We start from the raw sequence: 922,746 nt of genomic DNA on the forward strand, positions 1-922,746 counted from the left end.
CTCCAGCGTCGTATCTTCAATGAAATCGCCCAAATGTGAATCTTCATCATCACCAATCGGGGTTTCCATTGAAATCGGCTCTTTCGCGATCTTCAGCACTTTACGGATCTTGTCTTCCGGCATCAGCATACGTTCAGCCAACTCTTCCGGCGTCGGTTCACGACCCATTTCCTGCAACATTTGACGAGAGATACGGTTCAGTTTATTGATCGTCTCAATCATGTGTACCGGAATACGGATGGTACGTGCCTGATCGGCGATAGAACGGGTGATCGCCTGACGGATCCACCAGGTCGCATAGGTCGAGAATTTGTAACCACGGCGATATTCGAATTTATCTACCGCTTTCATCAGACCGATGTTGCCTTCCTGAATCAGGTCGAGGAACTGCAAACCACGGTTGGTGTATTTCTTCGCGATAGAAATAACCAGACGCAGGTTGGCTTCCACCATTTCTTTCTTGGCGCGACGCGCCTTCGCTTCACCAATCGACATGCGGCGATTGATGTCTTTCACCTGCTCGATTGTCAGACCGGTTTCTTCTTCGATCTGTTGCAGTTTTTGCAGGCTGCGAGTGACGTCTTCTTCTACATCATTCAGCTTTTCAGACCACGGCTTGCCCATGGCGACGGCTGCGGCAAACCAGGTGTTATTGGTTTCATTGCCGGTGAACATGGTGACGAAGTTTTTCTTCGGCATTTTGCACTGTTCAACGCACAGTTTGATGATCAAACGTTCCTGAGTACGGACGCGATCCATCATGGAACGCATGCTGTTAACCAGGAAATCGAACTGTTTCGGCACCAGGCGGAACTGTTTGAAGACTTCAGACAGGTTCAGAATTTCCTGTGCTGCCAGCGCATGGCTACGACCATGGGCTTTGATAGCCTGACGGGTGGTTTCATATTGTTCACGCAGTTCGGTGAACTTCTCACGCGCCAGTTCCGGATCGATACTGTTATCGTCTTCGGAGTCTTCGTCGTCTTCAGACTCTTCGTCGTCATCGTCCATTTCTTCGCTCGACAGCTCGGAGCCCACGTGCGTTGCGGTAGGGGCGATGTCCTCTTCCGCATTAGGATCGACGAAGCCGGTGATCAGGTCGGACAGGCGGCTTTCGCCCGCTTCAACGCGATCGTATTGTTCCAGCAGGTAAGTAATGGCTTCAGGATACTCGGCGACAGAGCACTGAACCTGGTTGATACCGTCTTCGATACGTTTGGCGATATCAATCTCGCCTTCACGCGTCAATAGCTCAACGGTACCCATTTCACGCATGTACATGCGAACCGGATCGGTAGTGCGACCAATTTCCGATTCAACGCTGGATAGAACCTGCGCAGCAGCCTCTGCCGCATCTTCATCGGCATCATTGGTGTTTTCGGCCAGCAACAGATCGTCTGCATCCGGTGCTTCTTCCATCACCTGGATGCCCATGTCGTTAATCATCTGGATGATATCTTCGATCTGATCCGAGTCGATGATATCTTCCGGCAGATGGTCATTGACCTCAGCATAGGTCAGGTAGCCTTGCTCCTTACCACGGGTGACAAGCAGCTTCAGCTGTGACTGCGGGTTTTGCTCCATAAGACGGTATCCACACTTCAGAGTATTTGGGTTGGTGTCGGTCAGCGTAGTTCGCTAACAATAGCATTAGGGGTATTTTTCTTATCGCCGCGGCCCCTGTAGCGGCTCTTTGCAGGGCTCAACCCTGCTATTTATAGGCAATTAAGCCTCTGTATCAGTGTTTTCTGGTCAACGCCAGTTGCAACGACCAAAGCTCTTTTTTTTCTTTGGCGTTGAGCCCGTGCGTTCTGTCACGGGCAATCAATGTTTCTTGTCGCTGTTTCAACAGCTGATCGTAGAGCTCTGCCAGACTGATTCTGAACTTCTCGTCGAGCTCTTCCTCTACGATCATATGGTTCCATGAAGCCATGGTTTCAAGCTGCTTGCGGTACTTGCTGTCGCGATATTTTTCCAACAGCAAACCCATGTTCATTCCCGGGCTGGCGTTGCAGGTTTTCACCAAATCCTGAAACAGCGATAAACCAGCCACTTTGTCTTCTTCAATCCCTTCCAGCGCAAGGTCAGGAACCTCTGCCGCCAGCCTGGGGTTTTGTACTAAAAGTCCTATAAGTATACGCATAGTTGTGACTTTTAGTTGCGGCGGCTGGTAAGGCTGTGCCTGCTCTGCCACTTTAGGCAGTAGCCTGTCCAACTGGCTGTCGTCCAAAATACCCAGCTTGTTGCCGAGCTGCTGGCGCAAATAGAGCCGCAGCGTTTCTCCCGGTACCTGGCCTATCAGCGGCAGCGCCAGCGTGCTGAGCTTGGTACGGCCATCGGGAGAACTCATATCCACCTGCTGTTGCAGCGTTTCAAACAGAAACTGCGACAGCGGCAGAGCGTGTTCCATACGCTGTTCAAAGGCGGCTTTGCCCTCTTTACGTACCAGCGTGTCGGGATCTTCACCGTCCGGCAGAAACATAAAGCGTAGCTGACGACCATCGTTCAAATAGGGTAGCGCAGTTTCCAGCGCGCGCCATGCCGCTTCGCGTCCGGCACGGTCTCCGTCATAACAACACACCACTAGATCGGTGGCGCGAAAGAGTAACTGAATGTGATCGGCGGTCGTCGAAGTACCCAGCGACGCCACCGCATAATCAATACCAAACTGCGCCAGCGCCACGACATCCATATAGCCTTCAACAACCAAAAGTCGCTTTAGCTCCGCGTGGCTTTGCTGCGCTTCATACAGGCCGTACAACTGGCGACCTTTATGAAAAATCTCTGTTTCTGGCGAGTTAAGGTACTTTGGCGTACCGTCGCCTAATACTCGTCCGCCGAAAGCAATCACTCGCCCCCGTTTGTCGCGAATGGGGAACATCACTCGCTCGCGGAAGCGATCGTACGTTCGGCCTTGATCGTTAGTCACCAGCATGCCGGCATCGTTCAATGTGCTGCGGTCATCATTATTGCGGCCAAAGCGCTTTAAAACGTTATCCCAGCCGGGCGGGGCGAAGCCGATCGCAAAATGGCTGATAACCTCTGCGCTTAAACCGCGCTGTTGCAGATACTGCAACGCTGGCGTACCGACTGACTGGCTTAGTGCTTGCTGATAGAACCCGCTGAGCTGCCCCATCAATTCGTATAGACTTTGTCGCTGGTGACGCTCTAACTGGGTTGGGCCAGTGCCGCTTTCATAAGGCACTTCGAGGCCGTATTGGGTGGCCAGTTCTTCAATGGTTTCAACGAATTCGAGACGATCGTAATTCATCAAAAAATCAATGGCGTTGCCGTGTGCGCCACAGCCAAAACAGTGGTAGAACTGTTTATCACCGTTTACGGTGAATGAGGGGGTTTTTCGTGATGGAACGGACAGCACGCATGGTAGTTTTTGCCCTGCTTTTTCAGTTTGACACGCGCGTCAATGAGATCGACGATGTCGGTGCGCGCCAGCAGGTCATTAATAAATACGCGTGGGATTCGTCCAGCCATAAGCCCCTGATGTATATCTTTCTGTAAGGTGGTTACATTGGATATAGCTTATAAACGACAACAAGCCGCGCTTCCTTTCGGAAAGCACGGCCTTCGTATGCAACTGCTAAGTCTGCGGATTAATCACGCGTTAGAGGGAAACCCTCCTGAAAATTAATACAGACGAGTGCGGCGTGCGTTTTCTCGAGCCAGTTTCTTCGCGTGACGTTTCACTGCAGAAGCTTTAGCGCGCTTACGTTCGGTCGTTGGTTTTTCATAAAACTCACGACGACGAACTTCAGCCAGAACACCTGCTTTTTCACAGGAACGCTTGAAGCGACGCAGAGCTACGTCGAACGGCTCGTTTTCACGTACTTTAATTACCGGCATGTGCCTCTCACCTCAATAAATTCGGTTTGCCGCTGGCCTTGTGCCAGCCTTTTCAAAATGGTGCGGAATTCTACTGCAAACGTGACGCCTTTGTAAAGCATTGTGGTGATCATAAAACACCCAACCACGGCCAGCGCAGAAATCAGGGAGCTTATGGTAGACTATCCACAGTTTGAAGCAAGCAGCATTCAACGAGCGCTTGTATCGTCATCAAAGTAGGAACAGCAATGCGTGTATTGGGTATCGAAACATCCTGTGATGAAACCGGCGTGGCCATTTATGACACAGAAACCGGTTTGCTCGCCAATCAGTTATACAGCCAGGTCAAATTACATGCTGATTACGGTGGTGTCGTGCCTGAGCTTGCCTCACGCGATCACGTGCGTAAAACGGTTCCATTAATTCAGGCTGCGCTGCGTGAAGCCGGGTTGCAGGCAAGCGACATCAATGGTGTGGCTTATACCGCTGGTCCTGGTTTGGTTGGCGCGTTACTGGTGGGGGCGACGGTTGGACGTTCTCTGGCGTTTGCCTGGGATGTGCCAGCAATTCCTGTGCACCATATGGAAGGGCATTTGCTGGCGCCGATGCTGGAAGATAATCCACCGGCGTTTCCCTTCGTGGCGCTGCTGGTTTCTGGTGGACATACGCAGCTCATCAGCGTAACGGGCATTGGTGAATACCGTTTACTGGGCGAGTCGATTGATGACGCCGCGGGCGAAGCGTTTGATAAAACGGCGAAACTGCTGGGGCTGGATTATCCCGGTGGCCCGATGCTGTCGAAGATGGCGCAGACGGGGGATTCGCAGCGCTTTACGTTTCCGCGCCCAATGACCGATCGACCTGGGCTGGATTTCAGCTTCTCTGGGCTAAAAACGTTTGCTGCCAATACGATTCGGAGCAACGGCGATGACGATCAAACGCGTGCCGACATTGCTCGCGCATTTGAAGATGCCGTTGTGGATACGCTGGCTATCAAGTGTCGTCGTGCGCTGGATGAAACGGGCTTTAAGCGACTTGTCATGGCGGGGGGCGTGAGTGCAAACCGGACGCTACGCCAGCGCTTAGGTGAAGTGATGGCAAAACGTGGCGGTGAAGTGTTTTATGCGCGTCCTGAATTCTGTACGGATAATGGTGCGATGATTGCCTATGCGGGTAGTGTACGTCTGATGCATGGCGCCAGCCAGACGCTGGGGTATCCGTTAGACCACGTTGGCCGTTGGCTGAACTGCCCGCGGTGTGAGCGTTTTGGCAATAATTGCTACGTGTAGCGATCCTACACGTAGCAAAGAAAACGTAGCGAAAATACTCAGTAAAAAACGAGTAATAAAAACGGTAGCGGGCGGGTAATGCCGGTCACTTAAGGTGACCGGCATTGTTTTTTAACGGATATTTCGCTCGTCTTCCCCTGATTTCTCGGGGGTAACTTCGCTCCCTGCGCAACGGCAATACCAGATAGACTGCCTGCTCATAAAAATGCTTCAGATGTCCTGGTATTGCACCCGGTGATGAACCCGGCAGACTGATAAGTAATCGCCAGATTTCCGTCAGGGCGCCGCTGAAGCTCAACTGATACGGCAGGTAATCTCCTTTCAGCCTAAACGCCATTTTCACCATCTGATAACGCACCAGATTGTACGTCAGCAGCACGCCCCACAACTCCTGCCTCACCATTTCCGGCAGTTTGCTCCGTAAATGCCACCTGTTACCCAGTAAAACTTGTTTCGCCTCGCGATATCCTAACTCGATTTCCCATCGGTGAGCGTAAAGTGCGTTCACCTCCGCTGCCGGATAACGCATCGGGTCCGTCAGTGACGTCAGCACCTCGCGCGTTTTTCCCTCTATCGTCTTCGTTAACAACCGTGCGGTGATGCTCTCCGGCAGTTCTGCCCATTGTTTACGCGCCTGCGGCGATGTCTTAATCCGCACCAGTCTGTCTTGCCTGCCCAGCTTGCTTATCACTTCATATTGCGTATTTTTCTTCAGGGGCAACAACCAGTGCCGGTTTTCTCCCATACTCTGCCAGTGATGTAATAAGCCTGCGGAGTAAAACCCTTTATCGAACAAGGTAATGCTGTTGTCTGGTGTTTTTTCGGTCAGCTCTGCTGCCAGCCGCATCTCATTGACATCGTAACGGCCGAACGCACTGGCGGTTATCAGATGGCTGCTCAACTCCATCAGGCAAGCCATTCTCACCTGAGGATAGCCTCTGTCACCGTACTGATTCGAAGCCTTGCCGAAGGCCGCCTCATTTTCCGGTGTATCCTGTGTTTGCCAGACCACGCCGTCGACGGCAAACAGGTTGAGCCCATGCCATTGCGGATGCTGAGCCTGTTCGTTCCAGTGTCGTTGTGTGATATCAAACAGTTCCCTGATAGCGGCCTCGCCGAGCGTCTTCCGCCGCTGTATGACTGAACTGGGGGCGATGAACGGGGAGCCGGAGCGGTCGGCGATATCCATGAGATTAACGATGTGGGAAAGAGGTCGCTGATTGAATACAGCCATGCCAATAACCAGCCACACCATGGACTCAAGGGGGAGTTTTCGCTTGCGCAGCGTGACGGTATCAGTGAGCGTAAATGCCTGTTCGATCATGCTAACGGGCAGGAAATCAGCCAGAGTATGAATCTGTTCCGGCGCAGTAAGATTGATAATGCCAAGAGCCTGAGAAAGTTGCATAAAAAAAGGTCCATGAATGTCATGAACCTTTTGTACACCAACGGCTGGATCGTTCAACTGATCCTTAAACGATCGGCATTAAGCGGGCGGGTGAGTTACAGCTCTTGTTCGAAGAGCACCAGAATAGCTTCGTAAAGCTGTTTGACGCTGAAGCCTCTTGCCGGGGTGGTGAAGATGGTGTCATCCCCCGCAATGGTGCCGAGAATCCCTTCGGACTTCCCGAGTGAGTCCAGCAGGCGGGCAATGAGCTGCGCGGCACCAGGACTGGTATGGATGACGATGACCGCATCGTTGTAGTCCACGTCCAACACAAGATTCTTTAGTGGACTAGACGTTGTAGGAACGCCGAGTTCTGCCGGGAGACAATACACCATCTCCATTTTTGCATTGCGTGTGCGCACGGCGCCAAATTTCGTTAGCATGCGTGACACCTTGGATTGGTTGATGTTTTCAAATCCTTCGTCTTGCAATGCCTGAACAATTTCACTTTGAGAACTGAACTTCTCTTCCTTTAACAGCGCTTTGAACGCTTTAACGAGGTCTTCTTGTTTTGTCGAATTTCGCATTCTGCACCGGATTAATTGTTATGGTTAATTCTCCTATTATGCAGTTGTGTGAATTTTTATGCAATTAAATCGCCTATAATTCCAGTCTATTTCCTCAGATATGTGCTAGTCGCTGTTTTCACAAAAATTCGGTCCGTGAGTAGTCCGAAAAATGCGTCCTGCGTCACATAAAAGTAAATCAAATGTTATCAGAATGATGTTGTTTGGACGCCATAGATCGGTGTAATGTAGCGCACAGGTTAATTGCACGTGAATGAACACCGCGTTATAGCTCAATAGCTTATTAACTTTACTTACCTTTCAAACGAATGGTTGTTTTTGATTTATTATTAGAGACATAGCGTATTTTTGTCTCTCATGTCATTTGCAGAAAGGTGAGTAGACTGATCTTATCCCCATTTTTTATATTCTGTTTATAACCAAATGAATTCACGGCACTTTTTTATTTTACGATAATAAGGAGTTTAGGATGAAAGTTGCAGTTCTCGGAGCAGCAGGTGGTATCGGTCAGGCACTCGCACTCCTCCTCAAAACCCAGCTTCCTTCAGGTTCAGAACTATCCCTTTACGATATTGCTCCGGTCACGCCGGGTGTTGCTGTCGATCTGAGCCACATTCCTACAGCAGTGAAGATCAAAGGCTATAGCGGTGAAGATGCTAAACCTGCGCTGGCTGGCGCGGATGTCGTGCTGATCTCTGCTGGTGTGGCACGTAAACCTGGTATGGATCGTTCCGATCTGTTCAACGTCAATGCGGGAATTGTGCGTAATCTGGTTGAGCAAATTGCGGTTACCTGCCCAAAAGCCTTCATCGGTATTATCACTAACCCAGTGAACACGACCGTTGCCATTGCAGCTGAAGTGCTGAAAAAAGCTGGCGTGTATGACAAAAACAAACTGTTCGGCGTTACCACGCTGGATATCATCCGTTCCAATACCTTCGTTGCTGAGCTGAAAGGCAAACAGCCACAGGATATTAATGTTCCAGTTATCGGCGGACACTCTGGTGTGACGATTCTTCCACTGCTGTCTCAGGTTCCTGGTATCAGCTTCAGTGAGCAGGAAGTGGCCGATCTGACCAAGCGTATTCAGAATGCGGGCACCGAGGTTGTTGAGGCCAAAGCAGGTGGCGGATCGGCCACTTTGTCTATGGGCCAGGCTGCTGCACGCTTTGGTCTGTCTCTGGTTCGTGCGCTGCAAGGCGAAAGCGGTGTGGTGGAATGTGCATACGTTGAAAGCGATGGCAAATATGCTCGTTTCTTCGCTCAACCGGTGCTGTTGGGCAAAGACGGCGTCGTAGAGCGTAAAGATATCGGCACATTAAGCGCTTTTGAGCAAAATGCGCTTAGCAGCATGCTGGAGACGTTGAAGCAGGATATTGAGTTAGGCGAGACGTTCATCAAATAATTGCGATTGTTAACAATACGCAGAATAAAAAGCCGGAGATAGTGATCTCCGGCTTTTCTTTTTAATCGGGGCGGATGAGTTTTTTTCTGTCGATAAGCTCATTGGTTTCCGGATCGTAATACCGGCTGGGCCAAATCTCTGAGGGGTGAATATTCAACGCATCGGCAATAAGCCATTCCCCCTTGGGCCAGGGGCGTGAGAGCGCGTTAGCTAACGTAGATGAGCTTAATCCGGCCGCTCGCGATACTGCCGCCAGCGTCGTGTTTTTCTTGCGCAGTGCAGCAATGATATCAGCGGGATGCCAGTCTTGTTTCCTTAAAATCATATTCCTTCCCTTATTTGCTATAAGACGACTGTAGATTAGTGGTATAAATAACGGATGTTAGTTATATGCCGAGCTAACATGACATTATTATTTGGAAATAATATAGCATTAATTTTCCTTAAAATTCTCAATTAATTTCCAAATAAGCGCGTTTTTGTTAGGGATGGCACTATCAGGATGAAAGGCAATGAAAAAAGAGTGGTTTGCTACCAGCGAATTGGTTGGAGTCGGCGGCCTTCCGAAATCAAGACAAGGATTGAATAAGCGCGCCCGTGAGGATGGATGGGAGAAGCGTCGCCGTAAAGGCGTCCAGGGAAGAGGAGTGGAGTACTCAATTCACAGCTTACCGGATACGGTAAAAAAATCCCTATTACTCGAAATCGAGCCTTCCGTCTACTCGGCCAAGCAACCTGCGGCTCTGGCGGTATGGATGCAGATTTATCAGCAACTATCTGAAAAAGAAAGAGATGAGCTAGTCGCTTATATTCTTCGCGTCGGCGTATCGACGACGCTGAGCCAGTTGGGTATTACACCGTCGGATGAAGAACCTATCTCATCAATGGAGATTGACTGAGCTATAGGGAGTGGGTTCCCTGATTGCCCATCTGTGGTGAAGAAGGAACCTGCATTTTCTTTCGGTTTACCGTATTACTCTGGGCGCGATGTTTTAGCATCGCACTGGATTTAATCATTTCTTTATTACTTAGGTGTGCCGGTAACGTGTAAAAGTTAGCGGTTTAGGTAATTATAGTCTATTATATGGAAACTTTTGGGCGAGTTGACGTAATGCCTGTTCAAAACAAACAAGGGAGTGACGAGTATGGACAAAGAATGGTTTGCAACAAGTGAGCTGGTTGGCGTAGGTGGATTGCCGAAGTCACCGCAGGGGCTGAACAAACGGGCGCGAGACGACGGTTGGGAAAAGCGCAGAAGGAAAGGGGTTCAAGGGCGTGGTGTCGAATATTCTATTCGTAGTTTGCCGAACGAGGTCAGGAATTCTCTGCTCGTAAGAGAGAACCCGCCAACAGAATATTACCGCATCGATAATGAGCCGACCCTGTTGTCATCGTGGGTGCATATTTTCCATCAACTTTCTGTTGATGAACGAACCCGGCTGATCAATTTCATCTTGCGTGAAGGGACGATAGCGATGTTGTCTCGGCTGGATGAGGTCCCCATCGACCAGACTGCCTAGTCTGCGAACGAGTAGCGCTGCAAGGCAGCGCTACGTAGATTGAACCAGACACGATTGAAGCAGATACATAGTACCTTACACCACGATTAGAAATCGCGCTGTACGGCTAAGTGGGCAAGGCCTTCTAGCGCCATACGGTATGGTGTTTCCGGTAGTTGCTGTAGTGCGCTAATCGCTTTATCTGCCTCTTCTTCGGCCCGCTGACGCGTATAATCAAGCGAACCACACTGCTGCATGGCGGCAAGCACTGGTTCCAGTAGGTGGCGTCCGTTTCCTTCTTCAATTGCCTGACGAATCAGCGCACTCTGTTCTGTATTGCCATTACGCATGGCGTGCAGTAGTGGCAGCGTTGGCTTGCCCTCATTAAGATCATCGCCCGTGTTTTTGCCCAGCGTTTTTCCGTCTGCACTGTAATCAAGCAGATCGTCAATTAACTGGAACGCGGTGCCCAGGTAGCGGCCGTAGTCCTGGAGCGCTTTCTCTTGCTCTGGCGTCGCGCCCGCAAGGATGGATGAAGATTGTGCGGCGGCTTCAAATAAACGTGCCGTTTTGCTGTAAATGACGCGCATATAACTTTCTTCGGTAATATCTGGGTCGTTGCAGTTCATTAACTGCAAGACTTCGCCTTCGGCAATCACGTTTACCGCTTCCGACATGAGCGCCAGAACACGTAACGATTCAAGGCTGGTCATCATCTGGAAGGCACGGGTATAAATGAAATCCCCAACCAAAACACTCGCGGCATTGCCAAAGGCGGCATTGGCCGTCGCTTTACCCCGACGCATGTCAGATTCGTCTACCACGTCATCATGTAGCAGTGTTGCGGTATGGATAAATTCGATCAGTGCAGCAACAGTGACGTGTTTATCACCGCTATAGTCGAGGGCTCTGGCGGCCAGAACAGCAATCATAGGGCGTATACGTTTTCCACCGCCGCTGATGATGTAATGTCCAAGTTGGTTGATCAAAACGACGTCGGAATTCAGTTGTTCAAGAATGACGTTATTAACAGCTGCCATATCTTGCGCGGTTAATGTTGTAATTTGTTCTAGATTCATGGTTTGTGCCAACGTATGTCTTCAACACTGCCGTAAGATTGCTGTTGCATATCGGCAAGATGGAACTTATTGCGCCGATTGTACTTGAAAAATGAGAGAGATAAACGGCAGTTCATACGTTGTATTCTTTTTCTTCACATCCGTTGATTATGCACTTGTCATCCTCAGTATTTTTGCGTAGAATTCGCGCCCTATTATGAATATTTATAGCGCGCTCTGAAACCTATGGTGAGTGCGCGGAAAGCGGAGTTTTATATGTACGCAGTTTTCCAAAGTGGTGGTAAACAACACCGAGTAAGCGAAGGTCAAACCGTTCGCTTGGAAAAGCTGGACATCGCAACTGGTGAAGCCGTTGAGTTTGACCAAGTTCTGATGGTTGCCAACGGTGAAGAAATCAAAATCGGCGTTCCTTTCGTCGATGGCGGTAAAATCAAAGCTGAAGTTGTTGCTCATGGTCGTGGCGAAAAAGTGAAGATCGTTAAGTTCCGTCGCCGTAAACACTACCGTAAGCAAGCAGGCCACCGTCAGTGGTTCACTGACGTGAAAATTACCGGCATCAGCGCTTAAGATTAGGAGAGCGGATTAAATGGCACACAAAAAAGCTGGCGGTTCAACCCGTAACGGTCGTGACTCCAATGCACAACGTCTGGGCGTAAAACGTTTTGGCGGCGAAAGTGTACTGGCTGGTAACATCATCGTTCGTCAACGTGGCACCAAATTCCACGCAGGAACTAACGTTGGCTGCGGGAAAGACCACACTCTGTTTGCTTTGACTGATGGTAAAGTTCAGTTTGAAGTTAAAGGCCCAAAAAACCGTAAATATATCAGCATCGTTGCTGAATAATTTTTCGCGTTAGGTCTTACGGATTCAAGCCCCGCAATTCTTTGCGGGGCTTTTTACATTCTGATTCTGAGTAAACCATCTGGGTAAGTATGAATACTAAACAGCAGACGGGTATCGGCCTTTGTCTGGCGTTGACTACGGCAGTTTGCTGGGGGGCGCTACCGATAGCCATGAAACAGGTTCTGGTGGTAATGGAACCTTATACGATTGTTTGGTATCGTTTTTTTATCGCCTCGATTGGACTCGGCATTATTCTGTCATACCGTAAGAATTTACCGCCAATGCGGGTTTTCCGGCATCGACGTTGGTGGATTTTGCTACTGATCGCGACGGCTGGACTACTGGGTAACTTTGTTTTCTTTAGCTCGTCTCTGCAATATCTAAGTCCGACAGCGTCTCAGGTTATCGGGCAGCTTTCTCCTGTTGGTATGATGTTCGCCAGCGTACTTATCCTAAAGGAAAAGATGCGTGGCACGCAGGTCATTGGCGCGATCATGCTGATCTGCGGCCTGATCCTGTTCTTTAATACCAGCCTGATTGAGATTTTTACCCGGCTGACGGACTACACGCTGGGTGTGCTGTTAGGCGTCTGTGCTTCGGCGGTATGGGTATCCTATGGCGTAGCGCAGAAGGTGCTGTTGCGGCGTCTGACATCACAGCAAATTCTGTTTCTGCTATATGTGCTTTGCGTCGTGTTTATTACGCCTTTTACCAAGCTTGAGGCTATTTTCCAACTGAGCAACTGGCAGCTTATCTGCCTGCTATTCTGCGGTGCGAATACATTAATTGGGTATGGTGCGCTTGCGGAGGCCATGGCACGCTGGCAGGCGTCACAGGTGAGTGCCGTCATTACGCTGACGCCGCTGTTTACGCTGTTGTTTTCCGATCTACTGGCGTTGGGGTGGCCGGCTTTCTTTGCTGCGCCAGTGCTGAACTGGGTTGGCTACCTGGGCGCTTTTGTCGTGGTTGCCGGTGCGATGTTTTCTGCTATCGGACATCGTTTCTTACCCGGTAAGAAAGAACCTGTGCCGCCATTGAGGGTGCAGAAGTAGCCTGAGAGATACGTATTGCAGAGGGGCACAGACGCCTTTTGACATTCTGCATGTGTTGCTTATTTTTAATACAGATGAAATTATTGGAGCAGGCAGGTACAATCCGCTCCTTTGCTGGAATGCGTTCTGGTGCGTCAGTTTTTTTAATGGTGAGTAGAAATACGCTACATGCCGTAAAATCAAAAAGTTACGCCAAGAAGAACCAATAACAAGCCTAAAACACGTAGATATTCTCTATTGGTTTTTTGCGGAGAGAATCAATGAAGTTTGTAGATGAAGCCACAATTCTTGTTGTGGCAGGCGATGGCGGTAACGGTTGTGTTAGCTTTCGTCGTGAAAAATATATTCCTAACGGTGGCCCAGATGGCGGTGACGGCGGTGACGGCGGTGACGTTTATCTGCTGGCTGACGAAAACCTGAACACACTGATCGATTACCGTTTTGAAAAATCTTTCCGCGCTGAGCGTGGACAAAACGGGCAAAGCCGTGATTGTACGGGTAAGCGCGGCAAAGATATTACGATTAAAGTCCCGGTTGGTACGCGTGTTCTCGATCAGGGAACTGGCGAAGTGCTAGGTGATATGACGCGTCATCAGCAGAGCCTGATGGTAGCGAAAGGCGGCTGGCATGGTTTAGGTAACACGCGTTTTAAATCATCCGTCAACCGTGCTCCTCGCCAGAAGACCAGCGGCACGAAAGGTGAAGAACGTGAGCTGACACTGGAACTGCTGTTGCTGGCTGACGTGGGAATGCTGGGGCTGCCCAACGCAGGTAAATCGACTTTCATCCGTGCGGTATCAGCGGCAAAACCAAAAGTCGCCGACTATCCGTTTACCACACTGGTGCCGAGCCTTGGCGTGGTTCGTATGGATAGCGAACAGAGCTTTGTTGTGGCGGATATTCCTGGTTTGATTGAAGGAGCATCCGAAGGTGCTGGGTTAGGGATTCGTTTCCTGAAGCACCTGGAGCGCTGCCGTGTTCTGTTGCACTTGGTTGATCTGGCTCCGATTGATGAGTCTGATCCGGTTGAAAATGCCAAAATCATTATCAACGAGCTAGAGCAGTACGGCGCAGGTTTGGCAGAAAAACCGCGTTGGCTGGTTTTCAACAAAGTTGATTTGATCGACAAAGCTGAAGCGGAAAAACGAGCCAAAGAGATTGCGACTGCGCTTGGCTGGGAAGGGAAATATTACCTGATTTCTGCGGCGAACCGTGAAGGCGTCACGCCACTTTGCTGGGATGTGATGAGCTTCCTGAAAGCCAATCCGAAAGTGACGGCGATTGCCGAAAGCGCACCGGAAAAAGTTGAATTCATGTGGGACGATTATCACCGTCAACAGCTGGCTGAAATAGAAAAAGAAGCTGAAGAAGAGTGGGATGATGATTGGGACGATGAAGATGACGAAGGCGTTGAGATTATCTATCAAAAGTGATGCGTTCTTCTGCTAGTTAATGCTCGCTTATTGCGGCCTTATCCCATCAGGGTAAGGCCGCATTCTTATTTTAATTGTTCTGATAAATGTCTTTGTAGAGGCGACTTTCAAATCGCACCAGAGGGACACGGCGTGCGCGTTGGTCTTCTGGCGGCACGGCATAACCGGACAGGAACTGAACGAATGCCATGCGCTGGCCACTCGCGGTGGTGATGAAGCCTGCCAGATTATATACGCCCTGTAGTGCCCCGGTTTTCGCCGAAACCTTGCCATCAACGCCAGCTTCATGCAGGCCGCCACGATAGCGCAGCGTGCCGTCATAGCCGGAAAGTGGAAGCATGGTGATGTAATTCAATTCATTATCGTGCTGTGCGATGTACTGCAATACCTGCATCATCGTTTCTGGCGAAATCAGGTTGTGTCGTGACAGGCCTGAACCATCAACAACAATGCTGTTTCCTAAATCCACACCTGCTTTCTGACGCAGGATCTGGCGCACGGCATCCGCGCCAGCGCGCCATGTACCCGGCACGCTAAAGCGCTCATGCCCAATGGTACGGAAAACCGTATCGGCAATCATATTGTCCGATTTTTTCAGCATGATAGTGAGCAGATCGTGCAGTGGCGCGGATTGTGTCTGAGCCAGCACGCTCCCCGCGGCTCCTGGCTGCGTCTGACGACGAAGGCTGCCCTTGATGCGAATATCTGCTTGCTGAAGCTCATCTTTAACAATCGCGCCGGCATAACTGGCCCCATCCTGAATCGCGAACGCCAGCGGAAGCGGCTCTGTGCGCTGAGTCAAACAGCCTGTAAGCGTAAAACGATTCAGTTCCCCCAGAACCACATCCAGTTCGCAATATTGCGCATCAGACGAGCCTTTAGCCAGCGTGCGGACCTCGCTGAACATTTGCACCGGATAATAGGATGCAACGCGGATAAACGCATTGTCGCCCGCTTTAGGCGCGCTGTAGAGTGAGACGGAGAAGCAGTTACGATCGACAATCGCGGCGCCCGGTGGGGCGCTGAAGCACTGGGTCATGTCGTTCCAGGGCCAGCCCGGCGCTTTATCGTGACTGGCGAATACCGAGGTATCGATTAGCACATCCCCTGCGATTTCCTGTATCCCGCGCTTTCTTAATTCTTGCACCATGTTCCGTATTTGCTGGCGCTTAAGTGTTGGATCGCCGCTAAACCGCACGATGAGGTTACCGTTTAGCATACCGCTGGTGACAGGGCCATGGCTTTCCATCGTAGTGATGAATCGATAGTCTGGACCCAATTGTAGTAATGCAGCTAATGCGGTTATCACCTTTTGTGTACTGGCGGGAAGCGCCATTTGCTGGCTATTGAAGGCCATGCTGGGTGTTGTTGAGCCAACTTTTTGTACCAATAGCGCCAGATTGGCGCCGTCTGGTAAATATTGGCGATGATCCTCAACAGAAGCTGCATTGGCATGCAGAACAAAAGCGCAGGCAAATCCGGTAACAATCGATGAAAAACGCATAATCTCAGCTAATAACGGGGTAACGTGTGGTCATACTACGGCGCAACAAGGGCTAAAGTAAACGATGACCCTCATTGAACTCTGGGGTAAAATACGTATCAAAATGCAAAACCGCTGCCAGCCTGGAAATTTTATTCCGGGGGTGGTTGCTTTTGCTTTATGTCCAGTGAGGACTGGCACGTTGCAGAGACTCCGTCGCCTTTGATTTTTAGCGCGTCAGGATGACGATTATTTGAGTCTTACGGACTTTTTTAGAGGTATAGACAATATGAAACAATTTCCGATGACCTTGCGTGGTGCTGAAAAATTGCGCGAAGAGCTTGACCACCTGAAATCTGTGCGTCGACCTGAGATTATTGCGGCCATTGCTGAAGCGCGTGAGCACGGCGATCTGAAAGAAAATGCAGAATACCACGCCGCACGCGAGCAGCAGGGCTTTTGTGAAGGGCGCATTCAAGACATTGAAGCGAAGCTGTCTAACGCACAGGTTATCGATGTCACGAAGATGACGGCGAACGGGCGTGTTATTTTTGGCGCCACGGTAACCGTGATGAACCTGGATAATGAAGAAGAACAAACCTACCGGATTGTTGGCGATGATGAGGCGGATTTTAAGCAGAATCTGATCTCTGTGAATTCCCCGATTGCGCGTGGGCTGATCGGCAAAGAGGAAGATGACGTTGTGGTCATCCGTACGCCGGGCGGCGATGTGGAATATGAGATCCTGAAGGTCGAATATCTGTAAATTTTGCTGGGTTGTTGATTAAAACAGCAAAAATTGTAAAGAAAAGAAAAAGGCCGCTTGCGGCCTTTTCTCTAACCGAGAGGCATGGCACCTTTCCGTTAAAACTGAGTATCCTGAAATAAAAAGTGTTATCGTGGTAACACAATTTTACGTTCTTTCGCAGGACGGTACAGCACCAGCGTGTGGCCGATGACCTGAACGTTAGCGGCACCCGTTTCACGAACAATGGCCTCGACAATCAAGGCTTTGGTTTCGCGGTCTTCTGTCGCTACTTTTATCTTGATCAGTTCGTGATGCGCCAATGCTTGTTCGATCTCAGCCAAAACACCTTCGGTGAGACCGTTATTGCCCAGCATGACAACCGGTTTTAGCGGATGTGCCAAGCCTTTCAGGTGCTGTTTTTGTTTATTACTTAGGTTCATTGTCTTTTTTACTTAGGTTGGGATTGAAAACGGGTCATTCTACCGCCATCTCATGATTATAACCAATTTGACTGTTCTGATTGGTAATATGTGAGAAGTTTCTCCCCACCACGAGCGTGTTACTGAGAATAGTTGGAAAATCGATGGCGAATAAAAAGCGTTCTGCAAGTTCCAGTCGCTGGTTGCAGGAACACTTTAGCGATAAATATGTGCAGCAGGCCCAGAAAAAAGGGCTGCGCTCGCGTGCTTGGTTTAAACTTGACGAAATACAACAGAGCGACAAACTGTTTAAACCCGGTATGACGGTTGTGGATTTAGGCGCTGCACCTGGCGGTTGGTCACAGTATGTGGTCACGCAAATTGGTGGAAATGGTCGAATTATCGCGTGCGATATTTTACCGATGGATCCGATTGTTGGCGTCGATTTCCTGCAAGGGGACTTTCGTGATGAACTGGTCCTCAAAGCCTTGCTCGAAAGGGTTGGCGATAGCAAAGTTCAGGTGGTGATGTCTGACATGGCCCCTAACATGAGTGGTACACCAGCCGTTGATATTCCGAAATCGATGTATCTGGTTGAATTAGCACTTGGTATGTGTCGGGATGTATTAGCGCCAGGCGGAAGTTTCCTGGTGAAAGTGTTTCAGGGAGAAGGTTTTGATGAATACCTACGGGAAATTCGCTCCCTGTTTACGAAAGTGAAAATTCGTAAACCAGACGCCTCACGTGCCCGGTCTCGTGAAGTGTATATTGTAGCGACAGGGCGGAAACTGTAGTACCCTAACGCTGTTTTTTAACACAGTTGTAATATGAGGTTAATCCCTTGAGTGACATGGCGAAAAACCTAATTCTCTGGTTAGTCATCGCAGTGGTGCTGATGTCTGTTTTCCAGAGCTTTGGGCCCAGCGAGTCGAATGGCCGTAGGGTGGATTATTCAACCTTCTTGACTGAAGTGAATCAGGATCAGGTCCGTGAAGCACGTATTAACGGGCGTGAGATCAGTGTTATCAAAAAAGACAGCAACAGATACACGACTTACATTCCTGTCAATGACCCCAAGCTACTGGATAACCTGCTAACGAAGAATGTGAAAGTCGTTGGTGAGCCACCGGAAGAGCCAAGCCTGTTGGCTTCTATCTTTATTTCCTGGTTCCCGATGCTGCTACTCATTGGCGTCTGGATCTTCTTCATGCGTCAAATGCAAGGCGGCGGTGGTAAAGGTGCCATGTCCTTCGGCAAGAGCAAAGCGCGTATGTTGACTGAAGATCAGATCAAGACGACGTTTGCTGATGTTGCCGGTTGCGACGAAGCGAAGGAAGAGGTTAGCGAACTGGTTGAGTACCTGCGTGAACCTAGCCGTTTCCAGAAGCTGGGCGGTAAGATTCCGAAAGGTATTCTGATGGTCGGCCCGCCGGGAACCGGTAAAACGCTGCTGGCGAAGGCGATTGCTGGTGAAGCGAAAGTCCCTTTCTTTACGATTTCCGGTTCTGACTTCGTTGAAATGTTTGTTGGTGTTGGTGCTTCTCGCGTTCGTGATATGTTCGAACAGGCGAAGAAAGCGGCACCTTGTATCATCTTTATCGATGAAATCGACGCCGTTGGCCGTCAGCGTGGCGCAGGTTTAGGCGGTGGTCACGATGAACGTGAACAAACGCTGAACCAAATGCTGGTTGAGATGGACGGCTTTGAAGGCAACGAAGGCATTATTGTTATCGCGGCGACGAACCGTCCCGATGTGCTTGATCCAGCTTTGTTGCGTCCCGGTCGTTTTGACCGTCAAGTTGTGGTTGGCCTGCCGGATGTTCGCGGTCGTGAACAGATTCTGAAAGTGCATATGCGTCGCGTACCGCTGTCTCCCGATATCGATGCGTCAGTGATTGCGCGTGGTACACCAGGTTTCTCTGGTGCGGACTTGGCTAACCTGGTTAACGAAGCCGCATTGTTCTCTGCTCGTGGTAATAAACGTGTCGTTTCGATGGTCGAATTCGAGAAAGCGAAAGACAAAATCATGATGGGTGCCGAGCGCCGTTCCATGGTTATGACTGAAAAGCAGAAAGAATCGACAGCATACCATGAAGCCGGTCACGCTATCATTGGTCGTCTGGTGCCAGAGCACGATCCGGTTCATAAAGTGACTATCATCCCACGTGGTCGTGCCCTGGGCGTGACGTTCTTCCTGCCTGAAGGTGATGCGATCAGCGCCAGCCGTCAGAAATTGGAAAGCCAGATCTCTACGCTGTACGGCGGTCGACTGGCTGAAGAAATCATTTACGGCGTGGAGCATGTTTCGACTGGCGCGTCTAATGACATCAAAGTCGCAACGTCGATTGCTCGTAACATGGTGACGCAGTGGGGTTTCTCTGAGAAATTGGGTCCATTGCTTTATGCAGAAGAAGAGGGCGAAGTATTCCTCGGCCGTTCTGTCGCAAAAGCCAAACACATGTCAGATGAAACGGCGCGTATCATCGATCAGGAAGTGAAATCACTGATTGAACGCAACTACGTGCGTGCTCGTGAGCTGTTGATGGCAAATATGGACATCCTTCACTCAATGAAAGATGCGTTGATGAAGTATGAAACCATTGATGCGCCGCAGATTGACGATTTGATGGGGCGTAAGAAAGAGGTTCGTCCGCCTGCGGGCTGGGAAGCGTCTCGTTCTGACAACGATTCCAGCAACGGCGGTGGGACACCTAAAGCCCCTACGCCAGTGGATGAGCCACAAACACCTAATTCTGATTCCGGTAACACGACTCCTGGTAACCCCCTGTCTGAGCAAGCGGACGACAAATAATTCGCCTGCGATTGATATCGGTAACTCACAAAACCCCAGCTCAGGCTGGGGTTTTTTACTGAGAATGTTCTTCGAATCACCTTTCATGCTAACTACACCAGAATGCGGAGGTAAATCATGCAACTGGTTGCCAGAGACTCAACGCTGGATCTTTCCTGCCCACGTATCATGGGTATTCTTAACGTCACGCCGGACTCTTTTTCCGATGGCGGAAAACACAACAAGCTTGATGCAGCATTACTGCATGTTCAGGAGATGGTTAACGCTGGTGCGGCCCTGATCGATATTGGCGGTGAATCAACGCGTCCTGGAGCGGATGAGGTGAGCACGGAAGAAGAGTTGGAACGTGTGGTGCCTGTCGTTGAGGCCATCGCTAAGCGGTTTGATGTCTGGATCTCGGTCGATACTTCAAAGCCGGAAGTCATGACGGCGTCAGCGCTGGCAGGTGCACATCTGATTAATGATATTCGCGCTTTGCAAGAGCCAGGTGCGCTGAAAGCGGCGGCGGCAACGGGGCTACCTGTGTGTCTGATGCACATGCAGGGGATGCCGAGAACCATGCAGCATAAGCCGCATTATGATGACCTGATGCAGGACATCGGCAATTTCTTGCAACAGCAGATTGATCGCTGCGTGAACGCCAATATTCCGAAAAGTAAGCTATTGCTGGATCCTGGGTTCGGATTCGGTAAGAATCTTGCCCATAATTATGCGCTTCTGGCTCGCCTGAGCGAATTACATCGTTTTGAACTGCCGCTTCTGGTGGGGATGTCGAGGAAATCCATGATTGGACAACTCCTTAATGTGCCGCCTGCGCAGCGTGTTCATGGTAGTGTTGCCTGTGCTGTGATCGCGGCGATGCAGGGAGCACAGATTATTCGCGTGCACGATGTTAAAGAAACGGCTGATGCCATGCGCATTGTTGAGGCGACCCTTTCTGCGAAGGAATAAAAACGAGATGAGTAACCGCAAATATTTTGGTACCGATGGCGTGCGTGGCAAGGTTGGTAATACACCGATTACCCCTGATTTTGTGCTTAAACTGGGTTGGGCTGCGGGGAAAGTGCTCGCACGGCATGGTTCTCGTAAGATTATTATCGGCAAAGATACCCGCATTTCAGGCTACATGCTGGAGTCTGCGTTGGAAGCCGGGCTGGCAGCGGCGGGGTTGTCGGCTTCTTTTACTGGCCCGATGCCGACGCCGGCGGTTGCTTATCTCACCCGCACGTTCCGTGCAGAAGCGGGTATCGTTATTTCTGCTTCTCATAACCCGTATTACGACAACGGTATTAAATTCTTCTCAATTGACGGTACCAAGTTGCCGGATGACGTAGAAGAAGCAATAGAAGCGGAACTGGAAAAACCGCTGACGTGTGTTGAGTCTGCTGAATTAGGCAAAGCCAGCCGCATTGTTGACGCCGCTGGTCGCTACATCGAGTTTTGTAAGGGTACGTTCCCGAGCGAACTGAGTCTCAATGGTTTAAAGATTGTCGTCGATTGCGCCAATGGTGCGACCTATCATATCGCCCCCAGCGTATTACGCGAGCTTGGTGCTAAAGTCATCGCAATTGGCTGTGAACCGGATGGCATGAATATCAATGAAGAGTGCGGGGCGACCGACGTCAGGCTACTGCAGGCTCGCGTGCTGGCTGAGAAAGCGGATGTTGGCCTCGCGTTTGACGGCGATGGCGATCGGCTCATCATGGTCGACCATTTGGGCAACAAAGTCGATGGCGACCAGATTCTGTATATCATCGCCCGTGAAGGTTTACGCCAAGGGCAACTGCGTGGCGGTGCCGTGGGCACGCTGATGAGTAACATGGGGCTTGAGGTGGCATTAAAGCAGCTGGGCATCCCGTTTGCTCGCGCCAAGGTGGGCGATCGCTATGTATTAGAAATGATGCAGGCAAAAGGGTGGCGCATTGGTGCAGAAAACTCCGGCCATGTCATCTTGCTCGACAAAACGACGACGGGCGACGGTGTGATTGCTGGTTTGCAGGTTCTTACCGCGATAGTGAGAAATCATATGAGTCTGCATGATTTATGCAGCGGTATGAAGCTGTTTCCACAGATCCTGGTCAACGTACGGTTTACGGGAGAAAACGACCCGCTGGAAGATAAAAACGTTCAGCAGATTACGCAGGATGTGGAAAAAGAATTGGCCGGACGCGGGCGGGTGTTGCTGCGTAAATCCGGTACTGAGCCGCTTATCCGTGTCATGGTTGAGGGTGAACAGGAAGAGACCGTTATCGCGCTGGCAAACCGCATTGCCGATGCGGTGAAAGCTGTTGGTTGAGGTTTTTTTGATTAACCAATCAGGCAGATATAATACTGTTCACTTAAGCGTAGATTTAGAGGGAAACACGGTGATGAGGTTCCCGCCGGGATACCTCGCACCGTGGTAGCCCCCGGTATCTCGATTCTTAAACGATCGGCATTAAATCAGGCAGATAGGGCTTTTGGCATGCATCTTGTGCCGAAAGCCGCTGTTTTTTTCTGCAATCAACCCGCGGTGACCAAATTACCCTTGCGTACGTTACATCCTTTGGTTAGTATTCAGACCCGCTTGATAAGGGATGTTTGAGACATCTGACTTGCGGAATGACGCGCGGTTTGCCGCCAGAATATAGCATTCTCCATGAGACATGGAGAAAACGGTTAACAGGTACGACTATGTACGAAGCTCTATTAGTGATTTTCCTGTTAGTATCGATCGGGCTGGTTGCCTTGATCATGCTTCAGCAGGGTAAAGGTGCTGATATGGGAGCCTCGTTCGGAGCAGGTGCTTCTGCCACTTTGTTCGGTTCGAGCGGCTCTAGTAATTTCATGACCCGCATGACTGCGATACTGGCGACCCTGTTCTTCATTATCAGCCTCATTCTGGGCAACCTGAGTTCGCTGCAGAAAAAAGGCGGTGCTTGGGATAACCTGAGCCAGCCTGAAAAAGTCGAGCAGACGACAACGCCTGCTGCGCCTTCAACGCCGGCGAGTGACATTCCGAAATAAGCGTTTTAAAGTAGTAATTGTGATGCCGTGGTGGTGGAATTGGTAGACACGCTACCTTGAGGTGGTAGTGCCCGATTGGGCTTACGGGTTCAAGTCCCGTCCTCGGTACCAACATAAAAAATAGACGTCAATGGACGTCTATTTTTTTGTCTCTAATTTCTGGTCTCAGCGCTTTACAGGCGCACCAACTGCTTGCCGAAGTGTTTACTGTCTAATAAGTCGATAAAGGCTTGAGGCGCATTCTCTATTCCCTCAATAATGTTCTCTCGATATTTTAATCGCCCTTTCTCAACGGCATCGAGTAGCCAAATGTCCGCTTCTGCGTAGTCTTTGAACCACTCAGTGACGAGAAAAAATCGGCTCAGAGGGGCTTCGGGCAAAGAAGAGAAAAATGCCACCGGGCTTGAAGCATCAACATCATGCCCTTGATTATAGAGTGCCGCGCTGCCACAAACAGGAACTCTGGCACCTTCGTTAAGCAACCTGGCAACGAAGAGAGAAACTCTGCCACCAACATTTTCAAAATAGATGTCAATTCCGTTGGGACAAGCAGCTCGCAAGGCCTGATCTAAACCAGCTTCTTTATAATTAATACAAGTATCAAACCCAAGAGTCTCAACGACATAACGGCATTTTTCTTCGCTGCCCGCCAAGCCGACCACGCGACACCCTGCTTGTTTGCCTAGCTGTCCGACGGCTGAACCGACACCTCCTGATGCAGCGGATACCACCAACGTTTCTCCTGCTTTGGGTTTGGCTATTTTATTCAGGCCAAAATAAGCGGAACGTCCTGGTGTTCCTGCGGCCCCCAAAAAAATAGAAGGTGATAGAGCCGTCGGCAGTACGCGGTGTGTAATAAAATCCTGAGGCGTACCGACATAGTATTTCTGCCAGCCTGAAAAGGTAAATACGCAGTCTCCAACCTGAAATTTTGGATTTTTTGTTGCTACGATATTGCCTATTGTTTCCCCTTGAATAACCTCTCCGAGCTTGATAGTGCTAACAAAGGCCGTATTTCTACTGAGTCGAGCGCGCGTGTATTGGTCAATAGATAGCCACTTATTTTCAACTATGTATTCGCCGGGTTGTAACGCATTGATATGGCGTTCATCAAGCCTAAAGTGTTCTAACTGGGCTGGGCCATCAGGATGGTGAGCGAGTACGATTAGTTTATTTGTTAACGGGTTCATAATATTCCCTATATTCATCATTCATTACGCATGACTTGATGGCTGGTTCAGACAGCGTCATCTTGCGCATGTGAGGACCAGCGATATTTTGGCCATTTGAAGCTGAAAATGACGAGCAACAATGTTAGAGGCCAACCGCTGATCAGGACGAGGGTATCCATTGGTAATCCAGGCCGGAGTGAAAGGGTATAAATGACGATGGCTTTTATCAGATAGGCCACAATCCAGACCAATGAGACTTCGTTCCATATTTTGGTGTACCGTGGGGTGCCATAGTGAGGAAGTGTTTTTAGTCTTGGCGTAGCTTGTTCCGCTAGTGTCTGTATGACTGGACGCCCGAGCATGCTGTAAATGCTGAAGATAATCACGGTGGACATTGCGCCGCTGACGGATAAAAAGACGCTCTCCTGCCTGATATCAAACAGCATATACCCTTCCAAATAAAGATAATGGCTTAGGCCTGAAACCAAAATAAGGGCGATGATCGGCAAGTAGCCTTTCCACCGACTGATATATTGCAGGACACCAGAATAGATAGCTGTAATTAATAATGCAGCTCCTGCCCCCCATTGCCAGAAAGCGATATTGTAAATAATAATTGGTAAGATAATGGTTAGGATGGCATCGCGTGATACCAGATATTGCCAAACGGTTAACGACGGTGTATCGCTCATTTGCTTCTCCTCGCTTATGTGATCAAACCGCCGTTAAACATTTGAAACCGCAGACGGCGGATGTGTTATCGCAATACGCGCTTTAGCTTCTCTGCTATGCGTGAAATATGCGGTGCGTTCATCATTGAGATATGATCGCCAGAAGCTGCCAGCACGGTCAGACATCCTTCAGTCAGGCGATGCCACCCTAACCCGGATTCGGGCAGGCGGATTCGCCCAGGTAAAATATCCTCCGCTTCGACGACCAGTAGGTTTCCAGGGTAAGGTTCGCTACGGTAGGTCTCTGCTGCGTAAATATGTGATTGTAAGATATTGAGAAAATCCTGAAATTCTTGTGGCCCAATCTCGTCAGGAACTAGCCCCACTCGCTTAAACTCTGCCAGAAAGCGTGTTGTGCGCTGCTCATTACTCATGCCTAGAAGCGACTTCTCTGAAAGATCGAAAGATGCACCGGTAAACAAAGCCACTTTATGCGCAAAGTACGCCAGACGTTCAGCCTCGCTCATGCCTGCTGAGCCGTCGATGTTGATCTCTGGTGCAGGTTGGTCCAACACTAATACCGTAGGCGTTATGCCTTTTTTCGCGAGCTGCTGCGCCATTTCAAAAGCGATAGTTGCGCCGAGAGACCATCCTCCGAGTACCAGACGAGAGCGATGAACGATGTCGCCAGCTTCTGAGAGGTAGAACGCGGCAAGCGTTTTGATATCGGCGTTATAAGGCTGGTTAACGCTGAAATCAGGCACCTGAATACCGTATATGGGGTAGCGCTCGCCCAATTCACGCGCCAGCGCGGAATAGCACAGCACGTTACCGCCAGCGGGGTGGATCAAAAGCAACGTGGGTTTATCTTCTGGCTGACCACGGTTGATTGTCACCCTTGCGGTTTGAGTCTGGGTGCCTTTTTCTTCAATCACACGCGCCAACTGGGCAATGCTGCTGTTCTCGAACAACTGCCCCAGAGACAGGGATGTCCCAAAATGCTGATTAACGCTCAGGATGAGCTTTAATGCGCTGAGAGAATTCCCGCCAAGGATAAAGAAGCTCTCCTGCGTATCAATCGTCTCGCTTTGTAAAATGTCGCGATAAATTTCATGTAGGTCATGTTCACGCTGATTTTCTGGGGCATGGAATGCTACGCGCTTTTCTACTGAGGGCAGGGGTAACGCAGCATAATTTATCTTACCGCTGGCGGTTAATGGCATCGCTTCTAGCCATACCCAGTGTTCTGGCTGCATATAGTCTGGCAGTTTTTTTTGCAGCGCCGTTTTAACTTTGGCCTGACTAGGTTCATCAATGCCGCACAGGTACGCGGTTAAGACCGTTTCCCCGTGGGGAAGCGTGTTTTGTTTAATCGCTACGTGAGTCGCATTAGCCACCTGTTGTAATGCCTGTTCGATCTCTGCCAGCTCAACGCGGTAGCCGCGTACTTTAACCTGGCGATCCAACCGTCCCATAAATTCAAGATTGCCGTCAGGCAGGAAACGGCCTTTGTCACCGCTGCGATAAAGCCGTTCGCCCTCAAGGTAAGGGTGAGGAATAAAGCGTGCGTTATTTTGATCTGGCAGGCCAATGTACCCTTCTGCGACATGCGAGCTGCCCAGATAAATTTCACCCGGTAAGCCAGTCGGAACGAGCTGTTGATAAGGATCGAGCAGCAGGACATGGCTATCGGTCAGCGGTTTCCCGATGGGTAAGTAATTACCGGCGATCGCGTTAAGCTCTTCTGGCACCGGATAGGTAGTGACGCCGACGGTGCATTCGGTTGGGCCATAATGATTGAGGATGCGGCAAGACGTTCGAAACTCTCGTACACGCTTGATGAGTGACAGAGGAACGCGTTCTCCGCCGATAACCAGTAACTGACGAGGTAATAACGCTTCAGCCTGTGGTGACGTCAGTAACGTCGCTAAATGCGACGGCGTGATCTTGATGCAATCTACCGGATAGCGCGCCAGATAAGCGAACAGCTCCTGTGGGGAGCGGAGTAATTCCGTGCTGATCACGTCCAACTGACCCTGGTGAATCAGTGCAGGAAACAGCACCGTGTGTGCTAAGTCCGTTGTGAAGGATGAAAACATGCCGTAGCGGGCATCGGGCGGCAGGTTGAGCACGGGCTGAATAGCCTGACAGTAGTGGCTTAGCTGTGAGTGTTTGACCCGAACGCCCTTGGGTTTGCCGGTACTGCCCGAGGTATAAATGATGTAAGCCGGGCCATCCGTCACGGTTTGTGACTGAGCGGGGTTGCTTACTGGCATGGCGCTGCGGTTTTGTCTTACGTAGAGGCAGGGGAGCTTATCACCGGGCGCCTGTTCGTCGATGATGACGCAGCGGGCAGCGGAATTTTGCAGGATGAACTCAACATGCAGCGCAGGGAGATCGATATCGATTGGAACGTAGCATCCACCTGCTTTTAACACGGCCAGAATCGCGACGACGTAATACTCGCTTTTAGGCATGAACAGCGCGACACACTCCCCATGAGCAATGCCGTCTTTCTGGAGCTGATGAGCCAGCTGGTTCGCTCGCTCATTGAGCTGAGCATAGCTGAATGTACGGCCTTCACAGCGAACCGCGATGGCATCGGGATGTTGTTGTACCTGTTGTTCAAACTGCCGATGAACCGCGGGCGGGAATGTGCTAGCGGCCGGCTGGCATTGTGCGATTGTCGCCCGACGCTCTTCGTCGCCTAACAGCGAAAGATCCCGCACGGTGAGCTGCGGTTGGTTAATTAAGGTCTCAAGCGTCGCTCGCAAGTCATTCAGCATGCGTCGGACAGTATTGCTGGAAAATAACGCGCTGCTGTAGTTCATGGTGAACAGTAGGCCGTTGCTATCTTTATCTTCTTCTACCCATAAGTTGAGATCCAGTTTTGCAGTGCCGTAATCCACTTTTAACGGTTTATATTTGAACCCGCCATGGCTGCTGTGAAAATGGGGGAAGACCTGATACGTCAAGATTGCCTGGAAGATTGGATTGATCTGGGGATTACGCACATAGGTAATCTCATCCAGAATATAGTTGAACGGCACATCCTGATATCTCAGAGTTTCTTCACATTCGACGCGCACGTCCTCAATCAGCGAAGCGATACTGGCATCAGGATCGATATCAAAGCGTAATGGTAGGGTGTTCATGAATAACCCCATCATATTTTGCGTGGCCGGTAAATTGCGGTTGGCAAACGGTGCGCCGATGATGATTTCCTGCTGTCCGCTATATTTATGCAGCAGGAGTTGGTATGCCGTGAGGATAACGTGGAATTGCGTTGCCTGATGCTGTGCCGCACAGGTTTGCAAACGCTGACAGAAAGAGGAGTCAAAGAATTGGCTGGTGATGCTGCCTGCGGTGCTCATTTTGGCTGGACGAGGGTAGTCTGTTGCCAGCTCTAACTGCCCCGTGATGCCATCCAACCTCTTAGCCCAATAGGACAGTCCTGTCTGGTATTCGCCCTCGCTATACCACCGATCTTCTGCCAGTGCGTAATCGGCGAACTGGAGCATTTTCTCGATAGGTAATGTCCCCCCTTGTAACAAACGGAAATAATTTTCCATCAGCATTTTGAAGAACACATTGACCGTCCACCCGTCGGAAATAATGTGATGAAAGGTCAGGAACAGGACATAATCATGCTGATGAATTTTGGCCATATGGAGATAAACCAAGGGGCCATTCTCCAGATCAAAAACAATATTTCCTTTCACTTTGGCAGTTTCTGAAACGTATTTTTCAAGCTCTTCTTCGCTGAACGCGGAGATATCCTCGAAGCTAAACGGAAAGACATATCGTTGGCGATGTGTTGACACACATCGTTATCGACCAGCCGGAATGTTGTACGCAGAATGTCATGTTGTTGCATCAGATAGTCGAGCGTTTGCTGTACTCGCTGTGGCTCCATGTCGTGCTCGATCCTGCAGGCAAGCACATACGGATTATTATAAACCAGGCTATCGTCAAGGTATTGGGAGAGCATCCAGATACGCTTCTGCGCGCTGGTCATGGGGAAATGGACTCTGCCTGGAGTGGCGTGCGGAGTAATGGTTTTACCTGAGGATGTATTGCTCGCTTTCTTCTTTTCTCTGGCCAGTTTTTTGAGTTCATCCAGGCTAAGCGAGGTCAGTTTTGCGGTGGGAAGCTGCGTCATTATCGAGTCTCATTTTGTGATAGTCGGTTTTTTACAGTAGCGGCCGCCTTCGAGATACATTCCGAAGGCGGCCGTGCGCTTATTCCTGCAATAAGGTTTCCAGTTCAGTAAGGATCAGCGTTGCTAACCCTTGCACGGTCTGGTTCTGGTAAAAGAGATCAACACGGATATCGATTTCAAAGATGCCCGAAACGGTAGATACAACCTGTACTGCCAGCAGCGAATTTCCGCCCAGTTCAGTAAAGCTATCGTTAACGCCGATACCCGAAATCCCCAGAATGGACTGCCAGACTTTGACGATCTCTTTCTCAATGTCATTTTCTGGTGCAACGTAATCCACAGAAAGAGCGGGTCTGGCATATCCTTCCGTAGCATCGCTATCCTGCAAGATGAACTCAGGCGTTTCCTGCTCAGGGATCGACTCATAAATGAGCTGGTCCAGATCGCTGGTAACAACGACTAACTGTTCAAATTCCAGATGTGCGAGCTGGCGTTTTATTGCATCCAGCCCTTCTGGCAACAGAATGTCTTTATCTGCCAAATTCACTTTTACTGCGGCTTTCGCTGCTGTTGATGTGTTTTCGGATGTAGCGAGTTGGTTGCCCATCGTCATCTTCATCAGCGTGTAATTTTCCAGTACCAGCAGCGGAACGCCCTCTGGTGAAAGGAACGTGATATCCATGACGATGGCGTTATCCTGCGGCTGATAAGCCTGCTTGAGCCTGACGTGGACGTAACACTCTTGCCCCAGTGGCGATAAGAAGGTCATCTTGCCATAGCTGATAGGCAGGAAATTTTCCTGTGTAATCAGCGCCAGACAGGATATTGCCGTGGCATCAATCAGCGCAGGGTGGTATGGGTAGCGGGTCAGATCGTGCGTATAGTCGTTACTCAGCACCTTGTGGATCAGCCATTCGTTATGACCTTGAACGATCTCACGGTGGTTGTTCCAGCGCTGGCTGAACGACAGGAAATTTTCACCCGTGTTGGCATTGTCCAGCTCAGTGATAAACGGCGCGTAGGGAACCTTCGTGGTGCAGCGCTGTTTAATGGCATCAGTCGATAGTGGTGTAAGGTCAACCGTTGGCGCGCCGTGGGCGATTCCACCGAAGGCGTGCTCTTGCCATGCTAGTTCAAGTACACCTCGAGTCTTGAGGCTGAACTTATAGCCTTTCCCCTCTGACGTGATGAATAGCCTCATCTGTCGTGGCCAGGCGTCGGTATAGATAACGGGCTTAGTCAGCATCAGGTTTTTGACCTGAAGGCTTTCCTGAGGCTTAAAGCACGTCATGAACTCATGCAGCAGCGATAAGATCGTTGCTCCCACCAATGAGGGCTGTTTCGCAAGGCGGTGCTCATCAATAACCCAGTCGTTTACGGTGAGGTTGACCTGATAGATTTCCTGCATATTTTCACGTGCAATGAGCGTGAGTAAGTCCCTCGTGATTGCCTCAGCTACAGGCATTTTGCTGTTTTTCTTCTCTTCTAACTGTTTGTTCCAACGGGCAGCCATGCCGACATCGCCCCATTGTCCCCAATTTATTGATACCGTGCGGCCACGACGATGCTGGTTGCGATAATGTGCAAAGGCATCCATAAACGCGTTGCCAGAGCAGTAATCGATGCGGGCTTCATCGCCCACAATTGCGGTAATGGAGGAGAACAGAATAAAGAAGTCAGGCTGCTTGTCTTGCAGCAGCTCATCCAGAATGAGCGAACCTGCGACTTTAGGATCGAGCACGTTGGCGCAATCGGCGTCGCTCTTCAAAGGAATGATGCCGCCACCTGGTACACCCGCAGTATGGAACACCCCATCGATATGCGGGAATGTGGATAGCATGCTGCGCATTCCCTGATAGTCACAGACATCCACCGGTGCTAAATGCACTGCGTTGCCATGCGCTTCCAGACGTAAAATGCTTGCCAGTTTTTCACTGGTAGGATCATCGACAGGGTGCTGTTGGATCCAATTGTGCCATGCTTCACGCGGCGGTAGAGCGGAACGATATGTCAGAATTATCGTTGCGTTACTTGTTTCACTCAGATGATTGGCGACCAGTATTCCTAGGCCGCCAAGGCCACCAGTAATCAGGTAAACACCGTCATTTTTTATCTCAACAGGGTCGCCTATCGTGTCCTCTTCCAAATGCACGGCCTGATAACTTTCTTCCCAGCGCTGGTTTCCGCGGTAAGCCACCAGGTTGCCGTGTGTTGCGATATGGCTTTCTGCAATCAGACAGTGGGCAAATTCATCAAGCTGTTCGGAGTTTTGTTTGAGATCGATATCCACCAGGTGGCATTGCACTTCAGGATATTCGTGATAGAACACGCGCGAAGGCCCGACCAGTAACGCATTCTCTGGGGAAGCGATGCGTTCCCCCATCACGCTGAACGTGTTGCTGGTGGCGAAGGTCACATGCAGATCGTCCAGTAAATTCTCGTTCACCAGCGCCTGCTGGAGATAGAGGGCTGGGTAGAACGCGTTCAGCGGCGAGGAGAGATAAGTGTGCTCAAGCGGCTGGACCTGTTCCGCTGCCGTCAGGTTCCATAGGTACAGGATACGTGATGGGCGTAACCCTTGTTCTGTCAGGCTTTTCAGTAGCTGGACGTAGTCAGTGCGCGAGGATGCGTTGAGGGTGTATCGGCCTTCGGAAAGCGCTTCCTGATACTGTGTTCCCGGGCTGACGAAAAAGACCTTATGCCCGTCTTTTTCCAGCAGTTGCTTTGCACGTTCGGCGATACCCAACGTATCCGTCAGGAGCAGCCAGCAGGTGTTCTCTGCTTCAACGCGTTTGCCCGCCATATATTTCGCTGGAATGGTTTTCTTCCAGGTCGGCATATAAAACCAATCGCCGATGTCCGCCTGTTTCCGCTTTTTAGCCTTAACGGATTGCTCACTTTGCGCATCAGAGCTGGCTGACGACAGCGCCGGCAGGGCGAAGCGTTTACGCTCGAAAGGATAGCCGGGCAGCGGGATGCGGCGACGGTGCTGTTCTGGATGATGCTGATGCCAGGGAACGTTTACGCCGCTTGCCCAAAGCGCGCCGAGCGTTGAGAGCAGATGCTCGCCGGATAACGCAACATCTTTTGCCGTGGGTAATGAAGCATAAATCAAGGCACCATCTTCTGCGCTGAAATGCTGCTTGGCGGACGACTCCAGTGAACGCCCCGGTCCAACTTCAAGGAACACGAAGTCATGATGTTCGTCAGCCATCAGCGTTTTGAAGCCATGAGAGAACAGAACGGTGTTGCGAACGTGCTCAACCCAATAATCGCTGCTTTTAGCGATGTCTTCACTCAGCCATTCGCCGTTGACGGTCGAGACAATAGGGATTTTCGGCGCATGGAGCTTGATGCTGTCGATGACCTTTTTGAAGGCAGGCAGCATGGGTTCCATCATGTGTGAGTGGAACGCGTGTGAAGTATCCAGATGTTTGCAGAAGACATTGCTGTCTTCCAACTGCTGTTGGAAACGTGCGACATCGTTTGAAGCACCGGCGATGACGCAGAGTCCAGGGTAGTTAACCGCCGCAATTTCCAGCTTGCTGCCGTGAAGTTTGGCCTTCAGGCTCTCTTCATCGAGCAGAACAGCAAGCATATCCCCTGCGGGCAATGCTTGTACCATCTTGCCCCGTAGCGCCACGGCTTTCAGCGCATCTTCCAGGGAGAACACGCCGGAAAGACAGGCTGCCACGTATTCCCCCACGCTGTGCCCAATCATGACATCCGGCTGAATGCCCCACGACATCCACAGTTTTGCCAGACTGTACTCCACCACGAACAGGGATGGTTGGGTAAACTGGGTTTCATTGATGCGGGACTCGGCGGTATCGCCGCTGTCCTGAAAGATAATGGACGTCAGATTGACGTCCAGAATCGGTTCCAGATAGTCACAGCATTGATCCATGCTCGCCCGGAAGATGTCGTAGGTGTCGTACAGTTCACGTGCCATATTGACATACTGGTTGCCCTGCCCTGGGAACATAAACACGACGGATTTTGGGTTTTTCCCCTGCTGCGTCACCACCAGTGAAGGCTGATCCAGCTTGGCTAGCAGGGCATCGCGATCCTTCCCGATAATGGCTGTGCTGTGAGAGAACCTTTGTCTCCCTACCTGTAGGGTGTAGGCGATATCTGCCAGATTGGCATCGTCATGCGCACTGAGGTACTCACGCAGGCGATGTTTCATGTCTTCCAGCGCCGTGCGGCTTTTCGCGGAGAAAGGGAAAACCAGCAGATTGTCGTCATGAGTATCGCTAGCTTTTAGCGGTGGTGCTGCTTCCAGAATGATGCAGGCATTGGTGCCGCCGACGCCAAAAGAGTTCACCAGTGCGCGGTGCGGTGTTTCCGACGGTTCCAGTTCACTGAGTTCGGTATTCATGATGAACGGGCTGGTTTCGAACTCAATGTTAGGATTTGGCGATTCGAAATGGAGAGAGGCGGGTAACTTGCCGGTTTCCAGCGCCAGTGAGGCTTTGATGAGGCTGGCCATGCCAGATGCCGCGTCCGTATGGCCGATGTTGGTTTTCACCGAACCCAGACGGCAATACTGGGTTTTGTCGGTATATTCCTGAAACGTCTGTGTGAGCGAGGTGAATTCAATAGGATCGCCTAGCGCCGTCGCGGTGCCGTGAGCTTCAACAAAGTTGATGGTAGCGGGATCAAGCTCCGCATTAGCGATCGCCTGTTTGGCAACGGCGATTTGTCCGCTGATGCTCGGTGCGGTAAAACCGGCTTTCAGGTTACCATCGTTATTCACTGCGCCGCCTTTCAGCACGGCGTAAATATGGTCGCCGTCGCGTACGGCGTCATTCAGACGTTTCAATAACACCACGCCAGCACCACGACTGAATACCGTACCGTTGGCTCGCGAGTCGAAGGCATAGCAACGGCCATCGGCGGATTCCATACCGCCTTGCATATAGGAGTAACCCCGGCGCTCTGGCGTATCCACGGAAACGCCGCCTGCGACGATCAGATCGCTTTCCCCATTCAGCAGGCTGTTCATACCCATCACGACGGCGACCATCGCAGTTGAACAAGCGGTTTGTACGTTAACACTTGGCCCTTTGAGGTTGAGCTTGTAAGACACTCGGGTCGTTACGTAATCTTTATCATTGTTGGTGACGACCGATGCGCCGCTGGCGTACTTCTGTACTTCAGGATGGGCATTTGCTTTACTCAAATGCCAGGCGGTTCCCGTTCCGCCGAATATACCCACTTTTCCAGGGTAGGTGGCAGGGACGTAGCCTGCATCTTCAAACGCGTGCCAGCAACATTCCAAAAAGACACGATGCTGTGGATCCATAATTTCGGCATCGCGGGGCGTAATATCAAAAAAATTAGCGTCAAAGTGCTGTGCGTTGCCCAAAATTCCCCGGCGGCGAATATAGTTGGGCGAGGCGATCATCTCTTCTTCAATGCCTGACTCCCTCAGTTCTTCTTCACTGAATGTGCTGATCGTCTCCACGCCGTCCAACAGGTTTTGCCAAAATATCGCGGTATCTTCTGCTCCGGGAAAGCGCGCCGACATGCCTACAATGGCAATATCCTTATCACGGAACTGTTCTTGCTGTTTCATTTAATTACCTCAACGTGAATATATTCGCCTCCTTTCACGGCGCAGGCCGTTAACCTTCTCTCTCTAAATATTTTCCAGAGAAAAAAAGGTCGACGTCCTACGCCGTGAATATAGAAGGGACAACTAAATTAAACGTGAATTACTTTTTGCTACCCGCGATTTCAGCAGTAATCTGGCTGATGATACTTTGCAGGCCAGATGCTGATGGATGTTGCAATGATGCTTTGATTGAAACAGGAATAGCAGGAACAGACTTCGTCCCCCAATATTTTCTGACATAAGGGAGGACTTTCTGGCCAATCGCATAATAGTTAGCGGGCTTGGATGAATTTTGGTGACTCAGTACAACTTTAATTGCCGAAGCCACCTTCGCTTTTACTACTGCGGAATTCAATTTATTTGCAGACATGGTATTACCACCTATTATCAGTGAAATAAGGATGATGAAATGCATTACCCATTACAGGGCGGTTATTCCCCTGGAGTATATACTCGTCATACTTCAAGTTGCATTTACGTTGGCTACGTTCAGTCACCCGAATCACTTACTTGAGTAAGCTCATCGGGATGAAATGAGAGACATCCTGTCTCTCACCGAAGGCCAGCCGTTGGCTGGTCAAATTCGTTCCTGACGAATTTGTCCTTCGCTTGCCGCCTTCCTGAAACTCGAATTATTTAGAGTATAAATACGATTTTGGACGTAATTACTTCTTGCTGCTTGATTTCCCAGCGTGTATTTCGCTAATACGTTTGCTTAGCATCTGTACCGTTGGGTATTGGAATAAATCAACAATAGAGATCGGTGACTCCATTTTGTTTTTTATTTCCCGATAAACTTTGGACATAAGCAGAGAGTTTCCTCCTGCATCGAAGAAATTCTCTTGAATAGAGACCTGCGGATTATTGAGTACGGTTCGCCAGATAGAAATAATATTTTTTTCTATCTCGGAAGGTAATATTGCTTTGTCGTTTGACATTTTTTCACCATTAGTTATTTACATAGGAACACAGTTTGGATTTATCAATTTTTCCATTGGGATGCGTGGGCATTTTTTCCAACGCGACGAAATGGGAAGGCACCATGAAGAAAGGCAGGATCTTGGCAAGGTGTGCTTTTATCTCCTGAATATCGATGCTCTTTTGATGCCGTAATACATAAAACGCGGAGAGCGATGGCGCTATGCTTTCCGGGCGCTTTTCGAGAATAACGGCGGCGTGGTTAATTTGTGGCAGCGCCTGCAAGTGCGTTTCTATTTCCGCCAGCTCAATACGGTGTCCGCGTAATTTAACCTGGCTGTCTATTCGTCCAATGAACTCCAGCACGCCATCGGCTCGTTGCTTAACCCAGTCACCGGTTCTATACATTTTCTGCCCAGACTGATGGCTAAACGGATCATCGACAAATCGTTCCTGCGTCAGCTTTTCTGCATGCAGGTAGCCTTTGGCCAGAATATCTCCTGCCAGATAGAGCTCGCCGCTTTCCCCGGCACCGACAGGCTGCTGCGCGTCGTCCAGTACATAAGCGATGGCGTGCGGGATTGGTCTGCCAATCGGGGCAATTTTCTCCTCTGCTCCCGGCTGGCAGTGCCAGTGGCAGGCAAATATTGTGGCCTCGGTTGGGCCGTAGAGGTTGTGGATTTTCCTCGGATATTGCAGGGAAAGATCGTTAACCAGTGTTTGATCGAGCGCCTCGCCGCCAGAAAAGATATGGCATAGGGATGTGCAGCGGGATAGCACGTGTGCATCGACAATAACGCGCAGCGCCGTCGGTACGAATTGAGCAACCGTGACCTGATGGCGGCACATAAAGTCTGCCAGCAATAGCGGATCGTACTTGGCGTCTTCGGTGATCACCGCACAGCTGGCTCCGGCGATCAGCGGCCAGAAAATTTCCCACACCGAGACGTCAAAACTGAACGTGGATTGATTAAGTACAACGTCTTCGTGATGCAGTCCGAAGGCGCTTTGCATCCATGCCAGATAATTGATCACCGTGCGATGACTGACCATAACACCCTTTGGCGTTCCGGTAGAACCGGAGGTATACATCACGTAGCACAGGTCTTCCTCGCTGACGGTGGGAAGCGCTGGGGTAGCCTGTGTGCTCAGATCGAGCTGGTTGATGTCAACGATCTCACGGTGGCCCGGCGCTAGCTTAAGCGCGTGTTCATCGTCAGTGATCACCAGACGTGCATCGGCATGATTGACCATATAATCCAGACGCTCGTGTGGATAGTAAGGATCAAGCGGTAAATAGCACGCACCGGTTTTCAATACGCCGAGCAGGCTGACGATCAGATTCGGGCTTTTATTCAAATAAATACCGACAACATCCTTCGGCTTTACGCCCCGCAGCAATAGCTCGCTCGCCATGGTGTTTGCACGCAGCTCCAATTGCCGATAGGTCAATATTTCGGTATCGCTTCTCAGGGCGATGGCGTCCGGCGTCTGATGCCACTGCTGTTCAAATAAGGTATGGAGCACTCTTGCCGATGCCATGATCTGATCCTCTGGTGATGCCAGGGGTCACGCCGGGCATCCTTTTACGCGTTATGCAGGTACGGCACACAGGTGCTATGCCGCTGAGTAATGTGCTGTGATTATGATGATGCTTCTTGCTGCTCCGCAGATGCGGGTGGGGCTGTATTTTCTGCTGTCTGTAACACGTTTTCCCCTGCGGGAGTGCTGGGTCTGGTTGCGGCATCGGTCAGAAAATCGATAACACGCATGAGCGCTTCAGGCGCGGGTTGGCGTTTTACCTGCGTGTGAATGCTGTATTTAGCGCGTGTATCTGTAGCCCGGGTTTGCGCCGACTTGTGTGAGACACGACCGGCCATTTTGACCTTGAAAGGTCCCCACCCCAGTGCAGCGGCCAGATTGCCGTCTTCTCCGGTGTCATCAGATGACGATTCGCTCTGTGTCACTTCAAGTTCGAAGTCGATTGTCCCTTCTTCAATAGAAATAATCGGATGGGTAATGGCGGCAATGAGCGGTATGCGCATCGTTTTTGTCACCGCGCCTTTTGCTACTCCGCTTTCATCAATAAGCGTTTCGTCGTAATCGAATTGGATAGCAACGGCTTTATTATTCTGAATGCATACGGATAATAAAAAATCCGTATAGGCTTTGCTGGCTTGAACCTGTGCGTTAATCATTGCCTGTAAAGGCCCGCTAATCATATTTTCCAGTGGTAATGCATTAATAACCGAACCGATAAATTGCGAATCCATCGGAACCTCCAATTATCTGCGAATAGAGTGTGATGCACTGTCAATAAAAAATAGCAAAGGGAAGGGAAAAGAATACCCGTCAGGGTACAGGGGGACTTTCGCATTCTGGCATAGTCCCTTTGGAATATAGGCAATAATGTCTTTTATTTGTTAAACCCATACTCAGGCATGCGCGTTATTTTATGTGTCTTTCCTGGTATTAGCATGGCGACCCCATCGTTACGTATTCTCATTTTACAACATTAATTTTTCACCGTGTGAGATACCGGACGTTGCGTTAGAAACATTCCCGTAAAAAGCATCCTTTTACAATATGGAAGGAAAATGATGAAGAATAGAAAAACGGTCTTTGAAATTATCTCTGAATGGTCACTGAAAAGCCCCGATAAGACGGCGGTGGAATTTAACGGCGACAGCCTGAACTATCAACAAATAGAATCACGGTCACGCCTTCTGGCCGATTACCTTTTATCACACTACCCGAATAATAAACGTGGCAGAATTGCCGTCTATCTGGAGCCTGGGGTCATGATGCCGGTGGTCTTGCTGGCTATTTTAAAAGCCGGATATACCTATGTTCCGCTCTCACATTTTCACCCGTCAGAAAGAATCATTCAGATTCTTGATGACTCGTCGGCATTTTTACTTATTTCCACGCGCTCGATGGTAAATAAAACGGCTATCGATAATGTTTTCTCCTCTACGCTCGTGTTAGAGGATATTCATTATCCCACTGAGCCGGCAGCCGTGCTGCCATCCGTTTGTGAAAACGATCTCGCCTATATTCTCTATACCTCCGGCTCTACCGGGAAGCCAAAAGGGGTGGCCATTGAGCATCGAAATCTGAGTTATTATCTGAACTGGTTTAATGAGGATGTGTGGCCAGAGACGCGTGCGACGCTCCCTCTGACATCGTCACTCAGTTTTGCTGCCGCTGTGACACAGCTTTACGCCCCTTTATTACGTGGCGACACGCTGTTTATTTTGCCCGCCGATAGCTTGAATGAACCGGACGTTTTATTACGCTGGCACCAGCAGCATCCGGACGGCGCCATTTACTGTGTGCCGACCGTTTGGGATGAACTGCTGCGCTATCAGGCGACTTCTTCTCACGTGTGGGCGTTACCCAAAACCGTTTTTCTCTCTGGTGAACCTGTCTCTTTTGATTTAAAAGAGCGCACATTCCAGCAGATCCCGGATGTCAGGCTCTTTAATCTGTATGGCCCGACGGAAACGACGGCCAACTGCTCGTTTGCCGAATTGGTGCCGGGAAAAGAGGTGACGCTCGGTAAGGCTCTGCGTGGTAGCGAAATTCTGATCGTGGATGAGAATCTGTGTCCTGTGGCTGAAGGGGAAGAAGGGGAGATTTGCGCCTTCGGTGAAGGCGTCGCCCGTGGCTACATTAATCGCGACGAATTAACGCAACAGCGTTTCTTTACTCATGAGCGAGCCGGTAAAAGCGACTGGGGACACCGCACGGGCGATCTGGGAAAAAGGACGCCGGACGGGGAGATCGTCTATCTGGGGCGTATCGATCACCAGATTAAGATTAATGGCATTCGTATTGAGCCCGAAGAGATCGAAATCGTGTTACGCCAGCATGGCGATATCGACAACGCGCTGGTGCGGCCGATTCAGGAAAACGGGCGTCAGCGTCTGGTGGCCTATCTGGTAAGCCGTAATCCATCGCTTGCCACGAACGATTTACGTCGCTTCTTGCAGGATAAATTGCCACGAGCGATGCATCCGTCCCATTTTATTATGCTGGAAACGCTGCCCAAGTTGCCTAACGGGAAATTGGATGTCAGCCGGCTGCCTGCGCCTTGTCCGCAGCGCCCTGAGTTGGGATATCCGGTTAAAACCGCAGGCAATGAGCTGGAACAGGAACTGATTGACATCTGGCAGGATGTGCTTGGTTTTCGTGAGCTCGGCGCCAACGATAACTTTTTTGATTTAGGGGGGGATTCGCTTCAGGCGATGAACGCCAGGCGACTGATTCGAAAACGACTGTTTAGCGACATCGATTATCCGTTGTTTTTCAACAACGCGACCCCTCATCTGCTGGCTTTCATCGTCCCTTACTATGTTAACGATGACGAGCCCACGCTTGATGAGGGTAAAACGGATATCGATGCGCTCACACCATCATCGCAGCAGCGTTATTTCCTGACGCTGGATCAGCTCAGTCCGGATCCGTCGGTCTACCAATTGGCTTTTCGCCTGACGATAGACGGTACACTGGATGAATCTGCCGTGGAATGGAGTCTTGGGCGTATTCTGGAAGGTAACCCGGTATTGAGGACGCGCTTCGATCTGGATCGTCTGCAATGCCTTGAGGGGGATTATCCCGTCGGGGCGATCCCGATTGAACGACTGACGGCTTTCTCTACTGGCGGGCTGGCGAATACGCTGAGCGACCGGCAACTGCTGGATCTGGTCAATACACCGGAGATGGATTTAGAACATTCTCCGCTTATCTGTTTTCATCTGGTCTCGCTGGCGGCGCAACGGCATATTCTGCTGGGACGCGTGCACCATACCGTATTCGATCATGACGCGATTGGCTTATTCTTCAATCAATTTATTGATTACATCCGCGCTTATAGCGCGGGCGATCGCAGCTATCGAATAGGCAGTGAAGAGCGCTATCTGCGCTATCGTCAACAGCAGCGGCGTACTAAAGATCAGTGCTACCCAAGAGAGCGGCAGTTTTGGCTGGATAAAATGGAGGCTTACCTGGCTGCGGGTGCTGATGCGACGGCATTTCCTCTTAGTGAAAGCCAGGAGGGAGAAAATTATTGGTGTATTTTGTCTGATACGTTAACGCAGGCGATAAAGCACTATGCCCAGCAGCATCGCACAACGCCATTTGTCTGCATGCTGACCGCTTTCAACCTGCTGCTCAAAACGACAAACTACTGTCATGTGCCCATCGGTATTCCGGTGTCGAACCGTATGCTGGCGGAAAACGCCACTACGATAGGCTGTTTCGTGAATATGGTGACCTACTATGATGATTCGCCCACTCAGGAGTCTTTCAGCACGCTTTTGGCCCGTGGCCAGAATAAGATCCATGCCATTTTGGACAATCAGACATTGCCCTATGATGTGTTAATGGCCGATGTTCGCGCCAGAGGAGGGGCTGATAAGCTGCGTTTCCCTGTCAGTTTTAACTATTTGACCGCTATGCCGCCGGCCGTACAGATCAATGAGACTGCATATCAGATTGCGGATATTGCTAATCATCAGGCTCGACTGGATTTGACGCTCTCTGTTTATGACGATGACGCACTGACGCTGTGTTTTAATTATCAGCTGGCGGCGTTTAAAGCGGAAGATATTGCCACTCTGTCTCATCAGTACCATCAAATTCTCATGGATATCGTACAGCCAAACGGGACGCCCTTGTACGGCAACCGGTAGGTAATGCTTACGAAGGCGCCCGAACTGTGGCGCCTTCGCTAAGAGGGCTTGCATGTAGATGCTGGTTTCATGAGCCACGCACTGATGAGATGGTTGAACGTGTCAGGAAGGAGAATGTGGTAGCAGGAAGGCGGTGCCTTCCTGCTATATGAGCGACGTACGGCTGAGAACAGGTATTCTTGAGTACGTTTATTGGTGAGACTAATTGTTGATGATAATAGCTATTGATGAGACTAATTATTTATGAGAACCATGCACTAATGGTCTGACGAGCTTTTGTCATCGGGTGTTTTTTCCCGAGCTTCATTGATCGAATGAACACCTTTTGTCGCCTGCTTGATTTCCGACGCGACATCCAGGATGTCGTTATTCTCTCGATAGCTGAAGAAGTTTGCCAGCAGCGTAACTAAACCCACACTAATAGCACCAACCAGATAACCTAGCCCTATTGCATTCTCTATTTTATTGATATTCACGTGCAGCAATTCGGCAATAATACCGACCAATGAGAATGCTGCTGAAATGCTGATGATGATAATAATTAATATCGAGACAACTTTGTCATAATTATTCAGTTTCTGCGGTCGCCAAAAGAAGGAAATACTGAGGCCGCCGAATAATCCTGAAATTGATGCAATAATATCGCTGACTAGAATGCCATAGACTAGAGGATAGGTTGAAAGATCCATAATATGTCCGTGATGATATTTTCTATGAAAGGGGCGTTTTCGCGTTTTTTTGAATATTAGCTCGGTGTGACGGGCTGTAGGAAAAGCGCCTTTTCTGCTTCTCTACGGCGTAGAAGACCTTCCACGACTTGTTCACCATCTTTGTCCCAGCGTGGAAATTGATCGGCTGCGGCATCATAGTTACCTTGATTCAGCAGGCGTAATAATGTCGACGTTTCCAGACTTTCTACGCCCAGATTGTAGGTAAATGATGTTAGTGCACCAAATTGGTTTCCGTTGAGATCAACGTTCACATAATGCTGTACACCGGTTTCCGCCGTCTTTAAGTCCTGACGTAACAGTAAGTCGGCTTCCTGAAGGGTAATACCGTTATCAAAATTTTCGTGTGGCAGTATCAGATGTCCATATCCAATAGTCCATCTGCCAGCGGTATCGAGATACTTTGTTAATCTCAATCCTTCAAAGCTCTTAATAAGATCGAGACCAGCTTCATTGATCGTTTCAGGAATGTTAGCCATTGTTTTTTTCCTCTTGTGTTATTTGGGGGAGAACGAGATTGGTATAGTCATCAATTAATCGCATGAGGCTTTCAGGGGGGGCGAGCGCAGTGAACTGCATTTCTATATCGATGTGCTGACTATTTCTGCCTTTTTTGTTTTTGCCTGAAGGCGACATACTGACGTGAAAATTGCTGACGTTATAATCGTCTAAAGGCGAGGCTATTTCGTCCTTGCTTACCGCATCGGTCCTCACTGTCATTTGCACTTTCATTTTTTCCAGCATCAACCCCCTTGGAGTAGAAAGGGCAACCAGTGGCAGCTCGATGTGGTGTCGAGAATCGAGTTGAATAGAAACCGTCTTTGGCGTTAACGCACCATCAGCGTCACGTTCAAAAAAAGGATCGAGCGTTTGTTGGTATTGGTGAGCGATAAATTGATTGGCTGCGGTAGCGGCATGCTGCATGCCGCGAGCAATATCTGCTAATGTTAGCGCCTTTGATGATGACGTCACGCGATCGTTTAGCGTGGAATGCGGGTTTTCCCCTTGGGGGGGCTCGACATTCTCTGGTTTTTTATTTTTTCCCGTTATCCAATTTTTGAATGACATACTCTCTCCTTATCTTATTTTCCAATCGCTAAAAATAAAAACCCTGGAGGAAAATAAATGACAATTTGAGAAGACGTTAACAATTAATTAAAGAATAATATATCAGTCATTGTGGTAGCGATAGCATGCAATACGACATAGGCCATTTATTCAAATTTTAAAGATTTATTGCGCTAAAGGTTTTATACATTTATGAAATCATTACGCTATTAGGGCTTATTTTGAGATAATGTTTCATTGCTAATGGTATTCCTCTTTGGGGATTTTATCTGAAGTTATCATGTCAGTATGCGTTAATAAATATGACCAAGTCTATAAGGTAAACGGCATATGCCAAATGGCGTGACATCATATCTTTCAAGATGGACTAAAACTTCTTAGAGGGCATTTTCAAATATGGCATTTTAAAATAAAGGTAAATGGAGATTGCACAGTGAATGTTGTTATTATTGACAAATCCCCTGTTTTCATTCAGGGCTTATCTGTTGGGCTGAATGATTTTATGCACAATGTCAATATTGTTGGCGTAAATGAAATTGACGATGTATGGCCTTGCCTTGAGGGGATGAAAAACGCTTTTATTTTGCTAAATTGTAATAAAGAAAATGGAGAATACAGTTTTTTCCTGGAAACGCTGCATGAGAAATATATTGGTGTTAGTGTGATTATTATGGTTGATTCTATTGAAAGACATATTTTGAATAACTATCTGAAACACCATGTTATGGGGGTCGTTCTTAAAACATCGCCCGTTGATTCTATTGCTCAGGCATTAAAAACCGTGTCTATGGGTATGGTCTGTTTACCTGATGATGGCGTGATCTATGAAGGATGGAGTGTCGATAACAGCGTAAAAGGCAAACTGAGTGAAAGGCAGCATGAGGTTCTGCAACTGATTGCATCAGGCGCTTCTAATAAACAGATTAGCCGGACATTAAACATCAGTGCAGGAACGGTGAAGTCGCATTTGGAGTCAATTTTCAGGCGACTTAATGTGCGTAACAGAACACAGGCTGCGATCGTACTATTAGAAGAAGAACGAAGATAAGTTCTATCCTATTATATTATTCAGTTATTGTTTGATTTTTAAGCATCAGGGAATCCCCCACAGCGTCACCTCTTTCAGCTATTTCTGGCGCCCGTGCCTTTTTGCAACGGTCTGCCCACTTTGCGGCTCGCGTGACGACACAAGATCTGCTTCCTGCAGTGGAATGCCCATCATCGCGATGGCCGCTTCTACGCCCTTTATGATTCTTGACAAAAGAACGTATTACACGTATAAGAATCGCCTTCGAACCAATCCTATGGATGACTTGCATTTCTGGAGTTGTCAGCGTAGTATTTGCCACGTTTTCGGACGCGGGGTGGAGCAGCTTGGTAGCTCGTCGGGCTCATAACCCGAAGGTCGTCGGTTCAAATCCGGCCCCCGCAACCACTTAACTTCCAGTAAAGTGTTTTTTCAAATACGTTCTTCACTCAATTTCTATCTCTTTTTGCAGTGATTTTTGAAAAAATCCTTCACCGAAAGTTATGCCGCGTTGGTTTGCGGCATTAGGGTCCAGTTGCATAAAGCCCCGATTTTTCGGGGTTTTTTGTTATTTGGCAACAAACAACTGGGCTATTAGGCCCTTTTTTTATGTCTTGGGGGTGGGCTTGTCCACATTAGAGCAAAAATTAACAGAGATGATTTCAGCACCCGTTGCCGCATTAGGCTACGAATTAGTTGGGATTGAGTTCATCCGCAGTCGCCAATCGACACTGCGTATCTATATTGATAGTGAAGATGGCATCACTGTTGATGATTGTGCTGATGTCAGCCACCAGGTCAGTGCGGTATTGGACGTCGAAGATCCAATCACTGTCGCCTATAACCTGGAGGTTTCGTCTCCAGGGCTTGAGCGTCCCTTGTTCACGGCAGAACATTATCTGCGTTTCATCGGTGAAGAGGTGACAGTGGTACTGCGTATGGCAGTCCAGAATCGCCGTAAATGGTTGGGTGTAATCAAAGCTGTTGACGGCGAAATGATCACCATAACAGTGGAAGGCAAAGATGAAGTATTCGCGCTGAGCAACATCCAGAAAGCGAATCTTGTACCCCACTTTTAAAGTTTGGATGAGGCAACTAGGATGAACAAAGAGATTCTGGCTGTTGTTGAAGCAGTTTCCAATGAGAAAGCCGTCCCGCGCGAGAAGATTTTTGAAGCGCTGGAAACCGCACTGGCGACAGCGACCAAGAAAAAATACGAGCAGGAAATTGATGTCCGCGTGAGTATCGATCGCAAAACGGGCGATTTTGATACCTTCCGTCGCTGGTTAGTCGTGAATGAAGTCACTCAACCAACGCGCGAGATTACGCTTGAAGCTGCGCAGTTTGAAGATCCTTCTCTTGATATTGGCGGTTATGTTGAAGATCAAATCGAATCTGTAACCTTTGACCGTATTACGACGCAAACGGCAAAACAGGTTATCGTACAGAAAGTTCGTGAAGCCGAACGTGCGATGGTTGTTGATCAGTTCCGTGAGCAAGAAGGCGAGATTATCACCGGTGTCGTGAAGAAGGTGAACCGTGATAATATTTCGCTTGAAGTCAGACCAATCGATGGCTCTAACACCAGCGCAGAAGCGGTAATCGGCCGCGAAGATATGCTGCCTCGTGAAAATTTCCGCCCTGGCGACCGTATTCGTGGCGTACTGTATTCTGTTCGTCCTGAAGCTCGCGGTGCTCAACTGTTTGTCAGCCGTTCCCGTCCGGAAATGCTGGTTGAACTCTTCCGCATTGAAGTTCCAGAAATCGGTGAAGAAGTCATCGAGATTAAGGCCGCGGCCCGCGATCCGGGTTCACGTGCGAAAATTGCAGTGAAGACGAATGACAAGCGTATCGATCCTGTCGGCGCGTGTGTGGGTATGCGTGGTGCGCGCGTGCAGGCGGTTTCCAGTGAACTGGGCGGCGAGCGTATTGACATCATTCTGTGGGATGACAACCCTGCACAGTTTGTGATCAATGCCATGGCGCCTGCCGATGTTGTCTCGATCGTGGTTGATGAAGATACCTGCACGATGGATATCGCCGTTGAGTCGAGCAACCTGGCTCAGGCGATTGGTCGTAACGGGCAAAACGTACGTTTGGCTTCCCAACTGCTGAAACAGCATCGTTCAGACGACCGTTGGGAACTGAACGTGATGACAGTGGAAGATCTTCAAGCCAAGCATCAGGCTGAAGCACATGCCGCAATCGACGTTTTTACCAAGCATCTTGATATTGATGACGAGTTTGCCACCGTGCTGGTTGAAGAAGGTTTCTCCTCACTTGAAGAACTGGCCTACGTGCCAATCAAGGAGTTGCTGGCTATCGAAGGCCTTGATGAAGAAACCGTTGAAGCATTGCGTGAGCGTGCGAAAGCCGCATTAACCACGCTGGCACTGGCGCATGAAGAAAGCCTGGGTGACGGTCAACCTGCTGAAGACTTGCTTAGCTTGTCTGGGCTGTCGCGTGATTTGGCGTTCAAGCTTGCTGCGATCGGTGTTTGTACGCTGGAAGATCTTGCTGAACAGGGCGTTGACGACCTGACAGATATTGAAGAACTCAATGATGAGCAAGCGGGCGAATTGATTATGGCCGCGCGTAATATCTGTTGGTTTGGCGACGACAACGAATAACGAACTGTAGCAGGAAAGGAACAGCATGACAGATGTAACCGTAAAATCGCTGGCCGCAGAGATTCAAACTCCGGTTGACCGCCTGATACAGCAGTTTGCTGATGCGGGAATGACCAAGTCTGCATCGGACGCTGTGACCCAGCATGAAAAAGAAACATTATTGGCGCACCTGAACCGCGATCGCGGTAATGCGCAGGGTAAACTGACGCTGCAACGTAAAACGCGCAGCACGTTAAATGTCCCTAGCACTGGCGGTAAAAGTAAGTCGGTGCAGATCGAAGTCCGCAAGACACGCACTTATGTAAAACGCGATCCGATTGATGCCCAACAGGCGGAAGAGGAAGAGCAGGCACGGCGTGAAGCGGAAGAACAGGCACAACGTGCCGCTGAAGAGCAGGCTAAACGCGAGGCTGAACTGCGCGAAGCTGCTGATAAAGCGAAACGTGCTGCCGACGAGCAAGCCAAACGTGAAGCCGCTGAAAAAGCTAAGCGTGATGTAGCGGAAAAAGAAAAAGTGACGAACCAACAAAACGAAAATATGACCAAGCCGGCTCAGGCCGAGAAAGCGAAGCGCGAAGCTGAAGCTGCTGAACTTAAGCGTAAAGCGGAAGAAGCGGCACGTCTGAAAGTTGAAGAAGAAGCCCGTCGCATTGCTGAAGAAGCCCGTCGTATGGCCGAAGAGAATGCCGGACGTTGGGAAGCGGAAAGCGCTAAACCTGAAGAGTCTGCCGATTATCATGTGACGACGTCTCATCATGCCCGCGAAGCGGAAGATGAGAATGACCGTCAGGTTGAAGGCGAACGCCGCAGCCGCAGCCGCGCTGGCAAGGTGACCAAACAGAAGAAAGGCAATCGCCAGTCTGAGTCCAAAGCTGACCGCGAAGAAGCGCGTGCTGTTACCCGTGGCGGTAAAGGCAAGCGTAAGCCAAGCTCACTGCAACAGAGCTTCAATAAGCCTGTGCAGGCGGTTAACCGTGATGTTGTGATTGGTGAAACGGTTACTGTTGCTGAACTGGCTAACAAAATGGCCGTTAAAGGCTCTCAGGTCATCAAAGTGATGATGAAACTGGGCGCAATGGCAACGATCAACCAGGTTATCGACCAGGAAACCGCGCAACTTGTTGCGGAAGAGATGGGTCATAAAGTCATCCTGCGTCGTGAGAACGAGCTGGAAGAAGCGGTAATGAGCGACCGTGATACGGGGGTTGCAGCAGAAGCGCGTGCCCCTGTCGTCACCATCATGGGTCACGTTGACCACGGTAAAACCTCTCTGCTTGACTATATTCGTTCAACCAAGGTCGCAGCGGGTGAAGCGGGTGGGATTACCCAGCACATCGGTGCTTACCACGTTGAAACTGACAATGGCATGATTACGTTCCTGGATACACCGGGACACGCCGCGTTTACCGCAATGCGTGCTCGTGGTGCTCAGGCAACGGATATCGTGGTACTGGTTGTGGCGGCGGATGACGGCGTAATGCCTCAGACCATCGAAGCTATCCAGCACGCGAAAGCCGCTCAGGTTCCGGTTGTGGTTGCAGTCAACAAAATCGATAAACCTGAAGCCGATCCCGATCGTGTGAAAACCGAACTGTCTCAGTACGGCGTCATGCCGGAAGAGTGGGGCGGCGAATCTCAGTTTGTCCACGTATCTGCTAAAGCCGGTACGGGCATCGACGAACTGCTGGATGCGATTCTGTTGCAGGCCGAAGTTCTGGAACTGAAAGCCGTTCGTAGCGGCATGGCAAACGGTGTAGTGATCGAATCCTTCCTGGATAAAGGTCGTGGCCCGGTTGCAACCGTACTGGTTCGCGAAGGTACGCTGAATAAAGGCGACATCGTTCTGTGCGGTTTCGAATATGGCCGTGTTCGTGCGATGCGTGATGAATTAGGTCGCGAAATTACATCTGCGGGTCCTTCTATTCCTGTTGAAATTCTCGGTCTGTCCGGTGTGCCTGCCGCAGGTGATGAAGCGACGGTTGTTCGTGACGAGAAGAAAGCGCGTGAAGTGGCCTTGTATCGTCAGGGTAAATTCCGTGAAGTTAAACTGGCTCGTCAGCAGAAATCTAAACTGGAAAACATGTTTGCCAACATGACGGAAGGTGAAGTTTCTGAACTGAACATCGTGCTTAAATCTGACGTTCAGGGTTCTTGTGAAGCGATTTCCGATTCACTGCAGAAACTGTCTACTGATGAAGTGAAAGTGAAGATCGTGGGTTCCGGTGTGGGCGGTATCACAGAAACGGACGCCACGCTGGCAGCCGCTTCGAATGCGATTATCCTTGGCTTTAACGTTCGTGCAGATGCATCAGCACGCCGCATTGTTGAATCAGAAAGCCTGGATCTGCGTTATTATTCCGTCATTTACGACTTGCTTGATGAAGTTAAACAGGCGATGAGCGGTATGTTGGCGCCGGAGTACAAGCAAGAGATTATCGGTCTGGCCGAAGTCCGTGATGTCTTTAAATCACCGAAATTTGGCGCTATCGCAGGTTGTATGGTGACGGAAGGTATCGTTAAGCGTCACAACAAGATCCGCGTACTGCGTGACAACGTGGTGATCTACGAAGGCGAGCTGGAATCTCTGCGCCGCTTCAAAGATGACGTTAACGAAGTTCGTAACGGTATGGAATGTGGTATCGGCGTGAAGAACTACAACGACGTTCGCCCTGGCGATATGATCGAAGTCTTTGAAACGATTGAGATCAAACGTACGATCGCGTAATCCGTTTTCAGCGACGACGTAAGTGATTCGTAAGGGGGGCCTAGTGCCCCCCGATTTTTACTGGAGAATTTATCATGGCAAAAGAATTCAGCCGCACCCAGCGCGTTGCGCAGGAAATGCAAAAAGAAATCGCCATTATCATTCAGCGTGAAGTGAAAGATCCGCGTATCGGTATGGCGACCGTATCCGGTGTGGAAGTTTCTCGCGATCTGGCGTATGCCAAAGTTTTTGTGACCTTCCTGAATGATAACGAGCCAGAACAAGTTAAAACGGCAATAAAAGCACTTCAGGATGCGTCTGGCTTTATTCGTACCCTGGTTGGCAAGGCAATGCGTCTGCGTGTTGTTCCGGCCCTGACCTTCTCCTACGACAATTCGTTGGTTGAAGGGATGAGAATGTCCAATCTGGTGACCAATGTGGTCAGAAACGATACGGAACGTCGTTCTGTGACGGGCGAAGATCAGGAGGATTAATGAGTCGTCCTCGTCGTCGCGGCCGTGATATACACGGCGTATTGCTCGTAGATAAGCCGCAAGGCGTGTCGTCTAATGATGTTTTACAGAAGGTAAAACGGATTTTTAACGCCAACAGAGCGGGTCATACGGGGGCGTTGGATCCACTAGCCACCGGTATGTTGCCGATTTGCCTTGGGGAAGCGACGAAATTTTCCCAATACCTGCTGGATTCAGATAAGCGCTACCGCGTTATTGCTCGCCTTGGGCAACGAACCGACACCTCCGATGCCGACGGTAACGTGATTGAAGAACGTGCGATTGGTTTTTCTGCAACGGAACTGGAGCAGGCGCTGGAAGGCTTTCGCGGTACCACGCAGCAAGTGCCATCCATGTACTCTGCGCTGAAGTATCAGGGGCGTAAGCTGTATGAGTATGCTCGCCAGGGGCTGACGGTTCCGCGCGAAGCGCGTGACATCACCGTGTACGAACTGCAGTTCATCCGCTGGGAAGGCGATGAATTGGAACTGGAGATCCACTGTTCGAAAGGGACGTACATCCGCACCATTATTGACGATTTGGGTGAAAAGCTGGGCTGTGGCGCACATGTGATTTACCTGCGGCGCTTACAGGTTGCCACCTATCCTATCGAAAGAATGGTGACGTTGGAGCAGTTAGCCGCATTGGTCGAGCAGGCTCAGGCGCAAGAACTCTCGCCTTCACTGAGTCTCGATCCTCTGCTTATGCCGATGGAAAGCCCGGTCATGGATTTTCCTGAAGTGAATTTGACACCCGTTGTCGCTGGTTATTTGAAGCTGGGACAGCCTGTTCAGGCCGCGAATGTGCCGCTGAACGGCATGGTGAGAATCACCGAAGGTGACGCGCACAAGTTTATCGGTATGGGTGAAATTGACGGTGATGGCCGCGTTGCGCCACGGCGTCTGGTTGTTGAGTTTCCGGTGTAAACCCGCCTGTTGCTGCCTTGCTATCGCAGAACGCTGAGGGTAGAATAGCGCGGCTTGACTATTGGGTGGCTGAATTAGAGATCGGCGCCTGTTTTTTTATCTATAATGTTTGGAGTATTACAATGTCTCTAAGTGTTGAAGCTAAAGCTAAAATCGTAGCAGACTTCGGTCGTGGCACTAACGATAGTGGTTCTACTGAAGTTCAGGTTGCTTTGCTGACTGCGCAGATCAACCATCTGCAAGGCCACTTTTCTGAGCACAAAAAAGATCACCACAGCCGTCGTGGTCTGCTGCGTATGGTTTCTCAGCGTCGTAAGCTGCTGGACTACCTGAAGCGTAAAGATGTAGCACGTTACACCAGCCTGATCGAACGTCTGGGTCTGCGTCGCTAAGTCTTCTGAGTTTCAGTAGGAAGGGGCCTCTTTTGGCCCCTTTCTTCTAGGAAGCGTTAGCAAAACAGAGTAGTGTATTGTTGTTAATATGATCTTTCATTACAGAGGTTCGCGCGGCTAATGAGAGGCTTTATCTGCATGAGCAAGATAAGGGTTGTCATTAGTCGTGAGGATGTAGTGTAAAGATCGGGAGTTCACTGGCGCGTTTATCTTGAATACGTGTAGCGCGCCCCAGCTAAGGATATTATTTTGCTGAATCCGATCGTTCGTAAGTTTCAATATGGTCAGCATACCGTTACGTTAGAGACCGGTATGATGGCACGCCAGGCTACCGCCGCTGTGATGGTAAGCATGGATGACACCGCGGTATTCGTTACCGTTGTTGGCGCTAAAAATGCCAAACCCGGCCAAAGTTTCTTCCCATTAACGGTTAACTATCAGGAGCGTACCTACGCTGCTGGACGTTTCCCTGGTGGTTTTTTCCGCCGTGAAGGCCGTCCAAGCGAAGGCGAAACGCTGATTTCTCGCCTGATCGACCGTCCAATCCGCCCTCTGTTCCCAGAAGGTTTCCTGAATGAAGTTCAGGTGATTGCAACCGTAGTTTCCGTTAACCCACAGGTTAACCCTGACATCGTTGCCATGATTGGTGCCTCTGCGGCGCTGAGCCTGTCCGGTATCCCGTTCAGCGGCCCTATCGGTGCGGCGCGCGTTGGCTACCTGAACGACCAGTATGTCCTGAACCCAACGACGGATGAGCTGAAAGAGAGCCGTCTGGATCTGGTGGTTGCAGGTACAGAAGGCGCAGTTCTGATGGTGGAATCCGAAGCCGATCTGCTGAGTGAAGATCAGATGCTGGGCGCAGTGGTATTTGGTCACGATCAACAACAAGTTGTGATTGAAAACATCAACGCTCTGGTTGCCGAAGCGGGCAAACCGAAGTGGGAATGGCATGCGCCAGAAGTGAATGTTTCTTTAGAGCAGCGCGTACAGGCTCTGTCTGAAGCACGTTTGGGTGACGCTTACCGCATCACTGAAAAACAAGAGCGTTATGCGCAAGTTGACGTCATCAAAGCTGACGTTGAAGCTGCTCTGCTGGCAGAAGATGACACGCTGAACGCGGGTGAAATCCAGGAAATCCTGGGCAACGTCGAGAAAAACGTTGTGCGTAGCCGCGTACTGGCTGGCGAACCGCGTATCGATGGCCGTGAAAAAGACATGATTCGTGGCCTGGATGTGCGTACTGGCGTACTGCCTCGTACCCACGGTTCTGCGCTGTTCACCCGTGGTGAAACGCAGGCGTTGGTAACGGCTACGCTGGGTACTGAGCGTGATGCGCAGACCATCGACGAGCTGACGGGTGAGCGTACCGATCGCTTCCTGCTGCACTACAACTTCCCTCCGTACTCTGTTGGTGAAACCGGTATGGTGGGTTCACCGAAGCGTCGTGAAATCGGTCACGGTCGTCTGGCTAAGCGTGGCGTATTGGCCGTTATGCCGAAGGCGAGCGAGTTCCCGTACACCGTACGTGTGGTGTCTGAAATCACGGAATCCAACGGTTCTTCCTCCATGGCGTCTGTCTGCGGTGCTTCTCTGGCACTGATGGATGCTGGTGTGCCGATTAAATCAGCCGTTGCGGGTATCGCGATGGGGCTGGTGAAAGAAGGCGACAACTTTGTTGTTCTGTCCGACATTCTGGGTGACGAAGACCACCTGGGTGATATGGACTTCAAAGTTGCTGGTAGCCGTGAAGGTATCACCGCGCTGCAGATGGATATCAAGATCGAAGGGATTACCCGTGAGATCATGCAGGTTGCGTTGAATCAGGCCAAAGGTGCGCGTTTGCACATTCTGGGCGTGATGGAACAGGCGATCAGCACGCCACGTGGCGATATCTCTGAATTTGCACCACGTATTCACACGATCAAGATCAGCACCGATAAGATCAAAGATGTCATCGGTAAAGGTGGTTCTGTGATTCGTGCGCTGACGGAAGAAACCGGCACCACCATTGAAATCGAAGACGATGGTACTGTGAAGATTGCTTCAACCGACGGTGAAAAAGCGAAACACGCGATTCGTCGTATTGAAGAGATCACCGCTGAAATCGAAGTTGGCCGCGTGTATCAGGGTAAAGTTACCCGCATCGTTGACTTTGGTGCTTTCGTCGCTATCGGTGGCGGCAAAGAAGGCCTGGTGCATATTTCTCAGATCGCCGACAAGCGCGTAGAGAAAGTGACTGACTACCTGCAAATGGGTCAGGAAGTGCCGGTCAAGGTTCTGGAAGTTGATCGTCAGGGCCGCGTGCGCTTAAGCATCAAAGAAGCAACGGCGCAAACTCAGGAAGCGGCAGCCCCGTCTTCTGAGGAATAACGACTGTTAGAAAACGGTCTTATGGCACCTTGTCTGATTATCATGGCAAGGTGCCACGTGTATCGTAAGGGTATGGATGTCCTTGCGTTGAGCGGTCCGGGACAGGATGTTCATCCAATGTTTGTCTTCGGGAGTGGGAAATGAAGCCTTTCTTGCGCTGGTGTTATGTTGCAACAGCACTCATGCTGGCAGGATGCAGCAACACGGATTGGCGTAAAGACGCAGTATTGGCGATTCCGTTACAGCCTACTTTACAGCAAGAAGTGATTCTGGCACGCATGGAACAAATCCTTGCAAGCCGGGCATTAACCGATGATGAGCGAGCACAGCTATTATATGAGCGCGGAGTGCTGTATGATAGTCTCGGGTTACGGGCATTGGCGCGGAATGATTTTTCACAAGCGCTGACGATCCGCCCTGATATTCCAGAAGTTTTTAACTATTTGGGTATCTATTTAACGCAGGCAGGCAATTTTGATGCTGCCTATGAAGCGTTTGATTCTGTACTAGAGCTTGATCCAACTTACAATTACGCGCGTTTAAACCGGGGCATCGCTTTGTATTACGGCGGTCGCTACCTGTTAGCGCAGGATGATCTGCTGGCGTTTTATCGAGACGATCCGAATGATCCTTTCCGTTCGTTGTGGCTGTATCTTGTGGAGCGAGAAATCAATCCAGAGACGGCCAAAGTTGCGTTGAAGAAACGCTATGACGACGCCAAGAAAGGGCCTTGGGGATGGAATATTGTCGAATTCTACCTGGGTGGTATCAGTGAAAAAACACTGATGCAGCGTTTACAGGAAGAAGCTACGGATAACACTTCGCTCGCTGAGCATCTCAGTGAAACTGACTTCTATTTAGGTAAGCACTACCTAAGTCTGGGGGACAAGAACACCGCCTTGGCGCTGTTCAAGCTGACGGTTGCCAACAACGTCCATAACTTTGTTGAGCACCGCTATGCATTGTTGGAATTGGCGCTATTAGGCCAAGAGCAAGACGACCTATCAGGATCGGACCAGCAATAGCTGACGAACACGTAATCAGCCTGAAAAACTTCGGTTATCACCTTCACGGGTGAGGGCTTTTTTGTTCGCTTTTTAATCCAATTTGAGCCGGTTCACACTTTTCAATGAAAATGACTGAAAATTTTCACGACGAGTTATGTAGACTGGCCGCCATGTGTAATGAGGCACGTGTACATGACTGATTTAGTAACTTCTTTTGCCGATTTGGGGCTGAACACCTCTATCCTTAACGCCCTGACTGACTTGGGCTATGAAAAACCGTCTCCGATTCAGGCGGAATGTATTCCTCACCTGCTGAATGGTCGCGATGTGCTGGGTATGGCACAGACCGGTAGCGGTAAAACTGCAGCGTTCTCTCTGCCATTACTGAACAACCTGAAACCTGAACTTAAAGCACCACAAATTTTGGTGCTGGCACCGACCCGTGAGCTGGCGGTGCAGGTAGCAGAGGCCTGCAATGATTTCTCCAAACATATGCACGGCGTGAATGTCGTCGCACTGTACGGCGGTCAACGCTATGACGTGCAACTGCGCGCGCTGCGTCAGGGTGCACAGATTGTCGTGGGTACGCCAGGTCGTCTGCTGGATCACCTGAAACGCGGTACGTTGGATCTGTCCAACCTGAGTGGTCTGGTACTGGACGAAGCCGATGAAATGCTGCGTATGGGCTTCATCGAAGATGTTGAAAACATCATGGCGCAGATCCCTGCTGAGCATCAGACTGCGCTGTTCTCTGCGACCATGCCTGAAGCGATCCGCCGCATTACGCGCCGTTTCATGAAAGATCCGCAGGAAGTTCGTATTCAATCCAGCATTACTACGCGCCCAGACATCAGCCAGAGCTACTGGACGGTGCACGGTATGCGTAAAAATGAAGCGCTGGTGCGTTTCCTGGAAGCGGAAGATTTTGATGCGGCGATTATTTTCGTTCGTACCAAGAATGCGACGCTGGAAGTGGCTGAAGCCCTGGAGCGTAGCGGTTACAACAGCGCTGCGCTGAATGGTGACATGAACCAGGCGCTGCGTGAGCAAACGCTGGAGCGCCTGAAAGATGGTCGTCTTGATATCCTGATCGCGACCGACGTTGCGGCGCGTGGTCTGGACGTTGAGCGTATCAGCCTGGTTGTTAACTACGATATCCCGATGGATGCCGAGTCTTACGTTCACCGTATTGGTCGTACCGGTCGTGCGGGTCGTGCTGGCCGTGCTCTGCTGTTTGTTGAAAACCGTGAACGTCGCCTGTTGCGCAACGTTGAGCGCACAATGAAGCTGACCATTCCTGAAGTGGAATTGCCAAATGCAGAATTGCTGGGTCAACGCCGTCTGGCCAAGTTTGCCGCTAAAGTACAGCAACAGCTGGAAAGCAGCGATCTGGATATGTACCGTGCGCTGCTGACGAAACTGCAACCGCAGGAAGAGTTGGATGTTGAAACGCTGGCTGCCGCGTTGCTGAAAATGGCGCAGGGCGAACGTCCTCTGATTCTGCCACCCGATCCGGTATTCCGTCCTCGTCGCGAATTCCGTGACCGTGATGATTCACGTGGCGAGCGTCGTCGTGATCCACGCGACTCTCGTGACAGCCGTGACGGTGACCGTCCGCAACGTCGTGAGCGTCGTGATGCGGGTGAGATGGAACTGTATCGTATCGAAGTGGGTCGTGATGACGGCGTTGAAGTTCGTCACATTGTTGGCGCAATTGCCAACGAAGGTGATATCAGCAGCCGCTACATCGGTAACATCAAGCTGTTCGCGTCTCACTCGACGATCGAACTGCCGAAAGGTATGCCGGGCGACCTGTTATCGCACTTTACTCGCACGCGTATTCTGAACAAACCGATGAACATGCAGTTGCTGGGTGATGCTCAGCCGCACGAACGTCGTGGCGGTGGCCGTCCTGGTGGCGAACGCCGTGATGGCGCAGCGCCACGTCGCTCTTTCGGCGGTGGTGAACGTCGTGAAGGTAACGGTGGTGAGCGTCGCGAGCGTTCTTTCAACCGTGATAACCGTGACGGTGCTTCACGCGCTCCACGCCGTCGTCCTGCTGACGCGTAAGCTTCACTTCAGCTTGTTTCAATACAGGCTGTTGTAATAACAGCAGCTTCAATGCAAAACGACCCGTTTCAGGGTCGTTTTTTTTTGACTAAAGCCAATCCATCAATGTGTGTTACAGCGTTTGCCGGACATCCATTGCGATCTCAAATGATTGCAGGCGTGCCTGATGGTCAAATATTTGACCATTGATCATCACTTCATCCGCCCGCGTTTCTCGCAAAAGACTCTGCAATCCATGACGTACCTTGGCGCGATCGCCAACGATCGACAGCCGTAATGCCTGATCTGCACCAAACTGTTCGGCAGGTGACCCAACGGTATCGATATTTTCTACCGGAGCGGGCAGCGGGCCCGGTGTGCCGCGGCGCAGGTTGATGAACTGCTGCTGCATCGAGGTAAAGAGGAAACGCGCATCCCGATCGCTCTCTGCCGCAACTACATTGACGCATACCATCGCGTAAGGTTTGGGGTGGGTGGCTGAAGGAATAAAGTGCTCGCGATAGAGCCGAAACGCTTCCAGCAACATATCGGGCGCGAAATGGGCTGCGAAGGCAAAAGGTAATCCCAGTCTTGCGGCCAACTGCGCGCTGTACAGGCTGGAACCCAATAGCCAGATCGGCACGTGTAAACCTTGTCCCGGAACGGCTTGTACTGGCTGGCCCGGCTGTGCATCGGCGAAGTAGCGTTGCAATTCCTGCACGTCGCGTGGGAAATCTTCAATATCGGCATTCAGGTGACGGCGCAGCGCCATCATGGTGCGCTGGTCGGTGCCGGGCGCTCGGCCTAATCCCAAATCGATACGGCCGGGATACAACGACTCCAGCGTACCAAATTGCTCGGCGATGACGAGTGGTGAGTGGTTTGGCAGCATTACGCCGCCAGAACCGAGACGAATGCGCGCCGTTCCCGAGGCAAGGTAGCCGAGCAGCACGGATGTTGCTGCGCTGGCGATACCCGTCATGCTGTGGTGTTCCGCCAGCCAATAGCGGTGATAGCCCCATTTTTCTGTATGTTGTGCCAGATCCAGCGAGCGATGGAAGGCATCACGTGCTGTCGCACCTTGCGGAATAGGCGCAAGATCGAGGACGGAAAACACAGTGGATTGCGAAGATGTGGACATAATATGGCTCACTTTGTTGTTCACTGACTCCACCCATTCGGTGGATGCTAATGCCGTCAGTCAATGATGAAAGTCAGAGCAGTATGCGGCAATCTGGCACTTATACGTAGTTCAAAGGTGCGTTTGAGAAAAGGGCGGCTGGCCGCCCTGATAGGAAGTGAGTTATTGAACGAGTTCAAGGCCGGCGACGCGGCGCCAGTAACCGTTGCAATCAGCCTGATTTTCCAGGGCTAGCGGTGCCGTCCCTTGTTCATTGGCGCGGAATTTATCCAGCATCGCCAGCGTGCTGATATCGTTCGGCGACAGCCGGACAATATCGACCAGATCCTGCATTGATGTCAGTTCGTTGCCGAGGTTGTAGCAATAGCCGCTTTGCGTCTGGATGCCATTCAGGACAAAGACCTGTTGGTTCTCCTGCGACAGCATTTTTCGGCCCTGCGGGTAGTTAAGGCAGCAGGTTTCACATTCGTCTTTTGGTCTATCTTCTGAACGCGCGGTGAAGCAGCGGGCGGAATAGGCCAGCGGCAAATGGCCGTAGCTGAGCACTTCCACTTCAAACTGATGACGAAAGCCAAGTTCGTCACACTGGTTCAACAGGTTTTGTAGCCAGTCACGAGAGAGTTCGACCGGCATGCACCAGCGCACCATGCCTTGTTTATGCAGGACTCGCAGGGTGTAAGCGTTGTAGCAATTGAGCGCGTGTCCGGCGACAAACGGCAGACGGCGTTCAGCGGCGATGTTGACCGCACCCAGATCGTTCGCTTCCAGCAAAAATTCGCCGTTTTCCACATAGCGCTTCAGTTCCGTGAGTTCAGACGGAGCCTGTAACAGCGCGAGCGTCGAGATCACCACCTGTTTGCCGCTGTTTGCGACCTCACGGGCCACGCTGAACCAGTCCGCGACCTTCATCAGGCGGCGCTTGCTGCACACCGTCTCGCCGAGATAAATGATATCGGCGCTGCTGTTCACTGCGGCCTGATAAAACGTCTCGACGTCCTCTTTCGGCCAATAGTAGAGGATATTCCCTAATGCGTATTTCATGTGTTCTCCCGCTACTGCCATTTACGGTGATAAGCGCCGAGTGTGGTCTGCGTACCTTCAGCCACCGCACCTAACGCATCCATCCATGCTTGAGTTGGTACAAATGCTTCAGGATTGGCACGGCAGCGATCGATAGCCTGTCGCCACACCTGCGTAATCTGGCTGACGTAGGCCGGGCTACGCTGGCGACCCTCTATCTTCACGGAGGCAATATTGGCGGCCATCAACTCAGGCAGCAGTTCCAGCGTGTTCAGGCTGGTGGGTTCTTCTAGCGCGTGATAGCGCTGCCCATCGACTAAATAGCGGCCTTTGCACAGTGTGGGATAACCGGCGTTCTCATCGTCCTGATAGCGGTCGATCAGAATATTGTTCAGGCGCGACTCCATGCCGTTTTCCGTCTGCTGCCAGCGTACAAATCGCGCGGGTGAGCAGGCACCTACGGTATTCGGTGATTCACCGGTCAGATAAGAAGAGAGATAGCAGCGGCCTTCCGCCATGATGCACAGGCTACCGAAGGCGAACACTTCGAGCGGCACCGGACTGGTGCGGGCGATTTGTTTCACCTGATGGATGGACAGCACGCGCGGCAGCACAATGCGTGAGACATCAAAATGACGATGATAGAAACGGATCGCTTCGGTGTTTGTCGCCGACGCCTGTACCGACACGTGGCGTTCGATGTGGGGATAGCGTTCGGCGGCATATTCCAGCATCGCGAGATCGGCAAGGATCAGCACGTCGGCGCCGATTTGTGCCGCCATGTCCACGGCGCGCTGCCAGCGCTGATAGCCGTCCGGGTGAGCAAATGTATTGATGGCGATATGCAGCTTACGCCGGTGGCGATGCGCGTATTCACGCGCTTCCTGTAGTTTCTTATCGGTAAAATTCAGCCCGGCAAAATGACGTGCGTTGGTGTCGTCCTTCAGGCCGATATAGACCGCATCTGCGCCATTATCGATGGCAGCTTTCAGTGCCGGCAGGTTACCGGCGGGGCAAAGCAGTTCCATACACAATCCTTCATTAATCCCTTCAGGGCCGCAGGGGCTCAGTACGATCAATGATGTTCAGACTGACTCGCAGTGGATGTCGGGCACTCTGCCTGCCATGCTGCGCGCCGCCGCAGGCGATATTGAGAACCGCCTCGACGATTTTTATCAGTCGATGAATGTTGTTAACGATTGGGAATCTTAATTAACCCATCCGGTAAGGACTTTGATTTAAGGCAGTTTATGGTGCTAATCGTCGCGCCAGGACAAAATCTGTTGGGCATAATCGGATAACCGACTAAATTATTGACATAGACCTCTTCCGCTTGCGGTGGATGTGGCAAAATGCTTGCAGATTATCTGAACAGTCAGACTGCTTTAAGAGGAGTACGCCAGTGTTGGAAAAACTACGAGCGCAGATTGTGCGTCAGGGACCGAGCTTATTAGGTAAGCCACTCAAGTTCACTCCCTTTGCGCTACAGCGTCAGGTTTTGGAACAGATGTTGGGCTGGCAGTTCCGTCAGGCGCTGGAAGAGGGCGATCTGGCATTTCTCGAAAGCCGTTGGCTGAAGATTGAGGTGCGTGATGTTGGCCTGCAATGGTTTATGACGTTGCGCGATGGTCGTCTGGCGGTGAGCCACGACGAGACGCCCGATGTCAGCTTCAGTGCAGACGCGAACGATCTGATTTTGATCGCCGCGCGTAAAGAAGATCCCGACACGCTGTTTTTCCAGCGTCGTCTGCGCATTGAGGGTGATACTGAGTTAGGTTTGTATGTGAAGAACCTGATGGATGCCATTGAGCTGGAAGCCATGCCCGCGCCGCTGCGTATTGGCCTGCTGCAACTGGCTAATTTTGTGGAAGCCGGTTTACAGGAGGGCGTAGTGCAAACGACGAATCACGCGCCAGTATCATGTTAGTTCGGGTCGAAATCCCCGTCGATGCCGCAGGGATCGACAGCTTATTGCGCCGTGCTTTTCCAACGGGAGCGGAAGCGGATCTGGTTCACCAACTGCGTGAAGATGGTTTATTGACGCTCGGCGTCGTGGCAACCGACGATGAAGGCGGCGTAGTGGGCTACGCGGCATTCAGCCCGGTGCTGATCGACGGTGAGGATCGACAGTGGGTGGCGCTTGCGCCGCTGGCGGTAGAAGAGAGCCTGCGCCGACAGGGCGTGGGAGAGAAGCTGGTTTACGAAGGGTTGGATGCGCTGAATGAATTTAGCTACACCGCCGTCGTCGTGCTGGGCGAGCCAGCGTACTACTCTCGTTTTGGCTTCGTTCCGGCGACAGAGCACCAGTTGCATTGTCGCTGGCCAGACAGTGAGTCCGCTTTTCAGGTCTACCCACTGGCGGACAACCATGTTGTCGGCGAAGGGCACTCTGAGAGCGAAAGCGGCTTTGAAAGCGCGAGCGGGCTGGTTGAATACGCCGAACCGTTTAACCGCTTTCTCTAGTTGATAGCGTATCAATACAAATTGTTTGAAATACAAAGCGTCTGAGGCTGGTCTTGTACCAGCCTTTCTTTTTGGCTTTTACTGAGTTGCTTAATGCGATGCTCCAGTTTGAGTGCGTTGGAGCGATCACCCACCAGACAGTGAAACGCCAGCGTTAATTCCCCTTTTCCCCGCAGCGCTTTTGCCCCTTTCCCCGTTTGATGCTCGTTCAGACGACGGCTGACATCCGTGGTGATCCCCGTATACAGCGCTCCGCTGACCGTGCGCAGTATGTACAGATACCAGCGGGAATGTTCGGTGTGTTCAGTCATGGTGTGTTCTATATGAACGCATCCCGTTTGCAAGGCTTCCGTTGTGTTGACGTTGACGGATAGGTCGCAGCTCTATATCCGGCCTTATTGCAGCCTGTGCCGCGGGCCTCGATGAGATTCGCCGACTTGCTCCTTATTCTCCTGGCGGGCTTTATGCCCGACACACCATTCAGGTTTAGCAAGTCCCGGTCTTACCTGTCGTCGTCATCACGCTGGCTGCCCTCGCAACCTTTCCGCATTCATCCTTTTGTTAAGGGTTAATGGTTTTCAGCATCCGCTGTTAATACGGCCTGATGCTGACGTAATCTTTCCGGTACTCCCGTTCGTGCGCCGCCACCGCCCACACCGTGCGCGCCAGTTTGTTGGCCATCGCGACTATCGCCACACTGGTCGGCCGCCGTTTCTTTAACTCCGTTATCCACGGTCCCGGCTCTTTCGCCAACAGGCTCGCTGCCCTCGCTCCATGGATAAACAGCGTACGCAGGTAGGTGTCACCGCGTTTGCTTATCCCCAGCAGGCGAACCTTGCCGCCAGTGCCGGTCTGTTTTGGGACGAGTCCGACATAGGCCGCGAACTCCCGTCCCGACCGGAACGCATGAGCCTCGCCCATCGTAGCCACCGCCGCCGTGGCTATCAGTGGCCCTACGCCGGGTATAGCCATCAGCCGTCGGCAGGTCTCGTTCTGTTTCGCCAGCGCCGTCAGTTGTTGCTCAATGCCGTTAATCTGAGCATCCAGCTCACTCAAGCGACGGTGCTGCTCTTCAATCTGGGCGATGAGGAACAGCGGCAGGCGGTTTTTCAGCCTCTCCAGCGCCACGGGCAGAGCCTTGTCCAGCGCGGTACGTCCTTTGCGTACTGTTTCACCAAATTCGAGCAGTAAGCCATGCAGGGCATTGGTCTGCGCGGTGCGGAACTTCACCCACTGGCGGCGCATGCGATGCAGTGCCAGAACGGCCTGCTGCTCTTCGCTCTTTACGGCAATCCCCCGTCCCGGTTGCTGGACCGCCATCCATATGGCGCGGGAGTCCATGACATCGTTCTTGTTGCCCATCAGGAAGGCTTTGACGAATTTCGCCTGAAGCAGGCGAACCTGATGACCAAGTTTCTTCAACTCCCGGGCCCAGTGCTGAGAGCCGCCACAGGCTTCCATACCAATCAGGCAGGGTTCACGGTTGCTGAAGAAGGTCAGAACATCCTGACGTCGCAGCTGTTTATCCACCACTTCGCCGCTATGTTTGTCGATGAAGTGAACCTGAATCAGGTGTTTTGCGATATCAACGCCAACAGGGGTATAGTTATTCATGTGTGGAGTCTCCAGTCAGGGGAACGATGAGTATCCCGTTATAGGCACGATGATGCCGGAAATCTGCGAGGCTCCACACCCCGTCTTTCAGCCTCTGTGCTACTCGTCAAATAGTTGGGATGCGTTCATCTCATTCTGTAGATTATTGTTTGAAAAAGTGGTTTGACACAGCTAAACATAAATAGCACCTCACACCAATCGTATTTCAAATAACGAGTATTTCAAACAACGAGTATTTCAAACCACGTGCATTTCAAAGCACTTGCCTTTCAAAGAATGGACACGGCATCACATTACTGGCTGTTATTCAAAGACATCTATTTCTTTTACGGATAGGGAAAAACGTATGGCACTGAAGCGATATATACCGCTCGCGCTGGCTGTCACTGGCGTTAAGTTGCTGAGTGCCCGCATTGGTTCAACAGGTAGTCGGTGCCCATGTGCTGTAGACAACGCTGTCAGCATGATTCCCCAGACTGACCTTATTCAGGGAAGTGTGTGTGATTAAAATCACATATAATCACTATCTATTGCATTTCTCTTACATCAAGTGTGAATGAATGCACAAAATAGTCTGTCATGGCGTGTTCAAATGTCTGACGGGTTCAAGTTTTTAAGCCGTTTCTTTCGGTGTTGAAATCATCACAGGATGAAGGGCAGAGGAAGGCTGATTGCGGTGAGAAGGATCTTAGTGCCGCTACAGGTTGTTTCTCCTGAGCGCTATCTTCAAGGAACCAAGTCCGCTCGCCAAACGTGCTGGTTTACACCAGTTAATGTTCAGGGCCGGTTAGACCGGCTGACGAGTTGGAGTGTTGTATGACCAAGCTGACCACGGCCGCGCAACGTGCGCTGGCGCTGATGGATTTAACCACGCTGAATGAAGATGATACGGATGAAAAAGTGACGGTGCTCTGCCGTCAGGCGAATAGCCCGGCAGGGAAAACGGCTGCTATCTGTATCTATCCACGTTTTATCCCCTTGGCGAAAAAGATCCTGCGTGAGCAAGGTACGCCGGATATTCGTATTGCGACGGTAACCAACTTCCCGCACGGCAATGATGATGTTGAGATTGCGGTTGCAGAAACGAAGGCGGCAATCGCTTACGGCGCTGATGAAGTTGATGTCGTGTTCCCTTACCGTGCACTGATGGCAGGCAATGCTCACATCGGTTTTGAACTGGTGAAGGCGTGCAAAACGGTGTGTCAGGATGCCCATGTGCTGTTGAAAGTGATCATCGAAACGGGCGAATTGAAACAGGATGCGCTGATTCGTCAGGCGAGTGAAATTGCCATTGATGCGGGTGCGGATTTCATTAAAACCTCAACCGGTAAAGTGCCCGTGAACGCGACGCCGGAGAGTGCGGCGATCATGTTGAAAACGATCCGCGATAAAGGTGTAGGCGATCACGTTGGTTTTAAAGCGGCGGGTGGTGTGCGTAACGCGGAAGATGCCGCCATCTATCTGCAACTGGCGGACGATATCATGGGGGCTGAATGGGCGACGGCGCAGCATTTTCGCTTTGGTGCCTCCAGCCTGTTGGCAAGCCTGCTGACCACGCTCGGCCACGGAACCGCGACTCCGCAAGGTAGTTACTAATCACGCACAGACGGTGCGCGATTTTATTCGTGACAACATTTTGTTTATGAAAGCATTTTTGCAAAACAGCAAATGCACTCGCAGCGACAGGCTGCGGAGCCATATCCGAATTCATCAGGAGTACAGACTTTGTTGCTGATTCAGGAAATTATTCGTAAGAAGCGTGACGGAAAAGCACTGAGTGAAGAAGAAATCCGCTTCTTTATCAACGGTATTCGTGACAATACCGTCTCCGAAGGCCAGATTGCGGCTCTGGCGATGACCATTTATTTTCATGACATGTCGATGGATGAACGCGTGGCGCTGACGCTGGCGATGCGTGATTCCGGCACAGTGCTGGACTGGAAAAGCCTGAACCTGAACGGCCCTCTGGTGGACAAACACTCTACCGGCGGCGTGGGCGATGTGACGTCGCTGATGCTGGGGCCGATGGTCGCTGCCTGCGGGGGATACGTCCCGATGATCTCCGGGCGTGGTTTAGGCCATACCGGCGGCACGTTGGATAAGCTCGAAGCGATTCCAGGGCTGGGTATCTTCCCGAACGATGACGATTTTCGCCGCATCATCCAGCAGGTTGGCGTCGCAATCATTGGGCAAACCTCCTCGCTGGCACCGGCGGATAAACGCTTTTATGCCACGCGTGACATTACCGCCACGGTCGATTCCATCCCGTTAATCACCGCGTCGATTCTGGCGAAGAAGCTGGCTGAAGGGCTGGATGCGCTGGTGATGGACGTTAAAGTGGGTTCCGGGGCGTTCATGCCGACCTATGAACTGTCCGAGCAACTGGCACAGGCGATTGTCGGCGTAGCGAACAACGCAGGATGCCGTACCAGCGCATTGCTGACTGACATGAATCAGGTGCTGGCCTCTAGCGCAGGCAACGCGCTGGAAGTGCGGGAAGCCGTGCGTTTCCTGACGGGGGAGAGCCGCAATCCGCGCCTGTATGATGTTACTATGGCGCTCTGTGGCGAGATGCTGTTGGCGGGCGGGCTGGCAAGCTCGGCGGACGACGCGCAATCACGCTTACAGGCCGTGTTGGATAACGGCAAAGCTGCCGACGTCTTTGGCCGCATGGTTGCCGCACAGCGTGGCCCTGGCGATTTTGTCGAACACTACGATCGCTACCTGCCAGTGGCGACATTAAGTAAGCCGGTGTTCGCGATGCGTGAAGGCATCGTGACCGCGATGGACACGCGCGCGCTGGGCATGGCCGTCGTCTCGCTGGGTGGCGGACGCCGTCAGGCTACCGATACGATCGATTACAGCGTCGGTCTGGATAGCATGATCAGCCTGGGTGAGCGCGTTGATGCGCAGCGCCCGCTGGCGGTGATCCATGCCAATACGGAAGCGCAATGGCAGCAGGCGGCAAATGAGGTTCGCGCCGCAATCCAACTGGGCGACACTGCGCCAGAAAAGACCCCAATGGTCTATCGTCGGGTGAGCGCAGAAGCGTGATCGTCAGAGTGGGGTAGTGATTGTTTTGAATTGATGTTCCCCTGTCGGTAGATAGGGCGTTAGCGCAGAGCTGCGCAGGAGAGAAAGAATGAAACGTGCATATATTATGGTTCTTGACTCGTTTGGTATCGGCAGCAGTGCGGATGCAGAACGTTTTGGCGATGTAGGGTCGGATACGCTGGGCCATATCGCTCAGGCGTGTGCGGCAGGAACGGCGGATAAAGGGCGCAGCGGCCCGCTGCATTTGCCGAACCTGAGCCGTCTGGGACTGGGTAAAGCCGCTGAGGCCTCAACGGGAACGTTCCCGCCAGGGCTGGATGAGAATGCAGACATCATCGGTGCTTACGCGCACGCCAGTGAAATCTCTTCGGGTAAAGATACGCCGTCGGGCCACTGGGAAATTGCCGGTGTGCCTGTCCTGTTCGACTGGGGCTATTTTAAAGATGAAGAGAACAGTTTTCCGCAGGCGTTGCTGGATAAATTGGTAGAGCGTGCCAATCTGCCAGGCTATCTGGGCAACTGCCACTCTTCCGGTACGGTGATTCTGGATCAGCTTGCTGAAGAGCACATGAAAACCGGCAAGCCGATTTTCTACACCTCTGCGGATTCCGTGTTCCAGATTGCCTGCCATGAAGAAACATTCGGTCTGGATAAGCTGTACGAACTGTGTGAAATTGCCCGCGAAGAGCTGACCGAAGGGGGCTACAACATCGGGCGTGTGATCGCACGTCCGTTTATCGGCGATAAACCCGGCAACTTCGAACGAACCGGCAATCGTCACGATCTGGCCGTTGAACCGCCAGCGCCGACCATTCTGAAAAAGATGGTGGAGGAAAAAGGTGGCGAAGTGGTTTCGGTCGGTAAAATTGCGGATATCTACGCGCAGGTCGGCATCACGAAGAAAGTGAAAGCAACCGGCATCGATGCGCTGTTTGACGCCACGCTAAAAGAGATGGATAGCGCGGGCGACAACACCATCGTATTTACCAATTTTGTTGATTTCGATTCTGCCTACGGCCATCGTCGCGATATTCCGGGCTATGCTGCCGCATTGGAGCTGTTTGACCGCCGCCTGCCAGAAATGCTGTCCCGCGTGAAAGGCGACGACATTCTGATTCTGACGGCCGACCACGGCTGTGACCCAAGCTGGCACGGCACCGATCACACCCGTGAGAACGTCCCGGTGTTGATCTATGGCCCGAACGTGAAGCCGGGCTCATACGGCCACCGTGAAACCTTCGCCGATATCGGGCAGACGGTTGCGACCTACTTTGGCCTGTCGCCTATGGACTACGGTAAATCGATACTGTAAAACACACCGTTTTTACGTGAACTTGATTAATTAAGGAATAAACGCATGGCTACGCCACATATTAATGCAGAAATGGGTGATTTCGCGGACGTTGTACTGATGCCGGGCGACCCGCTGCGTGCTAAGTACATCGCAGAAACCTTTCTGGAAAATGCCCGCGAAGTGAACAACGTGCGTGGCATGTTAGGGTTCACCGGAACCTACAAGGGCCGTAAAATTTCGGTCATGGGCCACGGTATGGGTATCCCATCCTGCTCCATTTATGCGAAAGAGCTGATCACCGAGTTCGGCGTGAAGAAGATCATTCGCGTGGGTTCCTGCGGCGCGGTGCGTGAAGATGTGCAACTGCGTGACGTGGTGATCGGTATGGGCGCCTGCACGGATTCCAAAGTGAACCGCATGCGCTTCAAAGATCACGACTATGCGGCGATTGCCGATTTCGACATGGTGCGCCATGCTGTTGATGCTGCCAAAGCGCGTGAGGTTTCTGTCCGCGTAGGTAACCTCTTCTCCGCCGATCTGTTCTACACGCCAGACCCGCAGATGTTCGACGTGATGGAAAAATACGGCATCCTGGGTGTGGAAATGGAAGCGGCCGGTATCTACGGCGTTGCGGCAGAGTTCGGTGCGAAAGCACTAGCCATCTGCACCGTTTCTGACCACATTCGTACCGGTGCGCAGACCACGTCAGAAGAGCGTCAAAACACGTTCAACGAGATGATCGAAATCGCGCTGGAATCCGTTCTGCTGGGCGATAACGAGTAATATCATACTCCCTAGCCCGGACATTCGCTCCGGGCTGTATTTTTCCTGCTATTCCCTCACACCGTTTCCTTCAAACGGTTCGCTTCAACCCTTTCCGTAAGACACCTGTGATAGATCCGCCTCTGGCACCGTAACAGAAGGATCGTCTGCACGGTTCTCTGTGTGCGTTTCCTTCTCTGCTTCGAGCGGCATTAGCCGTATCTGATGGCGGAAACAGGCCTGTACGGCAGGCTGGTGGCTGACTGCCAAGACAATGGTTTGTGGCAGCGTAATCTTGATGTGTGCTAGCAGCTGAAGCGCCGCCGCGTCGTCGAGCTGGCTGGTGGCTTCATCCAGACAAAGCAGCGTTGGGCGCAGTAGCAGTGCACGGGCGAGTGACAGGCGCTGTTGTTCGCCGCCCGATAGCTCCCGGCTCCAGTTAGCCTTGTCGTTCAGACGAGGAATCAGCGCGGCCAGCCCGGTTTGTTCCAGCACGGCGATCGCCTGGGCAGTATCCGCTAACTGTGCCTGCGGGTAACACAGCACCTGACGTAGCGTGTCCTGCGGTAAATAAGCTTTTTGCGGTAAAAATAGCACTCGGCCAGTAGGGAAATGCCAGTCACCTTGTGAAACCGGCCACAACCCCGCTAGCGCACGCAGAAGCGTGGTTTTCCCCGTGCCGCTGGCTGCGTTAAGCGTCGCCCATTCGCCAGCCTGAAGCCTGAGCGTCAGCGGGGCGAAATACGGCGAACCATTAGGGCGCGGTACGGATAGCGCGTTGATGTGGAGAGCATGGCCTTCATGATGTGGCGCCTCTGGTACAGGCAATTGCTGTAAGCGGTGCTGGAATTCCCACAGTCGCTCAATCGTGGAAGACCACTGAACCAGTTGGCGATAGGCATCAATAAACCAGCCAAAAGCATCCAACACGTAGCTGAAGGCCGATCGCGCCTGCATGATCGCCCCGAGGCTAACCTGACGAGCGAGAAACAGCGGTAGGGTAGCGAAAACCGGGATAATCAGGCTGAAGCGGAAATAGCTGGTCGTAAAGCTTTCCAGCCGGAATTCCCGCGCCATTAGGCGCTGCCAGTTTTGCACAATAGGCAGAAAATGTTGCCGCATTCGCTGTTGCTCTGCGTCGCTTCCCTGGTAAAACGCGATTTGCTCGCTGTTATCCCGTACCCGCAGCAGCGTGGCACGGTAGTCGGCTTCCGTCCGCTGACGCTCAATATTTAGCTTGTGCAGACGGTGGCCTAGCAGGTGTGTTATCACGCTCGCCAGTGCGGCGTAAATCAATGCGATCCACACCAGATAGCCGTGTATCGTGATGTTGTAGCCGCCTAATGTGAAGGTATGGACGCCGGACAGTTGCCAGAGAATAGCGATGAAGGAGAAAAAGCGGGCGGTATTTTTCAGCAACGAGAGGAGGAGTTCGAGGCTTTGCTCTATCAGCAGGCGAATATCCTCCGCGATGCGCTGATCGGGGTTATCCAGCCCTGCACTGAGCCGATAGTGGGCGTGATTGCGCAGCCAGTTCTGTTCATACTGGTGGGTCATGGTATCGCGCCAGCGGATAATTAGCTGTTTCTTGAGCCAGTTGCCGCAGATGATCACCAGCACGAACAGCAGCGTGTAGGCCAGATAGCGCACGGCCATATCGTAGATTGAGGCATGCTGAAAATAGTCGGCCAATGCGTCGTAAAAATCCCGACTCCAGTTGTTGTACTGCACGCTGATCCACACGACGGAGAGCGTCAGGCTCATAATCAGCAGCAGTAACAGCCAGAGCAAGGTTGCACGCGTGGTCAACCAGAAAGGCGCGACCAGCGTATAAAAGCGTTTAAGCGTTTGCATAATGGATTGGGCGATGGCCTGCCAGCCGAGGCTGGCAGGCGCAGGCGCTTAGAAATTCCACTTCGCGGTCAGCATGAAATTACGTGGGTCGCCGTAATAGTTGTTGCCGCTACGATGGCGGTTGTTCAGGTTCAGGAAGTAGGTTTTATCCGTCAGGTTATTGCCTACCAGATTGAAACTCAGGTTTTTGCTGTACTGATAGCGGACATTGGCGTTAAACAGCGTATAGCCGCCCTGAGACAGGCCAAACACTCGGTTTGGATAGGTTTGCGTACCCGTTTGGGCAGTCATGCCTGCACCCATCGTCCATTGATTCAGCTCACCCGGCAGAGTGTATGAGGTGTACAGCTTGAACATATGCTTCGGCGTGCGCGGGCTGAACTGTGCCGCTTTCTCACTCTCTGATGCTTCCAAATATTTACTGTTAGTCAGGGTATAGCCCGTCTGAATCTGCCAGCCTTCAACCAGTTTCCCCGTGACATCCAGTTCCACCCCTTGGCTACGTACTTTGCCTTCAGCACGGGAACAACCGCTATCAGGATCTCGGCAAACGGAACTGTCTGCTTCGGCGAGTGCACGGTTGGACTGAATAATGCGAAACAGTGCCAGTGAAGCATTCAGATCGCCGTCAAAAAACGCCCCCTTAACGCCGGTTTCATAGTTGGTGCCGGTAACGGCGGGCAATAGCTTATCGTCCTTATCGCGTGCACTCTGCGGTTTATAGATTTCAGCATAGCTGGCATACAAGGTGTAATTGTCGGCAAAATTCCATAGCAGGCCGCTGTAAGGGACAAATTTATCGCGAACGTGCAGGCTGCTGTATTCCTTGTCGTTGGTGTTGCGATGGTTATCGTAATAGTAGTCGTAGCTATAAGCACTGTAGCGGCCGCCGAGGATCAGTTTCCAGTCATCGGCCAGTTCCCAGCGAGTGGTGGTAAATAGCCCACGCTGATAAATATTATATTGCTCTCTGTAGCGGGAACTGTAGAGGCTAAGGTTAGACCAATCGGGCTCTGCGACTGAGTTGGGATTCCAATTATAGATATTGGCACTGCTCATGTTAGCAATACGGCCAATCGCGTTGTCGAAGTTCTCTTTCTGATAGTCACCGCCGAACACCAACTCATGGCTACGCCCCAATAGCTCAAAAGGACCACTCGCACTGAGGTTATAACCCCATTGGTCGCTCTTGTTGTCATAGCGCAATGCGTTGTTTAACCTACTGACTCCTGTTTGAGGATCAACGCCTGCTGTTCCATTCATGATACCGATATAACGTTCTTTGGACGTACCATGCGTATAGTTAAGTGCGCTCTTGATAGCCCAGTTGTTGTCAAAGTTATGCTCGAATTCAGCGAATGGGTTGATCTTTTCGAAGTTAATTCGGTTCCAACTGGCACCCAGAAAGGTTGAGCGAGGTAGATTTAAATTACGTTTATCCGTGCCAAAAGGGACACCATACAGATCGGGTACGACATCGGTTTTTTGCCAATTAATCCCTGTAGTGAAAGTCGTATTGGGAGTGATATCCCATGCTAGTGTGCCGAATAGCACTTTGCGCTCACTGCCTACGTAATCGGTGAAGCTTTGTTTATCCTGATAAACGCTAACCAGACGACCGCGTACGCTGGCATCCTCATTGAGTGGGCCTGAAACGTCTATTTCATTACGGTAATTATCCCAACTTCCGACGCTGGCACTGACAGATGCCTGAAAATCATAGGTGGGTTTTTTACGTACCAGATTGACGGTACCTCCGGGTTCCCCGCTGCCCTGTGTTAGGCCTGAAGCGCCGCGCAGAACTTCGATGCGATCGTAAATCGCCAGATCGGGTGATTCACTGGTCGATTGAGAGGCGTTCATTACGCTATTTTGCGACGATTGGTTGACGCCATTTTCTTTGATATTGTCCATCGTGAAGGCACGCGATTCGTATTTCACCTGAAAACTATTCTGGTTGACTACGTTAATGCCGGTGGTTTGCTTCATGGCCTCATCCAGTGAGGTCATATTCTGATCGTCCATACGCTGGCGCGTCACAACGCTCACCGACTGCGGCGTTTCTCGCGGTGACAGATTCAGCTGTGTCGCGGTGTTCATGCTGCGCGTGGTGTAGGACTGAGTGCCTTCTGTCACACCGTTGCGATTGACGCCCGCCACGACCAGCATTTCATCGCCCTGCGGTATTCTCTGTAAGCGCCAGACGCCGTTAGGCTGTGGAATCACCTGAAGCCCGCTTCCTGCTAGCAGTGCCGAAAATCCGCCATCGACGCTGTAATTCCCTTGCAGGGACGGCCCGGTTTTTCCTGTCGCCAATTGTGCATCGCCGACCAGATAAACGCCTGACTGCGCGGCAAACTGGTTTAGCTGCTGGTTAAGTGGTCCGGCAGGAATCGCGTAGGTTTTCGTTGCCGCGGCGGGTGCCGTTTCCGCTGCGATTGCGGTGGAATGTGCGAGCAGCGATGTGCCGCACAGCAGCAGATGAACGGCGATTGCCAGTTTGGAAGGTGTGCGCTGTGTAGAGAAAAATGGAATCAATGCCATGAAAATTCGCCTTCTGACCCAGAGTAAAAATTGGTGGTTTTACTGTGAATCGAACGACAGCGGAGAAAGGGGAACTCAAAAGAGAAAATTTTTTGGCTGTATCCGAAAAAGACGGGGGTATCAGCGTGGTTCGACTGTCACCCACCATGGAAAACGCTGATGGATACGAACCGGGAAAGCCTGCGCCAGCATGTTCAGCGCCATGTCGGTATCGGTTAAGGGGAAGGTGCCCATCACGCGCAAATCAGCGATGGCAGGCTGGCACGCCAGATAGCCGTGGCGATAACGAGACAACTGCGCCACGACCTCTCCTAGCGGCATGTTGTCCGCCTGTAGTACGCCGTGCGACCAGTCGGCATCGTTCTGCTGATTGGGCACGATGTCACCCTGACCGTCGGCGTTAAAGCGCAGGTGATAGCCCGCGTTGACCCGACGTGCGGCGGAGGCATATCTGGCGCTGGCGTCGACTGCGTGTTGGTACACGGTTAGTGTGGTGGTGTCTGATGCCTGTGCGACGCTGAAGCGCGTGCCCAGCGCCTGCAAGCGCCCTTGTGCGGTCGTGACAAAGAAAGGGCGTGCATCGGCAGCAGTATCAATCAGAATGTCCCCCGCCAGCAGGGCGATTTCCCGACGCTGATCGCTGTAGCGGATATCAATCGCGCTGGCGGTATTCAGCCACAGCCGGGTGTTGTCCGGTAAGGTCAGTGATTTGATTTCGCCTACCGCGCTGTGATGATCGGCTGTCATCGCCAGCAGTGAGCTTTTTAGCGGCGTGTGACGGTAAGTCAGCCAGGACAGCAGTGAACCCGTGCTGAGTAGGGCGGCGAGTTTGAGCGCACGGCGGCGCGTCATCGGCGCAGGCTGGTGCAACAGCGCATTCAGCGCAGGCTGTTGACCGTCACCACGTAGCGGCTGGAAGCGTTGGCTGACCGTGAGCACGTATTCCCAGGCATGGCGGTGTTCCTCGCTTTCGTCCATCCAGCGCTGCCAGTGATGGTAGTGTTCATCGTCAGGTTCCCGATCGCACAGTTGAGCGTACCACTGCGAGGCCTGCTGCAAGGCAATAAAGCTGGGTTTGTTCCGGCTGGGGTTATTCATGAATGCGCAGCCTGACCGTCCGCGTCTATTTCTGCCTCCAGCAGCACACAGTGCAACATGGCCTGCGCCATGTATTTTTTCACCATGCGTTCGGAAACGCCCAGCGCCTCGGCAATCTCCCGATAGGGTAATCCCTGTACCTGCGCCATGATGAACGCGGCGCGCACCTTCTCGGGCAGTGCGCGCAGCATGGCATCGACCTGATACAGCGTTTCGAGAATGATATTGCTGTCTTCCGCTGACAGCGCAACCGGCTCCGGCTGTTCGGCGAGTGAGGCGAGCCAGACGCGCTCAATTTCCCGTTTGCGCCAGAGATCGACACACATACCTTGTGCCATCACGCTCAGATAAGCTCGTGCCCCTGCGTGGCTGTCGAACTGGCGTGGCTTCAATAAGAGTCGTACAAAGACATCCTGCGCCAGATCGGCCGCATCGCACAGATTTCCCAACCGTTTACGCAATAGCCCCTGCAACCAGCCATGATGCTGACAATAAAGCTGATGCATATCTGCTGAGGTATCAATATTGGCTGATGACATGTCTGGTGCCTGAAATGAAGCGATAGGAGGTCAAATTTCAGGCGCATCTTAGTTGAGAATGATTTTTATTTCAATGCTAAGGAAAATGTGGGTACTGATGGAGAGAGGCAAGGACGTGTAAGAAACGTGTGGGTAGCAAAGCGGAAATGCGTCACATTCGGTAGCGATGTCGGTCGTGATGCGACTCAACGATATCGTAAAAGGCTGGCCTCAACGTCAGGCCAGCCGACAACGTTACTTAATCGCCTGAGCAGGAACTTGCGCGGCGCTGTTAAAGCTGATCTCGTTGACAGCACTCCACTTGTTCACATCGGTGCCAAACGTATCCAATTTGAAGAATTTGGCTTTAACGGCTGGAAAGGTGAATTTTTCACCGTCTTTGGCATTGCTGGAGGTGACCAGATTGTCAGCCAGCTTTTTCCAGGTTTTACCGTCGGTAGAGTAGGAGACGGAGAACTTCAGTTTACGCTCGTCCGCTTTGAAAGGAACCAGAACAAAGTTTTCAACCGATTGTTCTTTATCCAGTTCTAACTGAACCCAACTCTCACCGTTTGCCGCCCAGCGTGTTTTTACGTCGCCATCGGCAATATTGGCAGGCTTGTGGCCTTTGTCTGAATCATAAGAGGAGGCGGTTACCGCCGTTACTTGTACCGCATAAGCGGAAAGAGAGAATAAGCCGCACAGGAGCGTCGTAGCCAGAGTGTATTTTTTCATATTATTCCTCGTAGATAACGGATAAACCATGCCATGCCTGCAAACCAGAAACATGAAATGGAACATGATTGTAATAAAAAAGAAACAAAGGTTTACTTACGAGGATCACGTTGTAGGGATCTTTCTGTCGAAAAAAATGCAGGGCGAGATGGGGCGCACATTACGGCACTCGCCAAGCGGCGAATGTCGTAGGCGAAAATTGTTAGCCGAGCGGCAGCGCCATGAGAATCGCGTCTTCCCGGCCGTGTGCCGTAGGGTAATAATCGCGGCGCACGGAGACTTCATTAAATCCCAGACTTTCATAAAGCGCGATGGCGCGTGCGTTCGATTCGCGTACTTCCAGCCACAGCGTCAGAATGCCACGTCGTTCCATTTCGTCGATCAGGTGTTCCAACAGTTGGCGACCCAAGCCCTGACGCTGATAATCGGGATGCACGGCGATGTTGAACAGCGTCGCTTCATCCAGCACGACCTGCGTGATGGCGTAAGCGGCAAGCTGACCGTCATGGTTCAGTTTGATGTTGAAATAACGCTCCCCCTGATTGCTGACAAACGTTTTTTCCGTCCACGGGAAGGCATGGCTGGCCTGTTCTATTTTAAAGGCTTGCGCCAGGTCAGCTGGCGTCAGAGAAGATATCGTGTTCATGTTCACAGATCTGTTGCCACAGCGCCCGTTTGGCGTCGGCATTTTGATAAAGTTCGGAAAGCAGAGGGCTGGAAAGCTGAACGCCCTGTAGCGCAATCGGCTCCGCAATACCCAAGCGCCAGCTATGGCAGCGTGCGTCGGCGGGCAGCATCTCGATCTGCTGCGGCGTCAGACGATAGGCTTGCGCGGGCGTCAGCGCCAGACTGTGCAGGACATCGTCCAGCAGCGGTTCATCATCGGCCAACGGCTCGGCGGAGACAATCACCAGACGCACCTGTGCGGGCAGACTGACGGCGATTTCGCCTTGCAGCACGGTTGGGCGACGCAACGTCCACTGCGTAATTCCCAGTTGCTGTAGCAGCCTGTCACGTCTTGATTCCATGCGTTATCCTGTCTTGCGGGCGAGAAAATGCGTCGTACCTATGCTAACAAACCCCGTCAGACTGCGCCAACGTCGGCGTGGTTATTTCCTCTCCGCGCTGCAACTTCGGAGGCGAAGCGTATATAATCCCCCGCTCAATGATTAAGGAGCCGTAGCCCGATGTCCGCATTAACCCCCGCCAGTGAAGTCATACTGCGCCACAGTGACGAATTTCTTTCACGCCGTGTTCTGTTTGCCGGTGATTTGCAGGATACCCTGCCCGCACAATTTGAAGCGGCGTCGGTGCGTGTCCATTGCAACCAATATCACCACTGGCAGCAGATGGCAAAGCCACTTGGGGAGAACGCTCAATATGGTCTGGTGGCGGATGCGGCGCTGGTGGCGGATAGCGACACGCTGATCTATTACTGGCCAAAAAGTAAACAGGAAGCGGAATTCCAACTGCGTAACCTGCTGTCCCTGATGCCGGTCGGCGCGGAAATCTTCGTTGTCGGAGAAAACCGCAGCGGCGTGCGCAGCGCGGAACCCGTGCTGTCTGACTTCGTTGAACTGGTAAAAATCGACAGTGCGCGTCGCAGCGGGCTTTATCACGGGCGGGTGGATAAGCAGGCCAGCTTCACGTTGGATGACTGGTGGGACGACTATGTGACAGACGGCGTGACCGTCAAAACGCTTCCGGGGGTTTTCAGCCGTGATGACCTGGATCCGGGTAGCCGGCTGCTGCTGTCTACGTTTGAGCCGCACATGAAAGGTAAAGTGCTGGATATCGCCTGCGGTGCCGGTGTGCTGGCATCGGTGCTGGCGAAGCAGTCGCCGAAAATCCGCCTGACGCTGAGCGATGTCAGCGCGGCGGCGGTGGAATCCAGCAAGGCAACGCTGGCGGCAAATGCGCTGGAAGGCAGTGTGATTGCCAGTAACGTCTATTCGGATATCAACGGTCGCTTCGATATGATCGTTTCCAATCCGCCATTCCACGATGGCTTGCAGACCAGTCTGCAAGCCGCGGAAATGCTGATTCGCGGTGCGGTATCCCATCTACCGGTTGGCGGGCAGCTACGTATCGTCGCTAACGCCTTCCTGCCTTATCCCGCGCTGCTTGATGCGGCGTTTGGTAGCCATGAAGTGCTGGCGCAAACCGGACGCTTCAAGGTGTATCAGGCTACCGTGGGGCGCCCGCCGCGTACAGGCAGTAAAGGCCGTCGGTAATCTTACTGATTAAGGGCTGCCATACTCTCCTTGCCGTAGCGTTCTCCTGCTGCGGCATCGGGCGGGAAAATGGCATTAATAGCAGCCAACTCGGCTTGCGTCAGTGTGACATCCAGCGCGGCGACGTTCTCTTCCAGATAACGACGGCGTTTGGTGCCAGGAATCGGCACGATATGTTCACCCTGCGCTAATACCCATGCCAGCGCCATCTGTGATGGTGTCACCTGTTTTTCCTGCGCTAATTGGTTAATTTTCTCTACCAGTTGCAGATTTTTCCCGAAGTTTTCCTCCGTAAAGCGCGGATTGGTGCGACGAAAATCGTCGGCGGCCAGATCGTCTGGGCTGCGAATCGCACCGGTCAGGAAACCGCGCCCCAGCGGGCTGTAAGGCACAAAGCCGATACCAAGACGTTCACAGGTGGGCAGAATTTCAGCCTCCATGTCGCGTGTCCACAGTGAGTATTCACTCTGTAACGCAGTAATCGGGTGCACGCGATGCGCGCGTTCCAGCGTGGTGACGGAGGCTTCGCTCAGACCGATGTAACGAATCTTGCCTTCCTGTACCAGCTCCGCCAGTGTGCCGACCGTTTCTTCAATGGGCACTGTCGGATCGATGCGATGCTGATAGTACAAATCGATAACGTCTGTACCGAGGCGCGTCAGGCTGCCTTCCACCGAACGGCGGATGTAGTCCGGTTTACCGCAGATGCCGCGCGCGTTGGGGTTTGCCGGGTCACGGATGATGCCGAATTTGGTCGCCAGAAAGACCTGCTCACGTTTACCTTTTATCGCTTTACCGAGCAACTGTTCATTGGTATGGGGGCCATACATGTCGGCGGTATCCAGCAGAGTCACGCCCAATTCCAATGCGCGATGTAGCGTGGCGATGGATTCTTTTTCATCCTGTGCGGTGGAGTAGAAATCGCTCATCCCCATGCAGCCGAGTCCAATAGCCGAAACCTGTGGGCCGTTCGCGCCTAGTTTGCGTTGTTGCATTGTCGTCTTCCTCATCTCGTTGGCAGTGAGAGCAGTCTGGTTGTTTATCCAGAAAAGATAAATACCGCTTTTTATGCAACACTATTCAAAAATAACCAACAATGGTGGCAGCGATGGATCATATTCAGGCGATGCGGGTTTTTGTGCGAATTGTCGAATTGGGTAGCTTCAGCCGGGCGGCGGAGCGACTGACGCTACCGCGTGCGACGGTGAGCAACACCATCAAACAGCTTGAAGGGCGGCTGGGTGTTCGTTTACTGCAACGCACGACCCGTCAGGTGCAGATCACCGATGAAGGGCGTGTTTATTACGAACGCTGTTTGCAATTGCTGGCGGAAATTGAAGAGATCGACACGCTGTTCACGCAGCAAAAGCAACAACCCGTGGGTAAAGTGCGGGTGGATATGCCGCACTCGCTGGCGCGGGAGGTCGTTGTGCCAGCGCTGGGAGAATTCTACGCGCGCTATCCGCAGGTGACGCTGATGCTGAGTGCCAACGATGCGGCGATTAATGTGCTGCGTGAAGGCGTTGACTGTGTGCTGCGTGCCTGGCAGACGGACGACGAGACGCTGGCGACCCGTCATTTACCGTCAATGCCGCAGATTACCTGTGCGTCGGCCGACTATTTGGCGCGCTATGGCGTGCCGCGTTCGCTCGATGAGCTAACGGGACATCGTATGGTCGGGTATTTCTCCCTGCGCACTGAATATCTTTATCCGCTGGAGTTCATGTCGGGTGATGAGTGCATTACGCGTATGTTGCCCAGTGCGTTGCAGGTTAACGGCACCGATGCCTACATCGCCAGCGCCCGTGCCGGACTGGGGATTATTCAGGCGCCGCGTCGCGGTTTACGTCCATTTCTGGAAAGCGGGGAACTGGTTGAGATCCTGCCGGAAATGTCGCCGCCCGCGATGCCGCTTTACGTGATGTATGCGCCTGGTCGCTTTCTCGCTCCGCGGATTCGGGTGTTTATAGAATGGCTTGATGAACTCTTTACGCGCAATTCCGCAGCGAGATGATGATTTTTGCAGCAACCCCCGCATTCCAGAGGAAATAATCATTGACGTGAACGCGAAAACCTCTAGAATTCGCCCCCGTAGTGATATTGCGTAAAGCAGTGTTGCGAAGGTGGCGGAATTGGTAGACGCGCTAGCTTCAGGTGTTAGTGTTCTTACGGACGTGAGGGTTCAAGTCCCTCTCTTCGCACCAACATCACTACGACGGTTCTGGTTTGTCGAACCACAGCAGTCAATCAGTATTGCATAAGCGGCATGACAACATTGCGAAGGTGGCGGAATTGGTAGACGCGCTAGCTTCAGGTGTTAGTGTTCTTACGGACGTGAGGGTTCAAGTCCCTCTCTTCGCACCATGTCATAGTAGCTTTAGCGTATAAGCTGATTTTCTGCATAAAGCGGTTTTACTGCATAAAGCGGTTTTACTGTATAAGACAGTTTTACTGTATAAGACAAGCAACGTTTCAGTGCGAAGGTGGCGGAATTGGTAGACGCGCTAGCTTCAGGTGTTAGTGTTCTTACGGACGTGAGGGTTCAAGTCCCTCTCTTCGCACCACAGATTTTTTCTGTATCTTCCTGATTTTCTTTCCTGCCTATTCTGTTTTTTCCTTTTCTCTCTATCTATCGCCCTTTTCCGCGTTTATTGATCTTTCTGAGTCAGTTCACCGTTCCGTATTGGTTTACATTGTCGTCATATTAAACGTGACGGAGAGTGCTGCCAGTCCGCCAGCCAGCGCAATGCAGGATGGCAGCAATAAATAGTGGCGTAAGCGTTGATGAAACAGCATGACAAGCGTCGCCAGTAGCGCGATGGCGATAATCACTTTCAGGTGCGTCAGGTTAAGATCGAGGAGTGCTAATAGCGGCATGATGGCACAAGGCAACAGCACGCCCCAGGCACTCGACAAATGCTTCCCCATACACCAACTCACGCTCCATAGCCCGCAGGCTGTGATCATTGCTGTCAGCATTTTTCCACCCATCAAAAGTGATAATGATAACTAATATCATATAAGAATTTATATCAATTACTAGTTTTTTGACGAGCAGATTGGCGGAATTTTCTTCATCAAGGCATTAATTGGGATAGAGGCTGCTCAGATGCTGGCGTATCAAATGGATCATATTCACGATAGTGGGCGATCGTTCATGTTTACGCCAGATAGCCGCAACTTGTGTATGGATTTCGGGCATGCCGATGTCATGATAGGTCACGTTATCGGCCTTAATGCAGGCAAGCGACTCTGGTACGAGCGTGATGCCGAAGCCTGCGGCGACCATCCCGATCGTTGCTGTGAGTTGCGGGGCAAAGGGGCTGGGTCTGGGACCATAGCCTGACAGATAGCAGGTACGGATAATCATATCGTGCAGCCCCGGACACACCTCGCGTGGGAAAATAATCAGCGGTTCCTGACGCAGCTCGCTGAGCGAAACCTGCGTTTTATGGCTAAGCGCATGTCCCGCGGGTAACACCAATTTCATCGGCTCTTCGGCCAAAATCTCCCCGTTAATCTCATCACTGAGATCGCAAGGTAAGCGCAGAAAGGCGATGTCGGTGTTGCGTTCTTGCAGTGAAGCGATAAGCGTTGCTGGACTCTCTTCTTTCGGTAGCGGTTGCACATTCGGATACTGCTTACAGTAACGGTGCAGTAGGGCAAGCACCGTTGGATGGAACATGGCCGATGGGGAGAAGCCCACGTTCAGGCTTCCTTTTTCACCCCGCGCAATACTTCTGGTCCGTGCAATCGCCGAATCGGTGAGTTGCAGAATCCGGCGTGCGTCCTCATAGAGCGCCTGTCCCGCCTCCGTCATTTCTACACCGCGCGTTAGTCGCTTGAACAGCGGTGTCCCGATCTCCTGCTCGAATTTCTTGATTTGCTGGCTGAGAGGCGGCTGTGACATCCCCAAATTTTCTGCCGCACGCGTGAAATGCCGCGCTTGTGCAACGGCGACAAAATAGCGCAGGTAACGTAGTTCCATTCACGTAACTCCATATGTTTCCGATCTTGAAATGGTCTTCATTGCATATTGGAATTTTGTGCTCTTCCGCGTCAATCTTTATCTAAATATTAATAATGTTTAAGTAATTGGTGTGGTGAGAAGGAAGGTATGAAAACGAGCGTCAGTGAACAATCCTGTGAGGAAGCCTTTGCCAGCTATGCTTATGATTTTCGGCAGCAGCATGCAGACAGCGTTATTTATCAGACCTCATTAATGAGTGGGCTAATAAATGGCGTCTATGAAGGTAGCCGAACGATAGCTGAATTACTGGAATATGGTGATTTCGGATTAGGAACATTTAATAGTTTGGATGGGGAACTGGTTGCGTTAAATAGCCAGATTTTCCAGTTGTTATCTGATGGCAGCGCGCGGGCGGCGAAGCCGGAGCAGAGAACGCCGTTCGCCGTCATGACATTCTTTCGTCCGACGGAAACGATCCATTTTGATCATTGGACGTCGCGCGAAGAGGTTCATCGCCAGATCGACGAAATTGTGGGAACGGATAACTTGTTCTGCGCGTTGCGGGTTGATGGGAATTTTCGCTGTGTTGAAACCCGTACCGTCCCTCGTCAGTGCCGGCCTTATAAACCGATGCAGGAAGCCGTTGAAGGACAACCGACATTTCATTTTGAACACCGTAACGGCAGCGTTATCGGTTTTCGTAGTCCAGCTTATACCCAGGGAATTAATGTCGCGGGTTACCACGAACATTTCATTACTGACGATCGCCAGGGCGGCGGTCATATTCTTAATTATGACGTCGAACACGGCACGCTAACGTTTGGCGTGGTTGCCAAACTGATCATCGATCTGCCTCAGGATCGGGAATTTCTCAATGCCGATCTGTCTTCAGAAAACCTCAATAGCGTTATCAAGTCAGTAGAGAGCTAGTCATTTCATCGGAGTCATGTCATGGAAAAGTCCACCGAACAGCAAAGCTGGAGTAGCGGAGCCGAGCTGATTGTAAAACACCTGGAAGCGCAGGGCGTAAAGCATGTTTTTGGTATCCCCGGCGCTAAAATCGATCGCGTGTTTGATGAGCTGGAAGACTCGACAATTCAAACGATCCCGGTACGTCATGAGGCGAACGGCGCGTTTATGGCGGCGGCGATAGGCCGCCTCACGGGGAAAGCGGGAGTGACGTTGGTGACATCCGGCCCCGGCTGTTCCAATCTGGTCACCGGGCTGGCAACGGCGACCGCAGAAGGTGATGCTGTTGTGGCGCTGGGCGGGGCGGTTAAGCGGGCGGATAAACTGAAGTTGACACACCAGAGTCTGGACACCGTTAGCCTGTTTCAGCCGGTCAGTAAATTCAGTGCGGAAATCACGGCCTCCAGTGCGATCTCTGAAGTGCTGGCGAATGCGTTCCGCGCAGCGGAAAGCGGCCGTCCGGGCGCGGCGTTTGTCAGCCTGCCGCAGGATATCGTCAATGAACCAGTCATTAGCCCAGTGCTGGCGTGTCCGAACTTGCCGTTGCTAAACGGCGCGCCGCATAGCGACATTGCCGAAGCGGCCAAACGGCTGCGGCAGGCTAAAAATCCGGTGTTGTTGCTCGGATTAATGGCCAGCCAGCAGGAAAACGCGCAGGCGCTGCGTCGTTTTTTACACCGCAGCCAACTACCGGTTACCAGCACGTATCAGGCCGCTGGCGTGATCGATCAGCAGCAGTTCGATCACTTTGCAGGACGTGTCGGGTTATTCAACAATCAGGCTGGGGATAAACTGCTACAACAGGCGGACGTGATCGTTACCGTAGGTTACAGCCCGATTGAATACGACCCGGTGTTATGGAATAGCGGTAAAGCAACGCTGATCCACATCGATGTATTGCGGGCAGAGATCGACAGTGCCTATCACCCTGATATCGAGCTGCTTGGAAATATCGCGATGACGGTGGATGCGTTGAACGCGTGCATCAGCGAGCCGTTTATTTTATCGGCGGGTACGCAGTCCGTGTTACAGGATCGCCAGCGTCAGCGTCACGATCTCAGTACGCGCGCCATCAACATGGCTGGGTTTGCGATTCACCCTCTGCGTCTGGTGCGGGCGATGCAGGATATCGTCAATGAAGATGTCACGCTGTGTGTCGATATGGGGAGTTTTCACATCTGGCTGGCGCGTTACCTGTATAGCTTTCGGGCGAGACAGATCCTGATGACCAATGGCCAGCAGACCATGGGCGTGGCGCTGCCGTGGGCGATAGCGGCATCACTGGTGCAGCCCGGCAAGAAAGTGGTATCCGTTTCCGGCGACGGTGGGTTTATGCAGTCCAGTATGGAGCTGGAAACCGCGGTGCGCCTGAAAAGTAATCTTCTGCATATCATCTGGGTGGATAACGGCTATAACATGGTGGAAATCCAGCAAATCCATAAATATCATCGTCCGGCAAGCGTGGCATTTGGGCCGATTGATTTCAAAGCGTATGCGGAAGCGTTTGGCGCGAAAGGGTTTGCGGTGGAGTCTGCGGATGAGTTGGTCAGCAAACTCCGTCAGGCGATGGACGTTGATGGCCCGGCAGTCATTGCGATTCCGGTTGATTATTCCGATAACCACTGGCTGATGGAGAACCTGAATATTAGTGTGCTGATCTGATATGTCGGGATCGCGCCTGCATGCAAGTATCTATTAATATTACTTACACTGTCTGCCCAGAGGAATCCGGACAGACAGTACAAGTGTAACATCCAGGAAAGTATTCATGTTAGGACTAATATTTTTCTGTATTTTATGAAAACGAGCTCATTCAATCGTTATTAAATAGCGTGTTATCTTTCTCCGTAAGTGTACTCAATTTTGTTAATTGTTGATTTGAATCCATATCGTGGAAAAATTCTCTGTGGCGATGCTAAATAACTATCAGCTAACGCTTCAGCCGCAGTTCGGTAAAACTTTTCTTGGTTTTTATTATACCAAGGGTCATCATGCGGGTTGGGGCTGAATTTGTAGGTTTGATCACGTGTACCCGCCATTATACGAATTCCACGGTTAGTACCATATTTTTGCTCTGCATAAGTAAAATCAACCCCACTATTTTGGTAGTTTTTCAGCGTTCCTTTGACATCCGCTGCGAATGCGTTGTTGGCAGTAAACGTCAAAAATAGAAATGCCGATGCAGCAATAGAACGTTGCAATAATGTATTAATGTTTTTTTGCATAGCTTTTATCCTATATGATTTTTAACAGGGAGAATCACAGTTAAAATCTAGATGAGCATCTGAGTTTATGCAATTAGCGGTCAGGTACTATTAACGGCATTTTCTCTTTTTTCTTAGTTTAATAATAAATAGAAGTCTAATTTTATAATCCAATCTATTATCACGATCGTCATTTTAATTAATATTAATTTGTCATGTAATTATTCATGTAATACGGCGTGACGATCCTTCTTTACACTTTAATCCTCGTCATACTTCAAGTTGCATGTGCGTTGGTGGATCAACGTCGTTACGGATGAATTTGATCTTTTGGCGCGCGCTGGCACTGAGATGAAGATGCCTGAGAAGCAGCTCACAGAATCGTGATGATGGCGACATAAGGAAGAGAGTCTGACTGGGATCCGTTGCCGGATTTTGATTGAAAAAATCTAATTTAGCGTTGTTTTTGTCATTAGATTATCTAATCCTAAAGGTGTTTTTATTCGGGTGCCATTTCCTGAGTTATTCCGTTTAAATATCATTAATCTTCGATATTATCTCGATTAAACAAAAAACATGCTTGTTTTTGTTTTTTATTCAGCATATTTGTCTGGCTTGTTTTCTGTGAGTGACTTGGCTTTCTTTGTGTTCTATATAATTTATCTTATGACTGAGGGTGTGGTTTAACCTGCGCTTCGGTGGTAAGTTCAGTGAGAAGATATCGTTTGCGCAGTGTGTTTTATCGCCTGAACGCCATGCGCTGAAGAGGGATGAGAATGGCAAAGCAGACTCCGTTGTACCAACAGCATCTGGCCGATGGCGCCAAAATGGTGGATTTTCACGGCTGGATGATGCCGCTGCATTACGGCTCTCAACTGGATGAGCATCATATTGTGCGTCGGGAAGCTGGCATGTTTGACGTCTCCCACATGACTATCGTCGATTTGCATGGTGCGAGAACGCGTGAATTCTTGCGTTACCTGCTGGCGAATGATGTCGCTAAACTCACGCAGCCGGGCAAGGCGCTTTATACCGGCATGCTGAATGCTTCCGGTGGCGTCATCGACGATCTGATCGTTTATTTTCTTACGGAAGATGATTTCCGGCTGGTCGTGAACTCCGCGACGCGCGAAAAAGATCTCGCCTGGATCGGGCAGCATGCTGCGCCGTTCGGGGTTGAAATCCGTGAGCGCGACGATCTGGCGCTGGTCGCGGTACAAGGTCCGCAGGCGCAGGAAAAAGTGCAGGAATGCCTGAAGGCGAAAGGCTTGAATGATGCAGACGTGGCAGCGTTAGCCAGCATGAAGCCATTTTTTGGCAAGCAGGTAGGGGATTTCTTCGTCGCTACGACGGGTTACACGGGCGAAGCTGGTTATGAAATTGCTCTGCCGAGTGAACAGGTGGTCGACTTCTGGCAGCAACTGCTGGCTGTTGGCGTGAAGCCATGCGGTCTGGGCGCGCGCGATACGCTGCGGCTGGAAGCCGGAATGAACCTGTATGGTCAGGATATGGATGAAGGCATTTCGCCGCTGGCGGCCAATATGGGCTGGACTATCGCCTGGCAGCCGGAGGATCGCCAGTTTATCGGGCGTGAAGCACTAACGCATCAGCGTGAAAAAGGGACCGATCAACTGGTTGGTTTGGTGCTGACGGAAAAAGGCGTATTGCGCAATGATTTACCTGTGCGCTTTACTGATAGTGATGGCGTGATGCGCGAAGGGGTTATCACCAGCGGATCGTTCTCGCCAACGCTTGGCGTGAGCATAGCGCTGGCGCGTGTTCCGGTGGGGATTGGTGAACAGGCGATAGTGCAGATTCGCAACCGCGAACTGCCCGTCCGCGTGACCAAACCCGGCTTTGTTCGTGCCGGAAAAGCCATCGTTCAGTATTGATAGCGGCTTGCCTGTAAAGATAAGCGGATAGGATTAACGACTTTAGGAAAGGGGATGCAATGAGCAATGTACCAGCAGAATTAAAATACACCACGTCGCATGAATGGGTAATGCACGAGGGCGGCGGTATCTACAGCGTGGGCATTACCGAGCATGCGCAGGAACTTCTGGGTGACATGGTCTTTATCGATTTACCTGAAGTGGGCACGGTCGTCGCCGCAGGCGATGACTGCGCGGTGGCGGAGTCGGTAAAAGCGGCGTCAGATATTTATGCGCCCATTAGCGGTGAGATCGTGGAAGTGAACGAAGAGCTGGAAAGCTCCCCTGAACTGGTCAACAGCGCGCCTTATGCCGATGGCTGGCTGTTCCGCATCAGAATTTCTGATGAGTCTGATTTAGACGAACTGCTTGATGCCGAAGGCTATCAGGCTTCTTTGGAAGACGACGACGAGTAGTTATCGCGCCCCGGTCTCTATGCCGGGGCGTGTTGTTTTATGCGCCCGCGGCATCTTCAGCGCGGTAGCCAGCACGATTAATGCAGGCACGATTGATCAAGGAAAGTACTGTAATGACCCAAACACTCAGTCAACTCGAACATGACGGCGCGTTTATCGAGCGCCATATCGGCCCTTCCTTCAGCCAACAGCAGCACATGCTGTCGGTGGTGGGCGCAACGTCGCTGGACGCGCTGATCCGCCAGATTGTCCCGGTGGATATTCAATTGCCCAGCCCGCCCGCGGTAGGAGAGGCGGTGACGGAACATGAAGCGTTAGCTGAACTGAAGGCCATTGCAGGACGCAATCAACGTTATAAAAGCTATATCGGTATGGGCTACAGCGCGGTGCTGATGCCACCGGTAATTTTGCGCAACGTGCTCGAAAATCCGGGCTGGTACACCGCTTATACGCCGTATCAGCCGGAAGTCTCTCAGGGGCGTCTTGAAGCGCTGCTGAATTTTCAGCAGGTCACACAGGATTTAACGGGTCTGGACTTGGCCTCCGCCTCGTTGCTAGATGAAGCGACTGCGGCGGCGGAAGCGATGGCGATGGCAAAACGCATCAGTAAACTCAAGCAGGCTGAGCGTTTCTTCGTTGCAGACGACGTGCATCCCCAAACGCTGGATGTGGTGCGTACCCGCGCGGAAACCTTTGGTTTTGAGATTGTTGTCGGTAAAGCGGAAGAGGCACTGAAAGACGATGCGGTGTTTGGCGTACTGCTGCAACAGGTGGGGACGACGGGCGAGCTGCACGATTACAGCGATCTGATGGCGGCACTGAAAGCGCGTAAGGTCGTCAGTTGCGTGGCGTCGGACATCATGGCGCTGGTGTTGCTGGCCGCGCCGGGCAAGCAAGGAGCAGACATTGTCTTCGGCTCCGCACAGCGCTTTGGTGTGCCGATGGGTTACGGCGGGCCACACGCGGCCTTCTTCGCCTGCCGCGACGAGCATAAACGTGCAATGCCGGGACGTATCATCGGCGTGTCGCGCGATGCGGCAGGCAACACCGCGCTGCGCATGGCGATGCAGACGCGTGAACAGCACATTCGCCGCGAGAAGGCGAACTCCAATATTTGTACCTCGCAGGTGTTGCTGGCCAACATTGCGGGGATGTATGCGGTATTCCACGGGCCGGAAGGGCTCAAACGTATTGCCGGGCGCATCCACCGTCTGACCGATATTCTGGCGGCGGGATTAACGCAGGGCGGGCTGCTGCTGCGCCATCGCAGCTGGTTCGACACGCTGACGATTGAGGTTGCGGACAAGGACGCGGTGCTGAGCCGGGCATTAAGTTTTGGCATCAACTTGCGCAGCGATTTGGCGAGTGCGGTAGGCATCACGCTGGATGAAGCGACCACGCGTGAAGATGTGCTGGCGCTGTTTGCCGTGCTGTTAGGTGACGATCACGGGTTGGATATCGACGCACTTGATGCTGCCATCTGCCAGAAAGCAGCAACGATCCCCGCCGGGCTGGTGCGCCACGATGCGATCCTGTCGCATCCGGTGTTCAACCGTTATCACAGCGAAACCGAGATGATGCGCTACCTGCACCGTCTGGCGCGTAAGGATCTGGCACTGAATCAGGCGATGATCCCGCTGGGTTCCTGCACCATGAAGCTCAACGCGGCGGCGGAAATGCTGCCGATTACCTGGCCGGAATTTGCCGAGCTGCATCCATTCTGTCCGCCGGAACAGGCGCTGGGCTATCGTCAGATGATCGAACAGCTATCGGGCTGGCTGGTTCAACTGACGGGCTATGACGCGATTTGCATGCAGCCCAACTCAGGCGCACAGGGCGAATATGCAGGACTGTTGGCGATCCGTCGCTATCATGAAAGTCGCAATGAAGCGGGTCGTCATCTTTGTCTGATCCCGAGTTCAGCCCACGGTACGAACCCGGCATCGGCGCAGATGGCGGGGATGGATGTGGTGGTGGTCGCCTGTGACAAACAGGGCAATATCGATCTGCACGATCTGCGTGAGAAAGCACAGACGGCGGGCGAACAGCTTTCCTGCATCATGGTGACCTATCCATCCACTCACGGCGTTTATGAAGAGACGATCCGGGAAGTGTGCCAGATCGTGCATCAATACGGCGGTCAGGTGTATCTGGACGGTGCGAACATGAACGCGCAGGTTGGCATCACTACGCCGGGCTATATCGGCGCAGACGTCTCGCATCTGAATCTACATAAAACCTTCTGTATTCCGCACGGCGGCGGTGGGCCGGGCATGGGGCCGATTGGCGTGAAAGCGCATCTGGCGCCGTTTGTACCGGGTCATCAGGTGGTAAAAATGGCTGGTGTATTGACGGATCAGGGCGCGGTATCGGCGGCGCCGTTCGGTAGTGCTTCGATTCTGCCGATTAGCTGGATGTACATCCGCATGATGGGGGCGGAAGGGCTCAAACAGGCCAGCCAGATGGCGATCCTGAACGCCAACTACATTGCGACGCGCTTACAGCAGGCCTATCCGGTGCTTTACACTGGCCGTGACGGTCGCGTGGCGCACGAATGTATTCTGGATATTCGCCCACTCAAAGAGAGCACGGGTATCAGTGAGATGGATATCGCCAAGCGCCTGATCGACTATGGTTTCCATGCGCCAACCATGTCGTTCCCGGTCGCGGGCACGCTGATGGTAGAGCCAACGGAATCGGAGAGTCAGGTCGAGATCGATCGCTTTATCGACGCGATGCTGGCGATCCGCGCTGAAATCAACCGCGTCGCGCAGGGTGAATGGCCGCTGGACGATAACCCGCTGGTGAACGCACCGCATACACAGGCGGAGCTGGTGGCTGATTGGGCGCATCCGTACAGCCGTGAGCTGGCAGTATTCCCGGCAGGTAGCGAACACAAATACTGGCCGAGCGTGAAGCGTCTGGACGACGTTTACGGTGACCGTAACCTGTTCTGCTCGTGTGTGCCGATGAGCGAGTATTAATACGTTAGGCATGATATATTGGCCTCGAATACTGTCTATATGCGAGGCCAGCAAATGGATAAAGTTAAGGTAATGCGTCCAATTAGTAGAACATGTGTTTTTCAATGAATGCCCCGATGACTTTTTCATGCAATTCTATCGAACGCGAGAAGCAGATTGTTTTACGGGCCAGACGTTTAATACGTGTCCTCAGTGTCAGGTTGTTACGCTCAATACGCTGAGTGAAGATTTTTCCTGTCAGATGCTTATCTTTCGGGAGTTCTCTGGCATAACTGCCCCAGTCATCGCTGGTTATCATACCGATGTTAAACGGCGTCAGCAGAGCCACAAGTTCACGGCAGGTGTTATCCGTGCGCGGTCCAAACGTGTAAGCCAGAACGCCACCTGTTTTGGTGTTGTATGCATACCAGAGCCAATGCTGCCGGGCTTTATTGCCGACAAAGCTCCATTGCTCATCAAGCTCACAGATAAGTGCTACATCGGCATGAGCGACCGGAGAGGAAGTTATTCGCTTCGGCGCGAGTTTTTTAACGTGCGAATGACGGTGTTAATACCGATTTTCAGTGTTCTGGCTGTATCACGAACGCCGGCGCCGTTGAATGCCATTTCGGTAATTTGTTGTTTGACACCGGGCTTACGCGCTTCATAAGTATAGGTGAGCAGAAACACGCGGTGACAGTCACGACAGCGAAACCGGTCACGACCTTTAGGGTTCTGTCCATGACGGTAAACCTGAACAGACTGACAGCGAGGACAATGAACATTAACGCTGGCCATGAGCAAACCTCAAAGCGGTCATTATATATCAATTCAACTAATTAGAGGCACCACCAAAGTTAAAAGGGATGCGATGATTTTAGGAATAGAAAATAGAACCGAGAATTGGACAACGGTAAGAAATATTTTTGACCAGAAAAATAAAAGATTAATTGAATATCTAATGATAAATAACAACGACGATAGCGCCCCCTTTGATGATGGAAAAGAGGCCAAGCTTGAATTGTTTTGGTATGGCTATAGGGATTACATCTATGGGAAGGATATTAATCGATATTCAGCCGAGTATAATATAATCTATGCGCGGTTTTTGCGATTGTTTCCTGATTTACAGGAAAGAGTATTAAATTTTAAGGGGGACTCTAATAGGTATTTACGTGTTGAAAAAACGGTTAATTATTCTCTTGAAAGAGAAGATGCCCCGCTACGCCTGTTTCAAAACATTCGCCATACGGAAATTGATATTGTTATTGAAACACGAAATAAACTTTATATCGGTGAAGTAAAGGATTCACAAACTTTTGGTGCGCACGGAGGTTTGTTTTTACCCCATCAACTGCTTCGGCAATATATTATGGCACGAATACTTATAGATGAACTGGGTAAAGACTTAGACGTTGTACCTTTTATTATTTCAAATAATAGTTCTGAGACGAAGAAAAACGGACAGGTGAAACTTATGGAAAGCCTCTCATATCTAAACATAGATAATAACGTTTTTACTTGGTGTGACATAGATAAATACCCTGACTCATCTATAGGATAAGAAAAATTGATTTCGTGTAGATTTTCATGCTGACAGAACACATAGCCATGTGGATCTTTAAAGTTACAGATTAGCCCGCGAATGATTTACTTCCGAAAACAAACTGTCATTAAACTGACGCCCCACTGACACGCTAGCGTTCTAGGGTAAGGCCTCTGTGTTTCACACTGAACGGCCTTTGAGTTATGCGTGCAAAATGCTTTCCCTACCTTGTGCTGTTGCCGACGCTGGTTTTTTTGCTTGCCTTCACCTATTTCCCCCTGCTGCGCTCGGTCATCGATAGTTTGTATGACACCCGACTGAATGCCGATACGCCGCTGTTCGTCGGGATGGATAATTTTGTGCGTCTGGTGCAGGACGCGGTGTTCTGGCAGGCCTTGCTGAACAACGTGCTGTATATCCTGATGACGGTGGTGCCTGGCGTGCTGCTGGCGCTGTTGCTCGCGGTGCTGTTTTGGGAAAACACACGCGTTAACCGCTGGCTGCGTACTGCTTTCTTCTTTCCAATGATTATTCCGCTGGTGAGCGCCGCAACGCTGTGGCTATTCATCTTTATGCCGGGGCTGGGGTTGCTGGATTACTACCTGGCGAAGGTGTTCGGCCCGATGAACAACAACTATCTCGGCATGAGCGACAGCGCGCTGGTGGCGGTGAGCGTCATCGGTATCTGGAAATTCGCCGGTTACTACATGCTGTTTTTTCTCGCTGGTCTGCAAGCCGTTTCTGCTTCCGCTCGTGAGGCAGCGCTGATGGAAGGGGCTTCACGGCGTCAGGTATTTTTCTACGTCACGCTGCCGCTGCTACGGCCAACCATCGCTTTTGTGGTCACTATCGCCTTTATCTACGCCATCACTCAGATCGACCATGTCGCCGTGATGACGCGCGGCGGGCCGAATAACGCGACGACTGTGCTGCTCTATTACATTCAGGATCTGGCGAATGATACGCACGATCTGGGCAAAGCCTCTGCGGCCACCTTCCTGACGTTGGCGATGCTATTCGTCTTTTCCATGATGAATCTGAAAGTGCTGGAGAAGGGGGCGCATTATGAGCGCTGAAAATCAGATCGTTGACGTTCAGAACGTGAAAAGTCCACGCGTTGAAAGCCGAAATGTGATCAACCCGCTTCGTATCACGACGCGTTTCACGCTGCCGCTGGTGCTGATTTGCGCCGCGTTACTGTGGGTCAGCCCGTTTATCTGGATGCTGTCTGCGTCCGTTAGCACCAGCAGTTTCGGCGTGGACATGGCCTCGCTGCTGCCGCGTCTCCCGCTCACGCTTGATAACTTCCGCGAGGCGTGGGACAGCGCTAACTGGCTACAGCTTTATACCAATACGCTGATTTTTGCGGTCGGCACGTTTCTGGTGCAGTTGGTGACGATCACCACAGCGGGCTACATCTTTGCCTACCACGAGTTTCGCGGCAAAACGCTGCTGTTCTACCTGTTGCTGATTCAACTGATGATCATGCCCGTCGTCATGATGGTGCCAAACATGATGACGCTCAAACAGCTCGGCCTGCTCAATACCCTGACTGGCGTGATGATGCCGTATTTCGCCTCGGCGTTTGGCGTGTTTTTGATGCGTCAGGCATTTCTCAATATTGCCAAAGAGATCGAAGAAGCCGCGTTGATGGAGGGCTGCCGCTGGTGGCAGGTGGTGTTCCACGTCCTGATCCCGATGACCTGGCCGTCGATTCTGGCTTTCGCCACGGTCAGCATTACCTACCACTGGAACGAATATCTCTGGCCGCTGATGGTGCTCAACGATCCCGACAAACAGGTGCTGACCATCGGGCTGGTGTCGTTCGCTATGGGCGCGGAGTCCGGTGGGCAGTGGGGATTGATCTGCGCAGGTACGCTGCTGGTGTGCTTGCCGCTGATGGTGGCCTTTGTGGTGTTCCAGAAGCAGTTCCTGAGCAGTTTCGGCTTCTCGGGCATTAAGTGAATCGCTGTAAGGGTATGTGGGTGAATGCAGGGCGATTTAAGTATGGGTTTAGGGGGAAACACGGTGATGAGGTTCCCGGAGGGATACCTCACACCGTGGTCGCCCCCGGTATCTCGATCTTTAAACGACCGATATTAATCATGCGGGTGACGTAGTTCTATTTATCTGGAGCGACAGGCTCCGTGTATCTCGATTCTTAAACGATCGGCGTTCACCAATAGGTGAAATAACGATAGAGGTGGTGATTATGTTGCTGGCACAGATTTCCGATCTGCATTTTCGCAGTGAAGGGCGCAAGCTCTATGAATTTATTGATATTAACGGGGAAAATGCCAAAGTCATTAATCAGCTCAACGCACTGAGCGAGCGGCCGGACGCGGTGGTAATTAGCGGTGATATCGTCAACTGCGGCAGTCCGCAGGAGTATCAGGTGGCACAACGTGTGTTACAGATGCTGGATTACCCGATGTACGTGATTCCGGGTAATCACGATGACAAACAGCATTTCCTCAACGCGATGCGCCCGCTTTGCCCGCAATTGGGCGATGATCCTGAGAACATCCGCTATGCCGTAGATGATTTCCCGATGCGCCTGCTGTTCATCGACACCAGTCTGGCTGGGCAGGCGAAAGGCTGGCTGACGCCGTCCACGCTGGGCTGGTTAGAGCAACAATTGCAGGATCATGCCACGCGTGAAACGGCAATCTTTATGCACCATCCACCGCTTCCTTTGGGATCGGCACACATGGATCGGATCGCCTGCGAAAACGGGAGCGAGCTGCTGATGCTGATCGAACGTTTCCCACAGCTGACGCGGATCTTCTGCGGTCATACGCACCGTTTGATTATGACGCAGCATCGGCAGGCGATTATTGCCACCGTACCGGGTACTGTCCATCAGGTGCCGTATTTCTACTATGACGATACGTCGTATTACAACCTGGAGCCTGCCAGCGTGGTGATGCACCGCTATGTGCCGGTCACCGGACTGGTGAGTTACAGTCAGTCGATCGCATCGTACCCTGGACCTTACCTCTACGATCCGCGTATCAGCTGTCCGGTGGATGCGTAATGGCCGTGATTCAACTACGGAATATCAGCAAACGCTTCGAGCACACGCAGGCGTTGGCATCGCTGTCGCTGGATATCGCTGACGGCGAGTTTCTGGTGCTGGTTGGGCCGTCTGGCTGTGGAAAAAGTACGCTGCTGCGTATGCTGGCCGGACTGGAAGACGTCAGCGATGGGCAAATTCTACTGGGTGATGATGACATCACGACGTGGAGCCCAAAGCAGCGTAATTTCTCAATGATCTTCCAGAACTACGCGTTGTTTCCGCACCTGACGGTCGAGCAGAACATCACTTTTGGGATGCGGATGCGCGGTGAGCCGAAAGCGGAGTATCCACAGCGCGTGCAGCGCGTTGCCAGCCTGCTTCAGCTTGAGCCGCTACTGAAACGCAAACCGGGAAAACTGTCCGGTGGTCAGCGACAACGTGTGGCGATGGCGCGGGCGATCGTGCGCGATCCGCATTTATTTCTGATGGATGAGCCGTTGTCGAATCTGGATGCCCGCCTGCGCAGCGATGTGCGGGACGGCATTATGGATCTGCACCGACAGTTGAAAACGACCACCGTTTACGTCACGCACGATCAGATTGAGGCGATGACGATGGCCGACAGGATCGCCGTGCTCGATCGCGGCGTGCTGCAACAGGTCGGGACGCCGGAACAGCTGTATTCACACCCGGCTAATGTCTTTGTCGCCGGATTTATTGGTACGCCAGCGATGAATCTCGTGACGCTGCCCTGCACAGATGGCCGCGCCATGTTGCAGGCATTGCCCGTGGCGCTGCATGACAGTGAAGAAACGCGAGCATTGACCAGCGTGCTGCTGGGGATTCGCCCTGAGCATATTACCGAACACGCCGCGTCAGACGGCGACTTGTCATTGCCGGGAACGGTGAAGCAACGGGAGCTGTTTGGCGCGGAGTATCTGATACACGTGGATACGCCGTTGGGCAATATTCGCTACCGTCGGCCCAATCGCGATGGCGTGCCGGATCTCGGTGCATCCATTGTGCTTCATTTTTCACCGCAGGATTGTCATTGGTTTTCCGGGCAAACCGCCCGCAATTTATCCCAGGAGAAAAGAAATGCGTAAGCCCCGTATGATGGCGCTGGCGATAGCCTTGCTGATGTCTGGCCCCGCGCTGGCGAAAGAGAGTATCGATTTCATGTTTCCTGCGCCGGTTGATGGCAAGCTGACGATGGAAATGACGCGCATCATCAAGGAGTACAACCAATCGCAGGATCAGGTTGAAGTGCGTGGGATCTTCACCGGCAATTACGATACAACCAAAGTGAAAGCGGAAGCGGCCGCGAAAGCGGGCGATCCGCCAGCGCTGGTGATTATGTCGGCGAATTTCACTGCCGATCTGGTCATCAAAGATGAAATCCTGCCGATGGACGAGTTATTCAAATACGGCAATGAAAAAGCCACGCCTTTCCTGACCAAAAACTTCTGGCCTGCGCTGCATCAGAATGCGCAGGTAATGGGCGTCACTTATGCGATCCCGTTCCATAATTCGACGCCGATCCTCTATTACAACGAAGACATGCTGAAAAAGGCCGGCTTTAACGAACCGCCGAAAAACTGGGATGAAGTGGTTGCCGTCGCGAAGAAACTGACTGACCCGGCGAAAGGACAGTGGGGCATCATGATTCCGTCCACCAACGATGACTACGGCGGCTGGATACTGTCTGCGCTGACGCGTGCCAACGGCGGAGCGTATTACAATGCCGATTATCCGGGCGAAGTGTATTACAACACGGCATCAACCAAAGGCGCGCTCCAGTTCTGGCGTGATTTAGTGTACCGCGACAAAGTGATGCCCGCTGGCGTACTGAATTCCAAACAGATCAGTGCCGCGTTTTTCTCCGGCAAGCTGGGTATGACGATGCTGAGCACCGGTGCGCTGGGCTTTATGCGGGAAAACACCAAAGATTTCCAGCTTGGCGTAGCGATGATGCCGGAAAAAGAGCGCCGCGGCGTCACCATCGGCGGGGCGAGTCTGGTGAGCTTTAAAGGAATTTCCGAAGCACAGAAGAAAGCGGCCTGGCAATTCATGAGCTACCTAGTCAGCCCAGAAGTCAGCGGCAACTGGAGCCGTTTTACTGGCTACTTTGCACCGCGCATAGCGGCCTACGATCTGCCGGAAATGAAGGATTATCTGGCGAAGGATCCGCGTGCGGCCATTGCGCTTTCACAACTGCAATATGCCCATCCGTGGTACGCCACCTATGAAACGGTCGCGGTGCGTAAAGCGATGGAAAATCAGCTGGCGGCGTTGCTAAACGATCCGGCGAAAAAGGTTGATGACGCTGCTGCCGCTGCGCAAAAAGAGGCGGATGGCATCATGAAGCCTTACGTGGATAAAACAGCGTTGCGAGACGTGAAATAAGGATGTCCGCCCCGTTGATACTGGCGCAACGGGGCGGGAAAAGGCTAGTTGCCAGCGGTGTCTACCACTGGGGAAAGTGCAATCAGAATGGCGGTTTCCGGCGTCAGAATGGGAAGGGCAAGTCCAGCCTGCATCAGCCAGTCGCCAGAAACCACGATCGGCTGACGTAACCAGGGGGGAAGCTCACGCATAGCGCCGCCGCCTTCGCGCACTGTTTTGATTTCCGGGCCATCCAACAGCGTGACTGCATAACGCGCGTCGGGCTGTAGACCGGGGAAGCGCAGCGTACCCGCCAGCGAATACTCCGGCATACGCAACTGGGCTACCTGAAAAACCGCGTGCTGCCGATCGTGGCTGACCACGCCGGTGACCTGCGTGGTCTCGTCCGGCATGTCGACTCGCCAGGTGGTGCCGCGGTGCAGCAGTGGGCGCAGCGTTTTATGCAACTGGATGTAGTGGCGATAGCCTTCCAGTTCGTCGTTATCGGCCTTCACGGGATCCAGCTCGATGCCCATATGGCCGAACAACGCGGTCAGCCCGCGAAAGGCGAGGGTATGACGCCGATACGTGGCGTGGCAGCGAGCGTGCCCGATGTGTTGCCCCATCACCTCCGGCGGGAAGAAGTAGCTCATACCGCGCTGGATAGTCTGGCGCTCCAGCGCGTCGTTGTTATCTGACACCCAGAAACGCTGGGTGCGCTCCAGCACGCCGTAGTCGATGCGACCGCCGCCGGAGGCGCAGGATTCAAATTCGACATGGGGAAAACGCTGGCGCAAGGTATCGAGCAGACGGTAGAACTGATGGGTTTGCGCATCGGCGGCCAGACGGCCTTCGTGGGCGGGTTGCACCAGCTCGCGGTTCATATCCCATTTCACATAATCGATTGGGTGCTCACCCAACAACCAGCTCAGTCGCTCCAGCAGGTAAGCGAAGGCGTCGGGCTGGTTTAAATTCAGCACGTACTGGTAGCGACCCGTTGGCTGCGCGTAGCCGGGCAATTGCAGCACCCAGTCGGGGTGGGCGCGAAATAGATCGGAATCGGGGTTAATCATCTCCGGTTCGACCCAGATGCCGAATTCCATTCCCAGCGCTTTGACATGCTCAATGACGGGCATCAGCCCGTTCGGGTATTTTTCCTCGTCCAGATACCAGTCGCCGAGCGCGGCTCGGTCATGATGACGACCACGGAACCAGCCGTCGTCGATAATGAAGCGCTCTACGCCGACGTCGGCGGCTTTGCTCGCCATTCGCATGATGTATTCTGGATCGTGATCGAAATAGATCCCTTCCCAGGTATTGAGGTGCACCGGACGTGGCTTATCACCGCAGAATTGGATCAGGGACTGACGCAGGAAGGCGTGATAACGCTGGCTCATGCCGTTCAAACCCGCATCGGAGAAGGCGGCGTAGACCCACGGCGTGGTGAGGGATTCTGACTGCGCCAGCGTGATTTCGCCCGGCAGATACAGGGCTTCCGCCTGCACGACGCGGCGTCCGTCCGTTTTGATATCGGCACGCAGGCGGTGGTTGCCGCTCCAGCCTAAATGCACGCCCCAGACGGTGCCATGCTGCTCGTTGAATGCGGATTCGCCAAGGATAAAAGCGGGAAAATACTCGTGTGAGCTTCTTCCGCGACGGCTTTCCTGAATAAAACCGCCGTGCTGCAATGTGAGGCGGTGAGTCTGAAACTCACGCAGCCAGCGGCCGTGAAACGCCATGACATCGCTTGCCCGTTCCGGAATGGGCAGCGTGACGGCGAGGCGCTGTACTTGCCAGACGTTATCGTGCAGGTTCTGCAACGTGTGGCGCAGTTGAAGGACATCGGTCTGCGGATCCAGACGCAGCTCGCTGGTCAGGCGCAGCCCAGCCTGCGCATCCTCCGCCGTGATGATGAGCGTATTGTCCTGAACGTCTGCCTGCGTTGTCGTGAAGATCGGCGCGGCGTCATAGCCCGAGCGATGCCCCTCAATACCCGGTGAACCGAACTGACCACGTCCGTATTCCATCGCCAGCGTCAGAGGAAGATCCACATCCAGACGACCGTTAGCGATGGGGCGTTGCAGAGAAACGATATCCTCTGGAGAGAAGCCGCGCAGCCGTGGCCCCCAGTAGAGAATTTCCGCCGCCGGAGCATAGCGAACGATGACATCGCACTGCGCGCTGGTTAATTGAACAATATCACGCACCATAATGAAGGCTCCCAATTACGACCTGATTAGTGCCTGTAAGTGAAATCTTAAACGTTTAAGTCATCAACTTAAACGTTTAAGAAATGTGATTTTGTTAAAATAATCGTTACGAAAGAGAGAACTGCTGCGATGAAGATGTGAAAGATGTCTTGCTGGCGGCGGGTGCCAACCAACCCACCGATAGCACGGTGAAAGGCGACAGAGGGTGGAATAGATTAAGCGGGAAAGCTTGTCTTACCCAGACGTAACGTCGGCTGCCATAACACCTGCAAATTTTCTACGGCTTCGCCTGCGATAAGCGCCTGCGTCATGCTGGCAATCTGTTCACCAACCTGCTCGCGCGTGGCCTGCTGTATGGCGGTCACGTTGAGGTCGGTCAGGCTGTCCTGCGGCAGGCCATCGTACATCACGAGAGCGATGGGGTGAGAACCGGAAAGACGACCTGCCTGCTGCAATGCGGCGACAGCACCGTCACCGTGGACGTTGCCATCGATCACCAGCGCGGTGGGCGGTTCAGGCAACGCCAGAAGGTCGATCATGGCCTGATATCCCGCGCGGCGCGTGGGGCTGACACAACGCAGATAGGTTTCGTGAAACGGCAGGCCGTGGTGTTGCAGCGCATCGCGATAGCCCTGACGACGCTGCATGATGAATGCCTGCGGATGATCTTCACTTAACATAGCGATACGGCGATGGCCGAGCGCGATCAGGTGTTCGGTCGCCAGCGCCATGCCCGCACGGTTGTCAAAGTCGAACCAGGCGTAGGGGTGGGGGAGCTGGCTGCGCCCCAGCGCCAGAAAAGGCGCGTTGTGGCGTTGCAGTAACGCCAGTCGCGCGTCCTGTTCACACGTATGCGCTACAATCAGCGCATCAATACGGTGGCTGGCGATCAGCCGGGCGGCGCCCTGGCAGGCGTCTTGCTCATCTGCCAGCAGGAGAAAATCGACCTCGTGCCGTGCCAGTTTGTGGCTGATCGCGCCAATCATCTCAAAAAAGATGTCGTTACTCAGGGAAGCCGCGTAGGGATAGACCAGTCCGACGGCGTTGCTTTTACCCATTTTCAGGCGACGCGCGTGGGTATTGGGTCGATAGCCGATGCGCTCTGCTTCTTCCTGAATACGCTGGCGCGTGGCGTCGGAGATATCCCGATGACCGTTCAGCGCACGGCTCACCGCTGCCACGGACAAGCCCAGATTATTCGCGATTGTTTTTAACGACATCACCTTCTCCTGACGTGCATGCTCAGCGACGGGGCGGCTAGCGGGAACACCAAATTATAGCAACCACCCTTTGGCTTTGGCGTCTTCCAGATGCTGCTTCAGGTAGTGCCACAGCTCTGGGTTGATCGCGGCGATGAATTCGGCGCGCTCAAGAACCTGTTCCAGGCGGATGCCGTTTTCTACCCAGCTTTGCCCGCCGTTGTACAGATTCATCAGCATCGGCATAATGCGATCGAGCATCATGGCGAACTGGGCGCTAGGGGTTTCATTGGCTTCATACTCTTCCCACAAATCATGGAATCGTTGACGCTGCGGCTCCGGCAGTAAGCCAAAGATGCGGGCGGCGGCGGCGACTTCCTGATCGTGAATCGCCAGGCGTGCGGAAAGATCGTAAACGATCACATCACCCGCATCGATTTCGACGATGTCGTGAATCAACGCCATTTGGATCACGCGTTGGATGTCTACGTCTTCACCTGCATAAGGCGCCAGCGCCATCGTGGCGACGGCAAAATGCCAGCTGTGCTCGGCAGAATCTTCGTGACGTTCGCTGCCGATAATCTTGGTGCGGCGCTGCACGTTTTTTAATTTATCGATTTCTATCAGAAAGCCGAACACGTCGGTCATGGAGCCGAAATTCAGCGTGGATAGGGAAGATGACATGAAACGCTTACCTCTTGCAGTGAAAACGATATGTAGTGAAAACCAAAACGATATGTAGTGAAAACCAAAACGATATGTGGTGAAAACGACAAGAAGGTGCTGTGAGTGTCAGAACCGGATGACCGTGAATGCGAATAACCGGTAAAAACGGTAGAGCCCTTCAAAAAACAGGGAGATATCGAGGCCGATCATTGTAGGGGATGTTGCCCGAGATTGACATGCATGATTACACGTTAAGTCAGAGAGAAAGTGGGGCGATAATTATTTTAGCTTACACGTGTACACTGAAACTATTCTCAGTTACTCTGCTCAAAGGTTAAACACCTACGCCTGCGTCCCCGGCATGAAATCGTGGGGGGTAAAGCGGATAACGTCAGCGCATGGCGTTGTGAAGTGTGTGATGTTGTGAAATATGTACTGTTGCCGAATACAGCGGAATCTATTGATGTCAAAAAATGCACAGATGCCGGATTACTCTCTGGCAGAGGAAATTGCGAATAGCATAAGCCACGGAATCGGTGTGATTTTCGGGATTGTCGGTCTGATTTTATTGCTGGTTCAGGCGGTCAACAATGATGCCAGCAGCGTGGCAATTACCAGCTACAGCCTCTATGGTGGCAGCATTATCCTGCTGTTTTTGGCGTCGACGCTGTATCACGCAATTCCGTCTCAGCGTATTAAGCCGTGGCTGAAAAAGTTTGACCACTGTGCCATCTACCTGTTGATTGCCGGAACCTATACGCCATTTTTGTTGGTGGGGCTGGATTCACCGCTGGCACATGGTCTGATGGTCGTTATCTGGGGAATGGCGCTGCTGGGCGTGATTTTCAAACTGGCGTTTGCCCACCGTTTCGAAGTGCTGTCGTTGATTACCTATCTGGTGATGGGTTGGCTGTCGCTGGTGGTGATTTATCAGATGGTGATGAAGCTGGCCGCAGGGAGTGTGACGCTGCTGGCGGTGGGCGGCGTGGTGTACACGCTAGGGGTGATTTTCTACGCCTGCAAGCGTATTCCCTATAATCACGCGATTTGGCACGGGTTCGTGTTAGGCGGCAGCGTCTGCCACTTTCTGGCGATTTATCTTTATATTTAAGTCTACATAAAGCGCATGAACCAACCTGGCTCATGCGCAGTACCGCCCGTCGGATTAATCCGTTATTTCATACGGCAGCGGCTGAATCGTGAGCTGGCTGTCGGCATCTTCGCGTACGCGCAGAACATTCTCCGCGGTGAGATCGTTATTCAACACGGCCTGTACCCACACCTCACCGTTCTGCAATTGGCTGGCTGCCAACACCGTACCGGTACGGCGCCAGTTCTCGCCAAGCTGCAATTCGAGATCGTCCCCTGATTGCGGCACCTGTTTGGCTTTACCCGCCAGCCAGTAAAGCGCACGCTTGTTCGCCCCACGGTATTTTGCACGGGCGACCATTTCCTGACCGGTATAGCACCCTTTGCTGAAGCTAATCCCATTTAATGCCTGTAAATTAGTCGCTTGCGGGATGAACTGCGCACTGTTTGCGCTGTCAATGATGGGCTGACCTGCTTCGATATCCAGCGTCAGCCACTGGCGGCTGTCATTCAGACTGACGTTATCGCCGAGCAGCTCAAGCAGCGACGCGCTTTGCTCAGGAGACAGCACCAGCAGGAAACGTTCTGCGGGATGGGCAAAATGCAGTAAGGTTGCCCCGTCGTGCTGCACGACAGGGTGCTCGGCGTCTGGCAATGAGTTAAAGGCAGGGGCCAGCAGCTCGCGGATGCCTGTACCTGCTGCGCCCAGCAGTACGATATTGTCGTCTGGTGCAATCGTTGTTTTCGAGAAAACGGCGTATTTTTTCAGCTCGCTAAGCTGGGCGTCGCGTAGGTTACGACGCTCAATGAAAGCAAAGCCTTCGCCGTGATGGAACAGGCGCAGATTGCTCCACATTTTCCCTTTCGCATCGCAGTGCGCGCAAAGGACATGCCGATCGTCAGCAAGCGCGCTGACATCAGCGGTGACCTGCCCCTGAAGGTATTTGACGGTATCCGGCCCAACCAGCGTGGCCAGTGCCCAGTCATCCAGCGAGATGAGTGTGGCGGCCAGTTGGGTGGAAGCCAATGGAGGTTGTGAGGCAAAAGGAAGTTGATGAGCCGTATGTTGGTTAACCATATAGTACAATCCTGCGCTAAGGGCGATACACGAATGGCTTAATGGTAAAAGAGCGCTCAGGGTTTGCAAGGGGTTATTCACGCAGCGTTCTTGCATAGCACATCCTGATACCGATCGGCGTTCTCGGCGCGGCGCACATCGGTAAACTATGTCAAAATGTTACTATTAGTTGATACCCGCTACCGGAATCGGAGTACACTAGCGGCACGTTGCGATAACAAGGTGGACATGAAACATGGAAATCGATAATAAATCACGCATTCATTGGGCATGCCGCCGTGGTATGCGCGAACTGGATATCGCGATCATGCCGTTTTTTGAGCATGACTATGACACACTCAGTGACAGCGATAAGCGCACGTTTGTACGCCTGTTACAAAGCGACGATCCCGATTTATTCAACTGGCTGATGAACCACGGCGAGCCGAAAGACGGAGAGCTGAAACGCATGATTTCTCTTATTCAGACGCGAAATAAAGATCGTGGCCCAGTGGCAATGTGATCTTCGCGTTTCCTGGCGCATGCAACTGTTGTCATTGGTTGTACATGGCCTCTTGGTATTGCTCATTCTTCTGGCGCCGTGGCCGGACGGCTATGCATGGCTGTGGCTGTGCCTGGTCACGATGGTGATGTTCGGTTTTATCCGTAGCCAAAGGAATATTAAATCCCGACAGGGGGAAATCGTTCTGCTTAGCGAAACGACCCTGAACTGGCGGCAGCAGGAGTGGCAGATCGTTAAACGACCGTGGTTGCTGAAAAATGGCGTGTTGCTGTCATTGCAGGCCGTTAACGGTAAAGACAGACAACAGCTTTGGCTGGCATCGGACAGCATGGGCGATGACGAGTGGCGTCACCTGCGTCAGCTTCTTTTGCAGCAGAAAAACTGGGCGAGATAGCGGTGCGTTGGAAAGGTTCTTATTCGGTCACTGTGTGACCGTGCTTTAAAATTGATTGGATATACTGATGACTAAGCCCGCAGTGCAAAAAAATGGTCTGCATCCTCGTAATCGCCATCGCGATCGTTATGATTTTCCCGCGCTCAAACAGAGCTATCCTGCGCTGACGCCGTTTGTCACGGTAAATGCCTATGGCGATGAGTCCGTCGACTTCGCCAATCCCGAGGCGGTGAAAGCGCTGAATCAGGCGTTGTTGCAACACTTTTATCAGATTGAACACTGGACGATTCCAGACGGTTTTCTGTGTCCGCCGATTCCCGGCCGTGCCGATTACATTCACCATCTGGCTGACTTGCTGGCGGAAGATAACCGCTCGGTGGTGCCACGCGAGGCTTCCGTGCTGGATGTCGGCTGCGGCGCTAACTGCATTTATCCGCTGATTGGGCATCGCGAATATGGCTGGCGCTTTACTGGCAGCGAAATTAATCCGCTCGCAATGAAAGCGGCCAATCAGACGATTGAGGCGAATCCCGGCTTGAATCGGTCGATTCGCCTGCGTCGTCAGAAAAGCAGCAAAGCGATACTTGCTGGTATCATTCACAAGAACGACACGTTTGATGCGGTCATGTGTAATCCACCGTTCCATGCGTCTGCTGAGGATGCGCGTCAGGGATCGCAGCGCAAACTGCATAATCTGGGGCTGGATAAGCGCTCACCGCTGAATTTCGGCGGTCAGCAGGATGAACTGTGGTGTGAAGGCGGCGAGTCGGCGTTTATTGGTCAGATGATCAAAGAGAGCGCCGGTTTTGCCCGTCAGTGCCTGTGGTTTACGTCGCTGGTGTCGCGCAAAGAGAACCTGCCAGAGATTTATCGCGCGCTGGAAGCGGTTGATGCGGAAAAGGTCAGAACCATCGATATGGCGCAAGGCCAGAAGCAAAGCCGCTTTGTGGCGTGGAGTTTCCTTGATACGGCCGCGCGTACCCGTTGGTTACAAAAGCGCTAAGCGACTTCCACCTCTACGGATATCAATATTCGCGGATGCCGGTCACAACGGTATCCGCGAACGTTTTACTCAACGGTAACCGTATCCGGTTCCTGTTTGACCACCTTCAACGACGTACCCTGAATCGCCATAAACACCGCAGCCCGTCGCGTGCGCAATTCGCTGTGCGGTTTCATCAAACCTTGAGAAATCGATAGCGTAATATTGCGGTACATCGCATTTTCCGCCCAGATTTCTGGCGTATTCCTGCGTGCCTGTTTGAGCACAACCGGCAAGCCACAACCCTGCGACCGCAATGAGTAACATTTTCATCGTGCTTACCTTTGTTGAGTCGTACCGTTTACAGTAAGGACGCCATTTCTTGCAGGATCTGTTCGCACCACTGTTCCAGCCGTTCATCGCTGAGATCGTATTGGTTCACTTCGTCCAGCGCCAGCCCGACAAAGTGTTTGCCGTCAGCAGCCAGCGGTTTTGGACTGATGAAATCATAGCCTTCTGTCGGCCAGTACCCAATAAATGTGACACCCAGCGGCAGCAGTTGGTCATGCAGCATGCCCAGCGCATCCAAGGGAACCATTCGCTATAGCCAAGCTGGTCGCCCATACCGTAGAGCGCCACGACTTTTCCTTTGAGGTTTAGCGCCGCTAATTGACCCCAGATATTCTCCCAGTCTTCCTGAATCTCTCCGAAATCCCAGGTGGGGATGCCGAGAATCAGCGTACTGTAATCTTCCATACGTTGAGGGTCGACATCTTTAATGTTGTGCAGATCCACCAGTTCTTCGCCCAAAATGTCGCGAATTTTTTCCGCCGCCATTTCGGTGTAGCAGGTGCTTGAGCCGTAAAACAGACCGATTTTCATAGTGAGTGCTTATAAATAATTTTTATCAGTAAGGGCAAGTTCGCCTCAGACCGCAGAGATAACGTGGCGGGCGAATGATGCCGCAGGATGTCGGTATTCTAAAAGGAGAACAGCAGTAAAGAAAGGTGCGGTGAGGGCCGTGGCCCTCACTGAAGGGACATTTATCCCAGAGACTGGTGACGTGTTTCTCTTGTCGCCAGCAGCGCAATCAGCGTCAGTGACGCCATGGCTGCCAGATAAACGCCCACGTAGAACAGGCCGTAGTTAGCCGTCAGCCACGCTGCGATATACGGTGCGACCGATGCACCCAGAATTGACGAAACGTTATAGGAGAATGACGCGCCGGTGTAGCGTACTTCCGTCGGGAACAGCTCCGGCAGCAAGGCGCCCATTGGGCCGAACGTCAGCCCCATGATGCTCAGACCCAGCACCAGGAAGCCCATCACCAGTGCCTGATTGCCTGAACCAAGCATATAAGGGAACAGCATCGCGAAGACGATCATGAGGCAGGTAATCGTAATCATGGTCTTGCGGCGGCCAAAAGCATCCGCCAGATAGCCTGCGACCGGCACCATCAGACCAAAGCCAATCACCGCGATCATCAGCATCAACAGGAAGCTGTTACGCGAGAAGCCAAGCCCCTTAGGTTCTGGCGTTGTTCCGTACGTCATGGAATAAACGGTCATGATGTAGAACAGCGTGTAGGTCGCCAGCATGATGAAGGTGCCGAGGATAGTGACTTTCATATGCTTGCTAAGCAGCGTTCCCAGCGGCATACGCACTTGTTTGCCGGCTTTGACCGCTTTGGTAAAGACCGGAGCTTCATGCAGAGAGATACGGACATACAGGCCAACCAGCACCAGCGCGGCGGACGCGACGAACGGCACGCGCCAGCCCGAGGTCATGAACTGCTCTTCCGTCAGCAGCCAGGACAACAGCAGGAAGGTGCCGTTCGCGAAGAAGAAGCCAATCGGTGCGCCAAGCTGAGGGAACGACCCATACAGCGCACGTTTATGGGACGGGGCATTTTCGGTCGCCAGCAGCGCCGCGCCGCCCCACTCACCGCCCAGACCCAGCCCCTGACCGAAGCGCGCCAGTGCCAGCAGAATCGGTGCAAAAATCCCAATGGTTTCGTAGGTCGGTAACAGCCCGATCAGAACGGTTGAAATCCCCATGGTCAGCAGCGAAGCGACTAGCGTAACTTTACGTCCGACGCGGTCGCCGAAGTGACCGAATACTGCCGAACCGATAGGGCGGGCGACAAAGGCAATCGCAAAGGTCGCTAGCGACTGTAGCGTCGCGGCCGTCGGGTCGCCCTGTGGGAAGAAAATGTGCGGGAAAACCAACACTGCAGCAGTGGCATAGATATAAAAATCGAAAAATTCGATAGCGGTGCCAATGAGTGACGCAACAATCACTTTGTTGCGTGAGTTTACGGGTGGTGCTTCCGCTTCGGCATCGAGAGTGGGAGTGACGGTGGCTTGCATAATGTTTCTTTATTTTAACAACACGAACAGCCATTCTACGCACAGAAAAATCGGCTTTTCAACGTTGATTGAGTAAGGTCAATGCCAGTCGGCACGCTGCTTCAAGGAGCCTGTTCCGATATATTATCGATACATAAAATATAATGTGCCACAGCCTTATTTTTGCCGGAGAATGTTATGGCGATGTTGAGGTTCACGGAATATGTGAGATCGCACACAATTCTGTTTGCGTGAGAATACGGTCTTGATGAGGATGTAAAGTCGTCGCTTCATCGGCATACTATTGCCAATCAATAAAGGGGTGCCAATCAGTAAAGAGGGACACGGCGATGCAAGAACACGATCAGGCACTTATCGAGCAGTTTCTCGATGCGCTGTGGCTGGAAAGAAATCTGGCCGAGAATACGCTAGCGTCTTATCGGTTGGATTTGCGAACGCTCGCGGAATGGCTTGCACACCATGATAACGCTTTATTGCAGGCGCAGGCGCTCGATCTTCAGGCGTTTCTCGCCGATAGGGTTGATGGCGGTTACAAAGCGACCAGCTCGGCCCGTTTGTTGAGCGCAATGCGTCGCTTCTTCCAGTACCTTTATCGGGAAAAGCGGCGCAGCGATGACCCTAGCGCGGTGTTATCGTCCCCGAAACTGCCGCAGCGTTTACCCAAGGATTTGAGCGAGGCGCAGGTGGATGCGTTGCTCAACGCGCCAAGCATTGAACAACCGCTGGAATTACGCGATAAGGCCATGCTTGAGGTATTGTATGCGACGGGGCTGCGTGTTTCCGAACTGGTCGGTTTGACGATAAGCGATGTCAGCCTGCGGCAGGGCGTGGTGCGCGTGCTGGGGAAAGGGAATAAAGAACGGCTGGTGCCGCTCGGTGAAGAAGCGGTGTACTGGATCGAGTATTATCTGGAACATGGTCGCCCGTGGCTGCTGAATGGGCAAACGCTGGATGTGCTGTTTCCCAGCAGTCGCGCACGGCAAATGACGCGCCAGACGTTCTGGCATCGCATCAAGCATTATGCGGTACTGGCGTCCATCGACAGCGAAAAGCTCTCGCCGCACGTCTTGCGCCACGCGTTTGCGACCCATTTATTGAACCACGGCGCGGATTTACGGGTCGTACAGATGCTCTTGGGGCACAGCGATCTTTCCACGACGCAGATTTACACCCATGTGGCGACGGAGCGGCTGAAGCAGCTTCACCAGCAGCACCATCCGCGCGCCTAAGGGATAGCGTAACCAATCGAATCATTATACAGAGTAACAGGATGTTATCTGGCTGGCGGGATTTCCCGCTTACTATCACGGCGCATCGTTGTTACAAGCGATTTGCTGCGGACAATGTTGCGAAAACACAGGATTGATGAAATGAAAAAAGGGTTATTACTGCTTTCTTTACTGGTCGCGACGGCAACCAATTTTGCCCACGCCGATGATGCTGCGATCAAACAGACGTTGACGCGTCTGGATATGCAGGGGGCGGAAATCCTGCCTTCGCCGATGGCGGGTATGAAAACCGTGATTACCGACAGCGGCGTGCTGTATATCAGCGAAGACGGCAAACATTTGCTGCAAGGCCCGCTTTATGACGTGAGCGGCACCATGCCGGTCAACACCACCAATAAGATCCTGATCGGCAAGATGGATGCGCTACAGGAACAGATGATTGTGTATAAAGCCGCACAGGAAAAACACGTTATTACCGTTTTCACTGACATCACCTGCGGTTATTGCCACAAATTGCATGAGCAGATGAAAGATTACAACGCGCTGGGCATTACCGTGCGCTATCTGGCTTTCCCGCGTCAGGGTATGAAATCGCCAGCCGCGAAAGATATGCAGTCCATCTGGTGCGTGGCCGATCGCAACAAAGCGTTTGATAGCGCGATGAAGGGCGACGCGATCTCGCCAGCAACGTGTAAAACCGATATCGCCGCGCATTATCAACTGGGCATACAGTTTGGCGTGCAGGGGACTCCTGCCATCGTGCTGCAAGACGGTTTGGTTGTGCCGGGATACCAAGGGCCGAAAGAAATGCTGGCGATGCTGGAAGCACATAAAGCCTCCAAGAAAACCGGCGGTTAATGCTACGTGGATATGATTACCCAACTCCGTCGGCGTCCGCTGGCGGAGGACATTGATTTACCCGATACCGTTCCACCTTTGCTGCGCCGCCTCTATGCACAGCGCGGTGTGAAAGGTGCGCAGGAGCTGGAACGTAGCCTGAGCGGTTTGCTCAATTACCGGTTGTTAAGCGGGATTGATAAAGCGGTCGATTTGCTGCAACAGACGCTGGCCGAGAAGCGTTGCATGGTCATCGTTGGCGATTTTGATGCCGATGGTGCCACCAGTACCGCGCTCACCGTGCTGGCACTGCGCAGCATGGGTGCCGTGAATGTGAAATATCTGGTGCCGAACCGTTTTGAAGACGGCTACGGGCTAAGCCCGGAAGTGGTGGCGCAGGCCGCCACGCTGGGTGCAGAAGTGATTGTGACCGTGGATAACGGGATTTCTTCTCACGCGGGTGTCGAAGATGCCCATCGGCGTGGTATTGCCGTGCTGGTGACCGATCACCATCTGCCGGGTGACATTCTGCCTGCCGCTGACGCCATGATTAACCCTAATCTGCCTGACTGTCAGTTTCCCTCCAAGGCGCTGGCGGGCGTGGGCGTCGCGTTTTACCTAATGATGGCGCTGTTTGTGCGCCTGCGTGATAGCAACTGGTTTACGCAGCCCTGGTTTACGCAACAGGGGCTGGCGAAGCCGAACCTCACCGAATTACTGGATCTGGTCGCGCTGGGTACGGTCGCTGACGTGGTGCCGCTGGATGCGAATAACCGAATTCTGGTTGCGCAGGGGCTGAACCGCATTCGTGCGGGCGAATGCCGTCCGGGGATTCGGGCGCTGCTGGAAGTGGCGAATCGCGATGCCAGCCAACTGGTCGCCAGCGATTTAGGCTTTGCGCTTGGGCCACGGCTGAACGCCGCGGGTCGGTTGGATGATATGACGGTTGGTGTTGAGCTGTTATTGAGTGACGATATTACTCAGGCGCGCATGCTGGCCAATGATTTAGATGCGCTGAATCAGGACAGGCGGGAGATCGAGCAGGGGATGCAGGCAGAAGCGTTGCGTCTGTGTGAATCGCTGGAGCGCACCCGCACTGAGCTGCCTTACGGATTGGCGATGTACCACCCGGAATGGCATCAGGGCGTCGTCGGTATTCTGGCTTCGCGCATTAAAGAACGTTTTCATCGCCCAGTGATTGCCTTTGCTCCCGCGGGCGACGGCATGCTGAAAGGGTCAGGGCGTTCCATTGCTGGCTTGCATCTGCGCGATGCACTGGAACGGCTGGATACGCTGTATCCCGGAATGATACAGAAATTCGGCGGGCATGCGATGGCGGCAGGATTATCGTTGCATGAAGATCGGTTTGAGGATTTCCGTCAGCGCTTCGGCGAACTGGTTGGCGAATGGCTCGATCCGTCTCAGCTTGAAGGTGTCGTCTGGTCTGATGGTGAGCTGGTGCTGCCGGAACTGGATTTGCTCTCAACGGCAGAAATGTTGCGTTACGCGGGGCCGTGGGGTCAGTCATTCCCCGAACCGACGTTCGATGGCTGCTTCCGTATTCTGCAACCCCGCCTACTCAAAGAGCGGCATTTGAAAGCGATGTTTGAACCGATCGGTGCAACAGGTCAGGTGCCGCTGTTAGATGGCATCGCGTTTAATGTCGATACTACCCTCTGGCCGGATCCGAGTATCAAAGAAGTGGAAATGGTGTATCGATTGGATATTAACGAATTTCGCGGTAAACGTTCGGTGCAACTGTTGATTCAACATCTGTGGCCGCGTGCGTGAACGGAATACGGCGGGCAGAAAGTCTATAAACTGAGCCTTTTATCCGCTAGAATGGCGGGTTACACCATTCCGTTGTCAACGACTTAACGTAAGAATATAAAAAATCATGTTTGAAATTAATCCGGTAAAAAACCGCATTCAGGACCTGTCTGAACGTAGTGCCGTTCTTAGGGGGTATCTTTGACTATGATGCCAAGAAAGAACGCCTCGAAGAAGTAAACGCCGAACTGGAACAGCCTGATGTCTGGAATGAGCCTGAACGCGCTCAGGCATTAGGAAAAGAACGCTCCTCGCTGGAAGCCATCGTAGACACCATCGATCAACTGACTCAGGGTCTGGAAGATGTGGCTGGTCTGCTTGAGCTCGCGGTGGAAGAAGAAGACGAAGATACGTTTAATGAAACGTCGGTAGAACTGGACGCGCTGGAAAATAAATTAGGCCAGCTTGAATTCCGTCGCATGTTCTCCGGCCAGTACGACAGTGCGGATTGTTACCTGGATATTCAGGCAGGTTCTGGCGGTACAGAAGCGCAGGACTGGGCCAGCATGCTGGTGCGTATGTACCTGCGTTGGGCGGAAGCCAAAGGGTTTAAAACCGAAATTATTGAAGAGTCAGACGGTGACGTGGCCGGTACGAAATCCGCCACCATCAAGATCATCGGTGACTATGCGTTTGGCTGGCTGCGTACCGAAACCGGTGTACACCGTCTGGTACGTAAGAGCCCGTTCGATTCCGGCGGCCGCCGCCACACCTCATTCAGTTCCGCGTTCGTCTACCCGGAAGTTGAGGACGATATCGATATCGAAATCAATCCGGCCGACCTGCGTATTGACGTTTACCGTGCCTCCGGTGCGGGTGGTCAGCACGTTAACCGGACAGAATCTGCGGTGCGTATTACCCACATGCCTACCGGTATTGTCACGCAATGTCAGAACGATCGTTCCCAGCATAAAAACAAAGATCAGGCGATGAAACAGCTGAAAGCCAAGCTGTATGAGTTTGAGATGCAAAAGAAAAATGCTGAAAAACAGGCGATGGAAGACAACAAATCTGATATCGGCTGGGGTAGCCAGATTCGTTCTTATGTTCTGGATGATTCGCGCATCAAAGATTTACGTACCGGAGTGGAAACACGTAACACTCAGGCCGTACTGGATGGCGATCTGGACAAATTTATTGAAGCAAGTTTAAAAGCGGGGTTATAAGAATTCACATGGCTGAATCACAATCACAGGGTGCCGATCAGGCGCAGGATCTGAATAACGAATTAAAAACGCGTCGTGAAAAGCTGGTAGCGCTGCGTGAAACCGGGATCGCATTCCCGAATGATTTCCGCCGTGACAACACGTCCGATCGTCTGCACGCTGAGTTCGATGGTAAAGAGAACGAAGAGCTGGAAGAACTGGGCGTTGAAGTGACCGTGGCGGGCCGTATGATGACCCGTCGCATCATGGGTAAAGCCTCTTTCGTGACCTTGCAGGACGTCGGTGGCCGTATTCAGCTGTATGTTTCCCGCGACGATCTGGCGGAAGGCATCTATAACGAGCAGTTCAAAAAATGGGATTTGGGCGATATTCTGGGCGCGCGCGGTAAGCTGTTCAAAACCAAAACGGGCGAACTGTCCATCCACTGTACCGAACTGCGTCTGCTGACCAAAGCGCTGCGCCCGCTGCCGGATAAATTCCACGGTCTGGCCGATCAGGAAACCCGTTACCGTCAGCGCTATCTGGATCTGATCGCTAACGATGAATCTCGCAATACCTTCCGTATTCGTTCCAAAGTGATGGCGGCGATCCGTAGCTTCATGGTCGATCACGGCTTCATGGAAGTCGAAACGCCAATGATGCAGGTGATCCCTGGCGGTGCGTCTGCGCGTCCGTTCATCACGCACCACAACGCGCTGGACATCGACATGTACCTGCGTATCGCGCCGGAACTGTACCTGAAGCGTCTGGTCGTTGGTGGCTTCGAGCGCGTGTTCGAAATCAACCGTAACTTCCGTAACGAAGGTGTTTCCCCACGTCACAATCCTGAATTCACCATGATGGAACTTTATATGGCGTATGCCGATTATAAAGACCTGATTGTGTTGACGGAGAACCTGTTCCGTACGCTGACGCAGGACGTACTGGGCTCGACAACGGTGGAATACGGCGACCAGACATTCGACTTCGGCAAGCCGTTCGAGAAGCTGACGATGCGCGAAGCGATCTGCAAATACCGTCCTGAAACCAACGTTGCCGATCTGGACGATCTGGAGAAAGCGACCGCGATCGCCCAGTCTCTGGGGATCAAGATCGAAAAAAGCTGGGGGCTGGGCCGTATCGTGACCGAGATCTTCGAAGAGACCGCAGAAAGCAGCCTGATTCAACCGACCTTCATCACTGAATACCCGGCTGAAGTGTCACCGCTGGCGCGTCGTAACGATCAGAACCCGGAAATCACCGATCGCTTTGAGTTCTTCATCGGCGGCCGTGAAATCGGTAACGGCTTCTCCGAGCTGAACGATGCTGAGGATCAGGCAGAGCGTTTTGCTCAGCAGGTGAATGCTAAAGACGCGGGCGATGACGAAGCGATGTTCTACGACGAAGACTACGTGACTGCACTGGAGCACGGCCTGCCGCCAACTGCGGGTCTGGGTATCGGTATCGACCGTATGGTGATGTTGTTCACGAACAGCCACACCATCCGCGACGTGATCCTGTTCCCGGCGATGCGTCCGCAGAAGTAAGACGCTGGGCGTAAAAATAAGCCTGAGATTGTCGTCAAACCTCATTAAACCGGTGCAACTGCACCGGTTTTTTACTATCGACAATGTAAAATTTTAGGGGAAACGTGGGGATGAGGTTCCCGTAGGGATACCTCGCCCCGTGGTAGCCCCGTGTATCTCGATCTCACCTCGTTTTTCTCCACATTCTTGCCGTCATTCTGCCATTGTCGCCCGATGGGGGAAGATGTTATTTTCAGGCATTCATTCACTGCCGGAACACTATCATGATGACGTACCGCGATGCCTGGTTCGAACTGGCGCTGTTAACCAACGGGCGCAGTTTTCCACGGCATACGCACGACGAGTTCGTCATCAGCGCCAATCTCAGCGGGTTGGAGACGGTCTGGCTGGATGGAGAAACCTTTGTTGTCACTAACGATATGGTGACGACCTACAATCCCGATCAGCTACAAGGCAGTGATAATGCGTTTGACCGTTGGCAGTGTGCATCGCTGTACGTTCATCCGCAGGCGTTCGAGCATTATTTCCACCAAGCTTTTCGGTTTTCACGGGGCTGGAATCCGTCGCCGCAGTTGGCGTCCGAGTTAAAACAGCTGGTCATCTCTGATTTGGACGACAGCACGCGTCAGGAGCGCATTATCCTGCTGCTGGCTGCGTTGATGGAAAACCAGCATCCTATGCCGTCTCAAGGTCAGGTCAAAGAAGCAGAGCGGATCACGCGGATCAAAGACGGGTTGTTGAACGATCTCAGCGATGTCCCCACGCTCGATCAGCTCGCGCAGCAGGAAAATCTGTCAGTCGCCCATCTGGTACGCTCGTTTAATCAGGCGGTTGGGCTGCCACCGCTGGCGTGGCTGATGCAGCGACGCATGTGTAAAGCGCGGGAGCTGCTGCGGCAGGGAGCCGCGATCAGCCAGGTCGCGGGGGATGTCGGGTTTGCCGATCAGGCGCATTTCACGAAAGCCTTCAACCGCTATAACGCCATGACGCCGGGACAGTTCCGCCGTATCAATTTTTGACAATACAGCGTGTCCTTTGGGCTCTAGACTCGCCTCATTACTTAATGCTCGAAGGGAATACCATGCTGTTAGTTGCGTTCACGGGGATGTTGTTATCTCTGTCATTGTGTCTCGATCTGGGGATGGTCAATACCGCGATTATTAACCGCGGGCTGCGGCACGGGGCGCGCTCGGCGTTTTATATCGGGCTGGGTTCCTGTTTCGGCGATCTGTTTTATGCCACGCTGTCGGTGCTGGGTCTGGCGGTCGTCTTTAATCTGACACCTGTGCGTTGGGCGCTATGGATTGGAGGCGGGCTGATTCTGATCTGGATGACGTTCAGTATGGCGCGCGCGGCATGGCGTGACTATCAGGTTAAACGCTTTGCCGATATCTCTGAGTCAGCGAGCGCTGCGAGTTTTTCCACTCCGCCAGCGCGTTATACCGAGTTTTTCAGCGGCGTAGGTATGGCACTGGCCTCACCAACGGCGTTACTGTGGTTTGCAGCGATTGGTGGCACCATTATCGCGCAGTCTACCGATGGCTCAGCCTTCATGATTAGCCTGTTTCTGCTGGGCTTTTTCGTGGGTGGCGTGCTGTGGACATGCTTCCTTGCCGCGCTGGTGAAGTACGGTCAGCGGCTGCTGAAAGAGCGTATCTCATTCTATTGCAGCCTGATCTCCGCCATACTATTTGCCTACTTTGCCTGGCACGTTATTTCCAGCGGCTATGAGACGCTGTTTCTGCCGCTCTCCACGGCCGCATGATCGCTCAAAACCGCAGCACTTTGCCGGGTTTTTTACTTGCTCGGCAACGGCATAGCGCTATAATGCCAATCGCTCTCTGTGCGAGTGTAGTTCAATGGTAGAACGGCAGCTTCCCAAGCTGCATACGAGGGTTCGATTCCCTTCACTCGCTCCAAAAACACTTCTCTGCATGTCTCCTGAACTCAATAAAATCAAATAATTCATACCTTTCTTGGTCTCCCAGTGTCAACCCGCATCTACCCAAATCATGTGTTGAATGTGTATAGTAATGTGAGTAGAGAGGGTTATACATACCCATTTCTATACACATTGGGTAGCTATACATACCGGAAACTATACACATGCCGCTGACAGACCTTGAGATCCGCCGTGCCAAGCCAGAAGATAAGTCCTACACCAAAAACGATGGTCATGGCCTTTCACTACTGATTGAACCTAACGGATCGAAAGGATGGCGTTATCGTTACCGTTTCGATGGCAAAGCAAAATTGTTGTCACTTGGGACTTACCCCACCATTTCTTTAGCTGAAGCCAGACAGAAACGCGACGAAGCCAAAAAACTGGTTGCCGCAGGGATAAACCCCAGTGATTTACGTAAAGAGCAGAAGCTGGCGAAACAAGGACGAAATGAAAGCACGTTTGAATCGATAGCACGTGAATGGTACGAGAAACGCTTGGATCGCTGGTCAGCATCATACAGCGAAGAAATGATGAGTACCTTTGAGAAAGATGTTTTCCCGTTTATCGGGCATCGCCCCATTGCGGAAATTAAGCCTATGGAACTCCTGGCTGTCTTGTCCAAATTAAACGATCGCGGTGCTACCGAGAAAATGCGTAAAGTACGCCAGCGATGTGGAGAAGTGTGGAAATACGCCGTCATAACGGGTAGAGCAGAATATAACCCTGCGCCGGATCTGGTGAGTGCATTCGTTGCTCATAAAAAAGAACACTATGCTTTTTTAACGGCACCAGAGCTACCTGAGTTCTTTCAAACACTGAATACCTACAGCGGCAGTTTAATTGTAAAACTGGCTACAAAGCTGTTGATTCTGACCGCCGTTAGGCCGGGGGAACTCCGCCAGGCCGAGTGGAAAGAATTTGATTTTGATAAACGTCTTTGGGAAATACCGGCAGAAAGAATGAAAAAGCGGCGTCCCCATTGTGTGCCGTTATCAACGCAGGTTATTTCCATTCTTGAAGAATTAAAGCCGATTACCGGCCATTATCCGCTTGTTTTCCCTGGCAGGGTTCAACATACCAAGCCAATGAGTGAAATGGCCATGAATGTGCTGATGCGACGTATTGGCTATGGAGGGCGTGTTACGGGGCATGGTTTCCGCCACACGATGAGCACAATTTTGTATGAACAAGGATACGATACAGCTTGGATTGAAATACAGCTTGCCCACGTTGATAAAAATAGTATTCGTGGAACCTATAATCATGCGCAATATCTTGATGGTCGTCGAGAAATGATGCAGTGGTATGCGGATTATCTAACTTCATTATCTTCGGAGGGACAATGAGTAAGTTATTATCATTATCTGAACTTCTTGAAGATGGTGAGATTAAGGCTAATGATATTTTGAGCCTTGCTATAGATGAAAAAATATCTATTTTGATAAACATGGATGATATAATAACACCTGCGGTTAAATTGATATTTTCTAGCTCTGTTCATGAGCTAAGTAATTGGATTGAAAATCCATATATAAAGAATCAAAATTACAAAGGGATAACGAAATTTTCTCTATTCGAAGAATCAAATTTTGATGATTTATGGGGGGGGTTGCAAAGTCGATTCCAATGTTAATATACAGAAAAATAATGGTAAAGAATCCTATTTCAATGCTTATTTACATGGGGTGTGGCGACTTAATAAGCACTATGTTAAAAACACACTTATCCTTGGGAGATTAAGCACTTTCGATGTGGGGTGTTTATTGCCGTTTGGTGACTTAAATAACTCGGATTTCTTACGTATATCACCGGAGGGTGATTATGAAAAACATGCTGTTCATGATGTTTATATAACCTATTCCGACTATAATAAAGCTTATGATTATCTCCTTGATAAAGGCTATGTAAGTAATAAGAGGTTGTATTCTTATGAGTCTCAAAGAAGTGCTCAGTTCGAACGCCATGCATTAAATCGAGAAAAGGTTTTAATGGCGGCAATCTCTATCAATAAACGTTATCCCAATGAATGTAGTAAGAACCCAACTCGATGGGGTGAGCTTCTATGGGAGAAGAGAACAGAATACTGGCCAGATGAAAAACCACCATTAACAAAAGATGAAATTATAAAGCTTCTTAGAAAAGCTGTTAAATCCCCAATTTAACAAAAAATAAACAAATAGGTGGAGTAATAGAGATCTGTCACGAATTCTATTACTCCACCTTTTTGTCTGTAACTTCCGATGTTTTAATTCACTCCAGTTGATTCCGGTAGACAAAGCGATGGAGTGATATGTCAAGTAAAGTTCATTACAACCTGAACCAGTTCAGACCTAACCCCGACTCAATGGTTGATATGAAATTTATCACCACTGATTGTTTGTTGAGTGATAAATGGATCTACAAATTGATTGCTCAGGGGAAATTCCCTAAGCCAATAAAAATAGGCCGTATGTCGCGTTGGAAAGCTTCAGATTATTACTCATGGCGGGATAGCCATATCGCGGCATCCAATTAATAGCCTGAAAAAACACATCGGTTTTTACTTTAAGGATTAATAAGTGAAAAAAATAGAACGCTGTAAATATGATAAAGCCCTGAACATCATTTCGGCTTATCAGCCGGTTCCGTTTGAACCAAAATACGGGGATGGTGGTTATGCGATCCGCGTCATTGAGATTTATCGTCTGTTTAAAATGGAACGTTTGTTAAACGAACTGGAAACGCTAACCGGCTATAACATGCCTAGCTACATGTGTGACCCGGACGAAATCAACTTCCTGATTGAGCGTGGCACGGCGATTTGTGCGGCGGCACTGGAGGCCGTCAATGACGCGCACCAGGGCGTTATCCGCTACGGTGGTGAGGCAGAGAATCAGAATATGCTTGATACCCATCATGGCCTTGTCTCGATGAAAGAGGCATTGAGACAATTGCAAGTGCAGCGACAACGGGCGGAGGACAATCACGAAAAAGCCAAATTAATCTATCAGGCGCGGCAGGGGTTATTAGGTTTATTACGCCCTGTTGTAGAAGCGATGCTGAAAAAGAATATCAAAGGCTTTATGAACAAGGTGATGGAGAAATTGCCGGTCGCCTCGTTGCCTGCGTATGCCTACAGGATGGATTCCTATTCTAATGGCCTAAGCTGTCAGTCTCATATTTATGCCTGGTCAAAGATGGACGAATTACAGAGCGCGATAGAAGAGATATTAAAACACTGTCGTCATCCCATAGATAAATTTGAATTAAACCGTAATGGGATCGCGAAGGCTGAGTTATGCCGTTTATATTACGGTCATGAAGGCGAGTTATTTCGCCAACTCATGCCAGTGAATGATTATGTGGAGTTAATGATCGAGACGGTAGAGATCGAGCAATATAAAAATCGCATGATGCGAGACGCACTGTAATTCACTGTATTACCTCATTTCTATAAAAGGATATTTTATGCATCACGTTAATGCCCCGGCATTGGCGGGGGAATTTCATCGCAATTTTACCCGCGGCGCGAATTATTTAAGTAATAACAAAAAGAGTTGGTAATGCGTCCAATTAGTAGAACATGTGTTTTTCAATGAATGCCCCGATGACTTTTTCATGCAATTCTATCGAACGCGAGAAGCAGATTGTTTTACGGGCCAGACGTTTAATACGTGTCCTCAGTGTCAGGTTGTTACGCTCAATACGCTGAGTGAAGATTTTTCCTGTCAGATGCTTATCTTTCGGGAGTTCTCTGGCATAACTGCCCCAGTCATCGCTGGTTATCATACCGATGTTAAACGGCGTCAGCAGAGCCAGAAGTTCACGGCAGGTGTTATCCGTGCGCGGTCCAAACGTGTAAGCCAGAACGCCACCTGTTTTGGTGTTGTATGCATACCAGAGCCAATGCTGCCGGGCTTTATTGCCGACAAAGCTCCATTGGTCATCAAGCTCACAGATAAGTGCTACATCGGCATGAGCGACCGGAGAGGAAGTTATTCGCTTCGGCGCGAGTTTTTTAACGTGCGAATGACGGTGTTAATACCGATTTTCAGTGTTCTGGCTGTATCACGAACGCCGGCGCCGTTGAATGCCATTTCGGTAATTTGTTCTTTGACACCGGGCTTACGCGCTTCATAGGTATAGGTGAGCAGAAACACGCGGTGGCAGTCACGACAGCGAAACCGGTCACGACCTTTAGGGTTCTGTCCATGACGGTAAACCTGAACAGACTGACAGCGAGGACAATGAACATTAACGCTGGCCATGAGCAAACCTCAAAGCGGTCATTATATATCAATTCAACTAATTAGAGGCACTACCAAAGAGTTTTTCTGTATCCGATGAGGCAGAAAATAAATTACGCATTGCCTTACTGGAATCTGGTTGGATGATGCAGGGCATCACCCTGATGGACATGGCGGAGGAAACTGGCCAGGCGATCACGCTTGGGGATAGTAGCCTGCATACCGTGCGTGCGATGGAAGGGCGTTTTAACAAGCCGCTGGCTGTCAATGGTACGCCGTATGTGCTGGTTGAAACGGACTCCTGCGCGTCGCTGTCGTATGCGCAAATGTCACTGATTGCCAACGTGGGCGGCATTGATCACTTTACACGGACGGTGGCGGCGTTCTTTGAACGCGCAATGGCGTTAGATATTTTGCGTATCGGGCTAAATGGCGCGTTTCTTAGCCCCGAAACCAATCCCGCCAGATACCCCAAAGGGGAAGATATCAATCTGGGCTGGCATGCCATTGCCAAGAAGTTTAATGGTGGCTCTCAGGTACTGACTAACGAAATCACGTTAGGGAACGGCGGTGACTTCCCACATCTGGACGCACTGGCTAATCACCTGATCACCCAAAAAATACCTGAGGGATTGCGCGAAGATCCGCACCTGGTGGTATTGGTGGGTGCTGAGTTAGCGGCGGCAGAGCGATTACGACTGTTCAATATGGCAGACAGGCCAGCGGATCTCGCCGCTGCGCAGATGATCACCAGTTCCATTGCGGGGCGCTTTGCGTTTGTGCCGCCGTTTATGCCGGGTAAACGGCTGGCGATCACCACGTTGGAAAACTTGCACGTCTACACGCAAAAACACAGCCGCTATTTCCGGGCGGAATTTGTGGATGACCGTTCCGTGTATGAGCACAACTACTGGCGTAATGAGGGCTATGCGCTGGGAGATGGTTATCTGTATGCCGCTGCTGATGAGCAGGCGATTACGCTGTTACCGTGAGGGCGCACATGAACGATTCACAGTTAACGACCGGCTGGTTTTGTGTGGCCACCGAAGGCATCACCATTGACGGACGCTATATCGATCCTGCCTGGCTAAAAGACATGGGCGTGACCTACAACCCGTCGCGCTATACCGCGCTGATTTGGGGAGAACACAAGCGCACCGGCGATAACCTGGGGGAAGTGCTGGCCGCGAAACACGACATTATCGACGGCGAATCCCGATTATTCGTGCGTATCCGTCCTACTGCGCAACTGGTCAGCTACAACGAGAAAGGGCAAAAGCTGTTTTGTTCGATTGAGATTGAAGAGGATTTCCCCGAAGCAGGGCGTTTTTACCTTAGCGGGCTGGCAGTCACGGACAGTCCGGCCAGCGTGGGAACGGATCGCCTGCGCTTTAGCGTAAATCGCGGCTATTTCTCACGCCGGGGGAAACGTGGCCGACTCAGCCAGCCGATCCCCTGTCAGTTCTCGCTGTCGCCGTCCGGCTGGTATTCCGCGATATCAGGCGGCTGAACGCAGGCAAAAAAATACCCGGTGCGGCAGGCACCGGGTAACACTCCCTTGTCATCTAACGTCATGGCTCGTCACTGAGCAGGAAACACTATGTACGCGATAACACACCCGGTCAATCACGGGGATTCGGATAAAAATTGCTTGCTGTCGCCAGAATACGCGGGGTATAGTTTTCGCGTTGCCGCAAAATCGGCAACCGGGCGTAGGAACCCGATATGTTTACAGGCGACATCAGACGCGCCATGCGTCTTTTTTATTGTCGAAGCTTTTGCACACCTAGTAAAAGTGGCTTTTAGCCATTCAGAATCAATGGTGGGCTGGGCGGGGCAGCTTTCGGGCTGGCCGGTTTCCTGTAACGCCGGTATTCCTACCCCCGTCCAGCTCACCACCCTGAGTGTAGGAACTCCGGTGGTGGGACATTCACCCAGTTACAGGAGTCTGCCGCTATGGCTGCTACCCCTATTCAAACTCGCCCCGAATTTGTCTTTTTATTTCTTGCCGTGCGCCGTGCTGATGTTCACGCCGTTCCGCACCGTGAAACCGTTATTGCCCCCAATGAACGCAGCGCCCGCCGTCTGCTGGCGCGTGACTATGTGCTCGCTTTTGCTGGCCGTCTTCCAGTTGAGGGGGCGCGTCATGTTTGATAACACGCCATTGGATCTCGAAGAAATCATCGACCAATGCCGGGCGCTGGCGTATGCGCTGGTTGAACTGGATCAGCCCTAGGCGAAAGAGGTGCTGATCTTTGTTTTGTCGGAGCGGCTGGACTGCTTGCACCGCACCTTTCACCAGCCGGTAGCGGAGAGTGATCATGACTAATGCTCAGTTTCCTTGCGGCTACACGCAGAATGGCGAAGAGCGTATAAATCGCGCTTTACAGGCCACCGAGTGCATGGCCGAGTTGTTACGCCACCATGCCGTTCACCCTGGTAAGCCGCTTAATTCAGACGGCCTGGCCGCTATTTTTGAATGTGTTCGTGACCAGCTTAACGGCGCGGTAGAAACCAGTGAATTCTTTGCCGGAGGGGTGAACCATGAGCGCAATTAACCTGCCGACCTCACCGGCTTTCAAAATGGCGCTTTTGCGCCATTACATCGCCAACGCTTTTCTGGAAGCAATGACAACCCAGCACGGCCAGGCGGTGTATGTACTGAACGGTAGCCGTATTCCGCTGACCGCCGACAAGGTGGCGATTAACATCATTTCCCACATTGAAGCGCCCTATATCGACCAGTTCGGCTGTGCAATGGGGCAAGCGATGGCGGCGCAGGCGCTGTATGAAATGCTCGAACCGGGCTTTATGCGTGAGGCGGTACGCCTGTCAGCGTATGGCTACCGCTGCCTGTTGGCCATGTATGCAGAGATAGCCAGTGGTGCGACGGATGGCGAACTGCCGCCCGGTGCCGTGGTAGAAACGCTGACGACGGGAGGCACGGCGCAATGACTAAACCCAAACTCTCCGAGACCGTGAAGGCGGCAAACAACCGCTGGGTGCAGATATTACCGGCGCTGGGGATTACGGTTCCGGCCAATGGCAGGCACGGTGCCTGCCCGAAATGCGGCGGTACAGACCGTTTCCGCTTTGATGATAAGGACGGGCGCGGGACGTGGTTTTGTTCGCAGTGTGGCAACGGTGACGGGCTGGATCTGGTGCAACTGGTTAGCGGCGACGACAACAAAACCGCTGCCGATGCGGTGGCGTCCGTTCTGGGCTTACCACAAGTGCAACACCCAACAACACCGCCCGCCAGGAAAGAAGCCGACGACGCCGAAAAGCGCCGCCAGTTCAGTACCAGCTATCGCACACTACGGGCGACTTGTGAAACCGGCGAAAGCGCCTATCTGACCAATAAAGGCTTAACGGGGCAGGGCTTGCCCCTGACTCGTCAGGAGAAACAGAGCGGTGGCGTGGTGTTTCCTGCCAGTTCGCTGTTGCTGCCGCTGACTGACGTTGACGGCCAGATAACGGGGGCGCAGCTAATCAGCCCATTGGGGGATAAACGGCTGCTGGCATATTCCACCCTGGCGGGCAGTTTTATTGCTCTGCAACCGCTGCCGAGTGAGGCACCGGAGCAGGTGACTATCACCGAGGGTTACGCTACCGCGCTGACGGTGGCGGCAGTGACCGAGGGCGTCACGGTGGCGGCTGTTGCTGCCAGTAACTTGCCGAATGTGGCGCAGGCGTTCCGGCAGCGCTGGCCGGATGTGCGACTGGTGATTGCTGGCGATAACGACTTTGACGACGGCAAGGAGAACACGGGGAAACAGTGGGCGGAGAAAGCCGCCAAAGCGGTAGACGGCTGGGTAACGTTGCCGCCGACGCGGCATAAAGCGGATTGGGATGACTTCAGGCAGGAGCATGGCCAGGAGCGCACCAAAGAAGCGTTGCGCGAAGAAATGATTTTGTTTGGCAAGGGCAAAACCCGCTTGCCGCAAGGTTTCCGGCTGACCAAAGAATACCTGTGGTTTGACAAACTGGTGAACAAGTCTGACGGCGATACGGAAATCCGCAATATCAAGCTGTGCAGCCCGGTGCGGGTGACGGCTATTACCTGCGACATGGACAGCAGCAACTATGGCCGTTTGCTGGAATGGGAAGACACCAACGGCATCAGTCGCAAATGGGCGATGCCGATGGAGTTGTTAGGCGGCAGCGGGGAAGAGTTGCGCCGCGTTCTGCTGGTTAATGGCCTGTCGTACATCAATACCAACGGTCAGGCGCGGGCGCACCTGATGGAATACCTTTCCCTGTGCAAGCCTGACCGTAAGGTGACGTGCGTCAGTAAAACCGGCTGGCACGGTTCGGTATACGTGCTTCAGGATGAGGTGATAGGCGAGGGGGCGGAATCGGTCATTCTGCAAACGTCCAGCGTACAGGGGCGGGATTTTCGCACAGCGGGCACGTTGGCCGACTGGCGCGATCAGGTGTCACGCTATTGCGTCGGTAATGCCCGCGTGGCGTTTTCCGTCAGTCTGGCCTTTGCCGCGCCGTTGCTCAAGCTGGTTGGCGTCGGGGGCTGCGGCTATCACCTGAAAGGGGAATCGACGGACGGCAAGACTACCACCATGAAGGTGGCGGCGTCGGTGTGCGGCGGTTCGGATTTTTGGCACACCTGGCGGTCAACTGGCAATGCGCTGGAAGGGACGGCCAGCCGTCGCAATGATGCCACACTGATGCTCGATGAGATCCGTGAGGTAGACGGACGGGAGGCGGGAAATATCGCCTACATGCTGGCTAACGGCCAGGGTAAGGCTAGAGCCAGGACTGACGGCAGCGTGAGGGAAACCAATCGTTGGTGCCTGCTGTTTCTCTCTACGGGCGAATTGTCACTGGTTGAACATGCCGCCAATGCCGGAGAACGCACTTATGCCGGTGTGGAAGTGCGCATGGTGCAAATCCCCAGCGATTCGGGTAAGTACGGCGTGTTTGAAGAGTTGCACGGCTTTTCCGGTGGCAAGACGCTGGCCGAGCATTTAGAACAGGCGTTGACGGAATACCACGGCGCGGCGTTCCGCGAGTGGTTGCGCCACCTCACGGCGGATTTATCCGGCATGACGGCCAAAGCCAAAGCGCTGCTGAAAACCTACACCCGCGAGTTAACCCCAGCGGAGGCGGGCAACCAGGTGGGGCGGGCGGTCACGCGCTTTGCACTGGTAGCGATGGCGGGCGAGCTGGCCACCGAAGCGGGGATAACCGGCTGGCCTGCGGGGGAAGCGCTACGGGCGGCAAAAGTCTGTCTGGATGCGTGGATGGTAGACCGTGGCCATGTCGCCAATCAGGAGGAAGCCGCCGCGCTGGAGCAGGTGAAAGACTTCATCACCCGTAACCAGTTCAGCCGCTTTGCCGACTGGCACAACGAGTACAGCCGTCCGGCCAATCTGGTAGGGTTCCGGCAGGTGGTCAAAGGCAGCAACACCGAGGATGCCGCCACCACGTTTTACGTGCTGTCATCTGGCTGGAAAGAAATCTGTAAGGGGTTCGACGCCAAGAAGGTGGCACAGCTTTGCGTCAGAGCGGGTTATCTGGATGTGGCAGAAGGCAGCAGCCGCACACAGAAAAACATCCGCCTGCCAGAAATAGGCGTCAAATGGGTGTACCAGTTTAATAGCAGCGTATTGGGTTAAGACTCTCGCACGTATCTTATTTTTCTGAGGATACAGAGGTTACAGCGGTGACAAGCAGGCAGGACAAGGGCTGGTGTTGTCACCATGAATAAATAGCCTGTGGTGACAGTGGTTACAAAATACGACCTGTAACCGCTGTCACCAGTAGTGAAAACGGCGTGGTTACAGTAAAAATCCTTTTATATCAATCGTGTAACCACTGTAACCGCTGTATCCACGCGCAGAGAAGAGAAACACCATAAGAATGGCCGTCCGTTAGGGCTTTATTTCTGGCGGGCGGGGTTAACAGAATGGAAGGAGTGAGCGACATGAGGATAATGCGTGTTTACTGCCCGGAATGCGGCACAGTGGCCACGGTGAAGAAAACTCACCGTAAGCACCCGCATATCTCAGATATTTACTGCGCCTGTGCGGATGTGGAATGCGGGCATACGTTCGTGATGAATATGACGTTCTCACATACCCTCAGCCCCAGCGCCAAAACCCACGGGCATATTATTAAAGGCGTGATAGACGGGATCGCCCCGGAGAAGCGCAAAGACATGATCGACATGCTGAACCAGGCGCAGGAGGACGACAAAAAGGCCGAAGCTGTGGACGAACCGGAAAATTCTCTGGTTGTGGTGCGGCGTAAAGTCGGGGAAAAATAAAACGCGTAACGCCGTATTGGCCGTTCTCATTTTTTCAGTTATGCCAACATCACTACTCGTCTGTAAGCCACGTCCGGCAAGGGATTGCCGGAACGGTGGCACGTTCATTTTCCTACCTGATTTTTTTCACCACGCCACATAAAATAATACCGAGTCTTTAAATTCAAAGAGATAGCGTAATTTTTTGCGGGTTTCAAAACCGACAAAAACGGCAAAACTGAAAAAAGCTGAAATTTCTTTCAATGATTTCAGTTGGCACCGGAACGCACAAGCCCAGCAACGGCGCGGGCTGGCGGGTTGGTTTGTAGAAAAAGAAAACTGAAAAATTTTTATGATCCGAAAACCGCAGGCGGGTGCGGTGTAGCGCCGATTTTGTCGTGTGAGTGTTTATTTGGGGTGGGTGAATGGAAAGCTGTTTTTTTTGCTAAAAAAACCATAAATGCCGACTAAGTATCTATCTTTGTGGCGATAAGAACGTGATCGCTTCGATCATGCCATGTGGGATGAAAGCCCAAACTTATGGGGTCGGATAATTCTACATTATCAGGATTGCCCCAAATGGTATCGGCTACAGCCTGCATTGCCTGGATATCACCTTGGTACACGTATCTTGCACCAGTTGCGTTGGTTTTAAATTCCAGTTTGCCATCGACTACGGTTAGGAGGGTGATCTCAAGGCTACTTTCCTTAGGGATACCGAATAACCAAAGTAGCATTCCTGCTTCTGTTTGGTGTGTATCACTAATCACAGCGCCATAGTGCTCGATAATCGTTTTATATACAGCTGTTGATACACCGCCTAACTGATAGTCAGCATCAACGTAGGCCGACTCAACTTGAGGAATGCGGGTACCCAAATCAAGCGGTGGCGTTAACTCGAAAGATAATACATAACTGGCTATATGTTCGTCGGATAGTTCATCCTTAACATAAAGTATTGCCATTTCATTGTGGTAATCTTCAAGCAAAGCACGGTAATGTCTGCCACTCTTGCTGGTAAATTGCAACCAAACAAAATGACCGGAATCCATATCGATAGAATCCGGCCAGTATAAGGTTTTATCGTGTTCAGCTATCAAATTTGGCGACATTGATGCATGTGGCTCGACTGAGTAAAAAAGGACTCCAACGCGCGTTGAGAGAAATTTACATTCAAATTTTTCAAGTCATGCCAAAGAGAAGCTTGATTAACAGGGATCGTCTGCCCATTTTTTTCAATGGTCACCTCAACAACTGGCTTCACTTTTGAATAAGTTGGCGTATTTTCCCAGTCTGAACGTAGCACCATAAGTACTTGCCGTTCTTTACGGTTTTTCATGCTTCTCACTTCAAAATCACCCAAAACGCCGGGTACAGAAAAACGCCCGATACGCTCGGTTCTGTTGGCGATAGTGTGCGGCGAATGTGTAATCATATTCTGCCCTCATGGAGTGAAGAGACTTGGTTATAGTTTAAACACAAAGATGGATGACGTCTACTGGTGTCTACTCGCGTACTCTGGTGTCAAGAGTACGCGAGTAGACTGTCTGTTTTTGTCTTGTAAGCAAACAGATTGCTCGGTTGCAGCAAGACATTAAACTACAGCCGAATTTCAGTAGCAGTGCGGTGAGAAAGAAGAAATAGATGTGTATAGAAATATGAGTAAAGTACTTTTTTAATACATTAAATTGTAATAATTACATGGTCTTATGTGTTTTATTCTATTCCCTTCACTCGCTCCAATTATTCCCCTCTCTGTATCTACTTAAGTACATTAAATTCATTAATATCAATATCTTGCTTTATTTTTCGATCGGTTAGGAAAAAACTCGTCTATCAAAATGTATACATCAGAGTGTATAGAATGTGCGTATAAAGTAATCCTCGAAAAAAGCAGAGCATTCATAAGCAGAATTTTCTCGTAATCTGAATACAAGAGATTATTATGAATAACATCTCTATTATCATAGGGTTGTGTGTTATTCCTTATTGGGTTTTTACGCCATTTCACAGAGGCCATGCTTATGAAACCACATCCGATATGCGAAATTATTGAGGCCTGTGATAAAGCAATTTCTGAGCGAAATTTTGATGCTCTGATGAATTATTACGCCGAGGATGCCGCACTTGTTATCAAGCCAGGCATGGTTGCGAGAGGTAAAGAGGAGATAAGAAAAGCGTTTGTCGCTATTGCCGATTATTTTAAAAATCAACTTATTGTTGAACAAGGCAATATGCAGGTCATTGAAGGTGGTGGAGACGCTTTAGTTATCATGGAAACCGTTCTTCATTACCCAGATGACAAAGGGAATATTGTCACAACGACCCGGCGAGCGACTTATGTTTTCAGGAAAGACGCTGATGGGAACTGGCTTTGCACCATTGATAATTCCTATGGAACAACGCTGCTGGACTGATTCTGTTTAGTTAAGGCAGGCGCGTTTTTAGTCTTCCTCGACAGCTTTTCCCATGAGTGAATTTGAGGTCAGCGAGTGACCTCAATTTCCGTCATTTACCCGGTTTCACCACGGTTGTTGTCCAGCTAGGTAAATCCCAGGTGCCACCCAGTTGGATCATGCGGCATGAACCAGTGGTTGATACACTGCTTTGCTGGAATGTTTTGCCATCCCATGTCCAGGCGTCATAGCTCATGCAGTCCGCAAGTCCACGTCCCTTATGCACAGAGGTAATTTCACCGTTTTCGTAATCTGTGCCATCTGTCGTCACGAGCTGCGGTTGCGTCTGCATGGCGTTATCGATGACCCAGTAGGCGTAGCCTTCGTTATACGCTGCGCGCCAGCAAAGGGTGCTGAGCAGGGACAGGTTGTCATTCAGGGGGGTAAGCTCAATGGGTTCCGCTTGTTGACCATCTTGCGGTTGCAATCTATCGCAATCATCATTGAGCGTTTTAAGCAATTTGGGCTGGATAGCCAGCTGTTCTGCGTCTGTCAGACTCCGTGATGGTTCCTGCTTCGTGACTGCGGCGTAGATGACGGGGGCTGTGATGGCAGATAACGCACTACTTTTATTTCCTTTTTTGGTGATGGCGTCCGTTGTGCCGATACGACCTTGTTTCTCATCCATCTTTAACAGCACCGCATAGGCACCAACACCAGACAGTTCAGAAACGACGCCATTGTGACGAAAAGCCACTTTTCCGCTTCCTTTCAGGGCCTGTAATACGACGGCAATTTGCTTCTCATTGAGCTGCCAGAGATTGTCTCCGGTTGAGGTGAGCACACCTTTATCCGCGCCGTTAAGCGTCAACGTAAGTGTGGTGCCTTTAGGGATCGCGTTGTATACCTCAGCCAGTGTGACTTCGGCCGTTATTGGCGTATTTTGCCCGGCATGACGTGTAAGAAGCAGTGAGACGCCAGGAACATCCTTCTCTTCTCCTGCGTACTGTTCTTCTGACGAGTAACCGGCGGCCCGGCACGTCAGCGTGTTATCACAGACCACTTCCCAGTCTTTATGAGAGAAAGTGCTATCTGCAAGCGTTGTAGCCAACGCCAAAGCAGGGATTCCCGCGATAAGCGCTGCGAGCGCAGTGAGGCGGTGAGAGAGAGAAAAAGTCATTTTGCATCAAGCCCTTGATTATATTGTTACTTGTCATCGGCCTGTTCTTCGCGTCAGGACGTTAAGCGCTTTTTTGACATATACCAAGATGTTAGCGTTAGACTACGTGATATTGCGAATATTTCTTGTCTGACCACTCCTTTATTAAGAGTGAATCGGGTATGATGCCGATGCCGTCAACTGCTCATCGATTGCTCAACATCCCCTCTGTGTTATCAGCATGTTTATCCTGCTTTTTAACCTCATGCGTGATAACGGTCAGAAGCAGTTTTTCACACAGCTAAAACGATTCCTATAAATAAGTGTCATGATAGATGTAGCGCGATAAGAACGACTCTTTATGCGGTACGCTGTTAATCACTTAAAGACGAGTATCATGAAAATTAAGCAAACATTTACCAGGGCATTACTCCACCCGCGCTATTGGACGACTTGGTTCGGCCTTGGCGTGCTGTTTTTATTAGTTCAACTTCCTTACCCGCTGCTGATGAAAATCGGGAGCAATGCGGGTCGCCTGTCCCGCGTTTTTCTCAAACGTCGGGTGTCGATTGCCAGACGCAACCTTGAATTGTGCTTCCCTACGATCTCTGGCGACGAAAGAGAAGCGATGATCGATAGCAACTTTGCTTCGCTCGGTATGGCATTGGTCGAAACCGGCATGGCCTGGTTCTGGTCCGATCGCCGTGTACGTCACTGGTTTGATGTTTCGGGACTGGAACATTTACACCACGCCACGGCAAAAGGTCAGGGCGTAATGGTGATTGGTATTCACTTTATGTCGTTGGAACTGGGCGGCAGGGCGATGGGGCTATGTCGACCAATGATGGCGATGTACCGTCCGCACAATAATAAAGCGATGGAAATGGTACAAACCTGGGGGCGTTCTCGTTCGAACAAGGCAATGATCGACCGTAAAGATCTGCGTGGCATGGTGCAAGCGCTGAAACGTGGTGAAGCGGTATGGTTCGCACCCGATCAGGACTATGGCCCTAAAGGCAGCGTGTTTGCCCCGTTCTTTGCGGTGAAAAATGCGGCGACGACCAGCGGCACGTATACGATAAGCCGTCTGGCAAAACCGGCGATGATGACGACAGTGCTGATTCGCAAGCCCGATGCTTCTGGCTATCAACTGGTGATTCAGCCCGAATTGCAGGATTATCCTTATCACGATGAACAGGCTGCGGCGTGTTATATGAATAAGGTGGTTGAGAAGGAAATCATGCGGGCGCCTGAGCAGTATCTCTGGCTGCATCGTCGTTTTAAAACGCGACCGGCCGGGGAAGTCTCGCTCTACGCCTGATGGCATAAACACGTGTGATATCGGATGGCGCTTCTGCGCTATCACGGTATGGTGAGCAGAGCCAGTTACGCATCGTGTAAAACCAAAAAATGGCTACCAGATGGCAGCCATTTTAGGGTGGTTAACGTACTTAAGTACGATTAACGGAAGATAGCGTGGGGGTTAACACCGCGATAGGTTTTGCCCAACGCTTTTAATATTTGATTGATTTTGCGGACAACGCGCATCTTTTTTATCCCCACGATTCTTAAATAATTATTGGTTGAAAGTACCAAAGTTGATGTTGATGTTTTCAAACATAGCGATGATTTTGTTCAGCAGTTTCATGGTCATTTCCTCATTGTTAGTTGATTGTTTTTCTGTGATGCTGTTCACGTTTTTAAGAATACTCGCACTGATACGAGTGGTCAACTTTTTTGTGATGAGAATCACAAAAAAATGAACGATCAGTTTGTGAGGAATAAACCGCTGTTTTGATTTTCGTCTAAAAACCTTTTCTGCTTTTTCTTCATACTGACGCGTTTTCAGCGAATTGCCTGCTTGAACGCGGCCCGTACTGGCCGAGCGCTGCCTTATCGGACAGATTAAGTGAGATAGGTAAATTGTCTCGATTAGCAGTTGAAATAAGCGCGGGTGAAGCGGGATAATCACGCGTTTCACATTGCCAGACAGCCTTTATCCAGCTTGTTTTAATACAGTCTGTTTTGATACAGCAGTGTCTTGATATAGCAACGTTTCTATACATCAATGTCTTGATAAGACAACGTTTTCTGGTTTTGCATTCAGCGAGTTAATCGTTTGCGTGCGGAGCTATACCCTTGTATCTTGAAGTTTAGATATTATTGACAATGTAAGTTTGGCACGGTTCATGTAGCCTGTTTTACTCTGGGGTTTCTAAGCCCGTTATTTAGCGCATTGCGCATGAACCGCGCCACTCATCTGAAACCCGAACAGTTGTTTGACCTCATTTCGTATTTGCAAGGAGGGGTAAAAATGAGTCTGCCAGATTTACTTCACATCGGTATTGATGTTTCCAAAGCCTCCCTCGATATCGCTATGGGTTCTGCATTGCCGCCCTTTTCCGCCAGTAATGACCTCGATGGCTTTGACGCTATTCAGGCTGAACTGGCAAAACATTCAGTTTCTCTTATCCTCATGGAGGCCACCGGCGGACTCGAAGCTCCACTGGCTTGTTCGTTACAAGCTGCTGGTTTTGAGGTCGTCGTTATCAATCCCCGCCAGGCAAGAGACTTCGCTCGCGCCATGGGATATCTGGCTAAAACCGACCGCATTGACGCCAAAGTATTAGCGCAAATGGCTGAGGTCATTGACCGACATCCTGAGCGTGAACGTTTCATTCAACCCCTGCCAGATATTCAACGTCAGGCTCTGGCCGCTCTCGTCACGCGGCGACGTCAACTCGTTACCATGCTTGTGGCAGAGAATAACCGACTTGCTTCGGCTCACCCTCAGTCCCGCAAGAGCATAAAGACGATCATTAATGCCCTGAAACACGAACTCGCTCGAATTGACCACGACATGAACAAACATGTTCAAAGCCATTTCAAAGCGCTTTCTGATTTACTTGGCAGCGTCAAAGGCGTTGGGACGACCACCATCTCTACCCTTCTGGCTGAGTTGCCCGAACTGGGGACACTTTCCCGTCGGCAGATAAGTGCGCTGGTAGGCGTTGCCCCTTTAAACCGGGACTCTGGGAAAATGCGCGGCAAACGGACAATATTTGGCGGAAGAGCCAGCATACGTAGCGTGTTGTATATGGCCGCGCTTGTTGCCACACGTTTTAATCCGGTGATTAAAGATTTTTATACCCGCCTTGTGAACGCGGGTAAGCCGAAAAAAGTCGCGCTTGTCGCGTGTATGCGTAAACTTCTGACTATTCTGAACGCGATGCTCAAAACGGGTCAGGCTTGGGACAACGATTTTCATCGAGCTACCCCATGAAAAAATGTTGTTCAAGACAGTTGCTAAATAATTCGAGTTGCAGGAAGGCGGCAAGAGAGGGAGTCCCGATGAGCTTACTTGAGTAAGTGATTCGGGTGACTGAACGCAGCCAACGCACGTGCAGCTTGAAGAATGACGGGTATATACGGTTCATGATGCGCCAGCGATGTTGGTGTATTCGCGGAGCAAGGCCGCAGGAACCGGTCAAATTGATCGTAAATAATAATGGCATTTCAGGGGATACCACCATGTCAAACACCACTCGTCAGGCTGGCTCGCAGGGCACGCTTGATGCTTTTTTCAAAATTACACAGCGCGGCAGTAATGTGCGTCAGGAAGTATTAGCGGGTCTGACGACGTTTCTGGCGATGGTTTACTCGGTGATTGTGGTGCCGAGTATGCTGGGCAAGGCCGGCTTCCCGCCTGCGGCCGTGTTTGTGGCAACCTGTCTGGTCGCCGGGCTGGGATCGCTGCTGATGGGGTTGTGGGCTAATCTGCCGATGGCGATTGGCTGTGCGATTTCACTGACGGCATTTACCGCGTTCAGTCTGGTGCTGGGGCAACAAATCAGTATTCCCGTGGCGCTGGGAGCGATCTTCCTGATGGGCGTGCTGTTTACCATCATTTCCGTCACAGGCATCCGTTCCTGGATCTTACGTAATCTGCCGATGGGCGTGGCGCACGGAACGGGGATTGGTATTGGCCTGTTCCTGCTGATTATTGCCGCTAACGGTGTGGGTCTGGTGGTAAAAAACCCGATTGATGGCCTGCCAGTCGCGCTGGGTGATTTCACCTCTTTTCCCGTCATTATGTCTCTGCTGGGGCTGGCGGCGACCATTGGTTTAGAGAAGCGTCGCGTACCGGGTGGTATTCTGCTGGTTATCATCGCGATCTCTATTCTGGGGCTGATTTTTGACCCGAAGGTAAAATATGCTGGCTTCTTTGCGTTGCCAAGCCTGACGGCGGCTGACGGTTCGTCGCTGATCTTCAGTCTGGATATCATGGGTGCATTGCAGCCGATGGTTCTGCCGAGCGTGCTGGCGCTGGTGATGACTGCCGTGTTCGATGCCACTGGTACGATCCGTGCCGTAGCCGGACAGGCGAACCTGCTGGATAAAGACGGGCAAATTATCAACGGTGGTAAAGCGCTGACCGCAGACTCCGTGAGCAGCATTTTCTCCAGCCTGGTCGGGACGTCGCCTGCGGCGGTCTACATCGAATCGGCGGCGGGTACGGCGGCTGGTGGTAAAACGGGCTTAACGGCAACCGTCGTGGGTGTGCTGTTCCTGCTGCTGCTGTTTGTCTCTCCATTAGCGTATCTGGTGCCTGGCTATGCCACCGCACCTGCGCTGATGTACGTTGGTCTGCTGATGTTGGGCAACGTCTCCAAACTGAACTTTGATGACTTCGTGGATGCGATGTCCGGTCTGGTTTGTGCCGTATTCATCGTACTGACCTGTAACATCGTGACCGGTATCATGCTGGGCTTTGGCGCGCTGGTATTAGGTCGCATTTGTGCTGGCGAATGGCGTAAGTTGAACATCGGCACCGTCATTATCGCTGTCGCACTGGTGGTGTTCTACGCAGGCGGCTGGGCGCTGTAATCCCTTCCAACAGACCTTCTGGCGCCGTCCAGAAGGTCTGTGATTCCTCGTTTTTCCTTCCTTTTTCTCTTCCTTATCATTTCTCACGCCAAACACGATTTTATGTGCCCTTTTATTGGCTTTGGGTTGATGTTACTTGTGTGATAATCAATGTTGTTATTAATTCCGATTTCGGCCAGAAATCCATTTTCATACCGGACTAAATGCGTTAAATATGGAAGGGCAGTTTGCTCGCTAACAGGCAGAATTTTTTGACTTAGGAGTACATCTAAGGAAAGCATGGAAATATTTTTTACGATTCTTATTTTGACCCTGGTGGTATCTCTGTCCGGGGTGATTACCCGCATTTTACCTTTTCAAATTCCCCTACCTTTAATGCAAATTGCGCTTGGTGCCATTCTTGCCTGGCCCCAGTTCGGTTTGCACGTTGATTTCAATCCTGAGCTGTTTATGGTGCTCTTCATTCCGCCGCTGCTGTTTGCCGACGGCTGGAAAACGCCGACGCGTGAGTTTCTGCGGCACGGTCGGGAAATTATTGGTCTGGCGCTGGTTCTGGTGCTGATTACTGTGGTGGGCATCGGCTATTTCATCTACTGGATGGTGCCGGGCATGCCGCTGATTGCGGCTTTCGCGCTGGCCGCCGTGCTGTCACCAACGGATGCTGTCGCGCTGTCTGGCATTGTGGGTGAAGATCGTATTCCGAAAAAACTGATGGGCATTTTGCAGGGCGAAGCGTTGATGAACGATGCGTCCGGCCTGGTGTCGCTAAAATTTGCTGTCGCGATTGCGATGGGTACGATGGTGTTTACGGTTTCCGGTGCGACGCTGGAGTTCATGCAGGTTGCGCTGGGTGGGCTGTTGGCGGGCGTTGGCGTGACCTGGATATTTGGTAAATCGCTGCGTGTTATCAGCCGCTGGAGCGGTGATGATGCCGCGACGCAAATCGTGCTGCTGCTGCTGTTGCCTTTCGCATCGTATCTGATTGCGGAACACATTGGCGTGTCGGGCATTCTGGCGGCGGTGGCGGCAGGGATGACCATCGGCCAGTCGGGCGTCATCCGTAGTGCCCCCCTTGCGATGCGGTTGCGAGCAAACGGCGTGTGGTCGATGCTGGAATTCGTGTTTAACGGCATGGTGTTTATCATGCTGGGCCTGCAATTGCCGGATATTCTGGAAACCTCTGTGACCCAGGCGGAGCTGGACCCGACGGTTGAAACCTGGATGCTGTTTACCGATATCGCGATCATCTATGGTGCTCTGTTGCTGCTGCGTTTCTGCTGGCTGTGGGTGATGAAAAGATACAGCATGCACATCCAGAAAAAGCGCCCGATGATCTTCGCCGAGTTTTCTACGCGCGAGTTGTGGATCGCGTCCTTTGCTGGTGTACGCGGAGCGATTACGCTGGCGGGTGTGCTATCTATTCCGCTGCTGCTGACGGACGGCACGGCGTTTCCCTCGCGCTATCAGCTGGTGTTTATCGCCACGGGCGTCATTTTGTTTTCTCTGTTGTGTGGGGTGCTGGCCTTGCCGTTTTTGCTACGCGGTGTGGTGGTGGCGGACAAGGCGGCGCACGCTAAAGAAATTCGCATGGCGCGTATGGCGGTGGCAGAAGTCGCGATTAAAAGTATGCACAAAATGGAGGAGCGTCTGGCGGCCGATCGTGAGGAAAACATTGATGAGCAGGTGCTGAAAGAAGTCAGCGCACGCGTTATCGGTAATCTGCGCCGGCGGCTAATCGATAAAGACGATCCTGAAAATGGCCTGCTGATTGAGAATCTGGAGCGGCGTTTTCGTCTGACCGCGCTGAATTCTGAACGTGCAGAACTGTACCACTTGCGTGCCACGCAGCAGATCAGCAATGAAACGTTGCAAAAAATGCTACGCGATCTCGATCTTATGGAAGCGCTCTTGATCGAAAATGAGTAAGACGCGGTGAGGCGATCCTTGTTACCACGTTGATTTCTTTCTCTTCTTTTTCCTTCCTCAACATCCCCATGGCGTAAGCGATGGGGATGTTTTTTATGCGCCTGTTTCAAGAACAACGTCAGGTGATTGTAAACTGCTTGTCACTAAATGATAATGATTGTTATTATCTGTAGGACTTTTCTTAGAGGCAGAAAAGCCATAAATAGCAAGTTTATACTCTAAATAATTCAAGTTTCAGGAAGGCGGCAAGAGAAGGAATCCCGATGAGCTTACATAAGTAAGTGATTCGGGTGAGTGAACGCAGCCAACGTACATGCAACTTGAAGTATGACGAGTATAGAAGTAGAAAACGGCCTGCACGGTATCAACACCGTGTGGGGTGAATGGCTGTTTGAAGGATCTGATAAAAAATAAACGGACATTAACCCTGAATTAATTAGGTAATAAGCCACGTTTATAGGGGAAATTTATGCGTGTATTAGTGGTTGATGATGATTCTGTGCTGTGCCATTGGCTGGGGTCTAAATTACATTCCCACGGCCATTCTTGCCGAATGGTGCATGATGGCGCACACGCATTAAAAGCAATCAAGGATGAAGTTTATGATGTCGTTCTCTTGGACAGAATGTTACCCATCATGGATGGATTTACGGTATTACGTGAATTACAAGGCTCACGTCATCCGCCTATTATGTTGCTCTCGGCGCTGGATCGTGATGTCGATCGGGTGATGGGTTTAGAGCTCGGTGCAGAAGATTATCTCGGCAAGCCTTTTAATTTTAATGAGCTTAGGTTACGTCTGGATATTATGGCGCGGCGCGGTAAACGCCATGCGGATAACCCTTCCATGCTGACTTTTGAAGACCTGCAACTTGACCGTATGCAACGCGTTGCATGGCGCGGCGGCAAGCGTATCGATTTGACCGATAAAGAAATCAAGTTACTGATTATATTGATGGAGAATCCAGGTCAGGCGATTACGCGCACCATGCTGTTAGAGCGTGTATGGGGCTACAATTTTGATCCACAGACCAATTTGATCGACGTTCATATGTCAAAGCTGCGGGCGAAAATTGATAAAGGCTTTCCGCGTCCATTAATTAAAACGTTAAGAGCGATGGGCTACGCATTAGGCACGGTAGATAAGGACAAAACCGATGTTGGCAGCCACGCTGAATAAAATAAAAATAAAGAAGCTGGGGCAGCGATGGCAGGTAAAAATAAAACACTGGCAATTACTGGGGGCAAGCCAATATCCCGGCTTTTTATGCACCTCTAATTTTCGTCAGGCAATAACCATTGTTTTTCTGTTCTTATTGATGATGCTGATGTGTATTGTCGGCTTCAGTTCACTCAGTGAAACGTTGATTAGAACGCATGTCCGTGAAGTTATTCTGGGTAATATTTACGATTACTCGATGCAGTCGCGTTTAACCAACGCCGATAGCCTGATCGCACAATTACGCCAGGATAATCGGGCGAAAGGGGATGAATTACCGCTGTTTCTGGTGATGAATAAAGACGGTGATATTCTGTATCATAATCATCCTCTACGAACGCATCCTCTAAAAACGTCTTCTCTACAGGCACTTCCTCTCACCATGCATCCTCTGGAAATTCGACAGCACACTGACTGCCGGATGGATGTCAGCTGCCTTAAGGCCGAAATTTCCAGTCCTGACGATCCCAATCTGATCGGTTTGTCCGTCATGCTGGATGATGGGGGCGTGCTGTTTACCGCCTATAACATTCGGCCCATGTTAGAACGGGTGAGGACGATCCCGCTGGTGGCGGGGGCAGGACTGTTTATCGTGCTGCTTTTCTGCCTGTTCGTCAGCCGCCATTTCAGCTTACGCAGTTTACGCAGCGTGGAGAAAATCCGTGCGGCGCTGCATCGCTACAGCAGCGGCGAGCAGCAGGTGCGTATGCCACTGTCGCCTTATGACGATGATTTTGACAGCCTGAGCGCTGACATTAATCAGAATCTGGAACGGATTGAGCGCCTGATGGAGCAGGTGCGTAATACCTCAAGTCACGTCGCGCATGAACTGCGTACGCCGTTGACGCATCTGCAAAACCGGTTGTTCAATCTGACGGAGCGGGCAGTGCTGGATAACGACGTTCGTGATGAGTTGAATCTGGCGGTGGATGAGGTGCACAAAATTCTCGGGCTGTTCCGTACCGTGATGCGCATCGGCGAAATCGAAAGCGGACGCTGCGTGCACCAGTTTGAGAATATTGAGGCACGCCAACTGTTGGAAGAAATTGCCGAGTATTATCAGCCGCTGGCGGAAGAACGCGGCTGTCGCTTGAAGATTGAAATCAAAGCCGGTATCCAGCTTTTTGGCGACCGGGCGCTACTGTTTCAGGCGCTGGCCAATCTGGTGGAGAACGCGCTGAAATACGCGGCGCAGGGGAAATACATCACCTTGAGCGTGACGCTGTATCGCGGCTGGATCGCGCTGAGCGTTGCTGACCGTGGTCCGGGTATTCCGCCTGCGCTTCATGCTAAGGCGCTACAGCGTTTTCAGCGGTTGGATCCCTGGTTTCAGTCCGGCTATGGGTTGGGGTTGTCTCTGGTTCAGGCGATTACCGATCTGCACGGCGGCAAACTGTATCTGGACTCCTCTGAACCGGGTTTGAACGTCTATCTGTGCCTTAATCGCTGTTAATGCGTTTTTTCGTACGATGAACAGGCGCATGACGGGTGATTTTTCCCCGTTTACCATCACTCGCCTTTCTCAATTTTTATGAATATCCCTGCAAAAAACATGAATATTTATTAATTTTTCCTGTAACGAAAATCATGTTAATAATTGATTTTTATTGATAATTTTTTGTATGAAAAGATTAACGAATATTAATGTTCTGCTGCTTGCGGCGCTTGATAATAAGTCTCATTATTAATTTTATTATCATCATGGCTCCCCCGAATTCCCGAGTAGGCCATGATTTCTTTGGCTGCGATTAGAGGGTCTTCCCATGAAAAATATGAAAGCAAAACTGCGTTCTTTCCTGCGTGACGAGAGCGGTGTAACGGCGATCGAATACGGCATTCTTGCGGCGGCAATGGCGGCAGCAATTGGCGCTATTTTCGGCGGCGACGGTATCTTCGTGAAAGCGCTGAATGAGAAATTCACCCAAATCGCCGATCAGATTACCGGCACGGGCACCAGCGGCGGTACCTCCGGCGCAGCGAAATAATCACGTAATGGCGGATTACACGCACTGGCCGCAGACGGCGCTGCTGATGGGCTGCCTGCTGTGGTGTATCAGTACCGACCTGTTAGTACGCAAAATTACCAATCGGGTGGTGCTGATTTTATTGCTGGGCTGGCTGTTCTTCAGCGCTTCACACGTCCTGCAATCCGGTGCGGTAGATATGTTGGCACTACGGAAAACGCTTTGGGCGTTGCCTGGCGCGGCGGCAGTACTGGTTGTGGGGTTTTTGCTTTTCCTCACCGGCAGACTAGGTGCAGGGGATGTGAAGCTGATGAGCGTGCTGTGCCTGTGGGTTGGGCAGGGGCACCAGATCGTTTTCGTCATGGTAACGGCGCTGGCTGGCGGTGTTTTGGCGCTTAGCCTGCCGCTGCTGAATACTGTACCCACAGCGGTGGCGATGGGCATTCAAACCACCAACCGGATATTCAAGAGTCGGTTGCCTATGCCACCTGCATTGCCCGCCGATCTTTCTCAAGGCATACCTTACGGCGTCGCCATTGCGTTCGGTGCGATGTATGTCCTGATTTTTCCCTTGTTTTAATTCTGTCGCAGCTTTAAGACACACACGCTAGGGTAGGCAAGTTGAAATGAAAGTGAACTCTACATACGTACTGTCAGGCGCGCTCGTTCTGGCAGGCATTGTTGCGCTGGTGGTACGTAGCCATCTCTCTTCGGAACCCCCTCCGCCACCTCCTGTAGTGGTGAAAGCGCCGGAAAAAACGGCTGTTCTGGTGGCTGCGAGAGATCTTCATCCTGGTGATTTCATTGATCCTGCCTCACTGCGCTGGCAGGAGACAGATCAATCGGTTTCCCGATCATTTAACTTTGTTCGTGGCAAAGACAGCCAGTCTCTGCTGCTGGGCGCAACGCTGCGTGAAACCGTGGCGGAAGGTGCGCCGCTGACCAGTAATGTATTGGTTAAGCCAAATGAGCCGGGCTTTGTCGCCGCTGTGTTGCGTAAAGGGATGCGGGCTATCTCCGTTCCTACAAGCGCTATCGCGAGCAATGCCGGACTAGTGTCGGCTGGCGATCGTGTTGATGTGATCCTCAGCATGAGGCGAGACGATCAGTCTGAGCTACCCGCAAGCCGTAACCAGCCTGTCGTGATGCCACTGTTGGCGTCACAAACCATCGTTCGCGATTTACGCGTATTGGCGCTGAATGACAGAACCGGTACGCCGGTATACCCACGTTTGGATGCGATGGAAGATGGCGCGGCGCTTGATGCCACGGCTAAAAGCCGTGAGCCCGCCGTGCGCTCCCGTCCTGCCACCTACCAAACCGTTACGCTGGAAGTGACGCCTCAGCAGGCTGAAGAACTCGCCGTTGCCAAAGAACTGGGCATTCTGCATTTGGCGCTACGCAGTGCCGATTTGGATGATGAGGTCGATCCCGCGACAGGGCGACCCCATGTGACCACGGTTCCGCGCGCGACCGATATCTACGGGGTGCTATCAGCAGGATCTGGTGAACGCAAAGTGAAAATCTATCGCGCTGAGCAAAAAGACGTGGTGACGTTCCCCTCCCGATAAGACGAGTACGCCATCTGACAGCCTGCGGGGAGCCGCGAGTTGCTCATGGAAAAATGAAGCCCATTACGGAAATTAAGTAAATGACGATGTTTTCGCTGTTTTTGAAATCGGACTTTCGGGACGTGCAAACGGTTGCTGACCGCTAGCCTCTTTAATGCGGTATTGCCTGTCACGCTGACGACGATGATGTTGCCTGTGGCTACGCTGGCTGCTGGCGTCTCTGTTGCCCCTGTCACGGATGAAGTGCGTTTGACCGTGAATCAGGGACGATTGTTACATCTCAATGCGCTGCCGGACAGCGTGCTGGTGGCCGATCCTAATATCGCCAGTTTTGAACTGCCTTCACCGGGTAATCTGTTTGTCTACGCCAAAAGCGTCGGCACTACCACGCTCTATGCGATGGATGAAAATGGCAATGTCATCAACGCGATTCGCCTGGTGTCCGAGCATGATTTGAAAGCGCTGGGTGAACGCATGAAGCGTGAATTCCCCGGTGCGGATATCCAACTGGAAGCCTCGATTCCGAGCGGTGTGATTGTACGCGGTAGCGTTGATACCCCGCAGGATGCCAAGCGCGTCATCGACAGCATACAAGCTTACATCAGTGCATCTTCCGGTGGTGGTCAAGGCGGCGGTGGAGGCGGTGGCGAGAAATTGCCGGGTTCCAGCGAAACGTCCGGCAAGGTGATCAATCAGCTCAAAATCAAAACGCCTTCGCAAATCAATATTCAGGTGCGTGTTGTGGAAGTCTCTCGCAAGCTGACCAGTGAACTGGGCTTCAACTGGGCGGCATCGTTGAGCACCGGTAGCGGCAACATGAGCGCGGGCAGCGGATCGCGTCTGAACTTGTTTAATGCCACGACCGGACGGTTTTCTAACCCAACGGATGCGGGTTTCCTGAACTTCGGACGCTCCAGATTGAGTGGATTATTAACCGCCATGAATCAACAGGGCATGGCAACGGTATTGGCTGAACCTAATCTGACGGCGATGTCCGGGGAAACGGCGGCGTTTGCCGCGGGTGGCGAAGTGCCGATCGTCCTGGTCACCAATAACAGCGTCAGCATCGATTACAAATCCTACGGCGTGATTCTGCGTATGACGCCGACGCTGCTGTCTGCCAATCGCATCAGCCTGCACATTGCGCCGGAAGTCAGCGAACTCACGGATGTGGGTTCCGTACAGCTGGAAGGCGGATCGCGCATTCCTGCCTTAACGGTACGTCGTGCGGATACCACGGTAGAGCTGGCTAGCGGACAGAGCTTTGCGCTGGCTGGGATGCTGCGTAGTGCGGGTAGCCAGACGATCAACGGCGTGCCGGGGCTCAGTAGCGTCCCGATGTTTGGTCGCCTGTTTGAAAGCGAAGCCACCAGCCAGGAAGAAACGGAACTGGTGATTATCGCGACCGCCTATGTGGTTGAGCCAGTTAATGCGGGCGATCTCCAGACGCCGGGGCAAGGCGTGAAAATGCTGGATGCCTCCATGCCGCGCTCTGCATCTGTCGGCTATCTCTACTAAGTCCACGAGGGGCAATGAATATGACCACGATTAACAACAATCAGCCTCCGTTCCGCCCGCTGCACCTGCGCGTAGCGATGCTTACCGCCGTTTTTCTGCTTGCAGGATGCGGATGGAATAAGCCGATTAACGATGTACGTATGGCTCGTTTTGATCAACCGGGGCTTCAACCCATCGCCGTCCAGCCTTCATCGGTGTCCGTGCCGTTATTGGCCGCGCCAAACGGACGAGGGTTCCTGCCTGAGTCTCTGAAGCAGCTCAATATCATGTTGAAGGATCAGGGGCGGTTATCGGCACAGACGCTGACGCTGATTCCGCACAGTGCGAGCGGTGAGCAGATGGCCGGGCGATTGGCGACCGTGCTGAAAAATGCCGGCGCGAATCCACAGAACGTGAAACAGATGCGCCGCTCTACCGCGAGTGGTCAGAACGGCGATCTGGAAGTGATCTCCGAAGCGCTGGTGGTCAAAACCACCCGCTGCACGATCAATGACCCTAATCAACTGATGGTGAAGCCTTATGAAGCCATTGGTTCTCTCGGCTGCGCCACGCAAAACAATCTGGCGATGATGGTAGCTGAACCACGCGATCTGATTCAGGCGAAAGCGCTGGACGATGCGGATGGCGTCGCGGCGGTCAATAGCATCGAACGCTATCACTCAGGTGAAGTGAAAGAGCTCATCGACATTAACTTTGAAGAAGATTAAGGGCGTGACATTCCATGAGTGAAATTACCCCTAACGATGGTGAAGAACTGGCGCTACCGCTGGTGGCGTTTGCCAATGACGCGCGCGATGTGGCCGATATCAGCGATCTCTTCACCCGCCTGAAACAGCCCGATGTTCCGGTGATGTCCGGTGGTATTACTGCCGCTCGTCAATGGTGCGAACTGAACGTCCCGCCACGTATTTTACTGGTGGATCTGGAGGCAGAGCACTGGCCGCTTCCCGCGCTGGAAGAGCTGCTGAGCGTCTGCGGCCCCACCAGCCAGGTGATTGCTATCGGCAAAGAGCAGGATGTCGGCTTATACCGCGCGCTGCTTCAGGCTGGCGTGGTGGACTATCTGGTGAAGCCGTTCACGCTGGATCTGCTGGCGGCAACGTTGGCGAAGTGTGAAGGCCAACAGGCTGGGCCGGAATATGCCCGCATGGGCAGGACGATTGCGGTTGTCGGCGCCAGCGGCGGCAGTGGAGCAAGTACCGTGGCGATGGGGCTAAGCCGCCTGCTGTCCGGCGAGCGTCATTTGCCCGTCGCGCTGGTGGATTTCGACCGCCGTAACGGCGACCAACTGCTGCTGCAAGGGCAAACCGATGACGCGGGGCTGGCTGCCGTGCTGGAGACGCAAGAACTGGATACCCGACTATTACAGCGCGCCATGCTGCGCGTGGATACCCGCCTGCACCTGCTGGCGCAGAAGCCAGAGTTGGGTGAGTTGAGTCCGGTTGAGGTGGATAACGTGCTGAACCTCGGTGGCGCGCTGTGTCGCATGTTCAATCAGGTGATCTGGGATCTGCCCAGCAGCTACCCGACTGGGGCGCTGGACGTGCTGACTTACGCGGATCTGCGCATTATTGTGACGGAGTTGACGCTTCAGGATGCCCGCAATGTACGGCGTGTGCTGAATGAGATCGGTGATGAAAGCGAAGGGCAACGCCTGTTGCTGGTGCATAACCAGAGCCGCTTTGCCACCGCCGCGCCGCTCAGTCGCGATCAGTTTGAACAGTTTACCGGCCGGAAGATTGATGTCGTGCTGCCGAATGCGGGTCACGCGCTGTCGCAGAGCCTGACGCTCGGCGCGCTGAATCTGGCTGCGGCGCCTGCTTTCCAGCAGGGCTTGCGCCAGTTGGTCGATTTGGCCTGCGGCGTGCGCGCCAGACCGGCGGAAAAACGCTGGTTCTCGCGTTGGTTAAAACGCGCGTGATGATGTTCAGCGTTCGTCGTTTTTCAAAGATGAACGGACTATTTTAGGGTTACGGACTGTTTTTTGAGGTTCAGGATTATGTTGATTCGCAAGAATAACCTGCAAAAAAGCGAAGCAGGAAAAAGCACGCCTCAGCCTGCGCCTGCTGCCAACGTGGCAGAACTGAAAACGCGTCCGGCTGCGGAGAACCGCACACAGCCTGCGGCGAATGGGGCTTCGGGCGCCGCTCCGGCTGCCCGCCAGACGGATAATCGAACCAGCCAGCGCCGGATTATCCGCGCACAGCTCTACGATCAGATCGACGCAGGTAAAGCGGCGATGATGGGGCGTGACAAGCTGCTGGTGCAGATCGAAACGGTGATCCGCCGCATCTGTGATGAGCAGCGCTTGCAGCTTTCCCGGCAGGAAGAGGAAGCCATCGCCGCCGAAATGCTGGATGAAATGACCGGGATCGGGCCGATCCAGCCGCTGCTGTCGGATGACACGGTCAACGATATTTTGGTCAACGGTGCCGGTCAGGTGTTTGTCGAGCGTTTCGGCAAACTGGAGCTGTCGCCGATTACCTTCATTGATGAAGAACATGTCTTTAACACCGCGCAGCGCATTGCTGCCGCAGTCGGGCGCCGTATCGACGAAGCCAGCCCGATGGTGGATGCCCGTCTGCCGGACGGTAGCCGCGTCAACGTCATCACGTATCCCTTGGCGATCGACGGCACCACGATCTCGATCCGTAAATTTATGCGCCGCAACCTGTCGCTGGAAATGCTGGCAGAGCGCCGCTGCATGTCCTACGCGATGGCGGACGTCCTGAACAAAGCGATGCAGGCGCGCGTCAACGTCATTGTTTCCGGCGGAACGGGCGCGGGGAAAACCACCTTGCTGAATGCGCTGTCGCAGAAGATCGGCAGTACCGACCGCATCATCACCATCGAAGATGCCGCCGAGCTGCAATTGCAACAGGAACATGTGGTCAGGCTGGAAACCCGTCCTGTCAGCGCCGAAGGCACCGGCCGCGTCGATCAGCGCGATCTGATGCGTAACGCTCTGCGTATGCGCCCTGACCGTATCATTCTGGGGGAGGTGCGCGGAGGCGAGAGCTTTGACATGTTGCAGGCGATGAACACGGGCCACGACGGATCGCTGTGTACGGTGCACGCCAATACCTCGCGTGATGCGATACAGCGTCTGGAAAACATGGTGATGATGGCGAACATGCAGCTGCCGCTGATGGCGATCCGCCGTCAGATCGCCAGCGCGGTTCACCTGATCGTGCAGATCGAACGTATGCGCGACGGTATGCGTCGCGTGATCTCCATCACCGAAGTGTGTGGCATGGAGAACGAAGTCATCCAGCTTCAGGATCTGTTCAGCTTCAACATTCAGGGGATGGACGGACAGGGTTTGTTGACGGGGGAATATGTGCAGCACATCCAGCGTCCGCAGTTCTACAGCGATAAATCGCATCTGTTTGATGCGCCGTGACGGACGAAGGAGGCGCCGATGAGTGACGCACGTCTGAACCTGATTACGCTGCTGGTGTTTTGCAGCGTGCTGATGCTGCTTCTGGCGGTTAACGCCTTGCGAAAATCGCGGCAGCAGCGCACGCAGCGTGAACAGCGCTGGCAGCAGATTTTGAACGAGGTTAGCCCGTCGGCGACGGTGGTGGCGTCTGAGTCCATTCTGCGTGACGAGATCAAAACGCCGCTGATGGGCATTCCTGTCATTGGGCGCTGGCTGGCGATCCTCTGGGCGCAGATGACGTTCATCGGCTGGAAAAAGAACCTGCTTCAGCGTTCTCTGGCGCTGGCGGCAGTCTGCCTGATCCTCGGCATGATTCTGGGACAGCGTACGCTGCTGCCGCTCACGATGGGGCTGGTATTTACGCTTCTGCTGTTTATCAGTATCGGCTTGCTGCTGTTCCGTTCGACGTTGCAGAAGCACCTGAAAGCACTGCGCGAGAGCCTGCCGGAAGCGATTGATGCCATTACCCGCAGCTGTCGTGCCGGTGTGCCCGTTGCGAATACGTTTGCGATTGTCGCTGAACACCTGGCCGGGCCGCTGGCAAATGAATTCAAGACGATCGATCACTGGCTGCGGCTCGGTATTCCGTTGCGTCAGGTGATTCAGGCCTCGGCCACGCGGGTGCCGATGTCTGAGTATCGCTTTTTCGTGGTGATTCTGATCATCAATCAGGAAGCCGGTGGACGACTGGGCGAAACGCTGGAGCGTCTGTCTGCCACGCTGCGTGAACGTCGCGAGCTGCAACTCAAAGTGCAATCCAAGACGTCCGAGGCGCGGGCATCCGCCAAGATTGTCGCCGCGCTGTTTCCCGGCTGTTTGGCCTATCTGTATATGAAATCACCGGAGGATTTCAGCTTCTTGTTCTCCGATCCGGTAGGCACGATGGTACTGGTTTACGCCTTGTGTAGCGTCTCGGTTGGTATGTTAATCACGCACGTTATGGTCAAACGGATAGGGTAAGGGAGAGCCATTCATGACGATATTTGACGACCCTTTACTGTTACTGGCGCTCGTGTTGATGGTGGCGGGGATTTATCTGGCACGTATGCAGCATAAAACGCAGCAATACAAGCAACTGGAAATTCGCATGCGCGGGCATTTGCCCACGGCCTCTATAGAGGCGGCCTCTCAGGAAAACATCCTGAGAGGCCAGGGAACGACATTATCTCCCCTGCTGGAAAAGCTGTTGCAGCCGCTGGCCACACAGGGCGAGCGGCTGGCGGGATCGGAACGCGATCGCCGCAATCTGCGCCGCCTGCTGGATCTGGCTGGGATCCGCCGCAACGAAGCGGTGGGCTGGCTAGTGATGGGAAAATTTGCCGCCGGAGCGCTGCTTGCTATCGCGCTGGTGTGGGGCTGGTTACCGCCCGCTGATCGTGCGGGGCTGACAGGCGTTGCGGCGGGATTGATTGGTTTCTTTGTCGGTACCATGGTGCCGGAGTGGTGGCTGAAATGGCGTGCGGCAAGCCGGGGCGAAAAGCTGGCGCGCGCGGTACCAGATGCGCTGGATTTGATGGTGGTCTGTGCCGAAGCCGGTCTGCCGATTGGGCGCGTGTTGCAGGTGGTATCGAAAGAACTGGGACTGTCTTCACCGGAAATGGCGGACGAACTGCACTACACCGCCGCAGAATTGCAGATCCTGTCAGATCGCACGCTGGCGATGAAACATCTGGCGGAGCGTACCCGCGTCAGTGAGATTGAAAGCATGGTGGCGACGCTGATTCAGGCAGAACGCTACGGTACGCCGCTGTCTCAGGCACTGCGCACGATCGCGGATGAAAGCCGCAAGACGCTGATTCTGAGTCTGGAAGAGAAAGCGGGCAAGCTCCCTGCGCAGTTGAGCGTACCGCTGATGGCGCTGATCCTGCCGCCGATTATCGCCATTATGGCGTCGCCTGCGCTGGTGCGCGTGGTTCGCCTGTTGGCGCAGTAGTCTTGTTTCAGACATGTAGTTTTGTTTCCGACATGTTGATTTTAAAACGTGATTCCCGGTCTGAACCGGAATTCACTAGGGTGACAACCGATGGAGTTAGCGAAAATGATCGATCTGGTAGCAAAACTTAAGCGCGGCGCGCCCATGCTGGCATTGCTCATCGTCAGTACCGTGCTGGTGGGATGCGGCAGCTCGATGGCGATTAAAGGCAGTAAGGATGAAGGGCTGCGTCTGGCACGCCTGCTGCGCGATCAGGGGCGTGTTGAGGCGGCAACGGAAGTGTATGCGCGTCTGGATAGCCGTGATGCGTTGAAAGGCGCTGAGATGCTGGAGTATGCCAGCGTGGCCGCACTGGTGCGCTCGTCACAGCAAACGTTGGAGTTATACGGACGAGCACGTCAGGCGTTGGGCGGCGATACCAACAAAATGACGCCGGAAGAAGCACTGGCGGTGTGTCTGGGAATGGGCCGTGCGCAGTTGGCATTAGGGCGTAATACCATGGCGCAGACCGACTTTGCCTGTGCGCTGAAAGCACAGCCAAACGATGCTGGCGCCCTCAATGGCATGGGCGTGGTGATGGATGCTTCCGGTAAGCATGCTGAAGCACGCCAACTGTTTGAAAAAGCATTGCAGGTGAATCCTGCCGATGTGGCGGCACTCAATAATCTGGCGCTCTCCTGGCTGGCAAGCGGCAACGCGGACAAAGCCATTTCTCTGCTGCGCTCGGTGGATGAAAGCAACGCAACCGGTCGGTTGAATCTGGCGCTGGCCTACCTCTCCGAGAGCAGAGACACTGACGCGCGTGCGGCGCTGGCGACCATTGCCCAGCCACAGCGTATTGATGGTCTGATCGACGAGTTGAACCAGCGTTTACAGCAGATGCAGCAGGATAAATCCCGTGGTGAAGCGCTGCTGTTATCCAGTCGTCAACGCCTGCAATTGAGCGCTCCTGAGTAATGGCGTGGCTTCGTAATCTCGGCTCGTGGCGTGATAGAGGCAGTGTGCAAAGTATCGTGCCGCGCCATGAACGCCACTGGCGCAGCACGCACGGCGTGATCGCCACGGAAGTCGCGTTTCTGGTGCCAGTGGTGCTGGTCGGGGTGATGATGCTGTTTGAACTGGCGCGCATCGGGCTGGTGATTGCCGCCGGTAGCGCCGCACTGGATAAAGCCGTGCAGGCCTTCCGCCTCGACAACCTGGCGTCGGACAGCGCGGAGCAGATGGGAACGCGCCTAAAAGCACGGATGGTTGAAGCGGGATACGGCTACCTCAAGGAAGACGATTTAACCGTCAGCGTGTTGCACTTCGACAATCTGAGCCAGCTTGGTGGGCTGACGAATGGCAATAGCAGTCAGGACAATCCCAATGGTGAGGAAACGACGACGCTGCCAGTGTGGTCCGTGACGGTGCAGATTAAAAAGGCGTTTATCACGCCGCTACCGGGGGTGTTAACGCTGGGGGACACCTTCCGCTACCAGTACAAACATGTGTTTGGGACGGAACTGCGCAATGACTGATTTTTTACTGAAAACCAGTCGTTCATGGAAAGCCAGCCATTTACTGAATGGGCTCCGCCGCTTCTGGTTTTCTCGCGGCGCGTCTACTGCGGTAGAAACGGCGTTAGCGTTTCCTATTGTGTTGGCGATGGGGTCGCTGTGTGCGGATATCTATACCGTCGGGCTGGAACGCACGCGTATGGAACAACGTGCGGGTGCCATCGCGTCGATACTGGCGATGCAGCAGAAGCTCGATGAAAAAGGCTTGGAAGGGCTACTCAACACGGTGTTACCAACGGAAGGATTAGGCAATTATCAACTGTTAATCAGCAATGTACGCCAGACTGGCGAGCTGTACTGGCAGTTGAGCAGGGGCACGGCAGAAGCACTGTGCGCGGAAAGTGAAACGCTGCCAGGTGAAGAATATCTTCCTGAACTGCCGGAAAGAGACCGCGAAGAGGGCAGCAAAAATACCTCCATGATCGTGGTTGAGATGTGCCGTCAGGGGAAAGATGTGAGCCTGTTGGGCGGCCTGTCGCTGGGCGGGCTGTTACATGCCTCGTCAGTCAATCGGGTCGCTATCAACGTGGTGGATCTGGATGAGGTACTCCGAAAAGAGGCCGGTCTGGAAGAAGAAGAGCAGTAGCTTTGGCTCTTACAGTAAATACGGGCTTTATAAACCTAAAGATAAGCGGCAATAGACCGCAAACGGCGACGAAAATCTCGTTGCCGGAATAACGAAACGATTAAGACAAATAACGTGTGAGCCATGTCGTTTTTATTTTCCCGTTCTATGGGCGGGTTAAGTACGCGCTGAATCCAGGAATACAGGATAGGAAAGGATGAAAAAAACCTTACAGAACAGACGAGTAAAAAAAGACGATAGCAGAACCACTCTGTTCTGGCGTGAACGCCTGTCTGCCTTTATTCAGCAGGAAAAAGGGGCGGGTACAGGGTTTTATGTGCTGGGTGCGATGGCGTTGTTGGTGACGGCGGCTTTTATCGTGGATACCTCCACGGCGACCGGCGATGCGACGCAAATCAAACGCGCGACAGATGCCGCCGCGCTGGCTGTCGGGCATCAGGCGACCATTAATGGTGAAGAGTACAGCCAGGAAGACACCAATAAGCTGGCGTATGAATACGTCAAAAATAATCTGGGGATGAATAAAGCCCTGAGTGAAAAGCTGGTGGCGGGGGACGTCTCCGTCATGGAAGGACAGAATAGTGCTACGCGTAAAACCTACACCGTTACTGTCGCCTTTGAAACCAAGCCTAGCCTGCTGAACCTCGGTGCAAGGAAGCAGGAAGTGTACTCGACGTCAGAGATCGTCAACCGCCCGACCGAAATTGCCTTTGTCATGCCAGTGACGGGGGATATGAGCGAAGGGGATATCCGTTCGCTGAAAAGTGTTAGCCGCAGCTTCGTTGAGCGCATGCTGAGCAGCGCGGACGGTAAACGCGACAACCTGTGGCTGTCTCTGGTGCCCTATAGCCAATCGGTCAATGTCTATGATGCGGAAGATGCCAACCGTATTCGTCGCTGGTCTACGCCGAGTGCGTTGATTCCCCCCGAACTGCGTTCGCTCTTTGCCAGCGGCGTGGTGAGTAGTCTGGCCGATCGTCGATTCCCCGATCGTCGTGCCAATTTGTTGTGTATGTACCGTGGGTTGGGTCGGGAAGAAAACTTCTTCTGGGATGAACCGCCTGTCGGTCAATTCCGCGTGTATTACCGTCACGATCTGCCGCAAAACGGCAGCCCCGGTGCGCCACCGATCTCCTGGCGTGGTCCCAATCCCGATCTCTACCCGTGGGACAACAACTCCGATGTCGTAGATACCCGCTTTATCGTCGCAGATAGAGGGTGCCCGAACGCGGCGCTGATGCCGTTGACCAATGAAGAAAGCAAGCTGAATCAGCGTATCGAACAGTTTTCTGCCCGTTTCAACACCAACTATGCCATCGCGATGGGGTGGGCAGGCGCGGCGCTGTCACCCAATATGCGCGGTTCAGACGGCTGGGGCGATGCGACCTTGCCGCTGGATTTCAATCTGGACGGCAACGGTGACGGGCAAAAAGTGATCGTCATGATGGCCAACACCATTGGTAACTGGTTCGATACCGATAGCTATAACTTCAATCGCAATGAATTCCGTGGTTCAGCAGGAGGCGAACTGCCTCGCTCCTTTGCCGCCCAGCGTTTCCGCGATCTCTGTTCCAGCTTCCGCGCGCGCAACATCAAGTTCTATTTTGTCGGCATTCGTCCCGGTGACCCTGAAGATTTTGGTCGCAACCTGTTTGATCAGGAAGCGACACCAGGTCTGTTGGTCTGCACTGAGGGTGAAAGACGTATGAGTTTTATCGATGGTGCAGGCTTCGGCGCAGAGGGCGTTGAAGAGCAGTTGATCCAACGCCTGAACCGCATTGCTGGTCAGATTGAAACCGAGGGCGGCTACGTGCGGCTGGTGGAATAACCGCTATCCCGCAGCCATGACGCGAGTTGCCTCTTTATTACAGGACATAACACGATGACGTTTTCCCGCTCAAAATCTGGTTCAGGCTTTACGCGCGCGCCGCGTCAGGCGTGGGTATTGGAACCGCGCATGATGTTTGATGCTGCGGCTGTTTCCACGGCGGTTGATGTGGCTGCGCATGTCGCGGCAACAGACACGGCACCCGGCGTGGATGCCACACCTGTCAAAGCGACAGTCACCATTACGGATACCAGCGATAGCTTTGAAGCGGTCGATCTTTTCAGCAACGTGAGCGTGTCGGCGGATAAAAACGCGCAGGAACTGAAAGATTTGGTGATTACCGTCAACCGCACGGGCGCGAATCAGTCATTGGTCATCGACGGTACTGAGATTACGCTGGCAGCCACTAATGGCGCGAAAACGACAGAAGGCGAGGGAAAATACAGCTATACCGTTGCGGTTAGCGGTGCGACGACAACCATCACCGTGAGTATTGCGTCATCTGATGCAATTCAGCCCAATGACGTCGCTAAGCTGATCGACGGCATTGCCTATAAGCCGCTGGATAAAACCGTGGCCGGTGGAGATGTCACAGTGACGCTGAAAAGCCTGAGCGATGAGAGCGACACTGCCGATCTGAATATCCACTCTACCGTCACCATCGACAGCAAAATCAACGTGGCACCGGTGGTGTCTGCATCGGATGCGCCCGAACTGGCTGAATTACTCGTCGTGCCGGGTATGGAATCACCACAGGCGGTACGCTACTCCAGTAATGGCGCGTATGCCTACGCCATAGGAAGCGATGGCTCGTTGGGGGTCTTTACCGTCGGCGAGCATGGCAAACTGACGTTGAGCCAAACGCTGAGCGATATCAGTGCGCTTAAGGATGTGAAAGAGATTGCGCTGAGTGCCGACAACCGTTCGCTATACGCCACTACCGGTAGTAGCAATATTGTCGCACTTAGCCTCGACGAAAACGGGCAGGTTATTCAGGTCGAGGGCAGCTATACCCAAACCACCTCTTCGCAACACGGTAATATTATCGGGCTTGCGGTCTCCAGCGATAGTACCCAAGTTTATGCCACCACAGAGTGGGACGGTATGGTGGTCTTTACGCGTGACGTGACAACGGGAAGCCTGACGTTCCTTCAGCGCCTGAACCCTGACGGGATCGAGATTAATGGTATTGTCGCGAGCAGCGGTAACTATGTTGTGACTATGGGGATGGGCACTAAACATACGCTCTCGGTTTTCCAACGGGGCGATAACGGAACATTAACGTCTGTCGCCACGCTGGAAACGTCTGGGGCAGGCTATGGCGCGGTAGAGTATCAACTGGCGATCTCGAAGGATCAGCAGTTCATCTACGTCGCCGATCCTGACAACGGCGAAATTAGCGTTTACCAACTGCGCGATGGCGCTGAAGGAAAAACGCTGACCCACACGGACACGAAAACGCTCAAAGGCGTCAACGCACTGTATCTTAACGCCGACGGTAACCAGCTCTATGCCTTGAGTAGCGAAGGGACGTTGCAGATTTATAGCGTCAACGCTACGACAGGGGCACTAACTGAAGGTGGCCTGATTCAGAATATTGGCGACACGCATGGCATGGTGTTATCACCCGATGGGCAATCGCTCCTGATCGCCGGTGAGACCATTCAGCGCTTTAGCGCATTACGCACTTATCTCTACGGCAGTGACTTACCGTTTGCCGATCATGTCGCGCTTTCGGATAGCAATCTGGATGTGTTAAACGGCGGCGCAGGTAACTATAACGGCGCGACGCTTACCATCGGTCGTGAAACCCCTTCTTCAGACGATCAATTCGGCCTAAGCGCAGGCAACAACCTGACGTTGCAAGATAGCAAGATTTTGCAATCGGGGGTGGAAATTGGAACGTTCACACAGAATCAGGGTGTGCTCAGCGTCGCGTTTACTGCCGATGTGACGAAAGAAACCGCCAACGCCGTCCTTAAACAGATTACCTATCGTAACGTCGGCAGTCAGAATGCGACCGAAACGGTCACATTAACCGTGGCGGCGAACGATGGCGAGCTGAGCAGTACAGTCTCTACCGTCGCACTGCTGCTGACTGCCAACAGCGCACCGACGCTGGTTAGTCAGGGAGGAAGTAACCTGACGCTCGATATACGTGGCGCAGCCGTCTCACTGTTTAAAGACACCGCCGTGAATACCGGGGAAGCCGGACAGGCGCTGACCAAACTGTCGATCAACATTGCCGGACTTAACAGCCCGAATCAGGAATACCTGACGGTCGATGGCACTCTTATCGATCTCAGCAAAGACAGCACGGGTACGACGACTAGCGGTTACCAGTATAGCTACACCTATAACGCTTTTAGCGGTCAGTCTTCATTAGTGCTGAGTAGCGTTCAGGGCATCAGCAGCATGGCGATGATGAAGCTGGTCGATGGTCTGAGCTACTCAACGGGCAAAGAGAGCAGCAGCGCCAGTGGTGTTCGTACCATCACGTTAACCGAATTGCAGGATAACGGCGGTACCGCGAATGGCGGGAGCGACACGGCGGTGCTGACAGTTTCCAGTAGTATCAATCTGGCCTTCAACGAGCTGCCGACGATAGAGGCGACGTATTCCCCTGACGCCACACTGTTTTACAACGCGGGGACGCTGAGTGGCTACAACGAGCGCGTGTCGGCGATTAGCGTTTCTCAGGATGGCAAAACCCTGCTGGTCACCGGTAGCGAAGGCAACAATAACAGCGGCAAGACTTATCTGCGCGTTTACGCGCGTGATGCGGAAACCGGCGCATTGACGTTATTACAAAGCTTCACGCAGGGTGAACAGGACGATCCATCCACCCCTGCGATTGAAGTTAACGGCCTGAACACCATCACCACGCTGGTGCAGTCGAACGATGGCTCCAGCGTGTATGTGGCGGGAGGCAGCGGAAGCGTCTACTCGCTGGTGCAATTTAGCCGTGACACCACAACGGGACAGTTGAGCTATGTTGGGGTTGTTGCCACACAGGGTGTGAATGGTGTCAGCGGGCTGGATGCGACGGTGTCCGAGATGGTGCTGTCCGAGGATGGCACCTCGCTATACACCATTAACGGTGTGACGCCAGTTGATCGCGCTACTGATAAAAACGCGGTGACCTTCTTCTCGCGTGATACCACTTCCGGTGCGCTGACGTTTGTCGGTTCGCTGGTGGGCAGCGACACGATTCCGTTGAGAAGCCCAAGCGGCATCGTGCTGTCCAGTGACGGCACATCGGCTTATATCTCCAATCTGGGAAATCACAGTATTACCGTATTGTCGCGCGATGCCGCGACGGGCAGCCTGAGCTATGTCACCACGATTAATAAAACCACGATAGCGGCCGATGCGAACAGCGCGGACATTCCGAAGGACGATCGTTATCTCAACGGGTTGCAGGATATCGTGATCTCCCCTGATAACCGCTTTGTTTATGTGTCGTCAAATTCACAGGGCACCGTTTCGATTTTCAGCCGTGATACGGAGACGGGGGCGTTGACCTATGTTGGTACATTGGATTTGTATAATGCAGGACATATTCCTGCGAATGCGCTGTCTCTGCGTGAACTGGTGATGTCCGAAGATGGTTCGGCATTGTATGTTGCTGCGCTCGGTGGTCAGTCAGTGCTGGTGTTTGGTCGCGATAGCGATTCTGGTGCGTTAACCTATCGTAATAGCGTAGAACTCTCGATTAACACGGTTAACCATCTTGCCGTCAGTGCGGATGGTAAGAATATCTATGCTGGAGTGAGTACGTTCTTTGCCGGGCTGAACGTGCTCAATGCGGCAGCCAATGCACCTTATAGCCAGACGACGGATGTCCCATTTGCAACAGGTGTCTCGCTGTCAGATCGGGAACTGGATGGGGTTGATAATTATAATGGCGCGACGATCGTCATTAGCCGTAACGGTGACGCATCGGCTGATGATCAGTTCGCTTTCCAGAGTGGAAATGGCCTGACTTTATCCGGTAGCGATATTCAGTATCAGGGCGCGACAATCGCCACGTTCAGCGTGAACGAAGGCACGGTGAGGATAGTCTTTACCGATAGCGTCACGAAAACAGTCGTCAATCAGGTGCTGCATCAGGTGACTTACCGCTATGATGGCGAGGCAAAGGATGCCTCGATCCCGTTGACTATCACCTTTAGCGACGGCGTTAAGGAAACCAGCCTGCTACTGACGCTGGTGCCGAATAAGGCCCCAGTGGTGGATAATAGCGACTACGTTCCGCCATCGGCTACTGCCGGACAATCGTATACCGCAACGCTGCCAGACGATCTGTTCCGCGATCCTGAAAATGGCGCATTGACGCTACAGGTCAATGGCCTTCCGGCGGGGTTAACCTTCGATGCCGATACTCGCACGATTTCCGGCACGCCAGCGCTCAATGGCGCGGGAAGCTTCTCTATTAGCGTCGTCGCGACGGATGCGTCGGGCCAACAGGCAGAGCAGACGCTTACCCTAAAGATTGCCTCTGATCCTGCACAAATTCCGACGCTCGGTGGTGAATCCTCCGCGTTGAGCAACGATAGGTCGCTGTCAGCGTTCTATAATGAAACGCTCCAGAGAGATGTTATGCAAGGGGTAAAAGACACCGCATTGTCTGCTGACGGAAAAACGCTCTATGTTGTGAGCGCGCCGGATAGCGGGTCAGCGGTGCTGAGTGTGTTTACCCGTGATACAGAAGGGAAGTTCACCCTGTCAAAAATCCTCCCTCATTACCGAGAAGTATTTAATGACGAGACGCGACAGTTCGACAGGTTCGATGACAATCCCTCATTAGCAGGGGCGTCCGAGGTGACCCTGTCTGCTGATGGACAATACCTGTATGTGGTCGGCAGTGAAGGCAACGCGGTGACAGTTTTCCGCATTGGCAACGACGGTGAACTGACGCAAGCCGCTGTACTTGATCAAGCAGCGCTGGGCGGTCATACGCTGGATGTCCGTTCCCATATCGTTTCTCAGGGCGATTACCTCTATCTCACTGCTGCCCAGTCTGGCAGTGATAATGATAGCCGCAGCGTGTTGGTGTTTAAGCGCGGGGCAGACGGTGCTCTGGCTGCGGTTTCTCAGGCCGATAATCTGATTGGGGCGAGCCGTCTGGTGCTTGATCCAGCCGGGCGTTACCTGTTCGTATCGGGTTCCGGTAGTACCGTTGGCGTCACGGCTTTCACCATTGATGCACAAGGGGCGCTGGCTCAAGTCGGTCAGATTAGCGGAACGAGCGAGTATTACATCAACGGGCTGGCGCTGTCTCCCGATGGTAAAACGCTGTATGCAATTCATGCTGATGTGGGCAATTACACGCTCAATACGATAACGGTGGGAGCCAATGGGGCACTCAGGCTGGCATCGACAGAGCCATTTGTTTTTACCGATGACAGAAGTGACTCTGGCGAAGCGCTGGCGACCGATCTGGTCGTTTCCGCTGATGGCACGGCGCTGTTCGTGATCGGCAAGAACATTTCGGTCTTCTCCCGTGCGGAAGATGGCAGCCTGACGCTGAAACAGACCATTAAAAGTGGTGAGATGGGCATCGGTTTCTCTGGACTGCAAAATGTGGAACTGGGCGCAGATGGTAAGCAACTCTATCTGGTCGGTAGCGATCAGGTCCGCATACTGAATGTAGGTACGACTGGGGCGGTTTACACCGAAGGCAATGATCCCGTTGTGCTGCTGCCTTCAGGCCGTCTGTCCGACCCGCAGTTTGATGCCTTGAATGAAACGAAGGGCGACTATAACGGTGCCACCATCACGGTGGGGCGACAGGAAGGTGGACGACCTGAAGACACCTTTGGCTTGAAGGCAGATAACGGTTTAACGCTCGATGGCAACAACATCCTAAAAGATGGCGTTGCCATCGCGACCTTTACCCAGGTAGATGGGGCGCTGACGATTAAATTTATTACCGTAGTAACCCAAGCCGATGCGCAAAATGTGCTGCGCCAAATCACCTATAACAACACCAGTCAGGATCCTGAACTGGCGGGTTCGTCACCCACTTTCACTTTCAGCATTCGTGACAATGACAATAACGTCGCTGACCTGGATATCACCGTCAATCTCGTCGGTGTGAACGATCCGTCAACGTTAACGATGACCGTACTTAACCCACAAATTCCGGGCAACGGCGAGTTCGTTAAGCTGTTTAAAGATACTCAGATAGACACCATTGAGAGCGGGCAGCGCATCTGGCAGGTCGTGATGACGTTTGATGCGTCAGGGCCGAATGAGGTGATCAATGTGCGAGGAGCCACAATCGTTCTTGAATCATCTAACGGTGTACGGCAAGCCGCCAATGGGCTGCAATATTCTGTTGCGATACGAGACGGGAAGGCAACCGTTGTCATCTACTCGATGAACACCGGCAGTGAAACCGCCAAAATTATTGACAGTATCGGCTACAACTATCTGGGCAATAACCCGAGCGGGGAACGCCATGTCACCTTGATGATCAAGGAAGACAGCTATAACGGCACTACACCGGAAACCACGCTGGAGCAGGCGATTACGTTGACGCTAGCGCCGGCGGCAGAAACCAATACTGCGCCGGTCATTACGATTTCGGGCACCACGCCAACCTATACTGAACGTGCCGATCCTATCGTGCTGGTACCGGATGCAACGGTGTCCGATGCACAGATGGACAAACTCAACGGCGGCAAGGGCAACTACGACGGCGCGACGCTGAAAATCACGCTGGGCGATGGCAAAACGGCGCTGGATAAGCTGGGCTTCAGTGCAGGCAATGGCCTGACGCTGTCGGGCGATACGCTTCAGAAAGACGGCGTCACCATTGGTCAGGTCAGTAACAAAGACGGTGTGCTGACGATTCGCTTTAATGCTAATGCAGGCACGATTCCGACAACGGAAGATGTGCAGAATACGCTGCGCCAGATTACCTACGCCAGCGACAGCCATACGCCAGCCGCACAGGTTGCGGTGACGGTGACGCTGTCCGATCGCTATCTGGACTCTCAGGTTAGCGCGTTATCGGTGGCGATTACCCCGATTAACGATACGCCTGTCGTGGCGAACGATCCCTTGCTTTCCGCCGATGAACTGCGTCTGGTTAATGCCTACACGGCGATTGCCGGGTTGAGTACCGTGACGGCGGCAGCCCTTACGGCAGATGGGCTAGCGGTGTACGTCAGCGATAATAAAGGGGCGATTGCGTTATTCCAGCGCGATGCCAGCAGCGGTGAATTAACCTATGTGCGTACCTTTGCCGCCGCAGAGGGGGTGACCGGAATAAGCCAGCTACAGGTTTCTGCCGATGGCAACAGCGTGTACGCGCTGCGTGCCGACGGCAACGCGATTGTCTGGTTTAGCCGGGATGTGAATGGTGCGCTGACTCATAACGCGACGATAGAAAGTAATTATAATATTGATCATGGCAATCTCGATGACATCAATGGGATTGCTCTTTCTGAGGATGGAAAGAACCTTTATCTCATCAATAGATACAGCGGCCAGTTAGCCTATTTCAGCCGTGACACCGCCACAGGTAGATTAACCTATGTTGAGGCGCTGGGCGGTAATATGTCGAGTGAGCCTTATCTGTGGGCTGCGACCCGCATCCTCAGCCGTGGTGATTTGTTGTTTGTTACTACAGCAATTAACGATACCTCGACGGTGATCGTTTATCAGCGCGACGACAGCGGTAAACTGACGTTGTTGGGACACGTCCGCAGTTTTACCGATGCCGCAGGCAATACCGTGCAACTCTCAGGACTAGAGCAGCTTACCGTCAGCGCCGATGGTCGCAGCGTCTTTGTCGCCAGCGCTGGGCAGATTGATGCCTTCGCGCTGGATACCGCAACGGGAACCTTTACGCATCTTGCCCGCGTCGCGGCAGAAGGCACGGTGAGCGATCTCGCCCTCTCTGCGGATGCGCGGGTGCTGTATGCCACTAAAGGGGATGGGTCGCTTACTCGCTATGTTCTGAACGATAAGACGCTGATCCCACTCGATACGCTAACCAGTAACGGTTCAAGCTTCGCTCATCTGCTGCCAGTTGACGGTGGGCTGATTACGCTCGGCAACGGCGTGTCGGTGCTGGATGAAACTTCTCGCCTGCCGGTTTATCGCGTTGACGGCCCGGCGGTCATCGTGACACCGGCGATTGTCCTCAGTGATGCGGAACTGGATGCACTGAACGGCGGGGCGGGGAATTATCAGGGGGCGTCGATTACGCTACAGCGTGGCGAAACGGCAACCGCAGGCGATCGTTTTGATTTTACCGCGGGCAATGGCTTCACGTTGGCAAATGGCGTGATTAGCAAAGATGGGCAAGCGGTAGCGACCTTCACGCAGGTGGACGGCAAGCTTACCGTGACCTTCACTGCCGCCATTTCTCGTGCGGATGCCACGGCGCTGGCACGTCAGATTAGCTGGGCAACGAGCGCTTCACTGGTGGGAAATGCGACCTCGCTGACGTTAGTGCTCAACGATGGAGAGATTGATTCTGCGGCGCAGGCGCTTGGCGTTACGCTGTCGAGAGAGGTAAACCTGCCGCCCGTTGGCCATGCCGAATTGTTCACCCCGCCTACGGCACAGGTGGGCTCTGGCTGGTCTTATACCTTGCCCACCGGTTTGTTCAGCGACCCTGAGAATGACAGGCTAACGATAACCATTGACGCCGCACAGCTGCCTAACGGTGTGAGCTTTGATAGCGAGACGCGCACTTTCAGCGGTAATCCTTCTGCGGCGGGAACGTTTAACGTGACGATTACCGCCACGGACAGCGCGGGCAACGCGACGACGCTGACTGTGGCGCTGACGGTCAACGCCGCTTCGACGCCAGTCGACCCCGGTACTCCAGTCGACCCCGGTACGCCGACAGAGCCGGCCAATCCTGATAACACCTCAACAGCGGCGCCGGTGATTCTGGTGCAGCAGGGCGCAAGCCTGCCTGCGGATGCGGATCAAAGAGAGCGCGAGCAGCCGCTGGGCGCGATTGTCGCCGATCTGTCTCGTTCGGACGCGCAACCACAATCGTTACCCACCAGTATCACCGTTGAACCTGCACGCCAGCGCGCTGCTGATACGACGCGTCCGTCGGATGCGCCCTGGGTGCTCGATCCTGTGATGTCACAGCTGATGCCGACGCTGGAGCAGGTCAATTTATCTTCGCGTGCTGGTACCGCCGTGCGCGACAGCGCCGCTGTTTCTCCGTCGGATTCCAACTTGTTCCTGCACGTACGTGGTCAGACAACGGCGTTGGAATCGGCGTTCAGCAGTGTGCAGGGCGCGTTGCAGCCGGATGCCTCCGGCGCGCTGGCCTTTAGCCTGCCGCAGCGCATGTTCAGCGTGCGTGAAGGCAACGCCACACTGACGCTGCAACTGGCGAACGGGCGTCCGTTGCCTGCGTGGGTGCAGTTTGATGCCCGCAGCGGCGTGGTGCGTATTACCGATGCCAGTGCGGTGCAGGTTAACCAGATCCAACTGGCGCTAAAAGCGCAGGCCGCAGACGGCACCAGCCGGATCGTACCGATTACGCTGCAAACCGGACAGGGCGCTGGTGTAGAAATGGCGACTGACCGTGGAGCGATGCAATGGCCTGCAAACCCTGCGGCACCGTCGGCTGAAAACCGAGAGGCGGAACGCTTAGCACCAACGGGGAAAACCGCTTTTACCGAACAGCTACGTCAGCATCAGCCTGAACAGGATGCGCTGCTGGCGGCGCTCAGTGAACTGAGCAGCCAGCGTGCGTAAGCACGCCGCAGATCGAGACGAGATTTTATTCCTTAACCACACACCTTCGGCTTGCAGGCCACCGCCTGCAAGCCGAAGGGAACAGACAAATAGAAGATGGGGAGAACCCGGGTGAATCAGCACATAGCGCATTTCTGGGATAGCCAGCAACACGACAGTCAGCAGCACGTTCAACACGAGGCTACACCACGCACCGCGGGTTCCCGGGCGTTACGGATCGCCGTGACCCTTGCCTGTCTGGGGTTGGCGGGCTGTGCCGTCAAGCCTGAGCCGATTACGGTTGAGCAGCAGGTTGCCCAGGCGCTGAGCGACAGAACGCAGATGTTCGCCAATCAGGAACCGGTACGCGGCACGATCACGCTGGATGAAGCGATTGCCCGTGCGCTGAAATATAACCTGCAACAACGAGTCGCGCTGATGGAACAGGCGATGGAAGACGACCTGTTGGGCGTACAGAATCTGGATATGCTGTTACCGAAACTGACCGTGCGTGCCGGGCTGCAAACCCGCGATAACGTCGCTGGCTCAAGTAGCCAGTCGGTGACCACGGGACGACAATCGCTGGAAGCATCCACCAGTCAGGATCAGACCCAGCGCACCGCCGATCTGACAATGAGCTGGAACGTGCTGGATTTTGGTATCAGCTATTTCAACGCCAAAGTACAGGCGAACAAATCGCTGGCGGCAGAAGAACGCCGTCGTCGCGTCGTCGCGGATATTACCCGTCAGGTGCGGACGGCCTATTGGGAAGCCGCAACTGCGCAGCGTTTGCAGCCGGAAGTGACCACGGCGCTGACGCAGGCGCGTCAGGCGCTGGAATATGCGCGCCAGACCGAGCAACAGCGACTGTTGGCACCGGTTGAGGCGCTGCGTTTCCAGAAAAATATGCTGGAGATGGTGCGCCAGTTGGAAATCGTCGACAGCGATCTGGTGGTGGCGAAGTCCCGTCTGGCGGCGCTGATGAACCTGCCGCCGTCCAGCAAGTACGATGTCGTTGTGCCGAGCGAAAGCAGTTTGGTTGCGCCGAAGATGGCTTACTCGCTCGACGATCTGGAAAACTTCTCGATGGTTAAACGCCCGGAAGTGCGCGAAGAGAGCTATCTGGCACGCAATAGCGTACTGGAAACCCGTAAATCGCTGCTGCGTCTGCTGCCGGGTGTGTCGCTATTTGCTGGAATCAACGGTGACAGCAACAGCTATCTGGTCAATCACCAGTGGGCGAACGCGGGCGTTCAGGTCAGCGGCAACCTGCTGAATGTGTTGTCATGGTCATCGGTGAAACGAGCCGGACAGGCGAACGAAGATCTGGCGGAAGTTCGCCGTCAGGCGCTGCGTATGGCGGTGCTGACGCAGGTGAACGTCGCCTGGCAGGAATATCAGCAGAGTACGCGGATGTTCGGCCGCTATCAGGAACTGGCGCGGATTCAGCGCGGTATCCTCAATCAAACCACGCTCAGCGTACAGCACCGTGCTGAAACGCAAATGGAGCAGGTACGCGTCAGCACGGAAACCATTCTGACGACACGCGCGCGTGACCGCAGCTTTGCCGACGTGCAGAACGCGCTGGGCGCGGTGTATCAGGCGGCCGGGCTGGATGTGCTGCCGGATAACGTGAGCGATGTCAGTCTGGCGGCGCTGAGCAATTCGATTGCCCGCACCACGGGTAATCTTGAGAAAGGCGGCGTTGCGGTGCCGCGTCTGTCCCTGTCAACACCGGCTACGCCGGCCACCACGACGGCTCCTGCCGTTACCGCTTCCGCAACAGGTTCAACGGTCGCGAAGCCCATCACGCCTGTGGCAGCCACGCCATCCGCCAACGCGGGGAAACCCTACCGCGTCGTGAATACCGATATGTGGGATAACCTGCAATCCCTACAGGCGGGAGGTTCGCGTTAATGGCTTTCGGCATGATGCGTCCGCTGTTGCTGGTGAGTGCGTTAAGTCTGCCCCTCTGGGGGCAGGCTGCGACGTCGGGAGACATTCGCGTGCAGCTTAGCGCGCAGCGCTATACCGTGTTATCCAGCGAAATTGCCGGAAAAGTGACGGACATTGCGGTGAAAGAGGGCGAACACTTCAAGCAGGGCGATACGCTGGTCACGTTTGACTGCACCGTGCTGCGCGAAAAGCTGAACTACTCAAACGCCGCAGAGAATGCCGCGCGTAAGAAGCTGGCGATTGCCGATCGGTTAGACAAGCTCAATTCGATCAGCCTGTCGGATGTCGATCAAGCGCGATCGTCGGTGTCGATGGCGCAGGCGGAAAGCGGCGTCAATCGCGCCATGCTGCAACGCTGTGCTATTAAAGCCCCGTTCTCCGGCCGCGTCACGGAAACCAAGGTGAAACGCTGGGAATCCGTGCCGGAAGGTAAAGAGCTGTTGGCGATTTATGATGACAGCGCGTTCGAGCTGGAAATGATCGTGCCGTCGCGCTGGCTGGTGTGGTTAAAGCAGGGCAGCGCTTTTCAGGTTACGCTGGATGAAACGGGTCTGAGCTATCCGGCGGAAATCAGCCGGCTTTCTTCGGCGATCGATCCGGTTAGCCAATCGGTAAAAGTTTTTGGTCGCATTACTCAGTCCACAGCCGGATTATTGCCGGGCATGAGCGGCGTGGCGCAAATCGTGCCGCCTGATGCAGGCAGCGTGTCGCCATGACCGACCGGAACACGACAGCAGCACAAACTGAACAAGATACCCGGCTGGCGCTGCTGGCCGAGCTGTTGCAACTGCAAAGCCGTGCCAGAGCGCGTGAAACGCTGGATGAACTGGCGTTTTTTATCGTCAATGAGACGCACAGCGTAGTGAAGTATCGACAGGCGCTGCTGTGGGACTGTGATAAACAGCGCTTGCAGGCGGCTTCCGGACTGGCCTCGCTCGATCACAACGCGCCGTTTTGTACCGAATTTAGCCGTCTGTGCCGCCAGTGGCAGGAAGAAGGGCGACAAGCGCAGGCGCTGCAATGCCGCGAATTACCCATTGATGATCAAGTCCTGTGGCAGGAACATCTGCCGGAATTTTTACTCTGGCTGCCGCTACGCTTAGCGCAGGGCGATATGCCGCTGGTGCTGGTGTTAGCGCGGGACAGCGCATGGCTGCCTGCTGAGATCGTTCTGCTAGAAAAGCTGGCGGAAGCGTATGCTCACGCGTGGGCGAGTTTGCAGAAACAACGTCGGCGGCAGACGAATACCAGCCCAAAGAAACGTCGTTTGATTCTGGTAGGGATTGTGGCGCTGGTGCTGATCTTATTATTTCCGGTACGCCAGTCGGTGCTGGCACCGGCGGAGATTGTCGCACACCGCCCGGTGATGGTGCGCGCCCCGGTGGCGGGCGTGGTGGATGACATTTTGGTACGCCCTAATCAGGCCGTCAGCGCCAATCAGCCGCTGGTACGGCTGGACGTACGCGAACTGGAAAACCGGCTAGAGTCTGCGCGGCAGGCGTTTGCCACCGCCGATGCCCAGTATCGTCAGGCACAGCAGCAGGCGTTGTTCGATGCTAATAGCAAGGCCAGTCTGGCCGTGCTGCAAAGCCGCCGCGAACAGGCGCAGAGCGACATGGATTTTCTGCAACGTCAGCAGGAACGTATGCAGCTCGTTTCCCCGCGTGATGGCGTGGCGATTTTTGACGACAGCAGCGATTGGATTGGGCGCTCGGTGGCGGTGGGCGAACGTATCATGATGATCGCCGATCCACACGATGTTGAACTGGAAATCCAATTACCTGCGGCGGATGCGATTGCGCTGGAAAACGGTGCAGATGTGCGCCTGTTCCTCAATGTGGCACCGAATTCGGCGCAGGACGCGCGGCTTGAACAGATTGGCTATCGTGCTGCGGCAACGCCGGATAATGTGATGGCCTATCGGCTTCGGGCGCGCTTTACGCAAGATGACCCGCAGCTGCGTGTGGGCCTGAAGGGAACCGCTAAGCTGTACGGGAAACGCACGGTGCTGTTCGTTTACCTGCTGCGTAAACCGCTGGCTTCCCTGCGCGTCTGGCTGGGGGTGTAATGCCGTCGCCTGCCGCACTCAGCCCGCTACGGGATGAACTGATCCTGCACGCCGGGCCGGCTAACCGCGACGGTTCGCCCAGTTGGACGCTGGAAGATCCGCTACGTGGTCTCTATTTTCGTATCGGCTGGGCGGAAATGGCGATGCTCTCGCGCTGGTCGATGGGCAATGCAGCGCAAATTGTTGCCGAGGTTAACCAAACTTCTGCTCTCACGCTGGATGACAGTGATGTGCAGTATTTCAACCGCTTCTTGCAGGCTAACAGCCTGACGCGCGTTTCCGGTGATGACGCGCTGGCGCAGTTTTCTCGTCAGGTGGAACAGTCGCGCGTTTCGATCTGGCGCAAGCTGTTGAAGAACTATCTGTTTTTTCGCATCCCCTTATGGCATCCGGATCGCTTTCTGGGGCGACGCTGCCGTGGGTCGAACCGTTTTTCAGCCGGGCTTTCCTCAAACTGACGCTGCTGGTGGCTGTGCTGGGGCTATTCCTGGCCGGACGCCAGTGGGAAACGTTCAAGCATACCTTTCTGCATTTCTTTACGCTGGAAGGCGCAGCGCTGGCGGGGCTGACGCTGTGCGTTACCAAGATTCTGCATGAATTCGGCCACGCCTACACCTGCAAGCGCTTTGGTGCGCGAGTCGCCACGATGGGCGTCGCGTTTCTGGTGATGATGCCAGTTCTGTATACCGATACGTCCGGTTCGTGGAAGCTCACGCGCCGTCGGCAGCGAATGGCGATTGGCGCAGCGGGCATGATGACCGAGCTGGTGCTGGCAGCGTGGGCTACGCTGGCATGGAGCTTCTTGCCGGATGGCATGCTGCGCAGCGCCGCATTTATGCTGGCGACCACCACATGGATTATGACGCTGGCGATTAACCTCAGTCCGCTGATGCGCTTTGACGGCTATTTCCTGCTGTCCGATGGGCTACAGGTACCAAACCTGCAAAACCGCGGCTTTGCTATCGGCCGCTGGCAGATGCGGGAATGGCTGTTCGGCTTAGGGGATGCCCCGCCGGAGCACTTCCCGCGCTGGCTGCAACGCACGCTGGTGGGCTATGCCTTTGCAGTGTGGATATACCGTTTCTTCCTGTTTACCGGTATCGCGATTCTGGTTTACCACATGGCGTTCAAGCTGTTGGGGATGCTGCTTTTCGCCATTGAAATCGGCTATTTCGTGGTGATGCCGGTGGTGAATGAAGTGCGCGAATGGAGTAAACGCCGTAAGGATTACCGTATGAACCGTAATATGACGACAACGCTTGCCGTGAGCGCCGTGATTCTGCTCGCGTTGCTGATTCCCTGGCAGCGCAGCGTGTATGCACCCGCGCTTTTGCGTGCGGAACAGCAAAGTAGCTTGTATATGCCCGTACCCGCGATGATTCAGCGCATTGAGGTGCAGGTCGGCCAGCCGGTGCGCACCGGGCAAACGCTCTTTATGCTGTCGTCTGATGCGCTGGCGCATGAACGGCAGCAGTTGGAGCGACAAATCGCGACGCTGAACTGGCAAAGTACCTTTCAGGTATTCAACAAGGAAGCGGTTGGCGATCACCAGCGGGTGAAGCAGGAGCATGACGCGGCGTTGCAAAAGTTACAGGTCTTGCAGCGCCAGTCTGAACAGCTGACGGTACGTGCTCCGATAGACGGCGTGGTGGCTGACATGACAACGCCGCTGGAAACCGGCGAGTGGCTGGGGCAGGGCGAATGGCTGGCCGTTGTCACCAAGCCAACCGGTGGGCTGGTAGAGGCGTTCGTGTCGGAAAAAGACTGGCAGCGGCTGCACATGGGCGGAAAGGGCACATTTTATTTACAGGATGTCAGCCGCTCATCCCTGCCGCTCACCATTGTGGAGATTGCCAGCACGGCCACCCGCGATCTGAATGCTACGCCGGAACTCGCCTCGGTTTATGGCGGCGACATTGCCACGTTGAGCGATTCGCAGCGCAAGCTGCATCCCGAGCATGCGGTTTATCGTGTATTGCTCAGTCTACCTGCCGACTATCGTGCTCAGCCGCAGGTGTTGCGCGGTACGGTAGTGATGGACGGTGAGGCGCAAAGCCTGTTCATTCGCGGCTGGAAAGTGGTATCCGCCGTACTGATTCGCGAGCTGTCATTCTGATCAGTTTTGATTTCTGCGATGTCGATCCTGACTTTCTTCCTGTCACTGCCAGCTTCCTGTTTCTGCTGGCAGTGACGTGAAGGAGGGCGCTTCCCCCCTCGATTATGTTGTTCCTGATATTCCTATCCTATCTATTTAAAATGGCAGAAATTTTTAATTTCAGCGACAAGGTTTGGTGCCATACCGAGATACACGGGGCTACCACGGTGCGAGGTGTCCCTGCGGGAACCTCATCACCGTGTTTCCCCTAATATCTGGCAATTGCCGTAGCCCGAATCATCGCGATAAACGTTTCTGTCTAAACAGTGGAATACAAGAGGGCTGACTGTGAAGCGATCTGTCTTGTTGTTGGTGGGGGCGATGTTGGCACCCTATAGCTACAGCGCGCAGGATAATGCGGTGTCGCTATCTGTTTCTGGTTTGAATACCGTGCTGGATAACGGTTTGCTGAAAGTCGCATTCGGGAAGATGGCAGCGCGGTGAGCATGGTGGCGGGAGGCAAGAATATCGTCACTAACCTGTCCGGCGCGGTGCGCGATCCGAGCAAAAACCGTAGCGCTTATCTCGATTACTATGTTAACGATGCTTATGTCAAAGGCGTCAAAGATTTTGTCCCCGAGCGGGTGGAGGTGCTGCGCAACGATCGTGATATGGCGCATGTGGCCTATATCGATGACCGAAACGGGCTGTTACGGCTTGAATATCACCTGATTATGCGTCGTGGCGTTAGCGGGCTTTACAGCTATGTCGTTGCTGAAAATAGCGGAAATCAGGAGGTTAAAGTCAGTGAACTGCGTAACGTCTATCGTTTCGATCCTGCTCGGTTAGATCATCTCTACAACGGCGATCGTCAGGGCAAACCGCTGCTCTACAGCCAGCTTGAGGCCTTGCCGAAGGTGCAGGATGAAACCTGGCGATTGCCGGATGGCAGCATTTATTCCAAATATGACTTTGCCGGCTATATGCGTGCCGCGCCTTTCTGGGGCGTTTTCGGTAATGGCGTGGGAGCGTGGCTGATTCACGGCAACCGAGAGTATTTTTCTGGCGATGCGCTCAAGCAGGATCTGCTGGTACATCAGGATGCGATCATTCTGAACTACATGACGGGCTCGCACTTCGGTACGCCGGATATGGTGGTACCGCCGGGCTGGAAAAAATTCTACGGCCCGTGGCTGCTGTACATCAATCAGGGCGATACCGAACAGATGCTGGCAGATGCCCGACGTCAGGCACTGACGGAAACGGTCAGTTGGCCGTATACCTGGGTGGACGATTCTCGCTATGCGCGCGAGCGTACGCAGGTTAGCGGGCGCATTGCCAGTCCGCAATCCGTCACCGTCGTGCTTTCGTCGTCATTGGATGAACCGTTTGATGTGCAAACCCGCGGCTATGCGTATCAGGCAACGACTGATGCACAGGGAAATTTTACATTTTCCCATGTCCGTCCGGGCAATTACCATCTGGCGGTTTATGCCAACAGCGGTACGCAGCCGGGGATATTGGCAGAGCAGACGCTGTCCATTTCCGGTGACAAGCAAGCGCTGCCTGTGATTGCTTTGCCCAAAGCCGAACCGGTTATCTGGGCCATTGGACAAGCCAATCGTCAGGCAAGTGAATTCCGCTTTGGCGACGAAGCACGCAATACACGCTGGCAGCAGGAGGTTCCGGCCAATCTGACGTTCGATATTGGCCGCAGCGACTATCAACGCGACTGGTATTACGCGCAGACCAAACCGGGAAAATGGGATATCCGCTTTGCTCTGCGACCAGAGAAGAAAACCTATTTCCTGAACATCGCACTGGCGGCGGCCAGCAACAGCGGCATGAGTGAACCGACCCTGCCGCAGCTGGCGGTAGTGGTAAACGGCAGGACGCTGGAAACACTGACTTACGGAAACGACAAAACCATTTATCGTGGCGCGCTACAAAGCGGCCGCTACCATATCGCCCGCATCCCTGTGTCATCTCGTTTCCTGCGAAACGGCAACAACACGATCACGCTGCAATTAAAAGGTGGCAGCGTGATGTACGACGTGGTGACCTTAAGCGAGGAGTAAAACCCGGTTGTGAAGTGTTGGCTAAATGGCACTGATAGATCTATAAGACAATGATGCATTATTTTTAAATTATTTTAAATAACAATGCGTTGGTGTTTTTATTCCTTCGCGTAAAAAATCGCGCTGAGTTGGGTGGGGCTGCCGGGTGAACGGCAGGACGCCGTGAAAGTCAGTGCCGCGCCGGGAGCGCGTCATTGACGGCCCGAACAGCAGTCACGCACGCCGAAGGCATCGCGTAGCGACGCGATTAACGCGAAAAGCCAGGGGACATGGGGCGGCGGCGACTGAGCCGCTCCATGTCGGGCGCGTGCTGCAATGGCTGCAGAAAGTAGCATTGGTTAGTGCGCACGAAACCTTGCGTGCTACTAACAGAGATCTTTCCCCTGATTTATGGAGGATATTGAGCTTCATAAAAGAACTGACCCGCGAATGCGGGCCAGTGAGAGGGAGGATTAGTGGGAACTGCCTTTTGAAGCGCCGACGCCGGTTTGTGAACGGACAAACTGCGCATGGAAGCGAGCGCGTTCCTGCTGCCCGGATTCGGAGCGATCGGTGATGGAGAAGAACCAGATACCGATAAACGCGACCAGCATGGAGAAAAGCGCTGGATAATCGTAAGGGTAAATGGGGGTGGCGTGACCGAGGATTTTCACCCAGATAGTCGGCCCCAATATCATCAAAATGACGGCCGTCAACAGACCTGCCCAACCGCCAATCATCGCCCCGCGAGTGGTCAGTTTTGACCAGTACATCGAGATGATAATGATCGGGAAGTTACAGCTGGCAGCGATGGAGAAGGCCAGACCAACCATGAAGGCGATATTCTGGTTCTCAAACAGGATACCCAGCGAAATCGCTACGACACCCAGCACCAGTACGGTGATTTTCGAGACTTTCAGCTCATCACGCTCCGTCGCTTTCCCTTTCTTGATCACGTTGGAGTAGAGATCGTGGGACACGGCAGACGCGCCTGCCAACGTCAGACCCGCAACGACGGCCAGAATGGTGGCAAAGGCTACAGCAGAGATAAAACCGAGGAAGAAGTTGCCACCGACCGCATCGGCCAGATGCACCGCCGCCATGTTATTCCCACCGATGAGCGCGCCTGTTGCGTCCTTGAACGCAGGGTTAGCGCTGACCAGCAGGATGGCGCCGAAGCCGATGATGAAGGTCAGGAAGTAGAAATAGCCCATGAAACCTGTGGCATAGAACACGCTCTTGCGAGCTTCTTTCGCATCACTGACGGTGAAGAAGCGCATCAGAATGTGCGGCAGGCCGGCGGTACCGAACATCAGGCCTAAGCCGAGGGACAGCGCGGATATTGGATCAGAAACCAGCCCTCCGGGGCTCATGATTGATGCACCTTTCGGGTGAACCACCATCGCCTGTTTGAACAGTTCGTTAAAGCTGAATCCTACGGATTTCATCACCATGACGGCCATGAAGGTGGCGCCGAATAGCAGCAGGACGGCTTTGATAATCTGTACCCATGTGGTGGCGAGCATGCCGCCAAACATCACATACATCACCATCAGAATACCGACCAGTATCACGGCCACATGGTAGTTGAGGCCGAACAGCAGTTCGATAAGTTTCCCCGCGCCAACCATCTGTGCGATGAGATACAGGGCCACAACCACCAGCGAACCGCAGGCGGAAAGGCTACGGATCGGGCGCTGCTGCAAACGGTAGGAGGCGACGTCAGCAAAAGTATAACGCCCGAGGTTGCGTAGCCGCTCTGCGATCAGAAACAGAATAATGGGCCAGCCGACCAAAAAGCCGAGTGAGTAGATCAGGCCGTCGTAGCCGGAGGTATAAACCAGCGCAGAAATACCGAGGAAGGAGGCGGCGGACATGTAGTCGCCCGCAATCGCCAGCCCGTTCTGAAAGCCGGTGATGTTGCCGCCAGCCGTATAATAATCGCTACGTGAACGGGTTTTCTTCGACGCCCAGTAGGTGATATACAGCGTACCGCCGACGAACAACAGAAACATCACGATGGCTTGAATATTCAACGGCTGGCGCTGGACATCCCCCGTGAGGGCATCCGCCGCCCACGCAAGCACCGGCAGCGTCAAAAGTCCGAACAGCATCATAAAGCGTATTTTCATTGCTTTACCTCATCCAGTAACTGTTTGGTCAGACGATCAAATTCACCGTTAGCGCGGTACACATAAATGCCTGTCAAGATGAAGGAGATCGCAATCAATCCCACGCCAATCGGAATACCACGGGTAATGCTGGAACCCGAGCTGATGGGCGTTCCCAGCCAGCCAGGTGCAAAGGCGATGAGCAGGATAAAACCCACATAAAGCACCAGCATGATGATCGAGAGGAAAACAGCGAAACGCTGCCGTTTGTTGACCAGTTCTCTGAATAAGGGGTTACTTTCAATCCGTTGATAAATGGCATCATTCATCGTAAGTCTCCAGTAATCTGTAGGGTTGAGTATTGCCGCGACGCCGCCGCCTGATTTATCGCCAGCCACATCCCCGCAAGCCACGTCATGGCTTACGGGAATGAAGAGAGCGGTGGGTCAGAGGGTTATTGAGAGGCGGTACTCATGGCCTGCTTTTCTTCGAGCAGTTTTTCGACGACGCCTGGATCGGCCAGCGTTGAGGTATCCCCCAGATTGCTGGTGTCACCGGCGGCGATCTTCCGCAAAATACGACGCATGATTTTGCCGGATCGCGTTTTTGGTAAAGAGTCAGTCCAGTGCAGGATATCTGGAGTTGCAATCGGGCCGATTTCCTTACGTACCCAGTTGCGAACCTCCGTATACAGCTCGCTGGACGGCTCCTCGCCGTGGTTCAGCGTGATGTAGGCGTAAATAGCCTGCCCTTTCATATGGTGTGGAATGCCGACGACGGCCGCTTCAGCAATTTTGGGATGGGCAACGAGCGCTGATTCGATTTCCGCCGTCCCCAGACGATGCCCGGAAACGTTCAACACGTCGTCAACGCGACCCGTAATCCAGTAATAGCCATCTTCGTCACGGCGCGCGCCGTCACCGCTGAAGTACATGCCTTTGAAGGTAGAAAAATAGGTTTGTTCGAAGCGATCGTGATCGCCAAACAGGGTTCGTGCCTGACCCGGCCAGGAATCCACGATGACCAGATTGCCTTCCGCGGTGCCTTCCTGCGGGTTGCCGAGGTTATCGACGAGTGCAGGTTGTACGCCGAAGAATGGGCGCGTCGCGGAGCCGGCTTTCGCTTCAATCGCGCCAGGCAGAGGGGTGATCATGAAGCCGCCCGTCTCCGTTTGCCACCAGGTGTCGACGATAGGGCACTTACCGTTGCCGATTTTGTTGAAATACCACTCCCAGGCTTCCGGGTTGATTGGCTCACCGACGGAACCCATGATCCGAAGGGATTCACGCGATGTGCCCTCAATCGCTTTATCACCTTCAGCCATCAGCGCGCGGATCGCGGTGGGAGCGGTATAGAGGATGTTGACCTGATGCTTATCGACCACTTGCGCCATGCGGCTGGCGTCCGGCCACGTTGGTACACCTTCGAACATCAGCGTAATCGCACCGCATGCCAGTGGGCCATAAAGCAGGTAACTGTGCCCCGTGACCCAGCCAACGTCCGCCGTACACCAGTAAATGTCGCCGGGATGATAGTCGAAGACATATTTGAAGGTCAGTGCAGCATAGACCAGATAGCCGCCAGTGGTGTGCAACACGCCTTTGGGTTTACCGGTTGAACCCGACGTATAAAGGATAAAGAGCGGATCTTCCGCGTTCATCTCTTCTGGCGGGCAATGGTCGTCTGCTTTTTCAACCAGTTCGTGCCACCACAGATCGCGTCCGTCCTGCCATTCACCGGTTTTACCCGTACGACGGAAAACGATAACGCTGGTAATGGTGGTGACGTTCGGGTTCTTTAACGCCTCATCAATATTCTTCTTCAGCGGAACCACACGCCCGGCGCGCACGCCTTCATCGGCGGTAATAACCAGCTTGGCGCTGGAATCGATGATACGCCCAGAAATCGCTTCGGGAGAGAAGCCCCCGAAGATCACCGAGTGGATCGCTCCGATTCTGGCACAGGCCAGCATTGCCACGGCCGCTTCCGGCACCATTGGCATATAAATAGCAACAACATCGCCTTTTTTGACGCCCTGGGACTTCAGCACATTGGCGAAGCGGCACACGGACTGATGCAGTTCACGGTAGGTGACTTTTTTACTTTGTGTCGCGTCATCACCTTCCCAGATGATGGCGGTTTGATCGCCACGCTCGGCCAAATGGCGATCCAGGCAGTTTGCTGCCACATTGAGTGTACCGTCTTCAAACCAGCGGATACTGATGTGGCCGGGGTCGAATGAGGTGTTCTTGACAGTTTTATAGGGTTTGATCCAATCGACGATCTTTCCCTGCTCACCCCAAAAGGCAGCGGGATCGTCAACGGACAGCCGATACATATTTTCGTATTGCTGAGCATTTATCAGTGCATTTTCCGCAATTGCGGCGGGAATGGTGTGTTTATTATGTTGTGTCATAGCGCTTCTCCTTAAACATGTTAATGCTATGTCAAATAATGGTTAATTGTAGTTAACCCGTTATCTTTGTTTCTTTTTTGCGCGATTGATCACGCAATGCAGGAAAAGCAGTGAGGCGTTACTTAAAAGATAGTCTTTTGGTTCAGAAAACAGGCAGTTTTTCGTGGTAGCCAAAACACAATAAGTGATGTATGTCACAATATGATCGTCAGCAGAATTATCTGTGCTGTTATAATGTCATTAACGATCAATTCATTGTTTTCAATAGATTATATCTATTGTTATCAAGTTTTTGATCGCCCTTTACGATCAAAAGGCATAAAGATCCCGCTTATTCAGCCGATAGTAAAAACCCCGTTCAGAGTATATTTCTACGTAAGCCAGCTATTTAGCGCGTTCACCTGTGTTCCATCTGTTGAGATTTTGTTTCAGTTGTTAATTATATGTAATCTATTAATGAAATAGATTTATCTGATTATCAACGGGCAGATAAGTGTGAATAATGTACACTCTAAGTGGGTTCCATCGCACAGATGTGGGCCTTCTTAAAAAGGGTACAGATGCCGTGTGCTAGCCGCTGACAAAAAGAAAAATGAAGTGTTATTTTTTGTGTCTTATTCAGAAATATCCGGTTTCCAAAAATAAATAACATAGATATACCCATATCACTGACGCTGACTAAGGCGGCAGATGTTTGAGCACCGGTAGCTTGAGAACGTGTAAATGGTTCCGGTTAGCGAAATTCACTATTTTCATTAGGTGACTTTCTCGGGTGGGGAAGAACACTATTAGTCCGGAAACCTTTTAAATTCCGGTAGGTTGATTGCTTATCAATAGTGCGTTATGGGGTCATGGCGCGCTGTGAGATATCTTTTTACATAGCATGATGCAGAGGAAACAATGAGTCTGATATTTGGCCGGAATGAAATTTTAGGCATGCTTTCTCAACCAGTTCAAAACGATCGGCGCGCTGTGGCGGTGATTGACGAAAAGTGTAAGGTCGTTTGCGCGAATTCTGCCTTCAACGCCCATTTTGGATTGCGTGCTGAAATGAATACGCCCGTCTCAATTGATGATGTGCTACCTATCAACGTGAAGTTCGCCTATCACGACTTTATAACGAATTCTAACGTGCTAAGTACGCGTGTGGTCTCGGATTTGTTGTCTGATGGCTTTACTAAAAAGCAGTTAAGCACGCTGTCTTTTTCTAAGCTGAACGTTGAAAACCGAGTGCTTTCTTTGCTGATCCTGAACCAGGATACGGTTGAGCCTTCGGCAAATCTGGCATCATAAGCTTGTATAATTGTAGGTTATCTGTCCGGAAGATTAGAGGTGTGCGTTTTCTAATGGAAAATAACGACCAAAGAAAAATTGTTGCTATTAATAACGTTGCTATTTCTAATTTAGCACTGCGTTTCAACAGCAACCGATTGCGTAGGTTATTCTCTGATAACCCCCTGCGGCCAGCAGGACGATAAAGTCGCGCCGATTTTTCGTAAATGAAGAATGAAAAACGTTCTTTATTAACAGCGACCATGTTAAAAGTTAATAAAAAATAGAGGGTTAACTATTTTATTGCATGTAATATGCCATTTTTAAATAAATAGCGAAACGTTTCGATGCCCGCTTGCTTCCCTTCTCACTATTCCCTTTTCTTTTTGCCTTTTCGAAAATTATTCCCCCTAAAGTGTAGAGTTTATTAAACCTTGATAAGAGGCTCTTAAAATTTTCTTTATTTTTAGCGTGTGGAATCTTAAAGGATGACAAATGAATAAGTAGACTCTCGTCTAATTACTGATGAGGTTGGGACAATGTAACCTCTGTCGGCATATAGCAATTTTTGATAAAAAGGACGTCAGCTTTTTATTGCCAATGACATTGGTTTACCAATATCGACAACGCGTTTTCCGCAATAATCCTGATTCAGTGCGCATTATTTCAATTATTTTTCGATTTTCAGTTCCCCTTTTTACTCCCCCGATTGGCATAGCTTCTGAAAACAGCGTTTCTTATGCGATAGGGGATAAATAATGGTTACATTCCGTACCCACCTGTTAGCGCGTGCTTTACGTGCTGGCGTACTTGGGGCATCGTTTGCCTCAGTGCTGCCAATGGCGGCGGTTTATGCTGCATCTGCGGCGCCAGTTCAACAATACGCGGTGTCGTCCGGCTCGCTCAATCAAGTGCTTAATCAATTTGCCCAACAGGCTGGCGTATTACTTTCTTACGATCCGGCATTGGTTGCGGGTAAACGCGGTACGGGGCTACAGGGGAACTACAGCGTAGAGCAGGGCTTTGAACAGATTCTCAGTAGCAGTGGCCTCCGTGCACAGTACAGTGCTGATGGCAGCGTGACGCTAGTGCAGCGCACGGCGAATGAGCCTGTGCCGGTTACTACGCCTGCTAAAAACGATCGGATCGTTGTCACCGCTCCACCGAATACCGCGATGAAGCTGGATGTGCCGATTTCAGAAACGCCACGTGCGGTTGCGGTTGTCACGGAGAAACAGATCGAGGAACGCGGAGCGCAAAAGATCGATCAGGCGCTACGCTATAGCAGCGGGATTCTGGCAACGCCATACGGGCCGGATAATAAAGCCGAATGGGTGACTATCCGTGGATTTAGCGATCAATCCCGGTTCCAGAATGGTCTGGCGACGCTGAATGAAGATGGGTTCTATGGTCAGCAGATTGAGTCATTCGGCGTTGAACGTATCGAAGTCCTGAAAGGTCCTGCTTCTGTCCTGTACGGGCAAAATCCGCCGGGCGGTCTGGTGAACGTCATCACCAAACGGCCTACGCGTTTACCGCAGGGAAAAGTGGAGCTGGAATACGGCTCTAACGACTATCGCCATCTGGCCGTCGACAGTGCGGGTCCGTTAAACGATGACGGCTCGGTGCTGTATCGGGTTGTTGCGTTAGCGCGTGATACCTCGGGTGAGATGGATTTCTCGAAGAGCAAGCGCCTTTATCTGGCACCGAGCGTCACGTTCCTCGGAGAAGACACTGAACTGACCGTGTTAGCCAGCTACATGGATACGAAATCCGACACAACCAACGGCTTTAAGCTGCCGTACGGGACATTACATGGCACACCGTTTGGCAAAGTCGGCTATAAAACGTCGCTGGGCGAACCGGGGTTGAACCGTCACGATACTCGGCAATTCAACCTAGGCTATGAGTTCACGCATCACCTGAACAATACCTGGACCTTCCACCAGAATGTGAATTACACCTATCTGAATTTGGATCTGCGTAGTGCTTATGCGATAAGGATGGAGGATGAGCGCCACGCCAACCGTGGGCTGACCTACCGTGACGGCTTTGCGCAAAATTGGGCCACGGACAACCGTTTAGTGGGGGAATGGCAGTGGGAAGACATAGAAAATACCTTGCTGCTCGGGGTTGACTATCGTCGTGCCAATACTCGAAGCCATGATGCTGATTTATCCCCTTATAATTCAACAAAATACCAGTTCATCAATAACCCGATTGATATTTTCAACCCAGTCTACGGCAACTATACGCTGAATGACGATCAACTCTCTTACCATCGTTCCGGTCGCCATCAGAATGGTTACTATATCCAGAACCAGATCAAATATGATGATCGTTTGATCTTCTTGCTGGGTGGACGTTACGACCAGTCAAAATCACGTACACAAAATGAAATCATGGGGATTGATTCCCGCACGGATGATTCCAAGTTTACGAAGTCCGCGGGTGTGATATATCTGTTTGATAACGGAATTTCACCTTATATCAGCTATGCAGAGTCTTTCCTGCCTATCGCTGATTACGATGCATCAGGACGGCAATATAAACCGACTATGGGCAAGCAAACCGAAGTGGGCGTTAAGTACACACCGAGTGGAGTTAATGGCTATGCCTCAGTTGCCGTTTTCAATCTGAATCAGGTCAATATCCTGACTACAGATATCGATAACCCTATTCGTCGAGTGCAAGCGGGTGAATCACGTTCTCGTGGCGTTGAGTTAGAATTGAGCGGCGAGGTATATTCCGGCCTCTCAGTGACAGCCAACTACACGTACAACAAAGTGGAGACAACGAAGTCTGGAACCGTGGGAGAAGTTGGAAAACGTCTGGCGGGCTTGCCGTTGCATAGCGCGTCTGCATGGGCAACTTATGCTTTCTCTGGCCCACTTGAGGGGCTGACCGTGGGTAGTGGTGTACGTTACGTTGGGAGTTCATTCGGCGATAAAATTGAAAGCCGAAATTTGAAAGTACCTGCTTATACGCTGTGGGATGCGATGATTGCCTATGATTTCAGCAAGGACTGGCGCGTGCAGGTTAATGCCACCAACCTGACAAACCGTGAGTATGTTAGCGCGTGTGATTTCTGGTGCTACTACGGTGAAGGTCGTAACGTTAGCGCGAACGTCAGCTATCGTTGGTAATCACCCGTCTCAAACATCACTGAAAGAAGCCCATCGGGTCAACTTAAGCCCGTTGTTAGGGGAAACACAGGGGGGAGGTTCCCGTAGGGAGGCCTCACCCCTGTGGGGGCCCCGTGTATCTCGATGCTTCAACGATAACCCTTACCCTTCCTTCGGGCTTCTTTCTTTTTGCTCCACACGCTTCGCTATTTCCTTATTTTTACCGTTCTCGGCACGATAGACGTGAATAGTCGTTGACTTTGCTTTTAATGATAATGAAAATCATTTCATTGCTGTCACATTGAGCGAATATCGTGAAGAGTCCCGCCGCTGCCTGCCCCAATCAGCCTGAAACCTTAAACGTTCAGCAGGTTTATCATGACCATTATGCCTGGTTACAGGCGTGGTTGCGTCGGCGTTTGGGGTGTTCACAGCAGGCTGCGGATCTGGCGCAGGATACGTTTCTACGTTTGATCTGCCAGCCTCAGGGCGATCGCATCCGTGAACCTCGCGCCTGGCTGACGACCGTGGCTCATGGGCTGATGGTGAATCACTGGCGGCGGAAAGACATCGAAAATGCCTATCTTCAGGTGCTGGCAGAGCAGGAATTTCATTTTTCTCCCTCGCTGGAGCAGCAGGCGATGGTGGTTGATGCGCTGTTGGCCATCGATCAGATGCTGGCGACGCTGCCCGGCAAAGTGCGTCAGGCATTCTTGCTGGTGCATCTTGACGGTTTGACCTATCGGCAGGTTGCTGAACAATTAGCCGTTTCCGAGCGGATGGTAAAAAAATTATATGGCACAGGCGATGCTGAATTGTCTATTGTGTCAGGACTTATGATTTCTTCTATCACGTCTTCTATTCCCAAAGATGTTCTTTATGCTGCCGCGGAGTGGTATGCCACGCTGTATGACGAAGACTGCGCTGAGCACGATCGTCAGGCATGGCAGCGTTGGTTACATCAGAATGAAGCTCATCGGCTTGCCTGGCAGCAGGTTGAACAGATTCATGCCCGTTTCCATGCGGTAGATAGCCAGTTAGCCTCTTCGGTGCTGAGTAAGCGCGGTGAAGAACGTCGGCGTATGCTCAAACTATTGGCGATTGCCAGCCTGACCGGGGGCGTTGGCTTTAGTCTGCCGTGGGAAAGCTATGCTGCCGATTACCGTACAGGCATGGGGGAAACCCGTGAGCTCAGCATCGAAACGGGGATGACCCTTTGGCTCAATACCGATTCGGCAGTGAATCAGCAGGGCAATCCTGCGCTGTCTCAGCCGCTGACGTTTCAATTGATCAAAGGTGAATTGATGCTGGATAACCAAACGGCGCATGCAGCTCGGTTGACCACGCCCATGGCGATCTCGCCGCTTCTGCGCATTCCTGCCAATTAGCTCTGCGCTATACGTCCGCTCACAGTGTGCTCTCCGTTTTTGGCGGTGAAGTTTTGCTACAAACGGCAGTCCCTGCCGCAAAGCGGATAACGGCAGGGCAACAGGTTCTCTTTACCCGTGATAAGAGTAGTGAACCGACACCCGTTGAGAATTTCCGTCAGAGCTGGCGTAAAGGACAGTTGGTTGCGGATAACATGCCGCTAGGGCAGTTCATGAATGAGGTGTCCCGCTATCACAATGGTTACTTTCATGTGGATTCTGCGGTGACGACGCTACGGATTTCGGGCGTTTTTCCGTTGCATGAAACCGATCGCCTGCTCGATGCCGTTGCGCGAACGCTGCCGGTGAAGATAACCCGGCGTTTTTCCTGGTGGGTGGATATCCAGCCGAGTTAAAACACTGCTGGTATTTCGTCGGTAAAACACCAAAAATATTCTTCGTTTGTTATCTGGTTGGTTATCACTCGCAGACGAAACACAAATCTGGCGCATATATATCAATATGTTGATACCGAAAAAGGCGTAGCATACTCCACAACGAGTATTCTCGGCGTTGCCTCTTCATACGGGAAGTCATCATGCAGTTACTGAACCTGAAACAAGCTCGCCTGTTGAGCTTTTTCTTTATTATGGGTGGCCTGCTTATATTGCTGCCTCTACGCCTGCTGGCCTGTTTTATTGCCGGTTTTTGGTGTATGAAATCGTGAATTTACTGACGCCCTATTTTCAACGGGTAATCAGCGGTAAGCGCGCTCGCTGGATTGTGGTCGCTGTGATCAGCACATTGGTGGTCAGCCTGTTGAGTTTACTGTTTGGTAGTCTGGTCGGGCTGTTGATGCAGGAAATGAAGGATACGGCGGCATTCAATGTGCGTATTGGTTACATCCTCAATGACATCCAACAGCAGGTCGCCCACTATCTACCGGGGTATCTGCCGGTCAGTGTTGAAGAGCTTCAGCGCGAGCTGCTGCAATGGGTTCAAGCACATATTGTGATGTTGCAGAACATGGGGAAAAGTTTCCTGCATGGATTTGTGACGATGCTAATCGGTATGGTGCTGGGGGCGATTGTGTCGCTTTATAACGTCGATCAGGACACCGAGAAGCCATTACTCAAAGCGGAGTTGTTGCGTCGGGTGACATTATTATCGGCGTCGTTTCGCAACATTGTTTTCGCTCAGGTGAAAATCTCTGCGGTTAACACAGTGCTGTCTGCCGTTTTTATTCTGGGCGCTCTGCCGCTGTGTGGTATCCATCTGCCGTTTGCCAAAACGCTGGTGGTACTCACCTTTATTTTCGGTCTGCTGCCGGTGATCGGTAATCTGATCTCCAACTCGATCGTTTTTCTGTCGGGCTTATCGCTTTCGCTGCCGATCGCACTGGTTGCGCTGGTGTATTTGATGTTGATTCATAAGCTTGAATACTTTTTGAATGCGCAAATCGTTGGGACGAGGATCAAAGCGCATGCGTGGGAAATTCTGCTGGCGATGTTGGTGTTTGAAGCGGCCTTTGGGTTGGCTGGTGTGATTGCTGCCCCGATATACTACGCCTATCTGAAAAGCGAATTGAAAGAAGCCTCGTTGATTTAATACTGCTCTTTGGCAGGTGATTTATGCAATCATCTGCCATTTTCTGCCCGCTCTGTTAATCACAACTCGACGCGCTAAATGAATCAGCCCAATACGAGATTGGGTTAATTGAGGCTGCTGACAAAGGCCGCCGAGCGGTAGTAACGGATAGATCGTAAAGACGCTGTGAACACTTCCCTGTGCGCTCGGATTGCGCAGATATGAATCTCATCCCTGAGATTCACCCTTTCAGGGCCGTCGCTAGCGACGTTCAAAAACGTTCCTGACGTTTTTGTCCATGGCGCAAACGCTTTACTCTTCTATTCCGTTACTCCCGTTTTCGTTCAGCAAAAAGGTTCGTCAACATTCTGAATAAGCCCAATACAAGATTGGGCTGATTGTTTTTAATGGAGACTTGTCTTCAATAACCGTCTGAATAAACGATTATTTTCGATTAATGCTGTGCAGTAGCAACCTGCGGTTTCGCCTCTTCAGACTGAACGCCTAACGGGTTGTTACCCCAGCATTTCTCATATTCCCAGCCTGTCAGTTCTTCCGCAACCGCACGTGCGTGAGGTGGGACATCGGCAATCGCGCCACCCGCTTTGATACGTGCAATTTCTTCCAGCAGAATGGCATGGTTCTTACGATCCAGCTTCATCTGCGTGGTGTAGTAAATAGCAACCAGCGCAAGACCGATAACACCCAGTGAGAACACGCCAACAATCGCCTGTACGGCTGATTCTGGTTGTACTGACTGCCCGGAGACAAAGCCGAATTGGCTTAGCGTCCAGCCCATTGCGAAGACGATCACCGAGCGCACCATTTTGCCGGCAAACGTCATGGCGCCTGCGTAGATCCCTTCACGGCGACGACCGGTCAGGACTTCATCCACGTCGGCCAGGAAGGTATAAACCGTCCAGGGAATATAGTAGATACCGCCCGTGCTCAGGCCAAATACGGCGGTAATGGCAAACAGAACAAAGATGGTCATGTCTTCTGACCAGTTAGCGAAATAGAGCGCGGCATAGGCCATGACGCTGACAATCACTACCATCAACGCCAGACGGAACGGTCGCGCAAAGCCCATTTTGACGCAGATACCGATGAAGGCCGCGGTAGAAATAAGCTGCATGACTGAGCTGAAGCTATTGAGGTGTGATACCAGTGCCGTGTTCTGCTTCAGACCAAAGACGATGAAGTAGGTAAATGCGGAAGCGAACAGCCACTCAGCACCAAAGCCAAACAGGTACATTCCCAGATGCTTGCGGAAAATACGCAGACGGAAGGTAGAAGCCATATCCACGCTCAGCTTTTTCATCGCCTGCCACAGGCTAGAGGTGCTTTCACGGACGATTTCGTTGACCGGGCGCTCCCAGGACGTCATATACAGCGCGATCATCGCTGCGCACATAATGGCGCCATAGACCAGGCCGGTGTAGAAGAATGGCGTTGCGGAATCTTTACCGTAGACGGCAATAAACTGCCCGGGAATGAATGCCGCCAGGAAGTTGGCGATTTTGCCGAAAATGGCTTTAGAACCCGTCAGCTTGGAACGCAGTTTGAAATCAGACGTCATTTCGGTAGCCAGCGTTTCATACGGCACCATGATCGAGGTGTAAATCAGCTCGAACAATACGTATGTCGCCAGGTAATACCAGAAACCAAAACCATCGACCCACAGCATGGGGTAGACAAGAACCAGTGGGACACCCAGTAAAATAAAGAAGCGACGGCGGCCAAATCGGCGACCAACACGGGTGTTGTAAAAGTTATCACTGATGTACCCCATGATGGGGTTACTGATAGCATCAATGATGCTGGCAACGGAGAAAATGGCCGCGGCCTGAACCAATGTTAACCCACAAAATGTGGTGTAAAAGTACATCAGCCATGCGCCGCTGATAGCAAGCGCACCGCTGCCGAGCAGGTTCGCGCTGCCGTAACAGAACGTATGTTTAAAAGAGATTGGTTTATTCATGATCAGCCTAATTACAAATATGAAACAATATTTCAGTTCGTTTGAACTATCATTTCTTTATGATTTGCTCTATTGAAAAGAAAGTAAACTGACGATCACGCTTTCACGCGCTTTTAATGACGATCTGTCAGGTAGATCATGAAATAAGATATTTTAATTTGCTTTTTATGATTTTTTGATCCTGACTTTATGTGCTTAAGTTACGAAATATGTAGATTTATTACATTTTGTTGGTATGCATGCAGATTGGCGACGAGCTGACATTGAGCGCTGCCCCACAAATCGATAGCGTGATATGAAATAACGCATTGACCTCAGAGAGGAAATATCGTCATCATCCCGCCCAGTTCAATCTACTGTCTTTTCTTATCAGGAGCCGTAACGTGAGTCATTTAATGATCTACGCCGTCATTTATGTGGTTTTTATTGCTGTGGTTGGATTGTTTGCTTTTCAGGCTTGGTTACCGGCTTCCGCGCCGCGCGGGCTGAGAGATCGCGCGGGGATTCTGGTTGGGGTATTACGCTGCGTCACCCTGTTTCTCGTCGTCTCCGCAATGCAAATTTTGTTTCCCAATTCGCTGCTGGATAAGCTCGTCTGGCTGATTGCCGCTGGGCTGTTGGTGATCGCTGTGATTGGCGGGGGGATGAGCTGGTCATCGCTGCCGTGGCTGGATGCAACAAAAGGGAAAAGCCGCACTTTGGCTCTGGGTGTCCAAAGTGCGTTGTACCTGGGTTTGCTTGGATTTATCGTTATGTAAAGTCCTGTACCAGTGCGGCCACGGTGTTCTTTGCGCCGTGATCGCGCAGCTTCAGGTAAGCCTGTGCGATAGCGTTAAAGACATCGTGATTGGCTGGTAGATCCTCGCCGAAAATAGAACGAATGTTAAGAAATGCACTGACCCGCTCGGCGCTGTCCGATGTTTCCTCCACGATGTTCCTGAGTTTGTCAGCCAACGGATCGCGGATTTCAATCGGGTTACCTGCGTCATCTTTTCCACTGACATAACGCATCCAGCCAGCGATGCCCAATGCCAGACAGCGATAGTCTCCTCCATTGCTCACGTGCCACCGTAGCGATTCCAGCATGCGCTGAGGCAGCTTCTGTGAACCGTCCATGGCAATCTGCCACGTCCGATGTTTGAGCGCTGGGTTGGAAAAACGGGTCAGTAGTTGGATGGCATAATCTTTCAGATCGATATCCACGACGCTAAGCGTCGGCGCCTGTTCCAGCAGCATGAGATGAGACACGGCCCGGCGATAGTTCTCGTCGTTCATACAGTCGCTGACGTGATCGTAGCCGGCGAGATAGCCCAGATAGGCCAAAAATGAATGGCTGCCGTTCAGCATGCGTAGTTTCATTTCTTCAAACGGCAGTACGTCATGCACCAGCTGTACGCCTGCCTTTTCCCATTCAGGGCGTCCGGCGGTGAAATGATCTTCAATCACCCATTGAATGAAAGGCTCACAGGCTATCGCACAGGGATCGGCGACGCCAAGGTGTTCGGCAATTTCCTGCAACGTTTCCGGCGTTGCCGCAGGGACAATGCGATCCACCATCGTATTCGGGAAAGAAACCTGCGCGTCGATCCAATCGATCAGGCTTCGATCGTTGATTCCCGCGGATTCCAGCACGGCGGCTTTGGCCGTTTTACCATTTTCCGGCACGTTATCGCAGGAGAGTACGGTGAACGGCGCGATTCCACGTTCGTGACGCAGGCGCAGCGCTTCTGCCAGCAGCCCGGGGACTGAAGCGGGATGGCGGGGATCGACGAGATCCTGTTGAATCAGCTTATTGGTACGATCCAGCTTGCCGCTCGTACCGTCCATGCAATAGCCTTTTTCGGTAATCGTCAGGGAAACGATGGCAGTTTCTGGCGCGGCGAGTTTCTCAATAATGGCGGTAATGCCTTCTATTCTGGCATGTAACGATTCACACACGGCACCAACGACAATCGGCTGATTGCTCGTCGCGGCTTTTTCCAGCACGGTAAACAAATGATCCTGCTGGCGCAGCGCATTGATCATCGTATCGTCACTGAATAGCACGACTTCACAAATTCCCCAGTCTCCTCCCTCCCTATTCAGTACACGATCGGTGAGCAGTGCCTGATGAGCACGATGAAAAGCGCCAAATCCGATATGAACGATGCGCGGTTTCAGCGCCTTACGATCGTAGTGAGGAAATTGGACGCTGTCAGGCAATTCGCAGGTAGCGATATTTTTTATTTTATCAGTCATTTATTGCGCTTTCGGGTGGGGGATCCATGACGTTAAAAGTAGCCGTGATTTGCAGGCGGTGCAATACAAGACGCACAGATAGGTTACGGTGCGCACGTTTTTTTCTCTGTGCGAATTTTATCGCTTTTTCAGATTCGCTTCTTCGGCAGTGTGCGGTTTTGTGAGGGGGCTTCAGCGTAATGATGTAACGCTGAAATTTAGTCTTGTTTTTACTAACTTATCTCCATTTCTTCTACATCAGGAAGTGCTTTTCCTGAGTGCAGTCTGTTATTTTGTGTCGATATTTTCCTCACCCCAACGCATAGCAAAAAGGCCCGTAAGATGAAACTTGAATCCCTCGCGCTACATCATGGTTATGAATCTGAAGCGACAACGAAGTCCGCAGCCGTACCGATTTACCAGACGACCTCTTACACATTTGACGACACGCAACACGGTGCCGATCTGTTTGATCTGAAAGTCGCGGGCAATATCTATAGCCGTATCATGAACCCGACGAACGCCGTGCTGGAGCAGCGACTGGCGGCGATTGAAGGCGGCATTGGCGCGCTGGTGCTTTCATCCGGTATGGCGGCGATTACCTATTCGCTCCAGGCACTCACGCAGGTTGGGGACAATATCGTCAGTACCAGCCAGCTGTACGGCGGAACCTATAACCTGTTTGCCCATACATTGCCGCGTCAGGGCGTTGAAGTGCGTATGGCTTCTTTCGATGATTTTACGACGCTGGAGTCGCTGATTGACGAACGTACCCGCGCCGTTTTTTGTGAATCTATCGGGAATCCGGCGGGAAATATCGTGGACATTGCCAAAATCGCGGACATTGCGCATCGCCACGGCGTCCCGGTGATTGTTGATAATACCGTGGCGACGCCCGTGCTGTGCCGACCTTTTGAGCACGGTGCAGATATCGTCGTCCACTCGCTGACCAAATATATCGGCGGCCACGGCACCACGATTGGCGGTGTGATTATCGATTCCGGCACGTTTGACTGGGTGGCGAATAAATCGCGTTTCCCGTTACTGAACGAGCCCGATCCCTCTTATCACGGCGTGGTGTATACCGACGCTTTCGGTCCGGCGGCCTATATCGGACGCTGCCGGGTGGTGCCGCTGCGTAATACGGGCGCGGCGCTTTCTCCACATAGTGCGTTCTTGCTATTGCAGGGGCTGGAAACCCTCAGCCTGCGTATTGAACGCCATTGCAGCAATGCGGAAGCGTTGGCTGGCTACCTGAATCAGCATCCGCTGGTTACCTGGGTGAACTATGGTGCGTTGCCGGATAGCCCCTATAAAGCAAACTGCGACAAAATTACCTCGGGCAAAGCGTCTGGGATTATCAGTTTTGGCATCAAGGGTGGGAAAACGGCAGGCGGCCACTTTATTGATGCGTTGAAGATGATCTTACGGCTGGTGAACATTGGCGATGCCAAATCGCTAGCGTGTCATCCGGCAAGTACCACGCACCGTCAGTTGAATGCGGAAGAGCTGGCGAAAGCAGGCGTGAGTGAGGATTTGGTCCGAATTTCGGTTGGCATTGAGCACATTGACGACATCATCGCTGATGTGGCGCAGGCGCTGGAAGCTTCGCAGAAGTAGTAAGAAGTAGTAAACGGTAGGGAATGAAAGAAACGCGTTGGAAACCTGTATGGGGTTCCAACGCGTTATCGCGATTACGAACGGCTGGCGTCGGTCGCTGTAGTTGTTGGCTGTGATTCGGCCGGTGCGGCATTTTGCTCCGCATTAAGGTTGTCTTGCGGCTGTGCTTCTGGTGCGACAGGTGCCGCAGCAGATTCAACCGGAATCGCCGGGGTAGCTTGTTCGATCAGACCATTGATTTTGGTCGGCATACCAGAACGTCTCTGGATTGCCTGATCGACTTCACTGGTGTTCACGCTGGCATCAGCCAGAACTTTGCTCACTTTTGGCGTCATGCTGATCGGTGCAGGAGAATTAGAATGGAATTCTTCTACCGTGCGGGACAGCGGATTGTGAACCTCAACATAGCGTGAGCCATCTGGCTCAACGGTGGCTTTCACTGGCTCATTGATGAACTGAACGCGAGTACCGACCGGAACGTGGTCGAATAGATACTTGATATCATCGGCACGCAGACGAACGCAGCCGTGGCTTACGCGCAGGCCAATACCGAAGTTGGCGTTGGTGCCGTGGATCGCGTACAAGTTGCCGATGTAGAGCGCGTACAGACCCATCGGGTTATCCGGGCCTGCTGGGAAAACTTTTTGCAGTGTCTCACCGCGTGCTGCGTATTCGGCATGCATCTTCGCGGTTGGCGTCCAGGTTGGGCCCGCTTTCTTACGTTGAACGGAGGTCGTCCAGTTGATCGGCGTATCTTTGCCTAACTCACCAATCCCGATTGGCAGCACGACCACGGTTTTGGAGCCTTTCGGGTAGTAGTACAAACGCATTTCTGCGCTGTTGATGACAATGCCTTCACGCGGGGCATCCGGCAGAATCAACTGATGAGGAATGACCATTTTGCTGCCGGGAACGGGCAGGTAAACGTCCGCATCTGGGTTGGCTTCCAGCATGTTGCTCAGACCCATTTGGAACTGTGCTGCAAAATGCTCCAACGGCTGCGTGCTATCTTCCGGTACGGTGATTTCGATATTCTCGCCTATCAGTCGGCTATTCGCCGCAGGCAGAGGATAAACAACGGCAAAGGCGGCCTGGCTGAATGCGGCGGCGGCAAGAACTACAGTAAAGATCGCGCGAATACTCATTTTCGTTTCTTTATTTGAGTGGTAAATGCACCCCCCGAATCAGGAGGCTGGTCTGCTAAGGTCGCGTTAGCGACCGGATGCGCATTATATGTGCAGAATGGCCTCCGAGGGAAACAACATGTGTAACTAATCACACTTTTTGGCATCCGAATGAGAAAGAAAACCTCCGAGAGTGAACCGTCACTCAATTTTCCCCGTCTAGTGTGGGTTTGTTAAAGCGTCGATTTGCGAGTACCGGGAGAGCCTGACGGGCGTACGCCAGTCGTTCCGGTTCAATGTCTGCATACAGGAGAGCCGGAGTTTCCGGTGCCTGAACCACAACGACGCCTAAAGGATCGACCACCATGCTGTTACCGATATTCCTGACGCCACATTCACCAACGGCGACGAGATAAGTGGTGTTTTCCAGTGCCCTGGCCCGCACCAACAGTTCCCAGTGCGCCTCTTTCAGCGGCCCCTTAATCCAGGCGGAAGGAAGAACGAGGACATCTGCGCCGTCCAGCACCAGACGGCGGGCAAGTTCAGGGAAGCGAATGTCATAGCAGGTCATCAGCCCAACGTTTAACCCGGCGATGGTCAACAGCGGTGGAACCTCTTCACCTGCCAGCACGTTTTCCGATTCCTGTACGGAAAAGGCATCATACAGATGTAGTTTACGGTATTGCGCGACGATCTCGCCGTTGCGCAATACCAGTAGCGTATTCCAGACTTTCCCTTCGCCGTTTGGGATATGCACACAGAGCATGGTCGTCAGGTTGTTGCCTCTGCTGGCTTCCAGCAGATGCGTAACAAACGGGCCATCAAGCGGCTGAGCGGCGGTGAGCACCATGTTGGGATTGGTGATATCGCGAGCCAGCACGCCTTCAGGCAGCACCAGCAGATCGGCGCCGTTTTGCTGTGCTGCCGACATGAATCCAGCGATGGTCGTGGCATTTTGTTGCCACTCGCGGTCAACGGCGAATTGCCCCAGTGCGACTTTCATTCTTGCTTGCTCCTTCGTTGCCCGATTAATCGCGCTTGGCTGGCATCATGCGCAGCAGCGTGTTGTCTTTCATGACATAGTGGTGGAACAGGGCAGCCGCGGTATGGGCGGCAATGAGCCAGTAGCCTAACGGTGCCAGCGTTTCATGCCAGCCAATCAGCGTTTCAGCAAGGTCGAAATTCGGCGTCGCGGCGGTTGGCATGCCGATACCAAACAACATCCAGTCCCGACCGCTGTAATAGCGTGAGGCAACGCCCAGTATCGGTAGCGTGATAAACAGCAGGTAAATAACGGCGTGGGTGAGTGAAGCCAGGATACTCTGCCAACGAGGGGGCTGTGGCGTAATAGCGGGGGAGGTATGACGATGGCGCAAGAACAGGCGAGCCAGCATAAGAACCAGTATGGTTACGCCACAGCTAAAGTGCGTCACCATCATCACGGTGCGCAGCAGCGAACCTCGTTCAGCAAATCCGCGTAGCTCAATGGTGGCATAGGTCACAACGAGCAACAGAAAAACCAGCCAGTGCAATGCAATCTGCGATGGTGCGAACTTTCCTTTCATGTTTCTTCCTCTGCGACTGTGAGAGCGGTTTGACGCGGTAACGGGCAAATAATCTCATAAAGTATAAGGTAACTTGCGTCTTGTCAGCCCTTCTTTACCATGCCTGACAAACCGGGCGGTTTGCGCTGGCTTCTTCGGTATTCAGCCTCGTTTGGATAGGATGAAAACTGCCAATAAAAAATTTCCGGGAGAAGTTTTTAACGTGGCATCAGCAACGGCCCGTAAAGGGGGCGGACAGAGATGGCACACCATAAAAAACCGGCCGAAGCCGGTTTGGAAGACGAAACATTATTCCTGCGGGTTTTTCTCCGCTTTGCCGGCCATCATGGTCAGGAAATCAAAGCGGCGACGCAGATCCAGCTCTGCTTCTTCATAGAGCTGCGCGGTTTCTTCCGGCATCATGCTATTCAGGCGGCGGAAGCGTTGCTCTTTCAACAGCGTTTCACTCAGGCTGCTTGATGGCGGACGAGAATCGGTGACCAGCGCGGCTTTCCCTTCTTCGGCACGACGTGGATCGAAGCGGTAGAGCGGCCAAAAGCCTGTCGCTGTCAATTGGCGCATCTGATCGTGGCTGAATGCCAGATCGTAGCCGTGCTCTTCACACGGGCTGTACGCGATAATCAGCGACGGGCCCGGCCAGGCTTCGGCTTCCTGAATCGCTTTCACCGTCTGGTTCAACTGCGCCCCCAGTGAGATCTGCGCAACATACACGTGACCGTACATCATGACGTTGATGCCGAGATCTTTACGCGCTTTGCGTTTGCCTTTCTCGCCAAACTTGGTCACTGCGCCCAGCGGTGTTGCTTTGGACTGCTGTCCGCCGGTATTGGAGTAACACTGGGTATCCAGTACCAGCACGTTGACGTTTTCACTCAGGCTCATGACGTGATCCAATCCGCCATAGCCGATGTCGTAAGCCCAGCCGTCACCGCCGATGAGCCAGATGGATTTATCGACAAAGTGGTCGGCTTCGCTTGCCAGCACGCTGGCGTCGGTATCATTGATGGCTGCCAGCAATCCACGTAGCTGTTCGATCTGCTGACGGCGCAGATCGGGCGCGATGGACTCTTCCTGCAATGCGCTCACCAGATCCGGCGGCAACTGCGGTGCCAGCTTGTTGAGCAGGCGCACGGCACGCTGACGGTGCTGATCGACGCTCAGGCGGAAGCCCAGACCGAATTCGGCGTTATCCTCGAACAGCGAGTTAGCCCAGGCTGGACCGCGACCGTTGGCGTCGGTAGTCCACGGGGTGGTGGGCAGGTTACCGCCATAAATAGACGAGCAGCCCGTCGCATTCGCCACCAGCAGGCGATCGCCATAGAGCTGGGTCAGCAACTTGATGTACGGTGTTTCGCCACAGCCGGAGCAGGCGCCGGAGTACTCGAATAGCGGTGAAATCAGCTGAGAAGTCCGGATATCAATACGTTCCAGCGCAGATTTGTCGATTTCCGGTAATTGCAGGAAGAAATCGAAGTTCTCTTTCTCCGCCGCCAGATTGTCCAGACGGGATTCCATATTGATGGCTTTGATTTCTGGGTTCTGACGGTCTTTGGCCGGACAGACTTCCACGCACAGATTACAACCGGTACAGTCTTCCGGAGCGACCTGCAACACGTATTTCTGACCGCGCATGTCGCGCGCTTTCACATCCAGCGATTGCAGTGAAGCGGGTGCATTTTCCATCGCATCAGGCTGGATGACTTTGGCGCGAATAGCCGAGTGCGGGCAGGCGGCGACGCAGTGGTTACACTGCGTACAAAGCTGCGGTTGCCACAGCGGAATCTCTTCCGCGATATTGCGTTTTTCCCACTTGGTGGTGCCGGTCGGCCAAGTGCCATCGGGCGGCAGGGCGGATACGGGCAGTGTATCGCCCAGACCCGCCAGCATCGCGGCCGTGACGGTTTTGACGAAATCGGGCGCGGCGTCGGACACGACTGGCGGGCGCTGCGGGCTGTCTGGGTTGACGGCGTCCAGCGGCACATCGGCCAGCGCGTCCAATGTGGCGCTCAGCGCTTGCCAGTTGCGTTCAACCAGTTCCTGACCTTTACTGCCGTAGCTCTTGGCGATGGCGGTACGCAGTTTTTCCACCGCCACATCGGCTGGCAGAATCTGTGACAGATGGAAGAACGCCATCTGCATGACGGTATTGATGCGCGCGCCCAAATGGCATTCGCGGGCAATCTTGGCGGCGTTGATGCAGTACACGCGGGTATTACGCTGGTTCAGCCCTGCCTGCACTTCCTGTGGCAGGCGGTGCCACAGATCGTCGCTGTTATACGGTGAGTTGATCAGGAAAACGCCGCCGGGTTTCAGGCGTTCGACCATGCTGTACTTGTCGATAAACTGCCACTGATGGCAGGCGACGAAATCCGCCTGATCGATCAGGTAGGCTGAGTTGATCGGGTGCGGGCCCACGCGCATATGGGAAACGGTCAGGCTACCGGCTTTCTTCGAGTCATAGACAAAGTAGCCTTGCACAAACATTGGCGTCGTTTCGCCGACGATTTTGATCGCGTTCTTGGTCGCGGAAACGGTCCCGTCACTGCCCAGGCCGTAGAACAGCGCTTCGAGCGATGCGTTACCTGGGAAATGCTGTTCCGGCAGTGGCAGGGAAAGATGGGTGACATCGTCATAAATACCTACCGTGAAGCGCGGTCGTGGGTTGGCAAGTGCTAACTCATTAAAGATCGCCTGTACGCACTGCGGAGTAAATTCTTTGGAGGACAGCCCATAACGACCACCAATGACACGTGGCATAAGTGAACGCTCACCTGCGGAGAACGCCTCGGCCAGCGCGGTCATCACATCGAGGTATAGCGGTTCTGCCAGCGCACCCGGCTCTTTGGTGCGATCCAGCACTGCGATGCTTTTCGCCGTTTGCGGAATCACTGCCAGCAGATGTTTGGCCGAAAACGGGCGGTACAGGCGGATTTTCACCACGCCGACTTTCTCACCGCGCATCAACAGCGTATCGACTACCTCTTCACACGTGCCGACGCCGGAACCCATCAGGACGACGATTTTAGTCGCCTCTGGGTGGCCGTAGTATTCAAACGGCTGGTACTGGCGCCCTGTCGCAGCGGCAAAATCGTTCATCGCCTGTTCAACGTGCTCATAAGCTGCGTCGTACCAGCGGTTGGTGGCTTCGCGCGCCTGGAAGAAGGTATCCGGGTTTGAGGCGGTTCCACGAATCACCGGGCGTTCCGGTGTGAGCGCTCGCTCACGGTGTGCTTCAATGGCCTGCTGTGGCAGAAGCTGGCGAATCACCTCATCGCTCAACGGCTCAATCTTATTTATTTCGTGCGAGGTACGGAAACCGTCAAAGAAATGGATAAACGGCAGACGGCTGTTCAGGCTAGCGATTTGTGAAATCAGCGCAAAGTCCTGCGCTTCCTGCACATTGCTAGCGCACAGCATGGCGCAGCCCGTCTGGCGTACGGCCATGACGTCAGAATGATCGCAGAAAATGGAAAGCGCATGCGTCGCAACTGTACGGGCTGCGACGTGCAGGACAAACGGGGTTAACTCGCCGGCCAGCTTATACAGCGTAGGGATCATCAGCAGCAGACCCTGCGATGAGGTAAATGTGGTCGCGAGTGTACCTGTCTGCAATGCACCGTGGACGGTAGCGATCGCGCCGCCTTCCGATTGCATTTCCACAACGCGAGGCGTGTCTCCCCATATATTCAGCCCGCCGTCGCTCGACCAGGCCGCAGCCTGTTCAGCCATGCTGGAACTGGGGGTAATAGGGTAGATGGCGATGACTTCATTGGTTCGCCAGGCCACGGAGGCGACGGCGTTATTAGCGTCGGTGGTGATCATGACTTATAGCCTTTTTGCTCAATAAACCCCTCATTTTACATGGTCTTTTCGGACGATGAAAATGACTGGGCATAAACGAAAATACGATTTTTATCGGGGGATTATCGCATTTCAGGAAAAAAGAGGGTGGAACGATGTATGCGGAGTTGTATCAAACTGTGTTTTATCCCCGTTACTTTGGTCTACGTCCATCAATCTTAGTGCGTTTGTGTTTCCTAAAAAGGAAATCTATTCTGGATTTTAGAACTGTTTGTTGATTTTTTGTTCGATATTCACACGAAATCGCATGATTTTATTTGCTCATTACTGTCATGACGAGTAGCGTGCTTATACTAAAATTACATCTGTAATGAATGTATTAAGGAACCGAACGATGGCAAACGATGAAATAAAAAATAAACTGGTTTCCGTACTGGCCGCACAACAGGCGCAGGGAAAAACGCCAGAACAAGCTGTCGATCATATCCTTCAGGCATTGGGCGGGCGAGCAGGTGATGTGTCCCGTATTTCGGTTTTGACGTCGACATTAATTGCCGATGTGCTTTACACCGTGTATCAGGAGACGATCACACATCAGCAGATTGCGGTGATTTTACGTAAGTTGGGCTACGCTGCACGTGACATCGCTGTTGCATCACACACTATCTATCCACAACTGGGCGTTCAGGACATCGGTCAGCTTTTGCAGATCTCGGAAATTTATCCGACGATCGATCGTGCTGCGCTACTCGATGCACTTACTTACGCAAATTTTTCCAAAGTGGAAAGCGAGCAGGCTGCTGACGCTCTCGGCGTGTAGTACTGGACAATGTAATACCAGAATAATGTAATACCCAAACAAGGTAATACCCAAACAAGGTAATACCAGTATCGTACCGATGATCTTACCCGCCAATAGTGGACACGCGACTAAGTGAGTAAACTCTCTACCGGAGGTAGCTCACATGACAAAAGCCGTATCAACCAGTAAAAAACCACGTAAGCAACATACGCCTGAATTTCGCAACGAAGCCCTGAAGCTTGCAGAACGCATCGGTGTTGCTGCCGCTGCCCGTGAACTCAGTCTGTACGAATCCCAGCTTTATAACTGGCGTAGCAAGCAGCAGAGCCAGACAACGTCCTCTGAGCGAGAAAGTGCACAGGCAGCAGAGATTGCCCGCCTCAAGCGCCAACTGGCGGAGCGGGACGAGGAGCTGGCCATTCTCCAAAAGGCCGCGACATACTTTGCAAAGCGCCTGAAATGAAGTATGTCTTTATAGAAAAACATCAGGCTGAGTTCAGTATCAAAGCCATGTGTCGGGAGCTCAGAGTCGCGCGCAGCGGTTGGTATGTCTGGCGGTCTCGCCGTCATCAGGTCAACTCGCGTCAGCGGTTCCGACTTGTCTGCGATGCTGCCGTCAGCAAGGCATTCAATCATGCCAGACAGTGGTACGGAGCCCCACGACTGGCTGATGAGCTACCGGACTATAACGTGAAAACCATTGCTGCCAGTCTGCGCCGTCAGGGGCTGCGGGCAAAAGCCGCGCGAAAGTTCAGTCCGGTCAGCTACAACCCATCCCCGTCCTGTAGCGTGTATTCCTTTTCGGCAGGTTTGGCAGCTTTAATCTCGGTATTGCTCAGTGGGGTAGTTATACGAGCCATCGTAGTTATACGCTTTTGTAGTTATATGGGGCGGTATAACTAAGCGTATAACTAAAATTTCCGGCTGTAAACGGGGTATACCGATAGATAACAGGCAATAAAAAACCCGCAAACTCAGTGAGAATGCGGGTTTTCATGGTGTATCCGGTAGTAAACGATACTTACCGAATACGAATGTGGTGGAGCTGGGGGGATTTGAACCCCCGTCCGGAACCACTCTACCGTCGGTACTACATGCTTAGTCTATTTTTGCATTCGCTTGCCAGCTGCGAATAGACACGCCACTAACAAACTAGCCTGATTAGATTTAGTGCTTCAACCCCAGGCAAGGCATCCACACGATCTCTTTTGGGTTTGACCTCTCTTGATCCCCGTCCTAAGAGCGGAGGCTAGGGAGAGAGGGCTCAGAGCAGGTTATTAAGCTGCTAAAGCGTAGTTTTCGTCGTTTGCGACTATTTTTTTGCGGCTTTTTACGAGGCCAACCGCCCCTCGGCATGCACCTTGGGCTTTGCAAATCCCGTCGAATCCAGAATCAGCCCCAAGAAACTGTCACCAGTATATCAGAACTTACCGTTGCTAAGCCAGTGGCTTAGCGATTGGCGTTCTTCATGATACGGGCTTTGTCTAACTTCCATTCACGTTCTTTAATGTCATCACGCTTGTCGTGATCTTTTTTACCTTTCGCCACACCAATTTTGACTTTGCTCCAGGCATTTTTCCAATACATGGACAGTGCGACGACCGTGTAACCTTCTCGACTGACACGGCCAAACAGCGACTCCAACTCACGTTTGTTGAGAAGAAGTTTGCGTGTGCGTATTGGATCGCACACAACGTGTGATGAAGCCACATTTAGCGGCGTGATAGTGGCGCCAAACAGGTAAGCTTCACCGTTCATGAAGGTGACGTAGCTGTCGCTGAGGTTTGCTTTGCCTGCGCGCAGTGATTTGACTTCCCATCCTTGCAGCGCAAGGCCAGCCTCAAATTCTTCCTCGATGAAGTATTCGTGACGGGCGCGCTTGTTTTGCGCAATGGTGGCGGAACCGGGTTTGTATGCTTTTTTCTTTGTCATAGTGCCGTCATTATACTGGATGTCATTGGGAATGAAATCCCCGCCGTGCGTCCGTGTCGTGGTTAATGATATCGTGCGATAAGCTTCGCAGAATTTTTGCCTGTCGGGCTATCAGTGCTATTATTTTGCGCGTTTTATGAATCACGGAAAAGAGTATGCCAAAGATAAGTCGTTCCGCACTGGTGCCGTTCAGTGCTGAGCAGATGTACAAGCTGGTGAATGATGTTGCTTCCTACCCCGCGTTTTTACCGGGCTGTACGGGGAGCCGCGTGCTCTCCTCTTCAGAAGGAGAGATGACCGCCGCAGTAGACGTTTCCAAAGCTGGTATCAGCAAGACATTTACCACACGTAATACGCTGACACACAACCAGAATATCAATATGCAACTGGTCGATGGCCCCTTCCGTCAGTTGGGTGGCGACTGGCATTTTACGCCGCTGAGCGCCGATGCCTGTAAAGTCGAGCTGCATCTGGAATTTGAATTCACCAATGCGTTGATTGAACTCGCTTTTGGCAAAGTATTCAAGGAGCTGGCAGGAAATATGGTGCAGGCTTTCACGCAGCGAGCAAAAGAGGTCTACAGTGTCCGCAATGCAGGTTGATGTGGTCTATGCGTTGCCTGAACGCCAGTATCTACGCACGGTGAAGCTGGAAGAGGGCAGCACGGTTGAGCAGGCGATTGTGGCATCGGGTCTGCTGGAGCTGCGTCATGACATCGATTTGCAGGTGAATAAAGTCGGTATTTACAGCCGTGCAGTGAAGCTGGCCGACATAGTGCAGGATGGTGACCGCGTAGAGATTTATCGTCCGCTGATTGCCGATCCGAAAGAGCTGCGCCGCCAGCGCGCAGAGCGTTCTAAGAGTAAGTGATGTACGGTATCGGCAAAGCGGTTAAAGACGCTATCGTCGGCTATTTATTATGAGACGATAGCGTGAGATACGCTGACACAGAGGGGAATTAAGTGATTAATCGCCGCTATTGTAGATAATCAAATCGATAGATACGGCCATTTTCATTGATGGTCGCTACATATGCTAATGCATCTTTATGACTGTAGTGATAATGATTCACGAGCGCCCAAAAAAGATGGTAAAACTCGTTTTTCATATCCGTCACAAAAATGCCTTGATCGTCTGAGCCTAATGCAATCTGCATTACGCTATCCCCTTCTATTTTACGTTCAGGAATTTGCATCCAACGGAAAACATGATGTTCATGTACTGACTCATAATGACTGATTCTGACATTACTGGTAGGTAATGTCTCAATCACGATGTGCTTTTCTTTCACCAGATTTTGTACATATTGTTGAGCATGTAATATCAGTGATTCAGGAGTGAAATGAGTATTACACTCCTGAAGTTGCTCATAACGTGAAATAACATTTTGATCAAACCACCGCATGGTTAATAATCGCAGTGCGTCATCACCTGTACGCTGACTAAATTGACGAACCTCATTAAACTCTTCACCAATCCAGCCTATCGGTTGGTCTGATTTATCTTGCAAATAATCTCGAACTTGCTCAGGAGATAACCCGCGACCATCAAAAAATTGTTGCAACAGAGTTAAAGGAATATGCTGATTGAAAATTTTGTAAGCCTGTGTTGTGATAGCATCTTCCAATATTGGGATAGAAAATTTTGCGTCACCGCCTTCAATTAATACTTTTCTGATAAAAAGTAAATTCTCTAACCATTCCCCACGACGAAGATAGATTTTATCAGGCATTTTCTCTATCCAAAGTGAAGGGAGAATGCCAATTGCGGTAGCATGACCTATTCTGTCACCATTGCAAAGATCAAGGAATGTTATTGCTTCATAGACATTCCTAATTCCGCTAATAAGGTGTTCAAAATCCTCCCCTGCATGATAAGTAAAGTTCTTTATGCCTTTACGTCTGGCCTTACGATAAAGTACAGAGAAAACTTCTGGTGGGCTTTCCAGCTCATTTGCTGCGGCATCGAATGCGGTAAGAATCGAGAGTAAGGCAGGGTTATTATCGAAAAGAGCAAAAAGGCTATCTGCTCGCTGCATAATATCTTCTCGTAAAACACGGAAATGTGTTTCTCCAGTATTATGATTCCAGGGTTTTTTTACAAAATGTGTCACAAGTCGTAATGTAGGGCGAGAAAATTTCAGACACTCTTGTGCGAGTTGATTGATATCTGTGGGCATAGCCAAGATACCATTTTTCTTCCCTCGTTGCTGGTAGTGCCAAAAACCGGATAGAATTTTTGTGAGCAAATTTACATTTTTAGCTTCCGTATCTTTCGGTGCAAAACGACCTTCAAACGTCGTTAATATAGAATTTTGCGTAGGTTTTTTTCCATGTAATTGATAGAAACGTGCTTCATATTCTTTTTCAATAGGTTCGCGTGGTCCAAGTTCTGTGAATTTTTGAAATTGATCAAAACCATATTGATCGGTTCGCTGCACCAATAATTGTTGAAATAAATTCATACTGAGCAGGTAAAGCAAATAGCAGGCATCTTCCATCGCTGAGGTTGAGGAATTATCTTTTAATTTATTCAATACGCGGATATGAAAATGCAATTCACAAATGCCATGTTCATATTGTTTGACAGAGAATTGCTCCTGTTCATAGGGAAAATAAGTGCTATCAATATCTTCGATATCTTGGGTGCGAAGTATGTTAGCAAAGTCTAGCCTCGTGAAGCCGTTGTGTTGTGCATCAGATGGACGCTTATCAACCCACTGTAATAGCCATTCTCGGCAGTATCTGGCGATATATAGCATTCGTTTGACTTTTATCGCTGAATCTAATCTTGTGCTAACAGCATAAAAACGGCGAATGCGAGTTGAATCTTTTTTCCTGCTCTCCTCCATTTCATCAAGCAATGCACTGGGGCTTAACAGGCTGTGGTGCCACATCAGCTCGAAAAAAGTGGTGCCATTGAGGTGCATATGTGCTTCATGTAATCCTTCTTTTTCTATGTAGTCTTCAACTAATGGGTGCCATGGCGAAATAATTGGCCGATGGCCTAATGTTTGTTCAAGAGTATCAAATAGGTCGAAATTTGAAGGACATTCGTTACGGCAAAACATTTGCTCAGCCTGATAGGCAATGACGGGAAAGCCTGACTGATTAGAAATCCAGTTTTGCCACTCCATAAAGCGTTGGGGTTGCACTGTTAAACGCCTTAAATCGGGATCCAAGTGATGCCTTGCCACTTGGCCTAATAGCGCACGGCACCAGCCTTTTGCCTCACGTTGCCGCTCAATAAGATGACGCCAGTGTCGATCAAACATCGGATCGATATGTTGAAAATTTCGCTGATGCCAACTGTTGTACGTGGCAGCTTCTATTGCATATTCCTCCAGATGCTGACGTTCGCCAGAGAGTAACTGGGGAAGTTGTGTGAGCAACAGTTCATATAAGCGAGGCTCTGACAATAGGTATTGATTGATAAACATGTGTTACCCTTATTTTCTCTCACTCGCATTACTGGTACTGTTAGCATTATTGGTACTATTTCTAAAACAGCCAGAGATAATCAGCTTGGAAATAAATAAATAGTCTTCTTTTCTATCAATAGATTCTTTGATTAAATTATTTGCCTCCGTATTCTCCGGTGATATTTCCCCTGTTGATTCATGTTGAGATAATTCATTTATCTCGTTAAATAGCGTGGTTATTTTATGCTTGTCGGTACTTCTTTTTTGTTGATGTAAAGGGCCGAGCAGTGAAATAAATGGAAGGAATAGAGGGCATGTCAAGAATGTATGAGTGATGGGTAATGTTGATGCGAATGACTTCTCTTTGTTTTCTGGCCTGCTAAGTGATGTTTTTATTTTATTCATGTTTGAATAAAGTTCATCATGACTCGTAGAAACATTCCTTGCGGAAATGAAAGCGTCGATGAGATCTTGTGGGACGTTTTTACTGTATCTTACCTCTTCAATTAATATCGAGTTAATTACTCCCCAAATAAAGCGAGAAAATGCGACATCAAGTAATATGTCACCTTTTTCACTCCCGTAATTTACTTCCTCTGTGGCTTTTTCTGATATAGATATCAGGGAGTATTGTATTCTTTCCCATATTTTACCTATCAGTAAAGGAGAGCAGGAGATTGATTTTTCATTTGTATTTTCTATCCAGTTATTTATATTTTCGTTAAGTGATTTTATGTTTTCATTTTCCGATGTGACATCTTCATCGATTTCATTTGATTCATTATTATACAGGCTTTCGTCATAACTTATAGATTTTTTTAAAAAATCCGGTGAGCTATAAGTATTTAGTCGGATGAAGCGTCGAATGTCAACGTCTCCATCTTCTTCTAACAATTGAGCAATGACAGAGAAAAGCGAAAGTGCTGAAATATAATCTCTTTTTTCAGCGCCTACTTGAATGCTGTGTGATGAAATTAATATGGTTGTTGCGGCAACGTAATCAATGTATTTATATTCATAGTTGCCATCTGTCTTCTTGTTTATTTTACTTGAAAGTTGCTCTAATGATCCAATGACATCCGTATGTTTCCATTTTGTTATTTCTTGGAAGTTTTTTTTGTCGAAATATTTTTCGTTTAGTTTTCTTCTGTTTATTCTTATAACTCCGCTTTGTATTTTTTTATTTCCTTTGTTCTCATCGTAAATAACAGCATTAAGATGTGCCGCTATAGTAATTATGTTCTCATTTCTTGTTATGCCAATATAATTTTTATACCTTTCATTAATATTTTCTTTATCACTCTCGTTGCTATTCTCCACGTAATGAATATAGGTATTGGCACTAGCGGCACAGGCAAGCATAAATTTTAATGCATTTGACAACGTGTTGTTTTCAAATTTCTTGCTAAGAAGAGCAGCCATATAGAATTTTGCAGCATTGTAAGCATCATCGCTATTGTCTGGTCGTAAATAAAATCCAGTCTCCAATTCGCCATAACGATAGCATAAATCAAACACTGTATTGGCTATTTGGTTAATTTCATGTTCGTTATCTTCTAATAATGTATTGTCTACATTCTGATAAATTAATTCATTTATGAAAATATATTTTAATGCTGAAGTAAGATGCTCGGGGAGGTAGCTAATGCCATCGTTTGGTTTATCATCAGTGATTTGCTTTAGTAATTGAACTATGCTTCTTATCGGCTGGGAAAGTAAAAAATTAATGTATTCATTGATGTGCTGAGGTTTTATTTTTAATGTTTTTGTTAATATATCTTCAAGTAAGGTAGTTATGCGTTTTTTTTGTTCTTTACTGCTTTCTATATTTACTTCTATTTGATTTTTTATTTTTTTTAGGTTTTCTAGCTCTATTCTTTGGTAAGTTGGGAATATTTTAGTTAAATATTGTTGAGTTAGGTGGCCGACTAATCGTTCCGTTTCGGTGTCTTTTTCTTTGCTTTTATTAACGTCAGCGAGTTCAATGGTTTTTTTATTCTTTATGATGTAGTTATATAATGTTACATCACCAGAAATAATCACAACGATTCTTGGGTGCGATAAGTATCGGCGAATGTTTTCCAATATTTCGTAAGCTTTTTCGGTATTAGTATCAACATCATCAATCGCAATAATAAACAATTTTTTGTTTAATGTTGTCGCTATTTTATCAATGAACTGGTGAAACCGCTCTTCAAGGCACTGTCCGCTTTTCGAGTTTTTTAATGCCTGGCTAAGAAACCAGGCATCATCATGCTTGCTATGGTTGTTTTTTTGTTCACCCAGTAACCGCAAACCTTCAGCCATTTTTTCAAGATATTTGTTGAGTTCATGATATTGTTCTTGATCTGAACAGTATTTCAATGATTCATCATAGAGTTGCTTGAATTTCACGACTATATCTACAATGATATTTTGATGCGTTTCAATTAATGTCGGATCAATAAAAGCTAATGGGCATATGCCATTTTCATCTTTTGAATAACAATCTAACACAGCGTTGAGGAATGTCGTTTTACCTGTGCCACGTTGCCCGCTAACAAATATAGTGTTGTTATGGCGCTGTAGTTTATTAATCTGCTTGTTTCTTTCTTTGCAATAATATTTAGCTCCACTGTCTATGTTTTTCTCTACATTTTCAATGAAACCGTTCAGCAAGGTATCTAACTTTTCTTGGCTGCCTGTTGTAACATGGTGTTTTCTGAATATTCACTGATATCATTAATATTATCTAGATTAATAATTACTTCGCTCATAATATTCCTTTGTGGTTATTAATGGTGACTGAATTATGGTAAGCAGCATCGATAAATTGAATGTGCGCTGCGAGGGAAACTTATTATGAATAATATATTAGGGAAGAAATGAGGAAGAGGAAAGGAGAACACAGATTTATTTTATAAGCGAAGCAGGAGTACGGAAATAATTTCCATACTCCTGTGCAGGCAACCTGAAAAATTGGTGGATATTAATCCAACGCAGGTTTGTTGTTGATGTTGGTTAACACACCACTGCCGCTGAAGGTCAGCGTCAGCGTCTGCTGTTTTACCGATTCATGACCAGGCTGCTGGCGGAAAACGTAAAACCACGTATCGCTGCCAAACGGATCCTGCATCATAGGCGTACCCAGCGTATAAGCGACCTGTTGTTTGGTCATGCCGGTGTGAATTTTTGCAACGTCAGCCGGTGCCAGATAGTTTCCCTGATTGATGTCCGGCCGATAGACCACCTTTTCCAGTGTGGAACAACCGGCAGTCAGCATAACAACCACCGCGGCGACGACAGTCAGCGTTTTACAGCGCATAGTGATTACATTCCTTAAGGGCATAGGTTGCCGATGATAATAGACCTTGCAGGACTTGGAAACCTGCAAGGCGATTGTATGACCTCAGGAAGGTAAAAAAGTTGAGCTTTTTTACCTGCGATGCACCTTTCTTGACCTTATCGGCAGTAGATTTTAGGCCGCAAGCAGTTCCTTGGCATTCGCCAACGTGTTTTTGGTGACGGCGCTGCCGCCCAGAAGGCGTGCCAGTTCTTGTAGCCGAGCGCGCTTATCTAACTGTTGCATCAGCGTTTCCGTTTCTGCGCCGTCCGTTTGTTTACTCACGAAGAAGTGCTGATGACCGCAGCCCGCGACCTGCGGCAGGTGCGTCACGCACATCACCTGAGTGGATTCGCCGAGCTGACGCAGCATTCTACCGACGATGGCGGCGGTAGGCCCGCTAATACCCACATCGACTTCATCGAAGATCATCGCCGGAGTGTCCATTTTCTGCGCGGTGATCACCTGAATAATCAGCGCGATACGAGACAGTTCGCCGCCCGATGCCACTTTCGCCAGTGTTTGGTGTGGCTGGCCTGGGTTAGTGGTCACCCGAAATTCGATACTGTCGGCGCCAGTGGCCGTCAGGGTGTCCGGTGTAAATTTCACATCAATGGTGAAGTGTCCGTGTGGCATCGCCAGTTCACGCATATTGGTGGTGATGAGCTGAGCCAGTTCGCTGGCGTGGTGCTGACGGCGCACGTGCAGCTGTTCTGCAAGGTGCAACGCCTGTTGATGATATTCGCCGACGGAGGCGCTGAGCGCATCGTGGTCGCTTTCCTGTTGTTCCAGCTGCTGTTGCTCTTCCAGTAGCTGCTGATGGAACGCTGGCAGCGCCTCTGGCGCAACATGGTGTTTACGTGCCAGTGCGAGCTGACGTGACAGACGTTGTTCCAGTTCATACAGGCGAATTGGGTCGAGATCCATTTGTTCGCTGTAGTGGCGCAGTTCATCGCTGGCTTCGCTAAGCTGAATGCCCGCTTCTTCGAGCATGGACAGCACGCCAGACAGCTTGTCATCCATGCTGATGAGTTCGCCAAGCTGGTGTTTTACGCTATGTAGCATACTGATGATGTTCTGCTCGTCGTCTTCGCTCAGCAATTGCATGGCCTGTTGGCTCATCGTCAATAGCTGACCACTATTTGCCAGTCGTTTGTATTCAACGTCAATCTGTTCGTATTCGCCGGGCTGCGGAGCGAACTCATTCAGCTCTTTTAATTGATATTGCAGCAGTTCCCGGCGAGCCTCACGCTCAATCGCCGCCTGTTGTAGCTGCGCCAGCGCGCGGCAGCTTTGGTGCCACTGATGCCAAACCTGCTGCATGGCCACCAATAGCTTCGGTTCATCGGCATACGCATCCAGCAGATGTTTTTGGTGGTCGGGGCGCAGCAGTAGTTGATGGGCATGCTGACCGTGTACCTGAATCAGGTGCTGGCCGAGTTCACGCAGTTGAGACAGCGGCACGGCGGTACCGTTAATAAAGCCACGCGAGCGACCATCGGCGCTAATGACGCGGCGTAGCAGGCACTCGTTGCTGTCATCCAACTGGTTTTCTTCCAGCCATTGGCGTGCCGTTGGGGTATCCGCCAGCGCAAAGCGGGCGCAAATGTCGGCGCGAGCTGCGCCCGGCCTGACCATGCTGGCGTCAGAACGATTTCCCAGACATAAACCGAGGGCATCAATCGCAATAGATTTCCCCGCACCGGTTTCCCCGGTGATAACGCTCATTCCTGACTGAAAATCGATTTCTAATTCGCGCACGATGGCGAAGTTACTGATAGTGAGTTGCGCCAGCATGATAAACCCCTGTATGTAATCACATGTGATTGCATACAGTATAAACTGGTTTTATATACAGTAAAGTAGCTGGGTAGAATTTTAGAATAATTTTTTTGACCAGCCGAGTTTTGAGCTTAGTGTATTGAAATAGCTGTAATTTTTTGGATGGATCAGATTTAGGTGGTGCTCACTGCGGCGAATCAGTACTTCTTCACCTTCCTGTACAGGCAGTGCAATCTGGCTGTCGCAACTGATTTCCAGGTCATTGGTAATGCAGGAAAATTTGAGCCGAATCGTACTGCTGCTGTTGATGACCAGCGGGCGTGCAGACAGCGTATGCGGGAACATGGGAACCAGCGCAATCGCATCCAGCGACGGCGTCAGAATCGGGCCGCCAGCGGAAAGGGAATAGGCGGTTGAGCCTGTAGGCGTGGCGATAATCAGGCCGTCTGAACGTTGGGAGAAGGCGAATTTGTCGTCAATATAGACTTCAAATTCAATCATATGTGCGACTTTTCCCGGGTGAAGCACTACTTCATTAATAGCGGTACTGATGCTGTCGGGCTGGTTTGCGCGGCAAACGTGCGCTTCCAGCATGAAGCGTTGTTCGCTCAGATAATGGCCGTCGAGAACGTCAGAAAGCTGTTGCTGCGCATGGTCAGGATCGAGATCGGTTAGAAATCCGAGGTTACCCCGGTTCACACCGATTACCTTAATGTCATAGCGCGACAGCACGCGCGCCGCGCCGAGCATATTGCCGTCACCGCCGACGACAACCGCCAGATCCGCCTGCTGGCCGATGTCGGCAAGGCTACCCGTCGGCACGTCTTTCAGGTTCAGTTCACGGGCGATCTGCTGCTCGATCAGAACGGAGTAACCTTTGTCGGTGAGCCAGTGATAAAGCATCTCATGCGTTGCCAACGCCGTTGGGTGGCGCGGATGGCCGACAATGCCAATACAATTAAACGGCCTGTTCATTGTAAGCGGTGTGTTCATTGCTGTTTTGTCCTCAGCGTGGTGTATCGGCAGCGGCAGGAACCAATATATGACAGGTTCCCTTGAATCCCCGATTTTGATCCCCATAATAAGCAACTAGCGAGATTAATGCTAAACCGCGGAGAATTTCATGAGTAGTAAAGAACAGAAAACGCCTGACGAGCAAGTGCTGGATCAAAAGGAAGCAGCAAAAGGGCAGCAAACGGATGCCGCGCCAGAGACGGCAGACGTAGCTGACCCGCGTGATGCGCGCATCGCCGAGCTGGAAGCCCAGTTGAGCGAACTGCAACAGCGTGAACGTGACAATATGCTTCGCGTCCGTGCTGAAGCCGATAATGTTCGCCGCCGTGCGGAAATGGATGTTGAGAAAGCGCATAAATTTGCGGTAGAAAAATTTGCCAGCGAAATGCTGCCAGTTATCGATAACCTGGAACGCGCGCTGGATACGGCGGACAAAGCCAATGAATCACTGGCTGCGATGATTGAAGGGGTTGAACTGACGCTGAAATCATTGCTGGATGCCGTCCGCAAATTTGGTATTGAGGTTGTCGGTGAAGTAAACGTACCGTTTAACCCAGAAGTGCATCAGGCAATGACGATGTTACCTTCGGCCGATCACCAGCCGAACCATGTCATGATGGTCATGCAAAAAGGCTATACGTTGAATGGCCGTTTGCTACGCCCGGCGATGGTTGCGGTATCAAAAGGACAAGACTGATACCGTCTGCTTTTGCGCAGTATCTGCTTTTTACGCACTGTATTTATAACGTACCGTCGTACCAAACCCCGTGCCACGCATGTAATGCTGTTCACTTAAGCATGGATTTAGGGGGAAACACGGTGATGAGGTTCCCGTAGGGATACCTCGCACCGTGGTAGCCCCCTGTATCTCTATTCTTAAACGATCGGCATTAGTGCCACGCATGGGGTTTTTTGTTTATATTTTGTTAAGATTTGTTTGATAAAAAAGATGTTTTTTAGGTTTTGAATGACTCATCATCTTTAACTATCAAAAGAATTGGTATCACCTCTCTAAATGCACTTGATAATCATTATCGTTTCTGTGAGAGTAGTAAAACACCAGTGTTAGAAGGGTCATACTATGCCGGGTAGCCGTGTTATTGAGTCAACAAGCCGTACATCAAGGAAGATCAAACTCTCTTTGATGGGCCCGGCGTTTATCGCGGCGATTGGTTATATCGATCCCGGTAACTTCGCCACGAATATCCAGTCTGGCGCAGCCTATGGCTATACGCTGCTGTGGGTGGTGGTGTGGGCGAACCTGATGGCGATGCTGATCCAACTGCTGTCCGCCAAATTGGGGATCGCAACGGGTAAGAATCTGGCGGAGCATATCCGCGATCGCTTTCCGCGTCCGGCCGTTTGGGCGTATTGGGTGCAGGCCGAAATTATTGCGATGGCGACCGATCTGGCCGAATTTATCGGTGCGGCGATTGGTTTCAAACTGCTCTTGGGCGTGTCGTTGCTGGAAGGCGCGATTCTCACGGCTATTGCAACTTTCCTGATTTTAATGCTGCAACAGCGTGGTCAGAAGCCGTTGGAGATGGTCATCGGCGGCCTGCTGCTGTTTGTGGCGGCGGCGTATATTGTCGAATTGGTCTTCTCTCAGCCTGAGCTGTCCGCATTAGCCAAAGGCATGGCGATCCCTAGTCTGCCGACCTCCGATGCCGTGCTGCTGGCGGCGGGCGTTCTGGGGGCGACCATTATGCCGCATGTGATTTATCTTCACTCTTCCTTAACGCAGCACGAAGGCAGCCATACTCGTGCCGAGCGCTATTCTGCAACGAAAGTCGATGTCGCGATTGCGATGACGATCGCCGGGTTCGTCAATTTGGCGATGATGGCAACGGCGGCGGCAGCGTTCCATTTCAGTGGCAATCAGGATATTGCCGATCTGGATAAAGCCTACCTCACGCTGGAGCCGCTATTGGGTAAAGCTGCCGCGATAATTTTTGGTCTGAGTTTGGTGGCGGCGGGTCTGTCCTCTACCGTCGTTGGTACGCTGGCGGGGCAGGTGGTGATGCAAGGATTCGTGCGCTTTCATATCCCACTCTGGGTACGCCGCACGGTGACAATGCTGCCATCGTTTATCGTGATTCTGTCCGGTATGGATCCAACGCGTGTGCTGGTGTTGAGTCAGGTTGTGCTGAGCTTCGGGATTGCTCTGGCGTTGGTTCCCTTGCTGTCCTTCACTGGTAACCGTGAATTAATGGGAACGATGGTGAACGGAAAATGGGTACAGCGCATCGGCCAACTCATTGTGGTGCTGGTGGTTTCTCTGAATATGTATCTGTTGGTTGATACGATGTTAGGGATATAGATCGGGTGCCACCACTTATCAGGCCAAACGCGGGTGGTGGCACCGCTCAACGCACTATCACTACACTACTCTCACATTCGCCTTCTTACTGGCTGCCCTTTCTTAACTCCGTCACCGGAACACCGCCGATTCCCCAGTTGTCCGTGTCGACTTCATCAATCACCACTACGGTGGTTTTTGGGTTTTTGTTTAGCACATCGACCAGCAGTTGGGTGACGCCCTCAATTAGCTGACGCTTTTGTTCCGCGGTGGCACCTTCATTGGTGATTTTGATGTTGACGTATGGCATGGATTCTCCTGGGTTATGGCCGTGGTCGACGGTAGGGGAAACAGAGCCTCGCCGCGATGAAAAGTGCTGCTGCGCTGCACAGTATCGCTGGCGCGATAGCGTTGGTATTCGTCAGGGCGCTGGTGAGCAGTGGGCCAAGAATTTGGCCAATGCCGTAAGTGAGCGTCACCAGACCAAGCAGATTGATGCTGTGCGGTGCGCGTAGTCGTTTGGCTAAAGGCATCACCAGCGAGGTCGTTCCCATAAAGGTAGCACCAAAGCCGATGCAGCTGAATATCAGCGCTACGGGGGAGTGGCTGAACAGCGTCAGCAGAACGCATACGCCCTGAATGAGCAAGTTTGCTGTCAGGCAGGGCAAGGTTCCCCAGCGGCTGGCAGCCCATAGCCAGAAAAAACAGCCGGGAATGATGGCCAGCCCAACCAGCGACCAGAGATGAAGAGATAAACGCGGCATACCCAGTGCAGTCACCATCAACGGCAGATAGGTGGCGATGATGATGTACCCGAATCCTGCAAGACCATACAGCAGTGCAAGCCGCCTCCAGCCAAGCAGAGGCGGCTCATTGATATTCGTCAGCGGCTGCGGCGCGACACTGGATTTAGGCGGTGAAAGGATGAATAAGGCAAGCAGAAGTAGCGCGGAGAGCAAAGCGGCACTCGGCGGTGAGGGCGTAATGCCGTCCGATGATAATGTATTCATTGCCCAATACGATCCCCACGCCGACTCCGGCATAGAGCGAGGCGATAACGCGAGCCTGCCTACTGTGATGCTGGGTGTGGTGCAAAATAGTCAAAGAACCGAAGATCATCATCGCTGCGCTGGCGATCCCGGCGAGGAAACGAATGAGCATGACCAGCATCGTGTGGGTAGTCAGGGGCATTGCGAAGAGCAAAACACCGGTCGCGACGGCTGCGCTAAACAGCAGGAACATGGGGTGAGAGGCTGAGGCGCGACGGCTGAAAGAGAAAAACAGGCTACCAAACAGATAGCCAGCGTAGTTCGCGCTGGCAATGTAGGAAAGCTGGTTGAAGGTGAAACGGCCCTCTTCCAGCATCACGGGCAGCATCGGCGTATACAAAAAGCGTCCAAGCCCCATACCTAACGCGAGCACGATCGTCCCGAAAAGGGCAAGCGTCAGCGTATCCGAGAGGGGAACCAGGCGAGGACGATCCATCATGCGATAACCCAAAGTACAGAGAACATGTCGTTATCCTGCCCGTTTTCTCAGCAAATAAAAGTGAATAGTCGTGAGCAGGTTGATGACGCAGAGAGAATAGATTGTGGTAAGGCACTGGTGCGCAGGAGACAGAATCTGCAACCCGTTTATGCCGTGGTTAAAAGGGGATATGATGAATTCGCGTTGTATATAAACGAGCCTTCCCTCCACATCGATCGCCGAGGTGTTTGCATGTCGTCTCCCATTGATATCGTCGAAAAGAAGCTGCTGTCCGACCACTGGTTTATCCTTCATAAATATGTTTTTGATTTAAAAAGAAAGAATGGCGGCGTAGTGCGCCAGATTCGTGAGGTTTACGACCGTGGTGATGGCGCGACGATTCTGTTGTACAACCGGGCGAAAGGCACGGTGATCCTGACGCGGCAGTTCCGTATTCCTACCTACGTCAACGGTAATGAAAGCGGCATGCTGCTGGAAGCATGCGCGGGTTTACTGGACGATCATTCGCCCGAAGAGTGCATCCGCAATGAGGCGATAGAAGAAACCGGTTATGCGGTCGGTAACGTCGAGAAGCTGTTCGATGCCTATATGTCGCCCGGTGGTGTCACCGAGCGGCTGCACTTCTTTGCGGCCGAATACGATGAATCGCTACGGGATAACTCGGGCGGCGGTGTAGAAGATGAGGATATCGAAGTGCTGGAATTGCCGTTCAGCGAAGCCGTCGCGATGATGAATGATGGCCGGATTAAAGACGGCAAAACCATCATGCTGCTACAGCACGCGATCATTCGTGGCTGGTTTGCCAGAGCGTAGAGAGGTTTTGCGGCACACGCGTCTCGTCGTGTGCCTCTTTATATGGTGTGGTAACGCTTTCATTTTTGTGCCATTTCATGGTGCCAGTGTGATTGTGGTTAATATTAGCCGAATAACCGTTTTCTCTGTTTTTATATTTTCATTTTTTGTTTTATTTTCAATGCTATGATCTGATTTTTGTCTTTATTTTGATCGATTTTATCGGCTGATATACGCGTTATGGAGGGAAAATTTTCCTAAAATTTTTGTATTTAGATCGAATATTTAGTCATTTCTCTTCCTGTTGTGTGACCCGTATCACCGGATGAAAGAATGTAAGCGGTGTAACTCGTTGCTTCATTATGCAGTAACTCATATTCTCTCTTTACAAAAAGTAAAGAAGGACTGCTCTGATGAAGATCAAGAACAAAGTATCTACCCTATTTGCAGTTTCATTCTTCACGCTGGGTTTATCGAGTCATAGCCTGGCTGCGGAAGTCACCGTGTGGGCCTGGGATCCTAACTTCAATGTCGCGGCAATGCATGAGGCATCGTCGGTATATAAAAAAGCCGATCCCAGTTTTAGTCTGAAAGTGATCGACTCAGGTAAAGAGGATATTGAGCAGAAATTAAATACCATGTTGGCTTCAGGGGTTAAAAACTCGCTTCCCGATATTGTGCTTATTGAAGATTATAATGCTCAGAAATACCTTCAGGCTTATCCTGATTCGTTTATCCCATTGCAGGACGCTATCGATTATAGCCAGTTTGCACCGTATAAAACGAAAGTGATGACGGTCGGGAATAAGGTATACGGCGTGCCTTTTGATTCCGGCGTGGCAGGAATGTTCTATCGACTCGATTATCTGGAGGCTGCCGGATATAAAGAGAGCGATATGGTGAATATTACCTGGGATAAATATATTGAGATCGGCAAGCAGGTAAAAGCGAAAACCGGCGTTGATATGCTGACCTACGATATGAATGATGTGGTGCTTCCTCATATTATGATGCAGTCCGGTGGAGAATGGTTCTTTGATAATCAAGGGCAACTCAATCTCACCAAAAACAATGCTCTGAAAGAAACATTAAAAACGATTAAAGCGATTAATGACGCAAAAATTGCACGCCCTATCTCGGGCTGGTCGAGTTTTGTGGGGAGTTTTAATGCCGGAAAATCGGCAAGTGTGGTTTCTGGTGTATGGGTGATTGGTTCAATTAAAAGCGCCGCAGATCAGAAAGGAAAATGGCGCGTTGCACCGATCCCACGGCTGAATCTCGACAACGCGGTTCATGCCTCCAATCAGGGGGGATCGAGCTGGTATGTCTTAAAGGGGGGCAAAAACACGAAACAGGCGATTGAGTTTTTGCAGAAAACCTTCGCGGCGGATAGCAATATGTATCAAACCCTTTTGGTCGATCGTGGGGCGCTCGCCACCTTCCTGCCAGCCACTTCCGGCCCTGCTTACGCGGTACAGGATCCGTTCTTTGGTGGGCAAGCTGTGTTCGCTGATTTTTCTAAATGGGTGACTGAAATTCCACAGGTTTCCTACGGTATGTATACCCAGGAAGTTGATAACGCCATTGCTGCTGAAATACCTGCATTACTGAAAGGCGATTCTGTCGATGACGTGTTAAAACGCGCCGAAACGACATTAAAAAATCAGATTATGCAGTAGCGAGTGTGAGCTTGAGGGCGGAAAGCCCTCAAGCATTTCTCTCCGGAAATCGATGGTGTGATAATGATGTATAAACCTAAAATGAATAGGCTTTATAACATCAACGGCTGGGCTTTCGTCGCTACCGCTGTTGGGTTAATTGCCTTAATGACGATATACCCTATTTTCAAATCACTTTGGCTCTCTTTTCAATCTGGCCGTGGTGTGGTGACACAATTTGTTGGCCTGGGAAATATCATTCGGTTATTCAATGATCCTATGTTCAAAACGGCACTTTGGAATACGTTGACCTTTCTGGTAATCCAAGTCCCGATTATGATTTTATTATCATTGGCTATTTCTTCTTGTTTGAATTCGTCTCAGCTTAAATATCGTCAGTGGTTTAGGATCGCGATCTTTTTACCCTGCGTGACCTCACTGGTTGCCTACTCAATTCTTTTCAAGAGTATGTTTGAACTGGATGGCGTGATTAATTCATTCTTACTGTTTATTCATGTTATTGACGATCCGATTCCGTGGCTATCCGATCCTTTCTGGGCGAAGGTGACTATCATTATTGCCATTACGTGGCGCTGGACGGGATATAACATGATATTCTATCTTTCCGCGATGCAGAATATTGATAAGTCCATTTATGAAGCTGCCCGGGTTGATGGTGTCAGCCCAATTAAGCAATTTTTCTTCATTACGATCCCGTTATTGAAACCGGTCATTCTTTTTACCAGCGTGACATCAACGATCGGCACATTACAGTTGTTTGATGAAGCGATGAATATCACGAATGGTGGCCCGGCAAATGCGACGCTGACGTTATCGCTTTATATTTATAACCTGTCATTCAAGTTTGTGCCTAACTTTGGCTATGCGGCAACGGTTTCCTACGTCATTGTTGTTTTTTCAGCAATATTGGCACTGATTCAGTTTAAAGCAGCGCGGAAGGGATGATATGAGGAAAAGTAAAGTTAACAGCCTACTCATGCATATTTTTCTCGTGTTGATGAGTATTTTTTCGCTTTTCCCTTTCTATTGGATGGTGGTGTCGAGCACAAATAGCACCAGCCAAATCAACATGGGGAAATTCACGTTTGGCGATCAATTACTGGTCAATTTTACCAATCTGACGAGCCAGGTTGATCTGGCGCTGGTGTTCTGGAACACGTCAAAAATTGCGTTGATCAGTACGGTGTCCACGCTTGTCGTGTGCTCTATCGCAGGCTATGCGTTTGAAATTTATGCCAGTAAGAATCGTGAGCGTGTCTATGTGGCGTTACTCACGACGATGATGATTCCGTTTGCGGCATTAATGATCCCGCTTTTCACCATGTTTGGTAAGGCGGGGTTACTGGATACCCATTTTGCGGTGATCATGCCGACCGTGGCCGGGGCATTTATTATTTTCTACTTTAGGCAATGTACTAAAACGTTTCCGCGAGAGTTGATTGATGCGGCGCGTGTGGAAAGCGTCGCTGAGTGGAAAATTTTCCTGTATGTCTACGTGCCGATTATGCGCGCCAGTTATTCCGCTGCTTTTATTATTGTTTTCATGACGTCATGGAATGCGTTTCTCTGGCCGCTTATTGTCCTTCAATCTAACGAATTAAAAACGATCAATCTGGTGTTATCGAGTTTTGCTTCCGCTTACTCGCCAGATTTCGGATTGATTATGGTTGGAACGGTGATTTCTACACTACCCAGTTTACTTATCTTCTTTGCCATGCAGAAGCAATTTATCGCCAGCATGACGGGCGCGGTAAAGTAATACGCTCTCAATGGAAAATTAACGTTTGAGGTTCACATGGCTGATATTTTACTAAAAAATATAGTGAAACGTTACGATAAGACGGAGACGATCCATCGTATCAATCTTGAAATTAATTCTGGCGAATTTGTGGTATTCGTTGGCCCATCGGGATGTGGTAAATCGACGTTGCTAAGAATGATCGCTGGATTGGAAGAAATAACAGACGGCGAAATTCATATTGATAACCGCTTAGTTAACCATTTTGATCCCGCAGAACGAGGGATTGCGATGGTTTTCCAATCCTATGCGCTGTACCCGCATATGACCGTGGCTGAAAACATGGGATTCGGGTTAAGAATGAATGGGCACCCCAAAGCTGAAGTCGAAAGAATGGTGCGAAAGGCGGCGATGACGCTTCAGCTCGAAGGACTGTTGGATCGTACACCGAAGCAACTGTCTGGTGGCCAGCGCCAGCGCGTTGCGATTGGGCGGGCCATTGTACGCGACCCTAAAGTGTTTTTATTCGATGAGCCCCTCTCGAACCTCGACGCCGAATTACGCGTGGAAATGCGTTTACAGATTGCCCGACTGCACCAGGAAATGCGTAACACTATGATATATGTGACGCACGATCAGGTGGAAGCGATGACGTTGGCGGATAAAATCGTGGTGTTAAACAAAGGATATATTGAGCAGGTTGGCACACCGATGGCGCTATACCATAAGCCGGAGAATCTTTTTGTTGCCGGTTTTATCGGTTCGCCGAATATGAATTTTCTACCCGGTGAGGTGACACAGGTTGAAGGAAATAACGTGAGTATTTTGATCAATAAGCTCAATACACTTTCCGTGAATCTTGCGAATCACGGATTACATGCCGATCAGAAAATTACCGTAGGTATTCGCCCTGAACACCTGAGTATTGATCCGAATGGCGGGGATGTCAGCTTGTCGATCAATAGTGAAGTCACTGAAAGGCTGGGTAATGCCACGTATATTTTTGGTGCTTACTCTGGTGTGAATCATTTCAAGGTACATTTGTCGGGTGATAACAGTATTGCACCTTACTCAACGATTCCGCTGACATGCCGTAGTGAAAATCTGCATTTTTTTGATGAAAACGGAAAACGAATTAATTAAAAACCACATGTCTGTCATGTTGAGAATGACGCCATTGAAAATACTATATGGCGTAAATGGAAAGTAATAAATCTAACCAGGTGACTATTAATATGAGTCGCTTGGTTTTTTATGTGAAGTTTATTTTTTTATCAATATCCCCCTCTGTTTTTTGAATCTGTACCTGGGTGTTTATTAAGGTAATAAACACCTTTTAAGCGTGTTACCTCAAGGAGAAATGAATGAAAAAGAATAATTATTCAGGAATGATCTCTGTATTGTTAATGCTGTTTATCGGGTTCATGGCAACTAGTCTGGCTAAAGCGGCGCAGCCGTTTGCTTATGGCGCAGATATTGGTTGGGTAAAGCAATTGGAAGATCGGGGTGTCACCTGGCGTGACGATACCGGAACCCAGCGTGATGTATTGCAGATCTTGCGCGATCACGGCATAAACGCTGTGCGGCTGCGTATTTTTGTTAACCCCGATCCCAGCGCGCTATGGCATAAAGATAATACGACCTGGACGCTGCTCGGCTATACCGATAAAACCCGCGTGGTGAGTGCCGCACAGCGTGCCAAAGCGATGGGCATGCGTGTTATGGTGGATTTTCACTACAGCGATGTTTTTGCGGATCCTGGTCATCAAATCAAACCCGCAGCGTGGGCGAACTACAACCTTAGCCAATTAACAACGGCCGTTTATAATCACACGCATGAGGTGATGAGCGCATTGGTATCCGCAGGCGTGACGCCTGAATGGGTGCAGGTCGGCAACGAAATGAACCCAGGGATATTACTACCGGAAGGCAGTACCAGTCGGTTTGCCAATTTAACGCAGCTACTGAATGCGGGCTATGATGCAGTTAAAGCGGTCAGCCCTTCCTCTAAAGTGATTAGCCATTTGGCGCATGGAGATAATAATTCAAACGCTCGCTGGTTTTTTGACAATTTCCTCACCACATACGGTGGTAAAACCGATGTGATTGGTTTTTCATTCTACCCCTATTGGGAGGGGAAAAATTATTGGGAGCTCACTGGTGCACTGGCTAGCAACCTCAACGATATGGCGAGCCGCTATGGTAAGGAAGTCATGGTTGTTGAAGTCGGCGGTTTGGAAACTAACCCGACAGACAGTTACTGGACGATTAGGGATACGATTAATCTTGTTAAAGCGGTGCCGGGAAATAAAGGGATCGGGGTTTTTTATTGGGAACCTGCGGGCAATGCAAAGGTGTTACCGGATGGCTACGCTTTAGGCGCGACGACGCAAGTTTCAACCAATGTATTGCAATTTACCCGAGCACTGGACGCGTTTGCCGAATCACAAATCAATTTTATCAATGGAACACGTTATAAGATCGCTAATCGGCATAGCGGTAAATCGCTCAATGTTGTGGGTGGTTCACATGAAGATAACGCATGGCTTGAACAATACAGCGATAGTAACTGGGAAAGCCAGCGTTTTTATTTCAACGCGGTGGGTAATGGTTATTTTAATCTGGTGAACGTTAATAGTGGCAAGTACATCGATATCGCCTCTAGTGCCAATGATGAAGGGGCGCAGATTATCCAAATGTATAACACTGGCCATTTTAGCCAGCAATGGCTGATTTTAGATGCGGGTGATGGCTATTATAAAATCCTGAATAGAAATAGCGGAAAGCTTTTGGATATCAGTAGTCGTTCGACAGAGAATGGGGCATCCGGCATTCAATGGAATGATAACGGCGGATGGAATCAACTATGGAAAATAACCGCTAATTGATGCTGTCTGGCTGCGTAGTGCTATTACGTGGCCACCTTATCAGTAACGACAGAAAGGGGCATATGATAACAGGACAACGTTACGTCGTGCCGAGTGTGAAGCTTTCGCGCCAGACCATCTCATAACCAACCTGTACGTGTTTTTTATAATAGCGTCCCGCAACCAGTTCTAAAAACAGATCGACGGCGGCTTCACCCATTTCAGCAGGGTAGAGTCGCATGGTGGTCAGGCTGGGATTCAGATGCTGTGCCGTGGGGATATCATTCATCCCGATCACTTTTATTTGCTTAGGGATGGCAATGCCTTTCTCTTGAATCGCACGGTACACGCCAATAGCGATAATGTCTGTTGCGGCGAACACGACATCTGGCCACGCTTTTTGTTGCAGCAACTCATTCATCGCCTGATAGCCGGACTCAATACAGAATAACTGGCTGACCTTGCATCGCGATTCGTGGTAGATGCCGTATTTTTGGGTTATCTCTTGGAATACATGCAGCCGGCTTTCATTGTTGCCGATAAATGCGGGACGCTGAGCGCCGCTCTTCACAATGTAATGTAATACTTCGCGTGCTGCCGCTTCCCGATCAAAAAGCACGGCGTCACATTTTTTATCGAGGGGGGCGGAGTCGATGAAAATCAGGTTTTTATTTAATGAATAGATTAAGGCGATATCGCTTTCGCTAAAGTGACCTACGCAAATAATCGCCTGCGCCTGGGCTAAAGTATGGCTGTTGGAAGATAAATTTGTGGTGAATAGATTGCGTAACGAAATATTAAAATGGTGGCAGCGGTTTTCAATGCCAATACGCATGGCGGTGAAATAAGGGTCGTTGAGTTCTTCTGAGGGCGTAAGAAAGTGGACGACGGCGAGATTTAATACATTGTCGTTATCCCTTTTGAAATGAGAGCGTACAACAAGCGAATTCTCTAACCGTTTTTTCTGCTGCTTACGTTGTGTCGGCGATAAATAGGCCAGCTCATGAGCAATGTTCTTAATGAGTTGGCGCTTTTCTTTGGTTATGGACAGGCTGGGATCGTTATTAAGTACGCGAGAAACCGTTGAGGCGGCCACTCCGGCTTTTCGAGCAATGTCTGTAATCGTTGCCACAAAAAATTTTCCATCATTTGCCTATGGGCTGATAGTAGCGAATGCTTAATTAATTTAAAACGCTAATTATTCAAAAGTACGCTTAAATCTTCAGAAGTGCGACGAGTTCACTGACCCGTAGCCGTAATATCCTAAATCATTCGAGTGGTGTGAAAAAACGAGTTCGTTTTGAACGCCGCTTGCGGCAGCCTTTTAGGGGGAAGCTCAGCCATGAGCCGAGTATTGCCAACGCACAAGCAGCTTGAAGTATGACGGGCATAAATAGCAGAACGTGCCCTAATTACAGCACGGTTGAGAAAAAGGCCTGCGTTCGGCGGTTCTGCGGAGCGTCCAGTACCTGTCTGGCGGGGCCGGTTTCGACAATTCGACCGTTTTCCATAAACACGATGTTATCGGCGATCTCACGGGCGAAGCCGATCTCGTGCGTGACGATGACCATCGTGATACCGGAATGTGCCAGCTTCTTAATGACCTGAAGCACTTCACCAACCAGTTCCGGGTCTAATGCCGAAGTGGGTTCGTCAAAGAGCATCACCTGCGGATTCATGGCGAGGGCGCGGGCAATCGCGACCCGCTGCTGTTGGCCGCCGGAAAGCTGGTGCGGCCAATCGTCGGCTTTCTCCGCGAGTCCAACCTGTCGCAGCAGCGAATACGCCTGATCGAGCACCTCCTGCCGTTCACGTTTTTTAACGCGCAGCGGGGCATCGCTCACGTTTTGCAGCACGGTACGGTGAGGGAACAGGTTAAAGTGCTGAAACACCATGCCCATCTTGCTGCGCTGGGCGGCGACCTGTTTGTCACTCAATTCATAGAGCCGATGGCCTTTTTGCCGATAGCCAACCAGTGTGTCGCCAACACAAATGGTGCCGCCATCGAGTTTTTCCAGATGGTTAATACAGCGCAGCAGCGTGGATTTACCTGCACCGGATGGACCCAGAATCGCAGTGACCGATCCGGCCTCCATCTGCAAATCGATGTCATCTAAAATCAGGTTTCCCGACAGGAATTTACGCACGTTTCGCAGTGTGATGGGCTCGCCCATAGTTGCCTTTCCTTCATCATTCATTGAGAGCACGACTTTGGTCGCCCGCCGATTCAGGTGCCGGGGGACTCGCTGGGCTGCTGCCGGTTTGCTGGCTGGGCGCGTTGGGTAAGCCTTGCAGCACGCGGTTTACGGCTTCTGCCTGGCTTGTTGCGCTTGAGCGTGGAACGGCCGAAATAGCGTTCAACATAGTATTGGCCGACAGACAGCACGGAGGTCAGCAGCAGATACCAGATAGTGGCAACCAGCAGTAGCGGGATGACTTCATAGGTTCGCTGATAAATGATCTGTGCCGAATACAGCACATCCTGAAGCGAAATAACGGAAACTACCGCCGTGGTTTTCAGTTGGCCGATGACCTCGTTGCCTGCGGGAGGCAGAATGGCGCGCATCGCCTGCGGCAGAACGGTGTAGAAGAATATTTGCGGTTTACGGTATCCCAGCGCGCGGGCTGCTTCTAACTGACCGGGGTTGACGCTTTGAATGCCCGCACGAACGATTTCCGCCGCATAGGCAGACTGGTGCATGACCAGCGCCAGCACGGCGGCATTAAACGGGCTGATGAGCGTATTGCCGGGAACGCTGAAAAGTTCGCCGACAAACGGCAGCGAGAGCGAAATCGTCGGGTAGAGCGCTGCAATGTTATACCAGAGAAACAGCTGCACCAGCGTCGGGACGCCACGGAAGAACCAGGTATAGCCCCAACTGACCGCCACCAGCACCGGGTTGCTGGACAGGCGCATCAGCGCCAGTATCGTGCCTCCGCCAAAGCCTAATACCACCGAAATGGCGGTCAGTTTCAGCGTCATGATGACGCCCTGAAGAATGGAGTCCTCGGTAAAACTGTCCACAACGACCCGCCATTCAAAACGGGGATTGTTCAGCACAGAATGGGCGATAGCGCCTAACAGCAGCAGAACCAGCAGGGCGCTGATCCAACGCCCGTAGTGTCGGTTGGCAACGATGTGCAATTCCTGCTGCGGTGAGGGAGTACTCATCCGAAGATCTCTGCGTTACGTTTCGCTTCGGGGACTGCGCCGTAGCCGATGTCCCACTTATCCAAAATCTTCTGGTAGGTACCATCTTTAATCAGCGAATTCAGCGCCGCCTGAACCGCGTCTTCCAGAGCCGAGTCTTTAGGGAACGCAATGGAAACGGGCGCATCGTTAACGGCGATATCACCGCTGATGGTCAGCCGTTTTACCTGACTCACCTGATAGCGTAGTCCTTCATAAGGGCCGAAGAACAGCGGTACGCGCCCGCTGATCACCGCCTGTACGCCAGACGGACGATCCGGGAAGATCGCGATTTTGATCGCGTCTTTCTGTTCTGCGACACACTGCTTGTTGGCTTCCTGCAAGCGCAGTAGCTGAGTGGTACCCGCTCCCGCCCCCACTTCTTTACCGCACAGCACGCTGAGGGAGGTAAAAGGCGCGACGTTAGCGTCTTTCAGGGAAATGATGGCCAGTTTTGACGCGTTGAAATAACCGATGAAATCGATTTGCTCAAGGCGCTTTGGCGTCGCATTGATATTCGACAGCGCCACATCGTAACGGCCTGATTTCAGACCGGGGATGATGTTGTCGAACCCGCCGGTATCGTTCCAGTTCACCGGCACGCCGAGCCGGTCACCAATCGCGTTCATGATATCGATCTCGCGGCCTGCCAGCGTTTTATTATCTTCCTGATAAAAGGTGGTTGGCGGCGTATTGGGGTTGGTGCCCGCAACGATAAAGCCTTTTTGCAGGACGGCCTCTGGCACTTTGGCTTTTAAGGCCGCATCGGACTGAACCTGAAAGGTGCGAGTGGTGGGGACATTTTGCTCGGCAGAAAAGGCCGGCGGCATTACGCCAAGCATAAGTAATGGAAAGGCAAGCAGAGGTTTTTTCATTGTTTTTACCTGGGTTAACTAACATGCTTTTCTTCATAAGACATGAAAAAATAAATGGGTTTTTCTTATCAAAAGAAAAGGGCTTATGCGGTATGTGATTTGCCAAACGGCATTTTTTGACACCTTTTCTCTTTTAATCGTCAGGGTAAAACAGGACAAATAAAAAAAGGTTATAAGTTATAAGCGAGCGATTTTGTTACTTTTGTTATTGGATTACGGGAGTGTGAAATGGATTTTTTACTATGATAAACAGAATGATAACGTTTATTTCGTTATTCGCTTGACTGCGTTGAAGGCTAAATAACAAATATCGCAAAGCAAAGGCAATCAGAACATATACCCGAAAGGGTACCGGTGATAATGGCAGAACTCTTGCCCAATAGCGGCGTTTCGCCTGGCTATTGGGAAGGGGTTATTTTTCCGGGGTGATGCGGACGATATGAATAATCAGGTACAACATTTCATCGTTAGAGATGTCGATGTTGAGCAGGTTGTGAATATAGTCTTTGATCAGTCGGCTACATTTGTACGCATCAGGATACTCTTTGGTGACCTGTTCAAAATAAAGTCATCATTGGAATGAATTAGGCTATTTTCTAGCAGACGCTGAATGAAGAATTGCATATGCGTCAGGAAACGGGAGTAGTTAATGGACTCTTTATCAATCACGATATGGAAGTTGTACTGAATGATATTAAAGATATCTTTCAGCATTTTGACCGACTGGAGCGTGTTCTCCATATTCTGGACGTCAGTTTGGGCGTTGACCAAATGGAAGGCGATATTGCCTGCTTCTTCTTCGGGTAATTCCAGATTCAGTTGTCGGTTAATGTCGCTGAGCGCCCGTGAGGCAATCGCAAACTCCTGCGGATAAAACCGTTTTACTTCATAAAGCAGACGATTTTGTATGCTGATGCCTTTGCGATAACGCTCAATGGCAAAACTGATATGGTCAATCAGCGTAAAAAAGACCTGTTCGCTCAGGCGACCCTGAAGTTGTCGATTCGCATCATCAATAATCTTATTCACGATGTGAACATATTCTTCCCCGACGTGCTCAATCAAACGAGCAAATTCGCGAGGCGATGTGCCATCCTTGAGAATAAAGGTCTTCTCAATTTTGGTCGGGTCGAGAATATCTCCGGTTTTGCTGTTAAAACCGATCCCTTTCCCCATGACAATGATTTCGTTGTTATCTGCATCAGAAGATAACACCAGGCTATTGTTCAGTATTTTTATTGCTTTTATCGGTTCAGCCATCATGCGTTTCTTGAGTGATATCAGTGGGAGCGTCAGTAAAATAATAACCCATTTCTTCTCTTTCATGTTGCGGGTGAGTTTTCCCGCAACATGAGGGATTCAGAGTGAGCTTATCCCTGTTTTAACAGAGTGTATTGGGGCGTCAGTATTGGGACGCCTCAGGAAATAGCCGTGTGCCATTTGATGCTATGACACCTTGATACCAGTAAAAACTTTTCTTTTTGATGCGGCGCAGATCTTTCAGATCGAATTCGTCGCGGTTCACGTAAATAAACCCGTAGCGTTTACCGTAGCCCTGATGGGTGCTGACCACATCGATTGCCGACCACGGACAATAGCCAATAAGATCAACGCCATCGCTGATGGCGAGCTGCATTTGTTCAATATGACGAGCAATAAAATCGATGCGATATTGATCGTCGATCGTACCGTCGGCCTCAAGTTTATCTGGCGCACCCATGCCATTCTCCGTAATCAGGATCGGCAGATGATAGCGTTCGTAGGTTTTCCGCAACGTTAAGCGCAAGCCAACGGGGTCGATCACCCAGCCATAAGGCGTTTTATCAACGTGCGGGTTTTCCGCTGCGCGATAGACGCCGGGCTCGCCCAGCATGATTTGCTGATCGCCCGCGCGGGCGCTGACATCCGACGCATCGCCTTTGCTGGCGGCAATGGTGGCGGTGGAGTAGTAGTTGATCGCCACGTAGTCGGGCTTTCCCGATTGCAGGATATCGTCATCGCCAGGTAATGTTTCCGGTGCCAGACCGCGATCTTCCAGATAACGCCAGGCCAGCGCGTTGTAGCGGCCGTGTACGGCAACATCCAGAAAACTCCAGCAGCGCAGAGTTTCCCAGTTGTGCGCGGCGATGGCATCTTCCGGTTTGCTGGTGGCTTGATACATCGAGGTAGTATTGATTGCCGGACCAATCAGGCCATTGGGCGCGAGTTCGTGACACAACGCCATGACCTGCGCCTGCGCTAACATCATGTGATGGTTCTGCTGGTACAGCGCTTTTTTAGACGGTAAAACGCCACCTTCCGGCAGGCCAATCGCGCCGGGATGCAGAATCATGGTGTTCTGCTCATTGATTGTCAGCCAATATTTTACCTTGTCGCCGAAATGCGTAAACAGCGTGCGGGCGTAGTGAACAAAGGCATCAATCGTGGCGCGATTCTGCCAGCCGCCTTGTGCCTCAAGGCAATAAGGCAAATCGAAATGGTAGAGCGTGACGACCGGTTCGATACCGTGCGCATTCAGCTCATCAATCAGGCTGTTGTAGAACGCGATGCCCAGCGGATTGATGGCACCTGTGCCGTCGGGAAGAATACGCGTCCAGGCGATAGAGAAACGATAGGCCTTTAAGCCCAGCTCCGCAAACAGCTGCACATCTTCTTTAAACCGATGGTAGTGATCGCTGGCGACGGTGAAGTCGGCAGTGTTTTCCGGGTGCTGGCATTGATCAATGATCGACGGGCTTTTTCCCTCGGCTTGCCACCCCCCTTCAACCTGATAAGCCGAGGTTGAGGCTCCCCACAGAAAATCCGCTGGGAAGTGCTTTTGCTGTTGATAGTGCATATTTTTCTCACATACAGGAAGACTGAAAAGCATTGGGCAGGACACCCAATGCTTTTAGGGAACGTCAGGCCTTCACGTTAATGATGGTATCCATCGGGGCGATCGGCTGTGGCGCGGCGCAGACGACGCTGGCGTACTCATCGCTGTTGATGATCACGACGGGCGTAACCGGGTCATAGCCCAACCGCGTGATTTCATTGAGATCGAAACTGATCAACCTGTCTCCCGCGCTAACCCGGTCGCCCGGTTGCACATAGCCGGTAAAGTGTTTGCCGTTGAGATTCACCGTATCGAGGCCGACATGAATCAGTAATTCCAGACCGCTGTCAGCGCGGATGCCGACGGCGTGTTTAGATTCAAGGAAAGTGATGATTTCGCCACTGACGGGCGCGACCACTTCACCGCTGTCAGGAATAATCGCCACGCCTTGTCCCAGTAATCCCTGTGAAAATACGTCATCGTTGATGTCATTCAGCGCGACCAGCTTGCCGGACAGTGGGCTGAGAATAGTTTGTGGTTCTGCGTGTTTTTCTGCGGCCTGCGTTTTTTCAGCGCTATCGGCTGCTGGTGCAGTGTGACGTTGGTCTGCCTGAGCTGAGTCGGTTTGAACAGCGTCAGTTTCATCCACCGGATCGTCGAATCCCATGATCCAGGTGAGAGCAAACGTGACGACAATCGCGATGGCGCAGGTGATCAAGGCATGGACGATATTCATCGGGTTTTCGCCAATAAAAGCAGGCAGAGCAGCCAGCCCCGGTGAGACGAAGGCATAGCGAACCAGCCCGGCCAGCCCGGCATAGATCCCCGCACAGCCCCCGCCAATCATGGCGGCAATTAGCGGTTTTTTCAGCTTCAGCGTTACCCCGTACAGGGAAGGTTCGGTGATACCCAGCAGTGCAGTAAAGCCCGCCGAAGAAGCCAGCTGTTTCAGATTCTTGTTCTTGGTTTTAAACGCCACGCACAGCGTAGCGGCACCCTGTGCAATGTTGGAAGCCAGCATGCCTGGCCCGTTGATCATCTCGAAGCCATTGCGGGTAAGCTGCGAGGTGGCAATCGGCGTCATCGCCCAGGCGGTGCCAGTGATGACCAAAAACGGTTGCAGACCCCCCATCAGCATCGGGATTAACCAGCTTGCCTTGCCGTCGATGATCGCCGCGCCGCTGGCGACCAGATCGTTGAGGAAAATCCCGAAAGGCCCAATCACCACCAGCGCGAGCGGTGCGGTGAACAGCAGCACGATCATCGGCTTGGTGAAAAATTTGATCATGGACGGTGAGATCTTTTCGGCGAACTGCTCAATGTAAGACATGATCCATACGGTAAGAATGATCGGCAATACCGATCCGGCGTAGTCTGCCAGCCGTACCGGAATGCCGATAAAGCTGATCGGGCCACCGGAGGCCAGTAGCTGAGCCAGATTGGGGTGCAGCAATGCGCCAGCGATGGTCATGGCCAGAATCGGGTTACAGGCGAACTTGATGGAAGCACCGTAGGCCAGCAGAACCGGCAGGAAGAAGAAGGCCGCATCAGAGATGGTGTCCAGCAGGCGATAGGTCGTGCTGTCGGCAGAAATTAACCCCGCCAGCTTGAGGATCGCCAGCAGTGCTTTAATCATCCCTGCGCCAGTAATCGCCGGGATAACGGGTGTGAAGGTGGTGGAGATCACGCTGATGATTTGCGAGAAAATGCCGCCTTTTTTCTGTGGTTCCTTACTGCTGGCATGACGCTGGCTGTTCATCTCGCCAATCTCGTTCAAAATCGCGCGATAGGTGATTTGGACGTCGTTGCCGATCACCACCTGAAACTGGCCACCGCGATCGACCACGCTGATGACGCCGGGAAGTTTAGCAATCGCCTCTGCCTGTACGGCATGGCTGTCGTTGAACTCGAAACGTAAGCGAGTGGCGCAGTGGGTCAGCTTGCTGACGTTCTGCTTGCCGCCGCTTAACGCGAGGATATCGACTCCAAGTTTTTGATAATCCATTTTTTGATGATCCATAGTTTTACCCTGTGTTGACGCCAATTAGGCCAAAAAAAAAGACCAAAATAAAAATGCACCTCTTAAAAAGAGGAAATGCATTTTTACTTTGGTCTTGCCTGCCGAAGCAGTAGCACGCCGCGATAAAAATAGGCTGGTGCAACTTGTGGTGTTGCGCCGCAATATCAGCATGCGGCGCTGGAGTCATGCAATGTGCTCAGGTGAATTAATTGATCTGGATCACAAACAATAGCGAGGTTTGCGATCCTTTTGCGCACAGTATTGCAGTTTTTATCCCAGATAATAGGCATTCAACCGCGCCTGCACTGAGCGATTTTCCGCTATAGTGCATCCGGCAAACTGAACAAAAAATCGTCAAATAAAATAACTATATTAACCAGCATTCCCCCGCAGTTTTTGCCATCCTCGGTAGTCTCTTCATTCGCAAACACTATACTGGGTACTCTCGACCCTACAGACACAACACAACAAAACCGAAAAGGTACATAAAATGGATGAACAGCTAAAGCAAAGCGCCCTTGATTTCCACCAGTATCCGATTCCCGGAAAAATTCAGGTTTCCCCGACTAAACCGCTGGCGACGCAGCGCGATCTGGCGCTGGCGTATTCTCCTGGTGTTGCGGCACCCTGTCTGGAAATCGCGGAAGATCCGCTGGCCGCCTACAAATACACCGCGCGCGGCAATTTGGTCGCCGTGATCTCTAACGGAACGGCTGTTCTCGGCCTCGGCAATATCGGCGCACTGGCTGGTAAGCCCGTGATGGAAGGTAAAGGCGTTCTGTTCAAAAAATTCTCCGGCATTGATGTTTTCGATATCGAAGTCGACGAGCTGGACCCAGACAAGCTGATCGATGTGATCGCCGCACTGGAGCCGACGTTCGGCGGTATCAATCTGGAAGACATCAAGGCACCGGAGTGCTTCTACATCGAGAAGAAACTGCGTGAGCGCATGAAGATTCCGGTCTTCCACGACGATCAGCACGGCACGGCGATCATCTGTACTGCCGCTGTTCTGAATGGCCTGCGCGTAGTAGAAAAAAATATTTCTGATGTGCGTCTGGTGGTATCCGGTGCAGGCGCGGCCTCTATCGCCTGTCTGAACCTGCTGGTGGCGCTGGGTCTCCAGAAACACAACATTGTCGTATGTGATTCGCGCGGCGTGATTTATCACGGTCGTGATGAAAACATGGAAGAAACCAAAGCGGCGTATGCGGTGGAAGATAACGGCGCGCGCAAACTGGCCGATGTTATCCCTAATGCGGATATCTTCCTCGGCTGCTCCGGCCCTGGCGTACTGACGCAGGATATGGTGAAAACCATGGCGCCGCGTCCGCTGATCATGGCATTGGCAAACCCTGAACCGGAAATTCTGCCGCCGCTGGCGAAAGAAGTTCGTCCAGATGCGATTATCTGTACCGGTCGTTCCGACTATCCGAATCAGGTGAACAACGTACTGTGCTTCCCGTTCATCTTCCGCGGCGCGCTGGATGTGGGCGCGACCACGATTAACGAAGAGATGAAGCTGGCCTGCGTGCACGCGATTGCCGATCTGGCGCTTGCGGAGCAGAGCGAAGTGGTGGCATCTGCCTACGGCGATCAGGATCTGTCATTCGGGCCGGATTATCTGATTCCAAAACCGTTCGATCCGCGTTTGATCATCAAAATCGCCCCCGCGGTAGCGAAGGCGGCGATGGATTCCGGCGTGGCGACGCGCCCGATCGAAGATTTCGATGCCTACGTCGAAAAACTGACCCAGTTCGTCTACAAAACCAACCTGTTCATGAAGCCGATCTTCGCACAGGCGCGTCAGCAGCCGAAGCGTGTGGTATTCGCGGAAGGTGAAGATGCGCGCGTGCTGCACGCTACGCAGGAGCTGGTCACGCTGGGGCTGGCGTTCCCGATTCTGATTGGCCGCCCGAGCGTCATCGAGATGCGTCTGCAAAAACTGGGGCTGCAACTGACCATCGGTAAAGATTTCGAAGTGGTCAACAACGAATCGGATCCACGCTTCAAAGCATACTGGAGCGAGTATTTCGAACTGATGAAGCGTCGCGGTGTGTCGCAGGAAAAAGCGCAGCGTGCAGTGATCGGCAATCCAACGCTGATCGGAGCCATCATGGTTCACCGTGGCGAAGCGGATGCGCTGATTTGCGGCACGATTGGTACCTATGAAGAGCATTTCGACGTGGTTGAAAAAGTGTTCGGCTACCGTGAGGGCGTGCAGGCGGCGGGCGCGATGAACGCGCTGATGCTGCCGAGCGGCAATACCTTTATCGCCGACACCTACGTTAATGCCGATCCGACGCCGGAACAGCTGGCGGAAATCACCCTGATGGCGGCGGAAAGCGTACGCCGTTTCGGTATCGAACCGAAAGTCGCGTTGCTGTCGCACTCCAGCTTCGGCACCTCGGATTCCCCGACGGCGCAGAAGATGCGTGCCACGCTGGCGCTGGTCAACAAGCTGGCACCGGAACTGGAGATCGACGGCGAAATGCACGGTGACGCCGCGCTGGTGGAAGCAATCCGCCGTGAGCAAATGCCAGACAGCCCGCTAAAAGGCTCGGCTAACATCCTGATCATGCCGAATATGGAGTCTGCGCGTATCAGCTATAACCTGTTGCGCGTGTCGTCTTCAGAAGGCGTGACGGTGGGGCCAGTACTGATGGGGATTTCGAAACCGGTACACATCCTGACACCAATTGCTTCGGTACGTCGGATCGTGAACATGGTGGCGCTGGCAGTGGTAGAAGCCCAAACTCAGCCGCTGTAAGTTATTTCCAGTCATACAGACAAACCCAGCCAGAAGTCGGCTAATGCCGATCGTTTAAGACTCGAGATACCGGGGGCTACCACGGTGCGAGGTATCCCTACGGTAACCTCATCACCGTGTTTCCCCCTAAATCCATGCTTAAGTGAACAGCATTAGCCAGAAGTCGGCTGGTTTTTTTTATTCTCTCAGCTTATCGACCAAATAGTCGCTTAAAAACATAGAACCAATAAAGCAAAGCGCAAAGGCGGGGAACGCCATATTTTCTGGGAGTAAATAGATAACCATGAGAAGAGAGATAATCCAGAGAATAAACGTCAGTATCATCGAAAGAATATCGAATAGAACAGATTTCACAGCCTTCAGCATAACGTCATCATCCTTAAATGACTTTTCCTTTTAATCGCTTACAACCTATTATTCGCTGACAACATAGCACGTCATTTTTAGCAGAACATGGTTTTTCCATAGCATGACATAAGGTAAATCAATGGAATAATTTTCGTTTTATGCCATGATCCCGCCTCGTCTGTAGGGGGCTTCCCCTGACTCGATAAAAAATCCAACGAGCGACTATCGGTTATGGCAACACGCGCAGTGAACGAAAATACAGTAGCAAAAAGCGGTACAGAAAAGCGCCTTCCTTCGCTGTTTGGCGGGTCGATGATTATTGCAGGAACGATTATCGGTGCCGGGATGTTTTCCCTGCCGGTGGTGATGTCGGGGCCTGGTTTTTCTGGTCATTTGCCGTGTTGGTGTTTACCTGGTTTTGCATGTACCACTCGGGGTTGATGATACTGGAAGCCAACCTGAATTACCCGACCGGTTCCAGCTTCGATACGCTGACTAAAGATCTGCTGGGCAAACGCTGGAATATTGTGAACGGCATATCGATTGCTTTTGTCCTCTATATTCTGACTTACGCCTACATTTCAGCGAGTGGTTCAATCATCCATCACACGCTGGCGGAGATGTCGATCGACTTCTCCGCACGAACCGGCGGCTGCCTGTTTGCGCTGTTTGTGGCGTTGACCGTGTGGTGGAGTACCGCGGCAGTCAGCCGCATGACCGCATTTTTTCTGGCCGCCAAAGTCCTGACTTTTTTCATGACGTTCGGCAGTCTGCTGTGGAACGTTAAGCCCGTTGTTTTATTCAATGTGGCGGAAGCGTCACCCAGCTACCTGCCGTATGTGTTGATGACGCTGCCATTCTGTCTCGCGTCTTTCGGCTTTCATGGCAACGTTCCCAGTCTGGTAAAGCATTACGGTCGTGAACCGCAGATTATCAAACGCTGTTTGTTTATTGGCAGCGTGCTGGCGTTGGTGATGTATGTCATCTGGCTGATTGGCACGATGGGAAATATTGCCCGTCCTGACTTTATTGGGATTGCCGAGCGGGGCGGTAATATTGATGTACTGGTGCAGGCGTTGGGTGGGGTGTTGAACAGCCCTTATCTGGACGTGTTGCTCACCGTCTTTTCCAACTTTGCCGTTGCCTGTTCGTTCCTCGGCGTAACGCTGGGGCTGTTTGACTATCTGGCGGATTTGCTGAAATTTGACGATAGCCGAATGGGAAGAGCGAAAACGGCATTGGTGACGTTTCTGCCGCCTATCATTGGTGGGTTGCTGTATCCGAACGGCTTTATTTATGCGATTGGTTTTGCCGGGCTGGCGGCGACGGTGTGGGCGGTGATTACGCCAGCACTGTTGGCTCGCGCGTCACGCGTCCGCTTCGGTAGCCCGCTTTTCCGCGTGCGGGGCGGTAATGCGATGATCGCGCTGGTGCTGCTATTTGGTATCGGCACTGCGCTGATACACATTCTTTCCAGTCTCGATTTACTGCCAGTTTATCGCTAAGTATCGCCATTCTGCCTTGTCTGCTAAAGCAGAAGCGGCGGGATGGCGAGTGCTTCAGACCGTTACGGTTTTTTCGCCTGCTGTAACCACTTATCCAGTTCATTAGCGAACTGCTGACGATCCCGCTGGCTTAATGCGCTGGGGCCACCGGTTTGTATTCCGCTGGCGCGCATGGTGTCCATAAAATCCCGCATGTTCAGCCGTTCCCGAATGGTATCCGGCGTATAGCGTTCGCCGCGCGGGTTCAACGCGGCGCCGCCTTTTTCTATCACTTCTGCTGCCAGCGGAATATCGGCGGTGATCACCAAATCGCCCGCTTCAGTGCGGCGTACAATTTCATTATCGGCGACATCAAAACCTGATGAGACGCGCAGTGTGCGGATAAAACGCGACGGCGGTACTTTTATGGTCTGGTTGGCAACCAGCGTGACCTGTGTTTGCGTGCGATCCGCTGCGCGAAATAGCACGTCTTTGATGACGTTCGGGCAGGCGTCGGCATCGACCCAAATCTGCATGACTTATGCTTCCTTGTTGTGCGTATGACTTTCTGCCAGCCAGTCTCTGGCCGGTAAAAAATCTTGATACAGCAGGGCCTCCGGGCTACCCGGTTCTGGCTGATGCTGATATTCCCAGCGTGCTAGCGGTGGCATGGACATCAAAATTGACTCGGTACGTCCGCCGCTTTGCAGGCCAAACAGCGTACCGCGATCCCAAATCAGGTTGAATTCCACATAGCGGCCGCGGCGATAGAGCTGGAATTCGCGCTCGCGTTCTCCCCACGGCAGTGCTTTACGCCGTTCAACGATGGGCAGATAGCCATCGAGGAAGCCGTTACCGACAGCGCGGATGAAGGCAAAACTAGTCGCAAAATCTGGCGCGTTGAGATCGTCGAAAAAGAGCCCGCCGATACCGCGTGCTTCGTTACGGTGCTTCAGGAAGAAGTAATCGTCGCACCACTTTTTATAGCGCGGATATACCTCGTCGCCGAAGGGCTGGCACAGGTCGTGAGCGGTCTGGTGCCAGTGCACCGCGTCCTCTTTAAAACCATAATAGGGCGTGAGATCGAACCCGCCGCCAAACCACCACACCGGTTCTTCTCCCGGTTTCTCTGCGATGAACAGGCGCACATTGGCGTGGCTGGTGGGAATGTACGGGCTTAGCGGATGAATCACCAGCGACACCCCCATTGCCTGAAAACTCCGGCCAGCCAGATCGGGGCGATGGGTACTGGCGGAAGGCGGTAATGATTTACCGGTGATATGGGAAAAGTTTACGCCGGCCCGTTCAAAGATACGCCCGCCGGATAGCACGCGGCTGCATCCGCCGCCGCCTTCGGCACGCTGCCATTCATCCTTGGCGAAGTCAGCTTCACCATCGATCGCTGCAAGCTGCTGACAGATATCCTTCTGTAAGCTAAGCAAAAAATGTTTTACTGCGTTGACGTCAGACATAGTAGGCATCTCGTTTCCATAGCGAGGGTGGCACAGTGAGCAGGCGGGCAGTATACCATCAATCAAATCGATCCCCGGTCACCCGTTGTGTGATTCCTGATGGCGGCGCGTAATTTGAGATTGCGTCTGATAAAAATCACGCGATAATCACGATTTACCTTATTGCAAAATGGCGACTGTGATGGAAATCCGCATATTCAGGCAGGATGACTTTGAAGCCGTGATCACCCTTTGGGAACGCTGTGATTTGCTGCGCCCGTGGAACGATCCTGAAATGGACATTGAGCGTAAGCTCAATCACGACCCCGATCTGTTTCTGGTCGCAGAGGTGAACGGCGAAATCGTGGGGTCGGTAATGGGCGGTTACGACGGCCACCGTGGAGCGGCGTACTACCTTGGCGTACACCCTGATTTTCGTGGTCGCGGCATTGCGAATGCATTGATTAGCCGACTGGAGAAAAAACTCATCGCCCGCGGCTGTCCGAAGATCCACCTGATGGTGCGTGAGGACAACGATGCTGTCATCGGCATGTATGAAAAACTCGACTACGAGATGGTTGATAGCGTCACGCTGGGAAAACGCCTGATTGAAGACAGGGAGTATTGATCGTTATTTCACGGATGCTAAATCGCTCTTTCTGTACCGCTTTTCCCTTCTGGTCCCTCTCTCTGTAAAAATGTGCGCCTCCGTTAGCGCACTTTTTCTTTTTTAACTCAACGTATTATTTCGATTTGTAATGGTCTTGCAGGCAATTTGTTAGGCTTTATGGGTAACAGTTTTCATTTGTAAAACGATTCTCATTTGTATTATTATTTATTAATGTTCTCCGTTTGATCTTGACATGTTTTTTCATGTTCTGATTTTGCTTACATTTTATCGCCTGGAAGATTGTGATTGCACTACTGACACCAGGGAGTTAAAGGGATGGAGTTGGATAGTGAGTCGTGAAAATCTTCAAGGGGCTTTACTCGGTGCGAATCGCACTGGCTGCAGCGCATTACTCGCTCCCCGTGCCCTTGCTCATTATTCTTCACCAGCAGCATTGACCTCCGATGTGCCTAACTGGCGTTCTCTGGCCTTTTTTGTGTTGTCCGGTGTGGCGCATGCGTTACTGGCGGTTTTCTTTCTATTGCACTATTCCCCAAAAGAAAACATTGAAGATATGGCAGGAAACGCGGGCGGCAGCATGCAGGTGACCATGATGGCGGCTGCGATGTCACAGGCTGCCGACACGTCACCACCCGTAGCCGATCCTCCCGTTGCGCAACCGACGCCCGTGGTGATGCCAATCCTAACGCCATTACCAGAACACCCCAATCCCGTTATTAAACAATCCGTTATTGAACAACCCGTCATTGAACGTAAGCCTGTCACGCCGACAGCGGAAAAAAAGCCGCCCGTGCGTGAGAAAAAACAGCCTGAAAAGAAACGGGAAGAGAAGCCGAAAGAACAGCAGCAGGCTAGATCGCAGCAGACACAACAGACCGAGAAGAAAAGTGAGTCCCCCGTAGCGACAGCGCAAACCGGTGATGCACCTTCACCGATGCAAGCTTCTGCTGGTATGCCGGGCAGTGCGGCAACGGCCAAAGCGGGAGAAAGCGATAGCGGTCAGGCGGTTCGTGGCGCAGGGAAAAGCAATAGTCAAAATTTCAAAGCGCTGCATCGTCGCGTGAATTATCCCGCTCGGGCAAAAGCGCTGGGTGTGGAAGGAAAAGTGCGCGTCAAATTCGATATTACCGGTAGCGGTACGGTCACTAACGTACAGATTCTGTCCGAAACGCCAGACGGCGTATTTGGCGATGATGTAGTGAAAGATATGGCGCGTTGGCGTTATCGGACGGAGGCACCAGTTGAGAATCAGGTGGTTTCCATCGTTTTTAAACTGAATGGTCATATTCAGGTTGATGACTAGCAATACATGTTACATGCAGTAATTACAAAAATAATTTTATTTTCCAAATGATAAGGTTCACTGGGGATTTTGAATAAATGAATAAAAACGTCTATTTAATGATGATTTTGTCATTATTATCAGCGCCTGCGCTTGCACAGCAAAATGATACCTCTGCCGATGAAAATCAGCAGAAAAATAATGCAGAAACCGAAGAGGAACAGCAAGGCGATTCCGCTTCAGGAAATGGCGAAGATACGATTTTAGTCCGCTCAACCCCGACCAGCCAGTCGATGGGGACGCAGATCATTAATGCTGAACAGATTAAAAAGAAACCGACCAGAAATGGTAGCGTGACTGAACTGTTGAAAGATAACCCCAATGTCAATTTTGCGAATGAAACCGATAGCAGTCTAACGGCGGGGGAAATTGCACCTGAGAATGTTTCATTTCATGGGGAAAAGTTCTATAACAATAACTTCATGATTGATGGATTGTCCAACAATAACACCATTAACCCTGGTGCCAATGGTGGCACATTAGGGACGAATCCAGATGGTTATAATGCGACTGATTTACCTAGTGGCGGGACACAGTCTTTTTGGATAAATTCTGAGCTTATAGAGAAACTGGAAGTATTTGATAGCAACATTTCTGCTAAATATGGCGATTTTACCGGTGGTGTTGTTGATGCCAAGTTGAAAGATCCTGATTTAACTCGAGTTTCAGGTAAAGTATCTTACCGCACAACGAGTGATAAATGGACTAGTTTTCATGTTGATGAAAGTAATGTTGCTAACTTTGAATCAGCTACTCAGCTTTATTATCAACCTAAGTTTAAGAAGCAGTTTTATTCATTTTCCTTTAACCAACCGCTAAGTGATAAAGCTGGGTTTATTTTTTCTTATAATCGCCAGCAGTCAACGATACCTAATTATCATGTTTATCTTAATGAATGGCACGATCAAAAACGTGTTGCTGAAACGTATCTCTTAAAGGGAACTTACTTAGCAGATAATGGAGATATGATTCGGCTGACAGGAATGTATTCTCCACATGAGTCTACTTATTATAGTAAGGATGTAAAGAATGGTGCGTTTAAGAATACGGGTGGTGGGTATAGAAATAATATAGAATGGGAACATAATGCCAGTTGGGGTAAAATGACTAGTCTGGCTGGTTATCAATATGAGCAAAATAAAATTGACCATAGTTCTGATTATTATATGTCGTGGCGTCGTTTCTTGAATAGCCAGAATTTTGTCTCCAACGCGATTGACTGGAGTAGTACTGGAGGGGCAAGTGGGCAGAATGCATATATCGGTGGATATGGTTCTTTTGCTACAGAAAAGAAGACGATAACGCTTAAGCAGGACTATGAGTTAAATCCGCGTTCCTTATATGGCATTAACCATCAGGTTGATTTCGGCTGGCAGGTTGATTCCTACCATGCACAATACCGCAGATTCCGTAATGTATCTTCAAGCAGAGGGACACCAACACTTGATGCGAGTGTGGTGTGTACTACCGGCGATGCATTTTGTATTGATGGAGAACAATACTATAAAAGTTATAATTTATATCCTGCTCGTAAGGTTGAAGGAAGTTATATTAATTATTCAGCATATCTTCAGGATAGTTTGAGTTATGGTAATTTGGAGTTAACTCCTGGGGTTCGTCTGCAATATGATGATTTCCTAGAGAATGTGACGATTGCGCCACGCTTCTCTGCTTCGTATGATCTATTTGGCGATCGTTCTACGCGTTTTTTTGGTGGTGCGAACCGTTATTATGGTCAGAATCTTCTGGCGTACAAGTTACGCTCAGGTATCAGTTCATATGAAATTGTTTCACGTACCAATGCAAATAGTGCCTGGACAAGTTCGGGACTTCGGACAGCCTCTATTGACTATAATGTTTCTGACTTAAAAACCCCTTATAGTGACGAGTTATCATTGGGATTGTCACAACGTGTGATGAACACAATATGGACATTTAAATGGGTGAATCGACAAGGGAAAGATCAATTCGGTCGAGAATCTTATCGTGATGACAATGGTGATCGTTTTTATCGTTTAAGCAATACTGCAAAAACGGAAGGTAATGATTTTTCTCTAACAGTAGAGCCTATCAGCCCATACCGTTTTTCTTTTGCTGAAGTGAGCTGGTCTTTGAATGCGAAATATGGGAATAATAAATCTAGCTCTCAAACATATTATGATGAGTCTAATACCGATGAGAGTAAGGTTATTTTTAATGGAAAATTGATGGATAAAGCCGACATGGATGCGTTGGATTTCAACAATCCATGGAGAGCTAAAGTTAGTGTAAATACCTATTTCCCTGATGTGCGTGTAAACTGGAGTCAAGCTATTGGCTATACATCGGGATACACCGGATATATTACCAGCTCGATAAGTTGTCCAGCGGATAATGCTGCTTGCGGAACCTATGATGGTGATGCAAGCCTATATGAAAAAGTTAAATTTAAAGACGTTTTTAGCTACGATTGGCGGTTTAATTACACGCAACCTGTATTTAAAGATCAATCCCTTGATATTTCCCTGGATGTGTTGAATGTGCTTGACCAAAAGGTCGCAATAGCACGTGGAACCCAATCTACCGGTACCATTACTTATCAGACCGGCCGTCAGTTCTGGCTTGGCGTCGCTTACACTGTAAATCCTATGCCCCGCCATTCGTCAGCCTGCGACGAATGGCGGGGCATTTTGCATTGATGCATTCAGAAATTGCCTTACAGGCAAAAAATAAAAACGAAAAGGTTGTTATGAACTGGAAGAAATGTTGCTGGTTATCGCTAACAGCTGTCGGCCTGTTAGCAGGAAGCGTGGTGAGCCAGGCCGAAGAAGTGAAAAGTCCGTTGCCGGTTTTTAAAGAAGGAACGCTGGCGAATGGATTGCGTTATACCCTTGTGCCGCTGGAAGGGCAGAAAGCGCGGGTAGATGTTCGCCTGATTGTGGATGTCGGTTCGATTGACGAGAAGGACAACGAGTCCGGTGTGGCGCACATGGTGGAGCACATGGTGTTTCGCGCCAGCGAGGCGTTTCCTCAAGGTGTGAGTACGGAACTGCACAAACAGGGATGGGGACGCGGACAGAGCTATAACGCGGTGACCAACTACGAACGCACCATGTACATGATGAGCCCGCCGAAAGGGAATCGCGATCTGGGAACGACCTTGCAGGCGCTGAGCCAGATGACAGGTCATGCCAAGCTGCTGCAAAGCGATCTCGATGATGAGCGCAAAATTATCCTGGAAGAGTGGCGCGGCAAACTGGGCGTAGCGGAACGCATGAACCAGCAGCGCGTACAGGCGATTCGCCATGATTCTCGCTATCCTTCCCGCCCGACGATTGGTACGGAAAAATCGATTAACGACACGCCGGCTAGCGTACTACAGGATTTCTATCAGCGCTGGTATCACCCGTCGAATATGCGGTTGATGATTATCGGTGATATCACGCCTGCGGAGGCGGAGCGCGACATTCAACGCTATTTTGCACCGTTGCCGAATGTTGCTGTGCCAGCTCGTGATTACTATGAGCCGTTACTGAAACCGCAGCTCAACGTGGCGCGTTTGCAGGATAGCCAAAGTGGTAGCAGTCAGGTGTCGTTTGTCTACCGTTTCAATGACAAAGACACCTTCGGCCAATCCGATTTTCGTCATCGTTTGCTCACCCAAATCACGATGTCTGCGGTTACGCGCCAGGTTCGTCGCCAGCAGGCGGAGTTGCCGCAAGACGCCAGTAGTCTGGTGGTGCGTAAATCAGATATCGGTAAAACGACGGCCGCGCTGGGCTTTTTCGCCAATGTGATGCCGGGTGGCCATGACGCCGCGATTTCTGCCGTACTGAAAGAAATTGAGCGGTTCAAACGCTATCCGTTAAACGAGCAGGACATCACGGAGATCAAATCCGACATTCGTGAAGTCGCACAGCGTATGAGTGATACCCCTGAGTCGCGTGAATTTGCAGACTGGATTCAGCAATTGACCATCGTCTGGCAGCAGGATCGCCCGTATGTCGGCAGCCAGCTGCGCGGTAAAGAGGCGCTGGACGCGCTGGACACCATCACTGCGGAAGACGTTAATCGTCATTGGCAACGTTGGTTAGCGTCACCTGATACGTTGGTGCAGTTTAGCGTGCCGGGCGCGACGCCTTTCACGTTGCCGAAGCCGGAGGCGATGCGTAAGTTACAGGCGCAGTGGGCGGCAGCGACGCTGGCACCGTTACAGGTGGAAAAAGAAAAAGTCATCCCTGAGCTTCCTGCCGTGACGCAAAGCGGAAAGCGTACGGCGGTGAAGACTTTTGCCGCACAGAAGGTCGAGCAGTGGCAGTTGAGTAATGGCGATCGCGTCGTGTGGCTGCGCGCGCCGGAAGCGGGCAAGAAAGTGTATCTCACCGCGACGAGTCCGGCTGGATTCATGGCGACGTCGCTGAATCCGTGGCAGGCACAGTTGGCGAGTCAACTGGTCAATCAGAGCGGCCCTGCGACATGGAGTGGTGAAGCGCTGACGAACTGGAAAAAAGATAAATCCCTGTCGCTGAGCATCGATCAGGAAGCGGATCAACTGACGGTGAACGGGAGCGCCCCCACTGAGCAACTAGCCAGTCTGCTGGGGTTATACCGCGAGCTGAATGTGGCGCCGGGGATCGATCCTGAGGTGATGAAAGAGAGCATGATGAGTCTGGCGCGTCAGAAGGCCAATGACGATCAGTCTGTTTCAGGGAAACGTGCCAGCGAAATCACTACGCTGCGTTTTGGTGGGCCAAGCTGGCAGCAGCCTGAAATTGCCGAGCTGAAGCAAGTCACGGCACCAGCGTTACTGTCACAGTGGCATAAAGCCGCTTTTGCGCCGGTCACCTACTATCTGATCGCCGATATGCCTGCTGCACAGATTTTGCCGCAGGTTGAACGCTATCTCGCGACGATCCCACGCCAGCCAGCCAGTGACGTGAAATCACATCTGGCGCTGCCGGGTAAACGTGAGGCGACATCGGCTATCAATATCGAGCCGCGTGCCGACATCCTGACCTGGAGCTTCACGCCATATACGTGGACGCCGCAGGCCGCGGTTCAAGTGAGTATTGCCCGCAATATCGCGAATAAATATCTCAAAACCCGCCTGCGTGATGACGCGCTGGGTATTTATCGTATGCGTGTCGATAGCGAGCTGGAAGATAAGAAACAGCGTATCGAGACAGAGGTGAGTTTCACCAGTGCGCCTGAACGTGCGCAGGAACTGTGGAAACTGGCCGAGCACGTGTTTGCTGAATTGCCGACGAAAATTACTCAGGAAGATGTGGACGATCAGAAAGCGCAGTTTATTCGTGCGGAAAAAGGGCGTCAGAGCGATCTCATGACCCTAGAGCGCCGCCTGCTTCTGAGCTATCGCCACTATGACGATCCGCGCTACCTGAGCAGCGTCTCCAAATTGGCTGATAGCATTACGCTGGAAGGCGTCCGAGCAATGTCGGCGAAGCTATACAACCCGGATAACCGCGTGCTTTACATCACCTTGCCGCAAGAGGTGAAAGAGTGAAGAAGGTAATGGCTCAATTTGTCGATCTCTGCCGCCCTTTCTGGGGCGGCAAACGAAGCTGGCAGGCTTGGTTGCTCTTGTTCATCGCCATCGCGATGGGCGGGATGATCGTTTATCTCAATGTGTTATTAAACGAGTGGAGTAAGACGTTTTACGATGCGCTAGGTGCATTCGACAGCAGTTTGTTGCTTTCTCTGATGAAAGAATACGGTATTTACATCCTGCTCTATATTGGGTCGATCGTGTATCAGGAGTGGTTTACCAAACTGCTGATTATCCGCTGGCGTACCGCGTTAACCGCCGAGCTGGTAGATAGCTGGCTGGCGAAGCGGGCATTTTATCGCATGTCAGTTGCGGGCAAGATTGATAACCCAGACCAGCGTATTGCCGAAGATATCAACCTGTTTGTCGACAAAGCCGTTAGTCTAGTCATCGAATTTTTGATCGTGACCGCGCGTTTGTTCTCTTTCGTCGTCATTCTGTGGGGATTATCGGGCGTTCAGCGCTTTACGCTGTTTGGCAAAGAGTGGGTAATCGAAGGTTATCTGGTCTGGATAGCTATTCTGTATACGCTGCTCGGCAGCCTGATTACGCATGTGGTCGGGAAACGTCTGCATAATATTAATTATGAGAAGCAAAAGGCAGAGGCCGATTTCCGTGCAGCGCTGCTGCGTAAGCATGATAACGCCGAGCAAATCGCGCTGTACGGCGGCGAAGCGCAAGAGAAAAGCCATCTTCAGCGACATTTCTCTGCCATTGTGTCGAACTGGGGGCGTTTTATGAATGCCGAGCGTAATCTGGGCTTCTTCACCACGGGCTATATGCGTGTAAGCCAGATTGTGCCGGTCTTTGCCGCTCTGCCTGCCTTCCTGAGTAAAACGGTAACGCTGGGTGGGTTGATGCAGATCCGCGGAGCGTTTGCGCAGGTACACGGTGCACTGAGCTGGTTTATCCATAAGTACAAAGAGTTTGTGATTCTTTCTGCCAGTATGGCGCGTCTCAGCCAGTTCAAGGACGAAATCAAACGTCACCAGTCTGAACAGGTTGATGCGCCGGTAGGACAGGATTTACGTATTGATCGGCTTTCTTTCACCACGCCGCAGGGGGCTCCGCTATTGCAAAACGTAGACCTGAGCTGCGAAGCAGGTAGCTGGAGTAAGTTTTCTGGCCGCAGCGGGCTGGGGAAATCAACCTTGCTGCGTACGCTAAGCGGCCTGTGGCCGTATTACGATGGCCGCTGGCAATCGCTTGAAGGACGTAGCCTACTGTTACCGCAGCAAAGCTATCTGGGACAGGGGACGCTGGCAGAGATCCTCTGCTACCCGCACCCGCCGCTGGCTGACAGCGAGATGCTGCGTCAGACGCTGGACAGCGTCGGGCTCGGCGCGTGGCGCGATCGTCTGGATGAGCAACTGAACTGGGATCGGGTGTTCTCCGGTGGGGAGCGGCAGCGCGTCGCTTTTGCCCGTGCGCTGATCGCCAAACCCGATACGCTCTATCTGGATGAAGCGACCAGCAATCTGGATCATGACGCCGCCAGGCAGCTTCTGGCGCTGGTCAAGATGGCGTTGCCTGCGTGTACCGTGGTGGCGATTACGCACCAGACGGAGCTGGACGATCTGTTCCCACACCGTTATGACTTAACGGATTTTGCCTCACAGCGCAGTTGATGTTGCCCGCAGGCCTTCCGAGTATTGGGAGGCCTCAGACTGTTGATAAACCTATTCGACGAATGAAAACGGGAGTAACGGAATAGAAGAGTAAAGCGTTTGCGCCATGGACAAAAGCGTCAGGAACGCTTTTGAACGTCGCTTGCGACGGCCCTGCAAGGGTGAATCTCAGGGATGAGATTCATATCTGCGCAAGCCGAGCGCACATGGATGTGTTTACAGCGACTTTACGATCTATCCGTTACCCCCGCACTCTGCGGCCTTTGTCTGTCGTTCTGGTAGGTTTCTTTTCGTATGCCCTCTATAATCCCTCACAAGATTATCCCGTCTTTTACGGCACTTTTCGTCGCTTGCAGACTCCAATCCCCATCTTATTAGGGTGGCTGATGACGGAAGCCGTTCAATCTTGAGGAGTACATGCTATGAATTTTCGCCCGCTGGGTTTATCGCTGGTGCTGGGGTTACCGCTGTTGCTGAGTGGATGCAGCACGCTTTCGCATTTCTCCTGGTCCAGCCTGTCGCCGTTTAACTGGTTTGGCAGTTCGCTGGAGGTGACTGATGCGGGTGTTGGTGGCATCAATGCCGGTACGCCACTGTCCGAAGGGGCGCTACAGAGCGCACTGGATGGTGGTTATCAACTGCGTAGTGGAATGGGGACCTCCAACGGTCAACTGGTCGCGTTTTATCAGGCGCTGGATGGGAAAGAGGTGAAGATGATCATCAGCGGTCAGCCGAAGGGCAGCGTGCGCAAAGTTGAGGTCATGGATCCGGCGGTAGGCAGCGCAGGCGGTGTGAAAATCGGTGACGCTTTTAGCAATACCTACAGCAAAGCATTTGAATCCTGTCAGTTAGGACAAGGTGATGATGCGCAAAGTGTGGAATGCGCCGCGCCGCAGAGTACGCATATCAGCTACCTCTATTCCGGCGAATGGAGCGGCCCGGAAGGCTTGATGCCGCCTGACGATATCCTGAAAAACTGGAAAGTGAGTAAGATTGTGTGGCACGCGCAGGCGCGAAACTAACTTGCGTTTACGCAAGGTAAACGTCAGGCGGCTTCCGGTATGATAGCGGCGTCGCCTGATAGTTTTTCGGTGGTCGCATGCGCCATCGCTATAGTCGTAAGCCATAATCGTAGTAAACCATAACAACAAAAGAGAAAACTGACGCTTGAGGAAGCAGAAATGACACCAATTCAAAGCGGTATTTTGTTGGAACACCGCCGTTTTGCCATCTTTATGGAAGCGATGATTCAGGGAGAGTTTGATGTTATCCGGCAGGGATGCAAAAAATTCTGTCAGACATTGCAAGAGCTACAGCAGCAGTATCCCGATGCGGGATTAGGCGCGGTGCTGGCATTTGGCAACGATGTCTGGCGCGATCTGGATTGTACTCGCGGTGCGGCAGAGCTGAAACCCTTTACGCCACTGGGTAACGGGCTTGCACCTGCTACGCAGCGCGATTTGTTGATCCACATTCAATCACTGCGCCATGATGTGAACTTCACGCTGGCACAGGCGGCGCTGGCCGCGTTTGGTGGCTCGATTCGTATCGAAGAAGAGACGCACGGTTTCCGCTGGGTGGAAGATCGCGATCTCAGTGGTTTCGTTGACGGTACGGAAAACCCGCAGGGCGATGCCCGCCATGCCGTGGCGATTATCCCAGAAGGCCAGCCAGATGCGGGCGGCAGCTACGTCTTTACCCAACGCTGGGAACACAATCTGAAGCAGCTACAGCGTTTTAGCGTGGAACAGCAAGAACAGATGATCGGGCGCACCAAGCGGGACAACGAAGAGCTGTCTTCTGATGAACGCCCTGTGACGTCGCATCTCAGCCGTGTGGATTTAAAGGAAGACGGCAAAGGGCTGAAAATCCTGCGTCAAAGCCTGCCTTATGGCACCGCGAGTGGGAAAAATGGGCTCTATTTTGTCGCCTACTGCGCACGTCTGCATAACATCGAGCAGCAATTGCTGAGCATGTTCGGCGATCGTGACGGTAAACGTGATGAGATGCTGCGCTTTACGCGTGCCGTCAGCGGCAGCTACTTCTTCGCGCCTTCTCTGGATCAACTTTTATCGCTATAAGATCCAACGCGTTTCCTGATGCCTGCACTTGTGCAGGCATTCGCTTTCAGTTTTCAACATTTGAGCTTCCCCGCATCAGGCTATCGGGCCATACCTTCCTTCTCCATTCCGCTTTTTCTTCCTATCTCTTTTGTCTTGGGTTATGTCCTTTAGCGCTTAAAAATCCCGAAATGTTATATATAAAGGTTATATGTTAACCATCACTTCCCCCTACACTGAGTTGCGCTGACAAGTGCATTTTTTCCAAAAAAATGGCTATGCAAACGATAGATCCCCCATAACAAAGCCTACCAAATAGGCGCTAACTCTGGCAGGACATAAGATGAATCACGTACAGGTGAAAGGCTGGCTGGTGAAAGGTTCTCTGGCGCTGTCATTGCTGCTGGGTGGTCAGAGCGCTGTCTCTGCTACCGAGTTGCTGAACAGCTCTTATGATGTGTCACGTGAGCTATTTGTGGCGCTCAATCCCGGTTTTGAAAAACAGTGGTTGTCGCAGCACCCTAACGATCCGCTGACGATCAAACAATCACATGCCGGTTCGTCTAAACAGGCGCTGGCTATTTTGCAGGGCCTAAAGGCCGATGTCGTAACCTACAATCAGGTGACGGACGTCCAGATCCTGCACGATCGCGGGCAGTTGATTCCCGCCGACTGGCAGGCGCGTTTACCGAATAATAGTTCTCCATTCTACTCGACCATGGCGTTTCTGGTTCGCAAAGGCAATCCTAAAGGGATTCACGACTGGAACGATTTGGTGCGTGATGACGTGAAGCTGATTTTCCCGAATCCGAAAACCTCCGGCAATGCCCGTTATACCTATCTTGCAGCCTGGGGCGCGACTAGCAAAGCCAACGGTGGCGACGAGGCCAAAACGCGCGCGTGGATAACACGTTTTCTGGCAAACGTTGCGGTATTTGATACCGGCGGCCGTGGCGCAACCACCACGTTTGTGGAGCGTCAGTTAGGTGATGTGCTGATCAGCTTTGAATCCGAGGTGAATAACATTCGTAATCAGTACGGTGCCGAGAACTACGAGGTGATCGTTCCGAAAGTCAACGTGCTGGCGGAATTCCCCGTCGCGTGGATCGATAAGAATGTGGAGAAGAACGGCACCGAGCAGGCAGCAAAAGCCTATCTGAATTATCTGTATAGCCCGGAAGCGCAGAAGATCATCACGGATTTTTACTATCGTGTGAATAACCCCGAACTGACGCAAACGCTGAAATCCCGCTTTCCGGACACCACCTTATTCCGGGTGGAAGATCAGTTTGGCACATGGCCACAGGTGATGAAAATCCATTTCGACACCGGTGGCGAGCTGGATAAATTGCTGGCGGCTGGTCGTCAGTAATGGCTTTGGGGTCGGGTAACCTTTTTTCTGGTTCAGGTAAACGGGTGCTGCCGGGATTCGCATTGAGTCTGGGCAGCAGCCTGCTGTTCGTCTGTCTGATTCTGTTACTGCCTTTAAGCGCACTGGTGATGCAGCTTTCGGAAATGAGTCTGGCGCAATACTGGGCGGTGATTTCCAATCCGCAGGTGGTGGCTGCTTACAAGGTGACGCTTCTGGCCGCGGGGCTGGCGACAGTATTCAATGCGGGATTCGGCCTGTTGATGGCGTGGATTCTGACGCGCTATCGCTTTCCCGGCCGTGCTTTACTGGATGGGCTGATGGATTTGCCCTTTGCGCTCCCCACTGCCGTCGCGGGGTTGACGCTGGCCGCGCTGTTTTCAACCACCGGCTGGTATGGGGCATGGCTGGCTGAATTCGGCATCAAGGTCTCGTACACCTGGCTGGGGATTACGGTGGCGATGGCGTTCACCAGTATTCCCTTTGTGGTGCGTACCGTTCAACCGGTACTGGAAGAGCTGGGGCCGGAATATGAAGAGGCGGCGCAGACGCTGGGGGCGAATCGCTGGCAGTGTTTTCGCTATGTCATTTTACCGGAATTAACTCCGGCGCTCTTAACGGGCACCGCGATGTCGTTTGCCCGCAGTCTGGGCGAATTTGGCGCGGTCATCTTTATTGCAGGGAATATCGCCTGGCAGACGGAAGTCGTTTCGCTGATGATTTTTATCCGCTTGCAGGAGTTTGATTTCCCTGCCGCGAGTGCGATTGCTTCCGTTGTGTTGGCGGTATCCTTATTGATCCTGTTTGCCGTCAACGTACTGCAAAGCCGTTTTGGTCAACGGACCCGGAGCGTGTAATGGCTGAGATTCCTACCGTGACGACGCGGCGTCAGGCTCATCCTGTTCGGCAGGAAGGCAACTGGGGAAGGGCAGCGCTGATTGCACTGGGCGTGATATTATCGCTCATCATGCTGGTCATCCCTTTGGTGTCAATTTTTGCCGCGGCGCTGGCGCACGGGCTAGGGGGCGTCTGGCGTAACCTGAGCGATCCTGACATGCTGCATGCGATTGGTCTCACGCTGCTGGTGGTGGCGATTGTCGTACCGGTAAATCTGGTTTTTGGCACGTTGCTGGCGTGGCTGGTCACGCGCTTTCAGTTTCCGGGGCGGCAACTGCTGCTCACGCTGATCGACATCCCTTTTGCCGTCTCGCCGGTGGTTGCGGGTCTGTTGTATCTGCTTTTTTACAGCACCAACGGGCCGGTTGGCGGCTGGCTGGATGAACAGGGACTACAGCTGATGTTTGCCTGGCCGGGCATTGCGCTGGTGACCATATTCGTGACCTGCCCGTTTATGGTCAGGGAACTGGTTCCGGTGATGATGAGTCAGGGCAGTCAGGAAGAAGAGGCGGCTGTGCTGCTTGGTGCGTCGGGCTGGCAGGTGTTCTATCGGGTGACGTTACCGAATATTCGCTGGGCGTTGTTGTATGGCGTGGTACTGACGAATGCCCGTGCGATTGGCGAGTTTGGTGCGGTATCCGTGGTGTCGGGGGCGATTCGTGGTGAAACCTATACGCTACCGCTTCAGGTTGAATTGCTGCATCAGGACTATAACAGCGTGGGCGCGTTTACCGCCGCGGCGCTGTTAACCGTGATGGCGATACTGACGCTGTTCATCAAAAGCGCCTTGCAGTGGCGGGTGAAACGGCAAATGGCGCAAGGGCGGGAACAGAATCCGCCTGAAAAGCAGTAAATTGAGATTGTTGGCAAAGTCAGATTTTAGGGGAAACACAGGGATGAGGTTCCCGTAGGGATACCTCGCCCTGTGGTAGCCCCATGTATCTCGAATTAACCATCATGGGTTTGTCAGCAACGTTAATTTTATCGTTCACTCCGTAAGTGGGTGAGACTTTTTAGGACTCAACTTGTGACAACGCTTGAGCAGTGTATTGGCAATACCCCGCTGGTGAAATTGCAGCGCCTGACGCAGGGGCTGAACAGTGAAATTTGGCTGAAGCTGGAAGGGAATAACCCCGCCGGCTCGGTAAAAGATCGGGCTGCACTCTCTATGATCCAGCAGGCAGAGAATCGCGGCGAGATTACTCCCGGCGATCGGCTAATCGAGGCGACCAGCGGGAATACCGGCATTGCGCTGGCGATGATTGCGGCGGTAAAGGGTTATCGGTTACGTCTGCTGATGCCGGACAACATGAGCTATGAACGTCAGACTGCGATGCGTGCGTATGGCGCAGAACTGGTTCTGGTTAATCGCAAGTTAGGGATGGAAGGGGCGCGGGATCGCGCAAAACAGATGGTGCTGGCGGGAGAGGGGAAAACGCTCGATCAGTTCAATAACCCGGACAATTCGTTGGCGCATTTTCTCACGACTGGCCCGGAGATCTGGCAGCAAACGGCGGGTAAGCTGACCCACTTTATCTCCAGCATGGGAACGACCGGCACGATATCCGGCGTCAGCCGCTATCTGAAGCAGCAGAACCCAGTAATCTGTACAGTCGGGCTACAGCCTGCGGAAGGCAGCCATATTCCCGGTATTCGCCGTTGGTCACCGGACTATATGCCGGGCATTTTCCGCGCCGATCTGGTCGATCGTATTTTGGATATGACACAGGTCGACGCCGAGAATACGCTGCGGCAACTGGCGCGTCAGGAAGGGATCTTCTGCGGTGTCAGTACCGGCGGCGCGGTTGCTGGCGCACTGCGGATTGCTGCGGAAAACCCCGGTAGTGTGATCGTGGCAATCGCCTGCGATCGCGGCGATCGGTATCTGTCCACCGGGGTATTTGACTGATGACTATTCTCGCTCCAGTGCGTGAATCGGTTCCATCTGCGCCGCACGACGGGCAGGGAAGAAGCCGAAGATAATGCCAATCAGGCTGGAGCACAGGAATGCGGCAATAATCGATGAACTGGAATAGATCATCGCGAAATTGCTGCTGAACTGTGCAAACAGTACGCCGATAGCCAGCGACAGCCCCACACCGATTATGCCGCCGAACAGGCAGACCAGCACCGCTTCGATCAGAAACTGCTGCATGATGTCGCTGGTGCGTGCGCCGACCGCCATACGAACGCCGATCTCTCGGGTTCGCTCCGTGACAGAGACCAGCATGATGTTCATGACACCGATACCGCCGACCAGCAGCGAAATCAGCGCGATCATCGACACCAGCAGCGTGAGCGTGGTGGTGGTTTTCTCGATCATCTGACGGATGCTGTCCGTGTTCATGACAAAGAAATCTTTCGTACCGTGTCGCTGTGTCAGCAGGGCGGTGATGCTTTTCTCGGCGACGTTCATATCAATATTGTCTTTCACCCGCACCGTGATGCTTTTCAGGTAGGACTGTCCGACCATGCGTTTCATCACGGTGGTGTACGGCACCCAGACATTCAGGTTTTCGTCACTGCCGAAGCCACCCTGATTCTTGCTGACGACGCCGATAATCCGAACGGGCAGCGAGCCCAGCAGAATCACTTGTCCAATGGGATCCTCGCCGTGGGGAAAGAGCTTGTTAAGCGTGTTTTTGTCAATCACCGCGTCCTGTGCCAGTTCATCGACGCTGCTGCGAGGGAAAAGCACGCCGCGTTGCAGCGTGTAACCACGCACGGTGAAGAACTGTTCACCCACCCCGGAAACGCTGGCAGACACGGCAATGTTGCCATAGCGCATCGTGACGCTGGTGGAGATAGACGGGGTGACGCTATGCACGTAGGGATGCTGCGTCAGTGGCTGAATATCGCTGGCGCGCAGCGTTTGAATGGCGCTGGCATCCATGTCGCCGAAATCTTTGCCGGGGAAAATTTCCAGCGTGCTGGTGCCCATCGAGTTGATGTCGGCCAGCACTTGCTCCTGTGAGCCTTTCCCCAGTGCCACCACCGAAACAACCGATGCGATGCCGATAATGATGCCGAGCATGGTCAGAAAAGTGCGCATCCGCTGGGCGTTCATCGCCAGCAGCGCCATTTTGAATGCGTCAATAAAGCGGTCTTTGAACTGGTTCAGGGCCGAGGTTGCCGGAGAACTGGCGGCCTCAGGCGATGGCGCGGTGGCCTCTTCGGGACGCGTTTGTCGATCGGCAATCACTTCGCCATCGCGCAGTTCTATGATGCGCTGCGCATGCTCGGCAATCGTCATGTCGTGCGTGACGATGACAACGGTGTTGCCCTGTCTATGCAGATCGCGGAGGATGCTCAGCACCTCGTTGCCGCTGTGGGTGTCCAGCGCGCCAGTGGGTTCATCCGCCAGAATAATGCCGCCGCCGTTCATCAGCGCACGGGCGATACTGACGCGCTGCTGCTGGCCGCCAGAAAGCTGGCTGGGTCGATAGTGAAGGCGATTCTCCAGTCCCAGCCGGCTTAACAGCTCCGCCGCCCGTTGACGGCGCGCCTGTCGGCTTTTACCGGCATAAATGGCCGGCACTTCGACATTCCCTAGCGCGCTGAGGTCGCCCAGCAGGTGATAGCGCTGGAAAATAAAACCAAAATGCTCGCGACGCAGTTCCGCTAACTGGTCGTTGTCCAGTTCGCCCACGGCGCGCCCTGCCACCTGATAATCCCCGGAGGAGGGTTTATCCAGACAGCCGAGAATATTCATCAGCGTGGATTTTCCCGAACCGGATGCGCCAACAATGGCCACCATTTCTCCCTGATTGATCGTCAGGTTGATGTCCTTGAGGACGGTGACGTCCTGTTCGCCGTTGGAAAAGCGGCGGGTAATGCTGGTCAGCTTAAGTAAGGATGTGGACATGCGTTACATCCCCATCGGCGGGCCGGGATGCGTGGACGCGACATCACCGGATGACGGGCTGACAACCACTTGTTCCCCAACGCTGAGCCCCGAACGGATCTGGGTGCGCACGTTATCATTGAGGCCGAGTGTGACCAGGCGTGATTCGATCTTCTTGTTCGCATTCATCACCTGCACGTACCACATGCCATTGCGCGAGGTTAATGCTGTTGCCGGGACGACAATGGCATTTTTCACTGAAGACAGCAGAATATATACCTGTGCTGTCATGGAAATGCGTAATACGCCGTCAGGATTCTTCACGTCGAACAGGCCGTTGTAATAGATCGCGGTGCTGGATGAAGAACTGGTGCTACTCGAACTGGATGATGTCGTGGTTGAGTCTGTATTGATGGAGTCCGGTGCGGGTTCAATCGAGCTCAGCGTGGCTTCGTAACGTTTACTGGGTTCGCCCAGAATACTAAACCACACGGGCATGCCGGTTTTCACCTTGACGACGTCGGCTTCTGAAATCTTCACCTTGATGGTCATGGTGTCCAGATTGGCGACTTTGGCAATGGTCGGCGTTGTCTGGATGGCGTTGACCGTTTGGCCTGCTTCAACAGGAATGGCCACCACAGTGCCATCCATCGGTGAACGAATCTGGGTATACCCCAGGTTAACCTTAGCGGTGTTGACGGTAATTTGTGCCTGAACGATCTGTGCGTCCAGCGCATCGATATTGGCTTTGGTGGCATCCAGCGTGGCTTTCGCGCTATCGTAATCGGCCTGTGCGCCAACGCCGCGTTTCATTAACATTTGCTGACGCTGCCAGCTTAATTCGTTGTTACGCAACTCCGCCAGTTTGGCAGTGCGCTGCGCCTGAATATTTTTTAGCGCCGCTTCGCCATTTCTTAACGTGTCCTGCTGGGGGAGGTCATCAATCTCGGCGATCAATTGCCCTTTTGTGACCTTATCGCCGAGTTCGACATGCAGCGCTTTGATTTGCCCTGAGGCTTGAGCACCGACGCTGACCTGCTTCTGCGCCTCAATTTTGCCGTCAGCGAGTACCGTCTGTTCGAGATCCGCAATTTCTGCGGCGGCGGTCATCGCGCTTGGCGCGGGGGCTGGCTTGTTGAAAAACAGATGAATAAGCACGGCAGCGGCGATAAGACCCAGCGCGATCGTCGTACGGCGTCGTGTAAAAAATCGTGATTGCATCAGGGGGAGTCGTCCTTAATGAATACATTTGAACGGAAGTAAATAACGCAGGTGAGTAATTTACCCCGAGTCCGTAAAGGTAGCGGTAATCTTTGCTCAAAGAAATGGTAAGGATTAGGTAAATCTGGCTGCGAATATTAACGCTAAGCCTGAGAATACAGCATCTATACCCGTCATGCTTCAAGCGATATGTGCATTTTTTTCCGCAACATCGAATGATGTAGGGTATACCCGATTAATGAGGACAGGATATGAATATTTTACTGGTCGATGACGACGTAGAGCTGGGCGATATGCTCTGTGAGTACCTGAATGCGGAAGGGTTTTCGACCTCCCGGGTGCTGACAGGTAAAGAAGGCGTCGAGGGGGCGATGTCGGGGGATTACACCGCGATGATTCTGGATGTCATGTTGCCGGATATGAGCGGCATTGACGTGCTGCGCCAGATCAGAAAAACCGAACAGTTGCCCGTCATTATGCTAACGGCGCGCGGTGACAACATCGACAGAGTTATCGGTCTGGAAATGGGCGCGGATGACTATATGCCTAAACCCTGTTACCCGCGTGAGCTGGTGGCAAGGTTGCGGGCGGTGCTACGTCGCTATGATGACCAGCCGAGTGCAAAGCGAGACGAGAGCCTGGCAGCCAGCGGCGATCTGGTATTGAACCCAGCGACGCGTATCAGCGAGTGGCGCGGAAAGCCGTTTGATCTGACGGCGTCTGAATTTAATTTGCTGGAGCTGTTGTTACGTTCCCCTGAGCGGGTGGTGTCAAAGGATGAGCTGTCCGAAAAATGTCTGGGACGTCGCCGTGAAGCGTATGACCGCAGCGTGGATGTGCACATCAGCAATATTCGTCAGAAGCTCTGTGCATTGCCGGGCAACAGCATGACGATTGAAACTGTGCGCAGTGTGGGATACCGGATTCGCTGATGATGATTCGTGGAAGGCTTTTCTGGAAGATATTGCTCGGGTTCTGGCTGACGTTCCTCGTGATGTCTCAGTTGCTGTGGCTGGCTTTTTCTTTTTACGGCGAACGCCATAAGCCGCTGGAAGAGATCGTGGTTTCCCGTATTGCGACGATGCAAACGGAGATGGTGGCGGCGGCGCTGCAACATGGCGGTCTGGGTGAATTGAACGATGTGATGTCGCTGTTGCCGCAGCAAGAGCAACAATACATTTCCGTCACGGAATCGCCGTTGCCGCTGTCGGAGCAGGAATTGAATTCCGCCTCGGAGAATGCGATGCCCGTCGATGATTTTGCGCCGGATAAGCGTAACGCGCCGCGTGCTACGCACATGATCAAGCAGGTCAGTGGGCCTGCCGGAAAGTGGTATCAGATACGTTATGACACCGAGCTGCTGCGCAGCGAATTCCGTCCTCCTCGTCCGATCGAGTTTCTTAACGTACCCGTGCCGTTTGTCATTATCGCGGGGTTCGGTGGGCTGCTGTTTAGTTCGGTACTGGCATGGAGTCTGGCGCGTCCGCTGAACCAGATCCGCGCAGGGTTTGATCAGGTAGCTCAAGGGGATCTGAATGTACGCCTGCTGCCGGTAATGCATAAGCGACATGATGAAATCAGTGACGTGGCGCGTGATTTTGATTCCATGGTCGAACGGTTGGATAGCCTGGCCAGCGCGCGTGAACAGCTGCTTCATGATGTTTCACACGAGCTGCGCTCCCCGCTGGCGCGTTTGCAGCTCGCTATCGGGTTGATAAGGCAAAACCCAGACAATGTCGATAACTCCTTACAGCGTATTGAGCGTGAAGCGCTGCTGATGGATAAGATGATTGGCGAGCTGCTGACGCTATCGCGCACGGAGCATTCTGGCATTGAGGAAGCCTATTTCGATTTACTGGGACTGGTGACGGCCGTCGTCAACGATGCGCGCTATGAAGCGCAGGTCACTGGCGTCGAAATCCTGCTGGCGGCGGATGAAGACGAGGACTACACGATTAAAGGCAACTCGGAGCTGATGCGCAGGGCGGTCGATAATGTGATGCGCAACGCGCTACGTTTTTCAGCCCGCGAGCAGCAGGTTTCCGTATCGCTTATTGGCAACGAGCATGAGTGGACGATTCAGGTCGCCGATCAGGGACCCGGCGTGGAGAAAAGTAAGCTCTCCAGCATCTTCGATCCTTTTATTCGTGTGGATTCGCCGCTGTCTGGCAAGGGCTATGGGCTGGGGCTGGCGATTACTCGCAAAGTGGTGCTGGCGCACGGTGGGCATATTGAAGCGGACAACGGTGAACAGCGTGGATTAGTGATTCGCCTGTGCGTACCGCGCTGGAAAGCCTGAAACGAAAACGGCACCATCCGGGTGCCGTTTCGTGCAAACGTAGTAGACCATCCGTAGAAGGGCGGTTTACTTTTTGATACGGATAACCGGCGTTTCGCCGACAACGACCGTACCACTCAGTTTGGTCAATTCCTTGATTTCATCCATGTTGGAAATAACCACTGGGGTCAGAGTAGACTTCGCTTTTTCTTCCAGCAGCGCCAGGTCAAACTCGATAACGAGATCGCCTTTCTTCACGCGCTGGCCTTCTTCGGCGATGCGTTTGAAGCCTTCGCCTTTCAATTCAACGGTATCAATACCAAAGTGCACAAACAGCTCAATGCCGCTGTCAGACTCGATGGAAAACGCATGGTTGGTTTCAAAAATCTTACCGATGGTGCCGTCTACCGGTGCGACAATCTTGTTGCCAGTTGGTTTGATGGCAATACCGTCACCGACGATTTTCTCTGCGAATACGACATCAGGAACATCTTCAATATTGACGATTTCACCCGACAGTGGGGCAATGATTTCGATGCTGCCAGTGTCTTTTTTGTCGTCAGAAACCAGAGATTTCAATTTATCGAACAAACCCATGATTCTCTCCTAAGCATTAATATTGGGCCAGCATATACCCTAATCTTTCAAGTCGTTGTGGCATTGGCTTTTTTCGCTACCCCGACCGCGACGGTATCGCCTGTCGGGGGGGCTGATTGCCACCTTGAAACCTATTAGGTGAAGCAGAATCAGCAGAGCGTTTTTTCTTTAATAAAGCGGCTCACCAGATTGCTTAACTCTTGTGCTGTCGGTTGAGCTAATGCCTGCTCCGCCAGCGCCTTCGCATCTTCGTAATTCGCATTACGGATGATTTTCTTGATGCTCGGGATAGAGATCGCACTCATGCTGAATTCGTCCAGACCCATTCCCAATAACAGTAGTGTAGCACGTTCGTCACCGGCGAGCTCACCACACATCCCTGTCCACTTGCCTTCGGCATGAGACGCATCGATAACCTGCTTAATCAGGGTAAGGACGGCGGGGGACATCGGATTATAGAGATGAGAAATCAGCTCATTACCGCGATCAACAGCCAGAGTATACTGGGTTAAGTCATTTGTCCCAATACTAAAGAAGTCGACTTCTTTGGCTAAATGTGGCGCGATTGCGGCAGCGGCAGGGGTTTCAACCATCACGCCGACTTCAATGCTTTCGTCGAAGGCTTTACCTTCTTCTCTCAGCTGCGCTTTCAGCATCGCCAGTTCGGCTTTCAGCTCACGCACTTCTTCCACGGAGATAATCATCGGGAACATGATACGCAGCTTGCCAAAGCTGGATGCGCGCAGAATGGCACGCAGTTGGGCGTGCAGGATTTCTTTACGATCCAGACAGATACGGATAGCACGCCAGCCAAGGAACGGGTTCTCTTCCTTCGGCAGGTTCATGTAAGGCAGGTCTTTGTCACCGCCGATATCCATGGTACGGACGATAACTGCCTGAGCGCCAACGGCTTCGGCCACCGCCTTATACGCCTGGAACTGCTCTTCTTCTGTCGGCAGAGAATCACGATCCATGAACAGGAATTCGGTACGATACAGGCCGACACCTTCTGCGCCGTTACGCTCAGCCCCGGCGACATCACGCACGGTACCGATGTTGGCACAGACTTCAACCTGATGACCATCCAGCGTGATGGCTGGCAGATCTTTCAGCTTGGCCAGCTCATATTTTTCAGCGCTGTACTGCTGCTGAATGGCTTTTAATTCTTCAATTTTTTCTGTGGTCGGATTCTGATAGATCTGGTTGTTTACGGCATCCAGAATCAGATAGTCGCCGTTTTTGACCTGTTGCGTCACGTTGGTCGTGCCGACGATAGCAGGCAGCTCCAGCGAACGGGCCATAATGGAGGTGTGGGACGTGCGGCCACCGAGATCGGTAATGAAGCCCAGCACTTTGTCCAGATTCAACTGCGCGGTTTCTGACGGCGTCAGATCCGTAGCAACCAGAATGACTTCATCCTGAATATCGCCCAGATCGACGATGGTCATATTGAGAATGTTGCGTAGCAAACGCTTCCCGATATCACGCATGTCTGCGGCGCGTTCTTTCAGATATTCATCATCAAGTTCTTCCAGTGCTTTGGCCTGGTTTTCGATAACGGAAAACGCAGCGGCGTCGGCGGAAGCCTGTTCATCTTTAATCAGGGCTATGATTTCCTGCTCGAACTCTTCATCTTCCAGCAACATGATGTGGCCTTCGAAGATGGCTTCTTTCTCTGCGCCCAGCGTCTCGCCGGCTTTCTTCTTGATAGCTTCCAACTGTGCGGATGCTTTGGAACGGCCAGTCAGAAAACGTTCAATTTCCTGCTCCACCTGATCCGCAGAGATTTTTTTCCGGTTGATGATAATTTCATCTTCTTTCAGTAACAGTGCCTTACCAAAAGCAATCCCCGGTGATACTAATATGCCTGAAATCATAACCCTACCTTACTCGATTCTGATGTTCACTAAAAAGACCCGTTGCTTACTCGAGCTCGGCCATCAGCTTAACCAGATGTTCAACCGCTTTTTGTTCGTCTTCGCCTTCCGCAGCGATAGTAACCACAGTTCCTTGGGTTAAGCCGAGTGTTTGTAATTTGAACAGGCTTTTGGCGCTAGCGCTCTTGCCGTTGGATGTCACGGTGATTTCAGAAGCGAAGCCTTTGGCTTCTTTAACGAACTGAGCAGCGGGACGAGTGTGCAGGCCATTTGGTGCGGTGATAGTCACTTCTTGCTGGAACATGCTTTTTTCCCAACTTATGGATTAGATTAATGTTGTGGAACTAAAGTTTAGCTGATTCACTGAACTTTAGCCTGTTTGGTTAGCGCCTGATTTATGTTACAGGGGCGAGCCACGATGCGACAAGAAAACCGTCAAACGTATTTCCTGGATAAAATACCATCAAACACCACAGCTTCCGCTACCCATTATCTTAACCCCGGTCGCAAAACGGCGATGTGGCTATCGTGCGCAAGACAAAACCGTTTTACGCAAGACAAAAACCGATTTACGTAAGACAAAAATAATGTGGTATGGCGTGGCGTTTGTCTGACATTAATTTCACGCATCAAAATAATTGTTCGGTTAAATACTAAACCTGATGTAGAAAAGCAATCTGTATGTAGTGGAAAGTTTGAAGTGTGCCACAAAAAAGCACCTAAATAGGTGCTTTTTTAACACATTGGTCACTTGTTGTTCGAGTGCGACCGGAAGATTACTGTTGCAATTCCTGCTCAGTGAACAGGTCGGCAAAGAGTGCCGTACTCAGATAACGTTCGCCGGAAGACGGCAGAATGACAACGATAGTTTTGCCGTCAAACTCTTTCTCTTTGAGCAGATTCAGCGCGGCGGCAACGGCGGCGCCGGAAGAAATCCCGGCGAGAATGCCTTCTTCTTCCATCAAACGGCGTGCAGTGCTGATCGCTTCTTCATTGGTGATTTTTTCTACGCGGTCAATCAGTTTCAGATCCAGGTTACCCGGAATGAAGCCCGCGCCAATGCCTTGAATCTTGTGTGGGCCTGGTTTCAGGTCTTCGCCTGCCAGTGCCTGAGTGATAACTGGTGAATCGGTGGGTTCAACCGCCACGCTAATGATGGCTTTGCCTTTGGTGTTCTTGATGTAGCGGCTGACACCAGTCAGCGTACCGCCTGTACCGACGCCGGAGATAAAGACATCAACCTGACCGTCCGTGTCTTCCCAGATTTCAGGACCAGTCGTTTTTTCGTGAATTTCCGGGTTAGCGGGGTTGCTGAACTGCTGTAGCAGCAGATAACGGCTTGGATCGCTGGCGACAATCTCTTCTGCTTTGGCAATCGCGCCTTTCATACCTTTCGCGCCTTCGGTCAGCACCAGATTGGCACCCAGCGCTTTCAGCAGTTTACGACGCTCGATGCTCATGGTTTCCGGCATGGTGAGCGTGAGTTTGTAACCACGAGCCGCTGCGACGTAGGCCAGAGCAATCCCTGTGTTTCCGCTGGTCGGTTCAACCAGTTCAATGCCTGGTTTGAGAACGCCGCGTTTTTCTGCGTCCCAAATCAGGTTGGCGCCGATACGGCATTTTACGCTGAAGCTGGGGTTGCGGGATTCCACTTTAGCCAGAATGCGTCCGTTGCCGATACGGTTCAGGCGAACCAGCGGCGTATGGCCGATTGTGAAAGAATTGTCTTCGTAGATCTTGCTCATAGCCTGTCCTTATAACTGTATGAAATTTTTGCGAACGTAGAGAGAATACCCGTTCACACCTTTCAGTGAAGTAAAGAATTGCTATATCGTTATGTTCTTAAGAAATATCTTTTCATTACAATAGAAAGCACTGGCTCCGATCAGCCAGTGCACTCGCGCTTTTAGGGCGCTTTTTTCGGCAGCGTCGCTGACAGATCCCGATAGCGATCCACCCACAGCTGCGTTGCGCCACATACCGCGACGGGCATGATGACCAGATTCAAAAAAGGCACCAGCGTAAACAGGCTGACCAGGGCGCCAAACTGCATATTGGCGACCTTGTGACGGCGTAATGCCTGCCGCATGGTGGAAAAGCCCACTTTGTGGTTATCAAACGGATAATCGCAGTACTGAATCGCCAGCATCCACGCGCTGAACAGGAACCACAGCACCGGTGCGACAGTTTGCCCAATACCGGGGATGAAATAGAGAAGCAATAGCACAATCGCGCGTGGTAGGTAATACGCCAGCTTTTGGATTTCACGCTTCATAATCCGGGGGACATCTTTGGCGATGCCGAGCATGCTGCTGTCCGGCAGCGTCTGGCCTGTTAATTTAGCTTCCAACTGCTCCGCCAATAAGCCGTTAAACGGTGCGGCGATAAAATTGGCGATAGTACTGAATAGGTAGCTGAATACCAGCAGGATGGAGAGGACGGCGAGTGGCCAAATGAGGTAGCTGAGCCATTGCAGCCAGCTCGGAATGTGGCTCATGAGCTGAGGAATCCAATCATTCAACTGGGTGAAAAGCCACCAAAAAGCACCGCCCATCAGCACGATGTTCATGAGCAGGGGAAGAATGACGAAACGCCGGATGCCCGGCAGTGAAATCAAACGCCATCCGGCAAGAAAATAGTGTATGCCGCTGCGAACCTGGCCTGCGGTGTTGCCGTAAGACGGTTTTTCGAAAGACATAGTGACAATATACTCAGTCATTTGTTTGTTGAGGCATCATATCGGGATGATCTTATGCTGACTAGCCCGCATTTGGATGAAAAAACAGCAAAAAAGTGCGTTGTATCTATCTTTATTGTCATAAAGTACCGTGCAGGCTTGCACTTGTGTACTCAGGCAAATAGAGTTAGTAGTATAAGTATTTGCCGTGGTGGCAATGTATTGTTAGAACAATTGGGATAGCAATGATGCAGGACTTGCGTCTGATATTAATCGTTGTTGGCGCGATCGCTATAATAGCGCTTTTACTTCACGGCTTGTGGACTAGCCGTAAAGAGCGCTCGTCCCTTTTTCGTGACCGCCCGGTTAAACGCGCAAAGAAAGCGCGTGATGAAACGCCGCTTGACGAGCTGGATGAAGGCGTTGGCGAGGTTCGCGTGAAGGGTGCGCGTCCGCAACAGAATGAACCCTCATTTGGTAGCGCGTCATTTGATAATTCTTCGTTTGATAACCGGCCATTTGATAGTCAATCATTTGATAACAGCAGTGCACGTGAAGACGTTCGCCCAGAGGCGAAATCGCCGTTCGAGCACCTGTCTCCCGTTTCTTCTTACGATCCTTTACTGGATGAAGCCACGCCAGTGGATTCTCCGCGTTCGCAGGTGCGTGGCGATAGCAACCCGCAGGTTGTCAGTCCCAGAGAAACGCCAAGCCCAGCCCAGTCGAACATTGATTCGCCGCGTGAGTCATTTGCCTATGATGCGCCGCAGTCCGCTCCGCAGCAGCCTGCTGCACATTCGTTGCATGAGAAGGTTCAGCCTGCGCAGCCTCAGCAACCCGCTGAACCTGTCGAACCCGCAGCGGCAAAAGAAGCGGTTCTGGTGCTGCACGTCGTGGCGCACCAGGGCGGTGTTATTGGTGGCGAACTGCTGTTGCAAAGCCTGCTTCAGGCCGGTTTCCAGTTTGGTGAAATGAACATTTTCCATCGTCATGTAAACCCAGCGGGTGCTGGCCCGGTGTTGTTCAGCCTGGCGAATATGGTGAAACCCGGTTCGTTTGATGTGGACGCGATGTCCGAGTTCTCGACGCCCGGCGTGTCCATTTTCATGATGGTGCCGTCTTATGGCGACGCCAGCCAAAACTTTAAACTGATGTTACAGTCTGCACAGCGTATTGCCGATGATGTTGGCGGCGTGGTGCAGGATGATGAGCGTCGCATGATGACGCCGCAGAAGGTTGAATCCTATAAAGCCCGCATCCGCGATGTGCTGAAAGCCAACGCCTGATAGCACTATCTATGTGAAAGCATAAGTTTGCGAATGCAGTGGGTGAGAGAAGCCTCCGTTAAGGGAGGCTTTTTTTATTCTTAGATCAAATCGTGGCGTAAAAAGGCAAGAAAAGGTGAAGCGTTGTGAGTGAAGCAAAAGGATTAAAACAAGAGCTTGGTCTAATCCAGGGGGTGGGGCTGCTGTCGACTTCGTTGCTGGGGACGGGGGTGTTTGCGGTTCCTGCACTGGTCGCACAGCTGGCGCAGCGGGATAGTCTGTGGGCGTGGCCGATCTTGATCCTGCTTGTTTTTCCTATCGCCATCGGTTTTGCCGCTCTGGGGCAACATTTTCCTAATGCGGGCGGAGCCGCGCATTTTGTGAATCTGGCTTTTGGTCCACGCATGGCGCGTGTGACTGGCTGGCTATTCCTCTCTGTTATTCCGCTAGGGCTACCTGCTGCTTTGCAGATTGCCGCCGGGTTCTGGCAGGCAGCATTTGGCTGGAGTGATCTGGGGCTGCTCTGCGTACAACTGCTGACGCTGGGGGGGATCTGGCTGCTTGGCCTGCGCAGCGCCGGATCCAGCGCCAACATTCAGATTATTATCGCGATGTTAGTGGTGGGGTTGGTTGTTGCTATCTGGTGGCAGGGCGATATTACGCCCACACACATTCCCTGGCCGTCGGTGAATGAGCTGTCATGGTCTAACACCTTTGGTGCGTTGGCCGTGATGTTCTGGTGCTTTGTGGGTCTTGAAGCTTTTGCCCATATGGCGACGGAGTTCCGTGTGCCGGAGCGGGATTTCCCACGGGCTTTACTCATCGGCATGCTGCTCGCAGGTGCGGTTTACTGGGGATGCACAGTGGCGGTATTGCATTTTAAGGCTTACGGTGAGGGGATGGCCGCCACGGCGTCACTGCCGGGCATCGTTGTGCAGCTGTTTGGTCAGCATGCGCTGTGGATCGCCTGCTTTGTCGGTTATCTGGCCTGCTTTGCCAGCGTGAATATTTACACGCAGGGCTTCGCCCGCCTTGTCTGGTCGCAGGCACCGAGAAGCAGTGCATTGGCAAAGCTGTCTGCGGGGCGGGCGCCGGTAAATGCGCTGTCGGTTGTCGTGAGCTGCTGCCTGGTGTGCAGCCTGTTGATTTACTGGCTCAGGCTACCGCTGGATCTGCTGATTGTGTACGCGAACGGCATCTTTGTGCTGATCTATCTGCTGTGTATGCTGGCTGGGTGGCGTTTACTGAAAGGACGTGCGCGCGTGATGGCGGCAATTGGCTGTTTGCTTTGCTGTGCGCTGTTGCTGATGATCGGCTGGAAATCGCTGTATGCGTTAATCATGCTGGTCGTGCTATGGCTGTTCCTGCCGCGCAAGCAGGTTGAAGTGGTTTCTCACTGAGTCGTTTTATGCTGAGTTCTGTGGCGTGAAACCTGCGCGTCGGAGACGGTCGCGGTGGCGGCATCGGGAATCGAGCAACGCCCTGATTAGGGCGCTGCATCGCGATGTTACGAGCGGTTGTGATGAGACGAATTACTATGAGGATTAGTCGTTTTCCGGCGCTGCGGCGGGTTTTTCTTCCGCAGACAGTTTCGCTTCCAGCTCCGTCAGGCGCTGTTCCAGGCGGGCAATCTTCTCGCGCGTGCGGAGCAGAACCTGCGTCTGAATATCGAACTCTTCACGGTTCACCAAATCCAATCGGGTCAGCTGTGCTTGCAAGACCTGACGAATCTTTTTCTCCACATCATCACCCAATTCCCGGATACCTTTTGGCATGGATTCATGCACTTGACGGGCGATTTGCTCAATCTTCTTTGGGTCAATCATGTCGCTTTCCTGATTAGGTTATGTAAAGTCACTACTACAGCAAGTGTAATGCGAGAGTGAGTGTAATGCGAGTCGTGGGATGGATAAACTAAATCCGCTCCCTGCTTTGCACATATTCAGCATGATTTTGCTGTAATTCAGAATGGTTTTGCTGTAGTTCAGAATAGTTTTACTGCAATTCAGCATACGTTTTGCCCTATTTCCTGCGGCGGATCAATTGCCCTGTCGAGGTATTAGCGTTATAGTAAATGCGCTTATTCTCAGGGCGGGGTGTAATTCCCCACCGGCGGTAAACCAGTATCTATACTGGAAGCCCGCGAGCGCTCATGCTGTGTTTTTCGATGTTGATTATCGATTTCGCAACGTGGGGTCAGCAGATCCGGTGTAATTCCGGAGCCGACGGTTATAGTCCGGATGGGAGAGAGTAACGGTATCTGTCGGGCTACATGCTCGCTCGCGTTATTTTTGCTAACTATTACTATGCAACCAGTCGTAATGGTTACTCCTCAAGCTCGCCCTGATTCTGGTAATTCATAATAACATTGAGGTTTTTTACCATGAATCAGACATTACTTTCTGAATTTGGCAATCCGACTGAACGCGTAGAACGCGCACTTGATGCATTGCGTCATGGCCGCGGCGTGCTGGTGTTGGATGATGAAGATCGTGAAAACGAAGGTGACATGATCTTCTCCGCTGAAAATATGACCGTTGAACAAATGGCGCTGACGATTCGTCACGGTAGTGGCATCGTGTGCCTGTGCCTGACGGAAGAGCGTCGCCAGCAGTTAGAATTGCCAATGATGGTGGAGAAGAACTCCAGCCATTATCAAACGGCGTTCACGGTGACGATTGAAGCTGCCGAAGGCGTGACGACAGGCGTTTCCGCTGCCGACCGCCTGACCACCATTCGTGCCGCGATTGCGGATAACGCCAAGCCGAGCGATCTGAATCGTCCTGGTCACGTATTCCCGCTGCGCGCCCAACCGGGTGGCGTATTAACGCGCGGTGGTCACACTGAAGCAACGGTAGACCTGATGACGCTGGCAGGTTTGAAACCGTCTGGCGTTCTGTGTGAACTGACGAACGATGATGGTTCAATGGCGCACGCGCCGGAAGTGATCGCGTTTGCCAAGCAGCACAACATGCCGGTACTGACGATTGAAGATCTGGTGGCTTACCGCATTGCTGCAGAGCGCAAAGCCAGCTGATTCACGCGGATACCACGCAAACAAAAGGGCCGATTCATCGGCCCTTTTGTATTTAACGGGGTAGGTTTCTAATGGCCGGCCTGTGTTTATGGCTTTCTTGCCAGTAGTGTGGCAAAGCGCAGTTTGATGCGGTTGCCGTGTGCATCCGTCTTATGCAGTTCACCCATATCCTCGTTGTATTTGAGGATCTCCCAGTCGGCGTAATAGTTCTTCAGCTCAGCTTCTTTAAAGGTAAACGAGAAGGGCATCGGGCACGGGCAATCCTCCGTCGACATCGCGGCAATAATCAGGTTATAGCCACCGTTAACGGTGTTGTTCTGCATATTGCTGATGATGTGTGGAATACGGTCACGTTCCAGAAACATCAGCACGACGGTCGACAGGATAAAGTTGTACTGTTCTTTGATTTCCGCCAGATTGATGTTGTAAACGCGCGCCCGGATGTGTTCCAGCGCTTCGCTCTTGATGATGTTATTCAGCGAATCAATGCTCTGCTCGTGCTTGTCACAGGCCGTCACATCAAACCCACGCAGGTTCAGATACAGCGCATTACGCCCACCGCCGCAGCCTAAATCCAGCGTTTTGCCCGGATTGACGTACTGTACCGCGTTGATCACTTCGGAATGGGTGCGGGTCAGACCGTATTTTTTATGGTAGAAATCTTCCGCTGAACAGAAAAAGCTGAGCTGACATTCCAGATCGTCAGAGAAAGAAACGATGCGGTGCCACGCCTGTGGGGCGACAAACGGCGGCTGGTTCTGCTCGGAGAACCGGAACGTCTCCAGCGTCTCGCCGTCTTCAGTCAGCATGGAAAAGGTCATTTCCCCTTTCAACACGGTCAGTTTTGCCCAGGTACCTTCCTGCGTGTTGTGCTTTTCCTGAAACGCAGCAGGCAGCGTCTGGCTGTTCCACTGCGGCATCTTCTTATAACAAATGAGATCTTGCATCTTTACCTCTGTAAATTCCAAAAGCGATGGCTTTATTCTATTAACCCGCACGCTGACTGACCAGAAAATATGTATTTTAAATGCATTATTTATTTTGCTGTGTCAGGCCGTGGTTGAACTCACGGTGGAAAGCTGTCGCAGCAGTGGAAATGCCTCTTTCATCCGTTCACCGCCGACCACAAAGGCACGTAACATCTGCTGACTATCCAGCGCTTTCGCTACCATCCCCTGATCGTTCCATTCCTGCTGCCAGTGCAAGTCGCCACGCGTGGTATCACCCGCCATCTGTAAAGGAAACAGCGGCGTCTTGATTTTCACCAGCATCGGCGGCAGTGTCAGGGACTCGCTGGCACCCAGCAGGTTCTTCGCCAGCGTCATGGCACTGAGCTGAATGGGTTGCAGGAAGGGCAGGAGCTTACCGCCAATTTCCGCGCAGTCGCCCAGCGCATAAATCTGCGGATCGGTGGTCTGTAACTGCGCATTAGTCTGAATGCCTTTCTGCACCGTTAACCCCGCTGCTTTCGCCAGCAATGTGTTGGCCTGCAAACCGATAGCGGAGATGATTTCGTCCACCTCGACAGTTCGGCCATCGGTAAAGGTGGCCAGCACGCCGGTTTCGGTTTTCTCCAACTGTTGCAGGGTCGTGTTCAGCAGCAGTGAAACCCCTTGTTGCGTCAGCGTAAAGTGCAGGCGCGCGCTGACTTCAGGCGGTATCAATGTCGGCAGAATGTGGCTGGCGCGGTCAACCAGTGTGACTTGTTTTCCCGCGCGACCCAAATCCATCGCCAATTCGGTGCCGATGAGTCCGGCTCCGAGCACCAGTACGTGCTTGGCTTGCCAGAGGCGACGTTCATGGGTGCGGTATTCTTGCTGGCTATTGAGCGTCATCATATGTTCACGTCCCAGAATTGGCGGCACGATGGCGCTCGCTCCCGTTGCGAACACCAGCTTATGGTAATCGTAACGCTCCGTACCACAGACGACCTGTTGCGTATGGCGATCAATGGCGGTGACACGCGTATTGGCCAGCAGCGTAATGCGGTTTTCTTCGGCAAACGCGGTGGCCTGCAGCTTGGTCAGATCGTCGGCGTGCTGTTGCAGGCTCATCACATGGCTTAAATCCGGTTTGTTGTACTCATCGCCGCTGTCGGCGGTGATCAGGCGGATGGGGCAGTGCGCATCCAGCTTGCGTAGCTGCCGGATGAGCTGGCGGGCGGCGAAGCCCGCGCCAATAATCACGATATCTTTCATCGTCCTCTCCTTAGCGAATCGGATTGAAAACGTCTTTACCCAGCCCGCATTCCGGGCACAGGAAGCTGTCTGATACGTCCGACCACTGGGTGCCAGGTGTAACATCCTGCATCGGCTCGCCCAGTGTCGGATCGTAAATCCACTGGCAGACGCTGCACTGCATACAGCCGCTTTCTGACTGCACCGCTGCGACTTCACTGCAACCACAGGCGCTCTCCGTTGGCGTGTTCACCGGTTGTGGCGCGGCGACCTGTTTTACGGGGGAAATGACGCGACGGGCAGGCGTATCATCCAATGGATGCAGCGCCCACTGACGAGCGATTTCGCGGCCGTGTTCGCGGCAAATTTCCAGTGCGGAACCGTCAGGACGCCACTTGGTTTTCAGCGCCAGCGTGGTTTCAAAACCGGCATCCATCAGACGGGTTTGAATGCGATCTACCGCACCGCCGTTCCAGCCGTAGCTGCCGAACGCCGAGGCTTTCTTGTTTTGGAAACGCAGGCCGGTGATCTCTTCCAGCATGGCGGCAACCTTCGGCATCATCACGTTATTCATGGTGGACGAACCGACTAATACACCTTTCGAGCGGAAGACCTGCGTCAGGATTTCGTTCTTATCGTGGCGGGCGACGTTATAGATTTTCACCGCGACGCCGGGGTCAACATCGTTGATGCCTTGTGCAATGGCGTCGGCCATCATGCGGGTGTTATTGGACATGGTGTCGTAAAACAGCGTGATGCGATCTTCCTGATAGCTGTCCGCCCATTTCAGATACAGGTGGATGATCTGGGCAGGATCGTCACGCCAGACCACGCCGTATGAGGTCGCCACCATCGACAGCGGGAGGTTGAAACCCAGCACTTCGTGGATCTTAGCGGTGACTAAGCGGCTGAACGGCGTCAGAATATTGGCGAAATAGCGTTGGCACTGCTCGAACAATTCAGTCTGATCGACTTCGTCATTAAACAGGTGTTCATCGCAATAGTGCTGACCGAACGCATCGTTACTGAACAGTACGGCGTCCTCGGTCATATAGGTCATCATACTGTCCGGCCAGTGCAGCATCGGCGTTTCGATAAAGATCAACTGCTTGCCGTTACCGATATCCAGCGTGTCGCCAGTTTTGACCGTATGGAAATGCCACTCAGGGTGATGATGATGACCGGTGATGGAATCGATCGCGTTGTGGGTACAGTAGATCGGTGTGTTGGGAATACGTGCCATCAGTTCGCTCAGCGCGCCGGCGTGGTCCTCTTCGGCGTGGTTGATCACGATGTAGTCAATCGTGTTCAGATCCACTTCCGCCATCAGGTTTTGCACAAAATCGCGGCTGAATTTGTGATCGACGGTATCGATCAGCACGGTTTTTTCTTCGCGGATCAGGTAACTGTTGTAGCTGCTGCCTTGCAGCGTTTTGTACTCTGTGCCGTGAAAATCACGCACTTCCCAGTCGCGTTGTCCAACCCAGTGGATATTGTTCTTAACGTGAATTGCCATGTTCTGAAACCTCAATAGTCGTATACGGAAATATGCTGTAGAGATTGCAGAAAATGTGCCAATTTTTAATATATTGATTTATAACAATTTAATAAATAGATATTGTCAAAATGACATGATTTATCTATTGTCTTAATGACACAGGTTCTGTCATTAGGACACACCATGACACTCTCCATTAATGCTCTTGCCCGTATCGCTATCGAGTTGCAAATGGGGCTATCGAATCAGGATCGTTTTCAGCGCTTGATTAACAGCCTGCGCCAGCTGTTGCGCTGTGATGCCTCGGCGCTGCTGCGTTATGAAAATCAGCTGTTTCGCCCGTTGGCGATCGACGGTCTGGCGCCGGACGTGCTGGGGCGACGCTTTCGCCTGTCCGATCATCCCCGTCTTGAGGCCATTGCCCGTGCGGGCGATGTGGTGCGCTTTCCGGCAGATAGCCAGCTTCCCGATCCCTATGACGGCCTGATCCCCAGTCAGGAAGATCTTAAGGTGCATGCTTGCGTCGGCTTGCCGCTGTTTGCTAATCAGAATCTGATCGGTGCGCTGACTGTGGACGGCATGGATCCCTGTCAGTTCGACCATTTTAGCGATGAAGAACTGCGGCTGGTGGGGGCGATGGCGGCGGCGGCGCTGAGCAATGCGCTGTTGATGGAACGTCTTGAGCGACAGTTGCCCGCGCCGGTGCGTGCCGAAAGTCCGGCAGCGGAAAGCGTGGAGGAAATGGTAGGGCTGTCGGAACCGATGCAGCGGCTGAAGAAAGAGGTCGATATCGTCGCAGGCTCAGATCTGAACGTGCTGATTATGGGGGAAACCGGCGTCGGTAAAGAGCTGGTGGCGCGGGCGATTCATCGCGGTTCCTGCCGGGCAGCGCATCCTCTGGTATACCTGAACTGCGCCGCGCTACCGGAATCGGTGGCGGAGAGTGAGCTGTTTGGTCATGTTAAGGGCGCGTTTACCGGAGCGATCCATCATCGCACTGGCAAGTTTGAAATGGCGGATAACGGCACGCTGTTTCTGGATGAGATTGGCGAGCTGTCGCTGACGCTACAGGCGAAGCTGCTGCGCGTATTGCAGTATGGCGATCTCCAGCGCGTGGGCGATGACAGCAGCCTGAAAGTGAACGTGCGCGTGCTGGCGGCGACTAACCGTGACTTGCGGCAGGCGGTGCTGGATGGCGCTTTTCGTGCTGACTTGTTCCACCGTCTGAGCGTGTTCCCGCTATCCGTACCGCCGCTGCGCGAGCGTCGTCAGGATGTGGCGCTGCTGGCGGGATTCTTCTGCGAGCGCAGCCGTGCGCAGCTGGGGCTGGCGCGGCTGGCGTTGACGGCAGACGCGGGCGCGCTGTTGGAACAGTACGACTGGCCTGGGAATGTGCGCGAGCTGGAACACGCCATTTACCGTGCTACCGTGCTGGCAAGAGCGGGACAGGAATCGGGTGAGGTGCTGTTAGGCCCTGAGCATTTCAATCTTGAACTTTCCGTCCAGCCCGTTCATACCCCTGCAGGGGCACCGAGTGCTACCGACAGCGTACCGGATTATTTCATCAGCGGCGGTTTGCGAGAGGCAACGGACGACTATCAGCGTCGGATCATCCAACAAACGCTGGCACGTCATGAGGGCAACTGGTCATCCTGCGCAAGGGAACTTGAACTAGACAGCGGCAACCTGCATCGGCTGGCAAAGCGATTGGGCATCAAATAAATAAACGCCCCGAAAATCGGGGCGCTGAGGTTGCTGACAAAGCCCGCAGAGCGGGGTAACGGATAGATCGTAAAGACGCTGCAAGTACGTCCATGTAAGCTCGGATTGCGCCATCCCTGGCGCAAACGCTTTACTCTTCTATTCCGTTACTCCCGTTTTCATTCGGCGAATAGGTTTGTCAACGGTCTGAACGCGCCCCGAAAATCGAGGCGTTGGCACACGAAATATCTCCTAACCTCTAATCACAGTAAGAGTGAGTTAACCGCATTTCACACACTTGGCGCTCTGGATCACCTGGAAGAAATCGTTGCCTTTATCATCGACCAGAATAAAGGCTGGGAAATCTTCAACTTCGATTTTCCAGATGGCTTCCATTCCCAGCTCTGGGTATTCCACGCAGGTCAGGCTCTTGATGCTGTTCTGCGCCAGAATCGCTGCCGGGCCGCCAATGCTGCCGAGGTAGAAGCCGCCATGTTTATGGCACGCGTCGGTTACTTGCTGGCTGCGGTTGCCTTTCGCCAGCATGATCATGCTGCCGCCGTTGGCTTGCAGTAAATCGACGTAGGAATCCATGCGGCCAGCGGTGGTTGGGCCTAACGAACCGGACGGATAACCTTCTGGCGTTTTCGCCGGCCCCGCGTAGTAAATCGGGTGATCTTTGATGTACTGCGGCAGGCCTTCGCCGTTATCCAGACGTTCTTTCAGCTTGGCGTGAGCAATATCACGACCGACGATGATGGTGCCAGTCAGGGAAAGACGGGTGGATACCGGGTACTGCGACAGCGTCTTCAGGATCTCGGCCATCGGGCGATTCAGGTCGATTTTAACCGCATCGCCTTCGCCCGTTTCACGCAGGTGCTCAGGGATATATTTACCTGGATTCTGCTCTAACTGCTCCAGCCAGACGCCCTTGCGGTTAATCTTGCCTTTGATGTTACGGTCAGCCGAGCAGGACACGCCCATACCAACAGGGCAAGAGGCGCCGTGGCGCGGCAGACGGATAATCCGCACGTCGTGCGCAAAATATTTACCGCCGAACTGCGCGCCCAGACCCAGATCGCGCGCGGCTTCCAGAATTTCCTGTTCCAGCGCGACATCACGAAACGCCTGACCATGTTCATTGCCTTCGGTCGGCAGTTCGTCGTAGTACTTGGTTGACGCCAGCTTAACGGTTTTCAGCGTGGTTTCTGCCGAGGTGCCGCCAATGACAAACGCGATGTGGTACGGCGGACAGGCCGCGGTGCCCAGTGAACGCATTTTCTCGATCAGGAAACTTTTCAGTTTACCCGGCGTCAGCAGCGCTTTGGTTTCCTGATACAGATAGGTTTTGTTAGCGGAACCGCCGCCTTTGGTGACGAACAGGAATTTATAGTCCTCGCCCTCGGTGCTGTAGAGGTCAATCTGCGCAGGCAGGTTAGTGCCGGTGTTGACCTCTTTGTACATATCCAGCGCGGCGTTCTGCGAGTAACGCAGGTTGTCTTCAACGAACGTGTTGTACACGCCTTTGGACAGCGCCTCGGCGTCGTTACCGCCGGTCCAGACGTTCTGGCCTTTTTTGCCGACGATGATCGCCGTACCGGTATCCTGACAGGTCGGCAGGATGCCCTTGGCGGAAATTTCTGAGTTGCGCAGGAATTGCAGGGCAACGTATTTGTCGTTTTCGCTGGCTTCCGGATCGCTAAGAATATCGGCAACTTGCTGCTGGTGAGCGGGGCGGAGCATGAAAGAGGCATCGTGGAAGGCTTGCTGAGCCAGAAGCGTCAGTGCCGCTGGATCGATCTTCAGGATGTCCTGACCTTCAAACTGGGCGACAGAGACAAAATCGCTGCTCAGCAGGCGATATTCGGTGTCATCTTTACTGAGTGGAAAAGGATCTTGGTAATAGAAGGGTTTATTCGACATTTTTTTCTCACTTGCAATTGCATTAATTAGTAAATTTTTCACCTTATAGGATTCAGCATCTTATTATTAAGGCGTATTACCGCAGCACTACAGGGATGTCTCGAATACAAAAGTAGTAATCGCTATAATAGTATGGTTTTTTGTCGGGAAGTACCACTTTGGTACATCACAATAATAATGATGTCGTGCATTATTTTTTCTGTGACAGACGTGCGAAACCGCCACGCGGCTCGGGTTTCCGTGTGCAGAAAACACAGGAAAATGCGCATGGTTTAGCGTGAAAATATTTCTCTTTTAATTGGCTTAATTAAGTAAAGTAAATGGTGAAATTAAAAACAATAACCATTTAATCTTTAATGTTATTCATTGGCGATATAAAGAAACCGTTATTGGTTTTTTATCGCTTCATGAAAAAACATGCCGATCACAAAAGCCACGGAGCGGTGGCCGATGTGATGACGGATGTGGTTTTTCCAATGCAGTGACGGAGTTATGGCGGCGTACTCTCTTGTTGGGCAAGGAGATTGTCGATCATCCACAGCCCTGCCGGACCGGGGGGATGGGGTTTGGACCAGACAACGTCCACGTCAATCCACTGCGGCCAGCCCGCCACAGGCAACTCCACCAGCTTTTTCCGATCGTATTGCGCCACCAGCCAGCGTGGCAGGATGCTCCAGCCGTGCCCCTGTTGCGCCATTTCTAACAGCATCAGGTAGGACGGCGCAGACCAGACGATCCCTTCCGGTTGCAGCCGATCGCTGCGTTTATAGGTATTGAGATAGAGCTGGCGGACGGTCGCCAACTGGCTGCGTGTTACGCTTTTTTCCGTTGCTAGCGGGTGGGCTGCCGACACAAAATGGCCATTTCGGTCTTTACCTGTAAACGCGCGGCCGCCACATCGGGCGGGTAGTCCGTTTGAGCACGCAGTAGCCCGACATGCGCCCGATTCATTTGCAGCAGATCAATCACGTCATCACCTTCCGCAATCAGGCATTCAAATTCAATATCGGGAAAATGATGAGCGAAACGCTGGAGGACAGGCTCGTAGTGGGTAGCTTGCCAGATGTCCGACAGCACAAATGTCAGACGAGGTTCGATATGATCGGCCAAACGGATCGCCAGTTCATCCAGTTCCTCACTGGCGGATAAGATTGCCTGTACGTGAGAAAGGACTTTTCTGCCCGCCAGCGTGAGCACAGGTTGGTGGCCGGATCGATCAAACAGCGTCAGCCCCAGATCGGCTTCCAGATTGGCGATGGCCGCGCTGATAGTGGACTGACTTTTATGCAATCGCCGGGCGGCGGCGGAAAACGAACCCGCATCGACGGTGGTTACAAAAGCCAGCAGGGATTCCGGTGAATATCGCATTGTTATCTATACCCTAACTAATTCGAGTTTCAGGACAATATAATTATATCGATTTTATCGATGGAATCTAACTGTACTCTACCACCTTATGCGATGAAAATAAGGCCGTAATACGATGCCATCCATGGTCATGGCGAAAATTGACCCGTTACTCGCAATAAATAAAAGTGAATGTGCTATGCAGAACAAAACCAGTAAAACCTTACGTGAGCGTGTGTACCATGCCGTGGGCTTTGAGCTGATCGCGTTGACGATCTGTGCGCCAGCGGGTGCCTGGCTGCTGAATAAGCCGCTCTTCGATATGGGCGCGCTGGCCATCATGCTGTCCAGCGTCGCGATGATCTGGAATATGATCTACAACACGATATTCGATCGCCTATGGCCAGTGGATCGCGTTAAGCGTCGGTTGCCGATCCGTATCGCTCACGCGCTGGGGTTTGAAGGCGGTTTTATCCTGATTGGTTTGCCGCTGGCGGCGTGGATGCTGAACGTCACGCTATGGCAGGCGCTGATGGTGGAGATCGGCTTCTTCCTGTTCTTCCTGCCGTACACCGTGGTGTATAACTGGGCCTACGATACGTTGCGGGAACGCATTGTGAACCGCCGTCGCCATGTTCGTCCTGTGTCGGCCAACTCCCGTCTGCGCTAATTCATTTGCGTTAATTCGTGCGTTACCGGTGTGTCAGTTTAAAGCTCTGATACGCCGGTAATTCAAGCGAACGCCATAAATACCACGACGCCACCGTGCGATAAGGCCGACATGGCAGGCTGAGTGCCTGCAACTCGCGCGGTTTCGGCATCTCCGGCAAATCGTAAGCGTAGCGTAACCCCTTACGAATACCGAGATCGTCGAGCGGCATGATGTCGGTGCGTTCAAGCGAATAAATCAAAAACATTTCTACCGTCCAGCGCCCGATACCCTTGAGCGACGTCAACTGCTGAATGAGCGTGTCATCATCCATTTCTGTGGCCTGTTCGAGACTAGGCACCAGACCGCTTAGCGCACCCTGGGCAATGCCGTGCAGCGTCTCTGCTTTGCGGGCGGAAAAGCCACATTGCCGCAGCGTGTCGGTGGAGCAGGCCAGCATCTGTTCCGGGCTGGGGAAGACATCACCATGTACCCGCAGGAGCTTCGCGACCATCGCGTCTCCGGCACGTGTCGTCAACTGCTGGTAGGCAACGGCACGCATCAGCGCCTCATAAGGTTCCCGGTGCGGCGCGGTCTGATGGCGACAGTCGCCAATCTGTTCGATCAGGCTGGCCCAGCGTGTATTGATGGCGCTGAGATGGGTTTTGGCCTGCTGTGTGAAATCCGACGGCGGATGGGATGGCATAAACGGTTTCCGTGATGAGAATGCAAAAGGCGGAAGACGAGCATAGGAGATTGCCGCATGGCGCGCCATGCGGAAAGGATTATTCGTATGAAACAGAACATCCGAATGAAAAAGCAAGCGTTGCACGTGTGCGTAAAGTGGCTTCGGTTTAGCGTTAGCGCATGAGCTGCCTTTCAGTAATAGTAAGAGGGGGGAGCGCACTACGAGTGGGTGGAATGAGGTGCATATGATGCAAAACGACACGATGCTTAACGATACACCGTTTCAGGATGCTGACTCGCGCTGGCAGGCGGTGGTGACACGCAATCACGCGGCTGACGGCTGCTTTATCTATGCGGTGAAGACGACGGGGATTTACTGTACGCCTTCCTGTGCATCACGCCAGCCTCGGCGTGAAAATGTGGTGTTTTTCGCGACGGCCGATGAGGCGCAGGCGGCGGGGTTTCGCCCGTGTAAACGGTGCCGTCAGGGGACGCTTTCGCGGCAGGAACAGCAGGCGCAGCAGATTGCCCACGCGTGCCGGATAATTGAGCAGTCAGCGAATCAGCCGACGCTGGCGGTGCTGGCTCAAGCCGTGGGGATCAGCGTGTTCCATTTTCATCGCGTGTTCAAAACCATCACCGGCCTGACGCCAAAACAGTATGCCAGCGCCCATCGTCATCGGCAGCTACGTGAACAACTGGCAGAAAAGGGAGCGGTCACCGCAGCGATTACCGCGGCGGGCTATGACGCCAGCGGGCGCTTTTATGCCGCAGCGGGGGCGCATTTAGGAATGACGCCGACGGCGTTTCAGAATAAAGGAAAAGGGATGACGATCCACTTTGCCGTTGGTTGCTGCTCACTCGGCGAGGTGCTGGTGGCGGAAAGCGAGAAAGGCATCTGCGCGATCCTGCTGGGAGACGATCCTGAATCGCTGCTCAACGCGCTTCAGGAGATGTTTGCTAACGCACAGCTGATTGGCGGCGATGCGGCGTTTGAGCAACGGATGGCGCAGGTTGTCGGATTTGTCGACGATCCGGCTATCGGGCTGACGCTGCCGCTGGATATTCGCGGTACGGCATTCCAACAGCGCGTCTGGCAGGCGCTGCGGGCGATCCCCGCAGGAGAAACGCTGAGCTATCGTGAGGTTGCTGAACGTATTGGCGCCCCTGCCGCCGTGCGTGCGGTCGCGGGTGCCTGTGCGGCAAATCGGCTGGCGGTTGCCATTCCCTGTCATCGCGTGGTCCGACACGACGGCGCGCTGTCAGGCTATCGCTGGGGCGTTGTGCGTAAACGTGCGTTGTTGAAGAAAGAACAGTTGAAGAAAGAACAGTTGAAGAAAGAACAGGGCACGCATCCGCAAGGGGATTCATTATCGTGAATTTTGATTTATTTGCCGATGAGGCGCCGCGTCGCTGGACGGAAACGCTGGCACCGGGTGCCGTCATCCTGCGTGGTCGCGCCTGTGACGACGCCCCGGCGTTGCTTGCGGGGCTGAAAGCCGTCACCGCGCGTGCGCCGCTGCGGAAGATGGTGACGCCGGGTGGTTTTGTGATGTCGGTGGCGATGAGCAACTGCGGGCCGCTCGGTTGGGTGACGGATGAACGTGGCTATCGCTACACCTCACACGATCCGCGGAGCGGAGAAGCGTGGCCTGCTATGCCGGAGGTTTTTTCCCGACTGGCGCAGCAGGCAGCGAGCGAAGCCGGTTTTGCTGATTTTGAACCGGATGCCTGCCTTATCAACCGCTATGACGTCGGCACACGTATGTCTCTGCATCAGGATAAAAACGAACGGGATTTCCACCAACCGATTGTATCCGTCTCGCTGGGGCTCAGCGCGACGTTCCTGTTTGGCGGCAGGGCGCGGAGTGATAAAGCGCAGCGTGTGGCGCTGACGCACGGCGATGTGGTGGTCTGGGGTGGCGAATCGCGGCTCTATTTCCACGGCATCCTGCCGTTGAAAGGCGGTAACGTGCCGGAAGGGATGTCCGACGAATGCCGTTTTAACCTGACGTTTCGCAAAGCTGGATGAGTGGAAAAAGGATTTATCTCCCCTCTACGTACTCCAGTTCCTCTCCTCTCTAGTCAGTGATTTTAGATAAATGTTGCAGATGTGAATAAATGTGAGGCGATTCAAATTATCGTTATTAGTATACTTGTATGGTAGTTGGCATAAACGAATGGCTACATGCACAGAAGGATAAGTAACGTGAAGATTGTCAGCGCTGAAGTATTTGTCACCTGTCCGGGACGGAACTTTGTCACCCTGAAAATTACGACAGATAGCGGATTAACTGGCCTCGGCGATGCGACGCTCAACGGGCGTGAACTGCCGGTCGCCTCTTACCTCAAAGATCATGTGTGTCCGCAGCTTATCGGCCGCGATGCGCACCAGATCGAAGACATTTGGCAATATTTCTACAAAGGTGCGTACTGGCGCCGTGGCCCGGTAACGATGTCCGCCATTTCCGCGGTCGATATGGCGCTGTGGGACATCAAAGCGAAAGCTGCCAACATGCCGCTCTATCAACTGCTGGGTGGCGCATCGCGCACGGGCGTGATGGTGTATTGCCACACCACGGGCCACTCGATTGATGAAGTGCTGGATGATTACGCCAAGCATCGCGATCAGGGCTTCAAGGCGATTCGCGTGCAGTGCGGCGTGCCGGGTATGAAAACCACCTACGGCATGGCGAAGGGCAAAGGGCTGGCGTATGAGCCGGCGACGAAAGGCAACTGGCCGGAAGAGCAGCTGTGGTCGACGGAGAAATACCTCGATTTCACGCCGAAGCTGTTTGAAGCGGTGCGCGACAAGTTTGGCTTTGATGAACATCTGCTGCACGACATGCACCACCGCCTGACGCCGATTGAAGCGGCGCGCTTTGGCAAAAGCATTGAAGACTATCGCCTCTTCTGGATGGAAGACCCGACGCCTGCGGAAAACCAGGAGTGCTTCCGTTTAATCCGCCAACACACCGTCACGCCGATTGCGGTGGGGGAAGTCTTTAACAGCATCTGGGACTGCAAGCAACTGATCGAAGAACAGCTCATCGATTACATTCGCACGACCATTACCCATGCGGGTGGGATTACCGGCATGCGTCGCATCGCCGATTTTGCCTCGCTCTATCAGGTACGCACCGGTTCTCATGGGCCGTCGGATCTGTCGCCTATCTGCATGGCGGCGGCGCTGCACTTCGATCTCTGGGTGCCAAATTTCGGCGTACAGGAATACATGGGGTATTCGGAGCAAATGCTGGAAGTGTTCCCACATAGCTGGACGTTCGATAACGGCTACATGCACCCAGGCGAAAAACCGGGGTTAGGCATCGAGTTCGATGAAAAGCTGGCGGCCAAATATCCCTATGACCCCGCTTATTTGCCGGTTGCCCGTCTGGAAGACGGCACGCTGTGGAATTGGTAAGAGTGGAATTGGTAAGGGTGGAATGGGGAATAAGAGGCTAAAACATGAAAAGCATTGTGATACAGCAGCCAAATGCGTTGGTGATTGAAGAACGCGGTATTCCGCAACCCGCGGCAGGCGAAGTTCGGGTGAAGGTGAAGCTGGCGGGTATTTGTGGTTCGGACAGCCACATCTATCGCGGGCATAACCCTTTTGCCAAGTACCCGCGTGTGATTGGGCACGAATTCTTCGGCGTGATTGAAGCAGTCGGTGACGGTGTGGAGGCATCCCGTCTGGGCGAACGCGTTTCGGTCGATCCGGTCGTGAGCTGCGGCCACTGCTACCCGTGTTCCATCGGCAAGCCGAACGTCTGTACCTCACTGGTGGTGCTGGGTGTACATCGTGACGGCGGGTTCAGCGAATATGCTGCCGTACCGGCGAAGAATGCACACGTCATTCCCGATGAAATTCCTGACGAGTTCGCCGTCATGGTGGAGCCCTTCACGATTTCCGCCAATGTGACCGCGCAGGTGAAACCGACGGAGCAGGATGTCGCTCTGATTTATGGCGCGGGGCCGATGGGGCTGACCTCGGTTCAGGTACTGAAAGGCGTGTTCAACGTGAAGGAAGTCATCGTCGTCGATCGCATTCCTGAACGTCTGGATATGGCATTGCGTAGCGGGGCAGACAGGGTCATTAACAACGCGTCGCGGTCATTAAAAGACGAGCTGGAAGCGTTGAATATCAAGCCTACGCTGATTGTTGACGCCGCCTGCCATCCATCTATTTTGCAGGAAGCGATTACGATTGCCTCTCCGGCGGCGCGTATCGCCATCATGGGCTTTTCCAGCGAGCCTTGTCAGGTTAGCCAGCAGGGAATCACCAGCAAAGAGCTTTCCATCTTCTCATCACGGTTGAATGCCAACAAATTCCCTATCGTGATTGCGTGGCTGAAAGAGAAACGTATCGATCCGGCAAAACTGATTACGCATCGGTTTGATTATCAGCAGGTGGTACAGGCGATTGAGGTCTTTGAAAAAGATCAAAAGCGCTGCTGTAAAGTCCTGCTGACGTTTAATGAAGCATGACAGATATAAATAATGGCACCGAATAATATAAAAGGAAAAACGTTATCGACTACAGAATAATATCATGATTCCTTTGAAGTAATTATTTCTCTCTTAATCACTCCAGACCACTAATAACGGACTGGAGTGGATTGCGACACCATGATGAACGGTAATTTTATTTACTGTGCTCTACCATAATTACAAATCGTCGAGAGTATATATATGAATACGCATAAAATAGCATCTGGACAAAATAAGCCTGCAAGAAGTACCTCTGACTTAGTCAAAGCGGCGGTGTCCGGCTGGCTGGGCACCGCACTGGAATTTATGGATTTCCAGCTGTATTCGCTCGGGGCGGCGCTGGTGTTCCATGAAATCTTCTTCCCTGAACAATCGGCGGCGATGGCGCTGATTCTGGCAATGGGGACTTATGGTGCTGGCTACGTGGCACGTATCGTCGGCGCTTTTATTTTCGGCCGTATGGGTGACTCTATCGGTAGAAAGAAAGTGCTCTTTATTACCATTACCATGATGGGTATCTGTACCACGTTAATCGGCGTGCTGCCGACCTACGCGCAGATCGGTATTTTCGCGCCGATATTGCTGGTGACCTTGCGCATCGTGCAGGGGTTAGGCGCGGGCGCGGAGATCTCCGGTGCGGGAACGATGCTGGCGGAATATGCGCCGAAGGGGAAACGCGGGATTATTTCCTCACTGGTGGCGATGGGAACCAACTGCGGTACGCTTAGCGCCACCGCTATCTGGGCCTTCATGTTCTTTGCCCTCTCCAAAGAAGAATTACTGGCGTGGGGCTGGCGTGTACCGTTCCTGGCCAGCGTCGTCGTGATGATATTCGCGATCTGGCTGCGTATGAACCTGAAAGAAAGCCCGGTCTTTGAGAAAGTCAGCAATGACGTATCCGGTACCGAAGAGCCATCCCCCGCGTTGGTGGTTGAGCAAAGCGAGCAGAAATCGATCCTGTCGATGTTCAAAAGCAAAGCGTTTTGGCTGGCTACCGGGCTGCGTTTCGGTCAGGCGGGAAACTCAGGGCTAATTCAGACCTTCCTGGCCGGATATTTGGTTCAAACGCTGCTGTTTGAGAAATATATTCCTACTGACGCGTTAATGATTAGTTCTATTATCGGATTTATTACGATTCCATTATTAGGCTGGCTGTCAGATAAAGTCGGTCGCCGCGTACCTTATATTATCCTGAATATTTCGGCGATATTGTTAGCCTACCCGATGCTCTCTCTTATTATTGATAAAGAAAATAGCGTCAATGTGATTATCGTCAGCATCATCATTATTCATAACTTCGCGGTGCTGGGCTTATTTGCGCTGGAAAATATCACCATGGCGGAAATGTTCGGTGGACGCAGCCGCTTTACGCAAATGGCGATTGCCAAAGAAACGGGTGGTTTGGTTGCCGTTGGTTTCGGCCCCGTCTTAGCCGGTATTTTCTGCAACATGACCGGTTCCTGGTGGCCGATTGTCGTGATGCTGATTGCTTATTCGGTGATTGGTTTATTCGCGGCTATCTGTATGCCTGAAGTGAAAGATCGCGATTTAGATGCATTAGACGACGCAGCATAACGTTCAGATTGTCATTGTTCGAGTTGCAGATGAGGTGACCTTGCTGCAACTCGAATCATTTAGGGCGTAGACGTATTTTTTGAATCACCTATCAGGGATAACGATGAGTATCAGCGAATTTTCTACTCTTAAACCGCAGGTTGTGGTGCCGCGTTACGGCCGACGCCTGCTAAAAACACGTATTGCGCATATTGGCTTTGGCGCATTCCACCGGGCGCATCAGGCGGTCTGTGCCGATAAGCTGGCGGCGGAGCACGGCAGCGACTGGGGTTATTGTGAAATCAACCTGATTGGCGGCTAGCCGCAAATTGAGGCTATTCGCCAGCAGGATTTACTGTGGTCGGTGTCCGAAATGGCGGACAGCGGCTGGAATAGCCGGGTCATCGGCGTCGCGACCCGCGCGCTGCATGCGGAAGTCGAAGGTATCGACGCGGTGCTGGAAGCGCTGAGCGCACCGGATATCGCCATCGTGTCGATTACCGTCACGGAGAAAGGCTATTGCCACCATCCGGCGACGGGGCAGTTGAATACTGAACATCCGCTGATTTGCCACGATCTGGGGTTACCCGCAGAGCCACGCTCCCTGCCCGGTGTGATTCTGGCTGCCATCAAACGCAGACGGGAACGCCAGCTACCGGCATTCAGCGTGATGTCCTGCGACAATATGCCGGAAAATGGGCACGTCACGCGTAATGCGATCGTGCAACTGGCCGAGTTGCAGGATGTCGAACTGGCGCGCTGGATTGAACAGCACGTCACCTTTCCGTCCACGATGGTGGACCGGATTGTTCCGGCTATCACTGAGGAAACGCTGGAGACGATTCAGGGACAGCTGGGTGTCGCCGATCCGGCGGGTATTGCCTGCGAGCCGTTTTTCCAGTGGGTGATTGAAGACAACTTTGTCAACGGTCGTCCCGCGTGGGAAAAAGCCGGTGCGGAATTGGTACAGGATGTCCTTCCGTTTGAGGAAATGAAGCTACGGATGCTGAACGGCAGCCACTCGTTTCTGGCGTATCTGGGCTACCTTGCGGGCTATCAGCATATCAGCGAGTGCATGCAGGACGGCGACCTGGTTGCGGCGGCGCACCATCTGATGCTGAATGAACAAGCGCCAACGCTGCGTACACAGGGAGTCGATCTCGCCGCCTATGCAGATGCGCTACTGGATCGCTATCGCAATCGGGCGTTAAAGCACCGTACCTGGCAGATTGCGATGGACGGCTCGCAGAAACTGCCGCAGCGGATGCTGGATTCGATCCGTTGGCATCTGGCGCGCGGCAGCCGTTTTGATGCACTGGTACTCGGCGTGGCAGGGTGGATGCGCTATGTCGGCGGCGTGGATGAACAAGGAAAACCGATTGAGATCAGCGATCCGTTGAAAGACTTGATCGCTGAAACGGTGCAACGTAGCCCGGAAGGGGAAAGTCGGGTTGCGGCATTGCTGGCGCTGACGGCGATTTTCGGTGAGGACTTACCGAAGAATCCTGTCTTTGTCGATGCGGTGACGCAGCACTACCTGTCGCTGTTAGCGAAGGGCGTGAAGGGAACATTGCAGGATACCGACTGGTAGGATGAAAGCGTGACGGCGACGGCCGTCGCGTGACCGCATTAGATAGCCGTAATCATAAAGCAACACAGGATGAGGCGAGTGCCGACAATGCCTTATCCTGTGTCTCCCGATCTCACCACCCACGACAGACGTTGTAACACTGACACTCGCTGCGCTAAGCGTGTATCATAAGCGGTAAATTTCTCGGGTAAGCACAGCGGCATGGATACCTCTTTTCAGATCAACAACAACGAACCAGTCAATCAGCAAATTTATCGCGTACTGCGCAAAGACATTGTGGAATGCAATATTCCGCCGGGTAAGCTGCTGTCTGAAAAAGAAATTTCTGTGCGTTTTGATGTGTCCCGCCAGCCGGTCAGAGAGGCTTTTATCAAGCTGGCAGAGGCCGGATTGGTGCAAATTATGCCGCAGCGCGGCACGTTTGTGATGAAGATCTCCGAGCAGCGCGTGGCGGATGCCCGCTTTATCCGTCAGGCGCTGGAGTGCGCGATTGTGCGTCGGGCGGCAGAAATGGTGACGGAAGAACACCTGCTGACGCTGGGGCACAACTTACGCCGTCAGGAACTGGCCGCACAGAATGAGCAGGTGCGCGAGTTCCTCAGCCTTGATGACAGTTTCCATCAGCTTCTGACGCAGATTGCCAACTGTCCGCTGGCGTGGGAAACCATTGAGTCGATTAAAGCGACGATGGATCGCGTGCGTTTTCTCAGCCTGAGTCAGGTTTCTCCTCCCTCAAGCCTTATCCAACAACACTACCTGATTTTTAACGCCCTGAAAGCGCGTGACCCTGATGCCGCGGAAAAAGCGATTCGTGAGCATTTGCAGGAAATGATCTATTCGATCACGCCGATTGCGCAACAGAATAGCGACTGGTTCGAGCACGCCTGAGCCTTGTTTACTGGCTGCTATCACCGCATGAATTTGATGTATTCATGCGGTGAGGGTCTACCTGCTTTAACGGGATAACGCCGCAATCTCAGTGCTGCTCAAGGCACCTGCGTAAATTTTGAAATAATCATAGCGCCCCTTCATGTAGGGATCGGTCGGATACTGTGAACGGCCAAGGTAGGCGGCACTCAATTCACCAAGCTGGTAAGGTGCCAGTGTTAGGGTTTCACTCCGCACGACCTCTTTCCCGTCAATATACATAATCCCGATATTGCCAGACTGAGTCAGTGCGACGGTGACCCAACGACCAACGGGGAATGTCTCGGTGGTAGGTTCAAACGCTTCCATCATGTAGCCATGTAAACTGGATATTCTGAACGAAGGTTTACCCAGATTGCTGTAAGGCAATAGGGCGATCCAGCGTCGGGTGCCAGAACCCATATCGAAAATACGCGCCCAGGTGCGCTTGTCGTCAGCACAGAAGCGGGTAATGACGGTGAAATCACCTAAATTTTCCATCACTTTTCCGGGCAAGCTGACATAGCCATCGATCCCATCTAACACCAGCGCAACGCCAGCACCATCAGGCCCTGTTCCCCAGTTGGCTCCGCCATGTAAGGTGCTGGCTTCCCATTTTCCTGTGCCGTCAGCCAGCGTCGTGCCTGAACCTTCATTAAACGCCAGATGAAAAATTTCTTCTGTTTTTATCGCAACGCTCACGACATCAGAAGCCTGTGTTTCTCCACCATTCACCAGCGCTTTAACACGATAGGCGTAGCGGGATGCACTGGAGATAATATCCTGATCGGTATAGGTTAATAAGTCGGTAATGCCGTAAGCGATTGGGCTGAATGCCCCATTCGCCGAGGTTGAACGCTCAAGCGTATAGCTGGTGGCTCCGACGACGCCCCACCATGAAAGTTCGATACTGTCGCCGCGACGATAAGCGGTTAAGCCTGTTGGCTTCAGCTCTGCATTCGCGACGGCTAACTCGCGAGTATATAGCAGTGTGCCGTAGCCTGTACCATCTCCTCCGCCACCATTCTCCGGTGTGATCTTCTGGACATATTTATAAACGTAGGGCGTCGCAATTCCTTTGCGTTTAGCGTAGTGGTTATAGATGGTTTCCCAGCACGGGCGGTTATTTCCCTGGCTGACGGTGCCAAGCCCTTCCATCAGGCCGTGGCGATTACGGTAATTTTTCCACTGCACGGAAAGAAAGCCGCCATTGCTATCAGACAAATTGGATTTCGCGACATATTCGGCACCAGCGAGGAAGCGGTTATTGGCATAACCGTAGATATCATCCCCCTGATTCCACGCCATTTCGCAGAATGCGACACCCAGACTCATACCTAACGTGGTGTGCCCCTGATCGCGGCCACTTTCTTGCCATTGCCCCAGATAGCCGGGGTGTAAATGCACCACGGCCTGCATTCCCGCCCCATTTCCCTGACCATACTTGTAGTAATCAATCGCTTCCTGATAGATATCAGGTCGGTCACATAGCACGCCGATCGCCAAAATATTGGCAATCGCACACTGATCCCAGTTCGTCCAATAGTTCGTGATGTCTGCGCCATTATGAACGTCCAAAAAATTACGCGACATCGGGTAGAAGATCGTCAGCATCATGTTTTGGAAACGCTCAAAATCGGTGCGCGCCCAGCCGGAGTAGGTACGCATAATCTCTGCGACGTTAGCGAATTGGTAGCCATAGATACCTGCTGCTAACCAGCGGTCTGCGTTACCCGTGATTCTTTGTAGGGTGGAAGACCACGCGTTGAGATACCGTAACGCTTCATCGGCATAGACCTTATCTTGGGTAATTTTCCAGCGTACCGCCAGACGGTAGGAACGTTGCACATCGATATATAAAATCGCGAAGTTTTGCCCCTCGCCGCCGCGTACGAGGTTATCTGTTGCGCGCGGATTCGCTCCCAGCTGTGAATACCCATCCTGTATGAACGGCGTCCAGGCATTTGTCCAGGGTTGTTCTTTTCTGGCAATTTTATCTCGAATACGAGAAAAATCCTCTTCGGTATGTAATAGGCCGGGGTGTGTGAAGGTACGATCTTCGGCATAAATGGAGGGAGCCATCGCGCCTGTTGCGACTGCGGCGATGGCTCGGGTGAGGAAACTTCCTTTGAATTGGCCTAGCAATCCGCTGAAAGCCGCACCCGCTCCAGCCTGTAAAAAGCGGCGGCGAGGTAACGACGCCGGTCTTGCCGTTTCCGTGTGCGAACCCGTGGATGTGTTTGTGTGATCGTTGTCCGTCTGCTGTGCTACTTTTTTCATGGTGATTTAACTTCCCTGTCTGTGTGTATTCATCATTTCACCGATGATCAACACTGCACCGGTTTTTCCATAACCTGTCGATGATCAGGCCACGAGAAAAAGGGCTGTGAGATGCCATCGTTGCACTGTGCTTGTGTTTTTTGGCGGTATTGCCATGCCGAATGTTGAAAATAAGGCTTTCTTTATGGACGTGTCGAGGGAAATTGTGCTGGATAAGTTTTGCACTGTTTGGTGAGTGGGTCTGGGAGTAGCTCATTGATTTTTCTTATTAAAAATCAATGAGCATAAAACGTTATTCCTGCCATTTTTTTGGGATTGACTAGTCTTTTGCACTGCTTTTGGGGGCAGGCGCTAAACACTGTCTTGGTAAAAGTAAGATCTTATTGAAAAGGTGACTCCAGCGGTTGTGCCAGATGAATCACCCAGAGCTCATTGTCGGCCTCTGGCTTCTGTAGCGGTTTGATTGCCAATGTCGTATCAACCGCCTTGCCATTCCGCGTCAGTTTGCCATCGGCAGTCACCTGATAATCGTCCGCGTTGTCTTTCGCTTTTATCGGAGATTGCAACACGGATTGCAGGCCAAAGTCGTTGTCGTTGATAATGGCCAGCGTTTGTTTATCGACCAGCGCCAGACCTTCCACTTTCTCCTGCTGCCAGCCGAGCTGACGCAGATCCACCAACTCCTGTTTGTGCGCCAGCGTAATGCCGCGTTTTTCCAACTGAGCGAGATCGTCAAATTCCGGCGATTTGCCGTTGGCATCGAACGGCGTCAGGTCGCTCGCTTTGCTGAGATCGACCAGATAGATGCGGTTCTGCATCTGTTTGTCTTTATCCACACCTTGCTCGACCAGCAGAATACGCTGATTATCCAGCGCTACGATGTCGCCGATCTTGGCATTTTTCGCTTTCTTGTAGCGGTCGATATTGATGGGGTAGCCCAGCATGCGGCTGGTTTGGGTTTCCGGGTTAAACATCACCAGGCGCGTAAACTGCGCTTTGTTTTTGGTTTTGCCGTCGATATCCAGCGTGCTTTGCACTGCCATGACGATCGTGCCATCCGGCAGGCGGGTCAGACCTTCAAAACCGCGATTCGGCTGACGCCACTTGATGACATTGGGTAAGCCGCTGGCAACCGAGTGTTCGTTATCCGCTGGCGTTGGCCCGAATTTTTGCAGAATCTTCCCGCTGGCATCAACGTGGATCAGAAACGGGCCGTATTCGTCACACAGCCAGAAACCGCCGTTGCCGTCCGGCGTAATCCCTTCGGTGTCCAGCCCGCGCTGGCTGGTGCTGAGCGGTTGCAGTGCGTCATTCAATGCCATTTCGTTAGTGGTGCCGATAAAGTCTGCTGGCAGCGGCAGGCCAGTGATATTGCCCTTGGCATCGTGCAGCGGGCGAGGATTGCCCGCCTCGGCGGCTTTCGCGCTGACGCGAATATCCATCATCAACGGCGCGTAGTCAGGGCTGGCGAAGATCTTGGCCTCTTTCTCGCCGACCAGCGGCGCATCGGCATTCGGGCCGCGATCGGTGACGGTGACGAACATCAGGTCATCACCCTGTTTACCCGTGAAATAGAGACCGGAACCAATGCCAACAGGCAGACCGTTGGGGAAGTTCTGGGCGAACTTGCCCTGATACGCCACACGTTCGCTGGCTGGGAAGGTGACGATATAGCGCGTCACTTTTTCTCCCGCGGCCTGAACGCTGAACGGCAAAAATCCGGCAACCAGCAGTGCTAACAACGTGTGTTTCATGGGATTAGCTCTTTGATGTGGGGTGATTGGACAGACGTATTGTCGGAGCATAGATAATCGTCATGTCAGTTTTGTGACCATAGGCTTCATTTTGCAATGAAGCCTATGGTTTTCACGGCATATCCGTCGCTGGCCGGATCGTTATCCCTTTCCGTGAGGTTTCCTGAAAGCGAAAAAGAGCTGTAGCGTGTTGCACAGCACCAGAACGGCGGTGACGATGAACACCCAGCGGAAGCCCATCAGGGCGGACACACCGGAACCGACCAGCGGCCCCATTACGTTGCCCAGATACATAAATGACTGGTTATAGCCGAAGATCCGGCCTGTCACCTGCTGGCTGCTGTATTTAACCAACAGCGCCTGCACGGTTGGCATCAGTGCGCCATCGGCAAAGCCCAGCAAAAAGCGCAGGATGCCGAGCTGTGTAGGACTTTGTACCATCGCCATGACCAGAAACAGCAGTACGCTGATCGCCAGTGCGGCGATCAGGACGCGATGTGCGCCGATTCGATCGCCTAAACGACCCAGGCGGGGGGCGGATAGCAGGGCGGATACGCCGGGAATGGCCGCAATCACGCCGCTGATAAAGGCGATGTTGTCCGTGCCGGGCGTTAGATCGCGGATGAACAGGGTGAGAATGGGGCTAATGGAGCCGTTCGCCATCTGGATCATCATCGTCGTAATGAACAGGCAGATAATGAGTGCTGGATATGGTAGGGAAGCAAAGACGGCTTTCCCGCTGAGCCGATTCTCTTTGGTGACTTTAACCACGCTCTCTTTTATCGCGAAAAGCGTAATCAGGAAACTGGTAAACAACATGCCGCCAGTGATGAAAAAGACGATGCGTAGCCCGATATAATCGGCCATAAAGCCGCCAAATAAGGGGCCGAGAATGACACCGGCGATCTGCCCGGTCGATAGCATACCCAGCGCCCAGCCGCTTTTTTCACGTGGAACCTGCGAGGCGATCAGCGCCATCGCGTTGGGTATGTACCCGGAAGTCAGCCCCATCAGCGTGCGCAGGATGAACAGGTGCCACACGTTGGTCGCCAGCCCTTGCAACGACATCACGACGGCCATGCCAAGCGCGGCGCGCAGTAGCATAAGCTTGCGGCCTTTACGGTCGGCGAGGCTTCCCCACAGTGGCGCGACGGCGGCGGAGACGAGAAAAGACGAACTAAAAATCAAGCCGGACCACAGGCTCAGCGATTCGTGCGAGTGAACGCCAAGCTGCTCAATATACAGCGGCAGGAAGGGTAATATCTGGCTCATGGCCAGCCCGGTGAAAAAGCATCCCAGCCAGGCAGAGAAGAGGTTAAGTTTCCAGGTTTCCATGGGGGTCGGAATAGGCCTTCATCAGCGAATAACCAATGGCGAAACCGTGGTGACTGCGCGCAAAAAAAGTGTGCTAACCGACAGTGAATGGCGCTCAATTAATAACGGACAGTGACTAAAATTTCGTCTTTCATCATGAGCATAGCATAGCCAGCGGCGTAGTGGTCACTGAGGGTAATGATTCGCAACAAAAGAAAATCAGCGTGGGAAGCAGGCGGGAATAGGGGAAAGTGTCGGTGAATTTTATTATGTGATGTATATCACAAAAAATTGGCTTTTGAACCATAGGGGTTGTACAATTCACCACCATAAGGCAGCCCACTGCCACGTAAGGCAAGAGTAATTCCATCGCGTAATCAGAATAACGAGCTAAGTCAATAAGGTGAAAAAAGTGCGTAACTTCTTTAAAAAAATGCTGGCGGCTTACCTGAATACTTATAAAGACGTACCGCCCGGCGCACTATTCTAAGAATCTGTGCTATGCAAGCAGGCCGCCATCATGGCGGCCTGTGTATTTATGGGGAGCCGAGAACCAACACAACGTGGTTCTGAGTCGGTTCCCCTTTTTGTGGTGATCTTACTTCGTGCTGTAGACCGGAACGGCCGTCACTTCTGGCACGGCTTCGGTCAGGTAAGCACCGGCTGCGCTGCTTTTGACTTCATTTTCATCAATAAAGCCATAGAACACGCCTTGCGACGCAGAAGTACCGCGAATTTCCGCATCTCCACGCATCTGCGCATTGCCTGACAGCACAATGCCGCGTTCAAACGCGCCCGGCCCCATGAAGACCGTATGCAGCCGCGCGTTATCGCGTACGACGGTATTGCCTTGCAGCACCGTCAGGCCGCTAACGACAGCACGCCCTTCTACTGTTCCGTTCAGAATCGTTGCACGATCTTCAATTCTGGCGTTATCCCTTACCGTACCGCCGATGACGCGAGCATAAGGCCCGACGTATGCGGTAGGGGCAACATTGGCTGCGTTGGAGACCCAGCCGCCGCCGTTTGGATGGCGAGAGCCGTTAGCGGTTGGATTTGGCGCACCAGGCTGGCTGCCTTCCGGCCAGACACCAGTGAAATCAGCCATCCACGGGTAGCGGTAAAGGGAGTAGTAAGCCTGATCCCATTTGATCTTCTGCATTTGCGATGGTGTGCCCATGACCACCATGTAAATGCCGCGATCGTCCTGACGGATCGTGAAGTTTTTCACCGTGGCAGAGGCGCCGCGTTGTAGCTCGCTGTAGCGAGAAACGCCATCCGCTCCGATAGCGACAATCCCCCAGCGCCAGTCGGAATTAGGCTGTGGCATCGTTGCCGGATCGTTCTTCAACCCAGGGAAGCGGGTAATGGCAGATTTGCTCTGCACCATGCCACGGAATTTGACGGTGATTTGCGTCGCGCCATTTTCTGGGATCAGCCGGACGATGTTGTAGCCCAACTGCTGTGGAGCTTGATCGAACGGGACGGAGAAACGGCGGAGGTTGGCGCTGGCACCGACAACCGGCTCAAGCGTCGTGGTTCTCAGCAGACGGTCAGCGTTATCCTGACTGGGTTGTAGCGCACCATAGCCACCGTAGGTTGTGCGATAAAAACGACCACGGTCAAAACCGTCTGGATCGATGTAATCCCAGTTGACGTTGTGCATCGCCCAGTCGCCGAAGACATCGTTGAATTCAGACTGGCTCCAGCCCATGTTGGTACGCAGAACGGACAGCGGATCGGCAGTAGACTGGCCGCTTTCGCCTCCTTTCGGTGCTTTTGACCACATATCGTTGATAGCGCTATAGCCAAAGCGGTTCTTTAGGTACTCCATAAACGACCAGTTGCAGTAACGGTTACGCGTCGAACCCAGATAAATATGCGGGTAGTTGACCTGCATTTCCGAACAGTGTGCTGACGTACCGCGGAATTCATCCATCTGGTGCGTCATCCAGTTCGCGTGGGATTCCCAAATCCAGCCAACGTAGTCTTCTCCTCCTGCGGTTCGGAAGCTGCCGATTTGCGCCTGTAGTGCATGAGTAAATTCATGCGCCAACCCCCAGTTATCCTTGAGTGACGCTGGACCGATCCATACCCCCATGCTGCCACCGCCCGCAATACCCCCACTCAGCCCAAAAGTGGGATCGATGTGAATATTGGCTTTATATTTCACGGTCTGCTTGCAATAAGGCTCGGGGAACTGAATTTGTTTAATAAACTTATCCCAAATTTGTTCCAGTTTCTGCCCTGCGGCAACCGCATCATTACGGTTAACGTCGTTATTATTCCAGCGGAAGGCAAAATGCTCGGTCTGGTATTTCACGGAAGGCATATCGGTGATGGAATTATCCACCTGCCAGTTACCTGTGACACAAGCCTCAGCAGCGTTTGCCGTATTGACCATTAAGGCACCGCTTAAAACGAGTAGACAGTTTAACGGCGTGAGAAGTGTTTTTAATTTTTTGACATAAATCCTTTTCCTAGCAGGAATATTGCTAATCAGCCTTATTATTTCAAGTGGAAATTCTCCGTTGATAAATAAGACCCATCCCAAGGCCATCATGGCCTGTTTCTCTTAAGTAAAAATATATCGACCTCTGTAGGAAGAGGTCGGTTGGATTATAGATTAATTTTTTCCTGTTACCTATTTCATTTTAAATTTTGGTTATGTTTGAGTTTCCTAAAATACACATAATTGTTGGTGTAATGCTTTATTATCCAATAAAGGATACTGGCTGCCAGTAACGAATTAAACGCCGGCACGCCCCATTCAAAGGCTAATCCAACGATGGCGCCGACAATGCTGGCAATAATAGCGGCCCAGCCAATTAGCGGTGTTTGTGCGCTATCCGGTAATTGGCCTTCGGCACGGCTGGCGTCGAGCAGCGCTCTGTGAGTGCGTAAAATATAATAATCAATCAGCATCACACCGATAATTGGAATAGCACGCCTAATAGCGTCAGGAAATCAATGAAACGATCCAGAATACCGGCGACGGAAAGCGCTGTGCCGATGACACCAATCACCAGGGTGATCGAGACATAGCGTAATTTTCTCCCCGTAACGCCCTCTATGGCATTGGCGATTCCCAAAGAGGAGGAATAAAGGTTGATATCGTTTACTCTCAGTGTCGAAAATATAACGGCAACCAGCCCGATGCCGCCAGCTGCCTGAGACATGATCGTCACAACATCTGCGGTATTGAGTGCGCGGGCAATAATGATGGCGAGGCCATTTACAATAAATTCCCCGACGATAATCGACAGCATCGTCATCCAGAAAACATGTTTTCCTGTTTGAGAATAGCGCGTCATATCTGGAGTAATTAAGCTGGCGACGATGCAACCGCCGACAACCATTGTTGCGCCGGCGCTAATAGAAATTGCCGCGCCATTAGGGGCGGACGCGATCAGTTCGGCAATATTGTGGCCGGAGAGCGTCATGATCGAGATATAGCCGACGACGATGACAAACATTGGTACGGCAATTTTGGCGGTGAAGCGTAATGCTCTAAAACCGAAGGCAACGAGTAGCGTCAGTGCAATACCGGACAGGGCGGCAGACCAGCCAAAACCGAGCTTATCCGCCATCGCGAAGTTGAGCGCTTTGGCGAATACGGCATTCTGAACGCCGAACCAGCCGATGAGACTCACGGCGATGACCAGCCCAATCAGGACGGAACCAATACGGCCAAAGCCGCACCAGCGTGCGAGCAGGCTGCCCGACATCCCTTCTTTCATCCCGGCGTAGCCCAGCCCCACGGTTACTACGCCAAAAATGACGCTGCCAATAAAGATGGCGAGAAATGCCTGACTCAGCGTCATGGAATGGCCAAGCACCGCACCTAACATAAACTGATCTAATGCGGTTAACATGCCGATATGGACTAATGCCACATTTAAAAAAGGCAGCCGGACACTCAGCGGAACGCGACTGACGGGGTAATCATCTATTTTTTCCATAGGGATATGTTCTCTTATATAAATTGAATGCCTTTCTCGATGAGCGAACGCGGAATATAACCGTCGATGCCAAGATCCCGACAAAATGCTTCAAATTGCTGTAGAGAGTGCGTGTCGGTTTTTTGGTACATGTTGTAGACTCTGTTCTCTATTGTTTTTGGTGAGACATTCATTTTTCTGGCAATTTCTTTATTTGAAAAGCGCTGCAATAGCAGAAATATAATGTCGAGCTCTGCCTGAGTAAAAATATCGGTGGCGAATTCGGTTTGTAATAAGCTCGGTTTTTGTTGATTAATATAGACTAGCGGAGACAGTGAGTCTAACTGCCTGGCGCTCCACATCGTTCCAATGCAGGCTTTGTTTCTATCAAAAATAGGCGTCTTTTCGCTAATGCAAGGCGTGAGTGTTTTTTTGCCATACCAGTAATGTGTTTCGATCACCGTAACACGTTTCTCACTATTTTCAGTCAGCCTATCGTGTTCTTTTAAACCATCGGAGAGTTCCGCCCAACTGGCTGGAAATTCATCATCAAAACGACCTTCAATATCAAATTTTTCCGATGTTCCCGTATAAAGATAGGCAGCTTTGTTCATGTAAAGATGCCGCGATGATAAATCTTTAATACCCCATGGTTCGCTTAAGTACTCCATCATAGTAATCAGGCTATTAATATAGTCAGTCATGTGTTCCGCTGATAGTGGCATTCTGCCCTCCTTGAGAGGTGGCATTAATTCAATAAATATTAAGTTTTGGTTAATACTATTCTGATCATTGTTATCTCGCTAATTTATTGATTAACGAATGATTTGATTTCATGATTTTTTTATCAAGCAAGGGTGTTTTTTACCTTTTATGGATTTATTCTTTTATGCTATGATTAACCGCCACGACGTTATGTGTCAATTATATGTCTATGGCGTCACAAAATTAAGCGAAATATTCGCCGCACCAGGGAAATAATGCCGAATCCTGTGAGGGATGGGCATTTGGTCTTACATCAAACAATAACAATACATTATTTTCACGTTACTTACTGAAGCTCTTCAGTATTTTATGTCGTTAATTGCTTTGTGTCCTCTCAGGATGCAGGGTATCGCCCGGTTTATGTCAGCGAAATGCCATCGTGGTTTCGCTGGCATTCCTCTCTTGTTTATCTCCTCTGCCAACGTATGTTGCAAAAGGGCACAACCTGTTGCCGTGCTTTCTAACAATCGGTCTGCCGGTTGCATGGTACATGATCAGTGCCAAGGTCTTTGAAGCACCGATTGACCTATTGGAAGACAAGCAGGGCAAGTCTGTTGTAAATGCCTCGAATGTTCTTTTTGCAACATACCTTGTTAACGGTATGGTGATTTGCTCTTTTCTATCTAATTGTATTCTAAGTGAATTCATCCTTTCTTTGAAATAACAATAATAATGCGTATAGTTATCATTTACTTTTCTGTGCAAATGTTGACAAAAAACGCCTCAGCATCTCGCCAATACCACCATCAGTTAACCGAGGATATGCCATGTCTTTTGGAGTTACTCGCGCCGAAAAAACGCGCGTTTGTGATTCTTCGCTGGTCGGAGCAAAACCATTCGGAGTCTCTCTTCTCGCCCTGTTGATTTCAGCTTCTTTCCTGCCTGCTCAGGCTATTGCCGAAGAAACCCCAGCCTCAGGTGATACGCTTGTCGTCAGCGCTAACGCCAATGCTAACGCAGAGGCCAGCGACCCGCAGGATTACAGCGTGAAAGTGACTAATGCCGGAACGAAGATGACGCTGACGCCGCGTGATATCCCGCAGTCGGTGAGTGTTATCAGCCAGCAGCGTATCGAGGATCAAGGGTTGCAGACGATTGGCGAGGTCATGGCGAACACGACCGGTGTGTCCTCTAAAATTATCGACTCCGAACGCATGACGTATTTCGCTCGCGGTTTCCTTATCAATAACTACCTGTTTGATGGTATTCCAACGGTGGTTGACGATATCTGGAACTTTGGTGATTCAGCTTCGGACACGGCGATCTACGATCGTATCGAAGTGGTGCGTGGGGCGACCGGGTTAATGACCGGAACGGGTAACCCTTCTGCTGCGGTAAACATGGTGCGCAAGCATGCGAACAGCCGTGAATTCAAAGGCTCGGTATCCGGCAGCTACGGCTCGTGGGATAAACAGCGGATGGTGGCCGATTTGTCTGCGCCGCTGACAGAATCCGGCAACGTGCGTGGCCGTGTAATTACGGGCTATCAGGATAATGATACCTGGCTCGATCGTTACCATAGCCGCAAGAAATTCGTCTACGGCGTGATTGATGCCGATGTGACAGATTCCACCACGTTATCCTTTGGTTATGATTATCAGGACAATCACAATACTAGCTCAACGTGGGGAGGCTTGCCGACGTGGTACAGTGATGGCAGCCGTGTTCGTTTTGATCGCAGCCTTAACTCCGCGCCAAACTGGAGTTATACCGACTCAACGTCGAAAAAAGTGTTTGCCGGTTTGACCCAGCGTTTTGATAACGGCTGGCAGGTGCGTATGAACGGTACGCATGACGAGACGAACTTTGATTCGAAACAGATGTATGCCAACGGTTTCCCAGACAAAAACACAGGGCTGCTTGTTGACCCTTACTATCCTGCTTATAACGCTGGTGCTTATGGTGGATGGAATAGAGGGAAGCGTAAAATCGATTCTGTCGATACCTACGTGACTGGTCCCTTTGAGCTGCTCGGTCGTCAGCATGAGCTGGTTTTGGGGGCGAGTTATAGTAAACAGAGCAATAGCTATGATAACTCTTATCCTACAAGCGCAATCACTCCAGAGGATATCGGTAATTATTTCAACTGGAATGGCAATCTTGCCGATCCTACATGGAGTTCCTGGCAGCCTTACGAAAATGCTACGACACGCCAGAAATCAGCTTATACTTCGGCACGCTTCTCGCTGGCTGATCCATTGCATTTGATCGTCGGTGCACGTTACACCGACTGGAGTGTGGCAGGATCCTCGGATAGCGATAGCAGAAACCGCATTACGCCGTATGCGGGGCTGGTGTATGACATCAACGATACCTGGTCGACGTATGCCAGCTATACCGATATCTTTCAGCCGAATAACAAACGCGACATCAACAAAACCTATCTACAGCCGACGACAGGCAGAAACTACGAAACGGGTCTGAAAGGGGATTGGTATAACAGTCGTCTGACCGCATCAGTTTCGGTTTTCCGTATCGAACAGGATCACGTAGCGCAGACGAATAGTGCTCGCTTTGCTGGGTCGAACGAGACAATTTATTACGCTGTTGACGGTGTCGTCAGTAAAGGTATCGAGTTTGAAGTGAACGGTGCGGTAACAGACAACCTGCAAATGACGTTTGGCGGTTCGCGCTATGTTGTTGACGATCAGGACGGTAAGTCGGTCAATCCAGAACAGCCGCGCACATCGTTCAAACTGTTTACCCGCTACCAATTGCCAACGCTGCCGGAGTTAACCGTGGGCGGCGGTGTGAACTGGCAAAATGGCATCTGGCAGGAAGGTTCTGGCCCGCAAAACACCACGCTGCGTGCCGAGCAGGGCAGCTACGCGCTGGTTAATCTGTTTGGTCGCTATCAGGTGACCAAGCAACTGGCGGTGCAGGCGAATATCAACAACCTGTTTGATAAAGAGTACTACGACTACCTTGCACCTTATGCCGTGTATGGTACGCCGCGTAGCGTCTCGATGACCGTTAACTATGCGTTCTAGCTTGCGTTGATGCGAGTGACTTTCCCTGCGATGCGATGAGCTGTCGTTGGGAACCTGCATGGCGCCCGTATCTCAGCGATATGGGCGCTTTTTCTTTTACCGCTATGCTAGGATATTTTCACTCATTACCCGTCAGGAAGACTGAGAATGATCTCAACGCAGTACATCAGCCGAATCGCGCTGGCACATGAAAAGGTGGACTCATTCGAGGTTTATCCGTTTTCTATTCCGTCGATTCGCTCGCTGGGTAAGCTGGAGTTACACCCGAAAGCCACCTTTTTTATCGGCGAGAATGGCTCAGGAAAATCCACGCTGTTAGAAGCCATTGCCGTTTCGATGGGCAGTGAGTGAATAATGCGTGTGCCGCCAGTGTTGGGTAAATAACATGACGGCGTTGGCTTTACCCTCAATTCACTATAAATAGCTTAAGGTGAAGTTCGCCGTTGCCATGAAATCACCGGACTGAATCAGATCGTCGCGTATTTTTTCGATGCGGGCCGAAAAGGGAATGGTGTTGTCCCCGCTTTGCAGCACAATGTTGTCCGTACTGCTGTTGATGCCGACCAGTTTGTCCGCATGATAAATACCAACCGCGATGCCTTTGGCACCGGATGAGGAATCCAGCGCCAGTCGATTAGGCAAGAGTGGCTCCTCTTTTCCTGAAAAGCGGATGGTGACGTTTTGGTAGGTATCCAGATTGCAGTCTGTGAGGTTAATCGCGAAGTCGTGCCATTCTCCGTAGCGATTAGCCTTTAAATAGCGTGAAGAAACTTCGCTCATATCCACCACAATCGCTTTGCTATCCGCGCTGACATTACAGGCGGCGTTGACGACGAGAACGTGAAACGTTACTTCATGGTCGTCCATTGATGATACCTGCTGAGCGATGGACTCTCCCGAAGGAAGCGTCAGGATGCCGAGTGTAAACGCGAGCAGCGCGCGGTATGGCCGGGTTTTTATTGCTGTATTGTTATTGTTTATCATCGTTGCGATCCCATGGGTTAATGATAATTAAACCGCAGAATAATGTTTTTCTCGGTATCGCCTATCACCGCGGGGCCGGAGGCGTAGAGCCGGGCCGTATAGCGCCGTTCGATCACGCCGCTCGATGCTGTCAGGCCGTCAACCAGACCGATGAACTGGTTAAACACTATGTTATTGCCACTGCGGGTATCTTCGATTTTCAGCGTGGCGCCATTTCCCATATTCATGCCGTCTATCCCGACGAGTGAATTTCCCCGCGACGAGGCATCAAAGTTGATGTCCAGATCGAACCCCTTGCCGCAGTCTTCTCCGCCGTCGGTTGATACGTTGATGTGGAAGTCTGTTTGCGCCAGTGCATTCGCTTCTGTACCAGCCCATGCTCTGACCGTACCAAAATCAACATAGCTGTCGGGCGAGACGTTAATCTTTGCGGCGCACTGCATAATGTCGATGCCGTGTAGTCCTGACAGGCTTAAGCCATAGTTGCTGTCGGGCTTGTTATTGATGCCACCTTCGCCGTCGATCTGGAAGACGCGCAGCGCATCCACGCCTGCGGTGGTATCGGTGATATTCCCCGGTTTTTTTCGAGATAAAGCTGCACTGTGACATTCAGCATGGTTGGGTTGGCAGGCGGTCTCGAACCGCTGGGGCCCGGTGCGATCCACTGTCCGGTGGATACACGGGAGGCGGTGGTGCCGCCATTGGTAATGACACCGAGATCCTGACCGTTATAGATGATGCCAATGCCAACCCCCTGACTGATGACCTTACCTTCGGGATTGGGATAGAAGTAGGACATCTCACCCTGTGGGCGTACGGATTTATATGCCCAGCAGGCCAGGCTGCGGGTATAGGGTTTTGATGTCCAGAGGCGGCTGCCAATAGGCAATGTCGCGGGTATTTTGAGCGTACCGATATCCTCATAATCGTTTACCGGGCCAGTCACGGTGCCGAGCCGACATTCCAGTGCACTGGCGTTAAACGCCGTTAAGCCGAAAAAGAGCGACGCACAGAGAGCGACATGGCGATGTTGATGAATAGCTAACCAAGACATGGCGGTTCCCTATTGTTTATTTATGGGGCGTGGGCTGGCACTGGTTTTGTACGCAGATGAAAGGCAGTTCCAGATGGCCGCCGTAGTCGTTGACGTAGTACAGATAGAAGCGATCGATTGCCCCGTCATTCACCTCAACTGGCAGGGTTGAGCGTGGCGCGATCATAAAGGCGTTCCCTTTCAGTAGGTTGGCAGGATTGGTGCGCGCCGCTTTAGGTTGTTTTAGGATGGCGCTTACCGTGATGTAGTACGGCGTTGGGTTTTCTACCTGAAAGGTGTTTCCCATTTTTCGGATCGTCAGTTTTTCCTGCCAGATTTCATCCTTAGCGGGTTTTACGCCGCGGGGACGGAAGAACACCTTAATTTCAGACTGAATGGCGATCTGTAATACGTTGGGTTTTTCCGCTTTGGGGGGAATTTCCCGGACGTTGAGGTAAAACAGCGATTCGCGGTCGGCTGGCAATTGGCTGATTTGCTCGGTCTTGACCAGACGGATCAGGCTATATCCTTTCGCTTCGATGCGCTGTAACGGTGGCAGCACCATCAGCGGTGTATTCACTTTATTGTGCTTATCGTCTGTCAGCCAGGACTGTGCCAGAAACGGATTCTCCGCGTTTTGGTTCATCAACATGACCGTCGCGGATTGTTCATCATCGTTAAAAATAACGCGCGTGCGATCGAGGCTCAGCGCGCTATACGCCGAAGGCAGCAAAAACAGGCCGCCGATGAGGAATCCTGCAACTTGCTGATAAAATGGGTGTTTCATAACGTACTCTCCAGACTTGTCTATTTCTTCGCGCCGCTTATTTACAGGGAAGCAGCAGCGCATCAAGGTGATGTAAGGTCGCGGGCAGGGTGATGGAACACTGCGTTCTTCCCTCCCAGATGACGGACAGCGTTTCACCAGGCGAGACGCCCGTGATATAGGCTTGTCCGCCGTTAGTGACCATGGCGATATCACGGCCTTTCTTGTTTTTGATCTGCGCGGCAAACGGGGGATATGCGCCGTTGACCAGCGCAATGTGCGCCATGATTTTTTCCCCGCTAACGACGTCGAATTTGCGGTAACCAATTGCCCCTTCGGTCAGCGTGCCTTGCACCACCGTCGTCATGGCCTCGATGTTCTGCGGTAATTTCTGTACATCAATCCGGGTTGATACGTCGTAGTAGCTGCTGGTACCGGCAATAACGGCCAGACCGTAGCGGTTAGTTTCAACCTGGCTGCCAGTGAACGGCACGCCCGGCTGCTCGGTATCGACCATGATGCGGGTGCCACCCTGATTGCCTTTCGGGTGTGCCGCCACGCCGTGGCGAGTGGCGGTAATACCGCCACGCAGTGAACCGTTCAGGTAGGTATAACGAGCCTGCTGCCAGGAGACGCCCACGGTGGCATCCGTCATCGGTGCCAGATGGGTATAGTTACCGCTCAGGTAGGTATGCTCTTTGCTGTCGTACCGCGTGCTCAGGTTCCAGGTTCGGCGCGGGTCAGTGTTATTGGAATAGGTGAGTGCCTGATTGCTGCTGTTGTTATAGCGCCCCATGCTGTAGCTCAAGCGCTCCTTATCCCCGAGTGGAATGGAAAAGCTCAGGAACAGGCTGTCATCGGTACGGCGGTTGAATTCGGTGCGATAGGCCGAGACATTGGCGGCAATCCCTTTAAATGCGCCGATATCAAAGTACTTGTTCAGCGAAATCCCGTAGCGATCCTGCTCGGCTTCATTCCAGTAGGTCTGGCGTGTATAGGTGATGTAGGTTGAGAGTCCACTCAGTAGTGAAGATGATTCCTGCGTCGCGAAGTTTTTTGAGAGCGTAATGGTGTAGCGCTCTTTTTCATTGCGATAGCGGTTATCCAGATTCAGCGCATGAAGATACTGTGCCATGCTCATGTAGGTCTTTTCTGAAAAGCGGTAGCCCGCGAAGCTGAGCTGGCTATCGATCGAATTGAAATACTTAGACCAGTTGAGTGAGAAAGCATGCCCGATTTGCGACGAGGACGTGTCTGGAAGCGTCGCGCGTGACTGCGTGACGTCAGCGGACAGCGCGCCCAGCAGGTAGAGGTTTTTCCCGATGCCTGCTGACCAGGACTGGTAGCCATCAGACAAAATACTGCCGCCGTACACCGACCAGGCGTTAGATAGCCCCCATGAGGCTTCGGCGGCAGAAAATGCAGGGCCTTGCAGGCGATGGTTGGTTGTCGAGGGTTTACCAGCGGCGAGTTTGTACTGAACATGTCCTGGCCGTGTCAGGTAAGGCAGATTAGCCGACTCGGTCTGGAATGTTGTCACCGTGCCGTCTTCCTCCGTCACGCGAACATCCAGCGTGCCGCTGACGCCGTTCTTCATATCCTGAATCGCAAAGGGGCCGGCAGGCACGGTGGTTTCATAGATCAGCCTGCCATTTTGCGTGACTGTCACCGTCGCGTTCGATTTGGCGACGCCGCGAATTTCTGGCGCATAACCGCGTAGTGAAGGAGGCAGCATGTTCTCGTTGTTGGCTAATGACGCGCCGGTAAAACGGTAGCTATCGAACAGGTTGCTGCTGAAATACATTTCACCCAGCTTGAGATCGGCCGAAAGCGTTGGCAGCGGACGATAGGCGTAAAACTGATCCCACGAAAAGCTATCGCGGTTCGCGTTGCGCGATTTTTGCAGAAAATAACGATAATCGGCACGGTAACGCCAGGCTCCCAGATTGACCCCCGTGGTGCCGTAGCTGCTGAGATAGTGTGTTGTGCCTCTTCCATGGGTATCTCGACGGACGTTTCCGACCAGATTGTAATCCAATAGCGCGCCGCCGATGCCGTGATCCCATTGCTCGGGCGGAATCCAGTTTTGATCGCTATAGGCTAACCACGCCTGTGGGATCGTAATATTCAGCGTTCCCATACCGATCTGGTTAGAGACCTTCACACCGGCAATCGGGGTCAGATCGACACAGCTTTCGTTATGCCAGAATTCGATTTTGTCGCGGGCTTCTTTCTTCAGCGCCAGCTTATCGACGAGTTCGGGGGGGAGGCAGGCCGTTGGGCGGGATTGAGTATTGCCTTCCGGCAGATAGTGAATGATTTGCTGTTGTATTTCACGCGAGTTCACTTTGATTGATAAAAGATAAGCTCCGGGGGTGACGTATTCGGGATCGGAAAAATGGCTAAGATCAATGTCACTACGCTCATCGACATCCAGTACATCAACGTTAAATTCCGTTGCGCTGATCGATGTTGTACTCAAAGAAAAAATAAAAACGCTATAGCGAAATAGCGCCGATTTTACGTTTTCTTTGAGCGTTATATTCTTCATTGCCATAGGAATATGTGTTTGAGTAGATGCCGCGTTGTGGTTATTCATTCATGTCAGCCGACATGAATGAATAAGGTGCAAGGGGAGGATGTCTCCCCATTTTTTCCCATACACTGTGGCTAGCCGATCAATATTTATTGATAGGACACGACAAAGTTAGCGGTGCTGGCGAAAGAACCTGTAGTCACGGCAGGTGCTTCTCCTTCCTGTGGAGTAGGAAGCTTGGTTACATAAGACGTGAAGGAGAAAATGTTGTCTCCATTTGCCAGTGGTGTGGCGGGAACGGCTGGCGTGGTTCCATCGAATTTAATCTTTTCACCGATGCGTTCGACTGCAATACCTACCCCCCCAGCATTGCCGTTTAATGCAAGCAGTTCATTATTGGTGCCGGATGCCACGCCGCCGGAGAAAACAATTTTTGCGCTGGTCGCGGTATCCAGACTGCAATCTCTTAATGTGATATCGAACGGCTTAATTTCTGACGTGCCGCCGTTTTCCAGCACGGTTTTGCTGATTTCACCAAACTCGATCGTTTGGTGCAGATCTTCCTGAGAGACGGAGCAGGGGGTATCAATAATTTTTCCTTTGAATGTCACAGAACCATTATGTGAATCTGCGGCATAGGCACTGAAAGAAAATACCACGGGGATGAGGGACGTCAGGGCGATCTTTGATAATTTCATATTGTGCTCTCTCTGTTGGTTACTCTATTTAAAAGATGAACGCTATGCACGAGTGCTTTTCCGTATTCATGCATAACGGATCGTTGCTGCTCTTTTTGAATGACTCTATTGGTTGGCTGATGGTTGGTTACCTTTCGTATGGCAATATATTCATCAGCCGCCAACCCAGATTGATCTGGAACGAGGTGAATAGTAGGGGGGCGGGATATATCAGTCAAATATATTGATTTAAATATTTTTATTTAGTTTAAGTGTTTTGAATTTACATTTATTTAGATTTTTGTTCTGTTTAGTGTTTTTCTTCTTTCAGGAGATATTAAGGGGTAAAAATATAAATTCAGACATAAATCATGTTAATTCAACGCGTTATTTAGTATTCCCTTGCTTTGTATGGCTATGGTGTAAGCTCTCTGCCTTTTTATAAAAATAATGAAATGTCTTTTTATTTATATTGTTCTTAAACGAATGTTAAATAACCTTTGACAATAAATTGGTAAGTTTTATATGCTTGATTGATATAGCGACATTTTGCGCTATATAATTGATTTTACTTTTATAGATAACGTATCGGTTGTTTGGGTAGAGTGCTATTTTCAGACTATTCTGTAGGTATTTTCATTAAAAAATAACGTATCTACCAAGCTACTTATAAAAAACGATAACGTCTCTTAATCGTGATGGAAAAAGGTCGTATGGTTTATTTGATTAATGATTTAATCATTTTTAATGAAGGAGATGGAACGCTAGCATGGATAGAACGTGAAAACGAAGCAACCTCTTTGAGTTTCCCTGTTTCTCGCTTGTTCTGCTTGCTCATTGAGAATCAGGGAGTCACGTTAAGCCGAGATTTCTTGTTAAAGGAAGCATTAGAAAAGCACGCACTTTGTCCTTCTCTTAATAATCTCAACAACTATCTTTCTCTTCTAAGGAAAGTATTGCGAGAATTTGACCTTTCAGATGCGATTGTGACTATTCCTAAATTGGGGATTATTTTTAACGTTAAAAGCGTGACTCATTATCCAGTCGTGGGTGAGGAGGAAAAAGGGAAAGAAAGGTTAAATCAGGAGGTTGAAGATAAAATTGAAGAAGATGTCGATGAAGGGGAAAAGTCATTTTCTATAGAGCATCACGCCATTCCTGAACCCGTAAAAAAGCAGCAATACATCATGTTCCTTCTCATTTGGGTCACGATAGTCGGGGTTTTTCTACTCGCGTTGGAGAACATCAATCGTTTTCCCTATCGGCCTCTTGTCGACGTGAAGATGAGCGGGAAATGTGATTTGTTTTATTTATATGACAGCGTTGGTTATCCTCTCCCCATCGACTATGAGAATCTCTGTTCAGATAACACATTGTTCTTCCTGTCTAAAAAAATCGTTATATCTGAAATGCTGGATAAGAAAAGTGAAATCGTTATTTCCTGCAGGAAAGATGGGAAGGGATGTGTAACTTATGTTAATAATTAAAGTCAGAAAGAAAATTTTTTGCACCACGGTGGTGCTTTTTATTTCATTTTCCCTGGGGATTATTTTTTATTTAAAAAGCAACTTATACAGAAAGCCGCTGATATGCCAGGGTGAGATCACTTTTTATTCAGAAGAGCAACGTATCAGAACGGAATATGACGTCTATTTTTATCTAAATAATAAAAATAGAGCACTGGTTTTAGTCAACGGTTTTTACCTCGGAAAGGATGGCGTGCCGCTGACGATTCGGCGTACATTCAGTTTTGACTCCGTTTGGGAAGGGAACCGATTAATGGTGCACAATATCCTGATAAACAAGAACATCAATGACAAAGCCCCCAATGATGCGATTCCCATATTGGCGGAAAATGATGTTATCCAGTTTGAAATGCTGACGAAGCATGCCTATCTGATTAGCACCGTACAATCGAAGATGGCGTGTAATATCCGCGATTAATGCCTGTAGAAATGGCTTGAGCCGCACAGTAAAAGGCTATCGAAAACCAAGCCAGATAGGGTTCTCGACAGTTTTCATTCTGCATGGCTCGGCTTCATCAGCATCGGGTGGCATCGTTGCCTTCGACTGCTTTCTGCTATGCCTCTTTCAATGGCAGTGTCGTCATGCAGGTCTGGCTGTCGTCATAGGTCGCAAACGGTGAACTGGCTACGCGCCCCTGATAGGTGACATTGATGGTTCCTTCAATATTGCGTGGTAACCATACGCCGACAAAACCATTCTGATGGCTGCTCAGGGTTTTCTGCACGATAACGTTACCTGCTTTATCCGTGATTTTTACCTCAAACGCCGTATTGGCGAGTTCACCCTGACACCCGGATAAACTGTGGTTAAAGCAGGGATGGGTCTGCTGAATATAAGGGGCGATTGATCGATCGTATCGACAATCTGCTCGACAGTTTTCCCCGCCAGTCCCTGTTTGGCCAGGAACGCGTTGGCGTCAGTCGCCGCGGCGACACCCTGACCGCTCAATGTCAGAGCGAGTAGCGCTGCCATCATCTTTATCTTCATCATCATCTCCTCTCAATAGCGTCATCATCTGGAATCACAGGTTATGACGCTACACCTTCCCCCTACGGGAAGGTCAAAGGGGGGGGTATAGAAAGGTAAAGTAATGTATTTAATGGTTTTTTATTGATTCTGGTCAATTTTATATCATGTTAAATGGCAGGAATATCTTGCCTTTATTGATGCGGGTCATGAGTCAAATTTTCTTAAGCCTTACTTACTGACCCGACCAGTAAAACTCGATGCGGATCCCGCTTGGCTCATAGCACATCATATGCATTGCCGGGCTACCGCTCACTAAAGCGGGCGCAAATTCAATGTTGATGTTATGCGCTGATAATTTCTCAGCGATCTCAAGCAGCGCCGCTTTGCTATCAACCTTATGGCAAGATGATGCAAGCCGACATGACGTTTTCGATCGAACTGAGCCGGCTCGGTGGTTTGCGTCTGCTAAAGTGTGAGCATTACCGTACCATCGCTGCCAAAAATAGCGGGATAATCCTCTTTTCGTTTTACCTCTTTCCATCCCAGAAGCGTGGTAAAAAAGCGTGCGCTTTCTTCCAATGCTGATACCGTCAGACCTATATGGTGAACGCCGTGTGTGAGTGGTGAGTTCATGGTTACTTCCTCAATGAGGGATAAAGTTAATGACGACTACTTTGTTCGTCGGTTTGCTTCATCGGTGTGTAACAGGCACCGGGTTATGGCTAAGAAGGACGAGGGAAGGCTAACCGTCTGGCGTGCTGGCGATAAACATCCTCGCCGCTGGTCAGGCCAACAAATTCGGCTCTCACGATCATCCCTTCAATAAAAGTCATGATCGCTTCGATTTTGTCTTCTTTTTCTGGCTCTTCGGCAGTGAATAGCGATAGTAAGAATGACTTGATCCAGGTTTTATGGCGGAGAGCCAGATCCGCAATCGCGTCGTCTTGCCCTTTAAACTCAGCCAGCGCATGCATGAACATACATCCCTTAAAGTTCATGGTTCGGAACCAGGAGAAATGCCAGTCCATCACAGCATCCAGACGACTTTCTGCGTCGTTAACGCCCGATACCACGCTGGTTAACCCATCCTCAAAGCGTGTATGTCGGCGAGCCAGCACGGCTTCAATCAACTTATTCTTTGAGCCGAAATGGCGATACATGGATGTTTTGGAGACCCCCGCCTTATCTCTAATTAAATCAACACCAACGGCGGTATAGCCAAATTCATTAAACAGCGCTTCGGCGATATCTAAAATGTGCTCTCTTTTGCCCATGCTCTCTTTCATCGTTTTTCTTCACCAATGATAGGTTGTTTTTGTATGTACAGATCTGTACTCTTTGTTGTGTGTGTACAGATCTGTACACTTAATGTAGCACAGCAATTTCATAACACGCATGTTTTTTATCGGAGATGGGCGATGAAGAGACTCAGAGGAGGTGGCGCGTTGCCACCAAAGCCAACATTTATCCAGTTAATGAAAGGGTTAGTTGGTGGGAGCATCGGGATTCTAATCCTAAGTTATTTGGGGCAGTCCAGCGGTGTACCTTGGTTGATGGCGCCTTTCGGGGCAACTTGCGTCATTTTATTTGCTGCGTCAGCGTCTCCATTCGCACAGCCGAGGAACGTTATTGGGGGGCATTTCATTACGTCAGCCGTAGGACTGATTGCTTTATATGGATTCGGCGACACAATCGTTGTGTTGTCATTGGCTGTGGGCGTGGCGACAATGCTGATGCAATATTTTCGTGCGGTTCACCCACCGGCAGGTGCCAACCCGTTGGTGATCATTCTGGCTGGGAAAAGTGCCGTGGGGGTTGAGTTCTTAGTCACACCCGTTCTATTGGGGAGCATTATGCTGGTGGCGATCGCCGCCGTGATCAATAACTATGCTGAGGAAAGCCACTGGCCTGCGTATTGGCACGGTATTGGACAGCGCAAACGCCAGCCCTGAGACAGTCTGACTCAAGGATGAGTCGGCGTTTTGATGTAGGGCTCACTCACCAGAATGAGAAGGTTGCAGCTATTTTTCATGTGACTGTTTTACATGGAAATAGTATGAGTTTTGCTCGCACTACACCTTTGCACCATCGTGACAATCACCTGAAACAGTTCATCTTTAGCCTGCTGTTCCGTAATAATCCCTTTCACCGCGGCATAGGATAATCCTTCGGCGGAGCCGAGCATCGCGCGTAATGCCGGGTCACGAAGTGGCTTACCCGCACAGAATGGCGCAAAGAGATCGCGGCATTTTTGCGTGAAAGTGGCATCGTACTCCTGCCTGATTTGCTCAAGCGCGGGGGGCCGATTTACTGGTGGTCCATACCGGGATTATTGAAAGGGTGGATCGACCGCGTTTTTTCAAACGGTTGGGCTTATGAAGAAACGGCCGATGGGCAGGTGGTAAAGAAATTGGGGCATTTGCCGGTGCATCTTGTGGCGCTGGGGGCGGTCAACCAGAGGACGTTTGAAAAACGTGGCTACGCCGATGCCTTTCATGCACAGATCGCAGACGGGATTTTTGACTACTGCGGTGCTTCAGTTCTGACGTCTGAAATGCTGTTGATGCCAGAACGGGTAACGCCCGAGGCGTGTATCGATGCTGCACACCATATTGGCAGGCGCATTTTCCGGTAATTTCGGAGATTGATCTACCGTTAACACCTCATACGATTAAAACAAAGGCGTATTTAAATAATGCGGCTTTACTCCCTTATTTATTCTGGCCGGACGGTAAATGGCGGATTACCGCTCGGCCAAACGGATGATATGTTTTTAGCCTCATTTCAGCATACTTTGCGTATCAGTATAAATGCCGTACTAGATCATAAACTCATCCTCGTAATGAAATTAGATAATAAAGGGAAAGCTATGAATTCCGCTGAGCATATTAAAAATATTTCAGAAATCATGATGATGCCTCTGGCAGCAAAAGCACTATGCGTAGCAGCAGAAATAGGGATCGCAGATAAAATAGGGGATGGAGGTTCACGTATTGCTGAATTAGCCAAAGCGTGTCATGTCGGTGAAAAAAGCGTACTGGATATTATAAAAGTGCTTGAGGTCTTTGGTTTCTTTGAGGTGAAAGATGAAAGTATTATTAAAAATAACGCCCGCTCTGCGCTACTGATGTCGGATCACGTAAACTCAATGAAAAATTTCTGTATGCTGTTTGGCAATGAATATTATCAGGGGTTTGATGGCTTACTGCATACGTGTCGTACGGGCGCATCAGGGTTTAAGCAAGTATTTGGCCTGACATTATATGAGCACCTGGCGAACTCCGCATCGCGCGCAGAAATTTACGATCTCGCTATGCGGGATTTATCACGCCCCGTTGGTTATGTATTGGCGAAAGAATATGCCTCTCTTTTTAATAAGACGGGCAGTGTAGTCGACATTGGCGGCGGTAGCGGCGTTATTCTGATTGAGATTATAAAACAGTATCATAACCTGACCGGTTGTCTTTTCGATATGACGGGGGTTTGTAGCCGAAGTGAAAAGAGTGTCACACAGCACTATCCTGAATTGAAAGAAAGAATGGTTTTCACTCCCGGCAGTTTCTTTGAGGCGATTCCCTCTGGTTATGATGTTTATCTGCTTAAAAATATATTGCACAACTGGAACGATGAATTTTGCCTGAAGATATTAAAAGCCATCGCGCAATCCATTGGGCATTCGACGCTATTAATTATTGAACCTCTGCTGGAACATGAAGAAACCTCCCCAAGATTATTGATGAATGCGCTTTTTCAATCAGTGATTTGTCAGGATGGTACGCGATACAGAACCTTGAAAGATATGGAAGATATTCTGACGTTAAGTGGGTTAACCATTGTTGATACAAAGAAAATAACCACGGGTCATACGGTCATTGAAATTCAATTGAATACTAAATAGCGCGAGTGAAATGCTTCATTTCTCATGTCGCCATTTATATAACGTAATAGCATTGTTTTTTTATTTAAATAAAAATGTCTATTTCTACGCATTGCGAGCAAGGCATGTTTTCCTTTCTCGCTTTATCAGAGGGCGGGGGCAACTTCGAAACAACGGAGAACCGTCATGTTAACGTTGTCATTTTCACTGAACATTATCTAAGAGAGGCTCCAATGAAAATATTCCAATCCTACTGGCTACCTTTGGTATCAGCATTGGGATTAAGCATGCTTTCCAATTATTCGCACGCGGCAGTATTTGTTTGCAGCAACGACGCTTGCAGCAATTGGACTGCCATCACCCAGGCGCAGCTTAATACTAAGTCTACCGATGGAGAAGGGACTACCATTCTCCAGACCCTCAGCGAGTCATCTGAAGCCAGTGTCGTCAATGGCTACAACAGCACAGGCAACACGAATCTCTATCTGAAAAACAGTTTATGGCACATTGGGGGTGTCGAGCCTATAAAGGGAAAACAGCATGTGACGGCGTATGTCTATAAATCCACTGATCTCAATACTCGTCTCAAAACCTGCCACGCTTTCTCGTACAAGAAAGATCTCAAAGGGCCTTACTTCGCGACCTGCCAGTAAGCAGATATCTAAACCCGTCAAAAAGCACGACCCAGACGTCGTGCTTTTCTGATGTTTCTGAATCAAGACGTTATTTAAGGAAGGCTAGCCGGAAGATAGAGGTCAACATACCGCTTTATTGTGCGCGAACCCGCACGCCTGCAAAAACAATCACCATTGCCGATACCAGCAATAATCCGCTACCCGCAAAGACACCGCTGGCTCCGTTGAGGTCAAATATCACCCCGCCACCCGCGGCACCTGCCCCGATGGCAAACTGGATCGATGCCACCAGTAAACCCCCTGCGCTTTCGGCTTCGTCCGGTACGGTGGCCGCAAGCCAGGTTGACCACCCGACAGGCACCAGACCAAACGCAAATCCCCACATCGCGACCAACAGGCCGTCCAGCATTGCCAGATGCCCAAAGGCCACCATCGTCAACGCCAGAACGCCCATAACAAAGGGGACCAGCGCCAGCGTCAGGCGTAAGTTCCGGGCCAGTAAATAACCGGCAATCGAAGTACCAACAAAATTCGCGAGGCCAAAGCCGAGTAAAATCAGAGAAATGCTTTCGACGCTTGCCTGCCCGACGGTTTCCAGAAACGGTCGCAGGTAGGTGAAAAAGGCGAAATGTCCGCTGAAGATCAGCACCGTTGCCAGCAACCCGCCGATCATGCCCGGACGGCGCAGCACACGAAGTAGTGTTCCCAGACTACCGCTGCTTTCCGGCTTCATCGATGGCAACACCGAGAGCTGCCACAACAGCGCCAGAGCGCTCGGCAAAATGCAGAGAATAAAGACGTTGCGCCAGCCAATCAAACTCCCCAGATAGCTACCAAGCGGTGCCGCAACGACGGTGGCAATCGACACGCTGGAGAAGATCACCGCCAGCGCTTTCGGCACTTTATCCTCAGGCACAAGACGCATCGCCGTGGCGGTGGACATGGCCCAAAATCCCCCAATGGCAACGCCTAGCAGTAAACGCCCGAATAGCAACACATGCAGATTGGGAGCAAACGCGACCAACAGGCTGGAGATGATTTGCAGCACCGAGAAAAACATTAGTACCCAACGGCGGTCGATACTTTTGGTCGCCGGTGTGATGAGCAAACCGGTTACCAGCGCGACCAGCGCCGTTGCGGTGACCGCCTGACCCGCCATTCCTTCTGTAACGCCTAAACTTGCTGCCATCGGCGTTAATAAACTGGCTGGTAGAAACTCAGCCGTAATCAGGCCAAATACCCCCAGTCCCAGTGAATAAACGGCTCGCCAGGCGGGTTTTGCTGGCGCGATGGCCTCACTTGCCGCTATACATGAATTCATCTGTTACTCTCTCGTTAGAAAAATGTGACAACCGTCACGAAGCATAGAGTGTTCCTCGTGGACGATCTATGACATATACTCTTCACTTATTGATTATTCGTCCGGAGTTGTTGCCATGACCGTTCAGTCACCCGATTTGATCAGCGAGCTTCTGCGTGGGATGCGTCTTTCCGGGGTGACATATCGCCGAATTGAAACCCATGCTCCCTTTGGCCTGGCGTTCCGCTACGAACCTGGTAAAGCGCAGTTTCATTTTGTCAGCCAGGGAACAGCGCTGCTGCGCATGGAGAGTGGCGCGACATTTGTGCTAAAAAGCGGGGATGCGCTGTTTATTCCTAACGGGAATTCGCATGCGCTGCTCTCTGACGAAAAGGCTGACGTCACGCCAGTCTCTGCATTTCCCAGTGAAGCGATTTGTAATTCTGTCTGTGCGATCGACTGCAAGCCCTGCCCAGACACCGAGAACACGGTGATCTTCAGCGGATGCATGGATTTTGAACTGGGCGGAATGCAGCCGCTGATCAAAGCGATGCCGGAAGTCATGATGGTGAGCCGCCTGATGTCGACCTGGCCGGAAATCCATCCGATTCTTGCGGCGATGGAACGTGAATCGATGATGCGTCAGGTGGGCTTCGCCGGCATTCTGGCAAGGCTGGCCGATGTGGTCGCGGCGCTCATCGTGCGCAGATGGGTTGAAGCTGGCTGCGGTAAAGCGACGGGCTGGGTACAGGTACTGCGCGATCCGCGACTGAGCAGGGCGATTTACGCGATGCATCAGAATCCGGGCATCAACTGGAACGTCGCGGAACTGGCAAAAGAGGCGGGCACCTCCCGCTCTGTTTTTGCCGAACGGTTTCTCTCTGCAACCGGCACCACGCCTGTGAAATACCTCAGCGAACTGCGCATGCGTCTGGCCGTCCAGTACATCCGTCATGAGCATCAGCCGATTGAAACGGTGGCGCTACGTCTGGGTTACGGATCGCTGGCGGCGTTCAGCCGGGCATTTAAACGCATCGTAGGTCATGCACCGGGAACGCTGCGGGAAACCAGCTTGGCTCCTGAAGAGGTTTGATGGGGAGCGTACAAATCGTGAACTCGAATCATGGGGAAGGTGAGGTAGGATAGCGCTTTCGTAGAGAATCGAACGCTGTTCGATGGAGAGTCCGAATCTCTCAAAAGCAAAAACCCGCCTTTTGGCCGGGTTCTTTGGATTAGTGGTGCCGGACTCGGGATCATTCAGCTTTCTATTAAGTTGAAATGTAGCATAAATTTTAATCGAGGTTGTTGTCAAGACCCGTAGGTTGACCCGTATTTTTATAGATAGATCAGAATGATGTGTCACATGCGATAAAGAAATGTCCGGTTCGTTCCTTTGGTGCGATTCCCTGTGATGTAAATCAGTCTTAATGAGATTATCCGATTTAGACCGATTTCATAATGGTGTTAGCTGACGTGTGGCAAAGCGATCTTTGCATATGCCAACCTTCTCTTAGAGTAATCAGTATGCCGTAAGATCCCTAAATTGAATGATCCGGTTTACCCGGATACTTACAGCATTCTCTTGCTTTATTATGATTGATTTTAAACTCAGTTTAATTGATGAAAAATTGGTAAGCTAGATTTTCGCATTCTTAAATTTAGCTTAAAAAACCGACTTTCACCTGTTAATCATAAAAATATTATTCCTTCATGCTTTTCAATTTTTCTAACATTGCTTTTAAGGATTTTGGCGAAACGTAGATTGTTTTCTTTCCATTCTCAATTTTATCAAAAAGCCCAATTTCCACTAGATTTTTAAGGTCAGTACGTGCAGTATTATCAGAAATATTAAGATTTTCGCTAACTTCTTTTGCCGTAAAATGCCGACCAGCATTTTCGATGGCAACTAACAATACTGTTCTCTGCCTGTCATTTAACTTATTAATTAGCCCACCATTCCATAGCAAACTATCAATTTCTGCACGCTGGGTGGCTACTTTTTTTATGTGATCCGTGAAATTCATTGTAGCACGGCATACAATCTGACATTGATAATCTACGAAATAAGTTAAGTCAAAATCATCAGTTTCAGTGAATAGATAGGATTTACCATATGCTGTTGAGGCTTCTTTTAATAGACGACTAATTGATATGTATTTGAATGCTGTATATCCGCATTTGAATAAATACCAATAAAATAAAGCCCTTGCTGTTCTTCCGTTGCCATCATTAAAAGGATGCTCATAACCTATCATGAAGTGTAAAATACAAGCTTTAATTAAAGGGTGTAAATATCTTGACGTAAGTAAATCCTCATGTCTTGTGTTGGCCCATTCGCAAATAGTTTGTAATCTGTCATCTAAATCATCATGAGATGGGGGATAATGAACAATATTACCGTCATAATCACAAATAACGATGTCGTCAGCCTGCCTAAACTCTCCTGGCTTGTATTTTTCGTTGTTAATATCTCTTGTGCCAATAGAATGAAGCTCTTTTATAAGAGCCAACGATAAATCTTCTCCTCGTTTATCCCAGACGCTACCCATCAAACGATAGTTGCCGAGAATCATTCTTTCATCTTCTGTTCTAGGTTTTCTTTGAGCCGTAAGTATAGCTTTTGCCACTATGGTTCTGGTCGCAGCTCCTTCTAATTGGCTTGAGGATATTGACTCTTCTTCCCTTAGCTCACGAATTAAATATTTAACTCCTTCCATATTTGAAATCATTGCCTCAAACGCAGCTTTTGAGGTTTGCTGATCGATAAGCGAGCAGGCTTTATGCATGGATGGTAGAACATTTATCTTTGCGCGTTCACCATTTTTATCTTTATAGGTCATATGGTGTATATGAGACATACGTGCCATTTTTTGTACAGACCAAGCATGGATAGCATCGACACCTTTTTCGACTCGATATTGAAAATCATCCCAATGCTGATAGCGTCCCTTGTCATCTGTTACCCTATGATAACCCATTAACTTCGATAGCCGATCCGCTCTATCTTCGGTAGCATCTTTAGCTATTTCCATGAAAGGGACTAATTTTGGCGGATGTTTGATGGTCATAAATTTATCTCAAAAATATCTCATTTTGAGATAAATTGGATCATCACACGCTGATTGTCAATTTTTGTTGCTTGCTAGAGCAATAAATATCAAAAAGAACGCTAATGTTGGTTCCATCCATTTTGAAGTCTGTCAAAAGTGGGCTTACTGAGCGGAAGCACAGCGATCCAACTCCAACCGTTTAAGCTCCTCAACCGTATAAACCCGAAAAACATTGCGGTGCTTCGCTTCCAGCGGGATATGCTGATGATTCACGATGGCGTGTTTGATACTATTTAATAGCAGTTCGATAGCCCGCTTTTTCTGCGGATCGGGCACGATGTAGAAGACGTACATCCAACGTTTTTGAGTACGAGTTATCAAATGTTGGGTGATAATTGCCTGATAACGGGCCTTGGTTTTCAGATGGCGTTCAGTCTCAACTGCGATGACGGTTCCGTCTGGTAACGTTATCACCCCTGCCGGGCGATGATATACCTCATAGCGGCTGAGGAATGTTGAATCAGCGCCGCTGATCCACCCATAAGTGCCTTTCTTCTCAAGAAGGAGCCGCGCTAGCTGACGATCAAGGCGCTGTATCAATGTCCAGCCCGTGACTTTCGAGGGCTCAAACCGTGCAGGAAAGCCATCCTCATGGGGTGTGATGACAACGGATAATCCGTCGTTGGTGATCCCCCACAGAGAGGTTTTCACCATTCTGGTGTTTATTTCATGCTTTTGGATCAATCCCATGTCGATGGCTTTTGCCAGCAACAGATAAAGCGGCTTGTGATTTTTATAATCAAAAAGCAGCATCAACGTTTTAAAGTCGCTGTAGGTTTCTTCTTTCAGAAAGGTGAGCAGAAGTCGCATTTTTTCGTGACTACGCGCCCGCCGTTCACGGTAATCGTAAATCAGCATGGTTACTCCTTCGCATTTTACTGGGGTGTTCGCTCTTTCGGCTTTATCACCTCATTGCATGGGCGCATACCTTCGCCCACTTGCATGAGTCGACGTCATGAGGCGATCTTGTGGGGATAAAGAGGTGTCTACTTCGCAGCCATGCGCCGGAAAATACATTTCCCGGCACAAAACGGCGTGCGCCAGTTCATGCGGGCTGGACGCCCTTATTGCCTGTGCCTGTCGCATGGGGGTAATGTCGCGGCTGGACGCCACGCCAAAACCCCCAAGGTCAACGGCGGCACACCGTCGCGCGCTACGCGCGACTACCCCCTTTGAGACGCCGTTTTTAGCCCACTTTTTCTTTTGCCCGTTCCGGTCAGCGAAAAAATGGGAAAACGCCTTCAAAGCGGGTAGTCGCGCCTCGCTACCGGCTTGTGGCCGGAGACTTAGCTGCGACGGTGTGCGGGGCTGAAGCCCCCCAAATAAACCGACGCGTGGGCGCGTCTTTTTGCTCGCTGGGGCGGCAAAATTTATTCGGCTCCCCCCGGCCTGCTCGGTTTCCCTTGGGGGAAACGTTCGCCGGTGGGTTCGTGCGACGCAAATTAGCAATTTCTGCGAAATTGAATTTACTCGCCTCACACCACGGTTGAATGCCCGCGAGGTGCAGGCCTTCACCCGCCTAACCCCGTCGCGTCCTGCGTCGTGGCTGAATGGTCTGTTGAGCGCGGTCAGCGTTGCGAAAATAAAACGTGTTGGCATGTCTTCTCCCACTGGAATTAGCCAGTAGAGGAGACTATCGGGAAAGGAGGAGGCTGCCTGCAAACAACTCAATATCGGATGGGAAGAGTTATTGTTATTGAGCCATGAAAGCAAAAAAGCTCTGACCTAACGGCAGAGCTTTAATCAGGCAGGTTATATTCAGATGGCTATCTGGCGGTGAGTGAGTGTGCGCGTTTGTGCATCGTGGAAAGGGCAGGGATGAGCAAACTGATTGCGGTTAACCCGTGTCCCAACTGGCACAGGCTTTCTGGCGTCGATTCGCACACGTCATTATCGGCAAAGGTAATCAGCGCATCGCCAATGAAATTCAGGCAATGGCAAAGCCCGGCCTGTGTTTCGGCGCAATACTCAGTGACCTGCGAGAGTTCGTCATTGTCCATGTGTGAAAAGTCCAGACGAGCCAGCGCGGCACTCATGGCGGAGTAACGGTTCTCATAATCCGGCAGTGATTGATAAGACGCGCCCGTGTTACTATCGGTGTCAGCCATAGCATTAGTCCTCATAATGTTGTGGTCAGAAGCCCGGTTAGTGTTCCTAGCACTGCCGGGCTTCGCTCTTTACTGTTGCAAAACACCATGTAATTGCGGTGTAATTACAACTATACCATGCTATGGAATTTGTAATTACAATGTCAAGTGAAAAATCCAAAACAGACCAGTATCAAATTCGACTGTCCCACGAGTTTCGTGCGCAATTAGAAGAGCAAGCCCATAAAGATGGCGATAAGACATTGGCTACATGGATTAAGCGTGTTCTGCGTAAGGAACTCCAGACGCGCGGTATTGAACCAAAAGGCTGAACGGTGGTTTGAGTCAGCCGATGTAGCAAATACTAACGTGTAAGAAACGTTTGGCAGAATGCCCGAATGGTTTTATGACAACGCTCCTGACGGGGTTTCTATCACATAGAAACCCCGTCAGGAGCCAACAAGCGCAGCGCGTTAGCCAGCCGAATGACTCCGCGCATAGATATACGGCGCGACATATCCTTCGCGGTTGACGTCCAGATAATCCGACCACCACTGCATCATTTCGATTCTGGCTTCCAGATGCTCGGCTTTATGCACGTAAGCTGCTCGCACGCCGTTGCGCTCTTTGTGACTCATCTGCCGCTCAATGGCATCCTTTGACCAGCGTCCTGACTCGTTCAGAGCGCTACAGGCCATGGTTCTGAAACCATGCCCACAGATTTCGGTTTTGGTGTCGTAGCCAATCACGCGTAGCGCCTTGTTGATGGTGTTTTCACTCATCGGCTTGTTCAGGGTATGCGCGCCCGGAAAAACGAAGACCGATTCGCCTGAAATTGCCTGAACCTGTTTCAGCAGGGCGACCGCCTGCCGTGACAGCGGCACCAGATGTTCATCCTTCATTTTCGCGCCACGCTCTGAGAACCGCACGCCGTTTACCGCTTCGCGCTGGGCGGGTACGCTCCAGATATGGGCTTTCAGATTGAATTCATCCCAGCGGGCAAAACGCAGTTCACTGGAGCGCAGGAAAACATGCAGATTCAGCTCCAGCGCCAGACGGGTGAGCATCCGGCCTTTGTAGCTCTCTATCTTCTCCAGCAGTTCGGGCAGGCGTTTCAGCGGCAGGGCGGGGTGATGTTGGGTCACGACCGGGGTCACGACGCCATCCAAATCGTAAGCAGGATTATATTTGATGACGCCCTGCTGGACGGCGTGACGCATGATTTTGGTCAGATGCTGGCGTACCCGTCCGGCGACGTCATGTACGCCTTTGTCGTCAATCGCCTTAACCAACTGCGCCAGATGGCGGGTTTCAACCTGCGCGATATCCATCGCGCCAATGGCGGGGAAAACGTAGCGTTTCAGGCAGGTAAGAATTTTATCGGCGTGCGCGTCTGACCAGAGTTTAAGACTGCTGGTGTGCCACGCCTGAGCGACAGACTGAAAGGTGCGGGATTCATCAACGGCAGGGTTGTTCGTTTTGCGAAGCTGAGAAGGGCTGATGCCAGATGCCAGCAGCTTACGCGCTGCATCGCGTTTTTCACGGGCTTCCGCCAGCGTGGTTTGAGGGTAGGGGCCAAAAGCCAGACGGTTTTCTTTACCGCCGAAACGGTAGCGGAAATACCATAGCTTAGCGCCGCTGGGTGATACCGTCAGGTACAGGCCTTGCGAGTCGGTGAGCTTATAAGATTTTGCGAGAGGTTTCGCGGATCGGACTTTGCTGTCAGTTAACATGTGAGGGTCACTCCCGTTCATCGAACTGAATGACCCGCAATCTGACCCACAAATTCCTCGATACGAAGGGATAAATCAAAACGCATCGAAAAAGATTTTTACGCCAACTTATTGAATCACAACAACATAGGGATTGATAAGGAGGCATAAAAAAGGAAAGGTGGTGCCCGGACTCGGAATCGAACCAAGGACACGAGGATTTTCAATCCTCTGCTCTACCGACTGAGCTATCCGGGCAACGGGGCGCATTAAACCGTATTGGCCGCGTGGCGTCAACGGGTTTCTGTCACAAAGCGGAGCGCCTGCGCTATTTTCAGGCAATTGTATTATTTGCTAGCCGATTTCTGGCGATCCTTTCAGCATGCTTAGCGCACTCATTCGTCTTCCCGTATACGCTCGGCATGTTTCGTTGCACTTTTTACCGCGTTGAGTACGGGCTGGATTGTTGAATTTGATGAAGAATAATGCCACTATTGCGCGGTTTTTTAACGTCTCGTTCACCTGAACGCCCCTTTAAGCGTAGTTAGCGTATAGCTAAAGAGGATCGCCGATATGTCAGATTCATTGCTCATGGTGCAAAACGCTCGCGCCAGCTCGCTGATGACGTCACTGCGTGTTTCTTCTTTCCACCGCTGCGCGGTTTACTTTTCTTCCTGTCGATTATCCTCCTTCACCATGCGGTGAGGCGTTCGTTCGCTCACTGTTAGGCATGAGTAAAAATAGAGTACGCCTCTGCTTTTACTGATGTCTATCGGATGGTGCTGGCTCCAGTTTTTCCATTCTTGGCCTACAGTTGACCTGTAGGGATCATACGCTTGTCGTTATTGATTGGCATTGTGATTGGTCGGGATTGTTATCCCTGAACGGTGTCTTCCAGGCACGTACACTTACCCTTAACCGTTTGGGTTTGGTTACATGAAACAGTTAAAAATTGCGGCGAATGCAGCGGTTGCCACCCGTTTAATCACAGCGCGCGAGATTGTCGCGTTGAGTCAGACCGACTTCACCGATGTGGCGGCGGTCGTGGTTTCGATTGAAGAAGCCCGTAGCGGTATTCTGTCGATATTGCAGCACACTGGCTTTAGTATCCCGGCGTTTGTCGAAGAGCCTGACGAAGATAAAGAGCTGGATGTTCTGCCTGCGGGCAGCGAATGGCTGGTTCTTGATGACGACGGTGAGCATGCCAGCGTGCTGGAGCGAGCGGCGAAAGCCTATCAGGATACCCTGTTGCCACCGTTTTTCGATACGCTGACCAAATACGTCAACATGAAAAACACGACGTTTGCCTGTCCGGGGCATCAGGGCGGTCAGTTCTTCCGCAAGCACCCGGCGGGGCGTCAGTTTTTTGAGTTTTACGGTGAGAACGTGTTTCGTTCGGACATCTGTAACGCTGACGTCAAACTGGGCGATTTGTTGATTCACGAAGGGGCGGCGAAGAAGGCGCAGAAGCATGCTGCTCGTGTGTTTAACGCGGATAAAACCTATTTCGTGTTGAACGGCACGTCCTCTGCGAACAAAGTGGTGACGAATGCTCTGCTGGCGCGTGGCGATCTGGTGCTGTTTGACCGCAATAACCATAAATCCAACCATCACGGCGCGCTGATTCAGGCGGGTGCGACGCCAGTCTATCTGGAAACCGTGCGCAATCCGTTTGGCTTTATCGGCGGCGTGGATGCGCATTGTTTTGATGAAGCCTATCTGCGCAAGCTGATCGCGGAAGTCGCACCGGAACGTGCCAACGAGCCGCGTCCGTTCCGTCTGGCCGTCATCCAGCTCGGCACCTATGACGGCACCATTTATAATGCGCGTCAGGTTGTCGATAGCATCGGGCACCTGTGCGACTACATTCTGTTTGACTCCGCCTGGGTCGGCTATGAGCAGTTTATCCCGATGATGGAGCAGTGCTCGCCGCTGTTGCTGGATCTGAATGAGAACGATCCGGGGATTTTCGTGACGCAGTCGGTGCATAAGCAGCAGGCGGGCTTCTCCCAGACCTCGCAGATCCACAAAAAAGATACGCACATCAAAGGCCAGCGCCGTTTCTGCAACCATAAACAGCTGAATAACGCTTTTATGCTGCATGCCTCAACCAGCCCGTTTTATCCGCTGTTCGCCGCGTTGGATGTCAATGCCAAAATGCACGAAGGGGCAAGCGGGCGTCGGATGTGGATGGACTGCGTGAAGCTGGGCATTGAGGCGCGTAAGCAACTGCTGACACGCTGTTCGCTCATCAAACCGTTCGTGCCTGTGACGGTGGGCTGCGCGCTCTGGCAGGATCACGATACGGAGACGATCGCGCAGGACGTGCGTTTCTTCAACTTTGAGCCGGGCGAGAAATGGCATGCGTTCGAAGGGTACGCCGAGGATCAGTACTTTATCGATCCTTGCAAATTACTGCTGACCACGCCGGGTATTGATGCGATTAGCGGCGATTATACCGAATTTGGTATTCCGGCGACGATCCTGGCTAACTACCTGCGCGAGCACGGCATTATCCCGGAAAAATGCGACATGAACTCGATCCTGTTCCTGCTAACGCCAGCGGAAGACGCTGCAAAAATGCAGGAGCTGGTGAATGCGCTGGTGCATTTCGAGACGCTGATTGCCCGCGATGCGCCGCTGAGTGAAGTGCTGCCCAGCCTGTATCAGAAATACAAAGAGCGTTATCGCGGTTACCGGCTGCGTCGGCTGTGTCAGGAAATGCATGATTTTTATGCTCAGCACAACGTGAAAGATCTGCAAAAAGCGATGTTCCGCAAAACCGAGTTTCCGTCCGTGGTGATGCTGCCGCAGGATGCCAACAGAGAGTTTGTGCGCGGTAATATCGAACTGGTTCCTATTGCTGAAGCAGAAGGGCGTATCGCGGCAGAAGGCGCATTGCCATATCCGCCGGGCGTGCTGTGCGTCGTGCCGGGGGAAACCTGGGGCGGGGCGGTACAACGCTATTTTCTGGCGCTGGAAGCAGGCATTAACCTGCTACCGGGCTTCTCCCCAGAATTGCAGGGCGTCTATAGCGTCGCGGAAGAAGATGGCAGCAAGCGCCTGTACGGTTACGTAGTAGAACAGTAATTACATTTATCTTCAGACCGTTGACAAGCCTATTTACCGAATGAAAACGGGAGTAACGGAATAGAAGAGTAAAGCGTTTGCGCCAGGGATGGCGCAAGCCGAGCGTACATGGACGTATTCACAGCGTCTTTACGATCTATCCGTTACTACCGCTCTACGGACTTTGTCAGTAACCTCAAACTCAGGCTCGGAAACGAGCCTGAGTTTTTTCTGTCTTAACGCAGGCTGGAGTCCTGTTGGTTGGCGAGTTTCACCGCTTCGCGCTGTTTTTTCAGCCCGCGCCAGCCGATGATCAGCATGATCGTCAGTACCGGAATCGTCGCAATCGTCCAGGTGCCGTTCGGGTAATCAAACGCCATCAGCCCCAACACACTCACCAGAAAAGCCAATGTCAGCCACGATGTCACGGGCGCACCGGGCATTTTGAACGCCACCGGTTTGGCTTTCCCCTGACGAATCGCTTTGCGCAGCTGCATTTGGCACAGAATGATGAACGCCCAGGAACAGATAATACCGAGCGAAGCGATATTCAGAACGATCTCGAACACCTGCGATGGCACCACGTAGTTCAGCACCACGCCGATAATGTGGATGCCGACCGTGACCAAAATGCCGGTATAGGGCACAGACTGCGTGCTCATTTTCGACAGGAACGCGGGCGCCGAGCCACCCAGCGACAGCGAGCGCAGGATGCGCCCCGTCGAGTACAAGCCGGAGTTTAGGCTGGAAAGCGCAGCGGACAGCACCACGATATTCATGATCGTGCCGATATAGGGCACGCCTAGTTTGCTGAAGAAGGTGACGAACGGGCTTTGTCCCGCCTGATAGGCGTTCCACGGCAGCAGGCAGACCAACAGCGCGACAGAACCGACGTAGAACAGGCCGATACGCCAGATGACGCTGTTGACCGCTTTCGGCAGCACTTTCTCCGGGTCTTTACATTCGCCTGCGGTTGTCCCGATGATCTCGATGCCGGCAAAGGCAAATATCACCCCCTGAACCAGCACCAGCGCGGGCAGAATACCGTGTGGGAACAGGCCGCCGTTATCGGTAATCAGATGCAGGCCGGGTGTGTTGCCGTCCAGCGGGCTGCCCGTGCCAAGATAGACCGTACCGACCACCAGAAAAATGGCGATGGCCGCAACCTTAATCAGCGCGAACCAGAACTCCATTTCGGCAAACCACTTCACGCCAATCAGGTTCATCAGCGTGACGATGGATAACGCACCCAGCGCAAACAGCCACTGCGGGACATCGGCAAAGGTGCCCCAGTAGTGCATGTAGAGCGCGACGGCGGTGATATCGACAATCCCGGTCATCGCCCAGTTGAGGAAGTACATCCAGCCTGCCACGTAGGAGGCCTTTTCACCCAGAAACTCGCGTGAATACGAGACGAAGCTACCGCTGGTAGGGCGATGAACGATCAGCTCACCCAGAGCACGTAGGATGAAAAAAGAGAAGATACCGCAAACCAGATAGACCAGCGCCAGCGCGGGCCCAGCCATTTGCAGACGCGCACCCGCGCCAAGAAATAACCCGGTGCCGATAGAGCCGCCGATCGCGATCATCTGTACGTGGCGGTTGCCGATACTTTGGTGATAACCCTTTTCGTGGAGGCGTTGCCCGGCGGCCTGATGCTCGCTATGAGGGGAGGAATGTTGTGTCATTTACTCGGTGTTTTCCTGTCTGTCACGCATCTCTTGGCGATGCGCTCGCTATTATTGTTTATAATTCAAATGGTTATGTTTTCTCCTGTGACATTTTTTTATGCCGGACATCCCTGTCCGGCACCCTTCGGGCCGTTGCGCTGAGCGCGGTAAGCCGTATGGCAGAAAACAACGGCAGCGATGCTACCTTTTCCTGTGTGCTGTGGCAAAAAATGGATAGCGGGAAAGTGTGTCAGAGCGTGTGGTGTCGGGGGCGGGGCATCAGACGGGAAATCCCCCCAGTTAGGCGAGCTAGAACTGGGGCGGGACGCAGCATGAATGTGTTCATCAGGTTTTCGGTGAATCGGCCTGCGCGGCATCCTCTTCCGCCTGCCGTAAAATGGCTTTGGCAACCCACTGCGTAACATCCTGAATGCTGTCTTCTTCCAGATGCCAGATATCTTTCAGCACCAGAAAAACCTCGGAACCGTAAATGAGCGATAAGGCATAAATCACCCGCTGTTGTGCTTCCGGCGTGATTTTCCCTTCCAGCGGTTCGGTGGCAATTTTGAGCAGACGTTTACGATTGCCGCGCGTTAAGGGATCCGTATGGAGGCGATTAGAACGGCGGTCTGCCCATTGTTGCAGTGACAGATGCAGAGCGGCACGCAACGCACCTTCATGCTCCAGCATTCTTGGGTAGGCAAAGTGCAGCAGTTCAGACACGCGTTCACTGGCGTCCGGCTGTGTCGGGTGCCACGCCAGAATCGGGCCAAGGCTTTCGCCGACCACGGCTGAGACTAATGCACTTTGCGTCGGAAAATAGCGGTAGGCCGTCGCGCGTGAAAGCTGAGCCGCAGCAGCAACATCGGTAATGGAAGGGAATATGCCTTGATCGAACATATTCATGGCGGTATCAATTAATAAACGACGGGTTTTTGCCCGTGTTGATGTCAGTTTTTCATCCCGTTCAATCACATAGACCTCATTGAATTTTCGGGCCGGAAGCTATCGGGCAGCACGGCGTTGTCGCCTGAACTATAGCAAATTGAGTGATTCTTGTGCCACGTCAAGCTTTCTTACTGTTAATGTAATGCCATACATAACATTTTGAGACTTTTGTCTCATTTGGGTATTTAATGGTTTGTCTTTCTGATACTCAAGTCTCAATATGGCGACAAATTAATCTTGTCTGTTTTTGTATTATTGTAATTGTCATTTATATCAATCTGTTAATTGTTTCGCTAACGGTGGGAGGGAGACCAAGTGGGAAGTAAAGTTGGCAGCGTTTATATTGCAAGTACAGCGGATACTAAAGGGAAAGAACAGATTTACGTCCGCGATCTGATTGCCGCTACAGGCTTGAAAACCGTCACGGTCGATCTGTCAACGACATCGCCGTCAACGGACGCACGGGTATCAGAGGTGACAGATATCAGCGCAGAAACGGTGGCATCGTACCACCCGCAGGGGGCGTCAGCGGTATTTTGCCATGACAGAGGGCAGGCGATTGGTGCCATGGCTATCGCGTTTGAGCACTTCATGCTGTCGCGCGATGACATTGCCGGGGTGCTTGGGCTTGGCGGTTCCGGCGGTACGGCGTTGATCACGCCTGCGATGCAGGCGTTACCGATCGGGATGCCGAAGCTGATGGTGTCGACGATGGCCTCCGGCGATATCTCCGGTTACATCGGTGCCAGCGACATCAGCATGATGTATTCCGTTACTGATGTGGCGGGTCTGAACCGTATTTCTCGTCAGGTTCTTGGTAATGCCGCGCACCAGATCGCGGGGGCTGTGAAGTTTAAGATTCAGGAACATCATGATGATAAGCCCGCGATTGGCCTGACCATGTTTGGCGTAACGACGCCGTGCATTCAGGAAGCCAGTAAATTGCTGGACGCGGAATTTGACTGTCTGGTCTTTCACGCGACGGGTAGCGGCGGGAAAGCGATGGAAAAGCTGGTGGACAGCCATTTGCTCACTGGCGTGCTCGATCTCACGACGACTGAGGTGTGCGATTTACTGTTTGATGGCGTGCTGGCTTGTGGGCCGGAACGGTTTGACGCAATAGCCAAGACGCAGGTGCCTTACGTGGCCTCCTGCGGGGCGCTGGACATGGTGAATTTTGGCTCGCCCGCCAGCATACCGGAGAAATACGCGCATCGTCTGTTCTACAACCACAACGCACAGGTCACTCTGATGCGTACGACGATAGACGAAAATATCGCGATGGCGCGCTGGATTGGGGAGAAGCTGAACCGCTGTGAAGGTGAGGTGCGCTTCCTGATCCCAGAAGGCGGCTTCTCCGCGCTGGATGCGCCGGATCAGGCATTCTGGCACCCGGAAGCGCGTGACGCGTTTATCAGCACGCTGGAGAGCGTAGTGCAGCAAACGGCAAGACGACAGATTATTCGTCTGCCTTTCCATATTAACGATCCTTTATTTGCCCACGCGGCTGTCGATGCGTTTCGGGCTTTAGTGAAATAAGAAGGGAAAAAGTATGAAGTCAGGCATGAATCGTCAGGCATTGCTGGCAAAATTCCGCGAAATGATCGCCCGCCGTGAGCCGATTATCGGTGGTGGCGCAGGAACGGGGCTTTCCGCGAAATGTGAAGAAGCGGGCGGCATCGATCTGATTGTGATCTACAACTCCGGTCGCTATCGCATGGCGGGGAGAGGTTCTCTGGCTGGCCTGCTGGCTTACGGCAACGCGAATGAGATCGTCGTGGATATGGCGAAAGAAGTTCTACCGGTTGTGAAACATACGCCGGTGCTGGCGGGCGTGAACGGAACCGATCCTTTCTGTCAGTTTGACAAGTTCCTTGGATGACCTGAAAGCGCTGGGTTTTTCTGGCGTACAGAACTTCCCAACCGTGGGTCTGATCGACGGTAATTTCCGCGCTAATCTGGAAGAAACCGGCATGGGGTATGCGCTGGAAGTGGATATGATCCGTCTGGCGCATGAAAAAGACATGCTGACCACACCTTATGTGTTCAGTGCGGCTGATGCTGTTGCGATGACGAAAGCGGGCGCGGACATTATTGTCCCGCACATGGGGTTAACCACCGGCGGCAATATTGGGGCGGAAACGGCGCTGAATCTCGCAGACTGTGTGCCGTTGATTAATCACTGGGCAGATGAGGCGAAGGCGATACGTAAGGATGTTATTGTTCTGTGCCACGGCGGGCCGATTTCAACACCGCAGGATGCGCAGTTCATTATGGATCATTGTCCGCAGTGCGATGGTTTTTACGGCGCCAGCTCGATGGAGCGACTGCCGACAGAAACCGCGCTAACGGCTACAACACAGCAATTCAAAAAAATTAAGCGTTAACACACTTTTTTGGCTCTCTACCTGCTGATGTCCCAATGCTGGAACAAAGGCGGGTAAATTTTGCGTCAATATCAGGGAATACGGCCAGCACACGCTGGCCGCAGTTTTTTTGTGTCCTACCGATTTATGTCCCACCAATTTGTGTACCACAGAGAGGTACTCAATAGCGTTTTAGGTCGCGCAGGGATGAAAGTCATTGTTATAAATGCTATTTTTCATGGTGCAGAAACTTCGGAGAAATAGGTATGACATGGCGTATCACGATAGGATTAGTCACGAACTTACTCCTCAGCTTTGCCGTTATGGCGGATGCTGGCATTGGATTTCAACAGATAGCATTAGCGGATGAGGCCAATAATAGGCCATTAGACGTTGCCGTATTTTATCCGGTTTCGTCATCCTCACAGACCACGATCATGGGTGACAATCCCGTCTTTCCTGGCATAGCGGTGAGTAAAAACGCCGTGCCTAAATCTGGTGAACATCCCTTGATCGTGGTTTCACACGGTTACGGCGGGAGTTGGTTTAACCAACTCTGGCTGGCACAGGCGTTGGTTAAACAAGGCTATATCGTTGCCGCGCCCAACCACCCCGGCACCACCTTTAAAGATATGCGTGTTGAGAACGCTCAGGCGCTTTGGCAGCGGCCTCGTGATCTCAGTCGCGTGATTACGGCATTGCTCGCCACGCCAGAAAAAACGGGACAGGTTGATGCGAAGCGGATTGCCGCAGTGGGACACTCGCTGGGGGGCTGGACGGTATTGGCGTTAGCGGGTGGGCGTTTTAGCTCGGCGCAATTTGAGAAGGATTGTCTGACGCACGCTGGGCTGGCGTCCTGCAAGGTGTATGAAAAGATGCAGGTCGCAAAAAATGCCGCATCGCGTGCACAGCTTGATCAGCCACTCGCGGATCCGCGTATCAGCGCTGTGATTTCGCTGGATATGGGGCTGGCGAGAGGGTTTACCGCCGAGAGTCTGGCGGCAATAAATATTCCTGTATTGATCATGGCGGCGGGGTATCCCAATGAGGAACTGCCTGCGGCGCTGGAATCTCACGATCTGGCGCAGAAGCTGTCGCCAGCGCATTCAGCGTATAAGGAAATGGCTGACGCGACGCATTTTAGTTTCATGCAAATTTGTAAACCGGGTGCTGCTGAGATCATCAACGCTGAGAACCCAGGGGACGGCATGATTTGTCTCGATGGGGGAGATCGTTCGCGTGAGCAGATCCATCAGGAAGTGGTGAAGGACGTCAGCGAGTTTCTTCAGGCGGCGTGGCGGAAACCGTAGCCTGTTCCCGAAGTGGGTACTGACTACGCCAGACGCTGGGGCTCATCCCCGTGAGTCGCAAAAACTCGCGGTTGAAGTTGGATTTAGTCTGAAACCCGCTTTCCAACATGATATCCGTGATTCGGGCATCGGTTTGGCTGAGGAGGCGTTTCGCCTCCTCTATACGGTATTCGTTCATCACCTGCGAAAAATTACGACCATGAACGCGGTTGATGGTCTCGGACAAGCGCCGGAGCGGTATGCCCATGCGTCTACTCAGGCGTTGAAGCGTCATATTCGGGTCGGTATACAGCGCGTGCGTGCGGATGACATCGTCTACCGTTTTTGCGAGCTGGTGCTCGTCTTCGGTGGCGGGTGGGGCTTCGGGGTTCTGGTCAACAGAAGGTACAAGCCCTGCTTGCGGGCTTGTACGGTGTGTGACGATCAGCAGAGTCAATATCGCCAGCATGAAAAAGTGGAATGCGGTGATGATGGTCGTCGCGCGACTGCCGCTGTAGAGAGCAATATCCAGAGCAATCATCATATCGATAGCGCCGGAGATAATCACATACAGCCCGGCGTTAAACGGTGCGCTTTTCCACCACACAAGCGGGGAATGCAGACGGCGAACGGTGTAAATCAGCGCTGACCCATAACCGAAGTAAATACTCACCAGCATCAGATCGATGAGCGGAACGGCCGTTCTGCTCTGGATGACGCTTGCGCCAAGAATGAGCAAGGGGGCTAACAGGTGCCGGAGAACGCTGCGACGTCTGCGGACGAGTTCCTCAGATTTCTTTTCGCCGTGAGGGAAAAGACACAGCCATAGCAGTGGCGGAATTGAGGCGGCTATAGCGGGTTGGATAAACAGGGGTAAGGCTACATGACTGCTCCAGCGTAACGCGACCAGCGTCAGGGCAAGGCAGCTCACACCGATGAATAGCGCTTCTGTCTTGGCATTGCGTTTTTTGGCGTTCTTGTTAGGAACGTTCTTGTTAGAAAAATGGTGCTGAATATCCAGAAATCGGACGCGGAAAAACAAAATAACCAACAGAAGTGCGGTAATAAACGGTAAGGGAATTGCGGTCATCGTGTTCTTCAGAAACGTTATTGTCGATATCTGGTGTGATGAAACCGCGCTACCGGCTTTATTCCGGTAGCGCGGCGTTCTGTGGCACGCGTGAATTAACGGCGGTAGTTTTTCTGCGCCGTGTTTACTTTGTACAGATAGCGGCGAGATTCGCCTGACGGGTGCTTTGTCGTCAGCGTTTGGTAGACATCGCTCGGCGACATACTGTTGATAATGCCTACGGCGCGATCCCGATCGCTGGAGAAGACGCGCAACACGCTGCCTGCGCCACCGTTATACGCGGTGATGACGGCGTAGCGTTTCGACGTCGGGTTTTCAATACCGGCCAGATAGCTGTTCTTCAGAATCGACAGATAGGCGGTACCCGCGTCGATGTTTTGTTCTGGATCGAACAGGTAACTGCGGCTCGGCTGTCCCCATTTCCCTTTCATCTTGAAGACATCGCGCCCCGCGCTGTGCTGTACCACCTGCATCAGACCCAGCGCGTCGGAACGGCTGACGGCGTAAGGGTTGAAGCTGGATTCTGTCTGCATAATCGCCAGAATCAGCGACTCTTCAATGCCGTAACGCTCGGAGGCTTTCCGCACCAGCGGCAAGTATTTGTGTGCACGCTTATCCAGGTGGTTCGGCACAAGCTGGATCGTGACCGACCAGATAACATGCAGGCCGGAAGTGCGTTTTTGCAGACGGTTCTGGAGCAGATAATCCGCGAAGCTGGCGGCACGCCCTTCCCAGCGGATCGGTTGTCCGGTGTTATCCAGCACCTGACCATACAGCAGCGGCTCGCGGCTAATCTGAATATCGTTAGCGTCGGAATACAGATCGGTGTTACTGGCGTCGTCGCCCATCAGCAGGGTGGTGATAATCGCCTGGCGTAGGCTGGCAACGGAATTGGTCGCCGAAATGGTTTCAATCGTGATGGAACCGGCATCAAAGTTGATGTGGCTACGCGTCTGATATTGATCGGTATATTTGACGTAGTCTTTCGGACCGGCGATCAGAACTTCATTCATCCCCCAGATATTTTCGATGTTGTGGGCAAACTGGCCCATCAAAATATCGAAGGCGTTGGTATCCTTGATAAACTCTTCGTTGTCGGCATTCCCTTTGTTTCCCGAACAGGAAACCAGCAGTGGTGCAATCACCAGCAAAGCTAACATTTTCTTCATATAACAAGCCGTGTCGGAATAGGGACGTTAACGGGCCCGAAAGCCCGCCATTTTTAGTGACTCGGAGGCGTATAGCCTTCGATGTGTACGTCCTTCCCTTCAAACAGGAATTTGATCATTTCCTGTTCCAGCAGCTTACGGTCGTCAACGTTCATCATGCTGAGTTTTTTCTCGTTGATCAGCATGGTTTGCTTGGTTTGCCACTGCGCCCAGGCGTCTTTAGAAATTTCGTTATAGATGCGCTTGCCCAGATCGCCAGGATAGAGCTGGAAATCTTGCCCTTCGGCGTCGCGTTGTAAAAAAGTACAAAAAATCGTTCTGCTCATGCTTCTTCCTCATCAATTGCGCAGGCATTCAAACGTGTAGACTGCGGGTGAGCCAGCTCCCTCAGCAGGCGTTCTACCGGGGCGGCCAGTCCGACAGACGGCGGCTGCGCTAAGTTATACCAGAGACCCGCATCGTCATCCATGCAGGACCTGTTTTGTGAGCGATCGGTCTGCGATACGTCCAGCCAGAGCGGTACGATATCCAGATGAAAATGGCTAAATGTATGGCGGAACGCGACAAGCTGTTGCAATCCATCAGGATTCAGACCGCGTTGTTGCAGCCAGAGTTCCAATTCCCGACGTTCGCTGAACTGCGGAAAGCAAAATAGCCCGCCCCACAGACCCACGGCGGGGCGCTGTTGCAGCCAGACCTGAGATCCCTGCTGCATCAATAGGAACCAGCCGGTTTTCTCCGGCAGCGTCTGCTTTGGTTTCTTGCCGGGGTATTGCGCCCAACTGTGGTTGGCGTACGCCATGCAACCGGTGTTCAGCGGGCACAGCTCGCACTTGGGGCGGCTGCGGGTACAGACCATCGCCCCGAGATCCATCATCGCCTGATTAAACTGGCTGACGCCCTCGGCTGGTGTGACGTCTTCACTCCGCGCCCACAGTTTCTTCTCGACCTCTTTCTTGCCCGGCCAGCCCTCAACGGCGTAGCAGCGTGCCAGCACGCGCTTCACGTTGCCGTCGAGAATCGGGTAATGCTGGCCAAGAGAGAGCGACAGCACGGCACCGGCGGTAGAACGTCCGACGCCCGGCAGCGCCGCGACTTCGTCAAAGGTGGTGGGGAAGTCGCCGCCGTGGCGTGACACGATGGTCTGTGCCGCTTTGTGCAGGTTGCGCGCACGGGCGTAGTAGCCCAGCCCGGTCCATAAGTGGAGCACTTCGTCCAGCGGCGCTGCCGCCAGCGCGCTCACATTGGGAAAACGTTCCATAAAGCGTTGGAAATAGGGAATAACCGTGGTGACCTGCGTTTGTTGCAACATCACTTCGGATAGCCATACTTTATAGGGAGTTTTCTCAAGCTGCCACGGCAGGGTTTTGCGGCCATAGCGTTGATACCAGTCCAGCACCTGATGGGCGAACTGTTGCGCTTGCATCATAAAATGGGGTCACTATCCGACAGGTAAAAAGTTTGACAGCGATTCCAGCACAGAGTGAATGTGCTGTAAACCGGAACTTTCCGAGGCGGTGGGCTTGCTAAACCACGGTATCCTTGCATAATGCGCGTTTCCTTAACGAAATCGGACAGCAAGTAAGCACTCTTTATGATTAACAACGTCATTTCACCGGAATTTGATGAAAATGGGCGCCCGATGCGTCGTATCCGCAGTTTTGTCCGCCGTCAGGGGCGTTTGACCAACGGGCAACAGCTGGCGCTGGATAACTACTGGCCGGTGATGGGCGTGGAATATCAAACCGAACAGGTAGATTTTAACGCGCTATTTGGTCGTGACGCGCCAGTGGTGCTGGAAATTGGTTTTGGGATGGGCGCCTCGCTGGTAACGATGGCAGCACAGCATCCTGAGCAGAATTTTCTCGGTATTGAAGTTCACCTTCCGGGCGTGGGGGCGTGTCTCGCTTCCGCACAGGAGGCGGGCATCAGCAATCTGCGCGTGATGTGCCACGATGCGATCGAAGTGCTGATGAAGATGATCCCCGATGGATCGCTGTCGATGGTTCAACTCTTCTTCCCTGACCCGTGGCATAAAGCCCGCCATAATAAACGCCGCATCGTCCAGGTGCCTTTCGTTGAACTGGTACAAAGCAAGTTGAAGGTTGGCGGCGTGTTCCATATGGCAACAGATTGGGAACCTTATGCGCAACATATGCTCGAAGTGATGACGTCTGTCGCCGGGTACCGCAACCTTTCCGATAAGAATGACTACGTTGAGCGGCCGGATTCCCGTCCGCTGACGAAATTTGAAGCGCGCGGCCAGCGTTTGGGGCATGGCGTATGGGATCTGATGTTTGAGAGGATAAAATAAAATGGCACAAGCTCGTAGCCGTCGTTTACGTAAAAAACTGCACATTGATGAGTTTCAGGAATTAGGCTTTTCGGTCAGCTTCCGCTTTCCTGAAGGCACTAACGTGGAAGACATCGATCAACTGATGGATAAGTTCGTTGATGAGGTGATTGAACCACAGGGTCTGGCATTTGAAGGCAGCGGTTATCTGTACTGGGAAGGTCTCATCTGCTTGCAAAAACTGGGTCACTGTACCGAAGAGCACCGCCAACTGGTTAGTCGCTGGTTGGAAGAACAGAAACTGACAGATGTGAAAGTCAGCGATCTGTTCGATATCTGGTGGGATCTGCCAGAAAACCTGCTGTAATTTTTGCTTCAGTAAAAGCAGAAGAGCTTTGGTTTACGCCAACGCGTTAAGCTAAGTAAAAAAACGCCTGAGCGGATGATGGCTCAGGCGTTATCCGCCTCATCAAAAGGCACATTGCCGCTTTCTCGCCACTGCCGTTGTTTTCTTCAGGAGAAAATATGTCGCGTAAAATGACCTTGGGTTTATTGATGTTGCTGTCCTGGCAAGCGCAGGCAGCTTACCAGTGCAACGTGAACCCGCAGGACGACATCATTATTAGTCCGCAGCACGTGCAGGTCGTGGGTGCCAGCGGCAATTTACAGCTTTCCCCGCAGGGCGACATAGTCCGTAACGGTACGCCGCTGACCCTGAACGCCGAACAGCGCCAGAAGGCTAAAGCCTATCAGGCGGATTTGCGCCAGCAACTGCCGTGGATCGATCTGGGCGCGCAACAGCATCTTGAAAAAGCGCGAGTCGCGCTGGATAAAGTGATCGTGCAGGAACTCGGCAGCGACAGCAATGTGCGTAACCGTCTGACTACGCTGGATAAACAGCTCAAACAGCAGATGAACCGTATTATCGAACACCGCAGTGATGGTCTGACGTTCCACCATCAGGCGATTAAGCAGGTTGAGCAAGATGGTAAGCAGATCGTGCAGCAAAGCATGGGCGGCGTCTTGCAGGATAGCCTGAACGAGATGGGCGTAAAACAGATGTCCAGCGGCGGTAACCCGCTACAGGCAATGATGGGCAACCTCGGCGGTTTGCAGAAAGCGATTCAGGCCGAGTGGAATAATCAGGAACTGGAATTCCAGCGCTTTGGTAATGACGTATGCAGTCGCGTGACGTCGTTAGAAAACCAGCGCAAGAGCCTGCTGCAAACGCTGAAGTAATCGTTCAGCGTTTTTGTTCACGCCTTGTTTTGTGGATGCATTGTTTTTGTGAATGCATTGTTTTTGTGAATGCATTGTTTTTGTGAACCCATTAAAGAAAACCGGGCAGTGCCCGGTTTTGTCGTTTACGGTGCTGGGAACGTGAATCGACGGTGGATCGCTTCCAGTTCATCAAGGATCTCGCCGTCCAGCGTCAGGTTTTGGCTGTCGAGGTTGATTTGTAACTGCTCCAGCGTGGTCGCACCTAACAACGTGCTGGCGACGAACGGCTGCTGACGCACAAATGCCAATGCCATTTGCGCCGGATTCAAACCGTGCTTTTGCGCCAGCGCCACGTACTCGGCAACGGCCGCCTGAGCCTGCGGGCCGGTATAGCGGGTGAAGCGGCTAAATAGCGTGTTGCGCGCGTTAGCGGGTTTTGCGCCATTCAGGTATTTACCCGTCAGCGTACCGAATGCCAGTGACGAATAGGCGAGAAGTTCTACGCCTTCATGCTGGCTGATTTCCGCTAAGCCGACTTCAAAACTGCGGTTCAGCAGGCTGTAGGGGTTCTGGATCGACACAATGCGCGGCAGATCGTGTTTTTCCGCCAAATGCAGATAGCGCATCACGCCCCACGGGGTTTCGTTAGAGACGCCGACGTAGCGAATCTTACCGGCACGAACCTGTTCACTCAGCGCTTCCAGCGTTTCCAGCAGCGTAACGACCGGTTTGTCGTCAGTATATTGATAGGCCAGCTTGCCAAAACAATTGGTCTGGCGCTGTGGCCAATGCAACTGATAAAGGTCGATATAGTCAGTGTTCAAGCGTTGCAGACTGGCGTCCAGCGCAGCACGGATATTTTTTCTGTCCAGCGCCTGCTGCGGGCGGATGCTGTGATCGTTTCCGCGCACAGGACCGGAGACTTTGCTCGCCACAATCAGTTTTTCACGGCCGCCACGGGATTTCAGCCAGGAACCGATATAGCTCTCGGTTAACCCCTGTGTTTCCGGGCGTGGAGGAACGGCGTACATTTCTGCTGTGTCAATCAGGTTAACACCTGCGGCAATGGCGTGATCTAACTGGGCATGAGCGTCTGCTTCGCTGTTCTGTTCGCCAAAGGTCATCGTACCAAGACCCAGCACGCTCACTTCTAAAGAACTATGGGGAATACGGTGATATTGCATTGCCAGCTTCCTTATGTCTGAAAATAGCAGGTGTCTTTCTCCTCATTTCCGCATGATTTTTTGCGATTCCAATGAGTTTGGGAGAACACACCTGAATTTGACTATAACGAAGCCGTGGCGAGTGGGGAAGTCTCTTCTGCTGCCCTTTAGCAGGATTCTGCCAGAGTGCGTCGCCCGATGGGGGGAATATCGGGCTAACGCTGCCGTTAGCGCTGCACGATCTGGGAAACTTGGTCGCTGTTGATCTGTTTCTGATTACCTTGCTCATCGATATAGCTGAGCAGCCCGGTATCTTTATCCAGCACGGGTTTTCCCTGCGTCAGAAGCATTTGCCCCTCTTTTGTCGCCATCACGTAGTCACTGGAACAGCCCGCAAGGGTAAATAATAACGCCAGTGTGACTGCCATTTTCATCCGTACTTTCATTGTATTAACCCGTTAATAAATGCAAAAACTTAAGTGAGTCTAGCAAAGGGTTGAGAGGGATAACGTAGGAATAATGGAAAAAATGCGTGTTGGGGGCGTTAATTTTGTGTAATCAGGCGGCTGGTGGCCGCCTGATTAGGTCGTTTGGCGTTTTGAGCGCTCACTCTGCGGCGATCAGTGTGCCGTTTTCTCTTTTTTACTGCGCAGCAGGTTCAGCGCCTCGACGGACATTGAGAAGAACATGGCGAAGTAGATATAGCCTTTCGGTACGTGAACGTCGAAGCTTTCCAGAATCAGGGTGAACCCGACCAGAATCAGGAACGACAAGGCCAGCATTTTGACGGACGGGTGGCGTTCGACAAACTCGCCGATAGGACGCGCGGAGAACATCATGACCCCAACGGCGATAACGACGGCTGCCATCATAATGAACAGATGGTCAGACAGGCCAACGGCGGTTATCACCGAGTCCAGACTGAAGATAATATCCAGCAGCATGATTTGCACAATCGCGCCAAAGAAAGAGTACACCTTGGAAGTATGGTCTTCTGAACCGCCTTCGACGGTTTCGTGAATTTCCTTGCTCGACTTCCAGATCAGGAAGAGCCCCCCGAAGAACAGAATCAGGTCACGCGTGGAAATTTCGTTGTCGAATGCGGTAAACAGCGGGTCAGTCAGACGCATGACCCAGGCAATGGAAGCGAGCAGCCCCAAACGCATCAACATCGCCCCCATCAGCCCGATGCGGCGTGCTTTGTTTTGTTGGGCTTTAGGCAGTTTGGCGACAACCAGAGACAGGAAAATAATGTTATCGATCCCAAGAACGATTTCCAGAATAGTCAGCGTTCCCAATGCCAACCATGCGTTCGGATCAACAATCCAATCAAACATTATATCAATACACCTTAAACGAAACGTAAACGATATTATACTCTGCCAGCTCGGTGCGTAGGCAAGCGAAAGTGTGATGTCGTAAAGATATACTCGTCATACTTCGCATGTGCTCCATGTGCTGGCGTCCCTTTTACTCTGGGTCGGCGTCAGGCTTTTCCCAGGTCATATTCCCTTGTCGCAATAAAACCAGTGTACGACGAAGTATCGTACTGATGAAGCATAGCCTAATGACGCTCAGTTGCTGAGCTGCATAAAGTGGCGGGCCAGCAGCGGCGCGGTAAAGGTTTTTTTCAGGTAGAACCCGCGCGGCAAGGTCAGAATTGGCTGGCCAAATTCGCCAATGGCTTCCGTTAGTGCTCGGCTATTTGCCGCTTTGGGACGTAATTGCAGGACTTCTCCATGCCGGGCGGTGATGCTTTCTACCTGACCAAGCACGATCAGGTCCATTAACTCTTCCCAATCGCAGCGCAACTGCTCCTCTTCTTCTTCGCTGGGGCTCCAGATCAGCGGCGTGCCAATACGGCGTTCTCCCAATGGAATGTGTCGCGAGCCTTCCACTGGAATCCATAGCACCCGTGCGAGCTTGTGTCGTACGTGACTGCTTTCCCACGTAACGCCGCTGTTGCCTGTTAACGGCGCAACGCAAACGAAAGTGGTTTCCAGCGGTTTACCTTGTTCATCAATCGGAATGGTTTTTAGCTCAACGCCGATGTCAGGGAAATCCTGCTCGGGCTTGCTGCCTGCGCTGGCTCCCAGAAAACGTTCCAGCAAGACGCCAATCCAGCCTTTATCGCGTTTCAGGTTGGCGGGAAGCTGCAAGCGTGCTATGTCCGCTAATTCCGCGAGATTATAACCCGCGAGGGATTGTGCGCGTTCCAGCAAAGCGTGCTCATGTGGCGGCGCAGTCGTGTGAACCGTGGGTGAATTCATAGCGTATAGCCCGATATTTTTCCGCTCAAAAAAAATACAACAGATGGGGAATACCCATGCACAGCCTGCAAGACGGTGGAGAAAAACAATAATAGCATGATTCGTAGCGTTTTTTTTCAGTGTGATGGTGATCACTTTGCTGGGTTTTGCAAACTGTTCACGTATAGCCACCGACAATAAACAGGATCTTACACTAGGTTATCCACAGATTTCTTGGATAACCCACATAGACATGAATTACTGGTTCGATTTACAGCCTTGACTCGCGGCCTTTTTGCTGTTTTTGCCTATTTATTGCCTGAGTTTGAGGCATTACCTGTGGATAAAATCGACGTAGCGCGATCTTTCGCCAATCTTGCATTGTATGCCATTTGAACAAGCATCAAGGGTTCACCATTGCCAGTAAAACGGTTTGTAATTTTATGAATAGAAAGCACTATTTTTTAATTTATGGTGGTTTTTTTTCTTCATCAAAAATGAGTTTTACTCACTTCTTCATGGGTTCTGCACAAAGATGTCCACAGAAAAAGTGAATAAATTGCGGATTCCAGTCTTCACGTGTTTATAACTTTGATCTTATCTGTGGGTTATCTTAATTTTATTAGTATCACATGCTTTCTAAGCAGTGGTTTACCGCCTGACGGGAGTGTGAAACAATCAGGTCATCTTTGCATTGATGTTTATCGAGGTAGTCCGGTGATCGATGATGATGGCTACCGCCCAAACGTTGGTATTGTAATTTGTAATCGGCAGGGGCAGGTGATGTGGGCCCGGCGCTATGGTCAGCACTCCTGGCAGTTTCCGCAGGGGGGGATTAACCCCGGTGAAAGTGCTGAGCAGGCGATGTACCGCGAACTGTTTGAAGAAGTCGGGTTAAGAAAAAAGGATGTGCGCGTGTTGGCATCTACCCGTAACTGGTTACGCTATAAATTACCAAAGCGTTTGGTGCGTTGGGATACAAAACCGGTCTGTATCGGCCAGAAGCAGAAATGGTTTTTGCTACAGTTGATGTGTAATGAGTCGGATATCAATATGCAGAGCAGCGGCACGCCGGAATTTGATGGTTGGCGCTGGGTGAGTTACTGGTATCCGGTACGTCAGGTCGTCTCTTTTAAGCGAGATGTGTATCGTCGTGTGATGAAGGAATTTATCAACCCGGTGATATTGCTTCAGGAGAGTGCTGCGGCTCGGATGACAACGCCGTCCGGTCCTCGGCGAAAAAGAGGGTAATTCAGGCACATTATGCTCACGCGCTTGCGAGAAATTGTCGAAAACGTTGCGGCAACGGCCCGCCTTAGTGATGCGCTGGACATTCTGGTCAATGAGACCTGTCAGGCTATGGACACGGAAGTCTGTTCCATTTATCTGGCCGATCACGATCGTCAATGCTATTACCTGATGGCAACGCGCGGGTTGAAAAAGCCGCGCGGGCGCACGGTTACGCTGGCGTTTGGGCAAGGTATTGTCGGGCTGGTTGGTCAACGCGCTGAGCCTATCAACCTGGCCGATGCCCGTGCTCATCCCAGTTTCAAATATATCCCCGCGGTGAAAGAGCAACATTTTCGCTCTTTTCTTGGCGTTCCCATTATCCACCGTCGCCACCTGCTGGGTGTACTGGTGGTGCAACAGCGTGAACATCGTCAGTTTGATAAAAACGAAGAATCGTTCATGGTGACGCTGGCCACGCAGATGGCCGCTATTCTCTCCCTTTCGCAGATCAAAACGCTCTTCGGTCAATACCGTCAGACGCGCGTGAAAGCGCTGGTTGCCGCCCCCGGTGTGGCGATCGCCCCTGGCTGGCAGGATTGTACTCAGCCTTCTCTGGATCAAGTATTTCCCGCGTCGAGTCTGGACAGCGAGCGTGAGCGCTCCCGTTTAACGCAGGCGTTGGAAGAGGCAACGGCGGAATTCCGTCGTTTCAGCAAGCGGTTTAGCGCCAGCGCGCAGAAAGAGAGCGCGGCGATTTTCGATTTGTACTCGCACTTGCTGAATGATGCGCGGCTAAAACGAGAACTTTTTCAGGAAGTGGATGCGGGCAACGCCGCCGAGTGGGCTGTAAAACTGGTGATCGAACGTTTTGCCGCGCAGTTCACCAATTTGCAGGATACGTATTTACGAGAACGGGCGGGCGATCTGCGCGCGTTGGGGCAACGGTTGCTGTTTCACCTCGATGATAACGCGCAAATCATGGGGCAGTGGCCTGAGCGCTTTATCCTCGTAGCGGACGAATTAACGGCGACGCTGCTGGCGGAGCTGCCGCCAGAGCGGCTGGCGGGCGTTGTTGTGTACGATGGTGCGGCTAATTCTCACGCGGCGATTCTTGTGCGTGCGATGGGGATTCCGACGCTGGTGGGGGCGGACATTCAGCCCGATCTGCTGCATCAGCGCTTGCTGATTATCGACGGCTATCGCGGTGAGCTGTTGGTCGATCCTGAACCCGTGCTGGTACAGGAATATCAGCGTCTGCTGACGGAAGAAAACGAGCTGACCCGTCTGGCCGAAGGCGAAATGGAACAGCCTGCCGTGCTGAAAAGCGGTGAACGTATTCAGGTCATGTTGAATGCCGGGTTAAGCGCCGAACACGAAAAGCGTTTCATCAATCAGGTTGATGGCGTGGGTCTGTACCGTACGGAAATCCCTTTTATGCTGCAAAGCGGTTTTCCGTCCGAAGATGAACAGATGACGCAATACCAAAGCATGTTGCAGCTTTATCCTACGCGCACGGTGATGCTGCGCACGCTGGATATCGGCGCAGATAAGCCGCTGCCTTATTTGCCCATTAGCGAAGAGAACCCGTGCCTTGGCTGGCGCGGTATTCGGATTACGCTCGATCAACCTGAAATCTTTCTGATTCAGGTGCGCGCCATGCTGCGGGCTAACGCGCATAGTGGCAATCTCAGCATTTTGTTGCCGATGATCAGCAGTCTGGATGAAATCAGTGAAGCGCGTCGCCTGATCGATCAGGCGGCGGGCGAAGTCGAGGAATTATTGGGCTTCCCGCAGCCTAAACCGCGGATTGGCATCATGATCGAAGTACCGTCGATGCTGTTCCTGCTTCCTCATCTGGCTTCCCGCATCGATTTTGTTTCAGTTGGCACCAACGATCTGACGCAGTACCTGCTGGCGGTAGATCGTAACAACGCGCATGTGGCATCGCTTTATGACAGTCTGCATCCTTCCATGTTGCAGGCGTTGAATATGATTGCTGTTGAATGCGAGCGACATAACATCCCGCTTTCCGTATGCGGTGAAATGGCGGGAGAAGCGCTTGGCGCACTGTTGCTGACCGGGCTGGGCTATCGCTCGCTCAGTATGAACGGGCGCAGCGTGGCGCGAATTAAATATCTGCTGCGCCAGATTACGCTGGCTGAGTCGCAGGCGTTAGTACAACAATTGCTGGGCGCGCAAAGCGCTGCGGAAGTCCGTCAGTGGGCGGCGATTTTCATGGAAGAGCGCGGGCTGGGTGGCTTGATTCGCGGCGGGCGCTAAGTTGCCGTGAGGCGATATTGACGAATACATCGACAGTTAATTGCGAGTAAATGTTTAATAGCGACTCAATGTTTTACAGAACTTTTCCCCGATGCAAGCAACGAGCGCGGGTGCGTATGCTATGATTCGCCACCGCGGTTCGCAGGACGGATTCATTCTCCTGCCTTTTGCCTATCAATGACGATCCCGAAAGCAGGGATAACACAATAAAATATGTGGTGAATGATGACGACAAGCTATCTGGCGTTTCCTCAGTTTGACCCAGTGATTTTCTCTATTGGCCCATTGGCGCTGCACTGGTATGGGCTGATGTATCTGGTGGGTTTTGTATTTGCCATGTGGTTAGCGGTGCGTCGGGCGAATAAACCGGGTAGTGGTTGGACCAAAGATGAAGTCGAGAACCTGCTGTATATGGGGTTCCTTGGGGTCTTCGTCGGCGGGCGTTTGGGCTATGTTCTGTTTTATGCCTTCCCGTCATTTCTTGAAAATCCGCTCTATCTTTTCAAAGTCTGGGATGGCGGTATGTCGTTCCACGGTGGCTTAATGGGCGTTATTTGCGTCATGCTGTGGTTCGCGCATCGCACCAAACGCCATTTCTTCCAGGTCGCTGATTTTATTGCTCCCTTGATTCCTTTTGGGCTGGGAGCTGGTCGTTTGGGCAACTTCATCAATGGCGAACTGTGGGGGCGCGTGACGACGGATACCCCGTGGGCCATGCTGTTCCCAGGTTCGCGCAGCGAAGATATGATGCTGGCCGTCAGCAACCCGCAGTGGCAGGCGATTTTCAATCAGTATGGCATGCTGCCGCGTCATCCTTCCCAACTGTATCAAATGATGCTGGAAGGTGTGGCGCTGTTTATCATCCTGAATCTCTTTATTCGTAAATCTCGGCCGATGGGCAGCGTCTCAGGGCTTTTCCTGATCGGTTACGGTACGTTCCGAATTATCACCGAATTCTTCCGCCAGCCAGATGCTCAGTTGGGGCTGTTCGGCGATCTGTTCAGCATGGGGCAAATTCTGTCGCTGCCAATGGTGATCGCGGGTATTTTGATGATGGTCTGGGCCTATCGTCGTCAGCCTGCGCAGCAATAATCCGCCGTCCTTTTTTAATTTTGTGGTGAGGTAGTATGAAACAGTATCTGGATCTGATGAAAAAAGTGCTTGAAGAGGGCACGCCGAAGGCCGACCGTACCGGCACGGGAACGCGTTCTATTTTCGGCCATCAGATGCGTTTCAACTTGCAGGACGGGTTCCCGCTGGTTACCACTAAAAAATGCCACCTGCGTTCAATTATTCATGAACTGCTCTGGTTCCTGAACGGCGATACCAATGTTGCTTATCTGCATGAAAATAAAGTCAGTATTTGGGACGAATGGGCAGATGAAAACGGCGATTTGGGGCCGGTTTATGGTAAGCAGTGGCGCTCATGGGGAGCCGCAGACGGCCGCCAGATCGACCAGTTGAAGAATGTCCTGACCCAGTTGAGACAGGATCCCGATTCCCGCCGCATTATCGTGTCTGCCTGGAACGTGGGCGAGTTGGACAAAATGGCGCTGGCGCCGTGCCACGCGTTTTTCCAGTTCTACGTGGCGGATGGCAAACTCTCTTGCCAGCTTTATCAGCGCTCGTGCGATATCTTCCTTGGCCTGCCGTTCAACATCGCCAGCTATGCGCTGCTGGTGCACATGGTGGCGCAGCAGTGCGATCTGGATGTGGGTGACTTCGTCTGGACTGGCGGTGATACGCATCTGTACAACAACCATCTGGAACAGACGCACTTACAGCTGAGCCGTGAACCGCGTGCGCTGCCTAAACTGGTGATCAGGCGTCGCCCGGATACGCTGTTCGACTATCGCTTCGAGGACTTTGAAATCGAGGGATACGATCCGCATCCCGCCATCAAAGCACCGGTTGCGATCTAAAACTTCCCCACACTTTTCAGGGCCGCGTCATGCGGCCCTTTTTGTTTCCCCCGCCTCCCCGCACGCTTTTTCTGTTGTTACATTGTTGCAGTAAAACATTGCGAGCCGCTACGTATAACGCCGTTAACACGCTGTTTTTGCTGATAAGACTCACTATCCTGACGCCATGAAAACAGGGAATCGACAACCGCGAGGGTTTACCTTGCTTGAATTATTAGTGGTGTTGACGATCGTGGTGCTGATGGCTGGCGGCGGCCTGCATGGCTGGATTCAGTATCAGCAGGCCATTCGTCTGGAGCAGAGTGCGCAGCAACTGCTGGATTTTTTGAACCGGGTTCAGGCCAATGCCTATTGGCATAACGAAATCCGGACGGCGAAGCTCATCTCGCAGGGGGAGCTATGGTGCATGGTCGCGAGCCAGAATGAAAAACAGTCTGGAGAGACATGCCGTGAGAACCATTCGGGACAGTTCGTACGTCGTACGCAGGATGTCGTGCTGGCAAAGTCCACCAGTAACGTGTTTACGTTTTTTGGCTTGCGTAATGCGGCACAGGCCGGGCACATCTCGCTGTCGAACGCTGCGGGTCAGTTGCGTCTCATCATCTCTGTGAGGGGACGCATGCGTCTGTGCAGCGAATCGCAAGTGGTTCTGGCGATTCCCTTATGCTGAAGCAAATTGTGTTGAGGGACACGGCGCTGGGGAGAGTCAATCGATGGCGTAAACAGCGCGGTTTCACCTTGCCGGAAATCCTGTTAGCGCTGAGTTTAGGCAGCCTGATTATGCTGTCGGCGGCGCAGCTATACCCTCTGTTGCGTGGTCAAAGTCAGGACAGTGCACAGTTTTTCCGGCTGGAACAGCTGTTTAGTCAGGTAGCGATGGGGATTGAGAAAGATATCCGTCGGGCCGGTTTTTGTGCGGGAACCTGTCAGGGGAAGGCGATTAGCATCGGGAACTATCCGGGAGAAATGGAAAACAGCTGCCTGAATGTCTCTTACGATCTGAACCGAAATGGTATTTGGGATGGTGGAGAGCAGCAGGATGCCGAGTCTTTTGGCTATCGTCTGCGCGGTCGCTCGTTGGAAATTCAAAGCGGGGCGCACAATTGCCAGGGCGACCGATGGGAGAAACTGTTTGATCCGCAGGAGGTCGTGCTCACCCTATTCCGGTTACAGCGTCTGGCTACACAAAATGATGTGGCGCTGTATGAATTGCAACTGGCGGGATTCTGGGCCAAACGCCCTGCCGTTAAGCAACATATTACCCGCCTGATACTGGGGCGTAACCCATGAAGAAAGGATGGCAAACGGGAAGTGGAACACTGCCTATGGTGCTGCTGATCGCCGTTATTGGCCTGTTGTTGATGTCTGGTTTGCAACGTCAGCTTGATACTGCCATTCAGGTGGGAAACGATGAGCGGCATTATCTGCGCGCCTTCAATCAGGCATTGTCCTCATTGAACTGGGGAAAAGGGCAGCGTTGGAATGTGCTAACGGAAAGCTGGCAGTGTCAGCAACTGTCGGCGGAACAGCTAGTGGTGTGCCTGCGTGCGGCCTCGGATGGGAGGCAGGGGTTACTGCGTGGTGAAGGGACGCTACCCGGTTCGGTGCGACCGTTGACGCTGTACCAGCGTGTGTCATTTTTGGCGCTGTCATCGGGTCAGAATGCTATTCGACCAGTGGGTAACGGCTGGCTGGATTTTTGCCCTGATAAGGATGTGACGCGCTGTGATGCAACGGAATAGCGCAGTGAACAAGGAATGTGTGAATCATCAATCTGGTTTTAGCTTGCCGGAGACGCTGGTGGCTGCGCTGCTGTTTGCCGTGTCGCTGATGGGATTACTGCAATATCACCAGATATTACAGCAATCATTTCAGCATCAGTGGCAGCAGCGTCAGGCCTGGCGGTTTGCGATACAGCAGTTGGAAGCCTATGAAGCAGGCGTGCCGTATCATCCGTTTGCTCTTGATAATGCGGCATCCCTGTCGAGTAAACACTGGCAGTTTAGTGTGTCGGAGCAGTTACAGAGTCCAGAATGCCGTCAGGTAACGGCAAGAGTCATGACGCCACGCCGCTATCAGGCTACACTAAACCGTTGGTTTTGTCGGTCATCGCCTGTTCAATAGGCCTGTTTGAGTAAACTGTGAGTTATCAATCGTAAGCAGCGGTAGCAGGAGCCAGAATGTTTAGAATCTATCACTCCAATCAGTTGGATATCCTGAAAAGACTGATGGTTGAGTTGATAAAACGTCAGCCGCTTGCCGATCCCTTCCAGCAGGAAGTGATTTTGGTGCAAAGTCCGGGAATGGCACAGTGGTTGCAAATTGAACTGGCTGGGCACTTCGGTATTGCCGCGAATATTCAATTCCCGCTGCCCGGTGTTTTCTTGTGGAATATGTGTCGCCACGTGCTGCCGGATATTCCAAAAGAAAGCGCCTTCAGCAAGGATGCAATGACGTGGAAACTCATGCACTTGTTGCCCGATTTATTGGCACAGCCTGATTTTTCGGCACTGAAGCACTATCTACAGGATGATGATAACCAACGAAAGCTGCATCAGCTTGCCGGGCGCGTGGCGGATCTTTTCGATCAATACCTGATTTATCGTCCTGAGTGGATCAAAGCCTGGCAAGAGGGGAAACAGGTTGACGATCTTGGTGGTAACCAGCTGTGGCAGTCGGCGCTGTGGCGCGCGCTGGTGGATTACACGCGTGAACTGGCGCAGCCAGAATGGCATCATGCGATTCTGTATCAACGCTTTATTACTGCGTTAGCGCAGGCAAAAGTGTGCCCGAACGGTCTGCCGCCGCGCGTTTTTATCTGCGGCATTTCGGCGTTACCCCCGATCTATTTACAGGCGTTGAACGCGCTGGCGCGACATATTGACGTGCACCTGCTCTTTACCAACCCTTGTCGCCATTACTGGAGTGACATCCAGGACTATAAGTTTCTGGCGAAGCTAAAAGCCCGCCACCGCCGTTTACATCGTTTTGACGATGAGCAGACTGATGAAACCCGCCCGCTCTTTCGCGATCCTTCACAGGCAGAAACGTTGTTTAACGATGACGGTCAGCAGTCGATTAATAATCCGCTGCTGGCATCGTGGGGAAAACTGGGGCGCGATAACCTTTATCTGCTGGCTGAGCTGGATAACGTGCAGGAGGTCGATGCCTTTGTTGAGTCTGATGGCGAAAATCTGCTGCAAACCTTGCAACGCGATATTCTTGAACTGGAAGACCACGCGGTGGTGGCTGTCAGCCACGAAACGCAGAACACCAGCACGCAAAAACGTTTGCTGGCACTCGACGATCGTTCGGTCGATTTTCACGTCTGTCATAGCCCGCAGCGTGAGGTTGAAGTGCTTCACGACCGATTGCTGGCCATGATGGCAGACGATCCTGAGCTGATGCCGCGTGATGTTATTGTGATGATGGCGGATATCGACAGCTATACGCCATTTATTCAGGCGGTATTTGGCAATGCGCCGGATAATCGCTATCTGCCTTTTGCCATCTCCGATCAGCGTGCGCGGCATGCGCACCCTGCCTTACAGGCCGTAATCAGCCTGCTGGATTTACCGACAAGCCGTTTTACGGCGGAACAGGTTCTGGCATTGCTTGAAGTCCCCGCGCTGGCTGCCCGTTTCGGTATTCAGGAGGAAGGATTACGGCGTCTGCGCCTGTGGGTGGTGGAGTCCGGCGTGCGCTGGGGATTGGATGACGACAATGTGCGCGATCTCATGCTGCCGCCGACGGGCCAGCATACGTGGCGTTTTGGTCTGACGAGAATGCTGCTGGGCTATGCGATGGACAGTCAGGTCGGCGACTGGCAGGGGGTGCTGCCTTATGATGAATCCAGCGGATTGATTGCGGAATTGGCTGGTCAACTGGCCGAACTGCTGATGCAAATTCACCAATGGCGTCAGCGCCTGTCTCAGCCGCGCGTGCTTGTCGACTGGCTACCGCTGTGTCGAGAGCTGCTCGAAACCTTTTTTGATGCGGATAGCGAAACCGAAGCGGCGCTGGCATTGGTTGAAAAACAGTGGCAGTACGTGATTGGTATGGGCACGGTGGCGCGCTATCCGCAGCAGGTGCCGATTTCCCGGTTACGTGATGAGCTATCGCGGCGCCTCGATCAGGAACGGCTCAGCCAGCGTTTTTTGGCCGGTGCGATCAATTTTTGCACGTTGATGCCAATGCGTTCTATTCCCTTTAAGGTCGTGTGTTTGCTGGGGATGAACGATGGTGTTTATCCCCGAACGCTGCCGCCGCTCGGGTTCGATCTAATGGGGCGGAAGATCAAGCGCGGCGATCGTAGCCGACGTGACGATGACCGTTATCTGTTTCTGGAGGCGCTTCTGTCGGCGCAGCACAAACTTTATATCAGTCATATCGGGCGCTCGATTCAGGATAATACGCGTCGCTATCCTTCCGTATTGGTGAGCGAACTGACGGAGTATATCGCCCAAAGTTATGTCTTGCCGGGCGATGAGGCGCTGGATATTGATAGCAGTGCTGAGCGGGTGGTGAAGCACCTCTGCCGTGAACATAGCCGTATGCCTTTCGACGCGGATAACTTCCTGTCGGCACCGCAGCCATTGAGCTTTGCGGCAGAGTGGTTGGCGGCGGCGAACCGAAAAGGGGAAGCCCAGCCTGATTTCGATCGTGAAGCGCTGTCCGAAAGAACAACGGATAGGGATGTCAGTCTGGACGATCTGAAACGGTTTTATCGTCACCCGGTGCGAGCCTTTTTTCAACTGCGGCTTGGTGTGAGTTTCATGCTGCACAGCGATGAACTGTTGGATGAAGAGCCCTTTGTCGTTGATAACCTTAACCGCTATCAGTTGAATAGCGAGTTGCTTAATACCTTGATTAATGAAGGCGATACAGAAAAACTGTATCGCCGTGCCAGAGCGGCGGGCGAGCTTCCCTATGGCGCGTTTGGTGAGATTTACTGGCAGGAACAACAGCAGGATATGGCGCAACTGGCAGCGCGTGTGCGTGATGAGTTAACGTCCTCGCTGTCGGTGAGCCGGGAAGTGGATATCCTCCTTAACGGTGTGCGCATCAGCGGCTGGCTGAATCAGGTGCAGCCGGATGGTTTGCTACGCTGGCGTCCCGGCACGCTTTCCATGAAGGATGGCATGACGCTGTGGTTGGAACACTTGGCTTATTGTGCGACGGGGGGGCAGGGCGAAAGCCGATTATATGGGCGGGAGGATACCGCGTGGCGCTTTTCTGCCTTGTCGGAAACGCAGGCCAGAGAACATTTGGCTCTCATGCTGGATGGATATCGTCAGGGAATGAGCAAGCCGCTGTTACTGCTCAATAAAGCGGGGAGCGCCTGGCTGGCTGAATGTTATGATCGTGAAAGCGATAGCCTGCGGTCAGATGAAGAGGCGCAGAACAAAGCGCGCGCCCGTTTATTGCAAGCCTGGCAGGGCAATATGGGAATGCGGGGGGAAGGCGAGGATTATTACCTGCAACGTATTATTCGTGAGTTGGATGAAAAACGAATGAATGAGGTGATTGAGGCGGCGAAAATCTGGCTACTGCCACCGTTCCGCTCTAATCTGGCGTGATGAGTTTGTTTTGGGTAATGACCGAGTCGATTTCGAGGTGCGAGAAGAGAACGCACTGCAAGGTGAAAAGTGATGGATATGAGGTTGGAGAATTGCATGCGTAAACAGTGGGTCTGGATTACCGGGTGGTTTCTTTTATTCACATTCTGGCTTCCGGCGAGTTGGGCAGAGACGGGCTGGCAGCCGCTGGCTCAGACCATTCGAAAAAGCGAAAAAGATCCGCGGCAATATCAGGCGATTAAACTGGATAACGGCATGATCGTTCTGCTAGTTTCCGATCCGCAGGCACCCAAATCTTTGGCATCACTGGCGCTGCCTATTGGTTCGCTGGACGATCCTGATAGCCAACTGGGGTTAGCGCACTACCTTGAACACATGGTACTGATGGGATCAAAACGTTACCCTGAGCCCGAAGCGCTGTCCGAGTTTTTGAAAAAGCATGGTGGCAGCCACAACGCCAGCACGGCGTCTTACCGCACGGCGTTTTATCTGGAAGTCGAAAATGATGCGTTGCGGCCCGCTGTAGATCGGATGGCTGACGCGATTGCGGAGCCGCTACTCGATCCGGTGAATGCCGATCGTGAGCGTAACGCGGTCAATGCGGAATTAACGATGGCGCGTTCGCGTGACGGTCATCGCATGGCGCAGGTCGGTGCAGAGACGCTGAACCCTGCGCACCCGAGTGCGCGTTTTTCGGGGGGGAATCTTGAAACCCTGAGCGATAAGCCTGGCAGCAAACTGCATGATGAACTGGTGAAGTTCTACCAGAAATACTACTCGGCCAACCTGATGAAAGGGGTGATTTACAGTAATCAACCTCTCCCTGAACTGGCAAAACTGGCGGCCGATACCTTCGGGCGCATTGCCAATCACAACGCCAGCGTTCCTGCGGTTACCGTCCCTGTCACGACGGAGAAGCAGCGTGGCGTGATGATTCACTATGTCCCTGCGCAACCGAGAAAACAGCTGCGTATTGAATTTCGCGTCAGCGATATTAGCCAGGAATTTCGCAGCAAGACGGATACCTACATTAGCTATCTGATCGGCAACCGCAGCCAGAATACGCTTTCTGATTGGTTGCAAAAGGAAGGACTGGTTGAGTCTATCGGTGCGGGTTCTTCACCGATTATCGACCGTAACGGCGGCATGTTCGCTATTTCAGCCTCGCTGACCGATAAAGGTTTGGCGCAGCGTGACGAGGTGATTGCGGCCATCTTCCGTTACCTGCAAGAAATCCGTACCGAGGGAATTCAGCAACGTTATTTTGATGAGATCGCACGCGTTCTGGATCTGGATTTCCGCTATCCGTCCATCAGCCGGGACATGGACTACATCGAGTGGCTGGTGGATACCATGCTGCGCGTGCCAGTCGAACATACGCTGGATGCGCAGTATGTTGCGGATCGCTACGATCCGAAGGCTATCGCTGCACGTTTGGATGAGATGACGCCGCAGAACGCGCGCGTTTGGGTTATCAGCCCGAATGAACCGCATAATAAAGTGGCCTACTTTGTCGATGCGCCGTACGAGATGGATAAAATTCCGTCAGCGACATTCGCAAAATGGAAAACGCTGGGGCAAAAAATGTCGCTGTCGTTGCCAACGATCAACCCTTATATCCCAGATGATTTTTCTCTGATCAAAGCGGATAAATCGATAACCAAGCCGACGCTTCTGCTGAATCAGCCGGGACTGCGCGTGCTGTATATGCCAAGCCACTATTTCGCCGATGAGCCGAAAGCAGAAATCACCCTGTTCCTGCGTAATCAGGAAGCGCGCAGTACCGCACGGAATCAGGTGTTGTTCGCGTTAAATGACTATCTTGCGGGGCTGGCGTTGGATGAACTCAGCTATCAGGCCTCAGTGGGTGGCATTAGCTTCTCCACTCGCAGTAATGATGGTCTGGTAATTAGCGCCGATGGCTATACCCAGCATTTGCCACGATTGCTACTGACGCTGGCAGACGGCTATGCCTCCTTTACGCCGACGGAAGCGCAATTGGAGCAGGCAAAGTCCTGGTACTTGCAGCAGTTGGATGCGGTCGAAAAATCAAAAGCCTTTGAACAAGCCATACAGCCGATTCAGGCGGTATCGCAACTGCCTTACTTCGAGCGCGGTGAACGACGTAAATTGCTGAAAGATATCCACTTACAGGATGTGATTAATTATCGCAACGATCTGCTGCAAAACGCCACGCCGGAAATGCTGGTTGTCGGTAATCTGACACCGGAGAGCGTGACCGAGTTAGCGACGACGCTGAAAGCGCATCTGAAGGCGAAGGGTGAAAATCTGTCGCGCAGCGATGATGTCAAAGTCAGCAAACCACAGTTCGCTAATCTACAACGCCCAGGCAGCAGCACGGATTCTGCGCTAGCGGCAGTGTATGTGCCAACGGGTTACTCGGAAACGCAAAGCATGGCGTATAGCTCGGTGCTGGGGCAGATCGTTCAGCCTTGGTTCTATAGTCAACTGAGAACGGAAGAGCAGTTGGGCTATGCGGTGTTTGCTTTCCCGATGTCGGTTGGCCGACAGATGGGCATTGGCTTCCTGCTACAAAGCAACAGCAAACAGCCTGCTTATCTGTATCAGCGCTATGAAGATTTTTACCTGAAAGCGCAAAAACGACTGCGTGAAATGAGTGAAGAAGAGTTCGCACAGTATAAACAAGGTGTGATGAATGAACTGAATCAACGTCCGCAGACATTGGGTGAAGAAGCCAGCCGACTGCGTAAGGATGTGGATCGGGAAAACTTTGCTTTTGACTCGCGGGAGAAACTGCTCGAACAAATCAAACCGCTGACGGTGGCGCAACTGGCCGATTTCTTCCAGCAGGCGCTGAAGCCTGAGGGGCTGGCCGTATTGTCGCAGGTTTCCGGCAGCCATCATGGTAAAGCTGACTATGCCGCACCGAAAGGATGGCATACCTACGCGGACGCCTCTTCATTGCAGAAAACGTTACCGCGTGAGAAAGCGCCTGCGATGATCCCTGCGCCAGCCGCACAGCCCGCAGCGGATACTGCGGCATCGGACGCTGTCGGTAAGGTTGCAGCACAATGACAAGTGCCGCGCCGCAATCATTAGACGTCATGACGTTACCGCTCCTGGGGGAGCGGCTGATTGAGGCGTCGGCCGGAACAGGGAAAACCTATACGCTGGCTGCGCTGTATCTGCGCCTGTTACTGGGGCTGGGTAAGCAAGCCGCATATCCACGTCCGCTACTGGTCGAGGAAATTCTGGTTGTGACCTTTACGGAGGCTGCGACCGAAGAACTGCGAGAGCGTATTCGTGCCAGAATCCATGCCTTGCGTATCGCCTGCCTGCGTAAAAGCGCGCAGGGGGAGCAGGCGGAGAAACCTAAAGATGCTTCGCTCGCGCAACTGCTGGCGGAGATTTCGGACCATCGCGATGCGGCGGATGTCTTGCTGGCGGCCGAACGGCAAATGGATGAGGCGGCGATCTACACGATCCACGGTTTCTGCCAGCGTATGCTCAGTACTAATGCGTTTGAATCCGGCGTACTGTTTGAACAAGTGCTGATAGAAGATGAGCAGCCGTTGCGTCGTCAGGCCTGCGCCGATTTTTGGCGCCGTTACTGCTATCCGCTGCCGGTAGAAGTCGCCCGTATTGTCGGTCTGGAATGGAAAGGGCCGGAAAACCTGCTGGCCGATCTGGCTCCTTATCTGCACGGTGAAGCGCCTGCGTTTCGTTTACCGCCAGAAGAAGACGAAACGCTGCTTAGCCGACATGAGAAAATTGTAGCGACGATCGATGCGTACAAGCAGCGTTGGCTAGCGTCAGCAGCGGAGCTGGAAGCGTTGATTAGCGCTTCTGGCGTCGATAAGCGCAGCTACAGCAGCAAGCATCTTCCCAACTGGCTACAGAAAGTCACGCTGTGGGCAGAACAGCAGCCGACGCTGGATTACCAACTGCCGAAGGATCTAGTGCGGTTTTCCCAGCAAGCGCTCATTGAAAAGACGAAGAAAGGGGAACCGCCTGTTCATGCTCTGTTCGAGGAGACTGAACGGCTGCTTGAAACGTCGCTATCGCTGCGTGATTTGGTGATTGTGCGTGCGCTGTCGGCGATCCGGGAGTCGGTGCGTGAGGAGAAACGACAGCGTGCGGAACTGGGATTTGACGATCTGCTGAGCCGTCTGGATGTTGCGTTGCAGCAGCCGGGGGGAGAGCAGCTTGCCAGCGCCATTCGTGAGCGCTATCCGGTAGCGATGATTGATGAGTTTCAGGATACCGACCCCCAGCAATATCGTATTTTCCAAACGCTGTACGTTGGGCAACCGCAGTGTGGGTTGCTGTTGATCGGTGACCCTAAGCAGGCTATTTATGCGTTTCGCGGTGCGGATATTTTTACCTATATGCACGCGCGCGGAGAAGTGGCTGCGCATTATACGCTGGGCACGAACTGGCGCTCGTCGCATCAGATGGTGCGTGGCGTTAATCGTTTGTTTGAGCGCCTCGCCCATCCTTTTATTTTCCACAATATCCCTTTCCTGCCGGTCAAGCCTGCCGACTCTAAACGCGGCCTGGTGTTTGACATCGCCGGGCAGCCCCAGCCTGCACTGCAATTCTGGCTAACGGGTTCAGAACCGATCGGCATAGGGGATTATCAGCAACAGATGGCGCGCCAGTGTGCGGCGCAGATTCGTGACTGGCTCGTGGCCAGCCAGCGTCATGAAGCCTGGCTGGTTAGCGATGATTCCCGGCGTTTGGTCAAAGCTTCCGATATGAGCGTGCTGGTGCGTAGCCGGCGTGAAGCCTCGCTGATTCGTGATGCGCTGAGCCGTTTGTCGATTCCTTCAGTATATCTGTCCAATCGCGACAGCGTATTCAGCACGCCTGAAGCCAGCGATATGTTGTGGCTGTTGCAGGCGGTACTGGCGCCGGAGCAGGAACGCACGTTACGTAGCGCAATGGCGACGGCGCTGATGGGGTTGGATGCCGAACAGGTTGATGCGTTAGGGCAAAGCGAAGCCGCATGGGATGCGCTGGTGGATGAGTTTGCCGGTTATCGCATGCTGTGGCGCAAGAAAGGTGTACTGCCGATGCTGCGTGCGCTGATGAGCCAACATCAACTGGCAGAGAATCTGCTGGCGAGTGCGGACGGGGAGCGCCGCATTACCGATATTCTGCATATCGGTGAGCTATTGCAGGATGCCTCGGCAACGCTCGATAGCGAACATGCACTGGTGCGTTGGCTATCACAACAGATTGTCCAGCCGAATCCGCAGGCCGAGAATCAGCAGTTACGCCTGGAAAGCGACCGTCATTTGGTGCAGATCGTCACGATCCATAAATCAAAAGGGTTGGAATATCCGCTCGTGTGGCTGCCTTTCATCAGTAATTTCCGCGTGCAGGATCAGGGCATTTATCACGATCGCGAGAGCTATCAGGCCGTGTTGGATCTGCAAAATCATGAGGAAAGTCAGACGTTGGCGGAAGAAGAGCGGCTGGCGGAAGATTTACGTTTGCTGTATGTCGCGCTGACCCGCTCTATTTACCACTGTAGCGTGGGCGTTGCGCCGATTCAGCGGTCGCGTAAGAAAGACGGCAGCAGCGATATGCACCAGAGCGCGCTGGGCTATTTACTCCAGCGCGGTAAAGAAGCTGAGGCCGCCACGTTGGTTAGCGAGCTGGAAGGCATGGTCGGGGACGGCGTCGCATTGACACCGCTACAGGAGACGGAAACGCAGCGCTGGCAGCCGGATAGACCAGAAGTGGCAGAGCTACAGGCTCGCCATATTGAGCGCCAGCTACGCGACGGCTGGCGAGTCACCAGTTATTCGGGGCTTCAGCAGCATGGCACCACCAGTGCGCAGGATCTGGTGCCGCGTCTGGATATCGAAGCGATAGGCGAGCGTCAGGAAACGGATGAAGCCCAACTGACGCCGCATACGTTCCCGCGCGGCGCGAGTCCGGGGACGTTTTTGCATAGCCTGTTTGAAACGCTGGATTTCACTCAGCCCGTTGATGATGGCTGGCTAGCCGAGCAGTTGCAGCTACAGGGATTTGAAGCGCACTGGCATCCGGTGTTGAAGGCGTGGATGGATACGCTTTTACATACGCCGCTTAACGGTCAAGGGATAACACTGTCGGCGCTGGATAACGCAGATAAGCAGGCTGAATTACAGTTCTATATACCCATTGAGGCTCCGATACAGGCGGCGCAGCTCGATAGGCTGGCAAAGCATCACGATCCGCTATCTGCGCGCTGTCCGGCGCTCTCTTTTCAGCAGGTGAAAGGCATGCTGAAAGGGTTTATCGATCTGGTGTTCCGCTGGGAAGGGCGTTATTACCTGCTGGACTACAAATCCAATTGGCTTGGCTCTGATGCCAGTGCGTACACCCAAACGGCCATGATGCAGTCGATGGCCGAACACCGCTATGACCTGCAATATCAGCTCTATACGCTGGCTTTGCATCGCTATCTCCGTCACCGCATTGCGGATTACGACTATGAGCGTCATTTTGGCGGCGTGTTTTATCTGTTTTTACGCGGCGTTGAGGAATCTCACTCCGGCAATGGCATTTTTGCTTGTCGTCCTTCCGCTGAATTTGTTTTCGGGCTTGATACGCTCTTCAAGGGAAAGGTGCCTGACGATGCTGATACAGGAATTCCCGCATGATTGCCTTGCTTGAAACGGCATTGACGCGGCGACTGCTGCGCCCGCTGGATATTCAGTTCGCCAGAATGTTGGCGGATGAGACGCAGCCTGACCTGCTGCTGGCTGCTGCCTGCCTGAGCGCGCACTCGGGGGCGGGGCATGTGTGTTTACCGCTGGAGAATTTGCAGGCACAGACGCTGTTTGACGGTCGCGATCCTGAGCTGGCGCAACAGCTGCTTGCGGAGGCAGGGCTAAACACGGTGGCCGCATGGCAGCAGCATTTGCTGGCATCTGATGCTGTCAGCGACGGCAGTGCGTCGACGCCACTGGTGTTGCAAGGAGAAAAGCTTTATTTACAGCGCAGTTGGCAGAGTGAGGGCCGCGTGGCGCGGTTTATCGCCAGCGAACGCGATACGCTACCCGTTGATGAACCTGCGATCCGAGCCGTGTTGGATAGGTTATTTCCTGACACGGGTGAAGAGGTTGACTGGCAGAAGGTGGCCGCTGCTGTCGCGTTGACGCGTCGCATTGCGATTATTTCCGGCGGGCCAGGGACAGGGAAAACCACGACGGTGGCCAGACTGCTGGCCGCGCTGATTGAGCTGAATACGGGAGAAGCGTTACGTATTCAATTAGCCGCACCGACTGGGAAAGCAGCAGCGCGGCTCACGGAGTCGCTGGGTCAGGCTCTGCATCGCCTGGCGGTGGAGCCTCGGCAGCGTGATGCGTTTCCGCAGGAAGCGACAACGCTGCATCGGCTGTTGGGCGCGGTGACGGATAGCCAACGTCTGCGTCACCATCAGGATAATCCGCTGCATCTGGATGTGCTGATTGTGGATGAGGCATCAATGGTCGATCTGCCGATGATGGCGAATGTAATTGCCGCGCTTCCATCACACGCGAGAATTATCTTTCTAGGCGATCGCGATCAACTGGCGTCCGTCGAGGCGGGGGCGGTATTGGGCGATATCTGTCGTTTTGCCGAGGCTGGCTATAGCCGCGCGCGGGCGCAGCAATTGCAGCGTTTGACGGGCTGTCATCTGGATGACAGCGGCCCGGAAGGGCAGTCGACGGTCAGTGACAGTATCTGTCTGTTACGCCGGAGCTACCGTTTCGATCCGCATTCCGGTATTGGACAACTGGCGCTGGCGGTTAACGGTGGTGATGATACTCGCGTGCGTGCCGTGCTGAACGGTGAGTTTGCTGACATCACGTGTAGCCCGTTAACCGAGGCTGAAGAGTATCATGCCATGCTGGCACAGTGTGTCGAAGGGTATCGTGATTATCTACAGCTTGTTGCGGCGGGCGCAACGCCGGATGCCGTGTTGCTTGCTTTCCAGCGTTATCGCCAACTGTGCGCATTGCGTGAAGGGCCGTTTGGCGTAGCAGGGCTGAATCAGCGCATCGAGCAGGCTTTGCATCAGGCAGGACTGATTCAGCGCAGCCGTAATCCGCTTAACCGCTGGTATCCCGGCCGACCGGTCATGATTGAACGTAACGATGCCGCACTGGGTCTGTTCAATGGTGATATCGGTATCGCCATGATAGGGGAAAGCGGGGAACTGCGCGTATTTTTCCCCTTGCCGAATGGCGAAACCAAAGACGTGACGCCAAGCCGTCTGCCGCCGCACGACACAGCCTATGCGATGACGGTGCATAAATCGCAGGGATCGGAGTTCGATCATACGGCGCTGGTGCTGCCGAACCACTATTTACCGGTGCTGACGCGGGAGCTGGTGTATACCGCTATCACGCGTGCGCGCCAGCGTTTGTCACTCTATACCGATGTCCGCATTCTCTGCCGGGCGGTGAAAACGCCAACGCAGCGCTATAGTGGCTTGGAAGAGAGAATTAGCGCATTAATGATGCGTCCTTGATGGGGGATAACGTCAGGCGGACTCACGCTCAATCAGTGAAAAACCGATATCCATGATGGGGGAAGGCACGCTTTTCCCCTCAATCTTTTCTGCCAGCATGGTCGCTGCGTCGGTGCCGATCTTCCTGCGATCGATCCTGATCGTCGTAATCGTTGGTGTGCTGTGGGCGGCGAAATCGAGATCGCCAAATCCCATCACGGCCAGTTGCTTCGGCACCGCTAATCCTCTGGCGGCAGCTTCAATCATCACACCTTGCGCCAGCGTATCGGAACTGCAAATGATGGCATCAAAAACGTCGCCATCGGCGAGAAGTTCGATCAGCCCTTGCCGCCCTAACGCCAGCGTCGCAGGCCACGGGGCGAGGGTTTCACGCACGTAATGTCCCGGCTGTTTTTGTATGACGTCGTAAATGCCCTTCTTACGCAGCCCGGCACGCGCGTCTTCGGTCCAGACCAGGCCAAAGCGCAAATGTCCTTTACCCAGCAAATAGTATCCGATGGCGTTCCCGATGCTTTCATGGGAAAAACCGACCAGCATATCGAGCGGCGTTGGGGTGAGATCCCAGATTTCGACAACGGGGATCGTAGCGTTGAGCAGGAGACGTTTGAGTTCGGGCGTATGGTGAATACCGGTGAGGACGATACCGTCTGGGCGACGAGAAAGCAGGGTGGCGACAATCTCTGCCTCGGATTCATTGGTATAGCCAGCGACGCACAGCAGCATGTGGTAACCGCGTGCGGCTAGCTCATCGCTGATCGCCTGAACGGTATCAACGAACATATTGTTATTGATTTGCGGTACAACGACGGCAATCAGCTTGCTGCGTCGGGAGGCGAGCCCGCCTGCCAACATATTGGGGATATAACCCGTGGCGCGAACGGCTTCCATCACCTTATTCACAGTTTCCGCACGAACAATCTTCGGATTGTTCAGCGCGCGGCTGACGGTCATGGGTGAAATGCCTGCGGCACGCGCGACATCTTCAAGCGTGGGAGCGCGCGGCGGCATGCTGCTGGCATTTTTATCGCGTTTCAATCACGGGTTCCCTTCTGAGGCTGCGCGCACATTTACATGTCGCTGGATTATCGTTGATGGCACATCGGTTTACCAGTCGCCTGTGTTTCTACAACTTGCCGAATTGTCTCGTTTTTCCGGTTGGTCCCAGAGCTGGTTAGGCTGAATTTCCGCTGTATCCTCTTACTTTTTGTGGTGATTGCGCAATCATTAATTCTGTCTCTCGATGAACGATTTTATCGTGTTAATGATTATTGTGTGATCTGTGTTGCATGTTTTTTCTTCATATATCACTATCTTCCTTCTGTTTATAAATGTTAGCGCAATCATTTTACGAGGTGAGACATGACTATCAGTGCAAATTCAGCGGCGGTTAGCTATGCAAAAGTCACTAACGTCAGAACGGCTGCCGAGTCGGGCGATCGAATTGAATGGGTAAAACTCTCTCTGGCGTTTTTGCCGCTTGCAACGCCGGTTAGCGATGCGAAAGTACTAACCGGAAGGCAAAAACCGCTGACCGAAGTCGCCATTATTTTTGCCGAAATCCGCAGTCGTGATGGGTTTGAAGGGGTGGGGTTCAGCTATTCCAAGCGGGCGGGTGGACAGGGCATTTATGCCCATGCGAAAGAGATTGCCGATAACCTGCTGGGCGAAGATCCGAACGATATCGATAAGATCTATACCAAGCTGCTGTGGGCTGGGGCATCGGTTGGCCGCAGTGGAATGGCGGTGCAGGCGATTTCTCCGCTCGATATTGCACTGTGGGATATGAAAGCCAAGCGTGCAGGTCTGCCCCTGTCGAAGTTGCTGGGATCACACCGTGATTCCGTGCAGTGTTACAACACCTCCGGCGGCTTCCTGCATACGCCATTGGATCAGGTATTAAAAAATGTCGTGATCTCACGCGAAAGCGGTATCGGCGGGATCAAACTGAAAGTCGGGCAGCCGAATACGGCAGAGGATATCCGTCGTCTAACGGCAGTACGCGAAGCGCTGGGAGATGATTTCCCGCTGATGGTGGATGCCAATCAGCAGTGGGATCGCGAAACGGCGATTCGGATGGGCAGAAAGATGGAAGCCTTTAACCTGATCTGGATTGAAGAGCCGCTGGATGCCTACGATGTGGAAGGTCACGCGGCGCTGACGGCTGCGCTGGATACGCCGATTGCCACTGGCGAGATGCTGACCAGTTTCCGCGAGCATGAACAGCTGATCCTCGGGAACGCCAGTGATTTCGTCCAGCCGGATGCGCCGCGCGTGGGCGGGATTTCGCCTTTCCTGAAAATTATGGACTTGGCCGCGAAGCACGGTCGTAAACTGGCACCGCATTTTGCGATGGAAGTGCATTTGCATTTGGCTGCGGCCTATCCGATTGAACCTTGGCTGGAGCATTTTGAGTGGCTGAACCCGCTGTTCAACGAGCAGCTAGAGCTGCGCGATGGGCGCATGTGGGTATCTGACCGTCTGGGGCTGGGATTTACGCTGAGTGAACAAGCGAGGAAGTGGACAGCATTAACATGCGAGTTCGGTAAGCATCCATAAACAGGCAAACACACATGGCCGATTTTATGGTCGGCCATGCGCAGCGTTATTGAGTGGAATCGCTCAGAGATCCAATACCAGAATCTTCGAGCGACGCTGGTAGTTGTACAGTGCCTGTTTTTTCTTCGGCAGCATTTCCACTTCGGCAGGTAAAAAGCCGCGTTCCTGGAACCAGTGAATGCTGTGCGTCGTCAGCACAAACAGCTTTTGCAGACCCTGCTGACGCGCCTGAGCGGCAATACGTAGCAATAGCATGTCGCCGCGCGATGAACTGCGGTAATCCGGGTGAACCGCGACGCAGGCCATTTCGCCAATGCTTTCTTCCGGGAACGGATAAAGCGCCGCGCAGGCAATGGTCAGGTTATCGCGTACCACGACGGTGAATTTGTCGATCTCCATTTCTAACTGCTCGCGCGAGCGTCTCACCAGAATACCTTGTTCTTCCAGCGGGCGAATCAGTTCCAGAATACCGCCGATATCATTGATGGTCGCACGGCGAACCTGCTCGGCGCTTTCCATCACGATCTGCGTACCGATACCGTCGCGTGAGAAGAGCTCTTGCAACAGCGCTCCGTCGTCCTGATAGCTAATCAGATGGCTGCGGCGTACGCCGCTACGGCAGGCTTTGACTGCGCCACGCAGGAACCGGACTGTCCCCGAATGGTAATCACCAGCCTGTTCCAGCGCATCAATACGGCGCTGTGCGTCATCCGGGAACAGCTCGGAAATGATGCTGCCTTCTTCATTGGTCACGCCCTGTGACGAGCAGAAGCCGATCATCTTCTCTGCTTTCAGTTTAATCGCGAGCTGGGTTGCCACCTCTTCCGAGGTTAAATTGAAACTTTCACCGGTGACTGACACCGCAACTGGACCGAGCAGGACAATCGCGCCGCTATTCAACTGGCGGTGAACCGCCTCCTCATCAATGCGGCGAATGCGGCCGCTGTGGCAGTAGTCCACGCCGTCATCCACGCCCAGCGGCTGCGCGATAATAAAATTACCGCTGACGACATTAATGTGGGCGCCTTGCAGCGGCGTGTTGTTCAGGCTCATCGACAGTCGAGCCGTGATGTCCAGTTGCAACATCCCCGCCGCCTGCTTAACCAGCTCCAGCGTGGCGCTGTCGGTGATGCGGGTGTTTTTATGGTAGTGAGGCTCGTAGTGATGCGTTGTCAGGTTGGCATCGATCTGGGGGCGAGCGCCATAAACGACGACCAGCTTAATCCCCAGACTGTGCAGCAGCCCGATATCATTTACGATGCTAGAGAAGTTGGCATGCTCAATGGCTTCGCCACCTAACATGATGACAAACGTTTTGCCACGGTGGGCATTGATATAGGGAACTGAATGGCGGAAGCCCTGAACCAGTTCTGTACTACGTTCCTTCACTGCGAGCCCTCTTTGCATTTTTATTCGTAATTTATGTATTTTTATTCTTTATGGTGTAAAAGGCAAGAGGAAGTATTCACCATAAAAGCGAGGTTAATGCTTCAAATTTATGATATCCGCCTGTTATAAGGCCTGCAGATGATTTTTGCATGACAGGGCAGAGCAGATTCGTTAAAGTTTTTGACAATTTTTACCTTTATTCATTTTTTGATCGCTTATCCCATGCAGTAGCAAACAAAAATTCAGGATAACGCACAGCAATCAGATCGGAGCGGCATGTCTCATTCGAATCATCATCTGACTCGACGACGTCTATTACAAAGCGCAGCAGCAACCTGGCTGTTAAGCGTAAGTGGTGTGGGGATAGCGGCGACAACACAGGTCGTTGCCGTGCGTGTCTGGCCGTCTTCCGCCTATACCCGCGTCACGCTGGAATCTAATAACCCGCTGAAATATAAACAGTTTAGTCTCAGTAATCCCGAACGCATCGTGGTGGATATCGAAAATGTTCACCTGAACAGCGTATTGAAGGAAATAGCCAGCCAGTTTCAGCAGGATAACGATCTGCTGATTAAAGAGGCGCGCATCGGTCAATTTGATAAAAGCACGGTGCGTCTGGTGCTGGAGCTTAAACAGCAGGCGACGACTAAAGTTTTTACGCTGGGGCCGGTGGCCGAATTCAAGCACCGACTGGTGCTGGATTTGTATCCTGCGGCAGGGCGCTACGACAACGAAGACGATCCGCTGCTGGCGCTTTTGGAGGATTACAACAAAGGCGATCTGGAGCGCACCCTGCCGGCAGAAGCGCCCAAAGCTGGGAAGGCAGGGCAGGATCGTCCGCTGATTATTATGCTCGACCCTGGTCATGGCGGTGAAGATCCCGGCGCGATTGGCAAGAATAAAACGCGCGAGAAAGACATCGTGCTGCAAATCGCCCGCCGCCTGCGTAAGCTGATCGATAATGAATCCAACATGAAGGCGTATATGACGCGCAATGAAGATGTGTTCATTCCGCTGCGCGTGCGGGTGGCGAAAGCGCGCAAGCAGCGTGCCGATCTGTTCATTTCGATTCATGCGGATGCGTTTACTAATCGATCGGCAAGAGGATCGTCGGTTTTTGCCCTCTCGAAGAAAGGGGCAACCAGTACCGCCGCCAAATTTCTGGCAGAAACTCAGAACGAATCAGATTTGATCGGCGGTGTGAGCATGAGCGGCGATCGCTATCTGGATCACACCATGTTCGATCTGGTGCAAACCGTCACCATCAGCGACAGCCTGAAGTTTGGTCAAGAGATTCTGAGTCGATTGGGCAAAGTGAATCGCCTGCATAAAAACAGCGTCGATCAGGCTGGATTTGCGGTACTGAAAGCGCCGGATATTCCGTCTGTTCTGGTTGAGACGGCATTTATCAGTAATCTGGAGGAAGAGCGCAAGCTGCGCACCAGCCAGTTTCAACAGCAAATTGCGGAATCCATTTTTGCAGGCGTTAAAGCCTATTTTGCCAGTCAGGTTCAGCAGTAGTTGATGTTGTTGATGTCGCACGATGGCCGCGCCTAACCGGCGCGGTTCAGCAGTAATATGTCTGGGGCGTGGTATGTAGAGATAGGTAGTATGTAGAAATAGGTCGCGCAGAAAACAAAAAAGCACCCGTTAAGGTGCTTTGTCGCTTGGTTCTTAATTAGACATAGTCTTAGTTGGTTGCGGGGGCCGGATTTGAACCGACGACCTTCGGGTTATGAGCCCGACGAGCTACCAGGCTGCTCCACCCCGCGTCCGTAATAACTAATCTTCACTGCTTTGATGGACGACTCACATCAATTGGTTGCGGGGGCCGGATTCGAACCGACGACCTTCGGGTTATGAGCCCGACGAGCTACCAGGCTGCTCCACCCCGCGTCCGTACTAACTTCTTTACTACTGACTATCTTTACTGCTTTCACGTTTCTTGATGGACGACTCACATCAATTGGTTGCGGGGGCCGGATTTGAACCGACGACCTTCGGGTTATGAGCCCGACGAGCTACCAGGCTGCTCCACCCCGCGTCCGTGGATGCGCACTATACTCTCCATGAGTATTGATGCAACCTATTTCTCTAAAAAGCGCGGTATTTGGCTGTCAGGTGATTGATTTACCGCCTTGTAGGTTGTTTTATGACCGCAATGTGGCGATGAAAAGAAACCCCACCTTTTACTGTGCTGCATGCCGAACGACATTCGCGTGATCCGTGGATTTATATGCTGTCCCATTCCTTTCTCGATAGCCGTTTGTTATCGTTCGACGGTAAATTTTTTGATGTAAAAAGCGAGCGCAAAGATGAAGGGACGGTGGGGAAAATACGTGCTGACCGCAGTGGTCATTGCCATTCTGGCGGGGTGCCAATCCCGGCCAACCGATCGCGGGCAGCAATATAAAGATGGTCACCTCAACCAGCCTCTGGAATTGGTGAATGAGCCGAATGCCAAGGGCAAACCCGTCAACGCGCGGGATTTCATGACTCAGGTTTCTGAAATCCGCTCGGCGTCACCGAATCTCTATACGCGCAATAATACGACCTTTCAGGCGATTGAAAACTGGATGATGTCTGGGGCTGACACCCGTGAACTGAGCAAGTTTGGCCTGAACGCCTGGCAGATGGAAGGCGTCGATAACTTTGGCAACGTGCAGTTCACCGGTTACTACACGCCAGTGCTACAGGCGCGCCATACCCGTCAGGGTGAATTCCGCCATCCTTTATATGCCATGCCGTCAAAGGGCAGAAAGAACAGTCGGCTACCGGATCGTGCTGGCATTTATGCTGGTGCACTGGATGACAGGCTGGTTCTCGCCTGGACCAACTCGCTGGTCGATAACTTCATGATGGAAGTGCAGGGCAGCGCCTATATTGATTTTGGCGATGGACGTCCGCTGACGTTCTTCGGCTACGCCGGTAAAAACGGCCATGCCTACCGCAGTATTGGTAAAGTGCTGATCGATCGGGGTGAAGTTCCACGTGAAGAGATGTCTATGCAGGCCATCCGCAAGTGGGCGGAGCAGCACACCGAATATGAAGTACGTGAATTGTTTGAGCAGAATCCCTCTTTTGTGTTCTTTAAACCCATGATGTCCGCGCCTGTGAAAGGGGCCAGCGCCGTGCCGCTGGTGGCGAAAGCTTCTGTGGCATCTGACCGTTCGCTGATTCCGGCTGGTACGGCGCTGTTAATGGAAGTGCCGCTGTTGGATAACGTGGGCAAATTCACCGGCAAATATGAAATGCGCCTGATGATTGCGCTGGATGTCGGTGGGGCGATTAAAGGCCAGCACTTTGATATGTATCAGGGCATTGGGCCAGATGCAGGGCATTCGGCTGGCTTCTATAACCACTATGGACGGGTCTGGGTATTGAAGAGTGCGCAAAGCAGTCCGGCGAACGGTTCAGGATCGCTGTTAGTCAACAATCCACAGTAGTCATCTCTTTCGTTTGAAATCTCAGAAGTGGTGTAAAGATGAGCCACTTCTGAGATGAAACGCTTGCTCTCCACGTACCAGAACAGAATCAGCTGTTAAAGCCGTATTTGCTGCTCAGCCCTAATTCGTTCACGATACGAATACCTGAATCCAACGCTTCGCCCTGCAAACCCCGCAGTGGACGGCGCAGGCTGCCTGCCGGTAAACCTACCGCCTTCATCAATGATTTCACCGCTACCGGGTTGATTGCCGAATAGGTGTAATGCAACAGCGGCAGCAAATGTTGATAGGCCTGACGGAAGCGCTCTGCATCCTCACCGTTTTTCCACGGACGAGAAATTTCAGCCAGTTCTGCTGGGGCAATATTGCCGGTCATGTTGGCCGTCCCATGCCCTCCCAACGACATCGTTGGCACCACCAGACCCAGATTGGGCGAGTCGCAGCACATCACCGAAACATCAGGGTTCCCTGCCAGAACCTGTGCGACCTGACCTACGCGGGTGGTGGATTCTTTATGAATAACGTAGTTCGGGTGTTGGAAAATACGCAGCAGCGATGTCCAGTGCAGATCCGTTTTCACGCGTGGCGGATTGTTATAAATCCCTAACGGCAAATCGGTCGCGTCGGCAATTTCCAGAAAATAGCTTTCGATATCGCTCTCGCTGGCACAGATATAGGCGGGGGCGGCGATAATGGCACCGTCTGCGCCGTTGTCATGTGCATAGCGAACATAGTCAATGGTGGTATCGGTATTGTTACCGGTACAGCCGTAGAACAGCTTCATTTTGCTGGTGCTGTATTGCGCGGTTCGGCGGATGATCGCCTTTCTCTCATCTGGGGACAGCATGGACACTTCCCCCGTTGAGCCCATAATCAAAACGGCTGCGGTGCCGTTGTCTTCCTGGAATTTTAATAACGCCTCAAATGCGCCGAAATCCACGCTGCCATCGTCATTAAAAGGCGTAATAAGGGCAACGAATGACCCTTCAATTTTTTCTCTGCTCATGTCTGTTTCCTGTCAATGTAAACGTGTTGCGAATAACTAAAAATCAGGACTGAAGTGATGTCTCAGTCAGTGGCTTGGCGGTAAAACCCGCCTCGACAAAACGTAAGAGATGCGACAGCACGCGGTCGTCATCTCGGTTGTCACACAGCCCTTTGGAAAGCAACGCCAGACGGCCAGAGCGCGGATCGGCGTCGGTTAACACGTGCATGGCGGCACCACGGGCAAATTCATAACGCCAGATCACCTCTGCGCGCGATAACTCCGGCAGCGCACGGGAAAAGGCATCGATAAAACGGTGAGCGACGTGATCGAACTGCGCCGAAAGCAGGGCAGTGACCTCCAGACCCGGCGTAGCCCGCAGGTGCTGTAACAGGCGCACGACAATACGACCCCCATCAGGTGTGCGAGCGGTTTTAACCAGCGGGCGCAGTAGCGCATCCAGCAGTGCGGCAACGGGAAGGTCATCACCCTGATTGGCTTTTTCCACCTCATCCAGCAGGCGCGTTCTTTCGTCATTTAACGGCCCGAGAACGTTGTCCAGCACGGCACGCAGCAAACCTTCTTTTGAACCAAAGTAATAATTCACCGATGCTACGTTTACGTTGGTGGCTTCGGTGATTTCACGAATCGTCGTTAGCTCACTGCCTTTGCAGGCGAAGATCGTGATGGCTTCACGCAGGATGCGCTGTTTAATGTCTGCCTCTTTTTCTTTGCTTTGCTCTTTGGTTTTCAATAACGCCACCATGATTCATCCTTTTTGCTCACGCTCACAGTCGGGGGCACCGACGTCATGCGTTGTGATAGTGAGGCTGTGTAAAATGCGCTGTCGCTAGGCCAGTTCTTGAAAACCCAACTCTTGATAAACCAATGTTGCCCAATAGCGGATGCCTAGTGGGATCAGCGCGTCATTAAAGTCGTAGTGCGGGGTATGCAGGTGATGCACGTTGGGCGCATTTTTGTCGTTGTTACCCAGCATCATGAATGCGCCCGGGCGCTGCTCCAGCATGTAGGCAAAATCTTCTGCACCCAGCAGCGGCGTCATCGCGGTGTCAACCTGTTCGCGTCCGACCACCTGCGCGGCGGCATTAACGGCTAACTGCGTGACATGCGTATCGTTAACCAGCGCGGGATATTGCCGTTCATAGTGCACGTCGGCCGTTGCACCAAAGCCTTGTGCGGTGCTGTGTGCCAGTTCTCGCAGGCGCGTTTCCAGTAGATCGCGAACGCTCGGTGAGTAGCTCCGTCCGGTTCCTTTAAGGATGACGCTATCGGGGATCACGTTTGGAGCATGGATATCGCCGCCCTGAATATGGCCGATGCTGAGCACCGCCGCATCCATCGCGGGGACGTTACGGCTAACGATGGTTTGCAGGCCAAGCATAAATTGTGCGGCGGGTAGCGTCGGGTCGATAGAAAGGTGGACGCCTGAACCGCCGTGTCCACCCGTGCCGTGAAACGTGACCTGCCAGGTATCGCTGGCTGCCAGCATTGGCCCGCTGCGAATCGCGAATTTTCCCACTTCGATACCGGGTTTGTTATGCAGACCAAAGAGTCGGTTGCAGGGGAACGCGGTCAGCAGGCCGTCATTGAGCATGGCAAGTCCGCCACCTAATCCTTCTTCCGCTGGCTGGAAAATAAAATGTACCGTTCCAGCAAAGTTGGGGTGCTGAGACAAATAGCGTGCGGCGCCCAGCAGCATGGTGGTGTGTCCATCATGTCCGCAGGCATGCATTTTCCCGGCATGCACCGATGCATAGGGCAGATCCGTTTTCTCATTGATATACAACGCGTCCATATCTGCCCGCAGGCCGATGCTGTCTCCACCGGGATAACGACCATGTAGTGTGGCGACCACGCCCGTTCCACCGATGCCCGTTGTGACGGCAAGCCCCCACTCCGTCAGCTTTTCTGCCACTAATTGCGCGGTGGCAAACTCTTCAAAGCCAATTTCTGGGTGTTGATGAATATGGTGACGAATCGCAATCAGCTCAGGTAAAAAATCCTGAATGACCAATTCCATCGCTGTTTGGTCAATAGCGGTTGGTGTCGGTGTATTCATCATGTGTTCTCTGTTCTTATCCATGCGCCTGTCTACTCATCGGCTGTGGAGGCACAAGCGCATCACGCTGCCTGCCGCCTGGGACGGCATCGATCAGCTTGCGGGTGTACGGGTGTTGTGGCTGATGCCAGATGCTGTGGTGATCGCCACTTTCCACACAGCGTCCGTTTTGCATCACCATGACCCGATCGGCGATATAACGCACCACGGCGAGATCGTGGGAAATAAACAGTAGCGACACGCCCATTTCGTTTTTTAACTCAACCAACAGATTGAGGATCTGTGCCTGAATAGACACATCGAGTGCGGACACCGGTTCGTCGCAAATCACCAGCGAAGGACGTACCACCAGTGCACGGGCAATGCCGATACGCTGGCGCTGTCCGCCGGAAAATTCATGGGGATAGCGGCTTAGGCTGCTTTGCGGCAGACCGACACGATCGATGATATTTTTGATTGCCTGCTGTCGCTGCGAACGATCGCCAAGGCCATGTACGATCAGCGGCGTTTCAAGAATATGTTGAATGCTGTGGCGTGGATTCAGCGAAGCGTACGGATCCTGAAAGATCATCTGCACCCGCTGACGTAACGCTTTCAGCCGTGATTCTTTTAGTGTGGTGATGTCTTGTCCATCGAACACGATCTGCCCGTGTGAAGGCGGTAGCAGGCGCAGAATGGTTTTGGACAGGGTGGATTTACCACAGCCGGATTCGCCCACCAGACCGAGGGTTTCTCCGGGTAAAATAGTCAGTGACACATCGTCAACGGCCAGCACCTTGCCCTGTGTTGTTGAATAGCCGGTATGAATATTTTTCAACGAGAGTAGCGGCGGCTGGTTTGTATCGGTGGCACGGTGAATCAAGGTGGGCGGCGTCAGTAGTGTAAAGCCTTCGTCCGTTGGCGCGTGATGGATTTCCGCCAGTCGATGGGTACGGTAGTGCCTGTCTTGATCCATATGTAGCGATGTCGCTAACAGCCCGCGCGTATAGCTGTGCTTGGGGGAGAAACGGTGTGTGGATGACTGAAACAGGTCGGCTGCCTGTGCTTCTTCCACCTTTTGCCCGGCATACATCACCGCCACGCGGTCGGCCCATTGCGCCACCAGCCCAAGATCGTGGGTAATCAGCAGCAGGCTCATCGAGAATTCACGCCGCAGGTTATCCAGCAGCGCCAGAATCTGTGCCTGAATGGTAACGTCCAGCGCCGTGGTTGGTTCATCGGCAATCAGCAGACGCGGTCGGCACGCCACCGCCATGGCGATCATGACGCGCTGACGCTGTCCGCCAGAAAGGTTATGTGGATAGTCATCCACCCGGCGGGCGGGTTCTGGGATCTTGACCAGATCCAGCAATTCGATGGCGCGCGTCCGTGCCTGTGCAGGCGTCAGCGCTTCATGCAATCGCAGCGTTTCGCTAATTTGCTGCCCGATGGAAAGTACTGGATTGAGCGAGGTCATCGGTTCCTGAAAAATCATCGACAGCACATTGCCACGCAGCTGGCGCATCTGCCGGTCTGGCAGGGTCAGCAGATCCTGTCCATCAAACAGGATGCGGCCGCTGATTGTTCCCGGTTCGGCGACCAGCCGCATCAGGGACAGCGCCGTCGCGGATTTCCCGCAGCCGGATTCGCCGACCAGCGCCAGCGTTTCTCCTGCATTAATCGTCAGGTTTAGCCCTCGAACGGCTTGATGACCAGGAAAATTGACGTGTAAATCTTGAATATCGACCAGCGGCTTCATGCGCTTCTCCCCCGTAACCGTGGATTCAGTGCATCGTTCAATGCGTCGCCCACCAGATTCAATGACAGCACGGTTAAGACCAGTGCGGTGCCGGGCAAGGCGGTAAGAAACCAGGCAGTACGCAGCGACTCACGGCCTGCACCGATCATGCTGCCCCAGCTCACACGGTTCGGATCGCCAAAGCCTAAGAAGGAGAGGGCGGATTCAATCAAAATGGCCGAGGCGACCATGACGGACGTTGTAACGATGATCGACGGCAGCGCGTTCGGTAGCATTTCCTGAAAGATGATACGCAGACTGGAAAATCCCTGACTGCGTGCGGCTAACACAAAATCGCTTTCGCGCAGGGAGCGAAATTCGGCCCGTACCAGACGGGCAATCGTTGGCCACGAGGCAATCCCGATAGCCAGTGAAATCAGCGTAACCGACGGTGAACCGATGGCGACCAGCACCACGACCAGCAAAAAAGTCGGGAAGGTCTGGAACAGTTCGGTGATATGAACCAGCAGGTCATCAACCCGACCGCCAAAATAGCCCGCCAGCGCACCGACGACGGTGCCAATTAACAGGCTGACGATGACCGCCGAGAAGCCAATTTGCAAAGAAACCTGTGAACCGTGGACGATTCCAGCGGCGACATCCCGGCCCATCGAATCGGTTCCTAACGGGAAATCAGGGTTTTCGCCCGGCCACAAGAAAGGCTGAGCGACCATATCCAGCGGATCGCCGGGATACAGTAACGGCGCGAAGGCGGCCATCAGAAATACCGTAATCAGCAACAGCAGGCCAGCCATCCCCGCGGGATTGCGGATAAATGCACGCACCTCCGGCGACAGGCGGAAAGGCGTTTTTAACGGGCGAGTTACCGCTGAGCTAACGCCGTCTGCTGCGGCTTTCTTCGATGTGAGATTTTCAGGAGAAAGATGATTCATATCAGCGCGCCTTAATTCGGGGATCGAGCCAGGATTGCAGTAAGTCCACCAGCACGTTAGCCAAAATGACTAAGAAGGCGGAAAGCAGCAGGACGCCTAACAAGACGTTGAAGTCACGTGCCATCACCGCTTCCAGCGCCAGACGGCCCAGTCCCGGCCAGCTAAAGACCGTCTCGACCACGGCTGCTCCACCCAGCAGATTGCCGAAGTGCATCCCCGCCACGGTAGTGATAGGCAGCAGCGCGCAGCGCAGAATGTGTCTGACGGTGACCCACAGCGGCGACAGCCCTTTGGCATGTGCGGTGCGCACGAAATCCTGCTGAGCGATTTCCAACATGGCCGCGCGGGTCAGACGGGCATAAATGGCAATAAAAAAGCTGCTCAGCGCCACGACCGGAAGGATGGCATGCTGCAACATATCCTTGAAATACGCCCAACCGGTTAGGCTCGCGTCGATGGTGATATTGCCGCCGCTTGGCAGCCAATCAAGATGTACGGAAAACAGAATCAGCGTCATCAGGCCGATCCAGAATCCCGGCGTGGAGTAGAGCAGCAGCGCGATGAGGGAGAGCAAGCGGTCGGGCCATTTGCCTGCCCACACTGCCATGATCGTTCCCAGCGTTATACCGATGACGATGGCAAAAACCTGCGACAGCAGCATCAGGAATAGCGTGCCCGGCAACCGTGACAGGATCAGATCCATTACCGGCGCATTGTAGCGAGGCGAAAAGCCGAGGCTGAACTGCGCCAAATTGCCTAAATAAGCCGAGAGCTGTTGCAGTATGGGTTGATCGAGACCGAATTGAGCGCGCAGGTGTGCCATCGTCGCTTCGGTTGCATTGCCTGATTCGCCGGCCAGCACATCAACGGCGTCTCCCGGCACCAACTGCAACAGGAAAAACACCAGAATGACAATGCCAATGGCCGTTGGCAGTGCATGAAGCAGGGTACGCCACAGTACGCGTCCGATTCGTTCTACTTTATTCATCACATACCTTCATGGGATTCCCCTGCCAGCGCAGGGGAATGCTGTATTACGATTACTGATCCAGCCACACGTCGGCCAGGCTGCCGTTGACGCCCTGAATATCCGTGACGACGTTGTGCACGCGCTTGTTGTAAATCGTCTGGCGCTTAATCTGGAGCAGGTTCAAATCGGGAATATCCGTGGCGATGATGCGTTGGAACTGCTTGTACAACTCCACGCGTTTTTCAGGATTGGTTTCCACCGAGGCTTGCTCAAGCAGGCGGTCGACTTCCGGGTTGCTGTAATGTGAGCCGTTGCCGAAAGGTACGCCCGGTTGATAGGTTTTTGACCAGTACAGGCGCTGTACGCCTACGGCGGGATCGAACAGGTTCGAGATGGAACCGTTGTTGAAGTCAAAGTCGCGGTCGGTATAAACGCGCTTAACGAAGGTGGCGAAATCCTGTGAGCGAATGGTGACGTCGATGCCGACTTTGGCGAGTGACGATTTGAGGTATTCCGCTACGCGTTTGAAGCTATCACCATAGGGCATGAAGTCATGTACCAGCTTGAAGCGGATACCGTCTGCCTGACGCGGGAAGCCCGCTTCATCCAGCAGTTTGTTCGCTTTGGCAATATCGAAGCCATAAGGGGAGGGGGTCGCATCATGGAACTGCGCCAGCTCTGGCGTAATGGGTGTCGGTGAATTTACCGCGTATCCATACCACACCACGTTTTTCAACACATCAATATTGATGCTGTGCGCAATGGCCTGGCGAACCTTCAAATTCTTCAGGTAAGGGTTATCCAGATTGAACTCGATACGCGTTTGCGTTGGGCTATAACCGTAGCCGTTGGTTTCAATGCCTAGCTTGGGGTTTTTCTTGATGCGTTCAATTTCACTCAGCGGAACGGGAGAGTCGCTTCCCAGATCCAGCGCGCCGGTTTCAAGCGCAATGGTGCGAGTGGCTGCATCGGGAATGATTTTCACCACCAGTTTATCAACGTAAGGCTTGGGGCTATCCCAGTAGTTCGGGTTACGTTCATACAGGATATGGCTGCCACGAACCCATTCTTTGAAGACGAACGGACCGGTACCAATCGGTGCGGTATTGTGAGGATTCGACAGAATGTTTGTGCCTTCATATAAGTGTTTTGGCACGATAGGCGCTTCGTTGGCGGAGAACGCGCTCAGCAGATAAGGCGCGGGTTTTGACAGTTCAAGAATCGCGGTATACGGATCGGGGGTTTTCACTTCGGTGACGTTGGCAAACGTGCCCTGACCGCGTGAATTGTATTTTTTGACGGTCAGAATAGAAAACGCGACGTCCGCAGAAGTGAAGTCTTGCCCATCATGCCATTTCACGCCTTTACGCAAATGGAACGTATATTGTTTGCCGTCCGGGCTAACTGACCAACTAGTTGCCAACTGCGGGGTCGGTTTCATATCGAAATCGTAATTCAACAAGCCTTCAATGACCTTGGCGTTGACCTTCATCACCGCGCCGCTGGTGCTAACCAGGCTGGTTAACACGGGCGGTTCAGGCTCGGCCAAAAAATTCAGCGTGCCGCCGCGCTTGGGCGTCAGGGTTTCCGCCTGTGCGGCAAGGCCGAATAACGAAGACGTCAGAATCAACGCTGATAAGAATAGATTTTTTTTCATATTTCCCATCCGTATGCAGAGGGCAACGGTGTGCTCCCCACTTTTATTTTTAATGGCGTGTTGTGAATGATGTGTTTGGGGTGACAACGCACCTTTCTCTGAGAGAGATAAAGGGGGTCAACATCGGGACAGTAATGAAATAACGTCATTACCGTTGCTGTGTGGCGTAATGGGTTTCATGCTGCGTTCCTGGTTTTAATAACGAAAAAATAATAAAACGGCCTGAACCACCTCTTTATTTTCTGGTTAAACCCTAGCCTAACGCGTGTTTTAAACGAACGTTTAAATATGGATAACTAATGCCGAATTACGCATAAGCTATTCACTCTTCTTGCTGTTGGGGGCGTCGGTAATTCAGGGTATTATCCACCCTGCTAATTACTTATCCTGAGGTTGTCATGGCGATTAAACGTTATCCACATCTTGCGCATTGGGGCGCGTTTACCGCTGTAGTTGAAGACGGCTGGTTGATTCGATGCGAGCCGTTTGCTGACGATCCGGCACCTTCCGCCATGCTCGATTCCATCGTGCCGCTGGTGTATTCCGACCGACGTATCCGTCGGCCTTCGGTGCGGCGTTCCTGGCTCCAGAAACGTGAAAATAGCGACAGAACGCTGCGTGGCCGGGAAGACTTTGTTGAAGTGGATTGGGATGTGGCGCTCGATCTGGTTGCGCAGGAGAATCGCCGTATTCGCGATCGCTACGGTGCGGATGGCCTGTTTGCCGGTTCCTACGGCTGGTCATCTGCCGGGCGCTATCACCATGCACGTTCTCAGGTACGACGTTTCTATTTCTCCGGCGGCGGCGCGGTCGATCAGCAGGGCAATTACAGCTGGGGCGCGGCGCAGTTCTTCCTGCCGTACGTGATTGGTACTTTTCACCCGCTGACGGGCAAGGTGACGGAATGGCGCAGCGTCGCTGAACACTGTGATATTTTCCTCGCATTTGGCGGTCTGGCGCTGAAAAACGCGCAGGTGGCCTCCGGCGGTGCCGGGCACCACACCTTGAAGCCCGCGCTGGAAACGCTGGTGGCGAAAGGGATTCCGGTCATTAACATCAGCCCGATGCGCGATGACTGCCCTGAATTTGTGAATGCCGAGTGGATTCCAATCCGCCCGAATACCGATGTCGCTCTGATGCTGGCGCTGGGCTATGAAATTCAGCGTTTGGGCGCTGACGATAAGGATTTCCTGCAACGCTACTGTGTTGGTTACGAGCAGTTGAGCGACTACTTGCACGGTCGCGGCGACGGCGTGGTGAAAACGCCCGAATGGGCCAGCGACATCACTGGCATTCCCGCTGAACGTATTCGGCGTCTGGCGCAGCAGTTGATCGGTGTGCGCAGCTTTATTACCTGTTCTTATTCAGTGCAACGCGCGCACCGCGGCGAACAGCCGTATTGGATGATGATTGCGCTGTCTTCAATGTTGGGACAGGTGGGGTTGCCCGGCGGCGGATTCTCCTTCGGGCATGGTTCGATGAATAGCGTCGGCAACGAGCGTATTTCAACGCCAGCGCCCGCTTCGCCTTCCAGCCCGAATGCGGGGCGAGCGATCCCCGTGGCGCGTATTGCCGATATGCTACTGCATCCGGGAACGCCTTATACCTTCCAGGGCGAAACCCATACTTATCCCGATATTCATCTGATTCACTGGGCGGGCGGTAATCCGTTCCATCATCACCAGCAGTTGAACCGTCTGGTAGACGGCTGGCGCAAACCGGATACGGTGATTGTGCAGGATATCGTCTGGACGCCAGCAGCGCAGATGGCGGATATCGTACTGCCCGTCACGACAACGCTGGAGCGTAATGATATCGGCGGGTCGTCTCGCGATCGCTTTATCTTTGCCATGCATCAGGCGATTGCGCCGCAGCATCAGGCGCGTAATGACGTGGATATTTTCAGCGAACTGGCCGAGCGTCTGGGTTATGGCGATGTGTTCACGCAAAATCGCAGTGAGCAGCAGTGGCTGGAACACCTGTATGAAGAATGCCGAGCAAGGCAGCGGGATGCCGCTGACAGCTGGCCGTCATTCGAGGATTTCTGGCAGCAGGGATATGTCGAAATCCCGATGGATGAAAAGCCGTTTGTGTTCTTTGAGGATTTCCGCCGCGATCCTCAGCAGCATGCGCTGAGTACGCCAAGCGGTAAAATTGAACTGTTCAGCTCGGCCATCGCCAGCTATGGTTATGCCGATTTTGCGCCGCACCCGGAATGGCAGCCTCCCGTTGAATGGCTGGGAGCCAAAAGCACGGAGGAATGGCCGCTGCACTTTATTTCCATTCAGCCGTCCGACCGTTTGCACAGCCAACTGGCAGCGACGCCGCAGGTTGCCGCGAATAAAACCGCAGGAAAAGAGACGCTGTACATGCACCCGCAGGATGCCGCCAAACGGGATATCGTCGACCGTTCGCAGGTGGAAGTCAGAAACGCGCGTGGTCGCATTCTGGCGGGCGTACAGATTACCGATGGCGTCACGCCGGGCGTGGTGATTATGTCCACCGGTGCCTGGTTTGAACCCGGCTTCGGTCAGAAAACGTGGTATCCGGTTGAGCAGTCTGGCAATGCGAATGTACTGACGCTGGATATCGGCACATCGCCGCTGACGCAGGGGCCGAATGCCATGAGCTGTTTGGTGGATGTGGTGCGGGTTTAGCGCTATCCTGAGCCGCTTTTTCGCTGTGTTATTTTCCTGTGATTTTGTTTTCGTAAGGTTGGTTGAATGAATACGCAATTATCCGAAGCCTATTTGCAACGCTTCGGCGGGACCGCGCGGTTATATGGTCAACAGGCGCTGGCGCTGTTTTCTCAGGCTCACGTTTGTGTGATTGGCATTGGTGGTGTCGGTTCCTGGGCGGCTGAGGCGCTGGCGCGTACCGGCATCGGCGCGATTACGCTGATTGATATGGATGATGTGTGCGTCAGTAACACCAATCGACAGATCCACGCGCTGCGTCAGCACACTGGGCAGTCGAAGACGGAAGTGATGGCGGAACGTATTCTGGCGATCAACCCGGAATGTCGCGTCACCTGCGTGGATGATTTCATTAGCGCGGAAAACGTGGCCGAGCTGCTCGATAAAAACTTCAGCTATGTGATTGATGCCATCGACAGCGTACGCCCGAAGGCGGCGCTGCTCTCCTACTGTCGCCGCTATAAAATCCCGGTGGTGACAACCGGCGGTGCAGGTGGGCAGATCGATCCGACTCGGATTGAAGTGGTCGATCTGGCGAAAACGATTCAGGATCCGCTGGCTGCCAAGTTGCGCGAGCGGTTAAAGCACGATTTTAACGTGGTGAAGAACAGCAAGGGAAAGTTGGGTATCGACTGTGTGTTTTCCAGCGAGCCACTGGTTTATCCGCAGCCTGACGGTTCCGTTTGTGCATCGCGCAGCACGGCAGACGGCGTCATGCGTATGGATTGCGCATCAGGCTTTGGGGCCGCGACGATGGTCACCGCAACCTTCGGGTTTGTTGCGGTATCCCATGCGCTGAAGAAGATGATGGCGAAAAGGGAAAGGGCGTCTGCGACGTAACAGGTGTTTGTGACAAAATAAAGCCTGTGGTGCAGAAGTCGCGTGAATCTCGCTATTTTCCCGCTGCTTCGTGTTCTGCTATGTCCCTGATTCTGGCGGCCAGCGCCGCCAGCCCGCTTGAACGCGAAGCGCTGAGCTGCGCGCGCAGCCCCAACATATCGAACAGCGCCAGCGGATCGTGCTGTAATAGCGTTTCTGGCGTTTTTCCCTCAACGGCGGTGAGCAATACCGCCAGTAATCCCCGCACGATGCGCCCGTCGCTGTCACCGTAAAAATTCAACCTGCCATCTTCCTGACGTTGATAACCCAGCCAGACGCGATTTTCACAGCCGGATAATGAAATCTCGTCGGTTTTCAGCCCCTCGGGCAGTGCGGGTAACGCCTTTGCCAATAAAATGAGCTGCCGATAGCGATCTTCCCACGCGCGGCAGGCATCGAATCGCGCCAGCAGGTCGGCGACGGTGGTGTGGTGGCCAAAAGGATGCGTGGTGTCAGTTGTCTGGGTCATGGTTTAGTCGATCAATAATTCAAGGGCGCTGCCCACTGCGGCGATCAGCGCAGCAACATCCTGTTGGTTGTTATAGGGGGCAAACGAGGCGCGGAGCGTGCCGCTGACGCCGAGCGCGTCCATCAGCGGCTGCGCACAGTGATGCCCAGCACGCAGTGCGATGCCGCTTTCAGCTAACAGCGTAACCAGATCGCTGTGGTGCACATCGGCAATATCAAAGGACAGCACGCTGGACTGCGGGCTACGGAAGCTGCGAAAGCCGGGGAACTGCGCTAAATACGTTTCGGCAAGCTGCGCTAACTGCTGGCTGTGCTGCTCTGCGGCGTGCCAGTCCAGCGTGGTCAGCCAGTCTAGTGCCGCAGACAGGCCAAGCACGCCGGCAATGTGTGGCGTTCCCGCCTCAAACCGCTGTGGAATCGCCTGGGGCTTGAAGCCGTCAAAGGACACCTGCGTCATCATTTTTCCGCCGCCTTGCCACGGCATCATGCTTTCCAGCAAGGCGGTTTTGCCGTACAGCACGCCAATCCCGGTTGGGGCATACAATTTGTGCCCGGAAAACGCATAGAAATCAATATCCAACGCCTGTACATCCGGCGGACAGTGAACAATGCCCTGCGCGCCATCAACCATCACTACCGCGCCATAGCGGTGGGCCAGCGCAATCGCGCGCGCCAGATCGGGCTGTCCGCCCGTCACGTTTGACATTTGCCCCAGCGCCAGCAACCGGGTTTTGGGGGTAAGCAGCGTGGCTAGCTGCTCAACATCCGGTAAGAAGTCCGCGCCTATCGGTAACTTCACCACCTTTGCGCCGGTTTGCTGCGCCACCATTAGCCACGGAATGAGGTTAGCGTGATGCTCCGCCTCACTCACCACGATCTCATCGCCCAGTTGAAGGCGAGGACGTGCATAGCTCTGCGCAACCAGATTGATCGCTTCCGTCGTGCCTCTGGTCCAGACAATCGAACGCGGATCGTCCGCGTGGAGTAAGGTAGCGACTTGCTCTCGAGCGCCTTCAAAGCGCTGGGTCAACGCCTGCGCACCGCGATGCTGGCTGCGGTGCACCGTACCACTCTCACTGCAATAGAACGCTTGAACCGCATCAATGACAGCCTGTGGTTTCAGCGCGGTCGCGGCGCTATCAAGATACACCGTCGAATGCTGAAGAGCGGGGAACTGTTGGCGAAAGGTGGCGGGGTTAAACGGTGTCATGAGCATCCTCTTTTGGAGGGGCGATCCTGTCCCATTTTGTTGAGAGAGACAAGTTTAGGACTATGCCTAATGCGATTTTATGGAAAAAAAAGCAACTATTGCTACGCTTTAAAGTGTTAATTTTCAGGATTTCCTGATGAATAAGGTTAACTAGAAAACATTTAAATTCATTGAGGCTTAACTATGAAGAATAAAATTTCTATTTTTGCCGCTATCGTGATGGCGTTTTCTCTGGCAGCCTGTTCCAGTAATTACGTCATGCATACCAATGACGGGCGCACCATCGTTGCAGAGGGGAAACCGAAGGTTGATGATGAGACGGGTATGATCAGCTATACCGATGCCTACGGTCAGCAGCAGCAAATTAATCGCGATAATGTGAAAGAAATGGCGAAAGGGAAATAGTGCGGTTTGCCTATCATCCCGCGTTACCTGTTAAGCTGCGCAGACTCGCATCGGTTGTCATCGTTTCAGGTGTGAAACGCAGGCCAAAAAAAAGCACCGCAATTTGCGGTGCTACACAAAAAATCACTTTGGACAGACAGGGTAAATGTACAGGAAGTGAATAGGGTAGACTCGCTACCACATCTGCAAAAGGCAGACAAACAAATAGCAAACACAACATCACAACCACAAGCCAAAAGCACCTCAGGTCACCCCTCCGCACTTTTCGTTCCGGCCCAGGAAGTTGCGCTAATATAGGTATTTGCTGGTACATCCTCAACGGACAAATTATAATGTCTCGGATTACAAAAACTAATAGTTGTACCCGTCATCTTTTCGTTGCAGAGAATCTGGCTGTTGCCACTGGTATTAATCGCTTAGCCAGCTAATTGGCAGGCGATCTTTCCCGTTGTTGCCTTTCTGCATCTTAAGATTTAATGGGTACGAATGTACCTGATCAATCGCTGATTTAGCGTAAACCAAAAGATTTCATTCATGTCAAAACGTCTCCCTCCGCTCAACGCATTACGCGTTTTTGATGCGGCGGCTCGCCATTTAAGTTTTACCAAAGCGGCAGAAGAACTGTTTGTTACGCAGGCTGCCGTCAGTCACCAGATTAAGTCACTGGAAGATTTTCTGGGGCTTAAATTATTCCGCCGTCGTAATCGTTCCCTGCTGCTGACGGAAGAGGGGCAAAGTTACTATCTTGATATCAAAGAGATCTTCTCCTCTTTGAATGACGCAACCCGTAAGCTGCAATCCCGCAGCGCCAAAGGTGCGTTGACGGTTAGCCTGCTGCCCAGCTTTGCCATTCATTGGCTGGTACCGCGTCTGTCGAGCTTTAACTCCGACTATCCGGGGATTGATGTCCGTATTCAGGCGGTGGATCGCGATGAAGATCGTCTGGCGGATGACGTGGATGTCGCGATTTTCTACGGTCGCGGAAATTGGCCGGGGTTGCGGGTAGAAAAACTGTACGCGGAGTATCTTTTGCCCGTTTGCTCGCCAGCATTGCTGACGGGGAGCCACCCGTTAAAAACGCCGGACGATTTGGTCGCACACACGCTGTTGCACGATGCGTCACGTCGTGACTGGCTGTCCTATACGCGTCAGCTTGGCGTGCAAATTAACGTGCAGCAGGGGCCGATTTTCAGCCACAGCGCCATGGTGTTGCAGGCGGCCATTCATGGGCAGGGCGTGGCGTTGGCGAATAATGTCATGGCACAAACGGAAATCGAAGCCGGGCGACTGGTGTGCCCATTTAACGATGTGCTGGTCAGCCGGAACGCTTTTTATCTGGTATGTCATGACAGTCAGGCAGAACTGGGTAAAATAGCCGCCTTTCGCCATTGGATTCTGGCGCGGGCCGCCAGTGAGCAGGAAAAGTTTCGTTTTCGCTATGACAACGGCACGCGCTGAGGCCGTGTGGCTGTCGAAGGTTGAGTGACCGAATAACTCACGTAGATAACTTATGCAGATAGCTACGATGATAGATAACAACGATTATAGGTAACTACGATGAATAGTCGTTTCATGCTGGTGTTTGCTGCTATCAGCGGCTTCACTTTTGTCGCGCTGGGCGCGTTTGGTTCCCATGTTCTCAGTAAAACGCTGGGTGCAACGGAACTGGGTTGGTTGAAAACCGGCCTTGAATATCAGGCATTTCACACACTGGCGATTTTGGCGCTGGCCATTGCGATGCAACACCGAACCAACCTGTGGTTTTACTGGAGCAGCGTTTTTCTGGCGTTGGGAACGGTACTCTTCAGCGGAAGTTTATACTGTCTGGCGCTTTCTCACCTGAAGCTATGGGTTTATGTGACTCCGATTGGTGGCACCTGTTTTCTGGTGGGATGGATATTAATATTGATTGGCGCACTGCGTCTGAAGAGAAAGGCTGAACGCCATGAATAAGGTCATTTTGTATTGTCGTCCCGGGTTTGAGAAAGAGTGTGCGGCGGAAATAACGGAAAAAGCCACGCAGCATAACGCCTTCGGCTTCGCGCGGGTAAAAGAAAACAGCGGTTACGTGGTGTTTGAATGCTATCAGCATGAAGATGCTGAGCGTTTGGTGAAAACACTGCCGTTTCATGAGCTGATTTTTGCCCGTCAGATGTTCGTAAGTGGTGAACTGCTGCGCGATTTGCCGCCGGAAGATCGCATCACGCCAATTGTCGGTATGTTGTCAGGGGCTATTGAACGGGCGGGAGAGCTGCGCGTTGAAGTTCCTGACACCAACGAAAGCAAAGAACTGATGAAGTTCTGCCGCAAATTCACCGTGCCGCTGCGTGCGGCACTGCGCGAACATAAAATTCTGTTGGGCTATGAAAAAGCGGATCGGCCGGTACTACATGTGCTGTTCATTGCGCCAGGCTGCTGCTATGTCGGCTATTCCTATAGCAATAACAATTCACCGTTTTATATGGGGATCCCACGGCTGAAATTCCCTTCTGATGCACCAAGCCGCTCGACGCTGAAACTGGAAGAAGCATTCCACGTTTTTATTCCTGCGGATGAGTGGGATGAGCGCTTGGGCAGCGGTATGTACGCGGTGGATTTAGGCGCGTGTCCCGGCGGCTGGACTTACCAACTGGTTAAACGCAGCATGATGGTTTATGCGGTAGACAATGGACCCATGGCACCGAGCCTGATGGAGACTGGGCAGGTGATGCACCATCAGGCGGACGGCTTCCGCTTTGAGCCACCGCGTAATAACGTGTACTGGCTGGTGTGCGACATGGTGGAAAAGCCGGCTAAAGTCACCAGTCTGATGAGTGACTGGCTGATCAAGGGTTGGTGTCGCGAGGCCATTTTCAACCTGAAACTGCCGATGAAGAAACGCTATGAAGAGGTGTCGCAGAATCTTGCCGTGCTGCGTGAACGCCTGAGCGAAAATGGGATTAATGCTGAAGTGCATGCCAAGCATTTGTACCATGACCGCGAGGAAATCACGGTACACGTTCGTCGTTTCTGGAGCGCAGTGCCTGGCCGTCGCGACGAGCGGTAAAATAAGAGATATTGTGGATTTTGCTGTTATCCGGCGTAAAAAATTATGCTGAGGAGATAGTCGGCTTAGGATGAGCCGCAGGGATGCGGCGAAAGCTTGCGCCATGCTGGGAGCATGTCGCAAGCGGTCCGTTAAGCCAGATACCGACGAAGGCACCGCGTAGCGGCATAATTTAGCCAGAAGCCTGGGGTCATGGGGCGAGCGGCGTGTGAGCCGCCCCATGTCGGGCGCGTGCTACTGGGGTAGCATGAAAAATGATGGTATTATTGCGCACGAAACCCTCTCCTGGTCTGCATAAAAAATGTGACTAAGAGACAGGTATTAATAGGGGCACATCGCCCGTCTCTTAATACGGTAGCCTCAGCTGTTGCAGATTGCCATTAAGCGTTAAATCGGTACGCAGCATGGCCACCTGACGGCTGATTAGCGCCATGTCTTTATGCTGTTCCAGCTTCTTACGCCACTTTTCTGGCACGGCATCGAGTTGCTGGTACAGCGCCTCCAGGCTCCCTGCCTGTTGCAAAAGCTGTGCGGCGCTTTTGGGGCCAATACCTGCGACGCCCGGAATTTTACTGCTGCTAATGCCTGCCAGTCCCCAGTAGTCCGTAAGCTGTTGTGGTGACACACCAAACTCTTGTTCGATAAATGGCAGGTCCAGCCAGCGTTTCTGAAAGTAATCCCTGATCTGAATGTGTGGCGCTAATAGCTGACAGTACCCTTTATCGGTCGACACAATGGTTGTTTGATGACCCGCTGATGACAACTTGGTGGCTAGCGTGGCTGCCAGATCGTCGGCTTCATTGCCGGGACTATGCCAGCTTGCTACACCAACTTCGGCAAACGCCGCTTTAATCTGCGGGAGTTCTTGTTTCAGATTATCTGGCATTGGCGTGCGTCCTGCCTTGTAGTCAGGCAGGAGCTGATGGCGCCAACTGGTCACACGACCTTCATCATCAAACTCTTCATGATCAAAAACGGCAACGGCGTGCGTAGGCTGGCTGTGTTGTATGAGTTGCTGCAATGCATGTTGGCATGCTGTGATACAGGGAGAACCTTGTACCGCATGAATGCGACGTATCAGATTGAGCGCGTCAATAATCAGCAAATGGACGGGCATCGCGTAATTCCTGATGTAATAAGCGGGGGAAGCTGGGCTCCCCCCACATAGGTACGACCGAGCGGTGAACCGTTAGGAGCAGATTTCGTAGCAGGGGATATAGGCGCTGCCGGGCAGCTTCATGCGCTGTTGTGCGACAAAGCCCTGTAACAGCGTATCCATGCTTTTCATCATCTGCGGGTCGCCATGAATTTTGTACGGCCCACGTTGTTCAATCGCCTGAATGCCGACTTCCTTCACATTACCGGCCACAATCCCAGAGAACGCCCGGCGTAGCGCGGCAGCCAGTTCTTCAGCCGGCTGGTTCGGATGCAGGTTGAGATCGGCCATATTTTCATGTGTCGGCTCGAAGGGCAGTTGCAGATCGGGAGCGATGCGCAATGACCAGTTAAAGCTGTAGGCATCGCCCGTGTGGCGGCGGCTTTCTTTCACCTGCGGCATCGCTTTCTTCATCTGGCGGGCGACTTCCGCAGCGTCATTAATGATGATCGAGTAGTAACGGCGCGCCTGACGACCCAGCGTGCCCACAATGAATTCGTCCAGCACGCGGAAATAGTCTGCGCTTTCTTCGGGCCCGGTGAGGATAATCGGCAACACTTGCTCGCTGTTTTCCGGGTTCATCATGATGCCCAGCAGATAGAGGAACTCTTCCGCCGTTCCGACACCACCAGGAAAAATAATGATGCCGTGTCCGATACGGACAAAAGCTTCCAGACGCTTTTCGATGTCCGGCATAATGATCAGTTCATTGACCAGCGGATTCGGCGGTTCGGCCGCAATGATGGACGGCTCGGTCATACCAATGAAACGTCCTTCTTTATAGCGTTGCTGTGCGTGACCAACGGCGGCACCTTTCATTGGCGCTTCCATCGCACCCGGACCGCAGCCCGTACAGATATTCAGTTCACGCAGGCCGAGCTGGCTGCCCACCTTACGCGCATACTGGTATTCGATTTCATTAATTGAGTGGCCACCCCAGCAAACCACCATGTTCGGCTCTTCCCCGACGTGGAGCGCCTTGGCATTACGCAGGATAGAGAACACCAGATTGGTGATATGGGAGGAATTTTCCAGATTCAGGTTCTGGTAGCGACCTGCGCTGGCGATTTGGCCGTTGACGAAAAGAATGTCGCGCAATACGGCGAACAGGTTAGCTTGCAAAGCGCGAATGATGTTGCCGTCAACGAAAGCATCTTCCGGCGGGTTCACCAATTCCAGTTTGACACCGCGCTCACGGCGCAGCACGTTGATATCAAAATCTTCATAACGAGACAGCAGTTCTTTACTGTTATCTGTCTGGCTACCGGAATTCAGTACGGCGAGGGAACAGTTGCGAAACAAACGGTAGAGATCGCTGCTGGCTGTGCTTTTCAGCATGTCGACTTCCAACTGCGATAACAAATCCATCGATCCCAATGGGCTGATATGTGTAATCAATTTTGCTCCTTGAAACGCAATATAATTCGCGATGCCATGCTGGCTGCTGAGAGCACGTTCCGTCGCTACACGCTCGACGTTTCAGCAACACGGCACGAATGTCATTCATTTTAGACGCGACGCGAAACGTCATACGTTAAATACCGCGAGCCTAAATGAAACCTACTTGAGTACCGTTCAGACGTTATGGATCTTTTGTTGTCTGGCACACCACCTTAACGCGCTGCCATCATTTTTTCCAATGTTGGCAGCAGTCTGTCGCCTAACTTGCGTGACGCTACGCATCTTACTGTACGAGCCTGTGATTTATCGGTTGGTTACTGGCGTGGCAGGCGTCCATTTGGCGCGTTAAACGGGGTGTTACTGCGCCACGGGTTGATATCCAGCCCGCCGCGTCGGGTATAGCGGGCATAAACGCTGAGTTTTTCCGGTTGGTAATAGCGCATGATGTCGTTAAAAATTCGTTCCACACACTGCTCATGAAATTCGTTATGATGACGAAACGAAACAATGTAGCGCAGCAGTGCTTCGCGGTTAATGCGTTTGCCGCGATAGTGGATCTGTACAGAGCCCCAGTCGGGCTGATGGGTGATCAAACAGTTGGATTTCAGCAGGTGGCTGACCAGTGTTTCTTCAACGACAGGTGCGTCCTGTTCGTTTGTCGCCAGATAATCGGCGTTGAAATCGTAGCTGTCGATCTGAATGTCTTGATCGTCGATGCACTCGCCTGTGAATCCTGCTAGCGGCTGCCTTTCAAGCTCGCTGAGTTTGAAAAGCGTGATGCTGACATCCCCCTGAGCGCAGTGCGCCAGATCCTTGGCTAACGTTGCGCGTACGCTTTCCCAACTGTCGAATGTCGTCTGATTAAAGCTGTTCAGGTACAGCTTAAAACTTTTTGATTCAATCAGATTCAGGCTTTCCGCATTGAGATGCATTTCACCGACGGCCACCTGAGGCACGCCGCGGTTGTTCAGCCAGGAAAGCTCGTAGAGCGTCCAGATATCTGCGCCATGAAAAGGCAGGCTATCAGGATGAATACCCAGTGGATCGCGGTTCAGGCTACGTGGCACGGGTTGGAGAAGGGCGGCATCATAGCGATCGTGATAGGGAGTGGGTTTGCCCAGTGTCAGCCCGCTCAGGGCCTGATGCTTGTCATAAACGGACATGCTGTTACCTTGATGTGATAAGCGTGATGGCGAATAGTGTAACCTGACTAAAAGAGTGATGAGAAAAATTATGGAGCATGAGGTCGTTTCGGCACTGGCGGCGTTTACCCAGCGCTATGTTGACTGCTGGCAGCAGGAGAAGGGGCATTTGCCCGCCAGTGAAGCCCTTTACGGCATACCTTCCCCGTGTATTGTCGAAAATCATGAAGATACGGTTTACTGGTCGCCGCAGCCTTTTGCTCCTTCAGCCGCATTGGATGGCGTGGAACGTGCACTGGAAATCAGCCTGCATCCTGATGTTCATGCTTTTTACACCGCGCAGTATGCTGGGGATATGGCGGCGCAGTTTGATTCGCTCTCCTGTCAACTGTTGCAGGTGTGGAGCGAGGAAGATTTCACCCGCATGCAGGAGAATCTGATTGGTCACTTGTTAACTCAGAAACGCCTTAAGCTGACGCCAACGCTGTTTTTAGCAACGACTGATTCTGAGATGACAATGGTGTCGTTGTGTAATATTTCTGGTGAAATCATCCTGGAAGAGTTCGGTACGAAAAAGCGTCAGATTTTAGCGCCGACGCTGACAGCGTTTCTTTCTAACCTGAACCCGTTAGCGGTCTAATGGTTAATCGAATTTCACTTTCGGCTTTGTGAGAGATCTCTTACATTTGCTGTAAGAAATGTCTTATCTTTAATGTTGAAAATATGTTTCATTTTTATTTTTCCATTATTAATTAGAAAATTACAATAAAAAATTACCGTATCGCTTAAGGGGTGTTGAGAAACATTGTCAATTACCCCTTGCTGAAAGCTGACAATTAATACATCTTATTACTTAAGTTAGTAACCGGTTACAGTGTGTGTAATGGTGACTATCGGTAACAAAATAGTGTTACTGCACTCGGGTTGTTTTCAGGACGAAACGTTGTTTCAGGAAGAGACACAGTTTCAGGATGAAACACTGTTTTAGGGATAAAGATTGTTTTAGGAAGAAACACTCGTTTCAGGAAGAAGCGCAGTTTCAGGAAGAAACACGGTTTCAGGATGAAATCAGGGACACCTCCAGGAAGGAGACCGAGAGCCGATTAGGAATATCGGTGGGGCAGGAGCCTAAAGGGATTTAGTCACGGAAGATACAGGATGGAAACGTCAGGAAGAAAGTAGGACGCCAGCAAGGATTGTGGGTCAGGGAGACCAAAAAGGAAAAGTTTTCATGGATGAGCAGGGATGCAAATGTGTAGCGGGATAGCTATAAAACGAACCGGGGGTACTGAGCAATCAGTACCCCCACTTTTTTGCCTGTAGTATGGGGAACTGAGGCTGTCGCCGATAGCCTGTGGTCAACATGCGGCGATTGGGTCAGGCTGATATCAATGCTATGCTTTGCCGCCATTACTGTTGGCTTCAAGGGCGAGAAACCGCATGAGTAGAGAGAACCAGGTTCGTCAGTCATTATTCGATATTGAGCGCGCATTGAGAGAAAGTCCTTTCTGGCAGGTTGTTCCGCCAGAAGATGAGGCGTTTAACAGCACTGAGCCTTTCAGCCTGGATACCATGAAACCCGAAGAGTGGTTGCAGTGGGTCTTTTTGCCGCGCATGCATGCTTTGTTGGATAGCGAATTAGCGCTGCCCGCTGAGCTGGCTTTGCTTCCTTATTTTGAAGAAGCGTTGGAAGGTACGCCAGAAGAGACGTCGGCGATCCTGTTGCGTATCGGGCTACTCGATGAGCTATTCCGCCCGGATGCACAGGATGGCGCAGTACACGATGCTTGAGATTATTTATCAGGATGAGCATCTGGTCGCCGTCAATAAACCCAGCGGCTGGCTAGTCCACCGTAGCTGGCTGGATCGCAAAGAAAAAGTCGTGGTGATGCAGACCGTGCGCGATCAGATCGGCCAGCACGTCTATACCGTGCATCGTCTCGACAGGCCGACATCCGGCGTGTTGTTGCTCGCGCTGTCCAGCGAGGTGGCGCGTGCGTTATCCCAGCAGTTTGAATCACACCAGATGCAGAAAATGTATCATGCCGTGGTGCGGGGCTATGTGCTGGATAATGGCGTGATTGACTATGCGCTCACCGAAGAACTGGACAAGATCGCCGACAAGTTTACGAATCCTGATAAGGCACCGCAGCCTGCTGTCACGCATTATCGTTCTTTGGCGCAGGTCGAAATGCCGGTTGCCATCGGGCGTTACCCAACGGCACGCTACAGTTTGATGGAACTGAAACCGCAGACAGGGCGGAAACATCAGCTCCGTCGCCACATGTCACATATCCACCACCCGATTATCGGCGATACCGCGCACGGCGACTTGCGACACAATCGCGGTATGGAATCGCACTTCTCCTGCGGCAGGCTCATGCTACATGCCAGCGAGTTGCAGTTGAATCATCCAGTGAGCGGGCAGCCATTGACGTTGCAGGCTCGCTGGGATGCGCCGTGGCAGGGCGTGATGACGCAGTTTGGCTGGCAGGGGATTCTCCCTGAATTTGAAGGGGTTGAGTTTCCTGCCGACTCAGGTCAGGATAGCGAGCATTTCGTTGGGTAATATCTGCCGTATAACGTTTATATCAAACCTATTTATATCAAATACATCGAATTAAAAAGGGAGTCAGAAGCATGGCGCAGATTGGTATTTTTGTCGGTACGGTCTACGGGAATGCATTGCTGGTGGCTGAAGAAGCCGAAAATATCCTCAGGGATCGTGGCCATGAGGTTAAGGTCTTTGAAGATGCCACGCTGGAATCTTGGCTGGATTACCGCGAGCATACGGTTTTAGTGGTCACGTCGACGACGGGACAAGGCCAACTGCCTGACTCTATTGTTCCGCTCTACGCTGCACTGCGTGAGAAAGGCGGCTACCAGCCCGCGCTGCGCTATGGGGTGATTGCGTTAGGCGATAGCAGCTACCCGAATTTCTGCGCAGGCGGTCATCTTTTCGATGCGCTGTTGCAGGAAATCGGTGCTAAGCGCCTGGGCGACGTGTTGGAAATTGATGCCGTCGAGCATCCAGAACCGGAAGTGATGTCATGTCCGTGGGTTGAAGGATGGGCTGATTTGGTTGATGCGCAGTGATGCTGTGCTGAAATGAGAAACGGGAGCCTGTTGTGCTCCCGTTTTCGTTGCGACCTATTAGCGATGACCGTGTTTAGCGACTCTTGGTCAGCTTCTCTAAATCCGCTTCGATTTCGGTAATCTTGTTGGACACAACACTTTCCAGATGACGTAGATCGTCGAGAATTTTGCGTTTCAGATCGACTTCAACCTGTTCCTGCTGGCAGATCTTGTCTAATTCATCAATCACATAGCGCAGATTGGGGCTGATCTCGTTGATCTCTTTATAGCCCTGTCCTGAGTTGTCGGCCACGATGGTCTTACGCTGGCGTGGGTATTTGAACTTCACGCTTTTAGCGAAAAACTCGCCCTTATCTTTACGGAAATAGATCTTCAGGATGTCGTTGTTCGCTTCCTGACGTAGGCTATAGCGATCAATATCATCGGGATTGGTAATGCCCAGGCTTTTTAGATTGTCATACATAGCGTCACCTTCTCGGTTTCTATAGAGTCCTGATTATCATGCCAGCGAGAACCTACGCTGTTTATACCCGTCATACTTCAAGCTGCTTGTGCGTTGGCTGCCTTTACTCACCCCAGTCACTTACCTGAGTAAGCTCCTGGAGATTCGCGCAGTTGCCGCCTTCACGCAACTCGAATTATTTAGGGTATATACCCGTCATACCGAAGTATTGAGGGAACATATAAATAACTTATCGTTCGAACATAAAAAAACGGCGGGTGATTAACCCGCCGTTTCTCGTTTAGTCGATAGAGCGTAATAACTCATTGATACCCACTTTACCGCGGGTTTTCGCATCCACTTTCTTCACGATGATGGCGCAGTACAGGCTGTGGCTACCGTCTTTGGACGGCAGGTTGCCGGAAACCACAACGGAGCCTGCGGGTACGCGACCGTAGTGAATTTCACCGGTTTCACGATCGTAAATACGCGTGCTTTGGCTGATGAACACGCCCATAGAGATGACGGAACCTTCCTCAACCACAACGCCTTCCACGACTTCAGAACGCGCACCGATGAAGCAGTTATCTTCGATGATGGTTGGGTTCGCCTGTAACGGCTCCAGAACACCACCGATGCCGACGCCGCCGGACAGGTGAACATTTTTACCGATCTGAGCACAAGAACCGACGGTTACCCAGGTATCCACCATGGTGCCTTCATCAACGTAAGCGCCGATGTTGACGTAAGATGGCATCAGTACGGTATTACGTGCGATATAGGCACCGCGACGCACGCTGGCTGGTGGAGCAACGCGCACGCCTTCACGCTGGAAACGCGCTTCATCATAGTCAGCGAATTTCATTGGCACTTTGTCGAAAAAGCGTGTTTCTCCACCTTCGATAAGTTGGTTATCGTTAATGCGGAAAGAGAGCAGCACGGCTTTCTTCAGCCACTGATGGGTAACCCATTGGCCGTCGATTTTCTCTGCAACGCGCAGGGCGCCGCTATCCAGCAGGCTGATAGCCTGATTGACGGCTTCACGCGTAACGGTATCTGCATTTGCCGGAGTGATTTCAGCGCGGCGCTCGAAAGCCGTCTCAATGATGTTCTGTAGTTGTTGGTGCATCCTGATTTCTCTTTCCTGATTGTAAAAATTAACTCAATGGTACTTTATCGTTTGGGTTAAGGGCTTCTGTCAACCGTTCTTGCAATTTAAGACGTAATTCCGGCTTTAATGCCCGCCTGTCGCTGTCAGCCAGAATGAAAAGATCCTCTACCCGTTCGCCGATGGTGGAAATGCGTGCGCCGTGCAGCGACAGGTTGAGATCGGCAAAAATCTCACCGATACGTGCCAACAGCCCTGGTTGATCGAGCGCGCTCAGCTCCATATAGCTGCGTCTGTCCGTATGTGTCGGCAGGAAGTTGACTTCCGTTGGCACGCTGAAGTGGCGCAGTTTAGGTGACGGTCGCCGTACGCGCGGGTGTTGATAATGCCGTTGTGTCAGTGCTTGTTCCAGCGCGTGACGTATCATTTCATGCCGATCCTGCGCCAGCGGGCTGCCGTCAGGTTCCAGCACGATGAAGGTATCCATCGCCATACCGTCGCGGCTGGTAAAGATTTGCGCGTCGTGCACGCTGAGGTTGCGTCGATCTAACTCACCGGCGACCGCCGCGAAAAGATAAGGCCTGTCCGGGCTCCAGATAAAAATCTCTGTGCCGCCACGGCTGGCTTGATGGCTGATGAGCACCAGCGGTTTGTTGACATCATGCTCCAACAGGTGACGCGCGTGCCAGGCCAGCTGGTTTGGCGAGTGGCGCAGGAAATAATCGGCTCGACAGCGGCTCCAGATGTGGTGCAACGCTTCTTCGTCAATATTATCCATCCGCAGCAGCGCCAGCGCCTGCAAGCGATGATGACGGACGCGTTCGCGTAAATCCGGCGTATTTTGCATACCACGGCGCAGCTGTTTTTCTGTCGCAAAATAGAGTTCGCGCAACAGGCTTTGCTTCCAGCTATTCCACAGCGTTTCATTGGTGGCGCAGATATCCGCTACTGTCAGGCTGACCAGATAGCGCAAGCGGGTTTCGCTCTGCACTTCGGTAGCAAATTGCTGAATGACGGTGGGATCCTGAATGTCGCGACGCTGTGCGGTGACGGACATCAGCAAATGGCAGCGCACCAGCCAGGAAACCAGTTGAGCTTCGCGTGAATTCAGCCCGTGCAGCGCGGCAAATTCCAGCACGTCCTGTGCGCCCAGTTCGGAATGATCGCCCCCACGGCCTTTTGCGATGTCGTGGAACAGGGCGGCCAGCAGCAATAATTCAGGCTGGGGTAGGCGAGGGTAGAGTTCTACGCACAGCGGATGCTGCGGTCGCGTCTCCTCATCGGCGAAGCTTTCCAGTTTGAGCAGGACGCGAATGGTGTGCTCATCCACCGTATAGGCATGGAACAGATCGAATTGCATCTGACCGACAATATTCCCCCACAGCGGCATGTACGCCCACAGCACGCTGTGGCGATGCATTGGCAGCAGCGCACGGCTCACCGCATGTGGGTGGCGCAGAATATTCATGAATAGCTGGCGCGCTTCTGGAATGGTGCAGAGTGGGCTGGCGAGGTGACGACGTGCATGGCGCAGTTGGCGCAAGGTAGTGGAGTAAATGCCGTTGATGTCGCGGTTGCGCACCATCAGGTAGAACATGCGCATGATGGCTTCCGGCTTTTTGATGAACAGGTTTTCATCGCGCAGGTCCACCAGATTACCGCGTAGCTGGAATTCATCGTCAATCGGACGAGGTTTCTCACTCGCATCCAGTGCCAGAATGGCTTCGTCAAAGAGCTGCAACAGCATCTGATTCAACTCGCTGACGCGGCGCGTCATACGGTAGAAATCCTTCATCATGCGCTCTACTGGCGTGTTGCCTTCACCCCGATATTGCAACAGCTGTGCGACGTTAAGCTGCCTGTCGAACAGCAGTCGGTTGTCGTAACGTGGCAGGATCAGATGCAGGGCGAAGCGGATGCGCCACAAAAAGCTTTGGCATTCATTCAGCTCTTTACGTTCGGCTTCGGTCAGGAAGCCGAACCCCACCATCTCATTCAGCGACGTGGCACCAAAATGGCGTCTCGCGACCCACAGCAACGTGTGAATATCGCGCAGCCCGCCCGGACTGCTCTTGATATCGGGCTCCAGATTGTAGCTGGTGCTGTGATAGCGTTGATGGCGTTCCTGCTGTTCGGCGATTTTTGCCGGAAAAAACGTGGATGATGGCCAGAATTCATCACTGAATACGTGTTTTTGCAGCGTGAGAAACAGGGCGACGTCGCCGCATATCATGCGCGATTCGATCAGATTGGTTGCGACGGAGATATCGGCACGTCCTTCCTGTAGGCACTCTTCCAGCGTTCTGACGCTATGGCCGACTTCCAGTTTCAGATCCCACAGCAGGGTGATGAATTGACCGACACGCTGGGAATGTTCCTCACTTAGCGCCGTCTGGCTTAAGACCAGCACGTCGATGTCGGAGAGGGGGTGCAGTTCACCGCGGCCATATCCGCCTACAGCGACCAGCGAGGTCTGGGCGATATTTTCAAAGCCGTAGAAGTACCACAGCCGCTGCAACAGGCGATCGATAAACAGGGTTCTGGCATCTATCAGCTTTTCTGCGCTGACGCCGGCGCGGAATTCTGCACCGAGCCAAAGCTGAAACAGTTCTAATTGCTGTTTCAACGTCTGACAATCCAACATGTCATCCGCATAGGTCAGCGGTGACGCAGGAAGCTGTACTGATGCAGTGGTGTCTATAGGGCTGTCTGGTGAGGACGCGTCAGGTGGTGTATTGTCTGGCGAAAAGCGGTTATCTGTCATAGCGCAGCCCATAAAAAAACGCAGAGCGCGTTTTTCAACGTCGCTTGCGGCGGCCCGTAGGGGGGCGTGCTTTCTGCACGCCATAAAAAAAGCCGGCATCTGCCGGCTCAGTGTTTACTCTTCATGCGTGATGATGTTGGGGATGGTCTCATCCTTTCGCAACGTCATTATTTCGCAGCCGTTATCGGTTACCACAATAGTATGCTCGTACTGTGCCGACAAGCTGCGATCTTTGGTTTTTACCGTCCAGCCGTCTTTCATCGTGCGAATACGGAAATCACCGGCATTAAGCATGGGCTCGATCGTAAATGCCATACCCGCCTGCAACACCACACCGCCGTCATCGGCATCATAGTGCAGAACCTGCGGCTCTTCATGGAAGCCTTTACCGATACCATGACCGCAATATTCACGCACTACGGAGAAGTTATTCCCTTCAGCAAACTGCTGGATAGCTTTACCCAACGTACGCAGGCGAATGCCGGGTTTAACCATTTTCAGCGCCAGATAGAGGCTTTCCTGCGTGATGCGACAGAGGCGCTCGCCCAGAATGGTTGGCTTGCCTGCGATGAACATTTTTGAGGTATCGCCGTGGAAGCCGTCTTTGATGACGGTGACGTCGATATTGACGATATCGCCATCCTTAAGGATTTTGTCGTCGCTCGGAATACCGTGACACACCACTTCATTGACGGAAATACACACGGATTTCGGGAATCCATGGTAGCCCAGGCTGGCGGAAATGGCCTGCTGCTTGTTGGTGATGTGATCGTGACAGATTCTGTCCAGCTCGGCGGTGCTCACGCCCGGCACCACGTGGGGTTCGATGATTTCCAGAACTTCGGCAGCCAGACGGCCAGCGACGCGCATTTTTTCGATGTCTTCAGGAGTTTTAATTGAAATTGCCATGGGTGGTCGTCCGCAGGTGTCATTTAAGACACGAGAATTAAGATGAATAACTAATAACTTATGTTACCAGTCCTGCCGCTGGCTTGCCAAACTATCATTCTGATTCGTAGACGATGGAATAACAAATGTTGGTGTCGCTGGGGGATTTATGGTATAAAGCGCGCCGATGATCCGGCTGGATATCGGTTATACGGTACTCAACCACATCGACTAAACTCACTTTGTGTAAATAACACACACATGTCGGCACGTTCGCCGGGGTGCTCCTGAGGTGTTTCACCGGATGGGGTCGGCGCAATGGGACATGTGGAGGCATAACCCCATACTTAATTAATAGAGGTAATCATGGCAACTGTTTCCATGCGCGATATGCTCAAGGCTGGCGTACACTTTGGTCACCAGACCCGTTACTGGAACCCGAAAATGAAACCATTCATCTTCGGTGCGCGTAACAAAGTTCACATCATCAACCTTGAAAAAACTGTACCAATGTTCAACGACGCTCTGGCTGAGCTGAGCAAAATTGCTTCTCGCAAAGGCAAAATTCTGTTCGTTGGTACTAAACGCGCAGCAAGCGAAGCGGTAAAAGATGCAGCCAACAACTGCGATCAGTTCTTCGTGAACCATCGTTGGTTGGGCGGTATGCTGACTAACTGGAAAACCGTTCGTCAGTCCATCAAACGTTTGAAAGATCTGGAAACCCAATCTCAAGACGGCACGTTCGACAAGCTGACCAAAAAAGAGGCGCTGATGCGCACTCGTGAACTGGACAAGCTGGAAAACAGCCTGGGCGGTATCAAAGATATGGGCGGTCTGCCAGACGCGCTGTTCGTTATCGACGCCGATCACGAGCACATCGCCATCAAAGAAGCTAACAACCTGGGCATTCCAGTATTCGCCGTGGTTGATACCAACTCCGATCCAGATGGCGTTGACTACATCATCCCTGGTAACGATGACGCAATCCGTGCAGTTAGCCTGTACCTGAGCGCTGTTGCTACTGCTGTCCGCGAAGGCCGTTCTCAAGATCTGGCTGTGCAGGCAGAAGAAGGCTTAGTAGAAGCTGAATAATAAGTCTGGCTCGTTGAGCCCTTATTAACCAGGTAGTACTAGTTTGGTTAGGGGCCTTTTTATGGCCCCTTTTTCACTTTTAAAGCTGTTTGGTCGTGACGACCAGGCAGAGCAAATCTCCCGAGGATTTTAGAATGGCTGAAATTACCGCATCACTGGTAAAAGAGCTGCGTGAGCGTACCGCTGCGGGCATGATGGAATGTAAGAAAGCGCTGGTTGAAGCTAACGGCGACATCGAGCTGGCTATCGAAAACATGCGTAAATCCGGCGCAATCAAAGCGGCGAAGAAAGCAGGTAACGTTGCTGCTGATGGCGTAATCAAGACTAAGATCGACGGTAACTACGCTGTGATCCTGGAAGTTAACTGCCAGACCGATTTCGTTGCTAAAGATGGTGGTTTCCAGGCCTTTGCTGACAAAGTGCTGGACGCGGCTGTTGCAGGCAAAATCACTGATGTTGAAGTGCTGAAAGCACAGTTCGAAGAAGAGCGTGTTGCGCTGGTTGCGAAAATTGGTGAGAACATCAACATTCGCCGCGTTTCTGCTCTGGAAGGCGAAGTTCTGGGTAACTACCAACACGGTGCGCGCATCGGTGTTCTGGTTGCTGCTAAAGGTGCTGACGAAGAGCTGGTTAAACACCTGGCTATGCACGTTGCTGCAAGCAAGCCTGAATTCGTTAAGCCGGAAGACGTGTCTGCTGAAGTGGTAGAGAAAGAGTACCAGGTTCAGTTGGAAATCGCGATGCAGTCTGGTAAGCCGAAAGAAATCGCAGAGAAAATGGTTGAAGGCCGCATGAAGAAATTCACCGGTGAAGTTTCTCTGACTGGTCAACCTTTCGTTATGGATCCAGCCAAGTCTGTTGGTCAGCTGCTGAAAGAGCACAATGCTGACGTAACTAACTTCATCCGTTTCGAAGTGGGTGAAGGTATTGAGAAAGTTGAGACTGACTTTGCTGCTGAAGTCGCAGCGATGAGTAAGCAGTCTTAATCAGTAAAAAAAGAGCCGCCAGTTGGCGGTTCCTTTTTATCCAGCCCAAAGAGTTTCAATACGCTTGGCTTCCTGCATTCAGATAGGGGGCCGGGTGGAATAGTTTTGATTTTACAACCCCCCAATACGACGACAGCCTGTAGGATAAGAACACCATGGCAACCAATGCAAAACCCGTCTATCAACGAATCCTGCTGAAGCTCAGTGGCGAAGCTTTACAGGGAACTGAAGGTTTTGGTATCGATGCGAGCATTCTGGATCGCATGGCTCAGGAAGTGAAAGAACTGGTTGAGTTAGGCATTCAGGTCGGTGTGGTTATCGGCGGTGGTAACCTGTTTCGTGGCGCGGGTCTGGCTAAAGCGGGTATGAACCGCGTTGTGGGCGACCACATGGGAATGCTGGCGACCGTCATGAATGGTCTGGCAATGCGTGATGCGTTGCACCGTGCCTATGTGAACGCTCGCCTGATGTCCGCCATTCCCCTGAATGGCGTCTGTGACAATTACAGCTGGGCGGAAGCCATTAGCCTGCTGCGTAATAACCGCGTGGTGATTTTCTCCGCCGGGACAGGTAACCCTTTCTTTACCACGGATTCTGCGGCTTGCCTGCGCGGCATTGAGATTGAAGCGGATGTCGTATTGAAAGCGACAAAGGTCGATGGCGTCTATTCTGCCGATCCGGTAAAAGATCCTTCAGCAACGTTATACGATTCGCTGACCTATCAGGAAGTGCTGGAACGTGAGCTGAAAGTGATGGATCTTGCTGCGTTTACGCTGGCACGCGACCATAATTTACCGATTCGTGTTTTCAACATGAACAAACCGGGCGCACTGCGCCGCGTTGTCATGGGTGAAAAAGAAGGGACGTTAATCAGCCAGTAACGTCAATTATGGGGTAATATATTGTCAGTATTGCTCCATACGCCAGCCAAGCGCTGGCATTAATTATTCACCGGATCGTGTACTGACATGGTCCGCCAGGCAACCAGTTTTCAAGGGTTCACAACGTGACTAATGAAATCAGAAAAGATGCTGAAACGCGCATGGACAAATGTGTTGAAGCGTTTAAAAACCAGATCAGCAAAATCCGTACTGGCCGTGCATCGCCTAGCATTCTCGATGGCATTCAGGTTGAATACTATGGCAGCGCAACGCCACTGCGTCAGGTTGCTAACGTTGTCGTAGAAGACTCCCGCACGCTGGCGATTACGGTATTCGACCGTACGCTTGGCCCGGCGGTTGAGAAAGCCATCATGGCCTCCGATCTCGGCCTGAACCCGTCTTCTGCTGGCACCGTCATCCGTGTTCCGCTGCCACCATTGACGGAAGAACGTCGTAAAGATCTGATCAAAGTCGTGCGCGGCGAAGCGGAACAAGGGCGTGTTTCTGTACGCAACGTGCGCCGTGATGCTAACGACAAACTGAAAGCGCTGCTGAAAGATAAAGCGATCAGTGAAGATGAAGAACGTCGTGCTCAGGATGATGTGCAGAAACTGACTGACAACTTCATCAAGAAAGTGGATACCGCACTGGCAGAAAAAGAAGCGGAGCTGATGGAGTTCTAATCAGCCTGTTGAATATTGCGTCGCAGGAAATGTGTGGGCTTGCCCCTTTTTTCCGGCGGCGCTTTATTTTTTTATGCAAGGAATGGGTGAAGGCCAGCCCCTCTGAGCAGTAAACAATTTTTTGCTATATATATGACTGCGACTGTGATCGATAGCAGAGATATATACCCCAAATAATTCAAGTTGCAGGAAGGCGGCAAGAGAGGGAGTCCCGATGAGCTTACTCAGGTAAGTGATTCGGGTGAGTGAACGCAGCCAACGCACCTGCGGCTTGAAGTATTACGGGTATATCATGGGAATCGTCTCAGACTCGTGTACCTTCCTGTCATCAAATCCGGTTATTCAGAGCATTTTTAATGAAGCAACTGACAATTCTTGGTTCCACTGGCTCTATTGGCGTCAGTTCTCTGGCCGTCATTAAAGCCAATCCTGATAAGTTTGCCGTACGCGCATTATCCGCTGGGTACAACGTCAAGCTGATGCTGGAGCAGTGTCTCACTTTCCAACCCGCCTATGCCTCAATGGCGGATGAAGCTTCTGCAATGGCTCTGCGCCAACAGTTGGCGGAATACGGCTGCAAAACGGAGGTTTTGGCTGGGGAGCAGGCGGCGTGTGAGCTTGCCGCGTTGGATGGCGTCGATCAGGTCATGGCCGCGATTGTGGGGGCCGCAGGATTATTGCCGACGCTGGCGGCAATTCATGCTGGAAAACAGGTCTTGTTGGCGAATAAAGAATCATTGGTTACCTGTGGGCGTCTCTTTATGGACGCGGTCGCGCAAAGTGGCGCGCAGCTCTTACCGATTGATAGCGAGCATAATGCGATTTTTCAGAGTTTACCTGAGCAAATTCAGCGTCAGTTAGGCTACGCTTCATTGTCGCAGCATGGTGTTGAACGTATTGTTTTGACGGGATCTGGCGGACCGTTTCGTGAGACAGCGGTGTCGGCGCTGGCGGACATGACGCCGGATCAGGCGTGTGCGCATCCAAACTGGTCAATGGGGCGCAAAATTTCGGTTGATTCCGCCACGATGATGAACAAAGGGCTGGAGTATATCGAAGCGCGCTGGCTGTTTAACGCTTCTGCTGAGCAGATGGAAGTCATTATTCATCCGCAGTCAGTGATTCACTCGATGGTACGTTACCGTGATGGCAGCGTTCTGGCTCAGTTAGGATCACCTGATATGCGTACGCCGATTGCCCATGCGATGGCTTATCCCGAGCGTGTGACATCGGGCGCAAAAACGTTAGATTTTTGCCAGATCGGCGCGCTGACATTTTTGGCGCCGGACTATGCGCGCTATCCTTGTTTGCAGTTGGCAATTGATGCCTGTAATCATGGTCAGTCAGCCACGACGGCATTGAACGCCGCGAATGAAATTGCGGTAGCGGCATTTTTGCAGTCGCAGATTCGCTTTACGGATATTGCGGCGGTAAATCGGCATGTTATTGAACAACTTACATTACCAGAACCCGCCAGTGTTGATGATGTTCTTGACATCGATCGCTGGGCTAGACAGGCCGCAGCACAGATCCTGACACACTACGCGCGATAGCCGGATAGACCCGTGGCACAATTTGTTCATGTGCGGTGGAGGTGGTATAGTCTGCGCCACTCAGTGGTTGATTATGCGAAAGTTGTTTAATCGACCGTGAAGCTAAGCCGTGATCGTTCACGGCTTTTTTTGCGCTAACGGGGTCTGATGTTACGGAAGGACTGTTGTATTTCTTGCTTGAGGAAATAAGTACGCGTTATGCCGTCCGATAATCAAAAAAATACTCACGATCTGCCACCCGCCGGACCGCGGCATGTTGCCATTATCATGGATGGCAATGGTCGCTGGGCGAAAAACCGGGGGAAAATGCGGATTTTTGGCCATCAGGCTGGCGTAAAGGCTGTGCGACGTTCAGTCAGTTTTGCAGTAAGCCAAGGGCTGGACGCACTAACGCTTTATGCATTTAGTAGTGAAAACTGGAACCGTCCGGCGCAGGAAGTTTCCGCACTCATGGAACTGTTTGTTCGGGCGCTGGACAGCGAAGTAAAAAGCCTGCACAAGCACAATGTTCGCTTAAGGGTCGTCGGCGATATCGGCCGCTTCAGTCCTCGCTTGCAAGAGCGTATCCGCCGTTCGGAGACGCTGACGGAAAAGAATCAGGGGCTCACACTGAATATTGCCGCGAATTATGGCGGTCGTTGGGATATTATTCAGGGAGTACGGCAACTTGCAGAGCAGGTGCAGGAAGGCATTCTGCGTCCTGATAGTATTGATGAAGCATCATTATGTCAGTACATCTGTCTGCATGATCTGGCTCCGGTTGATTTGGTGATCAGAACCGGTGGAGAACACCGCATCAGTAATTTTCTTCTGTGGCAAATTGCTTATGCTGAACTTTACTTTACTGATGTCCTCTGGCCTGATTTCGATGAACAAGTCTTTGAAGGTGCGCTGAATGCTTTTGCACAACGCGAGCGCCGCTTCGGGGGAACAACACCTATCGATGCTGATGCATCCTAGGGGGAACTTTTGCTGAAGTATCGCCTGATTACTGCTTTTATTTTGATCCCGATTGTTATTGCGGCGCTTTTCTTGCTGCCTCCTCTGGGGTTCACGCTTGTTACGCTGGCTGTTTGTATGCTGGCGGCATGGGAGTGGGGTCAACTGGCGGGGTTTGCCTCTTATGGTCAACGCCTGTGGCTCGCTATTCTATGTGGTTTCTTGCTGGCGCTGATGCTGTTGTCGCTCCCGGCCTACCATTATTCCGTGCATATTCCACAGATCAGTATCGCACTCTGGTCATCGCTGGCGTGGTGGAGTGTAGCGCTGCTGTTGGTTCTGTTCTATCCGGCTTCTGCCTCATTCTGGCGCCATTCGCGCGCATTGCGGCTTGTGTTCGGCATTATGACGATTGTGCCGTTTTTCTGGGGCATGGTCGCGCTTCGTCATTATCATTACGCGATTAATCCGTTTACGGGGGCCTGGTGGCTGCTGTACGTCATGCTGCTGGTGTGGGGAGCGGACAGCGGTGCCTACATGTTCGGTAAACTTTTTGGCAAGCGTAAACTCGCGCCAAAAGTGTCGCCGGGCAAAACCTGGGAAGGCTTTCTCGGCGGTCTGGCGACGTCGGCGCTCATCTCCGTGCTGTTTAGCCTCTACGCACCATTAACGGTCGCCCCATCGACGTTGCTGATGTGTTCTATCGCTGCGGCGTTGGCTTCGGTACTGGGTGATTTGACGGAAAGCATGTTCAAACGTGAGGCGGGCATCAAAGACAGTAGTCATTTGATTCCGGGACACGGTGGTGTGCTCGATCGTATCGACAGCCTGACGGCTGCGGTTCCTGTATTCTCTTGCCTGATGCTGCTGCTGTTTAAAGTGGCTTAGAATAAAGCGGTAGAGCTATTTATGCTGAGTTTTCTCTGGAATCTTGCCGCGTTTATCATCGCACTGGGTGTGTTGGTCACCGTCCATGAGTTTGGGCATTTCTGGGTGGCTCGCCGCTGTGGTGTGAAGGTCGAACGCTTCTCCGTTGGCTTCGGGCGCGCAATATGGCGTCGTCGCGATCGTACCGGTACAGAATTTGTGATTGCGCTGATCCCGCTTGGCGGCTACGTCAAGATGCTGGATGAGCGCGTCGACGTAGTTGCGCCAGAATTCCGCCACCAATCCTTTAACAGTAAAACAGTCTGGCAGCGTGCGGCTATCGTTAGCGCTGGCCCGATTGCCAATTTCCTGTTTGCCATTGTGGCGTACTGGCTGGTGTTTATTCTCGGCGTGCCGGGCGTGCGTCCGGTTGTGGGTGAAATACTGCCCAACTCCATCGCGGCGCAAGCGGAAATGTCGGCGGGAATGGAACTAAAGTCAGTAGATGGTATCGAAACGCCTGATTGGGATACTGCGCGTCTGGCGTTGATCGGTAAAATCGGTGATAGCGAGGTTGTGATCGGAACCGCTCCATTAGGCTCTGATCGCGTCGTTCAGAAAACGCTGGATTTACGTGATTGGCAGTTTGAGCCTGATAAGCAAGATCCTGCCGCTTCGCTCGGGATTATTCCGCGCGGTCCGCAAATCGAGCCAGTACTGCATCAAGTGCAGGCGGGGTCGGCGGCGGAAAAAGCAGGTTTGCAAGTCGGAGACAGGATCGTTAAAGTCGACGGGCAGGTGCTCGCGCAATGGCGTGATTTCGTCATCGCCGTGCGTGATAATCCCGGACAATCTATTGCTCTGGAGGTGGAACGGAACGGTGCAACAGTACCGTTGACGTTAACGCCAGACAGCAAATCTGTGGGGAGTGGCAGAGTTGAAGGGCTGGCGGGCGTTATGCCAAGTGTGACGCCACTGCCTGAAGAATACAGGACTGTGCGCCAGTATGGGCCGTTTAGCGCAATCTACCAGGCAACAGATAAAACCTGGCAACTGATGAAATTGACCGTCAGTATGTTAGGGAAACTGGTTATGGGTGATGTTAAGCTGAACAACCTGAGTGGTCCCATTTCGATTGCTCAGGGCGCAGGAATGTCAGCAGATTATGGATTGATTTATTACCTGATGTTTTTGGCCTTAATCAGCGTCAATTTGGGGATCATCAATCTGTTCCCTCTGCCGGTATTGGATGGTGGACACCTGCTCTTTCTTGCGGTTGAAAAGCTGAAGGGTAGGCCGGTTTCTGAGCGTGTGCAGGACGTTAGCTATCGCATTGGTACAGTATTGCTGATGTTGTTAATGGGACTCGCACTTTTCAATGATTTCTCTCGTCTCTAGGCGCGGGATTAGGTTAGGAAAAACGCATAACAACGATGGCGATCAAAAAGTTGCTCATAGCGTCGCTGCTGTTCAGCAGCGCAACCGTATACGGTGCAGACGGGTTCGTGGTGAAGGACATTCATTTCGAGGGCCTGCAAAGGGTTGCCGTCGGGGCGGCATTACTTAGTATGCCAGTCCGCGTTGGTGATACCATCGGTGACGATGATATCGGTAACACCATCCGTGCCTTGTTTGCGACCGGAAATTTTGAAGATGTTCGCGTCCTGCGCGATGGCGGAACGCTGATTGTGCAGGTGAAAGAACGTCCGACAATCGCCAGCGTCACGTTTTCCGGCAATAAGTCTGTTAAAGACGATATGCTGAAAGAGAACCTTGAGGCCTCCGGCGTGCGCGTCGGTGAAGCGTTGGACCGCACTGCGCTCACCAGCATCGAAAAAGGACTGGAAGATTTCTACTACAGCGTGGGTAAGTACAGCGCATCGGTTAAAGCCGTTGTCACGCCACTTCCACGTAACCGTGTAGACCTGAAACTGGTCTTCACGGAAGGCGTTTCCGCCAAGATCCAACAGATTAATATTGTCGGTAACAAAGCGTTCAGCTCCGACGAATTGATCTCCCGTTTCCAACTGCGTGATGAAGTGCCGTGGTGGAACGTGGTTGGCGATCGTAAATACCAGAAACAAAAACTGTCTGGCGACCTGGAAACCCTTCGGAGTTTCTATCTGGATCGCGGCTATGCGCGTTTCAACATCGATTCTACTCAGGTGAGCCTGACGCCAGATAAAAAAGGTATCTACATCACCATCAATATGACGGAAGGCGAGCAGTACAAGCTGTCCGGCGTGACGGTGAAAGGCAATCTGGCTGGCCACTCTGCGGAAATCGAAGGATTGACGAAGATTGAACCGGGTGAACTCTACAACGGGACGAAAGTGACCCGCATGGAAGAGGACATCAAGAAACTGCTGGGTCGTTATGGCTATGCCTATCCGCGCGTGGTAACGCAGCCGGAAATTAATGATGCAGACAAGACGGTGAGATTAAACATCAACGTTGATGCTGGTAACCGTTTCTATGTTCGTCATATCCGCTTTGACGGCAACGACACGTCGAAAGACGCCGTTCTGCGTCGTGAAATGCGCCAGATGGAAGGTGCCTGGTTAGGCAACGATCTGGTTGAACAGGGCAAAGAGCGTCTAAACCGACTGGGCTTCTTTGAAAGCGTTGATGTGGAAACGCAGCGCGTTCCCGGTGTCGCCGATCAGGTTGATGTCACGTATAAAGTCAAAGAGCGTAATACGGGGACATTCAACTTTGGTGTCGGTTTCGGTACAGAAAGTGGCGTGAGCTTCCAGGCTGGGGTTCAGCAGGACAACTGGCTGGGAACGGGTAACTCCGTGGGTATCAGCGGGACGAAAAACGACTACCAGACGTATGTTGAACTGTCACTGACCGATCCGTACTTTACCGTCGATGGCGTCAGCCTCGGTGGCCGCATCTTCTATAACAAATTTGAGGCCTCTGACGCCGATTTGTCCGACTATACCAACGTGAGTTACGGCGTTGGCAGCACCCTGGGCTTCCCGATTAACGAGAATAACTCACTGCGTGTCGGTCTGGATTATGTCCATAACGATCTGTCGGATATGAGACCGCAGGTGGCGATGTGGCGTTATCTGGATTCCGTGGGGGTTAATCCATCTGTGGTTGAGGAAGGTAATAAATCTAGCGCTGACTTCAAAGCGAACGATTTCTTCCTGAATACCGGGTGGTCGTATAACAATCTGGATCGTGGCTACTTCCCGACGAAAGGAACACGTGCGTCCGCGAATGCCAAGATCGCCGTGCCGGGCTCGGATAACGAATACTACAAGCTGACGTTTGATTCGGCGAGCTACTATCCATTGACCGAGAGTGGTAAATGGGTCGTGATGGGTCGTACGCGTGCGGGCTTTGCAGATGGCATTGGTAGTAAAGAAGTGCCGTTCTACGACAACTTCTATGCGGGTGGTTCCAGCACGGTGCGTGGCTTCCAGTCGAACACCATTGGTCCTAAAGCCGCCTATTATAAGTGCCCTGCGAGTCTTGTAGGTTCTGGCTCTGGTTCTTATTCTTCTTGCCCGATTGATTCAAGTAATCTGGATGACGCTGTGGGCGGTAATGCGATGGCGGTGCTGAGTGCGGAACTGATCGTGCCGACGCCGTTCATCAGTGATAAATACGCGAGCTCTGTCCGTACGTCCTTCTTTGTGGATGGCGGTACGGTATGGGATACCAACTGGGAAAATACACCTGCAACGATTGCAGCAGGCGTACCGGATTATAGCAAAGCGAGCAACTTCCGTATTTCCAGCGGTATCGCATTGCAATGGATGTCTCCGCTTGGGCCATTGGTCTTCTCCTATGCCCAGCCGGTTAAAAAGTACGATGGAGACAAGTCGGAACAATTCCAGTTTAACATTGGCAAAACCTGGTAGTGTGACGTCAATAGGTCGTATGCAGGGAATGTCGCATCGTTGTTCATGGACATGAATGGTTGGACATAAACCGTTCATGTCATGGCGCGATGCCCATAATTAAAGTGTTAAGACACAAATAGGTTAGGTTGAGGAGTTTATAGTGAAAAAGTGGTTATGTGCCGCAGGCCTCGGTTTAGCATTGGCTGCTTCAGCCAGCGTTCAGGCTGCTGACAAAATTGCCGTTGTTAACGTCTCCAGCATTTTCCAACAGCTGCCGCAGCGTGAAACCGTTGGCAAACAGCTGGAAAACGAGTTCAAAGGCCGTGCTTCTGAACTGCAATCTATGGAAAACGATTTACAGGCCAAGATGCAGAAGTTGCAGCGTGATGGTTCTACCATGAAAGCGAGCGATCGCAGCAAAATGGAGAAGGACGTCATGGCACAGCGTGAGCAGTTCTCTACCAAAGCGCAGGCTTTTGACCAGGACAACCGCCGTCGTCAGATGGAAGAACGTAACAAAATCCTGAGCCGTATTCAGGATGCCGTGAAAGCGGTTGCAACCAAAGAAGGCTATGATGTTGTGATTGACGCTAACGCTGTTGCGTATGTCGCCAATGCGAAAGACATTACTGCCGATGTGCTGAAACAGGTTAAATAAACCATGTATTCAATTCGACTGGACGCGTTAGCTCAACAGTTGGATGCACAATTACACGGTGATGGCGATATCGTCATCACCGGTGTTGCTTCTATGCATTCGGCAAAAACTGGGCAAATTACGTTTCTTTCCGACAGTCGTTACCGTGAGCAACTGGCTGGGACGCAAGCGTCAGCGGTGGTGCTGACGGAAGCGGATTTACCTTACTGTCAGGTTGCTGCGCTGGTAGTGAAGAATCCCTACCTTACCTATGCGCGGATGGCGCAACTGCTGGATACCACGCCGCAACCGGCCACTAACATTGCGCCGAGCGCGGTTATTGCGCCAGACGCGACGCTGGGTCAGCAGGTGTCCGTTGGTGCAAATGCCGTCATTGAATCTGGTGCACAGCTGGGCGATGGTGTTGTTATTGGCCCCGGCTGCTTTATCGGTAAAGATGCCCGCATTGGCGCGGGTACCCGTTTGTGGGCAAATGTAACGATTTATCACCGCGTTGAGCTGGGTGAACATTGCCTGATTCAGTCGGGAACGGTTATCGGTTCAGACGGTTTTGGCTATGCCAACGATCGCGGTAACTGGGTGAAGATCCCGCAGTTAGGAACGGTCAGAATTGGCGATCGGGTTGAGATCGGCGCAAGCACGACCATCGATCGTGGCGCGTTGGATGATACGGTCATTGGCAATGGTGTTATCATTGATAACCAATGTCAGATTGCGCACAACGTCGTGATTGGCGACAATACCGCGGTAGCGGGTGGCGTCATTATGGCGGGGAGCTTGAAAATTGGTCGTTATTGCATGATCGGTGGTGCCAGCGTCATTAACGGGCACATGGAGATCTGCGATAAAGTGACGGTAACGGGAATGGGGATGGTCATGCGACCTATCACAGAACCTGGGGTATACTCTTCGGGCATTCCTTTGCAACCCAACAAAGTATGGCGTAAAACCGCAGCGCTGGTGATGAATATTGATGAGATAAGCAAACGGTTGAAAGCCGTTGAACGAAAAGTCGATAACGTTTAATCACTCGCGTTTTTATTTGCGGCCTGCCTGAAGACACCTAATTTAGGGTCTGTGCAGGCCGTGTTGTTGATGGCATCAGTTTTTATGGACAGGAAGAGTATTTTGACTACTGACACTCATACTCTGCATATTGAAGAGATTTTAGAACTATTACCGCACCGTTTCCCATTTTTACTGGTTGATCGGGTACTGGATTTTGAAGAAGGGAAGTTTCTGCGGGCGGTTAAAAACGTCTCTTTCAACGAACCCTTCTTCCAGGGCCATTTCCCGGGCAAGCCAATTTTCCCCGGCGTGCTGATTCTGGAAGCCATGGCTCAGGCTACGGGTATTCTGGCGTTTAAAAGCGTGGGCAAACTGGAGCCGGGTGAGCTGTACTATTTCGCCGCTGTTGACGAAGCGCGCTTTAAGCGCCCTGTACAGCCAGGCGATCAAATGATCCTTGAAGTTGAATTCATCAAAGAGCGTCGCGGCGTTGCACGCTTTAAAGGTGTTGCCAAAGTTGATGGCGAAGTGGCCTGCGAAGCGTCAATGATGTGTGCTCGCCGTCGGGAGTCCTGATAACGTGATTGATCAAACCGCCTTTATTCACCCAAGTTCGATTGTTGAAGACGGTGCCATCATTGGCGCTGGCGTTCATATTGGCCCGTTCTGCTATATCGGTTCTCAGGTTGAGATCGGTGCGGGTACGGTGCTGAAATCACATGTCGTCGTCAATGGCGTCACTAAAATTGGTCGCGATAACGAAATCTATCAGTTCACGTCAATTGGTGAAGTGAATCAGGATCTCAAATATGCTGGGGAACCAACCCGCGTTGAGATTGGCGATCGTAACCGCATCCGTGAAAGCGTCACGATTCATCGCGGCACAACGCAGGGCTGTGGGTTGACTAAAGTCGGTAGCGATAATCTGTTGATGATCAACACGCATATCGCACATGACTGCGTAGTGGGCAATCGCTGTATTTTGGCGAATAATGCAACGTTGGGCGGCCACGTTTCTGTCGATGATTTTGCGATTATCGGCGGGATGACGGCGGTACATCAGTTCTGCATTATTGGTGCTCACGTCATGGTGGGTGGATGCTCCGGCGTGGCGCAAGACGTGCCGCCGTATGTTATCGCTCAGGGTAACCACGCGACGCCGTTTGGCCTGAATATTGAAGGCCTGAAGCGTCGTGGTTTCGAAAAAGAAACCCTGCACGCGATCCGTAACGCGTACAAGCTGATTTACCGCAGCGGTAAAACGCTGGACGAAGTGAAACCGGAAATTGAAGCACTGGCAGCGGAACATCCGGCGGTGCAGGCGTTTACCGATTTCTTTGCCCGTTCTACTCGCGGCATTATTCGTTAATCCATGTCATCACGTCCTTTGACTATTGGGCTGGTCGCCGGGGAAACTTCCGGCGACATCCTTGGCGCGGGCCTGATCCGGGCGCTAAAAGAAAAGGTGCCCGATGCGCGGTTTGTCGGTGTTGCCGGGCCGCGTATGCAGGCTGAAGGTTGTGAAGCCTGGTACGAAATGGAAGAGCTGGCCGTTATGGGGATTGTTGAAGTGCTTGGGCGACTTCCTCGTCTGCTGAAAATTCGGCGGGATTTAACCCAGCGCTTCAGTGAACTCCAGCCTGATGTTTTCGTGGGGATTGATGCACCTGATTTCAATATCACGCTGGAGGGTAACCTCAAGCAGCGGGGCATCAATACCATTCACTACGTCAGCCCGTCCGTGTGGGCATGGCGTCAAAAACGCGTTTTCAAAATAGGTAAAGCGACCAATCTGGTGCTGGCTTTTTTGCCTTTTGAAAAAGCGTTTTACGATCGTTTCAATGTACCTTGTCGCTTTATCGGCCACACGATGGCTGATGCAATGCCATTGCACCCCGATAAGCTGGCGGCGTGTGCAACATTGGGTATTGCGCCAGAAGCGCACTGTCTGGCGCTTCTGCCGGGTAGTCGCGGCGCAGAGGTGGAAATGCTTAGCGCGGATTTCCTCAATACTGCGGTGTTGCTACGCCAACATTTTCCCGATCTGGAAATTGTGGTTCCGCTGGTGAACAGCAAACGGCGTGAACAGTTTGAGCAGATCAAAAGCACTGTGGCTCCCGATTTACGCGTACATCTGCTGGATGGTCAGGCGCGTGAAGCGATGATCGCCAGTGATGCGGCGCTATTAGCATCCGGTACGGCGGCGCTGGAGTGTATGCTGGCTAAATGCCCGATGGTTGTGGGTTACCGCATGAAGCCTTTTACCTTCTGGCTAGCACAGCGTCTGGTCAAAACGACGTGGGTGTCGCTGCCGAATTTGCTGGCTGGGCGCGAACTGGTGACGGAATTGCTACAGACCGACTGTACGCCTGACAAGCTGGCTGCCGCGCTGCTGCCGCTGTTTGCAGATTCAGATAAAACGGCTGCACTGCGTACGACATTTGTGGATTTGCATCAGCAGATTCGCTGTAACGCCGATGAGCAGGCGGCTCAGGCGGTACTGGAATTAGTCAAGCCGCGTTCATAAACTCCTATTCGTAAGACCATGTTAATAAAGCCATGAGTGAAATGTTTATCTATCCGCAGGCGACCTGTATCGCTGGCGTTGATGAAGTGGGGCGCGGCCCTCTGGTTGGCGCAGTAGTGACGGCTGCGGTGATTCTGGACCCGACTCGGCCAATTGTCGGGCTGGCGGACTCCAAACAGCTGAGTGAAAAACGTCGGCTGGCGCTCTATGATGAAATCAAAGAGAAGGCGCTGGCGTGGAGCCTTGGCCGGGCAGAACCGGAAGAGATTGATCAACTGAATATCCTGCATGCTACCATGTTGGCCATGCAGCGTGCGGTGGCTGGGTTGGCTGTCGTGCCTGATTTTGTTCTGATTGACGGCAACCGTTGCCCGGAGCTGTCGATGCCCGCTCAGGCGGTGGTTAAAGGGGATAGTCGCGTGGCTGAAATCAGCGCAGCCTCGATTATGGCGAAAGTCACTCGCGATCGTGAGATGGTCGAGTTGGATCAACGCTTCCCCGCTTATGGTTTTGCCCAACATAAAGGTTATCCAACGGCTTTTCATCTGGAGAAACTGGCCGCACTGGGTGCCACTGAGTTTCACCGTCGGAGCTTCGCGCCAGTCAAACGCGCATTAGGGTTGGCGTAAAACATAAGTTGGCGTAAAACGTCGGCTGACGTAAAACATCATCATTAACTCTCGATGTGGCATGTGCATGTCGTTGTGCCTGCCATGCTAACTAATCGATAAATTCTGGGATCTGGATATGGCCGAACCACGTTTTGTTCACCTGCGTGTTCACAGTGACTATTCCATGATCGATGGGCTGGCCAAAGTCGGTCCGCTGGTAAAAAAAGCAGCGGCACTCGGTATGCCAGCGCTGGCGATTACCGATTTTACCAACCTATGCGGGCTGGTTAAGTTCTATGGCGGCGCGCATGGCGCGGGCATCAAGCCGATTATCGGCGCAGACTTTTCTGTCGAAAGCGACGAATTAGGGGATGAACTCGCACATCTCACTGTTCTGGCGATGAATAATGAAGGCTACCAGAATCTCACTCTGCTGATTTCTCATGCTTATCAGCGTGGTTATGGCGCTGCCGGGCCGACAATTGACCGTGATTGGCTGATTGAGCATCGGGAAGGGCTGATTTTACTGTCTGGCGGTCGCCGGGGTGATGTCGGCCAGTTTTTGCTACGCGGCAACCAGACACAGGCCGAGCAGTGTCTGGCGTTTTATCAGGAACATTTCCCCCAGCGCTACTATCTGGAACTGACCCGCACGTCACGCCCTGACGAAGAAAGCTATTTGCATGCTGCCGTCGAGCTGGCGACAAAGCACGGGTTGCCCGTGGTGGCGACCAATGAAGTGTGTTTTATCAGCACTGATGATTTTGACGCTCACGAAATCCGCGTGGCTATCCACGATGGCTACACGCTTGATGATCCCAAACGTCCGCGTAATTACAGCCCACAGCAGTACATGCGTACCGAAGAGGAAATGTGCGAGCTATTTGCGGATATCCCCGAGGCGCTGGCGAACAGCGTTGAAATTGCCAAACGCTGTAACGTAACGATCCGTTTGGGGAATATTTCCTGCCTAAATTCCCGACGGGCGACATGACCACGGAAGATTTTCTGGTTGAGTGTTCGAAAAAGGGGCTGGAGGAACGTCTCGAATTCCTGTTCCCTGACCCGGAAGTGCGTGCCGCGCGGCGGCCGGAGTACGACGAGCGTCTGGATGTTGAACTGGGCGTAATTAACCAGATGGGGTTCCCCGGTTACTTCCTGATCGTCATGGAATTTATTCAGTGGTCGAAGGACAACGACGTGCCTGTTGGGCCGGGGCGTGGCTCCGGTGCGGGGTCATTGGTGGCCTACGCACTGAAAATCACCGATCTGGACCCGCTGGAATTCGACCTGCTGTTCGAACGTTTCCTTAACCCTGAACGTGTTTCCATGCCCGACTTCGACGTCGATTTCTGTATGGAAAAACGCGATAAGGTCATCGATCACGTTGCGGAAATGTACGGACGTGATGCGGTATCACAGATTATCACCTTCGGTACGATGGCGGCGAAAGCGGTTATTCGTGACGTCGGGCGCGTGCTTGGGCACCCTTATGGGTTTGTCGATCGTATTTCAAAACTGGTGCCGCCCGATCCGGGCATGACGCTGGAAAAAGCCTTTGCCGCTGAACCGCAATTGCCGGAAATTTATGAAGCCGATGAGGAAGTTAAGGCTCTCATTGATATGGCGCGCAAGCTTGAAGGGGTAACGCGTAACGCCGGTAAACATGCAGGTGGGGTGGTGATATCCCCCACCAAGATTACCGATTTCGCACCGCTGTATTGTGATGCGGAAGGGAACCACCCGGTTACCCAGTTCGATAAGAACGACGTGGAATATGCCGGGCTGGTGAAGTTTGACTTCCTTGGTCTGCGTACGCTGACCATCATCGACTGGGCGCTGGGGATGATTAACGCCCGTCGCGCGAAGCAGGGGCAGGAACCGATTGACATCGCGGCGATCCCGCTCGATGACAAGAAAAGTTTCGACATGCTGCAACGCTCGGAAACCACAGCGGTATTCCAGCTTGAATCACGCGGTATGAAGGATCTCATCAAGCGTCTGAAACCCGACTGCTTCGAAGATATGATCGCACTGGTGGCGCTATTCCGCCCCGGCCCGCTGCAATCCGGCATGGTGGATAACTTCATCGACCGTAAGCACGGCCGTGAAGCGATCTCTTATCCTGATATCGAATGGCAGCACGAGTCACTCAAGCCGGTGCTGGAGCCGACCTACGGCATTATCCTGTATCAGGAACAGGTCATGCAGATTGCTCAGGTACTGGCTGGCTATACGCTGGGCGGGGCGGACATGCTGCGTCGTGCTATGGGGAAAAAGAACCCGGTCGAAATGGCGAAGCAGCGTGGTGGCTTCGAAGATGGTGCCAAATCTCGCGGTGTGAACGGCGAACTGGCGGTTAAAATTTTCGACCTGGTGGAAAATTCGCTGGTTACGGCTTTAATAAATCTCACTCAGCGGCTTATGCGCTGGTGTCTTACCAGACGCTGTGGCTGAAAGCGCACTATCCGGCTGAATTCATGGCGGCGGTAATGACGGCCGATATGGACAACACGGATAAGGTGGTTGGGCTGGTTGATGAATGCTGGCGGATGGGGTTAAAAATTCTGCCTCCTGACATCAATAGTGGGCTGTATCACTTCCATGTTAACGACGATGGCGAGATTGTTTACGGCATCGGCGCGATTAAAGGCGTGGGTGAGGGCCCGATTGAAGCGATTATTGAAGCGCGTAATCAGGGCGGTTATTTCAGAGAGCTATTTGATCTTTGCGCGCGTACTGACATTAAGAAGCTGAACCGCCGTGTGCTGGAGAAGCTGATTATGTCCGGGGCATTTGACCGCCTGGGGCCGCATCGCGCCGCGCTAATGAATTCATTGGCTGATGCGCTTAAAGCTGCCGATCAGCATGCGAAAGCGGAAGCCATTGGTCAGGTGGATATGTTCGGTGTGCTGGCAGAGGCGCCTGAGCAGGTTGAGCAATCTTACAGCACCGTGCCGCCGTGGCCGGAGCAGGTGGTGTTGGATGGGGAGCGGGAAACGCTGGGGCTGTACCTGACCGGCCACCCGATCACGCAATATATTAAGGAAATTGAACGCTACGCCGGTGGCGTGCGTTTGAAAGATATGCACCCGACGGATCGGGGTAAAATGACCACTGCCGTTGGGCTGGTGTTGGCGGCTCGCGTCATGGTAACCAAGCGGGGTAACCGCATTGGTGTCTGTACGCTGGACGATCGTTCCGGTCGTCTCGAGATCATGCTGTTTACCGATGCATTGGAAAAATATCAGCATTTACTTGAGAAAGACCGTATCCTTATCGCCAGTGGACAGGTCAGCTTTGATGACTTCAGCGGCGGGCTTAAAATGACCGTCCGAGAGTTAATGGATATCAGTGAAGCGCGGGAAAAATACGCGCGCGGGCTTGCTATCTCGCTGACTGACAGGCAAATTGATGACCAGCTATTAAACCGTCTCCGCCAATCGTTGGAACCCCATCGATCGGGGACGATCCCAGTGCATCTCTATTACCAGCGTGAAGATGCGCGCGCCCGACTACGTTTCGGCGCAGCATGGCGTGTAACGCCTGCCGATGCGCTACTGAACGAGCTGCGCACATTAGTGGGTAATGAGCAGGTGGAACTGGAATTTGACTAATATAGGAATACTATGAGTCTGAATTTTCTTGATTTTGAGCAGCCGATTGCAGAGTTGGAAGCGAAAATTGACTCGCTGACCGCAGTCAGCCGTCAAGACGAAAAATTGGATATTAATCTGGACGAAGAAGTCCAGCGCCTGCGTGAGAAGAGCGTTGAATTGACGCGCAAAATCTTCGCTGATTTGGGTGCCTGGCAGGTTGCGCAATTAGCGCGCCATCCGCAACGTCCTTATACGCTTGATTATATTAAGCACATCTTTACTGACTTTGATGAATTGGCAGGCGATCGCGCCTATGCCGATGACAAAGCCATTGTCGGTGGGATTGCCCGTTTGGATGGGCGTCCGGTGATGATCATTGGTCATCAGAAAGGACGTGAAACCAAAGAAAAGATTCGCCGTAACTTCGGCATGCCCGCACCGGAAGGTTATCGCAAAGCGCTGCGCCTGATGGAAATGGCCGAACGTTTCAAGATGCCGATCATTACCTTTATCGATACGCCGGGAGCCTATCCAGGCGTTGGCGCGGAAGAGCGCGGTCAGTCTGAAGCGATTGCGCGCAACCTGCGTGAAATGTCGACGCTGCGAGTGCCAATCATCTGTACCGTTATCGGTGAAGGGGGTTCCGGTGGTGCGTTGGCTATCGGCGTGGGCGACAAGGTCAACATGTTGCAGTACAGCACCTACTCGGTTATTTCACCGGAAGGCTGTGCGTCTATCCTGTGGAAGAGTGCGGATAAGGCACCGCTGGCGGCGGAAGCCATGGGCATCATCGCGCCGCGTCTGAAAGAGCTGAAGTTGATCGACACCGTGATTCCTGAACCGCTGGGTTCGGCGCACCGTAACGTCCCGGCAATGGCCGAGTCGCTGAAAGCGCAACTGCTGGCCGATTTGCTCGACCTCGACGGTCTGACGGAAGAAGAACTGCTAAACCGCCGTTATCAGCGTTTGATGAACTATGGTTACTGCTGATAGCGTGATTGTCTGATTGATTGCAGTATTATCAATCAGGCAATTCTGGCGTTACTCTGAAAATCCGTTGTCAGAAATGACAGCGGATTTTTTGCTATGAGGGGTTGAAGCATGCTGAAGCTGCTTGATGTTCATCACATTGCGGTTATTGCCTCCGACTATGCGCGCAGTAAGGCGTTTTATTGTGATGTGTTGGGGTTTACGTTGAACCAGAGGTTTACCGTGAAGCGCGGCAGTCGTGGAAAGGGGATCTCTCGCTGAATGGGCGTTATACCATTGAGTTATTTTCTTTCCCTCATTCACCTGCGCGTGTGAGTCGCCCGGAAGCCTGCGGCCTGCGCCATCTGGCTTTCGCCGTGGCTGATGTTGAACAGGCTGTTGCCGCGCTGGAGCAGTCAGGTGTTATTTGCGAACCCGTACGGATCGATCCTGAAACGCAGCAGCGCTTCACGTTTTTCTCCGATCCTGACGGCTTGCCCTTAGAACTTTATGAGATCTGACGTTGTGAATGGCACTGAATCTAACGATGGATTACCTGACGATGGATTGCTCCAGGCGATCGCGGCGCAAACGGCCAGATGCAAGTCGATCCTGCTGGCTTACAGTGGCGGTCTGGACTCCAGCGTGTTGTTACATCTGCTGGTGGCGGTGCGTCAGCGTTCCGGGCTGGCTATTCGCGCGGCCTATATTCATCACGGTTTAAATCCGCTGGCAGAGAGTTGGGCTGAACATTGTCGTCAGCAGTGTGAATACTGGCAGGTGCCGTTTGCCTCGCTGTCGGTGACGGTTGAGGCGCAGAACGGCGGTATTGAAGCGGCAGCCAGAACGGCGCGTTATCAGGCACTGCAAGCGCATCTGCAAGAGGGGGAAACCCTGCTGACGGCGCAGCATCTTGATGACCAGAGTGAAACTTTTTTACTGGCGCTTAAACGCGGCAGCGGGCCTGCCGGATTGTCTGCCATGGCAGCGCACAGTACGCTAGGTCATCATCGACTGGTGCGTCCGTTGTTAGGATTTTCGCGTATCCAGTTGGAAGCGTATGCGCAGCGGCATCAGCTTCACTGGATCGAGGACGACAGCAATCAGGATGAGCGTTTCGATCGCAATTTTCTACGCCGGCAAATTTTACCGCGCTTGACGCAGCGCTGGCCGCATTTCTCCTCCGCCGTGGCGCGTAGCGCCGAACTGTGTGCTGAACAGGAACAGTTGCTGGATGAACTGTTGGAAGAATCATTGCAGGCGCTATGTCAGCCGGATGGGGCGCTGAGCATTGACGGCCTGGCGCCGCTAAGCCCGGTGCGTCGTTTTGCGCTACTGCGGCGCTGGCTGGCACAGCAAGGTGCGACCATGCCCGCGCGTGAACAGCTACAGCGACTCTGGGATGAGGTGGCGATGAGCCGTCAGGATGCGGAACCTATATTGCAATTAAATCAGTGGCAGATCCGTCGTTTCCGTCAGCATCTCTATTTGCTGCCGCTGATGAGCTCGCTACAAGACCGCATTTTGCCGTGGCAGCCGACGTCACGTCCGCTGCCGCTCCCTGACAATCTTGGTACGCTGCTGCTGGCCGATAGTGGGCTGGCAGTGCGCGCGCCGGAAAACGGTGAAGCGGTAAGTATTCGTTTTTCGACCCGTGGAACCGTGCATATTGTCGGCAGAACCCACGGGCGGCAAATCAAGAAACTTTGGCAGGAACTGGGTGTTCCGCCCTGGTGGCGCGACCGGACGCCGCTGGTGTTCTACAACGAACAGCTCATTGCGGCCGTGGGACGATTCGTCACGCGGGAAGGGCAGGTGAGAGAAAACCAGCCCGTGTGGCACATTATTTGGGAAAAATAGAGTTTGGGAAGAATAAGGTTTGGGAAAAATAAGTTTGGGATAAAAGCTGAAGTCATCTGATCTGGATAAAAGCGAAAGCAGGTAAATACTCGAATAAAAACGGACAACCTGCGTTGTCCGTTTCGGAAGCGTTTGTTCAGCGTTTGCCGCTGAATGAAAGGATAAGCCTGTCAGGATTCGCTGACGACGACCTTCCCGATTTCAGGATGACTGAAACTGACGATGTGGTCGAGGCGCAGTTCGCGCATTGCCCCGGAGGCTTCGATCACCAGATATTCGACCTGCTTACGGGAGATCATATCACTGGCTTTACCGGTCACAACTTCACCATTGCGTAGTTCCAGCGTCAGCGTCAGATTCTGCTGACAAGTGGCTTCCAGGCTGTCGTAATCATCACAGTTGATGGGTTGATATTCATTACTCATTGACATAATCACTCACCAATAAGTTAGCGGCGGCAAAAGCGGCCTGTTCCCTGACGGAGGATGGCAGCGCATCATTCGCGGCAATGCCATCCAGGGTTTTCAAAACACAACCCAGCGAATCGGGTATATAGCCCAGATCGCCACTGGCGATCTCTGCGTATAAGCGACGTACTAATTCACAGTATTCTTGCACTATATCCTCCCTTGAAAGCTTAGCTCGGTAGATATTCATGCATCATCACCTGTTGCGGTGCGCGATGTTGTAAGCCTACGAAGATAAACTCTATTTATCAAACCGACTATAGCATAGGCACTAACAGGATATCAGTAGTCCTTAGAGGCCTAATCTATCAGTTACGTGGCAGATATCACCTTTACTGTGAGGATGGCGCTAACTCAAGTAAACTAAAGGGAATAACGACGAGGTTACTGATGGCACTAAAAGCAACGGTTTACAAAGCAGCAGTTAATATTGCCGATATGGATCGGAATTTTTTTCACGACGCGAACCTGACGATCGCGCAGCATCCGTCTGAAACGGAACAGCGCATGATGCTGCGGCTTTTAGCGTGGATTTGCCATGCTGATGAAAACCTGCGCTTTACCAAAGGGCTCAGTGCCGATGACGAACCGGAAATCTGGCGGCGCAACGATACGATGGAACTGGAGTTGTGGATTGAGCTGGGCCTGCCGGATGAAAAGCGGCTTAAGAAAGCCTGCAACCAGTCCCGTGCCGTGGTGCTATACGCGTACAGCGAGCGTGCGGCGCAGGTTTGGTGGAGTGCGATAGCAAGTAAGGTTTCCGGATACAAGAATCTGGCTATTCGCTTTTTGGATGATAATCAACTGACTCAACTTGCCGGGCTGGCCGCACGCACGATGGCGTTGCAGGCAACGATACAGGAAGGGACGATCTGGTTGTCTGACGATAAGAATAGTCTGGAAATAGCATTTTCTGAGTGGAAAATTCCTCAGACTCAGGGATGATAACAGGCTGGATACATTCCAGAGCATTGAGTCAGAACGATAAAAACAGGGCAGAGACGGCAGGACAATAATGATGAAAAAACTGGCTATCGGTGTGCTGTTGATTGCAGGGGTTTCTGGGTTGATTGGGTGTCATACCCGTTCACAAGTTCAGGAAGAGCCTCTTAAACCAATGGCGCAAAGTTATCGTGGCGTTTTACCCTGTGCGGACTGCGGAGGGATTGATACGTCGCTGTTTTTGGAAAAAGACGGGACTTTTGTGCTGCGAGAGCAGTATCAGACAACGCGAGCGGGCAACAACACATTTGCTTCCTATGGGCAATGGCGACGTACCGCGGATAAGCTGGTATTGACGGATAGTGCAGGAGAAAAACGTTACTTCCGCCCGATTGATAAGGGGCTGGAAATGCTGGATCAGCAAGGGCTTCCCATCAACTCCTCTCTTCCTCGCCAACTGACGGCAACCGAGCAGGCATTGCCGGATACGCCGATGTCGATGAAGGGCATGTACCGCTATCTGGCCGATGCTGCGACGTTCTCTGATTGCGCCACGGGTAAAACGTTTGTGGTGGCAAGCAATGCTGTGCTGCAAAGGATGTACCTCCGCACGACGGTGTCGGCGGGCGAACCGGTACTGGTTTCCTTTACCGCGCATTTTGCCGTGATTCCATCGATGGAAGAAGGGCAGATGGTGAAAGCGGTGGTCCCCAACAGCAGTGATAACGCGCGTATGCGAGCACGGGCAAACTGCGATACACAGATAGATTAACGCAGCATTAAAAAGAAAAGGCACTGATTTCAGTGCCTTTTTGGTATCGATTTGCCTCACTCTAATTCGGGTTAGAGCATTTTCTTTAGCTGATAAAGCCAGTCCAGCGCCTGACGTGGGGTGAGCGCATCAGGATCGATGGTTTCCAGCGCTTCCATTGCCGGAGACGGCTCATGATTGCTCAGCAGCGCTAACTGCGCACCATCGATATGGCTTGATGACGCATTATTCGATAACGTTTCCAGCTCCTTCAGTTTCTGGCGTGCGCGTTTAATCACTTCTTTCGGTACGCCAGCCAGTGCGGCGACGGCAAGGCCATAACTTTTGCTGGCTGCGCCATCTTGTACGCTGTGCATAAAGGCAATGGTATCGCCGTGTTCGCGCGCATCTAAATGCACATTCACAACGCCTTCCATTTTTTCCGGCAGGGTAGTTAGTTCAAAGTAGTGCGTTGCAAACAGCGTCATCGCTTTGATGCGGTTCGCCAGATTCTCGGCGCAGGCCCATGCCAGCGACAGGCCGTCATAGGTTGAGGTTCCGCGACCGATTTCGTCCATCAATACCAGGCTGTTTTCCGTGGCGTTGTGCAGAATATTTGCCGTTTCTGTCATTTCCACCATGAAGGTGGAACGACCAGAAGCCAGATCGTCTGCGGCACCCACGCGGGTGAAAATACGGTCGACGGGGCCAATGACCGCCTGATCCGCAGGCACAAAGCAGCCGATGTGCGCCATCAGCACAATCAGTGCGGCCTGACGCATATAAGTACTTTTACCGCCCATATTGGGGCCGGTGATAATCAGCATACGACGCTGTGGTGCCAGCGACAACGGGTTCGAAATAAACGGTTCACGAAGCACCTGCTCGACGACAGGGTGACGACCGCCCGTAATTTTGATGCCGGGTTTATCACTCAGCGTCGGGCAGACGTAATTGAGCGTATCGGCGCGTTCGGCCAGATTCGTCAGGACATCCAGTTCGGCCAACGCGGCTGCACTTTGCTGAAGTTCGGCCAGATGAGGCAACAGCAGATCGAAAAGCTCATCGTAAAGTGCTTTTTCCAGCGCCAGCGCTTTGCCCTTCGAGGTCAGAACCTTGTCCTCGTACTCTTTTAGCTCGGGAATGATATAGCGTTCGGCATTTTTCAGCGTCTGGCGGCGCACATAGTGAATCGGCACCAGATGGCTTTGACCACGGCTGACCTGAATGTAATAGCCATGTACGCCGTTGAAACCGACTTTCAGCGTATCAAGCCCCAGCTTTTCGCGTTCACGAATTTCCAGACGGTCCAGATAGTCGCTGGCACCGTCAGCCAGCGCACGCCACTCGTCCAGTTCCGCGTTGTAGCCTGGCGCGATGACGCCACCGTCACGAACCAGCACGGGCGGAGCTTCGACAACTGCGCGTTCCAGCAAGTCTCGTAATTCATCAAATTGCCCAATCAGGCTGACTAAACGGCGAACGGAGTCAATATCAAGCGGTGCAAGCTGCTCACGAATATCGGGAAATTGCTGGAAGGCGTGGCGCATACGTGCCAGATCGCGCGGGCGTGCCGTGCGCAATGCGAGTCGCGCCAGAATACGTTCCAGATCGCCGACCTGTCGCAGAGAGGGTTGCAGATCGGGCGTGATGTCCTGCAACGCGCTGATAGCCTGCTGGCGCTGCTTAAGCGCATCAATATCGCGACTGGGCATATGAATCCAGCGCTTCAGCATCCGGCTGCCCATCGCTGTTACGGTGCAGTCCAAGACGGCAGCCAGCGTATTTTCCACGCCACCGGACAGGTTTTGCGTCAGTTCAAGGTTACGGCGGGTGGCCGCATCCATGATGATACCGTCCTGCTGGCGCTCCATGGTAATCCCACGGATATGCGGCAGTGAGGTGCGCTGAGTGTCTTTCGCGTATTGCAGCAGACATCCGGCGGCGCGCAGCGCGAGCTTCGCCTGTTCTACACCAAAACCCGTCAAATCGCGGGTGCCAAATTGCAGGTTCAACTGCTGACGTGCGGTATCCGGTTCAAACTCCCACAGCGGACGACGGCGTAGTCCATGACGGTTTTCGATCAAATCCATGGATTCGAAGGATTCAGGGTAGAGTAATTCCGCCGGGTTGGTGCGCTGTAATTCGGCCGCCATGGTTTCTCGATCGGCAGGCTCGCTCACGCGAAAGCGTCCAGAGCTGATATCCAGAGTGGCATAACCGAATCCCCGACTATCCTGCCAGATAGCGGCCAGCAGGTTGTCCTGCTTTTCCTGCAATAGTGCTTCGTCGCTGATGGTTCCCGGCGTGACGATACGTACTACTTTGCGTTCTACCGGGCCTTTGCTGGTGGCCGGGTCGCCAATTTGTTCGCAGATCGCAACGGATTCGCCCATTTGCACCAGTCTGGCAAGGTAGTTTTCAACGGCATGGTGGGGAACGCCAGCCATCGGTATCGGTTCCCCTGCGGAAGCGCCGCGCTTCGTCAGAGAAATATCCAGCAGTTGAGAAGCCCGCTTGGCATCGTCATAGAACAGCTCGTAAAAATCGCCCATGCGGTAAAACAGCAGGATTTCCGGATGTTCAGCCTTTAACCTAAAGTACTGCTGCATCATGGGGGTGTGGGCAGTGAAATCCTTGTCGGTAGAATCTTTCATATTGATTTTACTCAGTCTTAACGCTTTTGTTCGTTCAGGTGATGGTGCAGGGTTTGATGGTCAACCGTGCTGATGGCGTGTCACCTGAGCCTTGAAATGGAATGCCAGAAGTATACTGGCTGACAGATGAAAAACATCACCCGTGAATGCGCTATCTTACCACTGGTGGCCGTTATTTGGCGTCAGACGACGTTACCAGACTGAATCAGGGATGCGTATCCGATTTGCTCGAACGCGCGAGGCGGCTCGCAAGTTTGCCATGAAGAGGTATCAGGTCAATAATAATTAATTCATGAAAATCAATGCTGCTGAGCTTAGCATTAGAGCGTTTCTGCTAAATCAATGAGCCTATTTGACGGTATTAAATCCCGCCAAATAGATTATCTTTTTAACGTTATGGTACAGCCAACACCGCACAATTACATAAGTCATCACTTTCAAAGTTGGTGATATCACCCGCCTGCATACCAGGAACAGGGAAGACTCGAACAGTAAGCGGTTTATTTAAGCGAAAAGCCATCGTCCCTGTGTCTCTCATTAGGGCTGACAGTTTATCAATAGAGACATCACCGGGAACAGGAACGGTATCCAGCCCAATTCCACAAACAGCGCTGTAAGTCAGCAACGAGCGAATATCAAAATTTGATTTTACAGATCCATCAGCTAAACCTTGATCTTCAGTTAATGCAAGCATTAACCCAGAAAACCCCACCAACTCAGTCTCTTTTACTGATTTAAATACCTTAGTTAATAATCCTGATACTTCGACAGTGCCTGATGCTCCAAAGTATTCGACCCCCATTTGTTCATAGACTTCGGCCATACTGGCACAATTTTTAGAGGGTGCAGCCGAACTATCGAAGCCTGAAAACGTAAAGGGAAAATCCATTTTTGCATGGTTAATAATATGTTGAATTGCTGATATATGATACTGAAGGGCTGTGCTCAGGACGGTGTAATAATTACTGAACAGTTGATTATGGTTTTTTGTACCTTTCTGTTTATTGAAGTTTTTTAATGTATTAACCAGCAGATCGGGGGTTTCAAGACCAATAACAAAGCAATCCCCTAATTCTTTTTGATGATATCCGGCCGGAAAATAAGGTATTAGTGGTTTACAATTGAAGTTGACTGTAAAGTTAAAATTTCCCTCGCCTCGTGGGGTTATTACACTAATTTTTTTCACACATGATGCGGCAGTCTTAATAAGCTCATTGTCGACAATACCACAATCATCTAAAGGGATATTTACACAGGCATTGCACAAATCGCCAAACTCATTAATGAGATCAGGCAGCATCTCAATTTCTCTTGTGGTTTTTGCTTCACCAATAGCAAATCTTACCCTTATTCCTGACTGATTATTGTGAGCCAGTAATTTGCTAATATAGTGTAAATCAGCTCGGGCATTCTCTATACTGTTTAGGTCGAGATATTCCCCAAATGGATTGGTAACAATGCGAATGGACTGTACCGTGTAGTGGTGACGTTGAAACTCTGCCGTTAAATCTGATAAAAATTTTGAGGCTTTATTAATTTCTGTCTGCCAACTCTCTTTATCGTGACTTAATGATAGAAATGCTGTCACAGTCCGTATTTTACAAAGTGCTTTCTCTTTATAACCCACTGGATTCTCCCTGGAAACTATTGCCATACATTGGGGGGTTCTGTCATATCATCCTACCCGGCAGAGCAAAACAAATACAATGGCATTTGGTGTGCATGGCGACACGTCTTGCTTTTCATACGCATTAATATGTATGTGGGATCTTATCCATGATCTTGAAAATAGCGTGTTGTTGATTTTGATAGGGATGCCGAGGCCTTAGACAAAACATGAGGTCATCCCCACGTTGGATACTCACCACTACGTTATCAAACATAAGGTCAGTTCTTTGCAATGTAGCAGATGACTGGGATAAGGACGCGTATTCGATTTTTCCACTAGTGCTTAAGTGCGCGAGGCGGCTCGCAAGCTTGCCTGTTAAATAAGTGATGCCTCGCGCTGATTCCTTATTCTGTGCGCGACTCAATGTCCTGAACGTTCTGCCAGCTAGGCAGATTTTTCAGACGTTGTGAGTAGCGCTGAATATTCGGGAATCGTTCTCCGGGAACGAGTCGTTCTACGACGGTATTAATCACGAAGCCCAGCATAATATCCGCACCACTCAGCTTATCACCCACGATAAATTCTCTTGCAGACAGCATGTTGTCTAAAAATGAAAAGACTTTCTCGAATTCGTTGTCGGCGTAGCTCTCAAGGAAATTTAGCGTGGTGCCGGTATTCTTTTCAAATTCGCCAAAGATCTTTAATAACACTGGCAGCATGGCGGAGCTTTCCGCGAAGTGTATCCACTGAAGATAGTCAATGTATTCGGCCTCACTTACATCTGGAGCCAGGTGTTTAGCATGGCGATTGATCAGGTATTCAACGATAGCGCCAGATTCCGCGATGATCTTGCCCTCTTCTTCAATCAACGGCGATTTACCCAAAGGATGTATCGCTTTTAATGAGGCCGGTGCTAAGTGCGTTTTTTCATCCCGCTGATATCTGACGAGTTCATAAGGTATTCCTGCTTCCTCAAGCAGCCAGAGGATACGAACAGACCGTGAATCATTAAGATGGTGCAATGTTAATCCCATATTATTTTTCCTTAAATTCTGATGAAGAGTGCGAGTCGCCATGATGTGGTTTCCTCCGCCTGTGTGGGTTCCATGTCATACCAGCAGAGTAGCGGTTCCGGTGGTTTGCGGCTAACAAGGCTATTTTTGAGGGGATATAAATATTTTTATGAGGTAATGATGACCATGAGTGATGGCCAAAAACATGGCCAGCGATCGCCGCACCACGTGCATCGACTGGCTCGAGACGGTGTCGGTATGGATCTTTGCCTGAGAGGATGCGCAGAATGCGACAGTCACCAATGTCTTAAAATCAGAATTATTTGAGATATCGATACATGCTGGGGGAAGGTTGTGTGCTATGTTGAGTTTCTCGTGATAATGACGCGTCGCTCCTATGAAAAAAAGCCTGCTAGCCTATTTTCAAACGCTCTATTTTAAGAAAAATTTTTTCTTATTGTCCGCCAGCCTGCTTTTTATTCTGGCATCGCTTTTTGCATTGGTGCTTACGGTTTATTCAACGTTCACGCTCAGACAGTTTGAAAGTGAAGTCGATAATTTTTCTAACGTCACGGTTGAACATGCCGAAAAAATAATGTTGCAGGCGACGTCCGCACTCGATGTTTTAGAAACATATATTCCACCTTATTGTGATAATCTGCATCTGGGTTTACTGCGTAAGATCGCTTACGACAATGATTATATTCAGGACGTGGTTTATATTGATGGGAATCGGCCTCGCTGTTCTTCGATGCTGAACGAAATTCGTACCATGTTTCTTCCCGTGCCCGATTTCCGCTATGAAAATCGCTATGATATCTGGTACAAAATTGAAAGTCCGCTGAACAAAATAAGACGATGATTTATGTTGGCGCAACGCGTCATCTTGTGGTGTTGAATCCACGTTCATTTCTGGATGTCCCTTCCTACAGTTACAATATCCAATATGCATTGCTGGAGAAAAACAAGCGGGATGGGCGGGTTATCCTGTCAGATTTGATGAGTAGCGATGTGTATTCTCGCTTGATTGCGGGGGGAAATAACCCCGATAGATTTTATATTGGCGATAAATACTACGTTCAGAAACCGCTGTCCAATAGCGATCTCGCTCTGGTCGTGAGTGCGGATCGCGCTACAAGTTTCTCATTCTACCTAAAGATTTTTCTCTTCGTGTTGCCCGTTTTTCTACTGCTTTCCCTGATTCTATCTACACTCATCTCTAAAAAATCACTGGCCATTCAGAGTCCGCGCTATGTTTTCAATCAGGCGCTGAAGCAAAAAGAATTTGAATTGTATTATCAGCCGATTATTAAACTGGATACCGCTCAGATCGTGGGATGTGAAGCGCTGATACGCTGGCGTCATGCGGACGGGCGCCTGATTACGCCTGACTCCTTTATTCCCATGATTCGTCAGGTTGGGCTAATGAAGGAGCTAACGTTTTTCGTCATTAATGAGGCGCTACAAACGGCCAGCATACTGAAGAAACGTTACCCTGCGATGTTTGTCTCCATCAATCTTGAAGCGGCGGAGTTTGAAGACATATCCGTTTTCAATTATCTCGTCGAACATATTGCGGCGCACGATCTCGAGGGTGCCAATGTTAATGTCGAATTAACCGAATCCTCCATGATCGAACCGCAGAAAGCGGCACCGATGGTGGAGCTGTATCAACAACAAGGCATTGATGTCGCCATTGATGATTTTGGGACCGGGTATTCCGGGCTGTCGTATCTTGAGCGGGTAAAAGCCAATAAGCTTAAAATCGACAAGTCCTTTGTTGGGAATATTAATGATCACTCGCCGACCGATATTGTGCTGTCCCATATTGTCAGCATGGCGCACTGTCTTAATCTGCATATTGTTGCCGAGGGGATTGAGACCCCGGTTCAGGAAGCCTATCTGAAAAGCCTGGGCGTCGCTTATGCGCAGGGCTGGCTGTATTCCAAAGCGCTAACGCAAGAAGCCTTGATGGCGTTTCTGGCGGCAAGGGGCGAAACGGTGTCAGATGGGCAGTAAAGTCACGATAAACGCTGCTTCACTATCAAAAATATGCATAAAAGGGTAAAATATCGAAAATATTGCAGTTACCTAATGATATTTATTACTTTTTTATTGTGAATTTTTCAGGAGTTTATCATGCAACAGTTACCTCATTGTCCGAAATGCAGTTCTGAATATACCTGGCAAGAAGGTGAAATGTTCAACTGCCCGGAATGCGGAAATGAGTGGTCCGCAACAGATGACGCGGCGGCGCAGGATGAGGGGGTAGTGGTCAGAGATGCTAACGGCAATCTGCTGGCGGATGGCGATACGGTAACGGTCATTAAAGACCTGAAAGTAAAAGGCAGCTCCACCCCGCTGAAAATCGGCACCCGCGTGAAGGGTATTCGTCTGGTTGAAGGCGATCACAATATTGATTGTAAAATCGATGGTTTCGGCCCGATGAAGCTGAAATCCGAGTTTGTGAAGAAAAACTGATTCGTGTGTGATGGCGTGCGCCGGTCTGTCATCTGGTCGGCGCGCGGCACTTTTTCACCTCCGGCTGGTTTTTTCACATCAGACAATCCTTTACCATAGCGGGTATTGATTTCTTACCTGGCTATACGGATATCTGATGCGTCATTTGGTTCGTTTTCTCCCTCTGCTTGTTTTGCTCTCGGCCTGTAGCAGTCAGCCGGCTCCTCCCCCCGCAGAAGCGCCTTCAGGTAACCCTTTTAAAGGCGGTTTCCTGCTTGAACCGGCACACAATGTCCATCCGTTAGGCGGTGATTTTGCGACTAACCCCGCTACAGCGCGGTTTGTCGATAAAATGGTGCTGGAACACGGCTTTAATCGCCAGCAGTTGCATGATGTGCTGGTGCAGGCGAAGAGCCTGGACTGGGTCATTCGCCTGATGGATAAACAAGCCCCGACATCGCGTCCGCCTTCAGGGCCGAACGGTGCCTGGAACCGCTACCGCAACCAGTTTATTACGCCAGACAACGTGCAGAATGGTGTGGCGTTTTGGAATCAATATCAGGATGCATTACAGCGCGCCCAGAATATTTATGGCGTCCCGCCTGAGATCATCGTCGGCATTATTGGCGTTGAAACCCGCTGGGGCAGAGTGATGGGGAAAACACGTATCATCGATGCATTGGCAACGCTGGCGTTTGATTACCCGCGACGTGCCGATTACTTTGCGGGCGAGCTGGAAACCTTCCTGCTGATGGCGCGTAAAGAAGGCAACGACCCGCTCAGTCTGCGCGGCTCTTACGCGGGGGCGATGGGCTATGGGCAGTTTATGCCTTCCTCCTTCAAGAACTACGCGGTGGATTTCGACGGCAACGGGCATACTAACCTGTGGGATCCGGTGGACGCGATTGGCAGCGTAGCCAACTATTTCAAAGCGCACGGGTGGGTGAAGGGTGCCCCTGTGGCGGTGCAGGCAAACGGTCAGGCACCGCTGCTGGCGAATGGTTTTAATACCCGTTACTCGCTCACCGAACTACAGGCCGCGGGATTAACGCCACAGCATTCGCTGGCGGGATACAGTGAAGCCAGCCTGCTACGGTTGGATATCGGTACGGGCTATCAATATTGGTACGGATTACCGAATTTCTACACCATCACGCGCTACAACCACAGCACGCACTACGCGATGGCCGTGTGGCAACTGGGTGAAGCCGTAGGCCGCGCTCGCCAGAATCAGAGCTACTAAGCTCAGACCGTTGACAAACCTATTTGCCGAATGAAAACGGGAGTAACGGAATAGAAGAGTAAAGCGTTTGCGCCAAGGATGGCGCAATCCGAGCGTACAGGGATGTATTCACAGCGTCTTTACGATCTATCCGTTATTCCCGCTCTCGGACTTTGTCAGCAATCTCTGCTACTAAGATTTTCCCTTTACAGGCTGTCTCTTCGTCATATTTCCAATGCAGACGCAGAGACAGTTTCGTGCGCCATAACGCTGCTATTCATATGCTATACCGTATACGCGCCCGACGCAGGGCGCTCAGTCGCCGCCGCCCTGCGAACCCAGGCTTCTGGCATAAATTATGCCGCTGCGCGGTGCCATCGGCGTTCGTGACCGCTAACCGAGCCGCCAGTGACGCGTTCCCTACGCGGCACTGGCTTTCGCGACGTCCTGTCGCTCACTCGGCGGTCACGCCCACCGCCGCATAATTTTTTACGCCAGATAACGACAACCCCATGAGCAATCGCCGCATCGCATGCGATGCGAAATCTCACTCTTCCTAATGCTCCCTTTGCCTCAAATTTTCCCTGAATCACCCTCAATACAATCCGCATCGACAGCTTTGCTGCATCATTGGACTATTCCTGCATAGGGGGTTCCTATGGCGTTGCAAACCGAGGCGATGAATGACGACGATGATGGTGGTGTTCCTGCTGGCTGGGATGGTGAAAGGCGTGATTGGTCTGGGGTTACCGACAATCGCGATGGGGCTGTTAACGCTGGTGATGCCCGCCGCCAGCGCGGCAGGGTTACTGATAGTCCCTTCGCTGGTGACCAACATCTGGCAGCTCGCCTGTGGCCCCGCTTTTCTCAGCCTGATTAAACGGTTTTGGACGCTGTTTGCCGGGATTATCATTGGGACACTCTGGAATGGCCTGCCGACGCTAACCTCTTCATCGTCATGTACGAGTGCGGCGCTCGGCGGCATTTTGGTGGTTTACGGCCTATGGGGAATGATAGCGACGACGTTGCCGCAGCCCGGTCGTCATGAAATCTGGCTGTCGCCTCTGGTGGGCTACATCACTGGGGCTATCACGGCGGCAACGGGCGTCTTCGTGATTCCCGCTGTGCCTTACCTGCAATGCCTGCGGCTCAATAAAAACGATCTGGTACAGGCGCTGGGGCTGGCGTTTACCGTCTCCACGCTGGGGCTGGCGTTACAACTGATGCAGGGGATCGGGCTACAGGGTATCGATCTCTGGCAGTCGATGCTGGCGCTGATTCCCGCGCTACTGGGCATGATGATGGGGCAACGCCTGCGCCACGCGATCAGCGAGCAGGTTTTCCGGCGCTGTTTCTTCATCGGGCTGATGGCGCTGGGTGGATACATGGCCATGCGTGGGCTGCTTTAAGCGGCGTTCTCTGTCGTAATAAACGTGACGAAGTCCTGAACATAGCCGGGCAGCGCGGAAAACTGGCGGGCGCAGACAACCAGATTACGTGTCGCCCAGTCGTCTGACAGTGGGACTGTGCGGATAGCTAGCCGCTCCATCATACGCTGTGTGGCATGGCGTGGAAGAATGCCAATGCCGATACCGCTGTGAATCACCTGCGTAACGGCATCAAAGCTGGCAAGACGCACGCGGTAATTCAGGCGTTTCCCCAGCCTTCTGGCGTGCTCGTCGATGTGCTCCTGTAACGCCGCGCCTTCGCTAAGCCCGATAAATTCGGCGTCGGCAATATCGGAAAAGGTAAGCTGCGAGGCGTCAGACCAGATACTGGCGCGGGGTACCACAGCCACCAGTTCATCCTGACGGAACCGGCGGGTTTCCAGTCCATCGAGCGGCACGGAGTCGGCCACAATGCCGAGATCGGCGGTTTGATTGCGGATAGCGTTGACGATATCGCGGCTGAGTTTTTCATTCACCGATACGGATATCTGTGGGCAGACCACCAGATAGTGACCCAGCAGAGCGGGTAAATATTCATTCAGTGCCGCAGAGTTGCACAACAGCGGAATATGGCCGCGCAACCCCTTGCTGTATTGATGTAATTCGCTGCGCATGTGATCGACCTGACGCAGGATGATGTGGGCATGGTGCGCAAGAGAAAATCCTGCGTCGGTGAGTGAGACGCCCGCCTTTGAGCGCCATAACAGCGGTACGCCAAGTTCGTCTTCCATGCCGCGGATGCGTTCGCTGGCGGCCTGTACGGTCAGGCTGGACGCCGCCGCGCCGCCGGTAATACTGCCTGCTTTCTGAATATTGAGAAACAGCCGGAGATCGGTTAAATCGAATCGCATAGCGGGAGTCTGTCTCGGAGGAGCCGATACCCACTATTATGGTCGTGAGTCAGGGCGAGGGCAATCGCCCAGCCCGCGACTTACTGAAATTCCACTCTATTTCTTCCCTTTTCCTTGGCCTGATAGAGTGCGGCATCCGCTGCGCCATAGAGTGCATCGAAACTGGTTTTCTGTGGTGCCCAACTGACACCGAAGCTGGCGGTAACGCGCTGTTGCGGCAGTACGCTGAGCGGTATTCTGTTGAGATCCTGATGAAGGCGGCTGGCGAGCGAGACGGCCTGCATGAGCGTATGTCCTTCCAGCAGAATGGTGAACTCCTCACCGCCGACGCGACCAATGCTGCTTGTGGTATTCAGCACGTGTTGCACGCGTGATACCAGATCGCAGATCACGGCAGGGAAGTCAATGCGCAGTTCTTCACCAAATTCTTCCGCAATGTCGTCGTCTTTGTCGTAATACCAATACAGGGCAATCGATAGCGACTGTTCAGCAGCCTGGTTAAGCAGGTTGAATAAACTGAACAGCATCTTGGTGCTGGAGCTGTTGAAATAAATCAGGGAGACGTGAATTTCGATGTTCGGCAGCGCCTTGTCCGGCGGCATCGTTTCCGCGTAGGTCGTCAGCGTGTGCAGATACGCCTGAATCTCCGTAAGCAGCGGGCGGTAAAACGCCGCAGCATTCTCAGGATAAGACTCGCCGGAAAGATAAAGACGGTGTGTGTCAAAGTGAAAATCAACAGTTGGGGTACAGGATGTCCCCGAAATATGGAGGTTGCTTATGGTCGTTATATTTTTCATGTCAAATGATTGCCTTCAGATAAAACGTAGATAGCCCCGTTGATGCGTCGGCCCGAAACGTAAACTGGAGTGGCTCACTGGCATCACGCGCGACGGTCAACAGCCCCATATCCGCGCCTTTGCTTGATGACGGGGTTTCATCGCGCAGAGAGGCCTTATAGGCGAGGCGGATTTCATCAAGTGTCATACCGCGCAGCGGTTCAAGACGTCCCCGCAGCGTCTCGACATCGTCGGGGTGTACCGGGTTGGCGCACAGCAGGAAGTATTTCCCATTTTCGTAACCCAGACAGACGGAACCATGACGGACCTCGACGGGCTGATCGAGCGCCGTTAGCGGGGCGGCGGAATAGCGAGTAATGTTCTGCACCATTTCGACGAAGGTAGAGAACAGTCTGCGACGGATACCGGCAGGAAGCTGTTTTTTCTCCAGCTGTAGCCGCATGGTTTCAGCCAGTGAACTGATGATGTTTTGTGAAAAATAGCCCACGTAATACAGCGTGATGTCATGCTGGTGCGAGGGCGTGAAAAATTCAGTGTATTTGATGTTTGGCATCATTCTGCCTGCCTGATTAAACAAAAGTCGAACAATGTCGGAAGCCCCAAAATGTTAAATCGTCTCGTCGGGTCTGATCGCCCTGGTAGATCTTGTGTGCCGACAGGAGCTGGTTAGCCAGCTCACGCATCGGCTGGTGTTGATAGTGCTGGAGATGCTCCTGTAGCCGGCGTTTTCCAAACATAATCCTGCTTTCTCCGCCAATTTGATCCGTCAATCCGTCCGTGGTGGTAAAAAACATATCGTTATCATGAAGCGGCAATTCGTAGCTCGACCATTGGTAGTCATAAGGCGTTTCGGTATAGCCGATCCCCATACGATCGCACTGGAGTGGTGTCAGTTGCCCGGTATGGCGTTGCAGCATGAAGGCTGGCATCCTCGCGCCGGCAAATGTCAGCGTGTTGCGCGTCATGTCGCAAAACATCAGCATGGCATCGCAACCGTCGTTAGAGGCCGAAAGCTGGCGCGTCTCGTCACGCTGCCCCAGCGTATCTTTAATATGGCGGTTGATCGTTTGTAATAGCTGCGCAGGCAGCATCGGACCGTGCTGGGTCAGCGCCTGTTCCAATGCGGAAGAGAAAATCAGCGTCATAAATGCGCCGGGTACGCCGTGTCCAGTGCAGTCTGCGACAGCAGCAAGCCAGCCATTCTGATAGGTTTTAAAGGCATAGCAGTCACCGCCGACACAGTCTCGCGGTTCCCAGGCCAAACACCAGTCCGCAAGCGTGCGGGACATCGCCTGCGTTGACGTCGTCAGCATCGCGGCCTGAATCACGCTGGCATATTCGATACTCTGCATAATCTGCTGATGCTGGCGCAGGTGCATATCGGAGACGGCCTTAATCAGATCGATGCCCAGCCCGATACCGATATAACGCCCGTTCTCGGTGATCATAAAGCCATCCGTCAGCGATTTATCACCCGTGATCACCGTTTGATCGGCGACGTCGTTTAACGACGCCAGCGCATCAACAATCAGCGGGTTTTTATCCATAAACGCGATGCAGCTCTTTTTATCGTACAGTTCGCGATAAAAAGGCCGTGACATTTGCGAGAGAAAAATGTGGCGGTTGATTAAGCCGAAAGGGCGTCCATCCTCAACGACAGGCAGGCTAACCCACTCTTTATTTTTACTAAATAACTGCAATACGGTGGCGTTGTCGGTGTTAGGGGAAACGTCCGGCAACGGAATGCAAAGATCTCGCGCCACCGGTGTACCCCGGAGGAGCGGTCGGGCGCAATGAACGGGCATAGCGATCATGGTTAATCTTTGGGCAGATTTGTCTTTAAGGAAAAATACCTGCCCTTGATGACCAAATGATGACAGCCCCCGTCATACTTCAAGCCGCAGATGCGTTGGCAATACTCGGCTCATATCTGAGCCTCGCCCTGACGGGCCGCTGCAAGCAGCGTTCAACCGGCTAAGCCGGTTTGTCCTTACTCACCCCAGTCACTTACCGGTGTAAGCTCCTGGGGATTAATGAACCTCATAAATGAGGCTCACCCTTCGGGCCAGCGCTAGCGCTGTTCAAATCGGTTTATAACCGATTTGTCGCGCGGTTGCCGCGTTACGAGGCACATAAATGAGCCTCGCCCTGAAGGGTCAACACTTCGTGTTGTTCAAAACGATAACGTTTTGTCCTGCAACTCGAATTATTTAGGGGGCTCGTGCTATTGCGTGTGCAGGACGTTGGCCATGATCTGATTTTGCCAGTCGAAATAGGGGTTAAAGGTCAGGCGTACATGGGTTTTGCCATTTTCCACGTATCCCCAGTCGGAATACCACAGCGTGCTGCGATCCTGACAGGTTTTCAGGTCGTTCAGGGGTTGGCCGTTGGCGCAGATGACAATCTCACCGGTTTTACCGTATTCCTTATTCTCTGGCGAAAACAGGAGCGACATGTGCGAGAACTGGCTGATGCGCCATTCAGGTAGCGAACCTGTCCGCACCAACACGCGTGAGGAATGGACACCGGCAGGGCGATCGCCATACCAGATCAGGCGGCTGCGCGCGTTGGTAAACTGCTTATCGAACGCGTCGACAACATAAGCCGTATCAACGACGGAATCATGCTCTGCCAGCACGATTAGCACCGGTTTGTCATAAGGTTTTTTGGCGAGCTCTGAACGCACACCGCTGCTGGAATAATAATATTGAGCGAAGCCGTTGGTTGGCACGCGCATATAGCGGGTTGCCAACTGCTGCGGATAGCCGGGGCGCGGCGGCATCAGCCAGTCGGTAAATACGGACAGTACCGGAGCCATGAAGTCGTATTTTTCGTTGGATTTAATCGCGGGGGAGAATAATACCAGCCCTTTGATTTCCGGGTGTTGTAACGCGTATTCCAGCACCAGATTGCCGCCAGTGGAGAAGCCACCCAGATAAACCTCATCGACCTCTTTGCTGAGGATGGCGGCCTGCTCGGCGACCACTTTGCGCCAGTCATCGACGGTGACGTGCAACAGATCTGACGGTCGGGTGCCATGTCCCGGTAGCAATACGGTTCTGACCAGAAAGCCTTGTTCGACCAGTTGCGGCGTAATGTCGATAAATGAACCGGGTGAGTCACCTAGCCCGTGCACCAGCAAAATGGCCTTATGCGGCTGGCCGGCGGGGCGAGTTTCACTGGGCGTGTTCCAGCGTAATTCCAGCTGTTTATCCGTGGTCTGGAAAGCGCGATGCTGCGCGACCCAGCTCGCCGTATCTTGCTGGTAACGCTCGAATGACGTTTGTCCTAATGGTGTGATGTCGCGAGGCGTGTTGTTACATCCCACCATAAAAAGTACGCCACCTATGGCAAACAAACCTGTCATGACCTGCTTGCAGGTTGTCCACGACACGAACCGGAATACGTTTATTGTCATTTATGCTCCTTGCCTCTTTGGCAGCATCAAGCCGATCGCGAACGGGTAATGGCGTTTCGACAACACTATATCTGAAATTATTTGGCAAGCATGGCGCTCAACGTGCGGCTTAGTGGGGCTTCATGTTATACTTCAGACAAATTGGGCGTTTTTCTGTCTTTTGGTCAGGCCAATATTGCGATGGCCGATGTTGAATAAAGGGATGGCGGTATGCGTTTATATCAGCAGATTGGTGACAATCTCCGCGCGGAAATTCTGAAGGGCAACTATCAGATTGGCGACCGTTTGCCTCCCGAGCGCGATATTGCTGAAACCTACAACGTCAGCCGTAGCGTGGTGCGTGAAGCGCTGATCATGCTGGAATTAGAAAAGCTGATTGAGGTGCGTAAAGGCTCTGGTGTTTATGTCATGCAACTGCCGGCCGCGCAGGGGAAAGAGGGCGCAGTGGACAGCGGATATGGTCCCTTCGAGCTGATGCAGGCGCGCCAACTGCTGGAAGGTGAAGTGGCCGCCTTTGCCGCGATGCAGGCGACCAAAAGCGACATTGTGAAAATGCGACAGGCCATTGAACAAGAAAGGACATCGCTTGAAAACGGCAGCGTGGATGAAAGTGCCGATGAACAATTCCATTGCCTGCTGGCGCAATCTACCCAAAACAGCGTCTTAGCCAATATGGTGTATGAGGTGTGGCAGGCGCGTAAACGCAGCCCAATGTGGCAAGGCATTCATTCTCATACCGAGGATTTTAGCTATCAGCGCCAGTGGCTGGACGATCATGAACAGATCCTGCGTGCCGTGTCTCGTCGTGATGTGAATATGGCGCGTCAGGCAATGTGGCAGCATTTGGAGAACGTAAAAATTAAACTGCTGGAAATCTCGAATGTGGACGATCCGGCATTCGACGGCTACCTGTTCGAGTCTGTTCCTTCCCGCCTGGAATCCTGATTGCGCTTTGCATTTTCTTTCCCGTCTGGATTTTCTCTCCGGCATCGCATCGGTGTGCGGAGAGAAAAGATATCAGACCAAATAACCTTTTTTTGATTTTCTCTTCATTTTTTTAGTCTTATTGGCATGATGTTAGGCCAAAAAACGAATTTTTTGTGTAATTGGTCAATCAATTTGTGCATTTCGTTTGACAGCCTGCCCCGGTGAGGTAGTCTTTTCCTCATTTATTGATGAAAAAAAAGTGAAAAAGACAATTCTCTCACTTGACGAAAAAAAGGTAACTCAGTATGGAACAAACCCTGGCGTTGGTACGGCCCGAACGATCCTGTCTCACTGGATGACGTGCGGCAAGCTGGTGCGACTGGCGTGGTGACGGCACTACACCACATTCCCAATGGTGAAATCTGGTCGGTTGAAGAGATTGAAAAGCGCAAAGCCGAATTGAAAGCGAAAGGGCTGGTTTGGTCGGTGGTGGAAAGCGTACCGGTTCATGAAGAGATCAAAACCCAGACGGGGAAGTATCAGCAGCATATCGCCAACTATCAGCAATCGCTGCGCAATCTGGCGCAGTGCGGGATCGATACGGTGTGCTATAACTTCATGCCCGTATTGGACTGGACGCGAACCGATCTGGAGTATGTTCTGCCGGATGGCGCAAAAGCGCTGCGTTTCGATCATATTGCCTTTGCGGCCTTTGAACTGCATATCCTACAGCGTCGCGGTGCCGAAAAAGATTACACGGCGGATGAACAGGCACAGGCTGCCGACTACTTCCGTGCGATGAGTGAAGAAGAGATTGCGCGCCTGACGGGGAACATTATCGCAGGCCTGCCGGGCTCTGAAGAGGGCTATACGCTGGAACAATTCCGCGGACGTTTGGAGGAATATGACGGTATTGACCATGCGAAACTGCGTGAGCACCTTGGGCATTTCCTCCGTGAGATTGTGCCTGTTGCGGAAGCTGTCGGTATTCGTCTGGCCATTCACCCCGATGATCCGCCACGCCCGATTCTTGGGTTGCCGCGCGTGATGTCTACGATTGACGACATGCGCTGGTTGAAACAGACGGTTGATAGCCTTCACAACGGCTTTACCTTCTGTACAGGTTCTTATGGCGTAAGGGCCGATAACGACTTGGTTACGATGCTGGAAACATTTGGCGATCGCGTGCATTTCACTCATCTGCGTGCCACCTGTCGGGAAGACAATCCCAAGACGTTCCATGAAGGGGCGCATTTACAGGGGGATGTGGACATGGTGGCGATTATCAAGGCCATTCTGGCGGAAGAGCTGCGGCGCCAAAAGGCGGGCGATCGTCGTCCGATCCCGATGCGCCCAGATCACGGGCATCAGATGCTGGACGATCTGAAAAAGAAAACCAACCCTGGCTACTCGGCAATCGGTCGCCTGAAAGGGCTAGCGGAACTGCGTGGTGTTGAGCTGGCGCTGAAGCGCACGCTGTTTACCGAATTGCAGCAAGGATAATGAAATGAAACAGACCGTGCTTGAATAAGCACGGTCTGTTGACGATGGATGCGTCAGAACCCCAAATGGAACATTAATTTAGGAGCGAACTCTGCTGGCAGAATTACAGGGCTTTAACGTTTGAACGGCTAACTTTGCAGTTCTTGGTATCCCAGAATTCACCGTGTTTAGGAGAGTCACCTTTGCCTTTTTCTACACCGGTAAACTCTTCACATACAGGCGGTTTGCCTTCTTTGTAGTTTTTAATACGCAGATCGCGGATGTCAGCCACATCGCCAAAGTTACGGTTTACGCCTGCAATGCTATCAATGGTGCCGTTAACGGTTGCGCTGATGATGGTGAGGTTACGCGGACCGCCATTGTTGGTGCAGTCACCGCAAGAACGCCACAGTTTGCCGTGTTGACCCGTCAGAGTGAAGTTGCCCTGTACGATCGTGTGGCTGTTTTTGGCATTCTGTTGCAGCACTTTGTCCGGTTTGCCGCCAGGGCCATTGGTGGTGTTATGTGCGACACCGCCAACGATGGTCAGAGTTTTGCCGTTATTGGTCGCGGCATCTTCACAGATGTCTTCCCAGATCACGTTTTCAATACGGCAGTCGCCTGATTTACAGTGGATACCGTCAGAACCGCCTTTCTCGGAGATGCGCAGGTTCTTAATGGTGGCATTTTCCAGCGTGATAACCGGAGGCTGTTTATCACTGTCTCCGTTACAGCTCAGACCCAGAGTAATACCGCCGCAATCGACGGTTTTATCTTTAATTACCGCTCCTGCTTTACATTCGGAGCTGGTTGCTTTTAGTGCCGTCGCGCGCAGTGGTGCCGGCTCCTTGCTTGGGGCGGTTGGTGCTGCATTAGACTTCAGTACATTATTATTACCGCTCACGGTATCTACCCAATACCAATAATCCGACTTTGGATTGGCGGTTAAATCGGTAAAAGTCCTGTCGGTAGAATTGAGCTCTGCAATTTTTTCGCTGCCAGCCTGATTGTTACTGGTGTTGCGATACACATCCTGGCGAACAACGTTGCCTGCATCGGTAGACCAGCTTAAATAGGTGGCATTATCTTTTTTCAGCAGCATTAGCATTGTGTCATTAGCTTGAGCCTGAAAAGAAAAAGCAGCAGTACATAAAAATATCGGTGTTAAATACTTAAACATATGTTTTTCCTTGTAAAATAAACGGATATTTTTTCTCTTTATTTATTCTAAATAAAGAGTGGGTCCTTGCGCATCGGGAGGATTATATAGCAGGAAATATGAAATGAATAATAATTCGAAAAAATATTGAGGTTAATCAGGTTATTTAATTTAGCCTGTGATTATTTTATGTTTAACTTTATTAATTGTTTATTATATTTTCTTTAATTATTTCTTATGAATTAATAAATATTCGGGAGGTTCTTATTAAGAAAATAAGAAAAAGGGATGCTCTGAAGAGATGAAAATCTTACCACCCGCTCACGGGCAGGCATGACTGGATTCGGTTGATTTCTACGTTTCGTTGATGTGCCATTTACTTTTATGGTGATAATTTAATCATGCATAAAATTGAATGCTTCTACTAATAAGCATTGATGTTTTTTTATGTGAATGGACTTTTATTAACTGACATATCATGTGCGACAATTTTTAGTTTCTATAAAACGTTTTATTTTTCTTATTAATAAAAAAGAAAATGAAATTTATTTTTTAGTCACAACAAAATTGCGGATATCTACACCCTAAATAATTCGAGTTGCAGGAAGGCGGCAACAGCGCGACAAATCCGTTTTAAACCGATTTGAACGCTGCTTGCAGCGGCCCTTTAGGGCGAGGCTCGCGACGGGCCGAGTATTTGAGAGAAGCCAACGCACCTGCGGCTTGAAGTATGACGGGGATACAAGGGAAGGTTTGACATGGAATACCAATCAGGCAAGCGAGTTTTATCTCTATCATTAGGGCTTATCGGCCTGTTTAGCGCTTCGGCATGGGCTTCTGACTCACGAACGGTGAGTGAGCCGAAAGTACCGTCCTCCTGTACCGTGCTTAAAGCGGACAGCAGTACGGCCACCAGCGCCATTCAAAAAGCCCTGAATAATTGTGAGAAAGGGAAAGCAGTAAGGTTGAGTGCAGGAAGCACTTCCGTCTTTCTGAGCGGCCCGCTTTCTCTGCCTTCGGGCGTCAGCTTGTTAATCGACAAAGGGGTGACGCTGCGGGCAGTGAATAACGCCAAATCTTTTGAGAATGCGGCGTCGTCCTGTGGTGTAGTGGATAACAACGGTAAAGGTTGTAATGCATTTATTACCGCCGCGAGTACCACGAATAGCGGAATCTATGGGCCGGGCATCATTGATGGGCAAGGGGGTGTGAAGCTTCAGGATAAGAAGGTAAGCTGGTGGGATCTGGCCGCCGATGCCAAAGTGAAAAAGCTGAAACAGAATACCCCTCGTCTGATTCAAATTAACAAGAGCAAGAATTTCACGCTGTATAACGTTTCCCTCATCAACTCCCCGAATTTCCACGTCGTGTTCAGCGATGGTGATGGTTTAACTGCGTGGAAAACCACGATCAAAACGCCGTCCACCGCCAGAAACACCGACGGTATCGATCCGATGTCGTCAAAAAACATCACCATCGCTTACAGCAGTATTTCCACGGGTGACGATAATGTGGCGATCAAAGCCTATAAAGGCCGTGCCGAGACGCGCAATGTTTCCATTTTACATAACGAATTCGGAACAGGTCACGGGATGTCGATCGGCAGCGAAACGATGGGGGTTTACAACGTAACCGTCGATGACCTGAATATGAATGGCACCACGAACGGTTTGCGCATTAAGAGTGACAAGTCGGCCGCTGGGGTGGTCAATGGTGTTCGGTATAGCAATGTCGTCATGAAGAATGTGGCGAAACCGATTGTGATTGATACGGTATATGAGAAAAAAGAGGGAAGTAATGTTCCTGAGTGGAGCGACATTACATTTAAAGATATTACGTCCCAAACCAAAGGTGTCGTGGTACTGAACGGCGAGAACGCGAAAAAGCCGATAGAAGTCACCATGAAGAACGTCACACTGACGAGCGACAGTACCTGGCAAATCAAGAACGTCACCGTTAAGAAGTAGTTCGATTAAGTAATAACTTGGTTAAACAATAGCTCGGTTAAATAGTCGCGCTACATGAACAGCGCCGCCGGTTCCCCGTGCGGCGCTGTTTTATTTGTGCACACGCGGGATTAACGTTCACGCAGCGCTTCATTGACCTTGTTCAGTGGTTTAATCAGATAGTCCAGTACGCTTTTTTGGCCGGTTTTTATCTCCACGCTGGCGACCATGCCGGGCACGATGGGGAATGTTTCCCCGGCTTTGTTGGTTAGCTCTGCCTGCGTGGTACGCACATAGACTCGATAATAAAACTGATCGCGCCTGACTTCGTCCTGAAGCGTGTCGGGCGACACGCTTTCGACTTCCCCCGTTAAGTTGCCGTAGATGGAGGAATCATAGGCGGTGATTTTTACCGTGGCGGGCAAACCCGGCCTGATATAGGCAATATCGCGCGGGTTGATGCGCGTTTCGATCAGCAACTGATCTTCCAGCGGCACGATTTCCATCAGCTTGCCGCCCGGTTGCAGCACGCCGCCCACGGTTGTTACCTGAATATCTTTCACAATCCCGCGTACGGGTGACGTGATGGTGGCGCGCTTGAGCTGATCGGCTTTCCCGCTGACCACTTCCATCTGAGCTTCCAGATCGGCGTTGTTTTTGACCTGTTCTTCCCGCGCCCGTACGGCGTATTGGTTGTTGGCTTCGTCGATTTTGCCACGGATTTCGCTAATCTGACGGCGTAACCGGATCACCTCGACGGTGCTGGCGGCACCGCGCTGCACCAGCGGCTCTGTCATCCGCAGCTCTTGCTCCACCAGCCGCATAGACTGTTGCAGGTTAGCGACGGTTTCATCGCGATTGCGCAACCGTGATTCATAAAGCTGACGTTCGCGTGCGGCCAGCGCAGGTTCCTTAATGGTTTCCGCACTGAATGTTAGCGGTGCGCCGCTGAGCTCGGCTTGCAGACGTTCGGCGGACGCCCGCAGCGTCTGCACGCGGGAGAAGGCTTCGCCGTAGACTGACTGGAAGCGGTTGACGTCCAACTGCGCCAGCACCTGTCCCTTCTCAACGACGTTACCTTGTTGCACATAGATCTGGCCGATAATCCCGCCGTCCAGGCTTTCAATCACCTGTGCGCGGGTCGAGGGGGTGACCTTACCGCTCCCGACCGACACCTCATCCAGCACGGCGAAGGTGGCCCAGATAAAAAAGACGACCAGCCCCAGCAGGCTGAGCCAGATAATGACGGAGACGCGTCGACCCTGGCGTTTCAGGTCATCATGGATAGTGATGCTACTCATTGTGTTCCCCTTACGCCACGCTCTGCGCGGTATCAGCCGGTTTACTGACCGCCTTCAAAATCTGGTCACGCGGGCCATCTGCCACGATGCGTCCGCTATCCATGACGACCACCCGGTCAACCAGCTTGAGCAGCGCCGGGCGGTGCGTCACCAATACCAGCGTGCGTCCCGTAAGCCAACTGCTTAACTGGTGAATCACGTGGCTTTCCAACTGTTCGTCCATCGACGCCGTGGGCTCATCCAGCAGGACGATCTGGGGATTACGCAACAGCATCCGGCTGAGCAGAATCATCTGCCGCTGCCCGCCGGATAAACCGCGTCCGCCTTCATGAATGATGCGATCCAGGCTGGAGGCATCTTGCTGGATCAAGCTGAGTGCGCCGCTAATACGCAGCGCCTGCAACAGCTCCTGCTCGGTGGCATGCGGATTGCCGAGCATCAGGTTTTGCCGCAGGCTGCCGAAGAACAGGCGTGATTCCTGTGACAGGAAGCCTAACTGGCGGCGGACATCCGCCGGATCGATCTGGCTGATATCGACGCCATCAATAATGACCTTGCCGCGCGTCGCGGTCGCCTGATTAGCAAGCAGCTTGAGCAGGGTGGATTTACCCGCGCCGACCTTACCCAGCAGTGCCACTTTTTCGCCCGGTTTGATCTCCAGCTTGCCGACCTGCAAGGCGGTATCACCTTTTTCGGGGTCGTAGCTGTATTGCACGTTGTGGATCTGGAAGTGCCCCTGAAGGATCGGGCAGTGTGCCATTTTGCCGTCCTCCGGTCGATCCAGCGGTTTTTGCAAGATGTCATCCAGCCCGGTCATGGCGGTTTTCGCGTGTTGCCAGCGGGAAAACACCATGGTTAACTGCATGAGCGGGGCGATGGTGCGTGAGGAAAGCAGGCTACAGGCCACGAGCGTACCGGTGGTGATATCGCCCGCCAGCACCAGATAGCTGCCGAAGACCAGCATGCCCGCATAGGTGAGCTGTTGGACGGTCGATGCCCAGCCGCTGAGCCGTGCCCCCCACACGCGCTGCTTCATCCCGATGGCGGCGCTGACTTCGTGAGTTTGCTCCCATTGGCGCTGGAAGTAGGGTTCGGCCTGCAACGCCTTGATATCTTCGATCCCTTCGATGGATTCCACCAGCACCGCATTGCGCAATGCGCTTTCACGCATCCCTTCTTTGGCGAGTTTCGCCATCGGCCATTGCAGCATCAGGCCGGGAATCACAATCAGCGGGATCGCCAGCATGGGGATCATCACCAGCGGCCCGCCGATCATCGCCATGATGCCGAGAAATAGCAAGACGAACGGCATGTCAGCGGCTGCCCCGACGGTCGTTGAGGTTAGCAGTTCACGCACCTGATCGATTTCTCGCAACTGAGAAATAAACGAGCCGGTAGATTTCGGCCGGGCCTCGTTTTTTATCGCCAGCGCGCGGGCGAACAGCATACCCGACACGTTCAGATCGATGCTCTTGCCCATCAGATCGGAGACGACGGTGCGCGATAAACGGATGGCGTACTCTAATGCGGCAGCCAGCAACACGCCGAAGAACAGCACCCACAAGGTGGGAATCGACTGCGCGGGAATCACGCGGTCATACACCTGCATGGAGAACAGAATCCCCGCCAGTGCCAGAACATTACCCACGATAGAGGCGAGAGAAATTTCCCCTATCTGCCGTTTTGCACCACGAAAATGTTGCCAGAACCAGTGCTTGCGGTACGGTTTGACGAAATCATCGATGCGGGTGTCGCGGCCACGTTCTGCGATGCCGACCAGCACGATAATCCCCTGACTGTGTTTGATGAGCTCAGTCAGTTCGGCTTCGCGCTGAAGGTCGCCGCCGTCATTCAGCCAGTAGGTGGCGATGCCTTCTTCATTTAACGATTCAATGACGATGACGCCACCGTCGTCGGTTTCCGCCAGTACCGGTAAGATCTTGTTGCGCCAGCGGAGCTTCTCCGTGCGTCGCAGGCTGATACTTAATCCCATCAGGTGGCTGATTTGTTCTAACTGGCGGGCAATCGGCTGCTGTTCGTACCAGCGCATCTGCTGGTGTACCGACTGGGTATCCACCACCTGTCCATAGTGGGTGGCGGCGCGAGCCATCGCGGCAATCCAGACTTCAGTTTGGGTGACTTGTGTCATTGAGATTCCTGCATGTTCTTATCCGGCATGTTCTTATCCGGCATGTTCTTATCCGGCATAGTCTTATCCGGCAGGTGAGCCGGCTTACAGCGACGGTAACGTCTCGCCAGTGGCTTGATGACGCTCAATGCCCAACATATCCAGCAGATTATCGACGGCTGCGGCATAGTTAACCGCTGCTTCCCAGCCGTCATATAACGCGCCGATGCGTGAGGTTTCAGCCTGCAATACATCTTGTTCAACGCTGAGCAGGTCGTTCAGGCTGCGTTTGCTGAGTTTGTATTCATCCTGATAAACGTTGCGGGTGTAGGTCGCGCTGGTGATTTGCTGCTGGCTGGCTTTTTCACGCTGCTGTGCGCCGATGAGATCGGCATACGCCGTTGAGGCTTTCTGGTTCATATCCAGTTTCGCCGCTTCGACTTCGGCCTGTGCGGCTTCGCGCGTACCTGCCGCAGCATCAACGCGTGCGCTGACGGCGCCGCCCTGATAAAGCGGGGCTTCTACAACCAGCTGTAGCTGATCGTCCCAGTAATTACGTCTGTCGGTTTCATAGCGGGTACGACCCATCTGTACGGCAATAGTCGGCCAGTGCTGGGCTTCCGCCTGGCGAATCCGGTGACGTGAGGCCTCCTGCTTGGATTGGGCGCTTAGCACGGCATTACTTTGCTGGTAGGGCAGTGCCTTGAGCGTAATTTTTTGTTGCAGCAGCGCACGGGGCAGATCGGGCAGGGAAGTGGGGAGAACGCCGGTCAGTACGCTGAGCTGGGCCAGCGAGGAGCGTTCCAGCGCACGGTATTGCTCCAGCGTTGCCCTCATGCCCGCAATGCGGGTTTCCGCCTGTAGGACATCGGATTGCGTACTGAGACCGGCCTCGGAGCGAAGCGTCGCGGTGTCTTTGACCTGACTGAGCGACGTGATATTACGCTCGGCCGCCTGACTCAGTTCCTGATAGCGTTTGACCTTCAGATAGGTCAACAAGGTTTGCTGACCGACCGTGGTCATGACGCCGTAGAGTTGATAGCGATAGGCATCTGACAGACTGTGCTGCTCATCAATGCTGCCACCTGTCTTACCAAAATCGTACAGGAGCTGTTTTAGCGTGAGTCCCGCCGTGGAATTGTTGCTCATCGTACCGCCACTATCGCTTTGATCTGACTGGCCGACATTGCCGCTCAGGCCGATTTGCGGGAACCAGGCGCTTTGTGCAACGCGCAGATCGGCTTCGCCGACGCGAATTTGTGCCGAGGCCTGCGCAATTTGTGGGTTACGTGCAAACGCGCGGAGAATCGCCTGCTTGAGATCCAGACTATCGACCTGCTGTTCTGTCGGTGCCGCTGACCAATCAAACGCGACGTCCTGCGTGAACGCGGGCTGACTATAAAAGAAGGAAGCACTACCGCAGACCACTCCAAGCGCGAGGACATAGCGCGGTGTGTGATGGCGTAATGTGTGAGTCAAAAAAGCGCGATTGCGCTGAAAAAACATGCCCCTGATAAAAAATCTGATAAGAAATGATTTGTGCATCAATTACCCCTGTTTTCATCACGCTTTGTTTTAGTTCCTTTACACATATTTGTGCCGCTACCGAGGCAGTTTCATTCTGTCTCTGGGACACGTATCTATGCTGCTTTTGAGACTGTTTCGTGCGCGATAATAGCGCTATTTTTATGCTACCTCGTAGCACGCGCCCGACTCGGGACGGCTCAAACGCCGCTCGCCCCGAGACCCCAGGCTTTTGGCGGAAATTATGCCGCTACGCGGTGCCATCGTCGGTATCAGGTTTAACGGACCGCTTGCGACACGTTCCATACGTGGCGCAAGCTTTCGCCGCGTCCATGCGGCTTATCCTAAACCTGCTATCTCCTCTGCATAATTTCTTACGCCGGATAACGACAAAATCCGCGTTGATCTCCGCATTTGTGTATAAGCAGCAGCCCTTGACCGAGCCAGCGCTTAACACACCGTTACACCATATTGACGAGCAGGCCTTGCTGCACCAGTACATCTCCCAGGTTGTTGGCGTTATCCAGCGATGAATGGTGGTAGACGTCGAAACGTTGGCCATCAATATCGCGTTGCCCTACCGTGCTCCAGACGCCTTCGCCCGGAATCAGGTTCACCTGATTCCCTTCGCCTCCGACAATCAGCAGATCGTCTTCGGGTCGGTCGGTGACATTCAGGGCGCGGTCAAGATCCAGTGTGATGCTGTTGGTGCCGTTTTTGCCTAAATCGAAGATCTCTACGTTATCGATTTTCAGCCCCAACGCGGTGAGATCCAGATTGAGCTCGGTGCCATCCAGAACCAGCGTGTCAATGCCGTCACCACCGTCGATCTGAGTAAAGTCGAGCGTTGAAAGCGTAATGATGTCGTCGCCTTCGCTGCCTTCGACATCCTCGCCCGTTTGCACCGTACCGTCGGCCAGACTGATGACGACGCCACCGATGGCATACACGCTGTCTTCCACTTCGGTGCTGGTGCTCTTGTCGATGGTTTGTGTCTCGCTGAGCGTGGCTGCCGCCATTTTCGAGCTGACATTAAGGGGTTGCACGTCGGTGCTTTCCCCGGTGTCGAGCGGTTCGCTAGACAGCGAGGCCACCTGAGCGAGACTGCTATCGTCAACGTCCAGCGCCATCATGCTCGCCAGCGGTAACCCAAGGGAGATTCCGGATGTTAATCCGGCGGATACGCCGGTGAAGTTACCCGCCTGATCGGTGACGGAGGCTTCAACGGCTGTTCCCAACAGCGCGGTCAAAATGGCACCCACGTTGAAAACGTTGATGCCCAGTAGCGAACTACTGAAATGTGCACTCCACTTGCCATCGGCACCGACCGTGCCCTGTAGCGTTTGGCCGAGCAGCGTGACGGTCACCTTGGCACCTTGCTGCACGTAGCGCGAGGTGCCGCTGACGGTGACGCCGTTCGCCAACAGCCCAACGGTGTTGCCAATCAGCGACCCCACCGCGTCAATCCCCAACTGCGGTAGCTGGTGGGTTTTGACGACAACGTTGGTGCCGGTACTGTTGGTGTTGCCATAGCGATCGGTGACGCTGACGCCAATGGTTAAATTGCCATCGGCAATGTTGAGCAGGTTGGCGCTCGGCACGCTGATGCTCCAGGTGCCGTTGCTGGCGACAGTGGCGCTGAGTACAAGCCCGCCGACGGTCAGGGTGATGCTACCGCCAGCCGCATTGGTCGTGGTTCCACTGATTATCTGGTTTATGCCTGCTTCGGCCAGATTCAGATAGCCATCGCCGCCAAACAGTGAGCCGAGGCTGACCGTTGGCAGGGCATGAATGCCCACGCCGATCGAGGCACCTGCGCTGGTGGTTTTTCCTGCGGCGTTGGTCAGAGAAGCACTGAGGGACAGCGTGCCGTCAGTCAGATTGTTGAGATCGAGCGCAGGCAGGCTGACCGACCAGCTACCGTTGTTTTGCACGACGGCAGAGTAGGTCTTGGTCCCCAGTGAAATCTGGATAGTGGAACCTACCGCATTGGTGCTGGTACCGCTGATGACCTGACCCGCGGCAGCCTCGACGGCATTCAACAGGCCGTCACCGCCAAACAACGGGTTAATCGCAATGGTTGGCAAGGCGTTAATAATGACATTCAAGGCACTGGTGGTTTCCCCTACGTTACCCGCGGCATCAACCAGACGAACGCCGACGTTAGTCACACCATCTACGAGCGCCTTCAGGTCGAGACTTGGGACTGGCAAGCTCCAGCTACCGTTGGCACCGACCGTTGTGGTGTAGGTTTTGCTGCCCAGCGTGACGCTGAGCGTGGTACCTGCTGCCACATTGGTTGTCGTTCCGCTGATGGTTTGTGCGCTCAACAGGCTGGAAAGATCCAGCACGCCGTTGTTGAACAAGGGGTTGAGGGTGATAGTCGGTGGCAGGATGGAAACGTTGAGACCTGCGCTGATGCTATTACTGTTACCCGCCGGGTCGGTCACCGTCGCACTGACTGTGAGGTTGCCATTGGCCAGGCCGGACAGTTGCAGTGGCGTGACGCTGGCGCTCCAGGTGCCGTCATTGCCAACGGTAGCGTTGAGCGTCAGGGTGCCAATGCGTATGACAATCGACGAGCCCGCCGCAGCGTTGGTGGTGGTACCGCTAATCGTCTGTGTCAGCGCGGCTTCTGCGGCATTGAGGAAACCATCGCCGCCAAACAGTGAGCCAAGGCTAATTGTCGGCAGATTTTTGGCAATGATGTTGATCGCGCTACTGACGGTGCTCGTGTTGCCGGACGCATTGGTGATAGAAACGCCGAGTGTGGTGCTGCCATCGGCTAACGCGCTGAGGTCCGATGGTTGCAGCGTCAGGCTAAACGCGCCGCCTGCCCCGACCGTAGACAGGAAGGTTTTTCCGCCAAGGGTTACCGCAACCTGCGAACCTGCGCTGGCATTGGTGACCACACCACTGATCGTTTGTGCCACCAGTGCTTCTGCCGCGTTGATAAAGCCATCGCCGCCAAATATCGGGTTCAGCGTAATTACCGGCTGTGCGAAATCGAACGTGATGCCGGCACTGCCCGTGGTGCTATTACCGACACTGTCTGTCGCGGTGGCGCTCACGGTGAAATCACCGCTGCCCAGCCCTTGCAGAATACCCAGTACGCTTGGGGTGACGGTTGTACTCCACTTGCCATCCGATCCGACAGTGGCTGTAGCGATTTGTGAACCTGCAATGCTCAGCGTAATGGTTCTGCCAGCCAGACCGGTGGCTGTGCCGCTGAGGATTTGGCCGGTCAGCAGGTCGCCCAGATTTAGCAGGCTGTCGCCAAAGACGGGGTTGAGCGTAATGCTCGGCAGATTTTTGATCACGGCCGGAACGTTCACGATCTGACTGGCGGTGTTGCCCGCCTGATCGGTGACCGTGACGCCAAGCGCCAGCGTTCCATCTTGCAAAGCCTGAAGATCCAACGCAGGAACGGTCAAGCTCCAGGCACCGCCTGCGCCGACGCTGATCCCGGTGTAAACCTTGGTGCCTAGCGTCACACTCACCGTCGCCCCTAATGCGACGCTGCCGCCGCTCACTACACCGCTGATGATCTGGCTGGTTGCGACATCTACTGCATTCAACGCGCCGTCCGTGAAGGCAATAACGGAGTTGATGACTGGGAGAGATTTCAGCACATCAATATTGACCAACTGATTCTTCACGTTGCCGTGTGAGTCGACAATGTCGACGTTAACCGCGAGCAGGCCATCGCTCAGACCGGCGAACAGATTCGGGGCAAGGGCGACACTCCAGGCGCCGTTGGCACCCACGGTGCCTTCTACCGTATTGCCCAGGATGGTGACCTGTACTTTCGCACCCAGATAGTTCCCTGTCGCATTACCGCTGATGACCTGCGTGACCAGTGATTCGGCCAGGTTGAGGATGCCATCGTTACCGAAGATATCCGTAATACCTGCCCCGAGCGTCTTGTTCAGCGCAACATCCAGCGTGACATCAAGGTGTGTGCTATTGCCCGAGGTATCGGTCAGCGTCACGCCGATGACCTGCGGCCCGTCGATCAGGTTTTGCAGATTGACGGACAGCACCGGAATCGTCCATTTGCCGTCAGAGCCGACGGTTGTCGTGCCCGTCAACGGCCCGGCGGTTAACGTGACGGTAGCCCCGACTTCGCCTGTACCGGTGATTGCTGCGCCCGCCACGGCTTCAGCTAATGTCAGGATATTGTCATCGAACAGCGTCACGCTGAGCAGTGGAATACCCGTATCGACGGTAACGACCTGCGTATCCGTGGTGGTATTTCCTGCTATGTCCGTGAGCGTCGCGGTAATGGTGTGGCTGCCATCGTTCAACTGTGCCAGATCGGAAGCAGGGACACTCACACTCCAGGTGCCGGTGGCGGAAACCTGAGCCGTGTAAGTTTTGCCATTCAGCACCACACTGACGAGTTGTCCGGCCTCCGTGGTGGAAGCTGTCCCCGTAATCGTCTGGGCGGTGCTGGCTTCCGTACTGTTCAGTATGTTATCACCGGCAAAAGTAACGATATCCAGCGTGGGCGCTACCGTATCGACCAGCACCGTTCGCGTGAGGGTCGCATCGAGCGACGTCGCGGTGATATTGATGTTGCCTTGCGTGGTGAAATAGACGCTGGCGGGAATGGTGGTGCTCCAGAAGCCATTGATGTCAGTGATGACGATAAGTGGCGAACTTCCAATGTTAAGCGATACCGCAGTCATCGACGATGACGGGCCGATAGATCGCCCAGAAATGGTGATATTACCGTTTATCTCGCTGGCGTTAATGATGTTGTCGTCCGCTATCGGGTCGATCACCATAGCGATGGACGGTGGTGTCAGATTGACATTGAATCCTACGCTGGCTTGTGTCGCCGGATTACCCGCTTTATCTGTCGCATTGGCGGTGATGGTGTAGGTCGTATTCGCCAGAGCTTGCAGCGCGGCTGGAGGGGTGGTCACGCTCCATGTGCCTCCAGCGAGAATTTGCGTCGTATAACTGACGTTATTCAGCCTGACGGTCACGGTTTGCCCCACTTCCAAATCAGTGGCAGTACCGCTGATGGTCTGCGTGGTGCGGCTTTCCGCGTAGCTGAGGCCATCCAGCCCAGCAAAGGCGGTAATCGCCAGCGTCGGTGAGACCTGTACGGCAAGGATTGCCTGAGAATTCAGCGTCGCGCTGTTGCCCTGGCTATCTGTTGCCGTGATGACGATATTCTGCGTTCCGTCAGCAAGCAGACTGAGTTGCGTTGGGGTCAGTGTGGCTGTCCATACGCCTCCGCTAATCTGTGTGACGAGCGGTTGTCCGCCAAACGTGACGGTCACACTCACCGCATCACCCGCGCTGCCGCTAAGCGTTCTGCCCGCCAGCGTTGCGGCTTCTGCGATACTCAGATAGCCATCATCAAACGGCGTATTCAGCGTGATGGCTGGTGGCGTGAGATCGCTGGTAAAGATGAGTGGGGTAGATCCGGTGTTGCCTGCCTCATCGACGGCGGTCACCGTGATGGTATGTTGACCATCGACCAGCGAATTCAATGCGTTAGGCGGGAGTGTAACGGACCAGTTGCCGCTGCTATCCACCGTTGCCGTGTAGCGAATACCGTTGAGGTCGATCTCCAGTTTAACGTTTTGCCCGTTACCGCTAATTTGCGTGCGGCCAGAGAACGTCAGTGCAGATGCGGCTTCGGCGATATTCAGGATATTATCAATACCAAACGGCGTCACGTCGATAATTGGGGCAGGCAGCGTCTGTGCCGAACTCACATCGATCGGGGTACTGGTAATCGCATTACCAACCCAATCGGTGACCTTGACGCTAATGCTGTAATTGCCTTCGGTGAAGATCGACAGATCGGCAGGACTCAGCGCTCTGGACCAGCCGCCGACGCCGTCTGCGGTGGCGGTAAAGGTGGTGGTTGCCAGCGTGGTTTTATTGGTCACCGTAATGGTGACTTCCTGGCCTGCGCTGGTAATACCGGTTTTGCCGGTTAAGGTCTGGATGGACTGAATCTCAGTGGCGTTAAGGATGCCGTCGCCAAAAGGCAAATCTAACGTTGGTACCGGCAGGGTGGTGGTCAGCACATTCGCCGTGGCTGCTGCGGTACTGGTGTTGCCCGCAGAATCGGTGACGATGACGGTGAAATTCACCGTACCATCCGGCAGGTCGATCAGCGTCTGACGATCCAGCGAGAGCGACCAACTGCCGTCAGGGTTCACGGTGGCAGGGACGCTGGTGCCGTTAATGCTGACCGACACGGTTTGCCCCACGTTGCTGGAGAGCCCCGTTTGTCCAGATAGTGTAGCGCCCGGCTGTGCATCGGCCAGACTCAGTTTGCCATCGCCGAACGGAGTATCCAGCGAGGCGACAGGCACGCCCACAATGACGCTGGTGAACGTTCCGCTTCCTGTTCCGATATTGCCCGCATGATCCGTGACGGTCACGTTAATGGTGTGTGTGCCATCGCCTAATGCCGACAAATCGGCGGCAGGCAGCGTCACACTCCACTGGCCGTTTGCCGCCACCGTGGCGTTGTAGGTGGTGGTTATCGCGCCATTGGTAACGGCAACAGACACGCTCTGTCCGGGATCGATGATCCCCGTTGTGCCCGTCAGCAACTGATCCACCGTGCTTTCCGCCTGATTTAGCACGCCGTCAACAAACGGTGTGGCGATACTGATGGCAAAATTGGTGTGGATGACGACATCCAGCGTGGCGCTCGCACTGCCGGTATTGCCCGCGCTGTCTGTTACCGTCACGCTGACCTGCACGTTGCCATCCGCCAGAATGCTGAGTGCATTGGCCGGAATGGTGGCGCTCCACAGGCCGCCTGCGAGCGTCACGCCCGTTACGGTGTAAGCCCCGATCGTGACCTGAATCGTTGTCCCGACGGGCAGGTTGGTGTAGGTGCCGCCGATGGTCGTTTCCGTTGCCAGTTCCGCGCTTGTCAGGACATTATTGTCATAGAGCGCATTCAGCGTCAGCGTCGGCAGCGACTGCGTTTTTAGCGTGATATCAATGCTGCTTGTGCTGGTATTTCCTGCACCGTCGGTCACGCTGGCTTCAAGCGTCTTCACACCGTCGCCCAACGCCAGCAGATCGTTTGCCGTAATGGCGATTTGCCAGATGCCGTTACTATCGGCGACAGTGCTATAAACTGCTGTGCCGACTTTGATGGTGACCAAAAGACCCGCCTCGCCTTTGCCGCTTAACGGGAGTCCGGCCAACGCGTCTGCCAACCCGATATCGCTGGTGTCGACCAGCGCATCGATAGACAGTAAAGGGGGAATGGTATCGACCGTAAACGGATGCGTCGCGGTGGCTGGGTTCTGTGCGATGTCGTTGACTGCCGCGGTCACATTCTGATTGCCCTGCGGCAGATTTTGTACATCGCTGGCGGGAACGGTCGTGCTCCAGCTGCCGTCTGCGCCAACGGTCGCCAGATAGGTTTTATTATTCAGCGTTACCGTGACGCGCTGTCCCGTCTGAACATTTGTCGTTGAACCGGAAATGAGCAGAGCAGATTGCGCATCCTGCGCGCTGACGACATCGTCGCCAGACAGGGTCGCGATGGTGATAGCGGGCAGGTTGGCGGCATCGGTGATGACAGTGATGTTATGCGTCGCCGAACCAGGGTTACCACTTACGTCCGTCACGCTGGCACTCACCGTTTGTTTACCATCAGGTATGTTGCCGACATCCGTTGCAGGAACTTGTACGCTCCAACTGCCATCTGCGCCTACTGTAGCAACGTAGGTTTGATTGTTGAGGGTGACGGTGACCTGCTGACCCTGTTCCACATTTTGGCTGCTGCCGTTGATCGTCAACGGCTGACTAGATTCGGCCAGATTGAGGTAATCATCGGTCGACAGCGTCGCTATCGTTAGGGTCGGCGCTTTGGCTGGGTCGGTATCCAGCGTAATCGAATGGCTTACCGTACCGATATTGCCGGCAGCGTCGGTCAAGCTAGCCGTGATCGCGGTGATACCGTTCGGCATGTTTTGCAGGTCGCCAGCGGGCACGGTGACGCTCCAGGTGCCGTCGGCTTGCGCCAGCCCCTGATAGATCTGCCCGTTGATGGTGACGCTAACAATGATCGGACGACCGCTGTCGTTGATGGGCGACGTCCCGCTGATCACCACCGGTTGCAGGCTTTCCGCGATGTTGATGATATCGTCAGTGCTAATCGGATTGATGGTCAGCACCGGTGGTGTCAAATCAACGAATGCACTGCCCTGAACGGTGGAGGTGTTGCCCGCAGCATCGCTGACGGTAACAGAAATGTTAAGGAGACCGTCTGCCAACACCGTCAGAACGGACGACGGCAATTGCAGGCTCCAGTTGCCATTGCCATCAACCGTGCCGGAGTAAACCGTAGTGCCAATAGTGACGCTGATGGTTTGCCCGGCTCCGCGCAGGCCCGTGGTACCGTAGAGGGTCTGCCCGCCCTGTGCATCGCTGAGATTCAGATAACCGTTGCTGAATGGCATATGCAGCGAGGCCACCGGTGGGTTATGGATGCTGACGCCCAACTGCTGCGTACCCGACAGGGCATTACCCGCCTGATCAACCGCCGTGACATTTACCGTAATGATGCCATCTCCCAGCGCTTGCAGATCGGCAGGCTGAATGGGGGCGCTCCAGGTTCCGTCTGGCTGTACCTGAACGGTATAGGTTTTCCCGTTAAGTATGACGTTGACGTCCGTGCCAGGCGCGACGTTGACGGCACCGCCGTTAATGGTTATGCCGCTTGCCGCTTCCTGCACATTTAGCTGGTTATCCCCGGTAATTGGCGCAATAGACAGGCCGCTTGCATTGGTATTCACCGTCACGCTGCTACTGGATGTCGCGGTATTACCGGAGACATCGCTTACGCTGACGGTAATCGTCTGGCTACCGTTAGTCAGCAGAGCCATGTCAGCATCTGAGATCGTCGTGCTCCAGTTCCCATTCGACAGCACTTGAGCGGTATACGTTTTGCCATTGAAGCTAATCGTCACCGTCTGGCCTTGCTCAACGTTTTTACTGGTGCCGCTGAGTACCTGGCTGACGTTTACTTCTGCTCCGTCAACAATGTTATTGCCCGCGAACGTTCCAATCGTGATGATCGGTGCGTTGAGCGGGCTGGCATCGACGGCAACAGTCTGTGTGACCGTGGTGGTATTGCCTGCGGTATCGGTCAGGCGTGTCACGACGCTGTAACTGCCATCGGACAGACTAGCCAGGTCGGCTGACGGAATCGTGATGCTCCAGGTGCCGTCACTGCCGACGATACCGCTATAGACTTTGCCATTCAGCGTTGTGGTAACGGTTTGTCCTGCGCTGGACGGCGAGGCGGTGCCGGTTAACAACTGATCGCTCTGTACCTCGGTGCTGTTCAGGATGTTGTCGGTCGTAATGTTGCCCGTCGTCAACGTCGGCGGGGTGCGAGCCACGGTAATGTTGCTGGTTAGGGAACTGCTGTTGCCAGCAGCGTCGCTAACGCTAACCTGCAATGTTGTGGTTCCGTTCGGCAGATTTTGCAGACCGTTTACAGGGAGTAAAATGGTCCAGTTGCCTGCGGTGTCAACAACCCCTGTGTACGTCACGCCGCCCAGCGTGGCGGTGACGGTTTGCCCCGGTGAAGTGATACCCGTTGTACCGCTGAGCGTCTGGGTAACACTCGCCTCTGCGGCATTGAGGATACCATCGCTGAACGGTGTGTTTAGCGTCAATGATGGGCTGCTGTTGGTAAACACATCAATGGTACGGCTACCGCTCAACGCGTTTCCTGCGCTGTCTACCGTTGTTACGGTGAGGGTTGTGTTGCCGTCGGCCAGTGCGCTGACGTCCGCTGCTGATACGGTGATGCTCCACGAACCGTTCGGCTGTACGACGCCGTCGTAGCTTTTCCCGTTCAGCATGATGGTGACGGTTGTGCCCGCTGTCACGTTCTGGCTGCTACCGTTGACGGTCAGATCTTGCGCCGCCTCGATTTGGTTCAGTTTGTCGTCACCCGCGATGGTATCGATGGCGATACCGCTCAGAGAGGTGTTCACCGTAATCGTCTGGCTGATCGTTGCCGGGTTACCGCTGACGTCGTTGACGCCGATCGTGACGGTATGCGTGCCTTGTGCCAGATGAAGGAGATCGGCAGACGGCACGCTGACGCGCCATTGGCCGTTGCTGTCGACCGTTGTGGTGTAGGTGTTGTCGCCGAGCGTTACGGTCACACGTTGCCCAGCCTCGACATTCAGGCTGTTACCGCTGATGACTTGCGCGACGTTGATTTCACCGCCGTCGATGATGTTATTGAGCGCGATGGGGTTGACGGTGAGCAGAGGCAGGTTGGCCGGGCTGGCATCCAGTGTTAATGATCCGGTACTGGTGGTCGTGTTGCCTGATGCTCCGGTCAATGTTGCCGTCACGGTGTAGTTACCGTCAGCCAGCGCCTGAAGATCGGCGGAGGGGATCGTGGTACTCCAGCTACCGTCAGGCTGAATCTGCGCCTGATAATTTTTATTGTTGATCGTAACGGTGACGGTGCGACCCGCATCCGACTGTAGTGCATTACCGGATATCACCTGATCGTTCAGGCTCTCGGCGGCGTTGATGATACCGTCATTGGTCAACGGTCTCAGCGTCAGAATGGGGAGCGTCAGATCGACAGTAACATCGCGAGTGATTTCAATGTTGTTACCCGCGCTGTCCGTTGCCTCTACGTGGATAGCCTGTACGCTGCTCGGCAGAAGTTGTAGATCGGCGGCGGGAAGCGCAGCACTCCAGTTTCCCTGATTATCCACGGTAGCGGCATAGGTTTTGCCGTTCAGCGTAATGATGACGCTTTGGCCCCCACCAGTAATCCCGGTTTTCCCTGTCAGGTTCTGCCCATTAGCGGCTTCGATGATGTTCAGTATGCCATCGCCGAAAGGCTGGTTAATCGTTGGCTGTGGTAGGTTATTAATATGAATATCAATATCACGGCTGGCAGTAACGGGAACATCACCGGGGTTGGCAACGCTGGCGGTAATGGTGACCTTACCATCCGGTAAGGCGAGCATGTCGCTACTTTCAACAGTGACGCTCCAGTTACCGTTCGCGGCAATGGTGCCAATGTAAGTTTTGCCATTAAGCGTCACGGTAACGCTTTCGCCCGGTGTGACATTGACCGTTGAACCTGAAATCGTCAGCGGCTGTGACGCTTCGAGGCGATTGATCTGGTTATCTAGTGCAACAATGCTGATAGAGATGCTGTCATTACTCGTATCGATAGAGGACCAGGTTTCGTAGTTCCCGGTGTTACCTGCCAGATCGGTGACCTGAGCGGAGATCGATACCGTTCCCTCACTGAGTTCAACCATATGCTCAGCCGGAATTTCTACACTCCAGTCGCCACCACTCTGAATGGTAGCGAAGTAGAACTTCTTGTTGAGGAGAATGGTGGCAACCTGACCGGCTTCCACATTCGAACTGGTGCCCGTTAGCCACTGGCTGACTTTCAGAGCGGCCGCTGTGATGACGTTATTTTCATCAACAAAAGCATTTACGAAGATTGTCGGCTGGAGCGCAGGATCGGCGCTGAGCGTGACGGACTTCTCGACGCTGGAGGTATTACCGACAGCATCGGTGAGCGAGGCCGTTAGCGTATAGCTGCCATCGGCCATGCCGCGCAGAGCCGCGGTGGGCAAATTGATGCTCCAGTTGCCATCATTACCGACGACGCCGGTATAGAACTGCCCATCGAACGTGATAACGACAGTACGACCCGCTTCGCTAATTGAGGCGGTACCGTTGACGCTCTGGTTGCTTTGCGATTCGACCAGATTGATGGTGTCGTCGCCCGCAATCGTACCGATGGTCAGGATCGGAGCCGTAAAGTCGGTAGGGCTGATAAATGTCTTGCTGGCTTGGTTTCCTGCGGCGTCTTGTGCCGTGACCAACAGCGTGTTATTACCTTCCGGTAACTGCTGGAGATCGGCCGCAGGGACGGTAACTTTCCAGTTACCTGCGGTATCCACCGTTCCAGTATAAGATTTCCCGCCGAAGGACAAGATGACTGTCTGCCCAGCGCCGCTGACGCCGGTGTGGCCGGTAATGGTCTGGCTGACCAGCGCTTCTGCACTGTTCAGAGAACCGTTGCCGAATGGCGTGTCAATCGTTGGCTGTGGCAGCGTATGAATGTGTACGCCCAGTGTCTGTGCGTCGCTGACGGTAGCGCTTCCCGCCACCGTCACGCTGGCGGTTAAGGTCGCATTGCCATCTGACAGAAGCTGGAGATCGGCGCTGGGGATTTGCAGCGTCCAACTGCCGTCTGCGGCAACGGTGGTGGTGTAGTTTTTCCCGTTCAGCGTAACGGTCACCGTCTGCCCTGCGGGAACATTGGCGGTATTACCGTTGATCGCCAGCGGTTGCAGGGATTCAGCCTGACTCAATAGGTTGTCGCTGGCGATAATATTGATGGCGATGCTGTCGCCAGATTTGTCTACGGTGATATCGCGACTTCCGCTTACTGCGTTACCTGCTTTGTTGCTCACATTAACGCTAATACTGTGTGCACCGTCTGCCAGCAGTGCGATATCCACGGCTGAAACTGTGATGCTCCAGGTTCCACCTGACTGCACGGTCGCAAGATAGGTTTTCCCATTCAGGCTGATGGTAACCACTTGTCCCGCTTCAACGTTGGTGGTTGTCCCGCTCAACTGCTGACCGACTTTGGCTTCTGCACCGTCGATGACGTTATCGTCTGCGAAGTTATTTATGGTGATGGTTGGCGCCGTGGTTGCGCCACTGTCAATAGTCAGAGGACGGGTTACCGTTGTGGTGTTACCTGCGGCATCGGTCAGCGTAACGGTCAGGTTATGGCTCCCGTCCGCAATAGCGACCAAATCGGCCGTTGGCAGCGTGATACTCCAGTTTCCGTCGTTGCCGACAGTCGTGGTGTAGGTTTGCCCGTTGAGTGTAACGGTGATCGGGAGACCCGCTTCGCTGAGTGAAGCTGTTCCGTTGACCACCTGGTTGACGGCCAGCTCTGCACCATTGAGGACATCGTCCTGAGCGATAGCGGAGACGTTGAGCGTCGGCGGCGTCGTATCAACGCTGATGTTCTGTGTGACGGTTGTTTCGTTGCCTGCGATATCGCGGACGACAATCTCCAGCACGCTGATATTGTCCGATGGCAGGTTTTGCAGGATGTCTTTGGGGATCGTCACCGTCCAGTTCCCGTTGGCATCCACCGTGCCGGTAACATAATTCCCACCGATCGTTAGGCCGACAGTTTGGCCTCTGCCGCTAATCCCGGTTTCCCCACTGATGACCTGATCCTGCGCGGCTTCGGCGGCGTTTAATACGCCGTCGGCGAACGGTGGGGCGGTCAGTGTGATAGTCGGAAGCGTATTGATGTGCACATCCAGCGTATGGTTGACGGTAACGGTTTCTCCGCTGATCCCTTGTACGCTGGCCGTAATAGTGTTGCTGCCGTCAGTCAGGGCAAGCAGGTCGGCACTGGGGATATCCACAGACCATTTGCCATCAGTGCCTGTGGTGGTGGTGTAGGTCTTTCCGTTCAATGTCACGGTGACGGTTTGGCCTGCGGCAACGTTGGCTGTCGTCCCACTGACCGTCAGCGGCTGCCCTGCTTCCACGGCATTCAGGCGGTCATCTGTTGAAACGATGCTGATGTTGACTGCTTCGACATTGGTGTCCACCGTGATGGTTTGCGGAGGCAGGGTGGTGGTGTTGCCTGCTTTATCCGTTAATGATGCCACCAGATTGTAGGTGCCGTTCGTCAGCGCCTGCATGTCGCCGGAAGGAATCGTAACACTCCATGAGCCATCGCTTCCTACCGTTGTGGTGTAGGTCGTGCCATTAAATGTCACCGTCACGGTCTGACCGACATCTGACAGGGAAGCGGTACCGGAGACAGACTGCGAAGACTGGAGTTCGTCGGCGGTGATCAGATTGTTGCCGGTAAATGGCGACAGAGACAGTTCCGGCGGTGTGGTGTCGACAATGATGGTGCGGTTAACCACGGTGGTATTACCGGCGTTATCGGTCACGCTGAACGTCATTGCGTGGTCGCCTTCGCCCAGCGTACTCAGATCGGCGGCAGGGATGGTGAGGGTCCAGTTACCGGCGGCATTAATGGTCGTGGTATACGTTTTTCCATTTAGCGTGATAGTGACGTTCTGGCCCGCTTCCCCCGTTCCGTTTAGAACCTGACCGTTTGCCAGCTCCCCTACGGTGAGGTAATTGTCGCCTGTAAATTTATCAACGGTCAAATTCGGAGGCAGGGTATCAATGGTGAGATCGAGGGTTTTCTCATGGATGACGCCATTTGCATCCGTCACGCTCACTTTTAAGGCGTAAATGCCGTCTTCCAGCCCGGTAAACGCATCTGCTGGCAGTGTAAAACTCCAGGTGCCGTCGGCTGCAATGGTCGTGGTGTAGACCACACCGTTCAATGTGATGGTGACGATTTGCCCTGCGTTGATGCCTGTTGTTTTTCCGCTAAGAGTATGGGCTTCCCCTATCTCTGTGCGGTTTAGGATATTGTCTCCAGCGAAGGGATTAATGGTTAAAGATTCAGGTGGGGTTGGCGTGGTGGATTTATTGTCGCTGCTTGATGAACCGACAGCGATGGCAGCTCCACCGATAGCAACGGCACCAAGAATACCGCCTAGCGTGGCCGCAGAAATCGTGCTGGTGGTGGTGCTTCCAATCAACAATGATGTCATATCGCCCAGCGTGGAATATTCTGGCGTAAGAGCAGCGGCTTCTGCTGCGAGTGTCGCTCCTTCAGCCGCCGCCGCACCTGAGAACTGCGCATGGATGAGACGGGTGCCATCGTCAAAAACCAGTTCGCTGTGATAACCGGCGGCATCCAGCGTGAAGAAGCTTTCATAGCGGACGGTGGTACCGTCTTTCATATGTAAGATAAGATCGTCGCCGAGGCGTTCATAGCGGGACACGATGTCCGGTGTGCCATAAATTCTTACGGTGCTGCTCTCCAGCAGCTCGACATTTGTGGTTCCTTCCGGGACAGCTCTGATAAATTTACCACCCTGACGAGACAGGATATTTGCATTTCCCGCAATAACATTCATATCTGACATGAAATAGCCTCTTGCTTATCTGCAACCATTGTCTTAATACCTCTCTCATCGGATCAGTGTCGCGGTGGGAGACGTATGGGATATGCACCACCAACAAAAAGCGGGGTGCTAAAGCTGACCTGGTTCAGAAACAAAAAGCAGAAAGAAATAGTCAAATATGGCTAAATAGATTGCTGTGTATCCCTCTTCCATGTGGATTAGTCCATTGGGATGAAACTCACCCAATTCTTGATATTTATAGGTGTGGCTTAACTAAAAATCCAACTTTTTTGAAATGTTTTGAAATAAAAATATGACAATATTCCTACGTATTAAATAGCTTAGTCGTATTACCCTCCGTTATTAATCATTACAATACTAACTGTAATGTTCGATTATCATTACATAATGTTCCTAAATGCATAATAATAGGTTTTTTGTGCGCTTTTGGGGCGGTATGGCTTAGGTTATTAACCTTTTTTATAATGTGGTTATTTATATTGTTTGTATCAATTTGTGTTTATTATTGTTGGAAATGAGAAATGCGCGTTGACGAAGCGTGTCATCGGTAAAACGATAACTAATCGTGATAATTCATCATTATTTCTAATGCGTTGTGCTGATGAGGCTGGATGTGGGATATGTATATACCCGTCATACTTCAAGTTGCATGTGCGTTGGCTACGTTCAAATACTCGGCCCGTCGTGGGCCTTGCCCTGAAGGGTCAACGCTTTGCGTTGTTCAAAACGTTAACGTTTTGTCCTGAAACTCGAATTATTTGGGCTATAGTGTGCCTGGTATAACGCTAGATATGAGAATTATTCTTGATATCACGGTCACCGCCATTAAACTGCGGGCGATTGTTTTCATCATAGAGACCAGGTTGTTATGGAGTTACTCCGCATTGTTTACCACCAATACCGTTGGCCATTTCTTGCCGTAATCCTATTAAGTTTGTTGAGTGCCGCGCTGGGCATTGGACTGATTGCCTTTATCAACCTGCAATTGATTGAAACGGTCAATCAGTCGTTGAGCGTACTGCCGCAATTTCTGGGCCTGCTGCTACTGCTAATGGGCGTGACGCTGGTGTCGCAGCTGGCGTTGACTACGTTGGGGCATCATTTTGTTTATCGCCTGCGTGGGCAATTTATCAAGCGTATTTTGGACACCAACATTGCGCGTATCGAGCAGATCGGTAGTGCGCAACTGCTTGCCAGCCTATCCAGCGATATTCGCAACATCACACTCGCGTTTGTTCGCCTACCTGAATTGATTCAGGGCATCATTCTTACAATCGGCTCTGCGGCTTATCTGGCGTGGCTTTCTCCTAACATGCTGATCGTAACGTCGCTCTGGATCGCGATAACGATTTGGGGCGGTTTTATGCTGGTTTCCCGCGTGTATAGCCATCTCACTAAGGTGCGGGAAGCGGAAGATCGGCTGCAAAAAGATTTTGAAACGGTGATTAATGGGCGTAAGGAACTGGCGCTCAACCGTGAGCGGGCGCAGAAACTGTATGAAGAGGTTTATCAGGCCAATGCGCAGGATTACCGACAGAACGTGATTCGTGCTGACACCTTCCACCTCAGCGCGGTGAACTGGTCGAATATTATGATGCTGGGCGTGATTGGCGCGGTCTTTTTCATGGCAAATAATCTCGGCTGGGCGGATACCAATGTCGCGGCAACCTACTCACTGACGCTGCTTTTTTTACGTACGCCGATGCTACAGGCCGTTGGTGCTCTGCCGACGCTGCTGAGTGCGCAAGTTGCGTTTAATAAGCTGAAACGCTTCGATTTGGCGGATTATCGGGAGCCGTTTTCCGAGGCGATAGCCCCTGCGGACTGGCACACGCTGGAACTGCGTGATGTGGTGTTTCGCTATGAGGGTTCCGGATTTGAAGTCGGGCCGATCAATCTGGTGATAAAACGTGGCGAACTGGTGTTTCTGATTGGCGGTAATGGAAGCGGGAAATCTACGCTGGCGATGCTGTTGACCGGGCTTTATACCCCGGTTTCCGGCTCGCTGCTGCTGGATAACCACGCCGTTACGGCGGAAACGCGACAGGATTACCAAAAGCTATTTTCTGCCATTTTTACCGATTTCCATTTGTTCGGGCAGATGATGGGCCCGCAGGGAACGGAGCCGGATATGGCGCTGGTCGACAGCTGGCTGGATCGTCTGAACATGCGGCATAAGTTGACGCTGGAGAATCATCAAGTGATGAACTTACAGCTTTCTCAGGGGCAGCGTAAGCGTGTGGCACTGCTGCTGGCTGTTGCCGAACAGCGGGACATCTTACTGCTGGATGAATGGGCGGCCGATCAGGATCCGCAATTCCGCCGCGTGTTTTATCTTGAGCTGTTACCGCAATTGCGTGCATTGGGGAAAACGATTGTGGCGATCAGCCATGACGATCACTACTTTGAACATGCTGACCGACTGCTTGAAATGCATCAGGGGATGTTGTCTGAACTGACGGGCGACGCGCGTGAACAGGCCTCTCAGGATGCGGTGGCACAGATTAGTCGGTAGCGTAAATCAGCGTGGCGTAATGCTGCGCTGTGAGGGATCACACACCGTTAACATGAAGTTTTACAGGCATATATTAATCTGTTGAATTCTGGGGCATTATAAGCGCCAATGTTGGCAGGCTGCCAACAGGGTTGAGGTTTTTTACTTACAGATCAGGCACCTGACGTATCTGGTCTGCCACTTAACTCAATAAGTTGGTATAGGTTATGAAAAGGATGTTTAACGCATTATTCGTTGTTGTTTTTGTTTGTTTTTCGTCTTTGGCAAATGCGGCAGAAAATCTCCCTAACATTGTCATTCTGGCAACGGGCGGTACGATTGCAGGTTCCGCTGCGGCCAACACGCAAACCACGGGGTATAAAGCGGGTGCGTTGGGCGTAGAGACGCTGATTCACGCTGTACCAGAGCTGAAAACACTTGCCAATATTACCGGCGAGCAGATTTCCAACATCGGCAGCGAAAATATGACCAGCGATGTCTTGCTGAAGCTGAGCAAGCGCGTGAACGAGCTGCTGGCACGCAGCGATGTTGATGGCGTGGTGATTACGCACGGCACGGATACGCTCGATGAATCGCCTTACTTCCTGAATCTGACGGTGAAGAGTGACAAACCGGTGGTCTTTGCTGCGGCGATGCGTCCGGCAACGGCAATCAGCGCCGACGGTCCAATGAACCTGTACGGTGCGGTAAAAGTCGCAGCGGATAAAAACTCCCGTGGCCGTGGAGTGATGGTGGTACTGAATGACCGTATCGGTTCCGCTCGTTTCATCAGCAAAACCAACGCCTCTACGCTGGATACCTTTAAAGCGCCAGAAGAAGGCTATCTGGGCGTGATTATTGGTGACAAAGTTTACTACCAGACTCGTCTGGACAAGATTCACACCACGCGTTCCGTATTTGATGTGACCAACATAGATAAGCTGCCGGCTGTCGACATTATTTATGGCTATCAGGACGATCCAGAATACATGTATGACGCTGCCATCAAACATGGCGTAAAAGGCATTGTGTATGCGGGTATGGGCGCAGGTAGCGTATCTAAACGCAGTGACGCAGGCATCCGTAAAGCGGAAAGCAAAGGCATTGTTGTTGTACGTTCCACCCGTACCGGCAGCGGTATCGTCCCACCGGATGCTGGCCAGCCTGGTCTGGTTTCCGATTCTCTGAGCCCGGCTAAATCACGCATCCTGTTGATGCTGGCGCTGACGAAAACGACGAATCCAGCGGTGATTCAGGATTATTTCCACACGTATTAATCGCCTGAGCGGTTTGCCCCGCCTTTAAACGCGGGGCTTTTTATTTCCTGTCATCCCATTTTTACTTTTAGTTATTCAACTTTTCGTTTCCACTGAGAAGTCACTTCCCTCCCTGTTGATTTTATCGGTATGATTCAGTCCACGACAAAGCAGTTAATCACCCCCATTTATCTTTGATACCCGAAAGCGTTCGAGTTGCGGGACAGGTGACGCGCGCGCAGCTTGAAGTATGACGGAGTGGGCGAGTAAAGAAGAAGGATACGTCATTACATGACACACCCCATTTTTATGGTTGGTGCCAGAGGCTGTGGGAAGACCACCGTTGGGCATCAACTGGCGCAGGCGTTGGGATATGACTTTGTCGACACCGACCTGTTTATGCAGCAGACCACTAATATGACGGTGGCTGATGTGGTCGCGCAGGAAGGATGGCATGGGTTCCGCCAGCGCGAAAGTCTGGCGCTTCAGCAAGTGACGTCTAACCGCTGCATCGTTGCGACGGGGGGCGGTATGGTGCTTGCGGAGGCCAACCGACGCTTTATGCATGATAAAGGCACTGTGATTTACCTGCATGCGGATGCGGAGTTGCTGGCCCAGCGGCTGGAGGAAAACCCACAGGATAACCAGCGGCCCACCCTGACTGGTCGTCCTATCGCGGAGGAGATGGCCGATGTGTTGGCTGCGCGCGAGGCGCTGTATCGCGGTGTCGCGCACCATGTCATCGATGCGTCTCAGGCGCCGGAAGCGATTGTGGCAAACGTATTGAAGGCGCTGCGTTTGTCGGCCGCGTAGAATGGCGACCGGACACTGGCAAAATAATCACCAGTCAGTGCTACCGAACACTAACTTTCAATGAATAGATCGTGACAGTAGCGCGACTCTCCTTTTAAGATGAATTTTCTGAATTTTTCGACGATAGGTGCCGCGCTATGCTGAATGTAAATGAGTATTTTGCAGGGAAGGTCAAATCAATCGGTTTTGAAGGCGACGGCATTGGCCGCGCGAGTGTCGGCGTCATGGATGCGGGTGAATACACATTTGGAACCGGGCAGCCGGAAGAAATGACGGTCATCACCGGAGCATTGAAGGTGCTGTTGCCAGGCGCGCCGGATTGGCAGGTTTTCACTCCGGGAGAAACGTTTTTCGTTCCGGGAAAAAGTGAGTTCAATTTGCAGGTAGTCGAACCGACCTCTTATCTGTGTAAGTACCTGTAATAACTATTTTATTTTTATAGTCTATCTCCTCATCGCCGCGTTGTGTGCGACATAACGCGGCGTTTTTTTATGCCGATTCTGCGTCATTCCCACTTTTCATCCCGTTCTGCGCGTGCGTGTGCCTTTCTGTCATTCTTTTCTCAATGAGAATAAATAATGCTGCAAAAATGTTAAGTGGTTCAAATAATGAACGCAAAGGTATTTAAAAGGTATTATTAATTGGTATTTTAAAGGTGTACCTTACTCTGTCATGAAGGATGTAAATATGAAAACTACAGCAAAGCTGTCGTTCATGATGTTTGTTGAATGGTTTATCTGGGGAGCCTGGTTTGTTCCACTCTGGCTGTATCTGAGCAAAAGCGGGTTCACGGCGGGCGAAATCGGCTGGTCGTATGCCTGTACCGCGATTGCCGCTATCTTATCGCCGATTCTGGTGGGGTCACTCACCGACCGTTTCTTTGCCGCGCAAAAGGTGCTGGCTGTACTGATGTTCGCCGGAGCGATACTGATGTATCTGGCGGCACAGCAAACGGAATTCATGTATTTCTTCCCGCTGTTACTGGCGTATTCGTTAACTTATATGCCGACTATTGCACTGACTAACAGCATCGCCTTCTCACATGTTGCCGATGTAGAGCGGGATTTCCCGCGCATTCGTGTTTTGGGTACGATTGGCTGGATCGCCTCGGGTATCGTCTGCGGTTTTCTGCCGACATGGCTTGGATTTAGCGACATTTCCCCCACTAATATTCCGTTATTGATTACTGCTGGCAGCTCTGCATTGCTTGGTCTCTTTGCTTTTTTCCTGCCCAATACGCCACCGAAAAGCACGGGCAAGCTGGATGTTAAAGTCATGCTGGGGCTGGACGCGATTGTATTGCTGAAAGACAAAAACTTTCTGGTGTTTTTTGTCTGCTCCTTCTTGTTCGCAATGCCACTGGCGTTTTATTACATTTTTGCCACGGGCTTCCTCACTGAAGTCGGCATGAAAAATGCGACAGGCTGGATGACGCTGGGTCAGTTCTCGGAAATTTTCTTTATGCTGGCGCTGCCGTTTTTCACCAAGCGCTTTGGTATTAAAAAGGTATTGCTGTTGGGGCTGATTACGGCGGCTATCCGCTATGTCTTCTTTGTCTACGGCGACGCATATCACTACTTCACGTACGCATTGCTGTTCCTCGGCATTCTGCTGCATGGCGTGAGTTACGATTTCTACTATGTTACCGCCTATATCTACGTTGATAAAAAAGCGCCAGTGCACATGCGCACGGCAGCACAGGGGCTGATTACGCTCTGCTGTCAGGGTTTCGGCAGCCTGTTGGGATACCGTTTGGGCGGCGTGATGATGGAGAAACTTTTCGCTCACGGCGAGCCGGTGAATGGCCTGACCTTTAACTGGACCGGCATGTGGCTTTTTGGCGCGGTGATGATCGCAATTATTGCGCTGATCTTTATCCTGTTTTTCCGTGAATCGGATAAGGCGATCTCGACCATTGATGTAGATGGTTCAAAAAATAAGCATTTTAGTACAGAGGAAAACAAATGAAACAGGAACGTATTCTCGGTGCCTTATATGGCCAGGCTTTAGGGGATGCGATGGGTATGCCATCGGAACTGTGGCCCCGGACGCGCGTAAAAGCGCATTTCGGCTGGATTGATCGCTTTTTGCCCGGCCCGGCGGAAAATAATGCGGCGTGCTATTTCGGCCGCGGCGAGTTTACCGACGATACCTCGATGGCGCTGAGTCTGGCCGACGCTATTATTGAATGTGATGGGGAAATTAACGCCGATGCGATCGGGCGCCACATCCTGAAATGGGCGGAATCGTTTGATGCATTTAATAAAAATGTGCTCGGCCCAACGTCTAAAATTGCGTTGAAGGCTATCCGCCAGGGTACGCCAGTGAGTGAACTGGAAAATAATGGCGTCACGAATGGCGCGGCCATGCGCGCTTCTCCGCTAGGTTGTTTGTTGCCTGCGCACGATCTCGATGAATTTATCGATCAGGTGGCGCTGGCATCCAGCCCGACGCATAAATCCGACGTGGCGATTGCAGGGGCGGTTGTGATTGCCTGGGCTATTTCCCGTGCGGTTGACGGTGTCAGCTGGCAGACGATCGTCGATGCACTGCCGTCCGTGGCGCGCCACGCGCAGGAAAAACGTATCACTACGTTTAGCGCTTCTCTCGCCGCACGTCTGGAGTTAGCACTGAACATTGTGCGTAGTGCAAAGGGGACAGAAAGCGCCAGTGAGCAGCTTTATCAACTGATTGGTGCGGGAACGAGCACGATTGAATCTGTCGCGACTGCCATCGCGATGGTGGAACTGGCGCAAACCGATCCAAACCGCTGTGCGATTCTGTGTGCCAACCTGGGGGGAGACACCGATACGATCGGGGCGATGGCGACCGCGATATGCGGTGCGCTGCACGGGGTCACGGCGATTGATGCCGGATTGAAGCGGACGCTGGATGACATTAACCAGCTTGATTTTAGCCGCTATGCCAGCCAGCTCCTGCAATACCGCTCAGCACGGGAGGCGTGATGAAAGCCAGCGAACTTGCTGCAAAACTGGATGAGCTAACAACGCGTCAGCCGCTGACCATCATCGGAGCCGCAGTAATCGATGTGATTGCCGATGCTTACGCATTGCCGTATCGCGGATGTGATATTGAACTGAAGCAGCAAAGCGTGAATATTGGCGGCTGTGCTTTGAATATTGCCATTGCGCTTAAACGCCTTGGAATGGAGGCACAAAACGCCTTGCCCGTCGGGCAGGGCGTGTGGGCGGATATCATTCGTCACAGTCTGGAAAAACAGAACCTCACCACGGTGGTACAAACTGATTCGGGAGACAACGGCTGGTGTCTGGCGCTGGTTGAACCGGATGGTGAACGGACGTTTATGTCCTTCAGCGGCGTTGAGAACCAGTGGAGCGACAGTTGGCTGGCATCGTTATCCGTTGCACCGGGGAGTTTGGTCTACCTTTCAGGCTATCAACTGGCGGCACCATGCGGTGAGCGTCTGGTGAGCTGGCTGGAAACCTTGCCTGTCGTGACGCCGTTTATCGATTTTGGCCCACGTATCGCCGATATTTCTCCCGAACTGATGGCACGTATTATGGCGCTTCACCCTGTCGTTTCCCTTAATCGTCAGGAAGCGGAAGTCGCAGCGGAAATGCTCGGCGTGTCGGTTGATGTGCAAACGCTGGGGCGAGCCTGGCGGGAGATCTACCGTGCACCGGTGATTATTCGTCAGGACAAAGCGGGGGCGTGGTATTTTGATATCGATTCTGAGGGGGTTATCCCTCCGTTCCCGGCAACGGTGGTCGATACCATCGGCGCGGGAGACAGCCACGCAGGAGGGACGCTAGCGGGATTAGCCGCCGGTTGGCCGCTGGCGGCGGCGGTCACGTTGGGTAATGCGGTTGCTGCGTATGTCGTGAGCCACCGTGGCGGAGATTGCGCACCCACGCAGGCTGAACTTCGTGCCCGGTTATTCCTCGCAGACGAACACGTATAGATCGCTACGGCAATAACTGATGCTGTACTCTATGGGCCGGTTCTGCTGGTCGAGCGCCACCTGCTTGATGACCAGAACCGGTACTTTATTATCAAGCTGAATGTGGGACTGGAACTCGGCATCGGGCATGCGTGCGCTGACGCGGCTGCGTGTACGCTGTGGATTGATGTTCTGACTGCGGAAATAGTCATAAAGCGAGACGCCGATATCGTCAGCGTCCGCGATCAGGTCAACAGGAACATACGATTCTTCAATGGAAACGGCGTCCTCATCCACATAGCGAATACGTTTCAACAAAAAAACGGGCGTTTCTGGCACAATCGCCAATTGTTCGGCGACTTCCTTGCTACTTTTGACGACCTGTTTGTTTACCCATAGCGTATTGGGTTTTTTGCCCCGTAGTACGACCTGCTGTGAAAACCCTCGCGCTTCTTTCAACGAATACTCGAAAATGTTATTGATTTGCGTGCCGTAGCCGCGCACGCGGGTCACCACACCTTCTTCTTCCAGCGTCTGCATGGCTTTACGCACGGTAATGCGCGATACGCCAGTCAACTGGCTCAGGTCGCGTTCACCTGGCAAAATATTGCCATGCTCCAGCATGCCGCTACGCACGGCGTTTTTTACCGTTTCGGCAAATTTCAGGTAGAGCGGTGTATTGTCTGCTGTCGCAAAGCGTTGAGTAAGCTGTTCTATTAATTGAGTATGCGCGTGTTCCATTCTTCTCTAATCCTTGCCAGCCAACATAAGGTATATAATACCACTGGTATTATTCAGTCTATACTGAAAATGTTCAGTCATCTCACCGCATAAAAATAAACCACGTAAAATGGTTTCCAGCATAATGCTCTACCGAATAATATCTCGCTCTTTTTTATAACGCCGCGCATTACTTCTATATATGAGCTATTTTATTTAATGGTTTCTATTAATTATCCGTATAAAACAATAGTGAGATTATTAGGAATAATCCCTTAATTATTAAAATGTAATAAATTATGACGCTAATTGATAATTTTTTATTATAAAAAATGATAAGTTATTTATTCTTTTGTTTTTGTTTTTATTGGATTTTAATATTGATTTGTTGCCATTGATTCCATTTGGTGTCTTTTTTTACATCATGGCGTGGTTGAACATATTAAGTATTTTCTCGGGTTTTAAGATAAATGGCTGCGGTGGAATGTTATCGCATTCAAGTTTTATTTTTCTTTGCCGTTATGGATAGTATAACTATTCTATGCAAAGAGTATTTTATGCTGAAAACGACGCGTTCCCGCATCCTTGCGGCCTGTTCGACCATTGTTGTACTTTCGCTTGCTATCAATACCTTTCTTAATTACACCATAGCCAATAACGCGAATAAGGAATCGATCCAGAACACGCTGGACGCGGTAGCGACTAGCCATAGTATCGCTATCAGTGACTGGGTTGCGTCTAAAACGCAGATGATTTCCGCGCTGCATGACCGCGCGATAAAAGATGAAGACCCGATCCCGCTGTTTAAACAGATTGTGGCATCCGGTGGGTTTCTGAACGTGTATATGGGTTACGCCAATGGCACCGCCAAGTTTGCCGATCCTGGCGGCATCCCTGCTGATTACAACCCGACCGTCAGACCCTGGTATCAGCAGGCCGTGAAAGAAGGCAAACCGTTAGCAACCGCGCCGTATGTTGATATGGTAACGAATACGCTGGTGGTTTCTTTCGTTGCGCCTGTACTGGAAGGAAGTACGGTCAGAGGCGTAGTCGGCAGCGACGTCACAATGAAAAGCGTGATTGAAAACGTCAAAGCGATTAACCCAAGCCCAGGAAGTTTTGGCGTGTTGATTGACCGCAGCGGTACGATTATTGCGCACCCAGATGAAACACTGACGCTGAAAAATATCACCGAGATTGCGCCTGCGATTAACCTAAGCGACATTCTTTCAGCAAATAGCGCTCGCGATGTGGATTTCTCCGGGTCGACCAAACTGGTGTTGGCAAAACCGATTACTGGCACGAACTGGTACATGCTGGTGGCGCTGGACAAAGCTGAAGCGACGGCGGGTATGCGTTCTCTGTTGTCTACATCTGTCATCACACTGGTTGCCATCGCGCTGCTGGGAACGTTGATTATTGGCTTTATTATCACGTCAACGCTCAAGCGTCTGCTGCAAATCCGCGACGCAATGGATGACATCAGCAACGGTAATAACGATCTGACGCAGCGCCTGCCGGATGAAGGGCAGGATGAAGTCGCGCAAATCGCCCGCTCGTTTAACATCTTTGTCGATAAGATCAGTCAGGTCATGATCCAGATTCGGGATATCAGCGCCTCGCTTCAGGTAGCGGCGGATGAAATCTCAGCAGGAAATAACGATCTTTCTGCGCGCACCGAATCTGCGGCGTCGAGCATTCAGCAGACTGCAGCCTCGCTGGAAGAAATTTCCGCGGCGGTGACGCAGTCGGCAGGATCGGCGCAGCAGGTTAACGCTAAGGCGTTGCTGCTGTCGAAAGATGCAGGCACGGGCGGCAAAGTGGTCTCTGATGTGATTGTCACGATGGAAGAGATCGTGGTCGCGTCTGGCAAGATCGGCGATATCATTGGCGTGATTGATGGCATTGCATTCCAGACTAATATTCTGGCGCTTAACGCTGCGGTAGAAGCGGCGCGAGCGGGTGAGCAGGGCCGGGGTTTCGCGGTGGTTGCTGGTGAAGTTCGCAGCCTGGCGCAGCGCAGTGCGCAGGCTGCAAAAGAAATTAAAGAGCTGATTGAATCGACGGTCTCCAGCGTGACATCTGGCTCCGTACAGGTTCGTCAGGCCAGCGACACGATGAATGAAATTGTCGGCGGCGTGTCTACGGTGAGCTCGGTGATGTCCGAAATTACGCATGCAGCGGATGAGCAAATGCGTGGCATCAACGAGATCAACAAAGCGGTTGCGCAGTTGGATTCAATGGTGCAACAAAACGCCGCGCTGGTGCAGGAATCTGCTGCTGCGTCGGGTGCGTTGCAATCACAGGCCGAAGAACTGAATGCCGTGGTTGGAGCATTCCGAGTCTAATAGATTATCACTGAAGAGGTATTGCCCGCAGCCAGAGCGGCGGCGGGCAATCACCGACTGCATTAGCAATCGACTGAATTAACAATCGATCTCATTAACAATCGACTGTATTAATGATCGACTGTATTAACGATCGGCAGCATTAACGTTGGGCTTCTCCGCCCAACGCTTCAATCAGATTCGCAATCAACGCAGCCAGTTCGCTGGTCATCAAAATGAAATCAGCATCAAACCGCTGAGCAAAATCTTCCCGATCGATATCGTCATTTTGTTCCCGCAGCGTATCGGAGAACTTCAATCGTTTTACCGAACCGTCCTCGGACAAGACCAGTTGAATACGTTCCTGCCAGTCCAGGGCCAGCTTGGTGACCAGTTTACCGGCTTCAATATGCACAGCGATTTCATCGCAGACCAAATCCTGTTTTTTACAGCGGATCACGCCGCCGTCTTCCAGAATCGCTTTTAGTTCTGCCTCATCCTGTAACGTGAAACCAGCGGCTGGCTCACCGGAACGAACCCACTCGGTTAGCGTCAGCTCGATAGGGTTTTCCATCGTCAGCGGTACAACGGGCAGTGACCCTAGGGTTTTACGCAGCAGCGCCAGCGTATCTTCGGCTTTTTTGGCGCTGGCGGCGTCGACCATAATCAGGCCATTAACCGTATCAATCCACATCCACACCTGACTGAAACGGCTGAACGCACGCGGCAGCAGGCTATGCAGGACTTCGTCTTTCAGCGAGTCTTTTTCGGTTTTTTTCAGCTTGCGGTGCTGTTCCGCTTCCAGACGTTCGATTTTGGCCTGAAGGGTTTGCTTGATGACCGGAGATGGCAGGATTTTTTCTTCTTTACGGACGCAGATAACGATTTGCCCATTCACGACGTGCGTTAATGCATCACTATGCGATCCCATCGGTGATACCCAGCCCGTTTTCATCATATCCTGACTGCCGCACGGGGTGAACGTGAACGCGCTGAGCCGTTTTTCCAGTTCATCCGCAGATAAAACGTTATCTTTGGACAGCACGCTGTCCCGGCTTAGGCGATAAATCATTAAGTTTTTAAACCACAACATGGTGTTATCCCTGACTGGGCGCGCAGGTTTGCACGCGGGTTTGTAATGTTGCGCGCATGATAACGAATTCGAGGCCGTAATGTGGAATAAAATACCGGGATTCAGAGGAATACCTATCACGCTTTGCGCTGTCGCTGATTGGTTTCTCTGGTTATACCCGTCATACTTCAAACTGCATGTGCGCTGGCTGCGCGGCTCGAATGATTTAGGGTACCTACTATAAATAAGAACGTTTTCAGGTCGGTGACACACTTACGCGGGCCTATTTACAACACGTGGGGAGACATCATGAGAATTGGTATCGATCTGGGCGGGACGAAAACGGAAGTTATCGCGCTGGATGATGAGGGGCAGGAACGTTTTCGGCAGCGTATGCCGACGCCAAGAAATGACTACCCGGAAACGCTACGGACTATTGTCACGCTGGTGGAGATGGCTGAAAAAGCGATTGGCTGCCGTGGTAGCGTCGGTGTAGGAATCCCCGGTACGCTGTCGCCGTTTACCGGCAAGGTAAAAAATGCCAACTCCACCTGGCTCAACGGTCAGGCGCTGGATCGCGATCTCGCCACGCTGCTGAATCGGCCCGTACGCGTCGCCAATGACGCGAACTGTTTCGCGGTTTCAGAGGCGGTTGATGGCGCCGGAGCAGGGAAGCAAACCGTCTTCGCGGTCATCATTGGAACCGGCTGTGGGTCGGGAGTAGCGCTGAACGGGCAGGCTCACGTCGGCGGCAACGGTATTGCGGGGGAATGGGGGCATAACCCGCTGCCCTGGATGGACGACGATGAGCTGCACTACCGGCAGACGGTTCCCTGCTACTGCGGTAAGTCTGGCTGTATTGAAACGTTTATCTCTGGCACCGGGTTTGCCGTGGATTACCAGCGCCTGAGCGGTCAGCCGCACAAGGGCGAGGCGATTATTGCCTTAGTAGAGCAGGGCGACCCCATCGCCGAGCTGGCGTTGCAACGCTATGAGCACCGTCTGGCAAAATCGCTGGCGCATGTGATCAATCTGCTCGACCCAGATGTGGTGGTGCTGGCGGAATGAGCAATGTTTCTCGCCTTTATCAAACCGTGCCGGAAAAGATTAAACAGTGGATCTTCGGCGGTGAGTGCGAAACGCCCGTGCTTCAAGCCATACACGGCGACTCCAGCGGGGTACGCGGAGCCGCCTGGCTTTGGCCGAAGACGGAGTAATTGCAGACCGAATCATCGCTAAACGGCGTACTGCGGTGCCAGCCGACTGACACCCAGCCCGTTAACCTTCTGCACTTTGATCTGTACCGGAATACGCTCTTTCATGGCTTCGACATGGCTAATGACGCCGATAGTTTTACCCGAGGCGTTCAGGTTATCCAGCGCGTCCAGTGCGATATCCAGCGTCTCGGCATCCAGCGTGCCGAAGCCTTCATCCAGAAACAGCGAGTCGATACTGGCTTTATGGCTGACCAGATCGGACAGCGCTAATGCCAGCGACAGACTGACCAGGAAGCTTTCGCCACCGGATAGCGTTTTTGTGTCGCGCTCGGCATCCGCTTGCCAGGTATCCATCACCAGAAGTTCCAGTTCGCCACCGGGCTTACGTTTTAGCTGATAGCGATCGTGCAGGCGTGAAAGCTGGAGATTGGCGAGGTAGACCAGATGATCCAAGGTCAGCCCCTGAGCAAACTTGCGGAACTTATCCCCTTTACTTGAACCGATCAGCGAGTTTAGCGTCTCCCAGTCGTCATTTTTTTGCTGGCTCTGGGCGATCTCGTTAAGTAAAGCCTGCTGGTTCTGACGCTGTTGTTTATCATCAGCCAACTGGCGCTGGAACTCCCCCTGCTGCCGTAGATTGGTTTTCAGCGTTTCATCCAGCGCTGCCACCTGCTGCTGCATTGCTTCCTGCGTGACGTCTTCCGTCAGGGATGCTGGCCGTTGTTGCTGATGGGCGAGCAGTTCTCCTTCAGCCTGTTGGTGCAGCGCCGCCGCCTGTTGCAAGCTCTGATACAGTGTTTCCTTTAATGCCTGCAATGTCTGGCGTTCCTGTTCATCGAGCAGAGCATTGAGGAACGTGGTTTCATCTGCGAACGTGCTTTGTTGCAACGCCTGAGTAAAGCGTTCGGTCACATTCTGATACTGGCGCGAATTTTGTTCACATTGTTGCTGCTTGCTTGCCAACTCACCTGTCAGGCGGCTCAACGTCGTTTCGGTTTGCTGACGAGCTGACTGGGCTAGTCTGAGCGCATCGTCATACTGCTGGCTGGTTCGCTGTAGCTGTTCGCGCACATCGGCGATTTGTCGGTTCCCAAACAGCGCCAGTCGCTCTTGCTGGCTTGTGTTGAGTCGCGCGAGGTGCTGTGCCAACTGCTGTTGCTGTGTTTGAAGCAACTGTCTCGCCTCTGTCACGCTGTGGTGCAGATGCTGAAGATCGCTGTCCAGCGTGGCTAACAAGGGAATTAAGCGAGATTGCTCCTGCTCTTTGGCTTTCCAGTCTTGCCACTCGTTCTCGCGTTGAGCCAGCCATCCATCTTGTGCGTCAGCGTCTGGCAGAAGAAGCCCTACTGTTGCCAGCGTCTGCGTCATTTCCTGCGTATGCTGCGTGAGTTGCTGATGCACATGTTGCAGTGACTGGGTTATTTCTTCCTGTATAACGCGTAGCGACGCGTGTTGCTGAACGTTCAGCGCGATTTTCTGGTCGAGTTCCCGCTGCAATGCCTCTGTGGCAGTCAGTAAATCCTTACTTTCCTGCCACTGTTTTTGCAGTTGCTCGCGGAGGGCAATCTGCTGCCGAATAGCCTGTTCTTCGGCTTCACGCTGTGTAAGCCAGGCCGTGATGTCGTCCTGCTGTTCCAGCGAGTAGTTAACTTGTAAGCGCTCACTGACATCTTGCCACTGTTGGAGCAGGGTTTGATGTTCACTATCGAGCTGAACGATGTCCTGCTGCAACTGCTCTCGCTGCTGCTCTAGTGAGGCCAGGTGCGCCGTCGTATTCGCCAACGCCGTTGTTAACCGATTCACTTCCTGCTGTAACGTTGTCAGGCGCTGCTGAGTTTCAGACGGTTGCAGCGCCTGATAACGCTCAATGGCGGGATGCTCAGTTGAGCCACACAGTGGGCACGCTTCTCCCGCCTGTAGCCGTTGCCGTTCTGCTTCCAGCTTAACAATACGCTCTTCCTGTCGGTACACCGTTTCCAGGTCAGCCAGATGCTGGCTGCGCTGTTCATGCTCGGATTGTTGCTGTTTCCGTAATATTTGCGACTGGTCGAAATGTCCTTGTATCTCAACCTGTTTGGTGAGGTTCTGCTGCTTGCGCACCTGAAGACGCTGGAACTGATCGCTGACGGTTGCGAACTGTCGACATGTCGTCTGCTGATCCATGAGCTGATTAAAGCGCTGGTGCAGCGTGGAAAGCGACTGGTGCGCGTCCTGATGTTGCCGCGCCTCATCATGTTGTGTGAACTGTTGGCGCGCCGCATCAACGACGTTTTGTTGTTCACGCTGCTGTGTCGCCAGCGTTTCGGCTGCTTGCTGTAGCGCCGTCGACTCTTGCGTGTGCAGTGTTTGTTTCTGCTCCAGCTTCCGTTGTTCGTCCTGAAACTGGCGCAATTGTCGAAACTCGGCACGCCACTGCGGTAACCACTCTCCCCACTGCTCATAATGCGCGTGTTGCTGGCGGTAAGACTGAATCTGTTCAAGCTGTTGTTTAGCCTGCCTTTGCTCTGCTGCTATCTGGGTTTGCTTGCTTTCATCGGCGTGCAGGCGAACCTGTATTTTGGCCAGTTCTTCCTGTTGTTGGGCTTGCTGCTGCACCAGCGTGGCAATGTAATGATCAAGCGGCACAACCTGCTCGTTGATTAACAACTCTTGTTGCTGCCGTACTTGTTTGTGTCCATTAACATCCTGCTCGGCTTTTTCTTCCTGTTGGCGTAGTGTTGCCAGCGCCGTTTGCTCGGCGGCCTGCTTTGCGGCCAGTTGTTCAATGTGCTGGGCGAGCACAAGAGACTCTTGCCGATAGCGTTCTCGTTCCTGGTGTAGCGGCCTCAGTTTTTCTGCGGGGTCGCTGCTGGCTAGCTTGTCGAGCTGTGGTTTAGCCTGCTGAATGGCGGATTCGGCGCTTGTATGCAGTGTTTGCGTGTTGGCTAGCTGTGTTTGCCGCTGCGTCAGTTGTTCGAACCAGCGTAGCGTAGTCAGTGCTTGCTCTCGCTCGACGTTGCCCCGTTGTTCTTGTTGAACCAGTTCGGCAAGCTGTTCTTCCACCTGTTGACGCTGTTCATCGGTTAACAGCTGAATACCGGATGCACGCGCCTGTAGCGTGCTCAGTGCGACGCTTGCCTGCTTGTGCTTTTCATACACGCGTTCGGAAATCAGACCGTAAATGTCTGTGCCGGTCAGTTCTTCCAATAGCTCTGCGCGGTCGTCTGCTTTCGCGTTGAGAAAGGCAGCAAATTGCCCTTGTGACAGCATCATGGAACGCGTGAAACGGCCAAAATCCAGCCCGGTGAGCTGCGTGATCATCTCTTTCTTATCATTGAGTTTTTCACACAGAATTTTGCCGTCTTCAATGAGAGCGAGTTCGGCCTTGGGAGACTGCAAATTGCCGTCAGGGACATTTCTTGCCCGACGCTGGCTCCAGAAAGCGCGGTACCCCACGCCTTTCACCTCGAATTCGACTTCAGCAAGGCACTCTGCGGTATTGCGCGTCATCAGATCATTCTGGCTGGCGGAAAGCAGGCCAAGCCGTGGAGTTTCGTGGTATAGCGCCAGACAGATGGCATCCAGCAGCGTGGTTTTCCCCGCGCCGGTCGGGCCAGTAATGGCAAATAATCCGTTGCTGGAAAACGGCTCCTGCGTGAAGTCGATCTTCCATTCACCTTTCAGCGCATTGAGGTTTTTTAGGCGCAGGCTAAGAATCTTCATTTGGCTGGCTCGCTATTTTCCAGTTCATCAATAACCTGATTAAACAGCGTGCGAACGCGCTGCTGGCGGCTCTCTTCCATCTCTGTCTCCGTTGCCAGACGGCGTTCAAAAACGTCATGTACGCTGAGCTCGTTCAGCGTTTCCTTGTCTTGTTGCGTCATCGCCTGCATACGCTGTTCGCGTGTGCGGCGGAGCAGAAGCACCTCAACAGGCAGATTCTCAGTCATCGCCTGAACACGTTTCTGCATGTCGCTGAGGTAATCCTGCGTGCTGATTTCGATATCCAGCCATACAGGCTTATCGCCTCGATAATCCTGAAACGCGGCCAACTGTCGTTCAATATCGCTCAGGCTACCTTTAATCAACTGCATCGGCTGAGTGACGGGAATAGGCAGGATGTCTATCTGTGGAGGAATAGGTGGCGAGGCGTTTGGTGTAAAACTGACCAGACAAACGGACTTCTCACTGTTGAGTTCGTCAAAACTTAGCGGAATAGGCGAACCGCTGTAGCGGATATGCTCACTTTGCGTCACGCGCTGCGGGCGGTGAATATGGCCGAGCGCGATATAATCCGCAGGGGGAAAAGCCTGAGCAGGGAAAGCATCGAGCGTGCCAATATAGATATCGCGCACGGATTCCGAGGCGGTTGCGCCAATGGTCGTCAGGTGCCCTGTGGCAATAATTGGCAGCGGCAGGCCAAGTTCATCGCGTTTTTGGCAAGCCAGTTGGTAACATTGCTGGTAGTGCGCGGTAATCGCTTCCTGTAGCGCCAGCTGTTTTTCATCCCCCGATTGCCCAGCTTTGCTGATCAATACATCGCGTGGGCGTAAAAAAGGAATGGCGCAGAGCAGGGCGCCGGGCTGCCGTTGGCGATTTTCCAGCAGGAGCACCTGCCGGGCGGGATCATCGCTGGCGCAGGCAACCACGCGCGTGTTCAGGCAGGCCAGCAAATCGCGGGATTCATTTAACATCGCGACGGAATCATGGTTGCCGCCGAGAATGACGAGCTGACAGCCCGTGCGCTGTAGTGCTACCACGAAGCTATAATACATTTCCCGCGCATAGCTGGGGGGCGAGCCGTTATCAAAAATATCACCTGCGACTATAATGGCATCAACCTGATGGTGCTCCACCTGAGCGATGAGCCAGTGCAGAAAAGCCTGATGTTCAGTGCTTCGGCTTTTGGTATAAAAATATTGCCCTAAATGCCAATCGGCGGTGTGGATAATGCGCATCGTATTCTCTCGATATTCATGCCGCGTGGCGTTGTCCTTATTCACTGTGTGAAAGGGGGGGCCGTCGCCATGGTGCTCTGTCATCGTAATGCCATGATTATATATAGCAGGGAGGACGGCTGTCGCGGTGGAATCTGGAGTTTGGAAAGCGGCTCGAAAATAGGATGTATGCGCTGTAACATCGCGCGGTGAGGGCCGTGTGTTTTTCATAAATCTGTCATAAAACTGACGCATAATGCCTTTCGCCTGCTAACAGCGACGATGATTAACGACAGGATTAACAATGGCAAAACGCATATTAGTCGTGGAAGATGAAGCACCAATTCGTGAAATGGTCTGCTTTGTACTGGAGCAAAATGGTTATCAACCAGTTGAAGCCGAAGATTATGACAGTGCAGTAACGCAACTGTCGGAGCCGTTCCCAGAACTGGTGTTATTGGACTGGATGCTGCCAGGAGGTTCGGGCCTGCAATTCATCAAGCATATGAAGCGCGAGGCGCTGACGCGTGATATTCCGGTGATGATGTTAACCGCACGCGGTGAAGAAGAAGACCGTGTACGCGGCCTTGAAGTGGGAGCGGATGATTACATTACCAAGCCGTTTTCACCCAAAGAATTAGTAGCGCGTATCAAAGCTGTGATGCGCCGTATTTCACCGATGGCGGTGGAAGAAGTCATTGAAATGCGCGGCCTGAGCCTCGATCCCTCCTCACATCGCGTGACGACCGAAGAGCACGCGTTGGACATGGGGCCGACGGAATTTAAGCTGCTGCATTTCTTTATGACGCATCCTGAACGTGTTTATAGCCGGGAACAGTTGCTGAATCACGTTTGGGGCACTAACGTTTATGTTGAGGATCGTACTGTCGACGTCCATATTCGTCGCCTGCGTAAAGCGCTGGAAACCAGCGGACATGACAAAATGGTGCAAACCGTTCGGGGAACGGGCTACCGTTTTTCAACGCGTTACTGAGGTGATCGTAACCGGAGAAATATTAACGTGCTAGAACGTTTATCCTGGAAAAGGCTGGCATTGGAGCTGGCTTTTTTTTGTTTGCCTGCCTTACTGCTGGGGCTGATTTTTGGTTATCTGCCCTGGTTTCTGCTGGTCGCCGTATTAGGCTTACTGTGCTGGAATTTTTATAACCAACTGAAACTCTCTTATTGGCTGTGGGTTGACCGCAGCATGACGCCACCGCCCGGCCGCTGGAGCTGGGAACCGCTGTTCTATGGGCTCTATCAGATGCAGTTGCGTAACCGACGCCGACGCCGTGAGCTGGCGCTCCTGATCAAGCGGTTTCGCAGCGGGGCTGAATCCTTGCCGGATGCCGTGGTGATCACCACCGAAGAAGGAACGATCTTCTGGTGTAATCATCTGGCGCAGCACCTGCTGAATTTCCGCTGGCCGGAAGATAACGGTCAGAATATCCTCAACTTATTGCGTTATCCCGAATTCACGAATTACATGAAAGGACAGGATTTTAGCCGTCCTCTCACGCTGCAGTTGAATAATTCCCACCATGTTGAATTCCGCGTGATGCCCTATTCCGAAGGGCAGCTCCTGATGGTTGTGCGTGATATTACGCAAATGCATCAGCTTGAAGGTGCCAGACGTAACTTTTTTGCTAATGTGAGCCATGAGCTGCGTACGCCGCTGACGGTGTTGCAGGGCTATCTGGAAATGATGCAGGAAGAAACGCTGGATGCGGCGTTGCAAGGAAAAGCGCTGAACACCATGCAGGAACAGACCCGACGTATGGACGGGCTGGTCAAGCAACTGCTGACCCTGTCGCGTATTGAGGCGGCGACGGCGATCGATCTGAATGAAAAAGTTGATATTCCATTGATGCTGCGCGTGTTACAGCGTGAAGCGCAAACCCTAAGTCAGGGACGTCATGAGATTGTCTTTCGTGTGAACGAAAGCCTCCGCGTGTTTGGTAATGAAGAACAGCTGCGCAGCGCGGTATCCAATCTGGTATATAACGCGATTAACCATACGCCAGCGGGAACGCGTATCGAAGTCTGCTGGCAGAAGATCCCGCAAGGGGCGCAATTTCAGGTCAGCGATAACGGGCCGGGAATTGCGGCCGAACATTTGCCGCGCCTGACAGAGCGTTTTTATCGGGTTGATAAGGCGCGTTCACGCCAGACGGGCGGCAGCGGGCTGGGGCTGGCGATTGTTAAACATGCGCTCAGCCATCATGATTCCCGTCTGGAAATTATGAGCGAGGATGGTCTGGGCTCGCGTTTTGTCTTTACGTTGCCGAATCGGTTGATTGTCCCTGCCTCTCTGGCTGAAAATACGGTGAAACCTTCGGCCTGACGGGAAATGCTACCCATGACATCCGCCACTCGTATTGCGGGCGCTTTTTTACTGCTGTTCAGCGCGTTTTGCGCTGCGCAGCCTCGTCAGATGCTGGCGGGCAACCTCTCCAGCGCGGGGTCGGATACGCTGGCTAATCTGATGGCCTTTTGGGCGGCGGATTTCAGCCAGCATTACCCGAACGTGAATTTACAGATTCAGGCCGCTGGGTCATCTTCTGCGCCGACGTCTCTGGCATCGGGCGCAGCGCAGCTTGGGCCGATGAGCAGGGCGATGAAAGCCAGCGAAATTGACGCTTTCGTCCAGCACTACGGCTATCCACCGCTGGCGGTGCCGGTCGCCATGGATGCGCTGGTTGTGCTGGTCAATCAGGATAACCCGCTGCCTGGGTTGAACTTGTCGCAGTTGGACGCCATCTTTTCGATTACGCAGCGCTGTGGTAACCATCAGCCGATAAAACAGTGGGGCGATCTCGGCTTACGCGGCAGTTGGGAAAAGCGCACGCTACTGCGCTATGGGCGAAACTCTGCGTCGGGAACCTATGGGTTCTTTAAGCAAAAGGCGCTATGCCGTGGCGATTTCCTTCCTCAGGTTAATGAGTTACCGGGGTCAGCGTCTGTGGTACAAGCGGTTGCGGCGTCAACCGATGCCATTGGCTATGCCAGCGTGGGTTTTCGTACCAGCGGCGTGAGAATGCTGCCGTTAGCCGCACAAGACTCCGACTACATCTACCCCTCGACTGAAAATATCCGTAGCGGTTTATACCCTTACACCCGCTATCTCTATATCTATGTAAACAAAGCGCCGAGCCAACCGCTGGAAGCGTTGACGGCGGCATTTTTAGATCGTGTGCTGTCCGAAACGGGGCAAGCGCTGGTGAATCAGGATGGCTATTTACCGCTGCCGGAAGAAACGCGTCGTCAGGCGCGTCAGCAGATTGGCCTGCCGCAATAATTCCCCTTTCCACTACGAATTTGTGATGTTTTCACATTACATGAATTTTCTTCATGTAATGTGAAAATTCTTCTATTGCCCTGTGGGTTGCCACGTGACAGGATAGCTTTAAATCTAGACGTCCAGATGGCCAAATAGAATTAAATGTAACTATATCTCTGGGCAAATATTTCATATTGAAACTATCTGTCAGCATGCTTCTTTCCTGAAGATCGGTGCTGGCAACATGTCAGGAGCGACACATGGCGAACACCTTATCCCCTTTCCGTGCTGATATCGTCGGCAGTTTCTTACGTCCGGCTGCGATTAAGCAGGCTCGTCTTCAACATCAGGCGGGCGAGATTGATGATATCGCGCTGCGTAACATTGAGGATCGTGAAATCCTGCGGGTGGTAGAAAAGCAGCGCGAAGCGGGTTTGCAGATTGTGACGGATGGTGAGCTGCGTCGTGCCTGGTGGCATTTCGACTTTTTTGCTGATTTGCACGGCGTAGAGCGCTACGAAGCCGATCACGGTATTCAATTCAACGGTATTCAGACGAAATCTCATGCGATTCGCGTCGTGGATAAAGTGAGTTTCAACCCTCAGCATCCGATGCTCGATCATTTCCGCTACCTGAACAGCATTTCTGGCGATGCGGTCGCTAAAATGACGATTCCTAGCCCCAGCGTGATGCATTTCCGTGGCGGACGTAAAGCGATTGATGCGACGGTGTATCCCGATCTGGCTGACTATTTCGACGATTTGGCGCAAACCTGGCGCGATGCGATTCATGCATTTTATGACGCCGGCTGCCGCTTCCTGCAATTGGATGACACCGTGTGGGCTTATCTGTGCTCTGACGATCAAAAACGCCAGATCCGTGAACGTGGTGAAGACCCGGCACAACTGGCGCGGACATACGCCGATGTGCTGAACAAAGCGCTGGCGGATAAACCTGCGGATCTGGTTATTGGTTTGCACGTCTGCCGCGGTAACTTCCGCTCTACCTGGATTTCTGAAGGCGGCTATGAGCCTGTGGCAGAGATTCTGTTTGGCGAAGTGAATGTTGATGCTTTCTTCCTGGAATACGATACCGAGAGAGCGGGTGGATTTGAGCCGCTGCGCTTTGTGAAACCGGGTCATCAGCAGGTGGTTCTGGGACTGATCACCACGAAGAACGGTGAACTGGAAGATGCCGATGTGGTGCAGGCGCGTATCGCGGAAGCGGCAAAATATGTCGATCTCAGCCAGATTTGCCTGAGCCCGCAGTGTGGTTTTGCTTCAACGGAAGAGGGGAACAGCCTGACGGAAGAGCAGCAGTGGAATAAGCTGAAACTTGTCGTGGATATCGCCAATCGCGTGTGGTAAGAGCGGCGAGATAACCCGATTCCTGCAAATGGAAATACAGAGGCTGGATCATTAGATCCGGCCTTTTTTATTGTCGTTCTCCTGCCTTCTGCCCGCGATGTTTTGTGAAATATGTTTTTTTTATGATCGAACAGCGCATTTTATGCCGGTTTTTGTCAGTTTTATTGCAATGAAATATCGATAAATGCGCAAATCATGTGTTATGCAAATCATGATAAACCAATTTATATTCTTATTTTTTCTCATAGTTAGGCTGTATGTTCTGGTTTTTGGATCTCTGCTTGTCTTTTTACGCTATAAACGGTTTACTTAGCACCCAATATAGCTGTGCAAAAAATAACTTCTATGACCGCCATTTTCGTGTCGCCGAAGTGTTGGCGTCATGCTCCGAGCTAACCCTTTGCGAACGGCTTACGGCGGCGATAAACGACACAGTTTTCTTTTTATCGATTTGATACAGGCAACACGACATAACTATGAGTCATCGTTTAACTTCCAAAGATATTGTGGCATTAGGTTTTATGACCTTTGCTTTATTCGTGGGGGCTGGAAATATTATTTTCCCGCCTATGGTGGGATTACAGTCAGGTGAGCACGTTTGGACTGCGGCACTCGGCTTCCTGCTGACCGCCGTTGGCCTACCCGTGTTGACTGTGATCGCATTGGCTAGGGTTGGCGGTGGCGTTGATGCGCTCAGCTCGCCAATTGGTAAGAAAGCGGGCGTGGTTCTGGCCACCGTGTGCTATCTGGCCGTTGGGCCATTGTTCGCAACGCCGCGTACGGCAACTGTGTCGTTTGAAGTCGGTCTGGCTCCTTTGGTGGGTAACGGAGCGTCTCCGTTATTGATTTATAGCCTGATTTATTTTGCCATCGTTATCGGGATTTCCCTGTATCCAGGTAAACTGCTGGATACGGTTGGTCACGTGCTGGCTCCTTTAAAGATTATTGCTCTGGCGATACTGGGCATTGCAGCGGTGCTGTGGCCTGCGGGTACGCCGATTCCCGCGACGGAAGCGTATGAGCATCTGCCGTTTTCCAATGGTTTCGTTAACGGCTATCTGACGATGGATACCTTGGGCGCGATGGTCTTTGGTATCGTGATCGTCAATGCCGCGCGTTCACGTGGGGTGGCAAGCCCTGTCCTGCTGACGCGTTACACCGTGTGGGCTGGGTTAATTGCTGGTATTGGCTTGACGCTGGTCTATTTGAGCTTGTTCCAACTCGGTTCCGTCAGTGGTGAACTGGTGCCGCAGGCGCAGAACGGCGCTGAAATTCTCCATGCTTATGTGCAACACACATTCGGTAACATGGGAAGCAGCTTCCTGGCGTTGTTAATCTTTATCGCCTGTCTGGTGACGGCGGTGGGGCTAACCTGTGCTTGCGCTGAATTTTTTGCACAATACCTGCCGTTGTCTTACCGCACGCTGGTGTTTGTGCTGGGCATCTTCTCAATGGTGGTGTCTAACCTGGGTCTTAGCCATCTGATCCAACTTTCCATTCCCGTACTGACAGCGATTTATCCGCCTTGTATCATTCTGGTTTTATTGAGCTTTACGCTGCGCTGGTGGAATAGCGCGTCACGTATTGTGGCGCCTGTCATGTTAGTCAGTCTGTTATTTGGCATGATTGATGGTATAAAATCGTCGGCTTTCAAATCGCTGCTGCCAGAGTGGAGCCTCAACCTGCCGCTGAGCGAGCAAGGGTTGGCCTGGTTGCCACCGTCACTGCTGGTTTTGCTGGTTGCAGTGATTTACGACAGACTGTGTGGTCGTCAGGAAGTGACGGTACATCAATAATATCGTTAATGCCTGATAGCGCCGGTGCGGTAGGGATATCGTACTGCTCCGGCCCAACGTTGGGTTTCTGCACCACAGGTATTTGCCTGTGGTTTTTCTTTTTGTAATGTTTTCTTTCTATAAGACAGGGTTGCTTATCAATGGAACAACCATCTTCCAAGCTCAAGCGTGGGTTAAGCACGCGGCATATTCGCTTTATCGCCCTTGGCTCAGCGATCGGAACCGGTCTTTTTTATGGTTCCGCGAGCGCGATCCAAATGGCTGGCCCCAGTGTGTTACTGGCTTATCTGATCGGCGGAGTTGTCGCGTATATCATCATGCGCGCTCTGGGCGAAATGTCGGTACACAACCCACAGTCCAGTTCATTTTCTCGCTATGCACAAGATTACCTCGGGCCATTGGCGGGCTATATTACTGGCTGGACCTACTGCTTTGAGATGCTGATTGTCGCCATTGCCGATGTGACTGCGTTTGGCATCTACATGGGTGTCTGGTTCCCTGCGGTACCGCACTGGGTGTGGGTTTTGAGTGTGGTGCTCATCATTGGCGCGATTAACCTGATGAATGTGAAAGCCTTTGGTGAACTGGAGTTCTGGCTCTCGTTCTTCAAGGTTGCCACCATTATCATTATGATCGTTGCGGGGATCGGTATTATTGTCTGGGGGATTGGCAACGGCGGTGAACCGACTGGCATTCATAATCTCTGGAGTAATGGTGGGTTCTTCAGTAACGGCGTGATGGGGATGATTCTCTCGCTGCAACTGGTGATGTTTGCGTATGGCGGCGTGGAGATCATCGGAATTACCGCTGGTGAAGCCAAAGATCCGCATAAATCCATCCCTCGCGCGATTAACTCGGTGCCGTGGCGTATTCTGGTGTTCTATGTCGGTACACTGTTTGTGATCATGTCGATTTACCCGTGGAATCAGGTCGGAACCAACGGGAGTCCGTTCGTTCTGACGTTCCAACATATGGGCATTACGGCGGCGGCCGGTATCCTGAATTTTGTCGTGATTACTGCGTCGCTGTCGGCGATTAACAGCGATGTCTTCGGCGTAGGCCGTATGCTGCACGGAATGGCGGAACAGGGGCATGCACCGAAGGTATTTAGCCGCATTTCCAAACGCGGTATTCCGTGGGTAACGGTCGTCGTGATGATGACGGCGCTGTTGGTCGCGGTGTACCTGAACTACATTATGCCTGGCAAAGTTTTCCTGGTGATTGCTTCACTGGCAACGTTCGCGACGGTGTGGGTGTGGATCATGATCCTGTTTTCTCAGATTGCGTTCCGTCGCCGTCTGAGCCCGGATGAAGTGAAGGCGCTGGCGTTCCCGCTGCGCGGCGGTATCGCGACCTCCGTGTTCGGTATTCTCTTCCTGTTCTTCATCATCGGTCTGATCGGCTACTTCCCGGATACGCGTGTGTCGCTGTATGTCGGTATTATCTGGATATTGTTGCTTTTAGTGGGCTATGTCTGGAAGAAGAAACGTCAGAACGCGGTAGCGGCACAGAATTAAGTTAGTCGCTTGCTATCAGAAGAAGCGCTCAGACTGTCCGTTGACAAACCTATTTGTCGAACGAAAACGGGAGTAACGAAATAGAAGAGTAAAGCGTTTGCGCCATGGATGGCGCAAGCCGAGCTTACATGGACGTACTTGCAGCGTCTTTACGATCTATTCGTTACTCCCGCACTACGGGCTTTATTAGCAACCTCTGCGCTCCCATTGGAGCATTTTTTTGTGCCTATTTTTACGCTTTCGGGGCCGTCATTTGCTGCGCCATGACCCGCATATCGTGACCGGTTGGGGTTTGATGAACGCGCAGATCGAACTCTGGCAGGATCGCAAAGATGTGGTCGAAAATGTCAGATTGAATGCTTTCATAATCGACCCAGGCGGTCGTGTTGGTGAACGCATAAATTTCTAGCGGCACCCCGTCTGATGTTGGCGCAAGCTGCCGTACCATCAGCGTCATTCCCTTATGAATACCCGGATGGGTGCGCAGATAAACCTGAAGGTAGGCGCGGAACGTGCCTAAATTCGTCAGGCGGCGACCATTCAGCGGTGAAGTCAGGTCGGAATCTGACTGGGCGTTGTGCTGATCCAGTTCGTTTTTCTTGTTCTGAATGTAGGGCGACAGGAGCTTGCTGCGCAGCAATCGAGCCTGCTCCTCTTCCGTCATAAAATGCACGCTGGTGGTATCGATATTGATACTGCGCTTGATACGTCTCCCTCCTGATTCCGCCATCGAACGCCAGTTCTTGAAGGAGTCTGACACCAACGCATAAGTGGGAATGGTGGTGACGGTATTGTCCCAGTTTTTCACTTTCACCGTCGTCAGCCCGATGTCGATAACCGCGCCGTCAGCGCCGTATTTCGGCATTTCTAGCCAGTCTCCCAGCGTGAGCATATCGTTGGCAGAAAGCTGGATGCCTGCGACCAGCCCCATAATCGGATCTTTGAACACCAACATCAGTACGGCGGCCATCGCACCTAACCCGCTAATCAGAATCAGTGGGGATTTCCCGATGAGCAGTGAGACCACCATAATACTGATGACGATGGTGGCAATCAGTTTCAGGCTTTGGAAGATACCGCGCAGCGGCAACTGTGCCGCGACTTTGGTTCGGGCGGAAACGTTGAGCAGAACGTCGAGCAGTGAGAACAACGACAGCAGCGCAAAAATCATGATCCACACTTGGGAGCAGATGATGAGCGTTTCACGTGTTTCACTCTGCGAGGGCAGCCACACAAAGACCTGAATATTGAGGATCACCCCTTGTAGCAAAAAAGCCAACCGGTTAAACAGGTTGTGTTGCGTTAACGCCTGTTTCCACCCGTGCCCCTCGGTTTTTCCAGGCTTATTGAGTGAACGCAGAACCATTCTTTTCAGAACAACCTGATGCAAAATCAGGTGAATGACGGCAGAAATGAGCAATATCAGCCCAAGAACAATCAGTAACGCAATGATGCTAGCGTGTTGTATTCCGGCTTCTCTCAGCCACAGCGCGAGATTTTGTTGCATGCGTTCTCCTTTATTCCAATGAATCTGTCGTGCATTAACACGATGTGAGGTTAAGGCTAAGGATTTAGCGCCCTCAGTCAACCTTTTGTATTCTCTGGAATCGCGTAGGAAAGGTTGGAACGGTGTGAGGAAGAACATCGGGGAAAATCGCGGGTAAAGAAAAAGCCAGTCGCATAGCAACTGGCTTGGTCATCGATTGCCTTACAGGCAGGATGAGGGAATTACAGCTTGTCTGCGTTCTCAGACAGGTATTTCGCTACACCGTCTGGTGACGCGCCCATACCGGATTTACCTTTTTCCCATTGCGCTGGGCACACTTCGCCGTGCTCTTCGTGGAATTGCAGCGCGTCAACGGTACGCAGCATTTCGTCGATGTTACGACCCAGCGGCAGATCGTTCACCACCTGGTGGCGAACCACGCCGTTTTTGTCGATCAGGAAAGAACCACGCAGTGCAACACCAGCTTCTGGGTGCTCAATGCCGTAGGCCTTCTGGATTTCACGCTTAATGTCAGCAACCATCGCGTATTGCACTTCGCCGATGCCGCCTTTGTCCACAGGGGTTTTACGCCATGCGTTGTGAACAAACTCGGAGTCGAAGGAAACACCAACCACTTCCACACCGCGTTTCTTGAACTCGGCATAGCGGTGATCGAAAGCAATCAGCTCTGAAGGACAAACGAAGGTGAAGTCCATCGGCCAGAAGAAGATCACGGCAGCTTTACCGTTGATGTGCTTCTTCAGGTTGAAATTTTCGACAATTTCGCCACTGCCTAAAACGGCAGCTGCGGTGAAGTCTGGGGCTTGACGAGTTACCAGGACCATAATTACTCCTGTAGATAGCGGTTAATGATGGAGGATGTAAAAAACAGCGATCAGTATAGGGATTCTATCTGAGTGAATACAGGCAAAGAGACCAATCAATGAGATAGCTTCTGTCTATTGAACTCATCGCTATTTCCTTTCAAGACGCTACATTAACCCTTTTAATAGAAAGGACAATATATCGCCTAGGAAAAGAGAAAGGCTGCGATCTTTCCTCACAGCTGTTGCGCTTTCGCTAATTGCATCATCCGTGGATAAAACTGCCAGAAGAGTGTTTCAAATTGGTGATAGTGCTGCTCGATATCCTGAAAAGAACCGGATAGCGCCGCCAGTTTCGGGCGGCGTACCGACATTCTGTGCAGCACATCGGCGATAAACGGCAGTTCTGCGTAACGCGTCATCCAGCGTTCCGGCCACAGATAGCGATTCAGGTTCTGAAAGCGTTCGGGAGTTTGTGCCAGATGCGGCTCGATTTGTGACTGTGCGCCGTCGATAAAGATTTGCAAGGGCGTATCCGGCACCAGTTCTAGCCAGTGCCGCGCAAGATAGTGATCCCACAGCACATCAAGCGTAATCGGCGCAACGCGGCGGAATTCATCGCTGAAATACTGACGCGCCTGTTTGACCTCCGGCAGGCTGTCAGTGAGCGAATCAACGCGGCGATGCAGGCGAATACCCGCGACGATCTCGTCTGCGTAGCTGTCCTGCGGGTTGCCGCGCACGAAATCCGCCATCAGATTACCTAATAGTGAGCTGTCGGCCAGCGTGGCCAGATGGAGGTGGGCAAGAAAATTCATTGAAGTAGTATATCCGCTTCTTCTTTTATTGTGCACGTCCTCTTACATGGCAAAGTGGGAATTCTCTGGCAGTGATGTGATACGGATTGTGATGTGTCGTGCCTGCTGTGTGCTTATTTCTTGCAGCCATGCGCTTGCGGCTCTAGACTAGGCCGCCCATTTTTAATGTATTAACAGCTAAGTGAATTGCCATGCGTGTTGCCGATTTCTCGTTTGAACTTCCTGAATCATTGATTGCCCATTATCCACAAGCGGAACGCAGTGGTTGTCGCCTGCTATCGCTGGATGGGCCAACGGGAAATCTGACGCACGGTGTGTTTACCGATTTGCTGGATAAACTGAATCCTGGCGATCTGCTGGTGTTCAACAACACACGCGTGATTCCTGCTCGTCTGTTTGGCCGTAAAGTCAGCGGCGGTAAGCTGGAAGTGTTGGTGGAACGTGTGCTGGATGAACACCGGGTGTTGGCGCACGTTCGGGCGTCCAAAGCGCCGAAGCCAGGCACCGCGCTGTTGCTGGGCGATGATGAGAGCGTCAAAGCCACGATGGCGGTTCGCCACGATGCGCTATTTGAGCTGCATTTCGATGATTCCCGCGATGTCTTGTCGATCCTGAATGATATCGGCCACATGCCGTTGCCGCCCTACATCGACAGACCTGATGAAGACGCCGACCGCGAGCTTTATCAGACCGTGTATAGCCAGCGTCCGGGGGCTGTAGCCGCGCCGACGGCAGGTTTACACTTTGATGAACCGATGCTGGTCGCACTGCGCGAGAAGGGCATCGACATGGCGTTCGTGACGCTGCACGTTGGTGCGGGGACGTTCCAGCCCGTACGCGTCGATGCGATCGAAGATCACATCATGCATGCCGAATATGCTGAAGTACCGCAGGATGTCGTTGATGCTGTGCTTGCGTGCAAAGCGCGCGGAAACCGCGTGATCGCCGTTGGCACCACTTCGGTACGATCGCTGGAAAGCGCCGCACAGGCTAGCCAGAATGCAGCGATCGAACCGTTCTTCGGCGATACCAAAATTTTCATCTATCCGGGCTATCACTACCGCATTATCGATGCATTGGTGACCAACTTCCATTTACCCGAATCGACGTTAATCATGCTGGTGTCGGCCTTTGCCGGTTACCAGAACACGATGTCTGCCTACCGTCAGGCGGTGGCAGAGCAGTATCGTTTTTTCAGCTACGGTGATGCGATGTTTATCACGCACAACCCGATGGCCGAACAGGAAAAAGTGGGATAAACCCGGTTTTCTGCACACTAGCGATGCCACAGACCACGCTCTGTCAGGCGTTAATACATCATTACCATCAGACTGTTTTTCTGATGCCGGAGGCTAAGTGAAGTACGAATTACAAACAACGGACGGCCGTGCGCGACGCGGCAGATTGATTTTTGAACGTGGCGTGGTGGAAACCCCGGCTTTTATGCCCGTGGGAACTTACGGCACGGTGAAAGGCATGACGCCGGAAGAAGTAAAAGAGACTGGCGCGCAGATTTTGCTTGGTAACACGTTCCACTTGTGGCTGCGTCCCGGTCAGGAAATTATGAAACTGCACGGCGATCTGCACGATTTCATGCAGTGGCACGGCCCGATTCTGACGGATTCCGGCGGTTTTCAGGTGTTCAGCCTCGGCGATATTCGCAAGATTACCGAACAGGGTGTGCATTTCCGTAACCCGATCAACGGGGATTCGATTTTCCTTAGCCCGGAAAAATCAATGGAAATTCAGCACGATCTCGGTTCTGACATCGTGATGATCTTTGATGAGTGTACGCCGTATCCTGCCGACTGGGATTACGCCAAACGCTCGATGGAGATGTCACTGCGCTGGGCGAAACGCAGCCGCCAGCGTTTTGATGAGCTGGAGAATAAAAACGCGCTGTTCGGCATTATTCAGGGAAGTGTTTACGAAGATTTACGTGATGTATCCGTAAAAGGGCTGGTAGACATTGGCTTTGATGGGTACGCTGTGGGCGGTTTAGCAGTGGGCGAACCGAAAGAAGACATGCACCGCATTCTGGAGCACGTTTGTCCGCAGATTCCAGAAGATAAACCGCGCTATTTGATGGGTGTTGGCAAGCCGGAAGACTTGGTCGAAGGCGTGCGTCGCGGTGTCGATATGTTTGACTGCGTGATGCCAACGCGCAATGCCCGTAACGGGCATCTCTTCGTGACCGATGGCGTGGTGAAAATCCGCAATGCGAAGTATAAAGACGACGTGAATCCGCTGGATGAACACTGTGATTGCTACACGTGTCGCAATTATAGCCGTGCCTACTTGCATCATCTTGACCGTTGCAACGAAATACTCGGAGCACGACTCAATACCATCCATAACTTGCGTTATTATCAGCGTTTAATGGCGGGTTTACGTCAGGCCATTGAAGAGGGTAAATTAGAGCACTTTGTGGTGGATTTTTACCAGCGGATAGGCAAACCCATTCCGCCGCTAGCGGAAAAAGACGTTGCCGCAAGCAACTGAAGCCCGTTTGCTATGAATTGCATTTTGCTGTGAAGCGTTTTTACGATTGTAAGGTTGATAATTTATCTTTTTGATAGCTTATCTTTTGACAAAAAAGAGGATATTTAAATGAGTCTTTTCATCTCCGATGCTGTAGCTGCAACCGGCGCTCCGGCTCAGGGAAGCCCGTACTCTCTGGTTATTATGCTGGCCGTTTTTGGTCTGATTTTCTACTTTATGATCCTGCGTCCTCAGCAAAAACGCGCCAAGGAACACAAAAAGTTAATGGATTCTATCAGCAAGGGCGATGAAGTTTTAACGACCGGTGGTCTGGTTGGTCGCGTGACTAAAGTGTCCGAAACTGGCTATATTGCGATTGCGTTGAACGAGACCAATGAAGTGGTTATCAAACGTGATTTCGTGGCTGCCGTGCTGCCGAAGGGCACGATTAAGGCCCTGTAATTTCCGATTTTCCCGAAGGGAACTGCCGTGTTAAATCGTTATCCTTTGTGGAAGTACCTGATGCTGGTCGTGGTGTTGTTTGTCGGCCTGCTCTACGCACTTCCTAACCTATATGGTGAGGATCCGGCGGTACAAGTTACTGGCGCGCGGGGAACCGCCGCCAGCGAAACGACGCTGATCCAAGTCCAGAATGTCTTAAAAGAACAAAACATTACCAGTAAGTCTATTGCATTGGAAAATGGTGCAATTCTGGCTCGCTTCTCTAACCCTGATGTTCAGCTCCGCGCGCGTGAAGCGCTCGTTAATGAGCTGGGCGAAAAATTCGTCGTCGCACTTAACCTGGCTCCTGCCACGCCAAACTGGCTGCGGTTGTTAGGTGCCGAACCGATGAAATTGGGGCTTGACCTGCGCGGCGGCGTTCACTTCCTGATGGAAGTGGATATGGATACAGCGCTGGGTAAACTGCAAGAACAAACCATGGACTCTTTGCGCAGCGATCTGCGTGAGAAGAACATCCCTTATGCTTCCGTGCGTAAAACTGACAATTACGGCGTCGAAATTCGTTTCCGTGATGCGCAAACGCGTGATGACGGCATCAACTATCTGACCCCTCGCCATCGCAATCTGGTTCTTAGCAGCAGCGGTAGCAACCTGCTACGTGCGGTGATGTCTGATGAACGTCTGCGTGAAGCGCGCGAATACGCTGTACAGCAGAACATCAATATCCTGCGTAACCGTGTGAACCAACTCGGCGTTGCTGAACCGTTGGTACAGCGTCAGGGTGCTGACCGTATCGTCGTTGAGTTACCGGGTATTCAGGATACGGCGCGCGCGAAAGAAATTCTTGGCGCAACCGCTACGCTGGAATTCCGTCTGGTTAACAGTAATGCCGATGCGACCGCAGCGGCGAACGGCCGTGTGCCGGGCGACTCTGAAGTGAAGAGCATGCGTGACGGCTCACCGGTGGTGCTGTTCAAGCGCGTGATTCTGACGGGCGACCATATCACCGATTCGACATCGAGTACGGATGAATACAACCAGCCTCAGGTGAATATTTCTCTGGACAGCGCGGGTGGCAACACCATGTCCAACTTCACCAAGGACAGTATCGGTAAGCTGATGGCGACGCTGTTTGTCGAATACAAAGACAGCGGCAAGAAAGATGCGACAGGCCGTTCGGTGCTGGAAAAACACGAAGAAGTGATCAACGTGGCGACGATTCAGTCGCGACTGGGTAACAGCTTCCGTATTACCGGCATTGATAACCCGAACGAAGCGCGTCAGCTCTCTCTGCTGCTGCGTGCGGGCGCGCTGATTGCGCCGATCCAGATCGTGGAAGAACGTACCATTGGGCCTACGCTTGGGATGCAAAACATCACTCAGGGGCTGGAAGCCTGTCTGTGGGGCTTGATCGCATCGATCCTCTTTATGGTCTTCTTCTATAAGAAATTCGGTGTTATCGCGACCAGTGCATTGGTTGCTAACCTGGTGTTGATTGTTGGGGTTATGTCGCTGTTGCCTGGGGCAACGCTGACCATGCCGGGTATCGCGGGTATCGTGCTTACACTGGCCGTTGCAGTCGATGCTAACGTACTCATTAACGAACGTATCAAGGAAGAACTCAGTAATGGTCGCTCTGTGCAGCAGGCTATTCATGAGGGCTACAAAGGTGCGTTCAGTTCGATTGTTGATGCGAACGTCACGACGTTGATTAAAGTCATCATCCTGTATGCGGTTGGTACCGGTTCTATCAAAGGGTTTGCTATCACGACTGCGATTGGGATTGCGACCTCAATGTTTACGGCGATCGTCGGTACTCGTGCCATCGTTAACCTGCTTTACGGCGGTAAACGTATCAACAAGCTGTCTATCTAGGAGTGCGTTGTGGCACAGGAACAGGAATACAACATTGAACAACTTAATCATGGGCGTAAAGTCTATGATTTCATGCGCTGGGACACATTGGCATTTGCCATTTCCGGCCTGCTGATCATCGCTTCTATCGTGGTTATGGGCGTGCGTGGTTTCAACTGGGGGCTCGACTTTACCGGTGGTACGGTCATTGAGATTAACCTTGAGAAACCGATCGATCTCGATGTCCTGCGTAGTTCGTTAGAGACCTCTGGGTTTTCAGAGCCGCAGGTACAAAACTTCGGTAGCAGCCGCGACGTGATGGTGCGTATGCCACCCGTTTCTGGCAGCGAGAACGAAGCGCTCGGTAACAAAGTGCTGACGGTAGTGAATGATACCTTCCAGCAGCATGCGACGGTGAAACGTATTGAGTTTGTCGGGCCGAGCGTGGGGAGCGATTTGGCACAGGCGGGCGCATTGGCGCTGATGTCTGCGCTGATTGCTATCCTCATTTACATCGGTTTTCGTTTTGAATGGCGTCTGGCGATGGGGGCCGTGCTGGCTTTGGCGCACGATACGATCATCACAATGGGGCTGCTGTCTCTGTTCTCTATTGAGATTGACCTAACGATCATTGCGTCGCTGATGTCGGTAATTGGTTATTCGCTTAACGATAAGATCGTGGTATCTGACCGTATTCGTGAAAACTTCCGCAAGGTTCGTCGCGGTACACCATATGAGATTACCAACATTTCTCTGACGCAGACGCTGCACCGTACCATTATCACATCAGCAACCACATTGGCGATGATTGTGATCCTCATGGTCTTCGGTGGAGCCTTGTTGCATGGCTTCTCGTTAACGATGTTTATTGGTGTGATCATCGGGACGATCTCTTCCATCTATGTTTCTTCTGCTCTGGCGCTGAAACTGGGTATGAAGCGTGAACACCTGATCGTTCAGAAAGTGGAAAAAGAAGGGGCGGACCAACCGTCTATCCTGCCTTAATCTACCGACTGTAAACATAAAAAACCCCGCGTCGCTGCGTAATGCTGTCCACTTAAGCATGGATTTAGGGGGAAACACGGTGATGAGGTTCCCGTAGGGAGACCTCGCACCGTGGTAGCCCCCGGTATCTCGATTCTTAAACGATCGGCATTAGCGTCGCTGCGGGGTTTTTTGCATCTTAGCGCTGAGAAATACTTTTGCTAGGGGGACTCGGTTGCGGCAACAGGCGGGGGACTTTGTATCTCCTGAACCTGATGCAAACGAACAAAACCGAGTTCTTCCGGTGGCAAACCGCTCAGGCGTAATTCAATAATCGCTTCGGCTTTTGGTAACAGCGTGGGGGAGACGACAAAAGACTGCGTTTGTGTGTCGCCGACTAAAGGCTGGCCACTCACCGGGTCGAGCCGTCCCCAGTCAAGCTGTGCACCAAAGGCTGGCAGCCCTTTCGCATCAAGTGTACGGATATGCAGTAACGCGCTTGTTCCGTTCGCTTCCGTCTCGATATTACGTAACGATACGCTGAGTCTGCCAATGCTGCTTTCCAGCATTGTGCTGGTTTGCGCTGCGGGCAGTAAATAAACGCCAGAGGTGGATTGAGAATTCAACGCATTTTGTCGCTCTAATGCCGTAGCCTGATCGGTCAGCGTTTGTAATTGCTGGTTTAGCTGACCTATCTGATTCTGTAGCTTTGGCATCTGGCGCTGTTCGGCGCACCCTGCGAGCAAAAGCAGCGCTGGCAGGAAGGTCAGTACGCGATATCGGGTTCTCATATCTGTGGTTCCCCTTTCGATGTTTTATTCATTGATCCGTTGATCCCTGTTGCTGAGTTTAGCTGCGATTAAGCCTAAGTCATAGGTGAGACAGCTTTTTTCGTCCTATTACCGGGAGAGATGCGAAACCCTTCGCAACGTGATTCAGGAGTTTTGGTTAGTCCGTTAATTCAGGGTAAACTGTCTCTACGTTAAGGATTACTGGTCAGGACACATCATGCATTGCCCGTTTTGCTCCGCTGTTGATACCAAAGTCATTGATTCCCGTCTGGTCGGCGAAGGTTCGCAAGTACGCCGTCGTCGGCAGTGTCTGGTTTGTCATGAACGCTTCACCACGTTTGAAGTGGCTGAACTGGTGATGCCGCGAGTCATCAAAAGCAATGAAGTGCGCGAGCCTTTTAATGAAGATAAATTGCGTAGCGGCATGCTGAAAGCGCTGGAAAAAGGCCGGTAAGCTCTGATGACGTCGAAATGGCGATTAATCACATCAAATCTCATCTTCGTGCGACCGGAGAACGTGAAGTTACCACCAAGATGGTCGGCAATCTGGTGATGGAAGCGCTGAGAAAGCTGGATAAAGTGGCGTATATCCGCTTTGCATCGGTGTATCGCAGCTTTGAAGATATCCGTGAATTTGGCGAAGAGATTGCGCGTTTGCAGGATTAAGCCGCGTTGGTTTGAGAGAGATAAGAGGTTCGGGAATGAGCGTTTTTCAGGGAAACCGTACTCAGAAAGATAGTGTTCAGAAGGATAGTGTTCAGGAAAACGGCCACGTGCCGCAGGATGAGCTATACATGGCGCGAGCGTTAGAGCTGGCACGCCGTGGTCGTTTTACGACGGCTCCTAACCCCAATGTTGGCTGTGTGATCGTGCGTGATGGCGAAATTGTCGGTGAAGGCTATCATTTCCGTGCTGGCGAACCTCATGCTGAAGTTCATGCGCTGAGAATGGCAGGGGAGCGCGCACGTGGTGCGACGGCTTACGTCACGCTAGAGCCGTGCAGCCATCATGGCCGAACGCCACCTTGTGCCGATGCGTTGGTTGCTGCTGGCGTTTCCCGTGTGGTTGCCGCGATGCAGGATCCCAATCCGCAGGTCGCGGGCCGTGGCTTACATCGCTTACAGCAAGCGGGGATCGCCGTCAGTCATGGTTTGATGATGGCTGAAGCAGAGAAAGTGAATGTCGGCTTTCTGAAACGTATGCGGACGGGCTTTCCTTACGTGCAGCTCAAGATGGCGGCGTCTTTGGATGGGCGCACTGCGATGGCGTCGGGAGAAAGCCAGTGGATTACCTCACCGCAGGCGCGGCAGGATGTGCAACGTTTTCGCGCGGAGAGTGCAGCGATTCTGAGCAGTAGTGCAACGGTGCTGGCTGACGATCCCTCTCTTACTGTGCGGTGGTCAGAGCTGGGCGCTGATGTGCAGACACGTTATTCAGAAGCCGATCTCAGGCAACCTGTTCGGGTGATTGTGGACAGCCAGCAGCGCGTCACGCCGCAGCATCGGATTGTTAGCCAACCCGGCCAGACCTGGTTGGCGTGTGTGCAGGCGGACGAACAGACGTGGCCACAGAGCGTCGAACAGGTCACATTGCCGCAGCACAATGGCGGCGTTGATCTGGTGGCACTGATGATGATACTGGGGAGACGACAGATAAACTCCGTCTGGGTCGAGGCCGGAGCCAGCTTGGCTGGTGCGTTGCTTAACGCTGGCGTCGTTGATGAACTCATCGTTTATCTTGCGCCAAAACTGCTGGGTGAAAACGCTCGCTCGCTGTGCCTCTTGCCAGGGCTGGATCAACTGTCTCAGGCACCGGAATTTGATATCGCAGAGGTTCGCCAGATTGGCCCGGATCTGCGATTACGTCTGAAACCTAAATTCTGATGTGTATGTAAATACGTGGTGCAGGTCCGACAAAACCGGATACGTGCCAACAAAAATTATGATAGAATCCGCCCCCCTGCGGGCCATAAAGACCAGATACAAGGAAAGCTATGAACGTTATCGAAGGTGTTGTTGCTACTCCTGATGCCCGTGTGGCGATTGCGATTGCGCGTTTTAACCATTTTATTAACGACAGCCTGCTGGAAGGTGCGGTTGATGCGTTGAAACGCATCGGTCAGGTTAAAGACGAAAATATCACCGTTGTTTGGGTGCCGGGTGCTTACGAACTGCCATTGACGGTTCGTGCGCTGACCAAAAGCACGCAAAATGGCGGGTATGATGCCGTTATTGCTCTGGGAACGGTTATCCGTGGTGGAACAGCGCATTTTGAATTTGTTGCTGGTGAATGTAGCTCTGGCCTGTCCTCCGTTGCGATGGACAGCGAAATCCCTGTTGCTTTCGGCGTTCTGACGACGGAAAGCATTGAACAGGCAATTGAGCGCTCTGGCACGAAAGCGGGGAACAAAGGTGCAGAAGCTGCCCTGACCGCGCTAGAAATGATTAATGTATTGAAAGCGATTAAGTAAGCCTGATTAAGTAAGGGGAATTCCGTGAAACCTGCTGCTCGTCGCCGCGCTCGTGAATGTGCGGTTCAAGCGCTTTACTCCTGGCAGTTATCTAAAAATGATATTGCCGATGTTGAACTACAATTCCTGAGCGAGCAGGATGTCAAAGATGTCGACATTACCTATTTCCGTGAATTGCTGGCGGGGGTTGCCACTCAGGCTGAGAAGCTTGATCAACTGATGGCACCTTTCCTGTCTCGTCAACTTGAGGAATTGGGACAGGTTGAGAAAGCGATTCTGCGTTTGGCGATGTTTGAGCTGAGCAAGCGCGAAGATGTTCCTTACAAAGTGGCGATCAACGAAGCCATCGAACTGGCTAAAGTCTTCGGCGCTGAAGATAGCCATAAATTTGTGAATGGCGTGCTGGATAAAGCGGCTCCGAGCGTACGGAAAGGCAAGAAGTAAAATGCATCGAATCAGGGCCGGATATCCGGCCCTGATCGCTTTTGAATGATAGGCTGGCTGGAAAGGTTATGATTGAAGGTGAGTTTGACCTTATTGCCCGCTATTTTAATCGGGTCCGAAGTTCACGTCGCGATGTTGAGTTAGGCATTGGTGATGACTGTGCGTTACTGACGGTGGCAGATAAGCAGATGCTGGCGGTCAGTACCGACACGCTGGTATCTGGTGTTCATTTCCTACCCGATATCGATCCCGCCGATCTGGGTTACAAATCTCTGGCGGTCAATTTAAGCGATCTGGCTGCAATGGGGGCCGATCCTGCCTGGCTTTCTCTGGCCATTACCCTACCTCAAAGCAATAGCCAGTGGCTGGCCACATATAGCGACAGTTTGTTTGAGCTGCTTGATTACTATGGTATGCAACTAGTTGGCGGAGATACGACGCGCGGCCCACTGAGCCTGACGCTGACTATCCACGGTCTGGTGCCTGCGGGTCGGGCGTTGACGCGTCGCGGAGCCAGAATCGGCGACTGGATCTATGTTACGGGTTCATTAGGCGACAGCGCCGCCGGTCTGGCTATCCTACAGAACACATTGCTCGTTGAGGATGATGAGGCGCGTCAGGGACTTATCCAGCGTCATGTGCGACCTCAGCCCAGAATTCTGCAAGGTCAGGCGCTGCGCGATCTGGCCAGTTCGGCTATCGATCTTTCTGACGGCCTCATTTCCGATCTACAGCATATACTTAAAGCCAGCGAGTGCGGTGCACGTATTAATCTGGACGCCATTCCACAGTCTGATTGGCTGCGGGGATGTGTTGATGAAGAACAGGCATTGCGCTGGGCGCTATCTGGCGGCGAAGACTATGAGCTGTGCTTTACCGTGCCGGAGATTAACCGCGGTGCGCTGGAGCTTGCCCTGGGGCATCTCGGTGCCGGCTACACCTGTATCGGGCAAATCGGACCTTCATCTGAAGGGGTTCGCTTTTTCAGGGATAATAAAGTGACCGAGCTGAACTGGAAGGGGTATGACCATTTTAGCGAGCAAAACTGATTCCGCGAGTAAAGTGAAAGGTGCTGAGGTGGCAAAGCGTCGTCTACGGCTGAGTAACCCGTGGCACCTTCTGGCGACGGGATTGGGTAGCGGGCTATCTCCCTGGATGCCGGGCACGGTAGGGTCGCTGGCGGCGATTCCTCTGTGGTATCTCATGTCCTTCCTGCCGCTTGAATTGTATTCGCTGCTGGTCATGCTGAGCATTTGTATCGGTGTTTACCTGTGTCACCAGACGGCGAAAGATATGGGCGTTCACGATCACGGCAGCATCGTCTGGGACGAATTTGTCGGCATGTGGATTACCCTGATGGCTATTCCAGTGGATGAGTGGCAGTGGGTGGCGGCAGGGTTTGTCGTCTTTCGTTGTCTGGATATCTGGAAACCCTGGCCGATTCGTTGGTTTGATCGCAACGTACACGGCGGTATGGGAATCATGATCGATGATATTGTCGCAGGGGTGATCTCGGCGGGAATTATCTATTTTATCGGCCATCACTGGCCGATATTCTGATGTTACAACGCGATTGAACCGGGGCCATGTGCCTCGATTATCGTGAGCCGCTTATGCCATCCACTGCGTGATTCTGCGCTCGATGCCGGCGGCATCCAGACCCAGATCGGCACGGATTTCTTCCTGTGAACCTTGCGGAATAAAGACGTCCGGTAGCCCGATGTTCAGCACCGAGACGGCGAGACGCTTCGCCATCAGGAACTCATTCACACCGCTTCCCGCACCGCCCATGATCGCATTTTCTTCCAGCGTCACAAACGTGCTGTGAGACTGTGCCAACTCTTCCAGTAACGCTTCATCCAGTGGCTTCACAAAACGCATATCGACGAGGGTGGCGTTTAACTGCTCTGCCGCAATCTGTGCTTCTGGCAGAAGCGTACCGAAATTCAGAATCGCGATCGTTTCGCCCTGACGACGCACCACGCCTTTACCGATTGGCAGTTCTGATAGTGGCGTCAATTCCGTACCCGTACCGTTTCCTCGCGGGTAGCGCACTGCGGTCGGGCCTTTCTGGTAGTGATAGCCCGTGTGCAGCATCTGGCGACACTCGTTTTCATCGCTGGGCGTCATGATGATCATGTTCGGGATACAGCGTAAGAAAGAGAGATCGAACGCTCCCTGATGCGTTTGCCCATCCGCGCCAACAATACCGCCGCGATCGATAGCAAACAGAACTGGCAGATTCTGGATCGCCACATCGTGTATAACCTGATCGTAGGCGCGTTGCAGGAACGTCGAGTAAATAGCGACAACCGGGTGATAGCCGCCAACGGCCAGACCGGCAGCAAACGTGACAGCATGCTGTTCGGCAATGGCAACGTCAAAATATTGCTGCGGGTAATCGCGGGAGAACTGCACCATGCCGGAACCTTCGCGCATCGCTGGCGTGATCGCCATAAGCTTGCTGTCCTTGGCTGCCGTTTCCTGTAGCCATTGACCGAAGATTTTAGAATAGGTGGGTTGAGCGCCTTCCTTGCTTTTCGGCAATGTGCCGCTGGCTGGATCGAATTTTGGCACCGCATGCCAACTGATCGGATCCTGTTCGGCAGGGGCATAGCCTTTGCCTTTTTTCGTCATGATATGCAGGAGCTGCGGGCCTTTCAGGTTGCGCATGTTTTTCAATGTATGCGCCAGCGCCTGAACGTCGTGGCCGTCGACCGGGCCAATATAATTAAAGCCCAGCTCCTCAAATAACGTACCCGGCACAACCATGCCTTTAAGATGCTCTTCGGTACGCTTCACCAGCTCTTTTATTGGCGGCAGGCCAGATAAGACCTTTTTCCCTCCTTCGCGCAGGCTGGCATAGAGCTTGCCGGACAGCAGTTGTGCCAGATGATTGTTCAATGCGCCGACGTTTTCCGAAATCGACATTTCGTTGTCGTTCAGCACAACCAGCAGGTCGGAGCGGATGTCGCCCGCATGGTTCATCGCTTCAAAGGCCATACCCGCAGTAATCGCGCCGTCGCCGATTACACAAACCGTACGGCGGCCTTTGCCTTCACGTTCGGCCGCAACGGCCATGCCCAGCCCGGCACTGATTGAGGTCGATGAATGCCCGACGCTTAATACGTCATAGTCGCTTTCATCACGCCACGGAAAGGGGTGCAAACCGCCTTTTTGGCGGATTGTTGAAATACGATCGCGACGGCCGGTCAGAATTTTATGCGGGTAAGCCTGATGGCCGACATCCCACACCAGATGATCGAAAGGGGTGTTGTAGACATAATGCAGCGCAACCGTTAATTCAACCGTTCCTAACCCTGAAGCAAAATGGCCGCTTGAACGGCTGACGCTGTCCAGCAGGTATTGGCGCAGCTCATCGCACAGCTTTGGCAGGCTATCTTTCGGCAACAATCGAAGTTCATCCGGTGTTTCCACTAACGCCAATGTAGGGTACTTCGCGGTATCAAAACTCATAGAGACTCATTAGGTAATTACTTATCGCGTTCAACGATGAAATTCGCCAGCGCTTGTAGTGGGGCAATATTCAGGGGGATCGGACTGGATGCGACGAGATCGTCCAGCGATGCCAGTGATTCCTGATAAAGCTCCTGTGCTTTTTTTCGTGCGTTATCTAATCCCAGCAGGCTGGGATAGGTGCTTTTTACCTAACTGCTGGTCCGCACCCTGACGTTTGCCTGTTGTCGCGCTGTCGCCAACAACATCGAGAATATCGTCCTGAACCTGAAAGGCGAGCCCAATCGCGTCAGCGTAGCGATCCAGGTGGGGCAAGGCGGCGCGTCCTGTTTCACCAGCGGCCAGTGCGCCTAGTCGAACGGCTGCGCGAATCAAGGCGCCAGTTTTGTGGCGGTGAATGCGCTCTAACGCAGCCAGATCGACCTGATGACCTTCCGCTTCCAGGTCGAAAGCCTGCCCGCCGCACATACCTGCGACACCACTGGCGTGCGCCAATTCTGAGAGCATCGCCAGCCGATCGCGATCGGAGACCTGTGGCATCGACGCGTCGGCCAGAATGGAGAACGCCAACGTTTGCAGTGCATCCCCCGCCAGAATGGCATTGGCTTCGCCAAATTTGATATGGCAGGTTGGCTGTCCGCGGCGTAAATCGTCGTCGTCCATCGCTGGCAGATCGTCATGAATCAGTGAATAGGCATGGATACATTCTACTGCCGCAGCAGGGGCATCCAGGCTCTCTAACGGCATACCAAACAGTTCACCCGTAGTATAAACCAGAAACGGGCGCAGGCGTTTGCCTCCTAAGAGTGAGCCATACTCCATCGCATTGACCAGTGGACTACTCTGAAAGGGGAGGCTGGTGATGAAATGGCCCAACATACGGTTAGTGCGTTGGTAATGCGCATTCAGTTGCGTGCTGAAATCGGTCATAGCGAATCATTATCCGGCGTGAACGGTGACAGCGTGGCATCGGGATCGTCACTAAGCAGGATTTGTACGCGCTGTTCCGCCTGTTGCAGTTTTTGCTGACCCTGACGAGCGAGCTGGATGCCATGCTCAAATTCATTTAGCGCATCGTCCAGCGGCAGTTCGCCTGATTCGAGGCGGGTAACGATTTTTTCCAGTTCGTTCAGCGAGCTTTCAAAGCTGACTGGCTGCTCGGTCTTCTTAGGCATAGTGGTTTCAGAATCCTGGTGTTATACGCCGTTGGCTTGTGGCGGCAGAGCGTGGTGTTGCGTTTGGTCATCCGTGGATGCGCAACAATTATACGGTTAAAGCGCACAGTATATCTTCATATAATGATATACTCCGCGCCCTGGATGCTATTGGTAAAATCATCTCTGTTCCGCTGATTTTACCGATAACGTGATTTTAGTGCTCAGGGTAAATTTATTTACGCCTTTCTGACCAAGTAACGACAGCCACCATGAAGTTTATCATTAAATTGTTCCCGGAAATCACCATCAAGAGCCAATCTGTGCGGTTGCGCTTTATCAAGATTCTAACCGGAAACATTCGCAACGTATTAAAACACTATGATGAAACGTTGGCGGTTGTCCGTCACTGGGATCATATCGAAGTTCGGGCCAAAGACGAAAGCCAGCGTTCAGCAATTCGTGATGCGCTGACGAGAATTCCGGGTATTCACCATATTCTGGAAGTGGAAGATCACGCCTACACCGACGTGCACAATATCTTTGAACAGGCGCTGGCGCTGTATCGTGAGCAGTTGGAAGGCAAGACGTTTTGTGTGCGAGTGAAGCGCCGCGGTAAGCATGAATTTAGTTCACAGGATGTAGAGCGTTATGTCGGCGGTGGTCTGAACCAGCATATTGAAACGGCGCGAGTCAATCTCACTGCGCCGCAGGTGACTGTGCATCTGGAAATCGAGCAGGATCGTTTGCTGCTGATTAAAGGACGTTATGAAGGGATCGGCGGCTTCCCGATCGGTACGCAGGAAGATGTGTTGTCGCTGATTTCCGGTGGTTTCGACTCTGGCGTATCCAGCTATATGCTGATGCGTCGCGGGTGTCGCGTGCATTACTGCTTCTTTAACCTTGGCGGTGCGGCACACGAGATTGGTGTGAAACAGGTCGCATACTATCTGTGGAATCGTTTTGGTAGCTCACACCGAGTACGCTTTATTGCGATTGACTTCGATCCTGTCGTCGGTGAAATTCTGGAGAAGGTTGACGATGGCCAGATGGGCGTCGTATTGAAACGCATGATGGTGCGCGCGGCCTCCAAAATTGCTGAGCGTTACGGTGTTCAGGCGCTGGTGACCGGTGAAGCATTAGGTCAGGTTTCTAGCCAGACGTTGACCAACCTGCGTTTGATCGATAATGCCTCCGATACGCTGATTCTGCGTCCGCTGATTTCTCATGATAAAGAACACATTATCAAACAGGCTCGCGAACTGGGAACGGAAGATTTCGCCAAAACGATGCCGGAATATTGCGGTGTGATCTCGAAAAGCCCGACGGTGAAAGCGGTAAAAGCGAAGATTGAGGCCGAAGAAAGCCACTTTGATTTTGCTATTCTGGAGCGTGTGGTGAGCGAAGCGCGGAATATTGATATCCGTGAGATCGCAGAACAGACCAAGCAAGAAGTGGTTGAAGTCGAAACGGTCGCGTCGTTTGCACCGACCGACGTGTTGCTTGATATCCGTGCGCCGGATGAACAGGACGACAAGCCGCTTGAACTGGATCACGTGGAAATCAAATCCTTACCGTTCTACAAGCTGGGTACGCAGTTTGGCGATTTGGATCAGAGCAAAACCTACCTGCTTTACTGCGAACGTGGCGTGATGAGCCGCTTGCAGGCGCTGTACCTGCGTGAGCAAGGTTTTACCAATGTGAAGGTATACCGTCCGTAATGTGAAAAAGGCGCGTAAGCGCCTTTTTCATTTACGCTAATCACGATAGTTATAAATCCCCGGCGGCAGGATTAACTGTTCAGCAACCTCGGCAGCTTTTTCTTTTCCTAGCAGTAAATCGATGATCTTCAGGGCGAAATCCATACTGGTGCCTGGCCCTTGCGTGGTTAACAGATTCACGCGCGGATCGTAGACGACGCGCTTTTCCATCCATTTTTCTGGCGCAATCTTATCCTTAAACGCAGGGTAGCCCGTCATGTTTCCGACGGGGAACAGCTGATGATATTCCAGCACCAGCGCAGGCGTTGCACACATCGCAGCGACAATTTTCCCTTCCAGATGCGCTTGTCGAATGCATTCCACCAGTATTGGGCTGTCACGGAAGCATTCCGCGCCTTGCAGTCCACCCGGTAATACCAGCACATCAAAAGGCCGATCGGCGACGGTAGCCAGCGGCGCATCTGCCAGTAGTCTTACCCCGCGTGAGCAGACGATTTCCAGATTGCCATCGCTGGCGACGCTGGCAAGCGTGACCTGAATACCCGCCCGGACAAGCAAATCGATGGTCGTGACGGCTTCAGTTTCTTCACTACCAGGTGCCAGACACACCAGTGCCGATGCGGTCATAATCATTTTCCTTTTGCTTAATGTAGTCAAACAGACGAGCATTTTCGGGGAGCGTCAGGCCGTGGAGGCGCGCTCGGTGCAGTAAATACCCGGTAATGTAATCAATTTCGGTATGCCGCTGAGCGATGATGTCCTGCAACATCGATGAGGTGTTTGCCGCCGTGTTCTGAATAATTTGATTCACGTAGAGCAGCAGGCTATCTCGTGATGTATGGAAGCCTTCTCTTTCCATGACGCTAGCCACTTCCTGACAAAGTGACACAATCAGTTCTGGATAGGCAGAAAGCTCGCCATTAGTGCAGTGATATTTCACCGTCAGCGGATTGATGACGCAGTTAGCCGCGAGCTTCAGCCAGCAGGTGGCGCTAATATTGGTGTGCCAGGCCACATCAGGCAAGGCCTGATGCAGCACTTCCGCCAGATGACTTTGGCTGCTGTCGCCGTTAAAGGTGCCGATGTGCGTTGTACCAGCGGCAACATGCACAACGTTGGTCGTGTCACGCCGTGCGGCATGGGTGGTGATCCCCAGAACCAGCGGCTGCTGTAGCGACGGTAATTCTTCCCGTGTGCCCATCCCGTTGTGTAAAAGCAGAATCGTGCAATGTGGGTTGAGCTGTGGCAACAGTACGGTGACGGCATCTGAAACCTGCCAGGCTTTTAACGTCACCAGCAGTAGTTCGCTTTGGGCAAGGTGTTCGGGATCGTTAGCCGTCAGGTTGAGATTACAGTGCTGACCATCCAGCATGGTGACATTGACCGGACAATAGGGTTGCGGAATGCGCAGCCATCCCTGGACATCATGCCCTTGCTGATGTAACGCAGCGAGCCAAAGTTGACCCAGCGCGCCACAGCCAAGAACGGTGATTTTCATGTATGTCTCCCCTATTTGATGCGGGCGCTGTCGTTCTGCCATCATAGGCTATCATTCACGTTACGATCTTGTGCTATTCGGCCTGTTTACCCGGTACAGAGTAAAAATCGGGATCGTGTCTGGCATCTTGCTTATCGCAGAAGAGCGGTTATTATGCTCGCCAGCCAAATTTGTCAGGAGAGCGAATTATGCCATCTTTCGATATTGTTTCGGAAATTGATATGCAGGAAGTCCGTAACGCGGTGGAAAATGCCACGCGTGAGCTGAGCACCCGCTGGGATTTTCGCAATGTTCCGGCCAGCTTTGAACTGAATGAGAAATCGCAAAGTATTAAAGCGACCAGCGAGTCTGATTTTCAGGTACAGCAACTGATTGATATTATGCGCGAGAAATTGCTGAAGCGCGGGATTGAAGGCGGTGCGTTAGAGGTTCCGGAAGCGTTCGAGCACAGCGGTAAAACGTACAGCGTGGAGGCCAAATTGAAGCAGGGCATTGAAACCACGCAGGCGAAGAAAATCGTCAAGCTGATTAAAGACAGCAAACTGAAAGTACAGGCGCAGATTCAAGGTGAACAGATTCGTGTTACCGGAAAATCACGTGATGATTTGCAGGGTGTGATGGCGTTGATTCGCGGCGGAAATTTGGGGCAGCCATTCCAGTTTACCAACTTTCGTGATTGATGTTTTCTCGTCATTTACCGACGAAAAAGGCCAGCGAAATCTGGCCTTTTGCTTGTCAGCCTGACACCACTTTCGGGAAGTGGTGATGATTAGTCAGACCTGACCTGCTAGTTGTTCTAGCTGCTGCCGACTGGTCTTTTTGTTGTCGATCTTCACATAGGCGCTGTACTCATCCGGCACGATGACCACGTCAGCAACGCCGGGCTGAGTACGAATTTTCTGTTCCAACTCGCCATCTTGCAACGCTACATCGGACAGGGCGATTCTCAGACTGCTGAGATAAGGTGGTTCCTGCATGGTGAAGCTGACGAGTAGCCAGATGGCTGCAATAGCCGCACCAGTCATAAACACCGCCGAAGCGCCATACCACTCAAACACTCCACCGCCGAGGCTCCCGCCAATCGCCACGCCGATAAACTGTGTGGTGGAGTAAACCCCCATCGCCGTACCTTTGTATCCCGCCGGCGATTCCTTGCTAATCAGCGATGGCAACAGCGCTTCCATCACGTTGAAAGCCAGGAAGAACAGCTGCACGCCGATGATAATTTGCCAGAGATGGTTACCTGCCGCCCATAAGACAACCTCTGCGGCGATCAGCACCACGATGCAGCCGATGAAGACCTGCTTCATTCGCCTTTTCACTTCGGCATAAATAATGAAAGGCACAACGCCAGCAAAAGAGATCAGCATCGTGACCAGATAGACTTTCCAATGATCCTGTGGCGCCATCCCCGCGGATTCCATGACGCGGGGTAGGGCGACGAAGCTCGACATCAATAAAATATGCAGACACATAATGCCAATATTCAGTTTCAACAGCCGGCTATTGCCGAGCACCTTGAGGAAACTGCCGCGCACCATCGCTGATTCTCGATTCAGGATATGTGCAGGAGCGGAAGGAATCAGGGTGAGGGTGATGGCGATGCCTGCGAGTGACAGAAGGGCGATGCCCCAGAAGAGCGCCTGTAAGCCAAAAGCGTGGGTAACGATAGGACCGACGACCATCGCGATAGCAAAGGTGACGCCGAAACTCACGCCGATAAATGCCATGGCTTTGGTTCGATTCTGCTCACGCGTCAGGTCAGAAAGCAGCGCCATAACGGCAGCGGATATCGCGCCAGCGCCCTGCAACGCGCGTCCAAGGATAATGCCCCAGATGGAGTCGCTTAGTGCGGCGATAACGCTGCCGAGTGCAAAAATCAGCAGCCCTCCAACAATCAGGGGTTTTCTGCCGATACGGTCAGAAACCAGGCCGAAGGGAATCTGGAAGATAGCCTGCATCAGGCCATAAATACCAATCGCAATGCCGATCAGCGCTTCACTGGCGCCCTGCAAGGCCATGCCGTAAGTAGTGAGGACAGGCAGCACCATGAACATGCCGAGCATACGCAGTGAAAAGACCGCACCCAGACCCCATGTGGCGCGTAATTCGCCTGGCGTCATTTTATTATCGTTCATTCGTACCTCTGAAAACAATTGGCGCTATTTTAGTGCGTTATCGCCCATACAGTAAACGATAGGTTTGTTACGTGATTTGGCGGAAAGTAACTAGGGGAGGGAAAAGTAAAAACCACCTGTCGAGGCGGTAATTTAAGGCCAACAATAAAAAAACAGGCGGACAAGCCACCTGTTTTTCGTAATGTGTAGCGTACCGCTTGTGATTAACGCAGGTAGGTCAGCAGGACTTCATGCGCAGGAGCCATTGAGTCCACGGACATCATGACGCTCAGCGAAGTAATCGCGACGATGGAGAAAACAAACAGCTTTCTTGCCCACACGCGGTCATCAATCGCATTTTTATAGCCCGACAGCGCCATACCCAGCCACCAGACGCTAACGGCTGCGGCAACGACCAGATATTTGTAACCGGCATAACCGCCGAGAGACAGCATCAATGTTGCGACCGCAAACGCCACGATATATAGCGTAATGTGGTTTTTCGCAACGGAGATACCTTTCACCACGGGCAGAACCGGGATGTTGGCGGCCTGATAATCCTTAAAGCGGAAAATCGCAATCGCGTATGAATGCGGCATTTGCCACAGGCTAAAGATCAGTAGCAGAATCAACGCACCAGCATCGAACTGGTTGCTGACGGCGCAGTAACCGATAACCGGAGGCGCTGCGCCGGACAGGCTGCCAATGAGCGTGCCATAAACAGAATGCCGCTTCATATACAGGCTATAAACACCGACATACACGATGAAGCCCATCACCGCCAGCCACATGGCCAGCGGGTTAGCCGCGATGTACAGCAGAGCAAAGCCCGCAATACCTAACAGCGATGCGTAAACCAGCGTTACCTTCAGCGAAATCAGTCCTTTTACCAGAACCCGATTTTTGGTTCTCTCCATTTTCTTGTCGATGTCGCGGTCAATGACGTTATTAAACACGCAGCCAGATGCAACGACTAACGACACACCCACAAGGGTGGCGAGAAACAAGGGATAATCAATGTGGCCCTGGGCCGCAAGGAGAAATCCACCGATAACGGAAATCAGATTTCCGAAAATAATTCCTGGTTTAGTAACTTGCAGGTATTGCTTAATCATCTTTTACGGCTCGGTTACTGGATCATCATATTGTGGTGTGCGCTCATCATAATCCAGATGGAGCCCACGACGACAATGGCGATAATCAGGACGGCAAACACAAGAGCCACCACGTTCCAGCGCTCTTCTGAGGACGTATTCAGGTGCAGGAAGTACACCAGATGCACCAGAATCTGAACCACTGCAGCTCCCACCACCGTGAAAAGAATGGCGTTATGTGAGGCAGTGCCGCTCATGACCATACTGAAAGGAATGACAGTCAAAATAACTGACAGTACAAAACCTATTACGTATGACTTAACGCTACCGTGGCTAGCACCTGAATGATCGGTTGTTGAATGACTCATTAGATTGCCCCCAGCAGATAAACAACGGTGAAGACGCAAATCCACACTACGTCGAGGAAGTGCCAGAACAGGCTCAGGCACATCAGACGTGTTTTGTTGGTTGCCGTCAGGCCACGTTTGGACACCTGAATCATCATGATGACCAACCAGATCAGACCGCCCGTTACGTGGAGCCCGTGAGTTCCGACCAGTGCGAAGAAGGCAGACAGGAATGCACTGCGATCCGGGCCATAGCCTTCAACAATCAGGTGATGGAATTCATAGATTTCCATCCCGATAAACACCAGACCGAACAAGAACGTTACGCCCAGCCAGGCATTAACCTGAGACTTGTTACCCTTGTTCATGGCGATCATCGCCATGCCGTAGGTAATACTACTGAACAACAGCGCGAACGTTTCTACCAGCACGAAGGGCAGTTGGAAAATGTCCTTCCCGCTTGGGCCACCGGCAGTACCGTTAACCAGTACGGCATAGGTTGCGAACAGTGATCCGAAAATGATCAGGTCGCTCATCAGGTAGACCCAGAAGCCGAAGACTTTATTGGCTCCTGTGTCGTGGTGCCCATGCTCGGCATGGGCAGTATTGTGGTTAGTCAGAGTTTCAGTTGACATGTTTCACGCCTGCCTTACTGAGTTGATCAAAATTCTGATTCTCAATTTGCTCAATTTCTTTAACCGGCACGTAGTAATCCACGTCTTGATTAAAGCTATGCACAATCCAGGTCACAATCATGCCTGCGAAGCCAGCGATGGCCAGCCACCAGATATGCCAGATCATGGCAAAACCGAATACCAGGCTGAATGCGGAGATAATCACACCGGCGCCGGTGTTTTTCGGCATGTGAATCTCTTCATAGCTGGTTGGACGCTTGTAAGCTTCGCCTTTCTCTTTCGCTTCCCAGAATGCATCACGCTCGTCAACATGCGGCACGACAGCGAAGTTGTAGAACGGGGCAGGAGAAGAGGTTGCCCACTCTAGCGTACGTCCACCCCACGGATCGCCTGTCAGGTCACGATTTTGGTGACGGTCACGGATACTGACGTAGAACTGGATCACCTGACACAGCACACCGATACCGATCAAGACCGCACCGATGGAAGCCACGACCAGTAAGGCGTGGAACTCAGGGTTGATTTGTTGGCTCAGACGACGCGTCATCCCCATGAAGCCGAGGACATACAGCGGCATAAAGGCAACGAAGAAGCCGATAATCCAGAACCAGAACGCACGTTTACCCCAGGTTTCGTTCAGGGTGAAGCCAAAGGCTTTCGGGAACCAGTAGGTAATACCTGCGAAGCAACCGAACACGACGCCGCCGATGATCACGTTATGGAAGTGAGCAATCAGGAACAGGCTGTTGTGCAGGACAAAGTTCGCGCCCGGTACGGCCAGCAGAACCCCGGTCATCCCACCGATAGTGAAGGTGATGATGAAGCCTGTGGTCCACAGCATCGTAGAGTGGGACTGAATACGACCTTGATACATGGTGAACAGCCAGTTGAAGATTTTAACCCCAGTTGGGATCGAAATAATCATGGTGGCGATACCAAAGAAGGCGTTGACGTTCGCGCCGGACCCCATGGTAAAGAAGTGGTGCAGCCAAACGATGAACGACAGAACCGTAATCGCAACGGTAGCCCACACCAGAGAGGTGTAACCAAACAGCCGTTTCTTACAGAAGGTTGCTACGATTTCGGAGTAAACACCAAAGATCGGTAGCACCAGAATGTAAACCTCAGGATGACCCCATGCCCAAATCAGGTTGATGTACATCATCATGTTGCCACCCATATCATTGGTAAAGAAATGGGTACCGAGGTAACGGTCAAGCGTCAGCAGCGCAATGGTAACGGTCAATATCGGGAATGCGGCGATGATCAGCACGTTGGTACACAGTGCCGTCCAGGTAAATACTGGCATTTTCATCAACGTCATACCAGGTGCACGCATCTTCAGAATGGTAGCGAAGAAGTTAACACCCGTCAGCGTGGTACCGATACCGGATATCTGTAGACTCCATATCCAGTAATCGACCCCGACGCCGGGACTGTACTCCTTCCCTGACAGCGGCGGATAGGCAACCCAACCCGTCTGCGCAAACTCACCGACCCCAAGAGAGAGGTTGATCAAGATAACGCCGACAACAAACAGCCAGAAGCTGAGGGAGTTCAGGAATGGGAACGCTACGTCACGCGCACCGATCTGCAAAGGAACCGCCAGGTTCATCAGACCAACGACAAACGGTGTCGCAACGAAGAAGATCATGATCACACCGTGCGCGGTGAAAATCTGATCGTAGTGGTGAGCGTTTAGGAAGCCCTCTTGCCCGGCAGAAGCCAGCACCTGCTGGCCGCGCATCAGGATGGCATCGGCAAAACCACGAATCATCATCACCAGACCGACGATGATGTACATGATACCGATTTTCTTGTGGTCGACGGAGGTGAACCACTCGGCCCACAGCCATTTCCACTTACCTAAATAGGTTATTGCCGCCAGCAGCGCAAGGCCGCCAACGATGATCGCCGCCACGGTGACCATAATAATGGGTTCGTGGTACGGAACCGCATCAAGTGTAAGTTTTCCGAACATCGTATTATCCCTCGGCTCCTTTGTGCGAGCTATGCTCGCCCATGTTCATGCCGTCGCCGTGTTGCATGGCCTCACCGTGTTGCATGTTTTCATCGTGCTTCATGCCTTCACTGTGTTGCATGCTTTCGTCAGACTTCATGCTTTCACCATCATGCTTCATGCCTTCACCATGATGTTGCATGTTCATGTCGTTGCCTATGAATTTGCGAATAAGATTATTGAACAAATCCGGCTGGACACTGGAGAAATATTCGACAGGGTGGAATTCACTTGGCTTAGCCAAAGTGTTGAATTCATCCATGGTATTCAGTGTCTTGGAAGACGCACGAACGTTCGCAACCCACTGGTCGAACTCTTGTTGAGTCGGTGTGGCAATTGCGGTGAACTTCATACCAGAGAAGCCTTTACCACTATAGCCGCCAGAGATACCGTCATACTTGCCCGGTTCGTTAGCGATCAAGTGGAGCTTCGTCTGCATTCCGGCCATGGCGTAAATCTGTCCACCAAGACGAGGAATGAAGAAGGAGTTCATCACTGAGTCGGAAGTAATCTTGAATGCAACCGGTACGTTGGCAGGGAAAGCCAGTTCGTTAACCGTTGCAATGCCCAAATCCGGGTAAACAAACAGCCATTTCCAATCAAGCGAAATAACTTCGACATTGATAGGTTTGACGTCTGATTCCAATGGCTTGTAGGGATCAAGCGAGTGGGTCGTCTTCCAGGTAATCGTGCCAAGAATGACGATAATGATAATTGGTACAGTCCAAACTACGGCTTCTATCTTATTGGAGTGTGACCAATTCGGGGTATATTTTGCCTTTTCATTGGAAGCACGGAACTTCCAGGCAAAAGCTATCGTCATAACGATAACGGGAATCACAACGATCAACATCAGCCCGATGGCAGTCAGTATTAGCGATCTTTGCTCTAACCCGATCTCTCCTTTGGGGTTCATCAGCGCCATATCGCAACCGCTCAGCAGAGCTGTGGCTGCAAATAAAGACAGCATCCCAAAAATTTTATTGTATTTCCTGAGTCTCATCTAGCGACCTCAATAACAAGGGCTCTATTGTCATTTCACGCGAGCGGGCATTTTACGGGAAGGTTACTGCACTGTAAACATGATTAAGGTTATGTCAGCCGGTTGTTGCTGGTTTTTGCCCTTAATGTCACAAGAATGGCCAAAATAAAAATAATTTTTAAAAACAGCAAATTAAGCGGCCACTCCGATAAGAGTATGGATGGATAATAAGAAATTACAACTTGCGCTAACGCTTATTTTCTATTTCCGGTTTGGTGAAAATTTTTGTTCAACCGGCGTTTTTGATAACGAATGAAATTAGTTTTGCGAGATTTTACGAGGAAATAAAATTCCCGCTAGCAAGATAATTATGGGAAAATAATTAAATAAAGGAAAGAGGTAATAGGTTCAGGCAGCAGATGAACGCTGCCTGAACGAAAACCATCAATGTGTTGACGGTTTTGGCGCGCGTCTAAGCGACAGGTAATCCAACAAGCTACCGAAGAAAATGCCCAGCAGAGCAAGTGTACAGCCTGCGGCGAGCAGGTATTCCGCCAGTTGGGGCAATGAAGACCATTCCAGCGCATTGCTAATGAGCAGCATGAGCCACAGCGCCAGCAATATCACCCCTGAACCCAGTACATGTAAGGCCTTCCTGTAATAATTCTGGAAGTGTGTACGCAACTGAAAGGTGTCGGTTTTCTGGGTGAATTCCAGTGTCTCACGGCAAATCATCAGGATTGCCAGGCCCGGTAAGGCGGCCAAAATCGAGAACAGATAGAACCATGCCCAGCCGTAGGATTCAACAAACCAGCCTGCGATAGGGCCAACGTATACCCGTCCGACAGCTGCAAGGGCGGAAAGCAGGGCAAACTGTGTGGCTGAGAATGATTTATTACACAGCGTCATCAAGAGCGCGACGAATGCCGCTGTTCCCATACCACCACAGAGGTTTTCCAGGAAAACGGCGGTAGCCATAGTGAACAGACTTTTGGCCGTGATGGCCAGCAGCCAGTATCCTGCATTGGACACCGCCTGAAGGATGCCAAACAGCATCAATGCTCTGAACAGCGAGAGCCGCTGCATCAATAATCCACCGTAAATGGCTCCCACGATGGTGGCGAACAGTCCAAGCGTCTTATTCACCAGCCCAACATCACCGGCATTGAAACCAACGCCGCGTATCAGGAAGGTGGTCGTCAGGCTGATCGCAAAGGCGTCACCGAGCTTGTATAAAACAATAAGCAGAAGGATAAGCCAGGCATTGTTGCGTTCGAAGAAATCGCGCAAGGGAGCAACAATGGCCTGCTCCATGGTGCGCGGCGCCGGCTGGCTATTTTGTGGCTCCGGTGCCAACAGGGTGGCGAACACACCGATCAGCATGAGTCCTGCCATGAGCCAATACGTTGCCTGCCAGCCGAGATAGCGATCCGCCATCCACAGTGCCAGTCCGCCAGAAACCAGCATGGCCAGACGATAGCCTAAGACTGAGGTTGCCGCGCCTGTGCCGCGTTCTTCCGGGGGGAGTAAATCCGTCTTATAAGCATCAAAAACAATATCCTGAGAAGCCGAACAGAACGCGACCATTACGGCCAACGCTGCCAGCCACCAGAGATCGCGTGCCGGATTCATAAACCCCATGCCAATAATGGCGGCAATGAGCAGGATCTGACTGAGAATCAGCCAGCCTCGGCGTCTGCCAAGAAATGGTGGGGTATAGCGATCCATGAGAGGGGACCACAGGAACTTGAATACGTAGGCTTGACCCACCAATGAGAAAAAACCGATGGTTTTCAGATCGACATTCTCGACGGTCATCCACGCTTGCAATGTGCCGGATGTCAACGCCAGTGGTAAACCGGAAGCAAAGCCAAGCAACAGCATAAAAAGCGAATTACGTTGGCTGAATAAAGCAACGATGCGACTAAACATGAAGAATCCTTTCCCTTGCTCCGACAGCGTTCAGGAGCAAGGGAAGCGGCGTATAGAGATTAACGGGCGTTTTCTTTGATAAAGCTGCTTACGCTGGTGTCTTGTGCCATGTCATTGATGACATCACCTAGCACGGTGTTAACCGCATCGGTAATTTTGTCGTTGCTGGCGGTGAAAGCACCCTGAACGTTATAGGTTGAGCGGTAGTTTTTCACCTGTTTGTTGCCGTTTGCCGCCTGAGAAATGATGGAGATATCGGCTTTGGTCGTGATGTTGTAGCGCAGGTTTCCTTCTGAAACGTCGGCATACAGGTGGTTAACGACGATCTGCAAGGCTACCGGGCCACCTGTGCCGATCATATAACCACGCGCGGTCATTTGCTTTTCCAGCGCTTCTTGTAACAGGAAACGCAGATCGCGGGAAGGTGTTAGCGTAATCAGTTGGCCGTCGCGATTCACTTTTGCCAACGCCTGGTCGGCGCGCTGATCTGCACCATTAATACTAATTGTTACGCCCATCAGGGTCGGATCCTGAGAAGGTAGGCTAATTTTAGGCGTGATGTTCAGCGTGTTACTTTTTGCTGCACATCCTGCAAGCAAGATTACGGCCAGAAGAGGGAAAAATAATTTTTTTAACATTCGTATTTTCTCAGTAATGATTAGTGTGGTGAGTCGACAAATATTGTTGATATCATATCATCGCCACTGGCAGGAAAAAGAGCCGATAGCAGGTAAATTGTTCTGAAATTCATCTTTTTCGTGCCATTGGCCTGAAAAAACCGTTTTTATCACATCAAAACCGTCGATGAGATATCAAGGCGTTGCAAATATTTTTCTTCTTTGTCAGACCGTTTTTACGCATAACAGGTTGAAAAAACGCTAAGGTTATAATAATTCGGGCATCGGTGAGTCGCCGTTGAGTGGCAGCAATGTCGTGTTGAGATCAAGTTTTCCCCAAGCCGAAAGGGTAGCCGTATGATGCGTGAAACGATAGAAGAAAAGCTGCGTGTGGGTTTTGAGCCCGTTCATTTAGAGGTGATCGATGAAAGCTATCGTCACAACGTGCCTGCGGGAGCGGAAAGCCATTTTAAAGTTGTGCTGGTCAGCGATAAATTCACGGGAGAACGCGTAATTGGGCGACATCGTGCAGTCTATGCCGTATTGGCTGAGGAACTGGCTGGTTCGGTGCATGCGTTAGCGTTACATACGTATTCGACAAAAGAGTGGGTCAGTTTGCAAAATGCCGTACCTTCTTCACCACCTTGTGGTGGTGCAGGCATCCTTTCTTAGTCATTAATATGGCCCGTTCCTGACATATCGGGGCGGGTTACTGACTAAAAGTGTGAATCTGTTGCTGTAATAGTCCACCCGCCGTTCTCGACTCATCCTCTCTATACCGCTATAATGCCGCGTCTATTTTTCCTGAATGTATTCGGGACGCTTCTGACTACAGGGAACGGGGTTGGCAATTTCCCGGTTCTGCGAGGTTTGTTTAACGCTGTGCACCTTGGTGCCAGTTTTGAGTCAGCCTTGCTGTCGTGAGATTTTTCGTCGCGAGAATAGTTTTGGGGTTGACCGATCACTGTGATTTTTTGAGGTAACAAGATGCAAGTTTCAGTTGAAACCACTCAAGGCCTGGGACGTCGTTTAAACATTACGATTTCTACGCAAGATATTGAAAATGCTGTTGATCGCGAACTCTCAGTATTTGCTAAACGAGCAAAAGTTGATGGATTTCGTCCAGGTAAGGCGCCTAAGTCATTGATTGCAAAGCGTTATGGTGCGGATGCGCTGAATAATGCTTTGGGTGATGCAATGGAACAGAACCTCGTTAAGGCGCTGCAGCAAGAGAATTTAACTCCTGCTGGAAGAGTTAAATATGTGCCTGGTAACTATGATAAAAACTCCGACTTCACTTACTCTGTTGAGTTTGAAGTGTACCCGGAAGTTGAATTGAAAGGTCTGGATGCAATCGAAGTTGAAAAACCGGTTGTTGAAGTGACTGACGCTGACGTTGATACCATGCTGGAAACGCTGCGTAAGCAACAGGCGACCTGGAAAGAAACTGACCGCGCTGCGGCAGCCGAAGATCGTGTTACTATCGATTTCACTGGCTCTATTGACGGTGAAGTTTTCGAAGGCGGCAAAGCCTCCGATTTCGTTCTGGCAATGGGCCAGAACCGCATGATCCCAGGTTTTGAAGATGGCGTTGTTGGGCACAAAGCGGGTGAAGAATTCACTATCGATGTGAACTTCCCTGAAGATTATCACGCTGAAAACCTGAAAGGAAAAGCGGCGCAGTTCGCTATCGTCCTGAAGAAAGTTGAAGAGCGTGAACTGCCTGAACTGACTGAAGAATTCATCAAGCGTTTCGGCGTGGCTGATGGTTCTCAGGAAGGTTTGCGTGCTGAAGTCCGTAAAAATATGGAACGTGAGCTGAAAGGCGCGGTGCGTAACCGTGTGAAAACTCAGGTTCTGGACGGACTGATCAACGCAAACGAAATCGATGTGCCAGCGGCATTGATCGATGGCGAAATCGATGTTCTGCGTCGTCAGGCTGCACAGCGTTTTGGTGGCAACGAGAAGCAAGCGCAGGAATTACCGCGTGAGCTGTTCGAAGAGCAAGCTAAACGTCGCGTTGTTATCGGTCTGTTGCTGGGTGAAGTCATCAGCAGCAATGAGCTGAAAGCTGACGAAGCACGCGTTAACGCACTGATCGAAGAGATGGCTTCTGCTTACGAAGATCCGCAGGAAGTTATCGAGTTCTACGGCAAAAATAAAGAGCTGCTGAACAACATGCGTAACGTCGCGCTGGAAGAGCAAGCGGTAGAAACTGTACTTGCTAAAGCGAAAGTCGTTGAGAAATCAGTGAGCTTCAACGAGCTGATGAATCAAACCGCTACAGCATAAACCACGTTTATCGCGTAGCAGGGAACTTTCCCTATCAAAAGCCCGTGCCTTATGGCGCGGGCTTTTTGCTTATGGGCTAGTGCGATCATGATGCTGATAGTTACCGTTTGATCGTGCTTTATCTCGGTGTTTACCTCACAACGCCTGTTGTATCGACGAGGAATGGCTGCCTGAAATTGCACTATCATTAAATCAGGCAAAGAATTTATGAGGTCAGGCAAGGAGTTAAACCACAGGTTTGCCATGCCGATAACGTGTTAATAATAAAATAATTGGCTCTTTAATAGAGAGCGATTGATAGTGTAAGCTTGAAATTCAATGCGCGTGCCCCCACTCACCGAAGAGGAAAAGTAGGCACAGCAGGTAAGGATTCTCGGCCGTATAGGTTGTTCAGCCGTGGAGGAATAGGGTTCCATAGTCATCCCCCCCTATCTCTAGTAGAATTGAATGCAATGCTTGAACAACGCAACAAGAGTGCCGGACGCATTTTATCTAGGAGACGTGAATGTCATACAGTGGCGAACAAGAAAGACAAGCACCTCATATGGCGTTAGTGCCGATGGTGGTTGAACAGACCTCGCGTGGGGAACGTTCTTACGATATCTATTCCCGTCTGCTAAAAGAACGGATAATCTTCCTGACTGGTCAGGTTGAAGATCACATGGCGAATCTGGTTGTGGCACAGATGCTGTTTCTGGAAGCCGAAAACCCAGAAAAAGACATTTATCTCTACATTAACTCTCCAGGCGGCGTCATTACTGCCGGTATGTCCATTTACGACACCATGCAGTTTATCAAGCCGGATGTCAGCACGATCTGTATGGGACAGGCTTGCTCAATGGGGGCGTTCCTGTTGACTGCGGGTGCCAAAGGCAAACGTATTTGCCTGCCTAACTCGCGCGTGATGATTCACCAGCCGTTGGGTGGTTTCCAGGGGCAGGCGACGGATATTGAAATCCATGCCAAAGAAATACTGAAAGTGAAAGCCAAGATGAATGAGCTGATGGCGAAACATACGGGCCAGCCTCTTGAAGCGATAGAGAGAGACACCGAGCGCGATCGTTTCCTCTCTGCCAGTGAGGCTGTAGAGTACGGTTTGGTAGATTCCGTATTCACTAACCGCGGGTAATCATTCGCCATAGTCGTGGTCTGGTGTAGCTAAAAATCAGTGTTCGACCGATAGTCTGTTGTGCGAGGTTATTTTACGCGTATTGGCTATAAGTATCGGCGTTCGTTGTAGCGGTATCGCTGTGGTTGGCCTGCGGGCAAAAGACGAAAAAGAGGTTTAACTCATGACAGATAAGCGCAAAGACGGTTCAGGAAAGTTACTGTACTGCTCTTTTTGCGGCAAGAGCCAGCATGAAGTGCGTAAGCTGATTGCCGGGCCGTCGGTGTATATCTGCGATGAATGTGTTGATTTGTGTAACGACATTATTCGCGAAGAAATTAAGGAAGTGGCGCCCCACCGTGAGCGCAGCGCGTTGCCGACGCCACACGAAATTCGCCGCCACCTTGACGATTACGTCATTGGTCAAGAACAGGCCAAGAAGGTATTGGCCGTTGCGGTATATAACCACTATAAACGCTTGCGTAATGGTGACAGCAGCAATGGGATCGAACTGGGTAAAAGTAACATCCTGCTGATTGGTCCTACCGGGAGCGGTAAAACGCTGCTGGCTGAAACGCTGGCGCGCTTCCTGGATGTGCCATTTACCATGGCGGATGCCACCACGCTGACTGAAGCGGGCTACGTCGGTGAAGATGTGGAAAACATCATTCAGAAGCTGCTGCAGAAGTGTGATTACGATGTGCAGAAAGCACAGCGCGGCATTGTCTACATCGATGAGATCGACAAGATTTCTCGTAAATCAGACAACCCGTCGATCACCCGTGATGTTTCAGGCGAAGGTGTGCAGCAGGCGCTGCTGAAGCTTATCGAAGGGACGATTGCTGCGGTTCCGCCACAGGGCGGTCGTAAGCATCCGCAGCAGGAGTTCTTGCAGGTTGATACCTCCAAGATCCTCTTTATCTGCGGCGGTGCGTTCGCGGGTCTGGACAAGGTGATCGAGCAGCGTACCGATACTGGTCGCGGCATTGGCTTCAATGCAACGGTTAAAGGATCGGCTGACAAGGCGACAGAAGGTGAACTGTTAAGCAATGTTGAACCGGGTGACTTGATTAAATTCGGTTTGATTCCTGAGTTCATCGGCCGTCTGCCAGTGGTTGCTACGCTGAGAGAGCTGAGTGAAGAGGCGCTGATTCAGATTCTGCGTGAGCCGAAGAATGCGCTGACCAAACAGTATCAGGCGCTGTTCAATCTGGAAGGCGTTGAACTGGAGTTCCGCGATGAAGCGCTGACGGCGATTGCCAAGAAAGCGATGGCGCGTAAAACCGGTGCACGTGGCCTGCGTTCTATCGTTGAGGCTGCTTTGCTGGATACCATGTATGACCTGCCATCGCTGGATAGCGTGGATAAAGTCGTCATTGATGAATCTGTTATTGCGGGCCAGTCCGAGCCATTGTTGATCTATGGCAAACCTGAGACACAGCAGGCTTCCGGCGAATAATTAATCAATTTGGCTGTATCAAAAAATAAAAATGGGGGATTTATCCCCCATTTGTTTTTTACACGCATGCTGGTCGTTGAATGTGAGACATTTATCCCCATATACTCAAATACCTATTTGATGAAACCCGTGAAAACCGCGTTTCATGAGATTCCCATAACCTGGCGGAAACGAAACTAAGAGAGAGCTCTATGAACCCTGAGCGTTCCGAACGCATAGAAATCCCCGTATTGCCATTGCGCGATGTGGTGGTTTATCCGCACATGGTCATTCCGTTGTTTGTTGGTCGTGAGAAATCGATTCGGTGCCTTGAAGCCGCAATGGATCATGATAAGAAGATCATGCTGGTGGCACAGAAAGAAGCCTCAACGGATGAGCCAAGTATTAACGATCTTTTCTCGGTAGGGACGGTAGCCTCAATTCTTCAAATGCTGAAACTGCCGGACGGCACGGTAAAAGTTCTGGTCGAAGGGTTACAGCGTGCACGTATTACGACGCTTTCTGACAGCGGCGAGCATTTCGCTGCGAAAGCCGAATATCTTGACTCTCCGGCGATCGATGAACGCGAGCAGGAAGTGCTCATGCGCACGGCAATCAATCAGTTTGAGGGATATATCAAGCTGAACAAAAAGATTCCGCCGGAAGTGCTGACGTCTCTAAACAGTATTGATGATGCTGCGCGTTTAGCCGACACCATTGCTGCACACATGCCGCTGAAATTGGCTGATAAACAGTCCGTACTTGAAATGTTCGATATCACTGAGCGTTTGGAGTACCTGATGGCGATGATGGAATCCGAAATCGACCTGCTGCAGGTAGAAAAACGGATCCGTGGCCGGGTTAAGAAGCAAATGGAGAAAAGCCAGCGTGAGTACTATCTGAATGAGCAAATGAAAGCCATTCAGAAAGAGCTGGGTGAGATGGACGACGCGCCGGATGAACACGAAGCGTTAAAGCGTAAGATTGATGCGGCAAAAATGCCGAAAGACGCGCGTGAGAAAGCCGAAGCGGAACTACAAAAGCTGAAGATGATGTCGCCGATGTCGGCAGAAGCGACGGTGGTGCGCAGTTATATCGACTGGATGGTACAGGTACCGTGGAATGCGCGCAGTAAAGTGAAGAAAGACTTACTGAAAGCGCAGGAAATGCTGGATACCGACCATTATGGTCTGGATCGTGTTAAAGAACGTATCCTCGAGTACCTCGCGGTACAGAGCCGTGTCAGTAAGATCAGAGGGCCGATTCTGTGTCTGGTAGGGCCTCCTGGCGTCGGCAAAACCTCACTGGGTCAATCCATCGCCAAAGCGACCGGACGTCAGTATGTACGTATGGCGCTGGGCGGCGTGCGTGACGAAGCGGAAATCCGTGGGCACCGCCGTACCTATATTGGTTCAATGCCGGGCAAACTGATCCAGAAAATGGCGAAAGTCGGTGTGAAAAACCCGCTGTTCCTGCTGGATGAGATCGACAAGATGTCTTCCGATATGCGTGGCGATCCGGCTTCTGCTCTGCTGGAAGTGCTCGATCCTGAGCAGAACGTGGCGTTTAACGATCACTATCTGGAAGTCGACTACGATCTGTCTGATGTGATGTTTGTGGCGACGTCTAACTCCATGAATATCCCGGCCCCGTTGCTTGACCGTATGGAAGTCATTCGTCTTTCCGGTTATACCGAAGATGAAAAACTGAACATCGCCAAACAGCACCTGTTGCCGAAACAGATCGAACGTAATGCGCTGAAAAATGGTGAACTGTCGGTAGAAGACAGCGCGATTGTTGGCATTATCCGTTATTACACGCGTGAAGCGGGTGTGCGTAGTCTGGAGCGTGAAATCTCTAAACTGTGCCGTAAAGCAGTAAAAACGCTGTTGATGGATAAATCCACTAAGCATATTCAGGTTTCGGGCGATAACCTTAAGGATTTCCTCGGGGTACAGCGCTTTGACTATGGCCGTGCGGATGACGAAAATCGCGTAGGGCAGGTGACCGGTTTGGCCTGGACGGAAGTCGGTGGCGACCTGCTGACAATCGAAACCGCCTGTGTGCCGGGCAAGGGGAAACTGACCTATACCGGTTCGTTAGGTGAGGTGATGCAAGAGTCGATTCAGGCTGCGCTCACCGTGGTTCGCGCCCGTGCGGAAAAATTAGGCATTAATGCTGATTTTTACGAAAAGCGTGATATCCACGTTCACGTTCCTGAAGGTGCGACGCCGAAAGATGGGCCAAGTGCGGGTATCGCGATGTGTACCGCGCTGGTGTCTTGTTTGACTGGGAATCCGGTGCGTGCCGACGTGGCGATGACGGGGGAGATTACCCTGCGTGGCTTGGTACTGCCGATTGGCGGTCTGAAAGAGAAACTGCTGGCCGCACACCGTGGTGGAATCAAGACGGTATTGATTCCCGATGACAACAAGCGCGATCTGGAGGATATCCCACAGAACGTGATTGCGGATCTGGAAATCCATCCGGTGAAACGTATCGAGGAAGTGTTGGCGTTAGCGTTGCAGAATTCGCCTTCTGGCATGCAAGTGGTCTCTGCTCCTAAAGCAAAGCCCAAAGCCAAGGCAAAATAGTGACCTGTCGCAAAAACCCTTGAGAAAATCAGGGCTGGTGGGTGAAATCGTGCTTGCCAGCTTTTTTTTGTACCGCTAAGTTAGAGCACTGTTAGTTTTAGCCGTAACTGGCTAAGCATGACAGTATTGATAATAAGTTACGTGTCGCGTCTTGGGACATTGAAGCGCGATAAGAGAATTCCAGAGGGGATGACAGAGTGAACAAGTCACAATTGATCGACAAAATTGCCGCAGATGCTGATATTTCCAAAGCGGCAGCAGGGCGTGTGTTAGATGCAATTATTGGTTCCGTTACCGAATCCCTGAAAGAAGGGGATGATGTTGCTTTGGTTGGTTTTGGTACTTTCTCAGTTCGTGAACGTGCTGCTCGTACCGGCCGTAACCCGCAAACGGGTAAAGAAATCAGTATCCCTGCAGCGAAAGTACCAGGATTCCGTGCTGGTAAGACGCTGAAAGACGCCGTTAACTGATTATTACGTCACAGGTTTGGCTGATAACCACTTTGGGTGCCAAACAATACCTGACGCAATGATATTGGTAGGGTAAGATACGAGGCGCATCATTTCATGATGTGCCTTTTATTTATATAGGATTTTACATACCCGACACATGGCAGAACGTGGCGGGCAATAAGCTTAAGTGCGCCCTAGCCTTGTATGGGCTATAGCAATCGCAAGGATGCATGGCTTCGGCCAGCGCAGGGAGTTTTATCCATTCTACAGCGGAGTGTTGTCACATTATGATGGACAATTTACGTACGGCCGCAAATAACGTCGTGCTCAAAATTATTCTTGCTTTGATCATCGCATCATTCGTTCTAACTGGCGTTGGTGATTATCTTATTGGTGGTTCAGGAGATTACGCGGCAAAGGTGAACGGGCAGGAAATTACCCGCGCACAGCTTGAGCAGGCGGTACAGAACGAACGCAGTCGTCAGCAGGAAGCCTTGGGTGAGAATTTCTCTCTTCTGGCGAGCAATGACGGTTACATGCAGCAATTGCGTAGGCAGGCACTCTCCCAACTCATTGATGAAACCTTGTTGGATCAGTATGCCAACAAGTTGGGGCTGAACATCAGTGATGAGCAAATCAAACAGGCAATCTTTGACGTTCCCGCGTTTCAGACAAACAACCGTTTTGATAATGAAAAGTATCTGGATCAAGTTCGTCGTCTTGGTGTAACACCGGATATGTATGCTCAGATGCTGCGTAAGCAACTGACATCACAGCAGCTGATCCGCGGTTTTGGCAATACATCATTCCTGCTGCCGCAGGAGATCGATAATCTGGTGAAACTGGCTGCACAAGATCGCGTTGTCCGTTTGGCAACCATTGATATTGCTGCGAAGGCGAAAGCCCAGATGGTTGCTGACGATGAAGTTCAGAGCTATTACGATCAGAACAAAGGCAATTTCATCGCGCCGGAAGAATTCAAAGTCAGCTATATCGGGCTGGATGCGGCAAGCATCATGGATAGCGTGAAAGTAGACGATGCGGCCATCAACGATTTCTACGAACAGAATAAGAACGACTACTCCCAACCTGAGCGCAAAAAATTCAGCGTCATTCAGGTGAAGAATGAGGCCGATGCAACGTCTGTTCTGGATGCGCTGAAGCAAGGTAGTGATTTCGCTACGCTGGCGAAAGAAAAATCAACGGACATCATCTCGCGCCGCAATGGTGGCGATCTGGGATGGATGGACGAAAACAGCATGATTGATGAGCTGAAGCAGGCAAAACTGACGGAGAAAGGTCAGGTTTCCGGAGCCATTAAATCCTCTGTTGGCTATCTGATTGTGCGTCTGGATGATATTCAGCCGCAGCAGATCAAACCGCTGAGCGAAGTGCGTGCTGAAATCGCTGAGAAAGTGAAGCATGAGAAAGCGCAGGATGGCTATTATGCGTTGCAACAAAAAGTCAGCGAAGCGGCCAGCAATGACAACGAATCTCTGGCTTCAGCAGAAGAAGCGGCTGGTGTGAAAGCCACACAGACCGACTGGTTTACGCGTGAGAAGGTTCCTGCTGCGCTGAACTTCCAACCGGTAACGCAGGCTATCTTTAGCGGTGCGCTGCTTGGAGAAAACGGTGCAGCGGGCAATAACTCCGATGTGATTAACGTTGACGGTGACCGTGCTTTCGTTTTGCGCATCACTGAGCACAAGCCTGAAAGCACTCGTCCTCTTGATCAGGTTCGTCCCGAGATCGTAGAGACATTAAAACGTCAGAAGGCTGAACAGCAGGCTCGTATCGACGCTGAAAAAATTCTGGCTGAGTTGAAGCAAGGTAAAGACGACGCGCTGAAAGCAGCAGGGTTGAGCTTTAGCGAAGCAAAAACGATGTCTTCGGTCTCTCAGGGTGATGCAACGGCTGAAGCGATTTTTGCTATGCCACATCCAGAGAAGGATAAGCCGTCTTATGCGATTACTCAGGATCAAGCTGGCAACGTCGTACTGGTCGCGCTGGATAGCGTGACGCCACATCAGCTAAATGATGAGCAGAAAACACAGTTTGCCAGCCAGGTTCAGCAAGGTTCACTGGGGGCGCTGTTTGATTCTCTGCTGTCCAGCTTGCGTAGTGAAGCGAAAATCAAGATGGGCAATGCGGCGCAGGAACAACAATAAGCCCCGCAAAAATTTGCAAACTGTTGCAACAACTAAAGGCCGCTTTCGCGGCCTTTTCCACATTTAAATTCTGCTGTTTGCGGTGTTGATTGCTCTGCGGCAAGGTAGTCGTGCTGTCACACACATGGAGGAAACAGCATGAAAAAATCAGGAATAAAAGCACTGTGCTTAATTATTGGAATGAGTTTATCTGGGTTGCCATTACTGGTTCAGGCGGCACCTAAAGCCGCCGACAGCACGTCGACGGCAGTAAAGTCTGCGCCAGCGGATCAGAAAGTGGAAAAATCGACGCTTCCTGATGCCGACGAGGATAAGGTAAGTATTAATGCAGCGAGTGCTGCCGAGTTGGCAGACATCATGAACGGTGTCGGTCTGAAAAAGGCGGAAGCGATAGTTAACTACCGCGAGCAAAATGGCCCTTTTACTCAGGTAGATCAGCTAACGGAGGTACCGGGAATTGGGGCGGCGTTGGTCGAGCGCAATCTCTCTCGTTTAAAACTGTGATTTTTTAAGCCCGTGATGTCTTTAAAACTGTGATATCAGTCGCAGCTCAGTCGAGCACTTTCTCTGAGCTGCGAACCTCTGCTAGGCTAATTGTCAGGTCATACCAGTTGTTGGTTTTGTCACAGGAGTATTCCCGCTATGCAGACGTTAATTACCGTTCGTGGCTATCACATTGATGTTTATCAGCACGTTAATAACGCGCGTTATCTGGAGTTTCTGGAAGAAGCGCGTTGGCAATGGTTGGAAACCCAGCCCGCTTTTGGCTGGATGCATCGCAACAAAATCGCTTTCGTTGTGGTGAATATTAATATCAACTACCGCAAGCCTGCCGTGCTCGGTGATGTACTGCGCATTGATAGCGAACTGATACAGATAAATACGAAAAGTGGCGTGATCAGTCAGAAGATAACCCGCGTAGCGGATGAAAGCGACGTGACTGATGCCACGCTGACGTTTGTCTGCATCGATTTATTGACGCAAAAAGCGCTGCCGCTGGAGGGAGAACTGCTGGAACACCTAAACGGAATTCGCCGTTAACATAAAACCGCAGGCTATTGCTGTTTGGCGTGGACTACGGTTTTTACGTCGCGTGATGTTGTGTTGTGGCGTATCAGCGTAACCCTGTTTTCTGCTTCAGTGATGCCATCACGGCCGCGGAGTCGTTTTGATATTGAGCAAGACCATTCGCGCGTAAATGGCAGGCGGCACATTGGCCACATCCATCACCCTTAATGCCGTTGTAGCAAGTTAACGTGTGATAGCGCACCGTATCGAGTTGCTGGTAGTAATCCGCCAGCGCCCAGGTTTCTGCTTTATTGAGCCACATCAGCGGGGTTTCAAAGCGAATGTCGCGGGCAATGCCTAATACAATAGCCTGATTTAGCGCCTTCACGAATTCGTTGCGACAATCAGGGTAGCCGGAAAAGTCGGTCTCACACACGCCAGTAATGACAGTCTCGGCACCAACCTGATAGGCGTAGATTGAGGCGAGCGTCAGGAAAAGAATATTTCTTCCTGGAACGAAGGTATTGGGGATGCCTTGCGCATTGGCGTCGTAATCAGGAACCGGGATACTGTCGCGCGTCAGGCTGCTGGTGGCGAGCTCATTCAGTAAGCCTACGTCCAGAACCTTATGCGCCGTTGCACCCAGCTTCAGGCTGAGTTCTTGGGCGATATCAATTTCCGCACGGTGACGCTGTCCATAATCGAAGGTGATGCAGTGGACGTCATCATAATGTTGCAGGGCCTGAATCAGGCAGGTTGTGGAATCTTGTCCACCGCTAAAAACGACCACAGCACGCTTCATTCTTCATTCACCTTAACGCGACGCTAACCGCAGTACGTCTGTCATGCAGTGCGGTGTAACGTCGCCATGTTATCTGGAAAGCAATTCTGTTTAGAAAGCAATGTTATCTGAAAAAACATGTTATCTGAAAAAGCATGTTACCTGAAAAATGGCTCGTATTCAGCGCCGCGGCTGCATGCTGAATATGTCGGCCTTACGCCAGGCTGGGTTCAGATATGAGAGGGGACATCTCTGGGCTGTTCAGCGCATTGAGGTAAGGGCGAATGTCGCCGATGTTTTTTTCTACCCAACTGCTGTTGTAATAGGTATCCAGATAGCGTTCACCGCTGTCGCAGAGTAGGGTCACAATCGCCCCTTTTTGACCACGGCTCATCATTTCTTTGGCCAGTTGCAACATGCCCCAGACGTTGGTGCCGGTAGAGGCGCCTGCCTTGCGACCTAATACGCTTTCCAGCCAGTAAAGTGTGGCGATGCTGGCGGCATCCGGCACTTTGATCATGCTATCAATGACGTCAGGAATAAAAGAAGGTTCGGCACGCGGACGGCCAATACCTTCTATCCGGCTACCGCACGGACCCGTGATGGAACGATCCCGCTGCTGGTAGCAGTCGTAAAAGACAGAATTTTCAGGATCGACGACGACCAGTTGCGTATCCAGACCCTGATAGCGAATGTAGCGCCCGAGTGTGGCTGAGGTGCCGCCAGTTCCTGCGCTCATCACGATATAGTCTGGAACAGGATACGGTTCACGTGCCATTTGGCGGTAAATGCTGTTAGCAATATTGTTGTTGCCGCGCCAGTCGGTGGCACGTTCTGCGTAAGTGAACTGATCCATATAATGGCCGTTCATCTCTTGTGCGAGCTGTTCAGATGCCGCATAGATTTGTCCTGCCTGTTCGACAAAATGGCAGCGTCCACCATAGAACGCGATTTGCTCAACTTTTCTTTTTGCCGTGCAGGAGGGCATGACGGCGATAAACGGCAGGCCAAGCAAGCGGGCAAAATACGCCTCTGACACGGCGGTACTGCCGGATGATGCTTCGATAATCGGCGTGCCTTCTTTAATCCAACCGTTGCACAGCCCATAGAGAAACAAAGAACGCGCCAGACGATGCTTCAGGCTGCCGCTGGGATGTGTGCTTTCATCTTTGAGGTAAAAATAGATACCGGGGTAATCCGGCAGGGTCAAACGGATAAGATGCGTATCAGCCGAACGCTGAAAATCTGCTTCGATAGCGCTGATGGCATTTTTAACCCAGACATTGGTCATGATGAAAACTCGGTTAGACAGTGATGTGAATAGAGTAACGAGTTTTTAGGATAAAAAAATTACCTTTTTATCTCTTAATGGGGTTTTTGGGGAAATATTTTACTCCTTAATGGTTTTTTTGGGGATGATTTTACTATATAAGGCGCGGGTAAATTGCTACCTCCAACATCATGGCGACAGCAGGGCCTGTGCAACGAAGTCCATCGCATGCCGATGGTGCCAATAATGCTATTAGCGTGGCTTTAAACGGCAAGAACATTGCTTTTCTCTCTTAATGGCGGAAAGTAGGGAAAGTTTTCTATCGCGCAGCGCTATAGTGGTAAAGCTATATCAGGTAAAAACTAATCAGGTAAAAACTATGTTGGATAAAATTGATCGCACTCTGCTGAATATGTTGCAACAGGATTGCACGCTTTCGCTACAGACGCTGGCCGATGCGGTTAATCTGACATCCACGCCGTGCTGGAAACGCCTGAAGCGTCTGGAAGAAGAAGGGATTATCCGAGCTCGGGTGGCGCTGCTGGATAATGAGCGTCTGGGACTAGGGCTGACGGCGTTCGTCTTATTGAAGACGCAGCAGCACAACCGCGACTGGTATCAGACCTTCACTCGTGTCGTGTCCGATATGCCTGAAGTGTTGGCTTTTTATCGCATGGCTGGCGAATACGATTACCTGATGCAGGTTCAGGTTGCTGATATGAAAAGCTATGATGATTTCTATAAGCGGCTGGTGAATGGTATTCCCGGTTTGGTCGATGTAACATCTAGCTTTGCTATGGAACGAATCAAACACACCACGGCTCTGCCTTTATCCCTGTGATTCATCATCCATCCGTCTTTTGTATAATCACTTTTCTGAGTCTGTCATGACCCGTCTGGCTATTGGAATGAAAACCGCGTGAGACTGTTTGCTCAACTGAGTTGGTATTTTCGCCGTGAATGGCGCCGCTATCTGGGTGCCATTGCGCTATTGATTGTGATTGCCATTCTGCAATTGCTTCCTCCTAAACTGGTTGGCGTGATCGTCGATGGTGTGACGCAACACGGCATGTCGATGACCGAAATGATGAAGTGGATTGGCGTGATGCTGCTGACCGCCGTCATGGTCTACCTGCTGCGCTACGTGTGGCGCGTGTTCCTGTTCGGTGCTTCATACCAACTGGCGGTTGAGCTACGGGAAGATTTTTACCGCCAATTGAGTCGCCAGCATCCGGCGTTTTACCAGCGTCATCGTACCGGCGATCTGATGGCGCGAGCCACCAACGATGTCGATCGCGTGGTTTTTGCCGCCGGAGAAGGTGTACTGACGCTGGTCGATTCGATGGTGATGGGCTGTGCGGTACTGGTTGTCATGTGTACGCAGATCAGTTGGGAACTCACTCTGCTGGCGTTGCTTCCTATGCCATTTATGGCGATTTTCATCAAGCGCTACGGCACGCAGTTGCATAACCGTTTTAAATCCGCACAGGCTGCTTTTTCTTCGCTTAACGATCAGGCGCAGGAAAGCTTGACCAGCATTCGCATGATTAAAGCCTTTGGGTTGGAAAACTATCAATCTGCGCGTTTTGCACAGGTTGCGGCAGAGGCAGGTGCCAAAAACATGCACGTCGCCCGCGTTGATGCCCGCTTCGATCCCACTATTTATATCGCTGTCGGGCTTTCGAATTTGCTGGCGATTGGTGGCGGCAGTTGGATGGTGATTAACGGTTCGCTGACGTTAGGCTTGTTGACCAGCTTTGTCATGTATCTGGGATTGATGATATGGCCGATGTTGGCGCTGGCCTGGATGTTTAACATTGTTGAACGCGGTAGCGCGGCATATAGCCGTATTCGTCAGTTACTGGCGGAAGAACTCGTGGTGAAAGACGGTGAAGAATCATTGCCTGCGGAGCGGGGCGTGTTGGCGGTGAACATCTCCGCGTTTCGCTACCCGGATAATACCCGCGATGCCTTACAGCATATTCAGTTTACGCTGTCTCCGGGCAATATGTTGGGATTATGTGGGCCGACAGGGTCGGGGAAAAGTACGCTGCTGGCGTTGATTTTGCGTCATTTCGATACCCAGTCGGGAGAGATTCGTTATCACGATCGCCCGCTGAATGCTATTCGGCTGGACGAGCTACGAAGCCGTTTTGCCGTTGTTGGGCAAATGCCTTTTCTGTTTTCGGACACGGTGGCGCAAAACATCGCACTGGGTCGACCTGAGGCGACGCAACAAGAGATTGAACAGGCGGCGCGTCTTGCCAGCGTTCATGACGATATTCTGCGTTTGCCTCAAGGTTACCAAACTGAGGTGGGTGAGCGCGGTGTGATGTTATCTGGCGGTCAAAAACAGCGGATCGCGATTGCCCGTGCGCTGCTGCTGGACGCTGAAATTCTGGTGCTGGACGATGCGCTGTCTGCGGTGGATGGGCGAACGGAGCACCAGATTTTGCAGAATCTGAAAACATGGGGCGAAAAACGGACGTTGATCATCAGCGCACATCGCCTGTCAGCCCTCACGGAAGCGAATGAAATCGTGGTGTTGCAGCAAGGACAAGCGGTGCAGCGCGGCACACACCGGACGCTGGCCGCAGAGCCTGGCTGGTATCGGGATATGTACCGCTATCAACAGCTTGAGGCGGCGCTGGATGAGGTACCGCAGGCGGAAGGAGCAAGAAATGAATAGCCCTCAACAGTTTTGGCCAACGCTGAAACGCCTGTTGTCCTATGGTTCACCTTGGCGAAAACCGCTGCTGTCCGGTGTCGTGATGTTATGGGTTGCTGCGGCCGCAGAAGTTTCTGGCCCTATATTGGTGAGTTATTTTATTGATGATCTGGTGGCTAAAGGCGAATTTCCGCTGGCGATTGCGGCGGGCCTGGCGATGGCCTACATCCTGCTGCAAATGCTGGCGGCACTGCTGCACTATTTTCAGACGCTGTTGTTTAACCGCGTTGCGGTCGGCGTCGTCCAACAACTGCGCATTGATGTGATGGATGCGGCGTTGCGCCAGCCGCTGAGCACATTCGATACGCAACCCGTTGGGCAACTGATTTCACGCGTCACCAATGACACCGAGGTCGTTAAAGATCTGTACGTCATGGTGGTGTCAACGGTATTACGCAGTGCGGCGCTGGTGGGGGCGATGCTGGTGGCGATGTTCAGTCTGAACTGGCAGATGGCGCTGATTGCACTGATGATTTTCCCTGCGGTCGCGGTGGTCATGGCGCTGTACCATCGTTTCAGTACGCCGATTGTGCGCAAGGTTCGAAGCTACCTGGCCGACATTAATGATGGTTTCAACGAAGTGATTAATGGCATGGGCGTCATTCAGCAGTTCCGCCAGCAGGCTCGCTTTGGCAAGAAACTGGGAGCCTCCAGCCACGCGCATTATGACGCACGAATGAAGGCGTTGCGTCTGGAAGGATTCCTGCTGCGGCCACTGCTGAGCCTGTTTGCTGCGATGGTGCTGTGTGGGTTGTTGATCCAATTTGGTTTCAGTTCGATGGGATCGGTTGGCGTCGGGGTTTTGTATGCGTTTATCAACTATTTGGGGCGTCTGAATGAACCGCTGATTGAACTGACAACCCAGCAGTCTATGTTGCAGCAGGCGGTTGTTGCGGGTGAGCGTATCTTTGAGTTGATGGATGGGACAAAGCAGGGCTACGGCGACGATGAGCGTCCGCTGGCTACCGGGCGTGTCGATATTGACGATGTTTCTTTCTCGTATGGCACCGAAAAACGCGTACTACAGCATATTTCTCTGACGATACCAGAGCGCGGGTTCGTCGCGTTGGTCGGGCATACGGGCAGCGGAAAAAGCACCCTGGCCAGTTTGCTGATGGGATATTACACGCCGGACGAAGGAGAAATTCGGCTCGATGGCCGGCCGCTTTCTACGCTCTCTCATGCGGTGTTGCGCCAAAATGTGGCAATGGTGCAGCAGGATCCGGTTGTGCTGGCGGAGTCCATGTTTGTGAATGTGACGCTGGGGCGTGATATCAGCGAAGAGGCCGTCTGGCGCGTGTTGGAGGTCGTACAGCTGGCTGAGCTGGTGCGGACTTTCCCTGAAGGATTGCATACGCGCGTTGGTGAGCAGGGGAATAATTTGTCTACCGGACAAAAGCAGCTGTTAGCGATCGCGCGGGTACTGGTGCAAACGCCTAAAATTCTGATTCTTGATGAAGCGACGGCGAATATTGACTCGGGTACGGAACAGGCGGTGCAAAAGGCGTTGCGTATCATCAGGGAACAGACAACCTTGATTATCATCGCGCATCGGCTCTCTACCATCGTTGAGGCCGACACGATCATGGTGCTTCATCATGGGCAAACCGTTGAGCGGGGAACGCATGAGCAACTGCTGCAACAGCAGGGGCGCTATTATCAGATGTATCAATTGCAACTGGCCGGAGAGGATCTTGCTGCCACCAGCACCGAGCCTTGCATTGCCTGACTCGATTATAGGTCATACGATGGTCTGCACCGCTTTGAGTGGTGCAGACTGACAGTCTGCTCATGGCTTCGCACCATCATTAAGCATCGTGATTCCGGTTTTGACCCACGCTGCACTGAAAATACTCTTTTCGCACCAAAATGGTGCAATTCTTGCCCAATTCTTCCAGTCCTTCTTCCTCGTTATGTTTGCTTTTTGTCCTTTCTCATCTTTAAACGCGTTCTCTTTCCTGATTTATGCCAGATAAATCATTTATGGCACACCCTTTGCTTTAGTCATGACGTAGACCTACTTCATAGAGCGTGTAATCGAACAAGTGACGGGCGAAAGCCTGAACGTAATGGCTAGGGGGAAGACAAATGAAACTGGTTACTGTGGTGATAAAACCATTCAAGCTGGAAGATGTTCGTGAAGCGTTATCTTCTGTCGGCATCCAGGGGCTCACCGTCACTGAGGTGAAAGGATTTGGTCGTCAGAAGGGGCACGCGGAACTCTACCGTGGTGCAGAATATAGCGTTAACTTTTTACCCAAAGTAAAAATTGATATCGCGATTGCAGACGACCAATTGGATGAAGTGATCGATGTTATCAGCAAAGCGGCGTACACCGGAAAAATTGGTGATGGCAAAATTTTTGTCGCCGAGTTGCAAAGAGTTATCCGTATTCGTACGGGTGAAACTGACGAAGCCGCACTTTAACAACACCTAGCGTAGATACGTAAATAGGGATGGATGAAAATGAAAAAATTACTCTCTTCATTAGGTCTCGGTGTGGCGGCATTACTCCCGTCCTGGGCAATGGCTGCAACACCGACGATTGATAAAGCGGATAACGCTTTTATTATGATTTGTACCGCGCTGGTACTTTTTATGACTATACCGGGCATCGCACTGTTTTACGGCGGCCTGATTCGTTCCAAAAACGTTCTGTCCATGATGACGCAGGTGAGCGTAACATTCGCGATGGTTTGTATCCTGTGGGTGGTTTATGGATATAGCCTGGCTTTCAGCGAAGGTAATGCCTTCTTCGGTGGCTTCAGTACGTTTATGCTGAAAGGCATCGGGATTGAATCGATTAGCGGCACCTACTATCAATTTGTACACGTGGCGTATCAGGCTTCCTTTGCCTGCATCACCGTTGCGCTGATTGTTGGGGCGATTGCTGAACGTATCCGTTTCTCTGCTGTACTGATTTTCGTTGCGCTGTGGCTGACGTTCTCCTACCTGCCGATGACGCACATGGTGTGGGGCGGTGGTTATCTGGCATTGGATGGCGCGTTGGACTTCGCGGGTGGTACGGTGGTTCACATTAACGCCGCGGTTGCTGGGTTGGTTGGTGCTTACCTGCTGGGCAAACGCGCTGGTTTTGGCAAAGAAGCCTTCAAACCACATAACCTGCCGATGGTGTTTATCGGTACAGCGATTCTGTATATCGGCTGGTTTGGCTTTAACGCGGGTTCTGCGGGTGCCGCAAACGGTATTGCTGCTCTGGCTTTCCTGAACACGGTTGTCGCTACTGCTGCTGCGATTCTGGCGTGGGTTGGTGGTGAGTGGATGGTGCGCGGTAAGCCTTCTCTGCTGGGTGCATGTTCCGGTTGTATCGCGGGTCTGGTCGCAATCACACCAGCTGCGGGTACGGTGGGCGTCGGTGGTGCATTGATCATTGGTCTGGCTGGCGGTGTCGCAGGTCTGTGGGGCGTAACGGTACTGAAAAGATGGCTGCGCGTGGATGACCCCTGTGATGTATTCGGTGTTCACGGCGTGTGCGGTATCGTTGGCTGTATCCTGACTGGCGTATTCACTTCAGCTTCACTGGGTGGTACTGGTTATGCAGAAGGTGTGACGATGGCGCATCAGGTTTGGGTACAGTTATTTAGCGTAATTGTTGCTCTGGTATGGTCTGGCGTGGTGGCATTCGTGGCCTTCAAAGTGGCGGATATGATTGTCGGCCTGCGTGTACCGGAAGATCAAGAGCGCGAAGGTCTGGACGTCAACAGCCATGGCGAGAGCGCTTACAACCAATAATTGAGCTTGTTCAAATGCAACAAACGGGCGTGGAGGAAACTCCACGCCCGTTTTACGTTATGAGGCTGTCACAATCCTTACGCTTGGCGGCGGCGCATCACCCCTTCCTGTACGCTGGATGCAACCAGCACGCCTTCTCGGGTATAGAACTGCCCACGTACGAAGCCACGAGCACCGGATGCGGATGTACTTTCTACGGTGTAGAGCAGCCAGTCATCCAACCGGAAATCGCGGTGGAACCACATTGAGTGATCAATCGTGGCGACCTGCATACCCGGCTCCAAAAAGCCAACGCCATGAGGTTGTAAAGCCGTGAGTAGGAAGTTGCAGTCAGACGTATAGCCAAGCAGGTATTGGTGAATACGCTTGTCATCCGGCAGTGGGCCGCTGGCCCGGCACCAAACGTGTCGTACTGGTTCATCCACTTCGCCTTTTAAGGGGTTATGGAATTTAACCGGGCGCATCTCAATTGGGCTGGCCTGAATAAATTTATCGCGAAAGCGGGGCGGCAGGAGGTGCTGCATATCCTGCGCGATTTCCTGCTCGGATTTCAGCGCTTCTGGCGGTGGAACCTCAGGCATCACATTCTGGTGCTCAAACCCTTCTTCATGACTTTGAAATGAGGCCGTCATATAAAAGATAGGGCGACCATTCTGGATGGCACTGACGCGTCTGGCGCTGAAACTGTTGCCATCTCGCAGGTTTTCAACGTCATAAATAATCGGTTTCTGGCTGTCGCCGGGCAGCAAAAAGTAGCTGTGGAAAGAGTGAATGTTGCGCTCGACGGGAACGGTTTGTTTGGCGGCTGACATGGCCTGGCCTACGACTTGCCCGCCAAAGACCTGGCGCAGCCCCAAATCATCGCTTTGTCCGCGAAATAGCCCTTCTTCGAGCTTCTCTAAATGCAGGAGGTCGAGAAGGTGTTGTAGTGGTTGACTCATGGTATCGGCCCCAATGGATGAGAATAGCTAAGCATCTGTTTGTTTTATAAGGTGTAAATGTCTATTTGTGGCTTTCTTTCTGCAATAAATATGCGGTTTTTATGAAAATATCAGAATTTTGCACCATCATTATTGTGTTGGGTGAATCATACTCTTTATGAGTGCCGGTTTTTGATACCGGTAGTCCGACAATAATAAAGGAGACTGACCGAATGAAATTATGGCATATCTTAGGCGGTATCACGTTATCGATGACTCTGGCTGCATGTGCACAGAGGAGTGATTATGGCGTTTCTCCTCAAACTGGCGCACCTGTCACCAGTGCTTCTTCACAGCGCCCGGCTGTTGCGATGCCGGCAGTAACCGGCACGGTGAATATTCGTCAGCGTATTGCACTCCCTCACAACGCAGTGTTAACCGTTACGGTGTCTGATGCATCGCTGGCAGATGCGCCTTCAAAAGTCATTACTCAGCGCGTGATGCGCACAGAAGGAAAGCAAGCACCTTTCCAATTCGATCTACCGTACAATCCGGCTGATATTCAGCCCAACGCACGTATTTTACTCAGTGCAGCAATTGCAATCGATAACCGCATCGTGATGGTGACGGAGAACGTCTTGCCGGTTATTAGCAACGGCGTAAATAACGCCGATTTGGTGCTGGTGCCTGTCGCCTCGGTTCCTTTACCGGCTCAGAATCAGGGATCAATGCTATCCAACCCGGCGAATCAGAGCCCTCATATGCTTCAAGGGCAGCCTGCTGCGCCATCTGTGGCACCTCAGACTACCTGGTAACATAGGCTGCATACGCGCCGTTATGGCGCGTATTGCCAGCGGTATTTCGCAAGATCGATCTTTCCCTGACGATTGAAAATAATCCCTTCCGCCTGCAGCGCTGATTTCTGGCGCACATAGTCGCCACCGACTAGTGATATTTCACCTTTACGATTGATTACCCGATGCCAGGGGAGTTTGCTGTCTTTCGGCAGGCGTTTTAATACTCCTCCGACTTGCCTTGATGCTCTGGGTGAATCGGCAAGCTGGGCAATGTCGCCATAGGTCGCTATTTTTCCATAAGGAATCGCCGCGACGATTTGAAAAACGCGCTGGCGGAAATTATCATTTTCTTCTGACATCAGCGGATGTTCCTGCTGTTTCGAAACCGATTGACTGCCATAGTGGCATAGTAGGGTGGGTAAGAAAACAACGGTTAGTTTGCGCTAGCTTGCAATTGCCTATCCTATCACCGATAATGCCCACCGCTTTGTGACACGCTGTCGTTATCATGTGCTAGCGGTTATAAAGTCGTCAATGGAGGCCCTGTCGGTTCTCCCGCAACACTAACCTGTGGATTCGGTCAGGTCCGGAAGGAAGCAGCCGCAGCAGGAGACGTGTGTGCCGGGATGTAGCTGGCAGGGCCTCCACCATTTCTGCCCTTATCTTGCCGTGTTATCGCCAGTTAGGTTTCATCTTCTGTTCATAACCCATGCTTTTGTCATATGCCAATTTTCGGCCATAAGTCCGCTCTCTGGAGCGTATAAGTATGGCTCCGTCACTTTCCGTTTTGCCGATCTTTGTTTCTTCTGAAGGATGCCGTGCATCTTTACCTGGTGAGTAATAATTGCGCCAATTATTACATTCTCTGTTTCCATCACTGGATATACTATTAGTGATGTTATCAATGCGGTTGTTATAAATGATAAACGGTGGGTAAATAAGCGTTGTGGTATGAAGTAAAATTCATTTTTACTTAATATTAAAAATACAATTTGTTACAAGTCTTACTCAATTAATACGTTAAAAAGATAATAAAAACAAAGGCCGATAATATTATCGGCACAGTGTATTTAATGTCAGTTTTTGTATACGTTTCGTTGGAATTAACGGACGTATCGCCATACCGCAGTCGGCACTTTGTCATAGAGTTTGTTCATCGTCAGTTCTGCCAGACGATGATCGGCTGCGGAAAAGAACATCTCCAGTTCATCATTGGAAAGTTCATACTTGTTTTTTTCAATAACGCGTTCGAGGGTGTCAATGGTTGTGCATTTACGCAAACGCATCAAATAGTCGATTTTTTTCATAATGGCCTATGCAAACAGTACCTGGTGGTTAAAAAATATAAATAAATTATTGCTTAAGTTTTAGCAGGCGTACAGACGTTCTCCCCTGAGAACATTCCGAATAATTTTGCTTTGGACTTCTGCCAACGCCGCAGTTCAGCATCATTAATACCATAGTTGCTAAACAAGACGTAAGTATCATCCAAATACTTTTCAACCTGCTCTGAAAGCTCACTTTCGTTAGGGTATTTTATTTTAAATGTGAGAATAAACGTAGCGATATGCTCAATAAGTTCATTTAATTGGATATTGATCGCAGATGTTGGATCATTGACCCAGCCGTGACTGCTATCGCCTAACGTTGCTATGCTTTCGTCACACAGATTCTCACATAAGAATCTGAGTTGGGCAATATCATAATGTTTTGGTGTGTACTCATCCATATCAATCCCTCCGTTAAGCCGTTATTCAGTGTTACTGCGGTTAACACCTGGTAAACAGGTAGACTGATGAAACTTGCAAGATAAAACGTTAACGCTGTTTCGTATTCCTGTTGTGACAAACAGAGCATTGAGCCATTGTGATTTGTTCAGCAATGAATGAGACAACAAAGATGTTTGTACCTCCTACTCTCTACTATGTCGCGAAATAGGGTTGTCGTAAATACCAACCTATCATGACTTAACCTTAAGTATAGCTATACCATGTTGGTTACGCTTACGTCATTCTATATATGACTATAGCAAAAGCGTTCGTAAAATTCGCGGATAATAGGTAAGGTTTTCACCGCTATTTATTTTGATTAATCCTCATATTTTTTGTTGTAACAATGAGCATAGAATAAACTTGGCTGCTGATGATTTAATTATTTCTATCTGAAAATATGAGAAATGGCAGAAGGAATGCGAAGAGACTAGTCAGTGGATAAGGTATGTTGGTGAAGGTTATCTTATTGTTTCAGAAGTTTTTTCATGCGTGCATCCCGTACAGTCTTGTTAACGTCATAACATAGACTGTATCGGGATGGGGTCGAGAAAGATTAACCTTTTTTCCTTTTTTTTCCGCCTTGCACAGCCTTAAAGCGCGGATTGGATTTGCATATAACGTAAACTCGCCCACGACGGCGAACCACAATACAGTCTTTGTGACGATTTTTTGCTGAACGCAGCGAACTAAGCACCTGCATTTAATAACCCTCTCTGATTACTTGAAGAAGTTCCCAAAGCGCTGCTGGAAGCGCGCCGTGCTGCCTTCTTTGGAATATTCTTTTTGCTTCCCGGTGTAATAGGGATGCGATGCCGAAGAAACGTCAATGGCGACGTAAGGGTAGCTGACCCCCTCCAGTTCAATGGTTCGATCGGTTTTAATCGTTGATCCCGTCCTGTAATAGACATCTGCGCTGGTATCATGAAATACCACCGTGCGATAGTCAGGATGAATACCTGCTTTCATACTTACCTCATTTGTTATGTTATAACATATGTATTATGTTGCGCTTTTTTGGCATCAGGATCAACCATTATGTTGGTTTGGGGCTGTTGCATCCCTCTAAGCCACGATAAACACGGATAAAGAGCTAAACAGCGCGGTTTGGCACGAGTTAGTCGACATGAAAAGGGAAGAGGGTTGGGGAAAGAAAAAAGGCCGCGAGGCGGCCTTTTAGAGTAGATATGGGGGCAGTTTTAGTGCGCTGCTGTGTCGTCTACTTTCTTGCCGAAGCGACGGCGGACAACCACAAAGAACACTGGAACGAAGAAGATAGCCAGCACGGTTGCGGTAATCATCCCGCCCATTACGCCAGTACCAACGGCGTTCTGTGCACCGGACCCCGCACCGCTACTGATTACCAGCGGCATTACCCCGAGGATAAAGGCAAGGGATGTCATCAAGATTGGGCGCAAACGCATACGAACGGCATCCAGCGTTGCTTCTATCAGTCCTTTCCCTTCTTTTTCCATCAGATCTTTAGCAAATTCGACGATCAATATGGCGTTCTTCGCGGATAGCCCTATGGTTGTCAACAGGCCCACCTTAAAGTAAACGTCGTTTTCAAGACCTGTCATATTTGCCGCAATCAATGCGCCGATGATCCCCAATGGAACAACCAGCATGACGGAGAACGGTATTGACCAGCTCTCATAAAGCGCTGCCAGACACAGGAACACGACAATCAATGAAATGGCATAGATTGCAGGTGCCTGGTTACCGGATAACCGCTCCTGATAGGACATACCCGTCCATTCGTAACCGATACCTTGTGGTAATTGGGTAACGAAATTTTCCATCAATGCCATGGCTTCGCCGGTACTCTTACCTGGAGCCGCTTCACCTTGTATCTGCATGGATGGCTGGCCATTATAACGTTCCAGACGCGGTGAACCGTATTCCCAGTGGCTCTGCGTGAATGCAGAGAATGGCACCATTTGTCCATTGCTACCGCGGATGTACCAGTTTTTAATGTCATCTGGCAGCATACGGAAAGGTGCATCGGCCTGAACGTAAACTTTCTTCACACGACCTCGATCGGTAAAGTCATTTACATAAGAACCACCCAGCGCAGTTGCCAATGTTGAACTGATATCCGACAGTGATACGCCGAGCGCCTGTGCTTTTTCCTGATCGATATCGAGACGGAACTGCGGGGTATCTTCCATCCCGTTAGGACGAACCTGCACCAGCGTATCAGGGTGTTGTGCAGCCATGCCCAACAGTTGGTTACGCGCTTCCGTCAGTTTTGCATGGCCAAGGTTAGCCTGGTCAATCAACTGGAAGTCAAAACCAGTGGCTGTCCCCAGTTCGATAATCGCAGGAAGGTTGACTGCGAACACCATGGCTTCTTTATACTCACTAAAGGCTGCGTTCGCTCTTGCTGCAATCGCCTGAACTTTATTCTCTGTGCCGCTTCGTTCACTCCAGTCATTCAGGCTGGTGAAAGCCAGTCCGACATTCTGCCCGCGGCCAGAGAACCCGAAACCTGAGATCGTAAATACAGATTTGACGTTATTTTTCTCATTATCGAGATAGTAGTTCGTCATTCGGTCCATGATCTTCTGGGTATTTTCCTGCGTTGCTCCTGAAGGCAATTGAACGATGTTCAGGAGAACGCCCTGGTCTTCATCTGGCAGGAACGACGTTGGCAAACGCAAGAACAGGAATGCCAGCCCGACCACAATCAGCAGATAGATGACCAGATAACGCCCGGTGCTGCGCAGAATATTGGCCACGCTATCGGTGTAATGATGCGTGCTTTTCTCAAACAGTCGGTTGAACCAGCCGAAGAAGCCTTTTTTCTCGCCGTGATCGCCTTTGGCAATCGGTTTCAACAGGGTTGCGCAAAGGGCTGGCGTCAGAACCAACGCGACCAGCACCGACAGCACCATCGCAGAAACGATTGTGATGGAGAACTGGCGGTAGATTGCCCCTGTGGAACCACCGGTAAAGGCCATTGGGACGAAGACCGCGGACAGCACCAGCGCGATACCGACTAACGCGCCCTGGATTTGCTCCATGGAACGTTTGGTGGCTTCTTTAGGCGGCAGACCTTCTTCCGCCATGACACGTTCCACGTTTTCCACCACAACGATGGCGTCATCCACCAGAAGCCCGATGGCGAGCACCATCGCGAACATCGTCAAGGTGTTAATGGAATAACCAAACGCGGAGAGGATTGCAAACGTCCCCAGCAACACGACCGGCACCGCAATGGTTGGGATCAGCGTGGCACGGAAGTTCTGCAAGAACAGGTACATGACCAGGAATACCAGTACGATGGCTTCCACCAGCGTTTTCACTACTTCGTTGATCGAGATCTTAACGAAGGGCGTTGTATCGTACGGGTAAACGACTTTTAGGCCAGCAGGGAAGAATTCTTCGGCCTTGGTCAGTGCATTTTTGACTGCTGTTGCCGTATCTAGGGCGTTCGCACCTGTTGCCAATTTGATACCGATACCGGCAGCAGGTTTACCGTTAAAACGAGCGATAACGTCGTAACCTTCTGCACCCAGCTCAACGCGTGCAACGTCTTTAAGACGAACCTGAGAGCCATCTGCGTTAACTTTCAGCAGTATTTTAGAAAATTCCTCTGCTGAATTCAGACGGGTTTGCGCAATGATGGAAGCATTTAATTGCTGTCCGGGAACCGGTGGGGCGCCGCCCAATTGTCCTGCAGCGATCTGGTTGTTTTGAACCCGAATTGCCGTGGTGACATCGCCAGCCGTTAATTGATAGTTATTAAGCTTGTTCGGATCCAGCCAGATACGCATGGCGTACTGGGAGCCAAATAACTGCGCGTCACCGACACCGGATGTCCGGCTGATAGGGTCTTTAACGTTAGCTGCTACGTAGTCAGCGATATCTTCCTGTGACATTTTGCCGTCTTCACTGATGAAGGCGGCAACCATGAGGAAACTGCTACTGGATTTCTGAACGTTAACCCCTTGCTGCTGTACTTCCTGCGGTAGCAGTGGCATAGCCAGTTGCAGCTTATTCTGCACCTGAACCTGAGCGATGTCCGGATCCGTGCCTGCCTCAAACGTCAGCGTAATCTGAACCGAACCAGAAGAGTCACTGTTTGATGACATATACATCAGGTTATCGATGCCGTTCATATTCTGTTCGATAACCTGCGTAACGGAATCTTGCAGCGTTGATGCATCGGCCCCTGGATAAGTTGCTATTACGTCAATCGCGGGGGGCGCGATCGTTGGATACTGGGCAACCGGTAATTTAACAATTGCCAGCAACCCCGTCAGCATCACCATGATGGCGAGTACCCATGCAAAAATGGGTCGATCTATAAAAAACTTAGCCATGAATTATACCGGCTCCTGTTAGAACGTCTTAAGACTTCGCGGGTTCTGCTGGTGCTTGTTGCGCCTGCTGATTTTCTTGGGCGACTTCTTTAGCCTTCACCTGCGCACCAGGTATGATTTTCTGCAGACCCGTAACAATAACGCGATCGCCCGCTTTCAGGCCTTCGGTAACCAACCATTTGTCACCAATAGCTTTACTGGTTGTAAGCGTACGGGGTTCCACTTTATCGCCTTCCCCAACTACCATAGCGGTAGCCTGACCACGTGGATCGCGGGTGATGCCTTGCTGAGGGACTAATAAGGCTGTTGGGTTAACGCCGGAATCGAGACGGGCGCGTACAAACATACCGGGAAGCAGGTTGTGCTGTGGGTTAGGGAAAATAGCACGCAGCGTGATGGAGCCAGTGGTTTCATCTACCGTGACATCAGAGAATTCCAATGTACCTGCCTCGGTATATTCCGTACCGTTTTCCAACAGCAGGCGGACATTGGCTTTGCCTGCACTTTGTTTCAGCGTACCGTTTTCCAGTTCTCTTTTCAGTTGCAGGAAATCATTGCTGGACTGCGTGACGTCAACATAGATCGGATCAAGCTGCTGCACGGTCGTTAATGCCGTCGCTTGCCCGGTAGCCACTAATGCACCTTCTGTCACCGTGGATTTACCCACGCGCCCTTCGATAGGCGAATTGACTTTGGTGTAAGCCAGATTGATTTGTGCGGTGTCCACTGCTGCTTTGGCCGCTTGAACGGCAGCATCAGCCTGACGAGAAGTGGCGACGGCCTGGTCATAATCCTGCTTGCTGACGTAGTTGGTGCCCAGCAGTGGCTTATAACGGTTAACGGTCAGACGGGCAATTTCCGCCTGAGCCTGAGCCTGAGCGAGTGACCCTTTGGCGCTGTTGTAGTTTGCCTGATAGGTCGCAGGATCGATTTGGTACAGCGATGCGCCCGCTTTAACGTCCGACCCTTCAACGAAGTTGCGTTTGAGGATAATCCCACCAACCTGTGGACGAACCTCAGCAATGCGGTAAGCACTTGTACGGCCCGGCAGCTCGGTCATGACATTCAGTGCTTCCGTTTTTAACGTGACAATACCCACTTCAGGCATCTGCTGCTGTGCGCCGCCTTGCTGATTATTGCCGCCATCACATCCTGCGAGCATTAAGCCGCCAGAAAGCATCAGAACTGCCGCCAGAGGCGTTAGCCCTCTGTTTTTGTTCATAGATAAACCTCAAGTGTCCGATTTGAAATTGACCAATGGATCACAAGCCCAAAAACCCATTGCTGCTATAGTCTTATGTTCGTGCTATGTTACATACATACTTGAATGTATGTAAATCTCACTTTCCTTCAAATACAGCGATATGGCACGAAAAACCAAACTATCATGGCACGAAAAACTAAAAAACAGGCTCAGGAAACCCGACAACAGATACTGGATACTGCGTTAAGAGTGTTCTCTGAGCATGGTGTGTCTGCAACTTCATTGTCTGACATTGCGACTGCTGCCGGCGTGACCCGGGGTGCTATTTATTGGCATTTTAAAAATAAAGCTGAAATATTTGATGAGATCTGGGCGCTGGCAGAATCGAAAATCAGTGAGTTTGAAATAGAGTATCAGACAAAATTCCCTGATAATCCACTCCGTGTGATGCGTGAATTATTGATTTATATGCTGCGTTTAACCGTTAGCGATACGCACTGGCGTTCCATTATGGAGATTGCTTTTCACAAATGTGAGTTTGTCGGTGAAATGTTGCAATCGTATAATGCACGCAAGGAACTCTACCTTTCCTGCTACGTCGATATTGAAGAAAATCTGATTCAGTGCATTCGTATGAGCATGTTGCCGACGGACATTCATCCCCGCCGTGCAGCGATTGCGCTGCGTGCCTACTTTTCCGGTGTGATGGAAAACTGGTTATTTATGCCGGAAAGTTTCGATCTCGATCAGGAAGCCCCAGCGCTGGTGGATGCCTTTATCGATATGCTGCATTTTAGCCCGGCGCTACGCAAACCCGCTGAATAAGCCGTCGCTGGACGGCGCTAACGCCTTTTATCATTCAATGTCCCTTTGATCGCGGGGCTGCGTCGCTTTCTTCTTGTGAGCGCTTTTTCTCAAAATCGTTACGGACAATATCCAGAGCAGCCAGAGCGATACGGGGCTCGATCTGGTTTTCTTCCAGCAACATGATCAAATCGACCGCCAGTTTGATTTCGGGTGGGGCGTTTTCAAGTGACATGAACCAGTTCCTCTTTTTTCCTCGGTCAAGGCGCTGTGCTATAGCCCTTGCTCCCGACGTTCGATCTGGCGCTCCAGTCGAGACAGTGCCTGACGGCAGCGCGATAGTCGTCCTTCCAGCGCCGCCAGCTCTTTTTGTAACCGCTGTTGCTCGCTGAAAAGCGTCTGCGTGACGAGCAGGCTTTCTCTATCCTGAATCATGGAGAGCAAACGGCGTTCATAATCCTGATGTTCTGCCAGCTTGTGATACACATCTTCCGCCGGCGGGGTCGCATACTGCTCCTGCCTGCGTAATGACTGCGTTGCCAGTTCACGCTGGAGTGCGGCTATCTGGCTGACCAGCTTTTCTGCCAGAAATGCCACACGTTCGGTGCGTTGCTCTGCGACCAACTGTTTTATTGCCTGCAAATTTTGTTCAACTTCGGCGCGATAATCCCGTAGTCGGGTGCCATAGCTGCTAAAAAGTTGGCGATCAAAGCGCGATTGCGGCACGGCCTTATCCGCCAGCGGTTCGAGTTCTTTCGCCAGCGTAGTAATTTGTTGTTCAAGCGCCTGCAGCAATCGGTGCGTGTTCACGGTTTCCCTTACGGTAAGGCTGATGATTCAGCGCGTCGGTGCGTGGTGTATTGATAATTGTTAGCCTGCATCGCCTTAATACACCGTATGAGGATATCTTAACTAATTCATCAGACAAGGTGGTGATAAAGTGTGATAGACACTGTCGCAGACAAAGCATACTGCGTAGACAAAACATATTGGTAGTGAACAACGTATAAAGGTGAATATGTATCGCGCGTTGCTGATTATATTAGGGTGGGTTTCCGTTGTGCTGGCAACGTTGGGTGTTGTGTTGCCTTTATTGCCGACCACACCTTTCTTGTTACTGGCTGCCTGGTGTTTTGCCCGTTCGTCCCCGCGTTTCCACGACTGGCTACTGTACCGTTCGTGGTTTGGCAGCTATTTGCGCCATTGGCAGCAGCATCGGGCACTGCCGCCGGGAGCAAAATGGAAGGCGGTTACCATGATTCTGTTAACGTTCGCGCTTTCGCTTTGGCTGGTCAAGCTGGTTTGGGTCAGGATTTTGCTATTGGTCATTTTGGCTATTTTGTTGACCTTTATGCTTCGTTTGCCCGTGATTGATCCAGAACAAGAAACACAGGGCGCGAATCCGAAAAGATAGCGTGGGCGGCGACCTCTGTGATGGAAATATAAAAAATACGCACCCAGAGTGCGGATAGTTGCATTTGTCCGTCACTTTGACTAGATTTGAGCGTTTTCGTGCGCGGGTCGCCATTTCCTCTTTGTCATAATGCCTCTTCATCACAGTGATGATGGAAGCCTTGTGGTGACCGGCATTTGTATGTTCAGAACGTTTTATCAGGCACAACTATTATGACCGTAACAGTGCAGCAGCAGGCAGAATTAATTAAAAACAGTATCAAAAGCATCCCCGACTACCCGAAGCCGGGCATACTGTTCCGTGATGTCACCAGCCTGCTGGAAGATCCTGTGGCCTACGCAGCCAGTATTGAAATGGTGGCGAACCGTTACCGCAATAGCGGTGTGACGAAGGTTGTCGGCACGGAAGCGCGTGGTTTTCTGTTTGGCGCCCCGGTTGCTTTGGCGCTGGGTGTGGGTTTTGTTCCCGTGCGTAAACCGGGCAAGCTGCCACGTCCGACCATCAGCGAAAGTTATGAACTGGAGTACGGCTCAGATACGCTGGAAATTCATGCCGATGCGATCTCTGCTGGCGATAATGTGCTGGTGATTGACGATCTGCTGGCAACGGGCGGTACGCTCGAAGCGACGGTGAAACTGATTCGTCGTCTGGGCGGCACGGTCAACGATGCTGCATTTATCATTAATTTGTTCGATCTGGGGGGCGAGCAACGCCTGACCGAGATGGGCGTCACCTGCTATAGCCTGGTTGACTTCCCCGGACATTAATCATAACAGTCTCGCCGATAGCGGCGTGGCTGTGTTAGCATGATTGCCTCAATAACTCGACTGTTGCGGTATTGATGAGCTATCAGGTTCTTGCCCGTAAGTGGCGTCCCAAACCTTTACCCAAGTTGTCGGTCAGGAACATGTCCTGACCGCGTTGGCTAACGGCCTTTCCCTAGGCAGAATCCATCACGCTTATTTGTTTTCTGGCACCCGTGGCGTCGGGAAGACGTCGATTGCCCGTTTGCTGGCGAAAGGGCTGAATTGCGAACAGGGCGTGACGGCAACGCCGTGTGGTCAATGTGATAACTGCCGCGAAATCGAACAGGGCCGTTTTGTCGATTTGATCGAAATTGATGCTGCGTCTCGTACTAAAGTAGAAGATACGCGCGATCTGCTGGATAACGTGCAATATGCCCCCGCACGTGGGCGGTTCAAGGTGTACTTGATTGACGAAGTACACATGCTATCGCGTCACAGTTTTAATGCGCTGTTGAAAACGCTGGAAGAACCCCCTCCGCACGTTAAGTTCTTGCTGGCGACCACCGATCCGCAGAAATTGCCTGTGACCATTCTGTCACGCTGCCTACAATTTCACCTCAAAGCGCTGGATGTCGAACAGATTCGCGCACATCTGGAACAGGTATTACAGGCAGAGAATCTCATCAGCGAACCTCGTGCGTTACAGCTTCTGGCGCGTGCCGCCGATGGGAGCTTGCGCGATGCGTTGAGCCTGACCGATCAGGCTATTGCTATGGGGCAGGGGCAGGTCACGACCGCTTCCGTCAGCCAAATGCTGGGCACGCTGGACGATGAGCAACCGCTGGCACTTATTGAGGCGTTGGCGAAAGGCGATGGTGCACAGGTCATGTCGCTGTTAGATCAGGTCGCGGCTCGGGGTGTGGACTGGGAATCGCTGCTGGTAGAAACCCAGACGTTATTACACCGCATTGCGATGGTTCAGTTGCTGCCTGCGGCATTGGGTGATGATTACGCTGCCGTTGAAGCCCGCATGCGGGATTTGGCGCGTGCGCTGCCGCCTGCGGACGTGCAGTTGTATTACCAGACGATGTTAATTGGCCGCAAAGAGCTGCCTTTTGCGCCAGATCGTCGCATGGGCGTTGAAATGACGTTACTGAGAGCGCTGGCGTTTCACCCTAGTCAGATTATCGCCGAACCTGTCGCGCCAGTGAGTGCTGCGCCTGCTCAGGCTGCGCGAGCTCCTGTGACTCAACCCGCCGTGCCGCCGCAGCTTGTTGCCGCCGCATCGGCGAGGGTTCGTACGCCAGCGCCGCAGAACAATGAACCTCTGGCTGACGTACAGGCACCCACTTATTCTCCCGAACCACCGATGGATGCATCCGCGTATGCGCCACCGTTAGGGGAACCTTCTGCTTCATCGGCTTCTCAGCAGCCGGATGATGAGAGTGAACTGCCTGATGCGACTTCCCAACTGTTACAGGCGCGCAGTCAACTGCTGCGAAAACAGGGGAGTACGCCACCAAAAAAGGCTGAACCGGCAGCGTCTGACAATACGCGGCCGGCAACCTCAGCGCTGGAGCGGTTAGCTTCGGTGACTGAGCGCAGCATTCAACGGCAAAACGCGAAAACCTCGCCTTCCGAACCTAAAAAACCGGAAGCCTATCGTTGGCGGGCGCAAAACAAAGTCGATGAAGAAAAGGTCGACGTGGCGACGCCAAAAGCGCTGCGTTCGGCATTAGAGCACGAAAAGACGCCGGAGCTGGCAGCTCGGCTGGCGGAAGAGTCACTGGAGCGGGATGCCTGGGCGGCGGAAATCCATCGCCTGACGCTGCCAAAGCTGGTACAACAGCTGGCGCTCAATGCGTTTAAAGAGAGTGAAGAGGCCGGTAAGGTTCATCTGCACTTGCGTTCATCCCAGCGGCACCTGAATTCGCCGGCGGCCCAAAAGACGCTGGCCGACGCATTGACGGCCCACTACGGGCACCCTGTAGAATTACTGATTACGGAAGACGACAACCCAGCGGTGCGGACGCCGCTGGAGTGGCGTCAGGCTATATACGAAGAGAAACTGACGCAGGCGCGTCAGTCTATTCTGGCCGATACAACGATTCAAACGCTGCGGCGTTTCTTTGATGCGGAACTGGACGAAGAAAGTATCCGCCCTGTTTAACCGCTGCGAGTGCGCAGCCCGACGTGATAGAGAGAAAACTATGTTTGGTAAAGGTGGAATTGGTAACCTGATGAAGCAAGCCCAGCAGATGCAGGAAAAAATGCAGCAGATGCAGGAAGAAATTGCGAATCTGGAAGTCACGGGCGAATCGGGCGCGGGTCTGGTGAAAATTACGATCAACGGTGCGCATAACTGCCGCCGCGTAGAAATCGATCCCAGCCTGATGGAAGATGACAAAGAAATGCTGGAAGATCTGATTGCTGCGGCATTCAATGATGCTGCCCGCCGCATCGCGGAAACGCAGAAAGAGAAAATGGCGTCTGTTTCCAGCGGTATGCAACTGCCGCCGGGCTTCAAGATGCCGTTCTGATGCAGACCAGTCCGCTTCTTGAATCATTGATGGAAGCGCTGCGCTGCCTGCCGGGCGTTGGACCCAAATCGGCACAGCGCATGGCGTTTCAACTGCTGCAACGTAACCGCAGCGGCGGTATGCGCCTGGCGCAGGCGTTGACGCGGGCGATGTCCGAAATCGGCCACTGTAGCGATTGTCGGACATTCACCGAGCAGGATGTGTGTGCGATTTGCTCGAATTCGCGTCGCCAGCAAAACGGCCAGATTTGCGTGGTGGAAAGCCCGGCTGATATTCAGGCTATCGAACAGACAGGGCAGTTTGCCGGCCGTTACTTTGTACTGATGGGACACTTGTCGCCGCTTGATGGCATTGGCCCGGACGATATCGGTTTGGGGCGGTTGGAAGAGCGCTTGCAGGTGGAGTCGATCAGCGAAGTGATTCTGGCAACCAACCCGACGGTTGAAGGCGACGCGACGGCGAACTATATCGCTGAACTGTGCGCACAACACGGTGTGATGGCCAGCCGTATTGCTCACGGTGTTCCCGTTGGCGGCGAGCTGGAAATGGTCGACGGCACCACGCTGTCCCATTCACTCGCGGGGCGCCAGCCTTTCCGGTTTTAATCTGTCGGCTGCCAGCGCCATTATCTGGCAGCCGCAGTTTTGCTTTTCATTCTTATCGCACCGTTTTCTTTTTTCACTGAAATTTACCCCTTGAAATCAACCTGGTTTATCCCCATTTGCTACTTATCGTCAGTTTAATCAGCCTGAATAATATTAGGATTGAGGTAAGCAACAATGAGTATGAAAGGCCAAGAAACTCGCGGGTTCCAGTCCGAAGTTAAGCAACTCCTGCATTTGATGATCCATTCGCTTTATTCCAACAAAGAAATTTTTCTGCGTGAATTGATTTCCAATGCCTCCGATGCGGCAGACAAATTACGTTTCCGTGCGCTGTCTGCACCGGAACTGTATGCGGGCGATGGCGACCTGCGCGTGCGGGTGTCTACGGATAAAGAAAAACGTACGCTGACGATTTCTGACAACGGTATCGGCATGAGCCGTGACGAAGTCATTGATAATCTCGGTACGATTGCGAAATCCGGCACCAAGGCTTTTCTTGAATCGATGGGTTCCGATCAGGTTAAAGATAGTCAACTGATTGGCCAGTTCGGTGTGGGCTTCTACTCTGCCTTCATCGTGGCAGATAAGGTGACCGTGCGTACGCGTGCTGCGGGCGCGAATGCCGATCAGGGCGTGTACTGGGAATCTGCCGGGGAAGGCGATTACACCATTGCTGACATCACCAAAGACGACCGTGGAACGGAAATCACTCTGCATCTGCGTGAAGGCGAAGACGAATTTCTGGATGACTGGCGTGTGCGTTCCGTCATCAGCAAATATTCTGACCATATCGCGCTGCCGGTAGAAATTGAATCCCGGACGGAAAGCGAAGAAGAAGGCGGTGAGTCCACCGTTAGCTGGGAAAAAATTAACAAGGCGCAGGCTCTGTGGACGCGCAGTAAATCTGAAGTCAGCGATGATGAATACAACGAATTTTATAAGCACATCTCCCATGATTTTACCGATCCGCTGAGCTGGAGCCACAACCGTGTGGAAGGTAAGCAGGAATACACTAGCCTGCTTTACATCCCTGCCCGTGCACCGTGGGATATGTGGAACCGCGATCATAAACACGGCCTGAAATTGTATGTTCAGCGCGTCTTTATTATGGATGACGCCGAACAGTTCATGCCGAACTACCTGCGTTTTGTTCGCGGCCTGATTGATTCTAACGATCTGCCATTGAACGTTTCCCGTGAGATTTTACAAGACAGTCGCGTGACGCAAAACCTGCGTAATGCGCTGACCAAACGCGTGTTGCAAATGCTGGATAAACTGGCGAAAGACGACGCGGAAAAATACCAGACGTTCTGGCAGCAGTTCGGTCTGGTACTGAAGGAAGGCCCGGCAGAAGACGGCAGCAACCGTGAAGCGATTGCGAAATTGCTGCGTTTTGCGACCACGCAATCTGACAGCTCCGCGCAGACGGTGTCGCTGGAAGATTACGTTAGTCGGATGGTGGAAGGTCAGGACAAGATCTACTACATCACGGCAGACAGCTATGCGGCGGCGAAGAGCAGCCCACATCTGGAGCTGTTCCGTAAGAAAGGTATCGAGGTTCTGCTGTTGTCCGATCGTATTGACGAATGGATGATGAGCTACCTGACTGAGTTCGACGGTAAATCCTTCCAGTCAGTCAGCAAGGCCGATGAGGCGCTGGATAAACTGGCTGACGAAGAAAACGAGGAACAGAAAGAAGCGCAAAAAGCGCTGGAGCCGTTTGTTGAGCGTGTAAAAACCCTGCTGGGCGAGCGCGTTAAAGACGTGCGTTTCACTTACCGTTTGACCGATACGCCAGCGATTGTCGTGACGGATGCGGATGAGATGAGCACGCAGATGGCGAAACTGTTCGCCGCAGCCGGCCAGCAAGCACCAGAAGTGAAGTACATTTTTGAACTGAATCCGGATCACGCGTTAATTAAACGCGCGGCCGATGTTTCTGATGAAGCGGAGTTTGGCGAATGGGTCGAACTGCTGCTGGATCAGGCTCTGCTGGCTGAGCGTGGTACGCTGGACGATCCGAACCTGTTCATTCGTCGTATGAATCAGCTGCTAAGTGCCTGATAGTCATCCTCTCCAGACCCCGGTGTTAACCGGGGTCTTTCCGTTCTACGCATTTTCTTCCTGATGTCTTCCCTTTTCCGTCGCTGAACGCGAGCAACTCTGCCTGCCGTCTTTACGCTCGTTCTTGGTTTAACATCATTTCTGAGTCATTGGCAGTTCTTTAGCGCAAACTTGTTTTAGCAACGCATATTGGTGGCTAATGACCAGCATTCCCAGTGGGCGGCTTGGGCATATTTCGAGAAGATGCGCCCAGATATTACGTTGGATCGAAGGATCGAGTTGCGCCGTTATTTCATCTGCAATTAAAAAACGGGTACGCGGATTGAGGGCACGAAGCATAGCAATCGCTCAACTCTCCCGATTTATACAAAACGCTGTATAATGCTGCACCAATACCAATTTGCAAGCTGGTCAACGCTCCCTGAAAGCAGCGTGTCCACAAATCGCGCCCCAGATTATCCGTCCCGAACCAATACAGCGAGTCAGGTGGCAGATGTCGGGCCAGAAGATTAACCGCTAAAGGCGTATCCAGACTCGTGAAGCCATAAATCGCAATGAATAATAAGCCTAACGAAGAGATCAAGAGGCGAATGAAAGCGGGGGCTGGGTTATAGAGCATGTGGACGCTCCAATGCACGATTTAACACTTTCACCAGCCAGGCTGACAGAGAGTTGCCAATAAACACCAATAAGGTGCTAAACAAGACTATTCCCATGAGTAAGGGCAGATCACCACGCAAGCCCGCATCTATGGTTGCCTGACCTAGGCCTGGATAGGCAAATACTTTTTCTGCCAGAAAAGCGCCGCCCAACAACCCTCCAAGCGAGGCAAACTGAAGACAGAGCGCGGGTGTAATTGCATGCCGAAGGATCTGATGGCGCAACAGTGACCATCCTTTATCGCCTTGAGAACGTGCAAAACGAATAAACTCGCTGTCCATAATAGTGGCAATTTTTTCACGCGTGTGGAGAGTGATTTGCCCTAATCCCAGTAAACTTAGTGCGCACACGGGAAGAGCCAGATGGCGCAACCGTTCTGAAAAGGTTGCTATATCAGCATTATTACCGGGTTCCCATGCACAACAAACGGGGGCAATCGGCCATTGCACGGCGAATAATGACAGCAGCAACATGCCAATCCAGAAGGTAGGGGGGAGGAAAGCAGATAGCTAAGCCGACAAATCATCTTGTCTGGCCAGCGATTGAGATAGCGCCCAGCTAAAAAGCCGAGAGCAATACCCAGCACTCCCGATATGAGCCAGGCCCCAGCAAGAAGAGCAAATGATGTTGCGAACCGCTCGCGAATAACACTGGCGACAGGGGCATTAAAGAGCATTGAATAGCCAAGATCGCCTTGTATGAGTTGTAAAAACCAACGACAAAAACGTTCCCAAAGTGGCTGGTCGAGTCCCCAGCGTGCAGCAATGCGCGCATATTGTTCGGGGGGGGACATGCAGCAGGTCATTACCAATATAGGCGCGTATAGGATCAATAGGCGAAAAACTGAGCAGAATGAAGGTGCTGGCAGCAACCAGCACCAACAGTATCATCAGCCTGAACATATGACTGAAACACATTTCATTAATGGCAGGTCCAGTCATCCAGATTATTCAGAAGTGACCAACTGCCGTGAATCTCAGCGGCCCCTTTACCTAGGTCAATACACGGGTTAGCAAGGTAGGTGTGTTGAATATTAATTAACCACGCCCAGGCGGCGTCACCCTGAACGCCCGCTCCCTGTTTTCCATCCCATTCAACTTGTCGCCAGAATGGCAGTGCTTTTTGCCAGTCAGGCGCATCAATGGCCTGTTTAAGATGTTGTTCAACAAGCGGATTACTGTAATAACCCGGATTATAGTATTCCAAACCGGCAGTCTGAGCACTGTAATGATGGAAGAGTTACATTGGGTCCAGACTTCCCCAACCGAACAACGTAGGGTTGGCGTGCATATGCCGCTCTACGGTTTCCCAACTGCCCGATTGCAGAGAGATAGCGATACCTACGGGGTGCAGCATCGCCCGAACGGCTTCTGCCAGATCTTTTCTGGTGCTGTCACCACTTGCATACCATAAGGTCAAGCGCGCCTCTTTGCCCTCTTTGGTACGAATCCCATCTTTACCGACTTGCCAGCCCGCATCATCAAGGATTTTGCGTGATTTTTCTACATCGCCATCTTTGAAAACGACGTCAGGACTCTGCCAGGGGAGTCCCTGAACAGCACTGTATGCTGGTATGGCATGACCTTCCATGACCAGTTCTGCCAATTGTTTGCGATTAATGGCGTAGTTAATGGCTCGCCTGATCGCCACATCTGCCGTTACATCGTTCCCAACAGGGAAGCCATTGGCATCGTTTTTACCTGCGGGAACCATTGGGAAAACAATGCCTCTATTCTCAACACTGTCGCGAACCCAGAGTTTAAGATTATCTTGTTGGGGTACGACTGCCATTGACGGAGCAATACGTACCAGCCCCAACTGACCACTTCTTGCGGCGGAGTAAGCATTATCTTCATCAAGGAATACAAAGATGAGCCGGCTAAAATCATTCTTTTTACCGGCATACCAAGGGTTAGCTTCAACAATCAACTGTTGTCCTGGTTGAAAACTGACAAGACGGTAAGGCCCTGCGCCAATAGGCTTGTGGGCGAACGTTTTCTCATCATAAAGTTTCTCGGGAACAATACCTAAAGAGCCAAGCACATTAATGAATGTGCTTTGGGGATGACTCAACGTGATTTCAATTTGACGTACACCAACCTGACGTGCATGGCTAAAGTTGCCCATGTCGATTTTTCCGCCGCTTTTTGCTGCTTTGTTATAAGTAAAAACAACATCTTTGGCAGTCAACGGTGAACCATCAGAGAACTTGAGATCGGGTTTTAATGTCAGTGTCCAGATTCTACCCTCTGCGCTAGTTTCAACTTTTTCGGTGAGTAGGTTTCCCCAACTCATATCGACATTTTGTTTTAACAACGGCGCATGCAGAAGAAGATAACTACCATGGCTCCAGCCAAGCATTGGGTCAAAACCTTCGGAAGGTTCTGGCCCGATTGCCATTTTTAATGTCTGGCCTTCAGCAATGTGTTGTTCTGCGAAAAGTGGGGTGGCTAAAGTGAAGGATAAGGCACACATAAGCAGTGCCAGTTTGCCTATATTCATGAATCGTGTCCCAGACTGCTTTACTTGTATTACTCCTCACGAAGCCGTACGCAGGAGTTCCTAGAGTAGGGATTATGGTGGGCAAATCTGAGGGAGAATATGATACAGGACAGAAAAGTATGATGATTAAAAAAAACATCTGACGGTCAGCGAGCAGCGTGGCAATGGCCTGCTGGACTCACATTATGTCGCGGTCAGCCAAATCCAGGCTGAGCTGCTACAATGAATGCGTTATGCAGATTGCACTGCCCTGCATTTTCACTTTTTGGTGCCGTTGTTGTCATGATATTTGTCGTTACAGCAGTAAGGAATGCCGACAGTTGGGTGCAATGGACATGACGGCTTTGCAGCAATCGGGCTATTTCTGCTTTACGTTGACACTTTTTTCGTCTGCCTGCGCGTTGCTGAAGCGTGCCCGTTCCTTGAGCATAAGCGTCTGGAATGGTATGGTTTAGCGTTTTTCAAATTTATTTTATAAATATTACATAGCAAGGGGATTTACGCGATGCGTATTATTCTGCTGGGCGCTCCGGGCGCAGGCAAAGGTACTCAGGCTCAATTCATCATGGAAAAATACGGTATTCCGCAGATTTCCACGGGTGACATGCTGCGTGCAGCGGTAAAAGCCGGTACTGAATTGGGCAAGCAGGCTAAAGAAATCATGGACGCGGGTAAACTGGTCACTGATGAACTGGTCATTGCTCTGGTTAAAGAGCGCATCGCCCAGGACGATTGCCGTAACGGTTTTCTGCTGGATGGCTTCCCACGCACCATTCCGCAAGCTGATGCCATGAAAGAAGCAGGCATCAATGTCGATTACGTTATCGAATTTGCCGTTCCTGACGAACTGATTATCGATCGTATCGTTGGTCGTCGCGTCCATGCGGCGTCTGGTCGTGTCTATCATGTAAAATTCAATCCGCCTAAAGTTGAAGGCAAAGATGATGTGACAGGCGAAGAACTGACGATTCGTAAAGACGACCACGAAGATACCGTGCGTAAGCGTCTGGTTGAATATCATCAGCAGACGGCACCACTGGTTTCTTACTATCAGAAAGAAGCGGATGCGGGCAACACGCGCTATTTCAAAGTAGAAGGCACGCGTAAAGTGGAAGAAGTTCGCGCAGAACTGGAAACCATTCTGGGCTAATTTTTCGCTGCGAGTCCCACCTTGTCACAGAAATGCCAGACGACGGTCTGGCATTTTTTCGTTCTGAAATCCTCGTTTGCTTATTTTCCTCTATTGATAGCATCGGCGTTATCCCTGCTATCTACCCGTATTTGTTTAGCTTTTTTTCGCTACAATATACCCGTCATACTTCAAGCTGCATGTTCGTTGGCTTCCCTTGCTCACCCCAGTCACTTACTTGTGTAAGCTCCTGGGGATTCGTGCGGTTGCCGCCTGCATGCAACTCGAATTATTTAGGGTATAGACACTTGATATTACGCACTGGCGGGCTGAAAGAAGGCCTGCTTCTCCATAAAAGGAAGACGGCGATGAAACAAGAGAAATACGGCGTGCTAATGGTTAACTTAGGAACGCCCGATGCCCCGACGCCGCAGGCGGTGAAGCGTTATCTGGCTGAGTTTCTGAGTGACCGCCGTGTGGTGGATACGCCACGTTTGCTATGGTGGCCGTTGCTACGTGGTATCATCCTGCCAATACGCTCGCCGCGAGTGGCGAAGCTCTATCAGTCGGTCTGGATGGAAGGGGGATCGCCGCTGTTGGTGATTAGCCGTCGACAGCAGCAGGCACTGGCTGCACGAATGCCGGAAACGCCTGTTGAGCTGGGGATGAGCTATGGTTCGCCTAGCCTGCGTTCGGCGCTGGATAAATTACTGGCGCAGGGCGTGACGCAACTGGTGGTCTTGCCGATGTATCCGCAATATTCCTGCTCAACAACCGCAGCGGTGTGGGATGGGCTAGCGACACAACTGCGTGATAATCGCCAACTGCCTGCAATTCGCTTTATCCGTGATTACGCCGAGCATCCTGCTTATATTGCAGCGCTAAAGCATCGTGTCGAGCAGTCTTTTGCTGAACACGGTGAACCAGACAGGTTAGTGATCTCTTATCACGGTATCCCCGTGCGGTATGCCAATGAAGGGGATGACTATCCACAGCGCTGTCGGGCGACTACGGAGGCTCTGATTGCTGCGCTGGGGCTGCCGAAAGAGAAAGTGATGATGACCTTCCAGTCACGCTTTGGCCGTGAACCCTGGCTGACGCCGTACACGGATGAAACCATGCAGGGGCTTCCCGCGCAGGGCGTTAAACATATTCAGATTATGTGCCCCGGTTTTGCGGCTGACTGTCTGGAAACGTTGGAAGAGATTCAGGAACAGAACCGCGAAATTTTCCTGCATGCAGGTGGCGAGGCTTTCCACTATATCCCAGCGCTCAATGACGACCCGCTGCATATTGATCTGCTGGAACAGTTAGTGAGTAAAGCAGAGTAGGGATGAGGTTGCCTTTGTCTGGTGGCGTTTGAAGGCGTCAGTGTTTGAAGGCATGGCGCATAACGTAAAAAATGGCGGGCTTATTTCCCTAATACTGTTCACTTAAGCGTGGATTTAGGGGGAAACACGGTGATGAGGTTCCCGCAGGGATACCTCGCACCGTGGTAGCCCCCGGTATCTCGACTCTTAAACGATCGGCATTAGGGCTTATTTGCCCGCCATTTTCGTATTCAGCATGTCACCGTTTAAATAGGACACGCCTGAGGTGCCGGAGGGAGTTCATCCAGCTTCAGCAGTGTGATCATGCTGTTGGCTATTTCCCGCTCGCCCATGACCACCTCGTTGGCACCGTGCTCCATAATGTAGCTGACTTCATCGTCATAATGCGCGCGGGCGATAATCTCCAGGTCGGCGCGCTTCTCACGGGCTGCCGCGACGATTTCCCCGGCTTCATAGCCGTTCGGAATCGTCAACAGTAACCAGCGGGCACAGTCCAGACGCGCAATGTCCATGATTTCAGGTTTGGTCGCGTTACCCAACACCGCTTTAATCCCCTGTTCACGCAAGGCATCAACGCGGGTACGGGAATTCTCAATGACCACGATGGGAATCCCTGCCTGATGCAGTTTGGCACCAATCAGGCTCCCTACGCGACCATAGCCGACCAGCAGCGCATGGTTGCACATATCGACAGGAATCTGTTTCTCTTCCTCAATCGCTTCTTCCACGATCTGCTCTTCGATGGTTTCATGCTTCGCCAGATAGCGTTCAAGCAGCGTAAACAGCAGTGGGTTTATCATGATGGAGAGAATAGCGCCGGCCAGCACCAGATTCCGCCCCTCTTCGGACAGCAGCCCCAACACAATGCCGAGCCCGGCCAAAATAAAGGCAAACTCACCGATCTGCGCCAGACTGGCGGAAATCGTTAATGCCGTCCGTTTTGAGTGGCCAAAGAGCCGAACCAGCACGAAAGCGGCGGCTGACTTACCGAACACGATAATAGCCAGTGTGATCAGCACAGAAATGGGGTCGTTCAGCAGGATCATTGGATCAAACAGCATACCGACAGAAACGAAGAACAGGACGGCGAAAGCATCGCGCAGTGGCAGCGTATCGTGCGCCGCACGCTGGCTGAGTTCTGATTCGTTCAATACCACGCCGGCGAAGAATGCACCCAGTGCAAAGGAGACATCAAACAGTTTCACTGCGCCGAAGGCGATGCCGAGTGCCATTGCTAACACCGCTAGCGTGAAAAGCTCGCGTGAGCCGGTACTGGCACTTTTTGCCAACACCCACGGCACCAGACGGCGACCAACGACAATCATCAGGGTAATAAACGCGATAACTTTACCGATGGTCCAGGCCAAATCGGCTAGCAGTTTGCTGGTGTCAGCATGTTCAGCGCCGATCATGTCGCCGAAGGCTGGCAGCAGAACCAGCGTCAGTACCATCGCCAGATCTTCCACAATCAACCAGCCGATGGCGATTTGACCGCGCTGGCTATCAATCAGCTGTCGCTCTTCAAGCGCGCGTAGCAGCACCACGGTACTGGCGGTGGACAGACAGAGGCCGAAAACCAGGCCGCTCGCCAGGCTCCAACCCAGTATGGAGGATAATCCCATTCCAAGCAGCGTCGCCACGGCAATCTGGGCTATTGCGCCGGGAATGGCGATGGACTTTACCGCCATGAGGTCTTTCAGCGAGAAGTGCAGGCCGACGCCAAACATCAGCAGGATGACGCCAAGTTCAGCCAGCTCGGAGGCCAGTGACGTATCGGCGACAAAGCCAGGGGTAAAAGGACCGACAAGTACGCCTGCGGCAAGGTAACCAACAAGGGGAGAGATTCGCAGGCGGTTTGCCAGAATGCCAAGGAGGAAGGCAAGAACCAGCCCTCCAGCGATAGTAGAAATTAGCGGTGTTGCAGCATGCATCCCAACTCCTTGTGCCATAGGTGAAACGTAATTGAGCGGATTTACCCTTCTTGCCTTGAAGCTACAGCGTGGTTAGCGGCGCTTACGTACCCTTATCACTCTTATAGATGTACCGAAAAGCGTATTGGATCCGTTCGTTTGCTGTCTGGCTGCAACGCCAATTATTCTGGGTATACACAAATTCTATTGCATATAGCGAAATGTTGCTTGGGTAAAAGTGGTATTTTATGAAAAATATCAGTTTCTCAAGCTAAAGGTAGTGTAACACAGATTTCAGGATGGTTTCTCGCGATAAGCATTGATAAACATGCGTAATTATTCTGATAGCGTGATGTTCTTGACGCTAATGCCTTACTGCTTTTCTGTGTATTCAGCGGAATAATTTTATCCACTGGTGTAAAACGTCGGAAAACAGAGGATTAACGGTATGATGCCGGGTTATTCTGGTGAAGCATCCATATTAGCAAGAGTTCGTGACGGCACGACGACAGCGTTGGGTCAGCGAGCGATCATTATAGCGACTATACCTCAGCTGATTTTGTCGGCTATCGCACATTGCTGACGGACGGTGCCGATGTGCTTCGCGCATTGTTCATCTTGCTGTGGTAATTTGTGTGCTGAATTTCTCAGTGGTTCCACTGCGTCTTTAAAATAAACGGAGATTTATCATGCGCTTTTCAATAAAAGCTCTGGGATGTGCGATGGCGGTATCGCTGGCGCTAACGCCTGTTATGTCAATGGCTTGGGAGAAAGATAAAACATACGCCATCACCATTTTGCATACGAATGACCACCACGGCCACTTCTGGCATAACGACCACGGCGAATATGGGCTGGCGGCGCAAAAAACGCTGGTCGATCAGATTCGACAGGAAGTGGCGAGTAAAGGTGGCAGCGTATTGCTGCTTTCCGGCGGTGATATTAATACTGGCGTGCCTGAGTCCGATTTGCAGGATGCGGAGCCAGATTTTCGTGGTATGAACATGGTTGGCTATGATGCGATGGCGCTTGGCAACCACGAATTTGATAATCCGCTGTCTGTCCTGCGTCAGCAGGAGAAATGGGCAAAATTCCCACTGTTATCGGCCAATATCTATCAGAAAAGCACCAATCAGCGCTTATTTAAGCCTTATGCGCTGTTCGACAAGCAAGGTGTGAAAATCGCGGTTATCGGCCTGACAACGGACGATACGGCCAAATTAGGCAATCCTGAGTATTTTACCGATATCGAATTCCGTAATCCTTCGACGGAATCGAAGCAGGTTGTTGAACAATTGCGTAAGAGCGAAAAGCCAGATGTGATTATTGCTGCGACGCACATGGGGCACTATGACGACGGTAATCATGGTTCCAACGCGCCGGGCGATGTAGAAATGGCACGTAGCCTGCCAGCGGGATATTTGGACATGATCGTCGGGGGGCATTCGCAGGATCCTGTCTGTATGGCGCAGGAAAATAAAAAGCAGGTGGATTATGTGCCAGGCACACCTTGTTCACCCGATCGTCAAAACGGTACCTGGATTGTGCAGGCGCATGAATGGGGGAAATATGTTGGTCGGGCTGATTTTACCTTCCGCAATGGTGAATTGAAGCTTGAGCATTACCAACTGATACCCATCAACCTGAAGAAAAAGGTAGAAAAGGACGGCAAAACCGAACGTGTTTTCTATACGCATGAAATCACGCAGGATCCTGAGGTCATGAAAGTGCTGACGCCGTTCCAGGAAAAGGGCAGGCGCAGTTGGGCATCAAGATCGGCAGTGTGAAAGGCAAACTCGAAGGCGATCGTAATCAGGTGCGTTTCCGTCAGACCAATCTGGCGCACGTGCTGCTGTCGGCACAGCTTGAGCGCGCAGGTGCGGATTTTGCCGTCATGAGCGGCGGTGGCGTGCGTGACTCGATTGAATCCGGTGAGATCACTTATAAAGATGTCCTTAAGGTTCAGCCGTTTGCCAACACGCTGGTTTATGTGGATATGAAAGGCAGCGATGTCGAGAAATATCTGGCCGTCGCAGCCAATAAAAAGGTGGATTCCGGTGCCTATGCGCAATTCCTCAACGTCAGTTTGACGGCGGACGGGCAGGGTGTACAGAACGTGAAAATCAAAGGTGAGCCGTTGCAGGCAGATAAAGTTTACCGCATGGCAACGCTGAACTTTAATGCGATGGGCGGCGATGGCTACCCGCGTCTTGATAATCTGCCGGGCTATGTGAACACCGGTTTTGTCGACGCTGAAGTGCTGAAGCAGTATATCGAGAAGCATTCACCACTGGACGCAGAAGCCTACGCACCGAAAGGTGAGATTGTTTATAAGTAACAAATTGTTTATAAGTAACTAATAGTGATGGCGGTTTTTGTCTCTTTGCTGATGACTGAAACCGCCATTTTTTCTGTTTGAGTCTTTAAAGGCTGTGCTGCATATAAGCTGCGCATTACAAGAATGAATTGAATCTAATTTGCTGATTTTATTGATTAAATAATCTTATGTTTAGTAAGGTGCTTTAAAATAACAGACCTGCCAAATACGCGATACTCCTGATGCACCCTCACTAACGGAGTAGTCGGTACTATGAAAAACGTAAATATTGAAATCAACGTCTGTGGCAGCACAGGAAAAACAACATGTGCTGTTAATCCCCCAATTCAGATCAATCCTCACACCTGCTGCCATGTGGATACGGATGATCAGTGCGAGCCGCAACCTGGAGTGTCCGGGGTTTCCTCTGTATTTGGGCGTACCGGTGTCGTAACCGCTCAAGATGGTGACTATACGGCCGATCAGATCACCGAAACCGCCACCAGAAAATTTGCCTCGCCGGATGAAAAAACGACCTGGAATGAAAAGCAGGATGCATTAATCTCTGGCACCACTATCCGCACTGTCTTTGGTCAATCGCTGCTGGGCAGTGGTGATATTTCACCTACGCCAGCGCAAATGGGCATTGCGGCCATCGGGCATACTCATACCACAGCGGAAATTACCGACTACACGCAAAAAACGAAGCAGCTTATTCATTCCTCGCTGGAGGCCGGGGCAGGTGTAACGCTGAGTTATAACCCGGTGAATGAGAAAACGGTAATCAGTGCTACGGGCGGTGGTTCGGGCAGTAGTGGCTCTGGCTATATCGTTGCCGATCGTCAGGGCGCAACGGCGGGGCAGAATCACGCGTTCAGCATTAGCCCACAAAATACATTTAACCTCGCGGCGTATGCGCTGAAAGAAGAAGCGGGGGCGGCGAATCAGACTTATGTGGTTGATGACTTTAATGCATCGAGTGAGTCTGGTTATAACGCGACGAGTGCGGTTATGTTTGATGGTGCGATGCATCCAGATACTGGCGGAAGCGTTGAACTTGTTAAAGACGGTGAGTTTTATTCATCAGAGATTAAAATAGGCAATCATGCTGTCTCAGTTAGTATACCAAATGGTTCAATTGTACCAGCAATGACTTCTGATTCAGATCGTGGTTATATTGCATCGGCATCTTCAATATATTCGCCATCGTATCCTGCATATATTGCATTTGATAGAAATGACTCCAGCCTAAATAACGTGCGTGATTGTTGGGCCTCAAATCAGAGGCCTACCGACAGCAATCCACAGTGGTTGTGTTTAAAATTTCCTAGTCATCAATTTATTACTGAATATGCAATCACAAACCGTGTATATGCTGGGCTGGCAAATCCCAGATCGTGGCAATTACAGGGTAGCAATAACGATAACGATTGGAGCACTTTACATACTGTATCAAATGATGCAAATAACACATCGGGCGCTGTCCGCCAATTTACAGTATCTGCCCCAGGGCGATACGTGTCGTATCGATTATTGCTCACGGAATCAAATGGCAGTGATAATTTTGTTTGCATTAAAGAATTATCGCTGTTCACGGGCTCAAAGGTGTTACTGAAAGCTGGTGAACAATGGTTTACCGTGAAAAATGGCATTTTGTCTAATGTTCCGGTTCCAGCCAGCGCCAGTGATTTTATTCGTGATGGTTTTACAACATCAGGGAATATCCAACAATATCCATCTGGGAGTATATATTCAGGGGAAGGGATACGCATTGACGTTCGTTACACGCCACAATCCCAGATATCAATTCAGCGCTCTCTGCTCTCTGCTGGAGTATGGTCAAAAATCAATGCCGCAACATTAACCGCAACGCAAACTGGTAACGGCAAAGTGCGCGTCGCTGTGACGCGGGATCTGGTGAACTGGCATGTGTGGCGGAACGGGGCGTGGGTTGATGTGGGGGCGTTATCAGCCGATACGGCGGGGGCAACGAAACTGATCGCCGACGGTATGACACCAGCCGAACTCGGCGCTATTACGGCAGCCCAGTGGACGCAACTGTTCTCCGCCAACAACGGTGTGCCGGACTCGCTTGCCTTTGCGTTCGCACTTGATATTACCGATCCGGCGGCAGATGTCGCGACCATTGACCGCTTGGTACTGAACGTTAACGATGCGTCGAGTTGGAAAGTGCAGTCTCCCGCAGAAGTGGAAATCCGCTGGCGCACCGACAGCGTGACATTCCGCACCGTAACAGCAGGTAATTACAAACTGGCGTATCAAGTTCCGTAATCGTTCACCACATGCAACGTGCAACTGGCCGCGACGTTCGCGGCCTTTTCTTTTATAGCGCCCCATTTATCCCCTGCCACTTACCGCGTCATTCTCACCGCTTAACTCGCTATTCTGCCGCCTACCCAAATACCCGCCCCACGCGCGTACGCGATGGCGTAATGTACCGCCACGATGTCCCTTTATCCGAAACACGCGATGACACGTTATCGCGCAACGTCTTACCAGGGTTTCTTTTTCCACAGCTAACAAAATCAAACGATCGTAATTTTTAATTGAAGGATGTCTTATGAAGAGCAGTTCCATTCTTAAACACATCCCCTGGATGATTCTTGGAATCATCGGGGCTGCCTGCCTCGGCGTAGTCGCACTACGTCGCGGTGAGCATGTCAGTGCATTATGGATTATTGTTGCTTCTGTCGCCGTTTACCTCGTGGCCTATCGATACTACAGCCTGTATATCGCACAAAAAGTCATGCAGTTGGACCCAACCAGAGCAACCCCTGCCGTTGTGAATAACGACGGCCTTAACTATGTGCCAACGAACCGTAACGTGCTGTTCGGGCACCACTTTGCCGCTATCGCCGGTGCAGGTCCGTTGGTCGGGCCGGTATTGGCCGCTCAGGTCGGTTACTTGCCGGGCACCTTATGGCTGCTGGCCGGCGTCGTGCTGGCGGGTGCAGTACAGGATTTCATGGTGCTGTTTATTTCAACCCGTCGTAATGGCGCATCGCTAGGCGAAATCGTTAAGAAAGAGCTGGGTCCTGTACCGGGTACGATTGCGCTATTCGGCTGCTTCCTGATCATGATCATTATTCTTGCCGTACTGGCGTTGATTGTAGTGAAAGCACTGGCAGAAAGCCCGTGGGGCGTCTTTACCGTGTGTTCTACGGTGCCGATCGCGCTGTTTATGGGCATTTACATGCGCTTTATCCGTCCGGGTAAAGTTGGTGAAGTCTCGGTGATGGGTATCGTGCTGCTGGTCTTGGCGATCTGGTTCGGCGGCGTGGTTGCACATGACCCGTACTGGGGCCCGGCGCTGACCTTCAAAGATACGACGATTACCTATACGCTGATTGGCTATGCTTTCGTGTCTGCGCTGCTGCCGGTATGGTTGATTCTGGCTCCGCGTGACTATCTGGCAACCTTCCTGAAAATCGGTGTCATCGTCGGTCTGGCGATTGGTATCGTGATCCTGAACCCGGATCTGAAAATGCCAGCGGTAACGCAGTTTGTGGATGGCACTGGCCCGGTCTGGAAAGGTACGCTGTTCCCGTTCCTGTTTATTACTATCGCCTGTGGTGCCGTATCTGGCTTCCATGCGCTGATTGCGTCTGGTACGACACCGAAACTGCTGGCTAATGAAACCGATGCGCGTTTCATCGGCTATGGCGCGATGCTGATGGAATCGTTCGTGGCGGTGATGGCGCTGGTTGCGGCATCTATTATCGAACCTGGCCTGTACTTCGCGATGAACACCCCGCCAGCGGCGCTGGGCATTACGATGCCGGATCTGCACCGACTGGGCACGGCGGATGCGCCGATGATTCTGGCACAGTTGCAGGATGTCTCCGCTCATGCCGCGGCGACAGTCAGCTCCTGGGGCTTCGTGATTTCTCCTGAACAGATTCTGCAAACGGCGAAAGATATCGGTGAACCTTCTGTTCTGAACCGTGCTGGTGGCGCACCAACGCTGGCTGTGGGGATCGCACACGTGTTCCACCAGATCATTCCTGGTGCCGACATGGGCTTCTGGTATCACTTCGGTATTCTGTTTGAAGCGCTGTTCATTCTGACTGCGCTGGATGCGGGCACACGTGCTGGCCGCTTCATGTTGCAGGATCTGTTGGGTAACTTCGTTCCGTTCCTGAAGAAAACCGACTCTCTGATTGCCGGTATGATCGGTACGGCGGGCTGCGTTGGTCTGTGGGGTTACCTGCTGTATCAAGGCGTGGTCGATCCGCTGGGCGGCGTGAAGAGCCTGTGGCCGTTGTTCGGTATCTCTAACCAGATGCTGGCTGCCGTCGCGCTGATTCTGGGTACGGTGATTCTGATTAAGATGAAACGGACACAGTACATCTGGGTCACGCTGCTTCCGGCGATTTGGCTACTGATCTGTACGACCTGGGCTCTTGGTCTGAAATTGTTCAGTGACAACCCGCAGTTGGAAGGTTTCTTCTATATGGCGAACATGTTCAAAGGCAAAATTGCGCAAGGCGGTGCTGACCTGAGCGCGCAGCAGATTGCGAACATGAACCATATCGTGACCAACAACTATACCAACGCCGGTCTGAGCATTCTGTTCCTGATCGTGGTGTACAGCATTATTGCGTATGGTATCAAAGAGGCTCTGGCCGCACGTAAAGTAGCTGAACGTACCGATCAGGAAACGCCGTATGTGCCGGTTCCTGAAGGCGGCGTGAAAGTCTCTTCCGGCCACTAAGTCACTCGCCCCGTCAGATTTTGCGAGACAGCTAGCAAGGCTGAATGTGAAAGATGACGGGTACAGATACCCTGTATAATGTATAACGTTATACAGGGTATTTTTTATCTAGCCGCTATCGCAGGCGATGGTCTGGAGGTAATGATGTTTGGCAATCTGGGAAAAGCAGGAAAATATTTGGGCCAGGCGGCGCGTATGCTGGTCGGTATGCCAGACTATGACACCTACGTGCAGCATATGCAGACCAACCACCCGGATAAACCTGTGATGACGTATGAAGAATTTTTCCGCGAACGCCAGCAGGCGCGTTACGGCGGAGATGGCAAAGGCGGGATGCGCTGCTGTTAACGATTTGGAACCTGTTATGACTCAACCTTTATCCTCTGATGTGGCTACCCCTGTGTATGTCACCATCCTGACCGGGTTTCTCGGCGCGGGAAAAACCACCTTATTACGACATATTCTGAATGCAGACCACGGCTATAAAATCGCCGTGATTGAAAACGAATTCGGCGAAGTACCGATTGATAATACGTTAATCGGTGAACGCGCGAGCCAAATTACGACCCTGAGCAACGGTTGCATCTGCTGCACACAGTCCAATGAACTGGCCGATGCGCTGCTCGATCTGATCGACGGCGTTGATAACGGTACGCTGGATTTCGATCACGTCATCATTGAATGCACGGGTATGGCTGATCCTGGGCCGGTAGCACAGACCTTCTTCTCGCATGACGTTATCTGCGAACGCTTTGTGCTGGATGGCATCATCACGCTGGTGGATGCGGTACATGCGCAACAGCAGCTCGATCAGTTCACTATCGCGCAGTCGCAGATTGGCTATGCCGACCGCATACTGCTAACTAAAACCGACGTAGCAACTGAGGACGACACGCTGCTACCGCGTCTTCAGCGCATTAATGCGCGTGCACCGATCTATCCCGTAGTACACGGCGATATCGATCTGAGCGTGCTGTTTAACATCGACGGCTTTGTTCTCGGCGATAATGTGCTCAGTGACAAACTGGACGTGAAAACGCCCGTATTCCGCTTTGTTGCCCCCGCGCAGAATAACGTGCACTCCATTGTTGTGTATCTCGATAAGGCGGTTGAGCTTCAGTCTGTTTCCGATGTGATGGAAAACCTGCTACTGCAATTCTCCGATAACCTGCTGCGTTATAAAGGCATTCTGGCGATTAACGGTGACGATCGCCGTTTGCTGTTTCAGGGCGTTCAGCGCTTGTATAGCGCTGACTGGGACAGAGAATGGCAGCCTGGTGAAGAAAGAAAGAGCGTGCTGGTGTTTATTGGTGTGGATTTACCTGAACAGGACATTCGTGACGCTTTCGCTCGCCTGACGGCATAAGATCATTCATCTTATCTGTGCTGGTCGCTCTGGCCAGCACCATTCCTTATTCCGCTTACGTTGCTCACTACCCGACAGAACGGTATTCAGGCTATGCCCATCGGCAAAATGTGAATAGGGCAATTGCACAGAAAAATTCATACCTTATTGTAATTATTACGAATACATCTAAAACGTGATCGCTCCTCGCTTTTTTATGGAATGAGAGTGTTATTTTATTAAAACTATATTTCATTTTTTAGTGAGGTTAAGTATGCGTAGTGGTCTTGCCCTGTCGTTAATGGCTTCCTGCATCACATTGGGTATTCAAGCGGGCTCTGCACAAGCGGCCAGCTCAGTGAAATTCCCCGATAAAATCTGTGACGTAACGCAATACGGCGCCGAAGGCCACCGCTTACAGATCGCACTGAATACCGAGGCTTTCCAGAAAGCGATTGATGACTGTGCTGCGGCCGGCGGGGGAACGGTACACGTACCTCGCGGTAACTATCTGGTCGATCCGCTGTTCCTGAAAAGTAATATCAGGCTGGATTTAGCGAAAGATGCGACCATTGTTGCGTCGACCGAAGAAGCGGCGTATCGCGCCACGGAAAAAACCAAGTACGCTGAAGCGGAAAATGGCTGGCTTCCCTTCATCAGTATTGCGGATGCGCAAAACGTGGCTATCACCGGCCAGGGCACCATTGATGGGCAGGGCGCCGTCTGGTGGGAACGCTGGCGTGCCAATATTCGCGCAACGGGCAAGAAAGGTGGTACCGATCGTCCACGCCTGATTTATATCAAAAATTCCAGTAACGTGTTGGTGGACGGCGTCACGCTCACGCACTCCCCAAGTTTCCACGTTGTGATGCGTTACTCGCATGATGTGGATGTGAACGGTACGCGGATTCTGTCGCCGTGGCATGCGCCAAACACGGATGCTATCGACCCGATCGACAGCCAGAACATCCGTATTACCAACAATTATATCGACTGTAATGACGACCATATCGCGATAAAAGCCGAGAAGCCGGATAGTCGCTTCCCGAACGGCGTCGTCGATAATATTTATATCGCCAATAACATCCTGAAGCAGGGGCGCGGTATCTCCATCGGCAGTGAAACCTCCGGCGGTGTGAATAACGTGCTGGTCGAAAATAACCAGTTCGAAGGTTCTATGTACGGAATCCGTATTAAAACCCTGCGTGGTAAAGGCGGTGAAGTGAAAAACATCACCTACCGTAATACTAAAATGGTGGATGTCGAAATCCCGCTGGTCTTTGCGGGTTACTATAAAGCCGCGCCTATTGTGCAGGCTGAAGTAGACAAGATGCTGGCCGAAGGCGGCTTCACTATGGGCGAGCAGATTTACCCACCGGATACCGATCCAGAGCAGCCGTTTGATCAATACAAAACGCCGCATTTCAGTAATGTGACGATTGAGAATCTGGAGTCGACCGGTAAGACCAAGGCGGCGGCATACATTATCGGCGTGCCGGAAGCCCCGCTCAGTGGTTTCCACTTTGATAACGTGCGCATTGATGCAGATAAAGGGATTCGCATAAGGAACGCGGAACTGCAAACCAAAGGCCTGACGGTGAATGTGAAAGAAGGCCCAGTGATGCAGCTGGATAAAGGGGCGAAAGTCGATCAGTAATCGATTATGAAGCGGTAGCGGGGGGCACACTGGCCGTGGAGTCCTCTGCTACCTGCTTCACTTTGCTACACGTCACCCGGCAGGTGATGGCCGTTCAGCGACGGATATTAATCATGTCTGGCGATATCGGCAAAGGTCGCACGCAGTAGCCGCGCCAGATCGTCTGCCGATAGCTCAATATCCAACCCGCGTTTACCGCCGGAAATGAAAATGGTATCGAACTGGCGTGCCGGTTCATCAATCACCGTCGGCAGGAGTTTCTTTTGCCCAAGCGGGCTGATTCCCCCAACCAGATAACCGGTTACACGCTGAGCGATGACCGGATCGGCCATATCGGCTTTTTTGGCCGACAGCGCGCGAGCGACTTTCTTGAGATCCAGCATTCCGGCGACGGGCGTGACGGCTACGGCGAGGTTTTTCGCATCGCCATTCAGAGCAACGAGCAGCGTTTTATAAACCTGTTCTTTATTCAGTCCCAGCTTTCTGGCCGCTTCCTCGCCAAAATTGGTTTCGTCACTGTCGTGGTGGTAGCTGTGCAGCGTAAAGGCGATCTTATTCTTTTCGAGCAGATTGACTGCGGGTGTCATGATTTCACTGTCCTTAACCCTTTCGCGGGTTTTATCTTGCAGACGCGGTTGCGCGTCATAATGTGTTCTTTTATGGCGTGGTGGAATGACCATTTTTGAGCAATGTGGGTAAATTCTCATCGCCATACAGATGCAGGGCACCGACGGCCACAACGTAGTTTCCGGGCGGCAGCGCCTGAAGTTGCCGTTGCCAGAGGCGGTTACGCTGGCCCATCAGCAGGTCGGTCATTTCATTGCTAAATGTTGCGGGGATATCCGGCTTATATTGGCCTGGCTTGCTGTCTAGCCACCAGCCGACCATCGTTTGCAGCAGACGCGCGTTGGTGTGCCAGTGTTGAATTGTATCTTCCAGCAGCAGCAAACCGCCCTGTGGCAGTTGCTGTAACAACTCAACCTGCGTCTGTTGCCCTTCTAGTTCGATGACCGGAATACCGTGAGATTTCGCCGCGTTAATCAACTGATAATCGATGCCATAGTCGGGGCGTAAGCCCAGCAGCTGTGCCTGCCTTGCTTGCAGCATCAGTGCGGCCTGCCAGGCCGGAAGCGTATTGATATTGTTTTCATCGAAAGCGAGCGATTCGCAGATTTTTTGCAACTGGCGGTAGCTGTCTGGGCTGAGGCGTTGCATCAACGGTGGATCGTTATCACTGTGGCCGAAGGGGGAGTGTGCATCGGAGATATCGGCTTCGACGATGAGTGCGGTCGCCTGGCGGAGCTGTCGTAACAGCGTATCGGGCAGCGGTGCCATATCCTGACTCCCCATATGAATACTGCCGACCAGATGTAGCTGTCGTTCGTTGGCAAGCTGAACGTCTATCGCCGGATAGGCATAAGCCAGCGGTGAAATAAAACCAAGAAAAGTTGCGATTCTGCGCAGCAGTTGCCCCATTGATTCCGCCTCCTGATGTGGGAATAACTATGCTAAACGCTAGATGCGGAACAATACAAGGTGTACCAATCCTAAGGGCACTGAAGCCTCAGAGTTTGGCTGCTCATCCGTTATCGATTTTCCCTGCGCGTAAAATATTGATGGGTGTGTATTGGTGTGTATAATGAAAATCAGGTTAGGAGGATATATGAAATCAACTGACCTGATAAAGGAGCTGGCAGCGGCAGGTTGTGAGTGCAAACGGCATAACGGCGGAAGCCATCAAATATGGTGGTCACCCATTACCGGAAAAACGTTTCCGGTGCCGCATCCCAAAAAGGATTTACCACTTGGAACTGTCAAATCCATCAAAAAATGGCGGGGATCTAATCCCCGCCTTTTCGGAGGCAATATGTTTTTCTCAGTCGGTGTGGAAACGCCAAAAGATGACGCTACGGCATATGGGCTGATCGTTCCGGCATTGTGTACTGATGATTACGGCTGTTTCTCCGCGGCTGACAGCCAGCAAGATATCGCACGCATGGCGCGGGAAGCGATTTTAGCCCTTATTGATGAAGCGGTGAGTCGCGGAAGTCTGGACATTAAGCGACTTAATGATGCTGGGTATCTGATCTATGCAGCGATGCCTGATTTCGCGGACTACGATAGTTGGTTTGTGCTGGATGTCGATCTATCGGCTTTTGAAGGAAAGCCGCAGAGATTGAATATTTCACTTCCTGATACGTTGATACAGCGTATTGATAATCGCGTGCGGGAGCAGCCGGGAACTTATCGCGATCGTAGCCATTTTTTGGCAGAAGCGGCACGCCATGAACTGGAGTGAGTCTGGTTAAATAGGTCTGACGACAGTCGATAAAAACCATGACAATTTCCGAAAGAGGAAACGCGGCGCGTTGTTGAGACGCGCCGCATTTGTATTACTCACTTGTATTACTCACTTTTAGGTGTAAAACGCAGCAGGCGGTTGGCGTTGCTGACAACCGTGATGGAGGAGAGCGCCATGGCGGCACCGGCGACCACCGGGCTGAGTAGCGCACCGGTCAGCGGGTAAAGTACGCCCGCGGCAATCGGGATTCCCAGCGAGTTATAGATAAATGCGCCCAGCAGGTTCTGCTTCATGTTGCGCAGCGTGGCATTGGAGAGCGCCAGCGCATCGGCGACGCCGTGCAGACTGTGGCGCATCAGCGTGATGGCGGCGGTTTCAATCGCAATATCGCTGCCGCCGCCCATCGCAATGCCGACATCGGCCTGCGCCAGCGCGGGCGCATCGTTGATGCCATCACCAATCATCGCCACGCGTTTGCCTTGAGCTTGTAGCTTTTTGATGGCTTCGGCTTTTCCGTCTGGCATCACCCCGGCAATCACCTGGTCGATACCCGCTTCTTTCGCGATGCGCTTCGCCGTAAGCGGGTTGTCCCCTGTTAGCATGACGAGCTGATAGCCCTGCCGGTGCAGACGCTGCAAGGCGCTCACGCTATCTGCTCGCAGAGGATCGTGAATAGATAACACCGCGATGATGTGGCCATTCGCCGCCAGCAATACTGGCGTGATCCCGCGCTGAGCCTGTTCGTTGATCAGTGTTTCACCTTCGGTGATATCGACCTGATGCTGTTTGAGTAGTGCCGGATTCCCCAGCAGCAGAGTGGTATCGCCGATCTTGCCGCTGACGCCGAGACCGCGCAGCGTACGGAACTGCTCGGTTGGCGTGAGCGGCAGATTCTCTGCTCGTTCAAGAATCGCTTTTGCCAGTGGATGATTCGATCCCTGTTCCAGCGAGGCCGCCCAGGCCAGTGCCTGTGTTTCCGTTACGTCACCGAAGGTATGAACCGCCACAACGCGCGGCTGTCCTTCGGTTAGCGTACCGGTTTTGTCAAACACCAGCACATCCAGCTTGCTGGCCTGCTGTAAGGCATCGGCATCTCGCACCAGCACGCCAAACTCCGCAGCACGTCCGACGCCGGAAATAATCGACATCGGCGTTGCCAGCCCAAGTGCGCAGGGGCAGGCAATGATCAGGACGGTCGTGACGATGATGAGCGTGTAGACCATCTGCGGCTGCGGCCCAACGAAGAACCAGATCGCGCCGCTGAGAAGCGCAATAGCCACAACGACGGGCACAAACACGGCAGAGATGCGATCTGCCAACTGGCCGATAGCAGGTTTGCTGCTTTGTGCCTGCCTGACCAGCCGGATAATGCGCGACAGCGTGGTTTGATTACCAATTGCATCCGCTCGGAAGAGAACGCTGCCGTCGGAAACCTGCGTACCCGCATGCACCGTATCGCCAGCTGTTTTGGCTTGCGGGATCGGCTCCCCGGTCAGCATCGCTTCATCCACCCAGACTTCACCTTGCAGTATCTCGCCATCGACAGGAATACGATCGCCGGTTGTCAGGCGCAGCGTCATGCCGGGCTGCACAGCGGACAACGGAATCGATTTCTCACCTTCTTCTGTCACGACGCGAGCGGTGGGCGGCGTCAAATCCAGCAGCCGCTCCAACGCACGAGAAGATCGCTGGCGAGCACGCTGTTCCAGTGCATGACCGAGGTTGATTAAACCGATGATCATCGCGCTGGCTTCATAATAAAGATGGCGCGCGGCCATTGGAAAAAGGTCCGGCCACAGGTTAACGGTAATGGAGTAAAGCCACGCCGCCCCCGTTCCCAGCGCGACCAGCGTATCCATGGTTGCAGCACCGTTTCTCAGGCTACGCCAGGCGTTACGGTAAAAATGACTGCCAGCCAATACCATCACCGCCAGCGTCAAAATACCGATGATGAGCCACGGCGTTTGGCTTTCTGGCGTCAGACTCATGCTGCCGCCCAGCACGCCCCACAGCATTAACGGTACACCGAGCAGTAAGCCCAGCGCGGCCTGCCATTGGAAACGGCGGATAGCCTGTTGAGAGGTTTGCTGCTGGCGTGCACGGCGCGCTTCTTCGTCCTGAATGATTTCCGCCCCATAGCCCGCTTGTTCAACGGCGGCAATCAACGCTTCCGGTTCAGCATGACCGCTGACCAACGCACTGCGTTCGGCCAGATTGACACGTGCTTGCGTGACGCCACTGACGTTTTGCAGCGCCGTCTGCACGTGGTTTACGCAACTGGCGCAGCTCATGCCCTGAAGCAGGAGCTGCACGCTGTCGTCATCGTGGGTGGACGATGTGGTTGTTGCCGGAAGAATACTCTCGGCCGCTGGCAGCGCTTCCGGCGTCGTCGCTACCTGTGCCAGCGGCTCAGTTTTTGGGTGAACACTCTCCTGCACGCTGGCGTGATAGCCGGCTTCTTCAATGGCGCTAATCAGTATTGTGGCCTCAACGTTGCCGTACAGGCTTGCCTGCTCTGTAGTGACATCCGTCGCCACAACGCCGGGAATAACTTCCAGCACTTTACGCGTAGCCGCGACGCAGTGATTGCAGTTCAGGCCGGAAAGCTGGAGGGACACATCCGGTGTAGTCGCAAGCTGCGCTTCGTAGCCAGCCTGCTCAATGGCGTCGATCAACGTCTGCGAATCAATGTCGCCGCTGACGCTGGCGTACTGTTGTGTGACGCTGGTTTGTTCGACCGCAGGCAGCGCGTCCAGTGCTTTTTTAACACGTTGGACACAGTGTCCGCAGGTTAGACCCTGCAATGACAACACGATGGTTTGTGACATAATAATTTTCTCCCGTGATCACAGCCGGAGGTGAAAGACGTTGACCGGCTATCTGATTTCTACTAGTTATTGGGTAAGGTAAACCTTCTAGCAAGGGGAGGGTCAAGGGGGAAATCATGAATATCAGTGATGTCGCGAAAAAAACCGGTCTTAGCAGTAAAACCATTCGCTTCTATGAAGAAAAAGAACTTCTGACTACGCCGCTGCGTTCTGAAAATGGTTACCGTAGCTACGACGATCATCACGTTGAAGAGCTCACGCTACTGCGCCAGGCTCGTCAGGTTGGGTTTAATCTGGATGAATGCCGGGAACTGGTGACGCTGTTTAACGATCCGCTGCGGCGAAGTGCGGATGTCAAAGCGCGTACCTTGCAGAAAGTGCAGGAAATCGAGATGCATATCGAAGAGTTGAAAGCGATGCGTGAACAGTTGCTGGCGCTGGCCGAACAGTGTCCAGGTGACGGCGGAGCGGACTGTCCGATAATCAATAATCTGGCGGGTTGTTGTCAGAAGAGTAAGTCGTCAGAAGCATAAATCGCCAAAAAACAAGTCGTCATAAAGGGGAGACGAGCTCCCCTTACAGGTGTGCGGTTAGCGCTCTGTTGGGCGCACATGCAGCGTGATGCCATCAATGGCAATCACTTCGACAGGCGTGCCCGCGGGCAGATCCTGCTCTGCTTTCACACGCCAACTGCTGTCACCGATGTTTACCCGGCCGAAACCGTTAGTCACCGGGTCGGTCAGGGTCGCGCGCAGGCCAATCAACTGCTGCCCGCGTTGGTTGAGCGTTGACTGTGGGCGTGACAGCGTCCGTTTACGTAGCCAATACCACCAGAGCAGCGCCGTGACGATCGTCAGGATGGCAAAAATTGTTCCCTGCCATGGCCAGCCCAGCGGCATGACCCACGTGAGCAGCCCAACCAATACCGCCGATAAGCCGCTCCACAGTAAATAGCCACTGGCGCCTAGCATTTCGGCGGCTAAAAGCAGGCCGCCGAGTGACAGCCAGAACCAGTGCGCATTTTCCATCACCAGTTCAATGCCCATTATTTACCTCGGCTTTCTTTACTGTCTTTAACCAGTTCTGCAATTCCGCCGATAGCACCCATTAAATTGCTGGCTTCCAACGGCATCATGATGACTTTGCTGTTATTGGAAGAACCAATCTGTTGCAGTGCATCGGTATATTTCTGGGCGATGAAGTAGTTGACTGCCTGAATGTCGCCCGCCGCGATGGCCTCTGACACCATCTTGGTTGCCTGTGCTTCCGCTTCCGCCGCACGTTCACGCGCCTCTGCTTCCAGGAACGCGGACTGACGCAGGCCTTCTGCTTTCAGGATCTGCGACTGTTTTTCCCCTTCGGCTTTCAGGATTGCTGCCTGACGCACCCCTTCGGCTTCCAGAATATCGGCACGCTTGTTACGTTCCGCTTTCATCTGCGCGTTCATCGCGGCAATCAGCTCTGTCGGCGGACGAACGTCGCGGATCTCAATACGGGTAATCTTAATGCCCCACGGGTTGGTCGCTTCGTCCACGATATGCAGCAGGCGGGTATTGATGCTGTCGCGTTGAGACAGCATTTCGTCCAGCTCCATTGAACCCAGTACGGTACGAATGTTGGTCATTGTCAGATTGACGATAGCCTGTTCCAGATTGCTAACTTCATAAGCGGCGCGAGCCGGATCGATAACCTGGATAAAACACACCGCGTCGATGGTGACGTTGGCGTTATCTTTCGAAATGATTTCCTGTGATGGAATATCCAGCACCTGTTCCATCATATTAATTTTGCGGCCGACACGATCCATAAATGGCACGACCAGATTAAGGCCCGGCATCAGCGTTTTGGTATAACGACCAAACCGTTCCACAGTCCATTGATATCCCTGGGGTACGATTTTGATGCCTGACCAGACAATGATGAGTGCAACAAAGATCAAAATAGGAATGACGGTGAGCATGTTTTAAAACCTCCAGGTTGTTTTATATCGGTCAAAAGACGATGTCAGCGGGTAGTGTAACTCACTTGCGTAGGAAAGCGGGCAGGAAATGCGCCCGCCAGCGAGAGCGATAGACGGAGTAGTCGATGTGGGAGGACGGAACGGGATTAAATATCGAGTTCGATGTCGCCTTGCGGCATGCAGCAGCAGGGGAGAATTTCATCCTGTTGGATGCAGGCCAGTGGGGTTTGGCGATACGCGACTCTGCCTTTTACCAGACGCAGTCGGCAGGAACCGCAATAGCCGGAGCGGCACTGATATTCAATGCTGACGCGGTTGGACTCCAGCACATCCAGCAGGGAAGGGCCGTCGTCTGAGCAGGAAAACTGCGCACCGGATGTGCGCAGTGTGATCGTTGGATTGCTCATCGCTTACAGTTGGAAATCGCTCAGGTCATCGTCGCTGATTTCTGAATCGATCTGGCCGACCAGATAGGAGCTGACTTCCACTTCCTGAGGCGCGACCTGCACGTTATCGGATACCAGCCAGGCATTGATCCACGGAATAGGGTTAGTGCGCGTCTGGAACGGCAGCGGCAGCCCAACCGCCTGCATGCGAATGTTGGTGATGTACTCCACGTACTGGCACAGGATATCCTTGTTCAGACCAATCATCGAACCGTCGCGGAACAGGTATTCCGCCCACTCTTTTTCCTGCTGCGCGGCGAGCACAAACAGGTCATAACACTCTTGCTGACACTCTTCGGCAATCTGCGCCATTTCGGGATCGTCGTGGCCGGAGCGCATCAGATTCAGCATGTGCTGTGTGCCGGTCAGGTGCAGCGCTTCATCACGCGCGATCAGCTTGATGATTTTGGCATTGCCTTCCATGAGCTCGCGTTCTGCAAAAGCAAATGAACACGCGAAGCTGACGTAGAAGCGAATGGCTTCCAGCGCGTTCACACTCATCAGGCACAGATACAACTGCTTTTTGAGCGTGTGCAGGTTCACCGTCACGGTCTTGCCGTTAACCTGATGTGTGCCTTCGCCCAGCAGATGATAGTAGCTGGTCATTTCGATCAGCGAGTCATAGTAGCCGGAGATATCTTTGGCGCGCTTCAGGATCTCGTCATTCGTGACGATATCGTCAAACACCAGCGACGGATCGTTCACGATATTACGGATGATGTGCGTGTAAGAGCGTGAGTGAATGGTTTCTGAGAAAGCCCAGGTTTCTACCCAGGTTTCCAGCTCAGGGATCGAAATCAGCGGCAGCAGCGCCACGTTCGGGCTACGACCCTGAATAGAATCCAGCAGCGTCTGGTATTTCAGATTGCTGATGAAGATATGCTTTTCATGATCGGGTAGTGCCTGATAGTCGATACGATCGCGCGACACGTCGACTTCTTCCGGGCGCCAGAAGAAGGACAGTTGCTTTTCGATCAGTTTTTCGAAAATTTCATATTTTTGCTGGTCGAAACGGGCAACGTTAACGGACTGGCCGAAGAACATCGGTTCTAGCAACTGGTCATTTTTATTCTGTGAAAAAGTGGTATAGGCCATGAGTCTCTCCAAAAAATGCCGGGAGCATTTTTTAATGCCGATTGCGGCAGCCCCGTAAAGTGTGGGCAGGGACGCCCGCTATAAAAGGATGAAAGGCTGCATTGCAGCCTTTCATTATCATACCCGTCATACTTCAAGTTGCATGTACGTTGGCTACGCTACTCGGCACACTGACGTGTACCTCGCCCCGTTGGGGCCGCTGCATGCAGCGTTCAAACCTGCCTCTGGCAGATTTGTCAGTTACCCGAATCACTTACCTGAGTAAGCTCATCGGGATTCCCTCGCTTGCCGCCTTCCTGAAACTCGAATTATTTAGGGTATATTGGCTTAAATCTTACATGCGCCGCCTTCGCAGCCGTCGTCCTGTGGCTCTGCCAGCAGGTCGTCCTGTACGTCTTCTGCGCCGTCACGGGTGTTTTGGTAATAGAGCGTTTTCACGCCGAATTTGTAAGCCGTGACCAGATCTTTCAGCAACTGTTTCATCGGCACTTTGCCTGATGGGAAACGCGACGGATCGTAGTTGGTGTTAGAAGAAATCGCCTGATCGACAAATTTCTGCATCAACCCCACCAGTTGCAGGTAACCATCGTTGCCTGGCATTTCCCACAGCAGCTCGTAAGCATCTTTCAGCGTTTCGTATTCCGGCACCACCTGGCGCAGGATACCGTCTTTGGATGCTTTAACGCTGATATGGCCGCGCGGTGGTTCAATGCCGTTGGTCGCGTTGGAGATCTGAGACGACGTCTCAGACGGCATCAGTGCAGACAGCGTGGAATTACGCAGCCCGTATTCTTTGATGTCGTTACGCAGCGCTTCCCAGTCGAGATGCAGCGGTTCGTTGCAAATCGCATCCAGATCGCGCTTATAGGTATCGATAGGCAGGATACCCTGCGAATAGGTGGTTTCATTGAACCACGGGCAGGCACCTTGTTCGCGCGCCAGCACGTTAGAGGCTTTCAGCAGGTAGTATTGAATCGCTTCAAACGTTCTGTGTGTCAGGTTGTTGGCGCTGCCGTCAGAGTAACGCACGCCGTTTTTCGCCAGATAGTAAGCGAAGTTGATCACGCCAATGCCCAGCGTGCGGCGGCCCATCGCGCCACGCTCTGCGGCCGTGATTGGGTAATCCTGATAGTCCAGCAGGGCATCCAGCGCGCGTACAGCCAGCGTCGCCAGCTCTTCCAGATCCTCTAAGCTGTTGATAGCACCGAGGTTGAAAGCAGACAGCGTACACAGCGCGATTTCACCGTTTTCATCATTCACGTCGTCCAACGGCTTGGTCGGCAGCGCGATTTCCAGACACAGGTTGGACTGGCGAACCGGCGCAATCTGCGGATCGAACGGGCTGTGCGTATTGCAGTGGTCAACGTTCTGAATATAGATACGGCCGGTGGAAGCTCGTTCCTGCATCATCAGAGAGAACAGTTCAACGGCTTTGATGCGCTGTTTGCGGATGCTGTCATCCTGCTCATATTGCACATACAGACGCTCGAACTCATCCTGATCGGCGAAGAACGCGTCGTATAACCCCGGTACGTCAGACGGGCTGAACAGCGTGATGTCTTCCCCTTTTACCAGACGCTGATACATCAGTTTGTTCAACTGCACGCCGTAGTCGAGGTGACGAACGCGGTTACCTTCTACACCACGGTTGTTTTTCAGCACCAGCAGGCTTTCCACTTCCAGATGCCACAATGGGTAGAACAGTGTAGCCGCACCGCCGCGTACACCGCCCTGAGAGCAGGATTTCACCGCAGTCTGGAAGTGTTTGTAGAAAGGAATACAGCCGGTGTGGAAGGCTTCACCGCCGCGAATTGGGCTGCCGAGCGCACGGATACGACCCGCATTGATGCCGATACCGGCACGTTGGGAAACGTATTTCACGATTGCACTGGATGTCGCATTGATGGAATCCAGGCTGTCGCCACATTCGATCAGCACGCAGGAGCTGAATTGACGCGTTGGCGTGCGCACGCCCGCCATGATTGGCGTCGGCAGGGAAATCTTGAAGGTGGAAATCGCGTCGTAAAAACGTTTGATGTAATCCAGACGCGTTTCACGTGGGTAACCGGAGAACAGGCATGCCGCGACCAGAATGTACAGGAACTGGGCGCTTTCGTAGATATCACCGGTGACGCGGTTTTGTACCAGATATTTCCCTTCCAGCTGTTTAACCGCCGCGTAGGAGAAATTCATGTCACGCCAGTGATCGATGAAAGCGTCCATCTGGGCGAATTCTTCCGGGCTATAGTCTTCCAGCAGGTGTTTGTCGTACTTGCCCAGTTCCACCATTTTGGTGACGTGAGTCAGCAGGGCTGGCGGCTCAAACTGACCGTAGGCTTTCTTGCGCAGATGAAAGATAGCCAGACGCGCGGCCAGATATTGATAATCCGGGCTTTCGCGCGAGATCAGATCGGCGGCAGCCTTAATGATGGTCTCGTGGATATCGGCGGTCTTGATGCCGTCGTAAAACTGAATGTGGGAGCGAAGTTCGACCTGAGAGACGGAGACATTGTGTAAACCCTCTGCGGCCCAGGTAATGACGCGGTGGATTTTATCCAAATTGATTTTTTCTTTACTGCCATCGCGTTTGGTAACGAGCAAGCTCTGGTTCATGTTGGGATTTACCTGTTGGTGAAAATAAAAATATCCCCTGTTTATTCACAGAAACCACCCTGTGACTAACTCTGTGGATAAATACTAGATATAGATATTTTTTGATAAAAGGCTACTACATGGTGAGTATTGTAGTGTGGATTCTTTGAAGAACAAGAGTTGATTTTTCGTTAATTTGGAGGTTTAAGAAAAGATATTTTGTTAAAAACCTCGCCTGATAAGGCCTGTGGCGATGTCAATATCATTCTCGGTTTTGATAAGAAAAAGAAAACCTGAAGGCTTTGCTGGTTTTGGCACCAGAAGGATAAAGGCGCGCGGCAAAAAACCGCGCAGCATTTAAGAATATTCTGAATCCGATCTATTTGTCGTGGCGCGTGTGCAGCATGTAGTTCACGTCTACGTTTGGACCCAGCTTAAAGCGGTCTGTCAACGGGTTGTAGTGTAGCCCGGTGATGTGTTTTTCACGCAGCGGCGTACTGTCAACCCAGTGCATCAGCTCAGCCGGGCGGATGAATTTCTTAATGTCATGGGTGCCGCGCGGTACCATTTTTAGCACGTACTCAGCGCCGATAACGGCCATCATCCACGCTTTCGCATTGCGGTTGATGGTGGAGAAGAAGACATGTCCGCCGGGTTTGACCAACTTGGCGCAGGCCTGCACCACGGATTGCGGGTCGGGAACGTGCTCCAGCATTTCCATACAGGTGACAACATCGTAGAGGCCCGGATGCGCCTGTGCATGGGCTTCTACCGTTTCCTGTACGTAATTCAGGGCGACACCGCTTTCCAGTGCATGCAAACGTGCGACTTGTAGCGGTTCTGCGCCCATATCAAGCCCGGTGACGTCTGCGCCTTCACGCGCCATGCTCTCGGCTAAAATGCCGCCGCCGCAGCCGACGTCCAGCACTTTCTTGCCGAACAGACCTTCCGCACGCTGCGAAATATAGCCCAGACGTAGCGGATTAATGCGGTGTAACGGTTTGAATTCACCTTCTAAATCCCACCAACGTGAAGCGATAGCCTCAAATTTGGCAATCTCCTGATGGTCAACGTTCGGAGTTTGATTTTCTACATTCATCTGTCATCGCTGCCTTTCGTCATCTTTTACTGCCGCGAGTATACTCCCTTCGTGTCGCAACGTGCAGCGCTGTCGTTTTTCACTGTGGCATACTTTTCTTTGCCGGAGACTTTTCTCTGCAAAATACGTTATCTCTGCAAAATACCTGTCCAGCAGGAAAACCGTCGGTTCAAGGTGGAAGGGAGTTTCCCCCGAAACGGGGCTTTGTGATATAATCCTTCACCTTTTGAACAGTTCACCTTACCTGAACGGTTCACTTTTCTGAACACGGGTAGATGCCTAAATAGAGGGATAGCGGCTCCATGAGCGACCTTGCCAGAGAAATCACACCGGTCAACATTGAAGAAGAGCTGAAAAGCTCGTATCTGGATTATGCGATGTCCGTTATTGTCGGGCGTGCATTACCAGATGTTCGTGATGGACTTAAACCGGTACACCGCCGCGTACTGTATGCGATGAGCGTACTGGGCAACGACTGGAACAAACCGTATAAAAAATCCGCCCGTGTCGTCGGGGATGTCATCGGTAAATACCACCCGCACGGCGACTCTGCCGTTTATGAAACCATCGTGCGTATGGCGCAGCCTTTCTCACTGCGTTACATGCTGGTTGATGGTCAGGGTAACTTCGGTTCGATTGACGGCGACTCCGCGGCGGCGATGCGTTATACCGAAATTCGCATGGCGAAAATTGCCCATGAACTGCTGGCCGATCTGGAAAAAGAGACGGTCGATTTTGTGCCGAACTATGACGGCACCGAGCAGATTCCTGACGTCATGCCAACGCGTATTCCCAACCTGCTGGTTAACGGTTCTTCCGGTATCGCCGTCGGGATGGCCACGAACATTCCTCCGCATAACCTTACAGAAGTCGTGAACGGCTGTCTGGCGTATATCGACGATGAAAACATCAGCCTTGAAGGGTTGATGGAACACATCAAAGGCCCGGATTTCCCGACGGCGGCGATCATCAATGGTCGACGCGGTATTGAAGAAGCCTATCGCACCGGGCGCGGTAAAATTTACATCCGTGCGCGCGCGGAAGTAGAAGCGGACGCGAAAACCGGACGTGAAACCATCATCGTGCATGAAATTCCTTATCAGGTGAACAAAGCGCGCCTGATCGAGAAAATTGCCGAGCTGGTTAAAGACAAGCGTATTGAAGGCATTAGCGCACTGCGTGACGAATCCGATAAAGACGGTATGCGTATCGTCATCGAGATTAAGCGTGACGCCGTGGGTGAAGTGGTTCTGAATAATCTGTATTCCCAGACGCAGCTTCAGACGTCATTCGGTATCAACATGGTTGCTCTGCATCAGGGGCAGCCAAAGATCATGCCGCTGAAGGATATTCTGGTTGCGTTTGTGCGCCACCGCCGCGAAGTGGTGACGCGCCGTACCATTTTTGAACTGCGTAAAGCCCGCGATCGCGCCCATATTTTGGAAGGTCTGGCGATTGCGCTGGCGAACATCGATCCGATTATCGAACTGATTCGCCGCGCGCCATCACCGGCTGAAGCGAAAGCCTCGCTGATCGCACAAGCATGGGAACTGGGTAGCGTGGCGGCTATGCTGGAACGTGCGGGTGATGATGCCGCGCGTCCAGAGTGGCTGGAGCCGGAGTTCGGTATCCGTGACGGGCGTTACTACCTGACGGAACAGCAGGCGCAGGCGATCCTGGATCTGCGTTTGCAGAAACTGACCGGTATGGAGCACGAAAAGCTGCTGGATGAATATAAAGCGTTGCTGGCGGAAATCGCCGAGCTGCTTTATATCCTCAACAGCCCTGAGCGCCTGATGGAAGTGATCCGCGAAGAGCTGGAAGCGATCAAAACGCAGTACAGCGATGAGCGTCGTACCGAGATCACCGCGAATACCGCTGATATTAACATCGAAGATCTGATCAATCAGGAAGATGTTGTCGTCACCTTGTCCCATCAGGGTTACGTGAAGTATCAGCCGCTGAGCGATTACGAAGCACAGCGCCGTGGCGGCAAAGGCAAGTCTGCCGCACGTATAAAAGAAGAAGACTTTATCGATCGTCTGCTGGTGGCGAACACCCACGACACGATTCTGTGCTTCTCCAGCCGGGGTCGTTTGTACTGGATGAAGGTATACCAACTGCCGGAAGCCAGCCGTGGCGCGCGTGGTCGCCCGATCGTCAACCTGCTGCCGCTTGAAGCGGATGAACGTATCACCGCGATTCTGCCGGTGCGTGAATACGAAGAAGGTCGCCATATCTTCATGGCCACCGCCAGCGGTACCGTGAAGAAAACGGCGCTGACGGAATTCAGCCGTCCGCGCAGTGCGGGGATCATCGCGGTTAACCTGAACGAGGGTGACGAGCTGATTGGTGTCGACCTGACCGATGGCAGTGATGAAGTGATGCTGTTCTCTGCGGAAGGTAAAGTGGTTCGCTTCTCCGAGCAGGCGGTGCGCTCCATGGGCCGTACGGCAACGGGTGTCCGTGGTATCAACCTGCAAGGCGAAGATCGCGTTGTTTCACTGATCATTCCTCGTGGCGAAGGCGATATCCTGACCGTGACGCAAAATGGCTTTGGTAAGCGTACTGCCGTGAGTGAGTACCCGACCAAGTCGCGCGCGACGAAAGGGGTTATCTCTATCAAGGTCAGCGAACGTAACGGTAAAGTGGTTGGTGCGGTTCAGGTCGATGCCGCAGACCAGATCATGATGATCACCGATGCCGGAACGCTGGTGCGTACCCGCGTATCTGAAGTCAGTATCGTTGGCCGTAACACGCAAGGTGTGACGCTGATTCGTACGGCGGAAGACGAACATGTTGTCGGCCTGCAACGCGTGGCCGAACCGGTAGAAGATGAAGAGCTGGATGGTGTGGTAAAAGTTGAAGGCGAAGTTGCCGAAGACGACGACGCGATTGATGACATTGATGGCGATGATGATATCGCAGAAGATGACGAATAAGCCTTTTCCTTAGCCGGAATGAGTCGAATAAGCCAGCGCGATGCGCTGGCTTTTTTTATCGACACTCGGTAGTGTATCAGCCAACTGGTTCTTCCATTATTCAACGGTATCCACTTGAAATATCTCGCCTCATTCCATACCACATTAAAAGTTTCCCGTTATTTATTTCGGGTTCTGGCGGTCATGCTGTGGGTGCTAGGCGCGCTGATATCCGTTTTTTATGTCACTAAAGTATTGAATGAAAAAGAGTCAGAGTTGCGGCAGGAGTACAACCTCAGCTTTGATCAGTCGCAGGGCTATATCCGACACGCGTCGGATATTGTGCGCGAACTCCAGTATCTGGCGGCAAATCGGCTGGTGCTGGCGAGAGAAAAAGCAGAGCCGCCAATGGAAGGGGGCCCCGGTGTCTCCGTTTATTCGCTCGCGCCCGGCGCAACCTGTTCCACGCAATATGGCGGGAATGCAGCGCTGCTTTCATTAAGTCATTTCTTTAACGGCTGGCAGGATAACTTCTCTGCCGTCTACGATCTTAACCGGGTCTTTTTTGTCGGCGGCGATCGGCGCTGTATGGTTGATTTTGGCATCCGTAACCAGTCGCTCGACCGTGATAACTTACTTAAAAACGTGCAGGATCGGTTTCAGGATCAGAAGAAGAACCGCACCCAAACCGGACGTGATGAAACGCTCTATTGGATTACTCCTGCGTCTATCCCCGATGTCGGCTATTTATATGCGCTGACGCCGATTTATGTGGATAACAAGCTGGAAGTCATCATGGGGATTGAACAGACGATTCGTCTGGATGACTTTGTCACCATAGGTAAATTTCCGATCGGTGCCAGGCTGTTGGATCAATACAATCAGGTCGTTTTGCAGTTTTCCGATGATAAGGGGCGTTACGCTTCGTCGGTAGACGGTTATCCCTCCGATCATAACTATTTTGGCTATGTGAATGGTTATGACGAGCTCATTTTGAAGAAGTCGCTGCCGCCGACGTCGTTCAGCATCGTGTATTCACTGCCGTTGAAAGTGCTGCTCTCCCATATCAGCGCCTTAATGATCAACATGCTGGTGCTGAATATGTTATCGGCTATCTTGCTGTTTGTGCTGGCGCTGGTGTTTGAGCGGAAAATGCTGTTGCCGGCAGAAGTGAATGCGTTCCAACTGGAAGAGAACGAGCAATTCAACCGTAAGATTGTGGCCTCGGCACCGGTAGGGATTTGTATCCTGCGTATCAATGACGGCACGAACATCCTCAGTAACGAGCTGGCGCACAACTATCTCAACCTGCTGACCCACGAAGACAGGTTGCGTATTACCCGCATCATTTGCGAGCAGCAGTCCAAGTTTGTGGATGTCATGACCAGCCGCAATCATCACCTGCAAATCAGCTTTGTTCATTCGCGCTATCGTAATGAAAACGTGGCGATTTGTGTGCTGCTGGACGTCAGCGCGCGCGTCAAAATGGAAGAGTCGCTACAGGAAATGGCGAATGCTGCCGAGCAGGCCAGCCAGTCGAAATCGATGTTTCTGGCTACCGTCAGCCATGAATTGCGCACGCCGCTGTACGGAATTATCGGTAACCTCGATTTACTGCAAACCAAATCGCTGCCGCAGGACGCCAACCGTCTGGTGGCGGCGATGAATAACTCTTCCTCGCTGCTGCTGAAAATCATCAGCGATATCCTCGATTTTTCCAAGATTGAATCGGAACAGTTGAAGATCGAACCGTGTGAGTTTGCGCCGCATGAGGTCATCAGCCACATCACCAGCAACTATCTTCCACTAGTGGTTAAAAAGCGCCTGACGCTGTACTGCTTTATCGATCCCAATGTGCCAGTCAGCCTGTTTGGCGATCCCGTGCGTTTGCAGCAGGTGTTGTCTAACCTGCTGAGCAACGCCATCAAATTTACCGACACGGGCTGCATCATTTTTGAAGTCGGCTGCCGCGATGGCTATCTGGAATTTGTGGTGCGTGATACCGGGGTAGGGATTCAACCTCGTGAGGCGGTGAAGCTGTTTGACCCGTTCTTCCAGGCGGGGAGCGGCGTGCAGCGCCATTTTCAGGGCACAGGGTTAGGGCTGGCGATTTGTGAAAAGCTGGTCAATCTGATGGATGGAGACATTACCATTGAATCTGAACCTGGGCTCGGCAGCCTGTTTGGCGTCAGAATTCCGCTGTATAAAGCGCGTTATGCTCCCGCAGCAATCAACGCCAGTCTGCAAGGGAAAATGTGCTGGTTGAAGATACGCAATGCTCGGCTGGAGGCTTATCTGCTCACGCTGTTGCAAGATCAGGGGTTGCAGGTTGCGCGTTATCAGAACCAAACCGTGTCGCCTGATGATGTGATGATTAGCGATTACATATCAGAAGAGAATATCACCGTTCGGGCGCATATCGTGATGAGCGGTTCCCATACCGGATCCGCGCAGGAAGTGAGTGCAGGGCATTGGGTGCAAGGAACGTCCACGCCGCAACATCTGCCCGATTTGCTGGAGAAAATCTATCGTTCAGAAAACGAGGATCGCGCGTACGCCGAGATTTCACCGCCGCTGACTCACTACGAGCGCGCAGAGAATGGCGATATTATGATTCTGGTGGTTGACGATCATCCCATCAACCGCAGGCTGCTGGCGGATCAGCTTGGTTCTCTGGGGTATCAGGCGATGACGGCGAATGATGGGATCGACGCGCTGGGCGTATTGAGTAAAAATCATATCGATATCGTGCTGACGGATGTCAACATGCCGAATATGGATGGTTATCTGTTTACACAGCGTATGCGCGAGCAGGGATTACGCTTCCCGGTTATCGGCGTGACAGCGAATGCGTTGGCGGAAGAAAGGGAACGTTGCCTCGGTGCGGGGATGGATAACTGTTTGTCAAAACCGGTTACGCTGGATACCTTGCAGCAGGCGCTGGCGTATTACAGTAACGTGGTGCGTCAGGCGAGAACATCCGGGGAGTAACCTGCACCAGCGGTTGCCGGTGCAGGCGAGGAAAGGTAAAGGTTTAGTCGACCTGCGTTGCGCCGCCATTAACGGAAGACAGGTAGTTCAGCAGGGCAATATCGTTGTCGACGCCCAGCTTGGTCATCGCTGACTTCTTCTGGCTACTGATTGTTTTGATGCTGCGGTTGAGTTTTTTGGCGATTTCGGTGACCAGAAAACCTTCTGCAAACAGACGTAGCACTTCACTTTCTTTCGGAGACAGGCGTTTGTCACCGTAGCCGCTGGCGCTGATTTTCTCCAGTACTTTGGATACGCTGTCCGGCGTAAATTTCTTCCCTTTTTGCAGGGCAGCCAGCGCTTTGGGTAAATCGGTTGGCGCACCCTGTTTCAGCACGATGCCTTCGATATCCAAATCCAGTACCGCGCTCAGAATCGCCGGATTATTATTCATGGTGAGAACAATAATAGAGAGATGAGGAAAATGGCGCTTAATGTATTTAATGAGGGTGATGCCATCGCCGTATTTATCGCCAGGCATGGATAAATCGGTAATTAAAACGTTAGCGTCCAGCTTAGGCAGGTTGTTGATCAGCGCTGTTGAGTCTTCAAATTCGCCAACTACATTGACCCATTCAATCTGCTCAAGCGATTTTTTGATGCCAAAAAGGACAATAGGATGGTCGTCGGCAATAATTACGTTTAAGTTACTCATCGTTTTGGTTACTCATCTTGTTGGCTACCTTGCTGCCCTTTAGGTTCTATTGGGGATAGTAATGCACTGACAAACCTCTCAATTTCATGAAGGTTAGCCTCGATCTCTTCACTATCATGCGCGGTAATATGCTGTTCAAGCTGTTCACACAACTGTTTGCCAGGATGCAGATTCAGCATTGCAAACACGCCTTTCAGCCGGTGTGCCGTCTGCGAAAGTGACGGGAAATCGCCTGCTTCCGCTTCAGTATACAGCCTCTTTAAATCATCCGGTACTGTCTCCACGAACAGCGAATAATAGTCGCTTGATGCCAATTGCGCGGCGTAAAAGTCGACATCGTCCTGTTCCCCTTCCTGTAGCGCATCGGGGGAATGTTCCAGTTGTAGCTCAATCAGCTTAAGCAACGCCTCCAGCAGGAGGTGGCTGATATTATAATTCACCCGCAAACGGCGCGGGCCCAAAGGCGTTAAGGTGTCATCGTCGTGACTCAATAGCAGCGTATAATCTGCCTTATTATCCGGGTCATCCGTAATACAGATATCGACTTCCTGATTAATCTGGCGTTCATCGCTGACCAGATAATTCGCTCCCCAACCCGTCAGCATATTGCCGACAATATGCTGTACTTCATCAGACGTCACATCCAGCAGAATGGTAATACCATCCAGCAGTTTTTCTTCCTCAACGGAAAGCGGTTCCGGCTCCAGTTTTAGCGTCAGAATATAGTGTGTACCTAGCCCGGACTTACTGTTGATGGTTAACGCACCGCCCAGTTTATTACAGAGTTGATTACACAAAAATAAGGTCAATCCTGAATTTTGTCCGAAACGATCGGAAGTGGCAGGGTGCAGGAAAGGGTGGCGGATATTTTCCTGCTCTTTGCCTGAAACATGGGTGCCCGTATCGCTGACCTGAATAATCAGGGTGTCCGATTCATTATTTTTTCTGTCAACCGATACCGTAATTTTGCCGTAATCCGTATTGGTCACCGAATAATTCAGCAGCAGCGCCAGCGTCTTTTTCAGCAACCCGGCATCACCCACGTAAGTTTGATTATTCTCCAGGTTGTAATGATGGAATAGGGCCAGGCCTTTTTGATTCAATCGCGGTAGTAGCTCAAGAAGCACATTGTCCATCAGCGCCAGCAGCGAAAAGCTGTCGTTGACCACGCTCCATTCCTGCGCTTCCAGCTTTTCGTGCAGGGCGATATTTTCCAGTAGCTCAATAGCGCAACGGGTATCCGCCGTGAGTTGCTCCAGTGTGGGTGTCTGTACGGTTCCCGTATCGCTGTGGCGCAGCGCATGAATATGCTGTTGTAGTGAAATCAGCGGCTGTTTGAATTCGCTGAGCAGGTTTTGAAATAAGCGTTTTCTGGCGTGAATATTCTTTTCATATTCACGCTGGGCGAGCAGCAGTTTCCGCTGCACCAGAATCTCTTTATCCTGTTCACGCAGCAGGAAGAGGCAATAGTCCGGCGAATATTGGCTACGAATTTGGCGGATTTCATACATTTCATTATTGACCGTGACCTGAATGACGCCCTGATGCTCGTCCGCCATATTGGTGATTTTTTGCAGGCTAAGGTGTGGAAGCAACTGCTCGGCACGCTCATTTTGTATGATGATTTTATTGCTGTTGAAGTCATAAACCAGCACGCCCATCGGGATTCTGCTCGTGGTTTCACGGTAAATATCCAGTTTCTTTTCCAACTGATGGGATACATCCTCTATGGGATGCGCATACTTCCTACGGAAAAGATAAAAACCCGCGAGGGACAAACTCAGCAGAACCAGATTCAGCAGCAGAAGCCAGACGTTATTACGCAATGAATCAATAATCAGGGCTTTTACAGGAACCTGAAAAACGATTTTCAGCGGCGCATTAACGAGCGTGGCGGAGATTTCAATATTGGATCCGTGAAGCTGCACATCGGCCGAGCCTTCGCTATTATTGCTGCTGTCCATCGTGCTGGCTGCTGGCGTATCCGGCTTCAGCATAAGGTGCTCACGCGGGATGGTGTCCGGAATTAAATCGTTAATCGGCAGATCGAAGGCCAGAATGGTTGCCAGATGCCCCGGCTGATTGAATGTGGTGCGCAGCGTAAAATAGTAGTCGTTATAGAAGCGTAATTTACGCAGCGGGGAAAAACTTTCACGCTCGTCTAACACATTCGCCTGTTGCAGCATTTCCGTCCGGCGCGCCTCGGCGATGACCGTAATATAATTGCCACGGAACTGCGAAGAGATATCTTTCAGCGTCTGCGTGGAAATCATCGTCAGGCTGTTGTCGATACCGTTCAGGTAATACATGGAATAGACACTGTTCTCCGCTCCCCAGAGAATATCAAGATAACGGGATATCCGACGAACCGACGTCAGCGTTCCTTTATCGTGCTGCCCGAAAATCAGTGCGTCCGTTTTCTGACCGTTTTTTTCTACGTAGAACACATTCGGCATTAAATTAATGGCGGTAATGCTGGGGTCGTTAGCGGCGGGTTCGCTGTTCAGACTTCCGTATATTTGATAGGTGAAAAAACGGTAGGTATCGACGCGTTTTTGTATGCCCTGCGCAATGGTCGTCAGCGAATGTTTTTTGCCCGCCAGCAAATCGTTGATGTAGCTATAGCCGAACGTTCCGGTAATAAGGAGCGATAGCACCGTAAGGAGAGAAAAATAACGCAGGATTATGGCTGGCATCAATTAACGCTCCTGATTAGCGGATGACGGCACGCGCACTGGCGCTAACGGCCAGCAACAGCAGTGCGACAAACCCGAATGCGGTAGCCAAATTGCTGAACTGTGCAATAAAGCCGAGAATGGTCGGGCCGATCAGAATACCGGCATAGCCCACGGTGGTGATCGACGCGATGGCCAGATTGGGCGGCATGATCTTTTGGTTTCCCGCCGCGCTGAAAAGAATCGGCACCACATTTGATGCGCCGATACCGACCATGACGAAGCCAAGAATCGCGGTGATCGCATTATCAATACTGATCGTTAACACCAGACCAAGTGCGGCACAGAGGCTGCCGCCGGTAAGAATCGCGTAGCGCCCGAGCGCATTAACGATGCGATCGCCGTTCAGCCTACCCAGCGTCATCGCGACGGAAAACGCGGCATAGCCCATGCCCGCCTGCGCGCCGGTCAGGTTGCGTTCAACCGTTAAGAAGAGGGCGCTCCAATCCAGTATGGAACCTTCGGCCAGGAACATGATGAAGCACAGTGAACCAATAAACATGACCCAGCCGCGCGGAATGACAAACAGCGGGCCACCGTCATCCTGATTCGTGGTGCGCAGCAGGTGCTTGTGCGCCGTTGCCATAAAGATCAGGATCAACGCAACCATCGTCAGGATTGCCATCAGCGGGGACAGGCCAAGCCACAGCAGGGCGCTGACGCCACCTGCGCCGACAATCCCCCCCACACTAAAGAAGCCATGAAAACCGGACATCATCGCCCGCCCGCTGGCACGTTCTACGATGACGGCCTGAATATTCATTGCGACATCGATCATGCCCATAGAGGCACCGAAAAAGAGCAGCGTTATCGCCATCAGGGGTAATGTGCCTGCCTGCGTCAATGCGGGCAATACCAGACAAAGCAGCGCGCTTCCCAGCAAAATCACGCTGCGGCACCCTAACTTGCTGGTGAGAAAACCGGTGAGTGGCATAGCCAGCAACGACCCAATACCGAGAGAAAGTAGCAACATCCCCAGAGAGGCATCACTGATAGCCAGCCGCGTTTTGACAAAAGGAACCAGCGGCGCCCAGGAGGCCATGGCGAAACCCGCAACAAAGAAAACGATGCGCGTCGCTGCCTGTGCCTTTTTGCCTGGCAGAGGCTGATTAATGCATAACGGGTTGGAATTCAGTGTTGTACTCATCCTGACGAGACTATCCGGTCAACGTAACAAGGGCCTATTTTTACCATAACTCATGCCCTGAATGGAAAGAATCCTGATACGCCGTTCGAGAGGGAGGGAGAGCGCGTTTCCCGAGGTTATATCGCGCGCAAAAAAATGCCGATTAGATAATCGGCAAAAGAAGAGATCAATTAAAGCAATAATGATGATGAGGTGAAATTTTAAAGCGATGCGCACGCGCCGTTTTGCCGTTTGATGCGATTTTGCGTTGTCTTCCCCCTCGTGGTTGTAACGGGGACTTTGGGCTCTTGCGTAAGCTCTCACCCACGGCGTGTTTTTTCCCGTATAATCCCCTACTTTGTGTTAGGTCTCTGGGGTAACGGTGAAACAACTTTCCGACTTGCTGCGGCATTTGCAGCAGGATTTGCGCGAGCCACAGCCTGAATGCGCTGGTTTCAGACAAATAACGCGTTCATTAACTCTCAGCGATGCGTCTGAGCTATTGCCGTGGCTGGCGACTCAGCCGGTGTACCCACAGTTCTATTGGCAGCATCGCCAGGATCGTGAAGAAGCCGCCGTGTGCGGCAATGTGTGCGGGTTTCATCATATTCAGGATGCCGAGGCATTTCTCGCCGAGCAGCAGTGCGGCCCCAACGTGCGAATCTGGGGACTGAATGCGTTTAACCAGATAAAAGAAAGCGACACTTCGTCTCCTGGCTACCTGTTTTTGCCCCGTGCAGAGCTGCTGCGTCAGGATGATACGCTCAGCCTGAGTATTAATCTGTTCAGCGATACCTCATTGCAGCAGGATGCCGCCGAAGCCTCGGCGTTTATTAATCTGCTTCTGCCGCCTGCGTCGCTGCCTGCTTTGCATGCGGAGGTTCAGTCCGTCGGGCATCAGCCAGAGCGCCAGGGATGGATTGATTTGCTCCAGCGGGCGCTGCATGACATCAACGCGGGACTGATGGAAAAGGTCGTTCTGGCACGGGCGACTACGCTAACGCTGACGCAGTCGCTACAGGCCACCACCTTTATGGCCGCCAGCCGGGCGGCAAATCACCACTGTTTCCATTTCATGCTGGCGCACGACGCGCGTCATGCGTTTCTCGGTTCCAGCCCGGAACGGCTTTATCGTCGTCGGGGGAGTGAGCTAGAAACGGAAGCGCTGGCGGGGACGGTGGCAAGCGATCGCGACGCACACAAAGCCGCTGAACTGGCTGACTGGCTGATGAATGACACCAAAAATCAGTGCGAGAACATGCTGGTGGTGGATGATATTTGCCAGCGGCTCCAGCAGTCCGCGCTGTCGCTGGATGTGATGCCGCCGGAAATTGTGCGCCTGCGTAAAGTACAGCATCTGCGCCGCACCATTCATGCCACATTACGAACGGCGTCTGATAGCGCGTGCCTGAAGGCATTACAGCCCACGGCGGCGGTTGCGGGTTTGCCGCGGCAAGAGGCGTGGCGCTTTATTGCCGAACATGAACCGTTTGAACGCGGCTGGTACGCAGGGTCGGCGGGTTACTTTTCTCGTCAGCAGTCTGAATTCAGCGTGGCGTTACGTTCAGCCGAAGTGCGGGATCATATTTTAACGCTCTATGCCGGTGCCGGAATTGTGGCCGCTTCTGATCCAGAACAAGAATGGCAGGAGTTGGAAAACAAAGCGGCAGGGCTGAGATCCCTGTTAGACGGTGATATGTCATAGTTTTGTTTTATGGTTGTTGTGCCTGGTACTGGTTTATATCAAAGTCAGCGTGGTAAAAAAAAATATAATAGGGTCGATCTTGATGTTTGCTAAAGGGCAACCAGGCCGCCAACAGTTGATCATTCGTCTTTTGCCTGTATCCATCATTTTCTGTGAGCGGTTCAGCCAGTACACAGGAAGATGGCGGGAATAACCTGCAACCTGAGTTGTTGAGTACATCATGTCAACAAGTGTATTTAATCGCCGCTGGGCTACATTACTGCTGGAATCGCTGACCCGCCACGGCGTCCGGCATGTCTGTATCGCGCCCGGTTCTCGCTCCACCCCGCTGACATTGTCTGCGGCGGACAACCACGCGCTGATTTGCCACACGCATTTTGACGAACGCGGGCTCGGGCATCTGGCGCTTGGGCTAGCAAAAGCCTCACGTGAACCGGTTGCGATTATCGTGACGTCAGGCACCGCTGCCGCGAACCTTTATCCTGCCATCATTGAAGCCGGGCTGACCGGTGAGCGGCTGGTCGTTCTGACCGCCGACCGTCCGCCGGAGCTGATCGACTGCGGCGCGAATCAGGCGATTCGTCAACATGCGCTGTATGCTTCACACCCCACATTGGCGCTGGATTTACCGCGCCCCACGCCCGACATCCCAGCTAGCTGGCTGGTTTCTTCTGTCGATAGCGCCATGGCGCGACTGATGCACGGCGCGCTGCACATTAACTGCCCGTTTGCTGAACCGCTGTACGGTGCCGATGACGGCACGGCGTATCAGGATTGGCTGATGACGCTGGGCGACTGGTGGAATAGCCGTGAACCCTGGCTGCGTGAAATGCGTCAGAGTGCGCTGGTGGTGCAGCCGGACTGGCCGCAGTGGCGACAGAAGCGCGGCGTTGTGCTCGCCGGTCGCGTGAGTCCCGAACAGGGGGCGCGTCTCGCCGCGTGGGCAAATGAACTGGGTTGGCCGCTTATTGGTGATGTTCTGTCGCAAAGTGGGCAGCCGTTGCCCTGTGCGGATATCTGGCTGGCGCATCCCGACGCAGCGGATCGCTTACGGCAGGCGGAGATTGTCTTGCAGTTCGGCGGTAGCCTGACCGGTAAGCGCCTGTTGCAATGGCAGGAACAGTGCCAGCCGCAAGAATTCTGGTTAATTGACGATCTGCCGGGACGGCTGGATCCGGCTCATCATCGCGGGCGTCGTCTGGTGGCGGACGTGGGCGAGTGGCTGTCAGCGCACCCGGCGCACAAGCAGGCACCGTGGGCGGATATGTTGGTGGATATTGCCGACAGAACGCAGCGGCAGATCGACATGCATCTGGCTCCTCGCTTTGGTGAGGCACAGTTGGCGCAGCGTATACCCGCACTGTTGCCGCCAGATGGACAGCTGTTTGTCGGCAACAGCCTGGTAGTGCGCTTGATCGACGCGCTGGCGCAGCTCCCGCAGGGATATCCGGTGTACGGTAATCGCGGTGCCAGCGGCATCGATGGCCTGATCTCCACGCTGGCTGGTGTACAGCGTGCCACATCAAAAGCCACGCTGGGCATCGTCGGCGATCTCTCCGCGTTATACGATTTGAATGCGCTGGCGCTGCTGCGTCAGGCTCCCGCTCCGCTGGTGCTGATTGTGGTGAACAATAACGGCGGCCAGATATTTTCCCTGCTGCCGACGCCGGTTGCGCAGCGTGAAGCGTTTTACTGCATGCCGCAAAATGTGGAGTTCGGCCATGCTGCCGCGATGTTTGACCTGAATTACGTGCGCGCCGAGAGCTGGGAACAGTTGGCGAATACGGTGACGGATTGCTGGACACAGGGTGGCGTTACGCTGTTGGAGGTTGTGGTTGAGCCGAAGGATGGCGCAGCAACGCTCAATGAACTGGTCGCGCAGGTGGCGACATGGGCGCACTAGATTCTCAGGGGATAGAGTTTCAGGGGCTAGATTCTCAGGATTCAGGTTCTCAGGGGTTAAGCTGCCGGAAGGTGACGCATGGCGCGGTGGCGCCGAGGCAGCCGTGGCTGGTATGCCTACATGGTTTATTAGGCAGCGGCGAGGACTGGTTGCCCGTCCTGCCGTTTTGCCGCGACTGGCCCGTACTGCTGGTGGATTTACCCGGACATGGTGCGTCGCGAACGATTTCCGCAACCGATTTTGCCGATGTGAGTCGCCTGCTCAGCGAGACGCTGCGGGAGCAAGGTATTACGCGTTATTGGCTGTTGGGTTATTCGCTCGGTGGGCGTATCGCGATGTATCACGCTTGTAACGGGCAGCATGACGGCATGCTGGGGCTGTTGGTCGAAGGCGGCCACCCCGGTCTGGCGACGCCGGAGCTGCGTACGGCACGTATCCACCATGATGTTCGTTGGGCGCAACGCTTTCGTCACGAACCGCTGCCCGCGGTCTTGCAGGACTGGTATCAGCAGGCAGTCTTTGCCGATGTGAATTCAGTACAGCGTGAACAGCTGATTGCGCGCCGGAGTGCGAATCACGGCGCATCCGTTGCGGCCATGCTGGAAGCCACGTCGCTGGGGCGGCAGCCTTTTTTAGTAGACCGTCTCCGACACCTGTCGATGCCTTTTATTTATTTATGCGGTGCCAGCGATATGAAATTTCAAACGCTGGCGACGCAATATGGCCTGCCGTTACTGAGCGTAGCGCAGGCAGGCCACAATGCTCATCAGGCGAATCCAGCGGCGTATGCCGAGCGGGTTCGCGCTTTTCTTTTGCATCACGTTAAGGATTGATAACTATGCTTTATCCGAGTGAAGAACTGCTTTACGCACCGATTGAATGGCGCGATTGCAGCGGCGATTTCGCTGATATCCTCTACCATAAATCCACCGATGGCATTGCCAAAATCACCATTAACCGCCCTCAGGTACGTAATGCGTTTCGTCCGCAGACGGTAAAAGAGATGATCCAGGCGCTCGACAATGCGCGCCATGACGACGGGATTGGAACGATCATTCTGACCGGTGCAGGCGATAAGGCATTCTGCTCCGGCGGCGATCAGAAAGTACGCGGCGACTACGGCGGTTATCAGGATGACAGCGGTGTGCACCACCTGAACGTGCTGGATTTCCAACGCCAGATCCGTACCTGTCCGAAGCCAGTTGTCGCGATGGTGGCGGGCTATTCCATCGGTGGCGGACACGTTCTGCACATGATGTGCGACCTGACCATTGCGGCTGAAAACGCCATCTTCGGTCAAACGGGGCCGCGTGTGGGGTCCTTCGACGGCGGCTGGGGGGCGTCTTACATGGCACGCATCGTGGGCCAGAAAAAAGCACGTGAAATCTGGTTCCTGTGCCGCCAATACGATGCGGCACAAGCGCTGGATATGGGGCTGGTGAACACGGTGGTTCCGCTGGCTGACCTGGAAAAAGAGACCGTGCGCTGGTGCCGTGAAATGCTGCAAAACAGCCCAATGGCGCTGCGCTGCCTGAAAGCGGCACTGAACGCGGACTGCGATGGTCAGGCGGGCTTGCAGGAACTGGCGGGTAACGCCACCATGCTGTTCTATATGACGGACGAAGGGCAGGAAGGCCGTAACGCGTTCAACGAAAAACGTCAGCCTGACTTCAGCAAATTCAAACGGAATCCGTAATGCGTCGGGTCACTCTCTATCGTTACAGCGTGCCGATGGAAGCGGGTGTCGTGCTGCGCAATCAGCGTCTGAAAACCCGCGATGGGCTTATCGTTCGTCTGCAAGAAGACGAACGGTTGGGCTGGGGTGAGATCGCGCCGTTACCGGAATTCAGCGTGGAAACGCTGGCTGAGGCGGAAGCCGTTACGCTTGAACAGCTGCAATCGTGGGCGACAGGGTCTGCATTTTCTGACGATCTTTTGCCGTCAGTTGCCTTTGGCTTAAGCTGTGCACAGGCAGAGCTGGATCAACACCTGCCGCAGGCGGCTGACTATCGCAAAGCGCCGTTGTGCAGCGGCGATCCTGATGAGCTGTTTGACATGCTACAGGCGATGCCGGGCGAGAAAGTGGCAAAGGTCAAAGTCGGCCTGTACGAAGCGGTGCGTGACGGCATGATCGTTAACGTGCTGCTGGAAGCGTTGCCGGATCTGAAACTCCGTCTGGATGCCAACCGTAGCTGGACGCGCGCCAAAGCGGACGGCTTTGCCCGCTATGTCGCGCCGTCATTGCGTTCGCGTATTGCCTTTCTCGAAGAGCCTTGCAAAACCCGTGAAGAATCTCGCGAATTTGCGCGGGAAACTGGTATCTGCATTGCCTGGGACGAAAGTGTGCGCGAGGCCGATTTTCGGGTGGAAGCTGAGCCGGGCGTGAGCGCGATTGTTATTAAGCCTACGTTGGTCGGCAGCCTCGCACGCTGCCAGCAGCTGGTGCAGGAAACGCAGCAGGCTGGATTAACGGCGGTGATTAGCTCCAGTATCGAATCCAGTCTGGGTTTAACCCAGTTGGCGCGTCTGGCGCATTGGCTGACGCCGGAGACGATTCCAGGGCTGGACACGTTGAATCTGATGCAAGCGCAGGTCATTCAAGCCTGGCCGGAGAGCACGCTGCCGCTGCTGGCTGCTGAGCAACTGGACGTGGTATGGCAATCCTGACTGACTGGCCGTGGCGACACTGGGCTAATCAGACGCCTCCGTCTGTCGCATTGATTGACGATGAAACCCGCTGGAGCTGGCAGGCCCTTGCCCAGCAGGTGGATCGTCTGACGCAGCATTTTACACAGCAGGGCGTTGCGGCCGACAGTACGGTTGCGCTACGTGGGAAAAATAGCGTACAGATGCTGTTTAGCTATCTGGCGCTATTGCAATGCGGTGCACGCGTGCTGCCGCTGAATCCACAGTTACCTGATGCACTAACCGAGGCACTGCTGCCTACGCTGAACGTGGCGTATGGTCTTTGTCTGAATGATAAACCGTGGCCGAATTCAATACGCACGCTTTCTTTACCATCAGATTTTTTGCCATCGGGCTATACCGAAGAAAGCCGCCGTGCCGATCGATTGTGCTGGCAGGCCGAACGGCTGGCGACGCTGACGTTGACATCCGGCTCCAGCGGAATGCCAAAAGCGGTGGTGCACACGTTCTCGGCTCATCTTTCCAGCGCGGAAGGTGTGGTTCAGATGATGGCGTTTTCCTCCCGCGACAGTTGGCTGTTGTCACTCCCGCTCTTTCACGTGTCCGGGCAGGGTATCGTCTGGCGCTGGCTTACCACGGGAGCCACGATAGTCGTTCGTGCGCATCAGCCTCTGGAGAGTGCGCTGCGCGATTGTACCCACGCTTCTCTGGTGCCGACGCAACTGTGGCGACTGCTGTCGGAGGAAACTTTCCCTACGGCACTGAAAGCCGTATTGCTCGGCGGCGCGATGATTCCGCAGACGCTCACGCAACAGGCTGAAGCCCGAGGCGTGAGCTGCTGGTGTGGCTATGGTCTGACGGAACTGGCGTCGACAGCCTGCGCGAAACGCGCCGATGGGCGTTCTGGGGTGGGGCTGCCGTTACACGGGCGGGAGATCCGACTGGTCGAGGATGAAATTCTGCTGCGTGGCAGCACGCTGGCGGCTGGCTACTGGCGCGACGGGAAACTGATCCCACTGGTCGATGAGGATGGCTGGTTCCACACGCGAGATCGCGGGCGCTTTGCCGAGGGTGAGTGGCACATTCTGGGGCGTCTGGATAATCAATTTTTTAGCGGTGGAGAAGGGATCCAGCCGGAGAATATCGAAGCCGTACTGTTGAGGCATCCCGATGTGCAACAGGCCTGTGTTGTGCCCGTTGACGATGCGGAGTTTGGTCACCGTCCTGTTGCGGTGCTGGAAGTGGCACAAACGACGACGCTTGATGCAGTACGCGATTGGCTACAGCCGCAGCTTGCCGGATTTCAGCGCCCGGTTGCGTATTATGCGCTGCCAGCCGAACTGAAAAATGGCGGGATTAAGCTGTCGCGTCAGCAGGTGAAAGGCTGGGTTAATGCAACGCACCGCGTGCCCAACAGGTAGCGCGACGTGGCCGTAAGCTAATAATCTGGTGCGTTGCTGCTGGGGTTCGTCGCCTTTTTTTGCTGACTAGTTTGCTGAATAGCCTGATGATTGGCGTTGGTTTCACGATCGAACAGCGCCAGCTTTTCCAGAAACCACATATCCTGAAACCGCATCGGCGTGTGCTTGTCGGAAGGCACCGTATGGGTATCCATCGCCGTGGCACGCTTTCCTGCGGCTAATTTTCCTTCTCTCATCATCGTTTCTTTCTGCCTGTTTTGTCGTCGTCCATGATGAGTACTATTGTTCACTTTGTCTTTTTTGAGCAAATAGGCGACGCTTATTGTTGCCATTGTCAGCAGCGCTGAATGAAAACTTTCATGATTATTAAAAGAATAAATCGCTGCTCAGGGTAATTTCATGCTGGAGTGAGGGGGCGTTTCGGGTAAAATCGGCAGCGATAACATCTTTACACGCGCGTTTAACGACGGTTTTTAAGGATATTGAAAATGAAAAAGTTTGTGATTGCCTGTGCGGGAAGCCTGTTACTTGCAACGGCCTCTGTACATGCCATTAGCCTTTCCGGGGAAGCAGGTCGCGATTATGCAGGCGCTAATGCGGGCTTCGGTATGGGCATTCCTGGGCTTGCGGGGAATGTGAGCTATGCCCACGGCGACAACAACAATGACGTCTACGGCTTCGGTCTGGGATACACCATCCCTGTCGGCCCACTCAAGCTGACTCTGGGCGGTAAAGCGCTGTACCTGAATCAGGATCATGGCAATGATGGCTATGGTGTTGCTCTGGGCGGTGGCGTGCAGTGGCCACTGAGCCGTCAGTTCTCGCTGTATGGCGAAGGTTACTATTCACCGGATGCTTTCTCCAGCCATGTCGATCACTACGTTGAAGGGAAAGCAGGCGTACGCTGGCAGGTATTTGCACCGCTGAACGTTGATGTCGGCTACCGCTACATCAATATGGCACGTGAAAGCGGGCCGGATAATAAACTGGCGGATTCAGCCTATGTCGGCGTTGGTCTGAACTTCTGATCGCTGGTTTGAAAGAAAAAAGAGCGTGAATGCTGAGTTCACGCTCTTTTTTTATGTCTTGGATTAACCAATGAGAAGGTTAACTGATTGACGGCAGCCAGCCTGCCACCATCGCCAGTTGGATCAAAATAATACCGACACCGCTGGCGAAGACCAGCGCCAGAATCGGCACGCCACCGCGCGTTGCGCGTATTTCAGGACGCTGTTTGCGTACCTGCCAGCTCAGCAAAACAGGAATAAGCAGTGCCAGCACGGCCAGCGCAATTGCCGCATAGCCCAGCGCCATCACGAACCCCTGCGGATAAAAGAGGGCAAACACCAGCGGGGGAATAAAGGTCAGCAAACCCGTTTGCGCACGCCCTGTGACGCTATTTTTGCGTTTAAACAGATCGGCTAAATAATCGAATAGCCCAAGTGCCACGCCGAGGAAAGAGGTCGCCAGTGCCAGATCGGCAAACAGATGGACGGCCAGCTCAACGTGCGGTGAAGCCACCAGCGTGCGAATAGCCTGCATCAACCCATTCAATCCCGCCTGATCGGCCAAAATCGCGTTGAACGTTGAAGAACTCAGGCTGCCTAGCATCGCCAGTTGCCAGAAAATATAGGCAATCAGCGGGATCGCGCTACCGATAAGGAATATCCGGCGCAGCTTATGGCTGTCGCCGCCCATATAGTGCACGATACTGGGGATGCTGCCATGAAAACCGAATGAAGTCAGAATGACGGGTAATGCTGAAAGCGTCAGACCCTGTTGCAGTGGTAGCGTTAAGAGATTAACGCGCTGAATATGTGGCACCATAACGACCAGCATAATGACGAGCATGAGCACTTTGCCGCTAAATAGGATGCGGTTAAACAAATCGACGGAGGATGTGCCGATACAGACAACGCCGCCGGCAACCAGCGTGAAGAGCAGAATTCCGGCGGACAGTGGAAGTGAGTAGCCACTCCATTGGCTGATGCTGGTGGCGAGCAGTTCGCCCGCGCCGCTGATATAGGCTGCCGTGAGCGCGTACATCAGAAATAGCATACTGAAACCTGTAATCCATTGTCCCCAGCGGCCGAGGTAGATTTTTGCCAGCGTGCCCAGCCCGGTGTGCGATGGCTGATGTTGATACACTTCAACCAGCAGCAGGGCGCTATAACACATCAGTGCCCATAAACCGATTAATATCATTAACGTAGTACCAAATCCGACGCCGGCGGTGGCTAACGGCATCGCCAACATTCCTGCTCCAATGGTGGTACCTGCAACGATAAAAATACTGCCAAGAGTGCGATTTTTCACCTATTCCTCTATATATAGCGTGGCTATCCAGATATTTTTGGCAGCAGGGTAGAGTATTCAGTGATTTCTGTCAAAACACCGTTACGAGGGGTGTAATTTTATATTTACACTGGGGCTGTGCTCGTTGGCTGCGTGTGCTCTCAGGCTGGCTGAAAGAAATATTGTGTTTGTTCATCCGACTTTTTAAAGTGGTTTCAGGATCGTCACGAGGAATAAAAAAATGCTTAGGGTCGAGATGTTATGTACCGGCGATGAAGTGCTGCATGGTCAGATTATTGATACCAATGCGGCCTGGTTGGCGGATTATTTGTTTCAACAGGGATTACCGATGACCAGCCGGATGACGGTGGGGGACGATCTCGATGCGCTGGTGACGGCGATAACGCAGCGTAGCCAGATCGCCGATATCCTGATTGTTAACGGCGGGCTGGGGCCGACCAGCGACGATCTCAGCGCGTTGGCGGCGGCCACCGCAGCAGGCGAAAGGCTAGTTGAACATGCGGAATGGCTGGCGCGTATGGAGGCCTTTTTTGCCGAACGTGGCAGAGTGATGGCACCCAGCAACCGCAAACAGGCGCAAATCCCCGCCAGTGCGGAAATGGTGGATAACCCGGTGGGCACCGCCTGTGGTTTCGCGCTGAAACTGAATAAATGCCTGATGTTTTTTACGCCGGGCGTGCCATCTGAATTTAAGGTCATGGTCGATCAGCAGATTATGCCGCGCTTGCGCGAACGTTTTACTGTCGCAGATGCGCCGCTGTGCCTGCGTTTGACCACCTTTGGCCGTTCTGAAAGCGATCTGGCAAGTCAGCTGGATGGCATGGCGTTACCGCCGGGCGTGGTGCTGGGTTACCGCTCTTCTATGCCGATTATTGAGCTGAAGCTGACCGGCCCAACTGCACAACAGGAAAAGATGGTGCAGCTGTGGGAAACGGTGCGCGCCGTGGCCGGGGAAAATACTATCTTTGAAGGAACAGAAGGGCTTCCAGCACAGATGGCACGGCGTCTGGCTGAAGGTGATATGACGCTGGCAGTGAGTGAACACTTCACGGCGGGATTGCTCAACTGGCAGCTTCAATCGGCAAATACGCCGCTGGCAGGCGGAGAACTGCTGGCCAACGTTCAAGACGTCAGCCTGTCTGGATTAGCGGACTATGCTCGCCATCTGGCGGAGCGTCAGGGCGCGTCGTTAGCATTGGTCGTGGGGAATCGGAACGATGCCGAGCTATCACTGGCGCTACATACGCCGGAAGGATCTTTCGCCCAAACGATACAGTTCAACGTACAGCGCTACAGCCTGAAAACCCATCAGGAAGTCGTTGCGATGCTGGCGATGAATATGCTACGCCGCTGGCTAAACGGCTGGTCAGTGTACGGCGGACACGGCTGGATCACGGTGTTGAAGACGTTGTAGTTAGCGTGGAGTTATTGAGGATCTTATCCTAACCTGCCTGTTGGCTGCTTCTATGCTGCTGCCGATGTGGTTTCGTGCGCGATAATACCGTCATTTCATGCTACTTCGTAGCACGCGCCCGACATGGGGCGGCTCAAGCGCCGCTCGCCCCATGACCCCAGGCTTTCGGCGTGAATTACGCCGCTAACGCGGTTCCTTCGGAGATCGTTCCCGCTTTCGAGCCACCAGTGACGCGTTCCCGACGCGGCACTGGCTTTCGCGGCGTCCATGCCGCTCACTCGGCGGTAACGCTCACCTCAGCGCAATTTTTACGCCGAGTAAACCTGCCCGAAACCATCACATCAATCTAGCATAAGACAATAAGTCTATAAGACGATGGCTAATGATTGCCTGTAAATAAAAAGGCCAGAATCAACGTTCTGGCCTTTTTTACAAGAGAATCAATATAATAACGAATAGAGCTGGCGGCGGTAGCGGGCGGCGAGGGCGTCGCTGGTGCCGAGGGCGGCCATGATGTCCATCAGCGTTTTGCGCGCGTTACCGTTAGCAACGGTCAGATCTTTCTTCAGGAATCCCATCAGCAGCTCAAGTGCTTCTTCATTACGACCGACCTGATGCAGTTGCAGCGCCAGCTGTACCGCCAGTTCCGCATTTTGTGGGTCGGCGTCCAGTTGCTGCTGTAGATGCTGAATCTCCGGCGTATCGGCTGCCTGTTTTAGCAACTCAATCTGCGCAACGAGGCTGTGATAGCGCGTGTCTTGATCTTGCAAAGGAATGGTGGCTAACACGGCTTCAGCCTCTTCACTGCGTTTAATTTGAATCTGCACTTCCGCCAGCATCAGACCGATGTCGCTACGCTGCTGGCTGAGTTGCCAGGCGTCTTTCAGTAACTGCATCGCTTCCGGCAGTTTGTCTTCCTGAATCAGCTGCTGTGCCTGTGCCACTTTTAGCTCTTCTTCTTTTGGCAGCGCGCGTTTCAGCAATTCACGAATGGCTTCTTCCGGCTGTGGCCCCTGAAAACCATCCAGCGGCTGGCCATCTTTAAACAGATAAACGGTTGGAATGGAGCGCAGGCCAAACTGAGCGGCGACGCGCTGCTCGGCATCACAGTCAACCTTCGCCAGAACGAACTGCCCGGCGTATTCCTGCGCCAGCTTGTCCAACACTGGTTCCAGTTCCAGACAGTGCTGGCTACGTGCCGACCAGAAGTAAAACAGGACTGGCAGTGTCATGGAGTGTTCCAACACCTGATGCAGGTTGGATTCGTTGACGTCAACGATAGTCGCTTGTTGTTCTAACATGAGTAGTCTCTCTTACTTCCTGAATGCGTTTGACCCTTAGATGGGGCCTGTCGGCGTCACTTGCAAGCCTCATACAGAGGCAAGTGCGCAATACCTCACCTTCTGAGGTTTTATCCTCGTACTACCTTATCCAGCAGACATCCCGGTAGCAGGCGGCGCAGCCAGGTTAAGGCGTGAGCCACCAGCGTGACGGGATAGCGTAATTTAGGCCGCGAACTTTCCAGCGCATGATGCAGCTTCGGCAATATCGCTTCCGGCGGCAGTGTGAAGCGTTTAGCGATGCCGGGGTTAGTCACCGGCTTGTCTGTCTGCGTCTGTGCGACGTTGCTGGTAAAGCGTGTACTGATCGGGCCGGGCTCGATCAGGCTGACGTGCAGGCCGCTACCGTGGAGCTCCATACGCAACGCATCTGACCAGGCTTCCAGCGCATATTTGCTGGCGGCATACGCACCGCGCCCCGGCGTGGACACCAGCCCCAGAACGGAACTGGTCTGAATGATACGGCCTTCACCGTGCGGCAACATTGCGGGTAGCAGCAACTGGGTGAGTTGATGCGTGCCGAACAGATTGCTGGAAAATTGCTGTTCAAGCTGCTGGCGCGAAATGGTATTCAGCGGGCCATACAGGCCGTATCCGGCGTTATTAAACAAACCGTACAGGCGGTTATCAGTCAGTCTGATCACCTCCGCAGTCGCTTGCTCAACGCTGGCGCTGTCATCCAGATCGAGCGTAATCGCTTCTAGACCCAGCGTGGTCAGACGCGCGACATCCTCTGCACGGCGGCAGGCGGCAATCACGCGATAGCCGCGCTTTTGCAGATCCTGAGCGGCAATCAGGCCAATACCGCTGGAGCAACCCGTAATGAAGACCGTTTTTTGCATAACTTTACCTAATTCAAAAGCCTATTTATTAAGACTCATGGTTAACTAAGGGTTCCAGCTGCTTCGCCATCCATTCTGCGATAAACGGTTGGGCATCCTGGGTTGGATGGATGCCATCTTCCATCATCCACTCCGGTTTAAGATACACCTGCTCCATAAAGAAAGGCAGCAGCGGAAGCGCAAACTGCTCCGCTAATTTGGGGTAGATATTGCTGAATGACTCGGTATAGCGACGGCCATAGTTGGTCGGCAAACGGATCTGCATGAGCAGCGGCTGAGCGTTAGCCTGTTTGACCAGCGTGATGATTTTCGTCAGATCTTGCTCAATGTTAGGGGCCGGAAATCCCCGAAGGCCATCATTGCCGCCCAGTTCAATCAATACCCAACGCGGCTGATGCTGTTGCAACAGGGCAGGAAGACGCGCCAGTGCTTGCGCGGTGGTGTCTCCACTAATACTGGCGTTAACCACCGCGACGCCTTTTTTCTGCGTCTGCCACTGTGTGTTCAATAGCGTTGGCCATGCGTTAGCGATCGGCATCTGATAGCCCGCACTGAGGCTATCGCCCAGAATTAATAATGTGTCAGCGGCGAAAGCGCGTACGCTGCATAATCCCAGAAGCAAAAGGACGAAAACATGTTTGCGAAGACCAGCCCAGCGAGTGCTACGCCAAGCGAAACTGCGCACGTAGAAAACATTCTTGAAGTTCATCATCTTAGTAAGCACGTTGGTCAGGGAGAAAATCGGCTTTCCATCCTTACCGGAGTTGAGCTTATTGTCAAACCTGCGCAGACAATTGCCCTGATTGGCGAATCCGGTTCGGGCAAGTCAACGTTGCTGGGGATTCTGGCCGGGCTGGATGATGGCACAGAGGGCGAGGTGAGCCTGATGGGCAAATCGCTAAACGCGCTGGATGAAGAAGGCCGTGCGGCGCTGCGTGCTCAGCATGTGGGTTTTGTTTTTCAGTCTTTCATGCTGGTGCCGACGCTGAATGCGTTGGAGAACGTGCAATTACCTGCGTTGCTGCGCGGTGAAAGCGACAGCCATAGCCGTGGGCAGGCTGAACAGCTTTTACAGCAGCTCGGGCTAGGTGAGCGCTTACATCATCTTCCTGCCCAGCTTTCCGGTGGTGAACAGCAGCGGGTGGCGCTGGCGCGGGCGTTCAGCGGTCGTCCCAACGTCTTGTTTGCTGATGAACCGACCGGAAATCTGGATCGTAAAACCGGTGAGCGCATCGTTGATCTGCTGTTTTCCCTCAATCGCGATTATGCCACCACGTTGATTCTGGTGACGCACGATGAGCAACTGGCGGCACGCTGCGAGCGGCGTCTGCGGTTAGTCGATGGCAAGCTGCGGGAGGACGCATGATCTGGCGGTGGTTCTGGCGCGAATGGCGCTCTCCTTCCTTACTGATTGTCTGGCTGGCGTTAACGTTGGCCGTTGCCTGCGTGCTGGCGCTGGGCACGATCAGCGACCGCATGGAAAAAGGGCTCAGCCAGCAGAGCCGTGATTTTCTGGCGGGTGATCGCGTGCTGCGTGCCTCGCGGCCCGTGGCGGAAGCCTGGCTTCAGGACGCGCAGCAGCGCGGGCTGACGCTCAGCCGACAAATTTCCTTTATGACCATGACGTTCGCGGGCGATACGCCGCAGCTGGCGCAGGTTAAAGCCACCGACCAGCGCTATCCGCTGTACGGCAATTTGCAGACGCGTCCGGAAGGGCTGCATGCGGAGGCGGGAACCGTGCTAGTGGCGCCGCGTCTGCTGGCGTTACTTGGGCTGAAAGTCGGTGACATGCTGGACGTCGGCGATACTTCCCTGCGCATTAGCGGCGAGCTGATTCAGGAGCCGGATGCCGGCTTCAATCCGTTTGAGACCGCGCCGCGTATTCTGATGAATCTGGATGATGTCGAGAAAACCGGTGCGATTCAGCCGGGGGGACGCATTACCTGGCGCTACATGTTTTCCGGCAATGAGAAGCAAATTAGTGACTTCGGTAACTTCATCAAACCCCAGCTTAAGCCCGATCAGCGCTGGTATGGCATGGAAGATTCCGAAGGCGCATTAAGCCAGTCGTTAAAACGGTCGCAGCAGTTCCTGTTGCTGTCGGCGCTGCTGACGCTGTTGCTGTCTATCGCCGCGGTGGCGGTGGCGATGGGGCACTACTGTCGTAGCCGCTATGATTTGGTCGCCATTCTAAAAACGCTGGGTGCAGGCAAACAGGCACTGAGGCGATTAATCATCGGGCAGTGGCTTTCCGTGCTGGGCTTGGCGGCGATTTGTGGCAGCGTACTTGGCTTAGGGTTTGAAGCGCTGTTGATGAAAATGCTGGCGCCCGTGCTGCCTGCCTCGTTGCCCGCTTCCGGGCTGTGGCCGTGGGTATGGGCGCTGGGATCGCTGGTGCTGATCTCGCTGCTGGTTGGGCTACGCCCTTATCGGCTGCTGCTGGCGACACAGCCACTGCGCGTATTGCGTCAGGATGTGGTAGCGAACGTGTGGTCGCTGCGCTATTACCTGCCGATCGTCCTGCTTATTGTCGTCGGGCTGCTGGCGGTATTGTCCGGTGGCGGCGTGCTGCTGTGGTCACTGCTCGGCGGAATGGCAGTGCTGTCGCTACTGTTGGGCGTCATTGGCTGGGGCGGTTTGCTGCTATTACGGCGTCTGACGGTGAAACGGCTGGCGCTACGTCTGGCCATTAACCGATTGCTGCGCCAGCCGTGGTCGACGCTCAGCCAGTTGGCCGCCTTTTCGTTGTCCTTCATGCTCTTGGCGCTGCTGCTGGTGATGCGCGGTGATTTGCTGGAGCGCTGGCAACAGCAATTGCCGCCGGGCAGCCCGAACTATTTCCTGCTGAATATCACGAAGGAACAGGTGCCACAAATAGAGGATTTCCTCTCTCAGCATGACGTGACGCCGGAGCAATTCTTCCCGATTATTCGTGCGCGGCTAACGGAGATTAATCAGCAGGTTGCGACGGAAGTGATCCACGAGGACGATCCGGGCGGCAACACGGTGAACCGTGAACTGAACCTGACCTGGATGAACGGGATTCCGCAGCATAACGTACTGGTGGAAGGCGACGCGCCGAAGGCGGGCGAAGTCTCGATGGAAGCAAAAGAAGCCAAAGAGATGGGGATCAAGATTGGCGATACGCTGACCTTTACCGGCGACACGCAGCCGTTTAGTGCCACAGTCACCAGCTTCCGTCAGGTCGACTGGGAAAGTCTGCGTCCGAATTTCTTCTTTATTTTTCCGGTGGGGGCGTTGGACAACCAGCCACAGTCCTGGCTGACCAGCTTCCGTTACGACGGCGATGAAAAGATGATTACGCAGTTGAACCGCCAATTTCCGACGGTGAGCGTGCTGGATATCGGCAGTATTCTGCGTCAGGTTGGGCAGGTCTTGCAGCAGGTAAGCCGCGCGTTGGAGATCATGGTCATTCTGGTACTGTTCTGTGGCGTACTGCTGTTGCTGGCACAGATCCAGGTCGGGATGCGTCAGCGACGTCAGGAACTGATGGTATACCGCACGTTGGGTGCCGGGTTACGCCTGCTGCGCACCACGTTGTGGTGTGAGTTTGCTGTTCTGGGACTGGTGGCGGGAACGGCAGCGGCGATTGGTGCAGAATCGGCGCTGTGGCTGTTGCAGCGTAAGGTCTTCAACTTCGCCTGGGAACCGAACGTCACGATGTGGATAACGCTCCCGTTAATTGCGGCGTTCCTGCTGTCGCTCTGCGGCGGCTGGTTGGGGCTACGGCTATTACGCGGCAAAGCACTGTTCCGCCAGTTCGCGGGGTAATATTGCGTATAAGAATACGCCATTTTCTCTGGGACGAATTGCTATGCAAACGCAGAGAAAGTTTCGTGCGCAGTACCGCCGCCACGTTTATGCAAAACCTTATAAGCGCCCGACGCAGGGCGCTCAAGCGCCGCAGCCCTGCGAACCCTGGCTTCTGGCTAAATTATGCCGCTACGCGGTTCCATCGGTGTTCATGACCGCTAATCGAGCCGCCAGTGACGCGTTCCCTACGCGGCACTGGCTTTCGCGACGTCCTGTCGCTCACTCGGCGGTCAAGCTCACCGCTGCATAATTTTTGATGCCGGATAACAGAGAAAATCGATCTTTTTACCTTACTGGCTGATAGCACTCCCCGGGGCTTGGCCGCCGGTTCTCGTCACGGTTTTGTGTTTCGCCAGATATTGGTGCTGGAAAATGCACATGCGGATCGTGTTGCGGTATTCACCGTTGATGAAAAACTCGTGGATCAATTCGCCTTCTACCTCAAACCCTAGTTTGCTGTAGATGTGGATCGCTTTCTTGTTTTCCTTATCCACAATCAAATACAGCTTGTAGAGGTTCAATACCGAGAAGCCGTAATCCATCGCCAGCTTGGCTGCCGCGCTGGCATAGCCGTGGCCTTGATAGGCCGGGTCGATAATGATCTGAAATTCCGCGCGACGGTGGATGTGGTTAATCTCCACCAGCTCAACCAGGCCTACTTTGGTCTGCTCATGTTCAATAATGAAGCGCCGCTCGCTCTGGTCATGAATATGCTTGTCGTACAGATCGCTGAGTTCGACAAAGGCCTCGTAAGGCTCTTCAAACCAATAACGCATCACACTGGCATTGTTATCCAATTGATGAACGAAAGTGAGATCGTCCCGCTCCAGCGGTCGTAGCCGAACGGAATTGCTCGTACCGGACATAGTGAATCCTTAATTGATAAAAGAGACGTGAAACGGCATTGCCGGAGTCACGCTGGCATGAATATGCCAACGCTAGTATAGCGGCGGGGAGGCGGGGGCTGAACGCTGAATGTGACGTGAAAAATAGCACGATGCCCCGCATCGGTGAAATGCGGGGCGAAAGGGCATTAGAAATCGACGCTGGCGCGCAGCACCACCTGACGCGGTTCGCCAACGGCGACTCGCAGATTATTACCGCTTGACGGGTAATAGGTTTGATCGAACAGGTTCTTCACGTTGAGCTGCCATTTCACCTTGTAGCCGTTGAGCGGCAGGCTGTAAGCAACAAATGCGTCGGCAACGATGTAATCATCCAGATAGAAGCTGTTTGCCGCATCACCTGCACGACGGCTGACATAGCGAGCGCCTGTACCGGCACGGAGATCGTCACCAGATGCCAAGCCAATATTGCCAAAATCCTGTGTTAGGAATAGCGAGGCGGTATGACGGGCAGCGTTGCTCATCCGTTTGCCTTCATTTTTCGGATCGGCGGTGACGCGAGCATCGGTATAGGCGTAAGAGCCGATCAGACTTAATGAATCGGTAATGTTGCCTGCCAGATCCAGTTCAACGCCTTGTGAACGTACGGAGCCTGCGGTGCGCGTTACCGTCTGGCCATTGATGAGCTCATCGACCATCACGTTTTGTTTTTCAATATCGAACAAGGCTACGTTACCCGTAATACGGTTGGGCAGATCCCATTTGGCACCGAGTTCGTAAGAACGCCCTAATTCTGGTGGTAGCGAGCCGATTTGCGTTGCAATAGAGGAGTTGGGTTTAAATGATTCACTGTAGCTGGCGTAAAGGGATGAATAGGTCGTCAGGCTGTAGATGATGCCTGCACGTGGGACGACGCGACTGTAGGTACTATCTGTTCGCGTGACAAATGGACGACCTTTACCCGCCATCACATCGAAGGTGTCATAACGCAGACCACCCAGCAATTGCCAGCGATCGTTAAGACGAATGGTGTCTTGCATAAAGAACGCTTTGCTGTCGATATTTTCACGCTGATCGCTCTCTGAGGCGATGACGCGTGTGGAGGCGGCTAACTGACCATAAACGGGGTTATAGATATTGAAGGCCGTATTGTTTGTCCCACGGATCATATCACCACGGAATGTTCTGTCCGCTTCGTAATCAAAGCCAAACAATAACTGGTGATTGATACGTCCCCAGTCTACATCGCCATTTGCGGTCAGTTGCACGATCTGCGCCTGAGAATGTGCGTAAGCGGTAGCGTCGGCTCGACGAGTGAGTATTCCTGTGTCGGCGTCATAGCTCATCGCCCGCGCCTGATTGTCGCTGTAGCGGTTGCGGTTATACGAATAGGTCAGGCTGCTTTTCCAGCGATCATTCAGGTTGCGGTCAACCTGCATGGTGACGCTGTCCTGATCGCCGCGAGTCGCATTGTAACTTTCATCAAAGCGACGATCGCGCGGCGTATTAACCGGCTTGCCCGTCTTCGGATCGATAATGGTGCCGCGATCGAAAGGCGTCAGGTATTCCATATGTTCGTAGGATACACGCACGGTGGTGTCTTCACCGTACCACATCAATGACGGTGCAAGTGTCGTTTGGCGATTACGCCCGAAGTTGCGCCAGTAGTCGGTTTCATCATGATCGACCACCATACGGTAAGCCAAACCGGATGTGCCTAATGGGCCGGTGACGTCCAACTGTCCGCCGCCGCCTTTGAAACTGCTTCCCCAGCCTTCAATGTGTGTTTTCTGTACCAGCTCGGGTTTTTTACTGATGATATTGATGACGCCGCCGGGTTCGCCCATGCCATAGAGCATGGAAGCTGGGCCTTTCAACACTTCGACGCGTTCGCTGCTGGGGGTAAAGTTGCGTGCCTGAATAGAGCGCACGCCGTCACGAAAGATCGAGCCGTCGCGGTTATCGCCGAAGCCGCGTTTGATGATGGCATCTTGCGTGCCCCCCAGCGTATTCGACTGTGTAATACCGCTGACGTTATACAGTGCTTCATCAATATTGCGAACTGCACGATCTTCAAGCACTTGCGTGGGGACGACGTTGACCGCCTGTGGCACATCCAGCAGATGGCTTTCGGTACGGGTTCCTGTTACCGTTTTATGGGGCTGATAGCCTGTTTCTTTTCCTGCTTGATCGCCCGTCGTGGCGTTCACCACCATCGTGTCTTCTTTGCCATCAACAGTTTTGTTATTAACAATGGCTGCCTGAATGCTAAACGGCAACAGTGCCAGCAGCGGCCAGCTGTGGCGTAACGGGGTCTTTTTTATAGCAAACTTATTCATGCGAAATCTGACTCCAATAAATCCCTGAAAATTCAATAGGTAAAAACTGTTGATAGAGTTGTTGTAGTGTTTGTTGCGGATCGATATCGGCGAACCGATCCGGGTAGAGCGCCTTGGCAAACATTTCGACCATCACGACGTGGTACGGGCTGAGGTAGAAGTTGTGCCACATGCTCCAGGCACGGCCTGTTTGCACGGCTTGCAGGTGAGACAAAATAGGTTCCTGACGGATAAGTGTGTCGAAGCTCTCTTTCGCCTGCGCGGCGTTAACCAGCGGGCCGAGCATCAAGCTGGAGAAACGTTTTCCCTCCGGACCGGCCATACCGGTGGCGATGTAGACATCGGGATTAGCGGCCAGTACGCGCTCTGGACTCAATTCCCCGTAGACGCTGCTGATCGTGCCGCTGGCAATATTCTCGCCACCGGCGAAAGTCAGCAGGTCGCCAAGGCTGCCGCCGACCGCCGTGGTACAGCAGGTGTCTCGTCTGCCCAGATGCAAATGCAGCATGACCGTCGGTTTTTTACCGTGATAGTGCGCGATACGCTGGCGCACCACGTCCATATGCTGCTGATAGAAATTGCTGAAGGTGGTCGCGCGCTGGGCCTGATCCAGCACCTCGCCAAGCAAACGAATACTGGGCAACGTGTTGTTAAGCAGATCGATACGCAGATCGACATAAATAAACGGGATCCCTGCACGAGTCAGCGTTTGTTGCAGGAGATCTTCATTGGCCGCGTTTTTTGCCAGACGGGGCAGAATGACCAGATCGGGTTTTAGCGGTAGCAGCATCTCTGCGTTCATCGCTTGCAGGCTGCCGTTGCCTAACTGTGGGATCTGGGTGAGCTGCGGGAATTTTTCGGTATAGCGTGACCAGCTTTGCGCATCGTAGCGCGCCATATCGCCCGGCCAGCCGACGACACGCTTTGCCGGGTTATCCGGTTGAAGCAGCGCCAGCGTATACAGCATGCGACTCTCGCCCAGAATGATGCGCTGGGGGCTGTCTGGGATCTCTACCTGTCGACCCAAAATATCAGTGACGGTTTTTGCCTGCAAAAGCGGGCTGAGAAAAAGCAGGCAAAGCAGTAGGGCAGTACGCATGATGGAGTTCACAGAATTTAGGATGGGGAAAGATAATCATTGTCATTTTCGTTTTCAACCGATGAAAAGTACGTGTAATGACGGCTGATAGAAATGTTGTTTTTTATCTGAGAGTTAGTGGTTTCTTCGTAAAGATTAGTAAATATTTAAAGCGTAGAGAGAGGGGAACAGCGGTGCCTGACGTGGATACGGAAAGAAAGAGGCGGATAAGAAGAGGTGAGAGGGGGGGAAGTAAGGCTCCGTAGTGGGAGCCTTACTGAAATGAGCAGACAGAATTACTCGGCAGCGTAGCCCTGTGGGGGAATACGCACGCTGTCCAGCCAGGCTTCATTATCCCGCATCACCAGTCTGCCATTCAGGAACCAGTTAATGACCATCGGATAAATCGTGTGCTCGTGCGTTTTCACGCGCTCGCTCAGGCTTTCTTCGGTGTCATCACTAAATACTGGCACCTTCGCTTGCAGAATCAGTGGACCGCCATCCAATTCATCGGTGACAAAATGTACGGAAGTCCCGTGTTCCCGATCGCCATTTTCCAGCGCCTTGCGGTGCGTATGCAGGCCGGGATACTTAGGTAGCAGAGAAGGGTGAATGTTCAGCATTTTGCCTGCAAACTGAGCAACAAATTCCGGGCTAAGAATCCGCATGTAACCCGCTAAGATCACCAGCGCCGGCTCATGTTGCTCAATTTCATTTGCCAGCGCGGCATCAAATGCAGCGCGATCGGCAAAATCTTCAGGGTTCAGGACGAACGTCGGAATATCCGCATTCTGTGCGCGTTCTAACCCGTATGCCTCCGCATTATTACTGAATACGGCGGCGATCTTTCCTTTGAGACGTCCGTTCTTACTGGCGTCAATCAACGCCTGCAAGTTGCTTCCATGACCTGAAATCAGCACAACGATGTTTTTCATCAGTTAATAACCACTGCGTCTCCGGCATCGGTTTGAGTAATGACGCCGATTTTCCATGCGTTTTCGCCGCTGCTGTTGAGTAATGCAACGGCCTCGTCTGCCTGTTCGGCTGGCAGTGCGATGATCATACCAACACCGCAGTTAAAAGTACGATACATTTCATGGCGGCTGACATTCCCAGCCTGTTGCAGCCAGTTGAAAACCGCAGGCCATTGCCAGCTGGATTCGTCGATAGTTGCCTGCATACCTTCTGGCAGAACGCGTGGGATATTTTCCCAGAAGCCGCCGCCGGTCAGGTGAGAAATCGCATGAACGTCCACTTTCTCAATCAGGGACAGGATGGATTTCACGTAGATTTTGGTCGGTGCCAGCAGGTGGTCGGCCAGCGGTTTGCCTTCCAGCTCGAACTGCTCTGGATCGGTTTTGCTGACTTCAAGCACTTTGCGTACCAGAGAATAGCCGTTTGAGTGGGGGCCGCTGGACGCGAGGGCAACCAGCACATCACCGTTCTGGACTTTGCTGCCGTCGATGATTTCTGATTTTTCTACCACACCGACGCAGAAGCCAGCTACGTCGTAGTCTTCGCCGTGGTACATGCCCGGCATTTCGGCGGTTTCGCCACCAACCAGCGCACAGCCTGATTGTTTACAGCCTTCTGCGATACCAGTAATCACGCTGGCAGCCGTATCAACATCCAGTTTGCCTGTAGCGTAATAGTCGAGGAAGAACAGCGGCTCTGCGCCCTGAACCACCAGATCGTTCACGCACATCGCAACCAGATCGATACCAATGGTATCGTGGCGTTTCAGATCCATCGCCAGGCGCAGTTTGGTGCCGACTCCGTCAGTGCCGGAAACCAGAATCGGTTCGCGGTATTTTTGCGGTAAGGCGCACAAGGCACCGAAACCACCCAATCCACCCATAACTTCCGGGCGACGAGTCTGTTTCACTACACCTTTGATACGGTCGACCAATGCATTACCTGCATCGATATCCACGCCTGCGTCTTTATAACTGAGAGAGGTTTTGTCGGTCACTGCTGAGTCCCCACGAAGGTTACGGGTCGTATTCAGAAAACACGGTATTGAGAAAACATACTGTGGTAAAAATAATGCGCGCTAATTCTAACAGTGTAGGCAATCGTTTGCGAGTGATGAGTCATCGGCGGGCTATTTTTCGTTAACGGCAACAATTTCTCTTCTCGGTTGATCTGGATCAGGCTTAATCGTATGGCGCTAAGCAAAAAAGGCGGTATAATCCCGCGATTTTTTTACGACGGGCTCTTGTGCCCGCCGCCCTGCGGGCCGCCGCAAGCGGTGTTTAAAAACGCGCTTGGCGTTTTTGTCCGTCCACTAGCCGATGGGGAGATAAAGATGAAGATCGTCGAGGTGAAACACCCACTCGTCAAACACAAACTGGGTTTGATGCGAGAGAACGATATTAGCACGAAGCGTTTTCGTGAGCTGGCTTCCGAAGTGGGAAGTTTACTGACTTATGAAGCCACCGCCGATCTGGTCACTGAGAAGGTCACCATTGATGGCTGGTGCGGTCCGGTTGAAGTCGATCAGATCAAAGGCAAGAAAATTACCGTCGTACCAATTCTGCGTGCAGGGTTGGGGATGATGGAAGGCGTGCTGGAAAATGTCCCTAGCGCGCGTATCAGCGTTGTCGGCATCTATCGTGATGAAGAAACGCTGGAGCCTGTTCCTTATTTCCAGAAGCTGGTGTCCAATATCGAAGAACGCATGGCGCTGGTGGTTGACCCCATGCTGGCGACCGGCGGCTCAATGATCGCGACGATCGATCTGCTGAAAAAAGCAGGCTGTCACAGCATTAAGGTGTTGGTGCTGGTCGCGGCGCCAGAAGGGATTGCCGCACTGGAAAAAGCCCACCCGGATATTGAGCTTTACACGGCATCCATTGATAAAGGCCTCAACGAGCAGGGTTACATCATGCCGGGCCTGGGCGATGCGGGCGATAAAATATTTGGTACGAAATAACAGGTAAGCCGACTTATTAGTCGGCTTTTTTTTGGCGGGAACCTAAGTATTTCCTATGGTTCGCCACTGCCTGTGTTAGGCCATAGTCGGTTTTTTTATTACATCAGCAGTCAACATCATCCTGCTTCACCACGGTGGGGCGGGGTAAGTCTGGCTGTAAATAAGAAGTGCGGTATACCTGCACACATAAATAGCAATACTAGATAACAACACGACATAACAACACGACATAACAACACGACATAACAACACGACATAACAACACGACATAACAACACGACATAACAACACTACAGAGGATATTGAAGATGACTCGTCGCGCCATCGGGGTAAGTGAACGACCACCCTTGTTACAAACCATCCCGTTGAGTTTCCAGCATCTGTTTGCGATGTTTGGCGCTACCGTTCTGGTACCCATTCTGTTCAAGATTAATCCGGCCACCGTACTGTTATTCAACGGTGTCGGTACGCTGCTGTATTTATTCATTTGTAAGGGAAAAATCCCGGCCTATCTGGGATCGAGCTTCGCGTTCATTTCTCCGGTTTTACTGCTATTACCACTGGGATATGAAGTCGCGCTGGGCGGCTTCATTATGTGCGGCGTGCTGTTTTGTCTGGTGGCGCTGATTGTTAAGAAAGCGGGGACTGGCTGGTTGAATGTGTTGTTCCCGCCTGCGGCGATGGGAGCGATCGTCGCGGTTATCGGCCTTGAACTGGCCGGTGTGGCGGCGGGAATGGCAGGGTTACTGCCTGCCGATGGCGCTTCTGTCGATTCCACTGCGGTGACGATTTCACTGGCGACACTGGCGATCACCATTCTGGGATCGGTGCTGTTTCGTGGTTTCCTGGCGATCATTCCAATTCTGATCGGGGTGCTGGCAGGCTATGCGCTGTCGTTTGCGCTGGGCGTGGTGGATTTGACTCCGATTCGTGAAGCTCACTGGTTCGCGATGCCGACATTCTATACGCCGCGTTTTGAGTGGTTTGCCATTCTGGCGATTCTGCCTGCGGCGCTGGTGGTGATTGCAGAACACGTCGGCCATCTGGTGGTGACGGCGAATATCGTGAAGAAAGATTTGATGCGTGAACCGGGGCTGCACCGCTCCATGTTCGCCAACGGCATTTCTACCGTGCTGTCCGGCTTCTTTGGCTCCACGCCGAACACAACCTATGGCGAAAATATCGGCGTGCTGGCAATTACCAAAGTGTACAGCACCTGGGTGATCGGCGGTGCGGCGATCCTCGCGATTCTGCTCTCCTGCGTGGGTAAACTGGCGGCGGCGATTCAGGCTGTACCCGTTCCCGTCATGGGCGGCGTATCGCTGCTGCTGTACGGCGTAATCGGGGCGTCTGGTATTCGTGTGCTGATTGAATCCAAAGTGGATTACAACAAAGCGCAAAACTTGATCCTGACTTCCGTGATTCTGATCATCGGCGTCAGCGGTGCGAAAGTGCATTTGGGTGCAACCGAGCTGAAAGGCATGGCGCTGGCGACCGTTGTCGGTATCGGGATGAGCCTGGTATTTAAGGTCATTAGCCTGTTCCGCAAAGAGGAAGAGATCCTCGATGCGCCGGAAGAGAACGACGCTCGTTCATAACCGCGTCAGTTTCCTTGTTGAGGCCGTGCATATCGCGTCCTCAACAGGGCTTGGTTTCTGTGATAAACTCGATCCGATTTCCTGCCCGTTTTGCTTGAGGTGATTCTGAACACGCCGGCACAGCTTTCATTGCCACTCTACTTACCCGATGACGAAACCTTTGCCAGTTTCTATCCGGGTGAAAACGCGTCTCTTCTTGCCGCCATCAATAATGCTTTGCATCAGGAGCATGGCAGCTACATCTATTTTTGGTCACGCGAAGGGGGCGGGCGCAGCCATCTGCTGCATGCTGCCTGCGCTGAGCTGTCGCGTCAGGAACGCGCGGTGGGCTATGTGCCGTTAGATAAACGCGCCTACTTTGTGCCGGACGTGCTGGAAGGCATGGAACAACTGGCGCTGGTGTGTATCGATAATATTGAATCGATTGCGGGTGATGAAGAGTGGGAAATGGCCGTGTTTAATCTGTATAACCGCATTCAGGAAACAGGACGTGCCCGGCTGTTGATTACTGGCGATCGTCCGCCACGGCAGCTGAATTTACGTCTGCCCGATCTGGCTTCCCGTCTCGATTGGGGACAAATCTACAAGCTACAGCCGCTGTCGGATGATGAGAAAGGGGAAGCGCTACAGCTGCGTGCCAGACTGCGCGGGTTTGAATTGCCGGAAGACGTGAGCCGTTTTCTGCTTAAGCGTCTGGATAGAGAAATGCGGACGTTATTTATGACGCTCGATCAGCTCGACCATGCTTCCATCACTGCACAGCGCAAGCTGACCATACCTTTTGTGAAAGAGATCCTCGGTCTGTAGTTAACGATCGTTGTTAAAAGATCGCCGTTGAGGATCGTTCACGCCTCTCGTTTACCGCTATTCTCTGACAGCCATTTTTTACAACGACAGAATCTCCAGCACCTGTTCCGGCGGACGGCCGATACGCGCCTGGCCGTGTGCCACGACGATGGGTCGCTCGATAAGCTTCGGATTATCGATCATCGCCTGAATCAGCTGCGCTTCCGTCAGCGTGGCGTCGGACAGCCCCAACTGCTGATAAATCTCTTCTTTGGTTCGCATCAATTCGCGTGCGCTGTTAAAGCCTAGCTGCCGGATGAGCTGCGCCAGCGTCGCGGCATCGGGCGGCGTGTCGAGATAGAGCACGACGTTCGGTGTAACATGATGCTCCTGCAACAGTGCCAGCGTTTCGCGGCTCTTGGAGCAGCGCGGGTTATGGTAAATCGTCACGGCGGGTTGGGGGGAATGAAGTTGGGGTGAAGATTGTGTCATCATCATGTTCCTTATCAGGACTTCTGGTACTGGCGGAAACGCTGTTGCAACTGACGAAACTGGTCGATGCGGGCGTCGTAGCGCGCCTGTTCCAGACTCCCCAATTTAACCAGTGAGCTCGCGTTGCTCAGTAGTCGAATGGCTTGATCGAGCTGGCCGTTGAGCGCCAGACTCTCTGCTCGTGCGGCCAGTTCTTCCGCCCGCTGTCCTTGTGCGGCTGCGGCTTGTGCCAGCAGATCCCAGCCGTTTGAGTCGTCAGGGTGTGCGTAGGTGTAGCGATACAGTATTTTGCTGGCGGCAGCAGGCTGTTTCCCTTCCACATAGGCATTCGCCAGATTAAGCTGAAGTACCGGATTGGCCTGCGCGCCAGGCGCGTTTTGTAAGCGGCTGATCGCCTGCGATGCGCGGTTTTGTCCCAGATCGATATCGGTCATCATATCCAGAAACCACGGATTTTCAGGCGCGTTGCTTAGCAGTGGTTGCAGCACATTACGTGCCTCATCGTACTTTTTCGCCTGATAAAACTGAATCGCTCGACCGTACTTCGCCGCCAATTGCTCCCGCACGTTGCCTTTCTCCCATTGCTCCAGCAGATCGTTGCTCAGCGGGCGATCGGGTGAGCCATACATGCCAAAGGTACGTATTTTGGCGAACAGGAAATCCTGAGAAGATTGCACTGGCGTCGAGCGCATCTGGTTGGCACGGTTGCGGGCGTCAGACAGCCGGCTTTCCGGCAACGGGTGAGTCAGCAACATTTCCGGTGGCCTTGAGGCATAACGCGATTGGTCAGCCAGTTTTTGCAGGAAATTCGGCATGGCTTGCGGATCGAAGCCCGCACGCTGCAACACCTGAATCCCAATACGGTCTGCTTCTTGTTCATTTGCCTGCGTGAACGTAATCATGCCCTGCTGCGCACCCGCCAGCGTGCCGCTGAGCGCGGCCATCCCTAACTGGGGATTGGCCATCGCCAGCAGAATGGAGCCGAAAGCGCCGACCCAGGTGAGCGGGGCGTTACGCTGCTGTGATTCCATGCTGCGTGCCAGATGGCGCTGGGTAACGTGGGAGATTTCATGCGCCAGCACGGAAGCCAGTTCGCTTTCGCTATCGGCATAGCGGAACAGCGCGGAATGCAGCACCACGTTGCCGCCAAAGAAGGCGAAGGCGTTGATATCATCATTACGGATCAGATAGAAATGGAACTGAGTACGTACCGAATCGGCCTGTTTGACCAATCTGTTGCCGAGCTGATTAATGTAATTGGACAGCAGCGGATCGTTGATAAGCGGTGCACCTGCGCGCAACTGGCGGACGTAAAAATCACCCATCGCCAGTTCCTGATTGATACTGAGCGTGCCGCCCGCGGTGGTGCCGATGTCCGGTAGCCGATCCTGCGTGTCGGCCTGAGCGGGAAGCAGGTTGCCAGCCAGTAATGCCCCGAGCAGGACAGACATGACCGTTTTTCTTAACCGAATAGACATAACGGAAGATAACCTTTATCAACAGCTAACGTGAAAGCATTCTGCCAACTATCTTAGCCAGCGATGGCAGACAAAGAAATGCCCGAGCGGGAAAAACGTGGTGAAGGTGGAAGTCCGCATGGAAGATATCTCATCTCACAGAGATAAATCTATCAGGGTTGAGGCGGTTTCAATGCTTCCAGACGCTGTAGCCAGCCGTCAAAGTGAGGACATTGCCGACGAATCGTATCAAGCCCGATATCAGCGGCAATCAGCGGCCCATGCAGTGTCTTTTGATATTCCGGTATTGCTGCAAGAATACGTTTTGACGGAGCGGTTTGTGGGCTATTGTTAATGGATTCAGGAGAATCGAATGCAAGCTTAATATTGTTAAGTTCAATTATCGGCTTTTTTTCTTCAAGCCAGTCTGCGAATTTTTCTGTGTCGCAAAATAGCAACGCTTCAAACTCATGTAATAAAAAATTGGCGATAAAATTAGGCTGAGCAATATCGGCATCAAAGGCGTTTTCCAAATCTTCGATCCACGAATATATATCTTCATTAACAGATTTGCCTTGCCCAACCATTGGGAAATCAGTCGGGAGGCCATAATAATCAATCAGGGTGGTTACCCAGGCTTTCTTATCTTGCTGACACAGCCTGGTTATTTGATGTTTCACTTTTCCATAGCTGACAATTCCACCTTTATGCCCTCGGCTGGTTTGTGCCAAGATCGCGTTAAGGTAAATGCCCTGTTGTGCAAAGTAAGGAGCCAACGTATCACGAACAAATGTTTCTTCCGTTTGTCCTTCAACAAAAACATTAATCCTCGTCATGAGTATCGTTGTGGCCTCCCGCCAAGTATGTTTTTCTTCCACAGCTCTCCTAAACTGTAATCTTCCAGCCACTCTTGCAGTGAATCTTGATCCAAACGTTTAAACGTGGAGGCGCCAAGATGTTTATCCACGACGATCAAATCTTCGGCTTCGAATTCATTAACCAACTCAACAGATTGTGTTGAAACAATAAGTTGGTGCTGTTCACTGGCACTTCTGATGAGTGCGGCGAGTACGCTGATAGCATAAGGGTGCAAGCCTAATTCTGGCTCATCGATAATGATAGCGCTGGGCATGTAGGTTTCTGGCTGGAGCAGCACTGTAGCCAGCAGAATAAAACGTAACGTGCCATCGGATAGTTCATGGGCTTTAAATGGGATATCCTGATCTCTTTCGACCCATTCAAGCTGAATGCTTTCGAGGTTATCCGGCGTTGGGCGGAGATAAAAATCGCCAAAGAAAGGAGCGACCATTTGGATCGTTTTTACGATACGTTGGTAGTGTTCGGTGTGATTTTTTTGCAGACGAAATAGAAATGCGGCCAGATTGGCACCGTCTTCTCGTAAATAGTCATTATCATTAATACGGTGGATTTGTTTGACTCGGGCGCTTTCACTGGTGTCATGGAAATGGTACACCCGCCAGCGACGCATGGCAGGAAGCGTGTACTTTTTTATATTCGAACGATGTTGCTCGGCTAAGGATTCAAAATGCCCTGAGTTAACGCCATTATCGCCATTAAGGTTCCACCATAACGCCTCTCGCTGGAACATCATACGGTTGTCGTTGGTGGGTTCTAGTGCGAATTTATAACCGTTATTTCCGAAATAGAGTTCGCCTTTCAGCACTTCCGTTTTTTTACGGCCAAAATGTAATAATGCATCAGGGCCACCAGACTTACTGATTAACAGTTGTAACCGCTGATCCAATAATGTGGCGATGAGTCGGAAAAAGCCAATGAAATTCGACTTCCCAGCACCATTTGCGCCAATCAGCACATTCAGGCAGCCCATACGCAGATCGCAGCTAGCAATTGATTTGTATCCTTCAATTACTATATGGCTTAGATGATCGCTTTTGGTTACCGTTTTCATGGTGATTTTATTGCCTTATTTGACTGAGTTACTCGCATCTCACGATGACGTTGTATGTTGGTCTACTGTGGTATAGCAGAAAGAGAAGGTGAGGTCTTGTGCCGCCTATCTGATTTAACGAACTATCGTGAGCGTTTTTCCAGAATCAGGAAAAACCGGCACCTATGACGGTGCCGGTGGAAAATCTGAAAGCGGTGAATCAGGCGTTTTTCAGATAATCAAGAACGATGTCGTGGTGGTTGCTGGTTTTGAAGTCGTCAAAAACCTTCTCTACCTTACCGTTTTCATCGATCAGGAAACTGATGCGATGAATACCGTCATAGGTTTTCCCCATGAAGGTTTTTTCTCCCCAAACGCCAAATCCTTCTGAAACCTGATGATCTTCATCAGAAAGCAGCGTGAAATTTAAGACTTCTTTCTCGACGAAACGGGACAGTTTTTCTGATTTGTCCGTGCTGATACCGAGAACTTCAACACCATATTTTTTCAGATCGTCCATGTTGTCGCGCAGACCGCAGGCTTGAACGGTGCATCCTGGCGTCATCGCTTTAGGGTAGAAATACACCAATACTTTCTGTCCCTGGAAGTCGGTTAAATTTACTTGTTCGCCATCTTGGTCGGGCAAGCTAAATTTCGGTGCAATATCACCGGCTTTCAGTGTGTTCATCACGACTCTCCGTCTTGTTTCTCTTCATGCTGTGGATATGCCCATGCCCTTTGCAATAATAATGGCAACGTTATGCCATTGGGTCCAAATGCTATTGAGCCCAAATGCTATTGAGCCCAAATACTATTGAGCATAGTTAACGACGCTAATACTGCCTTGTGCGTTCAATTCTGTACATAGCTGATGAAAGGCTGGCTCAATAATTGAGCTATCCAACGGGGTAGAACTGTGTGCGGCAATCTGAATGTACAGTTGCGGCGGTTTTTCACCCTCGGCGGGCTGCGTTTTTGAAACCAGCTCAGCAATATTTAACTGATGGGAATCGAACAAATCGGTAAAACGCTCAATGATGTGAGGGGAGTCGACAACGTCAACTTTCACCCAGACGGTCGAAGGCGTCGGCTGGCTAGCCTGTGACTCCGTCCGCTTCATCACGATCAGCAAATCCATCTCCGCGCCTTTCAGCGGCAGGGTTGATTCGATCAGTGTTATCGCGTTCCAGCTACCGGATAGCAGCATAATGAAGGTGAACTCTTTGCCCAGCATAGCAAGACGGCTATCTTCGATATTGCAGCCACAGCTACTGACGTGGCGGGTAATCGCATTGACAATGCCGGGGCGATCAACCCCCAGAGCGGTAATAACCAGATAGTATTCTTGTGAGCTTGGCAACATCATGCTTCCTGTCTTTTTTCCCATTAATCACATGGTAAACATAAAAAATTGCCTGGAGCAATTTTTAACGCCGCTTGCGGCGGCCCGAAGGGTGGCGGGCAGGGATAGCCCGCCATAAAAAGCCTGGAGCAATTTTTAGAGGTTGCTGACAAAGTCCGTAGAGCGGGATTAACGGATAGATCGTAAAGACGCTGCAAGTACCTCCCTGTAAGCTCGGATTGCGCCATCCCTGGCGCAAACGCTTTACTTTTCTATTCCGTTACTCCCGTTTTCATTCGGCAAATAGGTTTGTCAACGGTCTGAAAAAATTGCCTGGAGCAATTTTTAACGCCGCTTGCGGCGGCCCAGACACTATTTCGTGATTGTAGGGATTCCGCGTTATGGTATGTGTTGGTAACCAAAGACAAAGCGCCTTTCATCATGCGACGGCATCAAATAAATAACGATTGGGTAAAGCAGGCTCAGCATCCCGCCTCGTTCGAACGAATTGAGGCTTTCTTCCGTGGACACGGTTACGATCCCCATCGGCACGATACCTATGCGATTGGGCGGACGTTATCCGGCGTGCAGCGCTTTCACTATCGTGGCAGTTTGTGCAATAGCGTGCCGGGGGGAACGCTGGTGCTTCACCCGGATGAGATCCATGACGGCGAGGCGGGTTCCGCCGACGGTTTTCAGTACCGCATGATTTACGTTGAGCCCGCGCTGATTCAAAAAATACTCGGTGGCAAACCCTTGCCCTTCGTTAACGGTGGCATATCCAACGATCCACGCCTGTTTGCGGCAACAGAACCGTTGCTCAGAGCCATGGAAGAGGCGTTTGATGAGCTAGAAGAAGATGATGTGCTCTACGAGCTGGCACTGGCGCTGTCAGCCGTGGGTGGACAGCGGCATCCGCGGCGTTTGTTCGACTATCACGCGGCTGAGCGGGCGCGTGAATATATTCATGATGCCTTTGATAAGACCATTACGCTTGATGCGTTGGCGCAGGTGAGCGGGCGGGATCGCTGGAGCCTGACGCGTGATTTCCGCGCACTCTTCGGCACGACGCCGTACCGCTACGTCACCATGCGCCGTCTCGAACACTGTCGGCGGCTCATGCTGGCCGGTGACAGCCTCGTCGATATTGCTGCTCAGGCGGGTTTCGCAGACCAAAGCCATATGACGCGTCATTTCGTGAAGGCATTTGGCCTTTCTCCAGGCCACTGGCAGCGCATGTTCAAGACCCCTTAGCTTGCTTGCACAATCGTTCAATACAGCCGGTACTGTGCTTCGCTAGTCTGGGGGCGTCATCATAAGGAGAAACGGTATGTATAAATCCATTAATTTTGCCCAAAAGTTAGCGTTATTCGACGATCATTGGCAGCCGAAAGTGATCGCTGAGATGAATGACTATCAGTTCAAAATCGTTAAAATTCAGGGCGATTTTATCTGGCACTCTCATCCCGAAACGGACGAAACGTTCATCGTGCTGGAAGGCCAACTGAGAATTGATTTTCGTGATGGCGATGTGCACATCAATGCCGGGGAAATGTACGTTGTTCCACGCGGCGTTGAACATAAGCCTTATGCCGAGCACGAAGTAAAAATGCTGCTGATTGAACCGAAAGGCGTACTGAATACCGGTCATGAAGGCGGCGAGCGGACGGCTGAAAATGATATCTGGATTTGAACGGCTGAGTAAAAATTAACCTGAAACGTCCCGCGAGTGACGGATAAGTCGCAGTAAACGGGCTGCTTTTGTACCAAAACGTCAGAAGCATTTTTAATTTCGTTTACTGCGTCATAAAAAAACCTGCGTCAGACACCGACAACGCCCTTGTCCGCTTGCTTTTGCATAGAAGTCAAAAGTACCATGAAGCACTTGTTTGTGGAGGGGATGGCCAATGTTTACGGGAAGTATTGTTGCGCTGGTTACGCCGATGGACGCCAAAGGCGCCGTCGATCGGGCGAGCTTGAAAAAACTGATTGATTATCATGTCGCTAGCGGTACATCGGCGATTGTCTCTGTCGGCACGACGGGTGAATCCGCCACGCTGAGCCATGACGAACATGGCGATGTCGTGATGCTGACGCTGGAACTGAGCGACGGACGCATTCCTGTCATCGCTGGCACGGGTGCTAACGCGACCGCTGAAGGCGTTTCACTGACTAAACGCTTTCATGGCACAGGCGTCGTTGGTTGCCTGACGGTCACACCGTACTACAATAAACCGACGCAGGAAGGCCTCTACCAGCACTTCAAAGCGATTGCCGAGCATACCGATCTGCCACAAATCCTGTATAACGTACCTTCCCGCACTGGCTGCGATATGCTGCCAGAAACCGTTGCCCGTTTGTCTGAAGTGAAAAATATTGTCGCAATTAAAGAAGCGACGGGGAACTTAAGTCGGGTAAGCCAGATCCAAGAGCTGGTTAGTGAAGACTTCATTTTGCTGAGCGGCGATGACGCCAGCGGTCTGGACTTTATGCAACTCGGCGGTAAAGGTGTGATTTCCGTAACGGCGAACATTGCCGCACGCGAAATGGCGGAACTTTGCAAGCTGGCGGCGCAGGGCAATTTTGTCGAAGCGCGCCGTTTAAATCAGCGCCTGATGCCTCTGCATCAGAAATTATTTGTTGAACCCAATCCTATTCCGGTGAAGTGGGCCTGTAAGGAATTGGGACTCATGGCGACCGATACGCTGCGCCTGCCGATGACACCGCTGACCGATGCCGGTCGTACGGTGATGGGGCAAGCACTTAAGCAAGCGGGTTTGCTGTAATCGTTAGGGAGATTTAATGAGTTATTCATTACAAAAGTCGATGGTGGCGAAAGTTGTTGGCATATCACTTGTGATGTTGCTTGCGGCTTGTTCCACCGATCAGCGCTATAAGCGTCAGGTGAGTGGCGATGAATCCTATCTGAAGGCACCGGCGCTGCACGCGCTGAATACGCCGGCCGGGATGATTTTACCGGTGCAGAACGGGGATTATGATATACCGCCAGTTACCCTGAATGGCGCGGTCGGCAAGGAGCTGGATATTCGTCCTCCTGTGCAGCCATTGGCCTTGTTGAATGGTTCTCGCACCCAGATCTCTGGAGATACGGCAACGCTGTTGTTAGAAAACAGCGCGCAAAACAGCCAGCTCTGGTCTCAGGTTATCCGCGTGTTGCAAGACAAAGCGTTCACTATTGCCAGCCGTCAGGACGCCAGCCAAACGCTGACAACCGACTGGATCTCATGGCCGCGTGAAGATGAAGACGTACCGTATCAAGGGCGTTATCAGATCGCCGTACAGCAGCAGGGCTATCAGGTCGCTCTGATCGTGAAGCTGCTGGGATTACAATTGAACGGCCAGCCAGTGACGACGGGCGATCAGGCTCAGCGTTACACCGGCCTGATGCTGAATGCGCTCAGTAATGGTCTGGATGCTCAGGCAACCGCACGCGAAAACGCACTGGCAAACCGCACCATTGGTTCGCTGGATGTGCAAAGCGGGGCGGATGACACGGGTCTGCCACTGCTGATTGTACGCGGTCCGTACACGGTGGTGTGGGATCGTCTGCCAGCCGCGCTGAGTAAAATCGGAATGGAAGTTAGCGATCGCAGCCGGCCGCAGGGTTCAGTTTCCGTCAAGTACAGAGCACCGAGCGGCGGAACCTGGGATGACCTGGGCGCGAAAAATCCTGAATTGCCTAACGGCGATTACAAATTGCAGGTCGGCGATTTAGATAACCGCAGCAGTCTGCAATTTATCGACGCCAAAGGGCATACGCTAACCCAGTCTCAGAACGATGCGCTGGTGGCCGTATTCCAGGCGGCGTTTAGTAAATAACGCATAAACCAAGGGTCGGATTATCCGACCCTTCTTCATTCAACAATCTCTACCCGAATTGACGGGCGCTATCGGCAACCGTTTGGGGAAGCGTTAAATATCGGGTCGTATTGGTTGACCCTCACTGTGTGGAGTAATTAAAGATGCAAAAGCTAGCTGAGCTGTATCGTGGAAAGGCGAAAACCGTCTACACCACCGAAGATCCCGATCTACTGGTGCTGGAGTTCCGCAATGATACATCAGCAGGAGACGGTGCGCGCATTGAGCAGTTTGACCGTAAAGGAATGGTGAATAACAAGTTCAACCATTTCATCATGAGCAAACTGGAAGAAGCTGGAATCCCAACCCAAATGGTGAGCCTGCTGTCTGACAATGAAGTGCTGGTGAAGAAGCTGGATATGGTGCCGGTCGAATGTGTTGTGCGTAACCGCGCGGCAGGGTCGCTGGTAAAACGTCTGGGTATTGAAGAAGGCATTGAGCTGAACCCGCCGTTGTTCGATCTGTTCCTGAAAAACGATGAGATGCATGACCCGATGGTGAACGAATCTTACTGCAAGACGTTTGGCTGGGTGAATGAAGAGAATCTGGCTCGCATGAAAGAGCTGAGCTACAAGGCGAACGACGTGCTGAGCAAACTGTTTGGCGACGCTGGGCTGATTCTGGTCGATTTCAAGCTGGAATTCGGTCTGTTCAAAGGTGAAGTCGTGCTGGGTGATGAGTTCTCACCAGACGGTAGCCGCCTGTGGGACAAAGAAACGCTGAACAAAATGGATAAAGACCGTTTCCGTCAGAGCCTTGGTGGTTTGATTGAAGCGTATGAAGAAGTTGCGCACCGTATCGGCGTAAAATTAGACTAACTGCGCAATCGTTTACGTTCAGGTCGCCGGCTGGCGATAGGCTGACGGCCTGAATCTTTTACCTATTTTCCTCTCGAAAAGCTGCCTTTCTCTTCTCGTCTCTGTCTGAATGATTTGCTGACTTACCCCTTATTTCGATTCCTGCCCCTGACCCCGATTAATGCTATCATCGCGGTTTGCTTAACGCGCAACCCGACGACTTTCGACAGACTCGCATCCATGACCTATCTCGATCCGACATTGTTAATTCTGCTCGTCCTGGCGGGGCTGGGTATCATCAGCCACAACATGACCGTCACACTGGCGATTCTGGTTTTGCTGGCGATACGTATCACGCCTTTGAATAGCTATTTTCCGTGGGTAGAAAAATACGGCCTGAGCATCGGTATCGTCATTCTGACGATTGGCGTGATGGCACCGATTGCCAGCGGAAAAATTACCGCCAGTGAAGTGATGCATTCCTTCCTGCACTGGAAATCCCTGCTGGCGATCCTTATTGGTGTTGTCGTGTCCTGGCTTGGCGGACGCGGCGTGTCGCTGATGAGTAACCAGCCCTCCGTTGTGGCCGGACTGCTGGTGGGGACGGTCATGGGGGTGGCGCTGTTTCGCGGCGTTCCTGTTGGTCCACTGATTGCCGCAGGGCTGCTTTCCCTGCTGATTGGCAAGACCTGATTCATCTGGCACGTGTGATAATGTTGCGTGATTTTCTCCACAGCCAACACCAGCAGCAGCGCTGTGGCGTTCGGCGGCTGATGCTGCTGAGCGGTGAACCGAACTGGTGTGAAACTCAGGCGTTAGCGCTTAGCGGCCAATTGCCCGGCGACTGGCTGTGGATCGGTGAATCCGCACCTGATTCCGTTACCTCGCTCCCAGCCAGTCGAGTGCGGACGCTGCTGGGGCGGGAGTCTCTCCATGCGGTGTTTGATGCGCGTAAAGGCGTGGACGTCGAGGCGCTGGCGATGCTATCAGGCACGCTACAGGCTGGTAGCTGGCTGATTATGCTGGTGCCGCCGTGGCAGACATGGCCGACCTTGCCGGATGAAGACAGCCTGCGCTGGTGCGAACAAGCACAGCCGATTGCTACCCCGTACTTTATCCAACATTTTCAGCGCCAGCTGTTGGCCGATGAAGATGTGGTGCTCTGGCTGCAGGGCCAGGAAGCTGTCATTCGGCCACTGGCCGTGCGATCGGACTGGCAGCCAGCGAACGGTGAACCGACCGCGCGACAGCAGCACATCTTGCATGAGCTGAACGCCGCTGAATCCGGCGTATTTGTGATTACCGCTCCGCGCGGGCGCGGGAAATCCGCGCTGGCAGGAATGCTGACGCAGCGGAGCCGTAAAGCCTGTTGGATCACCGCACCGTCTCGTGCGGCGGCGGAGATTCTGCAACAGCACGCGCGTGCCGATGCGCAGTTTTGGGCACCGGATGCGCTGTTGGCACACTGCCGCCTTCATGGCGCGCCTGATGTCGACTGGTTGTTGATTGATGAAGCGGCGGCGATTCCGTCTTCCGCGCTCTCCGCGCTATTACCCTATTTTCCTCGTATTCTGATGACCACGACGGTGCAAGGGTATGAAGGTACCGGACGGGGATTCCTGCTGAAGTTTTGTGCGACGTTACCGCAGTGGCGAGCGTTTACGCTGGACGATTCTCTGCGCTGGGCTGTTAACGATCCGCTGGAGCGGGTGTTGGATCAGGCATTGCTCTTCAACGAGCCCGACGCGTTTCATTCCCCGCTGCCGTCCAATCTACCTATTCCGCCTTCTGCGCTGGACAGTCGAATCGAACGTGTCGACGACTGGCTAACGAACCCTGAGCGTCTGGCAGGGTGTTACGCGCTCTTGTGCAGCGCGCATTACCGTACTTCGCCGCTGGATTTGCGCCGCCTGATGGATGCGCCGGGCATGCAGATTGCCAGTGCACAGGTGGCGGGCAATATGTGCGGCGTACTGTGGCTGGTGGAGGAAGGCGGGCTATCCGCATCATTGGCGCATGAGGTGTGGGCCGGGCGGCGGCGCCCGCGTGGCAATCTGGTGGCGCAGTCGCTGGCGGCACACGCCGGGCTGTGGCATGCACCGACGCTGCGGGCGTGTCGCGTGAGCCGGATTGCGGTGGCATCGGCATACCGCCGACAGGGAATTGGTCGGGCACTCATTGCAGAGCAGACGCGCGAGGCACAACGGCAGGCGTTGGATTACCTGTCGGTTAGCTTCGGCTATCAGCCAGACTTGTGGGCATTCTGGCAATCATGCGGCTTTCAACTGGTGCGTATCGGCAGCCATCTTGAGGCTAGCAGTGGCTGTTATAGCGCGATGGCGGTACTGCCGCTGAGTGACGCGGGGCATAAGTTGGCGGAGCAGGGAAGCCGACAGTTGGCGCGTGACTGGCGTTGGTTACAGCGCCTGATTCCGCTGAACCTCGCGCTGCCGCAGACAGGAAATACCGAGCTGGATGAAGGCGACTGGCGTGAACTGGCGGGGTTTGCGTTTGCGCATCGGCCGATGGAGGCCAGCTTCGCTGCGATTTGCCGCCTGTTGAGTCACACCACTTTGCTGCTGCCTGCGCTACGCCTGCTGGCGGAAAAACCGGGTGAAAGCGAGCTGATAGCCACGACGCTGGGGCTAAGCGGTAGGAAAACGCTCCTGAAACGCTGGCGAGAAGAGATCGCCGCTGCGCTGGTCGATCTTGATGTGCAACACAGTGAACGCTGGCGAAGAACCGTCGTATTAGGTGACTCTTGACGAGTATTGCGTGATTGAAGACGACAGAACTCGCAAATCGTACAGGTACGTCGAATATAGTAAGATGAAGTGGATTACTGCGTCTCTAACAGTCGGAAAATCAGCGGTGTTTTCCCTTGTTTGTCAGAATAGTCGGCAATTAGCGTGAGGTCAGTTTTCCTCTCTCCAGACCAGAGCTGGCACTCGACTCTCTTTCGCGGAGCATCAGCGTCAATGTCGTAACGGTACAAGGGAATTCTGCCCGTTTTATCGGGTGTAAAGGCAACGTCGAAAGGCGGAAGCGTCAAATCTGCAACCGATTCTCCCGCGCTATCCAGCTCTTCAAGAATCTCGTCGTAGATAGCAGGGCTTACGCCAAAGTCGAGTAGAACGTCGGGGTCGCTGTGCTGGATGCCCCTCAACAGATCGCCCGCGAGCCGATAAAGTTCATCTCTGTCACGTGTCATCTCTTATCGCCTTATTTTTCCCAAATTGTCCGACGCTACCTCATCGGGTACGAGTGGCGAATTTTATCAGGCTCTGCCCGTTATCGCTTGCGGTTCTGTTGGAAAGCGCTCTTGATGCGTTGGCGAGAATGAGGGCTGTCTTTTCGCTCGGCGGAGGATGCGCCTCATCCGTGAGGCGCAGATTAGGGTATCAGTCCAACTGCGGTTTGAAGGCGGGGGCCCGACGGAGCAATGCCCACAGCGTTTCCTGTAAGGGGATTTTCTGCGCTTCTAACAACTGCGGATAACGCTGATAAAAAGCGTCCTCTTTCGCGGAAAAATCCGGGTTCTCCTGAAGCCATTGCTTACGGAGCGCGGTAATTTGCTCGTCCGTTAGCTGTTTGTTGGGCGTGGCGTCTTCCTGTTCCTTAAACCAGCGGAAGCGTTTGTCAGGTGTTGCCCGTTCTTCTCTGCTCCAGCCGTCGTGAATTTGCAGGATCTGCGCTAGCGCGAAGCCGAGAGTAATGCTCACGCCTCGCCAGCTATTCGCGTCGGACGCGGCAGGTGGCGGTGATAGGCTGGCAATGATTGACGCTATATTTTTTTCCAGACCCAGTTCGCCAGAGGCTTTCTCCTCCCAACTTATTGCCTGCTGATGCAGCGCCGTCCATTCGCTTTCCGCTACGGTTTCACCCGCCAACAACTGCGAAGTGGCGCTAATCCACTGCTGACGCAGGCTGTCTACCGTGCTGTCTGCCAGCCAGTCTGCCCACGGGTTGCTCGCATCGTCTAACCACTGCTGTAGCCATTGCAGCGCAACGCCATCTATGGCTTTTCCGGGAGCGATAGCAGTAAAGAGAGCGTCAACCTGTGCTGGCGTGGTAGTCGGCAGCTTTTCCAGCAGTAGGCCGAGTGCAGCTGGCAGCCCGCTGACGCGTTCAAAAATGTGAATGTCAGCACTGTGCGCCAGCACCGCAGAGACCGAGCCCTTGTTGTCCTGCCAATAAGGGGAAAAGGCGTGTTCAATATCCCCGTTTGCCGCATGCTGACGTAGCCGCTGGTGGAGAAAATCGTGTAGCGACGCATCGCCATAAAACGCTCCCCACGTCACGCGGGTTTCTGCCAGCGGCTGGGCGGTGTTCTGTATCGTAATCTGGTGTGATTCCAGCCAGCCACGTAGCTGCGCCAGCGTTTTTACGCCAATCTGTCGGGAAATTTCCTGCCCGTTTTTAAACAGCAGCAGCGTTGGAATGCCGCGAACCCCAAAACGCTGCATGAATGCCGGATACTGTTCTACATCCAACTTGGCGACGGTCAGGTTATCTGGCGTGTTATCCGCGATGGTATTCAGCAGCGGTGCCAGTGTTTTACACGGCTGGCACCAGGGTGCCCACAGGTCAAGCAGAATGGGCTTGTCGTTATGATTAAGCAATGCATCTAGCGAGGTATCGCTGGCAGTGATAATGGCGTCGGACATGGTGTCTCCGTTCAGGGAAAAGTCGTAAATAAATAAGCAAAGCGCGGGCGATGAACCGTGACGACACGGTTTATTGCGAGCCGCCTACGGTCATGTTGTCGATACGAAGCGTTGGCTGGCCGACGCTGACGGGCAGGGATTGACCTTCCTTGGTACACGCGATATTGCCGTCATCCAGCGCCAGATCGTTGCCCACCATGGCGACGTGCAGCAGGGCTTCCGGCCCGTGACCAATCAGCGTGGCACCTTTAACCGGACGGGTGACGCGCCCGTTTTCGATCAGGTAGGCTTCCGTGGTAGAGAAGACATACTTCCCGCTGCTGATATCCACCTGCCCGCCGCCGAAGCCGACGGCATAGAGGCCGTTTTTGACAGACGCGATCACTTCTTCGGCGGGGTACTGTCCTGCCAGCATGTAAGTGTTGGTCATACGCGGCAGCGGCAGCGTGGAGTAGGACGCACGACGCGCGTTGCCCGTGAGCGCGGTATTCATCAATCTGGCGTTGAGGCTGTCCTGTAAATAGCCGCGCAGGATGCCGTCCTCAATGAGTGTCGTACACTGTGACGGCGTACCTTCGTCATCCACATGCAGCGAGCCCCGACGATTCGCGAGCGTGCCGTCATCCACGACGGTAATACCCGGCGCGGCAACCCGTTCGCCCAATAAACTGGAAAATGCGGAACTGCCTTTCCGGTTAAAGTCACCCTCCAGCCCGTGTCCAATGGCTTCATGCAGCAAAATACCGGGTGAGCCCGCACCGAGAATCACGCTGTAGGTGCCTGCGGGAAGCGGACTGGCATCCAGATTATTCAGCGCCTGATCGACAGCCTGATTGACCCAGTTGTTGACGGTTTCTTCAGTAAAAAAGCCATAATCGAGGCGGCGTCCGCCACCACTGGAGCCATTTTCCCGCCGACCCTGCTGTTCAACCACGACGTTGATGACCAGATTCACCAGCGGGCGAACGTCGGCGGCGAGTCGGCCGTCATGTCGGGCGATGAGAATGGTTTCATGCGAGGCGTTCAGATAAGCCGTGACCTGTGTGACCCGAGGATCGCGGGCGCGAGCCTGACGATCGATAGTCAATAACAGCTGGCGTTTATGTTCTTCCGTGACGGCAAGCAAGGGATTGTCTGCCGGATAGAGCGTCGTGGCGCTGGACGGTAGCGAGGCGGGTAGCGCCACGCTGGCGTTTTGCCCCTGACGGCTGATTTCTCTTACGGTGCTGGCGGCCTGAAGAATGGCCTGTGGGCGCAGGTCGTTGGTGTAGGAGAACGCGGTTTTCTCTCCGCTGATGGCGCGGACGCCAACGCCCTGATCGCGGCTAAACCCCGTTGGGCGCACAATGCCGTTTTCGACCTGCCAGCCTTCCTGCTGGCGGCGCTGAAAATAGAGATCGGCATAGTCCACCTGACGCTGCATGATGTGGTTCAGCGCACGCGATATCTCCGCCGTTTCCAGTGAAAATGCCGATAGCACAGGTGAAACTGATGTCGTGGTGGCGTGTATTGCCATGATGGTGATCCTGTATCTGGGACGCGATGGGGGATTACTGCCCGGCGATCTGCATCTCTTCAATCAATAAAGAACCGCAGGAGAGATTGCCCTGCGTGTGGATGTCCGCGCCGAGCGCCACGCATTGCTGGAGCAACGTTTTCAGGTTACCTGCAATGGTGATCTCTTCGACCGGATACTGAATGTCGCCGTTTTCGACCCAAAAACCCGCCACGCCTTGAGAATAGTCGCCCGTCATGGGGTTCAGCCCGTGCCCCAGCAGCGTGGTAACCAGCAGCCCTGTGTGCATACGGCGCAGTAGCGTCGGCAAGTCATCATCGGTGTGTTTCTGGCTGCTGCTCACGCTCAGGTTATAAGCCCCACCGGCGTGTCCGGTCGTGGTGAGCCCCAATCGTCGGGCGCTGTAGCTGGAGAGAAAATAGCCTTGTGCGATGCCGTCGTGGATGACATGACGCGGAACCGCAGAGACGCCTTCGGTATCAAAACAGGCGCTGGCCAGTGCGCCAGGAATAAACGGGTTTTCATATAGGTTGAGGTGTGGGGCGGTGATGGTTTCGCCGAGGCATTGCCCCAGAAATGACGTGGAGCGATAAAGCGCCGCGCCGCTTAGGGCGTTGACCAGATGATGAATTAAACTGTGGGCTACGGGGGCTTCAAATACCACCGGGCAGCGGCGGGTTGACAGCTTTCGCGCGCCTAACTGTGCGGCGGCGCGTTGGGCAGCGGTTTTCCCAATCGCTTCCGGCGCGGCCAGTCGTGAAGGCGAACGACCGAGGGTGTGCCAAAAACCTTGCTGACGCTGCGTGGCGTTACGGGCGATCGCATGGCTCCACAGCGTGTGCAGCGACGTCGGGTAACCTGCACAAAAGCCCGCGGAATTCGCTAGAATAAAGTCACCCTGCTGTGAGGTGATTTCGGTACTTTCACTGTAGCCATGCTCGTGTGTGCTATTGGCCGCCTGTTCGGCACGTAGTGCCAGCGACAGCGCCTGCTCAACGGTCAGCGTATCGGCGTTATGTAAATCAAGGTCGTAAATATCGCGAGCGAGATGCTGCGGTTCCGGTAAGCCGCTACAAGGATCTTCATCGGCGTATTTCGCCAGCGTGCTGGCGGCATCAACGGCATCCCGTAAGGCTTCCCGGCTAAATAAGGTGGAGGACACGCTCCCCGCGCGCTGGCCGAAGTAGACCGTGACTGACAGAAAGCGGCTTTGGTTTTGCGTCAGTGTATCAATATCGCCATTCCTGACACGGATCGTACGGCGGTTTCCTTGCGAGACGTTAACAACCGCCTGACTCGCGCCTTTAGCGGCCGCGAAGTTCAGCACGTCTGCGGCCAGTGACTGGAGCGTCTCGGCTTGCGGCGTCGCAAGAACGGGGGATTCATCAAGAGAAGGCATCATTGGTATCCATGTGTGGCAGTGTTCTACTCATGATGTGCAACGAGAAAAGAAAAGCGTCAGCGCGCGGCGAAACTTTTTTATAGGGAGCGGCGGTTATGTTGTACGGTTTTTATGACTGATGCTGGCGATGGGAACACCAGCATCAGTACGGGAGGGGAGATCAGGGGGCTTTGACGGGTTGCAGGACGAAATCGATTTTGCTCAGGCCGCGCTGTTGGGCGCTGGTCATGACATACGCCACCCGACCATATTCGACGGCTTGATCGGCAAACAGCCGTATATTCGGGTGGGTGCCTTCTGCTGAGGCCGCATCGAGTTTGGCGATCAGTTGTGCATCATCAATCGCTTCTTTGTTCCAGTTAATCTGCCCGGTCGCGGTAATGGCGATATCCACCGCCCGTGGATCTTTCTTGATTTTCTCGACGCTGGCACGCGGCAGCTCCACTTTGACGGCGTGATTAATCACCGGCAGGGTAATCATAAACACGATCAGCAGCACCAGCATGACGTCGATAAACGGCGTCATGTTGATATCGTTAAGCAACGCATCGTCCTGACTTTCAAACGGGGATGACATACTCATGGCGGTGTTCCTCTTAGGCGGAGCGCTCAACGGGGTGAGTGGCTTCATACCGCGCAGTGCTAGTCAGGTCGGTCAAACTGGTGTCGACGCGTGCGCCCGTCAGCAGGTAGGCGTGGAGATCGTGCGCAAAGCGGTTCATGGCATGGAGCACGATGCGGTTGCGGCGGTTGATGGCGTTAAACCCTAATACGGCGGGAATCGCCACAAACAGACCAAATGCCGTCATGATCAACGCTTCACCGACCGGGCCAGCCACTTGCGCCAGATCGGGCTGGCCGATGGTGCTGATAGTTTGCAGCGCGTGAAAAATTCCCCATACGGTGCCCAGCAGGCCGATAAACGGTGCGGTGCTGCCGATGGAGGCCAGCGTTCCGAGGCCTGATTGCAGTTTCCCGGCGTTGGTGTCCAGCGTGTTGCTCAGGCCGCGTACCAGCCAGTCGCTGAGATCGACATGTCCGCCCAGCGTGGAAGAGAATTTATGCGGATGTTTCAGCAACGCATGTCCTTCGATCACCAGATCGCGGAACGGATTAAAACGTTGTTTACCGAATTTTTCGACGCTTTCTTGCAGGCTGGTGGCTTGCCAAAAGGTATGTCGACTGTATTGCACGCTCTTGTTCAAGGCGATCAACTGCCGTGCCTTGAGCAGCATGACCGTCCATGACAGCAGCGACATGATCAGCAGAATGATGGCTACGGAGTGGGTAACCACATCGCCCTGTTGCCAAAAATGGTAGATATCTAACGTGTTCATGTGTGACCTCTTGTGCAATAACCTGATTCAATGTGTCTACGATATGGCTGATGTGATATTTCAATGACGCTTACTTCAACGTCGCTGCGTTTCTATTAGCGATTGAGCCGGAAATTAACGGGCTGAATCGTCATGACGGTAATGGCCTGCCCGTTTTCACGGTAAGGCGTACAGCGCGCCTGTGCCACGGCGTCCACGGCAGCCTGATCGAGTGCGTCATAGCCGCTGCTGCGGGCAATGTCGTGTCGGATTAAACGCCCTTCCGGGTTAATCACCAGACGAACCAACACGTCGCCTTCCTGCTGGAGACGCTTTGCGCGGCGAGGGTAGTCAGGCTGCGGGACGACACAGCCGACGGAGGCAACCTGCTTGGGCTGCGCGCCAGGACTGTTCTGCATCAAATTGCCTTTGCTGGAGGTGGTAAGCGGCCCGGCCGTCGCTTCTGGTACAGCAGGGGGTGCTTCCGCAGCAGGACGCGCAGCGGGCTGACGTTCGGCCGTTGTTTTGGGGCGAACGGGCTGAGGTTTTACCACCGGTTTAACGGGGGGCTGGTGGACTTCTTTTTTGACTGGCGGGGGCGGTGTTTGCTGCTCCTCAACGATAGGTTGCTCAGGTACGGGCGCAATTTCACGTTCCCCCTGTTCTGACGTCAGGACGGGCGGTTCTGGCGACGGTTCGGGAATCGGTTCAGGTTCTGGCGCTTCCACCATGGAGGCCTGAATGCTTACGCTGGCTGCCGGATTAAGCAGATTGATCGGTGTGTATTCGGTAGTACGAGTGATAAGCAGCGCAGCGACTCCCGCATGGATCAACGCGACGGTCAGAAAGCTGAGCGCTATCTTCCCCACTTCTCCCCGAACGGGCGCAGCCGCTGTCATCCTGTGCGCTGGTTGTACGGGGATGGCATCACGCCGTGCGGTAGGAACCGCATCAACGCGTGCGTTTAACGAAAGGTGTTGCACGGATGCCTGTTGCACGTTTTCCCCTGATACTTTTGCTGACGGTGTCGGACGTTTCATCCAGCCCTGAACACGGAACGATCATGACTTCTACTAACGATGTGCAACGAGATGGAAAAAGTGTCACCACGCGCATGAAATTTTTTATCCATCCGCTTTTGTGGATGAGGATCAGGTATTGGCTGCGCGAATGTGTATCCAGTAATCGGTGGTATGCACAATGGCGATGGGCATGGTTTGCGCCAGTGAATCCAGCGTGTAATTCAGGTTATCTAGCGGGAAATTGCCGCTAACGCGTAAATCGGCGATGGCGGGATCCAACCGGATGATGCCGGGGGTGTAATCACGCAATGTGCTGATGACGGAAGCCAGCGAACGATCGCGTACCTCCAGACGGCCATATAACCAGTCTGTTTCTGATTCCGGTGTCACGGCGACCTGATAAAGTGTGGAACGATCGAACCACACGCCCTGACCCGCATGAAGGCTCAGGCTATGCCCAGCGCGATTGGTAATTTTGGCGATGTTGTCCAGCACGCCAACATGGATGCCGCCGCTTTCATGGCGCACATTTATCGTGGACTGAAGTGCGACGATATCGCCCATACTGGTGGCAATCACAAAGGGGCGCTGCGTATCTGGCTGAATCTTGGCGAAGAGACCACCGTTATGCAGAGCAACCTGACGCACTGGCGTCTCTGGACGCACGTTGATATCGACCGCAGTACGCGCGTTCAACATGAGCGTACTGCCATCACTGAGTGGAACCTGCTGGCGCTGTGCCGTTGCGGTCTTTATATCAGACATTAGCGGAGACAGCGGGTAGTGTTGGTTAAGTAGCAGGCTGCTTAGCGATACGACAGCAACCATCCCCAGCCCATATTGCATAACTTTACGTCGGCTTGATGGCGCCAAGAGCGCCTGACGAATCGGTTCGTGAGGCAGCGTGGCGAGGAGCGGCTGAAATTTTCCCAGCGTGCGCTCAATGTGTTGGCAGGCTCGTTCGTGCAGCGGGTTCTCGTACCGCCAGCGGCGGTACTCATCGTAATCGCTCTGTGTCGCCTCACCGGAACGCAACAGCACCATCCATTCAATGGCCTGTTCGGCAACCGGGTCATCCATGTGTCGTCTTGCCATGTGGTTCACCTATCAGTCGCTGCTGTCCTGTGTGGCCAGATAGCAGTTGGTTAGTGCTTTGGCGATATATTTTCTCACCATACTGACGGAAACATCGAGCTTTTCGGCAATGTCAGCATAGGTCATACCATCAAGCTGGCTGTACAAGAACGCTTGCCGTGCTTTGGTTGATAGCCCATCCAACGCCTGATCGATAGTGAGCAACGCTTCCATCAACAGCTGTTGCTCCTCCGGTGACGGATGATGATATTCGGGTTTACTCGCCAGTGCCGAGAGATAGGCTTTTTCCAGATCGCGTCGACGCCAGTTTTCATACAGGACGCGCTTGGCGAGCGTGGTGAGCATCGCGCGCGGTTCCTGTACGTTGTCAAGGTTTGGCAGGGAGGCTAAGCGCAAAAATGCCTCTGACGCGACATCCTCAGCTTCACAGCCGTAGGCAATACGGCGGCGTAATTTTTCCGTTAACCAGCGGTAGTCGCTGCGAAATATCAGCGACAGCAGATCGGGTTTTTTAGCGGCCTCTGTGTACATGAGGATCCCCCTTAGATAGCGTATATCACAACAATGCTTGAGCTGGGATACCCCAGAGCCGCAGGATAAAAGGAACGATGGGTACTAAGGTGTTTTTAAGTCAATATTTGGAAAAATCAAACAATTTTTTTCTTATATAATTATCGAGAAATGTTCTGTTATTGATAGAAATGCATGAATAGTGATTTCTGAATGTGTCTTTCTCGGAGATAAAAAAGCTCTTGCTGAATGGTTAATTTTTCAATGTGGGGACAACAGTGCCTTTATTTATGCATTTTCTATAGTGAAAGTGAAAAATAAAAAAAAATTTATTAATCAATATTTTATGTGGAAATGGAAAATAATCACATGAAAACATAACTTTCCCCTGTCACTTTTTCATCGTCATTGCACAACTCATACGAAGGCCAATAAAAACCGATTTGTTGAAGCAATTGACGAGGGAAAAATGAAAAAACGTAATGCTGCCTCTCCTGCTCTGGGGCTGAGTTTTAAGAAACGCTTATTTTTCACGAATATGCTGGCGATAAATTCTGCGTTATTCGTGGGGGCGACTGCTGTTCCTGTTAGCGTCTACGCTGCTGGTGAAAATGACACGATCGCTTTTTCTATTCCGGCGGGCGATCTGCAAAAAGGATTATTGGCGATTGCCAATCAAAGCAAGCAGACGCTCTCTTTTAATCCTGCGCTGGTGGCGAACTATCAAAGTGCGGCGCTGAATGGTAATTATTCGACGCGTCAGGCTATTTTGCGGTTATTGCAAGGTACGCCTTTATTGCTGACGACGACGGATAACGGCACGCTAACCATTGTTTCTTCTCGCGCCAATGATGCAGAAGTCGCGCAGGCTAACGACAAAACGCTGCCCGCGATTACGGTCAGTGCAGAGAGTGAAGATGAAACCGTCTTGAACCCTGGCACGTCGTCTTCGGCATTACGTACCAGCACCTCGTTGCAGCAAACGGCGCAGTCGGTGCAGGTTATCAGTAATAAGCTGATTAACGCGCGTCAGGCGACATCGCTGGAAGATGCGCTAAAAAACTCCGGCAGTGTGGTGACGGTACAATCTAACCGTGGTACTCCCACCTACTGGATTCGTGGCTTCAATGTGACTTCTGGTGCGACAGACGGCCTTGCCGGATCCAGTAATTCTGGAATTGGTCAGGGAACGGCTATTGACGGTATTGAACGCGTCGAGGTATTGAAAGGGCCTCAGTCGGTGCTGACAGGGAGCAGTTCTGCCGCTGGAACCATTAATATCGTGCGCAAAAAGCCCGTGACGGAGACGATTCGACGCGTCAAAGTTGAGGCTGCACGTTACGGTGAATTCAAAACAGCCCTGGATCTCGGTGGCGCGCTTACGGATGATAAGGCCTTTAGCTACCGTCTAAATGCTTCGACGATGAAGTCCAGCCAGTCTTATCCTGACTTCAACGGCAGCCACAACGACTATCTGGCTCCGGCATTCTCGTGGAAAGGTGACAGCACGCGACTGACGGTAGGCGCGGAAGTTAACCAGCTTCGCGATTCTGGCCCAGCGGGGACGTTTTATAGCAATGGGAGGGTACAAAAGCTCCCTGTCTATCGTCTGGGCGATAAGGACGATCATAACAAGCTGAAAACCACGAATGCTTATTACGAGTTTGAACAGGATCTGCCGCAAGGGTGGTCGTTCAATAGTAAGGCTGGTTTCCAGAGTGCCTCTATGCAGGCAAAAATGAATGAAACCCTGCAAATTAATAATGATGGCAGCAAAATTAGCCACCCATTGGCCTATAAATCTACTAACCAGAACTGGACCCTGCAAAACGATTTCCGTGGCAAAGTGGAATTGGGACCGGTTACCCAAACGTTGCTGATAGGGCATGATTACCAATACGGACGTTTTACCAGCTACGATGGCGACTTTGTTTTGCTAAACACTGGCAATGTCTACAATCCTGATTCGCTGGTCTATCCCGGTATCGGTGAACCGACAAATCAAACCTATAGCACGAAGCTAATCCAGAGCGGCTTCCTGTTGCAGGATCAAATCGATCTGTGGGAAAGATGGCACGCCCAGCTTGCCCTGAAGCATTCCAGTTGGAATAACTCTTATCTGGTGGGAACGCGAACCTCGAATTATTCCACCAGCAAATGGATTCCCAATTACGGCCTGAGTTTTGATATTACGCCCGATATTACGATTTATGCCAATTTACTCAATAGCTTCAGCGGTAATGCGCAGGTAAGCCGCACGGGGGAAACGCTGCCGCCAACGACGGGGAAATCGAAAGAAGCGGGGCTTAAGTTTAATTTGTTAGATGATGATCTGACATTGACGACAGCTTTCTTCAGCCTGAAACAGCAAAATCTTGTGATATTCCAGAATGGGATCGCGGTAGGTACGGAAGGACGGGAAACACAAGGTTTTGATGTTGATTTGAATGGTACTGTGCTGCCAGGGTGGGATGTGACAGCCAGTTATACCTATTCGGATAATAAAGATCCTTCTTTGGTTCAGTCACAGGGATCGCCACGCCATGCCAGTAACGTCTGGACATCCTATGAAATTCAGTCAGGGCGTTTGCAGGGTGCTGGGGCGTCTGTTGGGGTGAGCGGAACGTCACGCGCCAGTAGTGGACGTGGTGCGCAATCCTTTGATATCGGCAGCCAATACTCAACGGATGCCTCCGTCTTCTATCGCCAACCATCATGGTCGCTGACGCTGGGCGTCAATAACGTTTTCGATCGCGATATTTATTATCCGTCATCGACACGTTCGTGGGTTGGGATAAAAGATGGGCGGATCTGGCGTCTCACCGGAACCTATTCGTTCTGATAATCCGTTCAACGAATCACGAGAACGGGCATTCACACGAATCAGCAGGTAGAGACGGCGCATGAACGCAAGAGAGACAAGTACGGCAAGACCGGGTATCGGCCAGATCCTGATACCCTATTGGCTGACGTCGGAGAAATATCTGGCGCTGCTTATTCTGGCGATGATTATTAGCATCAATCTGGGGACGGCTTACATTAGCGTGGAGGCGAATCGTGTATCGGGAAAATTCACCGATGCGCTGATCGGGCTGGATTGGGAGCAAATAAAACCGCTGTTTATCTTCAGCTTTGTGCTCGGTTTGAGCGCGATGATGCTGAGATGGATAAACGTACTGGGTCAAGGCTATCTTGCGCTGCGTTGGCGTACCTGGATGACGCTTCACTATATTCGGCGCTGGACGGGGACATCGGCTTATTACGCTATCGAGAGGGAAGGGGCGCTGTCGAATATCGATCAGCGCATCGCCGATGATGTTAATGAGCTGGTCTCTGCCTCGCTGAATTTTTTTCTTAGCCTCATTTCGGTTGTCATCAGCACCGTAACGTACACGGCGCTGCTGTGGTCCGTTTCCGGGGTGCTGCGTTTCTCGTTTATGGGCAGCGACTGGGCGATATCCGGCTATATGGTTTACGCCCTTTATATTGAATACTTTTTGCAAATTTTGCTGTCGCACTGGCTCGGTAAGGCATTGATAAAGCTGAACATGAACCAGCAGAATGCGGAAGGTGACTTCCGTTTTCTGGGCGTTCAGTTACGTGAAAATGCCGAGCAGATTGCCTTCTATCAGGGAGGTGCACGCGAAGGTGAACGGCTTACTCAGCGGTTTGCGCGCGTGCGTGATAACGCGTTGTCCGTGTTGCTGCGTGGCTTCAAAGTCTCGTTTGGTCAGAGCCTGTTTAGTCATTTCCTTTCACCATTACCGACGCTGTTGGCGCTGCCGCTCTTGTTAAGCGGCGAAATCACCTTTGGCGACCTGACGCGCATTCAGATGGCTTACGGTTCTCTTGGGGCGACGTTGAGCTATTTCATGCAGGCATATCAGTCCTTCACGCGTTGGCTGGCGCTGACGAAGCGTTTGCAGGATATGGAAGAAGCGCTAAATAAAAGTGAACAGTCACCTTCGCCCATTCGGGTAACGGAACACGATGGCCCGGAATTTTCCTGCCAAAATCTGCGGCTGTTAACACCCGATGGTCGGGCACTGACGGCGCTAGACAACTGGCAGGTTTTGCCCGGTGAGCGCTGGATGATCAACGGGGCGTCCGGCGTAGGTAAGAGCACGCTGTTGCGTGCTTGTGCCGGACTCTGGCAGCACGGTTGCGGGTTGATTGCGCGACCTCGCCGCTGCCGCTCTCTGTTTTTACCCCAGAAAAGCTATCTGCCTACGGGATCGCTGAAAGCCGCGCTGTGCTACCCCGGTAATGCGCGTGATTTTACCGACGCACAGTGCCGGCAGGCGCTGATCGACAGTGAATTACCGGATATGACCTCGAAATTAAATGATGAAGATCGCTGGCAACAGCGGCTATCCGGCGGCGAGCAGCAGCGCGTAGCGATCGCGCGCACGTTGCTGCACCGTCCTGACTTTATTTTTCTGGATGAAGCCACGAGCGCACTCGATCCTGAAACAGAACAGCGGGTTTATCAAACGTTGGTAACCCGTTTGCCCGACAGCGCGATTATCAGCGTGGCGCATCGGGAGGCGCTGGCTACATTCCATACTCACCATTTGCACCTGACACCGCTAACTGAAAGTGATACCCATGATGAACGGAAAACCCAAACGGAGGATGACGCGCTGCCGCATCAACATGTTGATAGCGCTATTGGCGAGCGCAGCCTTGCCTGGCGCAGCGAGTGAGTCTCCTGACCTGAGCCGCGAGAACTATCGCCTCATCAGGGAGCAAGGACAGCATTATCGTACACTGGTTCACCACTATCCGGGACGGATAGTGTGGCAGTCCGACGGGCAAACATTTTTCTACCGTCGCTCGATAGCGGCGACGGCAGAGAACCCTGGTGGCTATGAATTTATGCGCGTAGAGGCGGCCAGCAAGACGCAGCAACCCGCTTTCGATCACACACGTTTGGCGCAGGCGCTGAACCTGTTATTGACCAAACCGGTGACGGCAACGACGCTGCCGTTTGAGCAGATTGATTATAACGAACAGGCAAAACTGCTGTTTATCCCGCAAGGCTCGCGGCTGCTTGGCTGTGATATCAGCAGCTATCAATGTCGCGTGTTGTCCGATCTCTCTCAAACCGAGGAGCAAAGCCTTACTGCTGCGAAATCTCAGAGCCGGCTCTCACCGGATGGACAATGGGAGGCGTTCATTGAAAACCATAATCTGGTGCTGGTCGGTAAGCAGAATGGCGAACGGCTTGTTATCACGCAGGACGGGACAGCGCAAAACGAGTACGAGATTGAACGGTTGAGCTGGTCGCCGGATAGCACGAAACTGGCACTGTTTCGTGTTCAACGAGCAGACAAGCGTTACATTCACTATATCGAATCGTCGCCAGCAGACCAGCGACAGCCGAAGCATCGTCAGATCTTTTACCCTAAACCGGGCGATGTGCTGGATATTCCGCAACCGGTGCTGGTGGAGGTGGCTTCGCGCCGCATCACCGCTATCGATCCCGCACTGTTTCCCAATCCTTATTCGCTTTCTTACCCCGTTTGGCGCAAAGACGGGCGGACATTCACGTTTGACTATAACCAGCGCGGTCATCAGACGTACCGAGTGATTGAAGTAGATAGTGCGACCGCCACGCCGCGCGTGCTGATCAACGAAACGTCAGACACGTTTATCGATTACATGCCGCTAACGGGTGTGGCGACGGGAAGCGGTAAATATTATCGGCGAGATCTGGCTGACAGCAAAGAGATCATTTGGGCCTCTGAGCGCAGTGGGTGGCAGCATCTTTACCTGTATGACGCTGTGACGGGAACGGTGAAGAATGCGATTACGCAAGGCGAGTGGGTGGTGCGCGCCGTTAACTGGGTCGATGAAAAGAATCGGGTGATTTACTTCAGCGCGTCGGGCATCAACCAAGGGGAAGATCCTTATTATCTGCACGGCTATAAAATCGGCTTTGACGGCAGCGGATTGACGGCATTAACACCGGAATCCGCCAACCATACGCTGAGCTTCTCACCCAATGGCGACTATTACGTTGATACCTATTCACGCTATGACTTACCGCCAGTCACCACGCTCTATCGCACGGCAGATAATCAGGCGTTGATGCGGGTGAATACCACGGATATCAGCCAACTGCGTGCCGCAGGCTGGCGTCCTCCGATTCCTTTTATGACGCCGGGCAGGGATGGCAAAACGGAGATTTGGGGGCTTCTCTATCCGCCACGCAATCTCAACGCGGGGGAGAAATACCCAGTCGTTGAAGGGATCTATGCCGGGCCACACGGTTCTTTTGTGCCGAAGGATTTTTCCTTTTGGCCGGAGCCGTTGACCGAACTTGGGTTTGCCGTCGCAAAGATCGACGGTATGGGAACCAATAACCGTTCCCGCGCCTTTCATGATGTCGCGTGGCGGAACCTGAAGGATGGCGGGTTTCCCGATCGGATCCTGTGGCATCAGGCAGTAGCGCGACAGTATCCCTGGTATGACATCGCCCGTGGCGTAGGGATTACCGGCGTGTCTGCTGGCGGGCAGAGCGCGATGGCGGCACTGCTCTTCCATCCTGAATTTTATAACGTCGCCGTGGCCGATTCCGGCAGTCACGATAATCGCATGGATAAAATCTGGTGGAATGAACAGTGGATGGGCTGGCCGGTCGATGAAAAGTATGCGGACTCTTCCAACGCGGAAAATGCCTGGCGTTTACAGGGTAAGCTGTTGCTGATGGTGGGGGAGTTGGATGAGAATGTCGATCCGTCCACGACGATGCAGGTCGTCGATAAACTCATCAAAGCCGACAAAGATTTTGACCTGTTCTATCTGCCCGGCGGTGGTCATGGTGTCAGCGGCGGGGCCTACGGTCAGCGGCTGATGTGGGATTTCTTTATTCGTCATCTGGCAGGACGAAAAACGCCAGACTGGAATCGCCCGGTGCAGGAAAAGCCTCCGGCGCGCTAAGTGCGCTCGCCGATGTTGTCTTCATCGGCGAGTAATATATTCATCATGCCTTGCGGATTGTTTAAAAACTGCCGCGTGATTTGATAATGCTCTGTATCTTGCCATGCGACCTGCTGAATACCGCTTTCACTGAACTGATAAATCACCGAATTAGGATAGGCCAGAATAATGGGCGAGTGGGTGGCGATGATGAATTGACCCCCTTCGTTTACCAACTGGTGGATGCGCGCCAGCGCGGCGAGCTGCCGAGTGGGATACAGTGCGGCTTCCGGTTCGTCCAGTACATAAAACCCGTTGGCGCCGAAACGATGGTTTAACAGCGCCATAAACGATTCACCGTGCGACTGCTGATGGAGCGAAACACCCCCGTAAGCCAGTTGAATCAGGCGAGGATCGATATTTTCTATTTCTGTCGCGACATTAAAAAAACTTTCTGCCCGTAAAAAGTAACCGGTACGAGGGCGTTTTATGCCTTTGACGAGGCGGAGGGATTCGCTCAGCCTGGAATGAGAATCACGGGTACTGAAATTGAAGTTACGCGAACCGCCCTCCGGGTTGAAGCCCATCGCAATGGCCACGGCTTCTAATAGCGTCGATTTTCCTGAACCATTTTCACCAACCAGAAAGGTGACATCAGGGTGAAAACGGATCTTTTCGATATCGCTTATTGCCGGAATGTTCAATGGATAAATGTGTGGGTCGCATGTTTTTTGCGGATGAAAATAGACGCGCTGCAAATAGGGTTTGTCAGACAGATTCATGCTATTTATTTCCCCTGTGGTACCGAGACGATTTTACTCGTTACCGGATTCGGTGTTTTTCTTATTGCGCTGAAAAAATTTCAGTGCAATAAGTCCACCGGTCATCAGGATTGCACTGGTTGCTAATGCTTTAATTAGCGGGGCTGAATCTGACAGGAGCAAGCCAGAAATGGCGACGCTGAAAGAAAGTAATACTGTGATGATAGTAATAACGGAGACATCGTATGGTGAGATTTTCCGCCTAAAGATTATCGCCTTAGCTGCCAGAATGATTAAGGCACCAATCACACATCCTATGATGGATGTAGCAATGTCTGAATAAAGGTTATTCGTGATAGCAAGGTAACCTGCGACAAGAATGATAAAAAAAACGGGAATGACAAATAATAAAATTTTATTTATCACGATATGTCCTTGTGTTTGAGATGATTATATTTGAGGTGAGATGTCTGAATTAAATTATTTTACGTGGTTTATGTTATATGACCTATTTTATATTTAATAATTAAATCGGCATAGGATAGATAATATATTGATATGATGATGGTGTGGATATCGTATTAACGCCGACGGAGATACCGTCGGCGTCATGGTGCTATCAGAAGGACACGTCGACACCGCCGCGCAGCACTTCTTCGTTACCGCGATCGGCAAAGTGTTTGTCAGCACGCAGGAAGAAACGGGCATCCGCCGCTTTGCCTACGTCCAGCCTCACACCTGCCCACTGCGAGTCTTTGTCCAGTCGAATGCCCGGAATATCGAGGCGCTCTCCTTCGCGGCCCAGCCCGCTCCAGCGCGCGGAGACATCCAGCGACGGATTGGTGAATGCATGCTGATATTCACCGCTCACACCAACACTGCTCCACCATCCCTGATTCCATTGCAACAGCGCGCGCAGGTTAACCCCTGTCAGGCCAACGGTACGGGAATAATCATTGCCTTCTCCCGTCAGGCCAAATGCGCTGCCGGTATCCGTAAAGCCGCCAGTGGACAGGTAGCTGTACTTCAGCCCGGCATAGGGCTGCACGCTAAAGATATCGTTGATCGCCCATTCGTAACCCGTTTTGAGCAGGCTCTGCCAGCTATCGCTTGAGGTACTGCTGGAAACCGCTTCGACATTGTTCAGCAAGATTGAACGCTGCAATTTATCGCGACCATGCTGATAGCTCAGGTTGCCCTGAACATACCATTCTGGCGTGAGGTTATAGCGCGCATAGGTCATCACCCCGTGCAGTTTATTTTCACTGCTGCCGCCGCTGCCCTCGTAATCTGCTTTGATTTGGCTGTTGGTATAGGCGATCCCGGCACGTAATCCCGGCGTGTCGAAGTCGGTATCCGTACCGATGGCAGTCAGCGTGATGTCGTAATGGCTGCCCAGATAGCCGGACTGTTTCAGGTCGCCGCGCAGCTTGCCGGTTTCAATCCACAGTCCGTAGTTTTTCCCGTTCCCTAACAGATCCAAGCGGTTGTTCAGGAGCTGGTTCTGATAATCCAGACTGTTAAACAGAATGGCATTGCTGGAAGCGTGTGCCTGACCGGACAGCGAATCCAGTGCGATAGCGGCGGCACTCGCGCTGCCTAACTGCTGGAAGGCGGCGGCTTTAGCCAGTAAACCGGCTTGCTGTTCGCTGGTTGAGGACAGTGCTGACCAGCGATCGGCAACCTGTAGCGCCGATTCAACATTCGCCGCTGTCTGCAACTGCGCGGCACTATGCAAACCGCTGCTGGTGGCCGCTTCTACGGTATTCAGGCGGCTGAATGCGCCTGTCACGTCGTTGCTGCCGTAAGTCAGGTTCCCCGTCAGGAATAGCCCCAGATCGGTGGTACGGAATGTTCCCGTGATGCCCTGATTGCTGTGCAGCAGCGTTTCTTGTGTTTGGACGATGTAGGTATTGCTGGGCAGGCCAACGCGCAGTGTGCCATCCAGCGTCGCGCTGCCTTCCACGGTGAAAGGGTTGGCCAGCGTCACGCTCAACAAGCCGTTGCTGCCCTGCGTGTAATTGCCTGCGACGGTTAGCCCACCTTCTGCGGTGGTGGCAACGATACCCGTGTTACTCACATTGCCGCCAATGCGGCCTTTTCCTGCCAGCGTGCCGGAGCCGGATACGCTGGCATTACCCACAATTGAGCCATCAACGTACAGGCTATTGGCGGTGATTTGGGTATCGCCTTTATAGGTGTTGTTGCCTGTCAAACGCAGAATACCGCCTGCATTGCTGGCTCCGTTGACGATCAGGCCGTAGTCGCCGCTGATATCGTTAGCGAACGTGTAGTCGCCTGCGGTTAAACGCGCGGTGAAATTATCCGCGTAAAACATGGCTGGGCCTTTCACTGCTTTATCGACGTTGAGATCGCCCCAGCCAAAGGTGTCGTTATAAGGGCGTCCGTTGGCGGTATCGGCGACCGAGATATAAGCAGGGTGGAAAACACTTCCTGTGATGTTGCCGTCGCTGTCTCGGATGATTTCGTAGTAAGCGTTCTCAGCATCGTAGCGAGTATACCCGTCAGTGTGATAGGTCGCGGTGGTCAGCAGCGTTTGCTGCAGGTTATAGCCTGTCATCCACGGATAAACTGCCTGCACCAGCGAAGCTCCGCCCGCGACGCGCGGCGCTGCAAAAGAGGTACCGTGCGAACGCTCTGAAGTGCTGCTGCCTGCAACGGGATAATCAACATAGCCCGGTGCGCTCATGCAATAGGCAGCCACATTGCCACACTTATCAAAAAGATAAAGTTCAGCAGGACGCTCATTGCCTTCCTGTCCAACCCATTCAGGGATGTAACCTGTGACGGCCAAAATGCCTTTTTGCAACGACGTTTCACCGAAAATTAGCGGGATCTGTGTGTTGGGGGAGGGCGTAGAACCGGCATTATTCCCCGTGGCGACAATGCTTAGTGCTTCAGCATCGACAATGCTTTTTAGCTCGTTACGCACTAAAAGGTAGCCAAAGTTGTTTCTTGCGTTATTCAGTGCATCGGCGGTCGTCAGCCGTTCGTCCGCGGCATAGGACATATTGATGATTTTCACGCCGGAATTGAGTAACCAATTCACGGCAGAGGTGGTGTTTTGATAGTCAAAGCGGCTATTTAACGACGCCTGCGCAATATAGAGTTGACTGTCGGGGGCGACGCCTCCTGCATAGCTGTCTGTCGCCAGACCGGCCAGCGCCAGTGCCACTAGCGTGCCGTGGCCGTTAACGCCTTGATTATCATTAAGCTGTGAACTGCCGACAAAAGAGGAAAAATGCAGATTGCTGTAATTAAATTCCGGGCGAGCCGCTTCCAGACCGGAGTCAATAATCCCGACTTTAACCGCAGATGTGGTCGGCGTTTCCGGTGCTGTAGGAGTTTCCGGCGTTGTAGGAGTGGTTGGCGTCGTCGGTGTTGTGGGAGTGGGCGATGTTGGCGCGATGCTGGCGGTTTCACCACCGCCGCCTCCTCCACTGCCGCAGCCTGCCAGCATCAGCAACGCGAGACTAATATTGGCGGCGATGATGGATTGGCGAAATGTTTTTCTTTTTGGCGCATCATTCTTTTTTAGTGGAAATAACTGAACTGCCGTCGTCATTGTCGTGTCCCTGTATTTATTACGAATAGAGAACCGCCTCCCAAAAAACAGGGATTCGGAAAGTCAGACTGTTGTTAATGAGGGGGGCGCTATTCTGGTGAATAAACCTCATTTGCATGAAGGTCGGTTTCTGGTAGAAAAGAATCTCCGTCTCCTTCACTACTCTTTGTGCAATAGCTACAGAAAAGTGACAGCGAGGGACCGATTATTTTTTGTTGAATCAGGATAAGCCGATGCTGGAATTACGCCCTAATTGTGAGCACTGTGACTGTGATTTACCGCCAGATACCGAAACGTATATCTGCTCCTATGAATGTACGTTCTGCCCAGACTGTGCGGATACCGTCTTTCATCACGCCTGCCCGAACTGCGGCGGTGAGTTAGTCAAACGGCCGGTGCGTCCGGCACGCTGTCTGGTTAACGATCCGGCCTCAACGATTCGTATCGTCAAACCGCACTGAGCGGGCGGAACGTTTTGTTCCCGCCGCGTGAGAATCCAAACCGCCCGCAGCGTGAGGCTTAACTCGCGTGCTGGCGGTTTGGCGATGACCCGTATCAGGGTTTTTTCTTCGGCCAGTCGTCGTCTTCATCATCCCATTTATCGTTGTTGTCACGATGCGGGGGCAATTTGGGTTTGTTGAGCAGAAAACGCGTGTGGTCAACGTTGCGCAATTCTTTGATGCCGTTAATCAGCATGCCTATCAGGATAATCAGGATTATCCACCAGTAATCAGCCAGCCATGCCATGGTTACGCCTCATCAACATTATGAATATAACGGGTAAACAGCTGCGGCAAGTTCTGGCAAAGCCAGTGGTAGCCTGCAATATCTTCATCTTGCCAGGCGGCAAGAATGAGGTCGGGTGTAAGCTGTTCTTCCGCATGCTGTGCTAATGGATAATAGCTGATATGCCAGGGTTCGACTGCGACACCGCCGAGATCGTGCGCATAAGGCCGATAAAAACCGTATTCATGCATGTGCGCGCTCAACCACGCGTTCAAGGCGGCAAAATAACCGCCTTCTTCATATTCCCACGGTTCTAGCTGGAGCGAACTGCCTGCGGGTAATAAATCGGGATCGTAGATATCGAGATCGCTGCCCCAGTGGTGGCGGCTGGAGCCGGGCATGGCAGACCAGCGTAGAATTGCTTCACAGCGCTCGGCGTCGTCCAGAGCTGACACATCCAGAGGCTGACTGTTTGCATCCATGACGGGACGTTCACCGCGAAACTTGCCATTCCAGATTTGACGCTGGCGTTCGAAATCCCGAAACGTACTGGCGGGCTGTAGGTTAAATCCTGCGGTTTTTGCCGCCAGCTGTAGCGCCAGAAATGCCGTTACCGCCTCCGGTTGAAGGCGATGGCGACCGTCTAAAGCGACCAGATGCTGGTCGCTTTTACCGGTTAACATAGCTGACGTCATCATGCGATGAGCTGCTCCATAATGCGCTGGTACATCCGGCTCAGTAGCTGCAAGTCTGCCGCGCTGACGCATTCGTCCACTTTATGGATTGTGGCATTGACGGGGCCGAGTTCAACCACCTGTGCGCCCATGCGAGCGATGAAACGGCCATCGGAGGTGCCACCATTGGTCAGCAGCTCTGGAGTCACCTCGTTGTAATGCTCGACGGCATTCACTACGGCATCGACCAGTTCGCCGCGAGCGGTCAGGAACGGCTGGCCGGAGAGCTTCCAGTCGATGGTGTAATTGAGCTGGTGACGATCCAGTAATTCTGCGACGCGCTGCTGGATTAGCGTATCTGTTAATTCGGTGCTGAAACGGAAATTGAACTGCACAAACAGTTCGCCGGGGATGACGTTGTTGCTGCCGGTGCCTGCCTGAATATTGGCAATCTGCATGGTGGTTGGCGGGAAGAAATCGTTGCCCCGATCCCACTCGGTGGTGATCAGCTCGTTAAGCGCTGGTGCGGCACGATGAACAGGGTTGTCCGCCAGATGAGGATAGGCAACGTGTCCTTGTACGCCGTGTACGTACAGGTTCGCCGTGATAGAACCACGACGGCCATTTTTTACCACATCACCCACAACATGCGTACTCGACGGCTCGCCGACCAGACAGTAGTCCAGGCGTTCGTTGCGTGCCATCAGCGCCTCAACCACTTTTACCGTGCCGTTAACGGCGCTGGCTTCTTCGTCCGACGTAATCAGGAACGCGAGACGCCCTTGATGATTCGGGTGAGCGGCGACAAAGCGCTCGGCGGCAATCACCATTGCTGCCAGCGAACCTTTCATATCCGCGGCACCGCGACCGTACAACATACCGTCACGGATGATCGGTTCAAACGGTGGGTGCTGCCACTGGTTTTCATCCCCGCTGGGAACCACATCGGTGTGTCCGGCGAAGGCCAGCGTTTTTCCCGCACCGCGCCATGCCCAAAAGTTCTGGGTATCGCCAAAATCCATTGCTTCGACGGTAAAGCCAATCGCCGTCAGGCGTTCAATTATGAGCGCCTGGCAGCCCTCGTCATTCGGGCTAAGGGAAGGGCGTTTAATTAACTGTTGAGCGAGCTCTATGACTGGGCAAGACACGTTATTGGTTCTCCGCAATAAATTTCTGGTAGCTGTCGATACTAAACCCAAGCAGCGCGTTACCGCCATCGGCAACCAGCAACGGTCGTTTAATCACCGCTGGTTGTTCCAGCATCAGGCTTTTGGCGGCCTCTGCGCTGTCACGAGTATCGCTATTGATTAATTCACGTCGTTCCTCACTGAGCTTACGCCAGGTCGTTCCGCGTGTATTGAGTAAAGCCTGAAACCCCAGTTGGTCGATAAAACGCTGTAGCTGCTGTTCATCCAGACCGTCGGCACGGTAATCATGGAAGCGATACGCCACCTGTTGATCGTCCAGCCAGCGGCGCGCTTTCTTTATGGTGTCACAGTTTTTGATGCCGTACATGGTCAGCGCCATAGGGGTAAAATCCTTTCTGCTTATTGGGTTGCATGACGATCGCTGTTCTCGACAGCGCGGCCTGATGAGGCCTAATCGGGCGATAGCCCAGCATGCCGAAAAAAGGCGGGGAGATCTACTGTGAACTGTGTAGCAGAAATAGGCGGCAGTACGCTTTTTATACTTTCATAATACTTTTACCTGATTAAAAAGTGTGCGTATAATGCGTCGCCGTTAATCACCAAGAGGTTCGCATGGTAGAAGTAGAAGTGAGTACTTGGAAAGATTTTATTGAAGCAATGTTACGTAAATAATAACGAGAAGTACTGTTAGTCATTGCATACCAGGAATAAAATCATATGAATAAGCAGTATTGAGTCTCTCAATACTGCTTTTTTTCTATCCAAAAAGGGGAAACTTGAGTGAATAAAAGAGGGTATTATTAAGCTTGCGAACGAAATTCATTTTATCCAATTAATTCATGTGGATGATTGGTTAAGCGCAAATTTCGCAGCGGCAATCGCGTGAAGTTTGCTGGTGTCAAAAAGAGGAACTGTCGCATCCTGGGCGCTGATTAACAGCGGAATTTCCGTACACCCCAGAATGATGCCTTCCGCGCCTTGCTGTTCAAGCTGCTGGATAATGTCCCGATAGGCCTGCCGCGAGGTGTCGTTAATGTTCCCCAGACACAGTTCGTCGTAAATGATGCGGTTAACGATTTCCTTTCCCTCATGATCGGGAACCATCACCTCCACGCCAAATCGTTCCTGAATGCGCTGGCGATAGAAATCCTGCTCCATCGTGTAGCGGGTTCCGAGCAGGCCGACTTTCTTCAATCCGTGCTGTTTCAGGCTGGTACCGGTGGCATCGGCAATATGCAAAAGAGGAAGCTGGCAGGCACGTTCAACGTCATCGGCCACTTTATGCATGGTGTTGGTACAGATGACGATAGCGTCTGCGCCAGCCTGACGTAATCCTACTGCGATATTGCTGAGTAAAGCGGCTGACTGCTCCCAATCACCTTGTGACTGCAACCGTTCGATCTCGTGGAAATCGACGCTGTGCAGGATGATTTTGGCGGAGTGCAGGCCGCCAAGTTGGCCTTTCACATACTCGTTGATCATGCGGTAATACGGGATGGTGGATTCCCAACTCATTCCCCCGATCAGACCCAGCGTTTTGCTTACCATGGTGTCTTCCTTCGATATCATAAAAAGTGATGAATCGGCCAGAACCGAGCGCTCTGCGTTCTGCATCGGGTTAAAATAGGGCAGCGTGGTCGTCCGGTATATCTTTTTAGCGATTTTTATCACTTTTTATCCAACTTCAACTGGACAAAAGGCCAATCTATTGTTGTACTGTACCCGACACAGATTTTGTGTCTTTCATTCATGTAAAGGTAAGTTTGATGTCTAAGATTAAAGGTAGTGTTAAGTGGTTTAATGAGTCCAAAGGCTTCGGTTTCATTACTCCTGAAGATGGTAGCAAAGACGTGTTCGTACACTTCTCTGCCATCCAGAGCAATGGTTTCAAAACTCTGGCTGAAGGTCAGCGTGTAGAGTTCGAAATCACTGACGGTGCCAAAGGTCCTTCTGCTGCTAACGTTAACGCTATTTAATTATACCGATTTCGTGAAAAACCCGCCTACGGCGGGTTTTTTTTGCTTCATTTTCCACGTGCTATCAATTTTCACGTGCCATCAATTATCAAAAATATCAGTGCGTTGTCACCCACGTGACCAGAGCAAACGCCAGCGCGGTCATCAGTAACGATCCCGCCAGATTCAACAACACATGTAACCCCGCCGCTGCCAGCTGTCCGCTTTGCAGAAACATGACAACCTCTGCGGAAAAGGTAGAAAATGTTGTTAGGCCGCCGCATAGCCCGGTGGTAATCAACATTTTCCAGCCCTGATCGAGATGAGGATGGCGCAGGAAGAAAGCGAGGGCGCCGCCAATCACAAAGGCGCCAATCAAGTTGGCAAGTAAGGTACCCAGCGGCAGCGTTGGATACAGATTATTAAACTTCATTCCGAGTTGCCAGCGTGCCACGCTGCCAACTCCGCCACCAATAAATACCGCGAGTAATGTACTAAACATAGAAACCTTTCCTGGATTATTTGTGCTTAGGGCGTTTTTGTCATCTCGAAGAGTATCGGGCAGGACGCTACGCCCTCTCTGCGAGGTGGACGTAGACATCATTAGCCAAGTGGCGGTTGTACCCTGTCGTTCAGTCTGCCAGCGTTTTTGGTGGCAATAGGGTAGGGAGGAATGTCATCTCCGCTTTGGAGGGAAAAGTTTACGTCGTCGGACAGTTTTTTTGTAGTGATACCGAGGGAAAAGTTGTAAACCAATCTGAATGCGTGTGAAAGCGCTTTTCCCGCGTCTTACTTTGTTACAGATGGCGATTGTATCGTGTTGCGTAAGGTTTTACATAGAAGGCATAGGATAAAAAGCATTGCTCCGACAAGAATAGTCTCGTTTGCTGGCGTCTCCAGCCTCTGTAAATCAGGTAGGTTTGTATGGAAGGTATCAGTATTGCCAAACTGTTGGTGATTGGCGCATTAATCATCCTGCTGTTCGGTACGAATAAACTTCGTAGCTTAGGCGGTGATTTGGGCGCGGCGATTAAAGGCTTTAAAAAGGCGATGAATGACGATCAACCGGCAAAAACGGATGATACAGCAGCGCTGCATGATTCATCTCGTAAAGAATCCTGATTGCCCATCACACAGCAAAACGGACGGCTATTGCCGTCCGTTTTTTATTCCACACAAAAAATGTGTAAAAAACTATGAGCGCTTATTTTACTTCGATGCCTTTTGCCTGTAGGTCGGCATGGTAAGACGAGCGAACAAATGGGCCGCAGGCTGCATGGGTAAAGCCCATCGCCATCGCTTCGGCTTTCATCTCATCAAATTCATCCGGGCTGACGTAACGCTGTACTGGCAGATGATGGCGGCTAGGCTGTAAATATTGTCCCAGCGTCAGCATCGTCACTCCGTGGCGGCGCAGGTCGCGCATGACTTCCACGATTTCAGCATTGGTTTCTCCCAATCCAACCATCAGGCCAGATTTGGTCGGGATATCCGGGTGCGCGTTTTTGAAGTTCTCCAGCAACTTCAGTGACCACTCATAATTCGCGCCAGGGCGAACCTGACGATAAACGCGCGGTACGTTTTCCAGATTGTGGTTGAACACATCCGGTGGCGTGGCGGTCAGGATCTCTAACGCGCGATCCATACGGCCGCGGAAGTCTGGCACCAGCGTTTCGATGCGGATATTCGGGTTTTTACGGCGAATGGCGCTAATGCAGTCCGCAAAATGCTGCGCTCCGCCATCGCGCAGGTCATCACGGTCAACCGAGGTGATCACCACATAGCGTAAACCCATGTCATGGATAGTCTGTGCCAGTTTCTCAGGCTCATTCGCATCCGGCGTAAGCGGGCGGCCGTGGGCAACGTCACAGAACGGGCAGCGACGCGTACAGATGGCGCCCAGAATCATGAAAGTCGCGGTGCCGTGGTTAAAACACTCTGCCAGATTCGGACAGGAGGCTTCTTCGCAAACTGAGTGCAACCCGTTTTTGCGCATGGCTGCTTTGATTCCCTGAATACGGCTTGAATCTGCCGGAAGTTTAATCTTCATCCATTCAGGTTTGCGCAGAATCTCTTGGCGTTCGGTAACGACGGTACGTACCGGGATTAGCGCCATTTTATCGGCATCGCGGTATTTGACGCCGCGTTCGATCTGAATCGGTTTACTCATGTTTGCGTAAGTTCCAGTTCTGAATCGTTTCTTTAAATTTGTTATCCAAATTCAAAGGATTATGTTTTTGGTTAAACTTTTTTTTAAAAAACTCTAAAAATTATATCATCTTGCCTAACCACAATCAGCCTTTGCGCGATCAAAATGAATAAATTATGTGAATAAAATGTAATTTATCAAGACGCGATAGTCTAACCGGTTGATTTTCATCGACAGGATGAAACTTGTTAACCAGGAAGCGGCTCACCCTGTATGTCCAGATTCCACGGAATAAACTCGGGTGCGGAATAGCCAACTTGCTGTAAAAAGGTGTTCACTAGCACGGGGGATGTGTCATCCAGCGTGACGCCCGCTACCAGATCGCTGATTTGCGTCATTTCCATACCAGCGTAACCACATGGGTTGATACGCAGGAAAGGGGAGAGATCCATGGCGATATTGAGCGCTAACCCGTGGAAAGAGCAGCCTTTGCGAATACGCAGTCCCAGCGAGCAGATTTTACGTTCGCCCACATAAACGCCGGGCGCATCAGGGCGCGCATGGGCGTCAATATGGAAGTGCGCCAGTGTGCCAATCACGGTATTTTCAATGGCAGTGACGAGCTGACGAACGCCAAGCTTACGGCGCTTCAGATCAATCAACACGTACATGACCTGCTGGCCAGGGCCGTGGTAGGTCACCTGACCGCCTCTGTCGCTCTGAATGACGGGGATGTCACCGGGCATGAGGACATGTTCGGCTTTTCCCGCCTGACCTTGTGTGAATACGCGGGGATGCTGAACCAGCCAGAGTTCGTCTGGGGTATTCTCATCGCGTCGGTCGGTGAAATTATGCATCGCCAGAGAGACGGGTTCATATGGCTGTACGTCAAATTGGCGTACGATGATCTTATCCTGTAGCAAGTGTGTCATCTTCAGGTTAAGGAAAGGTGGGAGGATTATAACGGCGGGAGGCCTCAGCGAACAGCACTATGCAAATTATGTAGTGCAAAACGTGGGTGGCACAAAACTACGCACGATAATTATGGCATCACAAAACTATGCCGTGCTCGCTAGTTTTCCCGCTCGTTCTTTTTACTGCGTGATTCTTACAGAACCCTATGCCTTACAGAACCATGCGCACGATGTTGATGTTGCCCAGTTCTTCGTACAGCGTTTCCACCTGCTCAATGTGTGTCGCAGTGATGGTGATGGAAACGGAGTGATAATTCCCTTTGCTGCTGGGTTTGATCTGCGGCGTGTAGTCGCCTGGCGCATGACGTTGTACCACTTCAACGACCAGATCGACCAGCTCTGGTTTTGCCTCACCCATGACCTTGTAGGTAAAAACACAGGGGAATTCAAGCAGTTCGTTTAATTTGGTTTTCATTTGCGCTCCAGAGAGGGTAATACGTCGGCATCATCCCGACGGTATTAGCACTGACATAAGTACATTATACTAAAAAATAACACTCCCGCGTTGTGCGGGAGTGATGGATGCTATCTATATGGGGACGTTTTAGCCCCAGACAAGGGGGGATTAGCCGAACCAGTGGTGGAACATCAATTTGATGTAGTCGATCATGCGGCCAAAGATCCCGCCTTCTTTCACTTCGTTCATGACTACCAGCGGGCGCTGGTCGATCGTTTTGCCATCCAGTTGGAAGTTGATGGAACCCACAACCTGATTTTTCGCTAACGGCGCGTGCAGTTCTGTGTTGTCCAGAACATAGCTGGCTTTCAGATCTTTCATACGGCCGCGTGGAATAGTCAGGTAGGCATCTTTCTCAACGCCCAGCGCCACGCGGTCGCTGTCGCCAAACCAGACGGGTTCGGAAGCGAATTCTTTGCCTGCTTTCAGCGGCGCAACGGTTTCAAAGAAGCGGAAGCCCCAGGTCAGCAGCTTTTTACTTTCTGATTCGCGTCCTTTGGCATTACGACCACCCAGTACCGCTGAAATCAGGCGCATCTGACCTTCTGTTGCCGAGGCGACCAGATTAAAGCCGGCTGATGACGTATGACCCGTTTTGATGCCGTCAACATTCAGACTGGAATCCCACAGCAAACCGTTACGGTTAGGCTGGCGAATGTTATTGAACGTGAATTCTTTCTCTTTGTAGGTCGCGTATTCTTCTGGCACATCGCGGATCAGCGCCTGGCCGATCAAAGCCATATCACGCGCCGAACTGAACTGGCCGGGCGCATCCAGACCGTGTACGGTTTCAAAATTGGTATTTTGCAGTCCCAGCGCCTTCACGTAACCGTTCATAAGGTTAACGAAAGCGTCCTGGCTGCCGGCGACGTAGTCGGCCATCGCGACACAAGCATCATTACCGGATTGCAGGATAATACCGCGGTTTAATTGGGAGACGGGAACACGGTCGCCCGGCTTCAGGAACATCAGGGAAGAGCCCTGGAAGGTCGGGTTGCCAGTTGCCCAGGCATCTTTACCGACGGTAACGATGTCGTTCGGGGTGATTTTTCCTGATTTAATGGCTTGACCAATGACGTAGCTGGTCATCATTTTCGTTAAGCTGGCCGGATCGCGGCGCGTGTCGGCATTCATTTCCGCCAACACTTTCCCAGAGTTGTAATCAATCAGGATGTAGGATTCAGCATCGATTTGCGGAACGCCGGGGATCATCGTTTTGAGATTGATATCTTCGGCATAGGCAAAGGAAGTGGCACTAATGGCGAGCAGTGCGCCAAGCGCAGTACGCTTAGTAAAACGAGACGTGTTTACAGTATTCATGATTGGAACAACAACATCCGTGGGTATGAGTTAAAAAACGAGCCACACTATAGCAGATGGGCAATAGGCCGGCATCAGACATTACGTTACGTGATTTTGCAAAAGGGCGGTATGTTCAATGCCATAGCCGCCGTTTTCGCTGCGCAAGTCTGCCGGTTATTCGCTACTAAAGTGTGCTGGGTGCGGCGGTAATAAACGACTGCTGCTGAGCTTCGACTGACAAACGTTGTTGAAGTTCAGCGGCTTGCTGACGATTCTGGAATGGCCCCAGTTGGATACGGTACAGCCCGCCGCTCGCTGTGACTTTACCGGCTACGCGGAAGCGTTCGCTCAGGCTGCGTTGCCAGGTTTGTGCACGCTGCTGATCGCTCAGCGCCCCGACCTGAACCACATAGCGCCCCGTAGCAGACGGTGTCGTTGCGGCGGGTGCGGCAACGGCAGCCGCTGGCGCGACGCTCAGTGGCGCTGCGGATGAAGACGGCGTTGCCGCCGGCGTCACGCTGGACTCAACCACGCCAGCGCGCAGCGCGGAAGGCGCTCCCAAAAAACCACCGCTGTGCGACGGTGCGCTGCTTTGCGGCTGTGTGCTTTCTGCTGGCACGCTCAGGCTGCTATTGCTGATTGGGCGAACGGCGCTGTTCGGCGTGGGGGATGTCGATTCCATCATGGGGGTACCCAGCCCGCTAGCTCCGAAGCTTGGGCGTTCTGGCAGGGCGAAGCTTTGCTTCGCGACGGTGGTGCCCACGGTTCCGGGGCCGGAGAGCGTGCCGTCTGGTGCGACGTTGATGAAATCCACTTTTACTTTGGTATTGTTCGAGATATTCAGCCGATCGCCTGCGGCTTTCGACAGATCGATAATTCTACCCGGTGTATACGGTCCGCGATCGTTCACACGCACAACCAGACGACGACCGTTGCTCAGGTTGGTGACGCGGACATAGCTCGGCAGCGGCAACGTCGGGTGCGCGGCGGTGATCGCATTCGGATCAAACGTCTCGCCGATTGACGTGCGGTTACCGCTGGCTTCTTCGCCGTACCAGGCGGCTAAGCCGGTCTCGCTAAAGTTTTGCGGATCTTTGACAATTTTATAGCTCTTGCCTTTGATGCTGTAGTCTTGCAGCGTCCCCTGATTGTAGGGTTCGTAACGGGGTTCCGCACCGCCGATTTCCTCAACGGGGCCGCTATAGACCTGAGTCACGGGCGGAGCAGGCTGCCGCTGTTCCGTCGTGGTACAGGCAGCAAGCGCCAGAGTTGCTACGCCGATCCAAAGCCAATCCTTACGCATTGCTCACCTCGTGTTATAAATTTTTGGATAGCAGTTTGCGGTGAGTATGTATCGACATGACGATACCGAACCCCGCCATTAAGACGACCAGCGCCGATCCGCCATAGCTGATTAGCGGTAGCGGCACGCCAACGACGGGAAGTATACCGCTGACCATCCCGATATTGACGAAAACATAGAAAAACAGAATCAGCATCAGCCCGCCGACCATCACCCGGCCGAACGAGGTTTGTGCATTAGCGGCAATGACCAGACCGCGCATGATCATGAACAGATACATCGCGAGCAGAATCAAAACGCCGATTAAGCCGAGTTCTTCTGACAGCACGGCAAAGATAAAGTCGGTGTGGCGTTCGGGCAAAAACTCTAACTGAGACTGTGTGCCGTGCAGCCAACCTTTTCCAGACAGGCCACCAGAGCCTATCGCAATTTTCGACTGAATAATATGGTATCCGGCACCAAGCGGATCGCTTTCTGGATCGAGCAGCATCATCACTCTGGCGCGCTGATAATCATGCATCAGGAAAAACCAGAGTATAGGAATAAACGCGGCGAGTAGCAGAACGGCGATACCAATTAAACGCCAGCTCATACCAGCGAGGAAAAGCACAAACAGCCCTGATAGCGCGACCAGAATTGAGGTGCCTAAATCCGGCTGTGCGGCAACCAGCAGCGTAGGGACAAAAATCAATACCAGCGCGATTGCCGTATTTTTTAGTGACGGCGGACACATATCACGGTTGATAAAACGCGCAACCATGAGCGGTACGGCGATCTTGGCGATTTCCGACGGCTGGAAACGGATAAAGCCCAGATCCAGCCAGCGCTGTGCACCTTTACTAATCTGCCCGAAAATATCCACGATGAGCAGCAAAATAACGCAAAAGACGTAGAGGTAGGGAGCCCAGCCCTCATATACGCGGGGTGGGATTTGCGCCATCACGATCATCACCGTAAACCCCAGTACGATTTGAACGACTTTTCGCTCCATCATACCGACGTCTTGCCCGCTGGCGCTCCATAAGACAAATAGGCTATAGCCCAGCAGTGCCAGGATGCAGAGAAGAAACGGGAGGTCGATGTGGATTTTCGCCCAGAACGATCCCTTTTGTTGGCTATCGGTCATGACTGTTTGTTACTCACTCTCGCTACCCGGTGACGCAGGGGGCGCACTGGGTAAATCAGTATTGTTATCACCCAGCAGAATATGATCAAGGATCTGGCGAGTGATGGTGCCAACGGTCGGGCCTGCGCCGCCGTTTTCCAAAATGACCGATACTGCGACTTTAGGATTCTTGTACGGGGCAAAGGCAACCATTAACTTATGGTCACGCAGATGCTCTGCGATCTTGTGCGCATTATAGGTTTCGTTTTCTTTTAGGCCGAAGACCTGCGCCGTACCGGATTTTGCCGCAATTTTATAAGGGGCATCCTCGAAACTTTTGTGCGCGGTGCCGTTAGCACGGTTAGCCACGCCATACATACCATCTTTTGCCACTTCCCAGTAGCCAGAGTGAATGTCGCCAATTTGCTGATTCTCGGCCTGTCGGTAAGGCACAATAACGCCATTTTCGCGTGAACTATAAAGCAAATGCGGTGTTTTGACCTGGCCGTCGTTGATCAGTGTGACCAGCGCCTTATTCATCTGGATCGGCGTCGCCGTCCAATAGCCTTGCCCGATTCCGACAGGAATCGTGTCGCCCTGATACCAGGGTTTTTTGAATTGTCTGAGCTTCCACTCACGGGTTGGCATGTTACCTCTGCTTTCTTCCGAGATATCAATACCGGTTCGTTGCCCGTACCCGAATTTGTTCATCCATTCAGATAAACGGTCGATGCCCATGTCATAAGCAACCTGATAGAAGAAGGTATCCGCAGACTCTTCCAGTGATTTGGTGAGATTCAGGCGGCCGTGTCCCCATTTTTTCCAGTCGCGAAAACGCTTTTCTGAACCGGGTAACTGCCACCAGCCGGGATCGAACAGGCTGGTGTTGGTCGTAATGACTCCTGCCGTCAGGGCGGAAACTGCGATGTAAGGTTTCACGGTGGAAGCGGGGGGATACACACCTTGTGTCGCACGGTTGATCAACGGACGATTGGGGTCGTTACGTAATTTGTTGTAATCTTTGGTAGAAATGCCATCGACAAAGAGGTTGGGGTCATAACTGGGGGTAGAAACCATCGCCAGAATACCGCCATCGCGCGGGTCGGTGACGATGACCGCAGCACGACTACCTTCGAGTAATTTTTCGATGTAGATTTGCAGACTCAGGTCCAACGTTAGATAAATATCACGTCCGGCCTGTGGCGGCTGTTCATGGAGCTGACGGATCACACGGCCACGGTTGTTAACTTCAACTTCCTCATAGCCGGGCTTACCGTGCAGTAAATCTTCGTAATGGCGCTCGATGCCCAGCTTACCGATGTCGCGCGTAGCGGCATAATCGGCGATTTTCTCTTCTTTGGTCAGCCGCTCTACGTCTTTATCGTTGATTTTGGAAACATAGCCGGTGATGTGTGTCAGCGCAGAGCCATAAGGGTAATAGCGGCGCTGATAACCTTTAATTTCAACACCGGGAAAGCGATATTGGTTGACGGCAAAGCGGGCAACCTGAATCTCGGTGAGCCCGGTTTTTACCGGAATCGAGGTAAAGCGGCGCGAGCGCTTGCGCTCTTTTTCAAAACCCTCCAGATCGTCATCGGTGAGATCGACGACGGGACGCAGTGCTTCCAGCGTATCTTTAAGATTGTCGACTTTGTCGGGTACGAGTTCTAACTGGTAGATAGTGCGGTTTAGTGCCAGTGGGGTGCCGTTGCGGTCATAGATGATGCCGCGACTGGGCGCGATAGGAACCAGCTTAATACGGTTTTCATTAGAGCGCGTGCGATAGTCATCAACACGCACAATTTGCAGATGATAAAGGTTAGCGACTAATACACCGGAAAGCAGCAAAATGCCCAGAAAGGCAACCAAAGCACGGCGCACGAACAGGGCGGACTCAGCCGTATAATCTCGAAAGGGTTTACGTTCTACTTTCATCCAGCGTTATTTCACAGGTTTCATCGTACCGCCTTACTCCCGGTGGTAAGGGTGATTAGTCGTAATGCTCCATGCACGATACAGGCTCTCCGCGACCAGTACACGGACGAGCGGGTGCGGCAGCGTTAATGGCGAGAGTGACCAGCTTTGCTCCGCCGCCGCTTTGCATTCTGGCGCAAGGCCTTCGGGCCCGCCAATCAGCAGGCTGACGTCGCGCCCGTCCTGCTTCCAGCGCTCCAGTTGCTGCGCCAATTGCGGTGTCTCCCAGCGAGTCCCTGGAATATCCAGCGTCACAATGCGGTTGCCTTTGCCGACCGCAGCCAGCATCTGTTCGCCTTCACGCTCCAGAATGCGTTTGATATCCGCATTTTTGCCTCGTTTCCCTGCCGGAATTTCGAGTAGTTCGAAAGGCATGTCCTTGGGAAAACGGCGCAGATAATCGGTGAAACCAGTCTGCACCCAGTCAGGCATTTTGGTGCCAACGGCGACCAGTTGCAGTTTCATGCTAGCCCCACAGTTTTTCCAATTCGTACAGCTGGCGACTTTCTTCTTGCATGACGTGAACCATGACGTCACCCAAATCGACAACAACCCAGTCAGCGGCGCTTTCGCCTTCGACACCGAGTGGGATCAGACCTGCGGCGCGTGAAGATTGCACGACGTGATCGGCAATAGACGCGACGTGACGCGTAGAGGTTCCCGTACAGATAACCATGTAATCGGTAATGCTGGATTTACCCTGCACGTTAAGTGCAACGATATCCTGGGCTTTTAAGTCATCGACCTTATCAATAACGAAATCTTGGAGTGCTTGGCCTTGCAAAGGTTCCCCCTCAATGGCGTTCTGTCTGTAACTGACAGATGCGTGTGGCGCTGAATTGTTTAGGAAAAACGTGAATCACCGAGTAATTGCCGAGAATTTCCGCTTTTCCCGGTGATTGAAACCAGCCGCGGAGTATATCACGCACTTTTACCGAGTGGTATAAAGCCCATGTCTGATGGACAGGAAAAGCGATGTTATTGGTATAGACCGTTTTCGTCGATATAACGGAGCACGGCGGGCGGTAATAAATCGTGGCAGTCGAGACCTTGCTGCCGACGTTGGCGAATGTCCGTGGCGGAAATGGTAACCAGCGGCGTGTCTGCCAAAAAGATCCGCCCATGCGGTTGGCGATGAAGATCGTCTGGCGTGTGGGTCAGATGATCGTCCAGCCACTGTTGTAACTCGGGCGTTTCCAGCGTCGAGCGATAGCCGGGGCGTGCGCACACCAGCAAATGGCAGACGTCGAGTAGATCCTGCCAGCGGTGCCAATGGTGTAGTGTCAGCAGCGAATCCTGCCCGATGATAAAGCCCAGCGGCGCATTGCGGCCTTTTTCAGTCCGCAGTGCCTCCAGTGTATCAATGGTATAGGAGGGGGTTTGCCGTTGCAGTTCACGGTCATCCACGGTGAAGAGCGGATTGCCCTCAACGGCCAGTTCAGCCATATGAAAACGCTGTCGTGAAATGGCTTCGGGCTGCTGCCGATGCGGCGGAACATTATTGGGCATCAGAACAACCTGAGTTAGCCCCACGAGATGTGCCAGTGCTGTCACTGGCTGAAGATGACCGTAATGAATGGGGTCGAACGTACCGCCAAAAAATGCGGTCAGCGATGGCGTAGCGGGGGACTTATTCAAATGAATGCCTCCGGTAATGCTTTGCCGCATAGCAACATGGCAAGGGATTCGAGTTCAGACCAAACGGGCTGACCGTAGTCTTGCTTTAGTGTTATTTCCACCTGCGCCAGTAATCGCACAGCCTGCTGTAGTTGTTGAAGAGAAAGCCGCTGTAATGCCTGCGTGAGCAGGTCACGCCGATTTTGCCACACCTTTTGCTGATCGAATAAGGTACGCAGCGGTGTGCCTGACATACGCCGTTTCAGCGTTAACAGCTGTAGCAGCTCACGCTGTAGCGTGCGCAGCAAAATGACCGGTTCGCAATCTTCCTGTTTTAGCTGCTGCAAAATGTGCCAGGCGCGTTTGCCTTTGCCCGCCAGTAGCGCATCAAGCCAATGGAATGGCGTGAAGTGGGCGGCATCATTAACGGCGCTTTCCACGCGCGGCAGGGTCAGTTTGCCATCGGGATAAAGCAGCGCCAACCGTTCTAACGCCTGAGACAGCGCGAGAAGGTTACCTTCATAGCAATAGCAAATGAGCTGCGTAGCCTGTTCATCCAGCGTCAATTTCATGGCTTTGGCTCGCTGAGCCACCCAGCGGGGAAGCTGTGCCTGTTCCGGCGTGAGACAGTTGATATAGACGCTGTCTTGCGCAAGCGCTTTGAACCAGGCGCTGTTTTCCTGCGCTTTGGTCAGCTTATGACCGCGCAGAATCAGCAAAATATCGGGGTGCAAGAGTCCGGAAAGCTTGACCAGGTTTTCGCTTATCGCGGCATTTGGGCCGTTTTCCGGCAGAACCAGTAGGAGCGATTGGCGTGAGGCAAACAGGCTGAGCGCTTGACAGGTGCTGAAAATCGCATCCCAATCGGTATGCGGGTCCAGGATGAAGCTGAAATGCTCGCTGAATTCGTGCTGTTGAGCGACCCGTTTAATGCTGTCTAGGCTTTCCTGTAGCAGGAGTGGGTCTGCACCAAAGACCAAATAACAACCGCGCAGCCCCTCATGGAGTTGCGCGGTGAGTTGCTCGGGGTACAGCCGAATCATGAACGCGTGGCGGCAGTAGTGGAATCGGTGGACTGCAACCGATTTTTGACTTCCTGGCTACCGTTGATGGTCAGCAATTTACGCACCAACTGCTGGGCAGCCTGCTCGCGCATTTCCTGACGAACGATGTCCTGTTCGGCATCTTTCGCCAGTGCAGCCAGCGGGTTATCAAAGAACGTGCGGAACACCGTCACGCTGAGCGGATAAATGTCTTCACCCGGTATCAGCACCTGTGCCTGCAATGTCAGCACCATCTGGTACTCCGCCGTTTTACCGTCCTGAAAAATAGAAACGGTATCGCGCGTTTCGCTTGAGCCCAGTACCCGCAGAGACGGGATATCCTGGCGCGTCGCATCGTCAACGATTTTCACATCGCTGAGGCGGAGCTGCTCGCGTACTGCACGCGTGAGCGGGCCATAAGGGTCACTGCTGTCAAGCACCAGCGTTTGTAGCTGCGCAGGCACTTGTGTTGTGCCACGCAGATGAAAACCGCAGCCAGCGGTGATTAACACCGCCAGCCCCAGCAACAACGTGAATAGACGATGTCGCACAGTTCCTCCTTGCCTTAACCCACAACCAGGTTAAGCAGTTTGCCAGGGACATAAATCACTTTACGAACCGTGACGCCGTCCAGATATTTCGCGACCAGCGGTTCCTGAGCAGCGCGTTCGCGAACCTGTTCTTCGCTCGCGTCAGCGGCAACGGTAATTTTACCACGAACTTTACCGTTAACCTGCACGACGACCAGCTTGGAATCTTCAACCATTGCACTCTCATCTGCAACCGGCCACGGCGCGGTATCGATGTCGCCTTCGCCTTGCAGCGCTTGCCACAGAGTGAAGCAGACGTGCGGTGTGAACGGATAGAGCATACGAACAACGGCCAGCAGCGTTTCCTGCGTCAGTGCGCGATCCTGATCGCTGTCCTGCGGCGCTTTCGCCAGTTTGTTCATCAGCTCCATGATGGCGGCGATGGCGGTGTTGAAGGTTTGACGACGGCCGATATCATCGGTCACTTTCGCGATCGTTTTGTGCAGATCGCGGCGCAGTGATTTCTGATCTTCGTTCAGCGTCGCGACATCCAGCGCCGTTACCGCACCTTTCTCGGTGTGCTCAAAGGCTTGTCTCCAGACGCGTTTCAGGAAGCGGTTCGCACCTTCTACACCGGATTCCTGCCATTCCAGCGTCATTTCCGCCGGAGACGCAAACATCATGAACAGACGCACGGTATCTGCACCGTATTTCTCTACCATGACCTGTGGGTCGATGCCGTTGTTTTTAGACTTCGACATTTTGCTCATGCCCGCGTAGATCACGTCACGGCCTTCATTATCCACAGCTTTAACGATGCGGCCTTTTTCATCACGTTCAACGGTGACGTCGGTAGGTGAAACCCAGACGCGCTCGCCGTTATTGCCCAAGTAATAGAAGGCATCGGCCAGCACCATGCCCTGACACAGCAGGCGCTTGGCTGGTTCGTCAGACGTTACCAGACCCGCGTCGCGCATCAGTTTGTGGAAGAAGCGGAAATACATCAGGTGCATGATAGCGTGTTCGATACCGCCAACATATTGGTCAACGGGCAGCCAGTAGTTGGCGGCGGCCGGATCCAGCATTCCCTGATCGTACTGTGGGCAGGTGTAGCGCGCGTAGTACCAGGACGATTCCATAAAGGTGTCGAACGTATCGGTTTCACGCAGCGCAGGTTGACCGTTAACGGTAGTCTTCGCCCATTCCGGGTTAGATTTCAGTGGGCTGGTGATACCATCCATCACAACATCTTCCGGCAGGATCACCGGCAACTGATCTTCTGGCGTCGGGATGACGGTACCGTCTTCCAGCGTCACCATCGGAATTGGCGCGCCCCAGTAACGCTGACGGGAGACACCCCAGTCGCGCAGGCGATAGTTGACTTTGCGCTCGCCAATGCCTTTTGCTACCAGTTTGTCGGCAATAGCATTGAAAGCGGCGTCGAAATCCAGACCATCAAACTCGCCAGAATTGAACAGACGGCCTTTTTCCGTCATCGCTTCGGCGGACAGATCGGGTTCGCTGTCGTCAGCGTTCAGAATAACCGGCTTAATGGACAGATCGTATTTGGTGGCAAATTCCCAGTCGCGCTGGTCGTGGCCCGGAACGGCCATCACTGCACCTGTGCCGTATTCCATCAGGACGAAGTTGGCGACCCAGATAGCGACTTTTTCGCCGTTCAGCGGGTGAATAGCATACAGGCCAGTCGCCATGCCTTTTTTCTCCATCGTCGCCATATCGGCTTCGGCGACTTTGGTATTACGGCATTCTGCAATGAAATCGGTCAGTGCCGGGTTCGTGGCAGCGGCCTGTGCGGCAAGAGGGTGGCCTGCGGCAACAGCGACGTAGGTCACGCCCATGAACGTATCCGGGCGCGTGGTGTAAACGGTCAACTTCTCGTTGCTGTCCGCTACGTCAAAGGTGATTTCCACCCCTTCAGAACGGCCGATCCAGTTACGCTGCATGGTTTTGACCTGCTCAGGCCAGCTTTCCAGCGTATCCAGATCGTTCAGCAATTGGTCTGCATAAGCGGTGATTTTGATAAACCACTGCGGAATCTCTTTGCGCTCAACCTTGGTATCGCAACGCCAGCAGCAGCCATCGATAACCTGCTCGTTCGCCAGTACAGTCTGGTCGTTCGGGCACCAGTTCACGGCGGAGGTTTTTTTATAAACCAGACCTTTCTCGTACAGCTTGGTGAAGAACCATTGTTCCCAGCGGTAGTAGTCTGGTTTACAGGTCGCGACTTCGCGATCCCAGTCATAGCCAAAGCCCAGCAGTTTAAGCTGGTTTTTCATGTAGTCGATATTGGCGTAAGTCCAGGGCGCTGGTGCGGTGTTGTTTTTGACCGCAGCCCCTTCTGCTGGCAGACCAAAGGCATCCCAACCGATCGGTTGCAGAACGTTTTTACCCAGCATGCGCTGATAACGGGAGATCACGTCGCCGATGGTGTAGTTACGGACGTGGCCCATATGTAGTCGGCCAGAAGGGTAAGGCAGCATGGAAAGGCAATAGTATTTTTCCTTGCCGGGCTGTTCGGTGACTTTAAATGTCTGCTTCTCTTGCCAGTGAAGCTGGACGTCCGCTTCTATCTCTTCTGGGCGGTATTGCTCTTGCATGGCTGCCAGGGGTCCTGTTTAGTGAAGAATCGCTACGTGTGAGTAGCCTGTTCTGATTCATAACAAAAGATCCGCATAGCATAGCCGTAAGCGGCGCGTGCAACAACACCCAGCGCCCGACTGAGGAATATTTCTGCTCTGTGAGCGACAGACTGCGAGGCGTTGCGCAAATTGGCGACAATTTATCAGGCGTACCGAAAAAATAATCTAAAATAGAGAGAGATAGGCAACGTATCGGTTTTGGCTTGGTGTGCCAGACGGAGAATAGTTGTGCTTTATCGCCCTTCAATCCGCTTATTCAGGAGGAAGCATGAATAAACTAGCCCGCTATTACCGCGAGTTAATGGCTTCAGTGACGGCCCGGCTGAACAACGGTGAGCGCGATCTCGATAGTCTGGTGCTGAGCGCCCGCAAAACCTTGCAGGAAGGTTCGGAGCTGACGCAGAAAGAAATAGAACAGGTCATTCAGGCTGTTCAGCGCGATCTCGAAGAGTTTGCCCGCAGCTATAACGAAAGTCAGGATGAGTTTACCGACAGCGTTTTTATGCGAGTTATCAAGGAAAGTCTGTGGCAGGAACTCGCGGATATTACGGATAAAACCCAGCTGGAGTGGCGTGAGATTTTTAAAGATGTGAACCATCACGGGGTGTATCACAGCGGTGAAGTGGTGGGGCTAGGTAATCTGGTGTGTGAGAACTGCCACCACCATATTGCGTTCTACACGCCGGAGGTTTTGCCACTCTGCCCGAAATGCTCGCATGACCTGTTCCACCGCCAGCCATTTCAGCCGTAAGGCTGTTGGGGGGGCGAGCGGTGGTAATGGGTAGATCGTAAAGACGCTGCAAGTACGTCCCTGTAAGCTCGAGCCGCGCCATCCCTGGCGCGGACGCTTTACTCTTCTATCCCATTACCACCGTTCTAGTCCTACAAAGTATTCCTGCAGATATTAATGCAGGATTTTCGCCAGGAAGTCTTTCGCACGTTCGGACTGTGGGTTATTGAAGAAATCATCCTTGCGGGTGTCTTCAACGATTTTCCCCTCATCCATAAAGATCACGCGGTGTGCCACTTTACGGGCAAAGCCCATTTCATGGGTGACGACCATCATGGTCATGCCTTCTTGTGCCAATTCGACCATGACGTCCAGCACTTCGTTGATCATTTCTGGATCGAGTGCGGATGTCGGCTCATCAAATAGCATCGCGATAGGATCCATACACAGTGCGCGGGCGATAGCGACACGCTGCTGCTGACCACCGGAAAGTTGCCCCGGATATTTGTTAGCGTGTGCTGCCAGCCCAACGCGTTCCAACAGCTTCTGCGCTTTGGCTTTGGCATCTTCACGCTTACGTTTCAGCACTTTTACCTGCGCGAGCGTTAGGTTCTCGATAATCGACAGATGCGGGAACAGTTCAAAGTGCTGGAACACCATCCCGACTTTGGAACGTAGCTGAGCCAGATTGGTTTTTTTATCGTTAACGGCAGTCCCGTTGACGGTAATTTCACCTTGTTGGATCGGTTCCAGGCCATTTACGGTTTTGATCAGGGTTGATTTGCCGGAGCCTGAAGGCCCACAGACGACCACGACTTCACCTTTTTTTACTTCTGTGGAGCAGTCGGCTAGCACCTGAAATTGGCCGTACCATTTAGAAACATTTTTCAGGGAAATCATCAAACCGTCCTTTTTTTCAGGTAACTGACCAGCATTGAGGCTGAAATGCTGAAGATAAAATAAATGAACCCGGCAAACAGGATCATTTCAACTTGTGTTCCGTCACGCTCACCGATCGTTGAGGCGGTACGGAAGAAATCTGCGAGGCTGAGCACGTAAACCAACGACGTATCCTGAAACAGGACAATCCCTTGTGTCAGCAGCAATGGCACCATGGCGCGGAATGCCTGTGGCAGAATAACCAACTTCATGGATTGCCAGTGTGTCATGCCTAATGCAAGCGCCGCGGAGGATTGGCCGCGCGATATGCTGAGGATACCCGCACGAATGATTTCAGAATAATAGGCTGCCTCGAACAGCGAGAAGGCTACCATAGCTGAAATCAGTCGAATATCGGTTTTCGGCGACAGCCCAAGCACATTTTGTAATAAGCTAGGAACCACCAGATAGAACCACAGCAGCACCATAACAAGTGGAACGGAGCGGAATAGGTTCACATACAGTTTGGCGAACCAACTGATGGGCTTGATCGGCGACAGGCGCATGACTGCCAGAATCGTGCCCCACACAATCCCGAATACCACCGCCGTCAGCGTAATTTTCAGTGTAACGACCATTCCCTGGATCAGGTACGGCATGCTTGGCCCAATTGAGCTCCAGTCAAATTCATACATGATTTATTTGCTCCCCATATTGCCCGGCAAACGGGTTTTTCGCTCAACGACCTGCATAATCAACATAATGATGGCATTGATGCCAACGTACGCTAGCGTGATGGCGGTGAAGGATTCATACGCGTGGGCGGAATAGTCCAGCAGTTTCCCCGCCTGTGCGGCCATATCCACCAGACCAATCGTAGAAGCGATGGCTGAGTTTTTGACCAGGTTCAGCATTTCCGACGTCAACGGTGGAACAATCACGCGGTATGCATTCGGCAGTAATACATAGCGATAAGTTTGTGGCAGCGTCAGGCCCATTGCCAGACCGGCGGCTTTCTGTCCGCGCGGTAGCGATTGAATCCCCGCACGCACCTGCTCACAAACGCGCGCTGCGGTGAAGAGCCCCAGACAAATCATTGATGACAGGAAGAACTGAATATTTGGGTCTAGCTCGGCTTTAAACCACATGCCGATGCTGGCAGGAAGCAGTTCGGGAACGACCAGATACCAGGTAAAGAACTGGACAATCAGCGGAACGTTACGAAATAGCTCGACGTAGCAGGTACCAATGCCCGCAACAAAACGGTTCGGGACGGTACGCAAGATGCCAAATAAAGAGCCAACGATAAAGGCGATAATCCAGGCGCAGATAGACAATGTGACGGTGACTTGCAGACCGGACAAAATCCACCCGAGGTAGGTTGTGTTGCCGAAAGGGGCGGCTTGTAGAAATATGCCCCAGTTCCAATCTATAGACATAACGAACTCCGGTAAAAAAAGGGTAGCGAAGCTACCCTGAAGATTGATGAGCGGCCATATCCCCGTTCTGTTTCAAACTACAGGCGTATTGTTTGTTTTCCTGTTTATCGAAATTTCTTGGGGCAACATGTGATGGGGAACGACCATCACATGCCTGTCTGTCCTGCCACGAATCAGCAATCAGAGGGCAGGTGACTCTGCCCTTATTCTCATTATTAATTAGTTTAGCGCTTTGTCATTTGGCGCTTTGAACAAGGCTTTCATTTCATCTGACAGTTCAAAGTTCAGGTTAAGATCTTTTGGTGGAATAGGCTGTTTAAACCAGCGATCGAACCATTTCTCAGCTTCACCGGAGGTCTGGACTTCAGCGATGGTGTCATCAACCAGTTTCTTAAATTGCGGGTCGTCTTTACGCAGCATACAGCCGTAGGCTTCTTCCGACTGCGCTTTGCCGACGATGTCCCACTGATCGGCGTTTTTCGCTTTTGCACGTTCACCCGCCAGCAGAGCATCATCCATCATAAAGGCCACAGCACGGCCGCTTTCCAGCGTACGGAAGGAGTCGCCGTGGTCTTTCGCGCTGATGATGCGCATTTTCAGCTGTTTTTCTTCATTCAGCTTATTCAGCAGAACTTCAGAGGTGGTGCCGGAGGTGACGACCACCGTTTTACCTGCCAGATCCGGGAAGTCTTTTATGCCGGAGTCTTTTTTGGTTAACAGGCGCGTACCGACCACGAAAATAGTGTTAGAGAATGCGGCTTGTTTCTGGCGTTCCAGGTTGTTGGTCGTTGAACCACATTCAAAATCGAATGTACCATTCTGCAACAGAGGGATACGGTTCTGAGAGGTGATAGGGAGTAGCTTGACCTGCAGGTTAGGCGCATCCAGTTTTTTCTTAACCGCTTCGACAATTTTGTCAGAGTAGGCCTGAGAGTAACCGACCACTTTTTGCGTGTTGTCATAGTAAGAAAAAGGCACGGACGACTCGCGGTGTCCAATGACGATCACGCCATTATCTTTGACCTTCTTCAGGGTACCGGTCAGGTCTTCAGCCTGAGCTACGCTGGCGGCAGTGCCAAGCAGAAGCAGTGATAATGCCAGTTTACGCATTTGCATGTTCTAACTCCTTTGCTGTCGTTGCAGTGCAATAGTTATAGCGCTGTCATTAATAACCGTATGGTTAATGTGCAAGTTATCTTCGTCTTCACGTTAAACAGCGTATCGCTGCATCACTCATAACGCTTTGCGACTTCTCTGTGATAACGCTGCACCGTTAAAGCGCGAAGTTACTGTCTCTACAGTTAAAAAGTAGCTGATTGTAAATAGATTGAAATGGAAATGTTTGTTTTTTGCGATATCCGCCGCACCAAATAGCTGCAATGTCAGTGTGTGGCACCAATTTGGTGCGTTACTTGCTCCAATAGAGAGCCTGAAGCCGACGCAATATCCAAAAAAATACAGAAACAACCTTTTACAGGGTAATAACAGGCAAATACCGTGCCATAAATAAAAAAGGCATACAAAAGCATGCCCTTAAGGAAGTGAGAGGGGAGTGGTTATCGGCGACGTAAAACGGAGAAAACGGTAACGATGCCGCCAAGAAGCGTAATGATCCAGAGTGGCCAGGAACCGAAGCGTGCATAAGGTGTGAGTCCGGTTGCTGGCACAACCTGTGTATCTAGTACTGCACGGGTAAACTGCGGCAGGCTGGCGCTGACATTGCCATCTGGCGCGATCACCGCGGTGACGCCGTTGTTGGTACTACGAACCAGAGGACGCCCTAATTCCAGCGCGCGCATGCGTGCCATCTGAAAATGCTGCCACGGCCCGATCGAATGACCAAACCAGGCATCGTTCGAGATAGTCAGCAGCATATCGGTGTCTGGCCGGAAGTTATCCCGCAGCTGTTGGCCTAAAATTATCTCATAACAAATGGCGGCATTAAGTTTAAAGCCATGAACCGAAAGCTGAGGCTGAACGTAGTTTCCCCGGCTGAACGACGACATCGGGAGATCGAAGAACGGCGCCAGCGGGCGTAACAGTGTTTCCAGCGGGACAAACTCGCCAAAAGGCACCAGATGGTTTTTGTTGTAACGGTTCGTTGTTGGGTAGTGATACGGATCTTTATCGCCCAAAACGATAACGGAGTTATAAAAATCGGTTTTGTTTCCATCACGTCGGATATCGACAATACCCGTAATCAGGCTGCTATTGCGGCTACGCAAGATATCGTCAATCTGCTTCAGATAAGCACCCTGACGGCTTTCAATATCAGGAATCGCCGTTTCCGGCCAGATAACGATAGGGGCTTTGTCCATGTAGGGCAGGCTGTTATCCAGATAGATCCGCAGCGTGTTCAGCAGCTCATCCTGTTCCCATTTCACAGCCTGAGGGATATTACCCTGTACCAGTGCGACATTGACGGCGCGTTCAGGTTGCAGGGTGTACCATTGCACGTTGCGCAGCGGCCAGGATAAAACGAAAACGCCAATAGCAATGGCTGCCGGGACGACTTTGCGTTGATTGATGGCATAAACGAGTAACCCGCTGAGGCTCATCAACAGGAAGGTAATGGTGTCGATGCCCAGAATGGGGGCAATACCTTTTAGCGGGCCGTCAATTTGGCTGTAGCCGAATTGCAGCCACGGAAAACCAGTAAGCACCCAGCCGCGGAGAAATTCGGTTAGCTGCCAGAGCACGGGAGCGGCCAGTGTCAGACGCAGCAGCGTTGTCTTCGGGCTGATACGTGAGAGCAGGGTGGCAAACAGCAGTGGGTAGAGCGACAAATAGGCCGCCAGCAAAATGACCAGTGCGACATTTACAGGCCCCGGCATCCCGCCAAACTGCGCGATACTGACATAAACCCAGTTAATGCCGCTGCCGAACAGGCCTAACCCCCAGCAAAACCCTATCCAGGCTGACTGACGGCTAGTGCGGTTCAGCGTCAGCGCCTGTAGACCCATAAGCGAGATAATCGCCGCAGGCCAGAAATCAAAGGGGGAAAATGCCAGTGTGCCACAGGCACCAAATAAGAGCGCCAGCAGGGCTTTGACCTGCTGGCGTTGTAGAAAAGAAGCGACAACCGTTGCCAAATTATTCTTCCAATTTTGGTTGAGGAGCATCGTCAGGGATTCTGACATGAACCTGGATAATACGGCGGCTGTCCGCCATCGCCACCTTAAACAGGTAACCTTCTATGTCGATAGTTTCGCCTCGGGCAGGGAGGTGACCAAAAGACTGCATAACCAAGCCGCCAATGGTGTCGACTTCGTCATCGCTGAACCGTGTACCGAAAGCCTCATTGAAATCTTCGATATCGGTTAATGCCCGCACGGTGTAGGTCTGGCGATTAAGCTGACGAATATCTCTGTCTTCTTCGTCGTCGTATTCGTCTTCAATCTCACCGACAATCAGCTCAAGAATATCTTCAATCGTGACCAGGCCGGAGACGCCACCAAATTCATCGATGACAATCGCCATGTGATAGCGCAGCGAGCGGAATTCGTTCAGCATTCTATCAACGCGTTTACTTTCCGGCACCACAACAGCGGAGCGCAGAACTTTATCCATACTGAAAGGCTCAGAATCACTGCGCATAAACGGCAGCAAATCCTTCGCCATCAGGATGCCTTCAATGTGGTCTTTATCTTCGCTAATAACCGGGAAACGGGAATGGGCGGATTCGATAATCACGTCCAGACACTCTTCCAGCGTTTGATCGCGCTTGAGCGTAATCATCTGCGAGCGAGGGATCATGATGTCGCGTACACGCTGGTCGGCGATATCCATGACGCCTTCGAGCATATCCCGTGTTTCAGGATCGATCAGGTCATTCTGTTCGGAATCACGAATCAGAGTGAGTAAACCGTTACGATCTTTTGGCTCGCCGTGAAAAAGCTGATTAAGAATAAGAGAAAAGAAGCCCTTTTTGGGACTGGGTGCATCGCTGTTTTGAGAATGGTCGTCGCTCATGCGTTTTAATTAACATCACTCTTGTTAAAGGATTATTGCCAGCAACTGGAAGCGGCACAGTCGCTGATGTGTGAAGATATAAATGTCCGACATCTTCCCGATCTCGGGCTAGACAAAATGTATTTCTATTTATTCGGTGAGACCATCTTTTTCTGCAAGATAAGGATCGGCATAGCCCATACTTTGCATAATCTCGATTTCCAGCGCTTCCATTTCTTCGGCCTCACTGTCTTCGATATGGTCATACCCTAGCAGATGCAGGCTACCATGGACAACCATGTGCGCCCAGTGCTCTTCTACGGTTTTTTCCTGCTCTGCGGCTTCTTGCTCGACAACCTGACGGCAGATGATTAAATCGCCAAGCAGAGGAAGTTCGACCTCAGGCGGAGCCTCAAAAGGGAACGACAGCACGTTGGTCGGCTTGTCTTTCCCGCGATAGGTGTTATTCAGGTCGCGGCTTTCAGCCTCATCCACGATACGGATGGTGACTTCAGAGACTTCCTGAAACTGTGGCAGAACGCCTTCCAGCCAGCGTTGAAAGTCTTTCTCTTCCGGTAGCCCTTGTTCTTGCTCGCTGGCGATTTGTAAATCGAGAATCACCTGACTCATTTTTGCTCCTGATCTGATTCCGCAGCCTGTGCTTCACGCTTACGTTGTTCGGCTAAGGCGTCTTTACGTTTCTGCTCGGCATTTTCCCACGCTTCATAGGCATTCACAATCCGCGCGACCACAGGATGGCGCACCACGTCTTCGCTGTGGAAAAAGTTAAAGCTGATCTCTTCCACATCGGCCAGCACTTCAATGGCGTGGCGTAAGCCGGATTTCAGATTCTTCGGCAGATCGATCTGCGTGACGTCACCGGTAATAACGGCTTTTGAGTTAAACCCGATACGCGTCAGGAACATTTTCATCTGTTCGATGGTGGTGTTCTGGCTTTCATCGAGGATGATAAAAGCATCGTTCAGCGTTCGGCCACGCATGTAAGCCAGTGGCGCGACTTCAATCACGTTGCGCTCGATGAGCTTCTCGACACGCTCAAAGCCCAGCATTTCAAACAGGGCATCATAAAGTGGACGCAGGTAGGGATCGACTTTCTGGCTAAGATCGCCAGGCAGGAAGCCCAGTTTCTCACCGGCTTCGACCGCGGGGCGTGTTAGTAGGATACGGCGAATATCTTGACGTTCCAATGCATCCACGGCGGCAGCGACGGCTAAGTAGGTTTTCCCTGTGCCTGCCGTGCCAACGCCGAATGTGATGTCGTGATCGAGGATATTGGCGACATACTGCGCCTGATTTGGCGTGCGCGGTTTGATTACGCCGCGCTTGGTGCGGATATTGACCACTTTGCCATAGTCAGGGACGTGTTCCGCAGACTGCTCCAGCACGCGGGATTCTTTAATCGCAAGGTGAATTTGCTCAGGATCGATATCACCGATCACGCCACGTACCGGAGCCGTATCGACATACAGACGTTGCAGAATATCAGAGGCAGCTTGCGTCAGCAGGTGTTTGCCGACCAGTTTAAACTGATTATCCCGTCGATTGATCTCGATGCCTAAACGACGCTCTAACTGCTTAATATTGTCATCAAATGGACCGCAAAGGCTGAGCAGGCGTTGGTTATCTGCGGGTTCAAGGGCAATCTCTTTTGTCGTTACGTTCAAATTATTCCTCTTGAGCGTTGCTGTGCTGGCGCTATTCTGCCTGCACAAAATGAATAGTTGTCAGACGGTCTGATGTGTCCGCCCTATGAATGAATTATTCATCGTGAATGCCTGATGGTGCAAGTCACAATAATGATATTGGGATGCTGCTTCGCAAAAGCAAATGTAAGCACGATGAAATTAAAACAGATGGTGAAGAGGGGCTGTCGCAAGAAAACGCCTGTGCGTTTTTAACGCGGTAAAGCCTGGCCCGCAAAGGTGACGGGTGTTCTTATCCGTCATAAAAAATGGGTGGCAAAGCCACCCATCATCACGCGAAGACGTTGATAACCGTCGATTACGGTTGGTAGAACCCGACGCCGATCTCATTCTCTTTACGAGTCCGTGCAATCACGGAAGACGGTGATTCATGTACGCGTAGATCCATTTGATCTTCGGTGCGCACCACGATGCCGCGCAGCGAATTGGTATAAACATCAACGATTTCCACATCGACGAATTTACCGATCATATCCGGCGTGCCTTCGAAGTTAACGACGCGGTTGTTTTCTGTACGGCCAGACAGCTCCATCACGCTCTTACGCGAGGTGCCTTCTACCAGAATACGCTGGACGGTGCCCAACATGAGGCGACTGAAGCGCATCGCCTGCTGGGTAATACGTTCTTGCAGAAGGTACAGACGCTGCTTTTTCTCTTCTTCCGGCACGTCATCAACCATATCCGCTGCCGGGGTTCCCGGACGGGCGGAATAGACAAAGCTGTAGCTCATATCGAAATTGACATCGGCAATCAGCTTCATCGTTTGTTCAAAGTCAGCCTGCGTTTCGCCAGGGAAACCGACGATAAAGTCAGAACTGATCAGAATACCCGGACGCGCGTTGTGTAGCTTGCGGATAATCGCTTTGTATTCCAGCGCAGTATGACGGCGTTTCATCATCGTCAGCACGCGGTCAGAACCGCTTTGCACTGGCAAATGCAGGAAGCTGACCAGTTCCGGCGTGTCTTCATAGACGCTGATGATATCGTCTGTGAATTCAATGGGATGGCTGGTGGTAAAGCGGATACGGTCGATTCCGTCGATGGCGGCCACCAGACGCAGCAGTTCGGCAAAGGAGCAGATTTCACCGTCATAGGTTTCGCCGCGGTAGGCGTTAACGTTTTGCCCAAGAAGGTTGACTTCACGCACGCCTTGCGCGGCGAGTTGAGCAATTTCAAACAACACATCATCGCATGGGCGGCTAACTTCTTCGCCGCGGGTATAAGGCACAACGCAGAATGTGCAATATTTATTGCAGCCTTCCATGATGGAGACGAATGCCGTTGGCCCTTCAGCGCGCGGTTCTGGCAGACGGTCAAATTTTTCGATTTCAGGGAAACTGATATCAACGATAGGGCTGCGGGTGCCCTGAACGTGGTTAATCATTTCCGGCAGGCGGTGCAGGGTTTGCGGGCCAAAGATAACGTCAACATAGTGCGCACGTTCGCGAATATGCGCGCCTTCCTGTGATGCAACGCAGCCACCGACGCCAATAATCAAATTCGGATTGAGATCTTTCAGCGTTTTCCAGCGGCCAAGTTGATGGAAGACCTTTTCCTGCGCCTTTTCACGAATCGAACAGGTATTGAGCAGCAGGACATCGGCTTCTTCAGCGATTTCAGTCAGCTCATAGCCGTGCGTACTTCCCAGTAAATCAGCCATCTTCGATGAATCGTACTCATTCATCTGACAGCCCCAGGTTTTAATAAGCAGTTTTTTTGTCATCGACTTGCCATTACTCAGTGCGGATAAGAAAGATTCCCCTCGCCCGTCATACTTCAAGTTACAGGTGTGTTGGCTTTCTTCACTCACCCCAGTCACTTACTTGTGTAAGCTCTTGGGGATTCGTTGCGTCGCCGCCTTCCTGTAACCCGAATTATTTAGGGGATATTCGGGGGGGGTATTGTAATCGTTCGCTGACGTTGTGACCAGCACCGGAAACCGCGCTTATTTGATAACCCCTTACATTCTATAAAAATGCGGCTTTTCTAAAAAATCCCCCTTAGATCCAGTACACTACTTTCATGCACTTTTACCGGTGTGAATACACCGGAACCAGAGAGGATAAAGCCAATATGCATTACGATGCGATTGTAGTTGGCGGAGGTATGGTCGGCGCGGCTGCGGCGCTTGGGCTGGCACAGCAAGGGTTTCAGGTCGCGGTGATTGAGCAGGACATGCCGACGCCGTTTGATGCCGCCAGCCTGCCAGATTTACGGATCTCGGCGATTGGTTACGCGTCGGTTGCGTTGCTGAAAGCGTTGGGTGCCTGGCAGCGAGTGCAGCAAATGCGCAGCGCGCCTTACCGCCGTCTGGAAACCTGGGAATGGGCGAATGCCAGAGTCGTTTTCGATGCTGCTGACATTCATCTGCCTGAGCTGGGTTTTATGGTGGAAAACCGTGTGCTGCAACGAGCGCTCTGGGAAAGTTTGCAGGAAGAAGAACGTTGTCAATGTTACTGCCCGGCTGCGCCGCAGAACCTGCAACGCACCGATGATGGCTGGTGTTTACAGCTTGCTGATGGGCAACAGCTGACGGGGTCGCTGGTGATTGGCGCTGATGGCGCGAACTCTCAGATTCGCCAGTGGGCGGGGATTGGCATCAGCGGCTGGCAGTATCGTCAGTCTTGTATGTTGATCGGCGTAGAGACCTCGCAACCCCAGCAGGATGTGACCTGGCAGCAGTTTACACCGAGCGGCCCGCGTGCGTTTTTGCCGCTGTTTGACCAGTGGGGATCGCTGGTGTGGTATGACAGTCCACAGCGCATTCGTCAGCTTCAGACGATGCCGCTTACACAGCTGGATAAAGAAATTGCGGCCGCGTTTCCTGAGCGATTGGGCACAGTCAAGGCTTTTTCTGCCGGATCATTCCCGCTGGTCAGACGCCATGCGCAAACCTATATCAAGCCTGGCTTAGTGCTGCTGGGCGATGCCGCGCATACCATCAATCCGCTGGCGGGGCAGGGGGTTAATCTGGGATATCGTGACGTTGAGGCGCTACTGGATGTGCTCATAAACGCACGTAATGCAGGAGAAGAATGGGCTTCTGAGCGTGTGTTACGCCGCTATCAGTGCCGTCGTATGCCGGATAACCTGATGATGCAAAGCGGGATGGACCTCTTCTATAACGCGTTTAGTAACGCGCTACCGCCTCTGAGCTTTGCCCGCAATATGGCGCTGATGGTGGCACAGCGCGCTGGCGTGTTAAAACAGCGCGCATTGAAGTATGCCATTGGGGTCTGATGAATAATGAGGACGCCGCTCGCTACAGCACGGGCTCTGCGGTGAAGATAATATCGGTGTCCTCATTGGTTGTTGCGGTAAAGCGAACCTTTCCTAGCTGCCGCATGCCTTTACCTGAGGCCTGGCTATCCTGAAGCAGACCGAACATCATCTCGGTTACTTCAGGACTTTCGAGACTATTTCCACTTCCACCTGATGACGTGTTCTCACCCAATAGCGCAGAAAACGCTGCAGTGACGATTTGCAGATTCTGTCTTGTTGCTTCGGGGGATTCTGACGCCGCGTTGAGTATCACGAGTCCATTAAGCTGCTGGCTTTTACTCTCTACCGACCCAATTAGGCCGACGTGCTCATTAAAAATGTGCTGAAAGTCATCGACGGACGTTCCCTTTTCCATATTAATGGTCAATTTGAGAGGAATATTGAGTTTCGTCAGATTGGCATTCATCCGGTCAGCGAACGTTTGCGATGACATCTTAAAAGACGCGACATTGGCGGCATAAGCCGACGTAATGAAGCAAAATAGCAATGCCATGCTGAGTAGCAGTGTGGTTAACTGCGCACGTCTGACAGACCATCGCGATTGGCCGACGTCATTCTGCTGTGGCAGCACAACGTGGCTGAAATCATGAGTAACAGAGGATGTCGATAAAACCTTCATGCCCGCCCTTTTGAGAAAATCGAATGATTGGTGTGCATATGTTAGCACCGGATGATGTTAATACCAGACATAAGAAAACGGGGCGACATCTTTCGACCGATCCATTGTGAAGCGCTCAAAGGTGACGGTTTCCACTTTGGTGGCAAACTGTTTGCGCACACGCTTGCCTTCGCGGATAGCACTCACACAGCCTACGAACTGCCATACAGCCCCCTGTTAACTGAGGGCTGAATTTTCACTGTATATAAAAACAGTTATCAATATTTAAATTAACTAAAATATACAATTAAAAACTATTTGTTTTTTCTCCGTTGTTAAAAGCAATTGCTGCATTCAGAATTTGTGATGTTTCTGTTTCAGATTTATACCTGGATTTACTATTATCAATCCCAGAATTTTTAGCTATGTCAATTGCAGTTTTTATTAAATTTAAAAATTTAACATCATCAATAATTAATGTTTTTATTCTTTCACATTCTCTATCCATTTTATTTGAATTGAACGGTTCTATGTTTGATCCCATAGTCAATACTCTGATGATCATTAAAATATGGAATCTGAATTTTTTCATTGAGCTATCAATATCACCACTTCTAAAGAACTGTTCTAATCTGTAATAGCACAATGCACTAATGTAATATGGTGAAAGTTTGTGCTCTATGTTGAACATTTTACCTTTAAATCTATTTACTATAGTTCCATAATACGCGCTAACTAAATGCGGGGAGTTAAGGAACATAGATGCAAAGCATTTTATCTGTATAGGTATTGATATTATTTGTGTCTTTTTTATATTGGCAGAATTATATTGTTGAGATCTTCTTTCATAGTAAATAGAGAATGGTTTTTCCGCTAAAAAATATGACTCAAGGTTTTTTTGGAATACACTGAGAGATTCAAGCTCTTCTGGTTTTACTTCTGTCTGGCTGTTAGTTGCTAGAGTTATGTCAATTTTTATATCGTCACTATCTGTAACGGGTAATGCGTCCAATTAGTAGAACATGTGTTTTTCAATGAATGCCCCGATGACTTTTTCATGCAATTCTATCGAACGCGAGAAGCAGATTGTTTTACGGGCCAGACGTTTAATACGTGTCCTCAGTGTCAGGTTGTTACGCTCAATACGCTGAGTGAAGATTTTTCCTGTCAGATGCTTATCTTTCGGGAGTTCTCTGGCATAACTGCCCCAGTCATCGCTGGTTATCATACCGATGTTAAACGGCGTCAGCAGAGCCAGAAGTTCACGGCAGGTGTTATCCGTGCGCGGTCCAAACGTGTAAGCCAGAACGCCACCTGTTTTGGTGTTGTATGCATACCAGAGCCAATGCTGCCGGGCTTTATTGCCGACAAAGCTCCATTGCTCATCAAGCTCACAGATAAGTGCTATATCGGCATGAGCGACCGGAGAGGAAGTTATTCGCTTCGGCGCGAGTTTTTTAACGTGCGAATGACGGTGTTAATACCGATTTTCAGTGTTCTGGCTGTATCACGAACGCCGGCGCCGTTGAATGCCATTTCGGTAATTTGTTCTTTGACACCGGGCTTACGCGCTTCATAGGTATAGGTGAGCAGAAACACGCGGTGACAGTCACGACAGCGAAACCGGTCACGACCTTTAGGGTTCTGTCCATGACGGTAAACCTGAACAGACTGACAGCGAGGACAATGAACATTAACGCTGGCCATGAGCAAACCTCAAAGCAGTCATTATATATCAATTCAACTAATTAGAGGCACCACCCTTTTTATTTGTAAGGGTTTCTTTAATTCTTGAGTTTACGGGGTTGGAACCTTGAAAATCTCTAACGTTATCATCAAATATACTATGAATGCTTTTGTTTTCATCTTGGATTAATTTTATATATTCATCAAAAGGTATAACTCCAAGATATGCTTCTTTGACACCACGTATGTCAGGTAAAGTTATTCTACTTTGAAAGTTTATTGTTGTTGATAATTTGTTTTTTGTTTCATGATAAAGTTTTTGTATTTCACTTGCACCAAAGGGATATATTTTAATCTCTTCAAATATTCCAATTGCATCTATTTCCTTTACTCCATTGTTAACGATAGCAGTTAAATTTACATCACCAACCCATTTCCCCGTTGTAACATAATATAACCTACAATTAGGTCTTCTATTTATCATCTTATCAGAGTTAGATAATATGGTTTCCCATATTTCTTTTGTCTCTTTTATTTTATCGTTTTGAACTAGCTCTGGTGTGTCTGATAAAAAATCTTTTACACCATATATGAAGTTTCCTAACTGAGCGCCATCAAATGATGTACTTGTCTTTGACTGAATAAATGTTATATCTACGTCTAGATAGCTGCTTGATTCTAAAATGTCGTTAAATACTTCTAATGAATTAATTATCTTTCCATTTATTGATATAAATAATCCGTCGATAGCACAATCATTCCCTTCGCCGCTATGAATATCTTCTAATTCGAAACTACTTCTATTTAACTTAGATACTATGGAATAGTTGCAGAAGTGTTCGAATCTGATAGATTCGGATAAATTTTCTATCTCATTTTGTTTTGAAAATGCTTCAAGTAATGAGTTTGTTATTTTGTCCATAATTTCCTCAATTAATTGATTAGTAAAAAAGTATATTTTATTAACGTTAGTTGGTGATTTTTAATTCGCGCACTACATATGAGTTATTTCAGCTGTGACTTTAATTTTAGCTAATATTTTCAATTCTAGAAGCAAGCATTCAAATGAAAGTTTATCTCCCGCCACATGAACTTTTCCTACAGGGATACGGGTCAGATCGCGGACGCTGATTTTTCCTTCAATCTCAACCAGCCACTTGCCGTCTGTCACTTCATCAAACTTAGACATGCTCGCATTGAACGAGTACAACAATCACGTCAGTCAGAAATTCAGCTTCATATAACATACGCTTTAAACTGTGCTTTGCTGCAAATGATGCCCTATGTTTCTGAATATTACAATTTCAATTCTTTTGGTACTCGTATGAGAAACAGGCTTATCTGCGAACTCAGACTATGACAAAGATGGGGAGTCCTCCCGAATCACTTTCCGGTGGGATTTTGACATACGTTGGATATTAGGGGATTCTTCACTTGGCATGAAACGTCCTCAAGGGCTTCGTATCGCGAGATGTGACAGCACATCGTATTAGGGCTTAGGAATTTATCTTACGTGGCACTATGGCTTTCTGACGAGCTTTAGGGAAATGCTTGGAGCCAAGTAGAAGAGTGGAGTGTTGCTTTCGTCTATTGAAGGGGGATCTTCGTATTTAGAATAGAGAAGGGGAGTAACCGTAGGATGAACGTTAAAATTTTTGTCGCCATTCATAACAAAACGGGGCGACATCTTTTGATTGTCGCCCCGTTTCTTTGCTGTTTTACCAGCTTTATTTGGCTGGGGTACGAGGATTCGAACCTCGGAATGCCGGAATCAGAATCCGGTGCCTTACCGCTTGGCGATACCCCAAAAATATGGTGGCTACGACGGGAATCGAACCTGTGACCCCAGCATTATGAGTGCTGTGCTCTAACCAGCTGAGCTACGTAGCCAAATGTACTGCTAATGTTATTTTATTTCAACAAAATCTTCTACTATCAAGTAGATGGCTGGGGTACCTGGATTCGAACCAGGGAATGCTGGTATCAAAAACCAGTGCCTTACCGCTTGGCGATACCCCAACAGGACAACGAATTTTTTTAGCATAGGTTTTGAAATGGCTGGGGTACCTGGATTCGAACCAGGGAATGCCGGTATCAAAAACCGGTGCCTTACCGCTTGGCGATACCCCAATCACTACAAAACACTAACAGGCTTCGAAAAGCGATGTCAGACCGAGAAGATGATATGGTGCGGGAGGCGAGACTTGAACTCGCACACCTTGCGGCGCCAGAACCTAAATCTGGTGCGTCTACCAATTTCGCCACTCCCGCAAAAAAGATGGTGGCTACGACGGGAATCGAACCTGTGACCCCAGCATTATGAGTGCTGTGCTCTAACCAGCTGAGCTACGTAGCCATCTTTTCCGCGTCACCTTCATCGGCGTTGCGGGGCGCATTATGCGTAGTTGGCCTAATTGCGTCAACTAGTTTTTTCCCGAAAAGTGCCCTCAATGTATCGTTTGTTTGGGTTGTGAACAGTATGGTGAGAAAAACGCCAAAAAGCACGTATTCCCAGTCAATTAAGCGTATAAAAACGGGCCATGAAAGGCCCGTTGATTGAAGAAATTAAATCGAATTATTTGTAGGCGGACTGGTGTACGCCAACCGCGCGGCCTGATGGATCATCCAGTTTCTTGAAGGATTCGTCCCACTCAATCGCTTTCGCAGACGAACAGGCGACAGATGGGCCACCCGGTACGCATTCTGCCGCGCTTGGAACCGGGAACAGCTCTTCGAAGATTTCACGGTACAGGTACGCTTCTTTGGAGCCCGGCGTGTTGTACGGGAAGCGGAAGCGTGCCGTTTCTAACTGTTGATCGGTAACTTGGTTAGCCGCCACTTCTTTCAGCGTGTCGATCCAGCTGTAGCCCACGCCGTCAGAGAACTGTTCTTTCTGACGCCATGCAACGCTGTGCGGCAGGTAGGATTCAAAGCACTCGCGCAGGATGTGTTTCTCCATCTTGCCGTTGCCACACATTTTGTCGCGCGGGTTGATGCGCATCGCGACATCGAGGAAGTTTTTGTCCAGGAACGGTACGCGAGCTTCCACGCCCCAGGCCGACATCGCTTTGTTGGCGCGGGCGCAGTCGTACTGGTGCAGTGCCAGTAGTTTACGCACGGTTTCTTCATGCAGCTCTTTGGCGTTTGGCGCTTTGTGGAAATAGAGGTAGCCGCCGAATACTTCGTCAGAACCTTCACCTGACAGCACCATCTTGATGCCCATCGCTTTGATTTTTCGCGACATCAGGTACATCGGTGTTGAGGCACGAATTGTGGTGACGTCATAAGTTTCGATGTGATAAATCACGTCGCGAATTGCATCCAGCCCTTCCTGCACGGTGAAATGAATTTCGTGGTGCACGGTGCCCAGATGGTCAGCCACTTCCTGCGCCGCTTTCAAATCTGGCGCGCCTTCTAAACCGACGGCGAAGGAGTGCAACTGAGGCCACCAGGCTTCGCTGCGCTCGTTGTCTTCTACGCGACGTGCGGCATATTTCTTGGTGATTGCGGAGATAACGGAAGAATCCAGGCCGCCGGAGAGCAACACGCCGTAGGGCACGTCAGACATCAGGTGGCTTTTTACCGCTTCTTCCAGCGCATCACGCAACGCTTCTTTATCTGTTTCGTTGTCTTTTACGGCATCGTAGTCAAACCAGTCACGCTGGTAATATTCGCGGATTTCGCCGTCTTTGCTCCACAGATAGCTGCCTGCTGGGAATTCTTTGATGGTGCGGCACACTGGCACCAGCGCCTTCATTTCAGAAGCGACGTAGAAGTTACCGTGCTCATCATAACCCATATACAGCGGAATGATGCCGAGGTGGTCACGACCAATCAGGTAGGCGTCTTTTTCGCTGTCGTACAGCGCAAAGGCGAACATGCCGCGCAGTTCATCCAGGAATTCAGGGCCTTTTTCCTGATACAACGCCAGAATGACTTCGCAGTCGGAACCAGTCTGGAACGCGTAACGGTCACCGTATTGCTGACGCAATGCCTGATGGTTATAAATTTCACCGTTAACGGCCAGAATGTGGGTGCGCTCAGCGTTATAAAGCGGCTGTGCGCCCGTGTTGACGTCAACGATAGACAGACGTTCGTGAGCCAGAATCGCTTTGTCGCTGGCATAAACGCCGGACCAGTCTGGCCCGCGGTGACGCATTAAACGAGACAACTCCAACGCTTTCTTACGCAGTTCAACAGGATCGCTTTTCAGATCAAGCACACCAAAAATAGAACACATACATGACTCCAAATAATGACAGATTCGACCTCAGTGCCATTGATTTAGCATCAAAGTGCCATAGGAATTCAATATTATTTAATGAAAAAAGCCATTGATGTGGTATTTCGTTAATTTATTCGGTTTTCTGGTGTGGATTCTTCAAATTCATGAAGAGGAAAGGCCAGATTTTTAGTGATTACATAATCCGGCCAGAAAGGGAATCAGGCATTTTCGAGCAATTGCTGTAGCAGCACGCCATTTAGCATCGCCCGTTTGACCAAGGCAAACGCGCCGATCGCGGAAAGATGGTTGAGGCTGGAAATCTCAATCGGCAGGTTATGACGAAATTCTTTCAGCACTTGCGTGTTGATACAGCGTTGAATCGCCGGAAGCAGCGTTTTTTCTGCTTCGGTAATTTCACCAGCAATCACGACTTTCTGAGGATTGAACAGGTTGATTGCGATGGAAAGCGCTTTACCGAGGTTGATTCCAGCCTGTTCGATCACCTCGCGGGCGAGGGCATCGCCCCGATTTGCCGCTTTGCAAATGGCAGAAATCGTTACGTTATCCGTAGAAAGCTTGCTGGGATAACCTTGACGCAGCAGATGCTGCACTCGCTGTTCAATAGCGGCGTTGGCCACGACGGTTTCCAGACAGCCGAAATTGCCGCAGTGGCAGCGATCGCCGAGTGGATCGATCTGAATATGACCGATCTCGCCTACGTTGCCGTTGCTGCCGAGAAAAATTTGCCCGTTGACGAGAATACCCGCGCCCGTACCGCGATGGACACGTACCAGAATAGAATCCAGTGAGTCGTGGGTGGCACCGAAATAGTGTTCTGCCAGCGCCAGACTGCGAATGTCATGACCGACAAAGCTGGTAACGTTGAACTGGCGTTGCAGATTTTCGACCAGTTTCCAGTTATTCACGCTGATGTGCGGCATATAGCGAACAATGCCCGCGACGGGATCAACCAGCCCAGGCAGCACAACGGAGATTGCAATGAGTTCGCGAATGCGGCGCTGGTGGCTGGCGATAAAGCCGACAATCGCCTGAAAAAGCGCGGCTTCCAGCGCTTCCTGCGTTTTCTCTTGCAGGTCGTAATGCGTTTCTTCCAGCGCTTTTCCCTGTAAATCGTACAGTGCGATGGTCGCGTCGTAACGACCGAGACGGACGGCGATAGAATGGAAAGGGCGGTTTTCGGTGATAATCGAAATGGCGCGTCTACCGCCGGTAGAAGCCTGCTGATCGACTTCTTTGATGAGCCCGCGTTCCAGAAGTTGGCGGGTGATTTTTGTGACGCTGGCAGGCGCAAGCTGGCTCTGTTCTGCTATCTGAATGCGTGAGATTGGGCCTTGCTGGTCAATCAGGCGGTAAACCACCGCGCTGTTTAATTGCTTAACCAGATCGACATTCCCTATCTGCGCCTGTCCGCCTGTGGTCATGAAAAAGTTACTCGCTTCTTTAGGTATAAACGCAGAGATAAATGCGTCGTCTTCGTCAACATGGAGTAAACCTGATCTCGGTTTACCCCACGCATTTCCGCTTTACCCCAAGACGTTTTTCACTTTATCCCCAAACCGGGTTACCGTTAACAAACGTCTTGAGAATGTGATAGTCACGGTCAAAGGCGGTCAGGTTGGCCACTTTACCGCTTTCAATACTGCCTAACTGCTTATCGACGCCGATGGCGCGTGCGGGATAGAGTGTCGCCATTCGAATGGCTTCATCCAGCGCGATACCCGCATGTTCGACGCTATTACGCACGGCTTCAATCATGGTCAGTGCAGAACCGCTCAGCGTGCCGTGCTCATCGACACAAATGCCATCACGGTAGTATATGGTTTTACCAGCAAAAATGAATTGGTCAATATCTGCCCCCGCCGGTGCGGTAGCGTCGGTAACCAGCACCAGCTTATCGCCCTTGATACGTTTACTATTGCGAATGTTGGCCCAGTCAACGTGTCGCCCATCAGCGATAATACCGCAATAGACTTCCGGGGCATCGTAAATTGCGCCGACTAAACCGGGTTCGCGGCCGGTCAGATATGGCATGGCGTTGAACAGGTGAGTTGCGAAACGAATACCAGCGGCAAAGCCCTGCTTCGCCTGTTCCCAGGTCGCGTTAGAATGCCCGGCAGAGACGATAATACCCGCAGTCGTTAGCTGACGGATAACCGACGGTTCGACTTCCTCTGGCGCCAGCGTGACTTTTGTAATGGCGTCTGCGTTAGCGCACAGAAAGTCGACGAGCGCTTGCGTGGGCTGGCGAATAAAGGCGGGGTCATGTGTACCTTTCTTTATCACGTTTAGCCACGGGCCTTCGAGATGCAGCCCCAGCGCCTGATGCTTATTCTGTGCCAGCCAGTCCCTCATCACATCAATGCTGTGCTTCATGAACGCGTCGCTGGAGGTAATCAGCGTAGGTAAAAAGCTGGTACAGCCTGAACGCTGGTTTGCCTGCTGCATGATCTCCAGTGTTTTGACGGAGATCGTGTCCAGCGAGTCGTTGAACTGCACGCCGCCGCAGCCGTTCAACTGGAGGTCGATAAACCCCGGCGCGAGGAATGCACCGTGCAGGTCGTGTTGTTCAATGCCGGGAGGGAGCTCGGCAAGTGGGCAGACTCGCTCGATCAGCCCATCGGCAATCACGACAGCGTGATTGTCCAGAATCTGATGGCCGGTGAAAATCCGGCTGTGGGTTAACGCGTACATCATCGACTCCCGCGATCGGTTAGAGGTTCTTCATACTTTCCGTTTCTAACTCACGGAAATATTTAACAGTTTTTACCTTCAGCTCCATCGTGGAAGGTTCATCACACACCATGATGGCTTTGGCATGAAGCTGCAAACAGCTGATCGTCCACATATGGTTAACGTTGCCTTCTACTGCGGCTTGTAGTGCCTGCGCTTTGTTGCGACCGGTCACCAGAATCATCACTTCTTCGGCATCCAGTAACGTACCAACGCCAACGGTCAGGGCAAATTTAGGCACCAGACTGACGTCCCCGCCAAAGAAGCGGGAATTCGCGATACGGGTTTCTTCCGTCAGCGTTTTAATGCGAGTGCGGGAAGCCAGAGAGGAGGCGGGCTCATTGAAGGCGATATGTCCATCATTACCCACGCCGCCCATGAAAAGATGAATTTTTCCGTAGGACTTTATTTTCTCTTCATAACGGCGACATTCTGCTGTGGTGTCTTCTGCGTTGCCGTTCAACAGGTTAATGTTTTCACGCGGAATATCAATGTGATTGAAAAAATTCTGATGCATGAAGGTATGATAGCTTTCTGGGTGATCGGTCGGCAGACCGACGTATTCATCCATATTGAAGGTGACAACGTGTTTGAAGCTCACCAGGCCAGCCTGGTGCATGGCGACCAGCGATTTGTAGGCCTCCAGCGGTGAGCTGCCTGTCGGTAGCCCAAGAATAAAAGGGCGCTCTGCGCTGGGGTTGAAAGCGTTAATCTTCTCAACGATGTGGCGGGCGGCCCATTTTCCGACGTCGGCGGCGGTAGTTAAGGGAATAAGTCTCATCAGCGCTCTCCTGGTTTTAAGTGGAATAAATTGCGTTATTGCGTCAATCGCGCCAGCTGCGCGTTTTGTCTATGCATTAAAATTAGTCTACTCTGTTTTTTTTAATCTTGAAATAAGTTGGGGTTTTGTTCAGGTATAAACTTTTAATATGCAGTTTTTTGGTGATTTTTATCACATAATTATGGGGTTTAATTTGTGTAGCGAATTATTTTTCTTACACTCCCCCTAGGAGCCACCGCTGCCATGTTTTCTCGACAATGCAGTTTTTCGACGGCGACGCTCTTCGGCAGTGAAATTTATTGGCAGGTTTGTTTGCCCCACAACATTTCATTTACCTCGCAAAGGTAAGAGAGGGAAAAGTGAGTACTCTGAGCTATTTACAAAAAGTCGGTCGGGCATTGATGGTGCCTGTCGCGACGCTGCCTGCTGCCGCTATCCTGATGGGGATAGGTTACTGGATTGATCCGGTTGGCTGGGGAAGCGAGAACGCGCTGGCCGCGCTCCTCATTAAATCGGGCGAAGCCATTATCGGGCATATGGCGGTGTTGTTTGCCGTCGGTGTCGCGTACGGTATGTCGAAAGATAAAGACGGTGCGGCGGCATTGACCGGCTTTGTCGGCTATCTGGTGCTGACCACGCTGTGTTCACCGGCCGTTGTCGCCATGATCCAACGGATCCCTGTTGAACAGGTGCCCGCTGCGTTTGGCAAGATTGAAAACCAGTTCATCGGGATTCTGGTTGGTGTGATGTCGGCCGAACTGTATAACCGCTTTAGTCAGGTTGAACTGCCTAAGGCGCTGTCGTTCTTCAGCGGACGCCGTTTGGTCCCGATTCTGGTTTCTTTCCTGATGATTCTGGTGGCGTTCATTTTAATGTACGTCTGGCCAGTGATTTACAACGCGCTGGTGTCGTTCGGTGAACATATCCAACAGTTGGGATCGGTTGGTGCCGGGGTTTATGCCTTCTTTAACCGCTTACTGATTCCTGTTGGGTTGCACCACGCGCTGAACTCGGTGTTCTGGTTCGATGTCGCGGGCATCAACGATATTCCTAACTTCCTGGCTGGCCAGCAATCTATTGATTCAGGCAAAGCCGTAGTGGGGATCACCGGACGTTATCAGGCGGGCTTCTTCCCGATTATGATGTTCGGCCTGCCGGGAGCGGCGCTGGCGATTTATCACTGCGCCCGCCCTGAGAACAAAAGCAAAGTGGCAGGGATCATGTTGGCAGCGGCATTTGCCTCCTTCTTCACCGGGATCACCGAGCCGCTGGAGTTCTCATTCATGTTTGTGGCACCGGTGCTGTATTTCCTGCATGCGCTGCTGACGGGTTTTTCCGTCTTTATCGCGGCCAGTATGCATTGGATTGCCGGTTTTGGTTTCAGTGCTGGTCTGGTGGATATGGTGCTGTCCTCGCGTAATCCGTTGGCCACCCAGTGGTACATGCTGCTTGTTCAGGGACTGGCATTCTTCGTCATTTACTATGTGGTGTTCCGCTTTACCATTATGCGCTTCAATCTGTTAACGCCGGGGCGTGAACTGGCCGTGAGCGGTAGCGAAGCTGATGGATATGACGTGAGTACCGCGACTGCGAGCGAGAAATCAGGCGATGCAGCGGCACTGGCGCGGGGTTACTTGCAGGCACTGGGCGGTAAAGCCAACCTGATCGGCATTGATGCCTGTATCACACGCTTGCGTTTGAATGTGGCTGATTCTTCTCTGGTTGACGATGCTCAGGCGAAGCGTCTTGGTGCGGCGGGGGTGATCCGTCTGAATAAACAAAGTGTACAGATTGTTGTGGGTACACAGGCCGAATCGATAGCAACCGCACTGAAAGCGGAGCAGAGTAAGGCGTAACATAACGGCGCTATGCTGATGAAATTGATAGGGCGAGATAGTAATCTCGCCCTTTTTTTTCGTTATGAATAATTAAATGAAACTAACGGTTGTTTCCCAGCGTAGCTTGTTGGATCATTGTCGGTTATACGTCGTTTTAGCATTGAGGAATGAAGAATGAGTGAGGCTGAAACCCGCCCAACCAACTTTATCCGTCAGATTATCGATGAAGATCTGGCGTCCGGTAAGCATGACCATATTCAGACGCGTTTCCCGCCAGAGCCGAACGGCTATCTGCATATTGGGCATGCCAAGTCTATTTGCCTGAATTTTGGTATCGCGCGTGACTACCAGGGGCAATGCAACCTGCGTTTTGACGACACCAACCCGGTAAAAGAAGATATCGAGTACGTTGAGTCGATCAAACGTGACGTCGAGTGGCTGGGTTTTTCATGGAGCGGTGACGTTCGCTATTCTTCTGATTACTTCGATCAACTGCATGCGTATGCGGTTGAGCTGATCGGTAAAGGGCTGGCTTACGTTGATGAACTGACGCCCGAGCAGATCCGTGAATACCGTGGTACGTTGACGGCACCAGGCAAAAACAGCCCTTACCGCGATCGTACCGTGCAAGAAAACCTGACACTGTTTGAAAAAATGCGCAACGGTGGGTTTGCGGAAGGTACGGCCTGCCTGCGTGCAAAAATCGATATGGCATCGTCCTTTATCGTGATGCGCGATCCGGTGCTGTACCGTATTAAATTTGCCGATCACCATCAGACGGGCAACAAGTGGTGCATCTACCCGATGTATGACTTCACCCATTGCATTTCCGATGCGCTGGAAGGGATCACGCATTCACTGTGTACGCTGGAATTCCAGGATAACCGTCGCCTGTATGACTGGGTGTTGGATAACATCACGATTCCTTGCCATCCGCGTCAGTACGAGTTCTCTCGCCTCAATCTCGAATACGCGATTATGTCCAAGCGTAAGCTGAATCAGCTGGTTGCGGAAAATGTCGTTGAAGGATGGGACGATCCACGTATGCCGACGATCTCTGGTCTGCGTCGCCGTGGTTATAGTGCGTCTTCTATCCGTGAATTCTGCGTGCGCATTGGCGTGACGAAGCAGGATAACAACGTTGAGATGGCCGCGCTTGAATCCTGTATTCGCGACGATCTGAATGAACACGCCCCGCGAGCGATGGCGGTGCTGGATCCGGTCAAAGTGGTGATCGAGAATCTGCCAGCCGGGCACGAAGAATTTGTCGCGATGCCAAACCATCCGAACAAGCCGGAAATGGGATCACGTCAGGTAGCATTTAGCCGTGAGGTTTATATCGATCGCGCAGATTTCCGTGAAGAAGCTAACAAACAGTACAAGCGCTTGGTGTTGGGTAAAGAAGTTCGTCTGCGTAATGCCTATGTGATCAAAGCCGATCGCATTGAAAAAGACGAGCAGGGTACTATCACCACGATTTACTGTAGCTATGATGCGGAAACGCTGAGCAAAGATCCGGCTGATGGCCGTAAAGTGAAAGGCGTGATTCACTGGGTTTCTGCGGCACACGCTGTCCCTGCAGAATTTCGCCTGTACGATCGCCTGTTCAGTGTGGCAAACCCTGGCGCGGCAGAGGATTTTCTGTCGACGATTAACCCAGACTCACTGAAGATTACGCAAGGTTTTGTCGAAGCGAGTCTGGCGCAGGCAGAAGCAGAGAAAGCGTATCAGTTTGAGCGCGAAGGTTACTTCTGTGCCGATCGCGTTTACTCCAGTGCGGAACATCTGGTGTTTAACCGTACGGTTGGACTGCGTGATACCTGGGTAGGCTAACGCCACCGGTAAGAAGACAAAAATAAAACCGCCTCGGCGGTTTTATTTTTTTATGCGGTCGATTTATCGTGTCGATTCGTGCAGGGTTTCATCCTCGCGGCAATCCCCTTCACTGCAATGCCCGTAGAGATACAAACTGTGGTTGGTCAGTTTAATGCCGTGTCTTTCTGCGATCTCGCGTTGGCGTGCTTCGATAGATTCATCGCGGAATTCAATGACTTTGCCACAGTCGAGGCAAATTAAGTGATCGTGATGATGCTGCTGTGTCAGTTCAAAGACGGATTTACCCCCTTCGAAGTTATGACGAGTGACGATGCCCGCATCATCAAACTGGTTGAGTACGCGATAGACGGTAGCAAGACCAATCTCTTCGCCCATATCAATCAATCTCTTATATAAATCTTCCGCACTGACGTGGTGACAGACAGGATCCTGTAACACTTCCAGAATTTTCAATCTTGGAAGAGTGACTTTCAGGCCGGCCTTCTTTAATGCGATATTGTTGTCAGTCATGCGGGTTTAGTCCTGTTGCTTACTTATCAATGGAGGCTGCCTAGCCTATGACATCGGTCGGCGCAAAAAATGTAATAGCGTCCCAATTATAGAACCGCACATACAAAATGAAAACAAGGGAATGTTAACAATATTGTCCCCATTCACACTACTGGTATCCAACGCAATCCGTTGTTGGTGAATGAGGAAATGGTGAAGCACGTATAAAACCGATGGGATTATTGTACAGGTTTACGGATAGAAGTTAAAAAAATGTATCAATTATTATGAAAGGTTTTGCCTATCAATGTTGTTTTGGCTCTGATAGGGACTATCAGAGCCAACGTGGCTTAGACAACCAGTTCTTTCAGGCTCAGTTCATCACTGATCTGTTTGACCCACGCGGTGACGCGTTCGCTGGTCAATTCAGGTTGACGGTCTTCATCAATAGCCAGACCGATGAAGTGATTGTCGTCGGCGAGCCCTTTAGAGGCTTCAAAGTAATAGCCCTCTGTTGACCAGTGGCCGACAATCGTCGCGCCGCGAGGCTCAATAATGTCACGAATGGTGCCCATGGCATCGCAGAAGTATTCCGCATAGTCTTCCTGATCGCCGCAGCCAAACAGGGCAACCAGTTTTCCTGTGAAATCAATTTCTTCCAGTGAAGGGAAGAAGTCATCCCAATCACATTGAGCTTCACCGTAATACCAGGTGGGAATACCCAGCAGCAGGATATCAAAACCTTCGAGGTCTTCTTTGCTGCTTTTGGCGATGTCATGAACATCAGCAACGTTGGTGCCTAACTGCTGTTGGATCGTTTTGGCGATGTTTTCAGTGTTACCAGTATCACTGCCAAAGAATATTCCGATGAGTGCCATGAATTGAATAACCTCTTGATTCCTAATGGTATGGTGTAATGTTTCACCCACTTATCTGTTAATAATAACAGACACTCACATCAGGAGAAACTCGTATCGGTAAGGAGGCGTAAATCAAAGGCGTATGCAATGTGGAGGGCAGTAAAAGAAACGAAACGCATCTCTGTGGGTGCTAATTCCCCATAATGAATAGGGATTATGTTATCGTCTGGGATTAAATGCACATTTCCTTAATCTCTTCGCGGATATTTATCTGTAACGTTGTTTCATTTTTTATGAATGTGTTTTTTATTTTTACGACTAATTCCAATTGTAATTAAAAGCAGACTTCTTTTTGTGAGAAATAAAAGTCACCTCACGGTACGTTACTATTCATGAGAATTAAAATGCATACAAAAGATAATGTTTTTGTTGAATTAAAAGCCCGTAACATTTCTCGGGAATATTCCTAATGAATGGAGATAAGAATTATAACCATTTACGGATGGCTTGATGAAAAGACGAAAGGAAAATGTTTTATCTTTTTGATTTTAAATGATTAAATAAAAAAATGGCGTGGTTTTTTGCCGACTAACCGCATGGCGATGCCAACGCATATGAGGCGCAAGCGATAGCGATTTTTATGATAACTATCTGATTAAAATACTTATATCGATAAAAATAGATAAATGTATTCTCAATATGAAAAATTATATTAATAAATATAGCAAGAACGCTAAATATTCTCTGTGTTTAGCCGATGAGTTAGCGTGGTTTTTGAGTTTTCAACTCGGTGAAATGTGAACGCTAGGGAGAAGTGACCTGTTTCATGGTGTGAATTTTCTGATTCATATCGGTTGATTAGCGATAAAAATCTTTTTAACCATTTTCCTGATTTGGAGTGAGCTATGAGACTTATAAAAAATATTGCCATCAGAACCGCTATGCTATGGGTTCTGGGCATTTTTTGTGTCCTTTGGGGTGGCGTATCGATATATACCATGTTCTCTTTTAAAGAGATGACAGCGACCTCGAAAACCAGCACCTTGCTGGTTCAGAACATGAACTTTATCAACCAGGGCAACGATCAATACTTCCGTATGGTAACCCGTCTGGCGCGTGCCGTTGACGCTCGCCGCAGCGGCGATAATGCTACCGCAGATAAAGAACAGGCTTCTGCCCTCGTCGCGCTGGATAAACTGAAGTCTGATTTGGTGGCGTTTAACGCTATCGATCATGCAGGTCTGGATGCCGCGCTGGTACAGGCTGTTAGTCGTGACTGGAACAATCTGGTTACTCAGGGTGTTGAGCCGCTTTACCAAAAGGCCGTTGCCAATGCGTTGGATGATTATCAAAATCAGGCCAAGAATGTTGTGCCGCCATTGAGCCGCCAATTCGGCGCATCCTTATCCGCATTCAGTAACGCCAGCGCAGAGAAATTCGCTGCGGCTGGCGTGCGTTTTGAACAAATCACTACGATTGGACAGAACATTTTGCTGAGCGGATTGGTGATCGGTCTGATCATGCTGTTCCTGACAGACCGTTACCTCGTGGTGTGTCTGGTTCGTCCATTAAATGACCTGCGCTATCACTTTAGCGTGATTGCTTCCGGTCATCTGGGCAAGCCAATTCTGGACTTCGGCAATAACTGCGTCGGTCGCCTGTTCCCACTGCTGCGTGAAATGCAGGGGAGTCTGGCCAGCACGGTTAGCACGATCAGAAACAGCACGGATTCCATCTATCAGGGCGCTTCTGAAATTGCTGCGGGCAACAACGATCTGTCTTCACGTACCGAAGAGCAGGCTTCCGCGTTGGAAGAAACCGCGGCAAGCATGGAGCAACTGACGGCAACGGTGAAACAGAACGCTGAAAACGCCAACCACGCTAGCCAACTGGCGTTACAAGCCTCAACCACGGCGAAGAAGGGCGGTGAAATCGTTGAGAACGTAGTGAAAACCATGGCGGAAATCTCTGGCAGTTCGAGAAAAATCGCAGAAATCACCACTGTGATTAACGGTATCGCCTTCCAGACCAACATTCTGGCGTTGAACGCGGCGGTAGAAGCTGCGCGTGCAGGTGAGCAGGGGCGTGGATTCGCCGTGGTAGCGGGAGAAGTACGCAGTCTGGCACAGCGCAGTGCGCAGGCCGCGAAAGAGATCGAAGGGCTGATTTCTGAGTCTGTCCGCTGTGTCGATACAGGTTCTAATCTGGTTAGCGATGCCGGTTACACCATGCAGGATATCGTCCGTGCGGTGACCAACGTGACAAATATTATGGGTGAAATTGCGTCGGCATCGGAAGAGCAGAGCAAAGGCATTGCACAGGTTGGTCAGGCCGTGGCGGAAATGGACAGCGTAACGCAGCAAAACGCCGCGTTGGTTGAACAGGCCTCGTCGGCAGCCTTGTCGCTGGAAGAGCAGGCGGCGTTGCTGAACCAGACGGTGTCGCTGTTCCAGCTGTCTGACACGCAGTCAGCGCTGCAAGTCGCAGCAAAGCCGGTGCAGAAAGCACAGGCAGTTGCGCCACGTGCCGCTGCAGCTAAAGCGTTGCCACCCAGCAACGACAACTGGGAAAAATTCTGACGCGGGTTTTCATCAGAAAAACAGTATGTGAGTGAGAAAAGAGAGTGCTGTTTAATTTCGGGTGAATGTTCAAGCGGCGTCAGAAATGGCGCCGCACAAGATATGAATATCGTATTACGTCAATCAGGACTGTTGTTCTGCTAACTGCGCCAGCAGCATCTCTTCAATCAATTCACTGCGGCTAATATTCCGCTCTTCAGCAAGGCTGTTCAGGATATCAACAGCGTCGCTGTTAATCTTTAATTCAACACGGCGCAAGCCACGAACTTTATCGCGACGTAGCTGGTTACGCTTGTTAATTCTTAGTTGTTCGTCACGCGAGAGCGGGTTGGTCTTGGGGCGGCCCGGACGACGCTCGTCTGCGAACAGATCCAGGGTGGTGCGATCCGTTTGTTCTTTTGCCATAAGTAATGATGCTGCAAGGTATTCGGACCAAAATACACGGTGCTGCCCGTCTTGTTCTACAGATAAAAGCGATACCGATTCTCACCCTGCAACAGAGGTTGCCAGAATGCGGTTTGCTATCAGTGAAACATGTTGGGAAGTTATGCGTGCATTTTGATGAAGTGGTTACAATGCTTGTGGCTGAATCAGCCGTCCCTCTACTGCGGGCACAATCATACCCTAGCCGCACTGGCGGCGACAACGGTTAACTGACGCCGTTATCATGAATCCGCCAGTGGCAGTGTTGTCTGGTTAATTTGTATCCAGAAAACGGTGGATAGCGCGTAAAACCGCATCGGGTTTTTCTGAGTGAACCCAGTGACCCGCTCCGCTGATGACATGCGCGCGTGCCGCTGGGAACTGACGCAGCAGCGAATCTCGGTAGCGATCGTCCAGATAAGGCGAATCGCCGCCGCGAATGAACAGGATAGGACCTTGCCAGACGGGAACATCCTGCCAGCCAACGATGTTTTCGTACTCATCCCACAACACCGGCACGTTAAAACGCCACTCACCCTGTTGGAAGGATTTCAGCAAAAATTGAATCACGCCTTCTTCCTTTATATGCTGACGCATTAACGCGGTAGCTTCTGAGCGCGAGGTCAGGCCCGCTTCCGTCACGGCGCGCAGCGCGGCAAAAATAGTGTCGTGGCGGCGTACCTGATAATCCACCGGTGCGATATCAATCGCGACCAGCTTGTCCAACCGTTCGGGAATGAGCGCGCTGAGTGCCATCGCGACTTTTCCGCCCATTGAATGGCCAATAACGATAGCACGTTCGATGCTCAGGTCATTCAGCAGTGTCAGCACATCTTGCGCCATCGCAGGATAATTCATTTGCGGTGAGCGTGGCGACAAACCGTGATTGCGTAAATCGATTTGCAGAATATCGTGCGTGTTTTGCAAATCTCTGCCTAATACGCCAAGGTTATCCAGCGTGCCAAACAGGCCATGAATCAGGACGACAGGGAGTTTATCTGTGGGTTGGTGCGCATTTTGCCAACGATGATTCAATTTCATGGTGAAGTTCATTCAGAGAGACATGGGCTTAGGGTATCATGACTTTAGAACGATTTATGGCTTTAGAACATATCATGACGTTAGAACAATATTGTCGCTGAAGGGACTCGTATAGCTATTTGAATGGATGTGAAAGACATTGGGGCATAGTCTGACTTTTGCTATTGTCCCACTATGCCGCTGTTCGATAATATTTGAACGCCTGTATAATCCTTTTGATTTGAGTCATCTACCCATAGTGCCGGGTTGCAGAAGGGAAACACCTCTGTAATTTGCATGATTTTGGGTAAAAACAGCACTGGATAAAGATGAAAACTATTGAAGTCGACGAAGAGCTTTATCGCTATATTGCCAGCCACACACAACATATTGGTGAAAGCGCATCGGATATTTTACGGCGCATGCTGAAATTTACCGCTGGGCAGCCTGTTACCACGCCAGCGGTAGAGGCTGTTGCAACAACGGCAGCGTCTCAGCCTGCCGCTGCGCCGAGCCCGCGCGATCGGGTTCGCACCCTGCGTGAGCTGCTGCTGTCGGATGAATACGCTGAACAAAATAAGGCCATCAACCGCTTTATGCTGGTTCTGTCCACGCTGTATACCTTATCGCCGCAGGAGTTTGCTGCCGCGACAGAATCTCTTCATGGCCGCACGCGGGTCTATTTCGCGGGTGACCAACAAACATTGCTTCAGCATGGCACACACACAAAGCCCAAACATATTCCGGGTACGCCATACTGGGTGATTACCAACACGAATACCGGTCGTAAACGTAGCATGGTTGAGCACATCATGCTGACGATGCAGTTCCCAGCGGAACTGACAGAGAAAGTGTGCGGAACCATCTAATTATTTATTAACCATTTATCTAACGACAGCGTTAGGGAGAAACGCCAATGGCTAATCACCCAAGGGCCGGACAGCCTGCCCGGCAGAGCGATTTGATCAATGTGGCACAGTTAACGTCACAATATTATGTGCTGCGGCCGGACGTCGGCAACACAGCGCATGCGGTGAAATTTGGTACGTCTGGCCATCGCGGCAGTGCGGGACGCCATAGCTTTAATGAACCGCATATTCTGGCGATTGCGCAGGCGATTGCTGAAGAGCGTAAAAAGCAAGGCATCAGCGGCCCGTGTTACGTCGGTAAAGATACTCACGCGCTCTCCGAACCTGCGTTTATCTCTGTGCTTGAGGTGTTGGCTGCCAACGGTGTAGATGTGATCGTACAGTTGGATAATGGTTTTACCCCAACGCCTGCGGTGTCTAACGCCATTCTGGTTCACAATCGTCAGGGCGGCGCGCTGGCGGACGGTATTGTGATCACGCCGTCCCACAACCCGCCGGAAGATGGCGGCATTAAATATAACCCGCCGAACGGTGGCCCGGCAGATACCAATCTTACCAGCGTGATTGAGAAGCGTGCGAATGCCCTGCTGGCGGATGAACTGCGTGACGTGAAGCGTATTACGCTGGATCAGGCGTGGAAAAGCGGACATGTCCACGAGCAGGATCTGGTTCAGCCGTATGTAGAAGGGCTGGCTAGCGTGGTGGACATGGCGGCGATTCAACGCGCTGGTCTGAAACTGGGCGTCGATCCGCTGGGTGGTTCCGGTATTGCCTACTGGCAGCGTATTGCCGAGCACTACAAGCTGGATCTGACACTGGTGAACGATGCGGTCGATCAGACATTCCGCTTTATGTCGCTGGATCACGATGGCGTGATTCGTATGGACTGCTCGTCAGAATTTGCCATGGCTGGGCTGCTGGCGCTGCGTGATAAATTCGATTTGGCGTTTGCCAACGATCCTGACTATGACCGCCACGGTATCGTCACTCCTTCCGGGCTGATGAACCCGAACCATTATCTGGCGGTGGCAATCAACTATCTGTTCCAGCATCGTCCACAGTGGGGACAGTCTGTTGCTGTCGGCAAAACGCTGGTATCCAGTGCGATGATCGATCGCGTCGTGGCAGATTTGGGCCGTAAGCTGGTGGAAGTACCGGTTGGTTTCAAATGGTTCGTTGACGGCCTGTATGACGGCAGCTTCGGCTTCGGCGGTGAAGAGAGTGCGGGGGCCTCCTTCCTGCGCTTTGATGGCACGCCGTGGTCGACGGACAAAGACGGCATCATCCTGTGTCTGCTGGCGGCGGAAATTACGGCCGTGACAGGTAAAAACCCACAGCAGCATTATGATGAGCTGGCACAGCGCTTTGGCGCGCCGAGCTACAACCGTATTCAGGCCTCTGCGACGCATGCACAGAAAGCCGTACTGTCCAAGCTGTCGCCTGAGCAGGTGTCGGCCAGTACGCTGGCGGGCGATCCGATTACTGCGCGCCTGACCGCTGCGCCGGGCAACGGGGCATCGATTGGTGGCCTGAAAGTGATGACGGAGAACGGCTGGTTTGCCGCGCGTCCTTCCGGCACCGAAGAAGCCTACAAAATCTACTGTGAAAGTTTCCTCGGGGTGGAACACCGCGAGCGCATCGAGAAAGAAGCGGTAGAAATTGTCAGTGCGGTACTTGCAACGGCTAAATAAGTGAAAAGGCGCTGCATGCAGCGCCTTTCAGACTGCTGACAAAGTCCGCAGAGCGGGCGTAACGGATAGATCGTAAAGACGCTGCAAGTACGTCCCTGTAAGCTCGGGTTGCGCCATCCCTGGCGCAAACGCTTTACTCTTCTATTCCGTTACTCCCGTTTTCACTCGGCAAATAAGTTTTTCAACTGTCTGCTTTTTTAATCTTGTACAGCCAGAAAATGCAGAACGCCTTTATCCCAATGCGACCAGCAACGCTCCCACGGAAATCAGCGCGACGCCAGCTCCCGCCATCAGCGAAATCTTTTCTCCCAGCAGAATGACTGCCAACACGACAGCGAAAACCACGCTGAGCTTATCGATCGGGGCGACCTGAGCGACATTACCGTTCTTCAATGCGACAAAGTAAAATAGCCATGACAGCGCCCCCGCGACGCCGCTGAGCACGATAAACAACATCGCTTTTTTATTGGCGACGACCTCACCGACCAGCGCCAACTTGCCTTGCGCGACCACCACTCCGACTAAAAAAAGTGCCATGATGACGGCACGAATCGCGGTCGCCGTATTGGCGTCCAGATTTTGCAGACCAATCTTGCCAAATATCGCGACCAGCGCGGCGCATACGGCAGACAGCAAGGCGTAAATTAACCAACTACTCATGACGGCGTATTCCTGAAGAAAAGGCAAGCGCGTGCCGTGGGAAACATTCTCTACGGACGTCGCCTGATACAGAAGGATGATTTTACGGCATAAAACGATAACCGATAGCGGTTTCGGTCAAGAGATGGCGCGGTCTTGCCGGATCGCTTTCCAGCTTCTGGCGCAGGTGCCCCATATAAATGCGCAGATAGTGGCTGTGCTCGACAGCGTTTGGCCCCCAAACCTGCGTCAGCAACTGACGTTGCGTCAGCACTTTGCCTGGGTTGGCGAGGAGTGTGGCTAACAGACGAAATTCGATGGGCGTCAGGTGTAGCTCCTGATCGTCGCGATTCACCTGCCGATTGAGTAAATCCACGGTGATATTACCGAAGCTCACCAGCGGCGTTTCCTGCTGTGTATTGCTGTGGCGACGCAGCGCGACACGCAATCGTGCCAGCAACTCGCCGATGCCGAACGGCTTGGTCAGATAATCATCGGCACCGGCATCCAGCGCGTCTATTTTATCCTGCTCGTCGGTACGGGCAGAAAGAACAATCACGGGCAGGCTGCTCCACTGACGTAAATCGCGGATGTAGTCGATACCGTCACCATCCGGCAGGCCCAAATCGAGAATAATCAGGTCGGGTTTGCGCGTGGCCGCTTCCAGCAGGCCGCGCTGCATCGTTTCTGCGTCAAACACGCGACAGCCTTCGCCTTCCAGCGCCTGACGAACAAAACGACGGATCTCTTTTTCATCTTCAACGATCAGAATGGTGGCCTGCAAGGGATTCAGTGCTCCTCAATATCTTCCGGTTCGAGATCCGGCGGTGCCGACAGCGGTAAAGTGAAATGGAAGGCAGCACCGCCGCTTTCGGCATTCGTTGCCCAGATCCGGCCGCCGTGAATTTCTACTATCGCCCGACAGATCGCCAGCCCCAGCCCCACACCGGGAATCGATGACTCTTTGTGACCTCGGGAAAATTTATCAAAAATCATGCTTTCCTGACCCTGTTCAATGCCTGGGCCATTGTCCTGCACGATGATTTCCAGCACGCTTTCCTGCGTATCGTGCTGCGAAGCGGTGTTCTCTGCCATCAGGTTTGCAGGAATAATGCTTGCTGAAATCGCGATGGTGGCCTGTTCTCCGGCGTACTTCAGCGCATTCTCCAACAGGTTAATGAACACACGCTCCACCAGCCCTGCATCACAATAAACCAGAACCATCTCATCAGGTAGAGTAACCTGAATGGTGTTTTTCGCCAGCGCGCTTTCCAACTGCTGTAGGGCGCTGCCGATCAGTTCCTCCGGCGTTTGCCACTCTTTACGCAGGTTAAAGCCATCCGACTGAATACGCGCCATATCGAGCAGGTTATTCACCAGTCGTGTGGTGTTTAAAATATGCTGGCGGATCTGGTTGGCTTGCTGGGCATAAGGCGATCCTTCACTGGCCAGATTCAACGTCAGAATCTCGGCCTGACCAAAAAGGACGGTCAGCGGCGTGCGGAGATCGTGCGAGAGTGCGGCAAGCAGCGAGTTGCGCAACTGTTCGCGCTCGGCATCCAGCCGGGCATTTTCCGTACTTTGCATCAGATGCAGACGCTCCAGCGCGTTGGCGATCAGCACGGTAAAGGTGTCCAACAGGCGCTGCTGTTCGGGAATCATCAACTGCCGAGCGTTATTAGGCTCGATCGCCAGCACGCCGAAGATTTGCTGCGTGGTGGCGAGTGGCAGAATCTGATATGACACGCCGGGCAGGGTTGTCGTTCCCGCTCCGGCGGGGGCGCGATGATCGAAGCTCCAGCGGGCGATAGCATGATCGACAATCAACTGCTGACCGTCTCGCGCAGGTTGAGATAGCTCGGACGAGGTATGATGCAGGCTATCGGCGAGCAGAATCGCGATCCTGGCCTGAAACGTCGTGCTGAGAAAATGCTGGCTGGCTTCGACAATATCGGCGCTGGACAGGCTGCGGTTCAGCGCCTTCGACATCTCATACAGATGGCGAACGCGCTGCTCGCGATAACGGGCGACTCTGGCCTGATAGCGCACGCCTGCGGTCAGATTACCGACCAGCAGGCCGACGCCGAGCATCACAGCAAAGGTGACCAGATATTGCGCATCCGAGACGGCAAACGTACCGCGCGGCAGAATAAAGAAGAGATCGAAACTGGCGACGTTGATGACGGCGGCGAACACCGACGGCCAGCGGCCAAAGAACAGCGCAACGATTACCACGGCCAGCAGATAAATCATCACCAGATTGACGGGTTCCAGCATGGCAAACGGCGACCATGAGGCGAGCAGGGTGATCAACGCGCACAGCAGCGTCGCCAGTCCGCAGCCAAACAACTGCATACGCCATTTCTCGACCAACCCGCGTGCATCCGGTGTTTTAATCGGTGCGGCTGATACGTCATCCTGCACGGCCACCACGACCAGATCGAGATCCGGCCCCAGTCGGCCGAGCCGTTCGGCAAAGCGCGTGCGCCACCACCAGCCGAAGCGCTGTTCTACATGGCGACCAATGACGATTTTGCCGAGGTTGTGTTCACGCGCATAGCGCAGGACGGCAAGCTCTTCATCGGGTTCCGATAGCGTCACCGTTTCTGCCCCTAAATCCTGCGCCAGCTTGAGCGCCCGCAAAATGGCGCGCCGTTGCGGTTCAGGCAAGCGGTGCAGACGCGGGGTTTCGACGTAAACGGCGTGCCAGGTGCTGCCTAGCCGCGCTGCCAGTCGTGCCGCTGTTCGCACCAGTTTTTCATTACCCGTACCGTGGCCGATGCATAACAAAATGGCATCACGCGTATGCCAGACCTGTTCGCGCCCTTGTCCGGCACGCATGGCGCGCATTTGATCGTCAACCCGATCCGCCATGCGCCGCAGCGCCAGCTCGCGCAGGGCGATCAAATTGCCTTTGCGGAAAAAGTTCTCGACGGCGCGCTCGGCCTGTAGCGGCAGATACACTTTGCCCTCATTCAGGCGCTGCCGCAGATCGTCCGGCGGCAAGTCCACCAGAATGACTTCGCTGGCCTGATCGAATATCGGGTCTGGCACGGTTTCCCGTACCCGAATCCCCGTAACGCCGCCGACCACATCATTCAGGCTTTCCAGATGCTGAACGTTTACCGTCGTAAAGACGTCGATACCCGCATCAAGCAATTCCTGCACGTCTTGCCAACGCTTGGGGTGACGCGATCCACTTACGTTGCTGTGCGCCAGCTCGTCGATCAGAATCAGCGCCGGACAGCGCGCCAGCGCTGCATCCAGATCGAATTCGACAGTGTGACGGCCGTGATGGCGAAAATGTTTGAGCGGCAGCAACGGCAGTCCATCCAGCAGCGCAGCGGTTTCGCTGCGGCCGTGGGTTTCGACCACGCCGACCAGAATATCCAATCCCTGTGCCCGCAGCCGCTGAGCTTCCTGCAACATAGCATAGGTTTTCCCGACGCCCGCACAGGCACCAAAAAAGATCTTCAGCTTGCCGCGCGGTGGCGCACCGACCTGAGCCAACAGGCTATCGGGATCCGGGCGGCGATCTTCACCGTCAATCATGTTCTATCCCTTATTAGCGTGGCCTGAACGGTGGTCAGGCCGCAGCAAAGACGACTGGGAGTCTGGCTCCCCGTATGATAATTAATAGTAACGCACTGCCGATTAAGGCAGGGCTTTTTCCTTATCCAACGCCAGGTTCAACAGCAGGACATTAACCGTTGGCTGTCCAATGAACGCAGGCTTACTGGTTTCGGTAAAGCGATCGACCAATTGCTGTACCTGCTGGAGCGACATCCCTCTGGCCTGCGCAATATGCAGCGCCTGATAGCGTGCGGCTTCTGGGGATATTTGCGGATCCAGTCCGCTGCCGGAGGCCGTCAACAGTTCAGCGGGCACCGGTTGCTGATTGCCAACCAACTGATGCCAATAAGCGGCACGTTCACCGATCAGTTTATCCAGCGCGGGATTGCTGGCGGCCAGATTGCTGCCACCGGACGCCAGCGCGTTATACGGCGTATCTGATGTGGCGGAAGGACGCCCCTGAAAATAGCCAGCACGACTGAATGACTGCCCGATCAGGGATGAACCGACGATGGTATTCTCACGATAAATCAGCGATCCGTTTGCCTGTGTCGGGAACAACCACTGTGCCAACACCGTTGTCAGCAGCGGGTAGGCCAGACCGGTAAACAGCAGCAATAATAAGAATAAAAACAAAGAGGAACGTAAATAGCGCATAGCATACACCCGTTAGTCCTTAAGCCAGATTCAGCCCAGTCAGCAACATATCAATCAGCTTGATACCGAGGAACGGCACCAGCAGCCCGCCAAGACCATAAATCCACAGATTGCGGCTTAATTGCGCCGCTGCACTCATGGGGCGATAGCGAATCCCTTTGAGCGCCAGTGGGATCAGAAACACGATAATCAGCGCATTGAAGATCACCGCCGACAGCATGGCTGAGGTGGGTGAGTGCAGTTGCATCACGTTTAGCGCATTGAGCTGTGGGTAGGTGGCGGCAAAGGCGGCTGGGATAATCGCGAAATATTTCGCCACGTCGTTGGCGATACTGAACGTCGTCAGCGAGCCGCGCGTCATCAGCATCTGCTTACCGATGTGCACCACTTCGATCAGCTTGGTTGGATTGGAATCCAAATCAACCATGTTGCCCGCTTCCTTTGCTGCCTGCGTGCCGGAGTTCATGGCTACCGCTACATCCGCCTGCGCCAGCGCGGGAGCATCGTTCGTGCCGTCGCCGGTCATCGCCACCAGTCTGCCTTCTGCCTGATACTGGCGAATCAGCGCCAGCTTGGTTTCCGGTGTGGCTTCCGCCAGAAAATCATCGACGCCGGCTTCTGCGGCAATCGCCGCGGCGGTGAGCGGGTTGTCGCCAGTGATCATCACGGTTTTTATCCCCATACTGCGCAGCTCGGCAAAGCGCGTTTTGATGCCACTTTTTACGATATCTTTCAGTTCCACCACGCCAAGCACGCGCTTACCTTCTGCAACGACCAGTGGTGTTCCCCCGCTGCGTGCGACGTTGGAGACCGCTTCTTCGACCTGATGTGGGAAATTGCCATTATTCGCTTCAATGTAGCGACGCAGGGCATCGACAGCGCCTTTACGAATGGTGCGTTGGCCAAAATTGACGCCACTCATGCGCGTCTGGGCGGTAAAGGGGACAAAGGTGGCGTCCAACGACGCTAAGTCCTGTTCCGGCAGGTTAAAACGTTGCTTTGCCAGCACCACGATGCTGCGGCCTTCGGGCGTTTCATCCGCCAGGGAAGCGAGACGCGCTGCGTCAGCCAGCGCCTGTTCCGTCACGCCTGGCGCAGGCAGGAAAGCCGAAGCCTGACGGTTGCCCAGCGTAATGGTGCCGGTTTTATCCAGCAGCAGAACGTCAATATCGCCTGCCGCTTCGACGGCACGTCCGCTGGTGGCAATCACGTTAGCCCCCAGCATCCGGCTCATCCCAGCCACGCCGATAGCTGACAGCAGCCCGCCGATGGTGGTGGGGATCAGGCAGACGAGCAGGGCGACCAGTACGGTCACACCGACAACATCGCCGCTATTATTCGCCTGTACGCCGAACCAGGAGAACGGGTAGAGCGTGGCAGTTACCAGCAGGAAGATGAGCGTAAGCTCGATCAGCAGAATGGTCAGCGCGATTTCGTTCGGGGTTTTCCGACGCTGCGCCCCTTCAACCATGGCAATCATCCGGTCGAGGAAGGTTTCGCCGGGATTGACGCTGCACTGAATCACCAGCCAGTCGGACAGCACGCGCGTGCCGCCGGTGACGGAGGCGAAATCGCCGCCGGACTCACGGATTACTGGTGCGGATTCCCCGGTGATGGCGCTTTCATCGACGGACGCGCCGCCTTCCAGCACCTCGCCGTCGCACGGAATGGTCTCGCCCGCGCTCACCAGCACGATATCGCCTTTACGCAGGCTATCAGCCGGAACGGATTCCGAACCAGCATCGTGATGCGGCGCAGAAAGCTTGTTAGCCCAACTGGTTTTTTTGACGCCTTTCAACGCGTTTGCCTGCGCTTTGCTACGACCTTCCGCCAGCGCTTCGGCCATATTGGCGAACAGCACGGTAAACCACAGCCAGAGTGATACCAGCCCGGTAAACATGGCGTTCCCTTCCGTTTTACCGGCCAGAATAGCCAGCCAGACGAGGGTGGTCAGCATACTGCCGAGATACACCACGAACATGACCGGGTTGCGCCACTGCACGCGCGGATCGAGTTTCTTCAGCGCATCTTTCAGCGCCGAGCGGATTAACGCTCTGTCAAACAGCGTTTGCGGTTTACGTTTGCCAACAGGGCGGGAAGCCTCGCCCTGCTGGGCAGAGGTCGGTTCCTGTGTTGCCTGATGATTCATCGTGTGACGAGTCATAAAAAGTCTCCAGCCTTAGTGAGTCAGGCCGAACTGTAAATGTTCAGCGACTGGCCCTAACGCCAGTGCAGGGATAAACGTCAGTGCGCCAATCAGCAGAACAATGGCGATGAGCATGCCGATAAACAGCGGACTGCGAGTGGACAGTGAGCCTTTGCTTTCCGGCTGGCGCTTTTTCACAACCAGCGAACCGGCGATAGCCAGTACGGGCACCATGACGGCAAAGCGGCCCAGCAGCATGGTGACAGCGAGCAGAACGTTATAGAACGGCGTGTTGACGCTCAGGCCAGCAAACGCGCTGCCGTTGTTGTTCGCGGCGGAGGACACGGCATAGAGCACTTCGCTAAAGCCGTGTGCGCCGGGGTTCAGAATGCCGCTGCGTCCGGCTTCCGTACTCAGCGCCAGCGCCGTACCGAGCAGTACTAATGCAGGAGGAATCAGAATCGCCAGCGCCGTCATCTTCATTTCATAGACTTCGATCTTTTTGCCCAGATATTCCGGCGAGCGGCCAATCATCAGGCCGGCAATAAAGACGGTCAGAAGGACGAACAGCAGCATGCCGTACAGGCCAGAACCGACGCCACCGAACACCACTTCACCAATCTGCATCAACCACATGGGAACCATGCCGCCAAGCGCGGTGAAAGAGTCGTGCATGGCGTTCACCGCCCCCGTCGAGGTAGCCGTGGTGACAACGGCATACAGGCTAGACGTCAGCACGCCAAAACGCGTCTCTTTACCTTCCAGATTCGCGGCGCTGTCCGCGCCTAATGCCAGCAGATGGGGGTTACCGCTGACCTCCATTTTCATCACTACGGCCGCGGCGACGATGAAGATGAGCCCCATCGCCCATAGCAGTGCATGGCCCTGATGATTGTCACTGACGGCTTTACCAAAGGCGAAGCACAGTGCAGTAGGAATCAGCAGGATCGCCAGCATTTGTACGATGTTGCTCAGCGCGGTCGGGTTTTCAAACGGGTGTGCCGAGTTGGCACCAAAGAAACCGCCGCCGTTGGTGCCCAACAGTTTAATCGCTTCCTGTGAGGCAACCGGCCCCATCGGCAGCGTTTGGGCTGCGCCGTCCAGCGTGGTCAGATGCTGATAAGGCAGCAGGTTCTGCAACACGCCCTGACTGACAAAAAACAGCGCCAGCAACAGAGACAGCGGCAGCAGCACATACAGCGTGATACGAAACAGATCGAGCCACGCGTTGCCCAACGTGTCGACACAGCGACGAGAAAATGCGCGGATTAACGCGAAAGCGACGGCGATGCCGCTGGCGGCGGACAGGAAGTTTTGTACCGTTAGGCCAACCATTTGGCTCAGATAACTCAGCGTGTTTTCACCACTGTAAGCCTGCCAGTTGGTGTTAGTAACAAAGCTGATTGCCGTATTTAACGCCAAATGCCACGACAGTCCCGGCATATTTTCTGGATTAAGCGGCAGCGCCCCCTGCGCCATTAACAGGACAAACAAGACGACAATGCCGATCAGGTTAAGCGTCAGAATAGCTGCCGCATACTGTTGCCAGCGCATCTCCGTCGTATCTAAAGCGAAAAGGCGCGCCGCTCCCGCTTCAAACTTTTGCAGAAGCGTACCCGTTTCACCCTCAATCAGACGAGCCAGTCCGCTACCCAATGGCTGAGCGACGATCAGCACGGTAAGCAGCAGGCCAAAGATCAGTAAAAAAGCGTCAGCGGCCATCAGAATTCCTCCGCTTTCAACAAGGCATAAACCAGATAGGCCAGTAACAACAGCACAAGCAGGCCGCCTAAGACGATGCTAAGCGTCACAACACACCTCCAGAACAAAATAGACACTGTCAGAGTAGGAAAACGCAGGAAAAGAAGGTGCAAATTTCCCGTCTGCGGGCGTAAAAAAAGTATAAAAATGGGCTGAAAAGTAGATGGTGGGAGCGGTAATGGTGCTGCTGTGCCAACAGCATCGTCTGCGATGGGAAGGTGGTATTAAGAGAAAGGGATAAAGTGATCCAATCTAAAACCATAAATTAACTAATGGTAAGTTTATTTTTAACGTTATTGTAACTTAATAACGTAGTGACGAAAAAAGTTGGCGATTATTTCATCTTTTACTGGTCAGATGAGTAGTAAACTTTCAGAAAAAGCGGTAAAATTTTAACCAATATCACAGTTCTTATTTTGTCGTTATGAAAAGCGCCGCTGAACAAAGGCGCTTATCCCAGAGGAGGATCGTTATGTCGCTTTACACTACTTATCCCTTGCACCGTATTCTCCTGCGTCGCGCCGCCGTGGTTGCCATCGGCGTGCTGGCGTTACCGGTGATGCTGTTTCGCCGGGATCGGGCGCGTTTTTACAGCTATTTACACCGCGTCTGGCTGAAAACCAGCGATAAACCAGTATGGATGGCACAGTCCGAAGCGGCTGCTTGCGATTTTTATTAAGGCCTGCGTATAAGGTCTCTCGTGTTTATCTGCTGTATCCTTAAAACGGGAATGGCAGATAAACACGAAAAATGAACCGGCGAAGGATCGGTTTAAATATGTTTTGACGAGATTTACCCATTTCCCTTCCTGCCTGTTCTGCCGTTATTTCTCCCCAATCTCATGATTTATTACTTTATTCTTCGCTACGACTGCACAGAATCGTGGTGAAATCCGCTATGCTGGTCAGAGGGTTTACAGAATGCCAACGTGCATGCCGCTTGAAATATGACGGGTATAAGGATAAATCATGACGCTCGAACTCATCCCTGTTGGTATCAGCGCCTGTCTGCTCGGTAATCCCGTGCGGTTTGATGGCGGGCACAAGCGTCTGACGTTTGCTGTTGAACAACTGGCGCCTTATTTTCGCTTTGAACCGGTCTGCCCGGAAATGGCGATTGGTTTACCCGTGCCGCGTCCGGCGCTCAGACTGGTGCGAGAAGGGGAAAGCCACATTACGCTGCGCGCCAGCAATGGCTCGTCGCTGGATGTCACCCAGCAGATGACGGTGTTTTCTGCTGACAAAGTCAGCCAGCTTCAGCATTTATGCGGTTATATTGTCTGCGCGAAATCGCCAAGCTGCGGTATGGAACGCGTGAAGGTCTACGATGAAGGGCAAAAGAATGCACGTAAAAGCGGAGTCGGCCTGTTTACGCAGGAGCTGATGCGGCAAATGCCCTGGCTACCGATTGAGGAAGACGGACGCTTGCACGATCCCGGCCTGCGGGAGAATTTTATTGAGCGCGTTTATGCGCTACACGAACTGAACCAGCTATGGCAGGACGGGCTGAGCCGTGGCGCGCTCATTGCCTTTCATAGCCGCTATAAATTACTGCTGCTGGCGCATTCCCAGCCGGAATACCGCGAACTGGGACTATTTGTTGCGGGAATCGATAAATGGGAATCGTTGGAAGATTACATTGTTGAATACCGGAAACGTCTCATGAAGCTGTTGTCGACGCCTGCGACGCGGCGCAATCACACTAATGTGCTGATGCACGTGCAGGGCTATTTCCGGCGTCAGCTTAATGCTCAGCAGCGGCAAGAACTGGCGCAGCTCATCGATCGCTATCGGCAAGGTTTGCAGCCGCTATTGGCACCTATCACGCTGCTGCAACATTACATGGCGGAATACCCTGATGCGTACCTGGCTCAGCAGCGTTACTTTGAGCCGTACCCAGAGGCATTGCGCCTGCGTTACGGACACTAGTTTGACTGCCCGAGGAGTTTCATGACCACGCATGTCGTTACACATCATGCCGTTACCCATGTCGTCTGGCTGCGCAACGACCTGCGCATTACCGATAATCTGGCGCTGTACGCGGCCTGTCAGGATCCGAATGCCACTGTGATGGCCGTCTTTATCGCGACGCCTGCACAGTGGGAAAAACACAGTATGGCACCGCGACAGGCGGCCTTTCTGCTGGAAAACCTGACGTCGGTGCAGCATGCGCTGGCCGAGAAAGGAATCCCGCTGTATTACCATGAATGTGCCGACTTTGCGGCATCGGTTGACTGGCTGGTGCAATTTTGTGCGCAGCAGCAGACCACCGACCTTTTCTTCAATTATCAATATGAAATTAATGAGCGACTGCGTGATAAGCAGGTAAAAGATCGGCTAGCAGATAGTGTGGTTTGTCACGGCTATCATGACAGCCTGTTGCTGCCGCCGGGCAGTGTGCTGACGGGCAACGGCGAGATGTATAAAGTGTTTACGCCCTTCCGTCAGGCCTTTATCAAACGTCTGCTGGAGTCGGAGACGACGTGCGTACCGGCACCGGACGCGCGCGGTGAGCCGATCAATAACACACTGGAACTGGCACCGTTCAGCTATCCGCTGTGCGACGTGGATAGCGACGATTTCCCCAGCGGCGAACGTGCGGCGTTGCAGCAACTGCGCCGTTTTTGCCGCGAGCAGGTGCAGGATTATGACCAGCAGCGGGATTTTCCTGCGTTGCCCGGCACTAGCAAACTTTCTCCGTATCTGGCGCTTGGGATCGTATCGCCGCGCCAGTGCTTTAACCGTCTGCGTGCCGAGTGCCCGGATATGCTGGAACGGCGTGAGGGTGGGGCATTTACCTGGTTTAACGAGCTGGTCTGGCGTGAATTTTACCGCCACCTGATTGTGTCCTGGCCACAGCTATGTAAACACCGACCGTTCACCGCATGGACGCAGTGGGTGAAATGGCGAGAATCGCCGGAGGATTTCGCCGCCTGGCAGCAGGGGAAAACCGGCTATCCGATTGTGGATGCGGCGATGCGTCAACTGAATGAAACGGGATGGATGCACAATCGCTTGCGTATGATTTGCGCCAGTTTTCTCGTCAAAGATTTACTGATCGATTGGCGCGAAGGCGAACGCTACTTTATGTCGCAACTGCTGGATGGCGATCTGGCGGCGAATAACGGCGGCTGGCAGTGGGCGGCATCGACCGGCACCGATGCGGCACCTTATTTTCGTATTTTCAATCCGACAACGCAGGGCGAGCGTTTCGACCCTGAAGGTCGGTTTATTCGTCACTGGCTGCCCGAACTGGCCGCTGTGCCAGATAAAGATATTCATCAGCCCCATCGCTGGGCTGACAAACACCACCATCAGCTGAACTATCCGCTGCCAATCGTCGACCATAAAACCGCGCGTCAGAATACGCTGGCGGCGTTTGAGGCGGCCAAAAATATCGGTATGGCGGATAACGATCGAGAAGAGAAAAGTAAGTATGCGTAATGTGGAACTGGAAAGCATTATTAACGAGAAACTGAACACGGCGACGTTTCAGGACTATGCGCCGAACGGTTTGCAGGTTGAAGGGCGTGCAGAAGTAAAACGTATTGTGACAGGCGTAACGGCTTCACAGGCGCTGCTGGATGCGGCGGTAGAAAAGCAGGCCGATGCGATTCTGGTTCACCACGGTTACTTCTGGAAAAACGAACCGCAGATTGTCTGTGGTATGAAGCGTAACCGACTGAAAACGCTGTTGCTCAATGATATCAATCTGTACGGCTATCACCTGCCGCTGGATGCACATCCTGAACTGGGAAATAACGCCCAACTGGCGGCACTGCTGGAGATTCAGGTGCAGGGGGCAATTGAGCCGCTGGTGCCGTATGGTGAGCTGGCGCAACCTATGACGGCGGATGCCTTTTGCCGTCGTGTAGAAAAGCGTCTGGGGCGTACCGTGCTGCATTGTGGGGATAATGCACCGCAACAGATACAGCGCGTGGCCTGGTGTACCGGCGGTGGGCAGGGCTTTATTGAACAGGCGGCCCGATTTGGTGTTGATGCTTTTATTACCGGTGAAGTGTCTGAGCAAACCATCCACATCGCGCGCGAAATGGGGTTGCACTTTTTCGCTGCTGGACACCATGCCACCGAGCGTGGCGGCATTCGGGCGTTGGGCGAATGGCTGGCGGCACAGCACGGTTTTGATGTGACATTTATTGATATTCCTAACCCTGCATGATGGGCTGAAAGTCTCTGTATCGTACAGGAATGATGCCGTATTTGTTATGTTGGCATCGTTGTTGCTTAGCTGTTGGGAAGGAAATGTATAGGTAAGCAACGCTAATCATTTGGCCATGTTCGCCATGACGGATAAAACGCGATTCAGGAGGAAAGATTGCAACGAGCACGATGTTATCTTCTGGGCGAGAGAGCGGTTGTTCTGGAACTGGAACCGCCCATGTCGCTGGAGAGCCAGCAGCGGATATGGGGGCTTGCCGAGCGCCTGAACCACCATGAAGAAGTGCTGGAAGCGATTCCGGGCATGAACAACCTGACCGTGTTACTGGCGAATTCGCAGCAGGTGGCACTGGATGCGATTGAACGCTTGCAGCGCTGGTGGGAAGAGAGTGAGTCGCTGGTGTTTGACCCGCGGGATATCGACATTCCTGTTGTCTATGGCGGAGAGGCGGGGCCGGATCTGGCGGAAGTGGCCGCTCACAGTGGTCTCAGCGAGCGTCAGGCTGTGGAAGCGCATGCGTCTGCACAGTATGTGGTCTACTTTTTGGGCTTTCAGCCGGGTTTTGCCTATCTAGGCGGGTTAAACGAGAAATTGCATATGCCGCGTCGCGCCGAACCACGCCTGCGCGTGCCAGCCGGGTCGGTTGGTATTGGGGGAGCGCAGACAGGGATTTATCCGCTGGCGACACCGGGCGGCTGGCAACTGATTGGTCACACCTCGTTGAAATTGTTTAATCCACAAACGATGCCGCCCACGCTGTTGCGTCCTGGCGATAACGTTCGGTTTCTGCCACAGAAGGAGGGCGTATGCTGAAAGTTATCCATGCCGGATTGCATACGTCGGTGCAGGACGGCGGCCGTGTCGGCTTTCGCCGTTTAGGAATCAGCCAGTCAGGCGCACTCGATCTGCCCGCTCTGACGATGGCTAACCTGCTGGTGGGCAACGCAGAGAATGCGGCCGCGCTGGAAATTACGCTGGGCAAGTTTACCGCAACATTCACTACCGCCTGCTGGGTGGCGCTGACCGGTGCAGACTGCCATGCCGACCTTGATGGCAAACCGCTCTGGACAGGCTGGCGTTTCGCCGTGAAGCCGGGACAAACGTTGAAAATGCGTATGCCGCGTAACGGGATGCGCAGCTATCTGGCCCTGTCCGGTGGCATAGATGTGCCGGAAGCACTCGGTTCGCGCAGTACCGATTTGAAAGCGGGCTTTGGGGGTTTTGACGGACGTTTGCTGATGGACGGCGATGAGCTTGCGTTGGGTACGCCGACTCGTGAACTGACACGGGAAGTCGGCATCAAGCAGCTGTTGTTCAGCAACCGCGTGCGGGCATTGCCGGGGCCGGAGTATCAGGAGTTCAGCGAAGAAATGCAGGAGTTGTTCTGGCGAACTTCCTGGCAGTTGAGCCCGCAAAGTAACCGCATGGGCTACCGTTTGCTGGGCGCTGAGCTACAGCGTTCCGCCTTGTCAGGCAACAAACCGCGCGAACTGCCGTCACATGGGTTACTGCCCGGCGTCGTGCAGGTTCCGCATAATGGTCACCCTATCGTACTGCTGGCGGATGCGCAGACAACCGGCGGTTATCCACGCATTGCGACGGTGATCGAGGCGGATTTATTCCATCTGGCGCAAATCCGGCTCGGTGAACCGATACATTTTATTCGCTGCACGCAGGCTCAGGCGCAAAAAGCGGGTGAAGATCAGCGGCGTTATCTCGAACAACTGGCGTGGAGGCTGCATGATTATTGATCTGAATGCCGATCTGGGCGAGGGGGGGGAGAACGACGAAGCGCTGCTGAAGTTAGTGACCTCTGCCAATATTGCTTGTGGATTTCATGCTGGCGATGCACAAACCATGCGTCAGTCAGTACGTTGGGGAATGGGCTATGGGGTTGCGCTTGGTGCACATCCGAGTTTTCCCGATCGTGAAAATTTTGGCCGCAAAGCGATGAATGTGCCTGCTGAAGTTGTCTTTGCGCAGATGGTGTATCAGCTTGGTGCGCTCAGTGCGATTGTCGCTGCTGAAGGGGGCACGCTGTCGCATGTAAAGCCGCACGGCATGCTTTACAATCAGGCCGCGTGCGAACCCGCGTTAGCCGATGCGATAGCTAAGGCGGTGAAGGTCGTCAATCCCGCGCTGCGTCTGGTCGGGCTGGCGGGCAGTGAGCTAATCCGGGCCGGGCAACGGTTGGGGCTGGAGACGCGTCAGGAAGTGTTCGCCGATCGCTGTTATCTGCCTGACGGAACGCTAGTACCGCGCACTCAGGCGGGAGCGCTGATTAATAGTGATGAGTTGGCGCTGGCTCAGACGCTGGAAATGATTCAGCGCCAGCGGGTGAGGGCAATCGACGGTTCTTGGGTGAATGTGCAGGCGGATACCGTGTGTATTCACGGTGATGGACAACATGCACTGCTGTTTGCCCGCAAATTACGCAGCTGCTTTAGCGAGCATCAGATAGCGGTTGCTGCGGCATAATGATTATTTTTGTAAGGCGGGGATAACCGATGAAAACCGTTTTGATCACGGCGTTTGAACCTTTTGAGGGTGAACCGATTAATCCCTCATGGGAAGCGGTGAAAGTGCTTCATCAACGGGAAGTCGGCGGCGCACGCGTGGTTGCCTGCTGTTTACCTTGTGTTTTTGATGTGTCGCTGGAACAGCTTTACCGCGCAATAGCGGAATGGCAGCCGGAAGTGGTCATCGCGGTAGGGCAGGCCGGCGGTCGTGCTGATATTTCTGTCGAACGTGTGGCGATTAATATTAATGATGCCCGCATTGCTGATAACCGAGGTAACCAGCCGATTGATACGCCCGTAGTCGAAAAGGGGCCTGCGGCGTATTTCTCTACGTTGCCGGTGAAAGCGCTGGTGCAAGCGTTACGTGTGGCGGGGATTCCCGCCTCGGTATCGCAAACTGCGGGGACGTTTGTTTGCAACCATGTGATGTACGGGCTTTTACATTTACTGCATCAACAAGGCGATGTGGTGCGCGGCGGATTTGTTCATATTCCTTATTCGCCGGAACAGGCTGCACGACATCCCGGTGAGCCGAGCATGCCCACGCCGCTCGTTACGGCGGCGTTGGAAGTGATGATCAAGCAGTCGCTGGTGCAGCAGGTGGATGTGGCGGTGACGGGAGGCGCCCTGCATTAGTGTGGTTAACCAAGAATGTTGTTAACCGAGAGTGTGGTTAATCGCGCAATACGTGTGCATTTCAGGGAGTAAGGTATGCCGGAAGGGCCGGAAATTCGTCGGGCGGCCGATAAGCTGGTTGAAGCCGTTGTAGGAAAAACGCTGACGCGTGTCTGGTTTGCGTTTCCTGAGTTGAAACCGTACGAGGCAGAATTGGTCGGGCAGCAGATCAGGCAGATTGAAACGCGTGGAAAAGCGCTGCTGACCTATTTTAGCAATGATCGGGTGTTGTATAGCCACAACCAGCTGTATGGCGTGTGGCGCGTGGTGAATGCCGGCGAATCGCCGGAAACGAAGCGGGATTTGCGCGTCCGGCTGGAAACGCAGGATCGTGCCATTTTGCTTTACAGCGCGTCCGATATTGCAATGCTGACGCCGGAGGCACTCACCACGCATCCTTTCCTGCAACGTATCGGCCCTGATGTCTTGGATCTCTCACTGACGTCGGAACAGGTCTATGAGCGTTTGCTACTTCCCCGTTTTCGTCGTCGCCAGTTTAGTGGGCTGTTGTTGGATCAGGCATTTCTTGCGGGGCTGGGGAATTACCTGCGCGTCGAGATTCTCTGGCAGGCACAGCTGGCACCGCAACACACGGCAGCACAGCTAAATGAGGACCAACTGCGGACGTTAAGTCAGGCGCTGCTGGAGATTCCCCGATTGTCCTACAACACGCGCGGCACCGTTGATGAAAACCACCATCACGGGGCGATTTTTTCGTTTAAGGTTTTCCATCGTGAAGGGGAACGCTGTGAGCGCTGCGGTGGAATCATCGAAAGAACGATGCTGTCATCACGCCCATTCTATTGGTGCCCGGGTTGCCAGAAGTAATAATGTGAGTGATTTATGCGCACTATGAATACGTTAATCCCAGAAATGATTGTCTCTGACTTACAAAAGAGTCTGGCGTTTTATTGCTACGTTTTGGGATTTCAGATTGAGTACGACAGGCCTGAAGATAAGTTCGCGTTCCTTTCTTATCATGGGAGCCAATTGATGCTGGAACAGGATTATTTAACCGAATCGCCCTGGCGTGTGGAGCCTTTAGAACCACCGTTTGGCCGTGGTATGAATTTATCGATTGAGTGCCCAGATGCTCAGGCGCTGGCGGCGGCGATTGAACGTGCGGGTTATACGCTACGCAGACCCGTGGAAACGTGCTGGTACCGCGATCATGAGGTGTACCACGGGGAAAGTAATTTTCTGGTACAGGATCCAGATGGCTATTTATTGCGATTCACGCAAAGTTTAGGTTGTAAGTCATCCCTTTAGTGCCGTTATGAAAATGCTAACTCTACCGGGGCTGACCTGAATGGTTCAAACGAAGTTGCATTGGGTGAACACTTGCATAGTTAACATTCTAACGGATGACGGTACAACACTAGAATTTAACAAAACCAAAGGCAGAAGAATGCGGGCATGAAAGTAATCAAATATCTATTACTGCTTTTGGTTCCTGCGATGATGGTTGGGATGTTATTTATATTTATTGTGGCATCGGGTTCTACGGAGATAAGAACGTATACTGAAGGCGATCATTTTACCTACTATGCGTTCACCGATGAAGATATCCGCAATACCCCAAGGATATCGAGCAATTACGCTTTTGAATATGTGCCCGGCGATGGTTATGCGCCATCAAATGCCATCATTTGTAATGATACCTCTGATGCTACCCCGCTAAAAACGTACCTCACAGCATTAGGATATGAACAGCAGAAACGTAAGCAGGGGGAGGAAGATGTGTGGAAAAAGCGTACTGAGATTGAAGGGGCAACCTTCTATATCTGGGTTAATAAAGACGCTAAACAGGTTTACCTTACGAAAGTATTCCATGACTAACTGCGCTGATTATCCGTATTTCAATCACCATTGAAAATCAGTGTAGGGTAAAAAACAAAGGCCGGATACTATATCCGGCCTTTTTGATGCGTACTGAATGGATTAATCGTGTTTCAGATTGGACGTAAAGTCACGTTTGTCGTAGCCGGTATACAGCTGACGTGGACGGGCAATTTTGATGCCGTCGTCGTGCATTTCGTTCCAGTGCGCAATCCAGCCCACAGTACGTGCCATCGCGAAGATAACGGTGAACATGGAAGAAGGAATACCCATCGCTTTCAGGATAATACCGGAGTAGAAGTCCACGTTCGGGTACAGTTTCTTCTCAATGAAGTACGGGTCGTTCAGCGCGATATGCTCCAGCTCCATTGCCACTTCCAGCAGGTCGTCTTTTCTGCCCAGTTCTTTCAGCACTTCATGACAGGTTTCACGCATGACTTTGGCGCGTGGATCGTGGTTCTTGTACACGCGGTGGCCGAAGCCCATCAGACGGAAGGAGTCGTTCTTGTCTTTTGCACGTTCGATAAACGCAGGGATGTGTTCCACGCTGCTGATCTCTTCCAGCATACGCAGACAGGCTTCGTTCGCGCCACCGTGCGCCGGTCCCCACAGTGAGGCGATCCCCGCGGCGATACAGGCAAACGGGTTTGCGCCAGACGAGCCAGCAGTACGGACGGTAGACGTCGAGGCGTTTTGTTCGTGATCGGCATGCAGGATAAGAATACGATCCATAGCACGTTCCAGCACCGGATTTACAACATACTCTTCGCAAGGCGTAGAGAACATCATGTGCAGGAAGTTACCCGCGTAGGACAGGTTGTTTTTCGGATAAACAAACGGCTGACCCAGTGAATATTTGTAGCACATTGCCGCGACGGTCGGCATTTTGGACAGCAAGCGGTAGGCCGCGATTTCACGGTGGCGCTCAATGTTAATGTCCAGTGAATCGTGGTAGAACGCCGCCAGCGCGCCAGTCACGCCGCACAATACGGCCATTGGGTGTGAATCGCGGCGGAAACCGTGGAACAGACGGGTAATCTGCTCATGGATCATGGTGTGACGCGTCACGGTCGTCTTGAAGGTTTCATACTGTTCTACCGTTGGGACTTCACCGAACAGCAGGATGTAACACACTTCAAGATAATTAGACTTTTCAGCCAGTTGGGCAATTGGGAAGCCGCGGTGCAGCAGAACGCCTTCATCACCGTCGATATAAGTAATCTTTGATTCGCAAGATGCGGTAGAGGTAAAACCGGGGTCAAATGTGAAGTAACCTTTAGAACCGAGGGGACGAATATCAATCTCATCATGTCCTAGTGTGCCGGATAGGACATTTAGCTCAATTGGTTCTTTACCTTCTAGAGTAAGTGTTGCTTTTTTATCAGCCATTTACAGTCTCCTTAGCGCTTTAATTTTAAAAATTTTCACTGAAGAAATACCGTCATGCCTGTGCACCGGTAAAGGATAATAACCGGTGAAACTCTGTCGTGACACAGTCGTCAAATAGGGTACAGAGTAAGGCGGATCGCCGCATTCAGGATGAAAAATTCGTTCTCCAGGTAATTAACGATATTCAGATAATGAGTTGCGCTCTGAATAGATTCTAGTCATTACCTATGACTTTTACGTGGACTCTCTCCACTGTTACATAAGTTACGTCAGTGTGGAAGTGTCGCCGTGTGCTTTAACACATCATAAGGAACTCAATCCCCTAGTTGTAATTGAAATGTTGAACTTTTGTCAAATCAGATAATTAATTTTATATAAATTGTGAAATTCGTGATCTAAATCACTGTTCGGGGCAAATGTCACCAAACAGTTTGTATGGGAATTGTAATAGGAATGTGAAGCACCTATACTGCCGCTAGGTCTCCGGAATCACCCTGCAGTAGGAGCACCCAGTATGAAAGGATCATGCGCCGTTTAGACACCGGAATGTCGATGTTTGAGCGCGTATCGTAAACCCACTCTTCAGGGCTGCAACTTTCATACTGTCTGACCTCACATCAGGCCCGGAGGAAGAAACAATAATAAAAGCTGTGTGGGCAAATCTGTGAAAAAACAAAGACCTGTCAATCTGGAATTGCAGACGATCCAGTTTCCCGTTACTGCGATAGCATCTATTCTTCACCGCGTCTCCGGCGTTATCACCTTTGTCGCTGTCGGTATTTTACTGTGGCTGTTAGGCACTTCTCTTTCTTCAGAGGAAGGGTTCCTGCGCGCTGCGGAAATTATGGATAGCTTCATCGTCAAGTTTATCGTTTGGGGCATCCTCGTTGCGCTGGCTTATCACATTGTTGGTGGTTTACGTCATCTCTTGATGGATTTTGGCTATATAGAAGAAGACCTTGCCGCAGGTAAGCGTTCTGCAAATATCTCCTTTATTATTACTGTCGTGCTTTCAATTCTGGCTGGAGTCCTCGTATGGTAAGCAATGCTTCTGCGTTAGGACGCAATGGCGTACACGATTGGTTACTGATTCGCGCTTCCGCCATCGTCATTGTTCTGTATGTAATTTATATCATTGGTTTTATTGCTACGGCTGGCGATATCACGTATGAAATCTGGCGTGGTTTCTTCGCGATGGCCCTCACCAAAGTATTCACACTGCTAACGTTATTTTCCATTCTGGTTCATGCCTGGATAGGGATGTGGCAAGTACTGACCGACTACATCAAACCGCTGGCTTTACGCCTGACTTTACAGTTGGCGATTGTCGTCGCGCTATTGGTGTACGTCATTTATGGAACTATTGTGGTGTGGGGTGCGTGATGAATTTGCCAGTCAGAGAATTTGATGCAGTGGTTGTTGGTGCGGGTGGCGCAGGTATGCGTGCCGCGCTGCAAATCTCCCAAATGGGCCTGTCCTGTGCCCTGTTATCGAAAGTGTTTCCAACCCGTTCCCATACTGTTTCTGCGCAGGGCGGTATTACCGTTGCGCTGGGTAACACCCATGAAGATAACTGGGAATGGCACATGTATGACACCGTAAAAGGGTCAGATTACATTGGCGACCAGGACGCGATTGAATATATGTGTAAAACCGGCCCGGAAGCGATTCTGGAACTGGAACACATGGGTTTACCGTTCTCCCGCCTGGACGATGGCCGCATTTATCAGCGTCCGTTCGGCGGTCAGTCTAAGAATTTTGGCGGCGAGCAGGCCGCGCGTACCGCAGCGGCGGCTGACCGTACCGGTCACGCACTGCTGCATACGCTGTATCAGCAGAACCTGAAAAACCATACGACCATTTTCTCCGAGTGGTACGCCCTCGATCTGGTGAAGAATCAGGATGGTGCGGTGGTCGGCTGTACGGCGATCTGTATTGAAACCGGTGAAGTGGTCTATTTCAAAGCCAAAGCGACCGTACTGGCGACGGGTGGTGCGGGCCGTATCTATCAGTCTACAACCAACGCACACATTAATACGGGTGATGGTGTTGGCATGGCATTACGTGCCGGCGTTCCATTGCAGGACATGGAAATGTGGCAGTTCCACCCGACGGGTATTGCTGGCGCCGGTGTGCTGGTAACCGAAGGCTGCCGTGGTGAAGGCGGCTACCTGCTGAACAAGCACGGTGAACGTTTTATGGAACGCTACGCGCCGAACGCGAAAGATCTGGCGGGCCGTGACGTTGTTGCGCGTTCCATCATGATCGAGATTCGTGAAGGCCGTGGCTGCGATGGCCCGTGGGGACCACACGCCAAGCTGAAGCTGGATCATCTGGGTAAAGACGTTCTGGAATCCCGTCTGCCGGGTATTTTGGAGCTCTCCCGCACGTTTGCTCACGTCGACCCGGTGAAAGAGCCGATTCCGGTTATTCCAACCTGCCACTATATGATGGGTGGTATTCCGACCAAAGTGAGCGGTCAGGCGTTGACGGTGAATGAGAAAGGCGAAGATGTGGTGATTCCAGGGCTGTTCGCCGTGGGTGAAATTGCCTGCGTCTCGGTTCATGGTGCTAACCGTCTGGGCGGTAACTCACTGCTCGACCTGGTGGTATTCGGTCGTTCGGCGGGTATTCACCTGCAAGAGTCTCTGGAAGAGCAGGGCACTAGTCGTGATGCCAGCGATTCCGATATTGAGGCATCGCTCGATCGTCTGAACCGTTGGAATAATACCCGTTCAGGGGAAGATCCGGTTGAAATCCGTAAAGCGCTGCAATCCTGTATGCAGAACAACTTCTCGGTCTTCCGCGAAGGTGACGCGATGGCGAAAGGGTTGGAAGAGCTCAAAGTGATCCGTGAACGTCTGAAAAATGCGCGTCTGGACGATACCTCAAGCGAGTTCAATACTCAGCGTATCGAGTGCCTGGAGCTGGATAATCTGATGGAAACCGCCTATGCGACAGCGGTATCCGCCAACTTCCGTACCGAAAGCCGTGGTGCACACAGCCGCTTCGACTATCCAGAGCGTGACGATGAGAATTGGCTGTGCCATTCGTTGTATCTGCCGCAAACCGACAGCATGACGCGCCGTGAGGTGAACATGCAGCCTAAACTGCGTCCGGCGTTCCCGCCGAAAGTACGTACTTATTAATTGCGGAGATCAAACGATGAAACTCGAATTTTCTATTTATCGTTACAACCCGGATGTTGATGATGCTCCGCGGATGCAGGATTACCAGTTGGAAGCGGAAGAAGGCCGCGACATGATGCTGCTGGATGCGCTGATGCTGCTGAAAGAGCAGGACCCGACGTTATCATTCCGTCGTTCCTGCCGTGAAGGCGTCTGCGGTTCCGATGGCGTTAACATGAATGGCAAAAATGGACTGGCCTGTATTACGCCGGTTTCTGCGTTACGTCGCGGAAACAGCAAAATTGTTATCCGTCCTTTACCTGGATTACCGGTTGTACGTGATTTGGTAGTGGACATGGGACAGTTCTATGCTCAATATGAGAAAATAAAGCCTTACCTGTTGAATAATGGGAAAAATCCGCCGGCGCGTGAGCATCTGCAATCGCCCGATCAACGTGCCAAGCTGGATGGGTTATATGAATGCATCATGTGCGCCTGCTGTTCAACGTCTTGCCCGTCGTTCTGGTGGAACCCGGACAAGTTTGTTGGGCCTGCGGGGCTGCTGGCGGCTTACCGTTTCCTGATCGACAGCCGCGATACGGAAACCAAGCCACGACTGGACGAGCTGGACGATGCGTTCAGCGTCTTCCGCTGCCACGGTATCATGAACTGCGTCAACGTGTGTCCTAAAGGGCTGAACCCGACTAAGGCTATTGGTCATATTAAATCGATGTTGTTGCACCGCAGCGCGTAACGGATAGTGAGTATGTAACGCGTTATTGCATAAAGATAAGTAGTAAAACATGTATCTCCCTCTGGAGTTGCTATTCTTCAGAGGGAGCGCAGGAAACCTTTAAAAACCGGCTTACGCGGCAGAACCGGTTTTTAAAGGTTCCTTAGGGGGGATGGATACCCTAAGCGCGTACCGATGTACGACAAGTGAACCGTTTGTACGGTAAACGATATACGGGCACTAATTACATGTTAACCACGGCGAAAACTGAAGCTTATTAGCTTAAGGGATCATAATGCAGAACGGCGCAATGAAGGCCTGGCTGGATTCCTCCTATTTGGCGGGTGCGAATCAGTCCTACATAGAGCAACTCTATGAAGATTTTTTAACCGATCCTGACTCGATCGAACATAGCTGGCGCTCGATCTTCCAGCAATTGCCTACGAGTGGGGTCAAACCGGATCAACTCCATTCCAAAACGCGTGATTATTTCCGCCGTCTGGCGAAAGACGCTTCGCGCTTTACTTCATCTGTCACCGATCCCGATATTGATGCTAAGCAGGTCAAGGTATTGCAGCTGATCAATGCGTTCCGCTTCCGTGGACATCAGCGCGCTAACCTGGACCCGATTTTCCTGCGCCCTCAAGAGCCAGTTGCAGAACTGGATCTGGATTACCACAATCTGACGCAGGATGACCTACAGGAATCCTTCAACGTAGGTTCTTTTGCCATCGGCAAAGACACCATGAAGCTGGAAGATCTGTATGAAGCACTGAAGCGCACGTATTGCGGTTCTATCGGTGCGGAATACATGCATATCACCAGTACGGAAGAGAAACGTTGGATCCAGCAGCGTATCGAATCGGTAATGGGGCAGCCGTCATTTTCTCTCGAAGAAAAGCGTCGTTTCCTGAAAGAATTAACCGCAGCCGAAGGGCTGGAACGTTATCTGGGTGCTAAGTATCCCGGTGCGAAGCGTTTCTCGCTAGAAGGCGGCGATGCGTTGGTTCCGATGCTGAAAGAACTGATTCGCCATGCTGGCGCGAATGGTACGCGCGAAGTGGTATTGGGGATGGCGCACCGTGGCCGCCTCAACGTGCTGATCAACGTCTTGGGCAAAAAATCTCAGGATCTGTTCGATGAGTTCGCCGGCAAGCATAAAGAACACCTGGGCACGGGTGACGTAAAATATCATCAGGGTTTCTCTTCTGAATTCGATACCGCTGGCGGCCTGGTGCATTTGGCACTGGCGTTCAACCCTTCGCATCTTGAAATCGTTAGCCCGGTTGTGACGGGATCGGTTCGTGCACGTCTTGACCGCCTTAGCAGCCAGAGTGGTCCACGTGTTCTGCCAATCACTATCCACGGCGATGCGGCAGTGAGTGGTCAGGGTGTGGTTCAGGAACTGTTGAATATGTCTACGGTGCGTGGCTACGAAGTCGGTGGCACGCTGCGTATTGTTATCAACAACCGTATCGGTTTCACCACGTCTAACCCGCTGGATATCCGTTCCACCGAGTACTGTACCGATATCGGTAAAATGGTGCAGGCGCCGATTTTCCACGTTAACGCAGACGATCCAGAAGCGGTGGCGTTTGTTACACGCCTGGCGTTGGATTTCCGCAATGCCTTTAAGCGCGATGTATTTATCGATCTAATTTGTTACCGCCGCCATGGCCATAACGAAGCAGATGAGCCAAGTGCAACGCAGCCGATGATGTACCAGAAGATCAAAAAACATCCTACGCCACGCAAGGTCTATGCCGACCGTCTGGAGCAGGAAAAATCTATCACGCTGGAAGATGCCACCGAAATGGTCAATTTGTACCGTGACGCACTGGATGCGGGTGAGTGCGTGGTAGAAGAATGGCGTGAAATGGATATGCAGTCCTTTACCTGGACGCCGTATCTGAACCATGAGTGGGATGAGCCTTATCCGCACGCAACAGAAATGAAGCGTTTGCAGGAACTGGCGAAGCGTATCAGTGAAGTGCCGGAAGGGATCGACGTTCATCCTCGCGTTGCCAAAGTCTACGCTGACCGTGCTGAAATGGCCGCTGGCAACAAGCCATTTGACTGGGGCGGAGCGGAAACGCTGGCCTACGCGACGCTGGTCGATGAGGGTATCCCGATTCGCCTGTCCGGTGAGGATAGCGGCCGCGGTACGTTCTTCCATCGCCATGCTGTTGTCCATAACCAGAAAAACGGTTCCAGCTATACGCCGCTGAACCACGTGCACAACGGGCAGGGCGCGTTTAACGTCTGGGACTCCGTATTGTCCGAAGAGGCGATTCTGGCGTTTGAATACGGTTATGCGACCGCAGAACCGCGCACGCTGACCATCTGGGAAGCGCAGTTTGGTGACTTCGCCAACGGTGCGCAGGTGGTTATCGACCAGTTCATCAGTTCCGGTGAGCAGAAGTGGGGCCGGATGTGTGGTCTGGTTATGCTGCTGCCGCACGGTTACGAAGGACAGGGCCCAGAGCACTCGTCTGCGAGACTGGAACGTTATCTGCAATTGTGCGCTGAGCAAAATATGCAGGTTTGTATTCCGTCAACGCCTGCACAGGTATATCACATGCTTCGCCGTCAGGCGCTGCGCGGAATGCGCCGTCCGCTGGTGGTTATGTCACCGAAATCCCTGCTGCGTCATCCGCTGGCAATCTCTTCACTGGAAGAACTGGCGAACGGTTCCTTCCAGCCAGCGATTGGGGAAATAGAAGAATTAGATCCGGCAGCCGTGAAGCGTGTCGTGCTTTGTTCCGGTAAGGTCTACTATGATTTGCTGGAGCAGCGCCGCAAAAACGAGCAAAAAGATGTCGCGATCGTCCGTATCGAACAGCTTTATCCATTCCCGCATCAGGCAGTACAAGCGGCACTGGAACCTTTTGCCCATGTTCACGATTTCGTGTGGTGTCAGGAAGAGCCGCTGAATCAGGGAGCCTGGTATTGCAGTCAGCACCATTTCCGTGAAGTGATTCCGTTTGGGGCTTCTTTACGTTACGCAGGACGCCCGGCGTCTGCATCACCCGCCGTTGGCTATATGTCCGTACACCAGAAACAACAGCAAGATCTGGTCGATGACGCGCTGAACGTTGATTAAATAAAAGGATAGATAATGAGTAGCGTAGATATTCTTGTACCCGACCTGCCTGAATCCGTCGCTGACGCCACGGTTGCGACCTGGCATAAAAAACCAGGCGATAGCGTTCAGCGCGATGAAGTACTGGTTGAAATTGAAACTGACAAAGTTGTACTGGAAGTGCCTGCTTCTGAAGCTGGCATTCTGGATGCTGTGCTGGAAGAGGAAGGCGCTACGGTAACGTCTCGCCAACTGCTGGGTCGTATCCGTCGTGGCGACAGCTCAGGCAAAGAAACCAGCGAGAAATCACAGAGCAAAGAATCAACACCGGCACAGCGCCACACGGCTGGACTGGAAGAAGAAAGCAGCGATGCGCTTAGCCCGGCAATCCGCCGTCTGATTGCAGAGCACGATCTTGATGCCTCTGCTATCAAAGGCAGCGGCGTAGGGGGTCGAATTACGCGTGAAGACGTAGATAAGCACCTGGCTGCCCAGAAGAAAGAACCTGGCAAAGCGGCTAAGTCTGAGGCTCCGGCGGCTTCTCCTGCACCTGCTTTGGGTGCGCGCAGTGAAAAACGTGTACCGATGACGCGCCTGCGTAAGCGTGTTGCAGAGCGTCTGCTGGAAGCGAAAAACAGCACGGCCATGCTGACGACGTTCAACGAAATCAACATGCAGCCAATCATGGATCTGCGCAAGCAGTACGGTGAGGCGTTTGAGAAACGTCACGGCGTGCGTCTGGGCTTTATGTCTTTCTACATCAAAGCCGTGGTTGAAGCGCTGAAGCGTTATCCTGAAGTGAATGCGTCTATTGATGGCGAAGATGTGGTTTACCACAACTATTTCGATGTCAGTATTGCGGTTTCGACTCCGCGTGGTCTGGTTACGCCAGTGCTGCGTGATGTGGATGCGCTGGGCATGGCCGACATTGAGAAGCGTATCAAAGATCTGGCAGTGAAAGGCCGTGACGGCAAACTGACGGTTGAAGAACTGCTGGGCGGTAACTTCACGATTACCAACGGCGGCGTCTTTGGTTCTCTGATGTCGACCCCGATCATCAACCCACCGCAGAGTGCGATTCTGGGTATGCACGCCATTAAAGATCGCCCAATGGCGGTGGATGGTCAGGTGGTTATTCTGCCGATGATGTATCTGGCGCTGTCTTACGATCACCGTTTGATCGACGGCCGTGAATCCGTTGGCTTCCTGGTGACGGTGAAAGAGATGCTGGAAGACCCAGCGCGTCTGCTGTTAGACGTCTAGTCTGACAGGTAGGTTCTCGGGCGGATAACCCTGACGGTTTCCGCCCGAAATAGACAGATTAAGTGCTATGTAGGCCGTTTTTTTCAGCGGCGTTATCCAAATATATCAGAGAGTTATTGGCGTTTTTCGCTACCGAAAAAGTCGGTGATGAGAAAACGCCTGCCGACTTATCTCCAAACCTAAATGGATAGAACATCATGAATTTACACGAGTATCAGGCAAAACAACTCTTTGCTCGATATGGTTTACCGGCACCGACCGGCTATGCCTGCACCACACCGCGTGAAGCGGAAGAAGCCGCGTCTAAAATTGGTGCGGGTCCGTGGGTCGTAAAATGTCAGGTTCACGCAGGCGGTCGCGGTAAAGCGGGCGGCGTTAAAGTCGTCAGTAACAAAGAAGATATCCGCGCCTTTGCTGAAAACTGGTTGGGTAAAAAACTCGTTACTTATCAAACTGACGCGCAGGGTCAGCCCGTTCACCAAATTCTGGTTGAAGCGGCAACGGATATCGACAAAGAGCTTTATCTGGGTGCTGTCGTTGACCGTGGTACGCGTCGCGTGGTGTTCATGGCGTCCACCGAAGGTGGTGTCGAAATTGAAAAAGTGGCGGAAGAGACGCCGGAACTGATCCATAAAGCGGCGATCGATCCACTGGTAGGCCCACAGCCTTATCAGGGACGCGAACTGGCTTTCAAACTGGGTCTGAGCGGTAAGCAAGTCGCTCAATTCACCAAAATCTTCATGGGACTGGCCACGCTGTTCCTGGAGCGCGATCTGGCACTGGTAGAAATCAACCCGCTGGTTATCACCACGCAGGGCGATTTAGTCTGTCTGGATGGTAAATTGGGCGCGGACGGCAATGCGTTGTTCCGTCAGCCTGAACTGCGCGAAATGCGCGACCCAAGTCAGGAAGATTCCCGTGAAGCGCATGCGGCACAGTGGGAACTGAACTATGTTGCGCTGGACGGCAACATTGGCTGTATGGTGAACGGTGCCGGTCTGGCGATGGGCACGATGGATATCGTGAAACTGCACGGCGGTTCTCCTGCAAACTTCCTCGATGTTGGTGGTGGCGCGACGAAGGAACGTGTTACTGAAGCGTTCAAAATTATCCTGTCTGATGACAAGGTAAAAGCCGTCTTTGTTAACATCTTTGGTGGCATTGTGCGTTGCGATTTGATTGCTGATGGCATCATTGGCGCGGTAGCCGAAGTGGGTGTTAACGTACCGGTTGTGGTACGTCTGGAAGGAAACAATGCGGAGCTGGGTGCCAAGAAACTGGCGGATAGCGGCCTGAATATTATCGCCGCGACCAGCCTGACCGGTGCCGCTCAGCAGGTTGTTGCAGCAGTGGAGGGTAAATAATGTCCATTCTGATTAATAAAAATACCAAAGTTATCTGTCAGGGTTTTACCGGTAGTCAGGGGACATTCCACTCTGAGCAAGCACTTGCTTACGGTACGCAAATGGTTGGTGGCGTGACGCCGGGTAAAGGCGGCACGGAACATCTGGGGCTGCCCGTATTTAATACGGTGCGTGAGGCAGTAGAAGCAACGGGCGCAACCGCCTCTGTTATCTACGTTCCTGCGCCGTTCTGTAAAGACTCTATTCTGGAAGCGATCGACGCCGGTATCGAGCTGATTATCTGTATCACCGAAGGTATCCCTACACTGGATATGCTGACGGTGAAAGTGAAACTCGACCAGAGCGGCGTGCGGATGATCGGTCCGAACTGCCCAGGTGTGATCACACCGGGCGAATGTAAGATCGGGATTATGCCGGGTCATATTCACCTGCCGGGCAAAGTGGGTATCGTTTCTCGTTCAGGTACACTGACGTATGAAGCGGTGAAGCAAACCACCGATGCCGGGCTGGGTCAGTCCAGCTGTGTCGGTATTGGCGGTGACCCGATTCCTGGCTCTAACTTCATCGATATTCTGAAGCTGTTTGAACAGGATCCGCAGACCGAAGCCATCGTGATGATCGGTGAAATCGGCGGTACGGCGGAAGAAGAAGCGGCAGCGTACATTAAAGAACACGTGACTAAGCCGGTTGTTGGCTACATTGCAGGTGTGACGGCACCGAAAGGTAAGCGCATGGGCCACGCTGGTGCAATCATCGCGGGTGGTAAAGGTACCGCTGACGATAAATTCGCAGCGTTAGAAGCGGCGGGTGTTAAAACCGTTCGCAGCCTGGCGGATATCGGCGATGCAGTAAAAGCGATATTAGCGCGTTAATCCATTATTCAATGAAATACTCTAGCCACCTTCGGGTGGCTTTTTTTTATTCAAATCTTGCCATTGGGGTTAATCGGCACAATTGAATTACACATGACTTCTTCTCAGTTTTATTGGATAATTCGCGCGCCTGAAAAGGCCGATTAGTGATAAACACAAATGAAGATTATTTCATTGCGTTCATGTAAGCAGGGAATGGTTAATTAATTTGCCTTAAGGGGATATCGTGTGAAAATAAATATAAAAGCGTTGATGCTGGCATTATCTGCATTTACCTGCGTGGCCAGTGCACAGTCTATTAATATTGAAGTGCTGAGTGCGACAGTTAAAGATAAAAAGATTGATGACGCTGCGGTGATTCTACAGAAGAACGGTGCGCAGTCAGTGACTGCTCGCTCTGATGCCGCAGGCCGTGCAGCGCTTAACGCACCATTCGAGGTGGATCAGGACAGCTTACTGATTATAAAAAAAGAAGGGTATTCCGATCTGGTGGTTAAATGCCCGTGCGATGGAATGACTTATGCTATTAGTCCAGTAATGAAAAATCTGGATGGAATGCGAATTGTATTAACCTGGGGTGAAAAACCTGACGATTTAGATTCCCACCTTATTTATCCAGGCAACCATATTTATTTCAGCCATAAAAATGGACGCGATGCTAATCTTGATGTCGACGACACTGATAGTTTCGGCCCAGAAACGATCACGATTGATAAAAAGCATTTAGGCGAAAGTTATATTTATGCCGTTCATGATTATTCGAATGGTGAGAAGGCTAATTCATTAGCGCTCTCCGCAAGTCGTGCAAAAGTATTTGTCTATGTCGGAAGTTCACAGGTACGGTCGTATTCCGTCCCGTTGAATAAGACAGGGAATATCTGGACGGTTTTCCGTCTTAATCCGAATGGTGATTTTGAAGATATTAATGCCGTTGGTGAGGCTGATTTCACAAAAGTGAAGGAGGGTGTTGATGCACTGCCAATGGCGTTAAACCCTGCGCAAGCTGCACTTCTGGCGGGTGTTTCCGCCCCTGCGAATGCCGAGTTAGCAAAAAGCCTTAACCGTGACGGTGAAGCGGCCTATGGACGCGGTGAGTTAGAACAGGCTACGTCGCTGTTTCTGCTGGCTATCGATCATGATAGCGCATTTGGTCAGGCGTACAGCAATCTGGGACTGGCTTATCATAAGCGGGGTCATATTGCCGAAGCGATTTGGGCTAACCGCAAAGCGATTGCGCTAGCAAACGGTAGCAATGCAGCAACCACGCGTGCCAGTTCGTACTACAACATCGCAAAAATCTACGAAAATGCCGGTCAGTTTAGCGATGCACTCCAGCATTATGAGCTTGCGAGAAGCCAGAAAAGTAACACGGTTTACGATAAGGCCATTGAGCGCATGAAAGCGAAGATGTAATCGCCGCTTTACTGCGTGTATCTGTAACCACTGCGGAGGCCTTTTCGCCTCCGCTTTGGCATGTAACGCTGCCAGCGGGCGACACATAAGGGGGCGAGAACATGGGGGAATTCACCTACGGTATTGATAAAAAATACCGCGTTGTGGTCAGCAATCAAAAATAAAAATTTGACATAAAATAGAGGATAAGAAATGCATGTGAATAATCGATAACGGGAAGTAAAAATTATATTGCCGAATTAATTTTAATTAAACCTAAAAATCACATTGCATTAACAATAAGTGCAATAAAGAAATTAATGCAACTCACCAATCACGAGAAAAGCGTTAAATTGTTTTAGATCAAAAAACGCCTCTGGATATAATTTCTGAAATAGGCTTAAATTGCGCGAGGTCAATTATCGCCGTTCATGCGATTTAGTCGGTAAGTTGATTTGAAGCCAAAAACCTAGTCTGGGTCACGTAAAAACCTATTTATTGTAGGGGATTACAGGCGTAATATACGGCTACCTCCCTATGGGGTACGCTACTTGTAATACTTGTGATTTATCTTGAGCTTGCTGTCGGGGTGTGACTGCCCTGGTGAACGGTATTTATAGCGTTTGTTACAGCCTGTGTTAAAGCAATTCTTGTTGTGTTCTTTTGGGTGTAATGGCCGGATGTTTGGCGGCTTGTCAGCGTTTGCAAGCTAATCCCTTCCTGCGAGGAGCAAGGAGTCAAAATGTTTGATGTAGTCGAACTGTCACGTTTACAGTTTGCCTTAACTGCAATGTACCATTTTCTATTCGTACCATTAACGCTGGGGATGGCGTTTTTGCTGGCGATTATGGAAACGGTATATGTGCTGTCCGGCAAACAAATCTATAAAGATATGACCAAATTCTGGGGCAAGTTATTCGCTATTAACTTCGCTCTGGGGGTCGCTACCGGATTGACCATGGAGTTTCAATTCGGAACCAACTGGTCATATTTCTCTCACTACGTCGGGGATATTTTCGGCGCGCCGTTGGCGATTGAAGGCCTGATGGCATTCTTCCTGGAATCGACCTTTGTTGGCTTGTTCTTCTTCGGCTGGGACCGTTTAGGAAAAGTGCAGCATATGGCCGTTACCTGGTTGGTCGCGCTGGGCTCTAACTTCTCCGCACTATGGATTCTGGTTGCCAATGGCTGGATGCAGAACCCCATCGCATCGGATTTCAATTTCGAAACCATGCGTATGGAAATGGTGAGCTTCGCCGATCTGGTGCTGAACCCGGTTGCTCAGGTGAAATTCGTTCACACGGTGGCCGCGGGTTACTGTACGGGCGCGATGTTCATCCTGGGTATCAGTTCTTACTATCTGCTGAAAGGCCGCGACGTTGCGTTTGCCAAGCGTTCATTCGCTATTGCAGCAAGTTTTGGTTTGGCTGCGGTACTGTCTGTTATCGTGCTGGGTGATGAATCCGGTTATGAAATGGGCGATGTGCAGAAAACCAAACTGGCAGCGATTGAAGCCGAATGGGAAACTCAGCCCGCTCCGGCATCCTTCACCCTGATCGGTATTCCAAACCAGGATACGATGGAAAACAACTATGCCATCAAGATTCCTTATGTTCTGGGCCTGATCGCTACCCGTTCAACGGACAAGCAAGTTACTGGTCTGAAAGAGCTGATGGAAATGCACGAAGTGCGTATCCGTAACGGTATGAAAGCCTATCAGCTGTTGGAAGAACTACGCGCAGGCAATACCGATCCGGCAGTAAAAGAAGCGTTCAACCAGTCTAAGCAGGATCTGGGTTATGGCATGCTGCTGAAACGCTATACGCCGAAAGTCTCTGATGCGACTGAAGCGCAAATCCAGCAGGCGACCAAAGATTCTATTCCACGCGTTGCACCGCTGTATTTCTCTTTCCGTATCATGGTTGCATGTGGCGTACTGATGCTGTTGATTATCGGCCTGTCTTTCTGGACGGTTCTGCGTGGCAAAATTGGTCAGAAAAAATGGCTGCACCGTGCTGCGTTGTACGGTATTCCGTTGCCGTGGATTGCTGTTGAAGCAGGCTGGTTTGTGGCTGAATACGGCCGTCAACCTTGGGCCATCGGTGAAATTCTGCCAACGGCTGTCGCCACGTCATCACTGACAGCAGGGGATATTCTGTTCTCTATGGCGCTGATTTGTGGTCTGTATACGCTATTCCTGGTTGCAGAAATGTATCTGATGTTCAAATACGCACGCCTGGGCCCAAGTAGCCTGAGAACGGGGCGCTACCACTTTGAACAACCTATAGCGGCTGCGCAGGAAGCACGGTAAACAGGAGTCCACTATGTTTGAATATGAAGTCTTGCGTTTTATCTGGTGGCTGTTGATCGGTATTTTGCTGATTGGCTTCGCTATCACTGATGGTTTTGACATGGGCGTGGGCATTCTGGTGCGTCTGATGGGACGTGGCGATACCGAACGTCGTGTCATGATTAACAGTATTGCACCGCACTGGGACGGTAATCAGGTGTGGCTAATCACCGCCGGTGGTGCGCTGTTTGCTGCCTGGCCGATGGTCTATGCTGCCGCGTTCTCCGGCTTTTACGTGGCGATGATTCTGGTGTTGGCATCACTGTTCTTCCGTCCTGTCGGCTTCGATTATCGCTCGAAAATCGAGGATCCGCGGTGGCGTGGCATGTGGGACTGGGGCATTTTCATCGGTAGCTTTGTTCCGCCGGTGGTGATCGGTGTGGCGTTTGGCAACCTGTTACAAGGTGTGCCGTTCCATGTCGATGAATATCTGCGTCTGTACTACACCGGAAACTTCTTCCAACTGCTGAATCCGTTTGGTTTATTGGCTGGCGTGGTCAGCCTGACCATGATCCTGACTCAGGGCGCGACTTACCTGATGATGCGGACCACGGGCGATCTGCACGTGCGTTCCAAATCTGCTGCGCAGATCTCTGCGCTGGTGATGATGGTAACGTTTGCTCTGGCTGGTGTGTGGGTCGTTTACGGTATTGATGGTTATGTGGTGACGTCTGCGATTAACACTGCGGCTGAATCTAATCCGTTGCATAAAGAAGTCGCTCATCAGGCGGGAGCCTGGTTGATCAACTTCAATAATTACCCTGTACTGTGGGCAATTCCTGCTCTGGGCGTCGTATTGCCCGTGCTGACTACAGTGATGGCGCGCGCAGAGAAAGGGGCATGGGCATTCCTGTTCTCTTCCCTGACTATCGCCTGTGTGATTCTGACTGCTGGGATCGCCATGTTCCCGTTCATCATGCCGTCAATCACCGTGCCTAACGCGAGTCTGACAATGTGGGATGCGACGTCGAGCCTGCTTACCCTGAAAGTCATGACGGTGGTTGCGATTATTTTTGTTCCTATCGTGCTGTCTTATACCGCATGGTGTTACTACAAGATGTTCGGTCGCATTACCAAAGAGCAGATTGAGCAAAACACTCACTCTATGTACTAAGTAAGGAGCTTAATTTATGTGGTATTTTGCCTGGATACTCGGAACGCTTCTTGCTTGCTCACTAGGGATTATTACGGCCCTGGCGCTTGAGCAGAGTGAGGCAAGCAAAGCGGCTGAAGAAGATAAGCAATGAATGATCTGGTCGATAAACTCTATCGCCTGATGGATAAGAGCCCGATAAGGGCTCTTTCCCTTATCATGGCGTTGCTGCTGGCGGGCTGTGTATTCTGGGATCCGACGCGCTTTGCGGCGCGAACCAGTGAACTCGCGGTTTGGCAGGGGCTACTACTGATTTGGGCCGTTTGTGCTGGCGTTGTTCACGGCGTTGGTTTTCGTCCGCATCGCCTGCTCTGGCGTGCGTTTTTCGCACCATTTCCTGCCTTTGTGATCCTGTGCGCAGGATTGTACTATTTCTTCGGTTAAAATAGTCTCCTATTCCATTTAGTTATGGGTTGCTTGCAGCCCATAATTATTTTCTTTCCGCTGTCACAATCCATTCCAAACCTCATTTCTCTTGCGTATAGTAGCGAGGTTTAATGCATTACCGGGATGTAGAGTGAGTAATTCGTTGTTTCGCTGGCCAGTTCGAGTCTACTTTGAAGACACTGATGCAGGTGGCGTTGTCTACCATGCACGCTACGTTGCCTTTTATGAAAGGGCAAGAACTGAGGCGTTGCGTGAGCGCAACTTTCACCAGCAAGCCTTGCTAAGTGAGCATGTCGCGTTTGCTGTTCGTCGGATGACGGTGGAGTATCTTGCTCCTGCGCGCCTCGACGACATGCTGGAAGTGCAAAGTGAGATTATCTCACTACGTGGTGCTTCGCTAACTTTTGCACAGCGTATTCTCAATGCTCATGGCACCCTGCTAAGCCATGCTGAAGTTTTGATCGCATGCATCGATCCACATCAAATGAAGCCAATTGCGCTTCCTAAGTCTATTGTCGCGGAGTTCAAGCAGTGACTGACATGAACGTTTTTGATTTGTTCCTGAAGGCAAGCCTTCTGGTCAAACTAATCATGCTGATTTTAATCTGTTTTTCTATCGCTTCCTGGGCGATCATTATTCAACGTACCCGCATTCTGAATTCGGCGACGCGTGAGGCTGAGGCGTTCGAGGACAAATTTTGGTCGGGCATTGAACTGTCGCGCCTCTATCAGGAAAGCCAAGGCCGTCGGGATAGCCTGACGGGCACTGAACAAATCTTCCATTCAGGTTTCAAAGAATTTGCACGGCTGCATCGTGCTAACAGCCATGCGCCGGAAGCGGTGGTGGAAGGGGCGTCACGTGCAATGCGTATTTCAATGAATCGTGAATTGGAAACGCTGGAAACGCACATTCCTTTCCTAGGCACTGTTGGTTCTATCAGTCCGTATATTGGTCTGTTCGGTACCGTTTGGGGGATTATGCATGCCTTCATCGCGCTGGGCGCCGTGAAGCAGGCAACCTTACAGATGGTTGCCCCTGGTATTGCCGAAGCGTTGATTGCCACGGCAATCGGCCTATTTGCGGCAATTCCTGCGGTCATGGCGTATAACCGCCTTAACCTGCGGGTGAGCAAACTGGAGCAGAACTACGACAACTTTATGGAAGAGTTCATCGCTATCCTGCACCGTCAGGCGTTCTCCAGCGACAACAGCAAGTAATCAGGGGGGATCATGGCACGAGTACGCAGAGGTCGTCGTGAACTGAAATCCGAGATCAACATTGTTCCGTTACTGGACGTGCTGTTGGTGCTGTTGCTGATTTTTATGGCGACAGCCCCCATTATTACGCAGAGCGTTGAGGTGGATCTGCCGGACGCGACCGACTCAAAAACGGTCTCCAGCAATGATAATCCGCCCGTGATCGTAGAGGTTTCAGGCATAGGACAATATAGTCTGGTTGTTGAACAAAACCGTATGGAACAACTTCCAGCAGAACAAGTGGTTGCTGAAGCGCAATCACGGTTGTCAACCAATCCCAAGACCGTCTTTTTGATTGGTGGCGCGAAGGATGTTCCTTATGATGAGATCATTAAAGCGTTGAATTTATTGCATCAGGCTGGCGTGAAATCCGTTGGTTTGATGACACAACCGATTTAAATGAGCGCATCACGGTAATGATCGTTAAGCCTATTTCTGGCAACACTGTTTTTGGGAATCGCTTGTGCTAAAGGCAAACGAACAAAACGATAAGCTGAAACGCGCCGTTATTATCTCGGCTGTTTTGCACATCATACTGATTGCTTTGCTGCTCTGGAGTTCGTCGACACAAACGATGGATGCCAGCGGGGGCGGCGGAGGCTCGTCAATTGATGCCGTCATGGTCGATCCGAGCGCAGTGGTGGAGCAATATAACCGCCAACAGCAGCAGCAGACTGATGCAAAACGTTCTGAGCAGCAGCGTCAAAAGCAGGCTGAACGGCAGGCCGAAGAGCTTCAACAGAAGCAAGCGGCTGAACAGCAGCGGCTGAAAGAGCTGGAAAAAGAGCGTCTGCAAGCGCAGGAAGAGGCGAAAAAGCAGGCTCAGGAACAAGCAGAACAGCGTAAGCAGGCTGAAGCTGCGGCTCAGCAGGCAAAAGAACAGCAGAAACAAGCCGAAGCGGCGGCAGCCAAAGCGAAGGCTGAAGCCGAACAACAGGCGAAAGCGGCGGCAGACGCTAAGAAGAAAGCGGAAGACGAAGCGAAGAAACAGGCTGCCGCGGCCGCTGCTGCTAAGAAGCAGGCGGAAGAAGAAGCCAAGGAAAAAGCTGCGGAAGCGGCTAAGCAGAAGGCAGCAGAAACCGCGAAAGCCGAAGCAGCCAAGGCAGCCGCAGAGGCTGAACAAGCTAAACAAAAAGCAGCAGCCGAGGCGGCTAAGCAAAAAGCTGATGCTGAAGCAGCGAAAAAAGCAGAAGCAGCCGCTGCAGCTAAGAAAGCGGCTGATGAGAAAAAGAAAGCAGCAGCAGAAGCGGCTAAGCAGGAAAGCGCCGTTGACGACTTGCTGGGCGGCCTGGCTTCATCGAAAAATGCGCCGAAGTCTGGCGGCGGGGCGCCTGCGGGCACAGGCAACAATAAGAAGAGCGGTGCATCAGGTGCAGCGCTGGATAGCTATGGTGGTCAGGTGCGTTCAGCCATTCAGAGTAAGTTTTATGATTGGCAGCTCTATAAAGGACGCACCTGTACATTACGGATTAAACTGGCACCAGATGGCTTACTGATTGATGTCACTGCTGAAGGCGGCGATCCGGCATTGTGCCAGGCGGCTATTGCGGCTGCCAAACAGGCCAGAATACCGAAGCCACCGAGCACAGAGGTTTATGAGGCTTTCAAAAACGCGCCGATAGACTTTAAACCGCAGTAACCGGGCTGTTTACCCAATAGATTTAAGATTATTACGATGGTAAATAAACCAGGTTATGTTGTTTTGTTGACATTGGTTTGTTTTTGTTAAAATTCTGCTAATTTATCGTAGACTTCGAGTCTGGATAAGGGAGATGAGATGAAGCAAGTACTGAAAGTTGCAGTAAGCTTTTTAATGCTGTGGGCAGCGGCGCTGCACGCGGAAGTACGCATAGAGATTACCCAAGGGGTAGACTCTGCGCGTCCTATCGGTGTGGTTCCGTTCAAATGGGCGGGGCCTGGCGCTGCGCCTGAAGACGTAGGCGGCATTGTGGGTGCTGATTTACGCAACAGCGGCAAATTCAACCCGATCGACGCAAACCGCATGCCACAGCAGCCTGCGACGGCATCTGAGGTCACGCCTGCTGCATGGACGGCGCTGGGTATTGATGCGGTTGTGGTTGGTCAGGTTCAACCGAGTGCCGATGGCAGCTATCTGGTTTCTTACCAGCTCGTCGATACCTCAGGTAACCCAGGTAACGTTCTGGCTCAGAATCAGTTCAAAGTCACTAAGCAATGGCTGCGCTATGCTGCACACACGGCCAGCGATGAAGTGTTTGAGAAACTGAGCGGTATCAAAGGTGCATTCCGTACCCGTATCGCTTACGTTGTTCAGACCAACGGCGGCCAGTTCCCTTATGAACTGCGCGTTGCAGACTATGATGGTTACAACCAATTTGTGGTTCACCGTTCACCACAGCCGCTGATGTCTCCGGCTTGGTCGGCAGACGGTAGTAAACTCGCTTATGTAACATTTGAAAGTGGTCGTTCTGCGCTGGTTATCCAGACGCTGGCAAATGGTGCGATCCGTCAGGTTGCATCTTTCCCACGTCACAACGGCGCGCCTTCTTTCTCTCCTGATGGCAGCAAACTGGCATTCGCGCTCTCCAAGAGCGGTAGCCTGAACCTGTATGTCATGAATCTGGGATCGGGTCAAATCAGCCAGGTGACGGATGGCCGTAGCAATAATACGGAGCCAACGTGGTTCCCTGACAGCCAGACCTTGGCCTATACTTCAGATCAGGCTGGCCGTCCTCAGGTTTATAAAGTCAATGTTAACGGCGGAGCACCGCAGCGTTTGACCTGGGAAGGCTCCCAGAATCAGGATGCTGATGTGAGCGCCGACGGGAAGTTTTTGGTAACGGTTGGCTCTAATGGTGGAGCTCAGCATATTTCCAAACTGGATCTGGTAACGGGTGCCGTACAAGTATTAACGGACACGTTCCTGGACGAAACGCCAAGTATCGCACCGAATGGCACGATGGTGATCTACAGCTCCAAACAAGGACTGGGGTCAGTGCTACAACTGGTTTCGACAGATGGGCGTTTCAAAGCGCGTCTTCCGGCTACTGATGGACAGGTTAAATTCCCTGCCTGGTCGCCGTATCTATAAGTACAGATATGTACAATAAACTCGTCAAAGGACATAAGAAATGCAATTCAATAAAGTGCTGAAAGGCCTGATGTTGGCTCTGCCGGTACTGGCAGTGGCCGCTTGTAGCTCCAACAAGAACGCGGACAATGACCAATCTTCCATGGGTGCTGGTAACAACGGCATGATGGATGGCGGCAACATGTCTTCTTCTGAGCAAGCGCGTTTGCAGATGCAAGAATTACAGCGCAACAACATCGTTTACTTCGGTCTGGACAAGTACGATGTGAGCTCTGAATTCGCTCAGATGCTGGACGCACACGCTGCATTCCTGCGTAGCAACCCGTCTTACAAAGTGACTATCGAAGGTCACGCGGATGAACGCGGTACGCCAGAATACAACATCGCTCTGGGTGAGCGTCGTGCCAACGCGGTACAAATGTACCTGCAGGGTAAAGGCGTTTCTTCCGATCAGATCTCTATCGTTTCTTACGGTAAAGAGAAACCAGCTGTTCTCGGTCATGACGAAGCGGCGTATGCCAAAAACCGTCGTGCCGTTCTGGTATATTAAGAGAATCGCATGAGCAGTAACTTCAGACGTCACCTGTTGGGTCTGTCGTTACTGGTTGGCGTAGCGGTCCCTTGGGCCGCTACTGCCCAAGCGCCAATCAGTAATGTCGGCTCAGGCTCGGTCGAAGACCGTGTCACTCAATTGGAGCGTATTTCTAACGCTCACAGTCAGCTTTTAACCCAACTTCAGCAGCAGATCTCTGATAATCAGCGTGATATTGACAGTCTCCGTGGGCAGATTCAGGAAAGTCAGTATCAGTTGAATCAGGTTGTTGAACGGCAGAAGCAAATCTATCAGCAGATTGATGGATTAAGTTCGCAATCCTCTTCTACACCGACGACAGACGGCACACCTGCCGCTGCTGCGGGTACTGATACCGGTGCAGCCAACACGGCGGCACCGGCCAGTACGGGGGATGCGAATACGGATTACAATGCCGCAGTCGCGCTTGTGCTGGAGAAAAAACAGTACGATCAGGCGATTAGCGCATTTCAGTCATTCGTCAAGAAGTACCCTGATTCAACCTATCAGCCTAATGCGAACTATTGGCTCGGTCAGTTGAATTACAACAAGGGGAAAAAGGACGATGCGGCGTACTATTTCGCCAACGTTGTTAAAAATTATCCCAAATCACCAAAAAGCTCCGAGGCATTGCTGAAGGTTGGGGTGATCATGCAGGAAAAAGGTCAGGCTGACAAAGCCAAGGCCGTTTACCAGCAAGTTGTAAAAATGTACCCCAATACAGAAAGTGCAAAGCAGGCGCAAAAGCGTTTAGCGGGATCGTAATACCGTATTAATTGGCACGAAAATTGCGCAGCATGAGCGATTTTTGTGCCTAAACGTCTTAAGAGTAAGCAATCAAACAGTTTTTTAAGAAAATAGGTTGCGCTGAAAATTTAAATCAGTAATATGTGCCGCCGTTGCCAAGGCAAACAGCGAAACGCTAAAGCAGCATGAAATTGGGTCGTTAGCTCAGTCGGTAGAGCAGTTGACTTTTAATCAATTGGTCGCAGGTTCGAATCCTGCACGACCCACCAATTTCAAGTGTGATAATTGATTTTGAATCGTGAAGGATGAGAACCGAAAGGTTCGACAAAATCGGCAGTATCGATTTTGAACAACTCGAAGGCGTTGGCTCGAAGGGCGAGTCCGTAGGACGAGTAATCCTGCACGACCCACCAATTTCAAGAGCAGTGTTAAGTTAATAAGTATCAAGCAGTTCCGCATTGCGGGTCGTTAGCTCAGTCGGTAGAGCAGTTGACTTTTAATCAATTGGTCGCAGGTTCGAATCCTGCACGACCCACCATTCCTTAGTAGTTTAATTCCTCATTACACAATCATTGCTTCTCTCTTCATCCACATAATGTGTATCGTGACTTTTAATCAATTGGTTGCAGGTTCGAGCCGAGCGAAGTGAGACAGCAACGCGTGAGCGTTGACCTCGAAGGGGCGAGACCAGAGGCCGAGTCATCCTGCACGACCCACCATCTCTTAGTAGTTTAATTCCTCATTACACAATCATTGCTTCTCTCTTCATCCACATAATGTATATCATGACTTTTAATCAATTGGTCGCAGGTTCGAGCCGAGCGAAGCGAGACAGCAACGCGTGAGCGTTGACCCCGAAGGGGCGAGGCCAGAGGCCGAGTCATCCTGCACGACCCACCACTCCAAGTAGTAAATCTCCTTTTTCGAACAAACTCATTTTAAATCATATATCGCACATGCTACGTCCGTCGGTGAGATAAAACCCATCATCATTCCCTACTCGTTAAGACTTTGCGGTATATTAGGTTTTTTCCCCTCTCTATGGACTATATAACCCGTCAGGAACTGTTTTCTCATCCTATCGAGCGGGAATGGAGTCACTGTCACAGGGACGCGCCTGTAGCCCTGTTTAGGAAGATATATGATTGGTCCGTTGATTAATGGTGCTGCTATCTTGATTGGTAGTGGCTTAGGTATTACTTTGCGTCGCTTTATCCCCCAACGTTTGCAGGATGGCCTTCCGCCAGCGTTTGCGATGGTGTCGATTGCAATGGGTATCACGCTGGTCGTTAAAGTCCAGCAACTGCCTGCGGTGGCGCTGGCTATCGTGATTGGTGTTGCGTTAGGCGAGCTGCTCCGCATGGAGTCTGGCGTACAGTGGGCTGGCACGATGATTCAGAGAGGGCTAAACCGCGTTCTGCCTGCACAAGGGCAAGGGCATCGCTTACCGCAGGATGTCTACACCCAGAACTTTACCGCGTTAATCGTCCTGTTTTGTGCCAGCGGAACCGGCGTGGTCGGCGCGTTGACGGAAGGACTAACTGGTGATTATCAGCTGCTGATCATCAAATCTGCTTTGGATATTTTCACCGCGCTAATTTTTTCCATCACGCTTGGCATTGCCGTGATGTCGATTGCGATACCGCAGATGATTGTCCAGACGCTGTTGTTTTTCTCCGCCAAATTAATTATGCCCTTTATGACCGACATCACGATGGGGGATTTTTCTGCCTGTGGCGGTATTATCATGATTGCGGTAGGGCTGAGGATCGCGCAGATCAAATCATTTGCGGTGGTTAACTTCCTGCCTGCGTTGGTGCTGGTTATTCCTGTCTCTCTCTACTGGCATCGCCTCTTCGCCTAAAAGTCATGTCTGATTAGCGGCTGACGATCGATGGCATGTCGCCGCTAAAAATTTGTATGACTTCCTGGTCGGTAAGCGGCACATTCTTACTACAGACATAAATATGCTTCCCCTGCGGGCTAATGCTTTTGGCTAGCTCGATGTAGCTGGCAAATTCGACCTGGCTGTGCCCGCCTTCATTCATCTCCATTGCATGAACGATGACATTGTGCGAGGAAAACAGGCCAACCAGCCGTTTGGCTGCCACTTTGCGCGTGAGTCGATCCAATAGCTTCATCGCCGGAATCATCTGCCCAAGCAGCAAGCGTGTGGTGGTAAAAGGTGTTTCTGGTTTCTCCGTCGCTTCTTGTTGCGTGTCCACATTTCTGACGGTCAGGGTATCGCGATATATTCTGATATAGAGGCTGGCCATGCCATTTCTCTCCTTGTCTCTTTTTCTATGAGTCATACCACTCACGCATTTCATATCGGTGTTTTAAGCATATTAAACAAAATGACCGGTTTTTTGGAAAAAACACCGCGACTTTAGGCATGCTTTTCGGTATTTTGTTTAGGATAAAAAACGCTGATGCTGGTGATGAATCAGTATCCGGTGTTACAACCCGAGTTGTCATCGTGGAAATTCATAATGAGCACCCTTTTTGATAGCAATGAGACCATTTATCCGTTTCCGCCGAAGCCGAAGCCATTATCGGCTGAGGCGAAACAGCACTATCGTAGCAGGATAAAAACACTGCTGCGGGAAAGAAACGCCGTCATGGTCGCGCACTACTATACCGATCCTGAAATTCAGGCGTTGGCAGAAGAAACCGGCGGTTGCGTGGCGGACTCGCTGGAAATGGCGCGATTCGGTAGCACCCACTCGGCATCGACGCTACTGGTGGCAGGTGTCCGCTTCATGGGGGAAACTGCCAAGATACTCAATCCAGAAAAGACAATTCTGATGCCTACCTTGGAAGCCGAATGCTCGCTCGATCTCGGCTGTCCCGTCGAGGAATTCAGCCGTTTTTGCGATGCACACCCAGATCGAACCGTCGTCGTTTATGCCAATACTTCTGCGGCGGTAAAAGCGCGTGCCGATTGGGTGGTCACGTCCAGTATCGCAGTGGAGTTGATCGAGCATCTGGATAGCCTGGGAGAAAAAATTATCTGGGCACCGGATCGTCATCTGGGAAGCTATGTCCAAAAGCAGACAGGGGCGGATGTACTGTGTTGGCAGGGCGCGTGCATTGTGCATGACGAATTTAAAACGCAGGCGCTGAAGCGCATGAAGATTCTGTACCCGAATGCGGCCATTTTGGTCCATCCAGAATCGCCGCAGAGCGTGGTAGAGATGGCTGACGCCGTTGGGTCGACCAGCCAGCTGATTCAGGCGGCGAAAACGCTACCGCAGCGCGAACTGATTGTGGCGACTGACCGCGGCATTTTCTACAAGATGCAGCAGGCTTGCCCGGAGAAAACGTTGCTGGAAGCGCCGACAGCGGGTGAAGGGGCAACCTGCCGCAGCTGCGCCCACTGCCCGTGGATGGCGATGAATGGGCTGGAAGCGATTGCTAACGGCCTGGAACAAGGCGGCAATGCCCATGAGATTCATGTTGATGCCGCCCTGCGAGAAGGCGCATTAATCCCGCTGAATCGCATGCTGGATTTTGCGGCTTCACTAAAATTGCGTGTGAAAGGAAATGCCTGACGGCGAATCAGAGCATCTTGATAGACATTTCTTACAATAATTGAGACAGGGTGGTGAGATGGATTTTTTTAGTACCAGTAATATTTTAATTCATATTCCTTTGGGGGAAGGGGGATACGATCTTTCCTGGATTGAGGCGATTGGTACGCTGTTTGGCCTGTTGTGTATTTGGTTCGCGAGTCAGGAAAAAACCATCAACTACCTGTTTGGGTTGATTAACGTCACGCTGTTTGCCGTGATCTTTTTTCAGATTCAGCTTTACGCCAGCCTGTTGCTGCAAATCTTCTTCTTTGCCGCCAATATTTATGGTTGGTATGCCTGGACGCGCAAGACGGATTCGCAGGAAGTGGAGCTACGCATCCGCTGGCTGCCGATGCAGAAGCTGATTGGCTGGTCGGTGGCCTGTATTGTCACGATTGGTTTGATGACGTTCTACATTGATGCGGTATTCGCTGTGCTGACGCGCATTGCTGTTTCTGGTATGCAGGGACTAGGGCTGGAAGTACAAATGCCGACCCTTCAGCCGGATGCGTTCCCGTTCTGGGATTCCACCATGATGGTACTATCGATCGTAGCGATGATCCTGATGACGCGTAAATACGTCGAAAACTGGCTGCTGTGGGTAGTGATTGATGTGATAAGCGTGGTGATTTTTGCTTATCAGGGCGTCTACGCGATGGCGGTGGAGTACGCGATCCTGACGCTGATCGCCCTGAATGGTTCCTGGCTATGGATTAAGAGCGCACAGGAAAACCGCGTCAGTACGGTTTCACAAGGCGCGTAATCCAACCTTAATGCTTGTGGTGGTGGCCTTCTGCCTCATACTTTTCACCATAATGAATAGCCGAATGATGGCTTTCCTGATGGTGGAAATCGCAGTGGTCATCATCACAGCGTTGATATTCCATCTGCACCGTCGCATGTCCAATCTGGTAGTTTTTCAGTAAATATTCCTGAATACGTCTTAATAACGCATCGTGATCGTGCGGGGGAACCACCTGCGCATGCAGCGTCATCATCGGTTTTTCGCCAACCTGCCATAAATGAACATGATGGATATTTCTGACTTCGGGAATATTCAGCGTCAGATCTTTCTGCAAAACCTCAACGCTAAGTTGGGTGGGAGTGCCTTCCAACAGTTCGTGAATGCTCTCTTTCAATAACGCCCAGGCACTGCGCAGCACCAGACATGACACCAAAACAGAGAGAATCGGATCGATAGGCGTCCAGTTGGTATAAAGGATAATAACGGCTGCGACAATCGCGCCGACAGAACCGAGCAGATCGCCCAACACGTGCAGGGCTGCCGCACGGACGTTAATGTTTTTCCCTTCGTTGCCGTGGTGTAACAGCCAAAACGCCACGATGTTTGCCAGCAATCCGGCAACGGCGACAAGCAACATGGGGATGCCTGCAACAGGCTGAGGCTCATAGAAACGTTGGATAGCTTCCCAGAAGATGAACGCGGTAATCAGTATTAGCGTTAGCGCGTTTACAAACGCAGCGAGGGTCGTGAGCCGTAAATAGCCGAAGGTATGGCGCGCATTGGGTTTACGTTGTGCGAAACGCACGGCGACAAGTGCGACAAACAGCGCGGCGGCGTCTGTCAGCATATGACCTGCATCCGCAAGCAGAGCGAGGGAGCCGGATAGCAGGCCACCAATGACTTCTGCCACCATAAACGTGGCGGTAATGATAAATGCGGCCAGCAGACGTTTACTGTTACCTGATTCCGTGTGGCTGTGGTTATGTGCCATAGATCACCCTGAGTTGCGGTTTTATTCCACTTTACTGAAACCCGTAGAGAAAACCTATCCTGCGTTTCACCGAACTGTCGGTTGAGGTATTTTCTGGTGAAAATAGGACGGATAGGGCATCTGAGAGCATTTGATCGCGTAAATCCCGTTGATTTCAGCGTCCTGATAACACCAGCTTGACATATAATAATCAATCTTCAATATGAAACATCCCGTTTCTCAGACTACCTGCACGGGCGGGATGGCGCGTATTGGATGGGGTTAACATACCGTTTCGGAACCGATGGATTTATTTATGAATTACCAAAATGATGATTTAAGAATTAAAGAGATTAATGAACTTTTGCCGCCGGTTGCTTTGTTAGAAAAGTTTCCAGCCACGGAGAAGGCAGCGGAAACGGTATCGTTCGCACGTACTGCCATCCATAAAATACTTAACGGCAATGATGATCGCTTGCTGGTGGTGATTGGTCCTTGCTCGATTCACGACACAAAAGCGGCAAAAGAGTACGCTGCGCGTCTGCTAACGCTGCGTGATGAGCTGAGCGCCGATCTGGAAGTCGTGATGCGGGTTTATTTTGAAAAACCTCGCACCACAATTGGCTGGAAAGGGCTAATCAACGATCCGCACATGGACAACAGCTTCCAGATCAATGACGGCTTGCGCATTGCGCGCCAGCTGTTGCTGGAAATTAACGATACCGGTTTGCCGGCTGCGGGTGAATTCCTGGATATGATCACCCCGCAATACCTGGCGGATTTGATGAGCTGGGGCGCAATCGGGGCCCGTACAACAGAATCTCAGGTACACCGTGAACTGGCCTCTGGCCTGTCATGTCCTGTTGGTTTTAAAAATGGCACCGACGGTACCATCAAGGTTGCGATTGACGCGATTAACGCCGCCAGCGCACCGCACTGCTTCTTGTCTGTGACCAAATGGGGTCATTCGGCTATCGTGAACACCAGCGGTAACAACGATTGCCACATCATTTTGCGCGGCGGAAAAACGCCAAACTACAGCGCTGAGCACGTGAAAGACGTAAAAATTGGTCTGGAAAAAGCGGGTCTGACACCGCAGGTCATGATCGATTTCAGCCATGCTAACAGCAGCAAGCAGTTTAAAAAGCAGATGGATGTCTGTACTGACGTCAGTGGGCAGATCGCTCAGGGCGACAAAGCGATTATGGGCGTGATGGTGGAAAGCCATCTGGTTGAAGGTAACCAGAGTCTGGAAAGTGGTGAACCGCTGGTTTATGGCCGCAGCGTGACCGATGCGTGTATTGGCTGGGAAGATACGGAATCCCTGCTGCGTCAGTTAGCGTCTGCCGTACGCGAACGCCGCAGTAAATAACACTTGAATGGCGAGCAGGAAGCTCGCCATAAAAATCCGGTACAGGCATTGAGGAATTCTCACAAATCTGGCGCAATAAATTAGAACCCTACTTTATTTGTTAGGTTCTGACCAGATTGGTAACAACAACGTCCAGCGTTATTCGTTTTAAAACCAGTGGGAGTGTCTCAGGATATTCTCAACACCTGTCAGATATAGAAGCACACCGCGTGCTTTCACCGTGTTAGCCTATTGAATTCTAAAAGAAAATTATCGTAATTTGGTAGAATAGAGCGGAACGCGGTTTGTCTTTTTTTATCTATTGATAATCAATGAGTTATAGATATGTACCGGTGTGGAAAAATCGGTAGGATTCTTTATTCTGGAAAAAATGTTATAAAACAAATCTCTATATTTAGAGTGTTCCCCGCACACGCGGGGATAAACCGGCGAATTTGTTTATAACCAAGTTTTAATAAGAGTGTTCCCCGCACACGCGGGGATAAACCGGCACAGGCCAAATTCGGCGACAAGTCAAGCGCGTGTTCCCCGCACACGCGGGGATAAACCGCAGAATGGGACAACTTGCTAAACGGCAAACTGGTGTTCCCCGCACACGCGGGGATAAACCGGCTCGCAAGAAGCGCTTAACGAAGTTGCAACAGTGTTCCCCGCACACGCGGGGATAAACCGGCAAGGGGTCTGCAACGCCGCTGATTAACCACGTGTTCCCCGCACACGCGGGGATAAACCGCTCTTCAAGCAATGCGCGTCAGATTGGAGCTTGTGTTCCCCGCACACGCGGGGATAAACCGTCTTTTCAAATTTTCGGAGTCCAACGCTCTTAGTGTTCCCCGCACACGCGGGGATAAACCGGGAATCGATATAAATGAATACGGCAATTCCTAGTGTTCCCCGCACATGCGGGGATAAACCACTCCAGCTAACAGCAATTACATACCATCAACGGTGCGGGTCAGTAATGCTGTAATAGTATGAAAAATAGTGGATATATCTGCGGTGCAGAAAGGTATTTACTCTGCAGGTGGCTGATGCGTTTTATCTTGTTTTTTATCGGTACAGTTTCGGGAAGGTATTGTTCGATACGGGCTAAGGTGAGCGATACGTTACACGTTAAAGCTGTGTTCGCGTCGAGAAGGGTATTCTGTCGAAAGTATATGGTATAACGCTATGTCTGTCTTTTTTACCCGGTCATTACTGAAGAGTTCCAGTAATGACCGGGCTTTTCTCATTCGGGGCTAAATTACTTCGCTTTACCCTGATTCGCTACTGCGGCCGCTTTTGCAGCGATTTCGTCTGCATTGCCCAGGTAGTAACGTTTAATTGGTTTGAAGTTCTCGTCGAACTCATATACCAACGGCACGCCAGTTGGGATATTCAGTTCCAGAATTTCGTCTTCGCCCATGTTGTCCAGGTATTTCACCAGTGCACGCAGTGAGTTACCGTGAGCCGCGATGATGACGCGCTCGCCGCTCTTAATGCGTGGCAGGATGGTTTCATTCCAGTAAGGCACAACACGTTCGATGGTCAGCGCCAGGCTTTCAGTCAGTGGCAGCTCTTTGTCGCTCAGAGATGCGTAACGTGGGTCGTGGCCTGGGAAACGTTCGTCATCACGCGTCAACTCTGGTGGCGTAATCGCAAAACCACGGCGCCATTGTTTAACCTGCTCGTCACCGTATTTTTCAGCGGTTTCGGCTTTGTTCAGACCCTGCAGCGCACCGTAGTGGCGCTCATTCAGTTTCCAGGATTTTTCCACTGGCAACCAGGCTTGATCCAGCTCGTCCAGTACGTTCCACAGTGTGTGAATGGCACGTTTCAGCACGGAGGTATACGCGAAATCAAAGGCAAAACCTTCGTCTTTCAGCAGCTGACCTGCGGCTTTGGCTTCTGAACGGCCTTTGTCGGACAGATCGACATCGTACCAGCCTGTGAAGCGGTTTTCATTGTTCCACTGGCTCTCACCGTGTCTTACCAGTACCAGCTTAGTTACAGCCATAGCTAAACTCCTTCCTATCCTAAGATTTCTGTGATAACTGATTTCATTATAGGGGCGGAGAACGGTTATCGGCAATCGATAGTCGATGGCAAGCGTGATTTATCCGCAGGTTATTTGCGTAAAATCACGCTCTGGCTTTACCGTTTCAGCAAACCGGTTTCCCCCTTGTGCAATAACAGATAAACCGCAGGGATCACCAGCATTGACAGCAGAGGAGCGCTTACCATGCCGCCTATCATCGGCGCGGCGATCCGCTGCATGATTTCGGAACCGCTGCCTCCGCCCCACATAATGGGCAGCAGGCCTGCCATAATCGTTGCTACGGTCATCATTTTTGGCCGTACCCGCAGAACAGCCCCTTCGTGGATAGCATCCATTAACTGCTGGCGCGACAGCGCCTGACCGGCCACGCGGTGTTTTTCCACCGCATGATTGAGGTAGAGCAGCATGATGACGCCAAATTCCGCCGAGACACCCGCCAGTGCAATAAAGCCTACGGCACCAGCTACAGAAAGATTATAGCCAAGGATATAGAGCAGCCAGACGCCACCAATCAGCGCGAAGGGCAGCGTTGCCATAATCAGCAACGCATCTTTGATGCGGTTGAAGGTGACATACAACAGCACAAAAATGATCAGCAGCGTAAAGGGAACAACGACTTTCATTTTTTCTGTCGCGCGTTCCAGATACTCAAACTGACCGGACCAGCTCAGCGACACCCCTTCCGGCAGCGTGACCTGCTGGGCGACGGCCTGCTGCATATCTTCAACGGCGGATTTCAGGTCACGGCCGCGCAGATCGACATAAATCCAGTCGGACAGACGACTGTTCTCGCTTTTCAGCATGGGGGGCCCTTCACTGACGCGAATATCAGCCAGCTCTGCCAGTGTCACTCTGCTGCCGTTTGCCGTCACGATGGGCAGGTCACGCAATTTTTGTAGTGAATCACGTAATTCACGCGGGTAGCGGATATTGATGGGGTAACGCTGACGACCTTCAATGGTTTCGCCGATATTCTGCCCGCCGATGAGCGTTGCGACCACCGACTGAAGCTCCTCAACAGACACGCCGTAGCGCGCGGCGCGCGGGCGGTCGATATCAATATCGATATAGCGCCCGCCTGCTAACCGCTCCGCCAGCGCAGAGGTCACGCCCGGCACCTGTTTTACCACCTGCTCGATTTGCTCGGCGGTACGCTCAATATCTGCCAGATTATTGCCGTTGACCTTGATGCCCACCGGGCTTTTGATACCGGTAGCCAGCATGTCCAGCCGGTTGCGAATCGGTGGCACCCACACGTTGGCGATGCCCGGCAGGCTGACGGTGCGATCCAACTCGGCCACCAGCTTGTCCATGGTCATGCCCTCACGCCACTGGTTGCGCGGTTTCAGCCGAATCGTACTTTCCAGCATGGTGAGCGGAGCGGGGTCGGTTGCCGTTTCGGCCCGACCTGCTTTACCGAAAACCGATTCAACTTCGGGCACGGTTTTAATCAACCGATCCGTTTGTTGCAGCAGGCGACCCGCTTCACGCGCGGAGATGCCGGGCAGGGTAGAAGGCATATACAGCAGATCGCCTTCATCCAGCGGCGGCATGAATTCGCTTCCCAGACGGCTGAGCGGAAAGAGCGTGAGCAGCAACAGCAGGCCGGAGACCAGTAGCGTGATCTTCGGATAGCTCAGCACTTTTTGCAGCACCGGGTGATAGAGTGCAATCAGCCAACGGTTAATCGGATTTGCCTGCTCGTCCGGTATCTTACCGCGCACGAAATATCCCATTAATACCGGAACCAGCGTAATCCCTAATCCGGCGGCAACGGCCATGGCATAGGTTTTGGTAAAAGCCAGCGGTGAAAACATGCGGCCTTCTTGCGCCTCCAGTGAGAACACCGGTACAAACGACAGCGTAATGATCAGCAGGCTGCAAAACAGCGCGGGACCGACTTCCACCGCCGCCCGTTCCGCTAACTGCCACCACTCGTTATTTTGCGGCTGCTTGCCGGGGTTTTCATGCCGCCACTGCTCAATGACTTTATGCATATTTTCTATCATCACAATCGCGGCATCCACCATGGCACCGATAGCAATCGCGATTCCGCCCAGTGACATGATATTCGCGTTCACGCCCTGATAGCGCATGATGATAAACGCCCCCAGTATCCCCAGCGGCAGGCTGATAATCGCCACCAGCGCCGAGCGGAAGTGGAACAAAAACAGGGCGCAGATGACGGCGACAACGGCAAACTCTTCCAACAGCTTAAAGCTGAGCGTGTCGATAGCGTGTTCTATCAACTGCGAGCGATCGTAGGTTGGGACGATCTCAACGCCCGCTGGCAGGCTTTTTTGTATCTCCTGTAAGCGTGCTTTGACGGCATGCAGCGTATTCAGCGCATTTTTACCATAGCGCAGGACGATAATGCCGCCCGCCACTTCACCTTCGCCATTCAGTTCGGCGATGCCGCGCCGCATCTCCGGCCCTTCTCTGAGCGTAGCCACGTCCTGTAACAGCACAGGAATGCCGTTGCGGGTGGTAATCACCACGTGGTTAAAGTCTTGCGCGGTTTTCAGGTAGCCAGTGGTGCGTACCATATACTCCGCCTCACCCAGCTCAAGCACGGAGCCGCCATTTTCCTGATTGGCTGCCTGCACGGCACTCACGATCTGCTGGTGGGTGATGCCCTGCGTCCGCATCCGTTCTGGATCGACGATGATCTGATACTGCTTGACCATACCGCCCACACTGGCGACTTCTGCCACATCAGGCACCGTTTTCAGCTCATATTTCAGCAGCCAATCCTGAAACCCGCGCAGGTCAGCCAGGCTGTATTTGCCGCTGCGATCGACCAGCGCGTATTCGTAGATCCAGCCTACGCCAGTGGCATCCGGCCCCAGCGAGGTTTTGGCCTCGGCGGGCAGGCTGGATTGCACCTGACTGAGGTACTCCAGCACGCGGGAGCGCGCCCAGTAAGGATCGGTTCCGTCCTCAAACAGCACGTAGACGTAGGCATCGCCGAACATGGAAAAGCCCCGGACTGTCTTGGCGCCCGGCACGGAAAGCATGGTGGTGGTGAGCGGATAGGTCACCTGATTTTCCACCACCTGTGGCGCTTTCCCCGGATAGCTGACGCGAATGATGACCTGCACGTCAGACAGATCGGGAAGAGCATCCAGCGGCGTTTTTTGCAGGGAAAGCAGCCCCCACGCCGCCATGAATAGCGCCGCCAGCAAAACCAGCAGGCGATTGTTGAGCGACCAGCGAATTACGTAGGCAATCATGGATGGCCTCCGTGTCCGGCATGCGGATCGTCAGTAGCGGAAAAATGCAGAACGTGTATCCCGCTGTCGTCCATGCTGAACTGGAAACGCACGGTGCTGCCGAGCCCTACGCCCTGAGGCAGCCCTGATGGTGGCAGCGTGAAGTCCATCGTCATTGGTGACCAGTTGAGCGCCGGAACGGCTTCGTGCTCAATGGTAACCTGATTGCCGTTGATTGCCCTGATGACGCCCTGTGTTTGATAGCCAGCCGAGGTAGCTGGCGTTGCTGGGTTTTCTGATGTCTCTGCATCAAATTGCGGTAAGGCGCTGCGCAGGCTGGCTTCGGAATCAATCAGGAACTGGCCAGAGGTGACTACGCTGTCGCCCGCCTTTAAGCCCTCGATGATTTCGACCCAGTCGCCTAGCGACGCACCCACAGTGACGTTACGCGGGGTAAAATGACCGTTCCCGTCGCTCAGCAAGACCCGATTCTGGCTACCACTGACCAATAGTGCTTCCTGTGGGATCGCCAGACGCGGCTGTGCCTGAGCGTGAGAAAGCTGTACGGTGAGGTACATGCCGGGTTTTAGCTGCTGCTGTGGGTTGTCGAGTACGACACGCGCTTTTAACGTGCGCGTGGTGCTATCCAGCACGGGCAGCAGCTCGCTGATTTTGCCGTGGAAGGTTTTGCCCGGCCAGGCAGTGCTGGCGGCGCTGATGTCGCTGCCAATCGTGAGCTGCGCCGCCTGTGACTCGGGATAATCGACATCGACCCAAACTGGATTCAGGCTGGCAAGCTCAAATAACGACTGAGCAGGGCTTAACTGCATGCCTTGCCGTACTTCGAGCTTGTTCACGTAGCCATCTTCCGGTGCAGTAATGGCGATCCTATCCTGCGGCTTGCCGCTACGCTCGACCTGACGAATCACCGTTTCCGGCATGAAGAGCAGCGACAGCCGCTGTCGGGCCGATTGGCTAAGGATATCGTCGCCCAACTGCCGCACTGCCAAATATTCGCGCTGCGCCGCCGCCCAGGTTGGGTTCCACAATGTGGCCAGCGTTTCGCCTTTCTTCACCTGCTGTTGCAGCGCATTAACTGTGAGTTTTTCGACAATGCCGCCGCTGGGCGCGACCAGCGTGTGCAATCCGCGCTCATTGATCGCGACGGTGCCGTAACCCGTGCTACGGTCGGCAAGTTCGCGTATTTCCGCGCGGGCGGTGCGGACGCCGAGGTTTTGCTGCTGGCGGGCGCTGACGGTGATACCGCCATCATCCTGTACTTCATCGGCGTAGCGGGGCACCAGTTCCATATCCATAAAGGGGGATTTCCCCGGCTTGTCGAAACGTTTATCCGGCACCATTGGGTCGTACCAGTAGAGGGCGGTACGTTCTGTCTCAATTTCCACGGGGGCGTGCGATGTTTGCTGTTGACCCACCAGATAGCCCACGCCGCCCGCACTGATCACAGCCAGTGTCACCAGACTAAACATGAGTGATTTTCTCGTTACGTTTTTGTTCATCGCGCAGGGCTTCCTTGTGGTGTCAGATAGCGGATGGCAGCCCAATATTGTGCCATCTCCCGGGCGGTATCCTGAACCGCGATCCGGCTTTCAAGCAGGGCCCGGCGGGCATCCAGTACTGCAGCGAGATTACTGCTGCCGGATTGATACTGAGCCTGAATCAGCTTGATGCGCTGCTGTTGTAGCGGGAGAACGTCGTTACTCTGACGCTGCCAGCGTGACTGTGCGGCGAGATATTGGGCAATCAGCGTATCGAGCTGCGCCTGATGTTCTCGTTCGGTGAGTAAGACTTTGTCGCGTGCCTCCATACTGCGCGAGACGTCTGCGGCGTAGTCCTTGTCCTGACGTTTGGAGGTGAACAGCGGCAAATCAACCGTCACCATCATGCCCGCCATGTCGTCGTAATCGTCACCACGTTTCGCGTAATAGACTTCAACATCGACATTAGGGATGGCAGCAACGGCTGACTGCGCGGAGCGAGCCTGTGCCAGTTCGGCTTCACGCCGTGCCTGTTGCATTTCCGGGTGCTGGTGAATGGCGCTGCTCAACACTTCTGGTGACGCTGGCAGTCGCTCAAAACGGGGCAGTTCTCCGTGCACGTTAATGGCCGTCATGCCGGTCAACTGCACGAGTCGAGCGTGCGCGATCTGAGTATCTCGTTCCGCGTCGGCCAGCTTGTCCTGCATGGTTGCTAGTGTCAGACGAGCATCCAGCACGCTACTGGTTTCACCGCCAGCCGCCACATTCGCTTTTTGTGACGCGATCTGCCGTTGGCTTTCGTTGACCAGTGCAACGACGTCGGCCAATGCTTTTTGCGAGAGTGCCAAATCCAGCCACGCCTGTGCCGTTTCCCGTTGCAGGCGAGCACGGATACTTTCGCTATTACTTTGCAGTGCGTCGGCTTCGACCCGAATAGCCTGTGCCTTACTATCACGCTTACGGCTGCTGACGTAGGTTTGCATGACGCCGATACGTTGCATCGTCATGCCTTCACGCGTGAGTCGGCTACCGTTGTTACCGCCTAATGGCAAATTCTCGACGCCAAATTTCAATTTGGGATCGGGGAGTTGCGTGGCGGAGTCGGCCATGTTCTGTAGTGCATTAATCTGGTGTTGATTGGCGGACAGATCGGCGGAATAACGTTCCGCCGCCTGTAAGGCCTGTTCAAGACTCAGATCTGCCGCAAATACGGCGGCAGGCAGCCACAGCAACATCGCCAGACACGCGCGCGCGGCATCCTGTTTGGATAAGTTCATGATGTGCTCCGGTTAAGGCTGCTGTGGTGTAATCGCGGTCAGAATGTAGCCGCTGTCGTTCTGGATAAAGCTGAATGAAACGGACGTGTTGATGGGTAACGGCGCTATTTTTCCCTCTGATGGCAGCGTGAAGGCCATCGTCATAGCCGGCCATTTTAGGTCGGCGATGGGGGCGTGAGAGATCGTCACGCTATTGGCGTTCCACTGTTTAACCATCCCGGTGCTCTGATAAACAACGGGAGTGGCCGCAGGAGGTGTGGTATCCATCATCGCGTGATGCTGGTGGTCGTTTGCCCACGCGGAAAAGGTAACGGAAGAAACAGAAAAAAGCAGGCCGCTAATCAGAGCCAGATAAGTGATACGCATAAAAATAATCCCAATAAAATAATTGATAAACAAGGTATTGCGCTCGCTGGCGCAGGGGTTATCAATCGCTTGGGTTATTCTCTGAATCGACAGAAGCGGATCTCAGTTGGCGGGCCAACTGCGGGAGGAGAGAGCCAGGCATCGCATGCCTGATTAAGGGTGACAGGGTTGTCTGCTAAAACCAGCTCACCGCTGACCGGCAGTGCGAGTAATGCCAGCGAACCGTTATCCTGCTTAACGCTATCCGGTATGCAGTGCTTTTCGCACAGTGGTGTTTGCTGGTCGGCAGTGTAAGACGCTTCAGCCGTATGCTGAGCGTGAGACGATAATGGCTGAACGTCAGCCTGTTGCAGATGTGCCTGATACTGAAGAGCGGGGGATGTCTGGCTGAGCGTCATATCGCATTGGTGACCTGCGATAGCCAGTTGTGCATTCAGGAAAAGCCAGCACAGCGCCAATAGCCATCCCCACCTGCCTTTATGGCGCAGATGATGAATGAGTAATGGAGACCGTGATGATGAGGACATGGCATTCCCTTTTTGGATGTCATAGCAGTGTAAGCGTCTGAACTGGAAGCGAGCAAGCGGGGAATGGCATAGTTTTGTAAAGTCGTGTAGTAAATTGGCAGAACCCTATCTGCCAATGTTATCAATGGGTTAATTATCTTTTGCGGTTCGGTTACTGTACGAGAAACTGGTACGTAGTATCCGAACGGTAGACTTTTCCCGGTTTGAGCCAGCAGTCGGGCTGCGGCCAGTCTGGGTGATTCGGGCTGTCCGGCAGGAATTCGCTTTCCAGCGCGACGCCAGCATAGTTTTCATACTGACCACCGTCTCGCGAAGGCGTTCCAGCCAGAAAGTTGCCGCTGTAGAGCTGCAAGGCGGGGGCGCTGGTGAAGACGCTCATCAGCACGCGGCCATCGGATGACCAGAGATTAGCTGCCGGGCTCTCGCTGGAAGCGCAGGTGCGATGCAGTAAGTAAGCGTGATCGTAACCGCCGACGGCCATTTGATCGCTGTCGCGCAGGAAATCCTCTTCGAGCGTTTTTGGCTGGCGGAAATCCATTCCGGTCGTGTTTACTGGTGTCAGGTCAGCGTTGGGAATTCCCGAGCTATTGACCGGTAAATAATAGTCAGCAAACAGCTGCAATTGGTGTTTACGTACGTCAGTCAGATCGCCGTCAAGGTTGAAATAGGCGTGGTTAGTCAGACAGACGGGGCAGGCTTTCTCTACGGTCGCCTGATACGAAATTTCCAGCGAATTATGTTCGGTCAGCGCGTAGGTCACCTGTACGTTGAGATGCCCTGGATATCCTTGATCGCCATCCGGCGAGTGCAACTGATACGTCACCTGCGCGGCATCCTGACTGGCTATTCGCCAGCGACGGGCGTGAAAGCCTTCCGGGCCACCGTGCAACTGGTGCTCGTTCTGGTTTGGAACCAGATGGAACGTTTCGGTTTCTCGACTGAATGTGGCTTTGGCTATGCGGTTGGCATAGCGGCCAATTGATGCACCGAGATAAGCGCTTTGTTGCGGATACTGCTCGGGCGATGCACAGCCCAATAAGACTTCTCGCACCTCACCTTCTGGTAGCGGCAGTTGACAGGAAAGCCAGGTTGCACCCCAGTCCATCAGGCGCACGCGCATGCCCGCCTGATTCTGCAAGGTTGTTAATTGAAACGGCTGACCATCTGGCGCCAGCGAAGTGAGACTTTCATTCAACATGACTTGCTCCTGTAGAGGTCTGAGAAGATAGAGAGGATTGGCCGATAGTTTCAAATAGGGGAAGGTTGCAGAAATTAGCTCTGCTACGCTTCCCTTAATTTGTCACTCGGCGTGAAAAAACGCCGTTATGCTTCGTCGAACCCATTGGGGTGGTTGGACTGCCAGCGCCAGGTGTCCTGCGCCATTTCTTGCAGTGAGCGTGTGACTCGCCAGTTAAGGTCTTTCGCTGCACGCTCGGCATCTGCCCAATAAGCGGGCAGATCGCCCTGACGACGCGGGGCAAAATGGTAAGCCAGCGGCTTGCCACAGGCCTGACTAAAGGCTTCGACGACCTGCAATACACTGTAGCCTATGCCTGCACCCAGATTATAAATATGCACGCCAGCACGATTTTGCAGGGTGTTCATTGCGGCGATATGACCGTCAGCCAGATCGACAACGTGGATGTAATCTCGCACGCCAGTGCCGTCAGCGGTAGGGTAGTCATTACCGAAGATTGCCAGTGAGTCGCGACGCCCGACGGCAACCTGAGCAATGTAAGGCATCAGGTTATTGGGCACGCCCTGCGGATCTTCGCCCATTTCACCCGATGGATGTGCGCCAACCGGGTTGAAATAACGTAATAGCGTAATACTCCATTCCGGTTCTGCATGCTGTAAGTCTTGCAGGATTTGCTCGACCATCAGCTTGCTGCGGCCATAGGGGCTGGCTGGGTGGCCCGTTGGGAAACTTTCCTGATAGGGGGTACGTGGTTGATCGCCATAGACGGTAGCTGAGGAACTAAAAATCAGGTTTTTTACGCCTGCTTTCTTCATGGCCTCAACCAACACAAGTGTACCGTAGACATTATTGTCATAGTAACTCAGCGGTTCACGCACCGATTCCCCCACGGCTTTCAAGCCGGCAAAGTGGATGACGGAATCAATGGAATGCTTAGCGAAAATATCGTCCAGTAGCGCGCTGTCGCGAATATCGCCTTGATAAAAAATGGGCGTTTTGTCGGTTAAGCGTGTAATAGTTTTAACGACGCTAGCCTTGCTGTTGCACAAGTTATCGAGAATGACCGGCGTGTGCCCAGCAGCCAGCAATTGTACGCATGTATGACTTCCTATGTAACCGCTACCACCTGTGACGAGAACGTTCATAATGACCCCTATTATCGCAATGCTGCAAAATAACATGGCTAGACGCTGAAAAAGGTGATCTACAGCGAGAATCTGCCTCTGTTATCGATGATTTATTTACGAATAAATTTAGTGAAGCGTAGGCTACAGTGTATATGAGCTCAGCTTTCTGCCCTACATTTTATTTTGTGGTAGCGTTATCATTCCTGTTTTTAGGTGTTATTTACATAGCTCATCAATTTGGTAGCGATAGATGTCGTTGTGAGGCACAAAAGTGAGCCGGTGTGTAATACACTCTGGTGCATCTTCTGCATGGTGAGAGACAAAGAGGAGCTGCGTTTCGCCCTCGCCAATCAGGATGTCTAACCAGCGGCGCACCAGTTGGCGATTGAGTGGATCCAGCCCCTGTAGGGGTTCGTCAAGAATGAGCAGGGCGGGGTGCTTGACTAACGCACGTGCAATCAACGTCAGACGCTGCTGACCCCAGGAGAGCGACTGAAATGGCGTATCAGCGATCGCGTCATTAAGCCCAAGCAGGGTGAGCCACTGCTCGGTCAGGTGGCGCTGGCGGTCGGAAACAGCCTGATAAATACCGATAGAGTCAAAGAAGCCAGACAGGATAACGTTGCGAACGCTGGTGCTGACGCGGTAATCCAGATGGAAACTGCTGCTGACATAGCCGATGTGGCGCTTGATATCCCAGATGGTTTCCCCGCTGCCGCGTTTACGGCCAAACAGCGTGAGATCGTTGCTATAGCCTTGCGGATGATCGCCGGTAATCAGACTCAACAGCGTCGATTTTCCTGCGCCATTGGGGCCGACAATCTGCCAATGCTGTCCAGGCAGTACGTCCCATGTCAGTGCATGCAGAATGGGGCGATCGTTGTATTGCACCACGCCGTTACGCAACTGAATACGCGCTTCGTCAGCGGGAAGTGTCATGTAGCGCAGCGGATCTTCGGGTTCTGGCAGCGAACTCCCTGACAGCTTTTCGCTAAAAGCAAGTTGAGCCACCAGCGCTTCAGAGAGGATCGTTTCACGCTCGCCGAGGCGGGTCAGGGTACAGTCTGCCAGTACGCCGACATGGTTGATAAAATCAGGAATGTCGTCAAAGCGATTGAGAATAAGCACCAGCATATAACCCGTGCCTGCCAGTTTTCGCAGCTCATCAGCAAGCTGCTGGCGAGAGGCAACGTCCAGCCCATCAAAAGGCTCATCGAGAATCAGCAAGTCGGGCTGGGGCATCAGCGCCTGACACAGCATCGCTTTACGGGTTTCCCCTGTAGAGAGGTATTTGAAACGACGCTCCAGCAAATGCGCAATACCAAATTGGCGTGCCAGCTGTTGGCAACGTTCGGGATCGTTGAAGCTATCCTGAATCACTTCTGCCGTCGTGCGGCCAGTGTCATCTTCACCTTCACTCAGTAGATCGGTGTTATTGCGTTGCCACTCGTCAGAAACCAGTTTTTGTAATTGTTCAAACGACAGACGAACGGGGCGTTGGAATTCCGTTGTTCGTTCACCACGCAATAGCGGCAGCTCGCCGGATAGCGCCCGCGCCAGCGCTGATTTACCACTCCCGTTGGCCCCGACAAAGGCCCAGCACTGGTTTTCGTCGAGCATCAGTTCGTCCAGACGCAGCATGCGGGTATCGCTGAGACGAAACAGTCCCTGCGTGATTTTCAACAATGACATTTTCTATCCTTCGTCAGTCGGCGATAAGCGATGTTGGTAAATGTTAGCAAAGCGTGGCGATGATGACCCGATCAGCATTGAAACAGGCATTCACGTCCGTTCCCTGTTGCAGCTTTTGTTGCTCAAGCAGGGCGTTCGGTACCATTGCGCACAGTGTTTCTCCCCCTGTCAGCGTAATCAGAACTTCGCTGTTTTCCACACCGTGCTGAATGGTCTCAATTCGCCCAGGCAAGACGTTATCAACGGCGGGCGCAGCGGACGTGGCAGCGTACACATCGATCCACGGGGCTTTGATCAGCGCCAGCACCTCTTTTCCTTTCTGTAATTGCAGACGTTCGGCGCTTTGCTGCGTAATCAGGGCGCTGATCGTTGTTTTACCATTGGCGAGTAAAATATCCAGATGTTGTTGCACCTGTTCTTCACCGCGTGCGAGCACGGTTCCAAAAAATTGGTTACGTGCGCTGGTTTGCAGCGAGAAACGCGCGATGGCTGCCAGCAGGCTATCCAGCGGTAGTCCGTCTTCCTGCAAGACATCAAAGGCTTTTTGCTGAATCTGCGCGAGCAAATCGTACAGTTGGAGAAGGCGTTCGCCGTAGCGGGTAAGTTGAGCGCCACCGCCGCCTTTGCCGCCGGTCATACGTTCAACAATGGTCTGCTCGGCCAACTGGTTCATCTCATTGATGGCATCCCATGCGCTTTTATAGCTAATTCCTGCCAGTTTGGCTCCCTGGCTGATTGAGCCGGTATGACGAATTTGCTTGAGTAGCTCAATACGCCGTGGATCGGCGAATAAACGCTGTTGGAGTTTCAGGGTGAGAAGAATTTCAGCCTGCATAGTGAGGGCACCGTCGGTGAGTTTAATTCTCTGTATTGTCGCTATTTTCTTCATCAGGGGCAAATCGCACAAATAGACGCACTATTTTCTATTACTGCGGTAGACTACGTGGCAATAATGACGATCTCGGTTTACAGTGAAATAGCACATTCGACGAGCTAAAGTAGCGGTAACCGTTGCAATAAGTGAGGTAAGCATGTTGGAGTTGTTGAAGAGCCTGCTGTTTGCAGTTGCCATGGTTCCTGTGATGATGGTGGTTATCATGGGCGCGATTTATTGCCTGGGCGAAGTGTTTAACGTGTTGTCCCGTATCGGTCATTCCGACGGTCAGCGCGCAAAGAATCAGCACTGATTCACGATCCTTTCCTATTTTGATGTCCGGCTTTTTTGCCGGACATTTCTTTTCTACCCCCCATATCTACCTCTTTAAAGCGCATGACACTGCTTTATGATTCGTTATATCATTATTTACACAACGATAATTGTCAGGAGACAAGAATGAAGCAGCAATGGTTAAAATGGTTTGCCGCACTGACCCTCAGTGCAGGAATGGCGCTGCCTGCGGCGGCAGAAGATAAAGTCACGGTGTTCGCCGCGGCATCACTGACGAATGCGTTGCAGGACATTGCTACGCAATATCAGAAAGAGAAAAACGTTGCCGTTGTAGCGTCTTACGCATCATCTTCAACGCTGGCGCGCCAGATTGAGCAAGGTGCGCCTGCCGATCTGTTCATTTCTGCTGATCAACAGTGGATGGACTACGCGCAGGATAAAAACCTGATGGATACCACCACGCGTCACACGCTGCTGGGCAATGAGCTGGTGGTGATTGCGCCGAAAGCCAGTGCGCAGAAAGATCTCAAAATTGATGATAAAACCGACTGGAAAAGCCTGCTGAAAGGCGGACGTCTGGCCGTTGGCGACCCGGATCATGTGCCTGCCGGAATCTATGCGAAAGAAGCGTTACAGAATCTGAAAGCCTGGGATGAACTCTCCCCACTGATGGCTCGGGCGAACAACGTACGTGCAGCGATGGCGCTGGTGGAACGTGAAGAAGCGCCTCTGGGCATTGTTTACGGTTCTGACGCGGTTGCCAGCGATAAAGTCAAAGTTGTCGGTATGTTCCCGGCAACGAGCCATAAGCCTGTCGAATATCCGATGGCGATCGTAAAAGAACATAAAAACCCAGCGGTTACCGGGTTTTATGACTACCTGAAAACGCCGGAAGCAGCAGCTGTATTTAAACGTTACGGCTTCGCGCCGCGTTAATGATGCTGAGTGATTACGAATGGCAGGCAGTTGAGCTGAGCCTCAAAGTTTCCGTTGTGGCTGTGGCGTGCAGCTTGCCGTTTGGGATACTGATGGCGTGGATTTTGGTGCGCTGTCGGTTCCCCGGCAAATCGCTGTTAGATAGCATTATCCATTTACCACTGGTGTTGCCGCCAGTGGTCATTGGTTATCTGCTGCTGGTGGCGATGGGAAGACGCGGCGTAATCGGTTCCTGGCTCTATGACTGGTTCGGCTTCAGCTTTAGTTTTAGCTGGCGCGGTGCTGCATTAGCGTCGGCGATTGTCGCGTTCCCGCTGATGGTTCGAGCGATTCGGCTGTCACTGGATGCTGTCGATAAGCATCTGGAACAGGCTGCCCGAACACTGGGTGCCACACCCTGGCGTGTGTTTTTCACCATCACATTACCTCTCTCTTTTCCCGGCATCGTTGTTGGAACCGTATTGGCGTTTGCCCGTTCGCTGGGTGAATTTGGCGCGACCATTACGTTTGTTTCTAACATTCCCGGTGAAACCCGAACCATTCCACTGGCGATGTATACCCTGATTGAAACGCCCGGTGCGGAGGCTGATGCAGCAAGACTGTGTATCATTGCCATTGTCTTGTCGCTGGCTGCGCTGTTGGCATCGGAATGGTTAACAAACTGGAGCCGCAAGCGGTTGGGGGGATAATGCTGCAACTCGATTTTCATCAACAACTGGGCAACCTCGAACTCCGCGTTCAGTCTGAACTGCCCGCGAACGGGATTACCGCTATTTTTGGCGTATCCGGTGCGGGGAAAACCTCGCTGATTAATGCCGTTGTTGGCCTGACTCGCCCAGATAGCGGGCGGATTGTGCTCAATGAGCATGTCTTGGTGGATACGCAGCAGCGTGTTTTTCTTCCACCGGAAAAGCGTCGAATCGGCTACGTATTTCAGGACGCTCGCCTGTTTCCACATTATCGTGTACGTGGCAATTTACGCTACGGTATGGCTGAGGTCATGGAATCGCAGTTCGATGATATTGTCGGTTTACTGGGTATTGAACCGTTGCTGAATCGCTATCCACGGACGCTGTCCGGTGGAGAAAAACAGCGTGTCGCGATTGGCCGGGCATTGCTGACTGCGCCGGAGCTGTTGCTCATGGATGAACCGCTGGCGTCGCTGGATTTGCCCAGAAAGCGTGAGCTGTTGCCGTATCTGGAGCGTCTGGCGAAAGAAGTCAAGATTCCGATTCTGTATGTCAGCCACAGTCTGGAAGAAATTGTTCGATTAGCCGATCATGTTGTAGTGCTCGATAAAGGCAAAGTGAAAGCACAAGGGATTCTGGAAGAAGTGTGGGCCAGCAGCGCACTACGCCCCTGGTTACCGAAAGAAGAGCAGAGCAGTATTCTGAGTGCGCGCGTGTTGGCTCAACATGAGCATTACGCGATGACGGCGCTGGCATTAGGTGACCAGCAGGTGTGGGTCGGTAAAGTCGACTTGCCGCAGGATGCCGCATTACGCATTCGGGTGAATGCGGCGGATGTTTCTCTGGTGCTACAGCCGCCGGAAAAAAGCAGTATCCGCAATGTGCTGTGTGCCAGCGTGGTGGAATACCTTGATGTAGACGGACAGGTTGAAGTGAAACTTGAGGTTGGTCAGCAGACGCTGTGGTCCCGCATTACGCCGTGGGCACGAGACGATCTCGCACTTCATCCCGGGCAAGCGCTCTATGCGCAGGTTAAGAGCGTGTCCATTACGGCGTAATGGAGGTCAATTCGGTTTTTCTCTGTTGCAGTGAGTTGGCCGATAATAAAGTCGTGACTTTCTGGCAGTAGCCTGTGGTTTATGGACGCATGTTGTCAGGTTCGAAGCCTCATCGCCGTGTGCTACGGTGATGAGGCTTCCGTATAGATGCCTCGCACCGTGGTAGCCCTCGATCTCTCAAGCCTTACACGATCGACATTCTTCTCAGTAACGACGTTTTAACCGTCGTTTTCTTCCCTATTGTCAGGGTGATCAACATGTTGTGACGACAATCACTTGCGGCAACACTGTCACCGCATGTTTCCCAGCTTGAGCTGTCATTCATTGAATGACGCGAATGAGATCCTTATCACTGGAAAGTGATATAGCCATAGCGTAGCTGGCTGTTTTCGCGCAATGATCGGGTATCTGCTTTGCTTGAGGGGAAAAGAAGAATGACGCACTTTGTTTTAGTGGGCGATGTCGGCGGCACCAATACGCGTTTGGCGCTGTGTGACGCCATGACGGGCGAGCTGTCGCAAATCGAGACGTATTCCGGGCTGGATTTCCCTTCTTTGGAAGGGGCAGTCCGTGATTATCTCGATTCGCGACAGGTCACGGTGCAGGATGCCTGTATCGCGATTGCCTGTCCGATTACCGGTGACTGGGTGGCGATGACGAATCACACCTGGGCATTTTCCATCGCTGAAATGAAAGTGAGTCTGGGCTTACGCCACTTTGAAGTCATCAACGACTTTACCGCAGTTTCTATGGCGGTGCCGGTGTTGGGGAGTGAGAGTCTGCTCCAGTTCGGAGGCGGGGAGCCAGTACCGGGTAAGCCCGTCGCCGTGTATGGTGCAGGCACGGGTCTGGGGGTTGCTCACTTGGTTCATGTTGCCAATCAATGGATTAGTTTGCCGAGTGAGGGCGGGCACGTGGATTTCGCGCCGAATAGCGATGAAGAAGACAACATTCTGGCGGTATTGCGCCAGTCGCTGGGGCACGTTTCCGCAGAGCGCTTACTCTCCGGTCAGGGGCTGGTGAATATTTACCGTGCCGTGGTGCTGTCCGATGACCGTACGCCGGAGGCGCTCGAGCCGAAAGATATTACCGAACGGGCCGTCAACAACACGGATGTGGATTGCCGTCGCGCGCTGTCGCTATTCTGCGTCATCATGGGACGATTTGGTGGCAATCTGGCGTTAAATTTAGGCACATTTGGCGGTGTTTATATTGCGGGCGGCATCGTGCCGCGTTTTCTTGAGTTTTTTAAAGCTTCCGGCTTTCGGGCAGCCTTTGAAGACAAAGGACGATTGAAGAGCTATATGCAGGATATCCCTGTGTACCTGATTACCCATGAACAGCCGGGATTAATGGGAGCGGGCGCTTACCTGCGTCAGGTGCTCGGCAACGCGCTATAAGTGAGCGTGTTCGTTGAGCGCAATCAGGCAATCGCCTAATACGGCTTGCTTGCCTGATTGCATCATCGTTGGTTAGGCCAGAATGCGGGTGCGGATGACATCTGCGATGCTGGGTTCCTCATTGCTGCCAATCACCAAATCGGCACGTGCTTTGATTTCATCGGCGCTGTTGCCCATGACGACACCCAATCCAACGCCTTCCAGCATGCTGATATCGTTAAAGTTATCGCCGAATGCCACGACGTCTTTCATACTGATGCCTTGTTCGCCAAGCCATTGCTGAAGCAGTTTGCCTTTGCTGTTACCGGTTTGAGCGATATCAACCTGATCTTGCCATGACCACTCACAGGCCAGTCCGAGCTGCTTTTCCACTTCCGCGGCGAAATGGTTCAGCGTAGGGACATCGGCGTGTGTGGTCGCGAATTTCCAGATGGCGTGGGAGGCTTCCGTTTGGCGCACCAGATTTTCCACCTGCGCAAAGCGGGGGCGCTGTTGTTCCGGCAGGTTAGCCGCCCATGCCAGCGTGCGAACGACGTGCCCGGTAGGATACTGGTAATACATATCGTCATCAGCATACATCAGCCCATGAATATCACATTCCTCCAGCAGTGCGATGACGTTTTTTGCCTGTTCAACAGAGAGTGGATTGGTGTGTGATGCCTGGCCCTGCTGGTAATCATAGACATAGGTGCCGTTACAGCAGATAGCGGGCGTATCTAACTGCAATCCCTGATAAAAAGGGTGAATGGCTGAGTGGTGGCGCCCGGTGACGATCATCACTTTTATACCTTGCTGGCGGGCTAGCGCGAGTGCGCTAAGTGATTCGGGCAGGATTTTTTTCTGTTGATTCAGCAGCGTACCATCAAGATCAAGTGCAATTACTCGGTAGGTCATCGTTGTCTCGCAAATAAAAATGTGGATATCGAATTAACCTTACGATAAAGGACGCGGCGAGAAATAGACAGACAACAACGAGATAAAAGTGTCTTAGATCTATTTGATGACGAATGATGCCGTGAGGCGGTGGGAAATCGGGCTAAACGGACAGTTTGGTAGCGCCATTGTCGATTTTCTATGCTTTCAACGGCTTATCATCTATTTTTTAAGCAATTGATCAAAACGCAGCTTTACAATGTGCGATGTACTGTTTATAGTGCGCGTCATTGCGGAGGAGTGGCCGAGTGGTTGAAGGCACCGGTCTTGAAAACCGGCGACGCGAAAGTGTTCTAGAGTTCGAATCTCTACTCCTCCGCCACTTTCAATATTCAAATCTTCATCTTTTTTATATCGTTATTTCCTGCTTCTTCATTCTCTCTGACGATTTACCGTCGCAATATCTCTTCATTCATTATCGCTGCATCTTCAGCGTCTATTAATCAAATCGTTTTCCAGCCAGTATAAAATTACGCCGACGACATAACGCTGCTCTTCGTCACTCAGCGGCTGGTGTTGGGCGATATGATGCCATTTTTCCAGACATCCGCGACAGCAGGTTGCGGTGGCGTGTTGTGCAATAAATACGGGATGGCCGCGCATCGGGGTCTGCTTGCCATCATTGGCCGGATCCGCCGGTGCCAGTTTGCGTGCGATAAAATCGGCGGCGTGGGAGGCGATCGTTTCTTTACCTTTGCTGTAGCAATAGTCTCGCTCTTTGGCACCCAACTTAAAACGCTGGCGGAAAGGGGAACGCGACAGCCGGGAAAACAGCGAATCAAACGTGGTCATAACCTAAAGTCCGTAAAACATGAACGATGCAAAAAATAGGGACATGCGGACGCTGCCGTATCAATCATTACTTAAATCAGCCATTGCTTAAATCAATAGTAGCCTTGCGATGTCTCTGTAGAATAAAGTGATTAGTCATTTATGGTATACCGTGCGTCAGGTTGAGCAAGTTCGTTATCCTTCTGATGAACCTCTTTTTGAGCCTTCCTGAGCCGCTACATTCGCGTGAAACAAGGAGAATACGATGCAGCAAGTGGTTTATGTCGCCAGCCCGGAAAGCCAGCAGATTCATGTTTGGCAACTCGGTGCTCAGGGAAATCTGACATTATTGCAAACCGTTGAGGTTCCAGGGCAAGTTCAGCCGATGGTGATCGCACCGAACAAGCGCCACCTGTATGTTGGCGTTCGTCCTGATTTCCGGGTTCTGAGCTATCGTATTGATGAACAGGGTAAATTGACGCAAGCAGGTGTGGCATCTTTACCTGGCAGCCCGACGCATTTGTCGACCGATAATGACGGACGTTTCCTGTTCAGCGCATCTTACAGTGGCGCTTGCGTGAGTGTTAGCCCAATCGGTGCTGACGGCATCGTTGGCGAGCCTATTCAGCAACTGGATGGATTGGAAGGATGCCACTCTACCAATGTCGATCCAACCAACAGTGTTGTATGGGCGCCTTGCCTGAAAGAAGACCGCATCCGTTTGTACGATCTGGGGACGGCGGGCGAATTGAGCGAGCATCGTCAGGCTGAAATAACGACGGTAGCGGGTGCCGGTCCACGCCATATGGCTTTCCACCCCAATCAGCGTTTTGCCTATTGTGTGAATGAACTGGACAGCTCGGTGGATGTGTACCAGTTGGATGCCGCCAGCGGTGAATTGCAGAAAGTACAAACGCTGGATGCCATGCCAGCAGGTTTCAGCGACACGCGCTGGGCGGCAGATATTCACATTACGCCGAATGGCCGTTTCCTGTATATCAGCGATCGTACGGCCAGCCTGCTGAGTGTTTTCCAGGTGTCTGAAGACGGCAGCACGTTAACGCTGGCGGGTCATCAGCCGACCGAAACGCAGCCGCGCGGTTTCAATATCGACAATACCGGTGAGTTCCTTATTTCAGCAGGGCAGAAATCTCAGCACATCGAGGTGTATCACATCGACCAGAACACGGGCGATCTGCAACCGCTGGCGCGTTATGCCGTCGGTCAGGGGCCAATGTGGGTGTCGGTGCTGGCGCTGGACTAAATAGGCCAAGCACAACATTGAGATTAAGCCCTGCATTTATCCGCAGGGCTTTTTTTCGATTAACCCCGGTATTCGATAATCGACAAACCCGCGTTGTAATCCGTGCTGTAGATGATGCCGTCGGCATCCACAAACACATCGCAGGACTGAATAATCTGCGGCCTGCCGGGACGTTTATCGACCATGCTGGCTGGTGCAGCAGGCACCAGCGCACCGGTTTCTTTCGGCTGGTACGGGTTACTGATGTCGTAAGCCCGCACGCCCGCATTTTGATACGTTGCGAAGATCAGTGACGAACTGATGAAGCTGCCTGGTCGGTTTTCATGCAGATTATGTGGGCCAAAGTGTGCGCCTTTTTTCACATAGTCTGTTTCTTTTGGCTGCGGGAAGGTGGCGATGCTCACCGGGTTACTCGGTTCACGAATATCGAACACCCAAATCAACTTCTCGCCATCTTCCTGATTATCCAATACGGCTTCATCCAACACGATTAGCAAATCGCGATCCGGCAGCGGCAGCGCCGTGTGTGTGCCGCCGCCAAACGGTGGACTCCAGTTACGATGGCTGATGAGTTGTGGATTGGTGCGATCGCTCACGTCCAACAGTGTTAGCCCGCCATCGCGCCAGCTTCCATAGGCGGTGTCGCCGCTGATGATGGCGTGGTGCAGGGCATAACGTTTGCCCTCTGACCAGTTTGCGGTTTCCCCACCGGCGGTGTGCATGCCGGGTAGCCAGTAGCGGCCAGCAACCTCAGGGCGCTGTGGATCGGCCAGATCGATAGTCAGAAAAATATAGTCGCTGTAGCCATCGAGCAGCGCGGAGACGTAGGCCCAGCGTCCACCCACGTACCAGATGCGATGAATGCCAATGCCGTCCAGCGGCAGGAAGCTGATTTCACGCGGTTTATCCGGCGTTGAAATATCGAAAATCCGTAATCCGGCGCTCCAGCTTTTGCCCTGCTGTTTGGTACTGACCGTATCGGCGACGGAGCGGGTGTAATAGACCTTTTCCTCGGCGAAGCTGGCATCGGCAAACAAATCGCGTGCGTTAACGACAAGCAGCAGGTCATCGTGCGTTTGCAGGTGGATATTCCAGGTACCGGGCGGGGCAGCAATAAACCCCGCCGGCTTGGGATTTTTGGCATCGCGCACATCCACAATCGACACGCCTTGTGAAACCATGTGCCCGATGTAAGCGTAGCCGCGATGAACCATCACCTGCACGCCGTCGGGTCTGCCGCCCTGATCGCTGTGTCCAATCAGCCGCATATTGCGGCTGTAATCAGGAGTGGGCAGAGGGGTCGATGCCATAACGTTATCTCCATATTATTTTGCCTGTTTGGCTTCCAGTGTAGCAAACCACGGTGCGATAAAATCATCCGTTTGGCCCCAGCCTGGGATGATTTTCGCTAATCCCGCGACGTTGACTGCACCAGCCTGACTGGCTAACAGCGCCTGCGGAATGGCTGCGGCGCGGAACTCGTAGGTTGCTGGTGTGGGTTCTCCGGCTATCTTGTTGGCAACCAGACGCAGGTTAATTTTACCGATCAGTTTTGGATCAACCGCCACACTGACTTTCCACGGGCTGCTCGCTTCACGCATCAGCTGTAAATCCTGATTGGAGATGTCGATGCTGTACAGTTTGATTTCAGTCCGGCCGTTTTCTTTCAATGCCTTATAAGCGCCCTGGCTGAAGGCATCCCACGATCCCCAGATTGCATCGATTTTGCCTTTTGGGTATTTCGCCAGCACCGCGCCGACTTTGTTGGCGGTATCGCCCTGTACGTCAGAGGATACGGCGCCAATCGATTCCAACTCCTTGATGCCGGGGTTAGCTTTCAGGATCTGCTGATAGGCAAGCTGGCGGCGTTCCATCGGCGGAAAGCCTGCGACCCACAGCTTGATGATATTGGCTTTACCGTTGAAATCTTTCACCAGTTGGCCGAGTGACTCGTTAGTCAGCGAAGCGTCATCCTGTTGGGTGACGGTCACGCCGGGAATGTCGCCGTTCACGGCAGTATCAAACACGGAAACGGCAATGCCGCTGTCGACGATACGTTTAATCAAATCGGTAGAGTAGGGATCGCGACCCTGTGACAGGATGATGCCGTCATATTTCTGGCTAATAGCCTGATTCACGAAATCCTGAAAGCGGGCATCGTCGCCGTTGCTCAGGAAGGTGCTGACCTTGAAGCCCAGCTTTTTGCCTTCTTCGAGCACGCCGGAAACAAACTGCGTGGTGTTGTCGTCCGATCCCAGATTACGGATAACCGCGATGCGAACCGGGCCGTCATGATTGGCGATAGCCGCTGGAACGGGAGCAATTGTGGCGTTCTGATTGGCCAGTGCCGGTAATGCAGTCAGTAAGCTCAGTGCAAGCAGGGCGGGCGTAAATCTCTTCATTATCAGCTCCATGGCGTTTTATAAATTGATGTCGTGTTGATTGCAGTATTGTTATGTTCTCTGCGTCATTACTTTATAGCTGTCTTTATGTCTGGATGTCTATTTAAAAATGATACTGCATCATAGCCGCTGAGCGATAGTCGGGAAAGAGGGGAGCATTATGACGTTTGGGTTTAAGTTATAACGATTCGTGCTGACTGCGGATAAAAAAGAAAATGCCCGCAGGGCGGGCATTCGAGGTTGCTGACAAAGTCCGTATGGCGGTAGTAACGGATAGATCGTAAAGACGCTGTAAATACATCCCTGTACGCTCGGATTGCGCCATCCCTGGCGCAAACGCTTTACTCTTCTATTCCGTTACTCCCGTTCTCGTTCGATAAATAGGTTTGTCAACAGCCTGAAATGCCCGCGAGGCGCGGCATTTCAGGTGAGTGGTAGGATGAAGAAAGAGCGAGTTATTTCTTCGCTTCTTTCTCCTCCATTTCACGTGCCCAGCGCGGGTGGTGTTTACGCGCCCAGCGTTTAGAGACTTTGCCTTCAATCATCCCTTTGATCGACCCTTTGACCCAGAACGCCATGTACATATGGATCAGGATGGCATGGATGAGGACGATGGCTGCAACCGCATGAATCAGAATGGCATAGCGCACGATATCAATCGGGAACAGGTGGGCAAAGTAAGGACGCCACATAATCACACCGGTAATCAACAGCACCAGTGCTAGCCCCATAATGCTCCAGAACATCATCTTCTGACCTGGATTGTATTTACCCACTTCTGCGACTTCATGCTCATTGCCTTTCAACACTTCAATAATGTTGAGGAACCACGGCAGATCGCGCTTCTTCGGAATGTTATGACTAACAAACCGGAAGAACATCGGAATCAGACAAATGACGATCAACACACCAAAAAACGGGTGCAGAATACGTCCCATTTGTGGTGTACCAAACGTCTGCGTCAACCATTGCAGGGTTGGGAAAAACAAAGCAATACCCGAGAGTGCGACCAGGAAAAAGCTAATCACCACAATCCAGTGACAGATGCGATCGATAAACTTGGTACGCAAAATCATTTGTGGTTTACTCATGTTTGTCTCCCCCTTCTTTGTCTTCTCCCTCGTGCTCATGCTCCATTTCTTCCGTGTTTGGACCCACACCGACGTAGTGGAACATTAACCCAGCGAATGTGGCGACAAACCCTAACGCGGACAGCGGTTTCAGAATGCCTTTCCACAGATTGACCGGCGTGGAAATCTGCGGGTTATCTGGCAGATTGTGATAGAGCGATGGTCTGTCCGCGTGGTGCAGAACATACATCACGTGCGTACCGCCCACGCCCTGCGGATCGTAGAGGCCTGCGTGCTCATAGCCACGGTTTTTGAGATCCGCGATACGTTCTTCCGCCAGATACTTCATCTCTTCTTTCGTACCGAAACGAATGGCACCGGTCGGACAGGTTTTCACGCAGGCAGGTTCTTGCCCAACGCTGACTCTATCGACGCACAGCGTACATTTATAGACGCGGTTATCTTCTTTATTCAGACGTGGGATATTGAACGGGCAACCGGCGATGCAATAGCCGCAGCCGATGCAATGCTCGGACTGGAAATCGACGATACCGTTGGCGTACTGAATAACCGCGCCAGCGGAAGGGCAAGCTTTCAGGCAGCCTGGATCGCTACAGTGCATACAGCCATCTTTACGGATCAGCCATTCCAGACGATCGTTCTCTTCCACTTCGGAAAAGCGCATCAGCGTCCAGGATTTGGCGCTCAGATCCGCTGGGTTATCATAAACCCCGAGGTTATGGCCGACTTCATCGCGAATGTCGTTCCACTCTGAGCAGGCAACCTGGCAGGCTTTACAGCCGATGCAGGTTGTCACATCAATCAGTTTTGCCACTTCGCTTTTGTCATTACGCACATGCGGAGGCGGTGTAAAGCCGTTGGTGGCCGAACGTTTAATAATATCTTGTGATTGCATTGACATAATTGGCTACCCTTACACCTTCTCTACATTAACCAGAAACGCTTTGTATTCAGGCGTTTGTGAATTAGCGTCGCCGACGCTCGGGGTGAGTGTATTAGCCAGGAACCCTTTACGCGTGGTTCCTTCAAAGCCCCAGTGGCAAGGGATACCCACGGTTTCCACGCTGCGTCCGGCAATTTCCAGCGTCTTGATACGCTTGGTGACTACCGCTTTGGCTTTGATGTAGCCACGCTGGCAGGAGACTTTGATTTCATCGCCCGCTTTAATGCCTTTGCTCTTCGCCAGATTTTCACCGATCTCAACAAACTGTTCCGGCTGCACAATCGCGTTCAGACGTGCGTGTTTTGTCCAGTGACGGAACAATTCGGTAATCGAGTACGTTGTCGCCACGTAAGGGAAGTCCTTCGCGGTGCCCATGGTTTTCGCATCGCGTTCAAACAAACGCGCTGCCGGGCTGGACACCACCGATGGATGCAGCGGGTTGGTGCCGATAGGGGATTCGATCGGTTCGTAGTGCTCAGGGAACGGCCCATCGACCAGCTTGTCTACGGAGAACAGACGTGCCAGACCTTCCGGCAGCATGATGAACGGCCCGGTGTCTTTGCCCGGTGGTACGGTCGCGGCGAAATCAGGCACATCAATGCCTTGCCATTTCTGACCATTCCATTCCAGTAATTTACGTTTGCTGTCCCACGGCTTACCTTGTAGGTCGGCAGAAGCGCGGTTATAGAGGATGCGACGGTTTTGCGGCCAGCACCATGACCAGTTCGGTGTGCAGCCCAGACCGGCATCCGCATTGTCGCGTCTGTCCATCTGGTTACCCGCTTCCGTCCAGCTACCGGCATAGATCCAGCAGAAGCTGGATGTGGAGCCGTCATCGCGCAACTGCGAGAAGTCAGCGACCTGTTGGCCTTTCTTCAGGATCAGTTTGCCGCTGTCATCGTAGATATCGGCCAGCGCCATGCCGTTGGCTTCACGAGCGATCTCTTCCGGTGTCGGATCTTCCGGGTCTTTATAGTTCCAGTTGATGTTCATCAACGGATCGGGATACGTACCACCTTCTTCGCGATACAGCTCACGCAGGCGCATCAGCAGTTTACCGAGGATCTTGCCGTCGTGATGGGCTTCTCCTGGTGGCTCAGCCGCCGCCCAGTGCCATTGCAGCCAGCGGCCTGAGTTGGCGATAGAGCCATTCTCTTCGGCAAAACAGGAAGAAGGCAGACGGAAAACTTCAGTCTGAATGGACTTCGTATCCACGTCATTGAATTCGCCATAGTTCTGCCAGAACGTGGATGTCTCGGTGACCAGAGGATCGATGATGACCATATACTTGAGTTTGGAGAGGGCTTCTGTCGCTTTATTTTTGTTGGAAAACGCAGCTACGGGGTTGAAGCCCTGAACGATATAGCCGTTCATTTTGCCTTCCACCATCAACTCGGTTTGCACCATAACATCGTAACTACGATCCCACTTCGGCAGCCAGTCATAACCCCAGTTATTCGACGCTTGAGCATTATCGCCGTAGAAACTCTTCATCATGCTGATAAAGAATTTCGGCGTGTTCTTCCAATAGTTAACCTGGTCGGGCAGCAGTGCGGTCGGCGTGATTTGTCCCAGATAGGTTTTCAGATCCGTTTGTTTTTCTGACGGCAGCGGCATATAGCCCGGAAGATTTAATGACAGCAGACCAAGGTCGGTATAACCCTGAATATTTGAGTGGCCGCGCAGCGCGTTGATACCGCCGCCAGCCATACCGATGTTGCCAAGTAAAAGTTGGATCATCGCCGCTGAACGAATGATTTGTGCACCGTTAGTGTGGTGCGTCCAGCCTAAGGCGTACATAAACGTCGCCGTTTTATTCGGTACACAGGTTTCGGCTAGCGTGCGACAGATCGTTTCATAATCTTTGGCGGATGTACCGCACAGGGATGTCACCATTTCTGGCGTATAGCGGGAAACGTGTTTCTTCAGCAGATTCCACACACAGCGCGGGTGAGATAGCGTGGTGTCGCGTTTGGCAAAGCCGGATTCATCAAGCTCATACTGCCAGCTGGATTTATCATATTGACGTTTTTGTGCGTCGTAACCGCTGAACAAGCCTTCGTCAAAGCTGAAATCGTCTCGTACGATCAGGCTGGCGCTGGTGTAAGACACTACATACTCATGATGAATTTTATCGTGTGTAATGAGGTAGTTAACGATACCTAACAGAAAGGCGGCGTCTGAACCTGCGCGAATGGGAGCGTAGAGGTCGGCAACGGCTGCGGAGCGGTTAAAACGTGGATCGACAACGATCAGTTTCGCATTATTGTGCGTTTTTGCTTCAACAGCCCACTTGAAACCGACCGGGTGCGCTTCTGCCGGGTTGCCGCCCATGACGATGATGACGTTGGCGTTTTTGATATCAACCCAGTTGTTGGTCATGGCGCCACGGCCGAATGTCGGTGCCAGCGCGGCAACCGTTGGCCCGTGGCACAGGCGAGCCTGGCAGTCGATGGCGATCATGCCCAGAGAACGGGCAAATTTTTGGTCGAGAATACCCGTTTCGTTGCTGGCGGCAGAAGAGCACAACATGCCTGTGGTCAGCCAGCGGTTGACGGTGTCGCCTTTGGCGTTAGTCCGTTGGAAGTTGGCGTCACGGTCTGCTTTCATCAGGCGTGCGATACGTTCGATCGCATCGTCCCAGCTGATTCGCTGCCATTTGTCGGAGCCGGGGGCGCGGTATTCAGGGTAGAGCAGGCGGTTTTCGCTGTGGATATAGTCGACCAGACCCGCACCTTTCGGGCAAAGGGAGCCGCGGCTGACTGGATGATCCGCGTCACCCTCGATATGAAAAACGGAAGGTTTTGCATTCTTGGCGCCATCGCCCAGGCTATACATGAGCACACCGCAACCGACCGAGCAGTATGTGCAGTTGTTACGTGTCTCTTTCGCGCGTAACAGCTTATATTGACGTACTGATGCCATTGCTTCTGTGGGTGTAAAGCCCAATACCGCGAGAGTGGTTCCAGCCATTCCTCCCGCGCAAACTTTAAAGAAACCTCTTCTATTGAGTTGCATTAGTTTCCCTGTGTCATTATGTGTCATTTTTGTTGCGAGCAATTTAACAACACATAAAATGTGGGTTTTGCGCGAAATCAAAATTTAAGTATTTAACCCCCCATTGCACCCATAAAGAGGTATGTTTTTTATTCGTTATATATTGTATCGCATAGCGATTTTGTTATTTCATGGTTACAAATCATGCGAAGCAGCGAGTCAGCCAGAAAGAAATAAGCGGGGATTTGTGGCGAAATTGTTGCAGAAAAAAGCCGGATAAGAATCCGGCTTGATGGGGAGGTTATTTGACTTGCATACCTGGCTGAGCGCCGCTGTCTGGGCTTAGCAGGAAGATATCTTTTCCGCCCGGCCCTGCAGCCATCACCATCCCTTCCGATATGCCGAAGCGCATTTTACGCGGTGCCAGATTAGCAACCATCACGGTTAAGCGGCCTTCCAGCTTTGCCGGATCGGGATAGGCTTCACGGATGCCGGAGAAGACCTGGCGGGTTTCGCCACCGAGATCCAACGTCAAACGTAATAGTTTGTCAGAACCATCAACCAATTCAGCCTGTTTAATCAAGGCGATACGCATATCGACTTTGGCAAAATCGTCAAAGTTAATCGTGTCCTGCACCGGATTGTCCGCCAGCGGACCGGACACGACTTTTTGCGCCGTGACCATGTCTTCTTTAGAGGCGTCAACCATCGCGTTGACTTTATCCAGATCGATGCGGTTGAACAGCGCTTTGAATGGACTTACCTGATGGCTCAGCAGCGGGGCGGTGATCGCGTCCCAGCTCAGTTCCGTGTTCAAGAACGCTTCTGTCCGCTGTGCCAGTGCAGGCAGCACCGGCTTCAGGTATGTCATCAGCACGCGGAACAGGTTGATGCCCATTGAGCAAATGGCCTGAAGATCGGCATCCCGGCCTTCTTCTTTCGCCACAACCCACGGAGCTTGTTCGTCGACATAGCGGTTGGCGATATCCGCCAGCGCCATAATTTCACGAATGGCACGGCCTGATTCACGACTGCTATAGGCTTCCGCAATACTCGTGGCAGCGTCGGTGAAGGTTTTGTACAGCTCGGCGTCGGCCAGTTTGTCCGCCAGTTTGCCGTCAAAGCGCTTGTTGATGAAACCGGCATTACGCGATGCCAGGTTGACGACCTTGTTCACGATGTCAGCATTCACGCGCTGCACGAAATCTTCCAGATTAAGATCGATATCATCAATGCGAGAAGACAGTTTTGCTGCGTAGTAGTAGCGCAGGCAATCGGCATCCAGATGCTGCAGGTACGTGCCTGCTTTAATGAAGGTGCCGCGTGATTTAGACATCTTGGCACCATTGACCGTGACGTAACCGTGTACGAACAGGTTCGTCGGTTTACGGAAACCGCTGCCTTCCAACATCGCCGGCCAGAACAGGCTGTGGAAATAAACGATGTCTTTACCGATGAAGTGATACAAATCCGCGTCTGAGTCTTTCTTCCAGAAATCGTCAAAATTCAGATCGCCACGTCTGTCGCACAGATTCTTGAACGACCCCATGTAGCCGATTGGTGCATCCAGCCAGACATAAAAGTATTTGCCCGGTGCATCAGGAATTTCAAAACCGAAATACGGTGCGTCGCGGGTGATGTCCCACTGTTGCAGACCAGAATCGAACCACTCCTGCATCTTGTTGGCGACTTGCTCCTGCAATGCGCCAGAGCGCGTCCAGGCTTGAAGCATCTCGCTGAACGCGGGCAAGTCGAAGAAAAAGTGCTCAGTGTCACGCATCTCTGGCGTGGCGCCAGACACCACTGACTTCGGTTCGATCAGCTCTGTCGGGCTGTAGGTCGCGCCGCAGACTTCGCAGTTATCGCCATATTGGTCAGCAGCCTTACATTTCGGGCAGGTGCCTTTAACGAAACGATCCGGCAGGAACATGCCTTTTTCTGGATCGTACAGCTGAGAAATCGTGCGATTTTTAATAAAGCCGTTCTCTTTCAGGCGGCGATAAATCAGACCAGACAGCTCACGGTTCTCTTCGCTATGCGTGGAGTGGTAGTTGTCATAGCTGATATTGAAACCGGCAAAGTCCTGTTGATGCTCTTGACTCATTGCCGCAATCATCTGTTCTGGCGCAATCCCCATCTGCTGTGCTTTCAGCATGATTGGCGTGCCGTGGGCGTCGTCCGCACAGATAAAGTGAACCTGGTTGCCGCGCATTCGCTGGTAACGAACCCAAATATCAGCCTGAACGTGTTCAAGCATATGACCGAGGTGAATCGAACCATTAGCGTAAGGCAGCGCGCACGTTACCAGGATTTTCTTTGCGACTTGAGTCATGAGGAACTTGCTTTCTTTTGTGAATAGAGGGAGATCGATGTTAACCGATAGCGCCTTGCTGCGTAAACCGCTGGCGTGAGTAAAACGGCAGGAAATCCCCTAGCTGATTTTAATTTGCGTAGTGTTTCCACGTTTTTGATGACGAAGGGCCTCACGCTTTCCTCGCTCTGGTATGCTATATACGATCTCAACGGTCAAATATGAGAATTTCAAGGAGCCGGAATGAACGCGACAGTCCCCGAACAACGCCCTGAAGCACTACGTGCGATGGTCGCCGGGGTTTTATCTACTTTTCAGCACCCGACACTGAAAAATAATCTGACGACACTCAATGCGCTGCGCCATTGTGCGCTGTTGGATAACGTGTTGCATATCGAACTGACGATGCCGTTTGTCTGGCTGAGCGGTTTGGCAGTATTAAAAGAAACGGTTAGCGATGAGCTATTACGTTTATCAGGCGCAAAGGCGGTCGAATGGCGTTTAACGCATGACATCGCTACGCTGCGGCGGGTTAACGAGCAGGCTGGTGTGAAGGGCGTGAAAAACATCATCGCCGTCAGTTCCGGGAAAGGCGGCGTCGGCAAATCCAGTACGGCGGTCAACATGGCGCTGGCATTGGCGGCTGAAGGTGCCAATGTGGGCATTCTGGATGCCGATATCTACGGTCCTTCCATTCCGACCATGCTGGGATCGGCCAGTGAGCGCCCAACCTCGCCGGACGGTCAACATATGGCTCCGATTATCGCGCATGGTCTGGCAACCAACTCGATTGGTTATCTGGTTACGGACGATAACGCGATGGTGTGGCGTGGGCCGATGGCCAGCAAGGCATTATTGCAACTGTTGCAGGATACGCTTTGGCCGGATCTGGATTATCTGGTGCTAGATATGCCGCCGGGTACGGGCGATATTCAATTGACGCTGGCGCAAAATATTCCCGTCACCGGTGCCGTCGTCGTGACGACCCCGCAGGATATCGCGCTGATGGATGCCATGAAAGGTATCGCGATGTTTGAAAAAGTCAGCGTGCCGGTACTGGGTATTGTTGAGAATATGAGCGTGCATATCTGTAGCAACTGTGGGCATCTGGAGCCGATTTTCGGTACGGGTGGCGCGCAGAAGCTGGCGGAGAAATACCACTGTTCCCTGTTAGGTCAGCTTCCGCTGCACATCTCCCTGCGTGAGGATCTTGATCGCGGTGAGCCGACGGTCGTCAGCCAGCCGGAGAGTGAATTCACGTCTCTGTACCGTGAGCTGGCGGGACAGGTTGCCGCTCAGCTTTATTGGCAGGGTGCCGTTATTCCCGGCGAAATTTCTTTCCGCGCGCTGTGATTCAACACTGTCCCACTCACCTGTTGCCTGGTAACGCGTGTTAGCAGGCAACAATGGGGGGAGGTGCGTGATACAGAACTTATCGCCTCATGCGGTTAAAGCTATCGATGATGTCTATGTCCGCAAAGAAATATTGCTCACTAGCGTAGCGTTCTCTCAGGCACTCTTTCAGCACCGTTAAAGAGCGAAGATGCGCAGTTTGTGTTTTTTCAATTTTGATTGATTCCAACAAATTTTGCCGATGCTGGTCGATTTTCTTTTCTCGTGTTTTTTGTGATGCCGCACCAAGCTCTTGCCAGATCATGCCCGATAGTGATGGATCGTGTTCTTGTTCTTTCAACTGATTTTTGACCGCTTCCATCCGATTTTTAAGTAACGCATTAATAGCCGGAATGACTTGTGAGTCAAAATTGAAAGAAACATCAACATATTTATGGTACATGTTCAAAATGGTCCAAATATCATTATCTTTCTTGGCTTGTGACAAAATTACCATAAGGTGATGTTTTTTCTCTTTTTCATCAGAATCTTGTTCACGGTCGGGATGAAGTACTTTCGCGATCTTCCGGTATAACTGTGTGAGATGATTCAAATCTAATGCGCTATCAGTAGGGGGGGTATACTCGTCTTCGTCCTGCTCGTCACTGTCACTAAAAAAATCGCTCTCGTGATGCTGAATATATTCTTCAATTTTTTCCCGCATTTTATTGGGATCTTTCATCATATCGAGTAATTCATCATCGGAAAGTTCTTCAACAAAACTAAATCGTTCTTCCAGAACATCACGGACAAAATCCAACTGTTCTTCTAAAGGTGGTTCATCCTTTTGATGCAACGCATTCAAGGCGAAGAACTGATCGGATAATTTATCGATATCAAGATGGCTATTGAAGGGGTAATTACGTAGCCTAGATAGCTCTTCATCGATCCAATGGAAGAGATCCTCTCGATCTCCTTTGCCCAATGATTTTTTCTCAGCAAAAGAAAGCAAACGTGCCGTTTTATTATAAACAGCCTGCATGTAGTCGTGTTCGTATGGCAGAAGTTCGCGCTGAAAATCACTGAATAGATCTGCCTGGTTTTTCTTCAGTTTATCGATTTTTTTCTGGTACTTCTCAATATTTAACCAGTAAAATTGAAATTGCTCTTGGGGAGTTTGAGGAGGGGCTGCCTTGTCGACTTTCTTGACAACCTTCTTTTTTACCAGTTTTGAGTGAGCCATCGTATCTACCAAGTCAAAACAGCCAAAGAAACCAAAGCTTAAATACTACCGATTCTCACCAGTCGCTGTCCATGAGTTATTCCATTTCCTTTGCGATAATAGTGAAACTGTAACCATTGAGAATTTTTGCTACCGGTAGCTGAAAATAGATATTGGACATAGCCAATTCAGGGAAAGGGTGGCGTGAAGGGGGGTAACTCCCTATAATTGCTGCGTCAAAGCGCCCGTTGGCGCATTCCCCTCTCTTTTATTTATGTTAATCAGGTCGTTAATACCATGACTGATCAGTCTCACCAGTGCGTCATCATCGGGATCTCAGGAGCATCCGCTTCGGGTAAAAGTCTTATTTCCAGCACCTTGTATCGAGAATTGCGCGATCAGGTTGGCGATCAGCATATCGGGGTGATATCTGAAGACAGTTATTATAAAGATCAAAGCCACCTGACGATGGAAGAGCGGGTAAAAACCAACTATGACCACCCAAGCTCAATGGATCACAGCCTGTTGCTGAAACATTTGCAAATGCTGAAAGCGGGTCAGGCGATTGAAGTCCCGCAGTACAGCTATGTTGAACATACCCGCAAGCAGGAAACGGTGCATATCGAGCTGAAAAAGGTCATTATTCTGGAAGGTATTCTGCTGCTGACGGATGCACGTCTGCGCGATGAGATGAATTTCTCTATTTTTGTTGATACACCGCTGGATATTTGTCTGCTGCGTCGCATGCGCCGCGACGTGAATGAGCGCGGACGCTCCATGGATTCCGTGATGGAACAGTATCAGAAAACCGTGCGTCCGATGTTCCTGCAATTTATTGAGCCATCCAAGCAGTACGCCGATATTATCGTGCCGCGCGGCGGGAAAAACCGTATTGCGATTGATATTTTGAAAGCCAAGATAAGCCAGTTCTTTGAATAATATCTCCTGAAGCATTCAGGTTGCGTGACCGGCGTTGACGTTTGGTACACGCCGCCGCAGTGTAATGTATGACGGAAAGAGATGAGGTTTATCTGATAGATACCGGTGTCGAATGGAGAATAAGATGAGACTGTGTGACCGTGACATTGAAGCCTGGCTGGATGATGGCCGACTGGTGATTACGCCCCGTCCGCCAACCGAGAGAATCTCTGGCGCGACCGTTGATGTTCGCCTGGGAAATCAGTTTCGCGTCTTCCGCGGACACACTGCGCCTTTCATTGATTTAAGCGGGCCGAAGGATGAGGTCAGTGCGGCGCTGGATCGCGTCATGAGTGATGAAATCAATTTACCGGAAGGCGAAGCATTCTTCCTGCATCCAGGAGAGTTAGCGCTGGCGGTGACGTTTGAGTCAGTGACGCTGCCCGATGATTTGGTCGGCTGGCTGGATGGTCGCTCTTCGCTGGCACGTCTGGGATTGATGGTTCACGTCACCGCACACCGTATTGATCCAGGTTGGCAAGGAAGAATTGTGCTGGAGTTCTATAATTCAGGTAAGTTGCCGCTGGCGCTACGCCCCGGCATGATGATTGGCGCTCTGAGTTTTGAACCGCTTTCCGGGCCAGCGGCTCGTCCATACAACCGCCGTCAGGATGCCAAATATAAAGACCAACAGGGTGCGGTAGCGAGCCGGATCGATAAAGACTAAGCCTCTTAGGGCTAGGTATCTTAGGGCTAGGCATCTGGCGACAGGCTTGCAAGGTAAACAGCAGGTGGCCGTGCGTTTCGCAATGAGGATGGCATGAGAAGATTTCTGACGACGCTGGCAATTCTGCTTGTCGTGCTGATAGCAGGAATGACGGCTTTGGTCGTACTGGTTAATCCCAATGACTTCCGCGCCTACATGGTGAAGCAAGTTGAGGAACGTAGCGGCTATCGCCTTCAATTGGATGGCGATCTGCGCTGGCATGTGTGGCCGCAACTGAGCATATTATCAGGCGGGATGTCGTTGAGCGCGCCGGGAGCCCGTGCGCCGATTGTCAGCGCCGAGAACATGCGTCTTGATGTGCAGCTGTGGCCGCTGCTTTCGCACAAGCTAGCGGTCAAGCAGGTGATGCTGAAAGGTGCCATTATTCGCCTGACGCCGGAAAGTGAAGCCAAACAGGCCAACAATGCGCCCATTGCCCCTGCGGGATCGCAGACTCCATCCGAAGAACAGCGCTGGCGGTTGGATATTGATAAGATAAAAGTCGCCGATAGCCTGTTAGTTCTGCAACGCAGCAATAATGAACAGATTAATGTTCGCGATATTAATCTTGCGCTGGAGCAGAGCAGCGACCGTCAGGTCAACATCGAATTATCAAGCCGTATCAATCGCGATCAGCGCGATGTTGCCTTTTCGCTTAATGCCGATGTCGATCTGTTGCACTTCCCTCTGCAGGTTAATGCCAATATCACCAGGCTGGACTTCCAGCTTCAGGGCGCTGACGTACCGGCAAGTGGGATAAGCGGAACAGGGAGCGTTCAGGCCAGTTATCAACAGCAGCCTGAAAAAATCACGTTTAGCCAGCTTTCATTGAATACCAATAATAGCCAACTGTCGGGGGCGGGGAGCGTGACGCTGGGCGATATCCCACATTACGATTTGGATCTGCTGTCGGAGAAGCTGGATGTAGACTCCCTGCTGGGAATTGAGGCGACAAAGGAAAACAGTACTTCCAACGCGCCGGCTAAATCCTCAGCGCCTGTTATTTCAAATGAAATTGGGTTAACCAAGCCAGAAGACAGTCTACAGGCATTCACCGCGCGTCTGTCGCTACAGGCTGCGACGGTGGTCTATCGCGGGCTTGATGTCCGTCAGTTCACGCTACGGGCAGAAAATCAGCCGGGATTGTTGGATATTACGACGTTGAGCGGTGAACTGGGCAGTGGGCATTTCTCATTACCTGGTAAAGTCGTGACGAAGCCATCAACCAGTATCACGCTACGGCCAGAACTCAAGGATGTTGAATTATCTCAACTCATGTCTGCATTTGCGTTGCCCGCCGAGACGGTCAGCGGAAAATTGTCAATGGCAGGACAGTTCAACGGCAACAGTTTTACGCTACCTGCGTTGCTCCATCAGTGGCAGGGAACGGCGACGTTGCAGGCCAATAGCGTCCGTCTACAAGGGTTGAATATTCAGCAAATGGTGCAGATGGCTGTCGCGCGTAGCAACGGTAATGTGCGGGGACAAGAGCGCTACGAGCGTTATACCGAGCTGCAACAGCTGACAGGAAAAGCCCGGTTGAATGCGGGTAAATTGCGTCTTACCGACCTCAATGGCCGTTCAGAACTGCTATCACTCAGCGGGGGGGGGCAATTCGATCTGCCTGCCCAGACCTGCGATGTTAATGTGAATGTCTCTATCACTCAAGGATGGCAGGGCGATGAGCAACTGGTCAGCGTGCTGAAAAACACGGCGATCCCGTTACGCGTCTATGGTGAGTGGGATAAATTAAACTACCAGCTACAGGTAGACCAACTGCTGCGTAAACGCCTACAGGACGAACTGAAGAAACGCCTGAATGACTGGGCAAGCCAGAATCAGCAAAGTCAGAAGGGTAAAGACCTGAAGCAGCTCCTCGACCGTCTTTAATTTTCTAAATACGCCGTTTTAGCTGGTTTGCTGACTCCTGTCAGCAAACCAGCAGCCTCTCCCCAACATTTTCTTCTGGTTTGTCATCCTTCTCCAGGCCGGCTTTGTGCTCGGTGTCTCTTTTTTAATGCTACATATTAATATTTTTCTCTTTTTTTATTTTCTAAAGCAGTAAACTTCGCTCCCTATTTTCGGTGCGGTGCGACTCCGTTGCCGGGGAATGTCTGTCAGATCATTTATTACTCAGGTATCGAAACACACTATGCTCGAACTTTTGATTGGTGTTGCTGTAACGATTCTGGTCGGTCGTTACATTATAAAAGGGTATTCCGCGACTGGCGTATTGCTGGTTGGGGGCCTATTACTTTTGGCAATCAGTGCCATGCTGGGGAAAAACGTCCTGCCCGCCAGCGCGAAAGCGACAGGCTGGAGCGCAACGGATATTGTTGAATACGTAAAAATTTTGCTGATGAGCCGCGGTGGCGATCTCGGCATGATGATTATGGTGCTGTGTGGTTTTGCCGCTTATATGACGCACATTGGTGCCAATGATGTCGTCGTCAAGCTGGTTTCCCGTCCGCTGAAAATGATTAACTCGCCTTATCTACTGATGATTGCGGCCTATTTTGTCGCCTGTCTGATGTCGCTGGCGGTGTCATCGGCAACCGGGCTGGGGGTGCTGTTAATGGCTACGTTATTCCCGGTTATGGTGAACGTTGGTATTAGTCGCGGAGCCGCTGCCGCAATCTGTGCCTCTCCGGTGGCGCTGATCCTGTCGCCGACGTCAGGCGATGTCGTGCTGGCGGCTCAGGCATCGCAGATGAAACTCGTGGATTTCGCCTTTAAGGCCACGTTACCTATTTCTATCATGGCGATCGTGTGCATGGCCGTCGCGCATTTCTTCTGGCAGCGCTATCTGGATAATAAAGCGAATGTCAGCCATGAAATTCTGGACGTCAGTGAAATCAAGACCGATGCCCCAAGTTTTTACGCCATTCTGCCGTTTACGCCGATCATTGGTGTACTGGTCTTTGATAGTAAATGGGGGCCGGAACTTCACATTATTACCGTGCTGGTGATCTGTATGGTGCTGGCTGCGGTGCTGGAATTTGCCCGTTCGTTCAATGCGCAAAAGGTGTTTGATGGGCTGGATGTGGCTTACCGTGGGATGGCCGATGCCTTCTCGAGTGTGGTCATTCTGCTGGTCGCAGCTGGTGTCTTTGCTCAGGGGCTTGGCACTATTGGCTTTATCAGCGGCCTGATTGGCCTTGCGCAGTCATTTGGCAGCGGTGGATTAGTGATTATGCTGGTGTTGGTTGCGATCACGATGCTGGCTGCGATGACGACGGGTTCGGGTAACGCACCGTTCTATGCGTTTGTTGAACTGATTCCAAAGCTGGCGTCGCAAATGGGCATCAACCCGGCCTATCTGGCCATTCCGATGCTTCAGGCTTCCAATCTGGGCCGTACTATTTCTCCGGTATCTGGTGTAGTGGTTGCTGTTGCCGGTATGGCAAAAATATCACCGTTTGAGGTGGTGAAGCGTACGTCGGTTCCGGTTTTGGTTGGGCTGATAGTGGTGGTTATCGCCACCGAGATCATGGTGCCTGCCTGATAGCAGAAATTAGGTAAACAGCAGCACCTTTAAGCTATGTGCTCTAAAGGTGCTGGCTGTCGCTGTACCGGGCTATTTGTTTGATAAAATGTTCAAAGTCGCTTAAACGATGAGAAATAACGTGGATGACAATATCCAGATTGAGCGCCTGATAGTCATGCACGGCAATATTTCTTAATCCCACCATTTTTTGCAAATTATCAGAGAGATCAATCGTAATAATCTGTTTTGCAGCAAGAAGCGCGAAGCTATCGCGGCTACTTTGTGGTATGCCTAGCTGCTTGATACGGATAAGATAATTAGCGATATCAATAGCGGCTTCGCAGGCACGCTGTATGTTAAGTATGACGGAATCTTGCTTGGTGAAGTTTTGACGAAACCCTTCCTCAGTATCGAATTCCTCACGAATACGACGCAGGCATCTTTGTATGGTGCTGCTTTTGTTGAGCAAGATATCTGTCATGCTTTTAGATCCTGATTAAAGCTACGAATGATATCCGCACGCTCTTTTTGCAGATGCTGGTACATCGAAAGTGTTGTCATTTCAAATTCTCTCGCTGCTGTTTCCGCATCATAAAGCAGCTTGCCGTTACGAACGATCTCCATTTTTAATACCGTTGAAGCCTGCAATAAATCGATAAGATCGACGTCATGACCCACTTCTTTTGCTAATTGATTAGATAGCTCCCAACGTTCAACGGGATCCAGTGCTCTCGTAGCCATGATGGCGATATCAATGTCGCTGTCCGCTCTGGCATTGCCTGTAGCCTGAGAACCAAAGAGATAAATAATTTTGATGTCGGGTATCTGTTTTTTCAGTGTCAAAACGATCTTATCGAACATGTGATAGCCCCCATTCCTACGATTCTCTTATTGTCTGATAGGATTGCTCGAACATCAATGTATTGCCCGTCAGGGGAGGGGAACAGATAAGTTATCCCCCAGCCCCTATTTAATCACAATTCAAAATCAGTCTGTGGTTCGTCGTTTGGCGTGATGCGAACCTCCATGATTCGATGGCTTTCCACCGCCAGAATAGTGAACTGATAACCATCGATTGATAGGGTATCACCCACCCGTGGAACCCGCTGTGCGTGCTCCATCAACAGCCCCGCTAATGTGTAGTATTCGCGCTTTTCATCCAGCGTCAGCGGAACATACATCGTCAGGTCTTCCAGCGGAATATAGCCATTTGCGGTCCAACTGCCGTCGTCATTCTGCTGAATGCTGTGGCGCGCATCGCGATCTTCTCCTTCGCGTGGCAAGTTGCCTGCAATGGTTTCCATCACGTCACTTAATGTAACAATCCCTTCCATCGAACCAAATTCATCAACGACAAACGCAAAATGTGTTCTCCCTTCTCTGAACTGTTCTAGAGCCTGCAAAAGCGAAAGTTGTTCGGGGAAAACCAGCGGCTGACGAATCAGAATGCGCAGGTTAAACGGTTCGCGGTTTAGCTGCTGCTGTAGTAAGTCCGCAACATGTACTATGCCCAGCGGCTCGTCAGACGTCTTGCTGTCGGTCACCACTAATCGGGAATGCTGGTTGCTCGTTAACAGCTTAGCGAGTGCACCTTGCGTAATATCCAGCTCAACGGCATCGATATCATGCCGCGATGTCATGATGCTGCTAATGGTTCGTTGTGCTAGCCCTAATACCCGCTTTATCATCCGGCGTTCCTGAAGGTTGAATACCTCCTGACCTGCCCGGGTGTTGTCTGCAATCATCGACGAAGTTTGATTGTCCAGCTCAGCCTCTTCGTGGTTGCCGCGCAAGATACGCAAAACCACTTCTGCGGTACGCTGACGTAGCGGAATCGAAGAGGAAAGAAAGCGTCGGCGGTTAAACATGGAAACCTGATTAAACATCTCAATCAGCACTGAGAAGCCTATCGCAGCATAGAGATAACCTTTAGGAATGTGATAGCCAAAGGCATCCGCGACCAGACTGAAACCAATCATCAGCAGGAAGCTGAGGCACAGGATGACGATGGTTGGGTGTTCCGCGACAAAGCGGGTCAGTGGTTTACTGGCCAGCAGCATCAGGAAGATGGCAATTGTCACGGCGGACATCATCACCAGCAGATGGTCGGTCATGCCGACGGCGGTAATCACGGAGTCCAGTGAGAATATCGCATCCAGTACTACGATCTGTGCAACGACGGGCCAGAAGCGTGCACCTTTACGTTGGGCGTGCTGCTCTTCATCTTTTCCTTCAAGGCGCTCGTTGAGCTCCATCGTGGCTTTAAAGAGTAGAAACAGCCCGCCAATCAGCATGATGACATCGCGAGCGCTGAATGTGTGCCCAAGGAGCGTGAAAAGTGGGGTAGTCAAAGAGGCTAGCCAGGAAATGGACGCCAGCAGGCCCAGTCGCATAAGCAGGGCAAGTAACAGCCCGACGACTCTGGCTTTATCGCGTTGTTCTTTTGGTAGTTTCTCAGCCAGAATGGCGATGAAGATAAGATTATCAATGCCCAGAACCAGTTCCAGGACAACCAGCGTGGCCAACCCGGCCCATATTGTTGGATCAGCGATCCACTCCATATCTATTTTTTCACCTTTAAATGAAGATAACCTCGATAGCGTATCAGGGCATGCACAGATGAACCAGAATTTGCAGGGATATTCTTTTCTTTGACGAGGCTTACAGTGCCGCTGGTTGCCTGTCTATACTCGTTTTCTCTCACTTTTACATAGCAGTTGGCTTATATGAAGGTTGTGTGACGAGTTGTTTAAAGCAGCGTGAAAAAGCAGCAATAAACAAGATTTTCAGAATTATGAGCGGGATAGGAAGCGTTAGTGTTTGATAGTGTTGGTAGACAACGCATAGAATAGCGTGCCTATTTAACAGGGTTTTTACGACAGGGATGCACGTAGTCTTATTCTGAAAAGCTCCTTTTATGCCACCTTACCCTTGTGCTCTTTATGTCATCGTCAATACTATGGGGTGAAATTTGGCTTTGTCGATTTAGCTATATTTTTATAAATAAATATATTGATTAGTCATATTTTGTTAGCGGTGTCTGTTGGCTAACAAGGAAATGGAGTCTTTACACAAAAGCAGATGGTTTACGGAGCCGCAGATGTAGCCACAGGATGGTGTCCGTATGTTGTTTGACAGCGCATTGGTTGCTATAAGCCAAGGGCGGTAGCGTGTCTGATGCAGAATATTTAACGGTTGATGATGGTGCAAAAATGCAAGATTTCATCGTTGTATTTTTAAGCGCATTCGTCGCGCTGTTCTTGGTTAGAAAGGTCGCAATCAACGTCGGATTGGTGGATAAACCATGTGCACGTAAAAAGCACCGTGGAAATGTTCCTCTTGTCGGGGGCGTGTCGATTTATCTCGCGCTCTGCGTTTTATTTATGCTGCATTCTGACTGGCTTCCTGATTTCTCCCTATACATGATTTGCACTACCTTGCTATTGGTTGTCGGTGTGATTGATGACCGTTTTAACCTCCCCGTTTTTCCCCGGTTCGTTGTTCAACTGCTGGTGGGTAGTTTAATGATGTACTCGGGGTTATACCTTTCATCATTAGGGGACGTGGTGTTTGGTCATGAACTGCTTTTAGGGGGATTTGGATACGTCATTACATTGTTTGCCGTATGCGGTGCTATCAATGCCTTTAATATGATCGATGGTATTGATGGTTTACTGGGTTCACTGGCCTGCATCGCATTTTGTTCACTGTTTTTTTTATTCTATTCGGCGGGCGAACGCCAACTTGGGCTTTTGAGCCTATGCATGATGGCGGCTACGCTACCTTATCTTTTCCTGAATCTTGGTATCCCGTTCGGAAAAAAATTTAAGGTTTTTATGGGGGACGCAGGTAGCACCGTTATAGGATTTACCGTACTTTGGTTGCTGATTCTTGCTTCTCAGGGAGAGAGCGCGGTAATGAATCCAGTGACGGCGCTTTGGTTAATCGCGATCCCTTTGATGGACATGGCTGCTATCACGCTACGGCGATTTTTGAGAGGCGATAGTCCGTTTAAGGCCGACAGAGGACATCTTCACCATATCTTGATGTCTTCGGGGCTGACTTCGCGGCAGTCGTTGATGATTATTACGCTGGCGGCGTTGCTACTTGCCGTCGCAGGAATCATCAGCGATCGTAATAACGCGAACCAGACTATGATGTTAGGCCTATATTTTGTACTATCTATCGGTTATTTCTTTTTTATACCGCGTATAGGAAAAGTGATGCAGTTGGGGCGGCGAACCCATTCCAACAGGCTTGTAGCTAAATTGTCAGACCGCAGTGTTCAGCGTCGCTAAGCGACAAATTACCGACTTTTTATACGCTAGACTGCGGGTTCAGTTGAATAAATATTCTCTATAATCATTTGATATTTTGTAGGGATTTGTGCAATTTTGAATTAAGAGTGATGGAATAACAGGATGATAAAGCACAAGTTAAAATTGGTACCATTAGTCGTGTCACTAGCCTTGCTTAGCGGTTGTACCATAATCCCCGGAAGTCATCTATCGACTAGTGGTAAAGAGGTTATCGAGCAGCAAGACGCTGATTTTAATATTGATAAATTAGTGAATGTTTATCCTCTTACGCCTTATTTAATCGATAAAATGCGCGTTAAGCCATTAATCGCACAAACTAACCCTGCGTTGGAACGTGAACTACAGCAATATGAATACCGTATCGGCATTGGCGATGTCATCATGGTGACTGTATGGGACCACCCTGAATTGACCACGCCTGCAGGTACATACCGTACCGCTGCTGATACGGGGAACTGGGTACATTCTGATGGAACTATCTTCTATCCGTATATTGGTAAAGTGAAAGTTGCAGGAAAAACGGTGACGGAAGTTCGTGATGAGGTCATGGGCCGTTTAGCAACGTATATTGAATCTCCACAAGTTGATGTCAGTATCGCCGCATTTCGTTCGCAAAAAGCGTATGTAACCGGGGAAGTGGATAAATCAGGACAGCAACCTATCACTAATGTGCCCCTCACTGTTTTGGATGCGATCAACAGTGCTGGTGGGCTGACAGAAAATGCTGATTGGCGCAATATTGTTTTGACCCATAACGGCCAAGAGAAACGAATTTCTCTTCAGGCGTTAATGCAAAATGGTGACCTGTCTCAAAACCATCTTCTTTATCCTGGCGATATCCTCTATATACCGCGTAATGACGACCTGAAAGTGTTCGTTATGGGTGAAGTCAAAAAGCAAAGTACGCTTAAGATGGACCGAAGTGGCATGACGTTGACAGAGGCGTTAGGCAACGCAGAAGGTATGGATCAAACATTGGCTGATGCAACAGGTGTCTTTGTTATCCGTCCCCTAAGAGGAACTCAGGGGCCGAAATTGGCTGATATTTATCAGCTTAATGCTGCCGATGCGACATCTCTTGTGATGGGAGCTGAATTCCAACTGCAACCTTATGACGTGGTTTATGTAACTTCTGCACCAATCGCTCGTTGGAATCGTTTGATCTCACAACTGGCACCAACGATCTCTGCGTTTAACGATTTAAGTGAGGGGAGCCTGCGAGTTCGCACCTGGCCATAGAGATAACTATGTTTGATTCAATATTGGTTGTTTGTGTCGGTAACATCTGTCGTTCCCCTACGGGGGAGCGGTTATTAAAACAGGCATTGCCTACCAAAAAAATTTCATCCGCGGGCTTAGGTGCTTTGGTTGGAAAACCTGCAGACGCGACAGCTGCAGACGTGGCGAGCCAGCATAATCTCTCTCTTGATGGCCATGAAGCACAGCAATTAACGTCAGTACTATGTCGTCAATATGATCTCATTTTGGTTATGGAGAAAGGGCATATTGATGGCGTATGTCGTATCGCGCCAGAAGTCCGAGGTAAGACAATGCTATTTGGCCGTTGGCTTAATCAGCAAGAGATTGCCGATCCATACCGCAAAAGTCGTGAAGCATTTGAGTTTGTTTATTTGCAACTTGAGCAGTCCGCCCAGAAATGGGTGCAGGCATTAAGCCGTTAACAAGTCAGGGAAACCCATGGCAGAGAAAATTTCAGTAAAAACATCTGAAACGAATTCGGATGAAATTGATTTGGGTCGTTTATTAGGAACATTGCTGGATCATCGTTGGTTGATTATTGGTGTTACTGCAATTTTTACTATTATTGGTATCCTTTATGCTACGTTTGCGACGCCGATTTATCGAGCTGATGCCTTAATTCAGGTTGAACAAAATACAGGTAATTCATTGTTAAAAGATATATCTAGTGTTCTACCTGATGCCAAACCTGAGTCTGCGGCTGAAATAGAATTGATTAAATCTCGTATGGTCGTGGGTAAGACGGTCAGTGATTTATCTTTAGATGTTGTTGTCCAAAAAAAATATTTTCCGGTTTTTGGCAAAGGATTTGCTCGTTTAATGGATCATAAAACTGAGAAAATTGCAGTGTCCCGGCTTGATGTTCCTGCATCATGGAAAGATGAATGGTTTGAGTTACGTGTTATTGATGCTAATACTTATGAGGTCGATGTTAGTGGGGCTATAAAAGTTGAAGGAAAGGTAGGGCAGATAACAAACCAAAATAATTTATCTATATTAGTTAGCGATATTCAGGCCGAGAGCGGTACTATTTTTCGTGTTAAGAAATTAAATAAAATCACCGCAGTTAATAATGTTTTAGAGGATTTTGCTGTAGCTGATAAAGGAAAAGATACTGGTGTGCTGGCATTAAGCTACCAAGGTGAGGACCCTGATTTAACCAATAAAATATTAAATAGTATTAGCCAAAATTATCTTCAACAAAATGTTGAGCGTAAATCTGAAGAAGCAGGGAAGAGCTTAGAGTTTCTTAAAGAACAACTCCCTAATGTTCGCCTAACACTTGATGAAGCGGATAATAAATTAAACAGTTATCGGCAGAAGAATGAATCTGTCGATCTTACTTTAGAAGCGAAAGCAGTATTAGAAACAATGGTTGCAGTTGAGTCTCAGCTCAATGAGTTGACGTTTAAAGAAGCTGAAATATCAAAGCTTTATACTAAAGAACATCCCGCTTATCGTGCTTTGATGGAAAAGCGTAAGACATTAGAAGAAGAACGCGGAAAAATTAATAAACGCGTAGGCGCTATGCCAAAAACTCAGCAAGAAATCCTACGTTTAACTCGTGATGTAAATGTAGGGCAAGAGGTTTATATGCAACTGCTAAATAAACAGCAGGAGCTAAGTATTAATAAAGCGAGTACGGTCGGCAATGTCCGTGTTATTGACGCTGCTGCTCTTAAAATTAAGCCTGTAAAACCTAGAAAAGCAGTGATAATTCTACTGGCGATGATTGCTGGGATTGTTATATCAGCGATCTTTGTGATACTTAAGACTTTGCTACATAAAGGACTTGAAAGCCCTGAGCAACTTGAAGAATTGGGTATTAATGTTTATGCCAGTGTTCCTTTATCTGAGTGGCAGCAGAAGAAAGATAGGGCCCTATTAGGCAAAGGGAAAAAGGGTAATGTGCGGTCCACGGAATTACTTGCAGTTGGGAATCCCGCAGATCTTGCCATTGAAGCTATAAGAAGTTTACGCACCAGTCTGCATTTCGCCATGATGGAAGCTAAAAACAATGTGCTGATGATCTCTGGTGCCAGCCCTGCTATTGGTAAAACATTCGTCAGTGCGAATCTCGGAGCCGTTATCGCTCAGTCAGGACAGAGAGTGCTCATCGTCGATTGCGATATGCGCAAAGGCTATGCCCACGAGCTGATGGGATGTCAGGGGACTGACGGGCTTTCCGATATACTGTCTGGACAAATCACGACAGAGAAAAGCATTCGTAAAACGGCTGTAGAAAATATGGATTTTATCCCTCGTGGACAAATCCCACCTAATCCTTCTGAGTTGTTAATGCATAGTCGTTTCTCACAGTTCATCGATTGGGCGACGAAGAACTACGATATTGTTTTGTTGGATACGCCTCCAATTCTTGCTGTAACTGATGCTGCTGTTATTAGCAGACATGCTGGAACTTCACTTCTGGTTGCTCGCTTTGAGGTGAATACACTGAAAGAAATTGAAGTGAGTATCCGACGCTTTGAACAGAATGGTACAGACATTAAAGGTGTTATTCTGAATGCGATTGTAAAACGAGCCGCTAGCTACTATAGCTACGGGAATTATGATTATTATTCATATGAATATAAATCAGATAAATAGTTTTGCTAGATAAACGTTCTATTTGTATCCTATGGCAAGTAATTCTATAGAAGAATTACTTGTCTGAATTTCATGCCTACCCCTTCATTTAAAATATAATAAATTCACTAAAATAATGTAACTAAAGCATTTGCACTATAAATGCCAAAGTGTTTATTGATTTTTAAACGTGTTAATTAATAAATCATTAGCAATTGCTAAGGTGTGTAACAATCATGCATTCATTTTTAAATATTAGAAAAATAAATATAATAAAATTCTCATTGGCGTTTTCAGATTTTTTATTTTTTAATATTTCTCTAATGCTCACTTTTCTTTCTATTGAAATGTTTGGTTTTAATATTTATTCTTTTATCCCAAAGGATGAGTTCTTTGCCAGATTTGTTTCGCATGTTATTTTTTCTGTTCTTTGTGTAAGTTGGTTCTGGGTCAGATTAAGACATTACTCCTATCGTAAGCCATTCTGGTTCGAGTTAAAGGAAATCCTAAGAACCTTAGTTATTTTCTCCGTATTGGATTTGGCGTTTGTTGCGTTTTCAAAGTGGGATTTCTCCCGGTATGTTTGGGTTCTAACGTGGTTTTTTGCGCTTATTTTAGTTCCTTTGGGGCGTTCGTTAACCAAACGAATTTTAGACAAGCTGAACCTTTGGAAAAAACAAACAGTCATCATTGGGAACGGCAAAAACGCCAGAGATGCCTATGCTGCTTTACAAAGCGAAGAAATTTTGGGCTTTAGCATAGTTGCGTTTTTTTCAACTAAGAAAAACGATGATAGTCAGATCTTTAATATTCCCGTTCTCTCTTCGGAAGAGGAACTTTGGGAACAGTGCTGTTCTGAAGAAACACAGTTCATTGTTGCGGTTGACGCAGAAGATTATGACCTGAGGGATTATTGGTTAAAATCACTAGCCAAGAAGAAGTGTCGCTCCGTCTCCGTCATTCCAACGCTGCGCGGCGTTCCTTTATATGGAACTGAAATGTCTTTCATTTTTAGCCATGAAGTCATGATTCTGCGCGTCAGCAATAATCTGGCTAAAAGAACATCACGAATAGTAAAAAGAACGTTTGATATTGTAGGGTCCATCTCTATTATTTTTATCTCTTCCCCCTTGCTGCTATTTTTGGCTTTCTTGATTTCCAAAGATGGTGGCCCAGCTATATATGGGCACGAACGCGTTGGGCGTAATGCAAAGAAATTTAAATGCCTGAAGTTTCGTTCAATGATAGTCAACTCTCAGGAGGTACTGCAGGAGTTACTCGACAACGATCCTGAGGCAAGAGCTGAGTGGGAAAAAGATTTTAAGTTAAAAAACGATCCCAGAATCACTAAAGTAGGTAATTTCATCCGGAAGACCAGCCTGGATGAGTTACCGCAATTGTTCAATGTGCTGAAAGGGGAGATGAGCCTGGTTGGCCCTCGCCCTATTGTTGAGCAAGAGTTGGAGCGCTATGCCGGTGATGTCGACTATTATCTCATGGCAAAGCCAGGAATGACCGGATTATGGCAGGTCAGCGGTAGAAATGATGTTGATTATGATACCCGTGTGTACTTTGATGCGTGGTATGTAAAAAATTGGTCACTATGGAATGACATCGCTATTTTATTTAAGACAATTAATGTTGTTTTAAAAAGAGATGGCGCGTACTAGGTTTTACCATTGGTAAATGGTTAACTTTCTGAGGGTGAGTAGTGAAAAAAAAGATAATTATTGATAATCGATGGAATGGGACTGGCGGAATAGGAACGTTTTCATACGAAATAAATAAAATAAATAACTATCCTGACGCAGGATTTTCAGGGAAACCCTATAGCCCGTTTGATACAATAAAAACCGCAATAAAAATAATAAAAAAAAACAGCGCGGTTGTTTTTTTTCCGGGGTATATCCCTCCATTTTTTTCTAGGATTCCATATGTATTTACAATTCATGATTTAAATCACTTGGATCGAAAGGAAAACTCGAGTTGGATAAAAAGATTTTTTTATAAAAGTGTAATAAAAAGAGGTTGTCATAAGTCTAAATATATATTTACTGTATCTAATTTTTCAAAGGAAAGAATTATAGAGTGGTCTGGTGTGGATGCTGAAAAAGTTATTAATGTAGGCAACGGTGTATCATCTGATTTTTCTCCCAACGGAGAACATCTAGACTATCCGTTTGAATTTTTTTTATGTGTTAGCAATAGAAAACTTCATAAAAATGAAGTAAGAACGCTTGAGTCTTTTAAGGTATCTAGTCTTCCAATCACGACTAAGTTAGTTTTTACCGGTGAACCTAATCAGGTAATTTTACAAAAAATCCAAGAACTTAATCTTTCAGAGCGAGTCGTGTTCACTGGGTTCATAAAAAATGAAGAGTTACCGAAACTATATAGAAGTGCCAACGCATTGATCTTCATTTCCCTCTATGAAGGGTTTGGTCTTCCTGTCGTAGAAGCAATGGCAAGCGGAATACCAGTGATAACATCTAAAACAACCTCTTTGGGTGAGGTTGCCGGAGATGCTGCCTTGCTTGTTGATCCTTTAGACACGAAAGAAATAGCAGCTGCACTTTCAGATGTCTACTATAATAGACAGATAAGAGCTGAATTAATTGATAAAGGACTAGAGCGGGCGAAGTGCTTTACTTGGGAAGCTGTTGCGGAAAAAGTGCGTTTATTCTTAGAAAAATAGCTTTACATAAACCTTTTGTACAAAGCAGCTTACTTTCGTACCTGTTATTTGACAAATAATATGAGTAAATATTAATTATGATTCTTCCTGTTATTATGGCTGGTGGTACAGGCAGTCGCTTATGGCCTATGTCGCGAGATCTTTATCCTAAGCAATTTCTTCGATTACATGGTAAGAAATCTATGCTTCAAGAAACTATTTCTCGTCTACATGGACTCGATGCTGAACCTCCATTAGTTATTTGTAATGAAGAACATCGTTTTTTAGTTGCGGAACAATTACGTCAACTTGAGCAGCTATCCAATAATATCATTCTTGAACCAGCTGGAAGAAATACTGCACCAGCTGTTGCATTGGCAGCATTGAATGCAACTGTTAATGATGATGACCCCTTATTATTGATTCTAGCTGCTGATCATGTAATCGATGATGTAGCGGCATTTCATCAATCAATTAATGCTGCCATTCCGTTTGCAGAAGAAGGTAACCTTGTTACATTTGGTATTGTCGCTACAGGGCCTGAAACTGGATATGGTTACATTCAGCGAGGTAAGGTGATAAACCAATCTAGCTCTTCTGCATTTAAAGTACAGCGTTTTGTTGAGAAGCCTAACTTAGTTACTGCACAGCAGTATCTTGAATCTGGTGAGTATTATTGGAACAGTGGAATGTTTTTATTTAGGGCTAAACGTTTACTGGATGAATTATCACTCTATCGCCCTGACATATTAGCTGCATGTAAAGAATCAATGTCGATGACTTATTCTGACGCGACGGAAAATTTTATCCGCATAGATAAGGAAGCATTTCTCAGTTGTCCTGCTGAATCTATTGATTATGCTGTAATGGAAAAAACTTCTGAAGCTGTCGTTGTCCCTCTAAATGCTGGATGGAACGATGTAGGTTCTTGGTCAGCTTTATGGGAAATTAATAGTGATAAAGATAATAATAATAATGCGTTAATTGGAGATGTATTTACACATAATGCATCAAATTGCTATATCAACACTGAAGAAAAGTTGGTTGCTGCGGTGGGAGTGAATAACTTAGTGATTGTTAATACAAAAGATGCTGTGCTCGTCATCGATAAATCACAAGTTCAGGATGTTAAAAGGATTGTTGAGTTTTTGAAAGATAATAATCGCCGGGAATACCGTTTACACCGAGAGCTTTATCGACCGTGGGGATGCAGTGATCAGATATCAAATCAGCCTCGCTATTTAATTAACCGTGTTACAGTCAAACCAGGAGGGACATTCTCTTTGCAAATGCATTATCACAGAGCTGAGCATTGGGTGATTCTTTCAGGTACAGCTAAGGTTACGTTAGAGAATAAAACTTATTTATTGTCTGAAAATCAATCAACGTTTATTCCTGTTGGTGCGACGCATATGTTGGAGAATCCTGGAAAGATTCCTCTGGAATTTTTGGAAATTCAGTCAGGTTCTTACTTAGGAGAGGACGATATTGTCCGTATAAAAGATCATTATGGTAATTGCTGACTGAGGATAATAAATATGACAGGAAAGTTAACTTGTTTCAAAGCTTATGATATTCGCGGTCGCTTAGGGGATGAGCTTAATGAAGAAATCGCCTACCGGATAGGTCGTGCATACGGTGAATATCTTAAGCCCAAAAAAATGGTAGTCGGTGGTGATGTACGCCTGACTAGCGAAGCCTTGAAATTGGCATTGGCAAACGGACTACGTGACGCAGGGACAGATGTGTTAGATATCGGTTTATCTGGTACGGAAGAGATCTATTTTGCTACTTCATACTTGGAAATTGATGGAGGTATTGAAGTTACTGCTAGTCATAATCCGATGGATTACAATGGGATGAAGCTAGTTCGTGCACAGTCGAAACCAATCAGTGGCGATACAGGGTTGCACGATATTCAACGCTTGGCCGAAGAAAATAACTTCCCTCTAGCTAACAAAGAAAAACACGGTAGCTATGAACAGATTTCTGTGTTAGATGCTTATGTTAATAAATTGCTTAGTTATATTAAATTTAGCAGCTTCAAGCGTTCATTGAAGTTGGTTGTGAACTCTGGAAATGGTGCGGCAGGGCATGTCATTGATGCTATTGAGCAAAAATTTCTACAGGCTGGAGTATCTGTAGAATTTATTAAGATTCACCATCAGGCTGACGGTCACTTTCCTAACGGTATCCCAAACCCACTGCTCCCTGAATGTCGGCAAGATACGACTGATGCAGTCATCAAACATCGTGCTGATATGGGCATCGCTTTCGATGGCGATTTCGATCGCTGCTTCTTGTTTGATGAAAAAGGCAATTTTATTGAAGGTTACTATATCGTTGGATTGTTGGCTGAAGCTTTTTTGGAAAAGAATCCTGGCTCCCGAATTATCCATGATCCACGTTTAAGTTGGAACACGATTGATGTTGTTACTAAATCTGGTGGCGTACCAGTAATGTCTAAAACTGGGCACGCTTTTATTAAAGAACGTATGCGTAAGGAAGACGCAATTTATGGTGGTGAAATGAGTGCTCATCACTATTTTCGTGATTTTTCATATTGTGATAGTGGGATGATTCCATGGTTATTAGTCACTGAATTATTGTGCATTAAAGAAAAGACCTTAGGGCAGCTAATTAACGATCGAATTGCTGCTTATCCTGCATCTGGGGAGATAAATAATTCGCTTTCTCACCCAGAAATTGCTATTAAGCGCGTATTAGAAAAATATGCTGCTGATGCTATTCATGTTGATTATACTGATGGAATTAGTATTGAATATTCAGATTGGCGTTTTAACCTACGTAGCTCTAATACAGAACCTGTAGTGAGACTAAACGTTGAATCTCGAGCAGATAGTGTTTTAATGAAAGAAAAAACAAAAGAGATATTGGCTTTGTTATGCGATAAGCAACAATAATATTTCTCTAAATAATAAACATTGTGGTTTTAGAATGACAATGCTCCTCTTTTAATTTCATAAAATTAATATTGCACCGATTTATTTACAGGAGTCATAATGCCTCAAGGTTTTAGCGTCGGTCTTGTTGCCGACTGGCTGGTAACATACGCAGGAGCCGAAAAAGTTATCGCGGAATTTATTAAAATTTTCCCGCAGTCTGAATTGTATTCTGTTGTCGATTTTCTGTCAGATGATTCTAGGTTACTTTTCCAAAATAAGAAAGCGATAACAACTTTCATTCAGAAATTACCTATGTCTCAAAAAAAATATCAGGCATATTTGCCGTTTATGCCGCTGGCGATAGAACAGCTCGATGTCTCAAAGCATGATGTCATTCTTTCTAGCAGTCATGCTGTTGCGAAAGGAGTACTGACAGGTCCCGATCAATTACATATCAGCTATGTTCATTCTCCAATACGTTATGCATGGGATTTGCAACATCAGTATCTGCGCGAGGCCGGCCTGGATAGAGGTATTAAAGGAAACCTAGCGAGACTTTTGCTCCATAAAATCAGGACGTGGGACTATAGAACGGCAAATGGCGTAGATTATTTCTTAGCGAATTCACAATTCATTGCACGTCGAATTAAGAAAGTCTATGGGCGTAGTGCTGATGTAATTTATCCTCCTGTTGATGTTGATCGCTTTACACTAAATCAGAATAAGGAAGACTACTACTTTACTGCATCACGTATGGTGCCTTATAAGCGTATTGATCTTATTGTTGAAGCATTTAGCCAGATGCCAAATAAAAAATTGGTGGTGATTGGCGATGGTTCTGAAATGATGAAGATAAAATCTAAGGCAACCAGAAATATTGAAATTCTCGGGTACCAGCCTGACCATGTGATGCAAGAGCATATGCAAAAAGCTAAAGCATTTGTTTTCGCGGCGGAAGAGGACTTTGGTATTACGCCTGTAGAAGCCCAGGCTTGTGGCACACCTGTTATCGCTTATGGAAAAGGTGGGGCACTAGAAACTGTTCGGCCATATGGTGTGCCGAAGCCAACAGGGATGTTTTTTGAACAACAAACTGTACAATCGATTTGTGCTGCTATTTTAGAGTTTGAAAGTTTAAGATCTCCCATTGAACCCGATGATTGTCGTGATAATTCGTTGAAATTCTCTTCTGAAAGGTTTTCTGCAGAGATAAATGAATTTGTAAATAATAAGTGGGCTGAGTTTCAGGATAAGAAACAAATAGTGTATATATGACCCTGTACGAGAATGAAAAGTCTCTATTTGTTAAAATGAAATTTTAGTGTTACTTAATTTACTTGAGATAATGCAGTCTCTTTTTTAATATGTGAGATTGTTATTTTTTTCAATAATTATTTAGGAAATAAAATGAAGGGTATTGTTTTGGCTGGTGGCTCAGGAACACGTTTGCATCCAATTACTAGAGGGGTGTCTAAACAATTACTGCCAATTTATGACAAACCTATGGTGTATTATCCTATTTCTGTTCTGATGTTAGCCAATATTAGAGATATATTAATTATATCCACACCTGAGGATTTACCTTCATTTCAGCGTTTGTTGGGGGATGGTGCCCGATTTGGCGTACGTTTTAGCTATGAAGTTCAGCCGTCTCCAGATGGATTAGCTCAGGCATTTTTGATAGGTGAAGAGTTTATTAATGGTGAACGTTGTGCATTGGTACTAGGAGATAATATCTATTTTGGACAGAGTTTTGGCCAAAAATTATCTGCTGTTTCTGCCCGTGAAGAGGGGGCGACTGTATTTGGTTATCAGGTAATGGACCCAGAGCGTTTCGGTGTTGTAGAGTTTGACGAAAATAATCGGGCGATTTCACTAGAAGAAAAACCAGTTAAACCCAAGTCTAATTGGGCTGTTACAGGACTCTATTTTTATGATCGAAATGTTGTGGAAATGGCAAAGCAGGTTAAACCATCTACCCGAGGAGAATTAGAGATTACTACGCTTAACTCTATGTATTTAGAGTCAGGCGCTTTAAATGTGGAACTGCTAGGGCGGGGCTTTGCCTGGTTGGATACTGGTACTCATGATAGTTTATTAGAAGCTTCACAATTTGTTCATACTATTGAAAAGCGGCAGGGATTTAAGGTGGCTTGCCTTGAAGAGATCGCATTTCGTAAAGGATGGATTAGTAAGGAGCAGCTTGCTGTAGAAGTTGTATCTTTAAGTAAAACACAATACGGTCAATATTTGTCGCAATTGATAGCGGAGAAATAGAGTGGAAGTTAAAAATACTCGTATTAATGATGTGAAAGTTATTCGACCGAAGGTATTTGGCGATGCTCGTGGTTTCTTTCTGGAAACTTTTGAAAAGAAGCGTTATCAGGAAATGTTAGATATAGATTTCGATTTCGTTCAAGATAATCATTCCCGCTCATCTAAGGGGGTGTTACGTGGATTACATTTTCAAAAGGTTAATCCGCAAGGCAAACTTGTTCGAGTTGTTCGTGGGGCAGTGTTTGATGTGGCCGTTGATATAAGATCAAACTCCCCAACATTCGGACAGTGGGAAGGGGTTATTTTGTCCGAAGAGAATAAATCTCAATTTTGGATTCCTCCAGGATTAGCCCATGGTTTTATTGTATTATCAGATATTGCAGATTTTGAGTATAAATGTACGGATTATTATAATCCTGCTCATGAGGAATGTCTTCTGTGGAATGATCCTGATGTTGGCATTGATTGGCCAGGCGAATGTCCTTTGCTTTCTGAAAAAGATAAACAGGGGAAACTCCTCAAGGAATTATTGGTATGAGAATACTATTAACGGGAGCGAATGGGCAACTTGGGCGGTGTCTTCAGGATCGTGTTCCGAAAGAATGGGAATTATGGGCGACTGATTCTTCTGTACTAGATATTACCGATGCTGATGCGGTTAGCCAGGCTGTATCTAGCTATAAGCCCGATGTGGTAGTTAACGCGGCAGCTTACACTGCAGTTGATAAAGCGGAGTCCGAACCGGAATTAGCCACGTTGATAAATGTGTTTGGCCCTAAAAACTTAGCATGGGAAAGTCAAAAAGTAGGTGCTAGATTTATACATGTATCGACGGACTATGTTTTTGATGGTAAATCTAACAAGCCTTATGTTGAAACTGATATTACTTGCCCGCTTGGTGTTTATGGGAAAACAAAGCGAGATGGAGAATTAGCTGTTTTAAACACTGGCGCTGATGCGATTATTATTCGTACGGCATGGGTATTTAGTGAATATGGTAATAATTTTGTTAAAACTATGCTGCGCCTGGGGAGGAGTAAAGAAAGCTTAGCTATTGTTTCAGATCAACGTGGATGCCCAACGTATGCTGGGGATATAGCTGATGCGATTATTGATTTATTGATAAAAAAAGCTGAACCGGGTATCTATCACTATTGTGGTGATAAAGAAGTCTCTTGGTTTGAGTTTGCTGAGGAAATTTTTAGTGCTGCTAGCGAATTTGAATCATCCTATAAGATACCTAAAATAAATGCGATTCTTTCAGAACAGTATCCAACGCCTGCGGCAAGGCCAATGTATTCATCTTTAAATTGCGATAAGATAAATGCTTATGATATTTTTGAATCCTGCTGGAATATTCAATTAAGTAATATTATAAAAAAAATATTGTGATTTTATTTCATTTCTTATTTTTGGAGATTGCTGATGAAATTCATTAATAATCTTTTAATTCTCGTGTGTATTTGAGAGTTTTGATTTTTGTTTATATAGAATGTATTTTTTTGGGTGAGTTATTATAAATGAATAGTTCAAAAGATGCTCGCGGATTATTGAAAAACATAAGCGCAATGAGTGTCATTCATATATGCAATTATATATTCCCTTTAGTTCTAATTCCTTATCTTTCCCGAGTGTTAGGTGTGGAAATGTATGGAGTGGTGGCATTAGGATTAGGGATGGTGCAAATTGCTTGCATAATAACAGATTATGGCTTCAATTTATCAGCGACATATACAATAGCTAATGCACATGGCGATAAGAAAAAAATAAACGAAACTATATCGGCAGTTTTTTTGTGTAAATTGATACTCTTATTGGTTGTTTTTTGTATTTTTGTTTGTTTTTTATTTTTTGATGATAAACATAAAGATTTCCACTTTTTCTTCTTATTGATGTCATTACCAATAATCGGTCAAACATTTCAATCTGCTTGGTTTTTTTTAGGTATCGAAAAATTAAAGTATATATATATAATTACTAGTTTAAGTAGGGCTGCATATCTGATTTCCACTATAATTTTAGTGAAAACAGTAGACGATTATCTGTGGGTGGCTATTACAAACGGTCTATCTCAAATATTTATAGCATCTGTGGAGCTATTTTTGTTACTTAAAATGGGGTTTGGTTTTACTTATGTTTCTCAGAAGAGCTTAAAATCCGTTTTTTCTGATTCTACCCCATTTTTTTGGGCAAATGCTGCATCTTCACTTTATAATGCAGGTGGAACAGTATTTTTGGGTTTTTTTTCAACGCCGTATCAAACAGGAATATATTCAGCCGCAGAACAGTTGTATAGAGGTGCTGTTGCATTACTTACTCCTATATACCAAGCTCTTTATCCTTATATGGTTAGGACTAAAAATAAAAAATTATTTTGGAATGTATTTAAACTTGCGCTGTGTGTCGCTTTTTTAGGCGTATTTCTCTCTTCATTTTTAGTTGATTGGGTTATAAATCTAATTTTTGGTGCTGAGTTTTCTGATAGTGCTGATGTTATGATGGTATTTATGGCGGTTTTTCTCTGTGCTGTTGCCTCTGGATTAATAGGATACCCGTATCTTGCTGCAATGGGGGACTCTAAAAGTGTTAATATGAGTATTCTTTATGCTGGATTTCTGCAGATTGCTCTTTTAATATTTTGCTATTTTTTGAATATATTCATGGCCCTTCAAATGGTGTCATGTGTCTTCATAGTAGAACTATTTATCCTTATTGTAAGAGTGTTGGCTATAAAAAAACTAAATAACTTACATTGACTTTTTCTAGAGAGGTATATGGCTTTGAATGTTTTTAATAAAATTACTTCCTTGTTTTATAAACTAAAAACCTGTTTTTTTTATCGTTTTTTTTTTGGAGCTATAGGTAAAGGCAGTTGCATTAGGAAACCACTTTTTATTAATAAAGCAAAAAAAATTTTCATCGGGAAAGGTTTTTTTATTCGTGAGCAGGCTAGGCTTGAAGTCGTGGGCGATGGAGAGATCTCTATTGGTGATTTTGTTTCTATAGAGCAAAATTTTCATATTATATCTGCGAGGAAAGTCACTGTCGGAAATTATGTTGTTGTGAGTTTCGATGTGATGGTTACTGATATTGACCATGATTACAGAGAGGTTGGTGTAAGAATTCTTGAACAGAAGAATTCTATAGGGATAACTGAGATAGGAGATTTTTGCTTCATCGGAGCAGGAGCTAAAATTCAAGCTGGAACTATTTTAGGTAAACAGTGTGTTGTCGGTGCAAATGCAGTTATTAGAGGTTCATTTCCTGATTACTGTGTGATTGTTGGTATTCCTGGTCGAATAATTAAACGTTTTAATATTAAGACCAACCAATGGGAAAAGACGAATGAAAGAGGTGAATTCATAAATGATTTACAATAAAATTTTGATTACTGGTGGCGCTGGTTTTATTGGTTCCAATCTTGCGTTAAAACTTATAAATAAAAAATATGAAGTTGTTGTTTTAGACAATCTTTCCCCTCAAATACATAGTGATGATTTCTCTTGCTCTCCTCTATATTTATCAATAAAAGATAAAGTTGAGTTTATTCACGGTTCTGTTCTATCAAAAAATGACTGGTTACGGGCGTTAAAAGGCGTCGATGCTGTTATTCATTTGGCTGCAGAAACGGGCACAGGACAGTCGATGTACGAAATAGAGAAATATACCGATGTTAATATTAAAGGGAGTTCAATATTTTTAGATATATTAGCTAATACAGCCCATTCGGTTAAAAAAATAGTTGTTGCATCATCGCGTTCTATTTATGGGGAAGGAAGGTACTTCTCTGAAGGTTATGGTGACGTCTATCCACTGGAACGTAAAGATTCTGATATGGCCAATGGCGACTTTGAAGTTAAATGTCCTATTTCAGGCCAGGAAGTGACACTTTTACCGACTCATGAAGATAGTAAGATACACCCATCATCTATTTACGGCATCACAAAACAAGTTCAGGAACAGATGTTCTTAGTCATGGGGAAATCCCTCGGTATTCCAACTGTTGCATTCCGCTACCAAAATGTTTATGGAGCGGGGCAATCGCTTAGTAACCCCTATACTGGTATTCTTTCTATTTTCTCTACTAGAATTAAAAATGGAAATGTAATTAATATTTTTGAAGATGGTCTGGAAAGTAGGGATTTTGTCTATGTTGATGATGTTGTAGATGCCACAATCCTTGGCTTAGAAAAAAACGAAGCTGATTATAAAGTGTTTAATGTAGGATATGGTGAGCCGATAGATGTTTTGGAAGTCGCAAATGCGCTTAAGGTTTCATATAACGCTAATGTAGATGTTGTAATTTCAGGGAATTATCGCTTGGGTGACATTCGGCATAATTATGCAGATCTGACAAAAATTCGTACCGAGCTAGGTTTTGAGCCAAAAATACCATTTAGAGATGGCATCGCTAAATTTACAGCTTGGGTTGAGAAACAAGATGTAAAAAATGATCTTTATGATGAAAGTGTGGCAGAGATGAAAAAGAAAGGTTTGTATAAATAATGGAAAATATTATTCCTAAAGTAGGATTGGTTACCGTTCTTTACAATGGTGTAGAAGTCCTTGCAGATTTTTTTAAAAGTTTATCATCTCAAAGATTTTCCAACTATACACTTTATGTTATTGACAATTCTCCTGATGCTGTTGCTATTGATATGTCGAGACAATTGGCTCGAGAGTATAGTATTCCATGTGTTTTCCATAAATGTGAATCTAATATAGGTGTTGCTGCTGGAAATAATATAGGAATTAAACGTTCTATTAAAGATGGATGTGATTATACTATACTACTTAATAATGATATTGACTTTAATCATAACACGTTATCTGATTTGATTTCATTCACAAGATTACATAATGAAAAGCTAGTTGTCCCAAAAATATACTATGCTGGTACAAATCGTATTTGGATGGCAGGTGGAAAACTCTCAAAATATAAAGGTTCTACCACTCACCGTGGAGAAGGAGAGGTAGATTCTGGTGCTTACGATAGTATAGAGTACATAAATTATGCACCGACATGCTTTATGCTCATAGATAATTCTGTTTTTAGTACAGTTGGATTTATGGATGAAAAATATTTTGTATACTACGATGATACTGACTTTGTGTATCGTGCAACTAAATGTGGATATAAAATATGCTATTTCCCCAATGTTTTAATAAATCATAAGGTAAGTATTTCAACTGGTGGGGACAGAAGCCCTTTCTCTATTTATTATGGGAATAGGAATCGTTTTTATTTTATTAATAAGAATTATATTGGGCTGTTTAAATATATAAGTTTGCTTTTTTTCTTATCCTCTCGCCTCGCTTTATGGTTGAAATTTACATCTTCTCAAAGAGCAAGTTTAAATAAAGCATTGGTGGATATGTGGCGTTTGTGAGCTAATTTTATTTTTGCCATGCATTGAGGGGCGTATGTCAAATTTTCTAATTTCAGATATCTTTCCTTTGGAAAGAATATCTTTAAGTGCATATTTTTGCTATTTTTTTTTCTTTGTTTTTTTTATAAAAATATTTTCTTCTAATAAAGAAAATATTGGTGTTTTTTCTATAGTAAATATCTGGCTTGTTTTCTCAATTTTTATTCCTTTTATTCTTTTTTTCTTTTTTTCATATTCCCCTTATAATTCTTATGCAAGTAGCGCATTCAGTAGTTACTACCCTGACGTAAATACTGTTTTTGTAATAAGTTTTTTCGGCTTCCTTTCTTTTTTGCTAGGTCGCAGTATTGCAAGGAAAGTGAATTTTTCTCCACCTGGTTTGTTTTTGGTTACGCGGGGGACTAATGCGTTTTTCTTTAGTCGTGCGACTATACCATTTATTTTATTTATTTCTATTAGTATGCTTATTTTATTAATGGCATTAAATATACCATTCGGAGGCGGGCGAACTTTCGGAATGGAGAACCAGTCATCTAGACCTGTGTTGAATTTTATAATGTCACTTGCTAGCATAATCCTTTATGGCAGTATATTAGCTTGTTGGGCAAAGAAAAGTATACTTTCTTTTATTACAGTGCTGATTGTTTCTGTTGTCACATTATGGTCTGGTTCTCGATCTGCTTTAATTATGCCATTTATTTTGAGTATTATATCCATCTCTATGTCTGGGACAGGTAAGATAAGTAGCATGAAATATATTTTTCTTGCTCTTTTCTTTATATTTATAGCAATGGTTTTGGATATATTTAGATCGGGTCAAGGTTTGGAAGGGTTCAATTATTTTTGGGTTAATATTGCATTTGGAAACTCTTTCAGTGATCTTAGGGATTTTGCATGGGTCTACTCTTACTGGGATCGTGAGTATTTGATGGGGAAAACTCAGTTGGCCGGATTATTGGCTTTTGTGCCATCATCTATTTCTGACTTTAGGCAAGATTGGAATATTGGTCGATGGACAGCTAGTTTGGTTGGATTTGACCCAAACATTCATCCTGGACTGAGAATGGGTTTTTTTGGTGAATCGTATTTTAATTTTGGTTATCTTGGGGTTTTTTTATTTGGTTTGGTTTCTGGTGGGATACTTGGGCGGCAAGATAAAATATTAGAGAAAATAAAGAGAAACATGAAGGGGGAATTGCCTTTATCTATAATTTGCGCTAATGTTGTTTATTACAATATAGTCGTAAGTTTTTCAAACACGTCAGGTTTATTTAATACATATATTATCATCTTCATCGTTTTGTTGAGTTCCGTCTTGAGTTTTGTATCAGCTAAAATGAAATGAAACTATAAGGATAAATGTTATATTTAAGACTTTGTAACAAGGAAAATGCTTCTTGAATTGAAGTTCGGCTATACTTATTAAGTTATTCCTCATTAATATCATATATAACTAATATATCAGAGGTTGTTTTGGCTATTTATGCGAAGTTTTGATTAGTACAAAATCGTTCTCCAGATAAAACCATCAGATTGAAGAGAGTCAATCCATGACATCATTGAAAGCTATTATCCCTGTAGCAGGTTTAGGGATGAATTTGTTACCGGTGACCAAGGCAATTCCTAAGGAAATGTTGCCGCTGGTTGACCGTCCGGTAATTGAGAAGATCGTTAACGAATGCGTTAATGCGGGGATTAAAGACATTGTTCTGGTGACGCATGCGTCGAAAAATGCAATTGAAAACCACTTCGACACCTCGTTTGAGCTTGAGTCTCTGCTGGAAGAACGTGCTAAGCGTCAACTGCTGGCCGAAGTACAGTCAATTTGCCCGAAAGGCGTGACGATTATGAATGTCCGCCAGGGAGAAACATTGGGGTTAGGGCATGCGGTCTCTTGTGCTCGCCCAATCATTGGCGATAGTCCATTTGTGGTGGTGTTGCCGGATGTGGTGCTGGATGAAAGCACGGCCGATCAGACGAAGGAAAATCTGGCGTTGTTGATCTCCCGTTTTGAAGAAACAGGACGTAGCCAGGTATTGGTTAAGCATCGTCCTTATGAGGTGTTGCCTGAGTATTCTGTCGTCGATTGTGACAAACCGCTGGTGAACCCAGGCGATGCCGCTGCGATTACGTCGATGATCGAGAAACCTGAGGCGCCGTCTGAAACGGGGTCTGACCTGTCTGCGGTCGGGCGTTATGTGTTAACCGCCGATGCCTGGCCATTGCTGGAAAAAGCCGTTCCTGGCGCATGGGGACGTATTCAGTTAACGGATGTGATTGCTGATATGATTGCAACTCAGCAGGTTGATGCCGTGCAGATGGCGGGCAAGAACTTTAACTGCGGCCGTAAATTGGGTTATGCACAGGCGTTTGTTGCCTATGGGCTGCGCAACCCTGAGTTTGGTGCCGAATTTAAAGAAAGTATTAAGGCGCTGCTGAAAAAGTAATATTGAGTGATAACATGCTGTAAAACCGCAGATTGCTGAATCGTTCTGCGGTTTTTTCTTTTCCTCACCCTACGCTCCTGTTGTGCGAGCTTTCGCTATCAAACCAATCACTACCCACTCACGTAAAGCTGAGTTACCATGTTGGCCTGTTTTTAAATTGCCTGCGGGGTCGCAACGCGAGACGTTGTCGCTATTGTAGGCAGGTTATCCTTCAGACTGGAGTTGCTTTAATGTCCAAACAGCAAATTGGCGTTGTCGGTATGGCGGTGATGGGGCGCAATCTGGCGCTGAACATTGAGAGCCGTGGCTATAGCGTTTCCATCTTTAACCGTTCTTCCGATAAAACCGATGAAGTTATCGCGGAAAATCCGGGTAAAAAACTGGTGCCTTCTTATACCGTTGAAGAGTTTGTCGCATCCCTGGAAAAACCCCGCCGTATTCTGCTGATGGTGAAGGCCGGTGAAGCAACCGATAAGACGATTGAATCGTTGAAGCCTTACCTGGAAAAAGGCGATATTCTGATCGATGGCGGTAACACCTTCTATAAAGATACCATTCGCCGTAACCGCGAGCTGTCCGCGGAAGGGTTTAACTTCATCGGTACAGGTGTATCCGGTGGGGAAGAGGGTGCGCTGAAAGGGCCTTCCATCATGCCGGGTGGCCAGAAAGAAGCGTATGAACTGGTTGCCCCGATTCTGGAGCAAATTGCCGCGCGTGCGGATGGCGAAGCCTGTGTGACCTACATTGGCGCTGATGGTGCCGGTCACTACGTTAAGATGGTGCATAACGGTATTGAATACGGCGACATGCAACTGATTGCTGAAGCCTATGCACTGCTTAAACAGGCACTGAATCTGGGCAATGAAGAGCTTGCCACGACGTTCTCCGAGTGGAACAAAGGTGAGCTAAGCAGCTACCTGATTGAAATCACGGCCGATATCTTCACGAAGAAAGATGAAGAAGGTAACTATCTGGTTGATGTGATTCTGGATGAAGCGGCGAACAAAGGTACAGGTAAATGGACCAGCCAAAGCTCTCTGGATCTGGGCGAACCACTGTCTCTGATCACGGAGTCTGTTTTTGCTCGCTACCTGTCTTCACTTAAAGATCAGCGTGTTGCGGCATCTAAAGTGCTGACGGGCCCAGCGGCTCAGGCATTTGGTGGCGATAAAGCGGAATTTATCGAGAAAGTGCGTCGTGCGCTGTATCTGGGTAAAATCGTGTCTTATGCTCAGGGCTTCTCACAGTTGAAAGCGGCATCTGACGAGAATAGCTGGGATCTGAACTACGGCGAGATCGCCAAGATTTTCCGCGCAGGCTGCATCATTCGCGCACAGTTCCTGCAAAAAATTACCGATGCGTATGAGCAGAAAGCAGATATCGCTAACCTGCTGTTGGCACCTTACTTCAAGAAAGTGGCGGACGAATATCAGCAAGCGCTGCGTGATGTGGTTTCTTACGCGGTTCAGCAAGGTATCCCGACGCCAACGTTCTCTGCGGCCATCGCTTATTACGACAGCTACCGCTCCGCTGTGTTGCCTGCTAACCTGATTCAGGCTCAGCGTGACTATTTCGGTGCACATACTTATAAGCGTACAGATAAAGAAGGCGTATTCCATACCGAATGGCTGGAATAATCGTTTCTTATGCTTAGATAGTGCTGTTTGTTAATAAAACGCCAGATTAGGAAATATCTGGCGTTTTTTATATTACTGAATCAGTCTATTGATATCGTTAGGATATCTATGACTTTTTTTCTGAAATACTGTAAATTTCATTAAAGAAATCTGCTTTTTTACCGAGATCATTGCTGTTTATTACATCGGGATCTTGCTATTTTTAACGGTGTTGCAAAAATTGAGTTGTAGTTTTGCTTTCTGGCGTTGTTTGTCAGAGGTGGTTTTATCTCATAGAGGGATTATTTCCTCATTGATAGTTTTATCGCCATTGGACTGTAACTCATCACTATGGCGATCCCAGTAACGGTCGGTAACGACGCAAAACTCAATCGGTTTGCCGTTGTGCTGGCTGAAATGAAGGACGGGGTATGGTTTTTCCGACGGTACCCCACCTTGAAGTACTTCATGTTAAAAAGGAAATCGTAATGAAGAAAACGTTAATCACGCTGGCCGCTGTTCTGGCCATGTCGTCAAACGCGTTTGCTGTTGATGGCGTATCCAGCTCCACCGCTGCGGGTACCTCTACCACCACCACGACCACCAGCGCTGCCGCTGCTGGTGCCGCGGGTGCTGGTGGTGCTGGCTTTGCCGCTGGTACGACTGCTCTGATCGCTGTTGGTGCTGCTGCGGCGATCGGTGTTGCTGTTGCCGTTGCTGTTTCTAGCAACGATAACAGTACGCCTGCAACGGGCACGTCAACGACGACTCGTACTTAAGTTCGTTGTAACACTAAGGCCACTTCGGTGGCCTTTCTTTTTCCAGGCTGCGCTGTTCAACGAGAACTGCATTTCATGACAAAAATAAAACGAATGGCAAAGGTGAGTGCGCTGATTGCCATACCTCTTTTATCGGTTGTGCTGACTGGCTGTTCCCAAAATGTGGAGCAGGTGGGGAAAACGTTTAAACTGGCGTTTTTCGGTCAGGATGATACCCATGTGACGGCCAAACAGGTTGCCAATACGCCTTATGCCTCTGCCTATCTGAAAGTGGGTAAAGCACCGCAGGCGTTTGTTGTGCTCGCTTTTGCCGAGCAGAATCGGTTGAAATGGATTGGGGCCGATAAGAACATCGTTTCGACCCAACATGGTCGCTTAGTGAAAACGCAGGGTTTTGGTGAAGACATTACCTATGTGGATAACCTGCAACAGGATCCCCTGACGTTAGGCCTATTGAAGACATCGACGCCAATGACATGGCAGAGCCGGGTTGAGTGGTCGCAAGTCTTCCGCGGTGGTTACGAGACCACGTCCGTTTTTCAGGCTCGTGGCAAAGAAACGATAAAAATTCTGGATACCTCGCGTGAACTGCTACGTTTTGATGAACGAGTGACCGTCCCCACCTTGAATGAATCTTACACCAATAGCTACTGGCTCGATCCGGCTAACGGAAGTGTGGTGCAAAGCCAACAGTACATGGGGCCGGGTATGGCATTGGTAACATTCACCGTATTAAAACCCTACGTACAATAAGGGGCTGCAATGTTGGCACTTAATCGTATCGCTACCTTGTTGCTGCTGGTTTCCGGTGTCGCTACCGCCGCACAACTGACGGTGAAATCGCCTCAAGAGACGATCGCCGTCGTTAAACTGGACGACGGTACGCGTCTTGAAAAATTTTACGAACAGGTTCCCTGGCCACAGAATATCAACTGGCAAACGGCGTTTATTTCTGATTTTGCGACAACGCAGAAGGTACGCGCACAGGGTGATGTCTTGCTGCAAAAGCTGGCAGAGCTGGAAACGCGCTGGCGTAACTCGGGTGATGGCGATCTGGCGATCTCCGCCTGGCTTCTGAGAAAAACCCTGACTCCAATTAATGTCGCGGGCCGTATTCGTACCGAGCTGGATCCTGACCGCGTACGTGTTTATATAGAAAATAACCGCCCTCTGGTGGGGGAATATGCGCTGTATGTGGCTCCCCATGATGACAGACTGTCGCTGATCGGGTTGGTGAACACCTCCGCTGATGTGGGCGAACTGGAGACATCGGGAAAAGTGGCGCTGCGTGCCGGGTGGTCAGCCGAGAATTATCTCTCCGGACGGCGGCTTCTCGCGGGAGCGGATAACAGTTACGGCTATCTGATTGGGGGAAATGGCAAGTGGCGCAAAGTGCCGCTGGCGCTGTGGAACCGTCAGCACATTGAACCTGCTGCGGGTGAAACAATCTTTATCGGTTTCAATCCCTCCGTTTTACCACAGGATATGTCATCACTTAACGATCAGCTTGCTGACTACCTTGCTAACCGGATCCCACTCGAATGACAAAGAACAGAAACGTTAAATTAAGCTGTCTGTCGTTGGCGATTGGCGGCATCTTGAGTGCGCAGGCGATAGCGACTGAAACAGAAAGCAGCCGTACTGCGACCAACCCAAACATGCGTTTTCAGCCTGCAGGCGTATCGCAGTCTGATTTCGGTGGCACGGGCCTGTTGCAAATGCCGACTGCACGTATGGCGCAAACCGGTGAGTTTAGCCTTAACTATCGAGATAACGAGGAATACCGGCGTTATTCCATCTCTCTCCAGCTCTTTGACTGGCTGGAAACCACGGTGCGTTATACCGATATCCGTACTCGTCTTTATAGCAACGATCCATCTTTTAGCGGTAGCCAAACCTACAAAGATAAGGCGTTCGACCTCAAGGCGCGCTTATGGCAGGAAAGCTATTGGATGCCGGATGTTTCTGTGGGGCTGCGTGATATTGCGGGTACCGGGCTGTTTGATAGCGAATATCTGGTAGCCAGTAAGCGTATGGGGCCGTTTGATTTCACCCTGGGTATGGGGTGGGGCAATATGGCGGAGAGCGGGAATATTAAAAACCCGGCCTGTTCGCTGAAAGCCAGCTTTTGTAATCGCACGCAGAATACGGAAACTGGTCAGTTTGAGGTGGGGAATTTTTTCCACGGTACGGCCGCGCTGTTTGGTGGTGTTGAATACCAGACCCCCTGGGATCCGCTACGTCTGAAACTTGAGTATGACGGCAACGATTATAGTAATGAGGCTGCAGACGGTGGGCGAAGAGAGAAAATCAAGCAGGATTCTCCTTTCAACATTGGCGCCGTCTATCGTATAGGAGATGTGCTGGATACCACGCTGTCGTGGCAGCGCGGCAATACCCTGATGTGGGGCTTTACCCTACGCACTAATTTCAACGACCTGAAGCCGAACTATTTAGACGATGCGCCACCCGTCTATGCACCAGTGCAGGATGGTAAAGGGACCAACTGGCAGCTTGTCTCGAAAGAGCTGAATGATAAAGCTGGCTATAAGGATGCTGATATCTACGCTGATCAAAAACAGGTCACCATTGTTGCCGATCAGACAAAGTATCGTGATAGCGAAGAGGCAACGCAGCGTGCCGCGACGGTATTAGCGAACCATGTGCCGGGTAACATTGATGAATACCATTTTGTTCAGCGCAACCAGCGTTTACCGATTGCCAGCACGGAAGTGGATGCCAAAGCCTTCCATCAGGTTAAACAGGCTGCCGTTCCTCTTGGTCAACCGGAACCTGAAACGCACCGTAAAGAACCGGTATCTGATGTGCGTGGCCAGCATGTGCTGCTCGCAGAACCGGATCGTCTGACGTATTCATTAGATCCGACGCTGACGCAGTCTTTCGGTGGCCCAGAATCTTTCTACATGTATCAGGTCGCACTGAAAGGTAACGTGGACTACCGTCTGAGCGATCACTGGAGCGTAGGCGGAACGGCAACGCTGAACCTGGTGAATAACTACGATAAGTTCAATTTTAAAGCGCCGCCGGCGGATGGCGCAGCGCTGCCGCGTGTCAGAACCTGGGTGCGTGAATACGTCACCTCTTCGGATTTGTTGCTGACCAACCTGCAATTGACTCGCAGGGATAATCCCGCACAGGACTGGTATACCCAGGTCTACGGCGGCTATCTGGAAATGATGTATGCGGGTGTCGGATCTGAAGTACTGTATCGCCCGTTCGGTAAAAGCTGGGCGCTGGGTATGGATGTCAACTATGTCAAACAGCGCGACTGGAACGACATCATGAGAATGGCTGATTACGATGTGGTGACAGGCCATCTGACCGCCTACTGGGAACTGCCATTTGTGGAAGGTGCGGTCGCGAAAGTGAGTGTGGGTCGTTATCTGGCAGGGGACAAAGGGGTAACGCTCGATCTGTCTCGCCGCTTTGACAGCGGAATCATTGCGGGTGCCTTTGCGACCAAAACCAACGTTAGTGCCGCTGAATATGGTGAAGGAAGCTTTACGAAAGGCTTCTACATTTCCATACCGTTTGACCTGCTGTTCACTGAACCGACGGTGAAACGTGGAGCCGTTGGTTGGGTACCGCTGACACGCGATGGTGGACAGATGCTACAGCGTAGTAACCCGTTGTATGGTGTCACCGAGCACTAATCGATCCCTGTTTGTTTAGGGTGTTAATCAAGCCCGTCATGGTCAAGTACCACGACGGGCTTTTTTGTGCGTCTTTACGGTACGGGATTGCGTCTTGTAGTAACTAGATTGAACTATTTCATTTAGTTATTGTTTGTATCTTAATCATGTCGAATCAGTCGGAAGGATTCTGAGCTGCTATTCCTGATTGGCTTGTAATTTAACAGCTTAATCGCGGTTATCGCGATGGGCCGTGACATTCTTAAGAAGAAGTGTGTCCTGCGGGTAATGATTGAAATAGTTTCGTCATGGAAGATTCATAGAGCGAAATCTATTATCTCCTGCCGCAATCGCGAAATAAAAATAGCGCTATAGAGCTTCATTCTTGTGCTAACAGGAGAGTGTAACCCGATGAATTTGCCTATTTCCGCTGTTATCTCGTTAGTGATTAGTTCTGTTTGGTGCGTTCCTCTCTATGCCGCAACGCAGGACAATCCTCTTGGTATCTATCAACTGATTCAGGAACGGATGGTGTTGATGAAAGATGTTGCGGGGTATAAGGCCCGTCAACATCTGCCCGTTGAGGATCTAAAACAAGAGGAACGTATTTTGAGTAAGGCGCGGGAGCAATCTGCTGCCGTGGGTTTATCCCCTCAAAGTACACAGCTGTTTTTTACTTCATTAATGAGTGCCAGCAAAGCGATTCAGTATCGTTACATGGCGGACTGGCTTGCGACACCGGAAAATGACTGGACGCCGCTTTCGCTGAATGACACGGTCAGACCCACGCTACTCACGATTGATGACCAGCTCTTGGTGAGTATTAAACGTTATCTCGCGAATGGCGGGCATTTTGCGCCCCAGCAAGAGGCTACATTTCTTTCTTCTATTAATGTTGAGCATCTGTCACAGAACGACAAACGCCAGATTTATGCGGCATTGAGTCACATTGAACCAGACGGCAAATAGCTGAGTGGGAGAGAAGACGATGACTTACCAATTATTGAAAGGGAGTGAGCGCGGAAATATCGCTGATGCAGCGTATCGCGAACGCTGTGATGTTAATGAAAGCGTCAGAGTCATGCTGGTGTTGCGTTTTACTACGCCAGATGAAGAGTATTACGCCGAATTGCACGATAGCATCGATCCGCAATTTGGCGGTATCAACGCCAACAGACCGTTGTCACGCGCCGACTATGCCAGAAAGTTCAGCGCTGATGAGGCCGATATCGAGCATGTCCGTGCGTTTGCACGGCATCATCGGCTCTCTATTGAACGTGAACACGCCGCCAGCCGCACCGTTTTCATAACCGGGACGGCGGGGCAAATGGAGCAGGCGTTTCGCGTGAGCTTAGCCCGGTATGACCACAAAAACGGGACATTTCGTGGGAGAGCGGGCGGGATTTACCTGCCGGAATATCTACAGGGTGTGGTGATTGCCGTATTAGGTCTTGATGAGCGTCTGGCAACGAACTGTTGCCTGCGTATCAATGAGACGTTCTCCAATGCGGCAAAGCGCCCGTCGGGCTACACGCCGCTCGAGCTGGCAGAGATCTACCATTTTCCTGAGCATGATGGCGCGGGGCAGTGTATTGGCATTATTGAGTTGGGGGGCGGATATCGCCTGCCACAGTTGGAGCACTATTTTAAACGCATAGGCATTAATCCTCCTCAGGTTGTCGATGTTTGTGTGGGCGGTGCCCGGAATGCTCCTGCCTCGTCAGAGGGCGATAAAGCGGTGAGCCCAATTGATATCGAAGTGCAAATGGATATCGAAATCGCCGGTGCGCTGGCACCAGCCGCTAAAATTGTGGTGTATTTTGCCCCGAATACCGATGCCGGGTTTTTAGAAGCGATCAATGCTGCGATTTATGATGAGAAAAATGCGCCATCGGTGATTTCGATTAGTTGGGGATCCAGCGAATCACAATGGACGGCGCAATCATTACAGGTGTACAACCAGGCTTTCCAGACCGCGGCCGCGTTAGGGATTACGGTGTGCGCGGCTTCTGGCGATCGCGGTTCAAAAGATGGTGAGCCTCATGGTTTGCATGTCGATTTTCCCGCATCCAGTCCCTATGTTTTAGCCTGTGGCGGTACTCGCTTGCAAAAAGCGATGGAAGAAACCACCTGGCATAGCCGGGACGGCAGTGCGACGGGCGGTGGTGTCAGCCAGCACTTTGCGCTGCCCGGCTGGCAGTTAGGGCTGTCTCTGGTAGACAAATATGGCGGTCACCACCCTTTGCAGCACCGCGGCGTACCTGATGTCAGCGGCAATGCCGATCCTGAAACCGGCTATCTGGTTGACGTTAACGGGCAGCAAGGCGTTGTTGGGGGAACCAGCGCCGTCGCGCCGCTGTGGGCAGGGCTACTGGCGCGTATGCTGGCGCTGACCAACTCGGCATCGCTGTTTATCCCTCCCTTGCTGTACCGTAACCGTAATAGCTGCAAGGATATCGTGCGGGGAAATAATGGCGCATTTGTGGCTTCTGAAGGCTGGGACGCTTGTACGGGGCTGGGGTCGCCAGATGGCATGAAGTTACTGAGTCTGCTGAAGCGCCTCGTAAGGCTTAATGGCGCACGGGAACATGACGATGGGCACGAACAGTGAGTGCGCATTTCTGGGATAGCCTGCGCAGGGGGCAAATCCCACTCAGGCGAAGAGATTCTCGGTGATATTCATCACAGATTGCCCGACCTCGGTTTGAGTCTACGACGGTTAGCGGATATAACCCGATAAGCAGGACGTGATCGGGTCAAGGCCCGAGCGAAACCTGATACGGCACATGTTATTCAGACATGTTCGTATCAGGTTTTTTTTGCCTGAATGCAGCCCGATCGTGTGCCACTCATAATATCAGTGATGTCTTGCTGACATGATCTCGTTAAGGAAAGGAGAAAACTATGAAATACCGTCATCTTAAACGTTTCCCAGAGGGATTTTTGTGGGGCGCAGCGACATCGGCTTATCAGGTGGAAGGGGCATGGAATGAGGATGGCAAGGGGCCATCGGTGATTGATGCCAGAACCGCTTATCCTGAGGGCACCACGGACTTTAAAGTCGCCAGCGATCATTACCATCGTTACAAAGAAGATGTAGCCCTGTTTGCCGATATCGGCTTTAAAACCTACCGTTTTTCCATCGCCTGGAGCCGAATCATTCCCGATGGCAGTGGTGAGGTAAACCCGGCAGGCATTGCGTTTTACCACAATCTTATCGATGAATTGCTGCATTACGGTATTGTGCCGATTGTCACGATGTACCATTTCGATCTGCCACAGGCGTTACAGGAAAAAGGCGGTTGGTATAACCGGGAAACGGTGGAGGCATTTGAGCGTTTTGCCAACGTGCTGTTTGATGAATACGGCGACAAGGTGAAGTACTGGCTGACCATCAATGAGCAAAATATGATGATTTTGCACGGTTCTGCATTGGGCACGCTCGATCCTACGCTGGAAAATCCGAAGCAGAATCTCTATCAGCAGAACCACAACATGCTGGTGGCGCAGGCGAAAGCGATGAATGCGCTACATGACAAAGTGCCCGGTGCGAAAATTGGTCCGGCGCCCAACATTGCATTGATTTATCCGGCCTCATCAAAGCCTGAAGATGTGATGGCGGCGTTCAACTATAACGCGATCCGCAACTGGCTGTATCTGGATATGGCGGTATACGGACGTTACAACACCGCGGCCTGGCGCTATATGGAAGAAAAAGGCTATACGCCGGAGATTCTGCCTGGCGATATGGATATTCTGGCGTCGGCCAAACCCGATTTTATCGCGTTTAACTACTACACCTCGCAAACGGTTGAAGCCAGCAAAGGCGACGGTTCGGATGAAATTGCACGCGGAGGTGACCAACACCTGAAATCAGGTGAAGAGGGCGTGCATCGTGGTGCAAGCAATCCGTGGTTGCAGAAAAACGCCTTTGGCTGGGAGATCGATCCGATAGGCTTCCGAAATACGCTGCGTGAACTGCACGATCGCTACCATTTACCGCTGATCATTACGGAAAATGGGCTGGGCGCGTTTGATACGCTGGATGAAAACGGTGAGATTCGCGATGATTACCGCATCGACTACCTGCAACGCCACATTGAGCAAATCCAGCTTGCGATCACCGACGGGGTAGATGTCTTCGGTTACACGCCATGGTCGGCGTTGGATCTTATTTCCACCCATCAGGGATGCTCGAAGCGCTATGGTTTTATTTACGTTAACCGTGAAGAATTCGATCTGAAAGATCTGCGGCGTATCCGTAAAAAAAGCGCATACTGGTATGCTGATGTCATTAAAAACAATGGGCTGGATAGCTCAGAAACGTAAATGAGAAAAGCAGGTGCCTCAGTCGATATCACGCTGGGGCAGTAAACGGTAGGGAAGGCCAGCGTGCCTTCCCATCAGACAGGACGGCTGATGCGATGATAATTAAAAAAATATTGAGCAATAACGCCGTTCTGGTGCTGGCAGATGATCGACGGGAAATTGTGGCGATAGGTAAAGGCGTCGGCTTTGGCAAAAAAGTGGGCGACCCTATCGATCAACAGCGTATTGAAAGCCAGTTCGTGAAGAAAAGCGACGGTATGGCGGATGTGCTGTCACAATTGCTGGCGGATATTCCGCCTGACTGTCTGGCCGTGACGCAGCAAATTATTACGCTGGCGCAAAAAACGCTGCGGCTTGACGTACAGGACACGCTGTTTCTGGCACTCAGTGACCACATCAACTTTGCCATTCAACGTCATAAGAAAGGGCAGACGATCAAGAATCTAATGCTATGGGATATTCGTCAGTTCTATCACAGCGAATTTGCCGTTGGGTTGGACGCGCTGGAGCTGATTCGTGCCAGGCTGGATATCGATTTGCCGGAGGATGAAGCGGGGTTTATTGCGTTACATCTGGCAAATGCGACGAATAACAGCGATATGCAGAGCACGATGCAAAGCGCGGGCATCATTAAAGATATTTTGACCATTCTAAAATACGATCTCCACATCACGTTTGATGAACATTCTCTCAATTATCAGCGCCTGGTGACGCATCTGAAGTTCTTCGCCCTGCGCCTGTTAAACCGGGAAACCGTGAGCCACGGTGATGATTCCATCTATCAGGGGATTACCGAACTGATGCCACGGGCCTACGCCTGCGCGATGAAAGTGTATGATTATGTGGAAAAAAACTACGGCTGCCAGCTAACCACCGATGAAATTATGTTTCTGACCATTCATATCAACCGGTTACAACCCTCTCCCTCTAATGACATAAGCTATGATGATGGGGATGCCTGGGGTCATTACCCATGCGGAAAGACCGTTACGGGTAAGACCACCGAGAGTTAACATTTGTGTTACTCTGCTCTGCCTTTAAGGTATCTTTTCGTTATGTAACAAAATAAATTAAAACACTGCTCACTGTTGCTGGCAGGCTTGCAGTCATAATGTTCTTTTTTCTCGCTCTTCGTTAGTGAACCGCATGGGGGTTGTTATGTTAGCCTCGTCGCCGACGTTTTTGACGGTAGATGTACGTCGCTCAGGGTTACGCTTTTCCCAGCGAGTCTATATTCCACGGATTGTCGGTACGATACTGTGCGCTCTCTTTATTTCCTCGGTGCTAATTACCCGGCCTGTCCCGACGCTCTTGTGGGTGTTGCTCTTTCTTAATACCTTTATCTGGCCTCACATTGCCTACACGCTGTCCCTGCGGTCACGCGACCCGATGCAGTGCGAGAAGCGTAATTTATTGATTGATGTGGCGTTTGGTGGCATCTGGATTGGGTTTATGGGCGTGAATCTTCTGCCCAGCGCCGTGATTGCGGCAATGGTAGGGATGAACTGTACGGCTGGCGGTGGAGTAAAGCTGCTTGTTCAGGGCATCGTATTACAGTGTGTCGCCTGTGTGCTGGTGCTTGTGCTGTTTTCCGTGCCGGTTTCGCTGGATACGACACCGCTACAGCTTTATGCCTGTCTACCGATGTTGCTGGTCTACCCGATTTTTCTGGGTTATGTCACTTACACTACTGCGCTGAAACTGGCGGAACACAAACGTATGCTGATGGAAGTCAGTATTCATGACGGGATGACCAGCCTCTATAACCGTCACCACTGGGAACGTCTGCTAAAGCATGAGTATGATAGTTGCCAGCGTTATAAGCGTACGGCGACGTTAGTCCTGTTTGATATCGACCATTTTAAAGCCTTTAACGATAACTTTGGGCACAACGTCGGCGATCAGGCGATATTGCTGTTGGCGCGTGAGCTGACATCCGGCTTTCGGGAAACGGATGTCATTGGGCGATTTGGCGGAGATGAGTTTGCCGTTATTTTACCGCAGACTAGCGCGGGAGAGGCGTTAGACGCCGTGAATCGCATTAGGGAGAGCTTATCGCTGAAATTCCTGAACCAAACGCCGCAGCTGGCGGTGTTTGTCAGCGTCGGTATTGCGGAGATTTCACCGGAAATGGGTCAATATATTGACTGGTTAAAGACCGCCGATATGGCACTTTACCGGGCAAAAAACAAAGGCCGCCGCCGAACTGAAGTTGCCTGAAGACACCAGGCTACAGCCTGATAGGTTGTGTATTTACTGCTAATGAAAAAGAAGCCCCTATCGCCATCGTAAGGTGACAGGGGCTTTTTTATTTATAAGAACCAACTCGATTTATACCCTAAATAATTCGAGTTGCGTGAAGGCGGCAACCGAGCGAATCCCCAGAAGCTTACACAGGTAAGTGACTGGGGTGAGTAAGGGCGGCCAACGCACAAGCAGCTTGAAGTATGACGGGTATATAAGAACCTAATTCGCGTATTAATGAGGTAAGGCTTCTTTGGGATGCAGCCCCAGGTTGCCTGGAGACGGTTCACCTTTCACTTCGCCGAGATACAGACCGATCTGGGCGCGGAATGACTCCACTGCTGCACGATCGCTCATGAATTCAGCAAAAGCCTGTGGACTGGTGTTCTTATATTCCCAGATAGGCTTATAGCCAGCGGGCGGCGTCACGTCAGTACGCACCGACCACATATACCAAACATTGCTCTGCGTCTCTTTATCCAGCAGCCAGCTTAGATACAGCTTGGCGCTTTCCGGGTGTTTAGCCTGCTTGAAAATGGCTGCGCGCTGCGCCCAGGAAACAAACGGATCGTTTTTTGGCAGCACGAAACGCGAATTGGCGTTTTGATCGGGAGCCAGTGCGCCGTCGGTTGAGAATGTCGCCGCTGACTTACCGCTTTCAACATCGTCAGCCGGAGCCTGCGTACCGCGAACATAAACCGGGTTCTGTTCTTTGAATTTAGCGACATACTCCCAGCCGTATTTATCCACGACCTGCTTAAACCAGAACAGCACGGCGTCGTCATCATTCGGGTAGGTTAAGACAATGCTGCCTTTCAGGTCGGGACGTAAATAGTCATTGGCTTCTGTTGGCCAGGCATGTTCAGCAATCAGCTTGGTATTAACCACGTTGCTGAATGCATCGACAAATACGCCGGTCCAGGCACCGTCTTTATCTTTAAACGCAGGATAGACTTTGTCCCAGCCGATAGGTTTGTAGTTCAGCAACACGCCCTCTTTTTTCCAGCGCGGGTAATCCTGCAACGTCTGAAGCTGTACGACATCGGGTACCAGCGTGTTCGTCGCGAGTTGGTTATCAATACGGGCATCGTGGAATTTACTGTAATCCACAATGACGTTGAGTTTCATTCCCGGAAAGCGTTTTTCAAACGCTTGTTTGATACCATCCTGTTGACCAGGCGTGTCACCCCCCGCATAGACGGTCACAATACCGCCTTCCCGTAACGCATTTTGATACAGCTCGTTAATCGGGCGCTTATCGGCCTCTACTGCCGCATAGCTGGTCGCTGCTGTCGCCATCAGCGCCGTAAATGCGACCACTTGTTTTAATTTAAACATCGATTTCTCCTGAATGAGAGCCGATATCTACCGATGCATCGTTCATCCCCCGTGATTGTTGGCTGGGATAAGAATGTATTAGTGATATCATATGAATGACTATCAAATTATTTAATTTGTTTGATTGTCATTGCCTGCTAACCAATAGCTTATATGCTTGCTATCAGAGGGTTTTTGTATGTTATCCGGTTATGAAAAATATTAAATAAGAAAAAATTGAGATTTTAATTCAAAAAAAATGACTGATAAATTGGCGTGAAAAAAAGCAGAATGACGGGGAATTACAGCAATATTTAGGCCGTTCTACGGCCTAAAATTGAATGGATTCAAACGGCGGGGAGATGACTGTCGAACGGGTCCATCAGCAGGAAAGTGCACTCGGCGCGCTGGTGGCTATTGATTATGGGAACCAGCCGCTGGAAGTGTTCGGTCTGGCAGTGAATATCCAGTGCGGCTCTATCCGGCCAGGTTTCGATAAAGGTGAAATGCCCCGGATCTTTCTGATTGATAAACAGCTCATAGGAGAGGCATAACGGCTCCTGTCGGGTTTTCTCCACTAATTCACGGTACAGCGGCATGACGGTCTCAATGTACTCCGGCTTAATAAAATCCTGCGCGATGACTTTAAGCATAAAACGGCTCTCCCTATAGGTGTCTTGTTGATTAGGCGGTTCTGATTAGCCGCGCTGCTGCTTTTCGCTCTGCTCTGCGCCGTTTCCCTGTCGGTAAGCCAGCGATACCATCAGCGATTGCACCAGACACAGCGTGGCGGACTGTGAACGGAACGCATCAACCTGCGCTTCCTTCACCACAAAGCAGACATCGCTGAGCGTCGCCAGCGGGCTGATCTGGCTGTCGGTAATGACAATTTGCCGCGCGCCGGCTTTCGCGGCCATTTCACTGACCATCACGGTTTCCTGTGAATAGGGCGAGAAGCTGATGGAAACGACCACATCGCGTGCGCTGACTCGACTGAGCTGTTCACGAAACATGCCTCCCAACCCGTTGACCAGGATCGGGCTGCTTTCCAGATGGCTAAGCGCGTAGGTGAGGTAAGTGGCGACGCTGAACGAGCGCCGTAGCCCGACGATATAGATGGTCTCCGCCTGTGCCAGCAGATCGACGGCTTTTTGCAGATCCTCTTGCGGGGTACGTGCCGCTAGCTGCTGCATCGCCTGTGCGTTTGAACGGGCAAATTCGTGCAGAATATCCAACGGCGTTTCTGGCACGGCATCCGCCTCCATCGCCCGAAATAACCGCGCTCGGTCGGTATAGCTGGCCGTTTCTTCTACCAGATTCATACGGAACAGCTGTTTCATTTCGTTGAAGCCGCTGAAATCAAAGGCGTTGGCGAAGCGAATCAGCGTTGAGGGGGGAACGTCAGCGCGTTCGGCGATCACGGCGACGGTATCGAAAGCGATACTGTTAGTATTATCCAGCACATAGTGCGCGACCTGCTGTAGCCGCTTGCTGAGCGAATCATAACGCTCGCGGATCTGTTCCTGTAATTCTCTCAGGCTGGTTGCCATGGGCATATCGGGTTATCTCCCAAAGACTTATAAGAACCTATCCCATTAGGGCGATTTCATGACTGGCGCCTGAAACGGAACGGAAAATTCATTTCTGGATACGGCTGTTTTATCTGTACGACATTTTCGACGGCACGCCTGTATCGATACGACGATTTTCAGAGGCTACTCGCCTAATACTGGTCACTTAAGCCCGTTATTAGGGGAAACACAGGAGGAGGTTCCCGCAGGGAGGCCTCACCCCTGTGGTCGCCCCGTGTATCTCGATGCTTAAACGATCGACGTTAGGCTGCTCGCCTGTCTTTATGGACGGCTGTCTTCAAGTTTACCTAAAAATTCGCAGCGGATCACAATAATCAACATTTATTTTATTTTTACGTTAAATGGAATGTTCATTTCATATACTGTAATCCGATATCAGCCGTTTGTCTCCTCAAAACCCACAAAGGTGTAAACATGGAAACCGTATCTAACTTCATTCAGGGGGCGATTGCCTCCAGCAACAGCCAACGCTACGCCGCGGTGTATAACCCTGCGACGGGCGAGCAGATTCGCCAGGTTGTGATGTCTGATAAGGCGGAAGTCGAGCAGGCGATTGCCAGCGCGGCAGCGGCATTCCCTATGTGGTCAAAGCACTCTCCGCTGCGCCGCGCGCGCGTGCTGTTTCGCTTCAAAGCGCTGCTGGAAGAACGCATGGATACGCTGGCTCGGCTGATTTCACAGGAGCACGGCAAGGTCTATTCCGATGCCGTGGGAGAGGTGACGCGCGGTCTGGAAGTCGTTGAATTTGCCTGCGGTATTCCGCATCTGCAAAAAGGCGAACACTCGGCGAATGTCGGCACTGGGGTGGATAGCCATTCACTCATGCAGCCGCTCGGCGTGTGCGTTGGGATTACGCCGTTCAACTTCCCGGCGATGGTGCCAATGTGGATGTTCCCGATTGCGCTGGCGACCGGCAATACCTTTGTGCTTAAGCCGTCGGAAAAAGATCCGTCGCTCTCGCTGCTGCTAGCGCAACTGCTGAAAGAAGCGGGCCTGCCGGACGGCGTGTTTAACGTCGTTCAGGGTGACAAAGAAGCGGTGGATGTGCTGTTGACCGATCCACGCGTGCAGGCGGTGAGCTTTGTGGGATCGACGCCGGTAGCGGAATACATCTATCAGACGGCATCGGCGCACGGCAAACGCTGTCAGGCGCTGGGCGGGGCGAAAAACCACTGCATTCTGATGCCGGATGCCGACATGGACATGGCCGCCAGCGCGATTATGGGCGCTGCGTTTGGCGCAGCGGGCGAGCGCTGTATGGCGCTGTCTGTGGTGGTGGCCGTTGGCGATGACACGGCGGAAGCGCTGAATCAACGCCTGAATGCGCAGATCAACGCGATGCGCGTTGGCCCAGGTCTGATGGACGGGCAGGAAAATGAGATGGGGCCGGTGATCAGCGCAGCGCACCGGGCGAAGATTGCCGACTATATTCAGAGCGGCGTCGATCAGGGCGCGACGCTGCGTATCGATGGCCGCACGCTGTCTATTCAAGGCCATCAGCAGGGCTACTTTATTGGGCCGACGCTGTTCGACAACGTCACGCCAGAGATGAAGATCTATCAGGAAGAGATTTTTGGCCCGGTGCTGTCCGTGGTACGTGTGCAGGATTACCAAACGGCGGTAACGCTGATCAACAACCATGAATATGGCAACGGCACCGCTATTTTTACCCGCGATGGTGAAACGGCGCGCCAGTTCTGCGAAGAGGTGCAGGCGGGTATGGTCGGCGTGAACGTACCGATTCCGGTGCCGATGGCGTTCCACAGCTTCGGCGGCTGGAAACGCTCCATTTTTGGGCCGCTGAATGTCCACGGCAACGACGGCGTACGCTTCTACACCCGCATGAAAACCGTCACCAGCCGCTGGCCTGCCAGCGTCCGTCTAGAACACCACACCAGCAGCTTCGTCATGCCCACACTGGAGTGAGGTTTTGACTGCTAACAAGTGATGAATAGAGTGCATCGGTTTTGCGCTTCTGGCGTTAAAAATTATGCTGAGGTAGGGGACACCGCCGAAAGAGCGACAGGGATGTCGCGAAAGCCAGTGCCGCGGAGGGACCGCGTCACTGGCGGTTCGGATGACGGTGACACATACCGAAGGGTCCGCGTAGCGGCATAATTTATCGCCATAAGCCTGGGTTCTCAGGGCGGCGGCGATTGAGCGCCCTGAGTCGGGCGCGTGCTACAACGTAGCATAAGAATGGCTAAGTCGGGCGCGTGCTACAACGTAGCATAAGAATGGCTAAATTTTCGCGCACGAAATGCTCGCTGAATATACATAGTTCATTATAGAAATCAGATCCTTATTTAAGGAGTAGATCAATGGATACGTGTCGCATCACCATGGCGCAGGCGCTGGTCAGGTTTCTCAACCAGCAATACATCAGCGTAGACGGTGAAGAATCCCCCTTTGTGCAGGGCGTCATGACCATTTTTGGTCATGGTAATGTGCTTGGCATCGGTCAGGCGCTGGAGCAGGAGGCAAACCGTCTCAGCGTGCATCAGGGGTGCAACGAGCAGGGAATGGCGCATATCGCCGTCGGGTTTGCTAAGCAACACAAACGGCGGAAAATCTATGCGGTGACCTCGTCGGTGGGGCCGGGGGCGGCAAATATGGTGACTGCCGCAGCCACCGCCACCGCCAACCGCATTCCGGTACTGCTATTACCCGGCGATCTCTTCGCTTGCCGCCAGCCGGATCCGGTGTTGCAGCAGGTCGAGCAGTATCACGATCTGTCGATCAGTACCAATGACTGTTTTAAACCCGTTTCTCGCTACTGGGATCGTATTAATCGCCCAGAACAGCTGATGAGCGCGCTGATTAACGCCATGCGTGTGCTGACCGATCCGGCCGATACCGGTGCGGTGACGCTATGTTTACCGCAGGATGTGCAGGCGGAAGTCTGGGATTATCCGGCATCGTTTTTCCGCAAGCGCGTCCATCACCTCGAACGCCGCCCGCCGGATGCGGCACGGCTGGATGAAGCGGCGACGCTGATTGCGAGCAAGCGCCGCCCGATGCTGATTTGCGGCGGCGGTGTTCGTTATTCCGGCGCGCATGATGCACTGGCGCAGTTTGCCGAGCAGTTTGCTATTCCGTTTGGCGAAACGCAGGCGGGCAAGGGCGCGATTGTATCTTCGCATCCGCTGAACTGTGGCGGCATCGGCGTAACGGGCGGGCTGGCGGCGAATCGGCTGGCGCAAGAGGCGGATCTGGTGATCGGCGTCGGGACACGTTTAACTGATTTCACGACGGGTTCCAAGTCGCTATTTCAGAATCCGAACGTCGAATTTTTACTGCTTAATGTGGCCGAATTTGATGCGCTAAAACTGGATGCGTTGCCCCTGATCGCGGACGCGCGCGTCGGGCTGGCGGCGCTGGCCGAACGGCTGGCGACGGCATCGTATCGTAGCGGCTGGCAGCAGGCCGTTGAACAGGCTCGTGCGGAATGGGAACGCGAGCTACAGCGGCTGTTTACCGTGCAGGATAAGGGCGAACTGGTGCCGGAAGTGGTGGACGGTCTGGAAGACAAGCTGGATGAATATCGCCAGACGCTGAATACCCATCTGACGCAAACGCACGTGCTGGGGATCTTGAATGATGAGCTGGAGGATAACGCGGTTGTGGTTGGCGCGGCGGGCTCGTTGCCGGGCGATCTACAGCGCGTGTGGCAGGTGAAAACGCCGGACAGCTACCATCTGGAATATGGCTACTCCTGCATGGGATACGAGATTGCGGCGGCGATTGGCGCACGCCTTGCGGCACCGCAACAGCCCGTCTACGCGATGGTCGGCGACGGTTCCTATCTGATGCTCCACACCGAACTGCAAACGGCGGTACAGGAGGGCATCAAAATCACCGTGCTGCTGTTCGACAACGCGGGCTTCGGCTGCATCAACAACCTGCAAATGAGTCAGGGAATGGGCAGCTTCTGTACGGAAAATCGCTACCGCGATGCTGAGTCGGGGCAACTGCGTGGGGCGCTTATTCCGGTCGATTTTGCCAAGAACGCGGAAAGCTACGGCTGTAAAGCATGGCGAGTGCATGATGAAGCCTCGCTTAAGCAGGCACTGGCGGAATCACGTCAGCATTCGGGCCCTGTGCTGCTCGACATCAAGGTACTGCCGAAGACCATGACGCACGGCTATGAATCCTGGTGGCGCACCGGCACGGCGCAGGTTGCTGACAACCCAGAGATCGAGTCTGCCGCCAATAGCGTGAAAGCCGCGCTTTCCCGCGCCCGTCAGTATTAGATTATTTCTCTTGGCGGCAAACTATGTCGGGTCGTAAGTGAGGTTGGTGTTGTTACCCGGCGTAAGAAATTATGCTGAGGAGATAGCAGGCTTGAGCCGCATGGACGCGGCTCAAGCCTGCGCCACGCCGGGAGCGTGTCGCAAGCGGTCCGTTAAGCCTGATACCGACGAAGGTATCGCGTAGCGACATAATTTAGCCGGAAGCCAGGGTTCGCAGGGCGGCGGCGACTGAGCGCCCTGCGTCGGGCGCGTGCTACGAAGTAGCATGAGAATAGCGATATTTTTGCGCACGAAACATCACTGAGTCTGCATATAATGTGAGAAGAGAGTCTGTGCAGATGAAGTTTGCGATCTTTCGTGCTTCCTAATATTTCCCCTATATTCCCGAATTAAATTGAAATATTCATTTCATTTTCAAACCGCAGTTTCATTTTTTCTCCCGCGGTGCGCCAGCACCTGACCGATTCTCTGATTGTCATGTATATCCCCACAAACGTTCTCCCACGATATGTGATTGGGGTTGCAGAAAACGGCGAAGATGTCATGAAAATGTTAACTAACACGCAAAAATATAATTTTCAATTTATACAAAACTGAAATAAATGTTTTATTTTAGCTATCAGGATTTGCGGTAAAAAGCGGGTGATGGGGCTGGTGGGAAGAATGCGACTAGCCGTTATCCCGTCACTTTTTCAGTCTGGCATTACACGCCACTCAGGCAGCAAGGGAGCATCTATGTTTAACATCGCTTTACTGGGCGCAGGCCGCATCGGCCAGGTCCATGCAGTGAATATCGCGGCACACAAAGAGACCAACTTATACGCGGTCGTCGATCCCAACCCAACCAATGCCGCAGCGCTGGCCGAACGCTACCATACCAAAGTGCAAACCGTGGATGAAGTCATGAACGATCCGTCGGTGCATGCCGTTCTGATTGCCTCCGCGACTGACACACACGCCGACTTGATTGAGCTGGCCGCCAAACATGGCAAAGCCATTTTCTGTGAAAAACCGGTGCATCTGGATATTGCCCGCGTTCGCGATTGTCTGACCGTCGTCAAACAGCAGAACGTGCCGTTGTTTGTGGGCTTCAACCGCCGCTACGACCCGCAATTCCGCCGCGTCAAAACGCTGGCTGGCGAGGGGCGCATCGGCAAGCCGGAATCTCTCCTGATTATCTCCCGCGATCCGTCGCCGCCGCCTGCTGAGTATGTTCGCGTTTCCGGCGGCATGTTCCGCGACATGACGATTCATGATTTCGATATGGCGCGTTTCATTATGGGCGAAGAGCCGGTGTCGGTCTTTGCGCAAGGCAGCAATCTGGTCGATCCGGCCATTGGTGAGGCGGGCGACATTGATACCGCGTTTATCGTGCTGAAATTTGCCTCTGGCGCGATGGCAACCATCGTCAACAGTCGCCGCTCCGGCTACGGCTACGATCAGCGTCTTGAATTGCATGGCGCGAAAGGTGTGCTCAGCGCGGGCAATATCCGCGAGAACGTGGTCGAGCAGTGGACCGACGACGGTTGTCTGGCAGCGAAACCCGAATATTTCTTCCTGCAACGCTATCACGCGGCCTACGCGGCAGAGTGGCAGCACTTTGTCGATGTGCTGAATGGTCGCACCCAGCCGGAGTGCTCCGGTCTGGACGGTGAGCGTGCGTTGAATCTGGCGGATAAAGCCTTTGAATCCCTGTCTCAAGGCAAGGAGGTCGCCGTGTAACCGTATCGGCACATCGTGTTTTACCTGCTTTCAACCCTACACCCATACCCATAACAGAAGCAGATAAAGAGAAAAGACATATGAAAAAGATCATCAGCGTTTCCGCAATCGCCATCGCACTGGGTCTGTCTGGTCTTGCTCAGGCCCAAAATGAACAAATCGTTTTCAGTACGCCGAATCTCGCCATGCCGTTTGAAGTTCACATGCAGCGCACCGCCGTTAAAGCCGCCAAAGAATTGGGGGTGAATTTGCAGGTGCTGGATGGACAGGGTAGCTCACCGAAGCAGACCGCCGATTTAGAAAATGCCATTACTCGCGGCGCGCAGGGCTTTGTGGTGTCACCGAATGACGTCAACGCCGTTTCCAGCGCCGTGACCGAAATTCAGGATGCCAAACTGCCTGTGGTGACGCTGGATCGTTCGGTGAAAACAGAAAAAGCGGTGCCGCACTTTGGGGCCAACAACTACAAAGGCGGTCAGGCGATTGCCGACTATGTCAAAACCAAATTTCCGAATGGGGCAGAGATCATTCTGCTGACTGGCCAGCCGGGCTCTTCTTCTAATATCGAACGGACGCAGGGGATTCGCGACAGCCTGAAAGCGGGCGGCAGCAAGTACCACATTGTGGCTGACCAGACGGGGAACTGGATGCGTTCCGAAGGGATGCGCATTGTAGAAAGCGTCCTGCCGTCGCTGCCTAAGCGTCCACAGGTGATCCTCTCTGCGAATGACGACATGGCGCTGGGCGCGATTGAAGCCTTGCAGGGACAGGGTCTGAAACCCGGTGACGTGATGGTAACCGGCTTTGACGCTGTGCCGGAAGCGCTGGCTCGCGTACGCGACGGCTGGTTGGCCGTGACTGCCGACCAACGTCCAGGCTATGCGGTAACCACGGCATTGACGCAGTTGACCAATAACATCCGCAGTCAGACGCCTATCACCGGGGCTGACTACCAACCGACCATGATTACCAAAGATAACCTGAACGATGCCGAACGCATTGGCGAAGCGGGTAAATAAGTCGCGCTCTACATCACAGGCATTCAGCAGGCCGCGTTCGCGCGGCCTTGCGGGAGGAAGGTAAACATGACGGAACCCCTACTGAACATCACCAATCTGGCAAAGAGCTTCTCTGGCGTTTGGGCGCTGAGCAACGCACAGCTGACCGTACAGCCGGGTGAAATTCATGCGCTATTGGGAGAAAACGGCGCGGGTAAATCGACGCTGTTGAAAGCGCTGGCAGGGGCGCAGCCGCAGACCAGCGGCGACATCTGGTTTGGCGGCGAGAAACTATTACCGCTCGAATCGCCGGTTGAACGGCAAAAGCGGGGAATTATTACCATTTATCAGGAATTTAATCTGCTGCCCAATATGAGTGTCGCGGAGAACATGTTCCTGGGGCGTGAACCGCAGCGCAACGGCGTGTTTGTGGATGCGCTGGCGGTCAATCGCGAGGCGAAAGCGGTACTGGATTACCTGAAACTGAACATGGCGCCTACGACGCAGGTAGCACGATTGAGTGTAGCGCAACAGCAAATGGTGGAGATCGCCAGAGCGCTGACGCTGAACGCCAAGCTGATTGTGATGGATGAACCGTCGGCGGCGCTGAGCGACAGCGAAGTCGACAGCCTGCACCGTGTGGTGCGTGAGCTTAAAGGACGCGGTGTGAGCGTGGTGTATGTCACGCACCGGCTGCACGAAGTCTTCCAATTGTGCGATCGGTTTACCGTGTTTCAGGATGGCCGCTACACCGGTTCCGGCGATGTCACCAGCACGAACGTGCAGGAAATTATTCGCCTGATGGTCGGTCGTGACGTGGTGTTTAACCGCCGTCCGCCTTCAGAAACGCATCATCAGGATAAGCCGGTACGTCTGGCGGTGAAGGGCTTAAGCCGGGAAAAACCGCCGTTAGATGCGCACGGCATCGAACTAAAAAACATCAGTTTTCAGGTGCATGCGGGCGAAGTGCTTGGCATTGCTGGGTTGGTGGGAGCGGGACGGACGGAAATCGCACGTTGTCTGTTTGGCGCCGACGCTTTCTCTACGGGGGAATTTGTATTGGATGACGCCCCTTACCATCCGTCTACGCCGCTGCATGCGCTGTCGCAAGGCATCGCGCTGGTGCCGGAAGATCGCAAGAAAGAGGGCGCGGTGCTGGGGTTATCGATCCGGGAAAACATTTCGCTTTCCAACCTCTCGTCGCTCATGCGCTGGCGCTGGTTTGTGAATACCCGCAAGGAAGACGATTTGATTGAAGCCTACCGTCAGGCGCTGCACATCAAGATGGTGAACAGCGAGCAGGAGGTGCGCAAACTGTCGGGCGGCAACCAGCAAAAGGTGATTCTTGCTCGCTGTATGGCGCTGAACCCCAAGGTATTGATTGTGGATGAACCCACGCGCGGCATCGATGTTGGCACCAAGTCCGAAGTGCATCAGGTGCTGTTCGATATGGCGAAACGGGGCGTCGCCGTGATTGTGATTTCCTCCGACCTGCCGGAGATCATGGCGATTTCCGACCGCATTATCACGCTCAGCGAAGGGCGGATTAGCGGGGAAATTCATGGCGATGATGCCACAGAAGAAAAACTGATGACGATGATGGCCATTTGCCACGACGCATTACACGCAGCATAACGGAGGTGACGCATGTCCCAGCAGCCGCTTTCTAAGAGTATTACGCCGTCCAATCCGCGTGGACGTTTTGATCCGATTGCCTTTTTTGAACGCTTTGGCGTGTTTATTTTCATGATTTTGCTGCTGATTTTCTTTCAGTCGCAGAACAGCAACTTTCTGTCTGAACGCAACATCACCAACATTCTGACCGAAGTCTCCATCTACGGCATCATGGCGGTAGGGATGACGTTTGTCATTCTGACTGCCGGGATCGACCTGTCCGTCGGCTCCATTCTGGCAGTGTGTGCCATCACCGCCGCGTCGGTGATTAAAGGCGACAACTTTACTACCGTCGATCCTGATGCCTGGTACGGCCTGAGTTGGCTGGTTGCGTTGGGCGTCTGTCTGGCAATGGGTACCTTCATTGGTTTCCTGCATGGCTTGGGGGTGACCAAACTGCGCCTGCCGCCGTTCATCGTCACGCTGGGCGGGATGACGATCTGGCGCGGGTTAACGCTGGTGATGAACGACGGCGCGCCGATTGCCGGCTTTGACCCCGGTTACCGCTGGTGGGGGCGGGGCGAGATTCTCGGTATTTCGGTGCCGATCTGGATCTTCGCGCTGGTCGCCTTGCTGGGCTATCTGGCGCTGCATAAAACCCGCTGGGGCCGTTTCGTGTACGCCATCGGCGGCAACACCGAAGCCGCACGTCTGGCTGGCGTCAATGTGCAGCGCGTTCTGGTCAGCGTCTACGTCGTGATTGGCTGCCTCGCCGGGCTGGCGGGCTTTATTCTCAGTGCGCGCCTCGGCAGCGCGGAAGCGGTGGCGGGGATCACCTTTGAGCTGCGCGTCATCGCCTCGGTGGTCATCGGCGGTACTTCGCTGATGGGCGGCTACGGCCGGATCAGCGGCACCATTATCGGCTCGATCATCATGGGGATCCTAATTAACGGACTGGTGTTGATGAACGTATCGGCTTACTACCAGCAGATTATCACCGGGTTAATTATCGTGCTGGCCGTGGCGTTCGACACCTATGCCAAGAGCCGTCGCGGCGCGATCTGAGCCGCACCCGTACCGATTCTTTTTTTGCACCGAGGTGGATATGAAGGATGTACGCATTGGGTTAATCGGCACTGGCTATATCGGTCGTGCACATGCCATCGCCTATGCGCAAGCGCCGACGGTCTTCCCGCTGAAAGGCAACTTGGTGAAGGCGATGCTGGCGGAAGTGTCGCCGGAATTGGCAGCCAAACGGGCGCAGGAGTTCGGTTTTCAGCGCTCAACAGGGGACTGGCGTGCGTTGGTGGCGGACCCGGACATTGACATGGTGGATATCTGCGCGCCGAACTTTCTGCATAAAACGATGGCGATGGCGGCTATTGAGCACGGCAAGCACGTTTACTCAGAAAAACCGCTGGCGCTGAACGCACGTGATGCCCGAGAAATGGTCGATGCCGCACAGCGGGCGGGCGTGAAAACGCTGGTGGGTTTCAACTACATGAAGAATCCAACCTCACAGTTGGCCAAAGAGATTATCGCCAGCGGCGAGATTGGTGAGGTGGTGCATTTTTACGGCACGCATAACGAAGATTATCTGGCCGATCCGAATAAACCCGCCGACTGGCACTGTTTCAAAGAAACGGCTGGGCTGGGGGCGCTGGGGGATCTGGCGGCGCATATCGTCAACATGGCGCAGTATCTGGTGGGGGACATCGCCAGCGTCTGCGGCGATCTGCAAACGGTGATTGCGCAGCGCCCGACGGCATCGGGCAGCAGCGAATTAGTACAGGTGGAGAATGAAGATCAGGCGCATGCGATGGTGCGTTTCGCCAGCGGCGCTCGCGGCGTGATTGAAACCTCGCGTATCGCCTGCGGCCGCAAAATGGGGCTCACCTACGTGGTGACCGGTACCAAAGGCACACTGAGTTTCACCCAGGAACGCATGGCGGAGCTGAAACTCTATCGGCATGACGAACCGGAGAACCGACAGGGATTCAAAACGCTGCTGACCGGGCCGCAGCATCCTGATTACGCGGCCTTCTGCGCCAGCGCCGGACACGGTATTGGATTTAACGATCAAAAAACGGTTGAGGTACGCGATCTGATCGACGGTATTGCGGCTGACGTCCCTATGTGGCCGGACTTCGAAGAGGGCTGGAAAGTCTCGCGAGTTCTGGACGCGATCGTGCTGTCACACGAAACGGCACGCTGGGTGAATGTGGACGACGTGGGCTAACTACGACTTTTTTTACGCGACTTTTTACAGGATTGGCGGCTATGAGTAAGGAAAAGACGTTTGATGTGATTTGCATGGGGCGCGTTGCTGTCGATCTGTACGGGCAGCAAATCGGCGCACGTCTGGAAGATATGGGCAGTTTTGCCAAGTATCTGGGCGGGTCGTCCGGCAACGTGGCTTACGGCACGGCACGACAAGGGCTGCGTTCTTCTATGCTGGCGCGAGTGGGCGACGAGCATATGGGGCGCTTCCTGCGTGAAGAGCTGAATCAGGTCGGCTGCGATACCAGCCATTTGATTACCGATAAGGAACGTCTGACGGCGCTGGTGCTGTTGGGCATCAAAGATCGCGATACCTTTCCGCTGATTTTCTACCGCGACAACTGCGCCGATATGGCGATCTCACCGGAGGATTTCACCGAGGATTACATTGCGTCGTCACGCTGTCTGGCGATTACCGGCACACATCTCTCGCACCCTAACACGCGTGAAGCGGTACTGACGGCGCTGCAATACGCGCGGCGCAACGGGGTGAAAACGGTGCTGGATATTGACTACCGTCCGGTGCTGTGGGGGCTGACGTCGCTGGGCGATGGCGAAACCCGCTTTGTTGAAGCGCAGGCGGTCACCGAGCAGTTGCAGCAGGTACTGTCGCTGTTCGACGTGATAGTCGGCACCGAGGAAGAGTTCCACATTGCGGGCGGCAGCACGGATACCTTGCAGGCGCTGCGCACGGTGCGGCAGCACACGCAGGCGGAACTGGTGTGCAAACGCGGGGCGCTGGGATGCTCGGTGTTTAGCCACGCTATCCCCGATCATCTGGATAAAGGCATCACGATTAAAGGGGTTCGCGTGGATGTGCTGAATGTACTGGGCGCGGGTGATGCGTTTATGTCCGGCCTGCTGCGCGGCTACCTCAACGGCGAAGGCTGGGAGAAAGCCTGTGCGTATGCTAATGCCTGCGGCGCGCTGGTGGTGTCGCGCCACGGTTGTGCCCCAGCCATGCCAAGCAAGATCGAATTGGATAACTATTTAGCGCGGGCGGCGAGCGTGGCTCGTCCCGATTTGGACGAAGAGCTGAACCATCTGCATCGCGTCACGACGCGTCGTAAACAGTGGCACGAGCTGTGCGTGATCGCGTTCGATCACCGTAGCCAACTGGAAGACATGGCGCTGAATTGCGGCACGGAAATCAGCCGTATTCCGGCGCTGAAGAAACTGATTCTGCGTGCCAGCTATGATGCGGCGCAGCAGGCCGGGCTGGAGGGCAAAGCGGGTCTGCTGTGCGACGGCACGTTCGGGCAGGATGCGCTGAACGACATCACTGGAAAAGGCTGGTGGATTGGCCGACCGATTGAGCTGCCGGGGTCGCGCCCGTTAATGATGGAGCGCGGCAATATTGGTTCACAGCTGGTGAGCTGGCCGCTGGAGCACGTGGTGAAATGTCTGGTGTTCTTCCACCCAGAAGACGCTCACGCGCTGCGGCGCGAGCAGGAAATGAAGGTGATGGAAGTCTATCAGGCCTGTCGCCAGTCCGGCCATGAACTGCTGCTCGAAGTCATTCTACCGGCGGGAATGCCGCACAGCGATGCGCTTTACCTGCGTGCGATTCAACGCTTCTACAACCTTGGTGTGCGGCCAGACTGGTGGAAACTGCCGCCGCTGTCTGCCGCTGGCTGGGAACAACTTACGCCGCTGCTGGCAGAACGCGATCCCTACTGTCGGGGCGTGGTCATTCTGGGGCTGGATGCGCCGCTGGAAACGCTGCAACAGGGCTTCAGCGCCGCCGTCGGTTTCCCGATTGTGAAAGGCTTTGCCGTCGGTCGTACCCTGTTTGCCCAGCCAGCAAAAAAGTGGCTGCGTAACGAGATCGACGACGCCGAATTGATTGAGCAAGTTAAGCATAACTACCTGCAACTGATCGCCGTCTGGCGGCAGCGCGGTTAACCCATTTCTATATGATCGAATAAAGGGAAATAACATGACTGTTCAACTTGGTATTAATCCACTCACCTGGACCAATGACGATCTGCCTTCTCTGGGCGCGGAAACGCCGCTGGAAACCTGCCTGAGTGAAGGGCGGCAGGCTGGCTTCGTCGGTTTTGAATTAGGCAACAAGTTCCCACGTCAAGCCAGCGTGCTGGGGCCCATTTTGCAAGCGCACGATCTGCGCTTAGTCTCCGGCTGGTATTCCGGCGAACTGCTCACCCGTTCAGTGGAAGAAGAGATTGAAGCCGTGCAGGGGCATCTGGCATTGCTCCGCGACCTCGGTGCGACGGTGCTGGTGTTTGCCGAAGTGACGGGGGCGATTCACGGCGACCAACAGAAGCCGGTTCATCTGCGCCCGCGTTTCCCCGAAGATCGCTGGCCGGAATACGGCAAAAAGCTGACCGAGTTTGCGCGCTACACGCAAAGTCAGGGCGTGCAGATTGCATATCATCACCATATGGGCACGGTGATTGAAAGTGCGCAGGACGTGGATAATCTGATGGAACATACCGGGCCGGAAGTTGGGCTGTTGCTGGATACCGGACACTTTACATTCGCGGGTGCCGATCCGGTGGCGGTGGCGAAGCGCTGGATTAACCGCATCAATCACGTTCACTGCAAAGATATTCGCCCTGATGTGCTGAAAGATGTGAAAAATCGCAAGACCAGTTTTCTGGACGCAGTGCTGAGCGGTGTCTTTACCGTGCCGGGCGATGGTTGCGTCGACTATCCGGCGGTGTTCAGCATCCTGAAAGCCCATCACTATAGCGGGTGGCTGGTTGTCGAAGCGGAGCAGGATCCGGCTGTCGCGCATCCGCTGACGTATGCGACGCTGGGCTACAATAATTTGCAGCGTTTCGCTCAACAGGCAGAATTGATCTGATTTGTAGAGATATTCCCTGAGTATTCACGCTGCCGGCTAACCAACAGGCAGCGTGAAATTGGGGTAGATATGGAGGCAAAAAGATGTCCCGACTCTTATCACGCCATCGTGCCCCTGACGAACATGGCCGTACGCAGCACATCACGCCGGAAACGGCAGGCTGGCGATACGTGGGGTTCGATGTATATCAACTGGCATCAGAACAGGTGCTCTCGTTACCTGCCAGCGATAACGAACATTGTCTGGTGCTGGTGAGCGGCAAAGCGACGGTGGTCACGCCGGGCGAGCGCTTCGAGCAAATTGGCGACAGAATGAGCCCGTTTGAGCGCAGAAAGCCTTATGCGGTTTATGTCACGGCGGGAGAGGCGGTGACGGTCACGGCGCACACGGCGCTGGAACTGGCGGTTTGTGCCGCACCGGGGTTCGGCACGCATCCAACCCGGCTGATCGCGCCGCAGGATATCGACGCCGAACAGCGTGGTGCCGGCAATAATCAGCGCTATGTGCATAATATTTTGCCGGAAAACAACGCGGCAGACAGCCTGCTGGTAGTCGAAGTGTACACCGATGAAGGCTGCACCAGCTCCTATCCCAGCCACAAGCACGATGTCGATAATCCGCCGAACGAAACCTATCTGGAAGAAACTTACTATCATCGTTTGAATCCAGAGCAGGGGTTTTGCCTGCAACGCGTCTATACCGATGACCGTTCATTAGATGAATGCATGGCGGTCTACGATAAGGACGTGGTGCAGGTGCCACGTGGCTATCACCCTGTCGCCACTATCGCAGGCTATGACAGTTATTATCTGAATGTGATGGCAGGCCCGACGCGCCAGTGGCGTTTCACCTGGGAAGCGGATCACCAGTGGATCAACAGCCCCGAGTATGCGGATAAACACCGGCGGGGCAACGTGTAGTTCCTATAATGGCAAGCGAGCTTAAGTATGGGCAGTGGCTTATGGATAACTTGTAGGTCGTTGCCCTATTATTTGGGGAGACGCATTTCTGGAAAAATAGTGGGTTAACCAGATGCTTTTAATCAGTTTCATCTGACAGCAGGTCGCTTTCATAATCCTGACCGCCATGCCAAATGCCCAGAACCGTTACCGCTTTTTTCTCTTTTTCCACCATAAAAGCAATGAGTGTTCTTTTACGATGATTGGTAACACGAAGCCCTGGTAAGATATCGCTGCGCTGGTTTCCTCTTTCAGGGAATAACTCAAGCGATTCGCAATAACTGACAATGCTTTCGGTATAGCTGAGTGCGGTTTTGGGTGAGGCAACTTTCGCTATGTAGCGGTACAGTGCTGCCAGTTGTTCTTCCGCTTCCGGTGCGAATACGACCCTGTAGTCCATTACTCTTCTCCGGTCATCTTCCTGAACTCTGCTTTTAATCTGTTTCTAATGTCGCTACTGCTGAGGCTTTCTGTTTCACCGCGTTGCAGCGCGTTCCAGGCGGGAACGACTTGTTCTTGCAGCCAACTCTCTACTGCATTATCGCGTGCAATCAGCGCTCGAAGTCCTTCCCGAATAACCTCACTTTCTGACGCGTATTCACCGCTGGCAACTCGGGCTTTCACCTGAGCAGCCATTTCATTCGGTAGCGTTATACTCATCTGTTGTGTTGTTCTCATTGCCTACCCCTTGAACTTACCGATAGGATTTAATCATACTCATTATTTCCCATGTTGTCAGGGGCGAGCCACTGAATCAACCGTCTCGGTTCATCGAAATAGTATCGAGCTTACCTTCTTTCAAATAGCCAATATGGCTGGCCATTAGCTCGGCTTCCTGTTCGCTGTGTGTGACCAGAAGCGCGGTTTGTCCGGCGTCGCGCAGGATGTCGCGCACTTCTTGCCCCAGCCGTTTGCGGCTGTCGGGGTCGAGGCTGGATAGTGGTTCGTCGAGCAGCAGCACGGCAGGCTGTGGAGCCAATGCCCGCGCCAGCGCGATACGCTGCTGTTGCCCGCCGGACATCTCATGCGGGTAGCGCTGCGACAGCGCGGCAAGATCGACCAGTTCCAGCATGGCACGGACGCGTGATTGCTGTAGATCTTGCGGCTGTTTTCTCAGGCCAAAGGCAATATTCTGCGCGGCGGTCAGATGGGGAAACAGCGCATAGTCCTGAAACACCATGCCGACGTTGCGCTGTTCCGGCGGCAGATGGACGTCGGGGCCGGCTACGCAGCGTCCGCCGACGTGAATCGTTCCTTGAGTCAGGTGCTCAAAACCCGCAATCGCGCGTAAAGCCGTGGTTTTACCGCATCCTGATGCACCCAGCAGGCAGGCCAGTTCACCGGCGGCAACTTCCATGGAAAAACCGTTCAGCACGTGATGAACATTATGCTTGTGCCCGTAGGCGATGTGGACATTATTCAGAACGAGTGTAGCCTCAGACACCTTGACTCTTCCTCATGATTTTTATTCTTTCTCAACCGACGTTTTTAGCTGGCTGCGAGCCAGCAGGACAACGGGGAGCGTACCCGCCAGCACAATCAGCAGTGCTGCAATCGCGCCTTCTTCATAGGTGCCTCTGGCGGCTTCGGCATAGAGGACGGTCGCCAGCGTCTCGAAATTGACTGGCCGCAGCAGCAGCGTGGCGGGGAGTTCTTTCATCGCGTCGGCAAACACCAGCAGCGCACTGGTCACCAGCGCCGGGCGCAGCAACGGAAGGTGTACGCGGAAAAACGTGACGAATTCACTTTCGCCCAGCAGTCGCGACGCCTGCTCCATCACGGGAGGAATGCGCGTCAGCCCGGCATCGAGCGCGCCAATACCAATCGCCATGAAGCGAATCGCGCAGCAGATCACCAGCAGGATACCCGCGGAAAGCAGCGGCAATCCTTTATAGCCAATCAATCCAGCGAGGAAATTATCCGTCGCCATACCGGGTGTCATCAGGCCAATCGCCAGTACTGTACCGGGCACGGCATAGCCCAGCGACGCGATTCTCAGTAGGGTGCGGCGACGTTCCGGCGATCGGTCGGTGATGGCCGAATGACGGGCATACCACGCAATAATCAGGCTAACGAACGTCACGACCAGCGTGACGCCAACGGCCAGCAGAAGCGAGTTCTGTAACGACTGTATCAGTCCGGCGGAGATCGTCACGTTATCACCCAGCCGTTTGGCGCTTTCCCAGGCCAGAAAGAGGGCTGGGGCGATAAAGCCAAGCAGGATCGGTAATGCCGTCGCGCAGGTTGCCAGCCAGGCGCGAACGCCTTTCAACGGCGCGGGCACGATGCCGCGCATCTGTCGGCTGGTGCCATAGCGTTGGTTTTTCCGGCCGTAATATTCCAGCGTCAGCAGCAGGATGACCACCGTTAGCATGGTGCAGGCAATTTGTGCCGCTGCCGGTAAATCCGAACGGGTGACCCAGGTGGTGTAAACCGTCACGGTCAGTGTATTCACCCCGAGGAACTCGGAGGCACCAATATCATTCAGCGTTTCCAGCAAGGCCAGACTGGTGCCAACGGCCAGCGCAGGGCGCGCCATCGGCAGGGCAACGTGCAAAAAGGTTCCCGTTGCGCTTAATCCCAGCGTACGAGCGGCTTCCAGCAAATGTGCTGGCTGGCTGATAAACATCGCGCGCATGGTCAGATAAACATACGGGTAGAGCACCAGACCGAGCAGCAAAATCGCGCCCGTCATGGAGCGCAGATCCGGTAGGCGGAACTGACGCGGGCTGTCGTAGCCCAGCACACTGCGGATCGCTTCCTGAATCGGCCCAATGGGATGCAGTAGATCGAGCCAGGCAAACGCGACAATGTAGGTTGGCATCGCCAGCGGCAGCAGCAGCGCCCAGCTAACGAATTGCCTGCCGGGGAAATCAAAGGCGGTCACCAGCCAGGCGCAGCCTGCGCCAATCACCATGACGAGCGCGCCGACGCCGAGCAGGAGAATCAACGTATTGAGCGCGGCATCGGGCAGCACGTAGCGCATCAGGTGATCCCAATGACCAACACCTGCGCCCGCGGCTAGCCAAAGCAGGGACACCAGCGGGGCAAGTACGCCGAGAGCAATGATGACGGCAGCGATGCGAAGCGGAGAAAAAAAGAGGCGCGGTCGCCCGAAGGCGCCGCGCATCGTTGACGAACCGGTCTTATTGATCGAATCCAACTTTATCTACCAACTGACTGGCCTGTTTACGGAATTTAACGATGTCGGTCAGCGGGATGCTATCGATATCCACTTCGCCGATCGTGCTGCCAATGGTGGAATCCAGCGTGACGCCTTTGCGAACCGGATACTCATAGTTTGCCTGTGCGTAAAGCTGTTGAGCCGGTGCGGAGACCAGATATTCCATCAATTTCACCGCCTGATCTTTATGCGGTGCATGGCGTGCAACGGCTGCGCCAGTGATATTGACGTGCGTGCCGCCGTTTTCAAATTTAGGCTGAACCACCTTGATGCCATCGCCCCATTTACGGGCGTCGGTGCCTTCTTTGGCATTCTTCATGTGGCCGACATAATAAGAGTTCGCCAGACCCACATCGCAGATGCCGCCAAGGATATCGCGCGCGACGTCGCGGTCACCACCGGTGGCTTTACGCGCCAGATTGTCTTTCACGCCGCGCAGCCAGGTTTCCGTCTTGGCTTCGCCGTGGTGCGCAATCATTGCGGCAACCAGTGCGGTATTGTAAGGGTGTTGACCTGCACGGATACACACTTTGCCTTTCCATTTTGGATCGGCCAGATTTTCGTAAGTAATGCCGGTCAGCGGCAGGGATTTTTCCGCGTAGAGCACGCGTGAACGCATCGACAGGCCAAACCACTGATTGTCTTTATCGCGCAGCGCCGCGGGGATGGCCTCGGTTAGCGTGCTGGACTGAATCGGCTGTGTGACACCCGCTTCGACCAGATCGATCAGGTTACCCGCATCAACGGTCATCAGCAGATCAGCCGGTGAGTTTTGGCCTTCTGCCTTCACACGCTCCAGCATGCCATCTTTGATGAACACGGTATTGACTTTAACCGACGTTTCTTTGGTGAACGCATCCAGCAGCGGCTGAATCAGGCCGGGTTCACGCGTGGTGTAGAGGGTCAGAGAGTCATCTGCGGCAGCAGGCAGGGCGTAGGCCACCATCAGCGATGAAGCCAGCGTCAGCAGGCGCGCTTTTTTGCGCAGAACAGACAGCGTTTTTGACATGTTATTATCTTCTCCAGAGTGAATGTGATGCGTAAATTAATAAAATAAGGAGATATTTTCGGCAGGTGACAAAAACTATATATGATAATCACTCTTGTTTGCAATCTCATTAGTGCGTGCGCGTTGTTATCGTGATGACGGTCAACATACGGACTCAGCGAGACGATCTGTTGCCTTATTGGTCTGCGAGCGGGTAAAAGCAGCGCCGGGTGATTATCTGCTGTGAGGTGAGTGCTATGGCGTCTGGCTTTCTGCCAGCCTGCTGATATGCATGGTCAGCCAGGTGAGCTCTTCTTTTGGCAAGGCCATCTGGTATTTTTCCTGCACGTAATCTCTGATAGCCCAGGATATTGCCATCGCTTCAGGGTAGTGTTTCAGCAGTTCCTGATAGAAATCGTCCGTGCGCCCCGGCGCGATTTTGCGGGCAATCACCCGTTCGGAGAAATACCGTAGATGGGTGATAAAACGGAGATAATCGACGGCGTTGACGTCAATATTCTTGTTTAATTTGTAGCGGACAATTTCCGCCAGACGGTTCACCAACTGAACCTGTTGATGGGCATCGGCGATTTCGGCGCTGCCGGCGGCATTAATGAGGTGAAACGCGATGTTGATGGCTTCGTCATCGGGCAGCGTGACGTTAAAACGCGCCGACACGCGATCTTTCGCCTGCACGCCGATGGCGTACTCTTTTTGGTAATAGCGTTTGACTTCCCAACTGAGCTTATTGATGAAATGGTTGCCCGTTTTGCTACGTTCAACCGCGAAATAGAGATGTTCCGCCAGCGTAAAGAACAGCACCGAGTTCAGCTTTTCGGCGTACTGACTTTGCGCCAGCGTGACAATCTCATGGGTGATGTCAAAAAAAGCCGCAGGAATGGTGTCGGTCAATGAAAGAAAATGCCGTGATTTCAGGTTTTCCAGCGGAATGAAAACCTGCTCAACGTGTGTCACATCAATCAACGAGCCGGGTCTGGCACCAAACCCGATGCCTTTACCCAACAGGATCATCTCCTGCTGCTCATGATCGACCAACAGCATGCTGTTATTTAACGCTTTTTTCACTTTAATCACGTTTTTTTCCCATCACACGGTTTTTTCAATCACGTTGCTTCCCATAACAACGGTCCCCTGTCGTTGCTCACACTGCCTGCGGCAAGCATCTGCCTGTCAGGAGAGGTCGGCGCCATTCGTCGCAATAACCTTCTGATACCAGTAGAAGGAATCCTTTTTCAGGCGTGCCAGCGAGCCGTGGCCTTCGTCATCCTGATCGACATAGATAAAGCCATAGCGTTTGGACATCTGTGAGGTGCCCGCGCTGATGATGTCAATCGCTCCCCAACTGGTGAAACCCATCAGTTCAACACCTTCGCCAATCGCTTCACGCATTTGCTCGAAATGTGAACGAAAGTAGTCAACGCGATAAGGATCGTGGATTTTCCCGCTCTCGACAACGTCTTTCGCCCCCAGACCGTTTTCGACAATAAACAGCGGCTTCTGGTAGCGGTCGTAAAGCTCCAGCAGGGAGATTTTCAGCCCGATAGGGTCGATCTGCCATCCCCAATCCGAGGCTGGCAGATACGGGTTTTTCACGCCCAGAACGGTATTCCCCGGTATTCTTTCGGCGTCTGGCTGTGTGGATTCGGTGAGCGACATGTAATAGCTGAACGACACAAAATCCACGGTGTGTTGCTTGAGAATAGCCAAATCGTCGGGCTGCATGGTGATGTGGATGCCGCGTCGCTCAAGGTCGCGCTTGATGAGCGGCGGATATTTACCGAACACCTGTACATCGGCATAAAAGTAGTTTTCGAGGTTCTTTTTCAGCGCGGCTTCGACGTCTTCCGGGCGGCAAGAGTGCGGATAAGTCGTCAGTTTGGTCAGCATGCAGCCGACCTGGCTGCCTGGTATTTTTGCGTGGCAGTCGCGGGTGACGATGGCCGACGCAACAAACTGGTGGTGCAGTCCCTGATAAATATCCTGTTTGGCCTGTCCCGGGGCGCTTTTCTCTTCACGGATCCCCGCCGTAGTAAACGGATGGCGATGAATACTGTCGATCTCATTAAAGGTCAGCCAGTAGCGCACCAAATTCTTGTAGCGATCGAAACAGACGTTACTGAAGCGCACGAACGCATCCAGCACGTTGCGGTGCACCCAACCATTGTATTTTTCACTCAGCGCCAGCGGCATTTCGTAGTGTGAAAGTGTCACCAGCGGTTCGATGCCGTGCTTGCGCATCTCGCGGAACAGATCGTCGTAAAACTGTAAGCCTGCTTCATTCGGCATGCTGTCTTCTCCGGTTGGAAAAATGCGCGACCAGGCGATAGAGACGCGTAGCACCTTGAAGCCCATTTCGGCAAACAGTGCCAGATCGCTTTTGTAGCGGTGATAGAAATCGATGCCGCGCCGTTTGGGGTAGAATGCATCGTTTTTACCGTTCAGCGCATCGGCGATGTTGTCGTCCGTCAGCGCCATGTGGGCATGGTAATTCTTCAAATCGAGATTCGGTTTCCAGGTAATGGCGTCTGCGACCGACGGCCCCTTGCCGTCTTCATTCCATGCGCCTTCGGCCTGATTCGCGGCAATCGCGCCGCCCCATAAAAAGTGTTCCGGGAATGCGATGTTTTTATCCATTACACAGACTCCTTTAAGGTCATGATGATGGTGTGGGGATGGATGAGGGCGTCAGTGGCTTCCGGTATCACGCGAAAGCGCTCGCTGTTGGTGATAACCATCATGACGACGGGATCGTAACCCGCGGCAATGAGGCTATCGAGGTCAAATTTAATGAGGACATCGCCGGTATTAACCTGTTGGCCGGCCGTGACTTTCGGCTGAAAGCCCTGACCATTGAGTTTGATGGTATCAATGCCGATATGGAAAATCAGTTCAGCGCCGCTGTCGGTGAGCATGCTGACGGCGTGGCCGGTTTCAAATACGTTCTCAATGGTGCCGTTCGCGGGCGCATAAAGCACACCTTTCTCGGGGATGATGGCAATGCCGTCACCCATAATGCGTTTGGAGAAAATCTCGTCATTCACGTTGTCCAGCGGAATCACTTTTCCTTCAATCGGGCTGGCGAACGGGTATTCAGCGATAGCGTGATGGGCTTCTTCTGTCTCTACCGCCGCGACGGGTTTTTCTTCCCGCCAGAGGAACAGGGCGGAGAGAAAGGCGATGACAAAAGAGAGTGCGGCACCCGCGATGGCATAAACGATATTCCAGCTATTTTCCGGCGAGATAAACATGGAGATACTAGCCAGACCGGGACCAACCAGCGCAAAGGCTTCAATCGCCATCCAACCGATAAACGCACCGCCGACCAGACTACCTGCCAGCACGCTGTAGAGCGCTTTTTTATTCAGCAGCGTAATCCCGTACAGCGCGGGTTCGGTGATGCCGAACAGGGCGGAAATACCGGCTGAAAGCGCCGTCGATTTTAATGTTCTGTCTTTGCTCTTGAGCGCGATCGCTATACAGGCACCCGATTCGGCAATGTTGTGTGCGAGCGACGCAGGCAGATAGAGCATTTCCTTACCAAACTGGCTCATGGAGGACACGGCATAGGGCAGCATCGGCTTATGCATCCCCGAGGCCACCATGAAGGGCAGCGCAGCGGCGAGCAATCCCGTCGCCACAAAGCCCAGCTTGCTGTACAGCCAGAGGATCACGCTAGCCAGACCCGCCCCGAGTTCATAACCGAGCGGGCCAAGAACCAACAGCGTGACGGGAACGGTAACCAACAGCGACAGCATCGGTGACAGGAAAATACGCAGGGAGCTTGGTGAGTAGCGATTGAAGAGCTTTTCGGTTTGCGCATAGAAAATGACGCACAGAATCGCTGGGAAAACCTGTGAGGCGTAAGCGACGTTTTTCAGGTCGAGAGAGAGAAATTCCGCGCCTTCCGCTAGCTGTTTAGACATAGCCGGCAGCACCATGACCGAGACAGCGGAAACCGCGACCAGCACATTGACTTTCAACTTCATCGCGGTGGTGATCCCTACAAGAATCGGCAGGAAATAGAGCGGTGCGGAACCGATGTTATCCAGCACCTTGTAGGTTGAACTGTCTTTAGTGAGCCAGCCGAGCAGGTCAAGCAGCAATAGCAGTGACTTGAGCACACCGCCGCCAGCAATCGCAGGAACCAGCGGCTGAAATACGCTGATGATAAAATCGATGACAAAAGCCGTGCGGTTGGTTTTTGCTGGCACGGTGCGGCCCGTTTCTTTGCGGCCTGCGGCGAGGTTCTGCACCGCGTCGTACACCTGCATCACTTCGCTGCCGATGATCACCTGACACTGCACGTTGACCCGAACGCCCAACACGCCCGGCACGTTTTCCAGCTCGCGCTGGTTCACCTGACTATTGTCATAAAGGCTAAACCGTAGCCGCGTAGAACAGTGCTCAATGTGCTCAATGTTGTCAATTCCACCGACCAATGTGATGATTTTTTCCGCGGTGGTGGCATAGGCTGTCGCGTTATTATCTGCTGCGGTATGGCTCATACGACGGTTCCCCTGATCCAGAAACGAAAAAAGACCTGAAGCTCCTCCCATGATGTTGAGTGGGATAGCTTCAGGTCTTGCCTAGAAAACTAGTTACACGCCTGTGCTGCTGTTGTAAGTCCTGGTACGCGGGAAAGTCAAACAGATCGTACTGCCTTGACGGGTAAGTGTGATGGTAATAGCAGAATGGAAGGGGAGCCTGATGACGTGATTCGCCGGGCTGATGCTGCAATGTACGCCAATAAAATCACGCGAAAAAAAGATCAAACCCGCGCTTTTGAGGTCATCGCAGCACAACCATAAATGCCCTAGGCAGATGTTATCATCTGCTTATCAGGCATCTTTGGTGGTATCCAGAGTGAGTTTGCCATCTTCTAAGTGAAGTTTGGTGGTGGAAAGGAGTTCAAACAGGCGGTTGAACGGATCGGCGTCTTTGCCTGATTCCCCAGTCATAAAGTTGAAGTCCATCTCTATCAGGTACTTCAGACGTGGTACATAGCCTTCCGGTGCCTGCGCTTGTTCAATTAATGGCAGGCTCTCATGGTGCTCTAACACCATTTTGAAAAATTCGGTTTGTTTAAACTCGCCGCGACTCCACTCCAGTTTGCTTTGCGCCATGGCCATCGTGCGCCACACTTGCTCCTGGTCATAAGCCTCGCTCCAGGCCGCACGCCGCTCATTTACCGTAAAGGTTCCGCTATCGTCATAGGTAATCAGCGCAAGCTGTTCACGGGACAGGCCTTTGAAGGGATTACTTCCTTGACCATTGGCATACGCTGTCGCTTGTTTCGCTCTGGCTAATCGCTCGGGGTCATCACTATCGGGGACTTCCGCATCGTGTGCTTTCTTACTACTGACATAGCCCATGCCGACCAGTTCATCATCCACACTTCTGGCCCTGGCCGCCAATGTACTGCGGTCGCTTTTAGCATCTCTGGCTTCGGCCCTGACGGCGGCGTCGCTGAGCTGTTTTGCCAGCGTTGTAATGCCGCTATTCTTTTTATTTGAATAACCATCAGACGCCGTAGACGCAGACTGTGTGCCTTCGGATACGTTTTCCTGCTTTTTTATCGAGCGACTGTCATTGGTGGACTGCGCATCTGCCACCGTACTTTTTGAAAGGCCATTGAAGTTAATCATTCGTTCTTCTCACTCGTTGTGATTCAGGGATAAGTAACGACTCATGCTGCTTATCCCTATTCATAAAAAATGCCTGAGTGGTTGCTCAGCGATTTTTCAGTACGGGTGCTATCTCATGGTAATTTCTACATCTGAGTCGTGAGTATTGACGTTGGCATACGTCACTCTTAAGTCACAGCGTGCGCCGTTGCTAGGCGTGGTGCTCTTAGTCCATTGTGGGATCTTATTTCCCAACACATACTTCACAGTATACGTCATATCAAACTGGCAAACTTTGGCCCCAACTTTGTAACGAACATGCATTGAACCAACGTCACTGATTGGATTGGAGATCGTATATTGATCTGAATCCCCAGATTTGACGCTTTCTTTTGGCTTTGGAGACGCATTCGCCTGCGAGAACACTTCGGCTGTTGTCGTCGGCGAAAAAACCGCGGCAGGGGCGGAGGATGTGCCAAGATTCTTAAAAGTGACATTGAATTTCGGGCCCGCATTAGCCGCTGCTGATGCAAAAAGGGCTGTCATGAACAGTGAGGACAACAGAATGTTGCTTGATTTCATTTGAAAAACTCCATGTATTTTCATCTGCGACCACAGTCTTTTTATTCTTTCTAACTCACTATGCGGAATACGACGCTGTGTGCTGTAGCCATAAACGCAGGCAGACCGCCTGATTTAATAATAAATCGGCATTATATAAAAAATGTTTAAGTATTTATGGTTATTTTCATAACGTTCTATAGGCTTTGAAAATCTATTTTCTTTCTATTCTTAGTTTATCTTCGCTAATAATAATCATGATAATTATTAATTTGCATGTTCTATTGCTCCAGAATGGGATGATTGTGTTAGACGAACCGCTATAGACAGATTTCGCGTACTGAATGAGATAATCAACTAATGCTAATATGGTTATTTGGAATAATCGAAGGGGGGGCAGGGGCGCTTGGTAAGTCAAAAGACATCCAGCGCCTGTTTTAATGAGGGCGGGTACTAAAGGTAGCGCTTAAATCATTCGAACTGCGGGAAAATCGATACAGGGGCAGCTTGAATAGTGATGAAACTATATTGCTTTACCAGCCGCAGACGTTAGTCTCTTCATCCGCATCGTAACTGCGTACGATATTAACCAGCTCTTTTACCGCTTCAGCAGAAATTGCCTTGTCTTTTAATTCTTCAACCGTAGAGAGATCTTTATCGACGGATACGCCGTTATTATTATTTGTGACCGTTAGCAAAAAACCTTTTTTATTTTCGCTGGTTGACGACAGTTCATTGAGCAATTCCACCACTGCACTTGTGGCGAAATCAGGCACATAAAATGCCATCGGCTTGAGATAAACTTTCTGGTGGTGCCTCTAATTAGTTGAATTGATATATAATGACCGCTTTGAGGTTTGCTCATGGCCAGCGTTAATGTTCATTGTCCTCGCTGTCAGTCTGTTCAGGTTTACCGTCATGGACAGAACCCTAAAGGTCGTGACCGGTTTCGCTGTCGTGACTGTCACCGCGTGTTTCTGCTCACCTATACTTATGAAGCGCGTAAGCCCGGTGTCAAACAACAAATTACCGAAATGGCATTCAACGGCGCCGGCGTTCGTGATACAGCCAGAACACTGAAAATCGGTATTAACACCGTCATTCGCACGTTAAAAAACTCGCGCCGAAGCGAATAACTTCCTCTCCGGTCGCTCATGCCGATGTAGCACTTATCTGTGAGCTTGATGAGCAATGGAGCTTTGTCGGCAATAAAGCCCGGCAGCATTGGCTCTGGTATGCATACAACACCAAAACAGGTGGCGTTCTGGCTTACACGTTTGGACCGCGCACGGATAACACCTGCCGTGAACTTGTGGCTCTGCTGACGCCGTTTAACATCGGTATGATAACCAGCGATGACTGGGGCAGTTATGCCAGAGAACTCCCGAAAGATAAGCATCTGACAGGAAAAATCTTCACTCAGCGTATTGAGCGTAACAACCTGACACTGAGGACACGTATTAAACGTCTGGCCCGTAAAACAATCTGCTTCTCGCGTTCGATAGAATTGCATGAAAAAGTCATCGGGGCATTCATTGAAAAACACATGTTCTACTAATTGGACGCATTACCAACTTTCTCTGTCTTTTCCTTATTGTCTCGGTTCAACAGTGTTAATGAATACCCTTTGTTTTCACTTGTCATTATGCTTACCTCAACCTTCTATCAGAATTTTTGGATCGACATAAAAATCTACGTTGAATAGCGTATCATCAGATAACGCTTCTATTCTGTGCCATTTTTCTGGTGGGAATACGCCAAATTGTCCGGCTTCAATAGTCAGTGTTTCGACGGGGTCAGGACTGGTCTCATTGGCGTAACCATAATAACGGATTGTCCCTTGCATCACGCACAAGCGTGGGTAAACACCTTGTCGTGTTCCTGCATCCAAATGGCGTTTCCAGATAGATGCTGGCGCAGTTTCCTTTGTCCAAAAAGGCGTTGTACGAGTGTGAATATAATTCGCGGGTATGACAATTCGTTCCATGTTTAAACCTCATGTTTTACCCAGTCCCATGACGGGTGGGAAGGAAAGAATGATATGATGTATATCATATACCTCTTTTTATGTTTGTGAATTATTTTCTGCTAATTAATTTTTTACAGTACCGCAACACTTTGCAGAAAAGCCATATTATAAGGGGCAACATTTCCCTCTTTGGTTATTTATCTCATCTTACTGGTGGAGATAAAAACTAACATCAAGGAATAGTTACATTAAGTTATTTTCTTGATGTTCCCCTTATTAGGGATGTTGATTCTAAAAAACATCCTCATTGGTACTCAATTAGGGTTATTGTTAAAGATAAATCAAAAGAGTAAAAGTGAGAAATATAACGCCACTCGATGATGAGGTCCGAACTCAAATGAAAAAGAAGGTAAAACTCAGTTCGTTTTATTATGGCTTCCCTGTTTTTCTTGTTACGACGACGGATAATAACAACGGAAATATCAATGTTGCTTCTGTATCGTCGTCAATTTCTCTCGGCGATAAAATTATTATCGGTGTCACTAAAGGAAGTAAGACCTGCAGTAATTTATTATCTGGTTCCGATGTTGTCATCAATATTCCTGATTACAAACAGTGGGAGAAGGTTGAAGAACTGGGAAAATTGACCGGGAGCGATGTGCTATCTGAAGGTCAAATTAAATGGGGCGTCCAGGTCTGCCATGATAAACTCTCCAAAGTCGGCCTTCACACGGAATCCTCTAGCGATATTGCGCCGCCTCGGGTGATTGAATGTCCTATTCAGGCGGAATGTAAAACCGTCAGCACGACGGACAAAGGTCGTTTTATTCTCGTCGAACTGGATATTGTCAATGTCTGGGTAGATAGCGAGCTATTAGGAGCGAATGGTGTTGTTGATTCGTCAAAATGGAAGCCTCTGATCTACAACTTCCGCGAATACGACACCACGGGGGACGCATTAGGTTTTAATTTTAAATACGGCCATTAATCTTATAGAGAGAATGCTGCTGCATTATTTTCAGGTGGTAGCACTCCCTTATGCTATTGATGAATAGTGCTCTCCATGCCAGTGTGATCATTCCATTTTGGGGTCACGCCGTCATCGAACCAACGTGACCCCAAATCTGACCACCAAATTCTCCCGATACGAAGGGTAAACTGAAAATGCATCGGGAACGATTCTCAGGTGGAACGCATTGAATAAAATGATAAAAGCAAAAATCCCGCTTAAGTTACCTTAAGCGGGATTCTCTAAATTTGGCTCCTCTGACTGGGATCGCCTTTGCCAGTAACTGGCTAATAAGTAAGCTAAACCTGAAAGCACTCGTTGTCAAGACCACCAGAATGACCACCTATAGGTACAAGTTGCATAAAGCTGGTTTGAATGCTTCGCTGTATTTGGTGATCGTTTATGTGGTATCTGCTGCGATGGAGGTGTAGCCAGCGCGAGCACTGAAGAGTGCTGTCCCATAGTGGAACTGTGTTCAAAGAGAACTGACAGTACCGTTGATCTTGATCTCTTCCTAAATCGGTGCGAAGCTAAATCAGAGATCTGGGCTTTTTGCAGGCTTCGCACAAATTCCTCCGGAGTCTGGTTATTTAACGATGAATGCGGCCTGTGCCGGTTGTATTCATGTCTCCAGTGCTCGTATTTTCCTGAGCATCTTCCAGTGACAGGAACCAGTGAACGCTCATGCACTCGTCTTGGTCGCTGCCGTTAAACGATTCTATCCGCGCATTATCTGTCGGTTTTCCCGGGCGTGAGAAGTCCATCGTCATGCCGTTTTCGTACGCCCACTGATCCAGCGTTCTGGAAATAACCTCGCTGCCGTTGTCGGTCTGCAGCTGTCCCAGCACTCGCTTCTATAACTGCTTCAGACGCTCCATGACCCCGACCACATCGTCCCCGCGCAATCCCTGACCGACTTAGATCGCCAAGCATTCCCGACTAAAATTATCGACTACAGTCAGCGCTCGGATCCGACGCCCGTTGAACCGATTATCAACCACGAAGTCCATGCTCCAGCACTGGTCTGTGCCGGTCACTTCCGGACGTGCCTGTCTGTGCGTCGTGCGGACATGCCGACGGGGACGCCTTGTCCGCAGATTCAGACCTTCCTGGCAGTAAATCCGGTGTGTTTTCTTATGGTTAATCAACCAGCCCTCCGACGCAGCAGAATATGAATGCGCTGCACACCGTAGCAAACGCGGGTTTCGGCAATTTCCCTTATCCGGTGGGTGACGGCCCGATCATCACGACAGCTGCAATAGTGGTACACCGTACGACTCTGCATCATCAGACGGCAGCCGCGACGTAGTCCGATACTGTACACTTCCAGCAGCCAGGCTGCCGCTTCAGACGGTGGTTCTCCTCCTCCAGTTGCCGCAACCGGCGCAACTCTACCACGGCCATGCCACCAAATTTCTTCTTCCAGTTGAAAAAGTGGCTTCAGAAATTCCTATCTTTCTGCAGACTTCGTCAATCCGCGTGCCGGTTTCGGCCTATTTCAGGGCAAACGCGATCTGGTCTTCGGTAAATCGTGACTTTTTTATGACGGATGACCTCGTTTTTCTGGAGAAGACAGGCCGGAAACTCTACTTTACGCCAGTACTGAACAAAGGGAAGAGGTCACCCCAAGGACCTTTCCCGTTTCCAAGCATCTGACAATGACGGATAAAGGCTTACGGTCACTGATAATGACCATTAGAGCATTAAAGTCATTCAAACCGGTCTCGATGGAGATAATCTGGACAGCGTTTGGCTATCAGCACTGCGTTATATCGCTATACCTTCATTTTCCTCCGGCCAGATCGATAAAACTGCCTGTCACATACGAAGCTTCATCGGATAACAACCAAGCTATGGCTTGCGCTACTTCTTCAGGATGACCACCGCGTTTCATGGGCAGGCTATCTTTAACACGATCGACCCGCGCGGCTTCGCCACCGTCGGCATGCATATCGGTGTAAATAAACCCGGGGCGTACGGCATTGACGCGAATACCTTGACTCGCTACCTCCAAAGACAAACCGATAGTCAAGGTGTCGATTGCACCCTTTGAGGCGGCATAATCTACGTACTCATGCGGAGAGCCGAGGCGGGCCGCTGCGGAAGAGACGTTTACGATGGCACCGCCTTTGCCGCCATGGCGGTGCGCCATGCGCTTAACAGCTTCGCGTGCGCAGATGAAACTGCCACTGACGTTGGTGGCGAATAGTGTCGCTAGGCGCTGTGCGTTTAGCTGTTCGATCGAAGCTTGAGGCATCAGCATTCCGGCGTTGTTGACCAACCCGGAGACAGGGCCCAAATCTTTGTCTATCTGCTTAAATAACGCCACTATCTGCTCTTCCTGGGAGATATCGGCCTGTACGGCGATAACTTCTCCGCCGGAATGCCGGATCCTTTCCACGACTTCGTGCGCGCAGTCTTCACGCGTTCGATACCCGATGCAGATTTTATGTCCCTTGTTTGCTAGGCAGAGCGCGGTCGCTCGACCGATGCCGCGATCACCGCCAGTGATCAGAGTAACCTTGTTGTTCATACCTTATTCTTCCAATCTGTGTTTTATTTTCTTCTTGTTTATCAAAATTAAAACGGCAATGCTCAGGCAAAATAGCGCCATCATGATAAACACCCCTTTACCCGACCACTCTAACAGCGCTCCGCCAACAAATGGCCCCAAAGACAGACCCAGCACGACCAGTGTCGAGGCACCTAAATACGCGCCACGATAGCGTTCCGGCGCAAGGCGATCGAGCAAAATGCTCAAATTAGGCAACAGAATAGCTTCCGCGATGCTGAATACCATTGCGCATCCTCCCCACCAGAGCGTGCTGGTGGTGTCGTTGGCCCAAAACAGCATTTGGGAAAGTGCAAAAATCAAGGCGCCAATCATAATGCGTTGTTCGAGCGGAGTGTTGGCGAACAAAGGCACCAGATAAAATTGGGCGACCAGTACGGTAAGGGCGTTGGTCACCAAAATTACCGTCACTACATCAACTGCGCGTACGGTGTCCAGCATTAATAGATATTGCGGTACGATCGATTCGATCTGCGCATATACCAAATAGCAGAGAATGCTGCTGATCAGGACAATGATATAGATATTGTCTCGGAATATAAGTCGAACGACTTGCCAGGCAGGCATTCCTTCATCATGAGACTCTTTGGCACTATCGTGATGCAACGGCTTGCCCGGCGGAATACACCATAGAGAAAAGAGTAAAAACGGAATGTAAGAGAATGCCGTGAGCAAAAACGTGCTTTTTTGCGAGTTTAGGCCAAAAGTAATGCCAATGAGGGGGCCGCTTACTGCCGCGATGTTGACCGCGAAGTATCGAATTTGCAACGCCAGCTCTCTCCGTTTTTGGTCCTGCAGTAAATCGCTCATGAGGGCGCGGCTGGGGGCGTCTATCCATGAAAACGAGATGCCGGTCAATAAAAGACCGAAGGCGAAAACGAACACGCCATTTGCCAGCGCAATGCCTGCATAGCCTACGATCGCCAGCAGGCAGCCCAGTACCAGCAGCGTTTTTCTGCCTAAGCGATCAGACAATGAGCCCCCGTAAATTCCTAATATCACCGAAATCAACGCGCAACCTGACATAAGGCTGCCTATCGCCAGCGGCGTAAGTTGATAAGTGCGCGTCAGAATAATGGATAAGAATGGCCAAGCCATAAAGTAGCTGAGACGGGTGAGTAAAGTGAAAAACAGCAAGATAGAGACGTTTCTGGGAAAGGTCGCCAACGTTTGTCTCATTGTCAGGTCAGCACTGCATAACGTCGCGCGATCTTTCATATTTTATCTCATAAAATGGTCATTGTTCAAGGCGATGTGATTTATATGTTAATTTTTTGTAGATATCAAGCTGGAGGTAAACTTTAATCCTTTTAACTCATTTTTTCTCAAGATTGCAGCCAAATTAAATGTCTATGTTTTTTTAATTTAATGTTAATTATGAACTTTTTGCTTTTTTGTAAGCATTGTTAAATTGTTAATCAATCTGCATATTATAAGAAAAAATGTTGACTTAAGACAGTGGTGAATATAAATGTAATTGCTTAATTAACATTAACTCAACACTAATGGCAGGTTGGAGCATTCAATGTCTACTAGGGAAAAAAACGGCAAAAACCAACGGTTGCGGGAGATGATAACCAGCCAAGAACTGAGTTTTTTGATGGAAAGTCATAACGCGCTCAGTGCTAAAATCGCCGAGCGGGCGGGATTCTCCGGGTTATGGGCCTCCGGTCTGACTATCTCTGCCGCGCTGGGTCTTTCCGATCGCAATGAAGCCTCTTGGACCCAGGTGCTCGATGTCGTCGAGTTTATGACCGATCATGTGGATGTTCCCATATTGCTTGATGGCGATACGGGGTTCGGCAATTACCACAATGTGATCCGATTGGTAAAAAAGCTGTGCCAAAAACATGTGTCTGGCGTGTGCATTGAGGACAAGATTTTTCCCAAAATGAACTCGTTTCTCGGCGAGCGCCAGAAGCTGGCTGACATTGATGACTTTTGTTCAAAAATAAAAGCGGCCAAAGACACTCAGTTCGATGATGACTTTGTCATCGTCGCCCGCACTGAGGCCTTAATTTCCAGTTTGGGCATGGCGGAAGCGCTAAAGCGCGCCGAACACTATCGCCAGGCAGGTGCCGACGCGATCCTGATACATTCCAAACGTGACAGTGCCGATGAAGTCTTGGCGTTTGCCGCTGAATGGGCTAATCGCAGCCCATTGGTCATCGTACCTACAAAGTACTATTCCACACCGACGGATGTTTTCCGCCAGGCAAAAATATCGACAATTATTTGGGCCAACCACAGCCTGCGTTCATCTATCGTGGCAATGCGGGAAATCACTCGACATATATTTGAAAATCAATCGATAAACCTCATTGAACAAGGTATCGCTACTCTTGAAGACGTTTTTGCGTTGACCAACGAGGTCAGTGCGAATTTGGCGGATCTTCGGTACAAAGCGGTGCGGGAGTGAGTGATGGAAAACGCACTGTATTTTACCCGTCAGTTGAAGCAGGCAGGCTTCAACTTTTTTAGCGGCGTTCCCTGCTCGTTTTTGACTCAGGTTATCAATCAGGCCATTGCTGATCCCGAGTTGGATTATGTTCCCGCGACCAGTGAAGGAGAGGCAGTCGCTTTGGCCGCTGGCGCTTGGTTAGCGGGCAAGCAGGCCGTGGTGATGTGCCAGAACTCAGGGCTAGGTAACATGGTAAACCCGCTAACCTCACTCAATGCTGCATTCGATATCCCCGTTCTTTTGGTCGTTACTCACCGCGGAAAGCCGGGCATTAAAGATGAGCCTCAGCACCGGCTTATGGGGAAGATAACGCCTGAGCTGCTAGCGTTGTTGGGTATTCCCGCCACCGTTTTACCGGCCGACGCTACTGCTATGAGGGAGGTGATTGCCCACGCTATGCATCTTGTGCGGGATGAACAAAAAACGGCGGCGTTGATTGTGGAAAAAGGAATTTTCTCAGAAGCAACTCCGGTGGTGAAAGAAACAGGTGGACTGCCGGAGCGTGCCACAGTGCTGGAGCTGTTGCTGAATCTGGCCGGTGAAAGAGACTTTTTGATTGCGACTACCGGTAAAACGGGTCGTGAACTGTTTACGTTGAAAGATAGGGTAAACAACCTCTACTGTGTCGGCTCTATGGGATATGCCAGTGCGCTTGCGCAAGGGATCGCGCTATATGCGCCGCAGCGTACCGTCACCATTATTGATGGTGATGGAGCCGCATTGATGCATCCGGGCAATATGGCGACGATCGGGCATTTATGCAGTTCGAACTTGATTCATCTCCTTCTGAATAATGGCGCTTATGACTCCACCGGAGGACAAAAAACGTTGGCCGATGGCGTTGATTTTTCCCTGGTGGCTCGAGGAATGGGCTATACGCATGCGCAATATTGTTCAACGCTGACCGAATTGGCCGATGCGTATCGTTATGCGCAGATGCATGACCATGGCCCGGTACTGCTGATTGTGAATATCGCTAACGGCTCAATGGGGGAGTTAGGGCGCCCTACGATTACCCCTGAACAGATTGCTCGCCGCCTTCAACATCAAATCAAGGAATCCTTCTTTCATGACTGCTAATTTTTCGTTGAATAAAACTCTCGAGAATATGGCTATTTACACCTCAAAAGCCATTGCCAACAAAGCGGCCAAAATGCCTGACGTAATGAACCTGAGTTTCGGCGAGCCGGAATTTGGTCCCCCGGCGTTTCTGCAGACTTTAATTGAACGGGAAGGGTTGAGCTGGGATGTGTTCATGCACTCAGTGAAAGGTTATGAGCAGCCAAAAGGTTCACTGGCCCTGAGACAGTCTATCGCTGCATGGTATCAGCAGCGTTATGGCTTAACCGTCGACCCTGAGTGTGAAATCATGGTCACCCACGGTGGAGTGGAGGCGATCAATCTGGCAATTCAATGTACTACGCAGGAGCACCAGGGCGTTATCGTCAGCCATCCTTCTTATATGTTGTATGAACGAGCCGTTACGGCGTTGAATCGCAAGCCGGTTGCACTCAATCGCCCGTTAGGTGACTCCGAGTATTGCTTGGCATTGGAAGCGCAGCGGCGGGATCCCGAACTACAACAAGCGGGAGTCATGATCGTCAACTCACCGGAGAATCCGAGCGGTTACATGTTGAACGCCCAAGATTGGGATGCTGTTGCTGACTTTACCCGGCAACACGGCATCTGGTTGATACATGATGAGGTTTATGACGTCATGGCTTATACCGAGACACATCGGCCCGCGTTACAACATCCCTTGCTAAGTGATAATACCATTATTATCAATAGTTTCTCTAAAAAATTCGGACTACCTGGGCTACGTATCGGCTGGATGATCGCCAATAAGCGCGTCATCGATATGGCTGCAAAGCTGCATGACTATTTTTATCTTGGTGTGAATAAACAGTATGAGCACATAGCCCATTTGATTTTGCGTGAACCGCGCATGGACGTCTGGCTAAGCGAGATCATGGTGAAACTGCAAACACGGATGGAACGCGCTATCAGCGTATTGAATGGTTCATTGGGGTATCAGTGGACGCGTCAACCGCGCGGTGCAATGTTCCTCTTCCCTGAGGTGTCCGGTTTATATGCTCGTTTACCTGAAAGATGGCGGGATAGCGGTCGTACCGTGGGAGAGTGCGTAGCGGAGTATTTACTGCATGAAAAAGGAGTGGCGGTGGTACCGGGGCATGTTTATGGCGGAAACTCGGCGAATCATATTCGTATGGTGCTTTGCACCACCGATGACGTTTTTGATCAAGCATTGCATCACTTGTCTCACTGAGCCTGGAGAGACAAATGATGGCTAACTTTCCCGATTGCCGGTTGATACCCGGTTTTTTCACCGCCGAACAACGCATGCAGATCGATGCCGTTTATCATGAACTGGAGACAAAAGCTCATGAGATCGTGCGCCAAACGCAAGCGGAAAATTGTAGCTTGGCAGATTTTTATCGTCGGCAGTCCACCCTGATTGTGGTACCGGAAAAACAGTCGCCTGAGCTGATTTGCCGAATGGAATACCTCAATGGCACTTCCGACGCATTCAATCAGTTCGTGACTTTACCGGTGCAACGTCGGCTCGAAGAATTGGTTGGCGCGGAGCTGGCACTGTTCAAAGACAAGTGCAATGTGAAGGTTCCTCAGGGGGGCGCTTTTCCGCCTCATCAAGATGCGCCAGCTTACCTGAACTTCGGCCCGACGATCTTCATTACTGCGGGCATTATGTTGGATGCGCTATCTGCAGAGAACGGTTGCCTTCATATGGCAACCAATTACAGGCAACTGAACGTCGGTATTGCGCGAAATTGCGCTACGTCTTATGGCGATTACCCGTTGTTCGAATACTTCGTAGGGGGCGCGAGAAACGGCGATATCGTCGATGAAGTGCAAGCGGTGTTGCAATGGGAAACGATCGGCGGACAGGCCGGTGATCTGCTGGTATTCAACTCGTTCATTCCTCATTTTTCCCATATCAACGCCAGCCGACAGCATCGTCGGGTTCTTTATCTGACTTTCAACCTGTTGAGCGAGGGGGCGCATTACCAACGTTATTACCAGAAAAAGTGGCAGGATTACAGCAACCCACAGTTTCATATCTCTACGCCCACTATGCATGCTGCATTGCCCCACTAGTTGAGGATCGTTATGAAAACAGCGTTGTTTACTCCTGGCCCGGGCAATACCACTGATGAGGTGCGCGCTGCATTAAATTGTGATATCGGCACGCGTACGCCGCAGATGACGGAGTTGACCCGGCACTTGTGTCAACAAATTGCCGAGGTTGCCAAGTGTGGTGATGATTTTGACGTCGTACCGATACAGGGAAGCGGCACGTTTGCCGTGGAGGCGATGTTGACGTCACTGCTGCCTGCCCAGGCGCCTTGCCTTGTCTTGAGCAACGGGCCGTATGGCGAACGTATGGCGGAGATTTGTCAAATTCATGCTTTGCCGCATTACGTGCTACGCAGCGATCCACTGCGACCGATAGATGTCGTGGAGGTGGCTGACTATCTGCAGCGGCATCCCAATATCGCTGCATTAGCTTTGATTCATTTTGAGACGGGCATCGGCATTCTTAATCCGCTGGCGGCGTTGTTGGCGTTGGCTCAACAACATGGAATACGCGTTCTTGTCGATAGCATGAGCGCTTTCGGATTGCTGCCCATTGAGTTTGCTTCTCCTGCGTTGTCTGCGGTGGCGGCCTCTTCCAATAAAGTGCTGCATGGCGTTCCGGGGTTGGGACTGGTTATCGCTCGTCGCGATAGGTTGATGGATCCGAGGCCGGCACGAACGCTGAGTTTGAATCTACAGGCGCAGTATCTCGGGTTCCAACGCGACGGCATGTGGCGTTTCACGCCGCCGGTTCAGGTGATCGCCGCACTGTCTCGCGCTATTAGCGACTATCATCGGGAAGGCGGGCAAAATGCTCGTTTGCAGCGTTATCAGCGGCGAGCCAGTCGCGTGATTGCCGGTTTGGCTTCGTTTGGCATTAGACCATTAGTGCCCGAAAGCTACGGCGCACCGGTGATTGCCACTTTTGTGCTGCCCTTTGACGCAGAGGTGCTGAGCGCAAGTTCGTTGAGCGAACGGTTGCTGGCTTATCAGGTGGCGATCTATCCGTCCCAGGTCAGTGAAGTAAACAGTTTCCGCATCGGTTTTATCGGTGAGCTGACGGAAAACGATGTCGATCGGCTGATCGCCGCGATTGGTGAGGTTGTCAGCGAACGCCGGGGAGCGTTGGAGCGGTCTATATGATCAATAACCGAAACACAGGGCCGACGCCTTTGCCCCCGGCCGTTTTAACTGCGATGGCGCAACAGCCGCTTAGCCACCGCAGCAATGCGTTTCGCGAGGCATTTTCCGACGTGACTGCGCGGTTGGCCAAACTGGTGAACGCCTCTGAACCGGCGCTGTTGTTGAGCTGCTCAGGTACCGGAGGCCTGGAAGCCAGCATCGCTAGTATCGTTTCCACCGAAAGTCGGATTTTAGTGCTTAGCGCCGGAAGTTATGGCGATTTGCTGGCTCGCATTGCGGGTCGTTTCACCCCGTTTATGGACACGATGCGTTTTGTCCCCGGTGAGACTTTTGATCTCGACGCCTTGCGGGTTCAACTGATGCAGGCAAGCTATGATGCGGTGCTACTGACGCACTCAGAAAGTTCGACCGGCATTTATCATCCCATCCCTTTGGTGATTGCGCTCATCAAAGCGCACAGTGATGCGTTGGTATTGGTGGATGTGGTGAGCAGTTTAGGGGTGACGCCCATCGATATGGCTGAATGGGGTGCCGATGTTATGGTTGGTGCAACGCAAAAAGGATTGATGGCGCCTGCGGGCATGGCTGTGGTGTATCTCAGTGAGCGTTCGCGACTCACTATTGAACAAAGCCCGATCGTCGGTCACGACTATATGCATCTGCGTCCGTGGCTAGAGGCTAGCAGGCAGCACGGCGTGCCCTATACCCCAGCGGTCAATGTGTTCCAAGGATTGGCGGCAGCTGTATCGCTGATTTTCGCCGAAGGATTGCCTGCGCGTTACCGGCGGCATCAGGATGCCTCCATCCGTTGCCGTGCCTTTTTCGCCGATCGCGACGGCGTTCGTTGCTTTGCGATGCCAGAGTATGCAGGAGCCAGCATGACTGCATTGTATTTGTCTGATGCGTTTTCCGCTTCCGCGATAAAAAACCGTTTGGAATGTGAGCACTGCGTTGTGGTTTCAACGGGATTAGGGCCGCTGGCAGAACGCGTAATTCGTATTGGGCATATGGGGTATTTCACGTTGGATGAAGTCGATGATGCCCTACAAGCCGTTGCGCAGGTGATAGAAAAGGAGGGCGGCGGATATGGAGATTAAATGCCTGCAAAGCATCACTCAAATTGATACTACAGCGTTTCAGTGCTTTCATCGACAGGCCAATGGCAGCATTTTCTATGATTATCGCTTTTTGTTGGCATTGGAGGAGCGGCCGTTATTACCGCATTTGAAAACCTACTATTTGATAGCGCAGAAAGATGATGCGTTGCGGGGGTTCTTGCCGGTTTATTTACAGACTGACGTTGATCCCTTCGGTGTATTGACCGCTTCTCTTGGTTACCCGTTTGATGCTGATACACGAGCGCTATTTTCCCATGTGATGCATGTCAGCGACAGCGCGTTGTTGCATACCGACGATTCTTCGCAGATCTTTCCGGCGTTGTTGACGGCGTTGGATACGTTGGCGCAAGAGGAACGGGTGTTGTCGTACGGATTATTGAATTTAACCGCCGGAAACGCTGAGGACATTTGTCGATATTCACCCGAATGGCAAAACAACTTTATGTGGAATCGTTTTAGCTGCGATCTCCGCCCATTCAGTAATCTGGAACAGATTATCGCCGGGTTAAACGCCGAAGGGCGGCGTGAAGCAAATCGGCAGAAACGCAAGTTCGAACAGTCCGGCGGCGAAGTCCGCTGGCTGCCGGTCAGCGCTGCAAATCTGCATGAGGTCACGGCGTTGTGTCAACAAACGACCGCCCGTAACGGTACGCCGCGCTATTACCCGTCGGAATCTGTGAGCCATTTGTTGCAGCGTACAGAGGCGTTCACTCGTATTGTGGAAATTAGACAAAATGGGCGGCTTGCCGGTATTGGCATTGTCTTTATCGATGGTAAAAAACTGCACCTGTGGGCGGTGGGGATGGATTATTCCGTCGCCGATTTCAGCCCTTACACATTGCTGTACCTCGATATGTATCGTTTTGCTTTAGCGAATGGAATCGAAACACTTGAAGCGGGACGCACCACTCAACGTATTAAAGAACGGTTGGGGTTTAGTGCGGTTCCACTCTATTCTGTGACGAAAAGAAGAGGTTTTTATGTTTAATATCGAGATGTTGGCATTGCTAATTTGCCCAATAAGTCAATTAACGTTGAACTATGATCCTGAACGTCAATGTCTTATTAGTGCTGACGGTCAATATGAATATCCGATAATCAACGGCATCCCTGTCTTGCTGCCCCATAATGCGATGGAAGAATGACCATGAGCAAATACGAAGATTACGATGCGATCAGTGAAAACTATGATAAGACGCGCACGGCGGTAGGTATTGAAATCGTTCTGGGATATATTGCTTCCCTGAATAAGGAACGGAAAGCATTGCAAATTCTGGATGCGGGTTGTGGTACAGGCAACTATGCACTGGAGTTGAAAAAACACTACCCGAATGTGTGGTGCGCTGACTTCAGTATGGGGATGTTAAGCAAGTGCCAGCAGAAATTTTCCCAACGCGGACAACAGGCTAATTTATTACGCTGTGATATCACTAAATTACCTTTCCGCGACAATTCGTTGGACGTGGTGATTTGCAATCAATCGCTGCATCATTTGGATGAACCCGGCAGACAATTTAAAAATCTGGCCGAGTTTTTGCGGCAGGCTGCGCGCAGCCTGAAACCGGACGGGATATTGCTGATTAATACGATCACACACCAGCAGTTGCATGATGGTGTTTGGTGGGGGGACTTAATCAAACCGGCTGTTGAGAGAATGAAGCTGCGCTTTACTACGGATGAGCAATTGGAAACATTGTTGAAACAGGCGGGGTTAATGGTTACGAATCGCGTGGTGGCGCTGGATACCATTATTCAGCAGCGCGGATATTTCGACCAGAACTCGCTGTTTGATAAAACATTCCGTGACGGCGACTCCCATTTTTCGCTGCTGACGCCTGATGAGTTGACGGAGATGTTGTGCCACTTGGAGAAAATGCGTAAACGAGGAGAACTGGAAACGTATATCCGTGATCGTGACCGTTTACGCCGGGACATTGGTCAGTTTACCTATTACGTGATCGGAAAAAAAGAATGACGGTGCGCAAAATAATCATGGTGGGTAGTCAGGATGAAATATTTGAAGAGCTGCCGCCAGAAGATATTGAATTATACGTTATTCAACCGTCTGCGTTGATCGGCCCAAGACTGCGGGCGGCCGCGAAAGATATCTACGCCATAGACGCGTTTAACGATGAGCAAGTATTAGCCGGTGCCCGCTATTTTTGTGAACGTCACGCGATAGACGGATTGTTCAGTTTTACCGAGTATGGTTTATTGCCCGCCGCCAATGCGGCGAAAGCGTTGGCCTTGCCCGGTATAAGTGCAGAGATCACCGAGTTGTGCCGCAATAAATGGAAATTGCGGGAAAAACTGGCGGCGACGTCATTACACGTGCCATTCGTTATGTTTGACAACCATGCTGCGCTAACGCAGTTTGCTGGAGAGAACGGTTTTCCTTTGGTGCTGAAAGATCCCTGCGGCGTTGGTAGCATTAACGTTAAAATTTGCCATTCATTGGCAGAGGCCTTGGCTTTTTTCGATGAATTGCAGCAGCAGGGGTATGCCTGCGTACTGGCGGAGAAATATGTTGAAGGAACGGAATACAGCGTAGAAACGTTGAGCATCCGCGGCTGTCACCAATTGATCGGCGTGACCGATAAGTATTTGTTGCCGGGAGGGGTGGTAGAGCACAAGCACGTATACCCGGCCTACTTAACGGTGGAAGCGCGTGCCGGGATTGAGCGGTATATTTGCAGATTATTGGAGCAGATTCAGCACCGCCACGGCCCGATGCATATTGAGGTTAAAGTTGATGGGGAGCAGATTTACCTCATTGAGATTAATAACCGCCCTGGCGGCGATTATATCTGGGATATGGTGAATAAGGTCTCCGGAGTGAATTTAGTCGCAGAGACGCTAAAGTATGCGTTTAGCGGTCAACCTGATGCAGATGAACGAAAAGCGCGCCGCCGTTACGGTGCGATGAGCTATATCGCCCTTTTCAAACCTATACCGACATCAACCATCAGGCAGGCGTTGGACAACATGGCAGTGCTTGATCGCGTGCAGTGCCAAATATTTTCTCAGTCCAGTAAACGGGAGATCAGGAATTCATTTGAACGACCAGGGTTTGTTTTAATTGGAGAAAAAAATGTTGCTGCTCTCTGCGCGGCATTGCCTTCCATAGAAACATGGATAGAGTCTCAATCTCATCAACAGGGGGAATGATATGAAAGGTTCCATCAGTAAAAACAATGCATTTCTGCGTAATCTGCTGAATAAACTCTTTCTGTTCTCCGTGGGAGGAAGCCGGCGTCCGCCACTGCTGACTGCGGATGAAGTGTTTCCGGAAAGTCGAATATTAGAGGCTCATTTTCCACAAATACATCAGGAGATTACCTCCCTTATCAATAAGCGTGAGCTGACGCGCTATAAGGATATTGACCCTGTGCGGGCGGCGGAGGTTTCTGAAAATTGGAAACTGTATTATGCGTGGTTTATGTGGGAGGAAAACGAGCGGGCACGCACCGATTGCCCCACGTTGCTCAGACTGGTTAAAACGATGCCGAATGTGATCAATGCTACGGTGGCCGTACTGGAACCGAGAGTGACGTTGGCCGCGCATGAAGGGCCGTATGCAGGCATATTGCGCTACCATATCGGTATCGAGGTTCCGGAAAAGAATCCGCCCTATATCAGGGTGATGAATGAGTTTCATACATGGCAAGTAGGGAAAAGTGTTGTTTTGGACGATTGCTATGAGCATGAAGTTTATAACGAAGCTGATGATAAACGTGTGATTTTGATGATTGATTTTATGCGACCAATGATTACTCCTCTGAGCTTTATTAACTTGTGTTGCTTAAAAATGAAAAAAAAGTGGGGTGGGGTGATGATCAATAAGGCCAATAATGATTAATGTCTGACCGTAATGAGATCTATTTTGAGTTCAATTGTATTAGTCGCGACTTGATCTGACACATGACCTTGAAAGGTTGAGAGTTACCGGTTTTGATAGGGGTGTCGAAGCCTTATACAAAACACAAGGTAACTCTCATGCTTCATACTACCAATCCCGTTATCAAACACAAAGCTGGTTTGCTCAACCTCGCTGAAGAGCTCAGCAACGTATCCAAAGCCTGCAAGATCATGGGCGTTTCACGGGATACGTTTTATCGTTACCGCGAACAGGCCGATGAAGGCGGCGTGGATGCACTGATAAACCGTAGTCGCCGCACACCTAACCTTAAAAATCGTACTGATGATGCTGTAAGTATACCGTTTTAAGGGATCAATCATTTTTAGAGGACTTCCACTTCCTCCCAAAGGTAAATGTCCTTAGATCGCTCATAGCAGATGTTATGTAGCCTCGAGTCTGTCCGGCTTGTGACAAAGCGGACATAGCTCACACAATTGCGAATTAGTCGTTTGAAAGCAGTTAACCTCAAATTGAAAACTTTCATTACATCCCATATATCGATGTAGAGGGCTTCCCTCTTAAACCGTTAAAGGATAACTATCATGGCTCTTAAACCTGGTCCTAAACCAATTGCTAAATCGACAGGAAAACCTGATAAACGTCGGCGTGATAATAAGGATACTCCCGGTAATACTCCGGAGTTAAAACCTAGTAAATCCACAGGGAAATAAAAAATAAGTCTGCGAATAATTTAGGGTGTAAATGAATTTTTTATACCCTATTACGAAAATAGACTACAGAATATTTTTCTGTAGCCAGATCTGCGTACCTTCTATGTCATATGCTTTTGCTCCATATCCTTTCGCAAGCAGAGGCTCCGGCAGATAATCGTCATATTTATCCAGATATTTTTCTGGAACATCTGCAGCGAGCTCAGACTCTGAAGGCAAGCCCGACAACAGCACTTCTTTTAGCGCGTGTTGGATCGAAGATACACTTGCATCATCTATTTCTATAACACCGGCAAATGAACTGGCTTTAAAGCTGCTACGCATGAGCAAGGCCGTTATTGTATTTACGACTTTATCGCCCATCCAGGGGAAAACGTAGCTACGCTGGCCGTCGGAAATAAAATGGGAATTTTGCAGATTGTAACGTTTAAAGTTGTCACAGCCTTCTGCAAAAAGGCTTCTGGCGGTGGCATCTGCATAATCGACTCTCTTACTTCCTATCGCGATGCGATAATCATTCTCCCTGTATATGGCGAGCATCTCCTGACGAACAACATCATGAACAGACATCCCCCCACCACTAAACTGTGGCGGCTGGCCGCCTTTGGTCGCCTCGACATAGATAACTTTTTTTTCCACCTCGATCTCTGTCACTTTCCAGCGGCGTCCACCGAAGATTATGTGTTGCTCAGGCAGAAGGGGAGAGTCCACTGGTACTGTGCCAAGGGTTCGGCTTCCTGTGACAATACGGAACTCTTCTGGGGTATTGAACACGGCGTAAAACGTATAATGGTTAGTCAGTTTCTCTCCCTCAGCCCCGATAACCATTTCTCCGCTAGCAAGTTGTGTCAGCAGGCCGTATGCTCCCATATGCCGAAGCAGAGTTTTGAAATCAGTTAAGTCGATGTTCCGGAAGGGGCCAGTCTGGCACAGCTGTGACCAAAGTTGATCGGCTCTAACCCCGCCCCATTGTGCTGTGATCGCAAGGATTTGGTGCAGCAACGTGGAGTAATGCATCTGGCGGGCATCAGCCGGTTCGAACCATCGCTTAGTGATCATCAATCTAATCATCGCCATCGACTGAACCAGTTGTAGCCGCAAGCGGTCTAGCATGTCGCTGGTTGCGGTAAGTTCTTGCTCAGAGATCAGCATTCTCAGAACCGATGGCGAATCTCGCCGTCCTGACCGGCCCATACGCTGACGCAGGCTGGAGACGGAATGTGGAGGAGTAACCTGTATAACCGACTGCACCTTACCGATATCAATACCCAGTTCAAGCGTCATGGTACAGACGGCTGTTGTAGGCAAATTACCCTGCTGTAGGCGGGTTTCGAGCGTCTCGCGTAATTCCCTAGACAAGGAGCCGTGATGGGGAAAGAATTCATTGGGAACAACATTTTCCTCACACATGTCACTCAACGTCGCCGCAATGCTTTCTGTGCGCTTTCGACTGTTTGCAAAAACTAAATGGGAGTCGCCACGGCAGAGTCTGAAAATGTCAGCGCAGACGTGTTTTTCTGCTGAGATTTGTGGTTCTTCTCCTTTTTCGTTCACCGGTACTAGATAGCCTTTGACCTGCACTTGCAATGTGGCCGCGCTATTGTTATCTGTTACAATTGCGCAGGGCAATCGCTGATCCGGACGCAACAGTTCAGGCACCTTATCTAGTTCTCCTAACGTAGCGCTCAACGCAACGCGGGGAACTGGATTCGCATGACGGCCCAGCACATGATCAATTCTGTTGAGTAGCGAGAGCAGTTGCATGCCGCGTTCGGTACCAATAAAGGCGTGAAACTCATCAATAACAATGTAGGCTACTGGCGAAAACGCCTGTTTAATCCAGCCCGATGAGTTTATGAGTAACGACTCAAGTGATTCTGGCGTAATAAGCAGGATGCCCGCCGGGTCGGTCCGTATCTTCTTCTTTTTGCTTTGCGGTACATCACCATGCCATGGTGTCACCGGCATATCCAACACCTCGCCTAGGCTCTCAAGACGTCGATACTGGTCGTTAATCAGTGCTTTAAGTGGGCTGATATAGATAATACCAAATCCACCTGTAATATCTGCAATCGCTGAACAGGCAGGCAGAAAGAAAGCCTCTGTTTTACCCGCTGCTGTACCTGCACTAATTAGCACGTCTTGGTCACGGGCTAAAACAACCGGGATAGCGCTCTCTTGCAGGGGCCTTAATGTAGACCAGCCCTGCTTATAAACCCACTTACGAACGCGTGGATCGAGACTATCGTACGCGCTGCTCATAATTTGAAGTTGGCCAGGTCGTCATCATCATCTTCTCCCTGCGCAATGGCATCATCCATATCGCTGGGCCTGTCATCTTCAATCGCCACACCCGAGATTAGCGTCTGCCAGCTTATCGTACTGTTTTGTTCCAGCACGGCCAGCATATCTAGGAAACCTTTGATGGTGTTTCGGGGGGTACGGAAGTAAGCATCTCCGATGGTTTTACTGCAGTGGTGCAGAAAACCAGTAAGTGCGTCATCTGATACCAGATACTTTTCGATCTCCCCGCCTGCATAAACATGGCGAAGATTTTTAAGTAAAATATACAATTCCTCTGGGGTGAGACTGGCAAGATGTAGCGTGGGTGACGAGTAGTCAATTACTCCTGCTTTCTGAGCGAACCGATTTTCCGCCAGACGCGATTGCAGCGCCTCATAACTGTAGAGTCCTTTACGCGGATCAAACAGGAACTCGGGCGTGCCTCCAAGAACAAAACCAATATTCTCGGCAGAACCCTGCAGACAGTCATTCAGGATTCGCAGGATCTGTTCATAGTTTGCAGTCCTCGCCTGAGTGTTGTTCAGCTTATAAAGGTTTACCATCTCGTCGAGGCTGACCAGTAACCCTGCATAGCCTGCCTGACGGACAAACAGGCTTACCAGCTTCAATGAATCGTAAAACGAGGCGTCTGAGATAATAGTCCGGACGTCGAGATCGTTTCGGGCATCGGTTTTTGTGGTGTATTCGCCCCGCAACCAGCGAATGGCATTGGATTTTAACGTTTCGTTATCCTGTTCATGTCCGCGCCAGAATGCATCAATGACTTTAGCAAAGTCATATCCCCCCACCATGTCGGACAGCGCAGCCAGGCGTTGGTGAATAACTGACGAGACTGTAATGCCATCCGCATCAGCCTCCTTCCTCGCCTCCGTGACGAATCTCTCCACAACACTGAGTAACGCATTACCATCAGGTTTGTTGCGGGTGGACATGTTCTTCATAAGCTCTGAGTAGAGATTACGCGCCTGACCTCCCGATGAATGAATGCGCCTGTCAGGGGAAAGGTCGGCACTGACTGTTACCAGTTTTTTTTCCAGTGCAATAGAGCGTACAACGCTCAAAAAGAAAGTTTTGCCGGATCCGTATTCACCGATGATGAGTCTGAAGCTTGCGCCGCCGTCCGCTATCCGCTCAATATCCTGATGGAGGGCTGTAATCTCATTCATCCTGCCCACCTGGATGTGCTGAATGCCTATTCTTGGCGTTACACCAGACTTCAGTGATTGGATAATGGCATCCCGTTCTTTAACTCTTATGCGTGTCACAGACATCACCTATCCCTCTAATTCTTTGGAAATTTCTAGGTCTACCCAGATATCATCATCGGCATCATCCAGCACTGGTGCATCAACCACCGCATAGGACCAATCATTAATAACCTCAAGTGCACCGCTGAGCATCAAATTAAAATTTTCGCACAGTTCCATCACCTCTTTCCGGGGCCACTGCTCCTTTTCCAGAAGCCTGTGGTAAAGCTGGCTATGTGCATTATCAAGGCCACCATCCTGCGCTCCGGCGACAGGGGTGCTCTCGCGCAATTCCGGTTCGTCCTCGGTGAAAATCGCGCTAAGTAATTTACGGACATCGTCTGTGGCCGACTCATGGTGAGCCAGCACGCTGGCGTCCAGCGTGAACTCAGCGGCCCCAAGACTCGCTGATGCAGACGACAGCGGGGTAACCTCTGCCGTAGAATGCTGATGGATGTTGCCGGAGATAGTTGAAGGATCCAGTCCTAGGCCTGAATAAATTTTTTCCAGCTGTTTGATTTCGGCAGGCTCAATTCTGCCATCCGAGCAGGCTACTCCCACGATAACCTTACCTACTGCTGATTTTTCCATCGCACTCAACAGCGCTATTCTATTTTTCATGCCAGCCATGCTGGCCGGGGTATGAAGTTGCCACGTCAAATACGCATGTAAGGAGCGTTTTTCATCTTCGCTAAAGCCAGAATTATGGTCGATAGCATTTTCCAGCACTTTCTGCTCGGCCTGAGCAAGGCTATTGTCGGTTAAGGCCACCATTGACCCCAGCCTTAGCGTCATCACCGCTGAGATAAATGCCGGAGATGGTGGTAAGCGCGCTCCCTCACCAGCGGCAAATAAAACCAGTACGCCGTCAGCTTCTGCTTTCACATGGTGGTAAAGCGGATCAGGTGCTAGGCAGTAGCCCATTTTCAGTGCAAAGGCCTGCATCAGGTCGGCTTCTTTTTTATTGATTTTCGCCGGGCAAGTGGCTCCCATATGTGCCCAGAAGTCAGCAACGGTGGTTAACCCCTTGTGACTCGCTATCACTTCATCAGCCCAGCATTTGAATGTATTTAAAACTTTTCCTGCGCTTTCATTGATGATTTCCATAGGCAGCAACATGATTGCCGCAGTATCATTTTCTGACGTACCTTTCCTGCCAAGATAGCGGCTGTAAGCATCTAGTTCATCTGTACAGATCTCTGCAAGCGTCATGATTTTCTGGACAGGCCCCTTCAATGCACTAGGGTCAGGCAAGTCTGGAACAGGCAGGCGAATGCCGCGCAGACTGGGGCTTGCAGGGGTGTAATCCAAACGCAGTCGTGTTTTATTCGGTTTGACGACCATCCCTTCACCATATTTGAGGGTATAGCGCCGTTTGAAAAGCGCAGCAAATTCTTTCGCACAGCGGCGGGCGGGAGTTCGTAACGCATACTCCGTGTGATTTGTTACCCACGTCAGCGCCAGATCGGCTGACACAGGAACTCCAGCATCCACAGCCTTTGCCAGCGCTAGCTTAAACAGCATACCATTGCTGAAACTCGAATCACGGCCAAGGTCGGCAACCAGATTAACATCTGGGCGCAGAATAGACATTGCTTCCAGTAACTGGGACGAGTAATTCCGGAAAGAGCGGTTCTCAATGAATACCGATCTTAACCGGCAGATTTCATTAAATAGAGTACGGAACTCTGCGTCAGGTGTATTACCATCCCGGCAGTCAACAAGTGCCTTTCTTTCCAGCCCATACAGATAGATAAATACGTAACCTACAGGGCATGACGCGTCGGACCTATCACTGGCAAGCCAGTTTAGATACGCGCCGCGCGCATCAGCTGAAAGCGAGGAATAGCTGGGCCAGTATCCCAATGAACTATCTTCATAAAGATAAGGTTTGTGGTGAATATTGAGCGTGTCGTCAATTAATGATGCCTCAGTGCCATCATCATAATAGCCGCTTAAGCTCTGCCCAGCGGGCTTCATCCGCTGACCGAAATAAAAATAACCACCGGTAATCTCCACACCACGCACAGTGGCCACATCACCCGGCAATACCCATCGAGCCAAAGTACCAGTAGTGGTTTTTGAGGTATTCTGACGTTGAGTCGTTGTTATTCTGTATTCGACACTACGACTGCCCAGTGTAAAAGTTGCCAGATCATCATCTTCACTGTCATCGCTTCTTACAACAGCCTCTTTTTTCTTGATGTCAGCAAGCCATTCTTTAGGTGGCGCTTTCACGATTTTAGAAGGATAAGAATCTGCAGATTTATATTTTTTCTTTCTGAAAAACAATAGATAAATTACATAAATCGCCGCTATAAATATCCATAGCTCCATGGGTAATAACCTTAAGAATGACTTTTCTCATACGCCGAAAAAATGGCGAGGGAAAATAGGGGGAAGTGGATTAATCCTAAAATAATACTTCTGTATTGCGAAGTTTAAAATCAAAACATGACCAAATTTAGCCCATTGGTTTTCACCGATAAAACCATTAGCTAACAGCTAAATGCGCAAAGTCGGCAGTTAATTCTTAAGACGGACTAATGCGAGGCCTCCGGGTACTGTTGCCTTATTGCGTTAACATGTGGACAACAGCCACATAGATGTAGACACGGCAGGACTTTACACTGAATGCAAAACTTACCTGTTTACTGAGTAGAGTTCTCGTTCCTACTGAAAACATAGCCTTTGGGTGCAGCTTTTTTCCTAGCCTATTAGCCTCGAACGTTCCCGCATTTCGCAATCCAGACTGCCATATCTTATTGTGGTCTACCTCAAAATACTGTCAGTTCAGCTTTGAACTAATACCGCTAAATTCAACCCCAAAACCATTTCACCACTGCATCCGAAGGGACGCTACGCCCGCCTATGCAGTGTCAGTTTTTCCCCGTGTGTCTTCCGTTCCCGTATCAGCTTCCGGTTAATCGTTTCCCAACACAACCCATCCTGCAAGGGTAAATGGCACGCATGCTGCGCCCTTGCGGGACGGAACGATGTCGGGAAAGCGAACCGTCAGGCGATACGAAGACGAAAATCACACCACTGACGGAGAAAAAACATGACCATTTCCCTGCATACCCAGACTAGCGCCCCTAACACCGCAGCGGCGACCAGCGTATCCCCGCTGGAGCAGTCAGGCTCCTCAAAAACGAAATTTTCTAAGGCCAAAACCGATATTTATCAGACTGTCACCAACAACATCATTGCTGCGATTGAAGCCGGTGTAAAACCATGGTCTTGCCCGTGGAAACGAGTGTCGGGCATGTCTGGGTTGCCTTCCAACTTCGCAACCGGTGCCGCGTATAGCGGAATGAATATCATGCTGTTGTGGTGCAGTGCGTCAGAACAGGGCTTCGGTGATTCACGCTGGATGACCTACAAACAAGCACAGGCAGTAGGTGGGCAGGTTCGCAAAGGCGAGCACGGCACGACAGCCATTTTCTACACCACCCTGGAGAAGGAGAACGAAGACGGAGAAATCGACCAGGTCCCGATGCTGAAAACTTTCAACGTGTTTAACGTTCAGCAAATTGACGGTTTGCCTCTGACAACTGAAACAGTCAGCCCGGAAGCAACCTTTGACCCGTTGCCGGAGGCTGAAAATCTGTTCCAGAAGAGCGGCGCAAACATCATTGAGAAAGGACAAAACGCCTTTTTCAGACCCTCAACCGATGAGGTCTGGTTGCCGGAGCGCCATCTGTTTTCAGATGCAGCTAATTTCTACGCTACTGGCTTGCATGAGCTGGTTCACTGGAGTGGTGGTCAAAAACGACTTAACCGTGAAATGAAAGGGAAATTTGGCAGTGCAGATTATGCGGAGGAGGAATTAGTAGCGGAGCTGGGAAGTGCTTTTCTGATGGCGGATTTGGGGATTGTTGGAGAGGTGCAGCATGAAAGCTATATTGCCTCATGGCTCCAGGCGCTGAAAAATGACAAGCGCTATATTTTCAAAGCGGCCAGCGCTGCCTCAAAAGCGCATCGTTACCTGATGGGTAAGATTTGAGTCGGAGATCATAAGCCGCAAAGGAATGCGGCTTTAACCTTATATCGGGGTAGGGAGGTGACAGATGTTTAAATTTCCCTGCGAATTTTCTGGACATAATATGCCTGGAAGATTCGCAGGCTGCGGGTGCGGGCGGCAAAGAGCCCGCGCATCCCGCAAACGGCGTTTGTACATCGGTAATTGCTGTAAACGACGGTTCAGGTATGACGACTGACTTTGAGGTTTGCAGGACTGAACGCTAGCAGAGCCTGTTTTTGGTGTTGTGATAAGTGTATTATGCCGTGTAATACGCACGTATTTCATGCAGGAGAGAAACTATGACCGCGAAACAACGCAACACGCAGAGCGTGACCATGACAGTAGAGCGTGCCTTATTGGTAAGAGCGCGTGAAGCGGGTATTAATCTGAGTGCTACCCTGACAACCGCGCTGGATGCAGAGCTTCGCTCTCATGAAGCGAAAAAATGGCAGGAAGAAAACAGGGAGGCTCTCGCAGCACTAAATCGTTTTCATGATGAGCAGGGTTGTTTCAGCGATGAATACAGGACGTTTTAACCATGCAATTCACTGTATACGGTAATACCGGGAAAAGCGTCGTTTACCCGCTGTTGCTCGATGTCACGAGCGATATTATCGGGCAATTAAATCGTCGGATAGTGATCCCATTGCTCCCTATTGAAAAGTATCCGGCAGGCCGCCGACCGGATCGCCTTGTCCCCGTCATCAGGCTGACGGATGGCAAAGAATACGCCGTAATGACCCACGAACTGGCAAGTATCCCTGTTCAGGCTCTGGGGACGGTGTTTTGTGATGTGTCGCAGTACCGCACTCAGGTAAAGGCGGCAATAGACTTCCTCATCGACGGGTTCTGACATTTCTTTCTATGCTGTTAAACAGGCATGCCTTTAATTGCGGCTGACGGGAGCCTGTTCAAGTTCGTCTATCGTGCGGAAGAGAAACATCTCCCGGTTTTTCGCATCAAACGGAACCAAAATTCCGTTCCTTACCACCCTCCTGATACTGTCAAACAGCCTAACCAGACCGTTGCTGTTAGAATCCAGAAAATTAGCTCACCATTGCAGCATCAGACGACGCTGTTAAAGGTGCTTGGTGACTTACTCTCTGTCCGCTCCGTGCCAGAAGCGGAAGTTGCTATCGAAATATCATCTAAACAGCTGTGCCGAATAGTAAATTCCTAAAAGGAGTCCAGACCGTTCGTCAGATGTAAACATAGATTGGGAAAAATTAGTAGTATTTTACGAAAGTATTTAGACTTTGAATGAATCCCTAACCAATTGAAATGCTCAACACTGGTTTGCTCTTGTTAATTCTCGACAAACATTTAAAATATGATGATTGTTCGATAAAAATATGAAGATAGTATGATCTCAAACATGCACTCGACACAGCATTGGTTAAAACAGTTCTCTAAAACTCATAGAGTAATTGCAGAATCTCTTCTGAATGGCCTGGTTTATATCAAGTCATCATCTTTAATAATGGACTTAAAAGAAGTGATTTTAGAAAATGAAAATAATGAAAAGGTTTCAATATTGCCAATCAGAGAACTCGACGACAACGAGCAAATTTTTGATTTGGAAAATAAAGCTATCCCACCCCAATTGCAAAATTCAAATCAACCTTTAGGTAGTGAAGCATTCATTTCAAATCTATATACTCAACTCAATAGGAAAAACAAGATTTACTTCCCACTAAGTAGAATAAAAATAGGGAAAAAATCTATCTACGTTTCAAACTCCCTGGATGAAATGCAAAAATCATCCATTAGTAAATTAATATTAATTGATGACTTAATTGGTTCAGGGGATAGAACAAAAACATATTTAGATAGGTTGTATAATCACCCAACAATAAAAAGTTGGCTTTCTTTTGGAACCTTAAAAATTGAGGTTTTAGCATACATGGCAACATTGCAAGGTGAGACGGAAGTCAGGAAATACATTGAAAAAAAGAAGGGAATTAATCTTAATATTTTATACTTGGCACCAACAATAAATAAGTTGAAAAATGTTGATGACATTAAACTCTTATGTGAATCTTATTGTGATGAAGGAGAGCGTTATCCATTAGGTTATGGTCATTCAGCGGTCAGTGTAGTGTTTTCGCACTCAGCCCCAAATAATATACCTTCTATCCTATACAGGAGTAAAATTAAATATAGTCCAAGAGTTAAAGGGATAACTAAATTAAGTAAATGGGACGCTTTATTCCCTAGCCGATATGTAAATAGTGATTTCATTTACGAAATAGAAAGTAAAACAAAAATACTATCTAAAATAAATAAAATTAAATTAATAATTAACACTCTAGCATCTGAACCCCTATCCATAAAAAATTTAAGCAGAATTTTGGGCTTATCACAGTATGAAATTAGATTTATACTAAAAAATTTAAAAGAGATCGGATGGGTGGATTTAAATGAAGAGTTATTCACTTTAACTGGGTTAGGCCGTGTTGAAGTAGGTATTCAAGCTAAAGGTCTAAAATTTATTGCATCAAACCCAGAATTCTATTATCCTCGAAAATGGTGATCGGGGCTTTGGTCATAAAGCTAGTGTCAGTCAATTGGTCTACAATTGGCCCTCTCTAAGAGGATCGGGCGGTAGTAACATACCGTGAGAGTTATACTCTAGGTTAATGATTAATTATTAACTTCGGAAGATGATTCGCATTCATACGCATCAGCCCCTTCAGCTCTCCCGACTCGTCGGTCTCGTTCGTTTTCGCTGAAGGGGTAGTGCAAATTCAAAACCATTAAGGTAGCAAATGACCATTGTCCCATCCCATCTTTATTTTATTGGCGGAGTAGAGGCCAGAAGGGAACCCGCAGTTTTAAAAAGCCTTATGGTGAAATCAAGTAAATTCCATGATCACGGCTTAACTTATATCCATAGCATACAACATCTTAGTAAGCTAATCTTCGCTGAAGAAAATTACCTAAAGTCAATAATTTTGAGGGAAATTAGTGAATATGATCACTATTCAATTCCAAAAAAATCTGGCGGAAGTAGATTTATAAGTGCACCGCATGATGAGCTAAAAAAAATACAACAATGGATTAATTTCAATGTTCTTAAAAATTTAACTCCACATCCTTGCTGCTATTCATATCATAAGAAAGCATCGATATATAAATGTGCGGAAATTCACTGCTCATCAAAGTGGCTTTTAAAGTTAGATATTGAAACGTTTTTTGATATGACTTCTGAAGTGCATATTTACAAGCAGTTTATCTCTATCGGTTATTCTCCTATAGTTTCTTTTGCTCTTTCACGAATTTGTACTTATCAACCAAAAAAATTAACAGCACATCAAAAAACTTGGGAGTTACATATGCGAGAAAATAGAAAAGAACCTTTCTCTCGTAGTGGTATTAGTTACATAGGTAGGCTACCGCAGGGATCACCAACAAGCCCTATGCTATCAAATATGGCATTTTATAATTTAGATGAAAAAATAAATTTATTAGTAAAATCTTATGGTGGGCTTTACTCTAGATATGCAGATGATATATTTATTTCTTTTTCAAGCGCTGAAGTTAATAGAACATTAATCAGTAATCTAGTCGGTAGACTCATTAATTACCTTAAAAATGAAGGTTATAAATTAAATAAAACCAAAATTAAATTATCACCACCAGGCTCTAGAAAAATAGTTCTTGGATTAAATGTAGATTCAGAAACACCAAAAATATCAAAAGAATTCAAACGGAGTATTGATTCACATCTTTATGCTTTGGCAAAGCATGGTCCTAAACTTCATGCTTTAGAAAGGAAATTCCAAAGCGTATTTGGAATGTTGGAGCACATAAAAGGAAAAATTCTTTTTGCACGTTCTATTTCACGAGAATATGGAGATAAAAAACTAAATGATTTCTACAGAGCCTTAGAATCCCACGGTTTTAACTAATTTCTGCAATGAGATGTGCTACCACGTATCAGCTTTGATCTGGCTCAACGTGGCATAACTCCGCAGTGGTTGGAATTTCTGGCGCTGGCGAAAAGGTAACATATGACGGGAAAAATTTCATACCCCCAGCCACTGAAGAATGGACGAAATTTCGAATCTATTGGTCAGGCTCTGTAATCCCTAACTGTTCTGGCTGCGTTCTGACGATCTTCTTGATGTCAGTATCCGATAGTTGTACCGGAAAGATATAAACACGTATTGAAGCGTATTAATAAATAACCATTCTTTGGGAGAATCATTTATTAACATGCGCCATCAACTGTGGGATAAATTGCGTACTTCCGCTCCTCGCTCACAGCAGACCTGATGATCACCCAGTCTGTCCGCTGCGTGCCATGAGCGGACTGTTCAGCAACATATTGCTGAAAGAATCTAACATGTATAGAGGCAATCTAAGATCGTTAACAGATTAACAAAGACAAGCAGAGACCTGCCGGTCCCAGCCTGAAAAAGCTAAATCGCTAATCTTCATTCTCCAGATCGGGTTCGATAAAGACGGAGAATTTCCCGCCCTCACGCTCCTGGAAACCTCTGATGATGCGTACTGCCTGCAGATGTTCAAGAATTGATATCACGCGCTCCCTGTTTACAACAGCAATTGTTGCCTGGGTTCGATTGATGAATACATTCCTCAATTCATCTTCGCCCAACTGATGACAAAGCCCAGCCAGCTGATGTTTATTCAGGCCTGTTACAATAAATCGCGTAAACAGCATGATTTTGAATTCTTCATTATTGGTACTGTTAAACACCAGCAGCAGGACATCATTAGGGAAATTAAGATCGGTGATATCAGAAGCAATGAAATAATCAATAAATAGCGACACCAGGTCCGCTCTCTCTTGCACGGTAAAGCGCGCATAGGTTATGACTTTTGTGAGCATGACGTTAAAGAAGCGCGCGTCTTTTTCTTTTCTTAGAAAGAACTCGGGCTGCGTCAAAAACTCACTTTTGTACTGGCTGAACCAATAGACGAAGGCATCACTGATATTTTCATCCTGAATTGCATATTGAGCCGCAATTTTTTCATACACGGCTGCGTCGAGAGGCAACTTATGCATGGCTACCAAGGTGCAGAAATGACGCGCGCTAAGCTGCTCATCAATTTCCCGCATGTTAATCTCAATCGGTGCAACTAGGCTCTGATAAACCTGTTCTTCCAAGTCATCGTTGCAGATAATTTTCATATACAGCAGGTCATAGCGGTCGCCATCATAAACTTCCGGGGATGATTGCCCCAATACAGGCGCATGCTTTGTTACATAAGCCGTCAGTATCTCCATGTCACAGTTTTCGCAGATATAGTCTATCAGCGCCCCCCATCCCGGTGCGACGCGGTCATAACGGTAAAACAGGTCGTGATAGGAAATCGTTAGCTGGTCTTCGGTGAATTCTGCTTTAGCCGATATCCCGGACAGGTCGGCAAACGAGAAGGTCATGTTTCTGACGATATCGCCTTTGGAATCGTCGCTTAGAGAGGTGCGGGTCAGAACGTATCGGATACAGTCGGCATCCTCAGCGGAGGAGATAAACACATCCCTGACGAATATATCGATGTTTTGACTGAAGTAATCAGAAACCGTACTGAGTTTATGCTCATAGGCGAGCGTCCAGGGTTTCCTTTCCGCTTCTTCAGGCGTTATGTTGTCAATAAGACATGAAACGGCAATGCCAACATTATGTCGAGTTAACTGATAAAGACTGTTTTGCGCAATAAACTGCAGGCAATACCGCTCCGTTGGCGTTATTGGTTCGAACAGCTCGTCATAGCATACATCCGCCTGTTGTACATGACGCATGAACGCTTCCTGATTTTCTTCGGTGAGCTGAGAGATTATGCGGCACCCCAGCGAATGAATAAGCTGGCGGTATTGCAGTTTATCTAGCGCATGTTCAGGCGATACGCAGGCTATCACGCTGATAGCAATATCGTTGGTGAATTTTTCACCCGGCTGGCCCGCGAGAACGGCAACCATTCTATCAAGATAACCATTTTTTTGCAGCGTGGTAACGATTAACTTATCGATGGTTTCGGGTTTGCCAAATCGTGTATAAAGCTCAGAGAAAACAGCAAGGATGTGTTCATCAGGCTGGCTGAATAGCGAAGCGAACATGCCCACCAGATGTTCGTCCGCGTTATCAATCAGATGAGTCACCAGTTGATGATGAAGCGCGCCATCGGCATAAATACGGTTATGTTCAACCAGTTCGCTGATGACTCTGTTCTCGTCATCGATAAAATATTCACCGTTTGAGGTTGCGTAGCTCAGGTCCTGACCGACGGCTTTCAGAAAGTCGTTATCATTTACGGTCATCGATCCTTCATGGAAAATAGATCGGTAGGCCATGAAGTCTTGCATCACCAGACCATCGGACAGCAGCAGATACAAGGCGTCTAAGCCGCCATTGCGCATATCGGCACACAAAGCATGGAGCTGCTGCTTAGAGACGAAGTCATGACCCTCCATTGCCTCAAGATACCCCTGCGCAATCTCTGCAAATTTCTCACGCCCGATTATTAGCATAAGTTCTCGCAGCGAAAGGGTATTTTTTAATTTTATTGACTCTTTAATTTTCTTTATTTTTATTTGCAGTTCACTAAAAGCCGAGTTTTTATCTTTACCCATTTTTGTTTTTCGTTTCAGGTATTCTTCTTTTAGTTGTTCTCTTAATGTCCTATCAAAAAGTGAGAGTGAATTTCCCTGATGACTAAAGTAGCCTATATATAAATTTTCCTTTTGCGATAAAAATTCTAAAAAACCATTTTCATCATCAATTAAAGCCAAAGTTGTTAGGGGGTAAAAATTACTGTATCCATTTCCCGTACCAAAATGAACGCCATCCCAGAGTATTTTCGGAATATATCGGCAAACTATTTCCTCTCTAATCCCCCTATGGTCATACATAGGTTCATGATTAAGATGTTCTATTTCGGCCTGTAAAAGATCCAGTTTTGTTTCCAGAGAATCGAAATGATTACGGTGAAGTTTGCGGGTTCGATAGTCGCGAATAAATGAATATAAAACCCCTGTTTTCTTATCGGTAAGGAAGTAGTCTAATGCATAGATATTTTTATAAAACACCAGCGATAACAGTTTGATTTTATCTTTGCCGTTATCAACGATATTACTGAATACATGATACTCATTGACCAAATTCTGCAGGCTGCGCATATCATTTATATATGCCGAAATGTCTTTTAAATATTTATCGTTATGCGTGTCGAGCGACATTTTCCTCTTTAATAAGGTGAACGCGTTTCTGCTGTCCATAAATGGAATGATGGGGAGAATGAAGTCAAAGAATTTAGTTCTGGCATCAGCGCCCAGGAACAGGTCGTCTCTTACCGCATAAACAAACCTGACCGGATTGCCATCAACAATATTATTGTTAACTATTTTGTTAATTTCACGCAGCTTAACGAAAATCTCAGGCGTCCCTAACCTGTCAAGATCTTCAAAGATAACTACCTTATATTCCAGTTTGGTGAAAAAATAAACGATCTCATCAAGGCAGTTATTCAATAAGGATGGCGTCTCTTGCTCGCTTGCCTCAACATCCCCGCTTAAAAGGGCTATCTTGCTCAGCTTAAGTTTCTTATCAAAAATACCGATTCGAGATGCGCTGACAGTTATAAAGTACAGTGCCGTAAAGGCCAGCAAGACTAATATAATGCCTTTTATAATGTAGTGTGCATTAAACACCTCGGTCCAGGATGACGGGAGGCTTAGAAATTCCGCAATTGTTTTGAAATAGATAATAAATGCGGCAACCGCGATGGGCGCAATGACCTTAAGTAAGGCACGATAGGTTCCCCTGACATAGTGAGGGCCCCTGTCGATTATTCTGTCTATCCTTGAGTCGGGAAGTTTCTCTCTATTCTCTTTATAAAGAATTTGTTGCAGGATACTGAGTTCAACCTCTTGGTGAGTTGGGCTGACGGTTGTTTCATTTTCCGTCATATCGAATCCCGCAAGAGATACATTGATGTATTTATCATCACAGTGATATTTCATAAATGATGAAATAACCGTACTTTTCCCTGCGCCGTAGCTCCCTGTAATGGCTATGTTTCTCACGTCTTTCTGAGACAAGGCGTATTTTAGGGCAATGAAATACTCTCGCATACTGGCATCATTGATGGTTTTCGGCGCTAAAGTATCATAGCGGTCACCTGACTCCCCTTCAGTCAGACTCAGCTCCTGCTCTGCGCGTTGTACCTGATCTTTTACCTGGCGCTTAACCAGCCATGCCTCCGTCTTCCTGCACAGGTCTATTGCCCAGCTCAACATGCTCATTCAGCGGCTCCATTTTGCCAATACCCGATTACGATAAGCGGAAATTCCGACTGTGTTTAGTGACGTCCAGAATAATTCTGATGGTTATATCGTAGCGTTTCAACACGATGAAAACATATTCTTTTTTGAGTTACTCGTGAGGATTCAGATTTGGCATGTATGAGAAGGCATCTCTGGGGATCATGACACAGCCTCAGCTCTGTGTTCCAAGTAACACACATGGTGCGCTCCTAAGTCGAAGCTCTTGTATAGGTTGCTGGCAACATGCTGTAGCTTATCCATAATTTGATACTGTCCGGTCCAGCATTAATGCTCCGCTACATACGGTCAGGCTGCAACTGTTTGCATCTTGGATAACGGGCTATGCACTTTAAGAGGTATCAGCAAGCATGACTTCCGCTCCTCGCTCTTAGCTGACCATTAGATTTGTCAACGCCAGATCCAGCTTATGAATATTGCCCCAGCTCCAGTTGTCGCAGTTCGTCGAGGGTATAAATACGAAAAACATTCCGATGTCGCACTTCCAGCGGAATATGCTGATGGTTAACAATGACGTGTTTGATGCTGCCGAACAGCAGTTCAAGGGCTCGTTTTTTCTGTAGGTCCGGCAAGATATAAAAAACGTACATCCAGTGTTTATGGGTACGGGCCAGCAAATGGCTGGCGATGATTGACTGATAGCGGGCTTTGGTTTTCAGGCGGCGCTCGGTCTCAATCGCGATGACCTTTCCGTCCGGAAGCACGATCACCCCATCAGGGCGGTGTTTGACCTGATACTGGCTGAGGAACGTTGAGCGATCGCCGTTTATCCATCCGGATGCGCCTTTTTTCTCCAGGATCAGCCTAGCCACTTGATTATCAAGGTGGTGTTCCAGCGTCCAGCCAGTGATTTTTGAGGGTTCAAAGCGCGCCGGGAAAACGTTATCTTCCGGCGTTAAAACGACGGCCAGTCCGTCGCTGGTTATGCCCCACAATGATATTTTCATCGTCCGTGATTCAAATACATACTTTTGTATTAACCCCATTCGCTCAGTTTTTGCCAGCAGTGAGTAGAGCGATTTGTGATCCCGGAAGCCAAACAGCAGCATCAGCGTTTTAAAGTCGCTGTAGGTTTCTTCCTTCAGGAAGTTCAGCAGCATTTTTATCTTCTCGTTGTTGCGAGCGGTGCGCTCGCTATGCGTGGCGATAAGCATTACCCCTCCTAAAGATTGAGCAAGGACGGTGTTTCGTCATCATCAGATCTCGGTTTTGTTGATTCCCTTTCCCCTTCAAATAAAAGATCGGGCCGGGTTGCCGTGACAGTGGGCGTTGAAGTGGGTGTTGCTCCTTCCTCGTCGAAGTCCAGCGCGATTTTTGCTGGTGCTGCCGACGCTGCAATATCCGGAGAAACGGAATAGATCTCCAGCTCGCGTTTTTGTACCTTGATGGGGGAAATTAGTGAGGCCGAGGGAAGCGCTCTCGTCGTAAAGATAAAGCTGACAAAATCGGGCAGGTTCAGGATCATATTGCTGTCGATAAAGAAACGCTCGGCCTGTCTGATCGTCCGTTCACCGTCGATAGTTTCCGTCAGTACGGCATTGGTTTTGGCTTTGCGGATTTCATCATCCACTAAGATGGTGCCGGACATTCTCGCCACCCATTCTGCCGTATCCGGGTCCATAACGCGGTACACCAGCTTGAATTTGGCGTTTTCAACGACCGCACCGACAACCGCATCGCCTTTTAAATCCGCTGGACAGTCTTTCAAATCGGCGACGGACTGATGGGCCATGATGATATGTACGCCTTTATCCCGTGCTGCGCCTAACCCCTCCAGCGCTGGTTTTGATAGGTGGTATTTCAGTTCGTCGAGAAAGATGGCTATGGGGTGGGGCGCTTCTTTTACCCGGTCGCGCCTTTCTGCTAATTGGTAAAGTCGCACCAGCAGCATTCGTTGGGCGGTAATAATCTTGCTATTGCGCATTGAGCCGATGACATAGCAGCAGCCACCTTCATCAAAAACCGATTGGAGTGAAAATCCTGTCGGCGCGTTGATGACATTGAGCAACGCCAGCTCTTCAATCTTGCCGAAAAAGGCTTTGATGTTTTCCGCGATACCTTGAACATATTCGCCGTTATAAATATCGCGGATAGTCGAAGAGGGATGACGGCTGACAAATTGTGCTGTCATACGTGCCGCTTTCCGGTCGTCGATACGATAAAAATCGGATTCCTGACCTTTTTCCGCCAAGCTGAATCCCGCAACAAACAATTCTTCCAGCTCGTCAGGCGTAATGTTTTCAATCAGATTTAATTGGTATTGCGGTTTTCGCAGGTCAATTAAGCAAAAGGGTTTACCTGCATCCTCGCAGGCTTTCCGATAAAGATGCGGTGCCCATTCATCATCCTTGGGGTCCATAATAAATACCCCTTCACCTGCAAGGATACTTTGGTAAAGCAATATACCGGTTGCTACACCTTTACCAGCCCCAGTGGTGCCGATAATATCCGCGTGTTGTTTTTGCCAGTCTCCTAACGGCAGATACATCGGTTTTTCATCACGGTCTATCCCGATAAAAATGCCCTTGTTTAGATCGATATAATCCAGTGGGTCATAATGCAGTGTTTCCGGCAGCAGCGATTTCACCGTGCGGACATCGGTGCGCAATTCCCGTTCAAGCGTGGTTTTTCTGACGAGGCGTTTCTTTATTTTGTCTAATTCAGGGGTTAATACCCTGCGCAGCAGAATATGCAAAATAAACCCGGCCACGGTAAATATAATTAATATTGACCAGTCCAGAATGGGAGTGCGGGTAAGTATCCGACCGTTATAAAGCCACTGAAAAACGCTAATGAGTAATGGTCCCATTGTGCCAAACAGAAAACACAGTAGGGAAATAGTGATAATTAGCTTTTTCCATAGCGGAGCTTTCTGCCGTTCATCGTTTTTCATTGAGGCAAAAAACGGCAGGGTCAGGCCCGATAATAGCGCCAGCATCAATTGATGCTGTTGCATAACATCAATAAAGGCCAGCGCACCATTCACTATCGGCGACAGTGAAACGGCAAGCTTATTTAAAATCATGATGCCTCCTTCGCCAGAGACTCGCCCCAACGCATCGCCCCATCAATTCGCCCCACAGTTTTGGGCGAAAAGGCGGGGCGAACATCTGGGGCTAAGAGGGTGACCGCTCTGCGGCCATGAGTCGGAAAGCAGGCTTCCCGGCACGAAACAGCGTGCGCCAGTTCATGCGGGCTGGACGCCCTTATGGACCATCGCATGGGGGTAGTGTCGTGGCTGGACGCCGCGCCAAAACCCCCAAGGTCAAAGGCGGCACACCGTCGCCCGCTACGCGCGACCACCCCCTTTGAGACGCCGTTTTTCGCCTATTTTTTCTTTTGTCCGTTCCGGCCAAGCGAAAAAATGGGAAAACGCCTTCAAAGCGGGTGGTCGCGCCACGCTACCGGCTTTTGGCCGGAGACTTAGCTGCGACGGTGTGCGGGGCAAGCCCCCCAAATAAACCGCTATCGTGGGCGATAGCTTTTCGCTCGCTGGGGCGGCGAAATTTATTCGGCTCCCCCGGTCTGCAAAATCCGCGTGGGCGCGTCTGTTTGCAGATGGGTTCGGCGACGCAAATTAGCTATTTCTGCGAAATAGAATTTACTCGCCTTACGCCACTTTTAAATTTCTGCTATTCGCATAAATTTAAAAGCCTAAAACCGTCACAACCGATGCTGAGTTTGCCATCCCGATTTGACAGGGGGAATGGTAATAACCCTGATATTGTTATTACCGTTTTTCTTTGAATTTAATTACGCACGCGGCCAAATTTATTAATTATCTGGTCGATGATTTTCGGCTCGGCTGATTTGCATTTGAGTAATAAGGCTTTTCGGGCGTCGGCGGTATGGTTGGGGTGAAATCCGTGTCTGCTCTTTTTTACAACATTAAAGAAAGAGCGTTCAGCAGACTGACATTCATTTCCTTCGCCATTACCGGTTGTTTTACCGTACAGACATAAAACCATCTCGCAGGCATCAGCGGCCATTACGGAAGAGGGCAGTAAAAAATTCATGCAGAAAAGGCAGGCGGTGAATATGATTGTTTTCATATCAAATACCTTTATTGAGAATGAGTGGGCTTTAACTGTTCGTCTATCTGAATGATTTCTTCATTTGATGAAGGTGTATCGGTTTGAAATAAATATCCCCCATCCGGCGAATATCGCCGTGAATATCTACGCTGACGATGATATCTACGCATTTAAGCACCTTGCGTAACAACACATCGAACGGAATATTTTTGCAGTCAGGATTTTCATAACAGCGGTCAATGATCCCTTCAATACATTCTTCCGGACTGCCTGCGTGCAGGGAGGTGATAAGGCCTTCATGCCCTGATCCGATAATTTTCAGCGCGTCCCACGCTTCCCGCCCACGAATTTCCGCCAGCAGAATCCGATCTGGATTCATTCGATAATTCGCTCTGATAAGTCTGCTGGGTGTGATAATCGCCTCGTCTCCGGCATCTGCCGGGTAAAACAGATGGACATAATTGGCGTGGCGGTAAAACCGGATTTCGGGATTATCTTCAATCGTGGTTAGCCTGAGATGTGGCGGAATATAGTGCAGCAACGTCTTCATATAGGTGGTTTTACCGGAGCCGGTTTCACCAACAATAAAGATCGTTTTGCCGTACTCAACGGCCTTTTCGATAAAGTGGGGAATATCACCCTTGTTATAGCATCGGGTCAGTTCATCATCTTTGCTTTCGTTTCTCTCCTTACCGGCTATCCGGTTATAAAACCCGGCATCAATCCAGGACTGATGTGTTTTCTGCTCAAATGACGGGTTTCGCAGCGTAATCGATACGGTATTTCGTTCGCAGGCCGGGGGAATAATGGTCTGGACACGTTCACCTGATCCTAATGTAGCGGAAAGAATAGGGGAGGTATCATCGATATTGTCCTCATTCCATGAGGCCAGTGCTTTGGCAAACGCATGGCACTGACGCAACGTAACCGGGGAATCATGCTTCTGCCATCGACCGTTTATTTTGGTGTGGATCTCTCCGGGGCGGTTGATGGCGATTTCCGTCAGGCCTGCAAGTTGCAGAAATTCACCAAATAACTGGTTTTTCATAAAATCCAGCGACAGGTTTTCAGCGTTCATACCACCTCTTTTTCAGACGCAGTTGATAAACGGAAGAGAAATCAATATCCGTACCGGTCATGATGCCGATCACATCGCCCTGATTGAGGTACATCGTGGGCGGGATATTGATGCTGTTTTCTAAGGCTGTTTTCGCCATTTCTGACGCGGCAGCGCGGGTGTTTTCGGTGTAATCGGTATTGCGGTCTTTCCCCGGTGCTGAATTGGATGCGGCGGCGGCCACGCCCTGTACGGTGCTCAACATCAACGCATTGCCGAACCGTTCCCAGAAATGGGTATCAATCCAGCCGCTAATCCCGGCCTCACCCAGCGGGCCGGTGGCTTCGGTATCAATCAGCGGGATTTGCAGGCTACCGGGTTCTGGTGTGCGTAATTCCGTCCAGATGACAAACATTCGGCTCCGGCCATGTTGCAGCGCCCCGGTGCGGTAGAACCCTCTGGCGACGGTTCCGGCAGGGAGCAACTTCACGTAATGGTTAGCGCTGTAGACATCTTCGCCGATGAGGCACGAAATACGACCGCCTACGTCAGAGACAAAACGTCGCATCATTGAGCACGGAATATAACGATCAACCGGAAGATAGAGATTGGGATCGAGACCCAGTCGCCTGACGCTGGTCACTTTTGCAATACCGGGATTGGCGTCGTTAGCCTCTGTGCCAGACGTGGTTGCAGGCGTGTCTTTGCTCTGATTGCGCTGTGTGCCGGAAGGGGCAGTTTGTGAAGCCTGGGTATTACTGCTTTGTGTGGACTCAGCGGTACTACTTGACCCATCGACCAGTGCCGCCGCCTTATTTAAAGCAGGTGGCTCTGACGGTGGTGCCGTCTGTATTGGGGGACTATCAGTTGCGGTTTGCTGTATGTCCTGACCGAACAGACCGAACGGATTGTTGTCCATGCCAAGATTTTTACGCTCATGCTGCCCCGAACTGGCTGACGGCGGTGCTGGGGTTTCAACCGCCTTATCATCGCTTTGCTTTAATGAGACAAGGAAGCGATCTCCACCCAATGCCAGTGCAATCAGTGCGCCCAGACTTAGCAGGCTGACCAGCAGTGTCCGGCGGCTGGAGGCTTTTTTGAAGCGGGTGACTTCGGGTTGGCCGGGAGGTGTGTTCTGCTCGGGTGCCTGACTCACCATCGCTGAACGGGCGCGTTCACGGGCTTCAGCCTCCAGCTCCGCCACGGTTTTTTCCGTTGTTTCTGGGATGGATTTATCAGTCATTTAGCCTCCGATGTGACGGCAGACGAAACCGTGTCACCGCTGCCAACAGTGACGTTGCCGAATGACGTATTCTCAATCCCGACTACCGCGCTGCCGTAGCGCAATACCAACTGTGGCGACATTGCCCGCACGACGACCACGGTGTAGTTTCCGTGTTTGGTTATGCGGGGCGTGACGGTCTGTTCCTGCCCGTTAACGACCCGGAAGATAGACGGAAGGATTTTGGTGGGAGAAAAACCCAGATAGATAAAGCGGCCATCATCGTAAGTAAAATCTGGTGCTATGTAGGCTGAACCCGTCGCGACTCGCTTGGTATAAAGCCAGTTACGCGGCGTGGTAGCTTGCTCGAAGGCTGTCGTTATCTGCTGCTTTTCCTGCGTTTCACGCAGGAGTTTCAGGCGATCTGCGCTGGCTGCGTCTGCTTGCCTGCGCTCGTCATCCGGATAGCGAAAACGGATAATAAAGGCCTGAGAAGGCAAGTCATTCTCCAGCACGTTCAGTTCCAGACTGTAATCCCGCTTTGATGTCACGACAAAGAGATTGGTTCTCCACTCGCTCGCCGTTGGCAGAAACACCTTATTGACGTTGTTGCCGTTATCATCGGTTACCGGTTGGGTAATAGGATTTGGGCTGACACCGACCCGGTTATCGCTTTTTGTGACTTTCCAGCCCCTTGGAAAGCCTGCTTGCGCGTCGATGACTTCTTCATCGTCATCAAACAGGAGTGTGGTGAGGTAGCCGGGGCGGGTGTTGACGATAGTCGCATTTTGGCTGTTATAGGTGACATTCTGCATTCGGCTGTCATAGGTGCTGCGGCTCGGTATCGCCGCGCTCCAGGCTGTGGATGACATCAGAAGGAGCCACAAGAGCACTGTTTTTTTCAGCATCATTCACCCCTCAGTTCTTTATCGCGTTGGTAGCTGGTTACGATGAACCCCAGCGGATTCACTTCTCGCTGGCTGTCTGTCAGTTGTTTGCGGGGGACATAGCGATAAGTCAGGCGAATGTTCCAGACATCTGTTTTAATCGAGTTATCGACAATGCGGCGGATAGTCCGTTTAATGCGTAAGGTCGCCAGATGGTCAGGATCTGTCGCGGTCGTGTGAACGTTGGAAATAATGTCGATAGACACGACATATTCCGCTTTATTGAAAATGATATCGGGTGCCTGATTGCTGTTAAACCCGTCGAGATAATCCCGGTTCACGCTGTCGCTATTGAATAACTGCACATCGTCGTAATCGCGCTGAAGAGCAAAATAGTTATAGCCTTCGCGGAGCCTGACGTAATGCGCTGCTAACGCCTGAGCCAGTGCTTTTTCAGTGGAAATATTCTGCTCTTTAATCCGGGTCATATAGTCATAGCGCCCGGTCTGTTTATCCACCGACCATAATTCGATTTCGGTGGTTTTCAGCGGCAGCAGAATGATCAGTGCGGTGATCGCCATTGCGGCCAGAGCAAAACCTATGGCTGCTATTCGCCACGCTATCCTTTTTTCCCGTTCATCCTTTTCCAGCAGGACTGATTCAAAGGTGCGGGATGACGCGATGACATTTTCTGTTTCAGACATGTTTTGTCAGCTCCTGAATAATCGCGGGAGAATTAACCGGTTGAGGATCGCCAGATACTGGCGTCAAATCGTGCTGACGTTGTACGCAACCCATGAGGACGCACAGCATCAGAAAGATGAGGCTGGATTTCATATTGATTCCTGTGTTTGTCGAAGACAGCAATGCCATACCGATGGCGGTTGCCACGGCACGGGGTGGAGAGACTGCGTTAGAAGGGGATTAGCGGTTACGCTGTTGGTTGAAACGCTTCATACTATCGATAGACGCCGCACGTTTTTGCCATGCGGAGAGGGCTTTGCTGGTGCCTGCGGCGATAAGTGTACCTGCTGCATTAGCGGCGCTGACGCTCCCTTTTTCCGCTAACCGGGCACCCGTCGCACTGGCTTTCATGACCGATTTCGCTGCGTCAGAAGACGGTTTCGCCAGCCCACGTAGACCGCTCATGGTGGCACCCTGTAGTGCGACCTGAACGGCGACGCCGCCTAATGCGTTAGCGATTTTTGCTGAAAACCAGATAATGACGCCAGAAATAATACCGGCAACGCAGCACTGAACACCCAGTGTGATGATATTGGCGCTATCTGCAAAACTAACCGCTTTATCTAATAGCCCATTAAGATAATTGATGACAATCCTGATGGATAACGCGGAAAACATAATCGTCAGGATCACCGTGAAGATAATTTTCAGCCAGTTGTTAAACATCGGAATAAGGAATCCATACAGCAGGCAGAAAATAAATAACGGTGCAGTGGTGGTCATTAATACAATGATAATTCCGGCTAACAGATTAACTGCCGAACCAAAGAGCAGGGTGACGATTGCACCGCCCCAGACCAGAAGTTGTGCAATACCGCCGTTGAGTTTTACATAGGTGGAATCATCCTGCTGATAAAGCTTTTGTCCTATCGTTTGCGCTTTTGCCCAGACGGTATCCAGTAAGACCCAGACATTGTCATCACCACTGACGCCGTCGGTTAATCCGTTAATGGCAGAAATGGCTAAATCCAGCCAACCATCGAGATTTAAAACGAATGTCATGATTAATAGCATTCGCCCGACATCCCATATGACACCTTCTACAGGCGTTTGGAGTTTTCCAACCAGGGTTTGATAACCCCGATAAGTGACAAATAACGTGAAGGAACTGACGGCGATAACGCTTACCATATCGCCGTACACGGAGGTTTGTCCCCGCAGTACGGCATGTAAACCGTCAGTGATCGTGTTGTTCATTCCAACAAACATACCACCTGACATAGATGACCCCTTTAGTTCAAATCGGGAACCTTGGCATTTTCCTGACGGAGTTCAAATCGCGCTTCTCGCGCATTTTTGCAATCTTGGGAGTCATCACCGGATGATTCACACGCTTTATATCGCTGATTCATTTCATCCGGATGTTCTTTGTACCATTGCGTTGATTTCGGGTTGTCGCACCCCAGCAGAAATAGTGAGCCTAAAATAATCGGGAAAATGCAAAATGACGTTTTCATTCTTACCCTCTCAATGATTAAAGTCAGGAATTGGGGAAGTGAGTTGTTGTTCATTGAATGCTTTTTGCCGCTGTTGAGTCAACATCGTGGATCGCTGTTCAGCCTGCTTGACTGACATTTCCCATTGGCTGGTTAATGCGTTCAATTGTACGCTTTTGGCTGCCACCGCGTTAGCCAGGTCCTGTGACTCTTTCGAGTCTTTGGCGTTGGCAATGCGGTCAGATAAGTCTGATATATCGTTTAATGTGCTATTAATCCGGTTCTGGACCTCACTGGTATTCTCAATCGATACCGCCTGATTGAGGACAAGCTGTTTGCAACTTTCAAGATAACGTTGCGATGAACTGGACTGATTACAAATATCAAACGATTGATATTTGCTATATAAGCGCTGAAGGTCAGAAGAATAATAACCGCTTGGGTTGGTCAGCAGATCATCCAGTGAAATACCATTTTTACGCAGATGTTCGATATCATTTTTTAGGCTTTTTGCCTCGCGGAGAAATCCCTGAATATCGCGTATGCCTGTTGCGGTCGCTAATTGCTGCTTATAAGCATCAAGTTCACTTTTATAGTGAGTGACTGTTTCCTGCCATTGTTGGAGTTTCTGTACCCATTGGTTAATCGACTCGGTATTACTGGCGGCATCAAACACCGGGATACCCGCGCTGAGTGCGGGTGTGGAAACCAATAGCGATAACGCCAGAAGCGTGTTTCTGGTTTTCATGGTGATAACCTCCGAGGTGAATATCAGATAGCTTGGTTAAGGAACGTTTCTTTCCAGTCGGTGGGTGACATGCCTTCCTGATAAATGGCATCAAATATTTTCAGGTTGTCTTCACTGCCGCTCAGGATTTTGGTGATGTTCCCGAGCCCCGATAAATCCATTCTTGCCATGGCGACAAACGGGCGAGTTTCACCGGCACGCAGTGGTGTTTTCAGGGCAACCATATAGTGCTCGCTCGGATCAAGATTACGGACGATGTCGTAAACGCTTTCTGGGACTTTCATTTTCTCCACGTAATCTGTACGGCTGGCCTTGGGATTGGCGAGAAATATTTGAGTGCTGCATTGCTCAATAATCGCTGGAGCGATGGGATGCCTGACGATTTCATCAGGTGACTGAGTGGCGGGGATAAAAATGCCGTTCAGTTTGCGGATCACCTTGAGCATATTGAGGGAGAATTTAGAAAACTCGACATCAGCCAGCCATTTCCAGAACTCATCCATGAACATCACCAGTCGGCGACCATCCAACAGGCTGGTGACGCGGTACAGCAGGTAAAAGGTGATCGGCCCGCGTATGTCGTCGTCATCCAGGAATTCCGTACCATCGATACCAAAGTTATCAATATTGCTGATGTTAAATGTGTCCTCCTCGTTATCGAATACCCAGTCGAATTCACCGCCCTGCGCCCACTGTTTCAGGCGTATACGCAGGCCGTTAGCCCGGGCCTCTTTGGTCGGTGGTTCGGGCAACACTTCCAGCAATCGGGTAATACCATAACGGCGATATTCCGACGGGTAGTCCAGCATAATGGTATCCACCGCAGCGCTGATACGCTCTTCATCGCGGGGATCGAGTGGCTTACCGTCACGACGGCACAGCATCCGGATCAGCCGCTTGATAAAGCTGATATTCCGTCGTGTGGGAGCAAGTGAGAACGGGTTGAATCCGGTAGGGATACCGGTTCGGATACGGAAGTAGCGACCGCCCATTTGGCGGATCGACATCTCCGCCGCTCTGTCTTTATCAAAGTAAACGGTGGTCAGCCGTTTGATGGTGGCAGAGGCGGGAAATGTCGCCGGATTACGGTACTTCTGCATCAACTGTTTCATCATTGTCATCAGCAGGGTCTTTCCTGAACCTGTTTTACCGATGATGGCGGTATTCCCCGGCGTTTTCTCATTGAAGTCATTCCGTCCTGCCTGACTGTCATGCAGGTTCAGATAATAACCGCCACCACCGGGAGATTTCAGTATGGCGATAGCCTCACCCCACGGATTGCCGTGGCGTTTGTGGGGATGGAAGTTATGCAGACTCCCCATATCTGCGTAGTTCTGGCTACTGACTACCACCAGTCTAGGCCGCAACGTATAGACGCCGGGAAGTTGAGCCAGATAGGCGGCAGGTAACGACAGAGTGGACAGGGATGTCATGATGCCGAGATCGTTAAAAGGCTGGGCCAGCGCATTGGTTTCCTTGACCACCTGATCGGCGCTGGTGGAGGAGACCAACAGGGAAAAATGATATTTGCCGCAAGACACATGCCCGGACTGGAGCAAATCGCGTAAGACGATCAATTCCTCTCGCTGTGAAATAGCGTCATCGTCGGTTGAATTCAGCCGTTTTTCCGCCAGTCGGATATGACTTTGCGCTTCATCCCGTGCCATACAGGTAAAAGACTGCGTCAGCACATACTCGCTTTCGGCATACAGCAGCGCATCGAGCAGGCCGGTATAGGTTTCTGGTGAATAGTCTTTAATTTCCAGACTGCGGAAGAAGCGGGAACCGCCGACCGTCTGACATTCGGCGGTATCGGTAGTGAAGAACACATCCGGCGTGCTGAGTGTGTGATAAAACGGTGTGCGCGTCACCGCCACGTTCTGCCATTTCCCCGTCATCAGGCGATGGTAGAAAGCCAGTTGCGAAGAGTAAACTCGACCTTTTTCCCCATAGATGCCCAATGGCGTTGCCATGTAACGTGACAGGGCGGTGTGGATGGCTTCATGGTGTTCCAGCATCCCTTTCAGGGCATCATCCAGCGCCGCTTTCCTTTTTCCGGCGGTCTGTGTCTTCATGATTTTTTTCTCCAGCGTGGAGAACGGGGCATAACAGACGGTGAAAAACAGCCGATGCCGCCAGAGAGGCTTCTCTGTTAGCGGCTGGTAATAGCGTTCCGTGACGTCATCCGAAAAGGGAATGCCCGAACTGGCGTTAAAGCCATCCTGATATTTCTCTCGTATGCGGTGAATATAGAAGGTGATCGGTAGCCCTTCATACGCGCGGATCAGGTTGTTGAGGTGGCTTGCCAGCAATGTCAGATGATGCTCGTCCTCACATTCAAACACAGTGCCGCCCAATTCCCAGGTCGCGACTAAATCACCGGCGCGATTTCGTATTATGTGAGGATGAATGTGGGAGGAGTAGGGAATGTATTTATCCAGCGTGATGCGCTCGTTTAATTTCATCTTAGCGGTAAACTCCGAAACATCGACGGCGTCATAGTGGCTTGCCAGCATGGCACGGGCACCGAAATGGCGATCCGTGGCAAATCGCCCACGGGTTTTAAAGGCCAGCCACAGCAGTCCGAAATAATGAATATCCGTTCGAGCTTTTGCCTTCATTTCCAGCCAGGCAGGGATCAATAACAACGCAAGGTAATAGCTGATATAGACCGACAGCAGGACGATAGCCCCGCTGACGATCACGAACGGGACGAGAGGGATACCCATAATGGCGGCAGGGCGGGTCAGCGCTTTGTTCAGGGTGGTCATCGGTTCCCCCTAGGATGCCCAATAGGCACCAAAGCCTGATGCACCGACAATCAGGATGGCTCCGATAATGACGTTGCGCATGTCATGCAAACTTTTACCATCAAACAGCACCTTGTAACCCACCCACATGGTTGCCAGCGTGATCGTGACGGCGGCCAGCCCGAGCAAGCCGGAGGACGTATTACTGAGTGTATCGTTGGCTTTATTAAACCCGCTCCCTGCTGCCAGCGTTTGGGTTGATATCAACAGGGAAGAAAACGCAGGCCAGTATTTACGTTTTTGCATCGTCATTGCTCCTCATTAATTATAGGTAGGGATACATCGCCGCGAATGATGGCGTCGGGATAGTGCAGGGAGGTCGAAATCGGTGTGGTTTTATCGGTAAGCTCACCGCGTATGACGGTGGGCGGGTAATGAATCTCTGAAGTGGATTGGCTGGTGGTACTGCGCTTGAGATCTTCCCGCGTAGACGGGACCACATAGCCAATACGCTGGATATAACTGGTTTGGTTAAAGGCGGATTCTGGCTGCTGACCCGTATCGAAATTGCCGGAATAGTAACAACTGAGTGCTCTTTTCAGCGTGCCGCCTCGCTGGTAGCAGTCGGTGAGAATGCGCTCAAAAACGGACAGATTGGTGCAGGGGTCTAACAAGTCATGTGCTGTTACGCCGTAATGGCGAAAGTTGGTACTGGTGATTTGCATCAGCCCGACCGAATAGCGGCGGCCTTTTGCGACTACCTGCTTGATGATGTTGATGGCAGCTTGCTTGCTGGTGGGCTGATGAGAAATGACACCTGCGCTGCCGGGCGCTCTTTCTTCCTTTGGCACAATTTCAGCGACGGCATAAGGATTAAAGTTGGATTCCACCTTTGCCACATCAAACGCGGTGGAGGGGTAAATAGTGGCGGCACACTGCATGGCCGCCATCAGAAAGGCCGTTGGTGAAAGCATGGTTGCCTCGGTAAAAAGTCGAACCACACGTAGCTATCAGATAGTCGGTGGCAAAGAAAATGAGAGGAGAGTGTTAATCGTGCAGGGGGGCTTGCGGTATGTCGCTATCGTCTTTCGGCTCAAGGAGCACTAGCTTACCGGAGACAGCAATACCGGGTGTCAGTACGATGTTCAATCCAGGTTTGCCGTTATGAGCGAACGCCACGCCGACTTTTGTCCAGTACGTGTTCTTTTCTCTGCTGGCATCGGGTTGGCTTTCCTGCGTGACAAACACGTGATAGGTAGGTTTTCTCATGCTATTTCCTTTAATAAAAAGTCATGGTGAATTAACTCAATCGATCACATCCCGATTCTGCATTCCGGTTTCAACGGGTCAGCGAGAACATTCAGCGGCACCCTGAATTGTGGTTGTGTGATAGCCCGATTCGCATTGTTAAAGAGCAATACCCGCCCCGGACGAATAAACGTCCATAAAGCTCGCCAGTGGAAGGTGACGCGATTAGCGTGCGATATCAGCGTTAGGATGAGAATGAGAAAATCAAAAAGGGAATAAGAGAGAAAATATATAGTGTGATAATTATTTAGTGGTGATGTATAGCTTGGATTTGCGGTGGCATTTTGGGGCTCAGAGGCATAATTAATCTGACAGCAACTATGTGCCAACAGTGGACTTTGCTAAGTTCACAATGCATTAGTTATTGAGGAGTAGGTCGGAAAAACATAAGTTATTTTGATAATTTATCTTGACAACAGAATAAGCTTGGACTGAATTTAATCTGATTTAGCTTTAAATTTCCTAGTTTAATCACGAATGACTAAGAACGGATTGCCCCCTGAGAGCCCCTGTCATAAATAATGCGTTCTGCAAAAAAGGTGAATCTTCCGGTTCACTTTATTTTTAACCGGCATAAATCCAGCCGGGTGACGGCGTTACGTCAGAACGCCGCACTGCTCAGAGCAAAACATAAGGAGTAATATGAATCAGAGTAAAATAAACGTCTGGGATGAAAGACGAGGTTCCAATAATCATCGCGAGGAAGAGATCCGAACTGAAGCTCAGCGCGACCTTTCTCGGTTGATCCACTCGTCTCCTTTCCGACGTTTGCAATCCAAAACGCAGGTTCTTGGTCTGGGAGAAAGTGACTTTTACCGTACACGACTGACCCACTCAATGGAAGTTGCACAAATCGGTTCAGGTCTTCTTGCTAAGCTGAAAATCAAATATAAAGGTAAAGATGAAGAGCGATTTTTACCAGATAACGATCTGATGCAGGCAATATGCCTCGCGCATGATATTGGTCACCCCCCATTTGGTCATGGTGGTGAGGTAGCTCTTAACTACTGTATGTTGAATTACGGTGGTTTTGAAGGAAATGGTCAGACGCTGCGCATTCTCTCGAAACTAGGCTGTGTCCCTTAACTTAACAGTCGTTTCAAAAATAACCGGATCGCCCCCAGTTTAAGCATACTCAGATAATTTCTTGCTGTTTTTTCTGAGCGTGTAGCGATGCGACGATTTTCCTTTAATCCCGCAAAGCAGCGCTCCACAACATTGCGTTTTTTGTACAACCGGCTATTGAGTTTTCTGCGTCTATCCTGACTGGCTTTCTCATTCCGTTCAAAAGGGATGACTGACTTTATTCCCTTAACCTTCAAATAAATACGAAGACTTTTCCCTGAGTATCCCTTATCCGCCAGTACAGCTTTTGGACGCGATTTCAGGCACCCACTTTTACGAATAACACCAACTCGGTTGAGCAGGTCTTTTGCATACTGGCTTTCGTGGGCTTGCCCACCGCTCAGACAGAAACTTAATGGCAATCCGGTGCCATCTGTCGCCAGATGGATCTTGGTGCCAAAGCCGCCGCGAGAGCGACCCAGCCCATGATCGTCGAGTTCATCGGGATGTTTTTTTTAGCTCCTGCAGCGGCTTTCAGGGCTCGAATATTGCTGCCATCAAGCGCGATGACATCCCAGTCAATCAGTGATTTTTCATCCAGAATTTGACGTAGCTTATTGAAAAGGCTGTTCATTATTCCGGTTTTTGACCACCGGTTAAAGCGGTTATAAATCGTTTTCCAGTGACCATAGCGTTCGGGTAAATCCCTCCACGGCGCTCCAGAACAAAGAACCCAAAATATTCCATTCATGACATGCCTGTGCGCAAGATAAGGCCGCCCCCTTTAGCAGAACCTCTCTCAGGTGGCAGCATCGGTGCAATCAGAAACCATGCATCATCAGGGAAATCGTAACGAGCCAAATTGAAGGACTTTTTGTGGTTAAACTATGCTTCGTATTGTACAAAAAATAGTTACGGGACACAGCCTAGATAAGTACACTAAGGAACACGGCCTCGATCCTACCCGCAGACTTCTGCTGGGTGTACTGAAATATCCGGTTAATTACTCAGCCCTAATGGTTAAAAAAGTCAGTAGTCAGGCTCCTGCCGGAGGGCCAAACTGGCTCTTTAAATCATCTGATTTTAAACCTCCAAAATGCTACCTGGATTCGGAGATAGACATCGTAGAATTTGCTCTCTCACCATTTACTGAACAGGATCTGAAGCTGTTTACTTCCGTTAAACTTGGTAAAACCGAATCCGATCATAAAAAAGCTTCTTATAAAGCGCTCGATACCACCATCATGGATCTTGCCGACGAAATTTCGTATTCGCTGCATGATTTGGAGGACGCGATTTCTCTCAGAATGGTGACTCGAGAGATGTGGATAGAGCATTTCAGCGGACATGCAAACCTATTTACTGACTGCCACGGTATTACATTCTCCGGAACATGCGAATCTGTTGCGGACAGCCTATTTGGTGAAAGTTACAGGAGAAAAGAGTGCATTGGCATGCTAGTTCACCTGATGATCACAAGCGTTGAACTCAATGTAAAGGGTGCAGAATTCGAATGCGGTATGCTCAAATATAATGCGGTGCTTCCGGAAGCAGTCGAAGCATTGCGGTTGAAAATTTTCATGCTGGTCAAGGACAAAGTGATTAAGCATGAAAATGTACAATTGCTTGAATTCAAAGGACAAAAATTGATTGTCGAATTGTTTAGTGTGCTGGCTAGCGATCCGTGTCGGTTTTTACCTGCCTCGACGAGGAAAGTTTATGAGCGGCAGATTAGCTTAAGCCAGCAGGCAGGTATGAGAGTCATTTGCGATTATGTTTCCGGGATGACGGATGACTATGCGACCAAGCTTTATGAGAAAATCCTTATTCCACGTAAAGGGTCTATTTTTGACCATCTCTGATGTGCCGAGAATGATGCCTTGAGCTCGATTTGCGAATCAACAGCAACCAAGGCATCTGTCAAGGGGATGTCCAAATCACTTCGTTCTCAATTTGTTCGTGTAGCATCAGCAAACGTCCTCATCTGGGCGTTGAGCGCCAGTAATCCCGACAACGCCCATTTTCTGCAAAGCAAGTAATAATCAATGTGGAGCAGATCAGCGATCTTGTTGAATCAAAAAAATAATTCAGGAAAATGAATAGCCTGTGAACTACATTAATATGTTTGAATAATAGAGCCGCTCAGCGGCTCTATTATTTAGCTGCCTGATCGGCATTTCCGGCACCAACTCTGGTTTGTAGCACCCGTGGGAATTGTTCTTAACCCAAACAGAGCTGCTAATTCAGTCGAAGTACGTGCCGTCGTAACTTTGCAATTAGGGCAGGTGTGCGGAAGATTTAAAGTCCCAACCATTTTGATTTCCTTATATGTCGCCGCGTTCTCTTAGAATTTTCATAGCAATGCTTTTTTCTGTACTACTTGCTGAACCAAAGAACCCTTCAGACTTTATGATACTTTTCAAATCTTCACTGCTTTTGCTTTCAAGTCGCATCTTAGTAGCTTGCATCTCGTTAGACTTTTCTTCCAGAGCGTTAGCTGCACCTTTAGCTAACTTACCAGCGGTTTCCCAGAACCCCATATTTTCACTCCTTCGTTTGAGATATCAGTTAGCTGTTTTTATCGAAAAAACCGGCAATGTTTTCAAATAAAATTAACGAATGTGCAATTTACTGGTGCCGGTGATTTTATGGTTTAACCTGATTCACCTACTCTCTATTCATTAACATATCGTGATGCTAGTAGTGCCTTCCTTAGTTATGATAACAATTTGCGAACTTCTGTTTATCGCTCATTGCTGAATGTCAGATTTTACTATGTTCTAACACAAAACACCTTCATATCAAGTCTGAACTAATACAGATAAGTAATAATGGCGACGTTTTTTCTCAGTTTTTTAATAGTCATTATAAGCATTCTATTTATTAAAGATTATAAATATTGCGCAGAAAAATATTTCTCTGCGCAATATTCTTGCCGATTATCAGCGCTGGTGGCGCTCAAGTATGGTTTGGCATTCCGTACAGGTTGTCACGCCCGGAAGGGTTTTCCTTCGCTGCTCGGGAATGGGTTCACCGCACAAACGACAGTAATGTAATGAGGGCGTGGTTGCTGGTTTAAAACGATTCTGTTCAATCATCTCTTCCAAGCGTTGCTCATTAAATTCCTGATCGCGATCGATCTCATCTGGCATGCGATGTCCTCCTGTTCAGTGCTTCTTTCTCACAAAGGGTGATACGGTTCCAGACGGCGGTCAGGGAAGGCCCTTTTTTCCCAGAAGATAAGGATTCAGTAACCTGTATCATTGCTTCCAGCGCGTCAGGTGTATCAAGGTTTTCAGTGCGTTTCTTTTGCCATGACAGCCAAATTTCTGCATCGACGACTTCATCTGGGATAGGCGTTCGGCCATAAGGGATGGTGACACCCAGCAACCTGCGGCGAGTGCAGACCTCATTCGAGGTGAGGCCAAAAAAATGATTCAGGAGTGCAATAGATCCCCCCAATCTGATGGCCCGATTAATCTGCTGCTGGCGTTGCGCTTCCTGATGGGACAGCGTCAGGATCCGTTGTAGAGCGTCGTGACGAACTGTGATCGACATAAACTGTGCGGATGCCCGGCTGACAATAAATAGTTCGTCGAGGGATAGCTGATTGAGCGCATTCAATTCGTCGAATGTGAATCCTAACGTTTCACAATAACGAAAATTGCCTTCCTTAAGCGCGGCAAGGGCGTTTGTTAACACCGCGTAATTCAGTGAGGGGAACATAATGCTGTATCTCCTCTTAGCGCGTTAAGCGGTTAGCTAATTTGAGGTTAATCCAGTCGTCAATTTCAGATTCCAGCCAAGCTACGCTGGCAGGTCCAATCTTTATTGAAGAGGGAAAGGTGCCTTCTTTCATGTACAGGTAGATTTGCGAGCGTTTCAGACCGGTTTTTACTTCCACTTGTTTCAGACGTAATAACTGATGAGCTGTCATAAATACCTCCAGTGCAGAAATGGGATATGCCCGGAGATAACAAAAAAACACAGCTAGGAAAGGAGTGAAAGTTGATGAGCCCGTATTACGGACACCACAATCCTTAATACGGGTTTTTAGATTGAAGCGTGTAATGTCATTTTAATTAGGGGCCTAAACGGACGTCGGTGAACCACGTTCAAGCGCCGTCTTTAACGTATCGCCGCTGAATCGGTCGGTCATGCCTTCGTCTGATGCCCATTGTTCAAAGATGGACAGAAGCTTATAAGGTTGCCTGATTAATGGGCTGATAGCTTCATTGTTTTTACAGGCAAGCCAGAACAATCTGGATAACGGCGTAGATATACGTGTTGAGGAGGGAGGAGAAGTATCATTTTTGGCAGGCATGTTAATTAATTTCTCAAGTTCGGCATGTTTGATGACAAAACAGGCATCCTTTGGCAAATCATGAATCGGAAAATATTCTCTATGGCTATACTGCCTTGTTTTCTGGTATGGGATTTTTTCAGTAATATGTGATGCGATATTTTTAGGAAGCCTCATGATTTGCTGTTTTATCCTTTCGCGATACCTGATTTTCTCAAATATTTGAAAGTGATCGTCGCCGATATTGACAGTAAGACCATAGTTAACGTGATTTTCTCCGATTACAGGTAGTGGAATACCCAGAGATCTCGCTAATAAACGTTGAACCAGTACACATTCATAGCCGATAAGCGTTGTATCAATCACTTGTTGAGTGGGGTAAGTATATTTCCCCTCGGTGGTGACGATTAAATTTCTGTTATTGATGAAACAGTTTTTTTCGAGAATGCATAGCTGATTAATCAAATGATTGCCTATAGGCTTAAGTTTTGCCTTAGAATTTGATGTTTTGATTCTTCGTAAGATGACTGGAGATTGGAAGTAGATCGAAAGGTTGATGTCACCATATAAGGCATGGCGATAAATATCAGCTTCTGTTAACGGTGAGTTTCTTATCTGAGTCGCTATCACTATGGCTTCTGGTATCGTAATCCAGTTAAATGCATCACTTTTGGTATTGAACATCCTATTTTTCATTATCATGATTCATCTCCTTTATATGAAAATGATATATGCATAGGTGGCTAACGTTTCCTTATGCAGCCATGACGTATAGATAGGATTCTAAAAATGAGGAATAGGATTAGTGAGGGGTTGTTGTTATAACGATGATGTTATTAATTGCTTTTCGCTGGCCGTCACAAAAATGTTCGAACTCGGACACTATTACCAGAAGGGCTAACTTCCTCATATCATTTTTTATGCAACGCGTTGCCGATTTTATTCAGATCAACACAGTCAAAGCTCTGTATCAACAAAGAAGGGACATACCCTGAATTAGGCATATCAATTGGTTCGAGGTAATTAACGAACCAATTGATGATGTGACACGGTTGAATCGAGTGGAAACCAGAATGTTATTCCCTGATGGTTGGCGCTTAAACCAGCAAATGATCTAATTGTTTTTATGACGAATTTCTCGCGGAATGCGCTGCCCTTGTGAATCGAAATAGCGATTCGGCCAGATGTCACTTGCTGGTATGCCCAGTGCGTTGGCGATCAGTCGTTCACCTTTCGGCCAGGGGCGGTTTAGTGCATTTGCGAGCGTTGATGAACTAAGGCCTGCCTCACGTGATACGGCTGCTAACGTTGTCTTACGTTTACGCAGAGCTGCAATGATATCGGCAGGATGCCAGTCCATTCGTTGTTCCTGTTGTTCAATGTTCATACGTCCTCCTCTTGGATTGAAACTTTACTTCTTCCAGTAAACTATATCTTTATTGTGGGTGAAAAAACAATCAAAAATAAAGATAAAATTTATTTAGGGGAGAAATGCTTTAAGAAGGGCTTAGTGAGAGAAGCGATAATCAATCTATGTTGATCAGTACCGTGGATAACACCGTGATTGGTAAGCGATTAAGACTAAATAACTTCGCCTAATACCGCTCCACTTTAGCCAGACCATGCTGATTGCCGGGGAACGGTGAAGCGGCATTCATAAATAGTTTTACCTGCTCCAGTAACTGCCACATATACCGGCACTGATGGTTACGCGTTATCGTTTCGTGTAACGACAACCACAGCAACTCGATTGGATTTAGCCACGGCGAATACGTGGGCAGGAACAACAACCGGAACTTCGTATTTTTTCCCAGCCACTTTTTCACCTTGTGGCTTTTATGAATGATGTAATTATCAACGACCAGCGTAATGGTTTTCGCTCGCCGATATGTCCGCCGTAATGTCTCTAACAGCTTGATAAATAAATCAGAACACTTTTTACTGCCGCCAACGTAATGGACTCGTCCCGTATCCGAATGCAGTGCCCCTGCCAGATAATACTTTTGGTTCTGTCCCGGCGTAGTAATACGTTTCTGTTGCCCTTTGAGCATCCAGTCTGCACCGATTTTCGGGTTCAGGTCGATATCTACTTCATCCTGATAAAACACGGGATGCTCCGTTTGTTTCCGAGAGACCGCCTGTTCGATGGCGAGTCGCTTTTCCTCATAATCTGGGTCTTTGATTTTCAGTGTTGGCGCAGCTCTGCGCCAGACAATGCCCGCTCGTCTCAGATAGCGATGTAACGTGGAAGGATGAAGCGTCACGTTAAAAAGCCGGTTAATGATAAGTGCCAACAACTCGGTACTCCAGCGGGAGCGCAGCCAGCCAAAATCCTGAGGAGAGCGTTTAATAAGAAGCGGTAGCATATGCAGGATATCAGCGACTGGCCAGCGCGGTGCTCGTCCGGCTTTGAGGCTCTTTAGACCTTCAACACCATGTAAAGTAAACCAATTTATCCATCGTCCAACGGATGAGCGGGCAGCACAGAGCAGTCTTGCAACGTCGGTGACAGTCATTCCCCGATGCAGCATCAGTATGGCGATGAGTCGTCTGGAGTAATTTTTATCATGTGTCTGTTGGGCTTCTTTACGCATTAGTCGTCGTTCTTCATCAGGGATTGCTGCTATGATCGGCATCGCTCAGTCCGGTTGGTGATTTGTGATGTTTGGCGATTGATCAGATCGCATAACTCGGACTGAGTTCCCTTCAAGTGATCTACTATTTGGCAAAGTTATTTAGCCCGAGTGAACAAGGGATTAAAGCAGATAGAGCTCGGTTGCCTCGCTGGTTTGGATGAGGAAACGGCAAGCTCTCGTGTGAGCCAATACGAAAGGGAAGTCAGTGCGCCAGATTTTGGGCTGGTTTCTCGGTTTGCTACAGTGCTGGATGTTCCTGAAGCGTATTTCTATGCTGTTGATGACGATCTCGCCACCTTGATCTTACAGTATCACCGTTTCAAGAAAGCCAATCCAAACTCCACGCTGCTCATCACACCTCAGTAAGGTTGATGCCCTAATGCGTCATGGTGTTCAATCTTTGTGCGTTTACCCTTCTAAATTTAATTATTCCTACTCTCAATAAATTAAACCTTCATTTTTGAGTTTAAAATAACCAAAAATAAATTTTAAATTTACTGGATAAAGAACCACTTCAAGAGCGGCATGGCGGGAACGGCGATAATCGGCTTATGTTAATCTGCGAAGCAGGTAATGCCGTGATTGGTAAACGATTAAGATTGGCCCGGGTGAATGCAGGATTAAAACAGGTCGAGCTCGGTTGTCTCGCTGGGCTGGATGAAGAGACGTCGAGTTCCCGCGTAAGCCAATATGAAAGGGAAGTCAGTTCGCCGGATTTTGGTCTGGTTTGCCGATTTGCGGCGGTGCTAGATGTGCCGGAAGCCTATTTTTATGCTGTCGATGAGGATCTCGCTACGCTAATCTTGCAGTACCATCGTTATAAGAAAAGTAACCCTAATTCTACGTTGTTGATTACCCCGCAATAGACCTTCATTCATGTATCCGGCCTGAGTAATTTTCTGACATTTCTGGATTTTTTATGAAATGCTGAGGGGAAGATTTCTCACAGTCTGAAAAGCAGATCCTGTTATCAGGATCTGCTCTTAGGAGCGTTATCGATCAGGCCGCTCCAGCCGTCTTATGTTGTTGAGCATAAATGTATGGCGCAACATATTCTTCCCGGTTGGTATCCAGATAATCCGACCACCATTGCATCATCGCTTTACGGGCATCAAGATATTCTGCTTTATGGATGTAAGCTGCTCGGACGCTATTACGTTCTTGATGGCTCATCTGCCGTTCAACCGCATCCTGCGCCCACAGTCCAGATTCCATCAGCGCACTACAGGCCATTGCTCGGAATCCGTGACCGCAGATTTCATCTTTTGTGTCATAACCCATCACACGCAAAGCCTTGTTGACCGTGTTTTCGCACATTGGCTTATACCGATTATGATCACCGGGAAATATTAGTTCCTGATGCCCGGAAATTTCCCGTATCTGTTTCAGAATAGTGATGGACTGACGGGAGAGGGGAACGATATGCGGCGTGCGCATTTTCGCCCCACGCCCAGAGTAGCGGACACCGGGGATGGCTTCGCGGGTGGCTGGAATGGTCCAGATTTTGTTTCTGAAATCGATCTCAGACCAGCGGGCAAAACGCAGTTCGCTGGAACGGATGAACAGGTGCAGGGTGAGTGAGACTGCCAAGCGGGTTAATTCTCGTCCCTGCTTGTAGTCCTCAATGCTAGCCAACAGCTCCGGCAGTCGTTCCAGTGGAAGGGCAGGGTAGTGGCGCTTAACGGGAGGGGCGATTATCCCGTCCAGATTTGCCGCCGGGTTGTGCTCTATCAACTCCTGATGCACGGCATGACGCATGATGTTGCACATATGCTGCCGGGTACGGGCAGCCACTTCCAGCAGACCTTTTTTCTCAATCCCTTTCAGCAGGTCGATGAAGTGGCGGGTTTTCAGTTCTGTGACTGGCAGGTGTCCAATCACAGGAAAGATATGATTGTTCATACTGGCGAGCAGACGGGCGGCATGGTTCTCTGACCACGATCTGTTGCTTTTATGCCAGCTCAATGCCACGGTCTTGAAACTCTTTGCTGGAGAACGTGCTGCCTTTTCAGCGGCACGTTGCTGTGCCGGATTGATATTTTGCGCCAGCAGTTTGCGGAGTTCGTCACGTTTCTGGCGTGCTTCTGACAGACTGATTAACGGATAAGCACCCAACGCTATGCGAGTCTCTTTGCCAAAAAAATAGTATCTGAAGTACCAGAGACGCGAACCAGTAGGTTTAACGTGAAGATACAGGCCGTGCGAATCGGATAGTTTTATGGGGGTAGCAGGTGGTTTTAAGTTGCGGATTTTAGTGTCGTTAAGAGACATATGCGGGTCACTCCATTATCGAACCGGAAAGACCCCAAATCTGACCACCAAATTCTCCCGATGCGGAGGGAAAACTGAAAATGCATCGGGAAGACTTTTCACGCTAACCCATTGAATCCGAAACACATAAGGATTCGCAAAGCGGCATGAAAACAAGAATTTGGCTCCTCTGACTGGACTCGAACCAGTGACATACGGATTAACAGTCCGCCGTTCTACCGACTGAACTACAGAGGAATCGTGTGAACGGGGCGCATAATAACGGCGTGTGCCGCGCATGTCAAAGGCGTAAACCACAAAACTGCACTGTTCGGTGAGAGAATGTGCAATCTGCCGATATTTTTGGCAAATACCGGCATTTTATTGTGTTCTGGCAGTGTTAGAGTGTATTCACCGGTGCTTTTTGTTTTTCGGAAAAGGCATATAACGGTCCTTTTCCCGACAGCGTGAATAGGGATACCGCCGTGAAAGAGAGGGCGACGCCGCCTAAAATCAGGTAAGTGCCATGAAAACCGATGCTGTCATACATATTGCCAGCAAAGATCGACATGAAAATAATCGATACCTGTTTAAAGAAGCAGAAGCACACCAGATAAATCGTCGCGGAAAAGCGGACTTCAAAGACGGTGGTGATGTATTTGAAGCAACCAACAATCAGGAATGGCACCTCAAACATGTGCAGCGTTTTCAGCACAATCACTTCCAGTACGGAACTGGCAAAGGCAGAGCCAATGATTCGTACGGACATAATCGTCCCGGCGATGAGTAGGGCGTTTTTGCCGCCTATGCGGTTCACAATCAGCGGCGCAAAAAACATGATCGTGGCATTGAGCAATTCACCCAGCGTGGTGACATAGCCAAATACTCTCGTCCCTTCCTGCCGGGTCTCGAAAAACGAGGTGAAGAAGTTGGCAAACTGCTGATCGAAGACATCATAGGTGCACGACACGCCGACGACATAGAGGGTCAGGAACCAGATCTTGCGTTCTTTTAACAGCTCGGCCGCCATTTTCAGGCTAAAGGGTTTCTGATTGGAGCCAACCTGATCGGCAACGATAGCGCTGGAAGAGACCTCCGGCTTCGCCAACAGCAGCAGGATGACCAGGATGACGGCACAAGCGGAACCAAGCCAGAAAACAAATTGGTTATTGATGGTAAACATAATCCCGACGATAGAGGCGCAGAGCGCCCAACCGAGGCAGCCGAACAGGCGTGCTCGGCCAAATTCAAACTGGCTGCGGCGGCTGACTTTTTCAATATAGGCTTCAATAGCCGGTGCGCCGCCGTTGTTGATAAATCCCAGATAAATTCCGCCGACGATAGAACCTAACACGATATTGTATTTCAGTAATGGGCCAAAAACATAAATAAAGAACGGAGCAAAAAACACAAGCATGATGGTAATAATCCATAGCAGGTGTTTTCTCAATCCTAATTTATCGGATAGCAAGCCAAATATAGGTTGAAATAACAGGGCAAAAAAGGAAATGCAGGCGAAGATAATTCCCGTATCACTTTTACTTATTTGGTTGATATCGTGAAGCCAAATAGGGAAGAACGGAAAGTAAGCCCCCATTATGAAGAAGTAGAAAAAGAAAAACAGGCCGAATATCCAGAAATTTTTATTATGTAGGTAGTACATGATGCTTTCTCCGATAGGCATTATACCTGTCATACTTCAAGCCATATGTATGCTGGCTTCTCTCACTCATCCCAGTTACTTACTGATGTAAGCGCCTGAGAACGCGTTCGATTGCAGCCCGCATGCAACCTGGATTATTTAGGGTATATATCCGCGCTCTTTCGTTGTTTTTTAATACTGCTTTTTCATATCAATACGGTTGGTGATGTTGAAGAGCGACGCGATAGTGATAATGTGTCGCCGTGAGTAAGTCATCGCGATGAACGCTGGGGCTCCAGGAATCATCGCCGCCAATTCCCATATGGAAGCCATCCAGATTGAGCCAAACACCCTTTTCCTTTTCTAATAAATGATGGTGAGTACATGTCATTAACTGGGTTAACCCATAGCGGCTTAATCCAAAGTGGAAATGTCCAGTGATTGTCCATTTGCCGTATGTCAGCGTACGAGTGTTGCAGCGCAGCCCGTTTTCTGATGGGAAAATGTAGGGCGTATGAAGATCATCCAGCGGCAGACTCCAGTGTCCATGCTGTGCAGCCAACTGTCTGTCTGGGTAATTCTCATGTGGCCCAAGCCCGACCCAACTGACCTGAGGTGCTACGTCGGCTAACTGGCAGCTCAATCCCACTCTGGCTAATGACGGCAGCACGGTGGCGACATCAACGTCGACATCAACGGTCACGATGCCGTGAGCATCAATCTGCCAGCGTTTTTTACTCTGTAGCAGGATCTGTCCGGCATGGCGGAATACGTGCTCGGTGACAATGTGCACAGCGTCGGCGAGTTGGTCAGCCTGAATGGCGACACACTGCGTCTGTAATTGATAAAGCCCGGCGGACTTCCAGCGTTCGGCCCAGGCGCGAGGGTCGATGCGATCCACCTCGCTGATACCGATGTCGTTATCCAGCGGTGCTCGGACAAACTGATCTTGCAACGGGGTTAACAGCGCTGGCGTGTCGGCTGTCCACCACTGTTCCAGCCAGCCGCTCTGACGGTTAAAGCGCCAGTGTTGTTCGCCCTGAACGATATCGAAGTACGCATCGGACGATCGCAGAACGGGAGGTTTCTTCTGCCCGAAACAGGAGGTATTGGGAAGATGAAGTGGTGCAGGAAGCTGCCATTGATCCCAGGCGCAGCGGTGGTTTGCCTCTGACCAGGCGGTGGCTTTGGGCTGTACGACTTCAACGTTGAGCCAAAGTTCCCCCGCCTCTTCAACAGCGGGAAGGGCTTCCAGCAGCGTGAGAGTCTCGGTGGCCTGTGGCGCGAGCGTCAGCGGCAGCGAACCTTCCGCGAGCGTTTTATTGCCCAGCGTAATGCACCAGTTCAACTGCTCATTGTCCATATGGCGGAACAGATATTCGCTGGTGACGCGCAGCTCACACGGGGATTCAACCTGCCAGGCGAATTGGATGGGCTGCTGTGCCCGTTGGGCTTCATACAGGCTGGGATGTGGCGTGCGATCGGGAAAAAGCAGGCCATCAAGGCAGAACTGGCGATCGTTAGGCGTGTCGCCAAAATCTCCGCCGTACGCCCAGTAGGTATTGCCTTGTTCGTCGCGACGGGTCAGCGCCTGATCGACCCAGTCCCAGATAAATCCGCCCTGTAACCGAGGATATTGACGGAATGCCTGCCAGTAGCGGGCAAATCCTCCCAGGCTGTTGCCCATCGCGTGCGCATATTCGCAGAGGATAAGTGGGCGATGTTCGTCCGGCATGCTGATCCATTTGGTGATCGACCATTTAGGCACGCTGGGGAAGGGCTGATCTTCATCAACGCGGGCGTACATGGGGCACACAATATCGGTTGCACGACTGTTCGCGCCGCCGCCTTCGTAATGTACGGGACGAGTCGGATCGTGGCGTTTGATCCACTGATAGAGCGCGTCATGGTTTGCGCCATAGCCGGATTCGTTCCCCAATGACCAGATAATGATGCAGGGATGGTTGCGGTCGCGCTGTACCATTCTCGATACGCGTTCGCTGTAAGCTGGCAGCCAGACAGGATCGTCAGACAGACGGTTCATTGGCTGCATGCCGTGTGTCTCAATGTTCGCTTCATCCACAACATACAGGCCGTAGCGATCGCACAATCGATACCAGAGCGGATGGTTGGGATAATGCGAGCAACGCACCGCGTTAAAATTATGCTGCTTCATCAGCATGATATCGCGCCGCATCGTGTCTTCATCCATGACCTGACCATTCTGCGGGTGATGTTCATGGCGGTTAACGCCGCGGATCAGCAGCGGTTGACCGTTCAGCAGCAGCAGACCGCCGCGGATTTCCACTTTTCTGAAACCGACATCATAGGCTTCTGCTTCGACTAGCCCGCCTTCCGATGTTTCTAATGAGATGACAGCACGATAGAGGTGCGGCAGTTCGGCGCTCCACAGGTCAGGCTGTGGTACGTCAATACGGAGCAAGGCCTTATCGTGGTAGGCTCCGCGTTCATCGACAATATCGCTGCCGAACGCCTGTCGTGTGTCGCCGATGAGTTTATTACCACGCCAAAGCTGTGCACGGACGCGGTGGCTTTTGGATTCAACGTCGGTGAGCGTTGCCCTAACTTGAACCTCCAGCGTACCGTGGTGGAAATCGGCACTCAGCGGCGTAGTCAGTTGGATATCGCTGAGGTGAACGGTCGGTTTATGTAGAAGCGTGACGTCGCGGAAAATGCCGCTCATACGCCACATGTCCTGATCTTCCAGGTAGCTGCCGTCAGACCAGCGTAACACCATGACGGCCAGCCGATTCTCTCCACTCGTCAGATAGCGACCAATATCAAACTCCGCAGGCAGGCGGCTATCCTGCGAATAGCCTACCCAATGACCGTTACACCAGAGATAAAACGCGGAGTTAACGCCATCAAAGATAATCCGGGTTTGTCCGCTGCTGAGCCAGTCATGATTGACCTTAAAAGTGAGCGAGTAACAACCGGTGGGATTGTCCTCCGGCACATAAGGCGGGTTGACCGGAATCGGGTATTTTACATTGGTATAAATCGGAGCGTCATATCCCTTTAACTGCCAATTGGAAGGAACGGGAATGGTATCGGAACCAGGTAGATCCCGCTGTAACCAGCTTTCCGGCACGGCTTCCGGGCGAGTGAAATAGCTAAATGTCCATTCGCCATTCAGGCGACGCAGCCGCTGAGAAGGTTCATCCTGCTGTGCGGCTGCCACACTGCGCCAGCTGTTAAATGGTGGATGCGCAGGAAGCCTCTGGTAGTGAGTACAGGCTGGGTTTTCCCAATCGCGTCGAGCAAGGATGTCTTGCAGCGTGGCGCTATGGCGAACTGGATACGGTAAAACGGTATCGCTCATGATGGCTTGGCTCCTGAACGTCTCGAGTCTTTCACTGTGATGGATTCCTTAAATTGTTATCCGCTCACAATTTTGTATTACTCATAAAATATCGACTCATCAAGGCGAGTAAAGTAGAACGTGACAATAAAGTGGAAGCGATCACAAAGATCGTTTGTAAGAACAATGAGAGAACATTGACTTTGGAAAGCGCGACGCAATAAATCAACAAAGAATGATAAATAACTTATTGTTTATCATCTTATTTTGTTAGGGTTTTGCATCGACAGTGAAAAAGGATCTGTTGTGTAAAGGATTACAGCCTTTGGAGCTGGCGTGTAATGTCCAACAGATTTTGGGTGAGTTCTTGCAGGGAGGCATGTGTAGATGAATACACCGCGGTGCTATGGCGGACGATTAGTTCCGTGGGCAACAGCAGTGATGTACCCTGGGTAGGATCGCGTAGCGTAGTGAGCAAGCGGGTGACGCCTTCTTTACCTAATTGTCTGAAATCCTGACGAATGGTTGTCAGCGGTGGGGTGTAATACGCACTGTCCTGAGTGTCGTCAAAGCCGATAACTGACATCTGCTCCGGCACGCGCAAGCCATATTCGTGCAGGGCGCGCAGAACGCCAAGCGCCATTTGATCGTTCGCCACAACAATGGCGGATACGCGCAGAGATTGCCCCAGCAGAGCCAGCGTCTGGTGGTAACCGGAAGCGGCGCTCCAGTCTCCGTGCAGCACCGAAGCAGGGGAGAGTTGCTGTTTTTCCAGCTCGGCCAGCCAGCCTTCATAGCGCAGGCGGGCGGAAATTGAGGTCATTGGCCCTGTCAGCAGAGCGATATGTTGGTGCCCCAGTTGCACGAGATGCGTGATAGCCAAGCGTGCGCCGTGATCGGGATCGAACATGACGTTGAGTATGTTGGTATGCGGATCGGCATCCATAAACAGGGCGGGCGTATCGGCACAAGTCTGGCTAATGTGGGCGACGTCATCTGATGAGAGCGGGACATTGACGATAACACCACTGACCCGCTGAGAAAGCAGGTCGTTAACCGCGTTATTGCAGGTGTTGACATCCGGGCTGCTCAGCATGGACATCACGATGTTAATACCTAACTGGCTGGCGGTGCTCTTGATCGCTGCGGCAATTTGGGAAGGCGCGTGCAGTGAAAGATCGGTGGTAACGAGCCCCAGCGTGGTGATGGTTTTCCCTGCCAGTTGCTGTGCGACGCGGTTAGGCGTGTAGTTAAGCGCCGCCATCGCCTCTTCTACTTTACTGCGAGTGCGGGATGAAACATGAGGCGCCTGATTCAGCACGCGGGAAACCGTCTGATAGGAAACCCCAGCGTACTCGGCGACATCGTTTAATGTTATGGGTTTCTGTTTCATCGTGGCTATTCCGAGCGTGATTCCATGCGTGAAAGAGCATCATCATAACAAATCGCGTGGGTAATCCGTAATCGGTGTGCGTATTCAGGTGTAATCAACGCAGGCCGAAGAGAAGCTGACGTTTGTAGGCGTTTTTAGGTGTTTGTAAAAAGTAAAACCGGGAGCAAGCGCTCCCGGTTTGTGGTGAATGGCTACCCGCGGTTTACTGCTCCGACAACACAAACATACCGTAAGGGTGGATTTGCAGATAGTAGCTGTCGCCCGGATTCGGCTGAAGCTGGGTCGCGTTAACCTGCAACAGCATCGACTGCCCGTGCCAATCGACCTGCACTTCGTACTGCGGCCCCATGTAGGCGACCTGCGTGATCGTACAACGCTGGCTCTCTTCGCCCTGATGGCTGAGCGTAATGGCTTCCGGGCGAATACCGATGGTCGATTCGCTTAATCCGGCGGCAAAGCCCTGCGGACGCGGAATGAGATAACCGTAGATGTTCACGCTGTCTGCCGTGAAGGTGGCAGGGAAGATATTGGCATCCCCCATAAAGCTGGCCATAAAGCGGGAAGCTGGCTGGCGGTAGAGCTCCTGTGGTGCGCCCAACTGCATGATTTTGCCTTTGTTCATGACCAGAACCATGTCGGATACCGCAAAGGCTTCGCTCTGATCGTGCGTCACATATAGCGAGGTGATATTGAACTGCTGCTGAAGCTCGCGGATTTTCTCACGCATACTGCGGCGCAGGTTGGCGTCGAGGTTACTCAGCGGCTCATCGAACAGCAGGACTTTAGGTTTAAGGATCAGCGCACGCGCCAGCGCGACACGCTGTTGCTGTCCGCCGGAAATCTGGTCGACGTAGCGATCTTCAAACCCTTCCAGATCGACCAGCGCCAGCGCTTCTTTTACGCGTTGATTGATTTCCGCCTTCGGGCGACCGAGCATTTTCAGCCCGTAGCCAATGTTTTCCCCCAGCGACATGTGTGGGAAGAGGGCGTAAGACTGGAACACCATGCAGATATCGCGCTGTTGAATTGAGCGCTCGGTGACGTCTTCGCCATCGATGAAAATCTGGCCTTCCGTCGGTTTTTCCAAACCGGCAACCGCCCGGAGTACCGTCGTTTTACCGCAACCAGACGGCCCCAGCAGCGTGACCATTTTTCCCTGTGGGATCGCCAGATTCAAATCATCAATGACGGTGTTGTTGCCGAAACGTTTAGTGACGTGCTTCAGTTCAACAAAGTTTTTTTCAGTATTCAAAGTAATCACTCCGCTTAGTCACTATTCTTGGCTTTTGAGCGGGAAACCCGCGCTTCACCGACCAGATAATCGAACAGGAAAATAATGGCCAGCATGACCACAATCAGGATGGAACCGTAGGCAATCGCCATACCGTATTCACCGTCTTCCACGCGGTTAAGGATGTAAGATGTGGCGACGCGGGTGTCTGGCGTAACCAGGAAGATAATGGCGCTGACGGTGGTAATAGCGCGCACGAAGCTGTAAATCAGCGCAGATAAAATGGCCGGACGCAGCAGTGGAAGCAGAATATAGAACACCGTGCGCATCGAACCCGCGCGCAGACTGAGCGACGCCTCATCGAGCGATTTATCCAACTGCCCCAGCCCGGCAATACCCGCGCGGATACCGACTGGCACGTTACGCATCACCATCGACATGATGACGATCACTGCTGTTCCCGTTAAGTAAACCGGCGCGCTGTTAAAGGCCAGGATATAAGACACGCCAGCAACGGTGCCCGGTACCGCAAAGCACAGCATGGTGGTGAACTCGATGGCTTTCTTGCCGTAGAACTGTTGGCGCACCACGATGTAGGCGATAAGCAGCCCGAACAGTGCCGTAATCGGCGCGGCGATGCCCGCGAACAACAGCGTATCCAGCAGGGAAGGCCAGGCGCCGTCGCTAAAGCCTTGACCGAACAGCTTGCTGAAGTTGTCCAGCGTCAGGGTGTAATCCACGCCCCAGTTAACGGTAAAGCTGCCGTAGAAAATGCTGCCGTACAGCAAGACGTTAAAGGCAATCCAGACATAGAGCAGGATGCTGACGATCCACACCAGCGAAACGGGCAGCGGCTGCACATCACCCCGGTAGGATTTACCGGAAATCGTGACGTAGGAGCGTTTACCGATCCACAGATATTGCACGCAGAACACCGCCAGTGAGAACAGCAGCAGGATAACTCCAAGCGTACTGGCTGACTGATAGTCCAACTGCGCACCGGTGATGTAGAAGTAAATCTGGGTGGCGAGCACGTCGAAGTTACCGCCCAACACCAGCGGGTTACTGAAGTCGGCCAGTGACTGGACGATCACAATCAGGAACGAGTTGGCGAGCGCGGGTTTCAGCAGCGGCAGGAAAACCCGCTGAAAGGTTTGATAACGGTTGGCACGCAGGGTGTACGACGCTTCTTCCAGCGACGGATGAATCGTCTTCATCGCGCCTTCCAGAATCATAAACGACATGGGCGTGAAGGCGAGCACCTGTGCCAGCCAGATGCCGGTAAAACCGTACAGCCAGTTGGTGTTCGTCAGCCCGAACCAATCCACCATCAGCTCGGTCACATAACCGGAGCGGCCCATCATCAGCGTTACACCTAACCCGACGACAAACGGCGGCGTAACGATAGGCAGAATGGAGAAAATGCGGCCGATAATCGCGGAGCGGCGGGCGATGCGCGAGGTGTAGATTGCCAACACCATACCGAAGAAGGTACAGCCGATACCGACGGCAACCGATAGCAGGAATGAGTTCCAGATCACCCGTAAAATGTGTGTCTGACCCAGAATCTGCATAAATGCCAGCGGCGCGAATTCACCGCTGTCGTTGGTGAACATCGGGATGAAGATGGCGATGCTGGGGTAAAGAATAAACACGCCAATCAGCGCGATGATGCTGATGAGCGAGCCGATGACGAAGCGATCGCCACCCAGCCAGTCAAGCCTGGAGAGCGCCAGCGTAATAATCGCACTCAGTGCGACAAATAGTGCGATCGTGCCATAGCCCATTCCGCGCCCTTCAACCGTGGCACTGATGACCACGAAAAGCGCACAGAACAATGCATAAGCTGCATCAAAACGGTGGCGGCCACGCTGTTCCCGACCGGGCGTAAACAGCGGACGCGCCAGCAACCCTAATGGGAGCAGGAACCAAAGCAGGCTGATATTCAGGCTTGACCAGCTGTAGGCTGCCAGCAGTTCATCGCGTGAGGCATCCAGCAGGCCGTAATCCAGACTCCACGCTGGCAGCAGCAAGAAAGTTGCTGCAATCAGCGCCAGCCACAGGAATATAGGATCCCGCTTAGGCGTCGGTGAAAGCGTTCGTGTGTGTGACATAAGGTTCCCTGGTGCTTTATAGCGTTGTTTTATAAGATTGAATCGTCACAGGTATTGGTTGGTGAATAATATTGAGTAATGGTTAATCAGCGATGCTGAGAACACGGCGTTAAGCGAAATACGAGCAAGCTGCCGCCGTGTTCCCGTTGTTTTTGTCATCAATAAAGGTCAATGAATCAAAGGCAATGCGTCGAGATTATTGGCCCATTTTGACTTCGTTAACCCACTTGGAAATCAGATCCTTACGCACGTCTGCGGCACCGTATTTGTCCATGTCGTAGTTGATCAGTTTCAGATCCTGCAATTTCAGCGACAGTGGGGACGCCTCGGCGGTGGTGTTAGTCAGAATCTGGTAGGACTGTCCTTTCTTCCAGGAGAGTTCCTGTGCTTCTTTCGACAGCGCCCAGTCAACGAACAGCTTGGCGTTATCCATATTGCGTGCGCCTTTCAGGATACTGACGCCGCCAATTTCATAACCGGTGCCTTCACAGGGGGAGATCAGCGTCAGCGGTGCGCCTTTCTCTTTTTCCAGTGAATAGTCGTGCAGGAAGCCGATGCCGATAGCGGTTTCACCACGCGCGGCGTTACGTGCCGGGGCAATACCGGATTTGGTGTACTGCGACACGTTGGTATTCAGTTTTTTCAGGTAATCAAAGGCCTGATCCTGCCCCCAAAGCTGGGAGAAGGTCGCCAGTGCGGTATAGGCTGTACCGGAGCTTTGTGGATCGGCAATCTGGATTTCGCCTTTGTAGACCGGGTTGGTCAGATCTTTCCAGCACTGTGGAACCGGCAGATTTTTCTCTTTCAGGCGATCGGTGTTGACGCCAAAGCCAAGAATGCCGACGTAAACGGCAGATGAGTAGTTGCCTTTACGTTTAGCGGGATCGCGGAATTGCGGCATGATCTGATCGAGGTTTTTAGACTGATAGGGCTCCAGCAGATCCATTTCGCCAGCCTGAGATTGTGGATCCAGCGTGCCGCCGTACCAGACGTCAGCCTGCGGGTTTTTCTTCTCTGCATCGACTTTCGCCAGCGTGCTGCCGGAACCGTTGCGGATAAAGGAGGTTTTAACATTGTGTTTTTCACCGAAGGCCTTGGCTTCTTCCTCGCAGAAGGCGTTGGTGGCGCTACAGTAAATGACCAGGCGCCCTTCGGCACGTGCGGTGCTGGTGGTAACGGCAGCAACGGTCAGTCCAGCGGCGATGAGGGTAGTTAAGGTACGCAGTTTCATGATGTTTTCCTTCTCTTATCTAGTTATGGATGGTTATCGCTATTTTGATGTCATCAAACGTTCCCGGCGGCTGACACCTGCCATCAGCAGCGGCATCAATAACAATCCGATGCAGGCTGAAGCCAACGCCAGCAGAGTAAAAAATCCCGACCATCCGTAGTGTTGCAGCACCTGTGCCAGCGGCCAGCCCGCCAGCGCCGCCCCCAGATAGGCAAACAACGCCAGAAAACCTGTCACCGTACCTGCGGCATCCTTATGGCTGTATTCCGTTGCAGCCAGACCGATCAACATCTGTGGTCCAAAAACAAAAAAACCGATACTGAAGAAACAGGCTGCGAGTAGTGAATAGTGGTGAATTGGTGCCAGCCACAGCGCAGTCATGGTTAAAAACAGCCCGAGGGCAAACAGCAAAATCATCGGTGCGCGCTGACCACGAAACAGCAGGTCTGACCCCCAACCGGCAAACAGCGCTCCCAGCAATCCACCCAGTTCAAACAGCGACAGCGTGGCGTTCGCGCTCAGCAGGTTGAAACCGTGGCTCTCCGACAGCCAAATGTTCCCCCAGTCATTCAGTGCAATGCGAATCAGGTACACCAGAATGTAGGAGAACCCGAGCAGCCAGATGGTGCGGTTACGCAGAATCGCATCACGCAGAATCTGGCGCATCGGCATCGGCGGGCTCTGCTGCTCCTGACGAATCTCCAACGCATCGCGTCGCCACTGGCCGACACTCGGCAATCCCTGTTGCTGGGGCTTGTCGCACAACTGCCAACACAACCACAGGCCAATCACTATGCCGATGATGCCCGGCACCAGCAGCGCAGCCTGCCATCCCCATTCGGAGGCCAGATAGCCCGCGAGCAGGGGAACCGCCGCGCCGCCAATATTGATTGACGTATTCCAGCATCCCCACCAGAGACCGCGCTCATTGCGCGAATACCAACTGCTCAGCAGTCTGGCGCAAGGGGGCCAACCCCAGCCTTGAAAGAACCCGTTCAGCGCCCAGACAATCAGTAACCCTGTGAGCGACTGGCAGTACATGAACAGAATGTTCAGCACCCCGGTAATCATCAGCCCGACGCCCATAAACCAGCGCACCTGGCTGCGATCGCACACGATGCCGGAAATAAACTTGGACGCGCCGTAGCAGAGATAAAACAGCGTTCCCAGCAGGCCGATATCGCCTTTGCTTAACCCTAATTCCAACTGCATCACTGGCATGACGAAGTTGATGCTTTTGCGCGTCAGGTAAAACGTGGCGTACCCGATGACCATGGAAATCAGCAACCGCGGTCGCCAGTAGCGATAACGC

741 protein-coding genes, 20 tRNA genes, 5 other RNA genes, 43 pseudogenes, 1 CRISPR repeat array and 2 riboswitches (2 of these 812 cut by a window edge) are annotated in these 922,746 nt (G+C 51.6%); of the genes and pseudogenes, 435 read left to right on the forward strand and 374 right to left on the reverse strand.

Translation table 11 applies throughout. The features are described 5' to 3' along the window. Positions 1 to 1,584: the 5' portion of an RNA polymerase sigma factor RpoD gene (rpoD, locus tag NAL19_RS03050; protein ID WP_263058720.1), read on the reverse strand. 255 nt of this gene lie to the left of the window's left edge; 1,584 of the gene's 1,839 nt are visible here — the first part of the coding sequence; the start codon lies at positions 1,582 to 1,584; the stop codon falls past the left edge of the window. 154 nt (positions 1,585 to 1,738) lie between these two features. Next, positions 1,739 to 3,438, reverse strand: a pseudogene (gene dnaG / locus NAL19_RS03055) (DNA primase). Between dnaG and NAL19_RS03060 the strand changes: the two are divergent. Beyond that, positions 3,382 to 3,519 carry a hypothetical protein gene (locus NAL19_RS03060; RefSeq protein WP_263059775.1) on the forward strand — a complete coding sequence of 46 codons (138 nt, stop codon included), beginning with the start codon at positions 3,382 to 3,384 and terminating at the stop codon, positions 3,517 to 3,519. The pseudogene dnaG and the gene NAL19_RS03060 overlap by 57 nt on opposite strands. A 126-nt stretch (positions 3,520 to 3,645) precedes the next feature. Here NAL19_RS03060 and rpsU read toward each other — a convergent pair whose 3' ends face one another. Further along, on the reverse strand, positions 3,646 to 3,861 hold the full coding sequence (gene rpsU / locus NAL19_RS03065; protein ID WP_001144069.1) for a 30S ribosomal protein S21: 216 nt from the start codon (positions 3,859 to 3,861) through the stop codon (positions 3,646 to 3,648). Positions 3,862 to 4,088: 227 nt separating this feature from the next. Between rpsU and tsaD the strand changes: the two are divergent. Beyond that, positions 4,089 to 5,101: pseudogene (gene tsaD, locus NAL19_RS03070) on the forward strand (tRNA (adenosine(37)-N6)-threonylcarbamoyltransferase complex transferase subunit TsaD). A gap of 113 nt (positions 5,102 to 5,214) precedes the next feature. Here tsaD and NAL19_RS03075 read toward each other — a convergent pair. Both NAL19_RS03075 and argR read right to left on the reverse strand, forming a co-directional pair. After that, a complete protein-coding gene (locus tag NAL19_RS03075) occupies positions 5,215 to 6,537 on the reverse strand; it encodes an IS4 family transposase (protein ID WP_263058721.1) in 1,323 nt (440 codons plus the stop codon). Between the two features lie 95 nt (positions 6,538 to 6,632). Further along, positions 6,633 to 7,103: a transcriptional regulator ArgR gene (gene argR / locus NAL19_RS03080; protein ID WP_012773258.1), complete on the reverse strand. Its 471-nt coding sequence runs from the start codon at positions 7,101 to 7,103 to the stop codon at positions 6,633 to 6,635. Between the two features lie 469 nt (positions 7,104 to 7,572). Here argR and mdh point away from each other — a divergent pair, with 469 nt between their 5' ends. Then, positions 7,573 to 8,508 carry a malate dehydrogenase gene (gene mdh / locus NAL19_RS03085; protein WP_263058722.1) on the forward strand — a complete coding sequence of 312 codons (936 nt, stop codon included), beginning with the start codon at positions 7,573 to 7,575 and terminating at the stop codon, positions 8,506 to 8,508. Positions 8,509 to 8,569: 61 nt separating this feature from the next. On the opposite strand, the gene NAL19_RS03090 is transcribed toward mdh, so the two are convergent. Beyond that, positions 8,570 to 8,833 carry a helix-turn-helix domain-containing protein gene (locus tag NAL19_RS03090; RefSeq protein ID WP_012773260.1) on the reverse strand — a complete coding sequence of 88 codons (264 nt, stop codon included), beginning with the start codon at positions 8,831 to 8,833 and terminating at the stop codon, positions 8,570 to 8,572. Positions 8,834 to 9,020: 187 nt separating this feature from the next. On the opposite strand from NAL19_RS03090, the gene NAL19_RS03095 reads away from it, so the two are divergent. Together NAL19_RS03095 and NAL19_RS03100 are read left to right on the forward strand one after the other, a co-directional pair. Then, positions 9,021 to 9,407 (forward strand): DNA-binding protein, encoded by a 387-nt coding sequence (locus tag NAL19_RS03095; protein WP_225086848.1) that lies wholly within the window; start codon positions 9,021 to 9,023, stop codon positions 9,405 to 9,407. A 246-nt stretch (positions 9,408 to 9,653) separates the two neighbouring features. Beyond that, a complete protein-coding gene (locus NAL19_RS03100; RefSeq protein WP_225086849.1) occupies positions 9,654 to 10,028 on the forward strand; it encodes a DNA-binding protein in 375 nt (124 codons plus the stop codon). Between the two features lie 86 nt (positions 10,029 to 10,114). On the opposite strand, the gene ispB is transcribed toward NAL19_RS03100, so the two are convergent. Further along, the gene (ispB, locus tag NAL19_RS03105) at positions 10,115 to 11,086 is read right to left on the reverse strand and encodes an octaprenyl diphosphate synthase (RefSeq protein WP_263058723.1); all 972 of its coding nucleotides are present in this window, start codon (positions 11,084 to 11,086) and stop codon (positions 10,115 to 10,117) included. 255 nt (positions 11,087 to 11,341) lie between these two features. Between ispB and rplU the strand changes: the two genes are divergently transcribed. The 4 genes from rplU to cgtA all read left to right on the forward strand — a co-directional run bounded on the left by rplU (position 11,342) and on the right by cgtA (position 14,415). Beyond that, on the forward strand, positions 11,342 to 11,653 hold the full coding sequence (gene rplU, locus NAL19_RS03110) for a 50S ribosomal protein L21 (RefSeq protein ID WP_010283026.1): 312 nt from the start codon (positions 11,342 to 11,344) through the stop codon (positions 11,651 to 11,653). A gap of 19 nt (positions 11,654 to 11,672) precedes the next feature. Continuing rightward, positions 11,673 to 11,930: a 50S ribosomal protein L27 gene (gene rpmA, locus NAL19_RS03115; protein ID WP_012773263.1), complete on the forward strand. Its 258-nt coding sequence runs from the start codon at positions 11,673 to 11,675 to the stop codon at positions 11,928 to 11,930. Positions 11,931 to 12,019: 89 nt separating this feature from the next. Then, a complete protein-coding gene (locus NAL19_RS03120; RefSeq protein WP_225086851.1) occupies positions 12,020 to 12,982 on the forward strand; it encodes a DMT family transporter in 963 nt (320 codons plus the stop codon). A gap of 260 nt (positions 12,983 to 13,242) precedes the next feature. Further along, a complete protein-coding gene (gene cgtA / locus NAL19_RS03125; protein ID WP_012773265.1) occupies positions 13,243 to 14,415 on the forward strand; it encodes an Obg family GTPase CgtA in 1,173 nt (390 codons plus the stop codon). Positions 14,416 to 14,485: 70 nt separating this feature from the next. On the opposite strand, the gene dacB is transcribed toward cgtA, so the two are convergent. Further along, on the reverse strand, positions 14,486 to 15,919 hold the full coding sequence (gene dacB / locus NAL19_RS03130; protein WP_263058724.1) for a serine-type D-Ala-D-Ala carboxypeptidase: 1,434 nt from the start codon (positions 15,917 to 15,919) through the stop codon (positions 14,486 to 14,488). Positions 15,920 to 16,187: 268 nt separating this feature from the next. Here dacB and greA point away from each other — a divergent pair, with 268 nt between their 5' ends. Then, on the forward strand, positions 16,188 to 16,664 hold the full coding sequence (gene greA, locus NAL19_RS03135; protein WP_012773267.1) for a transcription elongation factor GreA: 477 nt from the start codon (positions 16,188 to 16,190) through the stop codon (positions 16,662 to 16,664). A gap of 128 nt (positions 16,665 to 16,792) precedes the next feature. Here the strand turns inward: greA and yhbY are convergent, their stop codons facing one another. After that, positions 16,793 to 17,086, reverse strand: a complete 294-nt coding sequence (gene yhbY, locus NAL19_RS03140) for a ribosome assembly RNA-binding protein YhbY (protein WP_010283039.1) — start codon at positions 17,084 to 17,086, stop codon at positions 16,793 to 16,795. 143 nt (positions 17,087 to 17,229) lie between these two features. Between yhbY and rlmE the strand changes: the two genes are divergently transcribed. The 6 genes from rlmE (at position 17,230) to NAL19_RS03170 (ending at position 22,994) form a co-directional block, all read left to right on the forward strand. Then, positions 17,230 to 17,859: a 23S rRNA (uridine(2552)-2'-O)-methyltransferase RlmE gene (gene rlmE, locus NAL19_RS03145; protein WP_012773268.1), complete on the forward strand. Its 630-nt coding sequence runs from the start codon at positions 17,230 to 17,232 to the stop codon at positions 17,857 to 17,859. A 56-nt stretch (positions 17,860 to 17,915) separates the two neighbouring features. Beyond that, a complete protein-coding gene (gene ftsH / locus NAL19_RS03150) occupies positions 17,916 to 19,877 on the forward strand; it encodes an ATP-dependent zinc metalloprotease FtsH (RefSeq protein ID WP_225086853.1) in 1,962 nt (653 codons plus the stop codon). Positions 19,878 to 19,994: 117 nt separating this feature from the next. Next, positions 19,995 to 20,828 (forward strand): dihydropteroate synthase, encoded by an 834-nt coding sequence (gene folP, locus NAL19_RS03155; protein ID WP_263058725.1) that lies wholly within the window; start codon positions 19,995 to 19,997, stop codon positions 20,826 to 20,828. 7 nt (positions 20,829 to 20,835) lie between these two features. After that, complete coding sequence (gene glmM / locus NAL19_RS03160; RefSeq protein ID WP_225086855.1) at positions 20,836 to 22,173, forward strand: phosphoglucosamine mutase; 1,338 nt, start codon at positions 20,836 to 20,838, stop codon at positions 22,171 to 22,173. A gap of 377 nt (positions 22,174 to 22,550) precedes the next feature. Beyond that, positions 22,551 to 22,883: a preprotein translocase subunit SecG gene (secG, locus tag NAL19_RS03165; protein ID WP_263058726.1), complete on the forward strand. Its 333-nt coding sequence runs from the start codon at positions 22,551 to 22,553 to the stop codon at positions 22,881 to 22,883. A gap of 24 nt (positions 22,884 to 22,907) precedes the next feature. Continuing rightward, a tRNA-Leu gene (locus NAL19_RS03170) sits at positions 22,908 to 22,994 on the forward strand. A gap of 62 nt (positions 22,995 to 23,056) precedes the next feature. Here the strand turns inward: NAL19_RS03170 and NAL19_RS03175 are convergent. The 9 genes from NAL19_RS03175 to NAL19_RS03215 all read right to left on the reverse strand — a co-directional run bounded on the left by NAL19_RS03175 (position 23,057) and on the right by NAL19_RS03215 (position 37,699). Further along, on the reverse strand, positions 23,057 to 24,094 hold the full coding sequence (locus NAL19_RS03175; protein WP_225086857.1) for an NADP-dependent oxidoreductase: 1,038 nt from the start codon (positions 24,092 to 24,094) through the stop codon (positions 23,057 to 23,059). 26 nt (positions 24,095 to 24,120) lie between these two features. Next, positions 24,121 to 24,747 carry a hypothetical protein gene (locus NAL19_RS03180; protein ID WP_225086858.1) on the reverse strand — a complete coding sequence of 209 codons (627 nt, stop codon included), beginning with the start codon at positions 24,745 to 24,747 and terminating at the stop codon, positions 24,121 to 24,123. A gap of 65 nt (positions 24,748 to 24,812) precedes the next feature. After that, on the reverse strand, positions 24,813 to 28,550 hold the full coding sequence (locus NAL19_RS03185) for a non-ribosomal peptide synthetase (RefSeq protein WP_263058727.1): 3,738 nt from the start codon (positions 28,548 to 28,550) through the stop codon (positions 24,813 to 24,815). Beyond that, a complete protein-coding gene (locus tag NAL19_RS03190) occupies positions 28,445 to 28,888 on the reverse strand; it encodes a condensation domain-containing protein (protein WP_263058728.1) in 444 nt (147 codons plus the stop codon). The genes NAL19_RS03185 and NAL19_RS03190 overlap by 106 nt, the downstream gene beginning before the upstream one ends. A 79-nt stretch (positions 28,889 to 28,967) precedes the next feature. Next, positions 28,968 to 34,469, reverse strand: a complete 5,502-nt coding sequence (locus tag NAL19_RS03195) for a type I polyketide synthase (RefSeq protein WP_263058729.1) — start codon at positions 34,467 to 34,469, stop codon at positions 28,968 to 28,970. Between the two features lie 139 nt (positions 34,470 to 34,608). Next, the gene (locus tag NAL19_RS03200; RefSeq protein WP_225086861.1) at positions 34,609 to 34,878 is read right to left on the reverse strand and encodes a hypothetical protein; all 270 of its coding nucleotides are present in this window, start codon (positions 34,876 to 34,878) and stop codon (positions 34,609 to 34,611) included. A gap of 295 nt (positions 34,879 to 35,173) precedes the next feature. After that, a complete protein-coding gene (locus NAL19_RS03205) occupies positions 35,174 to 35,446 on the reverse strand; it encodes a phosphopantetheine-binding protein (RefSeq protein ID WP_225086862.1) in 273 nt (90 codons plus the stop codon). A gap of 10 nt (positions 35,447 to 35,456) precedes the next feature. After that, a complete protein-coding gene (locus tag NAL19_RS03210; protein WP_263058730.1) occupies positions 35,457 to 36,968 on the reverse strand; it encodes an amino acid adenylation domain-containing protein in 1,512 nt (503 codons plus the stop codon). Between the two features lie 101 nt (positions 36,969 to 37,069). Further along, the gene (locus tag NAL19_RS03215; protein WP_263058731.1) at positions 37,070 to 37,699 is read right to left on the reverse strand and encodes a DUF2589 domain-containing protein; all 630 of its coding nucleotides are present in this window, start codon (positions 37,697 to 37,699) and stop codon (positions 37,070 to 37,072) included. A gap of 324 nt (positions 37,700 to 38,023) precedes the next feature. Here NAL19_RS03215 and NAL19_RS03220 point away from each other — a divergent pair, with 324 nt between their 5' ends. Then, a complete protein-coding gene (locus NAL19_RS03220) occupies positions 38,024 to 41,122 on the forward strand; it encodes an amino acid adenylation domain-containing protein (protein WP_263058732.1) in 3,099 nt (1,032 codons plus the stop codon). Positions 41,123 to 41,379: 257 nt separating this feature from the next. Here NAL19_RS03220 and NAL19_RS03225 read toward each other — a convergent pair whose 3' ends face one another. The 3 genes from NAL19_RS03225 to NAL19_RS03235 are packed head-to-tail and all read right to left on the reverse strand — an operon-like array spanning position 41,380 to position 42,918. After that, complete coding sequence (locus tag NAL19_RS03225) at positions 41,380 to 41,811, reverse strand: hypothetical protein (protein WP_263058733.1); 432 nt, start codon at positions 41,809 to 41,811, stop codon at positions 41,380 to 41,382. 56 nt (positions 41,812 to 41,867) lie between these two features. Further along, positions 41,868 to 42,329: a lysozyme gene (locus tag NAL19_RS03230; protein ID WP_225086867.1), complete on the reverse strand. Its 462-nt coding sequence runs from the start codon at positions 42,327 to 42,329 to the stop codon at positions 41,868 to 41,870. Continuing rightward, on the reverse strand, positions 42,322 to 42,918 hold the full coding sequence (locus NAL19_RS03235) for a DUF2589 domain-containing protein (protein WP_225086868.1): 597 nt from the start codon (positions 42,916 to 42,918) through the stop codon (positions 42,322 to 42,324). The genes NAL19_RS03230 and NAL19_RS03235 overlap by 8 nt, the downstream gene beginning before the upstream one ends. A gap of 433 nt (positions 42,919 to 43,351) precedes the next feature. Here NAL19_RS03235 and NAL19_RS03240 point away from each other — a divergent pair, with 433 nt between their 5' ends. From NAL19_RS03240 to NAL19_RS03290, 12 genes are all read left to right on the forward strand, one after another. Next, a complete protein-coding gene (locus NAL19_RS03240) occupies positions 43,352 to 43,966 on the forward strand; it encodes a response regulator transcription factor (RefSeq protein ID WP_263058734.1) in 615 nt (204 codons plus the stop codon). 310 nt (positions 43,967 to 44,276) lie between these two features. Continuing rightward, positions 44,277 to 44,353 (forward strand) — tRNA-Met (locus NAL19_RS03245). Between the two features lie 218 nt (positions 44,354 to 44,571). Then, positions 44,572 to 45,024, forward strand: a complete 453-nt coding sequence (gene rimP, locus NAL19_RS03250; protein WP_180742913.1) for a ribosome maturation factor RimP — start codon at positions 44,572 to 44,574, stop codon at positions 45,022 to 45,024. A gap of 21 nt (positions 45,025 to 45,045) precedes the next feature. Continuing rightward, a complete protein-coding gene (nusA, locus tag NAL19_RS03255) occupies positions 45,046 to 46,575 on the forward strand; it encodes a transcription termination factor NusA (RefSeq protein ID WP_263058735.1) in 1,530 nt (509 codons plus the stop codon). 25 nt (positions 46,576 to 46,600) lie between these two features. Then, the gene (infB, locus tag NAL19_RS03260) at positions 46,601 to 49,300 is read left to right on the forward strand and encodes a translation initiation factor IF-2 (protein WP_263058736.1); all 2,700 of its coding nucleotides are present in this window, start codon (positions 46,601 to 46,603) and stop codon (positions 49,298 to 49,300) included. A 74-nt stretch (positions 49,301 to 49,374) separates the two neighbouring features. Then, positions 49,375 to 49,773, forward strand: coding sequence for a 30S ribosome-binding factor RbfA (rbfA, locus tag NAL19_RS03265; protein ID WP_180742916.1), 399 nt, complete (start codon positions 49,375 to 49,377; stop codon positions 49,771 to 49,773). Further along, positions 49,773 to 50,717, forward strand: a complete 945-nt coding sequence (truB, locus tag NAL19_RS03270; RefSeq protein ID WP_263058737.1) for a tRNA pseudouridine(55) synthase TruB — start codon at positions 49,773 to 49,775, stop codon at positions 50,715 to 50,717. Before rbfA ends, truB begins: the two co-directional genes overlap by 1 nt. 122 nt (positions 50,718 to 50,839) lie before the next feature. Next, positions 50,840 to 51,109: a 30S ribosomal protein S15 gene (gene rpsO, locus NAL19_RS03275; RefSeq protein WP_010279698.1), complete on the forward strand. Its 270-nt coding sequence runs from the start codon at positions 50,840 to 50,842 to the stop codon at positions 51,107 to 51,109. 249 nt (positions 51,110 to 51,358) lie between these two features. Beyond that, on the forward strand, positions 51,359 to 53,479 hold the full coding sequence (gene pnp / locus NAL19_RS03280) for a polyribonucleotide nucleotidyltransferase (protein WP_225086873.1): 2,121 nt from the start codon (positions 51,359 to 51,361) through the stop codon (positions 53,477 to 53,479). Between the two features lie 140 nt (positions 53,480 to 53,619). Then, positions 53,620 to 54,504: a lipoprotein NlpI gene (gene nlpI, locus NAL19_RS03285; protein WP_012773292.1), complete on the forward strand. Its 885-nt coding sequence runs from the start codon at positions 53,620 to 53,622 to the stop codon at positions 54,502 to 54,504. A 110-nt stretch (positions 54,505 to 54,614) separates the two neighbouring features. Next, entirely contained in the window at positions 54,615 to 54,686 is a 72-nt protein-coding gene (gene yrbN / locus NAL19_RS21755; protein ID WP_225088091.1) for a protein YrbN, read from the forward strand. After that, positions 54,679 to 56,556, forward strand: coding sequence for a DEAD/DEAH family ATP-dependent RNA helicase (locus tag NAL19_RS03290; RefSeq protein WP_263058738.1), 1,878 nt, complete (start codon positions 54,679 to 54,681; stop codon positions 56,554 to 56,556). Before yrbN ends, NAL19_RS03290 begins: the two co-directional genes overlap by 8 nt. Before the next feature lie 112 nt (positions 56,557 to 56,668). Here NAL19_RS03290 and NAL19_RS03295 read toward each other — a convergent pair whose 3' ends face one another. The 3 genes from NAL19_RS03295 to NAL19_RS03305 all read right to left on the reverse strand — a co-directional run bounded on the left by NAL19_RS03295 (position 56,669) and on the right by NAL19_RS03305 (position 59,724). Next, positions 56,669 to 57,676 carry a luciferase-like monooxygenase gene (locus NAL19_RS03295; protein ID WP_263058739.1) on the reverse strand — a complete coding sequence of 336 codons (1,008 nt, stop codon included), beginning with the start codon at positions 57,674 to 57,676 and terminating at the stop codon, positions 56,669 to 56,671. 162 nt (positions 57,677 to 57,838) lie between these two features. After that, on the reverse strand, positions 57,839 to 58,717 hold the full coding sequence (locus NAL19_RS03300; protein ID WP_225086876.1) for a U32 family peptidase: 879 nt from the start codon (positions 58,715 to 58,717) through the stop codon (positions 57,839 to 57,841). An 11-nt stretch (positions 58,718 to 58,728) separates the two neighbouring features. Next, on the reverse strand, positions 58,729 to 59,724 hold the full coding sequence (locus tag NAL19_RS03305) for a peptidase U32 family protein (RefSeq protein WP_263058740.1): 996 nt from the start codon (positions 59,722 to 59,724) through the stop codon (positions 58,729 to 58,731). 374 nt (positions 59,725 to 60,098) lie between these two features. Here NAL19_RS03305 and NAL19_RS03310 point away from each other — a divergent pair, with 374 nt between their 5' ends. Together NAL19_RS03310 and NAL19_RS03315 are read left to right on the forward strand one after the other, a co-directional pair. After that, complete coding sequence (locus tag NAL19_RS03310) at positions 60,099 to 60,623, forward strand: SCP2 domain-containing protein (protein ID WP_225086878.1); 525 nt, start codon at positions 60,099 to 60,101, stop codon at positions 60,621 to 60,623. Continuing rightward, positions 60,617 to 61,159 (forward strand): GNAT family N-acetyltransferase, encoded by a 543-nt coding sequence (locus NAL19_RS03315; RefSeq protein WP_263058741.1) that lies wholly within the window; start codon positions 60,617 to 60,619, stop codon positions 61,157 to 61,159. The genes NAL19_RS03310 and NAL19_RS03315 overlap by 7 nt, the downstream gene beginning before the upstream one ends. An 11-nt stretch (positions 61,160 to 61,170) precedes the next feature. On the opposite strand, the gene NAL19_RS03320 is transcribed toward NAL19_RS03315, so the two are convergent. Together NAL19_RS03320 and NAL19_RS03325 are read right to left on the reverse strand one after the other, a co-directional pair. Continuing rightward, a complete protein-coding gene (locus NAL19_RS03320; protein ID WP_263058742.1) occupies positions 61,171 to 61,470 on the reverse strand; it encodes a GIY-YIG nuclease family protein in 300 nt (99 codons plus the stop codon). Between the two features lie 280 nt (positions 61,471 to 61,750). After that, positions 61,751 to 62,773, reverse strand: a complete 1,023-nt coding sequence (locus tag NAL19_RS03325; protein WP_263057333.1) for an IS110 family transposase — start codon at positions 62,771 to 62,773, stop codon at positions 61,751 to 61,753. A gap of 816 nt (positions 62,774 to 63,589) precedes the next feature. Here NAL19_RS03325 and deoC point away from each other — a divergent pair. From deoC to deoD, 4 genes are all read left to right on the forward strand, one after another. Beyond that, positions 63,590 to 64,369, forward strand: a complete 780-nt coding sequence (deoC, locus tag NAL19_RS03330; RefSeq protein WP_225086881.1) for a deoxyribose-phosphate aldolase — start codon at positions 63,590 to 63,592, stop codon at positions 64,367 to 64,369. 129 nt (positions 64,370 to 64,498) lie between these two features. Then, positions 64,499 to 65,827 (forward strand): thymidine phosphorylase, encoded by a 1,329-nt coding sequence (deoA, locus tag NAL19_RS03335; RefSeq protein WP_263058743.1) that lies wholly within the window; start codon positions 64,499 to 64,501, stop codon positions 65,825 to 65,827. 88 nt (positions 65,828 to 65,915) lie between these two features. Continuing rightward, a complete protein-coding gene (gene deoB / locus NAL19_RS03340) occupies positions 65,916 to 67,139 on the forward strand; it encodes a phosphopentomutase (protein ID WP_263058744.1) in 1,224 nt (407 codons plus the stop codon). Between the two features lie 45 nt (positions 67,140 to 67,184). Further along, positions 67,185 to 67,904 (forward strand): purine-nucleoside phosphorylase, encoded by a 720-nt coding sequence (gene deoD / locus NAL19_RS03345; protein ID WP_180742927.1) that lies wholly within the window; start codon positions 67,185 to 67,187, stop codon positions 67,902 to 67,904. Positions 67,905 to 67,988: 84 nt separating this feature from the next. Here deoD and NAL19_RS03350 read toward each other — a convergent pair whose 3' ends face one another. The 7 genes from NAL19_RS03350 to NAL19_RS03380 form a co-directional block, all read right to left on the reverse strand. Next, positions 67,989 to 69,737: an ABC transporter ATP-binding protein/permease gene (locus tag NAL19_RS03350; RefSeq protein WP_263058745.1), complete on the reverse strand. Its 1,749-nt coding sequence runs from the start codon at positions 69,735 to 69,737 to the stop codon at positions 67,989 to 67,991. A 48-nt stretch (positions 69,738 to 69,785) separates the two neighbouring features. Further along, on the reverse strand, positions 69,786 to 72,281 hold the full coding sequence (locus NAL19_RS03355; RefSeq protein ID WP_263058746.1) for a TonB-dependent siderophore receptor: 2,496 nt from the start codon (positions 72,279 to 72,281) through the stop codon (positions 69,786 to 69,788). 120 nt (positions 72,282 to 72,401) lie between these two features. Further along, complete coding sequence (locus NAL19_RS03360) at positions 72,402 to 73,379, reverse strand: FecR domain-containing protein (protein ID WP_263058747.1); 978 nt, start codon at positions 73,377 to 73,379, stop codon at positions 72,402 to 72,404. Continuing rightward, positions 73,376 to 73,918, reverse strand: a complete 543-nt coding sequence (locus NAL19_RS03365) for a sigma-70 family RNA polymerase sigma factor (protein ID WP_225086887.1) — start codon at positions 73,916 to 73,918, stop codon at positions 73,376 to 73,378. Before NAL19_RS03365 ends, NAL19_RS03360 begins: the two co-directional genes overlap by 4 nt. Before the next feature lie 234 nt (positions 73,919 to 74,152). Next, entirely contained in the window at positions 74,153 to 74,632 is a 480-nt protein-coding gene (locus NAL19_RS03370) for a discoidin domain-containing protein (RefSeq protein WP_225086888.1), read from the reverse strand. A gap of 202 nt (positions 74,633 to 74,834) precedes the next feature. Beyond that, positions 74,835 to 75,278 carry a ribosomal protein S18-alanine N-acetyltransferase gene (gene rimI / locus NAL19_RS03375; RefSeq protein ID WP_263058748.1) on the reverse strand — a complete coding sequence of 148 codons (444 nt, stop codon included), beginning with the start codon at positions 75,276 to 75,278 and terminating at the stop codon, positions 74,835 to 74,837. Next, complete coding sequence (locus tag NAL19_RS03380; protein ID WP_263058749.1) at positions 75,247 to 75,660, reverse strand: DNA polymerase III subunit psi; 414 nt, start codon at positions 75,658 to 75,660, stop codon at positions 75,247 to 75,249. The genes rimI and NAL19_RS03380 overlap by 32 nt, the downstream gene beginning before the upstream one ends. A 159-nt stretch (positions 75,661 to 75,819) precedes the next feature. Between NAL19_RS03380 and rsmC the strand changes: the two genes are divergently transcribed. After that, positions 75,820 to 76,866, forward strand: coding sequence for a 16S rRNA (guanine(1207)-N(2))-methyltransferase RsmC (gene rsmC / locus NAL19_RS03385; protein WP_263058750.1), 1,047 nt, complete (start codon positions 75,820 to 75,822; stop codon positions 76,864 to 76,866). Positions 76,867 to 76,868: 2 nt separating this feature from the next. On the opposite strand, the gene NAL19_RS03390 is transcribed toward rsmC, so the two are convergent. Further along, the gene (locus tag NAL19_RS03390) at positions 76,869 to 77,861 is read right to left on the reverse strand and encodes an aldo/keto reductase (RefSeq protein WP_263058751.1); all 993 of its coding nucleotides are present in this window, start codon (positions 77,859 to 77,861) and stop codon (positions 76,869 to 76,871) included. Positions 77,862 to 77,974: 113 nt separating this feature from the next. Here NAL19_RS03390 and NAL19_RS03395 point away from each other — a divergent pair, with 113 nt between their 5' ends. The 4 genes from NAL19_RS03395 to NAL19_RS03410 all read left to right on the forward strand — a co-directional run bounded on the left by NAL19_RS03395 (position 77,975) and on the right by NAL19_RS03410 (position 79,430). Beyond that, the gene (locus NAL19_RS03395) at positions 77,975 to 78,880 is read left to right on the forward strand and encodes a LysR family transcriptional regulator (protein ID WP_263058752.1); all 906 of its coding nucleotides are present in this window, start codon (positions 77,975 to 77,977) and stop codon (positions 78,878 to 78,880) included. A 103-nt stretch (positions 78,881 to 78,983) separates the two neighbouring features. Then, a tRNA-Leu gene (locus NAL19_RS03400) sits at positions 78,984 to 79,070 on the forward strand. Between the two features lie 73 nt (positions 79,071 to 79,143). Continuing rightward, positions 79,144 to 79,230, forward strand: a tRNA-Leu gene (locus NAL19_RS03405). Between the two features lie 113 nt (positions 79,231 to 79,343). Then, positions 79,344 to 79,430, forward strand: a tRNA-Leu gene (locus tag NAL19_RS03410). A gap of 124 nt (positions 79,431 to 79,554) precedes the next feature. On the opposite strand, the gene NAL19_RS03415 is transcribed toward NAL19_RS03410, so the two are convergent. Both NAL19_RS03415 and NAL19_RS03420 read right to left on the reverse strand, forming a co-directional pair. Then, on the reverse strand, positions 79,555 to 79,845 hold the full coding sequence (locus NAL19_RS03415) for a DUF1435 domain-containing protein (protein WP_180743972.1): 291 nt from the start codon (positions 79,843 to 79,845) through the stop codon (positions 79,555 to 79,557). Positions 79,846 to 79,951: 106 nt separating this feature from the next. Then, a complete protein-coding gene (locus NAL19_RS03420) occupies positions 79,952 to 80,854 on the reverse strand; it encodes a LysR family transcriptional regulator (RefSeq protein ID WP_225086895.1) in 903 nt (300 codons plus the stop codon). Positions 80,855 to 80,983: 129 nt separating this feature from the next. Here NAL19_RS03420 and budA point away from each other — a divergent pair, with 129 nt between their 5' ends. Together budA and alsS are read left to right on the forward strand one after the other, a co-directional pair. Next, positions 80,984 to 81,766 (forward strand): acetolactate decarboxylase, encoded by a 783-nt coding sequence (budA, locus tag NAL19_RS03425; protein ID WP_263058753.1) that lies wholly within the window; start codon positions 80,984 to 80,986, stop codon positions 81,764 to 81,766. 21 nt (positions 81,767 to 81,787) lie between these two features. Next, complete coding sequence (alsS, locus tag NAL19_RS03430; protein WP_225086897.1) at positions 81,788 to 83,467, forward strand: acetolactate synthase AlsS; 1,680 nt, start codon at positions 81,788 to 81,790, stop codon at positions 83,465 to 83,467. 173 nt (positions 83,468 to 83,640) lie between these two features. On the opposite strand, the gene NAL19_RS03435 is transcribed toward alsS, so the two are convergent. Next, positions 83,641 to 84,030, reverse strand: a complete 390-nt coding sequence (locus tag NAL19_RS03435) for a hypothetical protein (protein WP_263058754.1) — start codon at positions 84,028 to 84,030, stop codon at positions 83,641 to 83,643. A 755-nt stretch (positions 84,031 to 84,785) separates the two neighbouring features. Here NAL19_RS03435 and gcvT point away from each other — a divergent pair. The 3 genes from gcvT to gcvP all read left to right on the forward strand — a co-directional run bounded on the left by gcvT (position 84,786) and on the right by gcvP (position 89,340). Further along, positions 84,786 to 85,901, forward strand: coding sequence for a glycine cleavage system aminomethyltransferase GcvT (gene gcvT, locus NAL19_RS03440; RefSeq protein ID WP_263058755.1), 1,116 nt, complete (start codon positions 84,786 to 84,788; stop codon positions 85,899 to 85,901). 59 nt (positions 85,902 to 85,960) lie between these two features. Further along, positions 85,961 to 86,356, forward strand: a complete 396-nt coding sequence (gene gcvH, locus NAL19_RS03445; protein WP_263058756.1) for a glycine cleavage system protein GcvH — start codon at positions 85,961 to 85,963, stop codon at positions 86,354 to 86,356. A 113-nt stretch (positions 86,357 to 86,469) separates the two neighbouring features. Continuing rightward, on the forward strand, positions 86,470 to 89,340 hold the full coding sequence (gene gcvP / locus NAL19_RS03450) for an aminomethyl-transferring glycine dehydrogenase (RefSeq protein WP_263058757.1): 2,871 nt from the start codon (positions 86,470 to 86,472) through the stop codon (positions 89,338 to 89,340). An 82-nt stretch (positions 89,341 to 89,422) separates the two neighbouring features. On the opposite strand, the gene NAL19_RS03455 is transcribed toward gcvP, so the two are convergent. Beyond that, a protein-coding gene (locus NAL19_RS03455; RefSeq protein ID WP_263058758.1) for an IS1 family transposase occupies positions 89,423 to 90,117 on the reverse strand; the annotation gives its coding sequence in 2 pieces (ribosomal slippage) (positions 89,423 to 89,871 and positions 89,871 to 90,117; 696 coding nt in all). Here NAL19_RS03455 and NAL19_RS03460 point away from each other — a divergent pair. From NAL19_RS03460 to NAL19_RS03485, 6 genes are all read left to right on the forward strand, one after another. Continuing rightward, positions 90,116 to 90,883: a hypothetical protein gene (locus tag NAL19_RS03460; protein WP_263058759.1), complete on the forward strand. Its 768-nt coding sequence runs from the start codon at positions 90,116 to 90,118 to the stop codon at positions 90,881 to 90,883. The two genes, NAL19_RS03455 and NAL19_RS03460, sit on opposite strands and share 2 nt — an antisense overlap. 185 nt (positions 90,884 to 91,068) lie before the next feature. Next, positions 91,069 to 91,941 (forward strand): carbohydrate ABC transporter permease, encoded by an 873-nt coding sequence (locus tag NAL19_RS03465; protein WP_263058760.1) that lies wholly within the window; start codon positions 91,069 to 91,071, stop codon positions 91,939 to 91,941. Then, positions 91,931 to 92,830 carry a carbohydrate ABC transporter permease gene (locus NAL19_RS03470; RefSeq protein WP_263058761.1) on the forward strand — a complete coding sequence of 300 codons (900 nt, stop codon included), beginning with the start codon at positions 91,931 to 91,933 and terminating at the stop codon, positions 92,828 to 92,830. Before NAL19_RS03465 ends, NAL19_RS03470 begins: the two co-directional genes overlap by 11 nt. Before the next feature lie 247 nt (positions 92,831 to 93,077). Next, positions 93,078 to 93,902: a phosphodiesterase gene (locus NAL19_RS03475; RefSeq protein ID WP_263058762.1), complete on the forward strand. Its 825-nt coding sequence runs from the start codon at positions 93,078 to 93,080 to the stop codon at positions 93,900 to 93,902. Then, positions 93,902 to 94,990 (forward strand): ABC transporter ATP-binding protein, encoded by a 1,089-nt coding sequence (locus NAL19_RS03480; RefSeq protein ID WP_263058763.1) that lies wholly within the window; start codon positions 93,902 to 93,904, stop codon positions 94,988 to 94,990. Before NAL19_RS03475 ends, NAL19_RS03480 begins: the two co-directional genes overlap by 1 nt. Further along, positions 94,983 to 96,290, forward strand: a complete 1,308-nt coding sequence (locus NAL19_RS03485) for an ABC transporter substrate-binding protein (RefSeq protein ID WP_263058764.1) — start codon at positions 94,983 to 94,985, stop codon at positions 96,288 to 96,290. Before NAL19_RS03480 ends, NAL19_RS03485 begins: the two co-directional genes overlap by 8 nt. Before the next feature lie 44 nt (positions 96,291 to 96,334). Here the strand turns inward: NAL19_RS03485 and NAL19_RS03490 are convergent, their stop codons facing one another. From NAL19_RS03490 to NAL19_RS03500, 3 genes are all read right to left on the reverse strand, one after another. Next, the gene (locus NAL19_RS03490; RefSeq protein WP_263058765.1) at positions 96,335 to 98,479 is read right to left on the reverse strand and encodes an alpha-galactosidase; all 2,145 of its coding nucleotides are present in this window, start codon (positions 98,477 to 98,479) and stop codon (positions 96,335 to 96,337) included. 215 nt (positions 98,480 to 98,694) lie between these two features. After that, positions 98,695 to 99,699 carry a LacI family DNA-binding transcriptional regulator gene (locus NAL19_RS03495; RefSeq protein WP_263058766.1) on the reverse strand — a complete coding sequence of 335 codons (1,005 nt, stop codon included), beginning with the start codon at positions 99,697 to 99,699 and terminating at the stop codon, positions 98,695 to 98,697. A 54-nt stretch (positions 99,700 to 99,753) separates the two neighbouring features. Beyond that, positions 99,754 to 100,362 (reverse strand): HD domain-containing protein, encoded by a 609-nt coding sequence (locus NAL19_RS03500; protein WP_263058767.1) that lies wholly within the window; start codon positions 100,360 to 100,362, stop codon positions 99,754 to 99,756. 445 nt (positions 100,363 to 100,807) lie between these two features. On the opposite strand from NAL19_RS03500, the gene trhA reads away from it, so the two are divergent. Next, positions 100,808 to 101,455: a PAQR family membrane homeostasis protein TrhA gene (gene trhA, locus NAL19_RS03505; RefSeq protein ID WP_225086922.1), complete on the forward strand. Its 648-nt coding sequence runs from the start codon at positions 100,808 to 100,810 to the stop codon at positions 101,453 to 101,455. A 54-nt stretch (positions 101,456 to 101,509) separates the two neighbouring features. Here the strand turns inward: trhA and ygfZ are convergent, their stop codons facing one another. Beyond that, the gene (ygfZ, locus tag NAL19_RS03510) at positions 101,510 to 102,511 is read right to left on the reverse strand and encodes a tRNA-modifying protein YgfZ (RefSeq protein ID WP_263058768.1); all 1,002 of its coding nucleotides are present in this window, start codon (positions 102,509 to 102,511) and stop codon (positions 101,510 to 101,512) included. Between the two features lie 235 nt (positions 102,512 to 102,746). Here ygfZ and sdhE point away from each other — a divergent pair, with 235 nt between their 5' ends. From sdhE to rlmF, 3 genes are all read left to right on the forward strand, one after another. After that, positions 102,747 to 103,013: an FAD assembly factor SdhE gene (gene sdhE, locus NAL19_RS03515; protein ID WP_012773340.1), complete on the forward strand. Its 267-nt coding sequence runs from the start codon at positions 102,747 to 102,749 to the stop codon at positions 103,011 to 103,013. A gap of 19 nt (positions 103,014 to 103,032) precedes the next feature. Then, positions 103,033 to 103,407 carry a protein YgfX gene (locus NAL19_RS03520; RefSeq protein WP_250160548.1) on the forward strand — a complete coding sequence of 125 codons (375 nt, stop codon included), beginning with the start codon at positions 103,033 to 103,035 and terminating at the stop codon, positions 103,405 to 103,407. A gap of 67 nt (positions 103,408 to 103,474) precedes the next feature. Beyond that, on the forward strand, positions 103,475 to 104,410 hold the full coding sequence (rlmF, locus tag NAL19_RS03525; protein ID WP_263058769.1) for a 23S rRNA (adenine(1618)-N(6))-methyltransferase RlmF: 936 nt from the start codon (positions 103,475 to 103,477) through the stop codon (positions 104,408 to 104,410). 65 nt (positions 104,411 to 104,475) lie between these two features. On the opposite strand, the pseudogene NAL19_RS03530 reads toward rlmF, so the two are convergent. The 3 genes and pseudogenes from NAL19_RS03530 to NAL19_RS03540 all read right to left on the reverse strand — a co-directional run bounded on the left by NAL19_RS03530 (position 104,476) and on the right by NAL19_RS03540 (position 106,758). Then, positions 104,476 to 104,722, reverse strand: a pseudogene (locus NAL19_RS03530) (hypothetical protein). Between the two features lie 28 nt (positions 104,723 to 104,750). Beyond that, a pseudogene (gene fldB / locus NAL19_RS03535) lies at positions 104,751 to 105,271 on the reverse strand (flavodoxin FldB). Between the two features lie 161 nt (positions 105,272 to 105,432). Beyond that, complete coding sequence (locus NAL19_RS03540; RefSeq protein WP_263058771.1) at positions 105,433 to 106,758, reverse strand: MFS transporter; 1,326 nt, start codon at positions 106,756 to 106,758, stop codon at positions 105,433 to 105,435. A 329-nt stretch (positions 106,759 to 107,087) separates the two neighbouring features. Between NAL19_RS03540 and xerD the strand changes: the two genes are divergently transcribed. From xerD to NAL19_RS03605, 13 genes are all read left to right on the forward strand, one after another. Continuing rightward, positions 107,088 to 107,987, forward strand: a complete 900-nt coding sequence (gene xerD, locus NAL19_RS03545; protein WP_225086929.1) for a site-specific tyrosine recombinase XerD — start codon at positions 107,088 to 107,090, stop codon at positions 107,985 to 107,987. 141 nt (positions 107,988 to 108,128) lie between these two features. Beyond that, a complete protein-coding gene (gene dsbC, locus NAL19_RS03550) occupies positions 108,129 to 108,845 on the forward strand; it encodes a bifunctional protein-disulfide isomerase/oxidoreductase DsbC (protein WP_263058772.1) in 717 nt (238 codons plus the stop codon). 6 nt (positions 108,846 to 108,851) lie between these two features. After that, complete coding sequence (gene recJ, locus NAL19_RS03555; protein WP_263058773.1) at positions 108,852 to 110,615, forward strand: single-stranded-DNA-specific exonuclease RecJ; 1,764 nt, start codon at positions 108,852 to 108,854, stop codon at positions 110,613 to 110,615. Between the two features lie 106 nt (positions 110,616 to 110,721). Further along, a protein-coding gene (gene prfB / locus NAL19_RS03560; RefSeq protein WP_180743458.1) for a peptide chain release factor 2 occupies positions 110,722 to 111,820 on the forward strand; the annotation gives its coding sequence in 2 pieces (ribosomal slippage) (positions 110,722 to 110,796 and positions 110,798 to 111,820; 1,098 coding nt in all). A gap of 8 nt (positions 111,821 to 111,828) precedes the next feature. Further along, a complete protein-coding gene (gene lysS / locus NAL19_RS03565; protein WP_225086932.1) occupies positions 111,829 to 113,346 on the forward strand; it encodes a lysine--tRNA ligase in 1,518 nt (505 codons plus the stop codon). A gap of 263 nt (positions 113,347 to 113,609) precedes the next feature. Continuing rightward, positions 113,610 to 114,365 (forward strand): AraC family transcriptional regulator, encoded by a 756-nt coding sequence (locus NAL19_RS03570; protein ID WP_263058774.1) that lies wholly within the window; start codon positions 113,610 to 113,612, stop codon positions 114,363 to 114,365. A gap of 62 nt (positions 114,366 to 114,427) precedes the next feature. Further along, positions 114,428 to 115,111 (forward strand): LysE family translocator, encoded by a 684-nt coding sequence (locus NAL19_RS03575; protein ID WP_263058775.1) that lies wholly within the window; start codon positions 114,428 to 114,430, stop codon positions 115,109 to 115,111. 80 nt (positions 115,112 to 115,191) lie between these two features. Continuing rightward, positions 115,192 to 115,265, forward strand: a tRNA-Gly gene (locus tag NAL19_RS03580). A 187-nt stretch (positions 115,266 to 115,452) separates the two neighbouring features. Next, a complete protein-coding gene (locus tag NAL19_RS03585) occupies positions 115,453 to 116,637 on the forward strand; it encodes a tyrosine-type recombinase/integrase (RefSeq protein WP_225086936.1) in 1,185 nt (394 codons plus the stop codon). Beyond that, a complete protein-coding gene (locus NAL19_RS03590; RefSeq protein ID WP_263058776.1) occupies positions 116,634 to 116,924 on the forward strand; it encodes a hypothetical protein in 291 nt (96 codons plus the stop codon). Before NAL19_RS03585 ends, NAL19_RS03590 begins: the two co-directional genes overlap by 4 nt. Beyond that, positions 116,884 to 117,453, forward strand: a complete 570-nt coding sequence (locus NAL19_RS03595) for a hypothetical protein (RefSeq protein WP_263058777.1) — start codon at positions 116,884 to 116,886, stop codon at positions 117,451 to 117,453. Before NAL19_RS03590 ends, NAL19_RS03595 begins: the two co-directional genes overlap by 41 nt. Before the next feature lie 128 nt (positions 117,454 to 117,581). Continuing rightward, complete coding sequence (locus NAL19_RS03600; protein ID WP_103161951.1) at positions 117,582 to 117,806, forward strand: helix-turn-helix transcriptional regulator; 225 nt, start codon at positions 117,582 to 117,584, stop codon at positions 117,804 to 117,806. Positions 117,807 to 117,849: 43 nt separating this feature from the next. Continuing rightward, a complete protein-coding gene (locus NAL19_RS03605; RefSeq protein ID WP_263058778.1) occupies positions 117,850 to 118,701 on the forward strand; it encodes a hypothetical protein in 852 nt (283 codons plus the stop codon). Between the two features lie 142 nt (positions 118,702 to 118,843). Here the strand turns inward: NAL19_RS03605 and NAL19_RS03610 are convergent. After that, positions 118,844 to 119,538 (reverse strand): IS1 family transposase gene (locus NAL19_RS03610; protein WP_225086940.1). Its coding sequence is split into 2 segments (ribosomal slippage): positions 118,844 to 119,292 and positions 119,292 to 119,538, totalling 696 coding nucleotides; the frame shifts between segments, so codons are not numbered across the junction. A gap of 62 nt (positions 119,539 to 119,600) precedes the next feature. Between NAL19_RS03610 and NAL19_RS03615 the strand changes: the two are divergent. The 9 genes and pseudogenes from NAL19_RS03615 to NAL19_RS03650 form a co-directional block, all read left to right on the forward strand. Then, positions 119,601 to 120,509: pseudogene (locus NAL19_RS03615) on the forward strand (P2 family phage major capsid protein); the annotation flags it as partial. A gap of 8 nt (positions 120,510 to 120,517) precedes the next feature. After that, positions 120,518 to 121,027, forward strand: a complete 510-nt coding sequence (locus tag NAL19_RS03620; protein ID WP_225086941.1) for a GPO family capsid scaffolding protein — start codon at positions 120,518 to 120,520, stop codon at positions 121,025 to 121,027. Positions 121,028 to 121,117: 90 nt separating this feature from the next. After that, a pseudogene (locus NAL19_RS03625) lies at positions 121,118 to 121,360 on the forward strand (ash family protein); the annotation flags it as partial. A gap of 113 nt (positions 121,361 to 121,473) precedes the next feature. Next, the gene (locus tag NAL19_RS03630) at positions 121,474 to 121,671 is read left to right on the forward strand and encodes a host cell division inhibitor Icd-like protein (protein WP_039471240.1); all 198 of its coding nucleotides are present in this window, start codon (positions 121,474 to 121,476) and stop codon (positions 121,669 to 121,671) included. Then, a pseudogene (locus NAL19_RS21665) lies at positions 121,664 to 121,846 on the forward strand (hypothetical protein). The gene NAL19_RS03630 and the pseudogene NAL19_RS21665 overlap by 8 nt, the downstream one beginning before the upstream one ends. Continuing rightward, positions 121,839 to 122,075, forward strand: a complete 237-nt coding sequence (locus NAL19_RS03635) for a hypothetical protein (RefSeq protein ID WP_119881682.1) — start codon at positions 121,839 to 121,841, stop codon at positions 122,073 to 122,075. The pseudogene NAL19_RS21665 and the gene NAL19_RS03635 overlap by 8 nt, the downstream one beginning before the upstream one ends. Next, positions 122,062 to 122,472, forward strand: a complete 411-nt coding sequence (locus tag NAL19_RS03640) for a hypothetical protein (protein ID WP_225086942.1) — start codon at positions 122,062 to 122,064, stop codon at positions 122,470 to 122,472. The genes NAL19_RS03635 and NAL19_RS03640 overlap by 14 nt, the downstream gene beginning before the upstream one ends. Beyond that, positions 122,469 to 125,153, forward strand: coding sequence for a DUF927 domain-containing protein (locus NAL19_RS03645; protein ID WP_263058779.1), 2,685 nt, complete (start codon positions 122,469 to 122,471; stop codon positions 125,151 to 125,153). The genes NAL19_RS03640 and NAL19_RS03645 overlap by 4 nt, the downstream gene beginning before the upstream one ends. A gap of 308 nt (positions 125,154 to 125,461) precedes the next feature. Next, positions 125,462 to 125,803: an ogr/Delta-like zinc finger family protein gene (locus NAL19_RS03650; RefSeq protein WP_225086944.1), complete on the forward strand. Its 342-nt coding sequence runs from the start codon at positions 125,462 to 125,464 to the stop codon at positions 125,801 to 125,803. Between the two features lie 446 nt (positions 125,804 to 126,249). On the opposite strand, the gene NAL19_RS03655 is transcribed toward NAL19_RS03650, so the two are convergent. Both NAL19_RS03655 and NAL19_RS03660 read right to left on the reverse strand, forming a co-directional pair. Then, positions 126,250 to 126,834, reverse strand: coding sequence for a hypothetical protein (locus tag NAL19_RS03655; protein ID WP_225086945.1), 585 nt, complete (start codon positions 126,832 to 126,834; stop codon positions 126,250 to 126,252). Between the two features lie 44 nt (positions 126,835 to 126,878). Further along, a complete protein-coding gene (locus NAL19_RS03660; RefSeq protein ID WP_225086946.1) occupies positions 126,879 to 127,217 on the reverse strand; it encodes a hypothetical protein in 339 nt (112 codons plus the stop codon). A gap of 589 nt (positions 127,218 to 127,806) precedes the next feature. Here NAL19_RS03660 and NAL19_RS03665 point away from each other — a divergent pair. Then, entirely contained in the window at positions 127,807 to 128,199 is a 393-nt protein-coding gene (locus NAL19_RS03665) for a YybH family protein (RefSeq protein WP_263058780.1), read from the forward strand. 91 nt (positions 128,200 to 128,290) lie between these two features. Here the strand turns inward: NAL19_RS03665 and NAL19_RS03670 are convergent, their stop codons facing one another. Further along, the gene (locus tag NAL19_RS03670) at positions 128,291 to 129,358 is read right to left on the reverse strand and encodes a DUF1176 domain-containing protein (RefSeq protein WP_263058781.1); all 1,068 of its coding nucleotides are present in this window, start codon (positions 129,356 to 129,358) and stop codon (positions 128,291 to 128,293) included. A 376-nt stretch (positions 129,359 to 129,734) separates the two neighbouring features. Between NAL19_RS03670 and lpxP the strand changes: the two genes are divergently transcribed. Then, positions 129,735 to 130,658: a kdo(2)-lipid IV(A) palmitoleoyltransferase gene (gene lpxP / locus NAL19_RS03675; protein ID WP_263058782.1), complete on the forward strand. Its 924-nt coding sequence runs from the start codon at positions 129,735 to 129,737 to the stop codon at positions 130,656 to 130,658. A gap of 255 nt (positions 130,659 to 130,913) precedes the next feature. On the opposite strand, the gene NAL19_RS03680 is transcribed toward lpxP, so the two are convergent. Further along, positions 130,914 to 131,318, reverse strand: coding sequence for a hypothetical protein (locus NAL19_RS03680; RefSeq protein ID WP_263058783.1), 405 nt, complete (start codon positions 131,316 to 131,318; stop codon positions 130,914 to 130,916). A gap of 333 nt (positions 131,319 to 131,651) precedes the next feature. Here NAL19_RS03680 and NAL19_RS03685 point away from each other — a divergent pair, with 333 nt between their 5' ends. The 25 genes and pseudogenes from NAL19_RS03685 to NAL19_RS21765 all read left to right on the forward strand — a co-directional run bounded on the left by NAL19_RS03685 (position 131,652) and on the right by NAL19_RS21765 (position 169,687). Continuing rightward, complete coding sequence (locus NAL19_RS03685; RefSeq protein ID WP_225086736.1) at positions 131,652 to 132,620, forward strand: IS110 family transposase; 969 nt, start codon at positions 131,652 to 131,654, stop codon at positions 132,618 to 132,620. A gap of 248 nt (positions 132,621 to 132,868) precedes the next feature. Next, complete coding sequence (locus tag NAL19_RS03690) at positions 132,869 to 134,224, forward strand: NCS2 family permease (RefSeq protein ID WP_225086951.1); 1,356 nt, start codon at positions 132,869 to 132,871, stop codon at positions 134,222 to 134,224. A 279-nt stretch (positions 134,225 to 134,503) separates the two neighbouring features. Further along, on the forward strand, positions 134,504 to 136,150 hold the full coding sequence (locus tag NAL19_RS03695) for a Na+/H+ antiporter (RefSeq protein WP_225086952.1): 1,647 nt from the start codon (positions 134,504 to 134,506) through the stop codon (positions 136,148 to 136,150). A gap of 469 nt (positions 136,151 to 136,619) precedes the next feature. Next, positions 136,620 to 137,330, forward strand: a complete 711-nt coding sequence (locus NAL19_RS03700) for a response regulator transcription factor (protein ID WP_225086953.1) — start codon at positions 136,620 to 136,622, stop codon at positions 137,328 to 137,330. Continuing rightward, positions 137,308 to 138,822, forward strand: coding sequence for a sensor histidine kinase (locus NAL19_RS03705; protein ID WP_263058784.1), 1,515 nt, complete (start codon positions 137,308 to 137,310; stop codon positions 138,820 to 138,822). Before NAL19_RS03700 ends, NAL19_RS03705 begins: the two co-directional genes overlap by 23 nt. Positions 138,823 to 139,132: 310 nt before the next feature. Beyond that, the gene (locus NAL19_RS03710; RefSeq protein WP_010295686.1) at positions 139,133 to 139,354 is read left to right on the forward strand and encodes a Flp family type IVb pilin; all 222 of its coding nucleotides are present in this window, start codon (positions 139,133 to 139,135) and stop codon (positions 139,352 to 139,354) included. A gap of 7 nt (positions 139,355 to 139,361) precedes the next feature. Further along, on the forward strand, positions 139,362 to 139,913 hold the full coding sequence (locus NAL19_RS03715; RefSeq protein WP_225086955.1) for a prepilin peptidase: 552 nt from the start codon (positions 139,362 to 139,364) through the stop codon (positions 139,911 to 139,913). A gap of 46 nt (positions 139,914 to 139,959) precedes the next feature. Next, the gene (gene cpaB, locus NAL19_RS03720) at positions 139,960 to 140,904 is read left to right on the forward strand and encodes a Flp pilus assembly protein CpaB (RefSeq protein WP_225086956.1); all 945 of its coding nucleotides are present in this window, start codon (positions 139,960 to 139,962) and stop codon (positions 140,902 to 140,904) included. Positions 140,905 to 140,984: 80 nt separating this feature from the next. Further along, a pseudogene (locus tag NAL19_RS03725) lies at positions 140,985 to 142,422 on the forward strand (type II and III secretion system protein family protein). A 20-nt stretch (positions 142,423 to 142,442) separates the two neighbouring features. Further along, positions 142,443 to 143,129, forward strand: a complete 687-nt coding sequence (locus NAL19_RS03730; protein ID WP_225086958.1) for a CpaD family pilus assembly protein — start codon at positions 142,443 to 142,445, stop codon at positions 143,127 to 143,129. A 14-nt stretch (positions 143,130 to 143,143) separates the two neighbouring features. Then, positions 143,144 to 144,343 carry a CpaE family protein gene (locus tag NAL19_RS03735; RefSeq protein WP_263058786.1) on the forward strand — a complete coding sequence of 400 codons (1,200 nt, stop codon included), beginning with the start codon at positions 143,144 to 143,146 and terminating at the stop codon, positions 144,341 to 144,343. Positions 144,344 to 144,421: 78 nt separating this feature from the next. Further along, positions 144,422 to 145,825: a CpaF family protein gene (locus NAL19_RS03740; RefSeq protein WP_263058787.1), complete on the forward strand. Its 1,404-nt coding sequence runs from the start codon at positions 144,422 to 144,424 to the stop codon at positions 145,823 to 145,825. An 18-nt stretch (positions 145,826 to 145,843) separates the two neighbouring features. Further along, positions 145,844 to 146,824, forward strand: a complete 981-nt coding sequence (locus tag NAL19_RS03745) for a type II secretion system F family protein (RefSeq protein WP_263058788.1) — start codon at positions 145,844 to 145,846, stop codon at positions 146,822 to 146,824. A 13-nt stretch (positions 146,825 to 146,837) separates the two neighbouring features. Further along, positions 146,838 to 147,797 (forward strand): type II secretion system F family protein, encoded by a 960-nt coding sequence (locus NAL19_RS03750; protein WP_263058789.1) that lies wholly within the window; start codon positions 146,838 to 146,840, stop codon positions 147,795 to 147,797. 105 nt (positions 147,798 to 147,902) lie between these two features. Next, complete coding sequence (locus tag NAL19_RS03755) at positions 147,903 to 148,754, forward strand: tetratricopeptide repeat protein (protein WP_225088093.1); 852 nt, start codon at positions 147,903 to 147,905, stop codon at positions 148,752 to 148,754. Next, on the forward strand, positions 148,754 to 149,314 hold the full coding sequence (locus tag NAL19_RS03760) for a hypothetical protein (protein WP_263058790.1): 561 nt from the start codon (positions 148,754 to 148,756) through the stop codon (positions 149,312 to 149,314). The genes NAL19_RS03755 and NAL19_RS03760 overlap by 1 nt, the downstream gene beginning before the upstream one ends. Continuing rightward, positions 149,307 to 149,939 carry a TadE/TadG family type IV pilus assembly protein gene (locus tag NAL19_RS03765; protein WP_225086964.1) on the forward strand — a complete coding sequence of 211 codons (633 nt, stop codon included), beginning with the start codon at positions 149,307 to 149,309 and terminating at the stop codon, positions 149,937 to 149,939. Before NAL19_RS03760 ends, NAL19_RS03765 begins: the two co-directional genes overlap by 8 nt. 196 nt (positions 149,940 to 150,135) lie before the next feature. Further along, positions 150,136 to 151,767: a Tad domain-containing protein gene (locus tag NAL19_RS03770; protein WP_263058791.1), complete on the forward strand. Its 1,632-nt coding sequence runs from the start codon at positions 150,136 to 150,138 to the stop codon at positions 151,765 to 151,767. Between the two features lie 54 nt (positions 151,768 to 151,821). After that, complete coding sequence (locus NAL19_RS03775; RefSeq protein WP_263058792.1) at positions 151,822 to 161,511, forward strand: beta-propeller fold lactonase family protein; 9,690 nt, start codon at positions 151,822 to 151,824, stop codon at positions 161,509 to 161,511. 111 nt (positions 161,512 to 161,622) lie between these two features. Then, complete coding sequence (locus NAL19_RS03780) at positions 161,623 to 163,407, forward strand: TolC family protein (RefSeq protein WP_225086967.1); 1,785 nt, start codon at positions 161,623 to 161,625, stop codon at positions 163,405 to 163,407. Beyond that, complete coding sequence (locus tag NAL19_RS03785) at positions 163,407 to 164,162, forward strand: efflux RND transporter periplasmic adaptor subunit (protein ID WP_263058793.1); 756 nt, start codon at positions 163,407 to 163,409, stop codon at positions 164,160 to 164,162. Before NAL19_RS03780 ends, NAL19_RS03785 begins: the two co-directional genes overlap by 1 nt. Next, a complete protein-coding gene (locus tag NAL19_RS03790; RefSeq protein ID WP_263058794.1) occupies positions 164,159 to 165,514 on the forward strand; it encodes an efflux RND transporter periplasmic adaptor subunit in 1,356 nt (451 codons plus the stop codon). Before NAL19_RS03785 ends, NAL19_RS03790 begins: the two co-directional genes overlap by 4 nt. Then, positions 165,514 to 167,630, forward strand: a pseudogene (locus NAL19_RS03800) (HlyD family efflux transporter periplasmic adaptor subunit). The gene NAL19_RS03790 and the pseudogene NAL19_RS03800 overlap by 1 nt, the downstream one beginning before the upstream one ends. 327 nt (positions 167,631 to 167,957) lie before the next feature. Then, positions 167,958 to 168,113, forward strand: coding sequence for a hypothetical protein (locus NAL19_RS21760; RefSeq protein ID WP_411561415.1), 156 nt, complete (start codon positions 167,958 to 167,960; stop codon positions 168,111 to 168,113). A gap of 890 nt (positions 168,114 to 169,003) precedes the next feature. After that, positions 169,004 to 169,687, forward strand: a complete 684-nt coding sequence (locus tag NAL19_RS21765) for a polysaccharide lyase family protein (protein WP_411561425.1) — start codon at positions 169,004 to 169,006, stop codon at positions 169,685 to 169,687. Positions 169,688 to 170,139: 452 nt separating this feature from the next. Here NAL19_RS21765 and actP read toward each other — a convergent pair whose 3' ends face one another. The 3 genes from actP to acs all read right to left on the reverse strand — a co-directional run bounded on the left by actP (position 170,140) and on the right by acs (position 174,193). After that, positions 170,140 to 171,798: a cation/acetate symporter ActP gene (actP, locus tag NAL19_RS03810; protein ID WP_225086973.1), complete on the reverse strand. Its 1,659-nt coding sequence runs from the start codon at positions 171,796 to 171,798 to the stop codon at positions 170,140 to 170,142. Then, the gene (locus NAL19_RS03815; RefSeq protein WP_225086974.1) at positions 171,795 to 172,106 is read right to left on the reverse strand and encodes a DUF485 domain-containing protein; all 312 of its coding nucleotides are present in this window, start codon (positions 172,104 to 172,106) and stop codon (positions 171,795 to 171,797) included. The genes actP and NAL19_RS03815 overlap by 4 nt, the downstream gene beginning before the upstream one ends. A gap of 125 nt (positions 172,107 to 172,231) precedes the next feature. Next, a complete protein-coding gene (acs, locus tag NAL19_RS03820) occupies positions 172,232 to 174,193 on the reverse strand; it encodes an acetate--CoA ligase (RefSeq protein WP_263058797.1) in 1,962 nt (653 codons plus the stop codon). A 900-nt stretch (positions 174,194 to 175,093) separates the two neighbouring features. Here acs and NAL19_RS03825 point away from each other — a divergent pair. The 5 genes and pseudogenes from NAL19_RS03825 to NAL19_RS03845 all read left to right on the forward strand — a co-directional run bounded on the left by NAL19_RS03825 (position 175,094) and on the right by NAL19_RS03845 (position 181,565). Beyond that, positions 175,094 to 175,486, forward strand: a complete 393-nt coding sequence (locus NAL19_RS03825) for a transcriptional regulator (protein WP_225086976.1) — start codon at positions 175,094 to 175,096, stop codon at positions 175,484 to 175,486. Positions 175,487 to 176,223: 737 nt separating this feature from the next. After that, on the forward strand, positions 176,224 to 178,611 hold the full coding sequence (locus NAL19_RS03830; RefSeq protein ID WP_263058798.1) for a TonB-dependent siderophore receptor: 2,388 nt from the start codon (positions 176,224 to 176,226) through the stop codon (positions 178,609 to 178,611). 293 nt (positions 178,612 to 178,904) lie between these two features. Next, positions 178,905 to 179,978, forward strand: coding sequence for a sigma-70 family RNA polymerase sigma factor (locus NAL19_RS03835; RefSeq protein ID WP_263058799.1), 1,074 nt, complete (start codon positions 178,905 to 178,907; stop codon positions 179,976 to 179,978). A gap of 53 nt (positions 179,979 to 180,031) precedes the next feature. Further along, positions 180,032 to 180,373, forward strand: a complete 342-nt coding sequence (locus tag NAL19_RS03840; RefSeq protein ID WP_263058800.1) for a hypothetical protein — start codon at positions 180,032 to 180,034, stop codon at positions 180,371 to 180,373. Positions 180,374 to 180,555: 182 nt separating this feature from the next. Then, positions 180,556 to 181,565: pseudogene (locus NAL19_RS03845) on the forward strand (AI-2E family transporter). Positions 181,566 to 181,998: 433 nt separating this feature from the next. Here NAL19_RS03845 and NAL19_RS03850 read toward each other — a convergent pair. Further along, complete coding sequence (locus NAL19_RS03850; RefSeq protein ID WP_225086981.1) at positions 181,999 to 183,525, reverse strand: MFS transporter; 1,527 nt, start codon at positions 183,523 to 183,525, stop codon at positions 181,999 to 182,001. A gap of 383 nt (positions 183,526 to 183,908) precedes the next feature. Here NAL19_RS03850 and NAL19_RS03855 point away from each other — a divergent pair, with 383 nt between their 5' ends. Further along, a complete protein-coding gene (locus NAL19_RS03855; protein ID WP_263058801.1) occupies positions 183,909 to 184,283 on the forward strand; it encodes a hypothetical protein in 375 nt (124 codons plus the stop codon). Here the strand turns inward: NAL19_RS03855 and NAL19_RS03860 are convergent. Beyond that, positions 184,276 to 185,763 carry a mannitol dehydrogenase family protein gene (locus tag NAL19_RS03860; RefSeq protein ID WP_263058802.1) on the reverse strand — a complete coding sequence of 496 codons (1,488 nt, stop codon included), beginning with the start codon at positions 185,761 to 185,763 and terminating at the stop codon, positions 184,276 to 184,278. The two genes, NAL19_RS03855 and NAL19_RS03860, sit on opposite strands and share 8 nt — an antisense overlap. Before the next feature lie 321 nt (positions 185,764 to 186,084). Between NAL19_RS03860 and NAL19_RS03865 the strand changes: the two genes are divergently transcribed. After that, complete coding sequence (locus NAL19_RS03865) at positions 186,085 to 187,362, forward strand: O-acetylhomoserine aminocarboxypropyltransferase/cysteine synthase family protein (protein WP_263058803.1); 1,278 nt, start codon at positions 186,085 to 186,087, stop codon at positions 187,360 to 187,362. Positions 187,363 to 187,436: 74 nt separating this feature from the next. On the opposite strand, the gene NAL19_RS03870 is transcribed toward NAL19_RS03865, so the two are convergent. The 4 genes from NAL19_RS03870 to nifJ all read right to left on the reverse strand — a co-directional run bounded on the left by NAL19_RS03870 (position 187,437) and on the right by nifJ (position 193,873). After that, a complete protein-coding gene (locus NAL19_RS03870; RefSeq protein WP_263058804.1) occupies positions 187,437 to 188,507 on the reverse strand; it encodes a L,D-transpeptidase family protein in 1,071 nt (356 codons plus the stop codon). 184 nt (positions 188,508 to 188,691) lie between these two features. Continuing rightward, complete coding sequence (locus tag NAL19_RS03875) at positions 188,692 to 189,489, reverse strand: deaminated glutathione amidase (RefSeq protein WP_263058805.1); 798 nt, start codon at positions 189,487 to 189,489, stop codon at positions 188,692 to 188,694. Positions 189,490 to 189,514: 25 nt separating this feature from the next. Then, complete coding sequence (cybB, locus tag NAL19_RS03880; RefSeq protein WP_225086987.1) at positions 189,515 to 190,051, reverse strand: cytochrome b561; 537 nt, start codon at positions 190,049 to 190,051, stop codon at positions 189,515 to 189,517. A gap of 288 nt (positions 190,052 to 190,339) precedes the next feature. After that, positions 190,340 to 193,873 (reverse strand): pyruvate:ferredoxin (flavodoxin) oxidoreductase, encoded by a 3,534-nt coding sequence (gene nifJ / locus NAL19_RS03885; protein WP_263058806.1) that lies wholly within the window; start codon positions 193,871 to 193,873, stop codon positions 190,340 to 190,342. A 373-nt stretch (positions 193,874 to 194,246) separates the two neighbouring features. Here nifJ and NAL19_RS03890 point away from each other — a divergent pair, with 373 nt between their 5' ends. Beyond that, positions 194,247 to 194,672: a hypothetical protein gene (locus NAL19_RS03890; RefSeq protein ID WP_225086989.1), complete on the forward strand. Its 426-nt coding sequence runs from the start codon at positions 194,247 to 194,249 to the stop codon at positions 194,670 to 194,672. A 145-nt stretch (positions 194,673 to 194,817) separates the two neighbouring features. After that, positions 194,818 to 195,422: pseudogene (locus tag NAL19_RS03895) on the forward strand (transposase); the annotation flags it as partial. Here the strand turns inward: NAL19_RS03895 and NAL19_RS03900 are convergent. From NAL19_RS03900 to smpB, 3 genes and pseudogenes are all read right to left on the reverse strand, one after another. Further along, positions 195,422 to 195,514 (reverse strand): annotated as a pseudogene (locus NAL19_RS03900) (integrase); the annotation flags it as partial. The pseudogenes NAL19_RS03895 and NAL19_RS03900 sit on opposite strands and share 1 nt — an antisense overlap. A 177-nt stretch (positions 195,515 to 195,691) precedes the next feature. Then, positions 195,692 to 196,054, reverse strand: a transfer-messenger RNA (tmRNA) gene (ssrA, locus tag NAL19_RS03905). Between the two features lie 49 nt (positions 196,055 to 196,103). Further along, on the reverse strand, positions 196,104 to 196,586 hold the full coding sequence (gene smpB / locus NAL19_RS03910; RefSeq protein WP_012773422.1) for an SsrA-binding protein SmpB: 483 nt from the start codon (positions 196,584 to 196,586) through the stop codon (positions 196,104 to 196,106). 155 nt (positions 196,587 to 196,741) lie between these two features. Here smpB and NAL19_RS03915 point away from each other — a divergent pair, with 155 nt between their 5' ends. Together NAL19_RS03915 and NAL19_RS03920 are read left to right on the forward strand one after the other, a co-directional pair. Beyond that, positions 196,742 to 197,188 carry a type II toxin-antitoxin system RatA family toxin gene (locus tag NAL19_RS03915; protein ID WP_039485083.1) on the forward strand — a complete coding sequence of 149 codons (447 nt, stop codon included), beginning with the start codon at positions 196,742 to 196,744 and terminating at the stop codon, positions 197,186 to 197,188. Beyond that, positions 197,178 to 197,456 carry an RnfH family protein gene (locus NAL19_RS03920; RefSeq protein WP_411561426.1) on the forward strand — a complete coding sequence of 93 codons (279 nt, stop codon included), beginning with the start codon at positions 197,178 to 197,180 and terminating at the stop codon, positions 197,454 to 197,456. Before NAL19_RS03915 ends, NAL19_RS03920 begins: the two co-directional genes overlap by 11 nt. 106 nt (positions 197,457 to 197,562) lie before the next feature. On the opposite strand, the gene NAL19_RS03925 is transcribed toward NAL19_RS03920, so the two are convergent. The 5 genes from NAL19_RS03925 to nadK all read right to left on the reverse strand — a co-directional run bounded on the left by NAL19_RS03925 (position 197,563) and on the right by nadK (position 206,086). Further along, entirely contained in the window at positions 197,563 to 200,025 is a 2,463-nt protein-coding gene (locus NAL19_RS03925) for a hypothetical protein (protein WP_263058808.1), read from the reverse strand. Positions 200,026 to 200,034: 9 nt separating this feature from the next. Then, positions 200,035 to 202,665 (reverse strand): CpaF/VirB11 family protein, encoded by a 2,631-nt coding sequence (locus NAL19_RS03930; RefSeq protein ID WP_263058809.1) that lies wholly within the window; start codon positions 202,663 to 202,665, stop codon positions 200,035 to 200,037. Between the two features lie 310 nt (positions 202,666 to 202,975). Then, on the reverse strand, positions 202,976 to 203,311 hold the full coding sequence (gene bamE / locus NAL19_RS03935; protein WP_011092444.1) for an outer membrane protein assembly factor BamE: 336 nt from the start codon (positions 203,309 to 203,311) through the stop codon (positions 202,976 to 202,978). Positions 203,312 to 203,464: 153 nt separating this feature from the next. Next, a complete protein-coding gene (recN, locus tag NAL19_RS03940) occupies positions 203,465 to 205,126 on the reverse strand; it encodes a DNA repair protein RecN (RefSeq protein ID WP_263058810.1) in 1,662 nt (553 codons plus the stop codon). Between the two features lie 81 nt (positions 205,127 to 205,207). Then, positions 205,208 to 206,086: an NAD(+) kinase gene (gene nadK, locus NAL19_RS03945; protein ID WP_263059654.1), complete on the reverse strand. Its 879-nt coding sequence runs from the start codon at positions 206,084 to 206,086 to the stop codon at positions 205,208 to 205,210. A gap of 148 nt (positions 206,087 to 206,234) precedes the next feature. Between nadK and grpE the strand changes: the two genes are divergently transcribed. Both grpE and NAL19_RS03955 read left to right on the forward strand, forming a co-directional pair. Continuing rightward, the gene (gene grpE, locus NAL19_RS03950; RefSeq protein WP_263058811.1) at positions 206,235 to 206,822 is read left to right on the forward strand and encodes a nucleotide exchange factor GrpE; all 588 of its coding nucleotides are present in this window, start codon (positions 206,235 to 206,237) and stop codon (positions 206,820 to 206,822) included. Positions 206,823 to 207,206: 384 nt separating this feature from the next. Next, positions 207,207 to 208,445 (forward strand): Nramp family divalent metal transporter, encoded by a 1,239-nt coding sequence (locus NAL19_RS03955; protein ID WP_225087005.1) that lies wholly within the window; start codon positions 207,207 to 207,209, stop codon positions 208,443 to 208,445. An 85-nt stretch (positions 208,446 to 208,530) separates the two neighbouring features. Here NAL19_RS03955 and NAL19_RS03960 read toward each other — a convergent pair whose 3' ends face one another. Then, positions 208,531 to 208,734: a 4-oxalocrotonate tautomerase family protein gene (locus tag NAL19_RS03960; protein WP_263058812.1), complete on the reverse strand. Its 204-nt coding sequence runs from the start codon at positions 208,732 to 208,734 to the stop codon at positions 208,531 to 208,533. Positions 208,735 to 208,747: 13 nt separating this feature from the next. After that, positions 208,748 to 209,912, reverse strand: a pseudogene (locus tag NAL19_RS03965) (MFS transporter). 231 nt (positions 209,913 to 210,143) lie between these two features. Between NAL19_RS03965 and nudK the strand changes: the two are divergent. The 6 genes from nudK to NAL19_RS03995 all read left to right on the forward strand — a co-directional run bounded on the left by nudK (position 210,144) and on the right by NAL19_RS03995 (position 217,009). Then, positions 210,144 to 210,725: a GDP-mannose pyrophosphatase NudK gene (gene nudK / locus NAL19_RS03970; protein ID WP_225087019.1), complete on the forward strand. Its 582-nt coding sequence runs from the start codon at positions 210,144 to 210,146 to the stop codon at positions 210,723 to 210,725. A 392-nt stretch (positions 210,726 to 211,117) separates the two neighbouring features. Next, positions 211,118 to 212,383, forward strand: coding sequence for an ABC transporter substrate-binding protein (locus NAL19_RS03975; protein ID WP_263058813.1), 1,266 nt, complete (start codon positions 211,118 to 211,120; stop codon positions 212,381 to 212,383). Between the two features lie 63 nt (positions 212,384 to 212,446). Further along, on the forward strand, positions 212,447 to 213,328 hold the full coding sequence (locus tag NAL19_RS03980; protein WP_012773434.1) for a carbohydrate ABC transporter permease: 882 nt from the start codon (positions 212,447 to 212,449) through the stop codon (positions 213,326 to 213,328). A 1-nt stretch (position 213,329) separates the two neighbouring features. Then, positions 213,330 to 214,142 carry a carbohydrate ABC transporter permease gene (locus NAL19_RS03985; RefSeq protein WP_225087021.1) on the forward strand — a complete coding sequence of 271 codons (813 nt, stop codon included), beginning with the start codon at positions 213,330 to 213,332 and terminating at the stop codon, positions 214,140 to 214,142. Between the two features lie 36 nt (positions 214,143 to 214,178). Continuing rightward, positions 214,179 to 215,264, forward strand: coding sequence for an ABC transporter ATP-binding protein (locus NAL19_RS03990; protein WP_263058814.1), 1,086 nt, complete (start codon positions 214,179 to 214,181; stop codon positions 215,262 to 215,264). Between the two features lie 221 nt (positions 215,265 to 215,485). Beyond that, entirely contained in the window at positions 215,486 to 217,009 is a 1,524-nt protein-coding gene (locus NAL19_RS03995) for a glycosyl hydrolase 53 family protein (protein WP_263058815.1), read from the forward strand. Positions 217,010 to 217,088: 79 nt separating this feature from the next. Here NAL19_RS03995 and NAL19_RS04000 read toward each other — a convergent pair whose 3' ends face one another. The 7 genes and pseudogenes from NAL19_RS04000 to NAL19_RS04030 all read right to left on the reverse strand — a co-directional run bounded on the left by NAL19_RS04000 (position 217,089) and on the right by NAL19_RS04030 (position 225,873). Beyond that, entirely contained in the window at positions 217,089 to 218,120 is a 1,032-nt protein-coding gene (locus NAL19_RS04000; protein ID WP_263058816.1) for a LacI family DNA-binding transcriptional regulator, read from the reverse strand. 280 nt (positions 218,121 to 218,400) lie between these two features. After that, positions 218,401 to 219,162 (reverse strand): amino acid ABC transporter ATP-binding protein, encoded by a 762-nt coding sequence (locus NAL19_RS04005; protein WP_010302044.1) that lies wholly within the window; start codon positions 219,160 to 219,162, stop codon positions 218,401 to 218,403. Between the two features lie 53 nt (positions 219,163 to 219,215). Continuing rightward, complete coding sequence (locus tag NAL19_RS04010; protein WP_103861337.1) at positions 219,216 to 220,160, reverse strand: amino acid ABC transporter permease; 945 nt, start codon at positions 220,158 to 220,160, stop codon at positions 219,216 to 219,218. Beyond that, on the reverse strand, positions 220,157 to 221,053 hold the full coding sequence (locus NAL19_RS04015) for an ABC transporter substrate-binding protein (RefSeq protein ID WP_263058817.1): 897 nt from the start codon (positions 221,051 to 221,053) through the stop codon (positions 220,157 to 220,159). The genes NAL19_RS04010 and NAL19_RS04015 overlap by 4 nt, the downstream gene beginning before the upstream one ends. 412 nt (positions 221,054 to 221,465) lie before the next feature. Continuing rightward, positions 221,466 to 222,313, reverse strand: a pseudogene (gene licT, locus NAL19_RS04020) (BglG family transcription antiterminator LicT). Positions 222,314 to 222,455: 142 nt separating this feature from the next. Continuing rightward, a complete protein-coding gene (locus NAL19_RS04025; protein ID WP_263058818.1) occupies positions 222,456 to 223,889 on the reverse strand; it encodes a glycoside hydrolase family 1 protein in 1,434 nt (477 codons plus the stop codon). A 64-nt stretch (positions 223,890 to 223,953) separates the two neighbouring features. Next, positions 223,954 to 225,873, reverse strand: coding sequence for a beta-glucoside-specific PTS transporter subunit IIABC (locus NAL19_RS04030; protein WP_263059655.1), 1,920 nt, complete (start codon positions 225,871 to 225,873; stop codon positions 223,954 to 223,956). Positions 225,874 to 226,378: 505 nt separating this feature from the next. On the opposite strand from NAL19_RS04030, the gene maeB reads away from it, so the two are divergent. Together maeB and mtr are read left to right on the forward strand one after the other, a co-directional pair. Beyond that, positions 226,379 to 228,658 carry an NADP-dependent oxaloacetate-decarboxylating malate dehydrogenase gene (maeB, locus tag NAL19_RS04035; RefSeq protein WP_225087034.1) on the forward strand — a complete coding sequence of 760 codons (2,280 nt, stop codon included), beginning with the start codon at positions 226,379 to 226,381 and terminating at the stop codon, positions 228,656 to 228,658. A gap of 579 nt (positions 228,659 to 229,237) precedes the next feature. Next, positions 229,238 to 230,511, forward strand: a pseudogene (gene mtr / locus NAL19_RS04040) (tryptophan permease). Positions 230,512 to 230,573: 62 nt separating this feature from the next. On the opposite strand, the gene NAL19_RS04045 reads toward mtr, so the two are convergent. Together NAL19_RS04045 and hemF are read right to left on the reverse strand one after the other, a co-directional pair. Further along, positions 230,574 to 231,026, reverse strand: coding sequence for a YaiI/YqxD family protein (locus NAL19_RS04045; RefSeq protein WP_263058819.1), 453 nt, complete (start codon positions 231,024 to 231,026; stop codon positions 230,574 to 230,576). 3 nt (positions 231,027 to 231,029) lie between these two features. Then, positions 231,030 to 231,962 (reverse strand): oxygen-dependent coproporphyrinogen oxidase, encoded by a 933-nt coding sequence (gene hemF, locus NAL19_RS04050; protein ID WP_263059656.1) that lies wholly within the window; start codon positions 231,960 to 231,962, stop codon positions 231,030 to 231,032. 181 nt (positions 231,963 to 232,143) lie between these two features. Between hemF and NAL19_RS04055 the strand changes: the two genes are divergently transcribed. The 11 genes from NAL19_RS04055 (at position 232,144) to cysM (ending at position 247,322) form a co-directional block, all read left to right on the forward strand. Continuing rightward, complete coding sequence (locus NAL19_RS04055) at positions 232,144 to 232,569, forward strand: GNAT family acetyltransferase (protein ID WP_225087037.1); 426 nt, start codon at positions 232,144 to 232,146, stop codon at positions 232,567 to 232,569. A gap of 331 nt (positions 232,570 to 232,900) precedes the next feature. Continuing rightward, positions 232,901 to 233,875 (forward strand): TonB family protein, encoded by a 975-nt coding sequence (locus NAL19_RS04060; protein WP_263058820.1) that lies wholly within the window; start codon positions 232,901 to 232,903, stop codon positions 233,873 to 233,875. 77 nt (positions 233,876 to 233,952) lie between these two features. After that, positions 233,953 to 236,592 carry a TonB-dependent receptor plug domain-containing protein gene (locus NAL19_RS04065; protein ID WP_263058821.1) on the forward strand — a complete coding sequence of 880 codons (2,640 nt, stop codon included), beginning with the start codon at positions 233,953 to 233,955 and terminating at the stop codon, positions 236,590 to 236,592. Positions 236,593 to 236,642: 50 nt separating this feature from the next. After that, positions 236,643 to 239,417 (forward strand): M16 family metallopeptidase, encoded by a 2,775-nt coding sequence (locus NAL19_RS04070; protein ID WP_263058822.1) that lies wholly within the window; start codon positions 236,643 to 236,645, stop codon positions 239,415 to 239,417. Continuing rightward, positions 239,414 to 241,087 (forward strand): ABC transporter ATP-binding protein/permease, encoded by a 1,674-nt coding sequence (locus NAL19_RS04075; RefSeq protein ID WP_225087041.1) that lies wholly within the window; start codon positions 239,414 to 239,416, stop codon positions 241,085 to 241,087. The genes NAL19_RS04070 and NAL19_RS04075 overlap by 4 nt, the downstream gene beginning before the upstream one ends. A gap of 422 nt (positions 241,088 to 241,509) precedes the next feature. Next, positions 241,510 to 242,109, forward strand: a complete 600-nt coding sequence (locus NAL19_RS04080; protein ID WP_263058823.1) for an RpoE-regulated lipoprotein — start codon at positions 241,510 to 241,512, stop codon at positions 242,107 to 242,109. Between the two features lie 159 nt (positions 242,110 to 242,268). Next, positions 242,269 to 243,168, forward strand: coding sequence for a Dyp-type peroxidase (locus NAL19_RS04085; protein WP_263058824.1), 900 nt, complete (start codon positions 242,269 to 242,271; stop codon positions 243,166 to 243,168). Between the two features lie 322 nt (positions 243,169 to 243,490). Continuing rightward, complete coding sequence (locus NAL19_RS04090) at positions 243,491 to 244,519, forward strand: sulfate ABC transporter substrate-binding protein (RefSeq protein WP_263058825.1); 1,029 nt, start codon at positions 243,491 to 243,493, stop codon at positions 244,517 to 244,519. Beyond that, complete coding sequence (cysT, locus tag NAL19_RS04095; RefSeq protein ID WP_263058826.1) at positions 244,519 to 245,373, forward strand: sulfate/thiosulfate ABC transporter permease CysT; 855 nt, start codon at positions 244,519 to 244,521, stop codon at positions 245,371 to 245,373. Before NAL19_RS04090 ends, cysT begins: the two co-directional genes overlap by 1 nt. After that, the gene (gene cysW / locus NAL19_RS04100) at positions 245,373 to 246,266 is read left to right on the forward strand and encodes a sulfate/thiosulfate ABC transporter permease CysW (RefSeq protein WP_263058827.1); all 894 of its coding nucleotides are present in this window, start codon (positions 245,373 to 245,375) and stop codon (positions 246,264 to 246,266) included. The genes cysT and cysW overlap by 1 nt, the downstream gene beginning before the upstream one ends. A gap of 174 nt (positions 246,267 to 246,440) precedes the next feature. Beyond that, positions 246,441 to 247,322 (forward strand): cysteine synthase CysM, encoded by an 882-nt coding sequence (gene cysM / locus NAL19_RS04105; RefSeq protein ID WP_263058828.1) that lies wholly within the window; start codon positions 246,441 to 246,443, stop codon positions 247,320 to 247,322. Positions 247,323 to 247,325: 3 nt separating this feature from the next. Here cysM and NAL19_RS04110 read toward each other — a convergent pair whose 3' ends face one another. Next, positions 247,326 to 249,278 (reverse strand): MacB family efflux pump subunit, encoded by a 1,953-nt coding sequence (locus NAL19_RS04110; RefSeq protein ID WP_263058829.1) that lies wholly within the window; start codon positions 249,276 to 249,278, stop codon positions 247,326 to 247,328. A gap of 3 nt (positions 249,279 to 249,281) precedes the next feature. Beyond that, a complete protein-coding gene (locus NAL19_RS04115; RefSeq protein WP_263058830.1) occupies positions 249,282 to 250,478 on the reverse strand; it encodes an efflux RND transporter periplasmic adaptor subunit in 1,197 nt (398 codons plus the stop codon). A 251-nt stretch (positions 250,479 to 250,729) separates the two neighbouring features. On the opposite strand from NAL19_RS04115, the gene NAL19_RS04120 reads away from it, so the two are divergent. After that, on the forward strand, positions 250,730 to 251,410 hold the full coding sequence (locus NAL19_RS04120) for a response regulator transcription factor (RefSeq protein WP_263058831.1): 681 nt from the start codon (positions 250,730 to 250,732) through the stop codon (positions 251,408 to 251,410). Continuing rightward, complete coding sequence (locus NAL19_RS04125) at positions 251,410 to 252,777, forward strand: ATP-binding protein (protein WP_263058832.1); 1,368 nt, start codon at positions 251,410 to 251,412, stop codon at positions 252,775 to 252,777. Before NAL19_RS04120 ends, NAL19_RS04125 begins: the two co-directional genes overlap by 1 nt. A 66-nt stretch (positions 252,778 to 252,843) precedes the next feature. Here NAL19_RS04125 and crr read toward each other — a convergent pair whose 3' ends face one another. The 5 genes from crr to cysZ all read right to left on the reverse strand — a co-directional run bounded on the left by crr (position 252,844) and on the right by cysZ (position 257,928). Continuing rightward, complete coding sequence (crr, locus tag NAL19_RS04130; protein ID WP_010284368.1) at positions 252,844 to 253,353, reverse strand: PTS glucose transporter subunit IIA; 510 nt, start codon at positions 253,351 to 253,353, stop codon at positions 252,844 to 252,846. Positions 253,354 to 253,502: 149 nt separating this feature from the next. After that, positions 253,503 to 255,230 carry a phosphoenolpyruvate-protein phosphotransferase PtsI gene (ptsI, locus tag NAL19_RS04135; RefSeq protein ID WP_263058833.1) on the reverse strand — a complete coding sequence of 576 codons (1,728 nt, stop codon included), beginning with the start codon at positions 255,228 to 255,230 and terminating at the stop codon, positions 253,503 to 253,505. 46 nt (positions 255,231 to 255,276) lie between these two features. Then, a complete protein-coding gene (gene ptsH / locus NAL19_RS04140; RefSeq protein ID WP_009114311.1) occupies positions 255,277 to 255,534 on the reverse strand; it encodes a phosphocarrier protein Hpr in 258 nt (85 codons plus the stop codon). 472 nt (positions 255,535 to 256,006) lie between these two features. Then, positions 256,007 to 256,975 carry a cysteine synthase A gene (gene cysK, locus NAL19_RS04145; protein ID WP_263058834.1) on the reverse strand — a complete coding sequence of 323 codons (969 nt, stop codon included), beginning with the start codon at positions 256,973 to 256,975 and terminating at the stop codon, positions 256,007 to 256,009. Positions 256,976 to 257,136: 161 nt separating this feature from the next. Continuing rightward, positions 257,137 to 257,928, reverse strand: coding sequence for a sulfate transporter CysZ (gene cysZ / locus NAL19_RS04150; protein ID WP_263058835.1), 792 nt, complete (start codon positions 257,926 to 257,928; stop codon positions 257,137 to 257,139). A 224-nt stretch (positions 257,929 to 258,152) separates the two neighbouring features. Here cysZ and zipA point away from each other — a divergent pair, with 224 nt between their 5' ends. Together zipA and yjeH are read left to right on the forward strand one after the other, a co-directional pair. Then, positions 258,153 to 259,193 carry a cell division protein ZipA gene (gene zipA, locus NAL19_RS04155; RefSeq protein ID WP_263058836.1) on the forward strand — a complete coding sequence of 347 codons (1,041 nt, stop codon included), beginning with the start codon at positions 258,153 to 258,155 and terminating at the stop codon, positions 259,191 to 259,193. 125 nt (positions 259,194 to 259,318) lie between these two features. Beyond that, complete coding sequence (yjeH, locus tag NAL19_RS04160; RefSeq protein WP_263058837.1) at positions 259,319 to 260,572, forward strand: L-methionine/branched-chain amino acid transporter; 1,254 nt, start codon at positions 259,319 to 259,321, stop codon at positions 260,570 to 260,572. A gap of 144 nt (positions 260,573 to 260,716) precedes the next feature. Here yjeH and ubiK read toward each other — a convergent pair whose 3' ends face one another. Next, positions 260,717 to 260,998 carry a ubiquinone biosynthesis accessory factor UbiK gene (gene ubiK / locus NAL19_RS04165; RefSeq protein ID WP_012773475.1) on the reverse strand — a complete coding sequence of 94 codons (282 nt, stop codon included), beginning with the start codon at positions 260,996 to 260,998 and terminating at the stop codon, positions 260,717 to 260,719. A 252-nt stretch (positions 260,999 to 261,250) separates the two neighbouring features. Continuing rightward, positions 261,251 to 261,428, forward strand: a riboswitch (FMN riboswitch). A 127-nt stretch (positions 261,429 to 261,555) separates the two neighbouring features. Here ubiK and ribB point away from each other — a divergent pair. Next, a complete protein-coding gene (ribB, locus tag NAL19_RS04170) occupies positions 261,556 to 262,209 on the forward strand; it encodes a 3,4-dihydroxy-2-butanone-4-phosphate synthase (protein WP_104210040.1) in 654 nt (217 codons plus the stop codon). Positions 262,210 to 262,295: 86 nt separating this feature from the next. Here the strand turns inward: ribB and tehB are convergent, their stop codons facing one another. From tehB to norV, 3 genes are all read right to left on the reverse strand, one after another. Further along, on the reverse strand, positions 262,296 to 263,156 hold the full coding sequence (gene tehB, locus NAL19_RS04175) for an SAM-dependent methyltransferase TehB (RefSeq protein ID WP_263058838.1): 861 nt from the start codon (positions 263,154 to 263,156) through the stop codon (positions 262,296 to 262,298). A gap of 102 nt (positions 263,157 to 263,258) precedes the next feature. Next, the gene (norW, locus tag NAL19_RS04180) at positions 263,259 to 264,407 is read right to left on the reverse strand and encodes an NADH:flavorubredoxin reductase NorW (protein WP_263058839.1); all 1,149 of its coding nucleotides are present in this window, start codon (positions 264,405 to 264,407) and stop codon (positions 263,259 to 263,261) included. Positions 264,408 to 264,417: 10 nt separating this feature from the next. Continuing rightward, positions 264,418 to 265,902 carry an anaerobic nitric oxide reductase flavorubredoxin gene (gene norV / locus NAL19_RS04185; protein ID WP_263058840.1) on the reverse strand — a complete coding sequence of 495 codons (1,485 nt, stop codon included), beginning with the start codon at positions 265,900 to 265,902 and terminating at the stop codon, positions 264,418 to 264,420. A gap of 165 nt (positions 265,903 to 266,067) precedes the next feature. Here norV and norR point away from each other — a divergent pair, with 165 nt between their 5' ends. Further along, on the forward strand, positions 266,068 to 267,606 hold the full coding sequence (norR, locus tag NAL19_RS04190) for a nitric oxide reductase transcriptional regulator NorR (protein ID WP_263058841.1): 1,539 nt from the start codon (positions 266,068 to 266,070) through the stop codon (positions 267,604 to 267,606). 258 nt (positions 267,607 to 267,864) lie between these two features. On the opposite strand, the gene fumA is transcribed toward norR, so the two are convergent. Both fumA and NAL19_RS04200 read right to left on the reverse strand, forming a co-directional pair. Next, positions 267,865 to 269,508 (reverse strand): class I fumarate hydratase FumA, encoded by a 1,644-nt coding sequence (gene fumA, locus NAL19_RS04195; protein WP_039557015.1) that lies wholly within the window; start codon positions 269,506 to 269,508, stop codon positions 267,865 to 267,867. A gap of 490 nt (positions 269,509 to 269,998) precedes the next feature. Next, positions 269,999 to 270,876 (reverse strand): annotated as a pseudogene (locus NAL19_RS04200) (LysR family transcriptional regulator). A 178-nt stretch (positions 270,877 to 271,054) separates the two neighbouring features. On the opposite strand from NAL19_RS04200, the gene NAL19_RS04205 reads away from it, so the two are divergent. Next, complete coding sequence (locus tag NAL19_RS04205; RefSeq protein WP_263058842.1) at positions 271,055 to 271,525, forward strand: multidrug/biocide efflux PACE transporter; 471 nt, start codon at positions 271,055 to 271,057, stop codon at positions 271,523 to 271,525. Positions 271,526 to 271,547: 22 nt separating this feature from the next. Here NAL19_RS04205 and NAL19_RS04210 read toward each other — a convergent pair whose 3' ends face one another. Continuing rightward, positions 271,548 to 272,210 carry a DNA-3-methyladenine glycosylase family protein gene (locus NAL19_RS04210; RefSeq protein ID WP_263058843.1) on the reverse strand — a complete coding sequence of 221 codons (663 nt, stop codon included), beginning with the start codon at positions 272,208 to 272,210 and terminating at the stop codon, positions 271,548 to 271,550. Between the two features lie 229 nt (positions 272,211 to 272,439). On the opposite strand from NAL19_RS04210, the gene ada reads away from it, so the two are divergent. The 7 genes and pseudogenes from ada to NAL19_RS04245 all read left to right on the forward strand — a co-directional run bounded on the left by ada (position 272,440) and on the right by NAL19_RS04245 (position 280,718). After that, positions 272,440 to 273,570 (forward strand): bifunctional DNA-binding transcriptional regulator/O6-methylguanine-DNA methyltransferase Ada, encoded by a 1,131-nt coding sequence (ada, locus tag NAL19_RS04215; protein ID WP_263059657.1) that lies wholly within the window; start codon positions 272,440 to 272,442, stop codon positions 273,568 to 273,570. After that, on the forward strand, positions 273,567 to 274,223 hold the full coding sequence (alkB, locus tag NAL19_RS04220) for a DNA oxidative demethylase AlkB (RefSeq protein WP_263058844.1): 657 nt from the start codon (positions 273,567 to 273,569) through the stop codon (positions 274,221 to 274,223). The genes ada and alkB overlap by 4 nt, the downstream gene beginning before the upstream one ends. Positions 274,224 to 274,400: 177 nt before the next feature. Further along, a complete protein-coding gene (gene manD / locus NAL19_RS04225) occupies positions 274,401 to 275,615 on the forward strand; it encodes a D-mannonate dehydratase ManD (protein ID WP_180743348.1) in 1,215 nt (404 codons plus the stop codon). A 44-nt stretch (positions 275,616 to 275,659) separates the two neighbouring features. Next, on the forward strand, positions 275,660 to 276,682 hold the full coding sequence (locus NAL19_RS04230) for a Zn-dependent oxidoreductase (RefSeq protein WP_263058845.1): 1,023 nt from the start codon (positions 275,660 to 275,662) through the stop codon (positions 276,680 to 276,682). Positions 276,683 to 276,886: 204 nt separating this feature from the next. Next, on the forward strand, positions 276,887 to 278,260 hold the full coding sequence (locus NAL19_RS04235; RefSeq protein WP_263058846.1) for an MFS transporter: 1,374 nt from the start codon (positions 276,887 to 276,889) through the stop codon (positions 278,258 to 278,260). A gap of 103 nt (positions 278,261 to 278,363) precedes the next feature. Then, positions 278,364 to 279,830 (forward strand): annotated as a pseudogene (locus NAL19_RS04240) (mannitol dehydrogenase family protein). Between the two features lie 201 nt (positions 279,831 to 280,031). Next, positions 280,032 to 280,718, forward strand: coding sequence for a GntR family transcriptional regulator (locus NAL19_RS04245; protein ID WP_263058847.1), 687 nt, complete (start codon positions 280,032 to 280,034; stop codon positions 280,716 to 280,718). Positions 280,719 to 280,784: 66 nt separating this feature from the next. Here the strand turns inward: NAL19_RS04245 and NAL19_RS04250 are convergent, their stop codons facing one another. From NAL19_RS04250 to NAL19_RS04260, 3 genes are all read right to left on the reverse strand, one after another. Next, a complete protein-coding gene (locus tag NAL19_RS04250) occupies positions 280,785 to 283,016 on the reverse strand; it encodes a LamG-like jellyroll fold domain-containing protein (protein WP_263058848.1) in 2,232 nt (743 codons plus the stop codon). A gap of 380 nt (positions 283,017 to 283,396) precedes the next feature. Beyond that, a complete protein-coding gene (locus NAL19_RS04255) occupies positions 283,397 to 284,770 on the reverse strand; it encodes an esterase-like activity of phytase family protein (protein ID WP_263058849.1) in 1,374 nt (457 codons plus the stop codon). 141 nt (positions 284,771 to 284,911) lie between these two features. Beyond that, entirely contained in the window at positions 284,912 to 286,105 is a 1,194-nt protein-coding gene (locus tag NAL19_RS04260; protein WP_263058850.1) for a multidrug efflux MFS transporter, read from the reverse strand. 391 nt (positions 286,106 to 286,496) lie between these two features. On the opposite strand from NAL19_RS04260, the gene azuC reads away from it, so the two are divergent. Next, complete coding sequence (gene azuC / locus NAL19_RS21770) at positions 286,497 to 286,574, forward strand: stress response protein AzuC (protein WP_014914323.1); 78 nt, start codon at positions 286,497 to 286,499, stop codon at positions 286,572 to 286,574. 108 nt (positions 286,575 to 286,682) lie between these two features. Here azuC and NAL19_RS04265 read toward each other — a convergent pair whose 3' ends face one another. The 3 genes and pseudogenes from NAL19_RS04265 to NAL19_RS04275 form a co-directional block, all read right to left on the reverse strand. After that, complete coding sequence (locus tag NAL19_RS04265; protein WP_263059658.1) at positions 286,683 to 288,557, reverse strand: Svx/AvrXca family virulence/avirulence protein; 1,875 nt, start codon at positions 288,555 to 288,557, stop codon at positions 286,683 to 286,685. 176 nt (positions 288,558 to 288,733) lie between these two features. After that, positions 288,734 to 290,046: pseudogene (locus NAL19_RS04270) on the reverse strand (purine-cytosine permease family protein). 14 nt (positions 290,047 to 290,060) lie between these two features. After that, a complete protein-coding gene (locus tag NAL19_RS04275; RefSeq protein WP_263058851.1) occupies positions 290,061 to 290,750 on the reverse strand; it encodes a helix-turn-helix transcriptional regulator in 690 nt (229 codons plus the stop codon). 807 nt (positions 290,751 to 291,557) lie between these two features. Here NAL19_RS04275 and fhuE point away from each other — a divergent pair. Further along, positions 291,558 to 293,780 carry a ferric-rhodotorulic acid/ferric-coprogen receptor FhuE gene (gene fhuE, locus NAL19_RS04280; protein WP_263058852.1) on the forward strand — a complete coding sequence of 741 codons (2,223 nt, stop codon included), beginning with the start codon at positions 291,558 to 291,560 and terminating at the stop codon, positions 293,778 to 293,780. Positions 293,781 to 293,927: 147 nt separating this feature from the next. Beyond that, entirely contained in the window at positions 293,928 to 294,131 is a 204-nt protein-coding gene (locus tag NAL19_RS04285; protein ID WP_225087077.1) for an AAA family ATPase, read from the forward strand. 63 nt (positions 294,132 to 294,194) lie between these two features. Here NAL19_RS04285 and NAL19_RS04290 read toward each other — a convergent pair whose 3' ends face one another. The 6 genes from NAL19_RS04290 to NAL19_RS04315 form a co-directional block, all read right to left on the reverse strand. Beyond that, the gene (locus NAL19_RS04290; RefSeq protein WP_225087078.1) at positions 294,195 to 294,764 is read right to left on the reverse strand and encodes a fimbrial protein; all 570 of its coding nucleotides are present in this window, start codon (positions 294,762 to 294,764) and stop codon (positions 294,195 to 294,197) included. A 17-nt stretch (positions 294,765 to 294,781) separates the two neighbouring features. Next, the gene (locus NAL19_RS04295; protein ID WP_263058853.1) at positions 294,782 to 295,312 is read right to left on the reverse strand and encodes a hypothetical protein; all 531 of its coding nucleotides are present in this window, start codon (positions 295,310 to 295,312) and stop codon (positions 294,782 to 294,784) included. Further along, complete coding sequence (locus NAL19_RS04300; RefSeq protein WP_263058854.1) at positions 295,237 to 295,818, reverse strand: hypothetical protein; 582 nt, start codon at positions 295,816 to 295,818, stop codon at positions 295,237 to 295,239. The genes NAL19_RS04295 and NAL19_RS04300 overlap by 76 nt, the downstream gene beginning before the upstream one ends. Positions 295,819 to 295,834: 16 nt before the next feature. Then, positions 295,835 to 296,584: a molecular chaperone gene (locus NAL19_RS04305; protein ID WP_263058855.1), complete on the reverse strand. Its 750-nt coding sequence runs from the start codon at positions 296,582 to 296,584 to the stop codon at positions 295,835 to 295,837. Between the two features lie 37 nt (positions 296,585 to 296,621). Further along, positions 296,622 to 299,162 carry a fimbria/pilus outer membrane usher protein gene (locus NAL19_RS04310; protein WP_263058856.1) on the reverse strand — a complete coding sequence of 847 codons (2,541 nt, stop codon included), beginning with the start codon at positions 299,160 to 299,162 and terminating at the stop codon, positions 296,622 to 296,624. An 86-nt stretch (positions 299,163 to 299,248) separates the two neighbouring features. After that, entirely contained in the window at positions 299,249 to 299,797 is a 549-nt protein-coding gene (locus NAL19_RS04315; protein ID WP_263058857.1) for a fimbrial protein, read from the reverse strand. A gap of 692 nt (positions 299,798 to 300,489) precedes the next feature. Between NAL19_RS04315 and NAL19_RS04320 the strand changes: the two genes are divergently transcribed. Together NAL19_RS04320 and NAL19_RS04325 are read left to right on the forward strand one after the other, a co-directional pair. Further along, positions 300,490 to 301,263 (forward strand): transcriptional regulator, encoded by a 774-nt coding sequence (locus NAL19_RS04320; RefSeq protein WP_263058858.1) that lies wholly within the window; start codon positions 300,490 to 300,492, stop codon positions 301,261 to 301,263. Further along, complete coding sequence (locus tag NAL19_RS04325; RefSeq protein WP_263058859.1) at positions 301,250 to 301,720, forward strand: FidL; 471 nt, start codon at positions 301,250 to 301,252, stop codon at positions 301,718 to 301,720. The genes NAL19_RS04320 and NAL19_RS04325 overlap by 14 nt, the downstream gene beginning before the upstream one ends. Positions 301,721 to 301,856: 136 nt before the next feature. On the opposite strand, the pseudogene NAL19_RS04330 reads toward NAL19_RS04325, so the two are convergent. From NAL19_RS04330 to NAL19_RS04340, 3 genes and pseudogenes are all read right to left on the reverse strand, one after another. Beyond that, positions 301,857 to 302,290, reverse strand: a pseudogene (locus NAL19_RS04330) (CueP family metal-binding protein). 447 nt (positions 302,291 to 302,737) lie between these two features. Continuing rightward, positions 302,738 to 302,905: a VOC family protein gene (locus NAL19_RS04335; RefSeq protein ID WP_263058860.1), complete on the reverse strand. Its 168-nt coding sequence runs from the start codon at positions 302,903 to 302,905 to the stop codon at positions 302,738 to 302,740. 89 nt (positions 302,906 to 302,994) lie between these two features. Continuing rightward, positions 302,995 to 303,558, reverse strand: coding sequence for a TetR/AcrR family transcriptional regulator (locus NAL19_RS04340; RefSeq protein ID WP_263058861.1), 564 nt, complete (start codon positions 303,556 to 303,558; stop codon positions 302,995 to 302,997). Between the two features lie 267 nt (positions 303,559 to 303,825). Between NAL19_RS04340 and NAL19_RS04345 the strand changes: the two genes are divergently transcribed. Further along, on the forward strand, positions 303,826 to 304,224 hold the full coding sequence (locus NAL19_RS04345) for an HPP family protein (protein WP_263059659.1): 399 nt from the start codon (positions 303,826 to 303,828) through the stop codon (positions 304,222 to 304,224). Between the two features lie 89 nt (positions 304,225 to 304,313). Here the strand turns inward: NAL19_RS04345 and NAL19_RS04350 are convergent. After that, positions 304,314 to 304,571 (reverse strand): annotated as a pseudogene (locus NAL19_RS04350) (TetR/AcrR family transcriptional regulator); the annotation flags it as partial. Positions 304,572 to 304,574: 3 nt separating this feature from the next. On the opposite strand from NAL19_RS04350, the pseudogene NAL19_RS04355 reads away from it, so the two are divergent. The 3 genes and pseudogenes from NAL19_RS04355 to NAL19_RS04365 all read left to right on the forward strand — a co-directional run. Then, positions 304,575 to 304,907 (forward strand): annotated as a pseudogene (locus NAL19_RS04355) (NAD(P)H-dependent oxidoreductase); the annotation flags it as partial. A gap of 60 nt (positions 304,908 to 304,967) precedes the next feature. Beyond that, entirely contained in the window at positions 304,968 to 306,170 is a 1,203-nt protein-coding gene (locus NAL19_RS04360) for a methyltransferase (RefSeq protein WP_263058862.1), read from the forward strand. A gap of 212 nt (positions 306,171 to 306,382) precedes the next feature. Beyond that, entirely contained in the window at positions 306,383 to 306,802 is a 420-nt protein-coding gene (locus NAL19_RS04365; protein WP_225087087.1) for a hypothetical protein, read from the forward strand. 115 nt (positions 306,803 to 306,917) lie between these two features. Here the strand turns inward: NAL19_RS04365 and NAL19_RS04370 are convergent, their stop codons facing one another. Beyond that, a complete protein-coding gene (locus NAL19_RS04370; protein ID WP_225087088.1) occupies positions 306,918 to 308,105 on the reverse strand; it encodes an MFS transporter in 1,188 nt (395 codons plus the stop codon). Positions 308,106 to 308,220: 115 nt separating this feature from the next. Between NAL19_RS04370 and NAL19_RS04375 the strand changes: the two genes are divergently transcribed. Continuing rightward, positions 308,221 to 309,177, forward strand: coding sequence for an AraC family transcriptional regulator (locus NAL19_RS04375; RefSeq protein ID WP_263058863.1), 957 nt, complete (start codon positions 308,221 to 308,223; stop codon positions 309,175 to 309,177). A gap of 607 nt (positions 309,178 to 309,784) precedes the next feature. On the opposite strand, the gene NAL19_RS04380 is transcribed toward NAL19_RS04375, so the two are convergent. The 3 genes from NAL19_RS04380 to NAL19_RS04390 all read right to left on the reverse strand — a co-directional run bounded on the left by NAL19_RS04380 (position 309,785) and on the right by NAL19_RS04390 (position 313,302). Beyond that, positions 309,785 to 311,152: a Fic family protein gene (locus NAL19_RS04380; protein ID WP_263058864.1), complete on the reverse strand. Its 1,368-nt coding sequence runs from the start codon at positions 311,150 to 311,152 to the stop codon at positions 309,785 to 309,787. Between the two features lie 144 nt (positions 311,153 to 311,296). Further along, positions 311,297 to 312,052: a MobC family replication-relaxation protein gene (mobC, locus tag NAL19_RS04385; RefSeq protein ID WP_263058865.1), complete on the reverse strand. Its 756-nt coding sequence runs from the start codon at positions 312,050 to 312,052 to the stop codon at positions 311,297 to 311,299. Positions 312,053 to 312,960: 908 nt separating this feature from the next. Then, on the reverse strand, positions 312,961 to 313,302 hold the full coding sequence (locus NAL19_RS04390; RefSeq protein WP_263058866.1) for a hypothetical protein: 342 nt from the start codon (positions 313,300 to 313,302) through the stop codon (positions 312,961 to 312,963). A 140-nt stretch (positions 313,303 to 313,442) separates the two neighbouring features. On the opposite strand from NAL19_RS04390, the gene NAL19_RS04395 reads away from it, so the two are divergent. Beyond that, entirely contained in the window at positions 313,443 to 313,613 is a 171-nt protein-coding gene (locus NAL19_RS04395) for a hypothetical protein (RefSeq protein WP_164669135.1), read from the forward strand. 141 nt (positions 313,614 to 313,754) lie between these two features. Here the strand turns inward: NAL19_RS04395 and NAL19_RS04400 are convergent, their stop codons facing one another. Both NAL19_RS04400 and NAL19_RS04405 read right to left on the reverse strand, forming a co-directional pair. Further along, positions 313,755 to 315,014 carry a tyrosine-type recombinase/integrase gene (locus tag NAL19_RS04400; protein WP_263058867.1) on the reverse strand — a complete coding sequence of 420 codons (1,260 nt, stop codon included), beginning with the start codon at positions 315,012 to 315,014 and terminating at the stop codon, positions 313,755 to 313,757. A 161-nt stretch (positions 315,015 to 315,175) separates the two neighbouring features. Beyond that, positions 315,176 to 315,251, reverse strand: a tRNA-Phe gene (locus NAL19_RS04405). Positions 315,252 to 315,566: 315 nt separating this feature from the next. Between NAL19_RS04405 and NAL19_RS04410 the strand changes: the two genes are divergently transcribed. Both NAL19_RS04410 and NAL19_RS04415 read left to right on the forward strand, forming a co-directional pair. Beyond that, entirely contained in the window at positions 315,567 to 315,698 is a 132-nt protein-coding gene (locus NAL19_RS04410) for a hypothetical protein (protein ID WP_256553759.1), read from the forward strand. A gap of 231 nt (positions 315,699 to 315,929) precedes the next feature. Further along, entirely contained in the window at positions 315,930 to 318,083 is a 2,154-nt protein-coding gene (locus NAL19_RS04415) for an ornithine decarboxylase (protein WP_263058868.1), read from the forward strand. A gap of 215 nt (positions 318,084 to 318,298) precedes the next feature. Here NAL19_RS04415 and ansP read toward each other — a convergent pair whose 3' ends face one another. After that, a complete protein-coding gene (gene ansP / locus NAL19_RS04420; protein WP_263058869.1) occupies positions 318,299 to 319,750 on the reverse strand; it encodes an L-asparagine permease in 1,452 nt (483 codons plus the stop codon). 327 nt (positions 319,751 to 320,077) lie between these two features. Further along, the gene (locus tag NAL19_RS04425) at positions 320,078 to 320,707 is read right to left on the reverse strand and encodes a TetR/AcrR family transcriptional regulator (protein ID WP_263058870.1); all 630 of its coding nucleotides are present in this window, start codon (positions 320,705 to 320,707) and stop codon (positions 320,078 to 320,080) included. Between the two features lie 288 nt (positions 320,708 to 320,995). Between NAL19_RS04425 and NAL19_RS04430 the strand changes: the two genes are divergently transcribed. The 3 genes and pseudogenes from NAL19_RS04430 to NAL19_RS04440 all read left to right on the forward strand — a co-directional run bounded on the left by NAL19_RS04430 (position 320,996) and on the right by NAL19_RS04440 (position 324,356). Beyond that, positions 320,996 to 322,219 carry a Tm-1-like ATP-binding domain-containing protein gene (locus NAL19_RS04430; RefSeq protein ID WP_263058871.1) on the forward strand — a complete coding sequence of 408 codons (1,224 nt, stop codon included), beginning with the start codon at positions 320,996 to 320,998 and terminating at the stop codon, positions 322,217 to 322,219. Positions 322,220 to 322,232: 13 nt separating this feature from the next. Next, positions 322,233 to 323,067, forward strand: a pseudogene (locus NAL19_RS04435) (phosphoenolpyruvate hydrolase family protein). A 245-nt stretch (positions 323,068 to 323,312) separates the two neighbouring features. Next, the gene (locus NAL19_RS04440; protein WP_263058872.1) at positions 323,313 to 324,356 is read left to right on the forward strand and encodes an alpha/beta hydrolase family protein; all 1,044 of its coding nucleotides are present in this window, start codon (positions 323,313 to 323,315) and stop codon (positions 324,354 to 324,356) included. On the opposite strand, the gene NAL19_RS04445 is transcribed toward NAL19_RS04440, so the two are convergent. The 4 genes from NAL19_RS04445 to mutY all read right to left on the reverse strand — a co-directional run bounded on the left by NAL19_RS04445 (position 324,319) and on the right by mutY (position 328,023). Further along, on the reverse strand, positions 324,319 to 325,425 hold the full coding sequence (locus NAL19_RS04445; RefSeq protein ID WP_263058873.1) for a helix-turn-helix domain-containing protein: 1,107 nt from the start codon (positions 325,423 to 325,425) through the stop codon (positions 324,319 to 324,321). The two genes, NAL19_RS04440 and NAL19_RS04445, sit on opposite strands and share 38 nt — an antisense overlap. A 95-nt stretch (positions 325,426 to 325,520) precedes the next feature. Continuing rightward, positions 325,521 to 326,594, reverse strand: coding sequence for a membrane-bound lytic murein transglycosylase MltC (mltC, locus tag NAL19_RS04450; RefSeq protein WP_225087104.1), 1,074 nt, complete (start codon positions 326,592 to 326,594; stop codon positions 325,521 to 325,523). A gap of 53 nt (positions 326,595 to 326,647) precedes the next feature. Further along, positions 326,648 to 326,920: an oxidative damage protection protein gene (locus NAL19_RS04455; RefSeq protein WP_225087105.1), complete on the reverse strand. Its 273-nt coding sequence runs from the start codon at positions 326,918 to 326,920 to the stop codon at positions 326,648 to 326,650. Continuing rightward, positions 326,917 to 328,023, reverse strand: coding sequence for an A/G-specific adenine glycosylase (gene mutY / locus NAL19_RS04460; protein WP_263058874.1), 1,107 nt, complete (start codon positions 328,021 to 328,023; stop codon positions 326,917 to 326,919). Before mutY ends, NAL19_RS04455 begins: the two co-directional genes overlap by 4 nt. Positions 328,024 to 328,188: 165 nt before the next feature. On the opposite strand from mutY, the gene trmB reads away from it, so the two are divergent. The 3 genes from trmB to NAL19_RS04475 all read left to right on the forward strand — a co-directional run bounded on the left by trmB (position 328,189) and on the right by NAL19_RS04475 (position 330,126). After that, positions 328,189 to 328,908 (forward strand): tRNA (guanosine(46)-N7)-methyltransferase TrmB, encoded by a 720-nt coding sequence (trmB, locus tag NAL19_RS04465; protein WP_012773573.1) that lies wholly within the window; start codon positions 328,189 to 328,191, stop codon positions 328,906 to 328,908. Between the two features lies 1 nt (position 328,909). Continuing rightward, positions 328,910 to 329,254 carry a YggL family protein gene (locus NAL19_RS04470; RefSeq protein ID WP_180743640.1) on the forward strand — a complete coding sequence of 115 codons (345 nt, stop codon included), beginning with the start codon at positions 328,910 to 328,912 and terminating at the stop codon, positions 329,252 to 329,254. 158 nt (positions 329,255 to 329,412) lie between these two features. After that, entirely contained in the window at positions 329,413 to 330,126 is a 714-nt protein-coding gene (locus NAL19_RS04475) for a DUF2884 domain-containing protein (RefSeq protein WP_263058875.1), read from the forward strand. A 125-nt stretch (positions 330,127 to 330,251) separates the two neighbouring features. Here NAL19_RS04475 and NAL19_RS04480 read toward each other — a convergent pair whose 3' ends face one another. The 4 genes from NAL19_RS04480 to mutH form a co-directional block, all read right to left on the reverse strand. Next, on the reverse strand, positions 330,252 to 331,292 hold the full coding sequence (locus tag NAL19_RS04480; RefSeq protein ID WP_225087109.1) for an NADP(H)-dependent aldo-keto reductase: 1,041 nt from the start codon (positions 331,290 to 331,292) through the stop codon (positions 330,252 to 330,254). Positions 331,293 to 331,498: 206 nt separating this feature from the next. Further along, positions 331,499 to 331,705 carry a YgdI/YgdR family lipoprotein gene (locus tag NAL19_RS04485; RefSeq protein ID WP_284144945.1) on the reverse strand — a complete coding sequence of 69 codons (207 nt, stop codon included), beginning with the start codon at positions 331,703 to 331,705 and terminating at the stop codon, positions 331,499 to 331,501. 186 nt (positions 331,706 to 331,891) lie between these two features. Further along, positions 331,892 to 332,608 (reverse strand): TerC family protein, encoded by a 717-nt coding sequence (locus tag NAL19_RS04490; RefSeq protein WP_225087111.1) that lies wholly within the window; start codon positions 332,606 to 332,608, stop codon positions 331,892 to 331,894. A 237-nt stretch (positions 332,609 to 332,845) separates the two neighbouring features. After that, positions 332,846 to 333,541 (reverse strand): DNA mismatch repair endonuclease MutH, encoded by a 696-nt coding sequence (gene mutH, locus NAL19_RS04495; RefSeq protein WP_263058876.1) that lies wholly within the window; start codon positions 333,539 to 333,541, stop codon positions 332,846 to 332,848. A 696-nt stretch (positions 333,542 to 334,237) separates the two neighbouring features. On the opposite strand from mutH, the gene rppH reads away from it, so the two are divergent. The 12 genes from rppH to recD all read left to right on the forward strand — a co-directional run bounded on the left by rppH (position 334,238) and on the right by recD (position 353,025). Further along, positions 334,238 to 334,771, forward strand: coding sequence for an RNA pyrophosphohydrolase (gene rppH, locus NAL19_RS04500; protein WP_225087113.1), 534 nt, complete (start codon positions 334,238 to 334,240; stop codon positions 334,769 to 334,771). A gap of 12 nt (positions 334,772 to 334,783) precedes the next feature. Next, on the forward strand, positions 334,784 to 337,030 hold the full coding sequence (gene ptsP, locus NAL19_RS04505; protein WP_263058877.1) for a phosphoenolpyruvate--protein phosphotransferase: 2,247 nt from the start codon (positions 334,784 to 334,786) through the stop codon (positions 337,028 to 337,030). Between the two features lie 225 nt (positions 337,031 to 337,255). Next, the gene (gene lgt, locus NAL19_RS04510) at positions 337,256 to 338,122 is read left to right on the forward strand and encodes a prolipoprotein diacylglyceryl transferase (protein ID WP_103971920.1); all 867 of its coding nucleotides are present in this window, start codon (positions 337,256 to 337,258) and stop codon (positions 338,120 to 338,122) included. Between the two features lie 35 nt (positions 338,123 to 338,157). Next, positions 338,158 to 338,952 (forward strand): thymidylate synthase, encoded by a 795-nt coding sequence (gene thyA, locus NAL19_RS04515; RefSeq protein WP_263058878.1) that lies wholly within the window; start codon positions 338,158 to 338,160, stop codon positions 338,950 to 338,952. Positions 338,953 to 339,118: 166 nt separating this feature from the next. Continuing rightward, complete coding sequence (locus NAL19_RS04520) at positions 339,119 to 339,622, forward strand: prepilin peptidase-dependent protein (protein ID WP_263058879.1); 504 nt, start codon at positions 339,119 to 339,121, stop codon at positions 339,620 to 339,622. Further along, positions 339,616 to 340,242, forward strand: coding sequence for a prepilin peptidase-dependent protein (locus tag NAL19_RS04525; protein WP_225087117.1), 627 nt, complete (start codon positions 339,616 to 339,618; stop codon positions 340,240 to 340,242). Before NAL19_RS04520 ends, NAL19_RS04525 begins: the two co-directional genes overlap by 7 nt. After that, positions 340,239 to 340,694, forward strand: a complete 456-nt coding sequence (locus tag NAL19_RS04530) for a YgdB family protein (protein WP_263058880.1) — start codon at positions 340,239 to 340,241, stop codon at positions 340,692 to 340,694. The genes NAL19_RS04525 and NAL19_RS04530 overlap by 4 nt, the downstream gene beginning before the upstream one ends. Then, on the forward strand, positions 340,681 to 341,076 hold the full coding sequence (locus NAL19_RS04535) for a prepilin-type N-terminal cleavage/methylation domain-containing protein (RefSeq protein WP_225088100.1): 396 nt from the start codon (positions 340,681 to 340,683) through the stop codon (positions 341,074 to 341,076). The genes NAL19_RS04530 and NAL19_RS04535 overlap by 14 nt, the downstream gene beginning before the upstream one ends. Positions 341,077 to 341,132: 56 nt before the next feature. Further along, the gene (recC, locus tag NAL19_RS04540; RefSeq protein WP_263058881.1) at positions 341,133 to 344,531 is read left to right on the forward strand and encodes an exodeoxyribonuclease V subunit gamma; all 3,399 of its coding nucleotides are present in this window, start codon (positions 341,133 to 341,135) and stop codon (positions 344,529 to 344,531) included. Positions 344,532 to 344,627: 96 nt separating this feature from the next. Next, on the forward strand, positions 344,628 to 347,588 hold the full coding sequence (ptrA, locus tag NAL19_RS04545) for a pitrilysin (protein ID WP_263058882.1): 2,961 nt from the start codon (positions 344,628 to 344,630) through the stop codon (positions 347,586 to 347,588). Continuing rightward, positions 347,585 to 351,169: an exodeoxyribonuclease V subunit beta gene (gene recB, locus NAL19_RS04550; RefSeq protein WP_263058883.1), complete on the forward strand. Its 3,585-nt coding sequence runs from the start codon at positions 347,585 to 347,587 to the stop codon at positions 351,167 to 351,169. The genes ptrA and recB overlap by 4 nt, the downstream gene beginning before the upstream one ends. Next, positions 351,166 to 353,025, forward strand: coding sequence for an exodeoxyribonuclease V subunit alpha (recD, locus tag NAL19_RS04555; protein WP_263058884.1), 1,860 nt, complete (start codon positions 351,166 to 351,168; stop codon positions 353,023 to 353,025). Before recB ends, recD begins: the two co-directional genes overlap by 4 nt. A 12-nt stretch (positions 353,026 to 353,037) precedes the next feature. Here the strand turns inward: recD and NAL19_RS04560 are convergent, their stop codons facing one another. Then, complete coding sequence (locus tag NAL19_RS04560) at positions 353,038 to 354,060, reverse strand: LacI family DNA-binding transcriptional regulator (RefSeq protein ID WP_411561416.1); 1,023 nt, start codon at positions 354,058 to 354,060, stop codon at positions 353,038 to 353,040. Positions 354,061 to 354,384: 324 nt separating this feature from the next. On the opposite strand from NAL19_RS04560, the gene NAL19_RS04565 reads away from it, so the two are divergent. Next, positions 354,385 to 355,581 carry an L-talarate/galactarate dehydratase gene (locus NAL19_RS04565; protein ID WP_225087123.1) on the forward strand — a complete coding sequence of 399 codons (1,197 nt, stop codon included), beginning with the start codon at positions 354,385 to 354,387 and terminating at the stop codon, positions 355,579 to 355,581. Positions 355,582 to 355,644: 63 nt separating this feature from the next. On the opposite strand, the gene argA is transcribed toward NAL19_RS04565, so the two are convergent. After that, entirely contained in the window at positions 355,645 to 356,988 is a 1,344-nt protein-coding gene (gene argA, locus NAL19_RS04570) for an amino-acid N-acetyltransferase (protein WP_225087124.1), read from the reverse strand. Between the two features lie 258 nt (positions 356,989 to 357,246). Between argA and amiC the strand changes: the two genes are divergently transcribed. Continuing rightward, positions 357,247 to 358,491 (forward strand): N-acetylmuramoyl-L-alanine amidase AmiC, encoded by a 1,245-nt coding sequence (amiC, locus tag NAL19_RS04575; RefSeq protein ID WP_263058885.1) that lies wholly within the window; start codon positions 357,247 to 357,249, stop codon positions 358,489 to 358,491. 174 nt (positions 358,492 to 358,665) lie between these two features. Here amiC and NAL19_RS04580 read toward each other — a convergent pair. From NAL19_RS04580 to NAL19_RS04590, 3 genes are all read right to left on the reverse strand, one after another. Further along, positions 358,666 to 358,742: transfer RNA gene (locus NAL19_RS04580), tRNA-Met, on the reverse strand. 47 nt (positions 358,743 to 358,789) lie between these two features. Further along, a tRNA-Met gene (locus NAL19_RS04585) sits at positions 358,790 to 358,866 on the reverse strand. A gap of 71 nt (positions 358,867 to 358,937) precedes the next feature. After that, positions 358,938 to 359,014 (reverse strand) — tRNA-Met (locus NAL19_RS04590). 271 nt (positions 359,015 to 359,285) lie between these two features. Between NAL19_RS04590 and mltA the strand changes: the two genes are divergently transcribed. Further along, positions 359,286 to 360,416: a murein transglycosylase A gene (gene mltA, locus NAL19_RS04595; RefSeq protein ID WP_263058886.1), complete on the forward strand. Its 1,131-nt coding sequence runs from the start codon at positions 359,286 to 359,288 to the stop codon at positions 360,414 to 360,416. 88 nt (positions 360,417 to 360,504) lie between these two features. Here mltA and NAL19_RS04600 read toward each other — a convergent pair whose 3' ends face one another. From NAL19_RS04600 to NAL19_RS04630, 7 genes are all read right to left on the reverse strand, one after another. Then, positions 360,505 to 361,422, reverse strand: a complete 918-nt coding sequence (locus NAL19_RS04600; protein WP_225087127.1) for a 4-hydroxy-tetrahydrodipicolinate synthase family protein — start codon at positions 361,420 to 361,422, stop codon at positions 360,505 to 360,507. A gap of 43 nt (positions 361,423 to 361,465) precedes the next feature. Next, positions 361,466 to 362,167, reverse strand: a complete 702-nt coding sequence (locus tag NAL19_RS04605; protein ID WP_263058887.1) for a TetR/AcrR family transcriptional regulator — start codon at positions 362,165 to 362,167, stop codon at positions 361,466 to 361,468. Positions 362,168 to 362,251: 84 nt separating this feature from the next. Continuing rightward, positions 362,252 to 363,505, reverse strand: coding sequence for a M20 aminoacylase family protein (locus tag NAL19_RS04610; protein WP_263058888.1), 1,254 nt, complete (start codon positions 363,503 to 363,505; stop codon positions 362,252 to 362,254). Beyond that, positions 363,498 to 365,219: an ABC transporter ATP-binding protein gene (locus tag NAL19_RS04615; protein ID WP_263058889.1), complete on the reverse strand. Its 1,722-nt coding sequence runs from the start codon at positions 365,217 to 365,219 to the stop codon at positions 363,498 to 363,500. The genes NAL19_RS04610 and NAL19_RS04615 overlap by 8 nt, the downstream gene beginning before the upstream one ends. Beyond that, positions 365,216 to 366,151: an ABC transporter permease gene (locus tag NAL19_RS04620; protein WP_263058890.1), complete on the reverse strand. Its 936-nt coding sequence runs from the start codon at positions 366,149 to 366,151 to the stop codon at positions 365,216 to 365,218. Before NAL19_RS04620 ends, NAL19_RS04615 begins: the two co-directional genes overlap by 4 nt. A gap of 1 nt (position 366,152) precedes the next feature. After that, positions 366,153 to 367,139 carry an ABC transporter permease gene (locus tag NAL19_RS04625; protein ID WP_263058891.1) on the reverse strand — a complete coding sequence of 329 codons (987 nt, stop codon included), beginning with the start codon at positions 367,137 to 367,139 and terminating at the stop codon, positions 366,153 to 366,155. 52 nt (positions 367,140 to 367,191) lie between these two features. Further along, positions 367,192 to 368,778 (reverse strand): ABC transporter substrate-binding protein, encoded by a 1,587-nt coding sequence (locus NAL19_RS04630; protein ID WP_263058892.1) that lies wholly within the window; start codon positions 368,776 to 368,778, stop codon positions 367,192 to 367,194. 398 nt (positions 368,779 to 369,176) lie between these two features. Here NAL19_RS04630 and NAL19_RS04635 point away from each other — a divergent pair, with 398 nt between their 5' ends. Next, positions 369,177 to 371,435: a molybdopterin-dependent oxidoreductase gene (locus NAL19_RS04635; RefSeq protein WP_263058893.1), complete on the forward strand. Its 2,259-nt coding sequence runs from the start codon at positions 369,177 to 369,179 to the stop codon at positions 371,433 to 371,435. 66 nt (positions 371,436 to 371,501) lie between these two features. Beyond that, the gene (tcdA, locus tag NAL19_RS04640) at positions 371,502 to 372,314 is read left to right on the forward strand and encodes a tRNA cyclic N6-threonylcarbamoyladenosine(37) synthase TcdA (protein ID WP_263058894.1); all 813 of its coding nucleotides are present in this window, start codon (positions 371,502 to 371,504) and stop codon (positions 372,312 to 372,314) included. 52 nt (positions 372,315 to 372,366) lie between these two features. Here tcdA and csdE read toward each other — a convergent pair whose 3' ends face one another. Both csdE and csdA read right to left on the reverse strand, forming a co-directional pair. Beyond that, entirely contained in the window at positions 372,367 to 372,822 is a 456-nt protein-coding gene (gene csdE, locus NAL19_RS04645) for a cysteine desulfurase sulfur acceptor subunit CsdE (protein ID WP_263058895.1), read from the reverse strand. Between the two features lie 3 nt (positions 372,823 to 372,825). Next, on the reverse strand, positions 372,826 to 374,031 hold the full coding sequence (gene csdA / locus NAL19_RS04650) for a cysteine desulfurase CsdA (RefSeq protein ID WP_263058896.1): 1,206 nt from the start codon (positions 374,029 to 374,031) through the stop codon (positions 372,826 to 372,828). A 183-nt stretch (positions 374,032 to 374,214) separates the two neighbouring features. Here csdA and NAL19_RS04655 point away from each other — a divergent pair, with 183 nt between their 5' ends. The 4 genes from NAL19_RS04655 to rlmM all read left to right on the forward strand — a co-directional run bounded on the left by NAL19_RS04655 (position 374,215) and on the right by rlmM (position 377,482). Then, a complete protein-coding gene (locus NAL19_RS04655; RefSeq protein ID WP_005975888.1) occupies positions 374,215 to 374,436 on the forward strand; it encodes a YgdI/YgdR family lipoprotein in 222 nt (73 codons plus the stop codon). Between the two features lie 534 nt (positions 374,437 to 374,970). Then, positions 374,971 to 375,894, forward strand: a complete 924-nt coding sequence (locus NAL19_RS04660; RefSeq protein ID WP_012773617.1) for a transcriptional regulator GcvA — start codon at positions 374,971 to 374,973, stop codon at positions 375,892 to 375,894. Positions 375,895 to 375,993: 99 nt separating this feature from the next. Beyond that, positions 375,994 to 376,389: a DUF423 domain-containing protein gene (locus NAL19_RS04665; RefSeq protein ID WP_263058897.1), complete on the forward strand. Its 396-nt coding sequence runs from the start codon at positions 375,994 to 375,996 to the stop codon at positions 376,387 to 376,389. After that, the gene (rlmM, locus tag NAL19_RS04670) at positions 376,382 to 377,482 is read left to right on the forward strand and encodes a 23S rRNA (cytidine(2498)-2'-O)-methyltransferase RlmM (protein ID WP_225087137.1); all 1,101 of its coding nucleotides are present in this window, start codon (positions 376,382 to 376,384) and stop codon (positions 377,480 to 377,482) included. The genes NAL19_RS04665 and rlmM overlap by 8 nt, the downstream gene beginning before the upstream one ends. Positions 377,483 to 377,828: 346 nt before the next feature. Here rlmM and xni read toward each other — a convergent pair whose 3' ends face one another. The 3 genes from xni to queF form a co-directional block, all read right to left on the reverse strand. Next, the gene (xni, locus tag NAL19_RS04675) at positions 377,829 to 378,599 is read right to left on the reverse strand and encodes a flap endonuclease Xni (RefSeq protein WP_225087138.1); all 771 of its coding nucleotides are present in this window, start codon (positions 378,597 to 378,599) and stop codon (positions 377,829 to 377,831) included. Positions 378,600 to 378,671: 72 nt separating this feature from the next. Next, complete coding sequence (gene ppnN / locus NAL19_RS04680; protein ID WP_225087139.1) at positions 378,672 to 380,036, reverse strand: nucleotide 5'-monophosphate nucleosidase PpnN; 1,365 nt, start codon at positions 380,034 to 380,036, stop codon at positions 378,672 to 378,674. Between the two features lie 317 nt (positions 380,037 to 380,353). Then, positions 380,354 to 381,202: an NADPH-dependent 7-cyano-7-deazaguanine reductase QueF gene (gene queF, locus NAL19_RS04685; RefSeq protein ID WP_263058898.1), complete on the reverse strand. Its 849-nt coding sequence runs from the start codon at positions 381,200 to 381,202 to the stop codon at positions 380,354 to 380,356. A gap of 70 nt (positions 381,203 to 381,272) precedes the next feature. Here queF and syd point away from each other — a divergent pair, with 70 nt between their 5' ends. The 4 genes from syd to NAL19_RS04705 all read left to right on the forward strand — a co-directional run bounded on the left by syd (position 381,273) and on the right by NAL19_RS04705 (position 384,277). Beyond that, positions 381,273 to 381,821 carry a SecY-interacting protein gene (syd, locus tag NAL19_RS04690; RefSeq protein WP_225087141.1) on the forward strand — a complete coding sequence of 183 codons (549 nt, stop codon included), beginning with the start codon at positions 381,273 to 381,275 and terminating at the stop codon, positions 381,819 to 381,821. Positions 381,822 to 382,621: 800 nt separating this feature from the next. Next, the gene (locus NAL19_RS04695) at positions 382,622 to 382,972 is read left to right on the forward strand and encodes a YqcC family protein (protein WP_263058899.1); all 351 of its coding nucleotides are present in this window, start codon (positions 382,622 to 382,624) and stop codon (positions 382,970 to 382,972) included. After that, the gene (gene truC, locus NAL19_RS04700; RefSeq protein WP_263059661.1) at positions 382,965 to 383,750 is read left to right on the forward strand and encodes a tRNA pseudouridine(65) synthase TruC; all 786 of its coding nucleotides are present in this window, start codon (positions 382,965 to 382,967) and stop codon (positions 383,748 to 383,750) included. The genes NAL19_RS04695 and truC overlap by 8 nt, the downstream gene beginning before the upstream one ends. A 71-nt stretch (positions 383,751 to 383,821) precedes the next feature. Then, complete coding sequence (locus tag NAL19_RS04705; RefSeq protein WP_225087142.1) at positions 383,822 to 384,277, forward strand: flavodoxin; 456 nt, start codon at positions 383,822 to 383,824, stop codon at positions 384,275 to 384,277. A 73-nt stretch (positions 384,278 to 384,350) separates the two neighbouring features. Here the strand turns inward: NAL19_RS04705 and NAL19_RS04710 are convergent, their stop codons facing one another. From NAL19_RS04710 to map, 4 genes are all read right to left on the reverse strand, one after another. Beyond that, positions 384,351 to 384,740 (reverse strand): DUF3461 family protein, encoded by a 390-nt coding sequence (locus NAL19_RS04710; RefSeq protein WP_225087143.1) that lies wholly within the window; start codon positions 384,738 to 384,740, stop codon positions 384,351 to 384,353. Between the two features lie 280 nt (positions 384,741 to 385,020). Continuing rightward, positions 385,021 to 385,848, reverse strand: a complete 828-nt coding sequence (dapD, locus tag NAL19_RS04715; protein WP_225087144.1) for a 2,3,4,5-tetrahydropyridine-2,6-dicarboxylate N-succinyltransferase — start codon at positions 385,846 to 385,848, stop codon at positions 385,021 to 385,023. A gap of 28 nt (positions 385,849 to 385,876) precedes the next feature. After that, complete coding sequence (glnD, locus tag NAL19_RS04720; RefSeq protein WP_225087145.1) at positions 385,877 to 388,591, reverse strand: bifunctional uridylyltransferase/uridylyl-removing protein GlnD; 2,715 nt, start codon at positions 388,589 to 388,591, stop codon at positions 385,877 to 385,879. Between the two features lie 114 nt (positions 388,592 to 388,705). After that, complete coding sequence (map, locus tag NAL19_RS04725) at positions 388,706 to 389,500, reverse strand: type I methionyl aminopeptidase (RefSeq protein WP_263058900.1); 795 nt, start codon at positions 389,498 to 389,500, stop codon at positions 388,706 to 388,708. A 345-nt stretch (positions 389,501 to 389,845) separates the two neighbouring features. Here map and rpsB point away from each other — a divergent pair, with 345 nt between their 5' ends. The 19 genes and pseudogenes from rpsB (at position 389,846) to tilS (ending at position 411,572) form a co-directional block, all read left to right on the forward strand. After that, complete coding sequence (rpsB, locus tag NAL19_RS04730; RefSeq protein WP_010284816.1) at positions 389,846 to 390,571, forward strand: 30S ribosomal protein S2; 726 nt, start codon at positions 389,846 to 389,848, stop codon at positions 390,569 to 390,571. A 134-nt stretch (positions 390,572 to 390,705) separates the two neighbouring features. After that, positions 390,706 to 391,557, forward strand: coding sequence for a translation elongation factor Ts (gene tsf / locus NAL19_RS04735; protein WP_225087147.1), 852 nt, complete (start codon positions 390,706 to 390,708; stop codon positions 391,555 to 391,557). Positions 391,558 to 391,712: 155 nt separating this feature from the next. Continuing rightward, positions 391,713 to 392,438: a UMP kinase gene (pyrH, locus tag NAL19_RS04740; RefSeq protein WP_012773631.1), complete on the forward strand. Its 726-nt coding sequence runs from the start codon at positions 391,713 to 391,715 to the stop codon at positions 392,436 to 392,438. 125 nt (positions 392,439 to 392,563) lie between these two features. Then, positions 392,564 to 393,121 (forward strand): ribosome recycling factor, encoded by a 558-nt coding sequence (gene frr, locus NAL19_RS04745; protein WP_012773632.1) that lies wholly within the window; start codon positions 392,564 to 392,566, stop codon positions 393,119 to 393,121. A gap of 356 nt (positions 393,122 to 393,477) precedes the next feature. Beyond that, positions 393,478 to 394,674: a 1-deoxy-D-xylulose-5-phosphate reductoisomerase gene (ispC, locus tag NAL19_RS04750; protein WP_263058901.1), complete on the forward strand. Its 1,197-nt coding sequence runs from the start codon at positions 393,478 to 393,480 to the stop codon at positions 394,672 to 394,674. A 198-nt stretch (positions 394,675 to 394,872) separates the two neighbouring features. Further along, positions 394,873 to 395,634 (forward strand): (2E,6E)-farnesyl-diphosphate-specific ditrans,polycis-undecaprenyl-diphosphate synthase, encoded by a 762-nt coding sequence (gene ispU / locus NAL19_RS04755; protein ID WP_263058902.1) that lies wholly within the window; start codon positions 394,873 to 394,875, stop codon positions 395,632 to 395,634. A gap of 9 nt (positions 395,635 to 395,643) precedes the next feature. Next, on the forward strand, positions 395,644 to 396,501 hold the full coding sequence (gene cdsA / locus NAL19_RS04760) for a phosphatidate cytidylyltransferase (RefSeq protein ID WP_263058903.1): 858 nt from the start codon (positions 395,644 to 395,646) through the stop codon (positions 396,499 to 396,501). A 21-nt stretch (positions 396,502 to 396,522) separates the two neighbouring features. Further along, complete coding sequence (gene rseP / locus NAL19_RS04765) at positions 396,523 to 397,878, forward strand: sigma E protease regulator RseP (protein WP_263058904.1); 1,356 nt, start codon at positions 396,523 to 396,525, stop codon at positions 397,876 to 397,878. Positions 397,879 to 397,913: 35 nt separating this feature from the next. Then, on the forward strand, positions 397,914 to 400,358 hold the full coding sequence (bamA, locus tag NAL19_RS04770; protein WP_263058905.1) for an outer membrane protein assembly factor BamA: 2,445 nt from the start codon (positions 397,914 to 397,916) through the stop codon (positions 400,356 to 400,358). A 142-nt stretch (positions 400,359 to 400,500) separates the two neighbouring features. Then, positions 400,501 to 400,998, forward strand: a complete 498-nt coding sequence (gene skp / locus NAL19_RS04775; RefSeq protein WP_180742185.1) for a molecular chaperone Skp — start codon at positions 400,501 to 400,503, stop codon at positions 400,996 to 400,998. Between the two features lie 3 nt (positions 400,999 to 401,001). Next, positions 401,002 to 402,024 carry a UDP-3-O-(3-hydroxymyristoyl)glucosamine N-acyltransferase gene (gene lpxD, locus NAL19_RS04780; protein ID WP_263058906.1) on the forward strand — a complete coding sequence of 341 codons (1,023 nt, stop codon included), beginning with the start codon at positions 401,002 to 401,004 and terminating at the stop codon, positions 402,022 to 402,024. Positions 402,025 to 402,108: 84 nt separating this feature from the next. Beyond that, positions 402,109 to 402,582 (forward strand): 3-hydroxyacyl-ACP dehydratase FabZ, encoded by a 474-nt coding sequence (fabZ, locus tag NAL19_RS04785; protein ID WP_172644777.1) that lies wholly within the window; start codon positions 402,109 to 402,111, stop codon positions 402,580 to 402,582. 4 nt (positions 402,583 to 402,586) lie between these two features. Further along, entirely contained in the window at positions 402,587 to 403,375 is a 789-nt protein-coding gene (lpxA, locus tag NAL19_RS04790) for an acyl-ACP--UDP-N-acetylglucosamine O-acyltransferase (protein ID WP_263058907.1), read from the forward strand. A 3-nt stretch (positions 403,376 to 403,378) separates the two neighbouring features. Continuing rightward, positions 403,379 to 404,533 carry a lipid-A-disaccharide synthase gene (gene lpxB, locus NAL19_RS04795; RefSeq protein ID WP_263058908.1) on the forward strand — a complete coding sequence of 385 codons (1,155 nt, stop codon included), beginning with the start codon at positions 403,379 to 403,381 and terminating at the stop codon, positions 404,531 to 404,533. A 32-nt stretch (positions 404,534 to 404,565) separates the two neighbouring features. After that, complete coding sequence (rnhB, locus tag NAL19_RS04800) at positions 404,566 to 405,162, forward strand: ribonuclease HII (protein ID WP_263058909.1); 597 nt, start codon at positions 404,566 to 404,568, stop codon at positions 405,160 to 405,162. 118 nt (positions 405,163 to 405,280) lie between these two features. Next, positions 405,281 to 408,761: pseudogene (gene dnaE, locus NAL19_RS04805) on the forward strand (DNA polymerase III subunit alpha). 12 nt (positions 408,762 to 408,773) lie between these two features. Then, positions 408,774 to 409,733 carry an acetyl-CoA carboxylase carboxyl transferase subunit alpha gene (accA, locus tag NAL19_RS04810; protein ID WP_012773645.1) on the forward strand — a complete coding sequence of 320 codons (960 nt, stop codon included), beginning with the start codon at positions 408,774 to 408,776 and terminating at the stop codon, positions 409,731 to 409,733. A 111-nt stretch (positions 409,734 to 409,844) separates the two neighbouring features. Further along, positions 409,845 to 410,233: pseudogene (locus tag NAL19_RS04815) on the forward strand (VOC family protein). Then, positions 410,223 to 411,572 (forward strand): tRNA lysidine(34) synthetase TilS, encoded by a 1,350-nt coding sequence (gene tilS, locus NAL19_RS04820; RefSeq protein WP_263058910.1) that lies wholly within the window; start codon positions 410,223 to 410,225, stop codon positions 411,570 to 411,572. The pseudogene NAL19_RS04815 and the gene tilS overlap by 11 nt, the downstream one beginning before the upstream one ends. Positions 411,573 to 411,742: 170 nt before the next feature. On the opposite strand, the gene rof is transcribed toward tilS, so the two are convergent. Together rof and NAL19_RS04830 are read right to left on the reverse strand one after the other, a co-directional pair. Further along, positions 411,743 to 412,003 carry a Rho-binding antiterminator gene (gene rof, locus NAL19_RS04825; protein WP_263058911.1) on the reverse strand — a complete coding sequence of 87 codons (261 nt, stop codon included), beginning with the start codon at positions 412,001 to 412,003 and terminating at the stop codon, positions 411,743 to 411,745. Beyond that, positions 411,990 to 412,190 carry a YaeP family protein gene (locus NAL19_RS04830; RefSeq protein ID WP_010285748.1) on the reverse strand — a complete coding sequence of 67 codons (201 nt, stop codon included), beginning with the start codon at positions 412,188 to 412,190 and terminating at the stop codon, positions 411,990 to 411,992. Before NAL19_RS04830 ends, rof begins: the two co-directional genes overlap by 14 nt. A 239-nt stretch (positions 412,191 to 412,429) precedes the next feature. On the opposite strand from NAL19_RS04830, the gene NAL19_RS04835 reads away from it, so the two are divergent. Continuing rightward, complete coding sequence (locus NAL19_RS04835) at positions 412,430 to 412,984, forward strand: YaeQ family protein (RefSeq protein ID WP_225087161.1); 555 nt, start codon at positions 412,430 to 412,432, stop codon at positions 412,982 to 412,984. Positions 412,985 to 413,057: 73 nt separating this feature from the next. Next, positions 413,058 to 413,753 (forward strand): envelope stress response activation lipoprotein NlpE, encoded by a 696-nt coding sequence (gene nlpE, locus NAL19_RS04840; RefSeq protein WP_263059662.1) that lies wholly within the window; start codon positions 413,058 to 413,060, stop codon positions 413,751 to 413,753. A gap of 71 nt (positions 413,754 to 413,824) precedes the next feature. On the opposite strand, the gene mutS is transcribed toward nlpE, so the two are convergent. From mutS to NAL19_RS04855, 3 genes are all read right to left on the reverse strand, one after another. Further along, entirely contained in the window at positions 413,825 to 416,389 is a 2,565-nt protein-coding gene (mutS, locus tag NAL19_RS04845; RefSeq protein ID WP_263058912.1) for a DNA mismatch repair protein MutS, read from the reverse strand. Positions 416,390 to 416,783: 394 nt separating this feature from the next. Continuing rightward, complete coding sequence (locus tag NAL19_RS04850) at positions 416,784 to 418,016, reverse strand: DUF711 family protein (RefSeq protein WP_225087163.1); 1,233 nt, start codon at positions 418,014 to 418,016, stop codon at positions 416,784 to 416,786. A 386-nt stretch (positions 418,017 to 418,402) separates the two neighbouring features. Beyond that, the gene (locus tag NAL19_RS04855; protein WP_263058913.1) at positions 418,403 to 419,032 is read right to left on the reverse strand and encodes a glutathione S-transferase family protein; all 630 of its coding nucleotides are present in this window, start codon (positions 419,030 to 419,032) and stop codon (positions 418,403 to 418,405) included. Positions 419,033 to 419,606: 574 nt separating this feature from the next. Between NAL19_RS04855 and NAL19_RS21775 the strand changes: the two are divergent. From NAL19_RS21775 to NAL19_RS04880, 5 genes and pseudogenes are all read left to right on the forward strand, one after another. After that, a pseudogene (locus NAL19_RS21775) lies at positions 419,607 to 420,109 on the forward strand (CSS-motif domain-containing protein); the annotation flags it as partial. A 72-nt stretch (positions 420,110 to 420,181) separates the two neighbouring features. Beyond that, positions 420,182 to 421,030 carry an EAL domain-containing protein gene (locus NAL19_RS04865; RefSeq protein WP_263059663.1) on the forward strand — a complete coding sequence of 283 codons (849 nt, stop codon included), beginning with the start codon at positions 420,182 to 420,184 and terminating at the stop codon, positions 421,028 to 421,030. Between the two features lie 120 nt (positions 421,031 to 421,150). Next, the gene (locus tag NAL19_RS04870) at positions 421,151 to 421,492 is read left to right on the forward strand and encodes a zinc ribbon domain-containing protein YjdM (RefSeq protein WP_225087166.1); all 342 of its coding nucleotides are present in this window, start codon (positions 421,151 to 421,153) and stop codon (positions 421,490 to 421,492) included. A 136-nt stretch (positions 421,493 to 421,628) separates the two neighbouring features. After that, positions 421,629 to 422,714, forward strand: coding sequence for a lytic murein transglycosylase B (gene mltB / locus NAL19_RS04875; protein ID WP_263058914.1), 1,086 nt, complete (start codon positions 421,629 to 421,631; stop codon positions 422,712 to 422,714). Between the two features lie 662 nt (positions 422,715 to 423,376). After that, positions 423,377 to 424,102: a sulfite exporter TauE/SafE family protein gene (locus tag NAL19_RS04880; protein ID WP_263058915.1), complete on the forward strand. Its 726-nt coding sequence runs from the start codon at positions 423,377 to 423,379 to the stop codon at positions 424,100 to 424,102. On the opposite strand, the gene NAL19_RS04885 is transcribed toward NAL19_RS04880, so the two are convergent. The 5 genes from NAL19_RS04885 to NAL19_RS04905 all read right to left on the reverse strand — a co-directional run bounded on the left by NAL19_RS04885 (position 424,099) and on the right by NAL19_RS04905 (position 429,207). Further along, on the reverse strand, positions 424,099 to 424,992 hold the full coding sequence (locus tag NAL19_RS04885) for a LysR family transcriptional regulator (protein ID WP_263058916.1): 894 nt from the start codon (positions 424,990 to 424,992) through the stop codon (positions 424,099 to 424,101). The genes NAL19_RS04880 and NAL19_RS04885 overlap by 4 nt on opposite strands. An 80-nt stretch (positions 424,993 to 425,072) precedes the next feature. Further along, on the reverse strand, positions 425,073 to 425,789 hold the full coding sequence (locus NAL19_RS04890; RefSeq protein ID WP_263058917.1) for a SiaC family regulatory phosphoprotein: 717 nt from the start codon (positions 425,787 to 425,789) through the stop codon (positions 425,073 to 425,075). 1 nt (position 425,790) lies between these two features. Further along, positions 425,791 to 426,345, reverse strand: coding sequence for a SiaB family protein kinase (locus NAL19_RS04895; protein WP_225087171.1), 555 nt, complete (start codon positions 426,343 to 426,345; stop codon positions 425,791 to 425,793). Positions 426,346 to 426,358: 13 nt separating this feature from the next. After that, on the reverse strand, positions 426,359 to 427,603 hold the full coding sequence (locus tag NAL19_RS04900) for a SpoIIE family protein phosphatase (RefSeq protein ID WP_263058918.1): 1,245 nt from the start codon (positions 427,601 to 427,603) through the stop codon (positions 426,359 to 426,361). A 410-nt stretch (positions 427,604 to 428,013) separates the two neighbouring features. Further along, positions 428,014 to 429,207 (reverse strand): alpha/beta hydrolase, encoded by a 1,194-nt coding sequence (locus NAL19_RS04905; RefSeq protein ID WP_263058919.1) that lies wholly within the window; start codon positions 429,205 to 429,207, stop codon positions 428,014 to 428,016. A 210-nt stretch (positions 429,208 to 429,417) separates the two neighbouring features. On the opposite strand from NAL19_RS04905, the gene NAL19_RS04910 reads away from it, so the two are divergent. Then, on the forward strand, positions 429,418 to 430,152 hold the full coding sequence (locus NAL19_RS04910) for an FCD domain-containing protein (protein ID WP_225087174.1): 735 nt from the start codon (positions 429,418 to 429,420) through the stop codon (positions 430,150 to 430,152). Positions 430,153 to 430,452: 300 nt separating this feature from the next. Beyond that, a pseudogene (gene uxuA, locus NAL19_RS04915) lies at positions 430,453 to 431,637 on the forward strand (mannonate dehydratase); the annotation flags it as partial. A gap of 103 nt (positions 431,638 to 431,740) precedes the next feature. On the opposite strand, the gene pelI reads toward uxuA, so the two are convergent. Beyond that, a complete protein-coding gene (gene pelI / locus NAL19_RS04920; protein WP_225087176.1) occupies positions 431,741 to 432,796 on the reverse strand; it encodes a pectate lyase PelI in 1,056 nt (351 codons plus the stop codon). Positions 432,797 to 433,533: 737 nt separating this feature from the next. On the opposite strand from pelI, the gene NAL19_RS04925 reads away from it, so the two are divergent. Then, positions 433,534 to 434,742, forward strand: coding sequence for a glycoside hydrolase family 28 protein (locus NAL19_RS04925; protein ID WP_225087177.1), 1,209 nt, complete (start codon positions 433,534 to 433,536; stop codon positions 434,740 to 434,742). A 110-nt stretch (positions 434,743 to 434,852) separates the two neighbouring features. On the opposite strand, the gene NAL19_RS04930 is transcribed toward NAL19_RS04925, so the two are convergent. The 4 genes from NAL19_RS04930 to NAL19_RS04945 all read right to left on the reverse strand — a co-directional run bounded on the left by NAL19_RS04930 (position 434,853) and on the right by NAL19_RS04945 (position 454,733). Beyond that, positions 434,853 to 436,022: an HlyD family type I secretion periplasmic adaptor subunit gene (locus tag NAL19_RS04930; RefSeq protein WP_263058921.1), complete on the reverse strand. Its 1,170-nt coding sequence runs from the start codon at positions 436,020 to 436,022 to the stop codon at positions 434,853 to 434,855. A 10-nt stretch (positions 436,023 to 436,032) separates the two neighbouring features. Continuing rightward, positions 436,033 to 438,171, reverse strand: a complete 2,139-nt coding sequence (locus tag NAL19_RS04935; RefSeq protein WP_263058922.1) for a type I secretion system permease/ATPase — start codon at positions 438,169 to 438,171, stop codon at positions 436,033 to 436,035. 84 nt (positions 438,172 to 438,255) lie between these two features. After that, entirely contained in the window at positions 438,256 to 439,656 is a 1,401-nt protein-coding gene (locus NAL19_RS04940; RefSeq protein ID WP_411561427.1) for a TolC family outer membrane protein, read from the reverse strand. Positions 439,657 to 440,135: 479 nt separating this feature from the next. Continuing rightward, positions 440,136 to 454,733 (reverse strand): Ig-like domain-containing protein, encoded by a 14,598-nt coding sequence (locus NAL19_RS04945; protein WP_263058924.1) that lies wholly within the window; start codon positions 454,731 to 454,733, stop codon positions 440,136 to 440,138. Positions 454,734 to 455,601: 868 nt separating this feature from the next. Between NAL19_RS04945 and NAL19_RS04950 the strand changes: the two genes are divergently transcribed. From NAL19_RS04950 to NAL19_RS04980, 7 genes are all read left to right on the forward strand, one after another. Beyond that, positions 455,602 to 457,248: a multidrug ABC transporter permease/ATP-binding protein gene (locus tag NAL19_RS04950; RefSeq protein ID WP_225087182.1), complete on the forward strand. Its 1,647-nt coding sequence runs from the start codon at positions 455,602 to 455,604 to the stop codon at positions 457,246 to 457,248. A gap of 206 nt (positions 457,249 to 457,454) precedes the next feature. Next, positions 457,455 to 458,504 carry a type II asparaginase gene (locus NAL19_RS04955; RefSeq protein ID WP_225087183.1) on the forward strand — a complete coding sequence of 350 codons (1,050 nt, stop codon included), beginning with the start codon at positions 457,455 to 457,457 and terminating at the stop codon, positions 458,502 to 458,504. A gap of 270 nt (positions 458,505 to 458,774) precedes the next feature. Further along, entirely contained in the window at positions 458,775 to 459,296 is a 522-nt protein-coding gene (aroL, locus tag NAL19_RS04960) for a shikimate kinase AroL (RefSeq protein ID WP_225087184.1), read from the forward strand. 137 nt (positions 459,297 to 459,433) lie between these two features. Then, positions 459,434 to 459,718: a pyrimidine/purine nucleoside phosphorylase gene (gene ppnP, locus NAL19_RS04965; protein WP_012773683.1), complete on the forward strand. Its 285-nt coding sequence runs from the start codon at positions 459,434 to 459,436 to the stop codon at positions 459,716 to 459,718. 265 nt (positions 459,719 to 459,983) lie between these two features. Further along, positions 459,984 to 461,264, forward strand: coding sequence for a nucleoside permease (locus tag NAL19_RS04970; RefSeq protein ID WP_180742214.1), 1,281 nt, complete (start codon positions 459,984 to 459,986; stop codon positions 461,262 to 461,264). After that, positions 461,261 to 462,262 (forward strand): ADP-ribosylglycohydrolase family protein, encoded by a 1,002-nt coding sequence (locus NAL19_RS04975; RefSeq protein ID WP_263058925.1) that lies wholly within the window; start codon positions 461,261 to 461,263, stop codon positions 462,260 to 462,262. Before NAL19_RS04970 ends, NAL19_RS04975 begins: the two co-directional genes overlap by 4 nt. Continuing rightward, complete coding sequence (locus NAL19_RS04980; RefSeq protein ID WP_263058926.1) at positions 462,262 to 463,239, forward strand: PfkB family carbohydrate kinase; 978 nt, start codon at positions 462,262 to 462,264, stop codon at positions 463,237 to 463,239. Before NAL19_RS04975 ends, NAL19_RS04980 begins: the two co-directional genes overlap by 1 nt. Here the strand turns inward: NAL19_RS04980 and NAL19_RS04985 are convergent. Continuing rightward, on the reverse strand, positions 463,213 to 463,959 hold the full coding sequence (locus tag NAL19_RS04985; protein WP_225087187.1) for a GntR family transcriptional regulator: 747 nt from the start codon (positions 463,957 to 463,959) through the stop codon (positions 463,213 to 463,215). The genes NAL19_RS04980 and NAL19_RS04985 overlap by 27 nt on opposite strands. A 536-nt stretch (positions 463,960 to 464,495) precedes the next feature. Between NAL19_RS04985 and NAL19_RS04990 the strand changes: the two genes are divergently transcribed. Continuing rightward, entirely contained in the window at positions 464,496 to 466,286 is a 1,791-nt protein-coding gene (locus NAL19_RS04990; protein WP_263058927.1) for a methyl-accepting chemotaxis protein, read from the forward strand. A 142-nt stretch (positions 466,287 to 466,428) separates the two neighbouring features. Here NAL19_RS04990 and rdgC read toward each other — a convergent pair whose 3' ends face one another. Continuing rightward, positions 466,429 to 467,358 carry a recombination-associated protein RdgC gene (gene rdgC / locus NAL19_RS04995; protein ID WP_263058928.1) on the reverse strand — a complete coding sequence of 310 codons (930 nt, stop codon included), beginning with the start codon at positions 467,356 to 467,358 and terminating at the stop codon, positions 466,429 to 466,431. A gap of 288 nt (positions 467,359 to 467,646) precedes the next feature. On the opposite strand from rdgC, the pseudogene mak reads away from it, so the two are divergent. Beyond that, a pseudogene (gene mak, locus NAL19_RS05000) lies at positions 467,647 to 468,554 on the forward strand (fructokinase). A gap of 18 nt (positions 468,555 to 468,572) precedes the next feature. Here mak and NAL19_RS05005 read toward each other — a convergent pair. Both NAL19_RS05005 and sbcD read right to left on the reverse strand, forming a co-directional pair. Next, positions 468,573 to 472,256: an AAA family ATPase gene (locus tag NAL19_RS05005; protein WP_263058929.1), complete on the reverse strand. Its 3,684-nt coding sequence runs from the start codon at positions 472,254 to 472,256 to the stop codon at positions 468,573 to 468,575. Beyond that, positions 472,253 to 473,491 (reverse strand): exonuclease subunit SbcD, encoded by a 1,239-nt coding sequence (sbcD, locus tag NAL19_RS05010; RefSeq protein ID WP_263058930.1) that lies wholly within the window; start codon positions 473,489 to 473,491, stop codon positions 472,253 to 472,255. Before sbcD ends, NAL19_RS05005 begins: the two co-directional genes overlap by 4 nt. Positions 473,492 to 473,774: 283 nt before the next feature. Here sbcD and phoB point away from each other — a divergent pair, with 283 nt between their 5' ends. The 6 genes from phoB to proY all read left to right on the forward strand — a co-directional run bounded on the left by phoB (position 473,775) and on the right by proY (position 481,430). Beyond that, on the forward strand, positions 473,775 to 474,464 hold the full coding sequence (phoB, locus tag NAL19_RS05015) for a phosphate response regulator transcription factor PhoB (protein ID WP_005975981.1): 690 nt from the start codon (positions 473,775 to 473,777) through the stop codon (positions 474,462 to 474,464). 27 nt (positions 474,465 to 474,491) lie between these two features. After that, on the forward strand, positions 474,492 to 475,814 hold the full coding sequence (gene phoR, locus NAL19_RS05020) for a phosphate regulon sensor histidine kinase PhoR (protein ID WP_263058931.1): 1,323 nt from the start codon (positions 474,492 to 474,494) through the stop codon (positions 475,812 to 475,814). A gap of 15 nt (positions 475,815 to 475,829) precedes the next feature. After that, positions 475,830 to 476,768: a PstS family phosphate ABC transporter substrate-binding protein gene (locus NAL19_RS05025; RefSeq protein ID WP_263058932.1), complete on the forward strand. Its 939-nt coding sequence runs from the start codon at positions 475,830 to 475,832 to the stop codon at positions 476,766 to 476,768. Positions 476,769 to 477,010: 242 nt separating this feature from the next. Beyond that, a complete protein-coding gene (locus tag NAL19_RS05030; protein ID WP_263058933.1) occupies positions 477,011 to 478,117 on the forward strand; it encodes a cobalamin-independent methionine synthase II family protein in 1,107 nt (368 codons plus the stop codon). 476 nt (positions 478,118 to 478,593) lie between these two features. Continuing rightward, positions 478,594 to 479,913, forward strand: coding sequence for a branched-chain amino acid transport system II carrier protein (brnQ, locus tag NAL19_RS05035; protein WP_263058934.1), 1,320 nt, complete (start codon positions 478,594 to 478,596; stop codon positions 479,911 to 479,913). 140 nt (positions 479,914 to 480,053) lie between these two features. Further along, positions 480,054 to 481,430, forward strand: coding sequence for a proline-specific permease ProY (gene proY / locus NAL19_RS05040; protein ID WP_263058935.1), 1,377 nt, complete (start codon positions 480,054 to 480,056; stop codon positions 481,428 to 481,430). 232 nt (positions 481,431 to 481,662) lie between these two features. Here proY and NAL19_RS05045 read toward each other — a convergent pair whose 3' ends face one another. The 3 genes from NAL19_RS05045 to NAL19_RS05055 all read right to left on the reverse strand — a co-directional run bounded on the left by NAL19_RS05045 (position 481,663) and on the right by NAL19_RS05055 (position 484,558). Beyond that, positions 481,663 to 482,937: a mechanosensitive ion channel family protein gene (locus NAL19_RS05045; RefSeq protein WP_225087198.1), complete on the reverse strand. Its 1,275-nt coding sequence runs from the start codon at positions 482,935 to 482,937 to the stop codon at positions 481,663 to 481,665. A gap of 221 nt (positions 482,938 to 483,158) precedes the next feature. Next, positions 483,159 to 483,761 (reverse strand): peroxiredoxin C, encoded by a 603-nt coding sequence (locus NAL19_RS05050; protein WP_010299049.1) that lies wholly within the window; start codon positions 483,759 to 483,761, stop codon positions 483,159 to 483,161. Between the two features lie 215 nt (positions 483,762 to 483,976). Further along, entirely contained in the window at positions 483,977 to 484,558 is a 582-nt protein-coding gene (locus tag NAL19_RS05055; RefSeq protein WP_263058936.1) for an ACP phosphodiesterase, read from the reverse strand. Positions 484,559 to 484,749: 191 nt separating this feature from the next. Here NAL19_RS05055 and queA point away from each other — a divergent pair, with 191 nt between their 5' ends. The 5 genes from queA to secF all read left to right on the forward strand — a co-directional run bounded on the left by queA (position 484,750) and on the right by secF (position 490,360). Continuing rightward, positions 484,750 to 485,817, forward strand: a complete 1,068-nt coding sequence (gene queA, locus NAL19_RS05060; RefSeq protein WP_263058937.1) for a tRNA preQ1(34) S-adenosylmethionine ribosyltransferase-isomerase QueA — start codon at positions 484,750 to 484,752, stop codon at positions 485,815 to 485,817. Between the two features lie 97 nt (positions 485,818 to 485,914). Beyond that, a complete protein-coding gene (gene tgt / locus NAL19_RS05065) occupies positions 485,915 to 487,060 on the forward strand; it encodes a tRNA guanosine(34) transglycosylase Tgt (RefSeq protein WP_225087201.1) in 1,146 nt (381 codons plus the stop codon). Between the two features lie 108 nt (positions 487,061 to 487,168). Then, the gene (gene yajC, locus NAL19_RS05070) at positions 487,169 to 487,501 is read left to right on the forward strand and encodes a preprotein translocase subunit YajC (RefSeq protein ID WP_012773703.1); all 333 of its coding nucleotides are present in this window, start codon (positions 487,169 to 487,171) and stop codon (positions 487,499 to 487,501) included. Between the two features lie 27 nt (positions 487,502 to 487,528). Continuing rightward, on the forward strand, positions 487,529 to 489,376 hold the full coding sequence (gene secD / locus NAL19_RS05075) for a protein translocase subunit SecD (RefSeq protein ID WP_225087203.1): 1,848 nt from the start codon (positions 487,529 to 487,531) through the stop codon (positions 489,374 to 489,376). 72 nt (positions 489,377 to 489,448) lie between these two features. After that, the gene (secF, locus tag NAL19_RS05080) at positions 489,449 to 490,360 is read left to right on the forward strand and encodes a protein translocase subunit SecF (protein ID WP_263059664.1); all 912 of its coding nucleotides are present in this window, start codon (positions 489,449 to 489,451) and stop codon (positions 490,358 to 490,360) included. 200 nt (positions 490,361 to 490,560) lie between these two features. Here secF and NAL19_RS05085 read toward each other — a convergent pair whose 3' ends face one another. Then, positions 490,561 to 491,130 carry a DUF3251 domain-containing protein gene (locus NAL19_RS05085; RefSeq protein ID WP_225087204.1) on the reverse strand — a complete coding sequence of 190 codons (570 nt, stop codon included), beginning with the start codon at positions 491,128 to 491,130 and terminating at the stop codon, positions 490,561 to 490,563. A gap of 217 nt (positions 491,131 to 491,347) precedes the next feature. Here NAL19_RS05085 and nrdR point away from each other — a divergent pair. From nrdR to pgpA, 6 genes and pseudogenes are all read left to right on the forward strand, one after another. Beyond that, positions 491,348 to 491,796: pseudogene (gene nrdR / locus NAL19_RS05090) on the forward strand (transcriptional regulator NrdR). Positions 491,797 to 491,903: 107 nt separating this feature from the next. Continuing rightward, a complete protein-coding gene (gene ribD, locus NAL19_RS05095) occupies positions 491,904 to 493,013 on the forward strand; it encodes a bifunctional diaminohydroxyphosphoribosylaminopyrimidine deaminase/5-amino-6-(5-phosphoribosylamino)uracil reductase RibD (protein ID WP_263059665.1) in 1,110 nt (369 codons plus the stop codon). A 110-nt stretch (positions 493,014 to 493,123) separates the two neighbouring features. Next, entirely contained in the window at positions 493,124 to 493,600 is a 477-nt protein-coding gene (ribE, locus tag NAL19_RS05100) for a 6,7-dimethyl-8-ribityllumazine synthase (RefSeq protein ID WP_263058938.1), read from the forward strand. A gap of 24 nt (positions 493,601 to 493,624) precedes the next feature. Continuing rightward, a complete protein-coding gene (nusB, locus tag NAL19_RS05105; RefSeq protein WP_225087206.1) occupies positions 493,625 to 494,044 on the forward strand; it encodes a transcription antitermination factor NusB in 420 nt (139 codons plus the stop codon). A 68-nt stretch (positions 494,045 to 494,112) separates the two neighbouring features. Then, entirely contained in the window at positions 494,113 to 495,093 is a 981-nt protein-coding gene (gene thiL, locus NAL19_RS05110) for a thiamine-phosphate kinase (protein WP_263058939.1), read from the forward strand. Further along, positions 495,068 to 495,604 carry a phosphatidylglycerophosphatase A gene (gene pgpA / locus NAL19_RS05115; RefSeq protein WP_225087208.1) on the forward strand — a complete coding sequence of 179 codons (537 nt, stop codon included), beginning with the start codon at positions 495,068 to 495,070 and terminating at the stop codon, positions 495,602 to 495,604. The genes thiL and pgpA overlap by 26 nt, the downstream gene beginning before the upstream one ends. A 51-nt stretch (positions 495,605 to 495,655) precedes the next feature. Here the strand turns inward: pgpA and dxs are convergent, their stop codons facing one another. The 3 genes and pseudogenes from dxs to xseB form a co-directional block, all read right to left on the reverse strand. Continuing rightward, positions 495,656 to 497,521, reverse strand: a complete 1,866-nt coding sequence (dxs, locus tag NAL19_RS05120; RefSeq protein ID WP_225087209.1) for a 1-deoxy-D-xylulose-5-phosphate synthase — start codon at positions 497,519 to 497,521, stop codon at positions 495,656 to 495,658. 17 nt (positions 497,522 to 497,538) lie between these two features. Beyond that, positions 497,539 to 498,451, reverse strand: a pseudogene (ispA, locus tag NAL19_RS05125) ((2E,6E)-farnesyl diphosphate synthase). Further along, the gene (xseB, locus tag NAL19_RS05130; RefSeq protein WP_263058940.1) at positions 498,448 to 498,696 is read right to left on the reverse strand and encodes an exodeoxyribonuclease VII small subunit; all 249 of its coding nucleotides are present in this window, start codon (positions 498,694 to 498,696) and stop codon (positions 498,448 to 498,450) included. Before xseB ends, ispA begins: the two are co-directional and overlap by 4 nt. Positions 498,697 to 498,947: 251 nt before the next feature. Here xseB and thiI point away from each other — a divergent pair, with 251 nt between their 5' ends. Further along, complete coding sequence (gene thiI / locus NAL19_RS05135) at positions 498,948 to 500,396, forward strand: tRNA uracil 4-sulfurtransferase ThiI (protein ID WP_225087211.1); 1,449 nt, start codon at positions 498,948 to 498,950, stop codon at positions 500,394 to 500,396. A 36-nt stretch (positions 500,397 to 500,432) separates the two neighbouring features. Here thiI and yajL read toward each other — a convergent pair whose 3' ends face one another. Continuing rightward, positions 500,433 to 501,023 carry a protein deglycase YajL gene (yajL, locus tag NAL19_RS05140; RefSeq protein WP_263058941.1) on the reverse strand — a complete coding sequence of 197 codons (591 nt, stop codon included), beginning with the start codon at positions 501,021 to 501,023 and terminating at the stop codon, positions 500,433 to 500,435. Then, positions 500,986 to 501,894: a 2-dehydropantoate 2-reductase gene (gene panE / locus NAL19_RS05145; protein WP_263058942.1), complete on the reverse strand. Its 909-nt coding sequence runs from the start codon at positions 501,892 to 501,894 to the stop codon at positions 500,986 to 500,988. Before panE ends, yajL begins: the two co-directional genes overlap by 38 nt. A gap of 188 nt (positions 501,895 to 502,082) precedes the next feature. Here panE and NAL19_RS05150 point away from each other — a divergent pair, with 188 nt between their 5' ends. Beyond that, the gene (locus tag NAL19_RS05150; protein WP_225087214.1) at positions 502,083 to 502,574 is read left to right on the forward strand and encodes a YajQ family cyclic di-GMP-binding protein; all 492 of its coding nucleotides are present in this window, start codon (positions 502,083 to 502,085) and stop codon (positions 502,572 to 502,574) included. Between the two features lie 93 nt (positions 502,575 to 502,667). Here the strand turns inward: NAL19_RS05150 and NAL19_RS05155 are convergent, their stop codons facing one another. The 8 genes from NAL19_RS05155 to NAL19_RS05190 all read right to left on the reverse strand — a co-directional run bounded on the left by NAL19_RS05155 (position 502,668) and on the right by NAL19_RS05190 (position 511,659). Next, positions 502,668 to 504,032 (reverse strand): MFS transporter, encoded by a 1,365-nt coding sequence (locus NAL19_RS05155; protein ID WP_263058943.1) that lies wholly within the window; start codon positions 504,030 to 504,032, stop codon positions 502,668 to 502,670. A gap of 203 nt (positions 504,033 to 504,235) precedes the next feature. Next, positions 504,236 to 505,126 (reverse strand): heme o synthase, encoded by an 891-nt coding sequence (cyoE, locus tag NAL19_RS05160; protein ID WP_263058944.1) that lies wholly within the window; start codon positions 505,124 to 505,126, stop codon positions 504,236 to 504,238. A 14-nt stretch (positions 505,127 to 505,140) separates the two neighbouring features. Next, positions 505,141 to 505,473, reverse strand: a complete 333-nt coding sequence (locus NAL19_RS05165; protein ID WP_225087218.1) for a cytochrome o ubiquinol oxidase subunit IV — start codon at positions 505,471 to 505,473, stop codon at positions 505,141 to 505,143. After that, a complete protein-coding gene (locus NAL19_RS05170; protein ID WP_015839340.1) occupies positions 505,473 to 506,087 on the reverse strand; it encodes a cytochrome o ubiquinol oxidase subunit III in 615 nt (204 codons plus the stop codon). The genes NAL19_RS05165 and NAL19_RS05170 overlap by 1 nt, the downstream gene beginning before the upstream one ends. Further along, positions 506,077 to 508,068, reverse strand: a complete 1,992-nt coding sequence (gene cyoB, locus NAL19_RS05175) for a cytochrome o ubiquinol oxidase subunit I (protein WP_263058945.1) — start codon at positions 508,066 to 508,068, stop codon at positions 506,077 to 506,079. Before cyoB ends, NAL19_RS05170 begins: the two co-directional genes overlap by 11 nt. Positions 508,069 to 508,072: 4 nt before the next feature. Then, positions 508,073 to 509,110: a cytochrome o ubiquinol oxidase subunit II gene (gene cyoA / locus NAL19_RS05180; protein ID WP_225087220.1), complete on the reverse strand. Its 1,038-nt coding sequence runs from the start codon at positions 509,108 to 509,110 to the stop codon at positions 508,073 to 508,075. Between the two features lie 423 nt (positions 509,111 to 509,533). Continuing rightward, the gene (ampG, locus tag NAL19_RS05185) at positions 509,534 to 511,021 is read right to left on the reverse strand and encodes a muropeptide MFS transporter AmpG (RefSeq protein ID WP_225087221.1); all 1,488 of its coding nucleotides are present in this window, start codon (positions 511,019 to 511,021) and stop codon (positions 509,534 to 509,536) included. Positions 511,022 to 511,080: 59 nt separating this feature from the next. Next, a complete protein-coding gene (locus NAL19_RS05190) occupies positions 511,081 to 511,659 on the reverse strand; it encodes a lipoprotein (RefSeq protein WP_225087222.1) in 579 nt (192 codons plus the stop codon). Between the two features lie 336 nt (positions 511,660 to 511,995). Here NAL19_RS05190 and bolA point away from each other — a divergent pair, with 336 nt between their 5' ends. The 9 genes from bolA (at position 511,996) to NAL19_RS05235 (ending at position 522,731) form a co-directional block, all read left to right on the forward strand. After that, positions 511,996 to 512,310 (forward strand): transcriptional regulator BolA, encoded by a 315-nt coding sequence (bolA, locus tag NAL19_RS05195; protein ID WP_225087223.1) that lies wholly within the window; start codon positions 511,996 to 511,998, stop codon positions 512,308 to 512,310. A 315-nt stretch (positions 512,311 to 512,625) separates the two neighbouring features. After that, on the forward strand, positions 512,626 to 513,930 hold the full coding sequence (gene tig, locus NAL19_RS05200) for a trigger factor (RefSeq protein WP_225087224.1): 1,305 nt from the start codon (positions 512,626 to 512,628) through the stop codon (positions 513,928 to 513,930). 505 nt (positions 513,931 to 514,435) lie between these two features. Further along, positions 514,436 to 515,059 carry an ATP-dependent Clp endopeptidase proteolytic subunit ClpP gene (clpP, locus tag NAL19_RS05205; protein ID WP_014700831.1) on the forward strand — a complete coding sequence of 208 codons (624 nt, stop codon included), beginning with the start codon at positions 514,436 to 514,438 and terminating at the stop codon, positions 515,057 to 515,059. 163 nt (positions 515,060 to 515,222) lie between these two features. Continuing rightward, positions 515,223 to 516,497 carry an ATP-dependent protease ATP-binding subunit ClpX gene (clpX, locus tag NAL19_RS05210; RefSeq protein ID WP_225087225.1) on the forward strand — a complete coding sequence of 425 codons (1,275 nt, stop codon included), beginning with the start codon at positions 515,223 to 515,225 and terminating at the stop codon, positions 516,495 to 516,497. A 191-nt stretch (positions 516,498 to 516,688) separates the two neighbouring features. Then, entirely contained in the window at positions 516,689 to 519,070 is a 2,382-nt protein-coding gene (gene lon, locus NAL19_RS05215; RefSeq protein WP_225087226.1) for an endopeptidase La, read from the forward strand. 197 nt (positions 519,071 to 519,267) lie between these two features. After that, positions 519,268 to 519,540, forward strand: a complete 273-nt coding sequence (gene hupB, locus NAL19_RS05220) for a nucleoid-associated protein HU-beta (RefSeq protein ID WP_005976031.1) — start codon at positions 519,268 to 519,270, stop codon at positions 519,538 to 519,540. A gap of 269 nt (positions 519,541 to 519,809) precedes the next feature. Then, entirely contained in the window at positions 519,810 to 521,690 is a 1,881-nt protein-coding gene (gene ppiD, locus NAL19_RS05225) for a peptidylprolyl isomerase (RefSeq protein WP_263058946.1), read from the forward strand. A gap of 138 nt (positions 521,691 to 521,828) precedes the next feature. Next, positions 521,829 to 522,194 (forward strand): ComEA family DNA-binding protein, encoded by a 366-nt coding sequence (locus NAL19_RS05230; protein ID WP_263058947.1) that lies wholly within the window; start codon positions 521,829 to 521,831, stop codon positions 522,192 to 522,194. Between the two features lie 138 nt (positions 522,195 to 522,332). After that, positions 522,333 to 522,731, forward strand: coding sequence for an acyl-CoA thioesterase (locus NAL19_RS05235; RefSeq protein WP_263058948.1), 399 nt, complete (start codon positions 522,333 to 522,335; stop codon positions 522,729 to 522,731). 73 nt (positions 522,732 to 522,804) lie between these two features. On the opposite strand, the gene queC is transcribed toward NAL19_RS05235, so the two are convergent. Continuing rightward, positions 522,805 to 523,500, reverse strand: coding sequence for a 7-cyano-7-deazaguanine synthase QueC (queC, locus tag NAL19_RS05240; protein ID WP_263058949.1), 696 nt, complete (start codon positions 523,498 to 523,500; stop codon positions 522,805 to 522,807). Positions 523,501 to 523,693: 193 nt separating this feature from the next. Beyond that, entirely contained in the window at positions 523,694 to 524,770 is a 1,077-nt protein-coding gene (locus NAL19_RS05245; RefSeq protein ID WP_317630306.1) for a PLP-dependent cysteine synthase family protein, read from the reverse strand. A 358-nt stretch (positions 524,771 to 525,128) separates the two neighbouring features. Here NAL19_RS05245 and NAL19_RS05250 point away from each other — a divergent pair, with 358 nt between their 5' ends. The 5 genes from NAL19_RS05250 to amtB all read left to right on the forward strand — a co-directional run bounded on the left by NAL19_RS05250 (position 525,129) and on the right by amtB (position 531,230). Beyond that, the gene (locus NAL19_RS05250) at positions 525,129 to 525,590 is read left to right on the forward strand and encodes an Lrp/AsnC family transcriptional regulator (protein ID WP_005976040.1); all 462 of its coding nucleotides are present in this window, start codon (positions 525,129 to 525,131) and stop codon (positions 525,588 to 525,590) included. 78 nt (positions 525,591 to 525,668) lie between these two features. Then, a complete protein-coding gene (locus NAL19_RS05255; RefSeq protein WP_225087231.1) occupies positions 525,669 to 527,438 on the forward strand; it encodes a SmdA family multidrug ABC transporter permease/ATP-binding protein in 1,770 nt (589 codons plus the stop codon). Next, positions 527,431 to 529,206 (forward strand): SmdB family multidrug efflux ABC transporter permease/ATP-binding protein, encoded by a 1,776-nt coding sequence (locus NAL19_RS05260; protein ID WP_225087232.1) that lies wholly within the window; start codon positions 527,431 to 527,433, stop codon positions 529,204 to 529,206. The genes NAL19_RS05255 and NAL19_RS05260 overlap by 8 nt, the downstream gene beginning before the upstream one ends. 359 nt (positions 529,207 to 529,565) lie before the next feature. Then, on the forward strand, positions 529,566 to 529,904 hold the full coding sequence (gene glnK, locus NAL19_RS05265) for a P-II family nitrogen regulator (RefSeq protein WP_002208627.1): 339 nt from the start codon (positions 529,566 to 529,568) through the stop codon (positions 529,902 to 529,904). Between the two features lie 39 nt (positions 529,905 to 529,943). Further along, positions 529,944 to 531,230, forward strand: a complete 1,287-nt coding sequence (gene amtB, locus NAL19_RS05270; RefSeq protein ID WP_225087233.1) for an ammonium transporter AmtB — start codon at positions 529,944 to 529,946, stop codon at positions 531,228 to 531,230. A 77-nt stretch (positions 531,231 to 531,307) separates the two neighbouring features. Here the strand turns inward: amtB and tesB are convergent, their stop codons facing one another. Next, a complete protein-coding gene (gene tesB / locus NAL19_RS05275) occupies positions 531,308 to 532,171 on the reverse strand; it encodes an acyl-CoA thioesterase II (protein WP_263058986.1) in 864 nt (287 codons plus the stop codon). A gap of 212 nt (positions 532,172 to 532,383) precedes the next feature. Here tesB and NAL19_RS05280 point away from each other — a divergent pair, with 212 nt between their 5' ends. Then, complete coding sequence (locus NAL19_RS05280; RefSeq protein ID WP_225087235.1) at positions 532,384 to 532,965, forward strand: YbaY family lipoprotein; 582 nt, start codon at positions 532,384 to 532,386, stop codon at positions 532,963 to 532,965. A 20-nt stretch (positions 532,966 to 532,985) separates the two neighbouring features. Here the strand turns inward: NAL19_RS05280 and NAL19_RS05285 are convergent, their stop codons facing one another. After that, positions 532,986 to 533,306 carry an MGMT family protein gene (locus NAL19_RS05285; RefSeq protein WP_015839360.1) on the reverse strand — a complete coding sequence of 107 codons (321 nt, stop codon included), beginning with the start codon at positions 533,304 to 533,306 and terminating at the stop codon, positions 532,986 to 532,988. A 185-nt stretch (positions 533,307 to 533,491) separates the two neighbouring features. Here NAL19_RS05285 and ffs point away from each other — a divergent pair. Next, positions 533,492 to 533,588, forward strand: an RNA gene (ffs, locus tag NAL19_RS05290) — signal recognition particle sRNA small type. A 462-nt stretch (positions 533,589 to 534,050) separates the two neighbouring features. Here ffs and NAL19_RS05295 read toward each other — a convergent pair. The 6 genes from NAL19_RS05295 to NAL19_RS05320 form a co-directional block, all read right to left on the reverse strand. After that, positions 534,051 to 534,254 carry an HHA domain-containing protein gene (locus NAL19_RS05295; RefSeq protein ID WP_005976087.1) on the reverse strand — a complete coding sequence of 68 codons (204 nt, stop codon included), beginning with the start codon at positions 534,252 to 534,254 and terminating at the stop codon, positions 534,051 to 534,053. A 53-nt stretch (positions 534,255 to 534,307) separates the two neighbouring features. Then, positions 534,308 to 534,676 carry an Hha toxicity modulator TomB gene (gene tomB / locus NAL19_RS05300; protein WP_263058990.1) on the reverse strand — a complete coding sequence of 123 codons (369 nt, stop codon included), beginning with the start codon at positions 534,674 to 534,676 and terminating at the stop codon, positions 534,308 to 534,310. A gap of 596 nt (positions 534,677 to 535,272) precedes the next feature. Continuing rightward, a complete protein-coding gene (gene ykgO / locus NAL19_RS05305; RefSeq protein ID WP_263058991.1) occupies positions 535,273 to 535,419 on the reverse strand; it encodes a type B 50S ribosomal protein L36 in 147 nt (48 codons plus the stop codon). Between the two features lie 17 nt (positions 535,420 to 535,436). After that, entirely contained in the window at positions 535,437 to 535,685 is a 249-nt protein-coding gene (locus NAL19_RS05310) for a type B 50S ribosomal protein L31 (RefSeq protein WP_225087236.1), read from the reverse strand. A 230-nt stretch (positions 535,686 to 535,915) separates the two neighbouring features. Beyond that, the gene (locus NAL19_RS05315; protein WP_263058992.1) at positions 535,916 to 539,044 is read right to left on the reverse strand and encodes an efflux RND transporter permease subunit; all 3,129 of its coding nucleotides are present in this window, start codon (positions 539,042 to 539,044) and stop codon (positions 535,916 to 535,918) included. 28 nt (positions 539,045 to 539,072) lie between these two features. Further along, positions 539,073 to 540,266: an efflux RND transporter periplasmic adaptor subunit gene (locus NAL19_RS05320; RefSeq protein ID WP_225087238.1), complete on the reverse strand. Its 1,194-nt coding sequence runs from the start codon at positions 540,264 to 540,266 to the stop codon at positions 539,073 to 539,075. Positions 540,267 to 540,431: 165 nt separating this feature from the next. Here NAL19_RS05320 and acrR point away from each other — a divergent pair, with 165 nt between their 5' ends. Next, positions 540,432 to 541,073, forward strand: a complete 642-nt coding sequence (gene acrR / locus NAL19_RS05325) for a multidrug efflux transporter transcriptional repressor AcrR (protein ID WP_225087239.1) — start codon at positions 540,432 to 540,434, stop codon at positions 541,071 to 541,073. A 34-nt stretch (positions 541,074 to 541,107) separates the two neighbouring features. On the opposite strand, the gene rsmS is transcribed toward acrR, so the two are convergent. Both rsmS and priC read right to left on the reverse strand, forming a co-directional pair. Continuing rightward, a complete protein-coding gene (gene rsmS, locus NAL19_RS05330; RefSeq protein ID WP_225087240.1) occupies positions 541,108 to 541,287 on the reverse strand; it encodes a pleiotropic regulatory protein RsmS in 180 nt (59 codons plus the stop codon). Positions 541,288 to 541,325: 38 nt separating this feature from the next. Beyond that, entirely contained in the window at positions 541,326 to 541,862 is a 537-nt protein-coding gene (priC, locus tag NAL19_RS05335) for a primosomal replication protein (RefSeq protein WP_263058993.1), read from the reverse strand. A gap of 208 nt (positions 541,863 to 542,070) precedes the next feature. On the opposite strand from priC, the gene NAL19_RS05340 reads away from it, so the two are divergent. From NAL19_RS05340 to htpG, 6 genes and pseudogenes are all read left to right on the forward strand, one after another. Continuing rightward, on the forward strand, positions 542,071 to 542,466 hold the full coding sequence (locus NAL19_RS05340) for a DUF454 family protein (protein ID WP_225087242.1): 396 nt from the start codon (positions 542,071 to 542,073) through the stop codon (positions 542,464 to 542,466). A 212-nt stretch (positions 542,467 to 542,678) separates the two neighbouring features. Further along, positions 542,679 to 543,233, forward strand: a complete 555-nt coding sequence (gene apt, locus NAL19_RS05345; RefSeq protein ID WP_263058994.1) for an adenine phosphoribosyltransferase — start codon at positions 542,679 to 542,681, stop codon at positions 543,231 to 543,233. Positions 543,234 to 543,307: 74 nt separating this feature from the next. Continuing rightward, positions 543,308 to 545,382: pseudogene (gene dnaX / locus NAL19_RS05350) on the forward strand (DNA polymerase III subunit gamma/tau). Positions 545,383 to 545,422: 40 nt separating this feature from the next. Continuing rightward, entirely contained in the window at positions 545,423 to 545,752 is a 330-nt protein-coding gene (locus NAL19_RS05355; protein WP_132452506.1) for a YbaB/EbfC family nucleoid-associated protein, read from the forward strand. Continuing rightward, the gene (gene recR, locus NAL19_RS05360) at positions 545,752 to 546,357 is read left to right on the forward strand and encodes a recombination mediator RecR (protein WP_180742276.1); all 606 of its coding nucleotides are present in this window, start codon (positions 545,752 to 545,754) and stop codon (positions 546,355 to 546,357) included. Before NAL19_RS05355 ends, recR begins: the two co-directional genes overlap by 1 nt. Before the next feature lie 180 nt (positions 546,358 to 546,537). Then, positions 546,538 to 548,421 (forward strand): molecular chaperone HtpG, encoded by a 1,884-nt coding sequence (htpG, locus tag NAL19_RS05365; RefSeq protein ID WP_180742515.1) that lies wholly within the window; start codon positions 546,538 to 546,540, stop codon positions 548,419 to 548,421. A gap of 135 nt (positions 548,422 to 548,556) precedes the next feature. On the opposite strand, the pseudogene NAL19_RS05370 reads toward htpG, so the two are convergent. The 4 pseudogenes from NAL19_RS05370 to NAL19_RS05385 form a co-directional block, all read right to left on the reverse strand. Next, positions 548,557 to 548,766 (reverse strand): annotated as a pseudogene (locus NAL19_RS05370) (peptide ABC transporter ATP-binding protein); the annotation flags it as partial. Positions 548,767 to 548,794: 28 nt separating this feature from the next. Then, a pseudogene (locus NAL19_RS05375) lies at positions 548,795 to 549,040 on the reverse strand (ABC transporter permease); the annotation flags it as partial. Then, positions 549,030 to 550,022: pseudogene (locus NAL19_RS05380) on the reverse strand (ABC transporter permease). The pseudogenes NAL19_RS05380 and NAL19_RS05375, both read right to left, overlap by 11 nt. Beyond that, positions 550,003 to 551,583: pseudogene (locus tag NAL19_RS05385) on the reverse strand (ABC transporter substrate-binding protein). The pseudogenes NAL19_RS05380 and NAL19_RS05385 overlap by 20 nt, the downstream one beginning before the upstream one ends. Before the next feature lie 505 nt (positions 551,584 to 552,088). Between NAL19_RS05385 and adk the strand changes: the two are divergent. Together adk and hemH are read left to right on the forward strand one after the other, a co-directional pair. Then, the gene (adk, locus tag NAL19_RS05390; RefSeq protein WP_225087244.1) at positions 552,089 to 552,733 is read left to right on the forward strand and encodes an adenylate kinase; all 645 of its coding nucleotides are present in this window, start codon (positions 552,089 to 552,091) and stop codon (positions 552,731 to 552,733) included. 347 nt (positions 552,734 to 553,080) lie between these two features. Further along, positions 553,081 to 554,043 (forward strand): ferrochelatase, encoded by a 963-nt coding sequence (gene hemH / locus NAL19_RS05395; protein WP_225087245.1) that lies wholly within the window; start codon positions 553,081 to 553,083, stop codon positions 554,041 to 554,043. A 245-nt stretch (positions 554,044 to 554,288) separates the two neighbouring features. Here hemH and ybaL read toward each other — a convergent pair whose 3' ends face one another. Continuing rightward, positions 554,289 to 555,974 (reverse strand): YbaL family putative K(+) efflux transporter, encoded by a 1,686-nt coding sequence (gene ybaL / locus NAL19_RS05400; RefSeq protein WP_263058997.1) that lies wholly within the window; start codon positions 555,972 to 555,974, stop codon positions 554,289 to 554,291. A gap of 668 nt (positions 555,975 to 556,642) precedes the next feature. Between ybaL and ushA the strand changes: the two are divergent. The 6 genes and pseudogenes from ushA to NAL19_RS05430 all read left to right on the forward strand — a co-directional run bounded on the left by ushA (position 556,643) and on the right by NAL19_RS05430 (position 566,007). Continuing rightward, positions 556,643 to 558,291 (forward strand): annotated as a pseudogene (gene ushA / locus NAL19_RS05405) (bifunctional UDP-sugar hydrolase/5'-nucleotidase UshA). A gap of 252 nt (positions 558,292 to 558,543) precedes the next feature. After that, positions 558,544 to 560,562, forward strand: coding sequence for a discoidin domain-containing protein (locus tag NAL19_RS05410; RefSeq protein WP_263058998.1), 2,019 nt, complete (start codon positions 558,544 to 558,546; stop codon positions 560,560 to 560,562). A gap of 289 nt (positions 560,563 to 560,851) precedes the next feature. Continuing rightward, positions 560,852 to 563,005, forward strand: a complete 2,154-nt coding sequence (locus NAL19_RS05415; RefSeq protein ID WP_263058999.1) for a carbon starvation CstA family protein — start codon at positions 560,852 to 560,854, stop codon at positions 563,003 to 563,005. A 144-nt stretch (positions 563,006 to 563,149) separates the two neighbouring features. Further along, entirely contained in the window at positions 563,150 to 563,353 is a 204-nt protein-coding gene (locus NAL19_RS05420; RefSeq protein ID WP_039353071.1) for a YbdD/YjiX family protein, read from the forward strand. A 16-nt stretch (positions 563,354 to 563,369) separates the two neighbouring features. Beyond that, on the forward strand, positions 563,370 to 564,371 hold the full coding sequence (gene yjiA, locus NAL19_RS05425) for a GTPase (protein ID WP_225087250.1): 1,002 nt from the start codon (positions 563,370 to 563,372) through the stop codon (positions 564,369 to 564,371). Between the two features lie 253 nt (positions 564,372 to 564,624). Further along, positions 564,625 to 566,007, forward strand: coding sequence for a glycoside hydrolase family 28 protein (locus NAL19_RS05430; RefSeq protein ID WP_225087251.1), 1,383 nt, complete (start codon positions 564,625 to 564,627; stop codon positions 566,005 to 566,007). A 107-nt stretch (positions 566,008 to 566,114) separates the two neighbouring features. Here the strand turns inward: NAL19_RS05430 and ybaK are convergent, their stop codons facing one another. Further along, positions 566,115 to 566,594 (reverse strand): Cys-tRNA(Pro)/Cys-tRNA(Cys) deacylase YbaK, encoded by a 480-nt coding sequence (gene ybaK / locus NAL19_RS05435; RefSeq protein WP_225087252.1) that lies wholly within the window; start codon positions 566,592 to 566,594, stop codon positions 566,115 to 566,117. A 70-nt stretch (positions 566,595 to 566,664) separates the two neighbouring features. Next, on the reverse strand, positions 566,665 to 567,483 hold the full coding sequence (locus NAL19_RS05440; protein ID WP_263059000.1) for a TraB/GumN family protein: 819 nt from the start codon (positions 567,481 to 567,483) through the stop codon (positions 566,665 to 566,667). Between the two features lie 187 nt (positions 567,484 to 567,670). On the opposite strand from NAL19_RS05440, the pseudogene NAL19_RS05445 reads away from it, so the two are divergent. Together NAL19_RS05445 and NAL19_RS05450 are read left to right on the forward strand one after the other, a co-directional pair. Then, a pseudogene (locus NAL19_RS05445) lies at positions 567,671 to 567,847 on the forward strand (type II toxin-antitoxin system HicA family toxin); the annotation flags it as partial. Between the two features lie 27 nt (positions 567,848 to 567,874). After that, complete coding sequence (locus tag NAL19_RS05450) at positions 567,875 to 568,306, forward strand: type II toxin-antitoxin system HicB family antitoxin (RefSeq protein ID WP_225088108.1); 432 nt, start codon at positions 567,875 to 567,877, stop codon at positions 568,304 to 568,306. Positions 568,307 to 568,413: 107 nt separating this feature from the next. Here the strand turns inward: NAL19_RS05450 and copA are convergent, their stop codons facing one another. Further along, entirely contained in the window at positions 568,414 to 571,137 is a 2,724-nt protein-coding gene (copA, locus tag NAL19_RS05455) for a copper-exporting P-type ATPase CopA (protein WP_263059001.1), read from the reverse strand. Positions 571,138 to 571,253: 116 nt separating this feature from the next. On the opposite strand from copA, the gene cueR reads away from it, so the two are divergent. Beyond that, positions 571,254 to 571,670: a Cu(I)-responsive transcriptional regulator gene (gene cueR / locus NAL19_RS05460; RefSeq protein ID WP_263059003.1), complete on the forward strand. Its 417-nt coding sequence runs from the start codon at positions 571,254 to 571,256 to the stop codon at positions 571,668 to 571,670. 57 nt (positions 571,671 to 571,727) lie between these two features. Here cueR and NAL19_RS05465 read toward each other — a convergent pair whose 3' ends face one another. The 6 genes from NAL19_RS05465 to ubiG form a co-directional block, all read right to left on the reverse strand. Continuing rightward, positions 571,728 to 572,183, reverse strand: a complete 456-nt coding sequence (locus tag NAL19_RS05465) for an NfeD family protein (RefSeq protein WP_263059004.1) — start codon at positions 572,181 to 572,183, stop codon at positions 571,728 to 571,730. Then, the gene (locus NAL19_RS05470; RefSeq protein ID WP_015839389.1) at positions 572,183 to 573,097 is read right to left on the reverse strand and encodes an SPFH domain-containing protein; all 915 of its coding nucleotides are present in this window, start codon (positions 573,095 to 573,097) and stop codon (positions 572,183 to 572,185) included. The genes NAL19_RS05465 and NAL19_RS05470 overlap by 1 nt, the downstream gene beginning before the upstream one ends. Before the next feature lie 146 nt (positions 573,098 to 573,243). After that, positions 573,244 to 573,504, reverse strand: a complete 261-nt coding sequence (gene yfaE, locus NAL19_RS05475) for a class I ribonucleotide reductase maintenance protein YfaE (RefSeq protein WP_010284079.1) — start codon at positions 573,502 to 573,504, stop codon at positions 573,244 to 573,246. Between the two features lie 3 nt (positions 573,505 to 573,507). Further along, positions 573,508 to 574,638, reverse strand: coding sequence for a class Ia ribonucleoside-diphosphate reductase subunit beta (nrdB, locus tag NAL19_RS05480; RefSeq protein WP_039353027.1), 1,131 nt, complete (start codon positions 574,636 to 574,638; stop codon positions 573,508 to 573,510). Positions 574,639 to 574,965: 327 nt separating this feature from the next. Beyond that, the gene (gene nrdA, locus NAL19_RS05485) at positions 574,966 to 577,251 is read right to left on the reverse strand and encodes a class 1a ribonucleoside-diphosphate reductase subunit alpha (protein ID WP_225087257.1); all 2,286 of its coding nucleotides are present in this window, start codon (positions 577,249 to 577,251) and stop codon (positions 574,966 to 574,968) included. A gap of 358 nt (positions 577,252 to 577,609) precedes the next feature. After that, positions 577,610 to 578,329 (reverse strand): bifunctional 2-polyprenyl-6-hydroxyphenol methylase/3-demethylubiquinol 3-O-methyltransferase UbiG, encoded by a 720-nt coding sequence (ubiG, locus tag NAL19_RS05490; RefSeq protein WP_225087258.1) that lies wholly within the window; start codon positions 578,327 to 578,329, stop codon positions 577,610 to 577,612. A 302-nt stretch (positions 578,330 to 578,631) separates the two neighbouring features. On the opposite strand from ubiG, the gene gyrA reads away from it, so the two are divergent. Further along, positions 578,632 to 581,271: a DNA topoisomerase (ATP-hydrolyzing) subunit A gene (gyrA, locus tag NAL19_RS05495; RefSeq protein ID WP_180742294.1), complete on the forward strand. Its 2,640-nt coding sequence runs from the start codon at positions 578,632 to 578,634 to the stop codon at positions 581,269 to 581,271. Between the two features lie 114 nt (positions 581,272 to 581,385). Next, complete coding sequence (rcsC, locus tag NAL19_RS05500) at positions 581,386 to 584,241, forward strand: two-component system sensor histidine kinase RcsC (protein ID WP_225087260.1); 2,856 nt, start codon at positions 581,386 to 581,388, stop codon at positions 584,239 to 584,241. 43 nt (positions 584,242 to 584,284) lie between these two features. On the opposite strand, the gene rcsB is transcribed toward rcsC, so the two are convergent. Genes rcsB through NAL19_RS05515 form a run of 3 tightly spaced genes read right to left on the reverse strand, consistent with a single transcriptional unit; the run spans position 584,285 to position 588,817 of the window. Further along, positions 584,285 to 584,935 carry a response regulator transcription factor RcsB gene (gene rcsB, locus NAL19_RS05505; RefSeq protein WP_015839395.1) on the reverse strand — a complete coding sequence of 217 codons (651 nt, stop codon included), beginning with the start codon at positions 584,933 to 584,935 and terminating at the stop codon, positions 584,285 to 584,287. Between the two features lie 8 nt (positions 584,936 to 584,943). After that, on the reverse strand, positions 584,944 to 587,631 hold the full coding sequence (rcsD, locus tag NAL19_RS05510) for a phosphotransferase RcsD (protein WP_263059010.1): 2,688 nt from the start codon (positions 587,629 to 587,631) through the stop codon (positions 584,944 to 584,946). A gap of 16 nt (positions 587,632 to 587,647) precedes the next feature. Then, positions 587,648 to 588,817, reverse strand: coding sequence for an MFS transporter (locus NAL19_RS05515; protein ID WP_225087262.1), 1,170 nt, complete (start codon positions 588,815 to 588,817; stop codon positions 587,648 to 587,650). A gap of 361 nt (positions 588,818 to 589,178) precedes the next feature. Here NAL19_RS05515 and menF point away from each other — a divergent pair, with 361 nt between their 5' ends. The 6 genes from menF (at position 589,179) to menE (ending at position 596,471) form a co-directional block, all read left to right on the forward strand. After that, entirely contained in the window at positions 589,179 to 590,501 is a 1,323-nt protein-coding gene (gene menF / locus NAL19_RS05520; RefSeq protein ID WP_263059011.1) for an isochorismate synthase MenF, read from the forward strand. Positions 590,502 to 590,721: 220 nt separating this feature from the next. Further along, complete coding sequence (gene menD, locus NAL19_RS05525; protein ID WP_263059013.1) at positions 590,722 to 592,404, forward strand: 2-succinyl-5-enolpyruvyl-6-hydroxy-3-cyclohexene-1-carboxylic-acid synthase; 1,683 nt, start codon at positions 590,722 to 590,724, stop codon at positions 592,402 to 592,404. 71 nt (positions 592,405 to 592,475) lie between these two features. Continuing rightward, positions 592,476 to 593,237: a 2-succinyl-6-hydroxy-2,4-cyclohexadiene-1-carboxylate synthase gene (gene menH / locus NAL19_RS05530; protein ID WP_263059667.1), complete on the forward strand. Its 762-nt coding sequence runs from the start codon at positions 592,476 to 592,478 to the stop codon at positions 593,235 to 593,237. Between the two features lie 5 nt (positions 593,238 to 593,242). After that, the gene (gene menB, locus NAL19_RS05535) at positions 593,243 to 594,100 is read left to right on the forward strand and encodes a 1,4-dihydroxy-2-naphthoyl-CoA synthase (protein WP_263059015.1); all 858 of its coding nucleotides are present in this window, start codon (positions 593,243 to 593,245) and stop codon (positions 594,098 to 594,100) included. Next, positions 594,100 to 595,071 (forward strand): o-succinylbenzoate synthase, encoded by a 972-nt coding sequence (gene menC, locus NAL19_RS05540; protein ID WP_263059016.1) that lies wholly within the window; start codon positions 594,100 to 594,102, stop codon positions 595,069 to 595,071. The genes menB and menC overlap by 1 nt, the downstream gene beginning before the upstream one ends. Next, on the forward strand, positions 595,059 to 596,471 hold the full coding sequence (gene menE / locus NAL19_RS05545) for an o-succinylbenzoate--CoA ligase (protein ID WP_263059018.1): 1,413 nt from the start codon (positions 595,059 to 595,061) through the stop codon (positions 596,469 to 596,471). Before menC ends, menE begins: the two co-directional genes overlap by 13 nt. Before the next feature lie 17 nt (positions 596,472 to 596,488). On the opposite strand, the gene NAL19_RS05550 is transcribed toward menE, so the two are convergent. Further along, entirely contained in the window at positions 596,489 to 596,710 is a 222-nt protein-coding gene (locus tag NAL19_RS05550) for a catalase (RefSeq protein ID WP_263059019.1), read from the reverse strand. Between the two features lie 249 nt (positions 596,711 to 596,959). Between NAL19_RS05550 and NAL19_RS05555 the strand changes: the two genes are divergently transcribed. Further along, entirely contained in the window at positions 596,960 to 597,499 is a 540-nt protein-coding gene (locus NAL19_RS05555; RefSeq protein ID WP_225087269.1) for a YfaZ family outer membrane protein, read from the forward strand. 79 nt (positions 597,500 to 597,578) lie between these two features. Here NAL19_RS05555 and tyrP read toward each other — a convergent pair whose 3' ends face one another. Then, entirely contained in the window at positions 597,579 to 598,787 is a 1,209-nt protein-coding gene (gene tyrP / locus NAL19_RS05560) for a tyrosine transporter TyrP (RefSeq protein WP_263059021.1), read from the reverse strand. A gap of 220 nt (positions 598,788 to 599,007) precedes the next feature. Between tyrP and NAL19_RS05565 the strand changes: the two genes are divergently transcribed. After that, the gene (locus tag NAL19_RS05565) at positions 599,008 to 600,201 is read left to right on the forward strand and encodes a nicotinamide mononucleotide deamidase-related protein YfaY (RefSeq protein WP_263059023.1); all 1,194 of its coding nucleotides are present in this window, start codon (positions 599,008 to 599,010) and stop codon (positions 600,199 to 600,201) included. A 440-nt stretch (positions 600,202 to 600,641) separates the two neighbouring features. Here the strand turns inward: NAL19_RS05565 and NAL19_RS05570 are convergent, their stop codons facing one another. The 3 genes from NAL19_RS05570 to tesA form a co-directional block, all read right to left on the reverse strand. Continuing rightward, a complete protein-coding gene (locus NAL19_RS05570; protein WP_225087272.1) occupies positions 600,642 to 601,502 on the reverse strand; it encodes a co-chaperone YbbN in 861 nt (286 codons plus the stop codon). Positions 601,503 to 601,612: 110 nt separating this feature from the next. Beyond that, on the reverse strand, positions 601,613 to 602,383 hold the full coding sequence (locus NAL19_RS05575; protein ID WP_263059025.1) for an SDR family oxidoreductase: 771 nt from the start codon (positions 602,381 to 602,383) through the stop codon (positions 601,613 to 601,615). Between the two features lie 28 nt (positions 602,384 to 602,411). After that, complete coding sequence (tesA, locus tag NAL19_RS05580) at positions 602,412 to 603,092, reverse strand: multifunctional acyl-CoA thioesterase I/protease I/lysophospholipase L1 (RefSeq protein ID WP_263059668.1); 681 nt, start codon at positions 603,090 to 603,092, stop codon at positions 602,412 to 602,414. Between tesA and ybbA the strand changes: the two genes are divergently transcribed. Both ybbA and ybbP read left to right on the forward strand, forming a co-directional pair. Further along, positions 603,018 to 603,749, forward strand: coding sequence for a putative ABC transporter ATP-binding protein YbbA (gene ybbA / locus NAL19_RS05585; protein ID WP_052198332.1), 732 nt, complete (start codon positions 603,018 to 603,020; stop codon positions 603,747 to 603,749). The two genes, tesA and ybbA, sit on opposite strands and share 75 nt — an antisense overlap. Continuing rightward, a complete protein-coding gene (gene ybbP, locus NAL19_RS05590; protein ID WP_263059026.1) occupies positions 603,746 to 606,175 on the forward strand; it encodes a putative ABC transporter permease subunit YbbP in 2,430 nt (809 codons plus the stop codon). Before ybbA ends, ybbP begins: the two co-directional genes overlap by 4 nt. Positions 606,176 to 606,507: 332 nt before the next feature. On the opposite strand, the gene speG is transcribed toward ybbP, so the two are convergent. The 5 genes from speG to purM form a co-directional block, all read right to left on the reverse strand. Continuing rightward, positions 606,508 to 607,083 carry a spermidine N1-acetyltransferase gene (gene speG / locus NAL19_RS05595; protein ID WP_263059027.1) on the reverse strand — a complete coding sequence of 192 codons (576 nt, stop codon included), beginning with the start codon at positions 607,081 to 607,083 and terminating at the stop codon, positions 606,508 to 606,510. A 167-nt stretch (positions 607,084 to 607,250) separates the two neighbouring features. Beyond that, a complete protein-coding gene (locus NAL19_RS05600; RefSeq protein WP_263059028.1) occupies positions 607,251 to 609,401 on the reverse strand; it encodes a TonB-dependent siderophore receptor in 2,151 nt (716 codons plus the stop codon). After that, positions 609,394 to 610,500 (reverse strand): ABC transporter substrate-binding protein, encoded by a 1,107-nt coding sequence (locus NAL19_RS05605; RefSeq protein WP_263059029.1) that lies wholly within the window; start codon positions 610,498 to 610,500, stop codon positions 609,394 to 609,396. Before NAL19_RS05605 ends, NAL19_RS05600 begins: the two co-directional genes overlap by 8 nt. 275 nt (positions 610,501 to 610,775) lie before the next feature. Beyond that, positions 610,776 to 611,414, reverse strand: a complete 639-nt coding sequence (gene purN, locus NAL19_RS05610; protein ID WP_225087279.1) for a phosphoribosylglycinamide formyltransferase — start codon at positions 611,412 to 611,414, stop codon at positions 610,776 to 610,778. After that, positions 611,414 to 612,451, reverse strand: a complete 1,038-nt coding sequence (gene purM, locus NAL19_RS05615) for a phosphoribosylformylglycinamidine cyclo-ligase (protein WP_015839417.1) — start codon at positions 612,449 to 612,451, stop codon at positions 611,414 to 611,416. Before purM ends, purN begins: the two co-directional genes overlap by 1 nt. 336 nt (positions 612,452 to 612,787) lie before the next feature. On the opposite strand from purM, the gene upp reads away from it, so the two are divergent. The 3 genes from upp to hda all read left to right on the forward strand — a co-directional run bounded on the left by upp (position 612,788) and on the right by hda (position 615,819). Further along, positions 612,788 to 613,414 carry a uracil phosphoribosyltransferase gene (gene upp / locus NAL19_RS05620; protein WP_180742314.1) on the forward strand — a complete coding sequence of 209 codons (627 nt, stop codon included), beginning with the start codon at positions 612,788 to 612,790 and terminating at the stop codon, positions 613,412 to 613,414. Positions 613,415 to 613,722: 308 nt separating this feature from the next. After that, positions 613,723 to 615,012, forward strand: a complete 1,290-nt coding sequence (uraA, locus tag NAL19_RS05625) for a uracil permease (RefSeq protein WP_014914592.1) — start codon at positions 613,723 to 613,725, stop codon at positions 615,010 to 615,012. A gap of 99 nt (positions 615,013 to 615,111) precedes the next feature. Next, positions 615,112 to 615,819 carry a DnaA inactivator Hda gene (gene hda / locus NAL19_RS05630; protein ID WP_180742315.1) on the forward strand — a complete coding sequence of 236 codons (708 nt, stop codon included), beginning with the start codon at positions 615,112 to 615,114 and terminating at the stop codon, positions 615,817 to 615,819. A gap of 78 nt (positions 615,820 to 615,897) precedes the next feature. On the opposite strand, the gene arsC is transcribed toward hda, so the two are convergent. The 6 genes from arsC to NAL19_RS05660 all read right to left on the reverse strand — a co-directional run bounded on the left by arsC (position 615,898) and on the right by NAL19_RS05660 (position 621,019). Continuing rightward, the gene (arsC, locus tag NAL19_RS05635) at positions 615,898 to 616,290 is read right to left on the reverse strand and encodes an arsenate reductase (glutaredoxin) (protein WP_263059669.1); all 393 of its coding nucleotides are present in this window, start codon (positions 616,288 to 616,290) and stop codon (positions 615,898 to 615,900) included. A 14-nt stretch (positions 616,291 to 616,304) separates the two neighbouring features. Continuing rightward, a complete protein-coding gene (locus NAL19_RS05640) occupies positions 616,305 to 617,741 on the reverse strand; it encodes a M48 family metalloprotease (protein ID WP_411561417.1) in 1,437 nt (478 codons plus the stop codon). A 179-nt stretch (positions 617,742 to 617,920) separates the two neighbouring features. Next, complete coding sequence (locus NAL19_RS05645) at positions 617,921 to 618,583, reverse strand: DUF4276 family protein (protein WP_263059670.1); 663 nt, start codon at positions 618,581 to 618,583, stop codon at positions 617,921 to 617,923. Next, complete coding sequence (locus NAL19_RS05650; protein ID WP_225087284.1) at positions 618,580 to 619,677, reverse strand: AAA family ATPase; 1,098 nt, start codon at positions 619,675 to 619,677, stop codon at positions 618,580 to 618,582. The genes NAL19_RS05645 and NAL19_RS05650 overlap by 4 nt, the downstream gene beginning before the upstream one ends. A 199-nt stretch (positions 619,678 to 619,876) precedes the next feature. Then, the gene (bcp, locus tag NAL19_RS05655; RefSeq protein ID WP_015839422.1) at positions 619,877 to 620,344 is read right to left on the reverse strand and encodes a thioredoxin-dependent thiol peroxidase; all 468 of its coding nucleotides are present in this window, start codon (positions 620,342 to 620,344) and stop codon (positions 619,877 to 619,879) included. A gap of 123 nt (positions 620,345 to 620,467) precedes the next feature. Continuing rightward, positions 620,468 to 621,019 carry a glycine cleavage system transcriptional repressor gene (locus tag NAL19_RS05660; RefSeq protein ID WP_263059671.1) on the reverse strand — a complete coding sequence of 184 codons (552 nt, stop codon included), beginning with the start codon at positions 621,017 to 621,019 and terminating at the stop codon, positions 620,468 to 620,470. 420 nt (positions 621,020 to 621,439) lie between these two features. Between NAL19_RS05660 and NAL19_RS05665 the strand changes: the two genes are divergently transcribed. From NAL19_RS05665 to NAL19_RS05695, 7 genes are all read left to right on the forward strand, one after another. Beyond that, on the forward strand, positions 621,440 to 622,252 hold the full coding sequence (locus tag NAL19_RS05665) for an AraC family transcriptional regulator (RefSeq protein WP_263059034.1): 813 nt from the start codon (positions 621,440 to 621,442) through the stop codon (positions 622,250 to 622,252). Positions 622,253 to 622,328: 76 nt separating this feature from the next. Continuing rightward, the gene (locus NAL19_RS05670) at positions 622,329 to 622,691 is read left to right on the forward strand and encodes a cupin domain-containing protein (RefSeq protein ID WP_225087286.1); all 363 of its coding nucleotides are present in this window, start codon (positions 622,329 to 622,331) and stop codon (positions 622,689 to 622,691) included. Between the two features lie 214 nt (positions 622,692 to 622,905). Continuing rightward, positions 622,906 to 623,784, forward strand: coding sequence for a 4-hydroxy-tetrahydrodipicolinate synthase (dapA, locus tag NAL19_RS05675; protein ID WP_180742319.1), 879 nt, complete (start codon positions 622,906 to 622,908; stop codon positions 623,782 to 623,784). A 16-nt stretch (positions 623,785 to 623,800) separates the two neighbouring features. Next, on the forward strand, positions 623,801 to 624,838 hold the full coding sequence (gene bamC, locus NAL19_RS05680) for an outer membrane protein assembly factor BamC (protein ID WP_225087287.1): 1,038 nt from the start codon (positions 623,801 to 623,803) through the stop codon (positions 624,836 to 624,838). A gap of 143 nt (positions 624,839 to 624,981) precedes the next feature. Beyond that, positions 624,982 to 625,695: a phosphoribosylaminoimidazolesuccinocarboxamide synthase gene (gene purC, locus NAL19_RS05685; RefSeq protein WP_010286515.1), complete on the forward strand. Its 714-nt coding sequence runs from the start codon at positions 624,982 to 624,984 to the stop codon at positions 625,693 to 625,695. A gap of 219 nt (positions 625,696 to 625,914) precedes the next feature. Then, positions 625,915 to 626,367 (forward strand): DUF441 domain-containing protein, encoded by a 453-nt coding sequence (locus NAL19_RS05690; RefSeq protein ID WP_010301569.1) that lies wholly within the window; start codon positions 625,915 to 625,917, stop codon positions 626,365 to 626,367. A gap of 20 nt (positions 626,368 to 626,387) precedes the next feature. After that, positions 626,388 to 628,439 (forward strand): tRNA(Met) cytidine acetyltransferase TmcA, encoded by a 2,052-nt coding sequence (locus NAL19_RS05695; RefSeq protein WP_263059040.1) that lies wholly within the window; start codon positions 626,388 to 626,390, stop codon positions 628,437 to 628,439. 74 nt (positions 628,440 to 628,513) lie between these two features. Here the strand turns inward: NAL19_RS05695 and NAL19_RS05700 are convergent, their stop codons facing one another. The 9 genes from NAL19_RS05700 to NAL19_RS05740 form a co-directional block, all read right to left on the reverse strand. Beyond that, positions 628,514 to 628,885 (reverse strand): hypothetical protein, encoded by a 372-nt coding sequence (locus tag NAL19_RS05700; protein ID WP_225087289.1) that lies wholly within the window; start codon positions 628,883 to 628,885, stop codon positions 628,514 to 628,516. Between the two features lie 190 nt (positions 628,886 to 629,075). After that, positions 629,076 to 630,341 (reverse strand): thioredoxin, encoded by a 1,266-nt coding sequence (trxA, locus tag NAL19_RS05705; protein WP_263059041.1) that lies wholly within the window; start codon positions 630,339 to 630,341, stop codon positions 629,076 to 629,078. A 70-nt stretch (positions 630,342 to 630,411) separates the two neighbouring features. Then, on the reverse strand, positions 630,412 to 631,857 hold the full coding sequence (gene tldD, locus NAL19_RS05710; protein WP_263059043.1) for a metalloprotease TldD: 1,446 nt from the start codon (positions 631,855 to 631,857) through the stop codon (positions 630,412 to 630,414). Positions 631,858 to 631,891: 34 nt separating this feature from the next. Further along, positions 631,892 to 633,259, reverse strand: coding sequence for a TldD/PmbA family protein (locus NAL19_RS05715; RefSeq protein WP_263059045.1), 1,368 nt, complete (start codon positions 633,257 to 633,259; stop codon positions 631,892 to 631,894). Between the two features lie 160 nt (positions 633,260 to 633,419). Continuing rightward, positions 633,420 to 633,842 carry an ExbD/TolR family protein gene (locus tag NAL19_RS05720; RefSeq protein WP_225087293.1) on the reverse strand — a complete coding sequence of 141 codons (423 nt, stop codon included), beginning with the start codon at positions 633,840 to 633,842 and terminating at the stop codon, positions 633,420 to 633,422. Positions 633,843 to 633,855: 13 nt separating this feature from the next. After that, positions 633,856 to 634,596, reverse strand: coding sequence for a MotA/TolQ/ExbB proton channel family protein (locus tag NAL19_RS05725; RefSeq protein ID WP_225087294.1), 741 nt, complete (start codon positions 634,594 to 634,596; stop codon positions 633,856 to 633,858). A 95-nt stretch (positions 634,597 to 634,691) separates the two neighbouring features. Beyond that, positions 634,692 to 635,573 (reverse strand): energy transducer TonB, encoded by an 882-nt coding sequence (locus NAL19_RS05730; protein WP_263059046.1) that lies wholly within the window; start codon positions 635,571 to 635,573, stop codon positions 634,692 to 634,694. A 153-nt stretch (positions 635,574 to 635,726) separates the two neighbouring features. Further along, positions 635,727 to 636,692: a FecR family protein gene (locus tag NAL19_RS05735; RefSeq protein WP_225087296.1), complete on the reverse strand. Its 966-nt coding sequence runs from the start codon at positions 636,690 to 636,692 to the stop codon at positions 635,727 to 635,729. 12 nt (positions 636,693 to 636,704) lie between these two features. Further along, positions 636,705 to 637,223, reverse strand: coding sequence for a sigma-70 family RNA polymerase sigma factor (locus NAL19_RS05740; protein ID WP_225087297.1), 519 nt, complete (start codon positions 637,221 to 637,223; stop codon positions 636,705 to 636,707). Between the two features lie 448 nt (positions 637,224 to 637,671). On the opposite strand from NAL19_RS05740, the gene NAL19_RS05745 reads away from it, so the two are divergent. The 3 genes from NAL19_RS05745 to NAL19_RS05755 all read left to right on the forward strand — a co-directional run bounded on the left by NAL19_RS05745 (position 637,672) and on the right by NAL19_RS05755 (position 644,147). Beyond that, positions 637,672 to 640,044 carry a TonB-dependent siderophore receptor gene (locus NAL19_RS05745; RefSeq protein WP_225087298.1) on the forward strand — a complete coding sequence of 791 codons (2,373 nt, stop codon included), beginning with the start codon at positions 637,672 to 637,674 and terminating at the stop codon, positions 640,042 to 640,044. 61 nt (positions 640,045 to 640,105) lie between these two features. Continuing rightward, positions 640,106 to 641,908 carry an ABC transporter ATP-binding protein/permease gene (locus NAL19_RS05750; protein ID WP_263059047.1) on the forward strand — a complete coding sequence of 601 codons (1,803 nt, stop codon included), beginning with the start codon at positions 640,106 to 640,108 and terminating at the stop codon, positions 641,906 to 641,908. Then, the gene (locus tag NAL19_RS05755; protein ID WP_263059048.1) at positions 641,811 to 644,147 is read left to right on the forward strand and encodes a S9 family peptidase; all 2,337 of its coding nucleotides are present in this window, start codon (positions 641,811 to 641,813) and stop codon (positions 644,145 to 644,147) included. Before NAL19_RS05750 ends, NAL19_RS05755 begins: the two co-directional genes overlap by 98 nt. Here the strand turns inward: NAL19_RS05755 and NAL19_RS05760 are convergent. The 3 genes from NAL19_RS05760 to NAL19_RS05770 form a co-directional block, all read right to left on the reverse strand. Then, positions 644,144 to 644,908, reverse strand: coding sequence for an AAA family ATPase (locus NAL19_RS05760; RefSeq protein WP_263059050.1), 765 nt, complete (start codon positions 644,906 to 644,908; stop codon positions 644,144 to 644,146). The genes NAL19_RS05755 and NAL19_RS05760 overlap by 4 nt on opposite strands. A 33-nt stretch (positions 644,909 to 644,941) precedes the next feature. Further along, positions 644,942 to 645,313 (reverse strand): hypothetical protein, encoded by a 372-nt coding sequence (locus NAL19_RS05765; RefSeq protein ID WP_263059052.1) that lies wholly within the window; start codon positions 645,311 to 645,313, stop codon positions 644,942 to 644,944. Positions 645,314 to 645,506: 193 nt separating this feature from the next. Further along, positions 645,507 to 648,473: an autotransporter domain-containing protein gene (locus tag NAL19_RS05770; protein WP_263059054.1), complete on the reverse strand. Its 2,967-nt coding sequence runs from the start codon at positions 648,471 to 648,473 to the stop codon at positions 645,507 to 645,509. Positions 648,474 to 648,706: 233 nt separating this feature from the next. Here NAL19_RS05770 and NAL19_RS05775 point away from each other — a divergent pair, with 233 nt between their 5' ends. Next, positions 648,707 to 648,934, forward strand: a complete 228-nt coding sequence (locus NAL19_RS05775; protein WP_225087304.1) for a DUF1272 domain-containing protein — start codon at positions 648,707 to 648,709, stop codon at positions 648,932 to 648,934. Positions 648,935 to 649,028: 94 nt separating this feature from the next. Here NAL19_RS05775 and NAL19_RS05780 read toward each other — a convergent pair whose 3' ends face one another. Genes NAL19_RS05780 through NAL19_RS05795 form a run of 4 tightly spaced genes read right to left on the reverse strand, consistent with a single transcriptional unit; the run spans position 649,029 to position 651,400 of the window. Further along, the gene (locus NAL19_RS05780) at positions 649,029 to 649,220 is read right to left on the reverse strand and encodes a YpfN family protein (RefSeq protein ID WP_015839454.1); all 192 of its coding nucleotides are present in this window, start codon (positions 649,218 to 649,220) and stop codon (positions 649,029 to 649,031) included. 2 nt (positions 649,221 to 649,222) lie between these two features. After that, positions 649,223 to 649,897, reverse strand: coding sequence for a M15 family metallopeptidase (locus tag NAL19_RS05785; protein ID WP_263059056.1), 675 nt, complete (start codon positions 649,895 to 649,897; stop codon positions 649,223 to 649,225). Next, positions 649,894 to 651,021, reverse strand: a complete 1,128-nt coding sequence (gene dapE / locus NAL19_RS05790) for a succinyl-diaminopimelate desuccinylase (protein ID WP_263059058.1) — start codon at positions 651,019 to 651,021, stop codon at positions 649,894 to 649,896. The genes NAL19_RS05785 and dapE overlap by 4 nt, the downstream gene beginning before the upstream one ends. A 1-nt stretch (position 651,022) precedes the next feature. Further along, on the reverse strand, positions 651,023 to 651,400 hold the full coding sequence (locus tag NAL19_RS05795) for an ArsC family reductase (RefSeq protein WP_263059060.1): 378 nt from the start codon (positions 651,398 to 651,400) through the stop codon (positions 651,023 to 651,025). A 233-nt stretch (positions 651,401 to 651,633) separates the two neighbouring features. Here NAL19_RS05795 and ypfM point away from each other — a divergent pair, with 233 nt between their 5' ends. Next, on the forward strand, positions 651,634 to 651,693 hold the full coding sequence (ypfM, locus tag NAL19_RS21780; protein WP_137739554.1) for a protein YpfM: 60 nt from the start codon (positions 651,634 to 651,636) through the stop codon (positions 651,691 to 651,693). Positions 651,694 to 651,858: 165 nt separating this feature from the next. On the opposite strand, the gene NAL19_RS05800 is transcribed toward ypfM, so the two are convergent. Continuing rightward, complete coding sequence (locus tag NAL19_RS05800; protein ID WP_263059061.1) at positions 651,859 to 652,569, reverse strand: aspartate/glutamate racemase family protein; 711 nt, start codon at positions 652,567 to 652,569, stop codon at positions 651,859 to 651,861. 218 nt (positions 652,570 to 652,787) lie between these two features. Here NAL19_RS05800 and cspE point away from each other — a divergent pair, with 218 nt between their 5' ends. Further along, on the forward strand, positions 652,788 to 652,997 hold the full coding sequence (gene cspE / locus NAL19_RS05805) for a transcription antiterminator/RNA stability regulator CspE (RefSeq protein ID WP_005976270.1): 210 nt from the start codon (positions 652,788 to 652,790) through the stop codon (positions 652,995 to 652,997). A 97-nt stretch (positions 652,998 to 653,094) separates the two neighbouring features. On the opposite strand, the gene crcB is transcribed toward cspE, so the two are convergent. Then, entirely contained in the window at positions 653,095 to 653,478 is a 384-nt protein-coding gene (gene crcB / locus NAL19_RS05810) for a fluoride efflux transporter CrcB (protein WP_225087310.1), read from the reverse strand. A gap of 85 nt (positions 653,479 to 653,563) precedes the next feature. Then, positions 653,564 to 653,669, reverse strand: a riboswitch (Fluoride riboswitch). Between the two features lie 231 nt (positions 653,670 to 653,900). Between crcB and tatA the strand changes: the two genes are divergently transcribed. After that, positions 653,901 to 654,098: a Sec-independent protein translocase subunit TatA gene (tatA, locus tag NAL19_RS05815; protein WP_039498795.1), complete on the forward strand. Its 198-nt coding sequence runs from the start codon at positions 653,901 to 653,903 to the stop codon at positions 654,096 to 654,098. Between the two features lie 82 nt (positions 654,099 to 654,180). On the opposite strand, the gene lipA is transcribed toward tatA, so the two are convergent. The 13 genes from lipA to leuS form a co-directional block, all read right to left on the reverse strand. Beyond that, on the reverse strand, positions 654,181 to 655,146 hold the full coding sequence (lipA, locus tag NAL19_RS05820) for a lipoyl synthase (protein WP_225087311.1): 966 nt from the start codon (positions 655,144 to 655,146) through the stop codon (positions 654,181 to 654,183). 227 nt (positions 655,147 to 655,373) lie between these two features. After that, complete coding sequence (gene lipB, locus NAL19_RS05825; protein ID WP_263059077.1) at positions 655,374 to 656,057, reverse strand: lipoyl(octanoyl) transferase LipB; 684 nt, start codon at positions 656,055 to 656,057, stop codon at positions 655,374 to 655,376. A gap of 193 nt (positions 656,058 to 656,250) precedes the next feature. Beyond that, positions 656,251 to 656,514, reverse strand: coding sequence for a DUF493 family protein YbeD (ybeD, locus tag NAL19_RS05830; RefSeq protein WP_194429800.1), 264 nt, complete (start codon positions 656,512 to 656,514; stop codon positions 656,251 to 656,253). 150 nt (positions 656,515 to 656,664) lie between these two features. Beyond that, positions 656,665 to 657,876: a D-alanyl-D-alanine carboxypeptidase DacA gene (gene dacA, locus NAL19_RS05835; RefSeq protein ID WP_225087313.1), complete on the reverse strand. Its 1,212-nt coding sequence runs from the start codon at positions 657,874 to 657,876 to the stop codon at positions 656,665 to 656,667. A 166-nt stretch (positions 657,877 to 658,042) separates the two neighbouring features. Further along, entirely contained in the window at positions 658,043 to 659,161 is a 1,119-nt protein-coding gene (rlpA, locus tag NAL19_RS05840; RefSeq protein WP_225087314.1) for an endolytic peptidoglycan transglycosylase RlpA, read from the reverse strand. Positions 659,162 to 659,174: 13 nt separating this feature from the next. Next, positions 659,175 to 660,287: a peptidoglycan glycosyltransferase MrdB gene (gene mrdB, locus NAL19_RS05845; protein ID WP_015839464.1), complete on the reverse strand. Its 1,113-nt coding sequence runs from the start codon at positions 660,285 to 660,287 to the stop codon at positions 659,175 to 659,177. A gap of 9 nt (positions 660,288 to 660,296) precedes the next feature. Continuing rightward, positions 660,297 to 662,201 (reverse strand): peptidoglycan DD-transpeptidase MrdA, encoded by a 1,905-nt coding sequence (gene mrdA / locus NAL19_RS05850; protein WP_225087315.1) that lies wholly within the window; start codon positions 662,199 to 662,201, stop codon positions 660,297 to 660,299. A 33-nt stretch (positions 662,202 to 662,234) separates the two neighbouring features. Continuing rightward, a complete protein-coding gene (rlmH, locus tag NAL19_RS05855) occupies positions 662,235 to 662,705 on the reverse strand; it encodes a 23S rRNA (pseudouridine(1915)-N(3))-methyltransferase RlmH (RefSeq protein WP_015730925.1) in 471 nt (156 codons plus the stop codon). A gap of 1 nt (position 662,706) precedes the next feature. Next, the gene (gene rsfS, locus NAL19_RS05860) at positions 662,707 to 663,024 is read right to left on the reverse strand and encodes a ribosome silencing factor (RefSeq protein WP_010284049.1); all 318 of its coding nucleotides are present in this window, start codon (positions 663,022 to 663,024) and stop codon (positions 662,707 to 662,709) included. 194 nt (positions 663,025 to 663,218) lie between these two features. Beyond that, positions 663,219 to 663,908 carry a nicotinate-nucleotide adenylyltransferase gene (gene nadD / locus NAL19_RS05865; RefSeq protein WP_263059084.1) on the reverse strand — a complete coding sequence of 230 codons (690 nt, stop codon included), beginning with the start codon at positions 663,906 to 663,908 and terminating at the stop codon, positions 663,219 to 663,221. Continuing rightward, the gene (gene holA / locus NAL19_RS05870) at positions 663,875 to 664,900 is read right to left on the reverse strand and encodes a DNA polymerase III subunit delta (protein WP_225087317.1); all 1,026 of its coding nucleotides are present in this window, start codon (positions 664,898 to 664,900) and stop codon (positions 663,875 to 663,877) included. Before holA ends, nadD begins: the two co-directional genes overlap by 34 nt. After that, a complete protein-coding gene (gene lptE, locus NAL19_RS05875) occupies positions 664,897 to 665,451 on the reverse strand; it encodes an LPS assembly lipoprotein LptE (RefSeq protein ID WP_225087318.1) in 555 nt (184 codons plus the stop codon). The genes holA and lptE overlap by 4 nt, the downstream gene beginning before the upstream one ends. Positions 665,452 to 665,465: 14 nt before the next feature. Then, positions 665,466 to 668,048: a leucine--tRNA ligase gene (gene leuS / locus NAL19_RS05880; protein ID WP_263059086.1), complete on the reverse strand. Its 2,583-nt coding sequence runs from the start codon at positions 668,046 to 668,048 to the stop codon at positions 665,466 to 665,468. 310 nt (positions 668,049 to 668,358) lie between these two features. On the opposite strand from leuS, the gene NAL19_RS05885 reads away from it, so the two are divergent. Then, positions 668,359 to 668,841 (forward strand): zinc ribbon-containing protein, encoded by a 483-nt coding sequence (locus NAL19_RS05885; protein WP_263059088.1) that lies wholly within the window; start codon positions 668,359 to 668,361, stop codon positions 668,839 to 668,841. A gap of 153 nt (positions 668,842 to 668,994) precedes the next feature. Here NAL19_RS05885 and NAL19_RS05890 read toward each other — a convergent pair whose 3' ends face one another. The 9 genes from NAL19_RS05890 to miaB all read right to left on the reverse strand — a co-directional run bounded on the left by NAL19_RS05890 (position 668,995) and on the right by miaB (position 678,536). Further along, positions 668,995 to 669,720 carry an amino acid ABC transporter ATP-binding protein gene (locus NAL19_RS05890; protein WP_225087321.1) on the reverse strand — a complete coding sequence of 242 codons (726 nt, stop codon included), beginning with the start codon at positions 669,718 to 669,720 and terminating at the stop codon, positions 668,995 to 668,997. Further along, a complete protein-coding gene (gene gltK, locus NAL19_RS05895; protein ID WP_015839471.1) occupies positions 669,720 to 670,394 on the reverse strand; it encodes a glutamate/aspartate ABC transporter permease GltK in 675 nt (224 codons plus the stop codon). The genes NAL19_RS05890 and gltK overlap by 1 nt, the downstream gene beginning before the upstream one ends. Positions 670,395 to 670,397: 3 nt before the next feature. Beyond that, positions 670,398 to 671,138 (reverse strand): amino acid ABC transporter permease, encoded by a 741-nt coding sequence (locus NAL19_RS05900; RefSeq protein WP_225087322.1) that lies wholly within the window; start codon positions 671,136 to 671,138, stop codon positions 670,398 to 670,400. A gap of 219 nt (positions 671,139 to 671,357) precedes the next feature. Then, a complete protein-coding gene (locus tag NAL19_RS05905) occupies positions 671,358 to 672,254 on the reverse strand; it encodes an amino acid ABC transporter substrate-binding protein (protein WP_225087323.1) in 897 nt (298 codons plus the stop codon). 440 nt (positions 672,255 to 672,694) lie between these two features. After that, a complete protein-coding gene (lnt, locus tag NAL19_RS05910; RefSeq protein WP_317630308.1) occupies positions 672,695 to 674,230 on the reverse strand; it encodes an apolipoprotein N-acyltransferase in 1,536 nt (511 codons plus the stop codon). Between the two features lies 1 nt (position 674,231). Beyond that, positions 674,232 to 675,110: a CNNM family magnesium/cobalt transport protein CorC gene (gene corC, locus NAL19_RS05915; RefSeq protein WP_015839475.1), complete on the reverse strand. Its 879-nt coding sequence runs from the start codon at positions 675,108 to 675,110 to the stop codon at positions 674,232 to 674,234. Between the two features lie 129 nt (positions 675,111 to 675,239). Further along, a complete protein-coding gene (gene ybeY, locus NAL19_RS05920) occupies positions 675,240 to 675,719 on the reverse strand; it encodes an rRNA maturation RNase YbeY (RefSeq protein WP_263059092.1) in 480 nt (159 codons plus the stop codon). Next, the gene (locus tag NAL19_RS05925; protein WP_263059094.1) at positions 675,716 to 676,774 is read right to left on the reverse strand and encodes a PhoH family protein; all 1,059 of its coding nucleotides are present in this window, start codon (positions 676,772 to 676,774) and stop codon (positions 675,716 to 675,718) included. The genes ybeY and NAL19_RS05925 overlap by 4 nt, the downstream gene beginning before the upstream one ends. A 337-nt stretch (positions 676,775 to 677,111) precedes the next feature. Then, positions 677,112 to 678,536 carry a tRNA (N6-isopentenyl adenosine(37)-C2)-methylthiotransferase MiaB gene (miaB, locus tag NAL19_RS05930; protein WP_225087326.1) on the reverse strand — a complete coding sequence of 475 codons (1,425 nt, stop codon included), beginning with the start codon at positions 678,534 to 678,536 and terminating at the stop codon, positions 677,112 to 677,114. Positions 678,537 to 678,886: 350 nt separating this feature from the next. Here miaB and ubiF point away from each other — a divergent pair, with 350 nt between their 5' ends. Beyond that, positions 678,887 to 680,053, forward strand: coding sequence for a 3-demethoxyubiquinol 3-hydroxylase (ubiF, locus tag NAL19_RS05935; protein ID WP_263059095.1), 1,167 nt, complete (start codon positions 678,887 to 678,889; stop codon positions 680,051 to 680,053). Between the two features lie 22 nt (positions 680,054 to 680,075). On the opposite strand, the gene NAL19_RS05940 is transcribed toward ubiF, so the two are convergent. From NAL19_RS05940 to nagB, 16 genes and pseudogenes are all read right to left on the reverse strand, one after another. Continuing rightward, complete coding sequence (locus NAL19_RS05940) at positions 680,076 to 680,714, reverse strand: hypothetical protein (protein WP_263059097.1); 639 nt, start codon at positions 680,712 to 680,714, stop codon at positions 680,076 to 680,078. A 99-nt stretch (positions 680,715 to 680,813) separates the two neighbouring features. Beyond that, positions 680,814 to 680,919: pseudogene (locus NAL19_RS05945) on the reverse strand (site-specific integrase); the annotation flags it as partial. A gap of 81 nt (positions 680,920 to 681,000) precedes the next feature. Then, positions 681,001 to 681,705 (reverse strand): AIPR family protein, encoded by a 705-nt coding sequence (locus NAL19_RS05950; protein ID WP_263059100.1) that lies wholly within the window; start codon positions 681,703 to 681,705, stop codon positions 681,001 to 681,003. Further along, a protein-coding gene (locus NAL19_RS05955) for an IS1 family transposase (protein ID WP_263059101.1) occupies positions 681,706 to 682,400 on the reverse strand; the annotation gives its coding sequence in 2 pieces (ribosomal slippage) (positions 681,706 to 682,154 and positions 682,154 to 682,400; 696 coding nt in all). It lies immediately after the preceding gene. A gap of 37 nt (positions 682,401 to 682,437) precedes the next feature. Beyond that, positions 682,438 to 683,301 (reverse strand): hypothetical protein, encoded by an 864-nt coding sequence (locus NAL19_RS05960; protein ID WP_263059103.1) that lies wholly within the window; start codon positions 683,299 to 683,301, stop codon positions 682,438 to 682,440. A gap of 72 nt (positions 683,302 to 683,373) precedes the next feature. Continuing rightward, positions 683,374 to 683,565 (reverse strand): annotated as a pseudogene (locus tag NAL19_RS05965) (hypothetical protein); the annotation flags it as partial. Positions 683,566 to 684,111: 546 nt separating this feature from the next. Continuing rightward, a tRNA-Gln gene (locus NAL19_RS05970) sits at positions 684,112 to 684,186 on the reverse strand. A gap of 6 nt (positions 684,187 to 684,192) precedes the next feature. After that, positions 684,193 to 684,269 (reverse strand) — tRNA-Met (locus NAL19_RS05975). 54 nt (positions 684,270 to 684,323) lie between these two features. Then, positions 684,324 to 684,398, reverse strand: a tRNA-Gln gene (locus tag NAL19_RS05980). 36 nt (positions 684,399 to 684,434) lie between these two features. Further along, a tRNA-Gln gene (locus NAL19_RS05985) sits at positions 684,435 to 684,509 on the reverse strand. Positions 684,510 to 684,565: 56 nt separating this feature from the next. Further along, a tRNA-Leu gene (locus NAL19_RS05990) sits at positions 684,566 to 684,650 on the reverse strand. A gap of 8 nt (positions 684,651 to 684,658) precedes the next feature. Further along, positions 684,659 to 684,735 (reverse strand) — tRNA-Met (locus NAL19_RS05995). 219 nt (positions 684,736 to 684,954) lie between these two features. After that, a complete protein-coding gene (asnB, locus tag NAL19_RS06000; RefSeq protein WP_263059105.1) occupies positions 684,955 to 686,619 on the reverse strand; it encodes an asparagine synthase B in 1,665 nt (554 codons plus the stop codon). A 203-nt stretch (positions 686,620 to 686,822) separates the two neighbouring features. Continuing rightward, positions 686,823 to 688,046 carry a DNA-binding transcriptional regulator NagC gene (nagC, locus tag NAL19_RS06005; protein WP_225087332.1) on the reverse strand — a complete coding sequence of 408 codons (1,224 nt, stop codon included), beginning with the start codon at positions 688,044 to 688,046 and terminating at the stop codon, positions 686,823 to 686,825. Positions 688,047 to 688,170: 124 nt separating this feature from the next. Continuing rightward, entirely contained in the window at positions 688,171 to 689,316 is a 1,146-nt protein-coding gene (gene nagA, locus NAL19_RS06010) for an N-acetylglucosamine-6-phosphate deacetylase (protein ID WP_263059672.1), read from the reverse strand. Between the two features lie 19 nt (positions 689,317 to 689,335). Next, the gene (nagB, locus tag NAL19_RS06015) at positions 689,336 to 690,136 is read right to left on the reverse strand and encodes a glucosamine-6-phosphate deaminase (RefSeq protein WP_225087333.1); all 801 of its coding nucleotides are present in this window, start codon (positions 690,134 to 690,136) and stop codon (positions 689,336 to 689,338) included. 359 nt (positions 690,137 to 690,495) lie between these two features. Here nagB and nagE point away from each other — a divergent pair, with 359 nt between their 5' ends. Further along, the gene (nagE, locus tag NAL19_RS06020) at positions 690,496 to 691,992 is read left to right on the forward strand and encodes an N-acetylglucosamine-specific PTS transporter subunit IIBC (RefSeq protein WP_263059107.1); all 1,497 of its coding nucleotides are present in this window, start codon (positions 690,496 to 690,498) and stop codon (positions 691,990 to 691,992) included. Between the two features lie 156 nt (positions 691,993 to 692,148). After that, positions 692,149 to 693,807 (forward strand): glutamine--tRNA ligase, encoded by a 1,659-nt coding sequence (glnS, locus tag NAL19_RS06025; RefSeq protein ID WP_263059109.1) that lies wholly within the window; start codon positions 692,149 to 692,151, stop codon positions 693,805 to 693,807. A 63-nt stretch (positions 693,808 to 693,870) separates the two neighbouring features. On the opposite strand, the gene fur is transcribed toward glnS, so the two are convergent. Further along, positions 693,871 to 694,320 (reverse strand): ferric iron uptake transcriptional regulator, encoded by a 450-nt coding sequence (gene fur / locus NAL19_RS06030; RefSeq protein WP_225087336.1) that lies wholly within the window; start codon positions 694,318 to 694,320, stop codon positions 693,871 to 693,873. 329 nt (positions 694,321 to 694,649) lie between these two features. Beyond that, complete coding sequence (gene fldA, locus NAL19_RS06035) at positions 694,650 to 695,177, reverse strand: flavodoxin FldA (RefSeq protein ID WP_263059111.1); 528 nt, start codon at positions 695,175 to 695,177, stop codon at positions 694,650 to 694,652. A gap of 887 nt (positions 695,178 to 696,064) precedes the next feature. Between fldA and NAL19_RS06040 the strand changes: the two genes are divergently transcribed. Beyond that, positions 696,065 to 697,738: a methyl-accepting chemotaxis protein gene (locus NAL19_RS06040; protein WP_263059112.1), complete on the forward strand. Its 1,674-nt coding sequence runs from the start codon at positions 696,065 to 696,067 to the stop codon at positions 697,736 to 697,738. Positions 697,739 to 697,861: 123 nt separating this feature from the next. On the opposite strand, the gene ybfE is transcribed toward NAL19_RS06040, so the two are convergent. Together ybfE and ybfF are read right to left on the reverse strand one after the other, a co-directional pair. Continuing rightward, the gene (gene ybfE, locus NAL19_RS06045; protein WP_225087339.1) at positions 697,862 to 698,143 is read right to left on the reverse strand and encodes a LexA regulated protein; all 282 of its coding nucleotides are present in this window, start codon (positions 698,141 to 698,143) and stop codon (positions 697,862 to 697,864) included. 291 nt (positions 698,144 to 698,434) lie between these two features. Further along, the gene (gene ybfF, locus NAL19_RS06050; RefSeq protein WP_263059114.1) at positions 698,435 to 699,202 is read right to left on the reverse strand and encodes an esterase; all 768 of its coding nucleotides are present in this window, start codon (positions 699,200 to 699,202) and stop codon (positions 698,435 to 698,437) included. Between the two features lie 308 nt (positions 699,203 to 699,510). On the opposite strand from ybfF, the gene seqA reads away from it, so the two are divergent. Together seqA and pgm are read left to right on the forward strand one after the other, a co-directional pair. Further along, positions 699,511 to 700,050, forward strand: a complete 540-nt coding sequence (gene seqA, locus NAL19_RS06055) for a replication initiation negative regulator SeqA (RefSeq protein ID WP_263059115.1) — start codon at positions 699,511 to 699,513, stop codon at positions 700,048 to 700,050. Between the two features lie 47 nt (positions 700,051 to 700,097). Further along, positions 700,098 to 701,741 carry a phosphoglucomutase (alpha-D-glucose-1,6-bisphosphate-dependent) gene (gene pgm / locus NAL19_RS06060; RefSeq protein ID WP_263059116.1) on the forward strand — a complete coding sequence of 548 codons (1,644 nt, stop codon included), beginning with the start codon at positions 700,098 to 700,100 and terminating at the stop codon, positions 701,739 to 701,741. 231 nt (positions 701,742 to 701,972) lie between these two features. Here pgm and NAL19_RS06065 read toward each other — a convergent pair whose 3' ends face one another. The 7 genes from NAL19_RS06065 to kdpF all read right to left on the reverse strand — a co-directional run bounded on the left by NAL19_RS06065 (position 701,973) and on the right by kdpF (position 710,567). Then, a complete protein-coding gene (locus NAL19_RS06065; RefSeq protein WP_263059117.1) occupies positions 701,973 to 702,401 on the reverse strand; it encodes an EamA family transporter in 429 nt (142 codons plus the stop codon). Positions 702,402 to 702,483: 82 nt separating this feature from the next. Continuing rightward, complete coding sequence (gene kdpE / locus NAL19_RS06070) at positions 702,484 to 703,164, reverse strand: two-component system response regulator KdpE (RefSeq protein ID WP_225087344.1); 681 nt, start codon at positions 703,162 to 703,164, stop codon at positions 702,484 to 702,486. Positions 703,165 to 703,169: 5 nt separating this feature from the next. Further along, complete coding sequence (kdpD, locus tag NAL19_RS06075) at positions 703,170 to 705,932, reverse strand: two-component system sensor histidine kinase KdpD (protein WP_263059118.1); 2,763 nt, start codon at positions 705,930 to 705,932, stop codon at positions 703,170 to 703,172. 102 nt (positions 705,933 to 706,034) lie between these two features. Beyond that, positions 706,035 to 706,610 carry a potassium-transporting ATPase subunit KdpC gene (gene kdpC / locus NAL19_RS06080; RefSeq protein WP_263059119.1) on the reverse strand — a complete coding sequence of 192 codons (576 nt, stop codon included), beginning with the start codon at positions 706,608 to 706,610 and terminating at the stop codon, positions 706,035 to 706,037. 19 nt (positions 706,611 to 706,629) lie between these two features. Further along, positions 706,630 to 708,774, reverse strand: a complete 2,145-nt coding sequence (gene kdpB / locus NAL19_RS06085) for a potassium-transporting ATPase subunit KdpB (protein WP_263059120.1) — start codon at positions 708,772 to 708,774, stop codon at positions 706,630 to 706,632. A gap of 15 nt (positions 708,775 to 708,789) precedes the next feature. Further along, the gene (gene kdpA, locus NAL19_RS06090; protein ID WP_225087348.1) at positions 708,790 to 710,478 is read right to left on the reverse strand and encodes a potassium-transporting ATPase subunit KdpA; all 1,689 of its coding nucleotides are present in this window, start codon (positions 710,476 to 710,478) and stop codon (positions 708,790 to 708,792) included. Next, the gene (gene kdpF / locus NAL19_RS06095) at positions 710,478 to 710,567 is read right to left on the reverse strand and encodes a K(+)-transporting ATPase subunit F (RefSeq protein ID WP_039290783.1); all 90 of its coding nucleotides are present in this window, start codon (positions 710,565 to 710,567) and stop codon (positions 710,478 to 710,480) included. Before kdpF ends, kdpA begins: the two co-directional genes overlap by 1 nt. 422 nt (positions 710,568 to 710,989) lie before the next feature. On the opposite strand from kdpF, the gene NAL19_RS06100 reads away from it, so the two are divergent. The 11 genes from NAL19_RS06100 to NAL19_RS06150 all read left to right on the forward strand — a co-directional run bounded on the left by NAL19_RS06100 (position 710,990) and on the right by NAL19_RS06150 (position 719,729). After that, positions 710,990 to 711,196, forward strand: a complete 207-nt coding sequence (locus tag NAL19_RS06100; RefSeq protein ID WP_010299142.1) for a YbfA family protein — start codon at positions 710,990 to 710,992, stop codon at positions 711,194 to 711,196. 289 nt (positions 711,197 to 711,485) lie between these two features. Continuing rightward, a complete protein-coding gene (locus NAL19_RS06105; RefSeq protein ID WP_263059121.1) occupies positions 711,486 to 712,445 on the forward strand; it encodes a YbgA family protein in 960 nt (319 codons plus the stop codon). Between the two features lie 21 nt (positions 712,446 to 712,466). After that, a complete protein-coding gene (gene phrB, locus NAL19_RS06110; RefSeq protein ID WP_263059122.1) occupies positions 712,467 to 713,960 on the forward strand; it encodes a deoxyribodipyrimidine photo-lyase in 1,494 nt (497 codons plus the stop codon). Further along, positions 713,953 to 714,696, forward strand: coding sequence for a type 2 GTP cyclohydrolase I (locus NAL19_RS06115; protein ID WP_225087351.1), 744 nt, complete (start codon positions 713,953 to 713,955; stop codon positions 714,694 to 714,696). Before phrB ends, NAL19_RS06115 begins: the two co-directional genes overlap by 8 nt. Before the next feature lie 156 nt (positions 714,697 to 714,852). After that, on the forward strand, positions 714,853 to 715,509 hold the full coding sequence (gene pxpB, locus NAL19_RS06120; protein WP_263059123.1) for a 5-oxoprolinase subunit PxpB: 657 nt from the start codon (positions 714,853 to 714,855) through the stop codon (positions 715,507 to 715,509). Then, complete coding sequence (gene pxpC / locus NAL19_RS06125) at positions 715,503 to 716,447, forward strand: 5-oxoprolinase subunit PxpC (RefSeq protein ID WP_263059124.1); 945 nt, start codon at positions 715,503 to 715,505, stop codon at positions 716,445 to 716,447. Before pxpB ends, pxpC begins: the two co-directional genes overlap by 7 nt. Further along, positions 716,437 to 717,174 (forward strand): 5-oxoprolinase subunit PxpA, encoded by a 738-nt coding sequence (pxpA, locus tag NAL19_RS06130; protein ID WP_225087354.1) that lies wholly within the window; start codon positions 716,437 to 716,439, stop codon positions 717,172 to 717,174. The genes pxpC and pxpA overlap by 11 nt, the downstream gene beginning before the upstream one ends. A gap of 29 nt (positions 717,175 to 717,203) precedes the next feature. After that, entirely contained in the window at positions 717,204 to 717,851 is a 648-nt protein-coding gene (pcp, locus tag NAL19_RS06135) for a pyroglutamyl-peptidase I (protein WP_225087355.1), read from the forward strand. 75 nt (positions 717,852 to 717,926) lie between these two features. Further along, positions 717,927 to 718,718: an endonuclease VIII gene (nei, locus tag NAL19_RS06140; RefSeq protein WP_263059125.1), complete on the forward strand. Its 792-nt coding sequence runs from the start codon at positions 717,927 to 717,929 to the stop codon at positions 718,716 to 718,718. Between the two features lie 15 nt (positions 718,719 to 718,733). Continuing rightward, on the forward strand, positions 718,734 to 719,159 hold the full coding sequence (locus NAL19_RS06145) for a bleomycin resistance protein (RefSeq protein ID WP_225087357.1): 426 nt from the start codon (positions 718,734 to 718,736) through the stop codon (positions 719,157 to 719,159). A 147-nt stretch (positions 719,160 to 719,306) separates the two neighbouring features. Beyond that, positions 719,307 to 719,729, forward strand: coding sequence for a hypothetical protein (locus NAL19_RS06150; protein ID WP_225087358.1), 423 nt, complete (start codon positions 719,307 to 719,309; stop codon positions 719,727 to 719,729). 102 nt (positions 719,730 to 719,831) lie between these two features. On the opposite strand, the gene NAL19_RS06155 is transcribed toward NAL19_RS06150, so the two are convergent. After that, the gene (locus NAL19_RS06155; protein WP_263059126.1) at positions 719,832 to 721,118 is read right to left on the reverse strand and encodes a citrate synthase; all 1,287 of its coding nucleotides are present in this window, start codon (positions 721,116 to 721,118) and stop codon (positions 719,832 to 719,834) included. A 652-nt stretch (positions 721,119 to 721,770) separates the two neighbouring features. Between NAL19_RS06155 and sdhC the strand changes: the two genes are divergently transcribed. From sdhC to NAL19_RS06285, 26 genes are all read left to right on the forward strand, one after another. Continuing rightward, positions 721,771 to 722,160 carry a succinate dehydrogenase cytochrome b556 subunit gene (gene sdhC / locus NAL19_RS06160; RefSeq protein ID WP_015839512.1) on the forward strand — a complete coding sequence of 130 codons (390 nt, stop codon included), beginning with the start codon at positions 721,771 to 721,773 and terminating at the stop codon, positions 722,158 to 722,160. Then, on the forward strand, positions 722,154 to 722,501 hold the full coding sequence (gene sdhD / locus NAL19_RS06165; RefSeq protein ID WP_010284997.1) for a succinate dehydrogenase membrane anchor subunit: 348 nt from the start codon (positions 722,154 to 722,156) through the stop codon (positions 722,499 to 722,501). Before sdhC ends, sdhD begins: the two co-directional genes overlap by 7 nt. Continuing rightward, on the forward strand, positions 722,501 to 724,267 hold the full coding sequence (gene sdhA / locus NAL19_RS06170) for a succinate dehydrogenase flavoprotein subunit (protein ID WP_180742381.1): 1,767 nt from the start codon (positions 722,501 to 722,503) through the stop codon (positions 724,265 to 724,267). Before sdhD ends, sdhA begins: the two co-directional genes overlap by 1 nt. Before the next feature lie 16 nt (positions 724,268 to 724,283). Further along, a complete protein-coding gene (locus tag NAL19_RS06175; RefSeq protein WP_015839515.1) occupies positions 724,284 to 725,000 on the forward strand; it encodes a succinate dehydrogenase iron-sulfur subunit in 717 nt (238 codons plus the stop codon). Positions 725,001 to 725,274: 274 nt separating this feature from the next. Further along, positions 725,275 to 728,082, forward strand: a complete 2,808-nt coding sequence (gene sucA, locus NAL19_RS06180; RefSeq protein WP_225087360.1) for a 2-oxoglutarate dehydrogenase E1 component — start codon at positions 725,275 to 725,277, stop codon at positions 728,080 to 728,082. Positions 728,083 to 728,097: 15 nt separating this feature from the next. Further along, the gene (gene odhB / locus NAL19_RS06185) at positions 728,098 to 729,324 is read left to right on the forward strand and encodes a 2-oxoglutarate dehydrogenase complex dihydrolipoyllysine-residue succinyltransferase (RefSeq protein WP_225087361.1); all 1,227 of its coding nucleotides are present in this window, start codon (positions 728,098 to 728,100) and stop codon (positions 729,322 to 729,324) included. A 197-nt stretch (positions 729,325 to 729,521) separates the two neighbouring features. Beyond that, a complete protein-coding gene (gene sucC, locus NAL19_RS06190; RefSeq protein WP_180742384.1) occupies positions 729,522 to 730,688 on the forward strand; it encodes an ADP-forming succinate--CoA ligase subunit beta in 1,167 nt (388 codons plus the stop codon). Then, a complete protein-coding gene (gene sucD / locus NAL19_RS06195) occupies positions 730,688 to 731,560 on the forward strand; it encodes a succinate--CoA ligase subunit alpha (protein ID WP_014914674.1) in 873 nt (290 codons plus the stop codon). The genes sucC and sucD overlap by 1 nt, the downstream gene beginning before the upstream one ends. A 228-nt stretch (positions 731,561 to 731,788) precedes the next feature. Beyond that, positions 731,789 to 732,973, forward strand: a complete 1,185-nt coding sequence (locus NAL19_RS06200) for a hypothetical protein (RefSeq protein ID WP_411561418.1) — start codon at positions 731,789 to 731,791, stop codon at positions 732,971 to 732,973. A gap of 721 nt (positions 732,974 to 733,694) precedes the next feature. Further along, positions 733,695 to 735,263: a cytochrome ubiquinol oxidase subunit I gene (gene cydA / locus NAL19_RS06205; RefSeq protein ID WP_225087362.1), complete on the forward strand. Its 1,569-nt coding sequence runs from the start codon at positions 733,695 to 733,697 to the stop codon at positions 735,261 to 735,263. A gap of 13 nt (positions 735,264 to 735,276) precedes the next feature. Next, entirely contained in the window at positions 735,277 to 736,416 is a 1,140-nt protein-coding gene (gene cydB, locus NAL19_RS06210; RefSeq protein WP_263059127.1) for a cytochrome d ubiquinol oxidase subunit II, read from the forward strand. Between the two features lie 16 nt (positions 736,417 to 736,432). Then, entirely contained in the window at positions 736,433 to 736,549 is a 117-nt protein-coding gene (gene cydX, locus NAL19_RS06215) for a cytochrome bd-I oxidase subunit CydX (RefSeq protein ID WP_015839522.1), read from the forward strand. Further along, positions 736,546 to 736,839 carry a cyd operon protein YbgE gene (gene ybgE, locus NAL19_RS06220; RefSeq protein WP_225087364.1) on the forward strand — a complete coding sequence of 98 codons (294 nt, stop codon included), beginning with the start codon at positions 736,546 to 736,548 and terminating at the stop codon, positions 736,837 to 736,839. The genes cydX and ybgE overlap by 4 nt, the downstream gene beginning before the upstream one ends. Before the next feature lie 133 nt (positions 736,840 to 736,972). Then, a complete protein-coding gene (gene ybgC / locus NAL19_RS06225; RefSeq protein ID WP_039348462.1) occupies positions 736,973 to 737,377 on the forward strand; it encodes a tol-pal system-associated acyl-CoA thioesterase in 405 nt (134 codons plus the stop codon). After that, the gene (gene tolQ / locus NAL19_RS06230; protein WP_225087365.1) at positions 737,374 to 738,060 is read left to right on the forward strand and encodes a Tol-Pal system protein TolQ; all 687 of its coding nucleotides are present in this window, start codon (positions 737,374 to 737,376) and stop codon (positions 738,058 to 738,060) included. Before ybgC ends, tolQ begins: the two co-directional genes overlap by 4 nt. 12 nt (positions 738,061 to 738,072) lie before the next feature. Continuing rightward, complete coding sequence (gene tolR / locus NAL19_RS06235; protein WP_010285025.1) at positions 738,073 to 738,498, forward strand: colicin uptake protein TolR; 426 nt, start codon at positions 738,073 to 738,075, stop codon at positions 738,496 to 738,498. 64 nt (positions 738,499 to 738,562) lie between these two features. Then, positions 738,563 to 739,738 (forward strand): cell envelope integrity protein TolA, encoded by a 1,176-nt coding sequence (tolA, locus tag NAL19_RS06240; protein ID WP_263059128.1) that lies wholly within the window; start codon positions 738,563 to 738,565, stop codon positions 739,736 to 739,738. Positions 739,739 to 739,876: 138 nt separating this feature from the next. Next, positions 739,877 to 741,169 carry a Tol-Pal system beta propeller repeat protein TolB gene (gene tolB / locus NAL19_RS06245; RefSeq protein ID WP_225087367.1) on the forward strand — a complete coding sequence of 431 codons (1,293 nt, stop codon included), beginning with the start codon at positions 739,877 to 739,879 and terminating at the stop codon, positions 741,167 to 741,169. A 40-nt stretch (positions 741,170 to 741,209) separates the two neighbouring features. Beyond that, positions 741,210 to 741,719, forward strand: a complete 510-nt coding sequence (gene pal, locus NAL19_RS06250; RefSeq protein ID WP_010299226.1) for a peptidoglycan-associated lipoprotein Pal — start codon at positions 741,210 to 741,212, stop codon at positions 741,717 to 741,719. Positions 741,720 to 741,728: 9 nt separating this feature from the next. After that, positions 741,729 to 742,505, forward strand: a complete 777-nt coding sequence (gene cpoB / locus NAL19_RS06255) for a cell division protein CpoB (RefSeq protein WP_263059129.1) — start codon at positions 741,729 to 741,731, stop codon at positions 742,503 to 742,505. A gap of 175 nt (positions 742,506 to 742,680) precedes the next feature. Further along, positions 742,681 to 742,756: transfer RNA gene (locus tag NAL19_RS06260), tRNA-Lys, on the forward strand. 15 nt (positions 742,757 to 742,771) lie between these two features. Further along, positions 742,772 to 742,900: non-coding RNA, RtT sRNA (locus NAL19_RS06265), on the forward strand. 49 nt (positions 742,901 to 742,949) lie between these two features. Then, a tRNA-Lys gene (locus NAL19_RS06270) sits at positions 742,950 to 743,025 on the forward strand. Between the two features lie 45 nt (positions 743,026 to 743,070). Next, positions 743,071 to 743,206, forward strand: a non-coding RNA gene (locus NAL19_RS06275) — RtT sRNA. A 45-nt stretch (positions 743,207 to 743,251) separates the two neighbouring features. After that, positions 743,252 to 743,387: non-coding RNA, RtT sRNA (locus tag NAL19_RS06280), on the forward strand. 241 nt (positions 743,388 to 743,628) lie between these two features. Next, positions 743,629 to 744,351: a DUF554 domain-containing protein gene (locus NAL19_RS06285; protein WP_225087368.1), complete on the forward strand. Its 723-nt coding sequence runs from the start codon at positions 743,629 to 743,631 to the stop codon at positions 744,349 to 744,351. 13 nt (positions 744,352 to 744,364) lie between these two features. On the opposite strand, the gene NAL19_RS06290 is transcribed toward NAL19_RS06285, so the two are convergent. Next, the gene (locus NAL19_RS06290; RefSeq protein WP_263059130.1) at positions 744,365 to 744,763 is read right to left on the reverse strand and encodes a YjaA family stress response protein; all 399 of its coding nucleotides are present in this window, start codon (positions 744,761 to 744,763) and stop codon (positions 744,365 to 744,367) included. A 216-nt stretch (positions 744,764 to 744,979) separates the two neighbouring features. Here NAL19_RS06290 and nadA point away from each other — a divergent pair, with 216 nt between their 5' ends. Next, positions 744,980 to 746,041: a quinolinate synthase NadA gene (gene nadA / locus NAL19_RS06295; RefSeq protein ID WP_263059131.1), complete on the forward strand. Its 1,062-nt coding sequence runs from the start codon at positions 744,980 to 744,982 to the stop codon at positions 746,039 to 746,041. 58 nt (positions 746,042 to 746,099) lie between these two features. Next, positions 746,100 to 746,825, forward strand: a complete 726-nt coding sequence (gene pnuC, locus NAL19_RS06300; RefSeq protein WP_263059132.1) for a nicotinamide riboside transporter PnuC — start codon at positions 746,100 to 746,102, stop codon at positions 746,823 to 746,825. A gap of 7 nt (positions 746,826 to 746,832) precedes the next feature. On the opposite strand, the gene zitB is transcribed toward pnuC, so the two are convergent. Further along, a complete protein-coding gene (gene zitB, locus NAL19_RS06305; RefSeq protein WP_263059133.1) occupies positions 746,833 to 747,798 on the reverse strand; it encodes a CDF family zinc transporter ZitB in 966 nt (321 codons plus the stop codon). Positions 747,799 to 748,093: 295 nt separating this feature from the next. Between zitB and aroG the strand changes: the two genes are divergently transcribed. After that, positions 748,094 to 749,149: a 3-deoxy-7-phosphoheptulonate synthase AroG gene (aroG, locus tag NAL19_RS06310; RefSeq protein WP_225087373.1), complete on the forward strand. Its 1,056-nt coding sequence runs from the start codon at positions 748,094 to 748,096 to the stop codon at positions 749,147 to 749,149. Between the two features lie 399 nt (positions 749,150 to 749,548). Then, positions 749,549 to 750,065: direct repeats of the CRISPR family, unit length 29 nt; unit sequence GTGTTCCCCGCACACGCGGGGATAAACCG. A gap of 327 nt (positions 750,066 to 750,392) precedes the next feature. Here aroG and gpmA read toward each other — a convergent pair. The 10 genes from gpmA to modE all read right to left on the reverse strand — a co-directional run bounded on the left by gpmA (position 750,393) and on the right by modE (position 762,920). Beyond that, on the reverse strand, positions 750,393 to 751,145 hold the full coding sequence (gpmA, locus tag NAL19_RS06315) for a 2,3-diphosphoglycerate-dependent phosphoglycerate mutase (protein ID WP_015839535.1): 753 nt from the start codon (positions 751,143 to 751,145) through the stop codon (positions 750,393 to 750,395). Positions 751,146 to 751,282: 137 nt separating this feature from the next. After that, on the reverse strand, positions 751,283 to 754,420 hold the full coding sequence (locus tag NAL19_RS06320) for an efflux RND transporter permease subunit (RefSeq protein ID WP_263059134.1): 3,138 nt from the start codon (positions 754,418 to 754,420) through the stop codon (positions 751,283 to 751,285). Next, positions 754,417 to 755,919, reverse strand: a complete 1,503-nt coding sequence (locus NAL19_RS06325; protein WP_225087375.1) for an efflux RND transporter periplasmic adaptor subunit — start codon at positions 755,917 to 755,919, stop codon at positions 754,417 to 754,419. The genes NAL19_RS06320 and NAL19_RS06325 overlap by 4 nt, the downstream gene beginning before the upstream one ends. Then, the gene (locus NAL19_RS06330) at positions 755,916 to 757,175 is read right to left on the reverse strand and encodes a TolC family protein (RefSeq protein ID WP_263059135.1); all 1,260 of its coding nucleotides are present in this window, start codon (positions 757,173 to 757,175) and stop codon (positions 755,916 to 755,918) included. The genes NAL19_RS06325 and NAL19_RS06330 overlap by 4 nt, the downstream gene beginning before the upstream one ends. A gap of 12 nt (positions 757,176 to 757,187) precedes the next feature. Beyond that, complete coding sequence (locus NAL19_RS06335; protein WP_263059136.1) at positions 757,188 to 757,541, reverse strand: copper-binding protein; 354 nt, start codon at positions 757,539 to 757,541, stop codon at positions 757,188 to 757,190. Positions 757,542 to 757,615: 74 nt separating this feature from the next. Continuing rightward, positions 757,616 to 758,068 carry a hypothetical protein gene (locus tag NAL19_RS06340; RefSeq protein ID WP_263059137.1) on the reverse strand — a complete coding sequence of 151 codons (453 nt, stop codon included), beginning with the start codon at positions 758,066 to 758,068 and terminating at the stop codon, positions 757,616 to 757,618. Between the two features lie 151 nt (positions 758,069 to 758,219). Then, the gene (galM, locus tag NAL19_RS06345; RefSeq protein WP_263059138.1) at positions 758,220 to 759,266 is read right to left on the reverse strand and encodes a galactose-1-epimerase; all 1,047 of its coding nucleotides are present in this window, start codon (positions 759,264 to 759,266) and stop codon (positions 758,220 to 758,222) included. 125 nt (positions 759,267 to 759,391) lie between these two features. Beyond that, complete coding sequence (galE, locus tag NAL19_RS06350) at positions 759,392 to 760,411, reverse strand: UDP-glucose 4-epimerase GalE (protein WP_263059139.1); 1,020 nt, start codon at positions 760,409 to 760,411, stop codon at positions 759,392 to 759,394. Between the two features lie 198 nt (positions 760,412 to 760,609). Continuing rightward, positions 760,610 to 762,085: a molybdate ABC transporter ATP-binding protein ModF gene (gene modF / locus NAL19_RS06355; protein ID WP_263059140.1), complete on the reverse strand. Its 1,476-nt coding sequence runs from the start codon at positions 762,083 to 762,085 to the stop codon at positions 760,610 to 760,612. 43 nt (positions 762,086 to 762,128) lie between these two features. Further along, entirely contained in the window at positions 762,129 to 762,920 is a 792-nt protein-coding gene (gene modE / locus NAL19_RS06360) for a molybdenum-dependent transcriptional regulator (protein WP_263059141.1), read from the reverse strand. A gap of 196 nt (positions 762,921 to 763,116) precedes the next feature. Here modE and NAL19_RS06365 point away from each other — a divergent pair, with 196 nt between their 5' ends. From NAL19_RS06365 to glk, 5 genes are all read left to right on the forward strand, one after another. Continuing rightward, on the forward strand, positions 763,117 to 763,272 hold the full coding sequence (locus NAL19_RS06365) for an AcrZ family multidrug efflux pump-associated protein (protein WP_010285329.1): 156 nt from the start codon (positions 763,117 to 763,119) through the stop codon (positions 763,270 to 763,272). 146 nt (positions 763,273 to 763,418) lie between these two features. Further along, positions 763,419 to 764,189 (forward strand): molybdate ABC transporter substrate-binding protein, encoded by a 771-nt coding sequence (gene modA, locus NAL19_RS06370; protein WP_263059142.1) that lies wholly within the window; start codon positions 763,419 to 763,421, stop codon positions 764,187 to 764,189. Beyond that, positions 764,189 to 764,878: a molybdate ABC transporter permease subunit gene (gene modB / locus NAL19_RS06375; RefSeq protein ID WP_015839546.1), complete on the forward strand. Its 690-nt coding sequence runs from the start codon at positions 764,189 to 764,191 to the stop codon at positions 764,876 to 764,878. The genes modA and modB overlap by 1 nt, the downstream gene beginning before the upstream one ends. After that, entirely contained in the window at positions 764,878 to 765,936 is a 1,059-nt protein-coding gene (gene modC / locus NAL19_RS06380; protein WP_225088114.1) for a molybdenum ABC transporter ATP-binding protein ModC, read from the forward strand. The genes modB and modC overlap by 1 nt, the downstream gene beginning before the upstream one ends. Before the next feature lie 434 nt (positions 765,937 to 766,370). Continuing rightward, complete coding sequence (gene glk, locus NAL19_RS06385) at positions 766,371 to 767,336, forward strand: glucokinase (RefSeq protein WP_225087384.1); 966 nt, start codon at positions 766,371 to 766,373, stop codon at positions 767,334 to 767,336. A 72-nt stretch (positions 767,337 to 767,408) separates the two neighbouring features. Here glk and NAL19_RS06390 read toward each other — a convergent pair whose 3' ends face one another. After that, positions 767,409 to 768,230, reverse strand: a complete 822-nt coding sequence (locus tag NAL19_RS06390; protein ID WP_263059143.1) for a pyridoxal phosphatase — start codon at positions 768,228 to 768,230, stop codon at positions 767,409 to 767,411. Between the two features lie 273 nt (positions 768,231 to 768,503). Here NAL19_RS06390 and NAL19_RS06395 point away from each other — a divergent pair. Beyond that, positions 768,504 to 768,591: transfer RNA gene (locus NAL19_RS06395), tRNA-Ser, on the forward strand. 107 nt (positions 768,592 to 768,698) lie between these two features. On the opposite strand, the gene NAL19_RS06400 is transcribed toward NAL19_RS06395, so the two are convergent. Next, positions 768,699 to 769,061, reverse strand: a complete 363-nt coding sequence (locus NAL19_RS06400) for a DUF4186 domain-containing protein (protein ID WP_225087386.1) — start codon at positions 769,059 to 769,061, stop codon at positions 768,699 to 768,701. Between the two features lie 244 nt (positions 769,062 to 769,305). Here NAL19_RS06400 and pgl point away from each other — a divergent pair, with 244 nt between their 5' ends. After that, positions 769,306 to 770,304, forward strand: coding sequence for a 6-phosphogluconolactonase (pgl, locus tag NAL19_RS06405; RefSeq protein ID WP_263059144.1), 999 nt, complete (start codon positions 769,306 to 769,308; stop codon positions 770,302 to 770,304). Positions 770,305 to 770,363: 59 nt separating this feature from the next. Here the strand turns inward: pgl and NAL19_RS06410 are convergent, their stop codons facing one another. The 6 genes from NAL19_RS06410 to metG form a co-directional block, all read right to left on the reverse strand. Further along, positions 770,364 to 771,614, reverse strand: coding sequence for an LVIVD repeat-containing protein (locus NAL19_RS06410; RefSeq protein WP_263059145.1), 1,251 nt, complete (start codon positions 771,612 to 771,614; stop codon positions 770,364 to 770,366). A 15-nt stretch (positions 771,615 to 771,629) separates the two neighbouring features. Next, on the reverse strand, positions 771,630 to 772,706 hold the full coding sequence (locus NAL19_RS06415) for a sugar ABC transporter substrate-binding protein (RefSeq protein WP_263059146.1): 1,077 nt from the start codon (positions 772,704 to 772,706) through the stop codon (positions 771,630 to 771,632). A 455-nt stretch (positions 772,707 to 773,161) separates the two neighbouring features. Next, complete coding sequence (gene fdnI / locus NAL19_RS06420; protein ID WP_225087390.1) at positions 773,162 to 773,797, reverse strand: formate dehydrogenase-N subunit gamma; 636 nt, start codon at positions 773,795 to 773,797, stop codon at positions 773,162 to 773,164. After that, complete coding sequence (fdxH, locus tag NAL19_RS06425) at positions 773,790 to 774,698, reverse strand: formate dehydrogenase subunit beta (protein WP_225087391.1); 909 nt, start codon at positions 774,696 to 774,698, stop codon at positions 773,790 to 773,792. The genes fdnI and fdxH overlap by 8 nt, the downstream gene beginning before the upstream one ends. Before the next feature lie 12 nt (positions 774,699 to 774,710). Continuing rightward, positions 774,711 to 777,758 (reverse strand): formate dehydrogenase-N subunit alpha, encoded by a 3,048-nt coding sequence (gene fdnG / locus NAL19_RS06430; RefSeq protein WP_225087392.1) that lies wholly within the window; start codon positions 777,756 to 777,758, stop codon positions 774,711 to 774,713. 280 nt (positions 777,759 to 778,038) lie between these two features. Further along, entirely contained in the window at positions 778,039 to 780,069 is a 2,031-nt protein-coding gene (gene metG, locus NAL19_RS06435; RefSeq protein WP_263059147.1) for a methionine--tRNA ligase, read from the reverse strand. Between the two features lie 222 nt (positions 780,070 to 780,291). On the opposite strand from metG, the gene apbC reads away from it, so the two are divergent. Further along, positions 780,292 to 781,401, forward strand: coding sequence for an iron-sulfur cluster carrier protein ApbC (gene apbC / locus NAL19_RS06440; protein WP_225087394.1), 1,110 nt, complete (start codon positions 780,292 to 780,294; stop codon positions 781,399 to 781,401). Positions 781,402 to 781,480: 79 nt separating this feature from the next. Here the strand turns inward: apbC and NAL19_RS06445 are convergent, their stop codons facing one another. Beyond that, positions 781,481 to 782,623 (reverse strand): hypothetical protein, encoded by a 1,143-nt coding sequence (locus NAL19_RS06445; protein WP_263059148.1) that lies wholly within the window; start codon positions 782,621 to 782,623, stop codon positions 781,481 to 781,483. Positions 782,624 to 782,899: 276 nt separating this feature from the next. Here NAL19_RS06445 and udk point away from each other — a divergent pair, with 276 nt between their 5' ends. The 4 genes from udk to dcuC all read left to right on the forward strand — a co-directional run bounded on the left by udk (position 782,900) and on the right by dcuC (position 787,791). Next, positions 782,900 to 783,541, forward strand: coding sequence for a uridine kinase (gene udk / locus NAL19_RS06450; RefSeq protein WP_015839564.1), 642 nt, complete (start codon positions 782,900 to 782,902; stop codon positions 783,539 to 783,541). A gap of 124 nt (positions 783,542 to 783,665) precedes the next feature. After that, positions 783,666 to 784,247 (forward strand): dCTP deaminase, encoded by a 582-nt coding sequence (dcd, locus tag NAL19_RS06455; protein WP_225087396.1) that lies wholly within the window; start codon positions 783,666 to 783,668, stop codon positions 784,245 to 784,247. A 93-nt stretch (positions 784,248 to 784,340) separates the two neighbouring features. Beyond that, positions 784,341 to 786,176, forward strand: coding sequence for an outer membrane assembly protein AsmA (asmA, locus tag NAL19_RS06460; protein ID WP_263059149.1), 1,836 nt, complete (start codon positions 784,341 to 784,343; stop codon positions 786,174 to 786,176). Between the two features lie 262 nt (positions 786,177 to 786,438). Then, positions 786,439 to 787,791, forward strand: coding sequence for an anaerobic C4-dicarboxylate transporter DcuC (gene dcuC, locus NAL19_RS06465; RefSeq protein WP_263059150.1), 1,353 nt, complete (start codon positions 786,439 to 786,441; stop codon positions 787,789 to 787,791). A 43-nt stretch (positions 787,792 to 787,834) separates the two neighbouring features. Here dcuC and hepT read toward each other — a convergent pair whose 3' ends face one another. The 3 genes from hepT to NAL19_RS06480 all read right to left on the reverse strand — a co-directional run bounded on the left by hepT (position 787,835) and on the right by NAL19_RS06480 (position 790,334). Beyond that, positions 787,835 to 788,254: a type VII toxin-antitoxin system HepT family RNase toxin gene (hepT, locus tag NAL19_RS06470; protein WP_263059151.1), complete on the reverse strand. Its 420-nt coding sequence runs from the start codon at positions 788,252 to 788,254 to the stop codon at positions 787,835 to 787,837. After that, positions 788,251 to 788,634 (reverse strand): type VII toxin-antitoxin system MntA family adenylyltransferase antitoxin, encoded by a 384-nt coding sequence (gene mntA, locus NAL19_RS06475; protein ID WP_263059152.1) that lies wholly within the window; start codon positions 788,632 to 788,634, stop codon positions 788,251 to 788,253. The genes hepT and mntA overlap by 4 nt, the downstream gene beginning before the upstream one ends. Positions 788,635 to 788,747: 113 nt before the next feature. Further along, entirely contained in the window at positions 788,748 to 790,334 is a 1,587-nt protein-coding gene (locus NAL19_RS06480; RefSeq protein WP_263059153.1) for a TerC family protein, read from the reverse strand. A gap of 651 nt (positions 790,335 to 790,985) precedes the next feature. Here NAL19_RS06480 and wecA point away from each other — a divergent pair. The 28 genes from wecA (at position 790,986) to adrA (ending at position 824,229) form a co-directional block, all read left to right on the forward strand. Continuing rightward, entirely contained in the window at positions 790,986 to 792,071 is a 1,086-nt protein-coding gene (gene wecA, locus NAL19_RS06485; protein ID WP_263059674.1) for a UDP-N-acetylglucosamine--undecaprenyl-phosphate N-acetylglucosaminephosphotransferase, read from the forward strand. A 123-nt stretch (positions 792,072 to 792,194) separates the two neighbouring features. Beyond that, positions 792,195 to 793,331 carry a polysaccharide export protein gene (locus NAL19_RS06490; protein ID WP_263059154.1) on the forward strand — a complete coding sequence of 379 codons (1,137 nt, stop codon included), beginning with the start codon at positions 792,195 to 792,197 and terminating at the stop codon, positions 793,329 to 793,331. Between the two features lie 8 nt (positions 793,332 to 793,339). Beyond that, complete coding sequence (locus NAL19_RS06495) at positions 793,340 to 793,774, forward strand: protein-tyrosine-phosphatase (RefSeq protein ID WP_052903333.1); 435 nt, start codon at positions 793,340 to 793,342, stop codon at positions 793,772 to 793,774. Between the two features lie 16 nt (positions 793,775 to 793,790). Then, positions 793,791 to 795,959, forward strand: coding sequence for a tyrosine-protein kinase Wzc (gene wzc / locus NAL19_RS06500; protein ID WP_263059155.1), 2,169 nt, complete (start codon positions 793,791 to 793,793; stop codon positions 795,957 to 795,959). A 215-nt stretch (positions 795,960 to 796,174) separates the two neighbouring features. Further along, entirely contained in the window at positions 796,175 to 797,608 is a 1,434-nt protein-coding gene (gene wbaP, locus NAL19_RS06505) for an undecaprenyl-phosphate galactose phosphotransferase WbaP (protein ID WP_205557333.1), read from the forward strand. Between the two features lie 41 nt (positions 797,609 to 797,649). After that, positions 797,650 to 798,633, forward strand: coding sequence for a glycosyltransferase family 4 protein (locus NAL19_RS06510; protein WP_263059156.1), 984 nt, complete (start codon positions 797,650 to 797,652; stop codon positions 798,631 to 798,633). A gap of 77 nt (positions 798,634 to 798,710) precedes the next feature. After that, the gene (locus NAL19_RS06515) at positions 798,711 to 800,135 is read left to right on the forward strand and encodes a mannose-1-phosphate guanylyltransferase/mannose-6-phosphate isomerase (RefSeq protein ID WP_263059157.1); all 1,425 of its coding nucleotides are present in this window, start codon (positions 798,711 to 798,713) and stop codon (positions 800,133 to 800,135) included. A 15-nt stretch (positions 800,136 to 800,150) separates the two neighbouring features. After that, positions 800,151 to 801,536: a phosphomannomutase CpsG gene (gene cpsG / locus NAL19_RS06520; RefSeq protein ID WP_263059158.1), complete on the forward strand. Its 1,386-nt coding sequence runs from the start codon at positions 800,151 to 800,153 to the stop codon at positions 801,534 to 801,536. Between the two features lie 99 nt (positions 801,537 to 801,635). Beyond that, complete coding sequence (locus NAL19_RS06525; RefSeq protein ID WP_263059159.1) at positions 801,636 to 802,793, forward strand: glycosyltransferase family 4 protein; 1,158 nt, start codon at positions 801,636 to 801,638, stop codon at positions 802,791 to 802,793. Between the two features lie 132 nt (positions 802,794 to 802,925). Further along, on the forward strand, positions 802,926 to 803,795 hold the full coding sequence (gene rfbA, locus NAL19_RS06530) for a glucose-1-phosphate thymidylyltransferase RfbA (protein WP_039287758.1): 870 nt from the start codon (positions 802,926 to 802,928) through the stop codon (positions 803,793 to 803,795). A 1-nt stretch (position 803,796) separates the two neighbouring features. Then, entirely contained in the window at positions 803,797 to 804,333 is a 537-nt protein-coding gene (gene rfbC, locus NAL19_RS06535) for a dTDP-4-dehydrorhamnose 3,5-epimerase (RefSeq protein WP_205557329.1), read from the forward strand. Further along, positions 804,330 to 805,187: a dTDP-4-dehydrorhamnose reductase gene (rfbD, locus tag NAL19_RS06540; protein ID WP_263059160.1), complete on the forward strand. Its 858-nt coding sequence runs from the start codon at positions 804,330 to 804,332 to the stop codon at positions 805,185 to 805,187. Before rfbC ends, rfbD begins: the two co-directional genes overlap by 4 nt. A 128-nt stretch (positions 805,188 to 805,315) precedes the next feature. After that, a complete protein-coding gene (locus NAL19_RS06545) occupies positions 805,316 to 806,551 on the forward strand; it encodes an oligosaccharide flippase family protein (protein ID WP_263059161.1) in 1,236 nt (411 codons plus the stop codon). An 18-nt stretch (positions 806,552 to 806,569) separates the two neighbouring features. Continuing rightward, positions 806,570 to 807,175 carry an acyltransferase gene (locus tag NAL19_RS06550; RefSeq protein WP_263059162.1) on the forward strand — a complete coding sequence of 202 codons (606 nt, stop codon included), beginning with the start codon at positions 806,570 to 806,572 and terminating at the stop codon, positions 807,173 to 807,175. Beyond that, entirely contained in the window at positions 807,162 to 808,301 is a 1,140-nt protein-coding gene (locus NAL19_RS06555) for an NAD-dependent epimerase/dehydratase family protein (protein ID WP_263059163.1), read from the forward strand. Before NAL19_RS06550 ends, NAL19_RS06555 begins: the two co-directional genes overlap by 14 nt. Beyond that, positions 808,301 to 809,185 (forward strand): glycosyltransferase family 2 protein, encoded by an 885-nt coding sequence (locus NAL19_RS06560; RefSeq protein WP_263059164.1) that lies wholly within the window; start codon positions 808,301 to 808,303, stop codon positions 809,183 to 809,185. The genes NAL19_RS06555 and NAL19_RS06560 overlap by 1 nt, the downstream gene beginning before the upstream one ends. A gap of 34 nt (positions 809,186 to 809,219) precedes the next feature. Continuing rightward, positions 809,220 to 810,530 (forward strand): O-antigen polymerase, encoded by a 1,311-nt coding sequence (locus NAL19_RS06565; RefSeq protein ID WP_075277943.1) that lies wholly within the window; start codon positions 809,220 to 809,222, stop codon positions 810,528 to 810,530. Between the two features lie 205 nt (positions 810,531 to 810,735). Then, complete coding sequence (locus NAL19_RS06570) at positions 810,736 to 811,632, forward strand: sugar phosphate nucleotidyltransferase (RefSeq protein ID WP_263059165.1); 897 nt, start codon at positions 810,736 to 810,738, stop codon at positions 811,630 to 811,632. Between the two features lie 230 nt (positions 811,633 to 811,862). Next, the gene (gene gndA / locus NAL19_RS06575; RefSeq protein WP_240822696.1) at positions 811,863 to 813,269 is read left to right on the forward strand and encodes an NADP-dependent phosphogluconate dehydrogenase; all 1,407 of its coding nucleotides are present in this window, start codon (positions 811,863 to 811,865) and stop codon (positions 813,267 to 813,269) included. 467 nt (positions 813,270 to 813,736) lie between these two features. Continuing rightward, the gene (locus NAL19_RS06580; protein ID WP_263059166.1) at positions 813,737 to 814,027 is read left to right on the forward strand and encodes a hypothetical protein; all 291 of its coding nucleotides are present in this window, start codon (positions 813,737 to 813,739) and stop codon (positions 814,025 to 814,027) included. Positions 814,028 to 814,102: 75 nt separating this feature from the next. Beyond that, positions 814,103 to 814,780 (forward strand): YjbF family lipoprotein, encoded by a 678-nt coding sequence (locus tag NAL19_RS06585; RefSeq protein ID WP_225087426.1) that lies wholly within the window; start codon positions 814,103 to 814,105, stop codon positions 814,778 to 814,780. A 9-nt stretch (positions 814,781 to 814,789) separates the two neighbouring features. Next, positions 814,790 to 815,572 (forward strand): capsule biosynthesis GfcC family protein, encoded by a 783-nt coding sequence (locus tag NAL19_RS06590; RefSeq protein WP_225087427.1) that lies wholly within the window; start codon positions 814,790 to 814,792, stop codon positions 815,570 to 815,572. After that, complete coding sequence (locus NAL19_RS06595; protein WP_225087428.1) at positions 815,569 to 817,701, forward strand: YjbH domain-containing protein; 2,133 nt, start codon at positions 815,569 to 815,571, stop codon at positions 817,699 to 817,701. The genes NAL19_RS06590 and NAL19_RS06595 overlap by 4 nt, the downstream gene beginning before the upstream one ends. Positions 817,702 to 818,091: 390 nt before the next feature. Next, positions 818,092 to 818,649 (forward strand): chorismate mutase, encoded by a 558-nt coding sequence (locus NAL19_RS06600; RefSeq protein ID WP_263059167.1) that lies wholly within the window; start codon positions 818,092 to 818,094, stop codon positions 818,647 to 818,649. Positions 818,650 to 818,668: 19 nt separating this feature from the next. Further along, positions 818,669 to 820,291 (forward strand): protease pro-enzyme activation domain-containing protein, encoded by a 1,623-nt coding sequence (locus tag NAL19_RS06605; RefSeq protein ID WP_263059168.1) that lies wholly within the window; start codon positions 818,669 to 818,671, stop codon positions 820,289 to 820,291. 293 nt (positions 820,292 to 820,584) lie between these two features. Continuing rightward, the gene (locus tag NAL19_RS06610) at positions 820,585 to 822,009 is read left to right on the forward strand and encodes a glycoside hydrolase family 1 protein (protein WP_263059169.1); all 1,425 of its coding nucleotides are present in this window, start codon (positions 820,585 to 820,587) and stop codon (positions 822,007 to 822,009) included. A gap of 95 nt (positions 822,010 to 822,104) precedes the next feature. After that, positions 822,105 to 823,022 carry a BglG family transcription antiterminator LicT gene (gene licT, locus NAL19_RS06615; protein ID WP_263059170.1) on the forward strand — a complete coding sequence of 306 codons (918 nt, stop codon included), beginning with the start codon at positions 822,105 to 822,107 and terminating at the stop codon, positions 823,020 to 823,022. A 145-nt stretch (positions 823,023 to 823,167) separates the two neighbouring features. Further along, positions 823,168 to 824,229 carry a diguanylate cyclase AdrA gene (gene adrA, locus NAL19_RS06620; protein ID WP_263059171.1) on the forward strand — a complete coding sequence of 354 codons (1,062 nt, stop codon included), beginning with the start codon at positions 823,168 to 823,170 and terminating at the stop codon, positions 824,227 to 824,229. Positions 824,230 to 824,487: 258 nt separating this feature from the next. Here adrA and NAL19_RS06625 read toward each other — a convergent pair whose 3' ends face one another. The 3 genes from NAL19_RS06625 to NAL19_RS06635 form a co-directional block, all read right to left on the reverse strand. Then, complete coding sequence (locus tag NAL19_RS06625) at positions 824,488 to 825,591, reverse strand: ABC transporter substrate-binding protein (protein WP_263059172.1); 1,104 nt, start codon at positions 825,589 to 825,591, stop codon at positions 824,488 to 824,490. A gap of 326 nt (positions 825,592 to 825,917) precedes the next feature. Further along, on the reverse strand, positions 825,918 to 826,223 hold the full coding sequence (locus NAL19_RS06630; protein ID WP_263059173.1) for a putative quinol monooxygenase: 306 nt from the start codon (positions 826,221 to 826,223) through the stop codon (positions 825,918 to 825,920). 45 nt (positions 826,224 to 826,268) lie between these two features. Then, on the reverse strand, positions 826,269 to 827,126 hold the full coding sequence (locus NAL19_RS06635; protein ID WP_263059174.1) for a MurR/RpiR family transcriptional regulator: 858 nt from the start codon (positions 827,124 to 827,126) through the stop codon (positions 826,269 to 826,271). Positions 827,127 to 827,576: 450 nt separating this feature from the next. Between NAL19_RS06635 and NAL19_RS06640 the strand changes: the two genes are divergently transcribed. The 10 genes from NAL19_RS06640 (at position 827,577) to iolB (ending at position 841,779) form a co-directional block, all read left to right on the forward strand. Beyond that, a complete protein-coding gene (locus NAL19_RS06640) occupies positions 827,577 to 829,088 on the forward strand; it encodes a CoA-acylating methylmalonate-semialdehyde dehydrogenase (protein ID WP_263059175.1) in 1,512 nt (503 codons plus the stop codon). 395 nt (positions 829,089 to 829,483) lie between these two features. Next, positions 829,484 to 831,415 (forward strand): 3D-(3,5/4)-trihydroxycyclohexane-1,2-dione acylhydrolase (decyclizing), encoded by a 1,932-nt coding sequence (gene iolD, locus NAL19_RS06645; protein ID WP_263059176.1) that lies wholly within the window; start codon positions 829,484 to 829,486, stop codon positions 831,413 to 831,415. Positions 831,416 to 832,150: 735 nt separating this feature from the next. Beyond that, complete coding sequence (iolG, locus tag NAL19_RS06650) at positions 832,151 to 833,137, forward strand: inositol 2-dehydrogenase (RefSeq protein WP_263059177.1); 987 nt, start codon at positions 832,151 to 832,153, stop codon at positions 833,135 to 833,137. 80 nt (positions 833,138 to 833,217) lie between these two features. Beyond that, positions 833,218 to 834,156 carry a substrate-binding domain-containing protein gene (locus NAL19_RS06655; RefSeq protein ID WP_263059178.1) on the forward strand — a complete coding sequence of 313 codons (939 nt, stop codon included), beginning with the start codon at positions 833,218 to 833,220 and terminating at the stop codon, positions 834,154 to 834,156. A gap of 66 nt (positions 834,157 to 834,222) precedes the next feature. Beyond that, positions 834,223 to 835,770, forward strand: a complete 1,548-nt coding sequence (locus NAL19_RS06660) for a sugar ABC transporter ATP-binding protein (protein ID WP_263059179.1) — start codon at positions 834,223 to 834,225, stop codon at positions 835,768 to 835,770. 12 nt (positions 835,771 to 835,782) lie between these two features. Next, positions 835,783 to 836,814: an ABC transporter permease gene (locus NAL19_RS06665; protein ID WP_010281439.1), complete on the forward strand. Its 1,032-nt coding sequence runs from the start codon at positions 835,783 to 835,785 to the stop codon at positions 836,812 to 836,814. A gap of 40 nt (positions 836,815 to 836,854) precedes the next feature. Then, entirely contained in the window at positions 836,855 to 837,988 is a 1,134-nt protein-coding gene (locus NAL19_RS06670) for a Gfo/Idh/MocA family protein (protein ID WP_263059180.1), read from the forward strand. Positions 837,989 to 838,029: 41 nt separating this feature from the next. Next, the gene (locus NAL19_RS06675; RefSeq protein WP_263059181.1) at positions 838,030 to 839,934 is read left to right on the forward strand and encodes a bifunctional 5-dehydro-2-deoxygluconokinase/5-dehydro-2-deoxyphosphogluconate aldolase; all 1,905 of its coding nucleotides are present in this window, start codon (positions 838,030 to 838,032) and stop codon (positions 839,932 to 839,934) included. Between the two features lie 34 nt (positions 839,935 to 839,968). Then, positions 839,969 to 840,859, forward strand: a complete 891-nt coding sequence (iolE, locus tag NAL19_RS06680) for a myo-inosose-2 dehydratase (RefSeq protein ID WP_263059182.1) — start codon at positions 839,969 to 839,971, stop codon at positions 840,857 to 840,859. Between the two features lie 83 nt (positions 840,860 to 840,942). Then, positions 840,943 to 841,779 carry a 5-deoxy-glucuronate isomerase gene (iolB, locus tag NAL19_RS06685; protein WP_263059183.1) on the forward strand — a complete coding sequence of 279 codons (837 nt, stop codon included), beginning with the start codon at positions 840,943 to 840,945 and terminating at the stop codon, positions 841,777 to 841,779. A 118-nt stretch (positions 841,780 to 841,897) separates the two neighbouring features. Here iolB and NAL19_RS06690 read toward each other — a convergent pair whose 3' ends face one another. From NAL19_RS06690 to NAL19_RS06740, 11 genes and pseudogenes are all read right to left on the reverse strand, one after another. Then, the gene (locus NAL19_RS06690) at positions 841,898 to 842,218 is read right to left on the reverse strand and encodes a type II toxin-antitoxin system RelE/ParE family toxin (RefSeq protein ID WP_263059184.1); all 321 of its coding nucleotides are present in this window, start codon (positions 842,216 to 842,218) and stop codon (positions 841,898 to 841,900) included. Next, positions 842,218 to 842,496 (reverse strand): type II toxin-antitoxin system ParD family antitoxin, encoded by a 279-nt coding sequence (locus NAL19_RS06695; protein WP_180742476.1) that lies wholly within the window; start codon positions 842,494 to 842,496, stop codon positions 842,218 to 842,220. Before NAL19_RS06695 ends, NAL19_RS06690 begins: the two co-directional genes overlap by 1 nt. A 76-nt stretch (positions 842,497 to 842,572) precedes the next feature. After that, positions 842,573 to 843,262, reverse strand: a complete 690-nt coding sequence (locus NAL19_RS06700) for an ABC transporter ATP-binding protein (RefSeq protein WP_263059185.1) — start codon at positions 843,260 to 843,262, stop codon at positions 842,573 to 842,575. A gap of 21 nt (positions 843,263 to 843,283) precedes the next feature. Beyond that, positions 843,284 to 844,981 (reverse strand): ABC transporter permease, encoded by a 1,698-nt coding sequence (locus tag NAL19_RS06705; RefSeq protein ID WP_263059186.1) that lies wholly within the window; start codon positions 844,979 to 844,981, stop codon positions 843,284 to 843,286. Beyond that, positions 844,965 to 846,011: a Fe(3+) ABC transporter substrate-binding protein gene (locus NAL19_RS06710; protein ID WP_263059187.1), complete on the reverse strand. Its 1,047-nt coding sequence runs from the start codon at positions 846,009 to 846,011 to the stop codon at positions 844,965 to 844,967. Before NAL19_RS06710 ends, NAL19_RS06705 begins: the two co-directional genes overlap by 17 nt. Before the next feature lie 234 nt (positions 846,012 to 846,245). Next, a complete protein-coding gene (locus NAL19_RS06715; protein ID WP_263059188.1) occupies positions 846,246 to 847,085 on the reverse strand; it encodes a PRD domain-containing protein in 840 nt (279 codons plus the stop codon). Between the two features lie 96 nt (positions 847,086 to 847,181). Beyond that, positions 847,182 to 848,645, reverse strand: a complete 1,464-nt coding sequence (locus NAL19_RS06720) for a glycoside hydrolase family 1 protein (protein ID WP_263059189.1) — start codon at positions 848,643 to 848,645, stop codon at positions 847,182 to 847,184. Next, a complete protein-coding gene (locus NAL19_RS06725; protein ID WP_263059190.1) occupies positions 848,645 to 850,516 on the reverse strand; it encodes a beta-glucoside-specific PTS transporter subunit IIABC in 1,872 nt (623 codons plus the stop codon). The genes NAL19_RS06720 and NAL19_RS06725 overlap by 1 nt, the downstream gene beginning before the upstream one ends. 333 nt (positions 850,517 to 850,849) lie before the next feature. Then, complete coding sequence (locus tag NAL19_RS06730; RefSeq protein WP_263059191.1) at positions 850,850 to 851,656, reverse strand: hypothetical protein; 807 nt, start codon at positions 851,654 to 851,656, stop codon at positions 850,850 to 850,852. A gap of 108 nt (positions 851,657 to 851,764) precedes the next feature. After that, complete coding sequence (locus NAL19_RS06735) at positions 851,765 to 852,217, reverse strand: hypothetical protein (protein ID WP_225087487.1); 453 nt, start codon at positions 852,215 to 852,217, stop codon at positions 851,765 to 851,767. 512 nt (positions 852,218 to 852,729) lie between these two features. Further along, positions 852,730 to 853,005 (reverse strand): annotated as a pseudogene (locus NAL19_RS06740) (DUF1869 domain-containing protein); the annotation flags it as partial. A 54-nt stretch (positions 853,006 to 853,059) separates the two neighbouring features. On the opposite strand from NAL19_RS06740, the gene NAL19_RS06745 reads away from it, so the two are divergent. Further along, a protein-coding gene (locus tag NAL19_RS06745) for an IS1 family transposase (RefSeq protein ID WP_263058758.1) occupies positions 853,060 to 853,754 on the forward strand; the annotation gives its coding sequence in 2 pieces (ribosomal slippage) (positions 853,060 to 853,306 and positions 853,306 to 853,754; 696 coding nt in all). A 96-nt stretch (positions 853,755 to 853,850) separates the two neighbouring features. On the opposite strand, the gene NAL19_RS06750 is transcribed toward NAL19_RS06745, so the two are convergent. Then, positions 853,851 to 854,183: a DUF1971 domain-containing protein gene (locus tag NAL19_RS06750; protein ID WP_180742483.1), complete on the reverse strand. Its 333-nt coding sequence runs from the start codon at positions 854,181 to 854,183 to the stop codon at positions 853,851 to 853,853. A gap of 379 nt (positions 854,184 to 854,562) precedes the next feature. On the opposite strand from NAL19_RS06750, the gene NAL19_RS06755 reads away from it, so the two are divergent. Next, complete coding sequence (locus NAL19_RS06755) at positions 854,563 to 855,153, forward strand: flavin reductase family protein (protein ID WP_263059192.1); 591 nt, start codon at positions 854,563 to 854,565, stop codon at positions 855,151 to 855,153. A gap of 611 nt (positions 855,154 to 855,764) precedes the next feature. On the opposite strand, the gene NAL19_RS21785 is transcribed toward NAL19_RS06755, so the two are convergent. Further along, entirely contained in the window at positions 855,765 to 856,022 is a 258-nt protein-coding gene (locus NAL19_RS21785) for an integrase core domain-containing protein (protein WP_411561419.1), read from the reverse strand. 323 nt (positions 856,023 to 856,345) lie between these two features. Here NAL19_RS21785 and NAL19_RS21790 point away from each other — a divergent pair, with 323 nt between their 5' ends. Beyond that, complete coding sequence (locus NAL19_RS21790; protein WP_411561445.1) at positions 856,346 to 856,483, forward strand: hypothetical protein; 138 nt, start codon at positions 856,346 to 856,348, stop codon at positions 856,481 to 856,483. Here the strand turns inward: NAL19_RS21790 and NAL19_RS21795 are convergent. From NAL19_RS21795 to NAL19_RS06770, 3 genes are all read right to left on the reverse strand, one after another. Then, the gene (locus tag NAL19_RS21795) at positions 856,462 to 856,578 is read right to left on the reverse strand and encodes a hypothetical protein (RefSeq protein ID WP_411561420.1); all 117 of its coding nucleotides are present in this window, start codon (positions 856,576 to 856,578) and stop codon (positions 856,462 to 856,464) included. The genes NAL19_RS21790 and NAL19_RS21795 overlap by 22 nt on opposite strands. 379 nt (positions 856,579 to 856,957) lie before the next feature. Then, positions 856,958 to 857,707, reverse strand: a complete 750-nt coding sequence (locus NAL19_RS06765; protein WP_024108537.1) for an SDR family oxidoreductase — start codon at positions 857,705 to 857,707, stop codon at positions 856,958 to 856,960. 3 nt (positions 857,708 to 857,710) lie between these two features. After that, complete coding sequence (locus tag NAL19_RS06770) at positions 857,711 to 858,964, reverse strand: MFS transporter (RefSeq protein WP_263059193.1); 1,254 nt, start codon at positions 858,962 to 858,964, stop codon at positions 857,711 to 857,713. Between the two features lie 307 nt (positions 858,965 to 859,271). Between NAL19_RS06770 and aepX the strand changes: the two genes are divergently transcribed. The 12 genes and pseudogenes from aepX to NAL19_RS06830 all read left to right on the forward strand — a co-directional run bounded on the left by aepX (position 859,272) and on the right by NAL19_RS06830 (position 870,178). Continuing rightward, complete coding sequence (gene aepX / locus NAL19_RS06775) at positions 859,272 to 860,165, forward strand: phosphoenolpyruvate mutase (protein ID WP_263059194.1); 894 nt, start codon at positions 859,272 to 859,274, stop codon at positions 860,163 to 860,165. Between the two features lie 3 nt (positions 860,166 to 860,168). Next, positions 860,169 to 861,287, forward strand: a complete 1,119-nt coding sequence (gene aepY / locus NAL19_RS06780; RefSeq protein ID WP_263059195.1) for a phosphonopyruvate decarboxylase — start codon at positions 860,169 to 860,171, stop codon at positions 861,285 to 861,287. After that, positions 861,277 to 862,497, forward strand: coding sequence for a pyridoxal phosphate-dependent aminotransferase (locus tag NAL19_RS06785; RefSeq protein ID WP_026594701.1), 1,221 nt, complete (start codon positions 861,277 to 861,279; stop codon positions 862,495 to 862,497). The genes aepY and NAL19_RS06785 overlap by 11 nt, the downstream gene beginning before the upstream one ends. A 14-nt stretch (positions 862,498 to 862,511) precedes the next feature. Beyond that, positions 862,512 to 863,348: a phytanoyl-CoA dioxygenase family protein gene (locus tag NAL19_RS06790; RefSeq protein ID WP_024108542.1), complete on the forward strand. Its 837-nt coding sequence runs from the start codon at positions 862,512 to 862,514 to the stop codon at positions 863,346 to 863,348. A 12-nt stretch (positions 863,349 to 863,360) separates the two neighbouring features. Next, on the forward strand, positions 863,361 to 864,470 hold the full coding sequence (locus NAL19_RS06795; protein ID WP_263059196.1) for a 2-aminoethylphosphonate aminotransferase: 1,110 nt from the start codon (positions 863,361 to 863,363) through the stop codon (positions 864,468 to 864,470). After that, positions 864,467 to 865,567: a pyridoxal-phosphate-dependent aminotransferase family protein gene (locus tag NAL19_RS06800; RefSeq protein WP_263059197.1), complete on the forward strand. Its 1,101-nt coding sequence runs from the start codon at positions 864,467 to 864,469 to the stop codon at positions 865,565 to 865,567. The genes NAL19_RS06795 and NAL19_RS06800 overlap by 4 nt, the downstream gene beginning before the upstream one ends. Continuing rightward, positions 865,557 to 866,576 carry a GNAT family N-acetyltransferase gene (locus tag NAL19_RS06805; protein ID WP_024108545.1) on the forward strand — a complete coding sequence of 340 codons (1,020 nt, stop codon included), beginning with the start codon at positions 865,557 to 865,559 and terminating at the stop codon, positions 866,574 to 866,576. The genes NAL19_RS06800 and NAL19_RS06805 overlap by 11 nt, the downstream gene beginning before the upstream one ends. Before the next feature lie 159 nt (positions 866,577 to 866,735). Continuing rightward, positions 866,736 to 867,563, forward strand: a complete 828-nt coding sequence (locus NAL19_RS06810) for a class I SAM-dependent methyltransferase (RefSeq protein WP_263059198.1) — start codon at positions 866,736 to 866,738, stop codon at positions 867,561 to 867,563. Then, complete coding sequence (locus NAL19_RS06815) at positions 867,560 to 868,756, forward strand: acetyl-CoA carboxylase biotin carboxylase subunit family protein (protein ID WP_263059199.1); 1,197 nt, start codon at positions 867,560 to 867,562, stop codon at positions 868,754 to 868,756. The genes NAL19_RS06810 and NAL19_RS06815 overlap by 4 nt, the downstream gene beginning before the upstream one ends. Position 868,757: 1 nt before the next feature. Then, a complete protein-coding gene (locus tag NAL19_RS06820) occupies positions 868,758 to 869,447 on the forward strand; it encodes an aspartyl/asparaginyl beta-hydroxylase domain-containing protein (RefSeq protein ID WP_024108548.1) in 690 nt (229 codons plus the stop codon). Between the two features lie 137 nt (positions 869,448 to 869,584). Then, positions 869,585 to 869,797 (forward strand): annotated as a pseudogene (locus NAL19_RS06825) (helix-turn-helix domain-containing protein); the annotation flags it as partial. Between the two features lie 252 nt (positions 869,798 to 870,049). Beyond that, entirely contained in the window at positions 870,050 to 870,178 is a 129-nt protein-coding gene (locus NAL19_RS06830; protein ID WP_009113454.1) for a hypothetical protein, read from the forward strand. Positions 870,179 to 870,241: 63 nt separating this feature from the next. Here the strand turns inward: NAL19_RS06830 and NAL19_RS06835 are convergent, their stop codons facing one another. Genes NAL19_RS06835 through NAL19_RS06845 form a run of 3 tightly spaced genes read right to left on the reverse strand, consistent with a single transcriptional unit; the run spans position 870,242 to position 876,066 of the window. Next, positions 870,242 to 872,440 carry a DEAD/DEAH box helicase gene (locus tag NAL19_RS06835; protein ID WP_263059200.1) on the reverse strand — a complete coding sequence of 733 codons (2,199 nt, stop codon included), beginning with the start codon at positions 872,438 to 872,440 and terminating at the stop codon, positions 870,242 to 870,244. Continuing rightward, positions 872,437 to 873,753, reverse strand: a complete 1,317-nt coding sequence (locus NAL19_RS06840) for an ATP-binding protein (protein WP_263059201.1) — start codon at positions 873,751 to 873,753, stop codon at positions 872,437 to 872,439. Before NAL19_RS06840 ends, NAL19_RS06835 begins: the two co-directional genes overlap by 4 nt. Before the next feature lie 3 nt (positions 873,754 to 873,756). Next, positions 873,757 to 876,066 carry a TerB N-terminal domain-containing protein gene (locus NAL19_RS06845; RefSeq protein ID WP_263059202.1) on the reverse strand — a complete coding sequence of 770 codons (2,310 nt, stop codon included), beginning with the start codon at positions 876,064 to 876,066 and terminating at the stop codon, positions 873,757 to 873,759. Between the two features lie 724 nt (positions 876,067 to 876,790). Between NAL19_RS06845 and NAL19_RS06850 the strand changes: the two genes are divergently transcribed. The 3 genes from NAL19_RS06850 (at position 876,791) to NAL19_RS06860 (ending at position 878,606) form a co-directional block, all read left to right on the forward strand. Continuing rightward, entirely contained in the window at positions 876,791 to 877,735 is a 945-nt protein-coding gene (locus NAL19_RS06850) for an ArdC family protein (protein ID WP_263059203.1), read from the forward strand. A 317-nt stretch (positions 877,736 to 878,052) separates the two neighbouring features. Next, entirely contained in the window at positions 878,053 to 878,289 is a 237-nt protein-coding gene (locus NAL19_RS06855) for a type II toxin-antitoxin system CcdA family antitoxin (RefSeq protein WP_029729596.1), read from the forward strand. Between the two features lie 2 nt (positions 878,290 to 878,291). Then, positions 878,292 to 878,606, forward strand: a complete 315-nt coding sequence (locus NAL19_RS06860) for a CcdB family protein (protein ID WP_263059204.1) — start codon at positions 878,292 to 878,294, stop codon at positions 878,604 to 878,606. 33 nt (positions 878,607 to 878,639) lie between these two features. On the opposite strand, the pseudogene NAL19_RS21675 reads toward NAL19_RS06860, so the two are convergent. Beyond that, positions 878,640 to 878,774 (reverse strand): annotated as a pseudogene (locus NAL19_RS21675) (mobilization protein mobC); the annotation flags it as partial. A gap of 342 nt (positions 878,775 to 879,116) precedes the next feature. On the opposite strand from NAL19_RS21675, the gene NAL19_RS06865 reads away from it, so the two are divergent. Together NAL19_RS06865 and NAL19_RS06870 are read left to right on the forward strand one after the other, a co-directional pair. Beyond that, on the forward strand, positions 879,117 to 880,286 hold the full coding sequence (locus NAL19_RS06865) for a hypothetical protein (protein WP_263059205.1): 1,170 nt from the start codon (positions 879,117 to 879,119) through the stop codon (positions 880,284 to 880,286). A 235-nt stretch (positions 880,287 to 880,521) separates the two neighbouring features. Further along, positions 880,522 to 881,664, forward strand: a complete 1,143-nt coding sequence (locus NAL19_RS06870) for a reverse transcriptase family protein (protein WP_263059206.1) — start codon at positions 880,522 to 880,524, stop codon at positions 881,662 to 881,664. 521 nt (positions 881,665 to 882,185) lie between these two features. On the opposite strand, the gene NAL19_RS06875 is transcribed toward NAL19_RS06870, so the two are convergent. The 16 genes from NAL19_RS06875 to NAL19_RS06950 form a co-directional block, all read right to left on the reverse strand. Then, positions 882,186 to 886,022, reverse strand: a complete 3,837-nt coding sequence (locus tag NAL19_RS06875; protein WP_263059207.1) for a DNA-binding protein — start codon at positions 886,020 to 886,022, stop codon at positions 882,186 to 882,188. A gap of 446 nt (positions 886,023 to 886,468) precedes the next feature. Further along, positions 886,469 to 887,215 (reverse strand): MobC family replication-relaxation protein, encoded by a 747-nt coding sequence (mobC, locus tag NAL19_RS06880; protein WP_263059208.1) that lies wholly within the window; start codon positions 887,213 to 887,215, stop codon positions 886,469 to 886,471. 8 nt (positions 887,216 to 887,223) lie between these two features. Beyond that, positions 887,224 to 889,086 (reverse strand): type IV secretory system conjugative DNA transfer family protein, encoded by a 1,863-nt coding sequence (locus NAL19_RS06885; protein WP_263059209.1) that lies wholly within the window; start codon positions 889,084 to 889,086, stop codon positions 887,224 to 887,226. Positions 889,087 to 889,810: 724 nt separating this feature from the next. Beyond that, positions 889,811 to 890,113 (reverse strand): TrbM/KikA/MpfK family conjugal transfer protein, encoded by a 303-nt coding sequence (locus NAL19_RS06890; RefSeq protein WP_263059210.1) that lies wholly within the window; start codon positions 890,111 to 890,113, stop codon positions 889,811 to 889,813. 43 nt (positions 890,114 to 890,156) lie between these two features. Further along, positions 890,157 to 891,173: a P-type DNA transfer ATPase VirB11 gene (virB11, locus tag NAL19_RS06895; RefSeq protein WP_263059211.1), complete on the reverse strand. Its 1,017-nt coding sequence runs from the start codon at positions 891,171 to 891,173 to the stop codon at positions 890,157 to 890,159. Next, the gene (gene virB10, locus NAL19_RS06900; protein WP_263059212.1) at positions 891,163 to 892,395 is read right to left on the reverse strand and encodes a VirB10/TraB/TrbI family type IV secretion system protein; all 1,233 of its coding nucleotides are present in this window, start codon (positions 892,393 to 892,395) and stop codon (positions 891,163 to 891,165) included. Before virB10 ends, virB11 begins: the two co-directional genes overlap by 11 nt. After that, positions 892,392 to 893,285: a P-type conjugative transfer protein VirB9 gene (gene virB9 / locus NAL19_RS06905; RefSeq protein WP_263059213.1), complete on the reverse strand. Its 894-nt coding sequence runs from the start codon at positions 893,283 to 893,285 to the stop codon at positions 892,392 to 892,394. The genes virB10 and virB9 overlap by 4 nt, the downstream gene beginning before the upstream one ends. Then, positions 893,282 to 893,965 carry a virB8 family protein gene (locus tag NAL19_RS06910; protein WP_263059214.1) on the reverse strand — a complete coding sequence of 228 codons (684 nt, stop codon included), beginning with the start codon at positions 893,963 to 893,965 and terminating at the stop codon, positions 893,282 to 893,284. Before NAL19_RS06910 ends, virB9 begins: the two co-directional genes overlap by 4 nt. Then, positions 893,958 to 894,098 carry a hypothetical protein gene (locus NAL19_RS06915; RefSeq protein ID WP_263059215.1) on the reverse strand — a complete coding sequence of 47 codons (141 nt, stop codon included), beginning with the start codon at positions 894,096 to 894,098 and terminating at the stop codon, positions 893,958 to 893,960. Before NAL19_RS06915 ends, NAL19_RS06910 begins: the two co-directional genes overlap by 8 nt. Positions 894,099 to 894,185: 87 nt before the next feature. Continuing rightward, positions 894,186 to 895,226 carry a type IV secretion system protein gene (locus NAL19_RS06920; protein WP_263059216.1) on the reverse strand — a complete coding sequence of 347 codons (1,041 nt, stop codon included), beginning with the start codon at positions 895,224 to 895,226 and terminating at the stop codon, positions 894,186 to 894,188. Between the two features lie 11 nt (positions 895,227 to 895,237). Continuing rightward, positions 895,238 to 895,462, reverse strand: a complete 225-nt coding sequence (locus NAL19_RS06925) for an EexN family lipoprotein (protein ID WP_226509882.1) — start codon at positions 895,460 to 895,462, stop codon at positions 895,238 to 895,240. Between the two features lie 10 nt (positions 895,463 to 895,472). Continuing rightward, positions 895,473 to 896,189, reverse strand: coding sequence for a type IV secretion system protein (locus tag NAL19_RS06930; RefSeq protein ID WP_263059217.1), 717 nt, complete (start codon positions 896,187 to 896,189; stop codon positions 895,473 to 895,475). A gap of 23 nt (positions 896,190 to 896,212) precedes the next feature. Continuing rightward, positions 896,213 to 898,960 (reverse strand): VirB3 family type IV secretion system protein, encoded by a 2,748-nt coding sequence (locus tag NAL19_RS06935; protein WP_263059218.1) that lies wholly within the window; start codon positions 898,958 to 898,960, stop codon positions 896,213 to 896,215. Between the two features lie 9 nt (positions 898,961 to 898,969). Then, positions 898,970 to 899,251 carry a TrbC/VirB2 family protein gene (locus tag NAL19_RS06940; RefSeq protein WP_086002448.1) on the reverse strand — a complete coding sequence of 94 codons (282 nt, stop codon included), beginning with the start codon at positions 899,249 to 899,251 and terminating at the stop codon, positions 898,970 to 898,972. Beyond that, positions 899,248 to 899,913: a lytic transglycosylase domain-containing protein gene (locus tag NAL19_RS06945; RefSeq protein ID WP_263059219.1), complete on the reverse strand. Its 666-nt coding sequence runs from the start codon at positions 899,911 to 899,913 to the stop codon at positions 899,248 to 899,250. The genes NAL19_RS06940 and NAL19_RS06945 overlap by 4 nt, the downstream gene beginning before the upstream one ends. Positions 899,914 to 899,986: 73 nt before the next feature. Next, a complete protein-coding gene (locus tag NAL19_RS06950; RefSeq protein ID WP_263059220.1) occupies positions 899,987 to 900,208 on the reverse strand; it encodes a hypothetical protein in 222 nt (73 codons plus the stop codon). 681 nt (positions 900,209 to 900,889) lie between these two features. On the opposite strand from NAL19_RS06950, the pseudogene dgt reads away from it, so the two are divergent. Then, positions 900,890 to 901,318, forward strand: a pseudogene (gene dgt, locus NAL19_RS06955) (dGTP triphosphohydrolase); the annotation flags it as partial. Between the two features lie 11 nt (positions 901,319 to 901,329). Here dgt and NAL19_RS06960 read toward each other — a convergent pair. Continuing rightward, positions 901,330 to 902,173 (reverse strand): annotated as a pseudogene (locus tag NAL19_RS06960) (IS5 family transposase). Positions 902,174 to 902,199: 26 nt separating this feature from the next. On the opposite strand from NAL19_RS06960, the gene NAL19_RS06965 reads away from it, so the two are divergent. Further along, on the forward strand, positions 902,200 to 903,174 hold the full coding sequence (locus tag NAL19_RS06965; RefSeq protein ID WP_263059222.1) for a dGTPase: 975 nt from the start codon (positions 902,200 to 902,202) through the stop codon (positions 903,172 to 903,174). Between the two features lie 462 nt (positions 903,175 to 903,636). Here the strand turns inward: NAL19_RS06965 and NAL19_RS06970 are convergent, their stop codons facing one another. From NAL19_RS06970 to NAL19_RS07000, 7 genes are all read right to left on the reverse strand, one after another. Then, on the reverse strand, positions 903,637 to 903,852 hold the full coding sequence (locus tag NAL19_RS06970) for a transposase (RefSeq protein WP_263059223.1): 216 nt from the start codon (positions 903,850 to 903,852) through the stop codon (positions 903,637 to 903,639). A gap of 402 nt (positions 903,853 to 904,254) precedes the next feature. After that, the gene (locus NAL19_RS06975) at positions 904,255 to 904,464 is read right to left on the reverse strand and encodes a TraR/DksA family transcriptional regulator (protein WP_103158133.1); all 210 of its coding nucleotides are present in this window, start codon (positions 904,462 to 904,464) and stop codon (positions 904,255 to 904,257) included. Then, a complete protein-coding gene (locus NAL19_RS06980) occupies positions 904,454 to 905,038 on the reverse strand; it encodes a DUF2857 domain-containing protein (RefSeq protein ID WP_181847873.1) in 585 nt (194 codons plus the stop codon). The genes NAL19_RS06975 and NAL19_RS06980 overlap by 11 nt, the downstream gene beginning before the upstream one ends. Positions 905,039 to 905,054: 16 nt before the next feature. After that, a complete protein-coding gene (locus NAL19_RS06985; RefSeq protein WP_024108950.1) occupies positions 905,055 to 905,249 on the reverse strand; it encodes an AlpA family transcriptional regulator in 195 nt (64 codons plus the stop codon). Positions 905,250 to 905,402: 153 nt separating this feature from the next. Continuing rightward, positions 905,403 to 906,317: a hypothetical protein gene (locus NAL19_RS06990; protein ID WP_181847874.1), complete on the reverse strand. Its 915-nt coding sequence runs from the start codon at positions 906,315 to 906,317 to the stop codon at positions 905,403 to 905,405. A 412-nt stretch (positions 906,318 to 906,729) separates the two neighbouring features. Continuing rightward, positions 906,730 to 907,002 carry a helix-turn-helix domain-containing protein gene (locus NAL19_RS06995; RefSeq protein WP_263059224.1) on the reverse strand — a complete coding sequence of 91 codons (273 nt, stop codon included), beginning with the start codon at positions 907,000 to 907,002 and terminating at the stop codon, positions 906,730 to 906,732. 208 nt (positions 907,003 to 907,210) lie between these two features. After that, positions 907,211 to 908,251, reverse strand: a complete 1,041-nt coding sequence (locus NAL19_RS07000) for an IS630 family transposase (protein ID WP_263059225.1) — start codon at positions 908,249 to 908,251, stop codon at positions 907,211 to 907,213. Positions 908,252 to 908,335: 84 nt separating this feature from the next. Between NAL19_RS07000 and NAL19_RS07005 the strand changes: the two genes are divergently transcribed. Beyond that, on the forward strand, positions 908,336 to 908,617 hold the full coding sequence (locus NAL19_RS07005; protein ID WP_263059675.1) for a helix-turn-helix domain-containing protein: 282 nt from the start codon (positions 908,336 to 908,338) through the stop codon (positions 908,615 to 908,617). Positions 908,618 to 908,802: 185 nt separating this feature from the next. Further along, positions 908,803 to 909,117, forward strand: a complete 315-nt coding sequence (locus tag NAL19_RS07010; protein WP_025918867.1) for a helix-turn-helix domain-containing protein — start codon at positions 908,803 to 908,805, stop codon at positions 909,115 to 909,117. Between the two features lie 133 nt (positions 909,118 to 909,250). Here NAL19_RS07010 and NAL19_RS07015 read toward each other — a convergent pair whose 3' ends face one another. The 9 genes from NAL19_RS07015 to uhpC form a co-directional block, all read right to left on the reverse strand. After that, positions 909,251 to 910,522: a tyrosine-type recombinase/integrase gene (locus tag NAL19_RS07015; RefSeq protein ID WP_263059226.1), complete on the reverse strand. Its 1,272-nt coding sequence runs from the start codon at positions 910,520 to 910,522 to the stop codon at positions 909,251 to 909,253. 161 nt (positions 910,523 to 910,683) lie between these two features. Further along, positions 910,684 to 910,759, reverse strand: a tRNA-Asn gene (locus tag NAL19_RS07020). Between the two features lie 142 nt (positions 910,760 to 910,901). Further along, positions 910,902 to 912,164 carry an MFS transporter gene (locus NAL19_RS07025; RefSeq protein ID WP_263059227.1) on the reverse strand — a complete coding sequence of 421 codons (1,263 nt, stop codon included), beginning with the start codon at positions 912,162 to 912,164 and terminating at the stop codon, positions 910,902 to 910,904. Positions 912,165 to 912,354: 190 nt separating this feature from the next. After that, the gene (locus NAL19_RS07030; protein WP_263059228.1) at positions 912,355 to 915,486 is read right to left on the reverse strand and encodes a beta-galactosidase; all 3,132 of its coding nucleotides are present in this window, start codon (positions 915,484 to 915,486) and stop codon (positions 912,355 to 912,357) included. 295 nt (positions 915,487 to 915,781) lie between these two features. Then, positions 915,782 to 916,858: a LacI family DNA-binding transcriptional regulator gene (locus NAL19_RS07035; protein ID WP_263059229.1), complete on the reverse strand. Its 1,077-nt coding sequence runs from the start codon at positions 916,856 to 916,858 to the stop codon at positions 915,782 to 915,784. 202 nt (positions 916,859 to 917,060) lie between these two features. Next, on the reverse strand, positions 917,061 to 918,119 hold the full coding sequence (gene fbpC / locus NAL19_RS07040) for a ferric ABC transporter ATP-binding protein (protein WP_263059230.1): 1,059 nt from the start codon (positions 918,117 to 918,119) through the stop codon (positions 917,061 to 917,063). Positions 918,120 to 918,124: 5 nt separating this feature from the next. Beyond that, positions 918,125 to 920,203: an ABC transporter permease gene (locus tag NAL19_RS07045; RefSeq protein WP_225087494.1), complete on the reverse strand. Its 2,079-nt coding sequence runs from the start codon at positions 920,201 to 920,203 to the stop codon at positions 918,125 to 918,127. Between the two features lie 196 nt (positions 920,204 to 920,399). Beyond that, positions 920,400 to 921,434 carry an ABC transporter substrate-binding protein gene (locus NAL19_RS07050; protein WP_263059231.1) on the reverse strand — a complete coding sequence of 345 codons (1,035 nt, stop codon included), beginning with the start codon at positions 921,432 to 921,434 and terminating at the stop codon, positions 920,400 to 920,402. Positions 921,435 to 921,473: 39 nt separating this feature from the next. Further along, on the reverse strand, positions 921,474 to 922,746 hold the 3' portion of the coding sequence (gene uhpC, locus NAL19_RS07055) for an MFS transporter family glucose-6-phosphate receptor UhpC (protein ID WP_225087496.1). 65 nt of this gene lie beyond the right edge of the window; 1,273 of the gene's 1,338 nt are visible here — the last part of the coding sequence; its start codon lies off the right edge, out of view; it ends in the stop codon at positions 921,474 to 921,476.

It is taken from the genome of Pectobacterium sp. F1-1, assembly GCF_025643735.1.
GTDB lineage: Bacteria > Pseudomonadota > Gammaproteobacteria > Enterobacterales > Enterobacteriaceae > Pectobacterium > Pectobacterium colocasium.

Excerpts from the sequence above, each read along its gene's own strand:
- NAL19_RS03060 (WP_263059775.1), top strand. The coding sequence starts at position 3,382 with ATGGTAGTTTTTGCCCTGCTTTTTCAGTTTGACACGCGCGTCAATGAG.
- rpsU (WP_001144069.1), bottom strand. The coding sequence starts at position 3,861 with ATGCCGGTAATTAAAGTACGTGAAAACGAGCCGTTCGACGTAGCTCTG.
- NAL19_RS03075 (WP_263058721.1), bottom strand. The coding sequence starts at position 6,537 with ATGCAACTTTCTCAGGCTCTTGGCATTATCAATCTTACTGCGCCGGAA.
- argR (WP_012773258.1), bottom strand. The coding sequence starts at position 7,103 with ATGCGAAATTCGACAAAACAAGAAGACCTCGTTAAAGCGTTCAAAGCG.
- mdh (WP_263058722.1), top strand. The coding sequence starts at position 7,573 with ATGAAAGTTGCAGTTCTCGGAGCAGCAGGTGGTATCGGTCAGGCACTC.
- NAL19_RS03090 (WP_012773260.1), bottom strand. The coding sequence starts at position 8,833 with ATGATTTTAAGGAAACAAGACTGGCATCCCGCTGATATCATTGCTGCA.
- NAL19_RS03095 (WP_225086848.1), top strand. The coding sequence starts at position 9,021 with ATGAAAAAAGAGTGGTTTGCTACCAGCGAATTGGTTGGAGTCGGCGGC.
- NAL19_RS03100 (WP_225086849.1), top strand. The coding sequence starts at position 9,654 with ATGGACAAAGAATGGTTTGCAACAAGTGAGCTGGTTGGCGTAGGTGGA.
- ispB (WP_263058723.1), bottom strand. The coding sequence starts at position 11,086 with ATGAATCTAGAACAAATTACAACATTAACCGCGCAAGATATGGCAGCT.
- rplU (WP_010283026.1), top strand. The coding sequence starts at position 11,342 with ATGTACGCAGTTTTCCAAAGTGGTGGTAAACAACACCGAGTAAGCGAA.
- rpmA (WP_012773263.1), top strand. The coding sequence starts at position 11,673 with ATGGCACACAAAAAAGCTGGCGGTTCAACCCGTAACGGTCGTGACTCC.
- NAL19_RS03120 (WP_225086851.1), top strand. The coding sequence starts at position 12,020 with ATGAATACTAAACAGCAGACGGGTATCGGCCTTTGTCTGGCGTTGACT.
- cgtA (WP_012773265.1), top strand. The coding sequence starts at position 13,243 with ATGAAGTTTGTAGATGAAGCCACAATTCTTGTTGTGGCAGGCGATGGC.
- dacB (WP_263058724.1), bottom strand. The coding sequence starts at position 15,919 with ATGCGTTTTTCATCGATTGTTACCGGATTTGCCTGCGCTTTTGTTCTG.
- greA (WP_012773267.1), top strand. The coding sequence starts at position 16,188 with ATGAAACAATTTCCGATGACCTTGCGTGGTGCTGAAAAATTGCGCGAA.
- yhbY (WP_010283039.1), bottom strand. The coding sequence starts at position 17,086 with ATGAACCTAAGTAATAAACAAAAACAGCACCTGAAAGGCTTGGCACAT.
- rlmE (WP_012773268.1), top strand. The coding sequence starts at position 17,230 with ATGGCGAATAAAAAGCGTTCTGCAAGTTCCAGTCGCTGGTTGCAGGAA.
- ftsH (WP_225086853.1), top strand. The coding sequence starts at position 17,916 with ATGGCGAAAAACCTAATTCTCTGGTTAGTCATCGCAGTGGTGCTGATG.
- folP (WP_263058725.1), top strand. The coding sequence starts at position 19,995 with ATGCAACTGGTTGCCAGAGACTCAACGCTGGATCTTTCCTGCCCACGT.
- glmM (WP_225086855.1), top strand. The coding sequence starts at position 20,836 with ATGAGTAACCGCAAATATTTTGGTACCGATGGCGTGCGTGGCAAGGTT.
- secG (WP_263058726.1), top strand. The coding sequence starts at position 22,551 with ATGTACGAAGCTCTATTAGTGATTTTCCTGTTAGTATCGATCGGGCTG.
- NAL19_RS03175 (WP_225086857.1), bottom strand. The coding sequence starts at position 24,094 with ATGATGAATATAGGGAATATTATGAACCCGTTAACAAATAAACTAATC.
- NAL19_RS03180 (WP_225086858.1), bottom strand. The coding sequence starts at position 24,747 with ATGAGCGATACACCGTCGTTAACCGTTTGGCAATATCTGGTATCACGC.
- NAL19_RS03190 (WP_263058728.1), bottom strand. The coding sequence starts at position 28,888 with ATGACGCAGCTTCCCACCGCAAAACTGACCTCGCTTAGCCTGGATGAA.
- NAL19_RS03195 (WP_263058729.1), bottom strand. The coding sequence starts at position 34,469 with ATGAAACAGCAAGAACAGTTCCGTGATAAGGATATTGCCATTGTAGGC.
- NAL19_RS03200 (WP_225086861.1), bottom strand. The coding sequence starts at position 34,878 with ATGTCTGCAAATAAATTGAATTCCGCAGTAGTAAAAGCGAAGGTGGCT.
- NAL19_RS03205 (WP_225086862.1), bottom strand. The coding sequence starts at position 35,446 with ATGTCAAACGACAAAGCAATATTACCTTCCGAGATAGAAAAAAATATT.
- NAL19_RS03210 (WP_263058730.1), bottom strand. The coding sequence starts at position 36,968 with ATGGCATCGGCAAGAGTGCTCCATACCTTATTTGAACAGCAGTGGCAT.
- NAL19_RS03215 (WP_263058731.1), bottom strand. The coding sequence starts at position 37,699 with ATGGATTCGCAATTTATCGGTTCGGTTATTAATGCATTACCACTGGAA.
- NAL19_RS03220 (WP_263058732.1), top strand. The coding sequence starts at position 38,024 with ATGATGAAGAATAGAAAAACGGTCTTTGAAATTATCTCTGAATGGTCA.
- NAL19_RS03225 (WP_263058733.1), bottom strand. The coding sequence starts at position 41,811 with ATGGATCTTTCAACCTATCCTCTAGTCTATGGCATTCTAGTCAGCGAT.
- NAL19_RS03230 (WP_225086867.1), bottom strand. The coding sequence starts at position 42,329 with ATGGCTAACATTCCTGAAACGATCAATGAAGCTGGTCTCGATCTTATT.
- NAL19_RS03235 (WP_225086868.1), bottom strand. The coding sequence starts at position 42,918 with ATGTCATTCAAAAATTGGATAACGGGAAAAAATAAAAAACCAGAGAAT.
- nusA (WP_263058735.1), top strand. The coding sequence starts at position 45,046 with ATGAACAAAGAGATTCTGGCTGTTGTTGAAGCAGTTTCCAATGAGAAA.
- infB (WP_263058736.1), top strand. The coding sequence starts at position 46,601 with ATGACAGATGTAACCGTAAAATCGCTGGCCGCAGAGATTCAAACTCCG.
- rbfA (WP_180742916.1), top strand. The coding sequence starts at position 49,375 with ATGGCAAAAGAATTCAGCCGCACCCAGCGCGTTGCGCAGGAAATGCAA.
- truB (WP_263058737.1), top strand. The coding sequence starts at position 49,773 with ATGAGTCGTCCTCGTCGTCGCGGCCGTGATATACACGGCGTATTGCTC.
- rpsO (WP_010279698.1), top strand. The coding sequence starts at position 50,840 with ATGTCTCTAAGTGTTGAAGCTAAAGCTAAAATCGTAGCAGACTTCGGT.
- nlpI (WP_012773292.1), top strand. The coding sequence starts at position 53,620 with ATGAAGCCTTTCTTGCGCTGGTGTTATGTTGCAACAGCACTCATGCTG.
- NAL19_RS03290 (WP_263058738.1), top strand. The coding sequence starts at position 54,679 with ATGACTGATTTAGTAACTTCTTTTGCCGATTTGGGGCTGAACACCTCT.
- NAL19_RS03295 (WP_263058739.1), bottom strand. The coding sequence starts at position 57,676 with ATGTCCACATCTTCGCAATCCACTGTGTTTTCCGTCCTCGATCTTGCG.
- NAL19_RS03300 (WP_225086876.1), bottom strand. The coding sequence starts at position 58,717 with ATGAAATACGCATTAGGGAATATCCTCTACTATTGGCCGAAAGAGGAC.
- NAL19_RS03305 (WP_263058740.1), bottom strand. The coding sequence starts at position 59,724 with ATGGAACTGCTTTGCCCCGCCGGTAACCTGCCGGCACTGAAAGCTGCC.
- NAL19_RS03315 (WP_263058741.1), top strand. The coding sequence starts at position 60,617 with ATGTTAGTTCGGGTCGAAATCCCCGTCGATGCCGCAGGGATCGACAGC.
- NAL19_RS03320 (WP_263058742.1), bottom strand. The coding sequence starts at position 61,470 with ATGACTGAACACACCGAACATTCCCGCTGGTATCTGTACATACTGCGC.
- NAL19_RS03325 (WP_263057333.1), bottom strand. The coding sequence starts at position 62,773 with ATGAATAACTATACCCCTGTTGGCGTTGATATCGCAAAACACCTGATT.
- deoC (WP_225086881.1), top strand. The coding sequence starts at position 63,590 with ATGACCAAGCTGACCACGGCCGCGCAACGTGCGCTGGCGCTGATGGAT.
- deoB (WP_263058744.1), top strand. The coding sequence starts at position 65,916 with ATGAAACGTGCATATATTATGGTTCTTGACTCGTTTGGTATCGGCAGC.
- deoD (WP_180742927.1), top strand. The coding sequence starts at position 67,185 with ATGGCTACGCCACATATTAATGCAGAAATGGGTGATTTCGCGGACGTT.
- NAL19_RS03350 (WP_263058745.1), bottom strand. The coding sequence starts at position 69,737 with ATGCAAACGCTTAAACGCTTTTATACGCTGGTCGCGCCTTTCTGGTTG.
- NAL19_RS03355 (WP_263058746.1), bottom strand. The coding sequence starts at position 72,281 with ATGGCATTGATTCCATTTTTCTCTACACAGCGCACACCTTCCAAACTG.
- NAL19_RS03360 (WP_263058747.1), bottom strand. The coding sequence starts at position 73,379 with ATGAATAACCCCAGCCGGAACAAACCCAGCTTTATTGCCTTGCAGCAG.
- NAL19_RS03365 (WP_225086887.1), bottom strand. The coding sequence starts at position 73,918 with ATGTCATCAGCCAATATTGATACCTCAGCAGATATGCATCAGCTTTAT.
- NAL19_RS03370 (WP_225086888.1), bottom strand. The coding sequence starts at position 74,632 with ATGAAAAAATACACTCTGGCTACGACGCTCCTGTGCGGCTTATTCTCT.
- rimI (WP_263058748.1), bottom strand. The coding sequence starts at position 75,278 with ATGAACACGATATCTTCTCTGACGCCAGCTGACCTGGCGCAAGCCTTT.
- NAL19_RS03380 (WP_263058749.1), bottom strand. The coding sequence starts at position 75,660 with ATGGAATCAAGACGTGACAGGCTGCTACAGCAACTGGGAATTACGCAG.
- rsmC (WP_263058750.1), top strand. The coding sequence starts at position 75,820 with ATGTCCGCATTAACCCCCGCCAGTGAAGTCATACTGCGCCACAGTGAC.
- NAL19_RS03390 (WP_263058751.1), bottom strand. The coding sequence starts at position 77,861 with ATGCAACAACGCAAACTAGGCGCGAACGGCCCACAGGTTTCGGCTATT.
- NAL19_RS03395 (WP_263058752.1), top strand. The coding sequence starts at position 77,975 with ATGGATCATATTCAGGCGATGCGGGTTTTTGTGCGAATTGTCGAATTG.
- NAL19_RS03415 (WP_180743972.1), bottom strand. The coding sequence starts at position 79,845 with ATGCTGACAGCAATGATCACAGCCTGCGGGCTATGGAGCGTGAGTTGG.
- NAL19_RS03420 (WP_225086895.1), bottom strand. The coding sequence starts at position 80,854 with ATGGAACTACGTTACCTGCGCTATTTTGTCGCCGTTGCACAAGCGCGG.
- budA (WP_263058753.1), top strand. The coding sequence starts at position 80,984 with ATGAAAACGAGCGTCAGTGAACAATCCTGTGAGGAAGCCTTTGCCAGC.
- alsS (WP_225086897.1), top strand. The coding sequence starts at position 81,788 with ATGGAAAAGTCCACCGAACAGCAAAGCTGGAGTAGCGGAGCCGAGCTG.
- NAL19_RS03435 (WP_263058754.1), bottom strand. The coding sequence starts at position 84,030 with ATGCAAAAAAACATTAATACATTATTGCAACGTTCTATTGCTGCATCG.
- gcvT (WP_263058755.1), top strand. The coding sequence starts at position 84,786 with ATGGCAAAGCAGACTCCGTTGTACCAACAGCATCTGGCCGATGGCGCC.
- gcvH (WP_263058756.1), top strand. The coding sequence starts at position 85,961 with ATGAGCAATGTACCAGCAGAATTAAAATACACCACGTCGCATGAATGG.
- gcvP (WP_263058757.1), top strand. The coding sequence starts at position 86,470 with ATGACCCAAACACTCAGTCAACTCGAACATGACGGCGCGTTTATCGAG.
- NAL19_RS03460 (WP_263058759.1), top strand. The coding sequence starts at position 90,116 with ATGAGCAAACCTCAAAGCGGTCATTATATATCAATTCAACTAATTAGA.
- NAL19_RS03465 (WP_263058760.1), top strand. The coding sequence starts at position 91,069 with ATGCGTGCAAAATGCTTTCCCTACCTTGTGCTGTTGCCGACGCTGGTT.
- NAL19_RS03470 (WP_263058761.1), top strand. The coding sequence starts at position 91,931 with ATGAGCGCTGAAAATCAGATCGTTGACGTTCAGAACGTGAAAAGTCCA.
- NAL19_RS03475 (WP_263058762.1), top strand. The coding sequence starts at position 93,078 with ATGTTGCTGGCACAGATTTCCGATCTGCATTTTCGCAGTGAAGGGCGC.
- NAL19_RS03480 (WP_263058763.1), top strand. The coding sequence starts at position 93,902 with ATGGCCGTGATTCAACTACGGAATATCAGCAAACGCTTCGAGCACACG.
- NAL19_RS03485 (WP_263058764.1), top strand. The coding sequence starts at position 94,983 with ATGCGTAAGCCCCGTATGATGGCGCTGGCGATAGCCTTGCTGATGTCT.
- NAL19_RS03490 (WP_263058765.1), bottom strand. The coding sequence starts at position 98,479 with ATGGTGCGTGATATTGTTCAATTAACCAGCGCGCAGTGCGATGTCATC.
- NAL19_RS03495 (WP_263058766.1), bottom strand. The coding sequence starts at position 99,699 with ATGTCGTTAAAAACAATCGCGAATAATCTGGGCTTGTCCGTGGCAGCG.
- NAL19_RS03500 (WP_263058767.1), bottom strand. The coding sequence starts at position 100,362 with ATGTCATCTTCCCTATCCACGCTGAATTTCGGCTCCATGACCGACGTG.
- trhA (WP_225086922.1), top strand. The coding sequence starts at position 100,808 with ATGTCAAAAAATGCACAGATGCCGGATTACTCTCTGGCAGAGGAAATT.
- ygfZ (WP_263058768.1), bottom strand. The coding sequence starts at position 102,511 with ATGGTTAACCAACATACGGCTCATCAACTTCCTTTTGCCTCACAACCT.
- sdhE (WP_012773340.1), top strand. The coding sequence starts at position 102,747 with ATGGAAATCGATAATAAATCACGCATTCATTGGGCATGCCGCCGTGGT.
- NAL19_RS03520 (WP_250160548.1), top strand. The coding sequence starts at position 103,033 with ATGCAACTGTTGTCATTGGTTGTACATGGCCTCTTGGTATTGCTCATT.
- rlmF (WP_263058769.1), top strand. The coding sequence starts at position 103,475 with ATGACTAAGCCCGCAGTGCAAAAAAATGGTCTGCATCCTCGTAATCGC.
- NAL19_RS03540 (WP_263058771.1), bottom strand. The coding sequence starts at position 106,758 with ATGCAAGCCACCGTCACTCCCACTCTCGATGCCGAAGCGGAAGCACCA.
- xerD (WP_225086929.1), top strand. The coding sequence starts at position 107,088 with ATGCAAGAACACGATCAGGCACTTATCGAGCAGTTTCTCGATGCGCTG.
- dsbC (WP_263058772.1), top strand. The coding sequence starts at position 108,129 with ATGAAAAAAGGGTTATTACTGCTTTCTTTACTGGTCGCGACGGCAACC.
- lysS (WP_225086932.1), top strand. The coding sequence starts at position 111,829 with ATGGCTGAATCACAATCACAGGGTGCCGATCAGGCGCAGGATCTGAAT.
- NAL19_RS03570 (WP_263058774.1), top strand. The coding sequence starts at position 113,610 with ATGATGACGTACCGCGATGCCTGGTTCGAACTGGCGCTGTTAACCAAC.
- NAL19_RS03575 (WP_263058775.1), top strand. The coding sequence starts at position 114,428 with ATGCTGTTAGTTGCGTTCACGGGGATGTTGTTATCTCTGTCATTGTGT.
- NAL19_RS03585 (WP_225086936.1), top strand. The coding sequence starts at position 115,453 with ATGCCGCTGACAGACCTTGAGATCCGCCGTGCCAAGCCAGAAGATAAG.
- NAL19_RS03590 (WP_263058776.1), top strand. The coding sequence starts at position 116,634 with ATGAGTAAGTTATTATCATTATCTGAACTTCTTGAAGATGGTGAGATT.
- NAL19_RS03595 (WP_263058777.1), top strand. The coding sequence starts at position 116,884 with ATGATTTATGGGGGGGGTTGCAAAGTCGATTCCAATGTTAATATACAG.
- NAL19_RS03600 (WP_103161951.1), top strand. The coding sequence starts at position 117,582 with ATGTCAAGTAAAGTTCATTACAACCTGAACCAGTTCAGACCTAACCCC.
- NAL19_RS03620 (WP_225086941.1), top strand. The coding sequence starts at position 120,518 with ATGAACGATTCACAGTTAACGACCGGCTGGTTTTGTGTGGCCACCGAA.
- NAL19_RS03630 (WP_039471240.1), top strand. The coding sequence starts at position 121,474 with ATGGCTGCTACCCCTATTCAAACTCGCCCCGAATTTGTCTTTTTATTT.
- NAL19_RS03635 (WP_119881682.1), top strand. The coding sequence starts at position 121,839 with ATGACTAATGCTCAGTTTCCTTGCGGCTACACGCAGAATGGCGAAGAG.
- NAL19_RS03640 (WP_225086942.1), top strand. The coding sequence starts at position 122,062 with ATGAGCGCAATTAACCTGCCGACCTCACCGGCTTTCAAAATGGCGCTT.
- NAL19_RS03645 (WP_263058779.1), top strand. The coding sequence starts at position 122,469 with ATGACTAAACCCAAACTCTCCGAGACCGTGAAGGCGGCAAACAACCGC.
- NAL19_RS03650 (WP_225086944.1), top strand. The coding sequence starts at position 125,462 with ATGAGGATAATGCGTGTTTACTGCCCGGAATGCGGCACAGTGGCCACG.
- NAL19_RS03655 (WP_225086945.1), bottom strand. The coding sequence starts at position 126,834 with ATGGATTCCGGTCATTTTGTTTGGTTGCAATTTACCAGCAAGAGTGGC.
- NAL19_RS03660 (WP_225086946.1), bottom strand. The coding sequence starts at position 127,217 with ATGATTACACATTCGCCGCACACTATCGCCAACAGAACCGAGCGTATC.
- NAL19_RS03665 (WP_263058780.1), top strand. The coding sequence starts at position 127,807 with ATGAAACCACATCCGATATGCGAAATTATTGAGGCCTGTGATAAAGCA.
- NAL19_RS03670 (WP_263058781.1), bottom strand. The coding sequence starts at position 129,358 with ATGACTTTTTCTCTCTCTCACCGCCTCACTGCGCTCGCAGCGCTTATC.
- lpxP (WP_263058782.1), top strand. The coding sequence starts at position 129,735 with ATGAAAATTAAGCAAACATTTACCAGGGCATTACTCCACCCGCGCTAT.
- NAL19_RS03685 (WP_225086736.1), top strand. The coding sequence starts at position 131,652 with ATGAGTCTGCCAGATTTACTTCACATCGGTATTGATGTTTCCAAAGCC.
- NAL19_RS03690 (WP_225086951.1), top strand. The coding sequence starts at position 132,869 with ATGTCAAACACCACTCGTCAGGCTGGCTCGCAGGGCACGCTTGATGCT.
- NAL19_RS03695 (WP_225086952.1), top strand. The coding sequence starts at position 134,504 with ATGGAAATATTTTTTACGATTCTTATTTTGACCCTGGTGGTATCTCTG.
- NAL19_RS03700 (WP_225086953.1), top strand. The coding sequence starts at position 136,620 with ATGCGTGTATTAGTGGTTGATGATGATTCTGTGCTGTGCCATTGGCTG.
- NAL19_RS03705 (WP_263058784.1), top strand. The coding sequence starts at position 137,308 with ATGTTGGCAGCCACGCTGAATAAAATAAAAATAAAGAAGCTGGGGCAG.
- NAL19_RS03710 (WP_010295686.1), top strand. The coding sequence starts at position 139,133 with ATGAAAAATATGAAAGCAAAACTGCGTTCTTTCCTGCGTGACGAGAGC.
- NAL19_RS03715 (WP_225086955.1), top strand. The coding sequence starts at position 139,362 with ATGGCGGATTACACGCACTGGCCGCAGACGGCGCTGCTGATGGGCTGC.
- cpaB (WP_225086956.1), top strand. The coding sequence starts at position 139,960 with ATGAAAGTGAACTCTACATACGTACTGTCAGGCGCGCTCGTTCTGGCA.
- NAL19_RS03730 (WP_225086958.1), top strand. The coding sequence starts at position 142,443 with ATGACCACGATTAACAACAATCAGCCTCCGTTCCGCCCGCTGCACCTG.
- NAL19_RS03735 (WP_263058786.1), top strand. The coding sequence starts at position 143,144 with ATGAGTGAAATTACCCCTAACGATGGTGAAGAACTGGCGCTACCGCTG.
- NAL19_RS03740 (WP_263058787.1), top strand. The coding sequence starts at position 144,422 with ATGTTGATTCGCAAGAATAACCTGCAAAAAAGCGAAGCAGGAAAAAGC.
- NAL19_RS03745 (WP_263058788.1), top strand. The coding sequence starts at position 145,844 with ATGAGTGACGCACGTCTGAACCTGATTACGCTGCTGGTGTTTTGCAGC.
- NAL19_RS03750 (WP_263058789.1), top strand. The coding sequence starts at position 146,838 with ATGACGATATTTGACGACCCTTTACTGTTACTGGCGCTCGTGTTGATG.
- NAL19_RS03755 (WP_225088093.1), top strand. The coding sequence starts at position 147,903 with ATGATCGATCTGGTAGCAAAACTTAAGCGCGGCGCGCCCATGCTGGCA.
- NAL19_RS03760 (WP_263058790.1), top strand. The coding sequence starts at position 148,754 with ATGGCGTGGCTTCGTAATCTCGGCTCGTGGCGTGATAGAGGCAGTGTG.
- NAL19_RS03765 (WP_225086964.1), top strand. The coding sequence starts at position 149,307 with ATGACTGATTTTTTACTGAAAACCAGTCGTTCATGGAAAGCCAGCCAT.
- NAL19_RS03770 (WP_263058791.1), top strand. The coding sequence starts at position 150,136 with ATGAAAAAAACCTTACAGAACAGACGAGTAAAAAAAGACGATAGCAGA.
- NAL19_RS03775 (WP_263058792.1), top strand. The coding sequence starts at position 151,822 with ATGACGTTTTCCCGCTCAAAATCTGGTTCAGGCTTTACGCGCGCGCCG.
- NAL19_RS03785 (WP_263058793.1), top strand. The coding sequence starts at position 163,407 with ATGGCTTTCGGCATGATGCGTCCGCTGTTGCTGGTGAGTGCGTTAAGT.
- NAL19_RS03790 (WP_263058794.1), top strand. The coding sequence starts at position 164,159 with ATGACCGACCGGAACACGACAGCAGCACAAACTGAACAAGATACCCGG.
- actP (WP_225086973.1), bottom strand. The coding sequence starts at position 171,798 with ATGAAAATACGCTTTATGATGCTGTTCGGACTTTTGACGCTGCCGGTG.
- NAL19_RS03815 (WP_225086974.1), bottom strand. The coding sequence starts at position 172,106 with ATGAATGATGCCATTTATCAACGGATTGAAAGTAACCCCTTATTCAGA.
- acs (WP_263058797.1), bottom strand. The coding sequence starts at position 174,193 with ATGACACAACATAATAAACACACCATTCCCGCCGCAATTGCGGAAAAT.
- NAL19_RS03825 (WP_225086976.1), top strand. The coding sequence starts at position 175,094 with ATGAGTCTGATATTTGGCCGGAATGAAATTTTAGGCATGCTTTCTCAA.
- NAL19_RS03830 (WP_263058798.1), top strand. The coding sequence starts at position 176,224 with ATGGTTACATTCCGTACCCACCTGTTAGCGCGTGCTTTACGTGCTGGC.
- NAL19_RS03850 (WP_225086981.1), bottom strand. The coding sequence starts at position 183,525 with ATGAATAAACCAATCTCTTTTAAACATACGTTCTGTTACGGCAGCGCG.
- NAL19_RS03860 (WP_263058802.1), bottom strand. The coding sequence starts at position 185,763 with ATGACTGATAAAATAAAAAATATCGCTACCTGCGAATTGCCTGACAGC.
- NAL19_RS03865 (WP_263058803.1), top strand. The coding sequence starts at position 186,085 with ATGAAACTTGAATCCCTCGCGCTACATCATGGTTATGAATCTGAAGCG.
- NAL19_RS03870 (WP_263058804.1), bottom strand. The coding sequence starts at position 188,507 with ATGAGTATTCGCGCGATCTTTACTGTAGTTCTTGCCGCCGCCGCATTC.
- NAL19_RS03875 (WP_263058805.1), bottom strand. The coding sequence starts at position 189,489 with ATGAAAGTCGCACTGGGGCAATTCGCCGTTGACCGCGAGTGGCAACAA.
- cybB (WP_225086987.1), bottom strand. The coding sequence starts at position 190,051 with ATGAAAGGAAAGTTCGCACCATCGCAGATTGCATTGCACTGGCTGGTT.
- nifJ (WP_263058806.1), bottom strand. The coding sequence starts at position 193,873 with ATGATCACCACCGACGCTAATAACGCCGTCGCCTCCGTGGCCTGGCGA.
- NAL19_RS03890 (WP_225086989.1), top strand. The coding sequence starts at position 194,247 with ATGGCAAACGATGAAATAAAAAATAAACTGGTTTCCGTACTGGCCGCA.
- smpB (WP_012773422.1), bottom strand. The coding sequence starts at position 196,586 with ATGACAAAGAAAAAAGCATACAAACCCGGTTCCGCCACCATTGCGCAA.
- NAL19_RS03915 (WP_039485083.1), top strand. The coding sequence starts at position 196,742 with ATGCCAAAGATAAGTCGTTCCGCACTGGTGCCGTTCAGTGCTGAGCAG.
- NAL19_RS03920 (WP_411561426.1), top strand. The coding sequence starts at position 197,178 with ATGCAGGTTGATGTGGTCTATGCGTTGCCTGAACGCCAGTATCTACGC.
- NAL19_RS03925 (WP_263058808.1), bottom strand. The coding sequence starts at position 200,025 with ATGTTTATCAATCAATACCTATTGTCAGAGCCTCGCTTATATGAACTG.
- bamE (WP_011092444.1), bottom strand. The coding sequence starts at position 203,311 with ATGCGCTGTAAAACGCTGACTGTCGTCGCCGCGGTGGTTGTTATGCTG.
- recN (WP_263058810.1), bottom strand. The coding sequence starts at position 205,126 with ATGCTGGCGCAACTCACTATCAGTAACTTCGCCATCGTGCGCGAATTA.
- nadK (WP_263059654.1), bottom strand. The coding sequence starts at position 206,086 with ATGAACAGGCCGTTTAATTGTATTGGCATTGTCGGCCATCCGCGCCAC.
- grpE (WP_263058811.1), top strand. The coding sequence starts at position 206,235 with ATGAGTAGTAAAGAACAGAAAACGCCTGACGAGCAAGTGCTGGATCAA.
- NAL19_RS03955 (WP_225087005.1), top strand. The coding sequence starts at position 207,207 with ATGCCGGGTAGCCGTGTTATTGAGTCAACAAGCCGTACATCAAGGAAG.
- NAL19_RS03960 (WP_263058812.1), bottom strand. The coding sequence starts at position 208,734 with ATGCCATACGTCAACATCAAAATCACCAATGAAGGTGCCACCGCGGAA.
- nudK (WP_225087019.1), top strand. The coding sequence starts at position 210,144 with ATGTCGTCTCCCATTGATATCGTCGAAAAGAAGCTGCTGTCCGACCAC.
- NAL19_RS03975 (WP_263058813.1), top strand. The coding sequence starts at position 211,118 with ATGAAGATCAAGAACAAAGTATCTACCCTATTTGCAGTTTCATTCTTC.
- NAL19_RS03980 (WP_012773434.1), top strand. The coding sequence starts at position 212,447 with ATGATGTATAAACCTAAAATGAATAGGCTTTATAACATCAACGGCTGG.
- NAL19_RS03985 (WP_225087021.1), top strand. The coding sequence starts at position 213,330 with ATGAGGAAAAGTAAAGTTAACAGCCTACTCATGCATATTTTTCTCGTG.
- NAL19_RS03990 (WP_263058814.1), top strand. The coding sequence starts at position 214,179 with ATGGCTGATATTTTACTAAAAAATATAGTGAAACGTTACGATAAGACG.
- NAL19_RS03995 (WP_263058815.1), top strand. The coding sequence starts at position 215,486 with ATGAAAAAGAATAATTATTCAGGAATGATCTCTGTATTGTTAATGCTG.
- NAL19_RS04005 (WP_010302044.1), bottom strand. The coding sequence starts at position 219,162 with ATGGGCGAGCCCATCACACTGCGAAACGTGCGTAAATTCCTGTCGGGA.
- NAL19_RS04010 (WP_103861337.1), bottom strand. The coding sequence starts at position 220,160 with ATGAGTACTCCCTCACCGCAGCAGGAATTGCACATCGTTGCCAACCGA.
- NAL19_RS04015 (WP_263058817.1), bottom strand. The coding sequence starts at position 221,053 with ATGAAAAAACCTCTGCTTGCCTTTCCATTACTTATGCTTGGCGTAATG.
- NAL19_RS04025 (WP_263058818.1), bottom strand. The coding sequence starts at position 223,889 with ATGCACTATCAACAGCAAAAGCACTTCCCAGCGGATTTTCTGTGGGGA.
- NAL19_RS04030 (WP_263059655.1), bottom strand. The coding sequence starts at position 225,873 with ATGGATTATCAAAAACTTGGAGTCGATATCCTCGCGTTAAGCGGCGGC.
- maeB (WP_225087034.1), top strand. The coding sequence starts at position 226,379 with ATGGATGAACAGCTAAAGCAAAGCGCCCTTGATTTCCACCAGTATCCG.
- NAL19_RS04045 (WP_263058819.1), bottom strand. The coding sequence starts at position 231,026 with ATGCAGATTTGGGTCGATGCCGACGCCTGCCCGAACGTCATCAAAGAC.
- hemF (WP_263059656.1), bottom strand. The coding sequence starts at position 231,962 with ATGTCTGACGTCAACGCAGTAAAACATTTTTTGCTTAGCTTACAGAAG.
- NAL19_RS04055 (WP_225087037.1), top strand. The coding sequence starts at position 232,144 with ATGGAAATCCGCATATTCAGGCAGGATGACTTTGAAGCCGTGATCACC.
- NAL19_RS04065 (WP_263058821.1), top strand. The coding sequence starts at position 233,953 with ATGAATAAAAACGTCTATTTAATGATGATTTTGTCATTATTATCAGCG.
- NAL19_RS04070 (WP_263058822.1), top strand. The coding sequence starts at position 236,643 with ATGAACTGGAAGAAATGTTGCTGGTTATCGCTAACAGCTGTCGGCCTG.
- NAL19_RS04080 (WP_263058823.1), top strand. The coding sequence starts at position 241,510 with ATGAATTTTCGCCCGCTGGGTTTATCGCTGGTGCTGGGGTTACCGCTG.
- NAL19_RS04085 (WP_263058824.1), top strand. The coding sequence starts at position 242,269 with ATGACACCAATTCAAAGCGGTATTTTGTTGGAACACCGCCGTTTTGCC.
- NAL19_RS04090 (WP_263058825.1), top strand. The coding sequence starts at position 243,491 with ATGAATCACGTACAGGTGAAAGGCTGGCTGGTGAAAGGTTCTCTGGCG.
- cysT (WP_263058826.1), top strand. The coding sequence starts at position 244,519 with ATGGCTTTGGGGTCGGGTAACCTTTTTTCTGGTTCAGGTAAACGGGTG.
- cysW (WP_263058827.1), top strand. The coding sequence starts at position 245,373 with ATGGCTGAGATTCCTACCGTGACGACGCGGCGTCAGGCTCATCCTGTT.
- NAL19_RS04110 (WP_263058829.1), bottom strand. The coding sequence starts at position 249,278 with ATGTCCACATCCTTACTTAAGCTGACCAGCATTACCCGCCGCTTTTCC.
- NAL19_RS04115 (WP_263058830.1), bottom strand. The coding sequence starts at position 250,478 with ATGCAATCACGATTTTTTACACGACGCCGTACGACGATCGCGCTGGGT.
- NAL19_RS04120 (WP_263058831.1), top strand. The coding sequence starts at position 250,730 with ATGAATATTTTACTGGTCGATGACGACGTAGAGCTGGGCGATATGCTC.
- NAL19_RS04125 (WP_263058832.1), top strand. The coding sequence starts at position 251,410 with ATGATGATTCGTGGAAGGCTTTTCTGGAAGATATTGCTCGGGTTCTGG.
- crr (WP_010284368.1), bottom strand. The coding sequence starts at position 253,353 with ATGGGTTTGTTCGATAAATTGAAATCTCTGGTTTCTGACGACAAAAAA.
- ptsI (WP_263058833.1), bottom strand. The coding sequence starts at position 255,230 with ATGATTTCAGGCATATTAGTATCACCGGGGATTGCTTTTGGTAAGGCA.
- ptsH (WP_009114311.1), bottom strand. The coding sequence starts at position 255,534 with ATGTTCCAGCAAGAAGTGACTATCACCGCACCAAATGGCCTGCACACT.
- cysK (WP_263058834.1), bottom strand. The coding sequence starts at position 256,975 with ATGAGCAAGATCTACGAAGACAATTCTTTCACAATCGGCCATACGCCG.
- cysZ (WP_263058835.1), bottom strand. The coding sequence starts at position 257,928 with ATGTCTTTCGAAAAACCGTCTTACGGCAACACCGCAGGCCAGGTTCGC.
- zipA (WP_263058836.1), top strand. The coding sequence starts at position 258,153 with ATGATGCAGGACTTGCGTCTGATATTAATCGTTGTTGGCGCGATCGCT.
- ubiK (WP_012773475.1), bottom strand. The coding sequence starts at position 260,998 with ATGATTGACCCAAAGAAGATTGAGCAAATCGCCCGTCAAGTGCATGAA.
- ribB (WP_104210040.1), top strand. The coding sequence starts at position 261,556 with ATGAATCAGACATTACTTTCTGAATTTGGCAATCCGACTGAACGCGTA.
- tehB (WP_263058838.1), bottom strand. The coding sequence starts at position 263,156 with ATGCAAGATCTCATTTGTTATAAGAAGATGCCGCAGTGGAACAGCCAG.
- norW (WP_263058839.1), bottom strand. The coding sequence starts at position 264,407 with ATGAAAGATATCGTGATTATTGGCGCGGGCTTCGCCGCCCGCCAGCTC.
- norV (WP_263058840.1), bottom strand. The coding sequence starts at position 265,902 with ATGGCAATTCACGTTAAGAACAATATCCACTGGGTTGGACAACGCGAC.
- norR (WP_263058841.1), top strand. The coding sequence starts at position 266,068 with ATGACACTCTCCATTAATGCTCTTGCCCGTATCGCTATCGAGTTGCAA.
- fumA (WP_039557015.1), bottom strand. The coding sequence starts at position 269,508 with ATGTCGAATAAACCCTTCTATTACCAAGATCCTTTTCCACTCAGTAAA.
- NAL19_RS04205 (WP_263058842.1), top strand. The coding sequence starts at position 271,055 with ATGCAGAACAAAACCAGTAAAACCTTACGTGAGCGTGTGTACCATGCC.
- NAL19_RS04210 (WP_263058843.1), bottom strand. The coding sequence starts at position 272,210 with ATGCCATCCCATCCGCCGTCGGATTTCACACAGCAGGCCAAAACCCAT.
- ada (WP_263059657.1), top strand. The coding sequence starts at position 272,440 with ATGCAAAACGACACGATGCTTAACGATACACCGTTTCAGGATGCTGAC.
- NAL19_RS04230 (WP_263058845.1), top strand. The coding sequence starts at position 275,660 with ATGAAAAGCATTGTGATACAGCAGCCAAATGCGTTGGTGATTGAAGAA.
- NAL19_RS04235 (WP_263058846.1), top strand. The coding sequence starts at position 276,887 with ATGAATACGCATAAAATAGCATCTGGACAAAATAAGCCTGCAAGAAGT.
- NAL19_RS04245 (WP_263058847.1), top strand. The coding sequence starts at position 280,032 with ATGGATACCTCTTTTCAGATCAACAACAACGAACCAGTCAATCAGCAA.
- NAL19_RS04250 (WP_263058848.1), bottom strand. The coding sequence starts at position 283,016 with ATGAAAAAAGTAGCACAGCAGACGGACAACGATCACACAAACACATCC.
- NAL19_RS04255 (WP_263058849.1), bottom strand. The coding sequence starts at position 284,770 with ATGAAACACACGTTGTTAGCACTGCTGGTTGCCGGATTTTTGCCGTTC.
- NAL19_RS04260 (WP_263058850.1), bottom strand. The coding sequence starts at position 286,105 with ATGGAAACCTGGAAACTTAACCTCTTCTCTGCCTGGCTGGGATGCTTT.
- NAL19_RS04275 (WP_263058851.1), bottom strand. The coding sequence starts at position 290,750 with ATGCCACTATCAGCGGAACACATGACTGACTATATTAATAGCCTGATT.
- fhuE (WP_263058852.1), top strand. The coding sequence starts at position 291,558 with ATGTCTTTTGGAGTTACTCGCGCCGAAAAAACGCGCGTTTGTGATTCT.
- NAL19_RS04285 (WP_225087077.1), top strand. The coding sequence starts at position 293,928 with ATGATCTCAACGCAGTACATCAGCCGAATCGCGCTGGCACATGAAAAG.
- NAL19_RS04290 (WP_225087078.1), bottom strand. The coding sequence starts at position 294,764 with ATGATAAACAATAACAATACAGCAATAAAAACCCGGCCATACCGCGCG.
- NAL19_RS04300 (WP_263058854.1), bottom strand. The coding sequence starts at position 295,818 with ATGTCTTGGTTAGCTATTCATCAACATCGCCATGTCGCTCTCTGTGCG.
- NAL19_RS04305 (WP_263058855.1), bottom strand. The coding sequence starts at position 296,584 with ATGAAACACCCATTTTATCAGCAAGTTGCAGGATTCCTCATCGGCGGC.
- NAL19_RS04310 (WP_263058856.1), bottom strand. The coding sequence starts at position 299,162 with ATGAATAACCACAACGCGGCATCTACTCAAACACATATTCCTATGGCA.
- NAL19_RS04315 (WP_263058857.1), bottom strand. The coding sequence starts at position 299,797 with ATGAAATTATCAAAGATCGCCCTGACGTCCCTCATCCCCGTGGTATTT.
- NAL19_RS04320 (WP_263058858.1), top strand. The coding sequence starts at position 300,490 with ATGGTTTATTTGATTAATGATTTAATCATTTTTAATGAAGGAGATGGA.
- NAL19_RS04325 (WP_263058859.1), top strand. The coding sequence starts at position 301,250 with ATGTTAATAATTAAAGTCAGAAAGAAAATTTTTTGCACCACGGTGGTG.
- NAL19_RS04335 (WP_263058860.1), bottom strand. The coding sequence starts at position 302,905 with ATGAACTCACCACTCACACACGGCGTTCACCATATAGGTCTGACGGTA.
- NAL19_RS04340 (WP_263058861.1), bottom strand. The coding sequence starts at position 303,558 with ATGAAAGAGAGCATGGGCAAAAGAGAGCACATTTTAGATATCGCCGAA.
- NAL19_RS04345 (WP_263059659.1), top strand. The coding sequence starts at position 303,826 with ATGGCGCCTTTCGGGGCAACTTGCGTCATTTTATTTGCTGCGTCAGCG.
- NAL19_RS04360 (WP_263058862.1), top strand. The coding sequence starts at position 304,968 with ATGCGGCTTTACTCCCTTATTTATTCTGGCCGGACGGTAAATGGCGGA.
- NAL19_RS04365 (WP_225087087.1), top strand. The coding sequence starts at position 306,383 with ATGAAAATATTCCAATCCTACTGGCTACCTTTGGTATCAGCATTGGGA.
- NAL19_RS04370 (WP_225087088.1), bottom strand. The coding sequence starts at position 308,105 with ATGAATTCATGTATAGCGGCAAGTGAGGCCATCGCGCCAGCAAAACCC.
- NAL19_RS04375 (WP_263058863.1), top strand. The coding sequence starts at position 308,221 with ATGACCGTTCAGTCACCCGATTTGATCAGCGAGCTTCTGCGTGGGATG.
- NAL19_RS04380 (WP_263058864.1), bottom strand. The coding sequence starts at position 311,152 with ATGACCATCAAACATCCGCCAAAATTAGTCCCTTTCATGGAAATAGCT.
- mobC (WP_263058865.1), bottom strand. The coding sequence starts at position 312,052 with ATGCTGATTTACGATTACCGTGAACGGCGGGCGCGTAGTCACGAAAAA.
- NAL19_RS04390 (WP_263058866.1), bottom strand. The coding sequence starts at position 313,302 with ATGGCTGACACCGATAGTAACACGGGCGCGTCTTATCAATCACTGCCG.
- NAL19_RS04395 (WP_164669135.1), top strand. The coding sequence starts at position 313,443 with ATGTCAAGTGAAAAATCCAAAACAGACCAGTATCAAATTCGACTGTCC.
- NAL19_RS04400 (WP_263058867.1), bottom strand. The coding sequence starts at position 315,014 with ATGTTAACTGACAGCAAAGTCCGATCCGCGAAACCTCTCGCAAAATCT.
- NAL19_RS04410 (WP_256553759.1), top strand. The coding sequence starts at position 315,567 with ATGTCAGATTCATTGCTCATGGTGCAAAACGCTCGCGCCAGCTCGCTG.
- NAL19_RS04415 (WP_263058868.1), top strand. The coding sequence starts at position 315,930 with ATGAAACAGTTAAAAATTGCGGCGAATGCAGCGGTTGCCACCCGTTTA.
- ansP (WP_263058869.1), bottom strand. The coding sequence starts at position 319,750 with ATGACACAACATTCCTCCCCTCATAGCGAGCATCAGGCCGCCGGGCAA.
- NAL19_RS04440 (WP_263058872.1), top strand. The coding sequence starts at position 323,313 with ATGACATGGCGTATCACGATAGGATTAGTCACGAACTTACTCCTCAGC.
- NAL19_RS04445 (WP_263058873.1), bottom strand. The coding sequence starts at position 325,425 with ATGACCGCAATTCCCTTACCGTTTATTACCGCACTTCTGTTGGTTATT.
- mltC (WP_225087104.1), bottom strand. The coding sequence starts at position 326,594 with ATGAAGAAAATGTTAGCTTTGCTGGTGATTGCACCACTGCTGGTTTCC.
- NAL19_RS04455 (WP_225087105.1), bottom strand. The coding sequence starts at position 326,920 with ATGAGCAGAACGATTTTTTGTACTTTTTTACAACGCGACGCCGAAGGG.
- mutY (WP_263058874.1), bottom strand. The coding sequence starts at position 328,023 with ATGATGCAAGCGCAACAGTTCGCCCATCAGGTGCTGGACTGGTATCAA.
- trmB (WP_012773573.1), top strand. The coding sequence starts at position 328,189 with ATGATTAACAACGTCATTTCACCGGAATTTGATGAAAATGGGCGCCCG.
- NAL19_RS04470 (WP_180743640.1), top strand. The coding sequence starts at position 328,910 with ATGGCACAAGCTCGTAGCCGTCGTTTACGTAAAAAACTGCACATTGAT.
- NAL19_RS04475 (WP_263058875.1), top strand. The coding sequence starts at position 329,413 with ATGTCGCGTAAAATGACCTTGGGTTTATTGATGTTGCTGTCCTGGCAA.
- NAL19_RS04480 (WP_225087109.1), bottom strand. The coding sequence starts at position 331,292 with ATGCAATATCACCGTATTCCCCATAGTTCTTTAGAAGTGAGCGTGCTG.
- NAL19_RS04485 (WP_284144945.1), bottom strand. The coding sequence starts at position 331,705 with ATGAAAATGGCAGTCACACTGGCGTTATTATTTACCCTTGCGGGCTGT.
- NAL19_RS04490 (WP_225087111.1), bottom strand. The coding sequence starts at position 332,608 with ATGTTTGATTGGATTGTTGATCCGAACGCATGGTTGGCATTGGGAACG.
- mutH (WP_263058876.1), bottom strand. The coding sequence starts at position 333,541 with ATGAATTCACCCACGGTTCACACGACTGCGCCGCCACATGAGCACGCT.
- ptsP (WP_263058877.1), top strand. The coding sequence starts at position 334,784 with ATGCTCACGCGCTTGCGAGAAATTGTCGAAAACGTTGCGGCAACGGCC.
- lgt (WP_103971920.1), top strand. The coding sequence starts at position 337,256 with ATGACGACAAGCTATCTGGCGTTTCCTCAGTTTGACCCAGTGATTTTC.
- thyA (WP_263058878.1), top strand. The coding sequence starts at position 338,158 with ATGAAACAGTATCTGGATCTGATGAAAAAAGTGCTTGAAGAGGGCACG.
- NAL19_RS04520 (WP_263058879.1), top strand. The coding sequence starts at position 339,119 with ATGAAAACAGGGAATCGACAACCGCGAGGGTTTACCTTGCTTGAATTA.
- NAL19_RS04525 (WP_225087117.1), top strand. The coding sequence starts at position 339,616 with ATGCTGAAGCAAATTGTGTTGAGGGACACGGCGCTGGGGAGAGTCAAT.
- NAL19_RS04530 (WP_263058880.1), top strand. The coding sequence starts at position 340,239 with ATGAAGAAAGGATGGCAAACGGGAAGTGGAACACTGCCTATGGTGCTG.
- NAL19_RS04535 (WP_225088100.1), top strand. The coding sequence starts at position 340,681 with ATGCAACGGAATAGCGCAGTGAACAAGGAATGTGTGAATCATCAATCT.
- recC (WP_263058881.1), top strand. The coding sequence starts at position 341,133 with ATGTTTAGAATCTATCACTCCAATCAGTTGGATATCCTGAAAAGACTG.
- ptrA (WP_263058882.1), top strand. The coding sequence starts at position 344,628 with ATGCGTAAACAGTGGGTCTGGATTACCGGGTGGTTTCTTTTATTCACA.
- recB (WP_263058883.1), top strand. The coding sequence starts at position 347,585 with ATGACAAGTGCCGCGCCGCAATCATTAGACGTCATGACGTTACCGCTC.
- recD (WP_263058884.1), top strand. The coding sequence starts at position 351,166 with ATGATTGCCTTGCTTGAAACGGCATTGACGCGGCGACTGCTGCGCCCG.
- NAL19_RS04565 (WP_225087123.1), top strand. The coding sequence starts at position 354,385 with ATGACTATCAGTGCAAATTCAGCGGCGGTTAGCTATGCAAAAGTCACT.
- argA (WP_225087124.1), bottom strand. The coding sequence starts at position 356,988 with ATGCAAAGAGGGCTCGCAGTGAAGGAACGTAGTACAGAACTGGTTCAG.
- amiC (WP_263058885.1), top strand. The coding sequence starts at position 357,247 with ATGTCTCATTCGAATCATCATCTGACTCGACGACGTCTATTACAAAGC.
- mltA (WP_263058886.1), top strand. The coding sequence starts at position 359,286 with ATGAAGGGACGGTGGGGAAAATACGTGCTGACCGCAGTGGTCATTGCC.
- NAL19_RS04600 (WP_225087127.1), bottom strand. The coding sequence starts at position 361,422 with ATGAGCAGAGAAAAAATTGAAGGGTCATTCGTTGCCCTTATTACGCCT.
- NAL19_RS04605 (WP_263058887.1), bottom strand. The coding sequence starts at position 362,167 with ATGGTGGCGTTATTGAAAACCAAAGAGCAAAGCAAAGAAAAAGAGGCA.
- NAL19_RS04610 (WP_263058888.1), bottom strand. The coding sequence starts at position 363,505 with ATGGATAAGAACAGAGAACACATGATGAATACACCGACACCAACCGCT.
- NAL19_RS04615 (WP_263058889.1), bottom strand. The coding sequence starts at position 365,219 with ATGAAGCCGCTGGTCGATATTCAAGATTTACACGTCAATTTTCCTGGT.
- NAL19_RS04620 (WP_263058890.1), bottom strand. The coding sequence starts at position 366,151 with ATGAATCATCTTTCTCCTGAAAATCTCACATCGAAGAAAGCCGCAGCA.
- NAL19_RS04625 (WP_263058891.1), bottom strand. The coding sequence starts at position 367,139 with ATGAATAAAGTAGAACGAATCGGACGCGTACTGTGGCGTACCCTGCTT.
- NAL19_RS04630 (WP_263058892.1), bottom strand. The coding sequence starts at position 368,778 with ATGAAAAAAAATCTATTCTTATCAGCGTTGATTCTGACGTCTTCGTTA.
- NAL19_RS04635 (WP_263058893.1), top strand. The coding sequence starts at position 369,177 with ATGGCGATTAAACGTTATCCACATCTTGCGCATTGGGGCGCGTTTACC.
- tcdA (WP_263058894.1), top strand. The coding sequence starts at position 371,502 with ATGAATACGCAATTATCCGAAGCCTATTTGCAACGCTTCGGCGGGACC.
- csdE (WP_263058895.1), bottom strand. The coding sequence starts at position 372,822 with ATGACCCAGACAACTGACACCACGCATCCTTTTGGCCACCACACCACC.
- csdA (WP_263058896.1), bottom strand. The coding sequence starts at position 374,031 with ATGACACCGTTTAACCCCGCCACCTTTCGCCAACAGTTCCCCGCTCTT.
- NAL19_RS04655 (WP_005975888.1), top strand. The coding sequence starts at position 374,215 with ATGAAGAATAAAATTTCTATTTTTGCCGCTATCGTGATGGCGTTTTCT.
- NAL19_RS04660 (WP_012773617.1), top strand. The coding sequence starts at position 374,971 with ATGTCAAAACGTCTCCCTCCGCTCAACGCATTACGCGTTTTTGATGCG.
- NAL19_RS04665 (WP_263058897.1), top strand. The coding sequence starts at position 375,994 with ATGAATAGTCGTTTCATGCTGGTGTTTGCTGCTATCAGCGGCTTCACT.
- rlmM (WP_225087137.1), top strand. The coding sequence starts at position 376,382 with ATGAATAAGGTCATTTTGTATTGTCGTCCCGGGTTTGAGAAAGAGTGT.
- xni (WP_225087138.1), bottom strand. The coding sequence starts at position 378,599 with ATGCCCGTCCATTTGCTGATTATTGACGCGCTCAATCTGATACGTCGC.
- queF (WP_263058898.1), bottom strand. The coding sequence starts at position 381,202 with ATGTCCGTTTATGACAAGCATCAGGCCCTGAGCGGGCTGACACTGGGC.
- syd (WP_225087141.1), top strand. The coding sequence starts at position 381,273 with ATGGAGCATGAGGTCGTTTCGGCACTGGCGGCGTTTACCCAGCGCTAT.
- NAL19_RS04695 (WP_263058899.1), top strand. The coding sequence starts at position 382,622 with ATGAGTAGAGAGAACCAGGTTCGTCAGTCATTATTCGATATTGAGCGC.
- truC (WP_263059661.1), top strand. The coding sequence starts at position 382,965 with ATGCTTGAGATTATTTATCAGGATGAGCATCTGGTCGCCGTCAATAAA.
- NAL19_RS04705 (WP_225087142.1), top strand. The coding sequence starts at position 383,822 with ATGGCGCAGATTGGTATTTTTGTCGGTACGGTCTACGGGAATGCATTG.
- NAL19_RS04710 (WP_225087143.1), bottom strand. The coding sequence starts at position 384,740 with ATGTATGACAATCTAAAAAGCCTGGGCATTACCAATCCCGATGATATT.
- dapD (WP_225087144.1), bottom strand. The coding sequence starts at position 385,848 with ATGCACCAACAACTACAGAACATCATTGAGACGGCTTTCGAGCGCCGC.
- glnD (WP_225087145.1), bottom strand. The coding sequence starts at position 388,591 with ATGACAGATAACCGCTTTTCGCCAGACAATACACCACCTGACGCGTCC.
- map (WP_263058900.1), bottom strand. The coding sequence starts at position 389,500 with ATGGCAATTTCAATTAAAACTCCTGAAGACATCGAAAAAATGCGCGTC.
- rpsB (WP_010284816.1), top strand. The coding sequence starts at position 389,846 with ATGGCAACTGTTTCCATGCGCGATATGCTCAAGGCTGGCGTACACTTT.
- tsf (WP_225087147.1), top strand. The coding sequence starts at position 390,706 with ATGGCTGAAATTACCGCATCACTGGTAAAAGAGCTGCGTGAGCGTACC.
- pyrH (WP_012773631.1), top strand. The coding sequence starts at position 391,713 with ATGGCAACCAATGCAAAACCCGTCTATCAACGAATCCTGCTGAAGCTC.
- ispC (WP_263058901.1), top strand. The coding sequence starts at position 393,478 with ATGAAGCAACTGACAATTCTTGGTTCCACTGGCTCTATTGGCGTCAGT.
- ispU (WP_263058902.1), top strand. The coding sequence starts at position 394,873 with ATGCCGTCCGATAATCAAAAAAATACTCACGATCTGCCACCCGCCGGA.
- rseP (WP_263058904.1), top strand. The coding sequence starts at position 396,523 with ATGCTGAGTTTTCTCTGGAATCTTGCCGCGTTTATCATCGCACTGGGT.
- bamA (WP_263058905.1), top strand. The coding sequence starts at position 397,914 with ATGGCGATCAAAAAGTTGCTCATAGCGTCGCTGCTGTTCAGCAGCGCA.
- lpxD (WP_263058906.1), top strand. The coding sequence starts at position 401,002 with ATGTATTCAATTCGACTGGACGCGTTAGCTCAACAGTTGGATGCACAA.
- fabZ (WP_172644777.1), top strand. The coding sequence starts at position 402,109 with ATGGACAGGAAGAGTATTTTGACTACTGACACTCATACTCTGCATATT.
- lpxB (WP_263058908.1), top strand. The coding sequence starts at position 403,379 with ATGTCATCACGTCCTTTGACTATTGGGCTGGTCGCCGGGGAAACTTCC.
- rnhB (WP_263058909.1), top strand. The coding sequence starts at position 404,566 with ATGAGTGAAATGTTTATCTATCCGCAGGCGACCTGTATCGCTGGCGTT.
- accA (WP_012773645.1), top strand. The coding sequence starts at position 408,774 with ATGAGTCTGAATTTTCTTGATTTTGAGCAGCCGATTGCAGAGTTGGAA.
- tilS (WP_263058910.1), top strand. The coding sequence starts at position 410,223 with ATGAGATCTGACGTTGTGAATGGCACTGAATCTAACGATGGATTACCT.
- rof (WP_263058911.1), bottom strand. The coding sequence starts at position 412,003 with ATGTCAATGAGTAATGAATATCAACCCATCAACTGTGATGATTACGAC.
- NAL19_RS04835 (WP_225087161.1), top strand. The coding sequence starts at position 412,430 with ATGGCACTAAAAGCAACGGTTTACAAAGCAGCAGTTAATATTGCCGAT.
- nlpE (WP_263059662.1), top strand. The coding sequence starts at position 413,058 with ATGAAAAAACTGGCTATCGGTGTGCTGTTGATTGCAGGGGTTTCTGGG.
- mutS (WP_263058912.1), bottom strand. The coding sequence starts at position 416,389 with ATGAAAGATTCTACCGACAAGGATTTCACTGCCCACACCCCCATGATG.
- NAL19_RS04855 (WP_263058913.1), bottom strand. The coding sequence starts at position 419,032 with ATGGGATTAACATTGCACCATCTTAATGATTCACGGTCTGTTCGTATC.
- NAL19_RS04870 (WP_225087166.1), top strand. The coding sequence starts at position 421,151 with ATGCAACAGTTACCTCATTGTCCGAAATGCAGTTCTGAATATACCTGG.
- mltB (WP_263058914.1), top strand. The coding sequence starts at position 421,629 with ATGCGTCATTTGGTTCGTTTTCTCCCTCTGCTTGTTTTGCTCTCGGCC.
- NAL19_RS04880 (WP_263058915.1), top strand. The coding sequence starts at position 423,377 with ATGACGACGATGATGGTGGTGTTCCTGCTGGCTGGGATGGTGAAAGGC.
- NAL19_RS04885 (WP_263058916.1), bottom strand. The coding sequence starts at position 424,992 with ATGCGATTCGATTTAACCGATCTCCGGCTGTTTCTCAATATTCAGAAA.
- NAL19_RS04890 (WP_263058917.1), bottom strand. The coding sequence starts at position 425,789 with ATGAAAAATATAACGACCATAAGCAACCTCCATATTTCGGGGACATCC.
- NAL19_RS04895 (WP_225087171.1), bottom strand. The coding sequence starts at position 426,345 with ATGATGCCAAACATCAAATACACTGAATTTTTCACGCCCTCGCACCAG.
- NAL19_RS04900 (WP_263058918.1), bottom strand. The coding sequence starts at position 427,603 with ATGATCGCTATGCCCGTTCATTGCGCCCGACCGCTCCTCCGGGGTACA.
- NAL19_RS04905 (WP_263058919.1), bottom strand. The coding sequence starts at position 429,207 with ATGACAATAAACGTATTCCGGTTCGTGTCGTGGACAACCTGCAAGCAG.
- NAL19_RS04910 (WP_225087174.1), top strand. The coding sequence starts at position 429,418 with ATGCGTTTATATCAGCAGATTGGTGACAATCTCCGCGCGGAAATTCTG.
- pelI (WP_225087176.1), bottom strand. The coding sequence starts at position 432,796 with ATGTTTAAGTATTTAACACCGATATTTTTATGTACTGCTGCTTTTTCT.
- NAL19_RS04925 (WP_225087177.1), top strand. The coding sequence starts at position 433,534 with ATGGAATACCAATCAGGCAAGCGAGTTTTATCTCTATCATTAGGGCTT.
- NAL19_RS04930 (WP_263058921.1), bottom strand. The coding sequence starts at position 436,022 with ATGAGTAGCATCACTATCCATGATGACCTGAAACGCCAGGGTCGACGC.
- NAL19_RS04935 (WP_263058922.1), bottom strand. The coding sequence starts at position 438,171 with ATGACACAAGTCACCCAAACTGAAGTCTGGATTGCCGCGATGGCTCGC.
- NAL19_RS04940 (WP_411561427.1), bottom strand. The coding sequence starts at position 439,656 with ATGTTTTTTCAGCGCAATCGCGCTTTTTTGACTCACACATTACGCCAT.
- NAL19_RS04945 (WP_263058924.1), bottom strand. The coding sequence starts at position 454,733 with ATGTCAGATATGAATGTTATTGCGGGAAATGCAAATATCCTGTCTCGT.
- NAL19_RS04950 (WP_225087182.1), top strand. The coding sequence starts at position 455,602 with ATGGAGTTACTCCGCATTGTTTACCACCAATACCGTTGGCCATTTCTT.
- NAL19_RS04955 (WP_225087183.1), top strand. The coding sequence starts at position 457,455 with ATGAAAAGGATGTTTAACGCATTATTCGTTGTTGTTTTTGTTTGTTTT.
- aroL (WP_225087184.1), top strand. The coding sequence starts at position 458,775 with ATGACACACCCCATTTTTATGGTTGGTGCCAGAGGCTGTGGGAAGACC.
- ppnP (WP_012773683.1), top strand. The coding sequence starts at position 459,434 with ATGCTGAATGTAAATGAGTATTTTGCAGGGAAGGTCAAATCAATCGGT.
- NAL19_RS04970 (WP_180742214.1), top strand. The coding sequence starts at position 459,984 with ATGAAAACTACAGCAAAGCTGTCGTTCATGATGTTTGTTGAATGGTTT.
- NAL19_RS04975 (WP_263058925.1), top strand. The coding sequence starts at position 461,261 with ATGAAACAGGAACGTATTCTCGGTGCCTTATATGGCCAGGCTTTAGGG.
- NAL19_RS04980 (WP_263058926.1), top strand. The coding sequence starts at position 462,262 with ATGAAAGCCAGCGAACTTGCTGCAAAACTGGATGAGCTAACAACGCGT.
- NAL19_RS04985 (WP_225087187.1), bottom strand. The coding sequence starts at position 463,959 with ATGGAACACGCGCATACTCAATTAATAGAACAGCTTACTCAACGCTTT.
- NAL19_RS04990 (WP_263058927.1), top strand. The coding sequence starts at position 464,496 with ATGCTGAAAACGACGCGTTCCCGCATCCTTGCGGCCTGTTCGACCATT.
- rdgC (WP_263058928.1), bottom strand. The coding sequence starts at position 467,358 with ATGTTGTGGTTTAAAAACTTAATGATTTATCGCCTAAGCCGGGACAGC.
- NAL19_RS05005 (WP_263058929.1), bottom strand. The coding sequence starts at position 472,256 with ATGAAGATTCTTAGCCTGCGCCTAAAAAACCTCAATGCGCTGAAAGGT.
- sbcD (WP_263058930.1), bottom strand. The coding sequence starts at position 473,491 with ATGCGCATTATCCACACCGCCGATTGGCATTTAGGGCAATATTTTTAT.
- phoB (WP_005975981.1), top strand. The coding sequence starts at position 473,775 with ATGGCAAAACGCATATTAGTCGTGGAAGATGAAGCACCAATTCGTGAA.
- NAL19_RS05025 (WP_263058932.1), top strand. The coding sequence starts at position 475,830 with ATGACATCCGCCACTCGTATTGCGGGCGCTTTTTTACTGCTGTTCAGC.
- NAL19_RS05030 (WP_263058933.1), top strand. The coding sequence starts at position 477,011 with ATGGCGAACACCTTATCCCCTTTCCGTGCTGATATCGTCGGCAGTTTC.
- brnQ (WP_263058934.1), top strand. The coding sequence starts at position 478,594 with ATGAGTCATCGTTTAACTTCCAAAGATATTGTGGCATTAGGTTTTATG.
- proY (WP_263058935.1), top strand. The coding sequence starts at position 480,054 with ATGGAACAACCATCTTCCAAGCTCAAGCGTGGGTTAAGCACGCGGCAT.
- NAL19_RS05045 (WP_225087198.1), bottom strand. The coding sequence starts at position 482,937 with ATGCAACAAAATCTCGCGCTGTGGCTGAGAGAAGCCGGAATACAACAC.
- NAL19_RS05050 (WP_010299049.1), bottom strand. The coding sequence starts at position 483,761 with ATGGTCCTGGTAACTCGTCAAGCCCCAGACTTCACCGCAGCTGCCGTT.
- NAL19_RS05055 (WP_263058936.1), bottom strand. The coding sequence starts at position 484,558 with ATGAATTTTCTTGCCCACCTCCATCTGGCCACGCTGGCCGACAGCTCA.
- queA (WP_263058937.1), top strand. The coding sequence starts at position 484,750 with ATGCGTGTTGCCGATTTCTCGTTTGAACTTCCTGAATCATTGATTGCC.
- yajC (WP_012773703.1), top strand. The coding sequence starts at position 487,169 with ATGAGTCTTTTCATCTCCGATGCTGTAGCTGCAACCGGCGCTCCGGCT.
- secF (WP_263059664.1), top strand. The coding sequence starts at position 489,449 with ATGCGCTGGGACACATTGGCATTTGCCATTTCCGGCCTGCTGATCATC.
- NAL19_RS05085 (WP_225087204.1), bottom strand. The coding sequence starts at position 491,130 with ATGAGAACCCGATATCGCGTACTGACCTTCCTGCCAGCGCTGCTTTTG.
- ribE (WP_263058938.1), top strand. The coding sequence starts at position 493,124 with ATGAACGTTATCGAAGGTGTTGTTGCTACTCCTGATGCCCGTGTGGCG.
- thiL (WP_263058939.1), top strand. The coding sequence starts at position 494,113 with ATGATTGAAGGTGAGTTTGACCTTATTGCCCGCTATTTTAATCGGGTC.
- pgpA (WP_225087208.1), top strand. The coding sequence starts at position 495,068 with ATGACCATTTTAGCGAGCAAAACTGATTCCGCGAGTAAAGTGAAAGGT.
- dxs (WP_225087209.1), bottom strand. The coding sequence starts at position 497,521 with ATGAGTTTTGATACCGCGAAGTACCCTACATTGGCGTTAGTGGAAACA.
- xseB (WP_263058940.1), bottom strand. The coding sequence starts at position 498,696 with ATGCCTAAGAAGACCGAGCAGCCAGTCAGCTTTGAAAGCTCGCTGAAC.
- thiI (WP_225087211.1), top strand. The coding sequence starts at position 498,948 with ATGAAGTTTATCATTAAATTGTTCCCGGAAATCACCATCAAGAGCCAA.
- yajL (WP_263058941.1), bottom strand. The coding sequence starts at position 501,023 with ATGACCGCATCGGCACTGGTGTGTCTGGCACCTGGTAGTGAAGAAACT.
- panE (WP_263058942.1), bottom strand. The coding sequence starts at position 501,894 with ATGAAAATCACCGTTCTTGGCTGTGGCGCGCTGGGTCAACTTTGGCTC.
- NAL19_RS05150 (WP_225087214.1), top strand. The coding sequence starts at position 502,083 with ATGCCATCTTTCGATATTGTTTCGGAAATTGATATGCAGGAAGTCCGT.
- NAL19_RS05155 (WP_263058943.1), bottom strand. The coding sequence starts at position 504,032 with ATGAACGATAATAAAATGACGCCAGGCGAATTACGCGCCACATGGGGT.
- cyoE (WP_263058944.1), bottom strand. The coding sequence starts at position 505,126 with ATGATTAAGCAATACCTGCAAGTTACTAAACCAGGAATTATTTTCGGA.
- NAL19_RS05165 (WP_225087218.1), bottom strand. The coding sequence starts at position 505,473 with ATGAGTCATTCAACAACCGATCATTCAGGTGCTAGCCACGGTAGCGTT.
- NAL19_RS05170 (WP_015839340.1), bottom strand. The coding sequence starts at position 506,087 with ATGTCAACTGAAACTCTGACTAACCACAATACTGCCCATGCCGAGCAT.
- cyoB (WP_263058945.1), bottom strand. The coding sequence starts at position 508,068 with ATGTTCGGAAAACTTACACTTGATGCGGTTCCGTACCACGAACCCATT.
- cyoA (WP_225087220.1), bottom strand. The coding sequence starts at position 509,110 with ATGAGACTCAGGAAATACAATAAAATTTTTGGGATGCTGTCTTTATTT.
- ampG (WP_225087221.1), bottom strand. The coding sequence starts at position 511,021 with ATGTTTAGTCGCATCGTTGCTTTATTCAGCCAACGTAATTCGCTTTTT.
- NAL19_RS05190 (WP_225087222.1), bottom strand. The coding sequence starts at position 511,659 with ATGTTAAAAAAATTATTTTTCCCTCTTCTGGCCGTAATCTTGCTTGCA.
- bolA (WP_225087223.1), top strand. The coding sequence starts at position 511,996 with ATGATGCGTGAAACGATAGAAGAAAAGCTGCGTGTGGGTTTTGAGCCC.
- tig (WP_225087224.1), top strand. The coding sequence starts at position 512,626 with ATGCAAGTTTCAGTTGAAACCACTCAAGGCCTGGGACGTCGTTTAAAC.
- clpP (WP_014700831.1), top strand. The coding sequence starts at position 514,436 with ATGTCATACAGTGGCGAACAAGAAAGACAAGCACCTCATATGGCGTTA.
- clpX (WP_225087225.1), top strand. The coding sequence starts at position 515,223 with ATGACAGATAAGCGCAAAGACGGTTCAGGAAAGTTACTGTACTGCTCT.
- lon (WP_225087226.1), top strand. The coding sequence starts at position 516,689 with ATGAACCCTGAGCGTTCCGAACGCATAGAAATCCCCGTATTGCCATTG.
- ppiD (WP_263058946.1), top strand. The coding sequence starts at position 519,810 with ATGATGGACAATTTACGTACGGCCGCAAATAACGTCGTGCTCAAAATT.
- NAL19_RS05230 (WP_263058947.1), top strand. The coding sequence starts at position 521,829 with ATGAAAAAATCAGGAATAAAAGCACTGTGCTTAATTATTGGAATGAGT.
- NAL19_RS05235 (WP_263058948.1), top strand. The coding sequence starts at position 522,333 with ATGCAGACGTTAATTACCGTTCGTGGCTATCACATTGATGTTTATCAG.
- queC (WP_263058949.1), bottom strand. The coding sequence starts at position 523,500 with ATGAAGCGTGCTGTGGTCGTTTTTAGCGGTGGACAAGATTCCACAACC.
- NAL19_RS05245 (WP_317630306.1), bottom strand. The coding sequence starts at position 524,770 with ATGACCAATGTCTGGGTTAAAAATGCCATCAGCGCTATCGAAGCAGAT.
- NAL19_RS05250 (WP_005976040.1), top strand. The coding sequence starts at position 525,129 with ATGTTGGATAAAATTGATCGCACTCTGCTGAATATGTTGCAACAGGAT.
- NAL19_RS05260 (WP_225087232.1), top strand. The coding sequence starts at position 527,431 with ATGAATAGCCCTCAACAGTTTTGGCCAACGCTGAAACGCCTGTTGTCC.
- glnK (WP_002208627.1), top strand. The coding sequence starts at position 529,566 with ATGAAACTGGTTACTGTGGTGATAAAACCATTCAAGCTGGAAGATGTT.
- amtB (WP_225087233.1), top strand. The coding sequence starts at position 529,944 with ATGAAAAAATTACTCTCTTCATTAGGTCTCGGTGTGGCGGCATTACTC.
- tesB (WP_263058986.1), bottom strand. The coding sequence starts at position 532,171 with ATGAGTCAACCACTACAACACCTTCTCGACCTCCTGCATTTAGAGAAG.
- NAL19_RS05280 (WP_225087235.1), top strand. The coding sequence starts at position 532,384 with ATGAAATTATGGCATATCTTAGGCGGTATCACGTTATCGATGACTCTG.
- NAL19_RS05285 (WP_015839360.1), bottom strand. The coding sequence starts at position 533,306 with ATGTCAGAAGAAAATGATAATTTCCGCCAGCGCGTTTTTCAAATCGTC.
- NAL19_RS05295 (WP_005976087.1), bottom strand. The coding sequence starts at position 534,254 with ATGAAAAAAATCGACTATTTGATGCGTTTGCGTAAATGCACAACCATT.
- tomB (WP_263058990.1), bottom strand. The coding sequence starts at position 534,676 with ATGGATGAGTACACACCAAAACATTATGATATTGCCCAACTCAGATTC.
- ykgO (WP_263058991.1), bottom strand. The coding sequence starts at position 535,419 with ATGCAGGTGCTTAGTTCGCTGCGTTCAGCAAAAAATCGTCACAAAGAC.
- NAL19_RS05310 (WP_225087236.1), bottom strand. The coding sequence starts at position 535,685 with ATGAAAGCAGGTATTCATCCTGACTATCGCACGGTGGTATTTCATGAT.
- NAL19_RS05315 (WP_263058992.1), bottom strand. The coding sequence starts at position 539,044 with ATGGCTAAGTTTTTTATAGATCGACCCATTTTTGCATGGGTACTCGCC.
- NAL19_RS05320 (WP_225087238.1), bottom strand. The coding sequence starts at position 540,266 with ATGAACAAAAACAGAGGGCTAACGCCTCTGGCGGCAGTTCTGATGCTT.
- acrR (WP_225087239.1), top strand. The coding sequence starts at position 540,432 with ATGGCACGAAAAACTAAAAAACAGGCTCAGGAAACCCGACAACAGATA.
- rsmS (WP_225087240.1), bottom strand. The coding sequence starts at position 541,287 with ATGTCACTTGAAAACGCCCCACCCGAAATCAAACTGGCGGTCGATTTG.
- NAL19_RS05340 (WP_225087242.1), top strand. The coding sequence starts at position 542,071 with ATGTATCGCGCGTTGCTGATTATATTAGGGTGGGTTTCCGTTGTGCTG.
- apt (WP_263058994.1), top strand. The coding sequence starts at position 542,679 with ATGACCGTAACAGTGCAGCAGCAGGCAGAATTAATTAAAAACAGTATC.
- NAL19_RS05355 (WP_132452506.1), top strand. The coding sequence starts at position 545,423 with ATGTTTGGTAAAGGTGGAATTGGTAACCTGATGAAGCAAGCCCAGCAG.
- recR (WP_180742276.1), top strand. The coding sequence starts at position 545,752 with ATGCAGACCAGTCCGCTTCTTGAATCATTGATGGAAGCGCTGCGCTGC.
- htpG (WP_180742515.1), top strand. The coding sequence starts at position 546,538 with ATGAAAGGCCAAGAAACTCGCGGGTTCCAGTCCGAAGTTAAGCAACTC.
- adk (WP_225087244.1), top strand. The coding sequence starts at position 552,089 with ATGCGTATTATTCTGCTGGGCGCTCCGGGCGCAGGCAAAGGTACTCAG.
- hemH (WP_225087245.1), top strand. The coding sequence starts at position 553,081 with ATGAAACAAGAGAAATACGGCGTGCTAATGGTTAACTTAGGAACGCCC.
- ybaL (WP_263058997.1), bottom strand. The coding sequence starts at position 555,974 with ATGCATGCTGCAACACCGCTAATTTCTACTATCGCTGGAGGGCTGGTT.
- NAL19_RS05410 (WP_263058998.1), top strand. The coding sequence starts at position 558,544 with ATGAAAAACGTAAATATTGAAATCAACGTCTGTGGCAGCACAGGAAAA.
- NAL19_RS05415 (WP_263058999.1), top strand. The coding sequence starts at position 560,852 with ATGAAGAGCAGTTCCATTCTTAAACACATCCCCTGGATGATTCTTGGA.
- NAL19_RS05420 (WP_039353071.1), top strand. The coding sequence starts at position 563,150 with ATGTTTGGCAATCTGGGAAAAGCAGGAAAATATTTGGGCCAGGCGGCG.
- yjiA (WP_225087250.1), top strand. The coding sequence starts at position 563,370 with ATGACTCAACCTTTATCCTCTGATGTGGCTACCCCTGTGTATGTCACC.
- NAL19_RS05430 (WP_225087251.1), top strand. The coding sequence starts at position 564,625 with ATGCGTAGTGGTCTTGCCCTGTCGTTAATGGCTTCCTGCATCACATTG.
- ybaK (WP_225087252.1), bottom strand. The coding sequence starts at position 566,594 with ATGACACCCGCAGTCAATCTGCTCGAAAAGAATAAGATCGCCTTTACG.
- NAL19_RS05440 (WP_263059000.1), bottom strand. The coding sequence starts at position 567,483 with ATGGGGCAACTGCTGCGCAGAATCGCAACTTTTCTTGGTTTTATTTCA.
- NAL19_RS05450 (WP_225088108.1), top strand. The coding sequence starts at position 567,875 with ATGTTTTTCTCAGTCGGTGTGGAAACGCCAAAAGATGACGCTACGGCA.
- copA (WP_263059001.1), bottom strand. The coding sequence starts at position 571,137 with ATGTCACAAACCATCGTGTTGTCATTGCAGGGTCTAACCTGCGGACAC.
- cueR (WP_263059003.1), top strand. The coding sequence starts at position 571,254 with ATGAATATCAGTGATGTCGCGAAAAAAACCGGTCTTAGCAGTAAAACC.
- NAL19_RS05465 (WP_263059004.1), bottom strand. The coding sequence starts at position 572,183 with ATGGGCATTGAACTGGTGATGGAAAATGCGCACTGGTTCTGGCTGTCA.
- NAL19_RS05470 (WP_015839389.1), bottom strand. The coding sequence starts at position 573,097 with ATGCTCACCGTCATTCCTATTTTGATCTTTGTTGCACTCATCATTGTC.
- yfaE (WP_010284079.1), bottom strand. The coding sequence starts at position 573,504 with ATGAGCAATCCAACGATCACACTGCGCACATCCGGTGCGCAGTTTTCC.
- nrdB (WP_039353027.1), bottom strand. The coding sequence starts at position 574,638 with ATGGCCTATACCACTTTTTCACAGAATAAAAATGACCAGTTGCTAGAA.
- nrdA (WP_225087257.1), bottom strand. The coding sequence starts at position 577,251 with ATGAACCAGAGCTTGCTCGTTACCAAACGCGATGGCAGTAAAGAAAAA.
- ubiG (WP_225087258.1), bottom strand. The coding sequence starts at position 578,329 with ATGAATGTAGAAAATCAAACTCCGAACGTTGACCATCAGGAGATTGCC.
- gyrA (WP_180742294.1), top strand. The coding sequence starts at position 578,632 with ATGAGCGACCTTGCCAGAGAAATCACACCGGTCAACATTGAAGAAGAG.
- rcsB (WP_015839395.1), bottom strand. The coding sequence starts at position 584,935 with ATGAGTAACTTAAACGTAATTATTGCCGACGACCATCCTATTGTCCTT.
- rcsD (WP_263059010.1), bottom strand. The coding sequence starts at position 587,631 with ATGCCAGCCATAATCCTGCGTTATTTTTCTCTCCTTACGGTGCTATCG.
- NAL19_RS05515 (WP_225087262.1), bottom strand. The coding sequence starts at position 588,817 with ATGAGTACAACACTGAATTCCAACCCGTTATGCATTAATCAGCCTCTG.
- menD (WP_263059013.1), top strand. The coding sequence starts at position 590,722 with ATGTCAACAAGTGTATTTAATCGCCGCTGGGCTACATTACTGCTGGAA.
- menB (WP_263059015.1), top strand. The coding sequence starts at position 593,243 with ATGCTTTATCCGAGTGAAGAACTGCTTTACGCACCGATTGAATGGCGC.
- menC (WP_263059016.1), top strand. The coding sequence starts at position 594,100 with ATGCGTCGGGTCACTCTCTATCGTTACAGCGTGCCGATGGAAGCGGGT.
- menE (WP_263059018.1), top strand. The coding sequence starts at position 595,059 with ATGGCAATCCTGACTGACTGGCCGTGGCGACACTGGGCTAATCAGACG.
- NAL19_RS05550 (WP_263059019.1), bottom strand. The coding sequence starts at position 596,710 with ATGATGAGAGAAGGAAAATTAGCCGCAGGAAAGCGTGCCACGGCGATG.
- NAL19_RS05555 (WP_225087269.1), top strand. The coding sequence starts at position 596,960 with ATGAAAAAGTTTGTGATTGCCTGTGCGGGAAGCCTGTTACTTGCAACG.
- NAL19_RS05565 (WP_263059023.1), top strand. The coding sequence starts at position 599,008 with ATGCTTAGGGTCGAGATGTTATGTACCGGCGATGAAGTGCTGCATGGT.
- NAL19_RS05570 (WP_225087272.1), bottom strand. The coding sequence starts at position 601,502 with ATGTTAGAACAACAAGCGACTATCGTTGACGTCAACGAATCCAACCTG.
- NAL19_RS05575 (WP_263059025.1), bottom strand. The coding sequence starts at position 602,383 with ATGCAAAAAACGGTCTTCATTACGGGTTGCTCCAGCGGTATTGGCCTG.
- ybbA (WP_052198332.1), top strand. The coding sequence starts at position 603,018 with ATGTTTGCGAAGACCAGCCCAGCGAGTGCTACGCCAAGCGAAACTGCG.
- tesA (WP_263059668.1), bottom strand. The coding sequence starts at position 603,092 with ATGAACTTCAAGAATGTTTTCTACGTGCGCAGTTTCGCTTGGCGTAGC.
- ybbP (WP_263059026.1), top strand. The coding sequence starts at position 603,746 with ATGATCTGGCGGTGGTTCTGGCGCGAATGGCGCTCTCCTTCCTTACTG.
- speG (WP_263059027.1), bottom strand. The coding sequence starts at position 607,083 with ATGTCCGGTACGAGCAATTCCGTTCGGCTACGACCGCTGGAGCGGGAC.
- NAL19_RS05600 (WP_263059028.1), bottom strand. The coding sequence starts at position 609,401 with ATGAATAAGTTTGCTATAAAAAAGACCCCGTTACGCCACAGCTGGCCG.
- NAL19_RS05605 (WP_263059029.1), bottom strand. The coding sequence starts at position 610,500 with ATGCGTACTGCCCTACTGCTTTGCCTGCTTTTTCTCAGCCCGCTTTTG.
- purN (WP_225087279.1), bottom strand. The coding sequence starts at position 611,414 with ATGAAAAACATCGTTGTGCTGATTTCAGGTCATGGAAGCAACTTGCAG.
- upp (WP_180742314.1), top strand. The coding sequence starts at position 612,788 with ATGAAGATCGTCGAGGTGAAACACCCACTCGTCAAACACAAACTGGGT.
- uraA (WP_014914592.1), top strand. The coding sequence starts at position 613,723 with ATGACTCGTCGCGCCATCGGGGTAAGTGAACGACCACCCTTGTTACAA.
- arsC (WP_263059669.1), bottom strand. The coding sequence starts at position 616,290 with ATGACACAATCTTCACCCCAACTTCATTCCCCCCAACCCGCCGTGACG.
- NAL19_RS05640 (WP_411561417.1), bottom strand. The coding sequence starts at position 617,741 with ATGTCTGTCCTGCTCGGGGCATTACTGGCTGGCAACCTGCTTCCCGCT.
- NAL19_RS05645 (WP_263059670.1), bottom strand. The coding sequence starts at position 618,583 with ATGACGAGGATTAATGTTTTTGTTGAAGGACAAACGGAAGAAACATTT.
- NAL19_RS05650 (WP_225087284.1), bottom strand. The coding sequence starts at position 619,677 with ATGAAAACGGTAACCAAAAGCGATCATCTAAGCCATATAGTAATTGAA.
- bcp (WP_015839422.1), bottom strand. The coding sequence starts at position 620,344 with ATGAACACACTGAAAGCCGGTGATATTGCACCGAAATTTAGCTTGCCC.
- NAL19_RS05660 (WP_263059671.1), bottom strand. The coding sequence starts at position 621,019 with ATGTTGCCAAGCTCACAAGAATACTATCTGGTTATTACCGCTCTGGGG.
- NAL19_RS05665 (WP_263059034.1), top strand. The coding sequence starts at position 621,440 with ATGCGACGGCATCAAATAAATAACGATTGGGTAAAGCAGGCTCAGCAT.
- NAL19_RS05670 (WP_225087286.1), top strand. The coding sequence starts at position 622,329 with ATGTATAAATCCATTAATTTTGCCCAAAAGTTAGCGTTATTCGACGAT.
- dapA (WP_180742319.1), top strand. The coding sequence starts at position 622,906 with ATGTTTACGGGAAGTATTGTTGCGCTGGTTACGCCGATGGACGCCAAA.
- bamC (WP_225087287.1), top strand. The coding sequence starts at position 623,801 with ATGAGTTATTCATTACAAAAGTCGATGGTGGCGAAAGTTGTTGGCATA.
- purC (WP_010286515.1), top strand. The coding sequence starts at position 624,982 with ATGCAAAAGCTAGCTGAGCTGTATCGTGGAAAGGCGAAAACCGTCTAC.
- NAL19_RS05690 (WP_010301569.1), top strand. The coding sequence starts at position 625,915 with ATGACCTATCTCGATCCGACATTGTTAATTCTGCTCGTCCTGGCGGGG.
- NAL19_RS05695 (WP_263059040.1), top strand. The coding sequence starts at position 626,388 with ATGTTGCGTGATTTTCTCCACAGCCAACACCAGCAGCAGCGCTGTGGC.
- NAL19_RS05700 (WP_225087289.1), bottom strand. The coding sequence starts at position 628,885 with ATGACACGTGACAGAGATGAACTTTATCGGCTCGCGGGCGATCTGTTG.
- trxA (WP_263059041.1), bottom strand. The coding sequence starts at position 630,341 with ATGTCCGACGCCATTATCACTGCCAGCGATACCTCGCTAGATGCATTG.
- tldD (WP_263059043.1), bottom strand. The coding sequence starts at position 631,857 with ATGGCAATACACGCCACCACGACATCAGTTTCACCTGTGCTATCGGCA.
- NAL19_RS05715 (WP_263059045.1), bottom strand. The coding sequence starts at position 633,259 with ATGATGCCTTCTCTTGATGAATCCCCCGTTCTTGCGACGCCGCAAGCC.
- NAL19_RS05720 (WP_225087293.1), bottom strand. The coding sequence starts at position 633,842 with ATGAGTATGTCATCCCCGTTTGAAAGTCAGGACGATGCGTTGCTTAAC.
- NAL19_RS05725 (WP_225087294.1), bottom strand. The coding sequence starts at position 634,596 with ATGAACACGTTAGATATCTACCATTTTTGGCAACAGGGCGATGTGGTT.
- NAL19_RS05735 (WP_225087296.1), bottom strand. The coding sequence starts at position 636,692 with ATGGCAAGACGACACATGGATGACCCGGTTGCCGAACAGGCCATTGAA.
- NAL19_RS05740 (WP_225087297.1), bottom strand. The coding sequence starts at position 637,223 with ATGTACACAGAGGCCGCTAAAAAACCCGATCTGCTGTCGCTGATATTT.
- NAL19_RS05745 (WP_225087298.1), top strand. The coding sequence starts at position 637,672 with ATGAAAAAACGTAATGCTGCCTCTCCTGCTCTGGGGCTGAGTTTTAAG.
- NAL19_RS05750 (WP_263059047.1), top strand. The coding sequence starts at position 640,106 with ATGAACGCAAGAGAGACAAGTACGGCAAGACCGGGTATCGGCCAGATC.
- NAL19_RS05755 (WP_263059048.1), top strand. The coding sequence starts at position 641,811 with ATGATGAACGGAAAACCCAAACGGAGGATGACGCGCTGCCGCATCAAC.
- NAL19_RS05760 (WP_263059050.1), bottom strand. The coding sequence starts at position 644,908 with ATGAATCTGTCTGACAAACCCTATTTGCAGCGCGTCTATTTTCATCCG.
- NAL19_RS05770 (WP_263059054.1), bottom strand. The coding sequence starts at position 648,473 with ATGACGACGGCAGTTCAGTTATTTCCACTAAAAAAGAATGATGCGCCA.
- NAL19_RS05775 (WP_225087304.1), top strand. The coding sequence starts at position 648,707 with ATGCTGGAATTACGCCCTAATTGTGAGCACTGTGACTGTGATTTACCG.
- NAL19_RS05780 (WP_015839454.1), bottom strand. The coding sequence starts at position 649,220 with ATGGCATGGCTGGCTGATTACTGGTGGATAATCCTGATTATCCTGATA.
- NAL19_RS05785 (WP_263059056.1), bottom strand. The coding sequence starts at position 649,897 with ATGATGACGTCAGCTATGTTAACCGGTAAAAGCGACCAGCATCTGGTC.
- NAL19_RS05795 (WP_263059060.1), bottom strand. The coding sequence starts at position 651,400 with ATGGCGCTGACCATGTACGGCATCAAAAACTGTGACACCATAAAGAAA.
- NAL19_RS05800 (WP_263059061.1), bottom strand. The coding sequence starts at position 652,569 with ATGGTAAGCAAAACGCTGGGTCTGATCGGGGGAATGAGTTGGGAATCC.
- cspE (WP_005976270.1), top strand. The coding sequence starts at position 652,788 with ATGTCTAAGATTAAAGGTAGTGTTAAGTGGTTTAATGAGTCCAAAGGC.
- crcB (WP_225087310.1), bottom strand. The coding sequence starts at position 653,478 with ATGTTTAGTACATTACTCGCGGTATTTATTGGTGGCGGAGTTGGCAGC.
- tatA (WP_039498795.1), top strand. The coding sequence starts at position 653,901 with ATGGAAGGTATCAGTATTGCCAAACTGTTGGTGATTGGCGCATTAATC.
- lipA (WP_225087311.1), bottom strand. The coding sequence starts at position 655,146 with ATGAGTAAACCGATTCAGATCGAACGCGGCGTCAAATACCGCGATGCC.
- lipB (WP_263059077.1), bottom strand. The coding sequence starts at position 656,057 with ATGACACACTTGCTACAGGATAAGATCATCGTACGCCAATTTGACGTA.
- ybeD (WP_194429800.1), bottom strand. The coding sequence starts at position 656,514 with ATGAAAACCAAATTAAACGAACTGCTTGAATTCCCCTGTGTTTTTACC.
- dacA (WP_225087313.1), bottom strand. The coding sequence starts at position 657,876 with ATGAATACTGTAAACACGTCTCGTTTTACTAAGCGTACTGCGCTTGGC.
- rlpA (WP_225087314.1), bottom strand. The coding sequence starts at position 659,161 with ATGCGTAAGGATTGGCTTTGGATCGGCGTAGCAACTCTGGCGCTTGCT.
- mrdB (WP_015839464.1), bottom strand. The coding sequence starts at position 660,287 with ATGACCGATAGCCAACAAAAGGGATCGTTCTGGGCGAAAATCCACATC.
- mrdA (WP_225087315.1), bottom strand. The coding sequence starts at position 662,201 with ATGAAAGTAGAACGTAAACCCTTTCGAGATTATACGGCTGAGTCCGCC.
- rlmH (WP_015730925.1), bottom strand. The coding sequence starts at position 662,705 with ATGAAACTGCAACTGGTCGCCGTTGGCACCAAAATGCCTGACTGGGTG.
- nadD (WP_263059084.1), bottom strand. The coding sequence starts at position 663,908 with ATGCGGCAAAGCATTACCGGAGGCATTCATTTGAATAAGTCCCCCGCT.
- holA (WP_225087317.1), bottom strand. The coding sequence starts at position 664,900 with ATGATTCGGCTGTACCCCGAGCAACTCACCGCGCAACTCCATGAGGGG.
- leuS (WP_263059086.1), bottom strand. The coding sequence starts at position 668,048 with ATGCAAGAGCAATACCGCCCAGAAGAGATAGAAGCGGACGTCCAGCTT.
- NAL19_RS05885 (WP_263059088.1), top strand. The coding sequence starts at position 668,359 with ATGAATAAACTAGCCCGCTATTACCGCGAGTTAATGGCTTCAGTGACG.
- NAL19_RS05890 (WP_225087321.1), bottom strand. The coding sequence starts at position 669,720 with ATGATTTCCCTGAAAAATGTTTCTAAATGGTACGGCCAATTTCAGGTG.
- gltK (WP_015839471.1), bottom strand. The coding sequence starts at position 670,394 with ATGTATGAATTTGACTGGAGCTCAATTGGGCCAAGCATGCCGTACCTG.
- NAL19_RS05900 (WP_225087322.1), bottom strand. The coding sequence starts at position 671,138 with ATGTCTATAGATTGGAACTGGGGCATATTTCTACAAGCCGCCCCTTTC.
- NAL19_RS05905 (WP_225087323.1), bottom strand. The coding sequence starts at position 672,254 with ATGCAAATGCGTAAACTGGCATTATCACTGCTTCTGCTTGGCACTGCC.
- corC (WP_015839475.1), bottom strand. The coding sequence starts at position 675,110 with ATGAGCGACGACCATTCTCAAAACAGCGATGCACCCAGTCCCAAAAAG.
- ybeY (WP_263059092.1), bottom strand. The coding sequence starts at position 675,719 with ATGAGTCAGGTGATTCTCGATTTACAAATCGCCAGCGAGCAAGAACAA.
- miaB (WP_225087326.1), bottom strand. The coding sequence starts at position 678,536 with ATGACAAAAAAACTGCTTATTAAAACCTGGGGCTGTCAGATGAATGAG.
- ubiF (WP_263059095.1), top strand. The coding sequence starts at position 678,887 with ATGCATTACGATGCGATTGTAGTTGGCGGAGGTATGGTCGGCGCGGCT.
- NAL19_RS05940 (WP_263059097.1), bottom strand. The coding sequence starts at position 680,714 with ATGAAGGTTTTATCGACATCCTCTGTTACTCATGATTTCAGCCACGTT.
- NAL19_RS05960 (WP_263059103.1), bottom strand. The coding sequence starts at position 683,301 with ATGGACAAAATAACAAACTCATTACTTGAAGCATTTTCAAAACAAAAT.
- asnB (WP_263059105.1), bottom strand. The coding sequence starts at position 686,619 with ATGTGTTCTATTTTTGGTGTGCTTGATCTGAAAAGCGATCCTGTTGAA.
- nagC (WP_225087332.1), bottom strand. The coding sequence starts at position 688,046 with ATGACCACAGGCGGACAGGCGCAGATAGGGAATGTCGATCTGGTTAAG.
- nagA (WP_263059672.1), bottom strand. The coding sequence starts at position 689,316 with ATGTACGCGTTAACCCACAGCCGGATTTTCACCGGCCATCAGATTCTG.
- nagB (WP_225087333.1), bottom strand. The coding sequence starts at position 690,136 with ATGAGACTTATTCCCTTAACTACCGCCGCCGACGTCGGAAAATGGGCC.
- glnS (WP_263059109.1), top strand. The coding sequence starts at position 692,149 with ATGAGTGAGGCTGAAACCCGCCCAACCAACTTTATCCGTCAGATTATC.
- fur (WP_225087336.1), bottom strand. The coding sequence starts at position 694,320 with ATGACTGACAACAATATCGCATTAAAGAAGGCCGGCCTGAAAGTCACT.
- fldA (WP_263059111.1), bottom strand. The coding sequence starts at position 695,177 with ATGGCACTCATCGGAATATTCTTTGGCAGTGATACTGGTAACACTGAA.
- NAL19_RS06040 (WP_263059112.1), top strand. The coding sequence starts at position 696,065 with ATGAGACTTATAAAAAATATTGCCATCAGAACCGCTATGCTATGGGTT.
- ybfE (WP_225087339.1), bottom strand. The coding sequence starts at position 698,143 with ATGGCAAAAGAACAAACGGATCGCACCACCCTGGATCTGTTCGCAGAC.
- ybfF (WP_263059114.1), bottom strand. The coding sequence starts at position 699,202 with ATGAAATTGAATCATCGTTGGCAAAATGCGCACCAACCCACAGATAAA.
- seqA (WP_263059115.1), top strand. The coding sequence starts at position 699,511 with ATGAAAACTATTGAAGTCGACGAAGAGCTTTATCGCTATATTGCCAGC.
- pgm (WP_263059116.1), top strand. The coding sequence starts at position 700,098 with ATGGCTAATCACCCAAGGGCCGGACAGCCTGCCCGGCAGAGCGATTTG.
- NAL19_RS06065 (WP_263059117.1), bottom strand. The coding sequence starts at position 702,401 with ATGAGTAGTTGGTTAATTTACGCCTTGCTGTCTGCCGTATGCGCCGCG.
- kdpD (WP_263059118.1), bottom strand. The coding sequence starts at position 705,932 with ATGATTGACGGTGAAGATCGCCGCCCGGATCCCGATAGCCTGTTGGCT.
- kdpC (WP_263059119.1), bottom strand. The coding sequence starts at position 706,610 with ATGCGCTATTTACGTTCCTCTTTGTTTTTATTCTTATTATTGCTGCTG.
- kdpB (WP_263059120.1), bottom strand. The coding sequence starts at position 708,774 with ATGACTCGTCACACGATGAATCATCAGGCAACACAGGAACCGACCTCT.
- kdpA (WP_225087348.1), bottom strand. The coding sequence starts at position 710,478 with ATGGCCGCTGACGCTTTTTTACTGATCTTTGGCCTGCTGCTTACCGTG.
- NAL19_RS06100 (WP_010299142.1), top strand. The coding sequence starts at position 710,990 with ATGTCGCTTTACACTACTTATCCCTTGCACCGTATTCTCCTGCGTCGC.
- NAL19_RS06105 (WP_263059121.1), top strand. The coding sequence starts at position 711,486 with ATGACGCTCGAACTCATCCCTGTTGGTATCAGCGCCTGTCTGCTCGGT.
- phrB (WP_263059122.1), top strand. The coding sequence starts at position 712,467 with ATGACCACGCATGTCGTTACACATCATGCCGTTACCCATGTCGTCTGG.
- NAL19_RS06115 (WP_225087351.1), top strand. The coding sequence starts at position 713,953 with ATGCGTAATGTGGAACTGGAAAGCATTATTAACGAGAAACTGAACACG.
- pxpC (WP_263059124.1), top strand. The coding sequence starts at position 715,503 with ATGCTGAAAGTTATCCATGCCGGATTGCATACGTCGGTGCAGGACGGC.
- pxpA (WP_225087354.1), top strand. The coding sequence starts at position 716,437 with ATGATTATTGATCTGAATGCCGATCTGGGCGAGGGGGGGGAGAACGAC.
- pcp (WP_225087355.1), top strand. The coding sequence starts at position 717,204 with ATGAAAACCGTTTTGATCACGGCGTTTGAACCTTTTGAGGGTGAACCG.
- nei (WP_263059125.1), top strand. The coding sequence starts at position 717,927 with ATGCCGGAAGGGCCGGAAATTCGTCGGGCGGCCGATAAGCTGGTTGAA.
- NAL19_RS06145 (WP_225087357.1), top strand. The coding sequence starts at position 718,734 with ATGCGCACTATGAATACGTTAATCCCAGAAATGATTGTCTCTGACTTA.
- NAL19_RS06150 (WP_225087358.1), top strand. The coding sequence starts at position 719,307 with ATGAAAGTAATCAAATATCTATTACTGCTTTTGGTTCCTGCGATGATG.
- NAL19_RS06155 (WP_263059126.1), bottom strand. The coding sequence starts at position 721,118 with ATGGCTGATAAAAAAGCAACACTTACTCTAGAAGGTAAAGAACCAATT.
- sdhD (WP_010284997.1), top strand. The coding sequence starts at position 722,154 with ATGGTAAGCAATGCTTCTGCGTTAGGACGCAATGGCGTACACGATTGG.
- sdhA (WP_180742381.1), top strand. The coding sequence starts at position 722,501 with ATGAATTTGCCAGTCAGAGAATTTGATGCAGTGGTTGTTGGTGCGGGT.
- NAL19_RS06175 (WP_015839515.1), top strand. The coding sequence starts at position 724,284 with ATGAAACTCGAATTTTCTATTTATCGTTACAACCCGGATGTTGATGAT.
- sucA (WP_225087360.1), top strand. The coding sequence starts at position 725,275 with ATGCAGAACGGCGCAATGAAGGCCTGGCTGGATTCCTCCTATTTGGCG.
- odhB (WP_225087361.1), top strand. The coding sequence starts at position 728,098 with ATGAGTAGCGTAGATATTCTTGTACCCGACCTGCCTGAATCCGTCGCT.
- sucC (WP_180742384.1), top strand. The coding sequence starts at position 729,522 with ATGAATTTACACGAGTATCAGGCAAAACAACTCTTTGCTCGATATGGT.
- sucD (WP_014914674.1), top strand. The coding sequence starts at position 730,688 with ATGTCCATTCTGATTAATAAAAATACCAAAGTTATCTGTCAGGGTTTT.
- cydA (WP_225087362.1), top strand. The coding sequence starts at position 733,695 with ATGTTTGATGTAGTCGAACTGTCACGTTTACAGTTTGCCTTAACTGCA.
- cydB (WP_263059127.1), top strand. The coding sequence starts at position 735,277 with ATGTTTGAATATGAAGTCTTGCGTTTTATCTGGTGGCTGTTGATCGGT.
- cydX (WP_015839522.1), top strand. The coding sequence starts at position 736,433 with ATGTGGTATTTTGCCTGGATACTCGGAACGCTTCTTGCTTGCTCACTA.
- ybgE (WP_225087364.1), top strand. The coding sequence starts at position 736,546 with ATGAATGATCTGGTCGATAAACTCTATCGCCTGATGGATAAGAGCCCG.
- tolR (WP_010285025.1), top strand. The coding sequence starts at position 738,073 with ATGGCACGAGTACGCAGAGGTCGTCGTGAACTGAAATCCGAGATCAAC.
- tolB (WP_225087367.1), top strand. The coding sequence starts at position 739,877 with ATGAAGCAAGTACTGAAAGTTGCAGTAAGCTTTTTAATGCTGTGGGCA.
- pal (WP_010299226.1), top strand. The coding sequence starts at position 741,210 with ATGCAATTCAATAAAGTGCTGAAAGGCCTGATGTTGGCTCTGCCGGTA.
- cpoB (WP_263059129.1), top strand. The coding sequence starts at position 741,729 with ATGAGCAGTAACTTCAGACGTCACCTGTTGGGTCTGTCGTTACTGGTT.
- NAL19_RS06285 (WP_225087368.1), top strand. The coding sequence starts at position 743,629 with ATGATTGGTCCGTTGATTAATGGTGCTGCTATCTTGATTGGTAGTGGC.
- NAL19_RS06290 (WP_263059130.1), bottom strand. The coding sequence starts at position 744,763 with ATGGCCAGCCTCTATATCAGAATATATCGCGATACCCTGACCGTCAGA.
- nadA (WP_263059131.1), top strand. The coding sequence starts at position 744,980 with ATGAGCACCCTTTTTGATAGCAATGAGACCATTTATCCGTTTCCGCCG.
- pnuC (WP_263059132.1), top strand. The coding sequence starts at position 746,100 with ATGGATTTTTTTAGTACCAGTAATATTTTAATTCATATTCCTTTGGGG.
- zitB (WP_263059133.1), bottom strand. The coding sequence starts at position 747,798 with ATGGCACATAACCACAGCCACACGGAATCAGGTAACAGTAAACGTCTG.
- aroG (WP_225087373.1), top strand. The coding sequence starts at position 748,094 with ATGAATTACCAAAATGATGATTTAAGAATTAAAGAGATTAATGAACTT.
- gpmA (WP_015839535.1), bottom strand. The coding sequence starts at position 751,145 with ATGGCTGTAACTAAGCTGGTACTGGTAAGACACGGTGAGAGCCAGTGG.
- NAL19_RS06320 (WP_263059134.1), bottom strand. The coding sequence starts at position 754,420 with ATGATTGCCTACGTAATTCGCTGGTCGCTCAACAATCGCCTGCTGGTT.
- NAL19_RS06325 (WP_225087375.1), bottom strand. The coding sequence starts at position 755,919 with ATGAACAAAAACGTAACGAGAAAATCACTCATGTTTAGTCTGGTGACA.
- NAL19_RS06330 (WP_263059135.1), bottom strand. The coding sequence starts at position 757,175 with ATGAACTTATCCAAACAGGATGCCGCGCGCGCGTGTCTGGCGATGTTG.
- NAL19_RS06335 (WP_263059136.1), bottom strand. The coding sequence starts at position 757,541 with ATGCGTATCACTTATCTGGCTCTGATTAGCGGCCTGCTTTTTTCTGTT.
- NAL19_RS06340 (WP_263059137.1), bottom strand. The coding sequence starts at position 758,068 with ATGTCCTCATCATCACGGTCTCCATTACTCATTCATCATCTGCGCCAT.
- galM (WP_263059138.1), bottom strand. The coding sequence starts at position 759,266 with ATGTTGAATGAAAGTCTCACTTCGCTGGCGCCAGATGGTCAGCCGTTT.
- galE (WP_263059139.1), bottom strand. The coding sequence starts at position 760,411 with ATGAACGTTCTCGTCACAGGTGGTAGCGGTTACATAGGAAGTCATACA.
- modF (WP_263059140.1), bottom strand. The coding sequence starts at position 762,085 with ATGTCATTGTTGAAAATCACGCAGGGACTGTTTCGTCTCAGCGATACC.
- modE (WP_263059141.1), bottom strand. The coding sequence starts at position 762,920 with ATGCAGGCTGAAATTCTTCTCACCCTGAAACTCCAACAGCGTTTATTC.
- NAL19_RS06365 (WP_010285329.1), top strand. The coding sequence starts at position 763,117 with ATGTTGGAGTTGTTGAAGAGCCTGCTGTTTGCAGTTGCCATGGTTCCT.
- modA (WP_263059142.1), top strand. The coding sequence starts at position 763,419 with ATGAAGCAGCAATGGTTAAAATGGTTTGCCGCACTGACCCTCAGTGCA.
- modB (WP_015839546.1), top strand. The coding sequence starts at position 764,189 with ATGATGCTGAGTGATTACGAATGGCAGGCAGTTGAGCTGAGCCTCAAA.
- modC (WP_225088114.1), top strand. The coding sequence starts at position 764,878 with ATGCTGCAACTCGATTTTCATCAACAACTGGGCAACCTCGAACTCCGC.
- glk (WP_225087384.1), top strand. The coding sequence starts at position 766,371 with ATGACGCACTTTGTTTTAGTGGGCGATGTCGGCGGCACCAATACGCGT.
- NAL19_RS06390 (WP_263059143.1), bottom strand. The coding sequence starts at position 768,230 with ATGACCTACCGAGTAATTGCACTTGATCTTGATGGTACGCTGCTGAAT.
- NAL19_RS06400 (WP_225087386.1), bottom strand. The coding sequence starts at position 769,061 with ATGACCACGTTTGATTCGCTGTTTTCCCGGCTGTCGCGTTCCCCTTTC.
- pgl (WP_263059144.1), top strand. The coding sequence starts at position 769,306 with ATGCAGCAAGTGGTTTATGTCGCCAGCCCGGAAAGCCAGCAGATTCAT.
- NAL19_RS06410 (WP_263059145.1), bottom strand. The coding sequence starts at position 771,614 with ATGGCATCGACCCCTCTGCCCACTCCTGATTACAGCCGCAATATGCGG.
- NAL19_RS06415 (WP_263059146.1), bottom strand. The coding sequence starts at position 772,706 with ATGAAGAGATTTACGCCCGCCCTGCTTGCACTGAGCTTACTGACTGCA.
- fdnI (WP_225087390.1), bottom strand. The coding sequence starts at position 773,797 with ATGAGTAAACCACAAATGATTTTGCGTACCAAGTTTATCGATCGCATC.
- fdxH (WP_225087391.1), bottom strand. The coding sequence starts at position 774,698 with ATGTCAATGCAATCACAAGATATTATTAAACGTTCGGCCACCAACGGC.
- fdnG (WP_225087392.1), bottom strand. The coding sequence starts at position 777,758 with ATGCAACTCAATAGAAGAGGTTTCTTTAAAGTTTGCGCGGGAGGAATG.
- metG (WP_263059147.1), bottom strand. The coding sequence starts at position 780,069 with ATGACTCAAGTCGCAAAGAAAATCCTGGTAACGTGCGCGCTGCCTTAC.
- apbC (WP_225087394.1), top strand. The coding sequence starts at position 780,292 with ATGAACGCGACAGTCCCCGAACAACGCCCTGAAGCACTACGTGCGATG.
- NAL19_RS06445 (WP_263059148.1), bottom strand. The coding sequence starts at position 782,623 with ATGGCTCACTCAAAACTGGTAAAAAAGAAGGTTGTCAAGAAAGTCGAC.
- udk (WP_015839564.1), top strand. The coding sequence starts at position 782,900 with ATGACTGATCAGTCTCACCAGTGCGTCATCATCGGGATCTCAGGAGCA.
- dcd (WP_225087396.1), top strand. The coding sequence starts at position 783,666 with ATGAGACTGTGTGACCGTGACATTGAAGCCTGGCTGGATGATGGCCGA.
- asmA (WP_263059149.1), top strand. The coding sequence starts at position 784,341 with ATGAGAAGATTTCTGACGACGCTGGCAATTCTGCTTGTCGTGCTGATA.
- dcuC (WP_263059150.1), top strand. The coding sequence starts at position 786,439 with ATGCTCGAACTTTTGATTGGTGTTGCTGTAACGATTCTGGTCGGTCGT.
- hepT (WP_263059151.1), bottom strand. The coding sequence starts at position 788,254 with ATGACAGATATCTTGCTCAACAAAAGCAGCACCATACAAAGATGCCTG.
- mntA (WP_263059152.1), bottom strand. The coding sequence starts at position 788,634 with ATGTTCGATAAGATCGTTTTGACACTGAAAAAACAGATACCCGACATC.
- NAL19_RS06480 (WP_263059153.1), bottom strand. The coding sequence starts at position 790,334 with ATGGAGTGGATCGCTGATCCAACAATATGGGCCGGGTTGGCCACGCTG.
- wecA (WP_263059674.1), top strand. The coding sequence starts at position 790,986 with ATGCAAGATTTCATCGTTGTATTTTTAAGCGCATTCGTCGCGCTGTTC.
- NAL19_RS06490 (WP_263059154.1), top strand. The coding sequence starts at position 792,195 with ATGATAAAGCACAAGTTAAAATTGGTACCATTAGTCGTGTCACTAGCC.
- NAL19_RS06495 (WP_052903333.1), top strand. The coding sequence starts at position 793,340 with ATGTTTGATTCAATATTGGTTGTTTGTGTCGGTAACATCTGTCGTTCC.
- wzc (WP_263059155.1), top strand. The coding sequence starts at position 793,791 with ATGGCAGAGAAAATTTCAGTAAAAACATCTGAAACGAATTCGGATGAA.
- wbaP (WP_205557333.1), top strand. The coding sequence starts at position 796,175 with ATGCATTCATTTTTAAATATTAGAAAAATAAATATAATAAAATTCTCA.
- NAL19_RS06515 (WP_263059157.1), top strand. The coding sequence starts at position 798,711 with ATGATTCTTCCTGTTATTATGGCTGGTGGTACAGGCAGTCGCTTATGG.
- cpsG (WP_263059158.1), top strand. The coding sequence starts at position 800,151 with ATGACAGGAAAGTTAACTTGTTTCAAAGCTTATGATATTCGCGGTCGC.
- NAL19_RS06525 (WP_263059159.1), top strand. The coding sequence starts at position 801,636 with ATGCCTCAAGGTTTTAGCGTCGGTCTTGTTGCCGACTGGCTGGTAACA.
- rfbA (WP_039287758.1), top strand. The coding sequence starts at position 802,926 with ATGAAGGGTATTGTTTTGGCTGGTGGCTCAGGAACACGTTTGCATCCA.
- rfbD (WP_263059160.1), top strand. The coding sequence starts at position 804,330 with ATGAGAATACTATTAACGGGAGCGAATGGGCAACTTGGGCGGTGTCTT.
- NAL19_RS06545 (WP_263059161.1), top strand. The coding sequence starts at position 805,316 with ATGAATAGTTCAAAAGATGCTCGCGGATTATTGAAAAACATAAGCGCA.
- NAL19_RS06550 (WP_263059162.1), top strand. The coding sequence starts at position 806,570 with ATGGCTTTGAATGTTTTTAATAAAATTACTTCCTTGTTTTATAAACTA.
- NAL19_RS06555 (WP_263059163.1), top strand. The coding sequence starts at position 807,162 with ATGATTTACAATAAAATTTTGATTACTGGTGGCGCTGGTTTTATTGGT.
- NAL19_RS06560 (WP_263059164.1), top strand. The coding sequence starts at position 808,301 with ATGGAAAATATTATTCCTAAAGTAGGATTGGTTACCGTTCTTTACAAT.
- NAL19_RS06565 (WP_075277943.1), top strand. The coding sequence starts at position 809,220 with ATGTCAAATTTTCTAATTTCAGATATCTTTCCTTTGGAAAGAATATCT.
- NAL19_RS06570 (WP_263059165.1), top strand. The coding sequence starts at position 810,736 with ATGACATCATTGAAAGCTATTATCCCTGTAGCAGGTTTAGGGATGAAT.
- gndA (WP_240822696.1), top strand. The coding sequence starts at position 811,863 with ATGTCCAAACAGCAAATTGGCGTTGTCGGTATGGCGGTGATGGGGCGC.
- NAL19_RS06580 (WP_263059166.1), top strand. The coding sequence starts at position 813,737 with ATGAAGAAAACGTTAATCACGCTGGCCGCTGTTCTGGCCATGTCGTCA.
- NAL19_RS06585 (WP_225087426.1), top strand. The coding sequence starts at position 814,103 with ATGACAAAAATAAAACGAATGGCAAAGGTGAGTGCGCTGATTGCCATA.
- NAL19_RS06590 (WP_225087427.1), top strand. The coding sequence starts at position 814,790 with ATGTTGGCACTTAATCGTATCGCTACCTTGTTGCTGCTGGTTTCCGGT.
- NAL19_RS06595 (WP_225087428.1), top strand. The coding sequence starts at position 815,569 with ATGACAAAGAACAGAAACGTTAAATTAAGCTGTCTGTCGTTGGCGATT.
- NAL19_RS06600 (WP_263059167.1), top strand. The coding sequence starts at position 818,092 with ATGAATTTGCCTATTTCCGCTGTTATCTCGTTAGTGATTAGTTCTGTT.
- NAL19_RS06605 (WP_263059168.1), top strand. The coding sequence starts at position 818,669 with ATGACTTACCAATTATTGAAAGGGAGTGAGCGCGGAAATATCGCTGAT.
- NAL19_RS06610 (WP_263059169.1), top strand. The coding sequence starts at position 820,585 with ATGAAATACCGTCATCTTAAACGTTTCCCAGAGGGATTTTTGTGGGGC.
- licT (WP_263059170.1), top strand. The coding sequence starts at position 822,105 with ATGATAATTAAAAAAATATTGAGCAATAACGCCGTTCTGGTGCTGGCA.
- adrA (WP_263059171.1), top strand. The coding sequence starts at position 823,168 with ATGTTAGCCTCGTCGCCGACGTTTTTGACGGTAGATGTACGTCGCTCA.
- NAL19_RS06625 (WP_263059172.1), bottom strand. The coding sequence starts at position 825,591 with ATGTTTAAATTAAAACAAGTGGTCGCATTTACGGCGCTGATGGCGACA.
- NAL19_RS06630 (WP_263059173.1), bottom strand. The coding sequence starts at position 826,223 with ATGCTTAAAGTCATCGCGCAGGATTTTATTAAGCCGGAGTACATTGAG.
- NAL19_RS06635 (WP_263059174.1), bottom strand. The coding sequence starts at position 827,126 with ATGCCCATGGCAACCAGCCTGAGAGAATTACAGGAACAGATCCGCGAG.
- NAL19_RS06640 (WP_263059175.1), top strand. The coding sequence starts at position 827,577 with ATGGAAACCGTATCTAACTTCATTCAGGGGGCGATTGCCTCCAGCAAC.
- iolD (WP_263059176.1), top strand. The coding sequence starts at position 829,484 with ATGGATACGTGTCGCATCACCATGGCGCAGGCGCTGGTCAGGTTTCTC.
- iolG (WP_263059177.1), top strand. The coding sequence starts at position 832,151 with ATGTTTAACATCGCTTTACTGGGCGCAGGCCGCATCGGCCAGGTCCAT.
- NAL19_RS06655 (WP_263059178.1), top strand. The coding sequence starts at position 833,218 with ATGAAAAAGATCATCAGCGTTTCCGCAATCGCCATCGCACTGGGTCTG.
- NAL19_RS06660 (WP_263059179.1), top strand. The coding sequence starts at position 834,223 with ATGACGGAACCCCTACTGAACATCACCAATCTGGCAAAGAGCTTCTCT.
- NAL19_RS06665 (WP_010281439.1), top strand. The coding sequence starts at position 835,783 with ATGTCCCAGCAGCCGCTTTCTAAGAGTATTACGCCGTCCAATCCGCGT.
- NAL19_RS06670 (WP_263059180.1), top strand. The coding sequence starts at position 836,855 with ATGAAGGATGTACGCATTGGGTTAATCGGCACTGGCTATATCGGTCGT.
- NAL19_RS06675 (WP_263059181.1), top strand. The coding sequence starts at position 838,030 with ATGAGTAAGGAAAAGACGTTTGATGTGATTTGCATGGGGCGCGTTGCT.
- iolE (WP_263059182.1), top strand. The coding sequence starts at position 839,969 with ATGACTGTTCAACTTGGTATTAATCCACTCACCTGGACCAATGACGAT.
- iolB (WP_263059183.1), top strand. The coding sequence starts at position 840,943 with ATGTCCCGACTCTTATCACGCCATCGTGCCCCTGACGAACATGGCCGT.
- NAL19_RS06690 (WP_263059184.1), bottom strand. The coding sequence starts at position 842,218 with ATGGACTACAGGGTCGTATTCGCACCGGAAGCGGAAGAACAACTGGCA.
- NAL19_RS06695 (WP_180742476.1), bottom strand. The coding sequence starts at position 842,496 with ATGAGAACAACACAACAGATGAGTATAACGCTACCGAATGAAATGGCT.
- NAL19_RS06710 (WP_263059187.1), bottom strand. The coding sequence starts at position 846,011 with ATGTCAAAAACGCTGTCTGTTCTGCGCAAAAAAGCGCGCCTGCTGACG.
- NAL19_RS06720 (WP_263059189.1), bottom strand. The coding sequence starts at position 848,645 with ATGGATAAAAACATCGCATTCCCGGAACACTTTTTATGGGGCGGCGCG.
- NAL19_RS06725 (WP_263059190.1), bottom strand. The coding sequence starts at position 850,516 with ATGAGCCATACCGCAGCAGATAATAACGCGACAGCCTATGCCACCACC.
- NAL19_RS06730 (WP_263059191.1), bottom strand. The coding sequence starts at position 851,656 with ATGATTAACTTCAATGGCCTTTCAAAAAGTACGGTGGCAGATGCGCAG.
- NAL19_RS06735 (WP_225087487.1), bottom strand. The coding sequence starts at position 852,217 with ATGAAATCAAGCAACATTCTGTTGTCCTCACTGTTCATGACAGCCCTT.
- NAL19_RS06750 (WP_180742483.1), bottom strand. The coding sequence starts at position 854,183 with ATGGAACGAATTGTCATACCCGCGAATTATATTCACACTCGTACAACG.
- NAL19_RS06755 (WP_263059192.1), top strand. The coding sequence starts at position 854,563 with ATGAAAAAGAAGGTAAAACTCAGTTCGTTTTATTATGGCTTCCCTGTT.
- NAL19_RS21790 (WP_411561445.1), top strand. The coding sequence starts at position 856,346 with ATGAATGCGCTGCACACCGTAGCAAACGCGGGTTTCGGCAATTTCCCT.
- NAL19_RS21795 (WP_411561420.1), bottom strand. The coding sequence starts at position 856,578 with ATGGCCGTGGTAGAGTTGCGCCGGTTGCGGCAACTGGAGGAGGAGAAC.
- NAL19_RS06765 (WP_024108537.1), bottom strand. The coding sequence starts at position 857,707 with ATGAACAACAAGGTTACTCTGATCACTGGCGGTGATCGCGGCATCGGT.
- NAL19_RS06770 (WP_263059193.1), bottom strand. The coding sequence starts at position 858,964 with ATGAAAGATCGCGCGACGTTATGCAGTGCTGACCTGACAATGAGACAA.
- aepX (WP_263059194.1), top strand. The coding sequence starts at position 859,272 with ATGTCTACTAGGGAAAAAAACGGCAAAAACCAACGGTTGCGGGAGATG.
- aepY (WP_263059195.1), top strand. The coding sequence starts at position 860,169 with ATGGAAAACGCACTGTATTTTACCCGTCAGTTGAAGCAGGCAGGCTTC.
- NAL19_RS06785 (WP_026594701.1), top strand. The coding sequence starts at position 861,277 with ATGACTGCTAATTTTTCGTTGAATAAAACTCTCGAGAATATGGCTATT.
- NAL19_RS06790 (WP_024108542.1), top strand. The coding sequence starts at position 862,512 with ATGATGGCTAACTTTCCCGATTGCCGGTTGATACCCGGTTTTTTCACC.
- NAL19_RS06795 (WP_263059196.1), top strand. The coding sequence starts at position 863,361 with ATGAAAACAGCGTTGTTTACTCCTGGCCCGGGCAATACCACTGATGAG.
- NAL19_RS06800 (WP_263059197.1), top strand. The coding sequence starts at position 864,467 with ATGATCAATAACCGAAACACAGGGCCGACGCCTTTGCCCCCGGCCGTT.
- NAL19_RS06805 (WP_024108545.1), top strand. The coding sequence starts at position 865,557 with ATGGAGATTAAATGCCTGCAAAGCATCACTCAAATTGATACTACAGCG.
- NAL19_RS06810 (WP_263059198.1), top strand. The coding sequence starts at position 866,736 with ATGAGCAAATACGAAGATTACGATGCGATCAGTGAAAACTATGATAAG.
- NAL19_RS06815 (WP_263059199.1), top strand. The coding sequence starts at position 867,560 with ATGACGGTGCGCAAAATAATCATGGTGGGTAGTCAGGATGAAATATTT.
- NAL19_RS06820 (WP_024108548.1), top strand. The coding sequence starts at position 868,758 with ATGAAAGGTTCCATCAGTAAAAACAATGCATTTCTGCGTAATCTGCTG.
- NAL19_RS06830 (WP_009113454.1), top strand. The coding sequence starts at position 870,050 with ATGGCTCTTAAACCTGGTCCTAAACCAATTGCTAAATCGACAGGAAAA.
- NAL19_RS06835 (WP_263059200.1), bottom strand. The coding sequence starts at position 872,440 with ATGAGCAGCGCGTACGATAGTCTCGATCCACGCGTTCGTAAGTGGGTT.
- NAL19_RS06840 (WP_263059201.1), bottom strand. The coding sequence starts at position 873,753 with ATGTCTGTGACACGCATAAGAGTTAAAGAACGGGATGCCATTATCCAA.
- NAL19_RS06845 (WP_263059202.1), bottom strand. The coding sequence starts at position 876,066 with ATGGAGCTATGGATATTTATAGCGGCGATTTATGTAATTTATCTATTG.
- NAL19_RS06850 (WP_263059203.1), top strand. The coding sequence starts at position 876,791 with ATGACCATTTCCCTGCATACCCAGACTAGCGCCCCTAACACCGCAGCG.
- NAL19_RS06855 (WP_029729596.1), top strand. The coding sequence starts at position 878,053 with ATGACCGCGAAACAACGCAACACGCAGAGCGTGACCATGACAGTAGAG.
- NAL19_RS06860 (WP_263059204.1), top strand. The coding sequence starts at position 878,292 with ATGCAATTCACTGTATACGGTAATACCGGGAAAAGCGTCGTTTACCCG.
- NAL19_RS06865 (WP_263059205.1), top strand. The coding sequence starts at position 879,117 with ATGATCTCAAACATGCACTCGACACAGCATTGGTTAAAACAGTTCTCT.
- NAL19_RS06870 (WP_263059206.1), top strand. The coding sequence starts at position 880,522 with ATGACCATTGTCCCATCCCATCTTTATTTTATTGGCGGAGTAGAGGCC.
- NAL19_RS06875 (WP_263059207.1), bottom strand. The coding sequence starts at position 886,022 with ATGAGCATGTTGAGCTGGGCAATAGACCTGTGCAGGAAGACGGAGGCA.
- mobC (WP_263059208.1), bottom strand. The coding sequence starts at position 887,215 with ATGCTTATCGCCACGCATAGCGAGCGCACCGCTCGCAACAACGAGAAG.
- NAL19_RS06885 (WP_263059209.1), bottom strand. The coding sequence starts at position 889,086 with ATGATTTTAAATAAGCTTGCCGTTTCACTGTCGCCGATAGTGAATGGT.
- NAL19_RS06890 (WP_263059210.1), bottom strand. The coding sequence starts at position 890,113 with ATGAAAACAATCATATTCACCGCCTGCCTTTTCTGCATGAATTTTTTA.
- virB11 (WP_263059211.1), bottom strand. The coding sequence starts at position 891,173 with ATGAACGCTGAAAACCTGTCGCTGGATTTTATGAAAAACCAGTTATTT.
- virB10 (WP_263059212.1), bottom strand. The coding sequence starts at position 892,395 with ATGACTGATAAATCCATCCCAGAAACAACGGAAAAAACCGTGGCGGAG.
- virB9 (WP_263059213.1), bottom strand. The coding sequence starts at position 893,285 with ATGATGCTGAAAAAAACAGTGCTCTTGTGGCTCCTTCTGATGTCATCC.
- NAL19_RS06910 (WP_263059214.1), bottom strand. The coding sequence starts at position 893,965 with ATGTCTGAAACAGAAAATGTCATCGCGTCATCCCGCACCTTTGAATCA.
- NAL19_RS06915 (WP_263059215.1), bottom strand. The coding sequence starts at position 894,098 with ATGAAATCCAGCCTCATCTTTCTGATGCTGTGCGTCCTCATGGGTTGC.
- NAL19_RS06920 (WP_263059216.1), bottom strand. The coding sequence starts at position 895,226 with ATGTCAGGTGGTATGTTTGTTGGAATGAACAACACGATCACTGACGGT.
- NAL19_RS06925 (WP_226509882.1), bottom strand. The coding sequence starts at position 895,462 with ATGAAAACGTCATTTTGCATTTTCCCGATTATTTTAGGCTCACTATTT.
- NAL19_RS06930 (WP_263059217.1), bottom strand. The coding sequence starts at position 896,189 with ATGAAAACCAGAAACACGCTTCTGGCGTTATCGCTATTGGTTTCCACA.
- NAL19_RS06935 (WP_263059218.1), bottom strand. The coding sequence starts at position 898,960 with ATGACCACCCTGAACAAAGCGCTGACCCGCCCTGCCGCCATTATGGGT.
- NAL19_RS06940 (WP_086002448.1), bottom strand. The coding sequence starts at position 899,251 with ATGACGATGCAAAAACGTAAATACTGGCCTGCGTTTTCTTCCCTGTTG.
- NAL19_RS06945 (WP_263059219.1), bottom strand. The coding sequence starts at position 899,913 with ATGCTTTCACCAACGGCCTTTCTGATGGCGGCCATGCAGTGTGCCGCC.
- NAL19_RS06950 (WP_263059220.1), bottom strand. The coding sequence starts at position 900,208 with ATGAGAAAACCTACCTATCACGTGTTTGTCACGCAGGAAAGCCAACCC.
- NAL19_RS06965 (WP_263059222.1), top strand. The coding sequence starts at position 902,200 with ATGCTTCGTATTGTACAAAAAATAGTTACGGGACACAGCCTAGATAAG.
- NAL19_RS06970 (WP_263059223.1), bottom strand. The coding sequence starts at position 903,852 with ATGGGGTTCTGGGAAACCGCTGGTAAGTTAGCTAAAGGTGCAGCTAAC.
- NAL19_RS06975 (WP_103158133.1), bottom strand. The coding sequence starts at position 904,464 with ATGCCAGATGAGATCGATCGCGATCAGGAATTTAATGAGCAACGCTTG.
- NAL19_RS06980 (WP_181847873.1), bottom strand. The coding sequence starts at position 905,038 with ATGTTCCCCTCACTGAATTACGCGGTGTTAACAAACGCCCTTGCCGCG.
- NAL19_RS06985 (WP_024108950.1), bottom strand. The coding sequence starts at position 905,249 with ATGACAGCTCATCAGTTATTACGTCTGAAACAAGTGGAAGTAAAAACC.
- NAL19_RS06990 (WP_181847874.1), bottom strand. The coding sequence starts at position 906,317 with ATGATAATGAAAAATAGGATGTTCAATACCAAAAGTGATGCATTTAAC.
- NAL19_RS06995 (WP_263059224.1), bottom strand. The coding sequence starts at position 907,002 with ATGAACATTGAACAACAGGAACAACGAATGGACTGGCATCCTGCCGAT.
- NAL19_RS07000 (WP_263059225.1), bottom strand. The coding sequence starts at position 908,251 with ATGCCGATCATAGCAGCAATCCCTGATGAAGAACGACGACTAATGCGT.
- NAL19_RS07010 (WP_025918867.1), top strand. The coding sequence starts at position 908,803 with ATGTTAATCTGCGAAGCAGGTAATGCCGTGATTGGTAAACGATTAAGA.
- NAL19_RS07015 (WP_263059226.1), bottom strand. The coding sequence starts at position 910,522 with ATGTCTCTTAACGACACTAAAATCCGCAACTTAAAACCACCTGCTACC.
- NAL19_RS07025 (WP_263059227.1), bottom strand. The coding sequence starts at position 912,164 with ATGTACTACCTACATAATAAAAATTTCTGGATATTCGGCCTGTTTTTC.
- NAL19_RS07030 (WP_263059228.1), bottom strand. The coding sequence starts at position 915,486 with ATGAGCGATACCGTTTTACCGTATCCAGTTCGCCATAGCGCCACGCTG.
- NAL19_RS07035 (WP_263059229.1), bottom strand. The coding sequence starts at position 916,858 with ATGAAACAGAAACCCATAACATTAAACGATGTCGCCGAGTACGCTGGG.
- NAL19_RS07045 (WP_225087494.1), bottom strand. The coding sequence starts at position 920,203 with ATGTCACACACACGAACGCTTTCACCGACGCCTAAGCGGGATCCTATA.
- NAL19_RS07050 (WP_263059231.1), bottom strand. The coding sequence starts at position 921,434 with ATGAAACTGCGTACCTTAACTACCCTCATCGCCGCTGGACTGACCGTT.